Below are 922,746 nucleotides of genomic sequence, written 5' to 3' on the forward strand. Positions count from 1 at the left end.
GGCGCTTCTCGGATAGGGACTTCACTAGCCATTGCGGGGAATTCGAACCGGTTGTCGCATCCGCGGACGATCAACGCCCATTGCGGTGAATCAGACGACGTAACGAGACATAGATGTCTCTCAGCCGGGTGCAGGCCCAGTAGGTCTTCGAGTTTTTCATCCTCTGAACAGCGTCTGCGACTTCCTGTAAGTCGAACTGGCATGCGATCAGGTCGTTGATGGAGACGGGGCCCAGCTGATTGTCACAGATGGCATGAGCCAGGTCCTTTCGGAAGATCTCGCGGGCATACGGATCGTCCAGGTGTTTGCGGAGAATCTGGTACCGGACCTTTCGCCACTTTCCGCTCCGGTCCAGCTCGGCATGAAAATTCTGCGGGTGAACCCGGAAATCGGCGGTGACGTCATCCAGGACAACAAAATCGAATTTTCGCAGCAGCCGCAGCCACATGTCATAGTCTTCGGTGGGAAGTTGTTCGTCGTATCCGCCCACCTCATCCAGAGCGGCTTTGCGAATGAGGGCCGTAGGAGCAGCGATGCAAGGATCTCCTCTGAGGAGTTGTTGAAAAAGAGCCGTCCTGCTGCTGGCGTCCGGGACGGCATATCTGCGAGTGAACAGGAAGGGTTTTTGCGGCTGGCTGACTTCGTTGATGAGATTGGCTTCAGAGCAGACGACCGCGACTGATTCAGGCGACCGCGAGAAGATGCTGAGTTGCCTTTCAAGCTTTTGGGGATGAAGGCGGTCGTCACAGGAGATGTACTGAATGAACGTTCCCCTGCAGATCCGCAGTGCTTCATTCAGGGTGCGGCAGAGTCCGGAATTGGTCGAATGCAAAATTGTCTGCCATGGAACTTTCAACCGGGAAAGCCACTGGGTCGCGACCTCCGTGGTTCCGTCCGTGGAAGCATCATCGCAATAGACCAGTTCGAAATTGTTGAAGGATTGATCCGCGATGCTCTGGAGTGTGTCGGAGACAAACTTCGCGTGGTTGTAGCTGATCGCAATGATGCTGACCAAAGGCGTTTGCGGCGAGGTTTCACGTTCAGGCTGGTTCATAGAACGGTACGCTCACGCATTTGTTCCCAGAGAGCCGACGAAGTTTTTCCAGTCACCAGGATCTTTCAGGTCGATCAGATATTCGGGGTCTTTTGCGAGATCTTCGTAGGTCAGTCCGGAAATCTGCGATTCGCTCAGGTCCAGAGGCTTTTTCGATGGGGATCTTGTGATGACTCCCAGTCCGTAGTCGCAGTTTAATACGAATGCGGTCAAGTCGGGTCTGGTGGCCCGGATCTGGCTAATGACTTTCCACGTATCGCCGCACCATTCGCCAGTCCAGCCTGGCAGATTCAAGGATGCTGCATGATCGAGTGATTCAGCTGGATAGGCCGCTGAAGGACTGGGGGGATGACAGTCGTGGAGAATGATAATGCCGTCATCACTCAGCACATTCAGAACGTTCATGACGTCCTGCAGAGTCTGGCGGAAGGTGTGCAGCCCATCGAGAAATACAACGTCGAAGCGGACCCCGGAGAAACTTGGATTCTTCGCCAGGCTGGCAAAGAATTCGTCGCTCGTCATTTCGAAGTAATGAGTTTTATATCGAAAAAGATGCTTGATGTTCCATAGAACCTTGTCCAGCGGACGAATTTTAAACTTTGGGTCGACCGCAAATTTCTGTGCGGCTCGTATCGGAAAGAAACTCTGCCCGCGGAAGACCCCGACCTCCAGATATGTTTTGGCTCCAAGCTGGTCGATCGCATCCTGGACGACAGTCATTCTATTCATGATTGAGGGGCCCTCAGTGATCATTGGTGCCAACGAGAATTAAAGGTAAATCTCATTCGGCAGCAGTCCGGAAACGCGACAAACGTTAGGCGGCCTGTTGAGCGACAGCTACTCGGCAGGGTAGAGCAACCGGCCGCAGACGCTGCAGAACATGAGTTTGCCGCTGTTGAGATGGACTTTGTTCTGTGAGGTAAGATTGACGTGGCACTGATTGCAGACCCCGTTCTGGGAGGAGGCGAGACTTTCGGCGCCGTAGGCTTCGACCAGTCGGCGGTACTGCGGCTTGATCTCTGTCGGAATCACTTTTTCTGCTTCCGCAATTTCAGCGTTCAGTCGGATCTCTTCCTGGCGTAGTTCGATGGACTTCTGTTCGAACTCGTTTGCAAAGCGACGGACTTCTTCACCAGCCTCCTGAACCGCTTTCTTGCAGGCGACGATCTCCTGCTGTCGCAGGTCGATGCGGTCGAGCCATTCGAGAATCTCATCTTCGAGGACAGCTTTAGCGGCCCGGTCGGCCTCCATCTGTCCGCGGATAATGTCGAATTCGCGATTCGAAGCTGCCTGATTCAGCTTCCCCTGCAGGTCGGTCAGGTGCGATTCCTTGGATTTCAGATCGAGATTTTTGCGATCGGAAGCGGCTCTGGATTCCTTCAGCTCCACTTCCTTGGCGGCCAGAAGCTGTTCGGCTTCCGTCACTCGGGCCTGCTTGAGCTTGATCTGCCGCGGCCCTTTTGCCAGCTGGTCTTGAACGTCTTTGAGCTGTATCAGCAGTTGGTGAAGATGACTGTATTGCGCACCAGCTGACGACATCGCTGCACTCCGTAGACGAATTGAAAAGAGCGAACACACAAGCCGCCGGTTCGAAAAGGAAATCAGCGGACAGCCTGCATGAATTCCACATCGCCCGGTGACGATGCGGAAGACACGTTTTAGTCTCGCAGATTTCTTCGCTGTTGAAAACAGTCAGCCGGAACAGGAGGGTAATTGCTCTTGAGAAATTGAGAGAAGCAGAGAGTCGAGAGTCCAGCGCAAGATCGACAGGGTTCGTGTCGGTCAGATCCAGCAGAGCGGTAACGCATCAACGCACACCAGCCCGGTGACAGTGCCACCGGGCTGGAAGACTCTTGAAATACTGTCGCTTCAGCAATCGTTACTCGATGGGAAGGAGTGCCGGGCTGCTGGAGGTCCGCTCAAGCCCTTGAGCAGAAGATTCTGCACGCGTGGGCTGCACAGACTGGACGTTGGTGTTGGCTGGGGTCGGCTCGGGGGGAAGTCCCTGTCCTCCCCAGGGTGGCGGAGTCGGCGTGTGGGGAACTGCAGTCGGGGCGGTTCCGTAAATCACGCCGGCAGGATGATGTCCATAACCGGGAAGCATGCCGACTGTCGTGTGCCACTGTGACGGCACGGGTGGAGGGGGAATCGCCCCCGGCTTCGGCTGCCAGTAAGGCACAACCTGATAGTAATAGCCAAGCTGAGTCGTGTCCGTCGGCATATAGACGGTCGGAGCACGGTAGCCGTACTGCTGCCCGTAGGCAGCCTGGCCGGTCCAGGCGTCCGGAAATCCTTTGGTATAGGAGACTGGGCTGCGATAGATCGGCCGCTTCACAGGGGGCGAGAAGCGGTAGCCATCTCCGTGCCCGGAACCGTAGCCATATCCGTATCCGCCCGGGGGGCAGTTGGAGTCACCCGAACTCCCATTCGGACAGTTACCGTTGGGGCAATTCTGGGTGGCTGATGGAACTGCCGCAGTTGAATCCGAGACGCGGACGACACCGGCGTTCTCAAACGTTTGGGCAGACGCGGTTGTCGCTGTCGCGGTGAAGATTCCGCCTGCGATCAGGCAGGATTTCAAGCAGGCACGAATTCGAAGCATGACAGTCTTCCTGTAGGATCTCTAGACCAGCCTGGTCTATCATGTGCCGGCGATTCAGGATTTTCACCACATGAAAACCCAGTGGATCGCCTGTGGAACGTGATAGAACTTTTGCGAAACGGCCCTAGCCGACAATCACCAGAGAGGCTTCTTCAACACAGGTTCAGTAGCTGACCGGAGCAGTCGGATAAGGACTGGGGATCTGTGAGACCGGAGCCTGTGTGACCGGATGCAGCACGGGGGTCAGACGGCTGGAAGGGATTCCCCAGCCATAGTTGTAAGTATGGTTCACGACCGGTGCGAGCGGCACAGAGACCGGTCCACCGTACCCGGGAGCTGCATAGACCTGTCCGTCACGCTGATCGAAGTAACCGGGGTCGACTGGATAGACGATGTGATAGCAGCCTGCCAGCGGTCGGCCGGGGCCATCGTGTCCGCAGTGACCATGTCCACCGCCGCTGCCGTCGCCATGCCCGCACTTGCCGCGGATCCAGGCCCCCTTGCGGGCAAAGTCATTGTGAATCCAGGAAGCGATCTTCCAGGGGAGTCCGACGTGCCCGTTCTCAACGACGTAGCTGTCGGGACATTGTGCAGTCGCGGGGGGACAGTTTTCCGCTTCGCAGTGCGACATCTGAGTGAGGTCTTCCTGCTGGATCGACTGACCGGCCGTCGGTTCGATTTCAGATTGCCCGCGGACGATCCGGGACTGAAGTCCGTCATCGCTGATGCGGACGACACCCGCAGCGGGGCGGGCACCCATTCGAACCACCCCTTCGCCGTCATCTGCCTGAACAGAGACTGTCGAGAGCAAGGCGCCGGAGACGACACACCCCAGGCTCCATCCGCGAAATGCTGTCATCATGTTGCTCATCCTGAGAGTGACAAATTGGAATGCGGCCAGACCAATCATGGTGGCAGGCAGGGAATCGCACGGTCTTCCACATCGTTGGCAGGCCGGCACGCCAGGGGCAGGGATACTTATCGAGTTTGGTGATGCCGATTCTTCCCTTTGCCTGAAGGACTGCCGATTGTTCGGGCTGAGTCCATTTCAGGCGGAGCCAAACTCCCGGGAATCAGGAATTTGACGAAAGCTCAGCGCACGTTGGGCGGATGGAAACCGCCGAACAGCGGATAGTGGGACCGGTACTTGACCGTCACTTCAGTTCCCTGAAGTTCCCAGTGCTCATGCTGACGGAAGCCGAACGGAGTCCAGAACCATCCCCCTTTGACTTTGTGATAGAACGGGGGATACATGGCGTGATAGGTGTGCGGGTACAGCATTTCATGCGGAGCGAAAGCCTGGTTGGTGATGATCGTTCCACCGTTCCAGGGGGGCGTGTACTGCACAGGAGCAGGGTACAGAGGGGCGTTCAGCTGCGGATACTGTCCGCCGGGAACGTAGGTCCCTGGGCGGGTCGGTGTTTCGACAACCACGCTCTGGGCCTGTTGAATCTGTCCATAGGACTCTGGCGGCGCCGTATAATCCTGTGCGGTTGCCACATTCATGAATGAGACAGCCAGAAGTGCGGCTGCGGCGTGCATCTGCTTGGATAACATCAGTCCCCTCCCTGGGTTTCTCAACATGGACACCCGCTCCCCGACGATCGGATGTCCTAGCGGCTGACTCGAGCCGTTTCAGATTTCGGCATCCGCGGGTGTTTGAACGCACAGCAGCGTGTCACTCGATTGGGCCGGCAGGTCTTTTCCGACCCACCCGGCGATCTTTGGGAAGCTCGCAATCAGATTCGACTTGGAACCATCATTGCGTTGAGTCTTTCCGTTCCTGCCGCTCCGAAAGGAACGCGTTTTCCGATTTTGCGGCGTTATGCCCGGTACAATCGGAATTATCGAACCTCAGATTTCTGCCATCAGAAGTCTGTGCTGCAGGCCTCAAAAGAAGAGACGCTGCACGTTCCGGAGAACGTCCAGCGTCTGTTGTGGACTGGCAGTGAGGGGGCAGGGGAACCGACTTCGATCGCCGTGCTGCAGCCTCGCTGATTGGTTTTACCGCAGGATCCCCTCGGTCGGCACGATCGACTGTGTGGGCTGATACAGCTGTCGTGCGGCGGTCAGATTCTTCTGATAGGGTGCCGGCGTATGGTAACCGTTGATGCGGCCCAGCAGGTCCGCGTTCGGGCTGAGGACGATCGTGCAGGGAAGTGATTCCACTTCCAGGATCTCGCCGATTTTCTTTTCCTTGTCCAGGTCCAGGTGAACCGGAACGAAGTTTTCGTTGATGAAGCGGCTCATCTCTGGGGTGTTGATAGTCTGCTTTTCGAGCTTCTTGCAGTAGCCGCACCACTCGGCTCCGAAGACGATCATGATCGGCTTGCCTTCGGCAACGGCCTGTTTATGGGCACTTTTCAGGTCGCTGTGCCATTGCACTCCCTGCTGTGTACTCGCAGTCACGGTCTGTGCAGGCGGGGCGGCAATCCCTGCCACTGACTTGAGGCCGACGACAACCGCCAGGGCCGCTGCCGAAAGTGTTTTGCGATTCATGATCAGACATCCAGGCTGAAAGCGGAACTCGTCGAACGCCATCCCGAAACGAGACAATCCCGGCGGTGGCAGACATCCATTGATTTATCGGAGTAATCCCACCTTCAACCGACAGATTTCTGACGGGCAGAGCTGAGAATCCATTCCCTTGCGAAAATATATTCCGCATGAGCGACCGGCAGTTTTTAAGAACAGGCGTGAAACACACCCGGTCCGCGAATCAGAACTTCACCGCGGGGCGAAAGACCAATCCATTCCATGGACATGCCGGAAAAGCCACAACGCCGCATCTCTGGATCGATGCGGCGTTGTGAAGAGGCGCAGGTCGGATTTGAACCGACGAAATAACGGATTTGCAATCCGTCGCCTTAGGCCACTTGGCTACTGCGCCGAAGGTGCTGTAAAAATCGGATTTGAGGACGTCGAACTTTGGTGAAAACCCAGAATTTCCGAACGACATCCACAGCCCGCAAGATTCATCCGATTTGCCCAGTCGCTGCAACCGGCAATCCATTCGCAGGTTAGCGGGCTGGGCGAGGGGCGTCAAATGGACTTTGCCAAGACTTTCTCACGCATCAACGTAATTGCATGTGGGACAGGCTTCACCGTTCTTCTTCTGTTGCCGCTTGGTTCACTGGATGGCAATGGTTTCATGGGAACTTCGGTCTCGAAATGAGAAGCACGAGGGGCATCGGGCCGGAATTCCAACGGAGAATCTGCTTGAGAGAGAGGGGCGCGCAGCGTACCATTCCACCATGGAACGACTTCTCTCCATCTTCCTGATCGCCCTGACGCTGTGCGGGACTGCTCCGCAGCTGGCGATCGGAAATTCTGCGGAGACCTGTTCGTTGCATTCCCCCGCAAAGCCAGCACCCCAAGAGCGAGCCTCCTGCTGTGCGATGGCCTGCTGTCAGAATCACGCCCAGGCAACAGTGACCGCTTCTTCATGCTGTCATCGCGGGAATTCTCATTCTGATTCGGTCCCGCAGGACAAATCGTCAACCTCGGGCGATGGCTGCCCCTGTTGCCCCGGAGCCTGCTGCGTGATCGCGGTCTCGGTTCCATTCTGGACGGTTCCGAATGCGATCGGCCTGAGAAACGACCTCATCAACACGCTCACTCTGCAGGATGAACTGGTCGTCACTCGCAACGATCAACCCGCTCTTCCTCCTCCGAAGGTCATGCTCGTCGGCTGATTTTCTGTTCACGAGCAGTTACGAACGTCACCAATGAAGTGTTCGTTCGCCCTTTGACTTCAAATTTCTGGAGGATTGAAAGATGTCCATGCGATTTTTGGCTGTTGCCGTGACGTTTCTGTCCCTGCTGGCGATTGCCTTTTCGACGACCGCAACGCAGGCCAGCCCCGCCGCGAATTCCACCTGTTGTCCCGATGCGGCCTGCTGTTTTCCCGGAGCAGCCTGCTGTCAGGCTTCGGGCATTCAACCAGCATCCCTGTCGGCCACGTTGCAGGCAACGCTGGCCAAGGCCTCAGCTCAGACTTGCTGCACTGCCAGGCCAGCCTGCTGTGAGGCCGGTGCGGAATGCTGTTTCGAGGGAGCAGAATGCTGCCAGCAACAGCAGTCCTGCTGCGTCAACGGCGCGGCTTGCTGTCAGTAAGGGATCGGTCTCATTGAATTGAGACTTCTAGAGCGGTTTTGGCAATAATCTATTACGTTCCGCAGGCGATCATATGGACTTTCATGCGGTGAAAATCCTGAATCGCCTGCACATGATAGACCAAACTGGTCTAGTTTGATGGATGTCGTTCAGCCGCACGCTTCAAACGTGCGGCTGAACGTGTTTTCTGCGATCGAGTTTTCCTCGATGGATCGACGATCGCGAAGCGGGTGCCGCATTCGGAGAGTGTGGCGTACGTTGCTGGCGCTCTCTGAGTGTGGGGATTCCCACATTTACCATCAAAACGGCGATCCAGGGGGAGGATCACTCTCGCGGGACATTTTGAGAAATCCCGCTAAAATGCACAGTTTCCCCGGCGCTGCCATGGGCAGTGGCCTCCCGCTGATGGTTTGTGCAATGTCTTCCACCTACACAGTTCTGGCTGTCTACTGCGCGTTGATCGTGGCTGCCTCTCTGCTGGGAGGACGCCTGCCCCAGCTGATCAAGCTCACTCACAAGCGGATGCAGATGCTCATCAGTTTCGTGGGAGGGCTGATGCTGGGTATCGCACTCTTCCACATGCTTCCGCACGCAATTTCTTACCTGGGGGCAGGGCAGATCGACCGCATCATGATGTGCATGATGCTCGGGCTGGTCGTGATGTTCTTTCTGCTGCGGACATTTCACTTCCATCAGCATGATCCTGAACAGATCCCGCACGGCTGTGATCATGACCACGATCACGACCATGACCACGGTCACCAGCCCCACTCGCACTCCAGCGATCCCCTGTCGGGAGACATGAGCTGGCTGGGGGTCTTCATCGGGCTTTCCGTTCATACGCTCATTGATGGTCTGGCACTGGGGGCCAGCATGGAAGCCGAAGCGCTCCATACTCAGGGGGGCTGGATGCTGGGCCTGGGGACTTTTCTCGCAATCGTGCTGCATAAGCCGCTGGACGCCCTGTCGATCACCGCTTTGATGCGTGCTTCCCACTGGCCTTCCCGCTGGCAGATCTGCGTCAACGGGGCCTTTGCGATCATGTGTCCGCTGGGAGCGGCGCTGTTCCTGCTGGGAGCGAACTGGCTCGTCGAGCAGCAGACCATTCTGGTGGGTTCAATGCTCGCATTCTCAGCGGGAGTGTTCCTGTGCATCTCGCTGAGCGACCTGTTGCCGGAGATGGAATTTCATTCGCATCACCGCGTTCGACTGAGCGTTTCGCTGCTGCTGGGAATCGTGCTGGCATGGGGAATCGGATTCCTGGAGCCAGCCGCAGCTCATACCGCGAATGAACCCAAGGCACATTCCTGGAGCGAGTAGGTCGTACTCTGAACCGGCGGTCAGCAAATTGAACTACGGAAGACACGGAAAAATTATCGGTGGTTTAACCGCGAATCGTGCGAATACGGCGAATAGAAAAAATTAAGATTCGCTGAATTCGCCTGATTCGCGGTTCCACTCAATTTCTTTGTTTCCGTGTCTTCCGTGCTTTCCGTGGTTCCTGTTAACTCTGAATCAGTGCCCGGACGTTTTCTTCAGTCACCGGCTGGATGATTCCCTTCTCGGTGATGATCGCTGTGATGCATGAGGCGGGGGCGACATCGAATGCGGGATTGTAAACCTGAGTCCCCTCGGGAGCGGTGGTCCGTCCGAATCCGTGGGTGATCTCTTCCGATTTCCGCTGCTCGATGGGGATATCTTCTCCTGAAGCGATCGAGAGGTCAAACGTGCTGGACGGCGCAGCGACATAGAACGGAATGCCATGAGCCTTGGCGAGCAGGGCCACGGAGTACGTGCCGATCTTGTTGGCGGAATCTCCATTGGCTGCAATTCGGTCGGCTCCGGTGATTACCGCCTGGACCCGCTTCTCTTTCATCACCCATCCCGCCATCGAGTCGCAGATGAGCGTGACCGGGACGCCTCGCTGTTGAAGTTCCCAGGTCGTGAGCCGGGCGCCTTGCAGAAGCGGCCGGGTTTCGTCCGCGTAAACCTGAATGTTCTTCCCGGCGGCCGCGGCAGCGAACATGACTGCCAGGGCAGTGCCATCACCCGCTGTCGCCAGACCCCCGGCGTTGCAGTGAGTCAGAATCCCCATGCCGTCGGAGATCAGTGATTGTCCGTGGCGACCGATGGCTGCACACATCTCACGGTCTTCGATCTCGATCGCTTTGGCTTCATCGAGCAGACGCTCGCGCAGCTGCTGTGGGGAGAGGTCAGGTTGAGCAGCCGCAGCGACTCTCATCCGCTCCAGAGCCCAGAACAGATTGACAGCGGTCGGCCGGCTTTCCGCCAGATAGTCGATCACGCTCTGCAGGCGGGCGTCGCAGGCAGCACGGGAGCCGTCTCCCAGTTCCGTCTGCAGGCCGATCACCACTCCATAAGCAGCAGCACACCCGATCGCAGGTGCCCCGCGGACCCGGAGCGACTTGATCGCTTCCCAGACCTGTTCGACCGTGCGGCATTCCATTTCATGAAACTGCACAGGGAGAAGTGTCTGGTCGATGAGTGTCAGAAAGCCGTCGCTTTCCCCCGTCCATCGCATGGTTCGGGGAGCTTCAATGGGAGCGGTCATGGTCTTGGCCTTCAGAGTCAGGCTGTGCAAAAAATTTGATTTTCAGGGGAGAAGCAGCGGAAGTCACGCTGTCAGATTCTGCCGGGGTTCAGCACATTCGCGGGATCGAATGTCTGTTTGAGTTTTCGAATCAGCGGCTCGCTGTTGAGTGGAGTTCCGAAGAGGTCCAGCTGGGTATTCCAGTTGTCATCGCAATTCAGGATGACCAGTGATCCTCCGGAGCTGCGGACTAACTGTCGCAGCGGATCCAGCAGGCTGGCAGCGGTGGAGGGTTCGGCACAACTGTCGGGGACATGACCGATGACGATGCCGCTTCCTGCATGAGACTGCACTGCGATTTTCGCCTGAGTGCACTGGTCGACAAACTGAACGACCTTTGAAGGGAGCATCGTGGCCTGGAATGTCATCGGATCGTCCGAGGCGGCCTGGTATTCTGTAAGCCCTTTCCAGAGTTTCTCTGCTGAATCTCCCTCAAGGATCACGGGGGCGACGACGTTTCCTTTTTTGAGTTCGCCAGCCAGTGCCTGTGCCTGCCATGCGGTTTCCACAGCACTCCCGGCATAGCCAATACACAGCAGATAGGGGTCGGAAGGGAGATCCTGTCGAGCTTCTGCCCGGAGTTGTCGGACCGCCTTGGCGTTGAGCAGATCAATGATGACCGGTCGTGTGGCGGAGAGATTCAGATTTTCAAGGACTGTTTCTAACTGACTGAGCTGCTGGCTGCGGACCACGACAAAGAGTCGGCTGTGCGGACGGGGAGGCAGTTTCAGCGTGACCTGAGTGATCACTCCCAGTGTTCCCAGGGAACCGATCATCAGCTTGCACAGATCGTAGCCGGCGACGTTTTTCACCACGCGTCCGCCGGCGGAGAACAGGCGACCCTGGCCGTCGATTGCCGAGATGCCGATCACGGAGTCACGGAACGTTCCATAGCCGAATCGGGCAGGGCCGCTGGCGTTGGTGGCAATCGCTCCTCCGATGGTGGCTCGATGCGACTGGGCGATATCGATCGGCAGGAACTGGTCTTCCTTGGCAAGAATCTCCTGCAGGTCATCGACTCGCATGCCTGCCTCCACCGTGATCGTCATATCACGGGCAGGGTAGTCGACCACGCGGTTGAGCCCTTCGGTCACGATGACCGCGGGCGAACCACACACTGCCCCGCCGAAGCGGAGTGCGGTTCTGCCCCCCACCGGCATGAGCGGCAGTCGTGGACCATGAAAATTCTCAGCAATCATTCTGCTGAGTTCGAGAGGGGTGGCGGGATTCCACTCTGAGGCTGGCACGAGAGGTTCTCGGTTGAAGGTTCCGGGGAGATCGTCGTGCCACGACAATGACTGCTCAGGGACTGGACTTCAAGCGTGGGAGCAGTCCGGAGCGAGAGAAAACGCCCCAGCGGTCCACTTCGTTCATATTGGACCGGTCAGTTCCACTCCGGGTGCTCACAGGTCTGGGGAAGAATCCGCTGAGAACGGAATTTTTTCGCCAGCAGTTCGTCCCAGACCAGGTAGGGGTTGGGATGGAAGATATAGCTGGGATGCGCGGGAATGGTCAGCCAGTCACCACGGGACATTTCTCCAGCCAGTTGACCCGGCCCCCAGCCGGCGCAGCCGCAATAAACGCGGTACTGGACGGGGTTGTAGGTGTCGTCGCACTGGCAGACGATGTCTTCGAAAACTTCCGCGCTGCTCCCCATGTAGACGCCCGGCACGACTGCCGCTTCTTCCGGATCGAGGTGGGCGGAGTTGTGAACGACGAACAGGGCCGCTGGCTCGACGGGGCCCCCCATGTAAATGAGATCATCGTTTTCCGGCAGGTCCAGGTGGCCGGTGAGGGCCTTGGCGATCGTGACAGCCGAGGGACGATTGATCACCAGACCCATCGCTCCATCCGGGCCATCTTCGACAATCAGGACTGCCGTTTTGAAGAAATTCGAGTCCCGTAACTGGCACCCGGCAATCAGAATTTGACCTCGAAGTGACTCACTCATAGTGGCATTTCAGGCAACGGGCGAGACGATTGTCTCCGAGGGAACGGAACTGTTCCCATTTTGACATCGACATTGCGAATCACGGCAGTGAGCCGTCAGCTGGTTGAAACTGTCTCAACTGGCTTCATGCGAAATTATACCGCAATTCAGGTTTCAGAATAGGCCACGTTTTTGTTCCGCGGAAAAAGTGAGCCGTTTAGCGACACACCTGAATCGCGAAGCGAAGCGGCCGACTTGAACCTCATGTGCGCCGAGCCTGCAGAATTTCAATCCTTCTGTGCAATACGTACACTGGGGACCTGTTTCCGGTCCCGATTCCTTACGGCGATCCTCCATCATGCCCATTCTGAACTTTGAGCAATTGATCTCTGTGGCCTCATCAATTCTTCAGGGGGCAGGGGTCTCGGAAGACGAAGCGGCCATCATTTCCTCCGAACTCGCGGATGCCAATATGGTGGGGCATGACAGTCATGGCGTCATGAGGCTGGTGCAGTATGTGGAATTTATTCGAGATGGATATGCGCGCCCCGGGGCACGCATGGAAGTCGTGAACGAAGGTCCCAATTTTGCCGTCATTGACGGTCATTTCAATTTCGGACAGGTGACCGCCCGCGCTGGACTTCAGCTGGGACTGCAGAAGGCCCGCGAGCAGGGGACAGCCACCATCCTGATTCGCAACTGCAACCATATCGGTCGACTGGGATCCTACACTCACGAGGCCGCACGGGCCGGACTGGTCGCGATCATGGCTGTCAATGCCCCGGGCCCAGGGGGAGTCGCTCCGTTCGGCGGGATTGAGCGTCGCCTGGGAACCAACCCGATCAGCATTGCGGCCCCCGCCGGCAACGACGCTCTGGTACTCGATATGACGACCAGTGCGACTGCTGAAGGGAAGCTGCGGGTCGCCAAGCAGAAAGGGGAGATGATTGACGAAGGGCTGGTCATCGACGGCTACGGCAATCCTTCCTGCGATCCCAATGCGTACTACAACAAGCCGTATGGATCGATTCTCCCTCTCGGCGGAGCGTTGATGGGACACAAGGGCTTCGGACTCTCAGTCATGATTGACGTGATCTGCGGGATCCTCTCCGGCAGCGGAGTCTGCCGTGACGATCTCCCACGCGGCGCCAATGGTGTCTGGATGCAGCTGCTGGAAATCGAACGCTTCATTCCCCGGGCCTCCTATGACGAATGGATGCAGTGTTACCTGACTTCCATCAAAGGATGTCCGCGTCGCCCGGGGGTGGATGAGATCCTGATGCCCGGAGAGATCGAACTGCGTCGCCGTGAGCAACGCCAGAAGTCGGGGGTCGATATTCCGGCGGAAACCTGGCGACAGCTGCAGGAGCTGGCTGCGTCCGTGAACGTTTCGCTTGAGCCTGCATTGGCAGGTTGAAATTCCCCTCATCCCGGATTTTTGATTCACTATGAATATCGGCGTCGTCAGCGATACTCACGGCAGCATACCCAACACGTTACAGGCAGTGACGCTGCTGTCTCGCTATGATGTGTCTGCGGTGCTCCACTGCGGGGATATCGTTTCCGCGGGGATTGTTCCGCTGTTTGCCGAATGGCCGACGCATTTCGTCTTCGGAAACTGTGATTCTGAAACCCGTTCGTTGCGGGTGGCGATTGAAGAAGCCGGCCAGACCTGTCATGGACGGTTCGGAGAGCTTGAACTGGATGGACGAAAGATCGCTCTGATTCACAGCGACGATGCCTCGTTGTTCCAGCAGACGATTGCTTCCCAGGAATATGATCTTGTCTGCTACGGGCACACGCATCGGTATGAGCATCATCAGGAAGGGAAAACCCTTGTGCTCAATCCGGGGGCGTTATATCGCGCCAATCCGCACTCATTTGCCGTCGTTAATCTGAAAACGATGAAGGTCACGCACGTTCCGCTGAACACACACGACTGATCACGGGAATCTGCTATCCTGACCTTTTCGAAACCATTTGCCCTCACCCTGAGTCCCTAGACCACACCATGTCCGAAAAAATCCGTATCGCCATTCATGGAGCAGCCGGCCGTATGGGCCAGCGATTGATTGCGCTGGCTCACGTCGATCCCGCCCTGCAGGTTGTTGCTGCACTCGAACACGCAGGCAGTCCGGCTCTGGGGAAGGATGCTGGGGAACATGCGGGGATCGGAAAGATCGGTGTTCCCATCACCGCGGAACTCACCGGTCGTGTCGATGCGATCATCGACTTCTCCGTTCCCGAGGCAGCAGTGCGAATGGCGGCCCTGTGCGCAGAACGTCGCATCCCGTTGGTGGAAGCCACCACTGGCCTGACTCCCGAACAGAAAGGGCAGATCCTCTCTGCTGCACAGGAGACGGCGGTGGTCTTTTCTCCCAGCATGAGCATGGCAGTGAATCTCGCCATGAAACTCGTCGGCGAGGCAGCCAAAGGCCTGAAGAACCTCCCATCCGGCGTCGACGTCGAGATCGTCGAACGGCATCATCGATTCAAGGAAGATGCCCCCAGCGGAACTGCACTGAAATTTGGGCAGATCGTCGCAGAGGAGATGGGCCAGACGAATCACGTGCATGGCCGCGAAGGTCAGACCGGCAAGCGACCGCAGAATGAGATCGGGTACCACGCGCTCCGCACTGGAGACAACGTGGGCGAACATCAGATCGTCTTCGGGATGCTGGGTGAGACGCTCGAAGTTTATGTTCGCGGTCATACCCGTGACAGCTATGCCTACGGCGCTCTGGCGGCTGCGAAGTTTGCCTCGGCGAAGCCAGCAGGACTCTACACGATGGCAGATGTGCTGGGACTGACATAGCACTGGCTGTCAGAGCACGAAGCGTGAGCGAGTGCATTCTTCCAGTATTGAACAGGGATTGCATGTCCGTTTCGGCTCATGATCATCGCGAACGCAGAACGCTGCTGATCATTCTGGTAGCGGCGCTCGTGTTGAGATTGATCGCTGCCTGCGGACTGCAGTACCTGCTCGACTACCGGTGGCATCGCACCTTCCTCATCGAAGGAGATGCTGAAGGGTACTGGATGCTGGCCCAGCGGATCGCTGCGGGGGAAGACTATTCCGTCTACACGCCCCCGCGGTACGTCCTGCGGATGCCGGGTTTCCCCGCGTTGCTGGCGATATCGATCAAACTGTTCGGGCCGAGTCTGTTTGCAGCCCGGCTTTTCCTGGCGGGAGTCGGGACACTCGCCTGCTGGCAGCTGTATCGACTCGGAAAGCAGGTCTTCAGCGCCCGCGTCGGACTCATCGCAGCAGCTCTGGCGGCTGTCTCTCCCGTCCTGATCGTGTTCACCGAGACCATCCTCAGTGAGACCGCATTTGCCGTCACCTTGCTGTGGAGTCTGCTGGCGGGTCATCAACTGCACCGACAGCTTTCGGGTGATCAACGTCCGTCAGTTGGGCGAATCCTTTGGCTGGCGGTTCAAACCGGTATTGCGATCGCAGCGGGGGTGATGATGCGTCCCAGCTGGCTGCTCGCTGCACCAACGGTGGCGGTGTTACTCATTCTGACTGTGCCGAATCGAGTCCGGGCAGCGTGGGCGGGCGGCTTGATCATCGCGTCGATGTACCTCGCGCTTCTTCCGTGGGGGATCCGCAATGCGCAGGTGACGGGGCATTTCACCTTCACGACCTTCTGGGCCGGCCCGAGTCTGTACGACGGCCTGAACCCGGAGGCGACGGGGGACAGCGACATGCGGTTCTTTGATCGCGATAACCTCATGCAGTCGATGAGTGAATATGAAGTGGACCAGCATTACCGGAAGGCCGCCAGAAAATATGCCTTGGAACACCCCCGCCATGTCCTGGAACTCGCGGTGGCCAAGGGGATTCGATACTGGAGTCCCTGGCCGAACGCAGCCCAGTTCAGCCAGTGGTGGGCCCGTCTGATTGTCGGGGCGTTTTTCGTTCCAGTGCTACTTCTGGCAATTTGGGGGAGCTTGTGCCTGTTCGGGTGTTCACGTGAAGGGCGTCCGGCGGTTGTATCGAGTCGTGAATCGCTCGACCAAAGCCGGAAAACGGCTGAAATCGGTGGGCCTGAGACCGCTTCGGGATCCCGTCTCTCGACTCCCGACCTCCTTCATTTTCAGAAAGAGGGGGGAGGTCTCGGCGCAGCAATCTGGTCTATGGCGATTCTGGCCGGTCCGATACTCTATTTCGCGGTGATTCATCTGGTTTTTGTCAGCTCCCTGCGTTACCGGCTGCCGGCGGAATATCCATTGCTGGTCCTGTCTGCATATGGATTTGAATCCCTCCGGCATGGTGTCGGTTCACGCAAAACCTGAATCGGAATTGTTGATGTGACTTGGAAAGGAATCCGAGGCACGCTGGTCTGGATGATTCTGCTGACGCTCATTGGAGTGATCGCAGCAGGAGGGATCGCTGCGCGCTGGTGGTCCGCCAAGGATCAGTTCATCACGACCGCCATTCACGAACACCTTGAGAAGGCGGTTCCGAGCTGTGCCATCGACTTTGAAGCCTTCCGGCTCGTCGATACCGGTCATCTGGAACTGACACACCTGATCGTCCGGTCCCGCATCACCGGAACGGAACTGCTGCGGATTCCCCGCATCGTCATCGAGATCGAGACTGAGATTCTCAGGACCCATCGCCGCCTGGTTGTCCGCGAGATTACGATGCAGTCCCCAGAAGTGATCCTCTTTCGCGGAGCAGATCAGCACTGGAACTGGGAAGGGGTCAAGGTGCAACCTCCCCCCTCAGCTGTCACTCCCAGCTGGACGATCAAAAACGGCACCGTCCGTATCGGGTGCATCTGTCCGACAGATGGTCAGATGCGATCGATGGTGCTGCAGGGGATTCAGGTCTCCGTTCAGCCGGACTCCTTCCAGAATTACAGTTTCACCAGTACCAGCGTGGCAGACACTCTCGGGCCGGTTCAGGCAACCGGGTCGATCGATACACAGTCCGGCGAATGGAAGGTTCGCGGGACCGCCGGCGAGATTCGTCTGAATGACTCGCTGCTGAATCTGGCGGGCCGGTTCGCTCCGAAAGTTCATGAGCAGCTGACCCAGCTGAAGAGCACAAACCAGGCGATTCTGGCCCAATCACAAAGTCATCTGCCGCGTCAGACAGCCACCGCCAGTCAGATCGATGTGGAAGCTGGTGCCCAGTCAGGAGCCGTTCCGATGCTGCGGGCGGACCTTTCGCTTCAGTTCGAAGCGAGTCAGTCTTCGCTGAGGTCGCCTTTGAACTATGACATTCACGGCAGTATCCATCACGGACATATCTCCGATCTGTTATTGCCGATGCCGCTGTATGACCTCGAAGGTCGATTCCGGATGACTCCGGACCTGATCGAGATCGAATCTGTCAAAGCGGCCAACGGCAGCAGCACACTCTATGTCAACGGCAGCGCCCGACGATCAACGCACGACTGGGCCAAGAACTTTCAGGTTCGGGTGATGCAGTTGCAGCTGGATCAGCGGATTCGCGGCTTTCTGTGGGGACAGCTGGGGAAAACCTTCGACATGCTGAATCCCTCGGGAACGTTCGACGTGGACGTTGAACTCTCGCAGTCGCCGGGGCAGAAGCTCGCCTACGCGATCAATCAGTTCAAAGTGACCGACTGCAGAGGACTGTGTGATTACTTCCGCTACCCCGTGGAACACGTCAACGGGGAGATCACTCAGAACGGCACTGCGTTCGAACTGCAGATGCAGGGAGAAGCCAACGGCCGACCGGTGCAGGCCCGGGGCAGAATCGACATGGCCAATCGTGATCGTGACATCGATCTGCGTCTCGAAGTGGCCGACTTCCCCTTCGACAACGCCATACGTAACGCACTTCAGCGACCCGAACAGGAGGTGATCCGGAAGGTCCTCGATTCTCTGAATCTGCACGGGACCGCTCGATCGGCTGTCGTGCAGATCATCCGGGGGGGCGAGACCGAAGGGCGCGTGGCGATCTGCATTGATGGGGAGTTAACGGACGGCACCCTGAACTATGTCGGCTTTCCGTACGAAGTCACCAACCTGACTGGCAAGCTGCGATACAATCCACTCAAGCGAAATACGTGGATGTTTGAAGAGGTTTCCGGAACACACGGAACCGCGAAAATTTCCGGCCGCGGATTCTACGATCTCGAAGAGGGGCCGGGGGCTCTCGCACTGGAGATGACCGTTCTGCAGGCGGCGCTTGATCATGACCTGGAGAAGGCCTCCACCAAGGCGAGCCCCAGTCTCGCCAGCGCCTGGAAAGACTTCAGCATCAAAGGATCGATCGACGTCGACAAAGTTTCCGTGACATGGACTCCCGACACCGATGTGCAGGTTGCTCTCGACGGCATTCACTGGAACAGCGGGCAATTCATGGCAGCCGCACTCCCGTATGTCTGGAACAACGTCTCCGGAACCATGACATGGAGTAACAACCGCCTGAAGATTCATTCGCTGCACGGCGATCACGGTGATCACAACGAAACTTATCTGCTGATCAACGGAGCCGTTCCCGATTCGGCATTTATCGAAATGAATCCCGGTCCGGACGTCGCGTGGCGAATGTTTCTCGATGAACGCATTCTGCACATCATGAAGCTGAATCCGGATGATGAGCTGCGCCGGGCTGTCCCGGTGCAGGTGGCGGATGCCCTGAAGGCGGTCGATCTGCGAAACCCGATCGACTTAAGCCTCGGTCTGGAGATGAAGGGATGGCTCAGTGACCGCAATCTGATTACCGCTTCCTGGTCGGCGCTGACCGCTTTGAAAGGAAACACACTGACCGCCGGCGTCCCTATCTCCAATGTGACCGGGAACGTTGTGCACCGGGGCAGCTGGGACGGGCAGAACCTGTGGATGGAAGGGTATGCCGAGCTTGAGACGCTCAATGCTCTGGAACTGTCGATTTATAAAGCCCGTGGACCGTTCCTGCTCAAAAACGGGCGGCTCACGCTGGGGACTCCCAAACTTTCAGGGAATGTCCCCGTCTACAATCAAAGCAATCCGTATCATCAGGAACAGCTGCGGGCCCACCTGTACGGCGGGCAGATCGGACTGGATGTCGACGTCACGCTGGCCGACACGATGGCGAACATGACTTACCAGCTGGAAGTGACCGTCAATGAGGCGGAACTCGGCGACTGGGCTAAAGAGCACAATATCAATTCGCAGCGGCTCATGGGGAAGGTCAATGGCGTCTTGCAGGCGACCGGTAAGGGGGACTCCGCCAAGAGCACAACCGGTCAAGGCTGGATTCAGATCACTCCGGCCGCACTTTATGAACTTCCCGTTTTCGCCCAGATGTTCACTGTGCTGAGTTTCCGTCCTGCCAAGCCGGGGGATGCCGCTTTCAAATATGCCTACGGGGATTTCACGATTCGAGATGAGATGTTCGAATTCACGAAGATTGAACTCTGGGGAGACGCTTTGAGCCTCGTCGGACGCGGCAATGTCGGGTATGCCGGGTCGAAAGCTTCCGCCCTCGAGCTCGACTTCTATTCCACCGCCAACAATCGCATCCCGTTCTTCGGCCCGTTCGTGAAAGCGGTGAGCGACCGCTGGATCCGCGTTTATGTCTTCGGCACCATCTCACAGCCGGTTGCGGAAATCAAAGCCCGCGTTCCGTATCTGAACGACGCCTTCGCGGGATTCATGCAGTCGCTGGAAAGCGGTCAGGCCCAGCGGACTCCCCCGCGTCCGATCACCCGCTGACATCAAGAACCCGGCGAGCGGGAGACGTCAGTCTCCCGATAAACCCTCAGTCGTGGTCGTAGGGTGCATGAAGCAACTCTGAGCAGCCGTTGTATTTCGCACGAGAAACTTTCTCCGTAAAGAAGCTCTCTGGCATCATGCGGAAGTTGCGAAATACACCGCTTTCCTGGGAAGCTCGTGCTTCATGCACCCTACTGCTGATCCGACGCGGGTCCGGCCCTCGCTATTCGCCGCACATCAAATTCGTTATTGAACAGCAGTATTCAGGCTGTCGTCTCCACCCTGTCAGGCACCTCTTCGATCAACCACGAGCCAGCGTCCATGTCCACCAATTCGACCGCCCAGCCTCATCCTCTTCACGAACGCACCAGACGTCAGCGAGTGAGAGTCATGCTGGCCCTGATGCTCTGGGCATATGTCAGCATTGCCTACCTGATCATGCCGGAAGCGTGGCATCGGTATGTACGGAAGCATCCCGCGCTGGATGACGTCCCCGGCATCACACTCACTCATTCCGGGATTCCCGGTGATCCCGTCAACCTCGCACTGGTAGGAACGCGCGAACAACTGGTGAAGATCATGCTGCTCGCGAAATGGTCTCCGGCTGACCCGGTTACCCTTCGCAGCTCGCTCCGGATCGCAGCCGATACGGTGTTTCGCCGCGAATATGTCGATGCTCCGGTCAGCTCGCTGTACTTGTTCGGACGTAAGGAAGATCTCGCGTTCGAAAAACCGGTTGGAAAGGATCCGAAGCAGCGAAACCATGTCCGGTTCTGGAAGTCGGACAAGCTGGATCCGGACGGTCGTCCTTACTGGTTCGGGGCTGCGACGTTCGATCACGGTGTCGGCTTCAGTCATACGACAGGACAGATCACACATCATATCTCTGGCAACGTCGACGCGGAGCGGGATGAGCTGTTCGCGGATCTGAATGCGACGGGAGACCTGAGCGAGACATATACTGTGACCGGCTTCCACAAGGTCCTGCAGGGTCGCAACGGCGGCGGGGACAAATGGTGGACCGATGGAAACCTGCGGGTCGGCATCATCAATCCAGATCTGCAGGCCCCCTCCCTCAGCGACGAAGAAGCGAAACCAACTCCCTGACCTCAGCCCCCTGATCCCTTTATGAAAACACTCACTCAGGAACTCTGGATGGAAGTCCCCCAGCGAAGGGCGATTATTTCCATTCACGAAGATGTCGAACGTCTTGTCAAAGAGAGCACAGTCCAGGAAGGTCTGGTGCTGGTGAATGCGATGCACATCACCGCTTCGGTCTTCATCAACGACAACGAATCGGGGCTGCACCACGACTACGACAAATGGCTCGAGGAGCTGGCCCCGTTTGAGGAGTCGCCGCAGACCTACAGACACAACCGGACAGGGGAAGACAACGCTGACGCCCACCTGAAACGCCAGATCATGGGCCGCGAAGTGGTCGTGGCGATCACGAAAGGAAAGCTCCACCTCGGCCCGTGGGAACACATCTTCTACTACGAGTTCGACGGGAAGAGGAGAAAACGCGTGCTGGTGAAGATCATCGGGGAGTAGCTGAAGAGTGATCGCGTTTAAGCTGCGTGTTCCTCACCGGCGGTAGGTGGCGAAGGCGCGGGGGGTTTCCCAGAGGCTCACTTCAACGACCGGCAGTCCCGTCTCGGCAGCGTGTTCGTAGATCAGCTTGGCAATGTTTTCAGCGGTCGGGTTGGAATCGATGATGTACAGCGGTTCCCCGAGCTGCTTCAGGGAATCAAGGGCGGGGTCACGATCGCACAGGATCATGCGGTGGTCGAGATTCTCGTCGATCCAGCTGCGGACTTCGCGTTTGATATCGTTGAAGTCGATCAGCATCCCGCGGTCGTCCAGCTTTTCCCCCTCCAGCACGATCACGGCCCGGCCGTTGTGCCCGTGCAGGTGGCGACACTTTCCAGCGTAGTTGAGCAGGCGATGCCCGTAACAGAAATCGATTTCCTGAGTGACGAGAAACATGTGGACCGTGCGGTGGGGGTACAGATTGGGATGCGAACTGCTCCTGATCATCGTGGAAGCAGGGAAACTGGCAAGCGACTCCGGCAAAAAGCTGAAAAAACGGCTGAACCTGTGTAATCGTTTCAGGGTCTGCAGACGGGCAGCCCAGGCGGCCCCGGACGCCCGTTCACCTGGAATCGGGCTCTTCCGCTTGACGAACCCCCGTTTCTCCTTCTAGTTTAGTGAAATCAGGAGTTTGTACAGAAAATGATTTCCGCCCGGTTCGATCTCGGCCTGCTACTTTGCCTGCTTCCCCTCGGGAAGTCTTAGGCCGGTGCGCTGAGTCTGCCTCGCGATTCGCATCACCCTGAGACTTTCTTGGAAGTCTCGGGGTCGTTTTGTTTTGGGACTGCCCCCTGTTCCCGGTCCGCCTTGAACAGAATTTTACCACGGAGTCACAGAGACACGGAGTGAAGCGACCTGATCAAAAGGTTCGTCCAGACCTGATGTCACCGGGGTCTGGTGAAAAGACTTTCTTGCGCACCACCGTGAGAGACACTTCAGGATTAAATCGATTTAGAATTTGAAGCGAGTTCATGATCATGGCTGATGACGTCATCACAATCTTCGATACCACTCTCCGCGATGGAGAGCAGTCGCCCGGTTGCAGCATGGACACTGCCGAGAAGCTGGAAGTGGCGGCAGCACTCGTGGAGCTGGGAGTTGACGTCATCGAGGCTGGGTTTCCGATTGCCTCGCCGGGGGACTTCGAAGCGGTTCAGAAGATCGCCCGTAAGTTTGGTGATCAGAAGGTGATCTGCGGCCTGGCCAGATGCCGTCGCGAAGATGTGGAACGGGCCTGGCAGGCTCTTCAGGACGCCCAGCAGGTGCGAATTCACCTGTTCCTCGCAACCAGCGCGATTCACCGCGACCTGAAGCTCAAAATGGCCAAGGAGGAAATCCTCAAACGAGCTGTCGAGATGGTGAAGTTCACCTGTGACCAGATGGCCTCCCGGAAGGACATCATCACTCCGAATGTCGAATTCTCGCCGGAAGACGCGGCCCGGACAGAGCTCGATTTTCTCTGCGAAGTGGTGGAAAAGACGATCGCCGCTGGTGCGACCACGGTCAACATTCCGGACACCGTCGGTTACGCCACACCGAATCACTATTACAAAGTGATCCGGTATCTGAAGGAAAACGTGTCGAACATCGGGCAGGCTGTCATCAGCACCCACTGTCACAACGACCTCGGTCTGGCAGTCGCCAACAGTCTCTCGGCAATCGAAGCTGGGGCCCGTCAGGTTGAATGCACGATCAATGGACTGGGCGAGCGGGCAGGGAACGCAGCTCTCGAAGAGGTTGTCATGGCTCTTCGCACCCGGCAGGACTATTACGGCGTCCGCACGAACATCAACACGCCACGGCTGTTTCCGACCAGTCGACTCGTCTCGGGAATCACCGGGATGGCGGTCCAGCGGAACAAGGCGATTGTCGGACAGAATGCCTTTGCACATGAGGCGGGGATTCATCAGCACGGGATGCTGCAGGATCGTTCGACCTATGAAATTATGCGTCCGGAAGACATCGGCATCGTCGGCACGCATCTTGTGCTCGGCAAGCACAGCGGTCGCCACGCCCTGCGCGACCGGGTGAAGTCACTGGGCTATGATCTGACCGATGAAGCATTGCAGCGGGTCTTCGATGACTTCATTGCCTTGGCTGACAAGAAGAAGGAAATCTACGACGCCGACATCATCGCGCTCATCGACAACCGGACCGACGAGACGGAACAGACCTGGTCGGTGAAGAGCTTTCACACTCTGGGGGGGACCGGGACGATCCCGACAGCCACCATCGCACTCGTGCATCAGGATGGAACGACGGTGCAGGATGCTTCAACCGGTGACGGACCGGTGGATGCTGCGTTCAGGTGCCTGGAACGCATTGTCGGCCTGACCGCCGTTTTGCACGAGTACAAGGTCCGCAGCGTCTCCGGCGGAAAAGATGCGCAGGGAGAAGTGACGCTCGAGATCAATGTGGAAGACCGAACCTATCACGGAAAAGGGGTGAGCACGGACGTGATTGAAGCGAGTGTCCACGCTTACCTGCAGGCCTTGAACAAGGCTCTTTCGAATCATCGGGGACGTGGCACAAAGCGTGAAAAGGGAGTTTAAGGAGAACTCAATTCGCCTGGATTGAGGATTCTCCGACTTTTTTGTCCCATAGCCCTTCCGGAGTCGTAGAATTTTGTGGAGTGAAAAGTGGGTCCGCGGGTCGTTTCTGCGGACAGTTCACTCCGCGAATCCGGAGGGGACGCTGTGGGACATCACCGCTTGTGCATTCTGCTCGCAGCCTGTCTCGTGTTGAGCCTGGTTCAACCCGTCGAGGCGAAAGTGCGGATCTACGGCGGGCCGGTTCCATCGGTTTTTTCGGGAAGATACTACCCGCCGGGAGGCTGGATCGGCGGGCCTGCGGAGAGTGTCATCTGGGTCAAAGGGAATCCGGACGCTGCTCCCGGAAAAGCCCGGCGCAGCGAGCGACAAATCGACCTGAATCCCCGTTTCGTTCCCGGGACCGCTTTTGTTCCTCCCGGTTACGTGCCGTCGTACTTCCCCAGGACAATTTACTTTGCCGATGATTACATCGGGTATTACTCGGGCTCGGCAGTAGACCGGTGACGGGGCATTTCATGCGGGATCAATTCCCGGGTGAATCCACTCAGTGGTGCCGTCGTCCCAGTTCTCTTTCTTCCAGATGGGCACGCGGACTTTCAGTTCGTCGATCAGAAACTCGCCGGCATCAAACGCGACTTTACGATGAGCGGAACTGACAGCGATCGCGACACTCGCTTCCGTCAGCTCCAGATGCCCCAGACGATGGACGACGGCGACTTTCAGCACCGGCCAGCGACTGCAGGTTTCTTCAACCAGTTCAAGCATCGTCTTCAGTGCCATCTCGGGATAGGCATCATAGTCGAGAGCTGTTGTTCTTCGGCCATACGTCAGTTCCCGGACCGTCCCCAGAAACAGCACGACAGCTCCCGCCAGCGGCGTGGTGACGAATTCCAGCAGCTGCTGTGAGTCGATGGCGTTGTGAACAATCTCAACTCGATGGTCCGGATTCGACTGATTCATTCTGACCTTCGTCTGCGATCTGTGCTTTCACCATTGATGAGGAAAGAGTTTCGATCTCGCGATCATCCCCCGCTCACTGGCGGGAAACAGGCGACAGTTGCGCCGGGGGGAATGAGGGATTCATCGGTTGCGTAGTCTTCATTCACAGCGATGAACAGCTGAGAAAGCAGCGGCTTGATCGCTGGGAAATCCTCCGCCAGCTTCGCCCGCAGTTCGCGGACACATCCATTGTCTGGAATCGAAAGTTCGACCACAGGTTCTCCGACCAGGTCTTTCACTCTCGCAAACAACTTGACCTGAACCTGCATAGCGGCCTCACGAACTGGTTCTCAGGGCAGCGAACTGCTGTTGAAGTTCGGGCATCAAGCCGTATGCCATCGCCATGATTTTCAGCGGATGAAGCGTCGGCACGGAGGAATCCTGTTCCATCTGCATCCGGCAGCTGCTGCATTCCGTAGATCCGGCCCGGAACCGGGGATGACGCATTTCAGAGATGAGGCCCGCCCCCATCGCCATCGACTTGTGAAAATTCTTGGCACTCAGCCCGAACGCTCCCGCCATGCCGGAGCATCCTTTCTGAATCCGCTTCAGCTGCAGGTCTGGAATCAGGGTGAGCAACTCCGCCAGCGGGCTCTCCTGAGACAGGTATCGCAGATGGCAGGGAGTGTGATATCCAAACTCCAGCGCGACGGATGCGAAGTTCGTCTTCAGTTTGTTCTGGGCGTGAAGTTGTTGCAGATAGGCCCCCGCTTCAATGGTCTGTTCCGCGACCAGATGCACGTCCGGATGCGAGACCAGGCGGGGATACTCATATTTCAGGCAGACGGCTGCCGTCGGTTCGGTGCAGATGATCGGCTTGCCTTCCCGTGCGTACTCCGCGAGAAGTCCGACATTCACCTCGGCCAGTTCACGGGCAGCATCGAGATCTCCCGCTGAGATCATTGCCATTCCCGAGGCGACCTGCTGCCGGGGAACGGTCACGCTGATTCCGTGATGCTGCATGATCCGTAGGAAAGCGCGGCCCAGATCGTGATCATGATGATTCACGAAGTGGTCGACGAAATAGACGGCGTCGGCCCGCTCAGCGAGAGACCGCGAATGATTCAGTGTCCGCAGAAACTGACCGTGGGAGAAGCGGGGGAGCTTTCGCTGATGGGCGATCCCCAGGAATTTCTCGATCAGCCAGCGGATTCGCCGGTTGTTAATGGCCCAGTTCGCCACTCGCGGGAATCGACAGGCAAGCTTGCCGAATGAATGAGCCCGGGAGAGCAGGTAGTCGGCGTGCGACAATCCATTGGCCGCTACGCATTGAGCCTTCGCTTCAATGGCCAGTGCGGGAATCTTGACGGACGAGGGGCATTCCAGCTCGCACTGCTTGCAGTTGAAGCATGAGTCGGCCAGTTCCTTGGCCTGATCGGTCGAAAACGTTTTGGGCGCGATCGTGCCGTTGACGATCGACCTCATCAGGTTCGCTTTCGCTCGGGGGCTGGCGTCTTCCAGTTGATCGACATGGAAGAACGGACACATCCTCAGCTCATCGCTCTGCACCCGGCAGTCGCCACACCCGTTGCAGCGAAGCGTCGTCTCGGCGAATTCTCCACTCTCCCATTTCAGCTGTAACGGGACCAGTGGGTTGTTCTCGTCTTCGGCCGATTGAGGAATGCGGAAATCCTGAATCGTCAAATGGGCGTCGTTGCTGATGATCTTGCCGGGATTCAGCAGGTAATTCGGGTCGAAGAGTTCTTTCACCTGCTGAAACACACGGTACAGCGGGCCATACTGTGTGCGAATGAAAGCGGTGCGGGCGAGGCCGTTTCCGTGTTCGCCACTCACGGTTCCCCCGCAGGCAATCGCTACTTCATAAACTTCACGGGCCAGAGATTCGATCTGACCAGCGTTGCCGATCTGCGGGACATTCATGAACGGGCGGAAATGGACCTGACCCGAGGCAGCATGGGCATACAGCGACGCTGTGATCCAGTGCTTCTGGAACACTCGCTGAGCACGCAACAGGAAGTCCCGGAGAACTTCCGGTGGGACAGCGATATCTTCAATCAGCGGGATCGGACGTGTTTCGCCCCGCAGCTGATTGAGCAGGGGAACGACGCGAGTCGGCAGCGACCATAGAAAATCGACATCCTCTTCCGTCTCCGCTTCCATTGCGACCAGCGATCCCGGGTCGGCATTGTGAATGGCCGAAAGAGCCTGTGTCAGCCGGTGTCTGAGAGGCAGATCCCCGAATTCAGCAAACTCGACAAGCAGGGCGGTTTCCGCGCTCGCGGGGATGAGAGCAGCAAAGCGTTCGTTCGAATCTCGCGCGAGCGACAACAATCGGCGGTCCAGCAGATCGCAGGCGCTGGGGTCCAGCAGACAGACGGCCTGGACCGCTTCGACTGCCTTTTCGAGATCGCGGAACAGAATGAGCGCCGCCACCCGCTGTTTCGGCAACGGTAACGTCTGCAGCGTGGCAGCAGTGAAGAGTCCCAGTGTCCCTTCCGAACCGACGAGCAGCCGGGGCAGGTTGATCTGCTGATCCTGCAGAATGGTTCGAAGATGATAACCGGAACAGTTCCGTTGTAATGGCGGCTGCTTCTCATCAACAAGTGATTTGTTCACCGAGAGGAGATGCGAAAGACGGGCGATCAGTTCGTTGCGACGTGGCGATTCCTGATCGCCACTGACATTTGTATGAATGCCAGCTTCGAACAGACTGCCGTCGGCCAGTACCGTTTCGATGCTCTTGACATGATCGCGGGTGGAACCGACACGGACTGCGTGAGAACCAGCTGCATCGACCGCCAGCATCCCGCCGACAGTTGTCACTGCGGTGTTAGAGGGGTCCGGGGCGAAGTACCGGCCATGCGGCCGCAATGCACGATTCAGCTGGTCTCGCACGACGCCTGCCTGCACCCGGACGGTGTCAGCGTCGATCTTTTCGATCAGCTGCAGGTGTCGGGAGAAGTCGACGACCAGCCCGCGACCGAGGGCTCCTCCGGCGAGACCCGACCCGGCTCCCCGAGGGATCAGCGGGAGTTCCGTATCGCGGGCGTACTGGGCCAGCGTCACCACATCTTCGCGATGGCGGGGAAAGGCGACCCCCAGCGGACGGATCTGGTAGATGCTCGCATCGGTCGAGTAGATCTCTCGCGCAACATCATCGAAGCGGAATTCTCCAGTAAAGAGACCCGCCAGATCCTCTGCGATGCGTTGCTGCTGCTCATCCAAGGCGAATTAATTCGTTTCTGCTGAGTGAGGTGGGTGGGCCGAGTTTCTGGAGGCTTCCGATCGTTCGAGACGGATCCGCTCCTGCCGGTAGCGCTCGGCCAGTTCGTGATTGAATCCCCCATGCTGACTGACGTCGGCCTGATGATGCTTCGTGCGACAGCGGTAACAGACAAGCACATCCGGCATCGTCATATAGAGAACCATGTCCAGCAAAGCGAATCCCATCAGGATGCCCAAAGCCAGCTCGGGACGATGATATCCCCAGGCGACGCTGCTGGTCACCGCACCCAGTGCGACGCAGCTCAGCCCGGCCCACTGCGGAAAATTCTTCTGTCTCCACAAGTCTTCGTTTCCGCAGCGCAGACACTCCGCTGGGACCGAACGATTGCCGTCAGCCTTCTCGGGCTCGCCTTCGATTCTCTGGACCTCTTTGGCCCATTCGCAATGCACGCATGTCAGACGCGGGGATGCACCCAGTTCCTCCGACCGATTCGGCTGATCGCAGCGAGGGCAGTGGAACGTCAGGTACATATGCAGGCTGGGGCAGGTCAATGACGTAATGGAATGTTCTGCGAATGATCGAATTGGATCACATGTGTTCGCGACGGGCCCTCATCCAAGTTATCAAAAATGATTTCAGTTTACCCGCTCCACCGACAGCAAACTTGCAGCCATTTCCCCCATGAAGACCAGAATCGTCGCAGCGTAGAGTACCCCTGTTGCGGACTGCGTGTTGCGATATCGCAGAATCCGCAGAGTCAGCCCAGCCATGATCAACGGGCCGAGTAAGCCTCCCCAGCGGAGAGCCATCAGAGTCCAGTTCCCAGCCGGCGAACCGGAAGCCACCGCATGAAGTGCGAGCACCACCACGATCCGCAGCGTCACCGTCCCGCCGAACAGACGGGTGTAGTTCATCAAAGGCTGCAGCGACATTCCAGTCGCTGTCAGGTACCAGTGCCCGAGCAGCATCGCGGCCGTGGTCGCTCCGAGAATCCAGGCTGCTGAAAGGGAGTTCATCGCTGAGAGAAGATTCGGGACGACAGACCGGCTCGTCGAACTGTAGCTGATCAGGAGCACTCCCGCGGTCGCCAGCAGGAGAATCAGGACGGCGAAGACTGTTCCTCCGCGTCGCCGTTCCAGAGTCCAGGCCATTGACCCTGCAAACGACAGGAACGCCAGGCACAGTCCGATGCCGAAACCGAATGACGGAAGGAGGTCTGCGGCGGAGAAGAGTGTTCCCCGCAGCTGATTCGAAGTGACTGTCGCCAGAACGCTCAGGCCCAGAACCAGCAGCATCTGAATCCGAAAAAAGCCTGAGGTGATCTGCCTGCGAGGCGCGACGCACCACACCGTCGCCAGTCCGCAGATCAGTCGCAGGGCGAATTCAGGGATCATCGCTTTCCGTAGATCAGGGACATTGCTTCGGCGCGGCTGGAGTCGTTCTTTTTGAATAGCCCACGAACTGCGCTGGTGACCGTCAGCGCCCCTGGCTTGCGGATCCCCCGAATGGTCATGCAGGAATGTTCCGCTTCGATCACCACGATCACCCCTTTCGGATCCAGCTCCGAGACGAGCAGGTCCGCGACCTGTTCCGTCATTCGCTCCTGAACCTGGGGGCGATGCGAGATCTCTTCGACGATCCGGGCCAGCTTGCTGATGCCGACGACACTTCCCTTGGGGATGTAACCGACATGAGCTGTCCCGATGAACGGGAGCAGGTGATGCTCGCACATGCTGTTAAAGCTGATGTCGCGGATCAGGACCAGTTCGTCGTAGGTCTCTTCAAAAGTCTTTTTGAGGTGCCGGGCAGGGTCGGAATGCAGGCCGCTGAACAGCTCCGCGTACATCCGGGCGACCCGTCCTGGAGTTTCCAGCAGGCCGTTGCGGTCGGGATCTTCGCCGATCGCAGCCAGAATCTCTCGAACTGCCCGTTCGATCCGTGGCTGATCCACCGGATTCGCTTGCCCCTGCTGCTGTTCCGCCACGCGACTGATCCTCCCACCGATGCACACTCAAAATCACAGCGAACCGGAGATTGTAGACGTGTGTCCACTCTGATTCCATCGGACGCTGGAGGGAGCTTTTCCGGAATTCAGACTTGGCACGTCCCGGAAAAGTGAATACGATTCGCTCCACAGCACTGCCTGATAGTGTAACGGTAGCACGAAAGATTCTGATTCTTTTAGTCTAGGTTCGAATCCTAGTCGGGCAACTTCTTAATCTGTAATCGCTTACGGCGAATCTCTGCATCTGATTTCGATGGGTTTGACCCACTTTTGACCCAAATTTATGGGTCTGGTCCCCTGAAATCGGCAGCACAATGTATGGCAAGCCACCCAAGATGAGATGGCACAAGCCGTCGAATCGCGCTTACGTTTTCCAGAATGGGAAACGGAAATATCTGGGAATCTGGAACACCCCTGAGAGCCGGCAGGCATACAGGGATCTGGTATCGCGGTTGCACGGTTCGTCCGTTCCCTACAACACAGCCGTCCAGGAGTTGTGTGAGGCATTCCTGACGTTTGCTGCGGAGTATTATTCAGCAGGGGAACTGTCCACATACCGATCGCTGCTCCGGCTGTTGGAAGATCAGTTTGGGGCACTGCTCACTTGTGAGTTTTCCCCGCTCAAGCTGAAGCGATTCCGGGAGGGGTTGATGATCCGGCATTGTCGGAAACAACTCAATCTCCGCATCCACCGCATTCGCAGAGTGTTCAGATGGGGGGCAGAGAATGAACTCGTTCCAGGGCAGGTGGTAACGGATCTGGCATGCGTATCTGCTTTGCGTGCGGGACGTTCAACAGCCCGGGAATCCGAACCGGTGAAACCGGCATCAGCAGAAGCCGTGAAAGCGGCTATCGCCTTCATGACATCTCCCGTGGCAGCAATGGTGCAGCTGCAGCTGTTGACAGGCATGCGTCCGGGAGAGGTTCGACTGCTGAGACGTGAGGGACTCAACACATCAGGAGATGTCTGGAACTATCAACCATCGCAGCACAAAAATCTCTGGCGAGGCAAGACTCGGATCATTCTTTTCGGTCCGCAGTCTCAGGAGATACTTAAACCGTTCTTGATCACTGGCAGATGTGAATACCTATTCAATCCGCAGTCTGGCCGGGCAGAGTTCACGCGATTGAACTACAGGGAGGGAGCAGGTGCAGCAGTGCGGAACGGCAAGGCAAATGCAAACAAGCCGTACACCACCCACGGCTACATCAGCAGCGTCTACAAAGCTTGCGACCGGGCAGGAGTTGAACGCTGGAGTCCGAATCAACTCAGGCACAATGCAGCCACGATGATCAACCAGGCCTTCGGGGACATTGACGCCAGCCGCGTTGTACTTGGGCACTCCGAAAAGAGCACGACAGAGATTTACGCTGAGAGGGATCTCGGAAAAGCGATTCAGATCATCAGGGAGATTGGATGAAGAGATTCACTGTGTTGTAGGGTTCCTTGCAACATAGTGGGTGACTTGTGACAGATCACATCGGCTGACAAATATTACCGGTGCTGTGGCGACCGGATTGAATCCGCCACAAACGCATTCCATAGAACGGGAGACTTAGAATGACGGACACTGCATTTGAGACCGGTTTCAATCAGGATTTGGCAGAGGCGATGTACACAAGGCTGCATGAAGACGATGGACTGTTAGCAGCCCGTTGAATTTCCTTTCTTCGCTTGACAGGTCTGGTAGATTGCCGGTGGTTCGGATTTCAGGCATTCAGGGAGGGTGACCGATGGCGTTGGGGAAGCGGGAGGAGTCGCAGCAGCAGGAGTTCTGGACTCCGACAGCGAATCTCTCCAAAGGGCCGGGGCATGTCTTTTATGACAAGCTCAATCTGGTGCTGGCCAAGGCGGGATTCGACAAGGCTCTCGAGGCCCTCTGCTCGCCTTATTACGCCAGCACGGGTCGCATGTCGATTCCCCCGGGTGTGTACTTCCGCATGCTGCTGGTCGGGTACTTTGAAGGGATCGACTCCCAAAGAGGCATCGCCTGGCGGTGCGAAGATTCTCTCTCGCTGCGAAGGTTCCTGGGCATTCCGCTGGGGAAAGAGACTCCCGATCACAGCAGCCTGACCCGCATTCGGGATCGGTTGCCGCTGGAGATTCACCAGCAGGTGTTCCAGCTGGTGCTCAGCATCATCGATGAGCATGGACTTCTCAAGCTGAAATCAACCGGTGTCGACTCCACGTTGCTGGAGGCCAACGCCGCCATGAAGACGATCGTCCGTAAGGACTCGGGTGAAGACTGGAAGGAGTTCCTCAAACGCCTGATGCAGGAGGAAGGGCTGATCGAAGAAGATGATGATCCCAGCGACGACGACCTGCGCAAGTTCGACAAAACCCGTCATCAGCAGGGGAAGAAGAAGGTCTCCAATGCCGACTGGGAATCGTCGTCAGACCCCGATTCCCGCATCGTGAAAATGAAAGATGGCCGCACTCATCTGGGCTATAAGGCTGAGCATGTGATCGACCTGGAGAATGAGTTCATCCTCTCCGCCACGGTGTGTCATGGGACGAACAGTGATGCCGGCACGCTCATCGAAAGCGTGGTGAATGCCCAGCAGAACGTGATTCTCGCTGGCAGTCCGGAAGAGATTGAAGAGGTTGCTGCCGACAAGGGGTATCACAAGAACGAGACGATCACGCAGGCCACGCAGCTGGGACTGCGAACGTACATTCCCGAGCCCAATTCACAACACAATCGTACGTGGACGGACAAGCCGGAGGAAGTGCAGCAGGCAGTGCTCAATAATCGTCAACGGATGAGTCGAGCCAAAGGGAAGAACCTGCAGCGTCAACGCAGCGAGAAGGTGGAACGCAGCTTCGCCCATGTGTGCGAAACCGGCGGAGCGAGGCGAACGTGGCTGCGAGGACTCGAGAAGATCAACAAGCGTTACCTGATCGTGACCGCTGCGAGGAACCTGGGTCTGCTCATGCTCAAAGCATTCGGCATCGGCAAACCCAGAGGTCTGCAAGGCGGAATCCGGGCCATTCTGGCACTCTGGGGAACCTGCACGCTGCTCTGGGCCGCTCTGAGAAGCTGCCTGCGATCGCTCCAGGCAAGGACAGCTCATCCGATGGCGTTCCGAGACATCAACTGGCAATTGAACCCACAGCGACCACGTACACCCCGGAAACTCCAAATCATGCCAACTTCAACGGGCTGTTAGGTGAGGCTCCTTCAGTTCATGAACTTGTCCAACTGCTGAAAGGTAGTGTCAAACTGCTTTCAGGTAAGCGAAAAAAGGAGCTGAAAGAATTGGTCTCCTTCATGGCTGTTTACTCAGCGGAGGATCTCGGAGGCGACGAAGCCCTTCGTACAATGCACCTGCTGCTGAGAAACTGGAGTCTCGTAGGCAGCTTGGCATTTCTCGCCTATCAGCCCGTTGAATTTCCTTTCTTCGCTTGACAGGTCTGGTAGATTGCCGGTGGTTCGGATTTCAGGCATTCAGGGAGGGTGACCGATGGCGTTGGGGAAGCGGGAGGAGTCGCAGCAGCAGGAGTTCTGGACTCCGACAGCGAGTCTCTCCAGAGGACCGGGGCATGTCTTTTATGACAAGCTCAATCAGGTGCTGGCCAAGGCGGGATTCGACAAGGTTCTCGAGGACCTCTGCTCGCCTTATTACGCCAGCACGGGTCGCATGTCGATCCCTCCGGGCGTCTATTTCCGCATGCTGTTGGTCGGGTACTTTGAAGGGATCGACTCCCAAAGAGGCATCGCCTGGCGGTGCGAAGATTCTCTCTCGCTGCGAAGGTTCCTGGGCATTCCGCTGGGGAAAGAGACCCCGGACCACAGCAGCCTGACACGCATTCGTGATCGACTCCCGCTGGAGATTCACCAGCAGGTGTTCCAGCTGGTGCTCAGCATCATCGATGAACATGGTCTCCTCAAGCTGAAATCAACCGGTGTCGACTCCACGTTGCTGGAGGCCAACGCCGCCATGAAGACGATCGTCCGTAAGGACTCGGGCGAAGACTGGAAGGAGTTCCTCAATCGCCTGATGCAGGAGGAAGGGCTGATCGAAGAAGACGATGATCCCAGCGACGATGACCTGCGGAAGTTCGATAAAACCCGTCATCAGCAGGGGAAGAAGAAGGTCTCTAATGCCGACTGGGAATCGTCGTCAGACCCCGATTCCCGCATCGTGAAAATGAAAGATGGCCGCACTCATCTGGGCTATAAAGCGGAACATGTGATCGACCTGGAGAATGAGTTCATCCTCTCCGCCACGGTGTGTCATGGGACGAACAGTGATGCCGGCACGCTCATCGAAAGCGTGGTGAATGCCCAGCAGAACGTGATTCTCGCTGGGAGTCCGGAAGAGATTGAAGAGGTTGCTGCCGACAAGGGGTATCACAAGAACGAGACGATCACGCAGGCCACGCAGCTGGGACTGCGAACGTACATCCCGGAGCCGAACTCACAACACCATCGCAAGTGGATCGACAAGCCGGAGGAGGTCCAACAGGCAGTGCTCAACAACCGCCAGCGGATGAGTCGAGCCAAAGGGAAGAACCTGCAGCGTCAACGCAGCGAGAAGGTGGAACGCAGCTTCGCCCATGTGTGCGAAACCGGCGGAGCGAGACGAACGTGGCTGCGAGGAATTGAGAAGATCAACAAGCGTTACCTGATCGTGGCTGCAGCCAGGAACCTGGGCCTCCTCATGCTCAAAGCATTCGGAATTGGCAAACCCCGAGGTCTGCAAGGCGGACTGAGGGCCCTGGTGGCACTCTGGGGAACCTGCACGCTGCTCTGGGCCGCTCTGAGAAACCGCCTGCGATCGCTCCAGGCAAGGACAGCTCATCCGATGGCGTTCCGAGACATCAACTGGCAATTGACCCCACAGCGACCACGTACACCCCGGAAACTCCAAATCATGCCAACTTCAACGGGCTGCTATGCGGAGCACATTGCTGATCCCCTTGAAGTGGATTCCGTGCAGGTGGTCTGACTTTGCCTCAAACAAAATAGCCCCCCGATCCGAAAGGAAAGGGGGGCTTTTCCGTTAATTCATCCCTTCAGTCTAACTTGTCAGATTCACCAGAAAGAATCTGCCCGTTGGTGTCTTCACCCTGAAAGGGACGTATCGCCCAGAGCGGGCATGCGACAACCGGACATTTCGTAATCTCGGAACTCTGTCCGCAACTGCATTCCAGACACTTCAGCTTAATCGCATCCGCCCGACTGGTGCCTTTCTTGCAGAATCGATCTATCGTGCCTCGATACCGCTTCGGAAGACTCCGGAGCAGTGTGCTTCTTAGAATCTTCAACGCCAGTCCTTTTGAACCGCCCATTTTGGGCACTTCGGAGAGGGATTGGTTCGGGAAAGGGCTACAGGTCAAGTTGAGAGCCTTGCGTTTGAAGTGGCATTCTTGAGCCTTTCAAATGGGTTATTGATGCTGGTCTCTGCAACACAGGGGAGTATGCTTCCAGGACTCTGCCCGATGGATCTTTCCGATTGCCTGCCGGCTCACTCCGAACTGTGCAGCAACCTCGGACTGGGTAAAGCCGGCTTTCAGGAGTCGGCGTACCTCACTGACCTGTTCAGGGGAGAGCTTTGCAGGAGCCCGTAGACGTTCTGAACGATCTCGGGAGTTATCCGCATGGGAGCCCAGTTCCAGATGATCCGGATTCACACAGGCCGGGTTATCACACTTGTGGCGAACCAGGTGACCGGCAGGAATGGAACCGTAAGTGATCTGATAAGAAACCCGATGAGCTCCTTGCTGCTTCCCGTCGAAACGACACATCCCATAGCCGTGTGTTGCAGAAGCATTCCAGATCCAGCATCCCGATTCCGCTTTTATCACCCTTCCCCTTCCCATCAACCAGCTTAAGTTGTTGGGGTGACAACTCATCCTCTTGCCGATCGACTCACGAGATCCGATCGTGACGCAATTCCTGCAACCTGCCGAGGTGTTACATCACGGTGAGCGTTCATTCGTGACACCGCTGATACCGCATTCGGTTAAAGATCTTTAGAGACTCCGCCATCGGGCGGAGACCGCCACGTGGATCGTGTACGATCTGGCGATGACACCGGGCGCAGAGAGACGCTGTCTTCCCTACAATTGCTTCAGGGCTCAAGCCGGCCTCTGCAGCGGGACAGAACGTTGTCGAAGCTGGTTCGCCACAGCATCCACAGTACGGATTTCGTTCTAGGGCCAGTCTATGGGGTGCTTTCCATTGGGGTTCAGGGTCTTTCTTTGGACCACAGAACGCCGTTCGTAAACGATAAAGGGGAATTATTTTCAGTTGAAGGCGTCCTTGCAAATCACGCAGGGAAATTTGTGCAGTAGATGTAACGGAATCACGTACCCGGCCATCAACTCCATGATATTTGAACCCAGTCCAAGCCATCGGTGGGGATTGTCATACTCAACCTTGAGTACGCATTTGGGTTTCCGTCCCGGATCAATCACCGTCTCAGTGTGTTCGACAGACTCCGTGAAAGAGCCAATCTCTTGGAAGCGATCATCGACTCCAGCGGTTTTGATATACCACGTGTACGGGTCTGGCGGGTCGTTGCCGTTGGAGAGCGGGAGTGTGGCTGTGATGGTGCGGTCGGAGTTGTCCTCGTGTGTGAGTGCGATTGAACCTGGCACCATGTCGCTTGCAAACGAGTCGTCATCCAGTTCGTCGGAGATCCCTTCATACAGCTTGCCACTGGTAGTCAGGGTGCCGTTGGAATCCCAGCCACCCGAGAAAGAGTATCCAGCGAGAATTGAGTAGTCTCCCCTCGACATCCGCACGTTGAACGTCGTTCCTCCTACAGTGTAGTACGCCTGAATGAATCCGAACGGAGCGGGTATAAGGACACTTCGAAACGTACCGACGCTGCTTACACTCCCGACGAGACTTCCAGCGAGCAAATTGTCCACTAATGTTGTTAGTTCTGAAACTCCGGTCGGAGAGAGTCCCGCAGGAAACGGGGCTGCTTTGACAGCCTCCACGATCTGCCTCAGATTCACACCCGGCTTCCTCGGTGCCGTGATGCTCACGCTGAGAGTCTTACTGGCCAGAAAGTCCTCGATCGGTGTGCCTGTGACATCCACGCAATCAGCGTTGGTTGTCATCCCGCTACCATCTGGACCGGGTCCAAGCTGGCCCCAGACTAACTCAGTCGTCGCACTGGCGTCGTTGACAACCTCGGTGCTTCCTCCTGCAGCGAACCCATCACACTGATTGCCGCAGAGAGCGAACCCGCCATCTTGGTTAAAGAAGTTGTAGAACGTCGTTCCCAGAGCAGCAGACAGAGCCGCGTTGACATCACTCGGAGTCTCGAACAGCTCCTCGCCAGACGCTGAGAGCTGCAAGTCAAAGCCATCCGGGACGAACGAGAATACGTTGCAGTATTCGATAGTGGGAGGTTCAACCACCGTATCAAGGCGGAATCGCACTTGGCCTGGCTCAACCCCAGAGATCACCAGTGTTGGTGTCACTTGCTCAGGCATGAGAGGCTCCCTGTGTTGCGGAGACCACGGGAGGATCAATCTCAATGAGACGCAGACGCACGGAATGAGGAGGCAAATCACCATCGTCAGTCGGATGTACGTCAGCATCGAATTCGACTTCGAGTTTGAACCAAGTTGGCGCATTATCGATATCCCCAATGTCCCGGGATGAGAAGGGAGTCCCAACTTGAGCCTTGAAGCCGTTAGGGAACGTTGTTGTGTAAGTTTTCGACGTAGGTGAAGTCATTTGATCTTTCAATTTTCAGCGGTGAAGTAGGTCCTCGCAACACAGGAGGTCCTTTTCTATCGGTCGGTTTACAGTGGTATGGAGGACTGTGAATTCAACCAATCCTTGACACTCTGGATCGGGAACCGCAGCCGACTGCACACTCGGACAAACGGAATTGCAGGCAGCTTGTTGCCTGGGTGGTTGACCATCTCCCGTACCGTTCGCGGTGTCAGCCGCAGATACTCCGCAACCTCCTTTACCGTCCAAAACTCGCGTTGAATCATTGAATCTCCTTGAAAATATTTTTGCATAAGTTGAAGTTAAACCGCTTCAAACCCACTCCGCATTCCGCCCCCTTTGAGGATTCTGCATTGACGGATCTCTCCCCTCTCCAAAAGCGTCTGCAGCAGAGGTTTCACTGTGCCCTGACGCCATTTGAGTCTGCTCTCCAGACCGGTCTGGGTATCGGGCTGTTCTCGAAGTGCATTGAGAAGCTGACCCAGCTTCTCAATTACCGGCGTTTGCGGGGATGTTTCTTTCCTCGCCAGACCGGAAACGTCTAGGTCCGACGCCTTCCGCCACCGTGGAAACTCCCATCGAAGTCCCAACGGGGGAAACTCTTCAAAGCTTCTGAGGACGCCCTGGAGAACCGCGCAGTTGGCTTCTCTGTGTTTGCGAAGCACCAAATGGGCATCTACAGCTCGGGCCTGAACGCCTGAACCACTTCCGATGTCGATCACAGCCTTATTGGCTTGGCTGCCCTTTGTTGCATGATGAATTAACACAATGGCGCAGTTCAGCCGGTCTGCCAGATTCTCCAGGCGATTATAGAATCCTCGCTGATCTTTACTGCTGTTTTCGTCACTACCATCAGCCATGAGGCGATAAGAGGGGTCGAGAATAAGAAGGTCGAGGCCAGCTCCGGCCATCACCTTTTCGAGAGCGTCTGCCAGCGTCTCAAGATTGACACCCTGCCCCCTCAACGGGAGAACTCGGAGATTCTCAAGTGCGTCTAGTGACGTGCTGCGAGACTCTGCAATCCTTTGTAACCGACTTGCAAGCGTCTCCGGGTGCAACTCCGCATCCACCAGCAGTACCTTACTGGCAGTTGTCGGAAAGGTGTCAATCCATGCAATTCCCTGTGAGACAGAGATCGCCAGATCTTCGACAAACCAGGACTTCCGCCCTTTTGAAGAGCAAACCAGATTTGCAACTTCACCACGGCGCAGGACGCCGTCAATCACCGCTTCCCGAAGTTCTGGGAATTCCCGTGCCAACTCTGCACTGGAAAAAATGCGTGGCAGTTCAGCCACCTGGGATGCTATTCCTCAATCTGTGTTCCTCGCATTTGGAGATGTCTCCACCACTACCACAACAACACCGCTATACAGCGGATGTTGTAGTGGTGGTGTAGACAAAGGAGACCCGCATCGCTTGTGCGGGGAAAATCAACAGCCGATGGAGCATCGAGACAAATTAGAATCTCAGCTCAACATCCCAAGTACACAAACCATATCACCAGCACGGAAACATTCTAATGCCTGACAGACTGAAGTCAAGAAAAATCTGCGGTAAGTGTGAAAAATTGTCAGGCTGAGACTTGCGTAATTCCTCACGGGGTGTTCTGCGAATTGCGGGGATGTTTCCGGATGTTTCAGCATGTGTTGCGGGGTCGTATCCTTCGACTATAAAGGCGGTTTCAGACGGTTTGGGGGTGTTCAACCGACACCACGCCCCGAGAGTTTGTCGAACGTACATCATCAGATGTGGAAGTCGAATGTTCGCACTACTTACCGCGATACCGCATTGGTTTTGCATTTCGCTTGATGATTCCTGATGCGAAAACGCAGGAAGGTCCCTGCAACACAGGTGATGCAATGTCGAAGCCAAGCCCTGTTTGTGAGTCTGGTCGGTCTTCTGCACCTATGCACACTGCATATCGAGGTCCTCCGAGCGGTCTCGCACGTCAGCGGAACCATGCGTAAGGATTGTCTTTGAGGCGGTCCATCAGGTCGTAGTACAGCCTCTTCCTGTCTAACTCCTCACCCACTCCGACGTACCGCATCTGCTGTTCGTGAGTGGACTCCCTCATCTGCTTCAATTCGGCTTCCCATTTGATCGCTGCTGCGGACTCATGCCAGGCGGTAATCAGTACGACCAGCATCAGAGCGGTGAAAACAGCAACTCCGCTGAAGGCGGCTTGTCTGAGACTTAAAAGCATTGAACTTGCCTGTGTTGCGAAGTCCGGAGAATCGCGAGAAGAGGCATCCGACTGCAGCAGCATGGGGGATCTCAGGGTTGACTCCTCTGAAATGCCTTTCGTACCCACTTCCGACCGATGGAAGCAGTATGTACACAGACTTGTTTCAACCTATCTTTCCAGAGATTAACAAGCTTCTGGAGGTCTTCTGCTGCCTTCTCGTCTGCAAGGCGCTCACGTTCGTCGATGACCTTCTGCTGCTCGATACGTATTCGCCGTCGTTCCTGAATTTCAAGTTTCAACTTCTCCGCTGACTCTTGGTCAGAGTGCTGTTTGCCGTTTATCCAGAAGACGCTGTTTCGGCAGTGCGGACAGATGTTCGCTCCTTCCGTGATACCTTCTCTGCAGTGGATGCACCGGGGCCTGTTGTCGAGAAAACAGGAGATGAGGACGCCCAAAGGCCCGAACAACAGGCCTAACATGAATCCCCCGCCACCAGCGTTCTTTGAGGATGCAACAGCAGCTCCTGCCAATGCGCAGATCCCAGCAACCACGAAAATCAAGAAAATAAGTTCCATCGGTAGGCCCTTTCGATTTAGCGGCGGACTGGATTGCCAATCTACCAAAATTCCATCCAGCAACTGATACAAATCGCTATTTTCTATCATGCGACACATCGCACCCGATCAATCCCGGCATGGGGAGAGTGATTACATCCGCTCCCAATCATTCAGCCCGAAGTCGGCGTTTGTTTCCTGATGGAGATCTGGATGAGCGGTCTCTGCAGCAGAGAAGGTGTGTGAAAGACGGATGCAAACTGTCAGGTAAGTCAGTCGCGGCCTGTTCATTGTTTCTCAGCATCTACGATTACCGGCCTTTTGAAAATGCATTCATAGACAGCGGATTGGTATTCTCCCCGGGTTGCCCTTCTTGCGAATGCCAGATCCCACCCGTCTCTTCCAAGCCTGTTCATCTGAGAATCAAAAAGTACATCGTCTACGCTCTCGATTCGATACTCCCATGTCACAGCCGGTGGTTTGATGACAGGAGGATCATAAACAGTAACGTTAATCAGCCACGCCAGTTCGCCGATGATGGCAACCATTAGGTAAGCTTCTAGTCGCCATATCTTTGCTTGCTGATGAAATGGAGGCAGGTCTGAAGTTCGCTCTGCATGGCGACCATCGTCAGCTTCCGATGTGGAGTTTGACTGTATAGGAGCAACTTCTTCCTCGTGTGAAACGTCTCGCTCTGGGCTTTTTGGGACTGCGTTATGCTCTGCGGATTCCTCGGACGCCTTTGTCGCATCCTCAAGGTTTGGGAGAGTAAACGGTGAGCTACAACCTGGGCAAGTTGCGGTTTTACCAAGCAAATCTTTTGTCACATTAAGAGTGGCATCGCAATTGGGACAATTCAGGCGGTACTTTCGCATTGTCGGCCCTTTGGTGTTAATCACAGAATCACGTCCGTGACGAATGCTGGCATCCTTTTCGGTAGGAATCAATCAAAAACGACCGCGCAAGGTTACTGCCCCGTCCCTTGCTTCCCCCTCCCCATCTCTGTTCAAAGCCGGGTGGGGGTCTGTCACAGGTCTCCGCAACAGGCTTTCGCCTGGATAGCAGGAGAAGCATGAGGACGGTAGGCTCTCATGGCTTGAAGGGCTCCAGGGGAATGAAACGTAGGATAGACCGGCAAGGCTCCATGTGTTGCGGAGTACTCCTCACAGAAACGCTCTCCAGTGCTTGCGAAGTGGCGATTTCGGGCAGTTTCTCAAGTAGTTGCCTGCCGGACATACTTGGAGTCATCTTTCACTACTCCCCTCTGAAGTGCCCTTCCTGAGGGGTTTGAGGGGAACTCAGTGAGATGCCCGCATGGCTGGCTGTTGCAGGGCTCCAGGTTCAAATGCTTCACCTGTGATGGGAAGTACCCCGCAACACAGGGGGTGAGTGACTGGAAAGTGTAAACGGTGAACCCTCATCGGAAATCGAGGGATTTCAGACTGAGAAATAAGGGTTTACGTCATCGGCAAAGTGTATCCCGTGAAGTAAAGATCACAGTTGACATTTGTGGTGGAACTTGGCATACTCCTGTCAGTTCAAACAGGAGCCTGAATGATGATTGCAGTCTACGTTCGAGTGAGCAGCCGGCAGCAGGACACGAAGAGCCAGGAGCCAGACCTGAAGAAATGGGCAGATGCTCAAGACGGTGAAGTCCGCTTCTACCGGGACAAGGCAACCGGCAAGACGATGGATCGTCCGGCATGGAACAAACTGCAATCCGCAATCGAAGCCGGGGAAGTCTCTCAAGTGGTCTGCTGGCGCTTGGATCGGCTGGGACGTACCGCATCCGGCCTTACAAGGCTGTTTGACGATCTCCAGAAGCGGAAAGTCAATCTGGTCAGCTTGAAAGATGGATTGGACCTTGGCACCCCAGCTGGGCGTCTTATGGCGAACGTCTTGGCTTCAGTGGCTCAGTTTGAGACAGAAGTCCGCTCAGAGCGAATTGCTGCGGGGATTGAGAAGGCGAAGGCAGACGGCAAGACCTGGGGAGGATCTAAGAAGGGTCGGCTGTTGTCCGTCACTCCCGAGCAGATTCAGTCCGTCCGGCGAATGGCTGCTGAAGGCACAAAGAAGGCTGCAATTGCCCGGGCAACCGGCCTGAGTCGTCCTACAGTCTATCGCTTATTAGGAAATGCGATTGGCTGACCCAAATTTGACCCACTCTTCCAAATCCACGCTGAAATGGTTGAGAACAACCGGCAGTGACAAAAATGCTTCGGCTGGATAAAATACGGATGTTCCATTGAAATCTGCTGTGACGTGAGAGATTCCTAAGAAGGAAGCCGAAAGATTCTGATTCTTTTAGTCTAGGTTCGAATCCTAGTCGGGCAATTTTAAACCGCACCGGAGAAATGACTTCTGTCGATCATCCGGTGCGGTTTTTTGTTTTGAATCCCCTTGAGAAGCCCCGATTTCCCTCGTCGCAGAGATCTTTTCTGCTGGGGGTGGCGTCAAAGTCGTTATTTTTCGCTGAGCATTTCCGGGGACTTCGACTGATCCGGATTGATCGACCAGGGGAGATGAGGGTGTACGACTCCAATTGGACGTTCGTACCACCCATCTCGTCGAACTGCTCGAGAAACCGTGTCGAACTGGAGGAGATGAGGGTAATCCTCGATCGCTTCTCCATTGCAAAGCAGAAGGCAGCGTAGCGTGTAGACCCCTTCATTCAGGAGATTTGCAGGGACCGTGCATTCGGCCTCATACACGCCAGTTGCCAGCGGCTTTCGCTTGTCGGGGTCCGGATAGGTATTGAAGGCGACGAGCCCTCCGAAATCGCTCAGGGCGATGCTGGGGGTGACGGTCGCGCCCGGCTGGAACACTTCGAACTTCAAGCGGAAGTTCAGCGGACAGTCCAGCGGATAAGGTCCTCCCTGCGCAGCCTGCGGTGAGGAGACACTGGCCTCGAGAAACCTTGCCGGCATGTCTCGATTGAATTGCTCCCCTGCTGTCCACCGGGACACCTGGCGTTGATGAATGGCTGCGAGGTATTCATCGATCAGTCGATCCACCGGTCCATCACTGACTAATCTTCCGGACTGCAGCAGGACGGCCCGGCTGCAAAGTGTCCGTAACGCGGTGTGATTGTGACTGACAAAGAGGACGGTTCGACCGCTGGCCCCGACGTCCTGCATCTTCCCCAGACATTTCTTCTGAAACTCCGCGTCCCCGACAGCCAGCACTTCATCGACAATCAGGATTTCTGCCTGCAGGAAGGCCGCCACAGCGAAGCCCAGACGGACTCGCATGCCTGATGAAAAGCGTTTGACTGGCGTGTCGACATACATCCGGCATCCAGCGAACTCGATGATGTCGTCGAACTGTCGGGTAATTTCCTGTCGACGCATCCCCAGGATGGCGCCGTTGAGATAGATGTTTTCCCGGGCGGTCATGTCCGGGTGCATCCCGGTCCCCACTTCCAGCAGGCTGGCGATGCGGCCACGGGCACGAATTCGGCCGGTTGTTGGAGTTGTGATTCGGGAGATGAGCTTGAGGAGCGTCGACTTTCCCGCCCCGTTCGCACCGATGATCCCGAGAATCTCCCCCTCTTTCACGTCAAAATTGAGGTCTTTGAGCGTCCAGACAAAATCCGATTTTGAGTCGAGTTCCCGGCGGTTGGACTGCCCGATGATGGTGTAAGGATCTTCTTTGCCGCGGATCTTCGCCCACCATCGATTCAAATCATGGCTGAGCGTCCCCGTACCGACTTCACCCAGCCGATACAGCTTCGAAAGGTTTCGAACTTCCAGGACAGTTTGCGACATGGGCTTCAGGCCGGTCGGTTCAGGTTCATGGTGATGCTGCGAAATTGTCCTCTGTCAATCTTCTGACATCCATTGCCCGGCCGACCTAGACAGTGTCCATGAAGTCTTGCTCGGTTCGATTGAATATCAGGATTCCCAGAAGCAGCAGTCCCACGGTAAATCCACACGCATAGGCAAGGCCGGCCCAGGTGACATCGCCGACGCCGAAAAAACCGTACTTGAACGTTTCCACGACATGGGCGATCGGATTCCACCAGAGAACGCTTCGCATGCGTGGGCCGAGCATGCTCATCGGGTAGATGATCGGCGTGGCATACATCAGAAGCTGCACTCCGAACTGCACCACGAAGGTCAGGTCGCGGTATTTGGTCGTGACTGCGCTGATCAGGATTCCAAAGCCCAGCGCGAGGCCTGCCATCAAGAGCACCAGCCACGGGATGCTGAGCAGCCAGAGATTGAAGCTGGTCACTCGGGTCGTCACTGCGAAGTATGCCAGAATCACCAGAAAGATTCCGAACTGAATCAGGAACTTGATCAGTCCCGAGACGACCAGCGAGATGGGCACGATCAGTCGTGGGAAGTAGACCTTGCCGAAGATTTCCACATTCTGAACGAACGTGTTCGATGTTCGCGTGAAGGATTCCGCGAAGTAGTTCCAGATCACAATCCCGGACAGGTAGAACAATGCCGGGGGAACACCTTCCGTCGGGATCTTCGCAATGTTTCCGAAGACCACCACAAAAACCAGCATGGTCATCAACGGCTGCAGCACATACCAGATCGGCCCAAGGATCGTCTGCTTATAGGCCGAGACGATCTCTCGATTCACGAGCACCCACAGCAAGTCACGGTACTCCCAGAGTTCCTGGACCGGCACATGGAACAGGCTGCGGCGGGGCGTAATGACCAGGGTCCAGTCCGAATCGTCCCCGGACGCTGTCCCGGCATTTCCTGAGTCCCGATTCGAGTCGGGATGCTTCTGCGAGGAAATTCCGGGAGAGGCAGAGGACATGTTCGACCTTGATTCGACCAACGCGGACCGGCGCCATTCTATCGCTCGGCGTCAACCGTCGGAAGGCGTGCTCAGGAGCGTCGATTTACCGGCGTGCCTGCTTTTTCTTCTTCGCCGACTTGATCACGCGCTTGGGCTTCGGCTTTTCTTCCGCGTGCTGCAGCAGCCAGACAATCAAGCCCTTTGCGAGGTGCATCCGGTTTTCCGCCTGCAGGAAAATCACGCTGCGAGGGTCGTCCATGGCGTCTTCACTGACTTCGAGCCCTCGACGGGCAGGGAGGCAGTGCATGAAAAGCACATTCGGGCCGGCGGCATCCAGCAGGTCCGTCGTGACCTGGAAGTCGGCAAATTCCCGGGAGCGTTTTTCTTTCTCGGCTTCCTGACCCATGCTGGCCCAGACGTCTGTGTAAATGACATCCGCGTTCTTCACAGCCTGGGCGGCATTGTTGCTCTGAGTCAGTTTGAGCTTCGGAAACTCCGTCTTCATGAGTGCAACGAACGACTCTGGAAGTTCGTATCCGCGAGGCGCAGCTACGGTGAAGGAGGCCCCGACGTGCCCGCAGACGATGGCCAGAGACTTGGCGACATTGTTTCCGTCACCGACGTAGACAATGTGCTTCCCGGCAGCATTTCCAGCGACTTCTTCAATGGTCAGAATGTCAGCCAGTGCCTGACAGGGATGGAAGTCATCCGACAGCCCGTTGATGATGGGGCATCCGGCGTGCCGGGTGAATGTCTCGATCAGTTCCTGCGAGAACGTCCGCAGCACGATGACATCGGAGTAACCGCCCAGGACTCGGGCGATATCCTCTTTGGTCTCGCGACCTTCGAAGCCGGCCTCTTTGCTGGTCATGAAGATACTGCGACCACCCAGCTGACTCATGCCCGCTTCGAAGCTGACACGGGTTCGCAGCGAAGGCTTTTCGAAAACCTGAGTCAGCACCTTGCGTTCACAAAGTGGCAACCGCTTCCCTTTGCGGGTCTGCGATTTCAGCTTGGCCGCCAGTTTGAGGATGTCACGAACTTCGCGACTGGTCACATCAAGGAGAGATGTCAGGTGCCTCATGATCACATTCCGATAAAATAAATTGCCCGTAAAATCCTGGTCTGTCGTGAGGAAGAAATCACAGAAAGCGGGAGGCCCCGGGATGCCGGCAGCTCAGGCCGACCAATCGGCCCCGCCCCCTTTGAAGAGTTTTCGCTGCATATTCGAGTGATACGGGGTCCAGTTGGAACCGGAGTTTGGATCAGACTCGATTAAGGTGACGAATTCGTTCGTTTTGGCGTCAAGATTGTCCAGATGGTGAAGCGCGATCGCTTCAGGAGTCATCGGCAGTTTGGGGCTTCCAAATTCGTAAGTCCCGTGATGACTCAGGATGAGATGCTTAAGCCGGATCGTCAGTTCGCGGGGGAACGGACGGCCGGTCACCTGTTCGGTCACGCGAATCTTGTCGTTCAGCTTCTCCACACCGATCACGAGGTGGCCGATCAGCTGCCCTTCATCGGTGTAGACGAACGACGTATCAAACCCGAGCTCCCAGATCTTTCCCAGGTCGTGCAGAAAGACACCTGCCAGGACCAGATCGTAATCCACTTTCGGATACAGGTCTGCAAGCCGGGTGGCCCCTTCTGCGAGCGTGAGGACATGTTCCAGCAGGCCGCCGTGATAGGCGTGATGCAGCCGGACGCCAGCGGGCGCCTGCTTCAGGCCCTCGACCACTTCCGGATCGCTCAGGAAGACGTCCATTAGCGAACGCAGGTCCGGATTTTTGATGGCCAGCAGCAGTTCCCGCAGCCGGGCGAACTGCTCATCGGTATTGGCATTGGTCTTGGCGACGAAATCGTCAGGTTCGACACCCTGAACGACATCAATCCGGGTCATGATCAGCTGCAGGTTCCCCTGAAAGAGCTGAACCTTCCCTTTGACTTTGACGTAGTCCCCCGGGCGAATCTGCCCGACGGTCCCTTCGTTGACATTCCAGAGCAGGCCGGAGATCTGACCGGTCTTATCGCGCAACTGGGAAAGCAGGTAGGAATCGCCATTCCGATTCGCACGAAGCTGGCGATCAGCAAGCAGATAGACTTCTTCAAGCGTTTCGCCATCCTGAAGGAGATTCACAAACCGACGCGACATCTGACGAACGCCTTAATGCCCTCAGCCTCCCGGGCGTGACCATGCTCCCCAAACAGGGGGAGACGAAAAAACAAGAAACGCCTCAAGCCAGTGGGCTGCGGCGTTTCTGCATCCAAAACGAAACTGATTTCACCTGTTTATTATCGAATGCCGCGAGTGCAGATTCGAATTGATTTCAACATTCCTCAGGCAATCGCATGATTTTTCATGAGTCGACATGCCTGAACCGGCTGCAAGGGTGAGGAGGGCTCCTCGAGGGATCGTGCCAAAACGTCAAAGTCTAAGGATGGGCAGCAGGTTGCGTCAAGCGTTCGGGCAACGCGAAGGACTTGGAGTTCGTCGCTGGCAGCGGGTTTGCCCAGGAAACGTCAGCGTCGCTGGCGAAAGGTTGCGAGATTCGACGCAACTCCAGCAACACCAAAGAGAAAAGAATGTAGCGGTGGAGGGATTCGAACCCCCGACACGCGGATTATGATTCCGCTGCTCTAACCGACTGAGCTACACCGCCAAACTGCAGCCAACTGGCTGACACCCTTGTTATCGGCAGTTCGACCGGGTGGAAAACCACGAATGCGAACCTTCGATCCCTCAAGGGATGGCCCAGTCTACACGCTCAAAATCATCTGGCAAGCCAGCGCAGCCAGATCCCCGAGTCCCACTGATTCCTCACGCCCGCCCGACCGGACGCCGCCCCGCTTTAAGCAGCAGCGGACTCATCAGGAGCATCTGGCGTCTGGGTCCCAGTCTCCTTCGCGTCGGAGAGACTTCGCCTCAGGTGTTCGGACATCGGCATCTCTTCCAGTTTCGTCAGCCCGAATGTCTCCAGAAACAGTCGGGTTGTCCCGTAGAGATAAGGGCGGCCCAGTGACTGGTCTTCTCCGGTCACCCGCACCAGATTCTTCTCCATGAGCTGCTTGATGATCTCGGCGGACTGGACCCCTCGAACCGATTCGACATCCGCGCGGGTGCATGGTTGTCGATAGGCGATGATTGCCAGCGTCTCCATCATCGGGGGAGAGAGTTTCAGCCGCGCCTGGCGATGGTGCACGCGGTCCAGCCACGGGGACAGGCTGCTCAGTGTCAGCAGTTGGTACCCGGCAGCGACACGCTCGATCCGGAATGCCGACTTTTCGCTGTCGTAGGCGGCGTTCAGCTGTTCGATGAGAGACGTTGCTTCACGTGCGTCTGCAAGAGTGGCGATCTGGGCCAGCTTCTTTGCAGCGAGCGCTCCCTCAGCGACGAAGAGGGCGGCTTCCAGTCGCGCCATCTTCGGAGTTCGAATGTACGCTGTTCCCGCATTCAGCAGGATCGTCTGCTCAGCCTTCCCTCGATGGACGAGCCAGTTCCACTTCCAGCCCTGGGCCGATGGACGGCCTGCAGTCTGTGAAGCGATCGAGCTGGCGGTTCGGCTGATTCCCGCTCGGGGAAGAAACTGCATCATCGCTGTCGGGATTCCGGTGCCATGGAAAACGACTGCGGCTTGGCGGGGAAGTTGTTTGCCGCGTATCTGCTGCGCATCCATCGGTCCACCTGCTGCAGGACCTGATTGACCGCCATCAGCGGGTCTTCCGCTTCCGATTCAAAACGGTGAACGATGTGCGGAGCATCTGCCGGCGAGAAGATGCAGACAAACAGGAATGAACCTTCAGTCGCGCCTCGCTCGAGGTGGTAGTTCTTGACTCCGAGTTCTGTCAGCCGCAAGGAGGCCTGGCGCCAGGTCAACAGCGGAGCTTCGCGGTCCAGTACTGTTTCACGCTGTGGGGACGCGGAGGCCGGTGGTGCGGATGCAAATTCTGAACGGGGAGCAAACGCTGGCTCTTCCCGAAATGCGGCAGAGGAGACAGGCTGAGGAGCTCCATGCTCCGGGAGGTCATTCCACCGCTGGGCGACCGGGGAGGAGTCAAATCGCGAGCGGGAAGGGACGGCGACGGAGTCGTTGGCATTCGCCTGGGCCTGGAAGGCGGGCGCGGTATCGTTGCCTGATGCGAAGCGGTCATCAAATCGATGATTCGGAGCGGAGGATGATCCGAATTCCGGACGGGCAGAAGGAGCCTGTCCGAATTGAGGTGCGTCGTCGAACTCGGCTTGTGAATGGGCCGACCGGGAATCGCCTTGATCACCCCAGTTGAATGCGTCACGGACTCCGCGAATCACAGTCTCCTTGGTGTTTCCGGGGCCGCCGTTGGCAGGAACAAGTTGTGGAATCCCGAAGACAGCCATCAGTCCGATTGCTGCCAGCGGAATCGAGAGGATTAATGTGGCCAGGAAGCTGGCAATTTTCGCGCCCATGGTGCGAAACCTCCATTTCAGACACGGGCATCCCTCGACCAGTCGAACCGATCTCTTTGTCAGGATGCTGCCGGGCTTCAGTGCCTGAGCGTCATCTGGAGTTCGAATTCATCCGGAACAGTCAGAGCGAACCATCCGTCGTCGCGGACTGTTGGGGAATTGTTCGGCAGAATAAAACAGAAGTGCCAAACGACACAATCTCAATGTTCGCACTTTCGTAAGGGATGGCTTTCAATAGGCTTTTGACGATTGAAAGCGGGCAAGACCGCGTCATCGGCGCGCTCAGATGGTCACCCTGCGCTCACTCCTGCTGATTCGTATTCAAGGCCGTTTGACGAGGCTCCCGGAATCGCAATCTTGTATCGCGTTCGGTAATCTGGAAGTTCGGAAAGACCACTGTACGTCTTGTGAAAATTGGAGATGAACTTTGAGAAAATCCCTGTGCTACTGTCTGGCTCTGGTCGCGTTTTGCCAAGTCGGTTTCGCCGCGGACAACACGCCTCCTGAAGGCTTCAAGGCTTTGTTTAACGGAAAAGACTTCACGGGCTGGCATGGAATGCCGCACTACGATCCGGTCAAGCTGGCCAACCTGCCGGAAGAAGAACGGGCTGCACTGCTCAAGTCATGGAACGAAGACCTGCTGAAGCATTGGAAGGTTGAGAACGGCGTCATCGTCAACGACGGTGAAGGGGTCTACCTGACCACCGACGATTCGTTTACCGATTACGAACTCCTTGTCGATTACAAGATGTTCCCCAAAGGAGACAGCGGGCTGTACCTGAAGGCCAATCCGCAGGTTCAGATCTGGGACTTCAACCAGACGGATGACAACCTGGGACCGGATCGCGTTCAGGGATCCGGAGGTCTCTGGAACAACTCCCCAGGCAAGCCCGGAAAAGATCCGCTCGTCAAGGCCGACAAGGCCATCGGCGAATGGAATCACTTCCGCGTGGTGCAGATCGGTGCACGCACCAGCGTCTGGCTGAACGATCAGCTGGTCGTCGATAACGCCATCATGGAAAACTACTTCGACCGCAAGTCTCCGCTGTTCAAGTCAGGCCAGCTGCAGCTGCAGACGCACGGCTCGGAAATTCAGTGGAAGAATATCTACCTGCGTGAGATCCCGACCGAAGAAGCCAACAAGACGTTGAAAGAGAAAGCCGGTGAAGGCTTCACCAGCATCTTCAATGGCAAGGACTTCACAGGCTGGCAGGGTGGAATTGACGGCTACGAAATCGTGGACGGCGCGATTCGCGGAAAAGAAGGACGCGGAGACGTGCTCTTCACCGAGAAGGAATACGGCGATTTCGTGGTTCAGCTGGAGTTCAAACTTCCGCCTGCCGGAAACAACGGTCTGGCCATCCGCTACCCCGGAAAGGGCGGAGCGGCGTATGACGGGATGTGCGAGCTGCAGGTGCTCGATTCGGAGCACGAAAACTACAAGACGATTGATCCCCGTCAGGCTCATGGTTCCATCTATGGCATGGTCCCCGCTGCTCGCGGATATCTGCGCAAAACCGGTGACTGGAACTACGAGATCGTCACCGTCCAGGGACCTCGCATTACCGTTGAACTGAACGGGAATGTGATTGTCGATGGCGACGTGAGCACGGTCACGGAATTCATGGGCGGAACGCCTCATCCGGGCAAGGACCGCACTTCCGGCTTCTTCGGGTTCGCAGGACACAACGACCCCGTTGAGTTCCGCAATATCGAGATCAAGGAACTGGCGAAGTAATTCGAATTCCGGCAACGGCATTCTGCCGGTGCATAAAAACCTGAAGAGCCGCACACAAAGGGTGTGCGGCTCTTTTTTTGAACGAGCGAAATTTCAACCCCGAACCGTACCGGAATTCTCCAAGGCCGCTTGAACCACGGAGGGGACGAAACTCGCGGAAACTGTCACCGCGACGTCCGCCTCGCCGTGAGTCCCGTCCCTTCTGTGGTTCATCCTGGAGTGATCTCTCCCCGCGCGTTCAGACACTCTCCGGGATCCCGCAGATCATGCAGCGATCACAACCCGCAGCTTCTCGTCATCCCGGATAGCGGTGATCTCCAGAGGCATCGTCAACGGGAACAGGGAGAGCAGTCGATAGATGTCGTCCAGGCTGCTGATCAGTCGATCGTTGATGGCGATCAGCAGATCCCCCGCCTGCAGACCGACCTGAGCGGCCGGACCGTCCGGCGAGACTTCAATGATCTCGACAGCTTCATCCGACAGCAGGTCCAGTTCCCGCATCTGTGCCGGTGGAATTCGGCGCAAGCCGGCAATGATTCCCAGCTGACGGCGACGCACCCGACCGTGGGCCAGGACTTCATGGACCACCCATTCGGCAGTTTTGCTGGGGACTGCGAATCCGAGTCCCTGTGCAAACGCGATGATCGCTGTGTTGACTCCCACGACCCGGCCCCGCGAGTCCAGCAGCGGACCGCCGGAATTTCCAGGATTGATGGGGGCAGCGTGCTGCACCACATTGTCAATCAGACGACCGTCCTGACCGCGCATGCTTCTTCCCAGGGCGCTGACCACTCCGGTCGACACCGTGGACTGCAGGCCGAGCGGACTTCCCATCGCAATCACCAGCTGTCCCACGCGCAGTGTTTCCGAGTTTCCCAGTTCCGCGTAGGGCAGATCCCGGGATGCGAGCCGCAGCAAGGCAATGTCCGTCGCAGGGTCATCACCGATGACGTCGACGTCGACACGGTCCCCTTCATTGGTCTCCGCGAGCAGACGGTGTCGACCGTCCACAACGTGGCTGTTCGTAATCGCATATCCGTCGGGAGTAATCAGAAAACCTGAGCCAGATCCTGTTGGGGGATCCCCAGGGCGATGTGTGACACTAATGACTGCCGGAGAAACGGCATCGACGACGTTGACGACGGCCTGGGAATAGGCGTCCAGAACCAGGGTGTCGTCCAGCTGTGGCTTCCGGGGTGGCTGTACGTCAGACGCTTCACCACCACTCAAGAACGTGTAGAAATTGTTTTTAGCAATCATGGTATTGCTCCTCTCTCGCCCGAACTGTCTGTCGGGCATTTGCGGTAACGGAATTGTAGGAGCGAGGGCTGCGGGAAAGGCAAAAAACCGGTCCGATTTCCATTTCTGACAACCCGCAGAACTGCAATTCGGAAAGAGCTTGCCCGATGGAGAATCGGCTGCGAAGCCTTGATTCTTCCGCACTTCCGGACGGTGGACTACAGTTATCAGAACACGCTATTAACGGACTGCCGCACGATGACCGATTCTGCCAGAACGATTCTCTCGACAGTTGATGAAATCTATCGGGCGGAGTCGCGGCGGGTCTTTGCAACGCTGGTACGACTGCTGGGCGATTTCAATCTTGCCGAAGAAGCCATGCATGATGCCTTTGCAGCCGCTGTGGAAAGCTGGCAGCGGGAAGGGATCCCTGAGAAGCCGCGTGCGTGGTTGGTCTCGACTGGTCGATTCAAGGCGATCGATGCCATGCGTCGACGCACCAAGTTCGATGCGACTCTGGCCGACATCGCCAACCGGCTCGACCAGGAAACCTGGTCTTCAGATTCGAAACTTGAAGAAGGGGTTGAAGACGACCAGCTGCGGTTGATCTTCACCTGCTGTCATCCCGCGCTGGCGCCGGAGACTCAGGTGGCCCTGACGCTTCGCGAAGTGTGCGGGTTACAGACGGAAGAGATTGCCCGGGCCTTTCTTTCTGCCCCCGCAACGATCGCCCAGCGGATCGTGCGGGGAAAGGCGAAGATTCGCGATGCGGGGATCCCATACGAAGTCCCTGTTCGAAAGGATCTTCCTGAACGGCTGGACTCGGTGCTCTCGGTGATCTATCTGGTTTTCAATGAAGGGTATTATGCCTCCTCGGGGAACTCAGTCACTCGCAGCGACCTTTCGCTGGAGGCTATTCGACTGGGTCGCATGCTGGTGGAACTGCTGCCCGATCCAGAATGCCTGGGGCTGCTGGGATTGATGCTCTTACAGGAATCTCGCCGAGCTGCCCGATCGACTCCGGATGGAGATCTCGTCCTTCTGGAACATCAGGACCGCAGTCTGTGGAATCAGTCATTCATTGCTGAGGGGACGGAGCTGGTCGAGCGCGCTTTCGCTGGAGGAGAGATTGGTTCTTATGCCATGCAGGCTGCGATTGCGGGAGTTCATGCCCGAGCAGCAACTCCTGAAGAAACAAACTGGAGCCGCATCATCGAGATCTATGATCTCCTGAAGCTCGCTGAGCCGTCCCCCATTGTGGAGCTGAATCGTTCCGTGGCGGTAGCGATGCGAGACGGTCCCCAGGCAGGGCTGACCCTGATTGATGAGATTCTCGCGGGCGGAACGCTGGAGAATTACCATCTGGCACACGCGGCCCGGGGTGACCTGTGCCGCCGTCTCAATCGGACGGAAGAGGCACGGGCGTCTTATCGACGAGCACTGGAACTGGCCCGTCAGGAACCTGAACGGAGATTCCTTCAGGGGCGTCTGCAGGAGCTCGACACCGTGTGACGGAGCGAAATTCCCACATCGACTCCTGAGGAAATTTCCCGATTGCAGGAGACGGCGTCCGGGGCAAGGGGTTAAAATTCAGGGCACTGCCGATTCTGGTCTGATCTTCGATCACGGAACAGTCATGCGTTTTTCAGCGTTCCTCAATTCGGTCCAACTTACCTTCTGGAGCATCTGTGTGCTCTCAGCAGGGATGATCAGTCTGCTGACAGTGGACTCGGCACACTCTCGGGAAGTTGCTGAACAACCGACAAAGGAAGCGGATGCCCAGGAGAATCGGGAACCGCTGCCGGAAGCGTTTTCGCGATCTGTCCCCACCTCCGTCGAAGACTTGAAGGCGATCCAGACGCACGTTGTTCAACTGGTTCCGCAGCTGACTGAGTGCACGGTCAATCTGAGAATCGGCCGCGCTCAGGGGAGCGGAGTCATTGTCTCTGCCGATGGTCTCATCCTTTCGGCAGCGCATGTGACCGGCCCTCCCGGGAAGCCGGTTCTGATTGTGACTTCCGATGGTAAGGAGTATGAAGGCCGAACGCTGGGGCGGAATACAACTCTTGACGGCTCGATGGTTCGCATCGAGTCCAGCCGCAAGGACTGGCCGCATCGCAGACTTTCGGAAGAGTCAATCCGGCCGGGAGACTGGTGTCTGACGCTGGGGCATCCCGGCGGATATCAACGGGACCGCGGACTGGTCTTGCGACTGGGACGGGTGATTGAAGAGAACGACTGGCTGATTCAGACCGACTGCGAACTCGTCGGAGGAGACTCGGGAGGGCCACTTTTCAATATGCGAGGCGATGTCATCGGCATCAACACCCGAATCGGAGAGAGCACGAAGTACAACTTTCATGTTCCCCAGTCTGCATTTTCGCGGGACTGGAGTCGCATGCTGGCGGGCGAAGACTTCAAAAGTCACAGCGGAGCCTACCTGGGGATCGGCGGCAGACCTGCGGACTCCGGAGAGGGCCTGCTGATTCAGGTCGTCGAACCCGGAACCCCGGCGGAACGGGACGGATTGAAGCAAGGAGATGTTCTGCTCTCCTTCCAGAATGTCCCGGTTGCGGACATTGACCAGCTCATCGGTCTGGTGGGAGAGGAGCCCCCGGGGCGCTCCGTCAGCATCAGGATCAGCCGCAATGGTGAGGAAAAGGAGCTTTCCGTCCGTTTGGGAATGCGCTGGAGCCGCGTGAAATAAGCCGAGTTTCCGACGTTCAGTATTTCGCGAGATTCCGGGTTCCCGGAGTCAGGTTGAGGCTGGAAACGACTCGCTGTGCTTCCGTCAACAGCATCGAAAGTTCGCTGCCGATCGCCAGAAATCTCCAGCCCTGCCCGATGCGGAACTTCACATCTTCGACAGTCATGACGTGCAGACCGACGGGAGTTCCTGTTTTTCGTCCCGCTTCCAGAATCCGCTGAAGCATTGCTTCGAAATCATCGAGCGTCGGATCCTTGCCATCGGGGGTGCGCATCTGGGCTCGCAGGTCATTGGGACCGACAAAGATGGCGTCGACTCCCGGAAGGCTGTAGATCTCCTCGGCATTTTCAACCCCCTTGGGAGATTCGGTCTGCAGGACGACCAGGATCTCGTTGTCGGCGTTCCGGTAGTACTCCGAGGGGGTCGCTTCGAAGTTGATGGCGTGCAGTGATCCCCCCAGGGACCGGTTTCCGGTCGGAGGATATTTGGCGGCAGCGATGCAGGCTTTCGCCTGTTCCACTGTTTCCACCATGGGGACAATAATTCCATAGGCTCCCGCATCCAACACGCGCTTGATATGATCGTGTCGCCCTTCCGGAACGCGGGCCAGGGGAATGCATCCGGCTTCCGCGATGGCGGCAAAGAGCATTCCCGCCTGACTCCAGTCGATCGGGGAATGTTCCAGGTCGACCGTCAGGTAGTTCAGTCCGGTCCGTGCCAACATCCGGGTGGCATTCAGATCGCCCAGGGAAAGCCAGGTTCCAATCTGCGGCTGACCCGCTTTCAAAGCAGATTTAACGGCATTTTTCTTCATCATGAATTCCGTGACGTGCCAATGGAAGATCCCCGAAGGGGAGGAGGGAAATACAGAATGGATCTGGATTGTGAAGGATCTGCCTTGATTTGACAAACGCAACCGAACTTGTGACACCTATTCCACTCGTCAGCTGACGAATCCGGCGGGGATTCTGAGGCTGCCGATCCTCAATTTTTACTCTTCAGAAACATTGATAGACCCATGTCGACTCCGGAAAAAGAACTGCTGGAAATCTCCCTGAAACTGCTCAAGACCATCGATGCCGGAGACTGGGCAGCGTATGCCGAACTCTGCGATGACCAGATCACCTGCTTCGAGCCGGAAGCGGAAGGGCATCTGGTGGCAGGATTGCCGTTTCACAAATTTTATTTCGATCTCCCGGGGAACGGGACTCCCCGTCTGTCGACCGCCAGCTCACCAAGCGTCCGCGTGATCGGAGACGTGGGGATCGTCTGCTACGCCCGGATCGTGCAGAAGCTGGACGCCAGTGGCGCTCCGGTCTCTGTCTGCTCTGATGAAACCCGGATCTGGCAGCGAGTGGGCGGGAAGTGGAAGCACATCCATTTCCATCGCTCCCCGTGCTAAGAAATCTGTCTGTGACCGACAAGGAAAGCGGTTTAGAGCGGTTTCGCCAATAATCTATTACGTTCCGCAGGCGATCATATGGACTTTCATGCGGTGAAAACCCTGAATCGCCTGCACATGATAGACCAAACTGGTTTAGCCACACATTTCCAATGTGTGGCTAAACCGTTTTTAAGACAGTGTCGGCGCCCAGGACTGCGTCAGGTGCTGGATGATCCCCGCGACAGCCGCGTGACGCTTGCTCCCGCGTGCCTGCACGATCCGGCACTCAGCGAGCGAAGGTTTCAAGGCGCGCTGCTGAGTCAGACCGAGTACCCGAGGGAACAGTTCGTCTGTCGCAGAGAAGAGTACGCCGTGCACGAACAATGCACTCGGATTGAAGATATTGATCACCGCTGCGAATGCGATCGCCAGATATTCTGCCACCTGTTCCAGTTCGACAGCGGCATCCAGTTCTCCCCCCCGTATCGACTGAACCGCTTCGCTGATTTCGACATTCCGGCCCAGTCGCAGTGAAATCGAACGGGCCAAAGCGGCATCCGTCGCCAGCGTTTCCAGGCATCCCCGGTTGCCGCAGCCGCAGACCATCCCTTGTGGATCGACGGTCATATGCCCGAGCTCGCCAGCGAGTCCGCTGTGGCCTGTCAGGATACGCCCCCCGCTCATGACCCCTAGACCCAGACCGGTGCTGATATCCAGCATGGCGAAATTGTCCTGTCCCTGAGCGTCTCCAAACATCCGCTCACCGACGCACAGGGCGTGTGATTCCTGCAGGACGACACACTGGATTTCCATTCTCGCAGCAATATCCTTCCCGGGGGTTTTGCCGTCGAGAATGTGCAGGTTCGGGGAGAACAGAACTTCCTCCCGCGACTGATGCTTCAATCCCGGCACCGTCATCCCGATCCCGCGGACTTCACTTTGCAGCGTGTCTTTCAGAGCCCGCAGTTCCAATTCGATCTTGTCCAGCAGCTCCGTGTAACTTTCGGGGGTGTTAAAGACACAGGTGCGGGTTGTGTCGAGTTGACCGTCGAGACTGGCTGCCACGATCCAGCACAGGTCCGGTTCGATGACCACTCCCAGGACACAGGCATTCACCATTGCCAGTCGAATCAGTTTTGCTGGACGACCGAACGTCGAGCTTTGTGCATCGGATTCCTCCAGCAGGCCGACATCCAGAAGCGAGGCCACTGCTTTGGAGATGGTCGGAGCACTGAGGCCTGAGAGGCGGGAGATCGCGGCACGTGAAAGCGGACCCTGCTGTTGAATCAGCTCCAGAACACGGCGTTCATTCAGTTTTCGCAGGAGCTTCGGTTCGATTCTGGCGGACATTGCTCCGAAACCTGAGTTGCTTGAAGGACGAGAGACTCCAGGACACCTAATTCGACGGCCCGCCGATGTTGCTCAATTTTGTCACTCAGGCATGTTCGGCTGAACCTGGTCCCGCTCACCGATCCTCCGGCATCCGAAGCCCTCGACCCGATAGAGAGACATTCGAACTTTCAGCAGCCGGCCAAACCTTGTGTATACAATCCCCCTATTCTTGTATCTGAACGCTCAACTCTCAACCTGGATTTAACGGATTCCCAGAAGACTGTTCAGCTGGACCGAGCTGCTGCCGTAGCTACCGAACTTGGGTTCGACCGACAGAGCGGCTCCCATCACGTTCCGGCTGCGGTCGTAACCGACACCCATATGCAGCAGGAAGAACTCGCCGATGCGGGTGATCGTCAACGATTCGCCTCGTCCCAGCCCTTCTGCCACGTCGTACTGGGCAGCGGCTGTCATCACGTACAGGTTGGGGCTCATTACGTAAGAGAAGCTGCCGGTGATGAGCTTACTGTCGATCGGACCGACTTCGACGTTGCGGTAGCCCAGGTAGGCACTTCCACGTCCTCCACGCTGATGCAGAACGCCGACGTTCCAGACCTTCTGTCCGCCTGAGAAGAAGTCGGTCACGGCATTCGCCAGGAAGGAAGTCCGCGGACTGACGTGCCAGGCATAGCGACCGTTGACCAGTCCGAAGGTCTCGCCGAAGTTATCTTCGTTTCCGTTCGGGAAGATCGAAGTCCCCAGGTCCAGTTCCATCCAGTCGACAATACGCTGTACATCAGGTGGACCGACTTTGGTCTGCCAGCGATGTCGCATATTCACGGACATCACCTGCATGTCGTCGACCAGTTCGTGATAAGGGGCTGTCACGGAACTTCCTGCTCCGGACCGGACCGCATAAAACCGGGGATCGAACTGTGCCGGCAGAGTGGGGAGACCAAATTCTACCGGAAGCAGACGTTCGCGGAATCGTTCCTGAGCGTTCTCGTCGAACGCGTTGTACTGGGCGATGTCGTTCAAGTCTGCTGAGGACTGGGCGTAGAAGTATTCGAAATCGTAGACCACTTTATGGGCGAGGCCGTTGAGGCCGAGAATCGAATTGCGGACCTGCGGCATGTACTTGGCGAACTCGATGCTGGCATTGAAACCGACCTTTCCGTACGCCCGCCCCTGGCTTTCAGCGTTCAGGTTCTGTTCCCAGTAAGCAAGTTCTCCCAAGGCATACGGATTGACGTGCACCGGACCGACATCGAACGGCAGGTTGAGCTGATGCCGTGTCATCGCCACGGTCCCTTCGACATCCGCGAAGTAGGGTAGCGGAGTGAAGGGGTCGTTCGCATCGGGCGGCGTCTGGGCACGGTTCAGAATTCCGTAGCCGACGGATGAATGCTGACTCCAGATGACCGGGCTGCCAAAGAGCGGTTGTCCCAGCAGGGTCAGGTCACTCTTGGGGAGCCAGCTGGTTTCGTCATTGAATTCGTTGGTGGTTGCCGTTCCCAGCAGGCTGGCGGTGAAGTTGTCGACCTGATGATTCAGGAAGAGGGCGTTTTCGAGATCTTTCTGGGTATCCCATTCGTGCTCGAAATACTGCTCCATGAAGTTACGGTCGTCATTGAAGACGGTTCCGATTTCTGCCTGCAGCCAGGTGTTCTCGCCGAAATAGGTCCGATCGCGGAAGACGGCCCGGCCGCGGTTGTCGTTCGGGAACGCCAGATCGCGTCGACCCAGACCCAGATTATCGAGGCCGTGGTCGTTGATGTAGTAGATCTGGCCCCAGCCCTCTTTATGGACCGGCATGCCGAAGAGATCGGTGTCGAGTTCGAAGAGCCCTCGTGTTCCGATGGCTGGACCACGCTCAGACAGATAATCCGCCTGCAACTGCCAGTCGACCGTCGAGGGGAGATTCAACCCCAGCAGTGACTGCATGTCCCAGGCGGTTTCGATGGTGGCTCCGAACATCCCGGACCAGCCGGCATTTAATCGGCGTAATGGAATGTGGGGATCTTCCGCCACACCGCTCAAATAAGGTGCTGCGAAGATCGGATAGTCACCCACGAAGACGACGTTGTTCAAGCTGGTTGCGAAGAACGTCCCTCCCTCCGGTTCTCCCGTGACGGGATTGATGTCTGCTGGATTTCCCGAGGGGCGCTGTTCGAGGAAGATGTCGCTGGCCTGCACTCGATACTTCGGACTTCCGAATTCGCTGGTGGTGAAGTAAGCATCCTTCGCGTGGAAGCTGGTGTCGGAGTTCTGCCGAACTTCAGCCGCCCGCAGTCGCAGGCTTCCCTGCAGATCCGGCAGCAGGCTGCGGATCTCGGTATTCATCGTCAACCCGCGATGCTGATTGATGTCGTAATATGCGTGGGTGGCGCGGATGTCGTTGCTTCCCTGCCTGACCACGATGCTCCCTTCCAGATAGACCTGGAAAGGAGTATTCGCATCGATTTCAAATCCTCCCAGTTCGCCGATGTGATTGGCGTCGGTCCAGATCACTGCTCGATCGGCGGTGAGGTCGATTCTTGATAAGACCGTCTGTCCGCTCGCCACCTGCAACGGAACATTGTCAACGACGATGTTCACACCGCCGGTGATGGTGATGACATATTCAGCGGGGATCGAACCTTCTGAGATCTCGCCTTTGGCTTCGATCTTGCCGCCGAGGAACTTGGGAGCAATGGTGACCCGCTGACGAATTCGATCCGTCGGTGCGGGAAGGAATGACATCGACTGGCTGGGGGCTTCGAGCGTGTACTGCGTGAGCTGCAGGTTGCTTCTTGAATCTGAACGCTTCTTGCGAGCGCGGATGTAAGCGGGATCCTGCAGCGTGCCAGGCAGGTCTTCCGGCTTGCGACCGGTGAACTCGATCAGGCTGTCGGTCTCCAGATCGACGAGATGGAACGGCCGCTGTTCGCGATGGTCAGCGGAATGCGCGGTGGCAGCGAATTCCGAAGACGTTTCCAGGTAAGCGATCACCTGTTTGACTTCGGAGTCAGGTGGAGAGATTTCCCAGAGCACCATCAGCGGAGCGTGCCACACCTTTCCGCGATGTTCAATCTGGCAGTTGCCTCTGAGCATCAGAACCGTTTCATCGCCATCCTTGAAGCGGGCGCAGTAATCCGCGCTGGTTTTGATGGGGGCCACTTCAGGCACCCGGGAAGTCAGCGGGTGCGGGCGCCGGGATTGGATGGCTCCAGCGAAGCTGTGGCCTGTCGATTCGTTTCCGGACTGCGCGCGCAGCAGCGAAGGCGTGCTGAGCAGAGCTGCCAGCACGACCCATACGCATCCTGCGTAATGCGGTCGGGAAATCGACACGCGGAGTCCGTTCGAAGAAAAAAGAATGGGAAGGTTTAGTGAGGCACACACCCGTGACTGGTGGTCTGCTTGGGGGATGCAGCACGGCGGCCATCCGTGTCGCAAAACTTTTTGCAGGTGTCAGTTTGAGGAGAGAGCCCCGTTGAATTCTGGAGGACCATTTGAAGTGGCGGCGGAGTATAGGCGGGACCTAAAAATTGAGTCAATAAGTGTCGAAAGGGGCCTTCATGCTCCGGCAGCATTCCACCAGCGGTGAAAAAACGACGTTGACCGAAATGGAAACTTTGGCGATAAGTCCCGCTTTTACGCGCGCTCGGCAACAGGTTTGCAGTGGAAATTCCCTGCGGATGTGATGCGGAGTGTTGATCGCATGGCGACATTTCAACGCGGGCTACATCGCTCGTTCCTCCTCCTGAAAACTTCATGAGTCTGACTCGTTCCTATCGCAGTCACGTCATTGTCATGCTGGCTTTGGCCGGCGTGGGAGTCGCGCTCCCGATGACATGGCAGTCTGCGTCCGGGGAATGGGATCGGAACGGTCGGGTCGGGACGTTTCAGTTGCGTTCCGAGATCCCGCTGGGAGAGATTCAAGGGCAGGACTTACTGCACGAAATGGCTCGACTCCGCGCGGATGTCGAATCGACACTGAATCTGCGCGGGCCGGGAAAGCCCATTCAGGTCAACCTGTTCAAGTCGCGAGAAACATATCTCGACTTCCTGCAATCCCGGATTCCAGCCACATCCAACCGGACGGCGGTTTTCGTGCAGGGGACCGATGGGGGGCAGATCTATGTCCGCCACCATCCTGGCTTTGCCGAAGATATCCGGCACGAATGCACCCATGCTGTCCTGCATGAATGTCTCCCCCGGATTCCGCTGTGGCTGGATGAAGGACTTGCTGAATACTTTGAAGTTCCCGGCGACACCCGGGCCGACTCCAATCCGTATCTCGCGGAACTGCGGGAACAGATCGAACTGGAATGGGCCCCGAATCTGCCTGCCCTGGAAGCATTGAACGACGTCAACAGCCTGACCCGGGAGGACTACCGGGCCTGCTGGGGATGGACACACTTTCTGCTGCACGGACCAGAACCGGCGCAGCAACAGCTCAAAGAATATCTGCAGGCATTGCAGTCAGGAGATCCCCCGGGACGCCTGAGCGACCGTCTGCGGGCCTGTCTGCCGGACATGGACGTCCAGCTCATCAATCATCTGCGGAACTGGTGATCGTTGAAATCCATGAAAGGATGCACTTTGATCTCGCTTCGACTTTCAGGCTCGCTCGCGCTGCTGGTCTGCGTGGCGACTCTACGTGCAGACCCTCCACGACATCAGGCCCGTCCTCAGGAAACGGTGATGGATGTCTCGCTGAACGGCGACTCGGTTCTCGAAGGATATCTGATCGATCCGTTCGGAAAGGTTTTGAAAGACACCACAGTGACGATCGTCCAGAACCGGAAGGTCGTCTGGACAGGAAAGACCAATGCCGAGGGGCACTTTCAGGTGAAAGGACTCTCCTCGGGGGTCTACCACGTGGGGAACGATGCCCACTCCACGTGTTGCCGGGTCTGGGCGAACGAGTCCGCACCGCCGCGGGCGTCGCGGTCGCTGCTTTTGACGCGTGACTTGAAATCTTCACGCGGTTCAGGCGATTCTCATGCAGATGACTTATCAGTTCGGGTTTCCGGATTTTCGACTCTGACACTCCCTCGCATGTTCTCCCGTGATGTCCGTAAACTGATCAGTCCATAGTTCATTTTGAGTAAGGTTCCGAGTCTTCACGGACATCAGGAGTTAGAGGGGAGGGGGCAGAGGTCAGTGAAATGCAGCAAACGTGCAATTTTTCTGACATCTGATTCTCGCCTCAGGCCACCCATCTGGAGTCCACTGAAAACCTGGAAGTGATGTCATTGAAATTCAGCAGTTGTTCGTCAGGGCACCCAGCAGCAGCGGGGCCTCATTGACATCCTGAGGCAGTTCAGGGGTCGATCCGGTTGGGACACCGGGCATGCTGGCGGGCAGAGGGAGTGAGTTATGAATATGATCCGGCAGCCTTGGGGGGCCTCATGGGCAACTCTCGGACTCTTCGCACTTCTTCTGGCTGGAGGAGTAGGTCAATCAGCATCCGGGCAGGAGGAAGGCTCCTCTCAACCGCAGGAACATCCCCTCATCCCTGCGATGCATCTGGTCAAGCAGTCTTACGCTGTCGTTCAGCAGCTGAACGACTATGAAGCGACCGTCATCAAGCAGGAGCTCATCAACGGGCAGTTGATCAGCCAGCGGATGCGGATGCGGACTAAAGAAAAACCGTTCAGCATTTACCTGTTCTATGAAGAACCTCATGCAGGGCGCGAAGTTCTCTTCGTTATGGGGCAGAACGACAATCAGCTGCTGGTCCATGAAGCCACCGGACTGACCTCTTTGGTCGGAACGGTGTCACTGGCGGTCGATAGTCCTCAGGTCATGGCAGAAAACCGCCACTTGATCACCGATATGGGGATGCGTCGAATGCTGGAACTGCTGCTGACACAATGGGAGATCGAATCCAAGTACGGGGAATGTGACGTCAAATTCTACCCGGCAGCGAAAATGGGAAATGCAGAATGCGAAGTGATCGAAAGCTCGCACCCTCGTCCCCGCAAGCAGTTTCCGTTTCACATGACCCGGATCTTCCTGGAGAAGCAGTCCCGGTTGCCGATCCGGATTGAGAACTACGGATTCCCCCAGCAGCCGAACCAGCCAGCTCCACTCGTCGAGGAATACACGTACGTGAACGTGAAGACTAACCTCGGACTGACCGCAGCGGACTTCGATCGGCGGAACCAGAAGTATTCGTTCCGGTAAGTTCGTTTTAAGAGGAACCACGGAAAGCACGGAATTCACGGAAAGTTGGGAGTTAGCGCCGCACCGTAAACTTACGCGAAATCGTGATTGAATGCTCTCTTGCGGAGCGCGATGCCCCCGGCGTGATCACAATTGTTACTGACTGAAGTTCGGTAACTGCGAGTCTAACTCAACCTCGGGCAGGATCGATAAGTGAATCGTCGTGAAGTTCTTCCGTGAGTTCCGTGCTTTCCGTGGTTAAAATCCGACGGAACTGCTCCTCGAGACAACGTCGCTTCGGAATTCATTTGCTCTCTTCAGCCGGTGCGACCTTTTCGAAGATGATCACGTGCTGGCGGGGGAGCTTCTCCAGCGTCTCGACCCATCTCAGGTTCAAACCGGGTTCGCTCGCTTCCCGTTTTACCTGTGCTTCCGACATCTTGTGCACTTCTTTGATCGGAATCGTCGGGTCTTCCTTACGGTACTCGACGAACGCGATCCGGCCCCCCGGCTTCAACGATTTCGAAATCGCATGCAGCATCTCGTAAGGGAAATCGAACTCATGGTACACATCCACCATGACCGCCAGGTCGACACTTTCATCATCCAGATTGGGTGACTGCGTTGTCCCCAGCACACCCTGAATATTTGTGACACCCAGCCCTTTGCACTTCACTTCGAGTGCCTGAAGCATCTCCTTCTGGATATCGACCGCCATCACTTTGCCGTCAGGGCCGACATGATCCGCCATGCGGACGCTGATCACTCCTGAACCCGCGCCGATATCGGCAACCGTCATTCCCGGTTCCAGCTGCAGACTCTCCACGAGCAGCGTGAGTCCTTCTTCCTGTTCGCGCTCCGGTCGTTCCAGCCATGAAATTCCTTGATGTCCCATGACTCGGGCAATCTCCCGGCCGAGGTAGAACTTGCCCAGGCCGTTCGGGTCGTGGTCAGCCCGGAACTGATAACGCCGCTTCGCGGGGGGACCATCCTGCGACGCTTTTTGTTCAGCAAACGCCTGAGAAGCGAGAAGCAAAACAGCGCAAGCAATCAGCGAATGGAGTTTCATCGTTTTTCCGCGAACGTCATGGGAAACGGCTTTCGGACTGCCGAGAGCCTCTGAAATCCTTTCCACCTACCTTACGTTTCCAGTTCCTGCGATTCCAGTTGCTCGAGAATCGGAGGAGTGGCCGCTCCTCGGCGAAAGCGGCCGTTCTCGAGGAAATACAGGATCTGGTCGGCGACGGCACGGCGGAGGACCAGCCCGCTGTGGCGGCTGGGGAGAGTGATATGATCGGCCTCGCAGTCCAGATGCGTGCTCACTTCCCGCAGGACGTAATCCCATTCCGCAGCGATCACTCCGACTTTCACATCGGGATGAATCCGACTCTGAAGCTGGTTCACAAAACTGTCTTCTCGATCCGCAAGTTCGTCGACCAGCGGAGAAAGCCATCTGAGATATGGCCCCACCATGGTCGCCACATGAGAGCCGCGATTCGGCGGGGAAAGCATCACCACTCGCTGCAGCGTGGGGAGTTCCACATTCTCCAGCGCGGCCCGGGTGATAATCGACCCCATGCTGTGGGCGACGATGTGCAGTGGCGTACCCGGCGGAAGCGAGTCATTCAGAGCTCGAAACCGCTGCTCGAAGACCGGGATGAGATTTCCCAGGGACTGCCAGAAGCTCCAGTATCCCCAGTTCACCACCCGGTATCCCTGCAGATGGAGTCGATGGGCGAGGAGAATCATCAGCCAGCTGTTGGCTCCGAGTCCATGCAGCAGGACGACCACCCCTTTGTGGTCGAGGTGCGATGGAGAGAATTCGTGCTGCCGTTCTGACATGTTCGAGCCCCTGAATTCGGATCCAGACGAATTTTAGGCGAGACTGCCGGGCCGTCTTTAAAAGATTCAGGCTTTCTTATGCAGGAAAGTTCATATTATCGCCCGTGAGACTCCTCACAATTTTGAAATTGCACCAGCAGGGAGAATTCGGGCCCGGATGAAAAGAACGCAAGTCAGGACTGGCCGGACGCCCGGGCTGAAATTTCTGTAAATTTTGGGTGTGCATCCTTTCCCGGCGAATAAACTTCGGGAACAATGCTCGATTCCGCGAATGCCGGCCTATTGGAAGTCGGGATTCGATCTCTGTTCTTCTGGACTGAAGTGGCGCGCTGCGATGCTGGATCCAAACACAACGTGGACACTGGCGGACTCAATTGACCAGTATGAAATCGACCGCTGGGGGAATGGGTTTTTCTCCATCGGGAAGAACGGTCAGGTCCAGGTGCACCCCAATCGAGACCCCAACAGCTCGATCGACCTGAAAGAACTGGTCGACCGACTGGAATTGCGCGGTCTGGATCTGCCCATCCTCGTCCGCTTCAACGGAATTCTCAAAGAGCGGCTGCGGGAGATTCACGACGTCTTCGCCAAGGCGATCAAAGATCACGATTACAAGGGCAAATACGCCTGCGTTTATCCCATCAAGGTGAATCAGCAGCGCGAAGTGGTCGAGAAGATCATCGAATACGGCAGCGAATACGGCTTCGGTCTGGAAGCGGGAAGCAAGCCGGAACTGCTGGCGGTCATCGCCATGACCGAACCGCATATGCCCATCGTCTGTAATGGCTTCAAGGACGATGAGTTCATCGAGATGGCACTGATGGCCCAGCAGATTGGCCGCACGGTCATTCCGGTGGTCGAAAAGTTCAGTGAGCTCGAACGGATTCTGAAGTTCGCCAAGAAGCTGGGAGTCCGCCCGCAGATCGGAATGCGGGTGAAACTCGCTGCACGCGGAGCAGGACGCTGGCAGTCTTCCGGGGGATATCGCAGCAAATTCGGTCTTACCGTCAGTGAAATTCTCAAAGCTCTGGAACTGCTTGAGAAAGAGGGAATGGCAGACTGCTTCAAGCTGCTGCATTTCCATCTCGGCAGCCAGATCACGAACATCCGGCAGGTGAAGGCGGCGATCAACGAAGCGATTCGCGTGTACGTGGATCTGCATCGCCGCGGGGCCGGTCTGGAATATCTGGACGTCGGCGGCGGGCTGGGGGTCGACTACGACGGCTCGCAGACCAACTTCCAGTCGAGCATGAACTATACGCTCCAGGAATACGCCAACGACGTCGTTTATCACACGCTGACGGTCTGTGAAGAAGCAGGAGTCCCTCATCCGAATCTGATGTCGGAAAGTGGTCGCGCTGTGGCTGCGTTTCACAGCGTGCTGGTCTTCGGCACGCTGGGAGTGACGCATCAGGGAGAGCTTTCCGAACTCCCCAGCTCCATTCCTGAAAACTTCGAACAGCCGCTTCACGACCTATGGGGCACATATCAGGGAGTCAATCCCCGCAACGTTCTGGAGAGCTTCCACGATGCCCAGCAGGCGCTGGACATGACGATGAATCTCTTCAGCACCGGGTATCTGCCGCTGGATCAGCGGGTGCTGGCTGAGAATCTGTTCTTCGCCATCTGTCACAAGATTCGCAAGATCAACGAAGAGCTGGACTATGTTCCCGATGAGCTGCAGGGGCTCGACCGGCTTCTCTCTGACCTGTTCTTCTGCAACTTTTCGCTGTTCCAGTCGATGCCGGACAGCTGGGCGATCAAACAGCTGTTCCCGGTGATGCCGATTCACCGGCTGAAGGAGCAACCGACCCGTCACGCGGTGTTGTGCGACATCACTTGCGACTCCGATGGCAAGATCGACACGTTTATTGATCGCCGGGACGTCAAAAAGACGTTGATGCTCCACGATTACAATAACGAGCCCTATTGCCTGGGAGCGTTCCTGATCGGGGCGTATCAGGAGATTCTGGGGGATTTGCACAATCTGTTTGGGGACACGAACACGGTTCACGTCGACCTGAAGGATGGCGAGGTCATCCTGTCGACGATCATCAAGGGCGAAACGATTTACGAAGTGCTGGACTATGTTCAGTACAAGGGGAAAAACCTGATGGACCGCGTGCAGGTGCATGTGGAAAACGCAGTCCGGCAAGGAAGAATCAACCACGTTCAGGCCGGGCAGTTCGTGAAGTGCTACGAAGAGAGTCTGATGGGCTACACCTACCTGGAAGGGGCACGGGACGCTTAGGAAAAGCGAAAGATTTGTATTTTTGGGAGTTGAGAGACGAGAGTTGAGTGTCGAGAGGAAAAAATTAACCCTCAACGTTCGGGCATTTCTGGCTGTCGACTCTGGACTCTTCGCTCTCGGCTCTCCGTCGGCATTAAAAATGCTGTGGAACAAATTGGGGCGGACACGCAGGCGGCAAAACTTCCTGTGTGTTGACAGCCTGAAATCAGCGAATTCTAATCGTGTTTCAACTGATGGTTTCGTGACGTTAGATCTGTGCCAAGAGTGAAAACCGCTTTCCCACCCTGTCGGGACCGGAAAGGCGCGGAACCATCAGGTCATCACCGTTGAGCCTGGAGGACGTTGAATGAAGAAGTTGAACCTGTTCGTCGTATTGATTGCGGTCGGCGCATTCATGTGCATGTCCGCTCCCAAGCAGGCGGACGCCCGCCCGCAGTACCTCAAAGCCTTCACCGAAAAGTACTCCAAAGTTGCTGAAAAGGCTTCGGAGCTCAAGTGCGGTGTCTGCCACGGTGAAAGTGGAAAGAACAAGAAGACCCTCAGCGACTACGGCAAGGCTCTGGGCAAGGCCCTGGGGGATAAGAACGTCAAGGGTGAAGAAGACCTGAGCAAGGCACTCGATGAAGCTGCCAAGGGCGATGCCGGAGACGGCAAGACCTATGGCGATCTGCTCGAAGCCGGTGAACTGCCGAAGGCAGCTCCGTAATTCGTGCGATCTCTTCGACCTGAAGTGTCGTCGATTCGAATACGTGGGGCGAAATTCCCAGCTCGCCCCACGTTTTATTTTTCGAAGAGTCGACTCGCCAGCTTTTCAGCAGGAAATGTGCGCTTCCACGGATCGCTGAAATTGGACCCCTGCCACCGCCACCTCCGAGCAGAAAAGATCTGATGACCACTGGCCGCACAAAACAGGAACTGCGCAAGGATCCCATCGTTGGTCGATGGGTCATCATTGCGCCCGATCGCCTGAGCCGTCCACAGACTCTCTACGAAGAAGATGCGATCACCTGCGACTCGTTCGACCCGTTCCTCGCGGGGAACGAAGACGCGACCACACCGGAAATTCTCGCCTACCGCGATGGAGGTGTCCCCAACGGTCCCGGCTGGCGGGTCCGCGTCATTCCCAACAAGTTCCCGGCGGTTCAGGTCGAAGGGACCCTGGAGAAACGGGGCGACGGCATCTACGACAAGATGAACGGCATCGGTGCTCATGAAGTGATCATCGAATGTCCGCATCGCGAAACGAATATGTCCCGGCTTTCCGTGGACAACATCCGCGAAGTCCTCTGGGTTTACCGCGACCGGCTGGTCGACCTGAAACGGGATCCCCGTCTGGTCCACGGCCTCATCTTCAAAAACAAAGGGAGCCGGGCAGGGGCGTCACTCGATCACAGCCATTCTCAGCTGATCGTGACTCCCATCGTCCCGATCGCCATTCAGGAAGAACTCGATGGTGCCCGGGAGTTCTACGACTATCGCGGTCGATGCATTTACGAAGACATGATCCAGCAGGAACTGGCGTCCGAGAAACGTATCGTGCTGGAGACCGAACACTTCGTGGTCTTCTGTCCTTACGCCAGCCGTTTCCCGTTCGAGACCTGGATTCTTCCCCGACAGCACTCCAGCCATTACGAGAACATCAGCAAGTCGATGATCGAAGATCTCGGCCGCGTCATGAAGATCGTTCTGTCCAAGCTGGAAGTCGGGCTGGATGATCCCCCGTACAATTTCGTCCTGCATTCCGCACCGTTTTCGAGTCAGAATCTGCCGCATTACCTGTGGCATATCGAGATCTTTCCGCGACTGAGCCGTGTGGCCGGATTCGAATGGGGAAGCGGTTTTTATATCAATCCCGTTTCACCAGAAGATGCTGCCCGGTTCCTGCGCGACACCGAAGTGGATGTGGAGTAGGATGGAATCAGTGGGTCGTGGGGAAACCACAACCCTCAACCCTCAACCCTCAACCCTCAACTCTCCGAGGCCAAGCCTCCTCATGATCTGCGTTACACTCGGACGAACCCGAAATCGAATGATGCTCGCTGAGCATGCTGCCCTGGCGCAGCGTGGGGCCGAGCTTGTCGAACTACGACTCGACTGGATCGCCCGTGCCCCGCGGCTGGGGGACCTGCTCCGCGACAGGCCCACAGCCACCATTATCACCTGTCGGCGGGAAGTCGACGGCGGACGCTTCTCCGGCTCGGAAGAAGAGCGGCAGATTCTCCTTCGCCAGGCCATCGGATCCGGGGTCGAATACGTCGATATCGAAGAGGATCTGGCGGCGAAGATTCCTCGTTTCGGCAAGACGAAGCGAATCGTCAGCTACCACAACTTCGAGAAGACTCCCGACGATATCGAAGAGATTCACGAGCGGATGTGCCAGCTAGATGCGGACGTCGTGAAAGTGGTCACGATGGCAAATTCGCCTCTCGACAATGTCCGCGTGCTCAATCTCATCAAGGGGGCCAAGGTTCCGACAGTCGCGTTCTGCATGGGCGAGTACGGAATCGTCAGCCGCATTCTCTGCGGGAAGTTCGGTGCTCCGTTCACCTACTGCACGTTCAGCAAAGAACGGGTCATGGCTCCAGGCCAGCTGCCGTTCGATGAAATGAAGAAGCTGTACCGCTTCGATGAGATCAACGCCCAAACCGCGGTCTTTGGGGTGCTGGGGGATCCAATCGGGCACAGCTGGAGTCCGCTGCTGCACAACGCGGCCTTCAAGCGATTGAAACTCAATGCGGTCTATCTTCCGCTGCGGGTTCCTCCCGAGGAATTCGAAGCGACCCTGAAGGCCTACGCTTCACTGGGGATGCGAGGCTTCAGCGTCACGATTCCGCACAAGCAGGCAGCACTCAAATTCGCCGAACGGGTTGACGAGGCGTCTCAGGAAATCGGTGCAGCGAACACTTTGTTCAAGGATGCTCAGGGTCGATGGTGTGCTGCCAACACCGACTACGCTGCTGCCATGGACAGCATTCAACTCGGTCTGGCGCAGAAAGGGGATTCCTCTTTAAGCGGCAAACGGGTTCTGATTCTGGGGGCCGGCGGAGCTGCACGGGCCATCGGCCTGGGGGCTTCCAAGGCCGGTGCTGTGGTGATGCTGGCCAACCGATCCAAAGATCGCGGTACCAAGCTCGCGGAAGAACTGAAATGCCAGTTCGTGACCTGGGCCAACCGGGGCGCGATGCCAGCAGATGTCGTCGTCAACTGCACTCCGCTCGGCATGTCTCCGGAGATGAATGCCAGTCCATTCGAACAGTACTGGTTCCGGGACGGCATGGTCGCGTTCGATACGGTTTACAACCCGGAGAACACGCTGTTCCTCAAGGAAGCTCGTGAGCATGGCTGTATTGCTGTGAGCGGTGTGGAAATGTTCGTGCGTCAGGCAGCCGCCCAGTTCAAGTACTTCACAAACCGCGAAGTCTCGCTGGACGATATGCGGACGACGCTGCGGCGGGGAATCTCTCCGGTACGGGTGCGGACCGAATCCGGACATGCCGCACCCATGGAAGCGACGTCTCAGCCACCCCTTCCTGCTGAAGCGAAAGACCCGGGACTGGAAGATCCAGAATCTCGAAAAGACGCCTGAAAGGGAAAGTCGTTCGGGCATTTGGATGAAGATCTCACCGCGAAGTCGCGAAGGTCGCAGAGAGAAGATCATTGTCCGTCATCGCATGTTCCTGACGCTTGGAGCTGCGGAAACACTTCGCGACCTTCGCGCCTTCGCGGTAAGAAATCCTCAATTCCTGGGTTTGGGGCCTCAGATGCCGATCCTCACAGGAGAGAAGCTGGCTCGCTGACCTTGAATTCCCGGAGTGGGTGGTCAAGAATCATCAACATCTGCCGATCGCAGTTTTCAAGCCCGTCGCACCTGTCGAAGTTCCGTCACGGCTGTCGCTGATTCATCAGGGGCCAGGCGGTTCCACTTGAAGAGAGCAATTCATGTCGATCGCCCAATCAGAGAGACTGAAACGTGAATTGACCGACAAATACGTTGTCGTGCAGGAGGGAGTCCCGGAACTCCGGCGTTTTTCCGGACTGACCGGTCAGGTCAAGACAGTGAACATGAACGGCCGGGCTCTGGTGCAGTTCGATGGTCCGGTCGATATCAGCTGGTACGACATCGATCCCGCATTTCTGAAAACCGTTGCTGCCCCGCAGCCGAAGGCGCCCAAACACGAGAAGCCGGCAGCGGAGGCCAAACCCGCGCCCGCGAAAGCCACAGCCGCTCCCAAAGCGGACGCCGGAGCTGCCAAAAAGCTGTCGCCGCTGGAACTCGCGCGTCAGCAGGGGGCCGGGGGAGGAGCTGCCCCTGCCAACAAACTCTCTCCCCTGGAACTGGCCCGTCAACAGGGAGCAGCGGGAGCTGCCGCCGCAGCACCAGCACCTGTGGCAGAAGCGCCAAAAGCCCCAGCACCGGCAGCAGAGCCAGAACCGGTTTCTACTCCGGCGCCTGCGGCCAGCAAGAAACCGGCTCTGTCCCGTCCCGGAAGTACAGCAGAAATTCTGGCACTCGCCCGGCAACAGGGATCGATGAAAAAGTAAAACCAGGCGTTCGGCATCTGCGGTCTGAAAGTGAATGGCTGTCCGTGCCGATGCTTCTGGAATGTTGAATTGAAAACGTTGAACTGCAGCAGGATGGCATGACTGAGAAGGAACTTTCTGACTGGTACGAGATTCCCATTCGCGTTCGGTACTCGGAAACGGATGCCATGGGATTCCTTCATCATGCCAACTACATCAACTTCTTCGAGATTGCGAGGACGGAGCTGTTTCGCTCCCGCGGCGGTGACTACCGCGCGATGGAAGAACGGGGCTTCTTCTTTGTTGTGGTCAGCATTGAGTGCAAATACAAACGGCCGGCCCGCTATGACGATGAGCTGACACTGCGGGTTCAGCTGACTCAGTGGACCGGGGCCAAGCTGATCCACGATTACGAAGTTCGTCGCGGTGAAGAACTGGTCGCGACAGGTCGAAGCGTGCTGGCCTGCGTCAACCGACAGGGGGAAGTCCAGCGGCTGACCGAAGAGTTGCTTTACCCCGCTTAAAGCAAATCCGTAGCACAAATTTTGAAACGGTTTGCATTTCATAAAGAGATAGAAACGCAGAGGGCGCAAAGTACGCAGTGAAAACCCTGAGAATCTCTTTATCTTCTCAGCGGACTCGGCGTTCTCTGCGTTTCAATATTCCTGTTTCGATTTCAAAGTTCGTTTTCCTTGTGGAAGATTCATGAAGACGGCTTACCTGGAATGCGCGACAGGGATCAGCGGCGACATGACGCTGGCTGCCCTGATCGATGCCGGTGTTGCTGAACAGGCGATTCGCGAAGGGATCGCTTCGCTTGGATTGCCTGGTGTGCAGTTGCGGGTCACCGAAGTGATGAAGAGCTGTTTTCGGGCCCGATCTGTCCGGGTCGAACATCCTGAACAGCATGCTCATCGACATCTCTCGGACATCGTCAATCTGATTGAACTCGCCTCCGCATTGACTTCCAGCCAGCGTGAACTCGCCATCCGCATCTTTACTGCGGTGGGCGAAGCCGAAGCCCGGGTGCACGGTTCGGACATTGACCACATTCATTTTCACGAAGTCGGAGCCATCGACTCCATTGTCGACATCGTGGGAGTTGCGATCGGCTTCGACCTGCTCGGAGCGGACGAAGTGGTCTGTGGTCCGATTCCCACCGGGCAGGGGCACGTTCGTATCGATCATGGGATCTGCGCGATTCCCACTCCCGGAACGGCTGAATTGCTGAAAGGAATTCCCCTTCGGAATCTTCCGGTGGAAGCGGAGCTGACCACGCCGACCGGGGCGGCCATCGTACGAGTGCTGGCTGATCGATTCGGGCCAATCCCCGAGATGACCATCGAAGGCATCGGCAGTGGCGCCGGGAGCATGGATCTGCCGGACCGGGCCAATATCCTGCGACTGTTCGTCGGGCAACGCGCACTCGCTGCGGGGAAGGAACAGGTCTGCCTGCTGGAGACAAACCTGGATCATGTCAGCGCGGAGATCATCGGGTATGCGAAGGAACAGCTGCTGGCGGCGGGGGCTCTGGAGGTCTATTCCACTTCCGTTCAAATGAAGAAGAACCGCCCGGGGACGGTGCTCAGCGTGTTGTCTCCTCCTCAACGGGTGGAACAGCTGGAGCAGATTCTTTTTCGTGAAACGGGGACGCTGGGAGTTCGACAGCAGACGCTGCAACGTTCGATTCGCTCCCGTCAGCCGCATACCGTCCTGACCGATTTTGGTCCCGTGCTGGGGAAGGTGGCATGGCTGGCGGAGGGGGGTGCGGAGTTCTCGCCAGAGTTTGAGGACTGTGCCCGTCTGGCCCAGTCGAGCGGAAACTCCCTGCGAGAGATTTATCGCGCAGCGACGGCCGCCTTCGATCGGGGTCAGGTGACCCGCGTTGCTCCGCTTGAAACGCGAAAAGTGAGTGAGTCGGTCGCACGTCCGCATGCCCATGATCACAGTCATGATCACAGCCATGACCATTCACACGATCATGATCACGGGCATCGGCATGATTCCACTGGTTGAGGTGGAAGATCACAACAACGTCGGTTTAGCTACACACTTGAAGTGTGCAGCTAAACGTGATTCGGGGGAATGCCTCGGGAGCTCGACGGATGATGTCGCCTCCCCGTCTGGGACACCGTGGATGATACTTTTCAGCGAGCAGGCTTCAGATCCGTCTGTTGAATGCGGATCAGCTTTCCGGGTTTCTGTTCGGATCCTTCTTCAGCTGTCCCGAACAATGTCACCAGCAGTGATCCCTCTGCATCGAAGGTCAGCGAAGTCGGCTTGTCGAGATCAAGGATCTTGCGGGCTGTGCATTTGTCATCGGCAATCGTCAACTCGTAGAGTCCCCCCTGGCTGGGGTTCACCCAGGAAAAATCCACGCCGAAGAGTCGCCCGTCCGGACTGTAGGCGATGCCAATGATGTCGTTGAGGCCGGTGGTGTAGCTGTGCTTGAGCTTCCCGGATTGAGAGTCGTAGATCGTGAGCAGACTGTCGCCGGGAGCGGAGATTTCACCCATCTGAGAAATCACCAGGTCACCCGCCTGATTGACTGTGATCCCGCAGGGGGCGTCCACATGGACGGCGGTCTTGGTCGCGATGAACGGCTCCAGGGTTCCAAACTGACCGTCCTGGATGAGCGATCGCACGACCCATCCCTTGGTGTCATCACCATTCGCAGTGGCATAGATCGCGTTCTTCGTGGCGACAACACCGTAAAAATTCCCTTCTCCTTTGGCAGAGGCTTCCCCAGCGGGGATCGGTCCCAGAGTCTGGGCTGCCCAGGGCTCGGATTGCGGCGTCGCCAGCGGTTTGTCACCGACAGCATAGATGCGGATCAGTTCTTCGCCGTCGATCCGGCTGCCGTCTCCCACCACCAGCTGACCTGAGCCGATCATTGCCAGGCCCAGCGGACCGATCTCGTACTTCGGACCTTTCCCATAAACGTCCGAGGGATAACGGGCCACTTCGAAGTTGCATCCCAGCTGTTTGTTCTCGGAATCACGGAAGACCCGCATCACACCCAGATGGGTGGCGACAAAGATGTCTCCGGTCTCAGGCTGAACGGCAACGCCGGATGGATTGTCGAAGTTTTCGGCGATCACTTTGACCGCCACAGGTTCTGCCCCCTGTGCGATCCACGGAAGAATCAGGCCGAATCCGGTTGCCAGTGTCCAGCTTTTGAAGCTCGAGGTCATGGTTCACTCTTGATTGTCAGATTCGCTGGGACAGTAGAAAGGACGAACACTTCGTGCGACGCGGTGACACGATTCTCCGGAACCCGATGGCGAACTGCAAGAGTCGCCGGACCGACAGGGACGGCATTCGCCTTTTAGAAATTGGGAGCAGTCGTGGGGCCAGAACAGGAAACTCGGTATTTCGCCGGCTCTGGACTCTCAGCTCGGAGTGTCGTCGTGGCAAGGAACTGTCACGTATTAGCGGTACATGAAGTCATCGAGTGGCTGCAGCGAGATGCCGTCGAAAAGCCGGATGTCGATGCGATGCAGGCCATTCACTCCGTCGAGGGAGCCGAAGCGGGACTGGTATTCCGCCAGTCGGGCCAGCTTGACTTCCGGAGTCGGTTCAAGTGTGTCCGAGCCGGGGGCTTTCCCCCAGACCACGCGGTTTCCTCCGGCCGTTTCGAGTTCAAAGGTCAACTGGTCTGCTGTATGTGGCGTTTCCCGGAGCACCGGTGCGACGATCGACTTCAGCTGAAATTTCTCCCAGTAAGGCTTCAGGTCCTGTTGGGGGGCGAGAACCGCAGCCAGCTTCGCAGCCGAACTGACCACGACATCTTCCCACGGATGTCCCGCTCCGGCCGTCGGGGTGGAGGTGATGTTGCGAACGTGCGGAAGTCGGGAAGTCGCTGCCATCGAGAAGTCGCGGGGCGGAAGCAACACGCCGTCGACATCCACAGGATAAAATCCCTGCGGAACTTCGATGAAGGCGGCTGGTGCCCGATATTCCAGGTCCACAACGAGTGCTGGTTCAGAAGTGATCCGCACCGAATTGACCCGCTTCACCCAGGGATGCCGGTCCCAGGCCTCTGCAACTTTCCGGCATAGCTCAGGATCGAGGAGTGAGACCGTTTCGGGCAAGTCCGCACCCGCCAGAACTTCGGAGAGAATCCCCTTGGGGACCCATTCATTGGGAGGAGTGATTCGGGTTTCTTCCATCCGGAACTGGTATTCCGGACGCCCCGTCAGGTCCGGCAGAACCCGATGCAGGACGCTGGCGAGTCCAATTGCTGCGATCACGAACAGAAAGGAGATGATCGTGCCGGGCCGCAGCCACCATCGTCGACGTCCCACCGGAGCGGGGGGCGATTCCTCCACTGGAGCCGGTTGTCGAGGTTTGGTGGACTTTGCCATGACGGAGGTTTCGGCAGTCTGCGTGAACTTTCAAAATCGAATCGTTGAGACCGGGCCGCCATCGGCCGAACGTGTCAACTCGTTCAGGTGACATCGACACGAGTTGTCCCCCGCAGCAGTCGGGAGTGGACCACCGGCATTCCTTACCGAAGCGGTATGATCGATGAATTCTATCGCAGGGCGGATCGGATGATTTCTTCGCAGAGCTGGGACATCGACCAGCCGTGGGCAAGTGCAGATTTCGGCACGAGGCTGTGATCAGTCATGCCGGGAACAGTATTGACCTCGAGCAACCACGCATCCCCCGCTGGATCGACCCGCAGGTCAACGCGACTCACACCGCAGCATCCCAGGCTTTGCGACGCCGAGAGTGAGAGCGATTGGACCGCACGGGCGATGGGATCATCGCAGTCGGTCACAACTTCGTACCGGGTGTTGTCGTCGAGGTACTTTGCTTCATAGTCAAAAAAGGTGTGTGCGGTTCCGATGCGAATCGCTGGGAGTGCCACATCATCCAGCACGGGAACGGTCCACTCCTGTCCGGGGATGGCCGTTTCAAGCAGAATGGTGTCGTCCAGCTCCATTGCCTTGGCGACAGCATCGTTCAGTTGCTCAGGGCTGGTCAGGATCGAAACTCCCAGACTCGATCCCTGAGCTTCCGGTTTCACGACAAGGGGATACCTCAGCTCGTCCGCCAGAGCGTTCATCGTGGAAAGTGGAGTGTCACGTTTCACGACGCGGTATTCGGGCGTTCGTAAACCCGCCTGCAGGAAGCGTTGCTTAGCGGCCAGTTTGTGAAAGGCGAGCCACGAGGCATCGGCGCCGCTGCTCGTGTAGGGGATCTTCAGCGAGTCGAAGACCTGCTGAATCTGTCCATCCTCACCATGCGTGCCGTGCAAGGCGATGAAGGCAACATCGGTTCCCGTCCAGTCAAATCGCGCCGGATCCTGATCGCGCGGATCGAGCAGCTCGACGCGGTGCCCGGCATCTCTGAGCGCAGCTGCCACTGCCGCTCCGGACTGAAGACTGATCTCACGCTCCGCGGAGTCTCCTCCCAGCAGAACGACAATCTGCCACGGGGGAGAATTCCGTAGTTGCTGACGAGTTGAAAGAGCCATATCCGCTTCCTTGCAATTCGGGCGATTCTAGCGGAATGGCGGCGCGGAAGGGGATGGCACTTATCGGCAAATGCCCGTCGACGTTGCCGGGATGCGACTCGTTGACACTCGGTGACAAGAGGCGTAGCATCCTGAAGTCTCCTGTCTGAATGGCGTTGCGCCGCTCAAATCGTCCTGTCTGAGGAATCGTGTCTTCCCGAGAGGGTCACTTGCGAACACAGAGGGTTCCCTGAAATGCGAGTGGAAAAGTCCAGGTTCGGAACGTTTCTCTCGTACGCCGCATCCACAATCTGAGTCTGACGTCGTTTCCCGCATTCCCTTCTCAGGTCTGATTCTCGCATGGCGTTTATCGAAATCCAGTATGCGAATGGCGACGCTGAGCGGCGGGAGTTGAAGAAGCAGACCCCGATCACCATCGGCCGTCATTCGTCGAATGACGTCGCAATTGACGAGCCGGATGTAGGGGTCATGCATTGCCGGATCAGCTGGGTCAGGGGGGGCTTCGAAGCAGTTGCCGCCTCGGCAGCACCACTGGATGTCAACGGCATCCCGCGTCAACGGGCGGAGTTGAAGCAGGGAGACTTGTTACGAATCGGAACGGTCGACATCCGTTTTACTTTCGAGAACCAAAGCAAACCGGCTCCCTCCCCTCCCCGAAAAAACGCAGCTCCCTCACCCGCTCCTCCACTTCCGGCTGTCGATCCCTTTGAACGGCACCTCCCTGAAGCCGAAGAGTCTCCCCGTGGCGAGGCAAAAGCGTCTCCACGAAAAGAGCGTGCTGCGGGAATTCAAGAAGTAGAAGTCGTCGAGTCATCCCCGGTGGAAGTCGCTCCAAAAAAGCCGGACGCCGCTCCTCGCAGCACGCGACTTGGAGCGTCAAACCGATCCCGGCAGACGCGGCCCGGCGAAGAGGACCTGCTCACCTCTCCATTGGTTCTGGGGCTCGGGATTGGAGCGGCCGTGCTGCTGCTGGTCGGAGCGATTTTCTATTTCATCTCTCTGCGCCAGACGACACAGCAGGAATTCACCGTCGCCCGGCAGGCGTATGATGAAGGGAACTATCGGGCGAGTATCGAATCGCTTCAGAAGTTCATCACACACCATCCGCGCCAACCGCTGACACTCGAAGCCCAGCGACTGCTCGGACTCTCGAAAATCCGACAACTCATCGAAGGGGCGACCCCGAAATATGCTGAAGGCTTGCAGCAGTTGCAGGCGTTCATCGAGGAACAGCGAGATGTGGATGGCTTCAACTCGCTGCATACGGATCTTGCGAAACTCGCGAGGACAATCTCTCTGGGAGCCGCGGAATCGGCAGGCAAGCGTTATGAACCGCAATTGCTGGAGATCTCCAACAAAGCCCGCACGCTCCTGACGACCTACTCCCCGAAGGAAGTTCCTCCCACGGAAAGTCTGGCACAGATCGCACAGGCGCAGCGGGCCTCACAGGGACTCATTCTGCGGGACGACGTTTATCGTGAACATCTCGAAGGGATGGATGCTGCACTGGCGGCCAATGCTCCTTTGCAGGCGCTGCAGCTGCGACGCAATCTGCTAGCCCGGTATCCGCAGTTCACCACGGATAAGAAAGTCGTGGAACGGATGCAGCGGATGCTGATTGATGAACGTGATGACGTCATTGCGGAACAAGTGTCCCAGCCCGCGTTGACAACCGATCACGACTGGCCCACGGATGTTCTCTCGCTGGGATTTCTGGGACGGACACGGACGGATGAAGTGGCTGCCGGACAGGCGTTGATTCTGGTCGCTCAGGATTGTTGCTACGGAATTGAAATGGTGACCGGACAGCCGCTGTGGCGACGCGTCATCGGATTTCATTCCCCGTTCTTTCCTATCAACGATCCGCTGCAACCGGCCGTCATTCTTTTCGACACCAACTTTCAGGAGATCGTACGACTCAATCGCAACACAGGCGAACTCCTCTGGCGGCAGCCCCTGCAGGATGACCTCAACGGCAAACCGATCGTCAGCGGCGAAACACTTTATGTGCCCACCCGGTCCGGCAAACTTCTGACACTGTCTGTTCAGAGCGGAGAGCTGACTGGATCCTTGAAGTTCTCACAGCCGGTCGGTTCGCTGATCGAACTGGGTGAGAGCGGGCGGCTGGTGGCGGCTGGTGAGAAAGAAGTGTTGTACACCGTCAACACGCGACCGCTGGCGTGTCAGGGAGTGTACGATCTGGGGCAGGGGGCCGGTTCGATTCAGGCCCCGTTACTGTCGGTTGCTGATTACCTCATCGCAGTTGAAAATGGTGTCAGCGGAGCGACGCTGCATTTACTCAAAGTGATTGGGCAGACGCAGGAATTGAGCCCCGTCACGACAGCGGCGGTGAACGGGCGAGTCCTCGATGCACCAGTGGTTCGGGGGCGAGATCTGTTTGTTCCCTCCACGGGAGAACGTATTACGGTCTTCTCACTCTCGGATGACGCCGGGCAGCCTCCGCTGACACGCGGACCGGTGTATGTCAGCGAAGGGAAACAGTCCGGGGCTGCTTATCTTCTCCCGGGGCCGGACCGGCAACTCTGGATGGCGACTGCTGCACTCAGCCGGCTGAGACTCACGACCGATTCGCTGCAACTCGAGGGTGAGCCGATCGGCATCGGGATCGCCACACAACCGCTGCAATTCCTGTCCGGATTCCTGTTTCACGCCCGTCGCCGACCGTTCAGCCACGCGGTCACGTTGACCCGGACTGACCGTGACGAAATGAAAAGCGACTGGCAGGTGGTCCTCGGCAGCCCCATCTCTGCCTGGATGTCAGCGAGTGGGGGAAATGAAACGCTCTGTGCCGTGAATGATTCCGGACAAACCTATCGAATCACGACACCACAAGTCTCGGGCAGAAAGTTCCTCCTCGAACCGACCGTGCGGCTGCCCGTTGCCCCCAGCTTGGGGGCACCGTTCAAGATTGCTGCGGTTGGCAATCACCGGATCGCTGTTGCCGCTGGCGGTACAGAACCTCGGCAATGGATCATCAACTCATCCGGTCAGATTGAATCGACCACACTTCTCCCGCAGCCGCCACAGGCGCCCCCTTGCGGACTGGGGGGAGCGATCCTGTTTCCGTTGGCGGATTCCATGTTCGTCGTTCCAAGTTCCGGCGAACCTCCCGTCCAGCCATTCACTTTCCCCAGCGGACAAAGCCAACGCTGGTTGAACGTGTTACCGGTCGCGGAGAATCTCGCGGTAGGGGTGACGGCCGAGGGTCAGTTGATTCAACTCCGCCTCCATCCAGACTCCCCGCCGTATCTCGGCGAAGTCTCGCGAGTGAATCTGGAGGCGAATGTTGAACTCCCGGCAACGACCGGTGATGGGCTGCTGGCAGTGGCCGATCACACGGGCACCGTGCATCTGTTCGACGCTGAACGGCTCGAATCACGCGGCAAACGCCAGTTCGCGAAGCCGCTGACTGGGCCGCCTCATATCGCCTCAGGCCTGGTGCTGATCGAAGACTCACAGCAACTGCACGCGCTGGAACCTTCTGCCGGCTTGATGACCCGATGGAGCCTTCAGCTGGAGAAAACTGGACTCGCTGGCGTCGGACAACTGAAAGGTCAGCTGGTCCTCGCATTGCGGAATGGAAGCGTTCTGTTCGTTAATCCGGCGGATGGTCAGGTGGTCAGAAACGTGAATGTTGCCAATGCATTGAACCTCGGGCCGCTCTTGCTCGGGGAGAAACTGTTTGTCGGAACCGCGGATGGTTCCATCATCCGAATCTCTGTCGGCGAGAGCTTGCCGGACAGGGAAATTGAACAGTCTGTTGGTTCTGGGAATGGATCGCTCTGAAGTGCCCCGGTTCCTGCATATCGCCGCGTTCATGATCACCTGCATCGCAGGACCGATCGCAGCGTGCGCTCAGGATCAACCGGCGAATCCCCCAGCGGAGTCACCTGCAGCGTCGCCCTCAGTTCCTGATCAGCTTCCCAAGCTGAAGGAGATGAAGACTCCGACCGCGGAAGAATTGTTGACGCAGAAGCCGCATGACTGGATCGTTCTGAACAACGACGATGTTCTGGTGGTCGAGCCCCTTTCACCCCGCCCTCGGACGCTTGAACAGCGTCAGCAGCAAATCAGCGAGACTCTGGAAGCACGCGGAAAGGTGCTGGGAGAAAAGCGAGAACAGCTCGACCGGGAGCTGGAAACACTCAACAGTTTTGTGGTGATTCTGGGGCAGGGGGAGACCCGCCTGGAGTTCAAGCTCCCAGTCAGGCTCGTTAAGCAGATCATTCATCACGAAGATCTCTGCATGAAGCGCGTGGAAGCGCTGCTGAACGAGAAGCAGCTCGATCAGGCCTTCGAACTACTTTCGCGAGTCGAACGCGATCAGCCCGACTGGGACGGTGCCAGACAGGCCGGTTTGAAACTGCTCCTGATGAACGCACAGCAGCAGCTCGAAGAAAACCAGCCGGAAGCTGCTCTTGTCCTGCTGAATGAACTTCTTGTCCGGGATCGCGGAAATCCCGCGGTCTCGGGACTGATGGGAGATGCCACCCGGCAACTTGTGGAAGGGGCGCTCAAGGAGGGGCAGCTCGCCAGAGCTCAATATTTCCTGGATTCTCTTCGACGCCGATTCTCCGATCACCCAGTCTACCGCGAGTATGCTGAGACGCTCTCGCGTCAGGCCTCCTCACAGATGGAACAGGCGACGCAGGCAAGTCAAAACGGCGACCTGCGAGCCTCGCTGTTACTGGCGGAGCAGGCTGTTTCGACCTGGCCCCCGACAGCTGAACTGAAGGGGCCGTATGGCAAGCTCGCGCGCCGCTATCAGCGCCTGCATGTCGGTGTGACGGACCTCCCCGGTGAATGCGTGGCGTATCCGCTTCCATCTCCCGCAGACTTGCGAAAGCAACAACTGACTCAGCTGTCCCTGTTCGAAGTCAGCCGTGTACGGGATGGGACCGCATACTACCGCACCCGCTTCTTCGATGAATGGGAACCTCGAGATCTGGGGCGGGAACTGCATTTTCAATTACGCCGGTTCCGCCAGCCATCAGAGATGCAGGGGCTGGTCACCGCTCAGGAGATTGTTGCACCGATTCTGCAGCGACTTGATCCCGCGAACCCCGTGTATGACGAGCGTCTCGCCGCCTTCATTGAATCTGCGGACATCAAATCGCCGACCGAGTTCACGCTGATCTGGAAACGGGTCCCTCCACGCGTCGAGCCCTTGCTGGCAGACCTGAGTCTCATTGTCCCGGACCCGACAACTTCCTCCCCTCTCTTGCTGGCTGATCCCGGTGGTTTCCGGCTGGTGAATCAGACAGACCGACTTTGCGAATATGTGCGAGTCATTCCGGAACCGACCGGGCTGAGCAAGTATCACGTCGCGGAAGTGGTGGAACATCGATACGACTCCGCTGCGAAGGTCGTCAGCGGATTGCGGCAGGGAGAGGTCTCCATGGCGAGCGGCCTTCCGGATATCGAAGTGCGCACGCTGCAGGAGGATGCGGAATTCAATCGCAGCTTCTTTATTCAGCCGGGACTGATTCCGGTCACGCATGTGCTCCAGTTTAATCCGGCCAGCGCCCCGATGCGGGTGAGCGAACTTCGAAAAGGTCTGGCATATGCCGTGAACGGCGAGCAGATCCTGAAAGAGATCGTCCTGCGGGATCCCCGCGCCAGACACGGTCGACTGGTGACGACGCCGTTTTCATCGAAGAATCCCGCCCGCAATCCGACGGTGGTTCCCCGCCGGTTCGATCTTTCCAACGCGTTCGCGCTGACGGTGGCGGCCCGGCAGAAGCTGAAGGGTTCGATCCCTCCGTTAACGATGGTAGTCGCTCCCGGTGAAGTTGCAACGCAGGCTGCGCAGGAGATCGCCCGGACGTGGCGCCGCCTCGGTCTGGAAATTCAGGTTGTACTCGCGAATGAACCGGCACCTCCGGCATGGGATATCCTGTATCGCACGCTGGAGATGACCGAACCCGTTCTGGAAATGTGGCCGTTTCTCGCCTTCTCAGAGCATGCCACCATTGACAGCCTGAAGGCTTACCCGGACTGGATCAAGCAGGAACTAGTGCAGGTCGACCGGACCGGTGATCAGACTCGCGCGGTCGATGCCCTGCAGCTCCTGCACAAGCATCTTTATGACGACGGCGCTTTCGTTCCGCTCTGGGAAGTCGACCAGTTCTTCATCCTCCGCAAGAACATTCAAGGGTTCCCGGAGCGATTCATTCGATGCTATGACGACATTGACCGGTGGTCTCTCGAGCCCTGGTATCGGGAGACCCTTCAATGAGGCTCTTACAGCAGCAGACTGTCCTTCGAACTGCACTCGGTGTGATCATTGCTCTCGGGCTGTCAGTTCAACTGTTCCGGGAAATCGCTGCCGTTGCGCACGCAGACGAGCTGGTCAGTACACCTGCGATTCAGCCGGCTCCTTCCGCCACGCCGGCCCACATCCCATGGGGACAGCGTCCGTATGAGGTGCGGATCGGTATCTCGTTTCCGCATTCCTGCACGCTTCCTTTGGAAGCGTGGTGCCGTCAGCTCGAACAGCGTCTGAAGTCGCACTTTGGAGGAATGTGGAATCTGACGGTCGAAATCGAACCGGGCGTCATGTCAGTGTCATCTCTCGAAAAGCTCACGTCTGCCCAGGCGGATGCACAATGGCTCACCGGGCGATTCGATAAGGTCTTGCGGATTGTGGTTGCGGAAGAGGGAAGTGACATCGTCATCGCTGGCCGGGAATGGGATCGCAGTTCGCAGTCGATCGGCAATCTGCAGCAAGTGTCCCTTTCCGATCGTCGCGATCTCCCTGCCGATCTGGCTGCCCTGGTGGTCAGTCTCTTTCGTCCCCTCATCGAGATTCACACCACGCAGGGGGGCAACATTGAAAGTACGATCCGGGCAGGCGAATTCACCACGGCGAATCCCGATTCAGCACCGATCACTGCGGGGATGTTCCTCACTCCCTATGTGCGACATCTCGACAAACGTGATCAGGTCCGCAGCGTCCAGCCTGTGGCTTGGACCTATCTGGAAGTGGAATCGGTCGACCGGGCCCGCGCGGTGCTGAAATCGTATTCCCCATTTCGAAATCCGTTGCCGGCTTCGCGTCGACGCGTCGAAGTGCTCGCCATGAGAGTTGAACCGCAATGGCCCTCCACGGAGATTCTGATTTACCCGCGTGGGAATCGGGACAATACGCTGGTGGGGGCAAGATGCCTGGTCACGCCACAGGTTCCCCCCGCTGATCAGACCGACGTCGCTCCGCAGGAGCTGATGACAGACCGCAGGGGCATCGTCACAATCCCTGCCAGCCCGCGCGGTGAACTGAAGTCGTTACACGTTTACAGCGGCACTGCGTTACTGGCCCGGGTTCCCATTCTGCCGGGCGTCGTCCCCCGCCTGGAGCTGGAGACTCCCGATGACCGTGTTCGTCTGAGCGTTGAAGGGGAAGTTCAACTACTCGAAGGGGAGCTGGTTGACATCATGGCGACCCGCGAAGTGCTGATCCTCCGGGCCAAAGCTGCGATCGAAAACAACAACTGGGAGGCGGTCGACAGCTTCCTGGCTGATTTACGCAAGCTGCCGACTCAGGAACAGTTTTTCACCCGGATCGAAAAGATCCGTCTGCAGGCGGTCCAGTCCGCCCGTCGCTCGAAAGACAAGGTGGCGGAAGCAAGGATTGAACGTCTTTGCAGCTCCGTGCGGGAGTCCGCTACAAAGTACCTCGACCCGGAACGCATCCGGGAGTTCATTCAGGAAACGCAGACCGAGCGGGATCGCCCAGCGACGCCTGAGGTCAAACCGGCGGAGTGACTGAAGCATCGGAGTCCCTTTCGCTAACGAGAGGATTCGCCTTCACGACTCACTGCCAGGCAGAAGTTCTGCTAAGATTCTCACGGTCGGATTTCCTACCTTCAGTCAGGGGCGAATTATGGTGGCGAACAGGCTGCGGTTGTATTTGTGTGTCGGTGTGGCGATTGGTCTGACGACCTTCGCAGGCTGGAGCTATGCCCAGAAGAAAGCGACCATCAAGACGCCGGCCGAACTGTTGCCAGCGGATGCCGTCTTTTATCTCCGCGTGGACGGCAATGCCGGGCACGAAGAAGCCTATCAGCAGACCGCTGCCTATGAGGCCATCGTGGAGAGTGGACTCGCTGAAGTCTACGACAAGCTGCTGGAATCGCTGAGTGAGAATGAAGAGTCCGCTGGACTCGCGGGTGTGATCGAGCATCTCGTCGAACACGGTTTCTCTCTCGCCATTTCCGTCGATGCTCCGAAGGATCGCCCGGCGCAGGTGTGGGGAACGATTGTTGTTCCGTTCGCAGCTGAGGGGATCGATCTGCTTGAAACGTTGATCACCCGGATGTCCGACGAGAAAATTGAAGTCCGGCAGACAAAGGTGAAGGGCCGCGCGGTCCGTTACGTCGATCTGCAGACTCCACTGGCGGAACTCGGCTGGTGGAAGCAGGGGGAAAGTCTCGTCCTCGCGGTGGGAATGGACGCCATCTCCAGGTCGCTGGCCGTTGCCGATGAAGAGCGTCCGAACATCACCTCGCATCGGCTTTGGGGGCAGTATTCGAAAGTGGACGATGATTTCGACGTCATGCAGACCAGCTGGGTCGATTTCGAGTCGCTGCGAAAGTCTTTCGCTGACAAAAAGGTGCCGCTTCCGGAACAGCCCGACAAGGATCCACCCACAATCGGACAGATCCTCGAAATTCTGGGACTGCACACGCTCGATCACGCGGCATTGCTCTCGGGATATCTGGGAGACAGCTTGTGGACCGAAATGAATATCAGTGCCCCGGGTGAAAGAACCGGACTGCTCGCGCTGATGGATCAGGAAACGTTCACCATCGAAGACCTGCCGGCCATTCCACTGCAGAATGCGGGGGTGATCGCATTCAGTTTCGACTTCGGAAAAGCCGTCGATTCCTTACTGCAGATTGCGAGATCTTTCGCTGAACTCGCCCCGAACGGCGATGCTGGAAAGATCGACGAAGGTCTGGCCGAATTCGAAGAAGAATTTGGGTTCTCGCTGCCGGATCTGATGAATTCGTTCGGCGGGATTCATTGTCTGTATGCCGACACAGCGCAAAGCCTTTTCGGTCTGGGGACCGTAACGCTCACGCAGGTTGCGGATCAGGACAAGCTGATCAGTTGCATGCAAAAGCTGCTCAGCAAGCTGGAGGACGAAGCCAACAGTCAACGTCCTGGACAGATCGTGATCAGAAAATTCGATGAGGAAGACCGTACCGACTTCCGCATGGAATTTCCTCAAGCCCCTTTCATCACTCCGACGTTTTCCATCGGCGAAAACTGGATGATCTTCGGCCTGCTGCCGCAGTCGGTGGATGCACAGTTGATGAGGATGAATGGGCGGCTCGACAGCTGGTCGATCGCTGATGATCTCGCGGGATCGCTTGAGATTCTCCCGCAGGAGATGACTTCCCTGCAGATCGTCGATCCTGCCAGTACCTACCGCATTCTGGTCGGACTGGCTCCGACATTGCTGAGTGCTGTCGAAATGGGAATGAGGAATTCCAGGACAGTTCACCCAGCCTGGCGGATGCCCGTTGATGCTGCATCCATCCCCCCCGCGGAGCTCGTCGTGCAGCCGCTGTTTATCAATGTGGGGGTGGCGACAAATACCGAGAACGGATGGCAGGCCTTCTCCCGGCAGTCACTTCCGGGGATCCCGTTTGTTGGCGGTGCGGTCGGACCGGGGATGGGAGTCAGCACGACTGCCGTCCTCACAGCTCTGCTGCTCCCTGCCGTTCAGAATGCACGGGAAGCGGCCCGCATCAGCCAGTCGAAAAACAACATGAAGCAGATCGGATTGGCAATTCATAACTACCATGATGTCCACGTCCAGCTGCCTGAAGGGACCATTCCGAACGCCAGTCTGCAGACACCGGAAGAACAACTGAGCTGGATGGTGTCACTGCTGCCGTATGTCGATCAGGCAAGACTCTACAATAAGATCGACCGGCAGGAAGGTTGGCAGGCAGAAGAGAATCAAGATGCATTGGAGAACCATGTTCCCATCTTCCTGAATCCCAATCAGACCAACCAGGGAGAAGGTCCATTCGGGAAGACCAACTATGTCGGGATTGCCGGGCTGGGAGAAGATGGACCGAATCTGCCTGTGACTGACGCGAAAGCAGGGGTCTTCGGTTACGACCGCCCCACCCGTTTTCGTGACATCCGGGATGGCACTTCGAACACCATGATGGTCAGCGAATCGACGGAAGTGACTCCCTGGGGACAAGGGGGACCGAGCACCATCCGCCCCTTCACGAAGAAACCCTATCTGAACGGACCGGACGGCATCGGTTCTCCTACGAAGAAAGGAACGAATATCCTTTTGGTAGACGGAGCTGTCCGCACCATCAGCCAGGACGTCGACCCCAGCGTGATCGAAGCACTGTCGACGATCAACGGCGGCGAAATCGTTCCGGAATTCTGATCACCACAACATGGCAACCTGAATATCAAGGCGAGCGGAACAACGTCAGTCTCCCGATCATACTGTGTGTGTATCCGGGGATCGACCACTTCCGCTCGCTGCATCCACTCTGAATCTTCAAGTTTTGGACTCTCGACTCTTCATGCAATTTCATCACACGACACTGGAAAACGGACTCGATATCGTCGCGGAAACCAAGCCGCAGGCACACAGTGCAGCGATCGGCTTCTTCGTCAAAACCGGGGCACGGGATGAGCAACCTGAAGTGGCGGGAGTCAGCCATTTCCTCGAACATATGGCGTTCAAAGGGGACGAGCGATTTTCGGCAGAAGATGTCAACCGCATCTTCGACGAAGTGGGCGCCAGCTATAACGCCAGCACCAGTGAAGAGGTCACTGTCTACTACGCATCGATCCTTCCGGAATATCTGGAGAGGACGTTTGAGCTGCTGACCAGCATGATGCGTCCCAGCCTGCGGGAAGATGACTTCAACACCGAAAAGAAAGTGATCCTCGAAGAGATTGGCATGTACGATGACATGCCAGCGTTCAATGTCTACGAAATGACCATGGGGCAGCACTTCTCCGGACACCCGCTGGGGCAGAGTGTGCTGGGGTCACCCGCGAGCATCACCGCCCTCTCCGCGAAGCAGATGCAGGCATATCATCAGAACCGGTACGGAGCAGGGAATCTCGTCCTGGCAGCTGCGGGGAATCTCGACTGGGATTTTCTGGTCGCACTGGCCCGCAAGTATTGTGGCAGCTGGCAGACAGGAACCCCCGGACGCGTGTCCGAAGAGGCCAGACCGGCACCGTCCGAACTCTGGAAACATCGCGAGCAGATGCACCAGCAGCATGTGATGCAGATGGCGCCCGCGCCGTCCGCTCAGAGTGATCTTCGGCTTGCGGCCGAAATTGTCGGCACAATTGTCGGGGAAGATGGAGCAGGGCGGCTGTACTGGGAACTTGTCGAGACCGGATTGGCGGAGAGTGCCGACCTGGGGTTCAACGAGTTCGACGGCAGCGGCGCCTGGGTCACTTACTTGTGTTGCCAGCCGGAAGAGACGCTTCCCAATCTGCAGCGGATCGCTGCTATCTGTGAAGAATTCAATCGAAACGGCCCCACGAGTGACGAACTCGAACAGGCTCGCAATAAAGTCGCTTCACGTCTGGTGCTCGCCAGTGAACGTCCGATGGGGCGGCTGGCGAGCCTGGGAAACAACTGGCTTGCCCGTCAGGAATATCGCAGCGTGAGCGACGATCTTGAAGCAGTCAAAGCCCTCACCCTGGAAGATATCCGCATGCTGCTGGACAAGTACCCGTTGGGACACACCACCACAGTCGGGCTGGGACCGATGCAGGGGAGATGACATCCTGATGTGAAAGCGGAGTCGGGTTCATTCCTCCAATTTGACATCGAATGCATTCGTCCCATTTTCAACGGTGACCGTCAGTCCGCTGGTCTCCCCGTCCCGGTACTTCTTCGGAATATCTTTTCGATCAGCTGCGGGAGCGGGATTCATGTTGTCGATGGAGGGCGCAGCCTGCCCGGAGGGGACGAGCCACACCGAGTAGGTTCCGACCCGCAGGCCCCCTTCTCCGGTTTTGACTTCGTAGGTTCCGTCTGCTTTCAGCGGAGCAGAGGCGAGCTGCCCGAGCTTCCGGTCTTCGAATGTCACATTCGCGTCTGTCACCGGCGCGCCCTTGAAGGTGACTGTTCCACGGAGTTTTCCGACGACGGGACGTGGCTCGCCGGATCCGCAACCGACAAAGAATCCCATCGAGACCAGCAGGAGCAATGTGCATCCAGTTTTCATATCGATTGTTCCAGACAACTTTTCACTGAGGACCTGATTTCCGTCACAAAAGCGGCCGGAAACGGAGTTCGAAATCACGTCTCCGTACCGCTGTTCTCTTGCCATCACACGCTGGAGGCGGGGTTAGTACTCTCCGATGACATTCCCATCCGACTTGGCTGCGAGGTTCTTGACGAGCTGCAGGTCGGTCGAAGCGGAAAGGAAACGTGTGTGGCCATCCGCCAGCAGGACGAATGCTCCCCCGGTATGTGCTGAGATGATCGGGTTATTGGCCCCGGCAAAGTTCAGCCCAAGGGTCCCGTCAGCTGTTACGCTCGCGAGCGGTCGGTAGTTGATGGCGTATCGAACCGCCGACAGGTTGAAGGCTGCTCCTTGAGCGCCGGTGGCAGGCCAGTAGGTATTGTCGATGCCGGGGTAGTTCGGGCGCTGAGCTCCCAGCCATGCCCCGTATTTCGCGCCGCTTCTCAACACATCCTGTCCATCAGCAGAGAACTCGGACTGCTCACCGATAATCATGGTGTTTGAAGTGCCGTCCGTGATGTCCCGGAAATTGACTCGGCTTCCCGGATGCAGAATTCCCGAGCTGGAGTAAATCCCGAAACCGTTGGACGAGGTCAGCAGATCAGCATTCCCCATGATTCCCACATAGGCAGCGAGCGCGACGCCAGAGGGCGTTTGCAGGACTTCCCCACCGATATATCGACGAGGCAAAGGCGAGGAAGGACAGGACATATAGGGCGGGAAGACTCCATTCAAGGCAGCACTGTTTGACGGGTCGGTGCCAATAAGACCATAACCGTGATTGTAGGTCAGCTTGTTAAAAACAGGCGCCTGATCAATCAGTGGCAGCAGACCGATCCAGAACGAAAATCCGTAACGGTCAGACTGGCTCGGATCAAACTGGCCACAGGCAGCTCCGGGAGGAAACACCCGATGCAGATCGTGGTAGTTGTGGAGCGCCAGTCCTATCTGCTTGAGGTTATTGTTGCACTGGGATCGTCTAGCCGCCTCTCGGGCCTGTTGCACCGCTGGAAGCAGCAGGGCGATCAGCACTGCAATAATGGCAATGACCACCAGCAGTTCGATTAATGTGAATCCGGAACGTCTGCGAAAATGACCTAATGACATCTGAGCACCTTTAAACTTTCTTCGAGAAATTTCACCTTTGGCAGGTGATTGTTTGAACGCTCGCTCGTTGTAAACTCTGACTCGACTGCATCCGCTTGACCCGGCGGCTTTAGTATTCACCAATGACATTCCCGTCCGACCTGGCTGCGAGGTTCTTGACGAGCGGCAGGTCGGTCGACGCCGAAAGGAACCGTGTGTGACCATCTGCCAGCAGCACGAACGCTCCCCCGGTGTGGGCCGAGATGATGGGGTTGTTCGCTCCGGCAAAGTTCAGACCGTAGGCTCCATTTGCGGTGCTCGAGAGCGGTCGGTAGTTGATCGCATACCGGACCGCTGTCACGTTGAAACCTGCGCCCGGTGCACCGGTTGCGGGCCAGTAATTGTTGTCGATTCCGGGATAATTCGGACGCTGCGATCCCAGCCAGGCTCCATATTTCGCTCCGCTTCTCAAAACATCCTGCCCATCTGTCGAGAAATCGGACTGCTCGCCAATGATCATGGTGTTCGACGTACCATCGGTAACATCTTTGAAGTTCACGCGGCTTCCGGGATGCAGAATGCCGGAACTGGAGTAAATCCCGTAGTTGCTGCTGGTCGAAGTCAGCAGGTCGGAATTTCCCATGATCCCCACGTAAGCAGCCAGGGCGACGCCAGAGGTTGTTCGTGGAACTTCTCCACCGATATATCGACGAGGCAGAGGTGAGGACGGGCAGGACATATAGGGGGGGAAGACTCCGTTTAAGACATCGCTGTTCGTCACATCAGTGCCGATGAGACCATAGCTGGCACTGCTGGTGCTCAGCTTGTTAAAAACATTCGCCTGATCAATGAGAGGAAGCAGCCCAATCCAGAACGAGAATCCATATCGGTCAGGCTGACTCGGGTCGAACTGGCCGCACGCAGCACCGGGAGGAAACACCCGATGCAGATCGTGATAATTGTGAAGTGCCAGCCCCATCTGCTTGAGATTGTTGTTGCACTGGGAACGCCTGGCTGCCTCTCGGGCCTGTTGCACCGCCGGAAGGAGCAGGGCAATCAGCACTGCGGTGATGGCAATGACCACCAGCAGTTCAATTAACGTGAATCCGGAACTTCTGCGAGAATGAATCGATAACATGAGAACACCTTCGACGTTGAAAGACCTGAGTCAGTTGGCAGCGGAATGCTCAAAACCTGCCTGAAAGGGTTCGCAAAACAATAAACCTCTATTTTCCGGCGATGACCAGAACTCGTACCTGATCGAGATATTCAGGAGGCGACATTCCAAAGAAAAAGGACACTGCCTCTCCAGCCTCCGAAATCCGAACTTCGTCCGCACCCGCTTCGAGACCCCGGGAAGTTCGCTTTTCGTAAGTAGTTTCCGAAAGCCCGAACTGTTCGTCCGTCGCGTTCAACGCATCGGCACTGCTGATCGCTGCTCCAATTTTTCCAAAGAATTTGATCGTCCCGCGGGGCGAATAAATGGCCTGAACGGTCGGGTCATAGTGCACCAGATAGCTGCTGACAGTGGTGCCTGCGGGAATCACAGCTCTCCCGGTCACTCCCTCGACGGTCAGGTCCCGGTCCAGTTTCACGTTCTGGCGTTCCTGGATCACCAGCATGTGGTTGGGGGTGGGAGTCTCTTCACTCAGCAGGGACGCAGGAGGATCGACCAGCGTGCGCAGCTGTCCCGTCATAGATCGAATCGTTCCACGGGTCCGGTCAATGGGTTCAAACTGTTGTGGTTCGTAAATGGTCTCTTCCAGCAGGGATCTTGTCAGATTCAGGTGAGCGGACCGGCTGCTGGTCAGATCGACTTCCATGGTCGAAGCCCCCTGCGAATTGAGCAGGCTGGCAACAGCTCTTCCTCGACGGACTGCGACATCCGTTCCCCGGACTGGGTCATAACGCACACAGAATTCGGTTCCCTGGTCAACAACTTCGGCATCCGGCGTCCGGACTGTAAACCCTTCCCCTCCCGGAAGGACATAGGCTGCCAGTGTCCCACTCTTCAGGTGCACCACCTTGGAACTTTCGAGCTTCAATTCCACGGGACCAATCAGGTCCAGCAGTACATCCTCGAGCTGAAAACTGACAACCCCTTCCTTAACGGAGATTGTTTTTCCTTTCCGAATGATCTGTCCCAGTTCCATCTTCCGTTGGTTGCTCACAGCGTTGCTGGTCATGTGAGCAAGCCTGCCGACGGGTGTCGCGAAATCGGTGTTCCCCAAGAACATCCACCCGACAGCACTGCCGACCACCAGGACGGAGGCTGCAAGTGCCGTAATCAGCGCTCTTCGGCGATTCTTCTCTCGCCGTTCACACGCCTGGGTGAAGTCTCTTAAAACCGCCAGGACGGCCTCGCGATCGGTTTTCAGGTCCGCTTTGCTGAAGAGGTCTCCATGCAGATTGACCATCTCCACATAGGTCTGCAGGCACGCTGGATCGTCGAGGATCAGGCATTCGAGTCGTTCGACGCCAGCAGCATCGATCACACCATCGAACATGGCGTACGCGAGTCGGCGAACTTCAGCAAGGGAATCAGGACCGGAGGGCATAGGGGAATTCAAGCTGTCAAAGACGTCTTCAAAGGCAAAGGATTTCCATGAACAGCCAATGGGGCCGCTTAACCGTTCGCCTCGCGGCCGAGGCTGCGGTTAATGCACGCCACCAGCTGCTCCCGGACGCGGCGCAGACGCGTGTACACGGTCGCCACCGGAATCTTCTGAGCACTGGCGTAATCGACGAGCGTGGTGCGGTCATCGTAGCACTCCATGAGAAATCGCTGGTCTTTCGCTCGCAGCTTCTCCAGGCACTGATCCAGCAACTCCCGCCGCAGTTCGAAGAGCTCGCTCCCGGCAGACTGCACGAATGCAATCTTCGCCAGAGCGCGATCACTCATTCCATATCCGCGACGACGACGCTGATTGCGGACGAAAGTCTTCGCCAGATTGAAGGCGAAGCCGAATGCCCACTTCCGGAAGTTCCGGTCGGGATCGAATTCATCGAATTTCTGCCAGAGGAGGGCGCACACCTCCTGCATGACGTCATCCGCATCGGTTCGATTGCCCACGATCGACATGACGTAAACCAGGATGTCCCGCCGCGCATCGGCGAGCCGACGCAGAAACTCAGCTTCCCGCGAGGGGTCGCCGAGGTCGGACTCCAGGTTTTCGAGATCAAAATCGTTGAACATGGAACGTGGCAACTCATCCCGAACCGAAGCCCGCACTCATCAGCATCTATTGAATGTTGTCCGGTCGCCAGAAAAGTGATTCAAATATTTTTCAAAAAATGAGCTGCTCATGTGATTGAGGAGAACATGTTGCGTAACTGGTACAGGGAACCCGCGAATGCAATTCGCGAAAGACACTTGAATTCGGTGCGGCCCGTGGACATAATATCAAATTGAAACAAACGTTTGATTTAAATAGGTGTTTCTGAACCGCGTATGGACGACACTCGCCAACGACTGCTCAACGTTGCAGGACAAGTCTTTGCACAGAAAGGCTTTGAGGCGACGACTGTCCGCGAAATCTGCAGCGGAGCGGAAGCAAACATTGCCGCTGTCAACTACTACTTTGGCGATAAGGAACGGCTCTATATTGAGGCTGTCCGTATCGCAGCCTGTCGGCAGGGAGACCCTCCCCAGTTTGACTGGACCGACGACACCTCTCCCGAGGAAAAACTGAAGCAGTTTCTCCAGCACCTGCTCCCGATGGTCCTGGATGATGATCGCCCTGACTGGCAGATTGAACTGATGATGCGGGAGATGGCTCATCCGTCCCAGGCCTGCGTGGAACTGGTTCGCAGCTACATCGGTCCGATGTTCTCTCAGTTGATCAGCATTGTCAGCGAATTCCTGCCTGCCGACACTTCGCAGATGCAGAAACATCTGCAGGCGTTCAGTATCGTGGCTCAATGTCTCCTTTACAGGTATCACCGTCCGGTTGGCCGACTGCTGATCGGGGAAGATGAGTATCAGAAACTCTTTGATCTCGAACTGCTCACAAAGCAGATCCTGACTTTCAGTCTCGGGGGGCTTCGTTCCATCGTGGACGGCCAGGAGCACCAGTCATGAAATGGCTTGCCTGGAAAATGCTGACCGGAGACGCAACCAAGTATCTGGGAATCGTCTTTGGGGTCGCGTTCGGGTCTCTCCTGATTGCCCAGCAGGCGTCCATCTTTGTCGGACTGATGCGGCGGACGTCGAGTCAGATTCTCGATGTGACCGAAGCTGACGTCTGGGTGATGGACAAGGCCCAGCAGAATATCGACGAGATCCGTCCGATGCCCGAGACCCGCCTGCATCAGGTGCGTGGCGTGTCCGGTGTCCAGTGGGCGGTCCGCCTGTATAAGGGGCTCGTCCGTTGTCGGACGACAGACGGGAACTTTCGACAATCCATTCTGATCGGCGTGGATGACACCTCTCTTGTCGGTGCTCCTCGGAACATTCTGCAGGGGAACGTGGCCGATCTGCGTCGACCGGACGGAGTGATCATTGATGCTGCCGGGTTTCGACAGCTCTTCCCGGGGCAGCCGATGCAGATTGGGGGGACGCTGGATATGAATGATCGCCGGGCTGTGGTGGTCGGCATCTGCGACGTCACTCCGCCGTTCCAGACTTTCCCGGTGATCTACACCCGCTACAGCCAGGCAACCCTTTTTACCCCTGCAGAAAGAAACACTCTCTCCTTCGTGCTGGCAAAATCGAAACCCGGTGTCGACGTCCGGAATCTCTGCAGCCGGATTGAACAGGCCACCGGCCTCAAAGCGATGTCCTGGGACGACTTCTTCTGGTTCAACACCGACTATTACCTGACTCATACAGGAATTCCGGTGAACTTTGGAATCACCGTCGCTTTGGGATTCATCGTCGGGGCAGCGATTGCCGGTCAAACGTTCTACCTGTTCACGCTCGAGAACCTGAAGCAGTTCGGCAGCCTCAAAGCCATGGGGGTCGACAACCTGCACCTGATTGGAATGATTCTGTTTCAAGCGGCAGTCGTCGGCATCATGGGATTCGGAATCGGAATCGGTCTTGCGGCCACCTTCTTCGAAGTCATGGAGTTCAGTAAACAGGCCGACCTGCGGGGGATGTACGTCCCCTGGCAGATCATCGCGATTACCGGGACAGCTGTGACCATCATCGTCTCGATTGCCAGTTTGCTCAGCCTGCGAAAGGTTCTTGTGCTGGAACCAGCGATGGTGTTCAAATGACCGCGATCAGGACGATTACACATCCGGGAACCGTCGAGCCTGCCGCCCACAGCCCCGACGACTATGCTGTCATCTGCCGCGATGTCACCAAGGAATACGGCAAGGGAGACGCTCGGGTCCGGGCTCTCTCCGGAATCAACCTGGAGATCAACTACGGCTGTATGACACTGCTCGTGGGGCCGAGCGGGTGTGGCAAGACAACACTCATTTCCATCATGGCCGGGCTGCTGGACCCGACCGATGGCGATGTCGTTCTCCTCGGGAAACATCGGCGCGAGCTGAAGGGGCGTCAGCTGGTGAAGTTTCGTGCGCAGAATATCGGCTTCGTTTTTCAGCAGTACAACCTGCTTCCGTCACTGACAGCTGCCGAGAACGTCGCTGTCCCATTGATCATCCGTGGTCACCGTCGCAAACTGGCGATTGCGAAGGGGGCCGAAATGCTGGACGCGGTCGGACTGGGAGACAAGGTCGGAAGCTATTCCGCACAACTCTCCGGTGGACAGCAACAACGTGTCGCAATTGCCCGCGCTCTCGTCAATGATCCCCGCCTGCTCGTCTGTGACGAACCGACCGCTGCCCTCGATGCCCGCTCGGGACGAAACGTCATGGAACTCTTGAAGAAGACCACCGTTCACCCGGACCGGGCAGTCATCGTGGTGACACACGATAACCGGGTCTTCGATTTCGGTGACCGCATCGTCGCCATGAGCGATGGCAAGATTGAGAGTATTCAGGGTGGTGGATAGGAATTAGGAATTAGGAGTTAGGAGTTAGGAGTTAGGAAACCATCAACCATCAACCATCAACCATCAACCATCAACCTTAAACCTTAAACCTTAAACCTTAAACCGCCAAATGCTCCGTAACTTTCTGCTCCCGTTGATCGCCATCGGAATGATCTTCTTCGCAACGAGTCATGTGATGACACGTCAGAAGCAGATCGAGCAATCCTCGCCCCCGTATGCCCCTCCTGCATCCATCAGCAAGGACAGCGTCGCTGGAGCGGGAATCGTCGAACCTCGCACGGAAAATATCCTCATCGGATCTCACCTTTCCGGCATCGTCGACAAAGTCTTCGTTCGAGTTGGGCAGAAGATTCAACCGGGTGATCCTCTGTTTCAGTTGGATGTTCGCCAGATTGAATCCGACATTGAGGTGAAACTGGCCGAACTTGAAGCAGCTCAGGCAGAGGCTACCCGACTCGACCAGATGCCCCGCCCGGAAGATGTCCCACCTGTCGTCGCCCAGCGAAAACAGGCAGAAGCACTCGTTTCCGAAATGCAGGATGTCTTTGAACGGCAGGAGAAGCTGCGGGGCACCGGTGCTTCCACCGATGAGCAGGTGGTCAGCAGTCGTTTCAAACTCGCCAGCGCTCAGGCGACGCTCGAGCAGAAGAAGGCTGAAGAAGAGCGAGTTCGAGCAGGTGCCTGGGAAGCTGAAAAATTGGTCGCACGGGCAAAAGCACTGGGAGCGCAGCGGCAGGTCGAGCAGCTTCGCACCGAGATGGCCCGCAGCACCATGCTGGCGCCACGTGTCAACGTCGCCGGGATTGAATCGCAGGAATTTGAAGTCCTGCAGGTCAACATCCGGCCAGGAGAGTACGTCGCTGCTGCTTCAGGGACTGCGTTCATCGTGCTGGGAGATACCAGTCGAAAACATGTCCGGGTCGACATCGATGAACACGATATCCCTCGTTTCAATCGGTCAGCACCGGCTGAAGGGATCGTCCGTGGCGAAACCGCGTATCGCTATGGATTGGAGTTCGTCCGCGTCGAGCCCTATGTGGTTCCCAAGCGTTCGTTGACTGGCGATAACCGCGAACGGGTCGACACACGTGTGCTTCAGGTTCTTTACGTCATCACTGAAGAACCGGCGGAACACCCGGTTTATGTCGGCCAGCAGATGGATGTCTTTATCGACCTCACTCCTCCGGAAACGCCCGCGGATCAGGCTGTCTCCAAGTAACCTCGCAGGTGAGTGCGGTGACGGCAGCCGCCTCATGGCTTCGTCTCGGGACACTCAGCCAATTCGATGTCAGGTCAAGTTTCGGCTTCGACTCGGCAGTTGCGGCGGGACGAGGACGCACGCCAGAAGAACCGTTGCCCCGAACAGGGAATACGCTACGGTGAAGAACTCATGCGGCAGGTCGAAAAACAGAATTCGGTGCAGCCAGGTGGCGACGAAGCTTTGGCCGTAATGTTCCTGGCCCGCCATCTCTCGCAAAGAGTTTTCCCAGATCGTCAGCGGACAGGGAATCTGCAGCCAGGCCTCTGTGACAACAATTGCAATCGCGGCCAGGTGTGCGAATCGGAACCAGGGATTTCTCACCCACTTCCACCGCAGCAATCCGCCGATCACAATGAGCAGCAAACCGAACACGACGAACGATACATAGCTGACGTGCAGCACCAGCACCGTGTCCGCTGCAAGCTTCAACCCCCAGTGTTGCATATCCGTCTCCGGAATCGAGTGCGGTCTTTGAGAGTCTCTCTGGTAGTGTGATTCTCCTCCGCGAAACTTTATTCCAGGATTCCCGAACTTCCTGGGGATCTGACTGACGCAGTGTTCCGTGCAATCGCGAGCGTTGCGGTAGCCCCTGTCTCGGGGGAATGTGGCGGCGATTCAGGGAGAGTTGTCGTTCGAAAGCTGTGTTTATCGCCGCCGGAACGCCACACTTTTGTAAGATTCGCTCTAGAATCATCACGGCGAGCCAGATCCGTGTTCTGTCTTTATTGACTGCAGGGGAATGCCGTACTGATTCGTTGCAAGACAGCCCAAGGGGAAGGAAATTCTCGCTAAACTTCGATATAAAGTGTTGTAATGCTCTGAGATCAGAATCGGAAAGAACCAAATGAATCGGTTTCTGCGACTCTTCTCGCTCGGATTATTCTGCATGGCTGTTGCCTGCGTCGGAACCTTCGCGTTGCTGAAAAGCGAAGACTATTTCAAGTCTCGCAAACAGCAGGTTCGCGGCGTCAATCCGATTCAGCGGACCCCCGAACAGATCGAGGCGGAACGGATCGCGAGAACCCGTTTTCAGGAACTGCAACTTCCAGCGAACCCGTTTGTTTCGACTCGAACAATCTTGATCGGTGGTCCCGACCATGGAATGGCAGGCCAGCTGATCAACGAAGCATTTCTGATTGCGGCACGTGAGGACTTCTCGCTTCCGACTCGCGACGATTATCTGCGAGAGACAGGTGATCCGCGTTTCGATGTTGCTTTTGAACCAAAATTCACATTGATTCAACCCCGGCCGGCGGATGCTCGTCATAAATACTTCATCGACTTGCGGGAAAATTTCAGCCCGAAGGGAAAGTCCATCCGGCTTGTGGACGAGCCGATTGGGGATGAACTGATCATCGATATCGCAATTCGTGAAGCAGAGAAACTGACGACTGAAGATTATCCTCGCCTGCTGGAACAGATTGGTTTTCAGAAGCCACACTCGACGACAGAAGGGACGTCTGCCGTCGATGATATTCTGCTGGCGACGCCTCCGCTGGACCTGGTTTTGAATTTCGTCAATCTGAGACGGTTGCATTCGGCGCTCAGGTTAAACCCTCAGTCTCCACAGATTCTCGCTACTCTCAGCGAGCACTATTCTATCCTGGGGAGTCTCTGCGACCTTCACTGGGGCCAGGCTGGAAAGATTTTCAAAATACGTGGCCTGCTGTATGCGCGGCGCGGGCTGCAGGTGAATCCGGACAATCCTCGACTGCAGTGGTCTCTGGCTTTGTCTCAGGCACTCATCGGTCTGGAGTACAGGAACGTCCCTGTCCTGGAACTCGCCCGACAGGCAGGAGAAGAGGCAGCCCCTCCCTGGGGACCAGCATTAGAGGCGTTCGCCACCTGGAATGAAACCAGGTTGCAGGAACTTGCTGACAGCAACTCCGAACTCGCCAGATATTTTCGAGTGCTGTCCATTGAGATGTGTGGAACCGGATCCCAGCTCCTGCCGGCCGTCACAGCTTTAATGCAGGATGAGTCGGAATGCTACAGGGCCTCCGTCAGTTTGGCCCATACAGGAGATCTTGGAATCCGCCGATCGGTCGAGCACACACAACTCGAACAGTTTCTCAGCTCATTCCCTGAGAGTCTGCAAAAGATCGAAGGGCTTTCTTCCAGTCTCGTCGAGTTGGCTCAGGCGACAGCGAACGCTGAGGACTTCGAGGATCAGATCAACGCCACTGCTCAGCTGATCACGGCATTAAAAGATGCGTCCCTGACCGATGATCGCACCGAGCCTTCGCTGGGGGTGCTCGCGGCGCTGGCGGAGGATCTTCACATGATCTTCGCGGTTCAGATCCTGAACACATTGAAGTTTCATCTTGGTGTCGACTGCAACGACCGCGTTTCGGAGTTTAAAACGTTACTCGCACACCATCCGGCTAAAGTCGTTCTAGACGCTTACCGGGATGAGTACGAGATCGCGGAAGCGGCTGGAAAAGAAGCAACGGCGCCTGTACTCCGTCTTCAGTCAAGTTATTTCTGCTGGTCTCAGACCCATCGAATTCCCAGCAAAAACGGGTACTACAGTGCCATGGTGGGAATGCGACTTGATGGAACGACCGACACGATCACCCCTGAATTGCTGCGGTCTCTGAATGCCAGCGGGGTTCGCGAGGGGCGAGAAGCACACTTGAAGCGATTGAGACGAGTCAGTCCCGATTGCCCGCAAACGAGAGCCTATCTGATCTCGATGCACTGGGACGAAGCCGCTCCGCATATTGAAGAATGGTTAAAAGACAGCTCCAACCCCAACATCTACAACGCCCTCGGCGCGCACTACAACAAGACCTCACTGCTGAATGATGCAGACTTTCCGCTTGCGGAGAAGTACTACAAGCGCTTCCTGGAGCTCGATCCGTCTTTTGTTGCGTATTCAAACCTCGCTTATCTTTATCGAAACCATGGAGATCACGAACGATATCGTCAAATGCTGAAGGAATCGCTTTCGCTTCCGAGTTTCGGACTCCAGACGGCGAAGGTGCACGAGCAACTGGCGAAGTCGCTGATGAAGGAAGGTCGCTACGTCGAAGCCCGCCCGCATGCCATGGCTGCCGCGGACTCCTATTCGGGCTGGGGTCTGGATTGCGCCAACCAGTGTCTGGAAGGCTTGGGCGAATGGGAGCTCGCGGAAGAAATGATTCGAAATGCCGCCCATCGTTATGAGACGTGGTATGACTGGTATTACTGGTGCCGCCGTACCGGACACGGAGACCTCGAGGCTGCCCGTGAATTTGCGCTCAGCAACATCGCACAGTGGTCCATAGAACAACGAGAAAAGAACTGGAGCGCTGTTGCGTTTTACTTCCTCGAAGGAGAGCTCGATGAGGCGGCCAGTATCCTGCATAAAATGTCGGCGGCCTACCCATCGAGTGATGCAGTCCCTTCTTATCTGACACACATTCTCGTGGCGCAAGGGAAATTCGAGGAGGCTCGTGAGCTGTGGGTTAAGGACTTTGATATCTCTTCGAATCGTATTTTCTTTCAAGCATGGTTTCGCACGAGAGAGAATGCAGGAAACGTTGACCCCGCCACCCTCGAATTTGCGGAATGGCTCTGGCCTCTGAATTCCGCACAGTCTGGAATCCAGATGCACATTGGCCGCATGCTGCACGCTGCTGGCAGAACCGAAGAGGCAATCCCGTGGCTTCAGAAGGCAGAATCGGCTCTTGAAGGGAACATCGTTGACCGGACGTTCGCGGGTGCGTTACTCCGAGAGCTGAATGTGCCTGTCACGACGACCCAGGTCAATACATTCGATCAACGTTATCCCGGAGCGAGAAGTCGGTTCGCCCGTTTCCAGCTGGCGAGAGAGAACGCCGGCCCTGAGATCGAACACGAGTATTTGAAGAAGGTGTTCGAGCAGGCGCAGGATTGGACCGGCGGCAAGTTCTGGGCTGCCCACTGGGCACTGAAAAAATCCGATTTCGACACAGCAGAACCATTGATCGAGGAAATTCTCAAACAGTGTCCGGATGAGCTTCACATGCGGGTCTACCGCGCCAGAATTCATGAGTACCGCGGCAGATTCCAGGAAGCGAAAGCTGAATATGAAAAGCTCCTGGAGCTCTATCCGGATTTCGATCTGCCTGAGAATAACCTCGCCTGGATCCTGGCTGCCTCACCTGATGACCAACTGCGGGATGGAGCCATGGCATTGAAGCTGGCGGATCAGATCAGCTTCGACGCTTCATATCGCCGTGCCATTGTCACGCTGCTCCGGTCGGCAGCGCATGCCGAAAATGGCGACTTCGAACGCGCGATTCAGATGCTCGAGGAGGCACAGCGGGAAAAGTGGCTCGATGCATACAGCCCAGACCCGTTTCTCAAGAGCTATCGCGACAAACAGCCGTACCGCGAGATTCCGAAGAACACGCTGCCGCAAAACCTTCCAATCTCCGGGTAAGTCGTTCCTCTCCCGTTGGTCTGCGTAACAAAGCACTCGCACCGCCCAGGACGTCCGTCCCAACTCTGACATTGAAAATAGTACCGGCAGCTCCGCTGTAGGAACCGGGTGAATCTGAGGGCCCCGGCGATTCCGGTCCGCACAGCGGACCCTACCGGGAGACCCGAAGCCATTCATGTCGACCGCCGTGCCACTCTTTGATTTCGGTCCGAACAGCGGACCCTACTGAGAGGGCGCTTCTGTAACTGTTACAAAGTTCGTGGCGGGGCTTTGAAAATTGCTCCAAGCGTTATTGACCGTTTTTGGGCAAACGGGAAGAATCCCGCCACCTCGACGACGCCTCCCCGGTGTCGCTCAAAAGTAAACGTAAGTGGCTGGGAAACATGTGTTTGCTGCAATGGCAGGCACGGCCGTCCGGCTGGTTTTTCCCGCTGTGAACCTTGTCATGGAAGACGCAGTCTGAGCAATTCAGGCTGTGGGGCAGGACGCCCCTTTTTCCTCATGTTTGAACCCCTTCGAAAACCTGGACTCGTGAGCATCCGCGGGCTGATCCCTTCAGCCAGTTTTGTGGGATGTGCGGACATCAGCGTTTCCGCTGTGACCGAATATTCACAGGACTGCACGCCAGGTTGTTTGTTTGCTGCTCTGCCGGGCACTCGCACACACGGTAGAGAGCATGTGAAGCAAGCCCTCCAAGGCGGGGCCGCGGCGATTCTCACTGATCGTCCCCTCGCTGCAATTGCACTTCCCCAATGCATCGTCCCTGATGCACGTCAGGTCTATGGTCGTCTTTGCCACGGGCTATACGCCTTCCCCTCCCAGCGACTGGGAGTAGCGGGGGTTACGGGCACCAACGGCAAAACGACCACGACCTGGATTTTGAGGTCCCTTCTCGAATCTGCCTCATATCCGACCGGCGTCATCGGGACGATTGAATACAACGACGGTTTCCAGTCGCAGCCAGCCACCCTCACCACTCCGGATGCTCTGAGTCTGGCCCGGACATTGGCAGCGATGCGAGACCGGCACACGACACATGCAGCGATTGAACTCTCGAGCCACGCCCTGAAGCAGGGACGAGGTTCAGGGTTGTCGCTGGATGTGGGGATCGTGACGAACATTACTCACGATCATCAGGATTATCACGAGAACTTTCACGACTACATCCAGTCCAAAGCGCTCATTGCATCCCAGATCAAACCGGGAGGACTCCTGGTTCTGAATGCGGACGATCCTCACTTTAACAGTATCATCGAACGGCTGGACCGCGATGTTCGGGTCAGCACTTTCGGCATTGATTCAGAAGCAGAAGTGAGCGCATCACACGTCCAGCTCACCGCTCGCGGGTCACGATTCCGTCTGCACTTCGGTGCCGAAGAAATTGAATGCGTCACGCATCTGGTTGGAAAACATAATGTCAGCAACTGTCTGGCAGCTGCCAGTGCCGGATTTCACTTCGGCCTGACGGCGCGACAGGTGGCTGAAGGGATCGAAACGTTCCAGTCGGTTCCCGGCCGTCTGGAGAAGATTGAATGCGGTCAGAATTTTCAGGTGTATGTCGATTTTGCACACACCGATGATGCGCTGCGCAGAATCCTCAGCAGCGTTCGAGCGGTGACCCGAGGCCGAATCATTCTCGTCTTCGGAGCAGGTGGAGATCGGGATCGCACCAAGCGGCCGCTCATGGCTCAGGCAGCGACACTGGCTGATGAAGTGATTCTCACCAGCGACAATCCTCGCACAGAAGATCCAGGTCAGATCATTGAAGAAATCCAGTCGGGCTTTCGTGGCACCGGCATGGAGCCCAGCGTTCAGATCGATCGTCGGGAGGCGATCCGGGACGCCATTCACCGGGCACGATCCGGAGATACCGTGATCGTTGCCGGGAAGGGACATGAAAAGTTTCAGATTCTTGGAGATCAGCGCATCCCCTTTGATGATGTCGCGGTTTGCCGGGAGGCTTTGACGGCGCTCGTGCATGAACTTCGCGGCATGCATTCCGTTCCAGCCAGTTTTCGAGTTTAGGAGTTTTTTTCGAAGCCATTTCCATTGGTGAACCGGCGGCGGCCCCTCCGGATCAGGCGGATGCATCGACACTCGGGCAGTGTCAGCCGTCTGATCACCTGGCCTGGAAGACGACATATGCAGGCGATTTCTTTTCAAGAACTGATTGCAATTACCGGAGCGATCCCGGTGGCGATCGGGGACTTGGAACATCGCGTGACTCGGATTGAAATCGATTCACGAAAGATTCAGGCTGGCGATCTGTTCTGGGCTCTCGAAGGAGATCGCCAGGATGGACATAAATTCGTCAAGCAAGCTTTGGGAAGCGGAGCTGTTGCGGCGGTCGTGGAAGCCGGCAAGTCGCAGAAGATCGAAGGCCCGCATCTGGCTGTCGAAGATTCCATCTTCGCACTCTGGCAGGTGGCTCACTGGTATCGTCGCCAGTCCGAAGCCCTGGTGATTGGTGTCACCGGAAGTGTGGGGAAGACCACCACGCGACGGATGATCGCCTCGGTCCTTGGCTCACGATTCACCGGCATCGAAAGCCCGCTGAACTTCAATAACAAGTTTGGCGTTCCGCTGAGCCTGCTGCAGATCGAGCCTCATCACGAGTTCGCCGTCATTGAGCTGGGGGCGTCCCGTGTTGGAGAGATCGACGCGCTTTCCACCGTCGCTGAACCGGAAGTGGGAGTCATCACTGCCATCGGTCCCGCTCATCTGGATGAGTTCGGGACGCTGGAAGCCATTGTAAAAACCAAAGGGGAACTGCTGGAATCACTGCCCCCGTCGGGCTTCGCCGTGCTGAACGGAGATGATCGACAGATTCGACTCATGGCAGCCCGAGCCACCTGTCCTGTCCTCTTTGTCGGCGAGCGGGAACAGAATGACGTTCGCGCGGTCGACGTGCAGCATCGAAATGAGATGTTGCTGTTCGCTGTGGACGGAACTCCCTTTGAACTGACAGCGACGGGGCGTCATCACCTCACGTCAGCCCTGATTGCGATTGCGATCGGCAAGCACCTCGACATGACCGGGGATGAAATTGCTGCCGGATTGCGAAACTTCCGTGCTGCTCCCGGGCGCTGCGAAACGACTCAGATTGGCGGCTGGACCGTCATTGACGACACCTACAATGCCAGCCCTCTGTCGATGTCGGCAGCCTGTCACATTCTGCGGGACTGGGAGTCGACCGGCAAACGGATTCTTGTCACCGGCGATATGCTCGCTTTGGGCGAATGGAGTCAGGATTTCCATCGTCTCTTCGGCGAAGAGGCATCTCGTTCCAAGTTGAACCGACTGATTGCGGTCGGTTCGCAGGCGGCCGTGGTGGCGGGAAGTGCCCGTAAGCATGGCATGGATGCAGGCTGTCTGGGAGTGGCCAAAGACCATGACCTGGCGCTGATGCTTCTGGACTGCTGGCTTGAGCCCGGAGACGTCGTGCTGGTGAAGGGCTCCCGCGGGATGAAGATGGAAGTGATCGTCCACGGCCTGCACCGCCTGGCCAGCCAGCGCAGCCAGAACACCACCGATGAACGCAAGGCAGCGTGAAGTCATCAGTAGATAGCGGTCAGCAGACAGCAGATAGTCGCTCCCAATTCCTATCCACCACCCACTACCCACTATCCACTCCTCCCCCCAATGATCCCCTGGCTACTGCAGCACATGCTTCCCCTCGCGGAGCAAATGGAACAACATGCTGCGGGGGACTCGCGGGTCTACCTGACAGCTCGAACCGCCCTGGCTGCGGTCACTTCATTTCTGATTGCCATCATCATCGGTCCCCCCTCGATCCGCTGGCTGCGGGCACACTGCGGGGAACGCATTGACAGTGCTTCGGAGACGTTGAATCGTCTGCATGCAAGCAAGCAGAGCACCCCCACCATGGGCGGGCTCTTCATCATGGCATCGCTGCTGCTGACGACCCTGATCTGGGGCGACCTCTCCAGCGCTTACGTGCAGATCGCACTCTTTATTACCGTGACGTTCACAGCCCTGGGAGCTGTCGACGACTGGATCAAGCTCAGCACGACGAAGCGGGGACTCAAGGCGCGGCAGAAGCTGGCGGTTCAGTTCGTATTGGGAATCATCGCAGCCATCTGGCTGTACTTCGAACAGAAAGACAAACCGCACGGACTGGAACTGGTCTGGCCGATCGGAACTCACGGCCTCTGGCTCGGTCTGGGACTGATTCCCTGGGCTGCGTTTGTGATTGTGGGAACATCGAATGGGGTCAACCTCACGGACGGCCTGGACGGACTGGCGACGGGATGTGCTGTCTTCACAGGGACAGCGTTCGTCGCGTTGACGTACTTGGCAGGGCACTATGGGCTCGCCAACTATCTGAGCATTCCGTTTATGCCCGGGTGTGGTGAACTGAGTATCGTGGTCGGCGGTCTGGTCGGGGCGATGCTGGGGTTCCTCTGGTTCAACTGTTATCCCGCACAGGTCTTCATGGGGGACACGGGGTCTCTTCCGATTGGGGCCTTGCTGGCTCTCGCTGCACTGGTCACACGTCAGGAAGTGCTGCTGGTGATCATCGGCGGAATCTTCGTGATTGAGACACTCAGCGTGATCATGCAGGTCAGTTGCTACCGCCTGACCGGCAAGCGGATCATCGCCTGCAGTCCGCTGCACAATCACTTTGTGTTCCGCGGTGTGCATGAAATCAAGATCGTGACCCGTTTCTGGATCGGCTCTGCCTTGCTGGCCATTCTGGGGATGGTGAGTTTGAAGATTCAGTAAAGATAGTGGGTAGTGGGCAGGGATTAGGAATTAGGAATCAGGTGCGAGTGGGTCTATGGAGAAAAGTTTTCATTGCACTTACTTAGCTGCCGGACTTCTGGTTCTTGGCGCCGCATCGGCTTGCACGAGCCTTTCCAAAACTGCTTACCAGACGCACGGCGGAATCAAGTACACGCTGCACGAAGACACCCGGTTCAGTCGTGTCGAAAAGGGGAAGAACGGCAGCCTGATGTATGATTCTCCCGAACTGACGATGAGCTGTGAAAACGGCAGACTCGTGGTGAATGGAGTCCACGTCGGGAATGTGAACCCCGGCGATCATGTGGAAGTCACAGACACCCAGATGGTGCTCGTCAACGGCCAGCCACGCGGAGACATGACGACCGGTTCAGAGCTGAATCGACAGCGGATCAAGCAAAGCAAGCTGGAAGCAGCCGCACGCTAGATCGCGCGGTGTTGCTGAGGCAGCTTACCGGGAATATCGAAAAATCGCTTCCAGCGGAAAATGATCCGAGGGGAGGCGACCCTCTTGAGTGACACGGTTGATGCTGATGCTCTCCACCTGCAGCGGTGCCGTCATCCCGATCCAGTCGATCCGTTCTCCCGAGCTGTTTTCCGGTTTGAAGCCGTTATAGGTCCCTTCGATGCTGGTTCGATCCGGATGGGCAACGCGGTAAGCGTCCATCAGGAGAGTTCTGCCGTCGTGCTGCGCGAATAAAGTCTTGTAAGGCGTGCTTCCCTCTCCGGTATTGAAATCTCCGGTGATCACAACCGCTGAATTCATTTCAAGTGCGGCAACACGGTCGTGCAGCAGGCGGGCCGCTTCTGCCCGTGAGACTTCTCCGCGATGGTCGAAATGCGTGTTGAAGAACCAGACAACAGGTTTCTCCGGATGTCGATTATCCTGCAGTTTGAGCCAGGTGGCCATGCGAGGAAGTGAGCTGTCCCAGCTTTTGCTTCCGGGAACTTCTGGGGTCTCGCTGAGCCAGAAGTGTCCTCCATCCAGCTTCGTGAAGCGTTCGGTGCGATAGAAGACCGCCATTGTCTCCCCTTGCTGCTTTCCGTCCGTCCTTCCGGCGGCAAACGGTGTATAGCCAGCCAGTTCCGAGGCGAGATCATCCTTCTGAAACATCTCCGTTTCCTGAGTCCCGAGGAGATCGGGATCGAACTTCCGGATGGTCTCCACGACGAGCTGCTTGCGGTGCTTCCAGCTATTTTCTCCGTCCCGGGCTGATCCGAACCGAATATTGAAACTCATGACCTTGAGTGTCTCAACCGGTTCCGCAGCGAGGAGTTCAGAGCGGGTGAGGTGCAGAACCAGCATCGTTACCAGCAGGGAGCGAAAGACAGTTTTGGGCATCGGACAAGTTCCTCAGTCCAGGAGCATGCGAAGGTTGCAAGAGTGAGTGTGCTGGTTTGACGACTGGAAGGCCAGTACTGCAGCCTCCGCAGCGATCAAATCGTCTGTCTGCCGGTCGGCGACCGCAGGCCTCTAATGAATGCGGCCTGGAATTTCCAGAGTGGTTTCAAGTTCGGGACTGGGACGACCTTCTGGAAATCGACAACGGACTGTTTTTGTATGGTTGGAGTAATTTCTTGCAATTTCATAATTTATGAAATCCGAAGCAAATTTTGTGAAACGATATTTTCCGTTCAGGTAGATGACGATACGATTACAAATGTGACACCCGGCCTGCCGGGGACGTGAAAGTTGTGCATTTCTCAGGAGTCGTCAAGGATGTCCGTCGTGCCGATCACCCAACTGATCTCGAGAGTCGGGCTCTGCCTGGTTTTCGTATTCAGTCTGATGGTCGCTCCGAGCAATCGCACTGCGGAGATTCTCGCGGAGGACGCCGGCCATGAGAGGGGCGCAGAAGTCTGCCTTGGTGTCGCGGGGGTCATTGGTCGCCAGCGTTCGATTATTCTCAATGAAAATCTGCGTTCAGGCCAATTCCTTCGCAAAGGTTCTCCCACTCGTCTGAGATGTGCACCGCATCTGGTGATTTTCTCTGGCCACGTTGATTCTGGCCATCGACTCGAAAACGGCTGTCTTGCTCCGATGCGAACTTAGCGTTTGCTCCAGCCCTTCTGATTTCTGAATTCTGTGTTGGATGTGATGTGAATGTGTCTCGCAGGCCTTGCGAGGAGTTTTGCACCGTGCGTTCAACAATCCTGCCCCGGCGATAGACGGACCGGGGATTCTGTGGACACTCTTCTTTTCAGTTGAGGAATCGATCGATGTTGCAGTTGGTTAAAGGTGTGCACCATTTTCAGCGGGAAGTCTTTCGCGATCACCGACAGTTGTTTGAAAACCTCGCCGAGGGCCAATCTCCCTCCGCGCTTTTCATTACCTGTTCAGACTCGCGAATCTGTCCGCAACTGATGACGCAGAGCAAGCCCGGGGAGCTGTTCATTCTGCGCGTGGCTGGAAACATTGTCCCCTGTTATGGCGCTGTGGCCGGAGGCGAAGCCGCCACGATTGAATATGCCGTCTCTGTTCTTGGGGTTCGCGACATCATCGTGTGCGGCCACTCGTTTTGCGGTGCGATGAGTGCCCTGGTCGACGGCACAAATCTCGACAACCTTCCCTCCATCAAATCCTACCTGCAGCACGCGGAAGCAACGCGGCGGATCATGATGGAGAACTACAAGGATGTGGAGGATCCCTCAACTCGACTGACTCTCACCATCAAAGAAAATGTGCTCGTGCAGTTAGAGAATCTGCGCACACACCCCAGTGTGGCTGCTGCAATTTCCCGCGGGCAATTGTCGCTTCATGGTTGGGTCTACCAGTTTGAGTCCGGGGTTGTGAAATCTTATGTCCCGGAACTGGACCAGTTCGTGCCGGTTGGTGACGCCCGTCCGGAACTGGTCAGCGACCAGCGCAGGCCTCAGCGAGTGCTGTCGATCTAAAGCGGTTCCGCAACAGGTGGATCACATTGCAGGCGATGACGCAGAGCTTTCGTTCAACGAGAGCTCCGCGTTGCCGGTGCATGATGCACATACTGATCGAGTTCGCAATGACATCGAGTGTTTCTGACTGAAATCGCCCGAGCGTCTTCCCGCACGCGGTGCAGGAGTGAGCTGCTCGCGCAAGGCGTGTGCGACAAATCAAATCCTCCTGCGACCCCAAGGTTGTAGTGACGGACTTCATGGAGAAGAGAAATGCAGGACGACCAGCAAAAACGGGGTCTGTCGCCAAAGATGTCGCAGACCTGGCAGCAGGATTTTCTGGCTTCAATCGTTGTTTTCCTGGTGGCATTGCCACTGTGTATGGGGATTGCCATCGCATCCGGAGCTCCCGCCAGTGCTGGACTGATGGGAGGAATTATCGGCGGTCTTGTCGTCGGGGCTCTTTCAGGCTGCCCACTGCAGGTGAGCGGCCCTGCTGCCGGCCTGACGACTGTGATGTTCGACGCCATTCATCGACACGGCCTGGATAAGCTCGGCCTGATCGTCATGATCGCCGGGATCATTCAGCTTGTCGGAGGCTGGCTGCGGGTCGGGCAATGGTTTCGAGCCGTTTCGCCTGCTGTGATTCGCGGAATGCTGGGAGGGATTGGTGTTCTCATCCTGGCCAGTCAGTTCCATGTGATGCTGGACGACGTCCCGCACGGAAGCGGAATTCGTGACTTGATTACCATTCCGCAGGCGATCCAGAAAGCCGCGCACATCCCGCAACTGTCCAGTCGCGACCTGCGACACGATTCGCGAATGGTGCTGCAGGATCTGGGGGAGTTGCATCGCCAGCAGGTCAATCTGAACGAGCAGGTGGCTGAAGAGGTTCCGCACCACCTGAATCGTCCGGAAGAGAAGACCGGGATTCTGGTGCAGTTTGTTCCTGAGCAGGAGGAGATTCGCGCCGGTCTGGAAGGGATCCTGACCCGCTCCAAAGAGCTGTTTCACGGCAACGAAGATAAACTGGCAAAGATTCAGGAATTCGGAAGCAGGGCAATTGCGTCCCAGCAGCTCAGCCTGAAAGACCTGCAGGAAGAGCAATGGTCGTTCATCGTTCCGGCTCAGGTCGAGGCGGAGCAATCGCTGGCAGCCTTGCAGACGGTGTTCAAGAATCATGATCTGGCTGCAGCTGTGGGGGTTCTTTCCATTGTCGTGCTGCTGCTCTGGGTGAAAATTGCCCGGGGGCCGCTGAAGGTGATTCCAGCCCCGTTGATGGCGGTGACGTTTGCCACCCTCGCTGCTGCACTGTGGCAGTTACCGATTCTTTACGTTGAAGTCCCGGACTCGCTGTGGGAAGAAATGCACTTGCTGCATTTTTCGTCGCTCTTCGATGTTGAGTGGCAGGGAATCCTGGTGACCGCCGTGACAATCGCGGTTCTGGCCAGTGCACAGACCCTGTTGACGGCGACTGCCGTTGACCAGCTGCACCATGGCGAACGTACAAATTACGACAAGGAGCTTTTCGCCCAGGGGGTGGGGAACTGCCTGTGCGGATTTGTGGGTGCGTTGCCATTGGCAGCGGTGATCGTTCGAAGCACGGCGAATATCGAAGCGGGAGGCAAGACTCGACTCTCTGCCATGCTGCACGGGTTGTGGATGCTTTTGATCGTGGCATTGCTGGGGACATGGCTGCGAATGATTCCGACTTCAGCTCTCGCGGCCATTCTCGTGTACACAGGCTACAAGCTGGTGGACTGGAAGGCTGTGAAGCAGTTCTCGGAATACGGATATGGAGAAGTGCTGGTGTATCTGGTGACATTGGTCACAGTTGTGTCTGTGGATCTCCTGGTGGGAGTGGTCGCGGGATTTGTGTGCGCTCTGGTGCTGCTTGCGTATCGCTTTTCGCGACTGCGAATCCGACTGGAAGGGCCTGATGATGTCGACCAGTATGTGGTCCGATTGGAAGGGGCTGCGACTTTTCTCAAGCTTCCCAAGCTCGCTGCAACTCTCGAAAAGCTTCCTCCTGGTCGTACGATCGAATTGAATGTGTCCCGGCTGCATTACATTGATCAGGCTTGTCTGGAGAGTCTGCGGTCGTGGGCAGGTCAGTATGAAGCGGGCGGCGGAGATGTGGTGACCAACTGGGCTCAGCTGGAGGCGTGGGCGCATGGCGGTCAGGGGGTCAGCCAGCGGGATCGTTCCAGTGTGCTCAAGGTGGCCGAGCCGAGTGAGGCCTCCGAGGTGGCTGCTGGCTGACACTGAATGCAGCAGCTTCGTCGGTCCTGTTCTTGTAAAACGAAGTGTCCCGAACCTTTGTGAGGTTCGGGACACTTTTTCTTTGGCCGCTATACGCACTGGACACTTAATACAGCGTCCAGCCGTTCAGGTTCTGGGGTGTCGAGAGCAGGGGGCTGTTCATCGACGGGCCCGTTCCGGTGAACATCGGGTTCCCCAGCAGGCCGGGCGAATTCTGGTTTCCATGATTGTGATGGTTCCAGTTTGGCTGACCCTGCTGAGTGTTATAAGGGGGAAGCAGGCCCCCTTGTCCCGGCTGCGTCAGCGGCCGGTTGGTTTGATACGGGAGCGGCCGTGGTGTCATTGGGTTGGGGTTGGTGAAAGTCTGTGAGTTGGGGAAGTAGGGTTGAGCAGTCCCCCAGTTCCCCTGATTCGTGGGAGGGGCAATCCCGGTGTTGCCATAGGTTGGCTGGCATTGGTTGTTGTAGCACGCTCCTGTGTTGCACGAGGTGGCCTGTGTGTTCCCGAAGACGGGAGAGAACAGCCCGGAGAGGATCCCTTGAGCGTGAGCAGCCGAAGAGATCATTCCGAAGGCAGCCAGAGCGGCGGTGATGCGAATTGTGTTCATGGTGAGTTCCTCAGTGTTTGAGATCAGTTGAGAGCACGGAAGTGTTCTCGACTTGACTCTATGCATGCCGTGTGCCAACTGCAGTTTTTGAAAACTGTGGATCGATGTAAGTACTTTCGGAAAGGTAAGAAGTGTTTGTTTTGGTGTCTGTGTGATGGCGCGTTTGTTGGTGGGGATGTTGTCGATTTGACAAATTGTCGGCGCGTGTTTGGAAGATGTTACAGGAGGTGTGTGTCGATTGGATTTACGGCACGTCGGCTCCTTTGGGTTCCAGGTCGCGATGGCCTCTCCGCTCAAGGCAGATCACACGCAGGAGAACCATGCTTATCACGGAAGATGATCATCACCGCGGGGTTAGGTCTTGACGGGAGAGAGAAATTCGGGATCGTTTAGAGAAGCGTGCTCTTGTCAGGAATTCAGCAGAGGAACTCCTTGAACATCTCGACCCGGTTTTGCTGCCTGTTGCTGGGATCACTCGTCGCCAGCGGTTGTCAACCACGCAATAATTTCGTTCCGCCTCCTCCGCCCAAAGTCACCGTCGCCACTCCCATCCTGCGGCCGGTGCAGGAGTACTTTGAAACGACCGGTCAGACCCGCGCTGTGCAGGAGGTGAATCTGCTGGCCCGCGTCGGGGGATATCTCGAAGAAATTCGGTTCAAAGATGGAGAGATGGTGCAGGCGGGCGACGTCCTGTTTGTCATCGATCAGAACACCTACCAGGCTGCGGTCGAATCTGCCAAAGCATCCCTGAAGCGGGCGGAAGCTCTACTGCGACTGGCTGAACAGCAACTGGTCCGCACCAAGACGCTCGCGAAAGAAAATGCAGCCACGGAGAGTTCCCTGGATATTCAGAATGCAGAACGGGATTCGAAGGAGGCGGACGTTGATGCTGCCAAAGCGGCCCTGCGGGAGGCGGAACTGAATCTCGGGTACACAGTCATTACCGCACCGTTCGCGGGGCGGATGGGACGGCATCTGGTTGATATCGGGAACCTCGTGATCGCCGGGCAAACGCCCTTGGCGTCGCTGGAGTCAGTCGATCCCATGCATGCCTACTTCACGTTGAGTGAAGCTGATCTGCTCCGCTTTACCGAGATGCAGAAGTCCGGACAGCTCAAGCCGATCACCGCTGCGGATCCGATCAAGCTGGATCTCGCGTTGGGCGACACACAGAACTTTCAGTTCCACGGACATCTGGATTTTCGGAAGTTCGGAATCAACCCGGAGACCGGAACCGCGGAACGTCGTGCCGTCTTCCCCAACAATCCGCCAGAGCTGATGCCCGGGCTGTTTGTGAGGCTGCGTGCCGAACTCGGTGAGCCTCATCCTTATCTGTTGGTCGATGAGCAGGCGGTGGGACGCGATCAGGGGGGCGACTTCCTGCTGATCGTCAATTCTGATAACAAAGTCGAAGCACGCAAAGTGAAGCTCGGGCCGCGTGACAAAGGCCTGCAGGCGATCGCCAGCGGAATCGAGGCCTCAGATCGCGTGGTCATTCAAGGACTGCAGCGGGCCCGCCCAGGAAGTACGGTCGATCCGACTCTGGTTCCCATGGACTCGCGTCTCAGCCAGCAAAAGGCCCCTGCATCGGCGGAGTCTGTTCCCGCCACGCCGTCACAGGGAGAAGGAGCACCCCAGGTCGAAACTCCGGTCAATCCGGGTGAGGAGAAGTCGGAGGCGCCCGCACCCTGACTCCGTGGGCCCGTTCGCATCGCTTGATTCCTCATGCTCTACCATCCGGATTGATTCATGCTTTCCAAGTTCTTTATTGATCGCCCGGTTTTTGCCAACGTCATTGCGATTGTGACGGTGCTGATTGGCGTGGTCGCTTTGTGGGGACTGCCGGTCGAACAGTATCCGGAAATCACTCCCCCCACGATTCGCGTCACAACCGTCTATCCCGGCGCGAATGCTCAGACGGTGGCCGACACGGTGGCTGCACCGATCGAACAGCAGGTCAACGGCGTGGAAAACATGCTGTACATGTCCTCCACAAGTTCCGGGGACGGCTCGTACTCGCTGACGGTCACATTCGACATCGGGACCGACCTGGATGAAGCACAGGTGCTGGTTCAGAATCGAACCGCCATTGCCGAGCCCCAGCTGCCGGAAGAAGTGCGTCGACAGGGGGTGATCGTCAAGAAGCAGTCCACCAGCATGATCCTGATCATCGCCCTTTACAGCGACAATCCCGAAATGGACACGCTGTACCTTTCGAACTACGCAACGCTGCGGCTGCGTGATGAACTCAGCCGCGTTCGCGGAGTGGGCGAAGTCACAGTGTTCGGAACCGCCAACTACAGCATGCGCATCTGGCTGGATGCCGAGAAGCTGAAGAGCCACCAGATGACCGCTGCCGACGTGATGGCGTCGCTTCAGGAGCAGAACGTGCAGGTCGCCGCCGGACAGGTGGGACAACCTCCATCCGACCAGGACATCCCGTTTCAGTATGCAGTGACTGTGCTGGGGCGATTGAGCGAGCCTTCGCAGTTTGAAAACATCATCGTGAAGTCCGGTGAAGGGACCAACCTTGTTTATCTGAAAGACGTCGCCCGCGTGGAACTCGGAGGCCAGTCCTACGACCAGTTCACCGAAAAAGAAGGACAGCCGAATGCGAACATCGGGATCTTCCAGCTGCCCGGAGCCAACGCTCTGCAGGTGGCCGATGATGTGAAGGCTGCCCTCAAACGTCTGAGCCAGCAGTTTCCCCAGGGGCTCCAATACAGCATTCCGCTCGACACGACGAAATTCGTCGAAGCGTCGATTCATGAAGTTTACAAGACGCTCTTCGAAGCGGGCATCCTCGTCTTGATCGTGATTCTCGTCTTCCTGCAGGACTGGCGGGCGGTGCTGATTCCAGCGACGACCGTGCCGGTGACTATCGTCGGGGCGTTCGCTGCGATGTACGCCCTCGGCTTTACCGTGAACATGCTGACACTCTTCGGGCTGGTGCTGGCGATCGGGATCGTTGTCGACGATGCCATTGTGGTGGTGGAGAACGCCGTCCATCACATTGAACGAGGGGAGCCCCCGCGGGAAGCAACGATCCGGGCCATGAGCGAAGTGCTCGGGCCGATTATCGGAATCACACTCGTGCTGCTGGCCGTGTTCATTCCCGCTGCCATGCTGGGAGGAATTACAGGCCAGCTCTACCGGCAGTTCGCACTGACCATCGCAGCCACAGCTCTCATCAGTGCCATCAACGCGGTGACGTTGAAACCAACGCAATGTGCCCTGTGGTTGCGGCCCGCCAGCAAGAAAAAGAAATGGTTCTTCTTCCGCTGGTTTGAAGCTGGTTACAGCCTTGTGGAACGGGCCTACACGGCGATCGTCCGGGTTCTGGTCCGCAATGTCATTCCCGGGTTTCTGGTCTTCGCGGTACTCCTTGCAATCACCGGCTGGTGGTACCTGCGACTGCCGACCGGATTCATTCCGACTGAAGATCAGGGATACATTCTCATCGCGGTGCAACTTCCGGACGCTGCATCACAGCAGCGGACGCGTGAAGTGATGGCGGATATTGACGCCCGTCTGGCGAAGGTGCCGGGACTGGCCGATCGCATTGCCATCGGAGGGCTCTCGCTGCTCGACAACGCGAGTGCCTCGAATGCAGGTACCTTCTTCGTCACGTTTCAGGACTTTGAAGAACGGGCCAAGGAAGGGATCACCCAGGAGGTGATTCTCGCAAACGTCGGCAAGGCACTCGCGTCTCTGCAGACAGCAGTGACGATTCCGTTCCCTCCACCGGCCATTCGCGGTCTGGGGGTTCGCAGCGGTTTCGAAATGATGATCGAGGACCGGCAGGGAGTCGGTCTGGATCAGCTGCAACTCGTCGTGCAGGAAATCGTCGAAGCTGCTAAAGGTCAAACCGGCCTCGCGGGAGTCGCCAGTACCTTCAGGCCCGGTGTGCCGCAGCTGTTCGCCGACGTGGACCGCGAAAAGGCCAAGGTCCTGGGCGTGCCGCTGGGGGTCGTCTTCAATACGCTGCAGGCGTATCTGGGATCGGCGTATGTGAATGACTTCAACAAGTTCGGGCGGACTTATCAGGTGCGTGTTCAGGCCGATCAGAAGTTCCGCGAAGAACCGTCCGACATCGACCGCCTGGAAGTTCGCAACAACAAAGGGCAGATGCTCCCGCTGGGAACGATCGTCACGGTGACCCGCTCCTTCGGTCCTCAGACCATCAACCGCTACAACCTGTATCCCTCCGCGACCATCTCCGGTGCCAATGCCGAAGGGTACAGCTCGGGAGATGCCCTGAGGATCATGGCCCAGATCGCCCAGCAGACACTGCCGCAGTCGATGGGGTACGAGTGGACCGGGATGGCGTATCAGGAAGAGCAGGTCGGCGGGGAATCGATCTACATTTTCGTGGTGGCAATTATCCTGGTCTATCTGGTGCTGGCAGCGCAGTACGAGAGCTGGATTCTTCCGATTGCGGTGATTCTGGTCGTGCCGCTGGGACTGCTGGGGGCTGTGATTGCTGTCTGGAGCCGCCACATGGACAATAATATCTATACCCAGATCGGGATCGTGCTGATCATCGCCCTCGCGAGCAAGAACGCCATTCTGATTGTTGAATTTGCCCGGGAGCTGCGCGCTCAGGGCAAGTCGATTCTGGATGCAGCGGTCCAAGCTTCTCAGATGCGTTTTCGTCCGATCCTGATGACCTCGTTCGCGTTCATCCTCGGCGTGGTTCCGCTCGTGCTGGCGGATGGAGCCGGAGCAGCCGGCCAGCGGGCGTTAGGCACGGCGGTCTTCGGAGGGATGCTGGCCTCCACGCTGCTGGCGATCTTCTTCATCCCGATCTTCTACGTGATCTTCCAATGGATCGACGAGAAGTTCCGCGGCGGCGTCCAGACTGTCCACGGCGGAGCGGTTGGAGTGGATGAAGGGCATGGAGCGAGTCAGGTGTAGAGAGAGCCCGGTCAGTGCAGCATCCCGGAAGTTGTCCTGACTCGATCGCGCGACCAAGGAAGCTGGCAACGCAACGGTGGAAGTTCATGCTGCAGGCGACACATGAACAGGACACACGAGTGTAACTCTTCGAAGATGCCACTCCGCCTACATCAATGGGGTTATGGTTGACGGTCAATCCGATACAGGATGGATGCGGATCCGATTGCAAGAACGCCTCCCGAGATAGGAATGATCAGCGAGGCAGTCTTCAGAGCACTTTGTGTGTCACGCGTGATTTTGGGCCCCTCGTCGCCAAATCCTTGTGCCCAAACGTTGATAAATCCTCCAAACGTACAGCAAAAGATCCCGATTCCCATTGCGATTTTGAGAAGTATCCGAGTGGTCGGCCTGGTGATCATTGGACAGATTCCTGCTGACAATGCAGTAAAACCAGCCCATGCAGCTTGCACCGCATGGGCTGGGATCGCTAACTCATTTTACTTCTTCCCGGCGTTCGACTGCAGGAATTCAAATGGCTTGGCCGGCTGGAATGCTGCTGCTGCGTTGCCGCTGTAGGTCTTCCCCCCCGACAGATCGAGCTTCTGGACTGTGTTTCCAGACTTCAGTGCAGGATCGTCCAGCGGGATCCAGAAGACGTTCGGGCTGGTGGCCGAATCGAAATACATGATCTTTCGCTTCTGATCATAAACCGTTCGCCAGATCGTGCTGGCAATGTTCGGCTGTCCCGGAGTGGTGATCCCCAGTGGGACCGAGACCGAACGGATCAGGCTGAAGACTGAGGCGATCGACTCTTTTTCGTCTGCTGTTTGAGGCAGAGCGGTCACGTAGAACGAAGCTCGCACAAATCGGTCGGCAGCCCGGTTCGTCCCCGGCAGCATGACCGATCCGCCAATTCGCTCCCAGTACGCGTTGAGCGTCAGCTGTTTGTCGTAGGTGGGAGAGTTCGTCATCACCTGACATTCCCGGCCGTGGTGAATCACCTGCTTCCCGTCGACATATTCAATGATCGCCGAATCCCCGCTGGGATCGGAGATGGAGAGGTGCCCCTGAGCCGGTTCGCCGTTCGGGAGGATTGGAGCGATAATGACGAACGGCTCTTTCTTCAGAGCTTCGACCGCCTCTGCAACAGTCGCGTAGTTATCGAGCACATACTGCCCCCAGGCAGCGATGTTCAGAGTCGGCTTGTCACCCGGCTCGCCATAGTTGGATTCGACAAGATACAGAGTGTTGGCGACCAGCCCCTGATCGTTCATGCCATCGACGGAGGCAGCCTCATAGAACGCACAGACGATACTGCCGTATTTACTGGTCCATTTGATGGAGTTGGCCCCGGCAGCTCCGTCACGCTGCATTCCTTTCGGAAACTTGTAGATGTTCGTTCCGGGATCTTCCATCCAGTCCATGGAGCGGGCGACGACGACCGTATTCTCCGGACCGAGATAAAGAGCCCGCGTGCACGCCTGCGTCAGCGCTGGAGCCAGCGCGACACCGGAAACGAGACAAGCCAGACCACCGAAAAGCTTCTTCGACAACCGACCCCTGATCATGACTTTTCCTTGAGAGAGAGGAAAGGACTTCATTGCGAGGCCGAGTGTAGCGAATCAGAACATGCTTGGTCAGTTGGCCCAGCCTCAAACTCTTCAGACTTTTCCAATCGTGGGACGATTTGAACGGTTCCCCAATATTGATCGTCGAGTTTGAGGTTCAGCTGACGACTGTCCGGAGACCACTCAAAGATTCGGGGTTGTCCACGAGCAGGTTGAGATGGAACGCCGTCAACGGACTCAACCGTGAAGCAAATGATGGGTCGATCCGACTGAATCTCTCTGATCGTGAACTTGTAAGGAGCAGTTTTGTAATCCTGACGCCAAACTTCCGCCCGAAAGCGACCATCAGGAGAGAGAAGATGCTGTCCTCCACCCAGGTACCATGTCGGCAGCAGGACGAAAATCACGAACCAAACTACGATTCCCACCAGTATCAACCGGATCAGCAGTTTGAACGCTCGCGACATCGCTGTGGCTCACCTTGTGACCAGGAACCGATCGTCAACCGTAGGACTCGGTTAAACTATAAGGGTTCAGTGCCAGCTATTCATCCACCAGTCGTTTCGGTGAGCCGGGATAACTGGCCAACTCGAATCCGTGTTTCCAGTGCCACAGCGGGCTGGCGACGTCACCCACCAGAAACGTGCTGACGAGCTGTGAGTACCCCAGCCGTTTCAACACGGATACCGACTCCCGCAACAGGACTTCGCCCAATCCGCGACGCTGCTTTTCCGGCGAGACGAAAATCCAGGTCAAATGCGGTTGGCCCCAGCGGTTTGCCACAGCGTCGTCAGGAGGAGTTTCAGTCCAGGCGTGATGGGTAAAATCGTGAACGTCGCCCGCGGGAATGAGTGTGATCAGGATCGCCGCCTGGAGTTCGCCGGTTTCTCTGTCAGCAAGCACCAGTGAGGCGGGAGCAACGATCGGGCCGTCTTCGCTGGAGTGAGTCCGTTTCAGGAGAGTGTTTGCGGCCTCCGTTCGCTGTTCATCCGACAGGAGCATGAGAGGAGGCGACTTCTGAAACGCCTGGGTAAACAGGGCAGGCAGTTTCGCCCAATCCTCTTTGTCGGCGGCCCTGCGTTCATACTCGGAGAAGAAACAGGTGAGCGCCGTGCCAGCGGGCTCCAGATTCAGAAACGGAGCATCATGAGCAAGAGAGAGCGTGCAATGGGCGAACCGTGGGTTCCCGGTGATCTGCAGGTGACCGTTACGGTATTCGTACCGATAAGCAGGATGTCGCGGGAGAGCGAGAAACTCTTCCCACGACATTGCGACTTGCAGTGTTCGAAAGAAATCGTTGAGCATATCGAGCGGTCAGCCATCAGCGGTCAGCGTGACTCATTCGCTCCACGCTAACCGCTCAACCCTCAACCCTCAACGCTTCACCCCGGGGTCTCGGCCGGCGATGGCCATGTCGGATGCCAGGACGAAGATCTCCACGCGGCGATTCTTCTGCTTGTTGGAGTCGTTGGTGTTCGGGGCAGCTGGCTGGAATTTGTTATAGCCAGCCACACCCAGTCGCGGTTCGGAGACTCCGTACTTCGCGAGCTGCCGCACAACAGCTGTCGCACGATGGGCGGAAAGTTCCCAGTTGGTCTCGTGTTTGGCCCGGGTGTCCGGCCGCACGATCGCTTCATCATCGGTGTGGCCGACGACCAGCACGTTGAACTGCCGGCTCTCCGCTTCATTCATGATCTTCGCGAATTCCTGCAGCACCCGCAGGCTTTCCGGACGAAGTTCATTGCTGCCCGAAGCGAACTCCATGTCGGCGGAGTAGCGGGCAATTCCGCTGATTGGATCGAACTCAAACTCTGGATGCCGACGGCACAGATCCTCGAACAGCTTGGCAGCTGCACTGTTGCCGGTCGGCCCGGGGGCTGGCAGCGATGTGAGCAGGTGCTTGTACTCTTCGTTGAGTTTCGACCGCTCCTGAGCCAGATTTCTCAGGCGTTCGTTGGAGATTCTCAGTTCGCCATCGAGCTGGGCGGCGCGGGTTTCCGCCTGTTGTTTTTCCATCGCGAGCTGGGCATTCAGGCTCTGGCTCTGAGCGAGCTGGCCGGAAAGTGCCTGACTCTGCTGATAGAACTGATAGCTCTTGAGCTGGGTCTGTCGCATCTGCCATTTCGGCACGCAGGCGTTGCAGCCAGTCAGGCTTCCCAAGGCGAGAACGGCGATCAGCTTTCGCATGTCCATGGACATCGAAGTGTTCCTGAAAAAAAGGATTGGCACAGGGGGAAAGGGGGCCTTTGAGTCCGCAAGTGGAACTCGTGGCCTGATTCGGGGCCTGGTCAGGGGGAGTCACGTTCAGAAATCCGGATCGATTTTGAATCCGTAGTCTGAGTGTCCCCGTCCCAGGATGTTTTGAAGGGAAGTTTGGTGGGTCCCAGCGACCGGCGAATGCGGCCGCTGGGTGAGTCTGGTTCTACGTGGAAATTTCTGGACTGAATAGATCTTTTACTCAAGTTCTGGCGGCGAGGGTTCGCAAAAGGCTGTTTGGTCCAGACTGTCGACGATCTGTGTGTTGTCGTAACGCGTGTGGTTTAAACACTTTGAGGTGCAGGTTTGGTCGCTTTGTAAGCTGGGAAGCAGAGCCGCGCAGGTTCGGCAGGATTAGCCGAATTTGAGGGTTTTGCCGGTAAAAGCTGCCGTTGAGCGGGCGGTGGACAGCCGGGTTCAGGGGGGACGGACCGATTTCCTTCGCGGACGTTTTCTGACGGTCGGTGACGCTTGACGGTGCGGGAGTCAATTGTCATCATCACGCGTTCCCCCCCACGTTGGGGGAGTTTGCGCATTGCATGCATCCAAACATCTGGACGTCATCAGGAAGCAGAGTCGATGGGTCGTTATACCGGACCGAAAGCGCGGATCAATCGCCGCCTCGGGTTTCAGATTTTCGAAAACGCAGGAGCAATCCGTGCGCTCGACAAAAAGGCCTATCCGCCAGGTATGGCTCAAAAACGCCGTAAGACCAGTATTTACGGCGAGGCTCTGACCGAGAAGCAGAAGATCAAGTACTATTACGGACTTCGCGAAAAGCATCTCCGCAAATACTTCGATCGTGCGAAGCGACTGAAAGGGAACACCGGAGAACACCTGATGGTTCTCTGTGAACGCCGTCTCGACAACGTCGTCCGCCGCGCCGGGTACACTCTGACCCGTCCGCAGGCTCGCCAGGGAATCGTGCATGGGCACTTCCTGGTCAATGGCCGCCGTGTCGACCGTCCCTCCTATCAGTGCACCGCCGGTGACGTCATCACCGTCAAGAATCGCGTGAACCTGAAGAAGCTGTACGCCGAAATGGGTTCCGGAGCCGATCAGAGCGCCAGCTGGATCAACTTCGACAAAGAAGATCTGAAGGCCATTGTCACCTCGCTGCCGACAGCAGACGACGTGAGCCTGCCCGTGGACGTGGGGGCCGTGGTCGCCTTCCTGTCCCGGTAATCAAGACAAGAGTCCATCAAGCGGTCGAGTCTCTCGACCGCTTTTTTTATGCGCTGCCGACTCGCGACTCAGACTTCTGAACTGCTCCGGCCCATATCAGCAGGTTGCGTCAATCTCACGCCCGGGATGCTGGCGGCGAAGCTGGTCGACTCCGGCTGTCGTCACCCTCGTGTTACGGATTTCCAGCCGTTCCAGTCGGCGAAACCTTCTCAGGATGTGGATCTGTCGGTCGGAGAAACCGGTTTCAGACAGGAACAGCCACTCCAGCGGAAGTCTCCGCAAGTCAGAAAGTCCTGCACCGGAAATTTTGGTCCGCTCCAGGTCCAGGCACCAGATGCGGCGACATCTTCGCAATTCACATAGACCTGAATCAGAAATCGCCGTTCTTCCCAGGTTGAGCATCTGCAGTCGACTCAAGGTTCCCAGCTGCAGCATCTCCCGATCGCCCATCGATGTCCCTTCCAACTCCAGAACCTGCAGCCCCTGCAGGTGCGTGATGGATTTCATCGCATCTGGAGAAATTTCAGTCTCGGACAAGTACAGCTCGTCGACCTTGTTCAGTTCGAGCAGGCTCGGAAGGTCTTGATCGCAAAAGGTTGTCCCCGTGAGATCGACGGCCCACCGGTGCGAAGTTCGATCCATGGCCAGCCGTCCTCCCAGTGAGAGCAGATGGTCGATGGCATCGGATCGCTCCATCTGCGGCCCTTCCACCCACATGAAACTGCCGCAGCGAGGGCAGACGGTATCGCCGACCGACGATGGAACCACACGAACGAGAGCCCGGCACACCTCGCACCGACGAGTCGGACCGTACGGCGGTTCCAGTGAACAGTATTTCATGGCAGTCGAGCCTATGGGTGACAGACGCGTCAGTTCAAGCTTGTCGCAATACTCCAGACTTCTGCTCCACGTCACTTCTATATCAAGGGCGTTGTCGAGTACGTCACACGGTCAACTGGACTTCTCCCGTTTAGGTTTGCGGGATGAAGTTGGTCTTCGTCTCTCTCCCAAGTCGTGAGTGCTTCCTATAACTTGCTGGCTGACCAAACTCCCTTTAACGAGTGACTGTGTCCCCATGAGTGACGCTCTCTTCGAGCCGTTTGACCGCCAGCGATGTCGATCACTGCGAACAACGCTCGAACGCTGGTACGCCCGTGAAGGGCGTGTGCTCCCGTGGCGGGAAACGTCTGATCCTTATCGTATCTGGATCAGCGAGATCATGCTGCAGCAGACGACCGTGAAAGCTGTCATCCCGTTTTACGAACGGTTTCTGTCGCGGTTTCCGAGCGTTCAGGACTTGGCGACAGCCAGCGAGGCCGAGGTTCTGAAATATTGGGAAGGGCTGGGATACTACAGTCGCGGACGCAATCTGCGCCTGGCGGCCCAGCGAATCTGCAGCGAGTCCGAAGGGCGGTTCCCCAGTGATCTCGATGCACTCCAGCGGTTGCCGGGGATCGGTCGTTACACTGCTGGTGCGATTCGGTCATTCGGTTTCAATCTGCCGGCACCCATTGTAGAGGCGAACACGCTACGACTTTATTGTCGCCTTCTCGGTTACACGGGTGACCCCCGCAGCCAGACAGGGCAGGGGATTCTCTGGACGTTTGCGGAGATGCTCCAGCCGCGTCAAAAGGCTGGCCATCTGAATCAGGCACTGATGGAACTGGGAAGCACCATCTGCACGCCGGCAGCGCCGAAGTGTGAAGACTGTCCGCTGACCGGCTATTGCGTGGCATTTCAAAGCGGTCAGCAGTCCACGATCCCCGTGAAACAGCAGCGGCCGGAAGTGACACAGGTGGTCGAGGCCACGATCGCCATTCGAGATGGAGAGAAGTGGCTGGTCCGTCAGAGAGCACCAGGAGAACGCTGGGCCGGGATGTGGGACTTTCCTCGCTTCCCCCTGGAAACACTTCAGCCTGCCGAGAAATTGACGAAGCGTTCGCTCAGCAGCGTCCTGCGGGAAGCAATGGATCGGCTGAAAGAGTTGTGCGACGTGGAAGTTCACAACATCGAAGAATCGATGCAGATTCGTCACAGCGTGACACGGTATCGAATTCGACTCCTGTGCCTGCAGGCTGAGTTGAATTCTCGAAGTCGTTCGTCCGGGGAACTGAAAGCCGGCCTGTGTTGGGTGTCACTTGATGAATTGAAGACGATGCCGATGCCGATCACCGGCCGACAGTTTGCTGAGCGGCTATCCGAAAAGCCGCAGACCCTGTTTTGAGTTCGTGCTGATTCCGTTGGCGATTGGTATTTCACCACAGAGATGCGGAGGCACGGAGCAACCGCGAATCACGCGAATCGTTCAGCGGCTCGGTTTCAATGCTGCACCTGACGTCCGGAGATGTCATGTACGGAGCTGCATTGAAATCAAAGCCACCGAAGAGCTCGAATCCGATTGGATGCGAGAACGGGATTCGCCTGATTCTCGCCATTCGCGGTTCACTCAATCCATCACTTCATCTGAAGGCGTGACTCTTCAGATTGCCTTGCCGTTCGCAATCGGGATGCGGCGAGGGCTGGCGGGAAATGAGATTTCTTCATCTTGCGGGACAGCAGCTTCGACAGGCTTTGGCTGCGATTGAGGTTCCGGTTGCGGAATCACGGCAGCAGGGCTCGGAGCGTGATCAGGTTCAGCTGCAGTGGCACTCTGAACCGGTTTCTCGGCGGCGGGCACAATATTGCGGAGCAGGTTCTGCATCCAGTCCCGTGCGGCGGGAGCAGTGGTTGCAGGAGGCGTGGAAACAGAATGAGAAGTCGTCTCCTGATGGCTCGCAATCGCAGGGGGGGACGACTGCATTTCGACCGGATGTGGAACGGTCCGCTGCATACTTGGGAGTGCGTGCTCCAGTTCAGATTGAGATGGAGCAGGAGCGGCGCTGGGAACTGCGGAGATGATCGGAGTGGCGACCGGCTGGGACGAACCCAGGGCGATCTGCGGTGAGGCGATTTGCGGTTCCTGTTCCTGAACGATCGCGGTCGCCTGCTTCTTGACCAGCGAAGGAGCGCGGGCTTCCGTCACATGATGAATCGGAGTCGCGACCGACTTGCTGACATCGTGATAAGGAACGGCACTGTCATTGGGGGAGGAGCTGGGGGCTGACTTGCGTTCAGCCATCAGGTCCTCTCGTCCTGCTTTGACCATCGCTTCCCGGAGTTCCGGGTAATGGCTCCACATGGCGGGGCTCCAGTGGCGGATATCCACATATGCACTGCGAAGGGGAGGCTGATGCGCGCGAGAAACGATCAGGAATTTCTCGTCTGTACGAACCAGGTGATACTGCATCGCCAGCAGAGTGCCGACACTCCCAACCGTTAGACCGGAAAGCAGAGATTTGAACATAGGACGCCTCCTCGAATCGCCACTGCGCATAGTTCCTCGTTGCCTCTGAATTCGAATAGGCAACGCTATCACACCAGCGGATTCCGGCTTGAGATTCACTCTTTCTCAGCCACAGATTTTTGCACCCTGCTGCGAGGGGCCGGTGCTGGCTGGCAAGATGTTTATTGTCTCCGCAACCGGCAGGGTTTCTCATTCCGGGGCAATCGGGAAAGCGGCCTGTTTTACCGGATCGACAGGACCCGTCGTTCCGTGACGATCATCTGGACCCGGTGGTCGTGCGCCTCTATCGGAATCGAGTCGACAAGCTGGCATTCAAACGCCAGGCCGATGCGAGGGCAGTCGGCACGCAGATCCGGAAGCAGGCGATCGTAATAGCCCCGTCCATATCCAAGTCGTCCGCCGGCAGTGTCGAACGCGACACCGGGAATGACCGCCAGATCAATTTGGTCTGGAGAAACCTGACGGTCCGGGGAAGCGCGCACATCTTCGCAGGGTTCAAGGACTCCGAAGGAGCCTCGCGTGAGCTCTTCAAATCGTCTGATCTGGACCAGCTGGAGTCTGTCTCCGTCGCAGTACGGAACAACACAGCGTCCGGGGCGAACCAGTTCCTGCTGCAGAAGCGGCTTCGTGCGGACTTCGCCTCTGACGTCGACATAGAAGAGGATCGTGCCTGCAGACTTCCATTCGGGTAACTCCGTCAATTTGCCTGCAATGATGGAGCTGGCCTGTTCTGGCTCGGCCTGCTGCCGGCGGGCAGCGAGCACACGCGTACGAATTTCCGCTTTCGATTCCATCTTCCCGAACGTCCCCGAGGAGGTTCACATCAACTTCCAACACGCAGGCAGCGTCAGCGACCGTCAATCAATCATCGTGATCTGCCCGGTGAAGAACCGCATGGGTCCGCTCTCAGTGGTGACCCGCAATGCCCCGTCATCGTCAATCCCCTGACACATCCCGGTCACTTCCATTGTGAGATCCTCGACAGTCAGTAACCGACCGGTGAGAAAGCATCGCTCGCGACAACGTTGCAGAACAGGCTGCTGGCTGACGGACAATGTTTGAATTTCGTCGGCGAAACGTTGCAGGCAGCCAATCAGAACATCTGTACGGTCAAAAGGCTGTCCGGCAACATCCAACATGGACGTCGCGGAACGCTGAAGGTCGGCAGGGGCGCCCGCCAGCGAATTGTTGACGTTGATCCCGACGCCGACGATCAACAACTCCGGCAGTTCGGGAATTGTCTCCAGAAGGATTCCGCAGATCTTCTGCTGATTCACATAAACGTCGTTTGGCCATTTCACCCGCACCTGAGCTGCAGGCAGGAACCTCTCGAGTGCAGTACAGACCGCCAGACCGGTTGTCAGCGAAAGCAACGGCCACTGCGAAATGTGGATCCCCAGATCTGCCGGGCGGAGGAGCAGGGAGAATGTTAAGGAACCTGAACACGCCCACCACTGGTGATTTTTTCGACCCCGACCCTGCAGCTGATTCTCGGCTCCGATGAGGGCTGGCAGCGGAACGTCCGTCCTGGCCAGTTCGCGTGCATCGGTGTTGGTCGAACCGGTTTCCGCCTGCCAGAGGGCGTGCTCCAGGAAGGTTTCAGCCAGGAGTCGATCGACGTTGAACAAGGATGTTTCCAGCGACATTAGGTGAGAATTCTGTCTTCAGCAGTCACGTGACAGTCTACTGAAAACCGACCCCCGACACCCGATCACGAACAATAAAAAAGGACACGGCACCACCTGATTGCCGTGTCCTTCACCTTCCGGGAAGAAGGGTGTTTCGATTGCTGCAACGCTGCTTCAAGAGTCAGTGGGGCAGGGCTTGCAGTCGCTGGAATTCAGTTCAACAGCGAATTATCCGGGCCGTTTTCGGGCTCGATATCGTCCTGAGTCTGTTCCCAGGCGTGGAAGGCCTCGAACAGATCGGAGGAGACCAGAACGGCTTCCTGCTGGCCGACCAGGAGATTCAGTTTCGTCGCACCCAACGCGCAGCGAATCTCCCGCAGGACAGACAAGGGGGCCACCAGCGTGCTGGGGGGCAGCTCGCGACATTCTTGAAAATCCAGACATGCGAGTTCAGGGGTGAACATAAAAGCTCCTGCTTTCGTTGGCTTGGGTCGGGAGACCAACCTGACTCCTGATTGCTGTTGATCTCCAGATGTGTATGGTCACGGCCAGCGACTCAGACTTCAACAAATCTTGGACCTTCAGCAAAGAAATGTCAAAATCTTCGGTTCTGGACAGCAGTTAAGAAGAGTTTGCATGTCAAGTGACTTGCACAACCTGGGAGCTTTGTGAGGCCCGAGATGAATGTGGAGATCTGCGCGACAATCCGGTGGAACGCTCAGAAAACCCACCGCATTTTCATGAGAAAACGGGTTTCCCTCTGGGAAATCCTGCATCGCTTGTCCGCGGAGAATGCCTATCGTGTTCCGTCGGCGATCCCGTGCGCCAGCTGTGCATCCCGCTGCGAAGATTGAAAGCTTCGTCCGAGCGCTTCCGCCCGTCCCGCGGATGCCTCATTGCACCGGGAGAATCTCTTCGAAGCTCCGGTTAAACCAGAGTCAGTTTGCGATCAGGAACTCTCCTCGCGGAACGTCCTTACAAATTGCGGCAACACAAATGGCCATAGCACTTTCTGCAACGCTTAATTTTCCATGGATTCGGGGTTATACTCCGGTTTGTGCAATCCCGCCGGTATCTCAGCGAGGCGCATCGAGAACAGCTGTCGATCGGGGTCGAAGAGCTCTGTTTCGCGCTTCTGAGCCTGATATTTCACGATTGAGGGAGATTGAAAATGCGACGATCCATTCTGTTGGCGACCTGCTTGCTCTCCTTGGGAATTTCCACGCTCCGGGCAGAAGAACCTGCCGCCGCCCCCGCCGCTCCTGCAGGGGGACCAGCTGTGGATGCACTTCGCAAGCTGGGGGGAAATGTTCTCCCGATCGCACAAAATGACCCGCGCCTGGACGTCTCGCTGAATCTGGCTGGTCCGGAAGTGAACGATGCGGCCGTCGTTGAAGTTGCGAAACTCCCCAGTGTGGTCTGGCTGAACCTGGCTGGGACGAAGGTGACCGACGCTGGCCTGGCTCCATTGGCTGGCCTGAAAACGCTCGAAAAACTGCACCTGGAAAAGACGGCAATCGGCGATGAAGGGCTCGCCCACCTGGCCGGACTCGAAAATCTGACCTACCTGAATATCTACTCGACTCAGGTGACCGATGCGGGCCTGAAGCACCTGCATAACCTCAAGAAGCTGAAGCACTTGTACATCTGGCAGAGCAAAGTGACCGATGCCGGCGCTGCGGAACTCAAGCAGGTTCTGCCTGAGTTGATCATCGTTGGCGAAGTCAAACTGGCTCCTCCTGCTCCTCCGAAAGAAGAACCAAAACCGGAGGAGCCAAAGCCTGAAGAGAAGAAGCCCGAAGAAGCCAAGCCGGAAGAGAAGAAACCGGAAGCTGAGAAGCCTGCCGAAGAAAAGCCGGCGGAAGAGAAGCCCGCTGAGGCGAAGTAACTGCTTGGAGGAACGGGTCCACGAGCCAGCACCAGGCGGTCCGAAGGCATTTGCCGTTGGACCGCCTTTTTTTTGCTTTAGTGCGGGCGGCAACCTTCTTTCTGATAAGGGGTTGCGGGATTGCGGCGGGCTGGAAAATCTCCTCTTGGTGGATTTCCGCCTTTCAAATTACACTCCCGCTCTTCAACAAGCCCCGTCCTCCCGTCTTGTTGCCTTTCCTACCCGGCATGCGATTCACCTCCATCACCGTCTGGCTCACGCTGTGCAGCGTTGCACTCTCGACAGGTTCGGGATGTGTCAGCCGCCGCATGACGATTCGGACGAATCCACCGGGGGCCCTCGTGGAAGTGGACGGCAAGCGACTAGGACTTTCCCCGGTCTCGACCGACTTCACCTACTACGGAACGCACGAATTCACGATCTCGGCTCCCGGATACGAAACGTTGACGGTGCAGCAGAAAGTCAAAACGCCGTTTTACCAGTACGTGCCGATCGACTTTATTACGAATCACTTCATGCCGGGCCGGGTCACTGACCGTCACGATTTCACGTACACGCTGCAACCCCGCGTAGTGCCGATCGATGAAGAACAGAACCTGATCAACCGTGGCCGGAATTTCCGCTCCAAGTCTGAGGTGGGCGGATTTTGATCCCCCCACACGTCCGAAAAAATCAGTCGTGATTCGCTGCGTACTTCCCGTGGAATCTCGCACTCGGAGAGTACGAGGGACACATTACGCGGAGCTCTCCGGGTGTGGCCGGACTGGACGAGATTTGCCAGGACGTTTATTGTGAGAAGACGTGCTGCTCACCATCGATCACGCTGGGATCGATCGCTTCATAGGAATGTGGATGTCTCTCAGTGAAACCAACTCATCCGGCCCGACCTCCCGTCGGCTGGTGGGGTTCTCTCGAATCCGGTTCATCGTCCTCCTCGGACTTCTGGATGCATTCGGCCCTCTCGGGATCGACATGTATCTCCCCGCTTTTCCTCAGATTGAACGGGAACTTCACGCTGCCAGCGGAATGATGCAGCTGACGCTGTCGTTATTTCTGGCAGGTCTGGCAGTAGGACAGCTGATCTGCGGTCCCATTTCCGACCGACTGGGACGCCGCGGTCCGTTGCTCTTTGGATCGGTGGCGTTTGCTGTTTCTTCGGTGATCTGTGCATTTACAAACTCGATCGAAGGTCTGATTGCAGCCCGGTTTGTCATGGGACTCGCCGGCGCGACGGGGATGGTGATTGCCCGGGCGGTCGTGCGGGACTGCTTCGAAGAAAAAGACTCAGCCAAGATTTATTCGATGCTCATGCTGGTGATCAGCATTGCCCCGATCCTGTCCCCCTCGGTGGGCAGTTGGCTGATGTCACTGGGAAGCTGGACGTTGATCTTCTGGGTTCTCGGGATCTTTGGCTGCCTGTGCGGAATCGCTGTGTACTTCGATCTTCCGGAAACTCACCACCCATCGAACCGGCGCAGCGATTCCTTCGGCACCGTCATGGGGCAATACGTTTCGATGATGTTCGACCGACGATTTATCGGGTATGCCGCCCCGGTCAGCCTGGCGCTCGGTGAACTGTTTGCGTACGTCGCCTCGGCGCCGTCGCTGTTCATGGATGTTTTCGGCCTCTCCGCGAATACCTTCAGCCTCGTCTTTGCTTTGAATGCGGTTGGGCTGATCGGCTCGGCCCAGTTCAATCGCTGGCTATTGGACCGGTTCGGAACGCATTCCCTGATGATCGCCACCATTTCCATGAATGCAATCTGCGTCTGCACTTTGTGCGTCCTGTCATGGACAGGCTGGGGTGGAGCACCCGCGTTTATGATCACAACCTTCCTGGCCCTGTCGAGCCTGGGGATCTTCCTCCCCAACGGGGCAGCTGCCGTCATGGCACCGTTTCCTCATCAGGCGGGGGCAGCGTCTGCACTGCTCGGGATGTTGCAGTTTGCGGGAGGAGCGATCACCGGCGCCATCGTGGGAATCTTCGCCGATGGCACAACCTGGCCGATGACGATCACCATGCTGGGCTGCTCGTTAAGCGCGTTCGTCATCACCATTCTCGCGGAGCAGCTGCGGCGCAAAGAAACAGATCTTCTTCCCGATGACATGTTCGACACCGCCATCACGGGTGAACACCGAGTGCAGTTCCTGATCGCCTCTGATCCGTCGTTGAAGACCCGGACCATCCTCGATTCGGAATCGACCGACTGATTGCTCCTTATGGGAACACCCGCTCGCGGCGCCTCTCGTCATGAAGAGATCAATGCGCCGGCGGGGGGCTGGTCTGGACTGCGCGGTTGCGGAACATGAAGTCGATGATGTTGCCTTCATGCGGCTGCAGCCAGTTGAGCTGGACCGTCTTCACTTCGCCGATGTTCAGCCGGTCGATGTGCGTCGCATCCAGGAGTTCACGCTGCCATGCGGCGTTGTCGGTCAAGGCTGTGCAGACCAGCGTGCTGCCAATCGATTTGATCATCTGCTTCTGCGGGCATTCGACGACGGAAACAAACGGGAACATGTATTCCGTGTTCGCCAGAAACGGCTCCGGACTGGTGCAGTGGACCACGGTTGGACGCAGGAAATCATGGCGTTCGTGCGAGATCCAGCGGCCACCGGACTGATAGGGAGCGGTCATGTCCGTCACGCCCGGTTCCTTCAGCTTCTCTTCAATCTGATTGTGCATCGCTTCGGCGACCCCTTTGGTCGTGAAGGCTGCGAGCATGGAATCGGGATCCGCCATCGGACGCGGTTCCACCGGCCCGAGTTTCTCGGCGATGGCCTGTGCGATCTCCCGTGTATGGCGTGACGCCCAGATGCTGCTGGCGTTGATACAGCTGCGACCGGAATTCGCGAAGACGCTGTCGACGAGGATGTCGAGGTAATCTTCCCATTGATCGACTTTGTCATCTCCAATGAGAATCTTGGAGAAGCCGGGGCCGTGCGGCTGAACCTTGGGATTGTCCTTGTACTTGTCGAGGGTCTGCTGCCCGCCGAAGATCATCGAACGGTCACAGGTTTCCATCACCGCGCTGCCGCAGTCGTGGCCGCCCGGATAAATGCACCACGCCTCCGCGGGAATGCCTGCCTTCGTCATGGCAGCGAACATCCTGTAGGGAGTCCACGGCTCCTGCGAACCCGGTTTGAGGACCAGGCCCAGCTGCAGCGGCACGAGTGCCAGCCAGAGGGTGTGAACTCCCGGTGAGTTGTTTGGCAGCACTGCCCCCAGAACCGGAGCAGTCGCCTGATAGCTGACCATCACTCCCCGGCTTTCCATGCCGTAGCCGTTGGTGAGGATGTCGAACGGCAGACCGCGGGTCAGCGACTCGAGCACCTCTTTCATGTGCTTCAGGACGAACGCATTCTTGCGCATGTTGAAGGCGCACATGTGCTCGGGCAGGCCAGTGGTTGCCGACTGAATATGGCAGAACTCATGAGGTGTCTGCGTGCCGTTCCCCAGCGGCAGAGTATCGTTCATGAAGTGATCGGCAGCCTGAGCGCACCTCTGGCACAGCTCTTCAATCGAAAGCTGCCGGAGGACTTCGCGACCCTTCAACGCTTTCCGCATATCCATCTTGATGAGGCCGCCGTTCGCCTGATCCATCCGGGCAAGTTCTTCACCAGTTTCAAAATGAACGACGGGAGCCTTCTCCATCGACTCGTAAGGCTTACCCCAGCGGATCACAGGAATTTGCAGCATGGCAGGAACTTTCCTCTTCGAAATGCACGTCTCGTGGAACTCCCAGCGTAACACGCTGGGGAAAGTGCGTGAAGGACAGGGCAGGAATGTTCTGAGTCCGTGTGAAGAACTGGCTTCGGCTTGTGTCGCAAACCGTGCTGTGTCTCGCACACGGAGAGTGCGAGGTACAGTAATCCGCACTCTCCGAGTGCGGGTGTTTGGACCGTTCCTTAATCAATTTGAAGTTTTTATGTTGAATCGCCCTCTCAATACCATTTCGCTTTATCAGCCACATTCAATAGTGGTTGACCGGAAGCAAAGCGCGTCACATTTTTCAGAAGCGTCTGGAGATGTCGCTCGGCGATGCGTGGAGAAGCGGCGGCCACATGCGGGGTGATGATGACATTCTCGCGTTTCCACAAAGGATGATCAGCGGGGAGCGGCTCGGTTTCGAAAACATCCAGTGCAGCGCCGGCGATAACTTTATTTTCCAGTGCCTGGTCGAGGTCGTTGAGGTCGACGATTGCTCCGCGTCCGATGTTGATCAGCCACGCCGTTCGCTTCATCTGCTCAAACTGAGCTGTGCGGAACATTTTGACGGTCTCGGGAGTGTGTGGGGCTGCGATGCAGACGAAGTCGCTGGCCTGGAGCAGATCTGATAATTCGGAAAGAGGCTGGACCGAATCGATCACTCCCGGAACGCTGCGGGTGAGTGGATCAATCCCGATGACAGTCATGCCGAAGGCAGCCGCTCGCCGGCAGATTTCGGCACCGATCTGTCCGACTCCGATCACACCGAGCGTGCAGTCCGCCAGATGCAGATGGTTCCGATCGATTCCCGTGACCGTTCCGACGCTGCCCGCGAGCGTCTGCTGTTCCGGACTTTGGCCGATCGGATGCCAGAGATGTTGTTGCTGCTGTCGCAGGTAGACGTGCAGATTGCGGGCGATCATCAATACGAAGCCCATCACGTGATCCGCCACAACGTCGCTGAAGAGTCCCCGCATGTTGGTCAGCACGCAGGAATGTGCAGCCAGTTCCGGAAAAATGTAATGTTCCAGACTGACGGTTGGGGCTTGTACCCACCTCAGGTTTGTCGCAGCCGCCAGTAGCTCCGGAGTGATCTTACCGAAGAAGGCGTCTGCATCCGGGATCTCTTCGAGAGCTTTCGCCGGCGACCCACAATTCGCGACAGTCATTTCGCTGGCAGCGAGTTTCACTGACGAGAGACGTGCGTCATCAATCGCTGGAAAAATCACAAGCTTCATGGTCCGTCAATCAAGCTTCAAAGCTTTCACCGTACTTCGGGACGATCGGCATTTCATCGCAGCTGTCTTTGACGAGCTGTGCAAGTTCATGGGCCGCTTCCGGTTCACCGTGCACCAGAAAGACCTTGCCGAAATGGCTGTCACGCATGGATTCTTCAAACCACCATTTGAAGTCCGTGGCATCCGCGTGGGCACTCAGTCCATCCAGCTGCAGCACCTGGGCCTTGAGAGGAAGAATGCGGTCAAAGATTTTGACCGTCTCTTTCCGGTTGGCGATCTGTCTCCCCAGCGTCTGCGGAGCCTGATAGCCCATCAGCAGGATCAGGTTGTTGGGATCGCTGACGGCATGTTTGAGATGATGCACGACGCGGCCACTCTCGCACATCCCGCTCGCTGCGATGATGACACAGGGACCCTTGCGCTTGTTCAGAGCCATACTCTCCTGATGACTCCCGACATACGTCAGATGTTCAAAGCCGAACGGATCCGGATCGGTCGTCAATACGGTCTGCAGATCCGCGTCGAGTTCCTCAGCGTGCCGGCGGAATAGATGCGTCAATTTGTTGGCAAGAGGGCTGTCGACAAAGATGGGGATTCGCGGCAGCACGTTCTGGTTGAAGAGATCGTTGAGGTAGTAGGTGATCTGCTGAGTTCGTCCCAGTGCGAAGGCCGGGATGATGACCCTGCCTCCCCGCAGCCGGGCTTCTTTAATCACATTGAGCAGAATCGCTTTGAGATCCTGCGGAGAAGAATGGATGCGGTTGCCGTACGTCGATTCACAGATGAGAACATCCGCACCATCTGTGACGAGAGCAGGATCTTTCAGGAGCGGCATATCACGACGTCCCAGGTCTCCCGTGAAGACGACCCGCTTCTGCTCCCCCTGATCCTTAAGTTCGATTTCGGTAATCGCTGAACCGAGAATGTGGCCTGCTGGCGTGAATCGAATACGGGCTTCCTGCCGGGCGTCCAGATTGATCCATTCATCGAAAGAACAAGGCTCGACAAGTTTCATCAGTCCACGGACATCTTCTTCCGTGTACAGGGGGTCGACAGGTGGATGTCCGCGAGGAAGTTTTCGCGAAAGATAGACGGCATCTTCTTCCTGAATCTTTGCAGAATCCAGCAGCATCAACTCCATGACGTCTGCTGTCGCTTCTGTGCAGAACACGGGCCCGCGAAACCCGAACTTGAACAAGCGAGGAAGATTGCCGCAGTGATCCAGATGTGCGTGAGAGAGGATCACGGCATCCAGTGTCTTCGGCTCACACTGGAATCTCTCGTTCTTGCGACGAGACTCGGAACGCGGTCCCTGAAAGAGTCCGCAGTCCAGCAGGATGCGGCGATGCGACGTCTCGATCAGATGCTGACTTCCAGTGACTTCACTGGCAGCTCCCAGAAATGTGATTTTCATCAGTCGATTTTTGTGAAATCGAAGCGAACTGTCGAGTGCAGGTGAACAGGAAGGAGGCAAGTCCTGTCGATGCGCGGATGACTCCTGATGAAATGGAAATCTTTGCTGATCCCCGTTGACAGGAACTGCCGAAAAGACGAGTGTTCGCGTCACAGCGGTCAGCGGTCAGCGGTCAGCGGTCAGCGGTCAGCAGTCAGCAGTCAGCAGTCAGCAGTCAGCTTACTTTGTATCGAGTGAAATCGCCTGCTTCGCGGCGGAACGCTTCGCACAAGGTTGCGATTCGTCGCGAGCACGAGGAAGCAAAGTAAAAAGTAGATCATTCTGCTTCGCGGCGGAACGCTTCGCACAAGGTTGCGATTCGTCGCGGGCACGAGGAAGCAAAGCAAAAAGTAGATCATTCTGCTTCGCGGCGGAACGCTTCGCACAAAGGTTGCGATTCGTCGCGGGCACGAGGAAGCAAAGTAAAAAGTAGATCATTCTGCTTCGCGGCGGAACGCTTCGCACAAGGTTGCGATTCGTCGCGAGCACGAGGAAGCAAAGTAAAAAGTAGATCATTCTGCTTCGCGGCGGAACGCTTCGCACAAGGTTGCGATTCGTCGCGAGCACGAGGAAGCAAAGCAAAAAGTAGATCATTCTGCTCCGCGGCGGAACGCTTCGCACAAAGGTTGCGATTCGTCGCGAGCACTAAAAACACCAGATCTTTCGCAGACTTGTTCGCCAGAGGACCAAAAAATCGCGTGAGCCGCAGTCACCAAAGGTACATGCAAGACATGACCTGACTGTCGCTCTTCTCGCAGCCAGTTCCTGACTGCGCAACAGGCGTTAGATCTGGATTGTTGGGAGCGACTCTTTTCGAAGAGTCGCTCCCTTTTTTTGTTGACTGCTGAGCCGCTGTGCTGGGGGCCGCAAGTGGCGATTTACTGAAAGAGGGGAGCGTCTGTCAGCTGGTCTTCCGGGACTGCTGCCGACTGCACCACCGGGGGAGTTGTGGTCTCACGCTTGGGAGCGGGTTCCTCTTCCTGTCCCGCGAAGGGAGCTGCTTCAGGATCCTGCGGAAGACCGATAATGCCAGCCTGTTCGCCTGCCACGAATGTCAGGGCGACGAGCAGGGCATAGGTGAACAGGGTCGGCCCCAGTGACGGGCTCGCCCATTTGATCGCTGTTCCGAACGATTTTTTGATCTGTGGAAGCGGACCGTTCCAGCCGACGGAGTAGATCTCATCAAGGAACAGGTGAGAGAAGAAGCCCAGTGCGAGGCCGCCCCCCATCAGCAGTTTGATCCAGGGGTTGGGGCTGGGGTAAACGAGATACATCGACTCCCCTGCGATGAGCATGGCCGGCAGGCTGTGAAACATGCCGCGATGTACGCTGAGTTTGTTCACCAGCCAGGCAAGTCCATAGCGGATGAAGAAGTACATGCAGAGCATGACGAGAATCATGCTTTCGTTGTTGACCGGCATCTGGGTGACTTTGAGGATGTGTCCCACGGTGATCAGCGGTACAACGGCGGCAGACAGAGAAAAGATTTCCTGTCCTGGCCGACCGGTCGGAATGTCCAGGTCCGGCAGCATTCCACCGACTCCGGTCAGATACCCCGCGAGCATTGCCTCGGTGGGGCTGAATTTCAGCAACGTCCCAGCTGCCACGCCATATCCGACTCCCAGCAGGCTGCTGAAGAGGATGTGTTGTCGAAATGCTGCCATGCGTCCTCCATGACGCGGGTAAGCGTTGAGAGTTGAGAGTTGAGAGTTGAGAGGGCTGGTTTTCAGGGGGGCCGGAAAACAGCTTTGGATGTGCTTGTGAAGTGACTGCGAGGAAACGATGAAAGGAATCTCGGCTCCGGAGAGACCGGGAGCCGGGAGGGAGCGGGGTTGTATCAGAATTCCCGAAGAGGGATCAAGAAGAATTTTGGCTGGGGGGGTAGTGGGTAGTGGGTAGTGGGTAGCGGGTAGCGGGAAAGTTCCTCTCTATTTCCTATCCCCTATTTCCTATTTCCCGTCCCGATCCGGGACCAGCAGCTCGGGATGGTCGAGAACCAGATAATGGCCGTGATCCGCGGTGACGATCATCACGGTTTCGTCCCAGTTGCTGTGTTTCTCAACCCAGTCCGTGACGGTCTTGATCGCAGCATCGCCGCTGAGAAACGCACCGATGGAGTTGTCGATGTTGTTGTCGTGATTTGCCCAGTCGACATCGCCCGCTTCCACCATCAGCCAGAAGGGAGAATCGTCCTGGCTGAGAACGTCCAGTGCCACTTCTGCCATCTGTGCGAGTTTCGGATTCTCGATGAGATCAGCTTCGGTGTACGTCTCGGCTTCATTCCTGCGGCCGATGGTGGGGTTGTAATTTCCGTCGGCCGTCTGGAACGGCAGGTGTCCGTACTTCGTTCCGAAAAAGCCGAGCAGACGATGCTTGCTATCGATCGCCAGTTGGGCTTTCTCACGGAGTTCTTCGATCCCGACAACGCCTGGCGTCCGCTCGGCGATGACGTACTTGCCCCCGTTGCGGACGTCCACCTTCTGCTGGTCTTCACGCGTGAGATAAGAATTGCCGGGGACGAAGTTTTTCCCTTGCCCGCTGTCCTTCGTCCGTTCTGATCCATACCCGGTCCCGATCAGGACATCGACTCCCGTCAACGGTTCCTGCGGGTGGCTGATCGAAGGGAGCCCGAGCAGGTCTCGGGTCAGATCCTGATAGTCGTCCCGGTGAACATTGTGTGAATAGGCAGCGGCCGGAGTGGCATGGCTGATGGGGACGCTGGTGACGACCCCAACACGATATCCTTTTTGCTGTGCGAGGCTGGCAATGGTCTCAGCCTGAGTCCCGTCGACCCGAACGTTGATCGACGCGTTGTAGGATTTGACCCCGCTGGTCATGCTCGCCGCTGACGTGGAAGAATCGGTGTAGGCCTGACGCAGTTCATGTTGTTCTGCCTTGCCGATCAGGTATTTGATGTCGGTCGGACGGCTCCAGGGGTAGAGTCCAGCGACCTCGTATGCATATCCACCGCGCAGGGCCTGCTCGACGTTGGAGACGGTCTGATTGTCCAGATCGCAGGTGACGTCGTCGCACCAGGGGCTGGTCACCATCCAGCCGAATTCCGTGGTGCCGGCAGCGTCATAGTCCTGCACGTGCAAGCCGGTTCCGCGACCTTCGGTGTAGGCGACCCGCTTGTTCTTGTAGGTGCTGGCAGCCCAGGTGGTCTGCCAGTCGGTTCCATCGAACACAACGAGAATGATGTGTTTCTTGCCGGCATCCAGAGCGGCCTTCTGGATGTCGAAGATATTGGTCTGATCGAAATAGGGTGCTTCCGGATTCAAAGTCCCGTAGGGCACATATCCGTAGAGATCTTCCAGCTTCGTCTGGCTGGCATAGGGGCTGTTCTGACCCTGATACGACTTCAGCGAGATTCCCGGGCCGGCATTGATCGTTCCGAAGGTGTAGACCGGAATGAGTCGATTGGAGTGGGTGCTCCAGGCCAGATAGTTCTCCGGATCCCAACCCCAGTGTCCGAACGCTCCCCGTTTTGTTTCAACTGCCTGTGTCTGCAGATCGCGAACATCATCGGCAAGGGACAGGGCAGGCAGGAGAAAGATCACAGACAAGGTCAGGCGGGAACTGAGCATGGCAGGGCATCCTGGAAAGTCTCAAAGCAGTCGGATTGTCAGTGGGAGACAACCTTCAAACCCACAATACCGACCACAATCAGGAATAGGAACCCCAGCCGGGCGGGCGTGGCCGGTTCGCCGAAAATCAGGATTCCCAGACACGCTGTGCCGACAGCCCCGATACCTGTCCAGACTGCATAGCCGGTCCCGACCGGAATCGTTCGAAGCGCCAGCGCGAGCAGAATCATACTGATCGCCAGCGTCACCAGCGTGAACACCGAGGGCCCCAGTTTGGTGAATCCCTGGGTTGCTTTCAGTCCGCTTGCCCATGCCACTTCGAACAGGCCAGCCACAATCAGAATCCACCATGCCATCTGGACATTCCTTCACAAGAGTCAGTCAGAGCGGGCGATCATCATTCTCTGCGATCCCCGCACTTCAGGGGCGATTTTTTCGATGATCCCCAAAAAGAGAAAGACCCGGAACACGTTGTCCCGAGTCTTTCTCAAAAGAGACACAAATTCAATCTGACGTCTTTGAGCATTTTTTCAAATGACGTTCAGTGAATCGCCTGCACATGGCAGGTCAAACGGGTCTAGCGATAGACACCGGCGTAATACAGTTGCCCGGTGGAACTCACGGCACAGCCGAAGCCGACGCGTGAATTCCGGCTGAGCACCCAGACCCGATGACCGGGTGAGTAGATCCAGCCCTGGACGCAGGCTTCTGCGTTGGGATAACCCATGGCGATAATCTGTTCGCCGCCGCCGTGATACATGGAATGACGGGCGGCCATGTTTTCTGCCCATCGCTGGGCCTGCTGACAGAGTTGTTCATCGAGAATCTGGGGAGGCAGCGAGTATTGAGCTCGATGCCGGTTCGCAGCGGCGTACATCGCCTGAATCTGTGAGTTTTCCGTCAGCGGTGTGTGTGGAGCCGCTGCCAGAAACAGCACGGAGCAAGCGAGCGCGACCAGTTGCACTTTCATTCAATCAACCTTTCTTACCATCCACTGGGTCAAGAACACCGCTTCCAGTCACAACAGAACTTTGGATGCTCTGGTTGTGCACCAGGTCAGGGAGCCTTTCGATTCCCTGTTTTGGAGGCGGTGTAACAATCCTTCCACGAGCCATGGTGGGGAATGCCAGTGACGCATTCAAGTTGAAAACAGTCGCTTGCGAGGAATCTTTTCGGATGCCTGAAATTGGCCTTCAGGGTGGTTGACAGGAGGGGGGTGGTTTTGCTTGATGAACGCTTCAAAGTTCTTTGATGCAAACAGCTTCCGTCGACATCCACTATCCCCTGACCTCTAGTCCAATCTTCGTCTTGGCGAATTGCGAAGTTTGTCGTAGCTTCCCGGCCCCTTTGAATTGATCGGTCACCGCTATCAGTGAGACGGCGATGGAGCAGAAATCCCAAGTTCGGAAAACGATTCGAATCATCAACCGGCTGGGGATCTCCTCGCTGTTTCTGGGAATCGCTGCTGCCCTGATCCGGGCCTGGGTCACCCATTGGCTGGGGCCGACCTCGGGACCCGCTGTCGCTCCGACCCAGACTGCCATGATTGTCGAGGAAAAGCTGCAGACCGTGGAGGACCTGCTCTCGACAAGTCCCGTCAGCCTGATGGAATGGCAGTCGAACGTCGAACAGCGTTACGACTCCGCAGCCCAGCGGGAGCGGGCATTTCGGAACTACATCGGGAAGCAAGTCGTCTGGGAGGGCTACTTTGACCAGTTCAATCTGGTGGCGGAACCCAGAGACGAACAGAGTGCTGGTGTCCTGATCATGCAGGAAAGCCACGCGGCGCTCTTCGAAAAGCGACTCCTGGGCCCCCCGTCCGTCCGTTGTTTCCTTCCGAAAAGTGCTGCCGCCAGTCTGTCCCAGTTGGAGAAAGGGGATTGGGTTGTGGTCCGCGGCCGGCTGGGTGACCCCAAAATGGCGGGAAACCTGCTGTGTACGGATCTGAGCGAGTGTGAAGTGATCGCCTCCAGCCATGTCCGCGCCGTCGAAACCGTGCTCGGGTCAGGGGAAACAATCACACGGTGAGTCTCGTTTCGGCGACACAGAGGATTCCCGAACTAGGCGAATTCGCCGGGTCGGGATGTGATTCGCACAATTCGCCGGATTCGCGGTTCTTCTCCTTTCAGAAATCGGCCTGCAGCACGATCCGGTAACGGGCCTTGTTGTCATGCAGATGCTTCAAGGCGTCATTGACCCGGGACATGGGGAAGTATTCCGTCTGCGGAGCGATGCCGTGGCGACCGGCGAAGTTGAGGAGCGTCGACATCGTTGCCGGGCTGCCAACGGGCGAAGCAGACAGGGAATACTGGCTGCCGATGAACTGCGGGACGCTGACCGGGACTGGGTCGCCTGTCGCCCCCACGAAGTGGATTCGGCCTTTGGGTGCGAGCGTGGGAAAGAATGTAGCCCAGTCCAGCGTCGCACTGGCGGTCGAGATCACAAAGTTCAACGAACCTCGCAGCTTTTCAATCTCGGCAGGCTTCGTGGAATTGACGACCTGATGCGCTCCGAGCTTCAGGGCTTCTTCCCGTTTGCTGTCGCTGGAGGTGAACGCAATCACTTCACAGCCCCAGCTGCGGAAGAATTTCAGGGCCAGATGTCCCAGCCCGCCAATCCCGATGACGCCGACCCGGTCGGTGGGTGAAACGCCAAACTGCAGCAGCGGATTGAAAACCGTGATCCCTCCGCAGAACATCGGCCCGGCCGAAGCGGGATCGATCGTTTCCGGAAGCGGGGCGGCCCAGATCCATTGGCAGCGGACCTTCTCCGCGAACCCGCCGGCATGTCCGATAATTGTCGGTTGTGCGAACGGGCAGAGATTGTGATTGCCTGAGAGGCACTGGTAGCAGGAGAGGCAACTGCTGGCCCACCAGCCCAGACCGACACGCTGGCCAACCTTTCTCGCGGTGACGTGCTCACCCACCGCGGTGATCGTTCCAATCACTTCATGTCCGGCGATGAGGGGATAGGTGCTGATCCCCCAGCCGTTGGAGATCATCGCCAGATCCGAATGACACAGTCCGCAACTCTCCACGGTAATCTCGACCTGATCCACCGGAAGCGGTCCCGGATCATAGCTGACGAGTTCTAATGGAGCGTTCTGGGCCTTGGCAGCATAAGCTTTGATCGAAGCGGACATCACGACATTCCTGTGAGCAGGGCGAACGATGATCCAGACTGAGCGGCGACGCCATCATATCTCAACGCAGGGATGCCGTCACCCGATCGCCGCTTTGCCTGATCTCAATCTCGGCCGCGTCGCTGCAGGAGCTCGGTCACCGTCGACTTCTCCGGGAAGACTCGCTCATCGAGTTCGGAGTAAAACATTGCTCCGGCATCGATGTGGTTTTCTCGCATGAAGTTGAGATGCGCTTCGACCGGCGGGAGTCGTCCCACCCAGGGGAGCACACCCAGCCAGAGGATGGCTATGCAGGCGAGGCACACCAGCAGACGCATCGCTGGGCGGAAGGAATGTGCGGTACAGCTCATGGCGAAACCGCTTCTTTGAAGACGACGCCGAACATCAGCCACGCCATGAACAGCGACAGAGCCAGGTTCAATGACTGCCCGACCACATACAGCACCAGCGGCTTGCCTCCTGCGAAGTAAGGTGCGAGTGTTCTGAAGTTGGTTTCCAGTCCGATGCAGACGAAGGCCAGGCAGAACAGCCAGGTTCGCAGCTGCTTCGTCACACTGACGGAAGCATCGACGACGGCTGCCCCTTGAGCGGAGTTTTCGGCGAGGGCTGAAAAGAGGATTGACGCTGCCACGAATCCGAGGATGAACTTGGGAAACCTCCGCCAGATTTCCATTCCACTTGGTTTGGTTCCGGCTGTTCCCGGCTCCATGCAGGTCGTCCAGTAAACGGCGACACCAAACGCGACCGCGCCGATCAGGATGTTCTGAATCATCTTGATCACCACAGCCACTTCACCAGCCCGGCGGCTGACGAGTTCTCCGGCAGCAGCCACTGCCCCCGTGGAGTCGATCGTCCCGCCGATCCAGGCGCCCGCGATGATTTCATCCATTTGCACAGCCCGGATGATCATTGGCTGCACGATCATCATGACGGCCGTAAAGGCCAGCGACAGGCCGATCGCACAGGAGAGTTCCTCCTTCTTCGCCTTGCAGGCTGCGCCCGTCGCGATCGCTGCCGAGACGCCGCAGACCGACATATCCGCTGAAATGACCATGTTCAGCGAAGGTGATTCCATCTTCAGGATCTTCTGACCAAAGATGAACGTTGTGATCAGCACGATCGGAGTGACGATCCAGGAAATGCAGATTCCCGGCACCCCCAGTGCCAGCAGACGCCCCAGAAGAATCTCCGCCCCCAGCAGCACGAGACCGGTCTTGATATAGAACTCGCCGCACATCGCTGGTGCGAGAAACGAGGGAGTGCCAACGGTGTTGGAAATGATCATTCCCACCACCAGCCCCCACAGCACGTACTCCAGATTGTACTGGTTCACCACTTCCTGTCCGGAGAGGATGAATGACAGGACTGCCAGCAGCCAGATCACCAGGAACGCGGGAATGAATCGCAAGAATCCCCGTCCCATGATGCCTGATGAAATCGCAAACGGAATCAGCAGCATCAGCCCGGTCGCTCCCAGAGCAGGAACCAGCGATTGTTGATTCGGTGCCTCTCCGGTGCGAAGAGCGTCCAGCGGATCGGATCTCCACTTGCCCGGAGTCTTCAGCCAGGACTTGAGGGCACTGACTGGCTTGGTCTCCGGTTTCGTGTCCGGTTGGGGGGGATTTGAAATGACCGACCAGTATCCGATTGCCAGAATCAGGGCCCCGACCCAGATTGCCATCCAGTCTTCCGTCTTCCACAGAGCGGAGATTCGCGAAGGGGGAATTGTGACCTCGGGCGAGTCGGCCATGCTGGGGGGAATCCTATCTTGGATTAAAGTCGAGGGGTGAATCGCGATTCAGGATCAAGGACTTTGGTGGAGCAACTGCAAGTCAACGCTTTCGGTTGATTCTCACAATGCTACTGCACAGAGATTTTCTGAAGCTCCTGCGGGCTCAGGACCCGGTCGAAAATGGCAATCTCGTCGAGTCGCCCTTCCCAGTTGTTCTGGTTGTCGCTGCGACCTCCGAGGAAGAATTCTTCAACACTCAGGTGAGCAGACGGGGGAGAGGTGGTTTCGATCTCGGGCTTCCCGTTGAGGAACACTTTGACCTGATCACCGTCACGGGTGAGAACGACGTGATTCCAAGACCAGCGCGGAATCTCCGTCTTTCCGCCGACAAACTCTGTCCGATTTCCCTGCTGGAAGATCAATCGACTCTGGTGTCCGGATGTGCCTCCCAGTCCGAGGTGTTCACCATCAGCTCCCAGAACATCGTCTGCCCCTCGCGAATACATCCAGCCGGTCACGTCACGGCCGTTTGCAGGCATGCCGTTCCAGAACCAGAACGAAATGGTGTACTTGTCGGCGAGCTGAGGGAGCGAAAGTCTTAATCGTTCTCCAGCGAAATGAGCGGAGCGGTTCGTTTCACCTGCTTCACAGAACAGGTCGGAGTGAGGCCCCTCGAGGAAGTAGACGACACGCGATTCGTAGATGCCATTCCGATGGTGAGGCGAAGCGTCTTTTGCCAGAGGTCCGGTGAATTCATCGAGTCGGTAATAGGCTGTCGGATTCAGATCGAGAATCGCGAGGGTCGCGGCCCCCTGAGACTGTTCAAAGACCCGTCGAGGCTGAGCGCACACCTGCTGCAGTGCCTGAAGTGCCACTGCGGCAATCTTGGGCTCGGCTTCCACTTCCAGACCCGCGGATCGTGCAGGCCAGGTGTTGTAGCCCCCGAGGAGATGCTGCTCCGGCGGGGGGATGTAGCCATCGCCGCCGTTGGCCAGTTCGATCACGATGGTCTTCTTGAAGGGGCTCTGCAGCTTGAGCTTCAAGCCGGTGAGCGCATATGTCTCGGTGGGGGTTGTTGCGATTGCAATGTCCCCGATGCGGATCGCCTGAACGACCACTTCGGTCGACTGCATTTCATCCAGCAGGATCTGCTCACGGGCGTAGACTTCCTCGGTCGTGCTGGGAAGTCGATCCCCCATTTCCGCAACGACCCGTTTTGCCCATTCCAGCCGCTCCTTGGTAGGAACGCGATAGTTCAGCGGAATCCGCGTCTCCACCATCTCCAGAACATCAACTGGGTGGTACTCGATCTTGTTGTAGGCCTGCATTGCCAGATCGAGAAGACCGTTGGTGAAGGTTTCGATCGTGTGCTTGTTCTGATCGGAATCCGGCCTGGTGTAATCGTGGCGCCAGATGTCTCCGCTGCACCCGTGCGACATGATGCCGACGAACGGGGGAGCACCAGAGCCATCTTCTGCAGCGATCCGTTCCTTCAGCCCTTCGGAGAATAAGCCGTAGTAGTCGGCACTGATGTCGTTGTCGACGAAGTAATGCATCGAGAAGTTTGCCAGAACCGCAATCGGCCGCCCCGCGGTTGACTGAAATGAAATCAGCGAAAGGTCCGGGTCTTCTGGTCCGGACTCTCCGATGACGTCATCAGGATTGCGGGCAGCGTGCATGTTGGCGCGGAGAGTGGCATTGCCAAAGGGATCAGTTTCGACCCGATCCGGACGACGAATCCAGCGACGCAGAGCCGTAAAGTCCGCAGCGTTGATCACACCGAATCCGACACGGGCCGGTTCGAGGTTCTTCTGAGCCGCCTGAATGGCTTCCACCAGCTTTGCACGCAGGAGCGGCACGTAGTTGGGGTCCGCCTCCGTTCCCAGGCAGGCCATGACGGATCCTGCTGAGTGCGTATGGGTGGCGGAGATCAGCATGCGGTCGGTGGTGATGCCGGTGGCGTCGGATGCTAGTTTCTTGGCATCATCCAGAAACTCTCGCGGCATCATGCAGCTGTCGACGACGACGATGGCAAGCTGCAGATCCCCCTCAGCAAGGACAATTGCCCGGGCACTCAGGCGAGACTTGACCTTGTCGAGTGAACGGCTTGTCATCCCGCCGTTGACAATCACCGGCAACTGGTCCGGCGTTACGTCCACGACGGCCGCACCGGCACGGAATTCCGCAGAAGCATTCGCGGGAAGAGAGAAGACTGCGAAGAAAAGCAACAGGCTGGCAGCTGTGCGTGTCATGGGGCGGGTTCCGCTGGTGGGGAAGAATCAGAATCTGCAGGTCGGCCCGGATGAAGACCCATTCTGCAGGAATCAGCCACCATTGCAACCGCCAGCGAAGATTCGAACGAGGAGACAGAGCGCGGATAGTCTTTCATCAAGCCTCTCGAGCGACGTTACTGCCTGTTCGTCCCCCTTCGTGACCGGGAGCGAATCGCAGCTTTGAACGACTTGCCGATCATCGCCCCCAGGAATGTTCCTGCGGCGATCGGAAGAAAGCTGAACGTGAAGACGGAAAGAGACGCCAGTAAAATAGAAGCGTTCCCCGCTGTGTAGAATCCTTCGATGTAAAACACCTGTCCCAGGTAGACTCCGACAGCACCCAGCCAGCAAGTCCGGGGGTAAACCATGGCAGCAACGCAACTTGCCGACAGGACTGAAAGCCAGTAATAAGATCCCGCAGAGTCCCAGGGTTCAATCTGGCCGGTCAATCGCAACGATGCGGACCAGATGAGAGCCCCTGAAAAGAACCCGATGAGGAATTGAATCGGGACAAGCAGCCAGATTGGTTTCATGCAAAGGCCCGCGACTGTTGGTCATCACATCCCAGCCCATGAACACAACAGTGTACGCTGCATTCTCAGAGTGCAGCAAGCAGTGTATGTCGCACTCTCCGAGTGCGACAAATGCCGAGCTTCAATCTGGAACGAAAGTCCGCTCTACGGACTGTGGCCACCGACCGGAGATGACCTGGATTCTCTCCCCGAACGTGCATCGGTCTCCTCATCCCAAGAGACTGTCCCTTTGCCGCCATAGAAGAAAAGCGGATCAAGCCAGACCCAGCCTGATCGGTCGGCCGACTCCATTCTCGACCACCACCCGATATGCCGGTACGAGAAAGCAGGACATCCACAGCATTACGCCGCTTCGAGGGTCACTCCCTTGTCAACAGTCTCGCCTGCGTTGAGCGTCGCCTGAATGAGGAGGCCACGGGCGATGGAGTAGGGTTCGAAGGTGGCTGCGCGAACCGTCTCGATCTGCAAAGGAAGATTCGTCAGTGAGATGGCTTCTTCCACCAGCTGGGCAAAGCCGGGCAGTCGGACCGGTCCCCCGGAGAGGACCAGCGGAAGCGGCTGCTTCAGGATTGGATCGGCACAGCTGAGCAGTTTGCGTTTGATGCTGAACATGGCGGACAGCAGCAATTCGGCATAGGCGTCGTTGAGCCATTCTTCATCATCACTCTGCGGTGAGAAGAAGGAGATGTCTCCCTGCGTGAGCCAGTTCTGAATCAATGGCAGATCGATGTACGAGTTCCCCTGATGATCCCAGAGATACTTCTTCCGGGCGTGGGCAAACCGTTCAACAATATCGCGGGACCCCTTGAGGAATCGCGATTCGATCAACGGCTGGGACTGCCGGACGATTCCAAAATGAACCGACTCCGCACCGACACTCAGGCAGGCTCCGGTGAATTCGCAGTCTTCCAGTTCGGCCAGCGCGAGCGAGGATATCGGGCTCATCGTGGATGTCTGGTAGCCCTGAAGCTGAACGACATGCTCGAGGAATTTGCCGGTCCATCCATCGGCCCCCTGCGGTTCGACTTCGCCGCGGGGCAGGGTGATCAGGCACTGGCTCTCGGGAGTTGGCGCGGCAGGGAGCAGCAGGTCGATCAGCCAGGCACAGACCTGTCGACCGATCGGATCCTGATCCGCCAGTCGACCGCCGTGCAGCAGTGGAACGAGCGGACGAGAGAACAGGGAAGAGACCTCGATTGCAGCGTCGCCGATGATGACGAGCGAGCCGCTGACTGCGGAATAGGGAATGTGTGACTGCTCAAGAGCCTTGCGATGGGCAGGCTCATCGTCCACGACGGTGTAGACGGCGGGGAGCCGTCGGGCAATCAGTCGCTGTTCTTCGCGTCGAAGGGATCGAAACTCACTGCTTCCTAAATCCAAAGCGGCGGTCATCCACGTTTCTCCGAAGCAAGGGTCCGCAAAGCGCGCTCCAGCGGACTCATTGCTGCTGTTTGTACAGGGGCAGGGTTGGGGGGCTGGACGATATCGAATTCCATGATGTCTGCAGGGCGAGAAGGGCTCTCGCTGTGCAGATGTGGAGCGCTGACTGTTTCAATTTCCCGGGCAGGAGCGGAAGTACGCTCGACGGGGAAGGTGGGGATTTCGATGGTGGGCGGCTTCGCACCGGAAGCTGGCGTGACAGGGGTTTCGTTGATACTCGATTCGTCCGAATTCTCCAAGACCGATTCGTCATTCATGGACGTGAACGAAGGCTTGCAGATTTCTCGCAAACTGTTGCGGAGATGACGTTCCGAGGCCTTTCCAGCCCCGATGGAAATTTTTTCCCGGTCGGAATTGCGGCTTCGCTTTGCGAAGTGAGGACCGTTCATTTCCACATGTGCCGAATTCAGAATGATACGGCGATGCCCTACGACCTTGCCGTGCAGCGGCCAGTCACTGGGAACGCGGACTTCTTCTTCCACCACTGGAATTTCCCGCTTCAGCAGTCCTTCGACTCCCTGACGAACGGTGGGCCTTGTCTGTTCCGGCTGGGCAACCGCTTGAGGAGCGGGTGTTGAATCGACAGCTCGGGTTGGGGTTTCAGCAGGTCTGACGAACTCCAGAGGTCCGATCGCGACCGAGAGCAGCAGCCCCAGTCCGATCACGATCGAGATCGCAGCCCCGCAGTACAGGACATATCGGATCAATGTATTTGAACGAGTCGCCTGCCGGATCGGATTCGATTGGCCGGCCTCCGACGATGCTTTAAGAATCGAACGGCTCGTGAGGGGCCCCGTAACTTCAGCGGTCGATCGTGGTGAAATCTCTCGTGGCGGAGTCGCCTCTGCGGATGCACTCGAGGCTGGTGTCGGCTCGATGTCAATGGTCTCGACCGTCACTTCGGCCGACCGTGTCTGGATCACGGATGGCTTCTCATCGGACTGGCTGGGAGCGAACAGCTGGATGGCGTGGGCCAGGTCAGCGGGCATCGGAGGAATTTGACCGGATGCCTGCGAGACAGGGAAATCCAGCACCGTTGCTGGTGTTGCGCTGTCTCGTACCGGCAGATTGTCGCTCGGCGCGTAAGGCAATGCCATCGGGACTGCCGAGGTGAACTCAAGGCTGGGGGGGGCGATCAGATCGCCCGATACCTGTTGCACGACCTGAGCCCCTGGGACCGCAGGGGGGAGGTCAACGTCCGCAGGCATAATCCCTGGAAAGGCTGATGTCCGGGACTGATCCAGATCGATCAGTTCCGGCAGGAATCCTGGCTGTTCCAGCGGCAGTTTGTCCACGATTCGAGAGTCGAACACGATGACCGAGCCACTGGAGAGCTGAACGGGTTGAGTCGCTCGGGCAGGGGAGATGACCTGGGCAGTTCGGACCAGTTCCGGGTATTGCCCCAGTCGCCGGGCCAGTTCTTCAACGGTATTGATGGCTGGATTCAGCGGCAGCACGACGGGGCGGTTGAGGAGTCCCAGGCAGGCCACCGGCATAATGGCATCCGGGGCATCATTGTTGATGACGGCTGAGGGGTGGATCGGGACGACCACGATATCCCCCGGCAACAGCATGTCGTTTGAGCCGGGGCCATTCGGCGTATACTGGATCTGGAAGCGGACATCGCGATTCCGCACGATCCGCAGCGTCGATGAAGCTTGGGGATTCAACCCGCCAGCGAATTCAATGAGTCGCCCCAAGGGGATTGAACGTTCGTTGGATGCGTAGACACCGGACCGAAGGACAGCACCGACCACCGTATAAGTCAGTGGGCCTTCAACAGGTGCTGAATTCTCAATCACACGCATCCGTCGGGCAGAATTTGCCGACGGCTGAACTCCAGGCGGTGTCTGTGCGAACGCGCTGGCTGCGAAGGACCAGCCTGCACAGACGACGAGCATCCATCTGGAGATCGGGCGCGGAATTGACATAGGAGGCTTTATGTAACAATGACGCCCTCACGGGCGGAAAAGGCCGCATCCTCTACGTCATCGACAAATCGCCCTCGGAAAATCAACACTTTGCCGCAAGTTCTCCCGATGCGACACCGACCGGCGAAAGCTGCCGTTGAAATCCACGAGAATAAAACACAACCGCCCCGGACTTCGCGGGAAAGTCCGGGGCGGTGTGGGAAGCTGCCGAAAGCAGAACCATCTACGAAATCATTTCTGATTCGCCATCAGTTCACCCTTCAGTGCTTCTGCCTGATCCAGGTGCTGCTGGCTGTGTTGCAGCCCGTCCTGCAAGACCTGCTGGAAGTCGCCGGAGACATGCTGCTGCGCAGCTTTGAGATGAGCGATCATGCCCATGTGAGCACCGATCTGTGATCCGATGAAACACTTATCGAATTCAGCTCCCTTTTCCTTGGAGAGCATGTCCCGGGTCATCTGCTCGCAGTTTTGAACCGACTGCTTCTCGATCTGATACCAGGTTTCGTCGGTACTCTTCTGGTTTCCTGCGAATCCAACTCGAACTTCCGTTCGTTCGCCATCCCGGGTCTGGGTCACGACCGGTGCTGCCGCGGGGCGCTCATTCTGAGATGTGAGCGGAGCTGCAGCAGCATCGGTTGTGCGCTGATTGTGATGGTGAGCGAACTGCTGGAGTTTGTCACCAAATGCCTGATGGTCAGTGATCAGCTTCTGGGCGAAATCCTTCACCTTCTGATTCTGCGAATGTTCCATCGCGAACTTCGCCAGATTGATTTCCTCCTGATTGTGCAGCAGGATGCAATCGGCAAGCTGACCGTTCAGGATCTGAGCATGATCACCCCGTTCACCCACGACGACCCCCGGTTGTCCTGGGTTCACGCGGTTGGTGGTGTTCGCATTGTTGGGGTTGGCAGCGTCACGGCGTGCCCCGTTGATGACCCCCGTTCGGTCAATCACTCTGTTCCCGGCTCGCTCTTCGACCTGCTTCTCCTGAGCCCCACGGCCCTGCTCCTGATTCACTTCTCTCGGGGCCTGGACCTGAGCCTGAGCAAATGACGCTAACGACAACGCCGCCACAGCTGACATCAGTGATGTCTTCAACATGATTCTATCCCTCTACTTAACTGACCAATGGTTCCAGAGATTTGAAAGCTATGGCAATTTCTGATGCACTCCTTCACTCAGCCGCCAGCACCAATCCGCAGGTCACCAGATGCACCGAGAAAGAATCGCTCAGCTTTCGTTGGCCTCTTGAGCGCACAAGTGCCAATGATGTGGGCTGCAACAAATATTCCGCTTGGACCAGCGATTTGCGTTTCAAGAACGGATTGCCAGAAATGCGTGAATGACCAAGATGTCCTACGGCGGCTTCGCCAACAGTAAACGCCATTTCTCCAGCGTGAGCAGAGAGTTGGAACGAAATAAATTGACGTTACGCTCAGATGGGTCCACAAATTAGAAATCTGTTATGACCCGCGAAGGATGAACGAAATTCGTTCATCCTGTGCGTTCAGAGCACAGTCAGCGTGGGAGTCCTCAGCGAGTTCAGGTCCATCTGCAGTCTGTCCGCGTTTCAACTGACTGGAATTTCAATCCCGAAGAGGTCGCTGAGATCGGTAGAGTTCCAGAGCGGCGCGGAGGTCTGCCTTCTGCTCTGGTTTCGCAAGTTCGATCGCCCGAGTCTGAGAACTGATCGCGTTCTCAAAGTCTCCGGTTTCCGCATAGGCCGCTGCGAGTGTTGCCAGGTAGTCAGCGTTCGGACTCTTGACCAGCTGGTTCGCCCGCTGTGCCAGTTCAAGGGCTCTTTGTCCGTTTCGAAATCGGTCTTCGCGGCAGGTTGATAACAAGCGGGCCAGACTGTTGAGCGACAGTGGTGTCTGTGGATCGATCTGGATGGCCTGATTGAAGTCTGCGATCGACTTTTCGTACTCGCCCCGATTCCGGTAAATGATCGCCCGGTTGTGGTAAGCGCCGGACAAGGCAGGGTTACAGGTGATCGCTGCGGAGTAATCAGCAATGGCTTTGTCAGAGTCACCCATTCGCTGATAGGCGAGCCCGCGATTCTGATAGGCGGACCCGAAGGCCGGGTCGATTTCAATCGCTGCAGTGAAGTCGGCAAGTGCCCGGCTCGCCTGCCCCAGACTCTCATAGGCGATCCCCCGTCCATAAAAGGCCCAGGCGAAACGGGGATCGATCGAAACCGTTTTGGAATAGTCTTCAATCGCTCGGGCATGCTCTCCCAGATTCCGATACGCCAGCGCCCGGTTGTAGTAGGCCCAGGTGAATTCCGGGTCCAGCTGAATCGCCCGGGTATAGTCGACAATCGCCTTGCGATATTCGTGTTTGTAATGCCAGGCCGTCCCACGCCGGTTGAAGACTGCAGCATCCTGATGATAAAGCCGAATGGAAGAATCGTAGTCGGCGATGGCGTTGTCGAAGTCTCCCAGGTTCTGCCAGGCGCGACCCCGGTTGAAGAGCGCGGCGGCATCATTGGGATCGAGCTTGAGGGCTTCGGTGTAGTCGGCAATGGCCTTTTTGTGTTCGCCAATGTTCTGCCAGCTCAGAGCGCGATTGAAATAGCCAATCGCATCCAGCTGTGCGGAAGCGGAGTTGCACAGCAGACCGAGGATGATTGCACTCTGGAGAAACTGCCTCACACTCCCCACTCCTGCCATCCACACGCCCGGTTTTCTGACTCTGAATTTTCGACAGGCCGATTGAGATCGTCAATCAACTACTTCAGATCGAATTCCTTGATCTTGCGATAAAGAGTTCGTTCTCCGATTCCCAGCATTGCGGCGGCTTCTTCGCGTCGTCCGCTGGTGAGTTCGAGCGAGCGGGCGATGTAGAACTTCTCGACTTCTTCCAAGGGTCGACCGATCAGCATGTCCGACCCGGAACCGACACTCCCGCCGTCCACTGTTCTTCCAGCGATCGCCGCAAGTTCGGTCGGAAGGTCGTCCAGATCGAGTTTCCCGTCGCTGTCCAGCGCCAGCATTCCCTCGACGACGTTTCTCAGCTGGCGGATGTTTCCCGGCCAGTCGAAGGACATCAGCACCTGCCGGGCAGGGCGGGTGAACCCTTCCACTTCTCGGCCGTTCCGCTTGCAGAATTCCTTGAGAAAATGGTCCATGAGCAGCGGAATGTCTTCCCGGCGGTCCCGCAGCGGCGGAAGGTAAATGGTCACAACACTGAGCCGGTAATAGAGGTCACTTCGGAAGCGTCCCTCTTCCATCATGTCTTTGAGCTGGGCGTTGGTGGCAGCAACCAATCGCACGTTAATTGAACGTTCTTCGTTCGACCCCAGGCGGGTGATCTTGCGATCTTCCAGCACGCGGAGCAGTTTGATCTGGGTTTCCATGGGCATTTCACCCACTTCATCCAGAAAGAGAGTCCCGCCGTTGGCAAACTCGAACTTCCCGATGCGCCGGGTGGCTGCTCCGGTGAAGGCTCCTGCTTCGTGACCCCAGAGTTCGCTTTCCAGAATGCTTTCCGGCAGCGCGGAGATGTTCAAGGGGACGAACGGCTTGCTCTTTCGAGGGCTGTTCTGATGAAGTGCCCTGGCGACCAGTTCTTTGCCGGTCCCGCTTTCTCCCAGGATCAGGACCGTGGTGTCGGTGGGGGCGAGATTTTTCAGTTGCTCGATGACCCGGTGCATCGACGGGCTGTTCCCGATCACCCCTTCGAATCCGAACTTCTCATCGAGCCCGCGACTGAGGGCCACGTTCCGGCGAATCAGACGAATACGGCTCGACGCCTTGTCGACCGCGCTCCGCAATTCCTGAATGTCGAGCGGTTTGGTCAGATAGGTGTACGCTCCCCCCTGCATCGCCGTCACCACGGAAGGGATGGAGCTGTGAGCGGTCAACACGATCACTTCCGCATCGGGAAGTTCGTCTTTGGTCTTTCGGAGAATCGCGAGGCCGTCGACGTCGTCCATTTTCAGGTCGGTGATGACGACGTCGAAGCTTTGCCCCTCGATCAGTGAGATCCCCTTTTTGCCGGAATTGGCGATCGTGCAGTCGCAGTTGAGCGATTGCAGACTGTCAGCAACCGCTTGCGCGTGTGGTTCGTCGTCATCGACGATCAGCACGTTGATGGCGACGCTATTAGGATCGAGATGATTGACAGCCACTCGCTGTACTCCGGCGTTTCGATGGACTCAGACTGCAATACTCACGGCCACCATGCCCCAATTACCCATAAGCCGAAATGGCAGGGCGGTGAGGGGGCGGGTCAAGGCGGTCATTATGACAGGTTTTGCAGCCGGGAGTTACTCAACCGTGGTCCCGTGAGGTGAAATCTCGGGCGAAGGAGCGGCAAAGCCGTCGCAGACGGTAAAGGGACCGCAAACGGACTCAAGAGATTCTCTCTCGCCTGTCACTTCGTCCGGAAGAAAGCTTTAAACTCTTTTATGGAGATGGCTTGTGGTTTGATGGAAGGGAGTCTCGCGAAAGTGTGGCGTCCCGGCGGCGAGCAACCCAGCTTTCGATCAATCCATTCTCCTGAACCGGCTGCCCTACTCCCCTCAGACCGTGGCTAGAAGCGGGCTTTGCGTTGGGAGAGATATTCCACCAGGGCTTTGTCGAACCGCATGCTGGTATCGAGTTCGATGAAATCGGCCCCTGCAGAACGGCAGGCCTCCTGATATCGCCCGCGGAGTGCTTTCAGGGCAGCGAGGTAATCGGTCCGCACCCCCGCAGCGTCCACCGTCATTAACTGACCGGTTTCCGGGTCCCGCAGTTCACACATTCCGGTGAAGGGAAAATTGACCTCAGCTTCATCCAGAACATGAAAAATAATGACGTCGTGCCCGGCATACCGCAGCATGCGGATCGAATCGATCACCGGCTCAGGGTCGGTGAGCAGGTCGGAAAAGAGCATCACAAGGCTCTTGTGCCGGACCATCGGAGCAAACTGTCGAAGTGACTTGGCGACTTCCGTTGGCCCGGTCGGTCGAGCCTGCGAGAGCAAAGCCAGGATATTTCCCAGCTGCGAGCGTTTACTGCGGGCGGGTAGACTGGTGCGGATTTTTTCATCAAACGTCACGAGTCCCACCGGGTCCTGCTGGTGGACCATCAGATACGAGAGGGCCGCAGCCAGGCAGATGGAGTACTCGAATTTCGTCAGATCCTGACGAAACGTGTAGGCCATGCTTTCCGACAGATCCATCAGCAGATAGCCGGTGATGTTGGTTTCGGCCTGGTATTTTTTGACGTAGTAGCGGTCGGTCTTCGCATAGACCAGCCAGTCGATTCCGCGGGGATCGTCCCCCTGCGAATATCGACGGTGCTCGCTGAATTCGACGCTGAAGCCGTGGAAGGGCGAGGAGTGCAGTCCGCTCAGAAAGCCTTCCACGATGAACCGCGCACGCAGATCCAGCCGCGAAACATTGCGGATGACTTCCGGCTTGAGATAGCTCTCGGCAGTCGCCATGGTCGACGCGTGCTCACACCCAGTTCGTGAAACAGTTCCATCGGATTGTATCAGGATCCGCGCGAAGTGGTGAGAGTTCCGCATGAGGAAGTATCGGGGTCCGGACCTCCCTTTTTTCGATTCAAGTTGTCGGAAACCGTTGGTTGAGCGATACTGGTTCAGGGTCGGGCGAGAAACGCGGTGTGCGATGCTTCAAAGCCGCACATCAGCAGTTTTGTCCCCCGGCCCAGATGTTCCGTTTCGGAAATCTCCTGGTTCCCCGGCCCTTTTCTCATCACCTGACTTTCAGCTGGTTCCCCGGTTTATGTCTTATCGAACGTTCAAAAGACTGCTGGGTGAGACAAGTCTGGAGCGGAAGTGCCGTCTGCTGTTCGGGGTCACGTTGCTGTTTCTGATCACGGGCAGTTTCTATTTCTACGCCAATCTGAACCTGCGGATTTTCAATACGCAGAACCGGCATCGGGGTCAGCTGCTGACAGCCCAGAACCTGCAGACGATGCACTGGGAGAAGATGGCTGAGCCGGACGTCGTCCCGTTCGTGCAAGGGTTGGCCAGCTGGCTCAAGCCGAGCGATCTTCGCGAATACTCATGGAAGTTTATCCCGGTTGATGAAGACGATCCGATCCGCCGGGCCGGGGCACCTTTCGAGCATGAAGCGATCAACAAACTGCTGTACCGGAATGAAGACTACGCGGTGTATGAAGACACCTCGACCCGGAAGTCGCATTTCTTCGAGAAGATTCTCGCTCGCCAGGAATGCCTGACTTGCCATTCGTCACAGGGAACGCCTCCGCGCGTCAATGCGGCCGGCGATATCATGGCGATCGCCCAGACCACGTTTAATCTGGATGAAATGCACAGCTCCATTGCCAAGAACAATGCTGCGCTGATCGTGATGGCGATGATTACCACCTGCCTGGCAATGTTCGTGGCGTACGCCATCGTCCGCTACGTGATCGTCAAGCCGGTCATCCATCTCAAGGATGTCAGCGACGCCATTGCCCGGGGTGAACTCGATCAGCGGGCCGACATCCGCACCGGTGACGAGTTTCAGGAACTCAGTCACGCGTTCAACCGCATGTTGCGGCACCTTGTCACCACTCAGGAAGAGCTGCGCCACTTGAACACCGACCTTGACGGCAAGGTGGATGAGCTGGCCCGCGCGAACCTGAGTCTCCATGAGATGAATAAGATCAAGAACGAGTTTCTGGCCACCATGAGCCATGAACTTCGAACGCCCCTCAACAGTATTCTCGGCTTCAGCGATGTCCTTTCCGATGCGGAAAATCTGACGGAGAAGCAGAAGAAATACATGGTCAACATCCGGACTTCCGGCCAGAACCTGTTGACCCTGATCAACGACATTCTCGATCTGGCGAAGATCGAAGCCGGGCGGATGGAACTGAACATCGTCGACTTCACCCTCGACGACCTGATCGAGCGCGTCACCTCTGCCATGCGGCCGCTGGCGGAGAAGAAGAATATCGACATGCAGTGGGAGGTCGATCCCGAACTCCCGGTCGTTGTTCAGGACATCGGCAAGCTGCAGCAGATCATCTACAACCTCCTTTCCAATGCGATCAAGTTCACTCCGGAAGGGGGCCGGATTCGGGTGGAGGCGCATCGCTGCGGCCCGACCCTGTTCGAATTGATTGTTGCAGACAGCGGAATCGGAATCCCGCTTGAAGATCAGGCAGTCATCTTCGAGAAGTTCCGACAAGGCCAGAATCAGCGCGGAAACAACTCGCTGACGCGGGAGTACGAAGGAACCGGACTTGGCCTGTCCATCGTGAAGGAACTCTCGAAGCTGCTGGGTGGGGAAGTGCTTCTGGACAGTGAGTTCGGCAAGGGAAGCACGTTCATCGTGCGCCTGCCGATCGAACTGCTCTGCCCGAACCGACTCGCGGAAGAACCGGCACGTGTCGCCCCCGCGAGCGATCTCCTGCGTCAGGCCGCGTCGTTCGGAACCACCGGCCAACGGGACGCCGGGTAGTCGAAACCCGCCAGAGCACGAAGCGTGAGCGAGTGCATTTGTCCAATCAAAGTACGAATGCCAGACTGGTCTATTCGGCAGCTCTTCGACTTGAACGGCGGATTCGCTGCATCTGAACCGTCATCCCCGCATCGGTGACTGCGACGACCTGACCATGCGTGGCAGCGGGTTCCGTCTCGATCAGCATTTCCGTCTTATGCTCACTCGCCATCTTCCCCCGCAAGGCCTCGACGAGTTCGTTGATGTCCGCAACGGGAACCTCATCGATGAAGATGTTGTCATTGTCGTCGATTCTGACGACGACCGACTCGGAGGCAATTTCGTCCACGCTGACGGCCCGTCCAGACCCCTCCCCATCAGACTCGGGGGGAGTGGTTTCCAGAGACTGCTGGGTGACGAACGACGCAGTGATCATGAAGAAGATCAACAGCAGCATCATGACGTCCACCATGGGGGTCATGTCGAGTCCCGCTTCCGGCAGCGGCTTTTTGTTCAATTGCAGTTCTTCGTGTGTCTCGTCATCTTCGGGATTAACCCAGGGGTTGGGGTGATGGTCCCAGACCTCACGCGATTCAGCCTGCCGGGACAATTCCTTCTTCAGCTCTTCAGGAGTCTTTGCAACGTCTTCCTGATCGGCCAACGCCGCCGGGACGGTGGTCCGCTTCAGGCAATTCGGACAGGTGACTTCCGCTCCCGCCTTGCGACGGGAGATGCTCATCAGCTGATCGCATAGATGACACCGGAACTGAATGGGCATGCGTCGGATTTCTCTTCATTCAATGTTGAGACGTGACAGAGGAGGAACCACAGAAGGCACGGAATTCACGGTAATTGAAAGACAGGAGATGTTGATTTCCCCAAGAGTTCAACTTGCTTCCTCGAAAAGGTGCCCTGAGAATATCGCCGCTTTGAAACTGACGATTCAACATTCATTTCTTCTCGAGTCACTTTGAGCGTCTGGTTGCCGTGAATTCTTCCGTGAATTCCGTGCCTTCCGTGGTTTAACCTCTTTTCCCCCGTTTCAATCCGCGACCGATCCGCAGTTCAACGCCTCTCCACTACTCCCGCATAAAACTTTAATTCCGGATCAACCTCAGCAGCCGCCCGCGCAATGTCCTCCACGAACACCGCAGGCAGATCCCGGTCTGCTTTCAGGATCAGATTATGCTTGTCCTTGGCGACCTGTTCCCGCACATACGCCTGAACGGCCGGCAGGTCGACCGGTCCGTTCTCCTTCTTGCCGTCCGCCAGGTAGATCTCGGGATCTGCATCTGTTTTGAAGACGGAGATCACGATCGACTGATCGACGGAGACCCCTTTTCCATGCTGGGCGGGGGGAATCTTCAGCGTGGTCGCACTCTCCATTTTGGAAGTGATCATAAAGAAGATCAGCAGCAGCATGACGATGTCAATCATCGCAGTGATGTTGATGTCATCATCGTCTTCCGGCAGTTCCCGGCGTTTGCTGTGAACGTGCATGCGATTCCCCTCAGGATGCCGGTTCAAGACCGCATGACTTTTTCCAGATCATAAAAGAATTCGCTGAGCAGCTCCTGTACGGAGTCGGTCAGTTTCCCTTTCCGCACGTGCACCGCAGAGCCCAGCACGGTCATGGAGACCGCAATCGCCAGTCCCAGAGCGGTGGCGTACAGGGCGATACTGATGTTCTGTGCCAGCTCCAGCGGATCAACTCCCCCCTTGGTCGTGGCCAGCTTTGCAAAGGCCCGGATCATGCCGGTTGACGTTCCCAGAAGCCCCAGCATCGGCGCGATTTTCACGATCGTCGACATCCATGCGGCCCGGTAGTCGAGGTCGGCGAGGACATCCCGTTCGTATTTTTCTCCCAGCAGCTGTCGCAGTTTATTCAGGCCTCGATCCCGATGAGTGATCGCCACCAGGATCAGCTGGGCGGCGGCTTTGCTCCAGTAAGGGGGCGAGTCACACACTTCGGCAGCTCCATCGAAGTCGCGACGCTCCAGTCGGGCACGAACCTGTTCCAGAAATTCGTTCGCCTGCGCCGGCGTGCGAAACTGCTTCTGGGCGATCTTGCGATAAATGAGGATGAAGCAGAAGACCCCATAGAGTGCTGCCAGGATCTGACCGCCATAGACCGCAGGTTCCGCCAATTCCAGCAGCGATTCCATGTTCAAACCTTGTTTGCAGAAGACTTGGTGATCTGCGTCGAACGACGAAACAAGACCGGTTTACAAAACGGGAAGGGGTGAGGCGAGTCTACCTGGGCTGTCGTTATTTCACATAAGTTTGACGGGTCACGACAAAGCGGTAGTCGTTGCCGGACTTCTCGATGGAGAAGTAGGTCCGACGAATCTCGACCTCGCGACGATGAGCATAGTCGAACTCCGTCTTCAGGAGCAGCTGCTCGGTGAGTTTCGGGTAAAAATGGAACATGACCGCATTCGCCACATCAATTCCGACCTTTTGAAAGAGTTTCATGTCCGCCTGTTTGCGGCTTCCCCCCTGCCAGGTCATGTAGAGCCGCTTTTCATCTTTGCCGGATGTGGTTTCCACGACAGTGGGGGCCGGCTGACTCAGGTTGCGAAGGTAGACCAGCTTTCCGCCAGGGAGCAGGGCTCCCAGTTCAACGCCGAAATAGTCGAGCTGCCGTGCATACTCATCGAGCGAGGCTTCGTCCGAGTACCGGATAAACCAGCGTTCTTCCGAGGAGATCCCTCCTCCTCCCGGCCCGGGACCCGTTCCCAGCCCCCGGCGGTTGCCAGTGCCGTGGGAACTGCCCGGTCGACCGGTCGCGACTCCCAGCCCGGTCGACATGCTGGCATTGGCAGTCACTTCGCGTGTCCCCGGTCCCGAGATCTCCGCACCTGCGGGGCCCGCTTGGGATTCAATAGTGGAGACCACTTCGTCCAGGACCACGTCATCGACATTGGTCTCGGTCTGCGACGGATTGTCATTGGGGTCTTCCGGCGATTCGATCAACAGCGATTCGCCGAGTTCGCCATCGGGGGATCCCCCGCGACCTTCCACCATTTCCATGGGCACCAGGAATTCTTCGGTCTTGGCCGGTCTGAGCGATGCCCACCACGCCAGAACGCAGATCACCCCGACCACCAGTCCGAAGACAATCGACATCATGCCGGCGCTGACACGGTCGTGCGCATTCACCTTCATGACGGGAGTCCGGAGAGTCATCCCCTCATTCAGAACGCGGTCAGCAGCGGAGCGGGTCTTGGACATGCGGTATCCGGAAATTCGTTCTGCTCTCCAGCTTCCTCGTTCGGGGGACGAGCCTTGAAGCGGAAACGGGCGCCTGAAGTATTTCTACTAAAGCAGGTAGAGATTTTCATTGTCGGTGGCTGGCTGGGCTGTGAGATTTCCCCCCGATCCTGTTCATTCGAAGTTGCTGCGTCATAATTTTGAGCAGGGTGACTCAGCAACTCTTCGAAACGATAAGAGGCTTGCGGGGATGAGGGACTTTCTGTGGATTGCTGCGATCGCGACCGCTGCGGCAGTTGCATTTGGTGCTGTGAAGCTGGGCTTCGTCCCGCCCCCCAATGCGAGATCGATCTTCCGGATTCGCGATGGGGTGATCCGCGTCCAGCGGGGCCACCTTCGGTATGCGGCGAAAGAAAGCCTCACGGAAGTTCTGGCAGCTGAGGGCGTGAATAAGGGCTTTATTGCGATCACGTCTGGAGGGAGAGTGACTTTTTCCAGAGAGATTCCTTCTTCGGTTCATCAGAAGATTCGCAACGTCCTGTTGAATGAGGGGGCGTGAGGAAAGATTTCACAGGTTGTGGTGAACGCGGATCTCGCTGACCCCTGATTGCTGGCAAGGGAGGGGGCGCTTCGTGCGTGGGAAGCGTGCGCTTCGCGTGTGGAGGCCCCACCGAAACTTCCTCGCGAGACGCGGGGAGGGACGTGCTGTGGCTGGGGCCGTCGCATCACATGTGGGCGATTGCTGATGGATTTTATGAACTGCCTGTTGACAAGCGGGCTGATACAACATATTTTGTGCCAATGGCAAAAAGAATGTATTATGCGTCAATGCAGGTGGTCAGGGCCCGATCGTGGCGCTCCTGTCTCCTCCAGAATGCAGCGGCAGTGCACCGGAAATGAAAACTCAACCCGTTCATTCATCAGGACTTCGGTACGAGATCGCCCGTCAGATTCTGCAGGCAATCTGTCGCGGGGAGCTCGCTGAAGGGGAGCGGCTGATCGTCAAGCGGATCGCAGCTGAATTCGAAGTCAGCTCAACACCCGCCCGCGAAGCTCTGCTGGAACTGGCCAGCGTCGGAGCTGTCGACCTGCACCCGAACAAAGGAGCGGTCGTTCGCAGGTTCGGATGGCAGCAGATTGAAGAGATCTACGACACCCGCCGCCTGCTCGAGGTTGAGGCGGTTCGGCTCGCCTGTGGGAAGCTGCCGGTCGAGTCGCTCAAGGCACTCCGCGTGGAATCGGAAAGTCTCCTGAAAAGTGGATACACCCCCCACCTCTCAGAACGTGCGGTGCGATGTGATCGCGAACTTCACAGCCTGGTGGCCCGGTGCAGCGGGCAGGGTTACCTCGCCCATGAAATCAGTCGGATCGCAAAACTGATCACCGCAGCCCGTGGACTGCTGGGTGACTTCCCGCAGATCAAGAAGACGGCCATTGAAGAGCATCTGGTCATTCTCGAGGCTCTGCTCGCGAACCGTCCCGTGGAGGCCATGGAAGCAATGCGGGTTCACATCAAGAGGGCCTGTCGCTACCTGCTCAGCGAGGTCTTTCCCGGGTGTTCCCCGGAATCTCGGGCGACGGGATCAGCGGCGGTTCTTTTTGGGGATTGAAACGATCTGGTGCGGGCCTACGCAATCAGTGGTTGTTTTTCATTTTTTCACTTTCGAGGAACAGTCAAATGACGCAGTCAAACGAAGAGGATCGCAGATTTCGGCGATTCGGAACGCCTCGCGGATTTACGCTCATTGAGCTTCTGGTTGTGATTGCCATCATCGCGGTGCTGATCGCTTTGCTGCTCCCCGCGGTTCAGCAGGCCCGGGAAGCTGCCCGCCGTTCACAATGCAAGAACAATCTCAAGCAGATCGGCCTGGCACTGCACAATTACCACGACACGCATTCAGCGTTCCCCCCAAGGATCGTTTATCAAGGGGCTCTGAATCACTCATGGATGACGATGATTCTCCCATTCGTCGATCAGGCACCTTTATATGGAAAGTATGACTTCAGCTCGCCCATGTTTAATCAGCGATTCAATCAATCATCATCCACGCCTGGCGTGATCGGAACACGACTCCCGGTCTTTGAGTGTCCCACCGACGTAGACCCGCCTACCATCGGGTACGTCGTGGGAACACTGGGAATTGCCCCGACAAATTATGCGGGGGTGGTGTCTGCTGGGGTCGCAAATGATGACAATCCCCCGTCGACCATTACCTCTGCGGGAAGCTCCATGATGGCTGCAGGAGTTTTTCAAGCCTACGGGCGAGTGAGCGTGCGTGACGTCACCGATGGCTTATCAAACACGATTGTTGTATCCGAGGTCACAAAGTCCAGCGTTAAAGGAAATACCGGGTGCAACGGATGCATGACCGGCCTGATCAATGATTCAGAGGCTTTCATGCGAGGCTGGGGCTTCGGGTACAAATTCCTCGATGGAGGCTGGAGTGCGGGCACACCCGGAATTACTCGTCCAGTTGGCTGCCCCGCACCATCAGGGACCTCCTGGTGTTCCCGCCCTGATAACAGCAGTACCACCCTTGCAAACGGACCGCATGGTTATATCTGGGAACCGGCGATGTATGGCGGCTGGGGATTAAATGGGAACTGGCCGGGATCCAACAGTCGGCACACGGGCGGGGCCCATGCCCTGCTGGGGGACGGCTCCATTCGCTTCCTCAGTCAGAATCTGAATTTCAACACCTGGCAGAATCTGTGCGCCAGAGGGGACGGCAGGGTTGTTGGAGAATTCTAGCAGCCCTTTGCAGTCCAGGTCTGCGAACGTGAATTGTCATCGGAAATCTGTTGAGCTGCATGCTCGAAGCGTGCAGCTCAATAGTCTCATTCACGATTCCCAACAGACTGCTCAGTCAATGTCGAGTTTCAAGGTCCAGGAACGTTCGGGGGAAATGTCGTGACAAAGCGCTTTCGATTGCTGGTCCTCGTCAACGCGGCATTATTCGTGGCTGGTTGTGGTGAAGCGAAGGATCCTCACAAGCTCGATGTGGTCTCGGCATCGGGAACGCTCAGTATTCCCGACATGCAGGTGGGAAACCTGAGTCTTTTATTTGTTCCAGACGACCAGAAATTAACAAACGCCTGGAGTCGCGTGGGAGAGAACGGGCAATTTCAGGTCTCGACCTATGAGGAGGGGGATGGAATCGCTGTCGGGAATTACACCGTCTATATCTCCGGAGGGGTCGGGGCCATGCCGGATGAGGACAATCGGCTCAGCAAAATTCCGGCTCGTTATCATAAAGCGGATGCTTCTCCCTGGAAGATCGAAGTCTCTTCCGACCCGAAGATGAATGTCTTCATCCTGGACGTGAAGTGACGCGTCCATTCGCCTGGACTGAAGTTGCAGTTCAGGCTGCTCCCTGCTTTGCCAGATGTAAAGTCGTCTGATGATCACTTGCCAGAGTCGATTCTCCAACCTGCTGTCGTTCTCCCGCACGATGGTGGCTGCTATTGCCTCGACGATGCTCGGGCTCGGTCTTCAAGTCAGCGCCGCTGAGAGTGAGACCGCACAGATTGTCGTTGCATCAAATGCTGCTGCTCCGGTACAGCATGCGGTTTCAGCACTCAAAGCTGCTCTGGAGGAGAAGGGCATTCAGGTTCATGTGGAGTCGGACCTGTGCGATCCTCCCTCACTCGCCTTTCTGGTGGGAATTCCCGGCGAGGCTCCGTGGGTCGATCGCGCTCTGTCGGAACAGCTCCTGTCGGTGCCGGAGGCTCCCGAGTCGCTGCTGATCTCCAGGATTGAGCGGGACATTCAGGACAGGTTTCTGGTCGCAGGTCGGGATCCGCGTGGAACCGCTTACGCACTCTATGAGATTGCAGAAGCGATCCGCACTGCTCCTTCCGGGACCGCGATCGCTGACGCTGTCCGGGAACGCCGTGAATCCCCATTCCTGGCGGTTCGCAGCGTGACGCAGCAGCTCTTCAATCAGGACCTGGAACGGGAATGGTATGAAAGCGAGGAATACTGGCACTGGTACTTCGGCATGCTGGCCAGGAACCGCTTCAATAATTACTCGATGACCTTGGGGCACAATACGAACTACATGATTCCTCCCAGCGCCTACATGCTGGAAGTTCCGGGCTTTGAAACGGTGCAGGTGACAGGCCACTCGGCAGAGGACCGTCAGCAATCGCTGCAGCGTTTTCGTCGAATCACAGAAATTGCAGACGAGTATGGAATCGACTTTACGCTCGGGCTGTGGACGCAACTGCCGGTGGTGGCTGTCCGGGAAGGGATGGACTTTGGAGAGTCCCCCGTGGTCAACCTGCCGGAGGGCCCCGGTCGGTCGGAGTACTGTGGTCGCGGCTTGCAGAAGTTGCTGGAAGCCTGCCCGGCCATTGACGGCGTTCAGATGCGAATGAATCTGGAAAGTGGAATTCCTCATGAACAGCAGGAGGAATTCTATAAGACCGTCTTTCAGGGAATTGCCGCCTGTGGTCGACCTGTGAAAGTCGATCTCCGGTACAAAAGTCTGAGTCAGAAAACGATCGATCTGGCACGCGCCGCCGGGCTGGATGTCACTGTGTCGACCAAGCACTGGTGCGAGCATCTGGGCCTGCCTTATCACCCGACCTGGCAGGACCCCGCCTATTCCGCAAGCCGCTACGGCTTCGGGACGATGCTCAAGCACGATCGAAATTATCGGGTCACCTATCGCCTGTGGAATGTCGGCTCGTCACGGTTGCTCCTGTGGGGCGATCCCGATTACGCATCCCGGTTTGCTCAAAGCTGCACTCTGGGAGGAGGCGAAGGATTCGAAGTGTTCGCTCCTCTCAGCTACCGAGGATACGGAAACCAACCGGGCAATTGGCGCATTCTGGCCGATCGGTCCAAAGAGGATTATCGCTGGGAGCAACAGCGTTACTGGGCGTTTTATCTGGCATTCGGAAGATTCGGTTATCACCCGGAGACACCTCGCGACGTCTGGTCGCGCGAGTTTCAACATCGCTTCGGGGAGGCTGGTCAGGATCTCTCATTTGCCATGCGGAACATGAGTCAGGTGATTCCGCTGGTGACCGCGACCACCCAGTTCAGTGCCAACAGCTGGCGGTTCTGGCCGGAGATGATGACCTGCATGCCGATCGACGCGTATCGCGCGATCCCGCCCAGCGACTACTCCCAGTTCTATGCGATCGCTCCTTATTCCACCCGGCAGCAGTGGCGGTCCGAAGACTGGGCAGCCAGTCACTCCTCGTATGTCGAAGATGCCATCAACGGCAATCTGAATTCGAAATGGACTCCCTTTCAGGTCGCGAACGAATTGACTGCCCTCGCGGACAAGTCGGATCGATCCATCGCCTCTGTCGAAGCGATCCCTGTCACAGATTCCGCAGCGTCGCTGGAACGTCAGGCCACGATCATCGATCTGAAAGCGTTAGCACTGCTCGCGCGGTATCACGCTGCCAAAAAACGTGCAGCCACTCATCTGGAGTTCTTCCGCGTGACGAAAGACCCGGTGCGTCTCAAGCTCGCCTGGAAACAGATCCTGCAGGCCCAGCAGCACTGGCAGCAGCTTTCTGAAATCACCAGCGGGCACTATGCCGACAATATGAATTTCGGGCACTCGCAGGAACATCACTGCGACTATCTGGCCAAGCTGCAGATTCACACCGGTCACTGGAAGGATCGCCTTGTTGAGGTCCAGGCTGACGTCGACGCTGTCGCCCGGCTGCTGGATCAGCATCAAATCACCGAACGGTTTCCGACCGAAGAGGAATTGCGGGGCATGAAGCGATACCCCGGCGAAGTTCCCGCGCCGGTCTCAATCAGTTTTTCCCATGATCGAATCGAATCGGTTGTTCCCGGCCAGAATGTTTCTGTCTCGGCCCGGGTGAACAGTGATCGCCCTTTGAAAGTCGTGTCGGTCTACTATCGTCCGCTCAACCAGACAGCCACCTGGAAACGACTGACCATGACGGACGAGGCCGGGACCGGAACCTACCGAGCGCAGATCAACGCCAGCGAGATCGACCCTCAGTTCGATCTGCAATACTACCTCGAAGCCCGGCACGCAACCGGAGGCGAGTTCTGGCCCCACTGGCAGAACGAGACCCCCTACATCGTCGTCCCGGTCCGCAGCAGGTGATGCCCGACCTGCGGCCAGCGGCAGAAGATGTCGTCAAGAAAACCAGAATTCGAGAACGTTGTTGAGAGGCGGGAGAGCTGCCCTGCGTGCCCGTTCTTTCAGTTGCCTGGAATGGGGCCTTCCGGATTCTTTATCTCGAATTTGCCGTCTCAGCGATTCGATCCGCGGAGCAGCCCGGGGCTGTTATGTGGCCTTAATTGAGGCTTTCACCTCCGTAGGATTCGCTGTCTTCCCGGCGACGGATCCCGATTGGCAGCTGCTTTGCTGCAGATCGCAGATGATGGTTGATTAACTGCAAATTATTTCGGGGAGTCATGTTGCGTGGCCCGAGTTGGCGTTTTAAGAATCCCGTTAGCAACGTTCGGTGTTACATCCTGAATGAAGATATCAATCGTCGCCAATTTAATATTGACAAACTTAACATTCCTAATAAAGTGGTGGCAGTCTACTGGGAGGGCCTCATCTGTCGACTCTGGGGCCCTCTTCTCTGCTCGCGGCGTTCGCTGTGAGCATTTTTTTCCATGTGAACCTTTCTATTGGGGATTCTCCATGCTTTCACAACGCGATGCTGGGGGCTGTGTGTTCAATTCACGCCGGGCATTCACATTGATTGAACTCCTGGTCGTGATTGCGATCATTGCTGTTCTCATTGCGCTCCTCCTTCCTGCGGTGCAGCAGGCGCGGGAGGCAGCCCGTCGATCTCAGTGTAAGAACAATCTCAAGCAGCTGGGATTGGCCATGCATAACTACAACGATGTGCACGCCATGCTCCCCCCAGGCGGGACCTTGGATGCTCAGGACACAGTGACAACAGGTCGGTTGGTTCGCACGACAGATCCGGCGACACGTGATGGCTGGGGGTATTTTTTCCGCGTACTGCCTTACCTTGAGCAGGCTGCGCTGTACAACAACGCCGACTCGAATTTTCGCTATAACGGATCCACAACATACTCCAGAATCATGCGGGAAACGCATGTCGCGTCAGCCTTGTGTCCTTCAGACAATAAGCTCATTTGCCAGGGGGGGAATACCCAATGGGCTGTGGCGTCACACAATTATCCTGTCTGCTTAGGACCTACAACGTATGACGCCCGTTCTTTGAGTCGAAGCTCTGTCGACTACCCCGGTCAGAAGGGTTTGTTCATCTTCGATAACGGCGTACGTCTGAGAGACTGCACCGACGGCCTTTCCAATACCGTCCTGGTGGGTGAGGTGATCACTCCGGATACGGTCGACTCCTTCTCCGGGATCGGGCGAATTATCTCCGTGTTTGGGACAGGGTTCACGACCTTCTACAACCCAAATTCGACCGCACAGGATGAGCTGATCCGGTGCGGACACAATCTGGGCGCGGGATTAGGTGGGCCATGTACCACCGCGGGATTGGGAGCGGATGCACACGGTGGACAGATTCTGACAGCTCGCAGCTTTCATACAGGCGGAGTTCAGGTCGCGATGGGAGACGGTTCTGTCCGGTTTATCAGCGACAATATCAACCGGGGAACCTGGCACGCTCTCGGTGGCGCGGGCGATGGGATTGTTGCGGGTGAGTTTTGATTGGGTGACGTTGAGCTACGGAAGCCTCGCTTCGTGTGTCGCCAGGTTTTCAGGTTGAAGGGTTGCTGGCCAGCGTCCAGTGAGTGACTTGGCCGATGTGCTTTCTGATGACTGCAGTCTGCGCTCCAGTTTCCGGGCATCAAAGCTGAGAAGCTCTTTGCCACGACTGTGATCGCGGACGAAGTAAGTCTGTCACCTTGAGTCGACTGTTCTGCGGATGATCTTTGAGTTGGCGCCGTCAACTTCCGTGAAAAGAAACCGCTCGAATTGCATTTGCAGATCACGTGACCCTGCGACCAGTTGCAGGGAAAGCTTCCAGTCGAAGTCCTGGAAATCCTGCCACCGAGGTGTGAATGATGTTCAAGTATTCGATTTCACTGATCATTCTGGCTGGGTGTTTGACCGGATGCGGTATGGGCACCCCCCGGGACAATAAGTTGCCCTTTAACGGCACCGTGACTTGGAACGGCGAACCGCTCAAGGCCGGGGCACTGACTTTGACGGGGGCCGAAGGGGATCTTGATGCGGCGGTTATTCAGGATGGGGCATTTCGTGTCAGAACGAAACCCGGTATGAAAACTGTCAGCGTGACTTCTGAGCGAAAACTCGGAGTCCCGGTTGCGACGCCAAGCAATCCATCGCCAGCTGCGGTCACTTTTCAGTTCCTGCCGGCATCTGTGAATGACAGGAGTGACGTCAAGAAAGAGTTTTCATCGGACAGTCGTAAAATTTCGATTGAGCTCAGCGGCATAGAACTCGTCCCACCATCGGCAATCTTGAAAGACCTTTCCAAGTAAGGTCAATCGGGCTGGGCCAGTCTACGGCTCAACGATTTGTTCCTGTTTGTAGATCTGATGTCTGGATTCAAGGTTTCAAAGTGTCTTAGCCGCTCTTTGTCCCCTTCCGAATCGGTCTTGACCGGTTTTCTCCTCCGGTCTACTGTTCCGCCCGCGGACGGTGGAATCCGTCTGTTCACGTATTTTCATATTCAGCTTTACGTCATTGTCGTTTGCTCAGGGAAGGGCGGACTGATTCATGTCAGGGTCCGGGATGCCGGTCAGGCCGGTGCAGAGTTCCGATCAGCCAGCTGGAGATGCCTCCAATCCGGGGCAGGTTCAGGCGACGTGCTGGGGGTTCGCTGAAGGAGCTGCCGGAATGCTCAGCCAGGTGCGAGGGCTCTCGCAGGCTGTCGGGCTTCCTTCCACCATCCGCGAGCTGACGCTGGCGTTCCCCTGGAATAAGTGCTGGCCGGGGTTTATTCCTTTGCGGCCGTCCATCTTCCGGGATCGCGAAACACTCTTTGCCGGTCCCCCTCCTCAGCTGGTCATCACCTGTGCCAGACAGGCGGTTATGGCCTCGTTATGGCTCAAGAAGCAGCACGGAGACCGGGTTTTTACCGTTCATATTCAGGATCCCAAGATCGATCCGCGGAAGTTCGATCTGGTGATTGCCCCCGAACACGATGGTCTGACAGGCCCCAATGTCTTCGCTTCGCGCGGTGCGCTGCATCACATCTGCCCCGAAGTTCTCAGCAAAGCTGTGGCAGCCGGGCCGATTGGACCGCTTGCGGAATTGAAACAACCGTTCGTGACAGTTCTGCTGGGAGGCCCCAACAGCTGTTACAGCTTCGAACCCGCTGACCTTCGCCCGCTAATCGACCGGCTGCGAAGGATGGCGAACCGGGAGGGCGTGCAGCTGGCCATCCTGCCGTCGCGTCGCACTCCGGAACTGGTGTTGAAGCTGTTTCAGGAAGCGTTCGCCCGTCCGCATTTCGTCTGGGACCGAACCGGAGAGAATCCGTACATTTCGGCCCTTGCACTCTGTTCGCATCTGATCGTGACGGGCGACTCCGTTTCGATGCTGTCGGAGTGTGCTGCGACGGAGAAACCGGTTTACGTCTTTTCCCTGCCTGAACGTCGCCGTTCGCGGCGGTTCCGCCAGTTCCATCAGTCCTTCATCGATTGCGGTATTTCCCGTCCGTTCGAAGGGGAACTGGAGTTCTGGAAATACAAATCCCCCAATCCCACTCAACAAATTGCGGAACTCATCCGCCAGCGCCTTGGAGAGAACCATGTCCTTCCTGCACGCTCTGCAGCATAACAGCGTCTGTTCTGAAGATCCGTTTCTGCACTGGCAGATCAACAAGCCATTCAATGAGCAGATTATCCAGGAAGTGGCATATACGGATGTCCCGAACATTCCCCGCACCTACGACGGCACCCGCGCCGGCGACATGGGGGGCGGTGAGGTCAAGACCCGCTGCTATATCGATCCGAAAAACGTTCATCTGTTCCCGGGAATCGGCGGACTGATTGACGAGCTGATGAGCCGGGAAACGATTGATCTGGTGGGCGACATGCTTCGCCGACCGATCGACGGCTACCTGCGAGTGGAAGTGATCTCCGATCGCGAAGGGTTCTGGCTGGCTCCGCATAAAGACATCAAAGAAAAACTGATGTCGATGCTGCTGTACGTGAACCCGTACAACGAATCCGAAAATCTGGGAACCGACTTCTACGATGCTGATATGAAGCTGGTGAAGACCATGCCGTACCGGAACAACTTCGGGTACATGTTCGCACCTTCGCACGACACCTGGCACGGTTTGGAGAAGAAGGCGATTCGCAAGGAACGCCGCTCGATGCTGGTGAACTATGTGACGTTCCCGACCGAGTGGAAACTCCCGGCCCGCCGAGCCGGTCGCGCTGCCGCTTAATTTCGGAAAATTTAAGTTCACGATGTTTAGCCCCGCACTTCAAGTGCGGGGCTAAACGGTTTTATCACGACCGCTTCTTTGGATCACCCGGCGGTGACATTGCGATCTTGCGCTTTTCCGGCAGATAGATCGGCGGTTGCTCCTGAACGCAGGCGATGTGGAAGAGCAGAATCGCCAGCGGAGCTCCCGCCTGAGAAATCCGGGCGAGACTTTCGCTGTAGCCGGTGGTCCCGTCTGCAAGTGTCGGGAGAAACGCCGCCAGCAGCCCCACAGCAACGCACATTGCCATGACGAGTCGGCTTCGTCCCGTCAGCAGCGCGATGGCGACGCCTGTTTCCAGCAGACTGAAGCCCGCGAGAACCACACGGGCCTGCTCCAGCGTGATCGATTCACGAATGGTGTGTTGCAATGCTTCATGAATTTGGGTCAGTAAGGGACCGCCCTGCCGCGCCTGATCGAAGAACAGAATCCCCTGGGCGATGAACGTGACAGCTGTCGCCAGCTTCAAGAGCGTGGACGCTGCCAGACACATCACCAATGAAGTCTTGATGCGGGGAGGCCAGAAGTCAATGAGCAGCAAGGCCAGCGGAGCGATTGAGCGGGTGGCCTGAATTGCCGGTTCCAGTTGTGCAGCGGGGAGATCACTCAGCACCGGCGTGGCGATCGCGGTGCCTGCCTGATAGATGATGAGTGGAAAGAGGATCAGCGTGGCAGGGCGGAGCAGGGTGAAAATCCCGCAGACGATCAGTCCATACGCCACGAGAGTGGAATAGTGGGTGATCTGATCGGCCGGTAGCTCACGCCCCTGTGTCAGCAGATTGATGAACTGATCGGGGAGCTCGTGATGGAGGCGGGCAGCTGCGATTCCGAAACACTGCAACGCGACTGTCACCCGCAGCGCCCCCTGCATGACGCGAATGCCGCGGGGTCGAGGCGTTTCAAAAGGGTTTTGTCCCGGTTCTGCCATGCGGGTCGCTACGCCCTGGTGTTGAGTGTTGCGAACTCAGTGTTGAGAGTGGTCATTCTCAGCGCAGCCCTTCCTGAATCTCACTTCTTCCAGTCGATGCGATTGTACAGATCCATCAGCTTGAGTCCACGTTTGGGATTCAGGTGGAGCACATGTGCGACCCGGCCCCTCAGATGATCCTGAAAATGAGGATGAGCGGCGAGATTCTGGGTGGATGGCCCTTTTCGAACGCAGTTGTTCAGGATCGCTTTCAGCCGGTCAAACTCGCTGCGGGAGATATTCAGGTGCTCGTTGACCACCACGCCGGTCACGGACTGCCGCTGACCGTTCCGCAGCACTCGGCACTTCTTGCTGTTCAGGTGAAAGCGTTCGGCGCGGACAATCTTGCGGACCAGCTGAATGATTTCGTGCAGGGCCGGAATCGCTTTTCCCGGCCCGGAAAAGGTGAGGTCGTCGGCGTATCGAGTGTATTTCAGTCCGTAGGATCGGGCGAGACCCGCCAGACGGATGTCGAGTGAATAGGCTGAAAGGTTCGCCAGGGCGGGTGATGTCACTCCCCCTTGCGGGAGATGCCGGGGGGAATAGCGGCTCAGCTCAACGGCACTGACCGGAGATTTCAGATTCCAAGGAATGGACGATGTCGACAGCCGGGCGAGCCAGATTGCCACTTCGCGGCTGTACCCGAAACTTCGAAAGATCGCCACGACCCGCGAGTAGCGGACGTTCGTATAGAAATCTTTCAGATCCAGTTTCAACAGGAACCGTTGTCCGACATGGGGAGCGGCGTTTGTGCGTATGGAACGACCGGGGACGAACCCGTGTGCGGCCGCATGTGCCGGGACATGATTCAAAATTTCGCGGAGGATCTGTTCCTGAGCCAGTTTCAATTCTTGCTTGGGAGCCTCGATCAGTCGCCAGCCCCCCTGACGCTTCTGGACCCAGCGGTAGGCGTAGTGACTCTTGCGTTCGTTCTCGGCTCGTTGACCGGCCACGGTCCGGTGGGTGAGCCAGGCCAGCTTGCCGATCGAAATTCCCAGCCAGTCCGCCAGGTCGTCCGGAGTTTTCAGGGCGGGCAGGCCAAAGTATTCCAGCCAGCGGGCGTCGCCATCGCGGGACAGGTCAAGATACTCGCCGGTCCGGGAACCGATGGTGGCAAACGGATATGGACGATGTCGAACGACTTCCTGATCGGGCCGGGTCGGGATCAGGTTGGCCTGATATTCCAGCGGCTCGAGCTTGATTCGTTTGCGAACCCGATCTGTCTTGCGCAGCCGGGTCGGAGTGGCGGCAGCAGGAGCAGATGCAGCGCTCTGCGGGATCTGAGCGGGCGTCGATGTCGTCGACGGAGGGGCGAGGGCTTTCTCGACCGATTTTTGTTCGCGAGGAGAGCCACCCAGAAGTCGCCACAGAAAGTCGAACAATCCCATGAAGCTGAGTTACCGTCTGTCAGGCAAGTTCGACCAGGTCGGCCAATGATCTTTGAGTCTGCGAATTTCGCCACGCGGCGAGCCGCGTTTCATCCGTCGAAAACCGCGAGGGGCTCCGGCGAGCAAACAGCTCCAGGGAAACTGGCCAGCGGGCTGCACAACGAATCCTGTAGCGAATGTTGAATCGGATCAAAGTCGAACCGATGCGACATTCATCCGCCGAATGCGGAACAAAATCTCTCCCGCGGGGTAACCCCGCAGTGTCCGAGGGACCGGGCTTGTGCAGCCCTCTGGCCATCTGGGGGGATTATGCAGGTGGATGCGAGGCTGCGTCAATACTTCCGGTTACATCAGAAACGCCTTCTGCATGCCCGGTTTTCGAAGATTTCGGGCGCGGGGGCGAAAAGTTCCCCGTTGCCGGGTTGATTTCAGAGGCATAAACTGGGTGCAGAAGTTGAAATTCGGTACCCGTTCTGGGTGTGTCAGCACGTCCCATTTCACTCGGCTCGCGGAGGCGAACCCGTGCCTCTGGTAGAAATCGACCGCCGTATTCTGTCGCGATGCCTGAAGCGTGAGCCCGGGGCCTGGGAAGAATTTGTCGACCGTTTTATCGGCGTCTTCGTGCATGTCATCCGTCACACCGCGTACATGCGCAGCGTTGAAATTTCACCGGACGACGTCGACGACCTGTGCTCCGAGATCTATCTGACATTGATGAAGAACGATTTCGCAGTGCTGCGGCACTTCAAGGGGAAATCGTCGCTGGCGACTTATCTGGCTGTCGTCGCCCGCCGGATCGTCGTGAAATCCATTACGAACAGGCGTAAGTCGGAAGCATTGGGACATACCTCCGTGCATCAGGCATCTTTGCCAGCACGAGGTTCGGAAGTCAGCCGGACAGCGGCCGACATCGAAGAAGTTCGCAGCCTGCTCGGGCAGCTTCCTCCTTCTGAAGCGGCGATGGTAAAGTACTTTTACATCGACGGCCTGACCTACCAGGAAATCAGCAGTCGGATGAACATTCCCGAGAACTCGATCGGCCCCACGCTGCATCGGGCTCGCGAGAAGATGAAGAAGTCAAAGCTCTCCAGCGCGAACTGAACGCCACCTTGCGCGATTGCGGCTGAGCCTTTCATTTTGCGCCGGCGCTGAACCTGAGTGTCTGCCGTTCGAAATCGAGCCCGATCTCCTCGCTCCAGTTGTCCATGAGCATCTTGGTGACTCGTCCTGGCACGCTGGTCCCGATTTCCGTCCCGTTCAACATCGAAACCGGGAGCATGCAGTAGGTGGACGAAGTCAGAAATGCTTCGCTGGCTGACGCGACCTGCTGGGGCGTGAGATGAGCTCGCTGCACTTTCCAGCCTTGCCGTTCGGCCAGTTTCATCACATGCGCCTGAGCGATCCCGCTGAGTGTTGTCTCTGCCGACGGCGTGAACAGTTCATCCCCTCGCACGATGAACAGATTGCCTGATGCGGTTTCGGTGACGAAGCCCTGCTGGTCGAGCAACAACGCCATCGATACCGGATCGGCTCGACGGGCCTGCTGATCCGCCAGGTACCAGTTCAGGCGGCTGCGATGTTTGATGGCCGGCGGAATGACATCCCCGGCAATCTGCCGGACCTCGGGCGTGATCAGATGAACTCCCTGCTCGTAGCCTCGAACCCAGCCTGCGAAGGGGAGTGGGGCGGTGTACGCACAGACGGAGGGGCGACTGGACGTGATCAGCTGATTCGCATCCCCCAGCGCCTGTCCCGCGGTGACGAAAATGACCAGCGAAAGGTCACTGTGCGGCGGGATCAGTTTTGAATTGACTCGCGCCAGCTCGGCGAGAACATCTTCGAGCGGCCCCATGTCCAGTGGCATGCTCCAGCCCACCGCAGCGAGCGACGCCTGGAGTCGATCCAGATGTTCCCGCACCTGATACGGCTGATGGCGAACGGTTCTCAAACGTTCGGTGACGGTCGCTCCCTGAACGATTCCCAGGTCGAAGACGGGAAGCTGTGCCTGAGTGAACGGGATGAACTCACCGTTCAGGTAGGCGATGGGGACAGTCGAAGAAGGGAGGTCGGCCATCATCCACTTTCTGAAAGGAACTGGCGAAGCGTTCATTGTTCTCGGATCGAACGGGAACTTCAACAGGACCCCTCTGGTCGCCTGTCGGCTCCCTCAGTCCGCTGACATCTTGACCCGGCTGAAGTAGAATCGAAAGCATGACTGCGACCGTACAAGCTTCGTCCATTTATCTCGTCCGCCACGGCGTTGTTCCGGAAGTCGTGCGCGGAGGCTGGTCCGGAGAGACCCCGTTGCCACGGGGATCGACCGTCGTCATCCAGACGCATCGCGGACTGGGGTTGGGGACGGTGCTGGAAGCGCTGCGCCCCTCACGGGAACCCAGCAGTGAAGACGCTCCACCCGCTTCAGAGGTGCTGCGTCTGGCGACCGATGAGGACCTGCAGCGGGGGAGTGAGCTGAAGCGGCAGGCCAAAGCCGAATTCCACCAGTGGGAGGAACGGATCGCGCAGTGGAAACTCGATCTGCAACTGATCGATCTCGAGTGGACGCTCGATGGTGCCAAGGTGGTGCTGTACGTGTTGAATGAACGCGGACCCGAATGTACCAAGCTTGCATTGCAGGCAGCTGCAGCCGGGCTGGGGATTATCGAAGTGCAACCGGTTTCCCTCGACGGACTGGTGACGGTCACGGGGGGAGGAGGGGGCGGCTGCGGGTCATGTGGGTCACATTGATGTGCGAGCACTCCGGACAGGTTGACTCCGCCACGCACCCAGTCGACTGGAAGAGTCGAGGGTGGGTTTCGACCGCGGTCTCCTGGCTGCTCATCCTTGCCGTCAAGTTTTATCAGATCACTCTCGGGCCGTTTCTGGGGGGGCGGTGTCGATTTCACCCCTCCTGCAGCTACTACTTCATTGAGGCCGTCAAGAAGCACGGTCCGATTCGGGGAACTTTGAAAGGGGTCTGGCGAGTCTGTCGGTGTCAGCCGTTCTGCCCCGGAGGATACGACCCGCCGTGAGGTGATCGGGCGTTCGCAATGCCAGCGAACTCCAGCAAAATTCTCGGGATCCGCCGGTTTTCGTCTGATTCCGGGCGAATAACACGTGCGGTGGCCATGACCGTTGAGCCAGCGAAAACCCGAATAACCCGCACAGTCTGTGCCGCTGGAGACGAACTGTCACTCTCTGCCACTTCCTCCCCGGTTCAGACTTTGGCGAGGTCGGTCGGATGCCGAAGATGTGATCTGGAACTTTGATTTTCCACGCAGGGTGCTGATGCGCGTGTTGACACCGCAGAATTGGCATCCGTAGGATGAAACTGCAGCCATCATCACCGTTCGCCGTGCGGGTGGGTGCTGTCGATCGAGAAGCGGCCCAACGAACCATTTCGGTCCTTGAGGAAATTTCCCCCTCACAATGACAAAAATCGCCAAGATTCTGGCAGTCTTCGTCGCGGTGACCAGCCTTGCATTTGCTGGTTTTGCTGTGGCAACGACATTTGGCGGACCGGACTGGGTGGCGATGACCCGCGCCCCCTACTTTCACCACTACAATTTCGTGTCGGGAACTGCTCCGGACTTTGTCTGGACCGCTGCTCGCGTCAGCGACGGGGCTCAGGTCGCATCCTCGAAACGTCTCCCGGACGTTCTGATCAAGGTCATGGACGACATTCTGCAACGCCAGCAGGCGGAACTGCAGAATTTGAACGATCGTGAACCGCAACTGACCACTCGCGTTGAGACCCTCACCAAAGCCAAGGCGGAGGACGAGAAGGCGCTGGTCGCATACGAAAAGGCTCAGCGTGAACGCCTCGCTGCAGTTCGTCTGCAGAATGAACAGATCGCGAAAGAAGTGATCGCAGCCACCAACGAAGTCCAGAAAATCGAAAACCAGATTGCCTTGCGTCGTGAAGATGTCCAGGCACTCAAACGACAGGCAGATGAGTTGAAGGCGGATCAGTTCCGGCTGCAGGAAGTTCAGAAAAACCTCGAAAGCCTGTTGATCCAGCTGGAAGGGGACCGCCAGCGGGCGGATCTTCGCGAGCAGGGGTTGCAGGCCGAACTTCCCTGATTGCTGAATATTCGACGGAAACGTCGGCAGCATCAGCTCAACAGAAGAGTTCAAAAGAACGAAAAGTCACCGCACCAGCGGAGTGGGGAATATGTCATACGTCGGGAAAATTCTGGTCATCGTACAGGTGGTCTTGAGCCTGCTGTTCATGACATTTGCCGGCGGTGTTTATGCCGTACATCAGAACTGGCGCGTGAAGTACGAGAACAGTCAGAAGTCTCTGCAGGACAGCCAGACGAAGCTTTCGGCGGCTCAGGAAGCAGCGACCAACGCCGAACGGAAATTCCGCTCTGACCTCGATGAGCAGACACAGCTGGCGGAAAAGCTCCGTGCAGACGTCGAAGGGCTGCAGGCATCGGTGGTCGATCTGACCCAGAAGAACGCTCTTCTCACGACTCAGCGGGCGACCCAGACCGGTGTTGCCGAAGCGATGACCAATGAAGCGAAGTTCCGCCAGGAAGAAGCTGAGAAACAGCGAATTGAAAACGGAAAGCTTCAGTCCAAAGTGAACGAGCTCTACGCGGAGAACCGCGAGCTGAAAGATCAGATCTTCACCAAGGATCAGTCTTACAAGGCGCTGAACAACGTCTATGAAAGCGGACTCGTTCAGTTGAATTATCTCAAACAGCTGGTCAGCAAGCACGGGATGGAAACCGATCCCGAAGTCGTCGCGAAGATGAACGCTCCCGCTCCGCCGGTAGACGGTCTGGTGACGCAGCTGAAGAAGAACAAAGCCGGTCGGGTCCAGTTTGTGGAAATCTCCATCGGCAGCGATGACGGCTTGACCAAGTCCAACGAGCTGGATGTGATTCGCACCTACGGTACGGAAAATCGATCGGATTGGCTGGGACGGATCCGCGTGGTGGATCTGGGGCCAGACTGGGCAGTTGGGGAAGTGATCCTCCCCGCTAAGAACGGCATCATTCAGGAAGGCGACAATGTCACCACGAAACTCGGCCTCTGAGGATCCTGCTCCGGACGTGTATGTCGGACTGCTGTTCGTAGCCGTCGGCGCACTCCTGACCGGATGCATCTTTCTGGCACTGGAACTGAGCAGCTATGGCTGGCAGTTTCAATAAGATCGCGATTTGACGATCCGCCGGCAGTTGACTGCTGATGCGTGGATCCGAACTCACGATCTGTTGAATTCCAATAACAAGAGATTAGCCACACACTTCAAGTGTGTGGCTAATCTCATTCTCGGGTTGTGCATTGGAGTCTCTGCAATGTGATGATGACTTCTGACTGATTCAATCCCCGCAGATGGTGCTGTCTCTGTTGCGATAGATCGCGTTTGAGCTGGGGCTCAGAAGATTTGAACCACGGAAAGTGCGGAAGACACGGAAAGGCCGAAAGGGAGTAAACCGCGAATCTTGCGAATAGGGCGAATGAAAGGAAGAGAAATCGGAAGGCGGGACGATGCTCGTTTCTCTTGATCATCCTCAACTTGATTGATTCGCTGAATTCGCGTTATTCGCGGTTTACTCCCTCTCTATGTTCCGTGAATTCCGTGCTTTCCGTGGTTCAAACTCATTGAGTTTCTCTTCGGATCAGCGTTCGGTTTCTGTCACGGCTTCTCTTCAATTCCGCAGGCGCAGACCATCTGTCCGCAGCCGGGGCAGCCATTGCCGTATTTCTCCAGCACAGCCTGTTCCAGGTCGACCCCAGCGACATTTGCAATGGTCGCCAGCCAGGCCAGTACGTCTGCGAACTCGTAGGCAAGTTCCTTGGGTGACCCTTCGCGAAGTGCAGCCGCCAGCTCTCCCACTTCTTCCATCAGCCACATGAACGTGCCATCGACTCCCCGCTGTTCATCCTTGGAAGAGTACATCGTTTTGATGAGGGACTGAAGCTGGGAAAGAGTGAGCTGAGACGACATGCGGGGGGAGTCCAGAGTTGAGAGACGAGAGTCCAGAGCAAATGAGTCGAGGGTAAGGATTAGTCAGCAGTCATTTGAGCTTTGGCGTGATTGTAAGTGTCGGTTTTGTAAAATGCGCTGACTTCGTTTTCCGAAGTAGTTCCAGAAAAGTAACCGAGTCGAACTTTGGGGAGTCCAGGAAAAGCCATCGAATGATTCAGATGTCCAGCAGTAAGCGGAGCCGTTTGACTGATATTCGGTGATTCTCACTCTTCCTGAGAGGAGGTCGTGAATGTATTCGCAGGCGGCTTTCAAGGTTATGGCCAACCCCTGATTGTCGTAATTGCAGAAATGTTCATGACCTCCGTTTGCGAAAACGATGACTTGCTGATCTTCGACCTTCGCTGATACTTCGAATCCCTCGCTACTCGTGGGCGGAATCTTCAGCCATCGCCCGTTCCGCTTTTCTTGACTCGACCACGAGTGCTTCAGTTCTGGACTGCCGCTCAACAGTTGCTCCATCGCCGATACAAACAGTTCACCCAATGTGTTTTCTGCGGCAGACATAGGTGAGCATCGCAGTTGATAGTGGTTGACCTGATAGAGTGGTTAGGGTTCGTCTCAGAACTCCGCGCTCTTCGGTGTTCTGGGGAACGGAATGACGTCGCGGATGTTCTGCATGCCGGTGAGCAGCAGGATCATTCGTTCCAGTCCCAGGCCGAAGCCGCTGTGGGGGACCGATCCGTATCGGCGCAGGTCGAGATACCACCAGTACGGCTCCGGTTCGAGACCGCATTCGGTGAGGCGGGACTCGAGGACGTCCAGTCGGTGTTCGCGCTGGCTTCCCCCAATGATTTCACCCACGCGCGGGACCAGCACATCCATCGCCCGGACGGTTTTGCCGTCATCGTTGCAGTACATGTAAAAGGGTTTGAGAGTGCGCGGGTAATCGTAAACGATGATCGGCTGCTTGAAGTGTTCTTCCGTCAGCCAGCGTTCGTGTTCAGCCTGCAGGTTCATCCCCCAGGCGACAGGGTATTCCCAGGTCTTGCCGGATTGCTCCAGAATCTGAATCGCTTCGGTATACGAGACACGTTTGAAGTCGTGCTCCAGAATATTGTGCAGCGTGCTGAGAACTGTGTTGTCGATGCGGTCATTGAAGAACTGCATGTCTTCCGGGCACTGCTCCAGGCAGGCTCGCACGACGAATTTGATGAAGTCCTGCGCGAGCTGCATGTTGTCCTGCAGTTCGTAGAACGGCATTTCCGGTTCGATCATCCAGAACTCAGCGAGGTGCCGCGTCGTGTTGGAATTCTCGGCACGGAAGGTGGGGCCGAACGTGTAGATCGGGCCAACCGCACAGGCGAAGATCTCACCTTCCAGCTGCCCGGAGACAGTCAGTGAGGCTTTCTTCCCGAAGAAGTCGTTTTCGAAGTTGAGTTCGCCCGGCTTGAATCCTTTTTCTTCCCGTCCCGGCTCCAGTAGCGTGGTGACGGTGAACATTTCTCCCGCCCCTTCGCAGTCGCTGGTGGTGATCAGAGGGGTCTGCACATACAGGAACTCCCGCTCCTGAAAGAAGTCATGAATGGCCCGGCAGACGCAATTGCGGACACGGGCGATGGCGCCGAAGGAGTTTGTCCGGGGGCGCAGATGGGCGATCTCACGGAGGAATTCGAAGCTGTGACGTTTCTTCTGGAGCGGAAACTTTTCAGCGTCGGCCGTCCCGAGCAACTCCAGCGTGCGGGCATGCAGTTCGACCCGCTGATTGGCTCCCGGAGAATCCTTCAGCTCTCCGGTCACACGAATGCTGCTGCCGGTGGTGACGTTCTTGATGGTTTCGGCATATCCGGGAACGCTGGCGTCGACGACGATCTGCAGGTTCGCCATGCACGAGCCGTCATTCAACTCGATGAAGGAGAACGCCTGTTTGGAGTCGCGACGGGTCCGCACCCAGCCGGAGATGTCGACCGCCGTTCCAGGAGGGCTCAGCTTCAGCAGGGTGGCAATACGTGGTTGATTGGCAGACATCAGGCACCTTTAAAAAGTGAACCCCGGCAGGCTGAAAGGAATCAGCTGCGATTGTGTGTGGACGGCGCCGGGTGTTCAAGGGCATGCTGGTGAACTCTCCCTGTTCGCCAGTCCGGCGGTGCCGAAACCGCCGTCTGGAAAGCCCCATCCGGCCGACATTCCTCTGACATCCCGGTCAAATTTGATCCGTTGCGAGCCGGTGGCTTTTTGTATCCCCGTGCGGAATGGAGGGTTAGGAGGGATTGGTAGGCGTGTGGATTTTGGTGAAATGGTGATTTATCCTTGGATTCGCGCTCCAGATTTGCTAGTTTATCGCGTGATTGTGTTGTTCGTCCGAGGCGTCGAGGTTGGGGAATCACGACGCTTTGGAGAGCACGGAATGTGCGTCTGCCTTTCGACTCGCGGAGGATGGGACGTTCGAATTTCCGTTCTGTGTCACGACAACAAATCGCAAAAGAGGTTCGTGGGACAAGGCTGATGTGGGTCAACCTTGCCATCAAGTCCTGATCGGATTGCAGTCATCGAAATCGGAATCCAGGGTGGGATTCGCATCGATCTCGGACGGAATGTCCGTTGATGAAGCTCCATCGTTGCAGGCCCTGAATGGAAGCACTTCTCCAAGGTTACGAAGTCAATCGGCCGACATGGTTCTACCTGTCGTCGCTGCTGATCATCGCTGTCTACTTCCGGTTCACCCGGATTATCTCGCTGCGAAATGTGGACCTGCTGTTGCTGCTGTCCGCTTCGCCCGGTCTGATTTTCGTCGGGTCGGACATTCCAGCGACCCAGTCGGTGGGGCACTTATGGCTGTTTCTGGTGGCCTGCCTGTTTCTGGTCCGGCTGTTCATTGATCCCTTTCTGAATCGACGTCCCTACCTGGGGCAGAATCTGAACCCGCAGGGGCTCGGCTTTTTCTGCGTGGCAGCCTTTGCGTTTCTCATGACGCAGGCCGTCACCGAATCTCTTCCGGATGCCACTCAGGAAACGGTCCAGCGTGCAGACGACCTGCTAAGTGGGACGGCGACTGTTGCCCGCACCGACGGCTCGCAGGTTCCTGGAGCCGGCCCTGCAGCTTCGCTGATCTCCTCGCCAGCAGTCCTGCTGTTCGAACATATCGCTGCCCGTATCCTGGCAATCCTTGCACACGCTGCCGTGGTGAGCGGACTTTGGTTCGTCGGACGAAATCTGTTTGCTGACCGCAATCTCGGTCTGGCGATGGCGACGCTCTACCTGCTGCTCCCCTGTACCGCGTACAACGTGGGTGAGTTCAATCATGTGCTGCCGGCTGCTTTGATCGTCTGGGCGTTTGTCTGTTTCCGAAAGCCGGTTGTCTCCGGCGTGTTGCTCGGACTGGCGTGCGGAACGATGCTCTTTCCGGTCTTTCTTCTGCCGATCTGGTCAGCGTTCTACGGACGCCGGAATGCCGGCCGATTCGTCGCAGCCCTGTGCGGTGTGGCGATCGTCCTGTTGGCCTGTCTGGCGATCACGTCGGCCGACTCGGACTCCTTTGTGCAGCGGACGATTGGTGAAAACAATGTGATCCTCTCCGCACTTTCCGGAAAGTCGAACACATCCGGCTTCTGGAAAGACCTGGATTACCTTTCGGTCTACCGACTTCCCGTGATGGTCGCTTACTTCATCATGCTTACCGTGATGACCATCTGGCCGAAGTCACGAACTGTGGAGGTCTTGCTGGCCCAGTCGACAGCAGCTGTCGTGGGGACACAGCTCTGGTACGAACAGCAGGGGGGAGTGTATCTCCTCTGGTATCTGCCGCTCATGCTGATGGTGGTCTTCCGTCCTCGCTTGATGCACCTGCGAGCCCCTGGGCACGTTGAACAACTTCTGGAACAGACGAACGTCTCCACCGGGAAGCCGCAGCCTGCGACCGTCAGCGGCCGCTCAATGTCCAGCAGGACCCTGCACCTCTTTCGGTAGTGTGGTCACCCGCGATGCTTTCGCATCAGAGTTTCTTCACCGCGAGTAAGTGCGGACCTCGCTTCGGACTGGCTTGAGGAAAACGGAACGATCCGAAGGTATCCGCCTTGAGCGAATCAATTAACTCTTCAACGCTGCCGGCTTCTTCTTCGCTTCCCGGATGCCCGCGATAAGTCATGACCGTGAGGACTCCACCCGGTCGCAGTGCGCGAAGGGAAGCTTGCAACGCGATGACTGTTGTCTCCACCTTGGTCGTCAACTGGTGATCATGATGGGGGAGATACCCGAGGTTGAACATGATCGCGCTGATGGACTGTTCAAGGCAATGAGGAATCAGTTGTTCCATTTCGGCGTGGCTGCCGTGCACCAGTCGGACATTGGAGCATCCATGAGTCATCAGCCGTCGCTGCGTGCTCTCCAAGGCCTGACGCTGAATGTCCATCGCCCAGACAATGCCTGTGACACCGACCTGTTGAGAGAGGAACAGCGTGTCATGTCCGTTTCCCGCGGTCGCATCGATCACGGTTTCGCCAGGCCGAAGTGTCGATCGCACGATCTCGTGCGCCAGTTGTGTCATCGAAACCATCGTCGGACGTCCAGTTCACGCGGCAGAGGGGATTGATGATCCATGTGGTCCGCCAGTTGTTCCGCCAGCCAAGGTGCCATCAGCGAACCTTTCGTTCCCAGACCATTGAGAATTCCCAGTCGCGGCAGCTCAGGGTGCAGGCCAATGACCGGTTGGAAGTCGTGCATGGTCGGACGAACCGCCCCCCGCTGATCGATCACATTGACGGTGCACTTGAGCCATCTCTGCAGGCGGGTGAGAAGAAGCTCCCTTGCGGCTGCGGTGGGATGCGAGTCCAGCTCTTTCCATTCGAAGGTGGATCCTGACAGGAAGGTATTGTCTGGCATCGGGGCCAGCCAGTTGTCCGCATGGATCGCGCGGGTCTCTTGGAGCCCATCGATTTTCAAAGTCAGGATTTCTCCTTTCGCAGGCTGAAAGCGAACCGTGTCAAACCATCCATTGGTCTGGGGAGGAAAACCCTGACAGAAGATCAGTCGGTCCGCGCTCACGTGGAGTTGCGGAAGAGTGATCCCATCTTCGTCAAATCGAATATCGCTGGCAGCATCGATGTCCGCCTGCAGGAAGCTGTCGGCCTTCTGGAAGTATTCCCGGGAAACATCCAGATACCGGGCCACGTGCAACCGGCCCGCGGTGGGCATTTCAAATCCTCCCCACGGGGCGATCATCGTGGCAGGGATTTCTGATGGGTCGAGCGGGCGCGTGATCCTTTGAAATTCCTGCGAAGACCATCGCAACTGAAATCGCTGCTGCTCGTCTTCGCTGCGGAACAGGTGGAGGGCGGGATGAGACTCGAAGAGGACTGTTCCGGTCAGCTGTTCGATCCTGCGATAAAAAGACTCTGCGAGAGTTCGACATTCATTCCAGTACAACGTGGTCGCGAGTTTGGGACCGGTGACAGGTGTGAGCAAACCGGCAGCAATCCGCGAAGCGGTCACAGCCTCACCCCGGTCAATCAGCAGGCAGCGCTGACCGCGCAGCAGGAGTGTCCAGGCCAGGGTCGTTCCGGCGAGTCCCTGTCCGATGAGACAGGCATCAAAATGACGAGGTTTCAACATCGGAACAGGGGGTGATGAAAAGATTCGACAAAATGAAAGGGTGAGGCGAAAATTCTTCAACAACTTACTCAATTTCACTTCCGGGACACAGTTGCTGCAATCTGAACTCAGGTGATTGCCGAGAGCAGGAATCTCGGGTATGTTGCAGGGTTGGTGCATTCAGGCACCGTTCACCCGGGAAATCATTTCGGTCTATGACTCAAGCAGCGATCACTTCCACTTCCGTGTCGACACTGAGCAGTTCCCCCTGTTTGCAAGGCGAGCGAGTTGCCTTTACCGGCACGCTGGCCTCGATGACTCATGCCCAGGCGGCAGAGCTGGTGGCACTGCATGGTGGGACCGCGACGGATCACGTCAGCCGTCAGACCACAATTCTGGTGATTGGTGAGGAAGGGTGGCCACTCGAGGATAACGGACAGCCGAGTGTGAAGCTGCAGCAGGCGGAACGCTGGCGTCAGTCCGGCAGCGAAATTGAATTGCTCAACGAATCAAACTGGCTTTCGCTGCTGGGACTCAATGACCATCGTGAAGAAGTGCATCGGCTCTACACGCCCGCGATGCTCTCTTCCATTCTGCGGATTTCCGTTCATGTCATTCGCGGCTGGGCTCGGGCAGGTCTGATCCGCCCGGTCCGGATGGTCTACCGGCTCCCTTACTTCGATTTCCGGGAAGTCAGCTCGGCCCGGAGACTCAATGAACTTCTTGAATCAGGCGTTCCCCGTAAAGATCTGGAAGAGAGTCTGCGAAGACTCCCCAGCGTCCAGCGCGGAGATGACCGTCCGCTCGAGCAGCTGCAGATCCTCGCTCATCAGCTGGGGGTCGTCATTCGGGACGATCACGGACTGGTCATGGCGTCGAGCGGTCAGCGACTTCTGGACTTCGACCCGGAGGAGACTGTCGACGAGGGAGAACTCGCTGAGACGGAACTCTCCTCGATTCGCTTCGGGCCGGACAAGCTGTCGGATCAGGAACCTAAGGACTGGCTGATTGAAGGCTGCCGACTGTATGACGCCGACCGTTTGAACGAAGCTCTTGAAGCGTTTCGTCGGGCAGCGATGTCTTCTCCCAATTCGGCTGATGTCCATTTTCAGATCGGCGAATGCCTGTATCGAATGGGGCATGCGGAGTGTGCGATCGAGCGGTATTACGCAGCGGTCGAGCATGATCACGACTTTCTGGAAGCGTGGACGCAGATCGGCTGCCTGCATCGCGAGCTGGGAGATTCCAATGCAGCCAAGCAGTCCTTTCTGACCGCACTCAAGCTGCTTCCGGAATACCCCGACGCCCACTTCCATCTGGCGGAAACGCTTTATGAACTGGGTGAGGATGCTGAAGCACGCGTCCACTGGGAAGAATATCTCCAGCACGACTCTCGCGGTCCATGGGCGGACATTGCCCGCCAGCGACTCGAAGGCGACCCGTAGGGTCCGCTGTGCGGACCACGATTGACCTCCAGTTCCACACCAGCATCCAATAGATTCACTTTAGCGTAGTGAGAGTCAGGTCGACTTTGTTCGGTCCGCACAGCGGACCCTACTCAGGTGTAGGATGAAGCGGCTGCCTTGGGGGTGAGCCTGTTCGCAGCGGACGCTACCGCCTAGTGCTGTCGCGATTCTCGCCACGATCGCCAGTCCCAGACCTGTCCCCGCCACTCCTGTCTGACGTGCGGATGCGGACCGGTAGAAGGGGTCGAATATGGCCGTTCGTTCGTCTTCCGGAATGCCATTTCCGTGATCCTCGACCCAGATTGAAACCGACTCGGCGTCGGCGTCCGCACCGATCTGAACCGGACTTCCAGCCGGACTGTACTTCAACGCATTTCCGATCAGATTGTCGAGGGCCTGCTGGAGCAGCGAGACGCTCACTGAAAGGAATGCGCCCGATTCCGACTTCACCGTCAGATCCCGAAAGCGGGGGTGACTTTGCCAGTGCGTCAGCGAGCCGCGGAGCCAGTCATCCAGAAAAATCTCCTGTCCATCCGGGGGCGACGTATCGTTTTCGGTCCGGGCGAGAAACAGCAGGGTTTCCACGATCTTCTGCAGGTCATTGGTCTGGGCGCTGAGAAGTTCGAGGATTCGACGATGTTCAGCGACGTCGCGTGGTCGACGCAGCGCCACATCGATTTCGCCTCGCAAAACGGTCAACGGAGTTCGCAGTTGATGGGCGGCATCTCCTGTGAAACGCTGCTGTTGCTGATAGGCCTGCCGCAGGCGATCGAGCAGACTGTTAAATGCAGTTGCCAGTGAAGCAAGTTCATCATGCTGGTGAGAAACAGGCAGGCGCAGATCGAAGTCGACACTGGTCATGGAGCGGGCGCGTTCTGCCATCGCTCCGACAGGCTGCAGGGCTTTGCGGCAGTAAGAGCGTCCCGAGACCGCCGCTGCGATCCATAGTCCGATCGGGAGAGTGCTGGCGAGGAGCCCCAGCCGCCACAGATCGGAGTTCAGTCGAACGGCATCCCGGGCGACGGTGACCAGTAATTCAGCGGATTCATCCACATCCCGTTCCGACTCCGGCTTGGGATCAGTGCAGGCCAATCGCTGCTGCAGGTAGCGCCATTGACCGGAGCTTCTGATTTTTGAGGTGGAAAACTCTGCGGGATTCGCGAGTGAGAGCAATTGCCTGTCGGCGGGATCAGGAGTGCGGAGGTTGTGGGAGGAGTCGACAAGACCTCCAACCTCGTTCACGATCAGCCAGCGGACTTCGTCTTCTTCCCGTTCGTTTCCGAGATTGATGGTGTGGTCGGACGGCTGCCATTTGACGCCATCGGGTTCCACTTCCACAGCTGCCACAAGCACGTTGAGGGCACTGTTGAGCTGCGAGTCGAACTGATGGAACAGATGTTCGCGAATCAGAAAGTACATGGCTGCGGAGTAGCCCACGAGGCAGACTCCGAGCGCGAGCAGGAAGAACGCGGAGACCCGGTTGACAAGCGTCATGCTAAGAGTCCGCCCCCAGCGAGGAGACCATCAGGTATCCACGACCTCGGCGGGTCTGAATCAGCCGAGGGCCAAACTGTTCCAGTTTGCGACGCAGTTCCTTCACATGAACCTCAATCGTGTTGGAGAGTCCATCGAACTGGTCTCCCCAGACAACGTCATAGATGCGGGTGCGTGTGAGCACCGTTCCGGGATGCTTCAGAAATAGACAGAGCAGCGAAAACTCTTTTGCTGTCAGGATCAGGGGAGAGCCGGCACGGGTCGCCTGCTGAGTCGACAGGTCAGCCCGGATATCCAGGTGTTCCAGAACGAGACTCGACTTCTGGTCGGGACGACGAAGCAGCGCCCGAACACGTGCCAGAAGTTCTTCAAACGCAAATGGCTTGCAGAGATAGTCGTCAGCACCCGCATCAAGTCCAGTGACCCGCTGCTGTAAAGCGTCACGTGCCGTCAGGAACAGTACGGGGGTCGAGCGGTTTCGCTGGCGAAATCGTTTCAGGACGTCAATGCCGTCTTCGCCTGGAAGCCACCAGTCCAGCAGGACCAGGTCCCACATTTCCCGCTGCAGTGCGATCCAGCCACCCGGCCCATCGCTGACATGTTCGACCGCATAGCCCTCCTCGGTGAGGCCGCGCTTGAGGAAATCTGCGATTCGAGCTTCGTCTTCGATAATCAGGATGCGACTGCTCATGGTGACCTGCGAACCCGAACAGGAAATTTATTGAATCGTCGATTGTATCGGGCAATTGCAATTGGCGAGGATTTGTAGATGAAATCTCCTTTATCTTCGGAAAATCCTTGAGCCCCGTTGAACACTCATACGTTCCAGAGATAAACCCGAATTTAACACACCTTCACGCTGGGGACAGGCATGCCTTTTAGCATGATTTCTGTTTACGGAACGTCCGGAACAAGACTCCGTTTTGCGACGGGATTCCCGGGAATCTGCCTCCGAGGAGAGTGGGGAATGTTAAAAGCTCGCGACCATCGGCATCGCTTCGACTTGCTCAAGGATTCTCCCTCCGCCGCACCGGAAGTTGAGCTGGCCTGGATGTCACTTCAGGTAGATGCGGGGCATGTCCCGTCGAGGGCGGGACGATGGGCCGGTCTGGACGACATGGAATTGACGGGTAAGCCTGGCAGTCGTTCTCGATGGGAACATCGATGGATTTAGTTCATGCTCCGGGCTGGGGGCAGTTTCCTGCGTCTTGCTTGCCAGACCGGCGTCACCGCTGACGCGGAAGCTCAGCGATGTTATTGTGGCTGTCAGGTTTCAGAGGCCACCACAGTCGGGACGTCGTTCGCACAACCGCCTCGCTGACATGCGATTGCCTGTTCCGCAGCTCACTATTTCTGCAGGGAGATTCCGATGAAAACTCATGGCTCAGCAGTCTGGCAGGGAGGAATCAAAGATGGCAAGGGGGCGATCACCACGAAAAGCGGGGCACTCAGCGCGTACCCGTACGGCTTCAGCAGCCGGTTCGAAGGACGCCCGGGAACAAACCCTGAAGAACTGATTGGGGCTGCTCATGCCGGATGTTTCACCATGGCACTCTCGCTCATCCTCGGTGAAAACAAGCTGACCGCCGAAAAGATGGAAACCACCGCGGAAGTGACTCTCGACAAGGTCGACGATGGATTTGCGATCACGTCTGTCCATCTGACGCTGAAGGCGAAAATCCCCGGCGCCGATGACGAGACGTTACAGAAGCTTGCGGGTCTGGCGAAAGCCGGCTGCCCGGTTTCGAAACTGTTGAACACGAATATCACGATGGACGCGACTCTGGAGTGATGTTCCGGAGACTGTCGTCGGTCGGAATGAAGAAGTTCACCACGGAGAGACGGAGTCACGGAACAAGGAATTGAAAGAGAAGTCAGAACGGAACGGGTGAACACCGAAGAGTCGTTCCGTCGAAAGTTTTTCTTCTCTCCGTGCCTCGGTGTCTCCGTGTTGAATCTTTTCTTCTCACACTGCAGATTCTTCTTGCGCCGCGAGGATTTCCGGGATTTCGGGAAATCTCTGGCGTCGGGGCGGGCAACTCGCGATACTTCAACGGCCCATTTTTTCTCGAACCCCGTTGAAGTCATGCATCGTCTTTACATTGAAACCGTCGGCTGCCAGATGAACGTGCTGGACAGCGAGCTCGTCGTTGCCTCATTGCGGCAGCGGGGATATGAGCTGACGGACGATCCCAAACAGGCCGACACGATCCTCTTCAACACCTGCAGCGTCCGCGAGAACGCCGAGCACAAGACCTACAGCTCCGTCGGCCGGTTCAAATACGGGAAACGGAAGAAGCCCGATCTGGTGATCGGAGTGATCGGGTGCATGGCCCAGAAGGATCAGGAGCTGATCTTCGAAAAGGCTCCCCATGTCGATCTGATTGTCGGAACCGGTCAGCTGGCAGAGATTCCTGATCTGGTGGACGAGGTTCGCCGGACCCGGAAGAAGCAGGTCGCGGTTTCGCTGGATCGTAAGGAAGGCTCCCGCGCCGAGGTTGCCGGGAGTTTTGAGAGCTATGATCCGCTGCGCGATCCGACGATGCGTCCCAGCCCGTGGCAGGCGTTTGTCAGAATCATGTTCGGATGTGACAAGTTCTGCACGTACTGCGTGGTCCCGTCGACACGCGGGCCGGAGCAGTCTCGCGCTCCCAGTGAGATTCACCGGGAAGTTCTGACTCTCGCAGCCCAGGGGGTGAAGGAAATCACGCTGCTGGGGCAGACTGTGAATTCATACAAGTACACCGAAGGGGGAGTGCGATACCGGTTGAGCGACCTGATCGCGAAGATTCACGACACCCCGGGAATCGAACGCATCAAGTTTGTGACCAGCTTCCCCAAGGACATGACCACCGACCTTCTGGAGGCGATTCGCGACCTTCCCAAGTGTGCCCGTTATCTTCATGTTCCGCTGCAGCATGGCTGCGATGAACAGCTCAAACGGATGAAGCGGGGTTACACGGTGGAGGACTATCGGGAAATGATGGGACGTATCCGGGAGATTCTCCCGGGATGTGCGGTCAGCAGCGACTTCATCGTCGGCTTCTGTGGAGAGACCGAAGAGAGCTTCCAGAGGAGCGTGGCTGCCATTCGTGAGTTCCGTTTCAAAAACAGTTTCATCTTTAAGTACAGTCCGCGCCCCGGAACCAAGGCGTATGAGCTCTTTGAGGACGATGTCCCTGAAGAGGTGAAACGCCGCCGGAACAACGAACTGCTCGATGTTCAGAACGAGATCAGTGAAGAGGACAATGCGGCCTTCATCGGCAAGCAGGTGGAAGTGCTGGTGGAAGGCCCCAGTAAATGGGGACGAGGCGGAAAGTCGAGAGCCGACTTGATGGATCAGCGTCAATCAACGTCTGAAGGTTCGGATCTTGTCAGCACCGCTCCTGACGCACTTCCGGGCTGGCACAGCGGGCCCGAACCAGTCAACTATCCACAGTCGCAGCCAGATATGACGGAACTGGTGACGCTGGGGGGAGTCCCTTCGGCGCCATCACCGCTCCCCGCACCTGCCCAGGTCACGGCACCCGCAGCGATTGAATCTTTTGAACCGTTGCAGCTGGTGGGGCGGACACTGTGCGATCGGATCGTGGTTTTCACCGGCAATGCGCGTCTGGCGGGAACGCTCGCTGAGATCGAAATCGACGATGTGACGACGACGACCATGCTCGGCTCGATCGTGACGCGAAGTGTCCAGCCCGGGTCCGGCGGCCTGCTTCCAATTCTGATCTGAAAATGCAAGTTCAACGGTGCGAGACACGTCTGCACAGACGTGCTCTTCCTGGGCGACCGAGGATATTGACATTTCGCTTCCGGATGGGATGATTAGAGGGGATGGGCACGATTTTCTGATAGGGAGGCGTATTGTGGCGAAGCTATTTCGGTATCTCGCTGCGTTGTTCTTGGCCGTGACGCTGTTCGTTGCCTGCGACGTGAAACCTGCGGAGGCGGGTCACTGGCGCGGCGGCTACTATGGGGGATGGGGACGGGGCTACTACGGCGGCTGGGGAGGCGGGTACCGAGGCTGGGGCGGCTATTACGGCGGCTGGGGTGGTGGCTATCGCGGCTGGGGCTGGGGCGGTCGAGGCCTCTATGCTGGCTACGGTTATCCTTACTACAGCTACGGCTGGGGATATCCCCGCTACAGTTACAGCTATGGCTGGGGCGGATACAACTATCCCTACTACGCATCCTACGGGTACAGCTCTCCATACTACGGTTCTTATGGGTACCCCTATTACGGCTACACGTACAGCCCATCCTATTTTGGAGCAACCTACGCTCCTGCCTACAGCTACGGGTACGGCAACGCCTACGGCTATCCCTCCTATGCGACCGTGAATGTCGGGTACACACCGGGCGTAAGCGTTTCCTATTCGACGCCCGTATACTCCAATGCAACCTACTCGTCATTCGGGTACGGGATCAACAATCCGTATACAGTGGCGTACCCCGGATCGTACGTCTCGTATGGAAATTACGGTTCATTCGGGTACTCGACAGTCGGTTGCTGCGGATGGTGATTGCTCCGGTCGAGGGGACGACACTCACCTGTCAGCATGATTGAATGACTCTGAAAGGCTGCCGGATTGAAAGATGTCCGACAGCCTTTTGCATTCACAAAGTCTCCCTCGACAGTACGAAGAAGGGACACGCCGCCTCGTGAATCACTCCAGGCAGCCCGGGCTGGGGTGGTGGAACCGTTGTTGTGGCGGTTCATCCGCGGTTCGAATTGAGCCGGGTGGTTGCAGAACCGGGGGCCATCCATTACATCCAGTGAAGAGCCCCTATTTTCTCCCGGCGCCCAGCTCGCACCGAGAGCAAATTCCCTCCTGTTGAGACGACGGAATTCATGAAAGTTCACCAACTTCTGGACCACTACGGGATTACTGAAAACCCGTTCGCCCAGGAAGACGCTGCTTCGGATCAGGTGTTTCGCGAATACTGCCTCAACGGTACGCATCACCCTGCGTGGGACAAGATTTATGGAAATCCCATGAGTCCCGCCACCTCCGTTGTCTTCGGGGAACAGGGAAGCGGAAAGACCGCACTCCGCCTGCAGATCGTCAGCAAGCTGCAGAAGTTCAATCAGGAACACCCGATGCAGCGGGCGTTCATCGTGCAGTACGAAGACTTCAATCCGTTTCTGGATGCGTTCAGAGATCGACTCTCGACCCGGCAGCGGAAGCCGGACCGGGCCCTGCAGAACTGGAGACTGTGGGACCACATGGATTGCATTCTGACGCTGGCGGTAACCCGGCTGGCGGACACGATTCGCAATGACGGCCATGACACCAAGGACCCCACCCACAATATTTCCCTCGATGCGATGGCGAAGCTGACCCGGCCCCAGAAACGGGATCTGCAGATGCTCGCAGCGTTTTACGATCAGAACCGCGACGTCTCGGCCCCACACCGCTGGGCCATGCTCCGTAAGAAACTCCGGTTTTCGACCTGGCGAGCCCACTGGGACTTGGGGATTGGAATTCTGGGGACGATCGCATCGGTCGCCGCGCGGATCTGGTACGCCAAAGGGGATCCCCGCTCGATCTTCAATATCTGGATGCTGCTGGTGGTGGTCGCCTTCTGGCTCCCGTTCCTGTGGCGGCAGTTCAAGTGCTGGTGGACCGCCTGGGGTGTGCAGAAGCAGGTGCGTATCGTCGATCATCAGGTCGGTTCGCTGCGAAAGATCCTCAGCCAGTTCCAGCAGACAGAACTCATCGGACAGCCGTTCCCCAGCCGGGCACGGGGTGATGACCGTTACGAACTGCTGGTCCGTCTGCAGTCGGCGCTGGAGACGCTCGGGTTCACCAGCATTGTTGTGCTGGTCGACCGCGTGGATGAGCCGCACCTGGTGCACGGTTCTCCAGAACGGATCAAGGATCTGGTCTGGCCGCTGTTCGACAACAAGTTCCTCAAGCACCCGGGAATCGCGTTCAAACTGCTGCTCCCGTCGACGGTCGTTGGCTACCTGAATCGACAGGAGAAAGAGTTCTACGAACGTTCACGACTGGACAAGCAGAACATGGTCCTCTCGCTCAGCTGGACCGGGCAGGGGCTGTATGACGTGGCGAACGACCGTATCCGGGCGTGTGCGAAACTGGCCGAGAAGCCGGTCTCGATTCGCAATCTGTTTGACGATTCGGTCAGCGAGCAGGAACTGCTGGCGGTGTTCGACCGCCTGCGAGCCCCCCGGCACCTGTTCAAGTTCCTCTACCGTCTGTTCATCGAACACTGCAGCAAGTACACGGAAGACAATCCGACGTGGAAAATCCAGCGTGACACGTTGCAGTCCACGCTCGCTTTGTTCATGCGTGATCTGGAAGCATACGATCAGAAACTCGGGACCGGTTGAAAGACGTTCCGCACCAATTGAAGTTCAAAACGTCTAGCCACACACTTCAAGTGTGTGGCTAGACCAGTTTGGTCTATCATGTGCAGGCGATTCTGGATTTTCACCGCATGAAAGTCCATATTATCGCCTGCGGAACGTAATAGATTATTTGCAAAACCGCTCTAACAGCCCGTTGAATTTCCTTTCTTCGCTTGACAGGTCTGGTAGATTGCCGGTGGTTCGGATTTCAGGCATTCAGGGAGGGTGACCGATGGCGTTGGGGAAGCGGGAGGAGTCGCAGCAGCAGGAGTTCTGGATGCCGGTTCAGAATCTCTCCAAAGGGCCGGGGCATGTCTTTTATGACAAGCTCAATCAGGTGCTGGCCAAGGCGGGATTCGACAAGGTTCTCGAGGACCTCTGCTCCCCGTATTATGCCAGCACAGGTCGCATGTCGATCCCTCCGGGCGTCTATTTCCGCATGCTGTTGGTCGGGTACTTTGAAGGGATCGACTCCCAAAGAGGCATCGCCTGGAGATGCGAAGATTCGTTGTCGCTGCGAAGGTTCCTGGGCATTCCGCTGGGGAAAGAGACTCCCGATCACAGCAGCCTGACCCGCATCCGTGATCGACTCCCGCTGGAGATTCACCAGCAGGTGTTCCAGCAGGTACTCAGCATCATCGATGAACACGGCCTGATGAAACTCAAAACGAGCGGTGTGGACTCCACGCTGCTGGAGGCGAATGCCGCCATGAAGACAATCGTCCGTAAGGACTCCGGAGAAGACTGGAAGGAGTTCCTCAAACGCCTGATGCAGGAGGAAGGGCTGATCGAAGAGGGAGCGACCCCCAGCGATGAAGACCTCCGCAAGTTCGACAAAACCCGTCATCAGCAGGGGAAGAAGAAGGTCTCCAACACGGACTGGGAATCCTCGTCAGATCCTGATTCCCGCATCGTGAAGATGAAAGATGGCCGCACTCATCTGGGCTATAAGGCTGAGCATGTGATCGACCTGGAGAATGAGTTCATCCTCTCCGCCACGGTGTGTCATGGAACGGACAGTGATGCCGGCACGCTCATCGAAAGTGTGGTGAATGCCCAGCAGAACGTGATTCTCGCTGGCAGTCCGGAAGAGATTGAAGAGGTCGCTGCCGACAAGGGGTATCACAAGAACGAGACGATCACGCAGGCCACGCAGCTGGGACTGCGAACGTACATCCCGGAGCCCAATTCACAACACAATCGCACGTGGACCGACAAGCCGGAGGAGGTGCAGCAGGCAGTGCTCAACAACCGCCAACGCATGAGTCGAGCCAAAGGAAAGGACCTGCAGCGTCAACGCAGCGAGAAAGTCGAACGCAGCTTCGCCCATGTGTGTGAGACCGGCGGAGCGAGGCGAACGTGGCTGCGAGGACTCGAGAAGATCAACAAGCGTTACCTGATCGTGGCTGCAGCCAGGAACCTGGGTTTGCTGATGCTCAAGGCGTTCGGCATCGGCAAACCCAGAGGTCTGCAAGGCGGAATCCGGGCCATTCTGGCACTCTGGGGAACCTGCACGCTTCTCTGGGCCACCCTGAGAAGCTTCCCGCGCTCGCTCCAGGCAAGGACAGCTCATCCGATGGCGTTCCGAGACATCAACTGGCAATTGACCCCACAGCGACCACGTACACCCCGGAAACTCCAAATCATGCCAACTTCAACGGGCTGCTAAACTCACTTTTGATCTGCGCAAAGTGGACAACGTTCATCCATTATTTCCGCCGGCGTTTCTTCGGATCGAAATCCTCTTCCCGTAACATCTCCTGAATTCGCTTCTCCCAGAAACTCACTTCTTCTGTCGATTGAGTTTCCTGATCCAGTACTTCGTCGGGTGGTGTTGTCTCCTGAGGCTGAGGACGTTCCGGGCTTGGCGGCTGCACCTTGGATGAGGGGTTCGGGGTGAGCGGTTGCGTCTCAGGGATCGATCCTGGCTTCTCGACCGGTACGTCAGACTTCTGGCGACTCGCCTGTTCCTTCACCACTTCTTTCGTGATGGATTGAACATCGATCTCGCCGAACTCCTTCAGCCACTGGTCGACATCCTCGCTGGACCCGGAGTCGAATGTCTTTTGAGTTGAGCGACTCTGTTTCGTTTCCGGCTCATCATCAACATCGGGCCGCTTCAACTTCCGTTCATCCAGCTCGACCAGAAAACTGTCACTGCTGATGGAGCTGGCGCGGGCTGCCCGGGCCGCCCGCTGCAGGCGGTGATCGCTGGAAACGACGGTCACATCCCGTGGGGTCTGATGGGCGGACAGAAGAATCTCGATCAGGTCGTCCGCCTGGCGTCCGCGTGGAGAAAAGAGAACGGTCATGCCGTACAGATTCAGAGGGCGACGATCGCTGCTTTCAGCGTACTGGGCGTCGAAGATGATAAAGGTGTGCGTGCGTTCCTCTTCGGTCAGGCTGTCGCGGAGCCGTCTGAGCAGGCGGTCGCGAGCCCGATCGAATTCGCCCGGCTTGTATTTCCCGCGGGCGAGTCCTGCATTGTGCAGCAGGTTGTAGCCGTCGATGACGTATTCCGCAGGCATGGGGACGATGAGGGTGAAACGTTGAGAGAGTGCAAAAGGCTCGCCAGAATTGAGCGTCGTTCATTACAGTATAGCGGAAGCAATCAACCCTCAGCAGCCAGCTGGAGTGAACGGGAACCAATCCCGTTTGCGACCAGCGACAGCGAAGTTTTCTGGAGAACGTCACCGATCTGATGGCTGACAGCTGACCGCTGGCAGCTTCCAAAGGCACACTTTCTATGGCGAAAGAACGGATTTCGAGAGCGACCATTGGATGGCGCGAATGGATCGCGCTGCCGGAACTGAACGTTAAGGCGATCAAGGCCAAAATCGATACCGGAGCGAACACGTCGTCTCTGCATGCCTTCGAAATCGAACGCTTTCGCCGGGCCGGCAAGGAGTTCGTCCGTTTTCAGATTCACCCGCTGCAGCGGAGTGTGCGTCGCACGGTTCAGGCGGAAGTTCCGTTGCTGGAAATGCGATCGGTCCGAAGCTCGAACGGGCACCTGTCCGAGCGGCCGGTGATCGAGACGGAAATCGCCATTTTCGACCAGCTCTGGACAATTGAACTGACTCTGGCGAACCGGGATCAGATGGGATTCCGCATGCTTCTGGGCCGGGAAGCGTTGCGGGGGCGGTTTCTGGTGGATGTGGGTGCGTCGTATCTGGACAGTTCACGGGTTCCAGTGCGGCGAAAATCTTGAATTCCGTGGAACGGGATTTGTTGCTGGCGGTCTTTTCGGACGTGCCGGGACTGCTCCCGCGAATTTCCGGTCAAGTTGCTGGATTGCAGGCTTGCAGAGTGCGGTTAAACGTATCTGATACTTCCACTTTCCGTATTGCAGCAGTTCGCCGGTTGAGTAGAGAACAGCAAACAGCGGTCAGCAATCAGCAAAAAGGGACTGCCAAAATCCTTTTTCTGATCGCTGAATGCTGACAGCTGATTGCTTTCACGCCAATTCGAACTCCTGTTTCCACTCCCCCTGACGGTCATTCATGTCCCACGATGAAGCTGAAGTTGCTGACCCGCACGATCACGAAACTCACCAGGAGCCGGTTGCGGAACCGTCGCGCTCGCTGAAGATCGCCATTCTCTCCCGGAAGTCATCGCTGGTCTCGACTCGACGTCTGAAGGAGGCTGGCGAGCAGCGGGGCCACAAGGTGCAGGTCATCGACTACCTGCGCTGCTACATGAACATCACCTCTCATCGCCCGACCGTGATTTACTCCGGTCGGGAACTGAACGACGTCGATGCAGTCATCCCCCGTATCGGTGCATCACACACATTCTACGGAACAGCCGTCGTCCGGCAGTTCGAGATGATGGGGATCTTCACCGCCAATGAATCACAGGCGATTACGCGATCGCGGGACAAGCTGCGCTGTCTGCAACTGCTTTCTCGTGACGGGGTGGGACTGCCGGTCTCCGGCTTCGCGCATTCGACCAAAGACATTGATGGATTGATCGACATTGTCGGCGGGGCTCCGCTGGTCGTGAAGATCGTGGAAGGGACTCAGGGGGTGGGAGTCATTCTGGCTGAGACCCGTAAGGCAGCTGAAGCGGTGATCGAGGCGTTTCGCGGGCTGGAAGCGAACATCCTTGTGCAGGAGTTCATTCAGGAAGCCTCCGGGAGCGACGTTCGCTGCTTCGTGGTCGGCGGCAAAGTGGTGGCAGCGATGATGCGGACTGCCCGACCCGGCGAGTTCCGTTCGAACCTGCATCGCGGGGGGACTGCGGTCAAAATCAAGATCTCGCCGGAGGAACGTCAGACAGCCGTTCGTGCTGCCAAGAGCATGGGGCTGCGCGTGGCCGGTGTCGACATTCTCCGCTCCCGCCACGGTCCGGTCGTCATGGAAGTGAACTCATCCCCCGGGCTGGAGGGGATCGAGAAAGCAACCAAGATTGACGTCGCCAGCAAGGTGATCGAATATATCGAAAAGCAGGTGGATGTGGCCGATTCGAAGGACCGGATCAAGGGGTAATGGGTCCAGAGCAGGGAGCACGGAATGCGCAGGATTGCCTGGGGAGCATGGCTGGCTGGAGTTTTAGTCTGTTCACCACTGTCCGCAGACGAACCGCCCGGCACCCCGCAGGCGATTGTTCAGGCGTGGATGAAAGCCTCCGAGGAACGTGGCCCGTTTGAAGCGGAGGGACACCATTTTCGGTATCACAAGATTTCGCAGACTGCCGAAATCATGTCCATGCATTGCTGGACGCTCCTGGCGAGTGGAAGTGGGACTTAATTTCCGTTCCGCGATCCGTGACTGGTCCGACAATTTGCAAAGGTGACATTGAATACCGACTCCGGCGGAAGCCGCCTTGTTCTTATACGGTGCACGACTACGTGTATTTCGATTGCAGTTCAGGGGAGAAGGTGTTGGGGATTCCATTTCGCCGGGAAGATCCAAATGAACCTTCAACAATGATTCAGCGATGGATCAACAAGGCCTTCAACTCGATTGCCCCGTTGGACTGGATTGTCTTCCCGGAAATCTATTCCGAACAGGTCGAAGATCACCTCATCGAGTTCACAGATCCCGATCTGCTTCGGGCGAAGTCTGAAACTGACTTTGGTTTGACCTTCACCCCTCAGAACCAGGAGAGCCAACGGCACTACAGCGAAGCGATCGTCATCTTCAACTCAACGACAATGCTTCCCTGGGCGATGCGGATCGAGAGCCCCGATGGGAATGACATCACCGTGATCTCACTGACGTCCCTTCGGCCGAATGCTCAGATAGACATTCAGATCCCTGACTTAGCATTGGGGAAACCGGAAGAAGGACAACCCACCCGGTAGAGCACGCTCCCGGGTTCGAGTGCATCCCAGTCACAGGCAGAAAAATGGCTGCCGGTGGAGTTGATTGCTTCCCGCAGCCCCGCCATGATTCATGCCCGGACTCTCGTGGCGACGTGCCGCTTTTCTGATTCTTTCAGCCCACTTCAGGTTTTATGTTTGCTTATCAAGGTCGGACGGCACTGGTCACTGGAGCTTCGTCCGGGATCGGAGCCGAGTTCTCTCGGGCACTCGCTGCCCGTGGCATGAATCTGATTCTCGTGGCCCGCAATGAAGTCGCGCTGAACAAACTGGCGGCCGAGCTGGTCTCGCAATGCCGCGTCGACGTACAGGTGATCCCCGCTGACCTGAGCGGTGAATCCGCCCCGAGGGAAATCGCCGCTGCTGTGAACGGACGCGGTTTGACGGTCGACCTGCTCATCAACAATGCCGGCTTCATGACGTACGGTCCTTTTGAAACGGTCGACCCTGCGCAGGATCACGCTGAGGTCATGGTGAACACCGCCGCCATCGTCGGGCTCTCTCATGCGTTTCTTCCCGGGATGCTGGAACGTCGCACGGGGGGCATCATCAACGTCGCATCGATCGCGGGATTTCAGCCGATCCCGTTTCTGTCGGTCTACGCAGCGACCAAGGCTTTCGTCATCTCATTCTCTGTCGCATTGTGGGAAGAATGCCGCAGCCGCGGCGTGCATGTGATGGTGCTGTGTCCCGGAACGACCACGACCGAACTCTTCTCACGGGCGACGGCAGCGGAAGCCGCTGTGGGCAAGCACCGGACTGTTCAACAGGTGGTCGCGACGGCATTGAAAGCCTTTGATCACAAGCGGAGTCTGGTGGTCGATGGCTGGAAGAACTCCCTGCTGGCACATGGACCCCGATTGATCCCCCGCTGGTTCGCAGCCAGCTGTGCGGGCAAAACGGTTCAGCCTCAGCCGCAAAAGAAGTGAGTCCTTGTCGCGGAGTTTGCGATTTCACTTGATGCGCCAGAAGAGGTGGTCCTCGACCTGCAGCTGGGTTCGCATCGCTTCGACCTGTTCGCGGAATCTGATGGCGTCGTTGGGGTAGCCGCGTGTCGGCTTCACATCCGGACAATGGCGTCCCCAATACAGGTTGAACAGGTCCATGGCCAGCTCCCGCATGTACTTGGCGATGATGGACGCGCAGGCGACCGGAAGATGCGATTCCCCACCGACCTGGAAGCGGAGTTCACATTCGCGGACCCGGTAGCGGCTCAGGTCCCGGCCTTCTTCCAGACGAAAAATCATTTCGCCGTCCAGCACTTCGGAGAGAAGTTCATCGTACCGGTTGCGGCCCCCATGTTTGTCCCCCACGAACAGGGCGCGACGGGTTTCGCCCGGATGCCAGGCTCGTCCGAGAAGTTGAAAGGCCAGACGTGACAGCGTCAGTCCTTTGTTGTTGCCGTTGCTCTCCACCAGCGAGTTGAAACGTTCTTCAACGACCAGATCCGCGTGGATGTCGAGCAGTTGAACTTCGTGTTTGTCCATGCAGCTGCGTAGACGTTCAGCGAACTCCTGAATTTCATCCGGGCAGGCAGCCACCGGTAGGGTGAGGTCATCGGAGTACCAGGGGGCGGAGGGGACGGAGAACCCGGAAGCATCCGTTCCGGTCAGTCGCTTCCACAGGGATTGAAACGTCAGATCTGTCCAGCCGAGACAAGACAGCAGCGCGAGTGCGGACGTCTCCAGAGATCGAAACCCCAGCTTCCCGACGTTCACCGCTTTGGAGTCCGCGATATGCAGCTTCTTTCCGCGTGCGGTCCCCTTAAGGTCGACGGCCTTCTTCAGGCAGCGATAAAAGTCGCACAAATGAGGAGCATCAGGGGTCTGCCAGCAAGTCACCGCGATGAGCAGCGGTCCCAGGTTGGGTCCATACCCCGCTTCATCCATTCCGATGAAGAGTCCGCGAGTTGAACGAGCTGTTGGCTTCGGGCAATCCAATGTCGAAGCAGAATTCGACCCTGCTGAGCTTGAGACATGAGGTCCGGATGCAAACAGTTCCTTCGTGACGTTGAGTTGCTGTGAAGGCATCTGTGCCATCCATGCGATGAAAAATTCCTGTGGTCGCGTGAGGAAGAAGTATGACAGATCGCCACGAGAGGAGCGATGCTGTGAGGCCCGTTGCTCTTTCGAACAGGCGGGCGCGGAAAAAAGAAAAACGGCGTACGGCTTGGGGAGAGGGGGACCCAAGCCGACGCCGTCGAAGGCGTGCGTCAACGCGACGCACCGGGGAGTTTGGTTCAAGCTTTGTCGGAATCCTGAATATCCGGAGGTTGCATTGCCGTGCTGCGTCCAGATTCGGCGAGCAACTGCCTGACTCGCCGACATGAAGACCTTTTGCAAAGTTCGCGCCGCAGCCGACTCCCGCTGGCACCGTGACAGCTCTGGCATCAGTCATCGGTTTTGTAAGTTCGGACTGACAAGGAACTTGTTGAGTTTCAGAAATTCGCCGGCAATGGGCTTCGCCGACGGGACGAGTCACATCCGCAGCCCGATCCTCTCCATTCCTGCCCAAGCTGTGGGCAGCCTCGTCGCGAATTTCCGGCACGGTTGGGCGACGGCAGACTTCGAAGGGCGTTCGAGGTTTTCGGCTGGGGCGCTCCCTCAGCACGCAGCGTGGGTCCTGAGCCCCCGATCGGATTCGACAGGCATTCATTCGGAAGGGGCAGGAGAACTCCTAAACGGTTTCGGTGGATGGGGTTTTGTCATGAGCGACGTTCTTTTTCAATCGCTGTCTCAGCTTGGCACGTCCGATGCAAAGTCGGGTGGAAGATCAACATGTGGCAGAGACCACTATTTGATATTCCAGTTTCGAACTGAGGAGTACCGAGCGATGAAAAGGTTCATGATCCTGCTGTGCGTGGGCGCGATGTCCCTGACGATGATGGGTGAAGCGGCCGAAGCGGCCCGCTGGGGAAGAAATGCGCGGAGTTTCAATCGAGGGTACCGCCAGGGAGTTCGAACCACGGAGAGACAGATCAACCGCAGCCTCCGCCGCGGATACATCGGTCCGCGATACAACAGCAACTCGCGTTACCGGTACGACCGGCGCGACTTCAATCGTGGTTATCGCTACGGCCGGGCACCCGGAGTGGTGCTCTATTTCTAGAGCGACAGTTTGATTTTTTCAGAGCACGCCGTGTGAGCATTGAGTCGCATCATGTGAAGAATGCACTCGCTCACGCTTCAACGGGCAGGTCACGTGAGCTGTTCATTCCGTGGGATGCGATTCACGCGTGTCTCACGGAATGAGCATTTCCGGATCCCTATTGCCAGCCGAGGGCGTTCACACTTTCACGAGGAGCAACGTCCCCGAAGCTGATCCCGAGCGCGCGAGCGGCCTCGACTCCGGAATTGTCGAGCGAGACCTGAGCGAGCTTGCCCACCGCCTCTTTGATCGGCACGGCGCGGATCGCTGGCGGCTGATAAGAGACCATCATTCCGAATCGCTTCTGAATCAACAGGCGGACCGCGTGCGCTCCATACATGGTGGCAAGACAGCGGTCGAAGTTTGTCGGCGGGCCTCCTCGCTGAAGATGCCCGAGGACGACGCATCGCACTTCGCGATTCAGACGGTGCTCGAGTTCCCGGGCAACGATCTCGCCGATCCCTCCCAGTCGGACCTGACCCGCTGCAGGGCCGTCAGGCTTACCGGACGTGACGAGATGACCATCGGGAAGATGGGCTCCTTCCGCCACGACGATCACAGAGAAACGCTTATTCTCCCGGTCTCGCTCGAGGATCTTCTGGCAGACATGATCGAACGACCACGAGATCTCCGGGATCAGGATGACCCCTGCTCCTCCCGCGATGCCGGCGTGCAGCCCGATCCAGCCTGCGTGTCGTCCCATGACTTCGACGACCATTACCCGTTCATGGCTGATTGCGGTCGTGTACAGGCGGTCGATCGCATCGGTCGCACAGGCAACGGCACTGTCGAAGCCAAATGAGAACGCGGTTGAAGAGAGGTCGTTGTCGATCGTTTTCGGAACCCCGATGACCGGAAGCCCTGCTTCTTCAAACTGCTCCGCGACAGCCAGAGAGCCGTCCCCGCCGATGCAGATCAACCCCTCGATGCTCAGAACCCGAAAGGTGTCTTTAACCGAGTCGATGAGGGCAGGGGGAAGATCGATTCGCTCATCGACCCCTTTCCTCGCACTGAAGCGACCCTTGTTGGTCGACCCCAGTATTGTCCCGCCGCGATTGATGATTCCCAGCGTGTTCTGCCGGTCGAGCATCATATAGTCGACGGGATCGACCAGCCCTTCATACCCGCGGCGAAAGCCGACGACTTCATATCCAAATCGGGTCGCACTCTTCACGACGCCACGAATGACGGCATTCAGTCCGGGACAATCTCCTCCGGAAGTGAGAACGCCAATTCGCTTGGGACTCGACATGAGACTCCTCATCCAGCCTGGGGAAATGACTCAGCGCAGTTTGGAGTGTCAGCATACCCTGTTTGAACAGGTTGAGCAGCAGGAAAGAAGTCGTGGCGAAACCGGTTTTCAGATATTCGTCAGCTTTGATTGACGGTCAGCGAGCCCATTCCGGAGTCGCTGGAGCTTCTGCATGAGAAGCGGGGCTGACTCCCGTATCTTCGACCGGCTCGGCAGCGAGCTGCGTGTCGTCGGGAGTGGCATGACGCACCGGGGAGGCGAACGCGACCGTCACCGGCAATTGTCCCTGAGACTTGGCTGCGGGTCCGGTGGTGGATCGTTGCACTTCTTTTCGGACGGAGCCGTTCTGATACGGGCCCACACCGAGCATGAACCAGTTGTTGTCGTTGGAGCTGGCGAGACTCATTCCCCCTGCTCCCAGAACTTCATTGGTCTGCGGATCGTAAGCCACCATGCCCAGCTTGGCGACAGCCTGCTGCCTGCGACGCTCCATCAGTTTGATTTCAGGAATGGTGAGCATGCCAGGCAATGAGAGTTGCGGCGTGCCGACGAAGGATGTGGCGGAAGTCGTTCCGACGGCACCGGCGCGCAGCTCGACGACAACGTCGGCTTTGTCTGGCGAGTCGACCAGTTTCGCGCCCGCCCGGAAGAGTCGATGGCGTGTGGAGGCGATCACGTAATTCTTGTCCACGCATTCGACATACTTGTCCTGCAGGTAGACGTTCTGCCCTTGGAAGCTGGCGAAGTTGCACTTGTCCAGTGACTGGTCTACAGCATTGGCCACCAGCAGCTGTTCTACGGAGGTTCTCGCTGTATTTGATGTGCTGGACGAAGCGCACCCCAGAGCACCGGACAGGGAAGCAGCCAGCATCAGGAGTGCACAGCACTCCCCTTTTCGTGAATGGAACATAGAATCCTCTTGAACTCAAGTCGTTCCGAAATGGACGGTCCCTGAAGTCTGCCGGTTTCAAGGGGGACGGAACTCCCGATCGAAATGTTTGATCTGCGGACCAAAGCGTGTATCGCAGTGCCGCTGCGAAGGTCAACAGGCGTTAACGAAGTTCTTCAAATGTCCGGTCAATCCCCCCCTGATGAGCCTCTGTTTCCGCAGGATTTGCCGAAATACACCTATGTTCCGGGGGTTTCCCCGCACCCGGTTTCCGATCCGGCAGGCCATTCTTTCGGGGCTGCTCGCCCGATCCCGACCGGAAGTCTTCAGCCGGGTGCAAACCTGTTCGATCACGGGTATTACTGGGAAGCCCATGAAGCCTGGGAAGCGGAGTGGCTGGCTGCCGGAAGAACCGGGCCCGATGCCGATGTCATCAAAGGGCTGATCAAGCTGGCAGCCTGCGGGGTCAAATGCCTTGAACAGAATGAGGCCGGGGCCAGGCGTCACGCCCAGCGGGGAGCCGAACTCTTCCGACAGGCGGCGAACATGAACCCGCAGATCCTCTCGACCGGGTGCATCGAACGACTGTCGCTCCGGGCAACTCAGCTGGCGTCGCAGGCAACAGCTGCAACCACGGACCAGCAGAGTCTCACAATACAGGGAGGCGTTCCGGTCCTGGGGCCACTGCCGGAACTTTCGTGAACAACCGGGGTCAGGCACTGCCGGTAGATGGATCCGGTTCGTTCGCAATGGCTTCGCGATACGCTTCCTGCAGAGCAGCGACAACTGGGCCAGGGGCGCCGTTGCCGATGGGCGTCTCGTCAACGCGGACGACGGGGAGGACTTCTGTGGAGGTCCCGGTCAGAAACAGTTCATCGATCTCGCTCAGATCGTCGCGGTGCAGCCCCTGTTCGCGAACAGGAATACCACAATTCTCTGCCAGTCGAAGTACGAGCTTACGGGTGATGCCCGGCAGAATGTTCGATCCCAGCGGAGCAGTGAGAATGCAGCCGTCCCGCACGGCGAACAGGCTGGTGTGAGTCCCTTCAATCAGCGTCCCGTTGGATTCGACGAAGATCGCTTCATCGCATCCTCTGGAGTGGGCTTCTTCTGCCCCCAGACAGTTCGCGAGCAGATTGACGCTCTTGATGTCGCAGCGTTTCCAGCGGAGGTCGTCAATCAGAATGACTTTCGCTCCCTCGCGACGCTGACGCTGATAGGGATCATCCATGTGCTTGATATAGATCAGCTCGTTGGGGCGGACAGCACGGTCGGGGAAGTGATGTGTCCGAGGGGCTTCCCCTCGGGTGACCTGAATGTAAATGAGGCCAGTCTGGACTCCGCTGTGCTGCAGGGTCTGCAGAATTCGAGTGGCGATCCGTCGGCTGTCCGCCGCCAGCTGCATTTTCTCCAGATTCCTCTGAAGCCGCTGAATGTGATCGTCAAACAGGAATGGGCGGCCGTTGTAAACGCGAATGGCCTCGTAGACGGCGTCGCCGAAGAGAAACGCCCGGTCGAGAACCGACACGCGGACATCAGCCAGCGGCATCTCTTGACCGTTCCAGTTCGCGAGTGGTTCCGCAGGCATCGTGCGTTTCCGATTTGAATTTGAAATCAAGCAGCCGGGAATCGAGTTCGATTTTTTGATCCCGCCGGTGAGCCCCTCCGTTGTTTCTAGCGGAGGATTGTCGGAATGGAAATCCCGTCACGACAAACTTCGAAGCTGTTCAAGAGGAGCGCCCCCATGAAACACCGGATCGATGAGACTGACGTGAAGAAGACACGCCTGCGAATCGCCGGGTTCTGTCTGGCGGCAGCGGGGTTGATCCTCGGAGCCTTTGCACTTAGCGCGAGCCTGGGGCCGGTCTTAAATACGCCTCCGACGGCGGTTTCGCTCGACTGGATTGTCGTCGAGGGAATCGGCTGTGCCGCCCTGAGCAGCATGGGCTTCCTGCTGCTGGTCCTCGGATCGGACCAGTTTGGCGACGGGGAAGAAGAACAACGCGATTTCGCAGGCTGAACGACACACAGCTAGACGCGGTTTTGCAAAAGATCTATCACGTTCCGCAGGCGATAATATGGGCTTTCATGCGGTGAAAATCCTGAATCGCCTGCACATGATAGACCAAACTGGTCTAGATGCGGGGGTCTCTGCGTGCAGAGACCCCCTGCTAAGCCATTTTCAGGCGTTTTTCGAACCTGGATTCAGTGTTCCGCAGGCGATCACAAGGGCTTTCTCGAGGAAAACGCCTGAATCGCCCGCTCTTGGGACGGCAGACTGTTTTAGTCGCGACGCTGAATCACGACTTCATGGTCATCGAAGAGTTGCTGCAGCCAGTTGATGGAATTCTCAGCGAGTGACTGCTGGAGCAGGCTGGAATAGCCTGCCTGAAGTCCCTCGGACAGAAACTTCTTCTGCATCGCTTCGACCTGTTCAGGGGTCGACGGGTCCCGTGATTCGATCTTTACCACGTAGTAATTGGTGTGATCGTTGTTGGGGGCGATCCCGATGTCTCCCACCTTCAGGTCATTGAAGACTGTGGTGAAGAACTCTTCACCGGCATCTGGCACGCCCGGCACGACGCTGGGGCGGACGGGCATCTGCTGCTGCATTCCCGTGGGAGGGACGATTGGCTTCTGCATCCAGGTAAATTCCCCGGTGATGTGCACCGGGACGAAGATGCTTTCCACGTTGCCGGTGATGGTCTGGTCAGTCAGTACTTCGCCCATGGGCTTGTCACTTTCGCGAATCATCTTGGCCAGTGCTTCTGCCCGGGCCTTGGCTTTGGGGCGTGCCTGTTCGATGTTCCAGGCTTCGACCACCTGGGCACGAATCCCTTCGCCATCATCAATGGAATTCGGTGCAAATGCTGCCTTGTCGGACAGCTTCCAGAACACGTAAGCACTCGAAGGATTGAAATTCGATGCTGCTGAAACGCGATACAGGTCCGTGGGAGCGGTTCGATACATCGCATCGGCCACGGTCATCCGCTGCTGAGGCATGAAGGCCTGGCCGATCGGGTAGTTTTCCGACTGGGCCAGTTCCTGGTAGGACAGCGGTGGCGTCACAACGTACTGCAGCTGATTCTGAGCTGCGTAAAGTTCCAGTTCCTTGGTGGCGTCTTCCAGCGTGATGTAATCCTTGTCGGTCTTTTCCCGCTGAAGGTTTTCGCTGATGCGGGACATTTCGATCTGTGCCGCTTCCATCCGCTTCTGAATGGCTTCCTTGGTTCGCTGCTTCAGAATGTCTGCCTTCAGCAATGCCTTGAGGGCATCATCCAGCGGCGGGACTTCTGTTGTCGGCGCGGCGGGAATCTCTTCTGACGGAGCAGGAGGGATGTCGACATTCGCAGGCATCTTTTCGCCAGCGGGAGCTGCTGGGGCCTCTCCTTCCGGAGCAGGTGTTGCAGGTTCAGTTTCCGCCGGCTTCTCTTCTGCTGGCTTGTCAGCAGGGGTTTCAGGAGCAGGCTCGGACTTTGGAGCTTCAGCACTTTCCGTGGCGGGTGCTTCCGCGGGAGGAGCTGCTTCTTCGTCCTGGAAGAACGCGACCTGCTGCGTGGCGCGACTCTGCATCAGGGATGAAGTCGGCTCAGGGGCAGGCTCTTCGGTCTTGGGCTCTTCAGTTTTCGGTTCCGGTGACGGAGCAGGGGCTTCCTCAGCGGGCTTCTCGGTCGTTTCCGGAGTCTCCGGCTTGGCAGGTTCTTCAGCGGGCTTCTCTGCAGGCGGAGTTCCCTCGGCAGGAGCTTCCGGAGACGCTGGAGCTGCAGGCTTTTCTGTCGACGGGGCGGGAGGAAGGTCCGGGCCATCGAGATTCAGGTCGAGGCCAGCAGGCATTTCATCCGTCGGAACCTTCTTCAGGTATTTGTCTTCATAGGCCTTTTGAATTTCTTCTTCGGTCACTTCGCCGACATTAGGCTCAATTTCGTCGTAGACCGCTTCGAGGTATCCCAGCTGGAACCGGCGTGGCTGATAGAAGCCTGGACGGCCCGGTTCGGGTTTCCCTTCCGGGGTGAAGCCCGGGAAGTTCTGGCGGTATTCAGCGAAGAGTTTGGCGAGGTCATCATCTGTCGGCTTGGCTTGCGGATCGATGAAATCCTTGACCGGAATGCTGGCGACTTCAGCCGACTGCTTGACGTTCATCTGCTGGTAATAGGTCCAGAACTGTTCCGGCGGGAAATAGTTGTTGCCGGAGAGCAGCTGGTACGCCTGGGCGGCCTTCAGTTCATCCCGAATCGCGTTGAGCAGTCCTGTTTCGGAAACCTGCAGCGACTTACGGATCTTGGCGAATGTCGGTGCCGTCATCGGCTTTTCTTTGAAGGTCGGCAGGTAGAAGCCCCACATCGCCGCTTCCTGCGGATTCATCTGATTCTTGACCTTATCGAAGGTCTCCATCAGACCTTTTTTGGTTGTCACGCGGGTGATGAAGTCGGTGACCATCTTGTCGGAGATGACAATCCCCATTTTGTCCGCTTCGCGACGCAGCAGTTCGCCGACCACCACGTCATCGATGGTGACATCTTCATTGTTCGAAAAGCCGAACAGGAAGCTGCGTTGGAGTGGTGCTGGAAGCGACTGCAGGGGGACGTTCTGGGTCTGCTGAAATGCCAGGGCGACGAATCGGTTGACAATGAATCGCTGCCGGCGAAGTTCGGAAACCTGTTCTGTGGACAGGTTCCCGTTGTCGATGAGAACAGCACTGGCTTCTCGGTTATAGAAAGTGACCGCAATGGCGAAGATGGCTCCGATCAGGGCTCCCGTGAGTCCCCATTCCGATCCCTTGCCGCTGCGGAGACCGGCCAGCCAGGCGACCCCTCCAGCCATGGCTGCCAGGAAGATCACCACGAGTGGAGTGGGGAGCTGACGAGGATCCTGCACTGCTCCCAGCAGCACGAAGGAGATCATCGACAGGCCTGTGATCACGACCATCATGACTCGCTGATGGCGACGAAAAATCGTAAATGGCGAACTCATCCCTGTCCCTTAGATCGTTGGTAATTTGAGCGGACGCCGGGATCTTTACGAAGCCGACAAATCCACGAAAACCGGTTCCGTCCCGGGGCATTCAGCCGCTGGCCAGACCGTCTCTATCTGAGTGGCCATTCGATGGTTCGAATCTCCACCCAATTCGTTCGGACTCTTGACAATCGCGCAAATGATCCCGTAATGAGATTGACGCGAGTCAGAATTCCGGAGTTGGATTTCGCCCTTCAGATCTCGGAAACGTTCCGTGTGAAAGGCGGAATTCCGACCGCGGAATCCCCAGTTTGACAAGCCCGCATCTTAGCCGGAGTGATTCTGGTGACAAGTCCAGACAGGTGGTGCGGAGAACGAAAGTACGGTTGACGACTGCACTTTCGGGCATTTCAGACCAGAAACACAGCGTCGATTCCGCTGGCGGAGTCACAGAATTCAGTTCGCGGGCAGGAAGCGTGCCGGAGTCACGTTTTCTGGCTGGCGGTATCACTTTGGGCATTCTTGTTTTAGATCGATCGGTCGGATGGGTAGCTCTGCGAAGAAAAAGAAAGGGCTGGTGATTGTCGAATCCCCAGCCAAGGCCAAAAAGATCGCCGGCTTCCTCGGCAGCGATTACGAAGTCCGCGCGAGCATGGGGCACGTCCGTGACCTTCCGGAGAAGGCAGCAGATATCCCCGAGGGGATGAAGTCGGAAGCCTGGACCCGGCTGGGAGTGAATGTCGACAACGGCTTCGAACCGCTCTACATCGTCTCTCCCGAGAAGAAAAAGACCGTCAAAGAGCTCAAGGATCTTCTCAAAGGGGCTGAAGAGCTCATCGTCGCGACCGACGAAGACCGCGAGGGGGAAAGCATTGGCTGGCATCTCGTTGATGTCCTCCAGCCGACCGTCCCCGTCAAGCGGATGACCTTCTCCGAAATCACCAAGAAGGCGATCCTCGACGCCCTCAACTCCCCGCGCCAGCTCGACATGAATCTGGTCGAAGCGCAGGAAACCCGGCGTATTCTGGACCGTCTGTACGGTTACACGCTGTCCCCGTTGCTGTGGACGAAAATCCGACGCGGACTCTCCGCAGGACGCGTTCAAAGCGTCGCTGTCCGGATCATGGTGCAGCGCGAGCTGGAGCGTCTGGCATTCCGCAGCGGAACCTATTGGGACCTCAAGGCGAACCTGAAGAACAATTCCGGAGCCGCTTTCAGTGCCCAGCTGATCACCCTGGGGAATCAGCGAATCGCCACCGGAAAAGACTTTGATGAGTCGACCGGAAAGATTCAGGACGGTGCCAACGTCCTGCTGCTCGAAGAGAAGCAAGCCAAGGAACTGCAGGCCAAAGTGCAGTCGGCTCCGTGGAAGGTGACGGCGGTTGAGCATCGGCAGTCGACCCGCAAGCCGCCTGCGCCGTTTACAACCAGTACCCTGCAGCAGGAAGCCAACCGCAAGCTGAACATGAGTGCCCGGGAAACAATGCAGACAGCTCAGCGTCTGTACGAAGACGGGAATATCACTTATATGCGAACCGACAGCGTGACCCTTTCGCAGGAAGCGATTGATGCTGCCCGGGGCCGGATCGAAAAGAATTACGGTCAGGCGTTCTTAAGTCCTTCACCCCGTCAGTACAGCAACAAGACGAAGAACGCCCAGGAGGCTCACGAAGCGATTCGACCCGCCGGGGGTGAGATGAAGACGGCCGATGAACTCGGTCTCTCAGGCCGTGAGGCCCGTCTGTACGACATGATCTGGAAACGGACCATCTCCAGCCAGATGGCGGAAGCCCAGTTGCGGTTCGACACAGTTACGATTCAAGTCGAAGATGCCGAGTTCCGGGCGACCGGTCGAAAAGTCGAATTCCCCGGCTACTTCCGGGCTTACGTCGAAGGCTCGGACGATCCCGAAGCAGCACTGGAAGATCAGGATTCGGTCCTGCCGGAGCTGTCGGAAGGGGAAAAGGTTCAATGTGAATCAGTCGAATCTCTCTCTCACGAAACCAAGCCCCCCGCGCGGTACACCGAAGCCACGCTGGTCCGCAAACTGGAAGCGGAAGGGATCGGTCGTCCGAGTACCTACGCCAGTATTATCAGTACGGTGCAGGATCGTGGATATGTCCGCAAGGCGAACAATCAGCTGATCCCCACCTTCACCGCGCTGGCGGTGACCCGTCTGTTGGAAACCTATTTCCCGAATCTCGTGGACATGCAGTTCACCGCCCAGATGGAGCAGTCGCTGGACGATATTTCCAACGGGGAAGCCAAGCGGCTTCCTTATCTGGAGAAGTTCTACGCCGGCAGCGACGGCTTGAATCAGCAGGTCGAAGAGAAGCGGGAGGCGATCGATCCCCGCGACGCCTGCACCATTAAGCTGGATGGCCTGAGTCCCAGCGTGCGAGTCGGACGCTACGGACCGTACCTGGAAGCTCAGGAGAACGGGGAGACGGTCAACGCGTCACTTCCCGATGAAATCTCGCCTGCCGATTTGAACGATGAAGTTGCTCAGCGGCTGATCGCGTTGAAGAAGCAGGGGCCGCTCTCGCTGGGAGTCGATCCCGAGAACGGGCTGCCGATTTTCGTGCTTTCAGGTCCATTCGGTCCGTATCTGCAACTCGGCGAAGTGACCGAGGATGCCCCCAAACCCAAGCGGGTCTCGATTCCGAAGAACCTGAATCCGACGGAAGTCGATTTCGATACAGCGATGAAGCTGCTCGAACTTCCTCGCCGTCTGGGACACCACCCCGAAGACAACAAGGTGGTGAATGCGGGAATCGGGCGCTTCGGCCCGTACGTACAGCATTCTGGGAAGTACAAGTCGCTCGGTAAGGAAGACGACGTTCTGACGATCACGCTGGAGCGGGCTGTCGAGCTATTGAAGGAAGTCAAAGGCCGCGCAGCTCAGGCTCCGCTGAAGGAACTTGGCCCTCACCCTGAGGACGAGAAGCCCGTTGCGATCTTCGAAGGGAAGTACGGCGCTTACGTCAAGCACGGGAAGATCAACGCGACGGTTCCCAAGGACTCCAACCCGCTCGCCCTCACCATGGAAGAGGCGATTGAACTTCTGAACGCCCGCGCCGCGAAATCCGGCAAGGGGGGGACGAAGAAAGCTGCTGCCAAAAAGGCTGCTCCAAAGAAGAAAGCAGCCCCCAAGAAGAAGGCAGCGAAGAAGAAAAAGGTTGCGGACGAGTAAGTCTTCCGTCAGGGCACGAAGCGCGAGCGAGTGCATTCCTTCTGAACTTAAGAAATGCACTTGCTTTCGCGGCGTGCTCTGAAAAACCATGAACACTCCTCGCTATGACGACATCTCCCGGATGATCGATCATTCGCTGCTGGCCCCTTCGCTCACCATCGATGAGCTGGAAGCAGGCCTTTCACTGGCGCTGGCTTATGATGTCGCCAGCGTCTGCATTCTGCCGTATTACATGGCTCGTTGTGCTGAGCGGCTGGCGGGAAGTTCTGTTCGTCCCAGCACGACCATCGGATTCCCTCATGGAGGGCATCACACCAGCACGAAGGCGAAGGAAGCCGAGACTGTAATTGCAGATGGCTGCCAGGAGCTGGACATGGTGGTCAACATCTCACAGGTCCTCAGCGGCAACTGGAGCGAAGTTCAGACGGACATCCAAGCCGTGATTGACGTCGCGCACGCTTCGCAGCGGCAGGTCAAAGTGATTTTCGAAAATTGCTGTCTGCAGAATCACCACAAGATTCGCCTGTGTGAGATCTGCGGTGAACTGAATGCCGACTGGGTCAAAACATCAACCGGCTTTGGCACCGGCGGTGCGACACTCGAAGATGTCCAGCTCATGCGGACTCATGCCCCCCGACATGTGCAGGTGAAGGCAGCAGGCGGGATCAGAGACCTCGGAATGCTGCTGCAGATGCGGGAACTGGGAGTGACGCGAGTGGGGGCCAGTCAGACTCGTCAGATTCTGGATGAATGCCGGGAGCGACTCAATCTGCCGCCGATTTCGATCTGAAATGCTCGATCGTCAGAAAGAACATTGCATCGAGTTCACACTTCGTAAAACCGTTTGTTTAGCCACACACTTCAAGTGTGTGGATTAAACGCAGTCGCCGCGCTTCGAAGCCGAACGAATGCGATCGGATCTAACATCGGATCTCTTTCATCGTCGATGTGATCGATCTATACTTCCGTTCAGTGTGAGTCTCGTCGGGTCACGGTGAACTTCGAAGTGGACGGGACCAACGGGGTGAATGAAGCGGAGAGGGCATGGCGTCGATTCAACGGATCTTCCTCGACTGGTCCCGGCCCGCACTGCACACCGTCGCAGATCAATTGATCGCCCGCAGCCGCAGCCCGCATCTGGTCGACCTCTCGCATCTGGTTCTGGTGTTCTATGGCAGTCAGGCGGGTCGGCGTTGCCTTGAACTGTTGACCGAAAGAGCAGGGGGGAAGCTCTGCCCTCCGCGGATTGTGACGGTGGGGCAGCTCCCGGAACTGCTTTACGAACCGAAACGTCCGTTTGCTTCGGTGCTGGTTCAGCAGCTGGTCTGGGCACAGGCGTTGCGAAATACCCCGCCGGCCCGGCTGCGATCCTTTGTCAGCGCCCCGCCGGAGCCTGCCGATCAAGCGGGCTGGCTGCGGCTGGGGGAACTGCTGCGGAAACAGCATGAAGAGCTGGCCCGGGATCAGCTCGACTTCTCGGATGTCTGGCGGCGAGGGGCCTCGCTCGCGGGGTTTGATGAAGTGGATCGCTGGAAACTGCTGGCGGACATTCAGCGTGAATACTGGAATCTGCTCGACAGCTTTGATCTGTGGGATCAGCAGACGGCACGACTCGAAGCGATCAAACGCAAGGAATGCGGAACCGACTTCGAGATCGTGACCGTCGGCACGGTCGACCTGAACCGCACGATGCGTTCCATGCTCGATCAGATTGCCGATCAGGTGACAGCGTATGTCCCGGCTCCTGAAGAACTTTCCGGACTCTTTGATGCTTATGGTTGTCTGATTCCGGATCGCTGGGTGGATCGGACTGTCAGTCTGAAGTCGGATCAGGTGTTGATGGCGGACGATGCCGCTTCGCAGTGCGCGACGGTCCTGAGCATCCTGACCGGATTCGACGGCCGCTACTCTCTGGATGAAATCACCATTGGTGTCCCGGATCCACAACTGGTGGTCCCGCTGCAGCGGACGCTCGACGAGTATGGAGTGAAGAGTCACTGGCCGGTGGATCGAGACCTGTCCGCGACGGGACCTCACAGGCTTTTGGAGGCGGTGGCCGAATTTCTGGAAGATGACAGCGCGTCGCGTTTCGCTGCTCTCCTGCGTCACCCCGACCTGAGTGCATGGCTGGACACGAAGGGCCTGCCATCGAACTGGCTGAACTGCTGGGATGCTTATTTCACCGAACATCTTCCCCGCAAGCTGGACTGGGTTCTCGAGGGACATGGTGCGGGCGTTGTCCTGCAGCTGAAGCGGACGGTTTCAGAATTGCTGGAGCCGCTGCAACGGACTGCGACGCTGGCGAACTGGTCCGAACCGATCGAGACGCTGCTTCGCACTTTGTATGAGGAGAGAATGTTCGACCCGGACGACCCTGATGATCATCGCACTCTGGAAGCGTGCAGGATTCTGTCCGCAGCGTTCTCCGGGCATCAAGGGGTCCCTGCGGTGCTGGACTCGCCGTTGTCCGCGCCGGAAGCGATTCGCCTCACGCTGAAGAACGCGGCGTGCGAGCTGTACCGGGGGGAAACCGATGCCGCCATCCAGCTGGTGGGATGGCTGGAGATGCCGCTGGATGATGCTCCGGCCGCCATTGTCACCACGTTTAATGAAACGTTCGTCCCCAAGTCGGTGAATCACGATCTGTTTTTGCCGAATCGACTCCGCTCACATCTGGGAATCGAGGACAACACCCGTCGCTATGCCCGCGACCTGTTTCTGCTCACGACACTGGTGCATGCCCGGGAGGAGCTGCGTCTGATCGTTGCCAGGCGGGATGCGAGTCACGACCCGCTCACCCCCAGCCGTCTTTTATTCGCCACCGATCCGGAAGAAATCGCGAAACGGGTGCTGGCGTTTTATGACCCGCAGGAGTCTGTGCCGCTGGTGTTGCCGACTTCACCCCGGAAAATCGCTGCCGAATCCGCGTTTCCGATTCCGCAACCGATGCCCCGGGAAGCACCGCCAACTGTCTTTCGTGTCACCGAGTTTCGTGACTATCTCGCTTCGCCTTATCGCTATTATCTGCGGCACGTGTTGAAGCTGGAGAACGTCAGCGATGATCTCGACGAACTGGACGGAGCGGCGTTTGGAAATCTGGTTCACGAAGTGCTGAAACGTTTCGGCCGCAGCGAGCGTTCCCGTTCCACCGATTCCGCTGTCATTGCCGATTTCCTGCAGCAGGAATTGAAAAATGTTGTCGCGGAAGTTTATGGGGACGAACCGCTGGCAGCTGTCCTGATTCAATCAGAGCAGGCAAGAAGACGGCTGAATGCGTTTTCGCTGTGGCAGGCGAACTGGCGTCGGGAAGGCTGGCAGATTTATGCCGTCGAACACGCTACTGACGAGCCTGTTCCGTTCTCCCTGCATGGTGGCAGGAAAATCTTCCTCAAGGGGCGGATCGACCGCATCGACTACCACGCGGACACCGACACGTGGTGCATCTTCGATTACAAGACCGGCGACAGCGGGCTCTCCCCCGCAAAAACACACCGGGACAAAAGCGGCTGGATCGACCTGCAGCTCCCCTTGTATCGACATCTGGCCGCCTCCATCTGCAAAGAGGATGAGGTTCGACTCGGTTACATCGTTCTGCCTCGCGACTCCAAGGCTGTCGCGGCGCAGTTTGCGGAATGGTCGTGGGAAGACCTTCAGGAAGCGGATGAAACCGCACGTCGGGTCGCCAAAGAAATTCTGGCAGAGGAATTCTGGAAACCACTCTCGGCACCTGCCGGTACGCTGACGGAGTTCGATTCGATCTGCCAGGTTGGAGTCTTCGGACAGGAGGTGATGCTGTGACCACCGCCAGATCGAAAAGTCCGTCGCTGCCGTTTGCTCCGCCTGTCTCAGTCCCGCGACTGCTGATTCGAGCTTCCGCCGGCACAGGGAAGACATTTCAACTGTCGTCCCGTTACATCGCATTATTGCGATCTTCCACTCCGGAAAAGATTCTCAGTTCGACATTCACCCGCAAAGCAGCGGGGGAAATTCTCGAACGAATTCTGCTCCGACTGGCACGGGCGGCGGTCTCCGACAAGTCACTCGCGGAACTTGGACGCTCCATTGAGGCGCCGGACCTGACCCGACAGGAATGCCTGCAGATGCTGGCTCAGCTGACCCGGCAGTTGCACCGCGTGCGGATCAGCACACTGGATTCGTTCTTCTCGCAGTTGGCTGGAAGCCATGCTCTTGAACTGGGGTTTCCCTCGGGCTGGAGGATTCTCGATCCGGTCGAGATCGAACAGATCCGCTCGCAGGCATTGGAGCAGATGCTGCGCGAAGGGGATCAGGCGGAACTCGTCCAGCTGATGCACATGCTGGACAAGGGGGATTCTTCCCGCAGCGTCTCCGGCCTCATGCAGGAGACGATTGACAATCTTTATTACGTCTTCATCGGATCCAGCGAGGCTGCCTGGGATTGTTTTCCCGAATACCAGTTTCTTCCGGATGCAGCACGGGAAGAACTTCTGGAAGGGATGGCACAACTTCAGCTGGATCAAAAGCGGCTGCAGACAGCCATGGCGGTGGACTGCGCGGCCATCCGCGAAGAGCGCTGGGAAGACTTCCTGGGCAAGGGGCTGTACCCCAAGATCCGATCTGATGACCCGACCTATTACAACAAGCCGATCCCGGCAGCACTGTGCGATTATTATCTACGGTTGAGTGAACACTGTCTGGCGGTCACAGCCGCTTCGTGGAAGCAGCAGACCCGGGCAGCGTGGCGATTACTCAATGACTTCCACACGATCTTTGAACGGCTCAAACTCGCGGCCGGCGGACTGGAGTTCGGCGACGTCACCCGGCGTCTGGCCCTGGGACAGAATCCGGAGACCCGCAAGGATATCACCTTCCGGATGGATGGTTCGATCGACCATCTCCTGCTCGATGAATTTCAGGACACCTCCCGCCCGCAATGGGAAGTGATTCGCAGCTTCGCGGAGCAATGCTGCGCAGACCCGCAGCGGACATTCTTCTGTGTCGGAGATGTGAAACAGGCCATTTACGGATGGCGTGGGGGCGAGGCAGCCATCTTCGATGCGATCGAAGAACAACTTCCCGGGCTGACGTCCCAGCCGTTGAACCTGAGTTACCGCTCGTCACCCGTCGTGATCGAAGCGGTGAATCAGGCGATGACACAACTCGGTCGGCATGACAACCTGGGCGACCTGGCCGATGGCGTGCATCAGTGGTGCAGGAGTTTTCCGATCCATGAAACGAGCCGGAAGGACCTTTCGGGATACGTCTGCCTGCGGACCGGTCCTGAAGCCCCGGAAACGGATGAGGGGCCTGCGTCCAGCCGTGAGCAGCAGAATGAGTTCTGGAAGTACGTGGCTGAATACGTCGCCAGTCTTGTTCGCGAGACCCCGAATGCCACGATCGGAGTGCTGACACGCAAGAACCCGACGATCGGCCGCATGATCTTTGAACTGAGCCGTCTGGGAATCGAAGCAAGTGAAGAAGGAGGAAATCCACTCATCGACTCCGCCGGCGTCCAGCTGGTTCTCTCGCTGATGAAACTGGCGGATCACCCTGGAGATACCGTTGCGGCATACCATGTCGCCCGGTCACCGCTGGGGGAGGTTTTCGGCTTTCACGGGTTCAACAACGTCAGTCGAGTGGCGGCCTTTGCCCAGCAGTTACGAACCCAGTTGCTGCAGCAGGGGTACGGTGGGGTGGTCCATGATCTGGCGATCCGGCTGGCGGGCGTCTGCAACAGCCGTGAGTATCGACGACTTCTCCAGCTGGCGGGGCTGGCCGACAGGTTCGATACGCTGTTTTCCACGTTACGGCCGTCTGAGTTCGTGCGGTATGCCGAATCTCAACGCTGCGAAGAGCCTTCGAATTCCAACGTCCGTGTCATGACCGTGCATCAGTCCAAAGGGCTGGAATTCGACATTGTCGTTCTGCCGGAATTGAGCACCGATTTCTTCCGAACCCCGGCGTACGTCACCAGCACGTCCACCCCCGGGGGGCCGCCGGATCTGGTTGCGTTGTACCGGAATGACAACTATTTCAATTCACTGGGGGGCAACCTGCTGGCAGCACGGCTCCAGAGTCGACACCGCATGCTTCAGGAGGCCCTGTGCCTGCTGTATGTGGCCATGACCCGGCCAGCCCGCAGCCTGCACATGCTCATTTCTCCGCAGGTGAATACAAAGCATCCGAAGAAGTTCTCCGGTCTGCTGCGAGCGGCACTCGCTCCCAATGTGCCTGTGGAACCGATGAAACTGCTGTGGGAACTGGGGGATCCGAACTGGGCTGCCTCCAGCCCGGAGCTGATGAATCCTCCCGCCGTTCAGACCGATTCAAAAACTGTCAACCACGGCAGCGCTCCCGAGTTGCGATTCGCGCCGGCATCCCCGTCAAGGCATCGCAAACGGTCGACCCCCACGGGTCAGAACGTCCCCCGCCGGGTCACCTTTTCTGAAGCGGTCCCCACGGGCTCATCACGGGCGACGGAACGCGGTTCTGTCTTTCACCGCTGGTTTCAAGAGATTGTCTGGTTGCCGGAATCTGCACTGAATTCACAGCAGTTACTGAAGCTGTCACGTTCGTGTTCTCTTTCTGAACAGGAATTAAGTGTTTTAGCGAAGCAGTTTCAGCGAACATTGCAGCAACCAAAACTTGCAAGACTGCTCAGTCCACAAAATTATGAGGAGCGTCTGCAGTCGCTGGCAGAGAAGCTGGGCGGCACTGTCACCATCGAGGTGAGAACGGAATTTCCGTTTATTTACAGCACATCATCCGGCGAGCAGATGCACGGAAATATCGACCGCATGATTGTGTTTCGCAGGGAGGGGCGACCAGTCTCCGCAGAGATCATCGACTTTAAAACAGACTCTGTGACGAATCCGGAGCAGCAGGAACTGCTGGTGAACCTCTACCGCCGACAGCTCGAGACTTATCGAAAAGCTGCTTCGGAACTGCTGGCCATTCCCCTGTCAGACGTGACGGCATCTCTGGCCTTCTGCAGTAACGACCAATTGGTTTCGCTGGCCTAGAGTAAATGTTTCTGGCGAGCCATTCAGTCGTGCTGAGCGGATTCGACCAGAAGTGGGGGAGAAGACAGCAGATTTCAAATTTTTGCGTCGAGTGGGATTTAAAAACTTCTTGAATTCATCAGCGGTCTCTTGTATAAGACGATAGACCAATGTTGCATCACCCCCAAAGTGATGTACGTCTGATGCAGAACTCAGGGCAAGCATTCACTTCATTCGAATGCCCACCTCTTCCCGACACCTGAGTGGTCGACTTGCACAGACGTTGCGTACCCCGCCTTTTGATACGTCAAAATCAATCCTACCAGCGATTCGGCGATCACTCATGCGCATTACCCAATTGCCCACTCTGATTCTGGCAAGTCTGAGCATCACGGCATTAACGGCGTCAGTGGTTCGGGCGGAAGAGCAGCCAGCACCGCGACAAATCAGCTACCAGAAAGAAGTTCTGCCGATTCTTCAGGCACGCTGTCAGGGGTGCCATCAGCCGGCAAAACGGGGCGGCGGCTATGATATGACCACGTTCGCCCAGCTGCTGGAGGCGGGCGAAAGCGGAACTGCGGCCATCGTCCCGGGCAAGCCGGATGAGAGTCACCTGTTCATCCAGATCACTCCGGTCGATGGCAAAGCCGAGATGCCCAAGAACGGCGAACCACTTTCCGCCGACGAAATTGCGAAAATCCGTCTGTGGATTGAGCAGGGGGCGATCGACGATTCCGCTGCTGCTCCCGCCGGCAAAATTTATGACCAGGACCATCCCCCGGTCTATTCGCAGCCTCCGGTCATCACGTCGATTGCTTACTCGCCGGACGGTCAGATGCTGGCCGTTGCTGGCTTCCATGAAGTGATCCTCCGTTCTGCCGATGGTCAGCAACTGCTGGCTCGACTGATCGGATTGTCGGAACGCATCGAATCGGTGGCGTTCTCTCCGGACGGCACGCGACTGGCGGTCGCCGGGGGACAGCCGGGACGCATGGGCGAGCTGCAGATCTGGGATGTTCCCAAGCGTGAACTTCTGATTTCAATTCCGCTCACCAACGACACGATCTATGGGGCGAGCTGGTCACCGGACGGCAGCCTTGTGGCGGTTGGTGCGTCCGATACTGCAGTCCGGGCTTTCAATTCGCAGACCGGCGAGCAGGTCTTCTTTAACGGAGCCCACGATGACTGGCCACTGGCAACCGTCTTCTCCGTAGACGGCTCTCTGCTGGTTTCCGCCAGCCGGGACATGTCGACCAAGCTCTACAACGTCCCCACCCAGAGGTTCATTGATAACGTGACTTCGATCACACCGGGAGCCCTGAAAGGCGGAATTTCCGCTTTGCAGCGACATCCCGAGCGAAATGAAATTCTCGTCGGGGGTTCGGACGGAACTCCCCGCATTTACCGGATGGAACGGGTTCTCGAGCGAAAGATTGGTGACGACTCCAACCTGATCCGCAAATTCCCCGCCATGTCGGGACGAATTTACAGCGTTGCCTATGCTCCTGACGGAAAGACGGTCGCCTGCGGTTCCAGCCTGGACGGCAAGGGTCAGGTTTACACCTATAACGCCGACGCCATTCCTGAGGCCCCTGAAGACATTCAGGCGATTCTTACCAAGATGATTTCCGGTCCCACCGCCGATGAACTTGGCAAGCTCACCGCTTATCTCGGTTCGAATCCTCAACTGCTCATGCGGACAAAGATCGAACTGCCGGCCGCCGTTTACGCTGTGGCGTATCATCCGCAAGGAAACGTGCTGGCAGCAGCCGGAAGCGATGGCAAGATTCGCCTGATCAATCCTGCTGACGGGACCCTGGTCAATGAGTTCATGCCCGTCGAAGTTGTGACTGAAACCCCGGCGGAATCCAAATCGCTGGTGAACCTGAAGCCGGTTCACCAGGAAAAGTTGACCGGAACGGAATCACTTCCGACAGGCGCTGTCGTGACTTCACTGGAAGTGACGCCCCCCTCGATCAGCCTGTCAGGCCCCTACGACTCGGTGCAGGTGCTTGTGACCGGAGTCCTGCAGTCGGGGGACCGGATCGACTTGACCCGTCTGGCGTCACTTGAAATCAAGGATCAGTCAGCTGTCGTTTCTCCGCTGGGACGGGTCTTCCCCCGGGATGATGGAACGGCAAATCTTCAGATCACTTTCGAAAGTCTGCAGGCAGCCATTCCTGTCGAAGTGGCCAACGTGCACTCGACAGAACCCCTCAGCTTTATCCGGGACGTGAACCCGGTCCTGACTCGGCTCGGGTGCAATCAGGGGACCTGCCACGGTTCCAAAGACGGCAAAAACGGCTTCAAGCTTTCTCTGCGAGGGTACGATCCCATCTATGACGTGCGGGCATTCACTGACGATATCAAGTCCCGCCGGACGAATACCGCGTCCCCTGACGACAGCCTGATGCTGTTGAAAGCGAGCGGATCGGTTCCCCATGTCGGCGGCCAGCTGACACGTCCGGGCGAGGCCTACTACGAAATTCTCCGCCGCTGGATCGCGGAAGGCTGCCAGCTGGACATGGATGTGGAACGGGTCGCTTCGATTCAGATCGAACCTTACAACCCTGTCGTGCAGAACATTGGAGCCCGGCAGCAGCTGCGGGTCATCGCCACCTACACCAACGGCAAAACCCGGGACGTCACTGGCGACGCATTTCTGGAAAGTGGCAACACCGAGGTCGCGGAAAGCAATCGGTCAGCCGTGCTGACAGCTGTCCGGCGTGGCGAGGCTCCGGTCCTCGGCCGTTTTGAAGGAAGCTACGCCGCCACCACCTTGACGGCGATGGGCGAGCGGACCGGTTTCGTCTGGAAGCAGCCTGAAACTTGGGGAGCCATCGATCAGCTCGTCGCCCAGAAGTGGGAGCGGATGAAGATTGAACCTTCGGGCCTGTGTGACGATTCCGAATTCCTCAGACGGGTCTATCTGGACCTGACGGGACTTCCTCCTTCTGCGGAAGAAGTGCTGTATTTCAACGCGGATCCCCGTCCGACTCAGGAGAAGCGGGCTGCGGTGATCGACCGCCTGATCGGTTCGGATCCCTATGTGGAGTTCTGGACCAACAAATGGGCGGACCTGCTGCAGGTGAACAGCAAGTTCCTGGGAAGTGAGGGAGCTGCGCTCTTCCGCAAGTGGATTCGTGAGAAAGTCGCTGCGAACGAACCCTACGACAAGTTCTGCTACGACGTCATTACCGCCAAGGGGTCGAACAAGGTGAATCCCCCAGCGTCGTACTACAAGATTCTTCGCGAGCCCGATGCGCTGATGGAAAACACGACGCACCTGTTCCTTGCCATCCGTTTCAACTGCAATAAGTGCCACGATCATCCGTTCGAGCGCTGGACCCAGGATCAGTACTACCAGACTGCTGCGTTCTTCGCTCAGGTCAGTCTGAAACGGGATCCGGCAAACGCGGATGGGGACATCGGCGGGACCGCGGTGGAAGGAGCTAAACCGCTGTGGGAAGAAGTGAGCGACAACACTACCGGAGAAATCAAGCACGACCGCACCGGGGCGGTCACTCCACCCCTGGTGCCGTTTGACCGGGAAATTCCAGTCGTGGAAGAGCATGATCGTCGCGAGAAGCTCGCCGACTGGATCACCTCCAAAGACAACGACTACTTCGCCCGCAGCTACGTCAACCGGGTCTGGGGATATCTGATGGGGGTCGGTCTCATTGAGCCGATCGACGATATCCGGGCCGGTAACCCAGCCAGCAATCCGGAGTTGCTCGACTACCTGACGGCCGAGTTCGTCAATTCCGGATTCAACGTCCGGCACCTGATGGCGATCATCTGCAAAAGCCGGACATACCAGCTGAGCATCGCCACCAACAAGTGGAATGAAGATGACCGCCTGAACTATTCGCACGCCACTCCCAAGCGGCTGCCTGCGGAAGTTCTTTACGATACCGTCTACACAGTGACCGGTGCGAAGATGCAGATTCCGGGCGTTCCTGAAGGAACACGCGCCGCAGCTCTACCGGACGTTCAGATCAACCTGCAGGACGGCTTCCTCGACAGTCTCGGTCGCCCGGTCCGCGAGTCCAGTTGCGAATGCGAACGTTCGTCGGATCTGCAGCTGGGACCGGTGATGGCGCTGATGAATGGAACGACCGTCAGTCAAGCCATTTCGCAGCCAGGAAATCGATTGGAACAGCTGATTGCCAATGAACCGGACGACGCGGCGGTGATCAACAAGGTCTTTCTGAGCATTTTAAACAGAAATGCGCGGACCGAAGAAATTGCCGCCACTCTGAAGCTGTTTGAAGAACTGGGACCGGAGTATCAGAAACTCGTCGCCGATCGAGATGCGTACCGTGAATCTTCCAAAACTCAGCAACTGGAGAAGGAGCAAAAGCGGGAACTCGCGATTGCCACGCTGACGAAGGGGCTGGAGGACTATCGCCTCGCCATGCAGCCGACGGTTGAAGCAAATATGAAGGCCCGTGAAGAACGTATTGCTGCCGCGAAGAAAGCCATCGATGACTTCAACGTCGGCGGTCCCGAGCGAATTGCGAAATGGATCGCCGAAACCGCCTCCAACCTGACCCCGTGGACCCAGTTGAAGTTCACGGAACTGACGACAACCAATAATGCCACGCTGGCACAGAACGACGATCTGAGCGTCGAAGCCTCCGGCGAGCACGGGATTGGTGAATATGTCCTGACATCGACTCTCTCACTGAATCAGTTGGCGAACATTCGGCTGGAAGCACTCAGCAGCGACAAACTTCCCCAGAAGGGGCCCGGTCGAGCCAATAACGGAAACTTCGTGGTCACCGAGTTTGTCGTTGAGGTCTGGCCGAAAGATCATCCGGAGCAGAAGCAGCAGCTGAAACTGAAGAACGCCAAGGCTTCGTTCAGTCAGGAGAATTACAACGTTGATTCAGCCATCGACGGAGTGATGGACGGCAGCGGAAACGGCTGGGCGGTCGGTCCCCAGACAGGAAAAGATCACTTCGCCACGTTCGAAGTCGAAACTCCGGTCAAGATCGACGGGGAGATGGTGGTGCAGATTCACGTGCACCAGATGTTCACTGACAAAATGCATGCCCTGGGTAAATTTCGCGTGTCGCTGACAGACCAGACCGGAGAGGTGAATCAGGGGCTGCCAGCTTCTCTGCTGAACCTTGTGAAGATCGCTCCCGAGGATCGGACTCCGGAACAGACTGCGACTTTGCTGAACCATCTCAACAGTCAGAATGAGGAGTTTGCCAAGTTAACTGCCGCGCTGCGGGAAGCTGAAAGCCCGCTTCCGGTCGATCCCAAGTTGACCATGCTGGAAGAACAGCTTGCGGAAGCTCAGAAGCCCGTCCCGGTCGATCCGCAGATGGCTCGGCTGGACAGGGCGGTCGAGCTCAGCGAGCTGCAGTTGAAGAACAGTCGACTCACAACCGTTCAGGATCTCGCCTGGGCACTCATCAACAGTCCTGCGTTCCTGTTCAACCGTTAGCACTCGTCGAGTACTTGTCGCACTCACCGGAAAATCAGCCGAACCACCTTGAGTGGCGAATTCAAAGAAGGATTTTGACATGATCATTCGAGTTCCTGGACAGCCCGGCAAAGACCTGTGTGATTCGCATCTGGGAGTGACACGCCGAGATATTCTGCGTGTCGGTGGAAGCAGCATGCTGGGACTCTCGCTGGGCTCCATGCTGCAGCTTCAGGCCGTCAATCGCGCCCGGGGAGCAGAAGCGGGGGCGCTGCCGGCGAAGGCCAAGAGCATCATCATGTGCTACCTGCAGGGGGGGCCCAGCCACCTCGACCTGTGGGATCCGAAAGAGAACGTTCCCGATAATGTGAAGTCTGTTTTTTCGAACATCTCGACGGTGTTGCCGGGAATCCAGTTCACGGAACTGCTTCCTAATCTGGCGAAAGTCCTCGACAAGACCACGCTCATTCGATCGATGAGTTATTCGCCCAACGGTCTGTTCAACCACACCGCCGCCATCTATCAGATGATGACCGGTTACACGACCGACAAGGTGAGCCCCTCGGGGCAGCTCGAGCCCCCCAGTCCCAAGGACTTTCCGAACTTCGGATCAAACATCATCCGGTTGCGGCCGGCCCAGCAGCCGATGCTGCCGTTCGTGATGCTTCCCCGTCCGCTTCAGGAAAGCAATGTGATCGGCAAGGGGGGGACCGCCGGCTTCCTGGGCAAAGCATTTGATCCATACACCCTGTACCCCAGCGGTGACGATATGGACATGTACAAGATGAACAAGATCAATGTGACCGACCTGGAGATGCGAGCCGACGTCTATGGCGAACGCATGGAACGGCGAGCCCGACTGCTGGACACCATCAACGCCGGCATGCCGGAGATTGATCGGGCGGTCAAGGATTATAAACTCAACGAGTATTACGATCAGGCCTTGTCGCTGATCTCTTCGGGGCGGGCCCGGGATGCCTTCAGCATCGAACAGGAGTCCCGTGAAACCCGTGATGCATACGGTCGGAACACCTTTGGGCAGAGCTGTCTGCTCGCCCGCCGGCTCGTGGAAGCGGGAACCCGCGTGGTTGAAGTGATCTGGCCCAAAGTCGCCAACAGCGATAACCACTCCTGGGATACCCATCAAGGGTTGTCATCCCGATTGAAAAATCAGTCTGCCCCGATGCTCGACGTCGGACTTTCGGCGCTGATTAACGATCTGGAAGACCGCGGCATGCTGGAAGAGACATTGGTCGTTGCTGTGGGTGAGTTCGGACGCAGCCCGCAACGCGGTGTCAGTACCTCTGGAAACAACAACAGTGACGACGGTCGCGATCACTGGCCGTATTGCTACACAGCCATGCTGGCCGGAGCCGGAATCAAACGTGGGTACGTTCACGGCAAGAGTGACCAGACTGCATCTTCTCCCATCGAGAACCCGGTTCACCCGGGCGAGCTGCTGGCGACCATTTACGAAGCCTTCGGAATCGCCCCGGAAACCATTGTCTATAATCACTTGAATCAGCCACGCGAACTGGTGAAAGCAGAAGCGGTCTCCGCATTGTTCGCGTAGTTCGATTCGCTATCGTGGATCTCTCCGGACCGGGTGAAGTTGCATTCGAGCTTCACCCGGTCTTTTCGTTCACAGACAGTAGTCAGTCTGCTTTTCGCCACCTAAGATCGCAGTGAAATGATGTTCCCGAATCAATTTTTTCACACGTCATGGCTTCAAAACGAAAGCTGACACTTCTCAATGTCCGACCTGGAAAAACAGCTCTTCGCGTTGGCACACCAGCTGGGGACGGAACTGAAATCCCGCCGGGTGCGACTGATTCTGGCTGAGAGTTGCACGGGGGGAGTAGTCTCGATGGCGTTGACGGACGTTCCGGGGATCTCGGATGTCTACTGCGGTTCGGCAGTCACCTACCGGAATGAAACCAAGGCGGAATGGCTGGGAGTCTCACGACGCGACCTCGCGGATTCGCGAATCGGGGCGGTCAGCGCGCAGGTCGCTGAGCAGATGTGTCTGGGGGCTCTGCAGCGGACCCCCGAAGCCGAACTGGCTGCTTCCATCACCGGTCATCTGGGCCCGAATGCTCCCGCGGAACTGGACGGCGTGGTGTATATCGGGGTTGCTTTTCGAAGTCGGCCGGCCTGGGTGCAGAGACGCACGCTGACAGTCAGTGAAGCGTCCGCAGAACATTCGCTACGCCATTTGAGGCAGCGGGAAGCGGGCACGCTGGTCTTGCAGGCTGTTCTGTCGGCATTGTCGAATCACTCATAACGTGTGCAGCGAAACCCGATGTCGTGATTCTCAACCCAGTCGGGCGGGACACTTTCCCACATCATCGTTGCGACCCCTGCAGTGCGGTGTGACCGTTACAGCCGTCATGACCTGAACGCGGGGGGGCCGGTACAGATGCTGCCGAAAACGAACACCAGTCCTCGCCCGATTCCTGAGATAGAGTTGGAAGGCACCGACGAGAATCAGTCGCGTGCTCCCAAGGTTTCGACTTCATGACGCCCCGACCCGACGATCTCGCGACGCTACAGGCCCAACTGGCCGAGAAAAATGATCTCGTGGCAGCGCTCACGGCGCAGCTTGAGAAATCGGCCATTCAGCTGGATCGTCTCACACGGGCAGGAGCAGAGAGATCCGGTCATGCCGGTTCCGGAAGTCAGTCCGGGATCCCTGCGGAGTATGTTGAGAAACTCTCGACGGTCCTGGATGATTGGCAGGAGTTTCAGCCCGCCGAGCGTGTGCAGCGAATCGAATCCGGGATCGACCGCATTCTGGAACTCTTGAGTCGCCAGCCTGTGGCCGTTCCCGCAGCCAAAGTGGAATCGAGTCAGAAAGCCGCCGCTACCGAAGATTTCTGGGAAGCGGCCAAGGCCCGCATTCTCGGAGATGAACCTGCTCCAGCCTCTCCGCAGCCCCCGGAAGAGGTTCAGTCCAACTCTTCGAGCACGGTACTGGCGGAACCGATCAACCTGGAGCAGGATGATTTCAATGAAATCGGTGCAGCTCCGGATCTTCCCAGCCCAGTGACAGCCACGAGCGACTCCGAAGAGCTCATGCTGGGCGTCAAAACCCGTGACGTTTATATCCAGTACCTGACGTCCCGGCTCCGGCTCGCGGAATCTCGCAAATACGTCCCCGTCAACTGGGACTTGCTGGCAGAAGCTCCGGACAACTACCGCCGTCGGCTGGAGTCTCTGGAGACGCTGCTGAAAGATCATCTGCGGCAGGCGGAAGTCGCACTTTCGCTGGAAAGAGCGATGCTGGCACGGGAGCGCGCCAAACTGGCTCAGATCAAACAGAATCTGGAACTGCAGATCAAGAAGATGGTGCCGGTGTCGGCAATGACACTGCCACCGGCGTCCCCTGTTCCCGCACCTCCTCCGCAGGTTCCGGAATCCAAACCAGATCCCGAAGGACGCTGGAAACGGATCTTCTCCCGATAGCCGGGCGAGGAAGGACAGCGACAGGAGCGCCGGTCGAATTGCCGCTGGTGCGAACACTCTCGCGTTTGACCGCGTCAGCCTGAAATCGCCGTGCTGTGTTACTGCCCTGAGAGCGCCAGTTGCGTCACGTTGAGCGGTGCGACGCTGACTTTATTCCGTCCTGCATGCTTGGCTGCATAGAGTGCCTTGTCCGCAGCATGCAGAAGCGTGACCGAGGAGTTTCCCTGCAGCGGCATCGCTGCAACTCCGATCGACGTGGTGACATTCAGTCGAGTGTTCTCAAACAGGTGGCCACGGGCAGCGACTGTCTGCCGGATCTGTTCTGCAATTCGCTGGGCTCCTGCCAGAGAAATCTCCGGAAGCAGCACCGCGAACTCTTCTCCCCCGTATCGAGCCACCAGTCCGCGATCAGCAATCCGGGTCTGCTGAACAGTCTGTGAGATTGTGGCAGCGACCGCCTGCAGGACAGCATCCCCCGCAAGGTGTCCGTGCGTGTCGTTGATCGATTTGAAGTGATCCAGGTCAATCAGCAGCAGGCTGCACGGGAGTCGATTGGCGATACAGCCCCGGATCGCCTTGTGCAGTTCGGTATCGAATGTCTGCCGATTTGCCAGACGTGTCAATCCGTCCCGTCGAGCACGTTCTTCATTCTGAAGTCGAACCATCGCCTTTTCGAAGGTCTGCGGGAGGAACTGCGCCGACCACTTCGCCAATTCGATCTTGATGGAGCTGTAAGTGACTCGGGAGCGGCTGCTCAGGACAATGACAGTGTTGGATTTTCCCGGGACCCGCTCGCGGACGAAGAGGTGACTCTCAAGATGAAATCCGTCGCACGATCTCGGGGTCTCCTGCCAGTTCGATCCCGTCGGGTTTGCCCGTTGCATGTCGAGGATGCGTCCCTCCTGCATGGTCCAGTCGTCATTCTCGCGTCCGGCGACTGCAATTCCTCCCGTTGCCAGCAATTCCAGCTGCGAAGTGTCACCGCAGCTGCTCATGTAGACGCTCGCCCGTTCGAATCCGGTGAGATCCGCCAGACGAATGAGAAACTCCTGCAGCAACATCTGCGGTGAAGAGAAGTCTTCATCGGTCAGGGTCCGCAGTGTCAACATGTCGCGGATGAGATCCAGCTCATCCGTCGAGTTCATCAGGCTTTCAACAGTTGAGGGGACCGTTACGGTTTTCAACTTCTGGCACAGGCCCGCGATCAGATCACGATCCCGGGAAAGATCCCCCGTCACGTTGGGGACTCGGGACAGGCAGAGCAGGGTCGTTCCTTGCTCGGTGCAGCGAAAGAATTCCAGTGAAGCGACTGAAGCCTCACTGACCTCAGGGATGAACACAAATTCCTGCCGGCCGCGCTGCAGGGCAGCGGTGGCTTTTTTATGCAGCAGCAGGGATCCGGTCGATGTCAGAACGGGCGTCGTCTGCAGTCGACGGGCGGTCGGGTTCTGCTCGAGGACATCTCCGTTGGCGTCAAGAATCCAGGCATAAAACGGTTCGGAATTTCCGGCCGCCTTGTCGAGAAGTTGCAACAGAGGACCAAGGTTGTCGCCCGCAGCGGCGGCTGCTGTTAACCAGCGGACTTCAAATTCACGTGCAGCATTGGTCCGGGAAAGTTCGATAATCCTTTGTTGACGTACTTGCTCCTTTAATCGAAGCTCTTCGAGTTCCTGCAATCGATCCCGGACTCTCTGGCGTCCAAGCCAGATCTGCACCGAGCTCGCCGCGAGTAACGCGGAGCAGGTGATGAATCCACCGTTCAGTAAAACTTCCAGCATCGTAATTTCCATCCTATGGAGTTGTGCGTGGAGAACAGAGTTAGTCGATGCGGAGACCGTTGTGGAGACGATCATCAGTGAACTGCCGAAAAAGGATGTTGCCAAGACGCAACATCTTGATGCGAGTGTTATAATCCGACCTTCACTCTTCTCTCTCTGAACATGGAAAGCCTGGCGTCCCATGCCCCGCTTGCCAAAGTCGAACGCTGTCCCTCGCGTTTCTGTCACTGTCGGACTGGCGATTTGCGTCTTTACTGTCAGTTTCTTTCTGCCGCATGGAATCTCGTACGGCCTGCTGTACCTGGCGGTGTTGCTGCTCGCGATTCAACTGCATACCCGCTCGTTTATCTGGCGGGTAGCTCAGGTCGTGATCGTGCTGCTCCTCCTGGGCTACTTCCTCAGACCCCATGACGAAGGGGATAACCAGACTGTCGAAACCATCAATCTGGCACTCGCGCTGTTTGCAATCTGCACCACCGCCTTCCTGGGATCCCGGGGACGAGCCCAGCGGGAAGAGATCCTGGCAGCCAATCAGTCTCTCGATGCACGGGTGCGCACCAGTACCCGGGAACTTCAGGAAGCTGTTCAGAATCTTCAGCGCGAAGCTGCCCAGCGGGAACGCGCACAGGCAGAACTCGAATTTCAGAACATGCTGCTCGACGGACTGATGGATGCAGTTCCCGATAATATTTATTTCAAGGACCCGGGAGGCCGCTATCTGCGGATCAACCGTGCAAAAGCGATTCGTTCCGGACTCAAGTCCCCGCTGGATGCCATCGGTAAAACGGACTTCGACTACTTTCAGCCGGAACACGCATCTTCGGCTTTGAAACTGGAGCAGGAGATCATCCGTACGGGAATTCCACTGGTCGATCACGAAGAAAAACTGGTCTGGCCGGATGGGCATGTCACCTGGGCCTCTGCCACGAAGGTTCGTCTGCAGAAGAGTGATGGTTCCATCATCGGGACGCTGGGAATCTCGCGGGACATCACCGCTCAATATGAAATGTCTCAGGCCCTGCAGCTGGAACGGGACCGGTTACGCACGCTGATCGATCATCTGCCTGACTACGTGTTCATCAAGGACTCTGATTTCCGTTTTGTGACGGTCAATCACGCTCACGTCCTCATGTATGGACGTCAATCCGAAAAAGAGCTGGTCGGAAAAACCGACTTCGATTTTTCGCCACCCGAACTCGCAGAGATCTATCGGGAAGACGACATGCAGGTGATCAAGCATGGTCACACCCTCATCAATCGCGAAGAGGAGCTGCTCACTGCCGGGCACGAAAGACGTTGGGTTCTGACCACAAAAGTTCCGCTCCGCAATCCGTCAGGGGAGATCATCGGGCTGGTGGGGATTGCCAGAGACATCACCAGTCGTAAACGGGCGGAGCAGGAGTTGAAAGCGGCGAAAGAAGCTGCGGAAGTCGCCAACCGGGCCAAAAGCGAATTCCTCGCCAACATGAGCCATGAAATCCGTACCCCGATGAATGCCATCATCGGGATGTCGGAACTCGTCCTCGACACCGCGTTGACGCCACAGCAGCGGGACTACCTGGAAACAGTCGTCAGCTCTGCCGAATCGCTGATGGGAATCATCAACGACATCCTCGATTTCTCCAAGATCGAATCAGGCCGGCTCGAACTCGACAGCTACCCCATTGAGATTCGCGAATGGCTCGGTGACTCCATCAAGCCGCTCGCAGTGCGGGCTCACAGCAAACAGCTCGAACTGGCTTGTCATATCGCTCCCCGGATTCCGCGCTACGTGCGGGGAGACGGACTTCGCCTGCGTCAGATTGTTCTGAACCTGCTGGGCAATGCGATCAAGTTTACCCGCTCCGGGGAAGTGGTCCTCGATGTTCAGTGCGAACGCGATGACCCCGATCAGATCATTCTGCACTTTCAGGTCTCCGATACCGGGATCGGCATTGCTCCTGAAGAACAGGGCCGCATCTTCGAAGCCTTTGAACAGGCCGATATGTCCACCACACGTAACTACGGCGGAACAGGACTGGGGCTGGCCATCTCTTCGAAACTCGTGCAACTCATGCAGGGCCGTATCTGGGTTGAAAGCCAGGTCGGGGAGGGGAGTACGTTCCACTTCACCGTCCGATTCGGACATGTCTCGGAGGACGAAGTTCCCCGCACTCGCCAGGACATGAGCGCCCTGAATGGATTGCGTATCCTGATCGTGGACGACAACGCGACGAATCGGAAGATCCTCGAAGAGATGTGTTTCAACTGGCGGATGCATCCAGTGGCGGTCGCCGGAGCTGCTGAAGCGATTCAGGAACTGGAAGCATCCGCGGCACGCAATGAGGCCTACGATCTGGTGATCACCGATGCCAGTATGCCGGACGTCGACGGCTTCACTCTCGCTGAGCGGATCACCGAGGCCGATCACCTCGCCAGCACAGTCGTCATGATGCTCAGTTCCGTGGATCGTCAGATTGGGATCGAGCAGTGTGAGAAGCTGGGAATCAAGTCCTATCTGACCAAGCCGATTAAGCAGTCGGATCTCTTCGATGCCATCGCGTCGGTGCTCGATCTGTCCGTGACATTCGAAGACAACAGTTCCAGTGCGACGCAGCGGTTTCCCCAGATTCGGCCGCTCAGGATTCTTCTGGCTGAAGACAGTCTGGCGAACCGCAAACTCGCTTTGGGGCTGCTGTCCCGGTGGGGGCATCAGATCACCGTGGCGACGACGGGCCGCGAAGCACTGGACGAACTGAAAAAAGGGACGTTCGATCTGGTGTTGATGGACGTGCAGATGCCGGAGATGGACGGACTGACAGCCACACGCCTCATTCGTGAGGAGGAAGCCTTCGGTTCAGGAGCACACCTTCCGATCATTGCGATGACCGCGCACGCCATGAAGGGGGATCGGGAACGTTGCCTGGCCGCGGGCATGGACGATTATGTCTCCAAGCCGATTCGCCCATTCGATCTCGCCAGCGTCCTGTCTCATTACGGTCAACCGGAAGAGACTCCCGCAACGTCTGCTTCTGTCGCAAAGCCGTCTCCCACTCCGGAGGCAGCGGCGTCGGCGGCTGAAAGTTCCATCTCCTGGTCGACACTTCTGGGCTGCGTTCAGCAGGATGAAGCACTCGCCCGGGATGTCGCTGAGGCTTATCTGCAGGAGACGCCCAGGCTATTCCGGCAGCTGAAGAATGCGGTGGCTGCCAGGGACCCGGCCAAAGCCCGCATTGCGGCTCATACCATCAAGGGAAGTCTGCGCACGATGGGAGCGCCTGCCCAGAAGACAGCAGAAGCACTGGAGATGGCGACAGCCCAGTCTCAATGGGAAGAGTGCGAGCGACTGATCACGTCACTGACCGGGGCGCTCGACGAAGTAGAAGCTGCGACAAGACAAGTGCTAAGTGCTGAGTGCTAAGTGCTGAGTGCTGAGTGCTGAGTGCTGCATTCTTTCACTCAACACTCAACACTTCGCTCTCAACTCTCTCTCAACTGACCGCTTTGATCCACTCGTGTGCCATCAGCGAGGCACCGTACAGGCTGGGATGCACGCCGTCGCCCGCCCATTCTTTCGGTTCTGCATAGGCCACTGCGCGATCGAATGCTGCCTGGAACGGAACGAAGACGGTCTTGAACTCCTCAGACATCTTCTTGGCGACAGCACGGAACCCATCGAACTCGGGGGACCAGCTGTCATCGATCGCACCAGCCTTCAGGATGAACGGTTCGCAGATCACCAGCTTCACGTTCGGCAGTGCGTCCAGTGTTCGCTTCAGCAGCGTACGATAATCGGCTTCGTAAGACTCCAAAGTCCCCTGGTATTTGCCGTTTCGGCGATGCCAGACGTCATTGACTCCGATCAGGATGCTGAGCACATCGGGCTTGAGTTGCAGGCAATCGACATCCCAGCGGGCAGCCAGATCAGGAACTTTATTGCCGCTGATCCCGCGATTGAAAATTTTCAGTTCACCCGGAGCGTGATCGACCAGAACCTGTGACGCTGCCATCCACGCATAACCCCCGCCCAGAGTGGAACGCAGATTCGGTTCATTCGCTGTCTCCCGGCTGCGACCCGCGTCGGTGATTGAGTCCCCCTGAAACAGAATGACGTTCCCAGGCTGAATCAAACCGGCTCCCTTTTCTGCTGCATGAGCCTGAGTGCCAGTGACGCTTGCCATTCCTGCTGCTCCGGCAGCCAGTGTCGCTGCCAGAAAATCTCTTCGATTTGATCCCATCTCATTGCTCTCCGTGGAAAATGAACAGACATGGACAAAACAGGAACTCAACTTTTAGGGATTGGCCGGGGATCTCTCTCGGCTTACCAGAACCAACCCTTCTTCTTTGCTTCCGGAACCGGTGGAGGAGTCGCCTTGGTGATGCCCGGAGGAGTTGTCAGGTCCGAGTGAATCACCTGATTTTCCGGCAGAAGGATACAGCTCAGGTTTCCTCCCTCTCCACCAGAAGTATCCACGAGAATCCGTTTGGGGCCCAGTGTCACCTGCGGGACACGCACGTGTCCGGAGACCACCACCCGTGAACAGTCCCGGGGAGGCTGCTGAAACGTCAACCCTTTGGAACACAGCCACTGCGGCCGTGTCAGGGAGAAGTCTCGCTCGCGGAGAATGGCTCGCTGCAGTTCGAAGGGGGCTGCGGGATCCAGACCCGCATGGACAAAAAAGTATTCCGGATGTTCTACGCACCAGGGAATATTCGCGAGCAGATTCTGATGACTCTCGGGGACGCGCGCCCGCAAGGCTGCGAGATCGCCGAATTCTTCCAGTCCGTAAGAGCGGAACGTGGTCTGGCATCCATAATGGTCGAGCCAGCGGGCGGACCAGTCGCAGTATTCGGGGGTCTCGATCAGTTTCAGGGCGGCCGACATGGCGTATTCATGATTTCCGCACACCAGCGCGGTCCGCTCATGCTGATCAATTGTCTCCAGAATGAGATCAATCGCCCCTTTGGGATCTGGACCGCGGTCAACCAGATCCCCGATGAAGACAATCCACCGGCGGTCGTAGTCCGGAAGCTCCGCCAGCTGTTTCAGAACGATGCGAAGCTGGTCGAGTTGACCATGAACATCACCGATGACAGCCACGGGACCGGTGATTTCCTGCGGAAGCTGCACGGATCTGAACTCCCTCTTCTTCGAAATGACGAATGCGAATCTCCATCTTAGGGGCGTGGCTGCCGGTGGGGAAGGAATCGACAGAGGCGATGTCATCAGCCCTCCATGAAGGATCGAACTTCCAGCCCGCTATCGACTTGTGCCAAATAATCGGATCGTGGATGAACCGCGTTCTCGGGAGGGAAACGGAGTCCAGATGGAGGATCTGCTGGCGGGGATTCAATAGTCGGAGTCGATGAATGCGACTTGGCTTGACTCTCCCGGAAAAGAATTCATAAACTCTCCGCTCCTCCCCGGTTGGGAGGTGCGATTGAAATTCGCGGGTGTAGCTCAATTGGCAGAGCGCCACGTTGCCATCGTGGAGGCCGAGGGTTCGAGTCCCTTCACCCGCTTTTCTTCTGTGTGGTCAGATTAGAATCAATTTCAGAACAGGTGAGATCCGGAAAGCGGATCTGGGGCAGCCGCCTCATGATGCGGAACGACGCTTGCAGTAGTTCCTGCTCCGGCTGACAAGAAACCGTTTTGAAGTCGCTTCGGTTTTGAGATCGCTTTCAGAGGACTCCGCAAGAAAAAGTTTTCGAATTGCGGACGCCCAGTGGGCCGGCCTGTGATCCTGAGTGGTCGCTGGCCGATCATTTTTTAGGGGGGATCAGTGATGGCGAATACAGAATCAGAGAAGTTGTCAGACGAGGCATCCACCCTGGTGGCAGAAAAGGGATCGGACGAATCCGATAAGCCACGGCTGGATTTGACGGTGGATATCGAGCAGGCAGGTCCCTGCAAGCGGCACGTCCGGATCAAAGTCCCCCGCAACTCCATCGATGACGTCTACAAGACGATTCTGGAAGATTATACCGATCGCGCCGAAGTTCCGGGATTTCGCGTCGGACACGTCCCCGCCGATCTGGTCAAGCGCCGCTTCAAGAATGAGCTCGCCGAGCAGGTCAAGCAGCGGGTGCTGATGGCCAGCCTCGAGCAGCTGAGCGAAGAGTCCGAGATCGACCCGATCAATGAGCCGAATCTGGATCTCGAAAACATCGAAATCCCGGAAGAAGGGGATTTTGAGTTCGAATTCGACGTCGAAGTTCGCCCCGAATTCGACATGCCGAAATACAAGGGCCTCAAGATCAAGCGGCCCTCTCGCGAAATCACCGACGCTGATGTGTCCGCATATCTGGACCGGTTCCTTCAGCAGTACGGTAAACTGGTTCCCGTCGACGCCCCTGCCAAGGCGGGTGATTACGTCACCGTGGACATCGTCCTGACCCACAACGGCGCGACGCTGACCGAAATCGACGACGTTTCGCTGCGTGTTCGCAAGACACTGCGGTTCCAGGACGCCGAACTGGCTGACTTCGACAAATTCATGGTCGGAGCCAAAGCCGGCGACGTTCGTGAAACAGACGTCACCGTTTCCATGGAAGCTGATTCCATTGAAATGCGAGGCGAAAAGGTTCACGCGAAGTTCACCGTGCTGGACGTGAAACACCTCGAAACTCCGGAACTCACCGAAGATTTCCTCGAGCGGCTCGGCGCAGCTTCTCTGGAAGATCTGAACAAGCAGATTCACGGAATGCTCGAACGCCAGGTGAAGTACGAGCAGCGACAGTCCTGCCGACGCCAGGTGCTCGAGCAGATCACCGATTCGGCGAACTGGGATCTGCCCGAAGAACTCGTCAGCAAGCAGGTCGACAACGCTCTGCGACGCGAAATCCTGGAAATGCAGCAGGCAGGCTTCACTTCCAAGGAAATCCTCGCTCGCGAGAACGAACTCCGCCAGCGATCGCTCACCATGACCCGCAAGAACCTGAAGGAACACTTTGTTCTGGACCGGCTGGCGGAAGAAGAGAAGATTGAAGTCACCGAAGCGGACATCAACGCCGAAATCGGCATGATGGCCATGCAGCGGGGCGAAAATCCTCGTCGCGTCAAAGCCCGCATGGCGAAGTCCGGCATGCTGGATAACCTGTTCGCACAGATTCGCGAACGTAAAGCAGTCGACGTCATCCTCGACAGTGCTGAGTTCGTCGACGAGCAGATGGCTGCTCCGGTGGAATCGGATGTCGAAGCGTTGAATCGCTCCGTCTGCCGAACCGTCGCTGCCGCTGATACCGAAGACGATGCTCATCAGCACGACCACGACTGTGATCATGACCACGATCACGACCACTAAAATGCTGGTCTGAAGTCCAAAGCCGCGCTCCTCAGCGCGGCTTTTTTTATTGGGGAATGGGATTCATTGACCGATGGATTCGCCCGCTTCCGGGTTGATTGGTATCCTGCAGCCTGACGTTTCACTCCAGAAAGTGATGCGGTTTTTCCTTCATGAGTCGAAGGATGGAACCGCGCATTTCGCCTTTTCCAGATGCCGCGCCGTGAGCACTGTTCTCGATAAAATCATTGACCAGAAGCGTCTGGATATCGCCTCTGCGGTGGCAAAACGCCCCTTGGCCGATGTTCAGCGGGCCGCAGCGTCAGCTCCTCCGGTCCGGGATTTTTTGAAGTCGCTGCAGTCGCATCATCCGATGGGATTGATCGCGGAGGTCAAAAAGGCGTCGCCGTCCGCAGGTCTGATTCGAGCTGACTTCGATCCGGTACAGATCGCCCGCACCTACGCCGATCACGGTGCCGCCTGCATTAGCGTCCTGACCGATGAGCATTTCTTTCAGGGGCATTTGCGCTATCTGGAACAGATCCGTGCGTCAGTCGAAATTCCGGTGCTCCGAAAAGATTTCATCATCGACCCGTATCAGGTCTGGGAAGCGCGGGCGAGCGGGGCCGATTGCATTCTGCTCATCGCTGAATGCCTGAATGGTGAAGAACTGGAATCGCTTTACAGGCTCGCCAGCGAACTGGGAATGCACTCGCTGATTGAAGTATACGACCCCGAAAACGTGGACCGGGTCCTGCGTCTGAAGCCGCTATTTCTGGGAGTCAACAATCGCGATCTGCGGACGTTCATCACCGATCTGCAGCACACCGTCCGCCTGCGGCAACGCATTCCACAGGAAGTGCTCGTCATTGGGGAAAGCGGGATCTACACCCGGGAGCACGTCACGATGCTCCAGTCCTCCGGTGTCCACGGAATTCTGGTCGGGGAGTCGCTGATGCGATCCGACGACATCGGCCGAAGCGTGCGGGAACTTCTGGGACTGCAGGGGGGGTGAGCCGAGCAAGAGAAATTTCACCGTGAAGACGCGAAGGGCGCAAAGAAAAAGCGTATGGGCATATCCCGGGACGAGATCGAGAGAATCGCGACGCTGACTGTTGATGCGATGCTCAAATTGCATCGCAATCACCGCCCTGAGTGTCGAAGACGGTCTGGATCCCTTCGCGTTCTTGGCGTCTTCGCGGTAAAAGCCTATTTTGATTCCCACGTTGCCTGAGTGCTTCCTCGTTTTCCGCATCAGCCCGCATTAACTCGTTGTGAGTTTTCAATGACAACCGAACAAACCGCCGTCGAACATGTCCTGGTCGTGCCGACGCTCCTTTTTCACGAGCTGGGGCACTTCCAGGGGTTCACTACGGATACACAGCGTTACCTGGACACTCTGCTCGACCCCAGTTACGTCAGTTACCGCCCCCGACATGAAGTGGAGCAGGACCCCAGCTTCAAGCAGCTGATTCCCTACTGCATTTTCCGACACGACGGGAAGGTCTTTTACTACTCCCGGGGGAAAGAGCAGGGGGAAAGCCGGTTGCACAGCAAGCGGTCACTCGGCATCGGGGGACACATTTCCGCTGAAGATCAATTTTCCGGCAGTTCCGTCTACAAAGTGGCCATGGAACGGGAAATTCAGGAGGAAGTAGTTTTAGAGTCAGGGTTTACGGAGAAATGTGTCGCTCTGATCAACGACGACCTGACCGATGTGGGAAAAGTGCATTTGGGAATAGTTCATATTTTTGACCTGGAAGCGCCCAAAGTTCTCCCACGGGAAAAGTCGATTATGAACACAGGATTCGAAAAACCGTCACAGCTTGCCAAAGATCGAGACCAGTTCGAAACGTGGTCGCAGATCTGTTTCGAATTCCTGTGAAACTCCGAAATCCAGACGACCATGTCCGCCTCCTTGGAGAGGGGACGCCGGCTGCGTTGCCGTGGGCCGTCTTTCGGTCATCGACAGACAAAGGAATGTCCGCCATGACAAATTTCAATCGCCGTACAATGTTGCTGGGTGCTGTTGCAGGTGCGGTCCCGACGGGACTGGCCATCCAGTCTGCCCGTGCCCAGGATCAGGCTGCCGCCTCGAAGCTCAACGAGGATCAGCTCGGCCAGCTCATTGGCGCACTGGGGCTTCAGGTCACCAAGAAGGAAAAACGATACGATTTCGCCTTCCAGGCTCAAATGGAAGACCAGCAGTGGGAACTTTCCATGTCGGCCGTTTTGAGCCACGATGGCGGCACCGTCTGGTTGATGGCTTGGCTGGATGAACTTCCCAAGGCCTCCAACGACGTTCCTCGCACAGCCCTGCTGCGTCTGCTGGCCCAGAACGATCAACTGGGTGACGGCAAGTTCTTTGCCTACATTCCCTCGAATCGCCGGTTTGTTCTGCAGCGGACAATTCCCAACGAAGGGCTGACATCCGCGAAGCTCCGGGTGTCGCTCCAGGACCTGGGGACCAGCGTTGTCGAAACCTATCCGATCTGGAGTACGGCAAACTGGAACGGAACACCGACCGCTCCGGTCGGTTCGGCTGCCACTCCGACAGCCAGTGAAACACCGGCCCGATCCGCTGCCAACGACTCGAAGTTCGAGCAGCCGGTTCGCCGCTAGTGCAAATTCACAAATGTGTGGCGTTCCGGAGGCGACAACACAGCTTTCGAGCTGAAATTCCCTCCGAACCGCCGCCACACTCCCTGTAACAGGGGGTGAACCAGAGATCAATTGCCGGGGGCGATGCCTCGGTTCGCAGCCGCAACTTTCACGGATTGCCCCTCGAGACGGGCGGCCCGAGGAAGTTGCGGCTCGACTGTTTTGATTAGGAACGCTGTCTTGCAATCTGTCGGTCGGAAGCTCCCGGGAATTTCTAAATAGATTCATCCCTCGATACAAATACGGGAATTGACAACCCACCTCAATTCTTCGAAGCTACCATGGATTGAACCGCCATCGATCAATTGCCGGGGCAGAAATTGATGTCTATCGTCCAGGAACCACAACCGGCAGAGATCTCAGCGTGTTCGGCAACTTTGAGCCCCCGTCCCAAGTCACTGGCAACCTTCAATCTTTCAGTTGCTGGATTTGGAATCTTTCTTGTGGCTTTAGGACACAGTAAAGGCGTTCTGCCCCAGAGAGAAGCAGAGCTGTTTGAGACCGTCCCCGCATATGCGGCTTTTCTTTGTGTGATTGGGTGGATCTACTCGTTCCATATGCCCCTGTTTATGTTTTTGTCGGGATGGAACTATCAGGAATTTTCAAAAAGAAAACAGAGGTCTTACCGCGAGCTGGTCATAGATAAATCACTGCGACTTCTAGTTCCGTACTTTGTGATTTCGTCACTCGCTTATCCTGTAAAAGTGATCTTATCGAGTTTCGCAAACCGTCCAATTGCTCCATCGATTACGAGCTACATTAAGCAATTGCTGATCCCCTGGGATAACACAATTATCGGTTCATCCGGCAGATAGGGGTGTTTGGTTGAAAAAGTTGGACATGCTGGTCTGATCAGGGGTTGTGTCTTACGCAATTCCTGAAGGAAGAACTCAGCATGTCCAGTTGTCTGTTGTACCACGCACTCGGCGTGCGGGGCTATCGATATTTGTCCACACGGTTTGAGCAGGGGGAGATGATCGTGAGCATCGAACTCCCCCGGGAGAAGCTGCGATGCCCGGCCTGCGGGCACGGGCGTGTCCACGTCATCGAGCGGTTTCCGCGCATGTGGAGGACCGTCTCCATCGGTCTGAGGCCGGTCTTCATTGAAATGGATGTTCCCAAGGTGCAGTGCCAACGCTGTTCGCTCAGACGACGGGTGGAAGTCACGTTCGCTCAGGTCAAGCGGCGTCACACCCGAAGCTTTCAGCGATACGTCATGGAACTGCTCACGTTCATGACGCCGCAGGATGTTGGTCGACATCTGGGGATCTCCTGGGACCTGGCCAACGACATTCAAAAGCAGCGACTACGAAAGCACTTCTCCAAACCGAGGCTCAAGCACCTCAAGCGAATTGCCATTGATGAAATCCATGTCGGAAAGAAGCACCGCTTCATCACGCTGGTGCTGGACCTGGAGAGTGGAGCGGTGGTTTTCGTCGGCAAGGGAAAAGGAGCTGATGCTCTCAAGCCATTCTGGAAACGGCTGACATCCTCTCGTGCCCAGGTGCAGGCGGTGGCCACCGACATGTCGCCCGCGTACATCAGTGCGGTGCTGGAGAACCTGCCAGATGCGTCTTTGGTGTTTGATCGATTTCACATCATGAAGCTGCTGAATGAGAAGCTGACGCAACTGCGTCGGGAGCTGTTTCATGAAGCGGAAGGCCCATTGGGAAGACAGGTGCTCAAAGGGACCCGCTGGCTGCTCTTGAAGAACCCGGAGAGCCTGGATCATTCAAAAGGAGAGCACCTTCGGCTGAAGGAAGCCTTGCAGCTCAACCAACCGCTGGCGATTGCCTACTACTTGAAGGATGAGCTGCGGATGTTCTGGGAGCAGGAGACCTGGGGTGATGCAATGGAGTTCCTGGAAGACTGGTGCAGGCGAGCCCAGACCTCGGGCATTCGCATCCTGCAGCAGTTCGCCCGGACGTTACAGGGACACCGCAGTGGGCTGTTGGCCTGGTATCATCACCCGATTTCGACCGGTCCGCTGGAAGGGGTGAACAACAAGATCAAGCTGCTGCAGCGGCGAGCCTATGGCTACCGCAACCTGGAACTGTTCCAGCTCCGCATCCTGTCCCTGCATACCACCCGCTTCGAGATCGTCGGTTAACGACAACACCCCTATCTCCCGGATGAACCCAATTATCTTTTTCTGGTTTTTACCTACTCTCTTTCTGATATATACGCTGCTGCCGATTTTCCAGCGATTGCTTAAGACGCGTGTGTCTGCAATGGTCGGAATCGTTTTACTGTCTGCGATTTACATCTTGGTTCGACCTCCTCAGGATCCGGATTCCCCTTTGAGATGGCTCAACATCAGCGGAGTGCTGCAATACTCGATCTACTTTTATATGGGACTGCTGCTGCAACGCAACTTGAGCGGAACGCCGCGAAACCTCGCAGCTTTGCTTTCCATTGGCCTGCTGATCGTCTCAGTTACAGCGTTTGCTGCAGGAGCTAAAAATTTTCCGCCAACTGCTCTGCCACTTGCCGCAGTCGGCATTGCTTGGGTGTATTCGATCTGTCTGACCCCTTTGGGAGACAATCGATTTTTTCAATTTCTAGGCCGGTACAGTTTCCAGATCTACCTACTGAGCTGGTTTCCTCAAGCCCTGGCCAGGATCCTCTTCTCGCAAATCCTGCGAGTGAATATTGGTGTGAACGTGTTCCTGAGCCTTTTTCTTGGAATCGCTGTTCCAATTGCGATCACAGTTTTGCTGGATCGCTACCTTCCAAAGAAAATTGCCTTCCTTTACGGCCGTTGAAACTTGGATCGACGGAATCGACGACGCTCCGACTTCTCAACCTCGCCGGCAATTTTGCGAAAACACAAAGCCATTTCGTGTCCGCATTTCCAGAAAATCAAGCTGCACTAGCTCTTCCGAACTCTCAGCGATATCCTTATTAAAGGGTTTTGAATCAAGACGCACGGTGCACACCCGTTCAGGGCAATCTGCGAAGTTCCGCACGTTGCCCGGGGAACTCAATCGTGCTGATTGATGAACCAGCCAAAATCAATCGTTCGCCAACAAGGAGTTTTTGGCGTGGCGACAATTGCAGATCGCAGCTTCGCAAAATCGACTGACCCAGGGACTGAACGAACATTGTTCACGCGCCGTACCAGCTCACTGCTTGGTGTTCAGATCGCCGGCTCCGGCTCTTACCTGCCTGAACCCGTTGTCACCAATGAGATGCTGAACCAGCAGTACGGCTGCGATGCCGAATGGATCGTTCAGCGGACGGGCATTCTCGAACGTCGTCATGCCCCTGCTGAGATGGCGACCAGCGACATGTGTGTGGAAGCTTCCCTGCGTGCCATCCGTGCTGCCGAGATCGACCCGCAGCAGGTCGATCTGCTCGTCGTCGGGACATTCACTCCAGACTTCCCGTGTCCCTCAACCGCCTGCCTGGTTCAGGACAAGCTCGGGCTCGACTGCCCCGCCTTCGACACCGCTGCCGCCTGTGCCGGATTCATGTATTCCATGGTCACAGCGGCCCAGTTCGTGGCGACGGGGAACGCGAAATACGCCCTGGCTGTCGGTGCGGATCTCAACAGCCGCATCGTCAATCCCGGCGATCAGCGCACGTATCCACTCTTCGGAGACGGGGCAGGGGCAGTCCTGATCACCCGGGGGTCGCCTCATCAGGGGTTGATCTGCTATCAGCTCGGCTCTGACGGCAGCGGCGGCCCCTTGCTGGATCGCCCGGGAGGCGGCACAAAGAATCCGCTTACGCCGGAGATTCTGTCTTCGGGAGGCCATTACCTGCGAATGGATGGCCGCAGCGTCTTCAAATGGGCTGTCCGCATGCTCACCGACACCATTGAACTGGTGCTGGAGAAGAGCGGCATGACGGTGCACGACGTCTCCCTGTTTCTCCTCCATCAGGCGAATATCCGGATTATCAACGCAGCTGCTGAGCAGCTGGGCATTCCTCCGGAGAAGCTCTACAACAACCTTCATAAGTACGGCAACACTTCGGGCGCGTCGATTCCCATCGTGCTGGATGAAGCCTCGCAGGAAGGTCGGATTCAGCGTGGGGACACCGTGCTGATGTGCGGCTTCGGAGCCGGCCTCACCTGGGGCACAGGCCTGTTCCGCTGGTAGAACAAGTGCGATTGCGGGTCTCAGGAACTTCGCCGGTCGCTCAAGTGATGCTACGGTCGGCAGGGTGGCTCGGGCGCGGTACCACTCGTCCTTTGGGGAGGACTCGATAGCCCCAGGATTCACTCGTGCCGGATAGCCACTTTGAAGTTCTGGGGCTGTTTCGCTCATCCTTTGCGAAGATTTTGACTTCGTCGCCACTCGCCTCTCAATTTGCGGATCTGTGCTCGCCTCACCCACCCTGCTGCTGCACAGAAATGGGACTCGCTCTGAGGCGATGGAGATTGCCCGGCAGATGGGACGGTGGGGCCAGTCGTCTGAAAACAATCTGAGCCGGCTGCGGGGATATCCGGGCCGGCTCACTTCTTTGGGCAACGAACCTATCAGACAGTCTCAGCCATCTCGGTCAGGCGTTTACGGAAGAACTTGGGGTTGCGTCGGATTTCCTCCATCAGCCTTGCCGCCGGCCCGGACGGGGGGTTCGTCCCTTGCTCCCATGCCTGGACAGTTTTGACACTTGTTCCGAAAAACTCTGCGAAGATTGCCTGACTGGCTCCCAGAAGTTTTCTCGCGTTTACCACGTCCTGCGGAGAATAGTGAATGGGCTTCAATTTTAACTTGATCGTTCGCACGGTGAACCGATCGGAAATCGCAGAAGAAGCCTCCAGGGCCTCAGTCAATTCCTGCATTCCTTCGATGAGATCCGAAGCCAGTCGCTTTTTGGAGCTGTTGCTTTTCATATGACTACTTCCTAGGCAAAAATCGACTAGTTGTAACTTCCTTTCGAGAAGGCAATCCGTTGCCGATCAATAAACTCGCTGACAACCTTTTTCTCCTCGGATGTCAGGTCAAGACGTTCCGTCTTGGGGTAGACAAGATTCAAAGTGACAATGTGAAATTCCTCAAAATAAACGTAACAAATCCGCAGAGCGCCGCTTTTGCCTGTCTGCCAGTCATCAGGGGAGAAACGCATTTTGCGAAGCCCTCCCGTCCCCTTCACCACCGGAAAAAGCTTTGGGTTTGCCATGATTTCAGCTTGGACCCCGGCAAGAGAATCATCCCCGAGCTTCATTGATGACCAAGCCCGGGTAAATGGCTTCAATTCAATGAAATGGAGTAGATCCACGGGTTCTGGTAAATGGCTAGGGTACGCCAAAATGGCTGAAACAAGCTGCCGTTTCATGAGGGATATTCCTTGATCGTCGCATCGTGCGCCTCGTCATTAGTCTATCCCATTCAATGGTAGAGTCAAGGACTTTATCGGGGGGAGCAGTTTGCCGCAAGCGAATATGAAGCGGGAAACTCTCAGAATGTTCGCTCTGGTAGAACTTACAATGCAACCGTAGAGGCAAGTAGAAATATTCTGACCGGTTCATTTCGTTTCAGAAGACGACTGACCGCAGGTTCCGGCAGGGTGGCTGGGGCGCGGTACCACTCATCCTTTGGGAAAGACTCGATAGCCCCAGAACTTCGTTCGGTCATGACACCCACTTTGAAGTTCTGGGGCTGTCTCGCTCATCCTTTGCCAAGGTTCTGGCTTCGTCGCCCTCGTTCTTCGTTCGAAAGCTTTCAACGAGCCTCAGCCACTTTGTTGGGTGAAATTCTGCGCCTCCAAAAAAAAATGGCACAGACAAAAATGTCTGTGCCACCGGAGTTTCGGTTTGCTGTGATGCGTGGAAATTACGCTGGTTTACCTGCGGGCTGTTTACCGGTTTGACTGGAACTGGCTCGCGGCCAGGCTGAACAGGGCTCCTTCCAGCAGGAATCGCTGGGTGAAGGCGCAGATCGCTTCGGGCATTGTGTATTCCAGGAACAGGATGTCCCCAGGCTGGATGCGGATGTTCTCCTGCTGGTAGCGCATCGCCTTGTGCAGGTCGACTTCGATCGTGATCCGCTTCCCGTTGGGCAGGGTTCGGAGGATCGCCAGTCGGCTGGCACTGTTCACGATGTCATGATTCAGTGCGGAAACGCCCCCGACCGAAGAGCTCATGCTGCCGCCGCCCCCTCCACCGACCGAACGGCCTTCAGCGATCGACACTGCCTCCAGCACGCCCAGGTCGTAGTCACGCGGCAGGGTGTATTGGCCGCCACCCAGCAGGCCAGCGGTGTAAAACACTTCCGTCTCGCGGGAATCGATGAAGACGATATCCCCATCGTGCAGCGTGATCATCTCTTCGGTGATATGCGGCTGTTCGCCGGGGCCGAGTCGAATCGGGATGCGGATGATGTTCGGGTTATCGATCGTCGGATCGAAGTTGGCCAGCATCGAATTCCATCCGAGGTCGACCATCGCTGGTGTCGGCTCGGGGACTGGAGCAGGAGGCAAAGTTCCCCACGAGTGTCCCTGAGCTTCCGGCGGCAGCGCGGGAATGTTCTGAGGATACTGCTGTGTGTACTGCGACTCCGCGTACTGAGCCTGCATAACCTGCGGATTGTTGTTGTACTGCGCAGGGACCACCACTCCCGCTGAGGAGTGGCCGGAGTTTCCTGAAGGGGTTGCAGCCCTGGCCATGGAGTGAGAAGGAGCTTCGTTCCCTCCACGGTAGCCGCCGTAGGGCTGCGGATTGACGACAGGCTTTTCGTAGCTGACCTGCTGAATCACTCCGCCCGGATGATTCGTCGGAGGGGCCGGCCGGTGAGACGTTGTGGGCATCAACGGCGGCATCCCCTGAGGTTCGACCGCAGGGACCATTTGCCCCGGTCCCATCATCTGCCCGGGGCCCATCATTTGCGGCGGGCAGCTGATATTGCTGAGTCCGCGTGGACGGCGACGGATGATGTAGATGACGTTTTCGGCGTTCAGGCCGGGGAGGCCGTCGACCCCTTCTCCTTGAGAAAGAGCGTGCAGCACATCGTTTTCGTACGCTTTGAGCGTCACAGTCCGGGCGGTGCCTTTGCCCGTCGTGCCGATGTTCACCGAACCTGCTGAGCTGGATGTGGTGAGTGTTGTGTTGGCTTCCTGTCGAACGACCAGAACCCGATAGATGCGGGACCGTTGCAGGCTCACCAGCACCATTGCTTCATCGGGATTCAGAATGTGATGATCAACGGAGTAGGCCTTGCGGATGGCGAGTTCGACTTCGTGCAGCGTCATCCCACCCACGGGCAGGGGAGGGATCTGCGGCAGAGCGATGGTGTTGTCGTCCCGGACCTGAATGGGGTATCCGACCGTCGGTGGATCTTCGATGGAGGCGGGCATGTTGATCGGAGGCTCGAGTCCGACTGCACTGACCTCGGTGCTCTGGCTTCCAAGAACACGCGGGATATAGATCGAGAGCACGTCGCCGGCAGCCACGCGGTGCTGATCGGGCGGTGTGCGGACCAGAAGGCTCAGGTCGATGGTCCGCTTGTTGTCGCGGGAGGGGCCCTCGAAATGATCCGGCAGATACGATGCGGGAATGCCACGGAGAGGATGCAGTGCTGTACACCCGGTCGCGAGTGTGGAAAGCAGGCTCCCACAACACGCTCCCCAGATCAGGCGGGAGCGGAGCTGCCGAAGTGTCCATTGGATTGAAGATCGAATGCTCATCTTACCTTCCGTGGAAGATGTGCCCCTCGCGGGCCCTGAAAACTGCATCAAACGGACTGATTTCGGGTCTGCCGATTTCGCTTCCGTGCGAAACAGGTTTCCCACCTCACTGGACTCTGACTAATACTGTTGTCGCGGCTGCATCCCCTCGGGGATCGATTTGTCCCAGACGTTTGCGTCGGTCGGGGAATGTGCCACTTCGTTGTACGGTTCGTAAAAGGCTTTGGCCCGGGCGGCCCCTGCTGCGTATCCGGAGAACCATTGCTGGGCTTTGCGATGACCCTGAGGAGTTCTGTCGCAGGCTTTCCAGTAGTTTGCTGGGGGGAGTGCCGGGACGTCACCGCAGGAGCCCATAGCGACGTCGACGTACGCCTGTTCGTATCCGAGCCGGTAGTCGCACGAGACGCACTGGTCATGATCGTACTTGCGAAGATCTTTCTGGGCCTGACAGCGGGCTTGGCTCTTGGTGACAATGTTGTCGGGAATACGGTGGTAGTGCGGATGTCGGCCGTGGCAGAACCATCCGTGCCGGCACAGCCACGCATTCAAGCCGGAGTGCCCGCAGCTCTCACAGTCCTGGCAGGGTTCACACTCCGTGGCGCCCTGACACTCTTCATTGCACGGGCAGTTCGCTTCCGGCTGGCAACTCTTGCCAACGCCGAAGGTGCTGCACCCCGCTGTCACGAGTATCAGGAGTAATGGAGGCAGACGCATGGTTCGACAGGCGTTCGAAGTCATGGGCATGAAAATGGGAGTTCTCGACCCTCAGTCGTTTCGGACTGGGGGCTGTCAGGGGTTATCGGCATAGGGGGGAACCCCGGCCCCATGAAACGACGGCCCGAGCTGAGATTGGCTGAACAAAGTTCATTTGTCCTGCCCCGTTTACCAGGTCTTCCACGAGTTTCGTGTCGCGGGGAACTGGTGTTGTCAGAAATCGGCAGATTCTGCCATAACTCCCTCGCTTGCTTCATTTCCAGACGTTTTGTCTGGACGGACAACCGGATATGGAACCCCCTTCACAAGCTCTCGCGCAGCAACTGGGCGCGCTGGGTCTGGCGACCGCTGCCGACCTGCGTCGCTGCAGCCCCCGCGCGCGAAAACTGGCTCGCGGACTCCCCGGGACCGACAGCGTGTGGATTGATGCGCTGGTTCATGCTGGGAAGATCACGCAGTATCAGGCCCGGCAGCTTGAAGCGGATCGAGGTGACGAACTCGTCATCGGTCGGAAGTTCGTCCTGCAGCGACCCATCCATCTCGACCCGCTCCTGAGTCTCTTTGAAGCGGGGGCTCCCGGACGACGCGAAAAATTTCTGATCTCCCGGATGACCTGTTCTCCGCAGGGAGGGGAGGCATCAGCCCTGCGGATGCTGAAAACGATTCAGAGTCTGGCCACCTGCCGTGAACAGTTTCCAGCGATTCCGTTCGATGCGATTCTGGAGCGGGGAAGTCTCTTCCTTCTGGCATCGCATCAGCCAGGAGAGTCTCTGGCAAAACTTCTGGTGCGTCGCGGACGTTTCCCCGAACCGGTGGTCCGCGGAATCGCACAGGAAGTGCTGCGACAACTTCAGATGACCGAGACCTTTGCTGTGCATGGTGACCTGCGGGTGGCGAACCTGTGGCTCTCTCATCGTGGTGACATTGGACTCCTGAACTGGGGACTGCTGGATGCGGTCTCTCCGGAGATCAATATTCACAGCCGACTGCCGCTGGATGCCTATGATGGCCTGGCGCCTGAACGTGGAGACGCCTCCAGGCGGGCGACCGCCACCAGTGACGTCTATGCTCTTGGCTGCGTGCTCTGGCATCTGCTGACCGGACGCCCGCCGTATGCTGTAGCGGATCCTTTGGCGAAGTGGACCGCACACCGCACTCGACAGATTCCTGACGTCCGAACACTGGCGCCGGATGTATCAGAGTCTCTTGCACAGCTCATTCGAAACATGACCGCCCGGGAGGTTCACCGGCGGCCTCAGACGTGCAGTGAAGTCCGGCAGATGCTCGGCGGCGGTTCGAACTGGAATCGCTCGCGGCTGCAGCGGTTCTTGCACGAGTTCGAATCGGCAGCCCCGCGACAGGTGACCCGGTCCCAGAGTCGCTCCCGCGTCCCCGCACTGGCAGGGGCGGTTCTGTTGAGCGTCGGGCTGGTTGCAGCAGCGTGGAACAGGGACAAGCTGGGCTGGTCGGGACTATCGAAGCTCTCGGCAGCGGTGAACGTCTCAACTTCAACAGTGAAGGAACTCTCGGCAACTCCTCCTATGGATGGACGTCCTGTCGAGGCTTCCGGGGCACCGACGCAAATGGGCGCGGTTCCGGACAATCTGACCCGCACAGCGTCCGAAGCGTTGCCCTTTCCCTCTTCTTCCGCTTCCGAGATCCCTGTCGACTCCGGTCTGGCTTCTCTCCCCAGCCCTGACGCAGAAGGGGTTGTTCAGCTCGCGGGAGATCAGGAGTACATTGCCTCCGAAGTCATCGCGGGCGAAAGCCTGACCCTCCGGGGTGAGCGGGAACGCCCGGCGGTCGTGCATGTCCGGCACAGCCCTCTGACGCTCGAAGCTGACAACATTCGCCTTGAGAACGTCCGTCTGATAGTCGACGCCGTCGATTCCGGAGTTGGGGACAAGTCACCTGTCATCGTCCGGGCCCAGACTTTGACGGTGACGCACAGTTCACTCGACTGGAGCACCGGAACTGCGGGCGTCAGTCTCGTGAAGTGGTCGCCACCGCAGGGGACAGCTTCTGGATCTGGTAGGTTCGTGCTTCACGATTCCACAATCACAGCGGCGTCGCATTTCCTGGAGATGGAGATGCCGCTGGGAGCGGGATTGCTGGAGAATGTCCTGATTCAGCAGGTCGCCAGCGTTCTCAGTCTCCCCCAGGGCCCTGCCGCGGGCCTGCGGGTCCCGTTCGTCATGAACGCCTGTACGATGCAGGAGTGTGGTCCGCTCGTGAGAATGCCGACCGGACAGAGCCTTCAGCAGTCGGGACGCCTTTCGCTGCAGGGTGCCGACAGCGTGGTTCAGATGACCGGTGGGGCACCGCTGATCGAGGTCGCAACGGAACAGGATGCTGCCTTGTGGCAATCGCATGTTGAAGTCGCTGCCCAGGGGCTGATTGTGGAAGTTGGGATGAAACTGGCGGGAGTGCGGGGGAGTCTGCCGAATTCTTTCAGGGAACTGAATAGCGAAGAACTGCCGGTCGACGGCCTGCTGACGGGGGACTTCCATTTCGAACCCGATCCAGATTCGCGCGGCGCGGAGCGTCTGATTCTCGACGCGGTTCCGGTCCTTTCTTCGAGTCGGCTGCCGGGTGTTGATGCTTCCCGACTCCCCTGAGTCCGGTGCTCGAATCCGCTGGTCGGAAGTCACTTTAACCTGATGTCTGAACGACGTTTGCTGCCTTGTGCTGATGCGTTGAAAGGGGGCCTGCGAGCGTTGTTGTCAGCGTGGGAATCAGGTACAATCCGGGAGAGGGGAAACCCTTGTCGTCGGTGTGTTGTAACCTCTTTTTTGCAAATGGGTTACATGTTTCGTGCGGGGTTCATTTCGGGCCCCTGAAAACGCTGCTTGCCAGCGTTGATTTTTTGAGGAGCGCAATTCTTTGTCGAACGGATCCACCCCCGCAGATTCCACTCCTCCCGATGAACCTTTTGACGGCGACGGCACCCTGATCGGAGATGGCCGCATCGAAGATCTGGACATCGGCGAAGAGATGCAGCAAAGCTATCTCACCTACGCCATGTCGGTCATTGTGAGCCGTGCTCTGCCGGATGTGCGCGATGGTTTAAAGCCTGCTCAACGACGAATTCTGGTCGCCATGAACGACCTGAATCTCGGTCCTGCATCCGGACGAATCAAGTGCGCGAAGATCTCCGGGGACACCTCGGGAAACTATCACCCGCACGGGGAAGGGGTGATCTACCCCACGCTGGTTCGACTGGCCCAGGACTGGGTCATGCGCGAAACTCTCATCGATAAACAGGGGAACTTCGGCTCCATCGCCGGACTTGGTCCGGCGGCCATGCGATATACCGAAGCCCGCCTCTCGTCAGCAGCCGCCGAGATGCTGGACGATCTTGACCGTCAGACGGTGAATTTCGTTCCGACCTATGACCAGCGAAACGAAGAACCGGTCGTTCTCCCCTCGCGGTACCCGAACCTGCTGGTGAACGGTTCTCAGGGGATCGCCGTGGGGATGGCGACCAGCATTCCCCCGCACAATCTCGCGGAAGTGGCCGAAGCGGTCAAACTCGTCATCGATAATCCCGATGCCAGCATCGAAGAGATCATGAACGTCCTCCCCGGTCCGGACTTCCCGACCGGCGGCGTCATCTGCGGACGCTATGGCATTCTGCAGGGATATCGGACAGGACGCTCGACACTCACGCTCCGCGCTAAAGTGGAGTTTGAAACCGAGAAGAACACTGAAGTGATCGTCGTCCGCGAGATCCCTTATCTCGACTCGCGCGACCGCATCAAGTCCAAGCTCGAAGAACTGATTAAAGACGACAAGATCGAGGGGATCTCCCGCGTTGTCGACTACACCGACCGCAAGACCCCCAGCTGGCAGGTCCGCCTGCACATTTACCTCAAACGGGATGCCGATCGCGAGATCGTGCTTAACCAGCTTTATAAGTATTCCCCGCTGCAGACCACGGTTTCCGTGATCCTGCTGGCACTCGTGGGGAACCGCCCGCAGACTCTGAACATCCGCCAGATGGTGGAAGAGTTCATCCGTCACCGGGAAGAAGTGATTCGCCGTCGGACCGAATTCCTGCTGCAGGAAGCCCGACGCCGCAAACACACCGTCGAAGGTCTGCTGATCGCCCAGATCGATATCGATCAGATCATCAAGACCATCCGCTCTTCACCCAGTCGAGCCGAAGCCAAAATCCGCCTGCAGCAGATCGAAGTCCCTGCTGAACTGATCGCCCGGGCACTGGGCGAGCAAGGGTTCGAGATGTTCCTGTCCGAGTACGGAACACATCCGAACTATTCGCTCTCGGTCAATCAGTCCGAAGCGATCGTCAGCATGCAGCTGGGCTCGCTGGCCAATCTCGAACGCGAAAATTTGCAGGGCGAGCATGCCAAGCTGCTCGCGGACATTGCCGGTTATCTGCACCTGCTTTCTGACATCGCTCACATCCGCGCGGAGATCCGTGGTGAGATGGATGCCCTGCAGGCGAAGTACTCTTCTCCGCGCCGGACGGAAATCAGCGATGAGGAGCTGACCGACGTCGATCGCGGCGAATTGATCACCGAAGAGCCCATGGTCGTCACGCTCTCGCAGCGTGGATACATCAAGCGAACCCCGCTCTCGATGTACCAGGCCCAGAACCGGGGGGGCAAGGGGATCAAAGGGGCCAAGGCGGATGATGAAGATCCGATCGAACATCTGTTCGTCTCCAGCACTCACAGCTGGCTGTTGTTCTTCACCAACTTCGGCAAGGTCTTCTGGCAGAAAGTCTACGATCTCCCGCTGGCCGCCCGCACAGCCAAGGGGAGGGCACTCGTCAATCTGCTGAATCTGGCAGAAGGTGAACGGGTCCAGGACTGCATCGACGTTCGTGAGTTCGACGATCAACACTTCCTGTTGATGGCAACACAGCAGGGGATCGTGAAGAAAACCGTTCTCTCTGCGTACAGCCGCCCCATGAAGGGGGGCATCATCGCCATCAAACTCGAAGAAGGGGATGAGCTGATCGATGTGGTGAAAGTTGCCGCCGGTCAGGATGTGGTCCTCAGCACCGCCATCGGGATGACGATCCGCTTCTCCGAGTCTGATGCACGCCCGATGGGCCGAAACACCCGCGGGGTGAAGGGGATTTCGCTCGGGAAGTCGGACCGGGTTGTCGGGATGGTTGTCGCGGATGAAGAGATGACTCTGCTGACCGTTTGCGAACGCGGATACGGAAAACGAACTCCGTTTGGCCGTGCCGACCTCGACGTCGTCAGCGGGGGCGAACCTGTTGATGATGCAGCAATCCCGTCGGATGATGTCGTCGCCGAAGAGGGCGCATCGGACGAGTCTGAAAGTGATGAAGCATCTCCATCGTCTGCCAGCAACATGCGATACCGTCGTCAGCGTCGCGGCGGCAAAGGTCTCCGCGACATCAAGACCACCAGCCGCAACGGTTCCGTGGTCGGCGTTCTGGCTGTTGCGGATGGCGATGACATCCTGCTGATGTCTTCGTCCGGAAAGATCCAGCGCATCCGCACCGCGGACATTAACGTCATCGGACGAAACACGCAGGGTGTCCGCGTGATGCGAATGGATGAAGACGACAAACTGGTCGGCATCGCCCGCATCCCGGCCGAAGTGGTGGACGATGCAGAAGTTGGAGCATCGGTCGAAGAGGTCTAGCGTTATCCCCTGACACTGACGCTCCACACGAGACTTGCAATGACTTCACAACTGAAGAGAGCCACACGGAATAATTTTCCGTGTGGCTCATTTCTCAACTTCACTCAATCAGCGGTTTTACAGTCATCCAGATCATCAAAATGATCCAGAGACTTTTAAGGAACCAATAGCTGCACTTGAACGAAAGTGTTGCAAGTTCAAGACGGCTACGGAAAAGCCCTTTTACTTTTTCGTCTTGTTTTTCCTTTTCCGCGCCGTGAATTCTGAATCCACCATTCAGGTGGAATGAGAATTCCAAGGTTACAACCTAACGACTGTCATAGAGCCTCCTGGTTGAGAAATCTATCAAGCCCGAAGTTGGGATTGAATAGGCTAGGATCATACACTTATTTGAAACCAAGAAGCAAATTTTTTTTGCCTTACTTATCGCCGACCCCAATTTGCTGTAATTGATATCTGTTTCGGCTGCGTCCCATGCCACTTCTAGAAGGTAACTATCCTCTGAAACCAAGCGTTCGATCGAAATCCCTTGGATCATCGAGACCGATTCGGACAGCAAATTCTGATCGCCTATCCCCGACCGGTGAGGCGCTGCCACCAGCTGGTTTTTCGGGATGACTCGGCGGTGTTCAGGAACCGCAGAAGATCCGCGTACAGCTGGTCGCACGTGTAATAGCGTTTGTCGCGGTCGTGGCTCAGGCACTTCAGGATGATCCGCTCCAGTTGCACGGGAATCTCTTTTTTGATCGCTCGTGGTGGAGTGACGTTTCCTTTTTCGATCGCTTCAATCAGCTGCGAACGGGTCTTCCCATCGAAGGCAGGTTGCAGCGTACAAAGCTCATAGAGAGTGGCTCCGAAGGCGTACAGGTCGCTCCGTTCATCCCCCATTCGCAGGAACTGTTCCGGGGCCATGTACCGCAGCGTTCCGGACAATGGTCCTCCGGATTCGGACAACAGCTTCTCCTGGGCCATCGCCAGTCCAAAATCGGTGATCCAGACTTTGCCCTGCAGGTCGATCAGCAGGTTTCCCGGTTTGATGTCCCGGTGCAGGGTTCCGCTGCGATGGGCGTAGCGGATGGCGGAAACGATCTGTGTGGCGATCTTCCCCAGCTGCAGCCAGGAGTCGTGCCGGAGCAATCGCTTGCTGCCGCTTCGTCTCTCCTGAGCTCGCTGCTGCCCCGAGGGATGATACTCCGCGACCAGATCATCCATGGAGACGATCCCATGGTCCCGGCTCCAGCGCTGGATCAGCTTGTCGAGTCCCACGCCGTGAATGAGCTGCATGGCATAGAAGTACCGTTCATCCTGTTCGCCAAAGCTGAAGACGGGAACGATATTCGGGTGCTGGAGCTGGGCGGCGGTTCTGGCTTCCCGCTGAAACTGTTCTGCCAGCATCGATTTCTTGGGAAACTTCCAGGGGAGGAGTTTCACGGCCACGCGACGATTGAGGTTGGGCTGTTCGGCTTCGAAGACAACCCCCATGCCGCCGCGGGCGATTTCCCGGATAATCCGGTATTCGCCCAGCTGTGTCACTTCGATCTGTTCGGGGATAGGTGGCTGCGCAGCTTTGAATTCCCGTTGAACTTTCCATTCTTCCATGGCGGCCACCATAGGGAGGAATTCCTTGAGTTCTTCCGAGAGTGCAGGAAACTGGGCCGCAAAGGCTTCCAGGTCCAGACGCTCTCCCGAACGCAATCGACGCAGATAGTCGGAGGCAATCTCTTCCATGTGGTCCCGACCGGACGAGTCCGATCGCTGTGGCAGGCCGCACAGCTCCGCAGAAGGGAATTCGGCAGATGGAAATTCATCAGGCATGGCAGGGAAGATGTCAGCAGTCAACTTTGAGCAGTCGGCTGTTTACAGTATCGCAGATCGGAGATTCAGGGCCAGCCTCATTCATCATAGCTGGCAGCTGAAATCTGATGACTGAAATCTTCCCCTACCGGAAATTCTCTTTGAATCCCGGCACCGCTTCAAGGATTTTGCGGAGACGTACGATGGCCCGCACGTAACGCAGACTGGCCGCCTGATCGGAAATCCCCAGTGCTCCAGCAGTTTCGCTGTTGGAGAGTTCCTCGAAGTGCCGCAATGCCAGCACTTCCCGGTCGAGTTCTCCCATCCCTTCCAAAGCGACGTTCAGCTGCTCTGCCAGTTCCTGACGGACCATTGCCTGGCTGGGGGAAGAGAATCGCCCCAGTAACTGATGGGAGAGGAGAAATGACGACGATGCAGCTCCCCAGCCTCCAGAGATCGAGCGGTCACGGCGGGCGTCCCGGGACTGCGTTCCCAAGTGGCGGCGATGAATGTCAATGAGTGTCTGATTCACCACCAGTCGCAGCCAGATGAAAAACGACTCGGGCGAATCCTGCAGAAAGTGTTCAATCCGCTTTTCTGCATCCAGATAGGCTTCCTGCAGCACATCTTCCGGATCGACCCGGCCGACAAGCCGCTGGTCCATGCGGAATTTGATGATCCGCTCGAGACGATCCCGGTAATGAGCGAACAGGCGCGCGAGGGCCTGACGATCGCCATGAATGACGTCGTTGACCAGACTTTCAAGCGGCAGTTCATCGGCAGGCTGTGTCATTACGAAAAACTTCAACTCGTGCGATGCGGCCTTCGACTTCCCGCATCATCCAGCGATGCATCTCTGGGTTCCCTTGAAAAGCTTATCCGAACCGGTGACGGATGTCTGCTCTTTCTTCGTCAGAATGCAGTCGCCGAAAACCACTTGCGAAATCGACAGGTTTCCTGACGGAGATTCGTCCGGGAGTGTGCGTTCGGGACCGGGCGTCTACAATCAGTTTCCTCAAATTCGAAGCTGGATCATGCCCGCTGCAGCAACCTCTGGTGACTCACCGAATCCCCTCATCACAGGGCCGCTGCGCAGGACCGTGTTCCTGCTGGCATTACCGGTGCTGGGGGAACAGCTGCTCAATTTTCTGGTGGGGTTCTTCGATGTCTGGCTGTCCGGGCATCTTCCGGGCGAATCCCAGACAGACGCGACCGCCGCAGTGGGGGTCGCTGCCTATTCCGGGTGGCTGGCGACACTGATTTTCTCACTTGTCGCCACCGGGACCACCGCATTGATCTCCCGGGCCTGGGGACGCGGAGACCATGCCGAAGCCAATCGAATTGCGAATCGGTCTGTCGTGCTCTCGCTGATGATGGGCCTTTTGTTTTTCGTCCTGGTCCTGCCGACGGCCGGGCTGATGGTCGAGACCATGGGGCTGGAAGGACGAGCAGCTGAGATCGGCCAACGGTTTCTCAGGCTGGATGCAATCGGCCTGGTCTTCGCCTCGGTCAGTCTGGTGATTGCTGCCGCCCTGCGGGGTTGCGGAGACATGCGGACGCCCATGTGGCTGTTTGCTGCGGTAAACGTGGTGAACGTGATCTGCTCGACGGGGCTGGTCTACGGGTGGGGACCGCTCCCGGAACTGGGAGTGGACGGCATCGTGATCGGGACGGTGATTGCACGCACATCGGGCGGGCTCCTCTTCCTGGCCTGTCTGTGGCGAGGAAAAAAGGGGCTGACCTTCGACACCCACGAACTGCGACTGGGGGGTGACATCATTCGCCGCATCCTGCGGATTGGAGCCCCGGCGGCTGCGGAAGGAATCGTGATGTGGATCGGGCATGTCATCTTCCTGCGGCTCATTGCGGGCCTCGGTCAGACTGTGTTCGCAGCTCATATCATCGGGATTCGGGTGGAAGCACTGACCTACCTGCCAGCAGTTGCCTGGGGAGCTGCCGCTGCCACGATGGTCGGGCAGTCACTGGGGGCCGGCAAACCTGACCGCGCCTACGAGGCAGGGAACGAGGCGGCACTGCAGTGCACGATCTTCGGTCTGGGAATTACGTTGTGGTTCACGCTCGGGGCCAGCGGAATCTATGAGCTCATGCATCAGGATCTTGCGGTGCGGGATGTCGGCAGTTTTCCATTTCAGGTCGTCGGCCTGTTTCAGATCCCGCTCATTCTCTCGATCGTCTATTGTTCCTCGCTGCGCGGGGCGGGCGATACCGTTTTTCCACTCGCCAGCGCGGTGATCACGACATACCTGGTCAGGCTCCCCATTGCCTACTACTGCGCGATCATGATGGACATGGGGCTGATGGGGGCGTGGATGGGGATGAACATCGACATGCTCATGCGAGGTGTCCTGGCGACCTGGTGGTTCTGGCGTCGCAGGTGGATGAAGATCAAAGTCTGATCTGCGATGCAGGCTGGGGCTCGCAGTCCATTGAAGAACTCATGGACCCGGCACTCAGATCCAGACGTGGACGTCATCACGCTGGAAGTTCCGATGATGGCTGCCGGATCGCGTTGTTGTGAATCTCAAAAACAGTTCGGCGGCCGTCGAAAATGCTGGGACGTCCCAGAGCGTCGAGCGTCAGTTTCGCTGCGACCGACGAATAGCCGCAACGGGTCTGTGCACTGAACGGTATTTCGCCGCCAGCAGTGCTGCGACGGGATCGGAAGCTCGGAAGCGGTCGCCCGAGAGCACTCCCTGCCCACCTCGGAAGATCACTTCGCCAGGGCGCTGCGAAATCCCGTGCGGCCAGAAACGGGATTGGCCCGCTTCAGCTCGCAAGCCGAAACGGGCCAATCACTGCATTTCAATTCACTGCAACCGCTTGCGGCAACATGCGTTGCAGCGCAAATTTGCGTCAGTGCCCCCACAAGGACTCGAACCTTGGACCAATTGATTAAGAGGCACCCAAAAGAAGACCGTGCAACATGCATTTCACCGCATGATTTATGCAGTCTAAGCGGTTTTTCAGATGGTTTCAATGCGGTTCGGGTGGGTTCTCGTCAGACCGCATGAATTCTGCGGTTGGAGGGTAAGTGGTGGTAGTAAAGGTGGTAGAAAGGGGTAGTGAAATTCAGAATCGGTATCGACTGTCGTCGTTCATTTGACAATCTCTGGAACGTCCCGAGGCAAACGGCGACGATGTCTAGACCAGCGTTCTGTGGGAGGGCCAAAGGTTTTACGTTCATCCAGAAACGCTTGGAGGTCTTCTTCCAGAATGCGGAGCGTTCTCACACGGCTCATTTTATTGCGAGAGACATTTACTGCGGTCAGTTCTCCAGATCGTATCCACCGCATCACCGTCTCTTAGCTCACCTGCAAGGCTGTTGCAACGTCTCCAGGCAAATAGAGCGGCTTAAGAGCAGTCGCTGCTTGAGACTTGGTTTTCTCCATAATCTTACCCCGTTCGAAACGCGATAGTGTTTCCAGATCCAGTGAATAGAGAGCCGATTGGTCAAATCAAAAAGCCCCCGGGAGCGTCGACAAACGCCACCCGGGGGACAAAATACCATTGTCGCCCACCGATCAGTAGACGTGAAAGCCGATCCTCAGCATGTCCTGCAGGAAGTCCCGCAGCATCCGCTTGGCTTCCGTCCGGTTCTTCGCGTTGTAGACCCGGAATCCGATCTCAGCACAGTTCCGGACTCGATGGTCATCGTGAGGAATCACGAATTCATGGGAGTTCCGGTCCTGAAAGAAAATCGCCACTTCCGGACAGTCCAGATAGGCCGCTGAAGCTGTCACGTAGCGGGCCGGAGTGTGCTTACTCGCTGGCTGAAGGAAGAATGCGCGGTTCTCGGCTGCCAGCACTGCATGGATTTGCTGCTGGTCTTGTTCCGGGAGTGCATCGAAGTCGGTCTTATCGATGATGCCGCCATGGAACGTTGTGAACTTGCCCAGCACTGACGCTGGCAGCGTTGGTACATCGTCGCACGGGATCCGGTTGTGAACGCTGCTCGCTACGCTGCAGCCTGCGAACGCGGGTGGGCAGGGAGACTCTGAGAATGCGATCATGGGAACGTTCCTTTATGAAAACACCCCCGGCAGCGAACCACCGGGGGCGAGTGGTTGGGACTTCTACCGCACGCAATACCCGATGCGGTCCAGATCCTCGAGAAACTCCCGCAGGATCTTCTTGGCGTGAATCCAGTCGATGGCATTGTGGACATGGAATTCGACTTCACCGGGGCTCCGGAATCGCCGGTCTTCTGCGTCGATCGTGAATGAGTGCGTCATCGGGCCGGTGCGGCTGATGCCTGCCGTCACGCCCAGGCACCTCGAAGGAACGGCAACATAGACCTCAGGAAAGCGATGGCATGCCGGTTGAAGGTAGAGCGACATCGAGCGTTCTGCCAACAGGTCCGCGAGCAGTTTCCGCTCTTCTTCGGTCATCGCGTCGTGCTCCTCCAGCATTAAGACCATGCCGCGAACGAGCAGGTCAGCCTTGGAATGGATTTCAGTCTCGAAGTTGCTCCGCTCCTGAATCTCAGGGAGTCGGTTGACGGTCGTTTCTGAAACGTGAGTGATTGCTGAAATCATGGGAATGTTCCTTTGGAAAGAATGCCCCCGATCCGGCCTGAGCGTTCACGAGGCGATGGATGCGTGAGAAGAGGGAGTCTGGAATCAACCACTCACAGAAACCAGTGGGTCACCAGTACGCCTGCAGTGCGTATCAGTGTCGGGAATGTCTTCCAGCCTATCCAGCGTGTATTGAATTCCTTTCAGACACTCCTGCAGAACATCTGCCCATTCAGTGAGTGTTAAATTTCCCTTGCCAGCATTGCACCAGCCGCAGGCGAGCACTGCGTTTTTAAGAACGCTTCCGCCTCCCCGGCTCTTCGGCATGACATGGTCCAACGTTGCTGCCTTCTTGGCGATTGCTCGACCGCAATAGGTGCATCGTGGAACTCCATACCGCGCCATGGACGCGGACACTAAAAGCTTCTTCGTTCGAACCTTCCATTCCGATTCTGTCTCGAGCCTTGTCTGAGGATGTGGACTTGGAGCAATCATGGACGAATCCTTCCAGATATCCCCGTCAATACGGGGGAATGGGAACAGGGAAAGAGTCCCCCGGCGACAACACCGTCGGCCGGGGGAACAGGCCTGAGAAATCAGCAGGGTTCAGCCAGCGATGCGGGACATCGCTTCACGAGCCCGGGCGAAGGCGGCCTCATCGCTCCTGGCGTTCTCGACCAGCAGATGTACATCATCGAATCCACTGATTCGGATCAGCCGTTCGTTGCTCTGGATGGCGTGCAGCGTGACACCGTTGGGAGCCTGCTCCCGGCCGTCCAGCCTCTTCGCAGCCTCCAGGAACCTCTGGGCGATTCTTCGGAACTGCCGGGCCAGCTCGGCGGGAGTCTCTTTCTCCGGCACCCAGCGAACGCTGTTCAGCTCGCCATTGAATTGCAGGCTGAGTTCCCCGTTCCGGCTCCGGTTGACGTGCAGTTGACCGGCCAGACCTTCAGCGGCCGTGGCAATGACTTCCGATTCAAGTTCGTTCAGGTCGACCCTTGACGCAGCTTTGGGGTACTCCAGCGGCTTGATGTGCAGCTGCCAGAACTTCACCTGTCCACCACAAGCCAGCTGCAGGCGGTTGAAGCGGATGGCTTCCATGCGAGCCGCCGCGTTCATCATCCCGCAGTCGGCTGAAGGGGGAGTGTCATACTCGCTCCGTGGCAACCAGCCTTTCGGGAGCAGGATCCGAACCACGCAGAACCCCTTGCCGGTCAGTCCCTTTCCACTTGCGACCATATGCCAATGCTCCGGAACATTGCACCGCATTACAGAACGGTTCAGTTCGATGGCAATATGCGTGGCAAGTTCTCGCTGCATGCCACTGGTGACGGCTCCGGGAATGGCGACCGGACTTGTCGGTTCGGGACCGCCCGAAACAATTACGGTCAGCTTGATGCTGTCTGGGGGTGTCAGCGTAAAGTCTGGAGATTCCGGTATTAGCGGATCTTCCACGGAAACCAACTGCGGGAGCGGGTCGGTCGAAATGGCCGGAGCTGGCGTCCGTGACGTGTCGTAGCAGGTGACATGAAACTGCTGCTCGTCAAACGGAAGCAATGTCAGCCCGCGTACCTGCAGGTCAGCTTGAATCTGATCCCGCTCTTTCTGGTGAAGCGAATACCAGTCCTGAAATCCGACAATGTTCCCCGGCTTCAGGTTGTGCAGGTCCGGGCCTTTCATCAGAACGGAATCATCGACAATTTTGGCAAGATGAACTTGTGATGCGGTCGATACCATGAGAGAATACCTTTCAGATGGCCTGCCGATCGGCGTCAGAAACTTCTCGGCAAGCTGTTGATTGATGAGCCAATCGCCAACAAAGCGGTTGGCTTTTTTTGTGCGCTGCGACGCCTGGCCTCCGGCTGTCCTCTTCAGCAAAAGAAAAAGCCGTGTTCACGGGAGGTGCAGTCCCACAAACACGGTCTTTTTGAACCAGGCGATTACCTGGAGAACAGGACTTTCCTCGAGTGCTGTCCCTGCACCGGGCGACACTCGATCCGTCAAATCGGCTTTGTGATTTGCCGAATCTACAAAAGGCGCCATGTGGCGTCAAGTGAAACACGATGGAACACAACGCCGTTTCGTGAGACACAAAGACATGGTACACCTATTCTGAGAATGCCACCGAAACGTAAAACTGACACCCCGTTCCACTCCTCGCTACGTCTCTCTGATGAAGAGGAAACGACGTTCCGTGATGCCGCGCACCTTGAAGGGTTCGACTCGATCATCCAATGGATGAAGCATTTGGCGACCATCCGCGCTCGCCGCATTCAGGAGGCGATATCGCAGGGGGCTGTCATGAGAGTGAATGGAAGAATCGTACTTGCGGACGATGTCGAGAGAGAAGATTTGGAGGCTTTTGCCAAAGCCATCTTGAAGAAAAGATGAATCACCAAAAATAGGGCCAGACATGATTCGGACACTTTTCCGCAATCTGGAATATTTCATCAAGTGTGGCTACTTCCAGGGGCCGCCGATGAAACATCTCTTTGCATTTCTCGTTCTGGTGTCGGCGTCTCAAGCTGACGAGATACTGCTACCCGTTGCAGGCGACTACGGGGCAGGTACCCCGCAGGTTCGGGAAAGTAAATTCACAGGTGACCAACTGGTGGCACTGGACATTCCCTTGCGGCTCGCCGGGAAGAGCGTCGGGGAGTATCGAGCAGTCGGGTACGCGGGGATTCTCGAATCAGGAGAACCCAGCCAGTTTGTTCTGCAGATTACGATGATCGCCAAAGAATGGGTGAACATGAAAATGCTCACCGGCACCACGTCGGTAAACGCACTGATCGACGGCCAGAGAGTGAAACTGCCTTTCCGACTGGACACCGACGTTAAGGATGGATACGTCGCTGAGACATACTTCATTCCATTGCCTGTTGCCGACTTTTCGAAATTTGCCCAGGCCGAGAAGGTCGAAATCGAACTCGGACACTTGCAGGCAACGCTGGACCGCAGAGGAATGGCCGCTGTCAAAACTCTTGGCGGTACTTTCAATCGCGGCTCTTTCCGCAACAACGTATACAAGGATGATCCAGCTTCCGCAGCTTGGCGGTTACAGGCACAGAGAAGGACCGACATTCGGAACCTTTCGCCGCAAGAAATTGCAACTGCTATCGCGTCGGCCATCTCCGCAAACTCGGCGAATTTCGAGAAGGAGAAGGCAGACGCGATAGCCGCGATCACTGCGGAGATTGAAACGGCAGAGAGCAGGGCATCGCCGTCAAAAGATCCTGCCAAACTCAAAAAGTTCAAGGCTGATCAGAAGCAAGAGATTGCAGACCTGAAGAGAACCCGTACGGAACTGACGAAAAAATTCGTTCCTTCCCAGCTGGCAGATCTTGAGCGGTTCGACATTGGAACAGCCGGACAACTGCGTTTCAAAACCATCGCAACTCAGACTGAAGAATCACAATCTCTCAACGCACTCTGGATCGACTATGGTGGCGAAAAGCATGGACTGCTGATCGGAGCAAGACAGAAGGCGACCGAACAATCCGAGCCCGTTGTGGTGGTAGGAGAAATCGAACGCTTCAGTGAGAAGCGGCCTGTGCTTCAACTCTTGTCGGATTCTGAAGTGAATGAGGCCGCCCGCGCACGCTGAGAATACGGCTTTCAGTTTCGGCGAACGTCGTTCTTAATCTCGTCGCGACGGCAACTCAGAATTGTTTCTGACACGGCAATCAATATTGTGGTCGGCATGCTGCAGGCAGCGGCCTCCAAGAATTCCCTCAGGAATGCCTCCCCGGATTCGCTGCCACTTTTTGCAGCATCAACCATCTTCGAGAAGATAGTGACATTCGCATCCATTTCACCTGCACTCCATTCTGCGGAAGCCTAACGCTGTCTTGCCTGGACAGTTGGGCGCCGCTGCACCTGGTTTCTACTAGTTCCAGCGGGAGACCTTGCCTCGCTCGATGTCAATTCCGCATTGCAGGATTGTCTCAGCAATGCGTATTACATGCGCTGACGGCGCTTCTTCAGCGGCTTCCCTGATGATCTGTCGGAGCGGTTTCAGATCGCAGTCCGGGTCGTCCTTCGCGTCCTGGAGCAGTTTTCGGAGCCGCTGCAGGTGTTCGGGTAGGAATTTGTCGTTCAGGTGAATGCCCATTGTGTAAATTTCTGGACCAGCTTGGGGCTTTCGCAGCTTGCTGAGAGACTTTCACAGACCGGGCGATTTTTACATTTTCAGGCTGACACAAATTTGTCTCGGAACATGTTGCAGGTGCAATTTGTGTCAGCCTGGAAGTTACTCGAACTTCACCTTCCCGTTGCACGCCACCAGCAGGTGATCGTCGACGATTTCGAATTCAGCCGCTCCGAATGTGGTGGCTGCGGTACTCAGCGGGTCGATCAGTTGCCGTTGCCAGAGGACGTTGCCTGTCGACACGTCCATGGCGGTCATGTGCATTCGCAGGCCGTCCGTGAGTGAGGGGAGGTCTCCGGAGATGTACAGCCTCCCGTCGTGCTCGCGAGCTTCGTAGATGTAGTTCGATCCCCATTCGCCCACGCTGGAGAAGGGAGTCGCCCAGGCCACGCCGGAACTGGTGTATTTGACCGCGTGCCAGACTCCGCTGATTTCTGCGAACTGGTAGACCGCCGACGTTCCCGCCACGATCAGATGATGGACACTCCAGTATGTCGTCGATGGGTCAACGTAGCTCCAGGTAATATTCAGGTTATTGTCGAGCAGAAACAGCTTTCTTTGAGCGGGCATTCTTGTGGCGAGCGTTGTCCCGTTCGAATCGATCGTGTCCGCCCGGTAGAGTCCGGGAGAGCCGCTGCTTGCTGTGCCAGTGGCCACCGTCGAGAGTGCCCGCACTGCTCGCGTCGTGGCCGGACCGTTGGCGGCAATTTCAATCGAGACGTAGCCGAATTGAGAGTCGCCAGTCCCGTTACTGGCTCCCAGCTTCAGGAACGCAACTTCCCCCGACCCGTGCCTCACGAACGGAATGCCCAGCCACGGGAGCGGGTAATAGCAGAATCGTCCCGTGAGAAGGGTTCCGGCAGAATTGTGACATCGAATAGAGCAGGATCTCTGTACGTCCGTGACATTCGCATAGGTGCTCATGGACCCCCAGCTGGCGTAGGTGCATCCTCCGTAGGAGTTGCCCGAAATCGATCTTCTGGAGGTGAGGACGCCGTCAGCAACGATGCCATTGATTCGGCTACCACCGGGAGATTCTGAGTTTGTCGCATAATTGATATACTGCGTCTTGTCACACTCCCCGTCGCTGACCTTGAACCGGCAGAGATACAGGTCTCGCGTAGAACCCGCTGGAAGAACCGCAGGATAGGCCAGCGTCGATTGCCCCATCGGCAAGGCCCAGATGTATCGATTGCCGGTTGAAACGTCTTTACTGAGACACCAGTGGCGATACTCCAACTGTCGGGGTGATGTGGTCGGAGTTGTTGAATCCGACTCCAGATCGAACGAACCGCCGTTGTCGGTGTAAGTGGAAAACTGCGTGACCGGATCTGTTGATGAAATCCACCCGCCGCAGTCAGCACACCAGTCGTCGGCCCCGGTGAGGACTGCCCGGGAAGGCTGAAGATGGGAGTGTTCCAGGGCAGGGTATCCCGTTTTACGGGCATGCCAGACCAGACCGCCGTCCAGCGTCAGCTTGAACAGCGTGGCGACCGGCTTTGGCTGATGTATGCGTGGGCAGCAGCTGCACATCAGGAATCGTACCCCTTCCAGTTGGCTGAAGAAGCTTTCCACATCCGGAACACTCCACCGCCGGTCAGGTCGTCGGAGATATCATCACCGTCCGGAAATTCGATGGTCTGGCCTTTCAGGTCACCTTGAAAAATGACGTGCAGTGCGACCGCAGGCCATGGACCGCCGACTACCTTCACGTTGCCTTCGCCGATCTTGGAATGACCCTCGTAGGCAGTCTGAACGGCCTCCTTGTCATCATTCCACTGAATCTCGATGTCTTCCGTGGTCCCGTCGATCGTGTACGGAAGCGTGACACTTCCCCCGGAGACCGGTCCGAAACAGTTCAAACAGTCGACTTCGGAGCAGGGACCGGATGGCTTTCCGCCGGGTGGGTATGTTTGCTTGCGTGGCTGGTGCAGGATGCGCTTGGTCCGCGCGTACCGACGGACGGTCTTGGCTGTCTTTCTGGCTGCTCGCAGTGTCAATCCAGGCATGGAACCGTTCTCCTAAGATCCGGACAGATCCGGCAACGCCGAACTGAACGACTCCTCTTCATAGATTTCCGTTTCTTTGAAAACCGCCGTGGTGTGGGTCGGGTTCTCGATCAGGTAACCATCCTCGTCCAGCATCTGGGGGTCGGAAACAAAGTCCCGCAGTGCATCGTCGTATTCCAGTTCGTTCCCTTCCTCATCCTTCAGCGGGAGCTTGATCTTGCGTTTGATCTTGTCCCCGCCGCCGATGTCGACCATCTCATTCAGGCCGTTCTCGATACGCTTGTCCTTCCAGCCTTCCATATCCACCAGCAGCTTGAAACTGACCGTGATGAATTCCACGCCGTTCTCGGTCTGGATGTCCGATTCGTCTCCCGGTTCAAACAGCAGCGTTCCGGCTGGATACGAACGACCACGGATTTCAAAGGTGTCAGAGTTCGTCTTGTCCGCCAGAGAGTCCATCCATCCCGGGGACGCGGCCACGTTTATCTGAACGTTCCAGACCGGGCAGGACTTCGGACGGACGACGGGATCCAGGAACGCATCACCGGCCGCGTTCAGGATGGCGTTTCCATCGCGGTCCTCGAAACAGGGGATTTCCGCCCGGTCGTAGCTCTTGGTGACCTTGGGCCGTCGTTCCAGCGGGTTCGGAGTCGATTCCCGTTCCGCAGCGTCTTCATCCTTCTCGCTGAAGACCATTTTGTATTCGCAGGTGATGTGCCACTGACGCAGGCTGTTCCCGTTCCAGCGTTGGTACTTCAAGCCGGTCGCCCGGAAGAACGGATTGATGGGATGGCCTGCGCCGCGATAGGGCAGGGCTCCGCTCGCCTGCAGTCCCCCCACGAACGACAGCGGGTGATCGTTCTTATTGTTGACCGTGACAATCCAGCCTTCAGTGCAGGTGTCTTCACCTCCACTCTGATCACCGGGGTTACGTTTGCATGATTCGACGGACATCAGTAATCCAGTTCTTCTGTAGTGTCATCACCGGTGTTCGCGGCAATCTGCCGGAGCAGACCGGTTTGGCTTTCCGTCGCTTTCAGTTGCTTCTTCAGGTACTGGTCCCGCGCGTTCGCTTGAGCCGCACCGGATGACTGAATCAGCTTGTAGGCTTCCACCGTATTCACGCGGGCTGCGACCGGTCCCGATGCCTTGGATTCGCCCTTGTCCTTGCCGGACTGAATGTCGGGCAGCGCTTCGACCGCTTTGGATGCGGGCGCCTGCACTCCTTCCCGTGTTTTCTGCTGCTGGTCCAGATGGTCCTGCAGGCTTTGACCGGCAGCGTTCCCCAGGCGGGCGAAGTCCTGATTCAGCTGGCGTTCCAGAGGCCCCATCTCACGTTTGGGGATCTGCGGAAGCGACTGAATGGCGTTCACGAACCCCTCTGTCAGCGGCTTCCATGTCAGTTGCAGCGACTTCGTCCCGCCACTGGAGATGAATTCCCAGATGGATGAAAAGATGGACCGGATGTTCTCCCCCAGGTTGATCAGCATCGTGAGGGACAGATCCAGAGCCGTTCGCCAGATGTTCCCCCAGTTGTCACCGAACCAGGTCAGCATTTCCGGCAACGTCGACGCAAAGAAATGCACCATCTCCGCCCCGAACGTCACCACTCCCAGCTGAGCACCGACAAACGCCATTTCTGCAATGGTCTGCCAATTGGCGATCGCCCATCCGGCGATGTCGAACGCGGTCAAAAGGGAATCGCTGATGAATCCGAAAACCTGTCCGGCAATGGGAACCAGCATCGTGAAACCATCAGCCACCTGCGTAATCGCCGGAGCAAGCAAGATCGCGGCCTGCTGGGCCACCCCCATGACCGCTCCTTTCATCCGGTCAATCGCGTCGTTGGCTTCCGCCACTTTCTGCGAGTCCACGTTGCTGAACGTCATTCCGAGCTTGTCGGCTTCGTCCATCATGGCCTGGATCCCGGCAGCCCCACCGGAGAGCATCGGCAACATCTCCTGTCCGGACTTCCCGAAAATCTTGATCGCTGCAGCGGCCCGGTCCGACGCACTCGGCAGCTGGGAGATTTTCTCGGCCAGTTGGATGAACGTCTGGGACGGGTCCTGCGCGGCCAGTTCATTTGCGGAGAGTCCGAACTGATCCAGAACACCCTTGGCACTTCCGATCCCCTGCCGGGCCGCTCCGACGTTGGCCAGCATCTTCTGCATGCCTTTGGTCAGCCCTTCTGCAGAGCTTCCCCCGAGTGAGGCTGCATGCTGCAGGCCGATCAACTGTTCTGTCGTGGTCCCGATCGTATCGGCCAGCTCGCCCGTCTCATCGACAGACTGCATGGCTGAGAGTGTCAGATCCTTGAACGCGCTGATTCCGGAGACAGCCGCGAACCCGGCCACGATCCCCGTGGCAATCCCCGCCATTGATTTGATCGTCGACTGGCCGAATCCTGCCAGTTCCGAGCGAGCCGCATTGAGCCCGCTGGAAAAGGGAACTCTGTTCAGTCCCAGGTTCACAACCATATCACCGATGGTCATGGCTGCTCCTTCCGTGTGACAGACAACGGCGCGGGGCGATGTTCGGAGATGAACACCGGTTTCCGATGGAAGATGAACGGACGACCGTCAGGCTGCAAAGCGAACCGCTTCACGAACCCCGATTCCGTGTCGCACTCCAGGCACTTCGGAACGACCGTTCCGGTGGCATCCTTCACGATGACCGGCTGGCCGATGCGTGTGGTGTTCTCCAGGGTGTAAATCACGTCATCACCTCAAGTCCGCGCCCGAGCCAGCAGCACTGCCGATTCCATGTTCGCCCGCATCGCTTCCGCTTCCATGAGTTCATCCGGTTCCGCTTCCGGCGGGTCGTCCAACCACGAACAGAACGTCTGCGGTGTGATCTCCTGCAGGACTTCCGGTTTTTCACCAGCCAGTCCCCCCAGATATCTCACGACCACCGCCATGAACGCGGCCACTGGTCCATCCCAGCGATCCGGACCGATCGGACAGGTGAACGCATCGAACGCCTGCCACTTCCGGAACGTCTCCTCATCGATGGAATCCAGCATCCCATCGACATCCGCAGTCCTCCCGACCCCCGCTGCCAGCTTCATGGCAAACAACGCGCGGGGATCGGCAGTCAGTTTTTTGCGAGAGATTCCAGATCGGTCTCGCTGATGCGATTGGTTTCCGTGGCCGCAGCCGCGATGAATTCGACGATGACGCCGTCCTGCTCCCCGAGTCCTTCCAGATCGTTCTCTGTCAGCAGCCGCGTCGCTGTTTCATCACAAAACGTCTCGATGACCAGGCGTTGCCGGACTTCCCGCTGACGGGTCGCCAGAGGCTTTCCCGCTTTGGTTGCGAACTGGCTTTCAAACTGGCCGCGCTCCTTGGCCGTCATCCGCATGACGTGAAACGTCTGTCCGGCAAACCCTTCCGGGAAGTCCTCCGGGAACTTGTAGTCCCGAACGACCCGGGGAGATTTTTTCAGGAGCAGGTCTCGTGAAATGGCCATCAGTGAAAATCCTCATTGTTGGTCGTTGGAAAGTGAGCAGGAATACCGGATCAGCTGGCCGGTTGCTCGGCTTTCGCCTTCTTGCGTCGCAATGCCGGGATGTCGTACCCCATCCCTTTGGCGAGCTTGTCCGCCGCCGCGATCGCCTTATCCAGCTTCGTCTCGCTGATGCCGGACGCTTCCCGGCACTCTTCATCGCCGGGGACAGCGGCCCCCAGACGCACCAGCTTCCAGGCTTCCGGGGCGTCGATTTCCGTTCCGGCCGGAACTTTTCTGGTCTTGGACACCCGATAGGGCTTTCCTGCTTCAATGCAGGCCGCATGGACAGCAGCGTCATACTCCGGGTTATCACCGTCGTGGTCACGAATGAGAACAGCTTTCATGGGGAATCAACCTGTGTGTGAGAATGAATGGATCAGAGAACCGGGAACGAACCGTGAGGATTACTCTTCTTCCTCAGCATCCGGGTACGTCGCCAGTCCAGTCAGCTGCATGGAACCGCTCGCCTTGAGCATTTCCCCGACACCGGCTGCCGGACTGAGTTTCTTCAGGATGGCCGAATAGCTCATTGGGGTTCCGACCGGGTACAGGTTCTGCCAGTCGGCCACCTGCGGGGTCGCCTTGAAGGCCATCAGCGTCTGATGCACTTCCAGAACAGGGTCCCAATAGATTTCGAAATCGACCGTACCCGGTTCCACCCAGCCGGTCACATCATGGGCGATTTCGTTCCCCACCTGATCGAGGGTTGGAGTTTCGGTGTCCTGCACTTCATCTTCCGGACCGCCCAGACTGATCAGCTGCGCCACGGGGACGTAAACGCTGGCGATTTTGACCTTCAGGGTGGTCCCCTTGGATGTCACTTTTCCCATTTCATGCACTCCTGCTATGGATTCTCAATGTGATTTGATAGACGTGGCGTCCCTTGGTCTCACCGTTCAGAGGCTGTTCGTATCCGGCCTTGACCCCTTCCAGATAGATGGCATCCACCTGCCGATCCCCCATCACTCCGGTGAAGTTGTCCCCTTCCTCCGGGAACAACGTGTCCAGAATGTCCTTGCCTGCTGCTTTGGCGCGGCCAATGGTCTCTGCCTTCACGTCCAGGTCGATTTCCTCATCCACCAGGTCCCGGTGTGTCGGATCGTTCGCATCGACGGTGTTGGCATAGTCCCCATCAATCAGGCTGATCAGGAAGTATTCGCGACTGTTGGGAGGGGCATCATCAATAAACACCGGATCCGTTCCGCTCCCGGTGAGCGAGTGAACGGGAGCATTGGCGAGCAGCCATGTGCGGAGTCCGGTTTCGATCATTTCTTGAGCTTGGCCAGTCCTTTTTCCGTGGTCTCGGCAATCTTGGCGACAACCGCTGCCCGGGATTTCATGGCCGTCTCAAACGTGATTCGGCGGGTAATCTTGATCTGACCCGTACTGCGCCCTGTCTTCTTTTGCGTCCGTTCCGTTGTCCCGGCCATGACCGCGAAACCATGCTTCGCCATCTGGTCCCGTTTCTTCCCCACGTTCACGCCCCACTTGCCCACATCCAGTCCTGCCTTGTTGTTCCGGTCCTTCTTCAGCGAGATTCCGACGGCCTTTTTGACCTTCTTGGATTCACCCACGGGAACGGCTTTCCGCAGATCCTTGGCCCCGACCCGCAGACCTGCACGGACGGAATTGCGGCTGATCCTGCGAGCGTCTTTATCCGCCAGCTTCTTCAGTCGCTTGTCGAGTTCCATCCGGCCCCCCAGAGCCATGTTGGAATTGAATCGAACGGCAGCCATCAGATCTCCGATCCCTGAATCTCGAGGTAGTGCGGGACATCCTGCGTGGTCTTGATGGATGTGATGTTCAGGCAGACTTCCCGCCCGTGGTCCGTGAATGACATCCGGTCCTGTTGCGTGAGGCTGCGAGTCAGTTCATCGCCGCGGCAAAGCACGCGCCAACCAGCGGACGGCTGTTGCTGGTTTTGTGAATATCCTTCCGTGGATGTCTCCTGACGACAGTCACCGCGCCGATCCCCCAGTGAAGACCAGTTTGCAGGATCCGATTCATTGACCTGCCCCCCTTCGTCACGATTTGGATTCAGCCTGATCCGATTGAACGTGACCAGTTTTGTGAGCCGCGGGTTATTGGCCATGAATTAGATCCAGCGGAGTAGGTTCAATTGTTGTTCAAAAAATGGATCGCCAGCCGGGGCACTCCCTGCCTGAAGGCGGTTCTCAAACCAGTACCCCATCAAGTAGAACACCAGTCGCTGAGCAGAAGGTGGCCACGGCGAATTGGCAGCGTGCCCACACATCAACCGGATTCGAATTGCATTGATTGCTCCGATTTGAGTCGCTGGCCATGTCTTCCCTGGTGCTGGCAGCAACCTCCCCGGCTGACTGTCTCCATCGAACTGGTAATCCTCTGTGGTGAGCGTGACTGTCGCACCGTTTCGATCGAGATAGGTGAATTCCAGGATCTCCCGCACCGGCGGACGGGGAATCTGAATTTCGTCTCTTCCGCTGGGAAAGGCATCCAATCTGAATACCGCTTCAGCTTCCTGGAGCTGAATCGAGCAGGCATTTTGAATCAGATCAACAGCCGATCCGTACAACTGACCAGCAACCTGTCTCGATTCCACATCTCCTTGATCAACGCCGAGATACCGAGCAGCTTCGAGCCAAGGAAAATGGCCGTCTTCTTCATAGGAAGGAGGCGGTGAAACAAGAATGAGATCATTTGTTGTAGGCATGCGATGTTCTCACTCAGAAAATCAGGCAGTGCCTTCAGCGGTCCCGACCAGCTTCACCAGTTCTTTGACGCTGGCGCTCATGGATGTGGGAATCGAGCGGGCGTTGTACTGGATCGCAAACACCCCATCGATCACCGCATTCGCAGTCCCACGAACGACGGTCGGACGTACCCAGTTCTTGGACGGCTGCCAGATGTCGATGACCAGAAGTTTGTTCCCGTCAGCATCAGCCAGAGCAGACGTGGCGGAATCCGCGATATCGGTATAGTCGTCGGTAGCCGCATCATCTGAGGACTGCTGAGCCTTCAGGCTGGTCACCTGCGTGGATGTCAGGGCCCCGACAGCTGCCACGAACATGATGCCCCGGAACCCCTCCATAGAGAGTCCGGTTCCGTTCTGGGAGGTCGTACCAGCAACAACGCCGTTGAGCACGCGAGTGATTTTGATTTGTTCGGAGAGAATCATGGGGTTTCCTTTGTCGGTTGATCAGCCGGGGACGACTTCGCCCCAGCGGTTTTCTTGCGGCCTTTGGGTTTTGAATCGGGAGCTTGTGTAGCTGGTTCTGCAGGAGCCTCCGGTGTCGGTGCCTGCGTCTCCGGCGTTGGTGCATCGGCAGGAACCGGAGCGTCAACAGGCGGGTTCGCGGGCTGTTCTGCAGGAGCCTCCGGAGAAGGAGCAGGAGTCAGGACCGGAGCAGACATAATGACAGCAATAACGACAGCCTGCCCCGCCTCAGCCATCCGCAAAGCCTCATCAGAATCGACCTCGATTTCCTCGCCGGGAGACTGGCTAAAGCCTTGACCGGCGCGAGCCACGAGCAGCTTGATTCTGGTGGTAGACATTCTGATGACCCGATGACTGAAGTTGATGGGGCAGGGCTGCCAGATTGAGGGAAGGTGCTGTAACCACCTTCCCCGCTTGTTACGAGTGCTGCTGCAGGTACTTGACCGGATGCGTTCCCGCATCGACCAGATCCCCGTCAAACCGCAGGAACGCCACGAATCCGTCCGCGTTCTGCAAGGCATATTTTTCGACCATGCGTCGAATCATGATGCTGCGGACGCGACGGATCTTGTATTTGCCAAACGCACCAGCCAGCACGGTTTTCTTGTTGGCCGTGATGGCATCGTCCATGTGCGGATTGCTGAAGATCGGTTTCCCGTCGAACGTGTCGGGAGTCCCCTCCGCCAGCGATCGCTGCCAGAGATACACACCGTCCGTCGATTTCAGTTTCTTCAGAGTCACCCAGACCGTGTCGGCTGCCATGATCCCGAACGATGGATCAGCGCGATACGCGGCATCCACACTCCAGATCAGATCCAGGACTTCATCGCCGGTGATTGCCGTGGCGGAAGCCGTGGTTTTTCCGAGAGTCGCCCGGTTGACGATTCCCCAGGGCTCATTCGAACCCTTACCGGTGGTGCAGCGTTTGTTGATCAGCCGACCGAGCCGGACGCCGAACATCTCGCCCACCTTCGAGGGCATGTCAAATCCCGTATCATCCAGCAGCGCCTGCGGAATGACGATGGCTTTTGAGGACCCGGTGTACGCCCCAAAAACCACGCCGCCGATCGAGGGGTCGCCCTCCGTAGATTCCTGATCATCCGTGATAATCTCGCCCTCATTGGCGGTGTCATTGATCGTCGGATAGGGCAGGTCCACGCCAGTGTCCGTATCCAGCAGGTCACACGCCTGGATCATCGGGCCGCTATGGAGCATCGCCATTTCCAGAGACCCGACCAATCCCGGCCGGGTGAGCATCCCCCCCCGGCTGGGAACCGTGGTGGTCAGTGAGTTGAAATAGTTCGCTCTGGCCACATTCCAATTGGAAGTCAGGTTCAGTTCCAGATTCTGTTTCCGGACGTTCAGGCCGACCGCCTGAGCAGCGTCCATCTGGCGTTCTGACGGCTCTTCGCCCATCTGATAGAGTGCCCATGCCTGGAAGGCGAGAGCCTGCTGCTCATCATCGTATTCCGCGTCACCTCGCCCGTGCCGAATGTCATCTCCGGCAGCCGAGCCCCGTCCGGCAATCCGCCGGTCGTTGGGTTCGTTCAGTTCACGTCCCAGATTCGCCAGCTGTTCCTGCCGTTCGATCCGGGATTTCAGTTCCAGGTCGTCCTTGTTGATGGCCGCGAGCGTGGTTTCTTCTTCCTGCGTCAGCGCCCGGTCCTCAGTCTCCGCCTGATTCACGATTTCCTTGAACCGTGCTTCCAGACTTCCCCGGCGTTCCCGCAATTCTTTGATGGATGGCATTTACTGATTCCTTGTTGATGCTCCCCGAACTTGCTTCAGTTTCCATCCTGCGCGATATCGCGCGGATGCTGTCAAACGCTTTTTTGAAAACCTGCAAGAATCCCCTCTGACGTTCCTGCATGTCGGGAGGTGCCGCGCGGTTACCGTCAAACGGTTTTCCAGAAAAATTCCGTTATCAATGAAAAAACCCCGCGATGCACAAGCACGCGGGGTCGCAGCTGCGGGGAGGTAGCAGCCACTATTTCCCGATTCTCTGTCCCACCACCTTCCAGGCCGCGATCTGTGCGCGGTGATCGACCTTCGAAGTGATGATGGAATCGCTCTGGCAGCGGCAACCGTCCTCCGCATGCGCTGCTTTTAGGTCGTCCATCGGGATTTCCAGAACGTTTGAGAACAGTTCCAGGGCAGCCTCCGTCTGGCAGTCTGCCTTCCCGGCCAGAATTTCCGGGATTCGGACCCCTTCCGCGCCGGTTCCCTGTGCAGACTGCATCAACTTGGCCACCAGATGGCCGCGTGTCCGGCAATCCATCGTGTCCCGGTCGATCGAGTCAATCCGGGCATTGAGTTTCGCGGCCAGCGTGGCACATCTCCGCAGTCCATCCGGCACTGTCTCGAGGGAATACAGCTTCGGAGAAAGTGAATTCACAATCGCCTGCTTATTGCTGGAGACTTCCGTGGCCAGTCCCAGTGAAACCGCCTTTTCTGCGTCGATCCAGGTCTCTTTGGCCATGAGGTCCAGGAATTCCCCCTTGGTTTTGCCGGAGCGGGAAGCGTAAACCTCCGCCAGAGTGTCCGTGAGGGAGTCCAGCAGGTCGGCGGAGTGTCGCAGGTCTCCAGCCTCACCCACGGCCACCGTCCAGGGGTTATGGATCATCAGGTAAGAGCCGGCGGCCATGCTGATCGTGTCACCCGCCATCGCAATGATGGATGCGATACTGGCAGCAACGCCGTCAATGTGCATGTGGATGGATGCCGGGTGATCTTTCAGAAGGTTGTACATCGTCAACCCTTCGAAAACCTCGCCCCCGTAGGAGTTCATCCGCACGGAAATCTTCGGCGCATCGTTGCCGATCGCTTTCAGTTCACCGGCCAGCCATTTGGCCCCCATCATCCCGGCCCAACTGGGTCCGATGTCGTCCAGGATGTGCAGTTCCGGTGGTTCCTTGGCTGCGTTAGTCGCGTTTTTCGTTGAGGACATGGCTTTCAATTCTCCTTAAAAGGTTGAGCATTTCGTTGCTGGATGCGGAAGCGCTTCCCAGCGGCATCCAGTTCGCGGGAACGTACCGAACATCCCCTTCCGGACCGATCGTTTCCCGGCCTTCAGACCGCAACACATCGTTGACGGTGTTTACGCCGATTTCGCAGAAGACGCGATTCGCTGAGGCCCGCTCATTGAGTGTTGGCAGGAGCATTTTCGAGCGATCGAACCGGATGACATGTGATTCCTCCTCCTGCTGTTCTTCTGTCAGCAGTTTGGCCTCACACTCCTCTTCCCAAGTCCCCAGCCACGGGTCGTAACTTTCATCCAGCGCGCTCCGGTTCTCCGCTTCGATGCTGTTATACGCCTGGCGGGAGTTGTCTCCGAGCTTGTGCGGGGGAACGCCGACGATGTTCGCAATCTCGATGATCTCGAATCGCTTCGTTTCCAGAAACTGCGCCTCATCCGGACTGAAGGACATCTTCGTGAACGTGGCCCCACCAGAGACTAGAGCCACCTTGTGGGAATTTGCCATGCCTGATGTCGTCTTCTTCCAGTAGTCAAGTAAGTTCTTTTGCGCATTCGGTTGGATGGTCTTGGGAACCATCAGCACACCGGAAATATTCGCCCCCTGTCCGAAGAAGTGAGACCCAAACTGGCGGACGGCAATCCCCATCCCGATCGCCTCCCGCATGACGTCGAGTACCGGGATACCGATCAGGCCATCCATGCACAGATTGCGGATGTGCAGAATGTCCGATTCCAGAAATGTCATCATTTCGCCATCGACGACTGTGCTGTAATGGACTTCGGGGATGTTCGTATCTGACGGAATCCACTTGATGGGGAATGTGCAAACCGGATCGAGAATCGTCAGATCCAGGGGGTTGCCTCGACCATCTCGCTGGATGAACGCGTATCCATTCCCGTGCATCTGGGCGTGGAGCGTCATCGCCCGGCGGAATGTCTTGGACGTGATGAACCGATTCGGCTTCCGCTTGAGCAACCGATACGCGGGATGGTCCTTCGCTTTGGGCATCCCGCCATCTTCTTCCAGCTGATGCACAATCAACGGCAGCTTGGCCACCGTGTCGGCGATCAGTTTCACCCCCCGGAAGAATGCCGGGTATCCAAGGGAAGTCCGGCTGTTGACCCGGACTCCGGACATTGCTTCCCGACCGCCTAGTCCGTCCATGAATTCGACACTGGGACTGCTCCACGTTCCCGGGTTCATGTCTACTGCGTTCTGAATTCCCGGCGCGATGAGTCCGCTGCCAATCCGTTCTGCAAATTCAGTATGGTTCATAGATAGATTTCCCCTTCCCCGGGATTGTCATAGGCGGATTCCTGATATCCACCCGATGTGTGCAGGCCGACGGCCATGATCAGAGCGACCGGACCATCCACTTTCCGAAAGTCATGCGGACCGGGCTTCATGGGACGTTTGTTCCCGCTGGCGTCGTGCTTGAACTGGAGATTGCCGATCTGCCAGTCCATGACCGGATGACCTTGATGGTGCAGCTTCCCGGAGATGAGCAGCCGTTCGAATTCGCCGGTCGGCTCCACGAAATGCTTCATCGTCTGCGGGAACAGGTGCCGGGGAATGCCTCCCTCTTCTTCCAGTTGCTGCGTCAGCTGTTCTGCGTTGTACGGGTCGTAAGCGACACCCTGAAACTCGAATTTGTGGACTAGTCCCTCATCGATCAGGTTCCCGGCTGCGTCATACAGGCCGCAGACGAATCTCTTGATGAACGTATAGTCGCAGACCTCGCCGGGAGTCAGGAACAGGTAGCCTTCCTCCCCTTCGCGTAGCGACTGCACCAAAGTGATGCGCATTCGCCAATCGTGAAGTCACTTTGCGACAGTGCGAGCCTCGCCCGCTGAATCAGCGATTCCTCAGACTCTTCGGCGTTCTCGACAATCGTGATTACTGGCTTCATCGCTCAACCAACTGAGCGCGGAGCCATTCCCGAAAGGTTCGTCGTCGCTCCTGGTACTGCCCCAGTGCGAGCTGCATGGTCTCTGGATTGACCGACATCATCTGCGAGCGAAGGTCGACTAGTTCAGAATGTTTCTCCGCCTGCTCCGACTGGATCGGGGTCTCCGGTGTCACCCTCGTAATTGCGTGCTGCTCTCCAGCGTTCTTTTTCGTACTCTGGGAGTCCGCCTGTGGGAATAGCTCGGAGGTTGTAGAGGTAGCCATGGTACTTGCCTTGCTTTTGTGCCCTGATCCATTGGTCAAGAATGCTTCGGTAGAGGTCGCGACCCATCGCGATATCGTCTGCGTCCGCCTGAATGACATTGATGTCGTAGTCGCCGGAGTCTTCAATAAAGATCCAGTAGAACACCGGGTCTTCGTGCCCGTTCGCGATCGCTGCGTCGACGTACATGGCAGCCTGCATGTGAGCTGGATGATCGGATTCTGCCTGATGCCACTCGCCGTGAGCCCGCAAGCAATCTGCGGCAAGAAAAAGAATGCGACGACCTTCGTCGAAAAGCCAGCACAGCTCTAATTCGTCAGAAATTGCCCCATGCAATGCTCCAGTATGGACGAAGAGTTAGAGGAAACAGGGGTCGATTCTATCCAATCTTGGCGACGACCGCCCGTGCTGCGTCAAGGTCCTTCTCCGCGTAGATCTCCGATGTCACTGCTGACGAATGCCCCAGAGTCACCCTGGCGGCTTCAATCCCGAATTCCCGCCGGGCTCGAGTGGCGAAATTATGCCGCAGCTGATTAGGGCTCCAGCAGTGTTCCGCTCGCCATGCGACGGCCTCTTTTTGGAGTTTCTTCTTCAGGCTGATCTTCTGCTTCTCGTTCAATTCTTTTTGGTTTTTCAGGTACCTGTCGATTCGCCGGAGATGGTCAGGCATGCCGAAAGCAACTTCGCAGCCGCGAGTGATTGCCCGGTGATAGCTGAATGAGGTGTAGCACGCTCCGGCTCTCCCTCTTTGAACACTTCGCGGAGAGAATAGGTATTCTTGTAGATCGCCCTTCAGAAACTCTCGCAGAATCTTCTGGCCTGCCGGACCAATTGCCACGACTCGCCCTTTGCCGTGGTGTTGGGTTTTGTGGGTCTGCGGTCGGTATTCCCAGATTTCACCGCTGACGTTCAGGTCGCAGCCCCGCATTCGGCGAACTTCCCCGGGCCTCATTCCGGTGACCATCTGAAGCTGGATCATTCCCCAGACTGGCCGGCTGACCGTCTTTTCGATCGCCAAGACTCGGGCCTCTGGAACCGGGACAACAGGTTCGGACTCGACTGCATCTGTTCGCCCAGCCAGCAATCCGTCCAGGGTTCCAAGTGCGAGGTAGACCTCGACTGCAACCAGCTCTTCAGCTACCGCCCACTTGAACATTCGCCGAATGCGACCGATATGCTGGTTGATTGAGGAGCGGACATATCCTGAGTCGATCATGGATTGCCGAACCGCTCTCAGGGCTTTGGGGGAAAACTCTCTGGCCGGAGAGGACTTGTAGAGTTTGACCACATGCCGCATGGCGATCTTCACCGCGTTGACTTCGCTGGTCATCTCCCCGCCCTTTCGATAGTGCTGCTTGCATCTCTGCAGATACAGCAGCACCAGATGACGCACAGAGAGACCTGAGGCCACCTGCGTTTTGGGGGATTGCTGCCACTCAAGAATGAGCTTCGAATACTTTTCGTAGCTCTCGGGGGAACCGTGTTGCCCCAGCCAGTGGTCTTTGCCATCGATTCGGACGCGAGCCTGTCCGGATGGCTTGTGGAAACCGTAACTTGGGACTACTGATCTCGGCATTTGCCAACTCCGTTCACTGCGTTTGTGGTAAACGCGGGTAAAACGATGTTGCACTGCCTTGAATGCAGGTAGCCGCAAGTTACGGCTCAACAACGACTTTCGTCAGTGCCCCCACAAGGACTCGAACCTTGGACCAATTGATTAAGAGTCAATTGCTCTACCAACTGAGCTATAGGGGCTGCCGATCTGACCAGCGAGGGTCGGATTGGGAACGAGACATTGTAGCTACCCGATTCACAGACACAACCCTGCAGCCGCGCGGATTCTTCGAGGCCCCGCAGAATCGGTATTGGCGGGATAAATTGCCGTCCGGACAGCGTTTGGCTTACACTCGGTATCGCCTCGCTGAGTTGGGGGTTTCGTCAGTCATATCTGCCATGTGAATCGTTTCGAATCCGGAGTTTCCGATGCCGCTGCATGCCCTGCCTGTGTCTCGACGAGCCTTTCTTGCCCGCACGGCTGCAGCCCTGGCGGGGCTCGCGGTTGTCCGGTCAGGGTTTGGAGAAGTCGACCGGGAGCGGTATCGTCTCGCGATGCTTTCCGACACACATATTGATGCGAATCCGGACTATGTTCATCGGGATGTGAATGTCGCTGCCAATCTTCGGCAGGTGGTCGGTGAAGTACTCGAATTGCAGCATCGGCCGCAGGGGGTGCTGGTGAATGGCGACTGTGCTTTCAGTCGAGGTCTGCCCGGGGACTACGCTGTGTTTCAGGAGTGTGTGAAGCCGCTGGGAGAGGGAGGCATTCCGCTGCACATCACGATGGGGAATCATGATGCACGCGAAACTCTTTATGACGCGATCAACGGACAGCGTCCCGGGGCTCAGACGGTGGAATCGCGCCACATCAGCGTCATTGAAACTCCTGTCGCCAATCTGTTTCTGCTGGACACGCTGACAAAGACAAACGTCGTGACCGGGATGGTCGGCCAGGCGCAGCTGGAATGGCTGACGCGGTCGCTGGATGCCCGACCTGATAAGCCGGCCGTTCTGATCGCCCATCACGCACCGCAGTTTACTGCGCCTGAGGAAGGAAAGATCTGGTCCGGGATTGAGGATACGCAGGAGTTCTTTTCCGCGCTGGCGACCCGCAAGCAGGTAAAAGCTTTCATCTTTGGGCACACGCACGCATGGGGAACTGCTCAGCACGAGGGGATTCACCTGGTGAATCTGCCGCCGGTGGCTTATCTCTTCAGGGACGCGGATCCAAATGGCTGGGTTGATGCCGAGTTTCGTCCGGACGGCCTTCGACTCGAGTTGCACACGATCGACGCTGATCATCCCCTGAATCGGCAGGTGACCGATCTGACCTGGGGGTGAAGAGCGTGTTCAGCGGGCTTCGCTCTGCAGGTGGAAGTCTTCGATCTTCTTGTGGAGCGTGTTCCGGTTGATTCCCAGTCGTGTTGCTGCCTTGGTCTGGGTTCCCTGGCAGCCTCGCAGGACTTGCAGGATCAGTTCCCGTTCCACCATGCCGATCACTGATTCGTGGCACTTGCCATCTTCGGTGACTTCGCTCAGGCCGCGTGCGACCAGCTCGGTGCACAGCGACTGAAGTTCGGTGCGTTCGATGCGTCCCAGTCGGACGGGGGCCTCTCCGCGGACGTGTGAGGGGAGCAGCTCCGGGGTCAGAATGTCTCCGTCGGCGAGCACAATTGCCCGTTCGATGTAATTCTGGAGTTCGCGGACATTTCCTGGCCAAAGATAAGACTTCAGGAACGTCAATGCTTCGGGGGAGACGGAGAGTGTCGGGCGATGGTTCTGGGCGGCGTATCGCCCCACGAAAAAATCGACCAGCTCAGGAATGTCTTCGCGTCTCTCCCGCAACGGCGGGACATAGATCGGCAGCACGTTGAGCCGGTAGTACAGGTCTTCCCGAAAGGTCTTGTGCTCCACCATCTCAGCGAGGTCGCGGTTCGTCGCTGCAATGATCCGGCAATCGACGCTGATGGTTTTTGTGTCACCGACCCGTTCGAACTGATGTTCCTGCAGGACCCGCAGCAGCTTCACCTGCAGGGTGTGGCTGACGGAGTTGATCTCATCCAGAAAGATGGTCCCGCCATGTCCGGCTTCGAAGCGTCCGGTGCGGTTCTCGATTGCGTTGGTAAAGGCTCCTTTGACGTGGCCGAAGAGTTCGCTTTCGAGCAGGCTTTCACTGAGTGCGCCGCAGTTGACCCGCACAAACGGGCCGCTGGCTCGCGGACTCAATTCGTGAACGGCGCGGGCCACGAGTTCTTTGCCGGAGCCCGTTTCTCCCAGGAGGAGAACCGTTGCAGCGCTGTTGGAGATTTTGCGGACATGGCGAAAGAGTTCGCGCATGACGTCGCTGGACCCGATGAACCCCTCAAATGGGGGAGAGTCGCTCGAAGAGAGAGGCGAGGGCATAGCTCAACTACGATGTCTGCGTGAGAACTTTGCAAGGCTGCTGGAAGTGTAGGCAGAGGAGGTTCCATTTGCAAGCAGTGGGCTCTGGCGGGTCGCTGGAGAGGAAGGGCTCTGCGCGTGCTCAGCAATGTGTTGCCTGCTGGAATTGCACGGCGTGCAAACATTGCAGGCTGGGAGATGGCTTCAGTGCGTCATCGCATAGAAAACGATGTTGATCCCCATGGGGTACGCCTTTTTCTCCGAGTACTCGTGGAAGTAGTTCACATCTTCCCCTTCACGCTCCCAGCCATCACCCAGGTCGGTGTTATGGCAGGCGAGCGCCACGAGCCGGCCCGCGTCGTCGAAGAAACCACGATAGTGAACCTCGGTTGCGTCCGGGCGTTCGTAAGAGATCCCTCTGCGGCCGAATTCGATCGAGGGAACCTGAGGCTTTTCCTGCAGGTCATAAACGATGTGGAAGATCGGATGGTCCAGCGGAAGCTCCTGTGGCTCCTGGTTCGGAAAGACCTTCTTCATCTCCCTCGCAAAGTTCTCCCACTCCGCTTCGCCCCAGAAGTCGTCGAACATGGCGAAGCCGCCGTTTCGCAGGTACTTCTGCAGCGACTGAACTTCCTCGTCAGAAAAGTTCAGGCCGCCGTTCCGGTTGAATCCCCCCCCGGGTTCGCAGAAGTAGATGAACGGATAGTCGAACAGTGCATGGTCTGTCAGCTCGAGAACAATGGGGTTCGGGCTGACTTTCAGCGAAGTGAGTTGCTGCAGGCGGAAAGAAAAATTCAGATCACTGTCGGGATAGTCGGTGTTCCAGGCCCCGTACATCCCGTTGACAGGGTTGTACATGATACGGACGAAAGTGAAGAGATCGCTGGGGAAGGCGGGATCCACTTCCCATTCGGGCACTCCCCGTCGATCGATGAGAAAACGGGTCGGCTCCTGGGTCTGAAAGATCTGCTGAATGGAACCGTCGCGGGATCGTCGCTGCAGCTGCGCATAGGCTGAGAGGGTCACCGCACCCAGAACGAGGACAAGCAGAAATCCCCCTCGCATGTGATACGACCTTCAAGGGTGATGCCGTCGGAAGACTTTGTCCTTACTGTATCCCGCCGGTGTGCGCCGGGCCACGTTTCCAGGTGAGCTGCCGAGTAGAAATCCTGAAGTCAGCATGCGGGCAACTTGTAATGCCGGGCGTCGACCTTAGAGTGGACAGGCGGGAGGAATCGATGAGGCGGTTGAAAAGAGTCTTCAATTATTTCCGTCAGGCCTGCGTTGAGTTCGGGGAAGATGGCTGTACGACAATGGCGGCGGCACTGGCCTATTACGCCCTGTTCTCCATTCCTCCGTTGATTCTCATTGTCATTCTCGCAGCGGGAATGCTGTGGGGGGAAGAGGTCGCCCAGGAGAATCTGAGCAGGGAGTTAACGCAGATTTTCGACCGCTCAGGGGCAGAGCTGATTCTGGACGTCATGCAGCATGCTCGAGATAAGGACACCAGTTTCTGGGCTACTCTCGTCAGCGTGGTCGTGCTCTTTGTCGGATCAACCGGGGTGATGGTTCAATTGCAGATCGCATTGAATCAGGTCTGGAACTACGTTCCGCCAGCGACGGATTCCCACGTGCGACGATTGGTGATCAAGAGAATTCTTTCCTTCGTCATGGTGCTGACGGTTGCGACGTTGCTGTTCGCTTCGCTGGTCGCGACAGCTGTCCTGGCTGCCACCGTCACGTTTCTGGACCCGTATCTTCCGGGGGAAACATCTCACTGGCTCAGCTATTTCGGCAATCTCGGGGTGACCTATGTGGTCGTCGTTCTCCTGCTGGCAGCGTTGTTCCGCTGGCTTCCGGATGTGCATGTCTACTGGGGAGATGTCTGGGTCGGAGCGAGCATCACAGCACTGCTGTTCATGATCGGCAAGGAGTTGCTCGGCTGGTATCTGGGGACTCGCAATCTGAGCGGGTACGGTGGAGCGGGTGCCCTGGTGCTGCTGCTGATGTGGATCTATTACACATCCATGATCATTCTGTTTGGGGCCGAGTTGACCCAGGTGTGGGCACAGTCGCGAGGGCACCAGCGACGCGCGCGGAGCAGGGCCGACAGCTGAACTGGAGAAAGAGCTCTGATTCAATCGACTTCATCGGGTGGCCCAGACAAAGTCTGGGCGGCGCAGCCGCAAGAGGCCGTTCGTATCACGATGCACGAAGAACAGCCCCCGTTGTAATGCCGATCCAAAATCTCGCTGATCCGCAGTTCGGCGGCGTTCTGACATGCCTCTTGTCCCTGCGGAACCCAGACGTTGTCTGAGCCACCCGTTCGCGGGACGGCTGGCTCGTGGTGCGTCTTGGGAGATCTCAATGCCGGAGATCGTCCGCCAGTTGTGGGGCATACATCCGCACCGAGCTGATAAAGGCCGCAAAATCCTGTGGATTGCAGTGAGTTCGACTGAAAATGACCGCGACATTGCGTTCCACGAATAACAGCAGCAACCGATCGGTGAGGGTGGCTGAAACGAACGTGGGCCAATAGATCAGTTGGTCGAATTTGGAACATGTCATCCGCAGCCCGTCCGGTCCTGTGGAGACATTGCGTTCGATGAGAATAAATCCATCGGGCTCCAGATGGTCCTTGATCGCACTCCTGTTGATCTTCCGGAGAAGGAAGATCATTCCGATTGCCAGAAGCGGAAGCATGGCCACTCTGGCAATGTCGAACAATTCCTTCCCTGGTCCTCTTGCAGGTCTTTCACGCAATATCGGTATGACGAGGGAAACGGTTACTGCGATAACGACAATCGAGAGCAGACGCAACAGCTTGATCTTCGGCGATCCAAATGCACGCTTTTGGAGGATTTGGTTCCCGAGAGTCCATTCAGATTGTTCGAGTCGAGTTTTGAAGTTCATCGTGGCCCTTGTCGAAAGTGGAATCTCGTGCTTACCTCGCCCAGTAGTCCACGACGGTCACATCGTCCAGGATCGGCTTGAGCAGTTCGACAAACTTCACGTGGTCCGGGTGCGTCAGGTAGGTGTCCCGGTTGGCCTCGCTGGTGAAGGTGACGAAGAAACAGTGCGTCAGTCCCTTGGAAAGCTTCTCCGGGCTGACGTCTGTTCCCCATTCGTATTCGTCAATCTCACTGACCTTGCCGGGGAGTTCACCGAAGGCTTTCACGACAGCATCGATCTGCGCCTGTGTGGCGTCGGGTTTGAACTTGAAGAGCACGACGTGGCGCAACTTCGCCTCTTTCTTCTTGTCCGCCTTGGAGGAGTTGACGAGCAGGCTGGCGACAAGCAGCAGTGCGATTCCCAGGCAGGCAAGCAGTAGAGATTTCATGAAGAAGGCCTTCTTTCTGTCACAAAGGAGCTGGATCACCGCCGTGTCTGCCCGGCTGCGGTTCTGTTCTGAGCTGGACGTCGAGGCGTAACTGTTTGCAGGATAATGATTTTACGCGATGCGGGCCCCGCTGACAATTCCGTGACATCGCTGGCGAAAGTTTGACCGAAGTTTTCCAGCGGCCTGACACACTCCCTCCGAAGATTGTGATACAAGACTTTCCCAACGTGGAGCACCCAAAACCTTTTCGCTCCCTGCTGCAAACTCCGAGCAATACCGCAGGAAACGGGTTGCTCTTATTGAAAGAACACAATCATGTCTCCTGCCATGCTGGACAGTGCTGCTGAACTGGAAGCAATTCCTCTCAGCCCACAACCCGTTTCCGAGGTCGCTCAAGCCGATCGCCCGAAAAGTCAGGCAGCCAAAGAACGCGAAGAACTTCTGCGTTACTTCTATCCGGAAAATCTCCGCCTGAAGAATGTCGACTGGGTCATTGCCGGCTGGATGTTTGCAATGCACGTTGGAGCTGTGGCGGCTTTGTTCTTCTTCACCTGGGAAGCGGTCGCGGTCGCAGTTGTCCTGCACTGGATGACCTGCAGCCTGGGCATCTGCATGACCTTTCACCGTTGTCTGTCGCACCGGTCGTTGAAGCTGAAGGGCCCAGCAAAGTTCTTCGGGACGCTGTGCGGTTCGATCGCCGGTGAAGGAAGTCCGCTCACCTGGGCAGCCACCCATCGTGTGCATCACGGCCATTCCGATCAGGCAGGGGACCCGCACTCTCCGCTGGAAGGTCCCTGGTGGGCTCATCTGTGGTGGATGATGATCAAGACAAGTCCCCGCAAGCGACAGCTGCTGTATCAGTACTACGCTCCGGATCTGGTCCGTGATCCGATGATGCAGTTCTTTGAAAAGACCTTTGCACTCTGGCTGTGGGTTGCGGGCCTGACGCTGTTCTTCGTCGGGGGCTGGCCGATGCTGCTGTGGGGGATGTGCGTCCGGATGGTTCTCGCTTACCACAGCACGTGGTTTGTGAACTCGGCAACCCATCTGTGGGGATACCGCAATTACGAGACGACCGATGCTTCCCGCAACCTGTGGTGGGTGGCGCTGTTCGCCTACGGTGAAGGCTGGCACAACAATCATCACGCTCACCCCCGTCTGGCCCGGGCCGGACACCGCTGGTGGGAGTTCGATATGACCTGGTGGACAATCAGCTTCCTGCGACTCATCGGGCAGGCAACGGATGTGGATGACCGTATTCCGGAAACGAACGCGTCCCCCACATAATCGCTGGCCAAACTGTCGAACCAAAGTGAAGATCCGCCTGGAGAATTTCAGGCGGATCTTTTTTGTTGACGCGTTGTTGGCGGTGATCACGAATCGACCCGCGCGAAGGCTCAGGCGGATTCTTTGCGTCTTGTGGACTTCTTTTTCGCGACTGGTCGATGGCTCAGGATCTCTCCGATCTCACCGCGTGTCACGCCCAGTTTGGCGAGGGATCGAATCAGGAGTTCCATGGAAATGGAGGGATCTGCCGTTTCCAGCTTCGCGATGCGTGACTGACTGGAGCCGATGAGCTTTGCCAGATTCACTTGGGTCAGCTGATGGAACTGTCTCAATTCCCTCACTTTATTGGCGAGGGCCAGTTTCATTTCGACGAGCATTTCTTCCGCCTCGCCCAAGCCGAGGAATTCCGTTGTCGAACCGACTTTCCACCCAGCGGCTTCTAACTTTTTTCTTTTTGTGGTTTTCATCGGGTTACCTCGTCGTATCTCGCAAATCGCTTCTTGCAGATATCGATGACTTGCTGAGGAGTCCGAACTGTCTGCTTGGGGAACACTTCTCCGATGATGATCGCATCGGCGTCTGTGCGGTAAATAATCCGCCAGCTGGCATTGTTGTCGACGATTCGCAGTTCATGGCACCGCTTTCCAATTGATGGCATTGGACGGCTGTGTGGCATGCCGATGCTTTCTCCGGACTGTAGGCGACGTAACAAAGTTCCGGCCTCCACTCTCGCCTCCATCGAAAACGGTGGCGTTTTGATTTCACCGTGTAGCCAGACGAGTGGTTTTTCCTTGAGGCCCATTCTTCAATGATATGTCACATCTGGAATATGTCAATATCGACATAAACGGCATTTGGTCATGCTGGACCACTTATTGACACGATCCTCACCCCGTCTTCAGCCCTTCAGCGGTGCCACCACGCGGCGGCATTCCGGTAGGCTCTCCAGGAAGATCCGTCCGTACGGTTTGGTCCGCAAGCGGGGATCGAGAATCACCACCTGACCTGAGTCGGTGGCCGAGCGAATCAGCCGGCCGAACCCTTGTCGCAATTTGATGGCTGCTTCGGGAACCTGATACTGCGTGAACGGGTTACCGCCGTTTTCGCGAATCCGCTCAACACGTGCTTCCAGCAGCGGATGGTCCGGGACGCTGAAAGGAAGCTTGGTGATGATGACGTTCTTGAGCGCGTCCCCGGGAACATCGACACCCTGCCAGAACGATTCCGTGCCGAACAGCACCGCCTGTCCATCTTTGCGGAAGTTCTCCAGCAGCACGTTTCGCTGCATTCCCGTTCCCTGACAGAGCAGCATTTGGTTCCGCTGGGCGAACCAGGGGGTCAGCTTGCGGGCGCAGGACTGCAGCATCTTGTAGCTGGTGAAGAGCACAAAGGTTCCGCCCGTGGTGTCATCGACATGCTGTCGAATGCGTTCGACGACGGCATTTTCATACTCAGCCGGCGTTTCGCCCGGGTCGGGCATTTTGTCCGGAAGGACGATCGTGGCCTGCTTCTGATAGTCGAACGGGGATCCGAGTTTCAGGTCGCGTGCCTTGGTCAGACCGATGCGGTTGCGGTAGAAGCTGAAGTCCTGTCGACCCACCGCCAGCGTCGCACTCGTCAGGATCACGGAGGGGACTTTGGAGAACAGTTCATCCCGCAGCGTCGCCCCGACATCAATCGGCGAAGACATCAACTTGATGTTGTGCAGCTTCTGGCCGGTCACTTCGATCCAGTAGACAGCGTCTTCCTGTCGCTGTTTCAGCCAGCTGTTGAGAGAAACTCCCAAGCCGTCGAGCCGGTCTGCAGAAGAATGGAAGTCGAGCTGCTGGGCTTCGTCCTTCAGCTCACCTGCGAACGTCCGCAGCGTGAGGGAGAGATCGTGCAGTTCTGAAGAAACTCGGTTGTCGATTTCAATTGGTCTGCGGACTCGTCCATTCTGGGCGGCCGATTTCTCGCGCCACTGACTGAGCTGATCAAACAGGTCATCCACCAGAAAACGGAGCCGGGCGACCATCTGCTGGCCTTTTTCAACGTTGTGGTGAATCAGCAGTCCTTTGCGGGTGCGGTCGTTGTAGAGCTTGTTGAACAGGTAGCTGAACTGGCCGTTCGAGACGGTCATGCCGAGATGGGAAGCGGCCACATCCTCGAGTGTGTGAGCTTCATCGAAGACCGCCACGTCATAGTCGGGGAGGACGCTGGCTCCTTCTCTTCGAAGTGCCAGGTCTGCAAAGAACATGGCATGGTTGACCACAAGGACGTCAGAGTTCCACACCCGGCGGCGGGCCCGGTAGTAGAAACAGTCCTTGTGGGACGGGCATTTCTTCCCAAGACAGTTGCCGTGTTCGCTGCGGATCTCGTCCCAGACCTGGGGAATGGGAGTGAATCCCAGGTCTGCGAGACTCCCGTCATACGTGGACTCCGACCAGTTGTGGACAGACTGCAGTTGTGTCTGTTCTTCACTCTCGAAGAGTGCGCGGCTCTTCTCGCGTGCCTGCTGCAGGCGTCGCAGACTGATGTAATTTCCCCGCCCTTTGACCAGCACGGCCGAGAATTCGACTGGGAGAATCGAATTCAGAAAGGGGATGTCCCGGGCGATCAGCTGTTCCTGCAGGCTGATGGTATGAGTGCTGATGACGATCCGGGTCTTGTCATTCTTCTCCTGCCGTTCCGCTGCAGCCAGAATGCAGGGGACCATGTACGCAAAGCTTTTTCCGACCCCTGTCCCCGCCTCGACGACCAGGTGCGATTTCGTGGCGATCGCTTCCGCCACAGCGGACGCCATCTCGACCTGTTCGGGACGGGATTCGTACTGCGGCAACCGGCGGGCAATGAATCCGTCCGCTTCAAAGACATCGTCCGTTGAAGGAATCATGTCCCCGCCCTGTGGACACCGATGATGCAGGTGTCATCCCGGGATGTCATGGTCCCCATGAACTCTTCGACGTTCTCGACGATCGTTTCGACGGTCTTGCTGATCGTGCCCTTGCACGTCGCCAGCAGCCCCGTCAGGCGTTCACTGCCGTAGATGTCCTTGTCTGCGTTCATGGCTTCGCTGACGCCATCGGTATAGGCGATGATCGTGTCGCCCGGAGCGATCTGAACGGTCGCCGATTCGTAGGCCAGTTCCGGCATGATTCCCAGTGGCAGGCTCGCCGATTCCCGGGCCAGGACCGTCACCTGACCGTCCGCACTCCGTTTCAGCGGAGGGAGATGCCCCGCGTTGACGATCTTCAGCGTGTTCTCATTTGGGTCAATCAGCATGACCAGGAACGTGATGAATCGATGTCCCAGGCCGCTGGAAGAAATTTCCTCGTTCAGGCCGGAGACCGCTTCTTCGAGCGTCCGTTTGGTCAGGAGCTGAAACCGCATTGAGGAGTAGAGACGGGCCATCAACAGGGCGGCCGGCATCCCTTTTCCAGCGACATCTCCAATCGCCATCGCCACTCGGCCGTCCGCGAGCGTCAGGTAGTCGAAGTAGTCTCCACCGACACTCAAGGCTGCTTCGTAGTAATCGTGAAACGTGTAGTCCGGCAGGTTGGGGCGGGACTTCGGCAGGAATCCAAGCTGGACCTGCGTGGCAAATTCGAGGTCCCGTTCGAGTTCTCTTCGCTGCACATGTTCTTCGTGCATCCGGGCGTTTTCAATCGCCATGCTCGCCTGGCTGGCGAGGCTGGAAAGCAGATCGAGATCTTCTTCCGAGAAGGCGCGGTCGTCATCGCGGGTCACAATCTGGATGACCCCCATCCCTTCATCGTCCTGGCTGAGCAGCGGGACACACATCATCGACGTGATACGCATCTTTGAGAGAGCGGTGCTCTTCTTGAACCGGGAATCATCGAGGACATTCCGACTTAACAGCGATTCACGTGTCTGCAGGGCGTGGCGAACCACAGTCATGCTGACGGCCACCGTCTCAGCCTCGGCTCCGCCACGAGTCCGGCTGGCTTTCACTTTCAGTCGGTTCGTGTCCGGGTCTTTCAGCAGCACGAACCCCTGTTCCGCCTGCGGAAAAATGTTGAAGAGCGTCACAAGCATCTTGGGGAGGACGGTTTCAATCCGCAGTTCCCGTCCCAGAGCCTGTGTGATCTCGAGGATCGCCTTCAGTTTGACGCTGGGGTCGACGGTCGACTTGTAGACGCTGTCTGAGGAAAGACGCCGGATCGAGGTCGCGCTTTCGAACGGTCGCGGATCTTCGACCGGCATTTCGAACAGCTGGCTGTTTTCCAGCAGCCCGGACTTCATGGCGTCGATGGTGTCGGAGCCGACCTTCGGAGGACGCTCTTCCGGCTGGGCAGGCATCTGGGCAATTGAGGGATACAGGATAAACTGCATCACCACGTCGCACAGACGGATTTCGTCGCCGTCATTGAGTTCTGTTCGCCCGGCGATTTTCTTTTCGTTGACGAACGTCCCGTTCCGGCTTCGCAGGTCTTCGATGTAGAAGGTGCCATGGCTTTCCAGCACCTGTGCGTGCTGACGGCTGACCACATTGCTGTTCAGGACAACCTGGCAGGTAGGATGACGGCCGAGAATGGTCCGTTCCGCCACCATGGGAAACTGAGTTCCTTCGGATTCGCCGCTCACAACCTGGAGAACAGCCACAGCAATTCCTTTTTCAACAATGACCCGACGCGAGTTCCTTCCCGCGGCTCCTACTGGCAGAACAGTCTCGACTGCTGGGAGAATTTTTCCGAAGATCGTTCTACATCGACTGTTCTGTGCGAATTGCGGAAATTCGCCATAAAAGCAAAGTTTACCGCAGCCCTTCCCGGAGGGCAATTCTTGGGGAGGGAAGAGGGAAGAGGGATGAGGGAAGAGGGAAGAGGGAAGAGGGAAAATGGTGCGTGTCTCCTAATGCTCTGGACTCTGGACTCCGGACTCTCAACTGCTACCGAATTTTCAACGGGGAAAGCCCGCTGCCCCCCGTGATTGAGACTCTCGACTCCCCTGCTTATGATCTCTCCTCCGGAAAATCGGACCGGGACGCGGCAAAACCAGGCAGGCCGCCTTTCATTCATCACTGACCAGATTCGTGAATCTTCCATGGACGCATTTCAATATCGTGACGGGCAGCTTTACTGTGAAGACGTGGCTGTCGCTGATCTGGCCCGCGAATACGGGACGCCCCTCTGGATCTATTCACAGGCGAAGCTGGTTTACGAACTCCAGGCCATCCGCAAGGCATTTGCGGAAGTGGATCCGGTGATCTGCTACTCCGTCAAAGCAAATTCCAACCTGTCGCTGTTGAAGCTGCTGAATGAGCAGGGGAGCAGCTTTGACGTCGTCAGCGGCGGGGAGTTGTTCCGTGTCCGGGAAGCTGGCGCGGACCCGACGCGGGTCGTCTTTGCGGGGGTTGGCAAGACGGAGGCAGAAATCCGTGAAGCCCTTGAGAGCAACATCCTGATGTTCAACGTGGAAAGCGAAGCCGAGCTGAAGGCCATTTCACGCGTGGCTGCTTCCATGAACCGTGTCGCTCCCGTGGCGCTGCGACTGAACCCGGATATCGACGGCAAGACACATGCCAAGACCACGACCGGGAAAAAGGGAAACAAGTTCGGAATGGATATCGAGCGGCATAATGAACTGGCTGCTCAGGTGCTGGCGGATCCGCATCTGGAATTGCGCGGGATCCATCTGCACATCGGCTCACCGATCAACACGACAGATCCTTATCGGCAGTCGGCCCAGAAAGCTCTGGACGTGGTGAAGGAACTGCGTCGCAACGGACACAAGACGAACTGGATCAATCTGGGGGGTGGATTCGGGCTCAACTACCGCGGGCAGGAAGCGGCCACAGCTGCCGAGTATGCCGCTGCCATCGTGCCGTTCGTGAAGGAGGCGGAATGCCGGCTCGCCCTCGAGCCCGGACGATCGATCTGCGGAAATGCGGGAATTCTCCTCAGCCGAGTGATCTACACGAAGCGCGAAGGTGGAAAGCTGTTCGTCATTCAGGACGCTGCGATGAACGACCTCGTGCGACCCGCCATGTATGACTCCTTCCATCGCATCTGGCCGGTCTCGCCGAAAGTCCCCGCTCCGGTCGATTTCGAAGCGGAAATCCCAGGCTGTGAACCGGTCGACGTCGTGGGGCCGATCTGTGAATCGGGTGACTATCTCGCCAAGCAGCGCTGGCTTCCGCCGGTGCAGCAGGATGATCTGATCTGCACCTTCAGCGCGGGGGCTTATGGAACCGCCATGTCCAGTAACTACAACTCCCGTCCCCGGGCAGCGGAGTTGCTGGTGAACGGCAGTTCGGTCCGACTCATCCGTCGCCGCGAGACGTATGAAGACCTGATCGCAGCTGAACGGGTCAGTTGATCGCCCGTTAAAATCAACGGTTTAGCTGCACTCTTCATGTGTGCAGCTAAACGTGTTTGGGAAGAAATCCTCGTCTGGTTGGCCGGGGGCGGAGCGGACTCACGAAACCCCGGCGAATCCTTGCGCTGGTGGCAGTCACTTCCCGATGCAGAACCGGCTGAAGATCCGGTCGAGGATGTCGTCGGTATAAACGCGCCCGACGATCCGTCCCAGGTGTTCCAGCACTTCCCGGAGCTCCAGGGCGATGAGTTCATCTCCAGCGTGTGCGGCGATGGAATCAATCGCCCGGTCGATTCCGAAGATCGCATGCTGCAGGCTTTCCTGACAGCGGGCAGCGGTCGCGCCGATCATTTCCGTATCGGTCGGAGTTGTGGAAAGCCGGGCTGCAATCGCATTGAGTAGCAGGTCCAGTCCCTGATTCCGTTCCGCGGAGACGGTCAAAATCCCCGTTGGACTTCCGCAGTCCCCTTTGGTCTGAAGATGAAGCAGCGCTGCCGCTTCTCGTTCACACTCTTCCCGCAGGGCCTGGTCCTGTAGTGCTTCTTCGTCGCTGAGATCTGCAGCTGAGCACCAGATAACGAGATCTGCCCGCTGTAACTGTTCGGTTCGCAGGTTCCCGGCTGCGGATTCGATTTCATCGCGCGCCCTCTCCCAGCCGGCGGTGTCGACCAGATCAAAGCTCGTCCCGGCATGGCGGATGGCTGCGGTGAGGTAATCCCGGGTCGTCCCGGCAATCGAGGAGACCAGCGCCGATTGCCGTCCGCACAGCCAGTTGAACAGCGTGCTCTTTCCAGCATTCGGCAGGCCAGCCAGGACCACTTTCAAGCGGGCCGATGTCAGCATGCGATCCGACGACTGCTGCAGCAACTCGTTGAGAAGCTCGCGAGCCGAATGCAGTCTCCGCAGCAGCTCTTCCCGGGCGACGAACTCAATATCTTCTTCGACAAAGTCCAGACCTGCTTCCAGGTCGGCCAGATGCAGCAGCAATTCTTCCCGGAGGATTTCCATTCGAGTGGAGATGCCGCCGGCCAGCTGCGCCAGTGCAGTGCGAAGTTCGAACGAATTGCCAGCGTCGATGACCCCCAGGACAGCTTCTGCCTGAACAAGATCGATGCGTCCGGCGAGAAACGCCCGCAAGGTGAATTCGCCCCGTTCGGCAGGACGCGCTCCCGAGGTGAGGATCATCCCGAGCACTTCATTTAATAAGGGGGGAGATCCTAGCAGGTGAATTTCCGCCAGTCGTTCCCCGGTGAAACTCCGTTCGGTCGGCCAGTACAACAGGTGAGCCGGCAGGGTCAGCGTGCGGTCGGCGATCGGAATGAGAATCTCATGGCGGCGGGCGAGTCTGGATGTTCGGTCGATCCAGTCTTCGTTCCCCAGCAGCCTGCAAAGAACAGACTCGACCTCCGGGCCGCTGATGCGAATGATGCCTCGAAGCGAAGGGCCCGGGGCAGAGGCGATAGCGGCAATGGTGTCTTGGGGAGAGGCAAGCATGCGGACAGTTTTAACAGGGCACACGGGATCGTTCGAGAGATCGGACGATCAAGATCTGGCGCGGGGAAGACCGGTCCAAGTTGGTGTCCCGGACAGGAGAGAACGTGGGGGCCGTTGTGATCGCCCGCCGATTTCGGGATCAGGGAAAACGCAGGAGCGGTTCAGCTCTCGGCATCATCGGTGAGCAGCTTCTTGAAGTTTGGCAGGCTGCGGATCGCTTCCAGATCCGGGTCTTTCTGCATCCATGCGAAATCGCTGAACCCTTCCTCGATGGCCACTTTCAGTTTGTCGATCGCCTTTTTCTGGAAATCGGTGATCTGCTCGTCACGTTCTGGCGAGTCAGGAGTTTTTTGAAGTGCCTCAGCACACCGTGAATAGACGCAGGCGGTGTTGTACAGGAAGACATTGTCGGCAGAGAAACGCTTGGCGTTGGCCTCGACAAGATCGGCGGATTCCTTCCAGCCCCCGTTGATCGCACCGACGATGGCCACCCCAGTGATCGCCTGTCCGTTAAAGCGATCCAGCTGCATAGCCTTTGCGAAATCATTCCCCGCCTTGGCAAACTCTTTCTTACGGAGGTGAAGGTCCCCACGCGCAGCGTAGGCGTCCGACAGATCCGGGTTGATCAGAATCGCCATGGAAAATGACTTGATCGCTTCCTCTTCTTCCTGACTGGCGATGTGGATATAGCCGGCCTGAATGTAATCAAATCCGGGAAGGCGCGATCGCCACAGTTGCAGCCCCGCAATGGCTGCTCGCAGTCCGTTGTGGTTGTCTTCGAGGGCGGCTTGTTCCTGAAACTCGCGCAGCCCACGGATTGCCGAACCCGTGCCGATTTCCCCCAGAGCCATACAAATTAAATCAACGTTGCGTTTGGGGTCTTTTGAAATCAGCAGGTCACCCAGGATTGTGACCGCTTCGTCATTGCCGACCGACTTGAGGATTTCGATTGCTGCATCGTGCATGGCGGCCCGGTCTGAGGTGAGCGCTTTCCGGGCCGCCTGCAGCTGTGTCGGGACTGACAGCCGGTAGACCAGATTCAGAGCGGCAACCTGTTCGTCTTCCGTGTATTTGTCGAGTCCGTCCAGAATCGCCTGCAGGTGTCCGCTGGTCCCGATTTCGCAGATGACTTCGATCATCCTGTGACGCTGGCGTTCATTTTGAGACATGGCCGCAAGAAGCGCGGGGGCTGCCCGGGTCTCACGGATCGTTTCGATGAAATCCAGGATGGAATCGTCGACATGCCCTTCGTTCAGACGTTTCAGGGCATAGTCCCGGGCGGCCTGTTCCGAGGCCCGGTCCGGGTGATCGATCAGGATCTGGAACGCCTGCTCACGCACCTTTTCATCAGAGTCTTTCAGTGCTTCGCGGCAAAACCGATTTAGATCTGCATGGCCGATCTGGGAGAAGGACTTCAGGGCGACGCAGCGAACCTCGGGGTCGTCACTCTGGATCGCCTGAATCAGGTCTGCGTTCCAGTCCGGGTGATACTGGGCGGCCAGGAGCTTCAGGATTTCACTTTGCGGAAGGGCGACCTGTCCTTCCTTGAGCAGTTCGCGGACTCGCGCTCTGCGGAAGGGATTCGATGTGGAAAGCAGGGCTTCGAAAGCCGCCCGAGCGACTGTCTCATCCTTGCTCTGTGCAAACTGACTGAGTGCGGCGTTCGCCGACGGCTGGGACTGATAGCCCAGAGCCAGGATGGCTGCAATCCGTTCGTCGGAATTCTCCTTGCGGGACAACTCCAGAAGGAGCGGCAATGCGTCTGCGGGGAGTCGGTCCCCGGCGGATCTCAACGCCGCGACCTTCGACCATTGATGCCCCGTGCGAATCTCGTCGAGGACGATCGCTGGGTCAGCCCGCTCGTAGATATCTTTGAGTGCGACGATGACTGCGTCCTGCGTGTTCTTCGAAATATCTGCGACGACATCTCCCCAGATGCCAGCGTCTTCGTTCTCCGAGGGAAGTCCAGACAGGACGCACTGGTGGGAAACGGGAAGGGTGGGAAGTGACAACGTCAGAGGATTGACCTCACCTGTCTGCATGGTCGAGGTCAGAAGCCAGTTCAAAAGCACTTCGTCGCTGGGGCGGGCGTCATCAGTCCATTCGATGACGAACCGGTTTCCCCCTTTCTCCGAAGCGGCCGTCATCTCATTTGCTAGAAGTACGGAATTAATGCGGTTCAGCTGGCCGTGAATGGTGAAGACTGTCAGCGCGTCATGCGGACCGAGTCGCTGTGATGTCAGTCCCAGCCGTGCATTCTGCTGGGCGTTCACGTCGAGCTCCCATTTTCCACCCGATTCCGATTCCACCACGAGGGTCATTTCGGGAATCACTGGGAGCGGATCGAATCCGGCAAAGATGCACCAGAACGCCACCCCTTTCCCAGCGGGAACTTTGATGGTCTTGGGAGTGCGCAATTGAGACTGGGGACGGATGTGCCCATGTTCGTGCCAGTCGATCTGCAGGGGCATGTCTCGCAGCAGTCCCTGTCGGGGGCCTAGTTTGAAAGTGTCTCCTCCGACCCGCAGAGTGATGTTTTCTCGCTTGATCTGCAGCTCTTCGGTCCCCGGATTCGAGATCTCAAGCCGCAGCACGGCGTAGCGGGTTCCCTCGTTGGAATAGACATTGTCCGTTCCGACGAAACAGCGTTCGACCCACAACAGCACCGGCCCGTCGGCCAGCTTGCGGACGGATTCACCTCCGGGCAATCCGGCTGTTCGCAGAATCTGCTGACGGATTTCGTCCGCGCTGGTCGTCCAGAGATTGGAGAGTGGATCTTCCTCTGCTCCGGCGCGTGAACCGACATCCGCCCAGACGAAGACGCCGATGAGAAGGAGAAACCAGAAATGAAATCTTCGGCGTCGATTGTTCATAAAGCCCTCAACCGCCAGACCGGACAGCTCAAATTGGGTGAAAATTATGTTACCACCGAATTTGTCCGGAAGTTAGTCTTCATCTCTGTTTCGCTGCAGCGAAGGGAAAACAACTCTTCAGGATTCCTGTCAAAGTCGAATTGCATGGGAGCGTCACTTCGAGTTTGCCGATATCGAATGTGAGAGTGCCACAGGAGTCCGCTGCGGGCGCACGAAGAGGTTTCGACCGGCAGAAATGGCCGGACTGACACGAAGAGGGAACAGGGATGGTTCGTCTTCAATGCACAACAGGCTGGATGATGACATCGTTCTTCTGCACGGCCATTGCCGGTTGCGGAGCCGGGGCAGCTGCACCGGAAGCTCCCGCACCTCGAACCGAGCGAGTCGTGCGTGCCCCTGCAACTGATGTGGATTTCACTCCCGCCCCCACGGAGCCAACGGTCGTTCAGGTCCCGGAAGACCCCAGGGCTCGGCAGCTGTTTGAAACTCTGATCGCCCCGGGAACTCAGTTGGAAGACTGGGATCGAACTCACGGACAGCTGCTGGAAATGGGGGAATCCGCTGTTCGCACCCTGGCTGAGAAGCTTGCCCACGGAACAGATGCGGAACGGGAACTCGCAGCGACGACTCTGGCCCTGTTCGGTCCCGACGCTTCCGGGGCCACGTCACAACTGCTGGCGGCCCTGGACGACGCATCCCCCTTTGTGCAGGCGAATGCCGCAGCAACGCTCGTTCAGTTTCCGGACCACGCGCAGGCGGCCGTCCCGACTCTCATCAAACTGCTGCAGGCGGACGATCCTCAGCTGCGCCAATTGGCCGCCGTCAATCTCAATGCTGCGGGGACGGCCACAGCCGGTCATGTCGAGTCGTTGAAGGTCGCCCTGTCTCAGGAAAACACGGCCGACGTCCTTTCGCCGGTGGTGGAGTTGCTCGGACGGATCGGTCCGCAGGCAGAATCGGCTTTGCCGGAGTTGAAGAAGATTGCCTCTGAGCCGGGCGAACTCTCCGCAGCCGCTCAGTCGGCCATTCAACTGATCTCCGGCGAGTTCGAGTCTCCCTGACCTGCGGTTGCTGCCGTCGGGATCCGGGCATCGTGGGGAATATTGTGCAGGACCATGATCTTCTGCCAGATCTTGCGAGCCAGTCCGGACGTCAGGTCTTCAATATCATTGACCGCAGCCACGGCCTGGGCGTCCGGAAAGTTATCCACGTACAGAGCCGCGATCTTTCCGGTCAGAGCCAGCATCTCGCTGCAATAATCTAAATACCGGTTCAGCTCAAACGGAGTCATCGTCCGCTGGGGGGAGGACTGTGTGTCCTTCCCTTTCCAGAAGTTTCGTTCCGGATCTTTGGTCAGCTGGTGCATATCGATGATGTGAGCGATTGTCCGTAGCTCGTGGATCGCACGCAGGGCTCTGGCCCGCTTCACCCGGACTTCCAGCGTAAAGAGGAAGAGGATCGTCGCGCCGATCAGAACCAGTGCATTGAAACCCGCTTCCAGCCCCTGAATGAATTCCCCTGCCTGCAACGGCTGGTCGGGAATGCGGATCTTGGCGAGCAACAGGCCGAACATGAGGAGAATGAGGGACACGATCGCGAAGGAAAGCAGACGGATGCCGATCATTGGGCGTCCAATTGCGACGGATCGCTGACGTGCCTGCCGGGCGATTGCGAGCAAGTCGCCACAGACGCCGTTGAGCCCCGCGGTCGGGAATCGTTCCCGGATGCGTCGGCTGAGGACTTCAACCGTTTCAATGATCCTGTCCGATTCCAGCTGTCTGCCCGCCATTGGTGAGTGCCTCTCCGTCTGATTGATTTCCGCCGGCACCTGCTCACACCATCTGCACTGCTGACTCAACGCAGTCGGGCGAACGCCGGCTCAAAATTTTGCCCGGTCAGCCCCGAAATGCAAACCCGCTGCTCCCGGTGCATGTTGCGGAAATTAACTGATTGAACGGATTTATGGATTCTCCGGTGGCCCAGAAATTCCTTTTGCCGTTTCTGAGGAAACGGGTCTGTCAGATCTACGGGTCACACCGCTTCCAGTCCTGAGGAATTGCCCGATTCAGCTGGCTTGCCTGACATTTCAATTGCGAGCAGACAAAATGGATCGATAACATGCAGGGACGTGCAGGCATTCTCCCTGCGCCGATTTCTTCACATGGGGGGCACACAGATTCTGCCTTCCCTGGGTGAAATCGTCTGTTCCAACAGGTTTACACTTCCGCAAGCGGCTGTTCCATGAGGCTGTCCATGATCCTTCGATCCAATGGCTTTCTTTCCCTGGCATTGATTCTTTCAGTGCAGGCTGTCGCATTTGCAGGTTCAGACCGTCCGTTGACGAATACGAAGTTCGACCCTGAAGCCAAGCAGGTCGAAATGTTCTCCGCCATGGAAGAGGGGCTGATTGAGGTCAAGCTGGTGGCCAAGAACTCCACTGGTGGAAACATCTTCATCTCCAACAAGACGAGTGAGCCTCTCACCGTGCAGGCCCCCGCCGGCTTCGCTGCTGTTCCCGTTTCCGCCCAGTTCGGCGGCGGTGGCATGGGCGGCATGGGGATGGGTGGTGGCATGGGCGGCATGGGAGGCGGTGGAATGGGCGGCATGGGCGGCGGCCAGCAGCAATCCATGGGCGGCGGCATGGGTGGCGGCATGGGAGGAATGGGCGGCGGGATGGGTGGAGGTATGGGCGGCATGGGTGGCGGTGGCATGGGTGGTATGGGCGGGGGGTTCTTCTCCGTCCCGGCCGAGAAGACCCTCCGCGTTCCCTTTACCTCGGTCTGCCTGAATCACGGCCTCAAAGAGCCTACTCCCCGCACCCAGTACAACGTCATTCCTGTCGACAAATACACGGAAGACCCCGTGCTGCAGTCCCTGATTTACATGGTCGGGACCGGCAAGATCGATCAGCATTCTGCTCAGGCCGCCACATGGCATGTCGCCAATGGTCTGAGCTGGGAAGAACTGGCTGAGAAGGGCAAGGGAGTCGTCCGCGTCCCCGGCGACAACTACTTCAGCGGAACCCAGCTGCAGGCAGCGATGCAGATCGCCGGGACCGCTCAGGCCCACGCAGCCGAGCGGATTGCCAACGATCCGACCCTCGCCCAGCCCAAGAAAACCGGCCCTGTCCGAGCTCAGCTGCCACGATAATGGCCTGAACAATTCGCTCGCTCAGCACAAAAGCTGGTGAGCCGAAGCTGATCTAGTCCATACAGACGCCCCGGAAGCTCACCCGGGGCGTTTCGCATTTCTGCAGGCAAGTCGGCTCCAAACCTTGTAGGCTGGATAGAGCAATGCGAAACCGGGTGCCACGTCCCTTGCATGCACCCTACAGCAGCTTCAGCCCGCTGTCGTGGATTTCGTAGGGCCGTATGGAGTCGTCGCAGCGGCTGCCGCGGTGTTTGGGGATGTGCAGGGCGCGGCTCATGCGGGCCCCTTCGCGGACTTTCCCCATTAGAATAATGGTGTTCGCATTGGAGAGCACATCGCCGCTTTCAATCCGGCGGGTTAGCAGATCCTCCAGCATGATCTCATGGCTGGTACAGAGCATCAGCGAACTGATCTGCTGATTGGAGTAGGCGTGCTGCTGGACTTGCTCTTCATAGGCCCGGTAGTTGACCCGCAGCAGGTCCCGGGCGACCCAGTCATGTTCCTTCTGCATGATCTGGTGATAAACGTATTCGAACAGGTCGAACTGGAAGGAGTCGCTCGCCCGGTCGGAAGGCTCAATGCCGTCAATCACGCAGCGCCTGACTCCCTGACAGAAGTTGCCATAGAAGAAGGCGATCGTGTCGGTGAGTTTGCGGTTCAGATCGATCTTCCAGGCCCGTTGCTGGTCGAAATCCATGTCGCTCATCGTGACGCGTCGTCCCGCCTGGCGAAACAGGTGCAGGGCATCCCAGCGTGCTTCTTCAGGCTTCCAGATGGCTGCCGGTTCGCTCAGGACCCAGTCGATCGGGCGGGGCCGCAACTTCCACTGAAACAACCGCTCTGCGTAATCGCCATGGTTCTGTGAATCGCCACGAGAAGACATGTCGAAGAGAACGCCGGGGGTTCCTTCCTGCTGCTGCCCCTGATGCAGATACTGCACTCCCAGCTGGGTCTTGCCGATGCCGGTAGCTCCCAGGACGACGGTGAGTGTCCCGGGAATAAGGCCGCCGCCGAGCATGTCATCGAGTTCAGGAATTCCGGTACTGTGGCGCATGGGGAGGGAAGTTCTCAGTGGGCAGTTTGCAGTGATCAGTAGAGACGAGTCTTTCAGGCTCTCATAGTGTGATCGAATTGAACCGAAAACTGAATCCTGTCCGTGGGCGACTTTTTAGACCGCGTCTGCGGGCAGTTCGGTTTTGCGAGAGAGAGAATTCTCGCACTCGGAGAGCGCGAGGTACGTACGCCGCACTCTCCGAGTGCGGCAATTCCGCGTCCCATCCACCTGCCCGCCCCCGCAGTCAAAGGCGTCTAGAGCGGTTTTGCAAATAATCTATTACGTTCCGCAGGCGATCATATGGACTTTCATGCGGTGAAAATCCTGAATCGCCTGCACATGATAGACCAAACTGGTCTAGCCTTTCAAAACGGATCTGCTTCCTCGGTGACGAGGACAGGCTGTCCGTCGGCGGTGGTAACTTCCGCTCCGACCTGCATCAGCTGATGCACGAACCGCTTCGCAATGCGGCCTTCGAAGTGTACGCGGTTGTCGACGTACTCGGTGCTGGAAAGTTCTGCGTGCTTGGAAAGGAAGGCCGGGACGCGGCCGTTGCTGACGTCACTTTCCACCCGCACGTGCAGGTATCCGCTGTCGAGCCGCTCAGCGACCGCTTTCTCGAGCTTTTCGAGCCCGGTCTTGTTCTTCGCGCTGATCGTAATGGAGTCCGGGTACTTCGCCCGCAGCACGTCGATGGCTGCCCGGTTTTCCGTCGCATCCACTTTGTTCAGGACGAGAATCGGATTCTCGCTGCTGACTCCTAATGAATCGAGAACCTCGTTGACGGTATCAATCTGCTGCTGGGCGGCAGGATGGCTGGCATCGACGACATGCAGAAGCAGGTCCGCATGGCGGGCCTCCGCCAGGGTAGAACGGAATGAAGCCACGAGATGGTGCGGCAGGTTCTGAATGAAACCGACGGTATCGCTGAGAAGAACATCTCCCCAGTGAGGGATCTTCCATTTGCGGGTCTTGGTGTCGAGGGTGGCGAACAGCTGGTCCGCGACAAAAACGTCCGCGTCCGTCAGAGCGTTCATGAGTGTGCTCTTGCCGGCGTTGGTGTAACCCACGAGAGAAACGGACATGTGCTCGGTTCGACTGGCGACCTGCAATTCGCGTCGCTTCTCAACCCCTTCAAGCTTCCGGCGAAGCTCATCGACCCGTTTATCAATCAGGCGTCGGTCGGTTTCCAGCTGCTTTTCCCCCGGACCTTTTCCACTGCCGATCCCCCCTTCGATGCGTTCCAGGTGGGTCCACATGCGGGTCAGGCGGTTGCGGAGATACATCAGCTGGGCGAGTTCCACCTGCAGCTGGGATTCATAAGACCGGGCGTGGGTGGCGAAGATGTCGAGAATCACTTCGCTGCGATCGACGACCTGGGTCTTCGTCCCTTCTTCAATGTTCTTGCCCTGTGACGGGGACAGATAGTTGTCGAAGACGATCAGATCTGCTCCGGTCGCGCTGATCAGCTCTTTGAGTTCGGCCACTTTCCCTTTGCCGAGGTACGTGGCGGGGTCGGGGCGTTCCCGCGTTTGCATCAGTGTCCCGACGACTTCTGAGCCGACGGTCTCGACCAGTCCGGAGATTTCATCGAAGACCCGTTCCTTCTGCTTCGCCCCCTCCTGATCCCGGACGGCGACAAGGACGCATTTCCGGGAATGGACTTTCAGCGACTCTCGTTGTAGATCACCCAAGCGCTTCGGCTCCTCTCGATATTTCAACGACACGGATTTTCGTGCCGGGTCTCAGTTCATTTTAGGGCGATGGTGCAGCAAACCTAGAGCAGTTTTGCAAAAGATCTGTCACGTTCCGCAGGCGAACATCGGGGCTTTCATGCGGTGAAAACCCTGAATCGCCTGCACCTGATAGACCAAACTGGTCCAGAGTGAATCTCACGAAAGTGTGTCACACTCCGCTGAGATCGAGGCTGGAGGAGAAATCCGATTCTTGTTTGGTGTCGGCGACATCGCGGTATTTCAGACATTCAGGTTGGAAAAAAGGTTCACTTCAGAAACCCGGATCGAACAATAGACGAAATCCGCTTTGCTCACCATCATTTCCGCATGTCACATTTCCCCCTTCAACTTCCGACAATCCAGAACTGGAGCTGCCACAACTGCGGCGGTTGCTGCCGGGAGCATGCGATCACGATCTCGCCGGAGGAGCGGGCCCGCATTGAAGGGCAGAAGTGGACTCCTGCGGACGGCATTGCTGCCGGTCAGCCGCTGTTTGTGGAAGAGCGGAATTGGCTGGGGCAAAAGACAACCCGCCTGGCGCATCAACCTGACGGAGCCTGCGTTTTTCTGAATGACAAGGGGCTCTGCCGAATCCATGCGAAGTTCGGGGAAGCTGCCAAGCCGCTGGCGTGCCGGATCTATCCGTATGCCTTTCACCCCGGTTCGCGGCAATTGACCGTCAGTCTGCGATTCAGTTGTCCGTCGGTGGCTGCGAACCGAGGTCAATCGCTGCTGCAACAGAAGCGTGAGCTGCAGCAACTTGCCGGGCTGGTTGTCCCGGAGCAGTTCCGCGATTCGCCCCCACCGTCGCTGACCTCCCGGACTCGGCTCGACTGGGCGGATACGATGCAGGTAGTCGAATTACTCGACCTGACAATGGCAGAGGAGGGGACTGCTGTCGTCGTGAAGTTGCTGCGGGCAATCTTCTGGCTCGATCTGGTTGCTCAGTCGAAGTTGAAGAAGATCCGTGGCGAGCGATTCCAGGAACTGCTGACATTACTGTACGAGGCGTCCAGGTCCGAAATCGAGGAGGTTCCTGAGGAACTTGGCACCCCCTCGAAAATCGGCCTCACCCAGTTTCGACTTCTTGCAGGACAGTACGCCCGGAAGGATACCGCTGCCAGTATTGATACTTCGCTCAAGGGGCGATGGAGGCAGTTTCAGAACGCGATGCGACTGGCTCGAGGGGTGGGGAACCTCCCGCAGCTGCAGGATCAACTGGCTGAAGTGTCGTTCTCACTTCTTGAGGAAGTCCCAGTCACGCTGACAGCAGAATCCGAGGAGATGCTGACCCGTTATTTCCGGGTCAAAATTCAGGGTTTGAGTTTCTGCGGGCCAGCGTATTATCACGTGCCGGTCGTCGAAGGCTTCTACAGTTTGTCGCTGGTTTACCCTGTCGTGCTTTGGATTGCCCGATGGCTGGCCGCCAGTAGGGTCCGCTGTGCGGACCATCGAAAGGACGTGACGTTGAAAAATGGTCCGCACAGCGGACCCTGCGTGAGTGTGACGCACGAAGATGTGTTGACAGCATTAACGATCGTCGACCACCAGCATGGGTATTCCCCCGCTTTAGGTCATTGGCCTGCCCGTAGGAGAGTCAAGAATCTGGCTGCGAACGGCGATCTTCAAAAACTCATCGCCCGGTAGGGTCCGCAGTGCGGACCGGTATTTAGGTCGGTAGGGTCCGCTGTGCGGACCGGCATTGAGTGGGGCGTCCATATCAATCATCGGCCCCTACTTTCTTTCGAGCATCACGATCACTTCGGCTGCAATCGCTTCTTCCCTGCCGATGGGCCCGACCCGCTCGCCGGTCTTCGCTTTGACGCTCACCTGCTCCGGAGTGACCTGAAGGAGTTCTGCCACTCGTTCGCGGATTGGGACTTTGAACGCGGACAGCTTGGGTCGCTGGGCGAAGATGATGCAATCGGCATTGCCCACCCGCCAGCCTTCTTCAAACACACGTTCGAGGACTTTGCGAAGCAACTCCTGGGAATCGGCTCCGCGATAGGCGGGGTCGGTATCCGGAAACCACTCACCGATATCACCCCAGGCCAGCGCTCCCAGGATCGCGTCAGTTAATGCATGCAGGAGAACGTCACCGTCGCTGTGGGCGACGCACCCGAGCTCGTGTGGCACTTCAACGCCCCCAATGACGAGGCGGTGATTGGGCTCGATTCGGTGAGTGTCGTGTCCCAGTCCAACGCGATACTGCATTTGATTCGCCTTCGTTCAGTTCCCCACAGAGCATGTTCGACCCATGTTATCGCCTGCGGATCGATGCTCGTACTTTCTGAGAATGCTCTCACGGGATTCTCGCAGTCTGAAGGCGCGAAGGACAGCTTCTATGCTGATGACGTTGAGTTTGCCGGTCGCGTCGACTGGAGGAGCGACTTCCAGGTCATCTGTCATCGCTTCAGTGACATTGTTGATTGCCTCGTGACCGGCAGCGATTGCCGATCGTCCACAGTTTGATGGCGGGCGGATTGTAAGGTCGCCATTTCGCGGCGCCAGTCATGGAAGAACTTGCAATGAAAATCCCGAGTCTGTGTCAATAGCAGTTCGATTTGGCGGGTGTAAATATTTTTAAATGCTGAAGCAGTAGTGGTTTGTGGAAAGTTGTGTGGGTTGAGATTTACGGTTGGCACACTCCGTGCTTTAGGTCTTCAGCAGATGGCGAGGGGTTAAGTCAAGATCAGATGACTCGCCAGGACATGACAAAGTTTGTCGAATTTTCCAAGGAACAGGAGTAAAGCTATGTTGGTTCTGACAAGAAAAAAGGCTGAAACGATTTTGATTGGTGACTCAATTGTGATCAAAGTGATTGCATGCGGTAACGGAAAGACGAAAATCGGAATCGAGGCTCCGGTGACGACGCGAGTGCTGCGGGGAGAGATCCTCACCAGCGTTCAAAGGATGAATACGCTGCCCGTTCCAGATGCAACTTCACTGGTTGCTCAATGAAATCTCCGTAAAGAATTTGACCCTACGAAACTTCCCCACATACTTCTGACAGGAATGACTCCTATGAAGACTCACAACACACTCTTGAATAACTCGCTGGTCCTGGCCCTGGTTCTCACCGTGGTGCTGGCCTGTGGTTTCTCGCAAGCTGCCGATCCGGTCGTGAAGACCACCGTGATCAACGCAGTCCCCGTCAATGTGAATGTCGAAGCGGGTCCGGTTGTTCAGGTCCGCCACGAAATCAAAATTGTGTCCGAAGATGGGATTCCTCTCGCCCGGGAGGACGTCATCCCACTCAAGACCGCCATCACTGGCGGGAACGTTGCTCCTGAAGCTGACCTTTCACAGGCAAAGATCAGCAGCCGGGCAACCGACGCCAAGATGCAGGGATTCCTGGCCCGGACCAGCCTGCAGCAGCTGGCCAGTGTTTACCGTGAATTGTCCCAGATGGTCGATCAGCGGCACGTGGATCCTCCTGCCTACGAAACCCGTACCCGGAATGCAGTGCAGGGAGTGATCAATGCCCTCAACAACCAGCACTTCCTGCAGGTCAACCGGGCCAACGTTTCGGCTCAGTCGATTCAGAGCGTGCAGTCTCAGCTGATGCAGATGGTGCAGGCTCAGCCGGCTCGCGATGTGAACGGGGCTGTCGCGATGATGCAGAATACTGCTGAAATTGTGAACCGCGGTACCGGGATTCGCCGGGAAGCTGTCGGACTGGAGTTCCTGAATTCAACGATGGACTCTCTGGACAAGTACTCAGCCTTCCTGCCGGAAACGGCCGGAGCCACACCGGGGGCGATGATTGATCTGGTGCAGACTGCTGGTCTCGATGAGAACCTCGTCGGAATCGGTGTCGAACTGAAAGGGCATGCCCAGGGGGTGGAGCTGGTAGGAGTGATTGAAAACAGCCCCGCTGCTCAGCTGGGGCTGCAGGAAGGAGACCTGATCGTGGCCGTCAACGGTCAGAACATGGCTGGAAAGACCCTGAATGAAGTTGCAGACAAGCTCGCCGGCTCGGCCGGAACTTCCGTGACCCTGGAGATTCTCCGAAATGGTCAGCGATTCCGAGGGACTGCCACTCGTCGTAGCTTCTACGTGAGCAGCGTCACCGGAACCAAGATGATTGATACGGTGAATGGAACGGGTTACATCCGCTTGAAGCAGTTCTCCGAATCGTCGGCTGAAGATCTGGAAAAGGCACTGTTCACCCTGCACAACCAGGGAATGAAGAGCCTGATCTTCGACCTGCGAGGCAACCCCGGTGGCCTGCTGGATGAATGTGTGGACATCTCGGATATGTTTCTGCCCCGCGGAACGATCGTCTCGACCAAAGGCCGGAATGCATCTGACAACACGGTGGAAACGGCTACTCAGCCGAAGACCTGGAGCGTGCCGCTGGTGGTGCTGGTGGACGACAACTCCGCAAGTGCCAGCGAAATTTTCGCAGCAGCGATTCAGGAAAATCAGCGAGGTGTGATTGTGGGACGGACTTCATACGGAAAGGGAACTGTCCAGACTCACTTCCCGATGAAGAGTGTCTCCGCGATCCTGAAGTTGACGACTGCCAAGTTCTACTCCCCCAACGGACGTGAAATGGCAGGATCCGGTGTGACTCCCGATGTGGCTGTGGCTGCAGTGGAAGGATCCCGGATCAGCAATAACGACAACGATGTGCAGACTGCTCGACAGGTTTTTGCGAACGGAGTTCCTTCCCAGATGGTGGCTGTCCTCTCCGGCAAAGCAGTGACCGCCCCCACCTACAACTACGGAACCAGCCCCGTCGTGAACCCCGGCTTCAACTACGGCAACCCGCTGACCAGCACCCAGCCCGTGCGACAGTACCCAGCTGGCGTCCGGGAACAGTAAGAATGGTCGAGGGTCGAGAGACTAGGGACTAGTGAAAAGAGAACCCGGTGGCAAAGTGCCCCCGGGTTTTTTTGTTTTGTCGGAGTGTGTTTAACGTTTCGATGGACGTCTCTGAAGCACGGAGCCGCGAGCGTGAGAGACAGGGCCGCCAGTGCCATCTTGATGTTGTTCAAGCGACATCCAGCATCTTGTTTGCGAAATCCCGACCAGAGGTGGCTGGCGGAAGCGGCTTTCCATCCAAATGGTAAATCTTCACGGTCTCTTCGACGATGCGGCACAGCTCTTCAAATACCTGTTGCTCATCATCACCGTGACAGCCGCCGTACAGCAGGCCGGGAGAACTGCCGACATAACAGTTGTCCTCTTCCGACCACTCGACAATCTTCACATACCGGGCACTTTCTTTCATGTACTTGATTCCTTAACACCATCAAAAAGGCCCGGGCCATTGTAGCCACCGGGCCTTGGTTTCTGCTCTGGACTCTTGGCTCTCGTCTCTCAGCTACTTCATCTCCCCAAACTCGCGCTTCAGGCTGCGCCAGACGGAGTGGATGTGGTTGGCCGGGTTGCCAGCGGGGTCGGACTGCACGTTGATCAGTTCCAGCACGAACGCTGGGCCTTGCACGCGGTAGGAATGCCCGATGCCCGGTTGAGTCGCGCCCAGCCAGGCGAAATGCACATCGTTCAGGCCGGAGTCTTTGATTTCGTCCAGGCGAACCGCTGCCACGTCGTCAGCCAGATGGCTGTTGTAGGTCTCCAGCAATGACCACAATGTTTTCTGCTGGGCTTCTGTCAGGTCCGAGCCGGCGATGCCCTCGGGGGGATTCGACACGGGGGGAACCGGATTGCCGCCGTTGCGGTATTCGGCAGGGGCTTTCTCCGCGATGATCGCTTTCTTCTTCTGCTCAGCGGTCAGCGAGTTCACCAGGTCGAAGGCCAGTTGCTCTTCGTCAGCGAGTGTCCGCACGCCGACTTCTGGGCCTTTCTCGACAAAAATCTTCACGGTGGCAGGGTTCGCTCCCCAGAAGCTGGGAGTGTCGCCAATCACCTGATCGTTCTTGACCACGAAGTTGAGCGACAGATGGTGCCCTTCGAAGCTCCAGCCCCAGGTTGAATCGTGGGCCGGCTTGCCGAAGATCGTGAGGAAATAGCGCTCGGGATCCCGCAGGTGCATCGCCCCTTTTCCTTCACCGACGAAGAGATTGTTTTCCAGCGACATGATGCGGACAGCTTTTTCGTAGCCGCTTTCGCTCAAGGCAGCCTGCAGCAGGTTGTGACAGAGGACTCGCTGTTCAGGAGACATTTCGCGGATCTGCAGCCCCTTGCGTTCGGGCTTGGGGATATTGTGCCAGTCCAGCCGGGCTGGATTGTCGAAATCCATGGAGGCTTTTTTGAGCTGTTGGGGAGAGAGTGCTGCCAGAATCTTCTGTGCAGCCTCGGTCATGGCTTTTCCTGAGGCGGCAGCGTCAGCTGCGTGGGTGGCTGCACATGTGAAAATCAATACAGCACAGGTGAGTAGTCGAGCCGGCAGTTTCATATCAGGTAGGTCCTCAGGTAGGAGATTTTGGATAGGACCGCATCATAGTGGATGATGCCTACGCTGCCACCTGAGGGGAGAAATGCGAAGTCGAGACTCGCGCAGAGACGCTGGGGCGCAGAGAAGAAAAGTTCAGTGGAGGAATCGCGAATCAGGCGAATTGAGATTGATAAGGCAGGGTAGGGTCTGTTGTTCCAGGCCAATACTCAGCTTTACAAGTCACGAAAATCCATTCGCAATATTCGTTCGATTCGCGGTTCCTCTTCTTTGTTGCTTTTTCCGTGAATTCCGTGCCCTTCCGTGGTTCTAATCCAAATCTTCCTCGTCACTGCGACGTCCCTTCGATGAGGTCTGCGAAGCCGGCTTTGCTGATCTCCTGTTTTGTTCCGAATGACCATTTGCGGACTGATTCTTTGCAGTGGGGGCAATAGGGGTGCTGGCTGTTGGGCTTGGCGTCGAAGACAGCATGCGGGTCTCCCCAGATGGCTTCGCAGTCATCGCAGATGGCGGACCACTCTTCGCAATGCGGGCACCGCGCGATGCGAATCAGGCCCTGTTCGCAGAGCGGGCAGCTCCCCAGATGCGGACGCGGCGAGGCTTTTTTCATGTTCAACTCAGGTTTGAAGCGATGAGCTGTCAGCGATCAGCCGCCAGCTGAAAGATTTTCGATCGCGATGCCGTTCTCAAAGATTGCCAACCATTCGGAAATCGCCTCACATCTTTTCCCTGACCCCTGACCCCTGACCCCTGACCCCTGACCCCTGACCCCTACTTCGGAAACGCCGTCACCACTTCCGTGGTTCCCTGGCGCAGCACCAGGAAGATCCTGTCGAGGGCAGGGTGGCCCGCGCGGCCTCCGAATTCGCCCCCCATGTATCCGACCCGCTGTCCCATGTTCACGGTATAAACGTCTCGGCCATCTTCCGTTCTGGGGCGGATCTTCTGTTTCTGGATCTTTTCCCAGGCAGCGTCGATCCACGCGAATGCCAGTTCTTCTCCGCCATCGAACACGCCATGTGGGCCGTCGCGATTCGGGATGTCTCGGGCGTGTCGCAGAACATGTTCCTTGCGAGTCTTTCCGTCCGGGTCGCGGCCTTCGTATTTCAGGCCGGCAGGGCTGATCCACCTGTCTTTGCCGGTCGATTTCAGTTCAACGGGAGCAGGACGGGGAGGCTTCCCCTGATCTGGCGGCCCGCGAGGCTTTTCAATGAATTTGATGGCGTCGGGCGATCGGACCCGCACCTGCAGCTTGTCGTTGAATCGCTCAAGCTTTCCCGAAACTTCGATCGACTTGCCAGCGTAAAGTTTTTCCGGAGTGTCGGGCTGGAATTTCGACACGTCTTCGGAGGAGATGAAGACGCTGAGTTCCGGGTTGCCTGCGAAGTTGATGAAGCGGTGCCCGGTGGCGGAAGTTCCGATGCGGGTCACGTCGCCCGAGATCACCAGTTCCTGCCCGACGCGAGTTCGCAGGTCCTGCAGACTTGTGGCAGAAACCGAACTGGAGGCCGTTGGCGGAGCAGTCTCGGGAGTGGCTTTGGGGGCGGAAGGTTCCTCGCCCAGGCAGCAGAGTCCAGAGAGCGCCAGCCAGCTCAGGCAGATGCAGAGCATCGAAGAACGAACGGCGAAATCCCGAGTTTCCATCAGAGTCACCTGTCATTCGAAACAAGTGCCTGTCATCACTCATGTCTGAGTGACCCGGATGCGTGCACATCCGGATCATCGTTCACAGACACGGGTTTGCAAGAGGATTACAGCGCAGCGTCGGCCGGAACTTCCTGTGCTGGTGCACCACCAGGCTGTACGGACTCATCGAAGGAAAAGATATACGCCACCATGGCTGCCAGCATCAGAACGGCGCCTACCAGCATGAAGACGTGATGCCGCTGCATTCCCTTGCTGGGAGGTTTCGGCTTGTGGGAATGGTCATGGTGATGGCCACCTTCACCGTGGTCATGACTCTTGCTCAATTGGGCACCTGAAGTTTGAAGGACATCCGCGACGATCAGATCGTTCAGTCTACTTTCTGCCGTCTCTGCTGACAAAGGAGTTTCTGTAGTTCCAAGTCTGTTCTGAAGGAAGCAAGTGGGTAGTGGGTAGTGGGTAGTGGGTAGTGGGTAGTGGGTAGTGGGTAGTGGGTAGTGGGGTGAGAGCCGGTGGGATTTTTTGCTCTGGACTCTCGTCTCTCAACTCTCGACTCCCTAATACTGGTCTTCCGCAGTCGAATCGGCAAGAATTTTGACAGAACCTCCTGCCATGTTGTCCCCCGGATGAAGGAACTCGAATGCAATCAGTATTCCACGGAGTCTTGGCTGTTCTGGTCCTGGGGTGGATGGCGACAGCTCATGCGGAGGTGCCAGCCAAGAAGTTCCCGCTGCAGAATGGAGACATCTGGGTGATGGCTGGGGACAGTATCACCGCCCAGCATCTGCACTCCAACTACTTCGAAGCGTTCTGTTACGCCCGGTATCCCGGTTTGAAGTTCGCGTTCCGAAACTCCGGCGTGGGAGGGCACACCATTCCCAGCACGCTGGCTCGCTTTGACTATGACATTGCTGCCTGGAAGCCCACCGTTGTTTCTGTCGAACTGGGGATGAACGATTCCGGAAGCACTCCGACGGAGAAGTTCATTGAGAACATGAAAACCTGGATCGAACGGGTGGAGTCCATTCACGCCCGCCCGATCCTGTTGGCCCCCAGTCCCGTCAATGACGGCACGACAATGGACAATCTTCCGGCCGGCAACCGCAATCAAAGGTTGCATGAATACTCGACAGAACTGGCGAAAGTCGCCGACAAAGCCCAGCTTCCCTACGCCGATCAGTTTCATGCCCTGTTTGACCTGTGGGGGCACAACAAGCCGAACGAACTGGTCGCCAATCTCATGGTGACAGCACGTCCAATCGCAGCGAACGATACTGTCGTCGGAGTGGAACATCTGCGGGAGTTCCTCAAGGCGCAGGATGCACAACCCCTTAAGCCGGTTTCGCTGCAGGGAGACCCCGTTCACCCGGGCCCTTGTGGGCAGCTCATGATGGCAGCTGCCTTGCTGGAAGGGCTGGGAGCAGACGGCTTTGTCAGCAGCGTCTCCATGAACGCCGATGGGAAAAGTATTGTCGCCAAGGGATGCGAAGTGACGATGGTCACCGCGGATGAAAAAGGACTTTCCTTCGAACGGCTGGATGGTTGCCTTCCTTTTCCGATTCCCGAACAGGCCGTCGCTGTCCTGCCGATTGCTCCAACGGTCTTTGCATTGAGTAAGTACACGCTGCAGGTGAGCGGATTGAAGGAAGGCAAGTACGCGTTGAAGATCAACTCCGTGACCGTTGCAGAGTTGACGTCACTGCAGCTGGCCGAGGGAGTGAATCTGACCGCTTATGGGCCGGAGATGCTTCCGGAGAGCCAGAATCCAATTGCCGTTCAGGGAACTTCAATTCTGAAAGCGGTCGCTGCGAAGGAAGATCTGGTCGGTCAGTGGCGAAAGTTGTCACAGGCAGCACACGCCCCGGAGGCCGATGCTGAGCTCGTGAAGAAACTGGACGAACTGACCATCAAGGTGGAGGAGGCGGACGCCAAGATCCGCGAAGCCGCTCACCCGACTCCATTGAAATTTGAAATTGTTCCCCTCCCATAGGGCAGAGAGTGAAAGGAGTCTGCGAGAAGAACGAGATATCAGTTCATTCTCGATGAAATGTCGGACAGGCAGGCGCTGATGGGTGTACTTCGGGCAGTGTGTTCTGCCAAGATAATCATCCGCAGCCTGATCACATCAACTCAGGCTGTCCCAAACGTCTGCAGGTCAATCTCACCGATTCCAGCAATTCCAGAAGCCTACCAACGAAGGAAAAGCAAAGATGTCCGAACCGACTCGACGTGACTTTTTGAAGACTTCTTCCATTGCAGCTGCAATGGGAACCGGCCTGTTGACCAGCCTTTCTTCGGGGGCATATGCGGCTGGCGATGACACGATCAAAATCGGTCTGGTCGGTTGCGGCGGACGCGGATCGGGAGCTGCTGCGCAGGCGCTTTCAACAGATGGAAACACGAAGCTCGTCGCCATGGGGGATGCGTTCCGTGATCAGATCGATGGAGCCCTTCGAAACATTCAGCAGGCCGTTTCGGGACGTCCGGATGCTGAAGTGGACGTCGAAGAAGCCCGTAAGTTTGTTGGATTCGATGCCTACAAGCAGGTGATCGATGCGGGTGTGGACGTTGTCATTCTTGCAACTCCACCCGGCTTCCGTCCCATGCAGTTCCAGTACGCTGTGGAGCAGGGGAAGCACGTCTTCATGGAAAAACCGGTGGCGGTGGACGCTCCGGGAGTCCGGCAGGTGCTTGAGACCGCTCGCAAAGCAAAAGAAAAGAACCTGAAGGTGGGAGTCGGTCTGCAGCGGCACCATCAGCCCGGGTATGTCGAAACGATCAAGCGGATTCACGACGGTGAGTTCGGAGACGTTCGGGCACTGCGCGTCTACTGGAACAGCGCCGGCGTCTGGGAACCACGAGTCACTCGCGAGCAGTGCAAGTCGGAAATGGAGTACCAGATGCGGAACTGGTACTACTACAACTGGCTGTGCGGGGATCACATCTGCGAACAGCACATCCACAATCTGGATGTCGGGAACTGGGTGATGAAGGGATATCCGGTCAGCGCCAATGGCATGGGGGGACGCGAAGTTCGCAAAGACCCCAAGTACGGGGAAATCTTCGATCATCACGCCTGTGAGTTCACCTACGCGGATGGCACCGTGATGATGAGTCAGTGCCGCCACATCAAGAACTGCTGGAACCCGGTCGAAGAACGCGTTCATACCACGCAGGGGATCATCGATCCCAGCTCCGGCGTGCTGCAACTCTTCGACGGCGGAAAGGGCTCGCGCTACCGCGGCGAGAATCCCAATCCGTATCAGGTTGAGCATGACGTCCTCTTCTCCGCCATTCGCAAAGGCGAAGAATTCAACGAAGCTGAGAATGGCGCCATGAGCACCATGACATCGATCCTCGGCCGGATGTGCACCTACTCCGGTAAGGAGATCAAGATGCAGGATGCGCTCGAAAAAGGCCTGAGCATCATGCCGAAAGAATTCGGCTTCGACGCCACGCCTCCGACCGTTCCCGGACCGGACGGCGCTTATCCGATCCCCGTCCCTGGCGTCACTCAGGTGATGTCGTAATGTGAACTCGTGTTGCACGCTGAGCCGCTCAATCTATGAAGCGGCTCAGCGTGTCTGAGTTTCACTGTGGCTCAACGAACCGCTGCAAAAAGTTCTTTCGACTGTCTGAATTGTTCCTATCGGATGCCCTCCATGAAATTGTTCCCGGCCGCCTTGGCGATGTTGGTTTCCATGCAGTTCGGCGTGTGTCTCCTGAGCAGTGGAAGCGTGCAAGCTGCCGAACCTGCCGGGAAGTACCACGTCTACGTCGGGGCTTACACGGACGGAGATGGCGAGGGGATTTACCGGTTCGAATTCGATCCTGCGACCGGAAAAGCGACCAAGCCTGTTGTCGCAGCCAAGCTGAACAACCCTTCATTCCTCTCCTTCAATCCCACGGAAGAGTTTTTGTATGCCGTGGAGGAAGTGAGTGAACCGGGGCCCGATTCCAAGCCGACGGGTTGGCTGGTCGCGTTTGAGGTGGATGAGAAAACGGGAGACCTCAAGCAACTCAACACGCAGCCCAGCGGCGGCCCGATCGCCTGCTATGTCTGGATCGACTCCAACTCGAAACACGCACTGGTGGCGAATTACACCGGCGGCAGCGTTTCCAGCATTCCCATTCAGGCCGACGGCTCGCTGGGAAAACCGACCGTCGTAATCGATCACGGCAAGGATGAAGCGGAACACAAAAGAGCCCGTGGCCACTCGATCGTATTGACCCCCGATGAACGATTCGCCATCGCCGCCGATGCCGGACTGGATGAGCTGTTCATTTACGAATTCGATTCGAAGACGGGTGGGCTCAAGCCCCATTCGCCAGCCAGTGTCACGACGGGACCGCAGACCGCCCCCCGCCATTTTACGTTTCATCCCAACGGGAAATGGGCGTACAACAACAACGAACGAAATTTCAAAATCAACTCCTTCGACTTCGACAAAGAGCAGGGGACCCTCGCGCTTCGTCAGACTCTGACCACTCTCCCTGAAGGAGTCCCCGCTGAAGGGAGCACAGCGGAAGTTCTCGTCCACCCGAACGGAAAATTCGCCTACCTGTCCAACCGCGGTCCCAACAGTATCGCGACCTACAGCATCGGCGAGGACGGGACGCTGAAGTTCCTCGGAGCGACTTCGACCGAAGGGAAGGTTCCGCGCAACTTCCGCATCGATCCGACCGGGGAGTACCTGCTGGCCGCCAATCAGGAGAGCAGCACGATTGTCGTGTTCCGGATCGATCAGAAGACCGGCAAGCTCACTCCCACAGGCGAAGTCATTGAGGTCCCGAACCCGGTCTGCATCAAGTTCAAGGCGTCAAAGTCCTGAGCAGTTCGCGGCTCCGGTCGGGGAAGTCCGTAAAGACGCCATCGACCCCCGCTGCCAGACTGGCTGCGTGCAGATCTTCAAAGCTGCTGAATCCCGCAGACACCGCGTCCGCGCGGTAGGTCCACGGATGCACAGCCAGGCCGGCAGCGTGGGCTGCATCGGCCAGTCCGGTTCTCTTGGTGTTCTGGAAGACGCCGGTCAATGCCGGTCCGATTCCATCGGCGTATCGAGCGATGTCCTGCATGGTTTCACGGAGCTTGCCGGGACTCTCGAGTGCCGCCTGGCATTCCCGATCTTCAAGGAGCTGAATCAGTTTCATCCGGCAGCCAAGCTCCTCCCGGATTCGCAGCAGTTCATCCGGGTCAAAACACTGCACAAAGCAGAGGTCATCCCGGTTTGTGTATTCGCATTCGTTCAAAACCTGAAGGACGATGCGGCTGATGTCCTTCCCGGCAACCCGATGAAACTGCGGCTGCTTGATCTCCGGATAGATTCCGGCGATTCGTCCCGTGCTGCGGTTCAGGCCCCGGATGAATTCGAGTTCCTCCCGCAGCGTCGGGATACGGAACCGACCCTGATGGGGCGGAAACCGGTTCGGGAAAACAGCCTGACCGCTCGCAGGGTCAAAGCGTTCCGAGACCGTCAGCTGTCGAATTTCTTCGATGGTCAGGTCGATGGCGTAATACCGGCCATCCTCCCGCGCTGCGTGCGGAAATATCCGTGCAACGTCCGTCACGGTATCCAGATGAATGTCGTGCAGGACGATCGGCACGTCATCACGGGTGAGGACGACGTCCTGCTCCAGAAAATCCACGAGCTGGGCGTGAGCCATCGCTTTGGCTTCCAGCGTGTGCTCCGGCAGATACCCGGAAGCCCCACGATGAGCGATGATGAGCGGTCTCTGTGCGGATTGGATCACTGGTCCCTGTTCCCGATTGCAGCCCTCGACAAATCACGTCGACCGGACTTCCGGGATCATCATAAGACCAGAGCTGTTTCTCAGAAATATTGAAACGCAGAGAACGCCGAGTTCGCAGAGAAGCAATCAGAGAGTGAACTAAAGGCTTCCCTCTTTGATTTTCTCAGCGTTCTCTGCGGTCTCTGCGTTTCAAAAATTCTTGAAGTCAGATTACCTGCGACCGTTCACAAGCACAGCCCCGTTCTGCTCGGCCAGTGCGCAATCGACATGTTCCTTAATCTCGTCCATACGGGCATCGACCAGTTCTTTGCGCAGTTCAAGCACGACCATCTTCGCCAGTGGAGCGGAGAGCTGATCCCGCAGAACTCCCAGCATCAGGGCAGGGGCGACGATCATCAACCGCCCGAATTCATTCCCGGTTCGGCCCTGTTCCAGCCGCTGGACAATTTCCATCGCAAAGTCCTGGGCGGTGCGATGACGAAAATCGGTTTGCGGCTGACCGGACTGACTGGTAATACCGTGACTGGTGAACCTGCCTGCTCGATCCGTCAGAACTTCTTCCGGGTGGGCCGCTCCGTCCGGGTTGTCCATCCGCTGAAGTTCCTCGAAGTGGTCGAGTCTCGGCCAGATTGCCTGAAAAATGATCGCCTTGGCACGATCCGCCACCAGAATCCAGGTGTTTTCCGAAACTCTCGCTTCTCGTCGATAGCTCATCGTAACTCCTTGAGTGAGATTCACTGACGATTTCATTCTACGGAGGAAAGAGTTGCGATCGGTGTGCCATCCCGGGTGGGAAAAACGAGATTTTTTTCGCCCCCCGATTGCCACTTGACGAAGTGAAGATTGCAACAAAAAAAGCCCGACCTGTCCGGCCGGGCTTTCTGTGGTTTGACCACTGCAAAACTACTGCAGCAGGTCCTTGACGGTATCCCGTTCGCTCTTCAGTTCGTCCAGCGTGACCTTGATCTTGGACTGGGCGAAGTCGTTGTGCTGCAGGCCCTGAACGATCTTCACGTTCTGGCCATCGCTGGTGAGCGGATAGCCGAAGATCAGACCTTCATCGATGCCGTAGCTGCCGTCGCTGCAGATAGCTGCACTGAAGCAATCGCCAGCTTCAGTCGGGCGGACAATGCCGGTCAGGGTGTCGATCACCGCGTTGGCAGCGCTGGCTGCACTGCTGGCTCCGCGGGCTTCAATCACTGCAGCTCCCCGCTTCTGGACAATGGGGATGAACTCGTTGTTCAGCCACGCTTCATCTTTGATGACGTCCGTGGCCTTCTTGCCATTGATGGTGGCGTTGAAGAAGTCCGGGTACTGAGTGGCTGAATGATTTCCCCAGATTCCGACGTGCTTGACTGCTTTCACCGGCTGGCCTGCCTTCTTGGCCAGCTGTGACTTCGCACGGTTTTCATCGAGCATGGTCATGGCGAACCAGCGATCGCGGGGCACGCTCGGAGCGTTGTTCATGGCGATCAGGCAGTTCGTGTTGCAGGGGTTCCCGATCACGAGCACCCGCACGTCTTTGGCGGCGCTGGCAGCAATGGCTTTGCCGGTGTTGGTGAAGATCGGCCCGTTGATGCGGATCAGGTCACCCCGTTCCATACCCGCTTTGCGGGGAATGCTGCCGACGCACAGCACCCAGTTGCAGTCCGCGAAGGCGTCTTCGAGGTGATCGCTGTCACAGCGGGTGACGCCGTCCAGCGTGGGAAATGCACAGTCATCCATTTCCATTTCAACGCCAGTCAGCGACTTCATGACCGGGGGAACTTCGATGAGATTCAGGTGGACAGGCTGATCCGGCCCGAAAACTTCCCCGCTGGCGATCCGAAACGCCAGTGCATACCCGATATTTCCCGCTGCCCCCGTAATCGCCACTCGAATCGGCTTCGCCATCACATCACCCTGCTGAATTGCCAAGAAAACGGACCAAGGGGCCTTTGTAGCAAAGCGGAGGGTGAAGATCGAGAGTCCCGCCCGGGAGCGGGGAATTCGTCATCGGGCGAAGTTACCACAAGAATTTCCCGCCCCCGGGTGCCCCAGACAAAGTCTGGGTTCCGCAGGAACAAGAGGCCTGTCAAAACGCTGGCAAGCAACCGGCAGCGTGACGTTGGAATTCTCTCCGGGTGCAGTTTTTTTCTTTTGGTGGCGCTTCTCGAGCAGCCTCTTGCGGAGGAGCCGCCCAGACAGTGTCTGAGGCACCCGGCTACTCATCTACTTTTGGGCCCGGAGATTCGGGCTTTATTGACTTCTCTGCAAGCACAGCATTTGCCAATCGACGTCCCACATTCGCAACGAATTCCAGGAGTTTCCGCTGACCGATAACTGCCGAGTCAAGTTTGGGTGTACGCTCAGTCCAGAAGGTGTAATACGGCTCGGAATTTCGCTCTTCGATGGAATATAAGGCGTGAGCAACAGAGTTGCGCAGGCATCTAAGAAATGTGTATGACTCCATTTTCGGTGAACAGACAAAGCTCTCCGTCGCCGCAACTGCATCAAGTTCCTTGAACAGTTGGTGGTCAGCGGGTAGGTCAAGAAATTCACGAGGTACAACGATCGAACAATAGAGTAGTGAGAGAGCAAATGACTGGTCTGTCATGCGGTAACTGTAAACGTGTTGTGATAGCTGTTCCGAATAACGCTCACTTGTAAACAGCGCCTTCTTGGCCTCAAAGAATGTTCCACCAGTTTCAAGAAGTGAAAGCAATTCACCATTGATGATTGCTCTTGCTGGTACATCGAGCCTCGCGTCGTATTTCAGCATTGATGTTTCCAGAGAGATGAAAATAGAAGTTTGATTGAGGTGTGGTCGCAGGACTGACGAAGAGTTTTCTGGGGGGCGGTGTTCGGAAGCTGCTCATTGGAGAACCACATCCCCCTGTTGCACGGGATTTTCCGCTTTCGCCAGGCTCAGTGCTTTCTCAAACATTCTTCGCTCAAGTTCAGCCTGGCCGCCGGGAAAAGGTTCCTCAGTGAGGTATTCCTTTTCGCTCCAACTTCTCCCAAGTGCATCCCGAAACTGAACGGTCTGTTGCTTTCGGGCCCTCACTTCATCTGGCCAGTCGATGCTAAAAACAACTTCGTAATCAACGGAGACCACTCTTTTCGCGGGGCCATGAGTGAAGAAGAGCAGGGCAATGGCGCAAGCCCCCAGCGAAATCGGCAGCAGGCCTCGTCGGTGTCGGAGGAAAAAAGCCGGGAAGTTTTTCATCATGCAACTCCTTGTGCCCTCGAAGAGCGTCCAATAGTCCGATCAGAAGTGTGTCAACGGATGAAAATCCCGTCGAGATCAGTCCGACAATCACTTCCTCCCCGGGTGCAGATCTTCTCTATTGGGCACGCTTCTCGGGCAGCCTCCTGCGGCGGAGCCGCCCAGACATTGTCTGGGCCACCCGGCTGTCTCGAGAAAAGTTTGATCGCCCCTCAAAGATTGACGTTTCCACTCCAGGCGCGAAAGAATGCCTGCCTCGCTGTGAATATTGATGTCGAGTTGTTGCATGTCCCCTTGAGAATTGGAGAAAAGCATGTCGGAAGTCCGCCAGATCCTCAGCGATCCCGTGACGCTGCACATGCGGAAAGATCCGACCCGATTGCGGTCGGACCTCACGGTCGATCAGGCTCTGGAATCGATTCGAGGCCATGAAATCGGCGGGCGGGTCATCTACTTCTATGTGGTGGACCCTGAGGATAAGTTGGTAGGAGTGATTCCAACTCGCAGGCTTTTGCGAGCCGCAGCGGGGACACAACTCAGTCAGATTCTGATCAGCCCGGTCACTTCCATTCCCGTCACAGCCACCGTGCTGGAGGCCTGTGAATTCTTCATTCTGCATCGCCTGCTGGCATTTCCCGTGGTCGATGCCGAAGGAAAGCTCGTCGGCGTTGTCGATGTGGACCTCTATACGGACGAGATCGAGGACCTCGAACGTCGGCAGGTGGGAGAGGACCAGTTTCAGCTTGTCGGCGTGCATCTCACGTCCGCCGAACAGAAGAAAACCGTCCTCGCGGCAACGAAACGGTTTCCCTGGCTGCTCTGTAATGTCGTGGGGGGGATGATCGCAGCTCTGATCTCGGATGTTTACGCCGATGTCTCCACGCTGGTGCTGGTCACTCCATTTATTGCACTGGTGACCGGAATGGCCGAAGGAGTCGCCATGCAGTCGGTCAGCTTGTCTCTGCAATCTCTCCACGGACAGCGGCTGACCTGGGAAAATTTCCTGAAAAGCGTCGGACAGGAAATTCTGGAAGGGCTGCTGCTGGGGTTGTTCTGCGGGTTGATCGTCGGAATCGTGGCCTACGCGTGGAAGGGGGACGCCCGGGCAGGATTGAGTCTGTGTATCGGAATTCTGGGAGGAGTGGCCGCCTCTGCCGCCCTGGGAGTCGCGCTGCCGTTCCTGCTGAAAATGTTCCGCCGCGATCCGCAGGTCGCCTCCGGCCCGATCGCACTGGCCCTGGCCGACATGGTGACACTATTACTCTATTTCAATCTGGGCCGCTGGCTGCTGGTGTGAAATTGTAAGTCGCCTCTCAGAGCACGAAGCGTGAGCGAGTGCATTCTTCAAATCAGGCATCATCGTTCTGAGCTTGTGTCCGAAGGGAAGTTTCTGATTTACTGAGCCGATCTCTCGAGACGCTGAAACCCATGGCAGGAGGGCCCGGATGCCAAAGGTCTGGTTGCGAGTTGTCTGCACGATTGTGCTTTCGCTCACTGCAACAGTGCGAGCCGAACCCCCGCTGCGGGTCGGTATTCACGGAGACCTGTCGACGCTGGTTGTGCGTGGATCGAAGAATTTCACCACACAGCAGGTGAGAAGGGCGATTCGCACGGAGCCGACCCTGTTTCTGAATCGCCAGCCCGACCGACTGATGGCTCTTTTCATTGAAAAGATTCAAAGTCAGCTGATGTCCGGGGTGGAACAGGCTGGCTTTCTCGATGCGAAAGTTCAGGTGAACTGGAGCGAAGAAGATGCCGGAATTGCTGTGGAGATCAATGAAGGTCCCCGGTACCTCTGGCATGAACTTCGAGTTACCTGCGAGAACGAAACAGCTCAGGCCGCGGTTGAAGACTGGCTGACGCGAGGGAAGGTGGCGGAGATCCACCCTGCCAGCAATCACATTCAGAGGCGTGGAGCCCCAGATTTCGAAGCAGGCGAACCCGCTTCCGGGTTGGAGGAAACGCGGAAAAGTCACCTGAAACTGGTGCGGGAGGCTCTGGAGTCTCAAGGGTTCGATCGCCCGCGGATTGAGGTGGATTTTCGGAAGCTGCCCGAGTCCGGGCACATTGATGTCGAAATCCAAGTTCAGGATCTGGGGACTCCCCGGGTTGCTGATGAAATCAAAGTGCAGGGGAATGAGCGGCAGTCTGTACAAAAGATCATTGAACTGGCTGGGATTTCTCCCGGCAGCGTGGTCACGCAGAACGAGATCGCTGCGGCCGTGCAGCGCCTTTGGCAAAGTGGACGGTTCCGCCAGAGTTCGATCGAGCTGGAACCGCGAGGGGCGTTCAATTCACAGCGGACCCTGCGGATTTCCGTTCAGGAATATGCCGATGCGCCGCTCCTCGAAGAACCGCTCTCGCCGGAGCAGGAAATCATGATTCGTGCTGCCAATTGGTTCAATTCGAATTCAGATGTCGATGGTCAGCAGCTCCGGATGAGTCTCGAATTTCCCGCGGTCGTAAACGACGAAGCCTTCTTGCTCAAAAAAGAAGAGCTACTGCTTGCTTCACAATTTCAACAGTTCCGGTTGCAGACCCACCCGAATGGTTCACTTCCCGAAATGGATGTGATCATCCGCTCCGATCAGGAATTTCTCTGGTGCTCCGCTCCCCAGTACGGCGTGACACTGCGCATTCCGGTGGCCGATTGTTGCGAACCGAATTGGCATGTTCTCGCCGATGGGGTGTCCGGCCCAATCGAGAATGGTGGGCGTATTCAGCTGATTGCCTCAGTTGGACGCCGAACAAAGGGGAGTGGGACGAGTGATTTCAACCGCGTGCTGATTTCGCCCATGGCAGCGTTGTTTCTACTGAGGAAGGATTTCTCGAAAGCGGTCCTTGTGAATGGGAAATTGGAGCAGAAGTCGCCAAGCGTCACGCTTTCGATTGATGCCGCGACAGGGAAACTGAATCGTTTCGAAGCGGAGGACGAGGGCTTCCGGTTCGAAATTGCCGTCGAAAACGAGCATCCGCAGCCGTGGATGTCTCCTGAGACGGAAGGACATCGTCTGTTGACGGTAAACTCCCTCGCGGACATCGCGACGGTGCTGGAAAATCTGGGGAGTTTTCTGGCGGCTGCGAATCCGGCCGACAAACTGGAATGGGATCGTTGCCGTTTGGCAATGCGGATCGCCAGTCGCTGGGCGGCCCACGTCCAGTCGCGGGGAAACGCGGAAAAGACGGAGCACATCAATCTTGGGGGCGGAGGCTGGGAGTGGATCCACTTTGGAGTCATACGCCTTCTTGCAGCCCGCGCGCAGCTGGTGTGTCTGGAGTATCTGCCGGCGGACTCCCTTCCCAGTCGCGCTTACACGGATCTTTTGCTGGTGGAGCTCGGCAAGGATCTAGATGCGAAAAAACGGCTGGAGGCCGCATTGGAGTCCCCGGATTGTGGCCCTTTGCTCTCACTCTATCTGAGTGTCGGCGTTTCCCTTATTCGGACAGATCTCGCCAATTCCATCGCGAAACTGGGACAGGGCAGGCTGGACGACGAGCGATTCGAACGGGACCTCGATCAATTCCTCCTCCCCGGAAGCGACCTGGCTGCCGTGCTGGAAGGGTTCGTTCGGTCTGTTCGCGAATGCGGAGAAGCTGACCTTCGAGCGCTCCTGAGCGGAATCGCCACGGAAGAGGAGATCAGTGAAATCGACGGGAAAATGGAGGATCCAGCCGTCACCGACCTGCAGCTGGGGCGTGTTCTCCTGACATGCGGCTGGTCACACGGTGGAAAACAGGTGATCGGCCGGGCGCTGAAAAAGATGTCCGGGAACGGACCAGAGCTCCTGCAGACCTGGATTCCCCAGCTTCTCTAGCCCCTGTCTCAGAGGAGTGTGGCGGCGTTTCTGGGCGATTCATTGCTCGAAAGCGGTATTGATCGCCCCCGGAACGCCACACTTTCGTGAAATTCGCCCTGGTTCTTTCGGGTGCAGTGCTTCAGGCAGATCGGCCGGCTCATCAGAGTCCAGACGTGGAAGCCGAAAAGCTTCTCCAGCCACCCCAGGTGGAGTGGAAAAGGGTGGCAGCAGCGGATTTGGCCCCGGAAACTGATCTGAAGGGCAGATTTTGACGATGATCTGGGCTCAATCGCCAGGCGAAAAAGAGATTTGGAGAGAACTGGGCGAGTGTAGTTGCCACCCGGTTCACTCATCACTACAATTCTCGCTCGCCAATTGGCGACAGGGGGTATAGCTCAGTTGGTTAGAGCGCAGCTCTGATAAAGCTGAGGTCCCAAGTTCGAATCTTGGTACCCCCACATTGAGGAGAGGATAGAGGAGAGGGAAAAGGGGACAGCGAACACGACTGTTCTCTCTTCCCTTTTCTCTCTTCCCTCCTCACTCCCGGGGACGTAGCTCAATTGGGAGAGCACCGGCTTTGCAAGCCGGGGGTTGTCGGTTCGATCCCGATCGTCTCCACTTCGCTTGAAGTTTTTGAAGAGTCGGTTATAACACTCGACCCTTCGAAAATGGCCTCGGTCAAAAGCGAACGGGTTCGCCTGAGTTTTGAAGCTTTGGTTTCAGGCTCGTTTTGAAAAAGGTGAACCGGCTGTGTGGCTCGAAAAAAAGTCGCCAGTCACTTGAAGTTTCCGGAGCGTCGGATATAACACCCGACCCTTCGAAAACGGCCTCGGCCGAATGCGGTGGGGTTCACCTGAGTTTACGGAACTCTGTTTCGTGGCTCGATTTAAGAAAAGGTGGATCGCCCGGTTGGTTCAAAAAAAAGAACCTCCGAGTCACTTGAAGTTTCTGGAGAGTCGGTTATAAAACTCGACCCTCCGCAGGTGGCACCGGCTGAGTGAGGTGGGGTTTGTTTGAGTGCTGAAACAAAGTTTCGAAGCTCAAAAAAATAACAAGCCACACGGTTGACTCGAAAGGATGAGTCGCCTAACATGTCGGACCCCCGAAAAAACGGGATTAAGTGATCGAGATAAAAACACTCGCAAGTGCTTTTATCTCGCACACTTAAAGCGAGTGAAAGCTCGCACAGCGAGCTGCACCTTGAAGTGCAGTAGTGATCTTTGAAAATCTGGTGGATAGAAAAACGCGTGGCATCTGGCCTACGTAATCGCACTAGTTGCGATTTTGTAATCGGCCGAGCTCTTGAGGAGTTTTGCATACCTGGCGTGGCGGAATCGTGACGAGAGTTGCGATTCAATATCGTTAAAGTGCTGCAGTCGCAAGCTGCGGCGATGGTTTTGCTGCCTGGTTTGGATTGCGTTGGTGAAAACCTGCGTGGTTGAAATTAAGGTGGTCAAGCTATTAAGGGTATACGGGGGATGTCTTGGCGTCAGAAGGCGATGAAGGGCGTGGAAGGCTGCGAAAAGCCTGGGGGAGCCGTCAAACAGGCGTTGATCCCGGGATCCCTGAATTACAGCGAAAGCTGAGCGAACGTGGAGAACTGAAACATCTCAGTACCCACAGGAAGAGAAAGAAAACTCGACTCCCTGAGTAGTGGCGAGCGAAAAGGGAATAGCCCAAACCGAACACTACGGTGTTCGGGGTTGTGGGACCAGTAACGTGCATGTGAATCGCTAGAAGAAGCCGTGTGGAAACCGGCACCACAGAGGGTGAAAGTCCCGTATTTGAAAGCGTGAAGCAGCTAACTGGCACCCGAGTAGGGCCCGGCACGTGGAACCGGGTCTGAATCTGCGAGGCCCATCTCGTAAGGCTAAGTACTCACTGACGACCGATAGTGAAAAGTAGCGCGAGCGAAAGATGAAAAGAACCCCTTCTAGGGGAGGGAAAGAACCTGAAACCGTATACCTACAAGCTGTCGAAGCACGATGTCTTCGGACCGTGTGACGGCGTGCCTTTTGCATAATGATCCGGCGAGTTATCGTCATTGGCGGGTTAAGATCTTACGGATCGAAGCCACAGGGAAACCGAGTCTGAATAGGGCGAATATGTCAGTGGCGATAGGCGCGAAACCTTGTGAACTACCCATGGGCAGGTTGAAGCGCGGGTAAGACTGCGTGGAGGACCGAACTCACTGATGTTGAAAAATCAGGGGATGACCTGTGGGGAGGAGTAAAAGTCTCATCAAACTGGGAGATAGCTCGTTCTCTCCGAAATAACTTTAGGGTTAGCCTCAGGCAACTACACGATAGGGGTAGAGAGACTGAATTCGCTCGGGGCCCTTCCAAGGGTACCCGGCGTGACCAAACTCCGAATACTATTGTGACTATCCTGGGAGTTAGTCGACGGGGGATAAGCTCCGTTGTCAAGAGGGAAACAACCCAGATCGCCTGCTAAGGTCCCAAAGTCTGGCTCAGTCAGAAAGGATGTTTGGATACGGTGACAGCCGGGATGTTGGCTTAGAAGCAGCCACCATTTAAAAAGTGCGTAATAGCTTACCGGTCAAGTATCCATGCACCAATAATGAACGGGAGTAAGTCAGACACCGAAGCAGCGGAATCACGTAAGTGATTGGTAGGAGAGCGTTCTAGTTCAGCACGCGGTACCGAAAGGAGCCGTCTTGGGAACTAGAAGTGATTATGCCGGAATGAGTAGACGATAAGGCAGGTGAGAATCCTGCCCGCCGTAAGCCTAAGGTTTCCTGGGGAAGGCAAATCCGCCCAGGGTTAGCCGGTACCTTAGTTGAGCCCGAAAGGGGTAAACGATGGACAGCAGGTTAATATTCCTGCGCCGTAGTATGGAGGACGTTGTGTGAATAGTCATCGGGCGGTTAGAAGTGCCCGTGCCGCAAGGCCGAGTCCTTGATGATGAAGTGACTTGAAGCACAACCAAGAAAAGCCCATACGCTAATACGACCGTACTAAAACTGACACAGGTAGGCGAGGCGAGTAGCCTCAGGCGCTCGGGAAAACGGTGGTTAAGGAACTCGGCAAATTGGCCCCGTAACTTCGGGATAAGGGGTACCTTCGTAAGAAGGTCACAGCAAAGCGGCTCTGGCAACTGTTTATTAAAAACACAGGACTCTGCTAACTCGTAAGAGGATGTATAGAGTCTGACGCCTGCTCGGTGCCGGTAAGTCAAGGAAGGGGGTTCACGCCCACGACCAAAGCTCCGGTAAACGGCGGCCCTAACTATGAGGGTCCTAAGGTAGCGAAGTTCCTTGTCGGGTAAGTTCCGACCTGCATGAATGGCGTAATGACTGGAGCACTGTCTCGACCACCGACCCGGTGAAATTGTAGCCGTGGTGAAGATGCCACGTACCCGCAGCGTGACGGAAAGACCCTATGAACCTTTACTGTAGGCTGGTATTGGTATTAGGTATGTTTTGTGTAGGATAGGTGGGAGGCGATGAGGCGGTAGCGCCAGCTATCGTGGAGCCGTTGGTGAAATACCACCCTGAACCTGCTTGATATCTAACTCCATTAACAAAATGGTGGACAGTGCCAGTTGGGCAGTTTGACTGGGGCGGTCTCCTCCTAAAGAGTAACGGAGGAGCTCAAAGGTACCCTCAGCCTGGTTGGCAATCAGGCTTCGAGCGTAAACGTATAAGGGTGCTTGACTGCGAGATCGATGGATCGAGCAGAGACGAAAGTCGGAGTTAGTGATCCGGCGGTTCCGAATGGAAGGGCCGTCGCTCAACAGATAAAAGGTACTCTGGGGATAACAGGCTGATCCCGCCCGAGCGTCCATAGCGGCGGCGGGGTTTGGCACCTCGATGTCGGCTCATCACATCCTGGGGGTGAAGAAGCTCCCAAGGGTCCGGCTGTTCGCCGGTTAAAGTGGTACGTGAGCTGGGTTTAGACCGTCGTGAGACAGGTCGGTCCCTATCTGCTGTGGGCGTACGAAATTTGAGGGAGTTTCTCTTTAGTACGAGAGGATTTGGAGGGACGTACCGCTGGTGTTCCTGTTGTTACGCTAGTAGCAGCGCAGGGTAGCTATGTACGGTTCGGATAAGCGCTGAAAGCATCTAAGCGCGAAGCCAGTCCCAAGATCAGATTTCGATGAGTCCCCTGGAAGACGACCAGGTTGATAGGCTGGCTGTGTAAGGTTGGTAACAATCTCAGCTGACCAGTACTAAAGGACGAATGCTTGACCACTTTAATTTTGGTCACGCAGGTACGCAATGTTCTCAAGAGCAAATGACCACGCGTCAACTATCCACCATTTTTATACACCGCGTTGATAAGGCCTGACCGTCTTATCAACGACTTCCGGTGACCATATCTAACTGGAAACACACGTTCCCATTCCGAACACGACCGTTAAGCAGTTGGAGCCGATGATAGTGCCGAAAGGCGCGAAAGTAGGTTATCGCCGGTTTATTTAAAATCCCTTTGAGCCTTTATCGGTTCAAAGGGATTTTTTTTGCGCGCTGCTTCAGGCAACGACGCGGCGCAGACTGCAAACCTCCATTGCGTTGCCTTCAGGAGCGGGGAGTCACGTCACGCTAGTGCGAATCTCACCACAGTATGGCGTTCCGGCGGCGATAAACACAGGTTTCGTACGACAAGTCTCCCCGAATCGCCGCCACCCTCTTCTGAGACAGGGGCTATTTCCTTGCCTATTCGGTGCGCGAGGAGATTTTAAAGCAGGTCGCTCCCCTGCAGTTCCCAGCGGAGCCAACCCTCCGTCGTGTGCGACCGGTGAATCTGCATCTCACTCTCCATTTTCTGGGGGCTCTTCCTGTATCTGACGTCAACGTGGTCTCAGTGGAAATGAAAAAATTGTCCGCGGCCTGGCGAAAGATTTCTAGCAGATTCACGAGGCCTGGGATTTTTTCAGGTCAGGCAGGTGGGAAGGTTTTCCATCTTCAGGTTGCGGTGACCGACGAGCGGCTGCGGCACCATCAAGAGGTTTCGAAATCCCTGAGCCAAGCGATCGGATTCCGAGGCGACTCCAGACCATATTTGCCTCATGTCACTTTGGCTCGGGCTGCGGCAATGGTTCCCCCTGATTGGGGATCCCAATTTCCCGCGAGCCGGCAACCACAATTCTTTTCGGAGGTTTCGCTAGATCAAGTTTGTCTGATGCAGAGCGATTTGCACCCAGCGGGGCCTGTATATCGGATCGTCGACTCCTGGAAGTTGGGCAGCCCAGTTCATAGGTGAGTCAGCGTCCTTTCCGAATTCCGGAATTCCGGGGAGGGGCAGTGGCCTGGCTGGAATCACAGCCTGACGTTTTCCGTTCCGTTTCGGCCGTGCAGGCGGTCCAATGCGTCAACGATTTTCGCAAGCTCCGGCCTCGTGACCACTTCGGTTTCTTTGCAGCGTTCTTGAGTTTTGGTATCTTGAAACTTCAAGCGGGCAATGTGGCCCGATCATCCATGAATTCCAGTCAAAACGATGCGAATCGGTTCACTTCGGCGTTTGACGACGCTGAATGTTTTGGCGGAAAAGTCTTTTACTTCAGAGTGTTCCTGCGATTTCAATTTTCCTTCGTGCGGTGAAAAACGCTGCTGGCGGTGAATGGAAATCAACACGGTGCACCCGGATGGGAGTTTCGGCGGGTAGGCCGGGAAGTTCTCTCGGACATTTCCATCGAAGATATTTCTTTTGGTGGGCGTCGATCTCATCCAGATTCGGTTTGACACAAGTTTGTTGACGGGTTGTTGTATGCAGTATGTCGAGGTGGCAATTTTCTGGCTCATTCAGCACTTGCGCGAGGGCAATGTCTCTCGGCGATTGTGCATGACGATGTCAGGATTGTCGTTTCTCGGCGGTCACCTCCTGGAGAGGCAGGTTGTCCGGAAGTCAGGAGATCGTTTCGATCTTCGTGACTTCATCCGGTCGACGTTCTTTTGCTCGGAGAGTGGCGAGCTGCGGGTCTCAAAATTTGGCACGGAAGAAATTTCGTGTTGGCGAGATCGGCTGTCTCGACTGTTGTCTGCAAGGCGTCAGTGCGCGCTGTGTTTCGGGATTTGAAGCAGGGCTTTTCCGGCAGAATTGACGACGACTTCAGCGTCAATTGCTGAATTGAACCGTTCGGATCGACTCCGAAGGTCGAAAAATGCCTCCCGAATACCTCTATGCCCTGATCGCGCTCATTGTGGGAGCTGCGGCGGGTTATTTCATCGATTTTCTGATCAAAGGAAAATCTCACCGCACCGCTGCGGAACTTCTGAAGGATGCGGAAAAGCATGCTGAAGAAGTGAAACGCCGGTCCGAGCTGGACGCCAAAGAAGAACTTTTTCAGCGGAAAGAAAAGCTCGACAAGGAGCTGGAGAAGACGCGTCAGGAGATTCGCAACCAGGAGCGTGCTCTCGACAAACGTGAAAGTTCGCTGAACGAAATTGAAAGTGCTCTGAAAAAGCGGGAGCGGATGGTCGAACAGCAACAGCAGAAGTTTGCGGACCGGGGCAAAGTGCTGGAAAACCGTGAACGCGAACTGGATCGAATGCTTCAGGAAGAGCAGGAAGAACTGTTCAAAATCAGCGGCCTTTCAAAGCCGGATGCGGAATCTCGCTTGCTGGACCGGGTCGAAAAGCAGTTGAAGAACGAAACTGGCGGGCTGATTCTGAAATATCAGCAGGAGGTGAAGGCGGAGCAGGAGAAATTCGCCCGCGAAATTATTGGGATGGCGGTTCAGCGTTACGCCTCGACGCACACATCGGAAACAACCGTTTCGACTGTCGATATTCCCAGCGACGAAATGAAGGGGCGGATTATCGGCCGCGAAGGTCGGAATATTCGCGCGTTTGAAAAAGAGACCGGCGTTGATGTGATTGTCGATGACACGCCGGGCGTCGTCGTGGTCTCGGCCTTTGATACGGTTCGACGGGAAATCGCAAAAATTTCTTTGAACAAGCTGATCCAGGATGGGCGGATCCACCCCGCCCGGATTGAAGAAATTGTCAAAGAGACCCGGGCGGAAATGGATGAGCGGATCATGCAGCTCGGTCGCGAGGCGGCGGAGGAAGCCGGCGTACCGGGACTGCACGACAAGTTGTTGTATTTAATGGGACGCCTGAATTTCCGCGTCAGTTACAGCCAGAATGTGCTGCGACACTCCATCGAAGTGGCTCATCTGACCGGCATGATGGCTGAGCAACTGGGACTGGATGCCGATCTCGCTCGTCGATGCGGATTCACGCATGACATTGGAAAGGCCGCCGATCATGAAATGGAAGGGGGCCATCCGGCGATTGGTGCCGAACTCCTCAAGCGTTATGGCGAGGGACCGGAAGTGGTTCACGCAGCTGCCGGCCACCACGACGATATTCGTCCCGAATATCTCTACACCGTTTTGACAGCTGCGGCCGACGCCTGTTCCGCCTCGCGGCCAGGTTCGCGACGCGAAACTCTGGAAAAATACATCAAGCGGCTCGAAGAACTCGAAGCGATCGCCTGTGGGTTCCCAGGTGTGAATGAAGTCTATGCAATTCAGGCTGGCCGAGAAGTGCGGGTGATTGTCGATCCGAAGCAGATCAACGATCGGGCTGCAGCGAAAATGGCTAGGGACATTGCCCAGGCCGTCGAAGAGAACATGACTTACCCGGGCGAAGTGAAAGTCGTAGTCATGCGAGAAATCCGGACCGTCGGGATCGCCAAATAGTTTTCGCAAAATCACCCGCCCGCTCAGCAGTTCGCCGGCGGACATGCTCTTATCGAAAGACGGCTGTTGGTGCTTCCTCACCGACAGCCGTCTTTTTTTCAAGGTACAGCGTCCTGTCGGCAGTGATCGCATCGCCGATTCGAATCGGAAATGATGCTCAGTCAGCTGTGCATTTCAGGTTTGAGGGCGAACCATGTCCGCTCCCGCACCTGGCGGTTCAACGACTTGCTGTTACAGGGAACTGGCTGCACCGATTCCCAGCATTACAAGGATGAAAAGCACAACGGCAATGAACAGGAAGAGTCCGAATGTGAATTTCGCGACGACCGCTGCTCCAGCCGCAATTCCAGTAAATCCGAGTGCTCCCGCGATCAGCGAGATGATCAGTGCCATGATGGCCCAGGACAGCAGGCTTCCCATGATTCTCTCCCATTGAAGTGAAGGTGGTCGATGGGGTGTGAGGCAATCGGAATGCCAAATCGGAATTGCCCGCAATCCAGCCGGTTTACCCCCGTCATTTCGGAGCCGGACCGGCCAGAGTGATTGCTCGTCGATCTGCAGAACCGGGGAAGCAATTCCGGGGTTGCTGTCTCTTCTGAAAATGTCAGGATTTTTCAGCAATGGGGAGGTCGTTGATCTTCGCTGCAAGAATAAAATCGTTCTCGCTGAGTCCCCCAATCGCGTGCGTTGAAAGCTCAATCTTGACCTTGCGATAACCCGTCAGATGCACGTCGGGGTGGTGCTGTTCTTCTTCCGCAAGTTCTGCGACGCGATTCAGAAACTCCATCCCCGCGACGAAGTTCTTCACTGTCCACTTGCGCTCAATCGCCTTGCCGTCGTCGACGAGAGACCAGCCGGAGAGTCCGTTCAGCAACTTTTCTGCCTCCGAACCCTCGATGCGGGGGACACCTCCTTCGCAAGGGACACAGCGTTTGGATTTCAACTCCTCAATTCCACTGGCAGTCATGATGCACTCCTGGCTGGGCGGCGAAAAACGTCACGGCTGCCACTCTTTTTGGCAGCGGTCAATGGGGGCTCAATATGCAGTCATAACCGAAATTGAGCCGCGGAAAAGCCGGATCGGGGAGTCCGCGAGGAATTTGGTGGATCGGGTGCAGGTGAGTCGGCGCGCCAGCATCGTCGAAAATCTTGACCCAGTCGAACTTTTCGAGAAAATGGCCCTTCGCAAAACTCTTCGGTTCTTCCTAAAATTATGTGGAAATGGAGCTGTCAGCGCAGGCTGAACCAGGATGGCGAAGTCGGACGGGAACGAGGCTGCTCGAACGGGTGTCTGAGACTCGGGCCGGGCATGAATTTCGCACGGATTTTCCCGGGTGCGGCCAGTTGAGTTCTCTGTGCTCGAAAGTGGATTGGTCTTGAGTTGTGATCTGACCGGAAGGATTCGAGGTTGGAAGATTCCCAGGGAAGGATGGAGACATTGATCGGCATGAAAATTCGACCTGCACTCAAGCCCGGCGATCCAGTGATCTACCGGATGACCAAGCACAGCCAGTGCCCGGGCCCCCGTGCCAAGAGTGTTGCACCCTCTCCGAATGGGGATGAGTACAAGTACCAGGTAGATAAATTCTGGGTCGTGGAGAAAGTCCTGGAAGATGGACAGGTCCAGCTGCGGACCCGCCGAGGAAAGACCCGCACTATTCGGCAGGATGACCAGAATCTGCGACCTCCCGCGTGGTGGGAAGTCCTGCTTTACCGCAATTACTTCCCTCAGCTGGGGCAGAATTCGCAGACTTGACCCGCGCCTGCTGTCTTCGAACCCAGCCTCGAACTCACAGAAGATTCAGTTTCTTGGGGCGAGTGTTGGGGGCCCGGCAGCACTTCCGGCAAAGTCCTGAAACTTCCAGGCGATGACCTTCCATGCGGAAGCCCAGGTCGCGGGAGATCTGGTCCAGGAGCTCTGAAATCTGTTCGTTGTGGAATTCGGTCAATTCCCCGCAACGGTTGCAGATCAGGTGATCGTGCTGTGGGTAACCGTAGTCGTGCTCATACAGATCACGATCTTCCTGCCGCGCGACCTTGCGAATGAGTCCCGCTTCTTCAAGCAGCGCGATGGACCGATAGATGGTTGAGCGGCTGACCCGGGTTCCGTCGCTGCGTCGCACCAGACGCTGGATCAACTGGTCGGCGTCGAAGTGTTCATGGGTCGAGAAGACTTCCTCGACGATGATGGAACGCTCGGGGGTCATCCTCAACCCCTTCGTCGCCAGGAATTCGCGATACTTTTCGGCGGGCGAGACGGCCACGCTGACCGCTTCCAAATCCAGGTGCGCCACTGTTCTTCCTGTCATTCGGCGCGGTTCTGAACAGAACCGCGAGGACGTGTTGCGAACTTCGTCCTTGAAAACTCTTCGGCAAGCCTCCTGCCTGCCATTTTGAAATTATACCACCTCGTGCTCGCTGCACCACGTGTCAATCGACAAGGACGCCGAGCATTCTTTCAATGGCACGCTCGAGCTTCTCTTCCGATTCGTATGTGCCGTCCGCGATTTCCCGTTTGATCCGCTCCAGACGCTGAGCACGCGTCTCATGACTTCCCGGGACACCGGGAGCAGCGTTCGCAGTGGGGATGGAACCTGGCTTTTTCGAATCAGGCCGGGCAGATTTCATGGCCGCCTCGGGAGTTTTAGAAGTGGTAGTCGCGCCGTGCAGGCACTCGCCCGCTTCTGGCAATTTCTGCCACCCAGTGTAATTCAATTCGCCGGTCTGTGACAATCCGGGATTGAAAGAGGAGGTGAGGTAAGAAACGGAAACGATTTCGAAAGCTGGTCGCATGGGAATACATCCTGGCGACCGTCCTGGTGCTGATAGCACGCTGATTGCGTGGCGTCCTGCTGAAAGTTGAGTGATTCTGCCGTTGAATCACCTTGTTTTGTAAAAATGTTATCGACCGGAAATGGTCTCCGACTTGAACTCAATTCTTGGGCAACCATTTTCAAATCGGACGTAACCGATTTTCGTGCCGAGGGATAAAATAAAAAAGCCGCACACGATGTCGTGTGCGGCTTGAATCATTCAGGCTGAATGGAACTTATTCCTTCTCAGCGGAGTCGGCAACCACTGTTGGAGCTGCCCGACGGGATTTCACGCGATCGTTCTCACCCACGAAAGCGATCATTGCCCGCTCTCCCGAGTCGCCCAGACGAGGCTTGGCCAGTCGAAGAATGCGGGTGTAGCCCCCTTCGCGATCTGCGAAACGGGGAGCAAGTTCGCTGAAGAGGATGTCGACAGCTTCAATGTCTCGCAGAGCGGCGAAAGCACGACGGCGAGCGGTGATCGCGGGAGACTTCGCAGCGACCCACTTTGCCCACTCCGGACCTTCTCGCCAGGCCTTCCACTCAGCAGAGTTCTTTTCCGCCTTGGTGGCGAACTGCTCAGCCTTCGCTTCGTGGGGGAGGGCGTTCTTGGCAAGAGTGATCAGCTTCTCAACGAAAGGACGAAGTTCCTTCGCCTTCGGCGTCGTGGTGATGATCCGTCCCGCTTCCTTGGGAGCGCCGACAGCATCCTTATCGAAACGAACGGTCTTGATCAGGCTGGCCGCCATGTTCCGAAACATCGCTTTTCGATGGCTCGCTTTACGGCCGAGGATGCGGCCTTTGGTACGATGTCGCATGATTTCTCATCCAGTCAATCTGAAGGCAACTTCGAAAATCGCAGTTGCTGTCTGTCTTGTGTGCCGCGGCGGCACGACCTGATGCAGAGGGACGGGTGAACTTCCGCCCGCCCTCAGACTCGTCAATTAAAACTATGTGCGGTTCTGCTTCTTGACCCGCTCGGGAACTCGCATTCCCAGTCGCAGGCCGATCTCGCCGAGACGTTCACGGACTTCGAACAGAGTGGTTTCGCCGAAGTTGCGAACGGTCAGGAGCTGGTCTTCGCTGCGTCCAACCAGATCCCGGACGCTGGTAATCCCTTCGGATTCCAGGCAGTTTGTCGCACGGACTGACAGGTTGAGTTCGGCGAGGCTCTGGTTGAGTTTGTCTTCCAGTTCCAGGTCGATCGGGGAGTAGCCGGTTGCTTCCAGCATTCCCTTGAGGCCTGCTTCCGGCGGCAGTTCCGGACCAGGTTCCTGGTAGTTGATGAACGGGTTGAGGTGCTTTCGGAGGATCTTGGCAGCTTCGACCAGAGCCATGTCCGGCTTCACGGTCCCGTCTGTCCAGATTTCCAAAGTCAGCTTGTCGTAGTTCGTGCGCTGTCCGACGCGGGTGTCTTCGACTTTGTAACGAACGCGAGTCACCGGGGAGAAAGCTGCGTCGAGGGGAATGACTCCCAGCTCCGGGCTCTTCTCGTAGGCTTCGGTGGCGGGAATGTAGCCGCGACCGTTCTCGACCGTCAGTTCCATGCTGAGAGGAACGTCATCTGTCATCGTGGCGATGATCAGATCCTTGTTGATCACTTCGACCTGGTCGTCGGTGATGACGTCAGCGCCGGTGACAACACCGCGTTCATGCTTCTCGATCCGCAGGACCTTGCTGGTGCTGCTGTGGTTCTTGACGACCAGCGACTTCAGGTTCAGGCAGATGTCGGTGATGTCTTCGACAACGCCTGGAATGGTGGTGAATTCGTGCTGAACCCCGGCAATCTTCACGCGGGTGACAGCACTTCCTTCGAGGCTCGAGAGAAGGATGCGTCGCAGACTGTTGGCGATCGTGTGGCCGAATCCGCGTTCAAACGGTTCAGCGACGAACACGCCGTAAGTCGAAGTCAGGGTATCCAGGTTTGGAGCCACGCGGCTGGGCAGCTCCAGATTTCGCCAACGAATTCGCATGATGACAACTCCTCAGGCACTTTTCCCGGTCTCTGGATGAGGTTCGACGGTTACGGGCGAGACGGGAAACCCCTGTCCGCGAACCACTGTAGTTTGTTGAGAGTGAAGGGTTGGGCGTTGAGCGTTTTGTGCTCTGACGCTGACCGTTCAATTCTCGTTGTTCGACTAAACGCGACGACGCTTGCGGGGGCGGCAACCGTTGTGGGGCAGTGGGGTAACGTCTTCGATCGCCTTGATCGAGATGCCGCCGATCTGCAGCCCGGTGATGGCGCTTTCGCGGCCTGAACCCGGACCTTTGACCCGGATTTCCAGTTCACGAATGCCGAACTTTCGAGCGCGGTCCGCACAGGTTTCAGCAGCTCGCTGGGCGGCGAACGGCGTGCTCTTGCGGGAGCCTTTGAAGCCGACGGTACCGGCACTGGCCCAGCAGAGGACTTCGCCGTTGGTGTCGGCGATGGAAACCGTTGTGTTATTGAACGTTGCCTTCACGTGAGCGACGCCCCGGGTCACATTGCGGCGGACCCGCTTCTTTGTTTTCACCTTTGCCACAAACTCACCTCTCCAATGTGTCTTCGCTCGCGATTACATCTACTTGACTCAAAAAACCGAATTCCGAGGCATCAAATCCGAAACAAATTTCAAACTGCGAATTTCGAAACTCGAAGTGGAGTTTCGACTTTGCATTGAATCCGAACACGTTGAGGCTGATTCGGATTCCGGATTTGAAATTCAGGATTTATGCTCTGTTACTTGTCTTTGACGCCCTTCTTGCCAGCCACTGTCTTCTTCACACCTTTCCGGGTGCGTGCATTGGACTGGGTGTTCTGTCCGCGAACGGGCAGGCCTTTGCGGTGACGGACGCCGCGATAGCACTGAATCGCCTTCAGGCGATTGATGTTTTCAGCCGTCTGGCGACGCAACTGTCCTTCAACAGCGTACTTGCTGTCGAGCAGGGAGTTGATGCGCTGAATGTCGTCTTCGCTCAGATCGCGAGCTTTACGCTGCAGGTTGAGACCGAGTGTGCGACAGATTTCGATTGACCGCACCCGGCCGACGCCGAGCAGGTATGTCAACGAAATGAACGTGGGTTTATCGTTGGGGATGTCAACGCCCAATACGCGAGGCATGGTAAATTCCTATCCTTGACGCTGCTTGTGCCGGGGGTTGGCTGCACAAATGACGTAATTGCGTTGTTTGCGGCGAACCACCTTACAATGCTCGCAGATGCGTTTGACGCTCGAGCGGACCTTCATAGTGACCTGTACTCCAGGTGTTCAGTCCGAGTTCCTGAAAAGACCGCGATCGGGGGAAGTTGAGTCATCCTGTCTCGAGGCATTTACGCCGAGACATTCTGGATCAAGATCACCTCGGCGGTTTCAGACACTCAGCCGGCCGGGAAATTGAAAGCGTGGCAGTATAATCAACTCTCTTCGCTGGAGACAAGGACGCCGAATTTGAAAATACGATCCCGTGACTCGTTGTTTGCTTCTCGGCATTTGAAATGTGCAAGTGTAAGTCCACGCAGTGGATGCGATTGGGGAAGGAGTCGCGTTGGAGGGAGACAACGAGCCGCCCGGTTTTCTGCCGGAGGGAGATTTTCGGTTTTTTCGAAAAATTTTCCCGGAAGTTCAACTGCGGACGCGGCCACTTGCGACACTTCCGTCGTCTGCAACTGGGGTGTTCAGCTCGCCTGCTCAAAAAATCTGGGTGCAGTTTGATTCTAAATCAATTGACCCGGAATGATTTCACCGCGATGATCACGGACCAGTTCTCCAACACTCTCCAAGAACTCCGCCCGATGAGCCACGACTCAGCCTTAGTTCCCTCCGCACTTGGTTATCGCATGCCTGCGGAATGGGAGCCGCAAGAAGCCATTTGGTTGTCCTGGCCGGTGCGGCTGGCGACGTGGCCCGGAAAATTCGAACCCGTCCCTCGCATTTTCGCCGAGATCGCACGACATGTGACGGATTCCGAACTCGTGCGGATCAACGTGACCGACGAAGAGATGGAATCCAGGGTCCGCACGCTGCTGACGGAATGTCAGGTGCGAATGGACCGCGTTCGCTTCCATAGAAATCCGACGAACGACTCCTGGGTGCGGGACCACGGCCCGATTTACCTCGTTCGCGAGCAGGATGGAAAGCGGACCCGCGCGTTGACGAACTGGGGATACAACGCCTGGGGAAACAAATATCACCCGCACAATCTTGATGATGCTGTCCCGCTGCGGATCGCGGAAGAGTTTGGAGAAACGGTTTTCTCCAACAAGATGATCCTCGAGGGGGGCTCGGTCGACGTCAACGGGGCCGGGGTTCTACTTACCTCCGAATCCTGCCTGCTCAATCCCAATCGAAATCCGCATCTCTCTCGGGATCAAATTGAAGAACAGCTGAAGGGGATGCTGGGAGTCGGGAAGATTCTCTGGCTGGGTGAGGGGATTGTCGGGGACGACACCGACGGGCATGTGGATGACATCACACGCTTTGTCAGTGCCCGCACGATCGTCACCGCAGTCGAAGAGGATCCGAGCGATGTGAACCACGACGCTCTGCAGGAGAATCTCAAGCGGCTCCAGACCATGACAGATCTGGATGGTCGGCCGTTTGAGATCATTCCATTGCCAATGCCTTCCGCGGTCGAGCACGCAGGGGTTCGGCTTCCGGCGAGCTACGCGAACTTTTTGATCACCAACGGCAAGGTGCTTGTTCCCACGTATCGATGCGAGCGGGATCAGGTCGCCTTGAATATCCTGAGTCGGCTGTTCCCCGGGCGGGAGGTCGTCGGCATCGACAGTACCGATCTGGTCTGGGGGCTGGGGGCGATACACTGTGTGACCCAGCAGCAGCCGGCGGTGGGGTGATCACTTCTCATTCTCCGATTCCGTGAGCAGCGGAGAAGGGGATCGCAGTTGAGGATTTTTCAGGTATCTCGGCCCGCGTGAAACTTCTTTCGGGATCGGCAGGTAGTTCTTGCGGATCCTGGTCAATGAATGATCGTTGGAGGGGAATTGGAGCTGGCACAGCGATGTCTCCGGGGAGATGTTCGTGCACTTCGCGAATTCGTCGAAGTGTATCGGGAACCGGTGTTTGCGCTCTGCCTGAAAATGCTTCGCCATCGGGAAGATGCTGAGGATACCGCACAGGAATCACTGGTTCGTGCCCTGCGGTACCTGAAGTCCTGGGACCCCAGCCAGCCGTTGACTCCCTGGGTCATGAAGATTGCGGCCAACCGCTGCCGGACGAATCTCGGTCGACGATCCCGGACCCCTGCGGCCTCGGAAGTTGTTGAACAGCTGGCTGCCGTGACGGCTGAAAACACCGGACTAGGGGAAGAGCTGGAACTGGCGCTGGATGTTCTTGTTGCACATCAGCGTCGTTGTTTTTGCCTGTTCTACGAACACGAACTGAGCATTGCCGAAATCTCGGAAATCATGGAGGTTCCCGAAGGGACGATCAAGACCTGGTTGCATCGGAGTCGAAAGCAACTGGCGCAGCGACTGCGTGAGCGTGGGGTCCACCCTCATCAATGAATTCTGTGAGTCGTGAGATGAATTGCGTTGAGTTTCAATCCCGCCTGGATCAGTTGGTCGAGCTTCGATCCGACCCTGACCTCGACCTTCGGCAGCATGGCGAGGAATGCGGGAACTCAGAGTGTCGAAATGCCTGGGCAGACTTCGAGCTGCTGCATGAGGCGATCCCCTCCTGGCTGGCGGATGTTCGCCAGGCCGACATGGTTCGAAGTGTCGGAGTGACTTCCTCCATTCAAGGTCATCGGCTGAGGGCGCGCTCGATGGTGACGCTTCTTTCGCTGACGGTGGTGGCAGTCGCTGCGTTTCAGGTGATTCGAATTCCACGCAGTGAGGAGACCGGACTGGCGGTCGGCCCCGGTTTCTCGATGCCTCGCGATGTCGCGGTTCGCGGCAGGGCTGAATCGACGCGGCAACTTCGCTCACTGGATGCAGGAAAGGCGACGTCGAGTGCGGACGCCGTGGAGCAGCGTGGTCTGTCGATCGATTGGATTGCGGAGACCCCATTGCAGGTGAGCAGTTCTGTGGCCTACATGCTGCTCGGGAATAGCGAGCCCGCAGTTGAAGCACCGCGCCGGACCAACTGGCTGGAGGGCTGGCAGGAGCAGATCATTCCCAGCCGCGAAGACTTCGAACTGATCCGTACGCTGCTGGTTCCGGGGCAGGAAAATCAGACTTCGAATCCCGGCTTTCCAGCGGAGCTGTCTGTCAGCTGAGGTAGGGTTCGTGGCCGACTCACTTTGTTGAAGTGGTCATTCCTGCTTGAGCGGAAGGGTCACGATCAGTCCGGCGGTTCGATTCTCGACGCTCTTGCGATCGGGCACGTGGCACTTCAGGCACAGGTTTGTCAGTGTAATGGCACCGGCCCGGTGATAGCTCCCTCCTTCGGTCCACTCGTGCAGTTTCTTTCCCGATCGGAGAGCCTGAACCGCAACCCGCTCGGAGTCGTTCTGTGGAAGGTGATCGGAGTTCATCGCCTGTCCGTCGACGACCAGCCATCGCAGTTGCACGCCGTGTTCTTTTTCGATGTCCTCAAAGACTTCGTCGAGCGTCGCTGCCGGAATCGCGAGCCCTTCATCCTCGCGGTAGTACCGGTGGTGGACCAGTTGCAGCGTCGCGTGCATGACATCATGCAGCACAGACGCCTCCTGTGCGGCCTGTTCGCGTGTTCGAGGAGATGCGTGAGATCCTGAAGGAGTCTCGGCGTGAGCTGCCGTCCAGTCGACTAAAACTCCTGTGATGGCGAAGAGGAGGGCCATTCGAGAATTCACCATGAAGAGGGCTTTCGGCTGGCGTGTCGGGAAAGGAGGGAGGGCGTTGAAGAGCGTTACTTGCGTTTTCGATTGCTCGCTGCTGATGAGGCTTCCGGGCTGAAATCGCAGAGCGGAACGACCTGACTGGTGGAGTGGATAACGTCCGAAAGTGTCACGCCTGCAAATGCGGATTCTGTCGCTGCGTAGGCGCGATCCAGTTCCGCATGCAGCGGGCACAGGCTCGTGTGCGACTTCAGTCCCAGCGGGCAGTGACGAATCCGCTGTAGAGGGTCGACTGCGTTGACGACGTCGAGAATGCTGATGGCAGCGGGTGCGTGGGCCAGCAGGTAGCCGCCGCCAGGTCCGGGCCGGGAGGTGATGAGTCCCGCGGAAACGAGGTCCTGCAGGACTTTCTGCAGGTACCGCCGGGGAATCTGCGTCCGTTCAGCGAGTTTGTCGGCCGACTCCGCCTGCCGATCGTCTCCCGCCAGCCAGGCCATGACCCGCAGTGCATATTCAGCGGTTTTGGACAGCAACGTTCGTCTCCCGGTGGAAAGTGAGTTGAATTCTACTCCTGTGGGTGTAGTATTGCAATGGGCGAGCTTTGCCCGTTTGCGATCCCCATGGAGAAGCTCATGAAGGCCGGCATCTCACTGCTTCCGCTTCTCTTTGTGGTGTTCGCTTCATTGGCGTGGGGAGAAGACGAGTTCGAGCGGCCTCCCATCTCTTACCGGACCGCTGAGCCGAATAACGACATCTCCCGGCTGCAGGTCCGGCTCGATGAGGGGAAGACGACTCTGGCCTGCGATCTCGAGCGGGGTTATCTGCAGTCGCTGCTGGATGAGCTGGAGGTTCCGGTCGAGTCTCAGGTGCTCGTCTTTTCGAAGACCAGTCTGCAGGCCCGCCGTATCTCCCCGCGGACTCCGCGAGCCATGTACTTCAATGATGAAGTCTACATCGGGTACTGCCATGCAGGAGACAAGCTGGAAATCGCAGCGATGGACTCCCAGCTGGGAACGGTGTTCTATACGCTGGATCAGGAAGCGGTCGATCAGCCGAAGTTGCTGCGGCAGACTGATGACTGCCTGACGTGTCACAGCTCCTCACGCACGGAGAATGTCCCCGGTCTGCTGGCTCGATCGCTATTTGTAAATGCAGCGGGCTTCCCCATTTTCTCCGGCGGAAGTCAGAACGTGGATCACACCACGCCGATCGAAAAACGCTGGGGAGGGTGGTATGTCACCGGGCAGCATGGCCAGCAGTCTCATCAGGGGAATCTCATCATCCGCAGTCAGGAAGTGCCTCGCGAGGTGGATAACGCCCAAGGACAGAATGTTCTCGATCTGCAGGACCGCTTCAAAGTCGAGAACTATCTGACTCCGCACAGCGACATTGTCGCCCTGATGGTGCTGGAGCATCAGATACTCGTCCACAATAAAATGGTCCGGGCGAACTTCACTACCCGGCAGGCGCTTGATTACGAAGCGACGATGAACCGGGCTCTGAACGAGCCGGCCGGGCAACGAAGAGAAAGTACGACCCGCCGGATTCAGAATGTGGGGGACGCCCTGATTGAATCGATTCTGTTCGTGAAAGAAGCAGAGCTCACGAGCTCAATGCAGGGAACCAGCGGCTTTGCCGATCACTTTGCCCAGCGGGGACCGCGCGATTCACAGGGACGCTCGCTGCGGGATTTCGACCTGACCCGCCGCCTCTTCAAGTACCCGTGCAGCTACCTTGTCTATTCAAAGTCGTTCGACGGTCTGCCGGTGGAGATGAAGGAATACGTCTGGCAGGAGTTGTGGGAAATTCTGGCGAAGGACAAGCATGCGGAGAAGTACGCTCACTTGTCCAAGGAGGATCGGCAGGCGATTATCGAGATCCTGCGGGAAACAAAACCGGGGCTGCCGGAATGCTGGACGAAACCGGAGTGAACCGCGTCGCTGATTGGTGGTGTTGAGAAAAGCTTTTAACCACGGAATGCACGGAATTCACGGAAAAAGCTGAACCGCGAATGGGGCGAATACGGCGAATGACTGCCATCGTAGGTCGATTGGCGTGGTGAAAGCGGAGTTCGGTGTCATGCTCATATCGCGTGAGCAGCATGGGCACGCAGAAAGTTGATAACGACGCGGATTCACGTTCGCCCTGCTGTCGCGATGCGAACAGGGCACTCGGTGGGTCACCAGCAGCGCATTGTCACACAGCCCATACTTTAGCATATTACCTATAGGTGGACTCGCCTGTCTTGAGGATGTTGCATCGCAGTAAGGTGTTTTGAGGCATCGACTTACGTTTCGGCTGTCTTGCTGGGGACGTTCCATTGTGGGTGTCACAGAACATTCCAAGCCTTAGATAGGAGGACTTTCAATGGCTGGACGTGTGGATCCGGTGGAGAGTTTTCTCAAAGAAAATGGGCCGACGGTATCTGCGGATCTTGCCAATGGACTGGTAGCCATGGGAGTTGCTGGCAATGCACCTGCAGCTCGAAAAATGATGCAGCGTGCCACCTGCAGAACGATCCAGTCGACGGATCCCGTACGTTTCGATAAATCATACCTTTACTACCTTGAGAGTCATAAGGGAAAACTGTACGCACAAGCAGTTCGGAAACTCCTGCCATCAAAACCGTCCTTTCACCGGATCTACAAGACGATTCTGTCGAATAAAGGCTGGATTACCGAGGGGCAAATCGGGAAGGCCTCAGGTTGCCTCCCCAAGGCATCTAAATCGACTGCAGGTGGACGATTACCTCTTGAGGCAGTGGTCGACCAGCTTATGAAACTCAAGCTCATCGAGAAAGTGGCAGGAGAAGATGAGCTCTTTCGCATTGGCATGCAATTCGGAAGCGTTGGACTGAGCCGGCCGGCATTTCGGAGAAAACTCGAACTCGAACAGCGGCTCCTAGTCATGCTTCGAGATTGGGTCCGAAATTGTTTTTTGATTGCCTATGATAAGCATTCGATGCGCAAGGCCGAAACATGTGCAACAGGATTCAATGACACGCTGTGGGATCTCCATGGGCCGACCTATTTCGGTCCATTTTCCGAATTTAAGCCTCTTCGTCGTTCAGTGCAAAGTGGCAGTTTTATCGCCGCAGAAATCCTCGGTTTTCGACCATTTTCTTCGGTTGACGCAGAAGCCACTCGTGAACGGGTCGAAGGCATTGGGCATAGATGGAAGTCGATCTCACTGGTCCCCCTTGTTGTTGCACCTGCATATTCGAAGGAGGCTTGGAAGATGTTGCGAGAGGCAGGTGTCATTGCGGCTACCTTCAAAGACGTATTTGGTCCGAACATTGACGAGTTGATTCGTCGATTCTCCATGGCAATCGAAGCAGGAGAACCTACTGAGGAGAATCTGTGCAATATTGAGAAGGCGCTTGCAATCACACATGGAACCGTCATCGACGAAGGGCTGCTTGGAAATCTGAAAGGCGCGCTGTTTGAGCTATTAGTTGCGATGGGATTTCGGGCTTCCGGGTTCGACACCACGCTTCAAAAGAAAATACGGGGTCTTCCCGGAATTTTGTGGGTGAGGTTGTTTGAATCTGGCGGGAGTGTGGTCAGTTTTGGAAGCTGTTGTTCATGAACACACTTTCTGAGCATTACGGGTTGTTGCTGGGGCTGGACCGGTCCTGGCGGGTGGTGGATGTCGATCTCTCGCTGGAGGAGAAGCGGGTTCAGATTCAGATTGAGCATGTGCCGGGAGCAGCAGTCTGTTGTCCGGAATGTTCGGCGGTGCGGCCGCTGAAGGATCATGCTCCGCAGCGGTCCTGGCGGCATCTGGACACCATGCAGTTCGAGACCCTTCTCACCGCTCGCATCCCTCGCACCGAGTGTCCCGACTGCGGAGTGAAGACGATTGAAGTCCCCTGGGCCGAGCCGCACGGACGGTTCACATTGGTGTTCGAAGCCTTTGCCGTTCGTCTGCTGCAGGTGGCCAGCAGCATCGAGAAGGCCCGGCTTCATCTGCGGCTGAGCTGGATGAGCGTGCAACGGATTATGGACCGAGCGGTCGAACGGGGATTGATCACTCGAGACCTGACAGACATCAGGCATGTCGGCCTGGATGAGAAGAGTTTTCTGAAGGGGCAGGACTACGTGTCTATCATGACCGACATCGATGGCAGCCGAGTCCTGGAAGTCTCCCCCGGACGTGACGAAACCGCAGCCGACACGCTGTGGAACACCTTCTCCTGGGAGCAGAAGGAACAGATCGAAGCGGTGGCGATGGACATGTGGCAGGCGTATCAGAACAGCGTGGATGCTCATGCTCCTGATGCAGAAGTCGTGCATGACCGGTTCCACATCGCCAAGCATCTGAACGAGGCTGTCGATCAGGTCCGGCGAGCCGAGCACAAGTCTCTGATGAAAGAGCAGGACGAGACGCTCAAGGGGACACGCTCGTTGTGGCTTTACAACCTGGAGAACCTCAGTGAGCAGAAGCGAGCGGAGTTCGAGCAGATCAAAGGTGCTCAGCTGAAGACGGCTCGGGCGTGGGCCATTCGAGAACAGTTCCGCTGGTTCTGGGACTGCCGGAGTGCGGAGGAAGCGGACGAGTTCTTCCAGACCTGGTTCAGCTGGGCCATCCGTTGCCGACTCAAGCCGATCAAGCGTGTGGCGAAGATGATCAAAAAGCGGATCGACAACATCCTGAGCTGGTTCCGCCACCAGATCAGCAACGCCGCAGCGGAAGGGTTCAACAGCATCATTCAGTCCCTGAAATCCGCCGCCCGAGGATTCAGGAACTTCGCCAACTACCGAACAAGAATCCTGTTCTTCTGCGGCAAACTCAAGCTGCTCCCAGAATCAGCAAGCCATTAAATTGTGGGAAGAACCAAAATACGTAAGCCAGATGAAGACGAGGAATTTGAAATCGACGTCGTAGCAGTCAAGGGGGAAACGCTCTGTAAACTTGTGGAATGCAAGGGGCGCCACGCGAAGTATGTCGAGTCCAGAGAAGATGTTGAGAGACATTTTTTCAATCGATGTCGCGCGGCAGCTGATCCTTATGGCTGGAATGTGACAAGTGGTTATAAGAAAATTGAAGCAATCTTTATCACCAGTGGTCAATACTCACCGGAAGCAGCAATCTATGCTAGCACGACAAAGGTGAGTCATGGTATTGCATGCACGACAATGGATCGAAACAGCTTACTTGAGTTTTTGAATGAAGCGGGACAAACACGATTGGTCAATATTGTAAATCAATACTATTGACCATTAGTGAGGGCCAGTTTCGTAAGCTGAGAAGCGTCGCGATTGCCCAGTGAACGCTCGGCTGGGTGGGATGTTCAAAGCGGAACCGGGTGCCATACTCATGCCGCGTCACCAACATGAGCATGCCGATGTCAACATGGACACCGATTCATGTTTCCCCCCGCTGGCGCGATGTGAGCAGGGTTCCCGGCGGCAATCCTCATATCGGTCCGCACAGCGGACCCTACTTTGCTCGCAAGTCATTACTCTGTCGCCGTCACGCGCACGGTGATCGTTCCCTGGTTGTCTCCCAGTTCGCCCCAGTTGTCGCCGCAGCGGAGGAAGAGTTTACCATCGGCGGGTGCGGTGAAGGTTCGCGAGTCGCCGATCGGGAACGGCTCGCTGAGGGTGTAATCCTTGAAGATGATTCCCATCAGCTGCCCTTTGCCATCGGCTTCACCGGCAGCGGTCAGCTCTTCGCCGTCTTTCGACAGCTTCCATGTTCCGGTCGTGCTGACCTGATAGGTCACTCCGGATTCGACCAGACCGCGTGAGGCCTGCCAGCCTTCTTTGGCGTTGATCTTCGCCATGCTGCCCGGTTTGGCTTTGACTGCTTTAAACGGTGTCTTCCAGTCCCAGCTGCACAGGTCGCAGCGGTAACCGGGTTCGAGATCTTTCAGGAACAGTCTGTATTCGAAATCGATTTCCTGAAGCTGTCCGCCGTACACGCTGTCGAAGCTGACATTGGCTCCGGTGAGAAATCCCATGCCCAGCGGTTTGAAGCGGGCGGTGTAGTTCTCGTTGAAGCCGAGCATGTGGCAGATTGCCCAGCGCCAGGCATAGTTCTGCCAGGAGTCTCCCGTCGTTTCGAGGGGGTTGTTAATGATCTCCGCGAGTGGTTTGGGTTCGCGGGATTTCAGATAGTCGATCACCCCCTGCTTGGCGTTGACCCCTTTGTCGTTGGCCTTCCAGTACTGCCCGACTTCGGCCATCCCTTCCGAGTACCAGGTCGGGCCGGTTTCACCAAAGGTGATTCCGCAGTAAGCGTGGATCGCTTCATGCTGGGGAGTGCCGTGATCGGCAGTGGCATAGACGATGGCATCCGCATCGAGCTTGGGGCCGTTGCGGATGCCGCGCGTCGTGGTGATCGTGAGTCCGCCCTGCTGCCGGATGCTGGCGATTCCGTCCGGTTCCATTTTCTGCAGCTCGGACTGCGGCCAGTTGGCAAAGTCCTTCACCACATACATGCGGATCGGCTTGCGAAGCGGGCTGCCGAAGTAGGCAGCGACGAGCTTGAGCATCGTCTCCAGTCGGTCCAGCAGGTCTTTGGCTTCGGCCTGAGGAATATCTGTCATCACCTGAAAGTTTTTTGAGGTGTACAGCTGCGGGCCGGACTTCTGCGCCCAGGCGGGCGATGAGCTGGAGATCATCAGTCCGCACAATACGAACGCAACAAAAATCCAGCCCCGCATGTACTGCTCCTCAATCCGCTGTGGGCCCGTTCCGAAACGGGGATCCGAATCGCGATTGTGTCGGGATCCGGATCTCCTGAATCGGCGTCCGGATCTCAGTGATGATGTCCGGCATGACCTTTGAAGAGGTCATGGTCCTTGTTCCCCTTGGCGTAGACATAAGCAATCAAATCGAAGATTTCCTCTTCAGTCAGCTTATTCAGCACTCCCTGCGGCATCAAGGAGACCTTGGAAACGCTCCGTTCCTCGATGTCGGCTTTCTTGATGACGGTGGGTTTATCGGGGGCCAGTGGATTGGTGACCACCTTCACCTCGTCCGCATCTTCTGAAAGGACCAGTCCTGAGAGGATCTGTCCGTTCTCGAGGGCGAACATCTGTGAAGCGAACTTCTCATTGATCCGCAGCGACGGTTCGAGCACGTCCCGCAAGACGTCCTGCAAGCTGCGTTTGGGGTCAAGCTGCGTCAGATCAGGACCAATCTGCTGACCTTCGCCGTTGAGTTTGTGACAGCTGACACAGGCCGCCACTTTGAACAGCTGCTTGCCGACTTCGAACGACCGGGGGGTATGCCCCATGGCGACGTGACCTGCCTGAGCAGCCAGGTCGTCGTACTTCCACTCGGTGTTGCGAAGCAGGTATTTCAGAAGTTCGTCCTGAGGAGTCATGGAAGCGACCGCAGCATCCGCATCGGTGTTCGAGCCGTCCACGACATACAGGGCCCCGTACATGCGCCGCCAGTGTCCCGGGTAGGTGCATACGTAAGGATAGACCCCGGGTTTCTTCGGAGCTTCGAAGGAAATTCGTTGCGTCTGGCCGGGTTGCAGCAGGCGGCTGGCGAGCAGGACCTTGTCCGACTTCGGAATGTAGTTCCGGGCCATGGCGTCGGGATCCTGTGCGGTTTTCTCCGCCAGCAGGCCGATCTCTTCCATGGATCCGGGCAGCACAATGGCGAAGTTGTGCGGCATGTTGTCGGAGTTCGAGAAGACGAACTCGACCGGTTTGCCGGCCTGCACGATGATCTTTTCCTTGTCGTAGATCATGCGTTCGGGCACGGTGCCGACGGCAATGACGCGGACGTCCAGGTTCTCCAGCCGGGAGAGAATCGCCTGCCGCTGTTCCTCGGGAAGCTGGTCCGCAATCGACTTGGCGGTGGCCATGGCGGTCGTGGCGTTTGTTCCCGTGCGGAACTTCACAGGGATCTCGCTGAGGTAAGCGACGAGGTTATCCGCGAGCGGTTGAAGCTGGGCTTTCTTCCAGGATTCGACGGGAATTCCCTGCAGGGCGAGGATCGCGCTGGTGCGGTTGCGACCGGCTTTGATCAGTGCGGTGAGGTCGTCGAACTTCTCCGCATCATGACCGGGAATGAACGTCAGGGTTCGAATCGCGACATCGTGCAGCGACGAGCTTCCGGAAACGGAAAGGCGGTCGGCCGGGATCACCTCTTTTGGAATATCCGGTCCCTGCCAGGCAACCTGGAAGGCGTAGTTCCCGGTCCCGTTGAAGTAGGTCACGGTGATGGGATGCGACCCCGAGGGGAGATCGATGACGCCGCTTTTCTCGGTCGGGCCCTGCAGGGCATCGTTGTTCACGACCAGTTCATCCCCGATGTACAGCCGGGAGCCGTCATCGGAGGTGGTGAAGAACGTGTACTTGCCAGCTTTGTCGATGGAAATCGATCCTGTGAATCGCAGGGCATACCCTTCACTTTGCGTCCGTTCAGGAATGTCGAGCGTGAAGGTGGGGGCAATGCCGCTGGCCTGCGGTCGCATACGGTTCAGGGTTTCGATGGCGACATTCGGGCCGTTGGGCTGGAAGTAGTCAACACGAACACCGTTGTCTCCGGTCGAGCTCCCTGCGGACTCCTGAGCCAGATTTCCGGGGAGTTCGAACAGCAGCGGTCGAACCTGCTCATAGGTGGCAGAACGAACCTCTCCGTTGGAAATCAACGGGATTGCCTCCAGCACGGAGCGGACAGCATCCTTGGAAGTGGAAGCGAGTGTTAAAGCGTTGTGAGCCCCGTTGTCTGTCAGAATCAAAGCAGCATAGCCGGCTCGGGCGCCAGCGGCTGTCTTGCCTGCGGTGGCGAGTTTCTCCAGCTGGCTGCTAACTTTCTGCAGGTCGCCTGTCGGCTGTTCCAGCAGCAGTTGAGTGAGGACCGGCAGATCCGATTCCTGTTTCTGGGCATCCTTCTCGGTCAACAGAGTGAGCACAAGGTCAACAGGGCTGACCTTTCTCATTTCTGCCAGGCCGTTGAGTGCTGTGCGGAGTGCAGCGTCCGGAACATTCTGGCGCGCGAGGATCGCAAGATAGACCGCTTCTGACGGTTCGAGCTTGAGCAGGTCATTCACATTCGCGTTCGCGAGCGCGTACTGATGAGCGACACTGGACAACGGTTTGCCCGAGGCGATGGCCTGTTGAATCTGCTGGTCGATGTGCAGCTGGCCTTTGGCATACTTCAGCACGTAATCGAGCTGAACGTCGAGCGGACGGGTGGCGACTTCGTAAAAGACTTCCGCTGTTTCCGGTCCGCTGAAATTGATGGCGGCCTTCACCGCTTCCGCACGGACGAGCGGTTCCTCTTCCCGGGCAGCGGTCAGAAGCACCGGTGCCCAGCTGGTGATTTTGTCTCCCCAATGACCGAGCGTGCGGATCGCTGCAGCCCGGACTCTGGGTTCTTTCGACTGCAGAACCTTTTTGAGGAGCTCTTCGTTGGGGACCCGGTGTTCTTCGAATGTCCAGAGGGCTTCGAGAAGTGCCTGTTCATCCGCGGGAGTCTTTGGTTCGATTCCGGCAGTCCACTGGCTGAGAGCCGCAGTGACTTCATCAGTCTTGCGGCCGCTGAGTTCGAGCCGTGCACGATAACGAGTGCCGTTGTCTTCCCCGTAAAAGGCCTGGGCGACTTCAGCAATCGGTTTGCCTTTCAACTTCAGGGGCTTGTCGTTGAACTTGCCCCCGTGAGTGACGCGATAAATCCGGCCGTGCGTGTGGTCCCGGTTCGGGTCGCGGATGTTGTGCTGCATGTGCCCGATCAGCGGGTTCGCCCAGTCTGAAATATACAGAGCTCCGTCGCCGGCCACTTCGACATCGGTCGGCCGGAAGTTGGGATCCGACGAGATCAGGATCGGCTCAATTTCGACGGCATTGATGTCGGCACCGTCGTATTCGACGCGATGTTGCAGCACGCCGAGAACGCCAATGGAGTTGCAGATCAGGAAGTTTCCATTGAACTCCTTGGGGAACTGCGAGCTGGAGAGAAAGCCCGTGGCAGGGACGGGACGAACCCGTTTCTGATACCAGTCCTTAGGCGGAGCAACGCCGTTTCCGATGGAGACATAGCTGCCGGTTCCGCTGGTGCCGTCGCTGGCGAACATGTATCCCCACTGATCGAATGCAATGCCGTGAGGATTGGGGCCGATGGGGTGGTGGAAGGAAACTTCGTAGGTGCGGGGGTCGAACCGGTACACGCCATCTCGCGTGGAGCGGAACGTCTTGGTCGGGGTTTCCATGTTGTCGACATGGAACACGCCGTGCGAGGAGTACAGCCCGCCGTCAGGACCGATGACCAGTGAATTGGCGGTGTGATGCGAGTCTTCCGAGGAGATTCCCTGCAGCATCCGGATCTTCACATCCGCGCGATCATCTCCATCGGTGTCTTTGAGGAAGATGATCTCGGGGGCCGCTGCGACGAGGACTCCGCCTCCCCAGAATTCGAACCCGGTGATGCTGTTCAGGCCGTCTGCGAAGACAATCAGCTTGTCGGCTTTGCCGTCGTGATCTTCATCCGGCAGGATGATGAGCTTGTCCGCGAGAGGTTCGTTGGGATTCCAGTGAGGGTAGGTCGGCCAGGTGGCGGCCCAGAGCCGGCCGTCGGTGTCGACTGCCATCTGCACCGGCTTAATCATGTCGGGGAACATCTCTTCCGAAGCGAAGAGGTTCACTTGCAGTCCTTTGCCGATCTCCATGCTCTGGATGGCTTCTTCACCTCCCAGGAACGGATACGTGCCGTCGGGAAGGGGACCGGGCTTGTTGGTCTGCACCGGGATCTCGGGAGGCGTGTTGCTGTCGTCGACAACAAAGTCTTTGCCCTGAGCGGCGGCCCAGACCTTTTTGTCGCGGTTGGCGGTCTGCACGGTGAAGATTTCCATCTCCCGCTGCATCACGTCCGCATTACTTTGACCGAACCAGGCGAGCTTGGAACGTCCGCCGAAAATGTTGTAGCCGTCGATCGCCCGATAGACGTTGAACCAGCGGAAGTCCTTGTCGATCACTGCCTGTCGGAGCTTCTCCAGCTGCTTGGGATCGGTTTTGGTCTCACCCCCGAAGAGTGATTTGACGATCACTTCCGAGATCTGGCGGTCCCCTTCAGGAGTCAGGTGCACGCCGTTCATGGTGAGCGGCTGGGTCTCTTTTGCGTACAGCTCATAAGAGGGATGAAAGAGATCGACGAAAGGGATTCCTTTCTCTTTGGCCACTTCCGCCATCGCCTGTGTGTACTGTTCGAGAATCACATTGTGCTCGCGACCATCCGGCAGGTTCGGATCGTTCAGGTCTTCGTGAGCGACGGGGGAGAAGAGGACCAGCCGAGGCGAGCCGCGGTCGCTGTATTTCGCAGCGAGAGTCTGATCGATGAAGGTCTTGAGACGTTCACGGAACTTGGGGAGACCCTGTTCGCCGGCAAACGCTTCGTTGTACCCGAAGAAGGCGAAAACGATGTCTGTCTGCGTCTTCGTCAGCCACTCTTCGGGAGAGCCAAAGTTCTCGGAGCGGGGACGGAGGTCGACTTCGTCCCCGGGGAATGCGAGATTTCGAAAGACGAGCTGCAGGTCTGGGTATCGATGCTGAATCAGGGTTTCCAGCCAGCCATCATGCTGCATTCTGTCGGGGAGGGTATTCCCGATCAGCGTGATGTGGTCTCCTTTTTTGAGTTCAAGCTGGGCTTCGCCAGCGCGGGCGGGCCCAGGCAGGAGGATGAGTGCCGAAAGGCAGACCACTGCGGAAAATCGACAATTCACTTGGGGTTACTCCGAAGGCAGGGGGAGCGAAAGGCTGATCAGGCAGTACAATTCATTCTCACGGGTCAGCTGTCCCGGAGTCAATCATCTGATGTTTGTGTTTTGATGTGTTTTCTAAGAAGCCCCGAAATAAAGAGGAAGCGGTGTCTTAGGGTGGGAAAGCGATGACAGCATTGGCGAGTTTAAGAATGGGTCGGCCTCCCTGTGATTTATCGTTCCAGTGAGTTATGTTGCACTACGACTGATGAAAAACAGGACTCGGGGTCTTGAAAGTCATCAGGCTGGAATTCGTCGCTTTCGAATCCCTGAATGTTTCATTGCCAATGGTTCCAACAAGAGACTGATGAAGAGATGAGCTTGCCTACTCTTTCTCCTGAACTGGTGCTGCAGGCGCAGCAACGACTGGCCGGATATCTGCACCGGACACCGCTTGTTCACTCACGGACGCTGAGTGAGAAACTTGGAACCGAGGTCTACCTCAAGCTGGAATGTCTCCAGAAGACAGGTTCCTTTAAGCCTCGCGGCGCCTTGAACAAGATGCTGACCCTGACTCCCGCAGAACGTGCAGCCGGCGTCGTGGCGACCAGCGGAGGGAATCACGCACAGGGACTCGCACTGGCAGCGAAGATTCTCGGCGTGGAAGCGACCATCTGCATGCCGGACAACACTCCGTCCAATTATATTGACGCGACACGCGGATACGGGGCCAAGGTGGTCCTCTGTCCGGGACCAGCCGCCACGACGGTGGAAGCAATGCGTCTGAAAGCCGAAGGGCTCACCTTCGTTCCCCCCTTTGACGATCCTCTGGTCGCTGCAGGGCAGGGGACCGTCGGTCTGGAGATTCTTCAGGACCTTCCCGGTGTGACGCGGATGTATGTCAGCATCGGCGGTGGGGGGCTGATCTCCGGGATCTCCACGATCATGAAGGCCGCCCTGCCGAACCTGCGCATCTTCGGAGTTGAAACCAAAGGGGCCGACGCCATGGCCCAGAGTGTCGAAGCCGGAAAACTCGTGGAACTCTCCTCGATTACCTCAATTGCACGCACGCTGGGAGCACTGAAAGTCGCTCCCATGACTCTGGCGGTCGTGCAGGAACTGGTGGAAAAAGTGATTGTCGTCGAGGATCGGGACGCTGTGCAGTCGCTGATTTATCTGCTGGAACGGACCAAGATTCTCACCGAACCGGCCGCCGCCTGCTGTCTGGCCGCAGCCGAAACTCATCGGGGCGATTTTCAGCCGGGTGAGAAGATCGTGCTGCTCATGTGCGGCGGGAATGTCGCTGTCTCAGATCTGTGCGACTATTACAGGCAGTTTCCCGCAGCCGCGTCGGCCTCGTGAAATCAGGGCGACTCCCGCGTCAATTCATTTCGGATCATTCACAACTTTCTCAAGGAGAATCTCCATGTCTGAATTCGATCTTCTCTCTCGTCGCGGTTTTCTGGGGGCCGGAGCGGCAGCTGTGGCGGCCGGTTGGGGAGTGAAGATGCAGGCTGCCGAAGAGGATGAAGAGGAGGGGAATTACATCGATGCCCATGTTCACGTCTGGACTCCCGACGTGAATGCCTACCCGCTGGCAAAGGGCTACACGAAAGAAGAGATGCGTCCAGCCAGCTTCACTCCGGACGAATTGTTTTCCGAATGTCGACCCGCCGGCGTGGACCGGATCGTCCTGATTCAGATGAGTTACTATAGCTTCGACAACAGTTATGTGACCGATGTGATCGCCAAGTACCCGGAAGTGTTTCGCGGGGTCGCGATTGTCGATGAACATCGTCCCGATCTGCGGGACGCCATGCTCAAGTTCGTGGGGGATGGAGTGCGTGGATTTCGGGTCATCTCCAATAAAGAGACGGTCGGCACCTGGGAGAAGTCCGAGGGGATGCAGACCATGTGGGAAGTGGGCGCGGAGGCAGATCTGAAGATCTGCCTGCTGGCCGACCCCGACACCCTGCCCGCGATTCAGAAGATGTGCAAGAAATATCCCGATACGCCCGTGGTGATCGACCACATGGCCCGGATCGGAATGAGCGGGACCATCGTTCCGAAGGACGTCGAGAACCTGTGCCGGCTCGGCGAGTTCGAAAACGTCTACGTGAAGACCTCCGCATTTTATGCGCTCGGGTCTCGCAAGGCCCCTTACAAGGATCTCGGACCGATGATCCGGAAGCTGCGGGACGCCTATGGGGCTCAAAGACTCATGTGGGCGTCAGACTGCCCGTTTCAGGTGCAGAACGGACACACGTACAAAGAGTCGATCGACCTGATCAAGAGCGGCCTGGACTTCCTGAGCGAAGAAGACCGCAACTGGATTCTGCGGGACACCGCTGAAGAGGTGTTTTTCTCGTGATGACCTGTTTGGGGGGCGGCAATTGACGCGAAGCGTTGCCGCACTCGGAGAGTGCGGCATACGTATCTCGCACTCTCCCAGTGCGAGCACTGGACGACCCCGCTGTGGATCTCATACAGAGTTCGGAGAGTGCAGCATGCGTGCCCCGCACTCTCCGAGTGCGAGAATTCACCCGGATTCGATCCAATTTTGGCTGGGCGCTCTACATTCGTTCAGGGGCCTGCTACACTCGCTCCCCGTGCATTTCGTTCGAGGATTCTCGCAACGGAACGCGGGAAAAGCGCTGTATGTGGCTTGAGTTTGGGATTGTGCGATGTCGGTGACTGCGGTGGTTGGGCTGCAATGGGGAGATGAGGCCAAAGGAAAAATCGTCGACCTGCTGACGGATCAACATGAAGTGGTCTGTCGTTATCTGGGTGGCAACAACGCTGGCCACACCGTGATGTTTGGCGGCAAGACCTACAAACTCTCGATGCTTCCCGCAGGAATTCTGCGTCCGGGGGTCACTTCGGTGATCGCCAACGGCGTGGTCATCAACCCCAAAGCCCTGCTGGCGGAACTGGAACGAATCCGCTCACAGGGGGTCGACGTCGGGACGCTTCTGATCAGCGATCGGGCTCACGTGATCTTCCCGTATCATTTGGTCGAAGAAGCGGGGCTGGAGAAGTTCCGCGGTGCCAAGGCGATCGGAACGACGATGCGCGGGATCGGCACCTGCTACCGGGACAAGATCGGCCGCACGCATGCCATCCGCCTGGGAGATCTGTATCGCCCGGAGATGTTCCGGGAGCGGCTGGAAGAAGTCGTTCCGCAGAAGCGGCTGATCATCCAGGCCCTCGACCCCTCGGCCGAAATCCCCTCCGCACAGGAAATCTATGAAGAGTACATGCAGTACGCGGATCAGCTGCGGCAGCATGTGACCGATACGACCTCCTTCCTGCACCGTGTTCTCAAAGAAGGAAAGAGTCTGCTGTTTGAAGGGGCGCAGGGAAGCCTGCTGGATATCGACCATGGGTCTTTCCCCTACGTGACTTCGTCGAACAGTTCCGGGTGCGGCATTCACGCCGGCAGCGGAGTTCCCGAGCGAGCGATCGACCGGATGATCGGTGTGGTGAAAGCCTATACCACTCGCGTGGGGGGCGGACCGTGCCCGACCGAACTGGATAACGAAATCGGCCATCACATCCGTGAAGAAGGTCACGAGTACGGCACCGTCACCGGGCGACCCCGCCGCTGCGGGTGGTTTGATGCCGTCGCCACCGGACATGGCGCCCGCATCTCCGGCATCGACTGCATTGCCATCATGCTTCTGGATGTGCTCAGCAAGCTGGATGAAGTCAAAATCTGCGAAGCCTATGAGATTGACGGCGAACGCACGACCGACTTCCCGAGTCATATCGATGATCTGGCGAAGGCGAAGCCGGTTTACAGAACGTTGCCCGGCTGGAAGAAGGACATCACTGGCGTTCGGAAAATGCAGGATTTCCCGAAGGAAGCCCGGCAGTACATCGACAGCGTTTCCGAGCTGCTGGAGTCTGAAGTCGGCTTCGTGTCGATCGGCCCGGACCGCGAGCAGACTGTCGTACTGTAACCGAGCGCTGTCGCAAGGAATCGCTAACAACCGCACAGCAGTCTGTGCGGTTATGCGTTTGAGTCAAACGAAAAACGAGACATTGAGATATGAGTTCCACTGAAGAGACGCTGCGAGAAATCCTCTCCAACCGCATTCTGCTCCTGGATGGAGCAATGGGGTCGATGATCCATCAGTATCATCCGACCGAGGCGGATTATCGCGGCACGCTCTTCGCGAACCATTCGTGCGATCTGCTCAACGCCAGCGACGTCCTCGTGCTCACCCAGCCGAAGATGATTCAGGAGATTCACCGCAAATATCTGGAAGCGGGCTCTGACATCATCGAGACCAACACGTTCGGTGCGACGTCGCTGATGCTGGAGGAGTTTCACCTTCCCGGGTACGCACGGGAGATGAACCGCGTGGGGGTCGAGCTGGCTCGGCAGGTCTGCGATGAATTCACCCGTAATAACCCGGACAAGCCCCGTTTCGTCGCCGGCAGCATGGGACCAACGAAGTTTCAGCTGTCCTACAACGCCGAGAAGCCGGGATACCGCCCGGTCACCTATGAGCAGATGGTCGCTTCCTATGCCGAACAGGTGCACGGGATGCTCGATGGCGGCGTCGATCTTCTGCTGCCGGAAACGTCGTTCGACACGCTGAACATGAAGGCGGCGCTGTTCGCCATTCATCAGGTGTTTCAGGAGCGGAATACGAGCGTTCCGGTGATCTGTTCCGGGACGATTTTCAATGGCGGTCGCACCTTGACGATGCAGACGCTGGAGGCGTTCCTGGTGTCGGTCGAGCACTTCCCGCTCTTCGCGGTCGGATTGAACTGCGCACTGGGCCCCAAGCAGATGCGGAACTATGTCGAGCAGGTGAGCAACTGGGCCAACTGCTACGTCAGCTGTTATCCCAACGCCGGCCTGCCGGACGGGATGGGCGGCTTCGACTCCAACCCGCAGGAGTTTTCGCAGGTCATCCGCGAGTTCGCTTCGCAGGGCTGGGTGAATATCGTCGGGGGTTGCTGCGGCACGACTCCGGAGTTCATTCATGCTGCTTCGAAAGCGGTTGCTGATCTCCCGCCTCGCAAGCTGGTGAAACATCCCCGCAACAGCACCTACAGCGGGGCCGAACTGTGTGAACTTCGCCCCGATTCGAATTTCATGATGATTGGCGAACGAACCAACGTGACCGGGTCACGGAAGTTCGCCCGCTTGATTAAGGAAAAGAAGTACGACGAGGCGTTGCAGATTGCCGTCGAGCAGGTGGCCGGCGGAGCCAACGTCATCGACGTGAACATGGATGAAGGGCTTCTCGACAGCAAGGTCGAGATGGTGCACTTCGTCAATCTGCTGTCGGACGAACCGAACGTCAGCAGCGTGCCGGTCATGATCGACAGCTCGAAATTCGAGGTGATCGAAGCGGGTCTGCAATGCCTGGCGGGGAAGGGGATCGTCAACTCGATCAGCCTGAAGGAAGGGGAGGAAAAGTTCCTCGAGCAGGCTCGCATTGTGCGCAGCTACGGGGCTGCGGTCGTGGTCATGGCGTTCGATGAAGAAGGTCAGGCGGTGCTGGCGGACGACAAGGTCCGGATCTGCAAGCGCGCCTTCAAGTTGTTGACGGAGAAAGTCGGCTTCCCCGCGGAAGACATCATTTTCGACTCGAACATCCTCACGGTCGCCACGGGGATGGAAGAACACAACAACTACGCGGTCGAATTCTTTGAAGCGGTTCGCCGGATTAAAGAAGAATGTCCGGGAGCACGGACCTCCGGCGGGGTGAGCAACGTTTCGTTCTCCTTCCGGGGGAACGATGTCGTTCGTGAAGCGATGAATGCCTGCTTCCTGTACCACGCCATCAAGGCGGGGCTGGACATGGGAATCGTCAATGCCGGTCAGCTGGAAGTGTATGATGAAGTCGAGCCGGAACTGCGGGACTACATTGAAGACGTGCTGCTGAATCGTCGTCCGGATGCAACCGACCGACTTCTCGCCTATGCCGATGAGATCAAAGCCCGCTCGGCGTCACGGGGCGGAGCACAGGCTGCTGAAGAGGTGGCTGCTTGGCGAAACGACACCGTCGAAGCCCGGCTTGCACATGCCCTGCTGAAGGGAATCGATACTTATATTGAAGAAGACACGGAAGAGGCCCGCGTCAAATACGGCCGACCGCTCAACGTCATTCAGGGTCCGTTGATGGACGGAATGAAGGTGGTGGGGGAACTCTTCGGGGCTGGAAAGATGTTCCTGCCGCAGGTGGTGAAGTCTGCCCGCGTCATGAAGAAATCGGTGGCCTACCTCGAACCGTTCATGGAGGCCGAGAAAGAAGCGGCCGGAGAAACGGCTGTTTCAACGAAGTCGACACGCGGAACGATCGTCCTGGCGACCGTCAAAGGGGACGTCCACGATATCGGAAAGAATATCGTGGGGGTGGTCCTGCGGTGCAATAACTTCGAAGTGATCGATCTGGGGGTCATGGTCCCCTGCGAGAAAATTCTCGCAGCGGCCCGCGAGCATCAGGCGGACATCATCGGTCTTTCGGGGCTCATCACTCCCTCGCTGGAGGAGATGATTCACGTTGCGAAAGAAAAGCAGCGGGAAGGATTCAAGACTCCGCTCCTCATCGGTGGAGCAACGACCAGTGCCCGGCATACAGCGGTCAAAATCGCTCCGCATTACGCCGAGCCGACTATGCACGTGATCGATGCGTCACTGGCTGTGCCGGCGGTGGAATCGTTGCTCGATCCGGATTCGAAAGGTGCTTACGTCGCAAAAGTACGCCAGCAGCAGGAGCAGGAACGAGAACGTTTCACCAGCCGTCAGGAACGGGATCTCGTCTCGTTCGAGCAGGCCTGTGCACGCCGATTCACCTCGGACTGGGCAACGCTCGATTTGCCTCAACCCCGGCAGTTCGGCACCGTCACGCTGCGGGATTTCGACATTGAAAAACTGGTTCCGTACATCGACTGGTCCCCGTTCTTCATGACGTGGGAGATGAAAGGGAAATACCCCCGGATCTTCGACGATCCGCAGGTCGGAACCGAAGCGAAGAAACTCTTTGATGACGCCCAGGCGATCCTCCGCCGGTGCATCGATGAGAAGCTCCTCACCGCCCATGCAGTCTACGGCTTCTGGCCCGCCAACTCAGACGGGGAGGATATCATCGTCTGGGCCGATGAAAGCCGGGCCCAGGAACTGACCCGCTTCCCGATGCTGCGACAGCAATGGGAACGGGTCGGGCAAAAGGATTTCCGTTCACTGGCGGATTACATTGCTCCGCTCGATTCCGGGCGGACCGATTCCATCGGAGCGTTCGCGGTGACAACCGGGTTCGGCTGTGATGAACTGGCAGCCGAGTACAGTGCCCGTCATGACGAATACAATTCGATCATGGTCAAAGCGATTGCCGACCGGCTGGCGGAAGCGTTCGCCGAGTACCTGCATGAACATGTCCGCCGCGAGGTCTGGGGCTACGAGCAGGCTGACGAGTTGACCAAGGAAGATCTGATTTCCGAGAAGTACCGGGGAATTCGGCCTGCATTCGGGTACCCGGCCTGCCCGGATCATCTTCCCAAGCGGCGTCTGTTCGACCTGCTGAAGGCGACCGAAATCACCGGGATTCAGCTGACGGAATCGTTTGCGATGTGGCCGGCTGCCTCTGTGAGCGGGTTGTATTTCGCCCATCCGCAGTCCCGTTACTTCTCGGTGGACCGTCTGACGAAGGATCAGGTGGAAGACTATGCCCGCAGGAGTGGCCTGAGCGTGGCGGAAATCGAGCGCTGGCTGGCCCCGAATCTCGGCTACTGAATCCGCTGCCAGTCCGCGAGGGGAACTCCAGCGTTCAGACGAGAAGCCGCAGCGGGCCAGTCGTGCACTTAGAGTGGCGATTTGCCACAAGTTCTGTGGTAGACTCGTTTTGCGTTTTCTGAGTTTCTATGCGGGGGAGCTTGGGTGGCATTGATTTCATGCGGAATTCCACCCCTACTTGCCGGAGGACACCCATCCAGAAGGGGTTGGGGGCCGGCGCCGGAGGAGGGCAGTGAGAATGCGGCGTTTTGAAGCAGATTCTTCTTTTCTGCCAGAAAAATCGAATATCCAGAAAAAAACCTCTATTTTTTTCAGGACCAGTCTAGACGGATTTACACAGTCCCCCAGAATATCGTCCACCCCTGTAGGAACGCGGGTTCTGCGGGAGTCCTTTGAATCTGATTTTGAGGACCCCAAGGGCACGTATTCCTCATGCCTGCCTGGATGTCGGGTTCGGCTGCCTGGCAGCTTGCCGAACAAGGGCGGTGGGGAACTCGAACCGGAAAGCCCCTTCTGATGACCTCATCGTTTTCCCAAGGGAACCATGCCGAAGTGCAACCCGGGCCAGTTCAATGCCACCGTGGGCGTTGTCGATCGCTATTGGTATGGAAAGGTTTGTCATGGACCCAGTAGGGCATCCGTGGAAGATTCTGATTGTCGATGATCATCCCCTGGTCCGCAAAGGAATGACCGCTCTCATTCAAGGGGAGAACGAGCTGCAGGTTGTCGGCGAGAGCGGCGAAATGGATGAGGCACTCCAGTTCGTCGATCAGCTGCGCCCCCATCTGGTGATCGTCGACATTTCGCTCAAATCAGGCAACGGCCTGGAGTTGATCAAACAACTTTCCTCCGCAGCGACCGGCGTCAAAATGCTGGTCTGTTCCATGCATGATGAATCTCTGTTTGCAGAACGGTGCCTGCGGGCGGGGGCGGGAGGATATCTGAATAAAGAAGCGGCCTGCACGTCGCTGCTGGATGCCATCCGGGCGGTTCTGGACGGCAAAACGTACGTCAGTCCGCAGCTCGCTGAACGCCTGTTGAACCGGATTGTCGGCGGTGGGGGAGATCAGCGGGCCCCGATCGAAACTCTGACCGATCGCGAACTCGAAGTCTTCGGGCTGATCGGGCATGGCCTCACCACCCGGCAGATCTCCGAACGGCTCCAGCTGAGCTACAAAACCATTGAAAGTTATCGCGAGAACATCAAGGCGAAACTCTCGCTGAAGAATGCAGCTGAACTGAACCGGCACGCGGTCCGCTGGGTTCTGGAGAAGGGTTGAGGATTGAGGGTTGAGGGTTGAGGGTTGAGGATTGAGGATTGAGGATTGAGGATTGAGGCGAAGCGACAAGCTGTCGGCTCACCCGATGGGATGGCAGGTCCCTGACGGAGCTGGGGTCAGGGGGAGGGCTTCTTCGGTTCTTCGCCTCCCTTTGCGAACCACGCCTCAGCATCGTCGTCGATGGCTGCAGACAGGCGTTCGCGGGACGCGGACTTGCGAGGTTTGTAGAGCAGGCGGGCGCCGACCAGCAGCACCAGCACGATGGCTCCCACGATCAGTCCCTGCCAGAACTCGGAGCGGGACTGCTTGGGATCCTTTAACAGCGAAGGAGCCGGCGGGAGTGCCCGGATCTTTCCCACCAGCAGCGGGGCGCCCCGTTTGGCGTCGGATGCTTCGTATCCCAGCACCTTCATGAAGTAGCCGGTGAAGACCGCTTCCGCACCGACGTCCGCTCCTTCTGGAATCGAAGGGGGAAGGTCGCTGGTGATCACCACGTACGGATGCCCGCGGGATTCATCAGTGACTCCCCACAGCTCGTACACACGCTTGACCCCCGCAGAGTTCTCCGGGGCCTCGTGAGAGAGGACACGGCGAATGTGCAGCCGCAGCGTGAAGAGTTTGCCGCGAGACTTGTCTGCCCGCTCCCAGAATTCGGTGAAGAAGGGAGCTTTCTTGGCGCGGGCTTCCATCTCGGACATCGGTTGAGCCCGGGCCCACTTGAAGAGTCGCCAGTACACCGGCATCTCTTCAATTTCCATCGGAATTTTGTCCCGCACGTTGCGGAACAGTTCCGTGACGGCAGCCAGTTCTTCCGGGTCCTGATCGGTCGGGTTGGGGACCAGCGTCTCCTGGACTTGAGCCGCTTCGGGTGCGGCGCTGGCGGGGGGAATTTCTTCCTTGGTGGCCCCGTGGGCGTGATTCTCGAGCCAGGACCATGTTTCCGGGCGGCGGGTGTGGGCAATCATGAAGCCCAGCAGGACCAGCACGCAGATCATCGTCACGAGTCGGCGTGATTCTCTGGCAGGGGGGATGAACGTCCGGCCCCTGCGGTTTGAATAACGATGTCCGGTCATTTCGTTTTCAATTCCACGAAACTGAGTTTCTCCAGCGGTGTCCCCTCGGGAGTTTTCTGCTTCGAGCAGGTCACCATGATGGCGAGAAACGTTTCGTAATCGAGTAACGGATCCACGTGCAGCTGAACGGCGTCAAATGCTCCAGCAGGTGTCGCTAATAGATTTTCGAGTTCCGTGTTCAATAAGGCAAGCCCCCCCTGGTCAATGGGGCCTCTCAGGAGCGGCCGCGCCCCGAAAACCAGATCCTTCAGTTTCCCGTCCGGGCTGGCGTGCAGCGTGAGCACCAGAGTTCCTGTTCCGGGAACGACGCTGCCATCTCCGCCGCCCGTGCCTGCGGCTGGTCGAGCCTGCATGTTGGTGACGGCAATCGGGGGTGGCAGGTTCAGAGCGATCTGACCTTCAATCGGAGAAGGACGGAACGTCAGAATGAAAAACGTCAGCAGCTGGAACGCCATGTCCAGCATGGCTGCCAGGTTCAGTTCGACTTCTTCGTGGCCTTTTTTGCGTCGTCTTCTCATGCTCCGGACTCTTCCATGTTGAAGGCCTTCAGCGAGAACTTCCGGAAGCCGCGGGACTGGCATTCCGTGAAGACGCGATTGATATCCTTGAATGAGACCCCTTTATCGGCCCGAATGACCACAGTGGTCGGCAGCTCGACGTTTGGGTCCTTCTGTTCCGCGACAGGGAGCTTCATGCGGGAACTGCGGGCTTCCTTGTTCAGGAAGTTGTCCAGCGGGGTGACCGTGCCGTACACCAGCAGCTGTCCCTGCGAATCGATATTCAGAACGAGAATGTCTTCCACTCCCTGAGTGTCCAGCGGCTGGGCCGAGCCGATGATGGGTAACTTCAGGGAGAGATCCAGCGAAGCCGATTTGAAATTGATCACCAGCATGAAGAAGGTGATCAGCTGGAACACCATGTCCAGCATGGGAGTCAAATTCGGCTCGGCGCGATTGTCGGTACTGACGCTGCCGCTCATGGGGTTTTTCCATCGGGGAAAGGGACGAAGTCACAGGACGACAACTATTCAGCTGCTTCCTGACCTTCCGCCTGTCCCTTGCCTCGGTACATGGCATTCAGCCGCCGGATGAACACGTCAGCCATGTGCATGGCGTCGGTGCTGTAGGTTGAAACGCGGTTGCGGAAGAACGCGAAGAAGTAAATCGCGGGGACGGAGAGACCCACCCCTTCGAACGTCAGCAGCAACGCTTCCGAAATCCCTCCGGCCACTTCACTGGCCTTCAGCTGCGTGTCCGACAATGCGATCACGCTGAAGCTTCCGATCATCCCCTTGAGCGTACCGAGCAGACCGATCATGGGCCCCAGGGTCCCCAGCACGGCCATCATGCTGATGTCTTTTTCCATTTTGACGACATGCACTTCCGCCTGTCGGTCCATGGCTTCCCGGGCTTCCGGCAATCCGTACTGCAGTTCCGCCATGCCGGTGGTGAGCAGGTTTCCGAGCATGGATTCGTCGGCTTTAGCGACTCGATAGATCCCCTGGAAATCGCGGGCTTTCAGCAGGGCTTCGCACTCTTCCAGCAGTGCGGGCGGGGCGATGTTCTGCTGGCGGAGTCCCATGAACTGTTGGAAAACCAGGGCGACGAAGTAAATCGACAGGAGCAGGATGACCCCCCCAATCCAGCCGGAGGACTCGATGATCCAGCTCAGAAAGCTGCGTTGATGGCTTTCTGCGTCTTCGCCGCCAGCACCGGCCGGGGGTGGGGCGGGGGGCGGAACTTCGGCAGCGGCTGCAGGCGGGGCAGTCGCTGTGGCGGCTCCATCTTCCTGAGCGTGGGCGGTTCCAGTCATGTTCCCCAGCCAACTCCACAACAACGCACTGCAGAAGCAGATGACCGCAGCCAGTTTCATCGAACGAGAAAACATGCTTGAACCTTTTGGAAGACGATGGCCCGCGAGCGGGGTCAAAGATTGAACGGGATCAGTTTCCCCCTGAATAGGCGGAGGACTCAAACGGCTGTGGGTGAAGGATTTCAACCGGTGTTTCCCGCGAGATTGCCTGGTGGGAAGCAGGGGACGGCTCGCGACGCAATCACAATAAAGATTTTCTATGCAAGTTCTCAACTGAAAACGTGGCTGCACTTCCTGAAATCCTCAAACGACGCGAAGGCTCGAAGGAGCCTGGGTTTGTTCAATCACCACGTCCGCGGCCAAAGTGTGCTCGCTGCTTTTTGAAGATTTTCGGAAATCCACCAAAGTAGTTGAACCGGAAACGCATCATCCCGGCATTATATCTTCTGGATCAATTTCACATGAGTGTGTGCCGATTCGTTTCCGGGCAGAATTTTAATGTCCAAGTTCATACTAGATAAAGACTTCTGTGCGGGTGCTGTGGATTCCTCGCGAGAATCGGACTTCCTGCGTCAACTGGCACTCGCTTACCACGAGATCTACGCGACCGGTTTGACCATCGTCGGGAATCGCGATGATGCGGATGACGTAATCCAGGAGGTTTGCGTCGTTCTGTGGCAGCGTTACGACGAATTCGACCCTGACACAAATTTCCGCAAGTGGGCCTACACAGTCACGTTCAACGTTGCCAAAGCGTATGCCCGGAAGCGTCGGCGAAATCGGGGCTTCGGGCTCAGTGATTACGCTTTGATGAAGGTCGCTCAGATGAAGACGGGGGGAAGCGAGCTGTTCGAACTGCAATGCGAAGTCCTCCGCGAATGCATGGAGAAGTTGCCGGATCAGGATCGTGAATTTCTCTCCTCGTGCTACCGCAATTCCGTTTCCCTGACGGCCTATGCCCGGGAGCTGGGGCGCTCTGTGGAGACGATTTACACCAAGTTGAAGCGACTTCGCCGCAGGCTTTCCGAGTGCGTCGCCCGCAGCCTGGGAAAGGGGGACTGATCATGGATGTCTTTCCGACCCCGGCGGATGAAGTTCGCTCGCTCGCGGACGCCATGTACGATGGACGAATCGACCGTCACCGGATGGATCGCCTCGAATCGTTGATTGTGAATGACCTGGGCTGTCTGCAGGTCTATGTCGAGCGGATGACCTTTCATGGCGAACTGCTTCGAAATTCGGAAGTTCGCACCCCTGAGCAGGCAGCCATGGCTGTGCTGAAGGAGTTCTCGCAGGCAATCCGGCTGCGGGAACGGCGGGCCTGGCTCACGCAGCTCTGGGTCTACAGTGCCATGGTGGCGTCGTTGATGCTCGTCGTCGGGTCAACGCTGTATCTGACGAATGCATTTCAACCTGCTTCCATGGGGGTGGTCTCCAGCTTGTCGGCAGGTCTCCGCGTGCAGAATTCGTCGATGGATCTGGGGCAGGTCGTTCGCCGGGGCGAAGCGATCCGCGTGGATGCCGGGATTGTCAGTCTGCAGCTGTCCAACGTTCTCGTCGATGTGCTGGGACCCGCTTGCGTTCGACTGGAAAAGTCGGGAAAGATGTTTCTGGATCAGGGGACAGTTCTGGCCAAGATACTCCCTGGAGGTGAAGGTTTTACGGTCACGACTCCTGATGTTCAGGTGGTCGACCTGGGGACCGAATTTCTGGTCAAATACGAAGTCGGCTCGGGGACCGACGTGAGCGTCCGTCAGGGACGTGCTCAGGCTTCCTTACTCGACTGGCGAGGTAAGCCAACGAAAGTGATCGAGCTGACGGACAATCGGTCGGCCCAGTTCCAGGGGTCGACGCAATCCGCCCGCGAGGTCGAGTACCAGTTGCAGGCGTTCGCGCCGATTGATCGCAGCCGGGCAGGGATCCGCAGTATCGATGGCACGCTGCGAACCGCAACGCGGTCTTATGTTGCTCTGTTTAGTGGTCAGGTTCAGACTCCCAATCACATGCTCGTGATCCCGGAATTGCAGGAGGTCCGTCTCAGCGAGGATCTGGAAGTGATGGGAATCGAAGGTCGAAAACGGATTCCCGCAGGAACGACGATCAGCAGTTATCTGATTCATTATGACCCGACAACGATGGTGACGACAGCGCCCCGGGGAGGGGTGACGTTTTTCGGCGAAGTTGCCGCCGTCATCGCCAGTTCGGACGGGCTGCAGGCCACCGACCCTCTTCTGGGTCTCCCGGGTGTGCGATTCGAGTCGGCACGGTTTCGTGGGCTGGAACTGGATGAAGACGAAGTTCATGTTTCCAAGGATCGCCGCACGGTCTCGTTCTATTGCGGGGTGAATCCCGGCGAGCATCTGGATGAAGCTCGTGTTCTAGTGATCTCAGGACCGGCGCCCGGCGCACCTGCGGAGTGATGCATTTTTTAGGCTTAGTTTAAAGGAGGATTATTATGCCCAGTCGCCTTTCACGCGTACGAGGCTTTACCCTGATTGAGTTGCTGGTCGTGATTGCGATTATCGCGGTTCTGGTCGCGCTGCTGCTCCCGGCAGTTCAGCAGGCCCGAGAGGCTGCCCGTCGATCGCAGTGTAAAAATAATTTAAAGCAGATTGGACTGGCGCTGCACAATTACCACGATGTGCACGGCATTTTTCCGCCAGCGGCGGTGAATCCGGGGTGCGATACCTGTGCTGAGCCGAATGTTCGCAATATCACAATTCATTTGATGCTGCTCCCGTTTCTCGATCAGGCCAATCTTTATGGTCAGTTGAATTTTTCTTATGCGGTGGGTCTGGCCAATGATATGAATAACAGTGCGAATCATGTGACCGTGACTTCACAGGTAACCAGTAATATGAATGCGATTAAAAAGAAGAGGCTGGCGGTCTTTGATTGCCCCTCTGATCAGGGGGCTCGATTGGGGACGTGGCAGTACGTGAATGCCACCGCCTGGGAATCCGGGCAGTACAATATCGATTACGCCCGGTCCAGCTACACGGTTGCGTCGAACAACTGGCATGAAGGGAATAATCCGAATCTCCGTTGGGGAGCGTCCAGTAACATTCACCCGACCGCGGGGTACCCGTTGCGTCCAGCGTTTGGATACAACGGTGCCGCACGTGTTCGCGATATTACCGACGGCACGAGCAATAATCTGATGCTTGTCGAGCATGTCATAGACCAGGCCAGTTGTAAGAACTGCGGTCCATTCTGGGGAACGTACACGCAGGGATTCTGGATGAAAATGCAGCGTGGCATCAATTCACCCTATTCCGCTACAGACCTGCGGCCTGCCCATTGGACTGCCAGCAGCATGCACGAGGGTGGCTGTCATGGTGTGTTCGGGGATGGATCGGTCCGATTTTTAAGTGAGAACACAAACCTCGCAACACTTCAGAATATCGCCAGCATCGCGGACGGACAGCCGCTGGGAGAGTTCTAATGAATTTGCTGAGTTGGAGTCAAAAGATGCGGTCACGGTGTGGATTCGTCAGTGTGGAGTGTCTCGCTGTGCTGGCCCTGCTGGCAGCAGGGTGTTCAACCGGGCCAGCAATGAGCGAAGTGACCGGAGTCGTGCAGGTGAATGGAAAACCTCTGGAAGGAATAGTTGTCGAATTTTCTCCGGTGGACGGGAGTATTGGGGCTTCCCGGACGGTGACCGATTCGGATGGCAGATTCAGAATGAGGTTCAACCGTCAGAAGACCGGTGTCATCGTCGGCACTCACAGGGTGCGGTTCGCCGAAGGGGATTCGAAGGCGAAGTTCGATCTTGTTCCGGGCCGATATCAGGGACAGGACAGTGGGGTCATTGCGGAAGTGACAGCTGCCGGTCCGAACGAGTTCACGTTCGACTTGAATGACGGTTGAGGGGCCGTCGTGCTCGATGCTCCGTACCAGGACCAACGTCGGCGGGGTTCTTCTCACACGCTCTCTGTTTTGACATCGTAGAAAGACATTCTTGTCTCTGCTGGCAGCGGTCTTCCTGTTTTTGTTGCTGGTCTGTCCTGCCATGGCGGACGAGCAGACTCATGCAATATTCAGGTCGCACTGCATTCAGTGCCACAGCCAAACAGAGTCCAATGGGAACGTTGATCTGGAGAGTGTTCATCGCCTTCCGACATTGAAGGCCAAGTATGCTGTCTGGAAGAAAGTCATTGAGCAGGTCAGCGCCGGAACAATGCCGCCCGAGACCGAATCGCCGCTCACCAGCGAAGAAAAACAACTGCTGCTGGATTGGTACGCGAAGACATTCGACACCAGCACAAAGCCGGATCCCGGACCGCCACTCACCCGCCAGCTGACGCGGACTGAATATGTGCAGACCATTCAGGATCTGCTGCGGATTCGTTTCAATGCAGCGGAAGCTGTCGGGCTTCCCAATGAGAACTCCGGCGGAGTCTTTGCGAATCGTGCGGGCGGTCAGGTTTTCGATTCCAACCTGATGGAGAAATACTTTTCCGCTGCGGACATCACACTGGAATACCTGTTCACTCATGAGGATGCCGTTTCTGCCCGAGAGCAGTTGATGTCAGCGGGTGGTGAAGGTTCGGCTCGCGGCAAGCCGGAAGTCAGACTCGTGCTGGCCCCGTTCCTGAAGCGTGCGTTTCGTCGTCCCGTGTCTGAAGCGGAGGTGGAGCGGTTTGCCCTGCTCGCCGATATTTCCCTGGATGCGGGAGAAAGCTTTGAGAGCTCGCTGCAGAGATCGATGAAGCCCGTGCTGGTCTCGCCTCATTTCCTCTTGCGAATCGAACAAAGTCCGACGAATCCCGGTGAGGTGATTCGTGTCAGCGAGCACGAACTGGCAACGCGTCTCTCCTACTTCCTGTGGGGGACGATGCCTGATGATGAACTGACTTCGCTCGCGGATGCCGGGACGCTCAGTCAGCCGGACATTCTGGAAAAGCAGACGAGACGGCTCCTTCAGGACCCCCGGGCAGTCTCATTGACAACGGAGCTGCTTGAGACATGGTTGCAGCTTCCATCGCTCGGGAAAGCACTCCCGAATCAGAATCACTTTCCGACGTTCACACGTTCTCTGCGCGAAGCGATGGGGCAGGAGACACATCGCTTTTGCGAGCACATGAGAACTGAAGATCGCAGTATTCTGGACTTTCTGAACGCTGATTACACCTTCGTCAACGCGGAGCTTGCGAAGCACTATCGTTTGAGTCCGGTGAAGGGAAAAGAGTTTGTCAAAGTTCACTTGCGACCTGAGGATCACCGAGGCGGAGTACTCGGAATGGGGAGCGTGCTGACAATGACGTCCCATTCAGATCGCACCAAACCGACAGCCCGCGGGAAGTGGATTCTCGAAGTTCTGCTGGGAACGCCGCCTCCACCTCCCCCAGCAAATGCAGGCAACTTCGCTCCGGCGGACAAGAACCGGCCCGAACCCAAGACATTTCGCGAAAAACTGGGCCAGCACGCCAGCGATCCCAACTGCGTTGCCTGCCACCGTCGCGTCGACCCCATGGGATTCGCTCTGGAGAATTTCGACGCCATCGGAAACTGGCGTGATTCGACTCCGGAATCGCGGATTGACAACGCTGCCACACTTCCTGGGGTGGGCGATTTCGAAGGGGTCGAAGGTCTCCGCAAAGTTTTGCAGGACAAGCAGCCGCAGTTCGTGCGGAATCTCGTGGCTCAGACACTGAGTTACGCCCTGGGACGAGAAGTGAGCTACTACGACGAACCGACCATTCAACAGATCACCACTGATCTGCAGGCGAACGACTACCGATTTTCCACGCTCATTCTGGGAGTGGTGAAAAGCCTGCCGTTCCAGTACCGCAAAGCAGAGGAACCTTAATGCTCCCATTCTCATCGGCCCCGTTGAGCCGTCGTTCATTCCTCAGGGGGGCAGGAGTCCTGGCTGCTTTGCCGTTCCTCGAAACGCTCTCGCCGACCATCTTGCGCGGGGCGATGAAGGTTCCGGTCGCACCCCCGATTCGATTCGGCGTTTACACCGTCACCGGAGGGACGGTCGCTGAGTCGTGGGTCCCCAAAGAGACCGGAGCGCTGGGAAAACTCCCCTCGATTCTCAGGCCGCTGGAACCGCACAAAAGTGAGATCCTCGTCCTCTCCAATCTGGCAAACTCCGGCAAAGCGGATGGGACGCTCGATGGTCACTACCATTGTGCCTACGTGCATCTGACCGGAGCGGAAATCGTTGGCAAGGTTGACGGCAAACCGGTTGTGAGCCAGTCCGTCGACCAGCGGGCGGCCGATCTTCTGGCGGATCAGAGCCTGATTCCGTCGTTGCAGATGGGGTATGCCGGCGGTGAGATGGCTTATTTCTTCGATCGGAACGGGCGGCCCGTTTCTGTCGAGCGCGACCCGCTGATCGCCTTCGAAAGAATGTTCAAAGGGCGATCGCTGGTGGCACCCAATTGGGAGAGACGCGCGAGCCATCAGCCCGACCCGGCTTCGTCAAAATCGCCCAGAGGCTTCGAGGAACAGGTGGTGGATCTGGTTCTGGAAGATGCCAGACGTCTGCAGCGTCAGCTCGGCTATGCCGATCAGGCCAAGCTTCAGGAGTATCTGGAATCGGTTTATAGCGTCGAGCGACGTGTGCGTCGGATGCAGGACCGAATTGCTGTGGAGATGCTGGACTTGAAGGATCCGGGGCCCTCGAGTCCACATGCTCCTGAAGGTCTTCCAGAAGATCGCAAGGGGGCCCAGCGGATGGTGCATGCGGTCACTCAAAACCCTGCTGTGCATGAAGAATACCTGACCATTATGGCCGACTTGATGGTCCTAGCCTTTCAGACAGATACCACGCGAGTCTGCAGCCTGGGCCTGGGGAGTGATGAAGCACTGTTTCCGGGAGTCGTGACGGTTGGATACGAGACCCATGCTCACACTCTGGAACATCATGGAAACTCGCTGCGGGTGGAAGATGCTGATCCTGTGGCGCGCGAGGGATGTCGGCAGATTCACACCTGGTATACGCGAAACTTCGCGAATGCAGTGGCGAAGATGAGAGCGATCGACGAAGGAGGGACCAGCCTGCTGGATAATACCGTCCTGCTTTATACGTCCTATATGGCCCATGGAGGTCACAGCCGATCGAACTATCCGGTGCTGCTGGCTGGTCGTGCTGGCGGGAAGTTCAAAACGGGGCAGCATCTGGCCTATCAGCCGGAGACGCCGGTGGCGAATCTTTATGTGGAGATTCTGGACCGCCTGGGCGACACCCGGGGCGAGTTTGGGAACAGCAGAGTCTCGGAGCACGCAGCCTACGACGGACGCCTGCCGGGGTTGGGTTGAGAGTTGAGAGTTGAGAGTTGAGAGTTGAGAGTTGAGAGTTGAGAGTTGAGAGTCGAGAGTCGAGAGTCGAGAGTCGAGAGTCGAGAGTCGAGAGTCGAGAGTCGAGAGTCGAGAGTCGAGAGTCGAGAGTCGAGAGTCGAGCAAAACGCTACGGCGTTTTGCTAACCCCTAACCCCTAACCCCTAACCCCTAACCCCTAACCCCTAACCCCTAACCCCTAACCCCTAACCCCTAACCCCTAACCCCTAACCCCTAACCCCTAACCCCTAACCCCTAACCCCTAACCCCTAACCCCTAACCCCTAACCCCTATGCCAAAAGATTCACCGCTCTCTGGACCTGTGTTCGTTGCTGTCGGAGAGAATAATCTTCGGGCCTTTTCGCGTGACGGGGTGACGTGGACTCATCAGGCGACGGGCTATGACCGGGTCCTGCTGTGGCAGGCCTGTTTCTTTGCGGGACGATGTGCTGCTGTCGGTCGCTACTGGGCGGATCACATCTGTATGTCGACCCGGGATGGGGTAGACTGGGATCGCACCAAGCTGGAAGTGAAGCCGGCGGGGACTCGCATGGAATGCATCGGAGTCGCAGAGGATCGCCTGCTCGGAGTCCGGCACATGGATGGCGGGATCCCTCATTTGATCGCTTCAGCGGATGGAATTCACTGGGATGAACCGCAGCCGATGTGGAAGGAGCAATATGCCATTCGACACGATGCTTTCGTGCGTCGCATGGTTCATGGAAACGGCCTGACAGTGGCTGTGGGGGATTACGGGATGCGGCTGGTGTCTACCGATCTCAAGACCTGGAAAGCAACGCCGAACGCCAAGGCGAAGGAGACCGTGATCGACGTTGCGTATGGAAACGGCGTCTTTGTTGGTGGCGGGCTGCACGGTCTGCGCATGCGCAGCGAAGATGGGTTGAAGTGGACGCACATCACTCCCGGAGAAGAAGGGGAGCACATCAATTCCATGGTCTTCGACGGAACACGGTTTTACGGGATTGGCCAGGGGGCGACGTACGTCTCGACCGACGGGATTGCCTGGGAACGAATTCCCAATGATCGTGCTCCGACCACGGCTGCATACGGCGGTGGCGTTTTCGTCGGTTCTGTCTGGCCCGGCAGAATGCTGCACTCGACGGATGCGGTTCGGTGGAAAGAGGGGCAGCAGTTGCCGCACCATGTCCTGGGGTTGAACCACGGGGAACTGGGGACCGCGTGAGAAGTTGGAAGAACTTTACGGCTGAGATTCGGAGATTCTCAAAACGCTTTTAGCTGCACACTTCAAGTGTGCAGCTAACCCTCGTCAGTCGGATTTTTTACGGACCGTTGCACCCCGTCTGATTGGGAATCGAGCGGCGGATGACGCGTCACCGTGCATTTTCATCGTCCTGCGGGTGTGATTCGAGGCCATACGTTCTGTTGTAGGGCGCGTTCTTGTCGAGTGTGACTTCCTCCAGGTCGCCCGGTGATCCGGTTCTTTCTCCGCGAGTCGGTTCGCCGTGATAATGTTCGATCGGCGCTCCCGGACCCGTGTGTCGGACCTCATCGCAAGGTCCAGCTGTGGCAGTGTTTTCGGGATGTGAGTCGGGGATCTTGTTGCCTGCTTGCTTGGCTGGTCGGCGTGCCATGAGGAGCTCCCTATAGACGATCGTTGAGTCACAATCTGCCTGCACATGCGTGAGTGAAGGCAATTCTCGTACCAAGTGTTTCCAATGACTCATGCTGACGATTTCTGAACCTTGTAGGCGGGCATTTCTGCTCCTGCGACACGGTGATCAGGTGGGTGATTTTCAAAAAAATCCAGAAAGTCCAAAACTCGCTGCCCTCATAAGGCATCGGCAGGACATTATTTGTTGTTGCGAGAAGATTCGGGCCCTCTCGCACGTGCCCTTAACGGTATGTGGTCGATGTCGAATCTGTTTCTTGGTAACGACTTATTTTCGGATGAGGAGGAATCCTCCCGTGAGACGGTGTTCCTGCGTCAGCTCGCTGCTGCTTACAACGACATCTACGCTTCTGGTCTGGCGATCGTTGGAAATGGCGATGATGCAGACGATGTCATTCAGGAAGTCTGCGTTGTTTTGTGGAAACGCTACGACGAGTTCGAACAGGGAACCAATTTTCGGAAATGGGCCTGTACGGTGGCGTTCAACGTGGCAAAGGCATTTGCTCGCAAACAGCGGCGGCGTCGCGGGTACGGGATGAGTGATCAAGCATTGCAGCGGGTCGCTCAGATCCAGTCTGGCGGAAGTGAACTGCTGGAGCTTCAACGCGATCTGTTGCAGGAATGCATGGACAAACTTTCCACCGCAGATCGGAAGTTTCTTTTCGAGAGTTATTTGAATTCGGACACTCTCGCGAAGTATGCCCGGGGGCTCGGGATGTCGATCGGAACCGTTTACAGCAAAGTGAAGCGGCTGCGTCGCAGGCTGGCTGAGTGCGTTCACCGATCGCTGAAGAAGGGGGACCTGTAATGGAGTCTCCGTCTTCCCGCAACGAAGAAGTGCGGCAGTTGACCGATGCCATGTTTGACGGGCAGTCCGACGCTCACCGCATGCAGCGGCTGGAATCTCTGGTTCTCGGGGATCTGGGGTGTCTGCAGACCTACGTTGAGCGAATTAACTTTCACGGAGTGATCTTTCAGCGGGCCAGAAATCGTTCTCCGGAAGAATCTGCAATCGACGTGCTGCAGGAGTTCGCCCGGGCTGTGCAGTTGCGGGACCGGAAAGAGCGAAACTGGTGGTACTGGTTTACAGGAACGCTCGTAACATCCGTTGTGGCGGTCGTCACCTGGGGGGCTTTTCATGCCGGGGCGTTCCGTCCAGCCCCCCTGGGAATGATTTCCAGTCTGTCGGCGAATGTGCGTTCGGGATCCGCGCCCGTCGAACTGGGGCGGATCGTACGTCGCGGCGAATCCATCACTGTCTCCGAGGGAATCCTCAGCCTGGAATTGCCCCATGTGATGGTCGACGTGCTTGGCCCGGCGACATTTCGACTTGATGATGCTGCCCAGCTCACATTGAGCAATGGCGCGATTGTGGCCAAGGTTTTCGATCAGGGTCAGGGGTTCACCGTGAAGACGCCCGAAGCGGTCGTCGTTGATTACGGGACGGAATTCCTCGTTGAGCATCGGCCCGGCGAAGGGACAGGGGTGAGTGTTCGGCAGGGACGAGTCAAAGCCAGCCTGCTGGACCGGACCGGTCTTCCGACCCAGATGCTCGAGCTGACCGACAATCGGGCAGCCCAGTTTCCGGCAACGACCGAGTCCGCTCGCGAGGTGGCGTTCGAACCCAATGCATTTCTGCGGAAGGACAGGAGTCGTGGAGATATCCGGAGTATCGACGGCATGCTCCGCACATCAACGACTTCCCCCGAGACTGTCGCGAGCGGACAGGTGCTGACTCCCAATCACATTCTGGTGATCCCTGAAAAACAGAACGTCGTTCTCCAGAAAGATCTGGTGCTGAACGACCTCCATGGGCTCCGTCGTCTCTCAGCCGGATCGATCGTGAGCAGCTATCTGATCCATTATGACCCGCCTGAAGATATCAGCCGGGCACCGCGCGGAGCGGTGACGTTTTGGACAGAAGTTGCCGCCGTTGTTGTGACGCCTCCCGAGTTGGCTGCCACGGATTCTCTATTCGGTTTACCCGGGTTGCAATTTGATCAAGAGGAGACTCGCGGACTGGAACTGGGGCTGGATGAGGACAAAGTGCAGGTCTCCAAGGATCGAAGGACTGTCTCGTTTCACTTTGATATGAGTCCGCCGAAGTATCTGGATGAGGTGAGAGTCTTAATTGTTACAGGTCGGGCGTCGAATTCTGGAAATTGATTGATATGTCTTTGAATATTACCGATTTACTGATGGGAGGGGACGATGCAAAATCGATTCTGTAAAAGCCGCGGGTTTACACTGATTGAACTTCTCGTGGTGATTGCGATTATTGCTGTGTTGATCGCGCTGTTGCTGCCGGCTGTGCAGCAGGCCCGGGAAGCTGCCCGTCGTAGTCAGTGTAAAAATAACCTGAAGCAGCTGGGGCTTGCGCTGCATAACTATCACGATGCTCACGGGAAATTTCCTTTAGGGTACGGAGTGACAGTGGACGCTCCGAATTTTCCTGGCGCAAGTGGTTTAAGGGCCCCGTGGTCAGTGCTGATTCTTCCTTTTCTGGATGAAACGCCCCGTTATAACACGTTTAAAATGGATGGGTCTTGGTCGGGGCGGGGCGATACTGCCACCGATAATTTTACAGCTCAGTTTACTCCTCTATCGAAGTTTAAGTGTCCTTCTGACCCCGCCGGACAAGCCGCTATACCCAGTTCCAATTATCTGGGAGTGAGCGGTGGTGGACCGGAATCGAGTCGATACTCAGCAGCCGCAAATGCTTGCTGCAGTCGATCATCGGCATTTAACAACGGGATTTTCTTTGCGAATTCCAGCGTCAGTATGCGAGATATCACTGACGGGACGACGAACACGTTCATGTTAGGCGAAACAAAGGACATGGTTGTGGGGAATTCCGTCCTGTCGGATAAGCAGTGGGCGCGGAGCTGGGCAGCTCCGCTCAGTAATAATGGTGCGTCCAGTAATTGTTGCTGGACCATTAATGTGCTCACCGCGGCTTCGGATGGCATTAACCTGTCTGGGTACGACCCCACTCGAGATAACGTGGGGACCAATTGGGTTTTTCTCTCAGCGTCAGGGCGAGGATTGAGCAGTCGCCACGTTGGCGGTTGTCATGCAGGTATGGCAGATGGTTCGGTGCAGTTTCTTAGTCAGAATATGTCGATTGACGTTTATCGTAACATTGGCGTTCGGAATGACGGGCTCCCGTTAGGAGGAGCATTTTAATGTTAAGGCATCAATCAGGTTTTCTTGGGGTTGCGTTGCTGGTTGTTACCGCCGGTTGTGGTCGCGACTCGGGTGCGTCACGAAGTGAGGTCTCTGGGCGAGTGACCTTTCAGGGGGCGCCCGTTCATAGCGGTACTGTCACTTTCGAGCCGGACATTACTCGAGGCAATTCGGGGCCACAGTCGATTGCCTCCATTCAGGATGGAGTTTACAAGACTCCGTACGGGTTGGGCCCTGAAGCGGGGCACTTCATTGTGCGCGTCGAAGGGTTCGGTCAGGCGGAGAAAGTGGAAGCAGGCACACTGAGTTTTCCACAGCGGCTGTTTCAGGCTTATGAAACTCAGGCGGAGATTTCGTCGAAATCGAACACGTTGGACATTGACGTCCCATCGCCCTGACAATAATTCGCAGTACTCTCCTGCCAGCGGAAGTACGCCACTGAGGGGAAGTGGTTTCATAACTGATCAGTCAATGGCTTCGGGAAGGCGACGCTCCTGCGGAGCCGCATCAAAGTTCACGCGTCAAATCCATAGCGGCTCGGCAGGAGCCTGGCCCTCCCGGTTGTGAAACCACTTCGGGCCACTAGATTTAGAGAAGGCTCTGAGGCTTCTGCGGTGCGAGGCCTCGGACAAAGTTGTCTGGATGAAAAAAGGACGCGCCACATCTCACTGGCGCGTCCTCATTCTTCAACTGGCAACCGTGATTGCTCAGGACTATTCGTCTGTCACGCAGCCTTCGCTGGCGCTCTTGACGTTCTTGATGTACTTGTAAAGCGTGCCGCGCGTTGCGGGGTAGGCGGGAGCTGTCCAGGCCGCTCTGCGCTTCTGAAGTTCTTCCGCCGAGATGTCCACGTTCACTTCGTTGGCTTCGGCGTCGATGGTGATGATATCGCCGTTCTGCAGCAGGCCGATCGGGCCCCCTTCCTGTGCTTCAGGGGTGATGTGGCCGATGATGAATCCGTGTGACCCGCCGGAGAATCGGCCGTCGGTCAGCAGGGCGACCTTGTCTCCCAGCCCGGCCCCCATCAGTGCGCTTGTCGGCGTGAGCATTTCCGGCATGCCCGGGCCCCCCTTGGGACCTTCGTAACGGATGACGACCACTTCGCCCCCTTTGATCTCTTTGTTCTCGAGACCCTTGAGCATGTCTTCTTCGCGGTTGTAGCACAGAGCGGGGCCGGTGAATTTCAGGCCTTCTTTTCCTGTGATCTTCGCGACAGCGCCAGCTGGGGCCACATTGCCCCGCATGATGCGCAGGTGGCCGGTCTTCTTGATCGGGTGCTGCAGGTCATGGACCACACTTTGGCCGCGGGTCAGTCCCTGCACCTGCTCCAGATTTTCAGCGAGAGTTTTTCCGGTGACGGTCATGCAGTTGCCGTCAATCAGTTTTTCATCGAGCAGGAACTTCAGCACAGCGGGGGTTCCTCCCACGTTGTGCAGGTCTTCCATCACGAACTGCCCGGAGGGTTTCAGGTCCGCCAGGAACGGGACCCGATCGGAGACAGCCTGGAAGTCGTCGATGGTCAGCGGCACATCGACGCTGCGGGCGATGGCAATGAGGTGGAGGACAGCGTTGGTCGAACCGCCCAGGGCCATCGTGATGACCATGGCATTTTCGAGAGCGGCGCGGGTGATGATGTCGCGGGGCTTGATGTCGCGTTCGAGCAGAGTGCGAATCGCCTGTCCCGCATTGAAGCATTCCTGGTACTTCTTGGGATCGACAGCCGGAGTGGAGGAAGAGTAGGGAAGAGACATGCCCATTGCTTCGATGGCACTGGACATGGTGTTGGCGGTGTACATCCCGCCGCAGGCTCCCGCGCCCGGACACGCGTGGCGGATGATGTCCTGCCGCTCTTCGTCCGTGATTCCGCCGGCGAGGTACTGGCCGTAGGCCTGGAAGGCAGAAACGATGTCGAGCTTGGATCCTTTTGCACCGCAGCCGGGTTTGATTGTTCCTCCATAGACCATCAGGGCGGGCCGGTTGACGCGTCCCATGGCCATGATGCAGCCGGGCATGTTCTTGTCGCAGCCCGGCAGAGTGATCAGGCCGTCGTACCACTGGGCTCCCATGACGGTTTCGATGGAGTCGGCGATGAGGTCCCGCGACTGCAGGGAGTAGCTCATTCCGTCGGTTCCCATCGAGATGCCGTCGCTCACGCCGATGGTATTGAACCGCATCCCCACGAGATCGGCGGCAACCACTCCTTCCTTCACCTTGGCGGCGAGATCCAGCAGGTGCATGTTGCAGGAGTTGCCTTCATACCAGCAGCTGGCAATCCCCACCTGTCCCTTGTTCATGTCTGCTTCGTTCATGCCGGTGGCGTACAGCATGGCCTGGGACGCCCCTTGCGCCCGGGGCTGTGTGATGCGGGAAGAAACTTTGTTGAGCTGGGTCATGTTCGGGCCACCATAAGCAGATGAAATGAAGCAGTCTGCCCGACAGTTCTTGATTCAGGCGGGGCAGGCTGCGTTGAGCACGCTGATTTTTTTGGACAGACAACTGCGGATGCAGGTTCGTCCCGAGGAATCGGAAAGTGTGACGATTCCGGTTTTCCGAGTCGAGCGCCCGGAAGAGAATTTCGGACGAAAGAGAGCGTGGTCACCCAGTGGGTCGCAGCCGAAGCGATTATTTCGCCGGCCGTACCTTCACCAGAGCTCCCACCGGAACATCCGGCCAGAGAGCGCCGCGGGGATCGACCTGCACCTGCACGGTCGTGTCGGCCGCATCCGAGGATCGTTCCGCCTGAGGGGCGACCCGAGTCACCTCGCCGGAGCGATTCACACCGCCGGAAAAGACGAGCGAAACCTTGCTTCCCACGGCAAACTGGTGAATCGACTGGGACGGGACATGCACCGTCAGCGAGCGTTTTGAGGCATCGAGGAGTTCGACAATGGGTTCTCCTCCCTTGAGGTGGTCACCCGGCTGAACGCGGTAGATCCCGACCTGTCCGATCGAAGGGGAGACGATGGTGAGTTGCTGATTTTGTGACTGAAGCTGCTCAAGTTCCGCCCGGGCGTGTTCCAGTCGACCCTGGGCGACATCCGCCCCCATCATCGTGCGGATCTGCGTGGGGAGTGCCTGCTTCAGCTCGGTCAGGCTGGATTCGCGTTGATCGCAGATTTCGACCTGAGCAGCGGAGACCTCGGCCGCATTTTCTACAGCTTCCAGCTGCATCACTGTGGCGAGTCGGCCCGGCGGCGGAAGTTCCTGCTCCATGGCCACGTTCAGAAGTGATGTGTCAGGCTTTTGGTTCTGGACCAGTTGTCTTTCGGTTAACGCCTCGCTGAGCATGGTCCGCTGCAGGTCGAAGTCGTATTTCTCCTTCATGTACCCTGCGGAGCGAAGCTGAATTTCGCAGATCTCCGCCTCAAGAGTTCGCAGCCGCCATTTCAGTTCGAGTTCCGCTTCCGCTTCGACTTTGGCCAGTTGAGCGGTGAGCGAAAGAATCTCGCGTTCTTTCTCCACAATCCGGGTTTGCAGCTCGGCATTTTGAAGGACAACCAGTGGATCGCCGATACGGACGGGAGATCCTTCCGGTGTGGAAAGCTGAGAGACGCTGCAGGGGCCGGCGGCGTGAATGACAGTCGTTCGTGCCGTGAGATAGCCGGGACAGACGGTGCCAGTGGGGCGGTCGATCCAGAGCGAAGCGACGATGCCGGTGATCAGCGCCAGACCCGCAAAAAGAGCAATTCGGCTCGGGGACGCAGGGAGTTCCGGGCAAAGTTCAGCGCGATTGGACATAGGACGTTCGACGCGGCAAGGCAACAGGATGGGCTTCCTGCCGGCGGGGAAGTGCTTGTCGCGATCGGACGGCATCCGGGATTGCGTGACCGCGAGTGTGCAAAGTGAGCCGGCAGCATGATTGGATCGGCATTTTTCGGCGGTTGAATCGCTCTGAGTGCCTTCCTGGGGCGGCTTCTGGCCGGTTTCTGAACAGCATTCATCGCGTGTGACAGGACCGTCCTACAGCTTGCAGTTGTCAAAGTTTGCCCAGATGCTTCAATGTTTGAGGCGTCGCGGTGGAAAAATCTGGTCCCCGCAGTCCTGACAACCGTCCGGCTGCCCCTTAGAATGGCCGGTTGATCCAACTTTTTGCTGCAGGAAATCCATGAACAAAATTGAACAAGTGACCGGACCTGGACTGCCGTTGGTACTCGACGACATCGATACCGATCGCATTATTCCCGCCCGTTTTCTGCGATGCGTGACGTTTGAAGGGATCGGCGAACACGCGTTTGAAGACGATCGCCAGCAGGATCCCTCGCATCCGTTCAATGATGCGCGTTACCGGCAGGCCAAAATCCTGGTCTCCGGGCGGAATTTCGGCTGTGGGTCGAGCCGCGAGCATGCACCACAATCGCTGATGCGATGGGGAATTCAGGCGGTTGTCGCCGAGTCTTTCGCCGAGATTTTCTTCGGAAACTGCGTCGCCCTGGGGGTTCCTCCCGTTTGCGCTTCGCGGGAAGGCCTTGAGAAACTGGCAGCTGCGATTGCTGCCGATCCTCAGCTCCCGGTGACCGTTGATCTCAATGCTCTGGAAGTTCGCTTCGGTAATGAGAAGCTTCCGGTCACGATCCCGGCGAGTGCCCGTGATGCGTTCGTCACCGGACAGTGGGATTTCCTGGGACAACTTCTCGAAAATCGTCCCGCAATCCAGCAGCGGATGGAGAAACTTCCTTATCTCAACGAGTTCGCTTCTGCGTGAACTCCGTTGTGTTTGAAGTGATTTGAACAACAAAAAACCTCGCAGGACCAAATCGGTCGTGCGAGGTTTTTCTGTGAGAAGAGAGAGTTGCTGGGTCTCAGTATTTGCCGCCGTGGCCGTAGCCGCCGGATTCGGGAGTCGCGCCCCGGTCGCAGGTGATGTCGTTCTGCCCGTCGCAGTAATCCGCCTGATCGTTGAAACAGCTGCCGGCGTCCCAGCCTTTGTGGCCAGTGAATCCGCTGAAACAATAGCTCTGGTTCAGGCTTCCGAAGGCGGAGGCCACGTCTTCCAGCTCCTGATTCACTCCGTTGGCCACTTCGGAGAGTCCGACGATCATTCCGATCACGACGATCGTGGAAATCAGCACAAGTTCGGCGGAGACGATAAAACCTGCTTCGTCATTCAGCAGCTGGTGAGCCAGGAGAGCCATGTTCGTGTCCTTTGAGTCTGTGAGAGTCTTTTTTGAGAGATTTTTGGAGTCACTGTCGCTCGGTTGTGAGAGTCATGGATTTCAACCGAACGTCAGGTCTGTAAAGCAGGGCGAATGCCAAGACTGTTGGACAATGTGTTTACGGGAGCGGACGTGTCGCCGTTAAGTGTTTTCTTGAAGCGAGTTGTGTCGTGTTCAAAAAATGTCAACTGCCTGCAACACCTCGGAAACGTCCAGTGAAACGCGGGTGACAAAACGCAACGCCATTCCGTTGGGAGCCTCTGTTTCGAGCTGTAAGTTGCCAATTTGCTGAAGGTTGTGGTGTTGTTGGGGCTGTGCAGCAGTGGTGTTGATTTCAGGCAACGTGAGGGGTGTCGTGCGGGAGGTGACGCGAGGCGGTCGAGTGCGTAAAATTTCCCCTGGATTTGTGAGAAGGTGGGGGGAGGAGGCGGGGTGAGCTTGGGGGTTTGCTCGGGTCGCAGCAGGAGATTCCCCGGCAAAACTGGGGCAGAATCAAGAAATGCGAGTGTCGTGAGAGGGAGAAGGCGTTTGAACTTGCATGACAAACGTCCTCCGCTATACTGCCCGGCTTACATTCCGGTTCTTGGCTAGCGTAGCTCAACGGCAGAGCACCGGTTTTGTAAACCGGCGGTTGTGGGTTCAAATCCCTCCGCTAGCTCTTAGGAGTGAAAAACCTGCTGCAGCTGAGGTTAAGGAGGAAAACTCCAGGCCTTGGGTGCGGGTGGTGATGAGTCTGCGGCTGGCTCAGGCTGTCCGGGACGGAGTCGGGGGGTGTGCCCGAGCGGCCAATGGGGCCAGACTGTAAATCTGGTGGCTCTGCCTTCGAAGGTTCGAATCCTTCCGCCCCCAATTTGAAGAGTTTGTGTGAGAGTGTGGAGTTGTCGGGTCGAGGTGATTGGTGGTCAGTGTGGTCTAGTGTGTGAACGCGGGACCTGAAGCTGGTTGCTGAATGCTGAGATCTGTTGTCAGCGGGTGTAGCTCAATGGTAGAGCTCCAGCCTTCCAAGCTGGTGGTGAGGGTTCGATTCCCTTCACCCGCTCTCGGGAGTGGTCAGCGTTCAGCTGTCAGTTGTCGGTGGCAGGTCCACTGATTGCTGACAGCTGAGTGCTGCATGCTCTGCGCTGCTGTGGCTCAGTCGGTAGAGTGCGTCCTTGGTAAGGACGAGGTCGTGGGTTCGAGTCCCACCAGCAGCTTCCCGGTATTTCCCGGGCCGGTACGTCCGGTTTTGTCGTTGAGAGTCTGTGGGTGTGCCATGGTCTCTGGAGAGTGTGCGGGGAGCATGGCCGCACGGAAGTATATAGATCGAAGTCACTGGGAGTTTTGGAGCGCTAGTCATGGCGAAGGAACAATTTCAAAGGACAAAACCGCACGTCAACGTGGGTACTATTGGTCACATCGACCACGGTAAGACAACCTTGACGGCTTCTATTCTCGCGGTTCAGGGTGCAAAGGGTCTGGCCAAGCCGATCGCTTACTCCGAAGTGGCAAAAGGCGGAACCGTCCGCGACGAAACCAAGACGGTGACCATCGCTGTGTCTCACGTGGAGTACGAGTCGCCGAAGCGTCACTACGCTCACATCGACTGCCCGGGGCACGCCGACTATATTAAGAATATGATCACCGGTGCCGCTCAGATGGACGGCGCGATCCTGGTGGTTTCCGCAGCTGACGGCCCGATGCCTCAGACTCGCGAGCACATTCTGCTGGCTCGCCAGGTGAACGTGCCTGCTCTGGTCGTCTTCCTGAACAAGTGCGACCTGGTCGACGACGAAGAGTTGCTCGAACTGGTTGAGATGGAAGTTCGTGACCTGCTGAACAAGAACGGCTTCCCCGGGGACGATGTCACCATCATCCGCGGTTCTGCCAAGCCAGCACTGGACAACCCGGCTGATCCGGAAAAGAGTGCCTGCATCGGCAAGCTGATGGACGCTCTGGACGCCGATATTCCCGAGCCAGCTCGCGAAATCGACAAGCCGTTCATGATGGCGATCGAAGACGTGTTCTCGATCGAAGGTCGTGGAACCGTGGTGACCGGTCGTATCGAGCGCGGCAAGGTCAAGGTCGGCGACAAGGTTCAGATCATCGGTCTGCGTGATATGCAGGAAACGACCTGTACCGGCGTCGAAATGTTCCGCAAGCTGATGGACGAAGGGGTTGCCGGCGACAACGTCGGGATTCTGCTCCGCGGTACGAAGAAAGAAGACGTGGAGCGCGGCCAGGTTCTGGCGGCTCCCAACAGCATTAAGCCGCACACCAAGTTCGAAGCTGAAGTGTACGTGCTGAGCAAGGAAGAAGGGGGTCGTAAGACTCCGTTCTTCAGCGGATACCGTCCGCAGTTCTACTTCCGGACCACTGACGTGACCGGTGCGGTCAAGCTGCTGGGCGACGCCGAAATGTGTATGCCTGGCGATAACGTCGCTCTGGAAGTTGAAATGGGCAAGCCTGTGGCACTGGTGGACGGAAGCCGCTTCGCAATTCGCGAAGGGGGCCGTACTGTCGGTTCCGGAATCGTGACCAAGATTCTTCAGTAATTTGTCGCTGATGACTCCGGCAGCGTGATTTCTCAACTGCTGCGAGTGTGGAAGTGAAATGTAGATTTCAGGGCAGATCCGGCATCTCGATCAAACGTGGTGCCGGCTCTTGCCATTTAACAAGGGAATAGGAATGGCTCGCGAATACGTCTGGCTCGAGTGCACTGAGAGCGGTTCCAGAAATTATCGTGTTCCCAAAGAAATGCGCGGAACGGAGCGTCTGGAGCTGATGAAGTATTGTCCGAAGCTCCGGAAGCACACGTTGCATAAAGAGTCACGGAAAAAATAAGGAAATAGGAGTTAGGAGTTAGGATCTGGGAATTTGCAGGATTGGCGGCAAATTTCTGAATCCTAATTCCTATCTCCTCTGTTACGGGTGTAGCTCAATTGGCAGAGCAGCGGATTCCAAATCCGCAGGTTGGGGGTTCAAGTCCCTCCGCCCGTGTTGGATTTGTTCCCGCAGGATTGCGGGTTAAGCCATTGGAAAAAGGGGACTGCCTCGGATGGCAAAGGCAAAAGCAGAAGCCTCGTTGATGGGAGAGCTGTTCCAGGGTCGGCTGTTCAAGCCGCGCCAGGGGCGGGTTGTTCGTCAAGTCACGGGACTGGCTGTTGCAGCGATTTTCGTTGCAATGGCGTGGCGGCTGCATGCGACGGTGCTGCTGGATGTCGGTAACACATTCACGTTGCGGTTTCCGGGAACCAGCAGTGGTGTCGACCTGCCTGGAAGCCTGGTTCGTCTGGGCTTGCCGGTCCTCCTGGGGCTGACCGGTTGCTGGCTGGGTTTTCGGCTGGTGAACTGGCCACCGTTTGCAAACTTCCTCATTTCCGTGGAAGCGGAAATGGACAAGGTTTCCTGGGCGAGTATGGAATATCTGAAGCGGGCCACAGCAGTTGTGGTCGTGCTGATGTTCTTCCTAGGTGCCTATTTGTTTATGTGTGATGTCTTCTGGCAGCAGTTGTTCATGATGATTGGCTTTCTGGATGGGTCGGCTGTCACGACCTGAAGGAATTCTGATCACGATGTTTGCCGATCAGTCCGACGCAAACGAGCGTCAATTCGCACGTTTGTTCTACGGGTCGCTTGAAAAAAAACGAGTGATTCACAAAGATACGTGGCTCGCCCATGGATGATGAACGAAATAAATCCGGATCCAAGAAAGCTTCATCGGCACAAGCCGTTGTCTTTCAAAAGGATGGGACGAAGACCATGGCTGGGGGGGACAACCCCAATATGCAGTGGTTCGTGTTGAAGGTTCAGAGTAATCGTGAACGTTCAATTCGGGATTCGATTCTCCGCCGTGTGCGCATGGAGGGGATGGAAGAAAGTTTCGGGCAGGTGTTCATTCCTACGGAAAAGGTCGTTGAGACCAAGGGGGGTGGGCGTCGTGTTCGTGAGCAGAAGTTGCTTCCCGGTTACATGATGATTCAGATGGAGCTCAGTGACGAGAGCTGGCATCTGGTTCGTTCGACAAGTGGCGTGGGGGACTTCACAGGGGCGGCGGGCAAGCCGATCCCGATGGAAGATAAAGAAGTTCGGCGGTGGCTGGGGCTGGATGTTGAAGTTGAGGCCGCTGGTGCTGCCAAAGGTGTTGCGGCGGAAAAGACGATCCGGGCGGTTGTGAAGTTTGAGGTTGGCGTGGGCGATCACGTCAAGGTGAAAGAGGGCGCCTTTGAGAGCTTTGAAGGTGCAATCGATTCAGTGGATGAAACCACGGGCAAGGTCAAGGTGATCATTGAGATCTTTGGTCGTCCCACTGAGGTCGAGCTCGAACATTGGCAGGTGGAGAAGGTTTAGTTTTCAGGTGGCGCTGTCGGCAAAGTCCGGGGTGCGGCCCTATTGGGGTTCATTTTGATTTGTGCCCGGTCTGTTGGGCGCCTCTGATTGGATTAGGTGATGGGTAAGAAAAAAGTAGTCAACGCGGTTATTAAGGTTCAGATTACCGGAGGGCAGGCCACGCCAGCTCCTCCAGTTGGTACCGCGCTGGGCCCTCAAGGGGTGAATATCGGTCAGTTCGTTCAGCAGTTCAATGAGCGGACGCGTGATATGGCGGGGACAACCATCCCCGTGATTATTACGGTTTACAATGACCGTTCATTCGACTTCGTGTTGAAGACTCCGCCGGCGGCCGTGTTGCTCAAGCAGGCAGCTCAGGTTGCCAAGGGTGCTTCCAATCCCCGTACTGAAAAGGTGGGGGTGGTCACTCAGGCGCAGGTTCGCGAGATCGCTCAGAAGAAGTTTCAGGATCTGAATTCTTCCAGCGTTGAACAGGCTGTCAAGGTGATCGCTGGGACTGCCCGCAGCATGGGCATTGCAATTGTAGACTAAGGCCTCGTCCTGGGCGGTGAGCCTGCCGGCCGGTTGGATTTATCGAGTCGTTGTGCGGATTAGTTGAAAGATTGAGTCATGAAAATTTCCAAGCGGCAGAAGGCTCTTGGTGAAGCGGTTCAGAAGCTGGGTGTTTTGCCGGTCGCTGCTGCCGTGTCTGCGCTCAAAGGGTTGGAATCCAGCCTTCCCAAAGGGGTGAAGCCCTGCAAGTTCGATCAGTCTGTCGCGATTGCGGTCCGCCTGGGTGTGGATCCAAAGCATGCTGACCAGATTGTTCGTGGAAGCATCGTTCTGCCGCACGGAATTGGAAAGACACAGCGGGTGCTGGTGTTCTGTAAAGATCAGAATGTTGCCAAGGCAACCGAAGCGGGAGCTGACTTTGCTGGCGGCAAAGAACTCGCCGACAAGATCAAGGATGGCTGGCTTGACTTCGACGTTGCGATTGCAACTCCGGACATGATGGGCGTTGTCGGTCCTCTCGGTAAGTTGCTTGGACCGCGTGGCCTGATGCCGTCTCCGAAGGCTGGCACCGTGACTCAGGATGTCGCGACCGCCGTCAAAGAGTACAAGGCCGGTAAAGTCGAATTCCGGTGCGACGATGGCGGGAATGTTCATTGCGTTGTCGGGAAGATGTCCTTCAGTGAGCAGAATCTGACGGAGAATATTCAGGCCTTGCTGCAGCTGATTCAGCAGTTGAAGCCTCAGGCGGCACGCGGTCAGTACGTTCGGTCGGTGACTGTGACGGCAACGCAGATGCCCGGAATTCAGATCGCAGCTGCGTAGTGGCAGGGTGCCGGTTTCGTCTTGATTGCTTCGTCTGGTGTGATTTTCTGACGAGTCGGGTCTGGCCCGGGCAATCCTGTTTCATTCAGCTGTGTTTGTTGTTTTAGATTGAGTTCAGAAACATGAGTAAGCCAGTCAAAGAGATGATCATTCGGGACATTCGTTCCGGGCTCGGTGATCGTAAGGATCTGCTTGTCCTGGATGTCTCGCAGATGACCGCGTTTTCGCAGAATCAGCTGCGACTGGATCTGGCCAAGAAGGGGCTGACTCTTCTGGGCGTGAAAAACAGTCTGGCCCGTCTGGCGTTGAAGGAATCCGGGTTTCATTCGGTTGATGAAATCCTGAACGGTCCTTCGACTCTGGTGTGGGGCGGAGAAGATATTGTCAGTCTGTCTCGCGAGATGAGCGAGTGGGCGAAGAAGATCGACAAAATGTCGATCAAGGGTGGTGTTGTCGACGGCGAGGGAGTTTCCTCTGAAGCTGTCGACAGCATTTCCAAAGGGCCGAGCCGGTTGGAGCTCATTGGCCAGATTTCTGGTCTGTTGCTCAGCCCGGGGGCTCGGCTGGCGGGAGCACTGTTGGGGCCTGGAGGAAAGATCTCCGGAGCACTCAAGGCAATGTCGGAAGAAAAAGAAGAAGGCGGCGACGCGGCGTAGCGTCCCGGTTCGGCCGAGTGAAGCGGCCGAGTTTGACAGCCCGTGGCAGGTCCTGTGTTGACTTGGTACGAGCCGACTCTGTGAGCTGCGGTTGATTTCACAATCCGGCCTGTCAGAGATATTCACTCAACCGAGCCGGTCGGTCATCGCCGGCGATTTAGTTTTGGAGAATTGGGAATGTCAGAAGTTGCCGAAAAGTCGTTTGATGCCAGCACCAAGGAAATGGGCGACAAGCTCGTTGGTCTGACATTGCTGCAGGCCAAAGCCCTGGCCGATTATCTGAAAGAAGTGCATGGCATCGAGCCCGCCGGCGGCGGCGTGGTCGTGGCTGCACCGGCAGCTGGCGGCGGTGCTGCTGCAGCTCCGGCTGAAGAGAAGACCGAATTTGACGTCATCCTGACCAAGTTCGGCGACAACAAGATCAACGTGATCAAGGCTGTCCGCAGCATCACCGGTCTGGGTCTAAAAGAAGCCAAGGATCTGGTCGAAGGCGCTCCGAAGCCCCTCAAGCAGGGTGCTTCGAAGGAAGACGCCGACAAGATCAAGAAGGAAATCGAAGACGCTGGCGGTTCTGTTGAACTGAAGTAGTCTCGTTTGGAGATCTCAGGGCGAAGTGTCTGAAAATGGGACTTCGCCCTGATTGTTTGAAGTCCGGTGAGTGGTCAGCTTGGCAGGAACGGCCTTGCACGGTGCGGGTTTTCACGGGAGACAGATGTCTCCCGCTGTCTATTTATGGCCATGAAACTGCGACTTTCAGCATTGCTCGTGCCGAACGGTTGCTTTTTTTCCTGAGACTGCTAACGTAAGCGGGTGCAAGCCTGCGGAATTTTCTCCAAGGAAATGGCATTGATCGCTTGGCGATGTGGTTTTTTTCAGTGCCGACGTCCTGTGTCGACTTGGCTATTGGCTGAGAGTCTGGGCGTTGGGTCATCTTTTATTGTGAAGCGGATGTCCGGTCGGCAGCAGTCGTCGGATCTGCGTTCGCTGTTTTCCGGAAGGGGGTCCGGGTTGGTGGGGCTGTTTTCGATGCCATCAATCGTGGGCTTGCTGTTCAATGTGTCCTGTGGCTCAGGTTGGAGCTCGGGGCCGCTTGTGCGTTATCGCCAGTGTCAATACTCCGTTTCAGCCGGCCGAGTTCGGCAGCGTGTTGACGGAAGGCGTTTCCAGAGATGTCTGTCTGGGATTCTGCAGCAGAGTGCTCTTCGGTGGGGCGGTCTGATTTCGTGAGGCGTTCTGGTTTTCCGGCCTCGCTTTTTGTGTTCAATCTGTTGTTGTTTTCCTCGCGCGAAAAATAAAGATCCTCGAATGCCAATTCCGAATCAGCGAATCCTTCCTGTTACGTCTGTCCGGCACTTTGGAAAAATTGAAGCGAATCATGAGCTGTCCGATCTGACTCGGATTCAGACTGAATCCTATCGTCGGTTTCTGCAGCTGGAGCGCAAGCCGGAAGAACGTCGTGATGAAGGTCTGGAAGCCATTCTTCGCGAAGTGTTTCCGGTGGAGAGCTACGACGGGCAGTACAAGCTCGAATACGTGAAGTACGAGCTCGGCAAGCCCCGCTATTCCCATACGGAATGCCGGCAGTTGCGGCTGACCTACGGTCGTCCGTTTCGCGTGACGCTCAAGCTCATGAAAGAGCAGCCGATCGAAGAAGAAGTCTATCTCGGCGACATGCCGATCATGATCGGCGGCGGTGAGTTCATCATCAATGGTGCTGAGCGCGTGATCGTCAGCCAGCTGCACCGCTCGCCTGGTGTCGACTTCGTGGTTTCCGCAGAACCCGGCGAACGGAAAACGTTCTCCTGCCGCGTGATTCCAGAACGCGGCAGCTGGATCGAGTTCATGATTTCGAAGAAGGATACCCTGGGTGTCCGGATCGATCAGAGCGGACGCTTCTCGGCGATGACGCTGCTGCGGGCAATGAGTCCCGACTACAGCGGAGACACCAGTCTGCTGAAGCTCTTTTACGATGTTAAAGAAGCCAAAGTCGGAAGCGACGGCTCCAGCCTTGCCGGGAAGTATGCCGCTGAAGACATCGTGTATCCTTCCGGTGACCGGGTGGGAGAGATCATCTGCGGTTGCGGGCACGTGATTGCTGCGAATCTGGCTGCGGAGATTGCAGAAGCCGGCATTAAGAAAGTGCAGTTGATTGAAGAAGTGACCGATCACCTGATGCTCAACAGCGTCATGGAAGACGGCACCTGCAGTCATGAAGAAGCCTTGCTGAAGATCTATCAGCGTCTGCGTCCGGGCAATCCGCCCGCGCTGGAAAAAGCGATGGATCTCTTCCGGGAGAAGTTCTCGGACGTGAATCGTTATCGGCTGGGACGGGTCGGCCGCTTCCGTATCAATCGGAAGTTCGATCAGGACATTCCAGACGATGAAATGACGCTGCGTGCTGAAGACATCGTCAATGCTGTTCGCTATCTGGTCCGACTGCGTGAAGGGGATCAGTCCGCGTACGTGGACGACATCGATAACCTGGGAAATCGCCGTCTGCGGACGATCGATGAACTGGCGATGGATGAAATCCGCAAGGGATTTCTCAAGCTCCGCCGGACCGTGCAGGAACGCATGAGCCTGAAAGACGTCGAAGAGATGTCTCCGCGGACTCTGGTGAATCCGAAGAGTGTTTCCGCGGCGATTGAATACTTCTTCGGTCGAAGCGAACTCTCTCAGGTGGTCGACCAGACTAATCCTCTGGCGATGATCACTCACGAACGCCGTTTGAGTGCGCTGGGGCCTGGCGGTTTGAACCGGAAGCGTGCCGGCTTCGAAGTCCGCGACGTTCACATTTCTCACTACGGTCGTATCTGTCCGATTGAGACCCCTGAAGGTACGAACATCGGTCTCATCTCCAGCTTGAGCATCTTTGCCAAGGTGGATGATTACGGGTTCCTGATCACTCCTTACCGGAAAGTGGATAAGGGGCGCGTTACCGACGAGATCGAATGGCTGCGGGCAGACGAAGAAGCCAACGTCTTCGTGGCTCCTGCGGACACGAAAGTGGAAAAAGGGAAGATCATCGACGAGCGCGTGCTCGCCCGGTATCGGAACGACGTGCACTGGATGGAAGCCAAGGCCGTTCAGTACATCGACGTGGCTCCCGAGCAGATGGTCGGTGTTTCCGCAGCACTCATTCCGTTCCTCGAGCACGACGACGCCAACCGTGCGTTGATGGGTTCGAACATGCAGCGGCAGGGAGTTCCTCTGCTGGTGGCAGAAGCTCCGCTGGTCGGCACCGGAATGGAGATGGAGATTCCGAAGTATTCCGGCATGGTGGTCCGTTCGGACCGCGCCGGAAAGGTGACCTACGTCGACGCCAATGTGATCGAAGTTGAAGGGAAGCGATTCCCGCTGCGGAAGTTCACCGGTCTGAACGAGCGTACCTGTCTGAATCAGAAGCCGATCGTTTCACTCGGCCAGCGAGTGAAGAAGGACGAGATTCTGGCGGATAGTGCCGCGACGGAACACGGTATTCTGGCCTTGGGCCGGAACGTTCTGGTGGCGTTCATGTCGTGGGAAGGATTCAACTTCGAAGACGCGATCATTCTGTCCGAGCGTCTGGTGAAGGATGACGTGTATACGTCGATCCACATCGACGAGTTCGACGTTGAAATCCGCGAAACGAAGCTGGGTCGGGAAGAATTCACCCGGGATATTCCAAACGTCAGCGAGAAGGCACTTCGTCATCTGGACGAAGGCGGAATCGTGGCTGTCGGAACCCGCGTGAAGCAGGGCGACATCCTGGTGGGTAAAGTCGTTCCGAAGGCGAAAGCAGAACTGACCCCGGAAGAGAAGCTTCTGCATGCGATCTTCGGGAAGGCCGGGGAAGACGTGAAGAACGAGTCTCTGGAAGTCCCCAGCGGTGTCGAAGGGATCGTCATTCACACCGAGAAGTTCTCGCGTCGTATGAGCCTCTCGGAAAGCGAACGCAAGGAGTTCGACCAGCAGCTCAAGAAGGTCGAGCAGGATGGGCATCAGAAGATCGCCGAGAAGTTCCAGGAATTCCTTGTTGAATTCGAACGCGCTCTCGGAAAGCACCTGACCACGGACGATGGCGTCGAAATCCGCACGATGGAAGACGCAAAAGCCATTGCCCAGTACGCCCGCGAATTCGTCAATCGCCAGGATCAGCTGGACATTCGCAGCCCTCAGAAGCAGGCGGATCTCCGCAAGTTGATGAAGGATCAATGGCCGTTCGTTGAAGATGTCATTGATGAAGCTGACCAGAAGCTCAACAGCATGAAGCGCGGGGATGAACTTCCCAACGGCGTGCTGCAGATGGTGAAGGTCTACGTCTCCTCGAAGCGTCAGATTTCGGTCGGGGACAAGATGGCCGGACGCCACGGAAACAAAGGGGTGATTTCCAAGGTTCTGCCTGTGGAAGACATGCCTTACCTGGAAGACGGTACCCCGGTCGACATCATTCTGAACCCGCTGGGGGTGCCAAGCCGTATGAACGTGGGGCAGATTCTCGAGACCCACCTGGGCTGGGCTGCTTCCAAACTCGGATTCCGGGCCGTCTGCCCGGTGTTCGACGGTGCCACAGAAGAGTCCATTCACGAATGCCTGGAAGAAGCCGGGTTGCCGCAGGAAGGCAAGATTCAGCTGCATGACGGTCGAACGGGTGAGAAGTTCGAGCAGAAGACAACTGTCGGTTACATCTACATGCTCAAACTCCATCACCTGGTGGACGACAAGGTGCATGCACGAGCAACCGGACCATACTCGCTCATCACTCAGCAGCCGCTGGGTGGAAAAGCCCGGTTCGGGGGTCAGCGATTCGGGGAAATGGAAGTGTGGGCACTCGAGGCATACGGTGCTGCATACATCCTTCAGGAACTGCTCACCGTGAAGAGCGACGACGTGGAAGGCCGCACCAAGATTTACGAATCGATGGTGAAGGGGGAGAACACGCTGGAAGCCGGAACACCGGCCAGCTTCGACGTGCTCAACAACGAAATCCGCGGGCTGTGTTTGAACATGCAGCTCGAAAAAGCACACGGGTAGGAATCGTCGAGAAAACGAGGGACGAGAGCTGGGAAGCACTCGTCCCTCAGAATCCCTAGACACGAATCCCTCGACCCTAGTCCATTCAATTCAGCATTCAGGAGTCTCTAGTGAGCGTTGGCGAAGGTGTTTACGATCGCGTGAACGATTACGGGGCCATCAAGATTTCTCTGGCGAGCCCCCACGACATTCGCAGCTGGTCCTTCGGCGAAGTCAAGAAGCCGGAAACGATCAACTACCGAACCTATCGTCCGGAACGCGACGGCTTGTTCTGCGAGCGGATTTTCGGGCCTGAAAAGGACTGGGAATGCGCCTGCGGCAAGTACCGCGGGATGAAGTACAAAGGGATGATCTGCGACCGTTGCGGCGTGAAAGTCACCCACAGCCGTGTTCGCCGCAAGCGCATGGGCCACATCGAACTGGCCGCGCCGGTCGTCCACATCTGGTTCTTCAAGAGCATGCCCAGCCGCCTGGGTGCCCTGCTCAGCATGAAGACCACCAGCCTGGAAAAGGTGATCTACTTCCAGGAATACGTTGTCACCGATCCGGGAGATACTCCTCTGCGTCGCTGTCAGCTGCTGACGGAAGATGAAGCTCGGGACGCCCGTGAAAAATACGGTGAGTCTGAGTTCAAGATCGAGATGGGGGCCGAGGCAGTCTTCTCGCTGCTCAGCAGTCTCAACCTGGCGGAAGAGTCCACGAAGCTCCGCAAAGAGCTGAAGGAGACCGGCAGCCAGCAGAAGACGAAAGACCTGATCAAGCGTCTGAAGATCGTCGAAGCACTGCGTGACAGCGACAACCGTCCCGAGTGGATGGTGCTGCACTGCGTGCCGGTGATCCCGCCCGACCTGCGTCCGCTGGTCATGCTGGAATCCGGCAACTTCGCCACCAGCGACCTGAACGATCTGTATCGCCGCATCATCAACCGGAACAACCGGCTCAAGAAGCTGGTCGACCTGAATGCTCCGGAAGTGATCGTGCGGAACGAGAAGCGCATGCTGCAGCAGTCTGTCGACGCTCTGTTCGACAACGGCCGCTGCAAGCGACCGGTGCTCGGTTCTTCGAACCGTCCGCTGAAATCGCTGACCGACATGATCAAAGGTAAGCAGGGTCGATTCCGCGAAAACCTGCTGGGTAAGCGCGTCGACTACTCCGCGCGATCGGTGATCGTGGTGGGTCCGGAACTGCATCTGCATCAGTGCGGACTGCCCAAGAAGATTGCGCTGGAACTGTTCCAGCCGTTCATCATTCGCCGCCTGAAGGAACTCGGCCACGCCGATACCATCAAGTCCGCGAAGCGTATGCTGGAGCGTCGTGACGAAGAAGTCTGGGATATTCTGGACGAAGTGATCACGAATCATCCTGTGCTTCTGAACCGTGCTCCGACGTTGCACCGTATGGGAATTCAGGCGTTCGAGCCGGTGCTGGTGGAAGGACACGCGATCCGCGTTCATCCGCTGGTCTGCAAAGGCTTCAACGCCGACTTCGACGGCGACCAGATGGCAGTCCACCTGCCGCTGTCGATCGAAGCCCAGGTCGAAGCAACCACGCTGATGATGTCGACGAACAACATTTTCAGCCCGGCGAACGGAGCCCCGATTATTTCTCCGTCGCAGGACATCGTGATGGGTTGCTACTACTGCACCCTGCGTCGTGCCGGACGGCCCGGGGAAGGGATGGTCTTTGCATCTCCCCGTGAGTGTCTGACCGCTTATCAGCAGGGCAAGGTCTCTCGACATGCCACCGTCAAGGTGCGTCTGCCGAAGGACAAGAAGGTCAAAGGGGAAGGGGCGGAGAATTATCGTCCTGGCAGCCTGATCGAAACCTCGGTCGGCCGTGTCGTGTTTAACGACACCCTCGATCCAGCCATGCCGTTCTACAACATGGCCCTGAAGAGCAAGGACCTGGCGAACGTCATTTCTGACTGCCATCTCCTGCTCGGACAGCGTTCGACGATCGAACTGCTCGACAAGATGAAAGCGATCGGTTTCCAGGAATCGACCCGCAGCGGTCTCTCCTTCGGAACGTCCGACCTGGTGGTCGCTCCGAACAAGGAAGCGGTGATTGCCAAGTCCGAGACCGAAGTGCTCAAGCAGCAGAAGCTGTACGAGCGCGGTGTGATCACCGGACAGGAGCGTTACAACAAAGTCATCGATATTTGGACGCACGCTCGCGAAGACATTACCGAGGCGATGAAACGCGACCTGGAGCACGATATTCGTGAACAGGGTGCTTACGTGAACCCGATCTACCTGATGGCAGACTCGGGTGCTCGAGGGGGTCTGGAACAGATCCGACAGCTGGCAGGGATGCGTGGTCTGATGGCCAAGCCGAGCGGCGAAATCATCGAGACGCCCATTAAGTCCAACTTCCGCGAAGGTCTCACCGTGCTGGAGTACTTCTCCTCCACACACGGTGCCCGTAAGGGACTGGCCGATACCGCGTTGAAGACGGCAGACTCCGGGTACCTCACGCGTAAACTGGCGGACATCTGCCAGAACCTCGTGATCACCATGGACGATTGCCATACGACCAAGGGGGTGACCCGCGGAACTCAGTATCGTGGTGAAAAGGTGGAAGTCTCGCTGGCGGACGCGATTCGCGGACGTGTCAGCCGGACCAACATCGTCGACCCGATTACCGATGAAGTGATCGTTCGCGAAGACGAACTGATCACCCATGCCATCGCACGCCGCATCGAGGAAATGGGTCTGGAGCGCATCCAGGTCCGCAGCCCGATGACTTGCGAAGCCGAACTGGGTGTCTGCAAGCTCTGCTACGGTATGGACCTTTCCACCGGTCAGCTGGTGGAAGAAGGTCTCGCAGCGGGGATCATCGCAGCTCAGAGTATCGGTGAGCCGGGAACACAGCTCACGATGCGTACCTTCCACATCGGTGGAGCTGCCCAGTCCGACGTCGAGAAGTCCGACCTGCGAGCCCGCAAGGCAGGGCGTGCGAAGTTCGCCCGCATCCGCAGCGTTGTCAACTCCGAAGGCCAGACCGTCGTGCTGGCCCGGCAGGGGGAAATCATCATCATCGACCCGAAGGATCGCGAACTCGAGAAGTACAGCGTTCCTGCCGGTGCGGTGCTGATGGTCAAAGAAGACGAAGCGATCGCCACCGGTCAGGTGCTCTGCCAGTGGGATCCACACGCTGTCCCGATTCTGGCGGAAATCGGCGGACGCATCCGGTTCGAAGACCTGATCGAAGGCCGCTCCGTGAAGTCCGAGAAGGACGCCAGCGGACACGTCCGTCGTACTGTCATCGAACATAAGGGTGACCTGCATCCGCAGATCATCATCGAGGACAGCACCGGCAAGATCCTGGATTACTACTACATCCCGGAACGGTCGAACCTCGAAGTGAAAGAAGGGGATCAGGTTTCCGCAGGGGGAATTCTGGCCAAGCAGCCTCGTGAAGCTGCCGGTACCCAGGATATTACCGGGGGTCTGCCGCGAGTCACCGAACTGTTCGAAGCCCGTAAACCGAAAGATCCGGCGATCATCGCCGAGATCGATGGCGAAGTTGAGCACGTGGCTGAGCGGAAACGCGGTAAACGCGTGATCCTGATCCACGGTGCTGACGGAACCGATGTCGAGCACATCATTCCTCACGGTAAGCACGTGCTGGTGCACTCCGGCGATCTGGTGAAAGCCGGTGACGCCCTGGTGCGTGGACCGCTGGTTCCGCATGACATTCTGCGTGTCAGCGGGGAAGAAGCGGTTTCCCAGTACCTGCTGCACGAAATTCAGAACGTGTACCGTGCCCAGCGTGTGGGAATCGACGACAAGCACATCGAGCTGGTCGTCTCCCAGATGCTCCGCAAGGTGCGGGTGGACGATGTGGGCGATACCGACATGCTGCCCGGTGTGGTCATCGACAAATGGGAATTCCGCCGTGTGAACCGCCGCCTGCAGGACAGCGTCCGCGTGACGGATCCGGGAGATACCGAATTCCAGATCGACGATATCGTCCCGATGGAAACCATCGAAGAGGTCAACGATCAGATCGAAGCCTCGGGTGGGAAGCCGATCAAGTTCACCAAGCCTCGTCCAGCCAGTGCCAGTACTCAGCTGCTGGGGATCACCAAGGCGGCCGTGCAGAGCGAAAGCTTCATCTCGGCAGCCAGCTTCCAGGAAACCACGAAAGTGCTCACCGAAGCTGCCCTGGCTGGAAAGACCGACGGTCTGGTGGGTCTCAAGGAAAACGTCATTCTGGGTCACTTGATCCCGGCAGGAACCGGATTCAAGGTGCACCAGAGTGCTGAAGTCCGGATCCGTCCCGAAGCTCAGCAGGAACTTCGCGAAGAGCATGCCCGCATTCTGGCAGCCCGTCGCGAAATGCTCAGCGAAGGGGAAGACGGCCTGATCGGCAACGGCAGCCACGGCGGCGGTCACGCCAGTGGCGACGTTCCATCACTGTCCGACCTCTCTCCGGATGAATAGTCCAGAGTCGAGAGTGACCGAGTCAGAGAATCAAAGCCCCGGGTGAAATCGCCCGGGGCTTTTTCGTGTTGGCGCGCTGCGAGTCTCAGCCGACAGCTGACATTGCCATGCATTACCGGGGCGGCACTTAATACAGGAGAATTGTCGGGACTTCGCTGATAGAATATTGGGATGCGGATCTATCTTGATTGCTGATGCCTGCAACGCCCCTTTGACGATCAAATGCAACCTCGCATTCGAGTGGAATCCGAGGCCGTGCTGGTTTTGCTGACTTCCGTTCAGTCCGGCGAACTTACACTGCTTGGTTCAGAGGCATTGGAATACGAGATTGGCCGGATTCCTGATGATCAACGTCGGGCCGGCGTATTGTCGATTTTGGGTCTGGCCGATGAACGTCTTGAAGTTTCATCGCAGGTCGAAGCTTTGGCAGTTTCATTGGAACAAAAGGGGATTTCCCCGATGGATGCGCTCCAATTAGCGCTCGCATCAGATTCTGCTGCAGATTACTTTGGAACATGTGACGACAGACTTTTGCAGCGAGTCGCCGGCATATCCAATTTAAATTGTCGGTCCATCTCGATTCTCCAACTGGTGGAGGAGGTGTTGAAATGACAGCGCAAGTTCATCCCATGTCGTCCGTCAATCAGCGCGCAACGAGCGTTTTGCTGAAGGAAATTGGCGTCGTGGATACGATTCGATTTCTGAATCAGTTCAGAACTGGACACGGCGACTACACGTCAGAACGGCGAGAGTTGTTTGAGGGGGAGGATGTCCGTGGGATCGTCAGGCAGATTCAAGCCGGGCGCAAGAATACCTAGCCCCTGTCTCAGGGGAGTGCGGCGGCGATTCAGGGAGATTTGTCTTTCGAAAGCTGTGTTTATCGCCGCCGGAACGCCACTCTTTGGTGAGATTCGCTCTGGTCGCCAGTCTCAGGCGAGATGGCGGCGAATGCTGGCAGAAGGAAGTTCAAACACTGAGTTGTTCGCCTTTGGAATGCCCCTCTCTCATGAAATGCGGATCAGAGACGCCGTCAATCTGCAGACGTGTTTGGCTCCGCCTTATAAATAGTTGAATCTGATCCGGTCGACGTAGCGGATTGATGCGTCCCTATAACAGACCCTCAATCTCCAGCGCCGATTGTTCGAGTCCATTGCTCGCTTTCAGTCGATTCTGGGTCTGGCGGCAGGCCTCGGCGACCGCTTGTGAGGTCAGCAGATCGTTCAAGGCGTTGCTCAAGTTCTTCGTGGTGAACTTCTTTACGGGGAGTCCTCTGCCGACGTTCAGCTTTTCGATTCTCGAAGCGTTGTCGAACTGGTCATGAGCCAGCGGCATGGCGACCTGCGGGATGCCTGCCAGCAAAGCCTGCGACGTCGATCCAATCCCGCCATGGTGAACAAACGCTGCCGACCGGGAGAGGAGTAAGTCCAGCGGGACATAGCTGAAATGTCGGACGGAATCGGGGAGCTGGCGGGGAATCTGCTCGGGATGCCGGGTGAGGAGAATTCCGCGTCTCTTCAATGACCGGCAGGTCTCTACGGCAGTCTCAAAGAATGACTGACCATGCACGTTCGCGGAGCCCGGCGTGAAGACGATGGGAGCATCGCCAGCGTCGAGGAATCTGGCCACATCGTCGGGGAGTGGCTGGAGCGAGTCCTCATTCCACAGCGGGAAATCGGTCTGCATCAATGGCTGTGGCCAGTCGGTCTGCGGGGCAGCGTACCATTCCGGGAACAGACAGAGCACCCCGGTGGGGGAGTTCCACCAGCGGATGGTCTGTCTGATTGGAGGAAGTCCCAGCTGCTTCCGCCAGGGGTTGAGATGCCGGCCGACGAGCATGTCGACGGCGAACTTCTCTCCGAATCGAAAGACCAGGCTCTTGAACCAGCGCGGGCCGACCAGATTGGCGATGGTCGGTGGAACGAGATCGCTCCAGATGACGGCCGGTTGCAGGTGGACGGTGATCAGCGGGATTCCATGCGTTTCCTGAGCCATGCGGGCTCCAAACCCCAGGCAGCTGGAAATTCCTACAAGTGGTCCTCGCTGGGCGTAGTCGATGAACAGGGCGTGCTGCTTTTCCAGGACCGTCTTGAAGACGGAGAAAACATGCGCGAACGCTTTCTGCGGGTGCCACAGGTCCGGATTCTGGATCGCTGAGAGGTACTGCTCCTGAGTTCCCAGCGGCTCAAAAGGAATCTGGTGCTTCCTGGCCAGCGGTGCGAAATGCTCATTCGTCGCGAGGGTGACCGTGTGTCCCCGTTCCCGCAGCTTGATCGCCAGTCCGACCATCGGAAAGACGTCCCCCGCACTTCCGATTGTGGTCAGCAGAAAATTCATGGAGAGTCCTCAGGGCAGGATCGGAAAATGAAGAGGGATCGGCAGTCACGACGATATCCCGCAGTCGGCCCTGCGGCTATCCAGGGAGGTCTTCAGCGAGCGGTTCAGTTTGTTTTGATCGGAGTCTGCTGATTGGTGGGGGGGGGTGGCAACGTTGATTGTGATGTTGGCATTCGGATCTCGCACTCTCCGAGTGCGAGAATCCGGACCGACTTCATGAAAACGCCAAAACGGCTCTCGTCTTCGTAATCGGCCAGCTGTTCTCTGGTCTCGATTCTTGCCGGACGAGACGTTAACCTGAGGCGTCGAAAACGGTTTGATCGATGTTGAGGTTGCGGGCGTGCAGCCGGCACACGTTCGTTCAATTAAGAGATTCCAGTTCCCCATGATTTCTACAGTACTTCCCAGCGTTGCCACCATTCTCGAAAAAGCGGTCGCCGGTGAGCGGCTGACTCCTGAAGATGGACTCGCTCTCCTGAAATCCAACGATCTGACCGCACTCGGCCGGGCTGCCCATGCGGTCACCCAGCGACTCCACCCGGAGTCGTACCGGACGTACAACATCGACCGGAATATCAACTATTCCAACGTCTGTGCTGCGGTCTGTGACTTCTGCGCGTTTTATCGACCGGTGGGACACGCTGAAGCGTACGTCCTGACCGAAGAGGTTCTGTTTCAGAAGATTCAGGAGACGGTCGAACTGGGTGGGGATCAGATTCTCCTGCAGGGGGGGCTTCATCCCCAACTGCCACTGGAGTGGTACGAAGACCTGTTGCGGTCAATGAAGAAGAAATTCCCGCAGGTGAACGTGCATGGCTTCAGTCCTCCGGAGCTGTGGCACTTTCACAAGGTGAGCAAGTTGCCACTGGAAACCGTGCTGAAGCGGTTGATGGACGCCGGGCTGGGGAGCCTGCCGGGAGGAGGAGGCGAGATCCTTGTTGACCGGGTTCGCTCGCAGATCACCCGTGGAAAAGTGCTGACCGACGGCTGGTTGGAAGTGAACAAAGTCTGGCATCAGCTTGGGGGCAAGAGCACCTGCACGATGATGTTCGGGCATGTCGAGACGCTGGAAGAACGGATCGAACATCTGGATCGGCTCCGGGCTCAGCAGGATGAAACCGGCGGGTTCACTGCATTCATCTGCTGGACGCATCAGCCGCCTCACGAGGCTCCCTGGTTTGGCCGCGATGCGGTGGCAGGCCGAAAAGGGGGCGTCAATATGTCTGAGCTGCCACCAGCGGGAGCGTTCGAATATCTGAAGACTCAGGCGGTCGCCCGGCTGTATCTGGACAACATCCCGAACATTCAGTCCTCGTGGGTGACACAAGGAGAAAAGATCGGTCAGCTGGCCCTGTTCTTCGGTGCCAACGACATGGGAAGCCTGATGATCGAAGAGAACGTCGTGTCGCAGGCGGGGACGGCCTTTCATCTCTCGCTGGAACAGATTCGACGCTGTATTTCCGATGCAGGATACACACCGCGCCAGCGAAACGTGTATTACGAATTGATTGATGGTGCGTGAGGGTGTTGAGCGATCCGTAACGGCGCATCTCTTCGAGATTGCAGCTAAACGACTAATTCCGAACTCCTAATTCCTAACTCCTGCTCTTATGCGTATCAAGGACATCTACGCCCGCGGCTTCGGTCTCTCTTTCGAGATCTTTCCCCCCAAGACCGCTCAGGGGGATGAGTCGCTGTTCGAGCATCTGGAGAAGCTGAAGGTCCATCGACCGGCGTTCATCTCCTGCACGTACGGGGCAGGGGGGAGCACTCGCTCACGGACGATCGAACTGTGCCAGGCGATTCAGGATCGCTTTGGAAGTGTGGCGACCGCTCACTTCACGTGCGTGGGATCGACGGTTGAAGACCTGGAAGAGTGGCTCCGGCTGGTCCACTCACAGGGGATCCGGAACATCATGGCCCTGCGAGGGGATCCTCCCGTCGGCCAGACGGAATTCAAGGCGGTTGAAGGGGGACTCAAGAACGCGAATGAGCTGGTCAGCCTGATCCGCAAGCATTATCCCGATACAGGAATCGGCGTTGCGGGGTACCCGGAAAAGCATCTGGAGGCCCCCGACTACGATATCGATCTGGCGAATCTGAAACGCAAGGTGGATGCCGGAGCCGATGCGGTCTTCACGCAGCTGTTCTTTGTGAATGACCATTATTTCCGGTTTCGGGACAAAGCCGCGCAGCTGGGAATCAACATCCCGCTGGTGCCGGGGATCATGCCGATTACCGAATTCTCGCGGATTCAACGCATCGTCAAGATGTGCGGTACGGATTTCCCGCCGGAGCTGTATTCGAAGCTCGAAGCTGCCCAGGAGGACAAAGAGGCCCAGTTCGAAATTGGCGTCGACTTCGCGATCCAGCAGTGCCGGCAACTCATGGACAAAGGCGTCCCGGGCATCCACTTCTACGTCTTGAACAAATCCGAAGCGGTTGAACGCATCCTCGACGGACTCGCAATCAAATCCTGTCCGTAGGGTCCGCTGTGCGGACCGCAAAAGAAATTGCGTTGTCCAGTCATAGACATCAGTGCGGACGGCAAAAGAAATTGTCATGTCCGATGCCAGACCGCCGTCAGGATCGCAAAAGAAATTGCGATGTCGAATGATGGTCCGCACAGCGGACCCTACGGGGCGCGTTTACGGCAATTCTTCCGGGCTGGGGATGTTCATCCGGATTGTGACCGGGCGATGATCCGACCCGATCTCCGGACCGATCTCGTGTGAATACACATCCACGCGGGGTGAGGTCAGTGCGAAGTCGATCGGCACGCAGAAGAATGGGTTCTTGCGGTGCCACGTGGGAGACAATAAAGCGGTGTCGGCGTTGATCAGGTTCCCGTTTCGACACAGATCTTTGAAATAGGGTGACCACGGGGCGATGTTGAGGTCCCCCAGCAAGATCACCGGATGCTTTGAAGTGCGGCTCAGCTCTGCAAGATCGGCCAGCTGGGCGTTTCGAACGGCTGCGTTTCTTCGTCCGACTGGAGGAATGGGATGCGTGCCAAGAATCTGAACCTTCGTTTCGTACCTGGTGATGATCGCGGAAATTGAAGGGAACCCGCTGGCGTGGGAATCAATGAGCTTCGCCTCTTCCAGCGGGAACTTGCTGTAGAGCGCAATTCCGAACGGGTTCGTCCGGGGTTCGGCCAACCTGTGCGGATATTCCTCATGCAGCACTTCCAGTTGTGTTGCCCAGTTCGGCGTGAACTCGGTCAGGACAAAGAAGTCAGGCTGAACTCTTCTGACGTAGTGAATGAACCGTGAGGCATCGGGGTTACGAAAGAAGACGTTGGCGGTCATGGCCGACAGAGGGGAGACCGGTTTCACCGATGGTGAAATCACGATGACAGAACTCAGGTTGAAGATCAGCAGCATCAGTGAAACGATGACCAGCTTCCTGCTGCGACCGATTCCCGCGCAGATCACCGCTGCAATCGAACCGAAGAGATATTGCCAGTGAAAGCTGGTCAGGAGGTCAAGAGCCCAATGCCATCGTGCCAGCCAGCTCCCCAGAATGCAGGCAGCAACCGCCAGGCAGAAAGCGCATGACAGAAGACTCCACGCCAGCGGCCGTTTCGGATTCGGGGCCGCAGGAATCGTCTCGTCGTTCTGGTCGTCTGTCATGTGTATCGCTTCACCCGTACGTGTGTTTAGCTGCGACTCGAAGAGGAGCGATTTCATTCAGAGAATCACTCAACGCATTTCAACTCATTAAAATGCTGCTTTCCAATGAGTGACGAATTCCCATCGCTGAGGGGGCAAAGTTTCTTTAACTGGATTTGCTTCAATATAATTGATGACGCGGGGAATATCGTCGGGCGTATCGAGGAAAACCTTCCATTCACCCCGCGCCCAGCATTTGGCGAATCGTCCATTTTTCTCACGGGGAAATGCAGCCATCGGATGGATTCCTTCGGCTTCGAGCTCTCGCGTCGCCGCTCCCTTCAGCAGTGTTGCAAGCTGTTCGACAGCGGTGGGATGTCTAACGATCAGTAGATGCACGTGATCTGGCAGGATGGCACACGCCAGGATGCGGAGGTCGTTTTTTACCGCGAATTTCCCGATTCCATTCGCAGTCACTGTTCGTTGATGCTCCGACAGCTTGACGGCTGGATACTTGAGCTCCTGCTTGACCGCTTGCCGGAAGCTCCTGTCGTGTGGCGACGCGGCAACGCTTTTGCGAGTGGTGACTTTTGTTGCACTTCCCCCCGCACGGTAAAGCTCAATCGCCCCGACGAAGTCTGACCATGACCCGCGTGGGTCGTTCGGAAGCCAGAATCCGTATGTGCCGAAGGGTCTTCCCGGAATTTTGTGGGTGAGGTTGTTTGAATCTGGCGGGAGTGTGGTCAGTTTTGGAAGCTGTTGTTCATGAACACACTTTCTGAGCATTACGGGTTGTTGCTGGGGCTGGACCGGTCCTGGCGGGTGGTGGATGTCGATCTCTCGCTGGAGGAGAAGCGGGTTCAGATTCAGATTGAGCATGTGCCGGGAGCAGCAGTCTGTTGTCCGGAATGTTCGGCGGTGCGGCCGCTGAAGGATCATGCTCCGCAGCGGTCCTGGCGGCATCTGGACACCATGCAGTTCGAGACCCTTCTCACCGCTCGCATCCCTCGCACCGAGTGTCCCGACTGCGGAGTGAAGACGATTGAAGTCCCCTGGGCCGAGCCGCACGGACGGTTCACATTGGTGTTCGAAGCCTTTGCCGTTCGTCTGCTGCAGGTGGCCAGCAGCATCGAGAAGGCCCGGCTTCATCTGCGGCTGAGCTGGATGAGCGTGCAACGGATTATGGACCGAGCGGTCGAACGGGGATTGATCACTCGAGACCTGACAGACATCAGGCATGTCGGCCTGGATGAGAAGAGTTTTCTGAAGGGGCAGGACTACGTGTCTATCATGACCGACATCGATGGCAGCCGAGTCCTGGAAGTCTCCCCCGGACGTGACGAAACCGCAGCCGACACGCTGTGGAACACCTTCTCCTGGGAGCAGAAGGAACAGATCGAAGCGGTGGCGATGGACATGTGGCAGGCGTATCAGAACAGCGTGGATGCTCATGCTCCTGATGCAGAAGTCGTGCATGACCGGTTCCACATCGCCAAGCATCTGAACGAGGCTGTCGATCAGGTCCGGCGAGCCGAGCACAAGTCTCTGATGAAAGAGCAGGACGAGACGCTCAAGGGGACACGCTCGTTGTGGCTTTACAACCTGGAGAACCTCAGTGAGCAGAAGCGAGCGGAGTTCGAGCAGATCAAAGGTGCTCAGCTGAAGACGGCTCGGGCGTGGGCCATTCGAGAACAGTTCCGCTGGTTCTGGGACTGCCGGAGTGCGGAGGAAGCGGACGAGTTCTTCCAGACCTGGTTCAGCTGGGCCATCCGTTGCCGACTCAAGCCGATCAAGCGTGTGGCGAAGATGATCAAAAAGCGGATCGACAACATCCTGAGCTGGTTCCGCCACCAGATCAGCAACGCCGCAGCGGAAGGGTTCAACAGCATCATTCAGTCCCTGAAATCCGCCGCCCGAGGATTCAGGAACTTCGCCAACTACCGAACAAGAATCCTGTTCTTCTGCGGCAAACTCAAGCTGCTCCCAGAATCAGCAAGCCATTAAATTGTGGGAAGAACCTGTGCCGAAGATGAGATGTGATGCGATGACGATGGGGAGCGCTCCTCTGCGAGTCGCGGCTAAACGGGATGGAGTCGCGGCTAAACGGGATGGAGTCGCGGCGAGACGGGATGGAGTCGCGGCTAAACGATCCGTTGAGTCTCCGTATTAAACATCCATTCCATCGAATCCGCGGGCGGCCATGGGCATTCTTCGTCCGCTGCCGAATGCGCGTTGTGAGAGTTTAATCCCGGGGGGCATCTGTCGGCGTTTGAATTCGTTGCGGTCCAGTCGTTTCACCACCCATTGCACGGTCTCCGGGGGAAACTCCTGGGCGAGATCTGCAGGGGAACGTTCTTTGTCGATGAGCCCATGCAGGATGCCGTCGAGGATCGGGTACGGCGGGAGCGTGTCCTGATCGAATTGATTGGGGGCCAGTTCGGCACTTGGGGCTTTTTCAATGACATTGACCGGGATAATCTCCCGTCCCGCTTCTTCGTTCACATAACGGGAGAGTGAGTAGACATCGCGCTTGTAGAGATCGCTGAGGACCGCGAAGCCGCCGCACATATCGCCATACAGCGTGCAATACCCGACAGCCAGTTCACTCTTGTTTCCGGTGGCGAGGGCCATCCAGTTCCGTCGATTGCTGCGGGTCATGACAATTCCCCCGCGGATACGGGCCTGCAGGTTCTGGTCCGCCAGTCCCCCGGGTTCGGAGGAGAGATCGACGTCAATGTCCGGAAGCTTTTCGTAGGCAGCGTGTACGGAATCGATCGGGACGATCGACCATGGCATGCCGAGGTTCTCAGCGAGAGCCCGGGCGTCATCGGTGCTGTGCTGGCTGCTGTGACGGCTGGGCATGAGAATTCCATGCACCCGCTCGGGACCGACTGCCCGGGCAGCAATGCAGGCCGCGAGTGCACTGTCGATTCCTCCCGAAAGTCCGAGCACGCAATCGGTGAATCCGCATTTGCGCATGTAATCCCCCAGCCCCAGCGTGAGGGCCTGCAGCAACTGATTTTCGCGATGAATGACGACAGGCGGAAGCGGCGGCGGGAGGGGAGCGGTTTCGATGTGCTGCAGATCCACAGCGAAATCGGCAGCTGTGAGGACGAGTTCCCCTGCGGCATTCATGACGAAGCTGTTGCCGTCGAAGACGAGGTCGTCGTTGCCTCCCACCTGATTCACGAACAGGAACGGCTTGCGGTAACGCTCGACGTGCCGTCGAATCAGCTGATGCCGGCGGGGGACCTTGCCGAATTCGTAAGGGCTCGCGGAAAGGTTGATAAACAGGTCGACCCCCTGTTCAGCCAGTACCTTGACGGGATCCGGTTGTTCAGCGGGAGGACAGTGATAAAACGTTTCCGGTTCTCCCCACCAGGCGTCTTCGCAGATGTGGACTCCGAGTCGGTGGCCGAGGAACTCGATCGGTTGGAGTCGGTCAGCAGCCTGAAAGTATCGCTTCTCATCAAACACGTCATAGTTGGGGAGAAGCGTTTTGTGGATTGTGGTTGTGACTTGTCCCTGAAACAGCAGGCTGGCACTGTTGGCAATGGAGTCCGGGCCGCACCCGTGCCGACTGGGGTGTCCGACGAGAATTCCGAATGAGTCATCGGTCAGCGTGGCCAGTCTCTGGACCCGCTTTTCGCAGGCTTCCACGAACCCGTCTCGGTAGAGCAGGTCTTTCGGGGGATATCCGCTGACGCACAGTTCCGAGGTGACCAGGAGTTGGGCTCCGGTCTGTCGAGCTTCCTTCGCAGCCTGTTCAATCAGGCGGCAGTTCCCCGCCAGGTCTCCGACAATGGGGTTGAGTTGGGCAAGTGCGATTTTCATGGCGGAAAACGAAAGTTCTCGGAGAACGATGGCTGTCAAAAGGGGACGGTTCCTGTTGATAATTCTGGCGCATCTGCGTTTGCAAAGCGATAGAATTGCGAGAGCAGATTTCCAAGTTCCTTGTTCACTGAGCGTCGATGGCGGAAGTCGATTCCCATCTGGATGAAGAGGCGGAGATTCCGCTGCCGTGGTGGATGCGCAGTCGCCATGCCCTGGGAAGCTATTTCACCAGCAGTCTGATCCACCTTCTGATCCTGCTGATCATGGCCTTGTACATCATCCCGATCTCCGGTCGCGAATCGGGGCTCGAATTTGCCGTCGATACCGTCATTGAATCCCCGGTGATCAGCGATTCGCTCGAGAATTTCTCCATCGTTCCGCACGCCGGGGAGTCGTTACAGCCTGTGCCGCAGGACGTCTCCATTCCGGCTCAGAAAATTGTGGAGAATCCCGGAACGGTTGAAATCAATCTGGACGTCAAAGAACTGCTGCTGGCAGCAGAGACGGCAGAAGTGTTGGAGGGGCTACCGCAGGCGGGCGAATTCGGTGGCCGGACCGACAAGGGGCGGGCGGCGATGTCCCGGGCCTTCGGCGGCAACGCGGGAAGTGAAGCTGCCGTTGCCAACGGACTGGAATGGCTCAAAGCCCATCAGCGAGAAGATGGAAGCTGGAGTTTCGATCATCGCTGTCCCCATTGTGATGAAAGCTGCTCGCACCCGGGGAGTCTGGGAAATGCAACCGTCGCCTCGACCGCCATGGCGATGCTCTGTTTTGTCGGGGCCGGGCACACGCACCGCAAAGGGGCCTATCAGCCTCAGGTTCGTAAAGGGCTCGACTTCATCTTTGCTGAGGCCGCCAAGACTTCGCCACCGGGGGATCTGCGGCAGATCACTTCTGGCAATTCGGGCATGTATACGCAGGGGATCGTCACCATTCTGCTGTGTGAATTGCATGGCCTGACGCGTGACCGAGAAGTTGGAAAGCTGGCGTTTTCCTGCATGAAGTTCATCGTCGATGCCCAGCATCCGAAGACTGGAGGCTGGAGATATCAGCCCGGCGAAGAGCAGGGGGATACATCCGTCGTGGGCTGGCAGGTCATGGCCCAGACGAGTGCGAAGATGTCCCGGATCACGGTGTCTGCGAAGTCACGCAAGCTGGCTTCGACCTTTCTGGATTCTGTCCAGCTGGAGGACGGAGCCTTCTACGGATACACCTCGCCGTCGAAATCCCCTTCGACCACTGCGATCGGGTTGCTGTGCCGGATGTATCAGGGGTGGGGCAAGGATCATCCGGGGCTGCAGAAGGGGGTGAAGTTCCTCAGCGATCACGGACCTTCCCGGGACAACATGTATTTCAATTACTACGCCACCCAGGTCATGCGGCACTGGGGAGGGGAAGAATGGAACCGCTGGAATGTGGTGATGCGTGAACTGCTGGTGCAGACCCAGACGAAGGAAGGTCACGGCCTGGGAAGCTGGGCGCCGCGTGACCCGCATGGGCATCAGGGCGGCCGCCATTATATGACCTGTCTGGCGATCCTGACGCTGGAGGTCTATTACCGTCATCTGCCGATTTATCAGCAGCTGCCCGCTGAATAGCGGTCTCTTCAGGTGACCCGAGTTCTGGTCATTTGTGCAGGATCAGCTTTCCGCTCTTCGTGAGCCGGAGGCGGTAGAGTTCTTCGCCGTGCTGAATCGTGATTTCGCGGCAGTTCTGAAAAAGTTCGGTGGAACTGATGCTTCGAGGCCCGCGCCCGGCCTCGGGATTTTGTGCGGGACCCGGGTCGTTCGAGGCGCCAGGTTGTGTTGGCAGAGGATCCACTGTAAGGCCGAGTCTGAGGGAATGATGACGACGCACGAAATCTAATTGAAACTGAGACTCAGTGTCAATTCTGGCGAGCGGAGAATGGGTGTTTTGTATCAAATTTGTCTGTTGTCTATGCTCGCAGCCTAAGAATTATGAAAGGGGCGGTTTGCAAGGACGGGAACAGGTCAAGGAGCAAACTGGCCCGAGAAACCGAGCAGTTACGATCACTCACCGACTTGACCATCTGTCTTCACCGTTGAAGAAGGCCGCAGGTATGGATGACGCTCTGGACGACGCGATTTCCGGGCTCAATGGCCTCATCCGTTACACGAGGCGCCACTACATTCACAGAATCGTGGTGCATACCGCGTTCGCCTGCGTGTTCCTCTTCTGCGTATTTCTCAATGACCTTTCGCTGAATTGGAGAATCACCTCTGGGATGGGATTGATCTGCTGCGGTTTACTGATTGTCCCGAACTGGAAGCATGCGAGAAAACCTGTTTACCTTTCAAAAAAGAGGACTTTGAAAATGCATTCCCCTGAGACCTGGAGAACAATCGCCTGGGGAGTGTCGAATCTTTTCATGATCGCCGGCATCATCGAATTGTTGCCGGTCCAACATTTCGAGTTGAAGCTCGCGCTGGCGGTCGTCGGCGCAGTGTTTGTGGCGTCCGGAGTTCTCAGTGGGATTCTCGCAAGAAGAGCCCATCGGTCTGTAAGTATCGCACTTCGCGAGTGGGAGGCATCGACTCAACCACGCCCGTAGACCTTTCACCCCGCGGATAACGAGTCTTCACGGGGCTGGCGGACCCTCAGGTTGCAACTGCAGCAGCAGTTTCAGAGCGTCCCGGTAGCGGGGAGCGTGTTCCAGGGCCTGCAGGACCTCCTTTTCCGCGGGTGCTGTCTCTCCTGTCTCCTTCAACTGCAGAGCGAGTCGATAATGGACATCGGCCGGATCGATCGGCTCGAGAGTCAGGATCGTTCGCAATGCCCGAATGGCCTGACGGTGGTCCCCACGGTGTTCTCCTGCGGCAGCCAGTCCCACATGGGGAAGAGGGATCATTGGGCTAATGGCCACCAGCCGTGAGGCGGTCTCCTGCACCCCGTCCCAGTTCTGTTCCGCCAGATTGAGTTCCAGAAGCCGCTGCAGTGCTGCCGAAGCGTCATCGTCCATCAGTGCAAGGGCTTCTAGAGAAGCCCGTTCGCCAGCTTCATCACCCAGTGTTCTTTGTAATCGGGCCAGCTGGGCGTACGCGCTCTGCGGACCTGTCTCCAGAGAAAAGACAAGGACAGCCCGACTCAGAATCTCAGCAGCTTCCCGTGGACGATTCATCTGCGTGAGGAGTTCGCTGCAGGTTTTGAGTCCCTGATAATTTCGAGGGTGCATCTTCGCCCAGCGAATCAGTTCCTCAGCAGGGTTTTTGCGGAGCAGGATTCTGGTGAAATCCACGGGACTCCAGTCGACATACCAGCCGAAGAGCAGCGCCTGCCGTTTCACATGACTGCTGAAATCCTCTTCGAGCTGCCGCATCGGGACGGTGTGACGCTCGATCGCTTCGTTGATATCCATCCCGACGGCGAGGTCATCCAGAATGGCCAGCATCGCTGCGTGACCGAAGTTCTCCTCAATGTATTCGACGACCAGAGAGCTCTCGAAGTACGCGAACAGCAGGTGCCGGGACGACTTGGGGGACAGGAACGCACCGCTGAGCTGGCTGATGGGAGTCAGTTCCCCGTTGCGGATCATCATTCGGTATTCGGGGGTCATCCGCTCCCCCCAGGTGGGATCGCGCTGACGTTCTTCGAACACCGAGATCCCTTCACTCAGCCAGCGGGGCATGCGATTGTGCGTCTTGTTGAGCGTGATGACGTGTGCGAATTCGTGCCATAGCACAGATTTCCAGTTGTTCGGCGACGTCGTCTGCGAAGCGGGACTACGGGCGGTGACAACATCTCCGAAACAGACCCCCAGGTACCCACCCGCTCCGGGGAGGCCGAAGGTCCGGACTGCGAAGTCGGCCGGCTTCGGGAAGATCTCGATGAGGATCGGTTGAGAGAGTTTGACCGCATACTTTTCGCAGAGCGTATTACGGGCCTCGGTGAGCAGTTCCATGACGTTCTCGCCATAGAGCTTTGCTTCCTGGGCATCCATCCGGACAATCAATCCATCCTGTTCCAGCGTGGTGAAGTGTTCCAGTTCATCACGAAGAGTCACGAGGTTGTAACTGGCGACGTCGTACTCATCGCGTTGATAAACCTGATCAGCAAGCCGCCAGCCTTCCGCTTCCTGACCCAGTCGCAAGAGATCCGCAGCCAGCTGCTTCTGCGACGGCAGATAATCCGGATCGAAGGCGAGGGCTCTCCGCTGTGCTTCGGCTCCTGCCTTGAACCGGTATTTCTGGGAGAGCAGCTTGCCGATGAGGAAGTCCACGCGAGGGTTCCTGCGCCACGTCGCCAGTGCGGAGGAGCGGAGCGATTCGGCTTTCTCATTCTCGCCTCGCAGCGAACAGATGACGGACTGCATTGCCAGCGCTTCAGGGTGTCGCGGGTGGTCGTCGGTGATCCGGATGAGTCTCGTCAGGGCCTGGTCGTACTGCTCCTGCTGGATCAGAGCTTCCGCCTGAGAGAGCAGTGCTCCCGCGTGGCGAGGATTGTGCTCGAGGACCTGTCGCAGAAGATCGGCAGCGGCCTCGCGGTCGGACTCCTGCAGGGCCTGCGCCAGTCCGAAGTTCGCCTCAGGGTGATTCGGAGAGAGTTTCAAGGCGTTCCGGAAGGCTTCCGCCGCCAAGGGAAAATCACGTTTGGACAGGGCCAGTTGACCGATCGCCAGATCCGGTTCCGGGCTCGTGGGAAAGATCTGGCGAGCCCGCTTCAGCATGACCTCCTGAACCTGTCTGGGGTCGGCTTGCTGCTGAAGTGCAAACTGAGCCAGGGTGATCAGACCGGAGACGTCGCTGGCGTAACGTGCGGTTCCGCTGCTGATGACCAGTTCGAATTCTCGTCTGTCGGCGGCCATGTTGTCTTCCAGCCCTGCATAGGGGGCCAGTTCCAGCAGCAGCCAGCGATTCCGAATCTCTGACGGGTCGAATTGAAGCACCTGCTTCAGCGTCTGGCAGGCTTCTTCGTACTTGCCCAGGGCTGCTTCCGCCTGCGACTTCAGTTCCGCGAACCGCGGGAAATGCGGCGTAGGTGGTCGAACACGAGGGGCAGCGAACTCGATGCACTTTTCGTACTGACCGGAGAGCCAGAGTTTCTGGCACTCGCCAAGGTCACCAGGGGCAGCAGAAGCGATGTTGCCGCAAATGGCGAAAGCGAGAATTCCCAACAGGGAAATCAGGAGGTGTCGGACAGTCGGCACAGGCATTCCTCGTCTCCCCGGAGGTCCCTGGGCGAGCAGTGAAAACACTTTTCGCTGCAGGCGAACCGTCACTGAATTCAGACTCAGCGTGGTTGCGTGGCGTCGGTCATGCGGCTGAATTGGATTCTAACGAATTCGGAGAATGAAACGCTCTGTGTGCCGCAGTTTTTCAAGCGGTTTTTTCGATCAAACCGGTGTGACCGGACTTTTGGGTGTTGCGGAATTCACACGCAAACTGAGTGATGTCTCTCAGAAGCATCAGTCTGTGAATTTCTGGAAGAAGTCAAAATACGCGTTTGCTTTTGAAACTATGCTTCTTGACATACATGATTTCCTCTCAGATCCCTGAAAAATCTCTCCAGACCTCGATGCTTCATCGTCTTCGACATCGTCCGATCCGCACTGCAGAGTCTCGCTCCGGCGCGGTCCTCGTGGAAAATGCGATTGTCTGTGCTGTCTTCGGGCTGTTCCTGGCGGGCATCATGGAACTGGGACACGCGTATATGGTGATGAACACCATGAATGCTGCCGTGAAGCGGGCAGCGCGCTATGGAACGACTGACGGTGTGACAACCGCTCAGGTCAAGACCATGGCGAATAACCTGATCAATAAAGCGTTCAAATCCTCGAAGGCGACAATCATCGTCAAAGACGGTTCGGCGTTTGACACTTCGACGATGAATCCCAAGACCATCAATTACGACAGCCTGGCGAATCTGGAATTGTCCAGCGCCAAGAAACAGCAGATGTTCATCGTGCGAGTCACGGTTCCGTACAACAGCGTGGCTTTGCTGCCACCGTTCTGGGTCAAGAACGCAACGTTAAAAGCCCAGGCGGTCATGAGGCACGAATAGTGATTGAAGATTCCCCTGATCGAGTCGGACAGGGGCGGGATGGGAGAGCCCGGAGTCTCTGCCAATGAGTTCAGTCGAGACGAGTTCAACAGGTTTTCGGAAGATGTTTCGTAAACTGCCAATCCGGAATCAGCAATGCCGCGACCAGCGGCGCAGCGGGACAGCCACGGTGGAGCTGGCGGTCGTACTGCCCGTGTTTATGACCATTCTGCTCGGCATCGCCGAGATGTCGCGAGGACTGGATGTTTCCGAGCGTCTCTCTTCCGCAGTACGGCAGGGGGGGCGGCAGGCGGCCAGTGATATGAGCCAGTTTGTTCCCAACGGAACGACTCCCAATCAGAAAGTCATCAAAGACATTCAGAACATGCTGACCGCCAGTGGACTGGACGGCAGCAAGGTGACGGTCACGATCACACACGCCGACGGCAATAAACAGGGGTCCACGTTCAACCTCGCGGATTCAGCCAACTATCTGAAGTATTTCAAGGTGACAGCGACCGTCGATTACAGCGACGTCGGACTGTTTCCCCGGGTCATGAAGAATCGGAAGCTGGTTTCATCGGTCGTATTTCGACTCGGTCGCAGCACGCTGTCGGGTTGAAGTGAAGCATGATTGAAACTCCCGCATCCCGCTGCAGGGAGTTCAGATTTTAAGTCATTCAGGAAGTTGAATTTTCCAGGACCGGAACGTGCGGGAAGACGGTCGAACAATTTGCATTCATTCAGCATTCAGCAAGCCTACCCATGCGCGTCATCCCTTCAGTATTGAGAACGGAAGTCTCGGGCGCTCCTCCGATGGACGCTCGAAAAGGGACGATTCTCGTCCTCTCTGTCGTGCTGTTGATCGGGTTGCTGGCAGCGGCGGCGCTGAGTGTGGACGTCGGGTACATTCAGGTTCATAAAACCCGGATGCAGAACGGCGTTGATGCGGCCGCACTGGCTGCTGCTCAGGAGATTACCCACGCTGTTAAAAACGCTCCCATTGGAACCACCGACCCAACTGCTTATGCACTGAGCGCCGCTCGTCAAACCGCTGCCTACGTGGCTGGACTGAGTGGAATTCACGTTGACCCGAATTCCGACGTCACATTCGGACAACGGAAGTACAACGCGTCGACGAAGACCTGGTCAATCACCTGGAACGCCTCCCCAGCGAATACCGTCAAAGTGACCGCACGCCGGACACGGGACGATACCACAGCCAAGGACGGAAAGCTCAGGCTGACCTTCGGCGGAATTATCGGCCACAAGCTGACGAACGTGCAGACGGAAGCAATCGCATACGTTCAGGCCCGGGATATCGTCGTCTGTCACGACTTTTCGCGGTCGATGAACTTCGACAGTCATTTCCCGCTGGCGAGCGAGACGACCAGCCGCCTGAGCGACGCGCAGATCGTCGCGAATATGAAACTGCTCTGGCAGGACCTCGCGCCCAGCGCCGGCAAGCTGGTTTTCGAGCCGCAGTATCTGACACTCTCTGATACGACAAACAGCGTCACCACAACCTGCAAGTTTATGTATGACGCCTGTTATGTGACGACGACGACCTCCATGAGCCAGGTTGTTTTGACTTACTCGAACAATACAACCAAGACCGTCACCTATTCCGGGACATCCACTAAAACGGCGACAGTGCAGGGGACGCGGGACATTACCTCTGTGGCGGTCACAGTTCGCAGAACGACTGGTAGCCAGACTCAGGTGCAGACGTTCACGGATTCCGATGCGAATGTCCGGACTGCATTCAACCTGAACGGTAATTATCCGTTCCCGGGGGGAAGCTGGGCCAACTTTGTGACTCACTGCCGCAACGATGAGCAGATCATCGCCAAGGGATATCGGGAAATGTACGGTGGTCTGTGTTTTGTGAACTACACCCTGCGTTCGAACTCCGCCTATTCGGCGACTCCCAAGCTGATCAAGGCCCGGCATTATCCCTTCAGCTGTATTAAGGAAGGGCACGAACAGCTTTGTGACTTCCTGCGGAACCTGTCGTTTGATGACCGGATCGGCATGGTCAGCTATGACAACGATCATCGGGTGGAAAAGATTCTGAACGAAGCGGATTCGTCGATTCCGCACGTCAATATTTCATCAAACCCGCTTTCAAGTGATTACACTGCAGTCAACAACCTGATGAAGTACAAGCAGTGTAATTACTATTCTGCAGCTACGAACATGGGGGGGGGATTAGGAGAGTCGATCAAACTGCTGGACGATTACTCCCGGGCAGGGACCCAGCCGACGATTCTCCTGATGACCGACGGAAACAGTAACGTGATGGACTCCGGTGCATCATCGACGCTGCCCAGCGGCTGGGACTGGAACAAGCTGTTCGACTTCGATGGCGATGGCCAAAGCAATTACACGACCTCGGATTCACAGAAGCGTTATGTTCTCAAACAGGCGAAGGCTGCGGTCGACAAAGGTTACATCGTGCACACCATGGGAGTGGGGGCCGATGCGGATACAGAACTGCTGCGGGCGGTCGCCTGGCTGGGAGGAGGAATCTTCATCAATGTTCCGGGAGGAACGAGCTCTGCAGAAATGGAAGCACAGCTGCTGGTGGCGTTCCAGCAGATTGCCTCCATGGTCCCTCCGGCAAAACTCCTGAACGACAACTGACGCCCCTGAGGCCGAAGACCAAATCAAGAGAGCCGCACGAATTCGTGCGGCTCTCTTCGTTTTACCAGTGGGGACGACTGAAATCTCGGCGAGGCGGATCAGGAGAAAAAGTTCTCGCCGTGCAGATTCATGGGGGGAGTCGCTTCGACTTCACAATCCCCATACACCTTGGTCTGGCAGGCCAGTGCCAGATCCTTTTCATGTCCGATGCGTGCGAAGAACCATTCCGGGTTCAACAGCAGCAGGACTTTCTCCCACCACTTCTTCCGCTGGAGGTGGTCTTCGCCCGATTTGATGCTGACCCGACAGCTGCCGCAGAATCCATTTCCCATGCAGTTGAAAATCTGGCGTGGACCCGCGTGCATCGGGATTCCGTTCTGCTGCGCGGCGGTCCGCAGGTTGGCACCTTCCGGGACTTCGATCTTCTTTTTCAGATTCGTGAATGTGACGGTCGGCATCGCTCCGGACAATCCCTCATCAGATGGAAATGAAACGGGGACAGATAGGCGGGTGTTGATCTTAAGGTCGGCAGCCGTCCCGGTCCAGTTATTCCCGGACATTCGCGATGCCGGGAATTTCCATTCGCAGCCGGCGTCTTTGCTGACGATGAAAAATCGACGGCCAGGCGCAGAGATGCCCGGCCGTCGGTTCTGGACTCTCGTTGTGGCTCGATCAGACTTTCAAGTGATCATGCCGCGTCGTTTCAACTCGGAAACAACGCTTCTGACGATCTGATTGACGTCTTCCCCGGGGCCGGACGACTGGCCCCCCGGAAGCGGACAACCGGAGACGGGCTGGTCCGTGAAACCATGTTCCCACAGCAGGCAGTGCAGGGTTTTGCTGAGCGTGGAAAGGTCTGCGAGCTGTTTGTCGGACATCGGCTGTCGGCCGCGGCCCATGTTGAAGCCTCGCAGATTCACCGCGGCGCGGAAGCCTTCGGGGAATTCGGCCTGATAAATCATCGTGTCGAAGATTTTGACCAGATCGTACTGGACCTTCTGGGCGTCTTCGATGCGGTGGGCGACGGTCAGGTCGTACAGCTTGCGGGTCACTTCCGGAACGACGCCGCTGCTGGCGTTGGTGCCCCCGTCGCATCCGACCAGCAACATCGGCATCAGGGCGGAGTCCCAGCCGGTCAGGAAGCTGAAGTCGGGGCGGTTGGGGCGGACAGCCTGGATCATGCGGATCATGTGGGACAGGTCGCCGGACGAGTCCTTGATGGCCACGATTCTCTCAAATTCTTCACTCAGTTTCTGAAGAGTGGGAACGTCGATTGGGCTGGCGAACATCGGGATGTTGTACAGCGTGACGTCGATCGGGGTGTTTCGGCCGATTTCCCGGAAGTAGGCGTAGACGCTGGCGGGGCTGAGCTTGTAATAAAAAGGTGCGACAATCGCGACTGCCCGAATCCCGAGTCCCGCGTAGAATTCGCATGCAGCCAGGGTCTCTTTGACATTGGCTTCAGCGGCTCCGGCCAGGATGGGGACCCGTCCGTCGACCTGATCGGCGATGATTTCCACAATCCGGCGTCGTTCTTCAACGCTAAACCGGGTAAACTCTCCGGTGGAGCCGTTGGGGTAAAGACCGTGGACTCCACGGTCGATGAGCCAGTCCACGTACCGTCGCAACTCGCCTTCGTTGATGTCACCCCGGGTGTCCAGTGGAACGAGATTGGGCGTGAAAACTCCGCGAAGACGCTGGGGATGACTGGATTGGGCGGGCATGAAGTTCACCTGGTGAAATACGGCTTTTCGTGACAGGATTTTCAGGATCGGGAAACTTCCCGTTCCGGATTCCTGTTTCCATTATAAAATCGGTCTGATACAAGGCTCTTCGGCATTGAAAAACGGCTAATCGTGGCCGGCTTGTGCCAGGAGTTCCACCCTGCATCGTTTGCATCGGATATTTGGAGTGACTGCTGTGTCGGTTGATTCGGTTCCGTTGTCCAGTCAAAACCTGGAATTTGTTGAAAATCTTTATGCGAGATATCTCGAACAGCCCGGCAGCGTCTCCGCCGAATGGCGACAATATTTCGACAATCTGAAGAACGGCGATATGCGCCTGGACTCCACCTGGACGGGTGAAAGTCCTTTTCCTTCTCACAGTATCTTCGATCCCCCGAGCCAGTCCACAGTGCAGGCCCCATTGCGGCCGCTTCTCCAGGATCAGGGAACGCAGATTGAAGTTGCAGCCGCTCAGGAGCGGCTGGACCAGCTGATCCGGAACTTCCGCGTCCGGGGTCATATCCTCGCGGCGGTCGATCCGCTCGGCACGCAGCGGCCCAGCCCGCCGGAACTTGATCCGGCGTTTTACGGGTTCGATGAGGCAGACTTCGATAAAGAACTGTCCACTTCCTGGGTCGGGGGGCCGGAAACCCGCACTCTGCGGGGCATCCTGAACTGGCTCAAGCAGACCTACTGCCGCTCGATTGGCGCCCAGTTCATGCACATCGACAGCCTGCAGGTCCGCCTGTGGCTGGCTCAGCGGATGGAAGAGACCGGAAACCGCATTCGTCTGGCCCGTCAGGAACAGTTCCGGATCCTCAAGCGTCTGGCGGATGCTGTCGTCTTCGAAGAATTTCTCGCCCGTAAGTTCGTGGGAGCCAAGAGTTTCTCGCTGGAAGGAGCGGAAAGCCTGATTCCCCTTCTGGATATGGCGATTGAGAAGCTTGGCAACGAGGGGACCAAAGAAGTCATTATCGGGATGGCGCACCGCGGCCGGTTGAACGTGCTCGCGAACATCATGGGGAAAAGTCCCCGTGCGATCTTCCGCGAATTCGACGACTCCGATTCCCAGTTCTACACCGGGCGGGGAGACGTCAAGTATCATCTCGGTTACAGCTGGGACTGGAACACCTCCAAAGGGAACAAAGTTCACCTTTCGCTGTGCTTCAACCCCTCGCATCTGGAGTTCGTCAACACTGTGGCGATGGGCCGCGTGCGGGCGAAGATGGATCGCTTCCGGGACTTCCGTCGCGAGCACGGGGCCTGCCTGCTGATTCACGGGGATGCCGCCTTCGCGGGAGAAGGAATCATCCAGGAAACGCTCAACCTGAGCGAACTGGAAGGCTATTCCGTCGGCGGGACGATTCACGTGATCGTGAACAACCAGATCGGATTCACCACTTCCCCGGAAGAAGCCCGCTCGACCCAGTACTGCACGGACATCGCCAAGATGCTGCAGATACCGATCTTCCATGTGAACGGGGAAGATCCGGAAGCGGTCGCACAGGTCCTGCACCTGGCACTGGATTTCCGCAAGCGGTTCCAGCGTGATGCGGTGATCGACATGTATTGCTACCGCCGACGCGGCCACAACGAAGGTGAAGAGCCTGCATTCACTCAGCCGGTCATGTATCGGGAAATCCGCCAGCGCCCGAATGTGTACTCGGGGTATCTCGAGCGGCTGGAAAGCCTGCATGAGGTGACTCGCGAAGAAGCTGAGGCTCTGGTGGAAGAGCGTCGCCTGAAGCTGGAAAGCGAACTGACGGAAGCCCGCCGCGACGACTACATCCGCTGCCTGGAGCAGTGGGGCGGAGTCTGGTCCGGGCATCTGGGTGGCCCAGCCACGGAAGCGGATCATCCCGTTACCGGGGTTCCTGCTGAACAGATTCGCGACATCCTCTACGGTCTGACGAAACTCCCCGAAGGCTTTGTTCCCCATCCGAAAATTGTCCGGCTGCTGGAGAGCCGACGGGAAATGGGTGACGGCAAAGAAATGTTCGACTGGGGTGGTGCCGAGGCTGCAGCCTTCGGAAGCGTGGTCGCTCAAGGGCGTCCGCTCCGCATGAGTGGTCAGGATGTCCGCCGCGGGACGTTCAGTCACCGCCACGCCTTCCTGTACAACTTCGAAACCGGCGAGCCGTTCAACACTCTGTTGAATGTGGCCACCGACCCAGCCCTCGTTCGCATCTTCAACAGTACGCTCTCGGAAGCGGGTGTGCTCGGATTTGAATACGGCTACAGCCTGGACTGCCCGGAAGGTCTTGTGATCTGGGAAGCGCAGTTCGGTGACTTCTGTAATGCCGCTCAGGTGATCATCGACCAGTTCATCGCCAGTGCTGAAGACAAGTGGAATCGTCTCAGCGGTCTGGTGATGATGCTGCCGCACGGTTTCGAAGGGCAGGGGCCTGAACACTCCAGCGCCCGGCTCGAACGATTCCTGATGCTCTCTGCTGAAGACAATATGCAGGTGTGCCAGCCGACAACACCGGCCCAGATGTTCCACCTGCTGCGTCGACAGTTGCTGCGGAAGTGGAAAAAGCCGCTGGTCATTATGACTCCCAAGAGCCTGCTGCGGCACAAGGAGTGCGTCTCCAGTCTTGAAGAACTGACGACCGGAAGCTTCCAGAGATTCCTTCCTGATCCGATGTTTAAAGACTTCACCGATGTGAAGCAGGTGATCGTCTGCAGCGGCAAGATCTACTACGACCTGATCGAACGCCGTCGCGAAGGAAATCACGAAGGGGTGATGATCGTCCGGATTGAAGAGCTCTATCCGTTCCCATCCACGTCATTGAAGAAGTTCTTTGCGAACCTGCCTGAGAGCACTCCGTTCCTGTGGGTTCAGGATGAACCTTCGAATATGGGAGCATGGCCTTACATCCGCGCCCGCTTCGGAGACAAGTTCCTGCGGAAGTTTGCCATCGAACGGATCAGCCGGCCGCGCTCCGCAAGCCCGGCCACCGGGTCGAACAAGTCGCACAAGCGCGAACAGGAACAGCTGCTGGAAGCGGCCTTCAGCAAAGTGCCGAAGGGGCCGGTTTCTCAGTCAACCGCCACCTCGGTTTCCGTGTCGAAGTAAACCGGCAAGCCGAAGTTTGCTAATGTAATGCAGTGCCCGGAGTGTATCGCTCCGGGCACTTTTTGTTTGTATACGTCTCCATGAAGTGGTTTCATAACTGTTCAGTCAATGGCTTTGGAAGGCGACGCTCGAGCGGAGCCGCATCAAAGTTCACACGTGAAATCCATAGCGGCTCCGCAGGAGCGTCGCCCTCCCGAATCTGGATTCCGTTGCAGTTTCAAAACACGCTCTGAGTCTGAAGTTGCGTGATGATCGACATGACCGAAAGAATCGTCAGTAGATTGTCTGACGATGCGACAGGGTTGCTGCGAATTCACTCTCGGCAGTGGTGGAAAAATGTCGGATTCCCGGAGAGAAGCTTTCCTCCGGATAAATCAACGATGTAATATGAATTGCCTATCGAGTTCCTACTCTGGCATTTGACGGGATGTTCAGTGGCCAACTTCCGGATGCTGCTGTTATTGCCCTGCGTTCTCACCTTCGCAGGCATGAGTTCCTCCCTCGTGGCAAGACCGGATACCCGTGGGGTGGTGTCAGCGGTCGATTTTGAAGTCAGGGTCTCATCGTCGACGCGGAAACCGTTGTTGCTGGCTCAGGTGACCGTTGACGGTCCGTCAGCAACTCCCGCTGACAAGCCGCCAGCGGGGGCATCTCCTGAGAAAGTTCAGGAGAAGAATGCAAACGAGCTGAAGAAAAAGAAGGAGGGGGAGGCTGCGAAGCCAGGAGCGGAAGGAGGAGCGAAACCTGCGGAAAAGCCGGAACCTCCACCGGTCATCATGCGGCCCACTCAGCCGGAAACCCCTCCAGATGCCAACGAGCTGGAAATCGTTCCCGACTCGCAGGGCAAGGTCCGGTTCAATTTTTCACGGCAACCCTGGCTGGGGATTCTGGAATGGCTGGCCCGGATCTCGCACCTGAGTCTGGACTGGCAGGAACTTCCCGCCGGCTATCTGGATCTCCGGACCCAGCGGGATTACACCGTCGAAGAAGCCCGCGACCTGATCAACCGCCATCTGCTGACACGCGGTTTTACGATGCTGAAATCGGGAGAGGTGCTGACCGTCGTCAATATCTCGAAGATGAATCTGGCTCTCGTTCCGCGAGTTGAGCCGGATGAGCTGGTGCAGCGTCTTGGTTCGGAGTTCGTGAAAGTCTCATTCCCGCTGAAATGGATGATGGCGGAACGGGCTGCGGAAGAACTCAAGCCGATGTTGAGTGCGAACGGGAAGCTGTTTCCGCTCAAAGAAATGAACCGCATTGAAGCTGTCGACGCCGTCAGCAATCTCCTGGATATTCACCGGGTCCTGCAGCAGACCCAGTCGGACGACGTCACCAAGAATACCATTGTGCGGGAATTCCGGCTGGAGCACCGCCGTGCTGCCGATGTGGTCCTGCTCGTTGAAGCGATCCTCGGGCTGGAAAACAAGCGACTCCCCATCGCCATGGGACGCGGAGGCGGTGGTGGGGGCGGGGACATGATGTCCTATCAGATCATGAACCAGCTGCAGCAGATGCAACAGATGATGCAGCAGAATCAGGGGAACCAAGGGGCCGCCGGCAAACCGGGGAAGGAACCCGATCCGCGACTGATCGTGAATGATCTCGAAAACAGTATTCTGGCACATGCCAATGCGGAGAAAATGGAGATCATCGCGCAGACGATCAAAGCGATCGACGTACCGGGAAATCAGAACCAGGAGCTTCTGCACTCCATCAGCCGGGTCAAGCCTTACCGGCTTTCGACCGCGGACCCGCAGCCGATCATGATCCTGCTCAAGGAGATGGGAAATCTGTCGCCGCAATCGAAGATTCAGATTGATGAGAAGTCCCGCTCGATCATTCTGTACGGAACATTGGCTGACCACTATACGACCCAGTCGCTGATCGAACGCCTTGACGGCACCAATCGCAATTTCGAGGTGGTCCAGCTCCGCCGCCTGCGGGCCGACGCTGTTGCAGGGACCATTCAGTATTTATTGGGGGCTGAAGACGAAGATAAGAGTAAGAACAACAACCGTTATCCCTACTACTGGGGGTATAACTCCAGCAGTTCTTCGACAAAGGAGAAGGAGGAGCGGCCTTTCAAAGTCGACGCGGATGTCGATCTGAACCGACTGCTGCTCTGGGCGAATGACGTTGAACTCCAGGAAGTGCGTCAGCTCCTCCTCAAGATGGGCGAAGTTCCTCCCGGCATGAGCAACCCGGAGATGACCCGGTCCATCGAAATGCAGTCCGACCGGGATGCCGATCAACTTCTGGAAAAGCTGAAAACCGTGTGGCCGGAACTGGAATCCAATCCGCTTCATTTCGGGCCAGTCCGTCCACAGGCTCCCATTCAGCTCCCCGGGCCACCCCAGACAAATCGGCAGCCAGCACAGGGGGCAATCAGCCTGGCAGCAGACGAGGCTGCTGCTGGAAATTCGACGATGTCCAATCCCATCCGATTGGCCTGGTGGCCTGATGGTTCTGGAGAGAACGGGCAGCTGAACGCCGAATCACCCGCATCCATTGCGGCTGCCCCCCGTGAGTCGGTGGAGGGCGAACGTCCTCCGATTTCCATTCAGCGTCTTCCCGATGGACGCATCGTGTACAGCTCTCCCGACACCCGTGCGCTGGACCGGTTGGAGGACCTCATCAGTGAAATCTCTCCCCCGCATCGGGACTACCATGTCTTTCAATTGAAGTATCCGACCACCTGGGCCTACGGGATCGAAATGATTCTCGATGATTATTTCGATGACCCGTCGTTGAAGGAATCGACATTCGATCCATGGTGGGGGACAACTTCGACCACCAAGGCGAAAGGTTCCAACCGGCTTTCCCGCAAAAAAGAACTCAAGGTCATCTCCAATGACGACTCACACACCATCCTTGTGCAGGGGGCCACACAAGATCAGTTGAAGATCATCGGTGAGCTGATCGAAGTCTATGATCGCCCGACTTCGAACGATCCCCAGGCGGTTCGAAAAACGGAAGTTTTCCCGATGCAGTATTCCCGGGCCACCGCGGTTGCTGAGGCGGTCAAGCAGGTGTATCGCGACCTGCTCAGCGCGAATGACCCCGCACTGCAGAATCCCAATCAGCAGAAGCCTTCAGAAGAACCGAAGTTCACTTACATCTACGGTCGCGCAAACACAGCGGACAGCAAGGAGGACAGCCCCGCACAGCCGATCAAGTTCAAGGGGCTGCTCTCGGTGGGAGTCGATGAGGTCTCCAACACCGTGATTGTCTCCTCGACGGAAGGATTGATGCGGGAGATCCGGTTGTTGATTGAACAGCTCGATCAGGCGGCCAAGCCGTCCAATTCCGTTCAGGTTATGCAGGTTCGGAACATCAATCCGGAAGTGCTACAGCAGCGTCTGAACAAGTCCTTCAGCGGTCCTGTCATCCGCACGTCGGAAACCGGCCAGAGAACAAAGAAGCAAAACTCCGATCAGAATCGTAACTCCCCCAGCGACCAGAACGGCCAGCAGAGTCAGGGCAGCGGCAATAGTAACAGCGGCGGCAATAACGGAAGTGCTTCTTCGGGAGACTGAGCACATTTCGCATGTGGTGAAGACCTCCCGCAGCTGCGAGGCCGACTTCTTTTCGTAACCGTCCTGATTCTCTCACCAGGGCGAATTCGTTACGAGTCACTCCCTCCCGGAGCCGACCCCGAAGCAGGTAATGTCGTACGCGCGAGGGAATTCTGCGGTTAATCGATCTCCCTGAATTCGGTGTGAGTTCCAAACTTCCGGGGTCAACTGAATTCAGAACGAGGAGTCTGCGTTGTCAAACGTTTCTGCCGGGACTCAATCTCCTCAGCCACGATCGTTCCTCGGCAAGGCGCGCAGGCAGCTGCAGAGGCTCCTCGGCTTCCACGATGAAGTGGGGCGGTTTCAATACGTGCTGACGGGGCTGGTGCTGGCGACGTTCAAATACGTGGTCGAGGCGTTTGTCATCTGGCTTCTGAACGAAACGTTGTTGACTCCGTTTGATTTATTGAATCCCTTTCTGCGGGCGCGTGAACAGGCACTGGCAAACGCACCCGGCTGGCTGAGCCTGGCATGGGTCGTCTGGACACTACCGTTCCTGTGGATTGCGGTGTCGATGAGCGTACGCCGAGCGGTCAATGCAGGTGCATCCCCGTGGGTGGGGTTACTGGTCGTGATTCCGGTCGTCAATCTGCTGGTGATGCTGGGGCTGGCGGCGGCTCCAGAGAAGCGTGCTTCGAAAGGTCCGCTGCGGCACGAACAGGAAATCGTGCCAGCGCTCGACCGAATTGAGGCCGCTCTCTTAGGGGTTGCGGGGGCGGTGTCGTTCGCGATGCTGATGATATGGGTCAATATTTACGCACTCGAAAGCTATGGAGCCTCTCTGTTCTTCGGCACTCCCGTTTTGATGGGGGCGATCAGCTCTGTGATTTACAACCTCAAAACCCCTCGCAGTGCCGCAGCCAGTTTCTCAATAGGAATTCTTTCCGTGGTCGTGGGCGGGGGTGTTCTGCTCGCCTTAGCTTTGGAAGGAATCATCTGCCTGTTGATGGCAGCGCCGCTCACACTCCCGCTGGGTGGGCTGGGAGGTCTGGTCGGCAAGGTCATTGCCATGTCAGCAAGGAAACCGTTGCGGGGGACGATGCCGCTGTTGATCCTGTTTCCCAGCTGGGCGGGAATGGAATCCAGCCTGTCGACACGCCAGGAGTTTCAGGTCAGCACAGTGGTCGATATCGATGCTCCGCCGGAGCAAGTCTGGGAAACAGTCATTCAGTTCCCGGAGCTGCCGCCCCCCGAAGAATGGTACTTTCGCTGGGGAATTGCCTATCCAATCCGGGGTGAAATCTTCGGGACCGGAGTGGGCGCGATCCGGCACTGTGTCTTCTCAACCGGCACGTTCGTCGAGCCGATTACTGTCTGGGATGCCCCTCGGCGGCTGGGCTTTGATGTCGCGGAGCAGCCTCACCCTATGTTTGAGCTGAGTCCCTATCGGCACGTTCATCCTCCGCATCTGGATGGCACGCTCCGCAGCACGCGCGGCGAGTTTGTCCTCACACCGCTTGACGAGGGACGCACGCGACTGACCGGGAACACCTGGTACGAATTCGAAATGTCCCCCCAGTCCTATTGGACCCTGTGGTCGGATCTGCTGATCCATCGCATTCACCAGCGAGTGCTGGATCATGTGAAATTCCATGCGGAACGGGCAGTTTGCGGGCTCCTTGAAGATTACTGCAGTTCAACGCGAGCGAGATAGATGCTGGTCTTCCCTTCATGAGAGGAGTAGTAGCTGACCCAAAGTTTGCCATCACGTAGGACGAGTCCGGGATAACTCGTGTCACCCCCTGATGGAAGGGTCAACAGTTCTGTCAGCTTCGAAGCTTCGGGGTCGAGCCACCAGAGTTGTGTTTTGCCATTTAATCGACCGGCGACAATGATTCTTCCGTCTTCAAGCCGCAACATCTGAGGTCCACCCAGACGAACGCCCAGCCCTTGAAATTTCCAGTCTTGATAGGGGGGCGAAGATTTCCCAAGCAATGCATCGCTGGGATCACTCGTGTCGCGACGAATCAGACAGAGTGCATCATCATTCGGCAAAAATACGATTGCCGTTTCGTTGACATATCCCTGCTTGGGGAACATGTCCGGAACCAATGTCGTGAAAGACCGACCGTCTTCTGTCTTATAAAGCCGTGCATGCAGGTTGTCTAATTCCTTGGTATATCCGACACCGTAGCCAATCCCCTTGTGCCAGACTATTCTCCAGATCCAGTGGTTGAGTTCTCCGATGGGAATGGCTGCCCCCCAGTCTTTCCCGTCTGTTGAGTACCATGCATAAGAATGCATTGAGGACTCCGTCTCCTTGGCACGATGACGAACCCCGGCTGCACACAGACAAAGCCTCCCATCCGGGGTCACATTGATTTTGGGATCCCGCAGATCGATCTCCGGCATTGTGATTCTCGCTGCGGAGGTCCAATGCTCGCCGTCAGGACTTTCCAGGACGCGGATCGCTCCCTCTTGAGAAACGTGTCCTTTCCCTTCGCGGAATACGCAGTACCAGGTCCCATCGTGAAAGAGCAGATCGGTGAAGGCATTGTGAGCCCCTTCATCCCAGATCTTTCGAACATCCACTAACTTCGCAGCGGGTTCAGCCGCTGAGACCGCATGAGCATTGAAAGCCATGATGGAGACAGCTGCCAGACAGAAATGGCGCACAGACATCGGGGAAACTCCTGGTCTAGGGAAATTCATTCTTTACAAGCTCCTACCACATGTCACACAATGTGGCATACATGTTATCCGCATGACTTGAGAGAACGCGGGAAAAATTGCGAGTATTATCGAAAATGTGAGTAATTCTCCGAATTTGACCAACGATTAAAAATCGTCTGCAAATCATTTTGACAAACAAGTCGACTACTTGTACCATGTGGTCCGTTCAAGTTCAAAGGTTTGAGATGGCAGTTTCCCAGCTCTCTTCTGGCCTCTCCAACTTCGCTTCTGCAAGTACCGACGCATCACAGCCAAAGTACGAGCGCCTGCGTGAATACGTCATCGCGCAGATTCAGTCGGGGCAGTTTCAAGCTGGCTCAGCACTTCCTTCTGAAAACCGACTGGCTGAGGTTCTGCAGATTGCCCGCAGCACGGTTCGCCAGGCGATGTCGGCTCTGGAGCGGGACGGACTTGTCCGAAGAGTTCACGGAAAAGGGACGTTTGTTCACGAGCAGGCGCGCGGTCGTCTGCATCGAGGCCAGGACTTATTCGCGTTGATCGTTCCGGAGACGGAGTTCGGCTTTTACCCGTCCCTGCAGAAGTGCTTCGAGGAAGCTGCCGCCGATCTTCACAATCAAGTCATCGTCTGCAACACCGGCAATCAGATTGAAAGCCAGGGGAATTCCATCCTGCAGTTGATCGACATGCGGGTCGCCGGAGTGGCCATTGTGCCGACGACTGCTCCACTGACTCCTGCCTATCACGTTCGACAACTGCAGGAGCGAGGCATCCCTGTCGTCTGTTGTTCGCGGCCCGTAGAAGGAGTACAGGTTCCGCTCCTGGGGATACCATTCGAAGAAGTCGGGCGACGGGCAGGGAAGCTCATCTCTTCGCAGGGACATCGCCACGCCGCGTACATCAGCATGTCTCACACGCAATACGTGGAACTCAACAAACGCGGCTTCATCCAGGGGATGGGACCTGATTCGCAGGTCTACGCGCACCACGTCACCTCGACTTCACCTTCCCCTGCGATCCACGAAGCCGAACTGATTACTGTTGTCGACCGCATGCTGGCTGGTCCGAATCCTCCAACCGCCTTCTTCGTCTCGTTCGACTCACTGGCAGAACTCGTGTACCTGATACTGGGTCGCCGAGGCCTGCGGGTTCCGGAAGATATCTCGATTGTCAGCTTCGGCGGAAGCCGCAGGACCGGTGCGCTCGCCAACCAGCTGACGGCGGTCACACTCGATGAACTGAGGCTGGGACGCGAAGCAGTCGATCTGCTCAGCCGCATGCGACTGGGAGAACTTCCCATCGACTTGATGGAAACGCGAGACATGTCCCTGGGAATTAGCCCTGGTCGAACTTTGCAGGCGGTGGCGAACAAAACAACGCGAAATTCATCAAACATATCGCGGACCAATTAAGCGGCAACTTTCCAGCGATCATCCAGAATTCGAATCGCAATCATTGCCTTGAGAGTCAGTTGCCGGGGGCGGGATTTCAAATGCCAGTTCCCCGCATTTTTATTTCATTTTGCCCAGGAGAAATTTCATGTCTGAATGCAAAGTTGTGCAGCGAAGAAATGCCTTCACGCTCATCGAACTGCTGGTGGTGATCGCCATCATCGCAGTTCTGATCGCCCTTCTGCTGCCGGCTGTCCAGCAAGCCCGAGAAGCGGCACGGCGCTCGCAGTGCAAAAACAATTTCAAACAGACCGCCCTGGCGCTGCATAACTATCATGAAATCCACAACCTATTTCCACCAGGGTCGATTTATTCCAATCCCAGCGCCTGCGGCGCGGCAAGTAAATTAGGTTTTGGCTGGTCAGCTTTCATTCTGCCAATGATCGATCAGGGGGCGATTTACAGTAATCTGGACTTCAACAAAAGTTACCATTTGCAAGTTCTTCCATCGGGATCCTCGATCTACAATTCGAAAGGAAATATCGGTGAAGCCATTCCCGCATACTTATGCCCCAGTGATCCGGTTGGGCGGACGAGAGTTCCTGTGAGCAGCAGCTTGGCATACACCGGAACCACTAACACAAACGATGACGGTGGTGGCACGAACATTAGTGCTGTCGCCGACTGGGAACAACGACTATGCGGAACGAGTGTTGACCAGTTCAAGACGCTCCCTGATGAAGCCAGAGGGGTTCTTTACGCATACAGCAAAACATCATTTGCGACAATTACAGATGGCTCCAGCAACACCTTTCTGGTGGCTGAGAACAAAAACCGCCTGAACGGGTCCGACACAGGAGTGCATTGGGCAAGTACTAACATTCTCGACCTGAGGACGGGCATCAATGGCCAACAATCCGGAAGCTACTTTTCTCGAGGGTATCCCGCCAGCAGCTACCACATTGGTGGATGCCACTTCGCGATGGCGGATGGAGCGGTCAGATTTGTCTCGCAGAACATTTCCTACGACTTACTAAAAGCACTCGTCACACGCCAGGGTGGAGAGACCGTGGGAGAATACTGACCCAGCAAACGAGTCGGCAAAGACTAAATCCATCTGCGATGATTTCAGGAGTTTTAAAAGTGCCCAGATGCTGGTATCTGATTCTCAGTTTGTTGTTTCTCGGAACCGGGTGCGGAAGTGCCGCAAATAATGGACCGCCACGCACTCAAGTCGAAGGCCATGTGACTTACTTGGGAGAACCGGTTCCTTTCGGATCGATTTCTTTTATGCCGACAGCTGGCCAAAACATACCTGCCAATGCTTTGGAAATCCGCGAAGGCCGATACTCCTCCCAAGGGAGTGGAGGGATTCAGCATGGAACTTACCGGATCGAAATCACCGGTTTTCAGCAATCGCCTGAAAGCGTTTCCCCGGTAGACCGATCCCCCACGGACCCAGCACCTGCCCAGTTCATTCCATCCAAATACAACACCCAATCAGAATTAGAACTGAAGGTCGACTCAGCAAAGGCGATTAAACAGGATTTCGCTTTGAAGTGACACTGCGAAAATCCTCCCGGGCTCCGAGAGACGATTCTAAGAATTCAGATTATTCTGACTTCAGAGTGAGCGGGAAATCGATGACGTTTTTCCCGTTCACCACGCCTGATTTCAGTTCTGACTGAGCGGTCTATTTCGCTGGGAGATATTCCTCACGATCGGGGATGACAGCTCTAGGATTGACCTCTTGCGCTGTCCCTGGAACGTCCCGGTAGCAGACAAAAACTCGATCAATCCGGATGTAATCAGTTGAAATGCGAGTGCAGACAAAAGTTGCAGGACTGTGCTGGAGGAGCGATCGATGTTCAATAGAGGCGGCTTTTGAGCAATCTCTGGCTGTTTCGTGTTGCATCTACTCAAACAGTCGCAGCTGTCCACGACGGTCTCGAGGTGGTCGGAAGTTTGAAGCGTCGGGAACGGGGAGTTGTGCTTCGAGTCCGTACCGTTTGCGGAACAGGCGGAAGGTCTGCTGAATCTGATCGGCGATTTGTCCTGTGCCGGTCATCCGCTCGCCGAATTCCGATGAGCTCATCGCTCCGCCGCGGCATGCACGGATGCGGGATTCGATCTTCTCCTGCAGGTGCGGCTGCGTTCGCGCGAGCCATTCCTGGAATACTGGTTTGACGTTCAGGGGAAGGCGCAGGACAGTCATGCCGGCATGCTGGGCTCCCGCTTCAGACACCGCTTTGAGGATGGCGGGAATCTCGGAATCGTTCAGTCCGGGGATGACCGGCGCCACCATGACATTGACCGGAACTCCGACTTCACGCAGGGCGGTGATGGCTCGCAGCCGGGCAGCGGGCGTGCTGGTGCGGGGTTCCATCGTGCTGGCAAGTTCAGGGTCGAGTGTCGTCACGCTGATATTCACCCGAAGCAATTGACGCTGGGCCAGCTCTTTGAGCAGATCACGGTCGCGGACGATCAGTGCGTTCTTGGTGATGATCCCAACCGGCTGCCGGGCTTCCAGAGCGACTTCCAGGCATTGACGCGTCAGTCGAAACCGGCGTTCGGCAGGCTGATAACAATCAGTGATTCCCGAGAAGACAATCACTTCGGGTTTCCAGCGGTCGCGACACAGAAACTCCCGGAAGAGCTCGGCCGCTTTGAGTTTCACAAAGATCTTCGTTTCGAAATCGATGCCGGCGTTCAGCCCCAGATACTCGTGAGAGGGGCGGGCGTAGCAGTACGAGCACCCGTGCAGGCAGCCTCGATACGGATTCGCGGAGTACCGAAACGGAATGTCCGGACTGTCGTTCTCCGAAACGATTGTCCGGGAGTCGTCCTCGAGATACTCGGTCGGCAGCTTCTCCAGCGACGCCAAAAACTCGTCATCGTGCTCCAGCTGTTCAAAATCGTCTTCGACATGGACCCTGTCAAAGCGATTGTGCGGCTTGAGCTGTGACCCTCGTCCCTTCGGACCGGGAGGAGATGGGGAGCCCGACATGAGTGTCTCACCGGAGGACGTGCGACATGCAATCAGCGACTGCAGTTTGAACTTCGAAGCCCGCGAGTCGAACAGACGATCGGCTCGCATGCTTGTAGTGTACACGCGTTCATGTTGTCGTGCAATCGCAATCCAGTCTCGGCCGAGGGGTTGTGTTCGGGGCTTGCGTCTTCCGAAGTCCTCATGCCCCGATCGCTCAGCGCGGTCAGATCGTGCTCATCGCCCGACCTGGGACGTGCACGCTGCTGGGGAGATGTTCGGGAAGTGGAATCCCGGCGCTGATACAGGCATCGATCGTTTTCTTCTTCTGGCAACCGTGGTGCTCCCACCACTCCGCAGCGGCTTCACGATCCCAGGTTCCCGCATCGCGGCAGTCCAGCAACGCATCCCGCAGGGCGACGACCGTGTCAAAACGATCGTCCGCGGACTTCTCCAGGCAACGGAGAATCACCCCTTCCAGATCCGCCGGGACGTCCGCGCGGAGCGAGGAAGGGCGGTCAGCGATCTGTGACGCATGTGCGAGAATCAGCTTCACCGGCCGCGATTTCATGAACGGCGGTCGGCCTGTCAGGAGATGGTAGGCGACACAGCCCAGAGCGTAGATGTCGCTGCGGACGTCGACAGCGTCGCCGCGTGCCTGTTCGGGAGACATATACAGCGGGGAGCCGGTGACGGTTCCATCCTGCGTCAGACGCATATCGTCATCGTGGTCCAGGGACCGGACGAGACCGAAGTCGAGGAGTTTGGCCACATCGTAAGTTCCGCCCCGCTTGGCAGCGAAGATGTTCGCCGGCTTGATGTCGCGGTGGACCATTCCGTGTTCGTGGGCCTCAGCGAGCGCTTCGCAGGTCTGAGTCAGCAGATGAATGATGCGTCCGGGGGGGAGTGGACCGTGCATTTCCACGATCTGTTCGAGGCTCATCCCCGGCAGATACTCCATCACGTAGTAGAAGGTTCCATCTTCCGTGCGGCCGAAGTCGAAGATTTCCACTGTGTTCCAGTGAGTCAGCTTGGCGGTCGACTGCACTTCCTGTTCGAAGCGCGCCAGTGTTCCCGGGTCTCCTGCCTTTTCAGGGCGAATGATTTTGATCGCACAGGGGCGCTTCAACATGACGTGTTCAGCGAGATAGACCTCGCCCATCCCGCCGCGTCCCAACAGTTGCTTGAGTCGGTACTGGCCGAGCTGTTCGGCTTCAAAAGCCTGGGTCCGCAGGCCGCGAATCAAACGCACTCCTCCGACTGCAATGAACGTGACGAAAGACATCGCCATGAACGCGTCGAGGAAGACGTGGTGAAAATCGCTGGTGTCTTCAATGAGCATCGCGACGTTAGGAGAGGTCTGCCATGCGAGCACATAGATCAGAAGCGGCCCCAGGGCCATGGGGGTGATCATCGTCAGCGCCCGCTTCCAAGTGTTCGGAATGAAGAGAGCGTATGTGAAGATCAGGATGATCCACGGTGGGGTCAGCTGCGCCAGGTAGCCTTGCGAGGCGGTGTACAGCAGGTGCGTGTATCCTTTCACCACGAACAGCAACGCGGAAGATCCGAAGACCAGCCATTCCACGCCCCGCAGATGAGAGAGGAAGTGATGGCACTTGGAACAGAGCCGGTATGCCACGATCCCCATGATGGCGGTCACTGCAGTGAACATCCCCAGGTGCAGCGATTCCGCGCCGGTTTTGGCGTGAGAGGGAATCAGGATCGCTTTGATCAGGAATGCCAGATAGCCCAGAAACAGGAATAAGGAGGCCTGTCTGAGACGGTCCTGAAGAATCCGGTTGGTTTCGGCACTGAAATCCGGTCCAGTCCCCTGAAGCAGGGCGACTGGTTTTGGCGCCGGTCCCCCCACTTTCGCCTCTCCCTTCACTGGAATGACCAGGGTCTGCTGGAGAGAATCAATGGAATCTGCTTGGGCCATGACAACGCTTCGCATCAAAAATTGCAGCCTCGTGAATACGGAGAGAACCCGAAGTTGAAGGAATTCCCTGCGAGGCAACCTCCGTGCATATCAGGCTGTCGTCTGCCCCATCATAGTCACGCGGCTGAAAAGAGTCACGGACTTCGTTGGAATCCTGCAGGCTGCTGTTTGTGAAATTGAAATTTATCGTGTTTCTAACTCGCTCGTGTTGAATCGGTTATGCAGCGGCATCAGGATTTTCAAGATTCCAGCGTCAGGTTTGGACGACTTTTCCAGAAAGCGAGGTTTTGATGGCCACCACGACTCCGGGCTGGATGCGAGTCTCTCTGCTTTTGGCAGCTGCTTATAACCTGGCATGGGGGACCTGGGTCATTCTGTGGCCAAACAGTTCGCTTGCGATCTGTGGCTATCCCGAACCGATCCCGTACCCGCAGCTGTGGCAGTGTCTGGGGATGGTCGTCGGGGTCTACGGGATCGGTTACGCGATTGCGTCGACCAATCCAGCCCGGCACTGGCCGATCGTGCTGGTCGGACTTCTCGGGAAGGTCTTCGGGCCGCTGGGGTTTTTGATCTCCTACCTGCAGGGGACTCTGCCGCTTTCGGCGGGACGGGTCTGCGTTTTCAACGACCTGATCTGGTGGCTCCCATTCGCCTTGATCCTCCGACATGCCTGGGGGAAGAACGTCATCGAAGGGGATCGCGAAGCTTCCGGGCCGACGTTCGATGAAGTGGTTCGAACCGTTCGCAGCAACACCGGTCAGACCCTTCTGGAGCTGTCCTCAGAAAAACCGTTGATGGTCGTTTTTCTACGGCACGCCGGCTGCACGTTCTGTCGTGAAGCTCTCAGCGATATCGCCAAAGCGCGGGCTGGGATCGAAGCTGGGGGAACGGGACTCGCCTTCGTGCATATGAGCTCCGAAGAGACCGGCGAGAAACTGTTCCAGCCCTACGCGCTGGACGATCTTCCTAGATTCAGCGATCCGGACCAGAAGCTGTATCGGGCCTTTGAACTGGGGATCGGCAGCTTCAACCAACTGCTGGGACCGAAGGTTTTCCTGAAAGGAGTTCAGGCTGCTCTGTTTCGAGGTCATGGGTTCGGACTGCTCGACGGCAACGGCCTGCGCATGCCCGGCGTGTTTATCCTGAAGCATGGCCGGATCGTCACCGCCAACCGTCACCAGACCGCAGCTGAACGCCCTGATTATCAGAAGCTGGCGTGTCCAAGGGACTGAACTGATTCCCGGATGCCGAACTACGGATTATCGTCGTCCTCTTCGTATTCATCATCATCATCTGGTTCGTAGTCCGGGTGCAGAGGATGGCTCGGATCGAAGAAGAAATCCCCCAGCCCCATGGGGATGGCGTTGCCCCCCAGCGACTGACGTTTGCGCTCGGCGAGCGACTGCAGGTCGAGGGCATCCTGCCCCAGGCATTTTTCGAGCGACTCTCTCCAGGCAGCATCTTTGGCGACAGGATGTTTCGGATTCGCTGCGAGCATCTTCAATGCGAAACGCAGCACGTTAATGCCGTCACGGGTGGAGAAGTCGAGCTTGAGTTCGTGCGATTGCTGCAGGAACTCGACGGTGAGATTGAGCATCTCTTCATCGGAGAAGGGGAGGTGATACTTCAGGATGGACAGCTCATCATCGCGTGTGGGGTAACCGAGTGTGAGAGTCGGCTGCAAGCGGCTGAGAATGTAGTCCGGGATTTCGAAGGTGGAATCGTCGTCGTTCATGGTGACGGCGCACCGGAAGTCCGGATGAGCCGGGATGGTGATCCCCGCCACGATGGATTCGACGTAGCGACGGTGATCGAGGAGCGGAGCGAGACTGGCCCAGGACTTTTCATTCATCCGGTTCCCTTCGTCCAGCACACAGACTCCGCCGCGAATCATGGCAGTCACCAGCGGAGAAGCCTGATATTGAATCTTGCCGCTCTCGGCGAGCACCGGAGTGACGAGGAGGTCTTCCGGACGGGTGTCCGCGGTGCATTGATGAATGTACAGGTCCTGCTTGCGGGCTTTGGCACCAGCGATGGCCAGTGAGGTCTTTCCGATCCCCGGCATGCCGACCAGGCGTGGGGACAGCGGAAGATCCCGGGGATCGACCACCAGCCAGCACGCCAGAAGCTGCATGAGAATTTCCTGCTGGCCGATCCACTCTCCCGCCGAGGTGTCGGGGTGGCCCAGGTGCAGGCGGATGCCGTCGATGTCGACAAAGTCCTTCATGGTCGCTTTCAATTCAATACAATGAGGTGCCTGAGGCTTCCCCGTTCTGTTGTTCAAGTTCACCCATCTTATACACCAACGTCAGAAGCGGCACAGTCTGCCGGAGTGGTCGGCGTGCGGAGAGCCACCTGCCTGTGTGCGGATGCGGGAAAGACGTATTTTAGGGATCTCCCTAAGAATCGGAAAAATTTCACACAACTGCTTCTCCCCCTGCAAAAAGCTCGATAATATAAACGGAACCCAATCTGCGGATGTGGATTTCTCCCTTTCCGCAATTCGTGTTCTCGTGCGTTCGAATTTCCAGCAGTTTCCCGCCCGGCACTGAGGTCCACCGCGTATGCTCTCGACCACGGAGTCCTTCGCGGAACAGCTCTTGAAGAGTCGAGTTGTTCCGGAAGATCAGATCCGCGAGTTCTTGAATAGTCCTCGGGCGAAGCGGATCGATAATCCCACGGAACTGGCACGCTTGGCCATCCGGTCGCGGATCACCACGCGGTTTCAGGCTGAAGAGATTCTCAAAGGGCGCGGTCGCCGGCTGCGAGTGAACAATTACGTCCTGCTGGAAGTGCTCGGCTTCGGGGGCATGGGACAGGTCTACATCGGCCAGAATCAGGACAATGGCGAACGCGTCGCCATGAAGATTCTGGGAGAGCAGTTCAAACACGACGCCGGGATGCAGGCCCGCTTTCGGCTCGAAGCCCGTGCGGGAATGCAGGTGGATCATCCACAGCTGGTCCGCACGCTGGAGTTCGGAACTCGCGACGATCTCTATGGACGCTCCGAGTACATGGTCATGGAGCTGTTCGAAGGGGTGACGCTGCTGGAAGGGATCAGCTTCTCTTCCGGGCCGATGAAATGGGACGCCACCTGCGATGTCGTGAGCCAGACCGCCAAGGGGCTGGCGTACCTGCATGAACGGGGCATGGTGCATCGTGATGTGAAGCCCGACAATATTCTGGTCGACATGCACGGACACGCGAAGCTGCTGGACTTCGGACTCACGCTGCCGGATCAGAAAACGGACAACGAAGAATTCACGCTCGCCATGATCTTCGGACAGGATTGTCTGGGGACGGCCGACTACATTGCTCCAGAACAGTCATTGAACAGTCTGAAGGTGGACGGCCGGGCGGACATCTACAGCCTGGGCTGCACGATGTATGTCTCACTCACAGCACGGCGACCGTTTCCTTGCGAGACCCGTCAGGCCACCGTGCAGGCACACCGAACCGCTCCGCGTCCTCGCGTGGACGCCATCAACCCGCGCGTTCCCGTCGAGCTGGTCGACTTCATCGAAAAGATGATGGCAATCGATCCGGCCCAGCGACCTGCCACGATGGAAGAAGTCCGCGAGCGACTCAAACCGTTCCAGCGACGCCGCAACTGGGCGTTCGAGTTCCGTCAGGTTCTCAACCAGCGCTGTGAGCTCAAACGCCAGCTGCTCACCCGCTCACGACTCAATTCGCTGCAGGCGAACAAGTCGACGAAGCTGAATTCCCAGGCCGCCAGCGACCCACTCGGCAAGACCCTCCGCCCGGAAGAGAACGATCTCCTCTAATCATCCCGGGTGCCCCAGACAAAGTCTGGGTTCCGCAGGAACAAGAGGCTGGCCGAAACGGGGGCCTGTGTTCTGAAGTCCTGATTTTAGAACGGACTTTCTGGGACTGCTATTTGTTTTAAAGAGAGTTGTCCGGGAGGCCTCTTGTGGCGGTGCCGCCCAGACATTGTCTGGGGCACCCGGTGAATCAGGCGGACTTTCGGAGGGATTGTTCGGACGGGCGGACGATGGTCAGGCCCTCTTCGTCTTTCACTCGCTGAACCTGGGCACCGAGCGCGGTCAATTTATCTTCCAGCCGTTCATAGCCGCGGTCGAGATGATAGATGCGGCGGATGATGGTTTCGCCCTCTGCTGCCAGACCGGCCAGCACCAGGGCTGCACTGGCTCGCAGGTCGGAGGCCATCACGTTCGCACCGGTCAGGAGATTTGATCCGGTGATGATCGCTGTCGAGCCTTGCTGGCGGACATCGGCCCCCATGCGGGCGAGCTCAGCGACATGCATGAATCTGTCCGGAAAGACGAGGTCACGGATGACGCTGGCACCCGGAAGCGTACAGGCCAATGCCATGAACTGAGCCTGCACGTCTGTCGGAATCCCGGGATAGGGGAGGGCAGAGATGTCGACGGAACGGAGTCGATCGCCGGAGTGCAGGGAGAGTGAGTGAGGTACCGATGGCGATGAAGTCATTCCACAGGAGACGCACAGGTCGAATCCCATCTGCTTCAGCGTTTCCAGGACAGCGGTGAGGTGGCTGGGGATCGCGTTTTCTAAAGTGATCGATCCTCGTGTGATGGCAGCTGCGATGAGGAGGGTGGCTGCTTCAATGCGATCAGGAATGATTTCGAATTGAGTCGGCTGAAGCTCCTGGACTCCTTCGACGACGATGCGTGAGGTTCCGTGCCCGGAAATGCGGGCTCCCATTTGATTGAGGAAATCAGCCAGAGCAACCACTTCCGGTTCACACGCAGCTGCGTCGATGACGGTTGTTCCCCGAGCGAGTGTGGCTGCGGAGAGAATATTGCAGGTGCCGGTGACGGTACTTCCGTTGGGCCCTGCCAGATGAATCGTGGTGCCGCGCAGCTGCTCGGCCTGGGCGTGGACATATCCGTTGCGAACCTGAATCTCGGCACCCAGAGCAGCGAGCCCTTTCAGGTGCAGGTCAATCGGACGGTTGCCGATGTTGCATCCGCCCGGGAGTGAAACGCAGGCACGCTGGCGACGGGCCAGCAGCGGTCCAAGCACACAGACACTGGCTCGCATGCGGCGGACGAGATTGTATTCCGCTGTGAACTCACGCTCGTCATGGACGGAAATTTCGAGTGTCCCGGTGGCATTTCTGCGAACGTTTGCACCGAGAGATTCAAGAAGCTGTGACAGCGTGCGAACGTCAACCAGATTAGGGACATTCAGAAGGCGGGTGCAGCCGGGAGCAAGAAGGGCTGCGGACATGATGGGGAGCGCGGCATTCTTCGAACCGCTGACACGCACCGATCCGGCGAGAGGCGTCCCTCCTTGAACGGTGAACATGTCCATGCTGCGAATCCCTTCGATGGAATTGGGAACTAGGAATTAGTGGATAGGAATTAGGAGTTAGCAATTCCTGTTCTTCCCTATCTACTAATTCCTAATTCCTATCCCCTTTTTCCTGCCACGACTCTGGCTTGTCCCGAGAGATCGTTCTTCACTCCGACCCTGGAGTAACCTGCCTCTGTCAACAATTCCATCCCGGCCGGGGCCTGTTCGGGACTGAGTTCGAACATCAGCCAGCCTTCTGGTGTCAGCCAGTTCGGAGATTCTCTCACGATGTGGCGGATGACGTCCAGACCATCCTCTCCGCCGTCCAGCGCCAAGTGAGGTTCGTGGTCCCGGATGTCCGCTGCCAGCTTGCTAATTTCCTCCCGCTGGACGTAGGGGGGATTGCTGACAATCAGGTCGAACTTCTTTCCAGCGGGAACCGGCTCGAACAGGTTTCCGTGCAGGACGTCGATGCGTTCTGTCAGCTGGTGCTTCTCGACATTCGCTCGAGTGACTTCAATCACAGTCGGGCTGAGTTCGACTGTGGTGAGCTGAGCGGTCGGATGATTCTTCGCAATCGCAATCGGCACGCAGCCGGTCCCCGAGCAGAGTTCCAGCACCTGGGGGGACGTCTGCTCTTTCAGCAGATCCAGCGCCGCCATGACGAGGATCTCAGTGTCAGGGCGAGGAATGAAAACCCCCGGTCGGACCAGAAAATCGAGGCTGAAGAACTCGCGATGCCCGACCAGGTATGCCACCGGCTCGGCAGCGGCCCGGCGTTTCACCAGTTCCCGCATCATCGTCCGCTGTTCGTCGGTGAGCGGCTGATCGAACTGTGTGTAGAGTTGAATCCGCTTGCAGCTGCGAGCGTGGGCGAGCAGAACCTCAGCATCCAGTCTCGGAGTGGAGCTGCCGCGTTCCTTCAGGAACTGAACTGTCCAGTCCAGGATGCGTTTGACCGTCCATGGTTCTTCGTTGCTCATACGCGGGACGAGAGACTCGGTGACAGGGGTGACGGAAGGAGCGGGGTCATGGCTTTTTGTGTTTGGTGGGGCTGGATGCCGAGGGATTTGTCATTGGTGATTGAGGATTTGTCATTTTTTAATCTCAATCCTCAATGACAAATCCTCAATGACAAATCGATTTGTTACTCGACGCCCCCTTTGAGTCGTTCCTGGCGATCGAAGTCGAGCAGGCTGGTGATCAGTTCATCCAGATTCCCCTGCATGATCTGGTCGAGCTTATACAGAGTCAATCCGATACGGTGATCGGTACAGCGTCCCTGAGGGAAGTTGTACGTGCGAATCCGCTCGCTGCGGTCGCCGGACCCGATCAGTGTGCGGCGCTGGCTGGCCCGTTCTTCGGCAGCCTGACGCTGCTGGGCTTCGAGGATGCGGCCTCTCAAGACTCGCATCGCCTTGGCTTTGTTCTTGTGCTGGCTTTTCTCGTCCTGGCACTTCACGACGACGCCGGTCGGAACATGGGTGATACGGACGGCACTCTCGGTTTTGTTCACCTTCTGACCGCCGGGACCGCCAGCCCGCATCGTTTCGATCACGAGATCTTCATCGTTAATCACCAGTTCTACTTCGCTGGCTTCTGGGAGAACAGCGACGGTCGCAGCACTGGTGTGCACCCGGCCCTGAGCTTCGGTTTCAGGGACACGCTGAACGCGGTGGCCACCACTTTCGAACTGCAACTGGTGATAGGCTCCTTCCCCGGCGACGGAGAAGACGATTTCCTTGAATCCGCCCATTTCCGACGGGGCTGACTCCATCAGCTCCATCTTCCAGCCCCGCATTTCAACGAAGCGTGAGTACATATTGAACAGGTCACCGGCGAACAGGGCAGCTTCTTCGCCCCCGGTCCCCGCACGGATTTCCATGATCAGTCCGCCGCGCGTGATGGAATCGCCCGCGGTGACGATCTCTTCGAGTTCAGCCTGCAACTCGCTGCGGCTGGATTCCAGCTGATCGAGTTCTTCCTGAGCATAAGCCCGGGAATCGGCATCAGTCTCGGAGGCGACCATCTCTCGGGCGACGGCGATATCCTCGCCCATCTGATTGAAGGTGCGGACGGAGTGCGCCACTTTTCTCAGGCCGCCATACTCGCGTTGAATTTCCACGAGCTGAGTGGCATTGCCGAGAATTTCCGGATCCTGAAGCTGCCGCTCCAGTTCTTCAAAGCGTTTGAGCTTGGCCTGTAGGCTGGGGAACATGACTTACCTGCGTTTCAATTTCAATATGACGGACCGCGACACCACGAACAACTTCTGGCGAGAGTGCGGGTTCCGTAGCTAAAGAAACGGGCGAACAGGCATCGAAGAGTGTCTCACAAAACAGCCGAACAATAGAACAGGACGCTCCCCCGAAAAGGGAAGCGTCCTGACGTAAGGTCTCTGGCAAAGGCTATTGCATTTTTCAGCTAGTTTTCAGCATTCCGCAGGCGATCACCTAGGCGTCTTTTTTGTTCGCCCAGCCGTATTTCTTCTGGAACTTCTCGACGCGTCCTGCGGAGTCGACGTACTTCATCTTCCCGGTGTAGAACGGGTGTGATTCCGAGCTGATGTCGACGTTGATCAGCGGGTATTCCTGGCCGTCGGTCCACTTGATCTTCTCTTTGGAAGTCATGGTGGAACGGGTCAGAAACTTGAAATCCGCTCCGACGTCGTGAAAGACGACCGGGTGATAGTTCGGGTGAATTCCGTCCTGCATGGCTGCGACCAGTATTTTGCTTAAGTCAAAAGAGGATCGCTGCTTTCACAAAATGGGCAGGGATCCGGAGAATTCGGAATTCTAATGGAGTTCCCCCTTGCCGACAATGCTTCCCGGTTGATTTTCTTCCCAGTTGTATCGTGATGCCCGCCAAGGACTTCTGGAAATATTTCAGAGGCAGCTTCGACTCCATTCGCGGGGAGGCGTCGTGCAGCTAAACTGATGATTGAAGAACTTTCCAATTCAGTTTTGCTCTGACAATCAGCAAAAAGGTACCGCGAAAAACGCGGAAGTTACGAAAAAGACACCGTGAGAGGCCTGCCTCCCCTGGTTTGAGACTCGATGCAATCGCCCTGATTGTGTTACGTCCCTTTTTCCGTCTCCTTCCGACTCTTCCGTGGTTCCTCTTTTCGCATCCCTCACTCAGCAGCTCGAAATTTGCCGGGAGAATCGTCTGTGCTGATCCGCATGGAACTGGCTCGTATCATCATCAGCGAGATCAATGACCAGCAGGTCGTCTTCCTGCGGGAAGTCGACGGAGAACGGTCATTCCCGATTCTGATCGGCATTTTCGAAGCGACCAGCATCGATCGCCGGGTGCAGGGGCACGTCCCCCCGCGGCCGCTCACTCACGATCTCCTGAAGAACGTCATTCAGGAAATGGGGGGCGAGCTGCAGGACGTGGTGATCACCAATCTGGTCGAACACACCTATTACGCGGTCCTGCGAATCCGCCTGAACGGGGAACTGGTGGAAGTGGACAGCCGCCCCAGCGACGCCATCGCCCTGGCCGCCCACTACGATCCTCACCTGCCGATTTACGTGGATGAAGACGTGATCGAGCAGGCTGGGTGACGGGCCGTTGAGAGTTGAGCGATCAGCGTTTAGAGAGAGTCTCGTGTTTTTTCTCTCAACGCTCAACGACAAACACTCAACGATTCAAAAACTGGTCTTCCGAAAAATCGGCCGGTTTCGTAGAAATCGCTCAAGTTTCCCCTCCTCATTGCCGAGCGGCCGTTTCTGGCTGGCTTGACTCCCCCGAATTTTCAGCCTGATTTAACAACTCATCGGGATGCTGACGCATCCCGCTCACCGAATTTCCATTCCAACTCTTCCACAACGGATGTTTCATCATGTCGTCAGAACGGACGGTGCATGTGCCCGTCATGGTTCATGAAGTCCTCGACCAGCTTGATCTCAAGCCGGGGCTGACGATCGTGGATGGAACGCTCGGAGCGGGAGGACACAGCCAAAAAATCCTGCAGCAGATGGACGCCACCAGCCGCCTCATCGGTCTCGACCGGGATGCCACCATGCTGGCCCGGGCTGCTGAGGTTGTGAAAGGTCCGCAGGTCACCATCCGCCAGACCAGCTACGCCAAACTCGATCGGATCCTGGATGAACTGGGGATCGATCAGGTGGACCGCGTGCTGCTCGACCTGGGATTGTCGTCCGATCAGCTGGCAGATCCCGAACGAGGCTTCGGATTCGAAACCTCTGGACATCTTGATATGCGGTTCGATTCCTCACGAGGAATTCCCGCAGGCGAATTATTAAGAACAGCTCCGGAAGAAGAGCTGGAGAGGATCTTCCGTGAATACGGCGAAGATCCGGAGGCGAAGCGACTGGCACAGGAAATCGTGTCGGACCGCAAACGGGGCAGGGTCGTCACGACAGCACTTGCATTGAAGCTGCTGGTCGAACGACTCACTCCTGTGATGAAGAACAAATCCCATCCTGCCACTCGCATCTTTCAGGCGTTGCGAATTGCGGTGAATGGGGAACTGGAACAACTCGAAACCTTTCTGCATGAGGTTCTGCCCCGACGGCTTCGTCCGGAGGGGCGGGTCCTTGTGATTACTTTTCACTCTCTGGAGGATCGCCTGGTGAAACAGGCGTTTCGCGAGACGACAACATGGGAAAATCTCACCCGCAAGCCAATCGTCGCGACACCGTCCGAAGTGCGCTGGAATCCTCGTTCCCGGTCCGCCAAGCTCCGGGTCGCATCACGGAAAACTCCGCACGCGTGAACGAACCGATGCCGTTGCTGGCTTTCGAAGGGACGCCCCGTCGCGTTGCTCCCGCATGGGGAATCGCTGCGATTTTCGGCCTCCTCGGACTGCTCGGTGTTGTCCTGCAACAGCGGTTCTCAAATACCGATCAAAGCTGGACTCGCTGGGAGAAACATGAACTGACCGGCGTGGTGCTCGGGCAAAGTCCTGAGCAGGATTTCCAGCCTGCGAGCCAAACCCCTGTGCCGGCACCTCAAAGCACTGTGCCGCCGCTGTGGTCTCAGACCAACAGTTCACGGGCGGGATCGCCGCGTACCGCCCGCGAAAAGAATCAGCGAGTTGGTGCTCCTGTTCAGACGGAAGCTGTGGGAGCCGAAGAGGCTGCCGACCCGTTCTCTGCAGTCGGAGCATCGGCGAAGGCAAAGACGAGCGTGAAAGCCGAAGACTTTGGAAGCGCGGCGCCTCGCGTGCTGTTCCAGGGTGAAGAGCCGCCAATGTCCCCGGCTGCTTCCCGACAGCCAAAGCCGCAGGCTGGCCGAGCTGCTGCACCCTCAGAGAATACCGAGTTCGAACAGGATGCCGCCTTCAATGCGCCACCTCAGCGCGATTTGACCTCTGCTGGTCAGAGTGTTGCTCCGGCAGCTCTGGACTTCACAGCGTCGTCCGCTCCGGGGGCGGCAATGCCGAATTCCCGATCCAACCGGCTTCCACGCGTTCAGCAGGCTGCCGGGTCCGATCAACCTTCTGATCTCGAGATTCCCGAGCCTGTTCCGTTTCATCAGATGCCGATTTCGGAAATCCCACAGCAGCCGGCTCAGCTTCCTCCGGCAAATCGCAGTGCGGGAAATCTTCCCCCGATGGGATTGGAGCCAACGCCACTGAATCAGTCGAATCCAGCTCCCGGGTTCAGCGAGCCGACACTCGACACTCCCGAACCGACACCAGCACCCACGATGCCGCTGGGGCGTCCACAGCAACAGTACAATCCACCTGCGGCTTCAAACGCCTTTGAACGGCAGGCGGATGCGTTCCCTCAACCTGAGCCCGCGTTTTCCACGACCACCAACTATCAGCAGGCGGTTCCGTCAACGAACAATGAACCGGTCCCGTCCGTGGGTGCCATGCGGTCGGCTCCTGCGACTCCGCAGGTCACGACTCCCGCAAGTCCTCCTCCTGATGAAGTTTATCAGGTGCAGTCGGGAGACAATTACTGGACGATTTCCCGCCGGTACTACGGGTCGGCCCGATTCTTCTCGGCACTCTCGGAGTACAACAAGCATCGGATCCCCTCTCCGGAGAAGATGAAGCCGGGGATGTATGTCCTCGTTCCGGACATTGAAGTGCTTCATCAGAAGTATCCACAGCTGACCGGAGGGGGACCTCGTGACCCGGCCGAATCGGCTCCTGCCGGATTCTTCGTCGACTCGAACGGGCAGCCCTGTTACCGCATTGGAAAGGGTGACACGCTCACGGACATCGCTCAGAATTATCTGGGCCGTTCCTCCCGCTGGGTTCAAATTCAGTCGATGAACCAGGATCGCCTCGGAGACGGGAAGACCCTCAAAATTGGCACGATCCTGCGACTTCCGAGCGATGCCAGCCAGGTCGTGCTCGCTCCGGCAGACTCCGAAATCCGATAGAACGATGTGCGCAGCTGGGCGACTCGCTGGTCGATGTCGCTCAGCTGTACGGAGACTCGTTCCGGTCAGGAAAGATGTGATGTTTTTTCGGTTTGCAGCAGCGATCGGCCTGGCCACCGCTGTCGGGCTGATGGCCATTGCAATCGAAAAGCAGAATCTGTCGTTAAAGCGGGCGATCTCGCTGCAGCATTATCAGATTGATGTGCTCCGCGAACATCGTTGTCGGCTGACGTTGCAGACTCAGTCGCTGCAGGCGCCGCCTCGCCTGATGGAGCAGTGGAAGCACGCCAGTGAGCGGGAGAGGTCAGTCTCGCGGTAGGCGAAGATGTTGTGAGAAGACTTTTCGCACGGATGTTCAAGTGTATTGCGTCTGAATGGACCTGAACCGTGCTGCCGGAGATTCGTTCGATCCTCTCGCTTCTGCTTGCGCGACTGCTCAGTCGCTGGCGAGTGCCGACGAACCCCCACCTTACTGATGCATCTTCCCGGCAGAGCAGGGGCCCGCAGGCTCCGCTCAGTTCGCATCGAACCAGCAGGCCGGTTCCGGTTCAAAGTGAACACCGTGAGCGTCTGATTCACATCGTGCTCGGACTGGCTGCCTGTGCCCTGTTGGTGCGTTTCATTCATATTCAATGGGTCTGTCGGGACCAGTTCGCAAGTCGGGCCTTACGTCAGCAGATCAGCTCCGAACCAGTCCTGGCAAGACCCGGTGACTTATACGACCGGCGTGGCCGGTTGCTGGCCACGACTGTGATCGTTCCAAGCCTTTACGTGTGTCCCGCGCGAATCAAAGACATTCCACGCGTGAGCCGTGAGCTGGCCTCTGCGCTTCAGCTCAATGAAGCGACACTGCGGCGCAACATCGAGAAGCATTCCCGGAAACAGTTTCTCTGGGTGAAACGTCGACTGAGCATTGAAGAAAGTGCTGCTGTCCAGAAGCTGGAGCTTTCTCCCCGGGTTTATGGGATTCGTCAGGAGTTTCAGCGGCATTACCCACAAGGTCCCCTTGCGGCCCATGTCCTCGGGCTGCGGGATATCGATGGCACAGGGCGCGGAGGAGTGGAAGAGTCTCTCGAGGAGACGCTGAACGGCAAAGATGGCATTCGGCGATTCGTCCGGGATGCCCGCGGATACGTACTCAACGTGCTTGAAGAAGTCACGGAACCTCCGGTCGACGGCACTTCCGTGATGCTGACGCTCGATGTTCTGATCCAGATGCATGTGGAACAACAGCTTGACCTGCTGATGGAAAAACATCAGGCACAAGGGGCATGCGCGATCGTCATGAATCCTCAGAACGGAGAGATTCTGGCGCTCGCCAGTCGGCCCGCTTTTGACCCCAATCACCCGGAACTGGCCAGTGCTGAAGCCTGGAAGAACATGGCCACCTCATCGGTGTTCGAACCGGGATCGACATTCAAGCCGATGGTGGTTGCCTGGGGGCTGGATCATGAGGTCATCGAGCGTGATGCGATGTATGACTGCGAGAATGGGGCGTACCGCATGGGTCGACGGATCCTGCATGATCATCATCGATATGGATTGTTGTCGCTGACCGATGTGCTGGTGAAGTCCAGTAACATCGGCATGGCGAAGATCGGCGAACAACTGGGGAACGAAGAACTCTTCAAACTGGCGACCGCGTTCGGATTCGGACAGCGAACGGGAGTCGAGTTGCCCGGAGAGCTGTCCGGTCTGCTGCGGCCGCTCGAGCAGTGGACCAGCTACTCGACAGGTTCCATCCCCATGGGGCAGGAACTGGCAGCGACCCCCATGCAGATGATTACCGCACATGCGACACTGGCGAATCAGGGGGTGCGTGTCAGCCCGCATCTGGTCCTGAAATCGCTGAATGATTCTCCGCAAGCCCGGCAGGTGCTGGTCTCGCGGGTGCTGGGAGCGGATGCTGCCAGCTGGGTGGTGCAGGGGCCGATGCTGGAAGTTGTTCAGCGTGGAACCGGCAAGCTGGCACAGCTTCCCGATGTGGACGTGTTCGGCAAAACGGGGACCGCTCAGAAACAGGCGACGGACGGGAAAGGTTACTCATCCACGCGAAACTTCAGCTCCTTCATCGGAGGAGCAAGTGCCGATGACCCGCAACTGCTGGTGCTGGTGAGCGTCGATGAACCCCGTGGCACCGATCAATTCGGCGGCAGCGTCGCAGCCCCGTTCGTGGCAGCGATTTTGAAGCAGGGGATGGCGATCATCGGGAACGATCAAGTCGAACCCTCTCCAGTGAAACTGGCGACTGAACCAGAGCCACTGGGGCAGTGAGTAGGATGTACGACGTCGTCAATTCGATGAGGCTGGTATTTTGTGTGTGCAAATACAGGTGCCAGATGTTAAAAGTGATTGTTGACCTGACCCCGTCAGGGTGACCTTTCTTCTGCCCAAGTCGTGCAAATTCGAAGGAGTGTGGCAAATGCGTTGCTTCAAATCTGTGATGTTAATGCTGAGTTTCACTTGGGCAGGTAATTATCTTTCGGCGCAAGAAGCGAAAACCCCTCAAACGGATGCGACTCAAATACCGACTGCCGATTTGATGTTGCAATCAATCGCGGCCAAGGAAATTGTTGCCGAAGGGCGAGTTCGCACTCTGAATTTTCCGGCAGACGTCCATGCTTATCAAGTGCTGGAGAAGACGACGGATTTCAACTTTCCGAATCACACCCTGAGAGAAGCATTGCGCGCCATCAGTGATCAGAATGGGACGAATATTCTGCTCGATATGAAGGCCATGGAAGAGCTGGGCATGGATGGAGAGGAAGGTGTTTCGATCGTTCTCTCGGATGTTAAATTACGGACTGCATTAAGACTGCTTGTGGAGAATGCAGCAGGGGCACGACTCGGGTATTTTGTCGATGGCGGCGTCATCATCGTGACGAGCAGAGAACGAGCAGGCAAGGAAATGTCTGTGCGAATCTATCAAGTGCGAGACCTTATCAAGAATCAAGAATCGATCGCGGCTTTGGTGACAGTCATTCAGAATGCAACTTCCCCCTCTTGGAATATCAGTGGAGAGGATGCTCCTTCGATCACTCCGTTCGGCACTACGATCGTGATTCGCCAGACGCAATCGGTTCACGATGAGATTACGTCGCTTTTGAATGCCCTGGGCGAGGCAGCCGAGGGCGAACAAACCGTCTCGCTGAAGTGATTGCCATCATTGCGATCCCGGCAGGGGTAGAGTTCCGAGTCGGGTGGCATGCTCGCATCGCGCCAGCAGGGCGAACATAAATAGACATCCAGCAGCTTTCGGCAATCTCACGCTGCTGACGCGGCATGGGAATGACGCACACCATCGGCTTACTTCTTACATTGCACGATGGCAATATTTACCGTTGGAGTAAGAACCCCACACGATACAGAGACCATGCGCTGAGAATGACGTTGATCAGGACCTCGCTCAGAAAAATGAGTAGCAGAAGTCGAGGTGACTTGTAGAGCATGGCATAGAAAAACCCATAGAACGGGATCGACAGCACGGCAAGAAATGGAATCAACTGTACATAGCCAACGCGGTCGCGAAGTTCCAATTCGTTTTCTTCTCTGCTGGTCCACTCACGACCAGTCGACAAATAGGATCTCCTCGCTGGAGTTCGCCATTTCCCCGGCTGCTGGCGTATCTCGGATAATCGATCTTCCATTCTGGCGTTGAGTATCTCCATGCGAACAGCGGTGACCAGAAAACCCACGGGTAGTACACCGGCAAGCAGTAACAGGAAGATGTCCAGTTTCTGATACGGTGAGCGGGTCATCTTGCGTGGAACCTCCAATGGTCAACGATTCGTCGTCTTGTTTGGGCGTCACATTTCTTAATGGTCACGAATCCGCATGCCAATTGCCAGCGGCTTAGTATGCCTGTAAATGAAAAAGCCGTCCCAAATGGCTTCGGGACGGCTTTCGCTTTTAGATTCAAACACAACTTCAACTTCACTTCACAGGTGAGCCCGCGTTGTGCACGATGGTGCCGATGCGGTCTCCCTGCATGGCTCGCAGGATGTTCCCTTCCTGGTTGAAGTCGAACACCATGATCGGGATGTTGTGTTCCATGCAGTGGTGAATTGCTGTCGCGTCCATCACCTGCAAGTTCTGCTTCAGCGTGTCCTGGAAGGTGATTGTCGAGTACCGGACTGCGTGCGGGTTCTTCGCAGGGTCTTCGGAATAAACGCCATCGACCTTGGTGGCTTTCATCAGAATGTCCGCGCCGATCTCGCGGGCTCTCAGCGCGGCAGCGGTGTCGGTGGTGACGAACGGGCTTCCGGTTCCTGCGGCCAGAATCACGACGCGGCCCTTCTCGAGATGACGAACACAGCGACGGCGAATAAACGGCTCAGCCACTCCTTCCATGCGAATGGCTGACTGCACTCGCGTGGGGACACCTTCATTTTCCAGTGCGTCTTGCAGTGCCAGCGCGTTGATGACCGTCGCCAGCATCCCCATGTAGTGGGCGGTGGATTGATGAATGGCTTCGCTTACCTGGGAGAACTGCTTTCCTCGCAGGATGTTTCCGCCCCCGCAGACGATCGCCAGCTGCACTCCCAGTTCCGCGACCGCTTTGATCTGGCGGGAAATGTGAGTGACTTCCGCCATGCTGATGCCCCCTTCACGCTCACGGCAGAAGCTTTCGCCGCTCAGCTTGAGAACAACGCGTTTGTAAGCGGGTGAATCCTTAGACATAGTTCTTCCAGGCAGTGTTGATCAATTAATCGAAGTGAAAATGTTTGAAACGCAGAGATCGCAGAGGCCGCCGAGGAATTAACGAGAATTCAATCTCTTCTCTGCGTTCTTTGCGTACTCTGCGTTTCTATCTTTTACTTGTTCCCCAGAAAGCTGAACAGACGCCGTTTTGGTTTTTCCGGAGCTTCCTCTTCAGCGACCTCGGCGATCGCGCCGGTGTCGAGCTGTGAGGCGAGTTGCTGAATGGCCCGCGTGATCTTGGCTTTCGGAAATTCCGTGACCAGCGGGACCCCGTTGTTTCGCGATTCCACAACGACAGCATACTCGTTGGGGATCTGCCAGAACACTTCTCGCCCGATCGTCTCCAGGGCTTTACTCAAACTGATCTGGGTATCTCCCAGGCCGACCCGGTTGACGATCACGCGGATTTTCTGGGCGAGCCCCTGATCTTCAAGAAACTGATTGATACGAACCACGTTTCTCAGGCAGGGCAGGTCCAGCTGGGTGACGACCAGAATGTGATCAGACACATCCATGGCTGCCTTGTCGAGCGCGGAAAACGACTTGCTGACATCGATGATGAGATGCGTGAAGGTGGCTTTCAGCAAGGCAATCACCCGCTGCATCTCGTCGGCGGAGAGAGGAGAATTCGGCTCCATGTGAACAGGGCGCGGAAGCAGAAAAGCTCCGCTGGCGTGCTGCGTCAGCGACCGCTTCAGCATGGCGAAGTCGAGCCGGCCGATGTTGTCAGCTACATCCTGAATGGTGTAATCGGGGATAATGTCAAGCCAGACATCTGCATCCCCCAGCGCGAGATCCAGATCGATGATGGCCACGCTGTTGGCTTTGTTGGCAGCCAGTGCACAACCCAGGTTCACAGCCAGTGATGTGCATCCGACGCCGCCGCCAGTTCCGACCACGGTCATGACAACCGTTCCCCGCTGGCGACCGTCTTTGCCCCCTTGTGTGGTTTGAATACGGTCGAGTGCTGCGAGGAAATCGTCAAGGTTCAGTGGTGAACTGAGAAACTCCTTGGCCCCGTTTCGCATCGCCTGCAGGATCAGGCTCCCCTCCTGTGAGCGGCTGACGACGAGCACCTGGCACTGCGGAGCATCGCGAGTGATCTCGGCAACCAGAGTGAGTCCCCGCTGCGGGTCGGCGTCCAGCGAGATCAGGGCAATCTGCGGAAGCGTCTGAGTAATGATGTCCCCAAAGAATTCGTACCGGGAACATTCGGCCTCCAGCCAGACGGAGTCGATTCCCAGTAACAGATTCTTGATCGAATTTCGGGACGCGTCGTTTGGATCGACGATCGCCAGTCGAAAGACATTGCTCATACTTTTCTCCACGCAGAATGACGTGCCCAGCGGACCCCTTGCGGTGATTCGCTGGACAAGCTGACTTCACTTGGCCCGTGACTCTGTCATCGCCTCGACTATTTGGGTTGGATCAGTCCCGGCAGCGAACGGGATTCGAAGATCGCCGTCCGAGGTTTGGAATTCGGGTCCGTACTTTCGATCGTTCCGGATGCCTGCTGAATCCCTGACGAGCTGGCCTTGGGGGCGGCTGGCTTCTCTTTGGGAGGAGCAACCGTGCCTGATTTCGAAACCGAATGGAACGGATTGACAATTGTGGTTCGTGAGCCTGATTGTGTTGGAGGAGTCGCACTCGCCGGCTGCACCTCTGTCTTCGGTGTCCCCTTGGCTCCGAGAAGTGGCGGGTAATTCGGAGTTGGTTCACAGGATGGTCCTGCTGGAACGGGGCCGCCGGGGATGACCAGACCTGCATCGGGCTGGCAGTCCGGACAGTCCGGCCCGAAGCGGGGGACTTCCAGATTGCCGTCCAGATAAAGTTCTCGATCGATCGGGTCAGTCGACTGCAGCCCCGGTCCCCCTTGCGGGACCTGACAGGGTGTCATCGGAGAGACCATCTGAGGCGTGACCAGGATCACCAGTTCTGTCTCAGACATTTCGTACCGCTTGGTGCTGAAGAAGGCACCGGCGACAGGAATCTCTCCCAGGACCGGGACCTTTCGGACGTTTGCCACACGGCGGGAGGAAATCAATCCGCCGATCATCAGGGTCTCGCCGAATCTCATTTCCACTTGTGTATTCACGCTGCGCAGGCTCAGAGCAGGGACGGTCTGTCCATTGACCACAGCAGCCCTGCTGAAATCCTGCTCGCTCACTTCGGGAGCCACATCGAGTCGCAACCGTCCTTGCCCCAGGACGATGGGGACCGCTTCCAGACTCACCCCGTAACGCTCCCACTGGATTGTATTCGTTCCAAACGACTGCGGGACAGGAAAAGGGAATTTTCCTCCAGACAGCATGGAAGCTGGACGCCCGCTGGTGGTGACAAGCACCGGTTCCGCGAGAATCTTTGCAAGTGATTCAGTCACCAGTGCCTTGATAAAGCCATCGAATTGAACATCGTTGCCGAAGACCGAAAGCTGAAACTCCGACTCCAGAGGGAGCAGTTGCCCGATGGAACTTCCGAACAGAAAGCTGCTTCCCGACAACTCGAAGTTGATTCCCAGCTGTCGCAGCTTGCTTCGCTGGACTTCCATGACTTTCACGTGCAGCTGGACCTGACTGGGGCCCGCAACTGTGAGTTGAGGATGCACGATCTCATAAAATTGTTCGGCGATCGCCATGATCTGCGGGATCTGAGCCGGCTCGGTCACCCAGCCACGCAGCACGACGCCGTCACGAATCCCGACGACTTCGATGGCGGACGCGGGAAAGAGACGCTGCAGGTAGGCTTCGAGTTCCCGGGTATCAGGTTCGACAAAGACTTCGATTCCATGAATGTTGTCGAATTCGTCGATCAGCTTCAGCGAGGTCACGCCCGGGCTTTCCGCGCGAACGCGGACACGGTGCGGGGAGAGGGCTTTGACTGTGATCTTATCCTGATCGAACCCGTCAACGACCTTAATACGGTTGGCCAGCTCCAGGACCCGGGTATCCAGATTTCGGAAATTGATTTTTGTCTGCGGTGAAACAATCTGCATGACCTGCTCGCCAGGTTGCACGTTTGCAGCTGGGGAGGGATTTCCGGGCGAAGAGTGCCCTGGGGCCTTCGGGACCGAGGGGGGACTTGCTGGGATGGGGAGGGCTTCCCCTGCCGGAAGTGGATCGATTTCGGGGGGCGGAAGTTGTGCGTTCGCCGAGTGAGCGAACCAGCTTGCGGCCGCTCCCAGGACGATGACGCCCAGACACGCTGAAACACGACGAGATTTCACCTTGGGCATCCTTGCACCTTTTTCCCGGTCGGCGCCGCGATCGTTGCGAGTCATCGCAGGAGTCGTGGTTACCAACGAGTGTTTCACTCTGGCCGCTGATCGCCTGCAGGTGGTCCTGGTGAACCTCATTGCTCACTCAGGACCGGCGATCCATTCTTCGCTTCTCTGGGGAAAACATTTCGTTTCTGTTGATCCTCACACCGTCTGTCGGAGTCCAGTTCTTCAGAAACAAGCTCTACTCGTAATTAGTCTGGTCGAACTCTTGCAGGCGATCATATGGACTTTCATGCGGTGAAAACCCTGAATCGCCTGCACATGATAGACCAAACTGGTCTAATTCAATTGTAACGCCCGGTCCAGGCGGAGCAGGTTCTGCTTGACCTCTTCCGGGGAGTTGAAATTCTCCGGCAGTGTCTTTTCTGGGGGCAGTTCGAACTGCTGAGGAACCGATTCGTTTCCGTTGTAAATTTCGACTGTCCACATTGGTTTTGCCGGCATCTGTGCCACCGTGGCAGGTTCAGCCGTCTCATTCAAAAACTGGGCTGGAGTTTGAGCTTCAGCAATCTGAGGCTCCTCTTCGTGACTTCGGCCGCGCTCGTAGAAGGAGCCGTCGCCATCGTGGATTCCGACGGTTCCTTCAAGTTCTTCCATCAACTTTTCATCAACATCCTTGGTCTGGGCCAGTTCATCATCGCTGCGACGTCTCCAGGACAGGCTGAGCGATCCTTTCCGCTGGGCGAGGATCACATATCCCGCTTGCTCGGGTGTCACGATCAAGGAGGCGATCCGGGCATGGATTCCCTTGGATTTGTCATCCATCTTGCTGGCGGTCTGGTCGTCCATTCCAAAGACTTCCACATACTCCAGAAGCGTTTTGGTCTTGGAGACGGGGCTGCCCCGTTCACCGCGTCCCTGATAGGTGACGAGGACGTCGACGCGGTCACCCGGACGGATGAGTCCGCTGATCGTGTGGCTGTCATCGACGGGAATACCGATGACCCGCATCCCCGCAGGGATGGCCACCGATTTCCCCCATTCTCCCTGTTCCGTCAGTTTGGTTTTGCGAATGACGTCGCCGGCCATGAAATGGACCTTGGCGGCGCGATCCTGAAACTCCTCTTCTTTTCGCACAGCATCTTCGGGAATGGACGCAGTCGCCATTTCCTTGAACGCCGTGTTGTCGGAGGTGAGTTTCATGCCTGTGTCAATATTGTCCAGGGCCACGAGGACCTTGGTGGTCTGCACTTTGACGGCCACCGGCTTGCTCTGCATCGCCTGCTGAACTCCCAGCATGGCGATCAGACCGCAGCCGGCCGCAACGGCCAGCAAAAATAATGTTTTTGGTTTCATCTCGACCCCTTCAACTGCTGGAAATCCATGCGCAGTCTTTCGCCGGGATGAGACGACTCACATCTTTGAATCGGCTGCGCGCGGCGGACTGCTTCAATTTATGCGGGTTATGCGGATTAAAATGATCGTTCCGACTGTGCCGGTCGGGCGAATCTTTGCGTCCTTGCTTGCCTGTCTTTTCTGGTTTGACACACTCTTCTGGCAGCAGGAAGCGATCGGCATTTTCTGCCGATCGCTTTCGCATCTTGAGTCGGGAGCATTTTCATGCGCCGCTCTCGAATCCACACAAGGGCTCGGGCATGCACCCGGCCGTGACTTAGTAGATCATGCCTGAGTACAGGAAGTATCCGATCGAGCCGACGCAGATGGGGATTCCATAGGGGAGGAGGAGCATGCGAGGTTTGCGCTCAGCAGCGATCTCCGACAGCTTGCCCGGATCTTTGATGTTCTTGAATTCGCCGAGGATCATCAGGAACTGGCCGTAGTGCTTATCCCAGGCCTTGCGGTAAAGCACCATGGCGATGGCCATGACGGCTCCCACGATGACAGTCGCCACGAAGGCGTACCAGGTGACGGTGGCTCCCAGCCAGGCTCCGATTCCCGCCATCAATTTCACGTCCCCGGCTCCCATGCCGCCCACAGCATATAACGGAAGCAGAGTCAGCAGACCGACGACCATTCCCAGCAGGCCGGCTCCCAGACCCTGCCATCCACCGACGCAGGTGCTGTAGATCAGTCCGGAAAGGACCATCGGAAACGTGATCCAGTTGGGAACACGAAGTTCCTTGCCGTCGATATACGCGGCGACAATGAGAATCAGGCAGACGACTTTGACGTGCCAGTTTTCAATCAGAATTGCTTGCCAATCCATGGGAGAGACCTTTCAGGGGGGACTGAGTTTGGATTCGATGGAACAGGCTATGAACGCTTCCCGTCTCCGCCGTGAAGTTTCATATTCCTAGCTGTTTTGAAACGAAAAGAGCGCGGAGGTCGGAGAAAAAGAACGCTTATCATTCGTTTTTCAGCGAACTCTGCGCACTCTGCGTTTCGCACAATGCAACGGTTTCCGCAGGCTTACACGCGGCCTCCGAGACCGGACATAGGTAGAAAGAACATCGCCAGTCCCGAGACGACAAACGGGACCAGCTCAAATACAGGAAGAGCTCCCAGATCAATCCAGAAGGGTAACATGGGTTTCGTCCTCAACCGTGAGATGACTGACAGGGAAATGAAACTCGACGTGATGACAGGACAACAGCCTATCCGGAGTTGGTCCCGGACAGGCCGTTGATCCTGGGTGCGATCTGTAATCTGTGGTTTCTTTGTCACACTTCTCTCAGGCCACATGCTGCGCTTCCTGGCGCCCCTGGCCTGTCCGTTCGCGGTCAGAGACCTCGATTACGTCATTTCATTTGCGATTTGCTGGAACTTCTGGGTCGCGTTGTCCCCAACGGCCTTGATCGCGGTCAAGCAGACGATGACGATCAGCGCCAGCATGACGGCATATTCAACTGCTGTCGGGCCGTCTTCGGACTTCAGGAACTTCTTGATGTTCTGGGCCAGGTTCTTCATTTGGGACTCTCTCTCTCGATTGTTTTCTCGGCCGGGCTCTCACCTCCGACCTTTCGCTGGGACACGGCTCGTCCGGACAACCGGATCGACTCATTCCGTTCCCAAGCAATCACACCAGGAACAAACTCTCTCCTGATCGAGCAGACCTGAGCTTTCAGTTCCTCTCGACGCTGAAACTTAGGTCGCGAATCACAGGAAGCAAATTTTGCTTACGTAGTTTTTCGCAAATTCGCGGATCGGCTGAACTCTGACGGTCGACACGAAGATTCGCATGATTTCAGAGACAAATTCGCGATGATTCCGAGAGTCGGCGGGGCTGATGTTTCCCGCCGGCTTCACCTGAAACCTAGGACGTGGTTCTTGGGAAGCAAATGCGGGACAATCAGAAACGTCCTAATTCTTCCGTTGCAACTGATGCACTCGTTACAGTTGCTACAATGTTGACGTCAGCTGGACCGCGAGACCGTTGGAACCGACCCCTGTGGCGGATCGGCATCGTTCCATTTCTGTGAAGGCGTGAATTCGCCGTCAGAACTGGGCGCCCGAGCTATTGTTCGGGGATGTTGAAGTGAATCACTGCATTCGCATGGAGTGAGTGCAGAGGTCGGGCGATAAGAAGGATCCGGGGACACTGTTGTCACCAGCAGAGTCAATTTCTGCTGACCGGCGATGCTGTATCCATCAATGCTGTCTCCGTCACTGTGGACCTGAATGCAGTCCGTATGAGGGAGTGTTCCCGTCGTAACTCATAAAGCGAAAATGTCGATTGCTCTCGCCAAGTGAACAATTCTGGATGAAGTGGGGAGATCGGCTCGCTCGCCACCGGTGGTCGCTGCTGATCGCTGCTGCGTTGATCACGCTGGCGCTCTGGGTTCCGGCGCGCCAACTCAAACTCGACGAATCCATTGAATCCCTGTACGACCAGAACGACCCCTTGCTTCTGGCCTACCAGCGGGACAAACGTGACTTCGGCGGTGACGAGTTTGTTCTGGTTGCGTACGAATCCGAAGACGCCACCAGTCAGGCTGAGCTGAACCGCATCAAGGAATTTTCTGATCAGCTCAGCGAAGTTCCCGGCGTTCAGGGGGAGAGCACACAGGACCTGTGGAAAACGTTGCGGAATCCCCGGGCCACCGGCATCGTCCGTGTCGCCCTCAGACTTCCAGTCACAGAACGCGCTCTCCTCGATCTCGGAAAACATTTGATTGTCGGCGAAGATGGCAAAACAGTCTGCCTCATTCTGAGACTGAAGGACGAATCGCAATCTCCCGTCTCCCGGGGCGAGACGATTCGGCGTATCCGGCAGCTCGCTGAACAACATGATCCCCCTGCTGTCGTCGCAGGTGAGCCGGTGCAGATCTACGACATGTTCCGGTATGTCGATCAGGACAGCTGGTGGCTGGGGCTCGCCTCCTCCATTCTGATGATGGGGGTGATCCTGTTTTTCTTCCATAACCTGCGCTGGGTTGTCCTTCCGATTCTGATCATCCAGGCGACGCTGCTGTGGACCTGTGGACTTCTGCAGCTGAGCGGCATCCGGCTGAGCATGGTCAGCTCGATGCTCACCTCGCTGATCACGGTCATCGCGATTGCCACGACGACGCATATCACAGTGATCTATCGGGAGCACCGGAACACCCTTGATCGGTTTGAAGCCTTCAAGGTGACATTTGCCACGCTGGCGGTCCCGATGATCTGGGTCTCCGTCACCACAGCCATCGGCTTTGCATCCCTGTTGACCAGCGGAGCCACACCGGTTCGCAGCTTCTCCATTATGATGGCGCTCGGATCACTGCTGGTTCCGCTGCTGTGCGTGATGATTCTTCCGGGCGGGATGCTCATCGGCCGAATTCACTCCGATCCCCGTCCGCCGGTCGGTGAGAAGTTTCTCGCCCGCCAACTCGACCGCATGTCGACCTGGGCCAATCTTCATCCCTGGACTCTCGTCTTTGGAACGGTCGCGTTGACCATCTTCGGTGGTCTGGGACTGCTGATGCTGCGGGTGGAGACCGACTTCAGCAAGAACTTCCGCAAGTCCAGCCCGATCGTGAAGGCGATCGAGTTCTATGAAACTCGCATGGGGGGAGCGGGAACCTGGGAGATTTCCTTCAATGTTCCGCAGAAGTTCGATGAACTTCCGTTGAACGAAGTCCGCGAACTGACGGATGAACTCCGATCACTGAAGTTGCCCGATGGGACCGGGCTTACGAAGGTCGTCTCGCTGATCGACGGGATTGATCTGGTCCCAAGAATCCCGCTCAGCGAAACCGAAAAGCGGGGACTCTTCCGTGCGCTTCCGCGATTCCGCGACGCCCTGCTGCAGGAACGTCGCGAGATGATGCAGCATCTCCAGCCGGAGATGGAACCGTCGTTATACAATTCCGAACAGGGACGCATGAGAATCGTGTTGCGGGCACTCGAACAGAAGCCCGCTGAGGTGAAGCTTCAGCTCATTCAGGAAGTGGAAAAGACCGCCCGGAAGTATTTCCCTGATGCGAAGGCGAGCGGGCTCTACGTTCTGCTTGCATACATCATCTCCAGCTTGCTCGGGGATCAGGTGACGAGTTTCATTTACTCGTCGCTGGGGATCCTGGTTTGTATGACGCTCGCCTATCGCAGCCTGACGATCGGATTGATTTCGTTAGTTCCGAATATTCTCCCGTTGATCCTGGTGATCGGCGGCATGGGCTGGTTCGGGATTCCGGTGAACATCGGGACTGCGATGATCGCCAGCGTCTCGATTGGACTCACCGTGGATACGACGATTCTCTATCTCACGGAGTACCTGACCGCCAGACGTCGGGGGGACACCCACCTGCAGGCGGTCAAACATGCTCATGGGGGGGCAGGGCTGGCACTGCTGCTCGCCAACATCGCACTGATCATCGGCTTCAGTATTCTGGCGATGTCGAACTTCGTCCCGATGATCTACTTCGGTGTCCTCGTGAGCATGGCGATGTTGGGGGGACTTCTGGGGAACCTGCTGCTCCTGCCTGGACTGCTGCGGTGGGTGAAACTTCCGGAAGGCAGACAACCGAAGTCCGAATCGCCTTTTCAACCCACTGTCCCGGTGACTGCGACGGAAACGAGCCAGTGAACTCGCGGTAAGAGTCCCGTTTCATTTCACGCTGATTTTCCACAGAACGCGAAGGGACTGGCTGCAAGACGGAGATGCTCCCGTCTTCTCCCGGTCGGGGAAGATTCAGTCGAAGTACTCATCCTCGGGGTCGAACTTCGGGATCACAATGTTGATGATCCGCATACGGCCGATCCCCCGGTGGCGAACTCCGGGGGGAATGAGAACGCACAGCCCCGCGTGGACTGGAATGATTTCCTCATCCAGTTGCAGCTGTGCGCCAGGCTCACACTCGAGAATGTAATACGTCTCCGTCTGTCGCTTGTGATAATGAGTCCGGGCCTCTTCGGTGATCTGCGTGACATGCACCGTCGTGGGGGAGTCGGGCTCATCGGCAAACGCTCTCTTCGCGGTTCCGCACGGACAGTTCACCGCGGGAATCTGATCGAAATCGACGATGCGATAACGTGGCGAAGATGTGGACATACGATCTCCGGTCCGTCTGCCGAATGCTCGTCTGCGAGTCGCAGTTAAACAAGAACGTCAGGCGGACTACTCTTCTTCCCGCAACTTCGCCAGCACTGCGTAGTCTTCCAGTGTCGTCGTGTCGCCGATGCTTTCTTTCCCCGCGGCGATGTCCCGCAACAGGCGTCGCATGATCTTGCCTGAGCGGGTCTTGGGCAGAGCCGGGGTGAAGCGGATCTGATCGGGAGTGGCCAGGGCGCCAATCTGCTTGCGGACGTGGTTGATCAGTTCTTTCTTCTCGGCATCGCTGGGGGTCACTCCCTTGGGGGTGACGAAACAGCAGATTCCCTCGCCCTTCAGGTCGTGGGGGAAGCCGACAACTGCTGCTTCCGCGACAAGCGGATGGGAGACCAGGGCCGATTCGATTTCCATGGTGCTCAGGCGGTGACCGGAGACGTTGAGCACGTCATCCACGCGGCCCATCACCCAGTAATAGCCGTCCTGATCTTTGCGGGCGCCGTCGCCTGCAAAGTATTTCCCTTCGAGCTTGCCGAAGTAGGTTTCGACGAATCGCTGATGATCGCCATACAGGGTTCGCAGCATGTGCGGCCACGGCTGTGTCATCACCAGCAGTCCCCCCTGATTGGCTTCGAGAGGATTTCCCTTCTCGTCGACAATGGCAGGAACCACGCCCGGAAGTGGCTTGGTGCAGGAACCGGGCTTGGTCGCGGTGACACCCGGAAGGGGGCTGATCATGATACCGCCCGTTTCGGTCTGCCACCAAGTATCGACGATCGGACAGCGTTCGCCGCCGATGACACGGTGGTACCACATCCAGGCTTCCGGGTTGATCGGTTCACCCACGGTTCCCAGCAGTCGCAGGGAAGAGAGGTCGTACTTCTGCGGCCACTGATCGCCCCATTTGATGAAGGCACGGATGGCAGTGGGAGCGGTGTAGAAAATATTGACGCGGTATTTTTCGATGATCTCCCAGAATCGGCCTTCATCCGGCCAGTTGGGAGCCCCTTCGAACATGACCGAGGTCGCTCCGTTGGCGAGCGGACCGTAGACGATGTAGCTGTGACCGGTGACCCAGCCAATGTCAGCTGTGCACCAGTAGGTGTCTTCGTCCTTGATATCGAAGACCCAGCGGGTGGTCATCATGGTTCCAAGCATATAACCGGCAGTGGTGTGCAGCACCCCTTTGGGTTTCCCGGTCGAACCTGATGTGTACAGGATGAAGAGGGGATGTTCGGAATTGAGTTGTTCGGGTTCACAGTCAGCGTCCACCTGTTCCATCAGGTCGTGCCACCAGTAGTCCCGATCAGGACGCATGTCGACTTCGCCGCCGGTCCGCCGGACGACGACCACTTTCTCGACGCTGGGGGATTTCTCGAGAGAAATGTCGACGTTCGCCTTCAGCGGAACTTCTTTTCCGCGACGCCATCCGCCGTCGGCGGTGACGACAACTTTGGACTGCGCATCGTTATTGCGATCAGCAATGGCGTCGGAACTGAATCCGCCGAAGATGATGGAGTGCGTGGCGCCGATGCGGGCGCACGCGAGCATGGCGATGGCGAGTTCGGGGATCATCGGCATGTACAGAGTGACGCGGTCACCGGTCACGACGCCGAGTTTCTTCAGGACGTTGGCGAACTTGCAGACCTCGCGATGAAGCTGCTGGTAAGTGAGAATGCGGGTATCGCCCGGTTCACCTTCCCAGATGATGGCGGCTTTGTTCTTGCGATGAGTCTTCAGGTGCCGGTCCAGGCACTGATAGCTCGCGTTGATCTTTCCGCCGGAGAACCATTTGGTGTCCGGCATTTTGCCTTCCATCACGGTCTCGAACGGTTTGAACCAGTCGAGTTCCGTCTGAGCAAGTTCTCCCCAGAATCCGCTGGGATTGTCTTTGGCCCGGTTCCAGAGCTGTTCGTAGTGCTCTTCAGAGGAAATATGCGCTCCCTGAGAGAACTCCGGAGAAGGTGGAAACAGTCGGCTTTCCTGCAGGACGGATTCGATTGCGGACATGTGAGCGTCTGGGTCTAAAGTCGAATGGGTGTGTTCCATCACAATGGAACCTGTCGCAGTCCCGATGGGATGCGATCAGCTGTCAGGTGACATCATGGGAATTTCAGATCACCGTTGGCTGATTCCAAGAAACCCGATGCTACGGGGGATGCTGTTCGGATTCAATGCAACTGATGCTGGAGTTTCGTTTCGACCCAGGCGGGGGAGGAAATTCCGCACCTATTGCCGCGGGATGCTCACGATCGATTTCCGAGGATCACCGGAAAAGTTAGACTCGTCTCTCCATTTTATATGAGCTGTGGGAAGTCTGTCGGAATCAGCCTGGACCGATTTGATGGCGAAGAAGAGCTGGGAATCGGATTTTCGAGCTGAGGCGATCCTGGCATCTCTGCAAGTCATGAAAGAGATCCCGCGAGAGAAGATTTTCGAAGTGCGTCGATCGTTCTGCCTCCCCGGGGCTGCTCAACCCGTGAGAGGCTGGACGGCGGGCCGGGTCTCGCTGCTGTTTCTGGCTGCGGGATTCACCATCCTGTGCATGGGGGTGACTCTGGTCTCGCTCCCTGCCCACCTGAAGCAGGGGCAGATGGGAAACCTGATCACCGAAGTCGCGTTTCTCTGCACATTGACAGCAGTTCTCCTGTTGTTAACGCCACTGGTGTTTTCACAGCGAATTTACGGTTTCCTGATCGGAGATTCCGCAAGGTTGCTCGTGCAGCATCTCACTGGAGGTCCAGTCTTTCCCGCAGACTTGAATCCGCCGGGCGGCATGTCCGGAGTCAACATTGACAGTCAGGACGATGTGCTCGTGCTCTTTGATGAAAGCGAACGCCACATCCTGATCGCGGGGCGAGGGGCGAATTATCAGATCTGCGCGGAGGACGCTGTGCTGGTCGAAACGTTTCAGCTCGTCAGCAATCTCGGCGTGAGGCTCCATTACCGCATCGATCCTCAGACTCACCTGGCGATCGTACTCAGCCGGACCTCTGCTCTAGCGGAAACCATCCGGCAGCAGCCCTGGCTGTTTTTTCTGAAACGATTTGTGCCCAATACATTGTACGCCAATGCATTGCAGGCTCTACAGCCGGACGTTCCTGCCTCACCAGTTACTTCATTTCGAAGTTAACGGGCCTGTGGCAGTGCGGTTTGGCCGACTTAATTGAACTCCTCCTTCGGGACGGCCATAATCCCTGCTGTCGTCGGCCGGTTGGCAGGCAGATCTTCATTTGTCGTTGACTTGATTCAGAGTTGTGCCTCCTCCATGTCTCAAAATCCTGCCATTGATTCGCTCCGCTGGGAAAAGTTTCCGGTTCTCAACGACGGATTTGTCTGTCTGGTCGACTGCATGGGAGATGACAGCGCAGTCGTGCAGGCGGCTCGCGTCAGTTATGGAGCAGGGACCAAGAAAGTCTCCGACGACCGCACGCTGATCCGTTACCTGCTGCGGCATCGACATACCACTCCCTTCGAAATGGCGGAAATCAAGCTGCTGGTCCGCGTCCCGATGGACTGCTGGCGGCAGTGGATTCGACATCGCACGGCAAACGTCAACGAATACAGTACCCGCTACTCCGTCGCCATTGATTCGCTGCAGACGACGCTTCCGGATGAATGGCGAACACAGGCGGTCAGCAACCGGCAGGGGAGCGACGGCACGCTTCCTCCCGATGTCGGAACCCGTCTGACCGAGTCCGAAAAAGCATTTCAGCAGTCCGCCCGCGATCTTTATCAGGAGCGGCTGGAAGCAGGGGTCGCCCGCGAACTGGCCCGCAAGGATCTGCCGCTCTGCAGCTATACCGAAGCGTACTGGAAAGTGGACCTGCATAACCTGCTGCACTTCCTGGCCCTGCGCATGGATTCCCACGCGCAGCTGGAGATTCGCCAGTACGCGACAACCATCGGCGAAAAGATTGTTGCCCCGTTGTTCCCGGTGGTCTGGGAGGCGTTTCAGGATTACCGGATGCAGGCGATGTACCTGACCCGGCTGGATGTCGAAGTGATCCAGCAGATGCAGGCCTACGCGACCGAACACCAACTGGTTCCCCCGTTCACGCAGGCCGTCTTCAACGAATGCCAGCATGCCAACTGGAAGGAACTCACCCGCAGCCGGGAACGAGATGAATGCCTCTCGAAGCTGCAGAAGATGGGGATGATCCAGAAGTAGGGTGCATGCCAATGCACCAACGGCCTGACAAATACCATCATGGTCTATCGGAGCGCTGTTTTCCGGTGCCGGCTTTGCCGAATGGCCAGCCAGGCGCATCCGCCCCACATCGTCTGCATGGCGAACAGACTGAAAAGTAGCAAATAGACGATATCACGCGTCCCCTGATTCGCGTAAATACGCGGATAGGGAGGCGGAATCCACTCACCCAGAATCAAGGTGACATAAAAGCACAGCACCATTCCGGCAATCGTCACAATTGCGGCGGCCCACTCCTTGTGCTTGGAGATTCGTTCCCCCAGCCAGATCGTTAAGAGGGCTTGAGCGATCAGCGGAGCTGTGTACGAAATCAGATCATCCGAGGGCATCCAGTTGGGGAGTGGAAGTCCGAACCAGCTGCCGACCGGCCAGAAACCGGTCCAGAAGATCAGTGCAATACTGTTCGTCATCACCAATCGGGAAGCCTCGCGAATCCTCGACGGCGACTGCAGGGACCGCACCGCGAGAACTCCCGCGCTGACAGGACGTGCGGAGATCCGTTCCCCTTTCAGAAAACGGAAGAGATCATCTCGCAGTTCTGCAGCGGATTGATATCGATCCTCCGGCGTTGTTGCGAGGGATTTTTCGCAGATCATCGCCAGATCATGAGGAATTCGGGGGTCGACCTTCCGCAGCTTTTCAATCTTTCCCGCCCGGATGGATTCCAGCGCCAGGATCACAGTCTCACCCTGAATTGCCGGGCGACCCGTCAGCAGTTCGTAGAGAATCCCTCCCAGACCATACACGTCTGCCAAAGGGAGAGAGACGTTCCGCATCGATTCGACTTGTTCGGGAGCCATGTACAGCGGGCTCCCCAGGATCATGCTCGAGCATGTGTCCGCAGCAGCCGACTCCATCAACTTCGCCAAGCCGAAATCCGAAAGCTTGGGGGTGAACGGAAAACGTGATTCGTTCACACGTGTTGAAGGGAACAGCAGCACATTTGCCGGTTTCAGATCACGGTGAAGAATGCCTCGTTCGTGGCTGTAGGCGACGGCATCTGCCAGTCGGGAAATCAATCTGGCAGCATCTTCAGGCGGCATGGGCCCGTGGTCCTGAATCCACGCAGCGAGGGTTGGTCCGGAGCAGTACGCATACGCGATGAACGGGACGGGTCCCTCTTCACCGGCTTCGAAAGCGGGTACGATATGGGGATGGTCCAGCTGTGCTGCCAGTTGGGCTTCCTGTATGAATCGCTGCCGAGTGTCCAGGTTGATTAATCTCGACGGAAGAGGGATTTTCACAGCGACATCACGCAGCAGTCTCGGATCCCGAGCCAGATAGACGACCGCGAATCCCCCCGCCCCCAGCATCCGCTGAACCTCGTACCGACCGATACGTCCCGGCAGCATAGTCGCCTGAGGGTCACTGGGCGTTTGCGACGGGGCATGCATCGCCTGCAGGTTGAGCATGAGGCGTTCGGCCTCCCGTTGCTCGTGGTCGGCGGAGGTTTGTCCTCGCAGGGAACCCGATCGAACAGATTCATCAAGCCGAACCATCCGGTCGATCCATTCCGGCGGGACGTCAGCAGATTCATTCAGCGCAGCCATCTCGTCGCAGCAATTCCATCAGTGATGCCAGTCCTCGTCCCCACAGCATTCTCACCGCATCTTCCGACCGATTCATACGCTCGCCAATCTCCCCGAAAGTCAATCCCTGGCTGCGCAGTTCCACAGTGGTTCGCTGTTCCTTCGTCAACTTTGTCATGGCTTCGGCAATGCGTTCGAACTCCTCCTTCCTGAAGTAATCCTGACTCGGCGTGGGTTGCGATTTCGCGTCGAGGACGTTCGTTTTCGCTTCCCGATGGACGCTTCGTTTGTCTGCAGTGTGGTGCCGCACCCAGTCGAGAGCGACGTTCTGCAGGATCTTTCGCAGCCAGGCTCCCAGTTCGGCATCCGTCGTGCCCCGAAATTGATCTCGTTGGGCCAGACCTCGCATCAGTGTTTCCTGCACCAGGTCTGACCGATCGACTCGCGATTGAATCGAGCCCGGGAGGAACTGCTCTGCGATGCTGATCAGGTAGGGACGGTAAAACGTCATGAGCTGCTCAAGGATCTGCTCATCATCGCTGCGCAGGTTCCGCACCTGTAGAAACTCTTCAGCCTCCACTTCGTCGCTGGAAGGCTTTTCTGCATCATTCATGACGTAGCCCGGGCGTCAGACCGAACGAAAATTCTCGAAATTTGAGAGCGTCGGCGCGGCCGCAGACAAAAGTGATGCACAAGGTACGTCACACATCATGGTGATCGCAAGGATCAGCAGGCGACGGACATCAGACTTCCCAGGACCGTGAACTGCGGTTTCTTTAAGACTTGGCGACGTACATGAAATTCAGTCACTCCTCTCATTTCTGAAAATTGATCGTTCGGTGGCTGCTGAGCAATCCGGAGACACGGGCTAGCTGTGAGTTGTCGGCTCATGATCACTAACTTCAACTGAAGGGGGCATGCGAATGCACCGATTCATCTGCAGAAGATGGGATGGTGCAAAACCAGGGCGAGTGTTGATGCGCCGACTCATCAATGGGCATTGAATTCGTGGTGCATTGACATGCACCCTACTTCTGGATGTTGATCGCTGAGATCGCCCCGTTCTCTTCGAATTTCGGTCCGAAGGAGAGCTCGATTTGCACCGGCGGCACCTTGTGGCCCGGGACGCTGATCTTCGGCTGCGAGCAGTATCCGCTGCCCCCTTTGGTCACTTCGAAGCGGACGATCTCCTCATTCTTCACGATCGCGACTGCCTCAGCAGGCTGGGTAGGCCACATCTCCCCAGGACGAATCCGGTAATAGTTGGACACCGCATCGAGCCGATCGTTGGTCACCCCCAGCGGCCCCAGTGCTCTCATCAAAACGGCTTTGTTCTGATGGACCTGAGCAGCTTCCGGGGGACGGCCACCCGCTGCGGGACGCACTCCGCTGAATGCTTTTCGAAATACTTCCGGCTTCACCCCCAGTGCCCCGGCGATGAGATTCACCGGACGGCCCCGGTCAACGCCCTCTGTCTCATGTCCGCCTGAAAACGTCACCTTGACGTGAGTCTCATCAGCCGACGGTTTCTGGTCGGCGATTGCGATGGGCGTTATGAAACCCGCGGCCATGAATGTCAAAACCGTGCGCCATCGTGTTGTGGCTGTGGAAGGATTCCGGTGCATCGCGATCTCCCGAGATTCTGAATTGAACTTCGTGAATGCTCTTTGAACAAAACTCGCACGGGTGTTCAAAATCAACAGCATTTTCTCGGCTCCAAGCAAGAATACCCCGGCGGGCCCACTGTTCGAGGGAAGGTCGACTGGGACGAACGGCCGCTCCTCGCTCAGCGTCTTGGTGGAACGGGACTCCGACAGGGGCTGAAGTATCTCGGTGAATTACAAGTTTTGTCCCTGAAGCATCGTGGTGACGTCACCGCAATCGAGTTTTTCGCCAATAGCCTCTGGCCGCTTCGAGGGAAATCGCCCGCTCAATGGGGATGTCACCGGAACCCGGTACAACGTGCTGGCTTATCCGCTGAAACCGGGTGCTGGGCGAGTTACATGAGTTCAAGTCCAGAGATGGGTGGTTAATCTCATGCCTGGCTGATTGGAGCATGTGTCGCAGAATTCCACATTTTTTGTCGCAATGTTGACTAGTCTGAACCGCGATCCATGAGGCATAGTGGAAACAATCTTAAAAACTGCTTGATTTCTCCCATCCAGGTCTGCAGCCATTTTTGCTTCTTAATATCCAACGCATCGCAGGAGTCGCTAGATGTTGTCTACGCCATTTACCCGGCAAAGGGGATTCACGCTCATTGAGTTGCTGGTGGTCATTGCCATCATTGCGGTCTTGATTGCACTTTTACTTCCGGCGGTTCAACAGGCACGCGAAGCGGCCCGCCGGAGTCAGTGCAAGAATAATCTCAAGCAGATTGGTCTCGCCCTGCATAACTACCACGAGATTTATTCCGCATTTCCAATTGGCTCACAGTCGCCGGGCCTCTGGTTGCCTAACTGGCGTTCGCGAATCCTTCCTCAATTGGATCAGTCCTCGTTTTTTAATAGCCTGACACAGACTCCGCGGGCAGGACAGGGATTCGCTGGACACAGTTCCTGGATTGGAAGCCCCGGGGGCTTTGGATCCGGCGCAGGGTCGAATGAGATACTAAAAACCGCCGTTGTCTCTGGGTATCGCTGTCCGTCCAGTGTGTGGGAGAATTTTGCAAAGGGACTGCCGGCCAATGGAGAAGGGGCCAGTCAAGACGGTTCTGATGTGGGGATGTGCGTGGACTATGTCGGAATTGAAGGCGCGTATCGTTCCTCGTCGCCATTCAATGATACCGCAGTCCTGAATCTCAGTTATGGAACAATGGCTTTAAATGGTCTGATGAAGATTACACACAGTTCGCGGATCCGTGACTGCACGGATGGACTCTCGAATACCATCATCGTCGGGGAAGACTCAGGTGCGATCGCAGGTGTGGATCGTCGAAAAAATATTGCTGGGGCGTGGGCGGGACATCGCGGAGTGGATGAGACACCAACAAATGGATACGGAGGCGGACTCAGCACGATTGTCTACGCACCGAACCCGAAAACGGCCCCTCCCCATTCGGGAGCGGGATATAACAATACGCCCCTGACGTCTTTTCACACGGGGGGAGTCCATGCTCTCTTCGGCGACGGAAAAGTTGTTTTTCTCTCCGAAAACATCTCTATGGACACTCTTCTCTGTCTTGGTGCGATGAATGACAGCCTCGTTCCCGGAGAATACTGAAATTCATGACTCCTGCCCTTAGCAAGAGGGCCGGAAGTCAGCTGCACACTGTCTGCCGGAATTCTGAGGGGGATCGTATTAAAGAAACCTTCCTCAAATTTGGTTGTAGGTGAGACCGAAAATTCGATATGGTCGGGGTTTTCGGTCTCCCACAATTTCAATGGCCTGCTTTGTCTCATATTCTATGAGTCATCCATGGGAGGCACGGAGTACAGCGTCGCAGATTCATTTCATCAGGAGAGTACGATTGTTCATCGAATGTGCTCAGTGCCGTTTGGACTCGGTGCCCGTTCCGGCTTACAGTCCGAAGCAGGGTGCGCTTCGATTATCAGCCGCTGCTCTTAAGCAAACAATTTGCTTAGGTCTGTGCATGATGGTGTGCGGGATGTTGGTTGGTTGTGGCGGGAGACGGGAGGCCCGCCCCTCCGGTCTGGTGTCAGGAAATGTCACGTTTGCGGGGAAGCCTCTCGCAACAGGTCGGGTCAACTTCATTTCTGAAGCACTCGGAGCAGGAGCGTCCGGAACGCTGAATGCTGACGGTTCGTATACGCTGGAAGGGCCGATTCCTGTTGGCGACTATCGGGCATATGTCACGTTTAACATTCCTCCTTCAAAGGTCGGAACCCCTGAGGGAAATGTTTTGAAAGCCGTGCCCAAGAAATACCAGGCGATGGAAACTTCAGGCCTGGAATTTCAGGTGAAAGAAGGCAAGAACCAGCTTCTTCTTGAACTGAAATAGAAGCCGCGACCATATCGCCGCAGGCAGTTCGGTGATGTTCTCACTTCCACACGAATTCCGAGCTTCGAAGCCTGGATCTCTGAGTATCTGGTGGTTCGATGTGAACCCAATTACCGTGACAGAATCTGCGTTGCCCACTCTCGAGCCAGATCGACGAACGCTTCCGGGCTTTCGGGGGGTTCGGAGAAGACGATGCCAGTCACGCACGGTTCCTGCAGCCCGGAACCTGGGCAGGAGCGGACGTATCCATCCGCCAGATCGTAGACGCCATAGCTGATCCGCATGTCGGAATGTCCCATCTGACGCACTTCCTGCCGCAGCTGGTAGCTCGTCACCGCTGCGTTGAGATAAACCGTCAGTTCAATCAGGATCGCCCGTCGCTGGGAGGTGGAGAGCAGGGAGTTGCTGATGGCCAGCTTGAGAGCCCGGTCGGCTCCGCGGACTGCAATCATCGCCCGATCCAGCACAGAGCGAAGGGCATGACTGAATCCGATCTCGATGTAGTCATGCGGATGCAGATACGAATCGACGGCAGCTGTCATCGCTCCACATCCGGTATGGCCGAGCACCAGCCCAAGTCGCAGGCTGTCCGCCATGGTCTTGACGGCATACTGGATGCTTCCCAGTCCTTCGGTGCTCAGGGCATTGCCTGCCACGCGGACCACGAACATCCCGTTGAAGAACTGGTCAAACACGATTTCAATCGGCACGCGGGCATCTGAGCATCCCACCACCAGGGCAAACGGTGACTGCAACGGCACGAGCCCCGGAGTGATCGGCAGTCCCAGCGAGATCGGACAGGCTCGAAGAATCACCGAGTCCCCGGACGTTTCTCCGGAGATTGTTCTTTGCATGGTCTGCAGCATCTCGACGAAACGCTGATTCCCTGCTTGCAGCATCTCGGTAACCCCATCTGCGGTGAGGTTTCTGGGCACAGTCAGTGGCTGCGTAGGGTCGAAACGATAGATCAGATCCATGGGAAGTCCTGTTAAACGCGTGCCACGATGTAGGCAATTTTCGATTGGAGACGCACGTCAGAAATTGCCCATAAAATCACGGCGAAGAGATGGCAGGGACACAGACATGCATATCAGCACAATGCCAGCGTATCCAGCGAAGTCAGAGAAGAATGCAGACGACTTTCGCAGGAAAAGCCCGATGAAAGGAAGAAGTGTTAAAGACGCTGCAACGGTCAAAAGAGCGTAGATGGTCCATGGGATGTCAACGGCGAGTCGACTCCCTTCATTGCGCCGCGGAACCACATTCATCACGATGGCCAGTGCGCAGGGGAAGCTGCAAGTGCCAGCGATCGCCCCACCGAACGTCGCCCGCAATTTTGCTGATGTTGGGATCGATGCATTGGCATGCATCCTACTCGGCCATTTCACGCAGGACCTCACTGAGAATATCGCAGCCCTGGTCGACATCTTCTTCGGTCACATTCATTGCCGGGAGCAGGCGAACGACCGTGTCGTGAGTCGCGTTGATCAGCAGGCCGCGGTCCAGGCATTTCTTGACGGCCGGTGCTGCTTCGATATTCAGCTCGATGCCGATCATCATGCCGCAGACCCGGACTTCATCAATGATCGGGAGTTCTTCCTTCAGCGTCTCGAACCGGTGCCGGAAGCGGTCGGACATCATTTTGACGCTCTCCAGCAGGTTCTCTTCTTCGATCGTCTGAATCGTTGCCAGACCGGCGGCCATGGCGAGCGGATTGCCGCCGAAGGTGCTGGCGTGAATCCCGGGTCGCAGGGCAGGGGCGATTTCTTCTTTGGCAATCAGCGCACCGCAGGCCACTCCTCCGGCGATCCCTTTGGCCATGGTCATGATGTCCGGTTGCACGCCGAACGTCTGGTATCCGAACCAGTATCCGGTTCGCCCCATGCAGGTCTGCACTTCATCGAAGATCAGAAGCATGTCGTGTTCGTCACAGATCTGCCGCAGTCCTTCCAGGAAGCCAGGTGCCGGGACATTCACTCCCCCTTCCCCTTGAACGGGTTCGACCAGAATGGCAGCTGTCTCGTCATCGACAAGAGCACGGACAGCGTCCAGATCGTTGTGAGGAGCATAGTTGAAGCCCGCGACCAGCGGTCCGAACCCTTCATGGTACTTGGGCTGTGCCGTCGCGGTGACGGCAGCAAACGTCCGACCGTGAAAACCGTTCTCGAAGGTGATGATCTTGTATTTCTCTTTGGCGGTCGCCAGCCGGGCCAGCTTGATGGCTGCTTCGATCGACTCTGCACCGCTGTTGCAGAAGAATGCTTTACCGAAGCTGCGCGTGCAGATCGCTTCGGCGAATTCTCCCTGCGCTTCCGTATGCCATGTGTTCGGCACGTGAATGAGCTGGGCAACCTGCTCCTGGACGGCCTTGATCACTCGCTGAGGTGAATATCCCAGGATGTTGCAGCCCCACCCGGGGAACAGGTCGAGGTAGCAATTCCCCTCCGCGTCCCAGACGCGAGACCCTTCACCCCGCACCAGGCTGATGGGGTAACGCCGATAGTTTCCGATCACGTATTTGTCGAAGAGAGCGATCGTGTCGGCGCTGGAGCGATGCGAGATGGTCATGGGGCGTTGAGGGTTGACGGTTGAGGGTTGACGGTTGAGGGTTGACGGTTGAGGGTTGAGGGTTGAAGGTTGAGGGTTGAAGGTTGAGGGGATTGCGTTTACTTCCTAACCCCTAACTCCTCACAACACAATTTCCGTTCCGACTCCCTTGTCGGAATAGATCTCCAGCAGCAGTGAGTGCGGAATCCGGGCATCGATAATGTGAATCTTCTCCACACCCACTTCCAGTGCTTCCAGGGCCGCTTCCACCTTGGGGACCATTCCGGCTGCGATGGTGCCGTCGGCGATGAGTTCCCGGCAGCGGCCCACCGTCATATGCGGAACCAGTGTGGATGGGTCATTCTTGTCGAGGAAAATTCCCGGGACGTCACTTAAGAACACCAGCTTCTCGGCATCCATCAGTTTGGCGATGGCGGCAGCTGCGGTATCCGCGTTGACGTTCAGCGGCTGGCCCTCGTCGTCCAGGGCGATGGACGGGATGACGGGAATGGCCCCTCCCCGGCAGACCGCCTGCAGGACTTCCCGGTTGATGTTCGTGACCGCACCGACACGCCCCAGGTCGATCGGGTTCCCATGCTCATCCGGAAGAGTCAGACGCCGCCCTTGCAGCACGTTCTGAGATCCCAGATGCAGAGAGATGGCCCGGCCTCCCTGAGTGCAGATCTGGTCGACCAGCGACTCGCAGATCTCCTCGGTCAGAACGCGGGTGGCGATTTTCAGCGTTTCGTCATCGGTGTAACGGCGACCCTGCACGAAACGGGGCTCGATCCCCGCTTCGCTCATTCCCCGGCTGATCGCTTTTCCGCCGCCGTGAACCAGAATGGGCCGCATGCCGACCGCTTCCATGAATACGACGTCGGACAGGCACCGGTAGACCGACTCCGGATCGTCCAGAGCACTCCCTCCCAGCTTGATCACCACGTAGCGGTCGCGAAAGCGTCGAATCCATTCCAGGGCTTCGACCAGTACATTGACTTTACTGAGAGCGTCGTCCAATCGAGGTTTCCGTCGGAAAGAGTGTGGCGTTGAAATCCGGGGGTGGAAAACCGTTCATTCTAAGGGGACGGGTGAGAGAGTCAATTCGCCACAAGTTCAAGAAAAAACCGGCAGCCGGCGAGCAGGGGGGGGGGCGAAGGCCCCTTGGTGACTGCATCGGTGTTCAATTGACCCGAATCCATCGGCAGACCAGACAGAGACGGTTTCCGTCCGGCAGCTCGTTGATCACCGTGGTCTGGATTCGGTAATTCCCAGGATTCAGGCCGACAGGAACCGTTTCTCCGCACTTCACCAGCGAGTCCGGTTTTGCCAGCTTCGCCTTCCACGCTTTGCTGTTTCCATGCATCAGAAACAGCATGCCGCTGGGGATCGATTGAGTGATTGTGTGCGGGTGCCAGTCGAGGTGAGTTCGAAGGGCTTCCTGAAGCCACTGCTGCCGGGGATCCCGCTGCTCGCGCCAAGCCCGGGCGAATTGCTTGTCGCTCAAGTCAGATCGAAAGGCATTGTTCCAGGCAGACCATACGACAAGCATGAGTGGTTCATCCGCACTCAGCCGCATCCAGTGTGCTTCATGCACTCCGTCATCTTCACCGATGAAAAGACCTGCGGTCGGTCCCAGCTTCACTAAGACGAAGTTCTCCTCTTGGCTGGCGATCTCGTCATACCGGTCATCAGAACTGTCCCAGTGAGCAAGACCCTCATAGGGAACCGCCAGCAGAAGGCCGTCGGTCCAGTCATTCTCAAAGATCTGGCTGAACCAGAGGAACGCCGGCCGACGGGTCATGATGAGTCACCTCAGGCTGCTCTGGCAATGCGGCTTTGCAAAAGTTTAGCGGGTCTCCCAGTACCGTTTCATGCAGCGGTGAATCGTTGCCAGGGGTCGGTCGTAGATGTCATGAATCGGAATGAGAGCTCCGTCGACCTTGATGGCAATAATGCGTGGTGTCGAAAGAGCCGGGAATGTGTCTCCCGAGATGTGACCGCATTCGATCGATTTCATCTCACCCCATTTCAGCTCGCCAGTCAAACGGCCTTGCACCAGGGCAATTCCTCGGGGGCTGACGATCAGGCTGGCTGAAAGACGATTGGGAATGGCTTTCCCGTAGAAAGAGTTCGTCGACCAGGCTGAGAGCACCAGGCCGATCAGGGCAATCACTCCGGTAATGATCCCGACCGCTGTCCAGGCTTCCAGCGATCGGTCCTGATTCCCTGCGATAATCCAGATGATGGCTACCCCTAAAAACGCTGCAAACATCCCGGTGGCGAGCGATCTGGGAGACTGCATTTCATCGCGGGCACGATACGTGTAGACGAGATCATCGTCGAACATCGAAAGATCGTTCGCCAGCCGTTGCTTGAGTTCCTGAGCGACCTGACGCGACCCGGTGAGCGGGATGCGGTCGATCAAATTCTTGTAAGCGTTTCCGGCCGATTGGCGATTCAGATCCCGGTGATACTGATAGCGGCTGTCTTTGACGATGATGAGCGTTCCCGGATTGTCGGGGACTTTATCAGCAGGCGGTGTCGTCCCTGAAATGGTTAATCCGCAGATCTCGTTATAAAAAATCGATCTCTCCTGAAGTTCGTCCTTGACCGAGTCCGGGCCAAAGACGAGTGTTGACTCAGACGGGCGGGCGAGCCAGAACCAGACTGCGTAGACCAGCGGCAGTGCTGCCGCAATTAAGAAATGCGGTGTTGCTGTAATCAAGTACGCTGCGACCAGGGCAGCGACTGCCACCGTCAGAATGATCGCAAGGGTGGGCGGACGGCGTTCGAGGCGAAGCGTTTCTTCCATTAGAAGTCCGGGTAAAGAACGACAACGAGATTATGTAAGAAATGGGCGATCATCGGGGCGATGAGGCCGCCGCTCCAAAGCCGGAGATACCCCAGCACCAATCCGACTCCAAAGAGGATTGGAATGCTGAGTGGGACGCCGATATGAGCCATCCCGAACATTGCGGACGTCACCAGCACCGTGGCGTGCGACCCCATGAGATTTCGGGTCGGTTTCCAGGCAATGCTGCGGAAGAAAAACTCTTCCACAAGTGCAGGGGCAACGCAGACCATCAGAATCGCTGCCGTCACGGAACCCAGCAGTTCGACATAGTTGTCCGTGACCGGGACGTGGAAGTCATTTTTCAGAACACGGTGATAACCCGAATTGGCAGCTAGCGCCAGTGCGAGTAATGGGAGCAGCAGCGTCCAGGCTTTCAGCGGGGAATGCAATGGTTCGATGGGGACCGGCACGTTCCTCGTCTTTCTCCAGGCAATCAGTGCGGCTCCGATAAAAACGGCAAGTGTCACTCCGCAGGAGATCAATCGGCCCGTCGGTGTTTCCGCAATTTTAGTAGATCTGGTCACTCCATAGAGGGCGGAAATGCCGAGCATTGCCCCGTAGCAATAGCATACCGCGAGCATTCCCCGGTCGACGACGTCGTTCGTATCGATTGCGATACCAGCTGCAGAAGAGGAACTCTCCGCACTCGCCCCGCAGACGGGGCAACGTGATTGCTCAGCATCGAACGGGTTCCGGCAGCGACGGCATGAGCGTGGAACCCGCTCGGCAACGGGTTCCACAGGCGACTCGTCGGCAGGACTTTTCTGTTCCACTGGAGTCGCGACCTCTCCTCAGGAGCCGGTGGCCAATTGTTCGCGACCGTAAGCAGTCGCTGTCTGGATGGCTTTGGCAAGCGCCACAATAATGATGATCTTGATAAAGATGCCGCGTGCCAGAAGTGTGGGATCTGACAGCCCTGTCATCGCCAGACCAGCGAGATACAGGATGAGTGCGAGGACTGTACAGGGGACCGGGTACTTGTAAACGAGGGCACCCAGCACCAGAAAAATCACCCCCATCCCTGCGAAACCAAATCCGGACAGCTGAGTGGACCTGACCGCATCGGCCTTGAGCAATACCACCTGTTCCATATCAAGGACCATTCCTTGATTCTGCAGCTGCCGGATCTCTGCCTCGAACTGACTGTCCACAGCTGATTTGGCAAACAGGGCCAGTAACAGATTCACAGCGATGGTGATCCCGCCGATGGCAAACATTGTGATCCGAGCGGATCGCAGGTGGTCGGTGCGTGCCGCCTGCGCCAGATTCTTCAGACCGTCATCAGGCAGCTGTGAAGAGCCAGCTTGATCTAAAGACTCTGCGGATCGGTCGACATCAGGCGGAAATCGCGGCTGATCCGTGGAGAGAGGCCCGTCCATTCGATCGACTCCTGAGAGGCTGAGACTCTCCGGAGCATAGCCATTATTGGCAAGTTCGCCAAGGAACGTCCGTCCGCAAATCATGCAGCTTGAAGCGGAGTAGACATCAGAGCACGAAGCGTGAGCGAGTGCATTCTTTTGTGGAAGTTAATTTGCTCGGAGTTCCACGCAAACTTGGTGCTGGTCCGCACAGCGGACCCTACGTTCGCGATGATCGTTCACAGCAAGAACGTTAATCCACGCGGTGAATCGGCGTGTCGACCATGCGGCGGCGCATCGGGTCCAGGGCAGGGCGGCCTTGTTTCGGGCCAAATGGGATGCGGGCACGGATGTAGCCGAAGATCTGGCCATCCCGGACGCGGTCATAGCTTGCTTCGACACCGGTTTCGATGCGGGACTGCTGTCCAGCCCAGGGAAGGTCATAAATACGCATTTCAATGCGACCTCGCGGACCTCCAAAGGATGGAAACGTGTCGGACGATTTTCCGAATCCATAACCCCCGAGGAACCAGCGAACTTCGTATTGATCGTTCCAGCCCCAGTTCAGGATTCGCTGGCCGATTTCAATATCGAATCCTGAGTAGGCACGTTCGCGGAAGTCCCGGGTGACGACAGTCCCGTTCGAAATCCCGCTCTGGGTGACCGCTTCCTGTGTCGCTGTCCCGGGAGCGTATCCGTTGATGCGGAAGTCCCAGTTCAGCGAGAGCAGTTCAAAGCCGAGCTGTGCCTGCCCGAAAACGTTTTTCTGATTCGTAGCGATCAGGTCAGCATAGATATAGGTTCCGAAGATCCATTGCGGATCCATATAGGTCCGGTACCCCAGCCCGAAGTAACCATCGCCGGAGTGATGATCGTCGACGCTTCCACGCAGATCGGTGAAGATCATGCTGTCACAGCTTTGCCAGAGCGGGATGAAGAACCCGCCGCCGGTGATCACACGTTCGTTGCCTGCTTTGATCCCCAAGTTTCCAAACGGCAGGAACTCGCCGCAGGGGTCCGTTTCCTGACACATGTCTGGAGGGAACAAGTTGCGATACGCGCATCGGTCCTCCACGCAGTCTTCGCAGGGCCCATAACCCATGTCGTAAGCCATTCCGTCCTCGTAAGACGCATCGCCTTCGTAGAACGGCTCGGAACTCAACACTTGACCAATGGGTTGCTGGTCGGTTGATGCTGACTCCGGTTCAGGGGGAGCTTGAGGAATAGGCTGCAGTGATGTGTCATCGCCAGCAAATGCGACAGGGGGAGTGACAGCGTTGTACTCGTAGTGGCTCGGCTGCAGGTTGGCTGGTTCAGGGAGATCTGGAATCAGAAGCGGCGAGCTGCGATCCGGTTCACGGACCGTCAGCGTATGTTCCGCGGAGGAAGCGGTCCTGCGGATCGTTGTTTCGGCAAGGTCCGGAGGTGCGGCCAGAGGGGTCGCGGGCGGGGCAGCGACAGGTTCTGAAAGTCGGGACGACCGGGCAGGGGGGAGATAGGCAGGCCAGGCTTCCGAAGTTGCGGACGCTTGAATGATGGGGCTGGTTGTCGAAGCAGGCTTGGCGGAAGTACCGGGTGATTTCGCCCAGGCAGGTTCCTCGTAGTTCGCAGTCTGAACGGAGCTCTCGCTCCCTCTGTCCTGCATCAACTCGAGCAGTTCCGGGTAGCGTCGCGGTTTCCCCTGCTCGGCGCAGACCATGGACGCCTGCGCTGCCAGGAGCGCGGTGGAGAACAAGATGGCGGCCATCCAGGGACGCATTGGAATTACCCTCGCAAACTGCGACGAATGATCGCGCAGCTTCTATGGCGAGGGGTCCCCCATGGTCAACAACATTCGCCAACGGGAGCGGCTGCAGGGGCATTCTCAAGCGAAAATTGCCGCCTTCACACGGAATTGAGCTGATGTTCCGGCAGAAAACGCCTCAGCTCGCCCCGCAGATAGGACTCGATATCGCGGGCCAGTTCGAACTGCGAGACCTTGTGTGCGATCTCTTCCGCATCCGCCAGCGACATGTTCCGGATCATTTCCTTGATCATCGGGATGGCCTGTGGAGTGACGCTGAACTGCCGCAGTCCCATGCCAATCAGCAACGGGACGAACTTCGGTTCCGAGCTCATCTGGCCGCAGATGGTGACGGGAATGCCGGCATGTTCCCCGGCTGCGAAGATCCTTCGCAACAGCATGAGGATCGCTGGGTCAGCTGCGTTGTAGTACTTGGAAACCGAAGGGTCGGACCGGTCCGCTGCCAGCGTGTATTGAATCAGGTCGTTCGTCCCGACCGAGAAGAAGTCCGACTCCCGGGCAAATTCTTCTGCCATCAGGGCAGCTGAGGGAACTTCTACCATCATTCCAACGGGCATGTCCCGACGGAAGGGGACCCCTTGTTCTTCGAGGTCTTCCCAGACGTCCCGATACACCATCTTCGCCTGACGGAATTCCGCCAGCGACGAGATGAGTGGAAACATCACACGGACATCCCCTTCATTCGCTGCTCGGAGGATGGCTCGCAGCTGGGTTTTGAACAGGTTCTGGTACTCGAGGCTGACGCGGATGCTGCGGAGCCCGAGTTCCGGATTCGTGATATCGCGGAAGACGTGCTTCATCACACCGGGGATCTTGTCGGCTCCCAGGTCGAGTGTGCGGATGACGACAGGCTGATCAGGGAAGCTCCGGATGACGTTCAGGTAGGCCTGATAATGATCCTCTTCCGAGCGTTCCTTGCTGGTCCCCATGTAGAGGAACTCGGTGCGGTAAAGTCCGATGCCGTCCGCTCCGCGCAGTCGGCAGTGTTCGGCTTCTTCAGGGAATTCGATGTTTCCGCAGACCAGGATCCGCGTGCCGTCCCGGGTTTCAGCCGGTCCTTCGACGCGAGCCTGCAGATGTTCGGTTTTGGTTCGGCTGCGAGCCTGCTTCGCCTTGTACTGGGCAAGGGTCGCTTCGTCGGGGCCGACGATGACGCGGCCTTCTTCGCCATCGACAATCACCAGCTCTCCACCGGACACGTCGGTCAGGAAGTCCCCGACGCCGACGATCGCAGGGATTTCCAGCGCCCCTGCGAGAATCGCTGTGTGACTGGTGCTGCCTCCCACTTCAGTGACGAAGGCCTGCACAAAGTTTCTGTTGAGGTTGGCGGTCTCACTCGGAGTGAGGTTGTGAGCGAGCACCACCACCGGCGCGGTGACGTGCGTTAACTCTTCGCGTTCTTCCCCCAGCAGGTGCCGCAGCAGACTTCGCTCCAGGTCAAAGATGTCCGCAGCCCGTTCGGCGAGGTATTGATTGCCGAGGTTTTGAAGCTCTTTGGCCGAGCGGCGCAGCACCTGTGTTGAGGCGAATTCCGGCGACTGATGCTGATCGCGGATGCGTTCTTCAATTTCTGCGATCAGTTTGGGATCGCGCATAAATTGAAGGTGAGCAGCGAAGATTGCGGCGTATTGTTTGCCCAAATGTTGGGCAGCCAGCGCTTCGTTTGCTGAGATTTCGCTCGCGACTTTGTCGAGCGCAGCGTGAAGGCGACCGATCTCAGACTCGGCTGCTGCGACGCTGACATAATTCTGCGGGACTCGAAAGTCTTCGACCCCCAGCACGAATGCGGGACCGATGGCAATGCCCGGTGAAACCGCAATCCCATGCTTGATGAACATCTATTCTCCTGATAGGCCCGTGCGTATTGTGCGCAGGAACGGCATCTCGTTTCAACACAAGGCCTTCCGGATCGTTTACCGGGTTAAGATGGGGGGCGGCGCTCCAGAAAACCAGCACCTGCGGAAGGTGATGGGGAGGGCGATTCGAAGGGGATTGACTGAGCAAACGCTGAGAAAGGACGGGAGGCAGACCGCTTCTGAGGTGCGAATTCACAGGAGTTTGCCACCGAAGGCCGCTGTTGGCCGATCTCCCGGCCGACAGCGGAGTGACAGTCCTGTCACTCTTTGGGTTCGGTCGTCTGGGAGAGAAATTGTTCGAGTGAGTCCAGAACAGACTCCGCTCCGTCTCCCTCTCCTTCGAGGATCAACTCCGAACCGGGCACCGCCACGAGCTGGATCAGATCAAACATCGAACTGGCGTCCGCACAGCGTTCGCCGCACCGGATGCGGATCTGTCCCTGAAACTGACCGACCAGCGCAACAACCCGCGAGCAGGCTCTGATATGGAGCCCCTGCGCAAGCTGCAACTTGACGGGTCGGCTGATCAACGAATAACCACTTGGGGGAGCGAGTGTAGGCATGAGGTTCCTTTTTAGTCGGCGCAAGAGCGAATTCTGCGCCAAACCAGCCGGGACCCTCTCTGGAAAAACGGATGCGGAACGCTTAGATGTGACTTTCGTCAGCTTCCTGGAGCAGGTCCCAGACTGCCTGAGTCGTGGTGGCCTGTCGGATGAAGCTGCAGAAGTCGTCGTTTTTGAGGTGTCTTGTAATTGTTTCCAGACCTCGCAGGTGATCGCCGGGGCGATCGGGAGGGGAGATCAGCAGAAACAGAATGTAGACGCTTTCACCGTCGAGGCTCTCGAAGTCGAGCCCTTCATGGCAGATCGCCACTGTAGAGATAATGGCGTCTGCGGACGGGTGTTTTGTGTGCGGAACTGCCACGCCACGACCAATTCCGGTCGAGCCCAGCTCTTCTCGCTTCAGGATTGCCGAGATGATCGCTTCTTCATCGGCGGGGCGGATCTTTCCACAGTTTTTCAGGCTGCCCACCATCTGCCGGATGGCGGATTGTTTCGAGTCCGCCTGCAGCTGGGGAAGAATGGCGTCTTTGACTACGAACTCCGTGAGCCGCATGCGAGAGATCCTTTTTCATGTTCATCAGGTTCAATCGCCCAGAAATTCACAGCGAAAAAACCGCAAAATAAATTAGCGAACTGAAGTCGACAGCTGCGGACAGCTATGACAATTTTTTCATGTTCCGGCGAGCGCGTGGCCAGATTCTTTTTCGGGAGGCAAACTTTCAGACAAAAATCTCACAGGGTCTGTAAGCTTTTCAATGTCCGAAGGTTCAGTTTTCTTCTGTTTCCAACCCGTCTCCGACCACCTCGTTGAGCGGTTTGTCCCGACGGTGGTCCTGAACTTTCTCTTTGTATTTTTTGATCTGCTGTTCCATTTTGGTCAGCGTGAGATCGAAACAGGCGTTCACTTCGCTGGCGGCCCCTTCCAGTGATGTCACGAAATCGTGCTTGTGCTCCGCGTCGACGAGGATTTCCACGGTCACTCTGTCGGATTCGTACGAGAAAGTCACGCGAATGGAGGTCACTCGCTCGAAATACGTCAGCAGCTTCTGCGATTTTCGTGTGACGTATTCCTGAAAATCCGGCCCGATCGAACCGTGACGACACGTGATTTCAACCTGCACTCGTACTCTCCTGCTGAGCGACTCGACATGGAAAATCCGCTTCACAGGGCTCAAAAGCAGGAAGCGAATCCCCAAGGGATCGTCGATTCTACTGTTCGCGCTACCTACGTCAATTCCGCACGTCTGTTTCTTAAGCTGAATCAACATACAGCGATAGGTACAAAACGAATTATCCGTTCAAGGCCTGACGGTAGACATCAGACCCGGCTTTGAGGGCAGCGTCGATCTGGCTGGGGTCTTTTCCGCCAGCCTCGGCCATGTCCGGACGTCCGCCGCCTCCACCCCCCACGAGCTTGACCGCCTCCCGCACGCAATCCCCCGCCTTGATCCCTTTTTTGATCAGATCGGGAGTGACCGCTGCCAGCAGGGCGACCTTGCCATCAATGACCGTCGCCAGCAGGACCGCCACCGAACCCCCTTCTTTGCGAAGGTCGTCCGCATACAGCTTCAGGGTCTCACGGTCGACACCGTCAATGCGACAGCTGACGATCTTTGTCCCCTGAACCACTTCAGCTTCACTCAGCAGGCCCAGCACGGAGTCGGCGACCGACGCCTTGGTGAACTGGGCCAGCTGCTGACGTGCCGCCTGCAGTTCCGCCTGGATCTGTTCGACCCGCCGGGGAAGTTCCTGCAGCTGCGGCACCTTCAATGAAGTCGCCACCTGCTTGAGCAGGTTTTCCGTTTCGCGAACGTGCTCCAGCGACTTATGTCCGGTGTAAGCGACGACGCGGCGAACCCCTTTGGCCACTCCTTCTTCCGAGATGATCCGGCACAGGCCGACCTGCCCGGTGTTGGAAAGGTGAGTTCCCCCGCACAGTTCGATGCTGAAATCGCCCATCGTCACCATCCGGACCTGATCCGGATACTTCTCGCCGAAGAGCATCATCGCTCCGCGGTCGCGAGCGGTCTGCTGGTCGGTCACCACCGTGGTGACTGCGGCTCCTTCTGCGATCCGGGCGTTGATCTCGTCTTCGACCTGCGAAATTTCTGCCTGGGTCATCGGACCCTTATGAGAGAAGTCGAACCGCAGGAAGTCATTGTCGACCAGAGAACCGCGTTGCTGGGCGTTGGGTCCCAGCACCATTCGCAGGGCATGGTGGAGCAGGTGAGTTGCCGAGTGTGCGCGTCGGATCCCGGCACGTCGATCGGCTTTCACTTCCGCTTCGACTTCGTCCCCGACCTTCAGGACGCCGCCTGTCAGGTGTCCGATGTGGAGCACCAGATCGCCATCACGCTGGGTGTCGATGACGTTGAAGATGGCCCCTTTGGAGTTCTTTAGAATACCGGTGTCGCCCACCTGGCCACCGGTCTCCCCGTAGAAGGGGGTGCGATCCAGAACGACGGCAATGGGATCGGCTCGTCCGGCGTCTTCCACGCTGTCGATGAGCTGCTTCTCGGCGATGATTCCGATCACTTTCCCCATGCCGGACGTGTTCTCGTATCCGAGGAAAGTCGTTGCTCCTGACGAATTGCGAATGGCGTCCAGCGGGCCGGCAGCCATGACGGCATCGGAGAAGGAGCCGCGTCCGCTGGTTTCGCGATGCTGATCGAGTAGCTCCTGGAACTTCTTCGTGTCGACAGCCAGGTTGTGCCGGGCGGCCATCGCCTCGGTCATTTCGATCAGGAAGCCTTCCTGAGTATGAAGTTCAAAGGCCTCTTCGCCGGTGACCGCTTTCGCCGATCCGGACTTGCAGCGTTCGACAATCCGGTCGAACCGGGCGAGTCCTCGTTCAATGATCCCCAGGAACTGTTGTTCTTCTTCCCGGATGGTGTCTGCTGCGGCGACGACGGACTGCACGACGTCAGGATACGGATGCTTCATGGCATCCACGACAGCAGGAACCAGCTGATACAGAAACGCATCCTGCTTGCCGATCAGATAGCCTTCGAGCAAGGCACGTCGCAGCAGAAGGCGGACAATGTATCCCTGCTTCTCGTTGCTGGGGCCAACCCCTTCATGCACGCACATCGTCACGGCGCGAATGTGGTCGGCGATTCTTCTCAGCGCGCGGCCATGTTCAGCTTTGAAGTCGTATTTGACTCCGACTGCTTCTCCCGCCGCCACGCACAGCGGGCGAATCGTGTCGATCTCGAAGTTGCTTTCGACACCCTGAAGCGTCGAAGCACATCGTTCCAGCCCCATCCCGGTGTCGATGTTTTGTTTGGGGAGCGGCTGGAGATTGTTGGGGGGATTCCCGACGCGGTTGAACTGGGTGAAGACGAGATTCCAGATCTCAACTTCTTTGCCGCCGCTGGGGGGGTGGTAATAGATCTCGCTGCAGGGGCCGCAGACGCCATCGGGGCCGAGGCTGGGCGAGTTGGCGGGCCAGAAGTTTTCCCCTTCATCCTCCCGCTTGATGCGGTTGGGGGGGAGGCCGATTTCCTTTTCCCAGATATTGAACGCTTCATCGTCATCCAGATAGACGGTGACGGTCAGCCGATTCGGGTCCAGGCCGAGCCATTTCTTGGTCGTCAGGAATTCCCAGGCCCAGTGGATCGCTTCCTTCTTGAAGTAATCCCCGAACGAGAAGTTCCCGAGCATCTCGAAGAACGTATGGTGATACGCGGTGACGCCGACATTGCCGATGTCCCCGGTTCGCAGGCATTTCTGGCAGGTCGTGGCTTTTGTGAAGTCCAGCGGCCCGATTCCCAGGAACTGGTTCTTGAACTGATTCATCCCCGCCGGTGTGAACAGCACGGACTTATCCCCGCGCGGGACGAGCACGTCGCTGGGGCGGCGGACGCAGCCCTTGGAGACGAAGAAGTCGAGATACTTTTCGCGAAGCTCATCTGTTTTCATAGGAATCTGAATCTACAGTGTTGTGCGCAGTCCCCGGGGACGCAGCATCCTGAATTTTGTTGTTCTCTTCGTAAAGTGCCAGCGACTCGTGCTTCGCCAAGACTCTAATTCGAGGTGCCACGGCTCTGTGAGCCGTGCGAGTGGAACGTCCGTTTGCTGATGCAGTCTTCAGGCAACTCTTGCCGTTACACCGTTCGGCACTGCTCAGAGAGCAGTGGCACACAACCTCAATTTCAATCTTTGCTTGAACACTGAATCAGTTACTTCACTTCGACTATCACTTCTCGACCATCGGAGAGGGTGATCGGCACTCTCTCCGGCCAATATTTCAATGCATCCTGAAACTCAGATGGTGTTTCTACTGGCTGCTCGCCTACCTTCGCAACGATCTCGCCCGCTTTCAGTCCGGCAATCGCTGCGGGAGTTGCCGGCCGCACCTCCCGGATGAGCACCCCTCGTGGCAGTTCGAGGGGACTCTCTGTTCCCGCGGTCTGAGGATGCGGCGCGGGAAAATCGATCCGCATTCCTCTCCAGTCGCGATCCGGATTGGCAGTCGCAAGTCCTTTGAAGCCCATGGGAACAGGCCATTTTCCGAGTCGGACTTTCAGGTTCTCCCGTGTTTTTGTTCCGGGGTGATCAACCTGCAGGTCGACCACCGATCCGGGGGCGAAGGCGGAGATAGCGAAGACCGCTTCGCCCGCAGTGGCCACCTCTTTTCCGTTCACCTGAAGGATCAGATCATTCTTCTTGAGTCCGGCGCGCTCCGCTGGAGAACCTGTTATGACATCCGTGACGACCACTGTGCTGTGGCGGTTCTTCTGACCTGTGAGATCGGCAGATTCTGCCCCCGCAGACTTCGTCTCCAGCTGGACATGCAGGTCGCCATACTCGATCTCTTTCCCCTCCAGCAGCTGGGAAATCGTGTTGCGAATTTCGGGAGTGCAGGGAATGGCAGCCAGTCCCGTTCGAGGTGTTCGCCGCGCCGGACCGGAAGCGGACCCGATCCCAAGGAGCTGGCCTTTCAAGTTCACGATCGCACTTCCGCTCGCGGCGGCGCTTGAGCGAGCATCAATCTGCATCCAGGGATGGAGCGACGAGATCGCCCCAGTTGAAGCTGGAACTGCTGAGCCACCGCTGTTGGTGAGATTGCTGATGATCCCCAGGGAGACACTTCCGCTCCCGGTGCGGACAACTTCCCAGGGATCGCCGAACACCAGAGCCAGCATTCCTTTTTCAAAGTGATCATCTGCCGGGAGTGGGATCGGTTGAATGGAACGTCGCGTCGCGTCGCTGGGTAGATCCACACGCAGCACCGCCAGTCCGCTGCGAGGGTCGAGAGCGTGGATCGACGCGGAGAATGTCCGGGAAGAATGCAGCCGGACCGCAATTTTCACATCGGGTTGAACGACTCCGTGACGTATCGCGAGATCCAATAATTCTGCCGTGGTCAGAATCAATGCGGATTGCGTTTCGGAATCGACCTGCAACATGACCCCGCTTCCGAGTCGGGCAGGGAGCGGAGCCGTAGGATTTCCTTGCGAGACCCCTTCAAAGAGATCGAGCTCGGGGGGAAATGGGAATTCATCGGTCGACAGAAACAGGCCGATCGCTGCGATTCCCGGCTCGACGGCACGTGTGACGCGGATGAGCGCTTTCTGGAGTTCGACGACTCCATCCGGCTCCGCGATTCCCTGTGCGCAGCAGATCGATCCGAAACCACAGCTGACTGTGAGTGCCGTCAGCAGGAGGACCACAATCGTTGTGATCGCGGGACGATTCAGGCAAGTCGGGGCGGTTTGCATAGGAGGCTGTCGCGCTGGGTGGTTTTGCATCAACAGTCACCTCTGCGATACACTCCCGGTTCAGAGGAGAGTTTACCGCATCAAAAACCGATGTTCCATCACTGGTGGTTCATCCAGGAGCTGCAGCATGTCCCCACTGAATTCCCGCCGTGATTTCCTCAAGGTTTCCACGTTTGCAGCAGCCGGGGCGGTGATGCCGTACTGGTACCAGACGAAACGCTCTCTGGCAGAGATTGCCGCCCGCAGTCCGAACGAGCGCGTGACCATTGGCTGCATCGGGACCGGGGACCGCTGGCGGCAGGATCCGTATTCGAACATGAAGAACTATGGCGATGTCGTCGCGCTGTGCGATGTCGACCAGAAGCACCTGAACTCGGCTCGCGGCAAAGTGGAGGAGGATCAGCGGAATTCCGGAAAGGTCCCGCAGATCGAACTGGCGGAAGATTACCGGAAGATTCTCGACCGGAAAGAGATCGACACCATCGTGATTGTCACTCCGGACCACTGGCACTCCAAGATCGCCATTGAAGCGATGCAGGCTGGGAAGGACGTCTACTGCGAAAAACCGCTGACCCTGACGATTCATGAAGGGAAGCAGATCATCAAGGTCCTCGAGGAGACCAAGGCGGTCTTTCAAGTGGGGACCCAGCAGCGGACCGAAATGGGCAAGCGTTTCCTGCAGGCCATTGCCCTGATCCGGGATGGTCGCATCGGGGACATTAAGAAGGTGACATGTGACATCGGTGGGTCCAGCGACAGCGGTCCGATTCCTGTGGCAGCTGTCCCGGACGGTTTGAACTGGGAGATGTGGCTGGGGCAGGCTCCGCTGGTCGACTTCCGCTTCAAGGAAACCGGCAGCACGTACGGGGCCAGCCGTTGCCACTACGAGTTCCGGTGGTGGTACGAATATTCCGGCGGGAAAATGACGGACTGGGGCGCCCATCACGTCGATATCGCCCAATGGGCCATCGAGCAGAACGGCCCCGGCCAGGGACCGGTAAGCGTGGAACCAGTCTCCTCGAAGCATCCCGTTCCCTTCGAAAACGGCATGCCGACGCTCGACGACCGTTACAACGCTGCCACGAACTTCGACGTGAAGGTGATGTTCGGAAACGGCGTGGAAATGCACATTGTCAGCGAGTCACCGGACAACAACGGGATTCTGTTCGAAGGAACGAAAGGGCGCTTCCATGTGTCGCGGGGCGGCATGAAGGGGGCCCCTGTGGAGGAGCTCAATACGAATCCGCTGCCGGAGGGGGCTCTGGAGAAGGTCTATGGCGGGCCAATTCCTTCCAATCATCAGGAAAACTTCGTCAATTGCATCAAGACTCGCGAACGGCCAATCTCCGATGTCTGGTCTCATCATAAGGCGATGACCACCTGTCATCTGGCCAACATCGCCATCCGCCTGAACGAGAATCTCGCCTGGGATGCGAAGAAGGAAGAGGTCACCAACAATCCACTGGCCCAGTCAATGCAGCGGCGGGAACAGCGGAAAGGCTACGAAATCAACGTCGAGGTCTGAGAATCATCCTGAGACTCGGTGGATTTTCGGCAAGAGGCCCGTTCCATGACCGGGCCTCTTCTTGTCCTTTGGTCTCTCATTCTCAACTGGCAGGTGGGGCAGACATTTTGTCGGCCCGGATTGGAACCATCGAAATCATTGCGAACAGGCAGAAATGCCTGTTCCACCTGTCAGGATGGCGCTGAACCTTTGTTTTTCGTATGCCCCGATATGTCATCCTCACCCACGACTGGCCGTTCCTGCATTGGGATCTGATGCTGGAGACGGGGGAGACGCTGCGCAGCTGGCGGCTTCTGTCACCCCCCATTTCCGGCGGCCGGGTGGAAGCGGAATCGATCCCGGATCATCGGGCGGACTATCTTGACTATGAAGGCCCGGTTTCTGGCGGTCGCGGGGCCGTAAGTCGTTGGGATGAAGGGGAATGCGAAATTGTAGTCGACGCGTCCGCGCGCTTGACGATTCGACTCTCCGGCCGAAAAATTCAGGGAGCCCTCAGGGAATGCAGGGAGGGGGACAAAATGTGGTTCGACGTTCTCCCGCCTGGCGAAGGTTTTTGATTCTGGTTCGGCTGCAAGGGCTGTGAGGGTAATGCTTTAGGGGGTCGTTGTTCGGTTTTGGTTGTGTTCCGGTCGGAGCGGGAGTCATTCCGGAAACTGGTGAATTGAACAATGTCTCCCGATTTCGGACGAACTGTTTGAAGAGAGTTGCGGTATTCTAGAAGTCTGGATCGCCTGTGAAGCGGAAGTTCCCGTCTGACAGGCTTTTGAGGAACAGATGAATGTTCGGAGCGAGTAACCGGATGGCGAAGCGACGCGAATCGAAGTGGACACTCACGGGTTGCCTGACCTTGGCGGGGTTAGTTCTGACCGCTGCCCCGGTGTGGGCTGCCGGTCCGCCGAAGGTGGAAGACTTCAGTACCGGAATCTCGGACCGCGTCGTTGTTGTCGTGGATAACCTGATCACTCAGGGATGGGTTGATAACGAAGCGACTCCCAGCTCGATCGCGGATGACGCGGAATGGATTCGCCGTGTCTATCTGGACATCGTTGGCCACATTCCCCCCGCCGATCAGGTCGAAGCGTTTCTTGCCAACACCGCACCCGATAAGCGGGCGAAGCTGATCGATGAACTGCTCGAGCATCCGGATTACGTCCGGAATTTCACGGAGATCTGGACCAACATTCTGATCGGGCGAAACACTCCCGACCGCACCAGCCGGGTCGGAATGCGGAAGTTCCTGCGCGAGGCGTTTGCTCGAAACCGCCCCTGGAACGACGTCGTTTACGACCTTGTGACCGCTGAAGGGCACTTCGAAGAAAACGGGGCTGTGAATTTCATTCTCGCGCAGCTGGAAGGAAATCCCGGGAGCGAAGAGTATCACGTCGAAGCGACGGCCAACCTGACCCGCATCTTCCTCGGGCAGCAGGTGCAGTGCACGCAGTGTCATAATCACCCGTTCAATGAATGGAAGCAGAATCAGTTCTGGGAGTTCAACAGCTTCCTCCGTCAGACTCGCCGGATCGACCACGAGAAGTACAACCCCAAAACCGGGGACATGGACGACGACTATTCGGAACTCGCGTATCGGGACTTTGGCGGGCCGGTCTATTTCGAAAATCGTGCCGGCCTGATGCAGGTGGCGTATCCCACGTATCGCGGGACGGAAGTCGATCACAATGCCCCTGACCGTCGCCAGGAACTCGGACGGCTGATGTGCAAGGAAGATTCCTCGCATCAGGTGGCCCGGGCGATGGTCAACCGGATGTGGGGGCACTACATGGGATACGGGTTCACGCGGCCTGTGGACGACATGGGACCGCATAATCCCGAGAGCCATCCTGAAGTGGTCGACAAACTGACCGAGGAATTTGTTGCCCGCAACTACGACCTGAAGCAGCTGTCCCGCTGGATCTGCAATACCAAGGCTTACAACCTCACCAGCCAGTTCAATCCCAAGAATGAATTCGACAATCCTTCTGCCGGGGAAGTGCCGCTCTTCAGTCACATGTACGTGAAGACCATGCAGGCCGAACAGCTATACGATTCCTTACTGATCGCCACCAACGCCGATCGGGCCGGGGGAAGCGGATTCGAAGCTGCTGAAGAGCAGCGGGAACGATGGCTGGGCGAATTTCTGCGGATCTTCGGCGGAAATGAAGATGACGAACCGACGTTGTTCAGCGGCAGCATTCCGCAGGCACTGCTGATGATGAACGGGCCGCTCGTGCAGAAGGCGATCAGTGCCGAGAAGGGAAGTTATGTCCATGCCGTCCTGTCCGACCCGCGGCATCGCAACGACGCCTCCCGGATGGAGGCCCTGTTCGTCGCATCGCTGGGCCGGTCTCCGACCCGCTCGGAAATCAGTCAGCTGCAGAAGATGATGAAAGCCCAGCGAGATCCGTTGACGGCCTATCAGGACCTGTACTGGGCGTTGCTCAACTCGAACGAATTTATCGTGAATCACTAGAGCATTTTGCTCTCCCGTCCGCAGGCGACTCAGGCGTTGTTACTCATGAATGTCCCTATGATCGCCTGCGGAATATCGACACCGATTCGAAATCATTCAATGCCTTGACCAATCACACCTAAGACATTCACAGAGATCTCCTTAAGGTTTCCAAGAAAGTGGCTCTCCAATGATCAATTCCTTCTCCAACAGCATGTCCCGCCGACACTTCCTGAGCCACATGGCCCTGGGGAGTGCCACCGCCATGGGAGCGACTCACTTCCTTTCGCACCTGCAGGCCAATGCCGCTGAGGTGAAAGGAAATCAGAAGGCGTGCATCCTGATCTGGCTGGGCGGGGGAGCTCCTACAATTGATATGTGGGACCTCAAGCCGAATTCCAAGAACGGCGGTGAGTTCAAGCCGGTCAGCACCAAGGGGGACCTGCAGATTTCCGAGCACCTGCCGGAGATTGCAAAGGTGATGGACAAACTCTCCGTGGTTCGGTCTATGAGCACCCGGGAAGCCGACCATATGCGCGGCACGTACTACATGCACAGCGCCTGGGTTCCTAATCCGACCGTGGTCCACCCGACATTCGGCTCGGTTGTCAGCTATGAACTGGGGACGAAGCGGAAAGAGCTGGAGATCCCGGCGTTCGTCTCCATCGGCGGCGGCAGCATGAGCCCCGGTTTTCTGGGGATGTCGCATGCTCCTTTCGTCGTTGACCGCCAGGGACGGATCCAGAACGCGAACATGGATACGATGGACGCCCAGCGTTTGAACAATCGCCTGTCGATGCTCGGTGCCATCGAGAGTAACTTCATCAAGTCCGGCCGGGGCGACGCTGGTCAGGCTCACAAGGAAGTCTACGAAAAGGCGGTCAACCTGATGACGTCGGCCCAGATGAAGGCCTTCGACATCAAGGATGAATCGCCCGAGACCAAGCAGCTGTACGGGAACCACGACTTTGGGAATTCCCTGTTGATGGCCCGTCGGCTGGTGGAAGTCGGAGTGCCGTTCATCGAAGTGCAGTTCCCGGGCGGCTGGGATCTTCACAACGACGTGTTTGACACCCTCAAGAACACGAACCTGCCTCGTCTGGATACGGGAATCGCCGGACTGACGCGTGACCTGGATCAGCGCGGCATGCTCAACGACGTCACGATCGTCTGCATGGGTGAGTTCGGACGAACGCCCCGTATCAACCAGAATGTCGGTCGGGATCACTGGGCCACCAGCTGGTCGTTGCTCGTCGGTGGAGGCGGACTCAAGGGGGGGCAGGCCATCGGTGCGACGGACGAAGACGGAATTCGCATTGTCAGCGAAAGCTATCTCCCGGGAGATGTCTGGGCGACCGTCGCCCATGCTCTGCGGATTCCGCTGAACACCGTGCATACGTCCAAGAATGGTCGTCCGATCGCCCTCGCTGGCGGCGGACAGCCGATCAAGGGGCTGATTTAGTATCGAAGGTTCAACACGCGATTTGATGCGTTCTCATCTGGCGGGTAGGTGGGCGTCAGCCTTCCGATTCCGGACTTTCGTCGGGAGACTCACCTCTCCTGCTCGCCGGAAATTTTTCATGGTGACTAATCTTGTGACTTCTGTTTTCCTCGCTCTCCCCGATGCAGCGTTAAAGCACTTCCGTGACGAATTCATCGGAACAACTTGCCAAGAAAATCCCGAGTGATGAGTTCGTTCAACTCTTCACCCGTGCTCAGCGGCCGTTGTATCTGTTCATTCTCGCCCAGACCGGGAACGTTCAAAGTGCGGAAGAGATCCTGCAGGAGACGAATCTCGTGATCTGGGCGAAGCTCGATCAGTTTCAACCGAATACGAGTTTCTCCGGCTGGACCCGGCAGATCGCCACTTACGAGATCCTCAAACACCGGCAGCGGTACCGACGCGACAAACTGAAATTCTCCGACGAATTCCTCACGGCAGTCGCTGGGGATTCGACACTGCAGTCGCCCGAACTGGAACGTCGTCGCGAAGCACTCGGGCAGTGCCTGGAGAAGCTCGAGCCGCGTGACCGGGAGTTGATTCAGCAGCGATATCAACCCGGAAATAACGGAAAAGAACTTGCCAGAAAACGGGGCCGTCCCATCAATTCCGTGTATCAGTCTCTGGGACGAATCCGGCGCACGCTGCTGGATTGCATTCATCGTCGACTGGCAGCCGAGTAAACAGTTTCATCTTCATCCGGCCCGGGAATCGGGCACCTCGAATTCATGAACATTTCCAGCAAACGTGAACTGCTCGAACTGACAGAGGCACTCTGCGAAGAGACCGCTTCCGCAGCCGACGTCGCACGGCTGGAACAACTCGTCCTCTCCTCACCCGAGCTTCGACAGCTGTATGTCGAAGCGATGTCGCTGCACGGGATGCTGCATTGGGATGCTGCCGGTTCCGGAGCGGAACTGGAGTCGGGATCCGCAATCACAGCTGCCGTCAAAGTGCCGAAGGAGTTTGTGTCGGGCCGACGAGAAGGGGCGCGCACTCCGCGTCGTTTTCGTCGACTCCGCGAGATCGCGGCGGGTCTGGCAGTGCTGGTGCTTCTGAAAGTGGGCTTTGCCCTGTTCGATTCACAGAAGCCGGAAGTCGCGCAGGGGCCGGTCGCTCCTCAGGCTCCCGAGATTGTTCAAGAGAATGCCGGCACGCCGGAAGATGTTCGATCCGTCCCGGATGTGCGTTTGTCGGTGAAGTCGGCTCCGGTCATGAAACCGGAAGACGCCAGCTCCCCGGTCGAAGAGTCCGTGACAGCCACGAACCCGGCAGCTCGATTGTCGGAATACAAGTTGACCAGCGATGCAGAAATGGTCAGCCGGATCAACGAACGTCTGCTCGCGAAATGGGAAGAGGCCCGCGTTGTCCCCGCCCCGGTGTCGGATGATGCGGAATGGGTCCGCCGAGCCTATCTGGATCTGGCAGGCCGTATCCCCACCGGAGCGGAAGCTGAAGCTTTCTTTCAGAATTCCGATCGCTCCAAACGTCAGGATCTGGTCGATTCCCTTCTGAACAGTCGGGAGTTCGCAAGGAATCTGGCGACCGTCTGGACGAATCTGCTGGTTGGCCGTTCCCCGGAAATGAAGATCGACCGTGACCGGCTGCTCGGCTGGCTCGAAGACGAATTTGCTTCGGATCGCCCGTGGCGCGAGACGGTGACCGATCTGGTCGCAGCCCGCGGAACCTCGCAGGAGAGTGGACCTGCCAACTTCCTGCTCGCCCATCTGAATAATGAAGCTGTCCCCGCGACCGCGATCACCTCCCGCATTTTCCTCTGCGAACAGCTGCAGTGCACGCAATGCCATCAGCATCCGCTGGTGAAGAGCTGGGGACAGGAACGTTTCTGGGAACTGAATGCTTTCTTTCAGCAGGCACGCATTCGCGACACCCGTGTCGTCGACGCTGCTTCCGGGAAGAAGCGTGACGTTCCCGAACTGGTTGATGCAGAAGAATTCGGACCGACCTATTACGAGACCCTGCGCGGGGTGATGCGAGTCGCGTACCCGAAGTTTGCCGGCGTTGAAATCTCGACGGAAGCAGAGAACCCGCAGTTGCCGTTACGTGAACAGCTGGCCGGATTGCTCTTCGCCGATGCCCATCCACAGCCGGCACGCGCCTTTGTGAATCGCACCTGGGCGTTTCTGATGGGGCAGGGGTTCACCACCCCGGTCGACGACATGGGGCCGCACACTCCCGTCAGCCATCCTGAACTGCTGGAAGATCTGACAGCGGCCTTCGTGCAGAGCGGCTACGATGTCGATCGACTGGTTCGGTGGATCTGTCTTTCGGACGCCTATCAACTGGCAAGTCGGGCTGACTCATCGCAGGGTGTTCCTGGTGAGGAGTCTGGCGAGTTACCGCTGTTTTCGCAGATGGCAATCAAACCGCTCTCGGCGGAACAGCTTTTCGATTCGTTGCGAATTGCCTCAGGAGTTTCACCGCAGGTGTTGATGAGCAGGTCGACGCAACAGCAGCGTGAGACTTGGCTGCGGCAGTTCTACGCGGCTGTCGATACCGAAGAGAACGGGGAGTCGAGTACATTTGACGGCTCTCTTCCGCGGGCACTGATGATGATGAACGGCGATCTCGTGCAGCAGGCGACGAGCCCGCGCGAGAGCCGGATTCTGGAGGAAATCACCACTCCACATGGCATCTCTGAAGCGGACCGAATCCGCCAGCTCTCGCTCGCAGCTCTCTCCCGGTACCCTACGAATGATGAACTGACCCAGCTGCGAGACTTGCTGCGTCGCACGATCCGCCAGCGGGTGAGCGAAGAAAATCTCTCCCCCCAACTGGCGCTGGCAGAAGGGCTCAAGGACGTCTACTGGGCCTATCTCAATTCGAGCGAGTTCGTGGTCAACCACTGACTTTCTGATGACATCGACGTTGCGATGCTCCTGCTGGTAGAGTGGTCGAGAATCGGCAAATGAAACGATATGCGTTTCAGAAAACTTCCGAGTACCTGCGCTGCTCGAGCAGCAGCTGCGATACCTAGCATGACACGCCGCGAGAGCCATTCCGACATCGATTCCTGCGCGGGACGCAGTGTCGCGACTGTATTGACATACGGTGTCCTCTTTTTGAGAGGAAGCGGCATCGGGTGGGTGTTTTGCTGTGTGCTGATGATTGGCGTCGAAGTTTTGATGGCTCTCTCGTCTCGTCCTCAGATTGGCAATCCTTTGGCAGGGCTCGAACGTGTGATGTGGCAAGTGTTGGTGGGACTGCCCATCGGAATGACGCTGGCGGGGGTGATTGAATGCCTGCAGCCTCAGCGAAGAATCAAAGACTGGAGTCAGCTGCTGAAAGTGGTTCTTCCTTTGATTGGAGTGATAAGCTGGTGCTTCTGGGGGATCATTGTGATGAATGTCGTGTTAGAAAATCTCTTTGCAAGATCCGTTTGAATGGCGATACAGCGAGTCTGATAAGATTGTGCCGCTGCCTCGATTCGATGCTGAAGTGGCACTCTAGCGCTGGCGAAAATTCTCCGCCCCGAGTGGTTCCCATCTCTCCCGCTGCGGACTACAATCGATCGAATTGAGACTGAGTGTCAACTTGTGGTGCCGCGTGTCCGAAATCGTGCCTGTCGAAGCTCTCCGGGAAAATCAATGCGGGCGAGTTGTCGAGATCGTCGGGCCGACGGACTGGCAGCATCGCCTGGAAGAACTCGGTCTACGTGAAGGAAAATCGGTCCGACTCATCAAACAGGGGGAACCCTGTATCCTCGCCATTCAAGACCAACGACTCAGCCTCCGCTGTGAACCGGGAACTATGGTTTTGGTGGAGGTTAGTGGATAGGAGTTAGGAAATAGGAATTAGGAAAATACCTATCTACTAACTCCTACCCACTACCCACTAACCCAAACAGAACGCACGATATGCCCACATTGGCTGATCTGAAGACCATAGGAGCTTCCGCGACGATTGAAGAAATCGAAGGAGAGGACGGGATCGCGATGCGGCTGATGGAAATGGGACTGACCGATGGGGAAGAGATTTCCGTCATCGGCTTCGCTCCGCTGGGAGACCCGATCGAATTTTCCATCCGCGGCTACCGGATCTCACTCCGCAGCACCGAAGCCCGCCGAGTCCGGATCACCGAAGTCAATCGATAGAATCTTCGCGAGAAGCAGTTTACCACGGAGTTTACCACGGAGACACGGTGCCACGGAGGAATCAAGTCGGTGCCAGGAGCTGACAATCCATCTGCGGATGATTCCCCCAACTGGTCATTTAAAAGCCGCCCATTCATGAATTGTCGTTTCAGCTGAAATTTCTTCTCCGTGTCTCTGTGCCTCCGTGGTGAATGATCCCGGATGGCACGAGCAGGGTCCTCATTCAATTCTGCCAGTCATCCCCTCCGCATGTCCGCATCTGCTCCTTCCTCTGTTGCTGAAACTTCCGCTGTGCTCACAGTGGCCCTGATCGGAAATCCGAATACCGGGAAGAGCACGCTCTTTAACGCCCTCACCGGCGGCAAGGCGAGGATCGGAAACTTCCCCGGTGTGACGGTCGAAAAGAAAGTCGGTCGCTTCGAGCACGCTGGCCGGCAGGTGCGGCTGGTTGACCTTCCCGGGACCTACAGCCTGTCACCCCGTTCTGCGGACGAGATGGTTTCCGTGGATGTCCTGCTGGGACGGCAGAAAGAAATCGGCCGGCCGGATGCTGTCGTCTGCATCACGGATGCCTCGAATCTGGAGCGGAATCTCTATCTCTTCAGTCAGATCCGCGACCTGCAGATTCCGGTCCTGCTGGTGCTGAACATGTGGGACGTCGCCCAGCAGTCGGGAGTGAAGATCGATGTGCAGCAGCTGCGGGAGCGGCTGGGGGTGAACATCATCACCACGTCCGCACATCGCCGTGAAGGGATCGATGCACTGCGTGCTGCCGTTGTGGAGACCGCCACTCATCAGGCGAACGTCGTGCGGCTCTTCCCTGCCGACTTTTACGCGGAAGTCGAAAAGCTCGGCGATTGGCTCAAGCAACACGGCGTCGAAGAGACTCCGGAATTCCTCCGGGAACGCGTGCTGCTGGATGTCCATGGCGAAGCGGAACATCGTGCAGCCATGCGTTTGGGAGATGGTTTTCCGGAGATGCTGGCGGCAGCCCGAACGCGACTGGCACAAGCCGGCTGCAAGGTGCCGCTGGTGGAGACGAAGGTTCGTTACGACTGGATCCGTCGACAGCTCAGTGGTGTCGTGGAACGGACGCAATCGGCAGCTGCCGAGACTGCCAGCGATCGCATTGATCGCTGGCTGACGCATCGCTTCACAGGCCTGCTGATTTTCATCGCACTGATGTTCGTCATCTTTCAGTCGATCTATACCTGGGCTGGTCCCGCCATGGATCTGGTGGAAGCGGGGCAGGGGGCGATTTCAGACTGGATCATGAGCATTCTTCCGCCGGGGACGTTGCGAAGCCTGCTGGTCGATGGCATCGTCGCGGGGGTGGGATCGGTCATCATCTTCCTGCCGCAGATCGTATTGCTCTTTACGTTCGTCGCGATTCTCGAAGACTGCGGATACATGGCCCGCGCTGCGTTTCTGATGGATAAGCTGATGACGAAAGTCGGTCTCAGCGGGAAGTCATTTCTGCCGCTGATGTCGTCATTCGCGTGTGCGATTCCCGGTGTGATGGCGACGCGGGTGATTGAGAATCGCAAGGACCGCATGGTGACGATGCTCGTTGCACCGCTGATGAGCTGTTCGGCTCGCTTACCGGTCTATGTGCTGATGGTGGCGGCCTTCATTCCGGCAACGACGTGGGCAGGGGGATTGATCGGGCTGCAGGGGATGGTGCTGTTTCTGATGCAGGCGCTGGGGGCGCTCGTCGCGATTCCCGTGGCGTGGATCCTCAAGAAAACCTTCTTCAAAGGAGAGACGCCGCCGTTTGTGATGGAACTCCCCGCTTACAAGTGGCCCAGCGTGCGAATGGTCTTCGACCGCGTTTATGAACGCGCGAAGGCATTCGTGACCGAAGCAGGGACATTGATTTTCGCAGTCAGCATCCTGATCTGGGCGGCAGGATATTTCCCCGGAGACCACACCGAGCAACAGAAGGTGCAGGCGGAGATTGAACGGGTCTCAGCGACTCTCGCTGATGAGGAGTCGTCTCCAGAACTGGACGCATTGCACGAGCGGGAACAGGAGATCAGCAGCCAGCTTGTTCGCGACAGTTATCTGGGGCGATTCGGACGAGCGGTCGAGCCTGTCTTTCTTCCCCTGGGCTGGGACTGGCGGATCGGTGTGGGAGCGATTGCTTCTTTCCCGGCGAGAGAAGTGATCATCGCCACGATGGGAACGATCTTCAGCCTCGGGGGAGATGTCAGTGAAGATGACAGCACGCTGCAGGCGACGCTGCAATCCGCGACCTGGCCGAACGGCGAACCGCTCTTCACGATCCCGGTGGCGTTGTCGATCATGGTCTTCTTCGCACTTTGCGCACAGTGCGGGGCGACGCTCATGGTGATTCGCCGTGAGACCAACACCTGGCGCTGGCCCGCCTTCACCTTCGCCTACATGACCTTACTGGCATATGTCGCTGCCCTGGCGACGTACCAGATCGGGACTGCGGTGATGGGGGGGTGACGGGGAAAAGGGGACAGAGAAGAGGGGGCAGGGGGCAGGGAAAAGAAATTCACACTCAACACTTCACTCTTATCACTCAACTCTTTCATGGATTGGCAGACGCCTGTTTCTTTGTTGTTCGTTTTGCTGGCTGGCGGAATGGTGTTTCGCTGGCTCTGGCGGATGGTGCGCGGAGCGGGGGCTCGCTGTGGGGCCGGATGTGGAAGTTGTCCGTCGAACAAAACCAATATCAAGGACTTCCCGCTGGTGACGCTGCAGGGACTGCCCTCCGACAAGAAAGCTCGCGTGGATTTCAAGCAGCCCGGTTGAAAGTCCGGGACAGTGTTTCTCGCCATTCAGCAATGGTGTCGCCGTGACCCGTTCAGAAGGGCTGTGGAACGTTCTCCGAAGACCGACGTTCCTGCGAGGCAGGCCGGAGGAATTCCATGTTCTTGTTGAAGTATGCACTCTGGGTGGCGCGGCAGTAGTTGAGCAGTTCGTTGGCAGACTGCAGGATTCCCAGTTGATCGGTACCGGTCATGGCAGCCTGTTCCAGCTCCATCGCCTTGGCACTGATCTCTGGCGCTCCGCACTTGTTCGCAGTCCGGCAGAGATGCCCTGCAATCGCCTCGAGGGTCTCAATGTCCTGCTCGTCGACAGCTTCGGCCAGACGTTCCAGTTCCAGCCCGATCGCCAAAGCAGCTTCGATATCAACATCCATTCGCGGGGCGGATTCGCTTCCCTGGAGAAACAGAACTTCGGAAAACTGCGAAACGATTTCGGGATCGAACTGCGTCCCGGCACAGCGGCGCAGCTCCGCCAGTGCTTCTGCTGGAGACATGGCATTCCGGTACGTGCGTTCGGTTGTCATTGCGTCGTAGGCATCCGCGACCGCCAGAATGCGGGCCCCCAGCGGCAACGGATGACCGGTGCTTAGGCTCTCTCCGTAAGGGCGCGTGTAGTTCGCCACAATCTCTGTCAGTTCCGGTGTGGTGAAGGCGGTCCGGACAATTTCCACTCCGATCCGGTCATGCGCCTGCATCACCTTCCATTCTTCATCCGTCAGCGGAGTCGACTTCAGCAGCGTCGCGTCTGGAACACCAATCTTGCCGATGTCATGAAGCAATGCGGAAACTTCCAGGACATAACAGCCGGTCATGGACATCAGTCGTTGTCCCATGCTGACGCACAGGTCTGCAACCCGGCGGCTGTGGGAGGCTGTTGCGATATCGCGATACGCGAGGGCCGAGATCAAGGCTGTGACGGCCGGGTAGGGGATGCTGGTCGTGCAGTCCTTCAGTTCTGAAGGTGTAGGAACGATCGTTGTGTCTGGGTCTTCCGGAACCGGTTGGCAGACCTGATTGCGGCCCCGATGTTTCGCGCGGTTCAGGCATTGATCCACCAAGGCCAGGAGGCTCTGTGGAGAACCGGGGGCCTGTGACATGGCTGCCACTCCAATGCTGACGGTCAGAGTCACTGCCCCTTCTTTCAGCCTGCTGATCTGATGACGCAGCGTTTCCGCCAGCCGTGCTCCCTCATCCACTCCCGTGTGCGGCATGATGATCAGAAACTCTTCACCGCCGTACCTGCAGACAAGATCGATCTCACGCACGTTGCGAAGCAGGCACAGTCCCAGATCCCGCAGGATCTGATCGGCCACCTGATGGCCATGCTCTTCGTTGACCGCCTGAAAGCGGTCGATGTCCAACAGGATGCAGGCGAGGTCGCTGCCGTCCCGGCGGGCATCGTTCCAGAGTTTTTCCAGCACCTCCAGGCCATGTCGACGGTGATAGCACCCGGTCTGCGGGTCCCGGAGGATCAGTTGTTCCAGTTCTGCATTCTTCTGGCGGAGCTGCATGGACGACTCGCGTACCGTCTCCCGCAGACTGGCAAGTTCTGTCTGCTTCTTCTGCAGCTTGGTGACATCCTGCAGGCTGATCATTGCGGCTCTCGGGTGCCCCTCATTATCGAGGATCGGGCCGGAGTTCATGACGAAGCTGCGATGGGTCTCGCTGTTGAGGCCCAGGATCCGGCCGCATCGGCTGCGCCCTTCTTTGACCGCATCCAGCCAGGACATCTCCTGAGTCACATTCTCCCGCTCATCGGTATCGACCCATTTCCAGCTGAGGTCTTTGGCACGCTGTTCCAGGAGTTCCTCGCTTCGGTGTCCGCTCAACTCTTCAAAGGAGTGATTGACGAAAACGATCCGTCCCGCGTAATCGAGGATAACGATCCCTTCGCTGAGACCGTCGAGTGCTGAATGAAAGTTCCCGGGCACGACCGCAGAATGGCTTTCGACAGGAATCCCAAGAAAACGCCAGGCTGCCAGTCCGAGTCCGGCAGCCACAATGGTTGGAAAGAGTGCCTGTCCGACGGCAGCGTTCCAGTTGCCCGAAACAATTCTGCTCAGGAGCAAAGCGGCAGCGACGGCAGCAGCCATGCCTCCCAGAATGCGAATTGTTTTCAACAGCGTGTGCATGACCGATTCGATCGGAATAGACATAAAATCCGGGAAGATCGGCAAAGTGCGAACCGGGTCGCTGCACCGTCTTTCCCTGCTGTCTGTTCCTTAGCACAACGTCGTTTTTGCGTGACTGTTTTCTAACGGCAGCGTCAAGAAACTTGTGAGCGGTCGTGCTGTTTCCTGAATGATCGGGACAAGCGGAATGCGGTCCACTGGCGCCGACCGAAGCTGTTTCAAATCGAAACAGCAGGGAATTCTCGCAGCTGGTGAGAAAATTCACATTTTTTTGTACGACGCCAGCGGGGAGGGGTCCCTATCTGGAGTGGATTCATGCGTGATCGGCCGCGCTGATGGTCATGAATGTTTTGCCACACACTCCAAGTGTGTGGCCGGGCGCCGAGTATGAACTTCCGCGAACAGGGATCTGCATCATGCGATTAACGTTGCGAACCATTCTGGCCTATCTGGACGACGTCCTTGAACCGGCGCAGGCCCGGGAGATCGGCGAAAAGATCTCCGAAAGCAAAGAAGCGACGGACCTGGTTTCGCGCATTCAGGACGTCATGCGTCGTCGCCGGATCGGAGCCCCTGAGCTGGCAGGCCCCGGTTCCGGACCGGACCCCAATTTGGTCTCGGACTATCTGGAGAATCTGCTTCCGCCCAATGAAGTCGTGGAACTGGAACGGCTGTGTCAGGCTTCTGATGTTCATCTCGCGGAGGTCGCTGCCTGTCATAAAATTCTGAGCATGGTCGTCGGTCAGCCAATCGACGTTTCGGACGAAATGCGTGAGCGGATGTATTTGCTCGGGGGATCGAAATCCCCGGTGGAAACGCCCTCTTCCGGTTCCGTTCCCGCGATGGCCGAAGGGATGGCCGGAGTAGAGACCGAAACGGAATCGGGACTGCCGGAATACCTGACCCGCCGTTCGTTCTTTCAGCAGTATGGCGGGGTTTCACTCGTCGTACTGGGAGCCATCTTCTGGGTGGCCTTCGTCTGGACAGACAGTTCTCTGTGGTCCCGGCAGCCACTGAATGAAGCACTTTCCCGACCGGCCGTGGCGGAGGCCAAGCCTGCCGCTGGAGAAGTGGCTGCTGCAACTCCGGCCCCAGCTCCCAATCAGGCGAACCCCCGCAATATCCCGATGCCGGGAGGCCCCGTCCCTAATTCCGCTGTGCCTGTGGTCGTTCAGACCCCTGCAGGCGGGATCATTCCCCCAGCACCTGCTCCTGCGACTGGCCCTGCTGTGGCTGCGAATGCGAACACGCTCGCTCCGGGATCAAATCCTGCAATGAGTCCGCGTCCGGAACCCCCGAGCCCCGAACCGCCGCTCCCTGCGAATCCGAATGTCCCGCCCGAAGTCGTCCGAGACATGCTTCCGGAGAGTCCGCTGAGCTATCAGTCGGGGGACGAATTCATCATCAAGCATCTGGCCGCCAACCCGGACTGGTATTCCTATCCCGTCACCATTCCCATCGAAGTCGATGATGAACTGGCTTCACCCGCCCCGTTCAGAAACACCTATGGAATCGTGAATGTCCTGGATGTCACGCTGGAGCCGGGAACACGGATTCAACGTCTTCCGCGAACAGAACAGACGTCGCTGGGGCTGCTCCTGAATCGTGGACGGTTGATCCTCACCCGGCCGCTGACAACACCCGAACCGGTGACATTAGAACTGCTGGCAGCGGGACAAAGCTGGTTAATCACTCTGCTGGAGCCGGGAACCCGGGTTGCAGTCGAGTACGGACTTCCCATCCCGCAGGGGCCGCCGGATGAGAAGTTAAAGCTGATTCCGCGCGGCGGAGTTGCCGTTGTCTCCGGTCGCATCCAGATTTCATCGCAAGGCCAGCCTGCCCTCGGACTGACCCGGGAAGACGGGACAGCACTCTGGCCGGCAGAAGGGACAGAACTTGTTCTGAAAGCAGAATTGGCGGCCCCCAGCTGGGCTCTGCAGGAAGAATCTTTGATCACTCCCGCTGCCCGGCAGCTGGCGCGACTCTTTCAAAAAGAGTTCCTGGCCGACCGCACGATTTCCCAATGCCTGGGGCCGGTGGTGAATGATCGTCGTGCCGGTATTTCCGAATTGGCCGTCAAAACGCTCGCGATGATCGGTCAATATCCGTACGTGGTTGGGGCCTTGCAGTCCGACCATCAGGAGTCACGTCTGGCTGCCATTCAGGCGCTGCGGGAATGGCTGGGTGAAGATCCCGAACAGAATACCGTGCTGCTGGAACAGGAGCTCGGAAAGACTTTTCGAGGCGAATCTGTCCCGACGCTGGAAAGGCTGCTGTGGGGGTACTCGGTTCAGGATGCAGCGAATCCTCACGTTTCGCGTCAGTTACTGGACTGGATGAAGGACGATCAGATCGCAATTCGACAACTTGCGTTCGAAAATGTCTCCCGGCTCGTCGGCAAGACCTATGATTACCTGCCGATGGCCCCTCCCGCGGAACGCCGGGCTGCCCTCGGCCGTTGGGATGAGTACCTCAAACGGAGCGGGGGGACGCTGCTGCCGCCGGAACCGGCGGTGGGGCAGTGAGGGGGGCGGCTAGGGACGAGGGCCTAGGGTCTAGGGTCCAGAGGATTGGGGATTGGGGATTGGGGGGGATGAAACTGGTGGTGATGCCTGGTTGAATTGTCAGAGTTGGTGAGGGTTTTGAGTGGTTTGGCTCTGGACTCAGGAACACCGCAGTCAGCACCGCGAGTGGCGCAGGTACATCCGGCACAACCATTGCACGTGATTCGACAGCGGCAGGACACACAGGTCGTCCACTGCTCCTAACAAGTAACCTGACCACGACTGCGGCCAAAAATGCCGATCTCCGAATCCGAAACTCCATTCCGCTCCGATGAGGAGTCGATCACAACTGCGAGGCGCACAGGCCGGCACCCCGAGACCTCTGCACCAGCCAGATGGACCTGGATGGAGAATCATCACGGAGGCAGCCGTTTGATGACCTTCACATCCATTCAGAAGCAGGCGTGCATCTGGCCATGAGGCTGATTGTTTTTCTGTTGCGAGTTCTGTTTTTCTCGGTGATCGCCCTGCCGGTGATCGCTGACGACGCTGCGTATTTCCCGCAGGCCGAAACGGTCGTCGTCAACAAAACCGCTGCTGCCACAGATGCTCTGCTCATTCCGGCTGCTCCAGAGCGAGTTCCGGTCGAGTCCGTCGCGGAAACCCTTGCTCCTGTCGCCGCACCTGAAACCTGTTGTGCAAACTACTGGATGGTGAGCAGCCGTTATTCGGTTCAGAACGTCCATGAACGCTGTCGAGGCCCCTGGGGGTTGAACGTTCAGGAGCTGCACTGCGACGGGACGTCCCGCAACAGCAATGTCACTGAACTCTCCTCGCAGCTTGTTCCGGGCGTCCCTGTTTGTATTTTTGTCCACGGCAGCTTTGTCGAATTGCCAAATCAGTACGTCGAAGCAGCCGGGTTCTATTCGTGCGTCCGCAGCCGGAACGCTGCTCCGCTGCAGATGATCTTTTTCACATGGCCGAGTGATGGTCCTTACACCGGCTGCTTCCCGCTGGACGTTGCAGTGCGGGGGCGGCAGGCGGATTTCAACGGGTTCCATCTGGCGTATCTGATTTCGCAGATACCAGCTTCCTGTCCTGTCTGTCTGGTTGGGCACAGTCACGGAACCCGCGTGATCCTGTCCGGAATGCATCTTGTCGGCGGTGGGACGATCGAGGGGTATTCCTTCCCATATTCCACCGGAGAAGGTCGACGCTACCGGGTGATTCTGGCTGCTGGTGCGATGGACCATAACTGGCTGAATCCGGGGCAGCCGTTTGCATGTGCGCTGAACCCCGTTGAGTGTCTGTTGAACCTTCAGAACAGACACGACCTGGCTCTGGCTGCATTGCCGCTCTCGCGTCCATTTGGAAGGCGCGCGGTCGCCCGTTCTGGCTTCACATCGCACGATGTCCGGGCTCTGGGGGGGAATGCCGCCAAGCTGCGAGACTGCGATGTGACTGATCTGGTCGGGCATAAGCATTACTGGCCGTACTATTACCGCCAGCCCGCAGTGATCGGGGCGATGCTCCCCTACATCTACTTCCAATGACAGTACTTCCAAGTTCTCCGGGCGATCATCGTGAGAGGTCAGAGGTCGGGGAACAGAGGTCAGGAAATCGCTTGTTTTCCAGTGCTTTTCTGACCTCCGACCTCTGTCCCCTGACCTCTTCTTTCAATTCGATCAGACTTGGCACTACTGAATGATGTTCTGTGAGCATTGGCTCGCTGGTTTTCGGATCGATCTGCGTCTTCGCACGTGTCTCTCTGGCGAATTCCCTCTTTACGCATCTTCACCGGAGATTAATGTGAAGGTGTTGCGAACTTCGTCAAGTGCCTGAGCCCGCTGTCGGAATCGACCTGCGAAGTCTGACTTTAAAGGAATGCGATGGACTGGTTGATCCCTCTCCTCACCCTCACCGCGATGGAAATCGTGCTGGGGATCGACAACATCGTTTTCATCAGCATTCTGGTTGGCAAGCTCCCTCCCGAGCGCAGAGCACTCGCCCGCACGCTGGGACTCGGCGGGGCCATGGTGACCCGAATCCTGCTGCTGTTATCACTCAGCTGGGTTCTGAGTCTTGATGAACCATTCGTGCACTTTACAGATCTTGGCGTGCCCTCCAGCTGGATTGAGGCCATCCAGCCGAAAGGAAAAGACGTCCCTGCCGAGGTGATTGCCCACCAGTATGAGGAGATCAACGGCATCTCCGTCCGTGACTTGATCCTTCTGGTCGGGGGTCTGTTTCTGATCGGCAACAGCGTCGTCGAGATTCATCACAAGCTCGAAAGCCATGAAGACCGGCATCAGGTGCCGCAGCGTGCGAGCTTCTCGTCCGTTCTTATCCAGATTGCGGTGCTCGACATCATCTTCTCGCTTGATTCCGTCATTACCGCAGTGGGAATGGCGAAAGAGATCTGGGTGATGGTGGTGGCGGTCATTCTTTCGATCTGCGTGATGATGCTCTTTGCAGGATCCGTGGAACGCTTCGTGACGAAGCATCCAACCGTCAAAATGCTGGCACTCAGCTTCCTGATCCTGATCGGTGTGCTGCTCGTCGCGGAAGGGGTCGGAACACCGATCAACAAAGGGTACATCTACTTTGCCATGGCGTTCTCTCTTGGCGTGGAGCTGCTGAACATGCGATTGAGAAAGCCGCAGCCTGACCACGCGCCGCATGAATTGCCGACCCCGTGACTTCATCGCTGGATCTCTTCATTCCTTCCAGGTTGTGAACGGATGGGCGCGATCCTGCAGCGGAAGCGGAATTGTCTTTCCCCCTGCGACGTGTGACGCAAAGACCGCGTGGATCATCTCGACATTGGCCCGGCCATCCAGTTCGCTGCAGAGAGCCGGACGCTGTTCTGTGATGGCAGCGATCAAGTCTTCAGCGGGGATGTGATGATCTGCAACTCTTTCTGCCAGATTTTCGATCGTCTCCGGTTTCCCGACGCCGTTGCTGGTGATGGGGATCCTCGGCGGGGGTGTTGAGCCTGCTTTCGTTGGATCGCCCGGGATGAAGTGAGCCAGCGGTTGAAGGTCGAACTGGACTTCAATCAGCCCTTTGGTCCCGATGAACTTGAGTTTGAACTGATCGGGCGTGTTGCCCCGATTGCGAACCGATTGAAAGTGAAAGGGAATCCCGCTTGCCATCTCGAAGCGAGCCTGCAGCGAGTCTCCGGCGATCAAGCCAACCCCTTCATCCCCTTCATGGAGATCGCTCGGGACTGCCGGCCGGTCTCCCTTGCGAATGACCGCGGTGCACGAGATGGCTTCGCCGACGAGGACTCTGGTCATGTCCAACTGATGGGATCCCAGCACCCACAAGTCGAGGCATCCTCCGCGATGGTCTTCTTTGCCCCAGCCCCGGATCTCCTTGAGTTCACCAATCGTGCCATCCTGCAGTGCGGCTTTGACGGCCGGGACAGCAGGGTGGTAGTGGTTTCGAAACGCGATCGCGATTCTGCAACCGGAGTTCTCGCAGGCAGCCACGATCTCGTCCGCTTCGGCCGGGGTGCGACAGAACGGTTTCTCGCAGTAAATTCCTCGAGCTCCACTCTCGATCGCTGCGAAAATCATGTCGCGATGTTCATCGATCCAGCGGGGAGCGACCGCCACGATTTCAGGCCGGGTCTCAGCGAGCATCGTCCGGTAGTCGGGGTAGGCCGGGACACCGGGCAGCCGCATCTGTTCTTTGTTGCGACCCGCTTCGTTCGCGTCAGCGAATCCCACGACCTGCATCTGCGGCATCGTCAACCAGAAGTTGTCCAGGCCATGGCCGTAGTTTCCGCGTCCTGTATGACCGCTCACCCCGACTCGCCAGCTCTTCTCCGCAGCCTGTAACGGCCGACCGGCCAGGATTGTTCCAGTCGCGATCAGGGAGGCGTTCAAAAATCGGCGCCGGTCGAAAATCAAACTTTCAGGGGCAGCTGGCATCGCTGGGACTCCTTCCGGGATTGAGGCGGGATCCTGACCGGGTCATTCAAAGATCAGTCTTAACAAAGATTTTCCAGCAATTCGATCAGGTCGCGTTTTTTGATTCCGAACCTGACGTGGCGGGGGCCGCATTCTGTACAAAATCACGGGCAGAGGATCGGACTGGCCGATTCAATTGTGATGCATATAATGAAAAGCCCTTGAAATCCCACCGTCCCCATCACTCCGGAAGACGTAACTTCATGAACCGTTCCATCCTGAAATTCGGGTTCACCTGCAGCCTGATGTGCCTCGCCCCGCTTCACGCGTTTGCAGCGGCTCCTGCTGCTGGAGATTCGAAGAAAAATGAAGTCACTCTGGGGACAGAGGACCTGCTCTCTGGAATTCCGGGCGAAGGTCCGTTGAAGGCCGAAGAAATCAAAAAATGGCTGGCTGATCCCGCCAACCTGCAGCCGCTGACGATCAAGCTGCCGCTGGGACTGGCTGCCGGGGCATCGACGATCAAAGGGATTGAAGAGAACCCGATGACCCGGGCGAAGATTGAACTGGGACGTCAGCTCTACTTCGATCCGCGATTGTCTGCGGACGGCACGGTCAGCTGCGCCTCCTGTCACCATCCGGACAACGGCTACGCCAAGGAAACGCAGTTCGGCGTGGGAATCGGCGGTCAGCAGGGGGGCCGGAATTCGCCGGTCAGCTTCAATCGGATCCTCTCGGATCTGCAGTTCTGGGACGGCCGTGCGGGATCGCTCGAAGATCAGGCCATTGGCCCGATCGCCAATCCGATCGAAATGGGAAACACTCACGAAGCGTGTGTTGCGGATATCGCCAAGGTGCCGGGGTATCGGCTGCAGTTCGATGCCATCTTCGGCAAGGACTCCGTCAACATCGAAAATGTGGGCAAAGCGATTGCTGCCTTCGAGCGGGCAATCGTGACCGGTCCTTCTCCATTCGATTATTACGAAGAACTGCAGAAGTTCTCCAAGCTGGATCCGGATGACCTCAAAGACCTGCTCGAAGAAGATGAGGCAGCCGCTGCGGCCTACGCTGCTGCCAAGGATGGTCTGAGTGAACGTCCGATGAACGAGAGTGCGGTTCGCGGGCATGAGCTGTTCTTCAGTGAACGCGTGAACTGTGCTGCCTGTCACGTCGGGGCGAATCTGACTGACGAGAAGTACCACAACCTCGGGATTGGGATGGACGCCAAAGAGCCGGATATCGGTCGTGCTGCCATCACCGGTGACGAGAAAGACTGGGGCGCCTTCAAAACTCCGACGGTTCGCAACGTCGCCCTGTCCGGACCGTACATGCATGACGGCAGCCTGAAGACCCTGATGGACGTGGTCGAGCATTACAACAAAGGGGGAACTCCCAATAAAAATCTCAGCGACAAGGTCAAGAAGCTGAACCTCACCGAACAGGAAAAGATCGACCTGGTTTCCTTCATGGAAGCTTGCACCGGTCCATTCCCGAAGGTCGAGCACGACCGGCTGCCGGAATAGCTTCGGAGTCGCAGTTTTCTCTCAGCGTTCAGAATGTGCTCTTTCGGGAGCACATTCTCGTTTCGGGAGGTCTGTGTTGCCGGGATTCGGGGCTGAGAATTCTTGCCCAAAGTGGCGGACATTCTCGTCCCTGCACTTAATGCCCGGAGGTGAGCGTGATACGATCGATTCCTCCCCATGACTGACGATCCTGCCTTCGTTTACGATGGAGCCGATATGGCTGGCCTGACAGTGCGTCCCCGAGTCTCTCTCCTCCTGACGGCTTTGACCGTTTGCGTTTCTTCAGCAACGCAAGCAGGTGAAAACTGGCCGACGTTCCGCGGGTCAGACCGATCCGCAGTTTCCAGCGACACCGGATTGCTGGAACGCTGGCCCGAAGAGGGGCCGCCACTCCTGTGGAAAGGGACCGGAGCTGGACGTGGATATGCGGAGCTGGCTGTTGCGGATGGCCGGATCTACACGCTGGGAGATGCTCCCTCGACCGCAGACGACAAAGATGAGTATCTGGTCTGCTTCGATCAGAAGACCGGAGAACAGATCTGGCGGACGAAAACCGGAGCCCCCTGGACGGAAGGGAAGCCGGACTGGCAGAGCTCGCGGGCCACTCCGTCTGTCGACGGCGATCTGGTCTTCGTCCTCACTCCCCAGGGAGAGCTGGTCTGTTGCAAAACGGAAGATGGTGCCGAGGTCTGGCGGAAGAATCTCCCCAGCGAATTTGGAGGAGTGAAGGCCGATAGCTGGGGCTACAGTGAATCGGTCCTCGTTGACGGGGATCATGTGGTCTGCACCCCCGGCGGAGAGAAGTCCACGATGGTCGCCCTGAATAAGCGCACAGGGGATCTGGTCTGGACCTGTGTCCGACCCGGAGACACGGGAGCCGGACATTCCTCGATCGTGAAGACCGATGTCGGCGGAACCAAAGTTTATGTTCAATCGACCGGGCTGGGCCCGATGGGCGTACGGGCCAGCGACGGCACATTGCTCTGGTCAGTCCCCATTGAGAAGACCACTGCAGTGATCCCCACACCGGTTGTGCGAGACAACTTTGTCTTCTTCGTTGCGGGTTACAAGCGGGGAGGGATGCTGCTGAAGCAGACCGCCGGCGCAGATTCGACGGTCACGGTTGAGGAGATTTATCCTCTCAATATCAAGCTGGCGAACAAGCATGGAGGTGTGGTTCTGGTCGGGGACTATCTGTACGGGGACTCTGACGACGCCGGGATCCCTTACTGCGCAAACCTGATGACCGGGGAGATTCAGTGGGCAGAGCGGGGCTCGGGGAGAGGGTCAGCCAGTGTCGCTGCTGCGGACGGTCATCTTTATTTCCTGTTCTCGAACGGAAAAATCTGTCTGGTCCCAGCGAATCCCGAGAAGTACGAAGAGGTCAGTTCGTTTCAGGTTCCCGGCAGTGGTGACCGTCCCAGCTGGTCGCATCCTGTGATTGTGGGAGGGAAGCTGTACCTGCGCGAACAGGATTCAATTCTCTGCTACGACCTGCGGAAAATTTCGGAGAAGCGAGCCAGCCGGTAGTTGCTGACCGTTTGTGTGTTCGTGACACCTGCATGTGAACTTCGACCAACAGGGACCAAAATGTCTGCTCGAGCAATGTTGTTGATCGCCTGTGCCGCCTGTGTGCTGCCCGGCGACCTGTCGGTACAGGCTGGGGAATTCAATGAAGTCCTATCCATCGGGGATGTCGCTCCAGCGTGGCAGGATCTTCCGGGAACGGATGGGAAAACGCACTCGCTCTCCGATCTGAAGGACAAGACGGTTGTGGTGGTGGTCTTCACCTGTGCCAGCTGCCCGACCGCTGTCGACTATGAGGCCCGGATTGCAGCCCTCGCCCGCAAGCATGCCGATCAGGTGGCAGTGGTGGCGATCTGTGTCAATCAGGTGGAAGCAGATCAGCTCCCAGCCCTGACCCAGCGGGCTCAGGAGCAGAAGTTCAACTTCGACTATCTGTCCGATGCTTCACAGAAAATTGCCCGGGACTATGGAGCTGTTTTCACTCCCGAGTTCTATGTGCTGAATCGGGACCGGAAGATCGTCTACATGGGAGCGATGGACGACAGCACGAATGCTGACGACGTTCAGGCCCGGTATGTTGAAGATGCTGTCCAGGCGGCGCTCGCCGGAACGGATCCCGAGGTCAAGGAAGTGATCGCCCGTGGTTGCCGGGTGCGCTACGCCAAAGAGCGGCGCAAAGCGAAATGAATACGGAGTTGATCCTCAACCTCTGATCGGTTCAATCACGCCGACGGAGTGTTGGTCGGTTTGAAGCCTGGATCTGGACCGGCGTCATCGGCGGGAGGAGGGTTTGTGTCGTTGAGCGGCCCTTTCACCGGGGGAAGGAACTCATCCGCCGGAGGCACCTTCTTGGGCGGGGTCACCGGGGGCAGCGTCTTCGGCTCCTCTGGAGGAGTCTGAGGTTTCGCGGGCTGGGCCGGAGTGACTACGGGAAGCGGTGATTCGTAGTGTATCGGTCCGGAACTGACGCAGGTCGGATCACAGCCGTTAAAGTCGCAGCGTTTTTCAGCCTGATGACACCCCGCAGACAGGGCCGTCCCCAGGAACAAAAGCACCAACGATTGCGGAAGTTTCATGATCAGCCTGACCTCGACAGGGGACGCCTGTGGCCCGTAACGATTATCATGATCGGATCGATACGTGCGATGAAATGAGTTGAATGGGTTCTTCGGAATCGCAACCCGGGGAACCACAAAGCAAAAACTCCCGAACTTGTCCATTTTGACAGAGGCTTCACGACCCCAATGGTGTCCTTGAACGTTTGAAGGCCCGGGAACGGATTGAGAATCACCCAAATCTGCCAATTCCAGCCGGTCCCCGGGGAACCTTCTTCGACTCTGAGATGTCATGCATTCCCTCCGTTTGTCCCTGAGTGCCTCTGATACTGCCATCACTCACCCCCCTCTTCGGAACCAGATTATGGACTGTCTTTTCAGAGTTGCTGTGGTGTGCCTGTCACTGGGAGCGGGGACGGCGATCGCTGCGGAGAGCTGGCCGGAGTTTCGTGGACCAACCGGGCAGGGGAATGCGGGCGACGCACAGGTACCGCTCCACTGGAGTGGAACCGAGAACGTCACCTGGCGGCAAACGATTCCCGGGATTGCCTGGTCCTCCCCCGTGGTGGTGAACGGGCGCATCTACCTGACGACCGCTGTTGACGTGACTCCTCCGCCTGCCGAGATGCCGGAGAACGCTGAAGAATCACAGTCCCCTGCGGAACCAGTTGATCCGGCGGTTGAACTGGGAGCGATGTGCCTGGCCGCGGAGTCCGGGGAAATTCTCTGGCAGAAGACCCTCTTCGTGCAGCGAGGAGAGGTTGAAATCCACAAGAAGAACAGCCACGCCAGTCCGACCCCGGTCGTGGAAGGGGAGGCTTTGTATCTGCATTTTGGACCGCACGGAACCGCTCGGCTGACTCTCGATGGCGAAGTCGTCTGGACTCAGAAACTGGACTATTCTCCGACACATGGAAACGGGGGCTCACCCGCCATTGCGGAGGACCTGCTCATCATCTGCTGTGATGGGCATGACGTGCAGTACGCGGTCGCCCTGGAGAAAGAGACAGGAAAAGTCCGCTGGAAGAAAGATCGTGGGGTGAAGGCCTCCAAGGGATTCTCATTCGGAACACCGCTGGTGGTGGAGGTCAATGGCCAGTTGCAGGCGGTCTGCCCGGCCAGCGGAGCGGTCTATGCCTATGAACCTCAGACCGGCAATGAGATCTGGAGAGTCGAATACGGTGACGGTTATTCCGTCACTCCCCGGCCGATTTACGCTGCCGGTCTGATTTTTGTCTGCACTGGATACAACAAACCGTTGCTGCTGGCGATCGATCCAACCGGGGCCGGGAACGTGACGGAAACTCACGTCCGCTGGCAGACAGACAAGCACGTGCCGCATTCTCCTTCGCTGGTGCATTCGGGAAACCTGCTGTTCTTCGTTTCGGACAAAGGGATCGCCCGGTGCGTCGATGCTGCGACGGGGGAAAGCCGATGGCAGGAGCGACTGGGAGGAAATTATTCCGCTTCTCCGCTGGCCGCTCAGGGGAGGATCTATTTCCAGAATGAGGAGGGCGAAGCAATCGTCGTCGCAGCGTCGGCCGAGTTTGAAGAACTCGCGAGAAACCGTCTGACCGAAGAGGAACGGACGTTCGCTTCCTATGCGGTGTGTGATGGAGCGTTGTTCATTCGCAGCGAAGGCCATCTGTTTCGTATCGAACAAAAGTGAAGAAATCCTGAGAGTCTGTGAGTGTCAATGATCCCGCACCCTGATGCCGAACAGGATCGGCTCAACTTCGCCAGCCAGGAATGGACGTTCCCGACCGGCGTGCATTATCTCAACCATGGTTCTTTCGGTCCGACGCCGCGCAGCGTGCTCGACGTGCGGGAACAGTTCCAGCGGGAACTGGCTGCCAATCCGATGGACTTTTATCTGCGGAAACTGGAAACGGCTCTGGATGAGGCCGCTGCCAGACTCGCACGCTTTGTGAAATGTCCCGCGGACAACCTGATTTTCGTTTCGAACTCGACTGCTGCCATGAACATCGTGGCGGCGAATGTGGAACTGAATCGTGATGACGAAGTCCTGCTGACCGATCATGAGTACGGAGCTGTCGTCCGGATCTGGGGTCAGGTCTGTCAGAAAGCGGGAGCCAGAACGGTCCTGGTCCGACTGCCGGAGCCGCTGCTGTCCGAGGATGACGTGGTCGAAGCCATCTTTGCCAAGGTTACTCCTCGCACCAGGCTGCTGGTTGTCAGCCATGTCACCTCTCCCACAGCCGTAATTCTGCCGGTGAAGAAGATCTGCGAAAGGGCCCGGCAACAGAAACTCCAGGTCTGTATTGACGGACCTCACGCGCTGGCGATGCGGGATCTGGATCTGAATTCCATTCCCTGCGACTTCTACGCGGTGAGCTGTCACAAATGGTTGTGTGCTCCGCTGGGGAGCGGGTTTCTCTACGTGCGATCGCGTCACAAGCAGGGCCTGCAGCCCAGCGTTGTCAGCTGGGGTCGGAGTCTGATGGGACGCCCCCCCTCGTGGAAGGATGAATTCCACTGGCCCGGGACGTTCGACCCGACGGCCTCCCTTTCCATTCCGGCAGCGATCGAGTGGCTCGAGGGGTACGGGATCGAGCGTTTCCGGACCCAGATGCACGCACTGGCCCAGTTCGCCCGCAACCAGCTGCTGGAAATTCCGGGCGCGACTGCCCTGTGTCCGGATTCCCCTGACTGGTATGGGACCATGGTCACGGTCCGCCTGCCCCTCACCGACCCTGAGGCCAATCCCCATCTGGGGCATCCGCTGCAGCTGTGGCTGTGGGAGAATTATCGGATTGAAATTCCGGTTCTGCGCTGGCAGGACCATGTGCACGTGCGTGCTTCGTGCCACCTCTACAACAGCGAAAGTCAGTACGTGCGGCTGAAAACTGCGGTTCTGGAATGGCTGGAGAGCGTTGCCGTCTGAATTCTCCCAGACTTCCCAGTTTGGCAGTTTTTTGTGAAGTTGCTCGGTTTACGAAGACGTTCGAGGGGCGAAATTGAGAATTCGCCTCCTTGAAACGGAAACGTGTCGATATCATTGGGGCGGCGGAAATTCCTCCCGGTCGGGGGGAGCTGCCGTTGTCACGGAACTCTGCCTCCGCTCGACAGACTGTTCATTTCACACGGACGACTCGGTTCGACGTTCAACATGCCGATCAAAAGTACGGAACTGGAAGAGCCGACCCTGATCCTCACTCCGATGGTCGACATCGTGATGTTGATCATGATTTTCTTCATGGTCAGCACCGAATTTCGCCGGCGCGAGAGTCAGTACGAGATCCAGCTTCCCAAGGTGACCGAAGCCCAGCCGCTGACGGCGCTCCCGGATGAACTGACCGTGAGCGTCCAGTCCGACGGGACGATTCACCTGGGAGGCGAGACGAAGACGATTGATGAATTGGAGCTGGAACTGACGGCGGCCCAACAGCGGTATGCCGATCAGGTGGTGGTCATCCGCGGGGACGGAACCGGGCCGTATCAGCACATCATGACCGTTTTGAATATCTGCCGGCGGGCGAAGATCACCAACATTCAACTGGCGAATCAGGTTGAAAAAGGGGCGCGTTGATGCTGGCTGCCGTCAACCTCTCTGCGGAGTTCTGGCACCTTGCCCGGGTCGTGATCGCGCTGTTTCAACCGCTTCTGGTGCTGGCCCTGATTGGCGGTCTGGTGGTGGCGACGGCCCATCTCCTCACGATGATCGGGACCCGCTGGGGAGATCGCCGCACCTCGTCAAAGTCGATGTTCTTTTCCGTGGTGATCCATCTCCTGCTCGCCATGGGGCTGATCACGCTGATTCCGGAATACCGATCCAACCTGATGCATCGACTCGCGGAGTTCGAGTCCCAGCCGATTCGCGTCTCGAATTCCGGCACGCTGGATGATGAAGCTCACGAGCTGGGCAATGGCGGGAAATCGACCCTGTTCCATGCCATTCCGCAGGCGTCCGACCGGGCGGACCTCGCCTGGTCGCGAGCGGAAGTTCCTCAGGATCTCTCCTCGGATGTGAAGCCGCTGCCCAAGCCGGGGGAGACACTCCCGTTTGAATCACCGCTGGTCCCGGACCGCGACCGGTTGCCGGAACCCGTCGCTCCCGCCCCTGTGCAGGAGATGCCTGTCGCTCGTCCTGAACTTGAGCAGGCAATGTCCGATCTCAACCCGGAAAAACTTCCGACGGAATCACGACCGGAAGTCGCTCCGCCGACGATGGTGCGGGATCGCACCGAAAGTCTGGCTGCCGTCAGTCCTCAGCCTGATAGCCCTCAGCGGCCTGCAGCTCCGGGGGCCGAAATGTCCGCTGCCGATTACTCTCCGGACCGGCAGGCACCTGACTTGGCTGAGATCAGTCCCGATGCTGAACTGGCGCGTTCGCAGAACGAAATGACCACCCGACGTGAAGAACCCGCTCCCGCAGTTGTGACTTCGCCGGTGGCTCCGATTCCGAAGAGCGATTCGAATGCTACTTCGACTTCGGGCGGACCAGCCAGCCCGCTGATGGCAAGAACCGAATCCAGAACAACAATCCCCGCGCTCGACACCCCCACAACCGAGCGGGTGCGACCTCGCGTTCCGACAGAACCAGTGGAGTCCTTTCCGGGGCGCATGGAGACGCGGGCGCCGGGAGACGGAAGCGTGCTCCCGTTGCCGATGGAACAGCCTCGCCTGACCAGAACCAACGACCCGTTCATGCGTCGGGGGGATCAGGAAAAGGTTCCCTCCGCGTATCGACTGCGTTCGGATGAAGAGCGTGAAAAGGCCCTGATGAAGTTCGGTGGCTCGCAGGAGTCCGAAGCTGCCGTCGACCGCAGTTTGAAGTGGATGGCTTCCGTTCAGAATCCTGCCGGCTACTGGGATGCCAGTGAGTACGAAGCGGGCACCATCGAGAAGGACGAGAACGGGGTCGATCGCAAAAACGCCGGACGTGAAGCGGATGTGGGAGTGACCGCGCTCGCTGTGCTGGCGTTCCTCGGCAAACTGAATACGGTGGATCAGGGAGAGTACTCGCCGCAGGTGAATCGGGCTCTGCGCTGGATTGTTTCCCAGCAGACGACAAAGAACTGGGGAGAAGGGTGGGGAAGCACACCGGGTTATCTGGGTGGGAAAGCCACCGACTACGAAGCGATGTACTGCCATGCCATGGCGACGTTCGCACTGGGTGAAGCGTACGCAATGTCCCGGGACAACCCGGACGCACAGTGGCTGCGGGCTCCGCTGGAGGAGGCGGTGATGTTCATTCTGGATGTGCAGAATGTGGATGGCGGGTGGCGCTATATCAAAGGTCAGCGTGAAGGAGACATGAGTATTTTCGGCTGGCAGGTGATGGCGCTCAAGAGTGCCGAAGCAGCCGGCATTTCGATTGATCCTCAGCGGAAAGCCCGGATGCGAAAATTTCTGGTCGACCGCCAGCTGGGAAATGCGGGGGGCCTGGCCGGATACCGGTCGAAGGAAGCCGCGAGCGCCGCGATGACCGCGGAAGCGCTGTACTGCCGGCAGATGCTCGGCATTGCGGACGACACGCAGGCGAATCAGGAAGCGATCCAGATGATGCTCGCCAACGTCCCCCGGCGAACGACGCTCAATTTCTATTACTGGTACTACGGCACGCTCGCGATGCATCAGCATGGCGGCCCGGAATGGGAGAAGTGGAACGCCAATGTTCGAGACTTGCTCATCTCGGAACAGCGTTTAACTGGTCCACTGGCAGGGAGCTGGGACCCGCGGGATATCTGGGGCGGCTATGGAGGCCGTATGTATGCAACCGCGATCGCGACACTGAGCCTGGAAGTTTATTACCGGTATCTTCCGTTGTATAGAATCCAGGAAAACTGACAGTTTCGTCATGTTAGGAACCTGCACGCTGGCGAGTTTTCCAGGCTGCCAGTTTTTTCGTGAAAGAACAGTGTTTCACTGAAAATCCCGGCTCGTTGCTTCGTCCCGAACGGTTATTCCGGATTCCGCGAGACACGACCCCGCGCCTGCCGGCATTTTCCGTTTATCCGCTATATCAGCCGTAACTGGCCAATCCGGCACTTTCGCCACGGCTCCGAGTTTCCCCGAGTCTTTTCTTTTTCCATGCTGCCGCAAATCCCTACCGCAGCTGAATTGAATCGTAGCGTCTTGTATCTCCCAATTTTGGTGTGATGAGGGAATCGTGCATCGGTTCCTTGCCAGCGCCACGGCAACATCGCACCGCCACTGGAGGTGATTCCCGGGGCAGCGTGCTCCGGTTCCTTCGACATCTGGTTCCATCATGGCCGCACAATTACACATCTCGACGCCAGGAGCCACTGCTGCTCCCAAAGCGCGCGATGGCTGGTTCCTGATCGGGTGCCTGCCGCCCGTGAAGTCATTGAGTGAAATCAAGATCAATTCTCCCACGTTCGTCATCGGCCGACGATCTGAATCCGACCTCCAGATCGCCTCTCAATGCGTCTCCGCACGGCATGCAGAGATTCTGCGGATTGGACCTCATCTGTTCATTCGCGATCTGGGAAGCACCAACGGGACCTACCTGAACAGACGCCAGGTCAAACAGCCGACACCTATCGCCGCCGGCGACCACATTGAAATTGCCAACGTCGAATTCCGCGTCGAATTCCGTGACGGCGACCTCAAAGATTCCCGCAGCGAACTGGAAGCACTGAAGAAGACCACGCAGGCGGTCGACATCCTCGAATCCAACTGGGTCCTCAGCCAGTTCGATCTACTAATGCAGGATGGACTGGTGACCCCGTCCTACCAGCCGATTCTGGACCTGAAGGATCTTTCCACGATTGGATATGAAGCTCTGGCCCGGACATCGCTGATCGGACTGGAGAATCCCGCCGAACTCTTCCGCACCGCGGAGATGGTCAAAAAGGAAGTTGAACTCAGCATCGTCTGCCGTCGCAAAGCGGTCGAACACAGCAGCTTCATTCCTCGATCCAACAGCCTGTTCGTCAACACGCATTCCAACGAGCAGTTTCAGAAGGATCTGATTCCTTCGCTGAAGGAAATCCAACTGCAGTTGCCGGATCTTCCCATCGTGGTCGAGATTCATGAAGGGGCGATTCATGACCCGCACCTGACCGCCGAGTTCTGTAGAAACGTCCGCGGCCTGGGATACAAAGTGGCCTACGACGATTTCGGAGCCGGCCAGTCACGCCTGCTGGAACTCGTGAAAGCTCCGCCCGATTATCTGAAGTTCGACGCCTGTCTGATTCGCGACATTCATGAATCCAATCCCTATCAGCTGCGCATGCTGAAGATGCTGGTGGACATGTGTCATGATGTCCCCATTATCACGATTGCTGAAGGGGTCGAAAATCAGGAAGAGTATGAAGCCTGTCGCGATCTGGGCTTTGATATGGGGCAGGGCTTCTATTTTGGTCGCCCCAAACCGGAGTCGGCCTACCTGCAGGCGGACCAGCCGACGACTAAGATCGATCGAGTTTAAGAATCTGGAATTCGTTGCTGAGTGGGGTCGGGCATTCCTCACCCCGTTCATTCTGAATCCGCACGCGGAACCCGTGGTCCACCGCCAACTGGTAGAAGAACTGCGCCTGGTATCTTCCCGGATCCCCCAGCCAGCAGACTCCACCGGGGGCCAGCATCCGCTGGATCAGCTTGAGCAGCGGCTCATGTAACGCTGCATCGTAAGTCACTTCGCATCCCATCAGGACCGGGTAGGTTCGATTCGGGACCTCACGCCAGTCGAGCTGCAGCAGATCGGGATTCGGAAGCTGATTGTTGCGGGCATTCAGGCGGCATAGGTGCAGGGCGGTTGCATCGTAATCACTGTAGGTGACGTGGTCGCCTCGCAGCTGGGACGCCAGACCGACAAGACCGATGCCTGCCCCCAGTTCCAGCACGGACGTTCCGACCGGCCATTCCGCATTCAGCACAGCCGCTGCCATCTTGATTGCACTGGGCCACAGAAACGCCCAGTACGGCATGTAGTCGTTCTTTTCGTTTTCGCGATGGACCTGCGCGTCGTCCAGAAACAGGTCCGGATCGCTGGGCCGCATCAGGCGAATGCTGGCGGGGCCGACCTGGATCTCCTGCTCAGTCCAGCCTCCGGGAATCTCGGGGAGTTGATCCGGTGACTCCGGCAGGTGTGGGAACGCGGAAACACCGGACTCTTCGGGGGGGGCAGAATCTTTGGGCGAGCTGTTCATCCGCCCGTTGTAGACCGTTTCTGAGGACAGGTTCAAGGGAGTGATACGGAGATCAGCAAGTGAAGACGGGAGAATCCCCACAATCGGCAGAGCTTGTCGTCCTGATCTGCCAACGCTCCTCTGCCCATACAGCGAGCCTCCAGCAAATGTCGATCAACCTAAAGAGAAATCCTTTTCCCTGTCCCCTTTTCCCTGACCTCTCTCCTCCATGCCTCCACGCCGCAGACCGACATCGCCGGGTCAGGCTGCCACGACCCGGATGCTGCATCCCAGCCAGTATCTGCCGTCCTTCCTGAGTTATCTGGAAGCGGAATGCGGGATGTCTCTCAATACGGTTGCAGCCTACAAGAACGACCTGCAGCAGTTCATCGCCTGGATGGATGGAGAGCAGATCACCTCAGTGCTGGACGTGAATCTGCAGGTGCTGTCCGGATTCGTGGAAGCGTTGCACGCCCGGGAGCTGAAGACGACCACTATTTCGCGGCGGCTGGTCGCGCTGAAGATGTATTTTCGTTATCTGGTGCTTGAAGGTGTCGTCGCTGAGAGTACGGTCGAGTTGCTGTCGTCACCGAAGCTGTGGCGGTATCTGCCCACGGTTTTAAGTCCGGAGAAGGTGGATGAACTTTTGTCGGCTCCGGGATGGAATGACCAGTTTCCGCTGCGCGACCGAGCCGTTTTGACGGTTCTGTATGCGACCGGATGTCGTGCTTCGGAAGTGACGGGCCTGAAGGTTTCGGACGTTAAGCTGGAACAGAGTTTCTGCCGGTGTCTGGGTAAGGGGAACAAAGAGCGAATCGTTTCGTTAAATCCTGTCGCGGTGAAAGCGATTCAGGATTACCTGACACGCGAGCGGCCGCTGCAGGCCAGAATGCGTGATTCGGAGTACCTGTTCCTGACCCGCACAGGCCGACCGCTCACCCGCATTAACATCTGGCATCTGGTGAAGCGTTACGCGCTGCGGACAGGCTGTGGAACGAAGATCAGTCCGCATACGCTGCGTCACAGTTTCGCGACGCACATGCTGGCGGGGGGAGCGGAGATCCGTGCCCTGCAGGAGATGCTGGGACATGCGAGCATCAGGACAACTCAGATCTATACCCAGGTGGAGCACAGCCGATTGAAGTCGATCCACGCCAAGTGCCACCCGCGGGGGTGAGTCGAGCAAAACGCTGCCGCGTTTTGCTAACTCCTAACTCCTAACTCCTGCCCACTACCCACTCCAACCTCACTCATCCCCTTTACCCAGGTACGAACGGTCGATTCCCAGCAGCACTTTCAGGCTTGTCGACACGGTTCCCAGTGCGATGCCGATCATAATCGCGCGGTTTCCCGCTGTGTTGAAGATCGACATGATGTAGACCGTCATCTGGTCCAGGCGGAAGGCTGAGAATTCGTTGGGAATCCAGCTGGTGAGTGCCGGACCGGCGGAGGTTCGGCCCAGCAGGATGATGAACGCGGTTCCCAGCAGCAGGATCGCTTCGAGGTTCTTGGCCCGGAAGGCCCGGAAGGCAGCGGAGGCCACATAAAACGCCAGGACTGCGAATGTCGTCGTCAGCAGCGGTTGCATCGCGTATTCATACAGCCACCAGAACGGACTTCCCTGGGCACTGTAATCGCCGGACCAGGGGAACTTGGTCTGATGGGCGGAAATGAACAACTCCCCCACTTTCTGCCGCCATTGAAACTGCTCACGTGCATCCTGCAGCAGGAAGTTGACGATCTCCGGACTGAGTGGTCCGACCGCCAGCATCCGAAAGCAGAGATCCTTCATCTGGTCAGCACGCGTCGGCAGACTGTCGAAGAAATCATTCAGGGCTTCCTGCTGCGTGGCTGTGAATTCACCCGCAGCGATCAGCTGTTCAGTCAGCTGTGCCTGCGTCATCTCGGGGGTTTCGACAAACTTTTGAACCAGCGCTGTCTGTTCAGGATTGAGGACGACGGGGGGAGGAGCAGCTTTGGTAAGCTGCGGATTGGACTCGCCCACCTGAATCTCCGCCAGCAGTTCACACGAGGACTTCGGTTCCGGCGCGGTGATGCCTGCTGTGTTGAGGACCTGAACCAGCAGCTCGGGCTTCCAGTCCGCAGCGAACAGATTTTCCAGAGCAGTCCGCTGGTGATCGTTGAGTTTTCCCAGACGGTTCAGGCTGTCAATCAGATCGGTGACCTGTGCAGACGTGTAAGGACGGACTCGCGGTGCGTGTGTCCATTGATCAGCGATCTGATCCCGCAGTCTGATTGACATCGGGCCATGAACTGTCAGCGTGTTGTCACTCAGCTGCACGACAGCCAGCTGGCTTTCTGGAATCGAAAACCCAGCAGGGACCTTTGAAACCTGAATGAAAGTTTTACGACGGCTCAGGTCGTACAGCTGGTCGACTGCCTTTGTCGTCACCTCGGAGGAATGAAGGACGTTTAGCAGCGATGCGCGCTGCTGGTCATTCATCATTCCGCGAAACGCGAGGACGTCATGACCGGGCAGGTAGCGGATCTTTCCCGCCAGTTCGGCTGGGGGCTGAGCGAGTTCGAAAAGCCGTTCGGCCTGGCATCGCCACTCCAGCGTGTCCTGGAAGGCGCTCAGGTCGTCGAACTGTTCCTGCTGCATCCACCCGACGAACTTCAGGACTTCGCGGCCGTTTTCATTTGTGACGCTCAGTTGCTGGCGAACGGACTTTGGTAACGGTGCGCCATCCCCGCGGGACAGGGGACTGGTGAGGGGCAAGTTGAACGTGGGGAGGACGGCCGGGGAGATCTGGGCGAACGATTCTCCATACGCCTCGACGCTGGGCTCAGGAGGACAATCGACTTTCAACAGCCCCAGCGCCAGCGTCAGAACAAAGCAGAACAGCGTGACCGCCGAGTAACCCCATCCCGCTTTCCGGTCACTGATCTCCTGCAGGTGCAGTCGAAAGAGATTTGCACCCCCAAGGATGAACGCAATGGCTGCCAGGACGTCAAACCAGATCGCTGCTTCTTCACCCGCCTGTTGAAAGGCGGGGATGAAGAAGGCCACGATCAGGACGAAGCCACCGATCGCTGTGATCAGTAAGGGAATGAGTCGTTTCATGGGGGAGCTGTCGATGACATCGGGCGTCGCTCAAACTGCCTGAGGCTTGGCAGAGCGAATGCTTTCGGCTTCCGCGTAACAGATCTTCAGGGCGTCGCAGGCGAGCCGGCCGGAGAGGACGTCTGGAGCCACGCCGGCGCGAACTCCATCGACTGCCGTCTGGATCTCGCCGACAAATGCGCCGCACCATTCCGGATTGCCGCCGGGGTCCGGAGTCTGGATCGGACCGGAATTCGGGATGAGGGTCAGCGGACGGTTCACGGTCCAGGCATCTCCATACGTGCCGACATCCAGTTGAATCGTCGCCTTCTCCAGCAGAAGTTCGAAGCTCTGTGCGAATTTCAACTGGCCTGCTGCGATTCCCCCGCTGATGCAGCTGACCGTGAGGTCCGGATCGTCGTAGAGATATTGCGTGCAGACATGATTGACGAACCCTTCTTTGAGCAGTCCTCGTGAGAAGACCGCAGTGGGAATTCCGCACAGCAGGCCGATGTAGTGATTGTCATGGATGTGGAGATCGATTCCCCATCCCCCGAGTTTGCGGAAGTCGCTGATGTCCCTGGACCAGTCGGGAGGTGCGATCACTCTGCGGAACGACGCCCCCAGCAGCTTGCCGTACTCTCCTCCAAGGATGCATTCGCGGGCCCATCGGAATTCCGGGAAGAACGGCAGCACATGGGCGACCATCAACAGCTTGTTCGCAGCTTCAGCGGCAGCGAGCATGCGATTGGCAGCCTCCAGCTCGATGGCGATCGGCTTTTCGACAAGGACATGCTTCCCGGCCTGCAGGGCTTCGATAGCAACCTGTTCGTGCTGGTCGGTCGGCAGGCAGACATGCACCAGATCGATGTCCGGATCCCGCAGCAGGTCCGCATAGTCTTCGTAAGTCTTAACGCCGTGGAGATCCGTTTGCGAACTGCCGCGAGGTCCGAAGTTTCCTTGAATGTCGGACCAGTCGCCAGCCAGCTTCTTCTTGTTGCGAGTTGCAATCGCTGCGACGTGTGCTCCCTGCACATGCTTGATCGCTTCGAAGTGGGTCATCCCCATGAAGCCCAGTCCAATGATCCCGATGCGTATGCTCATCTGCTGACTTTGCCTGATAGATGTGGTGCGGTCTGGTTTGATACTGGCCCCCGGCGTGCGATGAAAGCAGAGAGTCCCGGGATCCGGAAGTCACGGTTCAGGAGCGTCCAGGGCCAGCGATCATCTGTCGCAAAGTACCAGAGCAGCGATCCCGTGCCAACTTGACCGGCTTGCAAACCGGAGTTTGGAAAAGTCCAATCAAGTGAAGTTCCCCGTGATCTGCACAGTCCTTCCTCCTATTTCCGCCCGCCCAGGAACACATTCAAGGAACAAGAGATGTTGCTGTCTTCAGCGGTTCGGCCGACAAGGCAACTTCCCATCGTACTGGGCCTGCTTGCTCTGGGCCTGTCCATTGCCGCCTGCCAGAAGCACGTGGCCTCGGGTGTGATCGCTGAGGAGACCCGGGGGGAGGGCCAGCGAGTCGAGAAGAAGGAGGATGCGGCTTCAGGCTTGGGTGATTCGCACCTCGGGCATGACTGGCCGAAGTTTCTGGGGCCGCACGAGAATGGAGTTTCTGAAGAGTCGAACCTGCTCGAGAGCTGGCCGGAGCAGGGACCGGAGCTGATCTGGGAGATGACAGTCGGAACCGGTTACAGTGCTCCGAGTGTTCTCGGCAAGCGACTGGTCCTTCATCATCGACTGGGTGGAGAAGAGGTCGTCGATTGTCTGGATGCACAGACCTCCGAGCCGATCTGGCGGTACACCTATGCCAGCCGGTTTCAGGATCCGTACGGGTACAACAACGGTCCCCGCTGTACGCCGTTGCTGACGGATTCACGATGCTTCACGCTGGGAGCCGACGGTAAGCTGCTCTGTCTCAAGATTGAATCTGGGGAACTTGTCTGGCAGCGTGACCTGAAAAAAGAGTTCACGATTCCTGACGGCTTCTTCGGCGTGGGGGCCACTCCGATTCTTGAAGGGGAGAAGTTGATTGTCGCTGTCGGTGGTCAACCGGATGCCGGTCTGGTGGCCTTCTCAGCAAAAGATGGCGAGATCTTGTGGAAGGCAGTCGGACAGTCTACATGGGATGGGGCAGAGACTGGGTGGAGCAATGATCCGACCTATGTCTGGGAAGGGGATGAAATGATCGTCAGCTATTCCTCTCCCATGGCAGTGACGATTCATGATCGTCGACACGTCTTATGTCTGATGCGGCACGGGCTGGTCTCTGTCGATCCGGAATCAGGCGATGAAAACTTCCACTACTGGTTCCGCTCGCGTACGCATGAATCGGTCAATGCAGCACAACCTGTCGTTGTTGATGACACAATCATGCTGGGTGCTGCATATCGCGTCGGTTCTGTCTGTCTGAAGGTGAATGCAGATGGACGTGGCGTTGAGCAGGTCTGGAAGAATCCGCGAGACCTCTCGACACACTGGTCCACGACGCTCTATTCGCAAGGGCATTACTTTGGCTTCAGTGGCCGTCATGAGAATGAAGCGACGCTGCAATGCGTTGACGCTGCGACAGGTCGAGTGAAGTGGGAAACTACAGGTTGGGATGGTCAGGAAGAACTGCAACAAGATGCTGAGGGTCAGCCTGTCAGTAAGAAGACCGGCAAGCGATTGCCCTGGCCGTTCTATGGACGAGGCTCTGCGATCCTCGCTGATGGTAAGATGATTGTCCTGGGGGAACGGGGAACATTGGCGCTTGTGAAGTTGAACATCGATCAATGGGAAGAAGTCTCACGTTGTTCTGCTCCACGCATGAAATATCCCAGCTGGACAGCCCCCGTGCTTTCGCGAGGAAGACTCTATCTTCGATGTGAAGATGCGATGGTTTGTCTGCGGGTTGGCAATGAGGCTGAATGAAACAGTATGTCGATCGATGCTGCTGTGATTGTATTTTCGAAGAATTGGACGCTCGCGGATGTTGCGCGGACCCTTGTTGCAACGTGCTTTTGATGTTCCTCTTCTTCGTTCTCAAATGTTCTGACTGATTGACAACTTTTCAGTTGGCGAGGGTGTTGGTTCGTTGCTATAGTCCCTCCTTCGTCTAACTCATTCTCGGACTCGACGCTTCTGTACGGGACCGTAAGATTCACTTCTGTCTTCTCGGAGAGACTTGGTGCAAGAGCATCTGATTGAGCTATGTGTTGGTGAGACTCTTCAAGTCGGCCGCTATCGAGTCACACTGCTGCAGGTCAACGGGGATGAGTTGAGCATCGAAGTGGATGGGGATGACGAGAACTTCTGGAGCGAAGGCTTCGAAGACGATTTCGCCGGAGTGCTGCAGCCTCTGTAAGCAGTCCCGCAGGTCGCAGCTATTCTCGCTTCGCGACTGAACCTGATGAGTTCACGAATGCCGTGGTGCACGGACGCACGGCGGAGCGGATTGCTCAGAAGACTCGATGGCCGTCTGGCAGCATGTTCTGAAGCTGCCAGGGATGTTTCTCAAGACCAGTTGTTTCCACGGGGCAATGATTCTTTGCCGTCCCGTGTTCCGTGACCTCGCGATTTTCAAGGCGATTCGTCAGGCGACTTCGAAGACGAACTCAACCTCCACGGAGGCATTCAGCGGCAGGGCATTGACACCCACAGCGGCTCGCGCGTGGCGCCCTTTTTCGCCGAAGAGCTTCTGGACGAGTTCGCTGGCGCCGTTGGCGACCAGTGGTTGCTCAGCGAAACCGGTTGCCGACTGTACGAAGACTCCCAGTCTCACGACGCGCTGAACGCGGCTGAGGTCTCCATCGAGTTCCTGCTTGACGATCGCCAGTCCGTTCAACACGCACTGGGCAGCAGCCTGCTGAGCCTGATCGATGGGGATCTCGGACGGAACAGGGCCGGTCGCGAGGAGTGCCTTTCCGGCGAACGGAAGCTGCCCGCTGACGAAGATCAGGTTCCCGGCTCGAACGCACGGGACGTAGGCGGCCACCGGCTTCGGGGCTTCGGGGAGCATTAATCCCATCGACTGCAGTTGCGATTCCACGGACATTCGAAGTGCTCCTGTGAGGACCCGGCGGACGAGGGATAGTGAAGCCTGAAATCGTCACTGCCCGCTGGCCCGCACGCAATGCATGCAGCCCAGCGGGCAAGGAGATTTCATCTGATTCATCAACTTCGCAGCGATTACTTCTGGGTCCGCTGCAGCTGTTCAGCCTGACGACGGTACTTCAGAGCCTGGTAGGCGAGAGTCGACTGGCGGGGACGGCTTCCGGACAGCTTGGACAGGCGATCGTACTTCGCTGCCAGGGCCAGTTTCACATCAATCAGTGTTTTGGAGCGGTCCATGATTCTTAGCCTCGATTCATCTGCACCGAAACGGAGTCCGGCCGGATGAGATCTTTCAGTGTCCAATGAGTTTGCGAACTTTCCTTGGTCCCGCCGCCCGTCGGGCTGCCGGAAAAGGAATCGGGAAGTTTAGAGGAGTCCGCGGGCAATTTCCAGACAAATGCCCTGCGGGGATTACCGCGACTGGTTCAGCAGGTTGCGAATGGATGTAACGTCAGACTCGATTTGATGTTGCAGTGATTCTAAGGAGTCAAATTTCTGCAGTCCCCGCACGCGGTCGACGAGCTCCAGCTCCATCTCCTGACCGTAAAAATCGGCGGTGACGTCCAGTAGGTGGGCCTCCACCTTCCGGGTTCCTTCCGCGAACGTGGGGTTCGGACCGATGCTGACGGCCGCCTGATAGGTCTGATTCTGGACTCTGGCGCGGGCGGCGTAGACACCGTCGGCACAGAGCATTGTTTCAATCTGCTCGAGGTTGGCTGTGGGGAAGCCGATGCTGCGGCCGCGACGGGCGCCGTTCACGACTTTCCCTCGAAACGTATAGTTTCGGCCCAGCAAGGCAGCTGCTCGTCGCACATCCCCCTGCGAGATGGCCTGACGGACGAAGCTGGAGGAAACGATTTCTCCCTGCAGCGTCGTCGGAGCGACTATTTCCAGAAACTTTCCTGTCTCTCCGCAGAATTCCCGGAGTACCTCACCGTTCCCGGTCCGTCCTTTTCCAAAGTAAAAGTTCGGTCCTTCGACAAGTCCTGCCGCCCGCAGCTTCTTCAGCACAATTTCATCGAAAAACTCCCGGGGGGAGAGGGCCAGCAGGTTCCAGTCGGTGGGGTACTCCACGACGGTATCGACCCCCAGTGAACCGATCAGCTCTGCTTTCTGCTGCGGGGTGGTGAGGCGGGGAGGCTGCCGATCCGGATTCAGCAGTGCGGCCGGGTGGGGTTCGAAAGTCATCACGACCGCAGGGACCGAGAGGCGCTGGGCGTGATCGATAAGAGCGGAAAGAATCGCTTGATGCCCCAGGTGAACGCCGTCGAAGTTGCCGATGGAGAGAACGCACTCTTCCCAGTGATTCAGGTTTTCAAGGCCTCTCAAACGGTTCATGGATCGTCTTTAAACTCACTCTGCGAATCTGGCATCTGGTGCGGGCTGCAGCGAATCAATCTTTCCGCTGTCCCACCGGTGTCAATCAGCTTAGCGGGCTCCCCAATGGGATGCACGGCGGGAAGCATGCTGCCTGAGCGTCCCATTTTCTGCGTCGCTGAGAACTCGACAATCCAGAGACCACAGTTCCGGGCAAAAAGTGCGGCAATTCTCTGGCTCTGGACTCTCGACTCTTCGCTCCGGACTTGCCCGCACTCAGCTCAAAGCTGTGATTCCTGGGGCGAACGGGGTTGTTCTCGTGGCAAATCCACTGGTAGACTTCCGCTGGCCGGTTCGGGAAGAACGGTCGCCGCAGTGTGGGCAAAACACATCCGGCTGCAGCAGAGGCTGCGAAGAAGGGATTCGGTCGTGCTGCTGACGCGTTCAATTCGCTGGAAACTGATTTTCGTTCTGGGGTTGGTGGTCATGCTGGTGCTGGCCTCGACCACCTGCAGCCTTGTGGGACTCTCCGCCTATCGACGCACCGTCGAAGACCTGGAGCTGAGCACCGGGAAGCTGCCCCGGCAGTCCGATCTGGCAGCCTGCCTGAGCCTGCTGTTTCCTCCATTAGCTGCCGACTTTCCTCGGGACTCGGCTCCCTATGACGTTCGCCAGCGGGCCGGTGAGGCTCAGCGGGATCGCATGCAGGAAGTCTTCCATCACATTGCCGGCGAAGTCGAAGGAATCAAACAGTCCTGGCTTCAACTCCCCGATCGACTCCGCTCGAGTCGTCAGGAACTGGTCGGATTTGAAACTCTCTTCCGGACCGTCGACAACGGCCTGCGGACCATTCAGGACGTGATTCCCGGACTCGGGCGTCCTGAAGATCGTGAGGTGAGCGTTCAGGTCATCGGGAGCACGCTTGCGCAGATGCTGGATGTAGTTCGTCGTCTCCCGGACCCGGCCGGCCGGCTGGGGGAACGTCTCCGCGAAGCGAAGTCCGATTACCTGCTCCAGACGCGGCTGGCGGTCGGACTGGGGGTGATCTCCGTTCTGGTTCTGATCGGACTGATGAGCTGGGGGCACCAGATGATCTTCGCTCCGATCCGTGAACTCCATAAAGGGGTGAAACGGATTTCGATGGGGGATTACGGATTCCGCCTGAAGATCAAAACTCAATGTGAAATTGCCGAACTTGCTCAAGCATTCAATGAGATGGGGCGACGGATTCAGGAAGACCGCGCCAACAAGGAACGTGAAATTGAAGAACGCAGCAAGCAGCTGGTGATGTCCGAACGACTGGTCGGGGCCGGGTTTCTCGCCTCGGGAGTCGCCCACGAAATCAATAACCCGCTCTCTGTCATCATGACCGCAGCTTACGGGCTGGAAATGCGGCTGGATGATGAAGCACTCGCCCATCTTGGTGAAACGGATCGCGGGGACATCCGCGAGTATCTGGGGCTGATTCAGAGTGAGGCCGAACGCTGCGAGCGGATCACGAAAAAGCTTCTCGACTTCTCTTACGGCAAGGCGGAGGAACGCAATCGCTATGACGTCACGGCGATCGTTCAGGAAGTGGCCAACATGGTCGGGCATCTCAGCCGATATCAGGATCGTCGTGTGACGGTCGACCGGACCACGCCGCTGCATGCCTGGGTTAACGCTGCGGAGATCAAACAGGTTGTCCTGAATCTCACCGCCAATGCTCTGGATGCGACGACAGCCGGTGGCTATGTCGATCTTTCGCTTCGTGAATATCCCGAGGAGATTGAAATCGTCGTTGAAGACGATGGATGTGGGATGACTCCCGAGCAGCAGAAGAAGATCTTCGAACCGTTCTTCACGACCAAGGATGTCGGGAAGGGAACCGGGCTGGGGCTCTCTATCACACATCGAATTGTCCGTGACCACGGAGGAACGCTTGAAGTGGAAAGTGCCGGGGCAGGGCAAGGCTCCCGCTTCACGCTGCGACTCCCTCGCACCGCAGCCAAAGCACAATCCAGCGCCGCCTGAAACGTGACGTGCGATTTTCAGACTGACCTCTGACCCCCGACCTCTCCCCTCGGTCAACAAGACATCGGGAACGCTCCGTAACACCCTCAACAAGCCAGCATGTCCAGACAAGAACCCAAATCGTGTGGAGTCCTCATCGCCAGCGGCGACCCGATTCAATCCTTCCTGCTGATGAAGCATGCGGACCGCTGGGATCTCCCCAAGGGGCACGTCGATCCCGGAGAGACCGAGATCGAGTGTGCATTGAGGGAGATGCACGAAGAAACCGGAATCGATCCCGCTTTGGTAACGATCGATCCTGCTTTCCGCTACGTCCAGCAATACGAAGTGCAGAGTTCTCGCTACGGCGGAGATCGCAAGCAGACCGTGCTCAAGACGTTGATCATCTTTCTGGCCCGCATCGATCATCCGTGCGAGATTGTGCACACCGAGCACCTGGGCTCGCAGTGGTTTTCGTGGACCTCCCCACCGCCAGCCATTCAGGCCCGCACGATCGACCCCCTGCTGCAGCAGCTGGATCAGTTTCTGAGGGTTGAGGGTTGAGGGTTGAGAGTCCAGAGTCCAGAGTCGCTGACCGCTGACCGCAAAAACGTGTAGCAATCGCTTCGGGGGCTTGACTCACGCCCGCTCGCCAGCGATGACATCCTCTTCGAGCTACATTCTCTGGCTGGAGATTCCCCCATGCGCCTGTGTCGATTTCAGGATCAGGATCAAACGGCTTTCGGCTTCTATGTGAATGATGAAGTCGTGCTGGCGCTGCAGAGCGTCGAGCAGGCGCTGGGGCGTGAGCCGTTGCAGGTGTGCACGCTGCTGGACCTGCTGCCCGGGGGGCGTCTGCACTCAGAGCTTCAGGAGGTGGAACGACAGCTGACCCCGGAGTTGATCTCGGAACTCTCACGCCCGGTCAGCGACGTGAAGCTGCTGACTCCTCTGGCAGCTCCCGGAAAGTTTCTTCTGCTGGCAGGAAATTATCCGTTGCACATCCTCGAAGGAGGGGGGCAGGCTGAGGAACGCAAGAACACCATCCCTTATCTCTTCATGAAGCCCCCCAGTACGTTCACTCACCCCGGCGATCCGGTCTGTATCCCTGCCTGTTCCCCGGATCAGATCGACTGGGAACTGGAGCTGGGGGTGGTGATCGGCAGGACCTGTTCACAGGTTTCGGAAGCGGAGGCCTTGGACTACGTGGCCGGCTACACCATCGTCAACGACATCTCGGACCGCTCCTATCGGCCCAACCCCCAGCGGGTCCAGCGGCCACGCGATACATTCTTCGACTGGCTGCATGGGAAATGGCACGACACGTTCGCTCCCTGGGGACCCTGTCTTCTCCCCGCTGGGGAGTGTCCCGACCCTCAACAGCTGCGGATGGTCCTGAAGGTGAACGAGCGTGTGGAACAGGACGGAACGACAGCGGGGATGGTGTTCCCGGTTGCAGCGGTCATCGAGTTCATTTCCCGGTTCGTGACGCTTCAACCCGGGGACCTGATCGCGACCGGCACGCCCGACGGGGTTGGAAAGGCGAAAGGACGGTTTCTCAAACGGGGCGACAGGATGCGGGGGACGATCGAATCGATCGGCACACTCGAAAACCCCGTCAAATAATCGTTCTCAGGGTGCGACCTCATTTCCTATCCACTGCCCACGACCCCACCCCCCCACGGCACAAAATGCCGGAAATTCTGGATTCCGAAAACTCTCGGAGAACTGCCGTTGACGCAAAACGCCAGAATTGAGAGATTTCGCTACCTCTGCGGGGCAAGGTTGCACCGGGAGCTTCCATTGGACAAACCCGCAGTCGGCTGGGCTGAAGAATTCAAATCGTTCCGGAGCAACGGACGGCGCCGGCCTGAACGGACTCGCAAAGGAGTGCATCACAGTGAAGAAGTACAGCCTGTTGGCAGTCGCTCTGGCGACCGTTGGACTGTTTGGGGCCAGCCAGATGGCGATCGCCCAGGATGCTGCCCCCGCGCCGCATCAGATTGGCCTGATCGACATGGCCCACATTTTCAAGAACTACGACAAGTTCAAAGATCAGACCGCCGGCCTGCAGAAACTCGCTGAAGAAGCAGAAGCCAAAGCCCAGGCGATGATGGAAGAAGGGAAGAAGGGGCAGGAGCAGCTGCAGACCCTGACCCCGGGCAGCCCCGAATTTTCCCAGATCGAAGCCAAACTGATCAAGCTGAAGACCGAGCTGGAAACCTTCCGTCAGGTGGAGCAGCAGAAGATCGTCCGCCAGCAGGCAGACGTCTACAAGACCATCTACCTGGAAGTCCAGGACGTCGTGAACCGCTACGCTGAGTACTACAAGTACACGCTGGTGATCCGGTTCAACCGCGGCGATGTTGCCGACGCCGGTAACCCCCAGGCGATCATCCAGAACATGAATCGCCAGGTCGTCTACTACAAACATCAGGACGACATCACCGATCCGATCCTGAAGCACCTGAACGATCAGTACAAGAAGACCGCCAGCAAGTAGTTGAAAAGCAAATCCGAAATTCGAACGAAATTCGGGTCGAAAAAGTAGAAACGCAGAGATCGCAGGGAACGCTGAGAAAAGGGAGAGAGAAATCTCTTCACGTCTCAGCGAACTCCGCGCTCTCTGCGTTTCAAGCTTTTAAAGCATCATTTCGGATTTGGTCCTTCGGATTTCGGATTTTTCGAAAAAAGACTCAGCCCAAAAGGCCGCACACTCCCCATGTGCGGCCTCTTTTTTTTGATCTCCCAGCGAGATTTTTTCGTTAACTTTTAGGTCTACGCGAGTGGCACATTCGCGTCTATGATTTCCCAAGAACCCTGTTTCCTGTCCAAAAGCCAATTCGAAAACTGCCATGTTTTTCCCATTCTTCGATCCCTGGTACTTCGTCATTCTCTCACCAGCGATTCTGCTGATGATGTGGGCCCAGTGGCGCATCAAGAGCGCGTACGCCCACGGAATGCAGGTGCCCACGCAACTCTCCGGAGCGCAGGCGGCCCGGCAGATTCTGGATGACGCTGGGCTCGACTATGTCGACATTGAAGAAGTCGGCGGAACCCTCTCCGACCACTACGACCCGCGCGGAAAAGTCCTGCGCCTGAGCAGCGACGTCTACCGGACAAGGTCCGCAGCGGCGGTGGGGATTGCTGCGCACGAAGCCGGTCACGCGATTCAGGACGCGAAGCATTATGCCCCGCTGGTCCTTCGCAATCTCGCTGTGCCGGCTGCGCAGTTCGGCCCGATGTGGTTCATGGGCTTCCTGCTTCTGGGGATGTTCCTGCCAGCTCTTTCCGTCCCGATGGCGAAAGCCGGATGGGGGACGACCTTCCTGTGGGTGGCTGTCGGGGGATTCGCAGCTGCCGCTGTGTTTCAGATCATCAACCTGCCGGTCGAGTTCGATGCCAGCAACCGCGCGAAGCGCCTTCTCACCGACATGGGGATGGTGGATCGCTTTGGGGGAGAAGCTGTAGCCAACGTGCTGAACGCGGCCGCCTGGACCTACGTGGCGGGAACGCTGCAGGCCATTTTGGTGGTGTTCTACTGGATCATGCGGCTGGGCCTGCTCGGCGGCCACAACCGCCGGGACTGATCCCCCGTAGGGTCCGCTGTGCGGACCTTCTTCAACCCCTCGAATCCGCGTCGTCGTATCTCTGAATGTTCCGCTCTGCGTGTCAACGCGCAGATCGGGTGATCGAGATAAAGTTGAGTTGGTCTGGTCCGCACAGCGGACCCTACTTGGCTGGTCCTGGCCGTCAGAGCTACCTGCCGGGCACGTCATCCACCGGCGCTCCTGCGGAGTTCACCGACTCCGCTTTCCGGTTCGGGCTGTCGGCCGGGCCGAGGGGTTCTTCCGACGGGAGCAGCTGGGCGATGTCGACGCGGTTGGCGTCTCCTCCGAAGGCGGTCAGGTAGCCGAGAATTTCCTGGTACTGCCCGTAGATCCGCATCGAGTCGAAGCGGGTGATAAAACGGGTCCGGTCCCGGCTGTTGAGGCGCGTCCAGGCCACGATCGCTTTGTCGATCGCCCCCAGCAACACCAGTGCGTGAGCACTTTTGAGCTTCAGCTGCGACAACAGCGGGATGTCGGGATCACTGCCATCCAGCGCATAAGGCAGATCGATCAGCCCCCCGGATTGATTCTGAATTTCATCACCGCCGAAAGGGCTCTCACCGATTTCGATGACGTTGTTGGTGTTGATGGCCTTTTCGATCTTGTCTCCCAGCTCCGCTTTGTCCGGGTTGTGAGTCAAGCGTCGACGCCAGCGATCGCAGTAAACCAGCAGCGATGTCAGGTGCATCCGGGTGGGATCATCAAAGCCGCCCCGGTCGGAGAGCTCATCATTGGCGAGCAGCTCAGATCGCATCGTGAGCAGCGGGGACAGGGCAGCGGCGATATGCAGATTCCGCAGGGTGACGATGGCGCGGCGAAACTGTTCCTTGGCAGGGTCTCCGATGGGCATGATGGCTCCGGCTTAGGTAGTGGGTAGTGGGTAGTGGGTAGTGGGTTAGGAGTTGGGAGTTGGGAGGGAAAATTCCTACCCACTGCCAACTATCCACTAGCCCCTCACCACCGTTGTTAATGGGGCGACTTCGTCGACGCGGGCGTCGATCGCCTGGCGTAGGTTCTCAGCCAGTTGCGCAGCACTCGGTTCTCGCTGTCTGAGCTTTTCGAGTTCATCATCGAGGAACATGCCGCGGAGCGTGTCAAGTGTTGCCACACGTCCTTCTGTCTGGCGCAGTTCAAGTAGCTCACCTGCTTCATCCAGCTGGCGGGGAAAGGGTGCGGAAACAGCCGCTCCGCTCCTTTCCGATGATTTCTGAGAATGGGACCGGCCCGAGCGGTGAAGCCTGAACAGGCAAAGGGCTGTTGCTAACGCTGCTCCACCCAGCCCCCCCGTGGCAACCGAGCCTCCGATCACGCCAGCCCACTGCAACGCTGAGAGCGTGACCGGAACCCACTGAAGAATCGTCCAGCCTGGACGCTGCTCCGGCTTGGGTTCAGGCGGATTCTGGTTCGAGTGGATCGGACTGGAAGCCTCCGGCGGACCGACAATCGATGATTGCGTCGACACCCCCCCAGGCGAAGCGGGCGGTTCCGGCTTGTTCAGACCGAGCTTCGAAAGAAAGTCCGCAGCATCCTGATACCCACTCCAGCTCTTCTGCGGCAGAGTGAAGGTGGGCAGGTTTGTGATTCCCAAAGCAGACGCTTCACTCTGATGGAGGTCGAAGTTTTGCCACTTCAATTGGAACCCGGACAAGATCCGCTCCCGGAACGCGGAGTCCTGTTCGAAATCCTGTTTGAATTTCTGACAGGGAGGGCACCCTTCGGAAGTCCAGATCACCAGGACCGGGCGGGGGGCATCGCCAGCCAGTGGAAAAGGTGCTCCCCCGGTCGGAGGATGTAATCGACAGCGACCCTCTGCACAACGCATGCGGCAGTCGGACCTCATCCAGTTCAACCACCCGGATCGAAGAGATTCCACATTCAGGTTGTAGTGTCGCTGCAGGCGGACGGTCATGCCGGCAGGGTCTCGTTGAAATTCCAGTAGCTGGCTTGGACTTCCCCGTTCCAGAAGAAACTCTGCCAGCGAGAATCCCATTGCATACAGCTGCTGAATCTGACCTGCCGGTGGATAGTTTCGACCTTCCAGCCAGTCCAGAGTGATCATGGCTGGGTCGAGTTTCGAAGCGATACTCCTCAAGTGTTCGTGGACCTGAGGAGACTCCATGAGGACGGCACAGCCTTCGTCCAGCCATCGCTCGATTCCCTTGCGGGTGAGTGACGCCCGGACCATATGGTCGACCTCATGAGGAATCACATCACGCAGGATCGCTTCCCGCGTCCCCGCCACTTCCATCCGCCATCCGAAGACTTCCCCGCCGTGCATTTGAAATCGCGTACTGCCGCAGCCTGCGTGATTTGTGTATGAAAACTGAATCGGGCAGGGGGAAGACCATGCGCCGGGCAAGTCGTTTCCCGTCCAGAATCGGGCGGATCGGATGCGTGCCTGCTCTGCGACCCGCTGCATCTCGGCATCAGCACACCGGAAGTTCTCTCCGCTATGGGTGTCGCTGACGATGATAAAAAACGAGAGACCGAAAAATGCGAAGTTTGAACAGATCCCCCGCGACAACACAGACGTCCACGGGCCATCGGGTTCACTGGGCTGCTGGTGCGATTGCGGTTTACTTTGCATCGCAGACTCCCCGTGGATCCGCTGCAGTCAGAACGGACACTCGCTCGTACTTTCCGGTTCTCACCAGTTCACGCATCAGCCGGGCTGGGTGATAGCGGCTTGGATTCGAGTGATTCATGCGGTTGAGTCTCATGATGACGGCCGCCACGAGTTCCGAGCAGAAGAGCTGCTCGAGGTTCGCTCCGGGGAAGAACCGCAGGCTCTGGAAGACGCGTGTTCCAGAGAGCAGGGCTCCTCCCATGTCGTAGCCGATTCCCGGATCAATAAATTCGTCCAGCAGCAGCCGCGTCAGGAGACGGCTTTCTTCGATGGTCAGTCGATGAAACTGGGTCAGTCGATACAGGTCGACGCGGCCCCCAGCCTGCAGGTAGTCGTTGATGCGATCGTGTGGATGATGAGCCTGCGCCCCTGTGACCGGGAGACCGCGGATCAGGCAAGGGGTGTCGCACAGCGTCGTGGACTCCGTCCAGATCATCTCGCTTCGCCAGCGGCAGAGAATGGCCACATGCGAGGGGCCGACTCGTAAAATTCCAGGCGGAGCCAGCGACGCTGTCCCCCAGCGGATCATCCGTCCGGTCCAGTCGGCACCATGGCACGCAGCGATATCCCCGGGCAGAAATTCCATGGCACGGAAGAGAAAGAGGAGTCTGTGGCAGAGAGCGACAACTCCGGAAACACCCGGCGCTGCAAAGAACCGGGTCAGGTCGCGCGCGGTGGGGAGAGTTGAGAGTTGAGAGTTGAGAGTTGAGAGTCGAGAGTCGAGAGTCGAGAGTCGAGAGTCGAGAGTCGAACAAAACGCTACGGCGTTTTGCTAACTCCTAACTCCTAACAGCCCGTTGAATTTCCTTTCTTCGCTTGACAGATCTGGTAGATTGCCGGTGGTTCGGATTTCAGGCATTCAGGGAGGGTGACCGATGGCGTTGGGGAAGCGGGAGGAGTCGCAGCAGCAGGAGTTCTGGACTCCGACAGCGAGTCTCTCCAAAGGGCCGGGGCATGTCTTTTATGACAAGCTCAATCAGGTGCTGGCCAAGGCTGGCTTCGACAAGGTTCTCGAGGACCTCTGCTCCCCGTATTATGCCAGCACAGGTCGCATGTCGATCCCTCCGGGCGTCTATTTCCGCATGCTGCTGGTCGGGTACTTTGAAGGGATCGACTCCCAGCGTGGCATCGCCTGGCGGTGCGAAGATTCTCTCTCGCTGCGAAGGTTCCTGGGCATTCCGCTGGGGAAAGAGACCCCGGACCACAGCAGCCTGACACGCATTCGTGATCGACTCCCGCTGGAGATTCACCAGCAGGTGTTCCAGCTGGTGCTCAGCATCATCGATGAACATGGTCTCCTCAAGCTGAAGGCAACCGGTGTCGACTCCACGTTGCTGGAGGCCAACGCCGCCATGAAGACGATCGTCCGTAAGGACTCGGGCGAAGACTGGAAGGAGTTCCTCAATCGCCTGATGCAGGAGGAAGGGCTGATCGAAGAAGACGATGATCCCAGCGACGATGACCTGCGGAAGTTCGATAAAACCCGTCATCAGCAGGGGAAGAAGAAGGTCTCTAATGCCGACTGGGAATCGCCGTCAGACCCCGATTCCCGCATCGTGAAAATGAAAGATGGCCGCACTCATCTGGGCTATAAGGCTGAGCATGTGATCGACCTGGAGAATGAGTTCATCCTCTCCGCCACGGTGTGTCATGGGACGAACAGTGATGCCGGCACGCTCATCGAAAGCGTGGTGAATGCCCAGCAGAACGTGATTCTCGCTGGGAGTCCGGAAGAGATTGAAGAGGTTGCTGCCGACAAGGGGTATCACAAGAACGAGACGATCACGCAGGCCACGCAGCTGGGACTGCGAACGTACATCCCGGAGCCGAACTCACAACACCATCGCAAGTGGATCGACAAGCCGGAGGAGGTCCAACAGGCAGTGCTCAACAACCGCCAGCGCATGAGTCGATCCAAGGGAAAGGACCTGCAGCGTCAACGCAGCGAGAAGGTGGAACGCAGCTTCGCCCATGTGTGTGAAACCGGCGGAGCAAGGCGAACGTGGCTGCGAGGATTGGAGAAGATCAACAAGCGTTACCTGATCGTGGCTGCAGCCAGGAACCTGGGTTTGCTGATGCTCAAAGCATTCGGCATCGGCAAACCCAGAGGATTGCAAAGCGGACAGAGGGCACTGCTGGCACTCTGGGGAACCTGCACGCTGCTCTGGGCCGCCCTAAGAAACCGCCTGCGATCGCTCCAGGCAAGGACAGCTCATCCGATGGCGTTCCGAGACATCAACTGGCAATTGACCCCACAGCGACCACGTACACCCCGGAAACTCCAAATCATGCCAACTTCAACGGGCTGCTAACTCCTAACTCCTAACTCCTAACTCCTAACTCCTGCCCACTGCCCACTATTCCCTCAAAAAAACTCCGACATCACCGTGTCGGCCACGAAGCGGCCTTCACGGGTCAATCGCAGGTGCGTCGCAGTCTCTTCCAGCCAGCCGGCGGTGAGCAGTTGCTGGTAAGACTCCGGCGCGAGGTCGCGAACTTCGACGTTGTAACGGGAACGAAATCGGGACAGGTCAATTCCTTCGATCTGCCGCAGCCCCAGCATGACTGCTTCCCGTCGACGCAGATCGGCATCCCACTCTTCCTGCTCCTGAACCGGGGAATCGCCTTGCTGAAGTTTGCGGATCCAGTTGGTGACGCTTCGGTGGTTGAGCCTTCGCACGCCGTTTTGAAATCCGGCAGCTCCGGGCCCGATTCCGTAATAGGGTTCGCCCCGCCAGTAGACTTGGTTGTGCTGACACTCTTTCCCGGGCCGGGCGAAGTTGGAAAGTTCGTACTGGCGGAAGCCGGACTCTGGAAGTCTGGTCATCGCCAGGGAATACATGTCCCGCTCGAGATCTTCAGTGACCGGTTGCAGCGTGTTCTTCTCCCGGCGAGTCCAGAAGGCGGTTCCTTTCTCGTAGGTGAGCCCGTAAGTGGAGATGTGTTCGGGGTGGAACTGGATCGCTGCAGTGAGGGTCTCGTCCCATTGTGGAAGTGACTGGCCTGGAACTCCAAAGATGAGGTCCAGAGAGACGTTTTCGAACCCGCGTTCGCGAAGCTGGCGGATGACATCGGCGACAGTCTCAGCGGAATGGGTCCGTTCGAGAGTGGCCAGATGATCTCCATGGAAGGACTGCACCCCGAGGCTGACGCGATTCACTCCCGCGGATTTCATCACCTCCATCCGTTCGGGGGTGAGGCGTTCCGGATTGCACTCCATCGAATACTCTGCTCCCGATTTCAGGGGGAGCCATTGTTGAAGTAAGGCGAACAGCTTTTGCAGATCGGCAGGCTCGAGGTAGCTGGGAGTGCCGCCACCGATGAACAGCGTTCGCATCGAGCGGGGGACTTCCAGCTGTTGTCGCAGTTCGGTCTCGAGCGATTTCAGGTAGGCGGGAATCAGATCATCCCGTCCAGCGATGACAGTGAAGTCGCAGTATCCGCACTTGTGAAGGCAGAACGGCACGTGGATATAGGCGGACGTCGGAACGTCATCAATGCGGTCCATCAGCAACGAAGAGTCTCTTTCAATGCGGCGGTCTGAGACGGCCTCGGATATGACGTCGGCCGGCTGGCTCAGGGAGCGGCAGGGTTGGGAAGGCAGTCTGACAAACGTCCCGCAGCCAGTGCAGGGACGTCACACCGTTCTTCCACCTGCATTAACAGAGGAGCAACGTGATTGCGGACAAACCGGGGTGCTGTGAAGCCGAAGTGCCCCGCCAGATGGCGGTCACGACAGTATTCCAGGCGATAGGGCATCTCCTGAAACTTGTCTGCTTCGGAAAGTGTCAGCTCTCGCTTCTGGAAACCGACCATCCCGGCGCTCAGGGAATTGCGTCCGTCCAGAGTTCCCGCCACGGCGGTGAGAAGTCCCAGGAAAAGCACATCCGCCAGTGACGTGAAGTTCCAGATCTTTCGTTCGACGTGCTTCAAGGCGGGGCGATAATCGTAGGCAGGGGAAATGGCGGCACCCAGCAGGACCGCTCCGGAAATGCTCGACTTCTCGGGCATGCCGTGGAGGATGTGAAGTGCCATCGCTCCTCCTCCGGAGTGTCCGATGAGAAAGACGGGGCGGTGCGGCCAGCGTTGCCGATACGAGAGCAGTTTGTCCTGAATGATCTTCGCCTGCAGGTTGTGTAACCGGCGAGACCGGAGATTATACAAGGCCAGCGGCCAGCGGCAGGTCCAGTCGTGGATCTCAACCGCGTACGGGACCCCGGCATCTTTCAGGCCCCGACGGATACAGCGGTTCAGCCAGCTCCGCCCCTCAATCCCCGGCAGGATGATGACATATCCCCGCTGCAGACGTTCGTCCGTCATCAATGGTTGGTGAAGGTGGGACATGGGCATGAAAACCGGATCAGGAAATGGAAACGTTTGTCATGTGGAGGTCCGCGAGTCCGGGATTCAGCCACCAGGTGCGACGCTGGACCGGAATGCCTGCGATCGTTTCGGGGGATAGCGGAACCGCTTCCGAAGCGGGGGAGGTTCGGGAGTGCAGCCAGCTTACTCCTTCGGTGCCGGAGTTCAATCGCTTCGACCATTCCCAGCCGATCCGGCCCATGGTCCAGCGGGCGTTCACATCCTGAACGGGTCGAAGCCGGATTTCATTTTCTTCGCGGTAGAGCATGGAATCAATTCCGACCGGTCCGAAATATCCTTCCTGCTGCAGACTCGTGACGATTTTCAATTGTGTGTTGAGAAGAGTTTCCCGCGCGGAACCGGAAATCACAACAGGATTCATGCGGCTTCCAGCATAAACTCCCCGGGAATCGCTCAGTAATTCGGTCAATCCGAGCAGCTGTGGCTCTCCTGTCGCAGGGATCTCCCATTGCACGCCGATTTCGCAGACCCGGTCCAGCAGGGGCTCGATGTGAACTCCCGCCTGCCGTTCGATCAATCGACGCACTGTGGCCAGTTGTTTGTCGGTGGGGAAATCGCTTCCTCGCAGCTGTCCTCGCCCCGCCTGTCCTTGAAGGGGTTTGACGATCCACGCGCGGCCTGCGTTGAGATTCTGCTGAATCAATTCCACAGCCTGCTCCAGCGTGCGGGCGATCCCTTCTCCCGACAAGATCTCACCCAGTTCCTGGCAGATTCCGAAAGCAAAATCCCGGGAATTCACCCGCCAGACCACCTCCTGATCAGGGGCGGTCGTGGCGATCTTCAGGGTGGCTGCCAGCTTGCGGACACTCGGGGTCCAACCCCATGGAATCAGGATTTCTGATTTCGAGCTGTGAAGGTCTGTCGCGGTCAGTGGGTGAACGGGGGGAGCCCCCAGACCGGTCATTCGCTTCCAGAACTCCGGGGAGATTGGTCGGGGAGTGAGGATTTCGTCTCCGGGTTCAGCGACCGCCAGCCACACGCAGGCCAGTTCTGCTTCCAGCTGTTCAACCTGCTGGGTGGAGTTATGACCGGGATCCCAGGCCTGTTCGAACGAAAAATTGCCGACAAACAATCGCATTCCGGATTCTGCCGTCAGCGTTTCGTGGGGAAATTCAAAAAACTCGCTGTGCTGGCAGCATGGACGAGTTTGGAACATCGACAATAATCATTCATTCGCATCCCCGCCAATATTGGCATTCAGGAAACTCCCGTGACCCAACCCGCATACGATGCCATTCTGTTTGTGTCCTTTGGCGGTCCAGAGAAGCGGGAAGACGTTATCCCTTTCCTTGAAAACGTGTTGCGAGGGAGAAACGTTCCGCTCGAACGAATGCTCGCAGTTGCCGAGCACTACTATCATTTTGACGGTGTCAGCCCGATCAATCAGCAGAACCGGGAACTGATTGCCGCTGTCCGGGAACAATTGCCCCTGCATGGGGTCGATCTCCCGATTTACTGGGGAAATCGCAACTGGGACCCGCTGTTGCCGGAAACGCTCTCGCAGATGGCAACCGATGGAGTCGGCAAGGCGATCGCGTTTGTCACCGCTGCGCACAGTTCGTACTCGGGGTGTCGCCAGTATCGGCAGAATATTGAAGATGCCTGCACCAGCGTCGGTTCGGGGGCTCCGCAGGTCGACAAGATCCGGGTCTTCTACAATCACCCCGATTTCATTGCTGCCAATGCCGAGCGCCTGAAAAGTGCTTTGCAGGGGATGACTGAATCTGAACGGGAACGTTGTCATGTGGCCTTCACGGCTCACAGCATTCCCATGTCGATGGCCCGCAGCTGCGATTATGAACGTCAGTTGCTGGAAAGCTGTCGCCTCGTGGCGGACGCGACGGGAATTCCGCCAGAACGCTGGAAGCTGGTCTATCAGAGCCGCAGCGGTCGACCTGAAGATCCGTGGCTGGAACCCGATGTCCTGGATCACATTCGCGATCTGAAAACGGAAGATGTTCCGGCGGTGGCGATTGTGCCGATCGGTTTTCTCTCGGATCACATGGAGGTCATGTACGATCTGGATATCGAAGCCCGGGACCTGTGTGCTGAGCTGGGAATCACGATGCAGCGGGCCGGGACGGTCGGAACGCATCCCCGCTTCGTGGAGATGGTCTGCAAACTGATCGCGGAACGGGTGCGAGGGGATGTCCCTGCGGAGTCGATCGGACAATACGGTCCGAACTGGGACATCTGCCCCGTCAACTGCTGCCCCGCGCCGGTTCGCCGGTAAAGTGGAGACTCAGGACGCTGGTTAAAGTCGACAGTTTAGTGCGGTACAAGGCATTGGATCATCCCGCGTCTTGTCCCGGATTGTCGACCAATGAGCAACGAAAACGCTGAGTCTGTTTTGATTGCGGGGGGAAGTGGCTTTCTCGGAGGATCTCTCGCCAGACATCTGAGTTCACAGGGAATGGATGTCACTATTCTTTCCCGGTATCCGCCCAAGGTGAATGGACCCTGGAAATATGTCAGCTGGGATGGCCGGACGTTAGGCGGATGGCAGCGAGAATTGAACGGAGCGCTCGCCGTCATCAATCTGGCAGGCCGGAGTGTGGACTGTATCAAGACGCCTGCCAATCAGGATGAGATCCTTCGGTCTCGGGTGGAAGCGACGCGCGTTCTTGGGATCGCGATGCGGTCGGTGGAAACTCCGCCCCCTGTCTGGATTCAGATGAGCACCGCTCATATTTATGGAGATCCTCCACATCTCGTCTGCTCCGAGGACTCCCCGTTCGGATACGGGCTGGCCCCTTTCGTCGGTCGTGCCTGGGAGCAACAATTTCAGGAGAGTGTGCTGCCAGCTCAGAGACAGGTGATCCTGCGGACCAGTTTCGTGATTGGGCAGGATCGAGGGGCAGGAGGCGGCGCTTTGTCCCGTTTCAAAACTTTGGCGAAACTGGGGCTGGCGGGCAGAGTGGGGTCAGGCACACAGGGAATGAGCTGGATTCACGAGGCCGACTTGAACAGGCTTTTCGAGCGTGCGTTGCGGGATGTGAAGATGCAGGGAGCCTATATCGCATCGTCTCCGAATCCGGTGTCTCAGGTGGAATTCATGCAGACATTAAGGGAGGTGATGGGGGTCTTCGTCGGACTTCCATCGTTTTCGTGGATGATCCGCGCGGGAGTTCCGCTGCTCTTCCGGTCGGATCCTGAACTCGCGCTCTATGGGCGATATGTCGTCTCCGAGCGACTTGAGAAAGAGGGATTCGAGTTTCAGTTTCCCCAACTGAATGCGGCTTTGCGCAATCTCCTGGTCACCTGAAATTTCTTACTCATGGTGCATGGCACACACACCTCGGAGCTTGGTGTTTGCGAGGAAGCGGGGCGGGAAGTAGGCGACTTTGTTGTAAGGGACGACGACTGTGACCTTGCACAGATCGCGTGGTTTGGAAGCTGCCAGCTGATTGTTGGGGTTCTGATTGCCGGTTCCGGGAGTGACGGAGATCTCGACCGTCACGTCGTTCACGGTGATTCCTTTGACCGTGTCGACGACGTACTGCTTGACCTGTGTGGTGACAGAGCTGTTCGTGGAGCCTTCGAGTATGGCAGTCCGGGCTCCGAAGCGAGCGGCGTTGGTCGCGAGCTGTCCGACCATCATCGCGCGGCCAAATTCCATCGTGCCCCAGATGACCACCAGAAACACCGGCATCACGATCGCAGTTTCGACCAGAACTGCTCCCGGGCGAGAATCGGTTTTGACGGGGGAAAAATGGCGTCGCATAGGTTCGCTCTTTTTGCCAGACGACCGGAATTCGGCCGATACACGACACTACTTCGAAAAATTCAATCGGGCGGTCGGAATGGTCTGGAGTGATGCAAATTCGCAACGTCCCTGTGGCGTTTTGGAACGCCTGTGACGACTGTATCGCGAACCGATATACTGACTCTGCCGGTGATGCTGTCTGGACGGATTGCCTTCGGGACAACAGCGAAGCGGCTTCAGCGATTCTTCAACCACTGCGGAGAGACCGATGCCAGAGAAGACGATCTTCAAGAAGATTTTGGACCGGGAGATTCCCGCACAGCTTCTTTATGAGGACGACCTGTGCATCGCGTTCCGCGACGTCAATCCTCAGGCCCCGGTGCATATTCTGGTGATCCCCAGAAAAGAGATCCCCTCGCTGAAAGAAGTCACGGCGGAGGATGAGCCCCTGTTAGGGCATTTACTGGTGGTCTGCAGCAGACTGGCGCGGGAGCACGGCCTCGGCAACGGGTATCGAACCGTGATTAACGCTGGAGAGGATGGGGGGCAGACGGTGAACCACCTTCACATCCACCTCCTCGGACAGCGACAACTCTCCTGGCCGCCGGGGTGATGGCATTTCGCAGTAACCATTGATCTCTCAGCAGGTTCCTGCGCGGAGATCTGGCGATCTAGGTCCTGCTCGGAAGATGCAGATCGAAAAGAATTTCGGCGCAGCGGGACAGAATCTGCGTGACTGCGTAGATCATCGAGGTACTGAGCGTCGCCATCACCATCAAGAACAGGGTCAACAGCGTTGCGACAAAAATGCCGGTGAAAGTCATGATTCTTCCTTGAATACGGTGTCCGGTCGAAAAAATCCCCAACCTGAAGGAGCCAAGACGAAGTGCGGGCCGTATGTCGCCTCAACATCCCTCAGGTTGGGAGCCTCAATTTGATCTCTAAACTGTCTCTGTCGGCCTGAGGCAAGGAATTTGCAAAGTGTGTGCCAGAGCAGCGAGACATTCCTGCTGTGGATGGATTTTGTTGAATTCCCCTGCAAAACATCTGGAGTTCGAGTCATGTCGCTTCCCAAGTCGTTGAAAATTTTGCTCGCGCATGGCAATCAGGCGACCAGGTTGATGGTTCGGCAGACACTCGAGAGTTTGGACTGCATCGTTTTCCCGGACTGTGAAACCGTCACCGATCTGATGGATCGCTCGCTGCAGGAGAAGCCGGACCTGATTATTACCGGAGTCGAATTGCAGGACGGCGATGCGCTGAGTGCACTGATCGCTGTCAGTGAAGTCACCACGATACCAGCGATCATCATGACTCCTCAGCGTTCACTCGAGATTGTCGAGAAGGCGCTGCATGATCACGTCATGGCGTACCTGATGGAGCCTTTGAATCTTGCGGAAATCGAACCGACGATTTATCTGGTCCTGCGACGGTTCGACCAGTTCGAAGAGCTGCGTCAGGAAGTTCAGGACCTGAAGCAGGCACTGCTGGATCGGAAGGAAATTGAACGGGCGAAAGGGCTTCTGATGGCCTCTCATCAGGAGACCGAGGAAGAGTCCTACAAGCGATTGCGGCGGCGGGCGACCGATCGCCGGATCAAACTGATCGATGCGGCCCGGGAAATTCTGCTCGAACACAGTCCACGATAAATAGCTGGGCTATCTGGTCATACTGAGGCGAACGGGAAGGGGCGTCTTCTCGGGCGATCGTCACGCTTCCCGCTGTCGTCGAACTTCATAGCACAGAATTCCGGCAGCGACAGCAGCGTTGAATGAACCGACATGTCCCTGCTGCGGAATGCAGATCTGTGCGTCGCACAGGGTCAGGAGTTCCTCCGGAATTCCCGACCCTTCGTTTCCAATCAGCAGGGCGGTGGCTCGCTGCAGATCGGTCCGGGCCGGGGAGCGATCCCCTTTTTCGCTCGCTCCAATGATCTGAATCCCTTGCTGCTGAAGGTTTCGACAGGTTTCCGTCAGGTCCGGGGACTGCACGATCTGAAGGTAATTGACCGCACCAACCGAGCTGCGTGCGACATGTGAAGAAACGGCAGCCTGACCCGCTGTCGGAACGAAGACTGCATCGACTCCGAACAGGTCCGCGGACCGGAGAATCGCCCCGAAGTTGAACGGGTCCTGAATCCCAGCGAGCACCAGGACGAAACTTCCGGTCCCCAAACGATTCAGAACGGCAGCGGGATCCGCGTAAGGGTAGGGGGGCATCTTGGCGGCAATCCCCTGATGATCGGTCGTGCCGCAAAGGCGTCCCAGTTCTCCACTCGTCATTTCCGCGATGTCGATGTCGAGTCGACGTGCCAGGACCAGCGTTTCCGTGGCTGCGGCCTCTTCGAGAATCTCGGGAGCGATCGCGATTTCAAATGGCACCCAGTGTTCGGCCCGGAGTGTTTCCAGGACAGCATGTCTCCCCCACAGCCAGCATTTCTGATGGTTGCCCATGAGGGGGGAACTTCGATGACGCCGTTTTTTCTTTCCGACCACAATGACCGCCAGATAATGCCTCTGCAATTCACGGGAAGGTCGTACTGTACCGAAAGCGCCGTCCAGAGTTCAGAGATCGGGAATCGCGGGGGGAAAACCGGTCGCTGGCGGACTTGCCCCCTTTCTACTTCCCCATCAGAATATAAAGATTCAGAAAGCCTTCTCATGAGACGACTGATCCCATTTCGCAAGCAGACGAAACTCCCGCTCTATCTTCTTGAGGAAGAGCAGCTGGGACTTCGTGCAGCCTGCAGTTTCAACGCCAGCGTGCTCGACTTTCTGCGGGACCATATCCGCGCCGGCGTGACGACCAATGAACTGGATCGGCTGGCAGAAACCTATACCCGCGACCACGGGCATCAACCCGCATGCTTTGGATATAATGGTTATCCGAAGTCCATCTGCACCAGCGTGAACGACGTTGTCTGTCATGGCATTCCCGATGACCGGGAACTGCAGGAAGGGGACATCGTCAACGTCGACTGCACGACCATTGTCGACGGCTGGTACGGCGATTCCTCCGAGACATTCCTGATCGAACCGGTTTCCAGGGAAGCCCGGCAGCTGGTTCAGGTGGCGTTCGATGCGATGTGGGAGGGGATCCGCGCGATTCAACCCTACAGCTCCGTGTTCGATATCGGAGTTGCGATTTCGCGATTCGGACGGGTTCACGGATATGGCGTCGTCGAAAACTTTCAGGGACATGGCATCGGCCGCATGTTTCACCAGGATCCAGGCATCCCGCATGTCCCGATTCGCCGCAACCGTCGGGATCTTCTGGTTCCCGGCGTTTCGTTCACCATCGAACCGATGTTGAACATGCGATCCGAGAAAACACAGGGGCCGCTCGCTGACGGCTGGACGATCCTCACTCTGGATGGCAGCCTGTCCGCCCAGTTTGAACATCAGATCCTGATGACTGAAGAGGGGCCGGAAGTTCTGACCCGCACACAGCGCGGTCCTCAACCCGGGCATGTGTTTTGAGACAGGGGGGTGGGCACAGTCAGGTTGAGCACGAAGCCGAAGCGTGTGCATTTCTCTTTCGCCTGAAACTTCGATGAATGGCATTCCTCCGCTGATGAGCAACACGACTGCAACTTCTGATTCACTTACCTTCACGCCGCAGGCCAGACAGCTGCGGGTTGTGGCGGTCATGCCGGCGTACAATGCCGCCGCGACGCTGGAACGGACTCTCGCCGACATTCCTGCCGGGATCGTGGACGAGATCATTCTCGTTGACGATTGCAGCCGGGATGAAACGGCAGTTCTGGCCCGGAAGCTCGGATTGACAGTCATTGTCCACGAGAAGAATCGGGGCTATGGCGGGAATCAGAAGACCTGTTACAAGCAGGCTCTCGAGAGCGGCGCCGACTTCATCGTGATGATCCATCCCGATTATCAGTACGACAGCCGCGTTGTGGGGGCTGCGGTGGAATTCCTCCGTCTTCAGATCTGCGATGTCATTCTCGGTTCTCGCATTCGCACCCGCCGGGAGGCCCTGGAAGGGGGCATGCCCGGATGGAAGTACATTGCTAACCGCTGCCTGACCACGATCGAGAATATTGCTCTGGGGCAGAACCTCGGCGATTTCCATAGCGGGTTTCGCGCCTATCGCCGCGAAGTGCTTGAGCAGATCCCCTGGGAAAGCAATACGGACGACTTTGCCTTCGACAGCCAGTTCCTCGCACAGTCTGTCTACTTCGGTTTCAAGCTGGGGGATATCCCTGTCCCGGTCCGGTATTTTGATGAGGCGTCGAGCATTAACTTCCGACGCTGTGTGAAGTACGGGATGACGACGCTGTGGGTTCTCCTGCAGTTCTGGCTGCAGAAGTTGCGGCTGGCTCGCTTTGCGATCTTCAAACGGCCCTGATCCTTTTTGCAATGAAATTGCAAATTCCTGATTGTCCGGAGTGTGGACAGCCGGTATAGTGATCCTGTTCTGAAAGCCGAAGGTACGCTTTTCATGAGCTGGATTGCAGCCAAGTTTTCCTGGATCACTGCCGTGGCGTCGCTCGCCATGATGCTTGGAGTCCAGACGCTGCATTCCCCGCTGCAACATGCTCTGGAATGCTGCCATTCCGACTCCTGTTCACATAAGTCGGTCGCACAAAAGACGGACACGAAGAAGGCTGCTCGAGTCTCATCGTGCGGGCATACTCACGGCAAGCACGTTCACGGGAAGCATGCCCACAGTCACTCCCATGCGAGTGACGAAATGCAGCATCCCGGCGATGCGCCTCAGCATTCGCATGACTGTCAGTTGTGTCAGTTTTTGACACAGTCCATCCAGCCGCTGGCGTTGCCGGTGCTGTTGACGGGCGAAGACGTTGTGACGGCACCCCCCGTCGATATTCTTCCGGAGATCCTGCTTGTTTCTCTGGGCGAACCCCATGTGCGTGGTCCGCCCTGCCTCAGCTGAATTGAGCCCCCCTGTCTCGGGGGGAGCAGCTGCGCGCTGGTGAAGTCAGCTTCACAAAGTGCGGCTTGCGTGTCTGCATCTCTTCGAGATCTGATCGTGTGAAATTCCGTGAGAAGTTCGCAGCGTCCACGACATCAGTTGTCACTGGTGAAGACGCGTTCTGAGTTCTCCAGGAATTCCCGCTGTCCGTGGTGAACAAGTCTCGCCATGCGAACTGTTCTGTCTCACTCACGTGGTCGGAACGGACAGCGAAATCGACTGCTCATTCTTTTCGTTGCAGTGACCGTCGGCGCTGCACAGCTGATTCATTGAAACAACCGTTCCGCTTTTGGAACCGCATTTCTTGAGGATAAAGACTCATGCGCAACGCGCGACGTTCCGGATTTACACTGATCGAACTTCTGGTGGTGATTGCGATCATCGCAGTCCTGATTGCACTGCTCCTCCCCGCTGTGCAGCAGGCTCGCGAGGCGGCTCGACGCAGCCAATGCAAAAACAATCTCAAACAGATCGGACTGGCACTTCACAACTATCACGACACGATGAACTGCTTTCCGCCCGGCTGGATCGGCGTGACTGCCGGCGTCCCGGACTTCGAAGGGGGGAACGGCTTTTCCTGGGGAACGTACATTCTTCCGTACATCGATCAGGCTCCGTTGTACGCCCAGTTCAATTTTAATTACGACATGAACGCCACCCAGAATGTCGACCACCTGCGCCGGACTTTGACAGTCTTTCAGTGCCCGAGTGATCCGAAGCCCGACACGTTTGATACAGAAGACACTCCTCCGGTCAAGCTGGCCACTGCGAATTATGTGGGAGTGTTCGGCACTCAGGAACCGCACGCCTGCGAGATCCCCTTTGGAACGGCAGGGAGTCTGCTGTCCGCTCAAGGCCAGTGCGTCAGCAACGGCTCGTTTTTTCACAACAGCTGTGTGCGGATGCGAGACTTCACCGACGGTGCGAGCAACACCATGCTGATCGGGGAACGCACGACGTTTGTCGATGCAGATCATCCGGATGAGATTGTTTACGGGACCTGGTCAGGGGCTGTGCCGGAAAGCCATGATTCCTTTGCGCGGATCATCGGCCATGCCGGCCATGTTCCCAATCGAGGAGAGGATGAAGAAGACTTCGGCAGCTCCCATGTCGGCGGGGCGCATTTCGTCATGGGTGACGGCCGGGTCATCTTCCTGAGCCAGAACATGAACGAAGCCACGTTTCAGGCACTGGGGACCCGTGCTGGGGGCGAAGTGGCCGGAGAATACTAATCCGGTTGCTTGATGTCCGATGTCGTGTTCGTTTGAGATTCACACGGTTGAGCCACACACTTGAAGTGTGTGGCTCAACTTTTTTGATTACGCGGCCCGTTTCTCGACTGCTTGCGGAGCCGGTTTCACGCGGAAGTTGGACTTCTCTTCGATGATCGACGCTGCGTCGAAGCGACGGCCGAAGTACTGCTCCTGCGCTTCGGGGTGATTGAGAACGGTTTCAATATCTCCACTGACCAGCACCCGCCCGGCACAGATGATGTTGCTGCGGTCGGTGATCGTAAGCGTTTCCCGTTCCCGATGGTCCGTGAGCAGAATCGCAATTCCCGAGTCACGCAGTTCGCCGATGATGTCCTGAATGTCGTTGATGGTTGTCGGGTCGATCCCCGTAAATGGTTCGTCCAGCAGAATGATCTTCGGTTCACTCGCCAGGCAGCGCGCAATTTCCAGACGCCGACGTTCTCCCCCGGACAGAGTGGAGGAGATCTGCTTTCGTCGATTCTCCAGTCCGAACTGGCCGAGAAGTCGATTGACCCGCTCGACCCGTTCTTTGCGGGAGAAGGGGAGGAACTCGAGGATCGCGACGATATTCTGCTCGACCGTCAGCTTGGTGAAAATGCTCTGGTCCTGCGGGAGATATCCCATGCCGTTCCTGGCGCGCAGATACATCGGAGCGTTGGTGACATCCTTCCCGTTCAGGAAAACTTTTCCTTCGGTAGGGGCAATCAGGCCGCACGCCATGCGGAAGGTGGTCGATTTTCCGGCACCGTTGGGACCGAGGAGTCCGACGATTTCCCCGGGGTTCACGTCGAAGGAAACCCCTCCGACGGCTCGCTTCCCACCCGGATAAACCTTGACCAGGCCCTGGCATTCCAGAATCGACATCCTCTGCCTCCTTGCTGTCTTCCGTCTCCATCCCGGAGACCACAATTCAGCGGAAGTCTAGGCTACAATGAGAGAAACGGGCAAGGGGAACTTCCTGCAAGAGGTTTGGAAATCCTCCCTTCTCTCCGGAAAAATGCCGTTCCCTGCCTGCCAGGTCATTCGCAAATTCCAGATTTCAGACGAGATGCATCGCGTCGACCTTTCGATCCGCTCTAAAATGAGGGACTCCTCTCAGCACGGAACCTGATACAACATCTCCGGGCTGAAGCGACACAACGAGAAAGTTCATGTCAGAGACGCAAACAACCGCCTATTTCGATCGGGAATTGAGCTGGCTGGAATTCAATCAACGGGTGCTCAGCGAGGCGCTGAATCCCAAAGTGCCCTTGCTGGAACGACTGAAGTTTCTGGCAATCACCAGCACGAACCTGGATGAATTCTTTCGGGTCCGGGTCGGTGCGCTCTCAATTCTTGTCGAAGCGGGAGTCACGAGACCAGCACCCTCGGGCCTCACCCCGGAGCAGCAACTGGCAGCGGTCCGGGAACGGATCCGGAACATGGTTGCCGCTCAATACCGTTGCTACCTGCACGAGCTTGCTCCGCAGCTTGCTGAGCAGGGGATTCAGAGATTGCTGCCACAGCAACTCAACACGATGCAGAAACGGATGGTGAAGCAGATCTTTGACCAGGAGATCTTTTCGATCCTCACCCCGATGGCGATCCTGCCGGGGGGAACGTTTCCGATGCTCCCCAACCAGATGCTGAGCGTCTGTCTGCGGCTGCTCCCCCGGGAAGACCCCGAAATCCCTGAGATGACCGGGTCCCGCTTCGCGATCATCCCGTTCGGACGGATTCTGCCCCGGTTCTTTTCCATCCCGTCGGAAAAGGGGCTGTCGTACATGCACCTGGAAGACATCATCGCGATGTCGATCGAGGAATTCTTCCCGGGTGAGGATGTGGAAGAATGCGTGGCGATGAGAATCACCCGCAACGCCGAGGTAGAAGTTCAGGAACTGACTCCGCACGGGCTGGCGTGGAATATGGCGGACGTACTCCGCGCACGGACGTCGGCAGACTGCATCCGGCTGGAAGTGGACGACTCCGCATCGCCGGAGATCCTGGAATTTCTGAAACAGCAACTTGAGGTGACCGACGCCGAGATCACCCGCGTCCCCGGACCGGTTGATCTGGGGGGCTTCATGGAACTGGTCGGCCGACGCGGATTTGAAAACCTGCGGGATGAGCCCTGGCCGCCGGTGAGTCCTCCGGATGTTCCCTCGGAAGAGCTGATGTTCGACATCCTCGCCGACCGCGATGTGCTGCTATTTCATCCTTATGAAAGTTACGAACCGGTGGTTCGGCTAATCGAGGAAGCGGCCGAGGATCCGGATGTCATCGCCATCAAACAGACGCTTTATCGCATCAGCCGGAACAGCCAGATCGTCAAAGCGTTGCTTCGGGCGGTGGAAAACGGCAAGCACGTGACGGTGTTGCTGGAGTTGAAAGCCCGGTTTGATGAGGAACGAAACCTCAAACAGGCCCGCGAACTGGAAGCGATGGGCGCCCAGGTGATCTACGGCGTCAAAGGGCTCAAGACACACGCCAAGCTGTGCATTATCGTGCGCCGCGAACCTCACGGCATCCAGCGGTATCTGCATTTCGGGACCGGCAACTACAACGAGGCAACTGCCCGCCTGTATAGCGATGCTTCGCTGCTGACGTGTGACGAAGACCTCGGGATGGATGCGCTGGCGTTTTTTAACGCCATTTCCGGCTACTCGCAGCCTCCTTACAGCTATCGCAAACTGGCAGCAGCACCACTACGGCTGCGAGACACGCTCAAGAATCTCGTCGAGGAGGAAACCGGACGTTGTCGCGATGGGGAAGAAGCACGCATCATTTTGAAGCTCAATGCTTTGACCGATACGTCGCTGATCAACTGTCTGTATGAAGCCTCTCAGGCAGGCGTGGAGATTCTGCTGAATGTGCGCGGCATCTGCTGTCTGAAACCCGGGGTCCCGGGGCTCAGCGAGAACATCCGAGTCATCAGCGTGGTCGATCGGTTCCTCGAACATGCACGGATCCTTTACTTCCATCACGGCGGGGACGGCAAGTTGTTTATCTCCAGCGCGGACTGGATGACACGAAATCTGGACCAGCGCAAAGAATTGCTGGTTCCGGTCGAGGCGGAACACTGCCGTCGATCGCTGATGCGGGTCCTGGAAACCTATTTCGAAGACAATACAAAGTCCTGGATTCTGCAGTCCAACGGCACCTACCAGCCGGTTCCGCGGGACGAAGAGCCGGACGTCCGCGCGCAGGAGAAGCTGTACCGGATGGCGCGTGAGACAGTGCGTCGTCAGGAGCGACGCCGCCGGACGGTCTTCGAACCACATCGTCCCGAGGACTGAACCGCCACGACTTTCGATTCCGCGCGAGACTGGTGCAGGGGAGACGCCCGCAGCCCACTCACGCGGAAAACAAACGGTCGATACAATCATTCAGTAGTTCCAAGTCTGACCTCTCACGATGATTGCTCGGAGAATTTGGAAGTACTGTCATTCATCATTGTCCATCAACTCTCACAGTGCTATGTCCGATCTCATCAATTACACCCAGCGAGTCGCCCGGCAGGCGAAACAGGCCTCCCGAGCACTCTCGGTGGCACGGGGTGAACAGAAAAATCAATGGTTACGTGATTCCGCAGCTGCCATCCGTCAGCAATCGGCGGAACTGATCGCAGCCAACGCCAAAGACCTCGAGCAAGCTCCGGGGTACGGCCTCACCGCAGCCGAAACAGACCGACTCAAGCTTGATGAGTCACGCCTCGAAAAGATTGCTGCTGCACTGGAAGAGGTCGCATTGCTGCCTGATCCGGTGGGAGAAGTGATCGGCAGCAACTCCCGTCCGAACGGGCTGATGGTGACGCAGGTTCGCGTGCCGCTGGGGGTTGTCTTCTTCATCTATGAATCCCGCCCGAATGTGACAGCGGACGCTGCGGCATTGTGTGTGAAAAGCGGTAACGCCGTGATTCTCCGGGGAGGCAAAGAGGCGCTGCACAGCAACCTGGCCTTTCATGCCCTTCTGCGAAAAACACTGATTGCAAATGGCCTGCCCGAGCATGCTGTGCAGATGGTCGAAACGACTGACCGCGAAGCAGTCGGGCATTTCCTGCGGATGCCGGAGTTCATTGACGTCACAATCCCGCGCGGCGGGAAATCGCTGATTGAACGAGTCTCGAAAGAGGCTCGCATGCCGGTGATCAAACACTTCGACGGTGTCTGCCATGTCTATATCGATCAGTCCGCGGATCTGGAGATGGCTAAACGCATCCTAATCAACAGCAAATGCCAGCGGCTGGGAGTGTGCAATGCCGCCGAATCGTTTCTGGTCCATGCGGAGATTGCGGATGCCTTCCTGCCGATCGCTGGTCAGGCGCTGAAGGAGCAGGGTGTCGAGATTCGCGGTGATGAACGAATTCGCAAAGCGATTCCCGAAGCAATTGCAGCCACTGACGAAGACTACCGCACCGAATATCTGGATCTGAAGATCTCCGCCCGCGTTGTCGATAGCCTCGATCAGGCAATCGATCACGTCACCGAATACGGTTCCCATCACACCGACGTGATTGTTACGAAGGATCTCCTTGCTGCTCGACGCTTTGTTGCGGAAGTGGATTCGGCAGCGGTCATCGTGAACGCGAGCACCCGCTTCAACGACGGCGGAGAATTCGGACTCGGAGCGGAAATTGGAATCAGCACGGACAAGTTTCATGCCCGCGGGCCTTGCGGTTTGAAGGAACTGACCAGCTACAAGTACGTCGCCTGGGGAGACGGTCAGCTTCGAAGCTAGACCAGTTTGGTCTATCATGTGCAGGCGATTCAGGATTTTCACCGCATGAAAGTCCATATGATCGCCTGCGGAACGTAATAGATAATTGGCAAAACCGCTCTGGCGGGCTGAATTTCACAGTGGTCAGGTACGCTGCGGCGGCCGACAGGCGCCCAGATTTCGATTGATTTCCAGTCCGTCAGACTAGAATCCCGTTCATGTCAGAAGTTGTGCCGCCCCAACCGCCAGCCGGTCACCTCGTTCCGGGAAAGCCCGCACAGAACCTCACGCCCGCGCAGCCTGAACATCATCAGTCGTTCTGGCTGTGGGTGCTGTGCCTGACAGGGGTCGACTATTTCAGCACGCTGGCGTATCAGCCGTCGATCGCCTTCAACGCAGCCGGTCGACTCGCCCCGCTGGCGACCATCTTTCTGGTGCTCCTCACGCTTTTCGGCGCACTCCCGGTGTATTACCACATTGCCCGTAAGTCGCCGCATGGGCAGGGCTCAATTGCCATGCTCCAGCGTCTCCTCAATGGCTGGCTGGAGAAGCTGCTGGTGCTGGTGTTACTGGGTTTCGCCGCGACCGATTTTGTCATCACGATCACACTCTCATCGGCAGATGCAGCGGAGCATCTGATTCACAATCCGATCTGGGACAATGCTCCTCGAATCTTTCAGAATCAGGTCTGGTTGACGCTGGGGATGCTGGTGGCGCTGGGAGCACTGTTCCTGCGAGGATTCCGTGAAGTGATATGGGTGGCGGTCACGCTCGTCGCGATTTTCCTCGGGCTGAATATTCTTCTGGTCGGCACCGCGATGTGGCAGGTCGTCACACACCCGACGCTGATCGCGGACTGGTGGCAGCATGTGCAGGCGGGTGAGATCGCCATGCAGGAGGTTCATCCCGGGAAACTCAGCGTGTGGGGAATGGTCCTGCTGAGCCTGATCTATTTCCCCAAGCTGATCCTGGGGCTGAGCGGGTTCGAGACCGGCGTGGCGGTCATGCCGCTGATCAAAGGAGAACAGGATGACGACCCCTGGATTCCCATGGGACGCATTCGCAGCGCCAGACGCCTGCTGCTGACCTCTGCTCTCATCATGTGTATCCTCCTGCTGGGTTCGTCGATTGTGGTGACGCTGCTGATCCCCGAAGAGGCACTTCGGGACGGCGGCGCAGCCTCTAATCGGGCATTGGCGTATCTGGCGCACGGAGAAAACCCGCATCCCATTGCCTGGTGGTGCGGCGAGAATTTCGGCACGCTGTATGACTTGAGTACCGTGGCCATTCTGTGGTTTGCCGGGGCGAGTGCGCTGTCCGGATTGCTGAACCTGATTCCCCGCTTTCTGCCTCGTTACGGGATGGCGCCGTCATGGGCCTCGGCCATTCGTCCGCTGGTCCTGGTGATCGTAAGCATCTGTATTCTCGTCACGATTCTGTTCCGGGCCGATGTGAGCGATCAAGGGGCTGCGTATGCCACCGGCGTGATGGTGCTGATCCTCAGCGGATGCATTGCGGTCGCCATTGAACGGTATCGTGAAACGCCCAAGAAAACCTGGCGAACCTTCCCATGGGGGACGGTGATCATCAGTATCGTCTTCACATACGCGACGATCGACATCATTCTGGAAAAGCCCGATGGACTGATGATTGCTTCGGCATTTGTGGGGGGGATCATCCTGGTTTCGATCGCCTCACGCGTCGCTCGCAGCACGGAACTGCGGGTGGTGCGTTTCGACTTCGTCAGTAACGAGTCCAAATTCATGTGGGAAACGCTGCAGCACCTGGATGTCCCTGTGCTTGCTCCTCACCGACCCGGGGCCAGATCTCTGGAAGAGAAGGAACGAGAGCTCAGGACATGGCATCACATCCCTGAAGATATGCCTGTCGTATTCGTCGAAGTCCGTCTGGGAGATACCAGCGACTTCTATCAGTCACCCCGGCTCAATATTTATTCCGAAGAGGGACGATTCGTGATTCAGGTCAGCCGATGTACAGCGACCGCTCCTGCGCTCGCGGCCATCGCTTTGGCACTTTCACATCCCTCCCGGCCGATCGAACTCCACTTCGGATGGTCGAACGAAAGTCCCATGCGGACCAACCTCGACTTCCTGCTGTTCGGGGAAGGGAACGTTCCCTGGCTGGTGCATGACCTGCTTCGTCACGCTGAGCCGAACGAGGCCAAGCGGCCACGGGTCATCATCGGGTAGGAGACGTTGCAGCCAGTTCACTGGGCCCGCTGACGTCAGGGGCTTGTCTCGGACGCTGCCGGGCGGAAGCAACTCGTCTCTTCCACCAGATCAGAAATCCGGTGACGTACAGGAGCAGCGGGACCAGTCCGGTCACCAGAACCACCCAGCGGCCTGTGATCCCGAATGCTTCCCCGTTGTGCAGGGGGAGCTGCCAGCTAAGCAGAGTTTCAGCTGCCGATTGCTGTCGGTGGTCCCTCGTCCGTGTGATCTCTCCGGTCTGCGGATCGACCCACGCACGGCTGCTCCCCAGACTGCGATGCACATCACCGGGCTGGCAGAAACGAACAATGTAGCTCGACTGAGACTCCGAGGGCGGATGAAGCCTCCTGATCAGGGAGTCGGGGTAGCGGTTCCGCACGACATCCACCGCCTGATCGGCACTGATGCGGGCTTCTTTCGGTTCAGGTTGACCTTTTGATGGCGGTCGTTTGGGGGCAGGGCGGTGAGCCTCCGCCATCACGAACTTCACAGCAGGGCCGATCCAGTGAGGAAACGTCAGGTAGACCCCGCTCGCAGCCACGATCAGTAACAGTACGCTGCTGAGGATTCCACTGGTCTTGTGCAGGTCGTAGTTGAGTCGCCGGCCACTGCGAATGGAGAATGCGGCTCGCCAGCTGTGCCTCCACAGGGGCCACCAGAGGAGAATCCCGCTCACCACAGAGATCATCAGGAGGATGCCGATGATTCCGACGATTGTCTCACCGGTCGGTCCCGACAACAGTTCGACATGCAGCTTGTAGAGCCATGTCATCAGGTCTTCACCATGCACCCGGGTGCCGGTGATGTGTGCATTGAACGGGTTAAAATAGACTTTGGTGAGTTCGGGGGAAGCCTTGGTTCCCGTCTGATACCAGACGGTCCAGACGCCGTTTTCCGAGCGGGGGAAGTCGACAAAACTGATGCTCCCGCGCGATGCAACAGGCGAAGTTCTGGCTGCTGCGAGAATGTCGCTCACGTTGCGATGCGACGCTTCGCCTGCGACCGAAAAGATCTCCGGGTGGATGCTTTCGTCGATGTTGGAGCGGAAGACGAGCAGGCTGCCGGTCAGGCCCGAGAGGACCATCATCAGTCCGACGGTGAGCCCCAGCCACCGATGAGATGTGATCCAGATTGTGCGCAAATGGAATGATTTCATTGGATTACATCAAGGATGTGGTGGTCGCAGGAGTTCATTGGGGCGGAAGTTCTGTGATAAAATGGACAATCTTCCGGGAGAAACAGCTGCGGGGTTGAAGCGAGCTGATCATACAATTACCCTGTCCTTGTTGATACTGAGTCTCAGTCTGTGGTAAAAGTTTAGTTTGATCTCAGCCTGACCCGCCCACTTTCCCCTGTATCACTCACGAGATTCCGGCCCCCGCCGGCCTGACTCGCTCGCCTGTTTGTGAGAGGAACTGTTCCCATGAGAAGTATTGATTCGCGTCCGTTCAATCAGTCCGGGGTGCACGCAACGTTGCCCGGAAATCCCCGGCCCTCGCGAATCTCCCGCGGCTTCACCCTGATCGAACTGCTGGTGGTGATTGCCATCATCGCGGTCCTGATCGCGCTGCTGCTCCCCGCTGTTCAGCAGGCACGGGAAGCCGCCCGCCGCAGCCAGTGCAAGAACAACCTCAAGCAGATCGGGCTGGCGATGCACAACTATGCTGACACCTACGGGATGTTTCCCATTCCGGACATCGGGATTACGTTCGGGAAGCCCAATCCGGTGCCCAATCCGGTTCATTGGGTCATGAGCTGGGGGATCGCGCTGTTGCCTCAACTGGATCAGGCCCCGATGTACAACAGGTTCGATTCGACTGCTCCCAACGGGGTTTCAGACGTCATCAATCAGCCGGTGATTTCAGCCAGTCTCCCGGTTTACACCTGTCCAACCACACCACGAGGAGGCCCGATTCAGGGCATTATCGAAGTTCAGAACCCGATCGCCAGCGCGTTGGTGAATCCGAATCTGAGTGCGGGCGTTGGAGACTACTGGATCCCGCGCAGCTTTTCGGATTCCGGATTTACACCGACTGAGGTGTTCGGCGCGTTCTGCTATGCAACTTCGTCTGGAACCCTCGATGGAAATCGTTGCGGTGGACGTCTGAAAGATGTCACGGATGGACTCTCCAACACACTCCTGCTGATCGAGCGCGCCGGGTTTCCGGACCTGCGGAAAAAAGGAGGACTGCCCAAAGCAGCTGCAGATTCTTCCTACGCGGGTGGAGCCGTCGTTACGAAGCATTACCAGGGCTGGTGGGCGTCGACCCAGAACGACCGGATCCGCGCGTGGAATGCTGAGGGGACTGCCTATGGGGCAGGACCTTGCGTGATCAACTGCTCGAATGACTGGGGCGGAGCCTATTCTTTCCATACAGGCGGAATGCAGACGCTGCTGGCCGACGGTTCCGTGCGCTTCCTCGGGGAAAGTCTGGACAAGGGCATCTTCCGCGGTCTCATCGGCAAGGACGAAGGAACGGTGCTGAGCGATTTCTGACACTCTTACATCATGCAGTGTTCCAGTCATCAAAAAGACAGTTTGCTGAATTCGGAGTCTTGTCTGTTTATGAAGCTGACAGCATCAGTATTGTTCTGCGGGGTGAGTCTGGGGATGCTCCTTCTGCAAGGGTGCGCCAGGCAGAACGATCCGGAAGGTTGGTTGCCGACGCAGGCCACCTCGGGCCGGGTGGTCGTCAACGGCGAGCCGGCAAAAGGGGCGATTGTTCGACTCTACCCCGTGGCGACTCAAGCGAATGCGAATTCGCCGATCGTTCCCACTGGAACTGTTCAGGAGGATGGATCATTTCAGCTGACAACCTACAGAAGCGACGACGGAGCTCCTGAAGGAGAGTACAAAGTCACACTGGAATGGCCGGATCCGAACATGAATTCTGCAAAAGGGGGAATGCCTGAGGATCCGCCCGACCGTCTTAAGAAACGCTTTTCCAATCCGGAAAAATCAACGATCAAGAGGAGCATCACCAGCGGCGAAAACCAGCTGGAGCCGATCGTCCTGGAGAAGGTCGAGATCCTCGCCGGGTCTTCCCTGAAATAGGATTGCATCATGCCGGGCAGGGGAGGTTCCGCCGTCTTCTTGCTATGGAGTCTTCCCGCGTTGCTGTTGTGGTGCCCGGGGTGCCGGTCCGGCATTCAACAGCCCGCTTCAGAGGTCTCCGGCGCAAGCTCCTCGACCCGGGAAGTGATCGACCTCTCGGGGCGCACGGTTCAGGTTCCGAGGACGATCAATCGTTTCATTCTGATGCGGGGCATGGGTCTTTATGATCTCGCCGCGCTGCTGGGAGATGAAATTGAGGAGAAGCTGGTCGGCTGGGATTCCTCTCTGCAGAAAAGCGACCGTGATGCTTACGACAGGTTCATTGAGCGCTTCCCGCGATTGAAGCAGGTTCCCATGCTGGGGGATTCGCTTCGCGAAGGTGTGAGTGCTGAAGCTCTTCTTGCACTGCGACCCGATGTTGTCATCGGGGGATCGAGCCAATCCGCACAGCCGCAGACCATGGAGCTGCTCGAGCGGGCGGGCATTCCCGTCCTCCATCTGAGTTCTGATGATCCGCTTCGCGATCCGCAGCGAAACGTTCTGCTGCTGGGAAAAGTCTTTGATCTCGATGAGCGGGCAAAGGAGATCACAGATTGGGTGGACGGCGAACTGAGCCGGGTTCAGGTACGGATGGGGCAGCTGCAGGGGAAAGTTCCGTCGATCTATGTCGAAGTCGGGATGTATGGAGCAGAAAAGTACGGAAATACATTCGGAAGCAATCTGCAGAAGCAACGGGTCCATTGGGGAAGTCTTCTCTCGCAGCTTCGATGTCAGAATTTAGGCGAGAACATTTCGGGTCCGTTCGGGATGGGGGTGATTCAGCCTGAGTCTCTGTTGAAGCGGAATCCGGATGTGATTGTGATCACGGGAGCGTGCTGGACCGAGTTTCCGGAAAGTCTGCATCTGGGGTATGGAGCCGATCCCGAATCGGCTCGCCAGACGCTTCGTCAGTACCTCACGCGGCCGGGATGGTCGGAGCTGATGGCGGTTCAGGCGGAGAAAGTCTACGGGCTGAACACCCGGCTGGGTGCTCATCTCATGAGTTTCGTGGCCCTGCAGCAACTTGCTCAATGGCTGTATCCTGAAGAGTTCAAAGACTTCGATCCTCAGCAGCGGATGCAGGAGTTTCACGACCGATTCATGCCGATTGGACTGAGCGGAACATGGATGGTGGAACTGAAGGAGCCCTGATGTCACAAGGTTCCACCTCCTCCAGCGGAATGAACTACTGGCAGCGTCAGTCTCGACGAAGGTTGATCCTTCTGACAGCTCTCGTGCTGATGTCCGGTTCCATGTTCTTGGATCTCATGACAGGTCCCGCAGCACTTTCTCCACGCGATGTTGTGACAACGATTCTCCAGCCGCAGGCGGTCAGCCATTCACAGCAGGTGATCGTCTGGTCGTTTCGACTGCCGACCGCACTTATGGCCGTTGCCGTCGGTGCTTCGTTAGGGCTCGCGGGGAGTCAGATGCAGACGGTGCTGAACAATCCGCTGGCAAGTCCGTACACGCTGGGAGTGTCGGCGGCTGCCGGTTTCGGCGCAGCGCTGGTTCTTGTCTGCGGGGTGGGGAAGACAGGGTTGAGTTCTACTGTGGCGATTCCCATCGGTGCATTTCTTTCAGCGTGTGCCTGCTCGCTATTTCTGTTTCTGGTCTGTCGTCTGCAGAAAGGTTCCGTCGAAACGCTGCTCGTGGGCGGGGTGGCGCTCCATTTTCTGTTCAGTTCCGGGCTCGCATTGCTGCAGTATCTGGCGACGAATGACGCGCTCAATGCGATCGTCTTCTGGACCTTCGGCAGCCTGCAGGGGGCCACCTGGGCGAAAGTGGGAATTCTCTTCGGTGTTCTGTTCGGGACTCTCTTGCTGGTGTTGCCTCGAGTGTGGCAATTAACTGCGCTGCAGTTAGGAGATGAGTACGCTCAGAGCCTGGGGGTGGATGTCGACCGACTGAAGCTGCGAACCATGCTGTTCGTCTCGATCCTGACTGCAACAGCGGTTTGCTTCACGGGATCGATCGGCTTTGTGGGACTGGTCGCGCCGCACATTGCACGCATGTTCGTGGGTGAGGACCAGCGTTTTTTGATTCTACTATCCGTTGCGGTGGGAGGCCTGCTGGTCTCGTCGGCGGCGATTGTCTGTAAGACACTTGTCCCCGGGACAATATTCCCAATCGGGATCGTGACAGCTGCTCTTGGTGCACCGTTTTTTGTGGGCTTAGCGGTCTGGAAGCGGAGTGCCGGTCGATGACATTGCAGGCAGAAAATCTCAGCTTCAGCTACGGGTCTCGAAAAGCTCTTGCGCGAGTGAGCCTGATTCTGGAACCCGGAGTAACAGCTTTGGTCGGTCCGAACGCAGCCGGCAAGTCGACCCTCCTGAAGTGCCTGAGCGGGCTCCTCACGCCTGTCGGTCAGGTGATTCTAAAGGGGAGGGATCTCTCTACTCTTTCTCGCAGAGAAGTTTCGAAATCGATCAGTTATCTTCCACAGACCGATTTTCAGAGAGGTCGATTCACCGTCTTCGAGACCGTCTTGCTCGGCCGCCTGCACGATCTCAGCTGGCGGGTCTCGTCAACCGACATTGACCGCGTGGAGAGGCTTCTGGAGGAGATGGCTCTGTCATCACTGTCCGATCGCATGTTGTACGAACTGAGTGGCGGGCAGACTCAAATGGTCGCGCTGGCGCAGGCGATGATTCGCGAACCGGACGTCTTGCTCCTGGATGAACCGACGAGCAATTTGGATCTGCGGCATCAGCTGGAGGTCTGCACGCGAATTCGCGAGATTACCCGGACTCGCAATATGATCACTGTCATTTCCATTCACGATCTTCATCTCGCGGCACGTTACGGGGATCGCGTTGTGGTATTGCGGGAAGGGGAGGTTTATGGAGCAGGCTCGCCGATGCAGATGATCACTCCCCGCATGATGGCGGAAGTTTATGGGGTTGATGCGGTTGTCAGCTGGGATGATGCTGGCCTTTCGAGGCTTGTTGTCCGTGGTCCCCACGCTGCTCATCCTGATCACAGGCTATTGAAAACGACGTTCGATCCCTCTCCGGCCTCGCGATGATCTACAAATTCTATCTCTACTCGATCTTCAAGAATCTGCGGTTCGCCGATCCGTTTCTGGTGATCTACTTTCTCGATCTGGGGCTCTCCTTTTCTGTCATCGGACTGATGCTGGGACTGCAGCATCTGGCAACGGTGCTGCTGGAGTTTCCTTCGGGAATTCTTGCGGACGGCTGGGGGCGTTGCCGGGCGACGAGTCTCTGCTTTGTGTTTTACTGCCTGTCCTTCACGGGATTCGCCCTGACAGGAAGTTCGCCCTCCATTCCGGTCACATACTGGCTGCCCGGCTGTCTGATTCTGTTTGCGCTGGGAGAAGCACTGCGAACCGGCAGCCACAAAGCGATCATGCTCGATTATCTGGATTCCACCGGGCAGTCCGAACGGGCCACGTGGCTCATCGGGCGGACACGGGCTGTTTCCAAGTATGCATCTGCGACGTCGGCTGTCACCGGCGGTTTACTGCTTTCCTGGTCGCGTGAATATTCGCTTCTGTTTTCGTTATCTGCTGTTGCTGCGTTCGCAGGCTGCCTGTTACTGCTGACTTATCCAAAAGAACTTGAGGGAGATGCCTGGCGGGCCAGACAGCGACCTGAAGAAAATTCCACGCCGGTTCGATACCAATCCCTGAGACTCATGTGGCAGCATCCCGAATTCTGGCCACTCTTCCTGCAGTCAGTCGTCTTTGAAAGCCAGCTGAAAATCGTGCTGAAATATTTCACCCAGCCGTTCCTGAAAAGCGGCCTGGCCTTGCTGGGGATTTCAATCATTGCACCCGCCGGCGCTGCGGGAATCGAACGTCTGGGCGCGTTCGGAATCGGACTCAACGAGTTTCTCAGGGACTCGCTCGGCGGGGTTGGCGCTCGTATGAGTTCAGAAGTCGAAGGGAAATTTCGTTCGTCCTCTGCAGCTTTGAACCGGATCTACGCATTGGGGATTGCCGGCATACTCGGACTGTCCGCCTGTTCGATTTCGTTGCAGTGGGGACTCATTCCGGGGCTCGTGCTGCTTTCTTTTCTGACCGTGCTTCAGAATCTGCGTCGTCCGATCTTCGTCAGTTCTCTGAATTCCCGGATGGAGAAAAGTCAGCGGGCATCGGTCCTGTCCTTTGAGAGTGTCTGCCGGGCGGTCACCGTGGCCTGTCTGCTTCCACTGTTCGGGGTGGCAGTGGACGAATTCGGGCTCTCCGCCGTCTGGGCTCTGGCCAGCGTGGTGCTGCTGGCGGGCCTGTGCATTCGACTCGAACCGAAGCAGGCGACTTCCGTCACATGCCTGTCTGAAAATCAGTAAGCCCGCGGCGAAGCGTAGGGCTGAAATGCGAGAACTTCCTGGGCTGTTTCCGGACGATAGTGATTGTTCATCTGCATCCAGGAGCCGTCTTCGGGGTGACCCGGCTCCCACCAGCGGCGAACCGCCCGCAGCATCAATCGCCAGCCTTCCGCATGGGCAGCCGCATCCCGATGGAATGAACCGAACCCCATCTTGATCAGTTCACCCGGCCGCAGTTGATGTCTCTCCAGCTTCCCTTGAGCGATCCGACGCTCGATTTCCAGATTGTAGAGCACCTGCTGGGGGTGCCCGGGCGGGTAGTCGGGCAGCTGGATCTCCCCCGTGACATACTCCGTTAACGAGACGTCACCAAAAACGCAGATGATCGTCTCTCGCTGACGAAAGCCAGCATCGGCATGTTGATAGTCCGGACCGTTTCCATCGGGGCGGGCAGGGACCATGTCGCAGTGCCAGCCGATCAGTTGATGCAGCGGATACCAACCTTTCCGCAGCCACGCCAGCTTGGAGCGGATCGTTAAATGCGGGTCTTCCTGCCAGTCTGCCGGAAGATGCTCCACGAACGTTCTGGTGGCCAGGCCCCCCAGCGTGAGAGCCTCATCCCGATTTGCTCGAAACAGATTTCGCTCCCGAGCCACGTCTTCCTGAGGAAGGTCCGGGGCCAGCGCGACTGTTTCAAAGTTCGACTGAAAGATCATGAGCAGCTCACAGGTTGGTCGCGTTGCGGATACCGTTCACAAGCGGACGATCATCCCCGCGCGTCGCGCGAATCCAGAATTGAAATCCGGGACTGGTCGCGGCGCTGTGACGGTGAAACGCTCCCCAGCCGTATCGATAAATCGTGCATGGAGCGATGTGTTGAATGTTGAGGCGACCGCTCTGAATGGCTGACTCAAGTCGCTCGTGACGTTCGCGGATTCCCGACATCGACAGCGGCTCATCCGAGAGTTCCAGTGCACGTGACTCGCCGGAGAGAAAGTCGATGCCGGTCGGACCCCAGCAGCATGCCAGATGCTCTGCCTGCCGTTGTCGATTCGACTGGCCAGTTGCGCCGTCAGTGCGTCCGGGAAACGGCTCGTGACACCAGACCAGCTCCCCCTGCCGAAACCCCGGACCCAGCCAGACGAGGGTCGAATCAATCACCAGATGATCGCTGGTCCATTCCTTCGGCAGAGCATTCAGGAACGCAGCTGCGATCGGCCCGGCAGTCTCTCGTGCAAAGTCGAGACCCGCGGCAAACAAAGGAAATTCTTTTCGCGGATCAGGATGCTGCACCTCCAGCGTTCCGAGCGTCTGGACGACCGCCGCTTGCTTCTCCCGTTCCGACTCCCCACCGGACATTCTTCGTCCCCATACTTTTGGATGCTCGCTGGAAACCCGCTTCACTGGAACCAGGTCCGAGGATCACCCCCCCATGCCTGAGGACTCGATCATACATGACGATGGTCGAGCTCGACACCAGACCGCCCGTCGAGCCACGGGTGATTACGACCGGCGAATTCGTGAAGGGGTGACGATTTTTCCGGATGCCCCGCGAAATGGTCTGGATTTTTTTTACGCACAGGGGAGCGATCCAACTCGATGTTCCGCTCTGTCGATCAATTGAAGATCAGGTCAGATTTCGTTGTCAGGAGAACTGCGTTTCGGCAGTTTTTGCTGTGTTTACAGTGCCGGGTTGCCTGCCAGTGGACGAAGTTGATTGCGTTCACTGTTGGTGCTGCGAATCGATCGGATGACCCAGGAATGAAAGTCGCGATCGTTTCCGCACTGCTGAAAATCGTTCTGCCGCTCGTCGCCCTGTGGATGGCAAGCGGCACGATCGCCATCGCACAGACCGAACTCTTCTCTTCGGACGGGCCCGAGATTGAAACGGATCGCGATTCCTTCACCCCCGCGACGACACTGGCCCCGCAGGATCGTGTCATCTTCGAATCGGCGTGGTCCTTTGTCGACAACCGCAACGTCCCGGAGACGAACAGTCTTCCCGAGCTGATTGCACGTTATGGAGTCAACGACTGGCTGGAATTGCGATTCGGCTGGAACTGGGAGGCCGGGGGAGCTCCCAACCTGATCTCAGGCGACCTGGGCGGTCCACAGCAGCCGACGGAAAACCGGGTGGAATATGAAAGCCAGATCTTTTACGGCCTGAAACTCGCCATCACCGAACAGCGGGACTGGATTCCAGAAAGCGCATGGATCGTTGAAGGAGGTACGCCGACGCTGGGAGAAGACACAGCAACTCAGCTCTTCACCACCTATGTTTTCGGATGGACCCTGGCGAACGATTGGAAATGGGATACCGCGATCAGATATGGAATTGACCGGGTTGAAGGGGACCGGTTTAACCTGTGGGCCCCCTCGTCTGTTATCAAATTTCCGGTCGGGGAACGATGGAAGGGGCATGTCGAGTATTTCGGGATCGTCTCCTCAGGTGCCGCGGAGGACGCTGGCCAGCATTACTTCAGTCCCGGGCTCCATTATCTGGTCACGAAGGATCTGGAAGTGGGGATCCGGACCGGCTGGGGACTGACTCGCGATTCGGCAAACTTCTTCACGAACGTGGGGCTTGGCTGGCAGTACTGAGGCGTACAGGGGACGCGTCGAAAGGTCACCCCCCCTGATCCCTTCGTCGCTTTGAATCGCACTGAAGCACCGCTTGTGTCACTCACGCCGATTGACAGGCCTGGTCGCAGGAGTCCAGGATCGGTTTGATCTGGTGCAGCAATGTCCCCCATTGAGAAGTCTCTCTTGACCCTCGTGGGCCCGATGTCCACGCCGAAAAGACGAGCGTGGAATTGTTGTTCGACAGGATCAGCACAGCTTGTGAGGGTCTCAGCCTGGTCGGGACGACGAAGCCGAATTCAAGAAAATTTCACAAGAAGGCAATGCCGACTGGAGATCCGCGTTGCCCGTTGTTTCGAACCCGGCATTCGCCTAGCGGATGAAACAGAGTTGGATTACACTCGCGTAAGGGTACTCGGATCTTTGTGATGAAAATCGATGAGCCATTAATATTCCAGCCCATTTTAAAGAGAGCTCTGTGGGGAGGCACTCGCCTTCAGCGAGAGTTTTCCAAGACATTCTGTGGAAGCACGGATATCGCCGAAAGTTGGGAAGTCTCTGATCTTCCCGGGAACGGAAGTCTGATTCTTGCTGGCCGGTATGCAGGGGTTTCAATTCGGCAGCTGATGCAGGAAGCTGCCAGGGACTTGCTGGGGCAGCACCAAACGTGCACCCAGTTTCCCCTTCTCGTCAAGTTTCTCGACGCTAATCATCAGCTTTCTGTTCAGGTCCATCCAAAAGAGCCTACGCAGATGCCGGACGGCTCTTTTTTTCCTGGCAAGACGGAAAGCTGGATCGTCATTGATGCTGCCCCGGGAAACAGGATGTATCTCGGATTAAAGCCGGGAACGACTGCAAAGCAATTTTATCATGCGATTCAGAATGGAGGCTGCGAGGAATACCTCAACAGCTATGAAGCCAAGCGGGGAGATTGTATCTACCTCGAGGCGGGAACGGTCCATGCCTTGGGAGGTGGAATCTTGGTCGCCGAGATTCAGCAGCCTTCTGACATCACGTACCGGCTTTACGACTGGAAGCGAACTGACGCACAAGGGCGTCCACGTGAACTGCACATTGAGAAGGGAATTCCTCAGATCAATTTCGAAATCGGACCTGTCAGCCCTGTCGTTCCCCGGAATCTGCCGGGGCGAAACGGATCCGAACTACTCGTAGACTGCCCGCATTTTGTCATCAAACGACACCGTGGCCCGGAGTTATTGAATCTCCCCGACGATGATGCCATGCACACGTTTGTGGTCTTGAATGGAACCGCAAAGCAAAGAGAGTTTGAACTCAGGAGAGGTCAGACCGCGGTGATCCCGGCCGCGCGCGCGGAATCCACATGGGAACTGAGCAGCGACGCAGTTCTTTTGGACTCCTATTTGCCATGTCGCTAAGAGCTTAAGGGCAGAACGGCTAAGCTGGCAATTTGAGGAGTTGCTGTTGGTCGGCGTTCTCAATTCAGGTTGCGTGCTGGGACGGAGGACGGAACTGGCTTTCACAGGTTTCGTTGGCCAACAGGTCAGCTCACTGTCTCAGAACAGCGTGCAGGTCCCCCAGATCGCCACCTTCGCCGACTCACTCGCTACGGGCTCACTGCTTTGCTCACGGGATACGTGGGAGTCGCGCGGTGCATCTTTATTGCCAGGGGCGGGCCGTGTACTTGTCTGTCACCACTTCAATATAGGCTCCGGTGCCGCAGGATTCGGCTTTGGCCATCGCTGCATCCAGTTCCCCACAGGTTGTCACGCGGGAGGAGTACCATCCTTCGCAGCGGAGCGCCTCTGGAAGGAGATGATAATTCCACGACGCGAGTTCGTTGTCGTAGATGTCCGGAGATTGACACAACAACTGCTGGATCGGATGGCCGCTGTTGTTCAGCACAAAGATGATGGGTTCCAGGCCTCGTCGATGGAATTGGCTCAGCTCCTGAGCTGTGAACTGATGAGAGCCTTCACCGGTGATCAGAACGGTTCTGCGGTCCGGGGCGGCCATCGCTGCGCCGAATGCTGCTGGTGTCGCCCAGCCGATCGCTCCCCACAGAGTCTGGTTGTGGTAGGTTGCTCCCTTCGGAAGCAAGGCGATCCCCGGGAGTGCCCCAGGTTCTCCGGGTCCATCGGTCGTGTTGATGGCCGCCATTCCTTTCACTCGAGCGTATCCATCAGCCGCGTAGGCAGCGTTCAACTCGTTGCAGGATTCCTTAGGCTTGAACGGGGATGACTGGATTGAAACTGTGAAAGACCACATCTTGAAAAGATCCGAATTCGCGGCGTCGGATGGAAACTTCCTGCGCTCCGTGACAAGAAATTGGTCGAGAGAAGTCTGATGGTGCAGTGGTTCCGGATCAGTGCCTGGCTCAACAGGGAATTAACATGATGGGCATGATGACCGAAACCGATGAGGCTGCAGGGTTGATGATACTGTGGGGATTCGTTTGTCCGTTAGTAGCTCGCTTTGCAGGCTCCTCCAGGAACCGGGCCATCCGCACCGCCGTGCGATGTTCGATGTCTGGGCTCCCCCTCTGCAGGGGCGTGTTTGAGAAATGTAGGAGGAGATATGTACTCATTTCATCTGGGGCGGAGGCGTCTGGGACGACTGTTCTGGTCTCCAGAGATGAGAGAGCAGGGAGCTCTTCCGCAACCGGTGTTACCATCCACCCGAACTGAGACGTCATGCGCAATTTGTTCAAAAAAATGCGCAGCCTGTTCAATCCTGGTCCGCTGCTCACAGCGAGAATTGTGGTAGATCTTTGATCGTCTTTTCCTCGATATCACGTGGAATAAGCATGTCGAATCCGAAGCAGCGAATCGGACCATCCCTGCCAGCTTTCATTCCCCGTCTGGAAAATTCTCCGCTCATTCTGCTGTTCAGCGCTCTGCTGATCGGTGTGATCAGCTTCTCCAGCTTCGCCGACGATTCGGCTGCCGAAGAATCATCGGCGGTTGCACCAGAAGAGCTCCCGGTGCGGCAGTTGCCCCGTGAGAATCAACTGCTCTTTCGTGACGCACAAGGAAACTCGCAGGCTGTCCAAACCGTGACTGATTGGCAGAAGCGGCGCGAGGAAACATTACAAGGTCTACAGGCGATTCTGGGAACAATGCCCGGTCCCGAAAAACGCTGCCCGCTCGATGTTCGAGTTGAAGAAGAAGTGGATGCCGGAACGTATCTCCAGCAACGGATCACTTATCAGTCAGAGCCCGATTGCCGTGTTCCTGCTTTCCTTCTCATTCCCAAAAAGGGACTACATGAGACATCACCAACGCTCCCGGCAGTTCTGTGCCTGCATCAGACAGATCAACTCGGCCCACGTGAGATCGTCGGACTTGGAGGCAACCCGCAGCTCTGGTATGCCAAGGAACTTGCCGAACGTGGTTATGTTGTTCTGGCACCCAACTATCCGCTGCTGGCGAACTACCATCCGGACCTGAAGAAACTGGGGTGGGCAAGTGGATTGCTCAAGGCCGCCTGGGATAACCAGCGCGGGCTGGATCTGCTCGATTCCCTGCCATACGTGAAATCGGGAAAGTATGCCACGATCGGGCATTCACTCGGAGGGCATAATTCTGTTTTTACCGCCCTGTTCGACGAACGATTGAAAGTGGTGATCTCCTGTTGCGGGCTGGATGCGTTCGTCGACTACTATCAAGGGAATCCGGATGTCTGGCTTCCTGAGAGAGGCTGGACGCAGACACGCTATGTCCCTCGTCTGGCTGCGTATCGCGGACGGCTGCAGGAGATTCCGTTCGACTTTCACGAAATCATCGCGTCTTTGGCTCCCCGGTCGGTCCTGATTGTGGCTCCGCTTCAAGACAGCAATTTTCGCGCGGACAGCGTGGACCGGATCGCCCAAGCCGCGCAGCCGGTCTTCAACTTATTCGGAGTGCCTGAAAATCTGCAGATCGAACACCCTGATTGCGGGCACACTTTTCCTCCGCAGATGCGTGAAAAAGCCTATCTGCTGATTGACTCTATTTTAAAATAGCCTTTAAGGGATGTGATTGGATGGCCAGGTTCAGGAATCAGTTTGCCTTGCTGATCTTTCAACTCGCTGTTGAACTGCTGGTGATTGCAGGAGCGCTGCCGCACGTCAAAGCAGAAGAGAAGCCGCTGGCGGAAGAACTGACACATCTTCCGGCGGTCGAGCCGGATCGTGCCCTCGAGACGTTCCATTTCGAAAAAGGCTTTTCATTGGAGCTTGTGGCTGCCGAGCCGCTGGTGAGCGATCCGGTCGATGCCTGTTTCGATGAGAACGGCCGGATGTATGTCGCTGAGTTCCATGCGTATCCTTACGCGGCCGAGAAAGAAAAGATTATTCCAGCAGGGACCAAACGCGCAGAGAGCGGAATCATCCGCATGCTGGAAGACACCGATGGCGACGGCAAAGTCGATCGCAGTTCGATCTTCGCTGACGGGCTGGACTGGCCTGTCTCCGTGGCGCCGTATCGCGGTGGGATCTTCGTGATTGATCCACCCGACCTGTACTACCTGAAAGATACCGATGGCGATGGCAAAGCGGATGTCCGGGAGACCGTCTTTACGGATCTGGGACGAAACAACATTCAGGGAATCGCCAACAACCTGAAATGGGGACTGGACAATCGCATCTATGTCGCGAGCAGTTCCAATGGCGGAGCAATCCGGCATCGGGATGAAAAGGAGACGTTTTCCGCGAGGGGCGACTGGTCATTTGACCCCAAGTCCGAATCGGTACGACGGGAGACCGGCGGCATTCAGTTCGGCCATTCGATGGATGACTGGGGGGATCGATTCCTGTGCAGCAACAGCGTGCATGCGATGCACGTTGTCTGGAAAGACAAATACCTGTCACGAAATCCTTTCGTGACGGTGACTTCTCCCACACGGAGCATCGCCAAGGAAGGAGGGGCAGCTCCCGTCTTTCGGCGCAGCCCGCTCGAACCGTGGCGCGTAGTCCGGACAAAGAGGCGGAATGCGGATCCCGCGTTCAAATGGCTTCCCGATACGGAGCGCGTCGCGGGAGGGTTCTTCACTTCCGCAGCGGGAATCACCATTTATCGTGGAGCGGCCTATCCCGAAGAATTTCAGGGAAACCTCTTCGTCAGTGATGTCGGCAGCAACCTCATTCACCGGAAAACTCTGACCCCCAACCGGGCGACTTTTCTGGCGGTCCGCGCCGACGAGAACACCGAGTTGGTCGCCTCGACCGACACCTGGTTCCGTCCCGTCAATTATGTGAACGCTCCGGACGGCTCATTGTATGTCCTGGACATGTACCGGGACACCATTGAACATCCCATCTCCATCCCACCCGACATTCGCGCACTGCTGAACCTGGAAAACGGAAACGACCGTGGCCGGATTTATCGACTGGTCTCTCCGGACATGAAACGATTTTCCGTGAAGCGTCTGGGGGATGCTTCGATCGCGGAACTGGTCGAGGAGCTTGCTGCTCCAAATTCATGGAATCGCGAAACGGCCCAGCGACTGCTCTGGGAACGACAGGACCCGGCGTCGATTCCGCTTGTGGAACAACTGCTGCAGACCACTCCCGTTGCACTGGGACGTCTCCACGCCCTGTATACATTGCAGGGGCTCGGGGCGCTGACTCCACAGCATGTGCTATTCGCTTTGAAAGATGCGAATCCCGGCGTGCGGCGACATGCCATCGAACTTTCCGAGCCATTCCTGTCGGAAAATCCCGAACTGGCGGAGGTCGTCCTGTCTTACCTGACCGATGACGATGATTTCCGCGTCCGCTTTCAGGCGACCTTGGCGCTCAGCTGGATGAATGACAAGCAGATGTTGCAGGGGCTCTTTGACGTCGCGAAGAAAGGCGAGAACGACAGCGATCTGCAGTCGGCATTCCTGCTCTCCATCGCTGATCAAGGTGCCCGATTCAGCGAACTGCTGATTCAGGATGACGAACTTCGTCAGCGGCCGGGCTCACAGGCATTGCTGGAAAAGATCGCCGAGATTGTCGGGTCTCGTCCCGAGCGCCCAGCTCAGGCTGCCATGTTGAAGACGATCGCAGATGCCCGCACTCCCGACGACTGGCGTGGACCACTGCTGCGGCAACTGGGGCAGGGATTGACGCGGTCGGGCAGCAGTTTTCAACGTCTGACTGAAGAACTACCGGCGAACAGCCCCGAACATATTGAAGTCGTCAAACTCTTTGAAAATGCCAGCGAGACCGCCCTGGACGAAAGCGGTTCCGCACAGAGTCGTAAGGCGGCATTGCAGCTGCTCGCGATCGCTCCGTGGTCAGTTTCGCAGACCGCATTCCGATCCTTGCTCGAACCGCAAGTCACCCAGGAAGCTCAACTGGACGCGCTGGATGCCCTTGGTGACGTGCAGGATCCTTTGGCAGCAGAGCTTCTTGTCGCATCATGGCGAAGTCTGACGCCCGCTTCCCGGTCCGCAGCCACAAAAGTTTTTCTCTCGAAACTGAACTGGACAGAACGGTTACTCAAAGCCCTCGAAGAGGGGACGATCAAGGCGCGGGATCTTGACAGAACCTTATTCCCGAATTTGCTGAAGCATCCGAACTCGAATGTCCGTGAACGTTCCGCGAAGGTTCTGGTCAATGAGGCCAATCCTGATCGGCAACTGGTCCTCGAACAGTATCAGCCCGCCCTGAACCTTTCAGGCGACCGTCAGCGCGGACATCAGGTCTATCTCAAGAATTGCGCGATGTGCCATCGGCTTGGGAACGAGGGTTTTCAGGTGGGGCCTGACCTCGTCTCCGTGCAGAACAAAATTCCCGCTGACCTTCTCACGGCCATTCTCGATCCCAATCGGGAATCGCAACTGAACTTTCTCAGCTTCACCATTGCCACACAGTCCGGGCAGGTTCATTCGGGAATCATTGCCGCCGAAACGGCCGGGAGTGTGACCCTCCGCAGGGCCGAAGCCAAAGAAGACGTCATTCTGAGATCCCAGATTGACGAACTGATCTCCAGCGGGCAGTCACTCATGCCCGAAGGACTGGAAAAGCAGTTGTCTCAGCAGGATGTTGCCGACGTGATTGAATTCATCCGGACCTTATCGTCAGCTGAGAATAAACAGACACCCCAATAAATCATTTGACGTGTGTCTGAGACGATGCGGTGAGGAAGCCGCGACGAGGCACATCGCCAACATCGTCAAACATTTGTGAATTGAGGATCTGCCATGGACCGTCGAGGTTTTCTCGGAACGGTGCTGTCGTCGGGAATCTCAGCGATTCTCCTGCCGCAATTTGCGAGGGCGAATGCAACGCAAGATCTCAAGATCGCTCCGTTCCGCTTCGATGTCACTCCCCCCATCGGGCACCCCCTGTGTGGCGGATGGATCAAGCCGGCAACCGTGATCGACGATTCGCTGGAGTCGATCGGATTCGTATTGACCGGTGCTGGTGATCCGATCGTGGTTTGCACGGTCGACTGGACCGGACTCCTGAACTCAGCTCACATCCGGTGGCGGGAGGCACTTGCTCAGGCTGCGGGGACGTCCCCTGAACGGGTCGCTGTGCAGTGCGTTCATCAGCATAACGCTCCATTCGTCTGCCTGGACTCGCAGAAGATTCTTGATTCCGTTCCGCAAGGCCCCGTCAATGTTCAGGTCGAATTCTTCGAAGAATGCCTGAAGCGCGGCAAGGCTGCTGTGCAGCAGGCACTGACCGAAATGGTCCCGCTCACGCATCTGGCGGTGTCTCAAGCGAAGGTCGAGAAGGTGGCCAGCAACCGGCGAATTGGCATCGACAAGGACGGAAAAGTTTCCGGCTGGCGAGGGAGCAGTTGCAGGGTTCCCGAACTGCGTGATCTGCCCGAGGGACTCATAGACCCCTGGATGAAAAATATTTCGTTCTTCAACAACGACCGCAAAGTCCTCTCCTGCTATTTCTACTCCACGCATCCCATGAGCTATTACGGGGACGGCCGTGTAAACAGCGACTTCACCGGACTGGCCCGGAAGCGTCGACAGGCGGACTCCCCCGATTGCACTCACCTATATTTCACCGGCTGCTCCGGAGACGTTGCTGCCGGGAAGTACAACGATGGTTCCCCACAGGCCCGACAGGAGTTGACGGATCGCATTTACACAGCGATGGTCGAGTGTGATTCTGCAACCAGTCGCGAGCCGGTGTCGCAGGTTAGCTGGCAGGCCGCCAGCATGAACTTCTCGCCGATGGAATCGCTGAATGAGGAAGCGCTCATGCAGCAGGTCGCCAACCCAGCGGCGGCTGCGATTAACCGGGTGGTTCCGGCGATGCAGGTTGCCTGGATGCGACGCTGTCAGCAGCAGATCCCGGTGGTCCTCAGCGCCCTGCACATCAATCAGGCGACACTCTTGAACCTTCCCGGCGAATGTTTTGTCGAATATCAGCTGCGAGCCCAGCAGACTGCTCCCGAACGTTTCGTGGCCACAGCAGCGTACGGCGATGGCGGAACGTGGTATGTCCCCACCCGCGAAGCATTCCCTCAAGGGGGCTATGAAGTCTCGAGGGCTTTCAGTTCCGCCCTGACGGATGAAACGCTCACCGCACATTCGGCGGCCCTGGCACAGAATCGCCCGAGTTGAAAGGGGAGAACAGCTCGCATGCGGACTCGAGATTTCCGGTTCGTCTTCGAGCCTTCTCCAGTCTTCCTCGAACGGGGGGCCTTCAGCATCTCTTCGAACTGCTTGGGCCAAGTTCCGTCCGCTCAGGGTGGCGGAGTCAAACAGCGTCTTGCCTCCCTGAAGTCAGTGAACAAGCGATCGGGCAGGGGGCGAACTGGACGGACCCATTGAATTGGGGCGATCACTTTTCAAGAAAGTGTTCGAGATACCAGGCATACGTAGATCGAATTCCCGCTTCGAGTGAGATTTTCGGAGTCCATCCAAGTTCCTTCAGTCTGGTGGAATCCATCAATTTGCGGGGCGTTCCGTCCGGCTTGGAGTGATCGAATCTGATCTGTCCTGGGTACCCGACAGTCTCCTGGACCAGTTTCGCCAGTTCCAGAATGGTGACGTCACTGCCATATCCTGCATTGATCAGTTCCGGGCCTTCATACCTTTCCGCGAGAAACACAATCGCATCCGCCAGGTCATCGACATGTAAGAACTCCCGACGTGGGCTGCCTGTACCCCAGACGACGACCTCGGGGAGTCCCTGAACTTTTGCTTCGTGAAATTTTGGAATCAAAGCAGGAAGTACATGGGAATTCTGCAGGTCAAAGTTGTCGCCTGGGCCGTACAGGTTAGTCGGCATCACGGAGATGGCGCTGAAGCCATACTGGCGCGAGTATGCCTCACACATCTTGATCCCGGCGATTTTGGCGACTGCGTACCATTCGTTGGTGAGTTCCAGCGGACCGGTCAATAAGGCGGATTCCTGAATCGGCTGCGGCGCAAATTTCGGGTAGATGCACGAGGAGCCAAGGAAGACCAGCTTCTGAACTCCCGATCGATAGGCAGCATCAATGATATTTGTCTGAATCTGCAGATTATCCCGGATGAAATCTGCTGGATAAGTCTGGTTTGCCATGATGCCGCCGACCTTGGCGGCAGCGAGAAAAACATACTCCGGACGTTGTTGCTCAAACCAGTCGTTCACAGCAGCCTGCGATGTCAGGTTCAATTCATGACGTCCAGGAAGCAGCAGGTTTTCATACCCCCTGCGTCTTCAGACGACGGACAATCGCAGATCCCACCAGTCCACGGTGTCCGGCAACGTAAATTCGGGCTGTCTTATTCATGATAATTAAAGGTCTTAAATCCCGCCTGATTGATCATGTCGTCGCGTTGGGCGATCTCCAGATCGGCTTTGGCCATTTCCTGGACGAGTTCCTGAAATGTGGTCTTCGGTCGCCACCCGAGCTTCTCTCGAGCTTTCCTGGGATCTCCAAGCAACGTTTCCACTTCTGCCGGGCGAAAGTACCTGGGGTCGACTGCCACAATGCATTTCCCTGTCCCCCGGTCGATTCCCTTTTCGTCAACGCCAACCCCCTGCCATTCGATGGAAATCCCCAGATGTGTGGCCGCCGCATCGACGAATTCCCGGACCGAATGCTGGATGCCTGTGGCGATCACGTAATCATCAGGCTGATCCTGTTGAAGCATCAGCCATTGGATTTCGACATAGTCGCGGGCATGGCCCCAGTCTCGCAGTGCATCCAGATTGCCGAGATAGAGGCAACTTTGTAAGCCCAGTTTGATGCGAGCCAGAGCCCGCGTAATTTTACGCGTCACAAACGTTTCGCCACGCAGCGGGGATTCATGATTAAATAAAATTCCATTACACGCGAAGATTCCATAGGACTCGCGGTAATTTTTCATGATCCAGTATGCATAAAGCTTGGCCACACCGTAAGGCGATCGAGGATAAAATGGAGTCTTCTCCGTCTGGGGGCTTTCCTGCACCAGACCAAACAGTTCCGAGGTCGACGCCTGATAGATCTTCGTCCGCTTTTCCATTCCCAGGATACGGATCGCTTCGAGCAGTCGCAGCGGGCCCAAGGCATCGCAGTTCGCAGTGTACTCCGGACTTTCGAATGAAACGGCGACGTGACTCTGCGCACCGAAATTATAAATCTCTTCCGGTTGGACCTGCTGAACGATGCGAATCAGGTTCGTGGCATCCGTCAGGTCACCGTAGTGCAGGACCATTTTCTGGTCTTTTTCCTGCGGAATCTGGCACAGATGATCGATCCGGTCTGTGTTGGGCAATGATGCCCGGCGCTTGATGCCATGAACTTCGTAACCCTTCTTGAGAAGGAACTCAGCCAGATAGGCACCGTCCTGACCAGTAATGCCGGTGATCAATGCTTTCTTTGTTGACACGGGAATCCCTGTTGTTCACTTGTCGAATCACCGAAGGATGTTCAGGATTCCGGATTGCTCGAAAGCACACGACTATGAAGCGATGATCTGTTCGAAGCGGTCGGTAATCTCTTTGATTCTGAAATTCCTTTCCGCATAGCTTCTTGCATTTCTTCCGAACTCTTCTCTTTGCGGTGAGTTGTTCAGCAGTGTGTCCGCTGCGGTAATCAAGTCACCCGCCTGATCGGGAGAGACGACGAGACCGGCGCGGTTCCCATCGACAATTCTCGCAATTAAATTGTCGGATGCAACGGAGAGAAGAATCGGGCGCCCGGAACATAAGTAGGTGAGCACTTTGGAAGGAACGCAATATTGCGAACCTTGAGGTTCCAGCAACGCAATCAGGACGTCAGCGGAAGCAAGTGCCTGCGGGAGGATGTCAAAGCTCTGGAATGGAAGTATGACAATATTGTCCAGCTGTTGGGATGTGATGGCGTCTTTCAGAATCGGAACGCCAGAACCTTCCGCTGCGACAACCAGCCGGACGTTCGGGCGTCTTTTCAGGTGCTGCGCCAGTTTCACGAGGAGTCCGGGATCATGCTTCAGCCCGAGAGTTCCCGCGTACATCAGGCAGAGCTTGTCGTGGAGACCGTACTTCTCACCCCAGGCATTCTGTCTCGGAAATGGAGGAAGCTGCTCGATCGGAGCCCAGTTTTCAACGACGTGCGTCTTCTCGCGAGCCACCTTCCATCGATCCATATAGGGCTGAAAGTCTTCGGTGATGAGCACAACTTGATCGCTGTCTCGCAGTAAGCGGGCTTCCATATTCATGAAATAGTGCCCGATCATTGAACCAACGACAGGAATTTTCTCCTTGAGAATTCCGTGAGCTGCAACGCTCATCAGGTCCTGAACCCAGAAAACAAACTTGGCGTGATGACGACGGGCGCCGCGAAAGATCTGGTCCTGGGAAAACAAAGGGGAATTCGCCGAGATCACAACGTCAGGACGAAATCGCTCCACGACTGCAGGAAGCTTCTGTCCGTATTCCTTTTCCCACTTCCTGCGGGCAAAAAACTGCCGTTTCTGTAATGGCCGGTCGAGGGAAATTCCCACGGCAGACAGATGATTGGATTCTTCATTACTAATATCAATCACCGTCCGGGCGGGTTCAGCGGTGCTGTAAACATACTGAACGTCATGGCCGCGTTGGGCGAGCGAGCGAGCGAGTTGCCACGGATAGGAAAATCTGCCGAAATCATGTAAGAGAATACGCACTTCAACCTCATGCAATGCCAGCAATGACAGACGGTCAGGTCACAGGAGTTGAGATATAATGAACCTTATGCAGTTCGACGTGACATCGACTCTGCGATCTGTTCAATGATATCCCGGATCCCATAACGATAAGACCACTCTGGATAGTGTGCCTGAAACTTTCGGACATCACTGACGTACCAGATGTGATCGCCGCTGCGTGCTTCGTCGGTGTATGACGCGTTCATCTTGCGACCCACGACCTCTTCTGCGATCGCAATGGCTTCCTGCATCGAGCAATGACTGTGGCGGCTCCCCCCTGCGTTGTAGACTTCTCCACATCGAGGGTTCTGGTGAAAATGCCAGAACATGTTCACCAGATCGTAGGAGTGAATGTTGTCGCGGACCTGCTTCCCTTTATAGCCAAGAACCGTGTAGTGGGTTCCGGTGAGTGCACATTTTACAAGGTACGACAGAAACCCATGCAGCGCTGTTCCCGAATGTCCCGGGCCGGTCAGGCAGCCCCCGCGGAAGATCGCTGTGTGCATGTCGAAATATCGACCGTATTCCTGGACGAGAATGTCAGCAGCGACCTTTGAAGCGCCAAACAGTGAGTGCTTACTCTGATCGATGGACATGTTCTCATCGATTCCGTACTCATAGTAAGGATGACTGGCGTCGATCTCCCACCGGGTCTCTTTCTCAACCAGAGGAAGACGATTTGGAGTGTCTCCATAAACTTTATTGGTGGATGTAAAGATAAAGGTCGCCTTGGGAGCGTGCAGTCTTGTCATCTCGAGGAGATTTAATGTGCCGTTGGCGTTCACACTGAAGTCGACGAAGGGGGCTTTTGCTGCCCAATCGTGGGACGGCTGAGCAGCCGTGTGAATGATCAATTCGATATCGCTGCCGTACTCGCTGAAAATCGGTTCGAGCCCCTGAACATCACGGATGTCGACCGCACGATGGGTGTATGTGTCGTAGGACTTTTCCAGTTCTTTTCGACTCCATGCGGTCGAAGCTTCCTCGCCGAAGAATTCCTTCCGCATGTCATTGTCGATCCCGACGACCTGGTAGCCTTTCCCCGTCAGGAACCGAACTGATTCAGACCCAATCAATCCGGCCGAACCGGTAATAATCGCAACAGGCATGTTGATGATCTCCTGAAACTTCGAATTGAAGCCATTTTATTGACTGGCAATAACAAGCATCGATTTTGCAAGAATGCCGATTCGGTCAACCTGGTGAAACGCAACCTCTCGAGATTCCGTAGGAATGAGAAGTTGCCTGAATTTTGTCTCCGAAAAAATTGAATGTGCCCCTGTTGCCAATGGTCTGTCAAATGGATGGCCAGATTGCCTTAGAGCAGTTTGCTCTACCGTCTGCACGCGATTCAGGGTTTTTGCCGCATGAAAGTCCATGTTATCGCCTGCGGAACACTGAACACCAATTCGAAAAATGCTCTAGCAGTGCAATTGCTGGATTCTTCACTGATCAATGTGGAAATTTGATTGCAGGTGAGAACACCAATCGGCGTCTGCCTGCGGATGAGTGCCTGTCGCTGAATGCCTGCCGCGCAGACAACGATCATGCAAGTGAGGAACGTCCCGGCAAGGAGTCCTGCGAGCCGAGGTTCGTTCCAGATCCAGGCTGACAAGTGTTCGGAAGAAGCAACAATCGCTGCCAACCCTATCCCCATTGCGACGTTCATCCAGAACAGCGGGGGGATTTGCGAGTGGGGTATTTCTGGCCGCTGGATTGTGCGTGTCTGTAGTCCTCCAACTTTGAACATTGTTGCAAGTCCGGTTACAACGGTGATCATTGCAACGAGCCCGTCATCACAGCGACGCAACATGCGGGCGAGGACAACTGTTTGAACAACACTCAAGAAGACCAGTATTGCCTGTGCTCCTGAAGTCATCACGCCTGACTGGAATGATCGCTTTTTCAGTGCAGGGTGTAAGCGCTCGATCGAGAAGTGATCCTGCTGTTGAAGAGAATGCTCTGCAGGTCTTCGTGATGTCGAGGCGTCCACTTTTCAGTTTCACGTATGAGTCTGGTGTACAAATGGATCGTTAATCTCGTGGAGCGGCGAGAGCGTGCATCGAGCGGGGCCGTTATCGGAAAAGTGCTTTCGACTGTTTTGGAATTGACGAGAATACTCTCATGCAGTAACTGCCATCAAGGCCAGATCCAGGAATCCACTGTTCTATTTCTCTGGGAAAATGCTCCTGCGTACTCGGTTGTCAGCAGGAATCATGGTCGTTGTGAGAAGAGACTTCAATGCTTGATTTTACGACAGGCTGGGTCGTTTGTTCGGCACTCATCTGCCTTGTCGGCGCAGTGTCGTTTTTTCGATACGGGGCGAGTACTGCCCTTGCCGTCGCTGTTGTGCTGTCGTTTGCCACTCCGGTCTGGATGGAAGTTTCAATTCTGGGGATTCCATTTTCTGTTCAGACGTTCATTGCAGCTGTTTTTCTTCTGGCGTTCACCCTGCGGTCTCCCCGGGAAATTCTGTCGCCGATTGTACTGTTAGACGGAGTCGTCGCTGCGCTGGTTGTGCTGCAACTTGCATCGGACACCTATCATGGAAGTGGAGTCATTCGCAGCGGTGTGGTGGGTTATGGAGAGTGGGCTCTCCCATATGTCGTTGGCCGATACGCGGCCCGGAACCTTCGGAATCTCGAGCCGATGGGGCTCATCCTGGCAGGAGTTGTCCTGGTTCTTGGAGTCGGAGGATTGCTTGAGTCGATCTTCAGGATCAACTTGTGGGAGATTCCATTCGGGCAACGCCCCTTTGACGGGACACCGCATAATTCGATCCGTTTAGGATTTCGCCGGGCGTATGGACCGACTCTGCATCCGATTTTCTTCGCACTGCTCATTCAGGTTTTGATGCCATGGCCTGTCGCACTTTGGAAGTGGGCGTCGACTTTGCCTCAGCGTTGTTTGTCGGTCGTTTCAGTGGCGTTCGGCACGCTCGGAGTTCTCAGCTCGATTTCGCGGGCTCCAATTCTCATGCTGGCGGGGTTTTACGTCATCATCGGGTGTCTATGGTGGAGAGTGTCACGCTGGGCGCTGGCCGGGATCGCAGTGGTAGCGATTGGATGGGGGGTGTACGACTCAGGCGCGGTGCTGACAAAATTCGAGAGAATGGTCGGCGACGAGAAAAAGGGCTCGGAGTATGTGTTGGATGGCCAAAAATTCCAATTGAGCAGTGCGTCACAGCGTCTGCTGATGTGGCAAGTCTACTGGCCAGCGCTCAAGGAGGCGGGGGGGCTCGGGTACGGGAGTGCGGCGACCAGTGAGTTGCCTCCCAAAGTCCCTTACCTCCCGAAGGACAAAAGAACTCGATTCGCCCTGCGTTTTGTTGACAGTGCTTACCTGATGTTCGGTCTGCGGTTTGGATGGACCGGCATGGCGCTCTATTCACTGCTGTTGTTCACCGCTGTTTATACAGGCCTTCGAATGGCCTGGGACCGTTCGGTCGGTGTGATTGTGGGAGGGCTGGCTGCAATGACGATTGCTCTTGCTGTGAACATGTTCACAGTCTGGTTCAGCTATGACATGGGATTTGAAGCGTTGTGGTCGTTTGGGGTCTTGGCGGGACTCGCTTCGAGGTTGAAGTCCTGAGATCGCCGGGCCACGATTTTTTTCTGCCGGGTCAGCGGGGGGGCAGGGAGGCACGGGGGCGAGAGCGGATCTCACGAAAGTGTGGCGTTCCGGCGGCGATAAACACAGCTTTCGATCGAAAAATTCTCCCGGATCGCCGCCACACTCCCTTGAGACAGGGGCTAATACTACAGTTCCACTTCCTGCATGAACGGGGATGTTGTACATCTTGTCCTGGAGGACGACAAGATGTCATGGAAGGTATCGGAGAAGGATGTCCGGCGATGGGCGAAGGAACTGGAGCGGGTCGGTAAGACGATCGCGGGCTGGTTTGGTCGACCGGAAGTGCGGCGACGGGCACCTCAGTACCTGCGGGGTCTGATCGCCCAGGTTGAACGCAAGAATGGCTGGCAACTGGCGGACTACCTGGGTGATGGAACGCCGAAAAACCTTCAGCATTTTATTGCCCGTTCGCAGTGGAATGCGGACGAGGTTCGCGACGACCTTCAGCGGTATGTCGTCGAGTCTCTGGCAGACGGTGACGGTGTGCTCGTCATCGATGAAACCGGCTTCCTGAAGAAGGGGACCAAGAGTGCTGGTGTCGCACGGATGTATTCCGGCACAGCGGGTCGGATCGAGAACTGCCAGAACGGTGTGTGTCTCGCGTACGCGACTTTGAAAGGTCACACGCTGATTGATCGAGAGCTGTCTCTGCCACAAGCCTGGGCCGATGATCGGCCGCGCTGCCGGGAGGCTCACATTCCCGACGAGGTCGAGTTCGCCACCAAGCCGCAACTGGCCCGACAGATGCTGGAGCGCACGGGGCAGGCCGGGATCGCTGCGAAATGGGTCACGGCTGACGAAGTGTACGGCTCGGATTACAAGTTTCGTAGATGTTGTGAACAATTGGGGCTGGGCTATGGGGTGGCGGTTTCGTCGGCCACACATCTGATTCTGAATAGCCGTCGGACGAAGGTCTCCGACCACCTCACCCTGCTTCCCAAAAGTGCCTGGCAGTGGCTCTCTTGCAGAGCGGGAGCGAAAGGGGAGCGGTTGTATAACTGGGCCTTCGCCTCCCGGTCGAGTCGAGAAGAGGAGGGCTTCGAGCGGGGCTGGCTGGTCCGGCGCTCGATTGCCGAGCCGACGGAGTTGGCGTATTACTTCACACATACTCCCCAAGGGTCGTCGCTGCAGAAGCTGGTGCAGCGACTCTTCCTTGACTGAACAATTTCAGCGTGGTGGAAATCAGGTCGAAGCTGCAAAAGAGCACGGTCTTGATCTGCTGCCAGGTCAGGCCATCAGCTCGCAACAGGACAAGATGCGATCGTCGAGAGACGGAAACATCGACTCCAAAGCGATAGGCCTGCAAAAGCATCTTGCGTTCCTGAGCTGTGAGGTGGATACTGCCATCCATGGCTTGGCTCCTCGGAAAGGGTTGTGTGAGAACTTCCCAAACCGTAGACCAAGCCTGTTTTTGTTCCTACACCAACTGGAATTTCCACTCCGATTGAGGTGTGGAGTTATTTAGCAGCCCGTTGAATTTCCTTTCTTCGCTTGACAGGTCTGGTAGATTGCCGGTGGTTCGGATTTCAGGCATTCAGGGAGGGTGACCGATGGCGTTGGGGAAGCGGGAGGAGTCGCAGCAGCAGGAGTTCTGGATGCCGGTTCAGAATCTCTCCAAAGGGCCGGGGCATGTCTTTTATGACAAGCTCAATCAGGTGCTGGCCAAGGCGGGATTCGACAAGGTTCTCGAGGACCTCTGCTCCCCGTATTATGCCAGCACAGGTCGCATGTCGATCCCTCCGGGCGTCTATTTCCGCATGCTGTTGGTCGGGTACTTTGAAGGGATCGACTCCCAAAGAGGCATCGCCTGGAGATGCGAAGATTCGTTGTCGCTGCGAAGGTTCCTGGGCATTCCGCTGGGGAAAGAGACTCCCGATCACAGCAGCCTGACCCGCATCCGTGATCGACTCCCGCTGGAGATTCACCAGCAGGTGTTCCAGCAGGTACTCAGCATCATCGATGAACACGGCCTGATGAAACTCAAAACGAGCGGTGTGGACTCCACGCTGCTGGAGGCGAATGCCGCCATGAAGACAATCGTCCGTAAGGACTCCGGAGAAGACTGGAAGGAGTTCCTCAAACGCCTGATGCAGGAGGAAGGGCTGATCGAAGAGGGAGCGACCCCCAGCGATGAAGACCTCCGCAAGTTCGACAAAACCCGTCATCAGCAGGGGAAGAAGAAGGTCTCCAACACGGACTGGGAATCCTCGTCAGATCCTGATTCCCGCATCGTGAAGATGAAAGATGGCCGCACTCATCTGGGCTATAAGGCTGAGCATGTGATCGACCTGGAGAATGAGTTCATCCTCTCCGCCACGGTGTGTCATGGAACGGACAGTGATGCCGGCACGCTCATCGAAAGTGTGGTGAATGCCCAGCAGAACGTGATTCTCGCTGGCAGTCCGGAAGAGATTGAAGAGGTCGCTGCCGACAAGGGGTATCACAAGAACGAGACGATCACGCAGGCCACGCAGCTGGGACTGCGAACGTACATCCCGGAGCCCAATTCACAACACAATCGCACGTGGACCGACAAGCCGGAGGAGGTGCAGCAGGCAGTGCTCAACAACCGCCAACGCATGAGTCGAGCCAAAGGAAAGGACCTGCAGCGTCAACGCAGCGAGAAAGTCGAACGCAGCTTCGCCCATGTGTGTGAGACCGGCGGAGCGAGGCGAACGTGGCTGCGAGGACTCGAGAAGATCAACAAGCGTTACCTGATCGTGGCTGCAGCCAGGAACCTGGGTTTGCTGATGCTCAAGGCGTTCGGCATCGGCAAACCCAGAGGTCTGCAAGGCGGAATCCGGGCCATTCTGGCACTCTGGGGAACCTGCACGCTTCTCTGGGCCACCCTGAGAAGCTTCCCGCGCTCGCTCCAGGCAAGGACAGCTCATCCGATGGCGTTCCGAGACATCAACTGGCAATTGACCCCACAGCGACCACGTACACCCCGGAAACTCCAAATCATGCCAACTTCAACGGGCTGTTAGCGAAACCCAGCATTGCTGGACGTTCATTTTTTCTTTGGCAACTTGGATTGTAGCTCTACTTGGGGATTGTGAACCCCAACTCCTTTCGCGGGGACAACCGGTGTCGACTCCACGTTGCTGGAGGCCAACGCCGCCATGAAGACGATCGTCCGTAAGGACTCGGGCGAAGACTGGAAGGAGTTCCTCAATCGCCTGATGCAGGAGGAAGGGCTGATCGAAGAAGACGATGATCCCAGCGACGATGACCTGCGGAAGTTCGATAAAACCCGTCATCAGCAGGGGAAGAAGAAGGTCTCTAATGCCGACTGGGAATCGTCGTCAGACCCCGATTCCCGCATCGTGAAAATGAAAGATGGCCGCACTCACCTAGGCTATAAAGCGGAACATGTGATCGACCTGGAGAATGAGTTCATCCTCTCCGCCACGGTGTGTCATGGGACGAACAGTGATGCCGGCACGCTCATCGAAAGCGTGGTGAATGCCCAGCAGAACGTGATTCTCGCTGGGAGTCCGGAAGAGATTGAAGAGGTTGCTGCCGACAAGGGGTATCACAAGAACGAGACGATCACGCAGGCCACGCAGCTGGGACTGCGAACGTACATCCCGGAGCCGAACTCACAACACCATCGCAAGTGGATCGACAAGCCGGAGGAGGTCCAACAGGCAGTGCTCAACAACCGCCAGCGCATGAGTCGATCCAAGGGAAAGGACCTGCAGCGTCAACGCAGCGAGAAGGTGGAACGCAGCTTCGCCCATGTGTGTGAAACCGGCGGAGCAAGGCGAACGTGGCTGCGAGGATTGGAGAAGATCAACAAGCGTTACCTGATCGTGGCTGCAGCCAGGAACCTGGGTTTGCTGATGCTCAAAGCATTCGGCATCGGCAAACCCAGAGGATTGCAAAGCGGACAGAGGGCACTGCTGGCACTCTGGGGAACCTGCACGCTGCTCTGGGCCGCCCTAAGAAACCGCCTGCGATCGCTCCAGGCAAGGACAGCTCATCCGATGGCGTTCCGAGACATCAACTGGCAATTGACCCCACAGCGACCACGTACACCCCGGAAACTCAAAATCATGCCAACTTCAACGGGCTGCTAAGATGTAGGGTTCATCCGGCAGATAGGGGTGTTTGGTTGAAAAAGTTGGACATGCTGGTCTGATCAGGGGTTGTGTCTTACGCAATTCCTGAAGGAAGAACTCAGCATGTCCAGTTGTCTGTTGTACCACGCACTCGGCGTGCGGGGCTATCGATATTTGTCCACACGGTTTGAGCAGGGGGAGATGATCGTGAGCATCGAACTCCCCCGGGAGAAGCTGCGAGCTGCAAGGCTTCCTTCAGCCGAAGGTGCTCTCCTTTTGAATGATCCAGGCTCTCCGGGTTCTTCAAGAGCAGCCAGCGGGTCCCTTTGAGCACCTGTCTTCCCAATGGGCCTTCCGCTTCATGAAACAGCTCCCGACGCAGTTGCGTCAGCTTCTCATTCAGCAGCTTCATAATGTGAAATCGATCAAACACCAACTCGGCCTGCGGCAGGTTCTCCAGCACCGCACTGATGTACGCGGGCGACATGTCGGTGGCCACCGCCTGCACCTGGGCACGAGAGGATGTCAGCCGTTTCCAGAATGGCTTGAGAGCATCAGCTCCTTTTCCCTGGCCGACGAAAACCACCGCTCCACTCTCCAGGTCCAGCACCAGCGTGATGAAGCAGTGCTTCTTTCCGACATGGATTTCATCAATGGCAATTCGCTTGAGGTGCTTGAGCCTCGGTTTGGAGAAGTGCTTTCGTAGTCGCTGCTTTTGAATGTCGTTGGCCAGGTCCCAGGAGATCCCCAGATGTCGACCAACATCCTGCGGCGTCATGAACGTGAGCAGTTCCATGACGTATCGCTGAAAGCTTCGGGTGTGACGCCGCTTGACCTGAGCGAACGTGACTTCCACCCGTCGTCTGAGCGAACAGCGTTGGCACTGCACCTTGGGAACATCCATTTCAATGAAGACCGGCCTCAGACCGATGGAGACGGTCCTCCACATGCGCGGAAACCGCTCGATGACGTGGACACGCCCGTGCCCGCAGGCCGGGCATCAACCAACCGCTGGCGATTGCCTACTACTTGAAGGATGAGCTGCGGATGTTCTGGGAGCAGGAGACCTGGGGTGATGCAATGGAGTTCCTGGAAGACTGGTGCAGGCGAGCCCAGACCTCGGGCATTCGCCTCCTGCAGCAGTTCGCCCGGACGTTACAGGGACACCGCAGTGGGCTGTTGGCCTGGTATCATCACCCGATTTCGACCGGTCCGCTGGAAGGGGTGAACAACAAGATCAAGCTGCTGCAGCGGCGAGCCTACATCGCTCGTCACGGTGAAGCCGAAGGCCTGTCGTCGCTGTGGGTCGAAGTTGACGGGAACAGACCGGCATCCGCTGCGTCATCAGGTCTGGGGACTCCCCGAGATCAAACCGGTGATCACCGAATACCAGCAGCATCGACTGGCCTGCGCCTGCGGCACAACCACCTGTGGACAGCTGCCAGCGGGAGTTCCGACCGGTCAGTCCGGTCCGCGTCTCATCGCGTTCACCGCGACGTTGATGGCACATTTTCGACAGAGTAAACGCCGGGCAGCGTTGTTCATTTCGAGCGTGCTGAACATTCCGTGCAGTCCCTCGCTCACCGTCAAGCATCAGGCCGTCGCTACGTTGGCCTTGCGGAAGACGTACGACGAACTGGTTGCCGCTTTGCCTTCACAATCCCATCTACATGGAGACGAATCCCCGACCAAACAGGGAATACAAAAGAGCTGGTTGTGGACCTTCGTGGCGAAGAACTTCACGCTGTTCGCTCTGCGGAACAGTCGGGCAGCCGATTTAAAATGTGACAGGGCTTTCCAGCGGGCTACTGTAATAAGTACCCACAGAGCGCCTTCCAAGTACTCACGAGAGGAGCGCCACGGGCGTCCTCCACGTAGGTCCACCAGGGGTCCAGGAAACAGATCCGCGATCAAAAGCCATGTGCATCAGAGAGAAAGGGATTTGGGGCCGTCTTGGCCCCTGTCTTCTTCGGAAAACGGCGTGTCGGCCACGAAGGCCGGGTAATGAGCATGAGTGTCTCCTTTCACCTTGATCACAGGCATATTCATTGCCAACCCTGTTCAGTGTTTCAAAGGTTGTGAAACTGGCTCATGCAATCCTGAATTTATTTATTTGGAACCGAATAAAGTAAACCATTATGATAAATCGCAGCCGTCACCAATCCGAAATACGACCAGACGCGAAAACTCACGAACGCACCATCCGAATTGAAAATAATCATGAATATCCCCAAAAACACAAGAAAAGGCACTGAAGCAATCGCGTGTTCCACACGATAGAGCTGCCACAAAAAGAAACTTCCGCCGACAATCCCCAAATAGATCCACAACTCCGCAAAAGCATTGGTAATAACAAAAGAGAGATCAGAGAGCACAAATCTCACCATATCTGTCCGACCGGAAAACTGCTCATAAACATCCAGAATAATATCAACAATCACTTCCCGCCCCCCCACCCCTGCACCGAACATGGGATATTGTGCCAAGGTCTCATAAATGAGCTTGTAGGGACCAACAATTCTCTGAAATGAACTTAAGTCCTTCCCCTCTGATACCTCTAAAATCCGTTCGGAAAATACTTGTGTCGCCGCGACGTAACCAAACACAACGACCAGCAGACCGCCTGACGTTAAAATCGGCATTGCATTCTGAACACGCATTCTACTTAGCACGACAATTAATCCCAATGGCACCGCTGCCACCAAACTTGGCGAACGCAAAACCACGAGTCCGGCCATAACCAGCAGCCCGTAAGCCGCATACCTGTACCGAGACGCACTTGTCAAGAGATAAGAAAGTAAAACAAATGCATAGAATTTCGCCAAATGCGACGGCTCCTGCGTAAAGAACGTAGGACGAACCAAACCATACTGACGTTCATCCCTTTCAGATGAATCGTACCTGCGATCATCACTATAACATCGTTTCCTGAAGTTGTCGGAAACGGTTCTAACAACTGGAACCACTGTCTCCAGCGTCGCTACCAATAACAAGCCGAGGCATATCCAAAAGAACAATCTGTTAACCGTTCTTGTGTGGTACGACGAGAGCCACACCGTCGGTGACAGAAAACAGATCAGCGATGAACTCAACTGGCAGAGTGATTTAATATTCTCTGTAATTGCCTCCATGGTGGGTGGAACCTGAACATAGCAAAGTGCGGTACTGACAACAGCACAGGCCAAGAGCTGCAAGGAAAACAGGATCGCAAGAGATCCCCCACGATGGTAATTAAGCAACACCAGCAGCACAGCTGCCAGAATGGAGAGAACTCCCAGCACCTCCACACCACCGACATTAACGCTCAGTGTCGTGTACAAACCAATGAGATACAGTGCCCCCAGAATGATATTCATCGATCTACCCTCTGAAGCGAGACAGAATCGACGGACGCCAACCGCCGGGCAGCCATGACATTGAAGATAATCATTTGCAAAAAATATGTCACAACGAGCGAAAGGATCAAACTTTCAGACGAAGGCTTCCACATGCAGGCGAGCATGGAAGCAATGAGTGACACCGCAGCAATCACGGCCGAGACACCCGCAACAATTCTCGACTGCTTTAGTCCAAGCAGCACAGTCATTCCATACAACGACAGCGTCTCCATCAAAGCCGCCACTCCCGCTATCGCAATATTTATGGGTGGAACACGAATTTCACCCAACTTGCCGCCAAGAATCAGTCCCATGGCAGCAAACACCACGACAAAAAACGCAACCGTAACAGCCACACCTAATCCAACTGCCTTGAATGCTTGCCGCCTTCCGGCTTGAAAGTCGAATTCAGCGAACGGCTTCATAATCTCCGGGCGACACCCCTCAATACAACTCCGAGCGAAGCCGCTGGCCACAAGCAATAGCATACTGGCCAACGTATATTCCGCCAGTTGATCCAGCCCAATAAACGCAACCCCGACCCATCTTCCCGACGTTGCAGTAAACGCACCAATCCCTGTTTGCACTGATGTCGGAGCAGCATAGTTCCAGGACGCCTTGAACATTTCCAGGTTCCACGCTCCGCCTGTAAAGTCATTTTTTGTGCAATAATACGAGGCAATAAACGAAAGCGAATTCCCCAGCGCAAACGAAGTCATCAAAAGATTAAAGCTTGGGGTTTTCTTCAACCAGACAAAGATGAGAGACGAAAGTGCAAAAATAACGACGACGCTCATTAATCTCATGACTGTAATCACTGAATAAGCAAGAGCTCGTCCATGCACTCGCATTACTGTTTGACACGTTGTAGCGGCAGACCAGGTGACGGCGATCACCGCAAAGAGCACAAGAGACACGACGTCTCCTGAGAAAATCGGAATATCCTTCCCAAAGAAGCTCATACCGAGCGCCACAGCAATGAGGCCACTACACGCCGCCATCGTCATGACCACAGACGAAGACAAGAGAGTCCAGTTCAAGGACTTCAAACGAGAACCGTCGTTTAAATAATCAAATGCCAGACGTTCTCCGGCGTACGGTATATTTTGCGTAGCAAGGGGGAGAAAGACGGCCAAAGCGCTGGCAAAAAGCCCGTAACGTGAAACATCACCAGGGGAGAGAACCATTGCAATAAGAGGGAGCAACAGCAGCATCGCCCCTTTCATTATCGCGTTGCTAACAATATAGCTTGCCAACCGCCATAGTGTCGTTGAAGCAAAAAGTGCCCGCAGACTCCTGCGATCGTGATTCACTGAGAGATTGCTCGACTTTGCAGATTCAGAAGTCATTTACCAACGGTCACATGTCGGTTTTGTGCACGATTATCCACGTTTCCACACTTCAACGCCCCCGTCTTCATCGACTTTTGCGAGTCCATATCGGCGAAGCAGGTTGCGACATTCGGACACGTCCGCCTTACCGATGATAAAATCGTGAAACTCGATAATTGCAATTCGCAGAGTCTTAAAGAACTCTTCATTTTCTCTGATAAATCCCAACTCGCCTCCCTCAATATCCATCATCAATGAATCGAACTGAATCCCATGCGCAGCTGACAGTTGCTCAACGGTTTTAACTGGAACCTGAACACGCTCGGCTGTTTGTCGATCCGCGCTCCCACCGACGATCAACTCATGAAGGTAAAACACCCCATCTGACGATCTTGACACCAGGCAGCTCTCGATTTGGAACCCGCAACCGTTCCGATCTCGATTGGCCTCAATACTCGACATCAACTTGGGGTTGGCCTCGACCACGACGTGCCGTCGACGGTCCGAAAGCTGCCTATTTGCAACACACGAAACAACTCCAATACATCCACCAAGGTCAAGAATCGAACTCTCAGGTGTGATGTACTTCTGGGCGAAGGCGATCTCCGATGGCTCATAAATACCCAGAGCGAATCGCCCCCTAAACGCCTTGGTTGTCTTGTCATAGGGAATAGTGAACGCTAAGTCGTCGACATGGAATTCCCTCTGAAACAGATCGAAATACGCCCCGGCCAAGGCCAGCACCGGACCTCTGCTAGCGATCTTTCGCCACACCTTCTTTGCCAATTTCATGAAGCTCGCCTTTTCCGATCTATCCTGCGACAGCACAACGCCTGCGCTCGCAATTAAATGAATGCTATACCCAGCAGTGAAATCTTGACCTGAAAAAAGCAGTAACTGATGGTGAGTGAAGTCCTATCGGGTTTGTCACCCATTCGAACAGTAATGCTTTGAGAAATTTCGTAAAATTACTCTGATTTCGATTCGCTCACTTAGGGCCAACAAACTGCAACGACACACCAAGATTTTCGGCTCTTCCGGCAAATAGGGGTGTTGGGGTTCAACTTTCCTCTACCAGCCCGCAAAAGATTGATTTCATTGACCTTATCGCAAATTGGCCGCTGACCCCCGTTTGTTGAGCCCGAACTGAGGTTTGGGCCGACCTGTCTCCCATGACTCCGCCCTATTTGCCAGATGAACCGGAATTTCGATGGCGTTTTCCTTTTGCCGAACCATTCTGATTGCCGTTCATCGAAATTCTCGCACATAATACCAAACACAGCCACTGTTCATCCAAAGAATGCTACAGATGGAGCCCCACGGAACAATTCATTCCGCAAATATTTCGAGCGACTTTCCGCAGACTTTAGAGGGAAATGGCCTGAACGTTTGAAGCAGCTAAAAACGCAGCCATCGCCTCATCCCGCTCAACCCCATCGGCAACTCCATTCTGGCGATTCTGACGTTTCATGTTCCGTATGGAAAATTCACGGGTCATTTCATTATTGGCTCCATAAGTAAAGAAGAGTGACAGCTTATCAGCACGGTTCGTCAGCTTGCGAATTATCTTGCCGACCCTAAAGTTGACTGCCCCATTTTTCGTAATCTTATTCACCACTCGTTCAGCAAAGTTTTTCATATCACCGTGATGGTAGATTCTAACGTCAAAAATAATGACGTCACCTGCTTTTGTAGACAGGGTTTTTGTATTCTCAGGGTTGATGGCTCCCGTCAGATGAGACCCTTCGCAAACTGTCAGGCCTTGTCCATTTTCGAGGTGATCTTGGAGGTAAATTCCAACCTTGTACACACGGAAGTCGTCAACAAGAACTTCTTTAGGGGTGAAATATGCCTGAGTGTCGGTGTGCCAATTACTGAGCGCATTCATGTGAACGTCGCTGTGATAGGTATACCGCAAATCGTCAATTCCTGTGCATTCGTGAAACGCCGCTACGAGCGGAGGGTGAGAACACGCCCATCGTATTTCTGAAATTTTACCAAACGCGTCAGGCTGGATTTTTCCGAACTCAAAATACTTTCCAGCCGAAGTAAAGTGATTGGCAATCGTACTTCGCAGCTTCTCGATTTCATCAGGAGTGAATATTGAACGGTAAACAGCGTAACCGTTCAGTCGCATGTGTTCGGCGGGAGTGATTGTATTGCTCACGTATACCTCAGTTCTGACAATCGAGCTCAGCATGGCCAACAGTTAACGAAGTTCATGCAAATTCGTTTCAAGCGATGACTTCGCAAGCTGGCATGCATATTGGGTGTATCGGGTTTATGACTCGTCGATTTAATTAAACTGTTGTACGTCTATGTTCCGGTGTGATTTTTCGCGGTCGATCTTGCATACGCCACCAGATTGTTCGCCCCCAGCAACCGCTGACGCCCGGGTATGCAACATCCATAGCCCGGCGTGTTGAACAATTTTTACAGAACCGAAATACATGGCTGTGAGTTCGACGCAGGCTTCAATTCAATTTCTCCAGCAAGGTGCGACAAGCTTCTCGGACCGCACCCATTCCTCCCGCCGCGGTACAACGATAATGAGCCAACGATTGAACTTCCGGGCAGGCATCGGCCGGGCAGGCAACCCATTTTGCCTTTTTCATCGCTGGAACATCGTTGAGGTCATCGCCGAAGTAGCCGACTTCTGACCAGTCGATTTTCTGTTCTGCAAAGAACGAATCGAGAAATTTCACCTTGTCGCGAATCCCCGAATGATAATCGGAGATCTGCAGCTTCTTCATGCGAGCCGTCACCGCAGGTGAGTCCTCTGCTGTGACGATCAGCACACGAATTCCGTGATCCTTCAGCTGTGAAAGACCGACTGCATCCCGTGTATTGAACTTCTTGATCAATTCACCGTCTGCACCGTAATACATTCCGCCATCGGTCAAAGTCCCGTCCACATCACAGACGACGGCTTTGATGCGAGGAAAAGAGGCCTCTGAATCTGCTTCCGTCGAACTCCGGTGGGCCAACAAGCGAGACACATGTTCCCAGTCGTGCGGCTCATCCAGCTCCACCGAGGTATCGGCAGACATTTCAAAAACACCGATCTTGCCGCTGAGCCGGCAACCCGATGTCCTCAACGCCTCGGCAGAGGTAATGTAAATTGCTCCGTTTTCCTGGAGACAACCATTGAAATCCTGCCGCATTGGCCGCGACAAGGGGTCGTAGTTGATGGGATGGCCATCATCAGTCCAGAAAAAAGCCTTGGTGCGAACGGCAGACAGCAGGCTGTCATATCTGCCCTGCCAGAAGAGGTCGAGTGCAGCATCAATATCTTGAGACGTCAGCAACGGCGACGTCGCCTGCACCAGCACGATGGTTTGATGCTGACACGCATCCAGAGCATGCAGCATTACCGATTCCGTAGTCGACTTGTCTCCCGCCAGCTCCTCTGGACGTCGCACGAAGTCGACCGGTAAATGAAGCGTCGAGATGACATCCATAATCTCTTGTGCTTCGGTGCTTACGACGACTTGACCGACGCCATTCGCATTCGCCGCTGCTTCGAGAATCCAGCCACACATCGGTTTACCACCCAGCGGGCGGATGTTCTTCTTAGGGATGCTTTTTGAATTCAAGCGGAGCGGAACAATCACCGAGGCTTTGCTCATGTGGCGACACACCTTTTCAACTTCTCTCGTTGCACTTCTTCAATGGGAAGAATCTCACTCTGTTTGTAAGTGAGCGCCAGGGCAACGTTTCGAAGATCCCGGGCCAGTCGACGCATTCCATCCGGTTCCAGGCTGGCAGCGTGGTCAGTCCCTTTCCACGTTCGATCCAGCGTAAAATGCCGTTCGATCACAGTGGCACCTAAGGCCAGCGCCGCAACATCCGCTGCAATTCCCAGGTGGTGCCCTGAGAACCCGATTGCTTTCACGCGGCTGGCGTAGTGTTCATTCAGTCTTTTCAATTCAAGCAGACAGACATCCTGAAATGGGACGGGATACCCGGATGTGCAGGCATAGAGCACCAAATCCTTATTGCGACGGTGCTTTTCGAAAAAACTGACAATTTCGTTTTCTTCTGCGTGGGAAGTCATTCCGAGGGAGACGTGCAGCTCTCCCTGATAGTTTTCACACAGCCAACCGAGCATTTCAAAATTTAAATTGCAGGCCGACGGGATTTTCAGCAGCTGAGGTTCAAGGCTCGTCATCTCTTTAGCCGAGGTCAAATCCCACACAGAAGTGCTATAACCGATTCCCCATTCATCACAACATTGCTTCAGCCTGCGATGTTGATCGACATTAAATTCAAGAAACTCCCGATGTTCACCATATGACTGTCCGTAGCTGTTGCTCGGATTAGGGTGTGGAGCATTATATTCATCGGGGGTCAGAAGCTCCCGATTATTGCGCTTTTGGAACTTGACGACATCGACCTGGCAAAAACGGGATGCCAGCATGATCAATTCCTCAGCAATTGCCATGTCTCCTTTATGATTGCAACCGACCTCTGCAATGACGACGGGCTTTTCCATCTCGACAACTCCAGGCCAATTGCGACATGAGTATTCGCAGGCGCATTCTTACAGAATCGAAGGCCCCATTCCCTCCATGGGGAATGGGGTTGCAACTAACGGCACGGCGTTTGCACTAAGATGCCGTCTGGGCGACATCGGTATCTTCCAATCCTCTTGAGGTAATTGTCAATTGCAAGTTCCACGGTTCTGAAGAAAATATCAGACCAGTTACTTGAGAAATCAAAGGGAAAGCAACACTTCATGGACCTCGGTAACGCCCTGAGAGCCTTGAAATTGCGTCAATCGCCTCGATCTCAACATGTGGCAAAATGATGCGACTCTTGTAGGGGCTGGCCCTTTCTGCCGACCTTTGCCCCTCAATTGATCTACCCCGGACCCACGCCACAATGTCAGCACAAGCTTCTACCGCAACACGTGTTACAACATTGGATCGAAGTTGGAATGGAGCAGGCAGTGCAATTCAGGGCAGCGTCTGCACTCACCAGGGGGCCACATGACAGCCTGTGTCGAAGAGAGCAGTGGTTTCCCGGGAGAACATTGCTCAGAACATGACACGGTGTCATGCAGGAGTCGCCACCACATCATGCCGCCGCGCTCTCATCGACGCCATCACCCCCGGCAAGCACCTTGATGTGGATGCTGTGGTGCTTCACCCACTGCCGCAGATGCGAGGTCAACACGTTTTCCGACGCGTGGCCTTCTGCTCCAGGCGAATGGCAGCCGAGGCTTCCTCCTCCGGATAGCCGGAGGAGCGAGACAGATGGGTGGTGAAGTCGTTCACGGGTTGGCTGAAACACAACGCAGATCAGCGATCGCCGGGGGCAATGATCGGTATCTGTTCGTGGAAGCGGCTCGTTGAATGCTGGCTGACACCATGCACCGTTCGTCTGAAATCTCGGAGCGTGCTTTGAAGCATCAATGAAATCCAGATTCGGGAGGGCGACGCCCATGGGGAGTCGCAAAAAAATCACGCGATATGACGTGCGAGGCTCGGAAGGCGCATCGCCCCCATCCGCACGCTCTCCAAACATGCTCTCGGAATCACTTACATTTCAACAGAGCACAGACAGATCTCCTGAGGAAGACTTGGCTTGCTCCCAGAATCAGCAAGCCACTAAATTGTGTCATGAACCTGTGAATTAAAGGGCAAAACGGGTTTGCGACGCTTGAAAACCGCGAGTTCACGAGGTTTTGTTGCTTGGCTCCAAGTCAAATGGATCTTTTGTGCCAGGTCGGAAGACGTCGCTTGTGGTTCAGAAACTGGAAAGAGAGATGGCAGTGGCGGCTGGCGCAAAATCAATAACACATCTTGTATTCGTTGATACATTTATATCGGGCGTGCTGATTGGAGAGTATCTCAGTCAACGACAGATTGACTTAAAACGCACTTGTGTCATAGTCATGAGGCCCACTCATCTTGAGTGGATTGATCGATGCGGAATCATTCTGAAGTATCCGGCAAAGCCTTCCTCTACTCTGCTGGGGCAACGGCGATTTGTCGGGTACTATTATCGGGCGGCAAGGCTGATTAAGGCACTACTTAAAGGGAATTCGCTCAGGCAAGTTCTGATTATCAATAACGACAACTTGCTATGCAATCATGTATTGAGATGGTGTGAGACGTCTTCCGGGGTCGAACTGCTGACGGTTGCGGGCGGGTTGATGAATTTTCAAGACATTCAAGCGAAGAACCGCGAGTCGTGGCGGATGGCGGTCAAGAGTACCTTGGCGCGACTCCTTGGGTTGAAATGGAGGATGCCGAATTCACACCTGAGTGCGGTCTTCGAGCCTGCTGTACATCAGCTTCTCTCGTTTACCGACAAGTTTATTGTGACTGGCGGGAAACCGGTCTACGTGATTCCGTTTCCGGTTGTCACACCTGCGGTTCGTCCCGATCCGGGAACGGTCTTGTACTTAGAGACCTACATCTGGCATTGGATGCCGGAGGAGGTGTTCAAGCCGTTCGCTGAAGCGTTCGCCGCGTGGGTTCACAGTCTCAAGCCAACGCGTCTCCTCGTGAAAGAGCACCCAAGCTTTCCCGGTCATCCTTACCTTAGGTCGCTGTTGCCGACGTACGAACTTTGGGGGGCGGGTTGTCCCATGGAGACACTTGCAGCAGAGGTTCCTGCATCCACTGTGGTGGGGCATTGCAGCACAGCGACAGTGACGTTGAAGATGCTTCGGCCGGATATTCGGTGTATGGACTTCGGTGCGAATTTTTATGAGATGATTGCATATTTTGGAGATTCTGGAGCAAGGCAGTTTATGGAATCCGTGGCTATTGAGATTCACCAAATGGAAGAGTTTCAAAGGAAATTCACTCACGGTTAGCAGCCCGTTGAATTTCCCCCCTTCGCTTGACCGGTCTTGTAGATTGCCGGTGGTTGTGGGTTGAGGTGTTCAGGGAGGGTGACCGATGGCACTGGGGAAGCGGGATGGTTCTCAGCAGCAGGAGTTCTGGATGCCGGTTCAGAATGCCTTGAGCATGAGGAGGCCCAGGTTCCTGGCGGCCGCCACGATCTGGTAACGCTTGTTGATCTTCTCAATTCCTCGCAGCCACGTTCGCCTCGCTCTGCCGGTCTCACAGACGTGAGCGAAGCTGCGTTCGACTTTCTCGCTGCGTTGTCGCTGCAGGTCCTTTCCTTTGGCTCGACTCGTGCGTTGACGGTTGTTGAGCACTGCCTGCTGCAGGGGTTTCGCCTGATTCAAGTGAGAGACGGTCCAGAGCGGAGAGTCCAGGGTCGACAGCTTGAGAATTGCCGAATTTCTTTCTCTCGACTCTTTTTTTCCCCTGTTGATGACGGGTTTTATCGAACTTCCGCAGGTCGTGTTCATCAATGATGCTGAGCACCTGCACAAACACCTGTTCGTGAATGTTCAGTGGCAAGCGGTCTCGAATGCGAGTCAGACTGCTGTGATCGCTCTTCCCCCAGCGGAATCCCCAGAAACCTTCGCAGCGAGAGGGAGTCTTCACACCGCTAGGCGATGCCACGCTGGGAGTCGATCCCTTCAAAATACCCCACCAGAAGCATGCGGAAATACACGCCCGGCGGAATCGACATCCGGCCGGCCTTGGCATAAAACTGCGTGCAGAGTTCTTCGAGAACCTTGTCGAACCCAGTCTTGGCGAGCACCTGATTGAGCTTGTCGTAGAAGACATGCCCCGGCCCTTTCGAGTGGTTCTGAACCGGCATCCAGAACTCCGCTACTGCGACTCATCCCGCTTCCCCAACGCCATTGGTCAGCCTCCTTGAAGACCTCAAACCCCAACCACCGGCAGTCTGCCAACCCTGTCAACAGCCGGAGAGAAATTCAACGGGCTGCTAGAGCCGACCAGCGCTGCCCGTCCCTGTTTTGTCGAGAGAATTTCACATATTCGACCGATTTTTTGCAAGACCTGCATGAAATCTCCGGAAACACTCGGACCGATAATCCACTGTCAGAACAGGGGGGAGCGGTGGCACTGTGGACACTGGAATCTGAAAGAACACTCACAGGGACAAGATATGGGATGCTCAGGGGGAGTCAATATTCATCAGCAAATTCGGCGGATTTGCTTGTGATCGTGAGGGAGTGATTCTTAGGTCAATTCCCTTTTGCGGTCCTGATTCAAATTTGATCAGGCTGCAAAAATTCTCTCGATACCACTGAGTGGCTGGCACGAAAACTCCGGCACAAAAACCGGTCCGGTCGGCCCGCAACCGAAAACTCAGGTCGTCCAGTTGAGCCAGAAGCTGGATCGCGTTTCTCGGTCTGTGAGGATTGCTCGCCAGCGGCGTCGCTGTTCCCCAGAGCAGCGGACAGCCCTCGGTTCCGAAGCCGGCGCCTCTAAATGAGTCAAAAAGGCCGTAAAACGCTGTGAATGCAAGAGGTTATCTCAAAAAGCCTGCTTTTGCAAACTGACGCAAACAGACCATTCAGACGCAAACAGAAGTAGTACCAGCCCTAACAGCCCGTTGAAGTTGGCATGATTTGGAGTTTCCGGGGTGTACGTGGTCGCTGTGGGGTCAATTGCCAGTTGATGTCTCGGAACGCCATCGGATGAGCTGTCCTTGCCTGGAGCGATCGCAGGCAGCTTCTCAGGGCGGCCCAGAGAAGCGTGCAGGTTCCCCAGAGTGCCAGAATGGCCCGGATTCCGCCTTGCAGACCTCTGGGTTTGCCGATGCCGAACGCCTTGAGCATCAGCAAACCCAGGTTCCTGGCTGCAGCCACGATCAGGTAACGCTTGTTGATCTTCTCAATTCCTCGCAGCCACGTTCGTCTCGCTCCGCCGGTTTCGCACACATGGGCGAAGCTGCGTTCGACCTTCTCGCTGCGTTGACGCTGCAGGTCCTTTCCCTTGGCTCGACTCATGCGCTGGCGGTTGTTGAGCACTGCCTGCTGCACTTCCTCCGGCTTGTCCGTCCACGTGCGATTGTGTTGTGAATTGGGCTCGGGAATGTACGTTCTGAGTCCCAGCTGCGTGGCCTGCGTGATCGTCTCGTTCTTGTGATACCCCTTGTCGGCAGCCACTTCTTCAATCTCTTCCGGACTGCCAGCGAGAATCACGTTCTGCTGGGCATTCACCACGCTTTCGATGAGCGTGCCGGCATCACTGTTCGTCCCATGACACACCGTGGCGGAGAGGATGAACTCATTCTCCAGGTCGATCACATGCTCAGCCTTATAGCCCAGATGAGTGCGGCCATCTTTCATTTTCACGATGCGGGAATCGGGGTCTGACGACGATTCCCAGTCGGCATTGGAGACCTTCTTCTTCCCCTGCTGATGACGGGCTTTGTCGAACTTGCGGAGGTCGTCATCGCTGGGATCATCGTCTTCTTCGAGGAGCCCTTCCTCCTGCATCAGGCGTTTGAGGAACTCCTTCCAGTCTTCACCCGAGTCCTTACGGACGATCGTCTTCATGGCGGCGTTGGCTTCCAGCAACGTGGAGTCGACACCGGTTGATTTCAGCTTGAGAAGTCCATGCTCATCGATGATGCTGAGCACCTGCTGGAACACCTGCTGGTGAATCTCCAGCGGCAACCGGTCTCGAATGCGGGTCAGGCTGCTGTGGTCCGGGGTCTCTTTCCCCAGCGGAATGCCCAGGAACCTTCGCAGCGAGAGAGAATCTTCGCACCGCCAGGCGATGCCTCTTTGGGAGTCGATCCCTTCAAAGTACCCGACCAGCAGCATGCGGAAATAGGCGCCCGGAGGGATCGACATGCGACCCGTGCTGGCGTAATAAGGCGAGCAGAGGTCTTCGAGAACCTTGTCGAATCCCGCCTTGGCGAGGACCTGATTGAGCTTGTCATAAAAGACATGCCCCGGCCCTTTGGAGAGATTCGCTGTCGGAGTCCAGAACTCCTGCTGCTGCGACTGCTCCCGCTTCCCCAACGCCATGGACCACCCTCCCTGAATGCCTGAAAACTCAACCACCGGCAATCTACCAGACCTGTCAAGCGAAGAAAGCAAATTCAACGGGCTGCTAAAGGTGACTACTCGGATGTCAGGCCAACATTCTCCCCAGAAGCGCTGGCGGGGCAAGGACTTTTTTGCCGAATTTGCGTCTGATATGGAACCTCAGATTTTTCTGGTTTGGCACGAAATCTCATAGTGGTCAGCCTATCGCATGCCTTTTGTCAGAGAACGTTCAGAGCACTGTCCTATATAGCATATTTATACTGTCACAATCCGATGCGACGTTCTTCGTTGATATCGTCCCTGAAGTTCATGAAACTAACAACTTCAATCGAGATGCGAGCGGGATTCCTTTCGTTCATTGCGACTGAACATTCCTGTAAGATCTCAGCTCATCCCAGCAACGTTCTCAGGTTCATGTCTGAAACTTCGGCGGTCACGAATGAGTTGGCCCCGATTTAAGAAGTCACCAGGCATGATTGATCTCAAGACTGAAAACGTACTCTCGATGACCGACGCTACCAAACAGCTGCCCACCCGGCGGCGAGGGAAGCGGATCGCCGTCTCCACGCTCTACCGCTGGGCGGACCGGGGGCTCCGGGGGCGAAGGCTGGAAACAATCACCATCGGCGGGGCGAAGTGCGCGTCGCTCGAGGCACTGCAGCGATTTTTTGAAGAGCTGGAAGAGAATGCAGCCAGTCCTGTGCGATCCACCCACGCTGTCGGCGAAGCTCAGGCGGCGCGGAAACTGGACGCCGAGGGATGGTGAGGGGTGTCCTCAAGATCACTGCTGAACGAAACTGCCCGGGGCAGTTCTACCGTTGGGTCCCATCACCACGCAGGCTGGCCCCTTGTTCATCCGATCAAGAGTCGACCGGTCTCAGGAGGGCTTGATTTCCTCCAGTCTCCAGCCTCTTTCGCGGACATTCCGGATCGCTAGCCCCAGCGTTTTGACTTTACCCCTCAGCGTCGACAGGGCACTCTCCAGCTTGTTCTGTTCACTGCGCTGATCCCCAGGATCGGGAACTGCAGCCTCCGACCAGATCTGCTCCAGGGCGTCCCGATGCGTGTACGTCTGCCGATTCCGGTGAAGCAACCCGAAAATCTCCCACTCGATGTGTCCGGGCAGATGGACCTGCCGGTTCTCCCGGACAACCCGCTTTTGATCCGGAATCAGAAACGTCCCGAGATAGCTCTTCGAAGACGGTGTGTACTCCGGAGTGCGGAGCAGTTGTTCCAGCCGGCCATGAAAGTCGTGGACTTTGGCCAGGTCCCAGGTCGGATAAAAGGTTGAGAAATCGGTGTCGAGAGTCCCCAGATACGGAAAGTGCTCGTAGAGCACCCGCATCGATTCCGCGAGTCTTCGGTGGAACTCGACCTGAAAGTACGCCACGGAATTCACGGGATCCCGGAGCGAGGATCCTCCTCCGGAGAACGTGTCGAACATCTCCTGCGACAGGATCATCCCGACGTGAAATGCAGCCTGCTGAACGGCCGGAAGCCCGGTCGAGAAATCCTCAATTGCCTTCTCATACTGTTGAGAGGATTCACCAACCAGGGGCGATGCCTGCACCAGGGAGTGAAGCAACTCAAAATCGTTGTCTGGTTCGAGGCCTCTGTATTGCTCCAGGAGAGCGGCACGGTGGGAACTTCTCCAATGTTCGGAAAAGTTCTCCAGCCATCTCTGTTGGGCCTCGATCAGATCCAGGCACTGGGAGGAGAGTTCTGGGTTTTCACACCGCTGGCTCATTTCCTGGAGCCAGCTGATGACGCGGGCGGATTCCGCCCGCGCTCGTTGCAGCGGGGGAGGCTCATGGAATTCATCCTCCTAGAGTCCACACCCGGCCGCTTCGAGCAGACTGCGAAAGTGGCACAGGTGGCTGGCAATCTGAAAACTCCGGAGAGCCAGTTGGAGGGAGAGGTCGGTATTCACAGAATGGGTTCCTGAACAAGTGAGGCATCCCGTCCTCGTGAGGCTCGAAGCTGCGGATGCGGTCAACCGATTTGCTGGGCAATCCGGATCGCCTCCGTGAGGTTTCGTTCCGCATAGACCTGGGTGACATCGGCTCGCGTGTGACCGAACGTCACCTGGGCTGCTTCCAGGCCAAACTGCTTGCGAATTTCGGTGGCTCGACTATGCCTGACCTGCAGGGGACACCAGTCGGGAATCGGCTCCTCGGCAGCCCGCGACCGGTTCACTTTCAGGATCGCATACTTGATCGCGCGGCGATAGGAATCCGTGTCATATCGCTCCCGCTTACTCGTCGAGGAGGAACTGAATGGTGCAGGGGACTTGAGAGTGGAAGGCAGGGGCGTCTGCCGCAATACCCGGCGTTGGCGATTCCGCTCCGCTTCCGAATCCCGGGGGCTGAACAGAAACTCCTCTTCGGGACGGGCGAGAAAGGGGGCCAGCAACGCCTGGGCCTTGGGGCCCAGGGCCACGGTTCGGGTATGGCCCCGCCACTGATTCTTGTGCTCAGACGGGGAATAGATCCAGATTTCGCGGGTCCGGTCGATGTCACAGGAGCGCATAATGACTACCTCGCAGGGACGCATCCCGGTCAGCCACTGCAGCTGGACCATGGCAGAGACCACCGACGTCAGGCCAGGCAGGACTGGGGCGACCCACTCCCAGGGGACAGGTTTGACCGGATCTGTCTCCCGGGCATCGCTGCGACCATAGCGCAGTCCATCGACCGCCCGCAACCCTTCATAGACAGAAGGCGGAATCAGCTGTTCTGACACCGCCCATTTGAAAATCCGTTTGAGTCGGTTCAGACGGTTATTGATCACTCCCCGCGAGAGGCCTTCAGCATCGATCATGTGGCTGCGAACCGCCTTCAGGGCAATCGGACCGAATTCCGCGGCCAGGGTCGATCCGAACAGTTTGCGGAGCGGCCGGGCTGCGTGTTTCATTTCGGTGAACTCCTTGGTGGGCTGCCCCCCTTTGGAGTAATACCCCCGCGCGAATTCGCGATACGCCAGCAGCATCTGGTTAATCGTGGGAGACGGGTGCGATGAACTCCCCGTGGCTGTTGCGGGGACTTTGGGAAGGCTTGTCCGCTGATTGCGAATCCAGGCAGCGATCAGCCGGTGATACTTCTCCAGGCTTTCGGGAGAGTTGTAGGGATCGAGGTAGTGGTCCTGCCCGCCGATCCTGACGACGCCCAGATTCTTGGGGCGATAATGGCGATACTTGGGCTGAGAACGATTCTGAGGAATCTGCGGATCCGTAGCTCGTGAAAAATAGTACCAGTACTACCTTCACAGGGTCTCACGGCCGCGCTGCCCGGTTAGGGACAGGTGCTTAACTCAAATGCTCGGCACGACTTATAAAAATGCACCCGGAGGGGTTCGAACCCCCAACCCTCGGTTCCGAAGACCGATGCTCTATCCAATTGAGCTACGGATGCCAATTTCCTGTCGTTGTCGCGAACCGTTCCCTGATGATTCGGGCATCGGGGACCGGAGTCGATGCGGAGTATTTGTTAATTCATCGCGAATTGCAAGCGGGTCTGTTGTCTTGGTCGAGCAGGTGACCCCTGGCATTTTGCTTTGGCGGTGCTTTTGTTCATTAGTCAGTCCGCTGGGCCGACAGCATTTATGGAGAATGGCATCCGTTTCTCTCTGCTGTCAGCCTGCAAATGGGGAGTTTTCGAGGCTGAAGCTGTGTCTTGGTTGCAAGTGCCGAATCGAAAACGGGTTGTGATTCTGGGTGTGACGCTGCAGCGTCGTTCTGCCTGAGTGTGCAAGGTCGAGATTTTTCTCTGGTTTGGAGACTTCCGGAAATCAGCGGAAGAAATTTGATCTTTCAATGGTCCAATTGTCGTAATAAAGTTGTAATGTTCGTTTGGTTTTGGACGCCTGGCGGGCCGCATTCAGCCTTGTGTCTGTTCTTCCACATTTCTTGGGAAGCACTCGCCCGAATATGTGCAGAGCAGTCCGGAGTGATTCACTCCAAGGCGTGAGTTGCAGGTTCGTCAGGTTTGTCCCCAGTTGAGGAAGGAGAGTTTTGAAGGCCTGATGAAACAGGCAAAAAGTGGCATGTCAGTCGGACGTGAGTCGGATTGATGTGTCCCTGGGATGCCGGAGACAAGACTCCGCCGGGATCGTGGACTGCCCACGTACGGCCTGGGGGCGTTGTCGTTTTGGCATTGGCCAGTCTCGAGCGACGTTGACCACCGTACATCAATTGCTCTCTGTCTGCCGAACGGATTTCGGTGAGAGCAGTTTCAAATCGCTCCAAGTTTGGAAGGAACGTCGTCATGTCCAAGATTCTCAATGGTTCTCTCGCTGCATTTCTGGCGATGGCCACACTCGCCTCCTCGTCCAGCCTGTTTGCTCAGGTGGCTGCTCCGAGAGAAATCAAACAACAGCGAGGGCAGGGGGCTTATGAGCAGGCCAAACGGGCGCGTGCTGGTTACCCGGTCACACGCACGACAGGGCCTGTGATGGGCGCGCCCCGGTATTACGACCGCGTGAACCCCACGACCCGATCGGCCCCCGTGTATGTGCAACGTTCTGCCCCGGTGAATCGAACCCAGCAGCAACCCGCTGTCGCAGCACCCGGTACGGTTCCGGTTGAACACAATGTTGCCCGGCCGATCCAGCCCAACGCCCCGGTCAGTCAGCCGAATGCTGGCACACCCGTTCAATAAGAGCTTTCAGCAGGCCAAGCGGGTTCACTGTTCGAGCACCGTCCTCACCAGGCGGAATGGTGAGTGTCTGCTGGGCTGTTGAAGATGTTGGATGTCCTTGATGGTCATTCAATCTCTCGTGATACGACTGGCCCCACTCCGGCCAGTCGTATCTTTTTTGAGGGCACCCTCTCGGTATGCTCTATCCGGGTTGATGATTCCCGGCGGAGTCGATTTCGAGAATCACTTTCAACTCATCTTTCCTGGTGGCCCGGTCAAAGGCGATCAATCCGTCGGACAGCGGGAAGCGTGATGTGATCAGCGATTCCACGTCGATGGTCCTTGCTGCGAGGGCCTCAATCGCCGGTTTGAAGGGGCCACATCGCGAGCCAATGACCCGGATCTCATCGATCACCACAGGGGCGAGGGAAGGTCCGCCCGGGCCAGCGACGGTCGTCTTGAGGACGAGAGTTCCACGAGGCTGAAGGAGTCGGCACGCGTGCGAGAAACCGTCGGCTGAACCAGTGCAATCCACGACAAGGTCAGCGATCCGCGGCTCCTGCATCTCTTCGAGAAGCCGCGTTCGAATGCCGAGTTGCTGCAATCGAGCCAGCTTCTGAGCGTGCTTGCCGACCACCAGCGGGTCCCGTCCCAGTGAAGCGAGCACCTGCGCGCACAGGTTCCCCAGCCGACCGTCACCCAGAATGACGGTGCGTTGAAATTCGGTAAGGTCAAGCTGTGCTGGAATCTGAAATGCGGCTGCCAGCGGTTCGACGAACACAGCAGCATCATCGGAAACATGATCCGGAACGGGATGCAGATTGACTTCGGGTAACCAGAGCCGATCCGCGAAAGCCCCGTCGTGATTGAGGATCCCCAGGACGGAGCGATGAGGGCAATGCGTCTGCATGCCCCGCAGGCAGGTGTCGCAGCGGCGGCACGCGCAGTTGATTTCGCCGACGACCCGCTGACCTTCGTACCGGCCCGCTTCCGCAATTCCGACGAACTCGTGGCCGAGGACCCCTCGAAACCCCATATAGCCTTTGACCAGTTGCAGGTCTGTTTCGCAGATCCCGGCCTTCAGCACTTTCACGGGAATCTGGTCTGGCTGAGGCAGGGGCGTGTGGTCACTGGCGTATGCCAATCCGGATTCTGATAGGACGAGGGCCTGCACAGCGGGGGCTTTCGGGAGGGTTGAGGGTTGAGGGTTGAGGGTTGAGGGTTGAGGGTTGAGGGTTGAGGGTTGAGGGTTGAGGGTTGAGGGTTGAGGGTTGAGGGTTGAGGGTTGAGGGTTGAGGGTTGAAGGTTGAAGGTTGAAGGTTGAAGGTTGAAGGTTGACGGCTGATGGCTGATGGCTGAAGGCTGATGGCTGATGGCTGATGGCTTCAGCGTTTTCGAAGGACGAAAACGACATCTTCCGTTATCGGTGTGATCTCTGTCCTGGTGTCGATCTCGTAGCAGAAATCATGCAGACCAGCGATTTCGAACTGGGGACAGGTCGACAGCAGCTGCTCCATTTGAACAGCGGTGTAGGTGCGGTAGTTCATCTCGTCGACGATCTGGAACGACTCCGTCGGCGTATACACATCAATTGTCATGCCGAGCTTCTCGTTGCGTCCTTTGAGGTCCAGTTCCTGGGACCACATTACGGAGTTGACCTGCAGGTGTCCCCGGCGGGCGGTCCATTCCTCCGATTCGATCCGGTCCCCGACAGTGGGGGTCAGGTGCAGTCCCAGCAGGTATAGGCCACCCTTCATTAGTGAGTTGGCGACGCACTGCAGATGGCTTTCTGCGGCCTGTTCGGAATCCAGATGGCGGAAGCTGTTGATCATGTTGAAGGCTGCGTGCACCTTCTTTTTCAGCTTGTAGTTCGACATGTCGCCGACGGTAATGGTCTCGTCAAACCCGGCCCGTTTGAGTCGCTTGTTGCAATAAGCAACAGCCTTGGGGTTCAGGTCATTCCCGGCAACCTCATAGCCGGCCTGTGCCAGTTTGATCAGCAATCGCCCGGTGCCGCAGGCCGGTTCGAAAACCCGCTGGACGTCGCACTTGGCATATCGGTCGAAGCAGGCCAGAAGAAAATCGTATTCCGCTTTCCAGTCCGATCCAAACAGCAGGTCGTAGTACTTGGGATAGTCGTAAATGCTCGCCTGTGTTTTTTGCATGGAGCCGTGCTGGTCGTTAAGTGTTGGGGAATCTGTCGAAGATGATCCCATTCTGGCCACTCAACGCGGAACACTCAACGCTCAACGACTTCTCGAGAGCATTTCACGTGTTTCCTCCATCAGCTGTCTCCAGCTTCCGGTCAGCTTCTGATTGAATGCCTCTGCTTCCGCCTGCAGGGTTCTGCGGGCTCGATCCGGGTTGTTGTGCAGAGCATCGAGGTACGCTTCGCCGGCGCGGGCCTCCAATGCGGAATCCCGAAAGTTGGTCTTCAGGAGTGCCAGCTGCGCGCGGGCTTCCGGTTCTCTGCGTCGATCCTTCAGGTAGAGCAGGGCCAGCTGTTCGTGGGCACGGCGTCGCCAGATCTCGTCGCTGGGGGACCCCCAGAATTCGATGACCGCTTTAAACGCGTCTTCGTCATCGATTTTGAACATCGCGTGCAGATACTGATCTCTCGCGCTTCCCTGTTTGGGAACATCACCCAGCGGATTGGAGCTTTGCTGTGGAACTCGCGGGCGCAGCTGCCAGCCGATTCCCGCGCTCAGCACAAATGCGAGCAGACAGCACAACGGAAGAATCCACTTTGCGTGCGGCAGCGGAAGTTTCTGCGACGGAAGAGGGCCGCTCGAAGCGAGTTCATCGATCGGTTCACCGGTTCGCAGTGCCTTCGCGAGTTTACGGACATCATTCAGGATCGACTGCGCATCCTGATAACGCTGGTCCGGCGACTTCGCGATCATCTTCTGAATGAGGGCACAGACCGCCGGGGGGAGATCCGGGCGGAGATCAGCGATCGGGGCAGGGGAGTCGTGCAGATGTTTCACGGCCACGCTGACAGCATTCTCACCCTGAAACGGCGGGGCGCCGGTCAACATGTGATAGCACATGATGCCGAATGAATAGATGTCACTTCGCTGGTCGACTTTCTGCCCGCTGACCTGTTCCGGGCTCATGTACAGCGGGGTCCCCATGGTGACCCCTTCCTGAGTCAGGTTGAGGCGCTCCCCTCCCTGAAGCTGGGCGAGGCCGAAGTCGGCCACCTTCACCTCGCCCTTGCGGTTGATCAGGATGTTCTCCGGCTTGATGTCGCGGTGCACGATTCCCTGATCGCCCGCAGCCTGAAGTGCCGCTGCCACCTGTCGCATGATCATCAGGGCCAGCGAAAGATCCAGCGGACCCCGCTTCACCAGCAGTGCCTTCAGGGTCTGTCCGTGAACGTACTCCTGGGCGATAAAGTGCTGGCCTTTCTCCACTCCCACCGTATAGACCTGGACCAGATTGGGATGATTCAGTCCGCCGGCTGCCTTGGCTTCCGTCTGGAACCGCTTGACGTAGCTTTCGTCCGCCATGAGTTCAGAGCGGAGGAGTTTGAGCGCGACATTGCGCTTCAGGTTCGTCTGTTCAGCCAGCCAGACGTCTGCCATTCCCCCTTTTCCCAGTCGCCGCAGAAGTTTGAACTCCCCCAGTTGAGCCCCAACCTGCCGGAAGCTGCCGGAATCGAGAGGGGAGAAGACCTCGGTCTTCCCGGAGTCGGCTCCGTTGTCAGAATCGGCAATGCCCATCCAGCTTGTTCCCTCGAGAGTTTCAGTCCCGGCAGCAGCCGAACGCCAGCCTGTGAGGTCAGTGCTGGAAACGGGAGTCCTTCGACTGCCAAGCCCGGTTCGAACCGTGTTTCACGGTCATTTCAATATCATCGCAGATTCGCTGAGAGGCTGCAAAGTCTTTGAAAGCGGGAACTTTGGAAAGCGGGGCCGAATTTCGGGGGGATGCGTGTGTGGTTGTATTTTCCGGCTCATCTCGATACCCTTTCCGTTCCAAAAAATGACGTGCGCGCAGCGGGTGACATAAACCCCTGCCAATCAAGGAGTTAGTCAGATGGTTCTGCGTCCCCGGACGAAGTTCAAAATCGATCGCAAACAGAAGCGTTGTGGCAAGTGCAATGCTTTGATCCCCAAGAAGGGCAAGAAAGTCCGCTGCAAGCGCTGTTCAAAGGCTGTGGCGTAGTTTCACGTCGATTCCGCCCGGCAAGTTCCTCCTGAAATGCACAGGGAGTGATGCCCAGCTTGCCCGGCAGATGAGCCTCTTCAGCAGATTCACAGCTGACTTCCATTCGGGAATGTCGGCCTGATGTTCACTCACGCCCGGACAGTTCCGTCCCGGGCGTGCTTCCTTTTGGCAATTTGCCTCCGAGTGCCCATGCTGGATCTCGCCCCCAAAATTCAAGAAGCCTGTCAGGCGATTCGGACCAAATGGGGGAAGACCCCGCATGCTGGAATCATCCTCGGGACCGGGCTGGGAAGTCTGGTCAGCGAGATTCAGATCGAAGCAGAATTCGATTACGAATCGATCCCGCACTTTCTGAAGTCGACCGCCACCAGCCATCGCGGCCGTCTGGTCTGCGGAACCCTGATGGGGGTCCCGGTCGTGGCGATGGAAGGCCGGCACCACATGTATGAAGGGTATTCCCTTCAGCAGATCACCCTGCCGGTGCGTGTCTTCAAAGCTCTGGGCGCGAGCCTGATGATCGTTTCCAACGCAGTGGGAGGGATGAACCCCAACTACAGCTGCGGCGACATCATGGTCATCGACGACCATATCAACCTGATGGGGGGCAATCCGCTCTTCGGCATCAACGACGATCAGCTGGGACCACGCTTCCCGGACATGAGCGCGCCCTATGACCGCGAGTTGGGCGAAGTGGCACTGGAGATTGCCCGGAAGGAAAACTTTGCGGCACATCGCGGGGTTTTCGTGGCTGTCTCCGGACCGAATCTGGAGACTCGTGCGGAATACCGTTTCCTGCGTCAGATCGGCGCGGATGCTGTCGGGATGTCGACCGTCCCGGAAGTGATCGTGGCGGTGCATGCGGGACTGCGAACCGTTGGGTTCTCAATCGTGACCGACATGTGTCTGCCCGATGCCCTGAAGCCCGCGGTCGTCAGCGAGATTATCGCCATTGCCAATGCAGCTGAACCCAAGCTGAGAGCCCTGGTGAAAGGGGTTCTCGTGCATGATGCAAAAGTTTAGCCGGACACTCGAAGTGTGCGGCTGACATCAATTCGACGATCCACAAGCGGCGGCGATTCCCATGAAGATCGAACTGCTGGGAACGGGAGGGTATTTCGCGAATGCACGTCGCGATACAGCCTGCATTGTGCTGCCCGAGTGGGGAATTGTCTTCGATGCCGGGAGCGCCCTCTACCAGCTTCCCCAAAGTTGTACTGCTTCGAAGATCGATCTCTTTCTGACTCATCCCCACCTGGATCACATTGTCGGTCTGCCGTTCCTGCTGATGCCGGTCCTCTCAAAAACTTATGAAGCGGTCACAGTTCACGCGACCGCCGGAACACTCCAGGCTGTCGAAACTCATCTGTTCGCAGAGGCGATTTTTCCCGTCCCGGTCCCTTTCGCCTGTGACTCCATTTCCTCGTCCGGTCGGATGGAAGTCCGACCGGGGCTGACGGTTCACTGGCAGACTCTCCCCAGCCATCCCGGGCAATCGATGGCGTATCGTGTCGATGACGACCATTCAAAGTGTTCGTTTGCGTATGTGACCGATACGACCGTCGATGGCACTTACACGGAGTTCATCCGTGGAGTCGATCTGCTGATTCACGAATGCTATTTCGATGACGACCGGGCCAATCTGGCAGCGCGAACGGGCCACAGTCACGCCAGTCAGGTCGCTCAGCTGGCGGTTGATTGTGATGTGGAACGCCTGGTGATTGTTCATCTCGACCCGACACTCGATGTCGACGATCCGATCGGCCTGCCGGGGATGCAGGCCATCTTTCCTCGCACGGAGCTGGGCTTCGACGGCATGTCGCTTCACGTGACAGGAAACTTGTGATGAGAGCCCGGGAGAATCCATTCCGCTCTGAGTGCGTGGGATCTCTCCCGTTCCGCTTCCTGCAGGGGAGTCTGGAATCGCTGCTGGAACGACTGCAGCAACAGGATTATCGAGGGGCCATCGTTGGCGTGCATGGCAGTGGAAAGACAACTCTGTTCGAAGAACTGCAACGTCAGCTGACCGGTCGTGGTGAAAAGATCTCCACTGTCCGCTTCACGGAGTTTCAACGTTCCACGCTCTCGCGGGAGCTGGAACAGTGGCTTGAGAAGACCGAAGCGAGCGAGATCCTGATGCTCGACGGGGCAGAACAGCTCTCGACAGCCCAGTGGCGCCGCGTTGTGCAGAGATCACAGCACTGCCGGGGATTGCTGATTACAGCCCATCAACCGGGACTGCTGCCCACGGTCTATGAGTGCCGAACCGATGCTGAACTGCTCGCTGAACTCATCAGTGAACTGATCATCATCGATCAAGTCCCTATCGATCTTCGGGAATTCGGCGGACTTCTCAACACTCATCGCGGAAACATCAGAGATGTGTTCCGGGAAATGTATGACCGCATGTCGTGAACGGGTATGATCGGACTGCGGGCCACCGACTCGACATGCGAGAGGAGCCAACAATGCGAATTCATCTCTTCCCTCGCGTTCTTGCAGGATGTGCGGGGATCTTTCTGGTGGGCCTGATGTGGTCCTCCTCTCTTCGTTCTGAAGAGAACCCCTCCCGGACTGCGAGCCCCGCAGAAAGCGACATCACCGAACTGGATCGTGTGATTCTTCTGGGCAAGGAGATTGTTGAGCGGACCACCGAGCATCCCCTCTCTCAGCCGTATGCTGGGAACGCACTCACCTGCAGCTCCTGCCATCTGGAAGGGGGCCGACATCCAGCTGCAGCCACATTTATCGGAATCGCAACCGCATATCCTGCGTGGTCTCCGCGTGAACGGAAGGTGATCACGCTGGAGGATCGAATCATGAACTGCTTCATGCGCAGCATGAACGGAATTCGACCGGAGAACGGAAGTGAACTCTCGGTGGCAATTGCCACATACATCACCTCGCTGTCCGACGGGCAATGCATGACGATGAATAAGAAGGCTCCCCTGGGGCCCAATCATGTCCGTCCGCTCTCCATCGACGCGGCAGGGCACGACTTAGCACGCGGAGAAAAGCTTTACGCGGAGAAGTGTGCCGATTGCCATTCCGCCAACGGGGCGGGGACCGAAGAAGGGCCTCCGGTCTGGGGAGAGCGATCCTACAATGAAGGAGCAGGGCTCTTTAGAAACGGAAATCTTGCCGCCTGGTTGAAGGTTTCGATGCCGCTGGGAGACCCATCTCTTTCAGAGCAGGAAGCCCTCGACATTGCAGCCTTCGTCAATTCCCATCCCCGGCCGAAGTTTGTATACGAAGACCATCTAGCGCCCTCGAAGTGATTTAGCCCCTGTCTCAGGCGAGTGTGATGGCTTTCAAGTCTCGTTCTCCGCTGAGAAGTTGGACCACTGCCGTCGATCGGCGGTCGCCGTCCCTTTGGCTTCCTTTTTCCGGGTCGCAGCCAGTTCCTTCTCGAGCTTCTTCAGGGCTTCAGGGTCGCGGGCATTTCCTTCCGGAACTTTCTCTGCCTGGCCGACCGTGGCTTCAACCTGTTCAACGGGATCTTCGATGTATTCCCACTGTTCCCCTTTCTCCCAGGGCCCTTTTCCTTTGTTCCATGGGCCTCGCGCATCTTCCCCGTGAGACATGTTGAAGTAGGCATGAGTGAATCGCACATCTCCCTGGAGGACAGCTGGAGGGAAATTCGGTTCAATCGTTTCAAGTGCTGCATGAAACTGCTGGAAGTGAGCAATTTCGCGGGTCATCAGGAACCTTAACGTGTCCTGCACGTAAGGATCGTCAGTGAACTTGAGTAGCGACTCATAGACAATCTTCGCCCGCGATTCGGCTGCGATGTTCGACCTCAGGTCGACTGTTAAATCGCCGTTGGCATTCACGAATGTTCCATTCCACGGGATTGCCCGCGAGTCGGTAACCATGGGGCCGCCCTGCGATTCCAGAAGGAAATGGGGATTATCCATCGCCTGGCTGATGACCGTTTCTTTTTTGATATCCCGAGCCCCCATCTGGGCGACAAGATTCCCTTCGGCGGCCCCTTTCAGTTCGGCACTCACACCATCCAGCAGCATCGTGATGGTTGCTCCGACGATTTCGAGATGGCTGAATTCTTCGGTCGCAATGTCCATCAGCAGGTCGTATTTATCCGGGTAGGGCTGACGGCATCCAAAGGCCTGCACGAAATATTGCATGGCCGCCTTCAATTCACCGTTGCCCCCGCCGAACTGTTCCAGAAGCAGGTTGGCAAAGCGTGGATCTGGCTGAGAAACGCGCGCATCAAACTGCAGGTCTTTAATATGCTGAAACATGGAAAGTCTCTCCCCCCTTGAAGTGCGAAAGTCGGCGCACGGCGACGTCACGCAATCAGGATGCCGTTCGGGAAGTCACGGTGATGACGACCGGCTCTGGAAGAACGTCTGCTTCGCCGTTTTGACCGAATTTGAAATGCACGATTCGCATCGACGCTATGAAATCGGTGGAAACTTTCCAGCTGTGGGCCCTGTTCTCACCCTTTCAGATTTTTCCAAAGAATTCGCGGCATCTGATCAGCGCGGACGGGCTGGTGAGGGCTCGTCGATCAGCATGACAGGGAAGAGATCAGAACCTGCTGAAGAAGAAGTGAAAGTTGGCGAGGAGATGAATCCGCGGATTGACGGACGTCATTTTTCAGGGAACATCGACAATGGCGGGTGAGATTCATGGAGTCACACGAACAGGAACACCGTCATGGCTGATGATCGCACAAAGAAAGGTCCACAGGACGCCCAGAGAGTGAACGTGAACGAAGACTACGAACTCGCTTACTGGACAAAGCGGTTCGGGGTGAGCGCGGATGAGCTGAGAGCTGCTGTGAAATCGGTGGGGACTTCAGTCTCTGCTATCGAGGCGGCCCTGAAGGCAGCTTCCGCAAAGCGGTAAGTGTGGTGGGACGGATGGCGGACGGTCACTTGACGGTGCTTCGCGTGGCATTTGGAGTCGATGCACTGGTCACGCTGGCGTTCTGCCTGATGATGTTCCGCGCGCAGCGTGGTTCGCTGATGGACGGCTGGTTCCAGCAGGAACTCGCGGATCGTCCGCTCGTCCGTGAAACCCTGGGAACGATCTGGCTGGGAATGGGACTTTGTCTGGTTGCAGGAGTCTTCGCCCCGGTCCTGATGGCACCCATCCTGATCGCGCAGCTGATTTACAAGCTGGCATGGATCGTGCGTGCGATCATTGCCCGGTGGCGAACGGAGAGTCGCCGCGAAATCCCGTACACCTTGCTGAATCTCTTCGTGCTGTACTGCCTGGTGTATCCATGGCTGATTCCATGGTCACAACTGGCCCGGCGGTAGCCCGGTCGTACGGAAGACTTGTCATGGAAGAAGCACAAAACCGTGTTGCGTATGCGCGTCATCAACACACCCTACGGTTAAGCTTGGGATTGGTCCGCACAGCGGACCCTGCGGTTAGATGCGGCCGAGGATCAGGCAGGCGTTGTGGCCGCCGAAGCCGAAGCTGTTGGTCATCAGGCGGTCGATCTTCATCTGGCGGGCTTCGTTCGGAACGTAGTCCAGATCGCAGCCTTCATCCGGCTCTTCCAGATTGATCGTCGGTGGGGCGACCTGATCGAGCAGGGCCATCACGCAGATCACGAATTCCACCCCTCCGGAAGCACCCAGCAGGTGTCCCAGGTGGCTCTTCGTGCTGGAGACAACCGCGTTCTTGGCGTGTTCAGGACCCCAGACGGTCTTGATGGCATACGTCTCAGCTTTGTCTCCCAGAGGAGTGCTGGTGCCGTGTGCGTTGATGTATTGAATGGCCTGAGGCGAGAGCTGGGCGTCTTTGAGAGCGCCATGCATCGCGCGGGCGGCTCCACGGCCTTCCGGGTCCGGGGCCGTCATGTGATTGCCGTCCGCGGACATTCCGTAGCCGAGGACTTCCGCAAGGATATTCGCACCGCGGGCGCGGGCGTGTTCGTATTCTTCCAGAACGACAATGCCCGCCCCTTCAGCAATCACGAAGCCATCGCGTCCTTTATCGAACGGTCGGCTCGCAGTCTGAGGGTCGTCGTTGCGTGTGGAGAGGGCCTGCATCCGGGCGAATCCGGAAAGACCCATGGGAGTGATCGCTGCTTCACTTCCGCCGGTCACCATGACGTCGGCGTCGCCCCGTTGAATGAGACGGAAAGCATCTCCCATTGCATTGGTCGCAGAAGCACAGGCTGTGGCGACGGCACTGTTGGGGCCGCGCAGCTTCCAGCGGACGGAGACGTTGCCGCTGGCGGCGTTCACCATCAGCTTGGGAATCATCAGAGGAGAAACGCGGGTCGGGCCTTGATCGAACAGCGCGGAGTGCTGCTGTTCGATCTCGTTGAGGCCGCCAATACCGCTGCCGATGAGCACGCCGTGCATGTAGGGATCGCCGGAGTCGAAATCGTATCCGGACTGAGTAATCGCCTTTTGTGCAGCTGCCATGGCAAACTGCACAAAGCGATCCAGTCGGCGGACATCCTTTTCGAGCATGTCCATGTGATCGGTCAACTCGAAGCCCTGAATTTCGCCGCCGAAGCGGACCTTGAAATTCGAAGCATCGAATCGGCGAATCGGGCCCACGCCGCTTTTCCCGGCGCAGATGTTATCCCAGAACTCGGGCACTTCATGCCCAAGCGTTGAGGTAACTCCCATCCCTGTGACTACAACGCGCCTAGCCATCGCTCAAGCATTCTCTTTCTGCTTGATGTAATCAATTGCATCCCCGACGGTACGCAGCTTCTCGTAATCTTCGTCAGGAATCGTCACTCCGAACTCTTCTTCGAACTTCATCCCCAGTTCGACGAGATCCAGAGAATCCGCGTGCAAATCGTCAATGAAATTGCTGTCGCGGGTGATTTCGTCCTTATTCACACTCAATTGTTCGCTCACAATTGAGATCACTTTGTCTTCCACGTCTTGCTCCTTCCACAGAGAACGGGCACCGTCACTGATGCCTCGGGCCGAACTGCTGATACTGTAGGTTGAATGGTTAATGATTCAGGGTCAACAGCGGATTTTCACCGGGAAATCGACTGTGAGTCTGAGTTGGGTTCTCGGCCAAAAAAGTAGGCAGTCTTGTGAACCACGTGAAGATATAACGCCTTTTCATAAACGTGTAAACGGCAAGAAAACGGCTCCCTGACGAGATTCCGTGATCCGCCGGAAATGCCTCACGAATCGTTGATCACGCTGCAGGAAATTTTGCGATTCACCCGCTTCATCAGGCCGGTCAGGACCCGACCTGGGCCAATCTCGTAGAATTCGTCGATTCCCGCAGCCAGCATATATCGCAGGCAGTCTTCCCACCGGACGGGGCTCACCACCTGTCGAACCAGAATCTGCTTGAGTTCTTCCGGATCGGAGTGAGGCTGGGCATCCACATTGGAAACGACTGGGATTTCCGGCGTTTTCATGGCCACTCCGGCCAATGCTTCTTTCAGCTGCTGATCGGCAGGTTCCATCAGGCTGGTGTGGAAGGCTCCGGCGACCGCCAGTGGAACCACGCGGGCGCCTGCAGCTTCGGCGAACTCCACTGATTTCTCGAGGGCTGCGTTTGCTCCGGAGACGACCAGATTGCCCGGGCACAGGTAGTTGGCAATTTCCAGCACGCCGAACGGCTGAGCCTGATCTCGCACCGCCTGAACTTTCTCCAGTTCCAGCATGAGGATGCTCGCCATTCCCGAGGGAGTGGCATCGGCAGCGTCCTGCATGGCCTGTCCGCGCTTCTGGACGATCTTCAGGCCGTCCTCGAAGGACATGGCTCCGGAGAAGACCAGGGCAGTGTACTCACCCAGACTGAGTCCGGCGGCCATTTCGCAGGAGAGGATCGCTTCTGGAGCGTCGGCACGCAGTTTTTCCAGGCAGGCCAGGCTCGTCACGAAGATGGCCGGCTGGCTGATAACGGTCGTGTCAAGCTCTTCGGCAGGACCGTTGAAGCAGAGTTGACCGAGATCGTAGCCGAGGATTTCTCCAGCCTGATCGAAGAGTCTTCGGGCAGCCGGGTACTGCTCCACCAGTTGGCGGCCCATGCCAACATGCTGTGCCCCCTGTCCGGGAAACAGGAAACCGATGCGGCTCATGGCGGGGTAACTCCTTTGACCCTGTGAAGACTCGGACGTTGATTCAGTGTGTTGCCGACAGTCGTCTGAATCGGCGCTTCATGTTGCTTGGGCGAGATCGACTTTTGGTCGATCTTTTTCAGGGCGAACTAGGTGGCCACAGCGGCGTTTCCAAGTTGCTCGGTGATCTGCTGGTTGACCTGACGGTGCTTGAGTTTCACTGCAGTTCTGATGGCGTTGTCGATCGACTTGGGATCACTGGAGCCGTGGCAGATCAGGCAGATTCCGTCGATTCCGAGGAGTGGAGCTCCGCCGGTCTCGTTGTATTCGAAGGTCTTGCCGGCCTTGTGGAAAGCGGCTTTGGCCAGTTCCCGCTCGCTGGAGAGGGCCCCCGTCACAGACTGTGCGAGCGTCTGCATCATCATGCTCGCCATCCCTTCGCTGACCTTCAGGACGACGTTGCCGACGAACCCTTCGCAGATGACGACGTCTGCTTCGCCATGATACAGCCCACGGCCTTCGACGTTGCCGATGTAGGCGGATCCCAGCGAGGTCTGCTGAATCAGTTCATGTGTTTCGCGAACGAGATCGGTCCCTTTGCCGTCTTCGCTCCCGATATTCATCAGGCCGACTCGAGGTTGGCTGATCCCGAGAACTTCGCGGGCGAACACAGAGCCCATGACAGCATACTGGGCCAGGTGCTCAGGGCGGGCACCGGGGTTGGCACCGACATCCATCAGGACAGTTTGTCCGCGCGAGGTCGGCAGCACGACCGCGATTCCAGGACGCTTCACGCCGGGAAGGAACAGCCTGGTTCTGAGACCGGCCGCGACGACGCCACCTGTGTTGCCGGCGCTGATGACAGCATCCACTTCTTTGGAGGCCATCAGCTTCCAGCACTGTGCGATCGAGCATTCCGGCTTTTTGCGCAGGGCTTCGGTCGGCTTTTCGTCCATGCCGACAAACCCTGTCGACGCGACGATCGTCAGGCGTTCCCCTGAGTAGCCGGATTTTTCGATTAACGGATCCAGGGCCTCACGGTCCCCGACCAACGTCAATTCGATCTCGGGCATCGTCCTGAGAGCCTGCAGAGCGCCATCAATGTTAATGGCGGGGGCGGCGTCGCCCCCCATCGCGTCCAATGCGATCCGCATAGCGAACTATTCCTCAGTCCCAACCATGGGGCGACCCTGGTAATGCCCGCAGTTGGGGCAGATCACGTGCGAGGGCACGGCTGTTCCACAGCTGGAGCAATACTGCAACTTCATTGGCTTAACAGAGTTGTGACTGTTACGCTTACGGGAACGTGACTTCGACTGGCGTCGCTTGGGAACAGCCATGGTGCCGCACCCCTTCCAAATGTTGATTTCAAATTGACCACTGCCGGCGCGAAACTTGTGCGCCCTGGCTTCGAAAGATCCCGGATCGTATGGCAGGGCGGAAAGTTATGTCAAGCAGACCGAACCTCCTTTTCCGGTCAAGTCCCTGAGCCCGAAAAGGCGCTCTCCCCACGATCGCTACGTTTTCAGTATAAGCCCCGAGTGTGTTTGTGCTGTTTCTCTGGATTCCGGGGAATTTTCGGCCGAATTCCTGATTTCTTCCTCCGAAATTCGACGAGGAAAAGAAATCGTTGATTTCTTGATATCAAATGTGATTCCCGGGCACGGAGGCCTGTCCATGCGGAAACCTGTTCAACCCACTGACGAGCTGACAACCATCCTTTCCAGGGTGAAAGTCGGAATTTTCATGGCCACTGTCGGTGGCTTGCTGCTGTTGACCCTCGCCAGCACGCTCGGAGACGAAGCGGTTCGCACCGTCATTCTGGGGGGACTCACCATTGTGTTCGTACTGAGCGGTGGAATGCTGGGGCTGGTGACCATGCATCACGTCAGCCACACGCACCTGCCCGAGTCTGCCGATGAGGAACTGACGACCCGTTCACTCGGAAGTGCTGGGACCCCGATTCCCCCGCGTCAACGGGCTCGGGGATTCCTGGGAATGTTCGCTCTCTCGCAGGATGCCTCTTCCGGCGAAGAACCGACCGATTTCCGGCGCACCGCCTGATTTCATCGCGAAACAAAAAGAGGGTTGATCCCGATGTCCCGGAATCAACCCCCTCACACAGGCTCATGCAAAATGCCGGGAGTGTCAGGAGGCTCCCGGCATTTCGCACTCAACACTTCCCCTACTTCACATCTTTCAGGACCACGAACGCCGACCCCTTGCCGCGTTTGATGTGCAGCAGCAGGCCAGTGCTCAGGTCTGCCTTCTCGACGGCAGCACTGAAGTCGTCCGGGTTGGAAACGTTCTGGGTTCCCACACGCTGAATCACGTCGCCGGCCTGAAGTCCTGCCTCTTCAGCAGGAGAGCCTCCTTTGACGTTCCGGACGACCACTCCTTTGATCCCTTTTTCGATTCCCAGCTGTTCTGCCAGCTGACTGTCGATCGAAGAGATTTCCAGTCCCAGTTTCGAAATGACCTGCTGACTCGGCTTGGATTCCTGAGTCGGCTGATCGTTCGCCCGGGCTCGACGCAGAGCGGCTGTGTAGTCGCTGGGCATCGCTTCCACCTTGATCGGCAATGTCACTTCCTTGCCGTCCCGCAGCACTTTGACGTCGTAGCTCTTCTCCGGTGTGGCTCGTTCGACAGCGTCGACGAGATCCTCCCTGTCGCGAATCACCTGTCCATTGAAGTCCAGGATGATGTCGCCCGGCTCAATCTTGCCCTTGGCAGCGGGAGTTCCCTCACCGACATCCGCGACGAGAGCACCTTTGCCGTACGGCACGTTCAGCTTCTGCCGCAGTTCCGAAGAGAGTTCCTGCAGCTGAACTCCCAGGTAAGAGCGTTTCACTTCCCCATGGGCGATGAGCTGGTCTGCAACCCAGCGGACGTTCTTGGCAGGAATAGCGAATCCGATTCCGTCGTATCCGCCGCTGCGGCTGGAGATGGCGGTGTTGATTCCAACCACTTCGCCATACAGGTTCACCAGAGGACCGCCGCTGTTCCCAGGATTGATGGCGGCATCTGTCTGCAGGTACTGCTCCCGCTCATTGATCCCGGGACCGCGTCCAGTGGCACTGATAATTCCCGAGGTGACCGTAGTTCCCACATTGAACGGGTTACCGAGTGCCAGAACCCAGTCGCCCACCTGCATCTGCTCGCTGTCCCCCAGCACCAGTGCGGGAAGATCGGTGTCGGTCTTCACTCGAACGATGGCAATGTCGGTCCGGGGATCGAAGTTCCAGGACTCAGCGACCAGTTCACGTCCATCGTTCAGCTTGACGATGACTTTGTCGGCACCTTCCACAACGTGGCTGTTCGTCAGGATGATCCCTTTCGAATCCACGATGAAGCCGGAGCCGGTCCCCTGCTGGCGTGGGGTCATCCGGGGAGAGAGTCCCGGTGAACGTTGGAAGAACTGTTCAAACCGGGGGTCGTTTCCGAAGAACTCCCGGAGCATTCGTTCCTGTGGTCCGCCCACGCCGCCGGCCCCAGAGTCTCCGTCGATGCTGGCGATTTCTCGAGCTTTGGCTTCGGTTGTGATGGAAACGACAGCAGGGAGAACCTTCTGCGAGACTTCGCGGAAGGCAATCGAGAGATCTTCCGGAGCATGCGCCGGCGGCGGGGCGAGCGGGGGGTGCACGGCAGCGGGTTGAGAGAGGCCCACTGCGCCGGCACCCAGGCAGATTCCTCCAACGGCAGTTAATATCCACCCAGAGTTTCGTTTGACCATGTTTTGATCCTCTTTATTCTAATTTCCCGGAGACAGTGCAGAACCCGTTTTGCAGCTTCATCTTGCGTTACAGGGCGGCTGCCTCTCCTGTTTGTTGAGACTGATGAAATCAACCTGTGCAGCAGAGAACGTTGCCGTGCACCCCCCCGGCTCGGGAATTTTTTTTGATTTTTCTCGATGAGTCCGGAAAGCCGGTCATTGCTGGCCAAGGATCATCGCCAGCGCGGTCTGAGGGATCCCGATTTCCACAACATGGACTGCCCCGGTCCGGGCCACACCGGTCTTCGAGCGGAAGCCGGGCTTCGTTGCGACCATGGTTGCTGTGACGGTCGCGTTCACGCAGCAAGAAACCGGGTCCCCCAGGTCGCAGTCGAGCCCCGAGGGGATATCAATGGCAAAGACCGGTTTGCCGGCAGCGTTGATCTTCTCCACCACCAGATCCAGAGGAGGTCGAATTCCCCCGGATGTGCCCGTTCCCAGCAGGGCATCGACGATCCACGAAGCATGGTCAAGGTGCTTCACCAGCTGTTCTTCGTCGTCCGGCAGGTTGAGTTGATGGATCGGGATGTCGGTCCGTGAGGCAATTCGATAGTTGAGAGCAGCATCGCCGCTGAATTCCTTGGGCGAACAGAAAATGAGAATTTCAACGGGAACGCCCCGGATCTCAAGATGGCGCGCCATGACAAAGCCGTCACCGCCGTTGTTTCCTTTCCCGCAGCAGATCACAACAGGGCTGCTCGTGCAGACTCCCTGATCGATCAATAGATCGGCACAACCTCGGCCGGCGTTTTCCATCAGGAGCATTCCGGGTATGCCGAACTCCTCAATCGCGATACGGTCCACAGCTCTCACCTGTTCCCGTGACAAAACAAGTTCGTGAGACATTTCGAACTCCCGCCGGCGTCGCACGCGTCTGTCCCGGAGGTCAATCCACATCGAAAAAGACAGCGTGCAAATCAGATTCCTTCATCTTGTGACAATTCTGAAAGGGAGCAACCCTTGCTTTTGTCGAAATCCAATTCTTTATACGATCCGTGCGACGAAAATCTGTCTCGCTCAGAAAGAGAATTCAATGCGTGCCATTCGCCTGGAAGAGCCTCGGAAGTTCGCTCATGTCGATGTTCCTTCCCCGGAGCAGCCGCAACCGGGGCAGGTCCTCGTCCGGACGCACCGCATGGGCATTTGCGGAACCGATCTGAGTGGCTACCTGGGAAAAATGCCTTTCTTTTCTTATCCACGCATCCCGGGGCATGAACTGGGCGTCGAAGTCCTGGCGGTCGGAGCGGGGGTGACGAACGTCAAGCCCGGAGATCGCTGCAGCGTCGAACCGTATATGAACTGCGGAGAGTGCTTCGCCTGTCGCCGTGGGCAGGGAAATTGCTGCTCGAAGTTGAACGTGATTGGCGTGATGGTGGATGGCGGACTCTGCGACGAGTTTCTGATCCGGGCAGACAAGCTGCATGTTTCAGAGAGGTTGAACTACGAGCAACTGGCCCTGGTGGAGACGCTGGCGATCGGCTGTCATGCCTGTGATCGGGGTGCGCCGGAATCCGGGGATCATGTGCTGATCATCGGGGCGGGTCCGATCGGGCTGGCGGTGCTGGAATTCACACGGCTGACGGGCGCGGTCATCACGGTCATGGACATGAACGCGGACCGTCTGAAATTCTGTCGGGAGGTCTACGGGATCCCGCATACGATTCAGTTCCGCGGAGACGGTTCTGAACTGGAAGAGATGCAGGCGATTACCGGAGGGGACCGTTACCTCGTGGTGACGGACGCCACCGGAAGCAACAGATCGATGTCGAATGCATTGCAGTTTGTCGCCCACTCAGGCCGGCTGGTGTACGTGGGGATCACGACGGCTGAGGTGAGCTTCACGCATCCGCAGCTGCATCGTCCGGAGATGTCGATTCTGGGGTCACGCAATGCGATGCCTGGAGACTTTACCCGCATCATCCGGTTGATTGAAGAGGGGACCGTCGACACGGATCGCTGGATTACTCATCACGTGGATTATGATGACGTGGTCCGGGACTTCGAGCTGTTCACTCGTCCTGAAACAGGGGCGCTCAAGGCGATGATCAACGTGCGGTAATACCGCGAGTTGACTTCAGTTTGGTTGCTCCGCTTTTGCGTTGGAAAGCTGATCGGGTTTACCGGTGACGGATGCTGTCGCTCTCGCCTGGTTCCCCTGGTATTTGAACAGGCTGACGGTGACGCAGCAGATCGAAATCAGGATGGCGTAGTGCATCCACAGGCGTGGGAGCATTCCGATGGATTTGCGTTTCCGCAAGGTGAAGTACCGTTGATCGCAGAACCGGCAGCGCACAGGACGGTGATAGAAGAGCACTGCAGGAAAATCGTACCAGCGGAAACGTGAACGCGTCAGGTCTTCGGGAATTGAATCCGCGCACATACGTTAACACCAATCTTGTGAGAGACACAGGACATTTCGAAGTCCGATCAAGATCACGAGGCGCGCTATCGTTGAAGTCACCAGATACCTAAAAAAACGACCGGATTCAAGCGATCGCCGAGGGCTCGACAGAAGTTTTTGCATATCCAAGTTCGTGCAAATATGGCATCTGCAATGCTGATGTACGTTGCTTTGTGGCCCCGTTGCTGGGGTTTGTGCTGATTCTCTTGCAGCCAACCTCTAGAAAACCTGCAAATTGTTGCAATGTCGTGGCCGACGCCTGCGTCACTCTCTGCGTCGTCATCGCGAACTCTCAGTCGCCATTCCCAAAATCCCGGGCATCAAGTTAAGATGTTCGACGTTAAGGATTACACAGGATGGGTGAGCTGAGGAGAAGAGGGAGTTCTCATGGAAAGTCGATTCCGGGCCGGATCTCTATTGGGGCTCTGTGGTCTCCTGGTCCTGTCAGTCAACTCGGCCGTCTGCGGTCAGGAACCACCTGTTCCAGCGATTCCAGAAGTGGTTGCTCCGAAGGATGATCCGGAGAACCAGTCGTCACCCAAATTCATCTATCTCCCGTATTCGGATTTGAACGGAACGTTCGAGAAGCCGGAAGCCAGTGCGGTCGTTCCCAGCGGAGAATACCGTCGTCTGTTGAAAGCCCTGCAGGAAAGTCAGGCGTCTCTCACCCTCCCGGACGCGCTGATCTCTCAGGCGGACTATGAAATCACAGTCGAGCGGGATTTCGCCCGCATCAAGGCGCAGCTCAAAGTTCACGTGATGCGGCAGGGGTGGTCCGAACTCCCCGTTAATTTCGCCGGCGCCACCATCGGTAGTCTGTCCTCGGACGATCAGGTGCTGATGCGAGGCCGGGGTGATGGTCGCAACACATTGCTCTTCCCGAAGGAAGGAGAATATGACGTCGAACTGCAGCTGGCGGCTCCGGTGCATCAGTCCCCGGAAGCGAAGGAGATTGCCTTCGAGTGTCCTCCGGTCGCATTAACGAGTGTCCGTTTCACCGCTCCGGGAGCAGGTCAGCAGGTGACGCTGACTCCAGCGGGGCGTCCACTCCGGATTGAAGAAAAGACTCCCGAGACGACTCAGGTGAACGCTCAGGTGGGGGTCACCGGGAAGTTGTCCATCAAATGGCGGGCAGCGGACAGCCAGAAGCCGACCATGGATCTGCTGACGAGTGTCAACAATCGTACGTTGCTGACGATCGCTGACGGATTGATCCACACCGAAACGTGGTTGACCTATGACATCCTGCGGGGGGAACTGGACCAGGCCAGGATCCTGCTTCCCAAATCGACCCGTCTGCTGGACGTGCTTGCCAATCAGGGTGTCGCCAACTGGTCGACCGCTGAAGAAGGCGAAAACCAGATTCTGACCGTGAAGCTGACTCAGCCAGCCCGTCAGCAACTTCAAATCACGTTGCGGAGCGAAAGCCCGCTGACGGAATCGGAATTCCCGGTCGCCGGGGTCTCGCCGGACAAAGTGACGGGCGGAATCCACGCAATGGATGCAGTCCGTGAAAGCGGGCAGATTGCCATTCGCCACTCCGCCGACTTGTCCGTCAATGTCGTGCAGCAGCAAGGTCTGGTCCGGATCGAAAGTGCCGAAGCGGATCCGAAGCTGGCTGGCCCGAATGCGATGCTGTTCAAGTTTTACTCACCGCAGATCTCGCTGGTCCTGAACTCCAAACCGGTGGAACCCCGGATCAGTGTCGACCAGCAGATTGCGATCGTGTTACAGGAAGAGGAGCTGCAATTCACCAATCAGCTTGCTTATCAGATTGAGCTCGCGGGTCTCTTTGAAGTCGTCCTGCAGCTTCCCGAGGGGGCGATCATCGATCAGGTGACCTGCCCGCAACTGAAGGAATTCAGTGTCGATCCCGCCACGAGAAAACTGACGGTCTCGTTGCGCGAGCGGACACTGGGGACACTGGGATTGCTGGTTCAGGGGCATGTGAGCCTCAAGGGACAGGATTCGCCCGAATTCAAACTTCCGTTGCTGGAACCTTTGAGCGTCGAGCGGGAGACGGGCAAAGTTCAGCTCTCTGCAAAGGAGTCACTCGAAGTTCAGGTTCTGCCGGAGGGATTGGAAGCGGCACAGCCGTTACCGATTGGTGGAAACACCCGACGCGGAGATCTGGTGACGTTTGCTGCCTGGACGTTTAATCGTCGGCCAGTCGTCATTCCGGTCCGGGTCGTTCACAAACCGACCCGTCTGCGGGCCAGTGTCGGGACACTGATCTCGGTCGATCCCGAAGTGACACACGTCACTTCGAAGGTTTCGTTTCAGGTGCAGTACTCTCCGCTGGGGGAGTTTCGAATCGAAGTCCCGGAAGCGATCTCCGGACGACTGCAGATCGAAGTGGAACCGGGCAATACAGCCTGCGCGCCGATCAAGCAGAAGACCGCAGGGACCGCCGAGAATGGCAAAGTCGTCTGGACCATCCAGACACAGCGGGACGTGATGGGAGACCAGACGTTCCTGCTCTCCTACGACCTGCCGAGCCCTGCTGCCCAGAACGCAACCGAGAAAACCCTGGCATTGCAGTTCGTTCGCCCTCTGGGACTGGTTGATGACGCTGGTGAGGTCACAACTCCGCTGGTGGAAATGCGAGGCGAAATCTCTCTGAAGAAAGAGAAGACGCTGGCGATCAGCGCTGTTTCGAGTGGAGAAGGGATTGAACAGGTCGATGTGCGGGAACTCACGCTGCTGCCACGCGACGGGACACTGGCATTTCGATACTTCCGCAATGATCAGGATCAGCCGGTCGGTTTGAACGTGCAGGCGGGGCGATTCGATATTCAGGACGTGGTCGATACTGTCGTGACGCGAGGTCTGATCGAGATTGTCACGAGTGAAGATCAGGCGATCACGTATCGGTGTCGCTTCCGGGTCAAGTCGAGCGAGCGTCAACGGCTGCTGGTCGCGCTCCCGCCCGGACTGGAAGTGCTGGGAGCGTTTCTGAATGACCGTGAAGTCAAGCTGGAAAAAGCCGACGTTCCCGTCCCCCCGTCGATCAATCAGTCGCTGACCCCTTACTGGATCAATGTCGCCCGTCCGGAGTCTTCTGAAACTCCGTTCCTGCTGACGTTCCAATTCCTGTGGAACCTCAAATCCGGGAAGCATGCTCACCTGCTGGAGGAGAGCCTGCTGCACCTTCCGATTCCTGCGGTGGCTGGTGGAAATCAGGGAGTCGTGCAGGAACTGAAGGTCATTGTCTGGATGCCTGAGCAGTTCACCCTTCTGGGGGATCCGGATCCGTTTCTGCTGCAGAAGAATCGACGCCCGTTGTCGTTCATCCTTGGAACTCCCGCTGATCACCGCACATCGCATCTGGGGGACTGGGTGACGGACGGTGGCCGCGGGGCAGGGGGATTCGCCGAACTTCCCACGGAAGGACGGGAAGCATTCGTGTACACGACTCTCGGAAATGCTGGCGAGATCACTTTGCGGGTCTGGAACAAACTCTGGATGACCCTGCTGGTGAGCGTCACGATTGTCCTGATCGCCTGGATTCTGCTGGGAACCTCCTGGGAGAACAAACTGGGAGTGCTCCTGCTGATGGCATTCGCAGCGACCCTCTATGGCATGTTCGACAGCTTTGGACTCTGGCAGCTTCTGCATGCGGCCCGTTACGGACTGCTGGTGATGCTGGCCATGTGGTTTTTGCGTGGATTCTTCAATCTCCTGCGTCCACAACGCGGACCCGACCGGCGGGACTATCACCCCACGAATGTCCCGTATGCGGTGATTCCGCCTCCCGGAGTGTTTGATCATTTGCAGCCTGACTCGGGCAATGCCTCTTAGGGAAACGTATTTCGAACTGACTCTGTTTTTCGAGATTCCCTGTTCGGCTTTTTGTATCGAGTGATTTCATGCGACTCCGAAACCTCATTCTCCTTTTGATCTGGACGGCCTGCCCGGGCTCGCTGCCGGTTTATGGACAGGCGCCCGTGGTCGAGCTGGGCCCTTCCCAGCCGATGGTGGAATCTGCTCAGACTGATTTTCGCCAGATTCGTCACCTCTACATCCCCGAATCGCAGCTCGGCTCGATCTTCCGACAGGATGAGATTGGGGCGATCCTGCCACGGACAGAGTTTGAAGCACTGGTGAAGAGAGCTCGCGAGGGGCAGACAGAGAATCTTTCTGACAGCCACATCCCGCTTCTGACTTCAGTGGAGTATCGCATTCGCCTTGCGGATGAACGGCTGATTGCGGAAGCGGACTTTCAGATCACTTCCATTCAATCCTCCGGGGAAGTCGATCTCAACGTGACCGGATGGAATGTGCAGGGGGCGAAGCTCAACGATCAACCCGCACAGATCACGCGAATCGGGGAAGGGAATAATATCCTGAGGCTCTTTGTCCCGCAGGCGGGCAAACACGTTCTGCAACTCGAGCTCTCGTCTCCTTTGAAAGTGGTGGGGGGAAATCAGCATGCCATGCTCGGCGTGGCCGCTGTGCCGGTCGGACGGTTTGTGGTTTCGCTCCCTGCGGGGAAATTTCTGCACTTCAACGGTCTGGTTCCACAGCGAAGCGCTCCGGGCGATCAACCGGCCGAGTACGATCTGCCCATCGGCGGTCTGAGTCGGGTGGATCTGATGGTCACGGAGCAGGAACAGGCGTCCCGGCCTGACATGCTCACGTTCGCCAGCACAGCGTACGGCGTCCGGGTCTCCCCCAGCGAGATGACTTGGACCGCACATACCGAGTTGCAGGTCTTTGGTCAGTCGATCGACCGTCTCGTCTGCCGGGTGCCTCAATCGCTGGAGATTACCAATGTCGAATCGCCCGGGCTCGAGTCCTGGGAACTCACGGACGAACCGGATCACCCGGGGCGGGTCACAATCTCCCTGAAGTATCGGCAGAGCTTCGACGGCAGTCGCTCCGTCCTCTTTCAGGGAATTCTTTCGGAGTCTCCGGACAAGCCCTGGCAGGTTCCGGACCTGACCATCGCTCAGGCGACGTCGCACACCGCAGTGATCATGATCGGGCATCCTGCGAAGGTCCGCCTGCAGCCGTTGGAATCAGACGGGGTCCGAGCGGTCTCGAATCTCGCTGCGAATCCCGTGGAAGACCTGGGTGCCGAGCGTCTGTACTTCGCGGTCTGGCGTGAGGATTTCGCCTTGAAGTTCATGACGACGCTCAAGGCCCAGCAGGTTCGGGCCGCGATGACCAGCCTGCTGTTTGCGGATGAACCGGGTCTCGATCTGTCCGTCATGCTCAGCCTGCGGACCAGACAGGTCCCGCTGTTCGACGCCCGTCTGCGGCTCCCCGCCGAATATCAGGTGCTCTCCGCCACCCGTGATGGAGCACCGGTCCCCTGGGAAGTGATCTCCATGGATGCAGGGATCAATGAATTGAGAATCACGCTCAATCCCCCTTTGCCCCCCGGTCAATCGGCGACCTTCGCGGTGCAGGCACGGGCCATTCCAGAAGGCTGGCCGGTGCAGGAAAGCCCCGTCACCGTCGTTCTGCCGGAAGTCCGGCTTCCACAGGCCGACATGCTCGAGGGGATGTACGGGATCGCGGCTCCGGCCGAGTTTGATCTCATTCCTCAGGAGCTCAGCGGTCTCGATCCCGCTGCCCAACAGGATCTCGATCTGCTCAACGCGAAGCTGCAGGCGACCGGTCAACAGGTTCGGCTCGGATTGACCTATCAAGACACAGCGTTCAAGGGCCAGCTGCAGATTGCCCGCAAGCCGACGTTGTTCATTGCGCAGTCTCAGATCGGTTTTCGAGTGGACCGCGAGACCGTTTTCACCCGCGTTCAGGGAGATCTCTCGTTGACCGGGGGCGGGATCCGCGAACTTCAGGTGAAGCTGGGGGAATCCGCTGGTGACAAGGTCCGATTTCAGTTTGCTCCATTAACGCGGAGTACAGCACCGGCTCAGCTGCTGGAGCAACTTCCGGGAGAAGTCGAGAACGGGCAGCGAAGCTGGAAGCTCACGTTCGATCGTTATCTGCAGGGCAACTATGTGCTGTGGACTGAACTGGAACTTCCCCGTGGTGAAGCCGCCAGCTTCACCCCTCCCCGCATTTCCTTTCCGCAGGCAAACGCGCAGAGCGGATTTCTCGCCATCGAAGGGCCCCCGGATGAGCAGGTGACTGTCACAGCGACCGCCGCCGACGGGACACCCTTGCCGACGGTTGATCCGGTCGATCTGCCCGTCCGCAGCGGTCAGACGCGAGAACGGATTGTGGCTGGTTATCGCTTCGTCCAGCCGGACTGGAATCTGGCTGTCACGACAGCCCGCTTTACCCGTGAAGCGGTCCCTTCCGCGATTGGACATGATTTGCGAATGGAATCGGTCTGGATGCCGGGGAACAACTTTCAGCATGAAGCGACCCTGAACTTCACCGCGTACGGCATGCAGAGCCTGATTGTGCAGCTTCCGGAAGGAGCGTCGTTGTGGTCGTCCATGCTGGACGGACAGGTCATCGAAGCCCGCAAGGTGGAGCAGGGGATTCAGATTCCTCTGGCGGGTCTCGCAGGACAGGTTCAGCATGAGTTGAAGATCGTCTATGAGACGCCGGCGGGGCCTCGCGAACAGACAGGGGAGCTGCAGGCCCAGCCACCCGCGGTTCGAATGGTGCCCGGAAGCGGAGAATCACAATCGCTCGCGATTCTGGAGCAACACTGGAAGCTGCACTATCCAAACGAAACGGTCCTCATCAGCAGCGAAGGCCAGTTCCGTCCGATCGCCCCCTTGTGGAATGAAACACTCTTCGCCCGCTGGCGAGACCTGTTCCGCATTCCGGATGGAGATCGCATCGTGGCTGTCGGTGCGTTTCTGATTGTCGCACTGGCGGTCTTTTGGGGCATCGCAGCCCTCGTCAGACGAATGTCCTGGATTCCTTCCTTTGCGTTGTGGCTGGTTGCTTTGCCGGTGATCGTCATTCTGCTTTTCATGATGGTTCCAACTTTGCAAAACGCGAGACCGACCAGGGAGTTCAATAGGTCCCTTGCCGAGTCGTCTGCACCAACCCCTGCCGCCTCTCCGGTCGCCAGCGAGATTTTTTCCAAAAATGGCAACTTGGCTGACCTGGAAGACAAGTTCGGTGTGCAATTAGAGGCAAAAGAGGCTGAACCGAAGTATCGGATCATTGAGCCTCCTGCCGCAGCGCCGCAGGCTCCTCCGCCTCCAGCTTCGTTCACGATTCCAGTCGACGGGACTCCGCCGCCAGAATCCCTAGCACAACAGCAGGTCGATTCGGCGGAGTCACAGGCCCGGCAGAGTCCAGGAAACGAGTCTGCAGCCAGTTCCCCGGCGAAGTCTGCGTTCGCCACGGGTGGCCTCTTATCAATTCCACTGGGCCTGCAGATTCCTTCAGACTCCCGAGAGCGGAATTTTGTCTACCGGGGGAACGGCGGTGACTCAGAAGGGAACCGTCTGCAGGTGAAGTACGGTCATCGGTCGACCGGTCTTCTACTGATATTCGTTATCGCTTTCGGCACCGCATTGATGGGCTGGTGGCTGCGACGAAGCCCCCGCAGTGTCAAACTACTCTATCTGTTCGTCGTTCTGCTGTTGCCACTCGCGTGCATCGGAATGGTCCCTTTGTTCTGGGTGAACGTTCTGGCAGGCGCCTTCTGGGGGGGAGTGGCCGGTGTTGTGGGGTGGGGACTGTTGAACTGCTCGGGACTGGTTCACCCGGACCGCAGTCCGATCCTGCGCTGGTGCCGGGGATGGTACTGTCCGAGCGCGGTCCTGCTGGCCGTTCTTCTCAGCTACCCTGCCCACGCTGATGAAACGTACGCCCCTGAATTGAAAGGCCCCCCGGCGGTCGAACCGCATGTGGTGATCCCCTACAAGTCGCTCGAAGACATTGACGCTGCCGACCGGGTCTACGTCCCGGTTCAGCTCTATCGGCAACTCTGGGAAAAGGCGCATCCGGAAGATTCCATTCGCGAAGCAAGTGTTCCTTCTCTGCTGGTAGATTCCAGTGCCGTGGCAAAGCTGGTTCCAAACGGCGAATTGCACGATGTGGAAATCCGTTTCCGCTGGGTGATCGTCAATTTCACGGATGCACCTCAAGTGGTCACCTTGCCGGTTAAGGAGACGGGGCTGCAGTCCCCTTTGCTCGATGATGAACCCGCGGTGTTGATTCCTCAGGCGGAGGATCGTATCGGAGTAATGATTCCCAAACGGGGCGCCCACATTGTGGATGCCACTCTGGTGATCGCGAAGAAATCATTGGATCAGGGGGAATTCACGCTGCACACACTTCCGGTTCCTGCCGGGAAATTGGTCGTGGAAATTCCTTCGACCGTCGAAACGCTCAGTCTGCTGGTCAACAATACCAGCGGGGGCTTTCAGAAGTCGGTCGAAGAGGGTGTCACCCGCTTTCAGCTTCCGATTGATGCGGGAGGAGACTTATCCATCCGCTGGCGCGAAGTCCCCAGCGACTCGATGGTGGATGCCAACCTGCAGCTGGAGACTGCGATCCTCGCGGAAGTCGAAGACTCCGGCATCCGTGTTCATCATGCCTATGACCTGAAGGTCCGCAAAGGTGTAATTCATGAGATCGCTTTTGAGATCCCAGACGGACTGTCCCTCAGGCAGGCTTCGGGAGCGGATGTGACCGGATGGAAATTCTCGGAAGAGCAGGGGCGGAAACGGGTCATGGTTCAGTTCAGCCGTCCGGTCTCCACTCAGACGCAGTTTCATGTTGATCTCTTTCAGCGGCATCTGCTGGCTGAGAAGCCCGAGTCGCTCACCATCAGAACGTTGGCCCCGCTGGGTGTCACCCGTGAGGCGGGCCTGTTCGGAGTCGCGGTGCCTGATCATCTCAAGCTGCAGGTGATCGAGTCGCAGTCTTTGCAGCAGATTGACGTCAGTCAGTTCAAGCCTGCGGTGGCGCCGGTGATAGTGTCCAAGGCGCCGTTGCTTGCCTATCGATTCATCTCCCGTCCGTTCCAGTTCCGGGGTGAACTTTCCCGGCGTGACGCTGAGGCCCGGGCGGTCGTCGAACATGGTGTGCAGATCGGTCGACGGAAATCGATCATTGCCAGCCGGATGGTTCTGAATCTGACAGGCGCCCCGCGACGGATGGTCGAGGTCTCACTGCCGGCCGGGTATCTGGCCATGGATGTTGTCTGCGAACATGCTGCCGACTGGTACGTGGTTCCCAGCGGCGATCAACAGCGGCTCATGATCGAACTGGATCAGCCCCGACTGGGGAGTATCGAAATCGGTCTGGAAGGGCATGTGGCCAAGAACCCGCAGGATGAATCCATCAATGTGCAGCTGCCTGCTCCTGCCGACACCAATCACGCATCATTGAAGCTCGGTGTCTGGTGTGATGAAACCTATCAGCCAGCCCTGGTTCAGTCGGGAAGCTGGAGAACGATCGCCAGTCAGGAACTGCCGGAGACGATCCGCAAGCTCCGCCCCACTCCGGCACTCTTTGCGTTTCAGGCGACCGATGAAACCTCCCCGCTGGAGTTTCAGCTGCCGCGGGCGATTCCCGAGATCCAGGCGGATGCCGGAATTCTCATTGCGGTCGGGGATGCGACACTGGACTACGGTCTGACGCTGAGATGGAACATTGCGAACGCGGCTGCCGATCAGTTTGCTTTCACCGTTCCGAGCTGGCTGGGGAATCTCGAGATCACAGGGCAGGGGATCCGTCAGGTTCGCTCGGAGCCTGCTCAGGATGGCCGGACCCGCTGGGTGATTTCGCTGATCGATCCGGTGCGAGGCCAGTACCTGATCGGAGCAGCAGCGACCATTGCATCCCCGCCCGATCTGACCGTGCAGACTCCTCGTCTGGAATTCGAATCGTTCACGGATGTCGGGGAGTATCGAAGTCTGGCGGTGCAGCGGCAGTTCGCTGTCCTTGTGAATCTTTCGCAAAATCAGTTGATGCCTGCGGACGTCAACCAGTTCGAATCCGTGGACGTTGACCAGCTTCCGCTTGCAATGCCGGAGAAGCTCCTCCAGCAGGCGATGGAGATCGTCCGGGTTCGCACCGACAAGGTTCCTGCCTGGAAAATGCAGCGGATGGAACGTGCTGCCGGGTCTCAGGCAGTGATTCCCAGCTGCACGATGACCACCATTCTGCAGATGGATGGCAGCTGGCGAACTCAGGCGGTGTTTGGAGTTCGCAACCGGGGACAACAGTTCCTGGCACTCAAGCTGCCGCAGCAATCCAGCATTCTGTCTGTGTTCGTGCGGGGAGAACCCGGCCGATGTGTGTTGACGAAACTGGGCGAAGAGTCGATTCATCTGATCGCCTTGCCGCAGACCAGCGTTGCCGATCTCTCCTTCGATGTGACGCTGATGCTGACGGGACAGCTGGACCGGAAACTGCCGGAACTCTTCAGCCTGACCGCCCGGCAGGTCCAATTGCCGGGTCTGCAGGTCGTGACGCCAGCGGAATCGGCTGAGTTCGGCGTGACAGTCGCTCAGACGGTCTGGAACGTGTTCGTTCCGGAGGAGCTGGAGGCTTATCCCGTTTCGAAGTCGGGCGAGACAAACGTGACGTTCCATCGCGGGGCAGGCTGGGTGGCTGCCCAGATGCAGATGATCGAACGGCTGCGCGGTGACATTGCCGAAATGAAGCGGATCGCAATTGGCAGCGGCAGCTACAGTGCTTCACAGCGACGTCAGGCGGGATCCAATCTGAAACAGTTACAGGCCCAGTTGAAGTCTCAATCGGAACTTCCAAGTGCGTACTACCTGCGAGATGACGTCCAGTTTCAGCAAATCCAGGACGAGAACGGTAAGGCCATTCTTGAAGCAGAGGAGGCGGTCAAAGCGTCTGAGGCTCTCGAGCGGCAGGACGAATCCCGACGCGAGCAGGCGAGCGGGAAATCCTCAGATGGACTGGGTGTGGGGAATCGTGGATTCATCAATATGAATAATGCGATCGTGCTGGAAAACAACGGTCAGCCTCAATCTGTGAAGCAGAAGTTGTCGGAATCGTCTGAGTTCAATTTCTATGAAACGGAGAATCGAAGCCGGGCGACATCTGGCAAGAAGGGGAACGCGGATCAGGATGCCCGACAGGAACTCAGGCGGGATCTGCAGAGTCAGGTCATTATCGGGGATCTGCCACAGGGACGAAGCGGTCAGGCCCCTAACGATGATGATTTCAAGCCGGTCCGGAAGTTTCATCCGGACATGGACAAACCGTTTCGGCAGGGGAGTTTCGATCTGGCAGCTCCCACGTTTGGTGGACCGGACCCCAGATTAGGACAGAGTGTTCCCGCAAAATCTCCGGATGACAGTGCCCCAGCTTCTTCAAATGTGATGGCTCCTGCACAAACTGAAGCACAGGTGGGGGCAACGACGCTCGGACTCTCCGTCGCCATGACCCTGCCGCAGTCGGGACACGAGTTGTCATTCGACAAACCGGGCGGGAATCCGATGCTGACACTCGCGGTCCGCCCGAAAGCGACCTGGACGTTTCTGACGGGGGCAGCCTGGTGTCTCTTCATTCTGGTCGTGGGAGTCACCTTGTTCCGGGGAATTCGCAAACCGGACCCCGTCCGTCGCAGCCTGAGCACGGTCTGTCTGGTCGTGATGATCCTGGGGGGAGCTGCATTTCTGTTCCTGCCCGGGGGCCCGGCTGTGCTGGGGGCGGTGGCCTTCTCTCTGGCCGGGGTCGTCCGCGCACTGCTGCCGGTGCCGCATCCCGCAGCCGTGTAAATATCGTCTGGGAGTCCGGTTGCGGTGAGGACTCCCGGTTCGGGGCATCACCTGAAGGGGCGTCACTCTCTGCGAAAACTCACGCTCGCTTACCCTGCGGACGTGCATCGCATAGACTCTTTCGTTTTCCGGCAGCGACCCTCCCATCCGGCAGGCCATGAACGAGCAGTCCATCCAGATCTTCGAATTTCCCAACGGATTGACGTTGCTGGTCGAAGAAATGCCGCACGTCCAGTCTGCTTCGTTCTCGATCATGACACCCGCTGGAGTGGTCTATGAACCGGAATCGCAGAACGGGACAGCCGCTGCGCTCTGTGACCTGATGACCCGCGGGGCTGGAAATCTCAACAGTCGCCAGATGTCGAATGCTCTCGACAATCTGGGCGTTCAGCGAAACGAAAACGTCGGCTGGAATTTCCTGTCCTTCGCCGGAGCGACCCTGGCAGACAATCTGGTCAAGGCCCTCCCGCTGTATGCGGACATTCTCCAGCGGCCCGTTCTCCCGGAAGATCAGTTTGAAGCGGTCATGAGCGGGATCGAGCAAAGCCTGCTGGCTGAAGAAGATGAGCCCCAGCGAAAGGTGCTCACCGAACTCCGGAAATACTGTTACGACGCCCCGTGGAATCGCCCGACCGACGGCTCGCTGAGCGAACTGGAAAACATCTCGCTCACGGGGGCTCAGCAGTTTTATGACCGCGCGGTCCGTCCCAACGGTACGCTCATCGGCGTGGCCGGTAACGTTTCCGCAGCTCAGGTGCGGGATGTCGTTGCGGAATGTTTTGGAAGCTGGGGGACAGTCACACCCCCGGAACTTTCGCGTCAGCCCGTCCTGCAACAAAACCATCACCTGCCGCATGATTCGACGCAGACCCACATCGGACTGGCGTATCACGCAGTTCCGTACGGGCACGCCGATTACTACGCAGCGTGGGCGGCTGTCAGCATTTTAAGCGGCGGGAGCAGCTCCCGGCTGTTTACGGAAGTTCGAGAAAAACGAGGCCTGTGTTACTCCGTTTATGCCACCCTCAACAGCCTGCTGACGGAAGGCCGAGTTCTGGCCTACGCCGGGACCGCCACTGATCGGGCACAGGAGACGCTGGACGTCATGGTGGCGGAAATGCGGAAGCTGGCCGATGGCGTGACCGAAGCGGAACTGGACCGCTGCAAGGCCCGCGCGAAAAGTTCCCTGATCATGCAGCAGGAGTCGACCGGAGCCCGCGCGAGCGCGATTGCCCGGGATTGGTTCCATCTGCGAAGAGTGAATACGCTGACAGACATCCACAATGCTTTGAATGATCTGACGGTCGAACAAATCGTGGACTACGCGTGTCGGTATCCTGCCCGGGACTTTACCGTCCTGACCATTGGCGAAAAAGAATTGCAGTTGCCGGAATGATTGTTTGCTGAATTTTTATTGAATAACGCATCCCTGCGGGATTGCGGCTATACCTGTCCCCTGACCTCTTTTCCCTTTCCCCTCGCCTGCCATGAAGCCTGACCGTTTTGAACAAGCTCGACTCGACAAGCTCCAGAAGATCGTCGAACTGGGACATGACCCGTTCGGTCAGCTCTTCGAAAATCACGAGTCTATCCGTGACGCCCGCGCCAAGGCTCCTGCGGAGAATGGCGTGCTGGGAGAGGCTGCGCGGGTGACCGGGCGAATCATGCTGCGTCGCAAGGCGGGCAAGCTCCGGTTCTTCGATATTGAAGACGCGACGGGAAAGATTCAGCTCCTTTTCTCTCGCGGCGACCTGCCCGAAGAGCAATGGGAACTGATGGGGCAGCTGGACCTGGGGGACCTGGTCGGGATCGACGGGGCACTGAAGAGAACCGACACCGGGGAAATCTCCATTCAGGTACAGACCCTGACGATCCTCTGCAAGTCGCTGACTCAGCCACCCGAAAAGCATCATGGTCTGACTGACGTCGAATCTCTGCTGCGGCATCGCGAGCTGGATCTGATCTACACCGACGGCGTGCGGGACAAGTTGCTGCTCCGCAGCAGGATCCTCAGCTCGATCCGACGTACGCTGGCAGATCGGAGCTTCGTGGAAGTCGAAACACCGGTTCTGCACGCGGTGGCCGGAGGCGCAGCGGCGCGTCCCTTCACCACCCATCACAACGCGCTGGATATTCCGCTGTTCCTGCGGATTGCCCTGGAGCTGCACCTGAAGCGGCTTATGGTCGGCGGGATCGAGCGGGTTTATGAGATTGGCCGGGTCTTTCGAAACGAAGGGATTGATGCCACTCACAATCCCGAGTTCACAATGATCGAGCTGTATCAGGCGTACGGCAATTATGAAACCATGATGGATGTCACGGAATCGATCGTGACGAACGCGGCCCGCGTGGTGCTCGAGGCCCGAGCACAGAGCGGTGACTCCTCAACGCCATCCGACCGCCTGGTTCTGCCGTGGGGTGATGCCGAAATCGACTTCACTCCACCGTGGCCGCGCCGAACCTACACCGAGCTGTTCGAGGAATACGCCGGCTGCAAAATGACGGACGCTGCGGCTGTGCAGGCCAAGGCACGCGAACAGGCCCGTCTGGGCAAGATCAAGCACGAGTTCATCAAGATGATGGACGGTCCGGGAGTGCATCCGGATGTGGTGATCAGCGAGGTTTTCGAAGCCTGCGTCGAGGATGCCCTGGTCGGTCCGGTCTTCGTGATCGACTACCCCGCGTCGTTGTGTCCGTTGACCAAGCGGAAGGCTGGCAACCCCAACATCGCCGAGCGGTTCGAACTGTTCGTGCATGGAATGGAACTGGCGAACGCCTATACAGAGCTCAACGATCCCAAGCTTCAGGAAGAGCTCTTCATGACGCAGCTGGGCGGGCTGTCTGAAGAGGATTCCATGGCGAAGATGGACCGGGAATTCATTCAGGCGCTGAAGGTCGGGATGCCGCCGGCGGGGGGGCTGGGGATCGGAATTGATCGTCTGGTCATGCTGCTGACGAACAGCCGCAGCATCCGCGACGTCATTTTCTTCCCGCTGCTTCGTCCCGAAGTGGTGACTGTGAAAAAGGATGCGCCTGAGTCAGCGGAAGGTGTCCAGTAAAACCGGATTGTGAAATTTTTAATAATTTTTGCCATAAGTCTCTTGAGTATCAATGAATTCGGCAATTCTTGCCGATTCACTCGTTGACTCACTAAATTCCCACTTCTATCATGTCAAGTGAGAAAAGTGTTTTTGTCGGAAGACCGGCAATTTCATCAGCCCCGTGCACAACGCCCCAGCTTTCTCTTCTCAAGCGGTGCGTCTAGTCGAGGTATCACCAATGTTGGTCCTCTCGCGCAAGAAGAACGAGAGCATTGTCATCGATGAACGGATTGTGATTACGGTGATCGAGATCCGTGGTGATAAAGTCCGTCTCGGCATCGAAGCACCCCGTGACGTCGCGATCCATCGCAATGAAGTCTACGAAGCTCTCCAGCGGCTCAACGCGGCGAACCAGTCCACAACGCCCGTTCCCGCATCCGATCAGCCTGTCCCGGAATCATCGGGTCAGCAATGATCCCCTAGTAAAATCAGCTCTGATCAAAACGCCGCAGCTTCGCGGCGTTTTTTATTGCGCCTTTGCCGGCTGGCAGCGTGGCAAACTTGAGCATCGATCGATAGGATCAGGCGCTTTCATCGGACGATTTCGATGAATCGGAACGGACGTACGGAGCGAAGTGATCGGTGCGATCTCTGAAGACCCGCGAGAGGGTCGTTCATTCGCAGCTTCCCCCCAGTGAACTGACAACAAGAGACCCTAGGAGAGCCGCCCATGACGACGACTGTCTCGCAACCCGTAGCCCCCAACGCGTACAGATTGCTGTATGCCGGATTCATGGCGATTCTCGCTGCCGGTGTGGGGTATTCCGTGCGTGCGGGCATCCTGGTTCAGTGGGCGGAACAGTTCGGGTTCACCATGACGGAACTCGGCCAGATTACTGGCGGGGGACTCACGGGGTTCGGCATCGTGATCATCATCACGTCGCTTCTGGCTGACAAAGTCGGGTACGGCAAAGTGATGCTCGCAGCGTTCCTGCTGCATTTCATCTCCGCTGTGCTGACCCTGGCCGCTCCTGCCGCCTTCGAAGCCAGCGGCAAGCCGGCAGCCTTTCAGTGCCTGTTCTGGGGAATGTTTATTTTCGCTGTGGGGAACGGACTGTGCGAAGCGGTCGTGAATCCTCTCACCGCCACTCTCTTCCCGAAAGATAAAACCCACTATCTGAACATCCTGCACGCCGGATGGCCCGCCGGACTGGTGCTGGGGGGGCTCGCCTCATTCTTCATGGCAGCCAAGGTTGGAACCGGCGGAGAGATCATCGCTCCCCCAGTCGACTGGAAGATCCAGATGTCTCTGTTCCTGATTCCGGTGATTCTCTACGGAGCATTGCTGTTCGGGCAGAAGTTTCCGAAGTCCGAGGCGGCTTCCGCTGGTCTCTCGATCGGCCAGATGGTCAGCACTCTGATCGCCCCGCTGTTTCTGTTCCTGCTCCTCATCCATGCGATGGTGGGATATGTCGAACTCGGAACCGACTCCTGGATCGCGAAGATCACCGGCTCGATCATGGGAAGCAATGCGAGCGGACTGGCGTTGTTCGTTTACACCTCACTGCTGATGTTCGTGCTCCGGTTCGTCGCTGGACCGATCGTTCATCGCATTTCGCCGCTGGGACTGCTGTTAGTCAGCGCGCTGCTGGGGGCGACCGGACTGACCTTGCTCGGACGGGCAGATGCAGTCGTCGGATGCGTGATTGCTGCAACCGTCTACGCCTGTGGAAAGACCTTCCTGTGGCCGACGATGCTGGCTGTTGCATCCGAGCGTTTCCCGAAGGCGGGAGCGGTCGGAATTGGACTCATCGGCGGGGTGGGGATGCTCTCGGCTGGACTGATCGGGGGCCCGGCCATCGGATTTCAGCAGGACTATTACGCTTCCCAGGAACTCCGCTCTGCATCGGAGCCGACGTTTGAACGGTACAAGGCTGCCGGTGAAAGCTCGTTCATGGGAGTCACGACCGTGGGACTCGACGGAGCAAAGGTCGGGGTCCTGGAAGATAACGGCAAGGAACTGGCACGTGCCAGCAAGTTGCTCGCAGAGCAGGGCAAGACGGACCCCAACGTCACGAAACTCGAAGAATGGTGGAAGACCGCTGCCCCGGATGCTGCTGTCGATAAACCGCAGGTCACCAAGGCCGGAATCTACGGCGGAAAGAAAGCGCTCAGCCTGACAGCTTATGTTCCGCTGACCATGGCTGCCTGCTATCTCCTGCTGATTATCGGCTTCCGGCTCTCCGGTGGTTACAAAGCAGTGCACATCGACGAATCGCCTGAGTCGCTCGGGACCGCCGAATCGTAAACCAGAATTTTGACTGTGCACCGTTTAGCCTCTCACTTGAAGTCGGGGGCTAAACGGTCTTTTTATTGACGTTACTTCAGGAGTCACGATGTCCAACCCACCGGATGTCACTTCACTTGTTGATGAATCTGCAATTGACCTTGTCCTGCGGATGCTGGCGATCCCGGGCAAGAGTGGTCAGGAATCTGCCATCGCCCGGTTCATCGTCGATGAACTCAAGTCGCTCGGGATCGCCGATTCCCAGATTCAGTTCGACAATGCCCATAAGAAAAGTCCGTTCGGCGGCGAGGTCGGGAACCTCATCGTCAAGCTTCCGGGAACGCTTCGCAAACCTCGCAAGCTGCTCATGGCGCACATCGATACCGTGCCGCTGTGCGTCGGCTGCGAACCGGTTCGCGACGGGAACCTGATCCGCTCAAAGAATCCGAAAACCGCACTGGGCGGCGATGATCGCGCCGGGGCAGCCACGCTGCTGAACACTCTCCGGCTCATTCAGACGCAAAAGCTTCCTCATCCTCCGCTGACATTTTTCTGGGCGGTGCAGGAGGAAGTGGGGCTGGTCGGAGCCCGGCATGTGGCGATCAACAAACTCGGAAATCCGAAACTCTGTTTCAACTGGGACGGCGGTCCTGCTCAGCTGGCGACAATCGGCGCGACTGGCGACGACCATATCGCCATCGAGATCACCGGGCTGGCGAGTCATGCAGGAGCCCATCCGGAAGACGGCGTCAGTGCCATTGCGATTGCAGCTCTTGCGATTTCCTCACTCGTCGCGGATGGATGGCACGGAAAAGTGGTCAAAGGGAAAAAGACCGGCACCAGCAACATCGGCGTGATTTCCGGCGGGGACGCCACGAACGTCGTCACCGACCGGGTTGTCCTGAAGGGGGAGGCCCGCAGCCATGATCCAGCCTTCCGCGCAAAGATCGTGGAGGCCTATCGCAAGGCCTTCACTCAGGCTGCCAAGTCGATCAAGAACGCCGCTGGTCAGACGGGAAGCGTGAAGTTCGAAGCCACTCACAAGTATGAATCATTCCGCATCGACCCGAAGTCAGAAATCGTGCAGGCTGCCAGCAACGCCATTCGGCAGGTCGGCCTGACTCCGGAAACCCGCATCAGCAACGGTGGGCTGGATGCCAACTGGATGTTCACCCACGGTCTTCCGACAGTGACGCTCGGCTGCGGTCAAAGCGGGATTCATACCGTGAACGAAGTGCTGCATCTGGACACCTACCTGAACGCCTGCCGCATCGCCCTGCTGCTGGCGACGACTTGAGTGTCACGAAGGAATAAAGAGGATTTTGAAACGCAGAGATCGCGGAGAACGCGGAGAATTCAGGGAGACAGAATGATTGAGCATTCGCAATGCGACTCGACTGACTGAGGCCTGAACCAGAATAGTCTCTTCATATTCTTCTCAGCGAACTCGGCGATCTCTGCGTTTCAAATCTTTTCCGAACTCCAAAACGCCGTCACTTTTTCTATTCCGCGTCCTCCGTGCTTTCCGTGGTTAAAATCTTTCACCCCGCACATCCATGACCGTTCCATCGAAATCCTCCATCCTGCGTTCCTGGAAGTTCGCTCAGCAGTGCTGGCAGATGGGGGACGCTCCGCGTTTGATGGGGATTGTCAACGCCACTCCGGACAGCTTTTCTGACGGCGGAAAATGGACTGCCACTCCAGCTGCCGTTGAGCATGCGTTGTCTCTGGCTGAGAGTGGGGCAGATGTACTTGATATCGGTGGGGAATCGACCCGGCCGAATGCGGATCCGGTGAGTGACCAGGAGGAACTCAGGCGGGTCATCCCGGTCATTGAGCAGCTGGCGTCAAAGACGGGCGTTCCCATTTCGATCGACACGACCAAGGGGATTGTCGCCCGGGAAGCATTGGCAGCGGGTGCCTCGATCGTCAATGACATCTCCGGACTGACGTTTGACCCGGAGATGCCGGAAGTCTGTGCCGCCAGCGACTGCGGAGTGATCCTGATGCATATTCAGGGGACTCCTAAGACGATGCAGCTGGACCCCCGGTATGACAACGCTGTCGTGGAGATTCGCGACTGGCTACGGGCGCGGTGCGAGTTTCTTGAAGCTGCTGGCATCTCGCGAGAGCGGCTGATGGTCGACCCCGGAATCGGGTTCGGCAAGACGGCACAGCACAACCTGGAAATCCTCTCGCACGTCGGGGAGTTTCGCAGCTTCGGGCGACCGGTCCTGATCGGCCACTCGAGAAAAGGGTTCTTGAAAAAGCTGGTTGGCCGGGATGTGGATGAGCGTCTGGCGGGGACGATTGGTGTTTCACTGGCACTCGCTCATCAACACGCGGACCTGCTGCGGGTGCATGACGTCTGGGCGGTCCGAGATGCACTGGCAGCCTGGAAGCAGATTCTCTCTGTCAGAGAGGAAAATGCAGAGATGACGTGATCCGCGGGCGATTTTTCATCGTATCAAACGCGGCATTCCCGCTTGCACCTGACTCAGGGGAGTGTGGCGGCGATTCGGGGAGATTTGTCGTTCGAAAGCTGTGTTTATCGGCGCCGGAACGCCACACTTTCGTGAGATTCGCTCCAGGTTTTCCAGACGATCGGATGCGTTGATGCGAATATTTGCCATCCTCTTCAGCCTGATCCCGCTGGGGATTGGAGTCACCGTGTTGGGGTTCCTGTGGCTGACTCCGTTTGACCAGTTCGGCAGCCCGCCATTGTTTTTTCGCGTCTTTGCAAGTTTTATTGCCTTCGGGTTCATTCTCTTTGGTGCTGCGGCAATGACCAATGCTTTTTACGGTCCCGACTTCATGGCCCAGATGCGTGAGCAGATGCATCGGGCAGACCTTTCGAAGAGATTCCAGGAGCCCAGATCGACAGCTTCCCCGCAGGGATATATCTGCAGTCAATGCGGTGCGCCGCTGGGAAAGAACCCTGATGTCTCTCCGTTGGGGGACGTCAAATGCACCCACTGCGGCAAGTGGTTCAACATCCATACCTGAGGGATTTCCGAGCTGCAAAACGAGGGACAGGCCCTGCTGCAGGTGGACGCCAACGTTTCAGCTGACGTCAGAACGCCGGCTTCAGGTCGAGCAGGATTGCTTGGCAGGGGCCTGATTCCACGGCATGCGGGCGAGGATCATTCCCATGCCACAGGTGTCGGTGATGCCGGCGAAGACGAGACCGGCGCCGACAAAGGCCGAAATGCCAAAGAAGCCGGGGTGAACGAACCAGCCGAGTGTCACTCCCAGCAGGACCAGTGATCCGGCAGCGATCCGGACCTGTCGTTCCAGCGACATCGTCTTGCGGCCCCGAACGATGGGAAGCCCTGACGTGAGGCAGGCCTGCGTTCCCCCCTCGACATTCACCACGTTGGCAAAGCCGGCTTTGGCGAACTGTTCAACGGCCATCCGGCCACGCCCCCCCGACTTGCAGATGACGTACACCGGGGCGTCAGCGGAACCGGTCCGGGACTGCATCACCTGGGCAGGGTTGAGGCGGTCCAGCGGCACGTTCCGGGCGAATCCGACATGCGCTTCCTCGAATTCCGCAGGAGTCCGCACGTCAATCAGATCCAGTGACTGACCGTTGCGGGAGAGCTGTGTGAGTTCCTGAGGTGAAATCGATGCACTCATGATGTTTCTTCCGTGACCGCTCGCTGCGCCGAGAGCATTTTTCGAAGTGCCGCCTGAGTCTAAAAGATTCTCGACACGTTGGGCGACGAGTGCCGGATCCGTTTGACCGAATTGACCAGGTGGTCAATTTCATCATACGTGTTGTAGATGGAAAATGAAGGGCGAACCGTCGATTCGAGTCCGAATCGACGCAGCGACGGCTGAGCACAGTGATGCCCGGAACGCACAGCAATTCCTTCGCGGTCGAGTAGCCGTCCGACCTCTTCCGTCGGGCGATTCTGCATGACGAAAGAGACGACGGACACTTTTTCACGCGCCGTTCCCACGAGCCGGACGCCGTCGATGCGCGAGAGTTGTTCGGTCGCGTATTCGAGCAGCTGGTGTTCGTGATGTGCGATCTGCGGCAGACCCAGCTGAGTCACATAATCGAGAGCCGCACCCAGCCCAACGGCATCGGCAATATTGGGAGTGCCCGCTTCGAACTTCGCCGGCGGATCGCTGTAGGTGGTCTGTTCGAAGGTGACGTCCTTGATCATGCTTCCGCCCCCCTGCCAGGGAGGCATCAGTTCCAGCAGTTCAGACTTCACATAGACCGCTCCAATGCCGGTCGGTCCGAAGATCTTATGCCCGGAGAACACATAGAAGTCGCAACCCAGTTCCTGCACATTCACGGGGATATGGGCAACGGACTGGGCCCCGTCGATGAGAACGCGGGCTCCGTATCGCTTGGCCATCTGAGTCATTTCCGCCACCGGCAACAGCGTCCCGAGGCTGTTGTTGGCATGCGTGAAGGCGACCAGTCGTGTTCGGGGGCCGAGCAGCCGCTGGTAGTCTTCAAGAATGATCTCGCCCGAATCGTTCACCGGGACCACGCGAATGACCGCTCCGGTTTCCTGAGCCACCATCTGCCAGGGAACAATGTTGGCATGGTGTTCCAGGGTGGTGAGGATAATCTCGTCACCCCGCTGGAGGAATTTGCGTCCGCATGTCTGGGCGACGAGGTTGATCCCTTCGGTCGTCCCACGCACAAAAACGATTTCCTCGACAGAGCTGGCGCCGAGGAACCGCTGCACTTTCTTGCGGGCGTCCTCATAGGCATCGGTGGCACGTGCTGCCAGCGAATGTGCTCCGCGGTGAATGTTGGAGTTGTCGTTGGCGTAGAAACGGGCCAGTTCATCAATGACGCATTGCGGCTTTTGCGTCGTGGCGGCATTGTCCATCCAGACCAGCGGATGGCCGTGGATCCGCTGGTTCAGAATCGGAAAGTCCCGACGAATGGAAGCGACGTCAAACGGACGCCCGCTTTCGCGGATCGGATTTCGTCCCGAGAACAGTGAGGTGTTGGAGTGTGAGAAGGGGGCTGTCGGCTGGTAGATATTCCCGACCGGCGGGCTGACATACTGCGAAGCGGTATTGCCGAGGCCCGACTGACTGGCGACATGGGAAGTCTGAAGTCCCCGGACGAAATTTCGAAGCCCTTCTGTGCGGCCACTGTCCGCCGACGGTCGCGGATTGATCGCGCTTTGCGATTCCGCGTGCAGTCGATTCTCCGCAGCGTTGCGGGCTGAAATCTTCTTGGCAGCGGTGGTCAGAGATTCTGAGACATGAGGGACCGGATCGCTTTGGACTCCGAAGCCGATGTTCTCCGATTCCATCTTCGGCAGGGGAGTTCCCGGCGAGATGGGGGGATAATGGCTTGCGGAAGTGGACGGAATCTGTGGCGAGGCCGTCCCCGGAAGCATGTTGTACAGCCGCGAGGTAATCTCGGTCAGTTTCTCAGGAGTGAGTTCGTGCATGGGATTCATGACAGAGCCAGCTGGAGATTATTTCGGGGTGCGGCGGCGATGTTCGTAGTCGTGGTAGTACCCGACTTCGACGTTTTCGAGGACACCGAGTGCATCGTCGGTGAGGACGGCACAGGAGAAGTAGAGTGTGAGCAGGTAGGAAGCGACGCCGAGGCTGTCGAGTCCCATCAGCCGTGCCGAAAGGCTGGGCATGATCTCGCCGGGGATGCCGGTCTGATGCAGTCCGACGACACCCTGATCTTCTTCACCCACCCGCAGCAGCAGGATGCTGGTGGTGCCAAACCACTGGTTGGACTTGTAGCGGTTGCTCATCTCCAGCTTGTCGCAGGGGACGATGGGAACGCCACGCCATGTAATGACGGGGGTTCCGAAGAGGTTCATGGTGACAGGCGGAACACCGCGCCAGGTGCATTCGCGTTCGAAAGCGGCAATCGCTTTGGGATGGGCCAGGAAGAAGGCAGGCTTCTTCCAGACCAGAGCGAGCAGTTCATCCAGATCGTCCGGCGTCGGAGCGCCGTAGCGTGTACTGATCCGCATGGCGGGGTCAGCGGAGTGGATGAGACCGAACTTGGGATTGTTGATGATATCCCATTCCTGGCGCTCCTTGATTCCCTCAATGGTGAGGCGCATCTGCTCTTCGAGCTGATTGTAGGGCCCGTTGTAGAGGTCGGAGACGCGGGTGTGAACGCGCACAACAGTCTGCGTGGCGGTGAGGGAATACTCACGTGGTGTCGCTGAGTAATCGACGAAGGTTTCAGGGATCTCGACGTTCTCAGCGAAGCCGGAGACGAGATCGATATTGCGTTCCCCATAGCGGTTGACCATGGAACGGAGTTCACGGTGTTCGGTGACCGCCCGCTGGAAGTCTTCAGAGAGTTGCGGCGACTTGCGGAGCGCTGCGTCCAGATCCTTCCGCGACAGCGAAAGCAGAATACAGGGGGTCAGCGTGCGGATCGTCATGTCCGAAGCGTTGTCGGAAACCAGATCCGCTTCGCCGAAGTATTCCCCATCGGTGAGGAGAGCGAGTCGGAGATCGGTCCCGTGAATTCCCTTGCTGAGGACTTCGACCTGACCCTGAGCGATAATGAAGAGTTTGTTCCCTCCTTCGCCTTCGCCGATCAGTTTTCGTCCCAGCGAGACCTCTTCCGTTTTGAAGGCATCGGCCAGGCGGGCGATCACTGCATCGGACAGCTGAGAAAAGAGCGGGACGCTGCGCAGGGCGGCGGGCGAGAACGTAATGTGCTTGCCGAACACATCGACGTTCACCCGGTCGGCCTTGCTGAGTTCAACCTTGGTGCGGTTGACGCGATAGGTACCGCCGTGGACATGAACCCAGGGGAGGAGAGAGAGCAGCCAGCGCGGAGTGATGGACATCATCATCGGCGCTGTCTTGGTCGTATCCGCCAGATTTCGGGCGACCGATGTTGTCACGCTACGCTGCAGGAGGTTGTCGGACATTTTAATGGTTGGTTAGAGAAGGAGATTGTTTTCGAATCTTCAGTGGGAGTGGGGCGTCACAGGCCCTCTTTTTTAAATTCCCAGTCCTTTGTCGAATCCCTGGGTCTCGCGATGTTCGTAGTCGTGGTAGTACCCGACTTCGACGTTTTCGAGGACACCGAGTGCATCGTCGGTGAGGACGGCACAGGAGAAGTAGAGTGTGAGCAGGTAGGAAGCGACGCCGAGGCTGTCGAGTCCCATGAGCCGTGCCGAGAGGCTGGGCATGATCTCGCCGGGGATGCCGGTCTGATGCAGTCCGACGACACCCTGATCTTCTTCACCCACCCGCAGCAGCAGGATGCTGGTGGTGCCAAACCACTGGTTGGACTTGTAGCGGTTGCTCATCTCCAACTTGTCGCAGGGGACGATGGGAACGCCACGCCATGTAATGACGGGGGTTCCGAAGAGGTTCATGGTGACAGGAGGAACACCGCGCCAGGTGCATTCGCGTTCGAAAGCGGCAATCGCTTTGGGATGTGCCAGGAAGAAGGCGGGCTTCTTCCAGACCAGTGCGAGAAGTTCATCCAGATCGTCTGGCGTGGGAGCGCCGTAACGTGTGCTGATCCGCATGGCGGGGTCAGCGGAGTGGATGAGACCGAACTTGGGATTGTTGATGATATCCCATTCCTGGCGCTCCTTGATTCCCTCAATGGTGAGGCGCATCTGCTCTTCGAGCTGATTGTAGGGCCCGTTGTAGAGGTCAGAGACGCGGGTGTGAACGCGGACAACCGTCTGCGTGGCGGTGAGGGAGTACTCGCGTGGCGTTGCGGAGTAATCGACGAAGGTTTCAGGGATCTCGACGTTCTCAGCGAAGCCGGAGACGAGATCGATATTGCGTTCCCCATAGCGGTTGACCATGGAGCGGAGTTCACGGTGTTCCGTGATCGCGCGCTGGAAGTCTTCAGAGAGTTGCGGGGACTTGCGGAGCGCAGCGTCCAGATCCTTTCGCGACAGCGACAGCAGAATACACGGGGTGATGGTCTGGATGGTGACGTCGGAAGGGACGTCCGCTGCCAGTTCGGACTCGCCGAAATATTCCCCATCGGTGAGGAGAGCGAGTCGGAGATCGGTCCCGTGAATTCCCTTGCTGAGGACTTCGACCTGACCCTGAGCGATGATGAAGAGTTTGTTCTCGTCTTCTCCTTCGCGGATGAGCTTGTTTCCCAGAGAGACCACTTCGCTCTTGAACGCGGGGGCAATTCGCAGCAGCAGCTGATCGGACAACTCCGAAAACAGAGGAATGCTTCGCAAGGCTTCCGGAGAGAATGTGGCGACGTCATTGACCACATCCACGCTGACCCGCTTGGCCTTGCTGAGTTCAACCTTGGTGCGGTTGACGCGATAGGTACCGCCGTGGACATGAACCCAGGGGAGGAGAGAAAGCAGCCAGCGCGGAGTGATGGACATCATCATCGGCGCTGTCTTGGTCGTATCCGCCAGATTTCGGGCGACCGATGTTGTCACGCTACGCTGCAATAAATTGTCGGACATGCACTTTCCTCAAGCGATAGATAAGCAAAGGGGCGGGGCGTGAGGCTATTCCGGGAACAGCCGAGTGGAGAGATAGCGTTCGCCGAGGTCCGGCAGGACCACCACGATGAGCTTCCCGCGATTTTCCGGGCGGAAAGCCAGCTGTCGGGCTGCCCACGCAGCTGCTCCGCAACTGATTCCGCACATCATTCCCTCGAGCCGAGCCAGCTCACGGGCGGTTTCAAAGGCAGCATCGTCGGTCACCGTGACGACTTCGTCGATCACGCCGACGTTGAGATTGGCGGGGATGAACCCGGCGCCGATCCCCTGAATCATGTGCCGTCCGGATTGAAGCGGCAGACCGGAACGTTTCTGACTGATGACCGGGCTCGCTTCCGGTTCGACAGCCACAATCTGGACGCCGGGCTTGCGGGCTTTCAGAACTTCGCCCACGCCGGTGATCGTTCCGCCTGTGCCCACGCCTGCGACAAAGATGTCGACCTTGCCGGCGGTATCCTTCCAGATCTCTTCAGCGGTGGTCTTCCGGTGGATCTCGGGGTTGGCGGGATTATTGAACTGCTGCGGAACGAAGTATCTTGAATCCCGCTGGGCCAGTTCTTCTGCTTTTCGGACAGCTCCCGGCATTCCTTCGGCAGCGGGGGTCAGGATGATTTCCGCGCCGAACGCTTTGAGCAGCCTGCGCCGTTCGATGCTCATCGTTTCCGGCATGGTCACCTGCAGCTGATAGCCGCGAGAGGCACACACGTAGGCCAGTCCGATTCCGGTGTTTCCACTGGTCGGTTCCAGGATGATGGTATCCGGGCCGATCTTTCCGTCCCGTTCCGCCTGATCGATCATGGCGCGTGCGATGCGATCCTTCACGCTCCACAGCGGATTCATGTTTTCAAGTTTGGCAACAACCTGAGCGCCCGCACCCTCGACGATTCGATGCAATCGGACCAGCGGTGTCCCGCCGACGCACTGCGAGATGTCATCATGAATCTGCTGAGCTTCTTTTACGGCCATTCCATCAACCTTTGAGAGTGATCCCGTCATGCAGTTCGAATGCCGACTCGCCCCGTAATCCTTCGGTGAATCCGGGGAGATTCAACGGACGGGTCACGTCAGCATGCGGACAAATAGATAAGGGAGGCACAGATCGCCTCCGGAGGTCCGGTCAGTCGAGATGTATTGTGCTGGTGGTCTCTCAGTATTTGTTCAAACTGAGTGTCGGCGGGAGTCTAGCAAATCTGAGGAAGCGATCCAAGGAATTCCAAAGAATTTGTCTTTTCTGGTTCAGCAGGCCTTGTGCGGCGCACCTGCAAGAATCTCGACACCTGAGAGAGTCGACCGCAAGATACGGCGGGTCGAGACCGCAGTCTCCTTTGAAATCCGCCGGGGCCATGGTCGACTCTCCCAGTCGAACCCGGCGTGTCGAGGGTCTGCCGATTTTTGATAGGATCGGTCCTTGAAGGGCATCGTACGGATCCGTCGTGCGTGGTGGAGCCTGACCAGCCGTCGAAAAACTCAGGCAACGCGAAACCGGAAGCTCAGATCCGGTCAGGGACGTGCAATCACCGTTGAAGTCCCCGGGGGAAGCGGCTGAGTCACGTGATCGTGATGTTCGATGGACAGTTACGGAACTGCTGCATCGTTTGATTTCCGCATCTGATCCACTTCGTCGAGCTTGAAGCGGACTGCGACAACGGAATTTTTCTCGTCTTGTTTCAATTGCACGTATGTCGTCGCAACGAAGGTTCCATCAGGCAGGACATCGAGTCCCGGATAACCCGTGTCGAACTTGCGCCCGAGATGATGGAGCAACTTGATTCGATACTCGCCTTCGCGTCCGTCAATGACGTCTTCGTACGCTCCGACCCACGCGACGAAGTGCCCTTTCGTCGGACCGTCCGCCCGATCCCGAAAGACGACGACCATCCGCCCATCGGGAGCATATCGCATCAGGTGGCGGTCTCCTGTCAGCGATGCGGTCAGCTCCTTCGGGTTCGACCACGTTTGACCTTCGTCATCGCTGGTGATGAACAGTGAGTTGAACTTTCGGGTGTTCTCGCGAATGCACATCAGCAGTTGCCTGCCGTCGGGGGAACGAATGACCGCCGGCTCACAGGGGTAGGCCCCGGGAACTTCGCAGACAATTCGTGAATCGCCCCAGGTGAGCCCGCCATCGGTCGAGGCACTCTGCCAGACCGCTTTTTCTGATTGGTCCTGATGTTCATCGACGGGATCATCGCTGTTCCCCCGGTGATACCACATCAGCCATTTCGTCCCCCCTTCGACCGCTCCAATGCTGATCGGGGCGACAATGGTCTTGAGGCCGTTCTGTTTCATCTCTGAAAATGTCTGGCCGTCATCGAGGGAGACTGCCTGATACATCGCTCCGTTCCCGGCGAAGGCGAAGACGCGCGCCACGCCATCAGGTCCGACGATGCGGTGGAGAGTCGGGCAGTTCCTGACTTTCGACCAGCTCTTGGGAACGGGGAGCAGTTCACTCCAGGTCAATCCCCCATCGTCGCTGCGTTTCAGCGGGCCGCAGACTCCGCCGTGCCCATAGGTCCAGGCGGCGAGGATTGTTTTTCCGTCCGGCATCAGAAGCGTGTGCGGGTGTCCTTGATAAATCTTTTCAGTCCCGCGAGCGACGATGCTCTGTTGACTGGTGTCGCTGGAAAGGTCGATTGTTTCGAGTGGCTGTTTCTTGGAAAGCTGAGGGGTGAAAGAGGGCGAATCTGGGGTGTCGGCGAGAATGGGAAGGGCGGCCAGGAGCATTATGCTCAGCGTGCCGGCAACGCTGAAGAGTTTCACCATGGCAGATGGTCCTGATCCATTCTTGACTAACAAAAACAGTCGAGGCGGGCCCTGCGTCTCTTCGCGTGAGCCGTTGGTGGAGGAGTCATTCAATCGAACGGATACTTCTCCACGTACTTCACTGTAGCAGGATCATCGGCCCGCAGCTTGTTCAGGTACGTTCTGGCTTTGGAACGATAGTCGACCGGTTTGCCATCGGAATTGATCGTCGTTCCCTCGGGAGCGTCCTTCTCCGCCACGATGAGATAACGCACGATGCACTGCCGGGGATGCCGGTCAGCGAACGGTTCCTGTCCGTAGCTGGCTGCGAGGGTGTCCATCACTTCCCAGTCCTGCCAACGGGCCAGGTCCAGAATCACCAGTCCTGAAAGCTGCGGGCGATGCAGGATTTTGCGAAGTGCGACTCGCAGTTTGTCTGCATCCACTTTCTCCTGCCCATAGGTCCACATGAATTCCAGCGCCTTCAGCAGCGAGTAGATTTCATGTTCCGGAGTCTTTTCATCATCCAGCTTCAGTCTCGTTAAGTCTGCCAGTCCGTCATTTCCTGTGAGGAGCAGGTACCCGCCCATCATCCCGTCGATCCCCATGCGTGAATCTTCCGGTTGTTCGCTGATGACCTCTTTCATGTACTTCGCATCCTCCGGCGTTCCGCACAGACCCAGCATCAGCCCGAACAGCCCTTTGCGGGTGGGGATTGTCAGAGGATTTTTCAGGCACTCGATGATCTTCTCGCGCGGGAGCAGATCGGTAATCAGCTTCAGATCTTCGTAGGGAATGCCAGCGAACTCGCTGTAGGCATCCATCGCGATGTCGGGATCTTCGTGCTCGAGATGACGAAGGTAAAACGGGAGCCGCTCTCGGACGGGAAGGTCGCGGGCGGGAGCTGTGATCAGGTATGTCCAGCATTCACGGCTGACGGGAGAGGGGAGTCCCCAGGCGATTTTCTCTTCATCGAGCGTGGCGAAAATCAGGCCTTCGTCGCCGGGGGTGCCGAAGTTGTAGCGATTGACGGTGAACTTGCTGCCGGGGGGATGCTCTGCCGCGGCGGCCCCCGCTGATTCGATGACCTTGTAAGTCGTGGTCCCCTCAGCGAAGTCGTTCGGGTCCGGTTTGACTGCGGATTCCCAGCGAACGAGCACTGCGACATGTGAGGTGCTGAGCTGTTCACTCAGTGTCGTTGTGGGAGCATCACAAAAGGGGCACGCACTGATCTTCAGGCTGGGAAGCAGCAGAAAGCTGGCCAGTGTCGCTGTCAAGACGAGGCTGGTGAACGCGATGCGCAATCCATTGCTCATGGTCGATGCTCCAGAGACATCCTTGTCTCGCACTCTCGATGGGATTTGTTCAGAGCACACCGCGTCAGCAAGTGCGTTCTGTTAGAACGTTGGGGAAATGCACTCGCTCACGCTTCGTGCTCTGACAGACAATTCACTGACTATTTCAACGAGTGAAACGACATGGCTAATCAAAGAAATAGCGTTCCGCGGCTTTCACTGTCTTTGGGTCTTTTTCACGCAGGAGTTCGAGGTTCGCACGGGCGGCTTTGACATGTGCCGGGACTTCCGCGTCAGCTGCCACCGGGGCGTCCTTCTCAGCAATCAGCATGAACCGCACAATGGCCCGCTTCACCGACGGAACCTGATAATCCTTGTTGTCGTACAGCGACATCAGTTCCGGCATGGTGGCCCAGTCCTGCCAGCGGGCCAGGTCGACGATCACCAGGTCGGCCAGATTCGGACGACGCAGCAGCAGCCGCATCGAGTGCCTCAGGTCTTCTGCGGGGATTCGTCCTTTGCCGTAGGTCCACATGAACCGCAGAGCCTGCATGGCAGCGAATGTTTCGCTGAAGTGAGCCTTGGTGTTGGACAGCTTGGTTTCGTCGAGAACCTGCAGACCCTCCTTGCCAGTCAGCAGCAGGTAACCTCCCATCACCCCGTCGATCCCCAGTCGGAAATCTTCCGGCTCTTCGATCACTTTCGCTTTGAGGAATTCCGCATCTTCCGCCTTGCCGGACAGACCGAGCATCAGTCCATACAGACCGATCCGGGTGGGAGTGATTTCCGGGTCCGAAAGCCACTTTCGCAGCTTCTCCCGGGGCATCTCATCCGCCAGTGGAACAATGTCATCGTAAGGGGCGTTGGCGAATTCCCCATAAGCGTCGGTGGCAACTGTTGGATCCGGATACTCCAGAAACTTCATGAAGTATGCGAGCCGGTCGCGGGTGGGAGATTCTTTGCTGGGAGCCTGCACGATGTATTGGAAGCTCGCTTCGGTGACTTCGAGCGGGCTGTTCCATTCGGTCTGGTTCTCAACGACGGTTCCCAGGAGGAGGAAGAGTTCTCCCGCCTTGCCGGAGCGATACCGGTCGACGGTAATCTTCTCACCCTTCTTCAGTTTCTTGGAATCGCCCCGGACGATCTGCACGATTTCGTAATCGGTGGTGCCGGTGAACCCTTCATCACGATTGGCTTCTTTCCCGCCGATCCATTGCACGAGCACGGCCGATTGGGCTGCTGCCAGCTGTTCACCCAGCGTCAACGACGGTGCGCTGCAGAATGGGCAACTGGAGGCGACCTGGCTGAACAGGCTCGCGACCACGAGTGCTGCTATGCCCAGGCAGGAAAGGAACAGAGAGCGCATCACAGGCTCCTTGGGGATTTCATTGATCGATGACACGGGCACCTTCGAGGCGATACAGCCACCACAGTCCTTCTTCCGAACCTTCGATATCCGGTTCGATCAAGAGAGTGGCTTCCACATCAAAGGGACGACCTGCAATATAGCTGGTCGTCTTCCCTGGCTGCATCGTCACGGCCAATTTGTCATAAACTTTCGGATCGCGGCCGAAGCAGCAGATGCCATTATCACGGACGAACATGAAGCTGGAAATCCCTTCCTGACGCCCGGACGGAAACATCCAGCCGCGAAGAATGATCTTCTGCCCGTTCAGGTTCTTCAGCCAGTCCGGAAGGTGGTCCATCACATCCGGCGGGACAGGCTCCATGTTGCAGACTTTGAGCAGGTCGAGATCATCAAAGGTGACCCGCAGCGACTGGCTCGCCCCTTCCTTGACGAATTCTTTATTGGGAATCAGCAGCTTGATCTCAAGGGGCTTGCTCCCTGCTTTGGCCTCAGCAGGCATGGAAGCGGATGTGTCGCCCGACGGAGTTGCTGTGGCAACCTGACCCTCTTCCGGGGATGCTTGTGTCGGCGCGCCTTCGGAAGCAGGCATCGCCTCGCCCGAAGCTGCAGGAGTCGCAGAGGACTCTTGAGCCAGGTCCGCTTTTTCACCCGAGGCTGCTGGCTCGACCGTTGGACTTTCGGAAGAAGGGGACGCAGTCGCCGGCTCGGACGGCTGTTCGACCTGCTCGGCCGACAGCGGGCGATACTCTTCGCCCGGACCTCCGCATCCCAGCGCAAAGCTCACCGCACCGAGACAAAGCAGACGGGGCAGAGTGTGGAACATGGAAGGACCTCCGTGGTGGGCAATGTTTCGTCAACTGACGTCAGGGCGGGCACGCGGAATGTGCCGGGAGGCCCTGAACTGCGGTCAGTCGTCGGATGGACTCGGATTCAACCCGATGACAATGGTGTTGTCGCTGGGCTGAAACCATACCGTAGATGCTGATTCCCCGACACTCCAGGTTGTCGGGTCTGACACTGACGCCCTGTCAGAAATCGCTGACGCGCGTCGTGAATTTGTCAGCGTCAATAATGTAAATCGGCTCGAGTTCGCCGTTGGGATCAAATTTCGGATTGATCCGGAACGTCCCAGCAACCGCCACTTTGCCGGCGTGGTAGTTAATCGTCTTGTCACCGTTCATCACAACTCCAAGCCGATCCCAGAGTTCCGGATTCGCACCGAAGCAGCAACTGGCGTTGTCTTTCACGAACAGGAATGAGTGCAGGTCGGTCGTCTGCTTGGTCTGGTAGATATATCCCTTGAGGAAGACTTTCTTTCCGTCGAAAGCGGCAACTTCGGGCGGCGGAGAAATCTTGCCGTCTTCCATCCGCATTCTCTTGTCGGAAATGTCTCGGACAAAGCTGATCCGCTCGTAACCTTTGGGAACTTCCGTCTGGTACGTGTAGACCTGGAATCCGATCCCCCCAGCCAGAAACACGAACGAGAGAAACAGCCCAGCCAGGGCGACTCCGGTCCCCCCGTAAGCACCGGCCGACCGGCGGATGATCCACAATCCGAGTCCGCTCAGCAAAAATGCGAGCACGCTCAGGGGCAGGGCCATCCAGATGAACAAACCTGCGGACGAGACGACCGCCAGGACCAGTCCGACCACCGCCAGAACTGGAACCGGATGATAATCGAACTCGTTCAGATCATCGAAACGCCGGGGAGTCTCGCTGCTGGTTGTCTGTTCCGGAAATGCTTCCGCAGTCGGGAGATTGGCGTCAATTGCGTCGTTTTTCTCGAATGTCTGTACAGCCACTCGACCACTCCACACTCAGAAATCGGAATTCATGAAAGATCGACAAGGAAAAAGGCCTCGTCGATTATATGTTCAACCTGATGGAAATACTCAAGTTTCTGACATGAAAAGTCACCGAAATCCCTGATTTGCACCGTTGCCACGGGATTTGACCGGAATCGGACAATTTCGCAATCCGGGAGAAAAATCAGGTCGGGTCCCGTTTTCAGGGGTTAGATCTCGAGAGCCATCGCGTCATCACACCCGTCATCATTCGCATTTCGAAACTCGAGGAATCCATGAAACGTGCATTCTGTGCGGCCGGTCTTCTGGCCTGCGGGGTCGCAACCATGACCTTTGCAGAGGATCAACTTCCTTTGGAAAACCTGTTTTCCCTGCTGGACAAAAACGGGGACGGCAAAGTCGTGACCGACGAAATCCCGGAAGGCCAGTATCCGTTTTTTGAACGGGTGCTCCGGCTGGGGGACAAAGATCAGGACGGCGGAATCACGATTGAGGAGCTGAGAGTTGCGTTGAAGGAGGGGCCTCCGGGCGGGGCGCCCCAACGCATGGAAGGCCCCGGACCGGGCGGGGATCGCAGTGCCCCAGCGGAATCGCTCTTCCAACGACTCGATCAGAACGGCGACGGGAAGCTGAGCCGCGATGAATTGCCGGAAGGAGTCCGGGAGCGTTTCTCTCCGCTGTTTGAAAAGCTCGGGACCGACTCCATCACCCTCGACCAGTTTCGCAGCCTCGCCCCACGCGAAGGCCGTCCGCTCGGAGAGGCGGGGCGACCGCCTGGGGACAGAGAAGGCTTTGGCAGGCCGGGCGAACCCCCCCGGGACGGCGCGGGAAGACCTCCGATGGGTCCGCGACCGCCGGCACTCCTGAAACTTCTCGATGAAGATGGAAACGGCAAGCTGAGCGAAGCGGAGTTTGCCAAGGCGCCCCAGCGATTCAAGGAGCTGGATAAGAACGGAGACGGTGAACTGGACATCATCGAAATCCTGGGGCTTCCTCCCGACATCGGCCCCGGTGGACCTCCCCGGATGCCAGAAGGAGGGAGGGGACGAGGGCCCGAAGGGGAACGGGGTGAACGAGGTCCGGGAGATCGAACTCCGCCCCGTGCAAACCCCGAAGCAGGGCAGCTCTTCAAACGACTGGATTCCAACGGAGACGGGTATATCTCCAAGGAAGAGGCTCCTGAACGGATCCGGGAAAACTTCGACCGGCTCGACGCCACGTTTGATGGGAAGCTGAGCCCCGAAGAACTTCGCAGCGGCCTGGAACAACTCCGCAACGTGGTTCCGTCGAAATAGAACCTGGATTCATGGCTGGGGAGTGAACCACGGAAGACACGGAATGCACGGAAGGGATTTCAAGAGAAGTAGAACCGCGAATCAAACGAATACAGCGAATGAATGATTGAGAGAGTTCCTCAGTTCGAGGTTCTGCCACCCTCCTTGATGTGGACGTTCTTCGGAATCCATTCGCTTCATTCGCGTGATTCGCGGTTAAAATTTTCCAGGTGTTTCCTTCCGTGCATTCCGTGTCTTCTGTGGTTCCAAAATTTTTTTTCAGACCAGTGCGCTGATGTCGTCCACCCGGATCTCTTCCCGGCTGGCGAATGGTTCGGCGTAGCTGCGTTCGATGGACCACCCCCAAAAGCGGGCTCGGTCGCGGATGTCGTCCATCACTGTGGGATGCGCGGTGCTCCGGCCGGTCAGCATCTGGCTTTCGTAGCAGGCCACCGCCTGCATCTTCTGGTCGATGAACTCGGAGATGTCCATCACGAAAGCGGGCTTGGGGTGAATCCGAAGATGAATGCTCCAGTAATAAAAAATCTTCGGCGGATAGTACGGTTCGCCTGCCATGTCGGTGCGTGAGAGTTTCGACCAGAATCTGGCGGCATCGACCATGGCGCTAGCCGAGACGTGATCGGGATGAGAGTCTTCCCAGTAGGGGGCCAGGATGATTCTGGGGCGAGTCAGTCGAAAAACTTCCGCCAGCGCTCGACGTCCCTCCAGCGTGTGTTCGAGTCGACGATTCGGCAGATTCAGCTGATGTCGCCAGTGCAGCCCCAGCAGTTTTGTGGCCCGTTCGGTTTCCTTTTTTCGAAGTTCGACAGTGCCGTGCGGGGTCGGTTCGCCGTTGGTCAATTCGACCACTCCGACCTGTTTTCCTTGGGAAATGCACTTGAGAATCGTTCCGCCGACGCTGATTTCAGCATCATCGGGGTGAGGGGCGACGACAAGCAGATCCAGCGGCTGGCTCAATGGAGACATGAAGATTGGTCTTTACTGAGTGAGAGTTCGCGCGATATGCAGCCATTCCTGCGACGTGTTGTCGTGGAGGGCTGAATGTTCACGGTATCGTCTCCCGGGTGGAGTCGACAAATGTACTCCCGCTGATTTGGCGATCTTCGTCCTGTCCAGCGGGGCCGATTGTCCGGAAAGTGGTTTGAAAGGGTGCCCATGCGGCTGGAACGAATTCTTGCCTGCCTGCTGTTGCTGACCAGCCTGGGCTGTCAAACGATGTGGGGTGTCAGTCAGGCTTCCCACGGCCGTGAAGATCCTGCCATCGACGATCCCTGGATCGAGAGTGCAGGGAACATTGCCCGGAACGAGCACCCGCCTGAAAAGGTGTACGACCCGCTGGGACTGAGAAACGTGCTGACATCGGAGAAGGCCCGGCAGATTGAACGAAACGTCGGTGTTGGAGACTGACATCCCTCTTCGATGATCGGCAACACGCTTGCGAGTTGCAGACAGTGCTTCGATCTTTCATCTGCAGCGATCTGCAGCAAATCAGTTTCGACACAGGCTTGGAGTGTGCGGATGAGTCGGCTGACATTCTTTCAATGCGAAGTGTGATGAATCTGGAGTGACAGAGCGGAATTCCTTGGATGATTCAAGAGCGTGGATGCGGTTCTGAGGCAACTCAAATCGGTCGGTCTGAATCGGTGAGCTGAAGATCCGAATTCTCAATGCGGAATTCAGTCGGAATGGGATGGTCAGGAAGCATGTCGGGCGATATGCTGCCACAGACCCATAACGGAATTAAGTCATTTCGCCGGACTTCAGTTTGAGATCGGGTTCGGGACTGCATCATGAGGGCGGTCCGGGTCCTTCGATCCAGACGCAGGCGAAACGCAATGCTCGCAAATCATGTCCCTTTCAGGAGTCTGTTCATCGTGCACGATGCTCCCCATTTGCTTTCTGGCCAGGTTTGCAGACTGATCGTGACCGTGCGTTCCCTGCAGTAGCGGGGAGGCCCTCGGGAGCAGGCGATCAGTTCGGATGATCCGCTGGCTCCGAGCGGTGTTCTTTCTCTGATGGTGAGATTGGTTTCTGCAACTGAACTCATCTGGTCATGACCAGCTTCATTGGCAGGAGTTGCTGTGAATCCGTTGATTCAAAATTTCTTTCATTCCATTCTTCGTGCCGGTGCACCGCTGAGCGAGTCACCCGAACAGACATCCCCGCAAGTGGCTCAGAGTCCCGAGACTGCCTCTCTTCGTTCATCACGCAAATCGACATCGATCAGCCTGGAACGGCGGATCTCCATCAATCAGGTCACCACGCTCCCCTGGTGTCTGAGTCAGGATCTGACCGACTACCAGCAGTCCGGGTTCGCTGCGATCGGCCTGAGCTGGCGGAAGATGAATGAATACGGCCTGCGACGATCAATGCGGCGGGTTCTGGAATCAGGTCTCCCGGTCTCGAGCCTGGGCTGCGTTGGCGGGTTCACTGGTGAGAATGGGTATACTGCAAAAGATGCGAGATCAGACGCTCGCCGAATGATCCGCGTGGCCGGGCAGCTGCGGGCCGGAACGGTTACCGTGATCAGCGGGCCTCAGGGAGGTCACATCCGGTCCCACGCCAATCGACTGGTGGTGGAATCGCTCAAAGAGCTGGTGCCGCTGGCAGCACTTTACGGGGTGCAGCTGGCGTTACAGCCGATGCATCCCATGTTCAACCGCAACTGGACATTCCTGCACACACTGGACGAGACACTGACGATTCTGGATCGGGTGAACGATTCCCGTTTGAAGATCAGTTTCGGAACGTATCACCTCTGGCAGGAAAGCCAGTTGCTGGACCGCGTCGCGGAGCTGGCTCCCCGGATCGGGCTGGTCCGACTTGCGGACTGGGGCGATACCCCGCGTCATGATCACGACCGGCTGCTCCCGGGGACAGGACGATTGCCGCTGGCTCAGGTGATTCGAGTCCTTGAAGATCAGAACTATACCGGCTGGTATGAACTGGATGTGTGGTCGAGAGACTTGTGGAAACAGGACCGTCGCGATTTAATGCGAGCATGTGTTCAGGCACGCGACAATCTGTCTTCGTCGCTGTTCCCTGTCTGAGAGGAATGCGGGCATTGCCGGCAGTTCCTGAAGGCGGGGTATTCGCACGGCGGTTGTCGAAACTCAGGATCGCATTCATGACGTGCGGCCACTTGGGCTGCGCCGTGGATTCACCTTCTTTGAGTGAGTCAGTCACACCTGCAGCAGCTTTCATGCTTCCCACATTCCTGTCCTCCCACCGAAGTCGTTCCCATGGCACACGAATGGTACTCTGTTGATGAACTCGCGCGGCAGCTGGGTCGCGATCGTCGTGAGATCGAGCGACTGGCCAGTCGAGGACGCATCCCTGCACACAAACGGGGGAATGAATGGCAGTTTCACGCTGCTGAAGTAACGCATTGGCTCGAACAGGAAATGCGTGACTACTCAGACTCCCAGCTGGCCGCGATTGAAAATGCCCAGGCCAGCCCCAGCGTCCAGAAAGAAATCCCTGTCAGCAGTCTGCTGAGACCGGAACTGATTCAGGTTCCGATGGAAGGACGGACCAAACGTTCGGTTCTCGAAGCCCTGGTCGAAACCGCCGGCCGAACCTGGCAGATCTGGGAACCAGCCACCATCCTGAAGGCGGTTCAGGAACGTGAAGCACTTCGATCGACTGCCTTCGACAACGGCGTTGCTCTGCCTCACCCTCGAAATCCGCTGCCCGATGCGATCGGCGAATCACTCATTGCGTTTGGACGGACGTTGAACTCCATCCCGTTCGGGGCGCCGAACAACACCGGGTCCGACTGCTTCTTCCTGATTCTCTGCAAGGATGCACACACTCACCTGCAGGTGCTCGCCCGGCTTTCTCGCATGATTCAACTGCCGGACTTCCTTCCGATGCTTCGCGACGCCGATTCTTCGGAAACCACCTATGAAGTCATTCTGTCAGCCGAACGGCATTTCAGCTGACACGGAGCAGTCTGCTCCTGCCCGGCCACCCATCCTGGAGTTTGATCACTCCGGATGTTCGTCGGCGAACACGATGAAGACTTTCAAAAACGATTTTGCCAACAGTCTGATACCAGTCGCTATCGCTTCAGGGGGATCCAAGTCATGATCGAGTTACGCTGCGTCCGTACCGCGTTGTTCCTGTGCCTGAGCTGGGGGTCGTTGATCCCGCTGAGTGCTTCGTTTGCTCAGGACAGCACCAACTATCCCGTGCTGGGCGAGGTTGTTTCACTCGACCCTGAGTTTGATGAACTGATTGCTCCGGGAACTCCCCTGCAGGTGGTCACCTCCGGGTTCATCTGGAGCGAAGGGCCGGTCTGGATTCGTGAAGCAGATGGCCCCGGCTACCTGCTGTTCTCCGACATTCCCCGCAACTCCATCATGAAGTGGGTGGAAGGGCAGGGGGCGTCGGTGTTCATGAAGCCTTCCGGGTATACCGGCGTTGCGGACTACGGAAATGAGCCGGGATCCAACGGACTGCTGCAGGATCTGCAGGGGCGACTTGTCTGCTGCGAACATGGGGACCGCCGCCTTTCCGTACTTACTGTCGGCGGTGGGAAGCGGACGCTGGTCGACAACTATCAGGGACGTCGGCTCAACAGCCCCAACGATGCCGTCCTGAAATCGAGCGGCGACATCTATTTCACCGATCCTCCTTACGGTCTTCCTGAACAGCTGAAAGATCCCCGGGCCGAACTGGATTTCTGCGGCGTTTACAAAGTCACCCCGGAAGGAGCACTGACGCTGCTCACCAAAGAGATGACCCGCCCCAACGGCATTGCGTTTTCGCCGGACGAAAAGATTCTGTATGTGGCTCAGTCCGATCCGGAAGCCGCATTGTGGATGGCGTTTCCCGTGAATGAAGACGGGACGATTGGGGCCGGAACGGTGTTCGCGGAAGCCAACGAAGCTGTCAAAGCTGGTATTCCTGGTCTGCCTGACGGTCTGGCTGTCGACCACAAGGGAAACGTCTTTGCCAGTGCTCCAGGTGGGATCTGGGTCTTCAACAGCAGCGGTAAACTGCTGGGGAAAATCAACACCGGCGAAGCGACCGGGAACTGCACGTTCGGCGGGGCCGACGGCTCGATTCTTTACATCGTCGCCGACACCTATATCTGCCGGATTCAGACCAAGACCCGGTAAGCCACGTGATGGATATCTGAAATCCGAAGGACGAAATTCGAAATCCGAAACAGAATTCAGCGTCAGTCCCGAATCAAGTTTGTGTTTGGGAATTGAGGCTTGAAAACTGTTTCGGATTGGATTTCCAGGCTGACATCCTCTCTGCCTGTCAGCGACCGATTTCCCGCGTCGCCTGTTGACGATTGCCCGTTTCTCCCGTACTTTCAAAAAGAGAAGTGCGGTGGGCAGGAGTCTGGAGATGCACGATCGACTCAACTCACGATCAGTTCCGGTGATCGCAGCGACCGGGCTGCGTACATTCTGGAATCGCAACAGCGACATCTTCGAAGCGTTGCTGTGGACCTTCGGGTTTCTGTTCGCTCAGGGATGTGTGCTCCTGGTGTTGCTGGCGGTCCTGCTGGTGACTTCTTACGGACTGAAACTCCCTCCGCAAGATGATCTGTTGTCCTGGGTGCTGGAGTCGAACCTCGATCGCTCCTTTCTGCTGGTGGGAGTCCCGGTGCTGGGGGCACTGTTTCTGATCATTCCAGCGATCCGCCTGCGTGAAGGACGTGAATTTCGTCAGCGAATCGGCTGGCGGCTTCCCACCAGTGAAGAGACCGTCTATTCGCTGGCGATGGTGGTTCCGGTCGCGCTGATCGGAAACGTGATCTACGATGTTCTGAATTCGTGGTGGTGCGGAGAACGGGTCATCTGGCCGTTCGCGGTCGCGCTGCGGGAGAGTTCACTCGATCACCTATACAACACGTTTCAGGGAGTTCCTTATCCGGTGCTGGTCGTGGCACTGGCACTGGCGCCTGCGGTTGTGGAAGAGCTGGTGTTTCGGGGGATGCTGGGACGCAGACTCGTCGAACGTTTCGGCGCTCCCTGGGGGATCTGCATTGCCTCTGGCTTGTTTGCCGCGGTACATGGCTCGCCGCCGCATGCGATCGCGACCATTCCGATTGCGGTGCTGCTGCACGTTCTCTATCTGCAGACAGGGACAATCGCCATTCCCATCCTCGTGCACTTCGGAAACAACCTGCTGGCGGTTTCGCTGGTGCACTTCAAGTTGGGGCCGGAGACTCCGGTCTCAGCGATGTTCATGGGGTCGCTGTGCGGTTACCTGGGACTGATGCTGTTTCTGCTGCATCACCGCACGCGACAACACCGCTGGCAGCTGGGACCGATCACGATGAAGGCGAATTAACTGCGTTCCGATTCACGGTTTGCCTTCGGCTTATGTGATTGATGAAACGTGTTCGCAGTTTCACGCAGGAGCAGCAGCATCTCCGTCCATTGAATCTCCCGGGCAGCCGGCGCCAGATCGCTGTCTTCATCGTGGGAGCAGTCCCGGCAGAAGTCGACAAACGCCATCGGATCCCAGCTTCCTTGTTGGAGCCGTCGCAGCCAGTCCCGGGCCTGGGGGTTGGTGTTTCGCTTCAGGATGCGCGAAGCGTGTTCGGACAGCCTGGGGAAAACAGGGTGAGTTCCGACGTTTCGGAACCAGTACTTGGCGTTGCTGTAGTCCGGTTCGCGTCGATGCAGGATGGCATGCCAGTAATCGCCGTGACGGGGCCGGCCTTTCCCTTCGATGCTCTGGGCGAGTTCATGACAGCGATCCATATCCCCCAGTACATGTGCCAGTCCAGCTTGATACGCGATCGCTTCTGTTGTGGAACCCGATTGATTCAGAACCTGTTCAACATCCTCCGGGATGGGCTGAGACTCAGGGACCAGCGGCGGGAAGCGTGGCGAAGACAGGTTCGTCTCCACTGCATTGAGGATCATGACCTGTCGGTCTGAACAGCCGGAGATGAGGTCTGTCAGGCAATGTGTTCCTGAGTTCGTCTGCAGCGACTCCCTGCGTACAAAGAAAATTCCTTCGGGGCAAATTCTGGCGACGAGTCGGGCAGCCTCCTCGCCGGTCTCGTTCCACAGAATCCGGCCGAGCTTTCCGACCGGAACGATGCACAGGTTGACTTCGGGATTGGCAAAGGCGCTGCGAATTGCCTCTTCCACCATCGGGACGCATGATGAAAACTCAGGCGGCCCTAACGGGATCACAGGTGATTCAACCGCGAAAGCAATCGCTGGGACGCTCTCCTGGAAATTTTGAACCGGAATAAAATTCCCAGAGAGGGCAGTCATGAGCGTTGAAAGTCCCCAAGTGAGGTTGCTGAGCGTCGACCGGCATCAGGCCATGGGGCAGACGGCATCTTCCAGAGCTTTGAGCAGCTGGTTGACGATGAATGGCTTGTAGAGCACCGTCTTCAACCCCATCTGACGGGCACGCACAAGGGTGTGTTCCCCGTCGTATCCGAATCCGGTCATCAGAATCACCGGCAGGTGTTCATGGGTCTCGCGAAGCCGACGGTAGAGCTCGGAGCCACCCATGTCGGGCGGCTTGATATCGCAGATGACCGCGTCATAGTGGAACGTCCGCACCATCCGGAGCGCCTGCTCGCCATCCCGGGCGGTCTCCACAATCACGTCGAAGCGTTCGAGAATTTCGTGAGCACTGTGGCGGATGTCCCGTTCCTTATCCACGACCAGAACCCGCTTGGCGCAGATGCGTGGATGGGTCTGCTTGCGAACAATCGCGGAACCCGATTCGGAGTAGATCGAGGACCCGACCTGACGAATCAGTTCGCGAATGTCCTGCGTGTGCTGCAGGACCCGTTTGAGTCGCTCACGGACCTGTGGATCGCTTTCGGCAAATTTCTCGTACAGCCAGGAAGAGTCGTTCAGAATGTCGTCGACTGGATCGGCGACTTCGCACAGCATTCGTTTCGTGCTCTCTTCCACCGTGGTCGCTTTTTCGGCCATCAGCAGGTCGAGAGTGTTGAGTGCGACACCGACCTCGCGACAGAAGAGTTCCAGAAACTGCAGGTCGGTCTGTGAGAATGCTCCCGGCTTGAAGCTCTCGACGTTGAAAGTCCCCTGGACCTGGTCGTGCCGGATCAAGGGGACTGTCAACGAACTGCGAGCCCCGGTGGCTCCGACGAGATACAGGGGGTCTGTCGCGGTGTCTTCACACAGATAGCTTCGTCCGGTCGCTGCGACGAAACCGGTGACTCCATTGCCTTCAGCACTGATTTTGAGTTCCCTCTGCGCGGCAGTCGGGTCCATTCCCAAGGCGAGCAGCGGTCGCAAAGTGTTGGTCGCCTGATCGACCACCCGGACTTCAACGGTCTCAAATTCGAGCAGTTCCTGGGTGTAGTAGCGGAGTTTGGATTTGAGGAGTTCAATCCGGTCGTGAGTGGAGAGATCCAGAACTTCTTCGGGTTGAAGGTCTCCCAGGTCGAGACCAGCCTTGTAGATCGCGTTGAGCTTTTGCTGCTGCAGAATCTCTTCGGAATTGTCGCGCAGGGTGACGAGGAGAAGTTGTTCGCCGTTGTTGACACGGCTGCAGACGGGGCTGACAGAGACGTCGAAGAACGTTTTCTCATTGACGCGGACGCGGGTTTTCACCTGTTTTCCGGTCGCCAGAACTGTATTCACCGGACAGAAGTTCTGTCCGACGATTTCCGCTCCCTGCCAGACATCGAACAAACGGCTTCGACCCGAAACATCGGAAAGCCCCAGCACGCTTTGGGCCATTGCGTTGGCCCAGAGAATTTCTTCGCGTTCGTTCAGCAGGGCGACAGCTTCCGGAAAACTGTCCAGCAGACCGGCCGCTTCGATCATCAGTCCTGCGCCGGCATTGTCGTTGCCGACCAGACACATCCCAGGCGGGGAGGTCTGCTTGAGTCTCTCAAGGGCATCTCCCAGAGAATCTGCCGAAGTCACTTTGCAGTGACCCTTGAGACCATCAATCACGGGTGAAAGTGATGATGGTTTGACTCCAAAGACCAGGACTTCAACTTGATCCGGCACGTCTCCTCCATCCTGCCTCGAACTCGTGGCCCTGCGGGGGCAAAACCTCTATGAACTCGAGGCCGTTCATCAGGTTCTCACAGCTGCGTCTCAACTGTGAAGCGGGCAGATTTGTTACCGGTTCGTTAACAATTCATCTTATGGGGGCGAGTCACACCAGACAATGAAGATTTTCGGAGTTGCAGCTCTGCAATTGCGTTGTAACCCGCTGTCGACGACTCGTCTAGAGGCTGTCAAGACACATCAACAAGCACCGCTGCGTGTTGTCTCTCTCATTCTTCCTGAATGATCGTCATTTCACCGACTTTTCATGACCGGCAATGGTGCCCCCATTCGATCCGCTGCAGCAGGTGCGGTTTCATACGCCCGTCCGGCATGAACAGGGAAGGGGGGATCATTCCCACAGCGGCACTCTGAAGTAACCGGTGAACCGCGCCCCGGGTTACGTTGCGGATTCCACGGGAAGGGATCACGTGGCTGATTCCCTTGGCGACCAGCGGCCAGGCCACACTCTCCGCACACTGGCTGAGTTCTCGAAACTCCTTGGCGCGCTCCATGTCTGTCGCAAAATGTTCGTGATCCGGAAAGCGGCTGATCAGGAAATCTCCCCAGTGATCGAGCCGGCGAAGGAGCTTCCCGGTGCGTGTCGCTGCCGCGGGGGACTGTTCCCGGGCACCAAGTTCTTCAATGATCAATTCGAACTGATGTTGATGCTCGTCCCATGCGGATTTTGCATTGGTCAGCGCCGCCATGACGCGGATCAGCAGTCGACTGGCCAGAATCTCTTCCACCAGCTCGCCTGAAATCCCTTCGATCGCCCCTCGTAAGGAGAGGTGAACTTCTTTTGACCAGAGATATTCCAGGTACTTGACCTGTTTCCAGAAGGTTATCCGGCCGTTTTCCGTCTCTTCTTTGGGGGAATGGACGCTCACGTTTCCAACCCGTGAGACAAGAACGGCAATTTCCAGGTGATCGCGCAGGGTCATAGCCCGAGTGAACTTTCCGTATTCCTTGAGGAACTGCGTGTAAACCGACTCATCCACAGTCGTGCTGGAATCTTTGGCAAAAGGAGTGCCTGACGTGAGTTAGACCTTCCTGACGGGTTCCTGAAGTTTCTGTTGCTGTTCTCAACTTTCGCTGTAAGTTCCGTTGAGGACATTTGTTGCGAAAGGGTGCACGAGTTGAGGAATGCGTGGTTGTACCACCAATCCCCGAAGCTGTAACTGTCGGTTTTGGGCAACATGTTTCCTTTTAGAGACGTCTGCTGTGGCATCGCGACGAGGCGCTGCGGTCGCTGCGACTTTCAGGGGATCCGGAAGCCCTCCCTCGTCCGGGGAACTGCAGCGGACATTTGATCTCACCGCAACTCCTGTTACACTTGCGGTTTCGCGATCCGCTTGACTGGCCGATCTGGCTGGCTGAGCTTTTCCTGACCGGGTAGTTGACAGGCATATGCAGACACACAATTTTCTCGCGACTCTCCGTGACTCGTCGATCACCCAGGACGAGATCCGCTCGATGATGAACTCTGCCATGGGCCAGGGAGCCAGCGAGTTTCGCAAAGCGGTCGAACAGGTGAATCAGGAAGCTGAACAGAACCCCTCGCTGGCGGTGCGGGCCGGCATCGGTCTGTATCTGCTGGGACAGTCGGAAAAAGCCGAGAAGGCGCTGAGCGGTTGCAAGGAAGGGGTCGGTCGCTATTACCTGGCCCGTGCACTCTCTTCCCAGGGACGCTTTGAGCAGGCTGCCAAGGAATTCGAAGCCGCTGCCAAAGGGGGGTATCAGCCCACCGAATCGACTCTGCTGGCAGCCGGCTGTATCCGGAAGCTGGGACGGCTCGACGAAGCGGAAAAGATCATTCGCAGCACCGGTGGTGAAGGGGCCCGACTCGCGGAATACTCCTATCAGATGGGTTGCGTTCTCGCGGATCGTGGTGACAGCTTCGGAGCAATCGAGTACTTCGAACGTGCTGTCGACATGGACCCCAATCACCAGCGAGCCCTTTTCGCACTGGCCGTTCAGAACAGCCGTCACGGCGATGACGAAGAAGCCGTTCAGCTGTACGAACGCTGCCTCTCCCGACCGCCGTTCTACCTGGGGGCTCTGCTGAATCTCGGACTTCTCTACGAAGACCGTGAGAACTACGGCGCCGCTCAGTACTGCTTCGAACGGGTCCTGAAATACGATCCAACCAACGAACGTGCCCGGCTGTATCTGAAAGATATCGAAGCCACGGGCGACATGTACTACGACGAGGATTCGCTCAAGCAGCAGCAGCGTCTCGAGCAGCTGCTCAGCCGTCCGGTCACCGATTTCGAACTCTCTGTCCGCAGCCGGAACTGTCTGGCGACGATGGGAATCGAAACACTCGGCGACCTGACCCGGATCAGCGAGCAGGAACTTCTCTCCGGCAAGAACTTCGGAGAAACGTCGCTGACGGAAGTCCGCGACCTGATGCGGCAGCACAATCTGTCGCTCGGGCAGTTCCAGCACGAGAAAGCACGCGAGCCTTCCTTCGACTCCCGCGACCTGTCGCCGGAAGAACAGGTCAAGCTCATGCTGCCGGTCAGCGAACTCAACCTGTCGGTTCGTTCCCGCAAGTGTATGACCCGACTGGGCATCGCCACGATCGGCGAACTGGTCTCCCGTACTCCCGACGAACTGCTGGCCGCGAAGAACTTCGGTGTGACCTCACTGAACGAAATTCGCGACAAGCTGGGCGAAATGGGCATCAAGCTGCGAAACGACTGATCAGGTCGTTGCCAGAATTACTGGCTCTGGCCGCACCACCGAGTGCGGCCAGAGCGTTTTTGAATCGGTGTTCAGTGTTCCGCAGGCGGCGAAGCTGATTCGCCTGCACACGGTAGTGCAAACTGCTTGAAATCATTGAAATCGAGAGGGCGGGCCCCGTTTTCGGTTATTCCCGGACCGGATCTGCGGAGATCTCACTCGGGCATTCCATGACTTGAGCGTTGTCAGCAGACCTTTCATGAATCTTTTGATCAGCGACCCGAAACTTCGCGATATTGCAGAACGAGTCGACGCCGAAGAGCGGCTTTCGTTTGAAGACGGGATTTATCTCGATCGCCATGCAGACCTGTTGACCCTGGGCAGCCTCGCCCATCAGGTGCGTCAACGCCGGCACGGGAACATTGCCTACTACAACACGAACGTTCATCTGAACCCCACGAACGTCTGTGTTTACCGCTGCACCTTCTGTGCGTTTCGTTCTGACCTGCGGGCAGAGAAAAGCTACGTCTTCACGGACGAAATGATCCGCGAGCGGGTGCTGGAAGCCAAGTCCCGGGGAGCCACCGAAATTCATGTCGTCGGCGGCTTGCACCACCTGAAGAAGTTCGACTGGTACGTGAATGTCGTCCGGGTCATTCATGAAACATGGCCGGAAATCCACATCAAGGCCTGGACCGGAGTGGAGATCAGCTGGTTCGCCCATCTGACGAAGAAGCCCTACAGCTGGATTCTCCAGCAGATGATGGATGTCGGTTTGGGGAGTCTTCCCGGCGGAGGGGCCGAGATCTTTGATCCCGTCGTCCGGGCGCAGATCTGCGAACACAAAGCCGATTCACAAAGCTGGCTGGACATTCACCGTGCCGCTCACGAACTGGGCCTGCGGTCCAATGCTACCATGCTGTATGGACACGTGGAGGCAGCGGAACAGCGGATCGATCACCTGTTGAAGCTGCGAGACCTGCAGGACGACACAGGCGGGTTCCAGACGTTCATTCCGCTCTCATTCCATCCCGACCATACCGGCATGTCGCATATCCCCAAGCCAACCGCTCAGATGGATCTGCGGATGATGGCATTGTCGCGATTGATGCTCGATAACTTCGACCACATCAAAGCGTACTGGATTATGCTGGGCGAGCAGACAGCACAAGTCGCGTTGAACTTCGGTGCCGACGATCTGGACGGGACCGTGGTGCACGAATTGATTTACCACGATGCCGGTGCGAAGACTCCCGAAGGTCTGACCGTGGCCGAGTTGCACAGGCTGATTCGTGAAGCGGGATGTGAACCTGTTGAACGGGATACTCTCTACCGTCGCGTGCTGCGATCGGGGGCTGAGTGGCGGATCGGTGAGCCGGTCCTCGTCTCCTGAGTTTTCATCCGCATCGGTCTCACAGGCGGTTCGATCACAATTCAGAAGAAACTCGCAGATACTCCATGAGTTCCCGCAACGACATTCTTCGCTCCATCCGCCGCCATCTTCCGCAGTCGACTCCGCTTCCGGAGGACGGGGGGAACTGGATTCGTTTCGACGATCCGGTGCTGCAGTTTTCACAGGTTCTGGAGTCTGTCGGCGGCGACTGCTACATCGTCGAGAGCGTGGCCGATATTGGACCGATGCTCGAAGGGCTGGCGGGAAGCCATCAACGGGTCATCTGCGGTGTTCCGGGCCTGCTGGGACCGGTTTTCGATTTTGCGTCCGTCGCTGATCCGCAGGATCTGGCGGATGTCGAACTGGCCATTCTCCCGGGAAAATTCGCAGTGGCGGAGAACGCCGCTGTCTGGGTTCAGACCGACAGTCCAGCACAGCGGACGCTCTACTACATCGCTCAGCATCTGGTGCTGGTCGTTCCGCACGCCGAGATCGTTCATAATCTCCCCGAAGCGTATGAGCGAATCGACCCTGTTTTAACACAGTATGGCTGCTTCATCTCCGGCCCCTCCAAGACCGCCGATATCGAGCAGTCGCTGGTCAAAGGGGCACACGGAGCCAGGACACTGCGAGTCTTTCTTGTGCGAGAGTGACGTCGAGAGCTGAGAGTCCAGAGCTGAAGATCTCGATGGGACAGACCAGAGTCTGTGGTTGATATTTCTGAATTCTCCGCGATTTCGTCTGAGCGCTCGCAGCTTGCTCTGAAAAAGTGATCTGTCCGACTAGAATCCACTCTGGACTCTCGACTCTGGACTCTCGACTCCCCCCCCCCCTCAATGCCCCGTATTTATCTCGACAACGCGGCGACCAGCTATCCGAAGCCGGAAGCGGTGTATGCTGCGGTCGATCGATATCAACGCGAACTCGGCACAGCGGTAGGACGAGGTTCCACCCGTGCCAGCGGAGACGTTCAGCGGATCGTCGATCAAGGCCGGCTGCAGGCGGCGCGAATGTTCGGTGCAACAGGGCCTCAGCAGGTGATCTTCACGCTGAACGGAACGGACTCCCTGAACCTCGCCATCCAGGGACTGCTACGCGAAGGCGACCGGGCGATCACAACGGTCTGGGATCACAATTCCGTGCTGCGCCCGCTGCGGGAACTGGAAACCAGCCGCGGCATCGAGACCCAGATCATCCCCGCCGACAAGTCCGGGGGAGTCGATCTGGAACTGCTCGAGCAGGCGTTGAAAGTTTCGACCCGTCTGGTGGTGGTGACGCACGCCTCCAACGTGACCGGGATCGTTCAGCCTGTCAGAGAGATTGCCCGTTTGGCTCACTCTGCTGGAGCCTTGGTCTTGCTGGATGCGGCACAGACTGCGGGGCATCTGCCGGTGAATCTCGGCGAGTTCGACGTCGATCTGATCGCCTGTCCGGGGCACAAGGGGCTGCTGGGGCCGCTGGGGACCGGGATGCTCGTGCTGGCGGATGGTGTCCATTCCCAGCTGCAACCCCTTCGTTTCGGCGGGACCGGGACGACCAGTGAATCCAGCCGGCAGCCGGAGACGCTCCCGGAGAAATTCGAATCGGGCAATCTGAACGCCCCCGGTCTGGTGGGGTTGGCTGCTGCCCTGGAATGGCGAAAGTCACATTCGACACAAGAGCATGAAACCGGCCTGGTCCGTCTGCTGATTGAAGGGCTGGAGCAGCTTCCCCATGTGCAGGTTCATCTGGGAGAGAAAGAACGTCCACGGGTGGGAGTGGTCAGTTTTTCCATCGACCGCATGCTGCCACAGGTGGTCTCGACGCTGCTGGATCAGCATTTCCAGATCGAGTCCCGTGCGGGGCTGCACTGCGCTCCGTTGGCGCATGAGACGCTGGGAACGCTGGAGCAGGGGGGAACCGTCCGGCTCAGTCCCGGCCGGTTCACGACAGAGGCTGAAATCGACCTGGCGCTGGAAGCCCTCGCTCAGATCGTGGCTGCGCTGTAGGCCGCGATGATGCGAAGGGGGATGGTCACCACGGAGACACGGAGTCACGGAGAATGACATGAGGTGGTTTCAGAACTGGGAGGGCGAGGCTCCTGACGAGCCTCAAACCAGTGAGCGCATGGTCCTTTATGCGGCTCAGCAGGAGCTTCGCCCTCCCGAATCGCGATCACAAAGGGTTATGAAACCAGCTCATCTCAAGTGATCAGTGCAGCATGTTCATTCGTCGAAATGCTCTTGAGTGGAAGGTGATTCTTTTCTACCTCTCTGTGTCTCCGTGCCTCCGTGGTTCAAAACCATCTTCAATTCCCTCACGACTGCACTGACAGCCACGCGCGGCCCAGATACTTGGCGAGGTCCGAAGCAATCAGGCCGGGTTGCGAGAGTTCCGCTGCAGCGAGGTCGCCTGCACGACCGTGAAGGAACACGGCAAACTGTGCTGCCTGGAAAGGGGCCATCTTCTGTGCGAGCAGGGCAGTGGTCAGGCCGGTCAGGACATCGCCTGTTCCTCCCGTCGACATGCCGCTGTTGCCCGTCGTGTTGGTGTAGACCTGTGTGCCATCGGTGACGATTGTCCCCTGGCCTTTCAGTACCAGGACGACGTCATTCTCGGCAGCGAACTTCACAGCCAGTTCTTCCCGACGTGGTTGGACGGTCGCAATGTCACTGTCGATCAGACGGGCAAATTCTCCCGGGTGAGGAGTCAGAATGCGCGGGCCAGCGTGCTTCCTGATGGCTTCGGTGTTCTCCGAGAGGCAGTTCAGCGCATCAGCATCGACAACCAGCGGAATCTCCGCGTCGGCGTAGACGCTTTGAACGACGGCGCGGGCGTGTTTGTGGGTCCCAAGGCCCGGGCCGATGGCGCACGCGCTCTTGCCGTCAATCGCTGCCCACACTTCACCCAGCGAAGCAGGCCCGAGTTCACCGTTTCGATCCACGTCCAGCGGAACGGTCAGGTACGACGGTTCGATGGCAGCGACGATCGGCAGAATCGAAGAGGGGACAGCCACATAGACGAGCCCGGCCCCGCCCCGCAGTGCCCCCAGCCCGGACAACGCGGCAGCTCCGCTCATCCCCGGGCTGCCTGCAACGATCAGCACCCGTCCGAACGTCCCCTTGTGGGAATCCCCCGGACGGGTCGGAATGTGCGGCAGAGTGGTCACACGCTGGATCATGGTGGAGTGGCCTGAAGAGTGAAAAAGTTTTAACCACGGAAGGCACGGAACTCACGGAAAAACTCAAATCGCATCGGTACTGAGTTCGAATGGAGCGGTTTTTTGCTGGCAGTTTTCCGACTCATCACATTCAACGCTTATCACAAAACACCACGACGCGTACTTTCTTTTCTCTTTCCGAGTCTTCCGTGCCTTCCGTGGTTAAAGTCTTTTTATCGGTTGTTGATCAGCTTTAGAAATTCGTCTTCGCTGATGACTTTGACTCCGAGCTTTTCGGCTTTCTCCAGCTTGCTTCCCGCCTTTTCTCCGGCGATGAGGTAGTCGGTCTTGCTGGAGACGCTGCTGCCGGGCTTTCCTCCCGCTGCGTGGATCATCTCGTGAATCTCATCGCGGGTATGTTTGGCGAGTGTTCCCGTGACGACGAGGGTTTTACCGATCAGCGGCTGGTCGGCTGTCGGTTCCTGTGGAGGTCTGTCGACCACGGGAGACCCGAAGTTCAGGCCGCGTTCCCGCAACTCTTCGACAATCTTTCGGCCGGCGTCTGAATGGAAGAAAGCGTGGATCGAATTGGCGATGACCGGCCCGATCTCCGGAACCGCGGAGAGGTCTTCGACACTCTGCTCGCAGATCTTGTCGAGAGTCCCAAAGGTGTCGGCCAGTAACCGGGCACTCGTGGAACCGACATGACGAATATTCAGGGCGGTGAGGAGCCGCCAGAGCGGCTGTGATTTGGAGGCTTCGATCCCTTGAAGGAGATGATCAGCGGACTTTTCCCCCATCCGTTCGAGGCTGATGATCTGGTCCCGCTTGTCTTTGAGGCGATAGATATCGGCGAAGCTGGTGAGGAGGCCGTTGTCGATGAGCTGTTCGACAATCTTGATTCCCATGCCGTCGATTTCCATAGCCTGTCGGGAGCCAAAGAATCGCAGACTTTCCCGAAGCTGGGCAGGGCAGGCGGGGTTCAGGCAGCGGACATAAACGCCCCCCTGATCCTGCATCACTTCGGAACCGCACTCCGGGCAGGTGGTCGGAAAATGAAACTCCCGCTCCGTACCGTTTCGCAGATGTTCCTCGACCCGGACTACATGAGGAATGACCTTGCCCGCCTTCTCGACGATGATCCAGTCGCCGACTTTCAGTCCCAGTCGGGCGATTTCATCGCGGTTATGCAGGCTTGTCCGGGAGATGGTCGAACCCGCGATCAGGACCGGTTTCAGATGCGCCAGCGGAGTCAGAGTTCCGGTCTTTCCCACGCTGATTTCGATTGACTCCACTTGGGTCAGCGCTTCGTATTTTTCCCATTTGTAGGCGATCAGCCAGCGAGGGCTTTTAGACGTATTGCCCAGCTCCTGCCGCTGGTCGAACGTATTGACCTTCACGACCAGACCATCGACCTCCACTTCCAGCTCGTGGATTGACTCCATCATCTTCTGGCAGAGTTCCAGTGTTGCTTCGATCCCCAAACGTTTTTCGGCTCGAGGGGTGGTCGGCACTCCGGCAGAGCGGAGCCAGTGGAGAAACTCGATATGGTTTGTCGCTGGGATGCCTGTCAGATCGCCGACGCCGTGGGCGAGGAACCGCACCCGGCGGGCAGCACACAGTTTCGGATCGAGCAGCTTCATCGCCCCGGCGGTCGTATTCCGGGGATTCGCGTAGGGCTCTTCGTTGCGGGCAACCTGTTCGGCACGCAGATGGGCGAAGTCGGAATTGGAGATGTACGCTTCGCCGCGAATCTCCAGTCGCTCGGGAGGGGAATCGGTTTCCAGGCGGAGCGGAACGCCGCGGACCGTGCGGGCATTGCTGGTGACGTCGTCCCCGCGTCGCCCATCCCCGCGCGTGACCGCCTGCAGGAACATCCCGTTCTCATAGATCAACGAGAGAGCAACGCCGTCGATTTTATATTCGACCGCATACTCCACCTGTTCGACGCCGAGCAGCTTACGGACCCGGGCATCGAACTCGCGCAGCTCTTCCTCCGTGTAGACGTTGTCGATGGAGAGCATCGGCACGCGGTGTTCGATGGTCGAGAACCCGTCGATCGGCTCGCCGCCCACCTTGTGGGTCGGGCTGTCCGGGCTGTCGAGTTCGGGGTATTTCCGCTCGAGTTCCTCCAGCTCTTTGACGAGCTTGTCGTACTCGCCGTCGGAGATCTCGGTGCGGGCCTCGACGTAATACAACCTGTTGTGATAGTTGATCTTTTGTCGCAATTCGGCAACGCGGGCCACAATCGCAGCAGGAGGGTGGGAACTCATCTATCGGCACTTCTTGGAGCGAATTATACTCTGCGAATTGAACCACATTTTCCCCAGTGTAACAGTCCATCAGGAAAACTGGCGAGCCGGAGGCGTGTGTTTCCCCGATCAGGATGAATCGGGAAACGCGGTCGGTTTCTGCTTGCTGCTGATGTGACCACTTGAATTTCCGGACGAGGTTGCAGGATGCGGACGATCGCCGTCATGAATCAAAAGGGTGGGGTCGGCAAGACGACCTCCAGCGTGAACCTGGCTGCTGGACTGGCCCGACAGGGTCGGCGGGTGTGCCTGATCGATCTGGACCCGCAGGCACATGCTTCGCTGCATCTGGGAGTCGAAGTCGCCAGCGGCGTACACTCGATCTATCAGGTCTTCGCTGGTGCCCGAGGATTTCATGACATCACGCAGATGGTGAGCCCCAATCTGTGGCTGGCTCCTGCGGAACTGGATCTGGCTGCAACAGAACTGGAACTGGTCGACGCACAGGGTCGCGAATTCATTCTGCGAAACGCCCTGCAGGCTGCCAACGCCCAGGAAAAATTCGATTACATCATCATGGACTGTCCTCCGTCATTGGGGGTTCTGACGATCAATTCGCTGAGCTGCGCCACGGAAGTGTTCATTCCGCTGCAGCCGCACTTTTTCGCATTGCAGGGACTCTCCAAGCTGTTTGAAACGACAGCCCTGGTGAGCCGTAGACTCAACCGGGGTTTGAAGGTGACAGGGATCATGCTCTGTCTGTATGAAACCGGAACGCGACTGGCCGGGGACGTCACCGACGATCTCCTCCACTTCCTCAGCAGCAGCGACCCGCAGGCTCCCTGGGCGAGTGCCAAGGTCTTTCAGTCCCGCGTTCGCCGCAATATCAAACTCGCGGAAGCTCCCAGCCACGGCCAGTCGATCTTCGACTACGCTGCCGGTTCCTCAGGAGCCCAGGACTATTTCGGCATCGTGCAGGAAGTGATCGCTGCCGAAGCCGGGATGGTCGGCACGAAAGCCGCTGCGTAGGGAAGCACGAAATCCGAATCTCGAAACCCGAAACAAATCCCAAAACATAAATTCAAATTGAATTTGTCTTTTGTTTCGGATTTCGATTTTCGAGCTTCGGATTTCTCCCTGATGTGATTGCTACACTGGCGGCATGATCCCTCGTCGCCTGTTACTGCTCATCGCTGCCGGAATTGCCATCCTGACGCTGGTGGTGTTCCGTGAACGTCAGTTAGCGCACTGGCGCCGCACAGCTCCGCCGGTGCATGTGGCTCCGCGTCAGCTGGCCCCCCGTTTCCAGGTGGCGGATCATCATCGCCATGTGGTGAAGTTCGAGCGGTTTCTTGGTCGGCAGCGGGTTCTATTGCTGTTTTTCGATGCTGAGCTGGGGGCGGATCAAGATCCCTATGTGCAGGCACTGGTGAAGAACTTTGATGCCATTCAGAAGGCGGGCGTTGAAGTGATCGCCATCAGCGATGCCACTCCTTATGCGAATCTGGAAGCGGAGAAGAAGCTTGGCCGGGAGTTCCCGTTTCCGCTCCTGACCGATATCGACCTGAAGATCCCAGCGACCAGCCCGGTGCACCGGCTGTATGGACTCTACGATGTGAAGAAAGAAAAATCCCGCAACGGAATGTTTCTGATTGCCCGGGACGGCACGCTTCCTATCGGTCCGGATGGGAAGCCGTTGCCGGTGGAGGACGCGGATGAAGCGATTCGACAGATCAGTGCAGGGGACTGGCCGCGATAGCTGTGCTTTGAATGTCACAACAAGGAAAGTTGAGCTGCACACTTCAGGTGTGCAGCTCAACCGGCATTCTCATGCACGTTACTTCTTCAGAAGTTCCGGCACCAGTTTCTTCAGCTCATCGACGGTCCCGCTGGAGGAGGCGACAACGCCGTTGCGATCGACGATAAACATCGTCGGCAGGGAGATGACTCCGTACTCGATGGCCGGGCGGCTCTCCAGTGCTCCCTCTTCGTGCAGCTGTGGCCAGGTGACTTTGTAGTTCTGCAGGTACTGCTGAATCGGTCCTCCCGGTCCATCCAGATTCACGCCGATGATCTCAAACCCGTCTTTCTGATAGGTCTGATACAGCTGCTGAATCTGCGGAAGGTCTTCGGTACAGGGAGTACACCAGGTCGCCCAGAAGATCACCGCCAGAACTTTACCACGATACTTGGACGTATCGAGTTCGCTGCCGTTCAGAGCTTTGCCGGTGAGGACCAGCGGCTTGCCCTTCAGGTCAAGTCTTCGCAGCGCCCCTTGTGCCCGGGCAGCAGCCGGGGACTGCGGGTAGGCGGTCACCAGCTTCTGATACCACGCGGTTGCTTCCGGCACGCTACCGTTGAATTCATAGGTGATGGCCAGCTGCAGCATGGCATCTGCCGATTCTTCCGCCTTGGGATATTCCGTCACGAAGGTTTCGAGTGACTTCAGCCAGCTTTCCTGAATCTTGGCACGATCCGCGGTGGTGGCAGACTCCAGTTGCATGTTGTAGTCGACCAGCAGACGCTGGAAGACGGCAAATGCGAGCAGATCCGGGTCAGCCTTGGCGGCTCGCAGTTCCTGTTCGGCCTTCTTCAGTTCTTCCAGACCGTTGGGGAACGTTTTCATCTGGGTCGCGGCAGCGATCCCTTCGAGTCGGGTTCTCTGCCAGTTCATCTTTTCCTGATCGGTGGTGACTTCGTCGACCAGCTGGGCGAGAATCTGAGCCCGGGCAACGTTGTACTGGGTGATTTCTTCCAGGGTCGATTGAGCTGTCGGGGCCTTGTTGTCCAGAGCACCGAGCTGATCGATGAGTTCCTTCATCTTGGTGCTCATGCTCTGTGCGGTGGATGCTCCGCCGGTGAGGCTCGGCTGCAGGAGAATCCCGCCGCTGAGTTCAAAGCGTTCGCCTTCGAGCGGGTGTGGAACCTGAGTCACCTTCCAGGTATTGCCGACCCGGACCATCTCGCCGATCTGGACGAAACCGCTCGTTCCAGCGTTGTCGACGATGGCCATCACATTTTCATAGACCAGCAGGTCGGTCTTGGTTTTCCCCGGCTCAGCGGGGATGAGATTCGGCATCAGCATCGAGCAGTCGAAGCGGACCCACTGTGTTTTGGGGTTGATGATCTTCGTGCTTCCCAGCACGGTCCGGAACGTTTGTCCGGCTTCCTTGATGCGGGCGGCCAGCTTGGCTGCGGAGTCCCCCTGGATTCCCAGCGTCTGAATGTCTTCAGCATTGAGCATCACAGCGGCGAGTCGTTTTTCGTCCCGTTCCACCAGGGCCAGAATCGCTTCCCGGGACGCTTCTTCCGCGGAAATCATTTTCCACGAGTCGATCTTGTGATCTTCGTCGGTGTCGACCCCCCAGCGTGTCCCGGCGGTGTTGAGCCAGCGACTCTGGTCGATTTCGTTGTTGGCGTTGGTATCGAGGTCGCGATAGACCTCGAGTCCGTTTTTGTAGTACCGGAATTCGTCGACCCCACGGTCGCCGTTGGTGTCCATGAAGCGGCGGAGGATCTGGCCTTGCGGTCCGTACAGAACCCAGCCGGATCCGCCGTCGTTGCGTTCAACGTCGAGTTTGCAGTTGGGAATATCGGCAGCGGTCGGGGTGTCGATATCGATTCCCGGTTGGGAGGGTCGGTAGGCCAGAACGCTTTCAATTTTGACCTGGGCCTGGCCCGTGACAGCCATCCCCAACAGCAGAAAGGTTGAACAAACTGCGGTGCGGAACAAAGAGACCGATCGGGCCATCTGACTTTCACTCCCTGATGCACTTTTCTGCAGAGCCGAAATGATGGCTCTGGAAGGTTTTCCGAGGACGCTTTCCGTGCGTCTGCATTCTGCAAAGGGGCAATTCTAGAGAAACCTTTCGAACGCGTCATGGCCAATTCGGCAGGAATTGCCGATCGCCAGGAACCTACGGAAAGATTTCACTTCTCACAGATTCGCGGTAAATTCGATGGGATGAACACCTCGATCCATCGAAGATCTGCGTTTGAGTCTCGACGCTCGTGGCTGCGCTGGGGAGCAGGACTGCTGCTTCTGCTGATGATCGGCACCGCGCTGCCTCAACTGGCCTGGGGCCGCGCCGGAGGGGGCGAAAACTTCGGCGGTGGCGGAGGGGGAGGTGGCGGCGGTGGAGGTTTCGGAGGAGGGGGATTCAGCGGAGGGAGCGGTGGCTTCCGGGGAGGCGGTGGATACTCCGGCGGCGGGGGCGGCGGCGTTCCGCTCCCACCCCAGATCGCGATTCCGATTATCATCGTCATCATCGTCATCATCGTGCTGGTGATCATCAGCTCACATCACGCCCAGTATCAGCACGTCACCCGCACCATTCGCCGCGGTCGACAGCGGCAGAGCGAACGCGAACTCTCCGACGCGATCGCATTGATTCAACAGCGTGACCCCGAATTCTCACTGAACAGCTTTCTCGAACGGGGAAAAGTGGCATTCGGGAAAATCCAGACTGCCTGGAGTGAACAGGATCTTCAGGCCGTCCGTCCGTTTCTCAGCGACGGCATCTACGAAAGATTCTCCCTGCAGATCGGAATGCAGCAGGCGGACGGCTTTCGAAACGTCATGGAGCAGGTGCGGGTCGGCGCGATCGATGCCGCTGCCATTTATTGCACGGAACAGTTCGACACGCTGCATGTTCGCATTCAGGCATCGGCGACGGATTACAACGTCGACCTGAAGTCCGGTCGGAAGATCTCCGGGACCGAGCACTCGGGGCCGTTTGTGGAAATCTGGTCCTTCTGCCGAAGACCGGGTGCGAAATCGCTGAAGACTCAGGGAGCGATTGAAGGGAACTGCCCTCGCTGCGGAGCGGTATTGAAGGTGGTCGATCAGGCAAAGTGCGGCAGCTGCGGTGCTCAGGTTAACTCGGGCGAGTACGACTGGGTGCTGGCGGAGATCACCCAGGAATCCGAATGGCAGGTTCCCGAAGCTGAACAGCAGCTTCCGGGGGTTCCGGAACTGGTGGCCCGCGACCCCGGGTTCAATACCCAGCACATTGAAGATCGGGTCTCGGTGATGTTCTGGCGACTGCGAGCCGCGGAGTTTTATCGCGATTCGAAGTATGCCGAACCGGTACTGACGGCAGAGTGCCGTGAAGAGCTGCTGAAGTCCATGCGTTCGAATGCCCGCTACTGGAAGAATCCGGCGGTCGGTCAGGTCGACCTGCTCGATGTTCAGACGAATGAAGGAGGGCTTGATGAACTGCGGGCCATGGTCCGCTGGTCCGGGACACTGGTCGATCGAGCCTCCGGTCGGGAAACGGTTCTGAGAGAACAGACAATATACACCCAGATCTATCTGCTGGTTCGTGGTTCCGGGGTGCAGTCCAACCCCGCGGGGACGTTCACGTCAGCCGGGTGTCCAAGCTGCGGGGCTCCAATCAGCGTGAACGAGACCGGTTCGTGCACCTACTGCGGAGCCAGTTTGACGACCGGTCAGTTTGACTGGGTGCTGAAGAAAGTCGATCGATATACGCCGGAACTGGCTCACAGTCATGCCCGGGACGTCAGCGATGTGCGTGAACGGATTTCCAAAGTCATGCCCGAGGCGGGGGCCGAACTGCCATTGGCGATTCTGGCCAAGGTGATGCTGATCGATGGGGAACTCGCCCCCCGAGAACTTGCGGCGCTGCAGAAGATGGCGTCTCGACGGAACGTGACCTCCGAGCAGCTGGATCGCATTCTTCAGCAGGCTCAGGTCGAAGACCTTTCAATTCCAATTCCCACAACCCCTCAGCAGGCGATGTCGAATCTCGACCAGCTCATCCAGGCGGTCCTGGCAGACGGAGTGCTCAGCAGTCAGGAGACCGAACTGGTGAAACGCTACGCCCAGCGAGTCGGTCTCAGTGCAGCGGATGTGAGCACTTCGATCAATAAAGAGCGGGCGAGGGCCTATCAGGCAGCGCGACGGGAACTCAGCAGCTGAGCCGAAGTGAATGCACCGCCAGAGCCCGAAGCGTGAGCGATTTCAAATTCGAACCGGACTTTGAATTTGATTTACGCACCCGCAAACTCTGAAAAAGTTGCACCGAAGCACTATCATCGAGGGACTTCACTTCAAGCAAACGCGAAGGATGCGCAATGCTGCGGAAAGACCGAGACCTCGTCGCTTCGTTTTCAGGACGCTTCGCGTTTCTGCTGATGCTGGTGATTGCGACATCTTCAGCTCACGGGCAGATTCTCCCCGGGCCGAAGCCTCAAAGCTCGTCGAAGGATTTCGGCGGGAAGCAGAATCACCTGGCCCGCGAGGGGAGTCCCTACCTGAGGCAGCACGCCGACAACCCGGTCGAGTGGTATCCCTGGGGGCCGGAGGCTCTACAGAAAGCCCTGAAGGAAAACAAGCCGATCTTTCTTTCCATCGGCTACAGCACCTGCTTCTGGTGCCATGTCATGGAACGTCAGGTCTTTGAAAATAAAGAGATCGCGGCGTACATGAACGAACACTTTGTGAACATCAAGGTGGATCGGGAGGAGCGCCCGGATCTCGACGACGTCTATATGACCTCGCTGCAGGTCTATTTTCAGCTGGCCCGATCCTCACAGGGGGGAGGATGGCCGCTCTCCATGTTTCTGACCCCCGAAGGCCGGCCGATCGCGGGAGGAACCTACTTCCCGCCAGAAGAAATGCCGGGTCAGACCAGCTTTCCCACCGTCCTCAGGCAGATTCAGAACGCCTGGGCCACCCGCGAAAAGGACGTTCGGGCCACGGCCGATCTGATCACCCGGGAAGTCGCCCGGCTCTCAGCTCCCGCCGTCACGCTGACTCCTGTTCATCTCGGACCGGAGCTGGTCACCGCTGCAGTGGGGTCGGTTCAGCAGTCGTACGACCCGCAGGAAGGGGGGCTCGATTTCGATCCACAGGCTCCCGAGGGACCGAAGTTTCCCGTGCCGTGTCGACTGCAGTTGCTGCAGTCGCAGATCGGACGACCGTTGGCGGAAGGGGAAAAAGACTCTGCCGCGATGCTCGATCACACACTCACACGCATGGCGGCCGGGGGAATCCGGGATCACCTCGGTGGTGGGTTTCATCGGTACAGTACGGATCGAAGATGGCATGTGCCGCACTTCGAAAAGATGCTCTACGACAATGCTCAGCTGGCAGAGATTTATGCGGAAGCTTACCGTCGAACGGGCCGCGACCAGTACAAGCAGATCGCCGAAGAGATCTTCGGATTCGTCAAGCAGGAACTGACCGGCGCCAACGGTCAGTTCTATTCCGCTCTGGATGCCGAGACTGATGGGGTTGAAGGGGCGTATTATCTCTGGAGCAAGCCGGAGCTGGAAAAAGTGCTGTCAGCCAGCAATCTGCGTCTCTTCGCGACTGCTTACGGGACCGAAGTTCCCGGGGAGTCATCGGGAATTGTGTTGCGGATGCCCATGTCCTTCCCGGATACGGCCGAGACGCTCGGGCTGCCGATGGGAGAACTGGAGCTGCGTCTGGCAGAAATGCGCAAGCAGCTGCTTGAAGTGCGGAGGCAGCGGACTCCCCTTCGCAAGGATGATAAGGTCCTGACGGGGTGGAACGGCCTGATGATTCGAGCATACGCCCGGGCCGGACAGATCTTCAAACGGCAGGACTATCTGGACTCCGCCTCGAAAGCTGCTGTGTATCTGCTGGCTGAACACATGGACCCCAAAGGGGGCCTGCTTCGGACCGACGCGGGGCCCTCCGAGCAGCAGCCGGCGTTTCTGGAGGATTACGCATTCCTGATCAGCGGTTTGCTGGCGCTGTATGAGGCGACGCATGAAGACAAGTGGCTGAGTGCTGCCCGGCGTTTGATGGACGACCAGATCAGCGGGTTCTGGGACCAGAAACAGGGCGGGTTTTACTTCACCGCCAATCGTCAGGAGACGGTTCTCGCCCGGATCAAATCCGCCCGCGATAGCGAAATCCCATCGGGAAACAGTGTCAGTGCTCAGAATCTGGTTCGGCTCTCGCGCCTGAAGGGAGATGAAACGTACCGGAACTATGCCCAGAAGACGTTCGCCGCGTTCGGACAGCAGTTGCAGACCGACCCCAGCCAGTATCCGTACCTGGCGATGGCCCTGCAGGAATATCTGCACTGGTACGGAGCTCCCAAGTCTCAGGCTGCGGGCGACGGACTCTTCTCCGGAGGACTCTCACGCCCGGTTCGCGAGCCGGCCATGCCCAGCGGGAATAACCAGGCCCCTGCGAATTTCACATTCCCGGATCGCACAGGGACAGTTGCAGTCCTCACTGCGGCCGCGGGGGAAAATGGAAGTTCCCAGCACGTCATCGCCCGCGGTTTTCTCGACAAAGATGCGCTGACTCCCGGGGGCGAGTGTCGGTTCATCATTGAGGTTGTTGTCGAAAACGGTTGGCATCTGAATGCGAATCCCCCCAGCCCCGAGTTCGTCATTCCCCTGGAAGTCTCTGTGGCAGGCAATTCCGGAGTGCAGTTAAAGGATGTGAAGTATCCTGCTGGAAAAGCGTTTACGGTGAAGGGGATTGAGGAGTCCTTATCGGTTTACGAAGGGACTGTGCTCGTCTCGGGCGTCCTTGTGCTCCCGGAGATTGCAGCTGAGACGATCGCCCTGAATCTCGATGTCCAGCTGCAGACCTGCAATGAGCGAAACTGCCTTCCCCGATCGATCATGCGATTGTCGGGGTCGATTCCGGTCGCGACAGCGGAAAAGCCCGCCCAGCCGGTGAACGCGTCGATCTTCCAGAATTCGGAAGAAAAGTGATTCTGGGTTGACTGGGAAGTGTCGGTTGTTTCCCGGACGTGAATCATATTTGCGTGCAGTCCCCGGCCCAGCTAGCATTCTGGTGACCCGCTGATGGAGCAGTGCGGGTTCTCCTTGTTTCAGGGGCTATTTCGCAGCCAGAAACGCGTGAGTGGACGATTCCGAGATGAGCTCGGCAGGCAGGCCCCCTTGAGTCCGGTTTGCTCCAGAGTGTGCAGATGGTTGCCGCATTTCGCAGTATGAAAGTCCACTGACCGCGCAGCAAGACCCGTTTGAGCAAGCCGCATCCGGCGAGCTCGTCCCACAATCCAAAAGATTGCAATGCTCTTTGGCTGTCGACCTTTGATCGTGACGTGTTGCCTTCTCTGGATCGCGGGATTCATGGAGGCTGCGGATCCCGTGTCGACAGGGCTTGTGCCGCCAATGACGCAGCCGCCCAGTACGCTCACCCCTGATCTGCTTCTACATTCATCTTTTCCCGGGAATCACTGGCTGTTCGTGTCGGGCCGGAAAGACGCGACGATTTCCGAAACCTGGCGTCTGGGAGAAGATGAAGAGTCCGGCGGTCCCATTCTCATTTGCAAGGGGGAGCCGCACGGTTACCTGAGGACCCATGCCGTCTTTGCCAATTTCGATCTCGAGCTCGACTGGCGGTTTCCGAAAGATCCCAATGGGAACAGCGGAATCCTCCTGTTTACATCCGGGGACGACCGTGTCTGGCCAGCGTCCGTGCAGGTGCAGCTTCACCAGCCTGAACTGGGATCCACCTTTCCCGTGGGCGGGGCAAAGTCAGGCAACGAGCTGAAATCGATCGTCCCGCTGGCGAAACCGCTGAATCAGTGGAACCGCTGTGAAGTTCGCTGTCGCGGGGGGAACGTCACCGTGACGATCAACGGGCATCTGGTGGGTGAGATTTCTAACTGTCAGCCAGCCTCAGGGGCCATTGGACTGCAGAGCGAGGGTTCGGAAATCCATTTCCGAGCCATCTCGATCCGTGAAATCCCCATCGCCCAAGCTCAGGAGCTTCCTCTTCATTCACAGGTTGCGGACGAATCCCAGGACGGGGTTCGTTGATCTGCTGCACCTGCGGGAAGCCCAATTTCAATCTCGCACGCATGCGAGCGGGCAGACTCTGTTGCTGACCCAGACCAGAAAATAAAAACGCCCTTGGTCACAAGATCTCACGATCGGCGGCTCGTGGAAGAGTTGGCTGCAGAGTGGGTCAGGCTGCAAACTTGCCGATCATGGTCACTTGATCCCAAGGGCACTTGGTTGGGGTCGAGAAAAGAATGTGCAGGCGGTGTGCCAATGGCAAAAGAATTTTTGTGCAGTTTCAGCGCCGTCACTGAAAGTCTATTTGGCACAAAATGGTTACGTCTTCAGATTGGTTCTTGTGTTCAAAGATTGAAGAGGGTAGCTTGGGTTTTTCGGCGCAGTTTTCGGCGCTGAACAAACCAGTTTCGGCGCTGAAATGGGACGTTTACATTTTCAACGGTCGGCGATTTCGCTCCTCGCGGGGATCGCCATCTTCTACTGCCTGGCGGTGCTGTGGTACGTCCCCACCCAGCCCTGCATCCCGCTCAACTGCCTGCTGACCAACAGCTCCGGTGAAGATCTTCCGGGGCTCGAAATTCAGGATGTCCACCTTTTGAAAGGTTTGAAGTCGATCAAAGGGACAACCCCGGAGGTCGGCGACAGGATCATCGCAGCTGCGGGGCAGCCGATCCGCAGCTTCGCCGACTGGACCCGGGTGCACAGAATGCTGCGTACCTGGAAGATCGACTCTGCAGCGGTCATCGCATTAGGGAAAGATCCCACCGAAGAGAGCGCAAAGTCGAATATTTCCGTCTTCGAATACACCGACAAATCCCGCGTAGTTCTGGTCTGGTTTCTCCGCGAGGGGGTGGACCATCCGTTGCTGGCGTGCCTGCCTTTGGTCGGCCAGCCGGTCTTCGAAGTCTCGATGACCCTGCTGTGGTATGTGCTGCAGCTGTGCGTTCTTGTGGTCGGGGGAGTGGCCTACTGGAACCGTCCGTTCGATCAGCCGCTGCAGACATTCTTCGCCCTATCCGCCCTGACGCTGATGGCGTTCGTCGGCGGGAGCCACTGGTGGTTGATCTCCGCGAGTCCCCCCTTGATTCTGGTCTTCGCCATCGCCGGCTGCCTGTTGCCGGCTGCCTTGCTGCATTTCTTTCTGACTTATCCGTACCCGATCCCGCTCTTTACGCAAGAACACCGTTGGAGTCGCTGGCTGCTGTATGTCCTTCCCGCATTTGCAGCAGCGGGACTCTCCCTGATGATCGTCTTTGCGACCCTGATGACACGGGATTTCGGGCAGGGTCCGTTCGCACAAACCCTCAGCCGCATCACAGGTGAGGGAGCCCGGCTCGTCTTTCCTCCACTGAGACAAAGCATCTATCTGGTCTTCGCGATGGAAGTCGGGTATTTCCTTGCGTCGCTGCTGGCGATTCGACGCAGCTACCGCGTTTCGCGTAATCCGTTTGAACGGAATCAGGTCACCTCGTTGATGGGGGCGGCGCTGGTCGCCACGCTCCTGATCGCCTGGACGATTTATCTCGCTGTCAGCAATCACGTGTACTTTGCACTCGGGGGTGCCCGGCTGCCGATGTTCGGCGCCAGTCTGGCCTTCATGCTGGCTTACGCGATTGGGATTGCCCGGTACAAGCTGCTGCTGATTGATCAGGTGATCTCCCGGGGGGTCTGGTACTACTGTGCGAGCGCCGGGCTGACGTTGATCTTCGCTGCTTTGGTGGCCGTGGGAGCGGTGAATACAGCCCATCAGGATCTCTATTTCTTCGGTCAGACCGTTCCGCTGATTCTGGTGCTGATGATCGCCGTGCTGGTCGTGATCTGGATCCGGGACTCCGTCCAGAGAAAACTCGACCGTCGATTCTTCAGTGAAAAGTATCAGCTGGACAAAGCGCTCAACCGCATGAACCGGGTGGTTTCCAATCTGCTGGAGCCGGAAGCGGTGGCGGACAGTCTTCTGAACTCATGTCGGGACGTGCTGCATGTGGAGCAGGCCGCGTTGTATCTGCGAAAGAGTCAGCGTCTCGAGTTTCGGATGTTCACCGCAGTGGGTAGCGGAAATCTCCCGCTGCAGATCACGCTGGAATCATCGGTCCTCGATGTGCTCACCGAAAATCTGGTGCTGCAACGGGTGCCGCATAGTACCAGCCCCACGCAGTCACTGCTGAGACAGTTGCAGGCAGATGTCGTTCACGGCCTGGAGATGCAGAACAATCTGGGGGGCTTACTGGTCCTGGGCGCCAAACGCAACAATCTGCAGTTCTCTGCGGAAGACCTGGCGTTCGTCGATGCCATGGCCCGCATTTCGGGGGTCGCCCTGCATTGTGCGACAGTGCAGCAGGATGTGGCGCGTCTGAATCAGGACCTGCAGCTGAAGATGAATAAGATTGAGGATCAGGAGCGCCAGCTCTCTGTTCTTCACGGAGAACTGGCGACTTTGTCGAAGCTTCCGGCGATCGCGCCACCTGAGGTCGAATTGCGACGTGAGGCGATCAAGGGCCACGGACCAGCAATGACGCAGGTGCTTGAGACCGTTCGAAAAGTCGCAGGCAGCAATTCCTCTGTTCTTATTCGGGGGGAAAGTGGAACGGGGAAAGAACTGCTGGCCCGGGCACTGCATGAAAACAGCCCCCGCCGGGATGCCCCACTGATCAGCGTACACTGCGCCGCACTTTCGGCGACACTGCTGGAGAGTGAACTGTTCGGCCACGTCAAAGGGGCCTTCACGGACGCTCATCAGGATAAGGAAGGCCGCTTCCAGATGGCGCACGGAGGAACATTGTTCCTCGACGAAATTGGGGATATTTCGCAGGAAGTGCAGGTCAAGCTTCTGCGGGTGCTGCAGGAACGCAAGTTCGAGCCTGTTGGAAGCACCCGCACCGTGTCGGTGGATGTCCGAATCGTGGCAGCCACGCATCGCAACCTCGAGGAACTCATCGCTGCAGGTCAGTTCCGTGAAGACCTGTTTTACCGACTCAACGTGATCAGCGTCACATTGCCGGCGCTGCGGGAGCGTCCGGAAGATCTGTATGAACTGGCAATCCATTTCCTCCGCAGGGCATCTGCGGAAATCGGAAAGAACGTGCTGCAGATAGACGACGACGCGTTGATGGTCCTGCAGTCCTATGACTGGCCGGGAAATATCCGCGAGCTGCAGAACGTCATCGAGCGGGCGGTTGTGCTGACGGAAGGAAATTCCATCCGGGTTCAGGATCTGTCCATTGCCGGGACCGAGTTGCGAACTCTGAAATCCGCGACTGCGTCGGACGGAAAACGTTCCTCTGGTGTGCCTGCGCGTCTCAACCAGATTGCGCTGCGTCGCAAGACACTCATCAGCGAGGGGGGTGAACTGCAGATGCTGCGTGATGCGCTTGACGCCTGCCAGGGGAACAAGGCAGAAGCCGCCCGTTTGCTCGGAATGCCCCGAAGCACATTCTTCAGCAAGCTGAAGAAGCACGGCATGGGGTGATCCCTCTCAGTCGACAGGAATCGCTTCGACAGAATCGAAGTTTGATACCACCGAGACACTGAGACACGGAGGGGTAAAAGAAGAACCGCGAATCCGTCGAATTCAGCGAATGATTTTTGGACAAACTTGGGTGTTCTATCCAAGAACAAAAGGGACTTGCGACTCATCGCTATTCGAACACACAACAGGGATTCGCCTGATTCGTTGTATTCGCGATTTGAAGAGTCTGTGTGCCTGATTGTCTCCGCGGTGAAATCTTCCGTCTGAGAAAACCGCAATCCGAAACAAATCTCAAATTTCAATTTCCGAACGGCACGAATTGATCGTCGTCTGGAATTTGAAAGTTCGGATCTGTTTCGGATTTCGAATCTGTACTTTGAATATTCCCGAGCGTGCCGTCAGCGAGCAGTTCCGCTTTGGGGAGCTGTGGCGGTGCGAGTGACCGGTGGGCGGATCGATTCGGGAGTGACCGGTTCCCCCAGAGCAGTCAGTCGACGGCGTTCCGCATCGACATAGACCGCGGCGGTCACCTTGAGCAGTTCCTGCGGCCGTTCCGGTGCGACACCCTGCAGCCGGCTGGCGGTCTGTTCGACCCATCCCGGCTGGCGGGACATGGCACTGCTCATCAGAGCCATAAACAGGGTCACTTCTTCGAAGTTGCGATCCGCGATCCGGAAACTGACCGGTGAAATCAGCTTGGCAATCGTTTCGACTGCCGCGGAAGGGAAGCAGACAAACAGGTCCAGGTGATGCACCACTTTTCCGGTGTTGTCGAAGCGGGGCTGCAGATGCATGAGCGCTTTCGCGTGGATCGGCTTGGGCATCCCGGGGCTTTGCAGTTGACCCTGACAGAGCACCAGATAACTTCCGGGACTTCGCAGCAGCACGTCCACGGTTCCGACGGTGCCATCGCTGGTGTCGGTCTGATAGTGCTGCGAATTGATTTCCTTCATCTGTACGCTGGAGATATCCAGGGCGCGCCAGATGCTGACAGCGACATCCGGGTGATCGGTGAAGTAGTTATAGGTGCGACGATCGACTTCCACTTCCAAAGTTGGAAGGCGCCGGAACAGACTCAGGTCTTTGAGCACCTGCTGGACATGCTGTTTTCCAGCGGGTGTGAGATGTTCTGTCGGCAGCTGTTCGATCGCTTCCTGCTTGGTCCGTCGGCTCGAATCTCCCGCCTTGACCAGATTGGCACTGATCGGTTGACCTCCGTTGCCGCCTGCAATCTGCCCGATGGGGATCACAGAATTGTGATCCACCTTCTCAGACTGCGCCACTGCTGCAGCAGGCGCATTCCAGCCTGCCAAGATCACCGCCATCAGGACGGAGTATCTCCGTCGTCGCAAGTCGTTCGACCGCATGAAGCCCCCCCGGCTCTTTGGGCACCTCTTGCGTTCGGCGGAAATTGCCGAAGCTCCCCTGTGAGGTGCCGGTCTGGAAGGAATAATCGGTAAAGTCACCTCGACAGGCTCAGTCGAAATTGCTCCATCAGGCGAGGAGTGAAAAGATGACACGCCTTCGTGCACGGATTTGACGGAAAACCTTGCTTAGATCGCCCAAATTTCACGATAATCAATTTACTGTCGAATTGATCGTTCGGAGAGAGTTCAATTTCCTGGAGGGAGCCCCAAATGCCCGTGTTTAACAACAACGCCGAGACCATCGGACATACCCCGCTGGTCCGGATTCACAATCTCACCAAAGGACTCAAAGCGACGGTGCTGGCGAAGATCGAAGGCCGCAACCCTGCGTACTCGGTGAAGTGCCGGATCGGTGCTGCCATGATTGAGGACGCGGAAAAACGCGGCGTTCTGAAGCCGGGAATGAAAGTCGTCGAACCGACCAGCGGAAATACCGGCATCGCGTTGGCCTTCGTCTGCGCCGCCAAAGGTTACCCGCTGACCCTGACGATGCCCGAAACGATGTCGATCGAGCGACGCATGATGCTCCGCTCATTCGGTTCTCATCTGATCCTCACTCCCGGTGCGGACGGCATGAAAGGGGCGATTCGCAAAGCGGAAGAGCTCAGCGAACAGCCGGAGTATTACATGCCTCAGCAGTTCAAGAATCCGGCGAATCCTGCCGTTCACTTCAGGACGACCGGTCCGGAAATCTGGAACGATACCGATGGCAAGGTCGACATCCTTGTCGCTGGGGTCGGCACCGGTGGAACCATCTCCGGGGTTTCCCAGTACTTCGAAAGAGAGAAGAAGCAGCCTCTTTATTCGATCGCTGTCGAGCCCAGCACGAGCCCGGTCCTTTCCGGAGGAGCTCCTGGCAAGCATAAGATTCAAGGTCTGGGTGCCGGCTTTATCCCGGATACGCTGGATCGCAGCATCGTCGATGAAGTGGTTCTCGTGACTGACGAGGAGTCCTTCGAAATGGCGCCACGCCTGGCGAAAGAAGAAGGGATCACCTGCGGGATCAGCAGTGGTGCCGCTATGGCAGCAGCTCTGAAAGTGGCTGCCCGCCCCGAATCGGCTGGCAAGACGATCGTCGTTGTCCTGCCGGATTCCGGCGAACGTTATCTGTCGACAGCCCTGTTCGACGCTGTCAGAGATTAAGACGCGAACCAGTGGCAAGAACAAAAAAGTCCCGGTGGATTCAGGTCCACTGGGACTTTTTTCATGAAACTGACGAAAGTCGATTCACTCATACAGAAAATTTTTAACCACGGAAGGCACGGAAGGCACGGAAATGGACTCAGTTCTGTGCAGTCCATCAGAGTTGGCTTTGCGGACATTCATTCATTCGCTGTATTCGAAAGATTCGCGGTTAAACAATACTTTCCGAGTCTTCCGTGCTTTCCGTGGTTCAAATCCTTCTTCACCCAACGGGACCACGCCTGCGTCACTACTCCACCTGAGATTCTCCTCGGGGCTGTGTGTAGTACGTGTCGACTTCTTTCTGCCAGTTCATGTCGGCGAAGTTCGGCCAGTTCCCTTGGTTGAAGCCGGGAGCTTTCTTGAGACGATCCTCCGGAATGTCCAGGACCAGGTAATGGGCATCGCTGTTGGGATCTTTCCGCAGCTGGAACGCGGTCACCGGGACAGCGAAGTGCTTGTCCCCCAGACCGAGAAATCCGCCGTAGGAGACGGCCAGATATCGGATGCGATTGTCCTGAAGATCGACGACGAAGTCGCTGATGGTGCCCAGAGGCTGGTTGCTGGCATCACGGACATTCATTCCGATCAGCGTGCTCGCTCGCAACGGCAGGGAAGTCGGGTGTTCGGAGATCTTATTCACTTCCACTTTGACGCGTGGCGGATTTTGATCTTCAGCCTGCAGACCGGATGCCAGCAGCATCCCCGCACAAACCAGCGTAAGACCTTTGATGAGACGACGCATGTTTCTTCCTCCTTCTCGAAAAGATGGAGAGGTGCCGGCGTGTGGCGGCTTCGTCACGACATTCAAAGACCGGCTGCTCCTCTTGATGTGTGTCACAGCCCGCGGCAAAAAAGAAAAACGGACAATGCCCCTCCCCCAGCGGGCATTGTCCGCTCATCAACACATCGGCAATTCCGATCTGCAGATGATTAGTCCACAACTGGGGTATTCGGAACCGGAGGCACGTTGGCACCCGTGTTCACGTTGACTTCGGGAACCCCTTGGTTGGTATTGGCATTCACGTCGATATTACTGCGAGCTCCGTTGAGGTTCGCGTCGGTGCGAACGTCGGTCCGCGAAGCGGGGAGAGGAGCATTGCGATTCAGGTCGCGGTTATCGCGCAAGTCGCGACGATCGTTCATCCGACGATCGTTGAACTGGCCATTGATCTGGCCATTGGGAGCATACTGGCCATCAGGGAGTTGCTGGCCCTGGATGTACTGACCGTTTCCATTGTTGTGATAGGTGGGCCGTGCAGCACTGTGTTCATATCCAGTCACTGGGGCAGCTTGATAGGAGGCACCGCATGGGGAACAGGCGGCGGGTTGCTGCTGCTGACAGGGATCACAGGAATTCGCACCGCATGCTCCGCCGTTGCAGGCGTCCTGTCCGTAACCGTAGTTCTGCTGACATCCGCAGTCGTTGTAGTAGCGACGGTGGTGTCGACGGCCAGCGTCGGCGCCGTCTGTGACAATCAGTGTTGCCGCAATTGCCACAGCACCAAACACAGCAATCTTTGTAAAGCGATTCAACATTTCCTCGATCCTTCTGAAACGAGACAGAAACTGCGACCCGCAACCATTGCTGGTCGTTTCGCTGATGCCATGCTTAAAACGTTTTAAGCATTCCGTGACATCACGAGTGGAACTTCACTTCAAGTTCTCAGGTGCCTGCATCAGGCCTTATGTTCATCACGCAGGTCACGAATCCGGTCGTGTGCAGCTTTGACCTGGGCATACTGCTGGGTCAGCACATCGTTCATCGCGCTCCCTGCGGTTTCTTTCAGCACACCTTCATAAGCGGCCTTGATCTGGTCCTCGCCTCGTTCCGCTTCAGCGAGTACGGAGTAGAGATTGTTTCCCGAGATCATTTCGCGGATTGACATCCAGCCCCGGTGAATGGCGGCTGCATAGGAACCGGTCCGGTTGGGTTGTTCGTGATTCCACTGGACGTACTGGCTGAGCTGATTGGCCTGCTCTTCGCGCTGATGAGCCAGGGATTGGAAGAGCGTCGAGAGGGTCATGTCTTCAATCTCGCGTGCTGCCTGCTCGAAGCCGTCCTTGCTGTCGATGTTAATCTGAATCAATTCCTGCAATTTATTGATCGTTTCCTGATTCAGTTGCGTTTTTGTTTCCAGAGCCATGTTTTCTCTCCAGGGAAAATGACGGGCGACAGAAGTTGTCGAGGGGCTCGTGTTTGAGATGCAACAACAATGCCGATGTGACAGAAGGTCTTGACGAATTTGACGACATTGCCATCAATTCATGAGAGATCGCGTTGTGTGTGCGTTTTTCGCAGCGAAACGCAGCGGCTGCATGCACTGTGCGGCGAGCGACCATGATGGATTCCGGTCTACCAAATAACGCTGGCGGACTGGATTTCTCGATCACCGCCGGGACGACCCAGGATTGTTCTCGAAACGGCACCACGCGTGCTGATGCCTCCCAGTTTTCTCTTTAACCCTAAGGTGCTCCTCAGTTGACACAGACCGTCGAAATGCCGATTCCCGAAATCCTTGATGCTCACGAACGTGCGGCCCGCACTGCCCATCGGGTCGATGAAGCAGAAGTGCTTCGTCGGATCCGGATACTGGCGGACCTGATGGACAATCGTTTCGTGATTCCGGGGACGAACTACCGTATCGGGCTGGATGCGTTGATCGGTTTGATACCAGGCATTGGTGACTTAGCGACCACTGCGGTGGCTGCCTACATCGTGTACCTGGCCCGTCAACTGAACGTGCCCAAAACACTGCTGGCTCGCATGATCTTCAATGTAGCAGTGGACATGGGGATGGGGATTGTCCCCGTCGTAGGGGACGTGATGGACGTGGCGTGGAAGGCAAATTTGAAGAACGTTCGCCTTCTGGAACGGCACTTGCAAACTCGTCGCCGTTAATCGTCCGGCAGCGTGTCTGCCGCGTGATGGCGACCGCAGATCAGGCGTAAGCTGCGGGTTGCTGGTCCCCCTGTCAACTGCCCGGAGAATGAAGATGAACACGATTGGCGCATTGATTGTCTGGACACTTTTCGGCCTTGTCGCGGGCTTGATTGCCCGATTTCTGGTACCGGGACGTCAGCCGATGGGCTGGCTGGCGACAATCATGCTGGGAGTGATCGGCTCCTACGCCGGCGGATTTCTGACATATGCGGTGCGAGGCGGAGAAATGTGGCAACCCGCTGGAATGCTCATGTCAATTCTGGGCGCCGTCGTCGTTCTTTTCCTGTATATTTCGATGGCGAAAGGGCGGACTGTTTAATCGCAGTCTGTCTTTGCCGCGATCAGTCACTTAAAAAGAAGCACCGCACTCAAGTCGACTTGGGTGCGGTGCTTTTCGTCTGTTGGACTGACACTCTCTGAGAATCTCGGATCCGGAAGTGTGCAAGTCCGTCGTGCATCATGCCAGCATCTCGTCTTTGCGCGTTTCCGGAACGAACCAGATCGCAACCATTCCGACCACATAGATGTAGCTCATGACGCTGCAGGCATCGGGATAACTTCCGTTGAAGACCTTGTTCATGAGTGCCCCGGTCTGCAGGGTCCCGACAGCTGCGAGAATCCGACCGAAGTTGAATGCAAAACCCTGTCCAGTCGCACGCACGCTGGTGGGAAAGAGCTCGGGGAGGTAGAGCGGGAGCCACCCATAGAAAGAAGCTGTCGTCCCGCCTGCGAGCATCGCGGTCGTCAGGAACCAGGGACCGAATTCCTTACTGGTCTGAAAGAAAACGAGCGACGCCGTGAGTGAGAGGATGCACAGGCCGAAGTAAGTACGTCTTCGTCCGAACGTATGTCCGATCATCGCAGCGGAGATCGTTCCGATGATGGCCCCCACTCCCAAGGCAATCTGAGTATATTCCTTAGCATGCCGAACCGGTTGGTCCTTTGTCAGTTCCGAGGCCCATGCCGCGGCCCACTGAACCGATCCCCAGGTTCCCAGCAACGCCACTCCGCTGATGACCGCTCCCATGATCATCAGCTTGCGGACCGGCTGCCCCCCAGCTCCGCGGATCACCTGATCCTCGCTCACCCGCTTGAGATAACGTGTGACGGGATAGAGATAACCGATGATCGCCATGGCCAGTCCGACCACCGTTCCACCCAGACGGACACTCTGCGGGATGTTTTCATCCGCCCACAGATAGATGATTCCCAGGGGACCTAAACTCCCCGCCAGGACTCCCAGCAGATCGCTGGTCGCCCAGTTCGAAGTGCGGCCAGCCTGTTGTTCTTCTTCCCATCGTTCCGATTCAGGAACGAAGATTCTGACCAGGAACGTCAGGACAGCGGGCAGAGCACCGCACATCATCAGGATACGCCAGCCTCCATGTGCCAGCAGCATGGCGACGGTACTTTCGGGAAGTCCGAGAGCTCTTAAAAAAGTCTCCAATGAACCGACCACCTGCGAGAGTCCCATTCCCATCACCGCGACGAGAATAAAACCGACGTTCGAGGCGGCACCAATCAACCCTGCCAGCCATCCGCGTGACCTGCTGGGCCACACTTCCATGACCAGCGAGACCCCCAGCGACCATTCGCCTCCCATTCCCAGAGATGCGATCACTCGAAGTATTAAGAGCTGTGTGGCATTCTGTGCGAAGCCGCACAGGCCGCTGAACAGGGCATAGGTCAGGATGCTCAAAGACATTGCCCGGACTCGGCCGATCCGGTCACCCAGCCAGCCGAACACGACACCCCCCGTCGCAGCTCCGACCAGAAAACCGGCGTGAATGACTCCCATCCAGGCTCCCCGTTCACCGGGGTCCGAACCGGACATCAGGTCTTCCAGTGCAGGATGTCCGACCAGCGGAAACAGTCCCATTTCGAAACCGTCAAAGAGCCAGCCCAGGAACGCAGCCGCCAGCGCGGCCCATTGACCCCGAGTGGTGGAGTTGGATTCTGCCTTCATAACCACTTCCTACGTAGTCTCGAATCAATATGTTGCGATGAATTCAGGACCGCCATCATGGCGACTTCATCGATGAATTTCAGCCATCAGGAAAGCGTCATGTGTTCAGAAATCGAAGATTGTCTGGTTTAAAATCAAATGATCTGATTGAAAATAGTGACACAGTAGTGTGGAATTTTGCGCAAATACCGCTGAACAAACAAATCCAATTCTCCCGCTGACCAGAAGGAATCGGACCATTGAAGTCGCAGAAGACCTTCTCGGGTTTCACATGGCCCGATCGGGAGACGGGAATGCTGCAGCGCGCAGCATCAGATCATCGTCCGCAGACATTCCTATGGCCGCAGGTCGGAGGAGACGAGAGAACGCAGTCTCCGGCACGCACGTCAAACGAGAGCGGTTTTGCAAATAATCTATTACGTTCCGCAGGCGATCATATGGACTTTCATGCGGTGAAAATCCTGGATCGCCTGCACATGATAGACCAAACGGGTCTAACGAGGCGATGTCAGCACGCTGGCGTCGGGAATCGATGAAATCAGCTTTTTGGTGTAGTCGTTTCGCGGGTCTGCATAGATCGCTTCCGAGGGCCCGAACTCGACGATCTTCCCGTTGCTCATCACAGCCATCATGTCAGACATGAACTTCACCACACTCAGGTCATGGCTGATGAAGATGTACGTCAGGTTTCGCTGTTCCTGAAGATTCTTCAGCAGATTGAGTACCTGAGCCTGAACGGAAACGTCCAGCGCGGAGACCGACTCGTCACAGATCAGAAACTCCGGTTCGACCGCCAGAGCACGGGCGATGGAGAGCCGTTGTCGCTGACCGCCCGAAAACTCATGCGGATAACGCAGCAGATGCACCGGCTCCAGCCCGACTTCCTGCAGCAAGGCTGCGGCGCGTTCACGGCGGTCGTATCGCGACTTCCCGAGCCCATGGATGACCATGGCTTCGGTCAACATCCCCTCGACGGTCATACGGGGATTCAACGAGCTGTAGGGGTCCTGAAAGATGATCTGCATTTTGCTGCGGTATCGCTGCAGATCATCTCCATGGAACGAAGAGATGTCGACTCCCTCAAACAGGATCTTGCCCGAAGTGACAGGCGCCAGTTTGACGATCGCTCGACCTGAAGTGGTCTTGCCGCATCCCGATTCGCCGACCAGTCCGAGCGTCTGTCCCCGGTAAACTTTCAGGCTGATGCCGTCGACAGCTTTGACATGGCTGGTGACGCGTCGCAGCAGTCCGCTGCGAATGGGATAATAGACTTTCAGGTCTTCCAGAGAGAGCAGGGGACGCTGGCTTTCGGGAACGAAGCGGGTGTCCGACTGCAGTTGGCTGTCGGTGACCGGATGACCCATGCGTGTCAGTTCGAGTTTCGGATGCAGCAGCCGACCGCGTCCGGTGTTCTGAAGGGCCGCGAGCTCTGCGGGATCTGCCGACTTCTCGCGGATGATGTACGTGCCGTCCGGTTGACGCTGTGCATCCATGAAATCGCTGACGGTGGGGAGTCGGCGGTATTTCGATTCCAGTTTCGGTCTGCAGGCGAGCAGCCCTTTGGTATAGGGATGCTGTGGAGACCGGAAGATCTGCTCGACCGGCCCCTCCTCAACCAGCTTCCCGCGGAACATCACCGCGACGCGATCCGCAATTTCCGCAATCACTCCGAGATCATGGGTAATGAAGAGGATGGACATCCCTCGACGATCCCGGATCTGCTTGAGTAGATCGAGAATCTGCTTTTGAATGGTGACGTCGAGCGCGGTGGTCGGTTCGTCAGCTATCAGCAGTTCAGGGTTACAGGAGAGTGCGAGGGCAATCATCACCCGCTGTTTCTGTCCCCCCGACATCTCGTGCGGGAAGCTGTAGAATCGGCGTTCCGGCTCAGGAATTCCGACTTCTCGAAACAGTTCCAGCGTCCGTTTCCGGGCTTCTTGAAAACCGACCTTCTGGTGCTGCTGGATCGCTTCGGTAACCTGCTTGCCGACGCGAAACACGGGATTCAGGCTTGTTCCCGGCTCCTGAAAGATCATGCCGATCTGCCCGCCGCGAATCTGCCGCATCTGGTTTTCGGGGAGGTGGATCAGATCTTTTCCGAGGTAACTGATCTTTCCGGCAGCGATCCTGGCACTCGCCTGGGGGAGGAGCCGCATGATCGACAGTGATGTGACCGATTTCCCGGACCCCGATTCGCCCACCAGCCCCAGCGTGGCCCCTTTGTCGATCCTCAACGTGAGATTGTCGACTGCTCGGAGGATTCCTGCTTCTGTGTGAAAAACGGTCTGAAGTCCGTCGATCCGCAGGACCGGTGATTCGGCTGTCGTTTGCATGGAGATCCCTGTCGTGATTCGGCCCGGACGATTTGGGTGGTTGGTGGATGCTTCAGAGAAGAAAGTTTTGAAATGCTGAGGTCGCCGAGAAATCCGAAGAGGCTTATGTCTCGTCGGCCTTGACCGCGCTTCGGGGCTTCTTTCTTGAAGTGGGGGTTTGAGGCTTCAGGCTGGTCTCTTTCGCTGAGATCATTCGAAAACATTCCAGCGTTTCCGGACTGACATGGTGTTCGATCCCTTCCGCGTCAATCGCAGCCGTCCGCTCGGGAACTCCGATGGCAAGTAGAAACTGATAGACCACTTCGTGCCGCTTTTGAGACGCTTCAGCGAGCTTGGCCCCTTTTTCTGTGAGTTGAATAGGGCGATAGGGTTCCGTGTCGACGAAACCCTCTTTCTTGAGGCGGCTGACGATGCGGGTGACGGTGACGTGGCTGACGTCGAATCTCCCGGCCAGGTCGACAACACGGCAGCTTCCCTGTTGCTCATGAATTTCTGCGACCGCTTCCACGTAATCCTCAGCCGTCTCCGTGGAGTGATCCTTGCGGGTTCGGCGGTGTCGGGCGGCGATGCGGCGTGTGTTTTTCATGATTTCGGGACAGGGGGATGCGAGCGTTTCTGCGGAACCTGTGCCGATCTCACCAAAATTTTCTCGTGGCCCCCTAAGTTGGCCCGGCACAGGTTAATACGGCTTTTCTACCGGATCGGCGGGATGAGGTACAGCAAGATTTCCGGGAAAACCGTTGACGTGAGATGTAGCGCGGGCTACATTTTCGATGTCGCAAGAGTAGCCAGTGCTACATTTGGGCGACCTCGCGAATCCGGAAGTTGCTCATCGCCGGAATTCCGGGCAGCTGTTTCATCGACATTCGGGTCCCCACTCTCTTGCTGTAGCTGAGAACAGGCTTGCGGTGCGCCCACCGGCCCGCTCACGAGAACAGGAATCACAGATGCGGAATCATCGCGGATTTACGCTGATCGAACTTCTGGTGGTCATCGCCATTATCGGTGTACTGGTGTCTCTGCTGCTGCCTGCCGTCCAGCAGGCTCGCGAAGCCGCCCGGCGCAGCCAGTGCAAGAACAACCTCAAGCAACTGGGGCTGGCGCTGCACAATTATCACGAGCAGCATCGAGTTTTTCCTCCGGCCTACATCGGAACGCTGGGAGCTTCAGGAACTGCTTATGGGCTTTCTTATCCAGACGACAATGAGAACGGGCCTTCTGGATTCGCCTGGGGAACTTTGCTGCTACCCAACCTTGATCAGTCGACCGTTTACAACGGGCTGAACTTCTCTGAGCCGTGCTGGGCCACGCAGCATCTTGATTTGGCGAGAACCAAGCTGCAGGTTTTCCTATGCCCAAGCGCCTCGGGCGGGGATTCCGGGTTCAATGTGCAGAAGTGGACCTCGGGGTCTTCCTCAGCACCGCACGATCCAGTGGACTTTTCACCGACCATTGTTTTTGCTCACGCACACTATGTCACCAATGCTGGGATTCATCAGCCCTGGGGGCGAGACCCGGCATATTCCATGGATTTCTCAGTACCCGAGCCGATCGCCAGCACTGGTCAGAGTGTGGTTCAGGATGGTCCGTTCTACCGAAATTCCAGGGTGAGAATCGCTGATGTCACCGACGGCCTGTCGAATACGGTCTTCCTCGGCGAGCATTCTTCATCACTCAGTGACAAGACATGGTACGGCACCATTCCTTACGCAGCGACTTGTCCAAAGCCGGGTTGGCCTTCCGATTGCAACAGTGCAGGTTGCCTGGTGGGAGTCCATAGCGGCCCTGACACGCACGATCATCCCCAGGTTGTGATCCACGCTCCCAATCATCCTTTTGGACATACCGATGAAATGTACTCAGAGCATGTCGGAGGTGCCCATGTCTTGCTGGGAGACGGCTCTGTCCGGTTCGCTTCTCAGTTTATGGACCCGTTTACATTCGTGGCGATTTCGACACGTGATGGGAGTGAGACGGTCGGAGACTATTAAGCATGACTCGCTGGACAATTATGAAAACCGTGACCGGAAGCGTGAATTTGAAATGGATTTTCATTCTCACTGCACTGTGTGGGCTCATGTCGAGTTGCAACCGCGCACCGCAAGTCGTGGCCGATCCGGCGGTCTTTAAAGAACTCGATGCTTTATATACCGCCGTGACAGCTCGCCGAAGCGACCTGTTGCAGGCCAGCCAGCTTCGCATCGGAGAATTGCATGAAAACAAACAGCTCTCCGATACGGGCTTTCATCAGATTTCCGGTATCGTTCAACTCGCTGAGAGGGGAGATTGGCAGGACGCATCGGAAAAGCTCTACCACTTCATGCGAGCGCAACGCAAGAGTAAGTCAGGCTGACTGATGACCCTGTCCAATCGGGTGATTTCATCACCGGCAGGGCGGGTTCCTGCCGATCCGGACCACGGTGATCACCTGATCTTTCCGCACCTCTGCGGGAACTTCCGCCACTCGGATCGAAACCCAACTCAGGCGATGAAGCCAGCTGTCAGGAAGCCGCGGCGTCTCGTCCTGTCAGGGGGTTGCTGGTATTGTGGCCAGAAGGTCATCAATCAGCCGGAACAGGACTTCGTGCGTGACCTGCACATCCGCGGGGGTTCGTCCCGGTTGACCGGCGATCGACTGGAATCTGCGCAGTGTGAAGCTGCCGTTGCCGGATGACGTCAGCAGGACTTCGTAGTACTCGGTCCCATGTGGACGAACGGTGGGCGGAGTTGATCGAATCAGGATCTGTCCTTGCGCGGGATCGAGTTCCAGCGGGCCGATCTTCTCAAGCAGATAAGTGACACGCTGGGCAAGATCATTCGCCCACTGCTCAAGCTCAGCGAAAGTTGCAGTCTGCAGTTGCGGGACGAACAGGACCAGCTCGGAGAACGCACAGCTCATGGAGTCAACAACCGTCAACTCCAGGCGGACCGTCACCCCCGAGGCGTCGCTGGCCTGGACGGAGTTCGGCATCGCTGCCCTGGATAAGTGCAGCGACCGCAGCTTCTGCTCGAGATCATCTCTGAGTGGCATCTCAATTCCTTTGAGAGGGACAAACGGAAGTAGACTGCCCAGAATTCGCACAACGCACCATTCACCTGGGATTCTATTTTACCAGCAGGGAGATCAGGAAAGGGCAATCTCTTTCGAGAAATCGATTTTCAGCGTCTGGGCCCGCCCCCAACGAGTGAATCCGAGAGAATGAAGCTGAGAAAAACGGATGGAATTCCGTTAGAAGCAGACGCATTTCGATCGCAAAGCTCCTGACAGATTGAACTGGCCGTAAAATCCCGTTTTGACGCTGAATCGACATGCAGAAACGAATCTGACACAGATCCCATGGCGAATGCTCCTGCAAACTGGCATCCCAATGAGATTTCGGTAGAATCCCTGCACCTGTCTCCGTAGCTCAGCTGGATAGAGCGTTGGCCTCCGAAGCCAAAGGTCAGAGGTTCGAATCCTCTCGGAGACGCTTGACTTACGTCGGTTTTCTGAAATCGAACTTTCTCCCGGGCAGAAGGGCGGGACGGTGCAATCCGGACCGCGACGCGTCGTCACACGTTGAAATCGGAGAAATTCTTACGATTCCCGTTTAGCTGCACACCTGAAGTGTGCAGCTAAACATCTGCTCTTGTGATTTTCGACGGGCAGCTGGCCCGGTTTGCCGACGCGGAACTTGAGAGGCGAAGTCCGAGACTTCAGTCCTGCGGCGGTTCGACGTCGACGTCGTGCCATTTCATCGCCTGCATCATCGGTTCGATGCGCAGCACGACGGTTCCACCCTGGAAGAGTCGAACGGTCCCGGTGGATTCCGAGACTGCAATGGCGATGGCGTTTGTCGCTTTCGAGATCGCAGCGGCGGCCCAGTGGCGGGCTCCGAGCCCTTTGGACAGCGTCAACTCTTCTGCCGGGGCATCGAGAATCCGTCCGGCTGCCATCACGGTCCCGTCGGACGCGATGATGAATGCGCCGTCGATCTGCGAGAGCTCTTTAATGCTTTCGCAGACGCGGGGATTCGAAATCATCCGCTCTTTCTTCGGATAGCCCCGAAACGGGTCGTGGATTTGTTCATGGGACATCTCCAGCACTTTGCGGTGATGTCCGACGACGAACAGCGTCCCGACCTTTTTACTCTCGCGTCCTTCCCGTCCGATTTCGACTGCCAGGTCGACAACGCGTCTCAGCGTTCCGAGCGGAACCTGAGTTTCCAGACGCTGCAGGTCGCGTGCTGTCAAACGGGCCAGACGTTCGCTCAGGTTGATGATGCTGAGTGAATCGATCGTGTCCCGTTCGTAGCCGGAGTACAGGACGATGACGCGGTCACCGGGCTTGACGAGGTTATCGGCAATGGCCTCAAGCAAAGCCTGACTCAGCTGCACCTGACGTGTCTGCGGCTCCTGAATCAACGGGACCATGAGAATGCCGTCGGCCTTGGCGGCTTCCTGAACTTCAGGGATCGGCGAAGCAACGATCAACAGCGTCTGCTTGAGAAGCTGCTGGATCTCTTTGAAATCGTAAGGGACGTCGGCCAGGAGGACGGTGGCGATGCAGTTCGTCTCTTCCGCAATGCGTCGAGCCTGCTTGATCAGGCTGACGAAAAGAGGCGGAAGACTGTCACGAGCCATAATAAGAACCCACCTGCGCGCTCTCGGCAATCCGAGATCGAAAGCGACCTGAGCGCACGCCGGTTAAATGTTGTAAACGGAAATCTGCGAGAGATTTAAGAGGAGGCATTGGCAGTGTACGACAATTCCGGAGAACGTCAAACGAAGCCGGAAAACCTGTTTTTTCGAACCAGTCCGATGTTCGGAATCTGATAGCATTGAAGTTGAAACTATTTCCTCTCACACTGAACTGTTCGAGTCCGTGATGAGGACTGACGCCCCGGAACCGTGAACTCTCGGGCCACGGATGCTCGCGGGGCCGAAGCGGTCTTGTCTGCCGACGAACTTACTGAGACGACATGCTGGAGAGCTGGACATGCAACCGGTTTTGATCAATGGAGAATGGCGGGCATCTCGCGGAACCAAGTCGTTTCAGGCGATCAATCCGGCGGAACGGAAACAGCTTCCGGCTCTCTTTCCCATCAGTCCCTGGGACGAAATTGAAGAAGCCCTGACCGCGGCCGCCCGCGCATTTGAAATGGTTCGGGGCTGGCCGGGCGAACGGTTTGCCACGTTTCTCGAAGCGTATGCCACCGCCGTCGAAGCCCGGGCGGAGCAGATCGTTCAGATGGCTCACCTGGAGACCGGGCTGCCGGTCTCGCCTCGCCTCAAAGATGCCGAACTGCCACGAACGGTCAATCAACTTCGTCAGGCGGCCGCTGCAGCGCGGGACGGCTCCTGGAAGATGGCCACCATCGACACCGCAGCGAACATCCGTTCCGTGCTCGGATCGCTGGGCCCGGTTGCAGTCTTTGGTCCGAACAACTTTCCGTGCGCGTTCAACAGTATCGCGGGGGGTGACTTTGCCGCTGCGGTCGCTGCCGGGAACCCGGTGCTCGCCAAGGGACATCCTTCACATCCGGAAACCACGCGTCTGTTCGCGGAAGCGGCCCATGAGGCAGCGCGTTCGACGGGAATGCCAGACGGATTTGTGCAGTTGATCTATCGCACCGGCCACGAAGAAGGGGCCAGACTGGTCTCGCATCCGAAGATTGCAGCCAGCGGTTACACCGGCGGGCGGCATGCCGGGCTCGCCCTGAAAGCGGCGGCGGAGCAGGGGGGCAAGCTCTTTTATGCGGAACTCTCCAGCGTCAATCCGCTGTACATCCTGCCGGGGGTCTTGAAGGAGCGATTCGACACCATGGTCACGGATTTTGTGACCAGCAGTCTGATGGGGACTGGTCAATTCTGTACCAACCCCGGCATGGTCGTCCTGAAGGCAGGGGAACTGACGGAGAAGTTTATTTCGGCTGTGGCTGCGAAGTTTGACGCCAGTCCGGTCGGGACGCTGCTGGGAGAGTCGACGGAAAGCAGCCTGCGGGCGGCAATCGTCGCATTGCAGCAGGCGGGTGCTCTGGTTGTCACTGGGAACCGGCCTGTGGATCAGAGTCGATGCTGCTATTCGAACACGTTATTGCGGGTCCGTGCGAAGGGGTTTCTGGAAGATCCTCGCGGTCTGCAGGAAGAGGCGTTCGGCAACTGTGCTCTGATCGTCGTCGCCGACACGGATCAGGAAATCGCCGCTTTGTCTGAGCATCTGGAAGGGAATCTGACTGGCTGCATCTATTCGAGCACAACAGGCGAAGACGATGCACTCTATGATTTGATCGAGCCGGGTCTGCGACAGAAAGTCGGTCGGCTGCTGAATGACAAAATGCCGACGGGAGTTGCCGTGAGTCCCGCGATGAACCACGGGGGCCCGTATCCTGCGACCAGTCACCCGGGATTTACAGCGGTCGGCATCCCGGCGTCGATGCGGCGGTTTGCGATGCTGCAATGCTATGACAACGTTCGTCCGGCCCGCCTCCCTGCAGAACTCCGGGACGAGAATCCGACTGGCACCCAGTGGCGTCTGATCGACGGGGCCTGGACTCAGGGGAACGTCGCGAAGAAGTGAACGGACGTCCCCGAAGATCAAAATCTTCCGACGTGCATGGACAGTGCACTCGCTCACGCTTCGTTCTCTGAGTGGCGAGACGTTTGTGGACTACTCCGAGCTTCCTTCGAGGTCCCCTTCGAAGATTTCTTTGAGCAGGTCCTGCAGCACACCCGGGAGTGACTGCTTCAGCCATTCCCGAACGACGGGGGGCGGGACCGCTTCACCGTTGACTGCCAGATCACCCGACTTGGAGTCCGAAATCAGCCCGCGCAGCGCATCCAGCGTCACCAGAGCTTCCACATCCGGAAGGACCCCATAGACTCCTTCCTGTTCCAGCTCCGTCAGCAGTTGACGGGCTTTTTTCGCTCCTTCGGTGACCGGAAGGCGTGCATCTCTCAACAGCACCAGACGCTGGATTCCGCCAGAGCTGAGTTGTTCCTTTAATCGGCCGAGCCGTTTGGCAAGGCTGGTCATGTTGGACTGATTGCAGATGGTGATCCCCAGTCGCAGCTGACCCGTCTGGAAGATCAGCGAGACATCGGGAAGATTTTCATCCGGAACAACCCGAGTGAGTGGCGAGAACGGGTCGACGATCAACGGCAGGCCATGCTCAAGAATCTCATCACTCAGATCCGGAGTGTTGATGATCTTCTTGTGCTCGACAGCCTGCTGAAGCTGCGACCGAAGAAACGCGTGGATCTCTTCCTGACTGGGGCTTGAAGTCTTCGGTGTAGAGTCCTGCGAAGACGCCGGGTGCTCGAATCGATGGGCACACAAACTCAGCAGTTTTCGGGGTGTCACTCCACCGGCTGCTGCGAACAGTCCTTCAAATTCCGCGGATGAGAGTGGCCAAGTTTCGTTTCCGGTCTCGCCTTCCGGGCGGGTGATCCCTTCCGCCTGCAGCCGGGCCGAGAGCAGGTTTCTCGCCTGTTCCCGGTTCAGCGGATCAATGGTGTACGTCCCCATCGAGGTCATGCGATCGTAGTCGGCCTGCCGGGCGTGATCTTTCAGATCCGTGGCGAAGACCGACTGGACACTCGAAACAATCAGCACATTGCGAGTCGAGTCATGCAGCGTGCTGATGGTCTGGCCGAACAAGAACAATGCTTCATGGTCGCCGGGCTTCACCTGCAGCGCCTCGACCTGGTCGAAGCTCAGGAGAATCGGCAGGTCAGGGCCGGTGAGCTGGCACAGCATCAGGACAATCTGTCGGGCCTGATCCTCAAGCTCTTCTTCCGTCCCGTCATCGCGTGCGAGTCCCAGACGTTCCAGCACGGAGTCCGCCAGTGATGTTCCCGCCAGCCAGGCCCGCAATTCGCGTCGATGTCGACCGAAGGCCAGGTGCTGAAAGGCCACGGACAGATTGTGATCCAGATGCAGCTCCTGCGAAATCTGCTCAACCAGGTTTTCCAGTCCTGCCGGATCTTCATCCAGCATGTACTCGTACCAGGGTTCCAGGTCCCATTCGGCTGGACGCAGGCGGGCCAGACGATGAAACAGAATGCGGTCGATCTGAGGTCGTCCGTTTTCGACGGGTCTGAACCAGTCTTCGACAAGTGTTCTGCGCAAGGTCCGCCAGATCATGCGCGGACTCGTCTGCAGCCGGACCCAGACGAACAGAAATTCTTCTCGATCCGTGGCGATGGGAGCCTGAGGAGTGAGAGTCCGTCGCAGCCGTCCCAGCAGGTGAGTCTTGCCGCTTCCTGCTTCGCCATGAATCAGCAAGGCTGCGGACTGTCCCCGCGCACGAACCTGTTTCAGGCCTTCGATGCAGGTCTGGAAAACTCCCTGCTGAAGCTCCGAGATGTCGGCGAGTGTGGAATTCCAGGGACTGGTGACGATCGTGTCACGAAAGGGGTTCACTTTCGATCCTCCTGAACTCTCTCTTGATGCGGCGCAAAACTACGAACGCTGTCGGGCTCCTCGAAGTGCGATTCCCACGTAATAGTTGCCAGCTCCATCGTGAACAAGATCTTCCCGCTCACTCTCTGAAAGACTGGCGGGATAGTCATGTCGATGCAATGCCAGCTCTTGAGTGCGTGCAAGACGCAGAACCAGATCGTCAAAGCTGGATTTCTGCATTCCGCTGAGGCGACGCAGGTCTCTGGCTGCGACAAGGGCCCCCTGCGAGGCACCCGGCTCCAGACGGTGAATCAACTGCACGAGATCGATATCTCCTTGTGATGAGAGACTCGGCTGTGCCGGGGTGCTGCCAGACATCGACACTCCTGCCGACTCGGACATTTCAATCAGACTGCGTCGAAGATCCTGATCCGAAACCTCGGACTCCTTGAGAAGCTGCACCAGCTTCTTCAGCTGCGCGGACAGATCCTTCAGATAGGGGGCAGGGGACGGGGGGGCGGCACCCCAGAGTTCCTTCTTGATCTTTCCATGTGCCGGATGCCTGAACAGCTCGCGCTGCGCACTCATTGCCTTGAGAACATCCGCGATCTGGTCTGCCGAGTAGCCTTTCAGCGCTTTCTTCAGACCCGCTTCCGGCTGCGGTCCGCTCGCACGCACCAGCTTGAGAATCACGTGTCGCCCGAATTCCACAGGACTGCGGTCCCAGTAACGGGGACCACCCCGGGCGGTCGCTGCCGGGAACTGATGAAGCCGCCCTGCATGGACTTTCTCCTCCAGGACGCTTTGAAGTTGATCCTCAGTCGCCTTGACGGGGATGCGGAGCTTTTTCAGCAGGTCCTTCAGCGTGAAGGGCTGGTCGAAAGGACTCGACAACGCAGCATCAACTGCCGACCGCAACACGTCCACTGGGTGACGGGTCCAATACCGGGGCTGGCCGGCTGCGGATTTTGCAGGATAGCTGAACAGGGAGCCGCGTTGAATCTCCTGTTCGAAGACCTCTTGAGCTGCCGGTTCAGGAAGACGCACTTCTTTCGGCAGTTTCTTGAGCAGGGCAGCCGCGGTGACAGGTTCAGGAAGAGCCTGCAGAACTGCCAGCAGCTGTTGGCGAAATTCTTCAGGCGAGGGAGACGGACGGACAACTTTCTTCGCGACCATCTGGCCCTAATCCCTATTGCTCATTCCTGAATCCATTCCCTTGTCACCTAGAGCGGTTTGCCAATAATCTATTACGTTCCGCAGGCGATCATATGGACTTTCATGCGGTGAAAATCCTGAATCGCCTGCACATGATAGACCAAACTGGTCTAACGCCGGGGCTTGTTCCCTTTGCCCCCTTTATCCTTGCTGAACTTGCGTTGCGAAGACTGTGCTTCCGTGGTGTTCTTGGCCTGATCGGCCGCTTCGCGAATCTTGTCCCACCAGCCGGGAGCTTTCTTGGCGGCAGCATCAGTCGGAGCGGGACCAGTTCCCTTGGGGATGACTATGACATTCCCGTTTCCTGCTCCTTCTTCAGCCTGGGCTTCCGCCATGGCTTTCTGATGCGTCGCAATACTCTTCTTCAGCAGGAGCCGCTCGCAGATTCCCCACAGGCTCGAGGCGATGAAGTACACGCACAGACCTGCCGGAACCCGATAAAACGCGAAGCCGATGAAGATCATCATGAAGTTCATCATCTTGTACTGCATCGCCTGCTCCTCGGAAGTCGGAGGAGGGGTGAACAGCTTCTGCTGGACAACGAACAGCGCCACGGTAATGAACGGCAGCAGGTTGAATTCCGTCCAGCCGAAATAGGGGACGGTGAACGGCAGCTGTGCCAGCCGGTCGGGAGCAGCCAGGTTGTCGATCCACAGAAACTTCGCCAGACGCAGGTCGACCGCGTGGTAAAGCGAATTGTAAAGACCCAGGAAGATCGGCAGCTGAATGAGGGCCGGCAGGCAGCCCATCATCGGGTGATAATTGTGCTTCTTCTGGAATTCGCGATAGGCACGCGCGAATTCTTCCGGCTGGCCTTTGTACTTGTCCTGCATCTCCTTCATCTTCGGAGCGAGGATCTTCATCTTCTCAGCTTCAATCGCCTGCTTGCGTGAAACCGGGATCATCGCACCTCGCACCACCACCGTCAGCGCGATGATGGCCAGGGCGTAGGGCAGATGCAGTGAAGTGTGGAAGAACCCGAGGATCAGCAACATGATCTTGGCGACCGGAGCAAACCATCCCAGCTGGATGATCGATTCGGCATTCAGCGCCTGCATCAGCTGGGGCCGCTTGGGACCGAAGAACGCATTGAACTCGTTGGTGACGCTCCCTTTCGCAGGGACCTTCAGCGAGGGCGATTCCATCACCAGCGACATGTTGCTGCGATCGGTTTTGGCGCGGTCCAGATGCAGCAGTTCCGGACGGGTAATCGCGATGACCGATGCGGGGTTTCCGGCGGGAGTGTTTCCGCCCAGCTGATTCCCCTGGGGGAGGATCAGGGCCGCGAAGAACTGATCGTCAATTCCGGCATAGTGCACTGGCGCACGCCAGTCTTCAATCGCTTTTCCATTGGGCTGAAGCGACTTGTCAAACTGCTTGACCAGTGCCCCGGCCAGCATGTTTGTCGAAGTCACCTTCGACGGATTGCGTGGATTTTCCAGCAGTCCCAGCTTGATTTCACGGAAGATGCGGGTGTTCTCAGGATCTTCCAGCGGAACACCGACCGGCCCCTGCAGGGAGTACCGGGTCTCCAGTTTCTTGTCGGTGAGATTGCGGATCTCGACGGTCAGGTTGAGCAGGTAACCGGCGACATCAGTGTCGCGGTTCTTCAGTTCGACTTTCGGGACGGAGAAGGTCTTGAGAACTTCCAGGTCGCCAGCGGGGGACGGGTAGCGGAACGTGACGCTGGTGGCGTCCTGCTTCACGATCTCCCAGTTCACCGTCGCCAGGGTCTTGCCGGTCGGCTTCAGCAGTTCATCGAACTCAGGAATGGTGGTATCCAGAGTCCGGGGGAGGGGACCTTCGCCGACGTTCCGGACGAAATCATTTCCCACGACTTTGAGCTGTGATTTGCGATCTTCCGTAGTATAGCGTGGGTCGGTCAGCCAGACGGCATCCAGACCGCCCCCCTGCGTGTTCAGTTCCGCCTTGATGAGGAAGCCTGCCTCGAATCCCGCATCACCCAAGATCACCTTCTGTGCAGGGAATTCGGGGAGCTTCTCCGCAGCGGCCGGAGCATCCTCGCTGGAGTTTTCTTCCGGAGTCGCGCCTGCGTCCTTTTCCACATTGGCAACGTCAGGCTCTGCGGCAGCCGGGGCTTGGTTCGCAGCCTGATTCTGAGCTGCTTTCTGAGGTGGGGGGAACATCCCCGGGAACAGGACAGGCGCAATCTGCATCCAGCCAAAGAACAGGGCAATCGCCACCGTGGCGGAGAGCATTTGACGACGTTGATCCATCCACAAGATGACGGCTCGCGGGGAGCGAGACGTCCCTTTCCGATTCTAAAACCGACTGCCTGCGGCGATTTTGAATTTCTGATTCACAGCCTGCATGCGGAATCAGAGGCAGATGCCCGCTTCAGGTCTCACTACCAGCTGACCGGGACCCGGGCAGCTTCAGCGGAACGGACGAGATGAGCTCGCAGGTCAACTGAACCAGGAGTTTGGCGAAATATCGCTGCTTTTTCCAGAGTCGCAGTGAGTTTCCAGCGAGAAAGAGAGGGCCTGCAGCTGCCCCAGCTTCACTGGGCTGTCATTATCGCCCGTCTCGCAGCCGATCTCCGAGGAAATTGTCCAGCTCGGGGATGGGATAGATTTTCGAGATCGTCTTTTCGAAATCGTATTCGACCCGGCGGAAGTGGACGGCATTGTCTTTGATGACCACATACGACGACCGGGAGTCTCCGTCGCGCGGCTGCCCGACGGAACCGACGTTGATCAAAACCTTGCGGTCGCTCAAATCGAGCCGATATCCTAGCTCTTCGGGTGACTGGAAGTTGTAGTCTTCCGAGAAGACGCCGGGAATGTGGGTGTGTCCCTGGAAACAGTACCGGTCCACCAGCCCGAAAATCCGCTCCATTTTTCGCTGGTTATAGACGTCTTCGGGAAAGACATATTCGTTCAGGGGATTCCGGGCCGACCCGTGGACGAACAGGAACTTGTCCTCGCGTCGCATCCGGGGCAGGTCACCCAGAAATTCCCAGCGGCGCTCGTTGTTCGCCGCATCGCCTGACTCAAGCATCTGCCGGGTCCAGAAAATGGCTCGCTCGGCACCGGCGTTAAATCCTTCCGGATCGAAAAGAGCGGCCTGATCGTGATTGCCCAGGATCGTGACCTGGCAGCGGTGCATCACGAGGTCGATACATTCCCGCGGATTTGGGCCGTAACCGATGATGTCACCCAGGCAGTAGATCTGCGTGATCCCCTGGCTGTCGATATCGGCCAGCACCGCTTCCAGGGCTTCAAGATTGCCGTGGATATCGCTGATGATTGCTCGCAACTGTCGCTCTTCTCTCACGTTACCGAATGAATCGGACCGAATGGCTGTGTCGGCGAAATAGCCTTCCAGTGTAGGTCACGCATCGAAGTAGGGTCAAGTTTGGCCGATGCGTCCGGTTCTGTTCCCGGCAAAATTCAGTCCTATTCCCCTGCAATCGGGAGGAACAGCAGGTTCCGCTCGCCGGGAAGTCACCGTCTCCCCGGCCGCCAGGAATCATCCGAGGACTGATAAGTCCCCTTCCAACCATCCTATGCAATGTCACTCGCGAAAAATGGACGGGGACCGGAGACACCAGGTCTTCAGTTCTGACGATTCCCTACAGGCACGCCCCTCCCAAGTCCGTCACGAGCAGTCCGGAGCAAGAGGACCAACTGCTGGAAATCGCATCATCAGCCGCGTCGAAACGCAATGTTTTCTTCCGACGCAGCCGGCTTTGAAGTTTTCGTCGCTGCGTTCACGACCCCGGTCATCAGCAGTCGGAGAACGCAGGTGCCCCTTCGTCTGAAGGGGAGCGGTTGTCTTGCTGTGAGACCTGCAGCTAGAATCTTCGGCATCACACCATCTGTCAGGTGAAATCGACGTCGTCCTCCTTGGCGGTGACTTGCCAGACGGGACTCACCGTCGATCTCACTTCAGACGTTGCAGGGCTGAGGACTCGTGCTGTCGAACACGGGTTCGTTCAAGTTCAAATGCCGAATGTATTGCTCTCGTAGCTCAGCAGGATAGAGCGTCGGTTTCCTAATCGGGCCAAGGACTTACGTCAAAAGAGTTAGGTCTGGAATCCAGCCTGTTTAAGCGTGTTTTACCCTTCAAAGGTATCAGCGCGTATCAGGTTTCAAATGCGACTTCCAGCACTCCGAAGAAACGGCGACGGACGGGCTTTTGCGGTGTATCCCCGATCAGGCGGACGCCGTGAGTACTTCGGTGTCTACGGCACTGATGAGGCCGACCGAGCATACGGCAAGTGGCTCGCATCTGTTCTGACGTCTCCGACGTCTACAACTGTTTCTGATCTGACGCTGGCAGAACTCTGTCGGATGTACGTTGCGAATCGCTCCGAACAAAAGCGAGCAGAGCGACACCTCGCGGCTGCAACTTGTATGAACCTGACCCGAGTCGCCGGTCAACTCAAATGTGGAGAACTTGGCCCACGCATCTTGCTCTTATTACAGGAATCTCTCAAGCACACAAGATGTCGTAATCATCGAAAGAAACAGACGCTCTCCCGCTTCTATATCAACAGGCAAGTTGCGGAAGTTAAGCGGATGATCAAGTGGGCATGTGCGCACGAGTACATTCCCGCTGAAATCTATTCGAAAATGCTCCCTGTAAGCGGGTTACGTCGTGGCTGTGGGGTCAGGGAAGCGGACGGTGTTCAGCCCATCGAACTTACCGAAGTTAGGCTGACGCTTCCATTTCTGAATGAGCCCATCCGAACGATGGTTGTGGTTCAGTACCTTTGTGCGATGCGTCCTTCAGAAGTGTGCGGGATGCGGTCGGAATGGATCGACCGAAGCAAAACCCCGTGGCTCTATGCGCCGGTAGATCACAAAAATACGCATCGCGGCCAATATCTCCGCAAGGCCATACCGCAAAAAGCAGCGCAGTTGCTTGAACCATTCCTCGAAGCCAAGCGTTCTGAGTACGTCTTCCCCGCATGCAATCGCGCTGGGGTGGTGTTGGGACCATACGCTGTCAGTTCCCTAAGAAACGCTATCAAACGGGCTATTCACAAAGCTAATCAAGCAGGTGTGAAAGTAAGGGAATGGTCTCCCCTCCAGCTACGCCACACCGTGGCAACTCAGATTGAGGAGCAATTCGGTCGAGAAGCCGCTCAGATCTACTTGGGACATTCGGAACTGGACACCACGGCTATCTACGCCCAGAGGTCTGCGAAGGCGGTAGCAGAATTAGCGAAGCATTTCGAGGCAACGATCTTTCAAAATCTATGGGACTGACCATCCCTGCATCCTAGAGCGGTGGCTGGGGGGCTGGAGATCTCCGCAACAGGCAGTCGCCATCCAGGGCAACAGGAGAAGCACGAGGAACATACTGTTCCTCAGAGGCGTGAAGGTTTCAGTGGGGAAGGGGAAATGGGATGCGACGGGGAGCGACATTCCAGGGAAGAGGCTCTCTGTGTTGCAGGGTACTGATTGAGAATCAGCAAACCCTCGTCCAGGCATCGAACTCAACAGCGTCTACGCGTTCCAATCTTCAGTAAGTGTTTTGAGTCGTCCGCTTCAAGCGATGCGTGATTGCTGTCTCAAACCGCAGTTTAACGGAGCGGTCGGGGGCGACGGGTTAGCTGGTAGATGATCCACCAATGACAGGATCGGCCTCCGCAACACAGGGCGGGTCCGGTGCGAATTCCATCTTGTGCGATTTGTTTTGCTGTCAAATGGTCGTTTGGCGATCAGGGTTTCCCGCTCAGATGCCAACTTGGCAGCAATTAACCTTCTCCGTAATCGCATATCATTTCAGTTGACGGACAACAATACAAATGATATGATACCTGAAATTAACTGAACGGGGGTCGATCATGCAGAAAATTGTTGCCTACTATCGAGTGTCCACCCGAAAGCAAGGGCAATCCGGGCTGGGGCTGGAGGCTCAACAGTTAGCTGTTGAGCAGTTCGCGAAGCACAGCGATGGCAAAGTCATTGCCTCTTACAAAGAAGTTGAATCCGGCAAGCGGAAGGATCGTCCGCAGCTTGCTGAGGCCGTCGCACATGCTCGAAATGCTGGCGCTAGACTGGTTATCGCCAAGCTAGATCGACTGGCTCGCAATGTCTCGTTCCTGTCGGCGTTGATGGATGCAGGCGTGGATTTCGTGGCATGCGACAATCCCCATGCAAACCGACTCACCATTCACATCCTGGCTGCTGTTGCGGAGGACGAGGCGAGGCGTATCAGCGAGCGAACAAAATCAGCTCTGGCTGCAGCGAAGCGACGTGGAGTGCAGCTTGGATCCGCCCGAGAAGGTCACTGGGAGGGGAGGGAAGAGGCCCGACTGGCTGGTCTGAAGAATGGCCGTAAGGCGTCGATTGCAATTAGACGTGAGAAGGCCCGGGAGGCTGTTGGGTTTCTGACCGCCCGCATTCAGGAGCGACGGCAGAAAGGAGAGTCGTTTGCGAGCATTGCAGGGCATCTGAATGACCAGGGATACACGACCAGCCGGGGAAAAGCGTGGACTCCGATGGCCGTGCTGCGAGCTTCGAAGCTGGGTTGCGACACTCTCTGAGCAATTGCCAGATTCCGCGAGCGACAGGCTGCCGGTATTGTTGCTGCAAAGGAAGTCAGAGCGAACACATTTTGCGGGATCAGGCTCACCGTTTTTGAGGAAGGTGACTGGCAATCTACAAGAAATGGAAACTGGTGTTCCGATGTGTTCCATTGCTCAGGCAGATGTACTCCAAGTATAAGAAGACGCTGCAGGGTTGACGAAAAGGAATCAAAAGCGTATCACACCCACGACCTTATTCAGCGTTGAATCCAGACACAACCTCGGAATGCATTAGGACTTGGCTCTCGTAGCTCAGCAGGATAGAGCGTCGGTTTCCTAAACCGAAGGTCGTGGGTTCGAATCCCGCCGGGGGCGTTTGATTGTAGTTGGATTCAAGGGGCGGAGTGGCTTTCGAGCGAGGTGACTGGGCTCGGTCCCCGTCCATTTGAGAGCGTGTTGATTGAGCACCCTCGACGGCGAAGACGTTCGGATCGCGGAAGCTTTCTCGACGATTTTCGTGATGCCTCGGGCTCCATTCTTCCGTTCCTGCCCAGTGCCTCTTCTCGGGAGTCGTGCGGGCTTCTGGGCGCCCCTGTTTATTGAATCAGGCCGCCGCTTCCTCCCCGGTCCACGTAGCCCCCGTCGGACTCTGCAGGTATCAGTCGATATTCAAAACCAGATTCGGCGATCGCATCACGCAGGTACTGAAAGGCACCGTACGAATCGGGGCGAACGACAACTGCCAGGTAATCCATCGAGGGGTCGAAACTTTTCATCGATCGAGCGATGCGGGCTGCAGACTCTTTGGTGGTGTCTACAGGGATGCCCGCTGCGGGATTGGGAGATGTGACGACACCCGCTTCGCTTTCTGACAGAATCAGGAAGTCGCGGGTGTTCAGGCCTTCCCGAGTCCCGGACGGCGAGTACTGGTGCCAGCAGTAAAGTCGCCTGAACTGCAGGACCAGCAACACCTCCCGCTTGATTCCCGGAGATCTGGCCACCGGCATCCGCAGTGTCTTTCTCCGAGAGGACCTGTGTTCCGTCAATGAATTTCTGAGTGCTGTCAGTTGGGCTTCCATTTCCGGGAGTCGAAGCTGCAATTCCTTTATCTTTCGCGTGAGATCCTGCTCTCCGGCCTCGTGTTGCTGGATCTGCTGTTGCAGGGCAGGGATCTCAGTCTCGAGTTCGGAATTGCGGTCCAGTTCAAGTTGATAAGTCGCCAGTGTTTCGGCGAGATCGTCTCGCGTGAGCATCGAGACGGTTTTCGTCTGCTTTTCCAGACTGGACTCCAGCCGCTCTTTCAGCCGCGTCAGGTCTTCCAGCTGATTCTGTTCAGCAATCGCCTTTGCTGCATCTTCGGGAGAGCTGTGGAGTGTCTGCCGCTCGCCGCTAATCATCAGAAGCACGACCACCAGCAGAGCAATGAAGATAATTCCTCCAAATGTATTGCAGATGGTGTCGAGGAGAAGCTCCAGGCTATCGGCGGGCATCCCGCTGCGTCTTGTCATTCGCCTGCTCCCCGAACCGGGTGGAGCAATTGTTGCTCAGAGTCGGCAAGATCGAATCCAAAAGAAACGTTGTTCTTCTCGAAGACCTGCGAGATCTCTTCGAATGCCTCAACCCCATCAGGACGGACGAACAGAAAGAAGTAGGCCTGTGATTCCGCCTGCTTTGTCCAATCGAGAAAAGCCTGCTGCGGAGTTTTTGTCTGTAAGAACCCCGAGCGGGAAGGGACAAAGCGGGTCGGCTTCTCGGCACGACCGATGGGGGCAACCTGAATGGCTGAGGCCGAAAGTTCGACAATCCATCCTGACCGGCGGTCTCCGCGAGGCAGAGAAAAAATGGAGCGATCTTCATGAATTTCGACTTGCAGTTCATGCTTCAGTCTTGCCGCTTCTTGCTGTGCAGCCAGGAAGCGACGACGCAACTCTTCCAGCTGCTTGCGTCGAAGGTCGTCCGCAGGCTCACCTTGCTCGATGGCTGTCAATTTCGTTTGCAGGTCGTCCTTTTTTGCACTCAGCAGCTGGTTGACTGTCTGAAGATTCTGAATTTGCTCATCCAGTTCGGCAGCGGTCAATTGCGAAGCCGATTGAATCAGGGAGTTCGCATCGACGATCCGCCGCTCCAGCAAGCGGATCTCCTCCTGCAGCTCGGAAATGGTGCTCTGGGGGACACCCGGCTCCGATACGGGAGGACTGGCGTGGGCCGAGATTTCAGGGCGCTGAATCAGTTCCAGGCATAGAATCAGGACAATCATAATCATGATTCCACTGGTGGACATGATGATGTCCTGAAAGGAGAACAGCGTGATCGCTGGAGCAGAATGTCGGGAGCGACGACTCATTCGCTGGACATCATTTCATAAGGAGTCAGGCGTAACCGGCCGACGACATTTCTGACACAGTACTCCGCACAATCATCAAGAAATTCTTCTTCGCGTTTTTTCGTCTGCGTCAGCAGCAACTGGACAATCAGGGCGGCCAGCAGCCCTTGAAGCGTGGTCTCGAACGCGACCGAGAGACCCGCGGTGACCCCCTGCAGCGACGCCTTGATTTCCGAAAGTTGTTCCGTTGACGAGAGGACCTGCCCGAAGCCTCCGATGGAAATGGAAAGGCCTTCCACGGTCCCGATGAACCCCAGCACCGGAATGGCCCAGACGAACCCGCTGAGGATGGAATAGCTGGTTTCCACGGTCGACTCATCCTGCTCTCCCTGAGACCGGAGAATTTCATCAAGGTCGGCCACACGCCCGAGATTCTTCAGGTTGGAAAGAGCGATTTCGATCCTGTTGAGCAGAATAAATTGCCGGGGTTCGTCGACAGCCTGATGGATCCGCTTCGTGACTTCTCCGACCGTATTTGAAGTCAAGACGAACTCCGGATTCTCCGGGAGAAGCGGCAGCTGCAGGGCCTTTCGTTGCAGCTTCAACTTGCCGGACTTCAGAAACAGAATGGCGATCGACCAGAAGAAGAAAAAAACGATCGCGTAAGGGACAAAGCCTCGTTGTGTAAACGACTGGGCAAAATACGACTCATGCACTGGAATCAGAGCTGCATAAAAAAGACAGGAGGAAATGACGGCCAGCAGGAAGGAACAGGTGTTATTCACACGTGTGAACCGCCCACCGCGAAAAAGCAGACGCTGCTCCGGATCTGATTGATGCCAGGACAATAATCTGTGCTGGCCATTAAGCGAACGAGTCTGATTCATTTGTGAGCTGACTTTCGACAGCTAAGGGAATGACCGCACCGGCACCAGCGACACGTGGTTGATGGAGTTGTCCAATACGAGGAAATTATGACTGTCAAATGATTGAGGGACGAAATGCTTTTTATTCTTTCGTTTTCGCGACCATTGCATGCAGGCCCATTCCAATCCAGCAAATGGGAGCAGCCAATCCACCAGTCGAAATACACAAAAGAATCGCCATGACGATCCATGCGAAGCCGGCTGCCCACTGACCCTTGTACCACAGCCCAACCGGCCCCAGTAGAAAGCCAAGACACCCTGCGACAAGATCTGACTTGGGAGGAACGTTTGGTTCCCTGGAAGAGCCAATCAGTTGAAGAGTCTGGTTTGCGGCTCGCAACGACGGATCCAAAAACTCGCCACAATGACGGCATTTCTTTGCTTCGGTCGATATTGACTCTGCACAGTAAGGACAGCGCATCGTCGGTGATTTTGAAGAGTGCACGTTTCGGGGCAACTCTTCAGTTGCTTCGGACTGAAAAGCGGGAATCGAATGCGCCAGTCGAGCTGCCGCAGGTTCAGCTGCCGAAAAGAATTCGCCTACCGTCTGCCACGTCTTTTTGTCCTTCGAGAGGATGTAATCTGCTTTGAGACGTCCTCTCGCCTGCAATGACTCAATCTGGCCCATACTCAAGGGGCCCAGAATCCTGCTTCCAGTATTGATGAAAAATTGACCGTCAGGCATCAAAGCTCTCGCTGACAGCGCCGGGCGACTGATTCACAACAGTCATCGTGGGAATTTGAAAGACGACTTCACAGGCAGTCGGAAAGATGCTACCGACTGCAAACATGAGATAGGACAAGATGGGGACGATGTTCGCTGCTAGAATGCTCAGGGTTCCAGAACCGATCAACGAGAGCGTTAGCGGATCCAGAAGAGTGCTTCTGTCGAAGAAAGTGGAGCCTCGGCTGACTGCCAGAAGGTAGGCGGCCCATCCAAAGCTGATGCATGCGAGAACTCCGCAGGCAGCAAAAATGAAAGAACTCTGTCGTACCTGCAATTTGAGGAGGAACAAAACAACCGAGACTCCTTCGCGTCCCGCGTGACTACCAGGCACGTCAGAAATATTGAATCCATCCGGGCGCAATACGGCGACTGCGCCAGCGACGTAAACAAAGGCCAATCCGATCGCCCCCATCACCAGCGGGACCTGCTCGTAAAGATGTACCGCTTCCATGGAGGTGACCAACAATAGCACAGGTCCTAATGTCCCTGCAGTTAACATCAGTACTGCCACGGAATTTAATAACGCCAATGAATTAATCTGCTGCGGCGTATTAAAGATCAGCTGTTCACCCGAATGCAATGAACGCAGGGCAGCGAATCTCAGCGACGAAACCAACAGAACTTGCGCTAATCCCCATAAAATCGGGTAGAACGTATTTGTTTTGATCGCAAGTATCAGATAGATCAGGGCGATTAGAAGCGTTGTCGCGAGAATGGCACCGCCCCCGGTTGATGCCAAGAGACGCAGGTATCCCTTCAGCTTCGGTGCAGTGTAGGAATTCCTGAATTGATTGAGCAACCCGCTCCACAATAAGGTTTGAGAATCGGCAGACGCTTCTGTGTGCTCTGAAGTTCCTGACGGAGTCTTTGACCGTCCTTTTTTTCTCGTCATCAGGCCGGGCTGTTCGCTCACCTGAATCCATTCGTCCAGGCCTGAGTGCCAGATCAGATCGTTCTCGCCCAATAGTCCTTGTGACGCCAGCTTCTTCAGGTGCTGGAAGGGGACCGGGCCCTGTTGCTGTTCGTCGATTGCGTAAAACCATTCCGTCGATCGCACAGGCTGATCCGGGTCCGTAACGTCGTCGGAAAGGAGTCTTGACCGTTTGGCCGTCGGTTCTCCAAAGACTTCCGCCAGACTCGAAGCGGGAGACCAGTTTCTTCGGTCCGTCGAGACTTCGTGCTCGTTATGAATTCGCCCACGCGATTTCAATGATCGAAGCTGGTTCAGATCAAAGGGGCCCAGGATCTTGCCGCCGATTCGCACAAAATGTTTGATGCTGTTTGTCTGGGACATGATGACCTCAGCGGGTGGCTCCAGAAAGAATGCCGCCGGACGTCGTTGACGACGGTCCGGTTCCGGGAAGGGCTCCAGATCGTTGATCAGCAAAGACCGGGCGACCTGCTGCCAGAAATTCGTTGGTTCCGTGTTTGAACTGCATTGTTCCGTTCGCAACGCGGCCGATCGTTCGCCATTCGCTCTCTTTGCTGCCATCCGGAACAAAGATGACCAGCAAATCACCGTCGGGAGCTTGTTCGCAATCTTTCATGTGGCAGGTCCATTGTTGTCCGGGCTGAAGCCAACCGACGATGGAGACGGATCGTTGTAATGCCCTGGAGAACTCAGCTCGCTGTTTGTCGGCATCCCTCCAGACGTCGTCCAGGCTCTTGAGTCTCTGGAAATGCGTGAGAATCTGCTTTGCATCTTCTGTTGATCGTTTCCCTTCGACATCGTCCGGGTTCATCCAGCGAGCCAAAGGGTTGATTGCAGCCCCCTGCAAATGCTTTAGATGCGGCTCGAGCTGGTCCTTGAGAAAGAGATCCCCGCTGGCGGATACCTCCAGGCAGCGTTTCAGCAGATCGAGTTTCAAAAAAGGATTCAGCTCGGCGTCATCCAGGATTTTCAGGGAGAGTTCCTGGCAGAACACGTTCCACTGTTCCGGCGGTGTCGAGAACACCCGGGCTTTGACGAAAGTCGCGATGACCTGACTGGGTGAGGGTGCCGGCGTATGAGAAACAAAATCCTCTGTCGGGATTTTCTTCTGAGTATCCAGGTCCTCGTTCCCGTATCCCACATAGAACCTGAAATTGGGGATGCCGTTCGTCTGGATTCTTGTCCCTTCCGGGACGTAAAAGATGCGGCCGTCCCTGATTTTCACACACGCGGATTTTTCGACCAGCGGGCTGGAGAAGATCCTCTCCATGCGTGTCTGGAGTCCTGTTCCGCTCCCGTCGATGTGGCCGGTAATGGACGTTAAGGCCTCAAGTTGATCGGCGTAACGTTTGGCGAGTGCGGTGTCGGGAGCCCCGCTGTGGGAAGTGATGAAAGTCCGGCAGGTGGAAATTCTTTTTGACATCTCCGTGAGATCGCGAGGCCAGGTGTCCTGCCACGTGTTTACGTGTCCGGCCCAGGTCAACGCGGCTTTCCAGTACATGTCTTCTTTGGTTCGCTCCCGGTACATGGCAGCGGCCTTCTCCTGCGGAATCGAGTCCGCAAAAGCCAGAAGTGAATCCCGATAGCGATCGACCGCCTCTGCGGGGTTGCCTAAAGCTGAAGAGATTTGGGCCTGCAGAGTCAGGTCGGCCAGACGCTGCTGTTGCAGGAGACGCTGATTGCGGAGGTCCTCCAGCTCCTTTCGACGTGCGGAAAGCAGACGAACCTGAGCGGCAAATTCAGGCCGAAGTCCGACACTCTTCTTTTGCAACTCTCCGATCACCTCAGCCAATCCGACCACAGCCTCTCCGGTTTTTTGGTCCCCCGTTCCGGTTCCCATCTCCCGATCCAGTTTCGCCAGTTGTTCTCCCGTCACCCGGATGGATTCACCCAGTTCAGACTCACGGGTCATCATCTCTTCGTCGTGCCGGGTTTGATGGTTCCGCTCAATTTCGGTGAGGGTCCGTTTCTCCTCCGGTGTTCTGGCATGGGTTCGTGCCTGCTGCAGCGCATTCATGATCTGCTCATGGGTTTTCGCTTCACGCGCCAGAGCAAGCGAATTCTGGTAAAGAACCTGTCGTTCCTGCTCGTCCTTCAGCTCTTTGTCGATCCTGGTCTGCAGGGCTGACAGGCGATCCCAACGGGCGATATCGTTTCGTTTTGAGAGGACGGACTTTGCTTCGTCGACCTGATGATTTTCCAGAAGCTGTTCCACGTGGCTTGCCACCCGGTCCGCTTCACTGGCCTGAAGCTGATGCCGGACGAGAAATCCGATTCCGACAGCGACCGCAATGACGACGGCCAGGGCACTTCCCAGTTGCAGCCGATGCAATCGAGTCTGGCTGATCTGCAGGGCTTCACGCCGATTCTGGTAACGGAGGGCCAAAAGTTCCGGCACGTCGCGGTCCAGTCGCTGAATCTCATGCACCAGTCGATCGAGTTCTTCCGTGCTGGTGGCCTGATCGAGTTCACGTTCCAGTGTTGCCGTCAGTTGCTGAAACTTCCGTTCGGCAGCTTCCCGTTCTTCTTCATCCTGCACCCAGCCGAGAACCGGGGCGACCTGCTCCTGGGGTGCCGTGGGGAAGGCTGGTCCCGCACGACGGAGGGCATCTTTCCATTGGACTGACAGCTCGCGGGCTTTCGGGAAATCGAGTTCAGAAAATGCGTTCTCCAGCTGCTGAGCCAGCTCTTCAAGTTGTCGGAAGGCGACCTGTTTTGTCAGTTCGGCAGCACTGTTTTTGATCGAGTGAATCAGCCGGGCGGGGGGGATTTCAAGCCAATTTCCGTCGGCGAGATCCTTCTGCAGAAGCTTCAGCTGAGGCAGATCCCCTTGCCGCTGAGCGGTGCGGATCTCCTCGGCCATCTCCTGAAACCGGGCCTTCTCAAAAGTCCGGACGTCATCTTCCCAGCTCGTCGTTTCAGGGTCTGCGTTTCGCAGCTGCCGTAACACATTCAGACGCAACTTCAGCGGAGCCCGATGCAATGCCAGCAGGCGATGGCGGGAGAGAAGGTTCTGCAGGGGCAGTTCGATCAGCTGGGCTTCGTTCAGCTTTCCAACGACCTGCAGGTTCAGGGCTTCGCTGCGGGGCAGATCATAGATGGCGACGACATCTTCCCAGGCCTCCATCTCGGGAAAGTTCAGCAGTCCGACAATCTCCTCGACGCTGGGGGGGCCTTCTGCCAGTTGAATGGCTTCGGATCGCAGACCGCCGTCGAGATAAGTTTCGATCTTCCTCAGCCGCAAGTTCACTTCATGACAGGCGAGCGCATACTCCCCCGCTGCAACCCGGAGTTCCTCCGTAAACTCGCAATCCTCAGACTGCAGCGCGAAGCGAATCTCGTCAACGATTTGCTGATAGTCGGACATGAGAATTGGCCCTTATTACTTTGCAGCCTGAGATGCTTGCTCACTTGTCGGGTAGACAAAAATTGGAAGAAACTTCGTTACGTTGTCGTTCTTGCATTCCTGCGAGATAATGACTTCTTTTAGATGAAGCGACTTCAGCTCGGTAATCAATTGGGTTGCAAATTCGCAAAACTGCTTAATGCGACCGAGACGAGCCAACTGTTGTCCTGCAGAATTGGATATAGACATCTTGTTCAGTTCTTCCTGGGTATACATGCCATCTTCTTTTTCCGTTACTGTATTGCTTCTCTTTATTGCTTCAGCCTGTTGGCTCGCTTGTTGCACTTCACTCAACAATCCGTCAGAGACGATCCGATTTGTGGCACTTAGCCATTTTGCGTTTATGCCTGCCCCCATTGGACTGAATTTAATCGCTTCGTCCAAGTCATGCTCGATAAACTTTTTGAGAGAAGTTTCAAAGCTGTAGAACGCGAATTCGACAATGACTTCGGTGTTTTTTTGGCCAGAGGGGATTTCCGGTGAGTTTGCAACACTTAACTTAATTGGAACCGGCTGATCTTTCATGGATTCAAGGAGTGGATTGTCGAATAGTTGCGAGCTTGGATCTAATAAATTCAAGGCCGAGGCGTTGAAGTCGCCAGATGCCACGTTTCCGTTCCAGATTAAAGGGACTGGTTTGTCGTCAGGCAAGATGTTGCCTGCACTTTGCGTTAATTTCAATGAGTTCAAACTGAGGTTCCAGTTTTCACTGGCTGAACTCATATTTGTCGGAAAAATAAGTTTATGACGGCGATTTTTTGTGTCTCTGCCTTGCGGGTCAATGTATTGAACGATCGCGTAAGGGAGAATTGTTGCCAGATCGTTACACCCCTGTGTTTTAATAGTATAAATGAATCGACAGTGATTTTGGTATGGTATTCTTGCGCTTACGTTTATTGCGATCTTTGCCCCGTCTTGGTCGTCTAGTGAGGAGGAAACCTTCAGGTATGGGCTCCAGCTATCCGATTTCTGAAAGTCTTGGAAGACTTCATTTTGTTTTGCCCGAACATTGTTTGAAAGATCGGTCGGACTCCAGACTTTCACCTCTTCAATGACGACTTTGTCGATCGCTAATTGTTGCGGGACATTGGGCTCGAGATCCTTTACCAAGTCGGCCCAAAAGTAAAACAAGTTTGGCGATCTCGAGGAGGGGGGCGAGTCAGCTGGCTGTTCTTCGGGAGCCATCGCAGCAGCAGGGGTTGAATTTAAGGATGTCTCGGCCACCACTCCAGGATTCTCTGGCATAAGTGAGCCTCCATGAGGTGGTGCGATTGAGACTGTCGCGGCAGGCTCCGATAAAACTTCGCCATTCGATAATTCGTTCAGTCCCATTTCCGAATTTGTTTTCTGATCTTCTTCGGTGGCCGTCGAGGACGAAGAACTTCCCGTGGTGGTTGTCTTGCGTTGATTCTCCGGAATGCTTGGAGCGGATGAAGTTTCGTTCTCGATTGGAGTGGCTGTGGCAATCAACGACCGCATCCACGATTTCAACCCGGTGAGATAAAATCCTGCACCTGCAGCGATCGTGGCGAGCAGGATCAGCGCTGCAACGCGTTTTACCAGTTTCCGTGATCTCGACTTTGCTTGGTGGATGGGAGGCGCAGCTGCCTGTCCGCGGATCGAAGGAGGAAGTGCGCGCTCGTGAACAAGCCGGATCGGTTCGTCGGGGTCGTCCTCTGAGGTTCGTGGTGGAAAAACATGGGGAGAAGCTGTTTCCCCTTCCTCCAAATGATTTTTCGTCGGCAGGACGCCCGTTCGGGCTGCGGAGACCAGGGGGCCCCCTTTTGCGGGGGGGAGGGGTTTGGTCAGGTCGATTCGCAGCGATTGCACATATCGGCGAGATTCCACTGCTTCCGGGGAATCAGCCAGTAGGCATCGCCAATTGCAGGTCACGCCGTTGGGGATCTTGGTGAAGTAAGTGCTGAACGTGACATCCCAGCGGCGGCTGGCTGGCAGCAGGCTGATCGCTTCTTCCATTAGGGGCAGCAGGTTCATTCCGGGCGAGAAGATGATGTACGCTGGTTGCTCCGGATGCTTCAGGAAAGATTCCGCCAGGACGCCTGCCCAGCCGGCGTCGCCTGTCAGTTCCTCCCATGCCGTGCATTTCGCAACTGCAGTTTTCCCTTGCGGAAGACGGCGTTCCCCGGAAACGACCTTCAGCTCGCCATCCCATTGATCTCGGATCATGCCAGACTGCGCCAGCGTCCAGGCCGGTCCTGCGGAGGGGCGATCAGCGGGATCGAGCACAAGATGATGAGCGAGTTTGTTGGTTCGCTGGGAGTAATCCAGTCCGTAGTCGGCGATTCGGGACAAGACGCTGCTGCGTCGTCCGCTCAGCGACATCTGGAGATGGGAGTACACCACCGGGTTCTGAGACGCCTGCGGGTCCCCGGGCGGGAAGACGGGCCGGTATCCACTCAGGGACTCGAGCGCTGTCGCGACAGGAGCGGGCATGCCTGAGGTGCTGAGGACGGTGCAAAAGCCACGGCTGCCCGGCTTCAGACCTTTGGGAGCGGACGTGTAGAGGAGTTCCTGAATCATGTTGTCGCCCCCTGACGCTTCAGCACAGGAATCAAACCGGGGTGGCAGCGTGCCAGTGCATAAAGAAACGGGACGGTCACCCAGAACGGGCGAGCTTCCGCCGGCCTCATATAGAGTTGGCCATCAGTTCGTCCTTCATGTGTACACCAGCCGACGGCGCTCGCGGGTAGAAAAGTGACATGACTGGCGAATGTCTCGGCTGCAGCCACGATGTCAGGGCAGGCCCGCTGCATCAGATGCCGGGAGAAGCGGGCATAGCGCTCGATGCGGTCAATGTCGAGCCCGTGAATGCGATCCCCGTTGGAGACCTGACCGATCGGCTTCCAGGGTTCGCTGTGGTCGTCTTCTCCGAGCAGTTCTTCGAGTAAATGTGACCATGCGTCGTACTTGGTGAGGATGACGAATAATGGTCGGCCATGTTTCTCTGACTGCTTGAGCTTCGCATAGCGCCGAATTCGGGCGGCCGCTTCCTGCAGAATCGGTTCCTGCCGGGAGAGACGTGATTTCGAGTCATCCTTCGACCAGTCCGCAGTTCCATCATCCAGCATCTGGCGAAAGCGGACATCCTGTGTCGGATCAAAGACGAAGAACAAGGCGCGCGAGAGCGCCATATGGCGCGTGACCGGACTGCTGACAATATCTTTGCCGGGCTGAAATGATTCGCCAGCGTTGTCATACAGGCAGACGACTCGACCCAGGCGATCCGCTTTTTCACTGTTCGGATGCCCGGGCTGAGGTTGGATCGAAAACAGAAACGGCCGGGGATAACTGACCGTCTGCGAGCCATAAGAGACCTGATCGTAGAGCTCTCCCTGTTCTTCAGTTTTTCGAATCAGGCTGGCCAGGGAACACATTTCCTGAGCCCGAGGGTTGAGGAACAGAGATTCCTCATAGTCATTGAGCTGCTGGTTGAGCAGGGGATCGGCGTCGGAGAAAGACGTGGCAAACACGGACGACATGATCTGACGCAGCTGGTACGTCATCGATGCCAGAAAGAACGACTTGCCGCTGGCGGGGGCTCCGAAGATCGAAAGAAAGAGAGGTTCCAGTTCGACGAGAGGGCGGGGAACGCTCAAGTGGCACTTCGGGCAGGCCAGCGAATGACACGCAAAACCTCGTGCATCGATGGCTTCGCCGTCGACTGTGAAGCGGGTGGGCAGGAAGCGTTGTTGATGGTCCGGCCCCAGCATGGGGTCGCCGAAAAGGTCTGCATGCTCTGTGATCCACAAGATGCGTTCCGCTGGGAATGACTCCCAGCAATGGGGACAGGTGATCCGAGGAAGTCCTCCGACTGTCGCGGTTTTATTGGAAGGCGTTGGTGCCATGACTTGCATCATTCAACTCAAGGAAAATGTGTGAAGTTCACTCCAGAATCAGGGTGCGAAACTTGCTGGGAGGGTCTTTCTTTGACGCGGACAGCTGCCGGGCGGAAGCATCCAGTTCGGCCCGAATCTCGCCAGCCAGTCGCTGAAAGTCGGGATCCTTGCTTCCCTCAACAAGATTCCATGCCTCTCGTGCTTCGCGGAATGCGGTCGAGTTTTTTCCCTCGCCTCTTTTGAGCTTCGCTGAGCCGAGGAGGCGATTGGCCCTGTTCAGAATTGTCGCCTTTTCCGCGGCCGACAGGCCCGGTCGAGCTGCTGCTTCAGCGGGGGGAGGCAGTGAAGAAGGGACTTCAGGCGGTATCGCCAGCGGCGGAATTTCGATTTCAGTAACTGGCTCAGAGCTGTCGAGACTCGAATCGGAGCTCTCGGGAGGGGGCGGATTCTGGTCTTCAGCAGAAGCTGATGCGGGCGGAGCTTCCGCTGGCGCTGCAGGCACAGGCGGCTGCGGCTGTTCGGAATTCGGGGCGGGGCAGCCAGAGAGTCCAAGACAGATCGTCAGTATGAAGATCTGTGGGAGTGCCCGTTTTCGCCCGTGAAATTGCATGGCCCGCGATTTCTGTTTGCGTGCACTGCTTGGCCCGTGCAACGACAATTCAGACAAGAAGAATTAACTTCGACGCAGTGGCATTCTGTTCACCAGATGGACTGAATGCAAGTGTGCATCTGATTTTCTCGTCGCGCGCCTGAATTGAGATGACTATACGAGCGATATTCAATTGTCAGCGGGACCATATCGCGGGTATCCGTTGTCATCATTCACGTCATCCCGCGCCAGCGAGATGTTCAGAACCTGCTCAGGGGCGAGGCAGAATTAAGAGTTGTTCTGATGGGGAGGCGCAGCATGCTCGGTGCGAGGCGGCTTGATCAGCCAATCGGCACCTTATGAGGTTCGCCGCGTGCCGGAACGCGGCGAACCTGGAAGAGTGAAATGGATGAGCGACAGGCCGACTTATGGCTGAGAAGCTTTAATTTCGAGGCCAAAATGCTCCTCATACCAGCTCTGTTCGGGTTTGCGGAGTGTCGTGTCCGGCAATCCGCGAGGTTTCAAGGTGTCGGCCCAAATCTCCAGTTCACCTTTCAACTGAGCTGCGATCTCCGGATGGTCCTGGATTCGATTGGATACTTCCTCCCCGTCAATATCGAGGTCGAAGAGATACTCCGCTTCTTTACCAGCCTTGATGTATTTCCACTTCCCGGAGCGAATTGCCGATTGTGTAAAGAACCGCCAATACAGGTTTTCATGCGGATTCCGGGGATTCTCTCCGGTGAAATAAGGGACAAGATTCACTCCGTCCAGTTCTGGATCCTCCGGAAGGCCAGCCAGTGCTACGGCTGTGGCGGCAATATCCAGAGAACTGACGGGACGTTCTTCAACCTTTCCCTGGGGGAGTCCCTTGGGCCAGCTCCAGATGAATGGGACCCGCAAGCCACCTTCACTGAGCATCCCTTTTTCTCCCCGATAAGGAGTATTCACCGAGCCATCCCAGAGGACCTGCAGATCTTCAACCGGCAGGTCTTTCTTCCCGCCCAGAGGGGCCCCGTTATCACTGAGGAAAATCACTAGTGTATTTTCGTCAATGGCGTGCTTTTTGAGGGCATCCTGAATTCGGCCGACGCCATCATCGACGGCTGAGATCATGGCCAAGGCGTATCGGCGACGGAGAGATTCCACCGACGAGAAGCGATCCAGGTATTTTTGCGGAGCTTCCAGCGGGACATGCGGGGCAACATAGGCCACGTACAGGAAAAACGGCTGGTCATGGTTCCGCTCGATAAAGGCTTCGGCGGCTTCGGATTTGATATCCACACGGAACCGGTCATCGACAACGGATTCACCCTGCGGAGCCAATGGATTTCCGCGAAGATCAAAATTGGCCTGATAGTTCTGAAACGGTCCGTTGAAAAACTGATGGAATCCCTGAGCCGCTGGCAGATAGGGGCGCGCGAGCTCCTCGGGGATGGTGAACTCATTACGGCCTTGAATGGGAAGGCCCTGCTTGCGAGCCCACTTTACGGAATTTCGAGCGGGGTCAAGGTGCCATTTTCCGACCATCCCGCAGGTATAACCCGCTTTTCCCAGCCGTTCGGCAATTGTGACCGCATCAGTCGTCAGGGGCATGTCCTGATTGTTGTCGAAACCATATCGCTGCTGGTATCGACCTGTCAGCAAACCGGCGCGCGAAGGGGCGCATTGGGGAGCTGAAGCGTATCCGGCGGTGCAGCGAACACCCTGATGTGCGAGCCGATCGATGTTCGGTGTCTTCACGTCCGGATCGACTCCCTGAACACCAACATCGGCGTAGCCCATGTCATCCGCCAGGATCACGATGATATTGGGGCGATCCGCAGCGAACAAAAGGCAAACACTGTAGAATGGATTCGCCATGAGAACGGCGGCAATCGCAAGGTGTCGAAAAACTCGTGGCATGGAATGTCTTCGCTGGGCGTGAGCGTTCTGTTTACTTCGATTTCTTCCTGGCTGTCTCGTCGCCGGGTAATGTCATCAGATCCAGGTCGATCACGTTCTTCCCTTTTTCCACCACAACGGCAATCGACCCCAGTTTGTGATAACGCGCCGGGATAATTTCGGGGATCACCTTGTCATCGGGAGTCAGGTCTCCTGTGGAGGCGCGAACCTGATGTGATCCAAGCAGCGCCCCTTTCCGTGTTGCGTTGTACCGAAGTTCGTACTCACCGTCTGCATTTGATCTTGACGTTGATGGCCGGCCCGCGAGATCTGGTGTAAACGTGATGAAGGCGTTGGGGACCGGCTGACCGTCGAGCGTCACTCTTCCACTCACTTCACCCAGCGGGATGGTTTCCTTTTGGCAGCCAGCCAGCCCCAGAAAGAGAATCGCCGTGAGGATCCCTTTTCCAGGACTGTGAAGAGCCGATCTCGGGTGTTTCAGAAGGCGCGACATCTCGCAGATCTTTATCTCATGAGGGGAAATAGAAACCTCGCCAAAAACGCCGAGTATCCAATCAGCTTTTCGGCACCTACCTGGAGCGGATCTCACGAAAGCGTGACGTTCCGGCGGCGATCAACCCAGCTTTCGATCGAACAATTCTCCCGAATCGCCTCCACACTCCTCTGGGGCTACTGCCAGGCAGTGCGTGACTTCAGGATTTAGAACTCACCGACAGACATCCCGTCTTCTCGGCTGATGAGGTATTCATAAATGCTGTCTACAACTGTCGTCGCATAATTGACGTCTGGTTTCTGATCAATATTTTCGTTCAGGAAGCGGACACTTCCGTCGCCCAGGACGATATGAACTCCCCCTTCATGCAGGCTCGACACACCCATCAGACAACTGTTGTTTTGCGTCGAATTGCTGGTGTCGGACGAGTTGATAATTCCTTTTCCTTGAAAGACCACTGATTGAAAGCGATTGGTATTTCCGATCGCCGTACCGCGGATGCCATAGATCACGCCGGCCGCGCACTCAAGACCGCCCACGTTGAAAGCACGCTCGCTGAGAAGAATGGTGTTTGACAATCCATCTGTGACATGTCGAAAGCTGATCGAACTGTTCCAGAAGAAGAACCCATTTCCAGGTCGTTTCAGAGCAGGAGCAATTGCTCCCGTGCCGACCGCGCCCGAATGAAAATTCCCCACATAGTTGGATGTCGCAATTGGATATTCCTTGTTGGCCTCATCCCCCATCGTGCGCACCGAGTTCAATTGGGGACCGGTGTCTGATGGGCAACGGAAAAGGCTCAACGGCTGCTGCATGGCAGCCAGTTTCTCTGGCACCTTAATGGCTTGAAGCATGTCATTCTGCGGCTGGAGGGTGTTATAAACCGTCGACTGATCAACCATTGGCAGAATGAGTGTCGGCCAGGCGTAGTGAGCATAAAACGAAGCAGCAGGATCTCCGGAATTCGAAGGCCACTGCGCTGGATCATCGAGCCAGCCGGGCGGCATTCTGCTGTGAACTTCATGATAATTATGAAGCGCGAGTGCAATTTGCTTTAGGGCGTCCGGACAAAACCTATTCAGCGATGAGATATCTCCAGGTGATGAGTGAGTTGGCGATGTCATGGAACGCTTGGTGCACTTCCTCCAGCCTGTCCCAGCGAATCCGCAACCTGCGGAATTGTTTGAGCCAGCTGATGGTCCGTTCAATCGGCCAGCGGGTCGCACCCAGAGACGAGTCCTGCCGCTGACCTCGTTTGGGAATGAAGGTCTCAATGCCAGCCAGTCCCAGCAGGTCCCGAGTTGCCTGGCAGTCGTAGCCTTTGTCGGCGGTCACACTCCGTGGGCAATCCAGGGGGCGTCCCCGCTTGCCACCAATCTTCGGGTACCTCAGAAACACCAGTGGCAGAAGTTGTTTCAGATCATGAACATTGGCGGCCGTCAGGATGTTCGCCAGCGGAATCCCATTGTGAGTGGTCATCAGGTGAGACTTGCTGCCGCAGCGACCACGATCCGTCGGATTCGGTCCGGTTTTTGTCCTCCCAACGGGGCCTTGATCAATCCGGCATCGACGAGCACGTCCGCCAGTTCCAGACGCCCGGCTGCGTTCAGCACGGTGAGGAGGTGGCGATGAATGTCCTGAAAGACTCCCAGGTCGATCCACAGCTTGAGACGTCGATAGCAGGTCTTGTAGGAACACCCCAGTTCCAAGGGCAGGTCCTCCCAGGCGATGCCGGTCTTGAGCACGAACAGAATGCAGGTGAAGACGGTCCTGTTCTCCGCTGGCGGTCGGCCGCCTTTGACAGAGAACTCGTAAGTCGGAAAGAACGGCTCGATCTCGTCCCACAAGTCATCACTCAGCAATCGGGTGGCCATATCAGTTCCTCCGTGAACGGGAAAAACCAGACCTTCCCAAAATTTTCAAACCATGCCAACATTAGTTTTGTCCGGAACCTCTTAGATGATTCTTGCATTGACTGCGGCGGGCTGCCTCCCTCGCCTGCTGTACTGCAGGCAATAATAATGCGACCAGAACCGCAATAATGGCAATCACCACAAGTATTTCGATGAGTGTGAAGCCACGGTGACGATGGGGATGTGCTTTCATGGGAGTGTCGACTTTTCGAATAGTGGAAGGCTCGCAACGCGATCGCGGCCATCCAGAAACAACGGTTGTGGGGAGTACACAGTAAGACCGGACCGCTGGAAGTTGTGGCAGTGACTCCGCCTTCAAAGATGAAGGCTGATCCCTGCTCGAGAGCGGATTCGGAAAAGCAATCCGGAAGAACTCAGAGGCAGAGTCAGCCTCAACAACAGCAAGGGACCGGACAGAAGCCCGTGCGGTACGCATCCTTGGCCCTGAAAAACCTGCTGGTTCGCTGTGACGTGGAGATCATGCAAAGCCTCGTGGTTTGCGTGATGCCTCTAGAAAAATCCAGTCAGCACCGACAAATGTAGATGAACGAAGTTTATGGGAGTCGAGCTTTCACATACGACTACCAATAGGGTCGTGATATAATATCGTCTTCACTTTCGATACTGTCAATTGAAATGCCAGCAAAATAGCTTTTTTGTGTAAAATCGTCATCTTTGTGAAGTGTTTTTGGCTTCTTGTTTATTACGATTTGGTAATGTTCTGCTTTCAAGGGTCCGGCCCCGGCACTCCCTCTTTCCGCAGCAACTCTGAAATAACCTTCTCCGGGACTTTCTTTACGGCATACTCTGCTCTCTGAGGAGCTCTACGGCCCTGATGTCCTGTCGGAGTATGTTCAAGAAGGAACGTACGACACGAGCAGATCGTATTCAGAAACGACGCACGACGATGTCCTGATGCTCCAGGAATCGGGTTCGCAGTTGTGCAATGGAAACCGGCTGGAACGTCACCAGAGTGGGGACTGAGATGAGAGCAGGGCGTTAACCTGCGCCGCCATCTGTCGGGCTTCACCCTCAATATCCGCAACTCTTTTTCGAACGGCCGCTGCCATCCCGGTCGGAATTCGTTATCCGCCGTGATAGAAGTAGAGGGAAGCTTGTCTCACTCGCCGCCGGAGAGACCTTCGCAGTGAACGCTCCACCATCACCTCCCGTGCACGGACTGTGCACCATTTGTGCATCAGGAGATCGCTTCCAGCGCAGCAAAAATCCCGCAATTTCCAATTGGTTGGAAAGTGACGGGATCAGGTGAAAAGTGAAAGCGGAGAGGCAGGGATTCGAACCCTGGGTCTCCTTGCGGAGACTCCGGTTTTCAAGACCGGTGCAATCGGCCGCTCTGCCACCTCTCCGGTGGTGCTGGCGTGGTGTGAAGGTCGATTCACATCTGCTGGCATGTCTGGTTCTCTCGAGCCAGGCGGCACTCTCCTGTTGGTGAACGTGGTTCACCAACAGGAGATCCGTCACCTCCCGGGATCGGGAGCTGACATTTCGATCCGGAGTCTAGCAAACGTCCTCGCACCGTGGAAGTTTGTCCAGCGAGGGACGGTCGGAAATTGAATGGCCGAAGCGAGGCAACGGCGGAGCTGGGGCCTCGCTCTCGGTATCTGGCCGGGTCCACTTGGGGGGAGGGACTCAGGCTGGGATCAGGTGGCGCGTTGTGGACGACCGGAGAGCGATTGTTTCAGAACTGTAATCGCCCCGCATTCGTTCAGCGCAAGTCCAGCGGGTCGACGTCGATTGTCAGTTCGACTTCCGAATGCGTCCCGAAACGGTGGGACGTTTCACGCCAGAGTTGCTGAATTGCTTCCGCAGTGGGAGCGGTCAGCTGCAGATGGTATCGGTAGAACTTTCTCAGCCGGGTCATCAGGGCGGGGGCCGGACCCAGGATGCGGACTTGAGTCCCCGCCTGTGCATTGGCTTCTCGAAGCAGTTCGGCGATGCGGCGGGATTCCTCCTTCACAAACGACTCTGTCATGGACCGGAAGATAATGCGGGCCATGGAGGAGTAGGGGGGGGCCTGCATGGCCTTGCGGTTCTGCAGTTCCATTTTTGCGAAGCTGTCGAAGTCATGCCGGGCGGCAAACTGGATCACGGGTTCGTCGGGGGCCATGGTCTGGACGAGGACGCGTCCTTCGCGATCTCCTCGACCGGTTCTGCCGGCCACCTGGGCGATCAGCTGAAAGGTTCTTTCTGCGGAGCGAAGGTCGGGCTGATGGAGCAGAGTATCAGCGTCAATCACTCCCACCAGGGTGACATTCGGGAAGTCGAGTCCCTTTGCGATCATCTGCGTTCCGAGGAGGATGTCGATCTTCTTTTCGCGGAATGATTCCAGGGCGGCATCATGGCTGCCGGGCTTGCTCATGGAATCGCTGTCCATCCGCAGGAGCCGGGCATCGGGAAACTTCGTCTTCACTTCCGCTTCAAGCCGCTGCGTTCCACTGCCCAGGTATCTCAGTCCCGGCTGGCCGCACTTCGGACAGCGTTCCGGCGGCGGCATGGAGAACTCACAGCTGTGGCACAGTAACAGGCCGGCATCCTTGTGCCAGGTCAGTGTGACATCGCAGTCCGGACAACGAATTCCGGTGCATTTCGGACACCACAGCACGGGGGAATAGCCGCGCAGGTTGAGAAAGAGGATGATCTGTCCTTGGTCGCGCAGGGCGTGGTCCATGGCATTCTTCAAGGCCCGGCCGATGGAATTCCGTTTCGCGATAAAGGGGTCGTTACGGGTGTCGACCAGCGTGACATGCGGGAGCGGACGCAATTCCACCCGTTGTTTCAACGTCAGCAGCTGATCATGCCCCTCCTGAGTCCGCACCAGCGATTCCAGTGTCGGGGTTGCTGAGCCGAGGATGAGAGGGACCTGTTGCCGTCGTGCCCGCTCGCGAGCGACCTCACGGGCGTGATAACGCGGAGTGGAATGCTGTTTGAAAGTGGTTTCATGTTCTTCATCAATGATGATGATCCCCAGATGCGGAACGGGGGCGAAAACCGCACTGCGGGCGCCGACCACCACTTGCACATGGCCCTCCGCAATCTGCTGCCAGTGCCAGTGCCGTTCTGCATCGGAGAGGTGACTGTGCAGCACCGCAACGGAATCAAAGCGGGCACGGAATCGACGAATGGTCTGCGGGGTCAGGCTGATTTCGGGAACGAGCACAATCGCCTGCCGACCGTAGCTGACCACTTCCCGGATCGCCTGAATGTAGACTTCCGTTTTTCCGCTGCCGGTCACTCCATGCATCAGGAGCGTTTCATGACGCTGGTCACGCAGGACCTCAAGAATCCGTCGCAGACTTTCCTGCTGCTCGAGGTTCAACTTTAAATCAGCCTGCGGAGCGACAGGCGACATCTCCGCCTCCGCCACACGGCTCCGATTGCGTAGCGGAACGATGATCCCCTTTTTGCGCAGGGTATCAATCGGTGAAGTCCCGCAATTCGCCAGTTGAGCCAGCTCCGCAACGGGAATTGCAGCCTGCTTCTTCTGGAGAATCTCGATTACAGCTTTCTGCTTCGCTGAGAGCTTGACCTTGGCGAAGTCGATGCCGGGTGCCAGTTCGAAACTGAGAATCTCCCGGGTTCCCGCCTGTTTCTTGACTCCAGCCGGGATCACGGTTTCCAGGACCTGACCCCAGCTGCACAGATAATGGTCCGCAATCCAGCGGGTCAGATCCAGCATCGCGGGGGAGAGCAGGGATTCGCGATCCAGAATTTCGTGCAGGGTCTTGAGGCGCTTGCGGGTTGGCAGGTCGTTGCTCACGCCGACGCAGTACCCCATCGTCAGCTGGTCGCCCCGTCCGAACGGAACCCGCACTCGCTGGCCGGGGACCACCATTTCCCGGAGATGATCCGGCACCCAGTATTGATAGACCGGATCCAGCGGTTTGTTGAAGACCACCTGAGCCACCAGCCGATCCTGCTCGGCCGCCAGCTCCCACGAATCGGGTTCCGGCGGGAGGTCGAAGAGAGCAGGTTGGTGCTTGCGTGGTTCTGGCATGCTGCTTCGAAAGGCGAAACATGTTCGCCATACGGGAAATGAATCGAGGACCCAAACCGCCATTGTAGGGAATTCCCGTTCGAAACCAGAACGAGAAGAGCGTGAGACTTGTCGGCCCAAATCAGAAACTCACCGGCTTGCATCCGCTGAGAATGGACAGGCTTCGATCCGTTTCGGCGTCGGGAAGTGAATCTGGGGGCACGGAACGAAGGAAAAGGTGAGAACCGCGAATCGCGCGAATTCAGCGAATCAGAAAACAGACTGAGATGAACACTGGGGCCCATCGAGCTAGGAGACTTCAATCTCAAATCAATGGATTCGCAGCATTCGCTTCATTCGCGGTTGTTGGCTTTCTCTTCCCATCCGACTCTTCCGTGTTTTCCGTGGTTCGAAATTCCCCACCCACGCGTCGTTCACTTGTTTTGAGTCACCAGCGGATCATGCGAAAACTCAAGCCGAATTTGATCTTGTTCCAGGACGGAATTTTCCGTAGTTTCCCGCTCAAAATCCCCTCATCCTCCCTCCAAAATTCAAATTGTGGCCCCGTTTGAGGCCTCGTCGGTCGTCCATTTGCATTGAGTCCACACGTCGTTTCCTGCCTGATTTTCTTCTGAAAACTGGCGGAAAGTTCCTTCCATGGCCCCGCAGGCACGGCATTTTGTCTTGCTCTTGCTGACGCTCAGCTCCGGCTGCGTCACGGTGGGATCCCCTTGGAATTACACTCGCTCGCTGCTGCGTCGGGATAAGACAACCCTCCCTGCCGAACCTGCCTCGGATCCCACCGCTCAGGAGGAGGAAGACGATCAACCTCTGATTGCAGATGCAGAAACGACCGGTGCCGAAGCCGGTTCGCCCGGCCTCAAGCACGACCCGGGAACCCGAATGCTGATTGAAGCGGAGTTGCGGGACGCTGCTCCTCATGAACGTGCTGAGTGGATTGCATTCCTCGACACCGTCGAAACCAGCGAAGTGGCCCCGCTCCTTCAGGAGAGAAGAATTGCCACCCGGCGGGATGTCGACGGGAATGCGGACTTGTCGCCATCGACCGGAAAAGTGGTTCCCGCTGCCCATTCGATGACCCCGGAAACAGTGGACGTAGCAGCCGCTTCCGAATCGCGAGTCTCCGGGAACGCGCCTCAGGTGGCCTCGACGGATGATGACGCTGCGGAGCCCACATCGGCCGACACTGCAACGGGCTCGCCCTGGCAGAAGAAGATTCGCTCATTGGCTGACCCCAACCGGCTCTGGAACCATTCCGGATCTGACGGGGATGAAGAAAATTCTCTCGTGAGCACCAAACCGGAACGGGGACTTCTTGGCATCCCGCAGATGCGTCCCTCCCGAAACGAGGTGGCGGCTCCTCCCGTGACAGCATCAATCGAACCCGCGGCCGCAGCACCGGTCATCGCTGAACCGAAGCAGACCGCTGCCATCGAGACACGCATCACCCCGGGATCTGCGCTGTGGGAAGATGAAGTTTCGAAACTGATCTCGTTGCTGGAAGCCGAAGTTTCTGCTTCGACCGCTCCGGGAACCTCTTCGAACCGGCAGGAGACTCGCAAGCAGGTTGCGTTGCGAATGCTGTATCTGGTGGCGAACGAACCGCAGCGGGCATTGCAGGTCATTCCCGGTTTGCCCCCCGAAGAGCAGGAGTTCTGGACAGCGTTATTCCTCGGCCTTTCGGAGCATCTGGATCAGTCCGCTGCCAATGATCCCGCCGAGCGTGCGACCCAGACCATCGCCCAGCTCCGGACAGCCGCCTATCACCTGCAGCAATCGGCGAATCTGCGTTTGCGGAACATGACGTTCTGCCAGCAGATTAACGGGTTCGGCAATTATGAAACGTTCCCGGCTGATCAGTTTCACCCCGGCCAGACGGTTCTCATTTATGCGGAGATCCGGAACTTCAAGAGCGCGCCGACCGATGACGGCCTGTTCGTGACCCGGATCCGTTCCACGATCGAAATCTACACAGTCGGCGAGGGGCAGCAGCTCGTCGACCGGAATACCTTCGAGCCGACCGAAGACCGCAGCCGCACGCTGCGAACCGACTACTACCACAGCTACCGCCTCGATCTCCCAGCCCACCTCACCAGCGGCCCGCACCTGATCAAACTGATCCTGCAGGATGATCTCACCGGCAAACAGACGACTGAGTCGATCAACTTCACCGTGAAGTAATCAGGCCCCAAGCAGGGTGTGGTCAAGGTCGGAATGCGTCCACGGCGATAAAGCAAGGCGAGTGTTCAAAGAACAAACGGCGGTCAGTCGACATTCGGCACTGCTCGCAGAGCTTGGTCTTACCCACAAATATCTGAGATTTCGGCAGGGTGGCTGGGGCGCGGTACCGATGCTGCATTGTAATGAGTCGTGCATGGCCCCAGTCTATTTTAGTCACGTCGCCGGGTGCCCGGGATGGACACAATTTGGCGTGCCACCGCTCTGTGAGTCTCTGTGAGCGGCAAGGTGGCTGGGGCGTGGTGCCGAGGCTGCTGTGAGTTTAGACGCACATGGCCCCTGATTCATCGCTCAGTTTGGTTCAATACTGCCATTCAGGGGGTCTTGGGGCTGTCACGTTTTACCTTGTCTCAATATCTCATCTGCATGGCTGCTCAAACGATGTCTTGACGACTGCCAGCGCGCCCCAGCCACCCAGCCGTTAACGGAGTAATACTAAACCTTGTACCAGAGCCAAAACCGCAGCCAAACGGAACGGGTTATCACCAATGTCAAAAGGCTGAGGGGGATCGACATGAGAACCGCAAAGCAGGTGGCGGACAGGGTCTGAAGCTGAGGGTGAATGTGAGAAAAAAGCTTGGCATATAGCAGCACCAGGGGAGGGCAGTGGAATACGTAAATCGTGAAACTTGACTCTGCAAGAAACGGATTCAATTTGGGTCTTCCCGGAATTTTGTGGGTGAGGTTGTTTGAATCTGGCGGGAGTGTGGTCAGTTTTGGAAGCTGTTGTTCATGAACACACTTTCTGAGCATTACGGGTTGTTGCTGGGGCTGGACCGGTCCTGGCGGGTGGTGGATGTCGATCTCTCGCTGGAGGAGAAGCGGGTTCAGATTCAGATTGAGCATGTGCCGGGAGCAGCAGTCTGTTGTCCGGAATGTTCGGCGGTGCGGCCGCTGAAGGATCATGCTCCGCAGCGGTCCTGGCGGCATCTGGACACCATGCAGTTCGAGACCCTTCTCACCGCTCGCATCCCTCGCACCGAGTGTCCCGACTGCGGAGTGAAGACGATTGAAGTCCCCTGGGCCGAGCCGCACGGACGGTTCACATTGGTGTTCGAAGCCTTTGCCGTTCGTCTGCTGCAGGTGGCCAGCAGCATCGAGAAGGCCCGGCTTCATCTGCGGCTGAGCTGGATGAGCGTGCAACGGATTATGGACCGAGCGGTCGAACGGGGATTGATCACTCGAGACCTGACAGACATCAGGCATGTCGGCCTGGATGAGAAGAGTTTTCTGAAGGGGCAGGACTACGTGTCTATCATGACCGACATCGATGGCAGCCGAGTCCTGGAAGTCTCCCCCGGACGTGACGAAACCGCAGCCGACACGCTGTGGAACACCTTCTCCTGGGAGCAGAAGGAACAGATCGAAGCGGTGGCGATGGACATGTGGCAGGCGTATCAGAACAGCGTGGATGCTCATGCTCCTGATGCAGAAGTCGTGCATGACCGGTTCCACATCGCCAAGCATCTGAACGAGGCTGTCGATCAGGTCCGGCGAGCCGAGCACAAGTCTCTGATGAAAGAGCAGGACGAGACGCTCAAGGGGACACGCTCGTTGTGGCTTTACAACCTGGAGAACCTCAGTGAGCAGAAGCGAGCGGAGTTCGAGCAGATCAAAGGTGCTCAGCTGAAGACGGCTCGGGCGTGGGCCATTCGAGAACAGTTCCGCTGGTTCTGGGACTGCCGGAGTGCGGAGGAAGCGGACGAGTTCTTCCAGACCTGGTTCAGCTGGGCCATCCGTTGCCGACTCAAGCCGATCAAGCGTGTGGCGAAGATGATCAAAAAGCGGATCGACAACATCCTGAGCTGGTTCCGCCACCAGATCAGCAACGCCGCAGCGGAAGGGTTCAACAGCATCATTCAGTCCCTGAAATCCGCCGCCCGAGGATTCAGGAACTTCGCCAACTACCGAACAAGAATCCTGTTCTTCTGCGGCAAACTCAAGCTGCTCCCAGAATCAGCAAGCCATTAAATTGTGGGAAGAACCTTCAATTTCGAGGGAATTTTCGCTCCTAAGCGAGAGGTGACATACAAGATTCCGATAGCACATCCAAAGATGAGGACCCATCGCAGGATGAGTTGTGGATATGAAACGACACTTACCGGAATTAAAAAATTGCCAATGGCAATCGTCTTGGATGGAAAGAGGCTCGTCGGAGGTTGCAGGTGAAAAACAACTACCTTGACGGATGGGAACAGCAAATTGCCGTACAGCTCCATTGCGAAAAAGCCAACTGACATGCAGGCAATGAACATCGCGATCTGCAGTTTCGTTGCTCGTGCAAGCTTCCCGAAGAATGTGGGTCCTAAAAGGAAGCCGGCAGAAATGAAAAATAATCCTGTCATTAGTCGGCTTACTCGGAAAAGCTTTCGACAGACTCCTTCATTAGGAAAAAACATGAGAATCAGTACAAAAATAAGCAGGCCGCAGCAAAACAACTTCATTTGGCGATTCGTTCTGATCCAAATTCTCGCTAGAGACCAATAGACAAGCGCAGATAAATACCAGAAGCCGTCGTAACCGAGAAGGATGTCCAAAACTGGATTCTCTGGAGGTTTAACCGCGTGGCCAAACAGTGCTTGTGATAATATTAATCCAAATAGATTTGCATAAAATACGTTGAATACAACGCTGAGCCGAAACCAAAGTCCGACTCGATTGTTAAGCCAGTTAACCAATCCTGCTTTGTCGGAAATATCTGGGCCCGGTGTTAAATTTTCCGCAATGCCTGTCATGAGGCACAGTATCACAAGTGAGGGGAGCCCGAATGCCTCTTTGTAGAAGACGAGCAGCGAGTTTCCTGCATTGGTGACGTCAAATTTTTGAATTGCAAGTGTGGCGCAATGTGAAGCAAAAATCAGCACGCTCGCTGTAAACCTCGTCAAAGCGAGGTCGAATTTGACGCGATTCTTCATCATTTTGCTTTCGAGGTTCTCGTGTGAGGTGTCGCCGATTTATGACGGCGCTCTATATTTTGCAGGTGATGACGAGACGAAGGCTTTAGCGATGTCACGGTATTCTAGCCGTTATGCAGCCGAGTGACATTATCGATCTGTCATTCGTATAGCGTGCATATGGCGAATGCGCATCCATGGACGTGCTCATGAGGTTTCTGCAGAGGCATACGTTGAGTTGCATGTTTGCGGAGGGAAATACAAAACACTTGTTGACGATTTTTAGTATGTTGCTGCCAAGAGAGAGTTACTTAGGGGCAATGTGAAGCATCGATTTATTGAAATGATACGTCGCCCACAGCGGCGGAGAATCCAATGCCGAAGCCCGCGACCAACAAGCGGTGCCCAGGTTGAATGTTGCCGTTGCTGCGATATGCATCGATTGCGAGAGGGATTGATGCCGACACCGTATTCCCTATGTTTTCGAAGTGCTTGATGACACGCTCGCCAGGGAATTGGAGCCTGTTGTTAAGTTCGCTCAGCATGTATGCGTTTGCCTGGTGAGGGACAAACCAGTCGTAGTCCTCGAGTTGCTGATGATTTTCAGTAATGTGCTTTTTGATTAATTGAGGAATCGTCGTGATTGCGAACTTGAATACTTCAAACCCGTTCATGTAGAGATGATTGGGGTCCTGCGGGTGAAATTCGTCGCTGATGTTTGCAGCTGGAATGCAAGCAGGAGAGCGCGCCCCACCGTTCTGGACAATCAAAAATGGAGCGGAGTCGCCGTTGGTGAAGTGAGTAAATTTGGAGTCTGGGGTGTCGCCATTTTCTTCAAGGAGAGTTGCCGCTGCACCGTCTCCGAAGATAAGTCGATTTGTAAAATCTTTCGGATGGATGTAATGGGTGTAAGTGTCAGCTGTGGTTAACAGGATTGTTTTGGCGTGGTGGGAGCGGATCAAGGCATCCGCGAGAGAAAGGCAATAGACGAACCCGCTGCATCCAAGGTTGACATCAATCGCTCCTGCATACTGGTTCAGTTTCAGTCGTGAATGTAGCAGGCATGCCGATGTCGGGAGCAGGTAGTCGGGAGATTGAGTGCAATGAATGACGTAATCGATTCGATTGAATGCTTCCGGGTTCTTTTTTCTGAGATTTTCGGCAGCAATAACGGCGAGATCAAGTGCTGTCGTCTCGCGCGGTGCAACATGCCGGCAGTAGATCCTGGTTTTTTCAACGATTCTTTCGAAGTTTGCCTGCCCCGCTGGTGAATTTTTGACAAGCTCCATCAGCAGTGTTGCATTATCCTGTGTTTCGTTTGGAAACGCCGCAGCAATGTCAACAATCTTTAATCCCATTTGGCGGCAACCTCTTCTGGACCATGTGGGGCAGGGGACTGGAGCTTACTCAACAAAGCCTTGAGATCGAAGAAGAGCAAGCAACGCGGGAATATCCTGCACGGTTTGAAGCTCTGGAGAAATTGCTCTGGGACCAAACTGTGATTCGAAGACCGAGATCATGCTCAGCCGTGCTATCGAATCCATTCCACCGAGTTCTTCAAATTTCGTAGTCGAATGAATTTCAGAGGGGTCCACTCCAATAGCATCGGCAAATACCTGCAGAAATTGTTCTTCACTGATCGCCATGGATTCTGTCCTGTAGCTGAGAGTCGTGATTTTTGCTCGCTTACGGTGTGATGTTCGGCGTTAGATGGTTGAGTGTCAATAGATTGCGTGAGGGAAACCACGAATCGATTGAAGTGCGGCTGGGTGGCTGGGGCGCGCTGGCAGTCGTCAAAATATCGTTTAAGCAGCCATGCAGCAGGGTGGCTGGGGCGCGGTACGGATGCTGCATTGTAATGAGTCGTGCATGGCCCCAGTCCATTTTAGTCACGTCGCCGGGTGCCCGGGATGGACACAATTTCGCGTGCCACCGCTCTGTGAGTCTCTGTGAGCGGTGCCGAAGGTCGATTGGCGTCAATTGTCGATTGGCGTCAATTTCTGGTCATGATTCATTCCAGGGAAATTGGATCGATTTCCACTGGCCCGCTCGAAATACCCGCATGGACACGGGGACTGGACCAACGCCAGTCAGTTGGTCTTTCCACTCGACGAAATCATGCTTCCTTCGTATTCAGCTTTTCCCAAAGCTTGTAGACCTCAATGGCTGATGATCGGGGTTCATAGACCATCGGCATCGTCCGCTCTTCCCAGGGCTTCGCGATCTCGTTGTAGAAATTCGCCAACGTGAAGTATTTGCGATCATCCACATAGTGATGGGCATAGTCTTCTCGCTTCGTAATGAAAACCACCCGGTCGGGGCTGCAGTAATACATTGCAGCGAGGCACATCGGGCAGGGGTGGGCGAGGATGTAGAATTCGTATCCGCCGAAGTTCTCTGACTGCAATTTCGCGGATGCTGCCCGGATGGCACAGATTTCAGCGTGAGCGGTGGGATCGTGTGTCTGCGCGACGAGGTTGACTGCTTCTACGAACGGTTCGCCGTCTTTCGCGATGATGCATGCAAACGGCCGGCCTCCCGCTTTCACGTTCTCCTCAGCGAGTTGAATCGTACGCTGAATGAGGTCCATGGCAGGCTCCCTGAACAGAGATGAACACTTTATCGGGGGGCTGACGCCGCCCCGCTCACAGTGAAGACAATTACACTTCCGGATAAACCCATTCGCCCCGGTATTGACGCTTCAGCAGCTTGTTCGCTTCTTCATCGCCGGGAATCTGTTCCTTCTGGCCGTCCCAAGTGATGCTGCGGCCGAGTTTGTAAGAGATCATGGCGAGCAGCGGCAGGTTGGTGGCCTGATGGCCGATCTCCACATCCGCGACGGGTCGCTGGCCCGTTTCAATGCACTTCATAAAATCCTGCCAGAGCAGGGTGACGTTATGGCCGTCGGCGGGATTGTCGAATTCGGGATCGACATGCACGACCGGTTTGCCCGCTGCGGTGGGGAAAAAGGTCCAGCCGTCCCGCCAGCCCATGTGAAACACCCCTTTCTCCCCGATGAAGTAGCATCCAAACGGGTGTTTATCCGCATCCGCCTTGCCGAATCGCTGGTTCTCCCAGGTCGCTGTAAAGTTGTCGAATTCGAAAATGGCTGTCTGATGGTCGAGGGAATCCGTCGTCTGCTCCTGTTCATTCAACACCACGGGGCCGGCGATGGGGCGCCCGCCGGCTGAGTAGATGCTCTTCGGCTGTTGCCCGTCACACCACCAGAGCAGCTGATCCATCCAGTGCACGCCCCAGTCACCGATGGTGCCGTTCGCGAAGTCCAGAAAATGCCGGAAGCCGCCGGGATGAATCTTGCGGTTATACGGTCGCAGCGGAGCGGGGCCGCAGTAGAGATCCCAGTCGAGTTCTGCCGGGACAGGAGCGTTGGCGTTCGGCTTCTCGGGGCCGCCCCCTTCATGCACAAACATCTTCACCATCCCGATCTTCCCCATGTTCTCCGGGTCTTTGAGGAACTTCATCCCCGAGACATGGTGCGGACCGATCCGGCGGTGCATCCCCACCTGGACAACGCGATCCGCCTGCCGTGCGGCATTCACCATCGCCCGGCTTTCCCGAATGGTGTGTCCGGTCGGTTTCTCCACATAGACATGGGCCCCGTGCTTCAAAGCGGCGATCGACTGCAGCGAGTGCCAATGATCGGGTGTGGCGATGATGGCGATCTCGATTTGTTCCTTGTCGAACATCTCACGGAAATCGCGATACTGCTTCGGCTCATCTGACGTCATGACAGCCAGCTCATCGGCGGCCGCGGACAGCTGATTGCCGTCGACATCACACAGGGCCACCACCTGGGCCCGCCCGTCCTTCACCGCTTCGGTGAGAATGTTCATTCCCCACCAACCAGTGCCGATCAGGGCGGTGCGATACTTTCTGGCCTTGTCTGCACCAAGAACGGCGGGAGCTGCAAAGCTCAACGCCCCTGCAAAGGCGGCGGATTGACGCAGGAAATCACGGCGATTGGAAGGCATCGTAAGGACTCTCCGGGCTCAATGGAGTCTTGGCAGTCAGCTGGCTGCACCTTGTTTGCATGCGGCGATTTTGATTAGAGCGAATGCCGGGCAGGCTCACAAGGAGTTGAGAGTCCAGGGGACAGGGGACAGGGGACAGGGGACAGGGCGGGTGACTTTAATGGGGATCCTGCACTCAACACTCAACTCTTCGCTCACCCTCATCCCGGCACGCTGTTGGGGGGAGTGTTCTGCATTGACTTGTTCGGCGCGTCGGTGATCACGCTGATGTGCCCGTCCCCTTCAATAAACCCCTTCTTCACCTCGGAGACGTGTTCCACTCCCTTCTGCCTGAGCTGGCTCAGCAGGTCATCACGGGTCATCAGCTCCTGGCGCAGATTCGCTTCGTCAATCTTTCCGTCTTCGATCACGAGCAAAGGTTCGCGGTCCACCAGCTTTCCAAACCATTTCACGTGGTACGCCAGCCAGTCGATCACGTATTCCCAGAAGATAATCGTTCCAACCAGCAATAAGCCGTCCGTGATCGAGCTGTAGTTGTCGGCCATCGCGTTCTGAGCTGCGTCTGCAATGAGGATCAGCACCAGGAGGTCAGCTGCTCCGACGGAACCTGTCTGTCGGCGGAAGACTCGCAGCAGCAGGAACAGCGCCAGATAGGTGCAGGTTCCCCGGATGATCGTTTCCGGAAGCGGTTCGGTCGGAACGAACAGGGCACGCCAGTCGACACTCAGCCATTCAGGCATCTGACACTTCCGGAGTTAATGAGGATGAGGTGGCTCGATGTGTTCGGGACGAATGCCGATCCCCACCACGCGGGCGACTGCGCGGCGGACCAGGGGCGCGGCCAGTCCCAGCAGCATCCTTCCCAGCGGCGAAAAAATTGCAGTCTGTCCGAAACCCTTGTTCGGATCGAAGAGACGTTTGTGAGCGAATGTCTGGATACGCTGCGTCATCTTCGCAGGCCATTCCCGCCGCTTTTGGACATTCTTCAGGTCAGCCACCGTGACGGTCCGTTCATGCAGTTTCACTGCCAGAAGATTTGCAGTGGCGACAGCATCCTGAATTGCCAGGTTGACGCCAACACCTCCCACAGGGGACATCGCATGGGCAGCGTCCCCAATGCAGAGGAGTCCGGGAAGAAACCACTGCTTTAACCGGTTCATCTGTACGGTGAGGAGTTTGACCTGGTCCCAGCTCTGCAGTTCATGAACGGAGTGCTGAAGAAACGGGGCAATGCCGACGATCTCCCCGCGAAACGCCTCCAGTCCACGGGACTGCAGCTTCGCGAATCCCCCCTTGGCGATGACGGTCGCACACTGCAGGTAGGTCCCCCGATCGATGGTCACGAGCATCTGACCGTTGGCGATATGCCCGAGCGCATGATCAGCCGCGTGATGGTCCCCTTTGGGAAGCCGATACCATAACACATCGATCGGCACTCCGAACTCCATCAGTGGAAGTTGCGATTGCTGTCGAAGGATAGACCCGCGTCCATCCGCTGCGATAACGAGATCAGCCTGAATCTCAACTTCCTCCTCAGGAGTCCGGGCCATCACACCGGTGACCTTCCCTTCCGACTGAATCAGGCGAGTCGCTTCCGACTGCATCATGAGGTGAAACGAAGGAAAGCTGCGGGCATACTCCGCCATGAAATTCAGAAAGTCCCATTGCGGAGCAATCGCGACGAACTTGCATCTGGTCGGCAGTCCGGACAGGTCAGGACCCTGCACGAGTTTCCCGTTCAGGTCCAGAGTGATGCGGGAAATCTGCTGGTGCGGCAGTTCGAGGAACCCTTCCAGCAACCCCAGTTCGCTGAGCAGTTCCAATGTGGAAGGGTGAATGGTGTCGCCGCGAAAGTCACGGAAGAAATCGGCGTGCTTCTCCAGAACGATGACGGCCACACCCGCGCGGGCCAGCAGTGCCCCCACCATGATCCCGGCTGGCCCACCCCCCACCACACAACAGGTCGTCCGTATGATGTTTGCAGCCATTCACCGCTCTCGCCAGTTCCGGTGCCTCGTTTCATCAGCGAGCTTGCCGTCCTCGGATGACCCGGTTGGACGACGGCGCATCGATGATTTGCTGGCTTTGAAGTGTAGCGAGGGGCGACCCGATTGCAGAGAGCAGCCTGTCGGTCGAATCAGTTAAGAACGGAATCGATGGCTGTCTTCATCAGCTTCCTCGGATTCTCCTTGGTGATCAGGTCGACCTGTGCCTGTGTCAGCAGGAGTTCGTCACGAAGATTGGTCGCCATCCGCAGCAGCTTGGTTCCCGAGCCGACGAAGTTTGTCCCTCCAGGAGCGCGGGGGACACCATCTTCTCCCACATACACTTCGCATCCTCCGATCGTGTACAGCCCCGGATTCATCCCGGCTGCGGCGATGGCATCCGTGACGATCACAACCTTTTCCAGACCGGTGATCTTCAGATAGTTTCCGAGCACGAAGAAGGGGATGTGAGCCCCGTCGGCGATAAAGCTGATCCACAGCTGGTCTGCCAGACTGAGGACTCGATTGATGATATTGTCGTGCCGGTCCATCTCCCTGGGGCACCCGTTCGCCAGATGTGTGAACATCGTCAGGCCGGCGTCGATGCCCGCCTGAAGTTCGTCCAGACTGGCGTTTGTGTGGCCGGCAGCGACGATGATTCCAGCATCCGCGAGGCTGCGGGTCAGCTGCTGGTTTTGATCCATTTCCGGAGCCAGCGTCACCAGCTTGATCAAACCTTCGCCCGCTTCCAGCAGCAGATCCATCCCCGCGAGATCGGTTTTCTGGGCATGAACTGCAGGGTGAGCACCGATATAGCCGGTCACCGGGCTGAGGAAGGGCCCTTCAATATGAAGACCTCGCACCATCTTCTGAATGACAGCGTCCTGCCGGCACATCTCCACAATACGGCGGATTTTGGACTGCAGGCTGGGGATCGCGTCGGTGATCAGAGTCAGCAGAATACCGTCGACACCGTCTTGCTGCAGATGCAGGCAAGCCCGATGCAAATCGTCGATGTTCAGGTTTGCCGAATTGAAATCGACCCCGACATACCCGTTGATCTGAAGATCGAAAAAGCCTCGCATGTCCGGCCCTATTCAGCGCTGTCTCTGTAGGAGTTCTGTTGCAGCTGCGATGCAGCGGGAACGTCGATGAACAGTGTGCAACCGGGATGTCGCTGCAGAATGGACGCAGGAACCTGGGGAGTGCAGGGGCCTTCGACGCTCAGTTGAACTGCCCGGGCCTTCCGTTCATCAGGAACGCTGCAGATGATCCGGCGTGCTTTCATGATCTGCGAAACGGACATGCTGATGGCCTGTTTCGGGACTGCTTCCAGGCTGGGGAACCAGCCTTCGCCGAATTGCTGCTGTCGGCAGGCCTGATCGAGATTCACAACCAGATACGATCGTTGCGTGTCGAAATCCGCAGGCGGGTCGTTGAACGCCAGATGGGAATTTTCACCGATGCCGATGAAGGCGACGTCGATGGTGCGTTGCTGAATGAGCTTTTCCAGCCGGTCGCATTCGTCCTGGGGGTTCGCTGCTTCACCATTCACATAATGAAACTCGCGAAGGGGGACCTGGCTGACGAATCGTTCTTTCAGGTAGCGACGAAACGAGGCGGGATGCTCGGAAGAGATTCCCAGATATTCATCGAGATGAAAGGCGGTCACTCGTGACCAGTCGATCCCGGGGGAGGCCACCAGTTCTTTCAGCATTTCGAATTGGGAAGCACCGGTGGCGACGAGGATGGTTGCTTCTGGCTGGGCGGCCAGGACTTCACGCAAGGCTGCGGCACCCGCAGCAGCTGCGTTGGCGCCGAGATGCTGGGCGTCACGACAGCGGACGACGTTCATGAAAGCTCCAAAGGGCGGATCCCCGCCGGCGGAAATGAGGGTTGAGATGTGACGAGGACATTCTCTTGATTCACAGAGTTTGACAGAGATGTCTCATGACATCAAGCGTTTATTTGCTGTCGGGACAAGAATTCTTCCGGTGGTCGGAAAAGATGGTCTGTTGAGGAAGTCCCTGCAGCGGAGGGGCAATGCAACCCAGTTTGGGCCTGGTTGACGCTCAGTTGAGAATCAGAGCGGAGTGAAATCAAAAGCCTTTCGCCCCGCGCCGCATCCGTGCCGCGCTCATGGGGCGAAAGGCTGGCAGGGCGGCTTTGGAAGGAGCCAAAAAAGCCGTCTGCCCGAAACGAGGCGAACCTTCATGGTTGCCGTATCCGCAAGCCCGGTAGCAAGCGGAGTCGCAAAAATGGTTTCAAATTCGGTCGAAGGATTGTGGTTGAAGGTTGAGTCGGAAATGGTTCAACCGTCGACCTTCACCCTTCAAATGCCAGCCGGTCGAACGACTGGCTGTGCTGATTCATGAATTGCTCCCAGCGGGAGCGATCCCATACTTCCACGCGGTCATTGACACCCAGCAGGACAACATCCTGCTGAAGTCCCGCAAACTCCATCAAACGCTCAGGGAGCCGAATTCGCCCCTGCTTGTCAATTTCCACACTCTCCGCCTGCGAAAAGTACAGGCGCAGGTACGTACGCGCATCCTGATTGTTCTTTGCAAAACTTCGAACTTCTTCGGCTCGAAGCTGAAACTGTCCCTCCGAAAACAACGCAAGCGCTCGTTCCGTTTCCGGAGCGATGATCACGGTTGCCGTCGTGGCTGCGTCCGCACAGAATGCATCCCGAAAAGATTTCGGAATCGCCAGACGACATTTGTCGTCGAGCGTACGGACGTGAGTCCCTGTAAAAGCCATGCGGAGGATCCGGCAGCGAGTAACGCATGTTCCGTGCTGAGGTGATGTGGACGGGACTGCAGCTGGTTCTGAATCACCTTGGAAGAGCGAGAACGCCCTTCAAAAATGGGTCAAAACTGGATGCAGATCATCTGTTTCCCACAACTCCCCATTGATCCCCACACGGCTCCAAAAGGTATTCATTTTCACGTTTTCGTCAAGCCAAACAGGCCCCTGTTTTCGCCTCCGATGACCTCCATGTGACGTAGCCTGAGACGGCGCTTGGAATTGAAAGTTTTTACTTTTTTTATGACCGATTGGCACTCAAACAAGCCTCATCAGCACTTCCTGCATCCCCTGTTCAATCGATCAGGCGGCGAAAAAGCAAGTCGTATTTTTCAGTGCTCTTCTGCCACGTAAACTCAGTTTCCACAAGATTTTGTGCAGATTCAGCAAGTCTTGATGCCAGCCCTGCTTCCGTCAGAATCCGCTGCAGCGCAGCTGCAAATCCTCTGGCATCTCCACGGGTTACGACGAGTCCCTGCTGCTCGTTCCCGACGAGATCCGAGATCCCTTCGACATCCGTGGTCACCACCGGCAGACCCGCCTGCATTGCCTCCAGTACCACGTTTGGCATCCCTTCCCATTGTGACGGCATGGCGAGCACATCTGACTGCCGCATGATCGCGGGGACATCCCTGCGGTAGCCTGCGAATTGCACGGGGAGTTGCTCCCGCTGTGCCGCAGCGACCAGTTCGGCCCGCTGCGGCCCGTCACCCACAATCAGCAGCCTGCTTGCCGGAACGTTCCGGTGCAGGAGGCTAAACGCTTTCAGCAGGAACAGAAACCCTTTCTGGGGATGGAGACGACCGACCGCCAGGATGACGCGATCATTTCGGTCGAATCCAAACTCAGCTCGAAGGTCTGGCGGGCTCGCATCCTTCGGCACTGGAGCAACTCCGTTCGGAATCACGCTGATCTGCTCAGGTCGAACTCGCAGATGCTTCAGGACATGGTTGGCCACTCCCCGGCTCACACAGACATGATGATCCACCAGTCCTCTCGTCCAGCGATCGAGCCACAGGTGCCATCGTTTCTCCCGCTCCGCGACTCGATGGCCTGCAAGGACAATGGGGACTCCCGCCCGCTTGCCTGCGATCCTGCCGACGAGATTGCCGTGAAACAGAAAGCACTGCAGGAGTTCAGGTTGCAGCTCGCGAAGGTGTTTCGTCAACCAACCGAAGACGCCCCAACCCCGCCATCCGCGGGCCCCGTAGCAGTGGACGCGAATCCCACGTTCGCGGAGCAGGGGAGCCAGTTCCGCTTCCGGTCCCAAGCAATACACTGTGGGTGTCCACTCCTTCCGGTCGAGTCCGGTGACCAGCTGAAAGAGGGCCTTTTCCGCACCCCCTGCATCAAGATCGGTGATGCAGAACGCAATTCTGCGGGGACGCGAGGAGCGGTCTGTATACTGGTGGTCGGAGGATTGGGGGTTCGTCACGGACATCATTTCAGGCCCCCAGGTGCTAGACCAGTTTGGTCTAGCATGTGAAGGCGATTCAGGATTTTCACCGCATGAAAGTCCATATGATCGCCTGCGGAACGTAATAGATTATTGGCAAAACCGCTCTAGAGTCTGGGGAGAAGGGTGAACAAGGATCCTCGAATTTCTGCTCTGGACTCTCGTCTCCTGACTCTCCACTTTTTTCCAATGACTGAAGGTTCATCATGATTCTGGCGGGAGCGTCTGCGATTGTCACCGGAGGGGCGGTGCGAATCGGCCGGGAAATCGGTCGGCAGCTGGCAGGGCAGGGGGCGAATGTCTGCGTCCATTACGGTTCTTCGTCCAGCGAAGCGAACGACGCCGTTGAGGAATACCGTCGTCTGGGGGTGAGATCGTGTGCAGTACAGGGGGATCTCCGACACCCCGTCGCTGCAGCCAGAGATGTCTTCGCCCAGGCGGGAGCGTCACTGGGAATTGTTCGCATCCTCATCAACAGTGCCGCGATTTTCGAACAGGGATCCCTGCTGACGACCGATGAAGAGAACTGGGAACGCCACCTGTCCATCAACCTCAAGGCCCCTTTCTATATGATTCAGGAGTTTGCCAGACAACTCCCGGAAAACGAAACCGGGGCGGTTGTGAACATCGTTGACTGGCGAGGTGAGCGTCCGATCCCCGGCCACGCTGCCTACACCATCGCCAAGGCAGGGCTGATTGCGCAGACTCAGCTTCTGGCCCAGGAACTGGGGCCGCGTATTCGGGTCAACGCGATTGCACCTGGGGCAATTCTCCCAGCTCCGGGAGATTCCACTGCGATGTTTGAAGCACGGGGACGAAGAAACCCGTTGCAGCGCACCGGCGCTCCCAGCGACATCGCCCGTGGAGTACTTTATCTGTTGAGTTCGGATTTCGTGACCGGAGAGATCCTGCACATCACCGGAGGAGAAGAGCTTGGCAAAGGAAATTCCTACTGAAGCGGAGTGAGCCGGTAACGGTCCTCTCGTGCTTTCAACAAGATCGACAATTTCAACGGGCCACCCAGAAGACGCACATCATGGCAGACTTCATCGAAATCAAAGACCTTCTCCTTCGCACCATCGTCGGCATCAACCCGGAGGAACGGGAGCACCGCCAGGATGTGCTGATCAACCTGCGTCTCGAAGTCGATCTGAAAGCGGCCGGAAGATCGGACAACATCGAAGAGACACTCAACTACCGCACGCTCTGCAAGCAGATCATTGAACGGGTCGAATCGTCCAGTTTCCTGCTGGTCGAGCGACTGGCGGAAGAGATCGCGACAATCTCCCTGAGTTCTCCCCTCGTGCAGTCCGTGCAAGTGTCACTCGAAAAGCCCGGTGCATTGCGGTTCGCCCGGTCGGTCGGAGTGGTGATTGAACGCCGCCGCAATACTGTCAACGCCAAAGAGTGATGCTCCATGCCCGGAACAGATCGTCATCTCGTCTGGATCACGCTGGGCTCAAACATCTCGCCGGAAGTCTCGCTCCCGGCCGCTGTCGATGCACTGAAAGCGATCGGAGATGTTGTGAAGGGGTCGAGGGTCTGGCAGTCCGCGCCCGTTGGTGATCTGAATCAGGCCGACTTCTGCAACGCTGCAGTGCAGGTCCGCACAGAGCTCTCACCGTGGGACCTCAAACAACAGCTCAGGGTGATTGAAGACAGACTCGGGCGGGTGCGCGATCCGAAGAATAAGAACGCCCCACGCACCATTGATCTGGATATCGCCTTCTACGACGACCTGATCTGCCGGACCGATCGACAGGTCATCCCCGACCCGGACATCATCCATCGCAATTTCCTCGCGGTCCCGCTCGCCGAGCTCGATCCAGACTTTCACCACCCCCAGCGGGGACTCCGCCTGCAGGAGATCGCAGCAGCCAGCGGTGGAACTGCAAATCTCCAGCTGCGGGACGATTTATCGCTGGTCTGAATCCGGTAAGCCATGTCAAGATCGCTCGGAAACGAAACCGCGAATCGAACGAATCTCACGAATGGAGACGAACGTGATTGACCATCTTCGTCGCGCTCACTGACCTGAAAATCGGTGAGAGTTCTCCCAAACCTGAATTGGTCAGCTTCGACTGAGTTGGGTTTCGTTTCCGTGAATTCCGTACCTTCCGTGGTTCAACTCTTTCTCCGTTCGTTCAGAGCACGCTGCGTCAGCAGGTGCGTTGCATCGTTACGAGTAAAATGCACTCGCTCACGCTTCGTGCTCTGGGTGACGAAAACGATTACTGTTGAGCGGCGTTTGAATCGCCCGGCTGCTGCAGGCGGATGAGCCACCAGCGAACGGTCTCACCATTCTTATGGATGAGTGTACTGGCTTCTCCGCTGGTGAGGTTTTTCAACCCGGCTTCCATGATGAAGTTGCTGTTCTCTCCCACCGTCCATGCGGCCCGTTGAGTTTCTTTATCGACCGAACCGTGAACGGGCAGGGTGCTGTCGGCCAGCGTGTCGTGATAGTTGCCACGCAGGACTCCCTGCTTGTTGATGGCCAGTTGCAGCGTCGATTGCGGATGCTGGTTCTCGTCGCGAACCAGACCATACACGCCGATGGGCAACCACTCATCATTCTCGTTTGCCGCGGCGTTGTAGCCGTTGGCAGCGAGATCGGAAGCCTGCTGGCTGTAGGCAGCCGCCGTCCCCGCATTCTGGCCGTTCACCACGACGTTCCCGTCCTGATATGCGACGTTAGCACCGTAGTTGTAAACGGCGGGGTTGGCATTCACATACCCGACATGATTCGCGACAGCGGTATAGTCCGCTGCAGCCCAGGCATTGCCGCTGGCGTAGGCAGCTGGAGCCCAGGCATCCGGGTGGTCGGCGTGCCATGCATCGCTATAGGCGTTCGGATGATCGTAAGAGTCGCGGACAGCTGCGTAGCCGGCAGCAGCTCTGTCTGTCTGGGCTTGATTTTCGTTGGCGTGCGCGGCACCGGCAGCAGCCCCTTCAGCTCCGGAGAAGTTGGGTTGATTCCGGTTGGCAGCGGCCGCTCCAGCAGCAGCGTCTTCCTTACCGGTGGCCTGAGGCTGATTGCGATTCGAAACCGCTGCGCCTGCGGCCGCATCTTCCTTCCCTGAAGGATTGTTTCTGTTTCGATTCACTGCCGCTGCATCCGCGTCCGGATTGCCATCGCGATCACCAGGGTTCGAACGATTCAGCCCGGCAGCACCGAAAGCACCGAACTGTCCGCCTCCGTTCCGAGACCCGTCCGACCAGCTCCCGCCAGGAGCCTTCCCGGTGCCGGAATTGGCCCCCCCGCCCAATCCGCCAAAGCCCCCCTGGCCGCCCGGTGCACTCTGACGTCCTGCTCCACCGCCGGCGCCGCCGAAGCTTCCGGGGCCTCCTCCTCCTGCTCCCGGCGAGCGTCCCGGGCTGGCCCCGGAACGACCTCCGGATGCTCCTCCCGGTCCTCCTCCTGGGCCTCCCCCTCCTGGACCGCCACGACCTCCACGCTGAGCCTCGGCGGATGATGCCAGCACCGCAATCATCAACGCTGCACCGATCAATTTTTTCGTCATGATGTTCTTCAGTCAGAATTTGCGACCCACGGCGTCAAGAATTTGACGCCGGGTCGAGTAGATCTGAAGCCCCTGAAATTCACAACGGCCGAAGTGCGGATTTCATCTTCAACTCAACGAGATACTGCTGAGCGTTCAGATTAATCGGTGGACGAAGCACCTTGTTCAACTGTCAATGTCCGCTATGTTCAGAATTGGGGGTCAGCTTTCTCACAGGTGGGCCTCTGTCACTTGTGCAGGGGATAGCGATTGAAGCAGGTTCGATGTGACTCTCCCGGGCGATGTCATGGCCACTTCAACAAACGCAAGCCGAAGCTCCCTGACTTCACTTCCCACCATCAGACGGGACCGCGACATGTTCTCAAGACGTGATTTTTTCAGTATGACAGCCGTTGGAGCAGTGGCGATGGCGACATCCAGACTTGCAGCACAGGATCAGGGGGCTGGAGATGTCATGCCAACCGAGGGAAAACGGGTGAAACGCCCTCTCCCCAAGAATGCGTCTGCATCCGGCGGGGACTTGCTTCCATATCGTTTCGGGCTGGGCTGCGTCGCGATCGGCAACGGCTTCGCGCCGGTCTCGGATGAGCAGGTTCAGCAGACGCTGGAAGCCGCCTGGGATGCCGGGGTCCGGTATTTCGACACCAGTCCGTTTTACGGGCATGGACTAAGCGAACGCAGGCTGGGGCGTTTTCTGCACAACCATTCGCCTGACGAGTACATTCTCTCGACGAAGGTGGGCCGGATCTTCAAAGCGACCAGAGAGGAACTCCCGCCGTCGCTGTGGAAGCCGCCCGCGCCGTTCTCGTTCGAATACGATTACACCGCTGAAGGAACCCGACGTTCCATCGAGGACAGCCTACAGCGACTGGGCGTTTCCCAGATCGATATTGTGTTCATTCATGATCTCGCCCCCGACAACTTCGGAGACAAGTGGACCGAATACTTTGAAGTGGCCGCCAAAGGGGCCATCCCGGAACTGACTCGAATGAAGGAAGAAGGGATCATCAAGGGGTGGGGATTCGGAATCAATCGCCCCGAACCGGCGCTGCGGACAATCGAAATTGCTGACCCGGACCTGTTCCTGCTCGCCACGCAGTACTCGCTGCTGGATCATGAAGAAGCCCTCGAGAAGACCTTTCCTGCCCTGGAGAAAAAGGGAGTCCGGGTCGTGGTGGGGGCTCCGCTCCTGGCTGGTTACCTCGCAGGCCGAGAACGCTACCTGTATGGAGGGACGATTCCGGAATGGGCTCCGAAAAAACGTCAGCAGGTGATGGAGGTCGCAAAAGAGTTTGAGATTGATTTGAAGACGGCGGCACTCCAGTTCGCAGCCGCTCCAACAGTTGTCTCCGCGGTCATTCCCGGGGCTCGAAGTCCCGAGCAGATTGTGGCGGATGTGGAGTCATTCCAGGTGGAGATTCCAGCGGAATTCTGGACGACCTTGAAGCAGAAGGGCCTGATCGCCCGGAATGCCCCCGTCCCCAGCTGACAGTTGTGCCAACACACAATCTGTTTCCCCGCTGCAGCGAAGTTATCGCAGGGTGGGGATCGTCTCTTCGGTCCAGTTATCCGAAGTTCGCGTGCCGTCAGGGAAGGGACGGGCATCGACGGGCGGGGGAGTGGAGTCCGGCAGTTCGACCGTTGCCGGTTTCCTGGCGGGCAATTCGGCAGTCGCCTTCTCTTTCGCAGGGAGATCGCCCGCTGGCCGCTGCGGCTTTGAGGACGGAGTGGTCTGAAACTCCCATCGCTCAGGCTCGGGAACCCGACGGGTCTCCGATGGTGCTTCAAAGCTGACCGTTTCCAATGGGTTTGCGGACGCCGGTTGCGGCATCGACTGCGGAGGAGCCGATCCACCGGGATGAGGTTCGATGGGGATGACGTGCGTCGCTTCGAACTGACGGCCATCCAGGGTTGTCAGTTTGGCGAACAGCAGCACTTTGGAGCCGATCGGAGGGGTCTTCCAGGCTTCTTCCATCTGGAAGCCGGACGTCAGGAAGCCGGCGTGCCACAACTTGCGTGCTTCTTCAGGAGTATATTCCCAGCGTCCGATCGATTTCTGGCTGTCGGGCCGTGCGAGGTCGATTGCTTCAAACTCGAGCCGTCCGGAAAGTTTGACGATCTCTCCCTGTGCGTCATGCGGATAGAAGACGGCATGAAAACGTTCATCGCCGGGAGCATCATCATGGTTCTGACCGGCTGTCAGCAGGGTGTTGAAGACAATCCCTTTGGCCTTCGCGAGGCTGCGGGTCGTCTCTTCCGCGGTCAGCAGCGAACCTTGTGCAGCCTGATCGGCGCGGAGCAGATCGATTTCTTTTTGCGAGAGAGCGAGTTCATCCCGAAGCTGGGATGTTTCCCGTTCGAATTTCCGGATGACCGTTTCCTGATGGCGCAGCTGCGCTTCAAGAAGCTCGCTGTTCCCCCGGATCGCACACCCGGAGCAGAGCATTCCCAGCAACGCACAGCCTGTCAATAACGGCTGCAGGTTGTCGAACATCCATGTTCGAAAACGTGTCATCATGAACCAGTTCAATAAAAACAATTTCGAAAACGGCCCGGTGAAATCAAGCGGGGGAACATGCGTCCCCCGCTCGCCGTTTTGAAATCGGAACTAACTGGCCGGAAGGTGTGGAACCCGTTCCAGCACCTTATCGATCAATCCATAAGCCACGGCATCTTCCGCAGCCATGAAATTGTCCCGATCCGTATCCCGTTCGATCGCTTCGAGAGTCTGGCCGGTATGCTTAAGCATCAGCTCGTTGAGCTTCCGCTTCATTTTGATCACTTCTTTAGCGTGAATTTCCAGCTCGACAGCCGTTCCTTCCATGCCGGCGAGCGGCTGATGGATCATGATCCGGCTGTTGGGCAGGGCAAAACGCTTGCCGGGGGCGCCTGCGGTCAGCAGCATGGCTCCCATGCTGGCGGCCTGTCCCATGCAGTAAGTCGCCACGTCGCAGTTGATGTACTGCATCGTGTCGTAGATCGCCATACCAGCGGTGACAGACCCGCCGGGTGAGTTGATGTACATGTGGATGTCGGCCTTGGGATCTTCGAACTGCAGGTACAGCATCTGTGCGACGAGCAGGTTGGCGACCTGATCGTTCACCTGGGACCCCAGAAAGATAATCCGGTCTTTGAGCAGCCGGCTGTAGATATCCATCGCGCGTTCTTCGCGACCGGATTTCTCAACGACAAATGGAACAAGAGTGGACATGATGTTTTCTCGAATGAGCTGTTGGATTTTCGGTACGGAAAGCTGCCCGAAGGCAGCATGACGTCGTCAGCGTGCTGCCGTTACGAATGGGTCTGTGCCGCTTTTGCCGATTCAGCAGAAATCGCACTTCCCTTTTTCTTGGGCGTGACGATTTCGTCAATCAGACCGTAATCCTTCGCCTGCTGCGGTGAGAGGTAACGGTCGCGTTCCGTGTCTTTGGCAATCTGTTCTTCCGCCTGGCCGGTGTGGGCCGCGAGAATGCGGTTGAGCACCGCGCGTGTTTCAAGGATTTCCCGGGCCTGAATCTCGATATCCGAGACCTGTCCCCCCACCTGACCGTATGGCTGATGGATCATCATCTTTGCGTGCGGAAGAATGAAACGCTTGCCAGCTGCTCCCCCCGCCACCAGCACAGCGCCTCCACTGGCTGCCAGACCGACACAGTAGGTGGCGACCGGGCACTCGAGGAACTGCATGGTATCGTAGATGGCCAGTGTCGCAGTGACCGATCCTCCGGGGGAGTTCACATACAGGTGAACGTCCTGATGTCGATTCTCAGACTGCAGATACAACAGTTTCATCACGATGAGATTGGCGTTCCCATCGTGAATCGGACCATCCAGAAAAATGATCCGGTTTTCCAGCAGCAGGTCCCCCACGCCCATCTGGCGTGTCCGCTGGTAATCCGCGTTCTGCGGGTTCACTGGAGAAATGTGACGCGAATTCAATTCAAACATGGCCTCAACGCCCTTCCGTGCAATGGTGGTGACTCAACCCGGGATTGTTCGCGATTCAGCCGATTGCGTCAATGGGACTCGGGGATTCGTTTCCGATTGCCAGCCCCTGGGTTGACCACGGAGACACGGAGGCACGGAGCCCAAAGACGTTCAAGGAGTTGGGATCTGGAAGATCTGATACATGAAATCAGGAAAATCCGAGCGAAAACCAGGCACCGTCGTTTCCGAATGACCGCGGAGAAAGAGTTCTTTTCTTCTCTCCGTGTCACAGTGTTCCGTGGTGAGTCTTTTTCTTCAAGATTTCCGAAATCGATCCCCGCAGCTCGCGTGCTGTCGATCGGCAGATTGCAAAGCGGAGCGGCATCACGGACAATGGCGGCACAGCAGCATCTGCTGCCACAAATTCAGGCCGGAATCACTAATACGAAAAGGGTTCGCATGTTGAATCGTGCATTGAGTTGTGCCTTGCTGGCGTTCGCACTGGGATGTCTGCCAGCCATCGGATTTGCCGAGGAGGAGACCAAGGAATTCAAGGCTCAGGACTTGACGCTGCAGGTTCCCAAGAACTGGACTGAAAAGGCTGCCACCAATAATCTCCGTCTTGCCCAGTTTGATGTCCCGGCTGCTGAAGGGGATACCGAAACCGCAGAACTGGTGGTCTTTCCTCCTTTTGGCGGGACTGTGGCAGAAAACGTCAAACGCTGGGTGGCTCAGTTCCAGCCTGAAGGGCTCAAGGCGACCTTCACCCAGGGGAAAGTTCCTCAGGGGACCTACGTGCTGGCAGACCTGTCTGGGACCTACAACAAGCCCGATGGCCCTCCGTTCATGCGGAAGACCAAGCCCGCTCCCGGCTACCGTGTCATTGCAGTGATGCTGACCACGGAAAAAGAGGGCAGCTACTTCCTGAAGTTGACCGGACCGGAGAAGACGGTCGCAGCCGCACTGGACGCATTCCGAAAATCCTTCGGGGCAGACGCTTCGAAGGAAGAAAAATACGAGTTTTGAGTCTAGAGCTGAGAGTCTAGAGTCCAGAGCAAGAACAGACGAACCACGGAAGTCCACCTTCCGTGGTTTTCTTTTTATCTGTCGTCTCTGGACTCTCGTCCCTCAACTCACTTCACAGGAATCATCTCCACCAGCACGTCGGTTCCCAGGGGAGGAATGCGCTCCGTCCAGGGTTCAAAGAGCAGGCCCGAGTCGTTGCTGGCGGTGCTCTGAATATTCACATCAATCAGGGCGTCGCCGAAGTTGGCCACGCAGACCAGGCTGCCCGCCTCTGCCACGTAGGCCTCCGTTCCATCGTCCCGCTTGTGGAACAGACTTCCAGCGAAGATGAACTTCGCTTCGAGTTTCTGAGGCTGGCCCTGCGAGAACAGTGATTTCACTGCGGCTTGATAATCCTTGTCCGCACTCACGGCGAGGAATTTGTCTTTCAGCTCCGGCTTCATTGTTCCGAAGAAGATGAGCATGTGATTCAGGTCGTCATAGCGGAGGGCGTCGTCCCCTTCGCCCAGTTTCACTCCGGCTGGAACGCTCGCGAGAGGGGCTTCGAAGTAACGGAAGGTGGCATGCCTGACCCAGTCCTGTGCGGGGACCCGATGCGGCTTGTTCTCCGCATCGATCCAGTTGACGAAGATCTCCACTTGATCACCGGCCGGAGGGACGTACTCCGGTTGAAACTGAGCCGGGTGGCCCGGCTTCGCTCCGAGTGCGAGCAGACCTGCATGAACGATCTGGGCTTTCCCAGCCAGCGACAGCACCGATTCATGCTCTTTGGTCTGCTTCGGGCAGATGAACATCTCCAGGACTCCCTCGCGCAGACAGACCTTGGTCTTGAGCAGGAGTTTCCCACCAGCCTTGTCCAGAAGAATGGTCCCTTCCGGGTTCAGCGGAACCGCGCCAGCGGGAACAGGCGGAGTCGGAGTCGGGGACTCGGCGGCAGGAGAACTCGAGGGAGATCCCGGTTGGGCGAACAGCTGCGGAGTGATGAACAAGAGACAAAGCAGAGAGGTCCAACGCAGCATCGTTTCCTCGAAGATCGATTTCAAAGGCTGGTCCGCACAGCGGACCCGACTTGTTGAGCCCAATTGAGCCAGTCATTCACAAATTCATCGCGGCAATTTTCCAGTTCCAGGGTGTGCCTCACTCCAGCATATGTCTTCACGTCAGCATGGGGGGCGATCCGCTGGATGAGTTGTCGTGTCCGTTGATTATCGATGATGCGGTCCTGCTCTGCCAGCATCAGTTGCACCGGCATTTTGAGTGTCGGCACGTTGGGAGCCATCTCATCCAGATCCATGCTGGCGTACAGGAACGACAACGTCATGTCATGCAGCGCGAGAGGATCGTTGCGAATAAACGCCTGCTGCTGGGGAACTGATGTGAACAGTTCGGGATCATTGAGGGGGATTGGAATTCGACGGTCGCGGAGATCCAGTGATCGGGCGAGCGCAATGCGGCCACGATTGAACAGGCTGGGGACGATCCTGGAAAAGATTCCGGGGGTGATGAGGACCAGGCCGTCGATCAGTTCCGGAAACTCGTTCGCTGCCACGAGTGCCAGTTTGCCTCCCCAGCTGATCCCGGAGATGACGACGGGAGCATCACTTCCGGTCCGTTGTCGTTCCTCTCGGATATCGAGCAGAAAGTGTTTGACGTCATAAAGCAATCGTTGCCAGTGGACAGCGTCACCCCGCTGCTCGGCGTTCAAGCCTGAACCACGACGGTCCGGAATCCGCACATTCCAGCCGGCAGCATGAAAATGGCTTCCAGAATACTCATACCAGCCTGAGTGACTTTGAATTCCGTGCAGGGTGAGCAGCCATCCACGAGGGGATTCCGCAGGGACCCAGTGCCGATAGTGCAGCGCGTAGCCGTCGGAAGCGATGCGACGCTTGATGTCGGGAGTCATTCACCCGTTCCCGACTGGGCCACGCGATTCTCGATCTCTTCAAGTGTGACCACCTGTCCGCGACCTACCCCCGGGCAGTCTCGCCGAGTCTCCTGCCAGGCTTCAGGAGATTCGATATTTCCCTTCCAGAAAGGCCATGTGCGGCACTGCACGGGGCGAACGGGGTAAATGGTGCAGCCGCGTCCGTTGGGATCGAAGTAGATGCAGTCGCCGTTGGCGTATTCGTTGAGCGAGACGCGACCGCGGGCAGGCCGGGTGTTCAGCAGACGGATCTCGCCAATCGGTTTGTCCAGATAATCAGCGATGGCGCGGATCTCGTCGTCGGTGACCCACACATACCCCGGAGCCCCCGTGCAGCAGTTTCCGCACTGGGTGCATTCGAACTTCAATCCATCTCGATACCACGGGGCGTCACTCATAAACGGAACTGGTCAGCTGAAGAACGTTCTAAAAAAGAATTTCAACCACGGAAAGGCACGGAATTCATGGAAAAAGAAACCAGAATGACAACCACGAATCGGACGAAAAACGCGAATGGATGAGCCACCTGGTGACAATCCTGATTTGGAATCAAATTCAAAATCACGCGAAACCAAAATTCGTCAGATTCGTCAGATTCGTTTGATTCGCGGTTCCTTTCCGTGAATTCCGTGCTTTTCCGCGGTTACTCTGCGAGCCTTGTTGTTCACTGCGCCCCACCCGGAGTTGATGAGCACAAGCTGGCGAAAGTCAGACTGCGATCTACAATAGGCCATTCTGATCAGACGGTCGCAGGAAATCCATCGCTCACCCTGGTTTTTCGTGTCTGGCTGGCGAATGCTGTCTGGTCCCAATCGAGGATGCCCATGATGAGTCGCAGACTGACCCGAGTCGCCATTTTGTGTCTGCTGGTCACTTCATCCACTCTGCGGGCGGACGACTGGCCGCAGTGGATGGGGCCGCAACGGGACAATGTCTGGCGCGAAGACGGAATTCTCGAAGAGATCCCCGCTTCTGGATTGAAGGTTCTCTGGCGCACACCCATCAACGGCGGATACAGCGGGCCGGCAGTCGCAGACGGGAAAGTCTATGTCATGGACTATCTGCGGAAGTCGGGTGAAGTCGCCAACGATCCCAATACTCGCACCGTTCTGCAGGGGGACGAACGTCTCCTCTGCCTGTCCGAAGAGACTGGCGAAATTCTGTGGACGCACGCTTATGACTGTCCGTATGAAATTTCGTATGCCTCCGGCCCGCGATGTACTCCGACTGTCGACGGTGACCGGGTCTATTCACTCGGTGCGGAAGGGGACCTTTTCTGCCTGAATGCGAAGACCGGTGAAGTGATCTGGGGGCATCATTTTCAGAAAGAATACAACGCGACGATTCCCATCTGGGGCTGTGCCGCTCATCCACTGGTCTATGGAGACCTGTTGCTGTGCGTCGTCGGCGGGGAGGGGAGCGTTGCTGTCGCTTTCGACAAGTTGACGGGAAAAGAAATCTGGAAGGCACTCAGCGCGAAAGAGCAGGGGTACTGCCCCCCGACGGTCATCAACTCAGCCGGAGTCGAGCAGCTTCTCATCTGGGATGCGGAGAATCTCAACAGCCTCAATCCGCTGACTGGAGAGGTCTACTGGTCGCAGCCGCTGGTCGCGGAATTTGGAATGGCGATCAACGCCCCGCGACCCTATGGAGACTTCCTTTTCGCCAGTGCGATCGGCCCGCGAGGAGGGTTGTTCAAGCTCGATCAGGAGAAGCCGGGCATCTCCGAGGTCTGGATGGGAACGCCCAAAAAAGGAGTCTCGTGCGCGAACAGCACGCCGTTCATCCAGGAGGGGGTCATCTACGGGACAGACTGCCGCAGCGGCGGACTGCGTGCAGTCGACATCAACGACGGCAACTGGCTCTGGGAAACGTATGAGCCGACAACAGGCAATCATCGTGCGGGGCATGGAACCGCGTTTCTCGTTGCCCATGATGATCGCTTTTTCATCTTCAGCGAGACCGGCGATCTGATCATTGCCCGGCTCAATCGCGAGAAGTACGAAGAACTTGGCCGCTTTCACCTGCTCGACCCGACTGGTGAAGCTTTCGGTCGATCGGTGGTCTGGAGTGCGCCGGCGTTTGCGAATCGCAGCTGCTTCGCCCGGAACGATCGGGAAATTGTCCGAGCATCACTGAGTGCCGAAGACTCCGCCCCCGGGAAATAGAACTTCATTCACCAGCCCGGGACTTCAACACTTTCTGACTTGGCGGAACGGATGCCGCACATGAATGATCACAGCCTGCCGATCCCGCTTTCGGTGTTTGAGCGGTACATGGTGCTGGATGATCGTCCGTCACATCCGATGGCCAGCTTCCTGGAGATTGACCTGCAGGGCCCGATGACCGTGGATCAGCTGCAGGCAGCACTGCCGCAGGCACTGAATCGACACCCGTTACTCAAGTCGATTGTGAAGCCCGACGGAGCAGGGGGCCTCAGCTGGGTCGAATCACCGCAGCCGATCCTGATTCAGGCGACCGACGATTCCGGGCCGATGGAGCTGCCTCCCCGTCTCGACCTGACAGAGTCCCCCGGCATACGAATCTGGTATCGCAAGACCGTCAGCGGGGTGACTGTGATCTGCTATGTGCACCATGCCACTTGCGACGCATTGGGAATGCTCACCTTTTTCATGGAATGGTTCGCGCTGGCTGCGGGAACGTCGGGCAAACTGCCTGTCGAATCCACAAAGCAGCTCCTCCGTCGGGAAGATTTCAGCGGGGCGAAGGCCGCCTTTCCGCTGCAACAACGTTTGAAAAACATCGCCCGCTACCTGTGGGGGCATCCTCCCGTCCCGCTGGCGATCCCTGTCTCCCCAACGCCGAACGAAGTTTCTCGCTCATCATCGGCCTACCATGTCGTGCGATTCTCCCCGGATGAATTCACGTCGCTGCAGCAGTCAGCCCGCCGTCATGGGTGCTCTCTGAATGACTGGCTGGCTGCGGCACTGTTCAGTACGATTGCGGACTGGCAGATTGAAAGCCACAAGGACGACTCCCAGCATCCCTGGCGAGTGCTGATCCCCGTCAATCGCAGGTCGTCTGAAGAACGGTATCTCTCAGCGTGCAATTATATCGGGTACAAAATGCTGACGCGGTCAGCGAAGGAAACGGGATGCTTCAGTCAGCTAATGGCTGGCATTCGTGAGGAAATGGCGCCCGTTCGACGGGAGCCTCGCGGCGTATACAGCTTTGTAAAAGTGCTGACGCTGATGCATCGATTCGGACTGCTGAAACGAACTGTCGATCGTTACGACTGCTTCGCGACCGTGATCCTTTCGAATCTGGGCGATGTCGGAAATTACTTTGCTCCACTGTTCGAAGTGAGAGAAAGCCAGCTGAGGGCAGGAGAGACCTGTATCCAGTCGATCCGCTGCGCTCCTCCGCGCCGGCCGAACACCCATGCAACGATAGTCGCGATGACTTATGCAGGCGAGTTTCAACTGATCTCCAGCCGCATCAGCCCCGGGCTGGACGACGCTCAGACGCTGGAGTTTCTGGAGCGCTACCGGGACGAGATTGTGGATTCGTTGAGAGTTGAGAGTTGAGAGTTGAGTGCTGAGTGCTGAGAGCTGGCAAAACGCCTCTGCGTTTTGCAATCCCCAATCCCCAATCCCCAATCCCCAATCCCCAATCCCCAATCCCCAATCCCCAATCCCCAATCCCCAATCCCCAATCCCCCGGACTCTGGACTCTGCACACTCGACACTCAACTCCCCCCGCCCCTCGTTGACCGATCCCGCCGCCTCTGTTACCAAGTGAAACAACAACGGGCGTTCGAGGAAGATCAACAATGGCAGCGAAACGAATTCTGTGTCTGGCAGGCGATTACGTCGAAGACTACGAATTGATGGTCCCCTTTCAGGCCCTGCAGATGGTGGGGTATGTCGTCGATGTCGTCTGTCCAGACAAGCAGGCGGGGGATCGCATTCGCACTGCGATTCACGATTTTGAAGGGGACCAGACGTACTCGGAGAAACCGGGACACAACTTCACCCTGAATGCCACGTTCGCTGATGTGGATCCTGCCAGCTATGACGCGGTTCTCATCCCCGGCGGTCGTGCTCCGGAATATCTGCGGCTCAATCCCCGCGTGCTGGAGATTGTCAAACATTTTGCCGATGCGAAGAAGCCGATGGCAGCGATCTGCCACGGCGCCCAGCTGCTGGCAGCTGCCGGGGTCCTGAAAGGTCGTTCCTGTACCGCGTATCCCGCGTGTGGACCGGAAGTGACTCTCGCGGGAGCCACCTACGTTGCGTGCGATGTGACCGCCGCGCACGTGGATGGGAATCTGGTCACAGCTGCTGCCTGGCCCGCCCATCCCCAGTGGCTGGGTGCCTTCATCCGTCTCCTTGGTGCAAAGATTGAACTCTGAAATGACTTCCTCACCTTCCCGGCACGCGTATTTCTGGATTCAAGCTGGTGCTGTTCTCGGCGCACTGTCGGTCATACTTGGTGCGTTTGCCGCTCATGGGCTGGACGGGTTCCTCATCGCCAAATACGGCAGCGAAACCAGAGTGATCACCGGGCAAACGATCCCAGCCGCCGTGAAGTATCTGGCCGACTTCAAGACTGCAGCGGAGTATCAGATGTACCACTCGCTGGCATTGATCGCGGTCGGCCTGCTGGGACTTCAGATCCCTTCCCGCGCATTGACTCTCGCGGGGCGCGCCTTCTGCCTGGGGATTTTTCTGTTCTCAGGCAGTCTCTACGTCCTGGTGCTCAGCGGCGTGCGGGTCCTCGGCGCGATCACTCCCTTTGGCGGCGTTGCCTTTATTATCGGCTGGGTGGCACTATGTGCCGCAGCGACGGGTCGAAAGACGTAAGGGGATCGTTACGCTCGAACCCGGGCTTGCTCGGCCAGAACATAGTTGACCAGTTCGTCCGCAAACGGCTCGAACGTCTTGATCGGCTCTCGCTCCAGCGGGTCGACAAGATACGCCATTCGCAGCACGTCTCCTTGCTGGGAGAAGTGCGGGGCAATTCCGAGGAACCCGAAACCTTCCCCTTCCAGGGCAGTCGCCAGTTCGGCAGTCGCGGCATTTTCGAGCGGGAGTTCTACGTAGACCGCGTCCATATGCGAGCGTTCAATCAGCTGTGTGCGGGCGTAGCGGATCGTGCGGAGCGTATCCGTCCCCGGTTCTTCAACCCGGATGAACGCTTTCGCGCCTCCGGAGTCGCTTTTCACGGAAAGGACTCCCAGACCCGTGGGGCTGATCCCTTCCCTGAACTCCACCGGGCATCCGAGATTGGCGTAGATCCGGGAGACGATCTCTCGATGCCGCTCCGGAACGGAGATCTTGCGTGGCAACGCCGGCTTCAACCAGTGAAAGTACAGCAGGCAGGTGACCCGCTGGCTTTGCTGAGCCGCGATGTTCCGGAACATTTCTGTTTTGGGAGCAATGGCGAGTTCGACAGCGGTGAGGTGTCCACCGTGCGTGGCGTTTGATTGCTGCGTGAATGTGTGAACCGCAACTGCATCGGCGTACCAGCCAGCCAGTCCCAGCGATTCCGCTTCTTTGAGGGCAGCGGCTTTAAGCTGATTCAGCAGCCCGCGTCCCCGGTGAGCCGGGTCGACGACAGCCTGTCCTCCCTCTGCCACGGGCCCGCTCTGATTCAACTCCAGCGCATAATGACCGGCGACGACTCCGCCGGTTCCAACCGCGACGAAAGACAGATTGACGTTGTGTTCGTTCTGGGCTGCCACCCGCTCGGGGTAGTAAACATCTTCGTTGAAGTAGGTGTTTCCGTAGGCACGGTACATCAGCTGAGAGACTTGAACCGCCTCACCCGGTTGCAACCGACGGATTTCATACTCCATCGGTGGTGCCAATTCGACATTCTCGTCGAAGGGAGTCAGTTCCCCGGGCAATGCGGACTGCGTAATGTTGCTTTCCGGGAGCCACTTGAGTAGCTGAAACGCCTTTCCTTCACGTCCGAAGCTGAGCCAATGAACTTCATCCGCCATCGAGTGATCGATGCCGACCCCGGCCGCGTGCAGACGTTCTTCCAGTTCAACCACGTCCTGCGGCAAACCGAAGTCGCGAATGCGAATCTCCAGCTGTCCCTGCTTCTCTCGCAACACCAGCTTGATCGTTCCACTTTCTCCTGGCGGATACGCATGCTCAATGGCGTCCGTCACCTTCTGCAGCGTCAGCTCTTCCAGCTTCTCAGCAACAGACGGGTCCAGCGGGCATGACTGCAGTGCCGCATGGGTCATGGCCTGAACGCTGGGCAGGACCCGTTTTTCGTTGCTCAGATGAAGTTCGAGTTGCATATCGAGACGTATAAAAAGAGTGATCGTTTAGCTGCACACTGGAAGTGTGCAGCTAAACGAGTTCGAAGAATATTGAGATCGTATCACGCGGCAGCGGCGGAGTCCTGGTTGCCGGACTTGTGATGTCGTGCGGTCAGCAGGTGGATGGCCGCTGTCAAACCGTGCATCGCTTCGTCGATCTGCTGGGTTTCGCGAATGACACGCAGATTGTTCGAGAGCGTTCCCTGCAGTTCGCTGAGCCGACCTTCACCGCGGGCGATGGACTGCAGCGTCTCGGTCAGATCGCCAATCTCTTTTCCGATCGAGCCTGCTTTGTCGAGCGATTTCTGAATCCGCTCCATGTGCTGGGCCTGACTTGCTTCCACGCTGGTGAGCATCTTTCGAACGCGTTCTTCGTGGACAGCGTCATTGGCTTCATGACGTTTCTGCAGCAGTTTGAGGGCTTCATCCCAGGCATGGACTTCCGCGATCTGCCGCTCTTCAAATTTCTGGAACAGCTTTTCCAGGGCCTGTGACCAGATCACGATCTGACGCTGCAAAGTGGCGTCAATGGCCTGCAGGGCCTGAGCGCTGGCGGATTGAACGGCACTCAGGAACGGGACGATATTGGCATCATGCACGTCGAAGCGGTTGAGCAGCTCTCGATTAACGAGGTGATCGATCGAGTGCACCAGCCCCCGTTCAATCCGTTCGCAGACAAAGACAGCGAACATCATGGTCATGGAGGCTCCCAATGCCACGGTGGTGGTGTTAAACGCTGTTCCCATCTCGGCCACGATGATCGGCAGTCGTGCACTCATCTGGTCGAAGGAAATTCCGCTCAGCGCCGTTCCGAAGTGGACCACCGTTCCCAGGAACCCGAGGATCGGTGTGATCCCGGCGATGAATCGAGCCAGGGAGTAGTGGGCGTGGGCGTGATCTTCGTCTTCTTCGGAAAGATATTGCAGGCGGTCCCGCAGGTCAGCTGCGGACCCTTCTTCCACGACAAACTGCAGCGAATGAATCAGGCGCTGGCCGACTCGAGACTGCTGCAACCAGGGTCGCTGGCGCTGGACCAGATCGAGCAGGGCAGCCGCGTTGGTGACCGGTTCGCGCCCCTGCCGGGCCGGAAGCCAGTTCTGCTTGAGGGCGAAGAACTGTTTCGGGAACGACAGCAGTCGCAGGGCGATGTCACACAGTCCCCACAGGAACAGTGAGACAATCACATATTCAACGGCGTGCTCCGTTGTGTAGTGGTGCAGGGTGGTCTCTTTCATCCCCGGCTGATGCATGACCGTGTAGAACGCGATCGTGCAACTGGCGCCCGCCAGGAACGATGGATCAAGCATTCGAACAAGAAGGTTCTTCTGTGGTGTCGCTGCGGCCATTGCTGCTCCGATGGATGAAAGACTTCAGCGCGGTCTCTATCAGACGAAAAAAACAGGAGCAAGATGAAGCTGCCGTGGAAATCTGGTGGACAGAACGGTCTGCGTTGCCACAACCTGCAGGCCAGCCAGCAATTGCAGTTGGAACTCGACTGGGCCCCACTCTCTGCTTCGCGGCCTGACTTCCGCAGTTTCTGCCGCATTCGAGAGTGACTTTCCGCTGTTTTGACGACACGGCGTGGGTGGGCGAATCGGGCGGGTCGGCGCCGCATGCGTGCTGTTTTCAGATTTTCTGCAGGGGATCATTGAATTCTGTAGACTTCGAACCATGATCGGGAATGCTTGGCAGCAGTCTTTCGGCGATCGTCGGCCTCATGACCGTGGGAACCCGGCCCGGGTAGACACCGGTGGCATTTCAACCCAGGAATTTGAAGCCTCCGTGCGATCGGCTTTCAACTCGACCAATCAAAACGTCTGGATCGACACCAAACAGCCTCGCTGGTGGAGCCGGGAAAAACTCCCCGCTAAGTATGTTCGAGCGGTGCGTCAGGCGCGTCGCATGAAAGCCTCAGGAAAACTTTGAATTCGATCGTTTTTGAAGACTGTGACCGGATCGGGCTAAACGCCTCCAAATCAATTCGATACAGTGGGCCAGCTTGCTCCCCATGCACGGAGGTGGGGCATCTGCAACGTCTCAACCTGTTGAAAAAACACTCTTAGTCTCATGCACGATCTTCCCCTGATCACCACCATTGCAGCAGCCTTCGCATCCGCCTGGGTTCTGGGTCTGGTCACACAGTGGATGCGGCTTTCCCCTATTGTCGGATACCTGGCAGCCGGGATTGTCATTGGCCCTTACACCCCTGGTTTCATTGGGGACAAAGAGATTGCCCATCAGCTGGCTGAAGTGGGAGTGATCCTGCTGATGTTCGGGGTGGGGTTGCACTTTCATCTGAAAGACCTGATGGCGGTGAAGGGGGTGGCGATCCCCGGAGCGATCGGACAAGTGCTGGTCGCGACAGCCAGCTGCATCTTTGCCTTTTCCCTCATCGGCATGCCGCTGAAGGAATCGATTGTTGTTGGCCTGGCCTTGTCGGTTGCGAGCACGGTGGTGCTGATGCGCGTCCTCATGGATGCGAATGTGATGCACACTCCCGAAGGACATGTGGCGGTCGGCTGGCTGCTGGTGGAAGACCTGCTCACCGTCATCGTGCTGGTGATCATCCCTACCATCGGAACACCGCAGGGGACCGAACATGTCGCTACGGATACGCACTGGATGGTTCCCATCGCCATGGCGCTGGTGAAACTTTCCGTGCTGCTGGCGATCGTAATGCTCTTCGGGATGCGGATCATTCCCTGGGCGCTGGAGAAAGTGGCCCGCCTGCGTTCCCGCGAACTCTTCACGCTGACTGTGTTGGTCTTTTCCATCTCGGTCGCAGCAGGGGCGTATGCGGTCTTCGGAGCCAGTATGGCGCTGGGGGCGTTTCTGGCGGGAATGATGGTGGCCCAGTCCCCGGTGAGTCATCAGGCAGCCGCGGACGCTCTCCCGCTGCGAGATGCCTTTGCTGTGATCTTCTTTGTCTCCGTGGGAATGATCTTCAATCCGGCAGTCCTGATCACTCAGCCGGCGCTGATGATCATTGCACTGGCGATTGTGCTCATCGTGAAACCGCTGGCGGCTCTGGTGATCGTTGCCCTCACCGGATGGTCGGTCCGCACCGCATTGACCGTGGCCCTCGCCCTCGCGCAGGTCGGGGAATTCTCCTTCATCCTCTCCGAAGTCGGAAAGTCTTATGGGCTGATCTCCGAAGCCTCTCACAGCATGCTGGTGGCGGCAGCAATGCTCTCCATCACCATTAATCCTCTCATCTTCCGTAAGCTGCCCGACGTCGAAAGACTGCTGCAGCGATCACCCTGGCTGTGGAAGCTCCTGAACTATCGCTCTGACCGCCGGATTCGCAGTTTGAATCAGTCCGTTGCCTCTGCAGTCTCGCAGTCCGCTGCAGCGGAAGAGCGACTGGCAGTGGTGATCGGATACGGCCCGGTGGGACGGTCGGTCAACCGGCTCCTGCGTGACGCCGGCATGAAGACCGTCATTATCGATATGAACATGGACGCGGTGAACGAAACCAACCGCAGCGGTCAGCCGGCGATCTACGGTGACGGATCCCGCGAGGCCATCCTGGAACAGGCGGGAGTGGGACACGCCAGTCATCTGGTCATCACCCTTCCGCAGTCCTCCGGTGCCGGTGTGATTATTTCGGCGGCCAAAAACCTGAACCCGAAAATCAGAATCCTCGTTCGGGCACGTTATCTGGGCGAACGAAAGCATCTGGAAGAAGCCGGCGCATCCGCAGCGGTCTTCGAAGAAGGAGAAGCCGCTGTCGCCCTGGCCAGACTCGTGCTTGCCGACTTCGGAGCGAGCCGCGACATGGTCGAAAGAACTGTCCGTGACCTGCGTCTGCGATTGCTGCTGGACAACCTTTCGAATCTGAGCAACCAAAACGTCCAGCACCTGATGGTTCCGTGGCCGCGCGTGAAATGCCTGACCAATACGCTCACGCTGGAGCAGGTGCGTCGTCAGGTGGCGGAAGAGCATTTCTCCCGCTGGCCGGTCATCGATGCCGCGACAGGCAAGCCGACCGGCTATCTGCTGGCGAAGGATCTCGTCAGTGAATCCTCTTCGGGAACAGAATGGGTCCGCCTGGTCCGTCCGCTCTCAACGGTGGGGGTCGACCTGGATATTCAGTCGCTGCTGAACCGCTTGCAGGAAGAAGGAAGCACGCTGTGTCTGGTGGAACGCTTCGGACGCCCGGTCGGCATCATCACGATGGAAGATATTCTCGAACAGCTGATCGGCAGGATCGAAGATGAATATCCGCGTGCAGCAGATATCTCCATTCCCGAATCGCTGAAGGCGGGCGGAGTGAAGATCGAGCTCTTCGCAGAGACCCCTGAAGAAGCGATTCAGGAACTGGCTGCGGTGATTCCGCCATCCGTACTCCCCAAGGGAGCACTGGTTGCCGAGAACGCGATTGAACGGGAACGCCAGTTCTCGACCGACGTCGGGATGGGAATTGCAATTCCGCATGCCCGGTGTGCTGGATTGAAGAAGCCGGTCATCGCTTTCGGTCGCAGCAATCACGGCATTATCTTTAATGCCCAGTCCCGTGAGCCGGTCCGGTTCGTCTTCCTGATTGTGACTCCCGAAGAGAAGCCGGAAATGCAGGTCATCATGCTCGGCAAGATCGCGAGGATCATGGCCGACCCGCAGGTTGCCCAGCAACTTCAGGAAGCGACGACCAGTATGGAGGTCTTTGACATCCTGGGACGGTAGGGGACTGTTGAGTGGAGATCGCGTTGCTATGCCGCACTCGGAGAGTGCGGCGTACATTGCCAATGTCCCTCGCACGCTCCGAGTGCGAGAATCAGTGAGCTTTCAGTCCGCCGAAACGCCGTTCGCGGGCTCCGTAGTCTCGCAGGGCACTGATCAGTTCCGGCTGCCGGAAGTCCGGCCAGGCAGTCTCCGTAACCCAGAGCTCAGCGTAGCTGATCTGCCAGAGCAGAAAATTGCTGATCCGCATCTCCCCAGCTGTGCGGATCACCAGGTCGGGATCGACCATTCCGGCGGTATACAGATGCTGAGAGATCGTCTCTTCAGTGATGTCAGAAGGAGACAGTTCCCCGGACTGCACCCGTTCCGCGATTTGCCGAACAGCGAAAACCATTTCATCGCGGGCGCCGTAGTCCAGCGCCAGACATAGTCGCATGCCGGGGTTGTTCCGGCTCAGTTGGATTGTCTGATTCACTTCATTGAGAATCCGGGGACTGATCCGGTCGGTTCGACCGATCGTGCAGAACCGGATGTCCTGCCGCATGATTTCATCCCGTTCTGCAACGACAAACCGCTGCAACAGGCTCATCAGCAGATCGAGTTCGATCCGCGGGCGTTTCCAGTTTTCGCTGCTGAAGCAGTAAAGCGTCAGTTGCTCCAGCCCCATCCGGGCACATTCTTCAACGACCGCCCGGACACTCTGCACCCCGCGGCGATGCCCTTCGATCCGGGGGAGTCCCCGGGCCTGAGCCCAGCGGCCGTTTCCATCCATGATGATGGCAATATGACGCGGCAATCGATCGCTCGACAGTCCCAGAGACTCAAGCTGCTCCGGGGTATAGGGTGATTCAACAGCCACTGAAACGGAAATCCGCAACTCGAGAAAGCAAGAACTTGATGCCAAAGACAGACTCCATTGTGACGCAAGGTCTTCGGATCGGCAAGAACGGGCCGGATTTCTGCCGGGCGATCGACTGATTCCAGTGGAAAAATGTCGGAAGCGAAGAGTCCAGAGTCGAGAGATGGGGAATTGCAGAAGTTCCTGTATTGGACTCACGTCACTTGACTCTCGACTTCCCTTCCAGCTTTGAACGGTCTGGCGGTCCAACCCTGACGGGTTCAGAGCCCGATCTGGCCCCCCGGGGAAGGATTTCGATGAATTCGAAGTGAACGAACCCCGGCTGACTCTTCTCCCGACCCGCGTTTTCCTATGATGTTACGCCTGTGCAGGTTCTGGGACGGTCTACGACTGATCTGGACCTGCACGGCTTGAGTTCAAGACAACTTCGCCCTCCTCACTGTTCTGGTACGGATCTGCGAGTGATTTCTTCGATGTTCCGATCGTTCACGTTCTCCATCTTCGCAGTCGCCCTCACTCTTGGCAGCCTCGTCCAACCGCTTTCCGCTGAAGATTCCCCGCTGGAAGTCTCCAATCTGACGATCGGTCTCGATGGATCGTTTCGCCTGGGAGCCTGGACTGCTGTCGAGTTCGATCTCGCGGGAAGTCAGGCTGAGAGTGTCACTCCGATCCTGCGGGCTGTGGATCCAGATGGGAGCGGGACGCTGCAACCGTTGACCAAGTCGCCGGCTGGCTCGGGGTTGTTCCACGTACGGGGGCTGTTTCGGTCCGGGAAGCTGAATGCTTCGCTTCAGGTCCAGTTGCGGGAAGGGGATCAGATTCTCCAGACAATTCCCCTGCGAGTGGGGCCCAACGCACAGTTCCGTGCCCTGAAGCAATCCACCAGCGTCTGGCTCGCGGTTGGCAATCAGCCGGTCTTCACACGAGGAATCGAACGCTGGAACACGTTTCTGCCGGGCTCCGCGCACCTCGTGGCGATCCCGGACTTTCAGCGTCCTCTTTGGTCCTCAGCCATCCTGGACGGGATCGACGTGATTGCGATCACCGGAGATGTCGCACTCGATGATCAGACCTCGGACGCGTTGCGGAACTGGGTTCAACGAGGCGGCCGGTTGATCGTCAGCGTCGGAAATACTGTCTCGCAGCTGAATGCCAGTCCGCTTGCCGGCTGGCTGCCGCTGATTCCCCAGGGGCAGATCGACGTCGCGAAGCTGACGGGAATTCAGGAACTGGTTCCCCGCAGCAGCCAGTTGCGAACGCTGGTGACATTGCCCGCAGCCCAGCTCGATCGTTCGCAGGGGATTGTGATTGCTTCCGGACTGTCAGGACCACTGATCATGCGAGCTGCGTGCGGCGCGGGGCAGGTCACGATGGTGGCAGTGCGGATGGACGAAGCTCCGCTGTCCACGTGGGAAGTCGACTCTCAAGCGGGTCTGGCCGGCGTGCTGGCGGCCATTCCGCTTCCGTGGGAGACGTCTGTCTCAGAACAAAGCCGTCGCGGCGATGCGGAGTTCGACCCGTCCACGGTGACCGACCTGCAATCGCAGCTCAATCACACGCTCGAACATTTTCAGGGGATTTCCCGCGTCGCTCCCTGGACAGTCATCGGCTGGATTGCGTTTTTTGCTCTCGTGATCGGCCCCATCGATTACCTGCTCGTGCGGCATGTGCTCCATCGTCCCGAGTGGACATGGGGAACGATGGTCCTGTGGGTCCTGTTGGGATCGGGACTGGCAATTTCCTATGGAAACACCTTGAACGATCATTCCCCGGTCGCGCGTCAGATCGACTGTGTCGATGTCGACCTCACAACGAATTCCCTGCGAGGCCAGAGCTGGTACAGCTTCTACAGCGATCTCAGTCAACGGCTGAAAGTTGACGTCGCATTGAACAAGGAGTTCTCACAGACTCCACCCACGTCTCTGCGTGTGGGCTGGAGAAATCGGCCCGGAGAAGGGTTCCGGGGGATGTCCGGTTCCGGCGGACTGGATGAATCGAAACCGCAGTATCAGTTCTTTCAGGATGAGCAGGGGATCGATAATCTTCCGGTGCGAAAGTGGTCGACCGGCGCGCTCACCTGCGATTGGGAGTCAGCGGCACCTGCAGAGCAGCTCGTCAAAGTGGACCTGATGGAGGCGGGCTTTAACCGAATGACCGGAACGATCGAACATCACCTTCCGGGTGAACTGACCGACTGGTTTCTCGCGTATGGAAACTTTGCCTACTTCGAACGGCCCGCAGCCGGTCAGCCAGCTCAGCCGCTCCCTCCGGGAAAGGTCTGGAATGTCGGGCAGGCGGGATCGAACCTGCTTCGAGGTCGCCTGATCAGCATCATGCAGGAACGGATTACCGGTCGACAGTCGACAGCCGCCGACGATCAGCTCCAGCGCATTGCCTATGACGCCAACAGCACCGACCCCTTGATCTGTGAACTCGTCACTTCGTTTTATCGTGTCCTTGGGGGGGAGAATTACACAGGTCTGCGAAACGATTCGCTCAAGCGGCTGGATCTCTCCGAAACAATCAGCCTGAAGCGGGCAGTCCTGTTCGGACGTTTGAAACTGACACCGACCCAGTATCAATTGAATGGTCAGGCGATCCCGCAGCAGGAAGAGTCGGTCATGATCCGGCTGATCCTTCCGGTGCAGCAGTCCTCGCGGGATCCGGACGCTCCTCCCCCCGCGGACATCCTGGCACCTCGCAAATAATCGTTTGTGTCGAACATCCAGTTTGCAGTCCTTCGACTTCCTGAATTGAACACTCCAGAGAACTGATTCGAGAACCGACTCGTGATTGAAACGATCAAACTGACCAAGCGCTACGGCGACCTGATTGCCGCCAACGAAATCACGATCTCCCTGAAAGAGGGGGATGTCTTTGGTTTTATCGGTCCCAATGGTTCGGGAAAAACGACGACCATGCGGATGATCGCCACGCTGCTGAATCCGGACTACGGGGAATGCTATGTCTGCGGTCAGTCGATCTATTCCAATCCGCAGGAGATTCGGCGGCTGGTCGGTTATATGCCGGACTTCTTCGGCGTCTACGACGACATGACAGTCATGGAATACCTGGAATTCTTCGCGTCGGCCTACCGCATCAATGGACCGGCGCGCCGCAAGGTGTGCGAAGAGAAACTTGAACTCGTCGACATGTCGTTCAAGCGTGACGCCATGGTGAGTCAGTTGTCTCGCGGACAGACTCAGCGTGTCGGACTTGCCCGTACTCTGCTGCACGATCCTCAGGTGCTGCTGCTGGATGAGCCTGCCAGCGGTCTGGATCCGCGTGCCCGAATCGAAATGCGCGGGCTGCTGCGGCGACTGGGCTCCATGAAGAAAACGGTCATCGTTTCCAGTCACATCCTTCCGGAACTGGCGGACGTGTGTACCCGCGTGGGGATTATCGAAAAGGGAATTATGCAGATCGACGGTTACGTCGACGAGGTGATGAGAAAAGCCCGGCAGGCCATCCTGCTGGAAATTAAAGTCATGGAGCGTGAAGAAGAAGCGGCCCGTCTCCTGGAACAGCATCCCGAAATTGCGAGTGTCACTCTCAACGGCCAGACGATTGCCGCCACTCTGAAATCCGGCGTCGAGGACTATAGTTTTCTTCCGCCGCTCCTGATCGAACGTGGCTTCCGGATCAAACAGTTCCGGGAGGAAGAGGTAAATCTGGAAACTGCGTTCATGCGCCTGACGATGGGAATTCAGCAGTAATCCAGACGGGACGTGTCAAACACGTTGAATCCCGAGGAACTCTGTCGCTATTTTCAACGGACAGTTAGTGACTCTTCGTCAGTGCCGCCGGAGCATTGGCGGCCGCCTGCTGCTTCAGCCAGAAGGCGTAGCAGGCTCCGATTGATCCCAGCACCATGATCAGCGAGATGAGCTTCATCCATGGGAACTCATTTTTCTTTTGTGAGTTCTGGATGATCATGATTGCGCCTGACGCAGCATCGCGAACGGCCGGATCCTCGTCTTCTTTCTGAAGTTTGATCAGTTCCGGAACTGCGGACGCTCCGGATCCCGCGGCGCGGGCCAACCCCTCAATGGCAGCGGCGCGGCGCTCCGGCTGCGGGTCCTGCAAGCCGGCACGCAGAAGCTTCAGGTTTTCGCTTCCGTGATCCGCCAATTCCCCCAGAGCATGGGATGCGTGTCGATGGACGTCCCGATTTTCGCTTTGAAAAGCTGTCTGCCAGAGTTGTTCGGAATGGTGCAGCGAACTGATCCGGCTCCACTGGTACGCATTCAGGAAGCAGGAAGCAGCCAGGATCGCAGCGCACACAAGAAGGATCTTCCCCGAGACGACCGGAACGGATCCAACGGACAGCGGGACGGTCCTTTTCTGAATATCGACGGCAGCTTTTGTTGCTTCGTCGTACCCGATGGGATACTGATTCCCGGATCCCTTTTTACGGGGAGTGACGGTGACAGTCTGACTGATCGCACGCAGGTCCCGAGCGACTTCGCCCGCGCTCTTGCAGCGATTGTCCGGGTCCTTCTCCAGTAGTTTCAGAATGACGACTTCGAGCAGGTGAGGGCAGTCCAGAGCCTTTTCAGAAGGCCGTGCGGGAATGGCACTGCAGTGCAGATGCAGCGTCGCCCCCGGAGTCTCCCCAATGAAGGGGACCTGCCCGGTCACGAGTTCGTAGAGAACGCATCCCAGCGCATACAGGTCGGTGCGGGGGGTGACATCCTGGCCCCGGATCTGCTCCGGGGCCATGTACAAAAATGTCCCGGCGGTTTTTCCTGCTGCGGTAATTCGTCGCGCCGCTGTGACGCTCGCCAGCCCGAAGTCACTGAGCTTGAGATCCCCGGTCGGTGAAATGAGAAAGTTGCTCGGCTTCACGTCTCGATGAACGACACCCTTTTCATGGGAGTATTCCAAGGCTGCACACATCTGCAGACCGTATTGAATCACGAGTTCCCAGGGGAGTTTTCCTTTGGCGATCAGCTGATCCTCCAGAGACCCCCCTTCCAGCAACTCCATGGCGTAGAACCGCCGTTTATCCTCGCAGACGCCTCCAAAGCAGCGGACAATGTTCGGGTGCTTGAGCGTCTTCAGGACCTCGACTTCACGCTCAAACCGCGCGAGGGCTGTTTTGTCACTGATGTCGCCCGGCAGCATCTTCAAGGCGACCTGCCGACCGTTGACGACGTATCTGGCACGATACACCACCCCCATGCCACCTTCTCCGATCTGTTCGATGATCTCGAACGGCCAGATCCAGCGCGAGTTGATTGAGGAGGGAGTCTGTGAAGTCATGGTGGGGGGACGAGTAGCAATTTGCGGGCCAGTCTTCGGCAACAGACCCTGATGAGCATGTACTCAAATTCGCAGTTCGGCGGCAATAACGCCAGAAAACCTGCGTTTCGAACCGTTTTTTTGCGAAATTTGGTCGTCACAACGGTCTGATGAGCCTGGCCGGTTGTGCGGTCTTTGCTGCTGCAGAACTGGACGTTCAGCGTAACTTGTTTTTGAAATTTGGTTTATGTCCGCGTAAACCGCTTTTGATAGAGTGGAATCACTCGCGATTCTCATCGATCGACAGTATTGTGGCGAACGTCGCCAACGACTCCCCGGTGTCCCTAATCGTAGCCCGTCAGCCCCCGTCGGCTAGCCCCTGTCTCAGGGGGAGTGTGGCGGCGATTCTGGGTAATTCATTGCTCGAACGCTGTGTTTATCGCCGCCGGAACGCCACACTTTCGTGAGATTCACTCTATTCGGTCGTCAACGGCCAGATTTCGTACAACGGGTCCAGAGAGTAGTCACTGATTCCCCCCGAGATGAACTGTATTGCTGATTCATGAAGCTCCGCCGACTGGTTGATGATTTTCGCGTTCGCGAAAAAAGCTCGCTTCCAATTGGAAGTCACGGCCACTTCGCAGCTTACGAGCTGACGAAGACCGGCTGGACCACCCTGGACGCCCTCGGTCACTTCTCGCGAACTCTCAACATCCCGCGGAAGAACATGGCTCATGCGGGACTCAAAGACCGTCACGCGGTGACCAGCCAGATTGTCACCATCCGTAACGGGCCCCGGCGTTCCTGGACCGAAGAAAAACTGGCTCTCTCCTACCTGGGACAAGCCCCCCGGGAGACCACTTCAGCGAATATCGTCGGGAACGAATTTGAGATCGTCCTGCGGTCACTCACGGCCGAAGATCAGGTTGCTGGCGAAGCACTGATTCCGCAATTGAAACGCAGTGGAATTCCCAACTACTTCGATGACCAGCGGTTCGGTTCATGGTACGAAGGGGAAGGGTTCGTTGGAGCAGCCTGGGTTCGCGAAGACTACGAGAAGGCTCTGTGGCTCGCCTTTGCGGAACATCATCCAGACGATGACGCTGTCGAACGACGGCAGAAGGCGATCCTCCGCGACAATTGGAAAGACTGGATCACCTGCAAACAGCTCCTCGACCGATCACATCGCCGCAGCGTCGTCACGTTTCTGTGTGACAAGCCACAGGACTTCAAAGGGGCGTGGGGAATCGTGAATGCCGAACTCCGGGGGCTGTACCTCTCGGCACTTCAAAGCGATCTCTGGAACGGCATTGCATCTGACCTGCTGGCTGAACGCTGTGCACCTCATCAGCTGTTTTCCGTGTCGCTTAAGACCGGTCCGGTGAATTTTCCGCAGAATCTGACCGATGCTCAGCTGCAAGAGCTGCAGAAGATTCAACTCCCGCTTCCGTCTGCGCGGCTGCAACTCGACGGGGAGCCGCTGGCGGAATTCATGCAGAAGTCGCTGCAGTCGCGTGGCTGGTCGTTTCCGCAATTGAAAGTCCGCTTTCCTCGTGACCGTTTCTTCTCCCGGGCGCAGCGTCCTCTGCTGCTCTCACTTCCGGACCTGCAAGGGGAATACTCGGATGACGAGATGGAAGAGGGGAAGAAGAAGCTGCGACTGAAGTTTTCCCTTCCGCGAGGCTCTTACGCGACGATGCTGGTAAAGGCGTTGACGGAGTTGAGTGTTGAGAGTTGAGTGCTGGCAAAACGCCTTCGCGTTTTGCAATCCCCAATCCCCAATCCCCAATCCCCAATCCCCAATCCCCAATCCCCAATCCCCAATCCCCAATCCCCAATCCCCTCAACACTCAACTCCCCCCATCCATTGCTCTGTCGTCCGCCGCAGCTACACTGAGGAGGGCGGAGAGAGACGTTTCCTGAACAGGCATCGTCGGACGCCACGCACTGTCAGACGGCTTCGAGATACGAAGGCAGAGCAATGGCAACCTTGATTGTGCTTGCCCCTCCTTCTCCCGGAACGCGGGTTGTCCTGCAGAAAGGCCGTCAAACCGTTCTTGGACGCGACCCCACGTGCGATCTGGTCCTCAACAAACGCTCCATCTCCCGCTTCCACGCTCAGGTTGTGATGGCGCAGGGAACGTATTACCTGGAGGATATGAAGAGCACCAACGGCACGTTCGTGAACGGCAGCCGCGTGCAGAACCGAGTCTCTCTGAAAGATGGCGACCGGATCGCCATGCACGATATCCCGCTGGCCTTCTTCGTCTCCGACAGCGTCAATCTCAACGAAGAACAGACGCAGAGACTGCGGACGGAGGCGGAGGTTCAGCTCGAACCGGAAGTCGATCTCGACATGAACCGGGCGACGACGGGTGTCAGCACGTTGCGGGGCCGATTGAAGATTCTGATCGAGATCACCCGTGATCTGGGGAGCACGCTGGAAATCAAGGAGATTCTGCCACGTGTGCTTGATCTGCTGTTCCGCATGTTCCCCCCTGCGGTCATCGGGGAAATTCATTTGCTGGATGAGGAGCAGAAGCTCGCCCCCGTCGCGATGAAGCACGGACGGGAAGCGGACAGCACCGACCTGACCGGAGCACCGTTCAACCTGGAGCTGATTCAAAAAGTGTTCGAGTCCGGTCAGGGGCTCGTCCATACCGAAGGGGCCAATGATCCCGCACTGGCCCTGGACGGGTTTCATCAATCGATCATCTGCGCACCGGTCCTCGGAGCGGAATCGAAGCCGTGCGGTGTGATCCTGCTGGAAACGAACGATTCTTCGTATCTGTTCGGGGAAGGTGACCTCGAAATTCTTTCTGCCGTCGCGGTGCTGGCGGGGCAGGCCATCGGGTATTCGCAGGCCCATGACATTGTCGTTCAGCACAACATGACGATCCGGCAGATGGAGACTGCCCGTCAGATCCAGCTGGGAATGCTTCCACGCAATCGCCCCGCGGTTCGCGGTTACGCCTTCGGTCATCACTACGCACCGGCGGAGAGAGTGGGGGGCGATTACTTTTTCTATGAGATGCTCCGGGATGGCCGAGTCATTCTGGGGATTGCGGACGCCTCGGGCAAAGGGCTTCCCGCTGCGATGAACATCGCCCGTTTCGCCGGGGAAGTCCGCTTGCAGATCGCCACATCACCGAGTCTGAAATCCGCGCTCGCCAGCTTGAATCAGTTCGTGATTGACGGGGCGGAAGAGTGTATGTTCATCACAGCGTGTCTGTGTGTACTCGATCCCCAGCAGCATCTTGTCGCCATCGCGAATGCCGGTCATCCCCCTCCGCTGCTCAAACGGGCTCATGACAACACGGTGGAAGAACTCACGTCGCAGCGAAGAAATTTTCCGCTGGGGATCGCCAGCGTCTTCGAGGCGCATCCCTGGACGGTCAAGCTGGAGCCGGGGGATCGGCTGCTTCTCTACACGGATGGAGTAACGGAAGCGATGAACACCCGCAATGAGATGTTCGGAACTGCGCGGCTGCGGGAGTCGCTGGGTGGTTCTTTTTCCAGCATCGACGATCTGGTGCAAGAGATTGTGAAGGACGTGGGAGTTTTTCGCGACGGGCGAACTGCCAATGACGATATGACGATCGTGGGTGTTGAACGATTGCAGTATCAGCCGTAACCGTCCGTCGAGATTAACGACAACATCGGTTTAGCTGCACACTTCAGGTGTGCGGCTAAACGTGAATCGCGAGAGTTCCTCGGTGAGGACAAAGGGCTGCTGAGAGAGAAGAGAGGGGCTGACAACTTTGACAGCACAGCAACGGTGGCACGTCATCTATCACGGACGAGTTCAGGGGGTCGGCTTCCGGCAGACTGTGTGGCGAATCGCACGTCGCCATCCCGTGGTGGGGACAGTTCGCAATCTTCCGGACCGAACCGTGGAGCTGATCGCGGAAGGAGAGGAGCAGGGCCTGCAGTCGTTCCACGCTGCCATCGAGATGGCGTTTCGACGCAATATCGATCAAGCCGATCTCAAAGTACAAACGCCGACCGGGGAATTTACGACGTTTGAAATTCTGACATAGCAGCCGTTTGAAGTTCCATGAACGTTTAACCAGACAGAGATCTCTGGCCCACTTTTGCAATGAGTCGGGAACATTTGGTGGCACAGACATTTCTGTCTGTGCGTCTTTCAACAGCTTGGCAGGACTGTTTCAACTACCGTGTTTCGGTTTCCGGGATCGGTTCCAATCGTGGTTGCTCAGCCGCGGTCTCCAGCGGCTGAACGGCAGTGACAGTCACTGCCAGTAGCGTGTATGCCGTATTGTTCTTTTCACGAGAAGACACCATCGTCCTGACGAGTGTGCTGCCGACTTCCATTTCCGCATCAAATGCGAACGCCCGAGTCCTTAAGCCCGGAATCACTTGGCCATTGACTTTGACGGCATGCTTCAAGTCCCGTTCGACATGTTCCGGACTCACGGAAATCCGAACGCGGTTCTCAGCCAGCGGTTCCACGAGCGTTGAGAATTTCTCACCGAATTCCCACATGTCGACGTTTGCTTTCTCGCCGGACGCTGTCTGCACTGGAAATTCTCCGCCCGCACGGAGACTTGCCGGTTGGCGGGCACTTGTCACCAGCTTGGGTGACATCAATGCCTTCATCGATCCCGTCCGCATCAGGCACGCTTCAATTGCTCGAAACTGCTGGACTGGCAGTGATCGGCCCTGATCGGCTTGTTCGATGAAATTGACCACCGATAACGACTTGTCGTCCCATTGAATTTCCGGGTCCAGTTTCCGCAGCTGATCCATGGAAACTTCCCCCATGAAACATTCCACCTGATACTGCTTCGCCACACCCAGCCGCTTTTCCAGCTCCGCAATCTCCATCTGCAATGCCTGAAGCTGTTTCTGCTTCTCTCGCAGGATGGCCATCGACGGAGCAGGGCCGTCTGAATAAAACTCAGCTTCGGCAGCTGTCTGTTGAGCTTGGTGCTCCTCAGCGACTCGCTGAGTCTCCGGAAGCAGGAACCTGGGAGGGGCCGGGGTGTACGGACCGTTTTCTTCGAAATAGGCACGTGAAACCGCAGCAGGGATCGGGTTTTCGACACGACTCGGCGCGGCAGTCCCTTCCTGATCACGAGTCTTTGCCAGAGTCGGCTCCGCGTCCGCATGGAAACTCTTGGGCTCCGCAGGGACCGGACCCGTGGGGAGTTCCGCCAAAAGCGAAGAACCGGCCACGATCATGAAACAGCTGTAGATGAATCCAAATCGGAGCATGGCCGAACCTCCATGTTCGGGAACAGGCGGGACAGAGCGCGCGGACGCGGGGCGGGGAGAGTATCCGGAAAGCCGGTTTGAGGGCAACAGCGGATTGAGCAGCCAAAGTGCGAGGAAGCGAATGCTGGGTGCCACTGCTCTGCGAGCAGTGCCGAAAGTTGAAGCGGCTTCCACCGTGGATAGGCTGAGGGAAAAATGCACCCATCCACTCGTATTCGCACGGCTCAGAGAGCCGTGGCACCCCCCATTTTAGCCCTGACACCGCATTGGAAGTTCCTCACAGCAAGTCACTGGCAATCTCCGCCAGCAGCGAGCGCTCACTCTTCTCCAGCGCGATGTGAGCGTAGATCGACTGCCCGACCATGCGGTTGATCAGGTACGTCAATCCGTTGGAGCGTGAGTCGAGATAGGGGTGGTCGATCTGGCGGATGTCTCCGGTGAGGATGATCTTGGTCCCCTCGCCGGCTCGGGTGATGATCGTTTTCACTTCGTGCGGCGTCAGGTTCTGGGCTTCATCGATGATGAAGAAGACACGCTGCAGGCTGCGGCCGCGGATGTACGCCAGCGGAGTGATCTCCAGTTTCTGGTTGTCGAGCATCTCCTGCAGCTTGTCGTTACGGTCCGCCGTTCCCTGCTCCTGCCGGATGACGGACAGGTTATCGAAGAGCGGCTGCATGTAGGGATCCAGCTTGGCGGAGATATCTCCGGGGAGGAACCCCAGGTCTTTGTTACTGAGCGGGACGGTCGGGCGGCTGAGGAGAATCTGCCGGTAGTTCTTTCGGCATTCCAGACCGGCAGCCAGCGCGAGCAATGTTTTCCCCGAACCTGCCTTGCCGGTGAGTGTGACCAGCTGAATCGAATCGTCCAGCAGGGCCGTGAGGGCGAAGGCCTGTTCAGCGTTGCGAGCGGTGATCCCGAATGCGGTTGGCCGGGTCACGCGGGTGAGGAACCGATTCGTTCCGCGACACGTGGCCATGGCTGACTTCGAACCGTTCTTGAGCACGAAATTTTCATTCGGCTTCGGCTCGATCAGCATGGGAACGTCGGTCATCTGGACGCAGTCGGAGTCGTCATAGATGCGATCAATCAATTCGCTGGGAAGCCCGATGAGAGTCCGCTTGCCGGAATAGAGCCGCTCCACGCTTTCGGCTTTGTCGGTCGTGTAGTCCTGCGCGGGGAGAGAGAAGGACTTCGCCTTGAGACGCAGATTGGTGTCCTTGGTGACGAGCACCACCTGACGGTGCGGCTCGGCCTGTTTCAATCTCAGGGCGACGCTGAGAATGCGATGATCTGCACAGTCGCTCAGCAGCAGATTTTCGACGCGAGGGTCGGGCTCTGACCCGAGAATGACGCGGATATTTCCCAGTCCTTCGCCGAGGTTGGCGCCGGAGTCGCAGAGGATGTCGCCGGTCAGCTCATCCAGCGCGCGGAGGAATTCGCGAGCATGATGATGGATTTCTCCGTTCCCTTTTTTGAACTGGTCCAGCTCTTCCAGGACCGTGATCGGGATCGCGAGATCGTGCTCTTTAAACTGTTTCAGGCATCTGGAATCGTGAAGGATGACGTTTGTGTCGAGAACAAACAGCTTGACGCCGGTTTCAACCAGAGTCTCGGCCTCCATGCCTGAGATCATACATGCAGCTCCAGATAAAGGACTCGGAACTTTCCTGGCTCATGATGCTGGGAGATGCCTGCAAGGATGCGGACTTCTCATCATCGCGAGCCGAGCACTGTCTCTGGTTCTGGATTCTCCTCTTTCCGACGATTCCGTCAAGATGCGTTCCGCCGTCTGGAGGAGGTTTCATTCAAAGTTCACAAAATCGGCAAAGCGCCAAACGTAAGAAGAGTCCCCGAGGTGCCCCAGACAAAGTCTGGGTTCCGAAGGAACAAGAGGCTTGTCGAAAAGCGTGCAAGCGACCGGCATGCTTCTATTCTCGAATGAGCTTCGTATCGAGGAGTCATCCGTGGGGATGAACGGTGCAGGACATGCCTCCTGCAGCTGCGCTGCCCAGACGGTGTCTGGGCCACCCGGAACTCATTGGCAGATACTCGGGCTCTGGACTCCCAGCTCTGGACTCTCGACCCAAAGCGACTCAACTCAGTTCCTTAAACACCGACCAGCCCAGGTAGATCACGATCCCGCTGCAGAGTATGAAGATGACGTCCATCACGCGGGTGTGGGAGGTGCCGGAGAAGGGGATGCCGACGAACAGATCCAAGATGGCAGCCAGCGCGACCAGTGCCGCCACAGCCATCGATCCCAGGACGACTCGTTTAGGCATTTCCTGCATTTTGTTCTCTGCCGAAGCTGTCAATTCTCTGATACGCATTCACGAAAAAGGTACAGGAACCCGCGACCATGAAGGAAGGAGTATAAACAGGTGAACGCTGCAGGGGCCAGCCAAAGTTGACCTGGCGCTGCCACATCACCTGGTCTCTTCATCGACTTTTCTGCACGCCTGATCGGGGCGGTCCTGAAATATCGCGGGGAAATCCGTTCTTCTGCCAAAAAAAAACGGACGTTCAGGAAAAATCGGCACAGACGGGAAGGGGCTGCAAGCCGACCGCTACGAGTGAAACAGCTCGATGACGTGGCGGTCCGGGTCGAGAATGCAGATCTGGGTTGCACCGTCCGGCCGGGTCTTCGGTCCCGCCACCAGCGGAATCCCCAGTTCATCCAGCACGCGTTTGGCCGCCAGTGCGTCGTCGACTTCGAAGGCGAAATGACGGGTCCGGCTCACAGAACTGCCCGGGGGAATGTGATTGCCCGCTGGCCCGGATTCCGCATGCTCCAGGATCAGATGGATGAGTGTGGAGCCGGCCTGAAACCACAGCCCGTCGAAGTTGAAGTTCGGGCGGGGAACCTGCTGCATCCCCAGCACATCCACATAGAATCGCCGGGAGGCCTCCAGGTTCGCGACCACCAAGGTCACATGATCGATCTGCTTGACGCGAATGGGCATGGGGAGGAGTCCAGAGTCGAGAGCAGAGAGTCCAGAGCTGAAAAGATGAGTGAGCCTCGTCACTGAAAACTGATCGCTCTTCTCACTCGACGTTCAACACGATTTCTCGCATCTTCTCGATCGCGGCTTTCATCTCAACGACCCGGTGGGCGATCTCGATGTTGTTTGCCTTCGAGCCTGTCGTGTTGATCTCGCGGAACAGTTCCTGACCGAGGAACTCCAGCTTGCGGCCGTTGGTTCCTTCTCCATCGAGCAGGCTGCGATACTGCAGCAGGTGCGATCGCAGACGCATCAGCTCTTCGGTGATGTCGCACCGATCCGCAAACAGGCTCACCTCACGGATCACGTCGTTGTCGGTGACTTTGACGGAGCTGGCGGCCAGCATCTCGTTGACGCGTGTCTTCAGGCGGTCCCGGTATTCCAATGCAATGGACGGGGCCTGCAGCGCGATCTGCTCGGCATTCTCTTCGATGACATTGCACAGCGACCGCAGTTCGGCCGCCATGTAGTTTCCTTCTTCGCGGCGAAACTCCTGCAGGTTCTTCATCGCAGCGATGAGGACTTCTTCCAGCAGCGGCCAGTCCGATTCGTGAACCGCCCGCAGGTCTTCATCACCGACAATCCCCGGCAGCGACAGCAGGGGAGTGATATCGGCGGGCGGATTGATCCCCATCGACTGGGACATTTCCTGGATCTGAGCCCAGTACTGGCGGGCGACGCCGGCGTTCAACCGGAATGCGGAGAGGTCTCCCAGCTGCCGGATCCGCAGATGAATGGTGAAGGTCCCTCGCGAAACCATTTCCCGCACGAGCCGATCGACATTGGCTTCGAGTGCCAGAAACGGGTCAGGGCAGCGCAGCGTGATCTTGAGGTGCCGATTATTCACGCTCCGCACTTCGGCGGTCACGCTGATGCGATCGTTGCGGCCGGAGGCATCTCCGTGCCCAGTCATACTCAGTAGCACGGTCGCCTCTGACTAGCAGGAAAAGATTTGGTCATTTGTCAATTATCAATGGTCATCTGGCATTGCTCCCAGAGTGGCAATTCTCGATCAACGGGAAGTGATCGTTTCCATTGCCAGGGAGTGCATTCCCTCGCTCTGAAAGCAATTTGAGTCGCGGTGTTGCCACCGCGACTCAGAAAGCCGTATCGAGTTGTTACTGCTGTTCTGCTGGAGCCGGTTCTGGACTGGTCTCCGGGGCAGGTGTCTCTGGAGCAGCTTCCTCAGCCGGAGCCGGAGCGGGAGCAGGTTCCGGAGTCGAGGTGGACGCTTCCGGAGCAGGCAGAGACGGTGGAGCTGAACCTTCCGGTTTCGCTGGAGGGGTCGCTTCCGATGCTGCGGGTTCGGTTGTTGCTGGAGGAGTGGTTGTCTCAGCAGGTTTTTCAGTTGCCGGAGCCGTCTCTTCCTTCTTCTCGGTGGATTCAGGAATCTCGCCGTCGCTGCCAGTTGCGGAGGTCGCGCCGGCTTCCTCTGCTTTTTCTTCTTCGCTGGCGAACTGCGACCGGGCAAACGAATCGCTGGCATTCCGCATCACGCAGCCGCTGATCCCGGCCAGCAGGACCCAGACAGAGGCTGTGCCGACGGTGATCCAGGTGAACAGGTCGCCCGCTTTGGTTCCGAACGCGCTTTGTCCGCCGGTTCCGCCAAAGGCTCCTGCCAGCCCGCCCCCGCGTCCCCGCTGGAGGAGGATGATCAGCATCAGGAACAATCCCACCACGAGGAGGAGAATCTGCAGAATCAACACAAGCACGACTGAACCCTTTCATTAAGCCGGGCGATCCTTGCACCGGCACGAAACTCTGTCTCTGATCTCTGTCAGGAACGGATGGCTCGATCTCTCGAACCGTTCGATTTTCTTACTTGGAAGCCTGAGCTCCCGCCTCGATGATCGGCAGGAAATCGGCCGCTTTCAGGCTGGCTCCTCCGACCAATGCACCATCCACGTTGGGCTGGCCGAGCAAAGTCGCTGCGTTATTCGCTTTGACGCTGCCGCCGTAGAGAATCCGCGTGGACTTCGCAACTTCGGGAGTGTAGCGGGTTTCGAGCCATTTGCGAAGGTGAGCATGCGCAGAATCCGCCTGCTCGGGGGTGGCTGTCAATCCGGTCCCGATCGCCCAGACCGGTTCGTAGGCGATGACGACATTGGCCATCTGCTCGGCAGTCACATCCGCCAGCCCGCCGGCCATCTGGCGATCCAGGACCGCCTCAGTCTGTTCACCCTGGCGTTCTTCCAGAAGTTCGCCCACACAGAGGATCGGCTGCAAGCCTTTCTTGAGTGTTGCCAAGACTTTACGGTTAATGATCGCATCTGTTTCGCCGAGCACATGGCGACGTTCGCTGTGGCCGAGAATGACCGATTTGCAACCGACATCCTGCAGCATGTCGAGCGAGACTTCCCCGGTGAATGCCCCGGGTGCTTCGAAGTAGGCGTTCTGAGCCCCGACGATGACCCGGCTTCCCTGGACCGCGTCGAGGACGGGAATCAGGTAAGGGAAGGGGGGGCAAATGAGAACGTCAAGGTTCCCGGCAGCCTCTTTGGAACCTTCGACAATCGCTTTGGCCAGTGCCACACCCTCGGCACGGGTGGTGTTCATTTTCCAGTTGCCGGCCACCATGTAACGACGCATAACTCTTCCTCGAAGGCTTCTGTCCGAATTCACTGGGCCGGGCTCGTCGGATCTTCCGCGCTGACACCGACCGGAAAAGCGATGAATCCTAGCAGGGGGCGCCGCAGCCTGCGAGTGTTCCTGAACTCAGGTGGATCGCCCTCGATCCTGGATGTTTCAGGTTGAGGAGGAGGAATTCACCACGGAGACACCGAGCCACGGAGGGTTATTGTCAGGTCGAGTCGCTGAGAACTTGTGATCAGGATCGATTTGAGGAGAAATGTCCGAGGGCAGGTTCCTGATACCTAACGACATGCTGCAGGGGAGTCGCGACGAAGTTCAGAAACGTCGCGGTCGGGAATTCACCCCGCAGAACCGGACTGTGACCGTTCACTCCTCCGTGTCTCCGTCTCTCCGTGGTGACTTCAATCTTCACTGATCAGCACCGCCCACGAGCGGGTGCTGTCGAACTGAGCCAGAATGATTCGCAACGCTGAGAGCATCGGCACGGCCAGCACCATGCCAGTGATCCCCCAGAACCAGCCCCAGAAGACGATCGAAAACAACAGGAGCACGTTGTTAATCCGCAGCTGCTTCCCGGTATGACGGATCTCCAGGAAGTCGATCCAGATAAACCTGTTGAGGAACAGCAGTCCGACGAGAATCAACCAGACTGTGAGATGATCAAACTGCAGCAGCGAAAGGAGAATCGGGGGAATCAGCGCCAATAGGCTTCCGATGTAGGTGATGTAGTTCAGCAGGAAGGTGAGGAACGCCCAGAGCAACCAGTTGGAAACTCCGAAGCTGACGAGGATCACCGCCACGGAGGCAGCCATCCCCAGGCTGATCAGAGTTTTGACCCGCATGTACCGCGAAATGCCGTCACTGATCTTCTCGAACGCCCGGACAAGCGTAGCCCCCTGTTTGGGAAAGGCGATTCGCATCCGCTGGGGAAGGCGATCCGCGTCCAGCAGGACAAAGATCAGGTAAAAGAGCACCAGAATGATGCTTTCGGTAAACCGCCAGGCGGTTCCGAACATGTTTTGAAAGACTTCACCCGGTTTCAGATTGAAGAACTCGGTGATCGTGTCGGAATCGAGCGGGTCTGGACCTGCCCAGGGAATTCGTTTGAGCAATGCCTCGGATTTCTCCTGCATTGCAGGGAGCTGCTGAGTGAACTTTTCTGCGTCCTGATAGATCAGATGCGAGAGCAGGTAGACCACGCCTGAGAGGCCAGCGACCAGCAGCACGTACGTCAGCCAGCGCGGCACATTCCAGCGCAGCAGCCGATTCGTTGCTGGCCGGATGATGAAAAACAGGAAGATCGCCGTCAGCACGGGAATGATCACGGGGCCGAGAAGTGCCATGACGGTCACAACTGCGATGGTCGCCAAAACAACAAGACTGACAACGGTGAGTTCGATGGGGGGCGGAGAATCGATGGAGGTCATCGCATTCCGCTCTTGAAGGGCGACGTCTGTGCTCATTCCTGGGCTCGCGCTGCAGGGGAAACTGGTCGGGGGGAAGTCCTTGACTCCAGTGCTGCAGGGCACAAGCAAATCTCAAGCCGAACCCCCAGACGCCAGGCGACTCGTCAGTTCGAGGTCGAAACGCCCCCAATGGACTATTTGTCGACCTTGAGAGTCTTGAGGGACCGGCGAATCTCCCCCAGCAGCTGCATTTGAAACTGCAGCAATAAGGCCATTCCGTCGACGTTCCGATGAACCGTTTTGAGCATGGTCTCCCGGTCCTCTGGAATGACCGCCGAAGGCTTCTGAACTTGCGGGTCACGAGATTCTCGACTCATGGGAAGATATTTTCCGTCGTGAGAGGGATTTCAGGTGAGCGCGGATTCGATACTATCCGTTGAGACCCAGTGGAATATTGAAATGGGCTCCGATCCTCTGTGTGAGCGTCGACGGTCCTTCAATCGATCATTATTTGAATTTATTCGATTGCAGAGAATAGTCTGTCGATTATACCCAAATGGGTAAGTCTGGTCAATCACTCACTCCGATTCATCCGCTGTGCGCGCGGCTGACCGAAATCCGGCAGCTGTACTACGGTGACCGGGGAAGATCCAGCTTTGCCCGGGATCTTGGAATCCCCGTCACCAGTTACGTCCATTACGAATCGGGACGCATTCCGCCTGCAGATCTTCTGGTCAATGCAGCAAGGGTGACCGGCACCAGTTTGATCTGGCTTCTGACCGGAGCCGGAGAGCGAGCAGCTCCTCCCCCGGGGCCGGTTCCTTCTCCTGTGCAACGGGTGATTGACGAACTCTTGCGATTACTGACTCACTCTCCGCACCTGCTGAAGTCCGCTCAGGAGTTCGTTCAGCTGCTGTCTCGAATCGAGCAGGGGGGGATCAAACCGGCACCCGAGCTTCCTCCGACAGGAGCCGGTCATCTGATTCCCATTGTCGGAAGCACGGCTGCCGGACTGGCTCACTTCTGGCACGAACTTGAAGTTGATGCCGGAGGCTCCGCAGCTGATTCACGACTCGAGAAGATCCTGCAGCTGCACACTCAGAAAGCTCTGGAAACGTCAGGGCAGACGGTTGTGAACTCTTCGAATGTTTCCGAACCGGTGGCACTCGTTCAATATTCCCGGCCTGATGAAAACGGTTTCCTGGAGTTTCTGTCAGCGGGGGAATTGAAAGCGAAATACCCTGCTGCGGTCGCGTGGAGAATTGATGGAGAGAGTATGTCCCCGCGATTCCAGGACGGAGATCTGGTGATCACAAGTCCCGGTTTCCCAGCTGTCGAGATGCAACCTTGCGTCGCTCGACAGCGTGGTCAGATTGGTGTGAATTGCAAACTGTATCAGACGATTGAAAATGAGGTGCTGCTGATCCCGATTCACGAAGGGAGCAGCGTGCAAAGGTTCCCCCGCTCGCAACTCCTCTGGGCCTGGCGAGTTTTGGCCTCTGTTCGATTGAGTTAAATCAGAGGGCAGAGGGCAGAGGGCAGAGGGCAACTGAAGTTTAACGTGGCAGGGGGTTAAAGAACTCAGAAAAGCCCGAGCAGTTCTGTGGAACCCCGTTTAACTGCACAATACAAGTCTGCAGCTAAACCGCCAACATTACGATCATCAACAGACTCCTAACTCCTATTTCCTAATTCACCCGAAAGCAAAAGCAACATGGCGAAGAAAAAGAAGTCAGCGAAATCGACCAAAAGCGTGAAGGCTGTCAAACCGGCTGTGCTGGAACGAATCGTCATGCGGACGGGCGAGGCTCTTGTGGAAGCCGAGCCGGCCTGGTCGGCTGCTGAACCCGAAGTGGTCATTGGCGAACTCGATGGCCCGGTCGGTTATGCGATCGCCAACCTGATCGGAAATCAGGCGAAAGGGCATACGAAGGTCTTTGCGATTCTCAACAGCGATGTGCAGATCCGCCCTGCGACCGTCATGGTCAGCAAGGTGACGGTGGAGAGCAGCAAGTACACCAACATCCTGATGGGAACGGTTCAGGCGGCCATCGCTCACGGGGTGCTGGACGCGGTCCGTGCAGGGGACATCCCCAAAGAGAAGGCGAACGATCTGGGGATTATTGTCTCAGTCTGGCTGGACCCCAGCGTCACTCAGGTTGAAATCGACCCGAACATCCTCTTCGAAACGAATCGGGAAGCGACCGCCAAAGCGATTCGTAAGGCAATGCGGAACGAACCGGGCATCGACTGGCTGTTGGCCAACCAGAACAAGGTGGAGCACTTCTTCCACAGTCTCGCTCTGGAAGGAAAGCTGTAGCAGGCGGCAGAGGTGAGGGGGCAGGGGTCAGGGGGCAGGCAATCCTGACCTCTACCTGCCCGCGTTGCGGATGAGTCGGGACTTTCAGGATACGATGGTTCGGGTGAACGCCTGCCGAGCGTGGTCGTTCGTTTGCGAAGCCGGGTTTCTGCGAACCCGGAGACCAAACCGTTGTGGGATTCGCTCTCGTACTCCAATGCGGCTCTTCAAAAGCTCAAAGAGTGATCTGTCAGAGCGCGAAGCGCAAGCGAGTTTATTCTTGTGGCGTTCAGGCGGCGATCAGCACAGCTTTCGAACGACGAATCTCCCCCAATCGCCGCCGCACTCCCCTGAGACAGGTGTTAGAATCCGCCGCCGCCGAATCCACCGCCCCCACCGAATCCGCCACCACCCCCGTATCCGAAGTTGTTTCCGCCCACGCCAATGTACTGGTAGTACATGATCTGTCCGGGCAGAGACCAGAAGCCTGGGCCGTACGGGGTGGCCACCACGGTCCGCTGCTGCGCGTCGTTGTTCCCCAGATCGGTCAGGATCTGAGCCACGAGGTTTCTGCGCAGGGCATCCAGTTCCGGATCCGAGTTGTTGGGTTCACGTTCGATGATGACCGGGAACGGAGCACTTCTCATCCTCGCAGCGATCTCGAGGACATGATCCTTGCCGTCAGACGTCAGCTCGGCGGTCTGGCCGATGAAGTCGAGCCGGTACATCACGAAATCGACCGCTTCCGCGTTGGTCTGCATGACCTGATCATAGGCCCGGACCGAACTCCCCAGCGGAAGGGTATCAGGGATGGCGTTCGAACTGCGGTGCAGGAGACCCCCAAGCTTCGCACAGCAGGAATTACAGCCAGACCCGCAGCATTTGTCACAGTTTCCACAGGGATTGGATTCGCAGCATCCTTCAGCTGTCGCGCAGGCCCCCTGCTGGTCACAGGGATTGCAGGAAGTGGGACTGCATTGACCACGGTGATGGGAGCAGCCGGCAACCAGGCCGACTAGACCCAGCACCGAAAGCGATTTCGAGAATCTGATCTTCTTCGCCATGAAGTCCCCCCCCTGGTCGAAGGTCCGAAAATGATTTTCGGACCTTCGCTGCCTTCCTTGAGGCAATTCCTGTCCACGACGGGACCCGGAACGCTCATGTCATATCGACTATTGTGAAGCTGCTGAATTGCCGGAGTCGACACTCCCGTTGAAACCGCTGCGATTCCCCGGGAAATTCGGCAATCTCTGGAATTCGTTAACGTCGGGCTCGCTGCGGTTGTGCGGGCGTGCGTCCTGCCGTCTGCTGGATTTGCCCCCGGGGAGCACTGTTTTGCGTGGTTGCAGCAGGGGTTGGCTGCGCGGGAGTCGGCATCGGACTCGAGTTGTAACCCGGACCGTTCGGAACCCCCAGAGGAGATCCGTTGCCGTTCATCGGCGGCCCGTAACTGGGCGTCGGCTGCGGATTCTGCTGGGGAATGTATGGCGGCATCGGGTTTCCGCCCGGAGCAGGACCGTATTGATCAGATGGATAAACCTCGTTGTTGAATGCCGGTGCATACGCCGCGTTCGGCAGCGGCCCCTGCGCCCCGCCGGTCGGTGCGGGTGCCAGCTGACCGTCAGCAGGGCTCGGATTGAAAAAGTTGTAACCGACATCCTGTCCGTAACCCTGGCCGTTGCCGTACGGAAGCAACTGATAGTTGCCCATGTCAGCGTTCCCTTCAATGCGATTGTACTTGTAGAAATCGCAATCGTTGGGATGCGTGGAGTACCATCCGGGAAGCGGCGGGACCTGATCAGCGTCCATTGCCCGTACCAGTTCCGGAGTCACGATGATGAGCATTTCCGTTTCGTCTTCCGTGGCTCGTTTGGTATTGAACAGCCAGCTTCCGACCACGGGGAGTTCACCCAGGAACGGAATGCGTGTGGTTTCTGCATTTTCACGACGGGAGAATACACCTCCCAGTGCGATCGTCTGGCCTTCTCGGAGTTCGACCCGTGTCTGAACGCGTCGCACATTCACGCCGGGAATCCCCCCCACGGAGTTCCCTGAGTTAATCGCACTCAGTTCAGGAACAATCTGCAGACGGATCAAATCGTTATCCAGCAGCGTCGGCGTGCAGATGATTGACGTTCCGAAACCTCGAAATGAAGTGGTCTGCCCCTGGGCTCCGCCGATACCGACAATCGTGGGCACAGCGAACTCTCCTCCGGAGAGGAACGCTGCAGGCTGACCGCTGAGGGTGACCACGCGGGCATCATCAAGAACTTTGGCCACCCCGTTGGACGCCAAGGCATCGATGAGGATGGTGAAATTTCCGCTGTCGAAAACACCGGTCAGTGTCGGCGCACCGCCGCTGAGGGTCGACGTCAGCTGAACAGCGCCGTTGTTGATGAGCGCTTCCCAGTTCACACCGTAGTTCCGCAGCTGCGAGCGGTGAATTTCCGCGATGCGGACGTTGATCGAAATCTGGAATTCACCGGGAATTCGCAGTTCATCGATGATGAGTGAAGAGACTCCGTTGTTGCCGTTCCATCCGAACTGGTCGCCGAAACCTCCCCCTTGAATCCCCCCGAATCCACCGGCCCCGCCTCCTGCTCCTCCATAACCGCTGATCGCCTGGTCGTCGAATAGATAACCTTCCTGAGCAATGACTTCGCCCCGCACCAGCTGCATGATGTTGGCAGCTTCTTCGGCATCCCGGGCTTCACCACGGACGATGATCTTGCGCGAGACGGGAATCAGATAGACCTTGCTGTTGGGATAGAGCAGGGCCAGCTTTCGTTCGATTCGACCGTAGTTCACATTGCGTTGCTCATCGAGACTAGGGTCACGAATGATCGTGACGACGTACATGAGCGGCTGTTCCTGGCCGTCGAACCAGATCCACAGGTCGGTTGAACCTTGAGCGATACCGATGAGAGAAATCTCAGTCGGACTGAACTGCACCACATCCAGCAGGGACGGGTCCGACCAGGCCATGCGGCGGATCGGGAGTTTGGTGACAATCAGCTGGCTGCGATGATGAATGACTTCGAGTTTCTGGTCCGCGCGAGGCATCGCTTCGATGCGCCGGTCCAGAGGCCGGCGAGGATCTGCTATCAGCTGAACTTGCTGGATGGATGCGGTTTGCTGCGGCGGTGTCTGTTTCGGGTTTTCGTACGCGGAGTTGACGACCGGGACCTGAGCCTGAGTAAAGGAATTGCACCAGATTGCAATCAGGAAGGCCATCCCCATCCAGCGGGTGAGGGTGACGCGCCGAGGTGTGCGGATATGCGCGGCGTGTCGCCCGCACCGACAGAGTCCGTGATGACAGGATTTCATCGACATCCAGTGTCGCTCCGATCGCTTGCTTGCCCGTCCGACTAACGTCCAGGCAAAAGTCGGTTTTCACGTCAGCCGCCCTGCTGATCGAAAACCGGCCAGATAGATTGCCCCATTCTTCTGGTGCCCCGAGGGATACTCCCGCTTTCTCCGGCGACGAACGATGAACGTTGCGCGCCGATCCCGAGAGAGACACTCTGTCAGTATCGTCTGCACCGTTGTTGCAAGTTGAACGATTTCAACGGCTGATAGCAGTCTTGAGGGGGATACCGAAGAAATGCACGAGAAAATGCGTGATTCTGCAACACCGGTATTAAGTAGACACCGACGAGCCGCAATATCTGCCGCAGAAGTACCGGACGCGGCGGGGTGCGCGGGGCATTTTCACAGGAACGTTTACTTTCCCCGACCCAGAAACGTCTTGATGGAATCGTAAATTCCGTCCTTGTTGTCGATCTCGCTGAGAATCAGGTTCTCATGCTGGTCGATCAGCTTCCGGAGATCCTTAATGAACTCTCCGCTGCCGTAAGGACTTTCCACCTGTCCGTAGCAGAACAGGTTGCAGACGGGGAGAAGTCGCTCTGTCAGAAACTTCGAACATTCCTTGCTGTCCTCCCCCCAGTTATCTCCGTCGGAAAACTGGAAACAGTAAATGTTCCAGTCCGCGGGGGGGAAATCCCGGGCAATCACCTCGGCAGCCTTCTGATACGCCGATGAAATCCGCGTGCCGCCCGATTCACGAACCCGGTAAAACGTGTCTTCGTCGACTTCATGGGCCACAGCATCATGGACAATGTAACGGCGCTGAATTCCGTCATACTGACTTCGCAGCCACATATCGATCCAGAAGGCCTCGATCCGGACAATCTCCTTCTGGTCGTCCGTCATGGAACCAGAAACGTCCATAATATAAAGGATGGCTGCGTTGGCCTGCGGTTCACTGACTGTGGTCCAGCTGCGGAACCGCTCATCGTCCCGATTAGGAATGATGATGGGCCGCTGGGGATCGTAGGAGCCGCTGGATATCTGGCGTTTCAAAGCCTCCTTGTAGGTCCGTTTGAAGTGCCGTAGAGAGTCTGGTCCGGACCGCGAGACCGTATTGTATTTGTCCTTCTGCGACTTCAGCGAGTCTTTCCCCTTGGGAATGATGTTCGGGAGTTCCAGTTCCGCCCCGAGCATCTCCGCCATTTCATCCAGGGTGACTTCGACTTCCCGGACATGGCGACCGGCGTCGCTGCCGGCCTGGCCCTGGCCGTCCCCTTGATCCTGTCCTTTTCCGACCGGCTGGCCGACTTCACCATCCCCCTGACCGGTGCCGCCGGATCCCTTGTTGCCGTGCTGGAAGTGGGGAATATCAATGTTGGGGACGGGGATGCTGACCGTTTCCCGTCCCTTGCGGCCCAGCATCTCGCCGTGGTTGACGTACTGCTTCAGATCCTTACGGATCTTTCCGCGAATGATTTCGTTGAATCGCCGAAAGTCACGATCGATGGAGCGGGTCATGTGCTCATTCCTTTCAGGAAAGCCGAGCAGCAGAGTGCTGCCAATTGTATCCCGAAGGATTCAGGAAGGTCACCATCAATTTCCGGACATTCGGCAGCAAAGGAGAAGCAAACCCGGAACCTGTGAGAACTCTCGCAGATGATTCATGACTTTCCTGCACGGGGAGTTTACCCTGAAGCAGGATCAGACGAATTCAGAAGCTCGAGCGGAAAGACGTTCGCCAATGACGGGGAATTTTACAGAAACCGCCATCTGCACCAGACATGGCATTGCACGGGACGTCGTGGAAATCCAGCAGCGGGCAATCGAGAATCCTCGTCCTGGCTTCGTCCGGGTGAAGATGCACGCGGCTCCCATTAATCCCAGCGACCTCCTGTTCTGCAAGGGAAACTACGGCATCGGCCCCCAGCCCCCGACACCTGTCGGACTGGAAGGAGTCGGGATCGTCGAAGCGAGCGGCGGTGGTGCCATCGGCTGGTTGCGGAAGGGGAAACGGGTTTCTGTCATCGCACGCTCACCGGGCACATGGTCCGGATACTGCATCACCGAAGCGGAAACCGTGATCCCGGTCCCGGATGCTCTTTCGGATGAACAGGCGGCAACATTCTTCGTCAATCCCGCTTCTGCGCTGCTGATGACCCGATGGATCTTCCAGATTCCCCCACGCGGCTGGATCATCCAGTCCGCAGCCAACTCCGCAGTGGGTCGAATGATCATCCGCCTGGGGAATCATTTTGGATTCCGAACGCTCAATGTCGTTCGTCGTGAGGAACAGAAAGCCGAACTGGAAGCGGTAGGGGCAGACGCTGTGATCGTCGCCACGGATTCAACACCGCAGCAGGAATTTCTCGACGCGGTGAAGACCTGCACTCAAGGAGACCTGCCGCGATTCGCTGTCGACCCGGTCGGTGGAAAGCTGGGTGGGTTGTTGCTGGAGTCACTCGGGCAGGGGGGACGCATGCTGGCCTACGCGTCCCTGGCTGATGAGCCGACTCCGGTGAACCCCCGTACGCTCATGACGCAGGACCGTCACCTCTCGAGTTTCTGGCTCAGCCACGCCATGCAGGCGTTGCCGCTGCTGAAGAAGCTCAAGTTGATCCGTGAACTCAGCCAGCTGCATGTTCAGGGGCTGTTTCAGGTCGAAACGTTTGAAAGTTATCCGCTTCGTGACGTCAAACTTGCCCTCGCTGCCAATGACGACAAAGCAGGAGGCAAGAAAATCCTCTTGAGAATGAAGGCCGAGTGAACCCGGTCGGCGAGGTGAGTTCTGGACTTACCGTTGTTGAATGACCAGTCTGTTCAGCACCTGTGCGACTCCCGCAGCTGTTCCAGCCACCCGCTCAAACTGGGGGCGAGCTGCACTGGCCGCGACTTTGACAACTCCCGTCAGGCAGATACCGTCGGCAAGGCGATGAACCTGCAGGGACGAGAACTGAACATTGGGAAGGCTCAGCAGAGCTCGCTGAACCAGGCATTCGGTTTCGTGCGGCGTGGCAGCCAGTGTGCCATAGATTCCGCTCTCCGAATCGCCAGGAACCGGATCATCAATTGCACAATGGATGGATGCGCAAGTGGAAGCATCCTTGGCGTACTCGGGGAAAAGTTCGTGGGCCATAACGATTCCTTCCTGTAGAGAGGCCGGCGCGCACAGAGATAATATCAACTTGAGTTTATCTATTTCTGAGAGCTCGCCTAGCACAGTTTTCAGGAAATGCCGTGTTTGCGGACTTTTATGGGAGACCCGGCGTGCCGGGATCCCCTGTCGCGGACCCGGACAATGGGTCGCAACACATGCCAGCGATTGCATTTCCGGAGTCGGAGCATACAATCGAGGCGAACTTCCCCGGAGTGGGTTTTCAGTTCAACTGCGAGAACTTCTCCAGCGTCACCTTAAGTTGACGGTCGCCTGAAAGCTCGCCCGACCCGTAATCCGTCAGGAGGCCAACTTGGATCGCAGCGACCCTGGTAAAGTGGCGATCATCATCGGTGCGTTCTTTGTACTGATCGTTGCCCTCGCATTCATCTTCCTGTTCGGGAAGTACTTCAGCCTGTGGTTGCGGGGCTTTGCAACGCGAGCACGAATCAGCCCGCTGACGCTGATTGGAATGTCTCTGCAGAAGATCAATCCCGCTCTCATCGTCGACGCCAAGATCAGTGCGGTGCAGGCGGGGATTACCGACATCCCCACAAACGCAATGTCCGCTCATTACCTTGCCGGCGGAAATGTGACCCGTGTGGTCAGGGCCCTGATCGCTGCCCATCGGGCCAGTATCGCCCTCGACTGGGATACTGCTGCAGCGATCGACCTGGCTGGTCGCGATGTGCTCGAAGCAGTCCGGACGAGCGTCGACCCGAAAGTGATCGATTGTCCCGACACGCGTAACGGCCGGACGACCCTGGATGGAGTGGCGAAAGACGGGATTCAGTTGAAGGCTCGCGCCCGGGTCACCGTGCGGACCAATTTGAGCCAGTTGATCGGGGGAGCGACCGAAGACACGATCATCGCACGTGTCGGGGAGGGAATTGTCTCCGCCATCGGTTCCTCGGATACTCACAAGGTCGTGCTCGCAAATCCGGCATTGATCGCCCAGGCCGTGTTACGGAAAAGCCTGGATTCACAAACCGCGTATGAAATTGTTTCCATCGACATCGCGGATATCGACGTTGGAGACAACGTCGGTGCCCGGCTGCAAGCTGATCAGGCAGAAGCAGATATGCGAGTTGCCCGTGCGAAAGCTGAGCAACGGCGGGCCGAAGCTGTGGCCACGGAACAGGAAATGCAGGCCCTCACACAGGAAAACCGGGCCAAAGTGGTGCTGGCGGAAGCAGAAATTCCCAAAGCGATGGCTGACGCATACTTGTCAGGAACCCTGCGGGTTGCACACAATGGGGAGTAGAGACTGAACAGGGAGGCTGGGAAGCAGATCCACATGAGGATTGGAAACGTTTTCAATTCCAGATTGCGGCAGATTCTGCTGGTTATTTCGGTCGCACCTGTGCAAAAATTGTTGGAGAAGATCGACGGAACGTCGGTACGATGTAAGAAGCGAGGCAGTTTGTCCACGTCCATTGATGGACATGACTGAAATTTCAATCGGTTTCGGCCACTCGAAAATGATCACGGATGAGAATTGGGGAGCCATCCGGTCGTAACCGTTCATGGGAAGAACCATTCATATGGCAGAACTGAGCATTCAATTGACACGTAAACAGCAAGAGCTGTTGCTCCGCGGTCTTCGCTTTGTGCGAAGTTCCGTTGCTCTGGACACGCAGAACTATTCTGAAGCAGTTCAGAATCAGCGGCAGCATCAGTATGCGGAAATCGCCGCCATCGAATCGATGGTCAGCGACGCCAAGATCGTCGAACCTGCAGTCGTCTAGTCGCAGGATTCCCTCTCTCACCCGGTCGCGGTTCCCCTGGCTTGGTGTCGACGGGATTTCACTCTGATTTCAGCAACAAGCCTGTTGCCGTGAACATCGCGGCAGCAGGCTGTTTGTATTTCTCCCCTTCAGCAGCGGACAGTGTCAAACAGATGCGGTATCAACGAGTCTGTGTGGAAACATTCACCACAACTCTTCCCCCGGATGTGGTGACATCCGCCCAGATCGAGGCTCAGCTGGCCCCGGTGTATGAACGACTGGGACTGCCCGAGGGGCGTCTGGAGTTGATGTCCGGGATCCGCGAGCGGCGATTCTTTCCTTCCGGGACGCTTCCCGGAAAGATCAGCGGGCAGACGGTCCTCAAGGCACTGCAGGTTTCGCAGCTCGACCCCAGTCTGTGTGGCGCGCTCATTCACGGTTCGGTGTGCCGGGACCAGATGGAACCCGCAACAGCAGCAGGCGTTCATCATGCAGCCGGACTGCCCCGGGAAGCTCTGGTTCTGGACTTCAGCAATGCCTGTCTGGGACTGCTCAACGGGATGGTGGCCGTCGCCGACATGATTGAACTGGGGCGGATCAAGGCTGGCATCGTTGTCGGGACGGAAGTCGGACGCCCGCTCGTGGAAGGGACGATCGCCAAGCTTCTCAATGATCCGCATGTCACCCGCAAGTCGATCAAACTCGACTTCGCGTCATTGACGATCGGGTCGGGCTCGGCAGCGATCGTGCTGTGTGATGAATCCATTTCCCGCACCGGCAACCGGCTGCTGGGGGGAGCGTGGCTGGCGAACACGTCTCATCATGATCTATGCGCAGGGGGTGTCGACGCGGCCGCGAGTGGAGACGGGCGTCCTCTGATGAGCACCGATTCCGAGGCACTCCTGCATGCGGGTGTCGAGCTGGCGGCCCAGACCTGGGAGCTGACCCGACGAGAGCTTGCCTGGACTAACGCGAGCGTGCATAAGGTCTTCACACATCAAGTTGGCAAAGCTCATCGCGCTCTGTTGCTGCAGCAACTTGGCCTTCCGGAATCGATCGATTTCCCGACGGTCGATTTTCTCGGAAACACCGGAGCAGCGGCCCTCCCGACCGCAGTGGCCTTGGGACTTCAGCGAGGGTTTGTGAACCCGGGCGATCAACTCGCGCTGCTGGGAATCGGCAGCGGACTCAATTCGATCATGCTGGGACTGGACTGGCAGAAGACATTGCTGGAGTAGTTCGAGAGAAGAGGGCAGGGGGCAGCAGATCTTTCCTGACCTCTTATCTCTCCGGATGATTTCTCAGAACGTGTTTGAAAGCTGGGAGGGCGAGGCTCCTGCCGAGCCGCGAATGTCAGACCGCGTGACCTTTTTTGCGGCTCCGCAGGAGCGTTGTCCTCCCGAATCTGGATTCCGTGGAAGTTTCAAACACGCACTCAGACAGCTTGCAGTCACTGACTGAAGTATTACTTGTCTCGCATATCGAATTGTTTGACGGCGAGATGGAAATTAGACTTTGACTCGCAGGACCATGCAGGTTACAGTCATTTCAACAAACTTTGATCCTTCACTTTCTGTGGGCCACAGATCGGACTGGGGAAATCACCGCCCAGGATGTGTGCGGTTCCCCGGGAATTGGGATCACAGGGCCTCAAGGAGGGACTGAAAATGGATTTCTCACAATTCAGCGAGACATCGCGTGAGCAGGTTTCCCTGTCGGAAATCGTTGCTGACCTGGAACGAAAGATCGCGATTCACACGGGAGGTCGTATTCGCGATCTGCGGTGTGAAGAAGTCGGGGATTCTGTGGTGCTGTGCGGTCGCACATCGACTTATTACATCAAGCAGCTGGCTTCACAGATTGCGATGGATGAAAGCCGGACGCTAAATTTTCAGAACTCGATCGAAGTGGTCTGACGTTCTTCAGGATTGATGAAGTGGTGCTCCCGGCATGCACCATGGCGGTAGAAATTCTGTCGATTACAATCGCCGCATGCCTGAAATTCATGTTCACATGCTCCCCACGTTCCTCGACGGAGTTTCTCTGTCGGGTTCCACGGCAATTGTCATCGATGTGCTGCGGGCGACCACCACGATGATTCACGCTCTGGGGCATGGAGCACGGGCGGTGATGCCGTTTCTGAACGTGGAAGATGCACTCGCGGCATCGGCACACCTTCCCGTCCGCGACCGTCTGCTGGGAGGAGAACGCCACGGGAAACTGATCCCCGGGTTCGACCTTGGAAACTCCCCGCTTGATTACGTGGAAGACGTTGTCGCGGGAAAGACGATCCTCTTCACCACCACCAACGGAACACGGGCGCTGCTGCAGTGTGGAAGTGCGAAGCAGGTTTTCCTTGGAGCCTTCACGAATCTGGATGCCGTCGTCAATGCCTCGCGCCGCTGCGGAGCTGATGTGCATCTGGTCTGTGCGGGGACCGATGGACAGCTGACCGCCGAAGACATCCTCTTCGCTGGAGCGGCCGCGAGCGAACTCTTGAAAGCCGGGCCTGCCGAATGGACTGTCGGCAGCGTCCAGACGCAGATGGCGGTGGACTTCTACGAAGCCCGCAGTCGCAGCCCGGATCTCTTCCGTAAAACATTCTTCGAGAGCCTGGGAGCGCAGAACCTACTCGAACTGGGAATGGAGCGGGACGTCGTCCGGGCGATGGAAAAGAACCTGATTCGGATTGTTCCCATCTGGAACCCGGAGAGTGGTGAAATCAAGGTTTGAAAGACCGCGGTCTCAGACAAGACGGCGTCACTCGACCGGCTGTTGCACGGTTCCGTCGGGCATATTCTCGTGTCGCCGTCGCGGCTCCTTCAAATACAACGTCAGGATCGCCAGATCGGCGGGAGTGATGCCGCTGATCCGCCCAGCCTGCGCGAGATCCGCAGGCTGTACCCGCGAGAACTTTTCTCTGGCCTCCGAACGCAGCTGTGGGATCGCCTTGTAATTGAAAGTCGACGGGATGCGAGTGGACTGCGTCCGCGTCTGTCGATCGATATCCAGCTGCTGACGTTTCACATAGCCGCTGTATTTGACTTCGATCTGCACCTGTTCACGGGCCCGGGGGCTGATCTCCAGAGCAGCCAGCTCCGAAGAGAATTCGCACAGCTGCGGCCATTCGATTTCCGGGCGGCGCAGCCAGTCTTCGAGCGTCTGTCCCTGATGCCTGGTCCGCTGCAGGATTGCAAGGGCGCTGTTGATCTCACGTTCATAAACTTCGAAACGCGACACTCGCTCGCGTGATGCCAGTCCCAGCGACTCCCCGATCCGCGTCAGGCGGCGGTCGGCATTGTCCTGCCGCAGCAGGAGTCGGTACTCCGCTCGCGAGGTGAACATCCGGTAGGGTTCATCGACTCCCCGCGTGATGAGATCATCGATCAGCACGCCGAGATACGCCTGGGATCGATCCAGCACGAACGGACCTTTCCCCTGCAGCTTCAACGCGGCATTGACCCCCGCAATCAGCCCTTGCCCCGCAGCTTCTTCATAGCCCGTTGTTCCGTTGATCTGTCCAGCGAAATACAGACCTTCGACCCGTTTGGTTTCGAGTGTCTGAGAGAGCTGGGTCGGCGGTGCGAAGTCGTATTCGACCGCATAGCCGAACCGCATGATCTGGGCTTTTTCCAGGCCCTGAATCGAATGAATCATGCTCGACTGAACGTCACGCGGAAGGCTGGTCGAGATGCCGTTGCAGTAGTATTCCAGCGTCTGGCGGCCTTCGGGTTCCAGAAAGATCTGGTGAGAATTTTTGTCTGCGAAGCGAACAACCTTATCTTCGATCGACGGGCAGTAACGGGGGCCGGTGGATTTGATCTGCCCGCTGTACATCGGGGCGCGATGCAGATTCGCCCGGATGACCTCATGCACGTGCTCGTTGGTTTGCGTCAGCCAGCAGGGGAGCTGAGTCTGCTCAATGCGATCGTTCAGGAAGGAGAAGGGAGTCGGGTTGGCATCGCCCGGCTGTTCCTCGAGCGAGGAGAAGTCGATGGTGCGACCGTTCAAGCGGGCAGGGGTGCCGGTCTTGAATCGCTGCAGCTCAAAGCCGAGAGTGCGAAAGCAGTCGGACAACGTGCCGGTGGTTCCTTCACCCGCCCGTCCGCCGACCGTCTTGGCTTCGCCGGTATGCATGATCGCCTGCAGGAACGTTCCCGTAGTAATGATGACGGCCCGCGCGCGATAGACAGCTCCACCGCGTACTTTGACCCCGGTGATTCTGGGACGCTGATCGGGCGGGGGATCGGTGATATCGACAGCCACCGGATCTCCCTCGACCACCAGTTCTTCCACCATCTCCTGAGCGAGGGTCAGGTTCTCCTGCTGCTCAACCGTATGTTTGAGGAGGAACTGATAGGCTTTCTTGTCCGCCTGTGCCCGTGGGCTCCACATGGCGGGGCCTTTGCCGCTGTTGAGCATCCGGAACTGAATGCCCGTTGCATCGATGGCGCGGCCCATCTCTCCCCCCAGAGCATCGATTTCCCTGACGATCTGCCCCTTGGCGACTCCACCGATTGCAGGATTGCAGCTCATCGCGCCGACGGTGTCGCAGTTCATGGTGAGCAGGGCGGTGCGGGCCCCCATTCGGGCGGCAGCCAGGGCTGCTTCGATGCCAGCGTGGCCGGCACCGATGACGACGACGTCGAAATCGTAAAAAGGATCGGACATTCGAGGGAGCGAAAAGGGAAAAGGGGACAGGGAAGAGGGGGGGGGGTTATTTCTTGTCGGATTTGTCTTTGTCGGCGGCTTCCGGTTCCGGGGGGACGTACTCGCCCCCTTCGAATGTGGCGCGCACCAGCGTGAGCTTGTCGTTACGCCCGGCGATCACTTCCAACTCGACCGTCTGGTCCGGTTTGACGTCGTCGATATTGCTGCTGACGACATCAATCACCAGATTCTTCTGGAACATGATCACCGGAACGTTCGGGGCGGGCCTCAGGGCGAGTTCTTCGTATTCGGGATAGTCCTTGGAGGTCTGTCTGGCCATGATCTGACCGGAGATCGCGTTCGAATTCAAGCTCTGACCGGAACTCAGCTTTTCAGGCTTCTCCATCTTCGAATTCGGAGTTTTCGCATTGGGGGGAAGCAACCGCACTTTGGCGGACTCGAGGAACAGCTTGTTGTTGGTGAGAGTCCCGATCCCCTCGAGATAGGCCCCTTTCTGCAGAGCCGAGTCGTCTCCCCCGGAAAGGACCACTTCCACTGCCACTTTCGGGCTGATCACGAAAGACAGCTCTTCGCCGTCGCACTCGACCACCAGTGTTCGTCCTCGCCCTTTGTGGATCACTTCTTTGACGGTGCCGGAGCGGGTTTCCGTATTGACCGGGCGTTGAGCGAACCCCGTGGCAGGGACCAGCACGAGGGTTGCTGCGAGCAGATACAATGAGAATGTTTTCACGTTCGCCTCAAAAAGTGCTTGCTGTGCGATGAAAGCGGCGGAGATTTCCCGAAATCGCCACTCTGAAAATAACACATTCCAGAGACGGATGCGCCTTCCGCAATGTTTTTCGATATTTCCTCTCAGCATTGCAGCGAAGGGGACCCGCAGGGCAGAATCAGGCTGGCCCCCTGCTGCAAGGAAGTTTCATGTCGACTCCGGTTCCGGCTTCAGAATCCGCAAAATCCCCTTCGCGCTGGAAAGACAGAGTCAGCCTGGTGCTGCTGCTGATTCCCGCGCTGTTCGCTGTGAGCCAGATCTTCATCTGGAACTTCTGGGAGTCATCCTGGGGGGATTCGCTGAAGTACCTGATCACGTATGCGCAGATCATTCTGGGGGCGGTACTGCTGCTGACATGGTGGTTTTTCTTCTCGCCTGTTTCTCGCCGCACGAGCCTGCTGGTCGGCATCCCGATCATTCTCGTCGTTCTCGGATGGATCGCGACCATCCGGTCTGTGGAATTCAGTGGCCACATGCAGATGACATTTCATTATCGCTGGGAACCGACGGCGGAAGAGAAGATGGCTGCCCGTCAGGCCTCCCAGCAGAAAGTGGCTGAAGCAGAACTTCTGGCACTGGATGTTCCCGACGTTCAGCCGGAAGACATGCCTGCTTACCGGGGTGTGAACCGGGACGGTGTTGTGATCGGCCCGCCACTTCGACAGGACTGGAAAGAGAGCCCTCCTCCAGAACTCTGGCGGCATCCCGCCGGGGGAGGGTATGCCTCGTTTTCGATTCTGGGCGACTTCCTGTTGACCATCGAACAGCGCGGCAAGGATGAAGCCATCGTCTGCTACGACGCGACGACGGGGGAGGAACGATGGATATATCAGTACCCCGCCGATTTCTTCGAAGCGATGGGGGGAGCTGGACCACGGTCAACTCCCACAATTGCAGGCGATGCGGTCTACACGCTGGGGGCTTTCGGTGATCTGACCTGCCTGGATCTTCGCACCGGGAAGCTCCGCTGGCACGTGAACGCACTTCAGCAGTTCCATGTCGCGAACACGACATGGGGGATGTCCGGTTCCCCGCTGGTGCATGATGGGAAAGTGATCGTCAACATTGGAGGCCAGAAAGGGAACGGACTGATTGCTTACGATCCAGTCGATGGACACGTGATCTGGCAGAGCGCCGGTCTGACTCCTCCGGACGTTGAACTCGTCAGCTTCCAGAGCGGTAGTGCTGCCGTCCCCGCTGACCTGTCGGAGAAGTCGGTCCCCGGGTACAGCTCACCGCAGCTGAATACCGTGGCGGGAGAGTTACTGATTCTCAACTTCGATGGTCTGGGGCTGCGCGGACATGATCCTGCCACAGGAAAAGAACTCTGGTTCGTCCCGTTTGAGAATACAGCGTACGTGAACGTCGCCCAGCCGGTGGTCTTCGAGGACGGCCGGATTTTTCTCAGTGCCAGTTACGACGTCGGCGCGAAGATGGTACGGGTGACGAAAACAGAGGACAGATGGAACGTGGAAGATCTCTGGGAGAATCGCAACATGCGCTGCAAATTCACCAGCCCTGTTTTCTATGAGGGTTATCTGTACGGGATTGATGAAGGGATTCTGGTCTGCCTCGATCCAGCAACCGGAAAGCGACTCTGGAAAGGGGGCAAGGAAGGACTGCGCGGGCGGTACAACCACGGGCAGCTGCTGCTGACCAACGGACAGATTCTCGCCCTGACGGAACAGGGGGAAGCGGTGCTGATTCAACCGGACCCCAAAAAGCTGATAGAAGTCGCTTCGATGCGGGTGCTGCCTGAGGGAAAGAACTGGAACCCGCTGATGCTGTGCCGGGGCAAACTCTATGTGCGGAACGCAGCGGAAATGGCCTGCTACGATCTGAACCTGCGACCTTGAGTCAGGCCCCCGTTTTTGAGGGTTTTGTGGAACCACGGAAAGCACGGAATTCAAGGAAAATTTCGCGGTGGGAGGGCGGTAAATTCTCAGAACGTGTTTGAAAAGCGGGAGGGCGAGGCTCCTGCCGAGCCGTGGACGTCAGATCGCGTGAACTTTATTGCGCCTCCGCAGGAGCGTCGCCCTCCCGGTGCGGGATTCAGTTGTGGATGTCGTCCTTAAAATTTCCGTGAGTTCCGTCTTTTCCGTGGTTCAATCTCTTCACTCCCATTTTTCAATTCAGCTGCCAATCTCGGGCATGTCCGGGGGAGAACTCCGTACTTCCCAGTTGTGCGAGATTTGTTTCCCAGGCGGGAATGAAAGCTGGATCGGTGCAGTGGAGTCGGTACCATGCTGAGAGCAGCAGACCTTCGACAACTCTCTTTGCTCCCCACCTTCAACGATTAGCGGCCCCCCTCCATGCCGAATGTTCTGACCCTGATTCTCGCCGGCGGCAAGGGAACCCGCCTGGAACCGCTCACGAATGATCGCGCCAAGCCGAGCGTTCCATTCGGGGGAACGTTTCGGATCATCGATTTTCCGCTCTCCAATTGTCTGAACAGCAACCTGCGTCGCATTCTCGTCCTCACGCAGTACAAGGCAGCCAGTCTGGACCGGCATATCCGTCAGGCCTGGCACTTCCTGTGCCGTGAGCTCAACGAGTTCATCGACGTTCTTCCGCCACAGCAGCGGCTGGGAGAGCACTGGTATCGCGGGACCGCCGACGCTGTCTACCAGAACATCTACACGATCGAGCAGCATGACCCCGAGCATATTCTGATTCTCTCCGGCGACCATATCTACAAGATGGACTATTCCAAAATGGTCGACGACCATATTGCGAATAACGCCGACTGTACCATCGGTTGTATTCCCGTCAGCATGGAAGAGGGGCGGGCGTTTGGTGTGATGGGAATCGACAGTGATTACTGGGTTCACAAATTTGTCGAGAAGCCCCCGGAGCCGTTCCCCATCCCCGGCGATCCCGAGCGGTGTCTTGCCTCCATGGGGATTTACATTTTCAAAGCGAGCTTTCTGCTCAATGAGCTGTGCCGCGATGCGACGGAAATGCAAAGCGCGCACGATTTCGGTAAAGACGTCATCCCGGCCATCATTGATTCCCGTCGAGTACGGGCGTTTCCGTTCCACGATCGGAATACCGGCAATGAATATTACTGGCGGGATGTCGGGACGCTGGAAGCGTATTACGAAGCCCAGATGGACCTGATTGCCGTCGAGCCGTCACTGAATCTATACGACTACACGTGGCCGATCCGTGGGTATCACGCTCCGCTGCCGCCCCCCAAATTCGTCTTCGCTGATCAGGATGCAAATCCGCCTCGCGTGGGACATGCACTCGACAGCATCGTCTGTCCCGGCTGCATTCTTTCAGGAGGGAGCGTGATTCGTTCGGTCCTCTCACCCAACGTCCGGGTCAACAGCTGGTCCAAGGTGACCGACTCCATCCTGTTTGAAGGGGTGAACGTCGGCAGATACTCGCGGGTTCACCGCTCCATTATCGACAAGGGGGTCCGGATTCCTCCGCACACGACCATTGGCCTCAACGCGGATGAGGACCGGGCACGCGGGTTCACCGTCACCGAGACCGGCATTACCGTCGTTCCCAAATGGCACACGTTTGCCGAGTAGGGGAAGCGTCGGTTCTTATCAGTCAAACGGGAACACGTGGGTGAGTCTGGCAGCCTGGGCCACCCAGTTCTGATTCCTTGCCGATGGGAACTTCAGTTTGCGTCGAATTGCCCTCCAAAGAGTCCAGTACATAAAAAATCAGAAATGGAGGTCTGATTGAAGAGTCACATTCGGGATTTCGATGAGTTTCCATTTGACAGAACTCATACGTGGAGAGCTGGTTGAGACTGAAGCGAAAGGGCGGCACAAACATGCTTCCCTTCGATGAATCGCACGCGAAAAGAAAATTTTTTCGCGACAACCTGAATATCCTGAGGTACACTGACGTAGGATTGCCCCCCGAACTCATTTCCGTCTGATGTCGCGCTCGGACGGAATTCATCGCGAAGTGTCAGTGACGCCACCCCGATTGTGTGGCCTGCATTCGCCTCAGGACGGTCCGCAGGATCCCCCTTTATGACTCTCCTCCCTCCTGATCGTCCGTCGTCAGAGGACCGCCTGCTCACCGACTCCCATTTTTCGCTGGAGTCGACCCAGATTCTGGAAACGAATTCCGGCGGCCAGACTCCTTCCTCGTCGAATCCGCGGACTCAGGTTGCTTTGGAGATCTGGGTCGGGAAGACGATCGGGAAATACCACATCGTCGAGATCCTCGGTCAGGGAGGGATGGGGATTGTGCTGAAAGGGCACGACCCGTTAATCGACCGGTACGTCGCGATCAAACTCCTGCCGGCTGAGTTTTCGACCGACGGAGTCGCTCTCAACCGCTTTCTGAGCGAGGCCCGGGCCGCCGGGAAGCTGACTCATCCCAACGTGGTGCAGATTTTCGACGTCGGGGAAATCAACGCGGAATACTATCTGGTCATGGAATTCGTTCCCGGCGGAAGTGTCGCGGAACAGCTGCAAAAGCGTGGACCCGCTTCGGTCTTTGAAGCGACCCGCATGATCAGCGATGCCTGCCGGGGACTGGGAGCTGCTCACGCTGCCGGACTGGTGCATCGGGATATTAAACCTGCCAACCTGCTGCGAAGCTCCGACGGTTCGGTCAAGGTGACGGACTTCGGAATCGTCAAGGAGACGAACTCGACCACCCTGCAGGTGACACGCGCTGGAGTGGTCGTCGGAACTCCGTACTTCATGAGCCCGGAACAGTGCGAAGGGCGTGCGGTCGATGCCCGCAGCGATCTCTACTCACTGGGGGCCTCCTACTACAGCATCCTGACCGGAGAGAATCCCTATTCCGATTCCGGTTCGATGATGCAGGTGATGTTCGCCCACTGTAACCGTGAACCACCCGATCCCCGGGCCATCAACAGTTCTGTTCCTCCCGCCTGCGCGGAGATCATTGCCCGGGCCATGGCGAAGTCCCCGGCCAACCGTTATCAATCCGCAGCGGAAATGCAGGCGGACCTTCAGACGCTCCTGGGGACCTTGTCCGGAGTGACGAATCATTCTCTCTGGGACACTCAATCAACCAAGAACCTTCGAACGCTGCAGACCCAGTCTTCAACGTCGATTCCCAACCGCAGATCATTCCTGATCGCTGCGGGACTGGGCGGGGCAGCTGTTCTCGGCGGAGCAGGGGCCTGGTGGCTGGGGTCGAAGCGGAATGACAAACCGTCCGCAACTCCTCTCGTCCCTGTCGCCGACAAGTCCAACCCGATTCCGGTGGGAATCCTGCACTCGCTGAGCGGGACCATGGCGAACAGCGAAACCGCCGTCGTTGACGCCACGCTCTTCGCGTTGGAGGAGATTGAAAAAGCTGGCGGTTTGCTCGGTCGCAGCATCAAACCGATCGTCATCGACTGCCGTTCTGATCCCAATCGATTCGCGACGGAAGCTGAGAAGCTGATCACCGAAAAACAGGTCTGTACGATCTTCGGCGGTTGGACGTCGTCCAGCCGCAAGATGATGAAGCCGGTCTTCGAAAAGTACGATCACCTGCTGGTATACCCGCTGCAATATGAGGGGCTGGAAACGTCCCCCAATATCGTTTACATGGGGAGTGCCCCGAATCAGCAGATCCTGCCCGCTGTGGACTGGGCGAGAAAGACGCTGGGGAAACAGCGGTTCTTTCTGATCGGCTCCGACTATGTCTTTCCTCGCGCAGCCCACGCGATCATTCGCGATGAACTGGCGCAGGGGGGCGGTGAAGTCGTGGGCGAGACGTTCCTCAAGCTGGGAACGCCCGACGTGCAGGACGCTATTGATGCCATCAAAGCGTCGCAGCCAGACATGATTCTGAACTGCATCAACGGCGATACGAATGTGGCTTTCTTTACGGATCTGCGCACCGCAGGAATCACCCCTGAAGTGATCCCGACCATGTCCTTCAGTGTCGGCGAACAGGAACTGCGGGGGTTCGACCTGTCGTCCATGCAAGGGGATTACGCGGCCTGGACCTACTTTCAATCACTCAAGACGCCGGAGAATCGGCAGTTCTCCGAGCTGTTTCTCGAACGTTATCCGCAGCGTGTCCTGAGCGATCCCATGGAATCCGCGTACACCGGAGTGAAACTCTGGGCCCAGGCGGTTGCTGAAGCTGAAGACCTGAAACCGAAGACCATCCGTCGGGCCATGCTCAGTCAGCGTATGCTCGCTCCCAGCGGGGAGGTCCGGATTGAATCAGAGACCCAGCACTGCTTCAAGACTCCGCGTATCGGTCAGGTGAGTGAAGATGGCCAGTTCCAGATCGTCTGGGAGGCTCCTGAGCCGATCGCGCCGCAGCCGTTTCCCAAGACACGAACCGCCGAAGAATGGAAGGCGTTTCTGCACGATCTCTACAGCGGGTGGGGCGACCGCTGGACCGCGCAGCTGATGTGATGGAGTGGACAGGGAAGAGCTTCCTGACCTCTGCCCCCCGACCTCTGACCTCTTTTCCTCACGATCCCACTGGCTGCAGGGGCGCTTTGCTCAGTACAAACGTTTCCGAGCGGTCCTTATCGGGGAACGTGACGGTCACTGTCCTCCGGGCACCAAACCCGCCGACGGCCGTGACCGTTCCGATCCCATAACGGGGATGACGGACCATCTGCCCGACACCAAAGCCGGTCGGGACCCGAACGGCTGTGGACTCGCCCCGCAGCAGGTCCGCCCCCGTCATCAGCATCGGTCTTCGTGGCGGGGAAGCGGGAGCGGTGGGTTCTACGCTGGCTGGCGGTTCTGTTGTCTGGACGCGATCCCGGGCTTCGATATCAATCGATTCCTCTTCTGGAGAGTCGTCTCTCCAGGCATCGGAACCGGCCATCGCCATCACTGCGGCCCATGCCGTCTGCGGATCTCCACCCGATCCACATTCGACCCGTTCACTGATCAACTCGGAAATGAACGGGCTGGCGATTGTCGGCATCATTTTGCCATGCAATGCTCGAACACGGGTCTCCGTCATGAAGAGTCGCTGCTTGGCCCGGGTCATGCCCACGAACAACAAACGCCGTTCTTCCTCGATTTCCCTGCGGTCATTTTCCCGCTTGGAGCGTTCATGCGGGATGAGTCCGTCTTCCACTCCGACGATGAAGACCGCTGGAAACTCAAGACCTTTGGCAGCATGCAGCGTCATCAGCGTGACGCGGCCGGAATCGTTTTCGATTTTGTCCGTGTCGCTGACCAGAGCCGTCTGCTCCAGAAACCCTTGCAGACTGCGTTCATCTCCGGCGAGCTGATCGTACTGCCGGGCTGCATTCACCAGTTCTTCAACGTTGGCCAGATGCTCGTACGCTTCTTCCGACTCGATTCCTTCCCAGGGGGCAGCGTAACGGGTCTTATCGATCACACGCTGCAGCAGGTCAGCAACCGAACCGGCACTGGCCAGGGAAAACTCGTTCATCATTCTCGCGAATGACTTGAACATCAGGACCGCTTTTTTAGAGAGCTTGGGAACCTTGTCCGCCTGTGCAGCTGCCTCCAGCGGCGTCTTGCGATGCTGGGATGCCCACGCCAGCAACCGATCCTGCGACGTCTTGCCCAGTCCTCGCAGCGGTTTGTTCACGATTCTTGAAAACGCGGTTTGCTCATCGGGATTCTCGATCAATCGCAGGTAAGCGAGCAGGTCCCGAATCTCCGCACGATCAAAGAAGGCGACGCCCGCTGCCACCTGATAGGGGATTCGCCGACGGGTCAGTGCATGTTCGATCTGCCGGGAGAGTGAGTTCACCCGGTAGAAGACGGCAATTTCACTCCAGTTCAGATGATCCGTCTCGAACAGATGCTGAATCTGCTCTGCGATGCCATCGGCTTCTGTATTCGAGTCGTCATAGACGAGCAGTTGAACCGGCGCTCCGGGAGGATGGTCCGTGATCAGCTCTTTGTGTTTCCGCTGCGTGTTGTTAACGATCAGAGCATCGGCCGATTTAAGAATCGACTGCGTGCTGCGAAAGTTCTGTTCGAGCCGCACGACATGGGCGTCGGGGAAGTCCCGTTCGAAGTGCAGGATGTTGGCAATCCGGGCTCCTCGCCAGCCGTAAATGGACTGGTCCGGATCTCCGGTCACGCAGAGATGCCGCGTCCGCTGGGAGAGGGCGGAAACGATCTGATACTGCGAACTGTTGGTGTCCTGATACTCGTCGACCAGGATATAGCGATAGCGTTCATCCAGTTGTTTACGCAGTTCGGGATTCTCCGCCAGGAGCAGGGCGGTATGCATCAACAGGTCATCAAAGTCGACAGCATTCGATTCCAGCAACCAGCTCTGGTATGCCGGATAGACCTTGTTCACGGCAGCCTGCCAGTGGTCTCCGACGGTTGCTTCGTAACGAGAGCGGAACATCTCGGGGGTAATCAGGTCATTCTTGGCAGAGCTGATTCGCCAGAGAACTTTGTCCGGCGAGAAGTGGACGGTGTCGAAGTCCAGGTCCTGCAGCACGCGGCGGATCGCCTGCTTCTGATCGGTGGTGTCGAGAATGGAGAAGTTGGATTTGAGGCCCACCATCTCGCCGTATTGCCGCAGCAGACGTGCACAGAAGCGATGAAACGTGCTGATCCAGACCCGATTTCCCGGGACGAGCGATTCGACCCGTTCGGCCATCTCTCGGGCAGCTTTGTTGGTGAACGTAATCGCCAGAATGTTGCGGGGATGAACTCCGTGCTCCAGCAGGTTGGCGATACGGCGGGTCACCACGCGGGTCTTGCCCGATCCGGGGCCAGCGAGGATCAACAACGGGCCATCCAGTCGCTGGACCGCTTCCGCCTGAGGAGGGGTCAGATCATCCGTGAGAGTCGACATGTGGGAGGGGGCAGGGGACAGAGGTCAGGGAAATGTCTGACAGGCCGGTATGCGGACTGTCTAAATGAAACGGGGCGTTGTCACCGGTCCGCACAGCGGATCCTACGATCCTTTGGATGCTTTTTTCTTTTCGTATTCGGTGATCCAGCTTTCCGGATCTTCTTCAAATGCGGCTTTGCAGCCGGTGCAGCAGACCCAGTAGGACTTTCCTTGGTGGGTCAGCTGGATGGTGCCGAGCCCACCGGAGATCACGCATTCTTTCTCTCCGTAACCGGCATCACTTTTGGCAAAGGATGTTCCTTGCCGCTGAGTGGCGACCGTGTCAAAGCGGAGATACGTCGATCCCCGCTTTTTCGCCATCTCCTGCAGGTACCGGTTGTTTTCCTGCTGATTGAAAATGATCTGCCACTGGTCGCGGACTTCAGCGGGTTCCACCTGCGTGAGTTCGAGCTTGTATTTAACATGCATTTTCTGATCTTCCCCCTGAAACTCCTCCACCGGCCCGGAGAAGTTTCCTTCCAGAATCCGCGTCTTCCCCTCGGGGTCGATCGCCTGCATCTGGAACAGACCTCGATCAGTCAGGTAGGTCAACCGGGCTTCCCGGACATAGGGACTCGCACTCGACGTCATCACCAAAGCAGGTTGATCTCGGTTCGTCTGGAAGTCCCAGACCCAGACCGGTTCGTCAATTGCTTTGAACTGGCCCACTTCACGCTGCGTTGTCCCGTGCCATGTTCCCAGCATGACCTGCAGCGGCATCATGGCTGCAAGCAGGTCCCGGCGATGCTGTTCGCTGCTGGCGTGATGACTGGGTTTCCCCGTCCCGCCAGAACCTCCCTCTTTCGCTCCCCCCAGTGAGATCATCGGGATCGAGGGTGAAGGAGACGCGGCAGGGGCTGCGGGTGAGGAACTCGTGGCAGACGGGGCTGCCGCTGGGGGCGCTTCGGGAGCAGGCGGTGATTCTTTCCCACACCCGCCCACGAATAAGCCGACCATGGCAATACCGACCGGCGCGCGGAGACTTGACCACAATGACATTGTACGAGCCTTTCGGGAGTCCATCAAAATTCCGCCGGCGGGATTGTGAACAACGCATTCTATCAAACAGGATCTCTCGCCCCAAGAATGCCGCACTCGGAGAGTGCGACGGACATTGCTTGCACTCATTTTGGCATTCTCCGCCAACGCTCTTCCCGGTACATTTCCCGCTTCGTTCACGGGTTTCAGGAGGAAAACCATGAAAAATCCCGCATCTTCCACAGCTGGCCTCGCTGAGTGCGTGAAGAGACTGCACGCAGGGCCATGGACTTTCGTGCAGCTGCGAGGAGAAACCGTGAACGGAGTCCCCCCGGACGGCGATGACATCGACCTGCTTGGAACGCGGGAGTCGGTGCACACACTCCTTCAGCAGGCGTTCAACTGGGTTCGTGAAGGGCTGTGCCATGCGCGGGTCCGCAGCCAGACACCAGACAAAGTCGAATTTACCCTCTTTTCACGGGACGGATCCGAGTGCATCCGATTCGATCTCTGGATTCATCTCCGGCAACTCGATCGCGGACAGCAGCAAATGCAGTTTGAAGACTGCCGGGCCGCTTTCGTCGAATCGTCTTCAGCCATCAAGCGTCTGCAGGTGATGCCCGAAGCGTGTTTGTACGTCCAGCACCTGTTGACCAAGTCCAAGAACCTCAAAGCCTCCAAGGTTCAGCAACGACTCGACAAATACGTTTCCGACTGCCGCGCGGCGGGAGAAGGGGATCTGGCTGCGAAGCTGCTGGAGATTCGACAGAAAGCCCGGATCTCGGAGGAAACAGAACGTCAGACATTGCAGCTGCTTCAAGGGTACCTGCGAAAAGACGGATTGACCGCTCAAGCGGGCAACCGATCGCAAAGAACTTCCTCGTGGCTGGTGGGTCCCCGAAAACCGCGTCATATCAGCATCATCGGGTGTGACGGGGCCGGGAAGACGACATTGGCAGAACACGTGGCCAAACAGCGTTCGCAGACAAGGACCTACACCGGCAAACACCTGTACCGCAAAGCGATGTCTTACAAGGCGGCAGTGATCTTCGTTCGACCGCTGTTACGGCAGTCACGCGAGCTCTTCGATGAAACTCTGGCCCCGTGGGTTTACCTGCGAGCAGCCGCTGCCCTGCGGCTGCGGACGATGTTCCCCACCAAGCGAACCACCTTGATTGACCGTTCGCTTCTGGATTTTCTGTTCATCAATCGCAAGACCGACCAACCGGAGTTTTGCCGGACATCGTGGCTCGCGGGATGGTTCGGACAGCGGATCCCGACGATCCACTGCATCGTGCAATATGCCAATGTTCTGAAGCGAAAACAGGAAGTCTCAGCTGCCGGCCATGCCTGTTACGATGAAAGCATGTTCCAGCAGTTCACCAGCCGGATCCCGACCGACTATGTCGCATTCAATAACGACGGCTCGCTCGCGGACTCCGCATCAGCTTTAAACAACATTCTTGATGTGATGCAGGAGAAGCCCGTCAAGTCTGTCCGGTCAACACGTGCAAAAGCCGCGTAAAGATTTTGAAACCGCGAATCGCGCGAATCTGGCGAATATTGGGCCGGATGTCCTGACTGAATCGCGTCTCATTCGGGAGTCACAGGTCGCTCAGGACTCAACGAGAGATGATCAATTCATTCGTATTATTCGCTTCATTCGCGGTTCTATTTCTCCGTGCCTCGGTGTCTCCGTGGTGAATTTTCAGCATTCCTCACAGATGTTCAAACACACGTCTCAACTGACGGCAGAGTTCCTCGTTTCCATCGAGCCGCGTCAGTTTTTGCCGCGTGAACTGCACTTGAGCCTGCCGGGCTTCGAGATCGACGTGTGTCTTCAGTAGCTGCACCAGGCGGGGAATGTCAGCGAGCATCAGCTGGCCCCCGCGTCGCTTCTTGATGCAGTCATCAATGAGTCTCAGATAGTCGAAAGCCCGTTGCTGAGCGGAATTCACCCAGGGGACAGGCCCGAATTCGAAGTCGATGAAGGCAATGCCAGGACCGCCTGGCTGTGCGAGCATGTTGCCGAGATTCAGGTCGAGATGCGTCACGCCCGCGTCGTGCATCCGTCGGATCGCCGGCAGCACTTTCTCCATCATCGGCCAGAATTCCTGCCGGTTGCGGATCAAGCGTTGAGAGACGCGGTCCCATTCAATCCAGCTGCAGGCGATGGCATCATGCGTTCGCCACAGGGGCCTCGGAGAGAGACCGAGCGGAAAGAGTAACTCGTAAGCCTGCCATTCCCGTTCGAGCCGTGCAGGAGCGTCTAACGGCACGCCCGGATCGAGTGGGCCGATCGGATCGATCTGGGATTTGAAGGGGCTGTTGATCCGGACGACGGCGAATCGCTTGCCTGCGTTCAGGGCATAATAGATCTCGTCATAGCCCCCTTTGGCAGCGGCGTTGACGAGTTTGACAGGGTGTCCGCAGGCGGATGCGAACTCCTGCTCGACTTCCCGTCGGCGGGGGGCCTGCCGCATCAGCTCCAGACGTCGTCGCAGCCAACGCAGAGGAGAACGCATCGTATCCTGATTTTCCTGATCAAAATCGAAGAGGGCAGATGCTCAGGCGAAGACACTCACACAATGAGTGTCGATCTCTCCTGATCTCTGCCCCCTGATCTCTGCCCCCTGACTCCTGTCCCCTCAATCACGCGTGACAGACAGCAACCACTTCCTGATAGCCGATCCCCGGGACGCGAATCTCTTCCGGGTAATCGTCTTTCATCTTGCCGTGGTCACGCATGTAGTTGTTGAGCTGATACTTGGCGTCGTATCTGTCCGCAGCGAACATTTCGACGTGGGAGAAATACTTTTCGCAGTGAGCGAAGAAGTCCATGCCGATGACGCGCGAGCGGCCGCCGCGCATTTCGCCATACTCCAGTGTCTTGTCCAGCGTGTGAATTTCTGCAATCAGAGCAATTCCGCCCGGTTTGAGAACCCGTCGCATTTCACTCAGGCAGGCATCCAGATCCGGCGGGATGGTGAGCACGCGGGCAATGTAGATGCAGTCATAGCTGGCGTCCGCGAACGTCATCTTCTGGATGTCTTCCTTGAAGTCGACGCCCGGCATGAAGAGGTCGCAGGTGTGATAGGTGCCGAAGAGCCCGCGGAACTTCTGCTGCAGGCAGATTTCCGGAGCGATGTGCAGCATGCTGCCGGTTTCGGACGGCTCGAGATAAAGCTCGTCCAGAACCAGTGAAGTCATACGATGCCGCTCCAGCGTGCCGCAACCCAGGCACTTGGAGTTCAGCCGCATCATGTTTTCGAAGCGGGTGACCGGCTTATCTTTGAACGGTCCGACGAATCCACAGCTGGGGCATTCGAAGACGGCTTTGTTCGGAAAGAACGTCCGGTAAAACGTAGGGCGGACTGCCTGCTTGAGGCGCTCCGACCAGACCTGTTTTCCGCGTTGATCCGAGCCGGAAACCCATCCGGTCTTGTTCAGTCTGGCCTTTTGTGGATTGAGCAAACTCATGCCGGGCTCCCTGGCTGAAGCAGTGATGCCGCGCCCGATCGAGCACGGTCTGCGAAATTCGTCCGTGAAAGGCGCGGATTATTATCTCGAAGTTCCTGGCAGGTAAAGACCACTTTCATCCCCAGCCACAAGCTCTCCGGCATTGCATCATGTTGAGAGTTGAACCGGGGATGGGACGTTCACGAACCCATTGCTACTTCAGCAACCCGCGACTTGCCCCGCGCATTCGCATGCGGAAGCCGAATAACGTGTCATCTCCAGAGACTTTCACTCGCGGAACCTGCATCGGCTCGGCGTATGGATGAGGGGCGATTGCCAGCTCGGTTGTGACCGCGCCGACATACCCGCATTCCCGCAGCAGGGAAGGGTGATCTGCATTCCAGTTTCCGAACGGATACGCAAATGTGGCCGGTCGAATCCCGTAAACCGCCTCGAGATCGGCATTCCCTGCACGAATCTCGGCTCCCGCAGCCGATTTCTCCAGTGCCGTCAGGTTGGCGTGTGTGCGGGTATGCCCGCCAATCTCCCAGCGGCCCGACTCGACCAGCGTTTTGACTTCATCATCGCTCAGCTTTGGCTCCGCTGCGAGCTCATCATCAGCGTGATGGGCCTTCTTTTTACTGGACCAGCCTCCACTGCGATCGGTCACAAGATACAGCGTGGCACATCCGCCGTAGCGTGCCAGCAGCGGATCTGCAGCGGTCAGGTTATCGGTATAGCCGTCGTCGAATGTCAGGCAGACCGTTCGTTCCGGCAACGGTTCTCCGGTGAAGAGTCGACTGGCGAACACGAAGTGAAAGTTGTGATCTCGCAGCCATTTCAATTGCTCTTCAAAGCGTTCCGGTCGAACCCGCAGCTTGTTGAACCGGGCCCCGGGGCGATGCGGTGAGACCATGTGGTACATCAGCACGCGAGGGCGTTTCCAGTCGACGGCAGGACGCCACCAGGCATACTTGAAACTGAACCATCCGCCGGTTCCCACGGCAGCCAGCAGCAGTGCGGAGGGCACAAGCATGATGTTTCCCTGTCTCCTGAATGAAACGCGGGCGGAGTATATCAATCGGCAGTCGAGCGACAACGGCAACTGTCCGCCGGGACTCCTTCGCGGCCGACGTCTGCGGAAACTTTCAATATTGACACTCTTAAAAGATGTGAGGTACATACCTGCGCGCAATCCACATTCGTCCGGGCATCAGCCTTTCGTTGGTCGCTCGCTATTCATCATTTCATCGACTCTCACTCCTGAAGATCGGCGGCCGTATGTCCAATAAACCAGAAGGAGCCTGGCTGATTCCGGTCTCCGGAGAGAACTCGTTCGAATGTGCCCAGAAGCGGTTCTCGACAACGCGGGCTGCGGAAGAATATCCCTCGGGATACCGTGACGACCTGAAAGGAACCACGGAAAAAGCTGCTGTTTTACGCATGATTTCTTATCTGCCGCATGGCGGGAAGATTCTGGATTGCCCATCAGGAACCGGGCGTGTCATGCACCTGCTGCTCGAACGCGGTTTCCATGTCACCGCTTCCGACTGTTCGGAGCACATGGTCAATCAGTGCCGTGAGAACATGCTGGCGATGAACCCTGCCTGGGAGAGTCAGTCCGAGTACAGCGTGCAGGATGCCGGAGCCACGACTTTCGCTGACAAGAGTTTTGACGGCGTGATCTGCAATCGCCTGTTTCATCATTACACCGAGTCTGAATCCCGGATCCGGGTGCTCAAGGAACTGGCCCGCATCAGCCGTGGCCCGGTGATTGCCTCCTTCTCGAACTCCTTCTCCGCAACAGTCTGGTTCAAGCGTTTGAAGAAGCGACTGGCAGGGAAAAAGCCGGGCGAAAAACCGATTTCGACCCGACAGATGGCCTCCGAGTTTGAAGCTGCTGGCCTCAAAGTGACTGCTGCTGTACCGGTGATGTGGGGACTCTCCCGCATGTGGTACATGGCTGGCGTCCCGGTCGCTGCCCAGCAGCGCCGCGCTGCCTGATCGGCAAAGGACAAAACTGCCTGATCCCCGGAGAATCGTTGACATGAAGTTCTGGCCGGATGATTACGTGACGCTCGATTCCGGGAATCTGAGCGTCCATCCGGACGATCTTCCCTGGTGTCGTGAGCAGAACTGGACGACCGCTGCTGCATTGCTGCAGGCGACGTTCTCCGGTGAATTGCTGCGACGTCGCGACGATGCCGATGGCTGGGACAACGTCCGCTGGTCCTTTTCGACCGGAACACAGACCGCGACCTGCTTTGTGAAACGTCATCGCATAGTGGGCGAATCGTTGTCACCTTCGCTGCAGGAAGCTCGTGCCGTCGGCTGGTGCGAACGGGCGGGGGCTCCGTGCATGCGGATTGTGGCCGTCGGTGAGATCCCCGGAGGTCTGCGGGATGAAGCAGGACGGGTCTTCACCTCCTTCTTCATCAGTGCCGCTGTGGGGACTGGAGTCACCGCGTACCAGCGGCTGGGATCGATGATTCAGTCCGAGGCCTCCCCGGACGAAATCCGCCAGTTGATCAGTGCCATTGCCCTGACGGCGGGCCGCTTCCATGCTGCCGACCTGTATCATGGAGACTGTCACTTTCCGCATTTCCTGGTGGATGAATCGGGGCCGGAACTGGCTGCGCGAGTCATCGACCTGCAGGGGATGCGGCAGGCGACCGGGCTGGAAGCGTATTACCTTTGGCTCAAAGACATGGGCCAGCTGCGACATTCGCTGATTCGTCTGGGGCTTTACCGTCGCTATGCGAATCACTGGTATTCCGCGTATCGCGAGGCAGCAGACAGCCCGCAGATTCACAAGTGGCTCGATCAGGGAGGCCGCCGGCGCATCTCGTTGCGAGGGGACCTGCGTCTCTTCAGGCGGATCGTCGCCAGCGCTGCCAAACTCGACTTCGCCCGCGCTCGGATGCTCATCAACGACCGCATGCGGGCCGCGTAACGGTCTATTGAAAATGACACCAACGGCGGTTTAGCTGCACACTTCAAGTGTGCAGCTAAACGTGATTTGACAGAATTCCTCGGGATTTCAACTGTAAATACACGTCCCCGACTGATCTGTTGAGTTCGTGCTTCTCGGGGTCTTCAACGGGCTGTGAACGGTTCTGGGGCACCCGGTGAATGAAAGAAGCCCCCAGTGAGATTACCGGGGGCCTTTGTGCAAATTGAAACTCAGCTGCTCTGAAGACTGATTCTTCAGGCATCCGCCAGCAGCTTGCCCGACTTGATCAGGGAATCGACGATCTCACGGCCGCTGCCCGCTGAGCGGGTCTGCTGCCATTCGACGAAGCTCTTCCACTGCTTGCGAGCCGCCCGAACATACGGGACGGTCGAAGTGAAGTGGGCCAGCGAAGTGTGGTTTCGCAGAATCTTCTGCACGCGGCGGTAGTTGTCCGGCATCCGGGTATCGCCGACGGGGGGGAGCGGACTTGCGGGACGCTGGAAAATCGTGTGCAGGTGATTGGCTCCTGTCACCAATGACGACTTGTGAATCGACAAGCCGGCCCGTCGACCGACACCTTCCAGTGTCAGCGGATTGAAGTTGTACAGGTGTCCGATGTGGAACCGGTTGCGGGGAGCGTGGTAGGTCGCTTCCACATTCGGAACTTCAACGACCAGGAACCCGTTTGGCTTGATCCACTTACTCAGGCGGTTCAGCGTGAAGACCGGATCTTCCACATGCTCCAGCACGTGGTTGAGAGTGACGACGTCAAAGGTGTTCTCCGGGAAGTCGGCATCCTGCAGAAACGCGTTCTGAACGGACACTTTCAATTCCGAACAGGCATACCCGGCGAAGCCTTTATTCGGCTCGATCCCCTGCGCAGAAACGCCGTGATGATTGAGTGCGTAGACGAAAAAGCCTCCGCCGCAGCCGACATCCAGCAGCTTCTGTCCCGGCTTGAGAATCGATTCGATCCCCTTCACGCGGTTGAGTGCCCGCAGGGTCTCGCGATACGCATGCTTGGGCTTGGGGGTGTACGCTGCCTTGTAGGCCAGACGGTATTCATCCGCGTAGAACGTGCGTGTTTCTTCGGGGGTCGGACGAGGATCTGTCCAGACGAGACCGCAGCCGCGACACAGAACCGTTCGCAGGGGAGCTCCGCTGCGATCGATGCTGCCGACCTGTTCCACATCTGTTCCCAGACACTGATTGCAGGGGATGCTGCAATGTTCGGCCGCGGATTTCCGGGATGCTGGGTGAGTGGACGTGATCATGTGTCGCTTTCGCTGGGAAGAAATGTGATCGGAAAATCAGCGGAGCGGAGAGACACAGCCGTCTCTCCGCGCTTGTCGGCAGGAATCTCACGCAGCCTTGCGGGCGGCAGTCTGCGAATAGAACTTGGCCACCAGATCCGGGCTGGCGTCTGCTGGATCGGCGTAATACAGATTCAGCAGGCTGTTGCGGGTTCCGCAGCCTGCTCGCAGTTCCGTACGGCCGTGCCAGCTGCGCTTGGTGATCGTGTTCAGCACCACAAAGGCGTAGGCGGAGTTGGGGGAGAACGACATCTGCTTTGCGACAGCGAATCCCTTGAATTCACCGAACAGGTGAATCGGATTCGGACTCAGGCGGTAGAACGTGGTTCCCAGATCGCTTTGCGATTCATCGCGTGCCAGCGACATCTGCATCGTCACCACTTTCCGGCGCGTATCCGGATGCGGCTTGATGGAATAGCCGGTTGTCTCGCGGTACAGCTCGGGCAGCGGGTAGCCCGGGGCATCTTCCACCTCAGAGTGGGGAATTCCAAAGCGGAACGCGATGCCGTTCTGCAGCTTGCGGAACACTTTCCGTTTGACGGAAGGATCGCCCAGGGCGTCGCGGACGCCAAACCACAGGTCGGCCTGCTCGCTGGTGAGCGCTTCCAGATTCTTGGTTTCCAGCCCCATCCGGTGACGGGTGGAGGCGTCCATCTGATCGTATTTGGTGAGTGGCTTGTAGTGGGACGTCTCGGGCAGCGAGTCGATCACCTGGGCATAAATGTCTGCGGGGAGCAGGTTTTTGGCGAAGAAATGGGGGAACGGCTTGTCGGAAACTTCTGCCTGATCAAGACTTTTCAGAATGTGTGCAACACAGGCCTGGCGAATCCGTTCGCGTGACGACATCGTGAGCTCCGATAGGTCGGACGACCATACTGAGATTGGGAAGCGAAAATCAGCGTGGCGTTCTATCGGAGGAGTCGAAAAAGGGTCAAGAGCGAATTTCCGTGGAATGAACACGAGGGGTGCGGAAGAGTCTCACGGTTTCATGTCGATATCGAAGGTCATCGCCCCTTTTTCCACCTGAAGCTTCAGGCCGCTTGTTTTGGCACTGCGGTACTTCTTGGGAATATCCGCCGGATCAGCCGGCTTCACCTTCGGAGCATTCACGTCCATGGATGTTGGAGGGGGCAGCGGTCGGACGCTCACCAGCGCCTCGCCGACGACGACTCCATTGACCGAGTAATTCCCCTGTGCGTCCAGGTTGCCGGGGACTTCCGTATTGATTTCGGAGTTTGTGAAGACCACCTGGCCTTCGGTCACCGGCTTTCCTTCGAAAGTGACTTTCCCTGAAATGCCACCGACCGTCGCTTTCTCTTCCCTGCTGGCAGCTGCTCCACACCCGGAAGCCAGCAGCAGCGTTAATCCCAGCAATGCGGCTGAGGACTTGCGGTGGAAACAGGAGTTGAAGCTGTTCAGGAGCGTCGAGGGCATGACGTCAAGCCTTGAATTCAAGAAACAATCGGCAGGTGAGCAGATTGAGAGAAAAGGATTTCTGCTCGAGTAAAACGCGTTCGCCGCATATGGAGATACGCGGCGAACGTCTTCAGAATTGCAGACTGAGTTGGTCTGTTTTCCCTAGAATTCACCGATAACAAGTCCATCTGCCTTCGCGCAAAGGGGGATGAACGTGTTCAGGAAATCGATGTTGTCGGAGACAAACCTGCAATGACCGTCCGCCAGCAGGACAAACGACCCGCCGGTATGGATTGATTGCACACCATGATTCAGTCCGCCATCGTCCAGCACGCCGTTGGCTTCTGAGTAAATGTTTCCGTAGCGGCCGCCGGTCAGATCCTTGGTTCCGGGCGCAAATCGGATGGTCGTCACGCCCCAGGCGCGGTTATCGCCATTCCAGCGGGTATCTCCAGTACCAGGTTCCCCGGTCCCAGCCGTCCCCATCCAGCTGCTGTGAATCGTTCCAGAACGGGAGTCGTATTTCGTCCCGTTCTGCTTCATGTAATCGGATTGCTCACCCACGATGATCGTGTTCGACGTTCCATCGACGATATCACGCATGCTGACTTTGCCATTGGGGACCAGAATTCCGCTGCGCGATGCAATCCCGCTCGCTCCCGTCGCGGACTGGGCGGCCCAGTCGAAGGTCGCGGGTCCGGTTGCGACTCCCGAAATCCCGGCGTAGCTGGCGACGAAGAAGTTTTTCGTCACTCCTCCCACAGTCATCGAGATCGAAGAGGGCAGCGGACTGGAGGGGCAGACTCCGACAGGCGGTATCGCTCCGCCTAGCTGATTGAAGTTTCCACCAGCAGCGGGAAACCCGGGAGCCACATTCAGGTCGAGCTGATTGTACAGGGGAGCCTGTTCGATGTACGGCAGAATGGAAATCCAGAAAGACATTCCCCAATCCGGAGATGCCCCCCGGAAGCAAAATCGGGTTCCTGGCGGAAAGGTGTTGTGCACGTCGTGGTAGTTGTGCAGCGCCAGTCCCAACTGCTTGAGGTTGTTATTGCACTGGCTGCGGCGGGCAGCTTCGCGAGCCTGTTGGACGGCAGGCAACAACAGGGCAATCAGCACTGCGATGATCGCGATCACAACCAAGAGCTCGATCAACGTGAATCCAGAACCGCACGTGCGACTCGATCGCAGACGATGCGTGGAAGGAGAATGCATGGCGTCTGGGGAACCGGTTCGACACGTCCCGGCGAAGTGGATATCCATGAGAAATCCCAAGTTAGAGAGGCTGGAACCACAGTTTTTGAATAACTCTGACAGCCGAATCGACAGATTGTCAGATAAAACGCATCACGTCCATCCTATGTGTTGGGATATGAGATGTCAATTTCCGGTCAACAGAGTCAGCAAAAAACCGGACTGAGCGATCCATTTCCCAAAGACGTGCAGCAGGCTCTGCAACGAAGAACGCGGAGGGAGATCACGCATCGGCGTTTTGTCTCTGGAATCAATAGAGACTCCTGGGAAACCCAACCGACGCGCGGTGATCCCAATTCCGTCAGGACCCAGCCAGCCTGAGGCCGATCGGCAGGGATTCTCCAAAGATCAGTGCGGAGGTCTTTCCTTCGGTCTCACCGCCGTCGCGGACCAGTCGGATGAATTCTTCCGGCGCCTCACGGGAGATCAGCCAGTTCGTGGCCTTGTCCCGTTGTGTCTCGGACAGGTCGCGGTAGCGGTCACCTGTTTGTCGAGCCAGCTGCATGACAGCAAGAAGGCGTTCAGAAGACAGTTCACGGGTGGCGATCAACTGGTTCAGCCAGCGTTCAGCTGTTTCAATGCCGATCACAGTATCGAGCGGACCATAGAACGGAACCCTGGCGCCGAGCCGACCGATGGACCACAGCAGGGCGGGTGCCAGCTGGGAACGTTCGGGCGAGCCAAGGAATTCAAAGGCAATTTCGCCCAGCTCCATCTTCATGGCAGTTGGCAGGCGTTCGAGCGAACCAAGCATACGCCACGCTTCCGCCTGTTCCTGCGGGTGTCCGCCTCGCTTCACGAACTGAGTCTTCTTTTCTTTCTTCAATTCTTCCCGCAGGCGAGTGAGCAGGGGATTCGCCAGTGCCTGCTGCTGTCCGGAGAGAAGTCCTCCGCAGATTCGCCGCCAGAGAATCCACCATTCGGTTAAGGTGGAGGGGCCCGGATGGTGCATCTGGCTGCGCAAACGTTTCCAGGATTCGGCAACCCGCCAGTCATCCAGAGCGAGCCCGTAACCGGGTCTCAATGCAAAGCCCACCAGATTCAGCCAGCGGGTTTCATGCTCGGCACTGAAGCGACGTCCCGCTTCCAGTTCGAGCAGCTGTTCCCACATCTGTCTCAGCAGAGCAGGGGGCCAGTCTTCCCGCGAGAGCTCCAGCAGACGCGAAATCCTTTTGGGCAGGCCGGCCGGTTTCTCAGTCGGTTTGGGACCGAAGCAGTTTTCCAAAGCAGACTGCACCAGCTGAATCGATTCCTGGTCGAGAACGCCAGCGGTTTCTCCTTCACCCGCATGGGCAGTCATATCCGTCTGCGTCGCCGACCGGACGTCGAACTGCAGTTGCCATGTCCGGTTGCCATCGACCTCGCTGCACCAGACCTGCAGCGTCCCGATTTCCGTCAGACGTGCGTGCAACTGCACTCCGATGTGGGCCGTCTGCTTCTCCTTGCGGGATCGCAACACCGTGCGGATGGGTGGAAGCGGCGTCAACTGTTCGCGTTCAATCGGAGAGATCGAGCCGGGCCGATCGGTCAGGCGCAAACTCGAATGAAACAGCGGGAACTCGACCGGAGTGGAAATTGTCAGCTGAAACGTGTGTTCGGTGAGATGAATCTCCGTACCGGGTTCGGCTCCAGCCGGCATCAGGCACAACGCCTGAATTGCAGATTCGCCCGACTCATCGAGGTGATCAGTCCCGACCCCCATGTAATAGGTGCGGGGCAATCCCGCTGCGATTCGAACTCCGGCGCCTCGACGCACCATCCCGTAGTAGGCGGCCCCCCGCGCCACTGCCAGATCATGCCGGTCATTCTGCAGCAGCTGCGGCGACCATTCAGAATCTCCTTCGGAGAACCAATGGCGAATCACGTCGATCACGCGATTCTGGACCAGGTTCGAAACGAACACGCCCCCGTTAAAGAGCACCGCGTCCGGTCGCGTCGATCCTGCTTCGCCCAGCTCCAGACCTGCCCGGCAGTGTGTCTGCAGGAACTTTGCCAGATGCCGCGTCGCTGCCGGATCAGCAGCGTAGGGAAGTCCAAACTCCTGAAATCCGGATGACTTCTTCCTCGGATGGTCCTCCAGCGAGACCACGGGAAAGAAACCTTCGAGCAGAATCTCACGGGCTTCCTGCAGCGAGATTTCGACGTGCACACCGCCGCCGATGAATTTCGATCCAGATCCAGGCAGCGTGACGCTATAGGATTCGGGAGCTCCATCCTCAAGTAAGGTCTCTTTGACATGGCGGCACATCCGCACCAGGGTTCCCCATTGGCGCGGTTCGAGCTTGCCCTCCCCCATCAACTTCCGTTCCAGATGATGAGCCAGCGCAAGGTCGAGATTGTCTCCTCCGAGAATCAGATGATCACCGACAGCGACTCGATGAAACTGCACCTGATCGGTCGCGTGTGCGCGAACGCGGATCAACGTGAAGTCCGAGGTTCCTCCACCGATATCGCAGACAAGAATATTCTGACCGGGAGTGACCAGCGTATTCCACGAATCCGCATGGGCGCTGATCCAGGCGTAAAAGGCTGCCTGCGGCTCTTCAATGAGGATCACTTTGGGCAAGCCGGCCAGTTTCGCAGCTGCGACCGTCAGTTCTCGTGCCACTTCATCGAACGAAGCGGGCAGAGTGATCACGACATCCTGCAGTTCCAGCGGAGCGTGTGGATGCGCGTGATTCCATGCCTGCCGCAGGTGCGACAGATAGGCAGCACTGGCTTCGACGGGAGAAAGTCGCGGTACATCCGGGGAGCCGTGCCAGGGGAGCAACCCGGACGTGCGATCCACTCCCGGGTGACACAGCCACGACTTGGCCGATTCGATCACCCGTCCGGGAACCAGCTTCCCCTGTTCGCGTGCAAAAATTCCGACCACCGTTTCCGTGTCGGACTCCTGCCAGGGCATGCGAAGCGAATTGGCTGGGAACTCGTGCCGGGCCGCCTGATAGTGAAACGACGGGAGCGTCTCACGGGCATCCACCTCGGAAGGAGCGACCAGCTGAGGAATTCGAAATGTTTCCACCTTCCATTGCGGAACCTGGGTGTCGACGAAGCACAGGGCGGAATTGGTGGTGCCCAGGTCAATGCCGACAACATACCGGCTGGGTGCACTGGAATCTGAAATGGTGGTCATGGAAGCGTGTCAAAAATGGAAGCATGGATCCGGGGCCTGCCCGGAATCCATCCAGGGAGAAGCAGTCCCAAACCACTATTGTGACGCCGACCGCGAAGTGCTCAAGGGACCGCAGCATCTTCCTGAGTTTCGGTTGAAGAGGAACCACGGAATGCACGGAAACCACGGAAGAAGAGGAGAGAGGAGAGGAACCGCGAATGAGGCGAATGCGGCGAATAGATTTTACTGATTCGCCCCATTCTCGCGATTCGCGGTTTAACCTCTATCGTTTTCTTTGCGACCTCTGCGTTCTCTGCGTTTCAAAATTGCTGAAGACCGCAGCATCTTCCTGCAAACCCTCTTTCTTATTTTTCCGTGTATTCCGTGCCTTCCGTGGTTCAAATTTTTTTTTGACCGCCATAGAGGGGTGACTTCTCACGGAAGTAGAGGAGTGGAACTGCGAACGAGGCGAATGCAGAGCTGACTTCTCCACGTTCTCGGCGATTCAAAAATCTTCATGTCAGCGAGGTCGGGAGCGGTGCGGACGTGTCGGCGTTTGGAGATTCTCGATCGAAGAAGGCCATCAACTCCGGGACAGTATTTGCAACGAACAGCTTGTTGCGGTTGGCTGTGGACAGGAATCCTTCGCTGACCGACCGGTCCAGCATCATCAGCAGCGGGTCGTAATAGCCCTTCACATTCAGCAGGGCGACCGGCTTGTGATGAAATCCAAGCTGGCTCCAGGTGAGGATTTCGCACAGCTCTTCGAATGTCCCCAATCCGCCGGGGAGGGCGACAAACCCTTGGGACAGATCGGCCATCAGCGCTTTGCGAATATGCATTGACCCGACGATACGCATGTCGGCGACCCCTGCGTGTGCGAGTTCGCGGTTCATCAGCGATTCCGGGATGACTCCCGTGACTTCGCCCCCCCGTTCCAGCACAGCATCGGCGACAATCCCCATGATGCCGACGTTTCCGCCTCCGTAGACCAGCCGAATTCCGCGATCTGCCAGGGCATGCCCCAGCGTTGTCGCCGCTGTACCATAGGTAGGATCATGACCGGGTTTGGAACCGCAGAAAACACAGATCGACTGCATCGCCGGGACAATTCTGAAAGGAGTTATGGACCCAGGAGTGACACTCATCGCACGATTTGGTTCGTCCACCAGCTCGGCATCAAGGACTTCGAAGGTGACGAAGCGGCGTGACTCTGGCAAGACTGTCGCTTCCTCCCTCATCCAGAATCCGGGCTAGCGAGAGTGGCGCCATCGACGTGGCGAGCAGAAGAATCAGTGCGAGACCCGCAGCCAGTCGTCCCGATTTCCCAGGATGAGGAGCCCGCAGGCGGAACGGTTCTTCGAAGAGCATCTGCTGCAACAGCCGGAGATGTCCCAATGTGTTGATCGCAATCGCCACCACGACCAGGACTGCGAGCAGCGAGAAAGCAGGGTCCGCTTCAACCACTTTTGTGACGTTCGATTGTCGGTGAGGAAGAAGCAGTGCGGCCATCAAGCCAAACCGCCACCAGAATCCGGGAAAAGGGGGAAGGCCGGCCAGCGACATCAGACCTCCCATCGACGCCGCCCCCGCGAGCGGTCGCCGTCCCGCTGCGCCCCCGAGAGTCTGAGCGAAATCCCCCTGTGTCTGCTCCGCGTTCATCAGGCGAAATCCGCAAGCAGCTGCCAGCAGACCAGCTGTCTCGCAGGCCATGATCGACAGAAAAAGGGCTCGGCCCCCCGGAAGGTTGGAGCGCAGCTCCCAGTCACGGTCTGGATAGGCGTACTCCCAGTTCTGCAGGAAGATGGCGATCAGAAGGAATCCGAATGTGGAGATTGACGTCAGAACCAGTCGCCGCGAAAGGCGTTCCTCCTGAAGCAGACGGGCCCCGCACAGGACCAGCGAGAAGAGCGCCGCCAGCGCCAGCAGCGTTGACTGCGACATCGCCAGCGGCTGCCGTTCGATCAGGCGATACAACAGCACCGCGGCTGTCAGCAGGGGAAGAGATCGTTTGCCAAAGACCGCTCCAGGGGAATCGTCAATGGATGATCCGCTCGCTGCACGTGGGAAGGGAAACCAGCCGAGCATTCCCCCCAGCCCGCTGAGAAGCAGAACCATTCCGATGGTCGCGGGTGGTGCAGCAGGGTCGAAACTGGAGACAAGCAGGTATCCGGCGCCGAACAACAGACTTCCCAGCAGAAGAGTTGCGTGGCGGGTCAGGACCACTTTCCAGACTGCGGATTTCTCGCGGTGGTAGAACATCAACGGGAGAACGGAGAACTGCAGCGCCCCCCATTGCACTGCGGAAAGTGAACCGACACTTGCCAGCACCAGCATGCCGGCGCTCCACAGCGTTGCCGTCAGCAGGATGGGGGACGTTTCAATCAGGCCAACGATCAGACAGACGCTGCAGGCAATGAGAGTCGTCAGCCGGGAAAGGGAATCATCTCGCCAGAGTAACCCGATGGGAGACTGCTGGTCGAAGATCTGAAAAGCCAAGAGTGCGAAACCAGCGAGCGGAGCCAGCAGTGCCACTGCCAGACTGGCTCTGGAACGCTCCGGCCCGAGCCAGCGAATGCAGAGAGCCGCGAGCAGAAACACTGGAACGACAATGAGAGTAAAGGGCATGGTCGACGAATTATGCCGATTGGACCGTCAACTCGCCAGAGTGTCTGTGCGGGCGGAGTCCTGGCAAGCGGTGCGGCGTCAGCCCCCCCGATTCGATGTTCAACGCGTTCAGGGGTTTCGCGAGTACGTTTGAGATCGACCGCTTTGCAGGTAGAACATCTTTAGTCCGCGTGCCACCGCTCTGTGAGCGGTGCCGAGCCTCGATTGGCGTGGATTACTGAACAGGGTTTAATCCAGAGAAATCGGATCAATGGGCGGGGTGATCCTGACGTCTGTTGACATTCGGCACTGCTCGCAGAGCAGTGGCACCCAAGTTCAAGACTTCTCAACCCGGGCACCCCGGCCTGAACGGCGGCCAGCGTCAGTCAGGGTGCCAACTTCGGTCAGTGATAGGGATTGCCGGCGTCGAAGAGAATTTGGATCTCTTCATCATTCATGACCCGCCCCAGGATTAACATTTCATCAATCCGACCGCTCAGAGTGCGATCCTGTGTATTCCAGTTCCCCAACTGTGAGGAGCCTAATACTGCGGGATAGGCAACATCGTATCGTACTTCGTTGCTCAAGATTCCATTCAAGTAGACTCTGGCAAACTTTTGCTCGGAATCATAAACCGTTGCGAAGTGCATCCACGCTCCACGATCGAAAAGGTCAGGGTCACGTGAGTCTGCCTCGTGGCGGTCGTCTGGACCACCACCGATTTTATAATTGCCGCAGACCCCCAGCCGCAATGACTTGTTATGAGTGACCATCCAGTGGATTTTTCCGTAATCATTCTCTCCGTGCCAGCCATCGACGTGGAACAGTGATTGAAACGGCTCTTTCAGCTGATCCATTCGGGCCCAGGCGGCGAGAGAAATCTGCGTCCAGGTCTTCTCCTCGCCGATGTTAAGTCGGACATGGTCACCCCGATGGGCAAACTCAAGTGCTCTGGACCCAGGCCAGCGTCCCTGAACAGTGCGGTACTGACCGCTGAATTTGAGATCTGACTCAAAGTCGATCAGCGCGATCAAGGCGGGGTCCTGTTGAAGCCTTCTAAGTACTTCGCCGCACTTTTCCTGCTGCCCTGCCGCGAGCGCGGCATGCAGGGAGGTGATCTCACCAGGCTGAATGAATGCCCCTTTCCGCAAGGTCCGCGGTGCTCCCGTTCCCCTGTACAAGTGGATGGCATCCCCATCGTGCAGATGTTGGTTCTTCAGGCCGCCCGAAGTTTCAGCAATGACCTCACCCTGAAAAACATGGATCTCCGCCTCCCCCGGTTTAGGGATATCAACTCCGAATTCTGTCCCGAGATCCACAGCTCTTCCGGACGGCGTTGTCACGGTGAACCATTTGGCGCTCGGGGGAACTCTGGCAGCCAGACGACCCCGCTCCAGACGCAGCCGTTGAGCCGTTTCAAAGCGGAAGGTCGCGGGAGCCTCGATGACGACTCGGGCCTTCTTCGCAGTTAACAGTGAAATGGTGCCCGATCCGATGTCGTGCCATTCCTGTCCGATGACGGTTCCCGGCGGTAACCCCGATCGTGGGACACTGCTGTCGACGGTCGCGCAATGTGCCGGAGCAAGGCACCACCACGCACAAGTACAGACCACCAGCAACAGAGCCGCCGATGCGACTGTGAACCGGGAATTCGTTCGACTGCCAAAGCTGCTATGGGGACTTAGTCTGTTCGCTGGTCTGTTCGGCAGGTCAAACGCAGCTTCCTCGGCGATGAGTCCCAGTGTTGAATCCAGGTTCAGAATTCTGACAAAGCGCCTGCGTGAATTTCGGTCAGTCAGCAGGCGATGGTTGAGCCTTTGAACGTCCACGGCCGACGCGGCTCCGTCCGCGTAGTTCAGAACAAGCAGTTCGAAAAGCTCGTCATTCACCGGAGCAGCTCCGCTTGGGCCAAGGCGCTCTGAATGCACTCGAAGAGCATCTGCCGTATCTTGTTCAACCACTGGTAAAACCCAGAAACCGATTTTCCGCTTTTTTTGGCGACCTCGTGAATCTTGACCCCCGGCTGATACGCTGACACCAGAAGTTTCCGATGTCGAGAACCGATCTTCTTGAAGCAGATTTGCAGGGCTTCACGCTGTTGTTCCAGCGAATCTTCTTCCTGACTGGCCTCGGCCATCAAAAGTTCGACAACTTCATTGGCCAGAACAATTTTGTTCCGGCTCAAATCCCTCAGGCGGGAAAGAATCTTGAACCTCGCGATCTGGAAAGCCCACGCCTTGAAATCAGTTCCAGGCTGAAAATCGTCGAACTTCTCCCAGAGCACGACCGCAACTTCCTGCAGCAAGTCATCCGCGTCGCTTCTTGAGGGCACGAGGCGTCGAACAAACGACTGTATGGCGACATGATGCTGGGTAAAGACCCGAAGGAAATTGCCATTGCGTTCTGCGGCAGACTGCATATTCGCGACGCCTTTAAAATTCGATTCCCGTGCCCGGATTACTTGTTCAGGACAATCTGGAGTTCGGATGTCTGACGTCCAAGTTCAAATTCGAGGGGAGTGGTCTTCTTTGAACGATATTTTTGCGGTATTTCCGGGTAGTCCCGACGCCCATTTGGATCCGGGACCGACAAACCGTCCTTCGTGACCATGGCCCGCGCGGGTGGCGTCACGACCACCTGATACATACCTGGTGTGACTGGAATTCCAGTGTACGGTTTGTAATGGAATGAACCGTCTGCCTGAACAGTTGTCAAAAAATTATCGTCCTGACCTTTCACGAAGAAGATCAGGCTCGTTCCTTCAGGAAGTGGTTGATTGTTGGAAGAGGCGGTTCCGGTGACCCCGCCGATCTGGGGAACTGCCGCCGTTCCTGAACATCCGAGCGGAACGACACAACCCAGCAGAAACACAGTCAGAAAATATCGCGGGAAAATCAGCATATTCAACTCCCTCCAGCAAGCGCTTCATCAGACTGCAAAACAATTCGGAAGTGGAAACCAGCGACGGGCGTTGCCTGTGATTGGAAGCTCTCATTCAGCTGTCCGACAGCAGAGTCAGTCTCCCCCCGGGTCAGAAAGGCGCAGGGGGGATCAGCAGAGAAAACTCGGCCGGGCTTTAGCACACGTCACGGAGACACGAACACCATGTCTGCCTGACAGAATGCATGCAGAGACCAATTCCGACATCCTAGAACTCACCAACCACCTGCGCGTCGTCACGAATGCAGATGTACTTGAGCGAGTCCATGTTGATGTTGTTATTGATAAAGGTTACGTGCCCATCGCTGAACAGACCATGGATACCACCGGTGTGAGCCGAATTGAGTGGATTATTGTGCCCCCAGTTGGTACCGATTCCCAGGCGATGCATGTCAAGACTGTTTGGAGCGTACATCACGGTCGTGATGTTGAATGCACGTGTCCCACCGGTGAATGGAGGCAAGTCCCCAGCAAGATCGCTCCCCATGGCCCATCCATGATCCCCGCTACCACCGATATAGTACCTGTTCCCGGTGTTTGCGATCACAAAGCCGCCTGCCTCGCTGACCATCATGACGTTTGAGGTTCCGTCCGTGATATCCCGCAGTTTCGTGGCAGCATTGAGGACGAGTGCGCCCCCGACCGCGAGGTTGCCGTTGACTTCACCGATACGGGATTCCGTGTAGGTGGATGTGCCAGTTGCACCACTGATCCCAATGTAAGTGGACTTGATGAACGGAGGAAGCGTTCCCTGGGGCATGGTACTGGAAGGACAAATCTGAACTGGAATCGGTGCCTCGGGAAGAATCGCATTATTTCCTGCCCAGCCAGTGTAGGTCGTCGAGAAATTGAATTTGTTGAACAACGCGGTTTGCTCCAGTCCGGGCAATAACCCGACCCACCAGGAAGTCCCGAAAGCATAGTCTGGACCAGCGTCAACTCTGGATCCGATCGGAAGGGTCTTGTAGGTGTCGATGTAATTATGAATGGCCAGTCCAATCTGTTTGAGATTGTTCTTGCATTGCGATCGTCGAGCAGCCTCCCGAGCTTGCTGCACCGCAGGGAGCAGTAGTGCAATCAAGACCGCGATGATTGCGATCACCACAAGAAGCTCGATCAAAGTGAATGCAGGTCGCGGTGAACGATGGATCATGGACGTGGACCTTTTCAATACCAGGACGAAGGACAACTGAAGGACAACTGATAGAGGCCAGATTCAAATCGACGGGAAATGCAAAGTTGTGAGATGAACCGACTCAATAGACCTCGCCAGATGGGTATTCCACCTCTCTGCAAAATTCCTGATCCATTTCCGGGGCTGCTTCACACACGAGTCCTTGTTCGCGCGCAAGGTGCTTCACTATAAGTTGATACGAATATGTTTGGATTCTCAAAATTCGATAGAGCAGCCTTCAGTCTAGCGGGAATCCCGGGATGGAATCCCGCGTACCAGTGATCTGTGAGACTCGCAGAGCACTGCACATGAAAATCAGTGGCAGGTCGACTAGGGTTGGTGCGAGCTCGCGAAACCCGGGACGCAGGGAACCTCCCGCTCAATGCCTGACTTTCTTGTTTTTGCTGCGTGCCACCGCTCTGCAAGTCACTGTGAGCGGTGCTCGTCTTCGTTTGTCAGTTGTTGGAAATCGATTCGTCCAGTGAACCCGCATGATCGTGCGGCGTGATCCACATGTCTGGCTCGTCTATTGAGATCGGGCACTGCCTTGCAGAGCAGTCGCACCCGAACTGTGAGTTGTAGAAGTTCTTTTTCAATCCCCATTCACCGCCGGCTCGCTGTTGCTAGAATAGCATCTCATCTGTCCATCAGTACACTGAGATCTTCTCATGCCCCAGTTTGAGCTTGTTTCTGAATTTGCCCCGGCCGGGGACCAGCCGAAGGCGATTGAGTCTCTGGTACGCGGAATCAAGGAGAAGAAGCGGTCGCAGGTCCTGCTGGGGGCGACCGGGACCGGCAAGACCTTCACCATGGCGAACGTCATCGCGCAGGTGCAGCGGCCGACCCTGATTCTTGCCCACAACAAGACCCTCGCAGCTCAGCTGTACGGCGAGTTCCGGGAGTTCTTCCCGAACAATGCAGTCGCCTACTTTGTCAGCTACTACGACTACTACCAGCCGGAAGCGTACATTCCCCAGCGGGATATCTACATCGAAAAAGATTCCAGCATCAATGAAGAGATCGACCGGCTGCGGCTGCTGGCGACAAGTGCTCTGGTCTCGCGGCGGGATGTGATTGTGGTGGCGAGTGTCTCCTGCATCTACGGCCTCGGTTCGCCGAAGGACTATCTGGCGATGATGGTCCCGCTCAACGTGGGGAAGACCATCGATCGGGATGAGCTGCTGCTGAAGCTTGTCGATATTCATTACGACCGGAACGACTACGATTTTCAGCGGGGAAAGTTCCGTGTCCGAGGAGATGTGATCGAAGTCTGGCCTGCGTACGAAGAGTTCGCTTACCGTGTCGAGCTGTGGGGGAACGAGGTCGACAAGCTGTCGATCATCGATCCCGTGACCGGTGCCAGCAGCAAGAACCTGCAGGATATTTATATCTATCCCGCCAAGCATTTCGTGCTGCCGCAAAGCCGGATTGATGAAGCGATGCAGGAGATTGAAGAAGAGCTTCATCAGCAGCTGGCCATTTTTCAGAAAGCGGGGAAGCTGCTGGAGGCTCAGCGGCTGGCAGCCCGGACGCGGCATGACATGGAACTCTTGAAAGAGGTCGGCTTCTGTCCGGGGATCGAAAACTATTCACGAGCTCTTGCAAAGCGCAAACCGGGTGAACCTCCTGCGACGTTGTATGACTTCTTCCCGGAAGATTTTCTGTTCATCGTCGATGAATCACACCAGACGGTGCCGCAGGTGCGGGCGATGTATAACGGGGACCAGGCTCGCAAGCGGACGCTGGTGGAACATGGATTCCGTCTGCCGATGGCTCTCGATAATCGCCCGATGAAGTTCGAAGAGTGGGACAAACGGCGGGGCGAAACGGTCTTCGTCTCCGCGACTCCGGCTGACTGGGAACTCGACCAGGCGGAAGGGGAGATTGTCGAACAGATCATTCGCCCGACCGGGCTGGTCGATCCGGTGGTCACCATCAGTTCCGCAAGAGGACAGGTTCCGCATCTGATGGAGCAGATTCGACTGCGGACCGAGCGCGGCGAACGGACATTGGTCACAACGCTGACAAAACGTCTTTCGGAAGATCTGGTGACGTATCTGAAAGAGGAGGGGATCCGGTGCGAATGGCTGCACAGCGAGCTCGATGCGATCGAGCGTATGGAGATTCTCCGCGAGCTGCGTGAAGGGAAATTCGATGCTCTCATCGGGGTGAACCTGCTCCGGGAAGGGCTCGACCTGCCGGAGGTGTCGCTGGTTTGCATTCTCGATGCGGACAAGGAAGGATTTCTGCGAAGCGAGACCAGTCTGATTCAGACCATTGGACGTTCAGCGAGAAACGTGAATGCGGAAGTAATTCTGTATGCGGATTCGGTGACGGAGAGCATGCAGCGGGCGATAGATGAAACCAATCGTCGTCGTGAGATTCAGCTTCGCTACAACGCTGAGCATGGCATCACTCCCGAGACGATCAAGAAGGCGATCCGCCGCGGCATCGAAGACGAAATTTCGGCACGCAAGATCGAACAGGACGCGGTCGGAATTTCCAGCGATGCGCAGTTCGTGACGCAGGAATATCTGGCAGCTCTGGAGAAGGAGATGCTGGATGCTGCCGAAAATCTGGAGTTCGAACGGGCCGCGTCGCTCCGGGACCGGATCACCGATTTGCAGCGGAAGATGGACGCGGGGGAAGGAGTTCTGGTGGGGGATGCGGACAGCCCGGGGTTCGCAACTTCAGGGCGAAAGGAGCGAGGAGCGAAGAAAGGGCGCGGACGCGGCAAGGGCTCTCGCGGTCGCGTCCCTCGGCCGAAGCGGGAATAAAATCAAAGCACGAAGCGTGGGCGAGTGCACTCTCGACGAAGCTGATAAGGCAATAGAGAAGATTTTGAAACGCAGAGATCGCGAAGATCGCAGAGTAAGAAAAAGGAGAAAGCGATTCTTCGTTGAGACTTCTCTGTTTCGAGACTTCGTGATGAATGAAGCACTGATCGGTCCCGAAGCTGAATACCCTTCCTATTCTGCGCACTCGGCGTTCTCTGCGTTTCAATTCATCAGGATGATCCAGTGGATGCGACTCGATGCACTTGCTCACGCAGCGTGCTCTGAAAACAATCTGCATCACTAATCATCTGCCCGGTCTGAGATGACTTTGCCGGTGTCCGGCGCGACGTGCAGTTTGCGATGGCCGGCAGCACTGATCGCCTCTGCCTCCCAGTGATCGTGTTCCCAGTCGAGTTCCAGAATCGCAGCATACCCGGCAGCCTCGATCGACTTCGCAATCGCTGCTGCAGACTTGAGTCCTGCAGGGGGAAAGGAATCGATCCTGTCGGGATGCTCGCCGTGGCTTTTGCCGGTCAGGGGGTCGACATGCAGTTCGACCGGACGATCTCCTCTCATTCCTTCGATTTCCCAGATTCCGTTGTCGAAGTCCGCTTCCACGATTGAGGTGAGGCCCTGCTGCTCCAGTGTGGCAAGAACTTTTGAGAGTGGCAGCGACTTCGCTGGCAGCATTTCAGCTGCCATGCCAGCAGTGGTCACCGCACCCATCAGAGCCAGAACTGTTCCGAATCCAGTCTTCATCATCCTTCTCCTCTTGAATGCTTATGCGAGTGACAGGTCTCTCCCGTCGACAGGTTTCATTCTCGTCGAGACTGATAAGGCCTTGGTGAGCCCAAGATAAAATCCGCTTCATCTTGGAGACAGCGAATGCGGGAGAGAAGATTTTGAAACGCAGAGATCGCGGAGTTCGCAGAGACACAAAGGAGAAATCTGTTTTTCACGGACGCTTGCCCGTCCCATGTGAAAGTGAGATGTGAGATTACTGAAAATCTGGCATCCTTCTTCTCCAACTTTCTCTGCGGCCTCGGCGATCTCTGCGTTTTAGTCCTTTTTCTCGCGCACAGGGTGCATTGAATTCGCCTCTTCTGAGTTTGAGAATTTTTCATATCCCGAGAGAGTGATTTCGTCCCCAAAATTAGGCACGTTGGGATTCGGCACAACCGATACTATTCATATCAACAGCTGGCATCCTCGCCGAGGGGCGAGACTGGAAACCTGTCAGCTGCAGAAATTGCCGAAGGAGTCCGTGTGCCTGAACGAACTGCCACTGTTGCCGGTTCCGATCTCCCGAGTGGAACTTCGCGGACAGTCTGCGTGCCTCAGAAGGTTGAAACCCAGCTGGCGGAGGGGCGTTCGTTGCACATGCAGGGGCTGCTGAAAGAGGCACTGGCACACTACCAGCAGGTTCTTGATATGGAGCCGGGGTATGCTCCGGCCTGGCATCTCGCCGGTGTCGCGAAACTCCAGCTGCGAGACGTGCCAGCTGCCGTCGACTCTCTGAAAAGGGCAGTGCAGCTGGATGCGGGAGTTGCGGGCTATCACCGGAATCTCGGCGAAGCGTTTCAGGCAGCTGCGGATTTTTCGGCAGCTGTTCTCAGCTTCGAACAGGCCTTGCGGCTCGACCCCGTGAATTGCGGAACGTGGACTTCTCTGAGTGATGCCCTGCTGCAGATGGGAGAAACGACTCCGGCTCTGGACTGCCTGCGTCAGGCACTGCAGTTGAATCCCGATTATCTGGCAGCCCGGATTCTCCTGGGCAATGTGCATAAGGATCTGAAGGAACTTGATTCCGCAGCCGGAAACTACCGGTTTGTTCTTCAACACGATCCGGAGAATCTCGTTGCCACGGTGAATCTCGCTTCGGTTCTTCGCGAGCAGGGGGAGACTCATCAGGCGATCGAGTTACTTCGCAGCGTCGTTGATCGTGGGGCTGCAAACCCGACGATTGCCTACAATCTCGCCAATACGCTGGTTGATGTCGGAGAGTTTGCTGAAGCCCGGGCTCGTTACGCGTCGGCCCTCCCGTTGCATCCTCAACCGGCAAAGGTGCTGTTCAATCTCTCTTCGATTCGAAAGTTCAAAGAGGAAGACCGGGAGCAGCTCGCGCAGTGGGAATCGATCGCCCGTTCGCGACTCTCGACCAATGATGATGCTGTGCACCTCCACTTCGCACTCGGGAAAGCGCACGATGACCTTGGAGACTACACCACTGCGTTCGAACATTATCGGCAGGGGAATCAGCTTGTCCCGGTGACGTTCGACGCAGAGCTGCATCGGCAGCAGATTCGTGAGGTGATCGGATGCTGGTCACACGAGTTCCTTCAGTCGCGATCCAGCTGGGGTGAAGAGACCTCTGCACCGGTCTTTATCGTGGGGATGCCCCGTTCGGGAACCACGCTGGTCGAGCAGATTCTTTCGTCCCATCCCCACGTTCAAGGTCTGGGTGAGCGAGAAGAGATGGGCCAGGCGGTGCAGAAGTACGAAGCGTCTCTTGGGTGTGAGAACCAGTCCGCGCTGGCAGCAGGCAGACTGACTCAGGCGGATATTCATGGGATCACTGCGGACTATCTGGCGGGAATCTCTCTCGCTGAAGGGAAGCGCCGCTTCACCGACAAGATGCCAGCCAACTTTCTGTTGCTGGGGTGGATTGCCACATGCTTTCCGCACGCGACCCTCATTCACTGCGTCCGCGATCCGCGTGACACCTGCCTGTCCTGTTACTTTCAGCATTTCACGGCGAGGCTCCCGTACGCCTACGACCTGTCACATCTGGTCGCTTACTACCGAGCTTATGAAGAGCTGATGAAACACTGGCACTCTGTTCTTCCCGGCCGCATTCTGGATGTGAAGTATGAGGATCTGGTGGCCACTCCCGAGGCTCAGTCGCGGCGGCTCATCGAGCATTGTGGGCTGGAATGGGATGATGCGTGTCTGCAGTCCCATGCTGCTGATCGTTCCATTCGAACCGCCAGCAGCTGGCAGGTACGACAGCCGATCCACACCGGCTCCAGGCGTCGCTGGGTGAACTACCGGGAACACATCGGCGAACTGCTGCAGGCGTTCGGTGAGATGACCTGACAAGGCGGCCGATCTCCGGGCCTCTCGACGGCCCGCTTCCGTGGAATCCTCGATTCAGACTCTGTTTTTGGCTGCGGATTGATACGATATCACTCCGTATCCCTGGTCGAGTCGAGATCTCTTTCAACGATGCTGCAACCTTCTGAATGGAGTCTGGTGATTTGCGGCGGCGGCAGCGGGGGACATCTATTTCCCGCTCTGGCGGTGGTTGAAGAACTTCAGCAGCGACCGCTCGCCCCACAGCGGATCCTGTTTCTGACGGGACAGCGTTCGATCGACCGGGCCATCCTCGATCAGCATGGCGCCGAGCAGATTGCACTGCCGGCTGTGGACAGCCCCAGCTTTCGACGCCATCCGGTCCAGTCACTGAAATCGCTGTGGAGGGCGACCGCTCACGCGTCCAAGGTTCTCAAGTCACTCCCATCACCGGTCTTGCTGGGGACAGGGGGATATGGCAGCGTGCCGGGTGTGCTGGCGGGTCGATGGCGAAAAAGACCGATCTTTTTGATGGAGCAGAACGTCATTCCGGGCCGGGCGACCTCCTTCCTCGCACGCTTTGCCCGAACGGTATGCCTCAGCTTTTCTGAAACGAGGCAATTCCTTCCGGAGAACATCAAAACCGAGTTCACCGGCAATCCGGTGCGGGCGGCGATTGCACAGATGTCTCCCAAATCGGCAGCTTCGCGGAAGCGCATCCTGGTGCTGGGGGGGAGTCAGGGGGCGACAGCGGTCAACGCAGCGATGCTCCGCTTCGCTGCTGAACACTCTGAGCTTCTCAAAGGCTGGACGATTCTCCACCAGACAGGGCACAGCGACTGCGAGAGAATTCGCAAGGCATACAAAGAGATGAAGCAGAAAGCCGAGGTCTCTGCCTTCTTTGAGAACATGCCCGAGACTTATCAGAAAGCCGGAATCATCGTGACGCGGGCCGGCGGGACATCTCTGGCGGAGATTGCCTGCGCCGGGCTGCCGGCAGTGATCGTCCCGTATCCGCGTTCACTCAGAAACCATCAGCAGATCAACGCCCGGCACTTCGTCGGACGAAAAGCGGCTTACATGATCGAGCAGGGGACCAGCCGCTTCGACTCAGATTTCGCCACGGCGATCCACACTCTGATCGAAGACAAGCTGCAGCGAAAGATCATGGGGCAGGCGATGAGAAACGTCGCGGAACCCGAAGCTGCCCAGCGCGTTGCCGATCTGATTCAGGCAACGGTGAAGCAGACAGTCTTCCGATAACAAAAAAAGCCGCACACATCCGTGTGCGGCTCAACGTTCAACGCTTCTTACGCCATCAGTCGACCAAACAACTGCTTGATCCGGACAACCGCTTCTTCCACGTTCGCGCGGCTGTTGAAGGCGCTGAGTCGGAAGTAACCTTCGCCTCTGGCACCGAAGCCGCTGCCGGGGGTCCCGACGAGGTTCGCCTTCTGCAGCAGATGATCAAAGAACTCCCAGCTGCTCTGGCCGTTGGGGGTCTTCAGCCAGATGTACGGGGCATTCACGCCGCCGAAGACTTCGAAGCCGACAGATTCCAGCCCGTTTCGCAGGATCTGGGCATTTTCGAGATAGAAGCGGATCAGCTCGGTGATCTGTGCTTTTCCGGCAGGGCTGTAAACCGCTTCGGCCCCTCGCTGAACGATGTACGGAACTCCGTTGAATTTGGTGGTGTGGCGACGGTTCCACAGGGGATGAATCGCCTGCTGTTTCCCATCCTGCGTCGTTCCCATCACGCTCTTCGGAACAACGGTGAATGCACAGCGGGTTCCCGTGAATCCCGCGTTCTTGCTGAAGCTGCGGAATTCGATGGCGACGTCCCGGGCACCGGGAATTTCATAGATGGAGTGCGGCACGCTTTCGTCAGTAATGTATGCTTCGTAGGCAGCGTCGAAGAGAATCAGAGCGCCGGTCTGCCTGGCGTACTCAACCCACTTCGTGAGTGTTTCCCGCGAGGCGACTGCTCCGGTGGGGTTGTTGGGATAGCACAGATAGATGATGTCGACCGGCTGGGTCGGCAGCGCGGGAGTGAAATCGTTTTCCGCAGTGCAGGGGAGATAGGTCAGCCCCTCATAGCGTCCCTGATCGTCGGCAGCCCCGGTCCGTCCTGCCATCACGTTGGTGTCGACATACACCGGATAGACAGGGTCCTGCATCGCCACGGAGTTCTTGAGTCCGAAGATCTCGAGGATGTTGCCGGTGTCACACTTGGAGCCGTCGGAAACGAAGATCTCATCGGCAGCGATGTCGCAGGCGCGCGCTTTATAATCGTTTTCGACAATCGCGTTCCGCAGGAAATCGTATCCCTGTTCCGGTCCGTAACCCCGGAACGTCTCCCGGCTGGCCATCTCGTCGACCGCCTTGTGCATCGCTTCGATGATGGCGGGAGGGAGCGGCTCCGTCACGTCACCGATCCCGAGTCGAATCACCTTCGCACTGGGATTCTGCTGGCAGAACGCGGTGACACGCCGACCAATCTCAGGAAAGAGGTAACCGGCTTTGAGCTTGAGGTAGCTGTCGTTGATCTGTGGCATGGGGGGGAGTAGGGGTCAGGGGTCAGGGGTTAGGAGTTAGTAAGTCATAGGTTGAGTTGCGAAAACTCGTTTAGCAGCCGTCCCGGAGGGATGCTCTGTTGGCGTCAGCAGTGGGGCTTCATCTAATTCGATCACTACTGCGTGTCGTCACTCCGAATATCAAGAAATCTGGATCCGAGCTGTCGGGAACAGTGGACGAACGCCACGACGAAAATCTGTTGTTGTCTGATCTCGTAAATCAGCCGAAAGGAGTCTTTGACAATCACTTCGCGAATTAAGGGATCGTTCAATTCCGGAACGATAGAACCTGCTTCAGCAAAGTGTTCTCTTTCGTCTGCCCGCTGAAACGCGGCCTCAACGATTGCGACTGCATTTGCATGCGAATGTGTGGCAACGAACTCAGCAACAGACGCAAGGTCGGCAAGAGCAGGAGCGGTCCAGTTTACTTGAGCCATCGCTGAAGCCGCTTCCTCGCTTCTTCTGACGAACAGTATTCACCCTTTTCGACCGCCAATTGTCCTTCCTGGATTTTCCGCCTCACGTAGATGGCATATTCAATTTCATCCCAGCTCACGGACTCTGGCAGACTCGCCAACAGGTCAGCAAGAGTTTTCTTGGGAGACTCCGCAAATTTGCCTTGAATCATGATGACCTCACGACTGTCCGGAACGTTCCCAATCTGGAGAGCGGGGGAGAAGGTTCAATTACTAATCATATCGCGTGCGAGCTTCACAATTGAAGTTGATTTCGGAATTGGTCGGACTCTAGTGGACACGCATGCCTGGTTTGGCGCCGTCGTCGGGGTTCAGCAGGAAGATCTCCTTGCCGCCCGGGCCGCAGGCGAGAACCATCCCTTCACTCACACCGAACCGCATCTTGCGCGGAGCCAGATTCGAGCAGCAGATCACCAGTCGACCCACCAGATCTTCCGGGTTGTAGCAGCTCTTGATCCCGGCAAACACGTTGCGGGTTTCTGTTCCGCCCAGCGACAGTTTCAGCTGAATGAGTTTATCAGCCCCTTCCACATGACCCGCTTCAATGACCCGGGCGACCCGCATGTCGATCTTGATGAAGTCATCAATCGTGCAGTACTCGCCCACGAGCGGCTCTTTGGCAATCGGCTCGGGACCGTCGTTGTACGCGGACGTCGCAGGAACGTCGGCGGTGGGTGCTGCAGGGTTCTGAGTCTCTTTCGAATCTTCAATCATTTTTTCGACCTGTTTGGTGTCCACGCGTTTGAGCATGTGCTGGTATTCGCTCACCACAGTTCCAGTCAGCGGAGTCTGTGCCTGGTCCCAGTGGGAGATGGGATAATTTAATAAGGCTTCCGTCTGCCTTCGCAGCTGTGGAAGGACGGGGGAAAGATAAATTGCCAGCTGTCGGAAGAGATTCAATCCGACGCTGCAGACGTCACGCAGCTCTGCCCCCCGTGCGGGGTCCTTGGCGATCTTCCAGGGTTCCTGGGCCTCGATGTACTGATTTGCCCGATCCGCGAGCGTCATGATCTCGCGCATCGCTGCGTTGTAATCACAGCTTTCGTAGAACGCTGCGATCCTGTCTGCGGAAGCGGCTGCCTGAGCGAAGATTCCCCCGTCTTCGGGATAGGATTCGGACAGTGGTTGATTGGCGACGAACTTCGCACAGCGGCTGGCGATGTTCACCACCTTGCCGACGAGATCGGAGTCGACCTTTGTCTTCAGCTCTTCAAAATTCAGATCGATATCATCCACGCGGCTGCTGAGCTTGGAGGCGAAGAAGTATCGCAGATACGCTGGGTCCAGGTGCTCGGCATAAGTCGTCGCCTGAATGAACGTCCCTTTGGACTTGGACATCTTCTCGCCATCCACGGTGAGGAAGCCGTGAATGTGGACCCGTTCCGGCAGATTGAAGCCAGCAGTCTTGAGCATCGCCGGCCAGAACAATGTGTGGAAGTAGGTGATATCCTTGCCGATGAAGTGGTGAACTTCCGAATTGGCGTTCTTCCACCACTCAAGCAGGTCTTCTCCGTTCTTCTTGCACCATTCCCAGGTGCTGGCGATGTAGCCGATCGGAGCGTCGAACCAGACGTACCAGTAGTTGCCGGGAGCGTCTGGAATTTCAAATCCGAAGTACGGGGCCGGGCGGGAGACGTCCCAGTCCCGCAGCGGATCACCGAGGAAGTGCCCTTTGAGATAGTTGGCAATCTCGGGCTGAAGGTGCTCGCCCGATTGCGTCCATTCTTCCAGAAACGGATGCAGCTGTTCGATCTCGACGAAGAGATGAATCGCTTTTCGAAGCTCCGGAGTCGCGCCGCTCAGCGTGCTCTTCGGATCGATGAGATCAGCGGGGGAATAGGTGCTGCCGCATTTGTCGCAGCTGTCTCCGTACTGATTGGGCGACTGACATTTCGGGCAGGTCCCTTTGACGAACCGGTCCGCGAGAAACGTCTGGGCAACAGGGTCGAAGAGCTGTTCAATCTCTTTTTCCCGGACCAGACCCGCTGCGCGAATGGCCTTCCAGAATTCGTGGCAGAGTTCGCGGTTTTCTTCGCTGTTGGTCGAGCCGTAGTTGTCGAATTCGATATCGAATTTGCCGAAGTCCCGGACGTGAGCTGCCCGCATGTCGGCGATGAGAGCCTCTTCGCTGCGGCCTTCCTGACGGGCGCGAATCATGATCGCGGTTCCGTGGGTGTCGTCCGCGCAGAAATATCGGCAGTCGTTCCCCCGCAGCTTCTGGAAACGGACCCAGATGTCGGTCTGGATGTATTCCACCAGATGCCCGATATGGATGTGCCCGTTGGCATAGGGCAGGGCAGCGGTCACAAGGATACGGCGATTGGACATAAAACGTGATCGCGGGGACAAATGGTCTCGATGGGGAAATTCGAAATCCGAAAAACGAAATTCGAAACAAATTCAAAATCAGAAAATCAAAGGAAACTGTTGATTATTCGGACTTTCGCAGGATCGAACTGAGGATCAGCATGAGTTCTGTTGCTTCCTGCATCAGGCTCTGTCGTAGTTCGTCCACTGAGATCTCAGTCCCTGTATCAAGCAGACGCAGCCAATAACGTGACTCCTTTGCTTCCTTCCGAGAGATCCGAACTCTCATCTGAAAGTCTTTTTTACCTAAAGACTCATTGGCTTCAATATAGTTCGCTCCAACGGATCCAGATGCTCTTACCAATTGCTTCACATCTTCAATGTTGCCAATTGTGCGAGGTAATTGGCGAACGAAGAGACGAATCTGCTTCGCGAACTGAAATGTCCGCTCTTCGAGATCATATTTCGGTTGCCCATCACTGGGAGGCATTTTCGATTTTGAAAATTGAAGTTTGAATTTTGTTTCGATTTTCGGATTTCGATTTTCGGATTTGCCTACGAGGCATTCTGAACGCGTTGCCGTTCCAGTGCTGCTCCGATGAAGTCGCGGAACAGGGGATGCGGTTCCAACGGCGACGACTTGAATTCCGGATGGTACTGCACGGCCACGAACCACGGGTGGTCCGGAATCTCCACAATCTCGACCAGATTTCCGCTGGGGCTGGTTCCCGAGGGGATCATTCCTTTCTCGATCAGCCGCTCACGGTACTGCGGATTGAACTCGTAGCGGTGGCGGTGCCGCTCGACGATTTCTGCTTTTCCGTAGGCCTGATACGCCCGTGAACCTTCCTGTAGCAGGGCAGGCTGGGCTCCCAGACGCATTGTTCCCCCTTTGTCGGTGACGGTCTTCTGCTCTTCGAGCAGACAGATCACCGGGTCCGGAGTGTCCTGGGCAAATTCGGTGCTGTTGGCTTCTGTGCAACCCAGAACGTTACGGGCATATTCGATCACCGCACACTGCATTCCCAGACAGATTCCAAAGAAAGGAATCTTCTTCTCGCGGGCGTAACGGATCGCTTTGATCTTCCCTTCGATACCGCGGTATCCGAAGCCGCCGGGGACCAGCAGGCCGTGCACGCTCCCCAGCAGATGATCGAGGTCCCCATCCGCACACTCTTCCGCTTCGATTCTCTTGATGAGAACCCGGGTTGTGTGATGGAAGCCGGCATGGGTCAGCGATTCGTAGATCGACTTGTAGGCGTCACGATGCTCGATGTACTTTCCGACCACGCCGATGGTGACTTCGTGCTGTGGGTTGCGAATGTTGTTCAGCAGGCTGTACCAGTCATCGAGTTTGACCTCTCCCTTGGGAAGCCCGAGCTTTTCGCAGATGAGCTTATCCAGGCCGTGTTCGGCCAGTCCGACAGGAACTTCGTAAATGGAGAATTCCTTGTCGGTCTCTTCAATGACCGCCTGTTTCTCTACATTGCAGAATAGAGCGATTTTTTCGGCGTTTTCGCGTCCCAGCGGGCGTTCGGTCCGGACGATGAGGATGTCCGGCTGAATCCCGATGGTGCGGAGCTGGCCGACGCTGTGCTGGGTCGGCTTGGTTTTGGCCTCGCGAGCTGCTTTCAGGTAGGGAATCAGGGTCAGGTGTATGAACAGACAGTTCTGTTTCCCGATATCCAGCGGGATCTGTCGAATCGCTTCGAGAAACGGGAGACCTTCAATGTCGCCGACCGTTCCTCCCAGTTCCGTGATGACCACGTCGACGTCCGGTCCGGCCAGCTGGAGAACGTGTGATTTGATTTCATCCGTGATGTGCGGAACGACCTGAACGGTGGCTCCCAGGTATTCGCCGCGTCGTTCTTTCTGGATGACGCTGCGGTAGATCCGCCCTGTCGTGAAGTTCGATTGCGAAGAGAGGGGGCTTTTCGTGAACCGTTCGTAGTGACCCAGATCCAGATCTGTTTCCGAGCCGTCGTCGAGGACATAGACCTCGCCGTGCTGGTAGGGGCTCATCGTCCCTGGATCGATGTTCAGATACGGATCCATTTTCTGCATGCGGACGCGCAGCCCGCGACGCTCCAGCAACAGGCCGATTGACGCTGACGTCAGACCTTTTCCAAGCGAACTGACCACTCCTCCGGTGACGAAGATATGTTTCGTCATCTGTCTTCCTGTTCTTCTGACCTGCAAAAATGGACAGCCCCCGACGCCTCGCCGGGGGCTGTGGATCAAATCGAAAATGGCGAGCGGGGGGCGTCAGCCTTCCGATTTCGAGATATCCGGAGGCTGACACCTCCGGCTCGCCGCACTTTCAACGGTTCTTCTGTCTCTCCAGGAACGCAGCATAATCGGCAGCGGTGTCAATTCCAACGGATCGGTGGGAGACCACCTTCACCAGGATCGACGCCCCTGCTTCCAGAGCCCGAAGTTGTTCCAGACTCTCCATTTGCTCCAATCGGGACCGTGGCATTTTGGTGATCGCGAGCAGGAAGTCGGGTTGATACGCATAGATCCCCAGATGCAGCAACCAGGGACTTCTCTGCAGGGCCGCGATTTCCTCCGGGGGATTGAGCAAATCCTGAGGATTTCCGTCGCGATAAAAAGGAATCGGGCAACGGCTGAAGTACATGGCCCGGCCGTCGGCGGCGCAGACCACCTTTACGCAGCTGGTGTCCAGAAGAACCGCCATTTCGGTGATGGGAGTCGCCAATGTCCCCATTTCCACGTCGGGTCGCTGGAGCATGGAATCGACCAGATCATTGATCACAGATGGTTCCAGTTCCGGCTCATCCCCCTGAATATTGACGACAAGTGTGGCGTTCCCGCACTCCCGGCGGACGACTTCAGCAATGCGGTCCCCTCCGCTGGGGTGATCCCCCGTCATGGCGACTCGGGCACCGAACCCCCGTGCCACGTTCGCAATCTCTTCGCTGTCGGTGGCGATGATCACTTCATTCAGCCGGGACGACTGACTGGCAGCTTCCCAGGCGTACTGGATCAGCGGTTTCCCCGAATCCCGCAGCAGCATCTTCCCCGGCAGGCGGGAGGACTGCAGCCGCGCCGGAATGATCCCGACGATGTGTGATGAATTTGGCGTTGAGTGTTGAGTGTTGAGTGAATCTGCCAAAGGTATCCATCCTGCAATGAAGCCAAACTGATGTCCGAAAAACTGCCGATCCCTGCTTTTATACACTCAACACTCAGCTCTCGACACTCAACTCTTCCTCACTCCGATCGTCAGCAGCAGGTTGGCCCAGAGTGCCTGATCGCCGGTCTGGATCGTCAGAATATGGTCCCGGCTGGCCACCGCCTCGTAAAAATCCCATTTCTGGATCGGGACGAGTTCGATGTCGAGTTCGGCCTCTTTCAGGATGGTGCGATACTCGTTCCAGATCGGTGGATCTCCCTGCAGGGCATAGGGATCGTCAGAAGGAATTCCCATCGTGTTGGCGGCCTCGACGGGAATGGCGGTGAGCAGGGCTTTGAGGACCTGTGTGCAGCTCACAAGGCCCGGAGACAGGTTCAGCGAGACGAGTTCCGCATTCGGACCGAGCGTGTTGTACGCCGGGTAATTGCCGTCCGCGATCAACACTTTGGAATGGTGACCGGCCCGGGCCAGAATCTGATTGATCTGAGGATGAATGAGCGTCTGCTTGAGCATATGAGTTCCATCTGGGGGGGGATGACGGCAATGCCGGGAGTTTAACAACTGAAGTCGCCACAGAACCACGCTGCCGGGGAATTCTCGAGTCATCCCGTTTAGCTGCACATTTGAAGTGTGCAGCTAAACGTTCGTTGTTGCGATTTTCGACGGACGATGATACTGCGCGAACCCCGCTTGATGGCCTTCACACTCTGCGAATTGAACGTCATTCAGGTCTTCTCAGCAAAAAATATGAAAAATGAGAAGCCAGACGGATTCTCTTTCCTGACCGGGGGAATCCATCCTTTTCCGCCAGTTGGTTCCTCATGCAGGACCTTCGCAGGCGAATCGCAGAAATTGCTGTTCGATCGCAGGAATTGCAAATTCCCGGCCACTTCGAGTCGATCTCATTAGAACGCAGCAATCACTTCTCCCCTTTCGGAGTGCTGCAGTCACGGGCGTGCAACCATTGAGCAGGTTAAGGACAGTCAGTGAACAACGTCCGATCCGACGCCGGAACATCGACACGGCCCAGCTTCTTCGAAAAGAAAGATCCCTGGGGCCAGGGACTCTCACTCTGGGTTCTCGCCCTCATTCTGTTTCTGGCACCGGTCGCCATCTTCTCGCTGCGGCATGTCCGACTCGACAATAACGTCGAAAAATGGCTGCCGGCAAATGACCCCAGTGCACTCGAGTATGCGTGGTGCCGGGAACATTTTCCGGGACAGCACGTGATGTTCCTGACCTGGGAAGGGAGCACGCTGGACGACCCCAGACTCCCCATCCTGATCGGCGAACTGCATGGAAAAGTGGATGAGGACGGGGTCCGTCGTGGCGGGGTTCCCTATGTCAGCTCCGTCATGCATGCAGGAAACCTGCTCACCCGTATGACCGAGCTGGGAGTCGATCAATCCGAAGCGGTCCGGAGACTGCAGGGGACCATGATCGGCCGTGGCGCCCTGAAAGTCCGACTGACCTCGGCAGGGGACGCTCAGCGGGAAGAGTTCCTCGAAAGAATCACTGCGGACGCCAAGCGACAGCTGGGGCTTTCCGTTCAGATTCAGAAGCCGCTGGCACCCTGGACTCCGAATTCGCTGGAGCAGGGGGCATTTCAGGCACAACAGGCCCGGTTTGGTGAATCGGCGGTCGCCCCGGAACTGGCTGCAGCAGCAGTCGCAGCTCCTCATGATTTCCAGATTAGCTGGCAGGAGATGTCCGCCGACCCGGACTTGCTGCAGCGGTTCATCAGCTGGACGAAATCCCAGACGGCCGCCTCGGGAGAGCCGCTTGTGGAGGACTGCTTTGTCGATGCCGTTTCCCCGATCGCAGTCGTCGTCGGCCTCTCTGACGCTGGGGTGGCGGAACCGGTCAAGGCGATGAACGCCATTAAAAAGGCCGCGATTCAGTCATTCGTCCCCGCGGAAAAAGTGGTTCTGGGGGGAAGCCCCGTTTTGACCGCTGAACTGAATGCCGCTGTGATCCGGGCCGCCTTCAACCCGCAGGCGCCATCGCCGTTCGGGAAATCGGTCATCGGCCTTTCCGGCCTGGTCGGGATTATCTTCGCACTGATTTCGCTGCGAAACGTGAAACTGGGTCTGCTGGTGGTGGGAGTGGCCTATTACTCCGCACTGCTGGGAATGGCAGTGGTTCCACTCTCCGGCGGAACGATGAACATGGTTCTCGTGGTGCTGCCGACGCTGCTGATGGTGCTCTCCCTGTCCGGGGCGATTCACATTGCGAACTACTGGAAACACGCGGTCTGGGAAGATCCGAAAACAGCTGTGACCCGCGCGACGAAGATGGCGTACGAGCCCTGCATGCTCGCCTCGCTGACAACCGCTCTGGGGCTGATTTCACTGGGAGGAAGCCAGCTGGCTCCCGTCCGTGATTTCGGTATCTATGCATCGATCGGGACGATGATCTCCGTCGGCATGATTCTGTACGGGCTGCCGTCGCTGCTGCAGATGATGCCGCAGGTTCGCGTTCGTCCCGGTGAAGTGGATGCCCGGTTCTGGAGATCCTTCGGGGCAGTCATGTGCCGAAACTGGCGGCTGACCATGACACTCTCGATCGGACTGAGCCTGCTGTGTACCGCCGGCCTGATGCGGTTTCAGGTCGAAACCAAAGTGATCCGGTATTTCCCGGAGAAGAGTCAGGTCGTCAAGGACTTCAAATGGATGGAAGATTCTCTCGCGGGAATCTGTCCGGTGGAAATCGTGGTGCGGTTCGATGAAGAGGCTCAGAAGTCGACCCGTTTCCTCGAACGGCTCGAACTGGTCCGCCGAATTGAAGATAACATTCGCGCCCATTCCGAGGTGAGCGGAACCGTCTCTCTCGCGGATTTCCTGCCGCAACGTGATCCTCCCGGCGCGGAATCCAGTCCTCGCGACAAAATTGTCTACAACCGCCGTTCGCACGAAACAGAAGACCGTGTGAAGTTAGGTCAGTCCGAAGGGGCTGGCGAACTGCTGGCCATGTCCAATCGGACCCCGCGTCCTGATGACCCCAAACGGGCTGGTGCGGATGAACTGTGGCGCATCAACGCTCAATGCTCCATCGTCAACGACGTCGACTACGGAATTCTCACGCAGGAGCTTCACGACTGTGTCAAACAGGTCACGGCTGGCACCACGGGAATTGACCACTTTGTGACCGGAACCGTGCCGCTCTTTCTGCAGACCCAGCGGGCCGTACTGGATAGCCTGATCTGGAGCTTCGTCATGGCATTCGGCCTCATCGCTGCTGTCATGATCTGGGTGCTGAAAGATTTTGTGGCTGGAGCTATCAGCATGCTCCCCAATATTCTCCCCGTCCTGATGGTCTTTGGACTGGTCTCCTGGTGCGGTCAGCGGATCGATATCGGGACGATGGTCACCGCGTCGATCGCTCTGGGGATCTCGGTCGACGGAACATTGCACCTTCTCACCTGGTTCCAGGATGGAATTCGCAAGGGAATGACTCGCCAACAGGCGGTCCTGGCTGCGTTGGCTCACTGCGGGCCAGCGATGTGGCAGACCAGTGCAGCCGTCGGCATTGGCCTGCTGGTCTTGTTCCCGGCTGAGCTTCTATTGATCAGTCGATTCGGATGGCTGATGGCCGCGCTCATCGGAACGGCTCTGCTGGGAGATATCATTCTCCTTCCGGCACTGCTTGTCGGACCGATGGGGAAGATCATTCAGAATGGCCTGCAGCGACGGGGTGAAATTCGCCCCGTTGTCGAAACCTCAGGGGATCTGCCCGTTCCCGCTCCGCACTTCGCCCCTGTCGGGAATGGAGTTGAGCAGCCTCGGGTTGCGGGGTAGAGCTGGACGAGAATGCTGCATTCGGAGAGTGCAGCGCACGTACCTCGCACTCTCCGAGTGCAAGAATCGGCGGGGATTTGTTCAAAATCCGTCCGCAACATCGCCAACGAAAACTCTTGGCCCGGCACTCTCCGCTCCGGACTCTCGATCTGCTATACTCGTCGATTCGCCGTAAATCTGGTCCGGGTGGACCTGACGGCATTCATTCAACGCGAAACCCGTGACGGGCACCGCCGAACAGACAGACCTCCCATGTCGTCCCCGCAAGATTCCGTTCCCCCCAGCTTCAAACCGATTCGTCTGCAGCGATTTCTTGCCCAGTGTGGGCTCGGCTCCCGACGCGATTGCGAAGAACTCATTACCGCCGGCCGGGTTGAAGTTGATGGCCGCACCGCTAATGAGTTGGGAACCACCGTCGATCCTTCCACGCAGACCGTCAGCCTGGACGGCGAACGTTTGAAAGTGGAGCGGAAAAAATACTTCATGCTCAACAAGCCGTCGGGGTTTCTCTGCACGTCAGAAGACCCGCAAGGCCGCCGCGTTGTGCTCGATCTGTTCCCGGAAGAAGGGCCACGACTCTTCACTGTGGGTCGGCTGGATGAAAACACGACTGGCCTGCTGCTGGTCACCAATGACGGCGATCTGGCTCAGAAGCTCGCTCATCCCCGTTATCGCATCTTCCGACTCTACCGCGCCCAGGTCGCCGGGCAGCCCAAGGCTGAAGTCTTCGAACAGCTGCGCCAAGGTCTCTTCTTCACCGAAGGGAAGTTTCGAGTCCACGGGGTGAAGCCGATCAAGAAACAGAAGGACAGCACTTGGGTCGAAATCACCATGACCGAAGGGCAGAACCGCGAAATCCGCCGGCTCTTTGCCCGTGTCGGCCACAAGGTGATGAAGCTCGAACGCATTGGGTACGGACCGCTGCGCCTCGGCCGATTGGCGATGGGAGAGTATCGCGACCTGTCACGCGAAGAACTCGGCGAGCTGCATGCAGTGCTGGATCGAAATCAGAAGGGGGATGCACTGCTCACCCCGGAAGAGCGTCGACAGGCACGCACGCGTTCCGAGAAACCGGTCGGCACCAGCGAACGCCGACCCGCCGGTCGAACCAGTGCCGGGCCGGGGGCCTCCGCAGCACCAGCAGGCAAATGGCCACGCAAGGCTGTCGGGCGAACACCGACGGGGAAGCCGCGGGAAGAGCGGGGTGAAAGACCCTCGCGCACTGGCGGCCCGGCAGCGCGCTCACAGGATCGCAAGTCACCTCGCCCCGGCGGACCCGGTCGCGGATCCGGTCCCAGCCGAGGCCCGAAGGGCAAAGGCCGCCGACCCAAATAAACATCACAGCGAGCGGGGGGCATCACCCCCCCGATAAAATTTCTCGACCGCGACCCACAACTCCCCCGGGTGCCCCAGACAAAGTCTGGACGGCGCAGCCGCAGGAGGCCTGTCATCTCGCGCTGTGTGATTCAAGAACTCCCGGATCTTGAATCGTTGCAATCAGACCTGTCTGGTGGTCTACACGCTTATCGAAAAACCTCCTGTTCCTGCGGAACCCGGACGGTGTCTGGGCCACCCGGTGAGCGGCTCTCATTCTGCGTCGTCATGAGATTTCATAACGATTTCGTTTCCGTGGATGCTTGTTGAAGCGTTATGCTAAACGTGAACGCCTCCGGTCCGGAAACTCTTTCTGACCGATCAGCACCCGCACCATTCGGAGGGGACGATGAGTGAGAATCCCTATGTCAACTCAGGTCCAGAACCCGAGAATCAACTTTCGAAGCCCAAGGAAACAGACTGGTTGAAGTGGCCTGTCAGGCTGGTATTAGGTTTCCTCGGACTCGTCGTAGTGGCCTCGCTCTTTTGGCCCGTCACTCGGACCGCTCGAGAACCTGCACGTCGATCCCAGTGCAAAAACAATCTGAAGCAAATCGCACTGGCGTTATATAACTACCACGATACCTGGGGGACGTTGCCGCCTGCTGCCATTTACGATTCGAATGGTCAAGCACTTCACAGCTGGCGGGTGATCATTCTTCCGTTCATTGAAGACGGATCGCTTTACAACCAGATCGATCTCACAAAACCCTGGGATGACCCGGTCAATGAAAAGGTCCGGAATCTACCGTTTCCTGTCTTTCAATGCCCTTCTGCCAATATTCCCCGAACCTCCACCACCTACCGGGCCATAATCGGAGAGAATTACGCGTTCCACCCGACTCAGCCTCGCTCCCTTGAAGACATTACTGACGGGCTGAGCAATACCGTCTTGATCGTGGAAACGGATGAAGAGCACGCGGTCCACTGGATGCAACCGGATTTCGATGGGGCTGAGCTTTTCGCAGCGCTGAACCCAGAATCCAAAACCGTCCACAAAGAGGGGGGTCACGCGGTCATCGGAGACGGATCCGTTCGATTCCTCAGCAACAAACTCACACAACCAAAGCGGGAAGCCCTGATGACCATTTCCGGAGGCGATGATCCCGGCGAATGGTAAATCAGGCCGTCTGCTGACGATCATCGACAACTATCCGGGTGCCCCAGACAAAGTCTGGGCGGCGCAGCCGCAAGAGGCCTGTCTTGAAGCGATCAAGCCATGAAGAGATTTTCGTCATAATTGACTTCAAATCCGGCCTGTCAGGTAACTTGCTCCCGTATCGACAAGCCTCCTGTTCCTGCGGAACCCAGACTCTGTCTGGGCCACCCGGTGAGCGGGGCCCTGCAGTCAGGGAGATTCTTCATCTTATACGGGGAGCACGCTGAGGTCGTCGCTGAAGGTCGAATGCGAAGCAGGCTTCCAGCACCCCCAGCGGAATCAGCCAGCAGGCCCACGAGGCGACCGGGTCATACCAGTCGTTATCGACTCCAGTAGCTGTTCCGAACCCTCCCATCAATCTCAACACGACAGCGGAGCAGAGCAGGGTGAAGTTTCGCAGCATCCAGCGGCGATGCTCCAGAAACTTTCGTTCGACCGCTTTCTTCCAGCCCATCGCGATGCTCAGACCCGTCATCACTGAAAGGGTTGCGAAGCTGGCGGCCGCGGTTGGTCCGGACGCTGCGTAGTACGACATCCAGAGCCCGCTGGGTGAGACCAGTGTCAGCACATTGACAGCCTTAACCCGGCCCAGCCGCCTGTGCCAGCCCGGAAAGCGGACGCGGAAATGATTGCTGATCAAGAGCAGTCCCAGCAGGATCGCCAGCGGTCCGGAGCAGATGTGAATCAGGAAGGCCCACCGATACGGACCGAAGAAATAGGCTTCGCGTCCCCGCAGAAAGTCAGACGCAAAGTCGGGCGGAAAGTACTGGCGATAGGCCAGCACCACTTGCGCCGTCACCTTCAGGATGAGCAAGACCACCAGCGCGGTGAAGACTCGCATCATCGATGAGGGACGGGATGACATCGCACGGTCCCGGGACCCGGTCTGGGAGATGACACTGGTCAGACACACGAAAAAACGTGTTGAGCCGACCGCGTGACACAACCGGCTCAACGGCAAAGTTTCAAATAAAACGGATCGCTACACCCGACCGAAGACCATCAGGGTGATGTCGTCGTTCTGCTCGTGGCCGTTGGCGTGTTTACGGACGTCTTCGCGGATCGAGACTCCCAGCAGGGCCGGGTTCGAGGCTCCTTTGGTGATGAAGTCCCGAAGTTTGTCGATGCCGTAAAGTTCGTTTTTCGCGTTCATCGCTTCGCTGACGCCGTCGGTGTAGATCACGACCGTCTCACCTGCATTCAGGTCGCGCTCGACTGCTTCAAACGGGAATCCCTCGATCACGCCGATCGGCACGCCGACCGATTCCTCTGCGAACTCTTCGATGCTGCCGTCCGGTTTGCGGATCATCGGTGACATATGCCCCGCGTTCACCACCGACATGTGATGCTTCTGAATGTCGAGAATGATCAGCACGAAGGTAACGAATCGACCTTCAACCGCCTTGGCACACATATGATCGTTGATGCGGGAGACCGCTTCGGCCGCATCGGTCACGAACTCGCTGACGCTGCGGACGACGCTGGACATCCGGGACATCACCAGTGACGCCGGGACCCCTTTGCCGGCAACGTCGCCAAAGGCGAGCCAGATGCGACCGTCTTTGGTCGCGATGATGTCATAGTAGTCCCCGCCGACCGCCTGAGCGGAATCGTAAGAGGCGAAGAATTCGTATCCGGTGATCTTCGGCAACGTCTCGGGGAGCAGGGCATGCTGAACATTGCGGGCAATGTTCATTTCGTTGTCCTGCTTCTGCTTGAGGACATATGACTGCAGCAGCTTGGCCGATTCGTACGACAAGGCTGCCTGCCCTGCGACAGTGACCATGATATCCAGGTCTTCACTCTTGAACTGCGTGAGCGGATTCTGCGTGTCGATATTGATCACGCCGACCGGTTCACCCTGCAGGTCGAGCATCGGGACGCACATCATCGAACGGATAGTGAGCGAGGAGATCGATTCGCTGGCGTCGAAGCGGGAGTCGCTGGTGGCGTCAGCCGAGAGAATCGCCTTTTTCTGGTTGAGCACTGCGTTCAAAATGGTGCGGCTCAGCTTCACGGAGGCATCTTCGGATTCCCGGCGATGCTTCATGGCCCGGGTCACCATTTCGCCGGTCCGCAGGTCCTTCAGCAGAATGCAACCGCGATCGGCAGCCGGGAAAATCTGAAACAGAGAGTCGAGGATGCGGGGGAGCAGCTTCTCGACTTCCAGGGTTCCAGCGAGCGCGCGGCTGATGTCCAGAACCGCCCGCAATTTCTCCTGAGGGCGAACGTCAAGCAGGTTCAGACCGACGCCTGAATCGAGAGAGCCCAGGATCGTGGCTGTGGCAGCCCCCTGATCTTCGTTGATTTCGACCGCATTCCCGCGCGAGGCGTTCAACAGAGCCCGATGACCGGCATCTCCTTCCCCGACAGGCTCATCGGACTCGTACCGCACGAGAATCGGGCCGAATTTCAGGCGATCGTTGGGCTTCAGGCGATAGGCCCCTTCGATCTTCTGGCCGTTGACAAAGGTGCCGTTCCCGCTTCCCAGATCTTCAATTGAATAGCCGGGCCCCGTCGGGAAGACGCGCGCATGTTTGCGGGAGACCATGTTCGAAGGAAGCTGAACTTCGCATTCCGGGAGACGGCCAATGATGACTTCTTTGGTATCGAGGTCAACGGCCTTGGCCTGACCATCGACAAGGAGGACTAACTTGCTGCTCATCGGCTACAAGCTCCGATCACGAAGGAACACTTGGTATGAAACGCTTTAGTAATTATTCAGCTGAATAATTCTGTTTTTGAAACGCGGAGATCGCCGAGTCCGCAGAGAAGCTAAAGTGAGTCTCTGAATTTCTTTGCGAACTCTGCGTTTCGATCTCTTTGGATGACTTCAGTCATGCAGGTAGTTACAAATCGCCTGAAACTTCACACTTTGAAAATTCGTTCGACATTGCCTCGCAGGATCTGCTTTCCTAATTCGAGAGCCTGTTCTTCGCTCCAGCCCCGGGCCCGGACGAACTCCTGAGAGAGCACTTTCGCCAGCACGCGGCGGTACATCCGGAATTTGGGAAGAGCGAACTCCAGTTTGTACATGTCGCTGTAGTACCCGATCTGCTTGTTGCGGGGCACCGCTTCGAGCCGGCTGCGGGTGTCCGCTTCGATGTATGTGGGGATGTTGGAATACCACCAGTGACCGTTCGTGACGACATTGGGGAAAATCCAGGCGTAGCTGACCAGTTCCTGATTGCTCATGTGCGTGAGCACGGAGATCGGGAAGGTGACCTGCGGGAACGCATTCAGGATGGCTTTGTACTGGATCAGCGAGACCCGTTTGTCGTACAGATCCTGTCCCTGATAGACCCCGGCTTCATAGACACGGCGATTCACGCCGATCATCAGGTCAAACGGCAACCGGTATTCCGAACAGAATTCAGTGAGGGTCCAGAAGATCCAGGAACTGAGCATCTCCTGTTCAGAGGGAGTCAGGCTTGCTCCGCTGACGGATCGTTTGATGACTGACGCAATGGCTCCGACATCGACCTTCGCTGGGGAGAACGAAGGGGGAAGCGAAATGGCACAGGCTTTCGCGCCCCGGGCGGTGAAGTGCTCGAACAGCTTTCCAATCGCCGTTCGCAGCGAGGCGGCGTCGACGGCCTCCACGCTGGTCGCCATTGCCAGCCGTGTCCGCACTTCTTTCTTTGTGAAGTGGAAGACCAGATCGTCCGTCCGCAGGCAGGGGACGTACACGTTCGTGTCGAAGCCCGTCAGCGGGTCGTCGAAGTCGTTGGTCAGGAAGATTTTTTCCAGCCCGCTTTGCTTGAGAACCTGCTGCTCCCAGTCCGGCTGGGACATTTTCTTCTCAGCGGCATCGTAGAGAGATTCCCAGTTCTCCGGCGTGATGCGATCCGATTCGAAGCCGAAGAAATCCCGGCACATCTCCAGCAGCCACGAGACCTGAATGGTGTTGTCCAGGTCCGCCAGTTTAGAAACGATCCGGCCCACTTTTTCCCTGGGACTGATTTCCGGACCTTCGATCTCACTCTTGGGAAGTCCGGCCGAATGGGCAAGTTCGGTGTAGTAGTGATACCCCATCAGGTCTGCCAGGTTCTTTGAGGCAGCTGAATGCGGGTTGATATGCGAATGCGGATCAATCAGGACCAAGCTTTCCAATTGACGAAAGAGGTCCGCTTCAAGGGTGTCATGCATGGCGAAGTGACTTTTCCGGAGATGAGTGACTGCGCCAGTTTCGTCGGTCCAGCCGCAGACTTCAAGCGGGTGTGATTTTGATTGCCGACGATGCTTTTTTGCGACATCGATCGACAGAATTCGCTGGGGTGGCCGGGGCGCAGGAAGAGTTCTGACTGAGTTGGTGCGATTCTCGCAGGCCCAGCTGTGCTTTTGTTGAAATCGTCTCAGCCCCGGAATGGACGCCCACACCGGGGCTGAGTTCGCTGTCTTTGACGTCATCTCGAATTCTGCGGATGACGCCACAGATTGAATCAGGGTTCCCCCGCGCCCGGCCACCCCATGCCGGCATTCATTCGGAGTCAACCGGGAAGATTGACTTCCATTGAGTTGAGCCGCCCACTTCAAGTGGGCGGCTAAACGGGCTTCTTCGACAGTTGCGTGACAATCCCAGAACTTCGAGGGCCGGAGCTGACGAGTTCAATCCGGCGCGACGTGATCCCCGTCGTTTCAATTCGAATCGTCAATCTGTCTCGGGGAAGGACCTCTTCGACCCGGTCTGCCCACTCAATCAGGCAGATCCCCTCGCCTCCGAGCAGTTCATCCGCCCCCAGTTCCAGGAACTCATCGATATCGCGAAGTCGATAGGCGTCGACGTGGCAGACCGGGATTCGACCGTCGTATTCCTGGATCAGAACGAAGGTCGGGCTGTGAACCTCTTCGCGGTCGACATTCAGTCCTTCAGCAATGGCCTGTACCAGATGGGTTTTGCCGGCTCCGAGATTGCCGATCAGCGACACCACATCCCCCGCCTGCAGCACTGCTGCAAGCTGGCGACCGAACAAAAAGGTCTCTTCAAGAGAATGCGATTCGCGGATCAAACTGTTCATGATCCTTGAGAATCTAAGCGGAAATTCCTTCACCGCAAAGGGTGCGGAGAGAAAGATTCTTCCGCGTCGACACGACATTCAGTGGAATGACCGCAGGAGGCCGAACACAGTCATCACCAGAACGGGAAGAAGCAACAGCAAGGGGAGGGGATTCGTCACAAAAATGAACGAACGCCTCCGATTTCCAGATCTCTTGAAGAAAGAGAAAGACAATCGGCCACCTCGATTCTGCTGGCACGACGCAGTCACGGCTGCACAGTCGGCGCTGGGACTTCAAAATTCGTTCAGAAATTTTACCGCGAAGGCGAGAAGTTCTCAAAGATCTGGATAGAGACTCAAGCAACCTCCGCCTTCGGGCCTGAACCGACCGGCTGGGTTGATCGTATGAGTGACCGCTCTCCTTGTTTTGCGACAGGAGCGGGGGAACTTTGCGATCATTGCGTCTTCGCGGTAAAAACTTTTCGAGCAGCCTCTGATTAGAGTCCTTTGAGCATCTCCGCCACTTTTTCCTCGAACTGTTCCTGCCACTCCGGAGCCAGGATGCAGTCGCTGTCTTCCTGGGCTCCGCCGACATTCATCATCTGTTCGGCGGTGGGAGCATAGTAGATGTAGCCGTTGGTGTAGCCGGCCACAAATGTCAGGTCGTGAGGGGATTGCTTCTTGATGTTGAGGCCGATCTGGCTGGTGAGTTCGCCGGGGAAGGTCACCAGCACAAAATCGCCAATCCGCACCCCGGCAATCTCGACATCAATCGTCCGTTTGCCCGAAGCGACCAGACTGGCCTGATGTTTCTTCAGCAGCGCCAGATTCGCCTGAAGGCGGGTGAGTTCTTCCATGATGAAGATGTTATTGCGATAGGCTTCCAGATTCTTTCGATTGACCGAGTCCAATTTCTTCAGGTCTTCGCGTCCCAGCGCCTCCTGATGAAGATATCGGAACGAGGGGTCGGCGGGAAAGTTGTCGGACAGATCGTACTTGATCATCAGGGGGACGAACGTCTTGAAGTTCAGCGTCGTTCCCTGCAGTTGTTGCAGCAGTCGACGCTGCTCAGCCTCGAGCTGGGCGATTCGCTCCGTTCGGTCACCGCGAGGCAGTGTGAGCGTTTCGTTGATGACCTGAAAGCGATCGGTGTCGGTACAGGAAATCTTCCGGACCGCCTCCAGCACACTCAGTCCAAGCTGGTTTCCAAGAATCTCGGCATCGCGGGGGTGTTCGAAGTCCTTGTACGAGGCTGGATTGATGTCCCCGCCGCATCCCTGAAGAAAGAGGGCGACCGCTCCCTGACTCAGATTGTTTTCGATGACCTTCGAGGAGAAGCCGGTCATGTCAGCCGTGTTTCCTCCGCTCGGCACCCCCAGAATTGGATGGCAGGCGAAGTTATAGATCACAGCCAGCGTGCTACCGTCCATCCGGTCCAGTCGAAGGATGCCGATCTCGGGATCGATCGGGCCTGCACCCACCACTTCCTCATCGCGGGGCAGGGAATAGGCGTGACGAACGTCCACTTCCCTGCCGCTTTTGAGCCGCAGGCGACGATTTTCCATGATGCGGTCTTCGTGTCCGGTCCCCGCACCTGCTTTCACCGGCTCCAGCTTGTCCAGGGCCTGCCGTACAGCTTCGACGGTCTTCGCTGCGAGGTCCTTGCGGACGAGCCCGTGGCAATGCGATGCATTCACGATCACCTGCGACGCCGGAATGCCCAGTTCCTGATCGAGCGTCTTTCGCACCGTCGGCAAATAGTCATTTCCGATCGGTCCAATTTCTCCGATGGCGACAGCGTCCACTCCAATCAACAGGGCAATCTTGCCTCCGGATTTGATCGCCACGACCCGGACAAACATGGGATCATTCACCGGGCCAGCGTCGTAGTCCGTTACGTCAATCTTCGCGGCACCCGCCAGCAGTTGAGTGGCCTCCGCGGTTTGCTCAGCCTGAGCAGCACTCGACAGCAGCACCACCAGGCAGCAGAAAGAACAGACGGTTCGAAAGACAAGGGCAGGGGAGAAGTTCGATTGCATCGGCAGATTCGCTGTTCGGGGGGAGGACTGCAGGAACCAAGCATGGGCGGAGTCAGGCAATGGGGCCCGACATTCGCAATTGTCGCGGTGAAGCTGCCGTCGACGCCAGTCAATTCCGCGTCAAATATGTGGAATCCAGCGACACATTTGAAGCACATGTCAACTCAGAAACTCTTCGGTCGAAGTCTCTGATCCGGCCGAGTATCGGGCAGACGGGTCAGGCTGACGATCATCCCCAGGCAAAAGATACTGAGGCCGAGGTTGCTTCCCCCGTAGCTGATGAACGGGTGCGAAATCCCTTTGGGCGGGACCAATGCTGTGATCACAGCCATGTTCACCACAGCCTGAACGACCAACGCGGTCAGCAGCGTCATCGCCAACGCTCTTTCAAAAGAACCATTGGGGACGCGGCGGACGAGTTTCAGACCTGTCAGATAGATTCCGGTCCACAGCCCCAGCACTCCCAGCGTTCCGACCAGCCCCAGTTCTTCACCGATCACCGCCATCACGAAATCGGTATTGGCCTCCGGAAGGAAGCTGAGTTTCTGCCATCCTTGTCCCAGACCGACCCCGCTGATTCCACCCACTCCCAGCGTCACAAGCGACTGCTGGATCTGATAGGGAGCTTCTTCGGGATGAATCCAGGTGTCGACGAAGCCACGCAGTCGCGCCAGCTGGTATGGCTTCAAGGCGAAGAACATCAGTCCCAGCGGACAGGCGGGTAACAAGGTCATGATGAAATACTTCACCGGACATCCGCTCAGCCACAATGCCAGCAGAGCTGTCAGCCCGACAAAGATTGCAGTTCCCAGATCCGGTTCCACAACGATCAGTCCCATCGGAATGAGGGACAACCCGCAGAATGTGATGAGATTGGTGAGGCTCCATCGCTGCTGCAGCCGTTGGCGGGAAATCAGCGTGCAAAGGATCAGCGGCAGCGTCAGCTTCGCTGTTTCGGAAGGTTGCAGAGACATCGGCCCCAGGCGGAACCATCGCTGGGCACCGTTCACCGATCTGCCGATTCCCGGAATCAGCACGAGGATCAACATGCACACCGTCCCCGCGTAGAGCAGGGGAGCAACGGTCTTCCAGACCCCGGCAGGGACGCGGGACGCACCGATTCCTCCCAGTCCCGCGAGGAGGAGAAAGATCATCTGTCGCGTGAGAAATGTCTGTTCTTCCTCACTCGGAACTGATGTGAAGCTGCTGCTGTACACCATCAGCATTCCGATCGCCAGCAGCATCCCCGCGAAGGTGAGGAACAGTCCCGCCTGCAGGTCATCGTCCCGCAGTTCGAGCGTCGTTCCCGACAGAGTTGGTGAAGACGGATTCATGAACAAAGAAACTCGATGTTGACTTTCACCGGCGAGCGAGAGACATCAGTCGCCCGATCACACGTCGAATGATTCAGTGCGATGCATGAGGAGACTCAGGTCTCCCGCTCGCCGATCTGCTTGAAGTATCGACGCGAGCTGTGTGAGCCCGGTAGACGTGCTCGGAAAATCCAAGGATCTGCTGAAATCCGAAGTTCCATCACATCCGGACGGATCCATGCAGTTGGAAGAAGTCGATTCGTTCCGTTCGCACATGAACAACTTTGAGGTTCGGGGCAAATCCCTTTCCGGGAGTCCACCTCGTGTGGTCGATACGGGATGAGTGGGGGACTGCTTGAAACTGGTGGCCATGGAGGCGCCCGCCAGAGGGAAATCCTGAGATGAAACATTTGCGATCCGGAATCTCTGTACTTGCGCTGCTGGCGCTGTTCGTCCCGACCGCCTTTGCACAGACCGTCTGGCATACCGACCTGGCAGCCGCCCGCCGGGAAGCGGAGAAGCAGAATCGACCGTTGCTGTGCCATTTTGGAGCTGTCTGGTGCGCCCCCTGTCAGAAGATGGAGCGGACCGTCTTTAACCAGCAGGCGGTGATCGACCAGTTAAGGGCGTCTGCAGTCTGCGTGAAGATCGACGTCGATGAACATCCCGAACTCGCCCAGCGATTCGGAGTGGAACGATTTCCCACCGACGTCTTTCTGGAACCTAACGGTCAGCGACTGATGGAAGCGACCGGGTACCAGTCGCCGGAAGATTACCGTGCCCTGGTCGAACGGGCGGCTCGAAGATACTCCACGCTGCTGGCCAGCCGACAACCCAAAACCGCTCCGCCCGTCGCGACGACTCCGGACTCGGGGACGAACTCCACGCAACTTGCAAAGAGCAGTGCGCCCCAGCTGATGCTCGAAGGGTATTGCCCTGTCACGCTGCAGAATACCCGTACGTGGAAGAAGGGGGATCCGCAGATTCACGCGGAATTCAAGGGCCAGCAGTTCCAGTTCACGTCCGCCGACGCTCGTAAGGAATTCCTCGCTTCTCCTGAGAAGTACGTCCCGCAGTTCCTGGGATGTGACGCGGTACTGATCTTCACTGCGGACCGTGCCGTTGCGGGGAGTATCGAATGGGGGGCTTATTACGACGATCACCTGTACCTGTTCACCAGCCAGGAGAATCGACGTAACTTCAAAGAATCCCCGGAGAAATACATCCGGACCCGGGTGGTGCTGGACGTCAGTCAGGTGGAATACGCGGTTCACTGACCCCTTCTCCGGGAGGCCACATTCGTCGTCTCCCGCTTTTCTCTGATTCCTGAAGCTGAGCTGCGGGCAGTTGACGGTCTGCCTGATTTCTCTCCAAAAATCCCGGAAACTGCACGGGAAACACGCTGACCAACCCGGATGTTCCCGTATCTGCAAATCCTTGACGGATCAGGGGACTCGGGAGTTTGACTCGGACCGATGGTGACCTAGCTTTCAGAGACGCACGGCTCCCTGTGGCCGATGTGGACCAGACTCTGATCACTGATTGGTATCCATGGCGACCCTGACCTCCTCACTCTCCGGAATCCGCACCGCCGCTCTCCCCTCGGCGCATCCGATGGATTCCTCGCAACTCTTCATGGCCTTGTTGTCTCTTGTCCGAGAGAGCGACGAGTCCCAGAATCCTGAATCGCACCAGAAGATCATTGCAGTTCCCGTCTTGCGGAGATTGCTCTCCGCCATTCACTTCCGTGATGCCGGAACGTTGAAGCATTCACGTCGGGTCGGGCTCATCAGCGTTGGCATCGCCGGGCGTCTGGGGTGGGAAGAGAACGATCTGCGAATTATCGAAATAGCCGCGCTGATGCATGATATCGGCAAAATCGGAATTCCCGATCATATCCTCCGCAAACCCGGGAAGCTCAGCCCGGACGAAGCAGAGTACATCGCCATGCATCACCGGGTGGGGCTCGCACTTCTGCAGGCCTGCCGCATCCATCCAAGCGTGACAGAAATCGTGGCCCAGTCTCACGGAGTCGACGAAGAACATCTCAACGGACGACATCCCCTGAGTCTGGGGGCCCGGATTCTCGCTGTCGCTGACGCATACGATTCCCTGACGACCCGGCAATGCTATCGGGCACCTTATGATCGCTGGGAAGCGCTGCAGATCCTCGAAGAACAATGTGGAAAGCAGTTCGATCGAAATGTGGTCGCTGCCCTGGGACGCTGGCTCGACGGTCCCGACGCAGCTGCCCTCGCCGATGAGCGGGCTGCGGAAGTCTCCATTCAGGTCAATGCTCCAGTCGATTCCGAAACACGTTTGAATGCCACCCAGCTTTGCCAGATCGTCAATCATCTGTACCTGCTGGAAAACCTGTATGACGCGTTCTATGTCGTCGACGCGAACCGGCGGATCGCCATCTGGAGCAGCGGGGCTGCAACGATCTTCAATCGAAGTGCTCAGGACGCTCTCGGTAAAAAGTGGAATCGGCATCTGCTGGTGAAATCCGCAGCGAACACCGATCCGCTCGAGACGGTGTTCATGACAGGCCAGCCGGTCTGCCACCTGATGACCCTGCAGGACTCGAATGAAAGCTACGTGGACGTTGACGTTCAGAGTATTCCCATTCAGGATTCGGAGAATCAGGTGGTGGGCGTGGTGGAACTCGTCTGCAACTGCAAGGAATCCAAGCGTCATCGCGGTCAGTTTCGTTCACTGCAGATGGCCGCGACCCGCGACCCTCTGACCGGGGTGCTCAATCGCGGGGAGCTCGAGCGCCGGATGAGCGAGGTCTACGAAGAATGGAATACGCAGACCAAAGGACCGTTCTCCGTCGTCTTCATGGACCTGGATCATTTCAAATCGATCAACGACCGTCTTTCTCACGCAGTGGGAGACCGCGTACTGGTGGAATGCTCACGGCTGCTGCAGGATGAGCTGTATTCAGGAGAACTGATTGGCCGCTACGGCGGTGAGGAATTCGTCGTCGTCTGTCCGGAAACATCCGCTGGTGCTGCGATGGAACGTGCGGAGCGGCTGCGGCGAACACTCTCGTCGACGCGCTTTGCGGAACGGGATGATCTGCGGGTGACCGCATCTTTCGGGATTGCCGAGGTGACTCCCGGTGAAAGCCTGGAATCGGTCGTCACCCGCGCCGACCACGCTCTGTACGAAGCCAAGCGACAGGGCCGGAATCGCAGCTGCATCAGCAATGACGGCGACCAGAAATCACATGACCGTTCGCGCAAAGCATCCCGGGTCGAGATGGTGCATACCGCGACCATTCTCACCTACGTGGCGGAGGAAATGCTTCAATTGAAGCTCACCGGATTTATTGAAGGACACAAGGCAAAGATTCTTTCCGTCGCCCCGCAGGAACTGGTCCTGCAGATGGGGTCTGGAGGACTGTTCTCCAGCTTGACCCGCAGCACGGCCGACCGGCTCCCCGTCAAGATGACTCTGGAGATCCATGATGCGCCGCCTGATCCAAATCTGAAGACCGACAAGCGTCTGATGCTGAAGGTGACGATCGAACCCGCTGGCAGGTGCAACGATCAGGAACTGTTGCGGCTTCGCGGAAACCAGATCGTCGATCAGCTGAAGTCCCACATCATGTCCAACTAGACCAGTTTGGTCTATCATGTGCAGGCGATTCAGGATTTTCACCGCATGAAAGTCCATATGATCGCCTGCGGAACGTAATAGATTATTGGCAAAACCGCTCTAAAAATAAAAACAGAGCACGAAGCACGACATCTCTGGTTCGTGCGACGTGCTCTGAATTTTTCCCGCGAAGTTCTACTTCGATGACAGGATGGCGTTGACCACGTCATCCCGAGTCAGCGGAGCAGTGGAGGTCTTCAGGCTTTCAGGCTCAGACTCGTAAACCTTCGTCAGCGGGGCCAGTTCCTCCGGAGCATTCGTGCTGGTGCCGTGAACCGTCAGCTTTGCGGGGAAGGCAGAGGTCGCAAGCCCGCCGACTCCTCCGTATTTCAACGCTCCGGGGACCATGTTCGGGTCATTGCTGAGCTTGATCTCGGAGAAGGTGAACCCGTTCAGGTCGACAATGGTCTGATCGATCAGGTCGGCAGGCAGATCCGCACGGGCGAGGAGTGTCCAGACCCCGGCTCCGCTGGTTCCTGCCAACGTGATCTGCTCAAACTTCATCTCACGCAGCTTGAGGACCACAGCCTCAATGTCTCGGAGCCGCTCAGCCATCGGAGTGAGATTGTATCCGTAGACGAATCCCGTGTATTCCTTGTCGTTCGGCGCGGAGTGATGGGACGGGGAAGGTTTCTCAAAATAGCTGGCATAGAAGTCTTTCCGGCCCGCTTCGTCGCCGGTCAATAACAGGTCGGCGGAAGCGACAGCCACGCCGGACTCCAGCAGCTTCTTCACCGCAGGCTCAAGTGTGCCATCCGCATTCTGCAGATGAGACTTTCCAGCCCCATCCAGCCACAGGACGACGCGACGGCTCTTCTCTTCTCCGGCTGGGGAAACGAGCGTGACCGGGACGCGGGCCTTGTCGTATTTCACAACGAACTTGCTGATTGTGCCCTTGTCTTCCTTGAGAGGAGCCTCGGATTTGGGCTCCGATTGAACTTCGGAATCGAGTGCCGGGAAAAGGACGCCACGGGCGCCGCGAATCATTTCGCGGAATGCTGTCGGATCTCCTGCCAGCAGCTTCTCGAACTGTTGTCGATTCTGAGTCCGCATCGACTCGCGCAGCTCGGCTTCTCCCATGGAATCTTCCGGGCGCGGATGTTCAGAATCGAAAACCGTCATCTCTGCCTGTGTGAGAGGCCAGAAATCGGTTTGTTGAATGGGATTCTTCAGTCCCAGCTGCAGGTGGGTATTCATCCAGTCATACATCATCTCGCGAGCGGGCTGATTGTAGTTGTGAGGAAACTGGGGGAACGCCTTTGCGGACACGAGGTCTGCCTCTCCATAGAGCGCGTACACCTGCCGCAATTCCGGAAATCCTTTTGTTTCGATATCGATGGTCCAGTCGTTGGCACCGCTCATTGCCATGGGGCGCGGTGCCGTGAGTGCCGCCAGCGCAATGTTGCTGATTCCGGTTCTGAGATAGTCAGCATTTTCACAGACGCATCCCCCCTGCATGGAAGTTGAAACCATGACCGCGGGAAACGCGACTGTGACCCGCGGGTCGACGGCAGCTGCCAGAAATGTCTGTGTTCCTCCACCGCTGGCGCCGGTGATGCCGATGCGGCTGGAGTCCACATCGGGAAGGGACGTCACAAAGTCGATGGCCCGGATGGAATTCCAGGTTTGCAGCCCCATCTTATTGTGCAGCCACAACGCAGCATCGGCATCGCAGAAACCTTCCCGGTGTGACAAGGGGCCGTTGTCCGCCACGCCCACCATATCGTAGTGAAAGACGACGCAACCCATGCGGGCAAGCTGAACCATACGGGCCTGAACCGGGAACCGGGCCCCGGACATGTATTTTTCAGCTCCCGACTTCAGAAGCGAATTCGCTTCTCCCGCCGAGTTCTCCTGGAACCGTCCGTTGCTCCAGTGCCCGTGCGGACACAGAACGGCAGGAATTTTTCCAGTGACGTGCTTGGGACGGTACAGACTTCCGGTGACGTAATGTCCCGGGAGACTGCGGAAGTACACTCGCTCGATGGTGTAGTCTCCCCGGTCGACCAGTCCATGAATGACTGGGGAGAACTCTCCTTTTTCAGGCATCGGCCAGAGGCCATTTCCCACCAGAACCTGCTCACGAATTTCCTGTGAGATTTTCTTCCACTCTTCCAGTGTCTCGGGGGGAGTCCAGGGGTGGTAATGATCATTGAGCGTGCGAAGGCGGGTGGCACGCTGATCCGGGATCAGATGCGGCTTCAGAGCGTCCTTCCAGACCTGATATCCGGCAGCACTTAAATGGAGTCCATCTTCAGCGAACAGTTCCGGACGTGGTTCTCCTTTGTCATTCAGCATTACAGGTTCGAGGTCGACGAACGTGAGCAGGGGATCTTTTTCACATTCGGCTTTGATCAACGCATTGGCTTCGCGAACTTTCTCGATCAGGTTCCAGCGCTTCAGGCTCGGTTTGATTGCGATGAAGACCAGGGGAGTTCCCTTCAGGTCACGATTCATCAGCGAAACGAACTGTTTGAAGTCTTCGAGAACCTGCTGGGGCGAGCTCCCCGATGCGAGGTCATTGTCTCCGGCATACAACACGACCTGGCGCGGCTTCGCAGGGGCGACAATCCGCGGAAAGAAGTGAACGGAATCGGCAATAACCGATCCACCGAAGCCGCGATTGATCGCATCCAGCGTCGGGAACGATGCTTTCAGATCCCAGAGTCGGACACTCGAGCTGCCAACGAAGAGGATCTGACCGGGAGCGGTCGGTTCTGCCTGATCCTTCTGTTCGAATTCTACAATCTGATTTTCGAATCGGGCGGGATCAGCAGCAGCTGCGATCGGTCCATGAGATGCAAGGACGGCCATCAGGCAGGCGACTCGCATTGACAGCGCCAGCCAGCGGGGATCCGTTCCATGCTCTCGCAGCAGAAGTCCGGACTCAAGTTCCGGTGGAGAGACAGTGTTGTTCATCATCAGTCGCAGGTCCTTGCTCATCAGAAATCTCCGCATTGATCAGATCGAAACGCTTCGATTCGACTGTAGCCAAAATGTGAAAACCATTCCAGCTTGCAGGGATTTCGCGTGAGATGTGGAGTCCAGAGTCCAGAGCTGAGTGCTGAGTGCTGGCAAAACGCCTCGGCGTTTCCCAATCCCCAATCCCCAATCCCCAATCCCCAATGACAAATGACAAATGACAAATGACAAATCCCCCCCCTAACTTCGCGTTCCTCCCAGCTCAGCGTGCCGGAAGCAGTCGACAAAGTGATCATTCACCATGCCAATCGCCTGCATGTGTGCATAGCAGATGGTGCTTCCCACGAAGTTGAACCCGCGGCGCTTCAGGTCTTTGCTCATCGCATCGGACTCGGGTGTCGTGGCGGGGAGATCTTCACGGCCTCGGCGGCGATTCTGCTTTGGCTTTCCCCCCACGAACTGCCAGATGTACTTGTCGAATGTGCCGAATTCCTTCTGCACAGCCAGAAACGCCTTTGCATTCTGGACGGTGGAGGCGATCTTCAGGCGATTGCGGATGATGCCGGAGTCTTCCATCAGGGCATCGAGCTTCTTCTGGCTGTAACGGGCAATGCGGACAGGGTCGAAGTTGTCGAGCGCTTTCCGGTAGTTCTCCCGTTTCTTTAAAACGGTTTCCCAGCTGAGGCCAGCCTGTGCTCCTTCGAGAATCAGAAATTCGAAGTGCACGCGATCATCATGAACAGGCACTCCCCATTCGCGATCGTGATACGCTTCATAAAGGTCTCCCTTTGCCCAGGAGCAACGCTGTTTCGTCATGTTATTTTCCAGCCGTGTCGAATCGAGATTGAATTCTCGAGAACGTGAAAAGTAGGAGGGTGAGGCTCATGCCGAGCTGCGGACGTCAGATCGCGTGAACATTTTTGCGGCTCCGCAGGAGCGTCGCCCTCCCGAATCTGGATTCCGTTGAAATTCAAAACACGCTCTGAGTGTCGCCAGCCAGTGTACCAGACCGGGCGTTGAAGAAAGGAAGTCGCCTGGCACGCTGATTGGCCCCGGGCTGAATGGGCTCATCAGGACGGCTGCTGCCGCTGACCTCGCAGCTTCATGTAGATTCGCTTGACCTCCGTCATACAGCAACGGCCGTCCGCAGCGAGCACTCCACACCGGGCTGCTTCGGATTGTGATTTGGCCAGCAATTCACGGATCCTCACCGGCACGGGACTCTCGACATCGGCCTCGATTTCTTCAATGGTGAAATGAAAGCAGGGGCAGATCGGTGCGTCTGGAGATTTCGGATAGATCGGAGCCTGAAGCTCATCGGTCGTCACCAGTCCCCCCAGCTGATCGAAGTAGGCTGCCTGGCAGGGAGGGTAGCTGCAGAACCACGCTGTCTGCCCGAGTTTTCCACGCGCGGCGGGGAGGATGTGTGCCTCCAGCGGGGCTGCGGTGACGGGGGTGCCGAGCGAGCCACAGCGAGGGCAGTAGGCACGGCCATCATCATCCGGCTCGCGGACGAAGGCTTTGTTCATGAACGGCGGTTTCCGAAAAAACGTGGGAATTCACGAACCCGCTCATGGGGATCGTGTCATTCTGGATGGTAACTGATCCTGCTGGAACAGGACAAAGTGTTTGCCCGGCATTGAATTCCATGGGCAAGATCCATTTTGAAAATCATGAAATCCTCTGTAACGACAACCTGTGAAATCACGCTGGCTCGTCCTCTGGCGCCCGAAGAGGTTCGATGCGGTCAGTACGTGACCATTCTGGATGAGATTGTGGAATGGCCTTCGTTCATGTGGTGCAACGCCGAGGCGGCCGGCAGACCGCAGGACCTGATCCGGATGAAGATCAAGTCAAGCGAGGGAGGAATTCCCCTGCGGGTGAAGTCGATCTGTCTGCCGTTTGTCAGCGTCCAGACCCATCTGCAGCAGATTCAGGTTCTCGATCTGCGTCGTGTTCAACTGGTTCGCTTGTCACGCGAATTCGGGAAGTCGGTCTGGAAGGCGTTGGCCAAACAGGCTCAGCCTGTGATTCCGGGACCGTGGTAGAGCGGCACTGACGATTAAGTGCATGTTTGAAAATTGGGAGGGCGAGGCTCCTGCCGAGCCGCGAACGTCAGATCGCGTAAACTTTTTTGCGGCTCCGCGGGAGCGTCGCCTTCCCGAATCTGGATAGAGACGCCCCCTCTGACTGGTCAATGGGAGTGAGCACAAATGGCGAAGCCGGAGGTGTCATCCTCCGGCTTCGCTTTGTTTTTTTGACTGCGAATTCAGCCTCGAAAGCCCCACTCTGTCAGTTGGAGGCGTTCTTCGGCTGCCATACGCCATCTTCGGCGACGAAGAGCGGCTGAAGTTTCTTCAGGGCTGCAGTTCGCTTGAAGTCGACCACCGGCAGAAGCGGCACGATCTGACGCGAATAGAAATAGCGTTCCGGGGTCTCCAACGCATCTGCCAGAGTCCCTTTAATTTCCGTGACCTGACCTGCGAGTTCGCAACCCGGGACCAGCCAACGCAGGATCTCCCAGGACTTCTCTCCCAGTGCCAGCCGATAACCCCGTTCCAGGCCGGCTGCAGAACCGGTCTTCAAGACTGCTCCGGAGTACCCCCCGGAATACACGAGCATGACGTCGCTGGGATGATCCGCGAAGGTCTGTACGTTCGGACCCATCTTTTCCCGCAGCCACTGCATGAGCAGGACGTCGTCCAGTGAGTCCCCAAACTGGTCGAGGTAGAACAGTTTGCAGCCTCGCTGAAGCATCTGATCGTACCGCGTCCAGAGCAGTTCCCGATGACCGGGATCGGCAGCATGCAGACGAATGGTGACCTCCTTCTTGTTTCCCACGGGAATGCTGAGCAGGCTGGGGCGGCTGGCGACTCCCAGTTTGAGCCGGGCTGCCGCGAACTGATCGGCGAGCCGTTCCCACTCTTCTTCGACTTCCGGGGGGAGAAGATTGAAGTCGCACAATCCGGACTCATCGACTCCATTGACGGTACCGTGATTCCAAAGGATCGCCCCTTGTCCATTGAATTCGTTCAGACGGGGAATCAGAGAGTCGCACAGTGCCTGAGCTCCTGCCGAGCTGCCGATCTCCTTGTTCTTCAAACCTGAGGAAGCTGGGGCGGAGTCGTCGCTGCGTCGGGCGGCATTCACACGACGGGTTTCTTCCTTGCCCTTGGGATCATCGGAGCGACGCGTGGAGACCGGCTTCTCGGGAATGCTCAGGTCTTCTGTGGCAATCCACCGTCCGTCCGCTTTGTACTGGACTGGTCCGAACTGCTTTTGAAACTGCTCGCGATAAGGTTCCAGGAGGTGCTGCCAGGTCATATCCGGACTGACACGCAGATTCAGCCCCACCGTGACCGCGCCGCCAGCTGGAATGGGGGAGTTTGCGAAGTAATGTAACTTCCGTTCGAGGACACGATCGCGTTCACTCGCGTTCCAGTCGGCGTAGTCCCAGAGGAGCAGCGTGCGAAACAGGCTCGAATTCGCCGGAGCCAACCCGAAACCGACTTCCTTGTCGGCAGCATATCCGCCTCCCAGAGGAGAGAAGCTGCTGGGATGACAGACGTTCAGGCCATGTTCCTGAAAGAACTCTTCGCTTTCGACCGGCATGATCCCTTCGGGGGAGCGTGCAAAATGAAACGTCAGGCCGGAGAAACCGATCACGTTGATCGGCGAGGTTGCATGGTTGTTTTCCACGCGGGCGGTGATCCGTACGTCTTCGTTTTGAAACGAATACGTGTACGTACAGACAACGTCTCCGGCGACATGCCGAACTTTGGCCTCCTTGGGAGACACGACCGTCAGCTGCATTTCGGTCGGGGCAGGGATATTGACCTGACCGTCGCCCACGTCTTTGAACCGGGATTCCGCATTGAATGCCGTCCAGTGGCCATCGACGACCGCGCCAAACCCTTTGCGGATGGTCGACAGGCCTTTCTCTGTCACGGTGTACGTCACGCCACGGGGGGTGACATAGACCTGCTCCACGTCGGCAGCCATCCCGGTAGCTGCCAGCAGGTTCAGAACTGTCGCCAGCGTGAGTGTCCAGACCACGACGCATCGGCGTCGTGTCGAAACGTCAGCGGCGGCAATTTGGCCCTCGTTCAGCCGCATCATCAGCAAATCTCCGGAAAAGTGAATGAATACATATGCTCGCCACGAACGGCGAAGATCAGCCCGCCTTCTTTCAACCACCGTGGAACCCGGAGTGTTCTATAGAATTTCCGGTTTGCAGCGATTCTCCCAGAATTGAGGCTGACCCGCCACCGAAAGTTCGGATTGGAGGAAGGGGCCGACCGGAAATGCTGTTTCCAGGAAGTAAGTTCCCGAAAAGAGGTCGCTTGAGCGTCGAGAGTTCCGGGCAATTCCGAAAAATCCTTCAAAGATGTCGGAGTCGATTTTCCAGTCCTGCGCGTCTGTGCGACGTCGATTTGAAACCGGGGACTCCGCAAGAGGCTGTCGACTGGGGCCATTGGACTTACGACGCATCGGTGATATCGTGCCCTTGGCGTTATTTCCCGCGGTCCTGCTGCCCATGACGGTCAGAAAGAAATGAGGCTCGATATGAACATCCGTTCCAAAACTCCACTCACATCCCGGGCCGCGTGGAAATCGCTGGCGCGCCACTGTGAGCAGGTTCGACCGTTGCATCTGCGGGATCTGTTCGCGGAAGACCCCGAGCGGGGAGAACGTCTGACAATCAACGCTGTGGGGATTCTCCTCGACTACTCCAAGAATCGCGTTACGGACGAGACCCTGAAGCTGTTGTTCCAGCTGGCCGAAGAGTCCGGATTGCGTGAACGGATTGACGCCATGTTCCGTGGCGACAAGATCAACATCACCGAAGATCGCGCAGTGCTGCACACCGCGCTGCGGGCTCCTCGGAATGCGTCGATCATCGTCGACGGCGAGAATGTGGTTCCGCAAGTCCATGCTGTCCTGGACAAGATGTCGGAGTTCGCGAACCGGGTTCGCAGCGGGGAATGGCTCGGTCATACCGGAAAGCGGATCCGCAACATCGTGAACATCGGGATCGGTGGGTCGGACCTGGGACCGGTCATGGCCTACGAAGCATTGAAGCACTACAGCGACCGTGACTTGACCTTCCGCTTCGTTTCCAACGTGGACGGAACGGACTTCGTCGAGGCAGTGGTCGATCTGGATCCGGCCGAAACCCTGTTCATTGTGGCTTCCAAAACCTTCACGACGCAGGAGACCATGACCAACGCGCAGAGTGCGCGTGAGTGGACACTTCGAGGACTCGGAGGCGATACGAAAGCGGTGGCCCGGCACTTTGTGGCGGTTTCGACGAACGCGGCCAAGGTCTCGGAATTCGGGATCGACACCGTCAACATGTTCGGGTTCTGGGACTGGGTCGGCGGCCGGTATTCGATGGATTCCGCCATCGGCCTTTCGACGATGATTGCGATTGGACCGCAGCAGTTTCAGGAAATGCTCAGCGGCTTCCATGAGATGGATGAGCACTTTCGGACTGCGAGCTTCGAACAGAATCTTCCTGTGCTGATGGGGCTGCTCACCATCTGGTACAGCAATTTCTTCGATGTCGAAACCGTGGCGGTGCTCCCCTATGAGCAATATCTGAAGCGATTCCCCGCCTACCTGCAGCAACTGACGATGGAAAGCAACGGCAAGTCCATCACGCTGGAAGGGAACCACGTTGATTATGCCACGTCTCCCGTCTACTGGGGCGAGCCGGGAACCAACGGGCAGCATTCGTTCTATCAGCTGATCCATCAGGGAACGCGGCTGATTCCCTGTGATTTCATTGCGTTCGGACAAGCACTCACTCCGCTGGGCCGACACCATGATCTGCTCATTGCGAACGTTCTGGCGCAGTCCGAGGCACTTGCGTTCGGCAAAACGGCGGATGAGGTCCGCGGCGAAGGAACAGCCGACTGGCTGGTGCCCCATCGCACGTTCGAAGGGAATCGGCCTTCGAATACGCTGCTCATCGAGAAACTGACTCCCGCGGTGCTGGGCAAACTCGTCGCGCTGTACGAGCACAGCGTCTACGTGCAGGGAGTCATCTGGCAGATCGACTCCTTTGACCAGTGGGGCGTGGAACTCGGCAAAGTGCTCGCCCAGCGGATCGTTCCTGAACTGGAAAGCTCCAGCGAACCGGCACTCAAGCACGACAGTTCCACGAACCACCTGATCCAGGCCTACCGAAAGTTGAAGTAAATCACCACTCGGGGCGATTCAGGACGGATGCCGTGTTTGCGTGAAATCGCTATCCGGCGTGAACAGTCAGTTCAGGCAGCAGGACCTATGGCAATCACAATTATCGGGTATCGAGGGAGTGGCAAGAGCACGGTCGGGGCGGAATTGGCCCGTCGGCTGGGATGGAACTACATCGACACCGATCCGCTGATTGAAAAGCGGGCAGGGAAGTCCATCTCGCAGATCTTTGCAGAGGACGGCGAGCCCCGGTTTCGCGACCTTGAGAGTGGTGAACTTTCCAGTGCCCTGGCCGGGGGAGATGTTGTCGTCTCCGCAGGGGGTGGGGCAATCCTCCGGGAGGGGAATCGTCAGTCCATGCGCGCCGCCGGCCCTGTGATCTGGCTCGTCGCGGATCTCAATACGATCGCTGCCCGCATCTCTGCCGATCCGACGACGCTGGCCCGTCGACCCGCTTTGACAAACAGGGACCCTGTCAGCGAAATTCAGGAAGTTCTGGTGCAACGACAGCCCCTGTACGCAGAGGCTGCCACCATCACCGTACAGACCGACAATCGCACCCCCGCTTCGATCGTCGATGAAATCATGACGCAGCTTCCCCTTCCATAACGTTCCTCTCCGATTCGACGTCACAGCCCTCAACACAGTTCGAATTCATGCTCGCGGTCGACGCCATTCCCCATCTTCGTCTCGATCTGCCCGCGTGGATGATCCTGTCCTACCTGTTCATCCTCGGAGCGGTGGTCGGCAGCTTCCTGAACGTCTGCATTTACCGGATCCCTACTCAGGACCGCTTTCTCGATCAGCTGAAAGCGCTTTCGAACCGCCCCTCTCACTGCCCCCGCTGCAAGACGAACATTCGTTGGTTCGACAACATTCCGATTTTCGGCTGGCTGAAGTTAAGAGGTCGCTGCCGGGCCTGCCGGATGTGGATTTCGCCACGTTATCCGCTCATTGAGTTTCTGAACGGATGCCTGTGGGTACTCCTGTTCTGGATGGAAGTTCCGATGGGGATGCAGTCCACGTTGGCGGAGAGCTGCGTGTACTCGGATCTGGGCCCGCAGGTCTATCCCGGCCTCGGATTCCTCTCGCCCGAATGGTTCGTGATCCTCCGTTTCTTCAGCCATCTGGTGCTGGTGGAAGCGCTGCTGGTGGCATCGTTCATCGACTTCGACCTCCGCATCATCCCGGACGGGTCGACACTGCCGGCGATGATCTTTGCTGTGCTCTTCAGCTGGTTGATCGCCCGTGTGCATCTGGTTCCCGTCTGGTTCCAGAGCTCGAATCTGGAACAATCATTTGCAGCTGTCACCCCGGAATGGATTCATCCGTTGATGCGGGGAAATGAGGTTCCTGAATGGGTGACCGCCCATCCGCACCTGCACGGCCTGCTGGTCAGTCTGGCAGGTCTGCTCGTGGGCGGAGGGATTGTCTGGGGAGTCCGGTTGCTGGGCTTCTGGATGCTGCGACAGGAAGCGATGGGATTCGGGGATGTCATTCTGATGGCGATGATCGGAGCGTTCATCGGCTGGCAGGCGTCGATCATCGCGTTCTTCATCGCTCCGATGTGTGCGATTGCCGTTGTTGCGTGGACTTATCTGGTGAACCTGACCAATCGTCTCTTTGGTCGTCGTGACTCATTTGTCCGCATGATTCCGTACGGGCCGTACCTGAGCCTTGGGGCGCTACTGACCATCCTCTTCTGGCAGGAACTGTTCGATCGGACCCGGCACTTCTTTGAACTGGGAGTTCTCCTGATTCCGTTCGCTCTGATCATGGGGATCCTGTTTGGAGCCTCGCTGTTTCTGGTTCAGGGACTCAAGCGGCTGCTGGGGATTCAGTCGTACGAGGAGTTCCCGGCAGCAGCCTGGCGTTCTGCCGATCAGACTTGGTTCTTCAAAGGCGAAACCGTGGACCGGCACACCTGCCGGTGGAAGACCCGCGACTGGGACGGCTGTGCGTCAGGGCAGGGGATGATCCACCAGGAACGCTGGCGGAGCGGCGGAGCCGGGAATGGGTTCACAGCGAATCACTGGCGGCGACCGGATCGGTGAAAGTTGAAATAACAACCCGGGAACGCTGCTGGGAGTTCGACATGGTGGCGAGAGAATCGCCATGCTGAATTGTCGATTGTCTGCTTGGGACTGACACAGAGTTTGCAAGTTTGATGTAACTTGGCCGTTAGGTTGGAGTTATAGACCGGGGATGACTTGCGTTCGCGACTCGTGGGGACAGGTCGCAACATTCTAGAATCAATAAACTTGCGAAAGATAACCGCGACATTACACTCTTTGTGAGACGCGGTCTCAATCTCTTCTTGTCCAGCCAGCCGCCACGAACAGGGGAGAGACCACCGCGACGGGCCGTGGCGAGATTTTCGCCGAAGCCGTTGGCTTCCCTCTCCGCGACCGCCTCCCGAGTCTCTCCTGCCTCTTTCCGGAGTGCCCCCATGTTCGTGGCTCCTTCCCGTCCAATGCGGCCAGGCCTTCGCGCCTTCACCCTGATCGAACTTCTGGTCGTCATCGCGATCATCGCCGTCCTGATCGCCCTGCTGCTCCCCGCCGTCCAGCAGGCCCGAGAAGCGGCCCGCCGCAGCCAGTGCAAGAACAACCTCAAGCAACTGGGGCTGGCCATGCACAACTACCTCGACACCCATCGCTGTTTCCCGCCCGCTGGAGTTGAAAATGGAACCGCTGGTGGAAGCACTCAGGAATGGTCCGCCCAGGCCTTCATGCTTCCGTTTCTCGAGGGGACGAATCTCTACAATAAGATCGATTTCAACGTCGGTTACGGGCAAGGGACGAATGTCGATCCTGCAAATCACATCAAGATCATGCGCATTCCAGTCCTTCTGTGTCCGAGCGACCCGAATGACAGCGCGCGCGTCGACAGTGGGGTGATTGTCCATTATCCCCTGAGCTATGGTGTCAGCCGAGGGATTTATGAGATTGCCAGCCAAAGTGCGACCGGTTCGATCAATGGAGATGGCGGGGCCGCCTTCAAGTACAACAACGTCACGCGTGACCGCGACTTCACCGATGGCATGAGCAACACGCTCGGCATGTCGGAAGTAAAGTGCAAAACTCCACGTTTCCATGACTACGCATCGATGCCGACCACAACTCCCTCAGTCGCTGACCTGCTAGCGGCGCTTCCGGGAACACTTCCAGCCGATGGCTCGTCCGGATGGGCAACAACGAATGGGCACACCGAATGGGTCTCCGGCAACACGATTCATACCGGATTCACGACCACCTTTACTCCCAACTCCAAGGTGATGAAAGACAATTACGACCTCTCAGTCTCCGGGACACGCGAAGCGAACCTGGGGAACGGAGGCTTCACGCGAGCCGCTGTCCCTTCCCGCAGCTATCACACCGGCACCGTCAACAGCATGTTGATGGACGGGTCGGTCCGTTCGATCAGCAGCAACATCAACCTCGACACCTGGCGCAATCTCGGACAGCGGTCCGACGGCAATGTCGTCGGTGAATTCTAAGATCGTCCTCACCTGACGATCTTACGAAGCTCCTGAAACAAAAATGCTCGCGACCAACCGGTCGCGAGCATTTTTTGTTGTGTCCCAGAAGTTCTAAAATCAGCGGTTGGGTGGCCTGGGTTGGAGCGTACTCGCGAAACCCCGGTGCGATGGCGTCCCGTTCAGGTCTCCAGTAGTCAGTCCCTATTCAGAGCGTGTTTGAAATTTTCACTGAATCCAGATTCGGGAGGGCGACGCTCCTACGGAGCCGCCAAAAAGTTTACGCGATCTGACGTTCGCGGCTCGGCAGGAGCCTCGCCCTACCACTTTTCAAACACGTTCTTAGAAACCCCGGGCCTTTTTGATGTCCGCCATCGTTCGCAGCTCGTAGTCGATCCCGACATAATCCAGCAGCGAGCACAGGGCTCGGACTGCGACACCCATGCCGTCGGGCCCGCTGAAGCCGCCGAACTGCCCGCCCCCCTTCAGATGCGGTTCCAGTTCCAGAAAGGTCCCGGGCAGACCAAACTTCGCCATGCGTGCTGCCGCTTCCGGGATGTGTTCGCGGAAGTCCCGCAGCACCGCTTCGTGTCCGGTATCGCCCACGTTGGCGGGCACGAAATTCTTGAGCCGCTCTTCATCGACGACACCTGTCCACACGAGGCCGGGGTCGACTTCGTAGTCCTTGATGTGGATCCAGCCAATGTACGGCCGCATCTCCACGTATTCCTGAAAGCACTGCATCGGAGTCATGTTCTGGGACGAGAGATTTCCGCCGTCGTAGATGACGACCAGATTCTCGCGGTTCAGCTTGCGGGCGAGTTCGGCCAGCATCCGCCCGTTCTGTCCAATCAGGTTCGCTTCGACTTCCAGTCCGTAGACGATGTTGTGCTTCGCGAATTCGTCCACCACTTTGCCAATCAGTTCGACAGCCTGATCGACGTATTTCTCAGGGGCTTCGCCTTTGGGCTGATAGAAGGAAAACCCGCGAATCAGTTTGGCATTCAGGGCCAGGGCAGCGCGGATGGTCTTGGCGACTTCCCCCTGCATGTACTCCTGAAACGGGACGAATTTGTTGTGTGAACCGTCTTCCTTGTCGAGCAGTTTGATCTTGCCGATGCGGGAACCGATGCTGGTGACGGACATGCCGTACTCAGCATGAATCTTCGTCAGTTCCGCCAGTTCCTCATCGCTGAGCTCGACGACATGCTTCACCTGCCCGCTGCCGGTGACGTCCACAAACCGCGGGCTGTAATACTTGAGCCCCAGAGCGGACAGGGCCGCCATCTGCTCGATGGCCGTCTTTCGATTGGCCGCTTCATCGGCGAAAGCACTGAGGATGATGGAGTTTGAATGAGACATGGACAATCGATTTCAGGATAGGATCACAGGGACTCTGGAGACACCGCTGCGCAGGCAGATCGGCGACATTTCACGAACAATCAATGTTTTGAATGATTGTGTGTTGTATCGGTCCGGGATGCAACTCTACTGAAGATTGGTTCTCAGTTATCGTAGCGAGGTAATTTCGGCTGTCCGATTGGCGTGTCGCCTGGAAATTCGACATACTGTCGGCAGTCGACAACGAACGACTCGCTGACAGCTGTCCGCTGAAAGCTGATCGCTCCCAATCTGAAAACGGAAATCTCTTCGAGGAACACATGTCGGAATCTGTGGTATTGGCGTACAGCGGGGGACTGGACACATCGGTGCTGGTCGGATGGCTGATGGACCAGGGGCTGGATGTGCATTGCCTTTACGTCGATCTGGGACAGCCTTGCGAGGACATCAAAGCGATTCTGGACAAAGCCCTGAAGATCGGGGCGAAGACCGCTATTGCTGTCGATGTGCAGAACGAACTCTGTCGAGATTTCGCATTTCCGGTCCTGCAGTGGCAGGCGAAGTACGAAAACATCTATCTGCTGGGAACGAGCATCGCCCGACCGCTCATCGCCAAAGCCTGTCTGCAGCGGGCCCGCGAAGTCGGCGCTTCCGGATTCGTCCATGGGGCGACCGGAAAGGGGAACGACCAGTGCCGGTTCCAGCTGGCTGCTGAAGCTCTCGACCCCAAGTGCAAGATCATCGCCCCCTGGCGGATCGAAGCCTTCCGTGAGCAGTTCCCGGGGCGAACGGAAATGCTCGAGTACTGCGAGAAGAAGAACATTCCGGTCAAAGCGACCGCCAAGAAGCCGTATTCTTCCGACGAGAACTGCCTGCACATCAGCTACGAAGCAGGCAAGCTCGAAGATCCGGCAGTCGACGGCATTCCGGTCATCGACTTCGGAATGACGGTCTCGCCGCAGCAGGCTCCGGATCAGGAAACGACAGTCAAGATTCACTTCGAATCCGGCGTTCCGACCGAAATTGATGGGCAGAAACTGTCTCCGATCGAGATCGTCAAGAAGCTGAACGAGATTGGTGGTAAGAACGGCGTGGGCCGGATCGACATCGTCGAAAACCGGTTCGTCGGGATGAAGAGCAGGGGAGTGTACGAGGCTCCGGGGATGACCTGTCTGTACGCAGCTCATCAGGCACTTGAGCAACTGACCCTCGATCGGGACGCCACTCATCTTCGCGATCGGATCAGCCCGGAAGTGGCCGAGATGGTGTACTACGGATTCTGGTACTGTGCGAAGATGGATGCGCTGATGGCGTTCATTAAAGAGCTGCAGAAGCCGGTCACCGGGGATGTGACACTGGGCCTGTACAAGGGGAACGTCCGGGTGACAGGACGGACTTCGCCGGTCAGTCTGTACGATGAAGCGATCGCCAGCATGGAAGGGGGCGGAAGCTACAACCAGACCGATGCGGAAGGATTCCTGCGGATCATGGGGCTTCCGCTGCGAGTGCAGGGGAGTGTGCGGCCGCGAGCGTACTGAGTCGTTTGAGTTTAGCCACGCACTTGAAGTGCGTGGCTAAACAGGCAAACTTCTCCGTGCTGGTGCCGCCGTTGACCCGTCGGGTGAAATCGACTCCAATGAATTCGCGAAGATGAACGAAACCCCAGACTGGTCTTCGGTTCACACCCTCGGGGCTGCCTCAACATGATTGACCTCTTATTACTGGCGATTTTCGGAGTTGTCGTCTGGATGGTCGGCAGCGACGGTCCCTGGAGTGCCGCCATTGGATTTGTCAGCGTGCTGCTTTCCGGTCTGGTGGCGATGAACTACTTCGAGCCACTCGCGAATTTCCTGCAGTCGACCGTCGCTGGTTCCTACGACTGGCAGCACCGGATCGACATCATCTGCCTTCTTGGCCTGTTTGCCGGGGGGATCTTCGCATTGCGTGCATTGGGGGAAGTCCTTCTGCCAACGTATGCGGAACTGCACGGACTGGTTTATCAGGCTGCCCAGTGGGGATTCGCCGCGCTGGCTGGCTATGTGGTAATGGCGGTGATCTGCACCTCGTTGCACGTTGCTCCACTTCCGCGTGAATTCCTGGGGTTCGCCCCGGAACGTGGAAATTTGCTGGGGACTGCCCCGGACCGGCAGTGGCTGGCCCTGACTCAATATGTTTCAGAGAAGTCGATGAGGCGAACGCGTGGAGACGGCCGGCCTAACATCTTTGATGGCGCGGTCTTCCCGGCAAATCCCTCGGACCCCGCCACTGCACATCCCTGGGCTGCCTTCCCGATCAAATATGCCACAAGACGGCAGCTGTACGCGTCGGGGGGGGCTCAAACGACGAGTACTCCAGCCGCTCCGGTGAATACCGGGTCTGCCCCGGCCGGTTCAACTCCCAAAGCTGATACCGGCGGATTCTAGACCAGTTTGGTCTATCATGTGCAGGCGATTCAGGATTTTCACCGCATGAAAGTCCATGTTATCGCCTGCGGAACGTAATAGATTATTTGCAAAACCGCTCTAGAACTGCCGTCGCAACGCAGATCAATTTCGGACTTTCCGGATCGCTGCTGGCGAGGCGGAATAGATTTCACCACGGAGAAGCGGAGACATGGAGAATCAGGAATCACGAATCAAGTGAATTGTGCAGATGTCATCTCTCGACGCATCATGTGCTCCTGACCTGATCCCGTGGGTGATGATATTGAAAATCCTCCGTCTCTCAGTGTCTCCGTGGTTCATTTCCGACTACAGTAAATTGTATTTTCTGTCACCCCGTTTCGAGTTCGAAGGTTCGGCATGCTGTCCCACAACGTTTTTTTCACCCTTGAAGATGATTCCCCGGCCGCCGTTGAGAAGCTGGTGGCGGATTGCCAGAAGTATTTGAAGAATCATCCCGGCGTGGTCTTTTTCGCAGCGGGAACCGTGGGGAATGAATTCGCCCGGCCGGTCAACGACCGGATGTATGATGTGGCGCTGCATGTGGTCTTCACCGACAAGGCCGCTCACGACTTTTACCAGACCGTTCCTGACCACCTGAAATTCATTGAGGAAAACAAGCCGAACTGGAAGCAGGTGCGAGTCTTCGATTCCTGGGTCGAGTAGTACTTCAGTCTGATATTGAACAGAGCACGAAGCGTGAGCGAGCACAATTTTCACTCGAAACGTCGGAATGCACTCGCTCACGCTTCGTGCTCTGACATGCGATGAATCTTTTCGCCACACACTTCAAGTGTGTGGCGAAAACGACAGTTCTTACACCTCAAACTTTGCGCAGCTTCTCATGGCCCGCTGGCCGGATCACTCCCGGGCGAATCTGATCGCGATGTTGCTGATATTCGCACTCTTTCCGCTGCTGTGCTGGCTGGCGTGGTGGTATGTGAAACATTAGGCCACCTGCGGGGTCGGGCCTGAAAATGGGCGGATTCGGGCGGAGTTTAGCGGTGAGTTGACGGCGGAATAGTGTGTCGCTTCTGCGGGATGGCTTGAGGTGAGCGGCGGCCGTGTGCCTGAGTTTGGGAATGGGGCCAAAGCTCAGCGGGGTTTTCGGCCGAAAACGTTCACGACTCGTCGAAGATCGACGGAGCGTGTGTTTTCTCTCACCCATCAGGATGATTTCATGAAACGCTTGATCATGCTGTCGACCATTCTGGCGACATTGGTTGTTGTCAATTCTCCGATCCAGGCCGCAGGCCGACAGCCGACAAGCGTGAACAAGCCTCAGCGGACCGGGGTGTTTGCCCGCATGATGGAACTTGAACGCCGCAAAAATGCCGCGATTCGCCGCGCTCTGGGCTGGGAATAGGTGACAGTGACACGAATGGGCCCCGGTTCTCCGAAAACTGGAAAACCGGCGTGGTGCAGAAGTGGCATTCCGGTCCGACTCGGATAGAATGTCTGTGAGTCCTACTGGTATCACCCCGCTGTACGGATCTGATCCGGTGGGCCGGGGTGATCACTTCCCTCCTCTCATTCTCTCAATGCATCGGACGACCTGCTGATGTCGGAACTGCATCACGAGTGCGGGATCGCCGCGGTCTATCACTTTGGTCAGGATAAAATCTCGCCACTGGTCCAGGCTTATGGACCAGGACGGGTGTCACGCCTGATCCCGCGCATGTTGCTGGACATTCAGAATCGCGGCCAGCTGGCTGCGGGGATGACCACATATAAGCCGTTCCATAAAGATCTTCTGCTCACGCACAAAAACGTGGGGCTGGTCTCGGAAGTCTTTCGCATGGGGCGAAAGACGAAATACCAGAAGCTGATGGATGAGCACGAAGGCCCCGCCGCCATCGGGCATGTCCGTTACGCCACCTGCGGCAAGGACGACCCCACGTATGCCCAGCCGTTCGAGCGAACGCATCTGGATAAACGGAAGTGGTTCTCCTTCGGATTCAACGGCCAGCTCGCCAACTATCCGGAGTTGAGATCCGAGATCCGCTCCCAGGGGGATTTCCACCTGGCGCGGGAAACCGATACCGAGACTCTCATGCACCTGATGAGTCAGGAAATTGCAGAGACTCCGAATATCGACATGCGTCAGCTGGTCGCACAGGTTTCGCAGCGGCTGGACGGTGCCTACAACATTACGTTCATCAACGCCCGGGGACAGATGTTCGTCTCCCGCGATCCCAACGGGTTCCGCCCATTGTGTTACGCCGAGCGTGACGGCTTCTTCGCTGCCGCGAGCGAGAGCGTGGCCCTGACGAACCTCGGGTTCGAGCCGGACGAGGTCCTCGACCTCGAACCGGGGTGTGCAGTCATCATCGAAGACGGCGAAATGCGGGTCGAGCGATATGCTCCGGCCGTTCGTCTTTCCCATTGCTTCTTCGAATGGATCTACTTCGCCAACGTCTGTAGCCGGATCGACTCGCAAAGCGTCTATCTGAGCCGAAAGATCCTGGGAGAAGAGCTCGCCCTGCAGGAACGGGAGTCGACCGTCAATGCGATCGTCGTTCCGGTTCCCGACACCGCCCGCTCGGCTGCGGAAGGGATGGCCTTCTCGTTGAGCGTCCCCTGCCTGGAAGGGCTGATGCGTCATCGGGCGCTGGGGCGCACGTTTATCGAAAGTGAAGACCGGGAAGCGAAAGCCCGGATGAAATATATTCCGCTGCCGGAAGTGCTGCGGGGACGCCGGGTCTTTCTGGTGGACGACACGATTGTGCGTTCCACGACGATGCGGGTGCTGGTCGATCAGATCCGCACCAAGGGAGGAGCGGCCGAAGTTCATATTCGTGTCGCCTGCCCGCCGATCATGGCCCCCTGTTTTTACGGCATCGATATGCCGGACGTGAACGACCTGTTCGCTCCGCGATTCGCAGAGCAGGGGCAGCTCCTCACTCCGGAAATCGAAGCCCGGATGGCCCGGCACTTCAACGCGGACTCCGTGCGGTATCTTCCGGTTGAGTCCGTCGCCAAGGCGATCAGCAAAGATGCCGATCAGCTCTGTCAGGCGTGTCTGACCGGTGACTATCCCACCCCGGCCGGTCAAAGGCTTTACCAGCTCTCCCTGAAGAACGTTTCCAAGGATGGCCAGCCCGGTCGTCGACTCGTCGAGGAAGAAGTGGTCGAAACCGCGTTGCCTCCAGCCCGCCTGTAGTCCCGTTGACTGTCAGAGCACGCTGCGTGAGCAAGTGCGTTCTTCACTCCGTCCCGTTGAAAGTCTCAACATCGGTTTAGCTGCACACTTCAAGTGTGCAGCTAAACATGATTCCAAAGGAGTCCTGGGCTGGTCTGAGCGAAGCAAAGGAATCGGCGGGAAGAGCATCTTTCCGTAAGGTGAAAGTTGTTGGAGCAGCCTCTTGCAGCTGCGCCGCCCAGACGCTGACGCAGTCTGGGCCACCCATAATATCATGACTGCGATTCAGCTCCTGGTTCCTGCAACCTGCCTGGTCGCCCGGCGCTCCATGACAGCTCGAAGTCCCAGCAGCAGCAATGCTGCTCCTCCTGCGATCAGACCGTTGCGGACTTTGAAGGCAGGGGATGACGTTGCAAACGTAATCACGCCTGCCAGCAGTGTCAGGATCATGACGTTCAGCAGCCCCAGATTGCCGGGGAAGAACTGCTTCTTGAAACCCCGACTTCCGCGAAGTTCGTTGAACGCGACCGCCAGCACGACCAGCATGCCCACGACCAGTCCTTCCACCAGATCCGGACGGGATTCAAAGGACTTGGCCACGGAGTCGATCACGACCTTCAGGAAGACAGATCCCAGAACGATGCCTGCAATGGATCCCACCCCGCCGGTCAGGCTGCAGCCGCCGACCACGGAAGCTGCGATCGCATTGAGTTCGTAGCCGGCGCCGTCGCGAGTCGGCTCGCTGGTCCCGACGTAACTGGTGTAAAGAATTCCCGCGACAGCCGCCGTCATTGAACCGGTGCAGTACGCCAGCCATTTCAGGCGTTCGGTGCGAATCCCGCTCAGGCGTGCAGCCTGTTCGTTTCCCCCCAGGGCATACAGATGCCGGCCGACCACGGTCTTGCTCAGCAGCACCCACAGGCAGACTGCCAGGGCAGCGAAGATCAGTACGGGAATCCACCAGACATTTCCCAGGTCATTGAAAATCGGATCGGAGATTCCGATGGTCGACTTCCCGGCGTTCGAATGGTAGGCGATCTGCGTCACGTCCTGAATCAGGAGCTTCGCCAGACTTCTCAATCCGACCAGTGACGCAAGCGTCGCGACAAAGGGGGGAAGTTCGATCGCTGTAATCAGCCACGCATGAAAACTGCCCACGAGGAAGGCAGCAAACATCGTCACGAGAAAAGCGGTGATGAGGATCCAGACCGGCAGACTGTCTGTCTGCGGCTGCGATCCCTCAACAGGTGCCAGCAGCAGGCAGACGGAACAGAACGTCATCCCGCTGAATGCAATCACCGACCCGCTGGAGAGGTCGATCCCGCCAGCAATGATGACGGTCCCTGCTCCCAGGGCAAAGATCCCCAGCAGGGCAATGTCCCGCAGGATCGCTTCCGCATTCTGACGGGGATAGTCCCGATAAGAATCGTTGATGAACGTGGTAAACAGTACGACACAGACAATCGCCACCAGCAATCCGAGTTCATTGCGGTAACGCTGAAAAAAGCCGGACTGCGATGCAGTGGGAAGAGACATGGCGACGTCTTCGTTCTGAACGGCTGTGGGTGATCACCAGACGGTATCGAAGCATCACGAAGAGAGCAGGCCGCGCTCTTTCAGCCAGGCATTGAATTCCTTCAGGTCCATGAAGATGGTCTCTTTCTCGAGGACCTCTTTTTTGATCGGGGAACTGGCATCGGGAACCACGACCCGCAGTTCGGTATCGTAGATGTCGCCGTTCCCTTCGCGGGAGTATTCCGGATACATCCCTTTGATGAATTCCTGGTCGTCTTCCACGAGCGCTTTGAGAAGCTGCACGCCGGTGAAGCCCATCTGATAAGGGTTCTGGACGACCATGACGTCGACGTTGCCGTCGTTCATGGCGGACAGGCTCGCTTCCGCAGCATCGAAACAGCAGATTTTCTGTTTGTCCCGCAGATTGCGGTCTTTCACGACAGCGACCATCTGCGGCGTGTTGTACGCCCAGATTCCTACGAGAGTGTTGATCGACGGGTCGCGATCGAGGGCTCCTTCGACGTTCTTGCGTGCGGTCGGCCGGTCTCCCCGGTCTTCCAGTCGACTGACTTCTGTAAACTTCTCGCCGGCTCCTTCCTTGAAGCCTTCCATGCGGAGGATGGCGTTGGCAGCGCCGGTGTTTCCGACGAAGAAGGCGAACTTCCCGCCGTCCGGGCGGAGCACAGCGGCTGCTTTGCCCAGCTCGCGACCGGCTGCCTTGTTGTCCGTGCCCAGATAGGCAAAGCGTGCATCGCGGGCCTTTTCACGATTGATGTCTCCATCGATCGTGATCACCTTGACTCCCCGTTCCTGCAGGTTGCGAAGTTCCTTGGCGACCGCCGGGCTGTCCGGATTGAAGACCGAGATACCGAAGGCGACCAGATCCTTCTGCAGTCCATGCTGCTTGATCTTGTCGACCTGGCCTTTGTCGGTGAAATCGGCCCGGTCGAAATTGACGGTGTACCCTTGGCCTGCCAGCCCCAGTTCTTCCTGGGCCTTCATCGCTCCGGCTTCACAGGCATCCCAGAAGGGGTCATCTCCATTGGTGAGAATGACGATGCGCTTGGTGCCGCTGGCCGCTTTTCCCGGAGCCGATCCCCCCGTCGGGACTTCGCCCGGACATCCCGAGAAGCAGACGCTCAGGCAGCCTGCAATGACCAACCAGTGAAATGAACGATGACGGGGAACCATGCAGCCTCTCCGAGCATAGCGACTTGCGGTTGACAGGAAACTCGACAATAGATTGTCGCATTCTCAGCGTCAACGCGGGCAATATCCCAATGCCCGGGTGCCCCGGACAAAGTCTGCGCGGCGCAGCCACAGAGGCATCCCGGACACCGTCCCTATTCAGCGAACTGCGGACCTGTCGCAGAACCAGGCTCGTGGTGACGCTTCAACAGGGTTCGAACTGTCAGCCCGGTTGGAAAGGAGTCTGCCGAAAGACCACCTCACGCTCGAATTGAGTTCCCACGGCTCACAGAGCCGTGGCACTCGGGTTACTCAAGTCCGAAGACCTGCTTCAACGCAGCGTAGGCTTTTTCGCCATCTGCAGCAGCGACGACCGCACTCATACGGATCTCGCTGGTGTTGATCAACTGGACGTTGACCCCGGCATCCGCGAGTGCGGAGAACATCCGTTCGCCCACACCGGTGTGCGTCCGCAAGCCGATTCCCGCAACGCTCAGCTTGGCAATCTCCGGCTTGGTATCGACGCTCGCGCCGTTCCAGGCTGGGAGGAGTTCTTTCAGGACAGTCTGGCAGCGTGCCAGTTCCTGCTGGGGCACGGTGAAGGAGACTTCCGCCTGACCGCTGTGGCTGACGTTCTGCACGATCATATCCACCATCAGTCCCCCCTGGGCGACAGCAGTGAACAGCTGCGTACACGTACCGGGCTGGTCGGGAATGTTGCGGACACTCACCAGCGACTGCGAATTGTCGAGGTGAACTTCGCTCACCACGATATCTTCCATGCTCGCGAGCTTACCCACGACCGCCTGCAGCAGGTCCTGATTTTCATTGGCGGAAGTCCGCTTCGATGCCGATTGCAGAGTGCCAACGGCCGGGGCAGGAGCAGCTTCCGCGTCGAGATGAAATCCGCGATGCACTGCCTGCAGGGCATCGTCACAGCGGCTGCGATCGACCAGCACGGAAATCTTGATTTCGCTGGTCGTGATCATCTCGAGATTCACGTCAGCGTCGGAAAGCGACTTGAACATCTGTGACGCGACGCCGGAATGGGTCAGCATTCCGTTTCCGACAACGGACACCTTGGAGACGTTCGTTCCGCTGCTGACGGAGCCGGCTCCCAGCGCCTTGATCGCGGACTCGGCTGCGGTCAGGGTATCTGCCAGATCCCCTTCGGGAACGGTGAAGGAGACTTCGGCCTTGCCGCTGTGACTGACGTTCTGGACGACCATATCGATGGGGATCTTGCGGGCCGCCATGTTAACGAAAATGGTTTTCATCACACCCGGCTGATCGGGAAGGTCAGTCAGTGTGACTCGAGCTTCATGCTTGGCCATCGCCAGTCCGGTGACCACGCCGGCGTCACTCGTATTGGAGATCAGTGTGCCGACGCCGTCGTTGAAGGAAGGACGCACGCGGAGCGGCACCCGGAACTTCTTGGCGAACTCGATGGAACGAGAGTGCATCACTCCCGCACCCAGGCTGGCCAGTTCGAGCATTTCGTCATAAGAAACTTCGTTCACCTTCCGGGCTTCGCGGACAGCCCGTGGATCGGTGGTGAACACCCCTTCCACGTCGGTGTAGATTTCGCACTCGGCAGCCTGCAGGGCAGCGGCCAGCGCGGTCGCGGTGGTGTCGCTGCCGCCGCGTCCCAGAGTGGTGATGTTGCCGATATCATCGATCCCCTGGAATCCGCAGGCGACAACGATTTCGCCGTTGTCCAGATGACGGCGGATGCGGTCCGTGGAGATTGAACGGATCCGGGCCTTGGAATAGGTCGAGTCGGTGACAATCCCGATCTGGGAGCCGGTCAGACTGACCGCTTTTTCCCCCAGTGCCTGAATGGACAGGGCCACCAGCGCGACCGCTTCCTGCTCACCGGTCGAAAGGAGCATGTCCATCTCTCGAGCGGCCGGCTTCAGCGTGATTTCTTCCGCGAGACGGACCAGCTCGTCCGTTTTGTGTCCACGGGCCGAGACAACCATCACGACCTGATGGCCGGCCTGTTTGGCCGCAACGGCTCGACGGGCGGCAGCCTGGATCTTTTCAGCGGTCGCCACACTGGTGCCGCCAAATTTCTGTACGATGATTGCCATGTTTTGGTTCCAGGGGGATTCGTCCTGAGTCACGCTGCGTGCGGACTCCCGGTCGCTTTGGAAAATGGGTGCGACGCTGGACTTTTCCGGAACGAAGCAGAATAGCAGACCTGCGACGCCGGGCAATCAGGCAGGGGAGCAGCAGCCCGAATTTCCCACTGGCTGCCCGGTTTCGTCCGTTTCAGGCTGTCATGCTCGCCAGAATCCCCGGTGTAGAAGCGGTTTCTCCCGAAAACTCGCTGCTTCCGAAACGGCCGGATGAGGGGAGCCCCCGGGCAGCTGCAGCTCGAACAGGGCAGGGACGCCTCCTTCAGCGTTTGGCCAGCTCGGACGGGAGAACGCTGTCAATGAGGCGTTGGAGAGGCCGATTGAGCCTCATTCTGGATTCGCCTCAGTCGAACGAGATGGGAGGAGTGCCGGAGGTTTCTGGTATTCACCAGTACAGGCAGTGTAATGGGGAATCAGGACCCCGGAATGAATGCTGGTTTGGCCCGGCCGCGTTGGCATTGGTTTCGAAGCGATACGCATGGGGCGGATGGCACTGGTTGAGCGGGGAGTGCAGGAGAGGTGTCCCGTTCGAACGGCCTCTGATGGGAACGCTCGTCAGCGAAAGGTCACGGTGCGGCAGAAAGGCTGCGGGCACGTGTGCTCATTCGGCAAACTGTTCGTGAAATGGGCATTGGGCAGGGATTCGGGATTTCGGCCTGCTTGACATCCCTTTTCCCGCGATGTTAGTTTCGAGATTCCGAGGAGAGTTCGACTGATTTCGGGTCTGCATTCGCAATCCTTCACGATTCAATTCAAAATTCCCTGCGACGAACTCCCGCCAGATCCCTTCGATTGTCATCCAGCATTAGATACGATTCCGGGCTAGAACCAACTTTCACATCCACTATTTCCTGACAATGACGTCTTGTTGCACCCACTTGCGGAAGGCGCAGGTTTCGTTGCAGTGTTCGGAAGACCTGGGGGATCGAATTTGATTTCGCGGCAAGGCAGAAATTTTGTTCCGCTCCTGACGTTTCTGAGCGGTATGCTGCTGGCACTCTCAATGCCGCGTCTGACAGCGGCGCAGGCCCCAGCGCCGGCGTGGACCGCTCCCGCCTGGGTGGCCAGCCCGGCAGAGGTCAAGAAATACTTCCAGCTGGAATACTTCAAAGACAAAAACGCTTTGAAGTCCGTCAATCCCGGAGGAGACCAGGTCAGGCAGATCAAGAGGATCGTGCAGATGTTCCTCTCGCAACTGACCCAGGAAAACAACGCCAACCTTCCTAAGACGGTGCTCGACAGATTCCTCGCTGACCTGCATGCCCAGTCTGTTTCGCCAACGGCCCGGCAGATCGCCATGGAAGAAACGGTGGCCCTGGCCCCGGACATCCTCACGAATCCGGATGATCTCGTCCGCTACAACATGATCTCCATCCTGTCGCAACTCAGCGTTCGGCAGGCACAGAACTCAGGAGGGGTGGAAACACCTTCTGTTCCATTCAACCCCGCTCATCGGGTGCTGTTGAATGTCGTCCAGGATCCGCAGCAGTTTCTGGGAGGTCGAATTCTGGCCGCCCGTGGAATCATGAGAATCTGCCGAGACGGCGAAAACTCTCCCAGTTCGAATGAGAAGTCGGACATCGCCACTGTTCTGGTCAAAACTCTCGAAGCGAACCCCAGCAGTCCCAGCGATGGCGTCTGGTGGTTCCGCCTCCGTCTGATTGAGGCATTGGGGAGTGTCGACCGAATCGACAACACAGCGACCCAGCCGATCGTCATCGAAGCGTTGATGGACGTCATCACCGACCAGAACGAAGTCTGGCTCAATCGCAGCATCGCCGCGCAGTGCATCACCCAGTTGCCTTACAACTCCTCCACGAACGTGCCGCTGATCACCAGTGAGATCGCCACGCTGCTCGTGGAACTGAGCAACGAATACAACCGGGCTCCTACCGTGCCGGAACTGAAAGAAGCGTTTAAGCGAATCTATTTGGCCTTCCGCCCGCTGCAGCAGCGTCAGGCGAAAGAAAAGAAATGGGGTCTGCTGTACGAGATTGAGCGGACCGGTTTGAGCACACATGCTCCGTATGTCAAAGGGGCGTGGGGAGTGGTCGTCCCGATTGTGCGCCCGTTCATGGAATCGGGCGTTGGCGTGGAAGCGATTGCAGCCGTTCCCGCAGCCCAGCTGCAGGCACTGACGACCTGGATTCAGCAGAATCCGCCCGCCAGTCGACGGCTCACCCCGGACGGGAAGGAATATCCGCTACGTACGACCGATCCCGCTGCTGCTGTCGGAGATGCTTCGAAATAGCGCCCAGTTCGCGACAGACTGTCACCCGAAGAAAGATGGAACGCAGGTGGCGAGTATGGATCACAATGTCATCACGCTGGAATGGCACGGCGATGCTCTGGTTGTGGTTGCCGCTGGCGGAGTTGAGAGTCTGAGATGGGAGATCATCGAACAGGCTGCCGATATTGTGATGGAACCGATTCGCGGACAGAAGGCGCCGATGGTGGTCTTTGACCTCTCCCGGGTCTCCTACTTCGGTTCGGTGTTCATGGCGCTTCTGGTGCGATGCCATAAGCTCGTCCGCACCCGCGGTGGAGTGATGGTCCTGTGCGGGGTGCATCGACTCGCCCGCGAACTGCTGCACACGACAGCCCTCGACACGCTTTGGGCCATTTACGACACTCGTGAGGAAGCACTGGAGTCGATTGGCGCCTAGAGCGGTTTTGCAAATATCTATTACGTTCCGCAGGCGATAATATGGTCTTTCATGCGGTAAAAACCCTGAATCGCCTGCACATGATAGACCAAACTGGTCTAGCCCGTTATTTTCCCACAACTTCAGCGCAACTGGAGTGCGCTCGCTCATGGCTCAGAATCGCAGAAATCGCAAACCCTCCCCGCACGTCTCCGAAGAGCATTCGCTACCGACAGAGCACGACGTCGACTCGACCGGGACCGCTCGTCTCATTGAGGAGATCAAGGAAACGGCCGACAAGTTTGCCCGGGATCACGCCACCCGCGGCGATCTCAAAATCGTCAGCCGGGCGCTGCGTGAGCTGCGATACGCTTTCAAAGTCTTCACCCCTTTCCGTCGCCAGCGGAAGGTGACGGTGTTCGGGTCGGCCCGCACCCGTCCGGAGCATCCGGCGTATCAGTCAGCGGTCGAATTTGGGCGGCTGTGCGCGGAAGACGGCTGGCTCGTCGTCACAGGGGCAGGGGGGGGAATCATGGAAGCGGCCCATGTCGGGGCGGGCCGCAAGATGTCCATGGGGCTGAACATCATTCTTCCGTTCGAGCAGGGAGCCAACTACGTCATCAATAAAGATGAGAAGCTGGTGAACCTGAAATACTTCTTCACCCGCAAACTCATGTTCGTGAAGGAAGTCCACGCCATCGCCATGTTCCCCGGCGGCTTTGGATCCCAGGATGAGCTGTTTGAAACTCTCACGCTCGTGCAGACGGGCAAACGGGACCTGATGCCCATCGTCTGCATCGATCCCCCCGGCGGGACCTACTGGAAACGATGGTACGACTTTATTGTCGAGAATCTCCTCGAGCAGCAACTCATCTCTCCCGCTGACCTGTCGCTGTTCAAAGTGACCGACAACGTTCAGGAAGCGGTGGACGAGATCATGAACTTCTACTGCGTCTACAACAGCATGCGCTACGTCCGGGACAAGCTGTACCTGCGTCTGCATGTCGCTCCGGATGAAGCGTTCCTGAAGCGTCTGAACGCCGAATTCAGCGACATTCTGACATCCGGCAGCATCGAACTGGCGACCGCACACGAGATGGAGACGGACGACGATCACCTGCGAGACTTGCCGCGGCTGTCACTCTCCTTCAACCGCCGGGAAGTCGGCCGACTCAGACAGATGGTCGACGTCATCAACGACGAACTGGGGCAGTGCTGAATTCCCGGGTGCCCCAGATGAAATCTGGGTGGCGCAGCCACAAGAGGCTTGTCGTCAATCGACCCACTGAATTGGAACACCCACAGAGCGGTGGAAGGCATACCACCTGGCCGAGCTCCACATCCATTCGTGAGAGTTCGTGACGAGATTTGCTCGCACTGGATTCTCGTGCATGTAAGAGAGCTTCTCCTGGAGCTTCGTCTGGCTGTGAATGTGAAACACGTAATACTTCCTCTGCCAGATGGGAGTCTCCTGAATCGCGTTTGCATACGCCGGCAAATGGCCTCGATAGAACTCCATCAGCGCTGTCGATGATCTGGTTTTCCACTGTTTCATAAAAAGGCTCAGGTGGTGAGTCTTTGGAAACCAAACGATCGCATGAACGTGGTCGGGCATGATCACGAATCCGACACAACGACTTTGCTGCTGGCTCAACTGGGAGTTCAGCGTTCCCAGAACAATCTTCTTCGCACGATCATGATCTAGCAGGCGACGGCGAATGGTAACAGGAGAAGGTGACAAAATGGGTTCATCCGGGAGATAGGGGTGTTGTCGTTAACCGACGATCTCGAAGCGGGTGGTATGCAGGGACAGGATGCGGAGCTGGAACAGTTCCAGGTCGCGGTAGCCATATGCTCGCCGCTGCAGCAGCTTGACCTTGTTGTTCACACCTTCCAGCGGACCGGTCGAAATCGGGTGATGATACCAGGCCAACAGCCCACTGCGGTGTCCCTGTAACGTCCGGGCGAACTGCTGCAGGATGCGAATGCCCGAGGTCTGGGCTCGCCTGCACCAGTCTTCCAGGAACTCCATTGCATCACCCCAGGTCTCCTGCTCCCAGAACATCCGCAGCTCATCCTTCAAGTAGTAGGCAATCGCCAGCGGTTGGTTGAGCTGCAAGGCTTCCTTCAGCCGAAGGTGCTCTCCTTTTGAATGATCCAGGCTCTCCGGGTTCTTCAAGAGCAGCCAGCGGGTCCCTTTGAGCACCTGTCTTCCCAATGGGCCTTCCGCTTCATGAAACAGCTCCCGACGCAGTTGCGTCAGCTTCTCATTCAGCAGCTTCATGATGTGAAATCGATCAAACACCAAAGACGCATCTGGCAGGTTCTCCAGCACCGCACTGATGTACGCGGGCGACATGTCGGTGGCCACCGCCTGCACCTGGGCACGAGAGGATGTCAGCCGTTTCCAGAATGGCTTGAGAGCATCAGCTCCTTTTCCCTTGCCGACGAAAACCACCGCTCCACTCTCCAGGTCCAGCACCAGCGTGATGAAGCGGTGCTTCTTTCCGACATGGATTTCATCAATGGCAATTCGCTTGAGGTGCTTGAGCCTCGGTTTGGAGAAGTGCTTTCGTAGTCGCTGCTTTTGAATGTCGTTGGCCAGGTCCCAGGAGATCCCCAGATGTCGACCAACATCCTGCGGCGTCATGAACGTGAGCAGTTCCATGACGTATCGCTGAAAGCTTCGGGTGTGACGCCGCTTGACCTGAGCGAACGTGACTTCCACCCGTCGTCTGAGCGAACAGCGTTGGCACTGCACCTTGGGAACATCCATTTCAATGAAGACCGGCCTCAGACCGATGGAGACGGTCCTCCACATGCGCGGAAACCGCTCGATGACGTGGACACGCCCGTGCCCGCAGGCCGGGCATCGCAGCTTCTCCCGGGGGAGTTCGATGCTCACGATCATCTCCCCCTGCTCAAACCGTGTGGACAAATATCGATAGCCCCGCACGCCGAGTGCGTGGTACAACAGACAACTGGACATGCTGAGTTCTTCCTTCAGGAATTGCGTAAGACACAACCCCTGATCAGACCAGCATGTCCAACTTTTTCAACCAAACACCCCTATCTGCCGGATGAACCACAAAATGGGAATAGAGACGACTGTCGTCGATGCGCCGTTTTCCCATTTTCAGCCCGCTTCGAATGGAGAAGTTTTCGACCAGCCTCTTGTGGCTGCGCCCCCCAGACATCGTCTGGGCCACCCGGGTTAATAGCTGGCCGCTTCGCTGGCCTCTGGCAGTTGAGACTGTCGGGCGATGTTCCGGGCAGCTGGCGTCAGGAGAATCAGCCGGGATGCGACGCGGCCGTTCGAGACCCGTGTGACTTTCAGCACGACCGGTTCTTCGGAGCCGACTGCTGAAATCACGTCTTCGAATTCCTCCAGAGAGGTGACTGGCTGGCGGGCCGCTTCTTCAATGACGTCGTAGAGCTGAAGTCCCTGTTCGATTGCGGAATCGGAAACCTGCTTGACCAGCAGGCCTTGCTGAGCATCGGAAAATCCGGTCTGCCGAGCCAGGGAAGGGGTGAGCGGCTCCACTTCGATGCCAGAGTGGATCTGTTTGAACCCCGCCGGCTTCACCAACACCTTATTGACCGGCTCGAGCTGACTCATCCCCTTTTCAGGCTTTTCAGAAAGGATCACGGTGAGCGGTTGCCGTTTCCCGGTCCGCAGAACGACAACCCGGACCTGCTTGTTGACCGGGGTGATGCTCACTTTGTTGATCAGATCACGTTCATCGGCGACGTCAAAGCCGTCGAAATTCAGGATGACATCATCGGGGCGGATTCCCGCCAGGGCAGCAGGGGTGTTGTCCATGACTTTCGTCACGCGGGCTCCCTGCTTGCGGTCCAGCCCGTAACGTTTGGCGGATTCAAAGTTGAAGTGCTCATCAAGCTGAACCCCGAGATAGCCGCGACGCACCCGGCCATAATCCAGCAGCTGGCTGACGACAAACTGCACGAGATTGCTGGGGATGCTGAAGCCGATCCCTTCATTGCCCCCTCCCTGCGAGGCAATGGCGGTGTTGATCCCGATGACGCGTCCATCCAGATCGATCAACGGGCCGCCGCTGTTTCCGGGGTTGATCGCGGCATCTGTTTGCAGGAAATCCTGATTGACCACGTTCCGGCCGGGGAGTTCGAGAGAGCGTCGCCCTTTGGCGCTGATGATCCCCAGCGTCACCGATTCCGTCAGGCCGAACGGACTCCCCATCGCCAGAACGAAATGTCCGATGTCGAGGTTATCGCTGTCCCCGAACTGAGCAGCGATGACTCCGACATCCGGGATCCGCAGGACCGCCAGATCGCTGTCCGCGTCTTCCAGTTTTTCGGTGGGAGTCAGCACCCGGCCGTCGTTGAGGTGGATATCAATCTTGTTGAGCGGCGCCCCTTCCACCACATGGCGGTTCGTGATCACGAACAGTCCGGGGGTGCGCGGGCTCTTCATGATGACGCCGGATCCGGTTTCGTCGGTCTCACCGGACTTGCCCATGTGCGTGCTTTCGATGTTCACCACCGAAGGCATGGTTCGCGCCGTGACGCTGGCCAGATGACGTCCCGCATTCCTGAGAGCCTCGGCATGCTCTTCTGCAGAGTAGCGGACTGTCCGCTCGGCCCCTGCGGGAGGAGTTGCGACCGGTCCCGCTGCCATTGCGACAGAGTGTCCTGAAATCAGCCAGACTGCGATCAAACACAAACTCAAACCGCGCGTCGGCAGAGACAGGTGAGGCATCAGAGAGATCCTGATCAATCGGTTTCCATGTGCAGGTCGCGCATCGTGAGTTCCCGATCGGCATTGCGAGCCTGAAATTCCCAGGCCGATTCCCAATTCGGTTCATCACCCCCTGCGGACCGACGATTTTCAAACTTGCGCTGACAGGCCACGCAACAGGCAGTGTGAGGAAGTGCCTGCAGCCGGGCAATGGGAATTCTGGTTTCGCACAGCTCACAGAGACCGTATGTCCCGTTTCGAATCGCTTCGATCGCCTTGTCGATGCGAGTCAGTTCACGGCTTTCCAGCGAAACAAGCTGGGATTCCAGCTCTTTTTCGACATCGTGAAAGGCCATATCGCCGGAATCGCCTCCGGTGTCATCGCTGACGTTCGACTCGGTGCGGGACAGTTTCCGTTGTAGTTCCTCTCTCTGGGCAATCAATCGTTCATGCAGTCGCAGCAACGCATCTTTTCTGGCCATGATTTCCCCCCTTCAAACGAGACAGCTCGCGAAGAGCAGGCTCGGAGATCCTCAATTCTGACCTGCAGGACATGCAGGGTTGTTGGAACGTCAGAATTTTACGTCGCTGGGATTTTTGACGAGGGTAAAACTCGTTCGGATTTACAAATCGTTCTCCGGAATCAGTTTACGATGATGCCAAATCTGACACCGACATTTGTCGATGTCAAAATCGGTCGGGAGTCGGTCGGTTTGTCCTCCTCCCCAAAGATGCCGCCGCAGCTTTGGACGCCCGACTTCGGGAATCTTCCGCAAGGGCAATTCACGGTAAACCTCGACCAAGTGACGGGTTGCCGCAGACAACCAGAACTTCGAGGTTCAGCCGGTCTCCCAGAGTGGGGTCGTCGTTTTGGCGGGCACGGGTCCAGCATTTCGCTTCGGACCGGTGCGACCGTCGTTCCTGCGAGGATCGTCGCAGCTGTTGCTGGAGATCGAACTCAGAAGATCGCTACGAGCGGTTAAGGCAGGCTCAGCCGGGTGCCGGGGAGCCGGATTGAAGTTTAGCTGCACACTTGAAGTGTGCAGCTAAACGTGATTCGAGAACATTTCTCGCTACGTCACCTATTAGAGCGGTTTTGCAAATAATCTATTCCGTTCCGCAGGCGATCATATGGACTTTCATGCGGTGAAAATCCTGAATCGCCTGCACATGATAGACCAAACTGGTCTAGAGCGGACGCTGGTTCTGTTCCTGCTCGACCTGCTGGGCAGAGAGCTTTCGATCAGCGGGAACCGGGGCGGAAGGACTCTTCTGGCTGGCTTCCGGTGTCGCTGCAGTGCTGTGGCCGGCGGGAAGGATGGTTCCCTGGGCCTTTTCCGGGACGCTCTGATCGATGGCGGGGGGCCCGTTCTGTCGCTGCTGGCGAACATGGACCAGCCAGTCCTGAGCGGCGACGAGCTCCGGTTTCTTGGTGACGGCCAGAGCGAAATGGCGTTCGGCATCTTCCAGATGACCGCCCCCCTGCAGGATCAGGCCGACGTTGTAATGAGCTTCCGCGTCGCCGATCGTGCGGATGAAGTGGGGCAGGGCAGCATCCACTTTCCCCGTGTGCACCAGTGCGACCGCCAGGGCATATCGCGACTGGGTGTCATCCGGTTCGGCGAGCATCGCTTTTGTCAGGCACTCAGTCGCGTCCTCCCAGCGATCCTGGGACGCATAGAACTGCCCGAGATTGTACTGGGCCTGAGACGAGTTCGGCGCGAGCTTGACTGCCTTTTTATAGCCGAGTTCCGCCTGCTCGTTGTTTCCAGCCAGCTGATCCAGACGGGCGAGGCCGAGGATCGCATCGACCTCTTTGGGCTGGATTTCAATTGCCGCTGCGTAGTTTTTCCGGGCTTCGGCAAGCTGGCCTGATTCTTCCATCAGACGGCCGTAGGCCACCTTGAGTTTAGCGGGGTTCTTCGGTTCTCCGGGAGCTTCGGGAACCTTCTCCTCGTAAGACGCCCGCTCAATTTTGGGCTTGGTGATCGACTTCCAGGAAAGAGTTGGGGAGGTCGGCGTGATGGTGATACAGCCGCTCGTCGTCACGCTGAGAACACATCCAGCCACCAGAGTGGTCAAAGCCTGGGCGGGATATTTCACAGACGGTCTCCTGAATCCATTCAGTGCGGAAGCCGCGGGCCCCCCAGACATTCCTGGAAGGCTTCGAAAACGATTTTCTCGCTCAGGTGCGGCCTGTCTCCCCTAAATCGACAAATCGCCTCGATGACATCCAGCAAATCACGGGGATCGCTGGCTTTGGGCGGAGTTTCAGGCCCGTATTGCGTGGTCAGCAGCCGCGAAACAATCCAGTCATCGTATTTGATGTTCCTCTGTTCACATGTGTGGCGGAAAATCTCCCGATATTGCTTCTCGCTCGGGTACCCGATTTCCAGCTTGTGCCGGATCCGTCGCAGGAACGAAGCATCCACCAGCTCTTCCGGCCGCAGGTTCGTGGAGAAGATCGTCAGCTGTTCAAACGGAACGGTGAATTTTTTGCCGGTGCTGAGCGTGAGAGCATCGGTCTTGTCCTCGAGCGGAAGAATCCAGCGGTTGAGCAACTGCGGGGCCGGGACGAGCTGCCGACCGAAGTCGTCCAGAAGAAACACTCCCCCGTTCGCCTTCACATGCAGCGGAGCGGTGTAGTAGCCACTGGCCGGGTGGAACCGGAGGTCGAGCATCTCCAGGTTGAGTTCTCCCCCTGCGACCACCACCGGTCGACGCACCTGCCGCCAGCGCAGATCCGGTTCGAAATCGTGAGAGGAGGAGATTGAAGGGGCCTCTTCATCCAGCGGACTGGAATTCACCGGCCGATGGATGCTGGGATCGAAGACGGCGACAATCTGGTTGTCGACAGAGAACGCATACGGAACATGAATGGCCCCGCCACATTCATTCAGCCAGCGTCCCAGCCCCTTGGCGATCACCGTCTTTCCATTTCCCGGTGGTCCATACAGGAAAATGGATTGACCACTGCAAACCGCCGGTCCAAGGCGGCGCAGCAAATCGGGATCGAGGACCAGATCGTGCAGCGCTGCTGCCAGCTCCCCCTCATGCAGCGGCACGTTTTTGATCGACTGCAGCCGGCACTGCCGCGTGTAATGTTCCAGCGAGACCGGTGCAGGGCCCACATACCGGCATGTCTCAAATGCCTCACGGGCGCGGACCCGTCCCTGTTCGGTCAGCAGATAGCGGTAGCTGAGCGGTCCGACCATTTCTCCGGAAGAGACTTCAACGGAGCGGTCCCCCTTGAGCGACTGCATCGTTTCGGAAAGCACGCTGAAGGGGAGTCTGACCTGCCGGCTGATCTCGAAACCGGTCAACGTCCCATTCAGATAAAGCAGCTTCAGGACAAGGTCGGACAGCTGTCCCAGACTGATGCCTGCGGCTTCCAGGCTGGCGGGAGCGCGCGGTGCTTCAACGGGGTCATGTGTGTCGACAGGCGGGAAGTCCTGTGGCTGGGAGTTGATCGCGTCCCGCAGGTCCCGCACTTGCTGCACAATGCGTTCGTAGACGTCTTCCGGAAGATCGACCGCCTCGGGAATCGAGGTGAAGTCTTCAGGAGACGAAAGTTCGTCAGAACGCGAGTCAAGGGGACCGTACGACATTCGTGCAACAGCAGGGATCCGGACAGGAAAAAGGGAGGCTTGCGGCCAATAACGGGTCGGGAATCGTCTTAGTTCGTTTCGCTTCCGCCGGCATCGCCAGCGTCCGGGGGAAGAATCGGAGGAGGCATGTTTTCCTGCGCACTCTTGAAGATGCTCTGAACTTCGGCAGCCGGACGGCCAGTCGGATCCGCGAGCCGGGCTGCAACCTGCAGTCCGGGATTTCCTCCCGCCATCTGGGCAATGTCTCGCTGGACGTTCGCAATTCGAGCACTGTTTTTCGAGGCATCCGCGGAGATGGCCACGCTGATCTGCTGATACTCGGGCGGCACGTGAACGAGAATCCATCGCAGGTGGTCCTGCCCGGAACTGTTCAACTGATTCGTCTGGAGGTCGAAGTGGTAGTCGTAGAAGGTGGTCTGTGACAGCCAGCCGTTGGCGACCTGCGTGTCCTGAAACGCTCTGACCGAGGCTTCATCCTGACAGGTATATGGGTAGGGCCAGTAGTGAGCGTGATGGTACTTCTGGGCCCACAGCTGGTGCGGACCGACCGGGCGCGGTTGCGGCGGCCAGAGCTTCCCGTACTTGTAGACCTGACGGGCACCAGGAGGGTCGTTTGCGTGCAATTGGTAGTATTCCGGGGATCCGCGGCGAGGACCTCCGTCATTGGCGAAGAAGGGCCAGTCAGCGCGTGCGCTCCCCGACACCACCAGGACCATCACCAGACAGGCCGACATCGACAGACGGATCATTCGGATTTCCCCCATTCCGAACAGCATGAAAAGAGAAGCGTGCGACTGCCGGTTTTGAACGGACAGCCAGACACACTCTCTTCTGTTATCGGCTACCGATTGTGTCGATCGTGACGGCAATTCCGGTTTGACCGCCGCTTCGAGGAGAGTCGAGAGTTGAGAGTCTAGAGACGAGAGTCTAGAGACGAGAGTCTAGAGACGAGAGTCCAGAGACGAGAGTCCAGAGCGGGTGCCGCTGCTCTCTGAGCAGTGCCGAACGTCCTTGCGGCCAGGCTTAAGAGAAGAATTCAGAAAGAGGGGGGACGTTTTGCACCCATTTGCACGGCTCGCAGAGCCGTGGCACCCGGCACCACTTTCTGGCTCTTGACTCTGGACTCTTCGCTCTCAACCTCGTACCCCAAGCAACAAAAAATCCCGTTTGCGCCTCTCACGCAAACGGGATTCAGAACTCTGCATCTCATCCAGCTCAGGCGGCGTTACGCTGCCCGTCGCAGGGGGATCGATTTGCGGGCGTCGATTTCCGCAAAGACCTGCTGCATGGTTTCGACGACTCGCACCTGACGGTCTTCACGCAGCTCGGCGAAGATGGGGAGGGCAATGGTTTCGGTCGCGGCTTTCTCCGCTTCCGGAAGCTGACCCGCCCGGTACTGCAGGTTCGAAAAACATTCCTGCAGATGAAGGGGACGGGGGTAGTAAATCGCACAGCCGATTCCCTGTTTCTTCAGGGACGCCAGCACTTCATCCCGCAGACCATCCTTCACGCGGACGACATACTGGTTGTAAACGTGGTGGCGGTTCGGGAGTTCGCACGGCAGTTCCAGACGTTCATCCAGACCGCAGTCGGCGAACATGTCCTGATACCGGGCAGCATTCTCGCGGCGGGTGTTGGACCAGTCGTTCAGATGTCGCAGTTTCACAGCCAGAACCGCTGCCTGCAAAGCATCCAGACGGCTGTTCAGCCCGACTTCCAGGTGGTTGTATCCACCGAAGTCGCCATGAACGCGCAGACGACGCAAACGGTTGGCCAGGTCGCGGTCATCGGTGGTGATCATTCCACCGTCGCCGGCTCCACCGAGGTTCTTGGTCGGGAAGAAGCTGAAGCAACCCATGGTTCCCAGTACGCCAGCCTGACGGCCGTTGTAGCCGGAGCCAATCGCCTGGGCAGCGTCTTCGATCACCGCCAGATGATGGTTCACGGCGGTTCGCCAGATCGGATCCATTTCCGCACACTGACCGTACAGATGCACGGGAATGATCGCCCGGGTCTTGTGGGTGATGGCTGCTTCGACCGCCTCTGGCTTCAGGTTGTAGCTGACGGGATCGATGTCGACGAACACCGGTCGGGCCCCAGCACGCACGATGCAGCTGGCAGTAGCGAAGAAGCTGTACGGTGAGGTGATCACTTCATCGCCCGGGCCGATTCCCAGGGCCATCAACGCCAGCAGCAGGGCGTCCGTTCCGGAAGCACAGCCGATGGCATGCCGGGCGTCGACATAGCGGGCAATGTCTGCCTCGAAGGTTTCGACTTCTTCACCGAGAACAAAGGTCTGCCGCTCAAACACGCGGTTGACAGCTTCCTGGATCTCGGGCCGAATGGAATGGTACTGGTCGACGAGGTCAATCAGCGGGACCGGGGCACGAGCCGCCGGAGGTGTGTCGTTCGGGCGAGACAGCGGAAGAATATTCGACATCAGCGACTCCATTCGCTCTTGCGCCCTGTCCAGGGCATCGTTTCGGGCGAGAAACCTGTGGGGCAGGCCTCTGATCAGCTTCACCTGAAATAAATCTATGGACAAAATTACGGGTGGATCACAACCCGGCAGTCATTGCGGGCGAGCGGACAGTAGGACCGATTTCAGTCTCTGTCAAGATTTTGCTCTCGCTCGGGAATGACGCCCCTCATAATCGGCATTGTCAGCCTGTCCGGATCATTTGATTTTCACTAAAGTTCGCGCCGTCAGCAGTTTTTAGCCGGCGAGCGGGAGAACACCCTTACTCGATGAACCTGGACGACACGGCAGAGCAGGGAGCAGCGGCATGCGTCGCATCGCCTTTTTTGAGGATCAGACCGCCCGCCAGTTTGCCCCGATCGCACTGCTGCGACCGGTTTTCGAACTACTCTGCGGGCATTTTTCCGCCCGGGAACGCCTCTGCATCCATTTCCCCACGGCCGAATGGGGAGCCGTTCTTCGCCCGGAACTCCAGGAAACGTATCAACTTGAGCACCCGGCGGCGCATCTGAATGACCAGAAGTGGCTGGGACAGGACGATGTTCTTCTGGTGAACGGACGCTGCCTGATTCAGCCTCATTTACTGGAATCGTTGACGCCCGGCACCGCAGCCTGGATCGGCGAAACGCTGGCGGCAATCTCTATCTCCCCAACCGACAAGTGCTCCGTTCAGGGCATTTTGCAGGGAGATGAACTCGTCGCTCTCGCGAAGCGGAAAAGTCCCGTTCAAGTGGAAGGGACTGTTCTCGATTACCCATGGGACCTCATTGCTGAGAATCCCGGCTGGCTCACACGTGATTTCGCGGCCCGGGAGAAGCAGGGGAGGGGACCGGAGCTGGATTCACGCGTCGCGATCGTCGGTTCGCCCGAACAGGTGTTCATTCATCCGACCGCCCGACTTGATCCGTTTGTGGTCATCGACGCTTCAGCCGGCCCGGTCTGGATTGATCGGGAAGTCCGTATCCAGGCGTTTACGCGGATCGAAGGTCCAGCCTACATCGGCCAGAAAACTCAGCTTTTCCGGGCGAATATTCGGGAAGGATGCAGCTTTGGCCCCGTCTGCCGCCTCGGAGGAGAAATTGAAGAAAGCATCGTTCACGGGTACGCCAACAAGTATCACGACGGCTTTCTCGGACACAGCTATGTCTGTCCCTGGGTCAATCTGGGGGCGTTGACCACCAACAGTGACCTGAAAAACGACTATTCGAATGTCAGTGTGCCGCTGAGCGGAGATGGCATCAATTCCGGGTCAACGAAAGTCGGCTGTTTCATCGGAGACCATACAAAAACCGCGTTGTGCAGCCTGTTCAACACCGGATCCTCGATCGGCGTGATGAGTCTGATTCTCCCCGGCGGTGAATTGCTTCCGAAGCATATTCCGTCATTCAGCCGGGTCTGGCACGGTCGAATTGAAGAAATCCCCGGGGGAACCGACTCGGGCATTCAGTCCGCCCGAATTGCGATGTCCCGTCGGGGAATGGAACTCGATCCAGCAGCCGAACGGCTGTTGAAGCACCTTTTCTCTTCAACCGCCCAGGAACGTGCCCGGGCCATTTCCCGAGGGCAGTAACGAACAGCGAAGAAGTAAACTCTCATTTCGTCCGAACCGGTGTCCCGCGTAGGGTCCGCTGTGCGGACCATTGGCAGCAAGGTCGTCACCCATAACGGTCCGCACAGCGGACCCTACGGTGGTTTTGCCTGGGGGGGGAATGGTTCCTGATCGTGGAAGAGGCCGGTGGATTACTCGAGCAGATCGGAAATATGGGGGACCCGATCGACCAGGGGGATGACCTGCGGCTGATAGATCGTCAGGTACGCTTCGGCGGTTCGATGGACTTCCCAGCTTGCCTTGGTTTCCCAGCGTTCGATCAGCATGTAAACGCGGGGGTCGCTCTGGGAATGGCAGACCTCATAGACGTTGCAGCCTGGTTCCGTCCGGGAAAGCTGACCACATCGGCGAAGCAGTTCCCCCACTTTTTCGATATCGGCTTCGTTTTTCACGGTCAGGATAACGTTGGTGGCGAACATGATCGGGGGGCGTCTCCGGTTCTGGATTGGAATGGTGCGAAATTTCACTGGTCCATATGATAGCCGCCATTCCAGAGATGGTTTACCACGGAGGCACCCAGACGCGGAGAAAGTTTGAATTCGAAAACATTGGGACTCATTGGCGTCGTGAAACTCAGGGCGCCGGGCACCATTGGGGTCTCAAGTTTGATTGGAATTCACCGAAACTCCGTGCATTCCTGGGAAAACCACCTTTTGGAATCACCAAAACACTTCCCCCAAAGATTGTTACGAGAACAAAATGTCGCAGGATTTGCTTACGAAGCTGGAGGCGCGTCAGGCAGTCGTCGGGGTCATCGGGCTGGGATACGTCGGGCTGCCGTTGCTCGATGCGTTTATCAATGCCGGCTTCCGCACGCTCGGATTCGACGTGGATGATCGCAAGGTCACTCAGCTGAATGCGGGGCAGAGCTACATCAAGCACGTCTCGTCACAGCGGGTGACCGAGTGGCGGGAAAGCGGTCGATTTGAAGCGACCTCCGATCAACGCCGGCTCAGCGAGCCGGACGCGATCATCATCTGCGTACCAACTCCGCTCAATGAGAGCCGCGACCCGGATATGTCGTACATCGTCGGGACCGGTGAGAGCATTGCTGCGAATCTCCGAAAAGGGCAGCTCGTCGTTCTGGAGAGTACGACCTATCCCACGACCACACGGGATGTTCTGCTGCCGATCCTGCTGAAGTCAGGACTGACGGTCGGACAGGACTTTTATGTCGCTTACAGCCCCGAACGGGAAGATCCCGGCAATCCGGTGTACTCCGCAGCCAAGATTCCCAAGGTGGTTGGTGGACTGGATGAAACGAGTCTCGAGCTGGCGTGCGCGTTGTATCGACCGGCGGTAGTTCAGATCGTTCCCGTCCGTTCCGCGGAAGTGGCGGAAGCGGCCAAGATTCTCGAGAACACATACCGGGCTGTGAACATCGCCCTGGTCAATGAGTTGAAGATGCTCTTTGACCGGATGGAGATTGATATCTGGGAGGTCATCGAAGCGGCCAAGACGAAACCGTTCGGGTTTCAGCCGTTCTATCCGGGACCGGGTCTGGGAGGGCACTGCATTCCCATCGACCCGTTCTATCTGACGTGGCTCGCCCGTCGGCAGGGGCTTTCGACCCGATTCATTGAGCTGGCCGGTGAAGTGAACTCCAACATGCCGGAGTACGTCATTCATCGCCTCGCTGAATTCCTGAACGATGTCGGCAAGCCCGTGCGTGGCAGCAAGATCTGCATGCTGGGAGTGGCTTATAAGAAGGATGTCGACGACGCCCGTGAGAGTCCCGCCTTCACGTTGATGAAGCTTCTGATGCAGCGGGGGGCGGATCTGAGTTACAACGATCCTCATGTCCCGCAGCTGCCGGAGACGCGACACCATCCGTTGCCGGATCTGAAGAGTGAAGAGCTGACGAAAGAGTTCCTGGCAGCCCAGGACTGCGTGCTGATCGCGACCGATCACTCCGCTTACGATTACGACTTCATTGTCGCCAATTCGAAGCTGGTACTGGACACTCGCAACGCCACCCGCAAAGTGAGCAGCGGACAGGAGAAAATCCGCAGAGCTTAAGAAGCGATGCTCTGCAGAGGTGTGCCTCGGTGGAACGTCCGGGCGGAGTTGAGCGGAGGATTTGTCATTGAGTCCTGAGCGGGGTTCAATGACAAATGAGAGATGACAATTGACCGATGGACAATTTCATGTCTGGAGAAGGTTAGCAAACGTTTTACCACGTGGGGCAGGCGATCACATGGACTTTCATGCGGTGAAATTCCGGGTTCGCCGGCACATGATAGACCAGCGTGACTCATGAAGCGGTGCTCAGCGGACGTTTATCGCAGCGAAACGTCCGGGCGGGGTTGACCGGAAGGATTGTCATTTCTCAATTGTCATTTGTCATTGAATCCTGGGTGGGTTCAATGACAAATGAGAAATGACAATTGACCAATGACAAATTCCCTGATCAGATCACGCCCCCGTGCGTGCGGTACGGAGTGGCGACGTCCGGCATATCGAGGAACCAGGCGCGTTCCCAGATTTCAGGAATCTGCCGGTAGTTTTCCGACTGATAAATCATCTGCCGCACCCGGTCATCCGGAGAAGCACTCCAGATCGGGATAATGCATCCAGACTGAGCCGTCAGGGTGGCCGTCATTGCAAGCAGCAGGAATAAGTTCCGCATGGGTCTCCTCCATGAGTCCTTGTAACCACAAGGCACCCGGGACAGTCGACAGCCTTCGTCCATCCTGTGAACGAACGCTACCAGCCTGACAGTTTTCCTGATCGGCATTGGCGGGGATGTCGGGACGTACCTCGATCGAGTCGAGGACCGCCTCGTCATTTCGCAAATGCCGGTTTGTGATTGGGTATTTGACTTCAGACAGGACTTCGAACCGCGTGGACAGAGCAGTCCGGAATCGGGCTGCTCTGTGCGAGGTTCATTACTCAGGACGATGCTCTTCCGCGGGGTGAGGTGCGTAAGAGGTCATCGGGGAGGCAGGTTCACTTGTGTGATTGTTCTGAACTGGCGAGTCGGCAGCGGCTGCTGCTTCAAGAGCCGAGCGTGCTGCAGCTTCCTGCAATTGCAACACCCGTTCTTCCATTTCCTTACCAGGCTTGAACGTCACGACAAATTTTTCCGGAACATCCACTCGTTCGCCGGAGCGAGGGTTGCGGGCTTTCCGGGCTGCCCGTTTCTTCACTTCAAAGACACCAAAGTTACGGAGTTCAATCCGAGTCTCTGTGACTAATGTGTCGATGATGGCTTCAAACGTCTTCTGGACGATTTCTTTCGTCTTAAGTTGAGTGAGACCACATTCTTCTGAGATCGTTTTGACGATTTCTTTTTTGGTCACGTTTGGCCACTCCCGGCTGTTCCTGGCGTTCGAATTGCTGCTGACTGTCGTTAGCAGTCTGCACTCAACTGTAAATGCAACAGCAACTTACTGTCAAGTAGCCGGGATGGGCCAGAACCTCTTCTCCTCACTGTTGCCGGTGTGAAGAAGAAACTCAAACTGTTTATCGTCCATCCTGTGACCGGCAATTGAGCGCAATTCGAAAAAATCCGCAAAGTCTCTCCAGATTACTCTTTCAGGAAAATCGTGCTGGTTTGCCGCCGGAACAATTTCAAGACGTGCTTGTTGTTTTGTGTTGCATATGGTTGTTGTGTAATTGTTTGTGGCGATTGTTGGGGGGGGATGTCGAACCCGAGCGATGGGTCAGCTGTCCAGAGTTCTCCAGGCAATCGGTGCGATTGCAGACCATCAATCTTCGACGGTATCGTGTGAGATAAGAGTCATCCGGGCAGTGAATTGCGTCGTGGCCGAGTCCCGGAACGTCCAGGATTTTTTCCGATTTCCGCTCGCGTTGACCGGAATCCGGAGGTGGAAGAGGACGTGAATCTCGCGAGACGTCACAAATTCAGGGAGTCTGATATGCAGTTTGAGTCCCAGATCCGGGAGTACCTCGCTGGTGCCGATCAGCTGGAAGCGGCCGTCGCCGGGATGACAGATGAACAACTGGCAGCCACCCCCGTCCCCGGCACCTGGTCGACCCAGCAGGTCATCTGTCACATTGCGGACTTCGAGCCGGTCTACGCAGACCGCATGAAGCGGGTCATCGCGGAAGAGGATCCGTTGCTCCTCGCGGGAGACCCGGATCAGTTTGCTGCGAGGCTTTCTTACAATCTGCGAAACGTGCGGGAAGAACTGGAACTGGTCAGGCTGGTCCGCAAACAGATGGCGACCATCCTGCTGGCTCAACCGGATGCGGTGTTTGCCCGAACCGGTCGCCACAGCGAAGTCGGGCCGATTTCACTGGAAGATCTGCTCAAGAGAATCACAGGGCACATCACTCACCACCTGAAGTTCATTGAGCAGAAGCGAATCGCTCTGGGATTGAACTGATGCGGATTGCCGAGATTCAGGTGCTGCATGCGAGAATTCCGCTCAAACAGCGGATCAAACATGCTTCGCATTCGCGAACGGAAAACGATTCCATCCTCGTGCGCTGCCGTCTTGATGACGGCAGCGTCGGATGGGGCGAGGGGCTGCCCCGTCTCTATGTCACGGGCGAAACGATCGACACCGCGTGGCAGCACCTGACTGAATTCGACCTCTCGCGAGTGGGGCAGGGGATTGAGGATCTCGACAGCTTGCGGGAGACGGTTGCTGGAATTCAGCTGCCCAGACCAGTCGAGGCGAGAGAGTGTTTCGGGAACTCGGCCCGCTGTGCGCTGGAACTGGCAATTCTCGATGCTGCCTGCCGATCACTTCAGGTGCCGCTTTCCGCGTTCATCTCCCAGCTTCCCTCCGCATCGGGACTTCTCGATCCTCGGGAGGAAGTCCATTACAGCGCGGTGATGACAGCCACAAATGCCCTGAAGCTGCGGATTCGATGCTGGCTCTTTCGCTACTACGGATTTCGACAATGCAAAGTGAAGGTGGGAGTCCCGGGGCGAGACGACCGGAAGCTGCTTTCGATTGTCCGTCGGATCTTTGGTCCGCAACTTCCTCTTCGAATTGACGCCAACGAGGCATGGGATGTCGCCCAGGTGGCTGACCGCCTGGGAGCACTTGAGCCCTTCCAGGTTGAAAGCGTTGAGCAACCGGTCCCGCATGAGGAAGTGCGGAAGCTGCGGGAGGTCCGTCGCGACATCTCCGTTCCGATCATGCTCGACGAGTCTCTGTGTTCGCGGGAAGATGCGGAACGGGCGATTCAGGAAGAACTCTGCGACATCTTCAACCTGCGGCTTTCCAAGTGTGGGGGAATCCTGAATAGCGTGGAGCTGGCCAGACTCGCTCAGGAGTCCGGCTTGCGGTGTCAGCTGGGTTGTCAGGTGGGTGAGACGGGAATCCTCTCGGCAGCCGGGCGGCATTTCGCCACGACCATCGGCGGGTTGACGGCGGTTGAAGGGAGCTTCGACCGGTTTCTCGTCCGGGAACGGCTCACCCATGAAGACCTGACCTTCGGAAGAGAGGGAAGGGGAGAGGCGCTGCGTGGTCCCGGACTCGGGGTGACCATCGACGAAGACGCGGTCGAACGGGTCTGCGTGCGGCGCGCGGTCCGAACACTCTGATCCGTCCTCCATGGAAATGCTGCGGCAATCCTGAAACGGGAATTTCGGGAATGTCCCACGGGGCTCGCACTGTTCCGGGTTTTGCTACACTTTCCGGCCACGACCGATTGGACCACCGAAGGCCGCGCCAGCATGATTCCCGAGAAGTTGATGAAGGACGCTACCGTTGTTGCCCCTCAACAGCGTCCTCATGAGAGTTTCCGCTCCTGGATTGATCGGGTCGTTCCGGCGATCAATTCTCTTCGAACCTACACGGTGCGGACATTTCTTTCTGATTCCGCTGCCGGTCTGACCGTGGCAGCGGTCGCTGTCCCGCAGGCGATGGCGTATGCCCAGATCGCCGGCATCCCAGCTCAGTATGGACTCTATACCGCAATCGTGATGACCGCGGTGGGAGCACTCTTCGACTCCTCGAAGCATCTCATTAACGGACCAACGAACGCCATTTCGATCGCCGTCCTCAGTGCACTGGTGACTTTCGGGGAAGGGGACCGCATTCAGGCTGCCATCCTCCTGGCAATGATGGTTGGGCTCATTCAGCTGGCGATCACACTTCTGCGACTGGGGGATCTGAATCGATTTATTTCCCATGCTGTGATCGTCGGGTTCACCTTCGGTGCAGCCATTCTGCTGGTCATGGATCAGTTCAAAAACCTGCTGGGCCTGAAGGCACAGGGGCATGGTGAAGACCACTTTCTCTATCGCTTCGTGAAAACACTTGCGTATATCGACCAGACCAATCTGTACGCGGTCGGTATCGGTCTGGGGGTGATCTGTCTGACGCTGGGACTGCGGCAAATCAACCGTCGTCTCGGACTTCAGCTTCCGGAGTTCTTATTGTCCCTGAGCTGCGTGGCTGCGCTCGTGTGGCACTTCGATCTCGAACATCACGGTGTGGCGATCGTTGGGCTGATTCCCGCAGGCCTGCCGGGATTCGAACTTCCGACCTGGAACTGGAGCTGGGTTCGCACGCTCTCCGGAAGCGCCGTTTCGATTGCGTTGCTCGGGCTGCTGGAGGCGGTCGCGATGGCGAAGGCAATCGCCTCGTTGACGGGGCAGAAGCTGGACATCAATCAACAGTGTCTCAGTGAAGCACTGGCGAACACGGTGGGAAGCTGTTTTCAATGCTATCCCGGTTCCGGCTCGCTGACACGTTCGGTGGTGAACAAGGATGCGGGAGCGCAGACGCAGTGGTCCGGCGTCTTCTCAGCCTTCGCGGTGGCCATGACGATCATGTTTCTGGCGCCGCTTGCTTATTTCATTCCTCGCGCCGGACTGGCTGGCATCCTCATGATCTCAGCCTGGCGGCTGGTCGAGTGGAGGCAGCTGCGTTATTACCTGAAGACGACTCGCTTCGATGCAATCATCGTCGGAGCGACGGCGTTCTCGGCGGTGGCGGTTTCAATTGAATTCTGCGTTCTCATCGGCACGTTTCTCTCGTTCATTCTGTATGTTCCCCGGGCGGCCCGGGTGCATCTCACGGAACTGGTGGTCAGCAATGAACGGGTGATTCGTGAACGGATTTCAACCGACGCCACGTGCACACGTCTGAGAATGTTCTCGCTGGAAGGGGAGCTGTTTTTTGGGGCCTCACCCGAGCTGGAACGTCACTTTGAAACCATGGAGGACGTGCGTCATGACGGTGTGCAGGTGGTGATTCTGAGAATGAAACGGGCCCGAAATCCGGATGCGGTCTGCCTGCATCTGCTGGACCGATTCATTGAACGGATGCGGGAATATTCCGTCGTCGTCATCCTGTGTGCTCTTCGCCCGGACATGATGAAGGCCCTGGACTCTGCCGGAATTCTCGCTCACCTGGGACGGGAACACATCTTCGTGTTTGAAGAGACGGGAGCTGTCTGGACCAGCACGCTGGAAGCGGTTCGATTCGCATACACGATTGTCGGGGACGACCTCTGCGAGAGCTGTCCCCGGCATATTCCACACCAGAAACAGGACGACTGGACGTATGCAATTTAATGTCCGGGGCAAGAGACAGAGCAGCGGTTTGGTTCACCACGGAGACGCGGAGACACGGAGTTTTTTAACCGCGAATTAGGCGAATGTCGCGAATCTGTTTTTGCTCTCGGGATCTGAAAGCATTTTGGAACGGTGGATGAGATGAGAGAAGTGGAGGGGGCGACGGGCTGCGAATGCACTGGTATTCGCACCATTCGCGTCATTCGCGGTTAGTCTCCGTGCCTCCGTGTCACCGTGGTGAATTTCATGCGTTCGCCCGCACGGCTCGCTTAAGCATCGTGACTTCATTCCCGAGCTCGTTGTGCCGGACTTCGTCCATGAATGTCCGCATCAGCAGCAGACCGCGACCGCAGGGACGTTCGAGATTGGCCGGGTCGGTCGGGTCGGGCAGGTTCGTGGGATCAAACCCTGGGCCTTCATCGCGAATCGTGTATTGCAGCCCTGAGCTGTCAATTCGAATGTCAACATAGACTCGTCGCTCCTTGTAGGGAGAGAGTCGCATTCGCTGGCGGGCCAGTTCGTAAAACTGCATGTGGTCCGTTTCACGAAGTTCGCTGCTGACTTCGAGATTGCCGTGATAAACCGCATTCAGCAGGGCTTCTTCCAGTGCGACGCCGGCACGCAGGCGTTCGTTTTCCGAGAGCACGCTCATGTCGCGCAGGGTCTCCTGCAGATGCGAGACCAGCGAGGTGAGCATGGCGGTATCGTTCTCCAGCACGAAATGTGATTCGATCACCTTCATGTACCGCAGCAGTTCGCGTCTGGTGCGTCTTTCGACGGCAAGAGAGAGAACCTGCTGAACGGTCGGAGCGAGCAGGGCAGCGAGTTTCGCCTTGGGGACATAGCTGGCGGCCCCCTGCTGCAGAGCTTCGACCGCAATCGACTCACTTCCCTGAGCGGTCATCAGAATGACCGGCACCAGCGGGAACTCCCGTTGAACCTCCCGGACCAGCTCCAGCCCGTTCATTTCCGGCATCTGCAGGTCGGTGACGACGACGTCCGGAAGTGCCGCATTGGAATCCCGAATCCGCGTCCACGCCTGTCGACCGTCCGCAGCGAACTCAATTTCCCAGCCGGTATCCCGACGCAGGAGGCCTGCTGCGATCTTCTGGTCCATCGCGGAATCATCAACCACAAGGATGTTGATCATGAGCAGCCCCCGCACGACAGCGCCAGCAGTGATTCGACTCTCACGATACTCCGCTGGAGAGGGATTTCAAGGGAAACTCAGCGGTCGGGCGGTCCGTTGAAGAAGTCAAGTAACACGAATCACGTTTAGCTGCACACTTCAAGTGTGCAGCTAAACCAGCGCTTTCTTGTCATTCCCGTCCGAGCCAGTGGATCATGTAATCGAGCCATTTCAGAGTGGAGGAGCACTCAGATCTTCGCCGTGCACTTCCACCTTCCGGCGTCTTGACGGTTCCAGTTTCGGAAGTCGAATCTTCAGGACTCCGCTGGTCAGGCGGGCATCGATCTTCTGCTCATCAACAGGGCAGGGGAGCCAGATCGTACGGGAGAAGTTCCCCATGCGACGCTCGAGTCGATGATACTTCCGGGTCTCATCGACAGTCGAAGCTTCCTCTGACCGGGTGCCGCTGATCGTCAGCGATTTGTCATCGACCTCAACCTGAATTTCGTCGCGCCGAAACCCCGGCAGGTCGGTCGTCACCTCCACCGCATCAGGGGTCTCGACGACATCAATGCGAGGTCCGCTCTCCCCCCGGAACTGGGACAGGGAGTCGCCGAAGAGGTTCTCGACCAGGTCGGATACTTCCTGCCGGATCGCGGTCATCGACGTGGGAGGAAGCCAATTTCTGAAAGGATTCTCTCGAGGCGGCTGTGGCATCTTGGGTGGCCTTCATCATTGGAGTCGGGAATTCAGTTCAGAACCGTCGCAGTCCATTGTCTCCGGAAAAGTGCGGCTGTCCACAAGGAAATACCGCTGCGCAGAGGAGAAGGGAAGGGGAGTCGAGTCGCTGCAGGGACCGCTGTGGCAGGTCAAAAATCGGGAAGTGGCTTGATTCTGCACCGTCCGCATTCAAAAATCGCT

At 57.2% G+C, this 922,746-nt stretch carries 750 protein-coding genes, 16 tRNA genes, 2 rRNA genes and 6 pseudogenes (2 of these 774 only partly in view); 360 read left to right on the forward strand and 414 right to left on the reverse strand.

The genetic code is table 11. From position 1 onward, the window contains the following. Positions 1–16, forward strand: the end of a protein-coding gene (locus SH661x_RS04205) for a glycosyltransferase family 4 protein (protein WP_437228313.1). Its footprint begins 1,019 nt before the window's first position; 16 of the gene's 1,035 nt are visible here — the last part of the coding sequence; the start codon falls outside the window, past its left edge; the stop codon is at positions 14–16. A 54-nt stretch (positions 17–70) separates the two neighbouring features. On the opposite strand, the gene SH661x_RS04210 is transcribed toward SH661x_RS04205, so the two are convergent. From SH661x_RS04210 to SH661x_RS04245, 8 genes are all read right to left on the reverse strand, one after another. Beyond that, the gene (locus SH661x_RS04210; RefSeq protein WP_437228315.1) at positions 71–1,054 is read right to left on the reverse strand and encodes a glycosyltransferase; all 984 of its coding nucleotides are present in this window, start codon (positions 1,052–1,054) and stop codon (positions 71–73) included. A 12-nt stretch (positions 1,055–1,066) separates the two neighbouring features. Beyond that, a complete protein-coding gene (locus SH661x_RS04215) occupies positions 1,067–1,783 on the reverse strand; it encodes a class I SAM-dependent methyltransferase (RefSeq protein ID WP_437228317.1) in 717 nt (238 codons plus the stop codon). Between the two features lie 108 nt (positions 1,784–1,891). After that, positions 1,892–2,593 (reverse strand): zinc ribbon domain-containing protein, encoded by a 702-nt coding sequence (locus SH661x_RS04220; RefSeq protein WP_437228319.1) that lies wholly within the window; start codon positions 2,591–2,593, stop codon positions 1,892–1,894. A gap of 340 nt (positions 2,594–2,933) precedes the next feature. Continuing rightward, complete coding sequence (locus tag SH661x_RS04225) at positions 2,934–3,656, reverse strand: hypothetical protein (protein WP_437228321.1); 723 nt, start codon at positions 3,654–3,656, stop codon at positions 2,934–2,936. 163 nt (positions 3,657–3,819) lie between these two features. Then, positions 3,820–4,518, reverse strand: coding sequence for a hypothetical protein (locus tag SH661x_RS04230; protein WP_437228323.1), 699 nt, complete (start codon positions 4,516–4,518; stop codon positions 3,820–3,822). Positions 4,519–4,748: 230 nt separating this feature from the next. After that, complete coding sequence (locus tag SH661x_RS04235) at positions 4,749–5,213, reverse strand: hypothetical protein (protein ID WP_437228325.1); 465 nt, start codon at positions 5,211–5,213, stop codon at positions 4,749–4,751. A gap of 447 nt (positions 5,214–5,660) precedes the next feature. Further along, positions 5,661–6,155, reverse strand: coding sequence for a thioredoxin family protein (locus tag SH661x_RS04240; RefSeq protein ID WP_437228327.1), 495 nt, complete (start codon positions 6,153–6,155; stop codon positions 5,661–5,663). Positions 6,156–6,471: 316 nt separating this feature from the next. After that, positions 6,472–6,546, reverse strand: a tRNA-Cys gene (locus SH661x_RS04245). A 364-nt stretch (positions 6,547–6,910) separates the two neighbouring features. Between SH661x_RS04245 and SH661x_RS04250 the strand changes: the two genes are divergently transcribed. The 3 genes from SH661x_RS04250 to SH661x_RS04260 all read left to right on the forward strand — a co-directional run bounded on the left by SH661x_RS04250 (position 6,911) and on the right by SH661x_RS04260 (position 9,092). Continuing rightward, positions 6,911–7,351 (forward strand): hypothetical protein, encoded by a 441-nt coding sequence (locus tag SH661x_RS04250; RefSeq protein ID WP_437228329.1) that lies wholly within the window; start codon positions 6,911–6,913, stop codon positions 7,349–7,351. An 82-nt stretch (positions 7,352–7,433) separates the two neighbouring features. Beyond that, positions 7,434–7,772 carry a hypothetical protein gene (locus SH661x_RS04255; RefSeq protein WP_437228331.1) on the forward strand — a complete coding sequence of 113 codons (339 nt, stop codon included), beginning with the start codon at positions 7,434–7,436 and terminating at the stop codon, positions 7,770–7,772. A gap of 360 nt (positions 7,773–8,132) precedes the next feature. After that, a complete protein-coding gene (locus SH661x_RS04260) occupies positions 8,133–9,092 on the forward strand; it encodes a ZIP family metal transporter (RefSeq protein WP_437228333.1) in 960 nt (319 codons plus the stop codon). 184 nt (positions 9,093–9,276) lie between these two features. On the opposite strand, the gene mtnA is transcribed toward SH661x_RS04260, so the two are convergent. The 3 genes from mtnA to SH661x_RS04275 form a co-directional block, all read right to left on the reverse strand. Next, on the reverse strand, positions 9,277–10,344 hold the full coding sequence (gene mtnA, locus SH661x_RS04265) for an S-methyl-5-thioribose-1-phosphate isomerase (RefSeq protein WP_437228335.1): 1,068 nt from the start codon (positions 10,342–10,344) through the stop codon (positions 9,277–9,279). Positions 10,345–10,415: 71 nt separating this feature from the next. Continuing rightward, entirely contained in the window at positions 10,416–11,582 is a 1,167-nt protein-coding gene (locus SH661x_RS04270) for an FAD-binding oxidoreductase (protein WP_437228337.1), read from the reverse strand. A gap of 185 nt (positions 11,583–11,767) precedes the next feature. Beyond that, positions 11,768–12,334 carry a YqgE/AlgH family protein gene (locus SH661x_RS04275; RefSeq protein ID WP_437228339.1) on the reverse strand — a complete coding sequence of 189 codons (567 nt, stop codon included), beginning with the start codon at positions 12,332–12,334 and terminating at the stop codon, positions 11,768–11,770. A gap of 337 nt (positions 12,335–12,671) precedes the next feature. On the opposite strand from SH661x_RS04275, the gene SH661x_RS04280 reads away from it, so the two are divergent. The 7 genes from SH661x_RS04280 (at position 12,672) to SH661x_RS04310 (ending at position 21,544) form a co-directional block, all read left to right on the forward strand. Continuing rightward, a complete protein-coding gene (locus SH661x_RS04280) occupies positions 12,672–13,730 on the forward strand; it encodes an Ldh family oxidoreductase (protein ID WP_437228341.1) in 1,059 nt (352 codons plus the stop codon). Between the two features lie 31 nt (positions 13,731–13,761). Continuing rightward, entirely contained in the window at positions 13,762–14,256 is a 495-nt protein-coding gene (locus tag SH661x_RS04285) for a metallophosphoesterase (protein WP_437228343.1), read from the forward strand. Between the two features lie 68 nt (positions 14,257–14,324). Further along, positions 14,325–15,128 carry a 4-hydroxy-tetrahydrodipicolinate reductase gene (gene dapB, locus SH661x_RS04290; protein WP_437228345.1) on the forward strand — a complete coding sequence of 268 codons (804 nt, stop codon included), beginning with the start codon at positions 14,325–14,327 and terminating at the stop codon, positions 15,126–15,128. Between the two features lie 62 nt (positions 15,129–15,190). Continuing rightward, positions 15,191–16,612, forward strand: coding sequence for an ArnT family glycosyltransferase (locus SH661x_RS04295; protein WP_437228347.1), 1,422 nt, complete (start codon positions 15,191–15,193; stop codon positions 16,610–16,612). 15 nt (positions 16,613–16,627) lie between these two features. Continuing rightward, positions 16,628–19,993, forward strand: coding sequence for a hypothetical protein (locus SH661x_RS04300; protein WP_437228349.1), 3,366 nt, complete (start codon positions 16,628–16,630; stop codon positions 19,991–19,993). Positions 19,994–20,314: 321 nt separating this feature from the next. Further along, complete coding sequence (locus tag SH661x_RS04305) at positions 20,315–21,100, forward strand: LssY C-terminal domain-containing protein (protein WP_437228351.1); 786 nt, start codon at positions 20,315–20,317, stop codon at positions 21,098–21,100. A gap of 21 nt (positions 21,101–21,121) precedes the next feature. Beyond that, positions 21,122–21,544 carry a secondary thiamine-phosphate synthase enzyme YjbQ gene (locus tag SH661x_RS04310; RefSeq protein ID WP_437228353.1) on the forward strand — a complete coding sequence of 141 codons (423 nt, stop codon included), beginning with the start codon at positions 21,122–21,124 and terminating at the stop codon, positions 21,542–21,544. A gap of 33 nt (positions 21,545–21,577) precedes the next feature. Here SH661x_RS04310 and SH661x_RS04315 read toward each other — a convergent pair whose 3' ends face one another. Beyond that, positions 21,578–21,979, reverse strand: coding sequence for a 6-pyruvoyl trahydropterin synthase family protein (locus SH661x_RS04315; RefSeq protein WP_437228355.1), 402 nt, complete (start codon positions 21,977–21,979; stop codon positions 21,578–21,580). A gap of 581 nt (positions 21,980–22,560) precedes the next feature. Between SH661x_RS04315 and SH661x_RS04320 the strand changes: the two genes are divergently transcribed. Next, positions 22,561–24,135, forward strand: coding sequence for a 2-isopropylmalate synthase (locus SH661x_RS04320; protein WP_437231168.1), 1,575 nt, complete (start codon positions 22,561–22,563; stop codon positions 24,133–24,135). 87 nt (positions 24,136–24,222) lie between these two features. Continuing rightward, a complete protein-coding gene (locus SH661x_RS04325) occupies positions 24,223–24,639 on the forward strand; it encodes a hypothetical protein (protein ID WP_437228357.1) in 417 nt (138 codons plus the stop codon). 9 nt (positions 24,640–24,648) lie between these two features. Here SH661x_RS04325 and SH661x_RS04330 read toward each other — a convergent pair whose 3' ends face one another. The 6 genes from SH661x_RS04330 to folE all read right to left on the reverse strand — a co-directional run bounded on the left by SH661x_RS04330 (position 24,649) and on the right by folE (position 30,305). Next, positions 24,649–25,095 (reverse strand): molybdenum cofactor biosynthesis protein MoaE, encoded by a 447-nt coding sequence (locus SH661x_RS04330; RefSeq protein WP_437228359.1) that lies wholly within the window; start codon positions 25,093–25,095, stop codon positions 24,649–24,651. A gap of 62 nt (positions 25,096–25,157) precedes the next feature. Then, a complete protein-coding gene (moaD, locus tag SH661x_RS04335) occupies positions 25,158–25,403 on the reverse strand; it encodes a molybdopterin converting factor subunit 1 (RefSeq protein WP_437228361.1) in 246 nt (81 codons plus the stop codon). A gap of 7 nt (positions 25,404–25,410) precedes the next feature. Next, positions 25,411–28,320: an anaerobic glycerol-3-phosphate dehydrogenase subunit C gene (locus tag SH661x_RS04340; RefSeq protein WP_437228363.1), complete on the reverse strand. Its 2,910-nt coding sequence runs from the start codon at positions 28,318–28,320 to the stop codon at positions 25,411–25,413. A 6-nt stretch (positions 28,321–28,326) separates the two neighbouring features. Further along, on the reverse strand, positions 28,327–28,851 hold the full coding sequence (locus SH661x_RS04345; RefSeq protein WP_437228364.1) for a hypothetical protein: 525 nt from the start codon (positions 28,849–28,851) through the stop codon (positions 28,327–28,329). A 105-nt stretch (positions 28,852–28,956) separates the two neighbouring features. Then, entirely contained in the window at positions 28,957–29,715 is a 759-nt protein-coding gene (locus SH661x_RS04350) for a hypothetical protein (protein WP_437228366.1), read from the reverse strand. Next, the gene (gene folE, locus SH661x_RS04355; protein ID WP_437228368.1) at positions 29,712–30,305 is read right to left on the reverse strand and encodes a GTP cyclohydrolase I FolE; all 594 of its coding nucleotides are present in this window, start codon (positions 30,303–30,305) and stop codon (positions 29,712–29,714) included. Before folE ends, SH661x_RS04350 begins: the two co-directional genes overlap by 4 nt. 156 nt (positions 30,306–30,461) lie before the next feature. Here folE and SH661x_RS04360 point away from each other — a divergent pair. The 4 genes from SH661x_RS04360 to SH661x_RS04375 all read left to right on the forward strand — a co-directional run bounded on the left by SH661x_RS04360 (position 30,462) and on the right by SH661x_RS04375 (position 35,279). Continuing rightward, positions 30,462–30,532: transfer RNA gene (locus tag SH661x_RS04360), tRNA-Gln, on the forward strand. A 108-nt stretch (positions 30,533–30,640) separates the two neighbouring features. Then, the gene (locus tag SH661x_RS04365; protein ID WP_437228370.1) at positions 30,641–31,747 is read left to right on the forward strand and encodes a tyrosine-type recombinase/integrase; all 1,107 of its coding nucleotides are present in this window, start codon (positions 30,641–30,643) and stop codon (positions 31,745–31,747) included. Between the two features lie 313 nt (positions 31,748–32,060). Further along, positions 32,061–33,497 (forward strand): transposase, encoded by a 1,437-nt coding sequence (locus SH661x_RS04370; RefSeq protein WP_437222126.1) that lies wholly within the window; start codon positions 32,061–32,063, stop codon positions 33,495–33,497. 294 nt (positions 33,498–33,791) lie between these two features. After that, entirely contained in the window at positions 33,792–35,279 is a 1,488-nt protein-coding gene (locus SH661x_RS04375) for a transposase (RefSeq protein WP_437228372.1), read from the forward strand. 439 nt (positions 35,280–35,718) lie between these two features. On the opposite strand, the gene SH661x_RS04380 is transcribed toward SH661x_RS04375, so the two are convergent. The 7 genes from SH661x_RS04380 to SH661x_RS04410 form a co-directional block, all read right to left on the reverse strand. After that, positions 35,719–36,138, reverse strand: coding sequence for an HNH endonuclease (locus tag SH661x_RS04380; RefSeq protein ID WP_437228374.1), 420 nt, complete (start codon positions 36,136–36,138; stop codon positions 35,719–35,721). Positions 36,139–36,579: 441 nt separating this feature from the next. Then, positions 36,580–37,782, reverse strand: a complete 1,203-nt coding sequence (locus tag SH661x_RS04385) for a hypothetical protein (protein ID WP_437228376.1) — start codon at positions 37,780–37,782, stop codon at positions 36,580–36,582. Positions 37,783–38,097: 315 nt separating this feature from the next. Further along, the gene (locus tag SH661x_RS04390; RefSeq protein WP_437228378.1) at positions 38,098–38,322 is read right to left on the reverse strand and encodes a helix-turn-helix domain-containing protein; all 225 of its coding nucleotides are present in this window, start codon (positions 38,320–38,322) and stop codon (positions 38,098–38,100) included. A gap of 9 nt (positions 38,323–38,331) precedes the next feature. Then, the gene (locus SH661x_RS04395; protein WP_437228380.1) at positions 38,332–39,324 is read right to left on the reverse strand and encodes an AAA family ATPase; all 993 of its coding nucleotides are present in this window, start codon (positions 39,322–39,324) and stop codon (positions 38,332–38,334) included. A 653-nt stretch (positions 39,325–39,977) separates the two neighbouring features. Then, a complete protein-coding gene (locus SH661x_RS04400) occupies positions 39,978–40,295 on the reverse strand; it encodes a hypothetical protein (RefSeq protein ID WP_437228382.1) in 318 nt (105 codons plus the stop codon). Between the two features lie 8 nt (positions 40,296–40,303). Then, the gene (locus SH661x_RS04405) at positions 40,304–40,789 is read right to left on the reverse strand and encodes a hypothetical protein (RefSeq protein ID WP_437228383.1); all 486 of its coding nucleotides are present in this window, start codon (positions 40,787–40,789) and stop codon (positions 40,304–40,306) included. A 266-nt stretch (positions 40,790–41,055) separates the two neighbouring features. Further along, a complete protein-coding gene (locus tag SH661x_RS04410; RefSeq protein WP_437228385.1) occupies positions 41,056–41,316 on the reverse strand; it encodes a hypothetical protein in 261 nt (86 codons plus the stop codon). Between the two features lie 1,006 nt (positions 41,317–42,322). Between SH661x_RS04410 and SH661x_RS04415 the strand changes: the two genes are divergently transcribed. Next, positions 42,323–42,916 (forward strand): recombinase family protein, encoded by a 594-nt coding sequence (locus SH661x_RS04415; protein WP_437228387.1) that lies wholly within the window; start codon positions 42,323–42,325, stop codon positions 42,914–42,916. Between the two features lie 314 nt (positions 42,917–43,230). On the opposite strand, the gene SH661x_RS04420 is transcribed toward SH661x_RS04415, so the two are convergent. The 7 genes from SH661x_RS04420 to SH661x_RS04450 all read right to left on the reverse strand — a co-directional run bounded on the left by SH661x_RS04420 (position 43,231) and on the right by SH661x_RS04450 (position 49,970). Continuing rightward, positions 43,231–44,535: an ABC transporter ATP-binding protein gene (locus SH661x_RS04420; protein ID WP_437228389.1), complete on the reverse strand. Its 1,305-nt coding sequence runs from the start codon at positions 44,533–44,535 to the stop codon at positions 43,231–43,233. A gap of 85 nt (positions 44,536–44,620) precedes the next feature. After that, entirely contained in the window at positions 44,621–45,547 is a 927-nt protein-coding gene (locus SH661x_RS04425; protein WP_437228391.1) for an ABC transporter permease, read from the reverse strand. Positions 45,548–45,632: 85 nt separating this feature from the next. Continuing rightward, positions 45,633–46,613, reverse strand: coding sequence for an ornithine carbamoyltransferase (argF, locus tag SH661x_RS04430; protein WP_437228393.1), 981 nt, complete (start codon positions 46,611–46,613; stop codon positions 45,633–45,635). Positions 46,614–46,706: 93 nt separating this feature from the next. After that, positions 46,707–47,681: a 3'-5' exoribonuclease YhaM family protein gene (locus SH661x_RS04435; RefSeq protein ID WP_437228395.1), complete on the reverse strand. Its 975-nt coding sequence runs from the start codon at positions 47,679–47,681 to the stop codon at positions 46,707–46,709. 434 nt (positions 47,682–48,115) lie between these two features. Continuing rightward, positions 48,116–48,189, reverse strand: a tRNA-Met gene (locus tag SH661x_RS04440). A gap of 189 nt (positions 48,190–48,378) precedes the next feature. Further along, the gene (gene scpB, locus SH661x_RS04445) at positions 48,379–49,122 is read right to left on the reverse strand and encodes an SMC-Scp complex subunit ScpB (protein WP_437228397.1); all 744 of its coding nucleotides are present in this window, start codon (positions 49,120–49,122) and stop codon (positions 48,379–48,381) included. Then, a complete protein-coding gene (locus SH661x_RS04450; RefSeq protein ID WP_437228399.1) occupies positions 49,119–49,970 on the reverse strand; it encodes a hypothetical protein in 852 nt (283 codons plus the stop codon). The genes scpB and SH661x_RS04450 overlap by 4 nt, the downstream gene beginning before the upstream one ends. 427 nt (positions 49,971–50,397) lie before the next feature. On the opposite strand from SH661x_RS04450, the gene SH661x_RS04455 reads away from it, so the two are divergent. Continuing rightward, positions 50,398–51,708, forward strand: a complete 1,311-nt coding sequence (locus tag SH661x_RS04455; RefSeq protein WP_437228401.1) for a 3-keto-disaccharide hydrolase — start codon at positions 50,398–50,400, stop codon at positions 51,706–51,708. Between the two features lie 264 nt (positions 51,709–51,972). On the opposite strand, the gene SH661x_RS04460 is transcribed toward SH661x_RS04455, so the two are convergent. Next, positions 51,973–52,968 (reverse strand): S1C family serine protease, encoded by a 996-nt coding sequence (locus tag SH661x_RS04460; RefSeq protein ID WP_437228403.1) that lies wholly within the window; start codon positions 52,966–52,968, stop codon positions 51,973–51,975. Between the two features lie 237 nt (positions 52,969–53,205). On the opposite strand from SH661x_RS04460, the gene SH661x_RS04465 reads away from it, so the two are divergent. Further along, positions 53,206–54,459: an RNA polymerase sigma factor gene (locus SH661x_RS04465; RefSeq protein WP_437228405.1), complete on the forward strand. Its 1,254-nt coding sequence runs from the start codon at positions 53,206–53,208 to the stop codon at positions 54,457–54,459. Positions 54,460–54,583: 124 nt separating this feature from the next. Further along, complete coding sequence (locus SH661x_RS04470; RefSeq protein ID WP_437228407.1) at positions 54,584–55,654, forward strand: S1C family serine protease; 1,071 nt, start codon at positions 54,584–54,586, stop codon at positions 55,652–55,654. A 16-nt stretch (positions 55,655–55,670) separates the two neighbouring features. On the opposite strand, the gene SH661x_RS04475 is transcribed toward SH661x_RS04470, so the two are convergent. Beyond that, on the reverse strand, positions 55,671–56,468 hold the full coding sequence (locus SH661x_RS04475; protein ID WP_437231169.1) for an HpcH/HpaI aldolase family protein: 798 nt from the start codon (positions 56,466–56,468) through the stop codon (positions 55,671–55,673). Between the two features lie 204 nt (positions 56,469–56,672). Here SH661x_RS04475 and SH661x_RS04480 point away from each other — a divergent pair, with 204 nt between their 5' ends. Next, positions 56,673–57,056, forward strand: a complete 384-nt coding sequence (locus SH661x_RS04480) for a DUF4440 domain-containing protein (protein ID WP_437228409.1) — start codon at positions 56,673–56,675, stop codon at positions 57,054–57,056. A gap of 171 nt (positions 57,057–57,227) precedes the next feature. On the opposite strand, the gene SH661x_RS04485 is transcribed toward SH661x_RS04480, so the two are convergent. Together SH661x_RS04485 and SH661x_RS04490 are read right to left on the reverse strand one after the other, a co-directional pair. Further along, on the reverse strand, positions 57,228–58,388 hold the full coding sequence (locus SH661x_RS04485) for an ROK family protein (protein ID WP_437228411.1): 1,161 nt from the start codon (positions 58,386–58,388) through the stop codon (positions 57,228–57,230). 243 nt (positions 58,389–58,631) lie between these two features. After that, positions 58,632–61,700: a hypothetical protein gene (locus tag SH661x_RS04490; RefSeq protein WP_437228413.1), complete on the reverse strand. Its 3,069-nt coding sequence runs from the start codon at positions 61,698–61,700 to the stop codon at positions 58,632–58,634. A 423-nt stretch (positions 61,701–62,123) separates the two neighbouring features. Between SH661x_RS04490 and SH661x_RS04495 the strand changes: the two genes are divergently transcribed. The 3 genes from SH661x_RS04495 to SH661x_RS04505 all read left to right on the forward strand — a co-directional run bounded on the left by SH661x_RS04495 (position 62,124) and on the right by SH661x_RS04505 (position 64,544). After that, positions 62,124–62,927, forward strand: coding sequence for a hypothetical protein (locus SH661x_RS04495; protein ID WP_437228415.1), 804 nt, complete (start codon positions 62,124–62,126; stop codon positions 62,925–62,927). Between the two features lie 12 nt (positions 62,928–62,939). Then, positions 62,940–63,452, forward strand: coding sequence for a carboxypeptidase-like regulatory domain-containing protein (locus tag SH661x_RS04500; RefSeq protein ID WP_437228417.1), 513 nt, complete (start codon positions 62,940–62,942; stop codon positions 63,450–63,452). Between the two features lie 282 nt (positions 63,453–63,734). Beyond that, the gene (locus tag SH661x_RS04505; RefSeq protein ID WP_437228419.1) at positions 63,735–64,544 is read left to right on the forward strand and encodes a DUF1571 domain-containing protein; all 810 of its coding nucleotides are present in this window, start codon (positions 63,735–63,737) and stop codon (positions 64,542–64,544) included. 283 nt (positions 64,545–64,827) lie between these two features. On the opposite strand, the gene SH661x_RS04510 is transcribed toward SH661x_RS04505, so the two are convergent. Continuing rightward, the gene (locus SH661x_RS04510) at positions 64,828–65,592 is read right to left on the reverse strand and encodes a class I SAM-dependent methyltransferase (RefSeq protein ID WP_437228421.1); all 765 of its coding nucleotides are present in this window, start codon (positions 65,590–65,592) and stop codon (positions 64,828–64,830) included. A gap of 71 nt (positions 65,593–65,663) precedes the next feature. After that, positions 65,664–66,365 carry an esterase/lipase family protein gene (locus SH661x_RS04515; protein ID WP_437228423.1) on the reverse strand — a complete coding sequence of 234 codons (702 nt, stop codon included), beginning with the start codon at positions 66,363–66,365 and terminating at the stop codon, positions 65,664–65,666. 334 nt (positions 66,366–66,699) lie between these two features. On the opposite strand from SH661x_RS04515, the gene speA reads away from it, so the two are divergent. From speA to larC, 7 genes are all read left to right on the forward strand, one after another. Continuing rightward, positions 66,700–68,616, forward strand: a complete 1,917-nt coding sequence (speA, locus tag SH661x_RS04520) for a biosynthetic arginine decarboxylase (RefSeq protein ID WP_437228425.1) — start codon at positions 66,700–66,702, stop codon at positions 68,614–68,616. A 346-nt stretch (positions 68,617–68,962) separates the two neighbouring features. Further along, positions 68,963–69,322, forward strand: coding sequence for a hypothetical protein (locus SH661x_RS04525; protein ID WP_437228427.1), 360 nt, complete (start codon positions 68,963–68,965; stop codon positions 69,320–69,322). Between the two features lie 182 nt (positions 69,323–69,504). Then, positions 69,505–70,527: a galactose-1-phosphate uridylyltransferase gene (gene galT, locus SH661x_RS04530; protein WP_437228429.1), complete on the forward strand. Its 1,023-nt coding sequence runs from the start codon at positions 69,505–69,507 to the stop codon at positions 70,525–70,527. An 82-nt stretch (positions 70,528–70,609) separates the two neighbouring features. Then, a complete protein-coding gene (gene aroE / locus SH661x_RS04535; protein WP_437228431.1) occupies positions 70,610–72,202 on the forward strand; it encodes a shikimate dehydrogenase in 1,593 nt (530 codons plus the stop codon). A gap of 353 nt (positions 72,203–72,555) precedes the next feature. Next, a complete protein-coding gene (locus SH661x_RS04540; protein ID WP_437228433.1) occupies positions 72,556–73,158 on the forward strand; it encodes a hypothetical protein in 603 nt (200 codons plus the stop codon). Positions 73,159–73,256: 98 nt separating this feature from the next. Continuing rightward, positions 73,257–73,661, forward strand: a complete 405-nt coding sequence (locus tag SH661x_RS04545; protein WP_437228435.1) for an acyl-CoA thioesterase — start codon at positions 73,257–73,259, stop codon at positions 73,659–73,661. A gap of 181 nt (positions 73,662–73,842) precedes the next feature. Further along, complete coding sequence (gene larC, locus SH661x_RS04550) at positions 73,843–75,153, forward strand: nickel pincer cofactor biosynthesis protein LarC (RefSeq protein ID WP_437228437.1); 1,311 nt, start codon at positions 73,843–73,845, stop codon at positions 75,151–75,153. 131 nt (positions 75,154–75,284) lie between these two features. On the opposite strand, the gene SH661x_RS04555 is transcribed toward larC, so the two are convergent. The 3 genes from SH661x_RS04555 to SH661x_RS04565 all read right to left on the reverse strand — a co-directional run bounded on the left by SH661x_RS04555 (position 75,285) and on the right by SH661x_RS04565 (position 78,622). Beyond that, positions 75,285–76,331, reverse strand: a complete 1,047-nt coding sequence (locus SH661x_RS04555) for a hypothetical protein (protein ID WP_437228439.1) — start codon at positions 76,329–76,331, stop codon at positions 75,285–75,287. Between the two features lie 237 nt (positions 76,332–76,568). Continuing rightward, a complete protein-coding gene (locus SH661x_RS04560) occupies positions 76,569–77,504 on the reverse strand; it encodes a cell division protein FtsQ/DivIB (RefSeq protein ID WP_437228441.1) in 936 nt (311 codons plus the stop codon). 170 nt (positions 77,505–77,674) lie between these two features. Continuing rightward, entirely contained in the window at positions 77,675–78,622 is a 948-nt protein-coding gene (locus SH661x_RS04565) for a D-alanine--D-alanine ligase (RefSeq protein WP_437228443.1), read from the reverse strand. Between the two features lie 339 nt (positions 78,623–78,961). Between SH661x_RS04565 and SH661x_RS04570 the strand changes: the two genes are divergently transcribed. The 5 genes from SH661x_RS04570 (at position 78,962) to SH661x_RS04590 (ending at position 90,432) form a co-directional block, all read left to right on the forward strand. Next, complete coding sequence (locus tag SH661x_RS04570) at positions 78,962–82,429, forward strand: outer membrane protein assembly factor BamB family protein (protein ID WP_437228446.1); 3,468 nt, start codon at positions 78,962–78,964, stop codon at positions 82,427–82,429. After that, entirely contained in the window at positions 82,392–84,881 is a 2,490-nt protein-coding gene (locus SH661x_RS04575) for an ABC transporter substrate-binding protein (protein ID WP_437228448.1), read from the forward strand. The genes SH661x_RS04570 and SH661x_RS04575 overlap by 38 nt, the downstream gene beginning before the upstream one ends. Continuing rightward, positions 84,878–86,407: a hypothetical protein gene (locus tag SH661x_RS04580; RefSeq protein ID WP_437228450.1), complete on the forward strand. Its 1,530-nt coding sequence runs from the start codon at positions 84,878–84,880 to the stop codon at positions 86,405–86,407. The genes SH661x_RS04575 and SH661x_RS04580 overlap by 4 nt, the downstream gene beginning before the upstream one ends. Before the next feature lie 118 nt (positions 86,408–86,525). Then, positions 86,526–89,063 (forward strand): DUF1559 domain-containing protein, encoded by a 2,538-nt coding sequence (locus SH661x_RS04585; RefSeq protein ID WP_437228451.1) that lies wholly within the window; start codon positions 86,526–86,528, stop codon positions 89,061–89,063. Positions 89,064–89,205: 142 nt separating this feature from the next. Next, positions 89,206–90,432 carry a M16 family metallopeptidase gene (locus tag SH661x_RS04590; protein ID WP_437228453.1) on the forward strand — a complete coding sequence of 409 codons (1,227 nt, stop codon included), beginning with the start codon at positions 89,206–89,208 and terminating at the stop codon, positions 90,430–90,432. Between the two features lie 27 nt (positions 90,433–90,459). On the opposite strand, the gene SH661x_RS04595 is transcribed toward SH661x_RS04590, so the two are convergent. The 5 genes from SH661x_RS04595 to SH661x_RS04615 form a co-directional block, all read right to left on the reverse strand. Continuing rightward, positions 90,460–90,879, reverse strand: a complete 420-nt coding sequence (locus SH661x_RS04595) for a hypothetical protein (protein WP_437228455.1) — start codon at positions 90,877–90,879, stop codon at positions 90,460–90,462. A gap of 123 nt (positions 90,880–91,002) precedes the next feature. Further along, positions 91,003–92,007, reverse strand: coding sequence for a DUF1559 family PulG-like putative transporter (locus SH661x_RS04600; protein ID WP_437228457.1), 1,005 nt, complete (start codon positions 92,005–92,007; stop codon positions 91,003–91,005). Between the two features lie 109 nt (positions 92,008–92,116). After that, the gene (locus SH661x_RS04605) at positions 92,117–93,124 is read right to left on the reverse strand and encodes a DUF1559 family PulG-like putative transporter (RefSeq protein WP_437228458.1); all 1,008 of its coding nucleotides are present in this window, start codon (positions 93,122–93,124) and stop codon (positions 92,117–92,119) included. An 88-nt stretch (positions 93,125–93,212) separates the two neighbouring features. Further along, positions 93,213–94,544, reverse strand: coding sequence for a hypothetical protein (locus tag SH661x_RS04610; protein WP_437228460.1), 1,332 nt, complete (start codon positions 94,542–94,544; stop codon positions 93,213–93,215). A gap of 68 nt (positions 94,545–94,612) precedes the next feature. Then, positions 94,613–95,182, reverse strand: coding sequence for a sigma-70 family RNA polymerase sigma factor (locus SH661x_RS04615; RefSeq protein ID WP_437228462.1), 570 nt, complete (start codon positions 95,180–95,182; stop codon positions 94,613–94,615). Between the two features lie 255 nt (positions 95,183–95,437). Between SH661x_RS04615 and SH661x_RS04620 the strand changes: the two genes are divergently transcribed. The 4 genes from SH661x_RS04620 (at position 95,438) to SH661x_RS04635 (ending at position 99,171) form a co-directional block, all read left to right on the forward strand. Continuing rightward, on the forward strand, positions 95,438–96,067 hold the full coding sequence (locus SH661x_RS04620; RefSeq protein ID WP_437228465.1) for a CerR family C-terminal domain-containing protein: 630 nt from the start codon (positions 95,438–95,440) through the stop codon (positions 96,065–96,067). Next, positions 96,064–97,206 (forward strand): ABC transporter permease, encoded by a 1,143-nt coding sequence (locus SH661x_RS04625; protein WP_437228468.1) that lies wholly within the window; start codon positions 96,064–96,066, stop codon positions 97,204–97,206. The genes SH661x_RS04620 and SH661x_RS04625 overlap by 4 nt, the downstream gene beginning before the upstream one ends. Further along, complete coding sequence (locus SH661x_RS04630; protein ID WP_437228470.1) at positions 97,203–97,952, forward strand: ABC transporter ATP-binding protein; 750 nt, start codon at positions 97,203–97,205, stop codon at positions 97,950–97,952. The genes SH661x_RS04625 and SH661x_RS04630 overlap by 4 nt, the downstream gene beginning before the upstream one ends. A gap of 109 nt (positions 97,953–98,061) precedes the next feature. Then, positions 98,062–99,171 carry an HlyD family secretion protein gene (locus SH661x_RS04635; protein WP_437228472.1) on the forward strand — a complete coding sequence of 370 codons (1,110 nt, stop codon included), beginning with the start codon at positions 98,062–98,064 and terminating at the stop codon, positions 99,169–99,171. Positions 99,172–99,240: 69 nt separating this feature from the next. On the opposite strand, the gene SH661x_RS04640 is transcribed toward SH661x_RS04635, so the two are convergent. After that, complete coding sequence (locus tag SH661x_RS04640) at positions 99,241–99,657, reverse strand: DUF2784 domain-containing protein (RefSeq protein WP_437228474.1); 417 nt, start codon at positions 99,655–99,657, stop codon at positions 99,241–99,243. 400 nt (positions 99,658–100,057) lie between these two features. Here SH661x_RS04640 and SH661x_RS04645 point away from each other — a divergent pair, with 400 nt between their 5' ends. From SH661x_RS04645 to SH661x_RS04665, 5 genes are all read left to right on the forward strand, one after another. Next, entirely contained in the window at positions 100,058–103,621 is a 3,564-nt protein-coding gene (locus SH661x_RS04645) for a tetratricopeptide repeat protein (protein ID WP_437228476.1), read from the forward strand. Positions 103,622–104,122: 501 nt separating this feature from the next. Then, complete coding sequence (locus tag SH661x_RS04650) at positions 104,123–105,646, forward strand: UDP-N-acetylmuramoyl-L-alanyl-D-glutamate--2,6-diaminopimelate ligase (protein WP_437228478.1); 1,524 nt, start codon at positions 104,123–104,125, stop codon at positions 105,644–105,646. 117 nt (positions 105,647–105,763) lie between these two features. Beyond that, positions 105,764–107,173 (forward strand): UDP-N-acetylmuramoyl-tripeptide--D-alanyl-D-alanine ligase, encoded by a 1,410-nt coding sequence (locus SH661x_RS04655; protein WP_437228480.1) that lies wholly within the window; start codon positions 105,764–105,766, stop codon positions 107,171–107,173. Between the two features lie 135 nt (positions 107,174–107,308). Continuing rightward, complete coding sequence (gene mraY / locus SH661x_RS04660) at positions 107,309–108,367, forward strand: phospho-N-acetylmuramoyl-pentapeptide-transferase (protein WP_437228482.1); 1,059 nt, start codon at positions 107,309–107,311, stop codon at positions 108,365–108,367. Between the two features lie 55 nt (positions 108,368–108,422). Continuing rightward, complete coding sequence (locus tag SH661x_RS04665; protein ID WP_437228485.1) at positions 108,423–108,812, forward strand: hypothetical protein; 390 nt, start codon at positions 108,423–108,425, stop codon at positions 108,810–108,812. A 24-nt stretch (positions 108,813–108,836) separates the two neighbouring features. Here the strand turns inward: SH661x_RS04665 and SH661x_RS04670 are convergent, their stop codons facing one another. After that, positions 108,837–109,727, reverse strand: a complete 891-nt coding sequence (locus tag SH661x_RS04670; protein WP_437228488.1) for an endonuclease/exonuclease/phosphatase family protein — start codon at positions 109,725–109,727, stop codon at positions 108,837–108,839. 878 nt (positions 109,728–110,605) lie between these two features. On the opposite strand from SH661x_RS04670, the gene SH661x_RS04675 reads away from it, so the two are divergent. Together SH661x_RS04675 and SH661x_RS04680 are read left to right on the forward strand one after the other, a co-directional pair. Further along, entirely contained in the window at positions 110,606–111,280 is a 675-nt protein-coding gene (locus tag SH661x_RS04675; RefSeq protein ID WP_437228490.1) for a carbonic anhydrase, read from the forward strand. A 252-nt stretch (positions 111,281–111,532) separates the two neighbouring features. After that, complete coding sequence (locus SH661x_RS04680; protein WP_437228492.1) at positions 111,533–113,521, forward strand: SulP family inorganic anion transporter; 1,989 nt, start codon at positions 111,533–111,535, stop codon at positions 113,519–113,521. Positions 113,522–113,627: 106 nt separating this feature from the next. Here SH661x_RS04680 and SH661x_RS04685 read toward each other — a convergent pair whose 3' ends face one another. After that, positions 113,628–114,128, reverse strand: coding sequence for a hypothetical protein (locus SH661x_RS04685; RefSeq protein WP_437228494.1), 501 nt, complete (start codon positions 114,126–114,128; stop codon positions 113,628–113,630). A gap of 432 nt (positions 114,129–114,560) precedes the next feature. Between SH661x_RS04685 and SH661x_RS04690 the strand changes: the two genes are divergently transcribed. Together SH661x_RS04690 and SH661x_RS04695 are read left to right on the forward strand one after the other, a co-directional pair. Further along, positions 114,561–115,820: an efflux RND transporter periplasmic adaptor subunit gene (locus tag SH661x_RS04690; RefSeq protein WP_437228496.1), complete on the forward strand. Its 1,260-nt coding sequence runs from the start codon at positions 114,561–114,563 to the stop codon at positions 115,818–115,820. 57 nt (positions 115,821–115,877) lie between these two features. Beyond that, positions 115,878–119,045 carry an efflux RND transporter permease subunit gene (locus SH661x_RS04695; protein ID WP_437228498.1) on the forward strand — a complete coding sequence of 1,056 codons (3,168 nt, stop codon included), beginning with the start codon at positions 115,878–115,880 and terminating at the stop codon, positions 119,043–119,045. 479 nt (positions 119,046–119,524) lie between these two features. Here SH661x_RS04695 and SH661x_RS04700 read toward each other — a convergent pair whose 3' ends face one another. The 3 genes from SH661x_RS04700 to SH661x_RS04710 form a co-directional block, all read right to left on the reverse strand. After that, positions 119,525–120,595 carry a linear amide C-N hydrolase gene (locus SH661x_RS04700; protein WP_437228500.1) on the reverse strand — a complete coding sequence of 357 codons (1,071 nt, stop codon included), beginning with the start codon at positions 120,593–120,595 and terminating at the stop codon, positions 119,525–119,527. A gap of 543 nt (positions 120,596–121,138) precedes the next feature. Further along, positions 121,139–121,864: a hypothetical protein gene (locus SH661x_RS04705; RefSeq protein WP_437228502.1), complete on the reverse strand. Its 726-nt coding sequence runs from the start codon at positions 121,862–121,864 to the stop codon at positions 121,139–121,141. Positions 121,865–121,969: 105 nt separating this feature from the next. Further along, positions 121,970–122,794 (reverse strand): OmpA/MotB family protein, encoded by an 825-nt coding sequence (locus SH661x_RS04710; RefSeq protein ID WP_437228505.1) that lies wholly within the window; start codon positions 122,792–122,794, stop codon positions 121,970–121,972. 636 nt (positions 122,795–123,430) lie between these two features. Here SH661x_RS04710 and rpsD point away from each other — a divergent pair. Continuing rightward, positions 123,431–124,036 carry a 30S ribosomal protein S4 gene (gene rpsD / locus SH661x_RS04715; RefSeq protein WP_437228507.1) on the forward strand — a complete coding sequence of 202 codons (606 nt, stop codon included), beginning with the start codon at positions 123,431–123,433 and terminating at the stop codon, positions 124,034–124,036. Positions 124,037–124,132: 96 nt separating this feature from the next. Here the strand turns inward: rpsD and SH661x_RS04720 are convergent, their stop codons facing one another. Then, positions 124,133–124,876: a hypothetical protein gene (locus tag SH661x_RS04720; protein WP_437228509.1), complete on the reverse strand. Its 744-nt coding sequence runs from the start codon at positions 124,874–124,876 to the stop codon at positions 124,133–124,135. A gap of 235 nt (positions 124,877–125,111) precedes the next feature. Here SH661x_RS04720 and mutY point away from each other — a divergent pair, with 235 nt between their 5' ends. Continuing rightward, entirely contained in the window at positions 125,112–126,260 is a 1,149-nt protein-coding gene (gene mutY, locus SH661x_RS04725; protein WP_437228511.1) for an A/G-specific adenine glycosylase, read from the forward strand. Between the two features lie 255 nt (positions 126,261–126,515). Here the strand turns inward: mutY and SH661x_RS04730 are convergent, their stop codons facing one another. The 4 genes from SH661x_RS04730 to SH661x_RS04745 form a co-directional block, all read right to left on the reverse strand. Then, positions 126,516–127,379, reverse strand: a complete 864-nt coding sequence (locus tag SH661x_RS04730) for a hypothetical protein (protein ID WP_437228513.1) — start codon at positions 127,377–127,379, stop codon at positions 126,516–126,518. A 221-nt stretch (positions 127,380–127,600) separates the two neighbouring features. Beyond that, entirely contained in the window at positions 127,601–128,173 is a 573-nt protein-coding gene (locus SH661x_RS04735; protein ID WP_437228516.1) for a 5-formyltetrahydrofolate cyclo-ligase, read from the reverse strand. Positions 128,174–128,236: 63 nt separating this feature from the next. Beyond that, entirely contained in the window at positions 128,237–129,025 is a 789-nt protein-coding gene (locus SH661x_RS04740) for a biotin--[acetyl-CoA-carboxylase] ligase (protein ID WP_437228518.1), read from the reverse strand. 194 nt (positions 129,026–129,219) lie between these two features. Next, positions 129,220–129,471: a hypothetical protein gene (locus SH661x_RS04745; protein WP_437228520.1), complete on the reverse strand. Its 252-nt coding sequence runs from the start codon at positions 129,469–129,471 to the stop codon at positions 129,220–129,222. Positions 129,472–130,178: 707 nt separating this feature from the next. Here SH661x_RS04745 and SH661x_RS04750 point away from each other — a divergent pair. The 3 genes from SH661x_RS04750 (at position 130,179) to SH661x_RS04760 (ending at position 133,106) form a co-directional block, all read left to right on the forward strand. Then, positions 130,179–130,895 carry a hypothetical protein gene (locus SH661x_RS04750; RefSeq protein ID WP_437228521.1) on the forward strand — a complete coding sequence of 239 codons (717 nt, stop codon included), beginning with the start codon at positions 130,179–130,181 and terminating at the stop codon, positions 130,893–130,895. 227 nt (positions 130,896–131,122) lie between these two features. Continuing rightward, positions 131,123–131,545 (forward strand): PEGA domain-containing protein, encoded by a 423-nt coding sequence (locus SH661x_RS04755; RefSeq protein ID WP_437228523.1) that lies wholly within the window; start codon positions 131,123–131,125, stop codon positions 131,543–131,545. A gap of 202 nt (positions 131,546–131,747) precedes the next feature. Further along, the gene (locus SH661x_RS04760; protein ID WP_437228525.1) at positions 131,748–133,106 is read left to right on the forward strand and encodes a multidrug effflux MFS transporter; all 1,359 of its coding nucleotides are present in this window, start codon (positions 131,748–131,750) and stop codon (positions 133,104–133,106) included. A 49-nt stretch (positions 133,107–133,155) separates the two neighbouring features. Here the strand turns inward: SH661x_RS04760 and SH661x_RS04765 are convergent, their stop codons facing one another. The 7 genes from SH661x_RS04765 to SH661x_RS04795 form a co-directional block, all read right to left on the reverse strand. Beyond that, positions 133,156–134,592, reverse strand: a complete 1,437-nt coding sequence (locus tag SH661x_RS04765; RefSeq protein WP_437228527.1) for an aldehyde dehydrogenase family protein — start codon at positions 134,590–134,592, stop codon at positions 133,156–133,158. Between the two features lie 245 nt (positions 134,593–134,837). Then, positions 134,838–135,839: a D-2-hydroxyacid dehydrogenase gene (locus SH661x_RS04770; RefSeq protein WP_437228529.1), complete on the reverse strand. Its 1,002-nt coding sequence runs from the start codon at positions 135,837–135,839 to the stop codon at positions 134,838–134,840. A 10-nt stretch (positions 135,840–135,849) separates the two neighbouring features. Then, the gene (locus tag SH661x_RS04775) at positions 135,850–137,253 is read right to left on the reverse strand and encodes an MBL fold metallo-hydrolase (protein WP_437228531.1); all 1,404 of its coding nucleotides are present in this window, start codon (positions 137,251–137,253) and stop codon (positions 135,850–135,852) included. A gap of 917 nt (positions 137,254–138,170) precedes the next feature. Then, positions 138,171–138,956, reverse strand: coding sequence for a metal-dependent hydrolase (locus SH661x_RS04780; protein WP_437228534.1), 786 nt, complete (start codon positions 138,954–138,956; stop codon positions 138,171–138,173). 285 nt (positions 138,957–139,241) lie between these two features. Then, a complete protein-coding gene (locus tag SH661x_RS04785; protein ID WP_437228536.1) occupies positions 139,242–140,879 on the reverse strand; it encodes an alkaline phosphatase in 1,638 nt (545 codons plus the stop codon). Positions 140,880–140,917: 38 nt separating this feature from the next. Beyond that, complete coding sequence (gene sugE / locus SH661x_RS04790; RefSeq protein WP_437228538.1) at positions 140,918–141,235, reverse strand: quaternary ammonium compound efflux SMR transporter SugE; 318 nt, start codon at positions 141,233–141,235, stop codon at positions 140,918–140,920. A 221-nt stretch (positions 141,236–141,456) separates the two neighbouring features. After that, complete coding sequence (locus SH661x_RS04795) at positions 141,457–141,849, reverse strand: CAP domain-containing protein (RefSeq protein ID WP_437228540.1); 393 nt, start codon at positions 141,847–141,849, stop codon at positions 141,457–141,459. A gap of 413 nt (positions 141,850–142,262) precedes the next feature. Between SH661x_RS04795 and SH661x_RS04800 the strand changes: the two genes are divergently transcribed. Continuing rightward, entirely contained in the window at positions 142,263–142,907 is a 645-nt protein-coding gene (locus SH661x_RS04800; RefSeq protein WP_437228542.1) for a hypothetical protein, read from the forward strand. 97 nt (positions 142,908–143,004) lie between these two features. Here the strand turns inward: SH661x_RS04800 and ahr are convergent, their stop codons facing one another. The 12 genes from ahr to SH661x_RS04860 form a co-directional block, all read right to left on the reverse strand. Beyond that, the gene (gene ahr / locus SH661x_RS04805; RefSeq protein WP_437228543.1) at positions 143,005–144,021 is read right to left on the reverse strand and encodes an NADPH-dependent aldehyde reductase Ahr; all 1,017 of its coding nucleotides are present in this window, start codon (positions 144,019–144,021) and stop codon (positions 143,005–143,007) included. A 104-nt stretch (positions 144,022–144,125) separates the two neighbouring features. Next, complete coding sequence (locus SH661x_RS04810) at positions 144,126–144,371, reverse strand: hypothetical protein (protein WP_437228546.1); 246 nt, start codon at positions 144,369–144,371, stop codon at positions 144,126–144,128. Next, the gene (locus SH661x_RS04815; RefSeq protein ID WP_437228548.1) at positions 144,368–145,771 is read right to left on the reverse strand and encodes a YeiH family protein; all 1,404 of its coding nucleotides are present in this window, start codon (positions 145,769–145,771) and stop codon (positions 144,368–144,370) included. Before SH661x_RS04815 ends, SH661x_RS04810 begins: the two co-directional genes overlap by 4 nt. Positions 145,772–145,881: 110 nt before the next feature. Beyond that, on the reverse strand, positions 145,882–148,005 hold the full coding sequence (locus SH661x_RS04820) for a LamG-like jellyroll fold domain-containing protein (RefSeq protein WP_437228551.1): 2,124 nt from the start codon (positions 148,003–148,005) through the stop codon (positions 145,882–145,884). Between the two features lie 155 nt (positions 148,006–148,160). Beyond that, complete coding sequence (locus tag SH661x_RS04825; protein WP_437228554.1) at positions 148,161–148,559, reverse strand: hypothetical protein; 399 nt, start codon at positions 148,557–148,559, stop codon at positions 148,161–148,163. A 342-nt stretch (positions 148,560–148,901) separates the two neighbouring features. After that, positions 148,902–149,951 (reverse strand): hypothetical protein, encoded by a 1,050-nt coding sequence (locus SH661x_RS04830; RefSeq protein WP_437228556.1) that lies wholly within the window; start codon positions 149,949–149,951, stop codon positions 148,902–148,904. Continuing rightward, entirely contained in the window at positions 149,948–151,930 is a 1,983-nt protein-coding gene (locus SH661x_RS04835; RefSeq protein ID WP_437228559.1) for a hypothetical protein, read from the reverse strand. The genes SH661x_RS04830 and SH661x_RS04835 overlap by 4 nt, the downstream gene beginning before the upstream one ends. A 231-nt stretch (positions 151,931–152,161) precedes the next feature. Then, complete coding sequence (locus SH661x_RS04840) at positions 152,162–153,031, reverse strand: DUF4142 domain-containing protein (RefSeq protein ID WP_437228560.1); 870 nt, start codon at positions 153,029–153,031, stop codon at positions 152,162–152,164. 73 nt (positions 153,032–153,104) lie between these two features. Beyond that, positions 153,105–153,317 carry a hypothetical protein gene (locus tag SH661x_RS04845; protein WP_437228562.1) on the reverse strand — a complete coding sequence of 71 codons (213 nt, stop codon included), beginning with the start codon at positions 153,315–153,317 and terminating at the stop codon, positions 153,105–153,107. A 199-nt stretch (positions 153,318–153,516) separates the two neighbouring features. After that, entirely contained in the window at positions 153,517–154,584 is a 1,068-nt protein-coding gene (locus SH661x_RS04850) for a tetratricopeptide repeat protein (RefSeq protein ID WP_437228564.1), read from the reverse strand. A gap of 77 nt (positions 154,585–154,661) precedes the next feature. After that, positions 154,662–156,062 carry a sigma-54-dependent transcriptional regulator gene (locus SH661x_RS04855; protein ID WP_437228567.1) on the reverse strand — a complete coding sequence of 467 codons (1,401 nt, stop codon included), beginning with the start codon at positions 156,060–156,062 and terminating at the stop codon, positions 154,662–154,664. 404 nt (positions 156,063–156,466) lie between these two features. Then, positions 156,467–157,363: a DUF58 domain-containing protein gene (locus SH661x_RS04860; protein WP_437228569.1), complete on the reverse strand. Its 897-nt coding sequence runs from the start codon at positions 157,361–157,363 to the stop codon at positions 156,467–156,469. A 304-nt stretch (positions 157,364–157,667) separates the two neighbouring features. Between SH661x_RS04860 and SH661x_RS04865 the strand changes: the two genes are divergently transcribed. Then, positions 157,668–159,356 (forward strand): ATP-binding protein, encoded by a 1,689-nt coding sequence (locus tag SH661x_RS04865; protein ID WP_437228572.1) that lies wholly within the window; start codon positions 157,668–157,670, stop codon positions 159,354–159,356. A gap of 70 nt (positions 159,357–159,426) precedes the next feature. Here SH661x_RS04865 and SH661x_RS04870 read toward each other — a convergent pair whose 3' ends face one another. From SH661x_RS04870 to SH661x_RS04885, 4 genes are all read right to left on the reverse strand, one after another. Next, complete coding sequence (locus SH661x_RS04870) at positions 159,427–160,113, reverse strand: ExbD/TolR family protein (protein ID WP_437228574.1); 687 nt, start codon at positions 160,111–160,113, stop codon at positions 159,427–159,429. A gap of 287 nt (positions 160,114–160,400) precedes the next feature. Beyond that, positions 160,401–160,835, reverse strand: coding sequence for an ExbD/TolR family protein (locus tag SH661x_RS04875; protein WP_437228576.1), 435 nt, complete (start codon positions 160,833–160,835; stop codon positions 160,401–160,403). Between the two features lie 23 nt (positions 160,836–160,858). Next, positions 160,859–161,500, reverse strand: a complete 642-nt coding sequence (locus tag SH661x_RS04880) for a MotA/TolQ/ExbB proton channel family protein (RefSeq protein ID WP_437228578.1) — start codon at positions 161,498–161,500, stop codon at positions 160,859–160,861. 103 nt (positions 161,501–161,603) lie between these two features. Then, positions 161,604–162,569: a hypothetical protein gene (locus SH661x_RS04885; RefSeq protein WP_437228580.1), complete on the reverse strand. Its 966-nt coding sequence runs from the start codon at positions 162,567–162,569 to the stop codon at positions 161,604–161,606. Positions 162,570–162,798: 229 nt separating this feature from the next. On the opposite strand from SH661x_RS04885, the gene SH661x_RS04890 reads away from it, so the two are divergent. From SH661x_RS04890 to SH661x_RS04930, 9 genes are all read left to right on the forward strand, one after another. Then, positions 162,799–163,107, forward strand: a complete 309-nt coding sequence (locus tag SH661x_RS04890; protein ID WP_437228582.1) for a DUF3634 family protein — start codon at positions 162,799–162,801, stop codon at positions 163,105–163,107. A 337-nt stretch (positions 163,108–163,444) separates the two neighbouring features. Next, positions 163,445–164,158 (forward strand): GntR family transcriptional regulator, encoded by a 714-nt coding sequence (locus SH661x_RS04895; protein ID WP_437228585.1) that lies wholly within the window; start codon positions 163,445–163,447, stop codon positions 164,156–164,158. Between the two features lie 68 nt (positions 164,159–164,226). After that, positions 164,227–165,300, forward strand: coding sequence for a DUF1559 family PulG-like putative transporter (locus tag SH661x_RS04900; protein WP_437228587.1), 1,074 nt, complete (start codon positions 164,227–164,229; stop codon positions 165,298–165,300). A gap of 159 nt (positions 165,301–165,459) precedes the next feature. Further along, positions 165,460–165,879, forward strand: coding sequence for a hypothetical protein (locus SH661x_RS04905; RefSeq protein WP_437228589.1), 420 nt, complete (start codon positions 165,460–165,462; stop codon positions 165,877–165,879). A 70-nt stretch (positions 165,880–165,949) separates the two neighbouring features. Then, positions 165,950–168,652: a hypothetical protein gene (locus SH661x_RS04910; RefSeq protein WP_437228591.1), complete on the forward strand. Its 2,703-nt coding sequence runs from the start codon at positions 165,950–165,952 to the stop codon at positions 168,650–168,652. Between the two features lie 549 nt (positions 168,653–169,201). Then, positions 169,202–170,209 (forward strand): DUF1559 family PulG-like putative transporter, encoded by a 1,008-nt coding sequence (locus tag SH661x_RS04915; RefSeq protein ID WP_437228593.1) that lies wholly within the window; start codon positions 169,202–169,204, stop codon positions 170,207–170,209. A 353-nt stretch (positions 170,210–170,562) separates the two neighbouring features. Beyond that, the gene (locus SH661x_RS04920; protein ID WP_437228596.1) at positions 170,563–171,006 is read left to right on the forward strand and encodes a hypothetical protein; all 444 of its coding nucleotides are present in this window, start codon (positions 170,563–170,565) and stop codon (positions 171,004–171,006) included. Between the two features lie 238 nt (positions 171,007–171,244). Next, on the forward strand, positions 171,245–172,309 hold the full coding sequence (locus SH661x_RS04925) for a mitochondrial fission ELM1 family protein (protein WP_437228598.1): 1,065 nt from the start codon (positions 171,245–171,247) through the stop codon (positions 172,307–172,309). Beyond that, positions 172,281–172,925 (forward strand): hypothetical protein, encoded by a 645-nt coding sequence (locus tag SH661x_RS04930; RefSeq protein ID WP_437228600.1) that lies wholly within the window; start codon positions 172,281–172,283, stop codon positions 172,923–172,925. Before SH661x_RS04925 ends, SH661x_RS04930 begins: the two co-directional genes overlap by 29 nt. Before the next feature lie 64 nt (positions 172,926–172,989). Here SH661x_RS04930 and SH661x_RS04935 read toward each other — a convergent pair whose 3' ends face one another. Then, a complete protein-coding gene (locus tag SH661x_RS04935; protein ID WP_437228602.1) occupies positions 172,990–173,892 on the reverse strand; it encodes a hypothetical protein in 903 nt (300 codons plus the stop codon). Between the two features lie 80 nt (positions 173,893–173,972). Further along, entirely contained in the window at positions 173,973–175,319 is a 1,347-nt protein-coding gene (locus tag SH661x_RS04940) for a reverse transcriptase family protein (protein ID WP_437228605.1), read from the reverse strand. 522 nt (positions 175,320–175,841) lie between these two features. Here SH661x_RS04940 and SH661x_RS04945 point away from each other — a divergent pair. After that, positions 175,842–176,420 carry an RNA polymerase sigma factor gene (locus SH661x_RS04945; RefSeq protein WP_437228608.1) on the forward strand — a complete coding sequence of 193 codons (579 nt, stop codon included), beginning with the start codon at positions 175,842–175,844 and terminating at the stop codon, positions 176,418–176,420. A 31-nt stretch (positions 176,421–176,451) separates the two neighbouring features. Here SH661x_RS04945 and SH661x_RS04950 read toward each other — a convergent pair whose 3' ends face one another. Next, on the reverse strand, positions 176,452–177,396 hold the full coding sequence (locus SH661x_RS04950) for an aminotransferase class IV (protein WP_437228611.1): 945 nt from the start codon (positions 177,394–177,396) through the stop codon (positions 176,452–176,454). Between the two features lie 134 nt (positions 177,397–177,530). On the opposite strand from SH661x_RS04950, the gene SH661x_RS04955 reads away from it, so the two are divergent. The 5 genes from SH661x_RS04955 (at position 177,531) to SH661x_RS04975 (ending at position 180,478) form a co-directional block, all read left to right on the forward strand. Then, entirely contained in the window at positions 177,531–178,064 is a 534-nt protein-coding gene (locus tag SH661x_RS04955; protein WP_437228614.1) for a PSP1 C-terminal domain-containing protein, read from the forward strand. Beyond that, entirely contained in the window at positions 178,049–178,348 is a 300-nt protein-coding gene (gene yidD, locus SH661x_RS04960) for a membrane protein insertion efficiency factor YidD (RefSeq protein ID WP_437228616.1), read from the forward strand. Before SH661x_RS04955 ends, yidD begins: the two co-directional genes overlap by 16 nt. A gap of 397 nt (positions 178,349–178,745) precedes the next feature. After that, the gene (locus tag SH661x_RS04965) at positions 178,746–179,399 is read left to right on the forward strand and encodes a hypothetical protein (protein WP_437228618.1); all 654 of its coding nucleotides are present in this window, start codon (positions 178,746–178,748) and stop codon (positions 179,397–179,399) included. 91 nt (positions 179,400–179,490) lie between these two features. Beyond that, on the forward strand, positions 179,491–180,363 hold the full coding sequence (locus SH661x_RS04970) for a hypothetical protein (protein ID WP_437228620.1): 873 nt from the start codon (positions 179,491–179,493) through the stop codon (positions 180,361–180,363). Next, positions 180,338–180,478, forward strand: coding sequence for a hypothetical protein (locus tag SH661x_RS04975; protein WP_437228623.1), 141 nt, complete (start codon positions 180,338–180,340; stop codon positions 180,476–180,478). Before SH661x_RS04970 ends, SH661x_RS04975 begins: the two co-directional genes overlap by 26 nt. Positions 180,479–180,966: 488 nt before the next feature. Here the strand turns inward: SH661x_RS04975 and SH661x_RS04980 are convergent, their stop codons facing one another. Together SH661x_RS04980 and asnS are read right to left on the reverse strand one after the other, a co-directional pair. Further along, positions 180,967–181,278, reverse strand: coding sequence for a MazG nucleotide pyrophosphohydrolase domain-containing protein (locus SH661x_RS04980; protein ID WP_437228625.1), 312 nt, complete (start codon positions 181,276–181,278; stop codon positions 180,967–180,969). A 600-nt stretch (positions 181,279–181,878) separates the two neighbouring features. Continuing rightward, positions 181,879–183,285 (reverse strand): asparagine--tRNA ligase, encoded by a 1,407-nt coding sequence (gene asnS / locus SH661x_RS04985; protein WP_437228628.1) that lies wholly within the window; start codon positions 183,283–183,285, stop codon positions 181,879–181,881. 603 nt (positions 183,286–183,888) lie between these two features. Here asnS and SH661x_RS04990 point away from each other — a divergent pair. Next, on the forward strand, positions 183,889–185,223 hold the full coding sequence (locus tag SH661x_RS04990; RefSeq protein WP_437228630.1) for a glycosyltransferase family 87 protein: 1,335 nt from the start codon (positions 183,889–183,891) through the stop codon (positions 185,221–185,223). Between the two features lie 25 nt (positions 185,224–185,248). Here the strand turns inward: SH661x_RS04990 and SH661x_RS04995 are convergent, their stop codons facing one another. Both SH661x_RS04995 and SH661x_RS05000 read right to left on the reverse strand, forming a co-directional pair. Beyond that, a complete protein-coding gene (locus SH661x_RS04995) occupies positions 185,249–185,809 on the reverse strand; it encodes a class I SAM-dependent methyltransferase (RefSeq protein WP_437228633.1) in 561 nt (186 codons plus the stop codon). Further along, positions 185,797–186,864: an NAD(P)/FAD-dependent oxidoreductase gene (locus SH661x_RS05000; RefSeq protein ID WP_437228635.1), complete on the reverse strand. Its 1,068-nt coding sequence runs from the start codon at positions 186,862–186,864 to the stop codon at positions 185,797–185,799. Before SH661x_RS05000 ends, SH661x_RS04995 begins: the two co-directional genes overlap by 13 nt. A 194-nt stretch (positions 186,865–187,058) precedes the next feature. On the opposite strand from SH661x_RS05000, the gene SH661x_RS05005 reads away from it, so the two are divergent. Continuing rightward, entirely contained in the window at positions 187,059–188,288 is a 1,230-nt protein-coding gene (locus tag SH661x_RS05005; RefSeq protein WP_437228637.1) for a tetratricopeptide repeat protein, read from the forward strand. Positions 188,289–188,363: 75 nt separating this feature from the next. Here SH661x_RS05005 and SH661x_RS05010 read toward each other — a convergent pair whose 3' ends face one another. Continuing rightward, positions 188,364–189,803, reverse strand: a complete 1,440-nt coding sequence (locus SH661x_RS05010) for an ATP-binding protein (RefSeq protein WP_437228639.1) — start codon at positions 189,801–189,803, stop codon at positions 188,364–188,366. Position 189,804: 1 nt separating this feature from the next. Then, the gene (locus SH661x_RS05015) at positions 189,805–190,494 is read right to left on the reverse strand and encodes a response regulator transcription factor (RefSeq protein ID WP_437228642.1); all 690 of its coding nucleotides are present in this window, start codon (positions 190,492–190,494) and stop codon (positions 189,805–189,807) included. 276 nt (positions 190,495–190,770) lie between these two features. Between SH661x_RS05015 and SH661x_RS05020 the strand changes: the two genes are divergently transcribed. The 6 genes from SH661x_RS05020 to SH661x_RS05045 all read left to right on the forward strand — a co-directional run bounded on the left by SH661x_RS05020 (position 190,771) and on the right by SH661x_RS05045 (position 197,845). Then, entirely contained in the window at positions 190,771–190,977 is a 207-nt protein-coding gene (locus tag SH661x_RS05020) for a hypothetical protein (protein WP_437228644.1), read from the forward strand. Positions 190,978–191,172: 195 nt separating this feature from the next. Continuing rightward, complete coding sequence (locus SH661x_RS05025; RefSeq protein WP_437228646.1) at positions 191,173–191,595, forward strand: OsmC family protein; 423 nt, start codon at positions 191,173–191,175, stop codon at positions 191,593–191,595. Positions 191,596–191,889: 294 nt separating this feature from the next. Next, entirely contained in the window at positions 191,890–193,536 is a 1,647-nt protein-coding gene (gene miaB, locus SH661x_RS05030) for a tRNA (N6-isopentenyl adenosine(37)-C2)-methylthiotransferase MiaB (protein WP_437228649.1), read from the forward strand. A 133-nt stretch (positions 193,537–193,669) separates the two neighbouring features. Beyond that, complete coding sequence (locus tag SH661x_RS05035) at positions 193,670–194,326, forward strand: hypothetical protein (protein ID WP_437228652.1); 657 nt, start codon at positions 193,670–193,672, stop codon at positions 194,324–194,326. Between the two features lie 329 nt (positions 194,327–194,655). Beyond that, the gene (locus tag SH661x_RS05040; RefSeq protein ID WP_437228654.1) at positions 194,656–196,158 is read left to right on the forward strand and encodes a hypothetical protein; all 1,503 of its coding nucleotides are present in this window, start codon (positions 194,656–194,658) and stop codon (positions 196,156–196,158) included. A gap of 250 nt (positions 196,159–196,408) precedes the next feature. Then, positions 196,409–197,845, forward strand: a complete 1,437-nt coding sequence (locus tag SH661x_RS05045; protein WP_437228656.1) for a transposase — start codon at positions 196,409–196,411, stop codon at positions 197,843–197,845. Between the two features lie 40 nt (positions 197,846–197,885). On the opposite strand, the gene SH661x_RS05050 is transcribed toward SH661x_RS05045, so the two are convergent. Next, positions 197,886–198,704 (reverse strand): NYN domain-containing protein, encoded by an 819-nt coding sequence (locus SH661x_RS05050; RefSeq protein WP_437228658.1) that lies wholly within the window; start codon positions 198,702–198,704, stop codon positions 197,886–197,888. A gap of 218 nt (positions 198,705–198,922) precedes the next feature. Between SH661x_RS05050 and SH661x_RS05055 the strand changes: the two genes are divergently transcribed. From SH661x_RS05055 to SH661x_RS05075, 5 genes are all read left to right on the forward strand, one after another. Continuing rightward, positions 198,923–199,387, forward strand: a complete 465-nt coding sequence (locus SH661x_RS05055) for an ATP-dependent zinc protease family protein (protein ID WP_437228660.1) — start codon at positions 198,923–198,925, stop codon at positions 199,385–199,387. A gap of 373 nt (positions 199,388–199,760) precedes the next feature. Beyond that, a complete protein-coding gene (gene rimK, locus SH661x_RS05060; RefSeq protein ID WP_437231170.1) occupies positions 199,761–200,666 on the forward strand; it encodes a 30S ribosomal protein S6--L-glutamate ligase in 906 nt (301 codons plus the stop codon). Between the two features lie 24 nt (positions 200,667–200,690). Beyond that, entirely contained in the window at positions 200,691–200,927 is a 237-nt protein-coding gene (locus SH661x_RS05065) for a hypothetical protein (RefSeq protein ID WP_437228661.1), read from the forward strand. Between the two features lie 179 nt (positions 200,928–201,106). Then, the gene (locus tag SH661x_RS05070) at positions 201,107–201,484 is read left to right on the forward strand and encodes a hypothetical protein (protein ID WP_437228663.1); all 378 of its coding nucleotides are present in this window, start codon (positions 201,107–201,109) and stop codon (positions 201,482–201,484) included. Positions 201,485–201,636: 152 nt separating this feature from the next. Then, complete coding sequence (locus SH661x_RS05075) at positions 201,637–202,431, forward strand: SDR family NAD(P)-dependent oxidoreductase (RefSeq protein WP_437228665.1); 795 nt, start codon at positions 201,637–201,639, stop codon at positions 202,429–202,431. A gap of 24 nt (positions 202,432–202,455) precedes the next feature. On the opposite strand, the gene SH661x_RS05080 is transcribed toward SH661x_RS05075, so the two are convergent. After that, a complete protein-coding gene (locus tag SH661x_RS05080) occupies positions 202,456–203,532 on the reverse strand; it encodes a hypothetical protein (protein WP_437228667.1) in 1,077 nt (358 codons plus the stop codon). An 802-nt stretch (positions 203,533–204,334) separates the two neighbouring features. Here SH661x_RS05080 and SH661x_RS05085 point away from each other — a divergent pair. Then, the gene (locus tag SH661x_RS05085) at positions 204,335–204,610 is read left to right on the forward strand and encodes a hypothetical protein (protein ID WP_437228669.1); all 276 of its coding nucleotides are present in this window, start codon (positions 204,335–204,337) and stop codon (positions 204,608–204,610) included. A 157-nt stretch (positions 204,611–204,767) separates the two neighbouring features. On the opposite strand, the gene SH661x_RS05090 is transcribed toward SH661x_RS05085, so the two are convergent. Both SH661x_RS05090 and SH661x_RS05095 read right to left on the reverse strand, forming a co-directional pair. Further along, a complete protein-coding gene (locus SH661x_RS05090) occupies positions 204,768–205,901 on the reverse strand; it encodes a 6-phosphofructokinase (RefSeq protein WP_437228671.1) in 1,134 nt (377 codons plus the stop codon). A 136-nt stretch (positions 205,902–206,037) separates the two neighbouring features. After that, complete coding sequence (locus SH661x_RS05095; protein WP_437228673.1) at positions 206,038–206,811, reverse strand: DUF6655 family protein; 774 nt, start codon at positions 206,809–206,811, stop codon at positions 206,038–206,040. Positions 206,812–206,970: 159 nt separating this feature from the next. Between SH661x_RS05095 and SH661x_RS05100 the strand changes: the two genes are divergently transcribed. Further along, positions 206,971–207,492 (forward strand): DUF309 domain-containing protein, encoded by a 522-nt coding sequence (locus SH661x_RS05100; RefSeq protein WP_437228675.1) that lies wholly within the window; start codon positions 206,971–206,973, stop codon positions 207,490–207,492. 10 nt (positions 207,493–207,502) lie between these two features. On the opposite strand, the gene SH661x_RS05105 is transcribed toward SH661x_RS05100, so the two are convergent. Continuing rightward, complete coding sequence (locus SH661x_RS05105; RefSeq protein WP_437228677.1) at positions 207,503–208,378, reverse strand: D-amino acid aminotransferase; 876 nt, start codon at positions 208,376–208,378, stop codon at positions 207,503–207,505. A gap of 156 nt (positions 208,379–208,534) precedes the next feature. Between SH661x_RS05105 and SH661x_RS05110 the strand changes: the two genes are divergently transcribed. After that, positions 208,535–208,810, forward strand: a complete 276-nt coding sequence (locus tag SH661x_RS05110) for a hypothetical protein (RefSeq protein ID WP_437228679.1) — start codon at positions 208,535–208,537, stop codon at positions 208,808–208,810. Between the two features lie 263 nt (positions 208,811–209,073). Here SH661x_RS05110 and SH661x_RS05115 read toward each other — a convergent pair whose 3' ends face one another. Further along, positions 209,074–211,761: a hypothetical protein gene (locus SH661x_RS05115; RefSeq protein WP_437228681.1), complete on the reverse strand. Its 2,688-nt coding sequence runs from the start codon at positions 211,759–211,761 to the stop codon at positions 209,074–209,076. Between the two features lie 526 nt (positions 211,762–212,287). On the opposite strand from SH661x_RS05115, the gene topA reads away from it, so the two are divergent. The 8 genes from topA to SH661x_RS05155 all read left to right on the forward strand — a co-directional run bounded on the left by topA (position 212,288) and on the right by SH661x_RS05155 (position 230,818). Further along, entirely contained in the window at positions 212,288–214,936 is a 2,649-nt protein-coding gene (gene topA, locus SH661x_RS05120) for a type I DNA topoisomerase (protein ID WP_437228683.1), read from the forward strand. Between the two features lie 88 nt (positions 214,937–215,024). Beyond that, positions 215,025–215,726 carry a deoxyribose-phosphate aldolase gene (deoC, locus tag SH661x_RS05125; RefSeq protein WP_437228685.1) on the forward strand — a complete coding sequence of 234 codons (702 nt, stop codon included), beginning with the start codon at positions 215,025–215,027 and terminating at the stop codon, positions 215,724–215,726. A gap of 254 nt (positions 215,727–215,980) precedes the next feature. Beyond that, positions 215,981–218,734, forward strand: a complete 2,754-nt coding sequence (locus SH661x_RS05130; protein WP_437228687.1) for a PD-(D/E)XK nuclease family protein — start codon at positions 215,981–215,983, stop codon at positions 218,732–218,734. Further along, complete coding sequence (locus tag SH661x_RS05135) at positions 218,731–221,937, forward strand: UvrD-helicase domain-containing protein (protein ID WP_437228689.1); 3,207 nt, start codon at positions 218,731–218,733, stop codon at positions 221,935–221,937. Before SH661x_RS05130 ends, SH661x_RS05135 begins: the two co-directional genes overlap by 4 nt. A gap of 322 nt (positions 221,938–222,259) precedes the next feature. Continuing rightward, positions 222,260–227,374 carry a DUF1549 domain-containing protein gene (locus SH661x_RS05140; RefSeq protein ID WP_437228690.1) on the forward strand — a complete coding sequence of 1,705 codons (5,115 nt, stop codon included), beginning with the start codon at positions 222,260–222,262 and terminating at the stop codon, positions 227,372–227,374. An 82-nt stretch (positions 227,375–227,456) separates the two neighbouring features. Then, entirely contained in the window at positions 227,457–228,926 is a 1,470-nt protein-coding gene (locus SH661x_RS05145; protein ID WP_437231171.1) for a DUF1501 domain-containing protein, read from the forward strand. Between the two features lie 180 nt (positions 228,927–229,106). Next, positions 229,107–229,637, forward strand: coding sequence for a CinA family protein (locus SH661x_RS05150; protein WP_437228691.1), 531 nt, complete (start codon positions 229,107–229,109; stop codon positions 229,635–229,637). Positions 229,638–229,870: 233 nt separating this feature from the next. Then, on the forward strand, positions 229,871–230,818 hold the full coding sequence (locus tag SH661x_RS05155; RefSeq protein WP_437228693.1) for a hypothetical protein: 948 nt from the start codon (positions 229,871–229,873) through the stop codon (positions 230,816–230,818). Positions 230,819–230,916: 98 nt separating this feature from the next. On the opposite strand, the gene SH661x_RS05160 is transcribed toward SH661x_RS05155, so the two are convergent. Further along, a complete protein-coding gene (locus SH661x_RS05160; RefSeq protein WP_437228695.1) occupies positions 230,917–232,596 on the reverse strand; it encodes a diguanylate cyclase in 1,680 nt (559 codons plus the stop codon). 181 nt (positions 232,597–232,777) lie between these two features. Here SH661x_RS05160 and SH661x_RS05165 point away from each other — a divergent pair, with 181 nt between their 5' ends. Continuing rightward, positions 232,778–235,996 (forward strand): response regulator, encoded by a 3,219-nt coding sequence (locus SH661x_RS05165; RefSeq protein ID WP_437228697.1) that lies wholly within the window; start codon positions 232,778–232,780, stop codon positions 235,994–235,996. A 70-nt stretch (positions 235,997–236,066) separates the two neighbouring features. On the opposite strand, the gene SH661x_RS05170 is transcribed toward SH661x_RS05165, so the two are convergent. Continuing rightward, positions 236,067–236,813: an SGNH/GDSL hydrolase family protein gene (locus SH661x_RS05170; protein ID WP_437228699.1), complete on the reverse strand. Its 747-nt coding sequence runs from the start codon at positions 236,811–236,813 to the stop codon at positions 236,067–236,069. 83 nt (positions 236,814–236,896) lie between these two features. Next, positions 236,897–237,706, reverse strand: a complete 810-nt coding sequence (locus tag SH661x_RS05175; RefSeq protein ID WP_437228701.1) for a metallophosphoesterase — start codon at positions 237,704–237,706, stop codon at positions 236,897–236,899. 319 nt (positions 237,707–238,025) lie between these two features. Here SH661x_RS05175 and SH661x_RS05180 point away from each other — a divergent pair. The 9 genes from SH661x_RS05180 to SH661x_RS05220 all read left to right on the forward strand — a co-directional run bounded on the left by SH661x_RS05180 (position 238,026) and on the right by SH661x_RS05220 (position 246,625). Further along, positions 238,026–238,098 (forward strand) — tRNA-Gly (locus SH661x_RS05180). 263 nt (positions 238,099–238,361) lie between these two features. Next, on the forward strand, positions 238,362–239,879 hold the full coding sequence (gene tig, locus SH661x_RS05185; RefSeq protein ID WP_437228703.1) for a trigger factor: 1,518 nt from the start codon (positions 238,362–238,364) through the stop codon (positions 239,877–239,879). Between the two features lie 202 nt (positions 239,880–240,081). Beyond that, positions 240,082–240,873 carry an indole-3-glycerol phosphate synthase TrpC gene (trpC, locus tag SH661x_RS05190; protein ID WP_437228705.1) on the forward strand — a complete coding sequence of 264 codons (792 nt, stop codon included), beginning with the start codon at positions 240,082–240,084 and terminating at the stop codon, positions 240,871–240,873. 270 nt (positions 240,874–241,143) lie between these two features. Further along, complete coding sequence (locus SH661x_RS05195) at positions 241,144–241,743, forward strand: phosphoesterase (RefSeq protein ID WP_437228707.1); 600 nt, start codon at positions 241,144–241,146, stop codon at positions 241,741–241,743. A 104-nt stretch (positions 241,744–241,847) separates the two neighbouring features. Then, the gene (locus SH661x_RS05200) at positions 241,848–242,480 is read left to right on the forward strand and encodes a type III secretion system chaperone (protein WP_437228709.1); all 633 of its coding nucleotides are present in this window, start codon (positions 241,848–241,850) and stop codon (positions 242,478–242,480) included. 362 nt (positions 242,481–242,842) lie between these two features. Continuing rightward, the gene (locus SH661x_RS05205) at positions 242,843–243,334 is read left to right on the forward strand and encodes an acyltransferase family protein (protein WP_437228711.1); all 492 of its coding nucleotides are present in this window, start codon (positions 242,843–242,845) and stop codon (positions 243,332–243,334) included. 80 nt (positions 243,335–243,414) lie between these two features. Further along, a complete protein-coding gene (locus SH661x_RS05210; protein ID WP_437221971.1) occupies positions 243,415–244,629 on the forward strand; it encodes an ISL3 family transposase in 1,215 nt (404 codons plus the stop codon). Between the two features lie 22 nt (positions 244,630–244,651). Next, complete coding sequence (locus SH661x_RS05215; protein WP_437228713.1) at positions 244,652–245,284, forward strand: acyltransferase family protein; 633 nt, start codon at positions 244,652–244,654, stop codon at positions 245,282–245,284. Between the two features lie 279 nt (positions 245,285–245,563). Beyond that, entirely contained in the window at positions 245,564–246,625 is a 1,062-nt protein-coding gene (locus SH661x_RS05220) for a beta-ketoacyl-ACP synthase III (protein ID WP_437228715.1), read from the forward strand. Between the two features lie 380 nt (positions 246,626–247,005). On the opposite strand, the gene SH661x_RS05225 is transcribed toward SH661x_RS05220, so the two are convergent. The 4 genes from SH661x_RS05225 to SH661x_RS05240 form a co-directional block, all read right to left on the reverse strand. After that, complete coding sequence (locus tag SH661x_RS05225; RefSeq protein WP_437228717.1) at positions 247,006–247,362, reverse strand: helix-turn-helix domain-containing protein; 357 nt, start codon at positions 247,360–247,362, stop codon at positions 247,006–247,008. A gap of 26 nt (positions 247,363–247,388) precedes the next feature. Further along, on the reverse strand, positions 247,389–247,805 hold the full coding sequence (locus SH661x_RS05230; protein ID WP_437228719.1) for a hypothetical protein: 417 nt from the start codon (positions 247,803–247,805) through the stop codon (positions 247,389–247,391). Between the two features lie 522 nt (positions 247,806–248,327). Then, positions 248,328–250,151 (reverse strand): polysaccharide biosynthesis/export family protein, encoded by a 1,824-nt coding sequence (locus tag SH661x_RS05235; RefSeq protein WP_437228721.1) that lies wholly within the window; start codon positions 250,149–250,151, stop codon positions 248,328–248,330. Positions 250,152–250,271: 120 nt separating this feature from the next. Continuing rightward, positions 250,272–250,895, reverse strand: coding sequence for a hypothetical protein (locus SH661x_RS05240; protein WP_437228723.1), 624 nt, complete (start codon positions 250,893–250,895; stop codon positions 250,272–250,274). Positions 250,896–251,155: 260 nt separating this feature from the next. Between SH661x_RS05240 and SH661x_RS05245 the strand changes: the two genes are divergently transcribed. Together SH661x_RS05245 and gyrA are read left to right on the forward strand one after the other, a co-directional pair. Next, entirely contained in the window at positions 251,156–253,483 is a 2,328-nt protein-coding gene (locus tag SH661x_RS05245; protein WP_437228725.1) for a serine/threonine protein kinase, read from the forward strand. Between the two features lie 265 nt (positions 253,484–253,748). Continuing rightward, on the forward strand, positions 253,749–256,511 hold the full coding sequence (gene gyrA, locus SH661x_RS05250) for a DNA gyrase subunit A (protein WP_437228727.1): 2,763 nt from the start codon (positions 253,749–253,751) through the stop codon (positions 256,509–256,511). Positions 256,512–257,081: 570 nt separating this feature from the next. Here the strand turns inward: gyrA and SH661x_RS05255 are convergent. Together SH661x_RS05255 and SH661x_RS05260 are read right to left on the reverse strand one after the other, a co-directional pair. Continuing rightward, positions 257,082–258,326: a serine/threonine protein kinase gene (locus SH661x_RS05255; RefSeq protein ID WP_437228729.1), complete on the reverse strand. Its 1,245-nt coding sequence runs from the start codon at positions 258,324–258,326 to the stop codon at positions 257,082–257,084. A gap of 124 nt (positions 258,327–258,450) precedes the next feature. Beyond that, positions 258,451–259,098: a sigma-70 family RNA polymerase sigma factor gene (locus tag SH661x_RS05260; protein WP_437228731.1), complete on the reverse strand. Its 648-nt coding sequence runs from the start codon at positions 259,096–259,098 to the stop codon at positions 258,451–258,453. Between the two features lie 241 nt (positions 259,099–259,339). Between SH661x_RS05260 and SH661x_RS05265 the strand changes: the two genes are divergently transcribed. Continuing rightward, the gene (locus SH661x_RS05265) at positions 259,340–260,722 is read left to right on the forward strand and encodes an MATE family efflux transporter (protein WP_437228733.1); all 1,383 of its coding nucleotides are present in this window, start codon (positions 259,340–259,342) and stop codon (positions 260,720–260,722) included. Positions 260,723–261,847: 1,125 nt separating this feature from the next. Here the strand turns inward: SH661x_RS05265 and SH661x_RS05270 are convergent. The 5 genes from SH661x_RS05270 to SH661x_RS05290 all read right to left on the reverse strand — a co-directional run bounded on the left by SH661x_RS05270 (position 261,848) and on the right by SH661x_RS05290 (position 265,255). Next, entirely contained in the window at positions 261,848–262,336 is a 489-nt protein-coding gene (locus tag SH661x_RS05270; protein ID WP_437228735.1) for a hypothetical protein, read from the reverse strand. A 63-nt stretch (positions 262,337–262,399) separates the two neighbouring features. After that, a complete protein-coding gene (locus SH661x_RS05275; protein ID WP_437228737.1) occupies positions 262,400–262,861 on the reverse strand; it encodes a hypothetical protein in 462 nt (153 codons plus the stop codon). Positions 262,862–262,945: 84 nt separating this feature from the next. Further along, on the reverse strand, positions 262,946–263,335 hold the full coding sequence (locus SH661x_RS05280) for an HNH endonuclease (RefSeq protein ID WP_437228739.1): 390 nt from the start codon (positions 263,333–263,335) through the stop codon (positions 262,946–262,948). A 111-nt stretch (positions 263,336–263,446) separates the two neighbouring features. Beyond that, entirely contained in the window at positions 263,447–264,577 is a 1,131-nt protein-coding gene (locus tag SH661x_RS05285) for a hypothetical protein (RefSeq protein ID WP_437228741.1), read from the reverse strand. Between the two features lie 423 nt (positions 264,578–265,000). Next, complete coding sequence (locus SH661x_RS05290; RefSeq protein WP_437228743.1) at positions 265,001–265,255, reverse strand: hypothetical protein; 255 nt, start codon at positions 265,253–265,255, stop codon at positions 265,001–265,003. A gap of 550 nt (positions 265,256–265,805) precedes the next feature. Here SH661x_RS05290 and SH661x_RS05295 point away from each other — a divergent pair. Further along, a complete protein-coding gene (locus tag SH661x_RS05295) occupies positions 265,806–266,447 on the forward strand; it encodes a hypothetical protein (protein WP_437228745.1) in 642 nt (213 codons plus the stop codon). A gap of 11 nt (positions 266,448–266,458) precedes the next feature. Here the strand turns inward: SH661x_RS05295 and SH661x_RS05300 are convergent, their stop codons facing one another. The 24 genes from SH661x_RS05300 to SH661x_RS05415 form a co-directional block, all read right to left on the reverse strand. Next, positions 266,459–266,653 carry a hypothetical protein gene (locus SH661x_RS05300; protein ID WP_437228747.1) on the reverse strand — a complete coding sequence of 65 codons (195 nt, stop codon included), beginning with the start codon at positions 266,651–266,653 and terminating at the stop codon, positions 266,459–266,461. Between the two features lie 76 nt (positions 266,654–266,729). Then, positions 266,730–266,954, reverse strand: coding sequence for a hypothetical protein (locus tag SH661x_RS05305; RefSeq protein WP_437228749.1), 225 nt, complete (start codon positions 266,952–266,954; stop codon positions 266,730–266,732). A 138-nt stretch (positions 266,955–267,092) separates the two neighbouring features. Next, a complete protein-coding gene (locus SH661x_RS05310; RefSeq protein WP_437228751.1) occupies positions 267,093–268,565 on the reverse strand; it encodes a hypothetical protein in 1,473 nt (490 codons plus the stop codon). Next, a complete protein-coding gene (locus SH661x_RS05315; protein WP_437228753.1) occupies positions 268,523–268,999 on the reverse strand; it encodes a hypothetical protein in 477 nt (158 codons plus the stop codon). Before SH661x_RS05315 ends, SH661x_RS05310 begins: the two co-directional genes overlap by 43 nt. A gap of 12 nt (positions 269,000–269,011) precedes the next feature. Then, positions 269,012–269,953, reverse strand: coding sequence for a hypothetical protein (locus tag SH661x_RS05320; protein WP_437228755.1), 942 nt, complete (start codon positions 269,951–269,953; stop codon positions 269,012–269,014). Beyond that, a complete protein-coding gene (locus SH661x_RS05325; protein WP_437228757.1) occupies positions 269,953–271,491 on the reverse strand; it encodes a hypothetical protein in 1,539 nt (512 codons plus the stop codon). Before SH661x_RS05325 ends, SH661x_RS05320 begins: the two co-directional genes overlap by 1 nt. After that, positions 271,488–271,715 carry a hypothetical protein gene (locus tag SH661x_RS05330; protein WP_437228759.1) on the reverse strand — a complete coding sequence of 76 codons (228 nt, stop codon included), beginning with the start codon at positions 271,713–271,715 and terminating at the stop codon, positions 271,488–271,490. Before SH661x_RS05330 ends, SH661x_RS05325 begins: the two co-directional genes overlap by 4 nt. A 9-nt stretch (positions 271,716–271,724) precedes the next feature. Continuing rightward, positions 271,725–272,066 (reverse strand): phage tail assembly protein T, encoded by a 342-nt coding sequence (locus tag SH661x_RS05335; protein ID WP_437228761.1) that lies wholly within the window; start codon positions 272,064–272,066, stop codon positions 271,725–271,727. A 26-nt stretch (positions 272,067–272,092) separates the two neighbouring features. After that, on the reverse strand, positions 272,093–272,467 hold the full coding sequence (locus tag SH661x_RS05340; protein ID WP_437228763.1) for a hypothetical protein: 375 nt from the start codon (positions 272,465–272,467) through the stop codon (positions 272,093–272,095). A 50-nt stretch (positions 272,468–272,517) separates the two neighbouring features. Beyond that, positions 272,518–272,850: a hypothetical protein gene (locus SH661x_RS05345; protein ID WP_437228765.1), complete on the reverse strand. Its 333-nt coding sequence runs from the start codon at positions 272,848–272,850 to the stop codon at positions 272,518–272,520. Between the two features lie 60 nt (positions 272,851–272,910). Then, positions 272,911–273,336, reverse strand: a complete 426-nt coding sequence (locus tag SH661x_RS05350) for a hypothetical protein (RefSeq protein WP_437228767.1) — start codon at positions 273,334–273,336, stop codon at positions 272,911–272,913. 1 nt (position 273,337) lies between these two features. Further along, positions 273,338–273,775, reverse strand: coding sequence for a hypothetical protein (locus tag SH661x_RS05355; protein ID WP_437228769.1), 438 nt, complete (start codon positions 273,773–273,775; stop codon positions 273,338–273,340). Beyond that, a complete protein-coding gene (locus SH661x_RS05360) occupies positions 273,772–274,242 on the reverse strand; it encodes a hypothetical protein (RefSeq protein WP_437228771.1) in 471 nt (156 codons plus the stop codon). The genes SH661x_RS05355 and SH661x_RS05360 overlap by 4 nt, the downstream gene beginning before the upstream one ends. Further along, positions 274,242–274,598: a phage head completion protein gene (locus SH661x_RS05365; RefSeq protein ID WP_437228773.1), complete on the reverse strand. Its 357-nt coding sequence runs from the start codon at positions 274,596–274,598 to the stop codon at positions 274,242–274,244. Before SH661x_RS05365 ends, SH661x_RS05360 begins: the two co-directional genes overlap by 1 nt. A gap of 3 nt (positions 274,599–274,601) precedes the next feature. After that, on the reverse strand, positions 274,602–275,198 hold the full coding sequence (locus tag SH661x_RS05370) for a hypothetical protein (RefSeq protein WP_437228775.1): 597 nt from the start codon (positions 275,196–275,198) through the stop codon (positions 274,602–274,604). Between the two features lie 21 nt (positions 275,199–275,219). Next, the gene (locus SH661x_RS05375) at positions 275,220–275,663 is read right to left on the reverse strand and encodes a hypothetical protein (RefSeq protein WP_437228777.1); all 444 of its coding nucleotides are present in this window, start codon (positions 275,661–275,663) and stop codon (positions 275,220–275,222) included. Further along, positions 275,660–276,040, reverse strand: coding sequence for a hypothetical protein (locus SH661x_RS05380; RefSeq protein ID WP_437228779.1), 381 nt, complete (start codon positions 276,038–276,040; stop codon positions 275,660–275,662). Before SH661x_RS05380 ends, SH661x_RS05375 begins: the two co-directional genes overlap by 4 nt. Positions 276,041–276,119: 79 nt before the next feature. Beyond that, positions 276,120–277,451, reverse strand: a complete 1,332-nt coding sequence (locus SH661x_RS05385; protein ID WP_437228781.1) for a phage major capsid protein — start codon at positions 277,449–277,451, stop codon at positions 276,120–276,122. A 238-nt stretch (positions 277,452–277,689) separates the two neighbouring features. Continuing rightward, positions 277,690–278,649, reverse strand: a complete 960-nt coding sequence (locus tag SH661x_RS05390; RefSeq protein ID WP_437228783.1) for a head maturation protease, ClpP-related — start codon at positions 278,647–278,649, stop codon at positions 277,690–277,692. Next, on the reverse strand, positions 278,624–279,955 hold the full coding sequence (locus SH661x_RS05395; protein WP_437228785.1) for a phage portal protein: 1,332 nt from the start codon (positions 279,953–279,955) through the stop codon (positions 278,624–278,626). The genes SH661x_RS05390 and SH661x_RS05395 overlap by 26 nt, the downstream gene beginning before the upstream one ends. Then, positions 279,952–280,485: a terminase TerL endonuclease subunit gene (locus tag SH661x_RS05400; RefSeq protein ID WP_437228787.1), complete on the reverse strand. Its 534-nt coding sequence runs from the start codon at positions 280,483–280,485 to the stop codon at positions 279,952–279,954. Before SH661x_RS05400 ends, SH661x_RS05395 begins: the two co-directional genes overlap by 4 nt. 227 nt (positions 280,486–280,712) lie before the next feature. Then, on the reverse strand, positions 280,713–281,039 hold the full coding sequence (locus SH661x_RS05405; RefSeq protein ID WP_437228789.1) for a hypothetical protein: 327 nt from the start codon (positions 281,037–281,039) through the stop codon (positions 280,713–280,715). A gap of 190 nt (positions 281,040–281,229) precedes the next feature. Then, positions 281,230–282,426, reverse strand: a complete 1,197-nt coding sequence (locus SH661x_RS05410; RefSeq protein ID WP_437228791.1) for a tyrosine-type recombinase/integrase — start codon at positions 282,424–282,426, stop codon at positions 281,230–281,232. A gap of 106 nt (positions 282,427–282,532) precedes the next feature. Next, positions 282,533–282,605, reverse strand: a tRNA-Lys gene (locus tag SH661x_RS05415). Positions 282,606–282,833: 228 nt separating this feature from the next. Here SH661x_RS05415 and SH661x_RS05420 point away from each other — a divergent pair. Next, positions 282,834–283,748: a metallophosphoesterase family protein gene (locus tag SH661x_RS05420; RefSeq protein ID WP_437228793.1), complete on the forward strand. Its 915-nt coding sequence runs from the start codon at positions 282,834–282,836 to the stop codon at positions 283,746–283,748. A gap of 9 nt (positions 283,749–283,757) precedes the next feature. Here the strand turns inward: SH661x_RS05420 and SH661x_RS05425 are convergent, their stop codons facing one another. Further along, positions 283,758–284,810, reverse strand: coding sequence for a sigma-54 interaction domain-containing protein (locus SH661x_RS05425; RefSeq protein ID WP_437228795.1), 1,053 nt, complete (start codon positions 284,808–284,810; stop codon positions 283,758–283,760). 183 nt (positions 284,811–284,993) lie between these two features. After that, a complete protein-coding gene (locus SH661x_RS05430; protein WP_437228797.1) occupies positions 284,994–285,854 on the reverse strand; it encodes a DUF4159 domain-containing protein in 861 nt (286 codons plus the stop codon). Positions 285,855–286,027: 173 nt separating this feature from the next. Here SH661x_RS05430 and SH661x_RS05435 point away from each other — a divergent pair, with 173 nt between their 5' ends. Continuing rightward, entirely contained in the window at positions 286,028–286,906 is an 879-nt protein-coding gene (locus SH661x_RS05435; RefSeq protein WP_437228799.1) for a YihY/virulence factor BrkB family protein, read from the forward strand. A 247-nt stretch (positions 286,907–287,153) separates the two neighbouring features. Here the strand turns inward: SH661x_RS05435 and SH661x_RS05440 are convergent, their stop codons facing one another. Both SH661x_RS05440 and SH661x_RS05445 read right to left on the reverse strand, forming a co-directional pair. After that, positions 287,154–287,492, reverse strand: coding sequence for a hypothetical protein (locus SH661x_RS05440; RefSeq protein ID WP_437228801.1), 339 nt, complete (start codon positions 287,490–287,492; stop codon positions 287,154–287,156). 241 nt (positions 287,493–287,733) lie between these two features. Beyond that, entirely contained in the window at positions 287,734–288,129 is a 396-nt protein-coding gene (locus SH661x_RS05445; RefSeq protein WP_437228803.1) for a Dabb family protein, read from the reverse strand. A gap of 315 nt (positions 288,130–288,444) precedes the next feature. On the opposite strand from SH661x_RS05445, the gene SH661x_RS05450 reads away from it, so the two are divergent. Next, entirely contained in the window at positions 288,445–289,416 is a 972-nt protein-coding gene (locus tag SH661x_RS05450) for an acyl-CoA desaturase (RefSeq protein WP_437228805.1), read from the forward strand. 110 nt (positions 289,417–289,526) lie between these two features. Here the strand turns inward: SH661x_RS05450 and SH661x_RS05455 are convergent, their stop codons facing one another. The 4 genes from SH661x_RS05455 to SH661x_RS05470 all read right to left on the reverse strand — a co-directional run bounded on the left by SH661x_RS05455 (position 289,527) and on the right by SH661x_RS05470 (position 294,018). Further along, positions 289,527–289,883, reverse strand: coding sequence for a helix-turn-helix transcriptional regulator (locus SH661x_RS05455; protein WP_437228807.1), 357 nt, complete (start codon positions 289,881–289,883; stop codon positions 289,527–289,529). Next, a complete protein-coding gene (locus tag SH661x_RS05460) occupies positions 289,880–290,218 on the reverse strand; it encodes a type II toxin-antitoxin system RelE/ParE family toxin (RefSeq protein WP_437228809.1) in 339 nt (112 codons plus the stop codon). The genes SH661x_RS05455 and SH661x_RS05460 overlap by 4 nt, the downstream gene beginning before the upstream one ends. A 96-nt stretch (positions 290,219–290,314) precedes the next feature. Beyond that, positions 290,315–292,288, reverse strand: coding sequence for an ATP-dependent DNA helicase (locus tag SH661x_RS05465; RefSeq protein WP_437228811.1), 1,974 nt, complete (start codon positions 292,286–292,288; stop codon positions 290,315–290,317). After that, a complete protein-coding gene (locus SH661x_RS05470) occupies positions 292,285–294,018 on the reverse strand; it encodes a SpoIIE family protein phosphatase (RefSeq protein ID WP_437228813.1) in 1,734 nt (577 codons plus the stop codon). Before SH661x_RS05470 ends, SH661x_RS05465 begins: the two co-directional genes overlap by 4 nt. Before the next feature lie 441 nt (positions 294,019–294,459). On the opposite strand from SH661x_RS05470, the gene lysA reads away from it, so the two are divergent. After that, on the forward strand, positions 294,460–295,734 hold the full coding sequence (lysA, locus tag SH661x_RS05475; protein WP_437228814.1) for a diaminopimelate decarboxylase: 1,275 nt from the start codon (positions 294,460–294,462) through the stop codon (positions 295,732–295,734). A gap of 135 nt (positions 295,735–295,869) precedes the next feature. On the opposite strand, the gene SH661x_RS05480 is transcribed toward lysA, so the two are convergent. Then, entirely contained in the window at positions 295,870–297,228 is a 1,359-nt protein-coding gene (locus SH661x_RS05480) for a tRNA modification GTPase (protein WP_437228816.1), read from the reverse strand. 161 nt (positions 297,229–297,389) lie between these two features. Continuing rightward, positions 297,390–300,101, reverse strand: a complete 2,712-nt coding sequence (locus tag SH661x_RS05485) for a HEAT repeat domain-containing protein (protein ID WP_437228818.1) — start codon at positions 300,099–300,101, stop codon at positions 297,390–297,392. Positions 300,102–300,367: 266 nt separating this feature from the next. Here SH661x_RS05485 and SH661x_RS05490 point away from each other — a divergent pair, with 266 nt between their 5' ends. Then, positions 300,368–301,162 carry a HEAT repeat domain-containing protein gene (locus tag SH661x_RS05490; RefSeq protein WP_437228820.1) on the forward strand — a complete coding sequence of 265 codons (795 nt, stop codon included), beginning with the start codon at positions 300,368–300,370 and terminating at the stop codon, positions 301,160–301,162. Here the strand turns inward: SH661x_RS05490 and SH661x_RS05495 are convergent. Continuing rightward, entirely contained in the window at positions 301,129–301,890 is a 762-nt protein-coding gene (locus tag SH661x_RS05495; protein ID WP_437228822.1) for a hypothetical protein, read from the reverse strand. The genes SH661x_RS05490 and SH661x_RS05495 overlap by 34 nt on opposite strands. A gap of 464 nt (positions 301,891–302,354) precedes the next feature. Between SH661x_RS05495 and SH661x_RS05500 the strand changes: the two genes are divergently transcribed. Continuing rightward, positions 302,355–303,251: a hypothetical protein gene (locus tag SH661x_RS05500; RefSeq protein ID WP_437228824.1), complete on the forward strand. Its 897-nt coding sequence runs from the start codon at positions 302,355–302,357 to the stop codon at positions 303,249–303,251. Positions 303,252–303,429: 178 nt separating this feature from the next. On the opposite strand, the gene SH661x_RS05505 is transcribed toward SH661x_RS05500, so the two are convergent. Together SH661x_RS05505 and hflX are read right to left on the reverse strand one after the other, a co-directional pair. Then, positions 303,430–304,305, reverse strand: coding sequence for an RAD55 family ATPase (locus SH661x_RS05505; protein WP_437228826.1), 876 nt, complete (start codon positions 304,303–304,305; stop codon positions 303,430–303,432). Between the two features lie 365 nt (positions 304,306–304,670). After that, positions 304,671–305,999: a GTPase HflX gene (hflX, locus tag SH661x_RS05510; RefSeq protein WP_437228828.1), complete on the reverse strand. Its 1,329-nt coding sequence runs from the start codon at positions 305,997–305,999 to the stop codon at positions 304,671–304,673. A gap of 369 nt (positions 306,000–306,368) precedes the next feature. On the opposite strand from hflX, the gene SH661x_RS05515 reads away from it, so the two are divergent. Further along, positions 306,369–307,688, forward strand: a complete 1,320-nt coding sequence (locus SH661x_RS05515; RefSeq protein ID WP_437228830.1) for a YkgJ family cysteine cluster protein — start codon at positions 306,369–306,371, stop codon at positions 307,686–307,688. Positions 307,689–307,775: 87 nt separating this feature from the next. Here the strand turns inward: SH661x_RS05515 and ispF are convergent, their stop codons facing one another. Then, entirely contained in the window at positions 307,776–308,255 is a 480-nt protein-coding gene (gene ispF, locus SH661x_RS05520) for a 2-C-methyl-D-erythritol 2,4-cyclodiphosphate synthase (protein ID WP_437228832.1), read from the reverse strand. Between the two features lie 540 nt (positions 308,256–308,795). Here ispF and SH661x_RS05525 point away from each other — a divergent pair. Both SH661x_RS05525 and SH661x_RS05530 read left to right on the forward strand, forming a co-directional pair. Then, the gene (locus SH661x_RS05525) at positions 308,796–309,002 is read left to right on the forward strand and encodes a carbon storage regulator (RefSeq protein ID WP_437228834.1); all 207 of its coding nucleotides are present in this window, start codon (positions 308,796–308,798) and stop codon (positions 309,000–309,002) included. A 63-nt stretch (positions 309,003–309,065) separates the two neighbouring features. Further along, positions 309,066–310,871: a S41 family peptidase gene (locus SH661x_RS05530; RefSeq protein WP_437228836.1), complete on the forward strand. Its 1,806-nt coding sequence runs from the start codon at positions 309,066–309,068 to the stop codon at positions 310,869–310,871. Positions 310,872–311,040: 169 nt separating this feature from the next. Here the strand turns inward: SH661x_RS05530 and SH661x_RS05535 are convergent, their stop codons facing one another. The 5 genes from SH661x_RS05535 to SH661x_RS05555 all read right to left on the reverse strand — a co-directional run bounded on the left by SH661x_RS05535 (position 311,041) and on the right by SH661x_RS05555 (position 314,375). Further along, positions 311,041–311,280: a hypothetical protein gene (locus SH661x_RS05535; RefSeq protein WP_437228838.1), complete on the reverse strand. Its 240-nt coding sequence runs from the start codon at positions 311,278–311,280 to the stop codon at positions 311,041–311,043. A gap of 93 nt (positions 311,281–311,373) precedes the next feature. Beyond that, positions 311,374–312,315: a DUF3500 domain-containing protein gene (locus SH661x_RS05540; protein ID WP_437228840.1), complete on the reverse strand. Its 942-nt coding sequence runs from the start codon at positions 312,313–312,315 to the stop codon at positions 311,374–311,376. Positions 312,316–312,733: 418 nt separating this feature from the next. Beyond that, the gene (locus SH661x_RS05545) at positions 312,734–313,015 is read right to left on the reverse strand and encodes a hypothetical protein (protein ID WP_437228842.1); all 282 of its coding nucleotides are present in this window, start codon (positions 313,013–313,015) and stop codon (positions 312,734–312,736) included. A gap of 161 nt (positions 313,016–313,176) precedes the next feature. Continuing rightward, complete coding sequence (locus SH661x_RS05550) at positions 313,177–314,049, reverse strand: hypothetical protein (protein ID WP_437228844.1); 873 nt, start codon at positions 314,047–314,049, stop codon at positions 313,177–313,179. 107 nt (positions 314,050–314,156) lie between these two features. After that, on the reverse strand, positions 314,157–314,375 hold the full coding sequence (locus SH661x_RS05555; protein ID WP_437228846.1) for a hypothetical protein: 219 nt from the start codon (positions 314,373–314,375) through the stop codon (positions 314,157–314,159). Between the two features lie 314 nt (positions 314,376–314,689). Here SH661x_RS05555 and SH661x_RS05560 point away from each other — a divergent pair, with 314 nt between their 5' ends. From SH661x_RS05560 to SH661x_RS05570, 3 genes are all read left to right on the forward strand, one after another. Continuing rightward, positions 314,690–316,039, forward strand: coding sequence for a GDSL-type esterase/lipase family protein (locus SH661x_RS05560; protein ID WP_437228848.1), 1,350 nt, complete (start codon positions 314,690–314,692; stop codon positions 316,037–316,039). 220 nt (positions 316,040–316,259) lie between these two features. Then, positions 316,260–317,579 (forward strand): Gfo/Idh/MocA family oxidoreductase, encoded by a 1,320-nt coding sequence (locus SH661x_RS05565; RefSeq protein WP_437228850.1) that lies wholly within the window; start codon positions 316,260–316,262, stop codon positions 317,577–317,579. 132 nt (positions 317,580–317,711) lie between these two features. Then, on the forward strand, positions 317,712–318,881 hold the full coding sequence (locus SH661x_RS05570; RefSeq protein WP_437228852.1) for a lactonase family protein: 1,170 nt from the start codon (positions 317,712–317,714) through the stop codon (positions 318,879–318,881). On the opposite strand, the gene glpQ is transcribed toward SH661x_RS05570, so the two are convergent. From glpQ to SH661x_RS05595, 5 genes are all read right to left on the reverse strand, one after another. Further along, on the reverse strand, positions 318,862–319,800 hold the full coding sequence (gene glpQ, locus SH661x_RS05575; RefSeq protein ID WP_437228854.1) for a glycerophosphodiester phosphodiesterase: 939 nt from the start codon (positions 319,798–319,800) through the stop codon (positions 318,862–318,864). The genes SH661x_RS05570 and glpQ overlap by 20 nt on opposite strands. Positions 319,801–320,010: 210 nt before the next feature. After that, positions 320,011–320,514, reverse strand: a complete 504-nt coding sequence (locus SH661x_RS05580) for a host attachment protein (RefSeq protein WP_437228856.1) — start codon at positions 320,512–320,514, stop codon at positions 320,011–320,013. Positions 320,515–320,703: 189 nt separating this feature from the next. Then, entirely contained in the window at positions 320,704–321,693 is a 990-nt protein-coding gene (locus tag SH661x_RS05585) for a malate dehydrogenase (RefSeq protein WP_437228858.1), read from the reverse strand. 310 nt (positions 321,694–322,003) lie between these two features. Further along, complete coding sequence (locus SH661x_RS05590) at positions 322,004–322,561, reverse strand: hypothetical protein (protein WP_437228860.1); 558 nt, start codon at positions 322,559–322,561, stop codon at positions 322,004–322,006. 93 nt (positions 322,562–322,654) lie between these two features. Beyond that, positions 322,655–323,011: a hypothetical protein gene (locus tag SH661x_RS05595; RefSeq protein WP_437228862.1), complete on the reverse strand. Its 357-nt coding sequence runs from the start codon at positions 323,009–323,011 to the stop codon at positions 322,655–322,657. Positions 323,012–323,321: 310 nt separating this feature from the next. Between SH661x_RS05595 and SH661x_RS05600 the strand changes: the two genes are divergently transcribed. The 8 genes and pseudogenes from SH661x_RS05600 (at position 323,322) to rny (ending at position 334,473) form a co-directional block, all read left to right on the forward strand. After that, complete coding sequence (locus SH661x_RS05600) at positions 323,322–324,305, forward strand: magnesium transporter (RefSeq protein WP_437228864.1); 984 nt, start codon at positions 323,322–323,324, stop codon at positions 324,303–324,305. 148 nt (positions 324,306–324,453) lie between these two features. Then, complete coding sequence (locus SH661x_RS05605) at positions 324,454–326,823, forward strand: hypothetical protein (protein ID WP_437228866.1); 2,370 nt, start codon at positions 324,454–324,456, stop codon at positions 326,821–326,823. Between the two features lie 366 nt (positions 326,824–327,189). Beyond that, positions 327,190–327,263, forward strand: a tRNA-Ile gene (locus SH661x_RS05610). Between the two features lie 87 nt (positions 327,264–327,350). Further along, positions 327,351–327,423 (forward strand) — tRNA-Ala (locus SH661x_RS05615). 833 nt (positions 327,424–328,256) lie between these two features. Continuing rightward, positions 328,257–331,019, forward strand: a 23S ribosomal RNA gene (locus SH661x_RS05620). A gap of 113 nt (positions 331,020–331,132) precedes the next feature. Then, positions 331,133–331,242: ribosomal RNA gene (gene rrf / locus SH661x_RS05625) — 5S ribosomal RNA — on the forward strand. A 242-nt stretch (positions 331,243–331,484) separates the two neighbouring features. Then, positions 331,485–332,030 (forward strand): annotated as a pseudogene (thpR, locus tag SH661x_RS05630) (RNA 2',3'-cyclic phosphodiesterase); the annotation flags it as partial. 898 nt (positions 332,031–332,928) lie between these two features. Next, a complete protein-coding gene (rny, locus tag SH661x_RS05635; protein WP_437228868.1) occupies positions 332,929–334,473 on the forward strand; it encodes a ribonuclease Y in 1,545 nt (514 codons plus the stop codon). Positions 334,474–334,704: 231 nt separating this feature from the next. Here the strand turns inward: rny and SH661x_RS05640 are convergent, their stop codons facing one another. Together SH661x_RS05640 and SH661x_RS05645 are read right to left on the reverse strand one after the other, a co-directional pair. Continuing rightward, complete coding sequence (locus SH661x_RS05640) at positions 334,705–334,884, reverse strand: DUF1328 family protein (protein WP_437231172.1); 180 nt, start codon at positions 334,882–334,884, stop codon at positions 334,705–334,707. A gap of 193 nt (positions 334,885–335,077) precedes the next feature. Further along, on the reverse strand, positions 335,078–335,440 hold the full coding sequence (locus tag SH661x_RS05645; protein ID WP_437228870.1) for a 4a-hydroxytetrahydrobiopterin dehydratase: 363 nt from the start codon (positions 335,438–335,440) through the stop codon (positions 335,078–335,080). A 480-nt stretch (positions 335,441–335,920) separates the two neighbouring features. On the opposite strand from SH661x_RS05645, the gene SH661x_RS05650 reads away from it, so the two are divergent. Continuing rightward, the gene (locus SH661x_RS05650; protein WP_437228872.1) at positions 335,921–336,229 is read left to right on the forward strand and encodes a hypothetical protein; all 309 of its coding nucleotides are present in this window, start codon (positions 335,921–335,923) and stop codon (positions 336,227–336,229) included. 34 nt (positions 336,230–336,263) lie between these two features. Here SH661x_RS05650 and SH661x_RS05655 read toward each other — a convergent pair whose 3' ends face one another. The 7 genes from SH661x_RS05655 to rpmJ all read right to left on the reverse strand — a co-directional run bounded on the left by SH661x_RS05655 (position 336,264) and on the right by rpmJ (position 340,512). Next, positions 336,264–336,767 carry a Fur family transcriptional regulator gene (locus SH661x_RS05655; RefSeq protein ID WP_437228874.1) on the reverse strand — a complete coding sequence of 168 codons (504 nt, stop codon included), beginning with the start codon at positions 336,765–336,767 and terminating at the stop codon, positions 336,264–336,266. A 136-nt stretch (positions 336,768–336,903) separates the two neighbouring features. Continuing rightward, entirely contained in the window at positions 336,904–337,266 is a 363-nt protein-coding gene (locus SH661x_RS05660; protein WP_437228876.1) for a hypothetical protein, read from the reverse strand. Between the two features lie 256 nt (positions 337,267–337,522). Next, positions 337,523–338,104 carry a bL17 family ribosomal protein gene (locus SH661x_RS05665; protein ID WP_437228878.1) on the reverse strand — a complete coding sequence of 194 codons (582 nt, stop codon included), beginning with the start codon at positions 338,102–338,104 and terminating at the stop codon, positions 337,523–337,525. Positions 338,105–338,236: 132 nt separating this feature from the next. Next, positions 338,237–339,259, reverse strand: coding sequence for a DNA-directed RNA polymerase subunit alpha (locus tag SH661x_RS05670; RefSeq protein ID WP_437228880.1), 1,023 nt, complete (start codon positions 339,257–339,259; stop codon positions 338,237–338,239). 165 nt (positions 339,260–339,424) lie between these two features. After that, positions 339,425–339,808, reverse strand: coding sequence for a 30S ribosomal protein S11 (gene rpsK / locus SH661x_RS05675; protein WP_437228882.1), 384 nt, complete (start codon positions 339,806–339,808; stop codon positions 339,425–339,427). A 197-nt stretch (positions 339,809–340,005) separates the two neighbouring features. Beyond that, on the reverse strand, positions 340,006–340,386 hold the full coding sequence (gene rpsM, locus SH661x_RS05680; protein ID WP_437228884.1) for a 30S ribosomal protein S13: 381 nt from the start codon (positions 340,384–340,386) through the stop codon (positions 340,006–340,008). Between the two features lie 9 nt (positions 340,387–340,395). Next, entirely contained in the window at positions 340,396–340,512 is a 117-nt protein-coding gene (rpmJ, locus tag SH661x_RS05685; protein WP_437186451.1) for a 50S ribosomal protein L36, read from the reverse strand. A gap of 545 nt (positions 340,513–341,057) precedes the next feature. Here rpmJ and SH661x_RS05690 point away from each other — a divergent pair. From SH661x_RS05690 to SH661x_RS05700, 3 genes are all read left to right on the forward strand, one after another. Continuing rightward, on the forward strand, positions 341,058–342,119 hold the full coding sequence (locus SH661x_RS05690; protein WP_437228886.1) for an agmatine deiminase family protein: 1,062 nt from the start codon (positions 341,058–341,060) through the stop codon (positions 342,117–342,119). A gap of 129 nt (positions 342,120–342,248) precedes the next feature. After that, complete coding sequence (locus tag SH661x_RS05695) at positions 342,249–342,788, forward strand: RNA polymerase sigma factor (RefSeq protein ID WP_437228888.1); 540 nt, start codon at positions 342,249–342,251, stop codon at positions 342,786–342,788. A 17-nt stretch (positions 342,789–342,805) separates the two neighbouring features. Then, a complete protein-coding gene (locus SH661x_RS05700) occupies positions 342,806–343,501 on the forward strand; it encodes a hypothetical protein (RefSeq protein WP_437228890.1) in 696 nt (231 codons plus the stop codon). Between the two features lie 36 nt (positions 343,502–343,537). Here SH661x_RS05700 and SH661x_RS05705 read toward each other — a convergent pair whose 3' ends face one another. Together SH661x_RS05705 and SH661x_RS05710 are read right to left on the reverse strand one after the other, a co-directional pair. Next, on the reverse strand, positions 343,538–344,059 hold the full coding sequence (locus tag SH661x_RS05705; RefSeq protein WP_437228892.1) for a c-type heme family protein: 522 nt from the start codon (positions 344,057–344,059) through the stop codon (positions 343,538–343,540). A gap of 53 nt (positions 344,060–344,112) precedes the next feature. Then, positions 344,113–344,574 (reverse strand): Rrf2 family transcriptional regulator, encoded by a 462-nt coding sequence (locus tag SH661x_RS05710; protein WP_437228894.1) that lies wholly within the window; start codon positions 344,572–344,574, stop codon positions 344,113–344,115. 99 nt (positions 344,575–344,673) lie between these two features. Between SH661x_RS05710 and SH661x_RS05715 the strand changes: the two genes are divergently transcribed. From SH661x_RS05715 to SH661x_RS05730, 4 genes are all read left to right on the forward strand, one after another. Continuing rightward, entirely contained in the window at positions 344,674–345,972 is a 1,299-nt protein-coding gene (locus SH661x_RS05715; protein ID WP_437228896.1) for a hypothetical protein, read from the forward strand. Positions 345,973–346,408: 436 nt separating this feature from the next. After that, the gene (locus SH661x_RS05720; RefSeq protein WP_437228898.1) at positions 346,409–347,629 is read left to right on the forward strand and encodes a hypothetical protein; all 1,221 of its coding nucleotides are present in this window, start codon (positions 346,409–346,411) and stop codon (positions 347,627–347,629) included. Further along, on the forward strand, positions 347,626–348,864 hold the full coding sequence (locus SH661x_RS05725; RefSeq protein ID WP_437222029.1) for an ISL3 family transposase: 1,239 nt from the start codon (positions 347,626–347,628) through the stop codon (positions 348,862–348,864). Before SH661x_RS05720 ends, SH661x_RS05725 begins: the two co-directional genes overlap by 4 nt. 3 nt (positions 348,865–348,867) lie before the next feature. Then, positions 348,868–349,260, forward strand: coding sequence for a hypothetical protein (locus SH661x_RS05730; RefSeq protein ID WP_437228900.1), 393 nt, complete (start codon positions 348,868–348,870; stop codon positions 349,258–349,260). Between the two features lie 242 nt (positions 349,261–349,502). On the opposite strand, the gene SH661x_RS05735 is transcribed toward SH661x_RS05730, so the two are convergent. Both SH661x_RS05735 and SH661x_RS05740 read right to left on the reverse strand, forming a co-directional pair. Beyond that, complete coding sequence (locus tag SH661x_RS05735) at positions 349,503–350,711, reverse strand: hypothetical protein (protein ID WP_437228902.1); 1,209 nt, start codon at positions 350,709–350,711, stop codon at positions 349,503–349,505. Between the two features lie 95 nt (positions 350,712–350,806). After that, entirely contained in the window at positions 350,807–355,723 is a 4,917-nt protein-coding gene (locus tag SH661x_RS05740; RefSeq protein ID WP_437228904.1) for a PVC-type heme-binding CxxCH protein, read from the reverse strand. Positions 355,724–356,080: 357 nt separating this feature from the next. Between SH661x_RS05740 and SH661x_RS05745 the strand changes: the two genes are divergently transcribed. The 5 genes from SH661x_RS05745 to SH661x_RS05765 all read left to right on the forward strand — a co-directional run bounded on the left by SH661x_RS05745 (position 356,081) and on the right by SH661x_RS05765 (position 364,732). Beyond that, positions 356,081–357,061: a threonine/serine dehydratase gene (locus tag SH661x_RS05745; protein ID WP_437228906.1), complete on the forward strand. Its 981-nt coding sequence runs from the start codon at positions 356,081–356,083 to the stop codon at positions 357,059–357,061. Between the two features lie 64 nt (positions 357,062–357,125). Further along, entirely contained in the window at positions 357,126–358,070 is a 945-nt protein-coding gene (locus tag SH661x_RS05750; protein ID WP_437228908.1) for an amidohydrolase family protein, read from the forward strand. A 313-nt stretch (positions 358,071–358,383) separates the two neighbouring features. After that, positions 358,384–359,661 (forward strand): adenylosuccinate synthase, encoded by a 1,278-nt coding sequence (locus tag SH661x_RS05755; protein WP_437228910.1) that lies wholly within the window; start codon positions 358,384–358,386, stop codon positions 359,659–359,661. An 89-nt stretch (positions 359,662–359,750) separates the two neighbouring features. Continuing rightward, complete coding sequence (gene metH, locus SH661x_RS05760; protein ID WP_437228912.1) at positions 359,751–363,452, forward strand: methionine synthase; 3,702 nt, start codon at positions 359,751–359,753, stop codon at positions 363,450–363,452. 620 nt (positions 363,453–364,072) lie between these two features. Then, positions 364,073–364,732 (forward strand): response regulator, encoded by a 660-nt coding sequence (locus SH661x_RS05765; RefSeq protein ID WP_437228914.1) that lies wholly within the window; start codon positions 364,073–364,075, stop codon positions 364,730–364,732. 116 nt (positions 364,733–364,848) lie between these two features. Here the strand turns inward: SH661x_RS05765 and SH661x_RS05770 are convergent, their stop codons facing one another. Genes SH661x_RS05770 through SH661x_RS05785 form a run of 4 tightly spaced genes read right to left on the reverse strand, consistent with a single transcriptional unit; the run spans position 364,849 to position 367,692 of the window. Beyond that, complete coding sequence (locus tag SH661x_RS05770; protein ID WP_437228916.1) at positions 364,849–365,805, reverse strand: hypothetical protein; 957 nt, start codon at positions 365,803–365,805, stop codon at positions 364,849–364,851. After that, complete coding sequence (locus SH661x_RS05775) at positions 365,802–366,323, reverse strand: ExbD/TolR family protein (protein ID WP_437228918.1); 522 nt, start codon at positions 366,321–366,323, stop codon at positions 365,802–365,804. Before SH661x_RS05775 ends, SH661x_RS05770 begins: the two co-directional genes overlap by 4 nt. Beyond that, positions 366,320–366,784, reverse strand: coding sequence for an ExbD/TolR family protein (locus SH661x_RS05780; protein WP_437228920.1), 465 nt, complete (start codon positions 366,782–366,784; stop codon positions 366,320–366,322). Before SH661x_RS05780 ends, SH661x_RS05775 begins: the two co-directional genes overlap by 4 nt. Before the next feature lie 44 nt (positions 366,785–366,828). After that, on the reverse strand, positions 366,829–367,692 hold the full coding sequence (locus SH661x_RS05785) for a MotA/TolQ/ExbB proton channel family protein (protein WP_437228922.1): 864 nt from the start codon (positions 367,690–367,692) through the stop codon (positions 366,829–366,831). A 423-nt stretch (positions 367,693–368,115) separates the two neighbouring features. On the opposite strand from SH661x_RS05785, the gene SH661x_RS05790 reads away from it, so the two are divergent. From SH661x_RS05790 to SH661x_RS05820, 7 genes are all read left to right on the forward strand, one after another. Beyond that, positions 368,116–368,679: a sigma-70 family RNA polymerase sigma factor gene (locus tag SH661x_RS05790; RefSeq protein WP_437228924.1), complete on the forward strand. Its 564-nt coding sequence runs from the start codon at positions 368,116–368,118 to the stop codon at positions 368,677–368,679. Positions 368,680–368,681: 2 nt separating this feature from the next. Next, the gene (locus SH661x_RS05795) at positions 368,682–370,037 is read left to right on the forward strand and encodes a FecR domain-containing protein (RefSeq protein ID WP_437228926.1); all 1,356 of its coding nucleotides are present in this window, start codon (positions 368,682–368,684) and stop codon (positions 370,035–370,037) included. 35 nt (positions 370,038–370,072) lie between these two features. Then, on the forward strand, positions 370,073–371,062 hold the full coding sequence (locus SH661x_RS05800) for a DUF1559 family PulG-like putative transporter (RefSeq protein WP_437228928.1): 990 nt from the start codon (positions 370,073–370,075) through the stop codon (positions 371,060–371,062). A gap of 26 nt (positions 371,063–371,088) precedes the next feature. Continuing rightward, positions 371,089–371,487 (forward strand): carboxypeptidase regulatory-like domain-containing protein, encoded by a 399-nt coding sequence (locus SH661x_RS05805; RefSeq protein ID WP_437228930.1) that lies wholly within the window; start codon positions 371,089–371,091, stop codon positions 371,485–371,487. A 91-nt stretch (positions 371,488–371,578) separates the two neighbouring features. Further along, positions 371,579–373,429, forward strand: a complete 1,851-nt coding sequence (locus SH661x_RS05810) for a DUF1592 domain-containing protein (RefSeq protein WP_437228932.1) — start codon at positions 371,579–371,581, stop codon at positions 373,427–373,429. Then, positions 373,429–374,889 (forward strand): DUF1552 domain-containing protein, encoded by a 1,461-nt coding sequence (locus tag SH661x_RS05815; protein WP_437228934.1) that lies wholly within the window; start codon positions 373,429–373,431, stop codon positions 374,887–374,889. The genes SH661x_RS05810 and SH661x_RS05815 overlap by 1 nt, the downstream gene beginning before the upstream one ends. Positions 374,890–375,280: 391 nt before the next feature. Then, positions 375,281–376,111 (forward strand): WD40/YVTN/BNR-like repeat-containing protein, encoded by an 831-nt coding sequence (locus SH661x_RS05820; protein WP_437228936.1) that lies wholly within the window; start codon positions 375,281–375,283, stop codon positions 376,109–376,111. Between the two features lie 148 nt (positions 376,112–376,259). Here SH661x_RS05820 and SH661x_RS05825 read toward each other — a convergent pair whose 3' ends face one another. Next, complete coding sequence (locus SH661x_RS05825) at positions 376,260–376,520, reverse strand: hypothetical protein (protein WP_437228938.1); 261 nt, start codon at positions 376,518–376,520, stop codon at positions 376,260–376,262. A gap of 279 nt (positions 376,521–376,799) precedes the next feature. On the opposite strand from SH661x_RS05825, the gene SH661x_RS05830 reads away from it, so the two are divergent. The 4 genes from SH661x_RS05830 to SH661x_RS05845 are packed head-to-tail and all read left to right on the forward strand — an operon-like array spanning position 376,800 to position 380,142. Continuing rightward, positions 376,800–377,366, forward strand: coding sequence for a sigma-70 family RNA polymerase sigma factor (locus SH661x_RS05830; RefSeq protein ID WP_437228940.1), 567 nt, complete (start codon positions 376,800–376,802; stop codon positions 377,364–377,366). Continuing rightward, a complete protein-coding gene (locus tag SH661x_RS05835) occupies positions 377,330–378,724 on the forward strand; it encodes a FecR domain-containing protein (protein ID WP_437228942.1) in 1,395 nt (464 codons plus the stop codon). The genes SH661x_RS05830 and SH661x_RS05835 overlap by 37 nt, the downstream gene beginning before the upstream one ends. Before the next feature lie 45 nt (positions 378,725–378,769). Further along, entirely contained in the window at positions 378,770–379,744 is a 975-nt protein-coding gene (locus SH661x_RS05840; protein ID WP_437228944.1) for a DUF1559 family PulG-like putative transporter, read from the forward strand. Beyond that, positions 379,744–380,142 (forward strand): hypothetical protein, encoded by a 399-nt coding sequence (locus SH661x_RS05845; RefSeq protein WP_437228946.1) that lies wholly within the window; start codon positions 379,744–379,746, stop codon positions 380,140–380,142. The genes SH661x_RS05840 and SH661x_RS05845 overlap by 1 nt, the downstream gene beginning before the upstream one ends. 315 nt (positions 380,143–380,457) lie before the next feature. Here the strand turns inward: SH661x_RS05845 and ilvD are convergent, their stop codons facing one another. Then, positions 380,458–382,137, reverse strand: coding sequence for a dihydroxy-acid dehydratase (gene ilvD / locus SH661x_RS05850; protein WP_437228948.1), 1,680 nt, complete (start codon positions 382,135–382,137; stop codon positions 380,458–380,460). A 229-nt stretch (positions 382,138–382,366) separates the two neighbouring features. Beyond that, positions 382,367–383,482, reverse strand: a complete 1,116-nt coding sequence (locus tag SH661x_RS05855) for an HlyD family secretion protein (RefSeq protein ID WP_437228950.1) — start codon at positions 383,480–383,482, stop codon at positions 382,367–382,369. Positions 383,483–383,849: 367 nt separating this feature from the next. On the opposite strand from SH661x_RS05855, the gene leuD reads away from it, so the two are divergent. Continuing rightward, positions 383,850–384,446, forward strand: a complete 597-nt coding sequence (gene leuD, locus SH661x_RS05860) for a 3-isopropylmalate dehydratase small subunit (RefSeq protein ID WP_437228952.1) — start codon at positions 383,850–383,852, stop codon at positions 384,444–384,446. A 97-nt stretch (positions 384,447–384,543) separates the two neighbouring features. Here leuD and SH661x_RS05865 read toward each other — a convergent pair whose 3' ends face one another. Both SH661x_RS05865 and SH661x_RS05870 read right to left on the reverse strand, forming a co-directional pair. Then, entirely contained in the window at positions 384,544–384,876 is a 333-nt protein-coding gene (locus SH661x_RS05865; protein ID WP_437228954.1) for a branched-chain amino acid aminotransferase, read from the reverse strand. A 195-nt stretch (positions 384,877–385,071) separates the two neighbouring features. Next, positions 385,072–385,239, reverse strand: a complete 168-nt coding sequence (locus SH661x_RS05870) for a hypothetical protein (RefSeq protein WP_437228956.1) — start codon at positions 385,237–385,239, stop codon at positions 385,072–385,074. Positions 385,240–385,483: 244 nt separating this feature from the next. Between SH661x_RS05870 and SH661x_RS05875 the strand changes: the two genes are divergently transcribed. The 16 genes from SH661x_RS05875 (at position 385,484) to SH661x_RS05950 (ending at position 401,263) form a co-directional block, all read left to right on the forward strand. Further along, positions 385,484–385,555 (forward strand) — tRNA-Thr (locus SH661x_RS05875). A 109-nt stretch (positions 385,556–385,664) separates the two neighbouring features. Then, a tRNA-Tyr gene (locus SH661x_RS05880) sits at positions 385,665–385,746 on the forward strand. Between the two features lie 119 nt (positions 385,747–385,865). Next, positions 385,866–385,936, forward strand: a tRNA-Gly gene (locus SH661x_RS05885). Between the two features lie 81 nt (positions 385,937–386,017). After that, positions 386,018–386,090, forward strand: a tRNA-Thr gene (locus SH661x_RS05890). A 141-nt stretch (positions 386,091–386,231) separates the two neighbouring features. Then, positions 386,232–387,428 (forward strand): elongation factor Tu, encoded by a 1,197-nt coding sequence (tuf, locus tag SH661x_RS05895; RefSeq protein WP_437228958.1) that lies wholly within the window; start codon positions 386,232–386,234, stop codon positions 387,426–387,428. 133 nt (positions 387,429–387,561) lie between these two features. Further along, positions 387,562–387,717 (forward strand): 50S ribosomal protein L33, encoded by a 156-nt coding sequence (rpmG, locus tag SH661x_RS05900; RefSeq protein ID WP_092047300.1) that lies wholly within the window; start codon positions 387,562–387,564, stop codon positions 387,715–387,717. Between the two features lie 83 nt (positions 387,718–387,800). Next, positions 387,801–387,873 (forward strand) — tRNA-Trp (locus SH661x_RS05905). A gap of 58 nt (positions 387,874–387,931) precedes the next feature. Beyond that, the gene (secE, locus tag SH661x_RS05910) at positions 387,932–388,432 is read left to right on the forward strand and encodes a preprotein translocase subunit SecE (protein WP_437228960.1); all 501 of its coding nucleotides are present in this window, start codon (positions 387,932–387,934) and stop codon (positions 388,430–388,432) included. 227 nt (positions 388,433–388,659) lie between these two features. Then, positions 388,660–389,223 carry a transcription termination/antitermination protein NusG gene (gene nusG, locus SH661x_RS05915; protein ID WP_437231173.1) on the forward strand — a complete coding sequence of 188 codons (564 nt, stop codon included), beginning with the start codon at positions 388,660–388,662 and terminating at the stop codon, positions 389,221–389,223. Between the two features lie 99 nt (positions 389,224–389,322). Beyond that, positions 389,323–389,754: a 50S ribosomal protein L11 gene (gene rplK, locus SH661x_RS05920; protein ID WP_437228962.1), complete on the forward strand. Its 432-nt coding sequence runs from the start codon at positions 389,323–389,325 to the stop codon at positions 389,752–389,754. Between the two features lie 78 nt (positions 389,755–389,832). Beyond that, complete coding sequence (gene rplA / locus SH661x_RS05925; RefSeq protein WP_437228964.1) at positions 389,833–390,537, forward strand: 50S ribosomal protein L1; 705 nt, start codon at positions 389,833–389,835, stop codon at positions 390,535–390,537. Positions 390,538–390,659: 122 nt separating this feature from the next. Next, entirely contained in the window at positions 390,660–391,193 is a 534-nt protein-coding gene (gene rplJ, locus SH661x_RS05930; RefSeq protein ID WP_437228966.1) for a 50S ribosomal protein L10, read from the forward strand. A gap of 177 nt (positions 391,194–391,370) precedes the next feature. After that, complete coding sequence (rplL, locus tag SH661x_RS05935; RefSeq protein ID WP_437228968.1) at positions 391,371–391,781, forward strand: 50S ribosomal protein L7/L12; 411 nt, start codon at positions 391,371–391,373, stop codon at positions 391,779–391,781. A gap of 717 nt (positions 391,782–392,498) precedes the next feature. Further along, entirely contained in the window at positions 392,499–396,206 is a 3,708-nt protein-coding gene (gene rpoB / locus SH661x_RS05940) for a DNA-directed RNA polymerase subunit beta (protein ID WP_437228970.1), read from the forward strand. 110 nt (positions 396,207–396,316) lie between these two features. Next, positions 396,317–400,651, forward strand: coding sequence for a DNA-directed RNA polymerase subunit beta' (rpoC, locus tag SH661x_RS05945; RefSeq protein WP_437228972.1), 4,335 nt, complete (start codon positions 396,317–396,319; stop codon positions 400,649–400,651). 255 nt (positions 400,652–400,906) lie between these two features. Further along, a complete protein-coding gene (locus SH661x_RS05950; RefSeq protein WP_437228974.1) occupies positions 400,907–401,263 on the forward strand; it encodes a hypothetical protein in 357 nt (118 codons plus the stop codon). A 495-nt stretch (positions 401,264–401,758) separates the two neighbouring features. Here SH661x_RS05950 and SH661x_RS05955 read toward each other — a convergent pair whose 3' ends face one another. After that, complete coding sequence (locus SH661x_RS05955) at positions 401,759–402,985, reverse strand: glycosyltransferase (RefSeq protein WP_437228976.1); 1,227 nt, start codon at positions 402,983–402,985, stop codon at positions 401,759–401,761. Between the two features lie 385 nt (positions 402,986–403,370). Between SH661x_RS05955 and mqnC the strand changes: the two genes are divergently transcribed. Continuing rightward, positions 403,371–404,507, forward strand: a complete 1,137-nt coding sequence (mqnC, locus tag SH661x_RS05960) for a cyclic dehypoxanthinyl futalosine synthase (protein WP_437228978.1) — start codon at positions 403,371–403,373, stop codon at positions 404,505–404,507. A gap of 88 nt (positions 404,508–404,595) precedes the next feature. Further along, positions 404,596–405,471, forward strand: coding sequence for a methylenetetrahydrofolate reductase [NAD(P)H] (metF, locus tag SH661x_RS05965; RefSeq protein ID WP_437228980.1), 876 nt, complete (start codon positions 404,596–404,598; stop codon positions 405,469–405,471). 162 nt (positions 405,472–405,633) lie between these two features. On the opposite strand, the gene SH661x_RS05970 is transcribed toward metF, so the two are convergent. Together SH661x_RS05970 and SH661x_RS05975 are read right to left on the reverse strand one after the other, a co-directional pair. Then, the gene (locus SH661x_RS05970) at positions 405,634–406,620 is read right to left on the reverse strand and encodes an endonuclease/exonuclease/phosphatase family protein (RefSeq protein WP_437228982.1); all 987 of its coding nucleotides are present in this window, start codon (positions 406,618–406,620) and stop codon (positions 405,634–405,636) included. Positions 406,621–406,707: 87 nt separating this feature from the next. Next, complete coding sequence (locus SH661x_RS05975) at positions 406,708–406,896, reverse strand: hypothetical protein (protein WP_437228984.1); 189 nt, start codon at positions 406,894–406,896, stop codon at positions 406,708–406,710. 468 nt (positions 406,897–407,364) lie between these two features. Here SH661x_RS05975 and SH661x_RS05980 point away from each other — a divergent pair, with 468 nt between their 5' ends. Further along, a complete protein-coding gene (locus tag SH661x_RS05980; protein ID WP_437222029.1) occupies positions 407,365–408,603 on the forward strand; it encodes an ISL3 family transposase in 1,239 nt (412 codons plus the stop codon). A 162-nt stretch (positions 408,604–408,765) separates the two neighbouring features. On the opposite strand, the gene SH661x_RS05985 is transcribed toward SH661x_RS05980, so the two are convergent. Continuing rightward, entirely contained in the window at positions 408,766–410,433 is a 1,668-nt protein-coding gene (locus SH661x_RS05985; protein WP_437228986.1) for an NAD+ synthase, read from the reverse strand. Between the two features lie 137 nt (positions 410,434–410,570). Between SH661x_RS05985 and SH661x_RS05990 the strand changes: the two genes are divergently transcribed. Next, the gene (locus SH661x_RS05990; RefSeq protein WP_437228987.1) at positions 410,571–412,031 is read left to right on the forward strand and encodes a prenyltransferase/squalene oxidase repeat-containing protein; all 1,461 of its coding nucleotides are present in this window, start codon (positions 410,571–410,573) and stop codon (positions 412,029–412,031) included. 28 nt (positions 412,032–412,059) lie between these two features. Here the strand turns inward: SH661x_RS05990 and hemP are convergent, their stop codons facing one another. After that, complete coding sequence (hemP, locus tag SH661x_RS05995; RefSeq protein ID WP_437228989.1) at positions 412,060–412,290, reverse strand: hemin uptake protein HemP; 231 nt, start codon at positions 412,288–412,290, stop codon at positions 412,060–412,062. A 25-nt stretch (positions 412,291–412,315) separates the two neighbouring features. On the opposite strand from hemP, the gene SH661x_RS06000 reads away from it, so the two are divergent. Further along, the gene (locus SH661x_RS06000; RefSeq protein ID WP_437228991.1) at positions 412,316–413,005 is read left to right on the forward strand and encodes a hypothetical protein; all 690 of its coding nucleotides are present in this window, start codon (positions 412,316–412,318) and stop codon (positions 413,003–413,005) included. Between the two features lie 27 nt (positions 413,006–413,032). On the opposite strand, the gene SH661x_RS06005 is transcribed toward SH661x_RS06000, so the two are convergent. Continuing rightward, complete coding sequence (locus SH661x_RS06005; protein WP_437228993.1) at positions 413,033–415,603, reverse strand: tetratricopeptide repeat protein; 2,571 nt, start codon at positions 415,601–415,603, stop codon at positions 413,033–413,035. Between the two features lie 362 nt (positions 415,604–415,965). On the opposite strand from SH661x_RS06005, the gene SH661x_RS06010 reads away from it, so the two are divergent. The 3 genes from SH661x_RS06010 (at position 415,966) to SH661x_RS06020 (ending at position 419,076) form a co-directional block, all read left to right on the forward strand. Continuing rightward, on the forward strand, positions 415,966–416,451 hold the full coding sequence (locus SH661x_RS06010; RefSeq protein ID WP_437228995.1) for a TadE/TadG family type IV pilus assembly protein: 486 nt from the start codon (positions 415,966–415,968) through the stop codon (positions 416,449–416,451). A gap of 103 nt (positions 416,452–416,554) precedes the next feature. Continuing rightward, positions 416,555–417,052 (forward strand): TadE family protein, encoded by a 498-nt coding sequence (locus SH661x_RS06015; RefSeq protein ID WP_437228997.1) that lies wholly within the window; start codon positions 416,555–416,557, stop codon positions 417,050–417,052. Positions 417,053–417,195: 143 nt separating this feature from the next. Then, complete coding sequence (locus SH661x_RS06020) at positions 417,196–419,076, forward strand: pilus assembly protein TadG-related protein (RefSeq protein ID WP_437228999.1); 1,881 nt, start codon at positions 417,196–417,198, stop codon at positions 419,074–419,076. Between the two features lie 98 nt (positions 419,077–419,174). Here SH661x_RS06020 and SH661x_RS06025 read toward each other — a convergent pair whose 3' ends face one another. Both SH661x_RS06025 and SH661x_RS06030 read right to left on the reverse strand, forming a co-directional pair. Next, a complete protein-coding gene (locus SH661x_RS06025) occupies positions 419,175–419,636 on the reverse strand; it encodes a 2Fe-2S iron-sulfur cluster-binding protein (protein ID WP_437229001.1) in 462 nt (153 codons plus the stop codon). A gap of 120 nt (positions 419,637–419,756) precedes the next feature. Then, the gene (locus SH661x_RS06030) at positions 419,757–420,800 is read right to left on the reverse strand and encodes a dihydrodipicolinate synthase family protein (RefSeq protein ID WP_437229003.1); all 1,044 of its coding nucleotides are present in this window, start codon (positions 420,798–420,800) and stop codon (positions 419,757–419,759) included. Positions 420,801–420,996: 196 nt separating this feature from the next. Between SH661x_RS06030 and SH661x_RS06035 the strand changes: the two genes are divergently transcribed. The 3 genes from SH661x_RS06035 (at position 420,997) to SH661x_RS06045 (ending at position 429,108) form a co-directional block, all read left to right on the forward strand. Further along, positions 420,997–423,879 carry a 2-oxoglutarate dehydrogenase E1 component gene (locus SH661x_RS06035; protein ID WP_437229005.1) on the forward strand — a complete coding sequence of 961 codons (2,883 nt, stop codon included), beginning with the start codon at positions 420,997–420,999 and terminating at the stop codon, positions 423,877–423,879. A gap of 503 nt (positions 423,880–424,382) precedes the next feature. Then, on the forward strand, positions 424,383–427,415 hold the full coding sequence (locus SH661x_RS06040; protein WP_437229007.1) for a secretin N-terminal domain-containing protein: 3,033 nt from the start codon (positions 424,383–424,385) through the stop codon (positions 427,413–427,415). Between the two features lie 232 nt (positions 427,416–427,647). Further along, the gene (locus SH661x_RS06045; protein ID WP_437229009.1) at positions 427,648–429,108 is read left to right on the forward strand and encodes an SRPBCC family protein; all 1,461 of its coding nucleotides are present in this window, start codon (positions 427,648–427,650) and stop codon (positions 429,106–429,108) included. On the opposite strand, the gene SH661x_RS06050 is transcribed toward SH661x_RS06045, so the two are convergent. Then, positions 429,081–430,076, reverse strand: a complete 996-nt coding sequence (locus SH661x_RS06050; protein ID WP_437229011.1) for a sialidase family protein — start codon at positions 430,074–430,076, stop codon at positions 429,081–429,083. The two genes, SH661x_RS06045 and SH661x_RS06050, sit on opposite strands and share 28 nt — an antisense overlap. 236 nt (positions 430,077–430,312) lie before the next feature. On the opposite strand from SH661x_RS06050, the gene SH661x_RS06055 reads away from it, so the two are divergent. Continuing rightward, a complete protein-coding gene (locus SH661x_RS06055; RefSeq protein ID WP_437229013.1) occupies positions 430,313–431,497 on the forward strand; it encodes a GntR family transcriptional regulator in 1,185 nt (394 codons plus the stop codon). Positions 431,498–431,624: 127 nt separating this feature from the next. Then, entirely contained in the window at positions 431,625–432,560 is a 936-nt protein-coding gene (locus tag SH661x_RS06060; protein ID WP_437229015.1) for a DUF1559 family PulG-like putative transporter, read from the forward strand. Between the two features lie 831 nt (positions 432,561–433,391). Here the strand turns inward: SH661x_RS06060 and SH661x_RS06065 are convergent. Next, positions 433,392–434,483: a PA0069 family radical SAM protein gene (locus SH661x_RS06065; RefSeq protein ID WP_437229017.1), complete on the reverse strand. Its 1,092-nt coding sequence runs from the start codon at positions 434,481–434,483 to the stop codon at positions 433,392–433,394. A gap of 205 nt (positions 434,484–434,688) precedes the next feature. Further along, a complete protein-coding gene (locus tag SH661x_RS06070; protein ID WP_437229019.1) occupies positions 434,689–436,401 on the reverse strand; it encodes a serine/threonine protein kinase in 1,713 nt (570 codons plus the stop codon). 290 nt (positions 436,402–436,691) lie between these two features. On the opposite strand from SH661x_RS06070, the gene SH661x_RS06075 reads away from it, so the two are divergent. Then, the gene (locus SH661x_RS06075) at positions 436,692–437,633 is read left to right on the forward strand and encodes a SelL-related redox protein (RefSeq protein ID WP_437229021.1); all 942 of its coding nucleotides are present in this window, start codon (positions 436,692–436,694) and stop codon (positions 437,631–437,633) included. A gap of 20 nt (positions 437,634–437,653) precedes the next feature. Here the strand turns inward: SH661x_RS06075 and SH661x_RS06080 are convergent, their stop codons facing one another. Continuing rightward, on the reverse strand, positions 437,654–438,628 hold the full coding sequence (locus tag SH661x_RS06080; RefSeq protein WP_437229023.1) for an AAA family ATPase: 975 nt from the start codon (positions 438,626–438,628) through the stop codon (positions 437,654–437,656). Between the two features lie 337 nt (positions 438,629–438,965). On the opposite strand from SH661x_RS06080, the gene SH661x_RS06085 reads away from it, so the two are divergent. Continuing rightward, the gene (locus tag SH661x_RS06085) at positions 438,966–440,186 is read left to right on the forward strand and encodes a serine/threonine protein kinase (protein WP_437229025.1); all 1,221 of its coding nucleotides are present in this window, start codon (positions 438,966–438,968) and stop codon (positions 440,184–440,186) included. Positions 440,187–440,373: 187 nt separating this feature from the next. Here the strand turns inward: SH661x_RS06085 and murA are convergent, their stop codons facing one another. The 4 genes from murA to SH661x_RS06105 all read right to left on the reverse strand — a co-directional run bounded on the left by murA (position 440,374) and on the right by SH661x_RS06105 (position 444,416). Beyond that, positions 440,374–441,720, reverse strand: a complete 1,347-nt coding sequence (gene murA / locus SH661x_RS06090; protein WP_437229026.1) for a UDP-N-acetylglucosamine 1-carboxyvinyltransferase — start codon at positions 441,718–441,720, stop codon at positions 440,374–440,376. 98 nt (positions 441,721–441,818) lie between these two features. Beyond that, a complete protein-coding gene (prmC, locus tag SH661x_RS06095; RefSeq protein ID WP_437229028.1) occupies positions 441,819–442,685 on the reverse strand; it encodes a peptide chain release factor N(5)-glutamine methyltransferase in 867 nt (288 codons plus the stop codon). Positions 442,686–442,849: 164 nt separating this feature from the next. Further along, complete coding sequence (gene prfA / locus SH661x_RS06100; protein ID WP_437229030.1) at positions 442,850–443,920, reverse strand: peptide chain release factor 1; 1,071 nt, start codon at positions 443,918–443,920, stop codon at positions 442,850–442,852. 235 nt (positions 443,921–444,155) lie between these two features. Continuing rightward, complete coding sequence (locus SH661x_RS06105) at positions 444,156–444,416, reverse strand: type B 50S ribosomal protein L31 (protein ID WP_437229032.1); 261 nt, start codon at positions 444,414–444,416, stop codon at positions 444,156–444,158. A 456-nt stretch (positions 444,417–444,872) separates the two neighbouring features. Here SH661x_RS06105 and SH661x_RS06110 point away from each other — a divergent pair, with 456 nt between their 5' ends. The 6 genes from SH661x_RS06110 to SH661x_RS06135 all read left to right on the forward strand — a co-directional run bounded on the left by SH661x_RS06110 (position 444,873) and on the right by SH661x_RS06135 (position 451,225). Next, entirely contained in the window at positions 444,873–445,271 is a 399-nt protein-coding gene (locus SH661x_RS06110; protein WP_437229034.1) for a bifunctional nuclease family protein, read from the forward strand. Between the two features lie 278 nt (positions 445,272–445,549). Further along, positions 445,550–446,446, forward strand: coding sequence for a 16S rRNA (cytosine(1402)-N(4))-methyltransferase RsmH (gene rsmH / locus SH661x_RS06115; protein ID WP_437229036.1), 897 nt, complete (start codon positions 445,550–445,552; stop codon positions 446,444–446,446). Next, positions 446,443–448,068, forward strand: a complete 1,626-nt coding sequence (locus SH661x_RS06120) for a LysM peptidoglycan-binding domain-containing protein (RefSeq protein WP_437229038.1) — start codon at positions 446,443–446,445, stop codon at positions 448,066–448,068. The genes rsmH and SH661x_RS06120 overlap by 4 nt, the downstream gene beginning before the upstream one ends. A gap of 79 nt (positions 448,069–448,147) precedes the next feature. Beyond that, complete coding sequence (locus SH661x_RS06125) at positions 448,148–448,387, forward strand: hypothetical protein (RefSeq protein ID WP_437229040.1); 240 nt, start codon at positions 448,148–448,150, stop codon at positions 448,385–448,387. Between the two features lie 68 nt (positions 448,388–448,455). Beyond that, positions 448,456–450,342: a peptidoglycan D,D-transpeptidase FtsI family protein gene (locus SH661x_RS06130; protein ID WP_437229042.1), complete on the forward strand. Its 1,887-nt coding sequence runs from the start codon at positions 448,456–448,458 to the stop codon at positions 450,340–450,342. A 148-nt stretch (positions 450,343–450,490) separates the two neighbouring features. Further along, positions 450,491–451,225 carry a hypothetical protein gene (locus SH661x_RS06135; protein ID WP_437229044.1) on the forward strand — a complete coding sequence of 245 codons (735 nt, stop codon included), beginning with the start codon at positions 450,491–450,493 and terminating at the stop codon, positions 451,223–451,225. Positions 451,226–451,403: 178 nt separating this feature from the next. On the opposite strand, the gene SH661x_RS06140 is transcribed toward SH661x_RS06135, so the two are convergent. The 7 genes from SH661x_RS06140 to SH661x_RS06170 all read right to left on the reverse strand — a co-directional run bounded on the left by SH661x_RS06140 (position 451,404) and on the right by SH661x_RS06170 (position 458,914). Further along, positions 451,404–451,826, reverse strand: a complete 423-nt coding sequence (locus SH661x_RS06140) for a hypothetical protein (RefSeq protein ID WP_437229046.1) — start codon at positions 451,824–451,826, stop codon at positions 451,404–451,406. 175 nt (positions 451,827–452,001) lie between these two features. After that, complete coding sequence (gene pyrH, locus SH661x_RS06145; protein WP_437229048.1) at positions 452,002–452,748, reverse strand: UMP kinase; 747 nt, start codon at positions 452,746–452,748, stop codon at positions 452,002–452,004. Between the two features lie 134 nt (positions 452,749–452,882). After that, the gene (locus SH661x_RS06150; RefSeq protein WP_437229050.1) at positions 452,883–454,085 is read right to left on the reverse strand and encodes an AAA family ATPase; all 1,203 of its coding nucleotides are present in this window, start codon (positions 454,083–454,085) and stop codon (positions 452,883–452,885) included. A gap of 98 nt (positions 454,086–454,183) precedes the next feature. Beyond that, positions 454,184–455,992, reverse strand: a complete 1,809-nt coding sequence (locus tag SH661x_RS06155) for a type II and III secretion system protein family protein (RefSeq protein ID WP_437229052.1) — start codon at positions 455,990–455,992, stop codon at positions 454,184–454,186. Positions 455,993–456,325: 333 nt separating this feature from the next. Beyond that, positions 456,326–457,342, reverse strand: coding sequence for a Flp pilus assembly protein CpaB (gene cpaB / locus SH661x_RS06160; protein ID WP_437229054.1), 1,017 nt, complete (start codon positions 457,340–457,342; stop codon positions 456,326–456,328). A gap of 316 nt (positions 457,343–457,658) precedes the next feature. Next, positions 457,659–458,213, reverse strand: coding sequence for an A24 family peptidase (locus SH661x_RS06165; RefSeq protein WP_437229056.1), 555 nt, complete (start codon positions 458,211–458,213; stop codon positions 457,659–457,661). A 527-nt stretch (positions 458,214–458,740) separates the two neighbouring features. Next, the gene (locus tag SH661x_RS06170) at positions 458,741–458,914 is read right to left on the reverse strand and encodes a Flp family type IVb pilin (protein ID WP_437229058.1); all 174 of its coding nucleotides are present in this window, start codon (positions 458,912–458,914) and stop codon (positions 458,741–458,743) included. A gap of 793 nt (positions 458,915–459,707) precedes the next feature. Between SH661x_RS06170 and SH661x_RS06175 the strand changes: the two genes are divergently transcribed. Further along, complete coding sequence (locus SH661x_RS06175; RefSeq protein WP_437229060.1) at positions 459,708–462,011, forward strand: efflux RND transporter permease subunit; 2,304 nt, start codon at positions 459,708–459,710, stop codon at positions 462,009–462,011. A gap of 105 nt (positions 462,012–462,116) precedes the next feature. On the opposite strand, the gene SH661x_RS06180 is transcribed toward SH661x_RS06175, so the two are convergent. Further along, positions 462,117–462,476 (reverse strand): cupin domain-containing protein, encoded by a 360-nt coding sequence (locus SH661x_RS06180; protein ID WP_437229061.1) that lies wholly within the window; start codon positions 462,474–462,476, stop codon positions 462,117–462,119. 66 nt (positions 462,477–462,542) lie between these two features. Further along, a complete protein-coding gene (acs, locus tag SH661x_RS06185) occupies positions 462,543–464,483 on the reverse strand; it encodes an acetate--CoA ligase (protein ID WP_437229063.1) in 1,941 nt (646 codons plus the stop codon). Between the two features lie 334 nt (positions 464,484–464,817). Between acs and SH661x_RS06190 the strand changes: the two genes are divergently transcribed. After that, the gene (locus SH661x_RS06190) at positions 464,818–465,606 is read left to right on the forward strand and encodes a hypothetical protein (protein ID WP_437229065.1); all 789 of its coding nucleotides are present in this window, start codon (positions 464,818–464,820) and stop codon (positions 465,604–465,606) included. Positions 465,607–465,741: 135 nt separating this feature from the next. Further along, complete coding sequence (gene thyX / locus SH661x_RS06195) at positions 465,742–466,644, forward strand: FAD-dependent thymidylate synthase (protein ID WP_437229067.1); 903 nt, start codon at positions 465,742–465,744, stop codon at positions 466,642–466,644. Positions 466,645–466,688: 44 nt separating this feature from the next. On the opposite strand, the gene SH661x_RS06200 is transcribed toward thyX, so the two are convergent. From SH661x_RS06200 to SH661x_RS06210, 3 genes are all read right to left on the reverse strand, one after another. Further along, positions 466,689–468,233 (reverse strand): serine/threonine-protein kinase, encoded by a 1,545-nt coding sequence (locus SH661x_RS06200; RefSeq protein ID WP_437229069.1) that lies wholly within the window; start codon positions 468,231–468,233, stop codon positions 466,689–466,691. Further along, complete coding sequence (locus SH661x_RS06205) at positions 468,217–468,825, reverse strand: sigma-70 family RNA polymerase sigma factor (RefSeq protein ID WP_437229071.1); 609 nt, start codon at positions 468,823–468,825, stop codon at positions 468,217–468,219. The genes SH661x_RS06200 and SH661x_RS06205 overlap by 17 nt, the downstream gene beginning before the upstream one ends. 415 nt (positions 468,826–469,240) lie before the next feature. Beyond that, entirely contained in the window at positions 469,241–469,837 is a 597-nt protein-coding gene (locus SH661x_RS06210) for a hypothetical protein (RefSeq protein ID WP_437229073.1), read from the reverse strand. Between the two features lie 592 nt (positions 469,838–470,429). Between SH661x_RS06210 and SH661x_RS06215 the strand changes: the two genes are divergently transcribed. Continuing rightward, positions 470,430–471,434 (forward strand): DUF1559 family PulG-like putative transporter, encoded by a 1,005-nt coding sequence (locus SH661x_RS06215; protein WP_437229075.1) that lies wholly within the window; start codon positions 470,430–470,432, stop codon positions 471,432–471,434. A 247-nt stretch (positions 471,435–471,681) separates the two neighbouring features. Then, the gene (locus tag SH661x_RS06220) at positions 471,682–472,173 is read left to right on the forward strand and encodes a carboxypeptidase-like regulatory domain-containing protein (RefSeq protein ID WP_437229077.1); all 492 of its coding nucleotides are present in this window, start codon (positions 471,682–471,684) and stop codon (positions 472,171–472,173) included. A gap of 110 nt (positions 472,174–472,283) precedes the next feature. Here SH661x_RS06220 and SH661x_RS06225 read toward each other — a convergent pair whose 3' ends face one another. From SH661x_RS06225 to SH661x_RS06295, 15 genes are all read right to left on the reverse strand, one after another. Further along, on the reverse strand, positions 472,284–473,150 hold the full coding sequence (locus SH661x_RS06225) for a carbonic anhydrase (RefSeq protein ID WP_437229079.1): 867 nt from the start codon (positions 473,148–473,150) through the stop codon (positions 472,284–472,286). Positions 473,151–473,207: 57 nt separating this feature from the next. Beyond that, on the reverse strand, positions 473,208–473,543 hold the full coding sequence (locus tag SH661x_RS06230; RefSeq protein WP_437229081.1) for a hypothetical protein: 336 nt from the start codon (positions 473,541–473,543) through the stop codon (positions 473,208–473,210). A gap of 1 nt (position 473,544) precedes the next feature. After that, a complete protein-coding gene (locus tag SH661x_RS06235; RefSeq protein WP_437229083.1) occupies positions 473,545–474,741 on the reverse strand; it encodes an aspartate aminotransferase family protein in 1,197 nt (398 codons plus the stop codon). Between the two features lie 120 nt (positions 474,742–474,861). Then, entirely contained in the window at positions 474,862–475,737 is an 876-nt protein-coding gene (gene argB / locus SH661x_RS06240; protein ID WP_437229085.1) for an acetylglutamate kinase, read from the reverse strand. A gap of 163 nt (positions 475,738–475,900) precedes the next feature. Further along, a complete protein-coding gene (locus tag SH661x_RS06245; protein WP_437229087.1) occupies positions 475,901–476,521 on the reverse strand; it encodes a hypothetical protein in 621 nt (206 codons plus the stop codon). A 45-nt stretch (positions 476,522–476,566) separates the two neighbouring features. Then, on the reverse strand, positions 476,567–477,532 hold the full coding sequence (locus SH661x_RS06250; RefSeq protein WP_437229089.1) for a hypothetical protein: 966 nt from the start codon (positions 477,530–477,532) through the stop codon (positions 476,567–476,569). Beyond that, positions 477,532–478,347 (reverse strand): CPBP family intramembrane glutamic endopeptidase, encoded by an 816-nt coding sequence (locus SH661x_RS06255; protein WP_437229091.1) that lies wholly within the window; start codon positions 478,345–478,347, stop codon positions 477,532–477,534. Before SH661x_RS06255 ends, SH661x_RS06250 begins: the two co-directional genes overlap by 1 nt. An 18-nt stretch (positions 478,348–478,365) precedes the next feature. Further along, on the reverse strand, positions 478,366–478,953 hold the full coding sequence (locus SH661x_RS06260; protein ID WP_437229093.1) for a hypothetical protein: 588 nt from the start codon (positions 478,951–478,953) through the stop codon (positions 478,366–478,368). A gap of 232 nt (positions 478,954–479,185) precedes the next feature. After that, positions 479,186–480,679 carry an inverse autotransporter beta domain-containing protein gene (locus tag SH661x_RS06265; protein WP_437229095.1) on the reverse strand — a complete coding sequence of 498 codons (1,494 nt, stop codon included), beginning with the start codon at positions 480,677–480,679 and terminating at the stop codon, positions 479,186–479,188. Positions 480,680–480,816: 137 nt separating this feature from the next. Beyond that, positions 480,817–482,574, reverse strand: a complete 1,758-nt coding sequence (gene ptsP / locus SH661x_RS06270) for a phosphoenolpyruvate--protein phosphotransferase (protein ID WP_437229097.1) — start codon at positions 482,572–482,574, stop codon at positions 480,817–480,819. Between the two features lie 278 nt (positions 482,575–482,852). After that, the gene (locus tag SH661x_RS06275; protein ID WP_437229099.1) at positions 482,853–483,155 is read right to left on the reverse strand and encodes an HPr family phosphocarrier protein; all 303 of its coding nucleotides are present in this window, start codon (positions 483,153–483,155) and stop codon (positions 482,853–482,855) included. An 82-nt stretch (positions 483,156–483,237) separates the two neighbouring features. Continuing rightward, entirely contained in the window at positions 483,238–483,708 is a 471-nt protein-coding gene (locus SH661x_RS06280) for a PTS sugar transporter subunit IIA (RefSeq protein WP_437229101.1), read from the reverse strand. A gap of 214 nt (positions 483,709–483,922) precedes the next feature. Next, entirely contained in the window at positions 483,923–484,276 is a 354-nt protein-coding gene (gene hpf, locus SH661x_RS06285; protein ID WP_437229103.1) for a ribosome hibernation-promoting factor, HPF/YfiA family, read from the reverse strand. Between the two features lie 169 nt (positions 484,277–484,445). After that, a complete protein-coding gene (gene alaS / locus SH661x_RS06290; RefSeq protein ID WP_437229105.1) occupies positions 484,446–487,076 on the reverse strand; it encodes an alanine--tRNA ligase in 2,631 nt (876 codons plus the stop codon). Between the two features lie 260 nt (positions 487,077–487,336). Beyond that, positions 487,337–488,878: a PDZ domain-containing protein gene (locus tag SH661x_RS06295; RefSeq protein WP_437229107.1), complete on the reverse strand. Its 1,542-nt coding sequence runs from the start codon at positions 488,876–488,878 to the stop codon at positions 487,337–487,339. 127 nt (positions 488,879–489,005) lie between these two features. On the opposite strand from SH661x_RS06295, the gene SH661x_RS06300 reads away from it, so the two are divergent. From SH661x_RS06300 to SH661x_RS06350, 11 genes are all read left to right on the forward strand, one after another. Continuing rightward, positions 489,006–490,403: a Gfo/Idh/MocA family protein gene (locus tag SH661x_RS06300; RefSeq protein ID WP_437229109.1), complete on the forward strand. Its 1,398-nt coding sequence runs from the start codon at positions 489,006–489,008 to the stop codon at positions 490,401–490,403. A 200-nt stretch (positions 490,404–490,603) separates the two neighbouring features. Continuing rightward, positions 490,604–490,960: a DNA polymerase ligase N-terminal domain-containing protein gene (locus tag SH661x_RS06305; RefSeq protein WP_437229111.1), complete on the forward strand. Its 357-nt coding sequence runs from the start codon at positions 490,604–490,606 to the stop codon at positions 490,958–490,960. Between the two features lie 242 nt (positions 490,961–491,202). Beyond that, positions 491,203–492,870 carry a DUF1549 domain-containing protein gene (locus SH661x_RS06310; RefSeq protein ID WP_437229113.1) on the forward strand — a complete coding sequence of 556 codons (1,668 nt, stop codon included), beginning with the start codon at positions 491,203–491,205 and terminating at the stop codon, positions 492,868–492,870. Between the two features lie 169 nt (positions 492,871–493,039). Beyond that, positions 493,040–494,311: a DUF1501 domain-containing protein gene (locus tag SH661x_RS06315; protein WP_437229115.1), complete on the forward strand. Its 1,272-nt coding sequence runs from the start codon at positions 493,040–493,042 to the stop codon at positions 494,309–494,311. Positions 494,312–494,493: 182 nt separating this feature from the next. After that, on the forward strand, positions 494,494–495,033 hold the full coding sequence (locus SH661x_RS06320) for a sigma-70 family RNA polymerase sigma factor (protein ID WP_437229117.1): 540 nt from the start codon (positions 494,494–494,496) through the stop codon (positions 495,031–495,033). A gap of 45 nt (positions 495,034–495,078) precedes the next feature. Continuing rightward, entirely contained in the window at positions 495,079–497,220 is a 2,142-nt protein-coding gene (locus tag SH661x_RS06325; RefSeq protein WP_437229119.1) for a DUF1553 domain-containing protein, read from the forward strand. Between the two features lie 333 nt (positions 497,221–497,553). Then, the gene (locus tag SH661x_RS06330; RefSeq protein ID WP_437229121.1) at positions 497,554–497,754 is read left to right on the forward strand and encodes a hypothetical protein; all 201 of its coding nucleotides are present in this window, start codon (positions 497,554–497,556) and stop codon (positions 497,752–497,754) included. Positions 497,755–497,929: 175 nt separating this feature from the next. Then, positions 497,930–498,148: a FeoA family protein gene (locus SH661x_RS06335; RefSeq protein WP_437231174.1), complete on the forward strand. Its 219-nt coding sequence runs from the start codon at positions 497,930–497,932 to the stop codon at positions 498,146–498,148. 80 nt (positions 498,149–498,228) lie between these two features. Continuing rightward, positions 498,229–498,465, forward strand: a complete 237-nt coding sequence (locus SH661x_RS06340) for a FeoA family protein (protein WP_437229123.1) — start codon at positions 498,229–498,231, stop codon at positions 498,463–498,465. Positions 498,466–498,756: 291 nt separating this feature from the next. After that, a complete protein-coding gene (gene feoB, locus SH661x_RS06345) occupies positions 498,757–500,937 on the forward strand; it encodes a ferrous iron transport protein B (RefSeq protein WP_437229125.1) in 2,181 nt (726 codons plus the stop codon). Between the two features lie 87 nt (positions 500,938–501,024). Further along, positions 501,025–501,246, forward strand: coding sequence for a hypothetical protein (locus tag SH661x_RS06350; RefSeq protein WP_437229127.1), 222 nt, complete (start codon positions 501,025–501,027; stop codon positions 501,244–501,246). 52 nt (positions 501,247–501,298) lie between these two features. Here the strand turns inward: SH661x_RS06350 and SH661x_RS06355 are convergent, their stop codons facing one another. Then, entirely contained in the window at positions 501,299–503,419 is a 2,121-nt protein-coding gene (locus SH661x_RS06355) for a diguanylate cyclase (protein WP_437229129.1), read from the reverse strand. 392 nt (positions 503,420–503,811) lie between these two features. Between SH661x_RS06355 and SH661x_RS06360 the strand changes: the two genes are divergently transcribed. From SH661x_RS06360 to SH661x_RS06370, 3 genes are all read left to right on the forward strand, one after another. After that, on the forward strand, positions 503,812–505,920 hold the full coding sequence (locus SH661x_RS06360) for a hypothetical protein (protein WP_437229131.1): 2,109 nt from the start codon (positions 503,812–503,814) through the stop codon (positions 505,918–505,920). A gap of 455 nt (positions 505,921–506,375) precedes the next feature. Beyond that, positions 506,376–507,452 carry an alpha/beta hydrolase gene (locus SH661x_RS06365; RefSeq protein WP_437229133.1) on the forward strand — a complete coding sequence of 359 codons (1,077 nt, stop codon included), beginning with the start codon at positions 506,376–506,378 and terminating at the stop codon, positions 507,450–507,452. A gap of 336 nt (positions 507,453–507,788) precedes the next feature. Next, complete coding sequence (locus tag SH661x_RS06370; RefSeq protein ID WP_437229135.1) at positions 507,789–508,598, forward strand: TerC family protein; 810 nt, start codon at positions 507,789–507,791, stop codon at positions 508,596–508,598. 18 nt (positions 508,599–508,616) lie between these two features. Here SH661x_RS06370 and SH661x_RS06375 read toward each other — a convergent pair whose 3' ends face one another. Then, positions 508,617–509,837, reverse strand: a complete 1,221-nt coding sequence (locus SH661x_RS06375) for a Gfo/Idh/MocA family protein (protein WP_437229137.1) — start codon at positions 509,835–509,837, stop codon at positions 508,617–508,619. 242 nt (positions 509,838–510,079) lie between these two features. On the opposite strand from SH661x_RS06375, the gene SH661x_RS06380 reads away from it, so the two are divergent. The 3 genes from SH661x_RS06380 (at position 510,080) to SH661x_RS06390 (ending at position 513,553) form a co-directional block, all read left to right on the forward strand. Continuing rightward, entirely contained in the window at positions 510,080–511,339 is a 1,260-nt protein-coding gene (locus SH661x_RS06380; RefSeq protein WP_437229139.1) for a cytochrome-c peroxidase, read from the forward strand. Positions 511,340–511,516: 177 nt separating this feature from the next. Next, complete coding sequence (locus tag SH661x_RS06385) at positions 511,517–512,869, forward strand: PQQ-binding-like beta-propeller repeat protein (protein ID WP_437229141.1); 1,353 nt, start codon at positions 511,517–511,519, stop codon at positions 512,867–512,869. Between the two features lie 60 nt (positions 512,870–512,929). Further along, entirely contained in the window at positions 512,930–513,553 is a 624-nt protein-coding gene (locus SH661x_RS06390) for a thioredoxin family protein (protein ID WP_437229143.1), read from the forward strand. 35 nt (positions 513,554–513,588) lie between these two features. Here the strand turns inward: SH661x_RS06390 and SH661x_RS06395 are convergent, their stop codons facing one another. Continuing rightward, positions 513,589–513,942 (reverse strand): hypothetical protein, encoded by a 354-nt coding sequence (locus SH661x_RS06395; RefSeq protein WP_437229145.1) that lies wholly within the window; start codon positions 513,940–513,942, stop codon positions 513,589–513,591. 343 nt (positions 513,943–514,285) lie between these two features. Between SH661x_RS06395 and SH661x_RS06400 the strand changes: the two genes are divergently transcribed. The 5 genes from SH661x_RS06400 to SH661x_RS06420 all read left to right on the forward strand — a co-directional run bounded on the left by SH661x_RS06400 (position 514,286) and on the right by SH661x_RS06420 (position 521,338). Further along, positions 514,286–515,590: an outer membrane protein assembly factor BamB family protein gene (locus SH661x_RS06400; protein WP_437229147.1), complete on the forward strand. Its 1,305-nt coding sequence runs from the start codon at positions 514,286–514,288 to the stop codon at positions 515,588–515,590. A 27-nt stretch (positions 515,591–515,617) separates the two neighbouring features. After that, complete coding sequence (locus tag SH661x_RS06405; protein WP_437229149.1) at positions 515,618–516,826, forward strand: aminotransferase class V-fold PLP-dependent enzyme; 1,209 nt, start codon at positions 515,618–515,620, stop codon at positions 516,824–516,826. Between the two features lie 225 nt (positions 516,827–517,051). Continuing rightward, complete coding sequence (locus tag SH661x_RS06410; RefSeq protein ID WP_437229151.1) at positions 517,052–517,471, forward strand: ExbD/TolR family protein; 420 nt, start codon at positions 517,052–517,054, stop codon at positions 517,469–517,471. Next, positions 517,471–519,732, forward strand: a complete 2,262-nt coding sequence (locus SH661x_RS06415) for a prenyltransferase/squalene oxidase repeat-containing protein (RefSeq protein WP_437229153.1) — start codon at positions 517,471–517,473, stop codon at positions 519,730–519,732. The genes SH661x_RS06410 and SH661x_RS06415 overlap by 1 nt, the downstream gene beginning before the upstream one ends. Positions 519,733–520,153: 421 nt before the next feature. Then, positions 520,154–521,338 carry an EAL domain-containing protein gene (locus SH661x_RS06420; RefSeq protein ID WP_437229155.1) on the forward strand — a complete coding sequence of 395 codons (1,185 nt, stop codon included), beginning with the start codon at positions 520,154–520,156 and terminating at the stop codon, positions 521,336–521,338. Here SH661x_RS06420 and SH661x_RS06425 read toward each other — a convergent pair. After that, positions 521,319–522,095 carry a class I SAM-dependent methyltransferase gene (locus tag SH661x_RS06425; RefSeq protein WP_437229157.1) on the reverse strand — a complete coding sequence of 259 codons (777 nt, stop codon included), beginning with the start codon at positions 522,093–522,095 and terminating at the stop codon, positions 521,319–521,321. The two genes, SH661x_RS06420 and SH661x_RS06425, sit on opposite strands and share 20 nt — an antisense overlap. Before the next feature lie 172 nt (positions 522,096–522,267). Between SH661x_RS06425 and xerD the strand changes: the two genes are divergently transcribed. After that, complete coding sequence (gene xerD, locus SH661x_RS06430; protein WP_437229159.1) at positions 522,268–523,215, forward strand: site-specific tyrosine recombinase XerD; 948 nt, start codon at positions 522,268–522,270, stop codon at positions 523,213–523,215. Positions 523,216–523,284: 69 nt separating this feature from the next. On the opposite strand, the gene SH661x_RS06435 is transcribed toward xerD, so the two are convergent. Together SH661x_RS06435 and SH661x_RS06440 are read right to left on the reverse strand one after the other, a co-directional pair. Then, positions 523,285–525,123: a hypothetical protein gene (locus tag SH661x_RS06435; RefSeq protein ID WP_437229161.1), complete on the reverse strand. Its 1,839-nt coding sequence runs from the start codon at positions 525,121–525,123 to the stop codon at positions 523,285–523,287. 30 nt (positions 525,124–525,153) lie between these two features. After that, positions 525,154–526,206, reverse strand: coding sequence for a Gfo/Idh/MocA family protein (locus tag SH661x_RS06440; protein WP_437229163.1), 1,053 nt, complete (start codon positions 526,204–526,206; stop codon positions 525,154–525,156). 276 nt (positions 526,207–526,482) lie between these two features. On the opposite strand from SH661x_RS06440, the gene SH661x_RS06445 reads away from it, so the two are divergent. Then, on the forward strand, positions 526,483–528,018 hold the full coding sequence (locus SH661x_RS06445) for an outer membrane protein assembly factor BamB family protein (protein ID WP_437229165.1): 1,536 nt from the start codon (positions 526,483–526,485) through the stop codon (positions 528,016–528,018). Positions 528,019–528,274: 256 nt separating this feature from the next. Continuing rightward, positions 528,275–528,451, forward strand: a complete 177-nt coding sequence (locus tag SH661x_RS06450) for a hypothetical protein (RefSeq protein WP_437229167.1) — start codon at positions 528,275–528,277, stop codon at positions 528,449–528,451. A 228-nt stretch (positions 528,452–528,679) separates the two neighbouring features. On the opposite strand, the gene SH661x_RS06455 is transcribed toward SH661x_RS06450, so the two are convergent. The 3 genes from SH661x_RS06455 to SH661x_RS06465 all read right to left on the reverse strand — a co-directional run bounded on the left by SH661x_RS06455 (position 528,680) and on the right by SH661x_RS06465 (position 530,538). Then, on the reverse strand, positions 528,680–529,141 hold the full coding sequence (locus SH661x_RS06455; protein WP_437229169.1) for a RidA family protein: 462 nt from the start codon (positions 529,139–529,141) through the stop codon (positions 528,680–528,682). Between the two features lie 134 nt (positions 529,142–529,275). After that, positions 529,276–529,437, reverse strand: coding sequence for a hypothetical protein (locus SH661x_RS06460; RefSeq protein WP_437229171.1), 162 nt, complete (start codon positions 529,435–529,437; stop codon positions 529,276–529,278). Positions 529,438–529,611: 174 nt separating this feature from the next. Then, positions 529,612–530,538 carry a bifunctional riboflavin kinase/FAD synthetase gene (locus SH661x_RS06465; RefSeq protein ID WP_437229173.1) on the reverse strand — a complete coding sequence of 309 codons (927 nt, stop codon included), beginning with the start codon at positions 530,536–530,538 and terminating at the stop codon, positions 529,612–529,614. A 408-nt stretch (positions 530,539–530,946) separates the two neighbouring features. On the opposite strand from SH661x_RS06465, the gene SH661x_RS06470 reads away from it, so the two are divergent. The 5 genes from SH661x_RS06470 (at position 530,947) to SH661x_RS06490 (ending at position 536,099) form a co-directional block, all read left to right on the forward strand. Next, positions 530,947–532,530, forward strand: a complete 1,584-nt coding sequence (locus SH661x_RS06470; protein ID WP_437229175.1) for a sensor histidine kinase — start codon at positions 530,947–530,949, stop codon at positions 532,528–532,530. A gap of 99 nt (positions 532,531–532,629) precedes the next feature. Then, a complete protein-coding gene (locus SH661x_RS06475) occupies positions 532,630–533,073 on the forward strand; it encodes a bis(5'-nucleosyl)-tetraphosphatase (protein WP_437229177.1) in 444 nt (147 codons plus the stop codon). A gap of 138 nt (positions 533,074–533,211) precedes the next feature. Next, positions 533,212–534,135, forward strand: a complete 924-nt coding sequence (locus SH661x_RS06480) for a fumarylacetoacetate hydrolase family protein (protein ID WP_437229179.1) — start codon at positions 533,212–533,214, stop codon at positions 534,133–534,135. Between the two features lie 274 nt (positions 534,136–534,409). After that, on the forward strand, positions 534,410–535,012 hold the full coding sequence (locus SH661x_RS06485) for an OmpH family outer membrane protein (protein WP_437229181.1): 603 nt from the start codon (positions 534,410–534,412) through the stop codon (positions 535,010–535,012). Positions 535,013–535,364: 352 nt separating this feature from the next. After that, entirely contained in the window at positions 535,365–536,099 is a 735-nt protein-coding gene (locus SH661x_RS06490) for a zinc metallopeptidase (protein ID WP_437229183.1), read from the forward strand. A 169-nt stretch (positions 536,100–536,268) separates the two neighbouring features. On the opposite strand, the gene SH661x_RS06495 is transcribed toward SH661x_RS06490, so the two are convergent. From SH661x_RS06495 to SH661x_RS06505, 3 genes are all read right to left on the reverse strand, one after another. After that, complete coding sequence (locus SH661x_RS06495) at positions 536,269–536,970, reverse strand: hypothetical protein (protein WP_437229185.1); 702 nt, start codon at positions 536,968–536,970, stop codon at positions 536,269–536,271. A 96-nt stretch (positions 536,971–537,066) separates the two neighbouring features. After that, entirely contained in the window at positions 537,067–538,707 is a 1,641-nt protein-coding gene (locus SH661x_RS06500; RefSeq protein ID WP_437229187.1) for a thioredoxin family protein, read from the reverse strand. Next, positions 538,697–539,332, reverse strand: coding sequence for a hypothetical protein (locus tag SH661x_RS06505; RefSeq protein WP_437229189.1), 636 nt, complete (start codon positions 539,330–539,332; stop codon positions 538,697–538,699). Before SH661x_RS06505 ends, SH661x_RS06500 begins: the two co-directional genes overlap by 11 nt. Before the next feature lie 289 nt (positions 539,333–539,621). Here SH661x_RS06505 and SH661x_RS06510 point away from each other — a divergent pair, with 289 nt between their 5' ends. Further along, positions 539,622–541,058 (forward strand): transposase, encoded by a 1,437-nt coding sequence (locus tag SH661x_RS06510; RefSeq protein ID WP_437229191.1) that lies wholly within the window; start codon positions 539,622–539,624, stop codon positions 541,056–541,058. A gap of 53 nt (positions 541,059–541,111) precedes the next feature. Here SH661x_RS06510 and hemW read toward each other — a convergent pair whose 3' ends face one another. The 3 genes from hemW to SH661x_RS06525 form a co-directional block, all read right to left on the reverse strand. Beyond that, on the reverse strand, positions 541,112–542,254 hold the full coding sequence (gene hemW, locus SH661x_RS06515) for a radical SAM family heme chaperone HemW (protein ID WP_437229193.1): 1,143 nt from the start codon (positions 542,252–542,254) through the stop codon (positions 541,112–541,114). 68 nt (positions 542,255–542,322) lie between these two features. Further along, positions 542,323–543,090, reverse strand: a complete 768-nt coding sequence (locus tag SH661x_RS06520) for an alpha/beta fold hydrolase (RefSeq protein WP_437229195.1) — start codon at positions 543,088–543,090, stop codon at positions 542,323–542,325. A 16-nt stretch (positions 543,091–543,106) separates the two neighbouring features. Continuing rightward, positions 543,107–544,207, reverse strand: coding sequence for a hypothetical protein (locus SH661x_RS06525; protein ID WP_437229196.1), 1,101 nt, complete (start codon positions 544,205–544,207; stop codon positions 543,107–543,109). Positions 544,208–544,339: 132 nt separating this feature from the next. Between SH661x_RS06525 and SH661x_RS06530 the strand changes: the two genes are divergently transcribed. Next, the gene (locus SH661x_RS06530; protein ID WP_437229198.1) at positions 544,340–545,362 is read left to right on the forward strand and encodes a ferrochelatase; all 1,023 of its coding nucleotides are present in this window, start codon (positions 544,340–544,342) and stop codon (positions 545,360–545,362) included. Between the two features lie 90 nt (positions 545,363–545,452). After that, complete coding sequence (locus tag SH661x_RS06535) at positions 545,453–546,394, forward strand: epimerase (RefSeq protein ID WP_437229200.1); 942 nt, start codon at positions 545,453–545,455, stop codon at positions 546,392–546,394. 6 nt (positions 546,395–546,400) lie between these two features. Here SH661x_RS06535 and SH661x_RS06540 read toward each other — a convergent pair whose 3' ends face one another. Beyond that, positions 546,401–546,853: a TadE family protein gene (locus SH661x_RS06540; RefSeq protein ID WP_437229202.1), complete on the reverse strand. Its 453-nt coding sequence runs from the start codon at positions 546,851–546,853 to the stop codon at positions 546,401–546,403. A gap of 250 nt (positions 546,854–547,103) precedes the next feature. Between SH661x_RS06540 and SH661x_RS06545 the strand changes: the two genes are divergently transcribed. Then, entirely contained in the window at positions 547,104–547,448 is a 345-nt protein-coding gene (locus SH661x_RS06545; RefSeq protein ID WP_437229204.1) for a histidine triad nucleotide-binding protein, read from the forward strand. A gap of 58 nt (positions 547,449–547,506) precedes the next feature. Here SH661x_RS06545 and SH661x_RS06550 read toward each other — a convergent pair whose 3' ends face one another. Further along, positions 547,507–547,659, reverse strand: coding sequence for a hypothetical protein (locus tag SH661x_RS06550; RefSeq protein ID WP_437229206.1), 153 nt, complete (start codon positions 547,657–547,659; stop codon positions 547,507–547,509). A gap of 237 nt (positions 547,660–547,896) precedes the next feature. On the opposite strand from SH661x_RS06550, the gene SH661x_RS06555 reads away from it, so the two are divergent. Next, on the forward strand, positions 547,897–548,484 hold the full coding sequence (locus tag SH661x_RS06555; protein ID WP_437229208.1) for an ANTAR domain-containing response regulator: 588 nt from the start codon (positions 547,897–547,899) through the stop codon (positions 548,482–548,484). Positions 548,485–548,544: 60 nt separating this feature from the next. Here SH661x_RS06555 and rlmB read toward each other — a convergent pair whose 3' ends face one another. Beyond that, positions 548,545–549,288: a 23S rRNA (guanosine(2251)-2'-O)-methyltransferase RlmB gene (gene rlmB / locus SH661x_RS06560; RefSeq protein WP_437229210.1), complete on the reverse strand. Its 744-nt coding sequence runs from the start codon at positions 549,286–549,288 to the stop codon at positions 548,545–548,547. A 207-nt stretch (positions 549,289–549,495) separates the two neighbouring features. Between rlmB and map the strand changes: the two genes are divergently transcribed. The 4 genes from map to SH661x_RS06580 all read left to right on the forward strand — a co-directional run bounded on the left by map (position 549,496) and on the right by SH661x_RS06580 (position 553,020). Then, positions 549,496–550,314, forward strand: a complete 819-nt coding sequence (gene map, locus SH661x_RS06565; protein WP_437229212.1) for a type I methionyl aminopeptidase — start codon at positions 549,496–549,498, stop codon at positions 550,312–550,314. Between the two features lie 169 nt (positions 550,315–550,483). Then, positions 550,484–551,200: a glycosyltransferase family 2 protein gene (locus SH661x_RS06570; RefSeq protein WP_437231175.1), complete on the forward strand. Its 717-nt coding sequence runs from the start codon at positions 550,484–550,486 to the stop codon at positions 551,198–551,200. Positions 551,201–551,293: 93 nt separating this feature from the next. Next, on the forward strand, positions 551,294–551,749 hold the full coding sequence (locus tag SH661x_RS06575; protein ID WP_437229214.1) for a hypothetical protein: 456 nt from the start codon (positions 551,294–551,296) through the stop codon (positions 551,747–551,749). Positions 551,750–552,108: 359 nt separating this feature from the next. Next, positions 552,109–553,020 (forward strand): DUF1559 family PulG-like putative transporter, encoded by a 912-nt coding sequence (locus SH661x_RS06580; protein WP_437229216.1) that lies wholly within the window; start codon positions 552,109–552,111, stop codon positions 553,018–553,020. A gap of 87 nt (positions 553,021–553,107) precedes the next feature. Here the strand turns inward: SH661x_RS06580 and lptB are convergent, their stop codons facing one another. Beyond that, on the reverse strand, positions 553,108–553,905 hold the full coding sequence (gene lptB / locus SH661x_RS06585; RefSeq protein ID WP_437229218.1) for an LPS export ABC transporter ATP-binding protein: 798 nt from the start codon (positions 553,903–553,905) through the stop codon (positions 553,108–553,110). 287 nt (positions 553,906–554,192) lie between these two features. Between lptB and ppk1 the strand changes: the two genes are divergently transcribed. From ppk1 to SH661x_RS06600, 3 genes are all read left to right on the forward strand, one after another. Then, the gene (gene ppk1 / locus SH661x_RS06590) at positions 554,193–556,316 is read left to right on the forward strand and encodes a polyphosphate kinase 1 (protein ID WP_437229220.1); all 2,124 of its coding nucleotides are present in this window, start codon (positions 554,193–554,195) and stop codon (positions 556,314–556,316) included. Positions 556,317–556,497: 181 nt separating this feature from the next. Further along, a complete protein-coding gene (locus tag SH661x_RS06595) occupies positions 556,498–557,757 on the forward strand; it encodes a glutamate-5-semialdehyde dehydrogenase (protein WP_437229222.1) in 1,260 nt (419 codons plus the stop codon). 197 nt (positions 557,758–557,954) lie between these two features. Continuing rightward, a complete protein-coding gene (locus SH661x_RS06600; RefSeq protein ID WP_437229224.1) occupies positions 557,955–559,946 on the forward strand; it encodes an amino acid transporter in 1,992 nt (663 codons plus the stop codon). On the opposite strand, the gene SH661x_RS06605 is transcribed toward SH661x_RS06600, so the two are convergent. Further along, on the reverse strand, positions 559,936–561,123 hold the full coding sequence (locus tag SH661x_RS06605) for a PepSY-associated TM helix domain-containing protein (protein WP_437229226.1): 1,188 nt from the start codon (positions 561,121–561,123) through the stop codon (positions 559,936–559,938). The genes SH661x_RS06600 and SH661x_RS06605 overlap by 11 nt on opposite strands. 267 nt (positions 561,124–561,390) lie before the next feature. On the opposite strand from SH661x_RS06605, the gene SH661x_RS06610 reads away from it, so the two are divergent. The 6 genes from SH661x_RS06610 (at position 561,391) to SH661x_RS06635 (ending at position 567,375) form a co-directional block, all read left to right on the forward strand. Next, on the forward strand, positions 561,391–562,464 hold the full coding sequence (locus SH661x_RS06610) for a DUF1559 family PulG-like putative transporter (protein WP_437229228.1): 1,074 nt from the start codon (positions 561,391–561,393) through the stop codon (positions 562,462–562,464). 69 nt (positions 562,465–562,533) lie between these two features. Beyond that, positions 562,534–563,022, forward strand: a complete 489-nt coding sequence (locus SH661x_RS06615) for a carboxypeptidase regulatory-like domain-containing protein (protein ID WP_437229230.1) — start codon at positions 562,534–562,536, stop codon at positions 563,020–563,022. A 9-nt stretch (positions 563,023–563,031) separates the two neighbouring features. Continuing rightward, complete coding sequence (locus SH661x_RS06620) at positions 563,032–564,213, forward strand: ABC transporter substrate-binding protein (protein WP_437229232.1); 1,182 nt, start codon at positions 563,032–563,034, stop codon at positions 564,211–564,213. After that, positions 564,213–565,268, forward strand: a complete 1,056-nt coding sequence (locus tag SH661x_RS06625) for a FecCD family ABC transporter permease (RefSeq protein WP_437229234.1) — start codon at positions 564,213–564,215, stop codon at positions 565,266–565,268. Before SH661x_RS06620 ends, SH661x_RS06625 begins: the two co-directional genes overlap by 1 nt. Continuing rightward, positions 565,265–566,089, forward strand: a complete 825-nt coding sequence (locus SH661x_RS06630; RefSeq protein WP_437229236.1) for an ABC transporter ATP-binding protein — start codon at positions 565,265–565,267, stop codon at positions 566,087–566,089. Before SH661x_RS06625 ends, SH661x_RS06630 begins: the two co-directional genes overlap by 4 nt. Next, positions 566,086–567,375, forward strand: coding sequence for an MFS transporter (locus SH661x_RS06635; RefSeq protein ID WP_437229237.1), 1,290 nt, complete (start codon positions 566,086–566,088; stop codon positions 567,373–567,375). Before SH661x_RS06630 ends, SH661x_RS06635 begins: the two co-directional genes overlap by 4 nt. Here SH661x_RS06635 and SH661x_RS06640 read toward each other — a convergent pair. Together SH661x_RS06640 and SH661x_RS06645 are read right to left on the reverse strand one after the other, a co-directional pair. Continuing rightward, positions 567,369–568,070, reverse strand: coding sequence for a hypothetical protein (locus SH661x_RS06640; RefSeq protein WP_437229239.1), 702 nt, complete (start codon positions 568,068–568,070; stop codon positions 567,369–567,371). The two genes, SH661x_RS06635 and SH661x_RS06640, sit on opposite strands and share 7 nt — an antisense overlap. Before the next feature lie 7 nt (positions 568,071–568,077). Beyond that, positions 568,078–568,713 (reverse strand): hypothetical protein, encoded by a 636-nt coding sequence (locus tag SH661x_RS06645; protein ID WP_437229241.1) that lies wholly within the window; start codon positions 568,711–568,713, stop codon positions 568,078–568,080. Positions 568,714–569,115: 402 nt separating this feature from the next. On the opposite strand from SH661x_RS06645, the gene SH661x_RS06650 reads away from it, so the two are divergent. The 3 genes and pseudogenes from SH661x_RS06650 to SH661x_RS06660 all read left to right on the forward strand — a co-directional run bounded on the left by SH661x_RS06650 (position 569,116) and on the right by SH661x_RS06660 (position 571,331). Further along, positions 569,116–569,955, forward strand: coding sequence for a transporter (locus tag SH661x_RS06650; protein ID WP_437229243.1), 840 nt, complete (start codon positions 569,116–569,118; stop codon positions 569,953–569,955). A gap of 407 nt (positions 569,956–570,362) precedes the next feature. Beyond that, a pseudogene (locus tag SH661x_RS06655) lies at positions 570,363–570,662 on the forward strand (type I phosphomannose isomerase catalytic subunit); the annotation flags it as partial. A 24-nt stretch (positions 570,663–570,686) separates the two neighbouring features. Then, positions 570,687–571,331 (forward strand): class I mannose-6-phosphate isomerase, encoded by a 645-nt coding sequence (locus tag SH661x_RS06660; protein WP_437231248.1) that lies wholly within the window; start codon positions 570,687–570,689, stop codon positions 571,329–571,331. A 241-nt stretch (positions 571,332–571,572) separates the two neighbouring features. Here the strand turns inward: SH661x_RS06660 and SH661x_RS06665 are convergent. Both SH661x_RS06665 and SH661x_RS06670 read right to left on the reverse strand, forming a co-directional pair. After that, positions 571,573–572,022, reverse strand: a pseudogene (locus tag SH661x_RS06665) (thiamine pyrophosphate-dependent enzyme); the annotation flags it as partial. Positions 572,023–572,073: 51 nt separating this feature from the next. Then, a pseudogene (locus SH661x_RS06670) lies at positions 572,074–572,181 on the reverse strand (hypothetical protein); the annotation flags it as partial. Between the two features lie 538 nt (positions 572,182–572,719). Here SH661x_RS06670 and SH661x_RS06675 point away from each other — a divergent pair. The 3 genes from SH661x_RS06675 (at position 572,720) to SH661x_RS06685 (ending at position 578,472) form a co-directional block, all read left to right on the forward strand. Continuing rightward, positions 572,720–573,916: an alpha/beta hydrolase family protein gene (locus SH661x_RS06675; RefSeq protein ID WP_437229245.1), complete on the forward strand. Its 1,197-nt coding sequence runs from the start codon at positions 572,720–572,722 to the stop codon at positions 573,914–573,916. A gap of 20 nt (positions 573,917–573,936) precedes the next feature. Then, positions 573,937–576,990, forward strand: coding sequence for a PVC-type heme-binding CxxCH protein (locus tag SH661x_RS06680; RefSeq protein ID WP_437229247.1), 3,054 nt, complete (start codon positions 573,937–573,939; stop codon positions 576,988–576,990). A gap of 93 nt (positions 576,991–577,083) precedes the next feature. Beyond that, entirely contained in the window at positions 577,084–578,472 is a 1,389-nt protein-coding gene (locus tag SH661x_RS06685; protein WP_437229249.1) for a hypothetical protein, read from the forward strand. A gap of 220 nt (positions 578,473–578,692) precedes the next feature. On the opposite strand, the pseudogene fcl reads toward SH661x_RS06685, so the two are convergent. From fcl to SH661x_RS06710, 5 genes and pseudogenes are all read right to left on the reverse strand, one after another. Continuing rightward, positions 578,693–579,629: pseudogene (fcl, locus tag SH661x_RS06690) on the reverse strand (GDP-L-fucose synthase). Beyond that, positions 579,622–580,713 carry a GDP-mannose 4,6-dehydratase gene (gmd, locus tag SH661x_RS06695; RefSeq protein WP_437229251.1) on the reverse strand — a complete coding sequence of 364 codons (1,092 nt, stop codon included), beginning with the start codon at positions 580,711–580,713 and terminating at the stop codon, positions 579,622–579,624. The pseudogene fcl and the gene gmd overlap by 8 nt, the downstream one beginning before the upstream one ends. A gap of 72 nt (positions 580,714–580,785) precedes the next feature. Beyond that, positions 580,786–581,970, reverse strand: a complete 1,185-nt coding sequence (locus SH661x_RS06700) for a glycosyltransferase family 4 protein (RefSeq protein ID WP_437229253.1) — start codon at positions 581,968–581,970, stop codon at positions 580,786–580,788. A gap of 65 nt (positions 581,971–582,035) precedes the next feature. After that, the gene (locus SH661x_RS06705; RefSeq protein WP_437229255.1) at positions 582,036–583,100 is read right to left on the reverse strand and encodes an NAD-dependent epimerase/dehydratase family protein; all 1,065 of its coding nucleotides are present in this window, start codon (positions 583,098–583,100) and stop codon (positions 582,036–582,038) included. 242 nt (positions 583,101–583,342) lie between these two features. Then, the gene (locus tag SH661x_RS06710; RefSeq protein WP_437229257.1) at positions 583,343–583,984 is read right to left on the reverse strand and encodes an oligosaccharide flippase family protein; all 642 of its coding nucleotides are present in this window, start codon (positions 583,982–583,984) and stop codon (positions 583,343–583,345) included. A 248-nt stretch (positions 583,985–584,232) separates the two neighbouring features. On the opposite strand from SH661x_RS06710, the gene SH661x_RS06715 reads away from it, so the two are divergent. Next, on the forward strand, positions 584,233–585,582 hold the full coding sequence (locus SH661x_RS06715; RefSeq protein ID WP_437229259.1) for a hypothetical protein: 1,350 nt from the start codon (positions 584,233–584,235) through the stop codon (positions 585,580–585,582). A 228-nt stretch (positions 585,583–585,810) separates the two neighbouring features. Beyond that, a complete protein-coding gene (locus SH661x_RS06720) occupies positions 585,811–586,785 on the forward strand; it encodes an IS701 family transposase (RefSeq protein ID WP_437229261.1) in 975 nt (324 codons plus the stop codon). On the opposite strand, the gene SH661x_RS06725 is transcribed toward SH661x_RS06720, so the two are convergent. Beyond that, a complete protein-coding gene (locus SH661x_RS06725) occupies positions 586,724–586,975 on the reverse strand; it encodes a hypothetical protein (RefSeq protein ID WP_437229262.1) in 252 nt (83 codons plus the stop codon). The two genes, SH661x_RS06720 and SH661x_RS06725, sit on opposite strands and share 62 nt — an antisense overlap. 199 nt (positions 586,976–587,174) lie before the next feature. On the opposite strand from SH661x_RS06725, the gene SH661x_RS06730 reads away from it, so the two are divergent. After that, positions 587,175–588,611: a transposase gene (locus SH661x_RS06730; RefSeq protein ID WP_437228656.1), complete on the forward strand. Its 1,437-nt coding sequence runs from the start codon at positions 587,175–587,177 to the stop codon at positions 588,609–588,611. A 135-nt stretch (positions 588,612–588,746) separates the two neighbouring features. Next, positions 588,747–589,706 carry a transposase gene (locus SH661x_RS06735; RefSeq protein ID WP_437229264.1) on the forward strand — a complete coding sequence of 320 codons (960 nt, stop codon included), beginning with the start codon at positions 588,747–588,749 and terminating at the stop codon, positions 589,704–589,706. Positions 589,707–589,806: 100 nt separating this feature from the next. On the opposite strand, the gene SH661x_RS06740 is transcribed toward SH661x_RS06735, so the two are convergent. Further along, a complete protein-coding gene (locus SH661x_RS06740) occupies positions 589,807–590,637 on the reverse strand; it encodes a transposase (RefSeq protein WP_437229266.1) in 831 nt (276 codons plus the stop codon). A gap of 62 nt (positions 590,638–590,699) precedes the next feature. Here SH661x_RS06740 and SH661x_RS06745 point away from each other — a divergent pair, with 62 nt between their 5' ends. Both SH661x_RS06745 and SH661x_RS06750 read left to right on the forward strand, forming a co-directional pair. Then, positions 590,700–591,212 carry a transposase gene (locus tag SH661x_RS06745; protein ID WP_437231176.1) on the forward strand — a complete coding sequence of 171 codons (513 nt, stop codon included), beginning with the start codon at positions 590,700–590,702 and terminating at the stop codon, positions 591,210–591,212. Continuing rightward, positions 591,190–591,693 (forward strand): IS66 family transposase, encoded by a 504-nt coding sequence (locus tag SH661x_RS06750; protein ID WP_437229268.1) that lies wholly within the window; start codon positions 591,190–591,192, stop codon positions 591,691–591,693. Before SH661x_RS06745 ends, SH661x_RS06750 begins: the two co-directional genes overlap by 23 nt. A 100-nt stretch (positions 591,694–591,793) precedes the next feature. On the opposite strand, the gene SH661x_RS06755 is transcribed toward SH661x_RS06750, so the two are convergent. The 6 genes from SH661x_RS06755 to SH661x_RS06780 all read right to left on the reverse strand — a co-directional run bounded on the left by SH661x_RS06755 (position 591,794) and on the right by SH661x_RS06780 (position 598,891). Beyond that, complete coding sequence (locus tag SH661x_RS06755; protein WP_437229270.1) at positions 591,794–593,044, reverse strand: hypothetical protein; 1,251 nt, start codon at positions 593,042–593,044, stop codon at positions 591,794–591,796. Further along, positions 593,041–594,279: a hypothetical protein gene (locus SH661x_RS06760; protein WP_437229272.1), complete on the reverse strand. Its 1,239-nt coding sequence runs from the start codon at positions 594,277–594,279 to the stop codon at positions 593,041–593,043. Before SH661x_RS06760 ends, SH661x_RS06755 begins: the two co-directional genes overlap by 4 nt. A 168-nt stretch (positions 594,280–594,447) precedes the next feature. Continuing rightward, positions 594,448–595,188 carry an FkbM family methyltransferase gene (locus SH661x_RS06765; protein ID WP_437229274.1) on the reverse strand — a complete coding sequence of 247 codons (741 nt, stop codon included), beginning with the start codon at positions 595,186–595,188 and terminating at the stop codon, positions 594,448–594,450. Positions 595,189–595,762: 574 nt separating this feature from the next. Further along, entirely contained in the window at positions 595,763–596,563 is an 801-nt protein-coding gene (locus SH661x_RS06770) for a phytanoyl-CoA dioxygenase family protein (protein ID WP_437229276.1), read from the reverse strand. Between the two features lie 307 nt (positions 596,564–596,870). Beyond that, a complete protein-coding gene (locus SH661x_RS06775; RefSeq protein ID WP_437229278.1) occupies positions 596,871–598,025 on the reverse strand; it encodes a cytidylyltransferase domain-containing protein in 1,155 nt (384 codons plus the stop codon). Continuing rightward, positions 598,022–598,891, reverse strand: a complete 870-nt coding sequence (locus SH661x_RS06780; RefSeq protein ID WP_437229280.1) for an N-acetylneuraminate synthase family protein — start codon at positions 598,889–598,891, stop codon at positions 598,022–598,024. The genes SH661x_RS06775 and SH661x_RS06780 overlap by 4 nt, the downstream gene beginning before the upstream one ends. A gap of 1,275 nt (positions 598,892–600,166) precedes the next feature. Between SH661x_RS06780 and SH661x_RS06785 the strand changes: the two genes are divergently transcribed. Beyond that, the gene (locus tag SH661x_RS06785) at positions 600,167–601,225 is read left to right on the forward strand and encodes a hypothetical protein (protein WP_437229282.1); all 1,059 of its coding nucleotides are present in this window, start codon (positions 600,167–600,169) and stop codon (positions 601,223–601,225) included. A gap of 138 nt (positions 601,226–601,363) precedes the next feature. On the opposite strand, the gene SH661x_RS06790 is transcribed toward SH661x_RS06785, so the two are convergent. From SH661x_RS06790 to SH661x_RS06800, 3 genes are all read right to left on the reverse strand, one after another. Beyond that, on the reverse strand, positions 601,364–601,603 hold the full coding sequence (locus SH661x_RS06790; protein ID WP_437229284.1) for a transposase: 240 nt from the start codon (positions 601,601–601,603) through the stop codon (positions 601,364–601,366). 269 nt (positions 601,604–601,872) lie between these two features. After that, entirely contained in the window at positions 601,873–602,088 is a 216-nt protein-coding gene (locus SH661x_RS06795) for a hypothetical protein (protein ID WP_437229286.1), read from the reverse strand. A 751-nt stretch (positions 602,089–602,839) separates the two neighbouring features. Next, on the reverse strand, positions 602,840–604,276 hold the full coding sequence (locus SH661x_RS06800) for a transposase (RefSeq protein WP_437229288.1): 1,437 nt from the start codon (positions 604,274–604,276) through the stop codon (positions 602,840–602,842). 493 nt (positions 604,277–604,769) lie between these two features. On the opposite strand from SH661x_RS06800, the gene SH661x_RS06805 reads away from it, so the two are divergent. Then, entirely contained in the window at positions 604,770–605,063 is a 294-nt protein-coding gene (locus SH661x_RS06805) for a DUF1580 domain-containing protein (protein ID WP_437229290.1), read from the forward strand. Between the two features lie 111 nt (positions 605,064–605,174). Here SH661x_RS06805 and SH661x_RS06810 read toward each other — a convergent pair whose 3' ends face one another. From SH661x_RS06810 to SH661x_RS06820, 3 genes are all read right to left on the reverse strand, one after another. Beyond that, entirely contained in the window at positions 605,175–605,882 is a 708-nt protein-coding gene (locus SH661x_RS06810; RefSeq protein WP_437229292.1) for a hypothetical protein, read from the reverse strand. A 407-nt stretch (positions 605,883–606,289) separates the two neighbouring features. Then, positions 606,290–607,285 (reverse strand): tyrosine-type recombinase/integrase, encoded by a 996-nt coding sequence (locus tag SH661x_RS06815; RefSeq protein ID WP_437229294.1) that lies wholly within the window; start codon positions 607,283–607,285, stop codon positions 606,290–606,292. Between the two features lie 348 nt (positions 607,286–607,633). Further along, positions 607,634–607,707, reverse strand: a tRNA-Arg gene (locus tag SH661x_RS06820). Positions 607,708–608,559: 852 nt separating this feature from the next. Here SH661x_RS06820 and SH661x_RS06825 point away from each other — a divergent pair. Continuing rightward, a complete protein-coding gene (locus SH661x_RS06825; RefSeq protein ID WP_437229296.1) occupies positions 608,560–608,952 on the forward strand; it encodes a hypothetical protein in 393 nt (130 codons plus the stop codon). Positions 608,953–609,133: 181 nt separating this feature from the next. On the opposite strand, the gene SH661x_RS06830 is transcribed toward SH661x_RS06825, so the two are convergent. The 3 genes from SH661x_RS06830 to SH661x_RS06840 all read right to left on the reverse strand — a co-directional run bounded on the left by SH661x_RS06830 (position 609,134) and on the right by SH661x_RS06840 (position 612,656). Next, entirely contained in the window at positions 609,134–610,075 is a 942-nt protein-coding gene (locus tag SH661x_RS06830) for an MDR/zinc-dependent alcohol dehydrogenase-like family protein (protein ID WP_437229298.1), read from the reverse strand. Between the two features lie 241 nt (positions 610,076–610,316). After that, a complete protein-coding gene (locus SH661x_RS06835; RefSeq protein WP_437229300.1) occupies positions 610,317–611,096 on the reverse strand; it encodes a class I SAM-dependent methyltransferase in 780 nt (259 codons plus the stop codon). 81 nt (positions 611,097–611,177) lie between these two features. Then, a complete protein-coding gene (locus SH661x_RS06840; RefSeq protein ID WP_437229302.1) occupies positions 611,178–612,656 on the reverse strand; it encodes a protein kinase domain-containing protein in 1,479 nt (492 codons plus the stop codon). Between the two features lie 634 nt (positions 612,657–613,290). On the opposite strand from SH661x_RS06840, the gene SH661x_RS06845 reads away from it, so the two are divergent. The 4 genes from SH661x_RS06845 to SH661x_RS06860 all read left to right on the forward strand — a co-directional run bounded on the left by SH661x_RS06845 (position 613,291) and on the right by SH661x_RS06860 (position 616,376). Beyond that, on the forward strand, positions 613,291–614,121 hold the full coding sequence (locus SH661x_RS06845) for a purine-nucleoside phosphorylase (RefSeq protein ID WP_437229303.1): 831 nt from the start codon (positions 613,291–613,293) through the stop codon (positions 614,119–614,121). Between the two features lie 61 nt (positions 614,122–614,182). Then, positions 614,183–614,944 (forward strand): MBL fold metallo-hydrolase, encoded by a 762-nt coding sequence (locus SH661x_RS06850; RefSeq protein WP_437229305.1) that lies wholly within the window; start codon positions 614,183–614,185, stop codon positions 614,942–614,944. Further along, positions 614,944–615,513 (forward strand): hypothetical protein, encoded by a 570-nt coding sequence (locus SH661x_RS06855; protein WP_437229307.1) that lies wholly within the window; start codon positions 614,944–614,946, stop codon positions 615,511–615,513. Before SH661x_RS06850 ends, SH661x_RS06855 begins: the two co-directional genes overlap by 1 nt. A gap of 53 nt (positions 615,514–615,566) precedes the next feature. After that, positions 615,567–616,376 (forward strand): c-type cytochrome, encoded by an 810-nt coding sequence (locus SH661x_RS06860; protein ID WP_437229309.1) that lies wholly within the window; start codon positions 615,567–615,569, stop codon positions 616,374–616,376. Positions 616,377–616,409: 33 nt separating this feature from the next. Here the strand turns inward: SH661x_RS06860 and SH661x_RS06865 are convergent, their stop codons facing one another. Continuing rightward, a complete protein-coding gene (locus SH661x_RS06865; RefSeq protein WP_437229311.1) occupies positions 616,410–617,360 on the reverse strand; it encodes a manganese catalase family protein in 951 nt (316 codons plus the stop codon). 418 nt (positions 617,361–617,778) lie between these two features. Here SH661x_RS06865 and SH661x_RS06870 point away from each other — a divergent pair, with 418 nt between their 5' ends. Further along, positions 617,779–617,970, forward strand: a complete 192-nt coding sequence (locus SH661x_RS06870) for a DUF3606 domain-containing protein (protein WP_437229313.1) — start codon at positions 617,779–617,781, stop codon at positions 617,968–617,970. Between the two features lie 14 nt (positions 617,971–617,984). After that, the gene (locus SH661x_RS06875; protein ID WP_437229315.1) at positions 617,985–618,386 is read left to right on the forward strand and encodes a hypothetical protein; all 402 of its coding nucleotides are present in this window, start codon (positions 617,985–617,987) and stop codon (positions 618,384–618,386) included. Positions 618,387–618,500: 114 nt separating this feature from the next. Here SH661x_RS06875 and fabF read toward each other — a convergent pair whose 3' ends face one another. The 5 genes from fabF to rpmF all read right to left on the reverse strand — a co-directional run bounded on the left by fabF (position 618,501) and on the right by rpmF (position 622,464). After that, complete coding sequence (gene fabF, locus SH661x_RS06880) at positions 618,501–619,745, reverse strand: beta-ketoacyl-ACP synthase II (protein WP_437229316.1); 1,245 nt, start codon at positions 619,743–619,745, stop codon at positions 618,501–618,503. 3 nt (positions 619,746–619,748) lie between these two features. Continuing rightward, positions 619,749–619,997 (reverse strand): acyl carrier protein, encoded by a 249-nt coding sequence (gene acpP / locus SH661x_RS06885; RefSeq protein WP_437231177.1) that lies wholly within the window; start codon positions 619,995–619,997, stop codon positions 619,749–619,751. A 239-nt stretch (positions 619,998–620,236) separates the two neighbouring features. Beyond that, a complete protein-coding gene (gene fabD, locus SH661x_RS06890) occupies positions 620,237–621,145 on the reverse strand; it encodes an ACP S-malonyltransferase (protein WP_437229318.1) in 909 nt (302 codons plus the stop codon). Between the two features lie 128 nt (positions 621,146–621,273). Then, positions 621,274–622,278 carry a phosphate acyltransferase PlsX gene (plsX, locus tag SH661x_RS06895; protein ID WP_437229320.1) on the reverse strand — a complete coding sequence of 335 codons (1,005 nt, stop codon included), beginning with the start codon at positions 622,276–622,278 and terminating at the stop codon, positions 621,274–621,276. Between the two features lie 6 nt (positions 622,279–622,284). Next, positions 622,285–622,464, reverse strand: a complete 180-nt coding sequence (gene rpmF, locus SH661x_RS06900) for a 50S ribosomal protein L32 (RefSeq protein WP_437229322.1) — start codon at positions 622,462–622,464, stop codon at positions 622,285–622,287. 406 nt (positions 622,465–622,870) lie between these two features. Here rpmF and SH661x_RS06905 point away from each other — a divergent pair, with 406 nt between their 5' ends. Continuing rightward, on the forward strand, positions 622,871–623,188 hold the full coding sequence (locus tag SH661x_RS06905; protein WP_437229324.1) for a hypothetical protein: 318 nt from the start codon (positions 622,871–622,873) through the stop codon (positions 623,186–623,188). Positions 623,189–623,309: 121 nt separating this feature from the next. Here SH661x_RS06905 and SH661x_RS06910 read toward each other — a convergent pair whose 3' ends face one another. Both SH661x_RS06910 and SH661x_RS06915 read right to left on the reverse strand, forming a co-directional pair. Continuing rightward, positions 623,310–624,857: a Do family serine endopeptidase gene (locus SH661x_RS06910; protein ID WP_437229326.1), complete on the reverse strand. Its 1,548-nt coding sequence runs from the start codon at positions 624,855–624,857 to the stop codon at positions 623,310–623,312. A gap of 195 nt (positions 624,858–625,052) precedes the next feature. After that, positions 625,053–625,742: an NAD(P)H-hydrate epimerase gene (locus tag SH661x_RS06915; protein WP_437229328.1), complete on the reverse strand. Its 690-nt coding sequence runs from the start codon at positions 625,740–625,742 to the stop codon at positions 625,053–625,055. A 187-nt stretch (positions 625,743–625,929) separates the two neighbouring features. Between SH661x_RS06915 and SH661x_RS06920 the strand changes: the two genes are divergently transcribed. Next, positions 625,930–626,955, forward strand: coding sequence for a zinc-binding alcohol dehydrogenase family protein (locus SH661x_RS06920; RefSeq protein WP_437229330.1), 1,026 nt, complete (start codon positions 625,930–625,932; stop codon positions 626,953–626,955). Between the two features lie 15 nt (positions 626,956–626,970). Here SH661x_RS06920 and SH661x_RS06925 read toward each other — a convergent pair whose 3' ends face one another. Next, entirely contained in the window at positions 626,971–627,276 is a 306-nt protein-coding gene (locus tag SH661x_RS06925; RefSeq protein WP_437229331.1) for a hypothetical protein, read from the reverse strand. 408 nt (positions 627,277–627,684) lie between these two features. On the opposite strand from SH661x_RS06925, the gene SH661x_RS06930 reads away from it, so the two are divergent. The 9 genes from SH661x_RS06930 (at position 627,685) to SH661x_RS06970 (ending at position 647,282) form a co-directional block, all read left to right on the forward strand. Further along, positions 627,685–631,098 carry a hypothetical protein gene (locus tag SH661x_RS06930; RefSeq protein WP_437229333.1) on the forward strand — a complete coding sequence of 1,138 codons (3,414 nt, stop codon included), beginning with the start codon at positions 627,685–627,687 and terminating at the stop codon, positions 631,096–631,098. Positions 631,099–631,166: 68 nt separating this feature from the next. Further along, positions 631,167–638,948 carry a hypothetical protein gene (locus SH661x_RS06935; RefSeq protein WP_437229335.1) on the forward strand — a complete coding sequence of 2,594 codons (7,782 nt, stop codon included), beginning with the start codon at positions 631,167–631,169 and terminating at the stop codon, positions 638,946–638,948. 157 nt (positions 638,949–639,105) lie between these two features. Next, positions 639,106–640,344, forward strand: a complete 1,239-nt coding sequence (locus SH661x_RS06940; RefSeq protein WP_437229337.1) for a M16 family metallopeptidase — start codon at positions 639,106–639,108, stop codon at positions 640,342–640,344. A gap of 91 nt (positions 640,345–640,435) precedes the next feature. Continuing rightward, positions 640,436–642,007, forward strand: a complete 1,572-nt coding sequence (gene lysS, locus SH661x_RS06945) for a lysine--tRNA ligase (RefSeq protein ID WP_437229339.1) — start codon at positions 640,436–640,438, stop codon at positions 642,005–642,007. A gap of 220 nt (positions 642,008–642,227) precedes the next feature. After that, positions 642,228–642,464, forward strand: coding sequence for a carbon storage regulator CsrA (gene csrA, locus SH661x_RS06950; protein WP_437229341.1), 237 nt, complete (start codon positions 642,228–642,230; stop codon positions 642,462–642,464). A gap of 255 nt (positions 642,465–642,719) precedes the next feature. Continuing rightward, positions 642,720–644,297, forward strand: coding sequence for an MFS transporter (locus tag SH661x_RS06955; RefSeq protein ID WP_437229343.1), 1,578 nt, complete (start codon positions 642,720–642,722; stop codon positions 644,295–644,297). Between the two features lie 88 nt (positions 644,298–644,385). Further along, the gene (locus SH661x_RS06960) at positions 644,386–645,573 is read left to right on the forward strand and encodes a M20/M25/M40 family metallo-hydrolase (RefSeq protein ID WP_437229345.1); all 1,188 of its coding nucleotides are present in this window, start codon (positions 644,386–644,388) and stop codon (positions 645,571–645,573) included. Positions 645,574–645,832: 259 nt separating this feature from the next. Continuing rightward, positions 645,833–646,720: a dihydropteroate synthase gene (gene folP / locus SH661x_RS06965; RefSeq protein ID WP_437229347.1), complete on the forward strand. Its 888-nt coding sequence runs from the start codon at positions 645,833–645,835 to the stop codon at positions 646,718–646,720. Positions 646,721–646,892: 172 nt separating this feature from the next. After that, on the forward strand, positions 646,893–647,282 hold the full coding sequence (locus SH661x_RS06970; protein WP_437229348.1) for a hypothetical protein: 390 nt from the start codon (positions 646,893–646,895) through the stop codon (positions 647,280–647,282). Between the two features lie 81 nt (positions 647,283–647,363). Here SH661x_RS06970 and SH661x_RS06975 read toward each other — a convergent pair whose 3' ends face one another. The 11 genes from SH661x_RS06975 to SH661x_RS07025 form a co-directional block, all read right to left on the reverse strand. Further along, a complete protein-coding gene (locus tag SH661x_RS06975; protein ID WP_437229350.1) occupies positions 647,364–647,915 on the reverse strand; it encodes a rhodanese-like domain-containing protein in 552 nt (183 codons plus the stop codon). 59 nt (positions 647,916–647,974) lie between these two features. Next, on the reverse strand, positions 647,975–649,711 hold the full coding sequence (locus SH661x_RS06980; RefSeq protein WP_437229352.1) for a SufS family cysteine desulfurase: 1,737 nt from the start codon (positions 649,709–649,711) through the stop codon (positions 647,975–647,977). Between the two features lie 27 nt (positions 649,712–649,738). Next, a complete protein-coding gene (locus SH661x_RS06985) occupies positions 649,739–651,178 on the reverse strand; it encodes a family 2B encapsulin nanocompartment shell protein (RefSeq protein WP_437229354.1) in 1,440 nt (479 codons plus the stop codon). 72 nt (positions 651,179–651,250) lie between these two features. Beyond that, entirely contained in the window at positions 651,251–652,708 is a 1,458-nt protein-coding gene (locus tag SH661x_RS06990) for a family 2B encapsulin nanocompartment shell protein (RefSeq protein WP_437229356.1), read from the reverse strand. A gap of 45 nt (positions 652,709–652,753) precedes the next feature. Next, a complete protein-coding gene (gene cysK, locus SH661x_RS06995; protein ID WP_437229358.1) occupies positions 652,754–653,713 on the reverse strand; it encodes a cysteine synthase A in 960 nt (319 codons plus the stop codon). A 4-nt stretch (positions 653,714–653,717) separates the two neighbouring features. Beyond that, positions 653,718–653,843, reverse strand: coding sequence for a hypothetical protein (locus tag SH661x_RS07000; RefSeq protein WP_437229360.1), 126 nt, complete (start codon positions 653,841–653,843; stop codon positions 653,718–653,720). 479 nt (positions 653,844–654,322) lie between these two features. Next, a complete protein-coding gene (locus tag SH661x_RS07005) occupies positions 654,323–655,510 on the reverse strand; it encodes a sialidase family protein (RefSeq protein ID WP_437229362.1) in 1,188 nt (395 codons plus the stop codon). An 89-nt stretch (positions 655,511–655,599) separates the two neighbouring features. Then, positions 655,600–656,805 carry a hypothetical protein gene (locus SH661x_RS07010; protein ID WP_437229364.1) on the reverse strand — a complete coding sequence of 402 codons (1,206 nt, stop codon included), beginning with the start codon at positions 656,803–656,805 and terminating at the stop codon, positions 655,600–655,602. A 166-nt stretch (positions 656,806–656,971) separates the two neighbouring features. Then, complete coding sequence (locus SH661x_RS07015; protein WP_437229366.1) at positions 656,972–658,150, reverse strand: hypothetical protein; 1,179 nt, start codon at positions 658,148–658,150, stop codon at positions 656,972–656,974. Positions 658,151–658,169: 19 nt separating this feature from the next. Beyond that, on the reverse strand, positions 658,170–658,976 hold the full coding sequence (locus SH661x_RS07020; protein ID WP_437229368.1) for a hypothetical protein: 807 nt from the start codon (positions 658,974–658,976) through the stop codon (positions 658,170–658,172). A gap of 205 nt (positions 658,977–659,181) precedes the next feature. Then, positions 659,182–659,955 carry a hypothetical protein gene (locus tag SH661x_RS07025; RefSeq protein ID WP_437229370.1) on the reverse strand — a complete coding sequence of 258 codons (774 nt, stop codon included), beginning with the start codon at positions 659,953–659,955 and terminating at the stop codon, positions 659,182–659,184. 278 nt (positions 659,956–660,233) lie between these two features. Here SH661x_RS07025 and SH661x_RS07030 point away from each other — a divergent pair, with 278 nt between their 5' ends. Next, positions 660,234–661,253: an EF-hand domain-containing protein gene (locus tag SH661x_RS07030; protein WP_437229372.1), complete on the forward strand. Its 1,020-nt coding sequence runs from the start codon at positions 660,234–660,236 to the stop codon at positions 661,251–661,253. A gap of 258 nt (positions 661,254–661,511) precedes the next feature. On the opposite strand, the gene bshB1 is transcribed toward SH661x_RS07030, so the two are convergent. After that, positions 661,512–662,219, reverse strand: a complete 708-nt coding sequence (gene bshB1, locus SH661x_RS07035; RefSeq protein WP_437229374.1) for a bacillithiol biosynthesis deacetylase BshB1 — start codon at positions 662,217–662,219, stop codon at positions 661,512–661,514. 189 nt (positions 662,220–662,408) lie between these two features. Between bshB1 and SH661x_RS07040 the strand changes: the two genes are divergently transcribed. The 5 genes from SH661x_RS07040 to SH661x_RS07060 all read left to right on the forward strand — a co-directional run bounded on the left by SH661x_RS07040 (position 662,409) and on the right by SH661x_RS07060 (position 667,568). After that, positions 662,409–662,660: a hypothetical protein gene (locus tag SH661x_RS07040; protein ID WP_437229376.1), complete on the forward strand. Its 252-nt coding sequence runs from the start codon at positions 662,409–662,411 to the stop codon at positions 662,658–662,660. 674 nt (positions 662,661–663,334) lie between these two features. Next, positions 663,335–664,303 (forward strand): sugar phosphate isomerase/epimerase family protein, encoded by a 969-nt coding sequence (locus SH661x_RS07045; RefSeq protein ID WP_437229378.1) that lies wholly within the window; start codon positions 663,335–663,337, stop codon positions 664,301–664,303. Between the two features lie 192 nt (positions 664,304–664,495). Then, the gene (locus tag SH661x_RS07050; protein ID WP_437229380.1) at positions 664,496–665,197 is read left to right on the forward strand and encodes a PTS sugar transporter subunit IIA; all 702 of its coding nucleotides are present in this window, start codon (positions 664,496–664,498) and stop codon (positions 665,195–665,197) included. A 144-nt stretch (positions 665,198–665,341) separates the two neighbouring features. Further along, positions 665,342–666,379, forward strand: coding sequence for an SMP-30/gluconolactonase/LRE family protein (locus SH661x_RS07055; protein ID WP_437229382.1), 1,038 nt, complete (start codon positions 665,342–665,344; stop codon positions 666,377–666,379). 238 nt (positions 666,380–666,617) lie between these two features. Beyond that, positions 666,618–667,568, forward strand: a complete 951-nt coding sequence (locus SH661x_RS07060; protein ID WP_437229384.1) for a CPBP family intramembrane glutamic endopeptidase — start codon at positions 666,618–666,620, stop codon at positions 667,566–667,568. Here SH661x_RS07060 and SH661x_RS07065 read toward each other — a convergent pair. The 3 genes from SH661x_RS07065 to SH661x_RS07075 form a co-directional block, all read right to left on the reverse strand. After that, entirely contained in the window at positions 667,565–668,383 is an 819-nt protein-coding gene (locus SH661x_RS07065) for a hypothetical protein (protein ID WP_437229386.1), read from the reverse strand. The two genes, SH661x_RS07060 and SH661x_RS07065, sit on opposite strands and share 4 nt — an antisense overlap. A gap of 171 nt (positions 668,384–668,554) precedes the next feature. Next, positions 668,555–670,237: a response regulator gene (locus tag SH661x_RS07070; protein ID WP_437229388.1), complete on the reverse strand. Its 1,683-nt coding sequence runs from the start codon at positions 670,235–670,237 to the stop codon at positions 668,555–668,557. Between the two features lie 308 nt (positions 670,238–670,545). Continuing rightward, entirely contained in the window at positions 670,546–671,280 is a 735-nt protein-coding gene (locus SH661x_RS07075; protein ID WP_437229390.1) for a hypothetical protein, read from the reverse strand. 409 nt (positions 671,281–671,689) lie between these two features. On the opposite strand from SH661x_RS07075, the gene SH661x_RS07080 reads away from it, so the two are divergent. From SH661x_RS07080 to SH661x_RS07095, 4 genes are all read left to right on the forward strand, one after another. Then, on the forward strand, positions 671,690–672,988 hold the full coding sequence (locus SH661x_RS07080) for a DNA-directed RNA polymerase subunit alpha C-terminal domain-containing protein (protein ID WP_437229392.1): 1,299 nt from the start codon (positions 671,690–671,692) through the stop codon (positions 672,986–672,988). 238 nt (positions 672,989–673,226) lie between these two features. Further along, positions 673,227–674,360, forward strand: a complete 1,134-nt coding sequence (gene mqnE, locus SH661x_RS07085) for an aminofutalosine synthase MqnE (protein WP_437229394.1) — start codon at positions 673,227–673,229, stop codon at positions 674,358–674,360. Between the two features lie 65 nt (positions 674,361–674,425). After that, positions 674,426–675,013 (forward strand): LutC/YkgG family protein, encoded by a 588-nt coding sequence (locus SH661x_RS07090; RefSeq protein ID WP_437229396.1) that lies wholly within the window; start codon positions 674,426–674,428, stop codon positions 675,011–675,013. A 183-nt stretch (positions 675,014–675,196) separates the two neighbouring features. Then, on the forward strand, positions 675,197–676,348 hold the full coding sequence (locus tag SH661x_RS07095; RefSeq protein WP_437229397.1) for an aminotransferase class V-fold PLP-dependent enzyme: 1,152 nt from the start codon (positions 675,197–675,199) through the stop codon (positions 676,346–676,348). 308 nt (positions 676,349–676,656) lie between these two features. Here SH661x_RS07095 and SH661x_RS07100 read toward each other — a convergent pair whose 3' ends face one another. Continuing rightward, positions 676,657–677,520 carry an NAD(P)H-hydrate dehydratase gene (locus SH661x_RS07100; protein ID WP_437229399.1) on the reverse strand — a complete coding sequence of 288 codons (864 nt, stop codon included), beginning with the start codon at positions 677,518–677,520 and terminating at the stop codon, positions 676,657–676,659. Between the two features lie 212 nt (positions 677,521–677,732). Further along, a complete protein-coding gene (gene ligA, locus SH661x_RS07105) occupies positions 677,733–679,772 on the reverse strand; it encodes an NAD-dependent DNA ligase LigA (RefSeq protein ID WP_437229401.1) in 2,040 nt (679 codons plus the stop codon). Between the two features lie 186 nt (positions 679,773–679,958). On the opposite strand from ligA, the gene SH661x_RS07110 reads away from it, so the two are divergent. Both SH661x_RS07110 and SH661x_RS07115 read left to right on the forward strand, forming a co-directional pair. Next, entirely contained in the window at positions 679,959–680,780 is an 822-nt protein-coding gene (locus tag SH661x_RS07110; RefSeq protein ID WP_437229403.1) for a ParA family protein, read from the forward strand. Positions 680,781–680,913: 133 nt separating this feature from the next. Next, positions 680,914–681,510, forward strand: coding sequence for a redoxin domain-containing protein (locus tag SH661x_RS07115; RefSeq protein ID WP_437229405.1), 597 nt, complete (start codon positions 680,914–680,916; stop codon positions 681,508–681,510). Positions 681,511–681,588: 78 nt separating this feature from the next. Here SH661x_RS07115 and SH661x_RS07120 read toward each other — a convergent pair whose 3' ends face one another. Then, positions 681,589–683,502 (reverse strand): redoxin domain-containing protein, encoded by a 1,914-nt coding sequence (locus SH661x_RS07120; protein WP_437229407.1) that lies wholly within the window; start codon positions 683,500–683,502, stop codon positions 681,589–681,591. 129 nt (positions 683,503–683,631) lie between these two features. On the opposite strand from SH661x_RS07120, the gene SH661x_RS07125 reads away from it, so the two are divergent. From SH661x_RS07125 to SH661x_RS07140, 4 genes are all read left to right on the forward strand, one after another. Next, positions 683,632–685,692 (forward strand): TIM44-like domain-containing protein, encoded by a 2,061-nt coding sequence (locus tag SH661x_RS07125; protein ID WP_437229409.1) that lies wholly within the window; start codon positions 683,632–683,634, stop codon positions 685,690–685,692. Between the two features lie 155 nt (positions 685,693–685,847). Then, positions 685,848–688,475 carry a DUF255 domain-containing protein gene (locus SH661x_RS07130; protein ID WP_437229411.1) on the forward strand — a complete coding sequence of 876 codons (2,628 nt, stop codon included), beginning with the start codon at positions 685,848–685,850 and terminating at the stop codon, positions 688,473–688,475. A gap of 399 nt (positions 688,476–688,874) precedes the next feature. After that, on the forward strand, positions 688,875–689,549 hold the full coding sequence (locus SH661x_RS07135; RefSeq protein ID WP_437229413.1) for a 3-keto-disaccharide hydrolase: 675 nt from the start codon (positions 688,875–688,877) through the stop codon (positions 689,547–689,549). A gap of 397 nt (positions 689,550–689,946) precedes the next feature. Further along, positions 689,947–692,994 carry a sigma 54-interacting transcriptional regulator gene (locus SH661x_RS07140; RefSeq protein ID WP_437229415.1) on the forward strand — a complete coding sequence of 1,016 codons (3,048 nt, stop codon included), beginning with the start codon at positions 689,947–689,949 and terminating at the stop codon, positions 692,992–692,994. A 398-nt stretch (positions 692,995–693,392) separates the two neighbouring features. Here the strand turns inward: SH661x_RS07140 and SH661x_RS07145 are convergent, their stop codons facing one another. Then, entirely contained in the window at positions 693,393–694,319 is a 927-nt protein-coding gene (locus SH661x_RS07145; RefSeq protein ID WP_437229417.1) for a hypothetical protein, read from the reverse strand. A gap of 312 nt (positions 694,320–694,631) precedes the next feature. On the opposite strand from SH661x_RS07145, the gene cysK (SH661x_RS07150) reads away from it, so the two are divergent. Beyond that, positions 694,632–695,564: a cysteine synthase A gene (cysK, locus tag SH661x_RS07150; RefSeq protein WP_437229419.1), complete on the forward strand. Its 933-nt coding sequence runs from the start codon at positions 694,632–694,634 to the stop codon at positions 695,562–695,564. 289 nt (positions 695,565–695,853) lie between these two features. On the opposite strand, the gene SH661x_RS07155 is transcribed toward cysK (SH661x_RS07150), so the two are convergent. The 3 genes from SH661x_RS07155 to SH661x_RS07165 form a co-directional block, all read right to left on the reverse strand. After that, on the reverse strand, positions 695,854–696,348 hold the full coding sequence (locus tag SH661x_RS07155; RefSeq protein ID WP_437229421.1) for a PRC-barrel domain-containing protein: 495 nt from the start codon (positions 696,346–696,348) through the stop codon (positions 695,854–695,856). A 188-nt stretch (positions 696,349–696,536) separates the two neighbouring features. Continuing rightward, positions 696,537–697,142 carry a hypothetical protein gene (locus SH661x_RS07160; RefSeq protein ID WP_437229423.1) on the reverse strand — a complete coding sequence of 202 codons (606 nt, stop codon included), beginning with the start codon at positions 697,140–697,142 and terminating at the stop codon, positions 696,537–696,539. Positions 697,143–697,282: 140 nt separating this feature from the next. Beyond that, on the reverse strand, positions 697,283–697,750 hold the full coding sequence (locus tag SH661x_RS07165; protein WP_437229425.1) for a PA2169 family four-helix-bundle protein: 468 nt from the start codon (positions 697,748–697,750) through the stop codon (positions 697,283–697,285). A 353-nt stretch (positions 697,751–698,103) separates the two neighbouring features. Here SH661x_RS07165 and SH661x_RS07170 point away from each other — a divergent pair, with 353 nt between their 5' ends. Beyond that, positions 698,104–698,505, forward strand: coding sequence for a DUF4112 domain-containing protein (locus SH661x_RS07170; protein WP_437229427.1), 402 nt, complete (start codon positions 698,104–698,106; stop codon positions 698,503–698,505). A 94-nt stretch (positions 698,506–698,599) separates the two neighbouring features. Further along, on the forward strand, positions 698,600–698,866 hold the full coding sequence (locus SH661x_RS07175) for a GlsB/YeaQ/YmgE family stress response membrane protein (protein ID WP_437229429.1): 267 nt from the start codon (positions 698,600–698,602) through the stop codon (positions 698,864–698,866). A gap of 138 nt (positions 698,867–699,004) precedes the next feature. Here the strand turns inward: SH661x_RS07175 and SH661x_RS07180 are convergent, their stop codons facing one another. The 3 genes from SH661x_RS07180 to mntR form a co-directional block, all read right to left on the reverse strand. Beyond that, positions 699,005–700,513: an MFS transporter gene (locus SH661x_RS07180; protein WP_437229431.1), complete on the reverse strand. Its 1,509-nt coding sequence runs from the start codon at positions 700,511–700,513 to the stop codon at positions 699,005–699,007. A 494-nt stretch (positions 700,514–701,007) separates the two neighbouring features. Next, on the reverse strand, positions 701,008–702,846 hold the full coding sequence (locus tag SH661x_RS07185; RefSeq protein ID WP_437229433.1) for an ABC transporter ATP-binding protein: 1,839 nt from the start codon (positions 702,844–702,846) through the stop codon (positions 701,008–701,010). Between the two features lie 103 nt (positions 702,847–702,949). Beyond that, entirely contained in the window at positions 702,950–703,432 is a 483-nt protein-coding gene (gene mntR, locus SH661x_RS07190; RefSeq protein ID WP_437229435.1) for a manganese-binding transcriptional regulator MntR, read from the reverse strand. 361 nt (positions 703,433–703,793) lie between these two features. Here mntR and SH661x_RS07195 point away from each other — a divergent pair, with 361 nt between their 5' ends. Both SH661x_RS07195 and SH661x_RS07200 read left to right on the forward strand, forming a co-directional pair. Beyond that, a complete protein-coding gene (locus SH661x_RS07195; protein ID WP_437229437.1) occupies positions 703,794–704,837 on the forward strand; it encodes a DUF1559 family PulG-like putative transporter in 1,044 nt (347 codons plus the stop codon). Positions 704,838–704,839: 2 nt separating this feature from the next. Next, complete coding sequence (locus tag SH661x_RS07200) at positions 704,840–705,199, forward strand: hypothetical protein (RefSeq protein ID WP_437229439.1); 360 nt, start codon at positions 704,840–704,842, stop codon at positions 705,197–705,199. 174 nt (positions 705,200–705,373) lie between these two features. On the opposite strand, the gene SH661x_RS07205 is transcribed toward SH661x_RS07200, so the two are convergent. Beyond that, complete coding sequence (locus tag SH661x_RS07205) at positions 705,374–705,877, reverse strand: hypothetical protein (protein ID WP_437229441.1); 504 nt, start codon at positions 705,875–705,877, stop codon at positions 705,374–705,376. Between the two features lie 365 nt (positions 705,878–706,242). Between SH661x_RS07205 and SH661x_RS07210 the strand changes: the two genes are divergently transcribed. Beyond that, positions 706,243–706,316 (forward strand) — tRNA-Arg (locus SH661x_RS07210). Positions 706,317–706,542: 226 nt separating this feature from the next. Here SH661x_RS07210 and SH661x_RS07215 read toward each other — a convergent pair. Next, positions 706,543–707,469: a DNA integrity scanning protein DisA nucleotide-binding domain protein gene (locus SH661x_RS07215; protein WP_437229443.1), complete on the reverse strand. Its 927-nt coding sequence runs from the start codon at positions 707,467–707,469 to the stop codon at positions 706,543–706,545. Between the two features lie 355 nt (positions 707,470–707,824). Here SH661x_RS07215 and SH661x_RS07220 point away from each other — a divergent pair, with 355 nt between their 5' ends. Beyond that, entirely contained in the window at positions 707,825–709,405 is a 1,581-nt protein-coding gene (locus tag SH661x_RS07220; RefSeq protein WP_437229445.1) for an aldehyde dehydrogenase (NADP(+)), read from the forward strand. A 90-nt stretch (positions 709,406–709,495) separates the two neighbouring features. Here the strand turns inward: SH661x_RS07220 and SH661x_RS07225 are convergent, their stop codons facing one another. The 4 genes from SH661x_RS07225 to SH661x_RS07240 form a co-directional block, all read right to left on the reverse strand. Further along, positions 709,496–711,250, reverse strand: coding sequence for a hypothetical protein (locus tag SH661x_RS07225; RefSeq protein WP_437229447.1), 1,755 nt, complete (start codon positions 711,248–711,250; stop codon positions 709,496–709,498). Between the two features lie 39 nt (positions 711,251–711,289). Then, positions 711,290–712,405 carry a hypothetical protein gene (locus tag SH661x_RS07230; protein ID WP_437229449.1) on the reverse strand — a complete coding sequence of 372 codons (1,116 nt, stop codon included), beginning with the start codon at positions 712,403–712,405 and terminating at the stop codon, positions 711,290–711,292. A gap of 149 nt (positions 712,406–712,554) precedes the next feature. Further along, positions 712,555–714,663, reverse strand: coding sequence for a membrane protein insertase YidC (gene yidC / locus SH661x_RS07235; RefSeq protein ID WP_437229451.1), 2,109 nt, complete (start codon positions 714,661–714,663; stop codon positions 712,555–712,557). Between the two features lie 316 nt (positions 714,664–714,979). Further along, positions 714,980–715,723, reverse strand: coding sequence for a metallophosphoesterase family protein (locus tag SH661x_RS07240; protein ID WP_437229453.1), 744 nt, complete (start codon positions 715,721–715,723; stop codon positions 714,980–714,982). Positions 715,724–716,823: 1,100 nt separating this feature from the next. Here SH661x_RS07240 and SH661x_RS07245 point away from each other — a divergent pair. From SH661x_RS07245 to SH661x_RS07255, 3 genes are all read left to right on the forward strand, one after another. Further along, a complete protein-coding gene (locus SH661x_RS07245) occupies positions 716,824–717,681 on the forward strand; it encodes a tyrosine-type recombinase/integrase (RefSeq protein ID WP_437229455.1) in 858 nt (285 codons plus the stop codon). A 581-nt stretch (positions 717,682–718,262) separates the two neighbouring features. Continuing rightward, positions 718,263–718,964, forward strand: coding sequence for a recombinase family protein (locus tag SH661x_RS07250; protein ID WP_437229457.1), 702 nt, complete (start codon positions 718,263–718,265; stop codon positions 718,962–718,964). A 283-nt stretch (positions 718,965–719,247) separates the two neighbouring features. Continuing rightward, positions 719,248–719,321: transfer RNA gene (locus SH661x_RS07255), tRNA-Arg, on the forward strand. Between the two features lie 221 nt (positions 719,322–719,542). On the opposite strand, the gene SH661x_RS07260 is transcribed toward SH661x_RS07255, so the two are convergent. The 16 genes and pseudogenes from SH661x_RS07260 to priA form a co-directional block, all read right to left on the reverse strand. Then, positions 719,543–720,454 carry a PspA/IM30 family protein gene (locus SH661x_RS07260; RefSeq protein ID WP_437229459.1) on the reverse strand — a complete coding sequence of 304 codons (912 nt, stop codon included), beginning with the start codon at positions 720,452–720,454 and terminating at the stop codon, positions 719,543–719,545. Further along, positions 720,451–721,227 (reverse strand): hypothetical protein, encoded by a 777-nt coding sequence (locus tag SH661x_RS07265; protein ID WP_437229461.1) that lies wholly within the window; start codon positions 721,225–721,227, stop codon positions 720,451–720,453. The genes SH661x_RS07260 and SH661x_RS07265 overlap by 4 nt, the downstream gene beginning before the upstream one ends. Before the next feature lie 59 nt (positions 721,228–721,286). Continuing rightward, positions 721,287–722,156: a MotA/TolQ/ExbB proton channel family protein gene (locus SH661x_RS07270; RefSeq protein ID WP_437229463.1), complete on the reverse strand. Its 870-nt coding sequence runs from the start codon at positions 722,154–722,156 to the stop codon at positions 721,287–721,289. Positions 722,157–722,277: 121 nt separating this feature from the next. Further along, positions 722,278–722,880: a zinc ribbon domain-containing protein gene (locus SH661x_RS07275; protein ID WP_437229465.1), complete on the reverse strand. Its 603-nt coding sequence runs from the start codon at positions 722,878–722,880 to the stop codon at positions 722,278–722,280. Further along, positions 722,873–723,979 (reverse strand): DUF4339 domain-containing protein, encoded by a 1,107-nt coding sequence (locus SH661x_RS07280; RefSeq protein ID WP_437229467.1) that lies wholly within the window; start codon positions 723,977–723,979, stop codon positions 722,873–722,875. Before SH661x_RS07280 ends, SH661x_RS07275 begins: the two co-directional genes overlap by 8 nt. 244 nt (positions 723,980–724,223) lie before the next feature. After that, positions 724,224–727,220, reverse strand: a complete 2,997-nt coding sequence (locus SH661x_RS07285; protein WP_437229469.1) for a hypothetical protein — start codon at positions 727,218–727,220, stop codon at positions 724,224–724,226. A 15-nt stretch (positions 727,221–727,235) separates the two neighbouring features. After that, positions 727,236–729,800: a hypothetical protein gene (locus SH661x_RS07290; RefSeq protein ID WP_437229471.1), complete on the reverse strand. Its 2,565-nt coding sequence runs from the start codon at positions 729,798–729,800 to the stop codon at positions 727,236–727,238. Next, positions 729,797–731,029: a hypothetical protein gene (locus SH661x_RS07295; RefSeq protein WP_437229473.1), complete on the reverse strand. Its 1,233-nt coding sequence runs from the start codon at positions 731,027–731,029 to the stop codon at positions 729,797–729,799. Before SH661x_RS07295 ends, SH661x_RS07290 begins: the two co-directional genes overlap by 4 nt. A gap of 133 nt (positions 731,030–731,162) precedes the next feature. After that, positions 731,163–731,726, reverse strand: a complete 564-nt coding sequence (locus tag SH661x_RS07300; RefSeq protein ID WP_437229475.1) for a hypothetical protein — start codon at positions 731,724–731,726, stop codon at positions 731,163–731,165. Between the two features lie 405 nt (positions 731,727–732,131). Then, positions 732,132–733,610 carry a sulfatase family protein gene (locus SH661x_RS07305; protein WP_437229477.1) on the reverse strand — a complete coding sequence of 493 codons (1,479 nt, stop codon included), beginning with the start codon at positions 733,608–733,610 and terminating at the stop codon, positions 732,132–732,134. 31 nt (positions 733,611–733,641) lie between these two features. Next, positions 733,642–734,103, reverse strand: coding sequence for a carboxypeptidase-like regulatory domain-containing protein (locus SH661x_RS07310; protein WP_437229479.1), 462 nt, complete (start codon positions 734,101–734,103; stop codon positions 733,642–733,644). Between the two features lie 206 nt (positions 734,104–734,309). Next, entirely contained in the window at positions 734,310–735,227 is a 918-nt protein-coding gene (locus SH661x_RS07315) for a DUF1559 domain-containing protein (RefSeq protein ID WP_437229481.1), read from the reverse strand. After that, positions 735,178–735,977, reverse strand: a protein-coding gene (locus tag SH661x_RS07320) for an IS5 family transposase (protein ID WP_437221910.1) whose coding sequence is annotated in 2 segments (ribosomal slippage) — positions 735,178–735,638 and positions 735,638–735,977 — 801 coding nt in all. Because the reading frame shifts where the segments join, the coding sequence is not laid out codon by codon here. Before SH661x_RS07320 ends, SH661x_RS07315 begins: the two co-directional genes overlap by 50 nt. Before the next feature lie 70 nt (positions 735,978–736,047). Then, positions 736,048–736,209: pseudogene (locus SH661x_RS07325) on the reverse strand (type II secretion system protein); the annotation flags it as partial. Positions 736,210–737,296: 1,087 nt separating this feature from the next. Next, positions 737,297–737,383: transfer RNA gene (locus tag SH661x_RS07330), tRNA-Ser, on the reverse strand. A 359-nt stretch (positions 737,384–737,742) separates the two neighbouring features. Next, positions 737,743–740,031, reverse strand: a complete 2,289-nt coding sequence (gene priA / locus SH661x_RS07335) for a replication restart helicase PriA (protein WP_437229483.1) — start codon at positions 740,029–740,031, stop codon at positions 737,743–737,745. Between the two features lie 636 nt (positions 740,032–740,667). On the opposite strand from priA, the gene SH661x_RS07340 reads away from it, so the two are divergent. Then, positions 740,668–742,212 carry a hypothetical protein gene (locus SH661x_RS07340; RefSeq protein ID WP_437229485.1) on the forward strand — a complete coding sequence of 515 codons (1,545 nt, stop codon included), beginning with the start codon at positions 740,668–740,670 and terminating at the stop codon, positions 742,210–742,212. 789 nt (positions 742,213–743,001) lie between these two features. Beyond that, complete coding sequence (locus SH661x_RS07345; protein WP_437222029.1) at positions 743,002–744,240, forward strand: ISL3 family transposase; 1,239 nt, start codon at positions 743,002–743,004, stop codon at positions 744,238–744,240. On the opposite strand, the gene SH661x_RS07350 is transcribed toward SH661x_RS07345, so the two are convergent. The 11 genes from SH661x_RS07350 to SH661x_RS07400 form a co-directional block, all read right to left on the reverse strand. Continuing rightward, positions 744,237–745,187 (reverse strand): hypothetical protein, encoded by a 951-nt coding sequence (locus tag SH661x_RS07350; RefSeq protein ID WP_437229487.1) that lies wholly within the window; start codon positions 745,185–745,187, stop codon positions 744,237–744,239. The two genes, SH661x_RS07345 and SH661x_RS07350, sit on opposite strands and share 4 nt — an antisense overlap. Positions 745,188–745,498: 311 nt before the next feature. Further along, a complete protein-coding gene (locus SH661x_RS07355; RefSeq protein ID WP_437229489.1) occupies positions 745,499–746,521 on the reverse strand; it encodes a 3-oxoacyl-ACP synthase III family protein in 1,023 nt (340 codons plus the stop codon). A gap of 45 nt (positions 746,522–746,566) precedes the next feature. Further along, positions 746,567–746,809, reverse strand: coding sequence for an acyl carrier protein (locus SH661x_RS07360; RefSeq protein WP_437229491.1), 243 nt, complete (start codon positions 746,807–746,809; stop codon positions 746,567–746,569). A 470-nt stretch (positions 746,810–747,279) separates the two neighbouring features. After that, positions 747,280–747,753 (reverse strand): nucleoside deaminase, encoded by a 474-nt coding sequence (locus tag SH661x_RS07365; protein ID WP_437229493.1) that lies wholly within the window; start codon positions 747,751–747,753, stop codon positions 747,280–747,282. A gap of 70 nt (positions 747,754–747,823) precedes the next feature. Next, positions 747,824–749,155, reverse strand: coding sequence for a Gfo/Idh/MocA family protein (locus tag SH661x_RS07370; protein ID WP_437229495.1), 1,332 nt, complete (start codon positions 749,153–749,155; stop codon positions 747,824–747,826). Positions 749,156–749,355: 200 nt separating this feature from the next. Next, positions 749,356–749,895 carry a DUF421 domain-containing protein gene (locus tag SH661x_RS07375; protein ID WP_437229497.1) on the reverse strand — a complete coding sequence of 180 codons (540 nt, stop codon included), beginning with the start codon at positions 749,893–749,895 and terminating at the stop codon, positions 749,356–749,358. Positions 749,896–749,910: 15 nt separating this feature from the next. Then, positions 749,911–751,143 carry an FAD-dependent oxidoreductase gene (locus SH661x_RS07380; protein ID WP_437229499.1) on the reverse strand — a complete coding sequence of 411 codons (1,233 nt, stop codon included), beginning with the start codon at positions 751,141–751,143 and terminating at the stop codon, positions 749,911–749,913. Between the two features lie 149 nt (positions 751,144–751,292). Continuing rightward, positions 751,293–752,225, reverse strand: a complete 933-nt coding sequence (locus tag SH661x_RS07385) for an N-acetylglucosamine-6-phosphate deacetylase (protein ID WP_437229501.1) — start codon at positions 752,223–752,225, stop codon at positions 751,293–751,295. Between the two features lie 8 nt (positions 752,226–752,233). Further along, positions 752,234–752,995: a glucosamine-6-phosphate deaminase gene (locus SH661x_RS07390; protein ID WP_437229503.1), complete on the reverse strand. Its 762-nt coding sequence runs from the start codon at positions 752,993–752,995 to the stop codon at positions 752,234–752,236. A 470-nt stretch (positions 752,996–753,465) separates the two neighbouring features. Then, positions 753,466–753,903, reverse strand: a complete 438-nt coding sequence (mraZ, locus tag SH661x_RS07395) for a division/cell wall cluster transcriptional repressor MraZ (RefSeq protein ID WP_437229505.1) — start codon at positions 753,901–753,903, stop codon at positions 753,466–753,468. A gap of 340 nt (positions 753,904–754,243) precedes the next feature. After that, a complete protein-coding gene (locus tag SH661x_RS07400) occupies positions 754,244–755,383 on the reverse strand; it encodes a glycosyltransferase (protein ID WP_437229507.1) in 1,140 nt (379 codons plus the stop codon). A gap of 227 nt (positions 755,384–755,610) precedes the next feature. Here SH661x_RS07400 and SH661x_RS07405 point away from each other — a divergent pair, with 227 nt between their 5' ends. The 3 genes from SH661x_RS07405 to folK all read left to right on the forward strand — a co-directional run bounded on the left by SH661x_RS07405 (position 755,611) and on the right by folK (position 757,334). Beyond that, positions 755,611–756,360, forward strand: coding sequence for an SDR family oxidoreductase (locus tag SH661x_RS07405; RefSeq protein WP_437229509.1), 750 nt, complete (start codon positions 755,611–755,613; stop codon positions 756,358–756,360). Positions 756,361–756,440: 80 nt separating this feature from the next. Then, entirely contained in the window at positions 756,441–756,815 is a 375-nt protein-coding gene (gene folB / locus SH661x_RS07410; protein ID WP_437229511.1) for a dihydroneopterin aldolase, read from the forward strand. A gap of 6 nt (positions 756,816–756,821) precedes the next feature. Further along, positions 756,822–757,334, forward strand: coding sequence for a 2-amino-4-hydroxy-6-hydroxymethyldihydropteridine diphosphokinase (gene folK / locus SH661x_RS07415; RefSeq protein ID WP_437229513.1), 513 nt, complete (start codon positions 756,822–756,824; stop codon positions 757,332–757,334). A 301-nt stretch (positions 757,335–757,635) separates the two neighbouring features. Here folK and SH661x_RS07420 read toward each other — a convergent pair whose 3' ends face one another. Then, positions 757,636–758,925: a hypothetical protein gene (locus SH661x_RS07420; protein WP_437229515.1), complete on the reverse strand. Its 1,290-nt coding sequence runs from the start codon at positions 758,923–758,925 to the stop codon at positions 757,636–757,638. Positions 758,926–759,280: 355 nt separating this feature from the next. On the opposite strand from SH661x_RS07420, the gene SH661x_RS07425 reads away from it, so the two are divergent. Then, positions 759,281–760,414 (forward strand): aldo/keto reductase, encoded by a 1,134-nt coding sequence (locus tag SH661x_RS07425; protein ID WP_437229517.1) that lies wholly within the window; start codon positions 759,281–759,283, stop codon positions 760,412–760,414. A gap of 42 nt (positions 760,415–760,456) precedes the next feature. Here the strand turns inward: SH661x_RS07425 and SH661x_RS07430 are convergent, their stop codons facing one another. The 3 genes from SH661x_RS07430 to SH661x_RS07440 all read right to left on the reverse strand — a co-directional run bounded on the left by SH661x_RS07430 (position 760,457) and on the right by SH661x_RS07440 (position 762,873). After that, entirely contained in the window at positions 760,457–761,443 is a 987-nt protein-coding gene (locus tag SH661x_RS07430; protein ID WP_437229519.1) for a hypothetical protein, read from the reverse strand. 90 nt (positions 761,444–761,533) lie between these two features. Then, positions 761,534–762,136 (reverse strand): ATP-dependent Clp endopeptidase proteolytic subunit ClpP, encoded by a 603-nt coding sequence (gene clpP / locus SH661x_RS07435; RefSeq protein ID WP_437229521.1) that lies wholly within the window; start codon positions 762,134–762,136, stop codon positions 761,534–761,536. A gap of 80 nt (positions 762,137–762,216) precedes the next feature. Then, positions 762,217–762,873, reverse strand: coding sequence for a ClpP family protease (locus SH661x_RS07440; RefSeq protein WP_437229523.1), 657 nt, complete (start codon positions 762,871–762,873; stop codon positions 762,217–762,219). 438 nt (positions 762,874–763,311) lie between these two features. Here SH661x_RS07440 and SH661x_RS07445 point away from each other — a divergent pair, with 438 nt between their 5' ends. Further along, on the forward strand, positions 763,312–763,878 hold the full coding sequence (locus SH661x_RS07445; protein ID WP_437229525.1) for a hypothetical protein: 567 nt from the start codon (positions 763,312–763,314) through the stop codon (positions 763,876–763,878). Positions 763,879–763,985: 107 nt separating this feature from the next. Here the strand turns inward: SH661x_RS07445 and SH661x_RS07450 are convergent, their stop codons facing one another. The 3 genes from SH661x_RS07450 to SH661x_RS07460 are packed head-to-tail and all read right to left on the reverse strand — an operon-like array spanning position 763,986 to position 766,203. Next, positions 763,986–764,897, reverse strand: a complete 912-nt coding sequence (locus SH661x_RS07450) for a YdjY domain-containing protein (RefSeq protein WP_437229527.1) — start codon at positions 764,895–764,897, stop codon at positions 763,986–763,988. Between the two features lie 20 nt (positions 764,898–764,917). Further along, a complete protein-coding gene (locus SH661x_RS07455; RefSeq protein WP_437229529.1) occupies positions 764,918–765,784 on the reverse strand; it encodes an alpha/beta hydrolase in 867 nt (288 codons plus the stop codon). Beyond that, positions 765,781–766,203 (reverse strand): YkgJ family cysteine cluster protein, encoded by a 423-nt coding sequence (locus SH661x_RS07460; protein ID WP_437229531.1) that lies wholly within the window; start codon positions 766,201–766,203, stop codon positions 765,781–765,783. The genes SH661x_RS07455 and SH661x_RS07460 overlap by 4 nt, the downstream gene beginning before the upstream one ends. A 426-nt stretch (positions 766,204–766,629) precedes the next feature. Between SH661x_RS07460 and SH661x_RS07465 the strand changes: the two genes are divergently transcribed. From SH661x_RS07465 to SH661x_RS07480, 4 genes are all read left to right on the forward strand, one after another. Beyond that, positions 766,630–767,973 (forward strand): PQQ-binding-like beta-propeller repeat protein, encoded by a 1,344-nt coding sequence (locus SH661x_RS07465; protein ID WP_437229532.1) that lies wholly within the window; start codon positions 766,630–766,632, stop codon positions 767,971–767,973. Between the two features lie 60 nt (positions 767,974–768,033). After that, positions 768,034–769,353, forward strand: a complete 1,320-nt coding sequence (locus SH661x_RS07470) for a hypothetical protein (protein ID WP_437229534.1) — start codon at positions 768,034–768,036, stop codon at positions 769,351–769,353. Between the two features lie 245 nt (positions 769,354–769,598). Further along, entirely contained in the window at positions 769,599–770,180 is a 582-nt protein-coding gene (locus SH661x_RS07475; RefSeq protein WP_437229536.1) for a DJ-1/PfpI family protein, read from the forward strand. A gap of 1 nt (position 770,181) precedes the next feature. Continuing rightward, a complete protein-coding gene (locus SH661x_RS07480) occupies positions 770,182–770,631 on the forward strand; it encodes a DUF423 domain-containing protein (RefSeq protein WP_437229538.1) in 450 nt (149 codons plus the stop codon). Between the two features lie 8 nt (positions 770,632–770,639). On the opposite strand, the gene SH661x_RS07485 is transcribed toward SH661x_RS07480, so the two are convergent. Together SH661x_RS07485 and SH661x_RS07490 are read right to left on the reverse strand one after the other, a co-directional pair. Continuing rightward, a complete protein-coding gene (locus tag SH661x_RS07485; RefSeq protein ID WP_437229540.1) occupies positions 770,640–772,082 on the reverse strand; it encodes a GNAT family N-acetyltransferase in 1,443 nt (480 codons plus the stop codon). Positions 772,083–772,165: 83 nt separating this feature from the next. Then, on the reverse strand, positions 772,166–773,449 hold the full coding sequence (locus tag SH661x_RS07490; protein ID WP_437229542.1) for a MotA/TolQ/ExbB proton channel family protein: 1,284 nt from the start codon (positions 773,447–773,449) through the stop codon (positions 772,166–772,168). 721 nt (positions 773,450–774,170) lie between these two features. Here SH661x_RS07490 and SH661x_RS07495 point away from each other — a divergent pair. Further along, positions 774,171–776,786, forward strand: a complete 2,616-nt coding sequence (locus SH661x_RS07495; protein WP_437229544.1) for a cation:proton antiporter domain-containing protein — start codon at positions 774,171–774,173, stop codon at positions 776,784–776,786. Between the two features lie 91 nt (positions 776,787–776,877). On the opposite strand, the gene SH661x_RS07500 is transcribed toward SH661x_RS07495, so the two are convergent. Beyond that, positions 776,878–777,642 carry an isoprenyl transferase gene (locus tag SH661x_RS07500; protein ID WP_437229546.1) on the reverse strand — a complete coding sequence of 255 codons (765 nt, stop codon included), beginning with the start codon at positions 777,640–777,642 and terminating at the stop codon, positions 776,878–776,880. Between the two features lie 473 nt (positions 777,643–778,115). Between SH661x_RS07500 and SH661x_RS07505 the strand changes: the two genes are divergently transcribed. Together SH661x_RS07505 and SH661x_RS07510 are read left to right on the forward strand one after the other, a co-directional pair. Then, entirely contained in the window at positions 778,116–780,350 is a 2,235-nt protein-coding gene (locus tag SH661x_RS07505) for a hypothetical protein (RefSeq protein ID WP_437229548.1), read from the forward strand. 81 nt (positions 780,351–780,431) lie between these two features. Beyond that, positions 780,432–781,358, forward strand: a complete 927-nt coding sequence (locus tag SH661x_RS07510; protein ID WP_437229550.1) for an ABC transporter ATP-binding protein — start codon at positions 780,432–780,434, stop codon at positions 781,356–781,358. Positions 781,359–781,422: 64 nt separating this feature from the next. Here the strand turns inward: SH661x_RS07510 and SH661x_RS07515 are convergent, their stop codons facing one another. Next, positions 781,423–782,907 (reverse strand): protein kinase domain-containing protein, encoded by a 1,485-nt coding sequence (locus SH661x_RS07515; RefSeq protein WP_437229552.1) that lies wholly within the window; start codon positions 782,905–782,907, stop codon positions 781,423–781,425. Positions 782,908–783,448: 541 nt separating this feature from the next. Between SH661x_RS07515 and truD the strand changes: the two genes are divergently transcribed. The 3 genes from truD (at position 783,449) to SH661x_RS07530 (ending at position 786,926) form a co-directional block, all read left to right on the forward strand. After that, complete coding sequence (gene truD, locus SH661x_RS07520) at positions 783,449–784,624, forward strand: tRNA pseudouridine(13) synthase TruD (protein ID WP_437229554.1); 1,176 nt, start codon at positions 783,449–783,451, stop codon at positions 784,622–784,624. Positions 784,625–784,867: 243 nt separating this feature from the next. Further along, entirely contained in the window at positions 784,868–786,520 is a 1,653-nt protein-coding gene (locus SH661x_RS07525; RefSeq protein ID WP_437229556.1) for a SpoIIE family protein phosphatase, read from the forward strand. 127 nt (positions 786,521–786,647) lie between these two features. Beyond that, positions 786,648–786,926, forward strand: coding sequence for an acylphosphatase (locus SH661x_RS07530; protein WP_437229558.1), 279 nt, complete (start codon positions 786,648–786,650; stop codon positions 786,924–786,926). Positions 786,927–787,059: 133 nt separating this feature from the next. Here SH661x_RS07530 and SH661x_RS07535 read toward each other — a convergent pair whose 3' ends face one another. From SH661x_RS07535 to SH661x_RS07575, 9 genes are all read right to left on the reverse strand, one after another. Next, positions 787,060–788,124, reverse strand: coding sequence for a hypothetical protein (locus tag SH661x_RS07535; RefSeq protein ID WP_437229560.1), 1,065 nt, complete (start codon positions 788,122–788,124; stop codon positions 787,060–787,062). A gap of 277 nt (positions 788,125–788,401) precedes the next feature. After that, positions 788,402–789,757: a PhoH family protein gene (locus SH661x_RS07540; RefSeq protein WP_437229562.1), complete on the reverse strand. Its 1,356-nt coding sequence runs from the start codon at positions 789,755–789,757 to the stop codon at positions 788,402–788,404. 460 nt (positions 789,758–790,217) lie between these two features. Beyond that, positions 790,218–790,406, reverse strand: a complete 189-nt coding sequence (locus tag SH661x_RS07545; protein ID WP_437229564.1) for a hypothetical protein — start codon at positions 790,404–790,406, stop codon at positions 790,218–790,220. Positions 790,407–790,691: 285 nt separating this feature from the next. Continuing rightward, the gene (locus SH661x_RS07550) at positions 790,692–791,087 is read right to left on the reverse strand and encodes a VOC family protein (protein WP_437229566.1); all 396 of its coding nucleotides are present in this window, start codon (positions 791,085–791,087) and stop codon (positions 790,692–790,694) included. An 82-nt stretch (positions 791,088–791,169) separates the two neighbouring features. Next, the gene (locus tag SH661x_RS07555) at positions 791,170–792,039 is read right to left on the reverse strand and encodes a YicC/YloC family endoribonuclease (RefSeq protein WP_437229568.1); all 870 of its coding nucleotides are present in this window, start codon (positions 792,037–792,039) and stop codon (positions 791,170–791,172) included. A gap of 205 nt (positions 792,040–792,244) precedes the next feature. Beyond that, a complete protein-coding gene (gene secG, locus SH661x_RS07560; protein WP_437229570.1) occupies positions 792,245–792,838 on the reverse strand; it encodes a preprotein translocase subunit SecG in 594 nt (197 codons plus the stop codon). Between the two features lie 106 nt (positions 792,839–792,944). Beyond that, positions 792,945–793,715, reverse strand: a complete 771-nt coding sequence (tpiA, locus tag SH661x_RS07565; protein WP_437229572.1) for a triose-phosphate isomerase — start codon at positions 793,713–793,715, stop codon at positions 792,945–792,947. 404 nt (positions 793,716–794,119) lie between these two features. Then, on the reverse strand, positions 794,120–795,181 hold the full coding sequence (locus SH661x_RS07570) for an AI-2E family transporter (protein ID WP_437229574.1): 1,062 nt from the start codon (positions 795,179–795,181) through the stop codon (positions 794,120–794,122). 137 nt (positions 795,182–795,318) lie between these two features. Then, positions 795,319–795,501 (reverse strand): hypothetical protein, encoded by a 183-nt coding sequence (locus SH661x_RS07575; protein ID WP_437229576.1) that lies wholly within the window; start codon positions 795,499–795,501, stop codon positions 795,319–795,321. A 179-nt stretch (positions 795,502–795,680) separates the two neighbouring features. Between SH661x_RS07575 and SH661x_RS07580 the strand changes: the two genes are divergently transcribed. Both SH661x_RS07580 and fae read left to right on the forward strand, forming a co-directional pair. Further along, a complete protein-coding gene (locus tag SH661x_RS07580) occupies positions 795,681–796,640 on the forward strand; it encodes a S24 family peptidase (protein WP_437229578.1) in 960 nt (319 codons plus the stop codon). 258 nt (positions 796,641–796,898) lie between these two features. Then, on the forward strand, positions 796,899–797,444 hold the full coding sequence (fae, locus tag SH661x_RS07585) for a formaldehyde-activating enzyme (RefSeq protein ID WP_437231178.1): 546 nt from the start codon (positions 796,899–796,901) through the stop codon (positions 797,442–797,444). A gap of 341 nt (positions 797,445–797,785) precedes the next feature. On the opposite strand, the gene SH661x_RS07590 is transcribed toward fae, so the two are convergent. From SH661x_RS07590 to SH661x_RS07600, 3 genes are all read right to left on the reverse strand, one after another. After that, positions 797,786–798,487 carry a hypothetical protein gene (locus tag SH661x_RS07590; protein ID WP_437229580.1) on the reverse strand — a complete coding sequence of 234 codons (702 nt, stop codon included), beginning with the start codon at positions 798,485–798,487 and terminating at the stop codon, positions 797,786–797,788. A 196-nt stretch (positions 798,488–798,683) separates the two neighbouring features. Further along, entirely contained in the window at positions 798,684–800,756 is a 2,073-nt protein-coding gene (locus SH661x_RS07595; protein ID WP_437229582.1) for a pilus assembly protein N-terminal domain-containing protein, read from the reverse strand. Positions 800,757–801,146: 390 nt separating this feature from the next. Next, positions 801,147–802,253 (reverse strand): DUF444 family protein, encoded by a 1,107-nt coding sequence (locus tag SH661x_RS07600; RefSeq protein WP_437229584.1) that lies wholly within the window; start codon positions 802,251–802,253, stop codon positions 801,147–801,149. Between the two features lie 223 nt (positions 802,254–802,476). Between SH661x_RS07600 and SH661x_RS07605 the strand changes: the two genes are divergently transcribed. Then, the gene (locus SH661x_RS07605; RefSeq protein WP_437229586.1) at positions 802,477–803,499 is read left to right on the forward strand and encodes a zinc-dependent alcohol dehydrogenase family protein; all 1,023 of its coding nucleotides are present in this window, start codon (positions 802,477–802,479) and stop codon (positions 803,497–803,499) included. Between the two features lie 27 nt (positions 803,500–803,526). Here SH661x_RS07605 and SH661x_RS07610 read toward each other — a convergent pair whose 3' ends face one another. Next, a complete protein-coding gene (locus tag SH661x_RS07610; protein WP_437229588.1) occupies positions 803,527–803,868 on the reverse strand; it encodes a BON domain-containing protein in 342 nt (113 codons plus the stop codon). A 331-nt stretch (positions 803,869–804,199) separates the two neighbouring features. Here SH661x_RS07610 and floA point away from each other — a divergent pair, with 331 nt between their 5' ends. From floA to SH661x_RS07635, 5 genes are all read left to right on the forward strand, one after another. Beyond that, positions 804,200–805,150, forward strand: coding sequence for a flotillin-like protein FloA (gene floA, locus SH661x_RS07615; RefSeq protein WP_437229590.1), 951 nt, complete (start codon positions 804,200–804,202; stop codon positions 805,148–805,150). Between the two features lie 280 nt (positions 805,151–805,430). Further along, a complete protein-coding gene (locus SH661x_RS07620) occupies positions 805,431–805,634 on the forward strand; it encodes a hypothetical protein (protein WP_437229592.1) in 204 nt (67 codons plus the stop codon). Positions 805,635–805,786: 152 nt separating this feature from the next. Next, positions 805,787–806,851: a 3-oxoacyl-ACP synthase III gene (locus tag SH661x_RS07625; protein ID WP_437229594.1), complete on the forward strand. Its 1,065-nt coding sequence runs from the start codon at positions 805,787–805,789 to the stop codon at positions 806,849–806,851. A gap of 429 nt (positions 806,852–807,280) precedes the next feature. After that, positions 807,281–807,529, forward strand: a complete 249-nt coding sequence (locus tag SH661x_RS07630; RefSeq protein WP_437229596.1) for a hypothetical protein — start codon at positions 807,281–807,283, stop codon at positions 807,527–807,529. Positions 807,530–807,605: 76 nt separating this feature from the next. Beyond that, on the forward strand, positions 807,606–808,346 hold the full coding sequence (locus SH661x_RS07635; RefSeq protein WP_437229598.1) for a 2-phosphosulfolactate phosphatase: 741 nt from the start codon (positions 807,606–807,608) through the stop codon (positions 808,344–808,346). Positions 808,347–808,373: 27 nt separating this feature from the next. On the opposite strand, the gene mnmG is transcribed toward SH661x_RS07635, so the two are convergent. Together mnmG and SH661x_RS07645 are read right to left on the reverse strand one after the other, a co-directional pair. Further along, entirely contained in the window at positions 808,374–810,284 is a 1,911-nt protein-coding gene (mnmG, locus tag SH661x_RS07640) for a tRNA uridine-5-carboxymethylaminomethyl(34) synthesis enzyme MnmG (protein WP_437229600.1), read from the reverse strand. 46 nt (positions 810,285–810,330) lie between these two features. Beyond that, positions 810,331–811,014: a hypothetical protein gene (locus SH661x_RS07645; protein ID WP_437229602.1), complete on the reverse strand. Its 684-nt coding sequence runs from the start codon at positions 811,012–811,014 to the stop codon at positions 810,331–810,333. Positions 811,015–811,202: 188 nt separating this feature from the next. Here SH661x_RS07645 and SH661x_RS07650 point away from each other — a divergent pair, with 188 nt between their 5' ends. The 3 genes from SH661x_RS07650 (at position 811,203) to SH661x_RS07660 (ending at position 817,418) form a co-directional block, all read left to right on the forward strand. Further along, complete coding sequence (locus tag SH661x_RS07650; RefSeq protein WP_437229604.1) at positions 811,203–812,909, forward strand: PQQ-binding-like beta-propeller repeat protein; 1,707 nt, start codon at positions 811,203–811,205, stop codon at positions 812,907–812,909. 456 nt (positions 812,910–813,365) lie between these two features. Beyond that, complete coding sequence (glgC, locus tag SH661x_RS07655; RefSeq protein WP_437229606.1) at positions 813,366–814,595, forward strand: glucose-1-phosphate adenylyltransferase; 1,230 nt, start codon at positions 813,366–813,368, stop codon at positions 814,593–814,595. Between the two features lie 456 nt (positions 814,596–815,051). Beyond that, a complete protein-coding gene (locus tag SH661x_RS07660; RefSeq protein ID WP_437229608.1) occupies positions 815,052–817,418 on the forward strand; it encodes a transporter substrate-binding protein in 2,367 nt (788 codons plus the stop codon). Positions 817,419–817,476: 58 nt separating this feature from the next. On the opposite strand, the gene SH661x_RS07665 is transcribed toward SH661x_RS07660, so the two are convergent. Both SH661x_RS07665 and SH661x_RS07670 read right to left on the reverse strand, forming a co-directional pair. Continuing rightward, positions 817,477–819,816 (reverse strand): ATP-dependent helicase, encoded by a 2,340-nt coding sequence (locus SH661x_RS07665; protein WP_437229610.1) that lies wholly within the window; start codon positions 819,814–819,816, stop codon positions 817,477–817,479. Positions 819,817–819,918: 102 nt separating this feature from the next. Then, the gene (locus SH661x_RS07670; RefSeq protein WP_437229612.1) at positions 819,919–820,854 is read right to left on the reverse strand and encodes a hypothetical protein; all 936 of its coding nucleotides are present in this window, start codon (positions 820,852–820,854) and stop codon (positions 819,919–819,921) included. Between the two features lie 199 nt (positions 820,855–821,053). Here SH661x_RS07670 and SH661x_RS07675 point away from each other — a divergent pair, with 199 nt between their 5' ends. After that, positions 821,054–822,358, forward strand: coding sequence for a hypothetical protein (locus SH661x_RS07675; RefSeq protein ID WP_437229614.1), 1,305 nt, complete (start codon positions 821,054–821,056; stop codon positions 822,356–822,358). A gap of 193 nt (positions 822,359–822,551) precedes the next feature. Here the strand turns inward: SH661x_RS07675 and SH661x_RS07680 are convergent, their stop codons facing one another. From SH661x_RS07680 to SH661x_RS07690, 3 genes are all read right to left on the reverse strand, one after another. Next, entirely contained in the window at positions 822,552–823,358 is an 807-nt protein-coding gene (locus tag SH661x_RS07680; protein WP_437229616.1) for a lipopolysaccharide kinase InaA family protein, read from the reverse strand. A 127-nt stretch (positions 823,359–823,485) separates the two neighbouring features. Continuing rightward, positions 823,486–824,313 (reverse strand): methyltransferase domain-containing protein, encoded by an 828-nt coding sequence (locus tag SH661x_RS07685; RefSeq protein WP_437229618.1) that lies wholly within the window; start codon positions 824,311–824,313, stop codon positions 823,486–823,488. 193 nt (positions 824,314–824,506) lie between these two features. Next, complete coding sequence (locus SH661x_RS07690; protein ID WP_437229620.1) at positions 824,507–825,328, reverse strand: polysaccharide deacetylase family protein; 822 nt, start codon at positions 825,326–825,328, stop codon at positions 824,507–824,509. Between the two features lie 245 nt (positions 825,329–825,573). Here SH661x_RS07690 and SH661x_RS07695 point away from each other — a divergent pair, with 245 nt between their 5' ends. Beyond that, the gene (locus SH661x_RS07695; RefSeq protein WP_437229622.1) at positions 825,574–826,296 is read left to right on the forward strand and encodes a class I SAM-dependent methyltransferase; all 723 of its coding nucleotides are present in this window, start codon (positions 825,574–825,576) and stop codon (positions 826,294–826,296) included. A gap of 43 nt (positions 826,297–826,339) precedes the next feature. Further along, positions 826,340–827,245, forward strand: a complete 906-nt coding sequence (locus tag SH661x_RS07700) for a lipopolysaccharide kinase InaA family protein (RefSeq protein ID WP_437229624.1) — start codon at positions 826,340–826,342, stop codon at positions 827,243–827,245. Between the two features lie 254 nt (positions 827,246–827,499). Here the strand turns inward: SH661x_RS07700 and SH661x_RS07705 are convergent, their stop codons facing one another. The 11 genes from SH661x_RS07705 to SH661x_RS07755 all read right to left on the reverse strand — a co-directional run bounded on the left by SH661x_RS07705 (position 827,500) and on the right by SH661x_RS07755 (position 841,040). Continuing rightward, positions 827,500–828,519 carry a class I SAM-dependent methyltransferase gene (locus SH661x_RS07705; RefSeq protein WP_437229626.1) on the reverse strand — a complete coding sequence of 340 codons (1,020 nt, stop codon included), beginning with the start codon at positions 828,517–828,519 and terminating at the stop codon, positions 827,500–827,502. Positions 828,520–828,606: 87 nt separating this feature from the next. Then, a complete protein-coding gene (locus SH661x_RS07710; protein WP_437229629.1) occupies positions 828,607–829,404 on the reverse strand; it encodes a hypothetical protein in 798 nt (265 codons plus the stop codon). Between the two features lie 132 nt (positions 829,405–829,536). Then, positions 829,537–829,992 carry a carboxypeptidase-like regulatory domain-containing protein gene (locus SH661x_RS07715; protein WP_437229631.1) on the reverse strand — a complete coding sequence of 152 codons (456 nt, stop codon included), beginning with the start codon at positions 829,990–829,992 and terminating at the stop codon, positions 829,537–829,539. A 144-nt stretch (positions 829,993–830,136) separates the two neighbouring features. Next, positions 830,137–831,237, reverse strand: coding sequence for a DUF1559 family PulG-like putative transporter (locus SH661x_RS07720; protein WP_437229633.1), 1,101 nt, complete (start codon positions 831,235–831,237; stop codon positions 830,137–830,139). A 292-nt stretch (positions 831,238–831,529) separates the two neighbouring features. Further along, positions 831,530–834,361: an Hsp70 family protein gene (locus SH661x_RS07725; RefSeq protein ID WP_437229635.1), complete on the reverse strand. Its 2,832-nt coding sequence runs from the start codon at positions 834,359–834,361 to the stop codon at positions 831,530–831,532. Positions 834,362–834,855: 494 nt separating this feature from the next. Next, positions 834,856–835,440 carry a TIGR00730 family Rossman fold protein gene (locus SH661x_RS07730; RefSeq protein WP_437229637.1) on the reverse strand — a complete coding sequence of 195 codons (585 nt, stop codon included), beginning with the start codon at positions 835,438–835,440 and terminating at the stop codon, positions 834,856–834,858. Positions 835,441–835,519: 79 nt separating this feature from the next. Beyond that, positions 835,520–836,968, reverse strand: a complete 1,449-nt coding sequence (locus SH661x_RS07735; RefSeq protein ID WP_437229638.1) for a hypothetical protein — start codon at positions 836,966–836,968, stop codon at positions 835,520–835,522. Between the two features lie 383 nt (positions 836,969–837,351). Next, positions 837,352–838,836, reverse strand: coding sequence for a LamG-like jellyroll fold domain-containing protein (locus tag SH661x_RS07740; protein WP_437229640.1), 1,485 nt, complete (start codon positions 838,834–838,836; stop codon positions 837,352–837,354). Beyond that, positions 838,833–839,366: a sigma-70 family RNA polymerase sigma factor gene (locus SH661x_RS07745; protein WP_437229642.1), complete on the reverse strand. Its 534-nt coding sequence runs from the start codon at positions 839,364–839,366 to the stop codon at positions 838,833–838,835. The genes SH661x_RS07740 and SH661x_RS07745 overlap by 4 nt, the downstream gene beginning before the upstream one ends. A gap of 38 nt (positions 839,367–839,404) precedes the next feature. Next, the gene (locus SH661x_RS07750) at positions 839,405–839,848 is read right to left on the reverse strand and encodes a hypothetical protein (protein ID WP_437229644.1); all 444 of its coding nucleotides are present in this window, start codon (positions 839,846–839,848) and stop codon (positions 839,405–839,407) included. Positions 839,849–840,095: 247 nt separating this feature from the next. Further along, the gene (locus SH661x_RS07755) at positions 840,096–841,040 is read right to left on the reverse strand and encodes a DUF1559 family PulG-like putative transporter (RefSeq protein ID WP_437229646.1); all 945 of its coding nucleotides are present in this window, start codon (positions 841,038–841,040) and stop codon (positions 840,096–840,098) included. Positions 841,041–841,729: 689 nt separating this feature from the next. On the opposite strand from SH661x_RS07755, the gene uvrB reads away from it, so the two are divergent. After that, positions 841,730–843,838: an excinuclease ABC subunit UvrB gene (gene uvrB, locus SH661x_RS07760; RefSeq protein WP_437229648.1), complete on the forward strand. Its 2,109-nt coding sequence runs from the start codon at positions 841,730–841,732 to the stop codon at positions 843,836–843,838. Between the two features lie 300 nt (positions 843,839–844,138). Here uvrB and SH661x_RS07765 read toward each other — a convergent pair whose 3' ends face one another. Beyond that, positions 844,139–844,600, reverse strand: a complete 462-nt coding sequence (locus SH661x_RS07765) for a PepSY domain-containing protein (protein ID WP_437229650.1) — start codon at positions 844,598–844,600, stop codon at positions 844,139–844,141. 570 nt (positions 844,601–845,170) lie between these two features. Here SH661x_RS07765 and SH661x_RS07770 point away from each other — a divergent pair. Beyond that, positions 845,171–846,934 (forward strand): tetratricopeptide repeat-containing sulfotransferase family protein, encoded by a 1,764-nt coding sequence (locus SH661x_RS07770; protein ID WP_437229652.1) that lies wholly within the window; start codon positions 845,171–845,173, stop codon positions 846,932–846,934. A 129-nt stretch (positions 846,935–847,063) separates the two neighbouring features. Next, positions 847,064–848,173, forward strand: coding sequence for an undecaprenyldiphospho-muramoylpentapeptide beta-N-acetylglucosaminyltransferase (murG, locus tag SH661x_RS07775; protein ID WP_437229654.1), 1,110 nt, complete (start codon positions 847,064–847,066; stop codon positions 848,171–848,173). A gap of 47 nt (positions 848,174–848,220) precedes the next feature. Here the strand turns inward: murG and SH661x_RS07780 are convergent, their stop codons facing one another. The 8 genes from SH661x_RS07780 to SH661x_RS07815 form a co-directional block, all read right to left on the reverse strand. Further along, the gene (locus SH661x_RS07780) at positions 848,221–849,465 is read right to left on the reverse strand and encodes an LL-diaminopimelate aminotransferase (RefSeq protein WP_437229656.1); all 1,245 of its coding nucleotides are present in this window, start codon (positions 849,463–849,465) and stop codon (positions 848,221–848,223) included. Between the two features lie 134 nt (positions 849,466–849,599). Further along, positions 849,600–849,920 carry a type II toxin-antitoxin system RelE/ParE family toxin gene (locus tag SH661x_RS07785; protein WP_437229658.1) on the reverse strand — a complete coding sequence of 107 codons (321 nt, stop codon included), beginning with the start codon at positions 849,918–849,920 and terminating at the stop codon, positions 849,600–849,602. Next, positions 849,908–850,111 (reverse strand): hypothetical protein, encoded by a 204-nt coding sequence (locus tag SH661x_RS07790; protein WP_437229660.1) that lies wholly within the window; start codon positions 850,109–850,111, stop codon positions 849,908–849,910. The genes SH661x_RS07785 and SH661x_RS07790 overlap by 13 nt, the downstream gene beginning before the upstream one ends. A 118-nt stretch (positions 850,112–850,229) precedes the next feature. After that, the gene (metG, locus tag SH661x_RS07795; RefSeq protein ID WP_437229662.1) at positions 850,230–852,287 is read right to left on the reverse strand and encodes a methionine--tRNA ligase; all 2,058 of its coding nucleotides are present in this window, start codon (positions 852,285–852,287) and stop codon (positions 850,230–850,232) included. A 103-nt stretch (positions 852,288–852,390) separates the two neighbouring features. Further along, on the reverse strand, positions 852,391–852,756 hold the full coding sequence (locus SH661x_RS07800) for a four helix bundle protein (protein ID WP_437229664.1): 366 nt from the start codon (positions 852,754–852,756) through the stop codon (positions 852,391–852,393). Between the two features lie 65 nt (positions 852,757–852,821). Beyond that, positions 852,822–854,438 carry a CTP synthase gene (locus SH661x_RS07805; protein WP_437229666.1) on the reverse strand — a complete coding sequence of 539 codons (1,617 nt, stop codon included), beginning with the start codon at positions 854,436–854,438 and terminating at the stop codon, positions 852,822–852,824. Positions 854,439–854,586: 148 nt separating this feature from the next. Beyond that, the gene (kdsB, locus tag SH661x_RS07810) at positions 854,587–855,402 is read right to left on the reverse strand and encodes a 3-deoxy-manno-octulosonate cytidylyltransferase (RefSeq protein WP_437229668.1); all 816 of its coding nucleotides are present in this window, start codon (positions 855,400–855,402) and stop codon (positions 854,587–854,589) included. Positions 855,403–855,489: 87 nt separating this feature from the next. Continuing rightward, positions 855,490–855,936 (reverse strand): RbsD/FucU family protein, encoded by a 447-nt coding sequence (locus tag SH661x_RS07815; protein ID WP_437231179.1) that lies wholly within the window; start codon positions 855,934–855,936, stop codon positions 855,490–855,492. A gap of 473 nt (positions 855,937–856,409) precedes the next feature. Between SH661x_RS07815 and SH661x_RS07820 the strand changes: the two genes are divergently transcribed. From SH661x_RS07820 to SH661x_RS07830, 3 genes are all read left to right on the forward strand, one after another. Further along, positions 856,410–859,220, forward strand: a complete 2,811-nt coding sequence (locus tag SH661x_RS07820; protein WP_437229670.1) for an efflux RND transporter permease subunit — start codon at positions 856,410–856,412, stop codon at positions 859,218–859,220. A gap of 252 nt (positions 859,221–859,472) precedes the next feature. Further along, the gene (locus tag SH661x_RS07825; RefSeq protein WP_437229672.1) at positions 859,473–860,555 is read left to right on the forward strand and encodes a pseudouridine synthase; all 1,083 of its coding nucleotides are present in this window, start codon (positions 859,473–859,475) and stop codon (positions 860,553–860,555) included. 388 nt (positions 860,556–860,943) lie between these two features. Continuing rightward, positions 860,944–861,714: a DUF1559 domain-containing protein gene (locus tag SH661x_RS07830; protein ID WP_437229674.1), complete on the forward strand. Its 771-nt coding sequence runs from the start codon at positions 860,944–860,946 to the stop codon at positions 861,712–861,714. 241 nt (positions 861,715–861,955) lie between these two features. Here SH661x_RS07830 and SH661x_RS07835 read toward each other — a convergent pair whose 3' ends face one another. From SH661x_RS07835 to SH661x_RS07860, 6 genes are all read right to left on the reverse strand, one after another. After that, positions 861,956–862,618 carry a DUF2306 domain-containing protein gene (locus tag SH661x_RS07835; protein ID WP_437229676.1) on the reverse strand — a complete coding sequence of 221 codons (663 nt, stop codon included), beginning with the start codon at positions 862,616–862,618 and terminating at the stop codon, positions 861,956–861,958. 117 nt (positions 862,619–862,735) lie between these two features. Beyond that, positions 862,736–864,418 carry a SpoIIE family protein phosphatase gene (locus tag SH661x_RS07840; RefSeq protein WP_437229678.1) on the reverse strand — a complete coding sequence of 561 codons (1,683 nt, stop codon included), beginning with the start codon at positions 864,416–864,418 and terminating at the stop codon, positions 862,736–862,738. A gap of 203 nt (positions 864,419–864,621) precedes the next feature. After that, positions 864,622–865,902 carry a glucuronate isomerase gene (locus SH661x_RS07845; protein WP_437229680.1) on the reverse strand — a complete coding sequence of 427 codons (1,281 nt, stop codon included), beginning with the start codon at positions 865,900–865,902 and terminating at the stop codon, positions 864,622–864,624. A gap of 395 nt (positions 865,903–866,297) precedes the next feature. After that, on the reverse strand, positions 866,298–866,771 hold the full coding sequence (tsaE, locus tag SH661x_RS07850; protein WP_437229682.1) for a tRNA (adenosine(37)-N6)-threonylcarbamoyltransferase complex ATPase subunit type 1 TsaE: 474 nt from the start codon (positions 866,769–866,771) through the stop codon (positions 866,298–866,300). 476 nt (positions 866,772–867,247) lie between these two features. Then, entirely contained in the window at positions 867,248–868,789 is a 1,542-nt protein-coding gene (locus SH661x_RS07855; RefSeq protein ID WP_437229684.1) for a hypothetical protein, read from the reverse strand. A 164-nt stretch (positions 868,790–868,953) separates the two neighbouring features. Further along, positions 868,954–870,123: an FtsW/RodA/SpoVE family cell cycle protein gene (locus SH661x_RS07860; RefSeq protein ID WP_437229686.1), complete on the reverse strand. Its 1,170-nt coding sequence runs from the start codon at positions 870,121–870,123 to the stop codon at positions 868,954–868,956. Positions 870,124–870,503: 380 nt separating this feature from the next. Here SH661x_RS07860 and SH661x_RS07865 point away from each other — a divergent pair, with 380 nt between their 5' ends. Beyond that, positions 870,504–871,379, forward strand: a complete 876-nt coding sequence (locus SH661x_RS07865; RefSeq protein WP_437229688.1) for a thioredoxin family protein — start codon at positions 870,504–870,506, stop codon at positions 871,377–871,379. A 274-nt stretch (positions 871,380–871,653) separates the two neighbouring features. Then, positions 871,654–873,726 carry a diguanylate cyclase gene (locus SH661x_RS07870; RefSeq protein WP_437229690.1) on the forward strand — a complete coding sequence of 691 codons (2,073 nt, stop codon included), beginning with the start codon at positions 871,654–871,656 and terminating at the stop codon, positions 873,724–873,726. 174 nt (positions 873,727–873,900) lie between these two features. Here SH661x_RS07870 and SH661x_RS07875 read toward each other — a convergent pair whose 3' ends face one another. From SH661x_RS07875 to SH661x_RS07885, 3 genes are all read right to left on the reverse strand, one after another. Continuing rightward, positions 873,901–876,708 carry a GDSL-type esterase/lipase family protein gene (locus SH661x_RS07875; RefSeq protein WP_437229692.1) on the reverse strand — a complete coding sequence of 936 codons (2,808 nt, stop codon included), beginning with the start codon at positions 876,706–876,708 and terminating at the stop codon, positions 873,901–873,903. Positions 876,709–876,927: 219 nt separating this feature from the next. Continuing rightward, positions 876,928–877,503: a DNA-3-methyladenine glycosylase I gene (locus SH661x_RS07880; RefSeq protein WP_437229694.1), complete on the reverse strand. Its 576-nt coding sequence runs from the start codon at positions 877,501–877,503 to the stop codon at positions 876,928–876,930. A gap of 254 nt (positions 877,504–877,757) precedes the next feature. Then, positions 877,758–878,216, reverse strand: coding sequence for a hypothetical protein (locus SH661x_RS07885; protein WP_437229696.1), 459 nt, complete (start codon positions 878,214–878,216; stop codon positions 877,758–877,760). 144 nt (positions 878,217–878,360) lie between these two features. On the opposite strand from SH661x_RS07885, the gene SH661x_RS07890 reads away from it, so the two are divergent. Continuing rightward, the gene (locus SH661x_RS07890) at positions 878,361–878,735 is read left to right on the forward strand and encodes a hypothetical protein (RefSeq protein ID WP_437229698.1); all 375 of its coding nucleotides are present in this window, start codon (positions 878,361–878,363) and stop codon (positions 878,733–878,735) included. Positions 878,736–878,979: 244 nt separating this feature from the next. Here SH661x_RS07890 and SH661x_RS07895 read toward each other — a convergent pair whose 3' ends face one another. Further along, positions 878,980–880,806 carry a hypothetical protein gene (locus tag SH661x_RS07895; RefSeq protein ID WP_437229700.1) on the reverse strand — a complete coding sequence of 609 codons (1,827 nt, stop codon included), beginning with the start codon at positions 880,804–880,806 and terminating at the stop codon, positions 878,980–878,982. Between the two features lie 447 nt (positions 880,807–881,253). Between SH661x_RS07895 and pgi the strand changes: the two genes are divergently transcribed. The 4 genes from pgi (at position 881,254) to SH661x_RS07915 (ending at position 886,387) form a co-directional block, all read left to right on the forward strand. Beyond that, entirely contained in the window at positions 881,254–882,891 is a 1,638-nt protein-coding gene (pgi, locus tag SH661x_RS07900; RefSeq protein ID WP_437229702.1) for a glucose-6-phosphate isomerase, read from the forward strand. A gap of 87 nt (positions 882,892–882,978) precedes the next feature. After that, entirely contained in the window at positions 882,979–883,497 is a 519-nt protein-coding gene (locus SH661x_RS07905) for a shikimate kinase (protein ID WP_437229704.1), read from the forward strand. A gap of 47 nt (positions 883,498–883,544) precedes the next feature. Continuing rightward, positions 883,545–884,942 carry a prepilin peptidase gene (locus SH661x_RS07910; protein ID WP_437229706.1) on the forward strand — a complete coding sequence of 466 codons (1,398 nt, stop codon included), beginning with the start codon at positions 883,545–883,547 and terminating at the stop codon, positions 884,940–884,942. A gap of 395 nt (positions 884,943–885,337) precedes the next feature. Continuing rightward, positions 885,338–886,387: a DUF1559 family PulG-like putative transporter gene (locus tag SH661x_RS07915; protein ID WP_437229708.1), complete on the forward strand. Its 1,050-nt coding sequence runs from the start codon at positions 885,338–885,340 to the stop codon at positions 886,385–886,387. 321 nt (positions 886,388–886,708) lie between these two features. On the opposite strand, the gene SH661x_RS07920 is transcribed toward SH661x_RS07915, so the two are convergent. Beyond that, positions 886,709–887,728, reverse strand: coding sequence for a sugar phosphate isomerase/epimerase family protein (locus SH661x_RS07920; RefSeq protein WP_437229710.1), 1,020 nt, complete (start codon positions 887,726–887,728; stop codon positions 886,709–886,711). Positions 887,729–888,027: 299 nt separating this feature from the next. On the opposite strand from SH661x_RS07920, the gene SH661x_RS07925 reads away from it, so the two are divergent. From SH661x_RS07925 to SH661x_RS07945, 5 genes are all read left to right on the forward strand, one after another. Beyond that, a complete protein-coding gene (locus tag SH661x_RS07925) occupies positions 888,028–889,245 on the forward strand; it encodes an argininosuccinate synthase (RefSeq protein WP_437229712.1) in 1,218 nt (405 codons plus the stop codon). Positions 889,246–889,410: 165 nt separating this feature from the next. After that, on the forward strand, positions 889,411–890,130 hold the full coding sequence (locus SH661x_RS07930) for a CvpA family protein (RefSeq protein ID WP_437229714.1): 720 nt from the start codon (positions 889,411–889,413) through the stop codon (positions 890,128–890,130). A gap of 378 nt (positions 890,131–890,508) precedes the next feature. Further along, positions 890,509–890,814 (forward strand): Dabb family protein, encoded by a 306-nt coding sequence (locus tag SH661x_RS07935; RefSeq protein ID WP_437229716.1) that lies wholly within the window; start codon positions 890,509–890,511, stop codon positions 890,812–890,814. A gap of 514 nt (positions 890,815–891,328) precedes the next feature. Next, positions 891,329–891,514: a hypothetical protein gene (locus SH661x_RS07940; protein ID WP_437229718.1), complete on the forward strand. Its 186-nt coding sequence runs from the start codon at positions 891,329–891,331 to the stop codon at positions 891,512–891,514. 195 nt (positions 891,515–891,709) lie between these two features. Next, complete coding sequence (locus tag SH661x_RS07945) at positions 891,710–893,311, forward strand: amidophosphoribosyltransferase (RefSeq protein WP_437229720.1); 1,602 nt, start codon at positions 891,710–891,712, stop codon at positions 893,309–893,311. 264 nt (positions 893,312–893,575) lie between these two features. Here SH661x_RS07945 and SH661x_RS07950 read toward each other — a convergent pair whose 3' ends face one another. The 3 genes from SH661x_RS07950 to SH661x_RS07960 all read right to left on the reverse strand — a co-directional run bounded on the left by SH661x_RS07950 (position 893,576) and on the right by SH661x_RS07960 (position 898,086). Next, on the reverse strand, positions 893,576–894,826 hold the full coding sequence (locus SH661x_RS07950) for an ABC transporter permease (RefSeq protein WP_437229722.1): 1,251 nt from the start codon (positions 894,824–894,826) through the stop codon (positions 893,576–893,578). Between the two features lie 54 nt (positions 894,827–894,880). Further along, positions 894,881–895,996, reverse strand: a complete 1,116-nt coding sequence (locus SH661x_RS07955; RefSeq protein WP_437229724.1) for a substrate-binding domain-containing protein — start codon at positions 895,994–895,996, stop codon at positions 894,881–894,883. 305 nt (positions 895,997–896,301) lie between these two features. Then, positions 896,302–898,086 carry an aspartate kinase gene (locus SH661x_RS07960; RefSeq protein WP_437229726.1) on the reverse strand — a complete coding sequence of 595 codons (1,785 nt, stop codon included), beginning with the start codon at positions 898,084–898,086 and terminating at the stop codon, positions 896,302–896,304. 1,051 nt (positions 898,087–899,137) lie between these two features. Between SH661x_RS07960 and SH661x_RS07965 the strand changes: the two genes are divergently transcribed. The 3 genes from SH661x_RS07965 to SH661x_RS07975 all read left to right on the forward strand — a co-directional run bounded on the left by SH661x_RS07965 (position 899,138) and on the right by SH661x_RS07975 (position 901,998). Then, complete coding sequence (locus tag SH661x_RS07965) at positions 899,138–900,385, forward strand: hypothetical protein (RefSeq protein ID WP_437229728.1); 1,248 nt, start codon at positions 899,138–899,140, stop codon at positions 900,383–900,385. Then, entirely contained in the window at positions 900,372–900,800 is a 429-nt protein-coding gene (locus SH661x_RS07970; RefSeq protein ID WP_437229730.1) for an STAS domain-containing protein, read from the forward strand. The genes SH661x_RS07965 and SH661x_RS07970 overlap by 14 nt, the downstream gene beginning before the upstream one ends. Positions 900,801–900,948: 148 nt before the next feature. Further along, a complete protein-coding gene (locus SH661x_RS07975) occupies positions 900,949–901,998 on the forward strand; it encodes a TIGR00730 family Rossman fold protein (RefSeq protein ID WP_437229732.1) in 1,050 nt (349 codons plus the stop codon). Between the two features lie 54 nt (positions 901,999–902,052). Here SH661x_RS07975 and SH661x_RS07980 read toward each other — a convergent pair whose 3' ends face one another. From SH661x_RS07980 to SH661x_RS08015, 8 genes are all read right to left on the reverse strand, one after another. After that, the gene (locus SH661x_RS07980; protein ID WP_437229734.1) at positions 902,053–902,520 is read right to left on the reverse strand and encodes an REP-associated tyrosine transposase; all 468 of its coding nucleotides are present in this window, start codon (positions 902,518–902,520) and stop codon (positions 902,053–902,055) included. A 33-nt stretch (positions 902,521–902,553) separates the two neighbouring features. Further along, positions 902,554–903,768 carry an ISL3 family transposase gene (locus SH661x_RS07985; RefSeq protein ID WP_437229736.1) on the reverse strand — a complete coding sequence of 405 codons (1,215 nt, stop codon included), beginning with the start codon at positions 903,766–903,768 and terminating at the stop codon, positions 902,554–902,556. Positions 903,769–903,993: 225 nt separating this feature from the next. Then, the gene (locus tag SH661x_RS07990) at positions 903,994–905,436 is read right to left on the reverse strand and encodes a trypsin-like peptidase domain-containing protein (protein ID WP_437229738.1); all 1,443 of its coding nucleotides are present in this window, start codon (positions 905,434–905,436) and stop codon (positions 903,994–903,996) included. Between the two features lie 95 nt (positions 905,437–905,531). Then, entirely contained in the window at positions 905,532–905,978 is a 447-nt protein-coding gene (locus tag SH661x_RS07995; RefSeq protein ID WP_437229740.1) for a TraR/DksA family transcriptional regulator, read from the reverse strand. A 706-nt stretch (positions 905,979–906,684) separates the two neighbouring features. Further along, entirely contained in the window at positions 906,685–907,599 is a 915-nt protein-coding gene (locus tag SH661x_RS08000) for a tetratricopeptide repeat protein (RefSeq protein WP_437229741.1), read from the reverse strand. Positions 907,600–907,619: 20 nt separating this feature from the next. Further along, positions 907,620–909,104: an ATPase gene (locus SH661x_RS08005; protein WP_437229743.1), complete on the reverse strand. Its 1,485-nt coding sequence runs from the start codon at positions 909,102–909,104 to the stop codon at positions 907,620–907,622. A 68-nt stretch (positions 909,105–909,172) separates the two neighbouring features. Next, positions 909,173–909,853 carry a hypothetical protein gene (locus SH661x_RS08010; RefSeq protein WP_437229745.1) on the reverse strand — a complete coding sequence of 227 codons (681 nt, stop codon included), beginning with the start codon at positions 909,851–909,853 and terminating at the stop codon, positions 909,173–909,175. 476 nt (positions 909,854–910,329) lie between these two features. Further along, positions 910,330–911,544, reverse strand: a complete 1,215-nt coding sequence (locus SH661x_RS08015) for a DegT/DnrJ/EryC1/StrS family aminotransferase (protein ID WP_437229747.1) — start codon at positions 911,542–911,544, stop codon at positions 910,330–910,332. 346 nt (positions 911,545–911,890) lie between these two features. Between SH661x_RS08015 and SH661x_RS08020 the strand changes: the two genes are divergently transcribed. Next, positions 911,891–913,153, forward strand: coding sequence for a putative sugar nucleotidyl transferase (locus tag SH661x_RS08020; protein WP_437229749.1), 1,263 nt, complete (start codon positions 911,891–911,893; stop codon positions 913,151–913,153). Between the two features lie 170 nt (positions 913,154–913,323). On the opposite strand, the gene SH661x_RS08025 is transcribed toward SH661x_RS08020, so the two are convergent. After that, positions 913,324–913,611 carry a putative quinol monooxygenase gene (locus tag SH661x_RS08025; protein WP_437229751.1) on the reverse strand — a complete coding sequence of 96 codons (288 nt, stop codon included), beginning with the start codon at positions 913,609–913,611 and terminating at the stop codon, positions 913,324–913,326. Positions 913,612–913,891: 280 nt separating this feature from the next. On the opposite strand from SH661x_RS08025, the gene SH661x_RS08030 reads away from it, so the two are divergent. Further along, positions 913,892–915,211: a nucleotide sugar dehydrogenase gene (locus SH661x_RS08030; RefSeq protein WP_437229753.1), complete on the forward strand. Its 1,320-nt coding sequence runs from the start codon at positions 913,892–913,894 to the stop codon at positions 915,209–915,211. Between the two features lie 391 nt (positions 915,212–915,602). Here SH661x_RS08030 and SH661x_RS08035 read toward each other — a convergent pair whose 3' ends face one another. Continuing rightward, positions 915,603–915,821 (reverse strand): hypothetical protein, encoded by a 219-nt coding sequence (locus SH661x_RS08035; RefSeq protein ID WP_437229755.1) that lies wholly within the window; start codon positions 915,819–915,821, stop codon positions 915,603–915,605. 259 nt (positions 915,822–916,080) lie between these two features. Then, the gene (locus SH661x_RS08040; protein ID WP_437229757.1) at positions 916,081–916,494 is read right to left on the reverse strand and encodes an HU family DNA-binding protein; all 414 of its coding nucleotides are present in this window, start codon (positions 916,492–916,494) and stop codon (positions 916,081–916,083) included. Between the two features lie 579 nt (positions 916,495–917,073). Between SH661x_RS08040 and SH661x_RS08045 the strand changes: the two genes are divergently transcribed. The 3 genes from SH661x_RS08045 to SH661x_RS08055 all read left to right on the forward strand — a co-directional run bounded on the left by SH661x_RS08045 (position 917,074) and on the right by SH661x_RS08055 (position 920,696). Next, complete coding sequence (locus SH661x_RS08045; RefSeq protein WP_437229759.1) at positions 917,074–917,544, forward strand: DinB family protein; 471 nt, start codon at positions 917,074–917,076, stop codon at positions 917,542–917,544. Continuing rightward, positions 917,544–918,716, forward strand: coding sequence for a mandelate racemase/muconate lactonizing enzyme family protein (locus SH661x_RS08050; RefSeq protein ID WP_437229761.1), 1,173 nt, complete (start codon positions 917,544–917,546; stop codon positions 918,714–918,716). Before SH661x_RS08045 ends, SH661x_RS08050 begins: the two co-directional genes overlap by 1 nt. Positions 918,717–918,848: 132 nt before the next feature. Then, positions 918,849–920,696, forward strand: a complete 1,848-nt coding sequence (locus SH661x_RS08055; RefSeq protein WP_437229763.1) for a SulP family inorganic anion transporter — start codon at positions 918,849–918,851, stop codon at positions 920,694–920,696. Between the two features lie 244 nt (positions 920,697–920,940). Here SH661x_RS08055 and SH661x_RS08060 read toward each other — a convergent pair whose 3' ends face one another. The 3 genes from SH661x_RS08060 to SH661x_RS08070 all read right to left on the reverse strand — a co-directional run. Then, entirely contained in the window at positions 920,941–921,846 is a 906-nt protein-coding gene (locus SH661x_RS08060; RefSeq protein WP_437229765.1) for a response regulator, read from the reverse strand. Between the two features lie 210 nt (positions 921,847–922,056). Next, positions 922,057–922,542, reverse strand: a complete 486-nt coding sequence (locus tag SH661x_RS08065; protein ID WP_437229767.1) for an Hsp20/alpha crystallin family protein — start codon at positions 922,540–922,542, stop codon at positions 922,057–922,059. Between the two features lie 37 nt (positions 922,543–922,579). Next, positions 922,580–922,746, reverse strand: partial view of a hypothetical protein gene (locus SH661x_RS08070; RefSeq protein ID WP_437229769.1) — the 3' portion only. The gene runs 100 nt beyond the window's last position; only the last 167 of its 267 coding nucleotides appear in the window; its start codon lies beyond the right edge, outside the window — the gene reads right to left on this strand; the stop codon is at positions 922,580–922,582.

This window comes from Planctomicrobium stercoris (genome assembly GCF_051465655.1).
Lineage (GTDB): Bacteria > Planctomycetota > Planctomycetia > Planctomycetales > Planctomycetaceae > Planctomicrobium.

Excerpts from the sequence above, each read along its gene's own strand:
- SH661x_RS06610 (WP_437229228.1), top strand. The coding sequence starts at position 561,391 with ATGAGAAGTATTGATTCGCGTCCGTTCAATCAGTCCGGGGTGCACGCA.
- SH661x_RS05080 (WP_437228667.1), bottom strand. The coding sequence starts at position 203,532 with ATGCCTTCACAGCAACTCAACGTCACGAAGGAACTGTTTGCATCCGGA.
- SH661x_RS04275 (WP_437228339.1), bottom strand. The coding sequence starts at position 12,334 with ATGAGTGAGTCACTTCGAGGTCAAATTCTGATTGCCGGGTGCCAGTTA.
- SH661x_RS07465 (WP_437229532.1), top strand. The coding sequence starts at position 766,630 with ATGATGAGTCGCAGACTGACCCGAGTCGCCATTTTGTGTCTGCTGGTC.
- secE (WP_437228960.1), top strand. The coding sequence starts at position 387,932 with ATGGCAAAGGCAAAAGCAGAAGCCTCGTTGATGGGAGAGCTGTTCCAG.
- SH661x_RS06940 (WP_437229337.1), top strand. The coding sequence starts at position 639,106 with ATGAACGAGCAGTCCATCCAGATCTTCGAATTTCCCAACGGATTGACG.
- SH661x_RS04995 (WP_437228633.1), bottom strand. The coding sequence starts at position 185,809 with ATGGTTTCGATGACACAACTGGCGCACGAGATCGTGCGATCGACACTT.
- SH661x_RS07375 (WP_437229497.1), bottom strand. The coding sequence starts at position 749,895 with ATGCCTGAATGGCTGAGTGTCGACTGGCGTGCCCTGTTCGTTCCGACC.
- SH661x_RS05515 (WP_437228830.1), top strand. The coding sequence starts at position 306,369 with ATGTCACATTTCCCCCTTCAACTTCCGACAATCCAGAACTGGAGCTGC.
- SH661x_RS07780 (WP_437229656.1), bottom strand. The coding sequence starts at position 849,465 with ATGCCACAGATCAACGACAGCTACCTCAAGCTCAAAGCCGGTTACCTC.
- SH661x_RS06985 (WP_437229354.1), bottom strand. The coding sequence starts at position 651,178 with ATGTCCGACAACCTCCTGCAGCGTAGCGTGACAACATCGGTCGCCCGA.
- SH661x_RS04250 (WP_437228329.1), top strand. The coding sequence starts at position 6,911 with ATGGAACGACTTCTCTCCATCTTCCTGATCGCCCTGACGCTGTGCGGG.
- SH661x_RS07835 (WP_437229676.1), bottom strand. The coding sequence starts at position 862,618 with ATGTCATCCCGTCCCTCATCGATGATGCGAGTCTTCACCGCGCTGGTG.
- SH661x_RS05015 (WP_437228642.1), bottom strand. The coding sequence starts at position 190,494 with ATGAGCAGTCGCATCCTGATTATCGAAGACGAAGCTCGAATCGCAGAT.
- SH661x_RS07490 (WP_437229542.1), bottom strand. The coding sequence starts at position 773,449 with ATGGCCGCAGCGACACCACAGAAGAACCTTCTTGTTCGAATGCTTGAT.
- SH661x_RS05750 (WP_437228908.1), top strand. The coding sequence starts at position 357,126 with ATGTCTGAATTCGATCTTCTCTCTCGTCGCGGTTTTCTGGGGGCCGGA.
- SH661x_RS07945 (WP_437229720.1), top strand. The coding sequence starts at position 891,710 with ATGTCGGAACTGCATCACGAGTGCGGGATCGCCGCGGTCTATCACTTT.
- SH661x_RS06370 (WP_437229135.1), top strand. The coding sequence starts at position 507,789 with ATGGACTGGTTGATCCCTCTCCTCACCCTCACCGCGATGGAAATCGTG.
- SH661x_RS07195 (WP_437229437.1), top strand. The coding sequence starts at position 703,794 with ATGCGGAATCATCGCGGATTTACGCTGATCGAACTTCTGGTGGTCATC.
- SH661x_RS05830 (WP_437228940.1), top strand. The coding sequence starts at position 376,800 with ATGTCGAATCTGTTTCTTGGTAACGACTTATTTTCGGATGAGGAGGAA.
- clpP (WP_437229521.1), bottom strand. The coding sequence starts at position 762,136 with ATGTCCACTCTTGTTCCATTTGTCGTTGAGAAATCCGGTCGCGAAGAA.
- cpaB (WP_437229054.1), bottom strand. The coding sequence starts at position 457,342 with ATGAAACCAAAAACATTATTTTTGCTGGCCGTTGCGGCCGGCTGCGGT.
- SH661x_RS06375 (WP_437229137.1), bottom strand. The coding sequence starts at position 509,837 with ATGCCAGCTGCCCCTGAAAGTTTGATTTTCGACCGGCGCCGATTTTTG.
- SH661x_RS07720 (WP_437229633.1), bottom strand. The coding sequence starts at position 831,237 with ATGGATATCCACTTCGCCGGGACGTGTCGAACCGGTTCCCCAGACGCC.
- rplJ (WP_437228966.1), top strand. The coding sequence starts at position 390,660 with ATGAGTAAGCCAGTCAAAGAGATGATCATTCGGGACATTCGTTCCGGG.
- SH661x_RS07735 (WP_437229638.1), bottom strand. The coding sequence starts at position 836,968 with ATGCCCTTTACTCTCATTGTCGTTCCAGTGTTTCTGCTCGCGGCTCTC.
- SH661x_RS06210 (WP_437229073.1), bottom strand. The coding sequence starts at position 469,837 with ATGCACCGGAATCCTTCCACAGCCACAACACGATGGCGCACGGTTTTG.
- SH661x_RS04330 (WP_437228359.1), bottom strand. The coding sequence starts at position 25,095 with ATGAATCAGTCGAATCCGGACCATCGAGTTGAGATTGTTCACAACGCC.
- SH661x_RS05460 (WP_437228809.1), bottom strand. The coding sequence starts at position 290,218 with ATGGGCCTCAAGGAAAAACCACTCGTCTGGCTACACGGTGAAATCAAA.
- SH661x_RS05530 (WP_437228836.1), top strand. The coding sequence starts at position 309,066 with ATGAAGACTCACAACACACTCTTGAATAACTCGCTGGTCCTGGCCCTG.
- SH661x_RS07455 (WP_437229529.1), bottom strand. The coding sequence starts at position 765,784 with ATGACTCCCGACATCAAGCGTCGCATCGCTTCCGACGGCTACGCGCTG.
- tuf (WP_437228958.1), top strand. The coding sequence starts at position 386,232 with ATGGCGAAGGAACAATTTCAAAGGACAAAACCGCACGTCAACGTGGGT.
- SH661x_RS07430 (WP_437229519.1), bottom strand. The coding sequence starts at position 761,443 with ATGATGACACGTTTTCGAACATGGATGTTCGACAACCTGCAGCCGTTA.
- nusG (WP_437231173.1), top strand. The coding sequence starts at position 388,660 with ATGCAGTGGTTCGTGTTGAAGGTTCAGAGTAATCGTGAACGTTCAATT.
- SH661x_RS05500 (WP_437228824.1), top strand. The coding sequence starts at position 302,355 with ATGATCCTTCGATCCAATGGCTTTCTTTCCCTGGCATTGATTCTTTCA.
- SH661x_RS06925 (WP_437229331.1), bottom strand. The coding sequence starts at position 627,276 with ATGTGCGCGGATTCAATTCCCGAAGACCTGACGCGTTCACGTTTCCGC.
- SH661x_RS04610 (WP_437228460.1), bottom strand. The coding sequence starts at position 94,544 with ATGCCCTCCGGTCCTGATTCCCTTGCTGAAGTTCGCCGACTCGCGTAC.
- SH661x_RS05700 (WP_437228890.1), top strand. The coding sequence starts at position 342,806 with ATGAATTGCGTTGAGTTTCAATCCCGCCTGGATCAGTTGGTCGAGCTT.
- SH661x_RS05400 (WP_437228787.1), bottom strand. The coding sequence starts at position 280,485 with ATGCGCATCACTTTGGTGCAGTCGCTACGCGAAGGGGAGGAAGGCTAC.
- csrA (WP_437229341.1), top strand. The coding sequence starts at position 642,228 with ATGTTGGTCCTCTCGCGCAAGAAGAACGAGAGCATTGTCATCGATGAA.
- SH661x_RS07185 (WP_437229433.1), bottom strand. The coding sequence starts at position 702,846 with ATGCAAACGACAGCCGAATCACCGGTCCTGCGGATCGACGGACTTCAG.
- SH661x_RS07690 (WP_437229620.1), bottom strand. The coding sequence starts at position 825,328 with ATGCTTGTGCCCTCCGCACTGCTGCTGGCTGCCGTGGGAACCGGCGGA.
- SH661x_RS07695 (WP_437229622.1), top strand. The coding sequence starts at position 825,574 with ATGTCCAATAAACCAGAAGGAGCCTGGCTGATTCCGGTCTCCGGAGAG.
- SH661x_RS07030 (WP_437229372.1), top strand. The coding sequence starts at position 660,234 with ATGAAACGTGCATTCTGTGCGGCCGGTCTTCTGGCCTGCGGGGTCGCA.
- SH661x_RS06935 (WP_437229335.1), top strand. The coding sequence starts at position 631,167 with ATGCGACTCCGAAACCTCATTCTCCTTTTGATCTGGACGGCCTGCCCG.
- SH661x_RS06245 (WP_437229087.1), bottom strand. The coding sequence starts at position 476,521 with ATGACCCGTCGGCCGGCGTTCCTCTGGTTCAGCCAGATCTTTGAGAAT.
- cysK (WP_437229358.1), bottom strand. The coding sequence starts at position 653,713 with ATGGCCGTAAAAGAAGCTCAGCAGATTCATGATGACATCTCGCAGTGC.
- SH661x_RS04280 (WP_437228341.1), top strand. The coding sequence starts at position 12,672 with ATGCCCATTCTGAACTTTGAGCAATTGATCTCTGTGGCCTCATCAATT.
- SH661x_RS06540 (WP_437229202.1), bottom strand. The coding sequence starts at position 546,853 with ATGCGACGCCATTTTTCCCCCGTCAAAACCGATTCTCGCCCGGGAGCA.
- SH661x_RS05300 (WP_437228747.1), bottom strand. The coding sequence starts at position 266,653 with ATGGATGCGAATGTCACTATCTTCTCGAAGATGGTTGATGCTGCAAAA.
- SH661x_RS04645 (WP_437228476.1), top strand. The coding sequence starts at position 100,058 with ATGAATCGGTTTCTGCGACTCTTCTCGCTCGGATTATTCTGCATGGCT.
- SH661x_RS07955 (WP_437229724.1), bottom strand. The coding sequence starts at position 895,996 with ATGGTTCCCCGTCATCGTTCATTTCACTGGTTGGTCATTGCAGGCTGC.
- SH661x_RS07550 (WP_437229566.1), bottom strand. The coding sequence starts at position 791,087 with ATGCCCATTCGCGTCAAGCAGATCGATCATGTGACCTTGGTGGTCGCG.
- rplL (WP_437228968.1), top strand. The coding sequence starts at position 391,371 with ATGTCAGAAGTTGCCGAAAAGTCGTTTGATGCCAGCACCAAGGAAATG.
- SH661x_RS04640 (WP_437228474.1), bottom strand. The coding sequence starts at position 99,657 with ATGCAACACTGGGGGTTGAAGCTTGCAGCGGACACGGTGCTGGTGCTG.
- SH661x_RS05405 (WP_437228789.1), bottom strand. The coding sequence starts at position 281,039 with ATGTACGTCGACGCAGCGATCGCGAACGGGCACGAAGACCCGGTGTTC.
- pgi (WP_437229702.1), top strand. The coding sequence starts at position 881,254 with ATGAACATCCGTTCCAAAACTCCACTCACATCCCGGGCCGCGTGGAAA.
- SH661x_RS06165 (WP_437229056.1), bottom strand. The coding sequence starts at position 458,213 with ATGGATTGGCAAGCAATTCTGATTGAAAACTGGCACGTCAAAGTCGTC.
- SH661x_RS06355 (WP_437229129.1), bottom strand. The coding sequence starts at position 503,419 with ATGTCTATTCCGATCGAATCGGTCATGCACACGCTGTTGAAAACAATT.
- xerD (WP_437229159.1), top strand. The coding sequence starts at position 522,268 with ATGCCTCCACGCCGCAGACCGACATCGCCGGGTCAGGCTGCCACGACC.
- SH661x_RS06435 (WP_437229161.1), bottom strand. The coding sequence starts at position 525,123 with ATGAAACGACTCATTCCCTTACTGATCACAGCGATCGGTGGCTTCGTC.
- priA (WP_437229483.1), bottom strand. The coding sequence starts at position 740,031 with ATGCCAGAACCACGCAAGCACCAACCTGCTCTCTTCGACCTCCCGCCG.
- SH661x_RS05385 (WP_437228781.1), bottom strand. The coding sequence starts at position 277,451 with ATGCCATCCATCAAAGAATTGCGGGAACGCCGGGGAAGTCTGGAAGCA.
- SH661x_RS07635 (WP_437229598.1), top strand. The coding sequence starts at position 807,606 with ATGCCTGAAATTCATGTTCACATGCTCCCCACGTTCCTCGACGGAGTT.
- SH661x_RS04820 (WP_437228551.1), bottom strand. The coding sequence starts at position 148,005 with ATGACACGCACAGCTGCCAGCCTGTTGCTTTTCTTCGCAGTCTTCTCT.
- SH661x_RS06080 (WP_437229023.1), bottom strand. The coding sequence starts at position 438,628 with ATGAAGGACTTTGTCGACATCGACGGCATCCGCCTGCACCTGGGCCAC.
- SH661x_RS05440 (WP_437228801.1), bottom strand. The coding sequence starts at position 287,492 with ATGCTTCCGCTTCTGGCAATCGGAATGATCTTCCTTCTCCGGAAGATC.
- SH661x_RS07915 (WP_437229708.1), top strand. The coding sequence starts at position 885,338 with ATGTTCGTGGCTCCTTCCCGTCCAATGCGGCCAGGCCTTCGCGCCTTC.
- SH661x_RS06715 (WP_437229259.1), top strand. The coding sequence starts at position 584,233 with ATGCTTGATTTTACGACAGGCTGGGTCGTTTGTTCGGCACTCATCTGC.
- lptB (WP_437229218.1), bottom strand. The coding sequence starts at position 553,905 with ATGTCGATTCTGGAATGCCAGGGCCTGGTCAAGGTTTATCCGGGTGGG.
- SH661x_RS07680 (WP_437229616.1), bottom strand. The coding sequence starts at position 823,358 with ATGCGTTCTCCTCTGCGTTGGCTGCGACGACGTCTGGAGCTGATGCGG.
- SH661x_RS08060 (WP_437229765.1), bottom strand. The coding sequence starts at position 921,846 with ATGATCAACATCCTTGTGGTTGATGATTCCGCGATGGACCAGAAGATC.
- SH661x_RS05970 (WP_437228982.1), bottom strand. The coding sequence starts at position 406,620 with ATGACAGACGACCAGAACGACGAGACGATTCCTGCGGCCCCGAATCCG.
- SH661x_RS05455 (WP_437228807.1), bottom strand. The coding sequence starts at position 289,883 with ATGAAAACCACAAAAAGAAAAAAGTTAGAAGCCGCTGGGTGGAAAGTC.
- SH661x_RS04465 (WP_437228405.1), top strand. The coding sequence starts at position 53,206 with ATGACCGATTCTGCCAGAACGATTCTCTCGACAGTTGATGAAATCTAT.
- SH661x_RS07015 (WP_437229366.1), bottom strand. The coding sequence starts at position 658,150 with ATGCGCTCTCTGTTCCTTTCCTGCCTGGGCATAGCAGCACTCGTGGTC.
- SH661x_RS06730 (WP_437228656.1), top strand. The coding sequence starts at position 587,175 with ATGGCGTTGGGGAAGCGGGAGGAGTCGCAGCAGCAGGAGTTCTGGATG.
- SH661x_RS04785 (WP_437228536.1), bottom strand. The coding sequence starts at position 140,879 with ATGCTCAGTTCCCGCCTGACCTTGTCTGTGATCTTTCTCCTGCCTGCC.
- SH661x_RS04470 (WP_437228407.1), top strand. The coding sequence starts at position 54,584 with ATGCGTTTTTCAGCGTTCCTCAATTCGGTCCAACTTACCTTCTGGAGC.
- SH661x_RS07215 (WP_437229443.1), bottom strand. The coding sequence starts at position 707,469 with ATGGCTCGTGACAGTCTTCCGCCTCTTTTCGTCAGCCTGATCAAGCAG.
- SH661x_RS07605 (WP_437229586.1), top strand. The coding sequence starts at position 802,477 with ATGACGGGGAATTTTACAGAAACCGCCATCTGCACCAGACATGGCATT.
- prfA (WP_437229030.1), bottom strand. The coding sequence starts at position 443,920 with ATGTTCCCCAGCCTACAGGCCAAGCTCAAACGCTTTGAAGAACTGGAG.
- SH661x_RS06500 (WP_437229187.1), bottom strand. The coding sequence starts at position 538,707 with ATGCAAAGTAAACCGCAATCGCACCAGCAGCCCAGTGAACCCGATGGC.
- SH661x_RS05985 (WP_437228986.1), bottom strand. The coding sequence starts at position 410,433 with ATGAAAATCGCACTTGCCCAACTCAACCCCATTGTCGGAGACCTGGCG.
- SH661x_RS06640 (WP_437229239.1), bottom strand. The coding sequence starts at position 568,070 with ATGATCTTTCAGTCGAACTTTGAAACAGTCGCGCTGGCCCCGGACCTT.
- SH661x_RS07265 (WP_437229461.1), bottom strand. The coding sequence starts at position 721,227 with ATGTCCACCAGTGGAATCATGATTATGATTGTCCTGATTCTATGCCTG.
- SH661x_RS05420 (WP_437228793.1), top strand. The coding sequence starts at position 282,834 with ATGCCGCTGCATGCCCTGCCTGTGTCTCGACGAGCCTTTCTTGCCCGC.
- miaB (WP_437228649.1), top strand. The coding sequence starts at position 191,890 with ATGCATCGTCTTTACATTGAAACCGTCGGCTGCCAGATGAACGTGCTG.
- SH661x_RS05210 (WP_437221971.1), top strand. The coding sequence starts at position 243,415 with ATGTCCAGTTGTCTGTTGTACCACGCACTCGGCGTGCGGGGCTATCGA.
- SH661x_RS06170 (WP_437229058.1), bottom strand. The coding sequence starts at position 458,914 with ATGAAGAACCTGGCCCAGAACATCAAGAAGTTCCTGAAGTCCGAAGAC.
- SH661x_RS05285 (WP_437228741.1), bottom strand. The coding sequence starts at position 264,577 with ATGGTATCGACCGCATCACAAGTTCATCTTGCCAAAATTGTCGATGAT.
- SH661x_RS07270 (WP_437229463.1), bottom strand. The coding sequence starts at position 722,156 with ATGAATCAGACTCGTTCGCTTAATGGCCAGCACAGATTATTGTCCTGG.
- metH (WP_437228912.1), top strand. The coding sequence starts at position 359,751 with ATGAGTTCCACTGAAGAGACGCTGCGAGAAATCCTCTCCAACCGCATT.
- SH661x_RS07285 (WP_437229469.1), bottom strand. The coding sequence starts at position 727,220 with ATGTCCGACTATCAGCAAATCGTTGACGAGATTCGCTTCGCGCTGCAG.
- SH661x_RS04415 (WP_437228387.1), top strand. The coding sequence starts at position 42,323 with ATGATGATTGCAGTCTACGTTCGAGTGAGCAGCCGGCAGCAGGACACG.
- SH661x_RS05755 (WP_437228910.1), top strand. The coding sequence starts at position 358,384 with ATGTCGGTGACTGCGGTGGTTGGGCTGCAATGGGGAGATGAGGCCAAA.
- SH661x_RS05595 (WP_437228862.1), bottom strand. The coding sequence starts at position 323,011 with ATGATGAAAAACTTCCCGGCTTTTTTCCTCCGACACCGACGAGGCCTG.
- SH661x_RS07870 (WP_437229690.1), top strand. The coding sequence starts at position 871,654 with ATGGCGACCCTGACCTCCTCACTCTCCGGAATCCGCACCGCCGCTCTC.
- asnS (WP_437228628.1), bottom strand. The coding sequence starts at position 183,285 with ATGTCTGCCAATCAACCACGTATTGCCACCCTGCTGAAGCTGAGCCCT.
- SH661x_RS04605 (WP_437228458.1), bottom strand. The coding sequence starts at position 93,124 with ATGTTATCGATTCATTCTCGCAGAAGTTCCGGATTCACGTTAATTGAA.
- SH661x_RS07060 (WP_437229384.1), top strand. The coding sequence starts at position 666,618 with ATGCACGATCGACTCAACTCACGATCAGTTCCGGTGATCGCAGCGACC.
- cysK (WP_437229419.1), top strand. The coding sequence starts at position 694,632 with ATGCCCGTGTTTAACAACAACGCCGAGACCATCGGACATACCCCGCTG.
- SH661x_RS06070 (WP_437229019.1), bottom strand. The coding sequence starts at position 436,401 with ATGGCCCAAGCAGATTCCATTGATTCTCTCCAGCAGACCCTGGTCATT.
- SH661x_RS07480 (WP_437229538.1), top strand. The coding sequence starts at position 770,182 with ATGACTTCCTCACCTTCCCGGCACGCGTATTTCTGGATTCAAGCTGGT.
- SH661x_RS04375 (WP_437228372.1), top strand. The coding sequence starts at position 33,792 with ATGGCGTTGGGGAAGCGGGAGGAGTCGCAGCAGCAGGAGTTCTGGACT.
- leuD (WP_437228952.1), top strand. The coding sequence starts at position 383,850 with ATGAACAAAATTGAACAAGTGACCGGACCTGGACTGCCGTTGGTACTC.
- SH661x_RS04215 (WP_437228317.1), bottom strand. The coding sequence starts at position 1,783 with ATGAATAGAATGACTGTCGTCCAGGATGCGATCGACCAGCTTGGAGCC.
- SH661x_RS07315 (WP_437229481.1), bottom strand. The coding sequence starts at position 735,227 with ATGACATCGCCAACTCACTCATCACCTGGAGATATCTCATCGCTGAAT.
- SH661x_RS07600 (WP_437229584.1), bottom strand. The coding sequence starts at position 802,253 with ATGACCCGCTCCATCGATCGTGACTTTCGGCGATTCAACGAAATCATT.
- SH661x_RS07905 (WP_437229704.1), top strand. The coding sequence starts at position 882,979 with ATGGCAATCACAATTATCGGGTATCGAGGGAGTGGCAAGAGCACGGTC.
- SH661x_RS06735 (WP_437229264.1), top strand. The coding sequence starts at position 588,747 with ATGAAGACGATCGTCCGTAAGGACTCGGGCGAAGACTGGAAGGAGTTC.
- SH661x_RS05085 (WP_437228669.1), top strand. The coding sequence starts at position 204,335 with ATGAAAAGGTTCATGATCCTGCTGTGCGTGGGCGCGATGTCCCTGACG.
- SH661x_RS06010 (WP_437228995.1), top strand. The coding sequence starts at position 415,966 with ATGCTTCATCGTCTTCGACATCGTCCGATCCGCACTGCAGAGTCTCGC.
- rpmJ (WP_437186451.1), bottom strand. The coding sequence starts at position 340,512 with ATGAAGGTCCGCTCGAGCGTCAAACGCATCTGCGAGCATTGTAAGGTG.
- ahr (WP_437228543.1), bottom strand. The coding sequence starts at position 144,021 with ATGTCCGCTTCGATCAAAGCTTATGCTGCCAAGGCCCAGAACGCTCCA.
- SH661x_RS07930 (WP_437229714.1), top strand. The coding sequence starts at position 889,411 with ATGATTGACCTCTTATTACTGGCGATTTTCGGAGTTGTCGTCTGGATG.
- SH661x_RS07975 (WP_437229732.1), top strand. The coding sequence starts at position 900,949 with ATGGCTCAGAATCGCAGAAATCGCAAACCCTCCCCGCACGTCTCCGAA.
- SH661x_RS06870 (WP_437229313.1), top strand. The coding sequence starts at position 617,779 with ATGGCTGATGATCGCACAAAGAAAGGTCCACAGGACGCCCAGAGAGTG.
- SH661x_RS04935 (WP_437228602.1), bottom strand. The coding sequence starts at position 173,892 with ATGGCAGAACCGGGACAAAACCCTTTTGAAACGCCTCGACCCCGCGGC.
- SH661x_RS06200 (WP_437229069.1), bottom strand. The coding sequence starts at position 468,233 with ATGGCTGCGCTGAATGAATCTGCTGACGTCCCGCCGGAATGGATCGAC.
- SH661x_RS08045 (WP_437229759.1), top strand. The coding sequence starts at position 917,074 with ATGCAGTTTGAGTCCCAGATCCGGGAGTACCTCGCTGGTGCCGATCAG.
- SH661x_RS06315 (WP_437229115.1), top strand. The coding sequence starts at position 493,040 with ATGATCAATTCCTTCTCCAACAGCATGTCCCGCCGACACTTCCTGAGC.
- SH661x_RS07420 (WP_437229515.1), bottom strand. The coding sequence starts at position 758,925 with ATGACGAAAAAATTGATCGGTGCAGCGTTGATGATTGCGGTGCTGGCA.
- SH661x_RS07365 (WP_437229493.1), bottom strand. The coding sequence starts at position 747,753 with ATGGACCTCATTCAGCGTACGATTCAACTCGCTGAGGAGAACGTGAAA.
- SH661x_RS06675 (WP_437229245.1), top strand. The coding sequence starts at position 572,720 with ATGTCGAATCCGAAGCAGCGAATCGGACCATCCCTGCCAGCTTTCATT.
- SH661x_RS05260 (WP_437228731.1), bottom strand. The coding sequence starts at position 259,098 with ATGACACAGCCTGCCGATGAACTGCCGCTTGAAAGTCTGGTCAACGAC.
- SH661x_RS05545 (WP_437228842.1), bottom strand. The coding sequence starts at position 313,015 with ATGAAAAAAGCCTCGCCGCGTCCGCATCTGGGGAGCTGCCCGCTCTGC.
- SH661x_RS05705 (WP_437228892.1), bottom strand. The coding sequence starts at position 344,059 with ATGGTGAATTCTCGAATGGCCCTCCTCTTCGCCATCACAGGAGTTTTA.
- SH661x_RS04565 (WP_437228443.1), bottom strand. The coding sequence starts at position 78,622 with ATGGCTCTTTCAACTCGTCAGCAACTACGGAATTCTCCCCCGTGGCAG.
- SH661x_RS07360 (WP_437229491.1), bottom strand. The coding sequence starts at position 746,809 with ATGGCGATCAGTGAAGAACAATTTCTGCAGGTATTTGCCGATGCTATT.
- SH661x_RS07990 (WP_437229738.1), bottom strand. The coding sequence starts at position 905,436 with ATGGCAGCGGGACCGGTCGCAACTCCTCCCGCAGGGGCCGAGCGGACA.
- SH661x_RS05395 (WP_437228785.1), bottom strand. The coding sequence starts at position 279,955 with ATGAACCATACTGAATTTGCAGAACGGATTGGCAGCGGACTCATCGCG.
- SH661x_RS06085 (WP_437229025.1), top strand. The coding sequence starts at position 438,966 with ATGCTCTCGACCACGGAGTCCTTCGCGGAACAGCTCTTGAAGAGTCGA.
- SH661x_RS06050 (WP_437229011.1), bottom strand. The coding sequence starts at position 430,076 with ATGTCTGTGCGCCATTTCTGTCTGGCAGCTGTCTCCATCATGGCTTTC.
- bshB1 (WP_437229374.1), bottom strand. The coding sequence starts at position 662,219 with ATGTCTCCATTGAGCCAGCCGCTGGATCTGCTTGTCGTCGCCCCTCAC.
- SH661x_RS04815 (WP_437228548.1), bottom strand. The coding sequence starts at position 145,771 with ATGGCCGACTCGCCCGAGGTCACAATTCCCCCTTCGCGAATCTCCGCT.
- SH661x_RS06150 (WP_437229050.1), bottom strand. The coding sequence starts at position 454,085 with ATGAGCAATGTCTTTCGACTGGCGATCGTCGATCCAAACGACGCGTCC.
- SH661x_RS04840 (WP_437228560.1), bottom strand. The coding sequence starts at position 153,031 with ATGTTGAAGACATCACTGATGTCAGCTGTGGCGGCGTTGTCGTTAGCG.
- SH661x_RS04365 (WP_437228370.1), top strand. The coding sequence starts at position 30,641 with ATGTATGGCAAGCCACCCAAGATGAGATGGCACAAGCCGTCGAATCGC.
- ppk1 (WP_437229220.1), top strand. The coding sequence starts at position 554,193 with ATGTCAGAGACGCAAACAACCGCCTATTTCGATCGGGAATTGAGCTGG.
- SH661x_RS05225 (WP_437228717.1), bottom strand. The coding sequence starts at position 247,362 with ATGAAAAGCAACAGCTCCAAAAAGCGACTGGCTTCGGATCTCATCGAA.
- SH661x_RS06135 (WP_437229044.1), top strand. The coding sequence starts at position 450,491 with ATGCGTTGCTTCAAATCTGTGATGTTAATGCTGAGTTTCACTTGGGCA.
- SH661x_RS04370 (WP_437222126.1), top strand. The coding sequence starts at position 32,061 with ATGGCGTTGGGGAAGCGGGAGGAGTCGCAGCAGCAGGAGTTCTGGACT.
- SH661x_RS06795 (WP_437229286.1), bottom strand. The coding sequence starts at position 602,088 with ATGCCGGTTCAGAACCACTCGAAAGGGCCGGGGCATGTCTTCTACGAC.
- murA (WP_437229026.1), bottom strand. The coding sequence starts at position 441,720 with ATGGACATGTTCACCGTTCAAGGAGGGACGCCTCTCGCCGGATCGGTG.
- SH661x_RS07540 (WP_437229562.1), bottom strand. The coding sequence starts at position 789,757 with ATGATCTCAGGCATGGAGGCCGAGACTCTGGTTGAAACCGGCGTCAAG.
- rplA (WP_437228964.1), top strand. The coding sequence starts at position 389,833 with ATGAAAATTTCCAAGCGGCAGAAGGCTCTTGGTGAAGCGGTTCAGAAG.
- SH661x_RS05000 (WP_437228635.1), bottom strand. The coding sequence starts at position 186,864 with ATGTTGAAACCTCGTCATTTTGATGCCTGTCTCATCGGACAGGGACTC.
- SH661x_RS05570 (WP_437228852.1), top strand. The coding sequence starts at position 317,712 with ATGAAATTGTTCCCGGCCGCCTTGGCGATGTTGGTTTCCATGCAGTTC.
- SH661x_RS06650 (WP_437229243.1), top strand. The coding sequence starts at position 569,116 with ATGAAAGTCGCGATCGTTTCCGCACTGCTGAAAATCGTTCTGCCGCTC.
- SH661x_RS07485 (WP_437229540.1), bottom strand. The coding sequence starts at position 772,082 with ATGCAACTCGAACTTCATCTGAGCAACGAAAAACGGGTCCTGCCCAGC.
- SH661x_RS04825 (WP_437228554.1), bottom strand. The coding sequence starts at position 148,559 with ATGAAACCAATCTGGCTGCTTGTCCCGATTCAATTCCTCATCGGGTTC.
- SH661x_RS07180 (WP_437229431.1), bottom strand. The coding sequence starts at position 700,513 with ATGAAGGCAGAATCCAACTCCACCACTCGGGGTCAATGGGCCGCGCTG.
- SH661x_RS04540 (WP_437228433.1), top strand. The coding sequence starts at position 72,556 with ATGTCGATCGCCCAATCAGAGAGACTGAAACGTGAATTGACCGACAAA.
- SH661x_RS05295 (WP_437228745.1), top strand. The coding sequence starts at position 265,806 with ATGGCCGCTGTCAAAACTCTTGGCGGTACTTTCAATCGCGGCTCTTTC.
- SH661x_RS05565 (WP_437228850.1), top strand. The coding sequence starts at position 316,260 with ATGTCCGAACCGACTCGACGTGACTTTTTGAAGACTTCTTCCATTGCA.
- SH661x_RS06975 (WP_437229350.1), bottom strand. The coding sequence starts at position 647,915 with ATGAGTGCATCGATTTCACCTCAGGAACTCACACAGCTCTCCCGCAAC.
- SH661x_RS07705 (WP_437229626.1), bottom strand. The coding sequence starts at position 828,519 with ATGATCACGTCCACTCACCCAGCATCCCGGAAATCCGCGGCCGAACAT.
- SH661x_RS04735 (WP_437228516.1), bottom strand. The coding sequence starts at position 128,173 with ATGGAATCGAAAGCGGAAATTCGTACGCGTGTGCTCGCTGCCCGCCGG.
- SH661x_RS05365 (WP_437228773.1), bottom strand. The coding sequence starts at position 274,598 with ATGGCCAATAACCCGCGGCTCACAAAACTGGTCACGTTCAATCGGATC.
- SH661x_RS04625 (WP_437228468.1), top strand. The coding sequence starts at position 96,064 with ATGAAATGGCTTGCCTGGAAAATGCTGACCGGAGACGCAACCAAGTAT.
- mutY (WP_437228511.1), top strand. The coding sequence starts at position 125,112 with ATGAGTGACGCTCTCTTCGAGCCGTTTGACCGCCAGCGATGTCGATCA.
- SH661x_RS05205 (WP_437228711.1), top strand. The coding sequence starts at position 242,843 with ATGTCTATCGTCCAGGAACCACAACCGGCAGAGATCTCAGCGTGTTCG.
- SH661x_RS06275 (WP_437229099.1), bottom strand. The coding sequence starts at position 483,155 with ATGCCTACACTCGCTCCCCCAAGTGGTTATTCGTTGATCAGCCGACCC.
- SH661x_RS05765 (WP_437228914.1), top strand. The coding sequence starts at position 364,073 with ATGGACCCAGTAGGGCATCCGTGGAAGATTCTGATTGTCGATGATCAT.
- SH661x_RS07445 (WP_437229525.1), top strand. The coding sequence starts at position 763,312 with ATGTTGAATCGTGCATTGAGTTGTGCCTTGCTGGCGTTCGCACTGGGA.
- SH661x_RS05375 (WP_437228777.1), bottom strand. The coding sequence starts at position 275,663 with ATGATTCTCTCCGAACAAATCAAAATCACTCGCGTGCTCAACGGCGTT.
- SH661x_RS06570 (WP_437231175.1), top strand. The coding sequence starts at position 550,484 with ATGCCGGCGTACAATGCCGCCGCGACGCTGGAACGGACTCTCGCCGAC.
- SH661x_RS07790 (WP_437229660.1), bottom strand. The coding sequence starts at position 850,111 with ATGATTCAAGGCAAATTTGCGGAGTCTCCCAAGAAAACTCTTGCTGAC.
- topA (WP_437228683.1), top strand. The coding sequence starts at position 212,288 with ATGGGTAGCTCTGCGAAGAAAAAGAAAGGGCTGGTGATTGTCGAATCC.
- rplK (WP_437228962.1), top strand. The coding sequence starts at position 389,323 with ATGGGTAAGAAAAAAGTAGTCAACGCGGTTATTAAGGTTCAGATTACC.
- SH661x_RS04880 (WP_437228578.1), bottom strand. The coding sequence starts at position 161,500 with ATGGAATCGCTGCTGGAATTGGCGGAACCTGCGGTCTATGGCGGTCAG.
- SH661x_RS04710 (WP_437228505.1), bottom strand. The coding sequence starts at position 122,794 with ATGTCCATGGACATGCGAAAGCTGATCGCCGTTCTCGCCTTGGGAAGC.
- SH661x_RS06535 (WP_437229200.1), top strand. The coding sequence starts at position 545,453 with ATGAGCAACGAAAACGCTGAGTCTGTTTTGATTGCGGGGGGAAGTGGC.
- SH661x_RS06875 (WP_437229315.1), top strand. The coding sequence starts at position 617,985 with ATGGCGGACGGTCACTTGACGGTGCTTCGCGTGGCATTTGGAGTCGAT.
- rlmB (WP_437229210.1), bottom strand. The coding sequence starts at position 549,288 with ATGGGCAACCATCAGAAATGCTGGCTGTGGGGGAGACATGCTGTCCTG.
- SH661x_RS06490 (WP_437229183.1), top strand. The coding sequence starts at position 535,365 with ATGTTTTTCCCATTCTTCGATCCCTGGTACTTCGTCATTCTCTCACCA.
- SH661x_RS05165 (WP_437228697.1), top strand. The coding sequence starts at position 232,778 with ATGCCCCGCTTGCCAAAGTCGAACGCTGTCCCTCGCGTTTCTGTCACT.
- SH661x_RS06380 (WP_437229139.1), top strand. The coding sequence starts at position 510,080 with ATGAACCGTTCCATCCTGAAATTCGGGTTCACCTGCAGCCTGATGTGC.
- SH661x_RS05025 (WP_437228646.1), top strand. The coding sequence starts at position 191,173 with ATGAAAACTCATGGCTCAGCAGTCTGGCAGGGAGGAATCAAAGATGGC.
- SH661x_RS08025 (WP_437229751.1), bottom strand. The coding sequence starts at position 913,611 with ATGTTCGCCACCAACGTTATCCTGACCGTGAAAAACGAAGCCGATATC.
- mraY (WP_437228482.1), top strand. The coding sequence starts at position 107,309 with ATGGAACAACATGCTGCGGGGGACTCGCGGGTCTACCTGACAGCTCGA.
- SH661x_RS08035 (WP_437229755.1), bottom strand. The coding sequence starts at position 915,821 with ATGCGGAACTTATTCCTGCTGCTTGCAATGACGGCCACCCTGACGGCT.
- SH661x_RS07675 (WP_437229614.1), top strand. The coding sequence starts at position 821,054 with ATGAAAAATCCCGCATCTTCCACAGCTGGCCTCGCTGAGTGCGTGAAG.
- SH661x_RS04505 (WP_437228419.1), top strand. The coding sequence starts at position 63,735 with ATGAATATGATCCGGCAGCCTTGGGGGGCCTCATGGGCAACTCTCGGA.
- SH661x_RS05315 (WP_437228753.1), bottom strand. The coding sequence starts at position 268,999 with ATGCCTGGATTGACACTGCGAGCAGCCAGAAAGACAGCCAAGACCGTC.
- SH661x_RS04800 (WP_437228542.1), top strand. The coding sequence starts at position 142,263 with ATGGAGCAGAAATCCCAAGTTCGGAAAACGATTCGAATCATCAACCGG.
- SH661x_RS05845 (WP_437228946.1), top strand. The coding sequence starts at position 379,744 with ATGTTAAGGCATCAATCAGGTTTTCTTGGGGTTGCGTTGCTGGTTGTT.
- SH661x_RS05780 (WP_437228920.1), bottom strand. The coding sequence starts at position 366,784 with ATGAGCGGCAGCGTCAGTACCGACAATCGCGCCGAGCCGAATTTGACT.
- SH661x_RS05840 (WP_437228944.1), top strand. The coding sequence starts at position 378,770 with ATGCAAAATCGATTCTGTAAAAGCCGCGGGTTTACACTGATTGAACTT.
- SH661x_RS04235 (WP_437228325.1), bottom strand. The coding sequence starts at position 5,213 with ATGTTATCCAAGCAGATGCACGCCGCAGCCGCACTTCTGGCTGTCTCA.
- SH661x_RS06580 (WP_437229216.1), top strand. The coding sequence starts at position 552,109 with ATGCGCAACGCGCGACGTTCCGGATTTACACTGATCGAACTTCTGGTG.
- yidD (WP_437228616.1), top strand. The coding sequence starts at position 178,049 with ATGTGGGTCACATTGATGTGCGAGCACTCCGGACAGGTTGACTCCGCC.
- SH661x_RS07860 (WP_437229686.1), bottom strand. The coding sequence starts at position 870,123 with ATGAATCCGTCTTCACCAACTCTGTCGGGAACGACGCTCGAACTGCGG.
- SH661x_RS06385 (WP_437229141.1), top strand. The coding sequence starts at position 511,517 with ATGACTGACGATCCTGCCTTCGTTTACGATGGAGCCGATATGGCTGGC.
- SH661x_RS07650 (WP_437229604.1), top strand. The coding sequence starts at position 811,203 with ATGTCGACTCCGGTTCCGGCTTCAGAATCCGCAAAATCCCCTTCGCGC.
- SH661x_RS06140 (WP_437229046.1), bottom strand. The coding sequence starts at position 451,826 with ATGACCCGCTCACCGTATCAGAAACTGGACATCTTCCTGTTACTGCTT.
- SH661x_RS04620 (WP_437228465.1), top strand. The coding sequence starts at position 95,438 with ATGGACGACACTCGCCAACGACTGCTCAACGTTGCAGGACAAGTCTTT.
- SH661x_RS05355 (WP_437228769.1), bottom strand. The coding sequence starts at position 273,775 with ATGATCGAAACCGGACTCCGCACATGGCTGCTCGCCAATGCTCCCGTT.
- SH661x_RS07090 (WP_437229396.1), top strand. The coding sequence starts at position 674,426 with ATGAGTTCCCGCAACGACATTCTTCGCTCCATCCGCCGCCATCTTCCG.
- SH661x_RS06705 (WP_437229255.1), bottom strand. The coding sequence starts at position 583,100 with ATGCCTGTTGCGATTATTACCGGTTCGGCCGGATTGATTGGGTCTGAA.
- SH661x_RS08065 (WP_437229767.1), bottom strand. The coding sequence starts at position 922,542 with ATGCCACAGCCGCCTCGAGAGAATCCTTTCAGAAATTGGCTTCCTCCC.
- SH661x_RS05790 (WP_437228924.1), top strand. The coding sequence starts at position 368,116 with ATGTCCAAGTTCATACTAGATAAAGACTTCTGTGCGGGTGCTGTGGAT.
- SH661x_RS07505 (WP_437229548.1), top strand. The coding sequence starts at position 778,116 with ATGTTCCGATCGTTCACGTTCTCCATCTTCGCAGTCGCCCTCACTCTT.
- SH661x_RS07885 (WP_437229696.1), bottom strand. The coding sequence starts at position 878,216 with ATGAACAAAGCCTTCGTCCGCGAGCCGGATGATGATGGCCGTGCCTAC.
- SH661x_RS05770 (WP_437228916.1), bottom strand. The coding sequence starts at position 365,805 with ATGACCGGACATCGTTATTCAAACCGCAGGGGCCGGACGTTCATCCCC.
- SH661x_RS06520 (WP_437229195.1), bottom strand. The coding sequence starts at position 543,090 with ATGTCCCACCTTCACCAACCATTGATGACGGACGAACGTCTGCAGCGG.
- larC (WP_437228437.1), top strand. The coding sequence starts at position 73,843 with ATGAAGACGGCTTACCTGGAATGCGCGACAGGGATCAGCGGCGACATG.
- SH661x_RS05245 (WP_437228725.1), top strand. The coding sequence starts at position 251,156 with ATGGAACCCCCTTCACAAGCTCTCGCGCAGCAACTGGGCGCGCTGGGT.
- SH661x_RS05580 (WP_437228856.1), bottom strand. The coding sequence starts at position 320,514 with ATGAGCTATCGACGAGAAGCGAGAGTTTCGGAAAACACCTGGATTCTG.
- SH661x_RS07470 (WP_437229534.1), top strand. The coding sequence starts at position 768,034 with ATGAATGATCACAGCCTGCCGATCCCGCTTTCGGTGTTTGAGCGGTAC.
- rsmH (WP_437229036.1), top strand. The coding sequence starts at position 445,550 with ATGTCGTCAGAACGGACGGTGCATGTGCCCGTCATGGTTCATGAAGTC.
- SH661x_RS04270 (WP_437228337.1), bottom strand. The coding sequence starts at position 11,582 with ATGATTGCTGAGAATTTTCATGGTCCACGACTGCCGCTCATGCCGGTG.
- SH661x_RS07290 (WP_437229471.1), bottom strand. The coding sequence starts at position 729,800 with ATGATTCAGGAACTCCTCTACACGTCCGCTCCCAAAGGTCTGAAGCCG.
- SH661x_RS04870 (WP_437228574.1), bottom strand. The coding sequence starts at position 160,113 with ATGCCCATTCAGTTCCGGTGTCATCTATGCGATCAGCTGATGAGCATC.
- SH661x_RS06265 (WP_437229095.1), bottom strand. The coding sequence starts at position 480,679 with ATGGCCGCCATCTTGTTCTCCACCGCGCTCCTGGCAGCGCAGGCGTCC.
- SH661x_RS04545 (WP_437228435.1), top strand. The coding sequence starts at position 73,257 with ATGACTGAGAAGGAACTTTCTGACTGGTACGAGATTCCCATTCGCGTT.
- SH661x_RS07495 (WP_437229544.1), top strand. The coding sequence starts at position 774,171 with ATGCACGATCTTCCCCTGATCACCACCATTGCAGCAGCCTTCGCATCC.
- rpmG (WP_092047300.1), top strand. The coding sequence starts at position 387,562 with ATGGCTCGCGAATACGTCTGGCTCGAGTGCACTGAGAGCGGTTCCAGA.
- prmC (WP_437229028.1), bottom strand. The coding sequence starts at position 442,685 with ATGAGCAACGAAGAACCATGGACGGTCAAACGCATCCTGGACTGGACA.
- SH661x_RS07080 (WP_437229392.1), top strand. The coding sequence starts at position 671,690 with ATGCAGACACACAATTTTCTCGCGACTCTCCGTGACTCGTCGATCACC.
- dapB (WP_437228345.1), top strand. The coding sequence starts at position 14,325 with ATGTCCGAAAAAATCCGTATCGCCATTCATGGAGCAGCCGGCCGTATG.
- SH661x_RS04845 (WP_437228562.1), bottom strand. The coding sequence starts at position 153,317 with ATGGCGTTTACTGTTGGCGAAGCCGCCGTAGGACATCTTGGTCATTCA.
- SH661x_RS04950 (WP_437228611.1), bottom strand. The coding sequence starts at position 177,396 with ATGATGGCCGACCTCCCTTCTTCGACTGTCCCCATCGCCTACCTGAAC.
- SH661x_RS04770 (WP_437228529.1), bottom strand. The coding sequence starts at position 135,839 with ATGAAGCTTGTGATTTTTCCAGCGATTGATGACGCACGTCTCTCGTCA.
- lysS (WP_437229339.1), top strand. The coding sequence starts at position 640,436 with ATGAAGCCTGACCGTTTTGAACAAGCTCGACTCGACAAGCTCCAGAAG.
- SH661x_RS07100 (WP_437229399.1), bottom strand. The coding sequence starts at position 677,520 with ATGATCCAGCGTGTGACCACTCTGCCGCACATTCCGACCCGTCCGGGG.
- SH661x_RS04720 (WP_437228509.1), bottom strand. The coding sequence starts at position 124,876 with ATGAAATACTGTTCACTGGAACCGCCGTACGGTCCGACTCGTCGGTGC.
- SH661x_RS04860 (WP_437228569.1), bottom strand. The coding sequence starts at position 157,363 with ATGGCGACTGCCGAGAGCTATCTCAAGCCGGAAGTCATCCGCAATGTT.
- SH661x_RS05725 (WP_437222029.1), top strand. The coding sequence starts at position 347,626 with ATGAACACACTTTCTGAGCATTACGGGTTGTTGCTGGGGCTGGACCGG.
- SH661x_RS05600 (WP_437228864.1), top strand. The coding sequence starts at position 323,322 with ATGTCGGAAGTCCGCCAGATCCTCAGCGATCCCGTGACGCTGCACATG.
- moaD (WP_437228361.1), bottom strand. The coding sequence starts at position 25,403 with ATGCAGGTTCAGGTCAAGTTGTTTGCGAGAGTGAAAGACCTGGTCGGA.
- speA (WP_437228425.1), top strand. The coding sequence starts at position 66,700 with ATGCTGGATCCAAACACAACGTGGACACTGGCGGACTCAATTGACCAG.
- SH661x_RS05215 (WP_437228713.1), top strand. The coding sequence starts at position 244,652 with ATGAACCCAATTATCTTTTTCTGGTTTTTACCTACTCTCTTTCTGATA.
- SH661x_RS07840 (WP_437229678.1), bottom strand. The coding sequence starts at position 864,418 with ATGAGCAGCAAGTTAGTCCTCCTTGTCGATGGTCAGGCCAAGGCCGTT.
- SH661x_RS07205 (WP_437229441.1), bottom strand. The coding sequence starts at position 705,877 with ATGCCACTCAGAGATGATCTCGAGCAGAAGCTGCGGTCGCTGCACTTA.
- SH661x_RS07220 (WP_437229445.1), top strand. The coding sequence starts at position 707,825 with ATGCAACCGGTTTTGATCAATGGAGAATGGCGGGCATCTCGCGGAACC.
- SH661x_RS05785 (WP_437228922.1), bottom strand. The coding sequence starts at position 367,692 with ATGTTTTCTCGTTCGATGAAACTGGCTGCGGTCATCTGCTTCTGCAGT.
- SH661x_RS04920 (WP_437228596.1), top strand. The coding sequence starts at position 170,563 with ATGATGTTCAAGTATTCGATTTCACTGATCATTCTGGCTGGGTGTTTG.
- SH661x_RS07345 (WP_437222029.1), top strand. The coding sequence starts at position 743,002 with ATGAACACACTTTCTGAGCATTACGGGTTGTTGCTGGGGCTGGACCGG.
- SH661x_RS07935 (WP_437229716.1), top strand. The coding sequence starts at position 890,509 with ATGCTGTCCCACAACGTTTTTTTCACCCTTGAAGATGATTCCCCGGCC.
- SH661x_RS06015 (WP_437228997.1), top strand. The coding sequence starts at position 416,555 with ATGTTTCGTAAACTGCCAATCCGGAATCAGCAATGCCGCGACCAGCGG.
- SH661x_RS06205 (WP_437229071.1), bottom strand. The coding sequence starts at position 468,825 with ATGAATGATGCAGAAAAGCCTTCCAGCGACGAAGTGGAGGCTGAAGAG.
- SH661x_RS06065 (WP_437229017.1), bottom strand. The coding sequence starts at position 434,483 with ATGTCGGGCTCCCCATCTCCTCCCGGTCCGAAGGGACGAGGGTCACAG.
- fabF (WP_437229316.1), bottom strand. The coding sequence starts at position 619,745 with ATGGCTAGGCGCGTTGTAGTCACAGGGATGGGAGTTACCTCAACGCTT.
- SH661x_RS07250 (WP_437229457.1), top strand. The coding sequence starts at position 718,263 with ATGCAGAAAATTGTTGCCTACTATCGAGTGTCCACCCGAAAGCAAGGG.
- SH661x_RS06865 (WP_437229311.1), bottom strand. The coding sequence starts at position 617,360 with ATGTTTCAGCATATTAAAGACCTGCAGTTTGATGCGCGCGTTTCTCAG.
- SH661x_RS06390 (WP_437229143.1), top strand. The coding sequence starts at position 512,930 with ATGTCTGCTCGAGCAATGTTGTTGATCGCCTGTGCCGCCTGTGTGCTG.
- SH661x_RS07670 (WP_437229612.1), bottom strand. The coding sequence starts at position 820,854 with ATGTCATTGTGGTCAAGTCTCCGCGCGCCGGTCGGTATTGCCATGGTC.
- SH661x_RS04385 (WP_437228376.1), bottom strand. The coding sequence starts at position 37,782 with ATGCCTGAGCAAGTGACACCAACACTGGTGATCTCTGGGGTTGAGCCA.
- SH661x_RS06720 (WP_437229261.1), top strand. The coding sequence starts at position 585,811 with ATGTCATGGAAGGTATCGGAGAAGGATGTCCGGCGATGGGCGAAGGAA.
- SH661x_RS05980 (WP_437222029.1), top strand. The coding sequence starts at position 407,365 with ATGAACACACTTTCTGAGCATTACGGGTTGTTGCTGGGGCTGGACCGG.
- SH661x_RS05340 (WP_437228763.1), bottom strand. The coding sequence starts at position 272,467 with ATGGCCATTTCACGAGACCTGCTCCTGAAAAAATCTCCCCGGGTCGTT.
- alaS (WP_437229105.1), bottom strand. The coding sequence starts at position 487,076 with ATGAAAACAGATGAGCTTCGCGAAAAGTATCTCGACTTCTTCGTCTCC.
- SH661x_RS07130 (WP_437229411.1), top strand. The coding sequence starts at position 685,848 with ATGCTGCGGAAAGACCGAGACCTCGTCGCTTCGTTTTCAGGACGCTTC.
- SH661x_RS07040 (WP_437229376.1), top strand. The coding sequence starts at position 662,409 with ATGCGGCTGGAACGAATTCTTGCCTGCCTGCTGTTGCTGACCAGCCTG.
- SH661x_RS06020 (WP_437228999.1), top strand. The coding sequence starts at position 417,196 with ATGCGCGTCATCCCTTCAGTATTGAGAACGGAAGTCTCGGGCGCTCCT.
- SH661x_RS05090 (WP_437228671.1), bottom strand. The coding sequence starts at position 205,901 with ATGTCGAGTCCCAAGCGAATTGGCGTTCTCACTTCCGGAGGAGATTGT.
- SH661x_RS07805 (WP_437229666.1), bottom strand. The coding sequence starts at position 854,438 with ATGACGAAACATATCTTCGTCACCGGAGGAGTGGTCAGTTCGCTTGGA.
- SH661x_RS04665 (WP_437228485.1), top strand. The coding sequence starts at position 108,423 with ATGGAGAAAAGTTTTCATTGCACTTACTTAGCTGCCGGACTTCTGGTT.
- SH661x_RS04390 (WP_437228378.1), bottom strand. The coding sequence starts at position 38,322 with ATGCAAAAATATTTTCAAGGAGATTCAATGATTCAACGCGAGTTTTGG.
- SH661x_RS07170 (WP_437229427.1), top strand. The coding sequence starts at position 698,104 with ATGCCGATTCCCGAAATCCTTGATGCTCACGAACGTGCGGCCCGCACT.
- SH661x_RS05325 (WP_437228757.1), bottom strand. The coding sequence starts at position 271,491 with ATGACCATCGGTGATATGGTTGTGAACCTGGGACTGAACAGAGTTCCC.
- SH661x_RS05825 (WP_437228938.1), bottom strand. The coding sequence starts at position 376,520 with ATGGCACGCCGACCAGCCAAGCAAGCAGGCAACAAGATCCCCGACTCA.
- SH661x_RS05140 (WP_437228690.1), top strand. The coding sequence starts at position 222,260 with ATGCGCATTACCCAATTGCCCACTCTGATTCTGGCAAGTCTGAGCATC.
- SH661x_RS05360 (WP_437228771.1), bottom strand. The coding sequence starts at position 274,242 with ATGGCTGCCGTTCGATTCAATTCCAACATGGCTCTGGGGGGCCGGATG.
- uvrB (WP_437229648.1), top strand. The coding sequence starts at position 841,730 with ATGCCCCAGTTTGAGCTTGTTTCTGAATTTGCCCCGGCCGGGGACCAG.
- SH661x_RS06800 (WP_437229288.1), bottom strand. The coding sequence starts at position 604,276 with ATGGCGTTGGGGAAGCGGGAGCAGTCGCAGCAGCAGGAGTTCTGGACT.
- SH661x_RS05150 (WP_437228691.1), top strand. The coding sequence starts at position 229,107 with ATGTCCGACCTGGAAAAACAGCTCTTCGCGTTGGCACACCAGCTGGGG.
- SH661x_RS07555 (WP_437229568.1), bottom strand. The coding sequence starts at position 792,039 with ATGACTGGGCACGGAGATGCCTCCGGCCGCAACGATCGCATCAGCGTG.
- SH661x_RS07875 (WP_437229692.1), bottom strand. The coding sequence starts at position 876,708 with ATGAGCAAGGACCTGCGACTGATGATGAACAACACTGTCTCTCCACCG.
- mqnE (WP_437229394.1), top strand. The coding sequence starts at position 673,227 with ATGAATCTTTTGATCAGCGACCCGAAACTTCGCGATATTGCAGAACGA.
- SH661x_RS07350 (WP_437229487.1), bottom strand. The coding sequence starts at position 745,187 with ATGATGAAGAATCGCGTCAAATTCGACCTCGCTTTGACGAGGTTTACA.
- SH661x_RS06850 (WP_437229305.1), top strand. The coding sequence starts at position 614,183 with ATGAAGATCGAACTGCTGGGAACGGGAGGGTATTTCGCGAATGCACGT.
- SH661x_RS06395 (WP_437229145.1), bottom strand. The coding sequence starts at position 513,942 with ATGAAACTTCCGCAATCGTTGGTGCTTTTGTTCCTGGGGACGGCCCTG.
- SH661x_RS04225 (WP_437228321.1), bottom strand. The coding sequence starts at position 3,656 with ATGCTTCGAATTCGTGCCTGCTTGAAATCCTGCCTGATCGCAGGCGGA.
- SH661x_RS07300 (WP_437229475.1), bottom strand. The coding sequence starts at position 731,726 with ATGCAATTTCACGGGCGAAAACGGGCACTCCCACAGATCTTCATACTG.
- SH661x_RS07405 (WP_437229509.1), top strand. The coding sequence starts at position 755,611 with ATGATTCTGGCGGGAGCGTCTGCGATTGTCACCGGAGGGGCGGTGCGA.
- SH661x_RS06215 (WP_437229075.1), top strand. The coding sequence starts at position 470,430 with ATGTTGTCTACGCCATTTACCCGGCAAAGGGGATTCACGCTCATTGAG.
- SH661x_RS04260 (WP_437228333.1), top strand. The coding sequence starts at position 8,133 with ATGCACAGTTTCCCCGGCGCTGCCATGGGCAGTGGCCTCCCGCTGATG.
- SH661x_RS05550 (WP_437228844.1), bottom strand. The coding sequence starts at position 314,049 with ATGGAAACTCGGGATTTCGCCGTTCGTTCTTCGATGCTCTGCATCTGC.
- SH661x_RS05200 (WP_437228709.1), top strand. The coding sequence starts at position 241,848 with ATGACAAATTTCAATCGCCGTACAATGTTGCTGGGTGCTGTTGCAGGT.
- SH661x_RS04315 (WP_437228355.1), bottom strand. The coding sequence starts at position 21,979 with ATGTTTCTCGTCACTCAGGAAATCGATTTCTGTTACGGGCATCGCCTG.
- SH661x_RS04410 (WP_437228385.1), bottom strand. The coding sequence starts at position 41,316 with ATGGTTGCCATCATCGGCGAACTGGCGTGGCTGATTAACGTTACTGTT.
- SH661x_RS07160 (WP_437229423.1), bottom strand. The coding sequence starts at position 697,142 with ATGTTGAATCGCTTTACAAAGATTGCTGTGTTTGGTGCTGTGGCAATT.
- SH661x_RS07340 (WP_437229485.1), top strand. The coding sequence starts at position 740,668 with ATGGCCCCGCAGGCACGGCATTTTGTCTTGCTCTTGCTGACGCTCAGC.
- SH661x_RS06295 (WP_437229107.1), bottom strand. The coding sequence starts at position 488,878 with ATGCAAACCGCCCCGACTTGCCTGAATCGTCCCGCGATCACAACGATT.
- ptsP (WP_437229097.1), bottom strand. The coding sequence starts at position 482,574 with ATGTTCATCAAGCATGGGATTGCGGTTTCACCGGGCATTGCCATCGGT.
- SH661x_RS07710 (WP_437229629.1), bottom strand. The coding sequence starts at position 829,404 with ATGTCGTCACGCGAACGGATTCGCCAGGCCTGTGTTGCACACATTCTG.
- SH661x_RS04515 (WP_437228423.1), bottom strand. The coding sequence starts at position 66,365 with ATGTCAGAACGGCAGCACGAATTCTCTCCATCGCACCTCGACCACAAA.
- SH661x_RS05490 (WP_437228820.1), top strand. The coding sequence starts at position 300,368 with ATGGTTCGTCTTCAATGCACAACAGGCTGGATGATGACATCGTTCTTC.
- folB (WP_437229511.1), top strand. The coding sequence starts at position 756,441 with ATGGCAGACTTCATCGAAATCAAAGACCTTCTCCTTCGCACCATCGTC.
- SH661x_RS07535 (WP_437229560.1), bottom strand. The coding sequence starts at position 788,124 with ATGCTCCGATTTGGATTCATCTACAGCTGTTTCATGATCGTGGCCGGT.
- SH661x_RS04615 (WP_437228462.1), bottom strand. The coding sequence starts at position 95,182 with ATGTTCAACGATTTTGATCTCGAAAACCTGGAGTCCGACCTCGGCGAC.
- SH661x_RS07020 (WP_437229368.1), bottom strand. The coding sequence starts at position 658,976 with ATGTTCCACACTCTGCCCCGTCTGCTTTGTCTCGGTGCGGTGAGCTTT.
- scpB (WP_437228397.1), bottom strand. The coding sequence starts at position 49,122 with ATGATGCAGTTTCTTCCCCGAGCGGGAATCAGCCGAACCGCCAGCTCG.
- SH661x_RS04345 (WP_437228364.1), bottom strand. The coding sequence starts at position 28,851 with ATGTACCTGACGTTCCACTGCCCTCGCTGCGATCAGCCGAATCGGTCG.
- SH661x_RS07005 (WP_437229362.1), bottom strand. The coding sequence starts at position 655,510 with ATGGTGAAACTCTTCAGCGTTGCCGGCACGCTGAGCATAATGCTCCTG.
- SH661x_RS05505 (WP_437228826.1), bottom strand. The coding sequence starts at position 304,305 with ATGCGCCACAGTACCGGAATTCCTGAACTCGATGACATGCTCGGCGGC.
- SH661x_RS04585 (WP_437228451.1), top strand. The coding sequence starts at position 86,526 with ATGGTGGCGAACAGGCTGCGGTTGTATTTGTGTGTCGGTGTGGCGATT.
- SH661x_RS05065 (WP_437228661.1), top strand. The coding sequence starts at position 200,691 with ATGCGCAGGATTGCCTGGGGAGCATGGCTGGCTGGAGTTTTAGTCTGT.
- SH661x_RS07685 (WP_437229618.1), bottom strand. The coding sequence starts at position 824,313 with ATGAGTTTGCTCAATCCACAAAAGGCCAGACTGAACAAGACCGGATGG.
- SH661x_RS07450 (WP_437229527.1), bottom strand. The coding sequence starts at position 764,897 with ATGCTGCGTTGGACCTCTCTGCTTTGTCTCTTGTTCATCACTCCGCAG.
- SH661x_RS06755 (WP_437229270.1), bottom strand. The coding sequence starts at position 593,044 with ATGAATATCATTCTGGGGGCACTGTATCTCATTGGTTTGTACACGACA.
- SH661x_RS07095 (WP_437229397.1), top strand. The coding sequence starts at position 675,197 with ATGCCCCGTATTTATCTCGACAACGCGGCGACCAGCTATCCGAAGCCG.
- SH661x_RS04450 (WP_437228399.1), bottom strand. The coding sequence starts at position 49,970 with ATGGGCGCGAAAATTGCCAGCTTCCTGGCCACATTAATCCTCTCGATT.
- SH661x_RS06680 (WP_437229247.1), top strand. The coding sequence starts at position 573,937 with ATGGCCAGGTTCAGGAATCAGTTTGCCTTGCTGATCTTTCAACTCGCT.
- SH661x_RS07200 (WP_437229439.1), top strand. The coding sequence starts at position 704,840 with ATGACTCGCTGGACAATTATGAAAACCGTGACCGGAAGCGTGAATTTG.
- SH661x_RS06260 (WP_437229093.1), bottom strand. The coding sequence starts at position 478,953 with ATGGACGGGCCTCTCTCCACGGATCAGCCGCGATTTCCGCCTGATGTC.
- SH661x_RS06915 (WP_437229328.1), bottom strand. The coding sequence starts at position 625,742 with ATGTCTCACGAACTTGTTTTGTCACGGGAACAGGTGAGAGCTGTGGAC.
- SH661x_RS07065 (WP_437229386.1), bottom strand. The coding sequence starts at position 668,383 with ATGGTGGAAGAGGCAATTCGCAGCGCCTTTGCCAATCCCGAAGTCAAC.
- SH661x_RS06550 (WP_437229206.1), bottom strand. The coding sequence starts at position 547,659 with ATGACTTTCACCGGCATTTTTGTCGCAACGCTGTTGACCCTGTTCTTG.
- SH661x_RS04980 (WP_437228625.1), bottom strand. The coding sequence starts at position 181,278 with ATGTCGTCTCAGCTCACTCTTTCCCAGCTTCAGTCCCTCATCAAAACG.
- SH661x_RS05275 (WP_437228737.1), bottom strand. The coding sequence starts at position 262,861 with ATGATTTCAGCAATCACTCACGTTTCAGAAACGACCGTCAACCGACTC.
- SH661x_RS06845 (WP_437229303.1), top strand. The coding sequence starts at position 613,291 with ATGCTGGATCTCGCCCCCAAAATTCAAGAAGCCTGTCAGGCGATTCGG.
- SH661x_RS07730 (WP_437229637.1), bottom strand. The coding sequence starts at position 835,440 with ATGCAGTCGATCTGTGTTTTCTGCGGTTCCAAACCCGGTCATGATCCT.
- SH661x_RS06545 (WP_437229204.1), top strand. The coding sequence starts at position 547,104 with ATGCCAGAGAAGACGATCTTCAAGAAGATTTTGGACCGGGAGATTCCC.
- SH661x_RS04970 (WP_437228620.1), top strand. The coding sequence starts at position 179,491 with ATGTCATACGTCGGGAAAATTCTGGTCATCGTACAGGTGGTCTTGAGC.
- SH661x_RS07815 (WP_437231179.1), bottom strand. The coding sequence starts at position 855,936 with ATGCTCAAGCAGACGCTCATTCATCCTCAGATCAATCAGATTCTGGCC.
- SH661x_RS07390 (WP_437229503.1), bottom strand. The coding sequence starts at position 752,995 with ATGAACGTCGTCCGCTGTCGTGACGCCCAGCATCTCGGCGCCAACGCA.
- SH661x_RS07175 (WP_437229429.1), top strand. The coding sequence starts at position 698,600 with ATGAACACGATTGGCGCATTGATTGTCTGGACACTTTTCGGCCTTGTC.
- SH661x_RS07310 (WP_437229479.1), bottom strand. The coding sequence starts at position 734,103 with ATGTCGCGCCTTCTGAAACACCCGAGATCGGCTCTTCACAGTCCTGGA.
- SH661x_RS04405 (WP_437228383.1), bottom strand. The coding sequence starts at position 40,789 with ATGGAACTTATTTTCTTGATTTTCGTGGTTGCTGGGATCTGCGCATTG.
- SH661x_RS04555 (WP_437228439.1), bottom strand. The coding sequence starts at position 76,331 with ATGACCTCGAGCTTCAAAAGCTGGACACTGGCAACCGGATTCGGCCTG.
- SH661x_RS07880 (WP_437229694.1), bottom strand. The coding sequence starts at position 877,503 with ATGACGAAACAGCGTTGCTCCTGGGCAAAGGGAGACCTTTATGAAGCG.
- SH661x_RS07825 (WP_437229672.1), top strand. The coding sequence starts at position 859,473 with ATGTCGTCCCCGCAAGATTCCGTTCCCCCCAGCTTCAAACCGATTCGT.
- SH661x_RS07165 (WP_437229425.1), bottom strand. The coding sequence starts at position 697,750 with ATGGCTCTGGAAACAAAAACGCAACTGAATCAGGAAACGATCAATAAA.
- folP (WP_437229347.1), top strand. The coding sequence starts at position 645,833 with ATGACCGTTCCATCGAAATCCTCCATCCTGCGTTCCTGGAAGTTCGCT.
- SH661x_RS07855 (WP_437229684.1), bottom strand. The coding sequence starts at position 868,789 with ATGCAATCGAACTTCTCCCCTGCCCTTGTCTTTCGAACCGTCTGTTCT.
- SH661x_RS05605 (WP_437228866.1), top strand. The coding sequence starts at position 324,454 with ATGCCAAAGGTCTGGTTGCGAGTTGTCTGCACGATTGTGCTTTCGCTC.
- SH661x_RS05055 (WP_437228660.1), top strand. The coding sequence starts at position 198,923 with ATGGCGAAAGAACGGATTTCGAGAGCGACCATTGGATGGCGCGAATGG.
- SH661x_RS07890 (WP_437229698.1), top strand. The coding sequence starts at position 878,361 with ATGAAATCCTCTGTAACGACAACCTGTGAAATCACGCTGGCTCGTCCT.
- SH661x_RS06750 (WP_437229268.1), top strand. The coding sequence starts at position 591,190 with ATGGCACATTTTCGACAGAGTAAACGCCGGGCAGCGTTGTTCATTTCG.
- SH661x_RS06595 (WP_437229222.1), top strand. The coding sequence starts at position 556,498 with ATGTCCGATCTCATCAATTACACCCAGCGAGTCGCCCGGCAGGCGAAA.
- SH661x_RS06635 (WP_437229237.1), top strand. The coding sequence starts at position 566,086 with ATGATCTACAAATTCTATCTCTACTCGATCTTCAAGAATCTGCGGTTC.
- sugE (WP_437228538.1), bottom strand. The coding sequence starts at position 141,235 with ATGGCATGGTGGATTCTGATTGTGGCTGGCCTGTTCGAAGTGGCATGG.
- SH661x_RS06410 (WP_437229151.1), top strand. The coding sequence starts at position 517,052 with ATGCCGATCAAAAGTACGGAACTGGAAGAGCCGACCCTGATCCTCACT.
- SH661x_RS06440 (WP_437229163.1), bottom strand. The coding sequence starts at position 526,206 with ATGAGCATACGCATCGGGATCATTGGACTGGGCTTCATGGGGATGACC.
- SH661x_RS04810 (WP_437228546.1), bottom strand. The coding sequence starts at position 144,371 with ATGAGCTGTACCGCACATTCCTTCCGCCCAGCGATGCGTCTGCTGGTG.
- SH661x_RS07545 (WP_437229564.1), bottom strand. The coding sequence starts at position 790,406 with ATGCCTAAACGAGTCGTCCTGGGATCGATGGCTGTGGCGGCACTGGTC.
- SH661x_RS06365 (WP_437229133.1), top strand. The coding sequence starts at position 506,376 with ATGAGGCTGATTGTTTTTCTGTTGCGAGTTCTGTTTTTCTCGGTGATC.
- SH661x_RS05265 (WP_437228733.1), top strand. The coding sequence starts at position 259,340 with ATGCCCGCTGCAGCAACCTCTGGTGACTCACCGAATCCCCTCATCACA.
- SH661x_RS06030 (WP_437229003.1), bottom strand. The coding sequence starts at position 420,800 with ATGCCCGCCCAATCCAGTCATCCCCAGCGTCTTCGCGGAGTTTTCACG.
- SH661x_RS07055 (WP_437229382.1), top strand. The coding sequence starts at position 665,342 with ATGATCGAGTTACGCTGCGTCCGTACCGCGTTGTTCCTGTGCCTGAGC.
- ilvD (WP_437228948.1), bottom strand. The coding sequence starts at position 382,137 with ATGACCCAGCTCAACAAAGTTTCTTCCCGCATCACACAGCCCCGGGCG.
- deoC (WP_437228685.1), top strand. The coding sequence starts at position 215,025 with ATGAACACTCCTCGCTATGACGACATCTCCCGGATGATCGATCATTCG.
- SH661x_RS04885 (WP_437228580.1), bottom strand. The coding sequence starts at position 162,569 with ATGTCCAAGACCCGCTCCGCTGCTGACCGCGTTCTGAATGAGGGGATG.
- SH661x_RS04500 (WP_437228417.1), top strand. The coding sequence starts at position 62,940 with ATGAAAGGATGCACTTTGATCTCGCTTCGACTTTCAGGCTCGCTCGCG.
- SH661x_RS05320 (WP_437228755.1), bottom strand. The coding sequence starts at position 269,953 with ATGTCCGTCGAATCATGCAAACGTAACCCCGGTGATCAGAGTGGAGGT.
- SH661x_RS04940 (WP_437228605.1), bottom strand. The coding sequence starts at position 175,319 with ATGGGATTGTTCGACTTTCTGTGGCGACTTCTGGGTGGCTCTCCTCGC.
- SH661x_RS06955 (WP_437229343.1), top strand. The coding sequence starts at position 642,720 with ATGACGACGACTGTCTCGCAACCCGTAGCCCCCAACGCGTACAGATTG.
- SH661x_RS04425 (WP_437228391.1), bottom strand. The coding sequence starts at position 45,547 with ATGTCCTCTGCCTCTCCCGGAATTTCCTCGCAGAAGCATCCCGACTCG.
- SH661x_RS05100 (WP_437228675.1), top strand. The coding sequence starts at position 206,971 with ATGTCCGGTCAATCCCCCCCTGATGAGCCTCTGTTTCCGCAGGATTTG.
- SH661x_RS07570 (WP_437229574.1), bottom strand. The coding sequence starts at position 795,181 with ATGAGCACAGACGTCGCCCTTCAAGAGCGGAATGCGATGACCTCCATC.
- SH661x_RS06775 (WP_437229278.1), bottom strand. The coding sequence starts at position 598,025 with ATGAGCAAAGCCTCGGTGATTGTTCCGCTCCGCTTGAATTCAAAAAGC.
- SH661x_RS05050 (WP_437228658.1), bottom strand. The coding sequence starts at position 198,704 with ATGCCTGCGGAATACGTCATCGACGGCTACAACCTGCTGCACAATGCA.
- SH661x_RS07910 (WP_437229706.1), top strand. The coding sequence starts at position 883,545 with ATGCTCGCGGTCGACGCCATTCCCCATCTTCGTCTCGATCTGCCCGCG.
- SH661x_RS04590 (WP_437228453.1), top strand. The coding sequence starts at position 89,206 with ATGCAATTTCATCACACGACACTGGAAAACGGACTCGATATCGTCGCG.
- SH661x_RS04400 (WP_437228382.1), bottom strand. The coding sequence starts at position 40,295 with ATGCTGCTGCAGTCGGATGCCTCTTCTCGCGATTCTCCGGACTTCGCA.
- SH661x_RS06460 (WP_437229171.1), bottom strand. The coding sequence starts at position 529,437 with ATGGACCGCTCCAAAACACTGATTGATGTGAAACTGGCCCTGGCAGCG.
- SH661x_RS04780 (WP_437228534.1), bottom strand. The coding sequence starts at position 138,956 with ATGGCAGCATTTCGACAACACATCCTCTTCAGCAGCCTGCTGGGAGTC.
- SH661x_RS06005 (WP_437228993.1), bottom strand. The coding sequence starts at position 415,603 with ATGCCTGTGCCGACTGTCCGACACCTCCTGATTTCCCTGTTGGGAATT.
- SH661x_RS08055 (WP_437229763.1), top strand. The coding sequence starts at position 918,849 with ATGATTCCCGAGAAGTTGATGAAGGACGCTACCGTTGTTGCCCCTCAA.
- SH661x_RS06310 (WP_437229113.1), top strand. The coding sequence starts at position 491,203 with ATGGCGAAGCGACGCGAATCGAAGTGGACACTCACGGGTTGCCTGACC.
- SH661x_RS05485 (WP_437228818.1), bottom strand. The coding sequence starts at position 300,101 with ATGAACAATCGACGCCGAAGATTTCATTTCTGGTTTCTCCTTCTCATC.
- SH661x_RS07380 (WP_437229499.1), bottom strand. The coding sequence starts at position 751,143 with ATGGCTGCAAACATCATACGGACGACCTGTTGTGTGGTGGGGGGTGGG.
- glgC (WP_437229606.1), top strand. The coding sequence starts at position 813,366 with ATGCCGAATGTTCTGACCCTGATTCTCGCCGGCGGCAAGGGAACCCGC.
- SH661x_RS06740 (WP_437229266.1), bottom strand. The coding sequence starts at position 590,637 with ATGTGGAGGACCGTCTCCATCGGTCTGAGGCCGGTCTTCATTGAAATG.
- SH661x_RS07965 (WP_437229728.1), top strand. The coding sequence starts at position 899,138 with ATGCCGCGTCTGACAGCGGCGCAGGCCCCAGCGCCGGCGTGGACCGCT.
- SH661x_RS06625 (WP_437229234.1), top strand. The coding sequence starts at position 564,213 with ATGTCACAAGGTTCCACCTCCTCCAGCGGAATGAACTACTGGCAGCGT.
- SH661x_RS04485 (WP_437228411.1), bottom strand. The coding sequence starts at position 58,388 with ATGTCCGCCAGAATCGAACCGAAGCTCCTGCGAAAACTGAATGAACGC.
- SH661x_RS06860 (WP_437229309.1), top strand. The coding sequence starts at position 615,567 with ATGCGAATTCATCTCTTCCCTCGCGTTCTTGCAGGATGTGCGGGGATC.
- ligA (WP_437229401.1), bottom strand. The coding sequence starts at position 679,772 with ATGAGTTCCCACCCTCCTGCTGCGATTGTGGCCCGCGTTGCCGAATTG.
- SH661x_RS06605 (WP_437229226.1), bottom strand. The coding sequence starts at position 561,123 with ATGAAATCATTCCATTTGCGCACAATCTGGATCACATCTCATCGGTGG.
- SH661x_RS04705 (WP_437228502.1), bottom strand. The coding sequence starts at position 121,864 with ATGTCGTGGGAAGAGTTTCTCGCTCTCCCGCGACATCCTGCTTATCGG.
- SH661x_RS05390 (WP_437228783.1), bottom strand. The coding sequence starts at position 278,649 with ATGTCCTCAACGAAAAACGCGACTAACGCAGCCAAGGAACCACCGGAA.
- SH661x_RS07125 (WP_437229409.1), top strand. The coding sequence starts at position 683,632 with ATGGCCAATTCGGCAGGAATTGCCGATCGCCAGGAACCTACGGAAAGA.
- SH661x_RS06360 (WP_437229131.1), top strand. The coding sequence starts at position 503,812 with ATGCGATTAACGTTGCGAACCATTCTGGCCTATCTGGACGACGTCCTT.
- SH661x_RS04220 (WP_437228319.1), bottom strand. The coding sequence starts at position 2,593 with ATGTCGTCAGCTGGTGCGCAATACAGTCATCTTCACCAACTGCTGATA.
- SH661x_RS07525 (WP_437229556.1), top strand. The coding sequence starts at position 784,868 with ATGGCAACCTTGATTGTGCTTGCCCCTCCTTCTCCCGGAACGCGGGTT.
- SH661x_RS06230 (WP_437229081.1), bottom strand. The coding sequence starts at position 473,543 with ATGCATGCCAATGCATCGATCCCAACATCAGCAAAATTGCGGGCGACG.
- SH661x_RS06785 (WP_437229282.1), top strand. The coding sequence starts at position 600,167 with ATGGCAGTGGCGGCTGGCGCAAAATCAATAACACATCTTGTATTCGTT.
- SH661x_RS04635 (WP_437228472.1), top strand. The coding sequence starts at position 98,062 with ATGCTCCGTAACTTTCTGCTCCCGTTGATCGCCATCGGAATGATCTTC.
- SH661x_RS07460 (WP_437229531.1), bottom strand. The coding sequence starts at position 766,203 with ATGAGTGACGCCCCGTGGTATCGAGATGGATTGAAGTTCGAATGCACC.
- SH661x_RS04525 (WP_437228427.1), top strand. The coding sequence starts at position 68,963 with ATGAAGAAGTTGAACCTGTTCGTCGTATTGATTGCGGTCGGCGCATTC.
- SH661x_RS07050 (WP_437229380.1), top strand. The coding sequence starts at position 664,496 with ATGGCACACGAATGGTACTCTGTTGATGAACTCGCGCGGCAGCTGGGT.
- SH661x_RS05660 (WP_437228876.1), bottom strand. The coding sequence starts at position 337,266 with ATGCGACCAGCTTTCGAAATCGTTTCCGTTTCTTACCTCACCTCCTCT.
- SH661x_RS07950 (WP_437229722.1), bottom strand. The coding sequence starts at position 894,826 with ATGTCTCTTCCCACTGCATCGCAGTCCGGCTTTTTTCAGCGTTACCGC.
- yidC (WP_437229451.1), bottom strand. The coding sequence starts at position 714,663 with ATGCTCTCCGCCACGGTGGCGATTGCCCTGTTCTTTGGCTGGATGCAG.
- SH661x_RS04745 (WP_437228520.1), bottom strand. The coding sequence starts at position 129,471 with ATGTTCACCCCTGAACTCGCATGTCTGGATTTTCAAGAATGTCGCGAG.
- SH661x_RS05020 (WP_437228644.1), top strand. The coding sequence starts at position 190,771 with ATGTTAAAAGCTCGCGACCATCGGCATCGCTTCGACTTGCTCAAGGAT.
- SH661x_RS07155 (WP_437229421.1), bottom strand. The coding sequence starts at position 696,348 with ATGCGTCGTCTCATCAAAGGTCTTACGCTGGTTTGTGCGGGGATGCTG.
- SH661x_RS05480 (WP_437228816.1), bottom strand. The coding sequence starts at position 297,228 with ATGCTTGCCTCTCCCCAAGACACCATTGCCGCTATCGCCTCTGCCCCG.
- SH661x_RS05720 (WP_437228898.1), top strand. The coding sequence starts at position 346,409 with ATGGCTGGACGTGTGGATCCGGTGGAGAGTTTTCTCAAAGAAAATGGG.
- rpmF (WP_437229322.1), bottom strand. The coding sequence starts at position 622,464 with ATGGCTGTTCCCAAGCGACGCCAGTCGAAGTCACGTTCCCGTAAGCGT.
- SH661x_RS06175 (WP_437229060.1), top strand. The coding sequence starts at position 459,708 with ATGAAGTGGGGAGATCGGCTCGCTCGCCACCGGTGGTCGCTGCTGATC.
- SH661x_RS05110 (WP_437228679.1), top strand. The coding sequence starts at position 208,535 with ATGAAACACCGGATCGATGAGACTGACGTGAAGAAGACACGCCTGCGA.
- SH661x_RS07115 (WP_437229405.1), top strand. The coding sequence starts at position 680,914 with ATGATCCCTCGTCGCCTGTTACTGCTCATCGCTGCCGGAATTGCCATC.
- SH661x_RS05335 (WP_437228761.1), bottom strand. The coding sequence starts at position 272,066 with ATGAAGCTGGCAGCGGGGGTCGGGAGGACTGCGGATGTCGATGGGATG.
- SH661x_RS07275 (WP_437229465.1), bottom strand. The coding sequence starts at position 722,880 with ATGCCTGACGGTCAATTTTTCATCAATACTGGAAGCAGGATTCTGGGC.
- SH661x_RS06620 (WP_437229232.1), top strand. The coding sequence starts at position 563,032 with ATGCCGGGCAGGGGAGGTTCCGCCGTCTTCTTGCTATGGAGTCTTCCC.
- SH661x_RS04760 (WP_437228525.1), top strand. The coding sequence starts at position 131,748 with ATGTCTCTCAGTGAAACCAACTCATCCGGCCCGACCTCCCGTCGGCTG.
- SH661x_RS05115 (WP_437228681.1), bottom strand. The coding sequence starts at position 211,761 with ATGAGTTCGCCATTTACGATTTTTCGTCGCCATCAGCGAGTCATGATG.
- SH661x_RS07700 (WP_437229624.1), top strand. The coding sequence starts at position 826,340 with ATGAAGTTCTGGCCGGATGATTACGTGACGCTCGATTCCGGGAATCTG.
- SH661x_RS08005 (WP_437229743.1), bottom strand. The coding sequence starts at position 909,104 with ATGTCGTACGGTCCCCTTGACTCGCGTTCTGACGAACTTTCGTCTCCT.
- SH661x_RS05350 (WP_437228767.1), bottom strand. The coding sequence starts at position 273,336 with ATGGGAAAAGTGACATCCAAGGGGACCACCCTGAAGGTCAAAATCGCC.
- SH661x_RS05735 (WP_437228902.1), bottom strand. The coding sequence starts at position 350,711 with ATGCGGGGCTGGATTTTTGTTGCGTTCGTATTGTGCGGACTGATGATC.
- SH661x_RS06025 (WP_437229001.1), bottom strand. The coding sequence starts at position 419,636 with ATGTCCGGGAATAACTGGACCGGGACGGCTGCCGACCTTAAGATCAAC.
- SH661x_RS04510 (WP_437228421.1), bottom strand. The coding sequence starts at position 65,592 with ATGAAACTCCATTCGCTGATTGCTTGCGCTGTTTTGCTTCTCGCTTCT.
- SH661x_RS05990 (WP_437228987.1), top strand. The coding sequence starts at position 410,571 with ATGGCGGAAGTCGATTCCCATCTGGATGAAGAGGCGGAGATTCCGCTG.
- SH661x_RS04230 (WP_437228323.1), bottom strand. The coding sequence starts at position 4,518 with ATGATGACAGCATTTCGCGGATGGAGCCTGGGGTGTGTCGTCTCCGGC.
- SH661x_RS05670 (WP_437228880.1), bottom strand. The coding sequence starts at position 339,259 with ATGCGAATTCGTTGGCGAAATCTGGAGCTGCCCAGCCGCGTGGCTCCA.
- SH661x_RS04285 (WP_437228343.1), top strand. The coding sequence starts at position 13,762 with ATGAATATCGGCGTCGTCAGCGATACTCACGGCAGCATACCCAACACG.
- SH661x_RS05235 (WP_437228721.1), bottom strand. The coding sequence starts at position 250,151 with ATGAGCATTCGATCTTCAATCCAATGGACACTTCGGCAGCTCCGCTCC.
- SH661x_RS05195 (WP_437228707.1), top strand. The coding sequence starts at position 241,144 with ATGACAACCGAACAAACCGCCGTCGAACATGTCCTGGTCGTGCCGACG.
- SH661x_RS05715 (WP_437228896.1), top strand. The coding sequence starts at position 344,674 with ATGAAGGCCGGCATCTCACTGCTTCCGCTTCTCTTTGTGGTGTTCGCT.
- SH661x_RS06630 (WP_437229236.1), top strand. The coding sequence starts at position 565,265 with ATGACATTGCAGGCAGAAAATCTCAGCTTCAGCTACGGGTCTCGAAAA.
- rpsD (WP_437228507.1), top strand. The coding sequence starts at position 123,431 with ATGGGTCGTTATACCGGACCGAAAGCGCGGATCAATCGCCGCCTCGGG.
- SH661x_RS06325 (WP_437229119.1), top strand. The coding sequence starts at position 495,079 with ATGAACATTTCCAGCAAACGTGAACTGCTCGAACTGACAGAGGCACTC.
- SH661x_RS07745 (WP_437229642.1), bottom strand. The coding sequence starts at position 839,366 with ATGCAGTCTGCCGCAGAACGCAATGGCAATTTCCTTCGGGTCTTTACC.
- SH661x_RS06840 (WP_437229302.1), bottom strand. The coding sequence starts at position 612,656 with ATGGGCATTGCCGATTCTGACAACGGAGCCGACTCCGGGAAGACCGAG.
- SH661x_RS07660 (WP_437229608.1), top strand. The coding sequence starts at position 815,052 with ATGACTCTCCTCCCTCCTGATCGTCCGTCGTCAGAGGACCGCCTGCTC.
- SH661x_RS05690 (WP_437228886.1), top strand. The coding sequence starts at position 341,058 with ATGAGCCACGACTCAGCCTTAGTTCCCTCCGCACTTGGTTATCGCATG.
- SH661x_RS07845 (WP_437229680.1), bottom strand. The coding sequence starts at position 865,902 with ATGCATGACACCCTTGAAGCGGACCTCTTTCGTCAATTGGAAAGCTTG.
- aroE (WP_437228431.1), top strand. The coding sequence starts at position 70,610 with ATGATCTGCGTTACACTCGGACGAACCCGAAATCGAATGATGCTCGCT.
- SH661x_RS08050 (WP_437229761.1), top strand. The coding sequence starts at position 917,544 with ATGCGGATTGCCGAGATTCAGGTGCTGCATGCGAGAATTCCGCTCAAA.
- SH661x_RS07590 (WP_437229580.1), bottom strand. The coding sequence starts at position 798,487 with ATGGCGAAGAAGATCAGATTCTCGAAATCGCTTTCGGTGCTGGGTCTA.
- SH661x_RS06815 (WP_437229294.1), bottom strand. The coding sequence starts at position 607,285 with ATGCTGCTGGCGTATCGCGAATTCGCGCGGGGGTATTACTCCAAAGGG.
- SH661x_RS04965 (WP_437228618.1), top strand. The coding sequence starts at position 178,746 with ATGACAAAAATCGCCAAGATTCTGGCAGTCTTCGTCGCGGTGACCAGC.
- SH661x_RS05800 (WP_437228928.1), top strand. The coding sequence starts at position 370,073 with ATGCCCAGTCGCCTTTCACGCGTACGAGGCTTTACCCTGATTGAGTTG.
- SH661x_RS05695 (WP_437228888.1), top strand. The coding sequence starts at position 342,249 with ATGATCGTTGGAGGGGAATTGGAGCTGGCACAGCGATGTCTCCGGGGA.
- SH661x_RS05975 (WP_437228984.1), bottom strand. The coding sequence starts at position 406,896 with ATGGCTGCATTTCCCCGTGAGAAAAATGGACGATTCGCCAAATGCTGG.
- ispF (WP_437228832.1), bottom strand. The coding sequence starts at position 308,255 with ATGCAGTATCGCGTTGGACTGGGACACGACACTCACCGAATCGAGCCC.
- SH661x_RS05855 (WP_437228950.1), bottom strand. The coding sequence starts at position 383,482 with ATGTCCAATCGCGCTGAACTTTGCCCGGAACTCCCTGCGTCCCCGAGC.
- SH661x_RS04765 (WP_437228527.1), bottom strand. The coding sequence starts at position 134,592 with ATGCTGCAAATTCCTGTGATCCGCTGGGGTAAGCCTTACGAGTCGATG.
- SH661x_RS06465 (WP_437229173.1), bottom strand. The coding sequence starts at position 530,538 with ATGAACCGTTTGAGAGGCCTTGAAAACCTGAATCACTGGGAAGAGTGC.
- SH661x_RS06835 (WP_437229300.1), bottom strand. The coding sequence starts at position 611,096 with ATGCAAAAAACACAGGCGAGCATTTACGACTATCCCAAGTACTACGAC.
- SH661x_RS05130 (WP_437228687.1), top strand. The coding sequence starts at position 215,981 with ATGGCGTCGATTCAACGGATCTTCCTCGACTGGTCCCGGCCCGCACTG.
- mtnA (WP_437228335.1), bottom strand. The coding sequence starts at position 10,344 with ATGACCGCTCCCATTGAAGCTCCCCGAACCATGCGATGGACGGGGGAA.
- SH661x_RS04435 (WP_437228395.1), bottom strand. The coding sequence starts at position 47,681 with ATGTCGCGTCGGTTTGTGAATCTCCTTCAGGATGGCGAAACGCTTGAA.
- mraZ (WP_437229505.1), bottom strand. The coding sequence starts at position 753,903 with ATGGCTTTTACAGGGACTCACGTCCGTACGCTCGACGACAAATGTCGT.
- SH661x_RS05525 (WP_437228834.1), top strand. The coding sequence starts at position 308,796 with ATGTTGGTTCTGACAAGAAAAAAGGCTGAAACGATTTTGATTGGTGAC.
- SH661x_RS06525 (WP_437229196.1), bottom strand. The coding sequence starts at position 544,207 with ATGCGATTGTTTGTCGGCAATTTTTCGTTCGAACAGGCCTGGGATCCC.
- SH661x_RS07010 (WP_437229364.1), bottom strand. The coding sequence starts at position 656,805 with ATGAGCAATGGATTGCGCATCGCGTTCACCAGCCTCGTCTTGACAGCG.
- SH661x_RS06905 (WP_437229324.1), top strand. The coding sequence starts at position 622,871 with ATGGCCACTGTCGGTGGCTTGCTGCTGTTGACCCTCGCCAGCACGCTC.
- SH661x_RS07750 (WP_437229644.1), bottom strand. The coding sequence starts at position 839,848 with ATGCTGATTTTCCCGCGATATTTTCTGACTGTGTTTCTGCTGGGTTGT.
- SH661x_RS07515 (WP_437229552.1), bottom strand. The coding sequence starts at position 782,907 with ATGACTTCACAGACTCCCTCCTCAATCAACTCGCGCTGGATCTGGCCG.
- SH661x_RS07940 (WP_437229718.1), top strand. The coding sequence starts at position 891,329 with ATGAAACGCTTGATCATGCTGTCGACCATTCTGGCGACATTGGTTGTT.
- SH661x_RS06510 (WP_437229191.1), top strand. The coding sequence starts at position 539,622 with ATGGCGTTGGGGAAGCGGGAGGAGTCGCAGCAGCAGGAGTTCTGGACT.
- SH661x_RS04675 (WP_437228490.1), top strand. The coding sequence starts at position 110,606 with ATGTTGCAGTTGGTTAAAGGTGTGCACCATTTTCAGCGGGAAGTCTTT.
- SH661x_RS06960 (WP_437229345.1), top strand. The coding sequence starts at position 644,386 with ATGTCCAACCCACCGGATGTCACTTCACTTGTTGATGAATCTGCAATT.
- SH661x_RS05495 (WP_437228822.1), bottom strand. The coding sequence starts at position 301,890 with ATGGCGGGCAGACAGCTGGAATCGGACAGGATCATTGAAACGGTTGAA.
- SH661x_RS05255 (WP_437228729.1), bottom strand. The coding sequence starts at position 258,326 with ATGCCTGATGAATTTCCATCTGCCGAATTCCCTTCTGCGGAGCTGTGC.
- tpiA (WP_437229572.1), bottom strand. The coding sequence starts at position 793,715 with ATGCGTCGTTACATGGTGGCCGGCAACTGGAAAATGAACACCACCCGT.
- SH661x_RS07895 (WP_437229700.1), bottom strand. The coding sequence starts at position 880,806 with ATGATGCGGCTGAACGAGGGCCAAATTGCCGCCGCTGACGTTTCGACA.
- rny (WP_437228868.1), top strand. The coding sequence starts at position 332,929 with ATGCCTCCCGAATACCTCTATGCCCTGATCGCGCTCATTGTGGGAGCT.
- SH661x_RS05105 (WP_437228677.1), bottom strand. The coding sequence starts at position 208,378 with ATGCCTGCGGAACCACTCGCGAACTGGAACGGTCAAGAGATGCCGCTG.
- SH661x_RS04865 (WP_437228572.1), top strand. The coding sequence starts at position 157,668 with ATGTCTTATCGAACGTTCAAAAGACTGCTGGGTGAGACAAGTCTGGAG.
- SH661x_RS05795 (WP_437228926.1), top strand. The coding sequence starts at position 368,682 with ATGGATGTCTTTCCGACCCCGGCGGATGAAGTTCGCTCGCTCGCGGAC.
- SH661x_RS04680 (WP_437228492.1), top strand. The coding sequence starts at position 111,533 with ATGCAGGACGACCAGCAAAAACGGGGTCTGTCGCCAAAGATGTCGCAG.
- SH661x_RS04900 (WP_437228587.1), top strand. The coding sequence starts at position 164,227 with ATGACGCAGTCAAACGAAGAGGATCGCAGATTTCGGCGATTCGGAACG.
- SH661x_RS05305 (WP_437228749.1), bottom strand. The coding sequence starts at position 266,954 with ATGGGCATTCACCTGAACGACAAATTCCTACCCGAACACCTGCAGCGG.
- SH661x_RS04210 (WP_437228315.1), bottom strand. The coding sequence starts at position 1,054 with ATGAACCAGCCTGAACGTGAAACCTCGCCGCAAACGCCTTTGGTCAGC.
- fabD (WP_437229318.1), bottom strand. The coding sequence starts at position 621,145 with ATGAGCCGCATCGGTTTCCTGTTTCCCGGACAGGGGGCACAGCATGTT.
- SH661x_RS05540 (WP_437228840.1), bottom strand. The coding sequence starts at position 312,315 with ATGACCGAGGCTGCACAGAAGATTCTGGCAGCACTCTCTCCCCAACAG.
- SH661x_RS05010 (WP_437228639.1), bottom strand. The coding sequence starts at position 189,803 with ATGACGCTTGTCAACCGGGTCTCCGCGTTCTTCCTGCTCGCGCTCGGA.
- SH661x_RS08015 (WP_437229747.1), bottom strand. The coding sequence starts at position 911,544 with ATGTCGAATATTCTTCCGCTGTCTCGCCCGAACGACACACCTCCGGCG.
- SH661x_RS04750 (WP_437228521.1), top strand. The coding sequence starts at position 130,179 with ATGCGACGATCCATTCTGTTGGCGACCTGCTTGCTCTCCTTGGGAATT.
- SH661x_RS07475 (WP_437229536.1), top strand. The coding sequence starts at position 769,599 with ATGGCAGCGAAACGAATTCTGTGTCTGGCAGGCGATTACGTCGAAGAC.
- tsaE (WP_437229682.1), bottom strand. The coding sequence starts at position 866,771 with ATGAACAGTTTGATCCGCGAATCGCATTCTCTTGAAGAGACCTTTTTG.
- mntR (WP_437229435.1), bottom strand. The coding sequence starts at position 703,432 with ATGAAAAACACACGCCGCATCGCCGCCCGACACCGCCGAACCCGCAAG.
- SH661x_RS04915 (WP_437228593.1), top strand. The coding sequence starts at position 169,202 with ATGCTTTCACAACGCGATGCTGGGGGCTGTGTGTTCAATTCACGCCGG.
- SH661x_RS04795 (WP_437228540.1), bottom strand. The coding sequence starts at position 141,849 with ATGAAAGTGCAACTGGTCGCGCTCGCTTGCTCCGTGCTGTTTCTGGCA.
- SH661x_RS04925 (WP_437228598.1), top strand. The coding sequence starts at position 171,245 with ATGTCAGGGTCCGGGATGCCGGTCAGGCCGGTGCAGAGTTCCGATCAG.
- SH661x_RS05045 (WP_437228656.1), top strand. The coding sequence starts at position 196,409 with ATGGCGTTGGGGAAGCGGGAGGAGTCGCAGCAGCAGGAGTTCTGGATG.
- SH661x_RS06910 (WP_437229326.1), bottom strand. The coding sequence starts at position 624,857 with ATGGTCAAACGAAACTCTGGGTGGATATTAACTGCCGTTGGAGGAATC.
- SH661x_RS07245 (WP_437229455.1), top strand. The coding sequence starts at position 716,824 with ATGAACCTGACCCGAGTCGCCGGTCAACTCAAATGTGGAGAACTTGGC.
- SH661x_RS05665 (WP_437228878.1), bottom strand. The coding sequence starts at position 338,104 with ATGCGACATCGTACCAAAGGCCGCATCCTCGGCCGTAAAGCGAGCCAT.
- SH661x_RS08020 (WP_437229749.1), top strand. The coding sequence starts at position 911,891 with ATGCGTCGCATCGCCTTTTTTGAGGATCAGACCGCCCGCCAGTTTGCC.
- SH661x_RS07665 (WP_437229610.1), bottom strand. The coding sequence starts at position 819,816 with ATGTCGACTCTCACGGATGATCTGACCCCTCCTCAGGCGGAAGCGGTC.
- SH661x_RS07715 (WP_437229631.1), bottom strand. The coding sequence starts at position 829,992 with ATGCCCTCGACGCTCCTGAACAGCTTCAACTCCTGTTTCCACCGCAAG.
- SH661x_RS06575 (WP_437229214.1), top strand. The coding sequence starts at position 551,294 with ATGAGCTGGATTGCAGCCAAGTTTTCCTGGATCACTGCCGTGGCGTCG.
- SH661x_RS04875 (WP_437228576.1), bottom strand. The coding sequence starts at position 160,835 with ATGCACGTTCACAGCAAACGCCGGGAACTGCCGGAAGACGATGATGAC.
- SH661x_RS07230 (WP_437229449.1), bottom strand. The coding sequence starts at position 712,405 with ATGGTCGCGAAGAAAGTTGTCCGTCCGTCTCCCTCGCCTGAAGAATTT.
- argF (WP_437228393.1), bottom strand. The coding sequence starts at position 46,613 with ATGAGGCACCTGACATCTCTCCTTGATGTGACCAGTCGCGAAGTTCGT.
- SH661x_RS05370 (WP_437228775.1), bottom strand. The coding sequence starts at position 275,198 with ATGCCTACAACAAATGATCTCATTCTTGTTTCACCGCCTCCTTCCTAT.
- SH661x_RS07260 (WP_437229459.1), bottom strand. The coding sequence starts at position 720,454 with ATGACAAGACGCAGCGGGATGCCCGCCGATAGCCTGGAGCTTCTCCTC.
- SH661x_RS05160 (WP_437228695.1), bottom strand. The coding sequence starts at position 232,596 with ATGCTGGAAGTTTTACTGAACGGTGGATTCATCACCTGCTCCGCGTTA.
- SH661x_RS04890 (WP_437228582.1), top strand. The coding sequence starts at position 162,799 with ATGAGGGACTTTCTGTGGATTGCTGCGATCGCGACCGCTGCGGCAGTT.
- SH661x_RS04305 (WP_437228351.1), top strand. The coding sequence starts at position 20,315 with ATGTCCACCAATTCGACCGCCCAGCCTCATCCTCTTCACGAACGCACC.
- SH661x_RS04320 (WP_437231168.1), top strand. The coding sequence starts at position 22,561 with ATGGCTGATGACGTCATCACAATCTTCGATACCACTCTCCGCGATGGA.
- SH661x_RS05560 (WP_437228848.1), top strand. The coding sequence starts at position 314,690 with ATGCAATCAGTATTCCACGGAGTCTTGGCTGTTCTGGTCCTGGGGTGG.
- SH661x_RS05280 (WP_437228739.1), bottom strand. The coding sequence starts at position 263,335 with ATGATTGCTCCAAGTCCACATCCTCAGACAAGGCTCGAGACAGAATCG.
- acs (WP_437229063.1), bottom strand. The coding sequence starts at position 464,483 with ATGTCCGCAATCGAATCCGTCCTGCAGGAAAGCCGACTGTTTCCACCT.
- truD (WP_437229554.1), top strand. The coding sequence starts at position 783,449 with ATGAAGCTCCGCCGACTGGTTGATGATTTTCGCGTTCGCGAAAAAAGC.
- metF (WP_437228980.1), top strand. The coding sequence starts at position 404,596 with ATGCGTATCAAGGACATCTACGCCCGCGGCTTCGGTCTCTCTTTCGAG.
- murG (WP_437229654.1), top strand. The coding sequence starts at position 847,064 with ATGCTGCAACCTTCTGAATGGAGTCTGGTGATTTGCGGCGGCGGCAGC.
- SH661x_RS07865 (WP_437229688.1), top strand. The coding sequence starts at position 870,504 with ATGAAACATTTGCGATCCGGAATCTCTGTACTTGCGCTGCTGGCGCTG.
- SH661x_RS06340 (WP_437229123.1), top strand. The coding sequence starts at position 498,229 with ATGCCCACATTGGCTGATCTGAAGACCATAGGAGCTTCCGCGACGATT.
- SH661x_RS07755 (WP_437229646.1), bottom strand. The coding sequence starts at position 841,040 with ATGATCCATCGTTCACCGCGACCTGCATTCACTTTGATCGAGCTTCTT.
- SH661x_RS07960 (WP_437229726.1), bottom strand. The coding sequence starts at position 898,086 with ATGGCAATCATCGTACAGAAATTTGGCGGCACCAGTGTGGCGACCGCT.
- SH661x_RS05445 (WP_437228803.1), bottom strand. The coding sequence starts at position 288,129 with ATGAAATCTCTACTGCTTGCCTGCCTGGGAATCGCACTGCTGCTTGTC.
- SH661x_RS07765 (WP_437229650.1), bottom strand. The coding sequence starts at position 844,600 with ATGATGAAGACTGGATTCGGAACAGTTCTGGCTCTGATGGGTGCGGTG.
- SH661x_RS07110 (WP_437229403.1), top strand. The coding sequence starts at position 679,959 with ATGCGGACGATCGCCGTCATGAATCAAAAGGGTGGGGTCGGCAAGACG.
- SH661x_RS06405 (WP_437229149.1), top strand. The coding sequence starts at position 515,618 with ATGATCCCGCACCCTGATGCCGAACAGGATCGGCTCAACTTCGCCAGC.
- SH661x_RS05585 (WP_437228858.1), bottom strand. The coding sequence starts at position 321,693 with ATGGCGAAGCCGATTCGAGTGGCGATTACGGGGGCAGCGGGAAATATC.
- SH661x_RS06760 (WP_437229272.1), bottom strand. The coding sequence starts at position 594,279 with ATGCTGCTGTTGCTCCCTCTTATTGCAATGGTTCTCTCCCCTGGTGAT.
- SH661x_RS04670 (WP_437228488.1), bottom strand. The coding sequence starts at position 109,727 with ATGCCCAAAACTGTCTTTCGCTCCCTGCTGGTAACGATGCTGGTTCTG.
- galT (WP_437228429.1), top strand. The coding sequence starts at position 69,505 with ATGACCACTGGCCGCACAAAACAGGAACTGCGCAAGGATCCCATCGTT.
- SH661x_RS04295 (WP_437228347.1), top strand. The coding sequence starts at position 15,191 with ATGTCCGTTTCGGCTCATGATCATCGCGAACGCAGAACGCTGCTGATC.
- SH661x_RS06225 (WP_437229079.1), bottom strand. The coding sequence starts at position 473,150 with ATGGATCTGATCTATCGTTTCGACCCTACGCAGCCACTGACTGTGCCC.
- SH661x_RS04350 (WP_437228366.1), bottom strand. The coding sequence starts at position 29,715 with ATGATCCCTGAATTCGCCCTGCGACTGATCTGCGGACTGGCGACGGTG.
- SH661x_RS04475 (WP_437231169.1), bottom strand. The coding sequence starts at position 56,468 with ATGAAGAAAAATGCCGTTAAATCTGCTTTGAAAGCGGGTCAGCCGCAG.
- SH661x_RS05170 (WP_437228699.1), bottom strand. The coding sequence starts at position 236,813 with ATGGGATCAAATCGAAGAGATTTTCTGGCAGCGACACTGGCTGCCGGA.
- SH661x_RS07625 (WP_437229594.1), top strand. The coding sequence starts at position 805,787 with ATGCGGTATCAACGAGTCTGTGTGGAAACATTCACCACAACTCTTCCC.
- tig (WP_437228703.1), top strand. The coding sequence starts at position 238,362 with ATGGCGAATACAGAATCAGAGAAGTTGTCAGACGAGGCATCCACCCTG.
- SH661x_RS05070 (WP_437228663.1), top strand. The coding sequence starts at position 201,107 with ATGATTCAGCGATGGATCAACAAGGCCTTCAACTCGATTGCCCCGTTG.
- SH661x_RS05465 (WP_437228811.1), bottom strand. The coding sequence starts at position 292,288 with ATGATTCCTTCAACGGACGATGTCTTTGAAGCGGACGGATTCATTGCC.
- SH661x_RS04655 (WP_437228480.1), top strand. The coding sequence starts at position 105,764 with ATGCAGGCGATTTCTTTTCAAGAACTGATTGCAATTACCGGAGCGATC.
- SH661x_RS05075 (WP_437228665.1), top strand. The coding sequence starts at position 201,637 with ATGTTTGCTTATCAAGGTCGGACGGCACTGGTCACTGGAGCTTCGTCC.
- SH661x_RS04650 (WP_437228478.1), top strand. The coding sequence starts at position 104,123 with ATGTTTGAACCCCTTCGAAAACCTGGACTCGTGAGCATCCGCGGGCTG.
- SH661x_RS04600 (WP_437228457.1), bottom strand. The coding sequence starts at position 92,007 with ATGTCATTAGGTCATTTTCGCAGACGTTCCGGATTCACATTAATCGAA.
- SH661x_RS05650 (WP_437228872.1), top strand. The coding sequence starts at position 335,921 with ATGAAAATTCGACCTGCACTCAAGCCCGGCGATCCAGTGATCTACCGG.
- SH661x_RS04480 (WP_437228409.1), top strand. The coding sequence starts at position 56,673 with ATGTCGACTCCGGAAAAAGAACTGCTGGAAATCTCCCTGAAACTGCTC.
- SH661x_RS07575 (WP_437229576.1), bottom strand. The coding sequence starts at position 795,501 with ATGAGTCGAGAATCTCGTGACCCGCAAGTTCAGAAGCCTTCGGCGGTC.
- SH661x_RS06825 (WP_437229296.1), top strand. The coding sequence starts at position 608,560 with ATGTCCAAGATTCTCAATGGTTCTCTCGCTGCATTTCTGGCGATGGCC.
- SH661x_RS04830 (WP_437228556.1), bottom strand. The coding sequence starts at position 149,951 with ATGACCGCCGCTTTGGATTTAGGAAGCAGTGAGTTTCGATCCCTTCGA.
- SH661x_RS04240 (WP_437228327.1), bottom strand. The coding sequence starts at position 6,155 with ATGAATCGCAAAACACTTTCGGCAGCGGCCCTGGCGGTTGTCGTCGGC.
- SH661x_RS05805 (WP_437228930.1), top strand. The coding sequence starts at position 371,089 with ATGCGGTCACGGTGTGGATTCGTCAGTGTGGAGTGTCTCGCTGTGCTG.
- SH661x_RS04975 (WP_437228623.1), top strand. The coding sequence starts at position 180,338 with ATGTCACCACGAAACTCGGCCTCTGAGGATCCTGCTCCGGACGTGTAT.
- SH661x_RS06805 (WP_437229290.1), top strand. The coding sequence starts at position 604,770 with ATGATTGATCTCAAGACTGAAAACGTACTCTCGATGACCGACGCTACC.
- SH661x_RS05095 (WP_437228673.1), bottom strand. The coding sequence starts at position 206,811 with ATGTTCCATTCACGAAAAGGGGAGTGCTGTGCACTCCTGATGCTGGCT.
- SH661x_RS06400 (WP_437229147.1), top strand. The coding sequence starts at position 514,286 with ATGGACTGTCTTTTCAGAGTTGCTGTGGTGTGCCTGTCACTGGGAGCG.
- SH661x_RS04695 (WP_437228498.1), top strand. The coding sequence starts at position 115,878 with ATGCTTTCCAAGTTCTTTATTGATCGCCCGGTTTTTGCCAACGTCATT.
- SH661x_RS07800 (WP_437229664.1), bottom strand. The coding sequence starts at position 852,756 with ATGCCTCCCAGTGATGGGCAACCGAAATATGATCTCGAAGAGCGGACA.
- folK (WP_437229513.1), top strand. The coding sequence starts at position 756,822 with ATGCCCGGAACAGATCGTCATCTCGTCTGGATCACGCTGGGCTCAAAC.
- SH661x_RS05410 (WP_437228791.1), bottom strand. The coding sequence starts at position 282,426 with ATGCCGAGATCAGTAGTCCCAAGTTACGGTTTCCACAAGCCATCCGGA.
- SH661x_RS06980 (WP_437229352.1), bottom strand. The coding sequence starts at position 649,711 with ATGCACGAACTCACTCCTGAGAAACTGACCGAGATTACCTCGCGGCTG.
- SH661x_RS06305 (WP_437229111.1), top strand. The coding sequence starts at position 490,604 with ATGCCCCGATATGTCATCCTCACCCACGACTGGCCGTTCCTGCATTGG.
- SH661x_RS04495 (WP_437228415.1), top strand. The coding sequence starts at position 62,124 with ATGAGTCTGACTCGTTCCTATCGCAGTCACGTCATTGTCATGCTGGCT.
- SH661x_RS04700 (WP_437228500.1), bottom strand. The coding sequence starts at position 120,595 with ATGATCAGGGGTCGGTTGTCGAAGAAGCTTTTCGGTGGTCTGGCTTGT.
- hemW (WP_437229193.1), bottom strand. The coding sequence starts at position 542,254 with ATGGACCGCATTGATGACGTTCCGACGTCCGCCTATATCCACGTGCCG.
- SH661x_RS06725 (WP_437229262.1), bottom strand. The coding sequence starts at position 586,975 with ATGGATGGCAGTATCCACCTCACAGCTCAGGAACGCAAGATGCTTTTG.
- metG (WP_437229662.1), bottom strand. The coding sequence starts at position 852,287 with ATGTCCAATCGCCGTATCCTTGTGACCGCTGCCCTGCCCTATGCCAAC.
- SH661x_RS05155 (WP_437228693.1), top strand. The coding sequence starts at position 229,871 with ATGACGCCCCGACCCGACGATCTCGCGACGCTACAGGCCCAACTGGCC.
- SH661x_RS06685 (WP_437229249.1), top strand. The coding sequence starts at position 577,084 with ATGGACCGTCGAGGTTTTCTCGGAACGGTGCTGTCGTCGGGAATCTCA.
- SH661x_RS06660 (WP_437231248.1), top strand. The coding sequence starts at position 570,687 with ATGCCGGACGGCTCTTTTTTTCCTGGCAAGACGGAAAGCTGGATCGTC.
- SH661x_RS06190 (WP_437229065.1), top strand. The coding sequence starts at position 464,818 with ATGGCGAAGAAGAGCTGGGAATCGGATTTTCGAGCTGAGGCGATCCTG.
- SH661x_RS07580 (WP_437229578.1), top strand. The coding sequence starts at position 795,681 with ATGGGTAAGTCTGGTCAATCACTCACTCCGATTCATCCGCTGTGCGCG.
- SH661x_RS07425 (WP_437229517.1), top strand. The coding sequence starts at position 759,281 with ATGTTCTCAAGACGTGATTTTTTCAGTATGACAGCCGTTGGAGCAGTG.
- SH661x_RS04755 (WP_437228523.1), top strand. The coding sequence starts at position 131,123 with ATGCGATTCACCTCCATCACCGTCTGGCTCACGCTGTGCAGCGTTGCA.
- SH661x_RS04560 (WP_437228441.1), bottom strand. The coding sequence starts at position 77,504 with ATGGCAAAGTCCACCAAACCTCGACAACCGGCTCCAGTGGAGGAATCG.
- SH661x_RS04460 (WP_437228403.1), bottom strand. The coding sequence starts at position 52,968 with ATGATTGCTAAAAACAATTTCTACACGTTCTTGAGTGGTGGTGAAGCG.
- SH661x_RS07830 (WP_437229674.1), top strand. The coding sequence starts at position 860,944 with ATGAGTGAGAATCCCTATGTCAACTCAGGTCCAGAACCCGAGAATCAA.
- SH661x_RS06420 (WP_437229155.1), top strand. The coding sequence starts at position 520,154 with ATGGCCGCACAATTACACATCTCGACGCCAGGAGCCACTGCTGCTCCC.
- SH661x_RS04570 (WP_437228446.1), top strand. The coding sequence starts at position 78,962 with ATGGCGTTTATCGAAATCCAGTATGCGAATGGCGACGCTGAGCGGCGG.
- SH661x_RS07305 (WP_437229477.1), bottom strand. The coding sequence starts at position 733,610 with ATGCCACGAGTTTTTCGACACCTTGCGATTGCCGCCGTTCTCATGGCG.
- SH661x_RS07610 (WP_437229588.1), bottom strand. The coding sequence starts at position 803,868 with ATGGCCCACGAACTTTTCCCCGAGTACGCCAAGGATGCTTCCACTTGC.
- SH661x_RS05590 (WP_437228860.1), bottom strand. The coding sequence starts at position 322,561 with ATGCTGAAATACGACGCGAGGCTCGATGTACCAGCAAGAGCAATCATC.
- SH661x_RS06600 (WP_437229224.1), top strand. The coding sequence starts at position 557,955 with ATGTCAGAAGTTGTGCCGCCCCAACCGCCAGCCGGTCACCTCGTTCCG.
- SH661x_RS07630 (WP_437229596.1), top strand. The coding sequence starts at position 807,281 with ATGGATTTCTCACAATTCAGCGAGACATCGCGTGAGCAGGTTTCCCTG.
- SH661x_RS06990 (WP_437229356.1), bottom strand. The coding sequence starts at position 652,708 with ATGTCCGACAATTTATTGCAGCGTAGCGTGACAACATCGGTCGCCCGA.
- SH661x_RS04775 (WP_437228531.1), bottom strand. The coding sequence starts at position 137,253 with ATGAAAATCACATTTCTGGGAGCTGCCAGTGAAGTCACTGGAAGTCAG.
- SH661x_RS04310 (WP_437228353.1), top strand. The coding sequence starts at position 21,122 with ATGAAAACACTCACTCAGGAACTCTGGATGGAAGTCCCCCAGCGAAGG.
- SH661x_RS06765 (WP_437229274.1), bottom strand. The coding sequence starts at position 595,188 with ATGAAATTGGCAAAGAAGGTGTGGCGAAAGATCGCTAGCAGAGGTCCG.
- SH661x_RS06250 (WP_437229089.1), bottom strand. The coding sequence starts at position 477,532 with ATGGAAGAAACGCTTCGCCTCGAACGCCGTCCGCCCACCCTTGCGATC.
- lysA (WP_437228814.1), top strand. The coding sequence starts at position 294,460 with ATGGACGCATTTCAATATCGTGACGGGCAGCTTTACTGTGAAGACGTG.
- SH661x_RS04580 (WP_437228450.1), top strand. The coding sequence starts at position 84,878 with ATGAGGCTCTTACAGCAGCAGACTGTCCTTCGAACTGCACTCGGTGTG.
- mnmG (WP_437229600.1), bottom strand. The coding sequence starts at position 810,284 with ATGTCCGATCCTTTTTACGATTTCGACGTCGTCGTCATCGGTGCCGGC.
- SH661x_RS05425 (WP_437228795.1), bottom strand. The coding sequence starts at position 284,810 with ATGCCCTCGCCTCTCTCTTCGAGCGACTCTCCCCCATTTGAGGGGTTC.
- SH661x_RS07725 (WP_437229635.1), bottom strand. The coding sequence starts at position 834,361 with ATGACCACCATTTCAGATTCCAGTGCACCCAGCCGGTATGTTGTCGGC.
- SH661x_RS06280 (WP_437229101.1), bottom strand. The coding sequence starts at position 483,708 with ATGCGGCTCACGGAGTTCGTAGTCAAAGACGCCATTCTTCCCCAGCTG.
- SH661x_RS07440 (WP_437229523.1), bottom strand. The coding sequence starts at position 762,873 with ATGTTTGAATTGAATTCGCGTCACATTTCTCCAGTGAACCCGCAGAAC.
- SH661x_RS06330 (WP_437229121.1), top strand. The coding sequence starts at position 497,554 with ATGTGGCAAGTGTTGGTGGGACTGCCCATCGGAATGACGCTGGCGGGG.
- SH661x_RS06480 (WP_437229179.1), top strand. The coding sequence starts at position 533,212 with ATGCGCCTGTGTCGATTTCAGGATCAGGATCAAACGGCTTTCGGCTTC.
- SH661x_RS06350 (WP_437229127.1), top strand. The coding sequence starts at position 501,025 with ATGGATTGGCAGACGCCTGTTTCTTTGTTGTTCGTTTTGCTGGCTGGC.
- SH661x_RS05450 (WP_437228805.1), top strand. The coding sequence starts at position 288,445 with ATGTCTCCTGCCATGCTGGACAGTGCTGCTGAACTGGAAGCAATTCCT.
- SH661x_RS04835 (WP_437228559.1), bottom strand. The coding sequence starts at position 151,930 with ATGTCAATTCCGCGCCCGATCTCCAGATGGATGCTCGTCGTCTGTGCA.
- SH661x_RS05865 (WP_437228954.1), bottom strand. The coding sequence starts at position 384,876 with ATGGCTCTCCTGGCTCACCAGCTGCTGAATGACGAAGCAGGTTTTATC.
- SH661x_RS05380 (WP_437228779.1), bottom strand. The coding sequence starts at position 276,040 with ATGTCTACCACCAGAATCAAGCTGCTCGTGGCTCGCGCCGGTCAAGGC.
- SH661x_RS06505 (WP_437229189.1), bottom strand. The coding sequence starts at position 539,332 with ATGGAATTTCTGCCCGGGGATATCGCTGCGTGCCATGGTGCCGACTGG.
- SH661x_RS06300 (WP_437229109.1), top strand. The coding sequence starts at position 489,006 with ATGTCCCCACTGAATTCCCGCCGTGATTTCCTCAAGGTTTCCACGTTT.
- SH661x_RS05775 (WP_437228918.1), bottom strand. The coding sequence starts at position 366,323 with ATGAGAAGACGACGCAAAAAAGGCCACGAAGAAGTCGAACTGAACCTG.
- SH661x_RS04955 (WP_437228614.1), top strand. The coding sequence starts at position 177,531 with ATGACTGCGACCGTACAAGCTTCGTCCATTTATCTCGTCCGCCACGGC.
- SH661x_RS06075 (WP_437229021.1), top strand. The coding sequence starts at position 436,692 with ATGGCCACCACGACTCCGGGCTGGATGCGAGTCTCTCTGCTTTTGGCA.
- SH661x_RS07595 (WP_437229582.1), bottom strand. The coding sequence starts at position 800,756 with ATGTCGATGAAATCCTGTCATCACGGACTCTGTCGGTGCGGGCGACAC.
- thyX (WP_437229067.1), top strand. The coding sequence starts at position 465,742 with ATGTCTCAAAATCCTGCCATTGATTCGCTCCGCTGGGAAAAGTTTCCG.
- SH661x_RS04895 (WP_437228585.1), top strand. The coding sequence starts at position 163,445 with ATGAAAACTCAACCCGTTCATTCATCAGGACTTCGGTACGAGATCGCC.
- pyrH (WP_437229048.1), bottom strand. The coding sequence starts at position 452,748 with ATGTCTAAGGATTCACCCGCTTACAAACGCGTTGTTCTCAAGCTGAGC.
- mqnC (WP_437228978.1), top strand. The coding sequence starts at position 403,371 with ATGATTTCTACAGTACTTCCCAGCGTTGCCACCATTCTCGAAAAAGCG.
- SH661x_RS06475 (WP_437229177.1), top strand. The coding sequence starts at position 532,630 with ATGTCCAGACAAGAACCCAAATCGTGTGGAGTCCTCATCGCCAGCGGC.
- SH661x_RS05005 (WP_437228637.1), top strand. The coding sequence starts at position 187,059 with ATGACTCAAGCAGCGATCACTTCCACTTCCGTGTCGACACTGAGCAGT.
- SH661x_RS04740 (WP_437228518.1), bottom strand. The coding sequence starts at position 129,025 with ATGTCGCTGGAAACATCCTTGTTCAACGTCGATCGACTCCTGGCTGAA.
- SH661x_RS04255 (WP_437228331.1), top strand. The coding sequence starts at position 7,434 with ATGTCCATGCGATTTTTGGCTGTTGCCGTGACGTTTCTGTCCCTGCTG.
- SH661x_RS06445 (WP_437229165.1), top strand. The coding sequence starts at position 526,483 with ATGTTGCTGTCTTCAGCGGTTCGGCCGACAAGGCAACTTCCCATCGTA.
- SH661x_RS05040 (WP_437228654.1), top strand. The coding sequence starts at position 194,656 with ATGAAAGTTCACCAACTTCTGGACCACTACGGGATTACTGAAAACCCG.
- SH661x_RS04910 (WP_437228591.1), top strand. The coding sequence starts at position 165,950 with ATGATCACTTGCCAGAGTCGATTCTCCAACCTGCTGTCGTTCTCCCGC.
- SH661x_RS04630 (WP_437228470.1), top strand. The coding sequence starts at position 97,203 with ATGACCGCGATCAGGACGATTACACATCCGGGAACCGTCGAGCCTGCC.
- SH661x_RS05270 (WP_437228735.1), bottom strand. The coding sequence starts at position 262,336 with ATGATCGCATTCTCAGAGTCTCCCTGCCCACCCGCGTTCGCAGGCTGC.
- SH661x_RS05535 (WP_437228838.1), bottom strand. The coding sequence starts at position 311,280 with ATGAAAGAAAGTGCCCGGTATGTGAAGATTGTCGAGTGGTCGGAAGAG.
- SH661x_RS05230 (WP_437228719.1), bottom strand. The coding sequence starts at position 247,805 with ATGAAACGGCAGCTTGTTTCAGCCATTTTGGCGTACCCTAGCCATTTA.
- SH661x_RS05435 (WP_437228799.1), top strand. The coding sequence starts at position 286,028 with ATGAGGCGGTTGAAAAGAGTCTTCAATTATTTCCGTCAGGCCTGCGTT.
- SH661x_RS04595 (WP_437228455.1), bottom strand. The coding sequence starts at position 90,879 with ATGAAAACTGGATGCACATTGCTCCTGCTGGTCTCGATGGGATTCTTT.
- SH661x_RS04930 (WP_437228600.1), top strand. The coding sequence starts at position 172,281 with ATGTCCTTCCTGCACGCTCTGCAGCATAACAGCGTCTGTTCTGAAGAT.
- SH661x_RS05430 (WP_437228797.1), bottom strand. The coding sequence starts at position 285,854 with ATGCGAGGGGGATTTCTGCTTGTCCTCGTTCTGGGTGCGGTGACCCTC.
- SH661x_RS06415 (WP_437229153.1), top strand. The coding sequence starts at position 517,471 with ATGCTGGCTGCCGTCAACCTCTCTGCGGAGTTCTGGCACCTTGCCCGG.
- SH661x_RS07985 (WP_437229736.1), bottom strand. The coding sequence starts at position 903,768 with ATGTCCAGTTGTCTGTTGTACCACGCACTCGGCGTGCGGGGCTATCGA.
- SH661x_RS06455 (WP_437229169.1), bottom strand. The coding sequence starts at position 529,141 with ATGTCCGTGGAATCGCAACTGCAGTCGATGGGATTAATGCTCCCCGAA.
- SH661x_RS05290 (WP_437228743.1), bottom strand. The coding sequence starts at position 265,255 with ATGTCTGGCCCTATTTTTGGTGATTCATCTTTTCTTCAAGATGGCTTT.
- SH661x_RS04730 (WP_437228513.1), bottom strand. The coding sequence starts at position 127,379 with ATGTTCAAATCTCTGCTTTCCGGTCTAACGGTTGGGAGTGTCGGCACT.
- SH661x_RS05955 (WP_437228976.1), bottom strand. The coding sequence starts at position 402,985 with ATGAATTTTCTGCTGACCACAATCGGAAGTGCGGGGGACGTCTTTCCG.
- SH661x_RS07620 (WP_437229592.1), top strand. The coding sequence starts at position 805,431 with ATGGCAGAACTGAGCATTCAATTGACACGTAAACAGCAAGAGCTGTTG.
- SH661x_RS04420 (WP_437228389.1), bottom strand. The coding sequence starts at position 44,535 with ATGTCGCAAACTGTCCTGGAAGTTCGAAACCTTTCGAAGCTGTATCGG.
- SH661x_RS06180 (WP_437229061.1), bottom strand. The coding sequence starts at position 462,476 with ATGTCCACATCTTCGCCACGTTATCGCATCGTCGATTTCGATCAGATT.
- SH661x_RS07920 (WP_437229710.1), bottom strand. The coding sequence starts at position 887,728 with ATGTCTCATTCAAACTCCATCATCCTCAGTGCTTTCGCCGATGAAGCG.
- SH661x_RS07370 (WP_437229495.1), bottom strand. The coding sequence starts at position 749,155 with ATGCCTTCCAATCGCCGTGATTTCCTGCGTCAATCCGCCGCCTTTGCA.
- SH661x_RS07995 (WP_437229740.1), bottom strand. The coding sequence starts at position 905,978 with ATGGCCAGAAAAGATGCGTTGCTGCGACTGCATGAACGATTGATTGCC.
- SH661x_RS07925 (WP_437229712.1), top strand. The coding sequence starts at position 888,028 with ATGTCGGAATCTGTGGTATTGGCGTACAGCGGGGGACTGGACACATCG.
- SH661x_RS07385 (WP_437229501.1), bottom strand. The coding sequence starts at position 752,225 with ATGCGAGGCTTTTTCGATCTTCAGATCAACGGGTATGTCGGGGTCGAT.
- SH661x_RS05240 (WP_437228723.1), bottom strand. The coding sequence starts at position 250,895 with ATGCCCATGACTTCGAACGCCTGTCGAACCATGCGTCTGCCTCCATTA.
- map (WP_437229212.1), top strand. The coding sequence starts at position 549,496 with ATGAGACGACTGATCCCATTTCGCAAGCAGACGAAACTCCCGCTCTAT.
- SH661x_RS07120 (WP_437229407.1), bottom strand. The coding sequence starts at position 683,502 with ATGGCCCGATCGGTCTCTTTGTTCCGCACCGCAGTTTGTTCAACCTTT.
- SH661x_RS06930 (WP_437229333.1), top strand. The coding sequence starts at position 627,685 with ATGGAAAGTCGATTCCGGGCCGGATCTCTATTGGGGCTCTGTGGTCTC.
- SH661x_RS06970 (WP_437229348.1), top strand. The coding sequence starts at position 646,893 with ATGCGAATATTTGCCATCCTCTTCAGCCTGATCCCGCTGGGGATTGGA.
- SH661x_RS04990 (WP_437228630.1), top strand. The coding sequence starts at position 183,889 with ATGGAAGCACTTCTCCAAGGTTACGAAGTCAATCGGCCGACATGGTTC.
- SH661x_RS06235 (WP_437229083.1), bottom strand. The coding sequence starts at position 474,741 with ATGACCATCTCGCATCGCTCCAGCGCCGACACGATCGCTCTCTTCGAC.
- SH661x_RS06780 (WP_437229280.1), bottom strand. The coding sequence starts at position 598,891 with ATGGAAAAGCCCGTCGTCATTGCAGAGGTCGGTTGCAATCATAAAGGA.
- SH661x_RS07355 (WP_437229489.1), bottom strand. The coding sequence starts at position 746,521 with ATGGGATTAAAGATTGTTGACATTGCTGCGGCGTTTCCAAACGAAACA.
- SH661x_RS07140 (WP_437229415.1), top strand. The coding sequence starts at position 689,947 with ATGGGACGTTTACATTTTCAACGGTCGGCGATTTCGCTCCTCGCGGGG.
- SH661x_RS08030 (WP_437229753.1), top strand. The coding sequence starts at position 913,892 with ATGTCGCAGGATTTGCTTACGAAGCTGGAGGCGCGTCAGGCAGTCGTC.
- SH661x_RS06920 (WP_437229330.1), top strand. The coding sequence starts at position 625,930 with ATGCGTGCCATTCGCCTGGAAGAGCCTCGGAAGTTCGCTCATGTCGAT.
- SH661x_RS08010 (WP_437229745.1), bottom strand. The coding sequence starts at position 909,853 with ATGATCCGTCTGTCGATGTCGGCCTGTCTGGTGATGGTCCTGGTGGTG.
- SH661x_RS06105 (WP_437229032.1), bottom strand. The coding sequence starts at position 444,416 with ATGCAGGACGGAATTCACCCGAACTATCACCCGGTCGTCTTTCACGAC.
- plsX (WP_437229320.1), bottom strand. The coding sequence starts at position 622,278 with ATGCGGATCGCATTGGACGCGATGGGGGGCGACGCCGCCCCCGCCATT.
- SH661x_RS05645 (WP_437228870.1), bottom strand. The coding sequence starts at position 335,440 with ATGACTGCCAGTGGAATTGAGGAGTTGAAATCCAAACGCTGTGTCCCT.
- rpoB (WP_437228970.1), top strand. The coding sequence starts at position 392,499 with ATGCCAATTCCGAATCAGCGAATCCTTCCTGTTACGTCTGTCCGGCAC.
- SH661x_RS06060 (WP_437229015.1), top strand. The coding sequence starts at position 431,625 with ATGTCTGAATGCAAAGTTGTGCAGCGAAGAAATGCCTTCACGCTCATC.
- SH661x_RS07785 (WP_437229658.1), bottom strand. The coding sequence starts at position 849,920 with ATGGCTCAAGTAAACTGGACCGCTCCTGCTCTTGCCGACCTTGCGTCT.
- SH661x_RS06615 (WP_437229230.1), top strand. The coding sequence starts at position 562,534 with ATGAAGCTGACAGCATCAGTATTGTTCTGCGGGGTGAGTCTGGGGATG.
- SH661x_RS06125 (WP_437229040.1), top strand. The coding sequence starts at position 448,148 with ATGTTTTTTCGGTTTGCAGCAGCGATCGGCCTGGCCACCGCTGTCGGG.
- SH661x_RS06555 (WP_437229208.1), top strand. The coding sequence starts at position 547,897 with ATGTCGCTTCCCAAGTCGTTGAAAATTTTGCTCGCGCATGGCAATCAG.
- SH661x_RS06855 (WP_437229307.1), top strand. The coding sequence starts at position 614,944 with ATGAGAGCCCGGGAGAATCCATTCCGCTCTGAGTGCGTGGGATCTCTC.
- SH661x_RS07970 (WP_437229730.1), top strand. The coding sequence starts at position 900,372 with ATGCTTCGAAATAGCGCCCAGTTCGCGACAGACTGTCACCCGAAGAAA.
- SH661x_RS06645 (WP_437229241.1), bottom strand. The coding sequence starts at position 568,713 with ATGTCCGGTGGGGAGTCGGAACGGGAGAAGCAAGCGGCGGTCGTCCAG.
- SH661x_RS06055 (WP_437229013.1), top strand. The coding sequence starts at position 430,313 with ATGGCAGTTTCCCAGCTCTCTTCTGGCCTCTCCAACTTCGCTTCTGCA.
- SH661x_RS05345 (WP_437228765.1), bottom strand. The coding sequence starts at position 272,850 with ATGAAAGCTGTTCTCATTCGTGACCACGACGGTGATAACCCGGAGTAT.
- SH661x_RS04685 (WP_437228494.1), bottom strand. The coding sequence starts at position 114,128 with ATGAACACAATTCGCATCACCGCCGCTCTGGCTGCCTTCGGAATGATC.
- SH661x_RS07145 (WP_437229417.1), bottom strand. The coding sequence starts at position 694,319 with ATGGCGGTGATCTTGGCAGGCTGGAATGCGCCTGCTGCAGCAGTGGCG.
- SH661x_RS06495 (WP_437229185.1), bottom strand. The coding sequence starts at position 536,970 with ATGCCCATCGGAGACCCTGCCAAGGAACAGTTTCGCCGCGCCATCGTC.
- SH661x_RS05815 (WP_437228934.1), top strand. The coding sequence starts at position 373,429 with ATGCTCCCATTCTCATCGGCCCCGTTGAGCCGTCGTTCATTCCTCAGG.
- rpsM (WP_437228884.1), bottom strand. The coding sequence starts at position 340,386 with ATGCCTCGCGTATTGGGCGTTGACATCCCCAACGATAAACCCACGTTC.